Below are 922,746 nucleotides of genomic sequence, written 5' to 3'. Positions count from 1 at the left end.
TCGGGGGCACCAGAAAGAAACGACCGCGCAGGGCTAAGTCTCCTGAATCAAAGAAGAATTAATCCTCTGTATCCGATTGCGGGGCGTTGTGGGCTCTGCTATTGTGACCCCGGCTCTGAAGCCGCACCCCGTGACTGCGGGTTTCGTCAGCATCTAATGCATGTGCTGCCGGAATACAGTCTGGCCGGCCCCGTCCACACCTGAACGGGAGACGGTAAGGCACAAAAACTCCGTGAAACCTGTGCCGGGCCCTTTCAGCCAGCGGAGCCACTGCGATAAGCAGGTTTACCTCAGGTCGATGGTGCAGACCTCAGAAGGCGGTGTCGCACGGCACCGCTTTTTTTATTTTTGTGTGCTGATGATTTTTTGAACGCTGCGGCGTTGACATCCGTGGCGTCTGAATGAATGATAAAGAGGCTAATCGTTGTCGTTCCGACAACTGCCAATGTTCCGGTGATTTGAGAGGAACGCCTTCGGGTAATCACATGCCAATGCCACATTAACCTGAGAGTGGCGCCTTCGGGTGGTTCAAACCTGTTTAACCTTTGCAAACAGGGACCTGATAACCAGGTTAAGGTCCATTTCACCATTACAGCCAGTCGGCAAACCTTGCTGACCTCCCTGCGGGAAACACTTCCCGTACGGGACAGATGTTTCTCCGCAACCCGTTCAGTTTTACTCCGGAGAAACCATCATGACTGCAACTACTACTACCCCTGCTTCAACCGGCTCTGCTTCTGCCTCCCAGAAAAAAGAGTTTTTCAACCTCAACGTCAATGGTATCGGGTATCTCAGCTCGATACGCCGTGTACAGGGTGGTAATGGTGAATTCACCTGCGCCGTTATCAATGCCCTCACCGGTCCGACAGACAATGCGTCTTATACCCGTTTCGATGTCACCATCGCGGGTGCGGAGACCACCAAACTCATCAACCGCTGTCAGAAAGCCGTTGATGAAGAAGAAAAAGTGCTGATTGGCTTTGTGCTGAGCGGGCTGAAAGCCGATGTGTTTACCCTGCAGACGGGTGATCACGCCGGTGAAAGTCGCCCATCCCTGAAAGCCCGCCTGATTAAGGTGGAGTTTATCAAGAAAGGTCAGGACGTCGTTTATCAGGCACCCAATGCTTCCCAGACGCCGGAATCCGGTTCATCGGCTCAGAAAGAGTACGATCCGAATTCGTTCTAAGCGTCACGGACACACCACCGGAACACACCCCGGTGGGTGTGCTCCTCTCAACACCATTCTTAAGAGGAAATCATTATGTCCGCACGCGGCGTCAACAAAGTCATCCTGGTCGGTCATCTCGGTCAGGACCCTGAAGTTCGTTACATGCCTGACAGTACGGCCGTGACCACGCTTTCTGTGGCCACGTCGGAAACCTGGCGTGATAAACAGACCGGTGAAAACCGTGAAAATACCGAATGGCATCGTGTCGTGCTGTTTGGCAAGCTGGCCGAAGTGGCCGGTGAATACCTGAGAAAGGGTTCACAGGTGTATATCGAAGGTCAGTTGCGCACCCGCAAGTGGACCGATACCAATGGTATCGAACGCTGGACGACAGAAGTCCGTGTGGGCGTTAACGGAACGATGCAGATGCTGGGCGGTGGCCGTAATAACAGCACCAACACCAGTGGAAATAATGCGCAGTCAGGTCAGCAGGGCGGCTGGGGCCAGCCTCAGCAACCGCAGCAGACACCGTCAGCGCCACAAAATCCGCAAAATGAACCTCCGATGGATTTTGACGATGATATACCGTTCTGAAAATTTCATAACGGATTCATATAATTATATACCCTCATGCGCCAGTTCAGTCTGGCGCTTTCTTTTTCAGCTTCAGTTGAATAACTATGTATAGCAATTTGCTACCATTCAGACTATCCTGTGTGTATAGCAATTTGTTACCAAGAGGAAGAAATATGCAAACTCCAGTCCGTAAATCCGTCCGTGACAAGCAAATCAATATCCGCGCCACGGATGAAGAACGTGCGGTGATTGATTACGCTGCGAGTCTGGTTAATAAAAACCGTACTGATTTCATCATTGAAAGGGCTGTGCATGAGGCCCAGAACATCATTCTGGACCAGCGTGTGTTCGTTCTTGATGATGCCCGTTACCAGGCGTTCATCAGGCAGCTTGAAGCCCCTGTGCAGAATGTTGAAGGTCGTCAGCGTCTGATGGATGTAAAACCTGAATGGAAATAAATGTCACTGCGCCTGCTTTACTGACAGAGGAGCATGTTCTTCATCCGTTCGATTGCGGGAATGCGGTACTTGATGACTGGCTTCGCCGGCGTGCGTTGAAGAATCAGCATCTTAATGCTTCCCGTACATTCGTCATCTGTCCTGAAGGTACTGCGCGTGTAGTGGGTTATTATTCCCTCGCGACTGGCTCAGTAAGTCATGTCGACTTGAGTCGTAGTCTGCGACAGAATATGCCCGATCCCGTACCGGTTGTTTTGCTGGGCCGCCTTGCAGTCGATGTATCCACTCAGGGCAATAACTTCGGGAAATGGTTGCTGAATGATGCTGTGATGCGCGTATCGAATCTGGCGGATCAGGTCGGCATCAAGGCTATCATGGTGCATGCAATTGATGAGCGGGCTAAAGCGTTCTATGAATACTTTGGTTTTGTGCAGTCACCAGTTGCGGCTAACACGCTTTTCTACAAAATATGATGGTCTCATGCAGGTATTCATCTGTAGAACACATGGACCTGAAATCACATTCAACGCCGGTTCTCCGGCGTTTTTTCTTATCAGATTAAAGTGAAGGGCTTGGTCAGCTGATTAAGCCTGACCGGCTCTGCAATGTTTTTCTTCAGTTTCCGGAAAGAGTTTCGCATTGCCCGCTTTTTCATCCCCGCCAGAATAGCACTCCTGATTAAGACTAATCCTGGGGTGAATCCTGATGGCAGTACCTTCCAGACGTGTGGCAACGGGCGCTGCCCTCCTCGCCTGTTCAGTTATACAGGCGGGCTGCAGCAGCGCCGTTTCTGATCCCGCGCCCTTTGCAAACGGCCGCTATCAGCAGCCCACCCGCTTCGATGATATTTACCGCAACCGGGCCCCCGACGTGGTTCGCTATGACCGTTATACGCTGGTCAGCACGCGCCCGGACGATGCACAGCGCGATCCACTCAATCAGATTGTCGATATCACCATGCCGGCGCAACTGGTCAAAACGGTCGGTGAGGGCTTTCGCTATCTGCTGCTGGAGTCCGGATATTCACTGTGCTCAGCCACAACCTCCGCATTTTCAGAACTTCTTAGCCGTCCACTGCCGGCCGTTCAGCGTGATATCGGTCCGGTCCGGCTCAGTGAAGCCCTGCAGATTGTGGCCGGCCCGGCCTGGCGACTGAAGGTGGATGATGTTAACCGTGAAATTTGCTTTGAACTGCGGGACCAGTATCGCAGCTTCGCCGCACCGTTGCCGGCTCCGGTCTCACTGGTGTCACAGCATGCACCCGTCAGTCTCCCCCCGGTCATACAGCCAGCCCGGACTGGCGGGGCCGCCGGCACTGTCAATGCTGTGCCGCGTAATCCCTTTACCGGTGATACGAGTATCAACAGCACCCCGGGCACCGTGCAAAAACCGGTACTTACGGCGCAGAACCAGTCCGTCCCGTCACCGGTACTGACAGTGGCGAAGACACCTGCAGCACAGAAGTCTGCTGCGCTGTCGCCCGCCGGGCGCCCGCCGGTGCCACCACCTGCAGTTGCACCGAAAGCAGCCTCATCTCAGAAAACCCCTGTTACAGCCGTTCATCCGGTTACCGTACAGCCAGCTACAGTGAACGCTGCCCGGCAGACTGTGCCCGTCCGGCCCGTCACCTCACTGCCGCCGGCTCCCCCCGTCTCCGGTCAGACCGCTTCTTCATTTATACCGGGGGCGCCGGTCACTCCTCAGCCAGTTGGCCAGACGTGGCGCGCCGAACCGGGTTCCACACTGAAAGAGACCCTGACGGGCTGGGCATCAAAGGCGACGTGCAGCAATGGCGGAAACTGGGTGGTCATCTGGCCGGTATCACTGGATTACCGTATTGATGCGCCTCTGGTGTTTCACGGCAACTTCGAATCCGTCCTGGTACAGGTCTTTGACCTCTACCGCAAAGCGGAAAAACCGCTGTTTGCCGAGGCTAACCGCATTCAGTGCCTGATTTCGGTGAGCGATACCCCGACGGGCGGAGGGCACTGATATGGGCTATGCGCTGCCCGTCTTTGTTTTCTGTCTGGTCATTGCGCTGATGGCCGGCGATGCGCAGCGTCACTCCGCTGAACACGTCCGGCTGTCGCTGCAGCAGACCCTGCCTGACCAGCTTGCCACCGACATGCTGCGCACCGCGGATGCGGTGAACAACTGGCGCCACGGCCGGACGGTCGCTGACGGCACGGTGACACCTGCACAGGCCGGCATCGTCCCCGCGCCTGACAGCCGTATTCAGACCGTGATTCAGGGGGGACGCCTCTGGGTCTGGGTGCCCGCCACTGATGGCGTGTATGCGGCACTGCGTACGCAGTCCGTGACCTCGGCACTGGCGCTGACCGTCAGCGGCGGGCGGCTGCGGATGGCGGACGGCACCGATATGAACCTGTCCCTGCCGTCCGGCGTGACGGAGGGCAGCATTGTTTACCTCAACTAACCTCATCAGGGAGCTGCGGATGCCGCGTTTACCTTTCTGCCTGACAGCGCTGGTCGCCGCGCTGGCGCTGTCATCATGTTCGCTGAATGAAATCAGCAAAATGGACAAGGAGGCCTCGGGGCAGGCCGATACCGCTCAGCGCGTACTGCAGAGTCGCCAGACCCTGACTCAGCCCACCGTTGTCTGGTCCGATAAACCCTGGGTGAACCTGCAGCCGGTCACGCCGGTCATCTCCACGCCGGATGAGAAGAACCTGCCCGCCTGCCAGATTACGATTAACCGGCCGGAGGGGATTTCGCTGCCGGAGCTGGGGCAGCGTATCACCGCGCTCTGCGGCATCCGCGTTTCCATCACGCCGGATGCCTTTGCCGCACTGAGCAGCATTTCCACCGGCAGCGTGGTGACGTCGCAGATGAACGGTCAGTTGCCGGCACCGGATGATAATGGCCGCGTACCTTTGTCACAGATGGGCACCACGTCTGCGCAGCCCGTCTCCGTTCAGTCATCACCTTCGCTTATCCGGGGCCTGAAATATCAGGGCGATATCCGCGGGCTGCTGGATATGGCAGCGAGTGGTCTGGGACTGTCATGGCGCAGCGACAGCAGCGGCGTGTATTTCTACCAGCAGGATACGCGTACCTTTCAGCTCGTCATCCTCAACACGAAGGTGAACAGCAGTGCCTCCATCAACTCCGGCTCCGGTAATCAGCTCGGCAGCGGTGGCGGTACATCCGGGGGGACAACCGGCGACATCAGCTCGAACCAGAAGACCGACTATGGCATGAACAGCGACCTGTACGATGACATCAAAAAAACGGTTGAGCAGATGGTGACGCCAAAATCCGGCCGCTTCTGGTTGTCGTCTGCCACCGGTACGCTCAGCGTAACGGATACACCCGATGTTCTGAATCGTATCGGTCGCTATATCGAATACCAGAACAAGGTTCTGAGCCGTCAGGTCCAGCTTAATATCCAGATTGTCAGCGTCAACCAGACGCGTAACGAGCAGATGGGACTGGACTGGGGACTGGTCTATAAATCGCTGCAGAACGTGGGTGCCAGCCTGACCGGCTCAATGGCGAACGCCTCCTCATCCGCCGCCAGCGCCGGTATCTCCATTCTTGATACGGCCAGCGGCAATGCCGCTAAATTCTCCGGCTCCAGCCTGCTCATTCATGCCCTGTCTGAGCAGGGCAACGTCAGCATGGCGCTGAACCAGACCGACCCGACCGCCAACCTTACGCCGGTGGCCTATCAGCTCTCGAAATCCACCGGGATGCTGACCAGCTCCAGCTCGACGGCCACCGCCAACGTGGGGGTGACGTCAACGATGACCACGACCAACGTCACCACCGGTCTGTTCATGACCATGCTGCCCTTCATTCAGGAAAACGGTGATGTGCAGCTGCAGTTTGCCTTCAGTTATACCAGCCCGCCGGATATCAAAAGTTTTGTCAGCCGGGACGGTAATACCCGCAATGATACCGCAGACACCTCTACCGAAGGGCTCGCCCGTAAGGTCAACCTGCGCTCGGGCCAGACGCTGGTCCTGACCGGTTCTGAACAGCAGAACGTCTCGGCGGATAAGCAGGGCACCTTTACGCCGGGCAACTTTATCCTGGGCGGCGGTCAGACCGGCTCGCGGGGCCGTACCACGCTCGTCATCATGATCACCCCTGTTCTGCTGAGGTAACGATGTCATTACAGAAAAAAACAACACGCCGCACCGGTATTCGTCTCACGCACCACCGGCGCGACTGGATGGCCGGTCTTCACTGGGCGCCGCAGCACAGCGCACTCAGGGTTCGTCTGCGGGGCAGGGCCTCGCCGGACACCCACTGCGTGACGGCCGGCAGAGGCAGCGCTTCCATGGCGGGCGTTGTCTCCCCGGGACGCGTGCGTCACCGCCTTTATGCCCTTGCCGTGGCTTTTCAGCTGTCCGAAGGCGGTAATGCCTGGGGTATTTACCGTCTGAGCCGCGATGAAGACCTGTGGGTGTTCTTTGCAGCCAGTGGGGGGCAGCTTTCCGTGATGGGCGACGTGACCGGCACGCGGGCATTCATTGAGTCAGCCGCACAGAATTTTCTGCGCTTTAACGATGCCGATGCGCCGGGCCTGCGCTGTGCGGCCACGGCTGAGGATGGCCGCGATGCCACCACGCTCACGGACAGGCTGAGTGGTGCACAGCTCAGGCGCTGCCGCCTGCGAAAACGCCTGGCACCGATGTCGCTCATCCTGCCGGCTGTTGTGCTCACCCTGGCGACGGCTGCCGGCGTTTACTGGCACGACACCGTGCAGCAGCAGGCAGACCAGGATGCTGCGATGGAGGCGTTTCGCTCCCGTGTGGCGCCGAAACACGATAAACCAGCACTCCCGGCCCGTGCACCGCACCCGTGGGCCTCACAGCCTCCGGTGTCAGTGCTGCTCAGCAACTGCTGGCTGACGCGGGAGCCAGTTTTTGCCTCGGTGGCCGGCTGGCGTTTTACCGACGGTGAGTGTGTGCCGGAAGGACTGCGGCTGCGCTTTGTCGCCACCCCCGGCTCAACAGTGGAAGACTTCTCCCGCCGCGCCCGTGAACTGCTGGGGCATGCGGCCGTTTTTAACCTGCAGGAAGGCGGGAAAAATGGTGATGTTTTCATTCCCTTCCGTAAATACCTCGCAGGCGAGTACACCGATGAAGCGCTGCCGGGTGCCGATGCGCAACTGATGCGGTTTATCTCTCACCTGCAGCGCCGCAACCTGGACGTGAAATTCACGGAGGTGAAGCCGCCTGCCGTCGCGCCGGGTCAGGAAAAAAACACGCCCGTCCAGGACTGGCGGGAATTCACCTTCTCCGTCAGCTCGCGTCTGCAGCCTGAGCGCCTGCTGCAGGATTTTGATGCCGCCGGGCTTCGCCTGACCAGCGTGTCCATCACCATGAGCCCGCAGGGGCAGTTCGGATACACCATGAAGGGGAGCATTTATGCGCAGAATTAATCCCGCCCGGACGGGGCTGCTGCTGTCCGTTCTGCTCAGCGGGCCCGCGCTGTCAGCCACCACCGCCGATGCGCTGCCACCGAACGTCACCCTCGGGGAACTGGAAGCCGCACAGGCCAGAAACCTGATTCTGGAGCAGAAAGTCCAGACCGCCCGTCTGGAACAGCAGCTGCGCGAAAGCCAGTCCGGGCAGAGTACCGACCGTAATTATCTGGCGACATCCCTGCAACCGTCAGCCCCGCTCATGACGCAACCCGTCCCGTCACAAACGGCCGCGACGTCTGGCACGGAGAAGCGTGCCGGCAGTGTGCGCCTGCAGGAGATTTACGGTCGCGGCACACAGCTGCGCGCCCGCATTGTGCTGCCGGACGGGGGCGTCACCGAGGTGGCGAAAGGTGACCAGATCCCCGGCACTGCTAAACGGGTCACGGAGGTCACGTCCACGCTCGTGCGCCTCAGTGACAATTCTGAACTTTCCTTCTGAGGCAACGATGACGCCCGATAAAGACATTATGGATTTTGTGTTTGCCGAACAGCATCCGTCCGGCGGCGTGACGCTGCTTATCGACGGTAACCGGCGAAAAGAACCGGCCATACAGCGCTGGGTGATGGATGTCACCCGCGAGTATCCGACGGCAAAGACCGAGTTTGTGACGCTGAGCGAGCTGAACCGCCGGCGCGAAGTGGCAGAGCGTCAGGGGCTGGCCCTGTCCCGGAGCGTCAGTGAAAGTGATCTGAACAGTCGCGATATCAGCGTATCGCAGGATAAGGTCATCAGTTATATGAAACTGGGAAACGAGTTCAGTGCGTCTGATATCCATATTGAAATCAGCGCCGACCGTAAGCTCAGCATCGTCCAGTTGCGCATTCACGGCGAGCTGGAAGTGGTGGATGAAGTGAAAGATGTGGAGGGGATGACACTGGCCTCCACCTCCTATCTTTCCATGTGCGACGTGCGCGAGCAGTCATTTTTTGCCGGCCGCGAGCAGTCAGGGCGCATCGATGCGAAGTTTGCCCGCCGTGCCGGTCTGTATGGCGCCCGCTATGAACACCGCCCCACGCCCGACGGGCTTATTGTGGTCATGCGACTCATTCCTGATGACGGCGATAGCATTCCCGGGCTGCCGCAGCTGGGTTTTCTGCCGGAGCAGATAAAGCTTATTATGCAGATCCTTCGACTGCCGGAAGGCATGGTGCTGCTGACCGGGCCTACCGGTTCCGGCAAAAGCGCCACGCTGCGTGTGTTCAGCGATATATGGCTGAAACTGACCGGGGGGAAAAAGCGCCTGCTGACGCTGGAAAACCCGCCGGAGGGACGTATTCCCGGCGCCATCCAGACCCCCGTCATGCCGGCTGACAACTCGCCGGAAGCCATCAGCCGCGCCTGGAGTAACGCCAATGCCTCCGCGCTGCGTCTCGATCCGGATGCCATCCTGAACGGCGAAATGCGTGACCTGTATTCCCTCATCGCCGCCATTTACGCCAGTGAAACCGGCCACGCGCTGTTCTCCACCCTGCACACCCAGAGCGCCATCGGCGCCCTGCGCCGTATGGAGCACTTCGGCGTTGACCGCCACCTTCTGGCGGATGCGTCACTGGTCACCGGCCTGATAGGCCAGCGTCTGGTGCCGCTGTTGTGTGAAAAATGCCGGATTCCCTGGCAGGTGAAAGCGTCTGAACTCGACGGCGAAACCCGCGCGCGCCTGGAAAAATACTGCACCGTGGAGGGGGTGTGCGACACCGGCAAGCTCTTCTTCCGTAATCACGAGGGCTGTTCTCACTGCCAGAAAACGGTGCCGCTGACCGGTCGCATCGTCAGTCGCGGCGTAACCGGTCGCACGGCCATTGCCGAGGTGGTCCGCACAGATGCCCGACTGATGCAGATCTGGTTGTCTCACGGCCCGGCCGTTGCCCGTCAGTACTGGGTAAACCAGGGGGGCATCACCCGACGTATGCATCTGCTGCGTTATCTCGCGGAGGGGCGCGTTGACCCGCTGGAAGGCGATCTTATCTGTCCGCTGGACGAAGACGACATCATGCAGTGTGAGGTGCCATATGTCGGTTAAGACCCGTTTTTCGCCTGAGCGTGATTTGTCGCTGGCGGAAAAGCTTCGGTATCGCCTGGTCAGGGCAACGTTTACCGGACAGTATCGCCAGCCGTTTTACGAAACCCTGCGCTTTCTGCTGGAAAACCGCAAAGCACTGGAAGAGGCGCTGACCATGATTGGTGAGGTGCATACCGACTTTGGCCGGCGCTGGCACCCCTATTATGAACTGGTGCAGGACTGCCTTGAGGGTGTGAAAGACAACCGTGAGGGCCGCTCCCTGAAGGATGTGCTGGCTGCCTGGGCACCTTATGAAGAGGCGGCGCTTATCAGCGCCGGTATGGAAACAGGCAATATTCCCGGTGCGCTGATGCAGGCTGACAAGCTGATTGTCGCCCGCCGGCGCATCCTTGGTCAGGTGGTTTTTGCCTCGGTCTTTCCGTCAGCGCTGGCCCTGCTGAGCGCGGGGCTGCTGCTGGCCAACAACATGGCACTGGTGCCCACCCTGAGCAAAATGTCTGACCCTGCACGCTGGACCGGTGCACTCGGGCTGATGAACGGGGTGGCACAGTGGACCGACAGGTGGGGTGTGACCGCAGCAGGTGCCACAGTCGGGGGCGTCATTCTGGCGTTCTGGTCACTGCCGCGCTGGCGAGGCCGGCTGCGTCGTGTTGCCGATTTTCTGATGCCCTGGTCGGTTTACCAGGATCTACAGGGGGCGGTTTTCCTGATGAATATCGGGGCCCTGCTGGGGGCCGGCGTGCAGGAGCTTAAGGCGCTGCAGATCCTCAACGAGTTCGCTCCGCCCTGGCTGCAGGAGCGTATCGAAGCGGCAATGGAGTGTATGAGCGAGGGGGACTCGCTGGGCATGGCGCTGCGCCAGAGCGGTTACGACTTCCCCAGCCGCGAGGCGGTGAACTACCTCTCGCTGCTGGATAAGGGTAACAGCGCCGGGTCACTCATCACTAACTATGCCGACCGCTGGCTCGAACAGGCGCTGACACGCGTTGCCCGTAAAGCGAATGTCACCAAACTCTTTTCTCTCGTTCTGATTATGAGTTTCTTCTTACTCATCCTGCTGATGGTGATGCAGATTCAGGACATGAACACCTTCAACATACATTAAGGAACGACTATGTCATCTCAGACATCACATTATCACCAGCGCCAGCCAGACCGGGGCTGGGGTATCCTTGAGCACGGCAGCATTGCCCTGTTTACGGTTATCGTCATCTGCATTGTCGGGGCGCTTGTCTGGGGTCTCTCTGGCAAAAAGTCTGTTGCGGTGGAAACCTCAAATATCCAGACCGTTGTGACCAATGCCCAGCAGCTCAAGCAGACCCAGGGCGGGTATAACTTTACCAGCGGCACCACCATGACCGGCACGCTGATTCAGCAGGGAGGTGCGCCAAAAGCTGGCTGGACGATTCAGGGGACGGCCAGTTCCGGCACGGGGACGATGTGGAACAGCTACGGTGGACAGGTTGTCATGGCACCGGTGGCATCAAATGGATTCAATAATGGTTTCTCCGTCACCACGCAGAAAGTACCGCAGGCCGACTGTATCTCCATTGCCACCCAGCTCGGCTCCGGTGGCGCGTTCAGCGCCATCAGCATCAACAGCACCGATTACAGCGACGGTCTGGTCAGCGCCGAAGATGCCGGCAAAGCCTGTACCGCTGACACCGGTATGACGGGTAACAACACCCTGGTCTTCACGCACAACGGCTGATGACATGCTGCGCCTGACAGTCCTCCTGCTGTTTATCCTGCTCAGCCCCCGCGCGGGGGCATTCTGCTTTGACGCAGCCGGGGCAAAGTACCACATCGATCCGCTGCTGATTCAAGCCATTGCCACCGGCGAAAGCAGTATGCGCCCGGGGATTACGAATGTTAATCGCGATAAAAAGACCGGGCGTGCGCTCAGCACTGATTACGGGCTGATGCAGGTCAACTCCTCGCACATCCCGGCGCTGATGGCTCAGGGGGTTATCCGCAGCCCGCAGGATCTGCTGACCCGTCCCTGTCTCAATGTGCAGATTGGCACCTGGATTCTGGCGAAACATTTTCAGGTATGCGGTATCAGCTGGAACTGTCTGGGTTCTTACAACGCCGGGTTTCGTCAGGATCGCCATGAAACGCGCGAATCCTACGCCAACCGGATTTATGCCATTTACCGGCGCCTTTTACTGAAAGAGCGGGGGGTAAGACTGTGACGCTGCTGACGCTGAGTATGCCGTGGCCAACGCTTGGCATCCTTTTTCCCCTTAGTCTCGGTTTGTTTAATGTTATGGCAATCCTCGTCCGTATTAACCTGGTGATATCGGGGCACCGGAACGGGGGCAGTTCTCCTGTGCGTCCGGCGATAGTCTGGCTGTATGCCGCTGCTGTCAGTGTCATGCTGCTGGCGCCTGCACCGGCGATGCTCCGCCTTCTGTCCTTTTTCCTCAGCCTGTTTCTTTTCAGAATGACGCTGACCGATGCGCTGACGGGACTGCTCCCCCGCGAAATGACGGTGAGCTGCCTGACTGCGGGGCTTACTGCCGCACTTCTGCACCCGGGGTTTACGGAACATCTCCTTTCTGCGGTCATCGCGATGTTGATATTCGGCGGCTGGCGATATGGCTCAACGAAGATTCAGGGGCGCGAGTGTCTGGGGCTTGGCGATGTGTGGCTGGCCGGTGCCATTGCCGCATGGCTCGGTGGAGCCAGCGGGCTTTATGCCCTGCTGACCGGTGTGATGTTTTTTGTCCTGTGGCAGTTAACGGTGCGTCGCATCCGCGAGGGCGGGCCGATGGGCCCCTGGCTGTGTGCCGGTGCGATGTCAGTGACACTGCTTAAACTTTATCAGCCGCTTATTACATGGTGATACCAGTGAACGTAACAAAAACAACCGATCGTGGCTGGGCTATTCTCAGCACAGGTGCGGCTTTAGTGATCCTGCTGCTGGTCAGCGTATGGGGATATTCGCTTATCAGCGACTGGATGCAGAGACGGACCTGGATGAACACCTCCGCGCAGGTGTCCCGCTTCACGCAGGCCGTAAAGAGTTATACCGGGCGTTATTACGATACGCTGCTCGCCAGTGCCACCACCACCGCGCCGGTCATTGTGACCCCCGCCATGCTGAAAAATACCGGTTTTCTGGAGCAGGGCTTCAGTGAGACCACCATTGACGGTCAGGCTTATTCCGCTGCGGTGATACGCAATGCCACCAACACCGACCAGCTGCAGGCGATTGTCTACACGCAGAACGGCTCTGCGCTGCCGTTTCTCGCGCTGCGTCAGATATCAATGGATATCTCTGCCGGCATGGGGGGCTACATCTGGACGTCAGGTATAGCCACCGGCGCAATGGGGAGCTGGACTGTTCCTCTCGCACAGTTTGGTGTCAGCAGCACGCAGGGGCATATTGCCACACTGCTGACTACGGATGAGCTGGGGGTGGCTCGCGGTGAAAGTGACCGGCTTTACCGTTTTTCGGTCACCGGTAAGCCCGATCTCAACACTATGCATACCAGCATCGATATGGGCGGCAACGACCTCAACAATACCGGAACCGTCAATGCCGTAACGGGGACGTTCAGCGGCAACGTGACCGCCGGTGGCAATATGACGGCAAACGGCACGGTAACGGGACAGAACGTCGCAGCCGGGACAAATGTCACTGCCGGCAATACCATTACAGCCAATAACGATATCCGTTCGAATAATGGCTGGTTCATTACGCGGGACGGGAAAGGCTGGCTGGATGAAACACATGGCGGTGGTTTTTATATGTCCGATAATGACTGGGTTCGGGTTGTTAATAACAAGAATATTTACACCGCCGGTCAGGTTCGCGGTGGTAGCGTACGGGCAGATGGTCGCCTGTCCACCGGTGAGGTTCTGCAGCTCGATGGGGTGAACACAGCGGGCGCAACGTGTTCACCAAACGGGCTTGTAAGCCGTGATGCGTCTGGCGCAATACTTTCCTGTCAATCCGGTGTGTGGACCAAACAGTCAAATTCTATGTGTTTATCGAATACATTTCCGGGTGCTATAGGCATTACGCGCTGTACTGTCCTTTCGTATGTTGGGGGACTACTTACTGGAATTTGCGCGGACCAAAATCCTCAGCATGATCCATTTAAAACTGGCCGACCATATACCTGGATGGCCATAGATACACCTGTCCAGTCTAACTATGTAATTCCGTGCGATTAGGTTCATCTCCGGTTCAAGTGGTAGGAAAATATGGCCGGTGTAAGATTGACAGTCACTGCAAACGGACGGCGTAACAACGGACGTTATCGTAAGTGCAGTATTCACCATCCTCCGTACACGCATCAGAACCAGAAGCTACCCACCCATCATTAATCATTCCGGATGACTGAATATATGCCTGACACACATCGCCATAATTCTCACCCGTTCCTGATACTGTCCATGTGGTTCGCTGTAGTGCAACTGTGCTTTTTCGCCACACACCGGATTGACAGTCAGTTAATGCTGCAGAAAACAGGGGTTAACCAATTCATGGAATATCCACCGCCACACCCCTCTCCCAGGGTGTTCCAGGATGACCAGTCTCCATCATGGTTAACTTTTCCAACTTCCAGCGGCCATTTCCCTCCACAGTAGTTTGCACAGACCCTGAGGCCTGATCCTCCACTGGATTGCCACACACCGGATTGACAGGAAGATAATTTACCTTGAGCAATAAGCTACTGCTGCAAGACATTGACCATTATTATTCCCCCCTCCAGTGACTATCCGCCATGTATTGGCGCTACCAGGGATACTTTGGTCGGGAGAGTTATGACCGTCATTTCCAGACCATCCGGTTAAAGTCCAACCGCCAGAAATGACTCGCATCCCATTAGGGCAAACAGCAGTTGATAATGTATTTGCTCCGCATGCGCTATTCCCCTGTACCATTTGGAATCCCCCAAGACTGGTGCTTTGCCACACACCGGATTGACAGTGATGTCTGACAGCAGTGTGATATCTTTCCTGATTTTTCAGGGGAATACCATGGCGGTCAGGAATCGGATAAAAAAAATGCCACTGGCAAAAGCACTGGATAAATATTTCAGTGCGGTCTCTGTCCACAAACGTGGTCATCTTCAGGAGTTTTACCGCATCAACGTTATCAAACGTTCAGCGCTGTCACTGAAGTGCATGGATGAGATTACCTCCGTGGATATCGCTGATTACCGTGATATGAGGCTGAATACGGTGAGCGACCGTACAGGACGTACTGTGAGTCCCAATACGGTCAGGCTTGAACTGGCCTTACTTTCGGCGCTGTATAATCTTGCGCGTATCGAATGGGGAACCTGCTCACACAATCCCGTCGAACACGTTCGTAAACCTGCGGCGTCCCCCGGGCGTACGCGCCGGCTGACCTCCACCGAAGAGCGTCGGATTGCGCGCGCCCTCCGCCAGAAAAATCCGCAGCTTCTCGCCATTTTTCATCTGGCGCTGGAAACAGCCATGCGTCAGGGAGAAATTCTGTCCCTGCGCTGGGAATATGTGGATCTTCATCTGGGCATTGCTCACCTGCCGCTCACGAAAAATGGCACCGCCCGTGATGTGCCTTTGTCATGGAAAGCACGACAGGTCCTGAAAGAGTTTGCGGGGCCGGTGACGGGGCCGGTTTTTGATTACACCTCAAATGGTTTTAAAAGCGCATGGCGGGTTCTTCTGGCTGAACTGGAGATACATGATCTCCATTTTCACGATCTGCGTCATGAAGCGGTCAGCCGCTTGTTCGAGCTCGGGACGCTGAATGTCATGGAGGTGGCGGCGATCTCAGGCCATAAGAGTATGAATATGCTGAAACGGTATACACACCTTCGGGCCTCTCAGCTGGTCAGCAAACTGGATGCCCGACGCCGTCAGGCACAGAAGCTGGCAACGTTATTTGTTCCCTATCCGGCAGAGGTTTCAGAATCCGGCGGCCTGTTCCGGGTGCAGTTCAGTGACCTGGAGCACACGGCTATTACCGCAGTAAATCGTGATGAAGCCCTGGCAAATGCAGCTTCACATCTTCTGCGAATTCAGGCTCTGGCAGCGCGAGCCGGTAAAAGGCTTCCGCCACCAGGTGAAATTGGCGTCCGGGAAGCTCATCGCGTACTGATTAATCCCTTCCATAAAGGGGGAGAGGCAGCAGGCACTGATAACGGAACTTAATCGGTGATCCCCTCCCCGGAATAATTTTAAAAAATGGCTGATGAGTTAATCATCGCCATTCACGGCGTGTTTTAGCACCTTATGGCCGTTCTGCTGTGCAGCCATAAGGAATCCCTGTATGTCACTCAGTCATGCCTCGCCCGAGGAACTGCTCCCTGAAGCTCCTGAGCATCAGGTCAGTGCGCCGGAGGTGCAGTCCGCTGCTGCGGTTAAGCCACGTATCCGGCTTCCGTTCAGCCCCCGAAAAATTCTTCAGACTGGCAGCATCATTTTGCTGACTGTCAGTCTGACGGGTTCCCTGATCGCGCTGGTTGTCATGGGGCGTCAGGTTTCAGACCTGACCATACGTGTTAACACACTCGATGCGGCATTCCGCAGCGGCCAGATAGGCCAGCTCACCTCAAATATTTCAGCGATGGAAGCGCGCCTGAAGACGCTCGAACAGCAGGCGGCCACGCTTGCCTCACTTCCTGCTGCTGTGCAGTCGGCCGGTGAGCAGCAGAGCGCCCTGAGAACATCCGTCAGTCAGCTTCAGGAGGCCGGCAACGACAACACCCGGGCGGTGACTCAGCTGCAGTCACGCGTGGGCTCTCTTGAACACGATGTACAGCAGTCCCGGGCCGAGCTTGATGAGATTAACCGTAAGGCGGAACTCACGCAGAAAACGCCGGCGCCTGAAAAGCCCCGGACCAGCACTGGTGCAGTGCCCCCCCGGGTGGGCGCCGCTGTAAAAAAGACTGACCGGTCAGCCAGGCGTACGGTGACGCCGGCTGCACCGTTTGTGCTGACCGGCATTGAACGCCGTGGTGGTCAGACCTTCGCCGTCGTCATTCCCCGCGGTGTCTCGCAGATATCGGCCATGCGCCTGCTCTCACCGGGGGATGCCATGCTGGGCTGGACGCTGCGCTCAACGGAGGGCAGCGGTGCTGCTGTCTTTCTGGTAAACGGCCGCGAACACCGGATTCAGGTTGAATAAACGGAGATAACGCTTTGATGAAAAAAACACTGATGGCCTCACTGTTTCTGGTGCCGCTCATGACCTCCGCTGCCACGGTCAGGACTTCCTCCGCGCAGAGCAGCATATCCACATCGCAGGAGTCCTCCACCGGAGTGCTGAGTGCGCAGCAGCAGGCGCAGCAGTGGGGACTGTCTGACAGCGACTGGAGCCGTTATCAGACCCTGATGAAGGGGGATCGCGGCATTATGTCACCGGGCCTTGACCCGCTGACGGCGCTGGGTGTGGAAACCGATAACAGTGCTGAACGCCGTCGCCTGGCTGAACTCTGGGTGAGGCACGAATACCAGCGAAGCGAAAAGGAGCTGGCCTTTCAGCGCGAAATCAATGCTGCCTGGCTGCGACTGTATCCGGAGACGCTGGCCGTCAACATGGGCAGCAATGCGGCGGGTATCGCGCACGACACACAGGGGCGTCTCGCCCTGTTTGTGAAAGAGAACTGCTCGCGTTGCGATGCGCGTCTGGCGGCCGTGCTCGCCGACGACCGTCCCGTCGATATTTATCTGGTCGGCGGAAACAGCGATGAGGCCATCCGTACCTGGGCCATCCGTCACAACATCCCGGTGGAAAAAGTCCGCAGCCGCCAGATAACGCTCAACCACGACGGTGGCCTGTGGCTGCGCTACGGGCAGGGCCAGATGCCGGTGATTCTGCAGCAGGGGGAAAACGGATGGCAGCTCGCCGCATTCTGATGCTGGGTGCCGGGATTCTGTTTGCAACAGCGGCGTCCGGCGCCACAGACCTGCAGGTTATTCCTGATGCGTACCGGCAGATAGCCGCCGCTGAGCGGGTGCCGGCGGAGTCACTGTATTCGCTGGCAATGGCCGAAAGCACCCGCAAAACTGCCTGGGGTGCGAAGCCGTGGCCCTGGACCATTAACGTGGCAGGCAGGGGTTACCATTACAGCACGCGTGAAGAGGCCTTTACGGCGCTGCTCGGGTTTATGCAGCGCTGGCCGCTGAAAAATATTGATGTCGGTGTGGCCCAGGTGAACCTGGGCTGGAACGGGCATTTTTTCCCGACGTACCGTGATGCGTTTGATCCGTACACCAATCTTCGCGCAGCGGCCCGTATCCTGCGGGCCTGCTATGACGCCCGCCCCGGCAGCTGGCTTCGTGCGGCGGGCTGCTACCACCATCCGTCAGGCGGTGCACACGCGGCAACCTATATGGCCATTGTGCGACGCAAGCTCAGTCAGATAGCCATGACCGGTACACCGGCGGCCGTCGGTCAGCCCGGGTTACTGGCCCGAAATTCTCTTTCCTGGATTGAACCGCAATGAAAAATATGCTTCGTTATACCCTTGTTTTCACGCTTTTTTCAGGGCTGCTGACCAGTGCCTTTAGTGCCTCTGCCACGCTGACCGTGGTGGGCGACCTCGGCGGTGAATCCACAGGACCGCTGTTTGACGCCATCAATGCCGGTCCGGGTCAGTCTGCAACGGAGTCGCCCGTTCTCCCGCCACCGCCGGCATCGCTTTCCCTGTCCGACATGCTGCCGGTCAGCACGCCTGAAATGTCACCAGGCGCTGTCGCCGCCCGGCCGCTGAATCTTCCCGGCATGCCGCCGGTGTTTGTACTGGGTGACGATGCGTCTTCCCGTCAGTGGCTCACGCAGCACGCCACCACGCTCAGCCGCATGCAGGCAACCGGCATGGTTATCAGTGTCAGGGATGAGCAGGGATTAAACGCACTGCGTCAGCTGGCGCCGGGGGTGGCAATGGTGCCTGTCAGCGGCGGTGACCTGGCCCGTCGCCTGGCACTGACGCATTATCCTGCCCTCATCACCGCAACGGGGATATCACAGTGATGCCGGCCTCCCTTATCGCTGAGTTGCTGAACCCGCACAGGGGACTGTCTGTCCTGGCAATGACGGGGGCGGTAGTGCTGGCATTCCTGGTATTAAAACCGCGCACTGTCAGTCAGCGCCGCCATCGTCGCTATCAGAAACAGGCCGCACGGGCGCTGCTTCGCCTGCCACAGCTGCGCGACGAGGCGGCAAGGATGGCCTGGTTGCGTAAGATGAACCCGTATGTGTTCGAGGAAATGCTGCTGACGGCACTTTCCCGGCAGGGCCTGCGCATACAGCGTAACGCCCGTTACAGCGGTGATAACGGCGCAGACGGTCAGGTCTGGATCAACGGTCGTCGCTGGCTGATTCAGGCCAAACGTTACAGCGCCACCATCAGTGCCGCGCATGTTTCGGTATTCGGGTTACTGACAGAGCGCGAGGGGTGTCCGGGGCTGTTCGTTCACACCGGCCGGACCGGCGAGGTCAGCCGGGAAGCCTTTCGCCGCTATGACGGCATCATCCTTATCAGCGGGCAGCGCCTGCTCTGGCTGCTGTCCGGTGACCGGCGCTGGATGGACACACTGACCAGACCGCCACACCGCTCCCTCACCCCACAAAGTCAACGTAAAGAACCGGCACCATCCCCCGTCATCCGCGATTAAGAAGGAACATTGCTATGCCCAGAATGCTGTATTCCCTGACAGACCGCATCGTCGACCTGGTTACCTCTCAGGCGGCAAAAACGGCCTCGATGGTCATTTTCGTCCTCGTGCAGTGTGTGCTCAGAATATGTATTCTGCGTCCCCTCATTATCTTTTGCTGCATGGTACTCGCGGTACTGATCGCCGTGCCTGTTGCGGTTTTTATCAGTCCGTCGTTCACCCCGGATGTGCTGGCTCAGGGCCTCTTACGGGTGATTCACCTGCTCCCCGGGGCGTATACCCCGCTGTGCGTAGCCGGTGCACTGTCTGAACTGGTTTACCTGATTCGCCGTTTTACGGTTCTCCCTGATTTCTGGCCGGATAATGCGGCTCAGCGAAAAGGGAGATAAGCGATGAGTGATTTTCTGGCGAGAACGGATGCTAACCCGCCACACTGGGCGGGGGAGGTTATCGGCAAATGGGATGACCATAAGTTGCGCCTGTACGGTGGTTTTCTCCGCCGGCATTACTGGACCGATCAGGGCAGTATTAATGTGTTCTGCATAAAAGGCACCGACCATCCTGACTATCAGGGGCTGACCTGGCATGAGTTTCTGCACCGGGGTAAACGCATGGACCGGAACATACCGATGCTGGAGCGTAATCCGGGTTACTATCTGGAGACTGACCGTAAAAAACCTTCCATGTATTACAACAGCTATGACGGTATTGACTGGTATATCGGTGCTGACGGCAATCACCGCAGCGGTCTGGCACGGTTTCTGTTTCATGAGCGGGAAATGGCGTATCTGCATGGCGTGCATCTGAACCATTATGAGTTCGATGAACCCCTGCTGGCCGTGTATCTGGCCCTTCGTGAGGAACTGAGCCAGCATGCGGCACAGGGCTTTCACATGGACCTGAATGTCAACCGCGTTCATCGCGCCCGGGAGGATACCGCAGGCTGGAAAACCGATATCTATTCCACGTCGCTGTATTTCAGTGTGGGGTCATGGTGCAGGGAACACGCTGACAACCTGGACATCAGCGCACTGGCTGCACCGCGTGATTTTTCGTGTCCGGATGAGGGATGGCAATTGCTTGTGTCTCTGATGGCATGGCGGGATAAGCGTACTGCAACAAAACGTCCCGGATTTTTCAGCCGGCTGACCAGCAGGGGGCGTACATGAGCGATCGCTATGTGATGGAATCCCTGCTGCGCCCGGCTGTGGAACTGTATTCCGCAACGGTTGCGGCCAGTGCGACCTGTATCTGCCTGACCGCCCCGTGGGCGGTGGCACTCTCGCCTTCTGTCAGTTGGGTGACGGCCGCCGGTTTCGGCGTTCTGGCCCTGAAGCGCACCCGCGAGGGCATGAAAATTCTGCGCTACCGGCAGAATATCCGCCGTCTTCCCCGTTATGTACTGACCAGCGAACAGATACCGGTCAGCCGGCGCCATCTGTTTCTGGGGAAAGGTTTTCAGTGGTCTGTGCGTCATACCCAGCGGCTGATTGAGGCGCGTCGGCCGGAGTGCGAAATCTATGTGCAGCCCTCCGTGCTGTACCGCATGGCGCGTGAGATGGAAAAGAAGATGGAGTACAGCCTCCCCTGGCTGTGCCGGCTGACCCGCACGGATTCGGCGCTCAACCCTTTTCGCCCTTTACCCCCGGTCGGGGGCAGCCCGGTGTATCACGGTGTCGAGCCTGATGAGACTACGGTGACCTACGATCTCGGCGAACGCGTCGGGCATATGCTCGTTATCGGCACGACCCGCGTGGGCAAGACCCGACTGGCGGAGCTGCTTATCACCCAGGATATCCGCCGCACAAACGCCGCCGGTGAACACGAGGTGGTCATTGTGTTTGACCCCAAAGGGGACGCGGACCTGCTCCGGCGGATGTACGCAGAGTCGCACCGCGCGGGGCGTCAGGATAACTTCTGGGTGTTCCACCTCGGCTGGCCCGATATCAGCGCCCGGTATAACGCCGTCGGACGGTTCAGCCGTATCTCCGAGGTGGCCTCCCGCGTGGCCGGTCAGCTCTCGGGGGAAGGTAACTCCGCGGCATTCCGTGAATTTGCCTGGCGGTTCGTCAATATCATCACCCGCGCGCTGGTCGCCCTCGGACAACGCCCGGACTACGGCCTCATTCTGCGGTATGTCACCAATATCGGTGAGCTGTATGAGACTTACGTGGATAACCTGCTGAGCGAAAAGGCGCCGCAGCTGATGAATACAACGGAAGCCATGATGCAGAGCGGGATCAGCGATAAGGACCTGCCGCGTCATCTCCAGGGACGGCCTAACGGCGTGAAAATCTGGGTGTCAGAGCAGGTGCTCGGCAGCCCGGAGGGGAAAAAACTCTGGGACCCGGTGCTGGACGGCCTGCGCAGCGCGGTGCAGTACGATCGCACCTACTTCGATAAAATTGTGGCATCCCTGTTGCCACTACTGGAGAAACTCACTACCGGCAAAACGGCCGCGCTTCTCGCCCCCGACTACACCGACCTGGACGATCCGCGTCCAATTCTCGACTGGCACAATATCATCAAGTCCCGAGGCGTGGTGTACGTGGGCCTCGATGCACTCTCCGACCCGGTGGTGGCCGCCGCCGTTGGAAACAGCATGTTCGCAGACCTCGTGTCTGAGGGAGGCCACATCTATAAGTTCGGTCTCGGTGATGAGGAAGAGGGGAAATCCGCAAAGGTGGCCATCAACCTTCACTGCGATGAGTTTAACGAGCTGATGGGGGATGAATTTATCCCGCTTATTAACAAAGGCGGTGGTGCCGGTTTTCAGGTGACGGCTTACACCCAGACGCTTTCTGACATCGAGGCCCGCATCGGCAGTACGGCCAAAGCGAACCAGGTGGTGGGTAACTTCAACACTCTGGTGATGCTGCGCGTGCGCGAGAAAAACACCGCCATGCTGCTCACCGATCAGCTCCCGGAAGTGGATGTCTACCAGAAAACGCTGACATCGGGTGTCACTGACGTCTCACGTCCCGGGGAAGGCACGGACTTTAACAGCAACGTCAACGACCAGGTGAGTCTGGTAAAAGTACCGATGATCAGACCCGCAGACATCATCAATCTGCCGAAAGGCCAGGCCTTTGCGCTGCTGGAAGGGGGAAGACTGTGGAAAATCCGCATGCCGCTGCCGGCGGATAACAACGATCCACATATGCCAGCCAGCCTGAAACACCTGGCCGACAGTATGGAGAAAAACTACCACACCGGGGAAACCTGGTGGACCGGTGGTGACATAACGTATGCAGGAGGGCCGGATGCCACAGCAGGACAGTGAGAACGGGCAGCGCAGCGCGACGCCCCGACAGCGACAGTCCGGTCCGATTGGCCTGCTGCTCTGGGATTTCCCGATGGGCCTTATCGGTGTGTTGCTCGGTTCACTCCTGGTCAGCCTGCTTATCGAGTATGTCTGTATAGCGCTGTTGTGGCCGGAAGAAGGCGCGGCCCACAGCTATCAGGTGATGGTGGCAGAAAGCCACTGGCTCTCGGAAGGGTATACGCGCAGTCTGCTGATGGCCGCCCCGGTTGAGACAGTCAGCCGGTGGGTGCACGTTGCCTGGCAGTGGCTGTTTGTGGATAGCGGGTTCAGTGGCTGGCTGCAGTCATTTAAATCCCTGAGCGAAAAAGGTAGCGGGCTTATTCCGGCGCTGAACGGAATCGGAGCCACGCTTGTGAGCTGGCTGGGTGTTTACCTTCAGGCCACGGTCTGGGTCACGCTGATATTCTTCATCCGGGTAATGATCCTGTTCCTCAGCCTGCCGCTGTTCGCGCTGGTTGTCATCACGGGCGTGGTGGACGGGCTGGTCAGACGTGACCTGCGTCGCTACGGCGCGGGGTATGAATCGAGCTTTGTGTATCACCATGCCAAACGCTTTATCAAACCCGCCCTGTATGGCCCCTGCATGCTCTATCTGGCATGGCCAACTGCGGTGTGGCCGAATCTGCTGTTGCTGCCATCAGCCTTGCTGGTCGGTGGTGTGCTGGCCGTGGTGACCGGCTCGTTCAAAAAATACCTCTAGAAAGTCACCCGCAGTACAGTTTTCGGGAAGATGCCCGGAAGCCCGCAGTTGGTGCGGGCTTTTTTTGTTCAATGCGATCCCTTCCGAATCATGATCGCTACAGACATTCTCCCTGGCCGCTGCGGGCTGGTTACTGTCGTGTATCGGATGCTGCAGGAAATCAGTTAACTGTCTGGAACAGTGCAGTTAAAAAATCACTGAATTTTTCATGAGACTCAATCACATATTCTGTCGATGCTTTATCACGGATCTGAAAACAGTCTCCTTTGAGGCTGTAAACGAATATGGACATACCATCTTCACCAATCAGCACTTTATCTGTGAGATTCGGGTCAACATAAATTTCATTGTCTCTTGTCTCAAAGTTGCGGACGTAGATATTGGACCACAGAGGTTCGCCGTTTTCTGCCTGTACTAAGTTGTATAGCGTCAGGCCGTTGAACTCCAGTCCGTCCATGATTTTGAACATATCAGAGTAGTCTTTCCGGTTAATCAGGAGGCTCTGAATATCTTCGTAAACGGAAGTTTTCTGCGCATCCCATTCTTCAGGGGGCGCTTTACGCATCAGGTCGGACATTACGTTCTGTTCTACCGGGCTGACAACCGGATAGTTATTGGCAACCATCAGAGTATTGAAGTCACCGATCAGCTGTTTTGTATCTTTCATAGACATATTTTACTTCCTTACCGGGTAAATTACCCCATTCGGCGAAGGCCACAAAACCTCAGTGCTGGCATTGTAAGGGAGGTCTTTGGTTATGATCGCCTGTGTCTTTGATAGAGCGGAATGATAAGGCGAGTTCTGGATCAATATCAGGTTATCAAAATTATTAGTGCCACCGTCATCCAACGGGATTTTGTGGTGAACCTGCCATCCTGACGGTACATTCCCGTTGGCAAGGCGGAGGATATCGTTCGAATCAAACGTTGACAGTGCGTCAGGGTGATCGGAAAGGGACTTAAGGAAAGCGGGCCGTACAGTGTTGTTGAATTGCCCGCGTAGCGCATTGTACTCGGTGCGGTCACGGCGAAGGTAGTTAAGCTGGGTGACGTTCATGTCATCCAGCAATACATGGGCTTTCTTGTATTTTCCCAGATAACTGGTGAGTTCCTCAGCCGACATCGGGTTTCTGACTACCAGAAGTGATGCCGCAGCAACCATCATCCCTGAGGTTGTTTCGTTTAATACCTGGTCATATCCCTTTATGGCATCGCCACCGAGCTGTTCCGCCGTTTGTCGGAAACCCTCAACGTTTCCGTTATAGATACCCCCAGCGGCCAGAAGCCGACCGGCGGCTTTACTGTTGATAGTTTTTGCTGTCTGAGCATGCTGCGCTGGCGCTGACGGGCGAACGTACCAAACCGGTCGTTTCAGTTGATGTGAGATGAGGTAGCTGAGCCGCGAATTAAGGAACAGGGGCAGATCACTGCGGAGGTTCCCGGACGAAGTTAACACGCCAGTGATGGCATGGCCGGGCATATTTTTTCTCAGCAGAACGACCTTTCCGGACCTGATATCGTCCAGAGTGTCCCGATACGCCATCCAGGGGCGCTGCCAGTGGAACTGGTGATATCGGCTGACAAACCGGTTGTATCCCTGCGGCAAATTCCACTCCTGAAAGATTCGGTTTTCCCGGGCGGTATCACCGAGGTCTCGCACCGCCGTATCCGGATGGATAATGTAGGGAATATCCTCAAACCAGATGTCGTCCAGTGACTTTGCCACACAGTTATGAAGCATAAACATCCCTTTAGTTTGTTGTTACACGTCTGATTATTACGTATACGTGAAAAAAGGCAAAATCTGGGTAATGCCCCGTGGTTACACCGCAAAAAGGGAACGAAGCGACAAGCGTTGGGCCGTTCTGTTTTATTCTGATTGTATGCCAGAGGCTTCCGTTATTAATTTTCGCTGACACATAAAGAATTTCCTGCTGTAAGACACGCCGCTTTGCGTCACTCTGCCGACGACCCGTTAACCGGAGAGCCGCAGAATGCCTCATACCCGAATCCTCACAGCCCTGCTGATGGCCGTCCTGCCCGCGCTGCAGTGCCACGCTTCAGAGAAAGATGAACTCGCGCTGGTCATGCGCCAGCTCGACCAGGTGCAGGCCGGGCTGGACCGCGCCCGCGTGGTGGCGAACCAGACCCAGGATGCCCGCTTTTACTTCGATTACCAGCAGGCGACGCGCGATATCACCACCATGAAGCAGGGGATCTCAACCTATCTGGAACCCTCCCGCGCGCAGCCTGCGTCACCGTCGTCTTCTGTCACCGGACAGTACCGCGCACAGGCACCGGCATGGCGATGAACGGTGCACAGCTTAATGGCTGGAGCGCCGGCACCGGCAGCAGCCTCACGCCTTCGCAACTGAACACGCTCATCCTCGGTACGCTCGCGGTCGTCATCCTCCTGTTCAGCGCCTGGGCGCTGGTTCAGGCCTATCGCGGGGTTGCCTCGAAATCCGTGACATTTCGTCAGTTCAATGAGCTTGCCGTGCGACTGATCGTGCTTTACCTGGCAATGCTGTTTCTGTTTTTCCACTGAAAGGACCATATCAATGATATCCACATTACTCAGGCGTTACCGGGCTATCCGGGCCCGTGCAAAACACATATTGCTGACAGGGCTGTTCTTTACCGGTAATGCCCTGGCTGACCTTCCTCCCATTGAACAACCCACGACTGGCGGCGGTGGCGGGACGTACAACATCATGATGGGTTACGCAAAAATGGGCGGTCTCGCACTCGGACTGCTTGTCAGTGTGGGGGCATTTCTGGCCGTGGCGCATGCTGTCATCACGTCTTTCCATGATATCCGCAAGGGCAAAGGCTCCTGGACGGAATTTCTGCTTTACGGTGTGGTGGGCATCATTCTTATCCTTGTAGTTATTTTTCTGGCGACCAAAGCGTCAGACATTCTGTAAGGAGACTCTATGGCCGTCATCGATTTCCTTCCTGACCGTCTGAACAACCCGCCTGTGGTGTGGAAAGGTTTCACGTCCGGTGAATTTCTTCTGGCGGCCATCACCGGCGTCATTGCCGGTATTCCGCTGGCGGTGCCGCTGGCTCTGGTGCCTTTTATCGGCTGGCTGGCCTTTCCCACCTGTATGCTGCTGATGCCGATGTTCGTCATCTTCTTCGGCGGGGGCTGGATTGCGGGTTACAAGCGCGGTAAGCCGGAGAATTATATCTGGCAACGCCTGGAGGAAATCCGCTGTCGTACCGGTCTGTCCCGTGCCCTGATCCTCAACAGCCGGGCATGGGAGATGAAACGTACCACAGCGATAAAACGCGGAGGTCTGTCATGAGTCGTTTCCGCAATGGCATGACCGCGCGGGATAATCACATTTTCTCCCTGCGCATCGCCTGTGCGCTGCTGTTCGCCGGCATGCTGATGGCCGGTATCGGCTGGATGCGTGCACCGTCAGAACTTACCATCCACAATCCGCCGGATCTGCGTTCAGGGAGCACCCGTAAATGGTGGGAAGTGCCGCCTTCCACCGTGTACAGCTTTGCCTTCTATATCTTTCAGCAGCTCAATTCCTGGCCAAAGAACGGCGAGGTGGATTATCCGGCAAAAATTGCCCAGATGAGTCCTTACCTGACGCCGTCCTGCCAGGATTTTCTCAATAAAGACGCAGAGATGCGTAAAAACAGCGACGAGCTCCGGGACCGCGTGCGCGTGGTGTATGAGATCCCGCGCCGTGGCTACAGCAGCCGCAGCGTCACCATTCTCGATCAGGACCACTGGATAGCACAGATCGATCTGGTTGCGGATGAGTATTACCACACTGAGCCGGTAAAACGTGCGCTGGTCCGCTATCCGCTGAAAGTGGTGCGCTGGGAGGGTGATCCGGAACGCAATCCCTTCGGACTTGCTCTGGATTGTTATGCGGCCACCCCGCAGCGGCTGGAGGCCGTCACGCTGCCTGAGCCGGAGAAAAAGTGATGAAGAACCCGTTAAAAAAATGCCGTCTGCTCCTGCTCGCCGGACTGATCCTGTCGGGGGCGGCAGACGCTGTGGAGCTGATGAAGTGGGAACGTATCCCGCTGCAGGTTCCCCTGACGGTGGGTCAGGAGCGTATCGTTTTTGTGAATAAAAACGTGCGTGTCGGCTTTCCACCCGCGCTTAACAATAAGCTGCGTATTCAGAGCACCGGCGGCGTGGTGTATCTCGATGCGAGTGAGGCGTTTCCGGTGACGCGGCTTGAGCTGCAGAATAAGGAAAACGGGGAAATTATTCTGCTCGATGTATCAGCCGCACCGGGAAAAACCACGCGTGAACCCGTGAAAATTGTCTATGACGGCGAAGTGGCCACCGCAACCGCCAGTGACAGGCAGTCCGTCAGCAGCGAGGGTGACAGCACCGGCCGCAGTGCTCAACAGGCTGATACGGAAACCACAAAGCCGGACCGTAAGCCCGCGAAACTGAATGCACCGCTGCCGGTGGTCCTGACCCGCTATGCGGCCCAGAACATGTACGGCCCGCTGCGTACGGTTGAACCGGTGCCGGGTATCAGCCCGGTGTCACTGAAGCTGCCTTCCGTCATTACCACACTGATGCCTGCTGAACCGGTCACCGTCACGCCGATGGCCGCCTGGAGTCTGCAGGGCAGCAGCGTCGTCGCGCTGCAGGTCCGTAACCGTTCTGCCGGCAAGGTTATTCTTGATCCCCGCGCGCTGGAAGGTCAGTTTACCACGGCCACCTTCCAGCACCGCTGGCTGGGGCGCGCAGGCACACCGGAGGATACAACGGTCCTCTATCTGGTGACGGCCGGACGCCCGGAGGGTGCCTTCATTGCTGAGCCACCCTCGCTGCAGCCCGCTGACGGACATAAACGGAGAGCGAAAAAATGAAGGCACCCTCCTCAAATCTTCTCGTGAAAGTCGCCGTTCCGGTGGTACTGGCCAGCGCGGTGGTGGTGGGCGTGAAATCCTGCTCGGGGGGGGAACATCAGACGGCTGCGCCACATACCGCCAGCAATGTTGCGCTGAAGGACCTGTCGCCGGAAGACCTCAAGGCGCTGGGTATTGAAGGTGACACGCCGCAGGACACACTGCGCACGGTGGTGGGAAATTTCCGCAAAGTGCAGGACCGTCTCGATACGCTCGCGGACGATAACAAAAAGCTCAGCGACGAAAATAAAGCCCTGAAAACCACCAACAGCAATGTGGACACGCAGATTAATCAGGCAGTAAGCAATGCCCGTGCCGAGGAGGCGCAGAAACGCCAGCAGCTCAGTGCAGAGGTCACCGATCTCAGTACCCAGGTCAAACAGCTGATGGACCAGTTGCGGAATGGCGGTGCCGGCACGGAATCCGGAAAAAACAGCGGCTCCGGCAGTGATATTCCGATCGGGCTGGGCTATGACAGTGGGCTGAACAGCGGCGCTTCCGGTGTCTCATCTTCCTCCGATGGTCTGCAGTGGGTTGAACCCAGAGACGGTGTCTCCGTGGATGCCAGCGGTCGGCCGGTGACTGACAGCAACAGGAATAACGCTACCGGCTTCTCGTTTGCTGATGCCGCTGACGCCGGTAAACAGGCCGTCGGCAACACCGCAGCGGCGGTACAGACGCAGCTTACGGATGCACAGAAGGCCACCGACCCGGTGTACACGCTGCCGGAGAATTCCACCCTCGTTGGCAGTCGCGCGATGACCGCACTGCTGGGGCGTATCCCCGTGGATGGCAAAGTGACCGACCCCTATCCCTTCAAGGTGATGATTGGCAAAGACAACCTGACGGCAAACGGCATTGAGCTGCCCGACGTGCAGGGGGCCATTGTTTCCGGCACGGCGACGGGCGACTGGACGCTGTCATGCGTGCGGGGCTCCATTACCAGCATCACCTTTGTCTTCAGCGACGGCACGGTTAGGACGCTGCCTTCGCCTGACGGACAGGGGCAGAACGGAAACAGCAGTAATCAGAACAGTCAGGGCGGTAATAACAGCAGTATTGGCTGGTTGTCCGATGATAACGGTATTCCCTGCATCTCCGGGACGCGCAAGAGCAATGCTTCGACATACCTGCCGACCATCACCGCACTTGCGGCCGCCAGTGCGGCGGGGGATGCCGTGGCGGAAAACCAGAGTACCGGCCAGACCAACGCTTACGGTGGCGTGACCTCAACGCTCACCGGTAATGCCGGTCAGGCCGTGCTGGGTAAAGCGCTCTCCGGCGGCATGCGTGAGACCGTTGACTGGGTGAAGGCCCGCTATGGCCAGACGTTTGATGCCATCTACGTGCCGCCGGGTCAGACAGTGGCTTTGCATATCACGCGCCAGCTGGCCATCGATTACGAGGAAAAAGGCCGCAGGGTTAAATACGATTTCAGCCTGGCCGGCAGCGGCACGGGCATGGACTGACGGAGAGACTGATGCAAAACGATATCCCTGATACCGCTGTGATGAGGTGGCGCAGTTTGCGTCCCGTCACGCTTTTCCTGACCGGAGCCGTGGCACTGCTGCTTGCCGGCTGCAGCACATCAAAAGATGAGATGCTCCCGCCGGGTGACAGCACCATGCTGGAACTATGGAATGATGGTGCTTCAGCCACCCATGCAACCGGTGAGAGCCGGACCACCCTGCGCCGTCCGGTTACGGACAGTGAGCGGGTTATTTCGCGGCAGACCCGGGACAGCTACAGCCGCACCCAGGAGAATGAAATCCAGCAGACGTTTCCGCGCCTGCCCAACCCCGACCTGGTGATGTACGTCTTCCCGCATCTGGCCGACGGCAACACGCCGGTGCCCGGTTACAGCACCGTATTTCCCTTCTACAGCCAGGTACAGTACGCGCTGCCCGGCGAGCGCACGGAGGATTTGTAATGGCCTTTTCACTTTTCCGTCGCAGGGCTGAAGCGCAGGAAGCACACCAGTACGGTGACGGGCCGTTTTCTGTTAACGGCCATGAGCCCCTGACGCGCGAGGGACGTCTGACCCGCAGCGAGGAAGCGAAGTTGTATGAGACGGCTCCGTCCATCATCGATCACATTCCCTGGGGGGAATATCTCCCTGAACATCAGTGCATCCTGCTTGATGACGGCGTGTCGGTCGGGGCAGTTTACGAAATCATCCCGGTGGGCACCGAGGGGCGTCCGGATTCCCGCCTGGAGGAAATTCGCGACGTGGTCGAAAACGCCCTGCAGGACAGTCTGCCGGAGCTGGATACACATCAGTGGGTGGTGCAGTTCTACTGTCAGGACGAGTCTGACCTGATGGTGTATATGGATAAGATCCGGGGGTATGTTAAGCCCCGGGCGCAGGGCACTGACTTCACCGACGCCTGGCTGAGGGAACAGGCCCGTCACCTGCAGAATGTGGCCACTGAAAAAGGCCTGTTTGTCGATGAGGCCGTCACCGGTGCGCCGTGGCGCGGTCAGATACGTCGTACGCGTATGGTCATCTACCGCTGGGTGGAGTCACCGTATCGTGACCCGATGGCCCCCGAGGTGCTGCTGAAGCAGGTCTGCGATCGCCTGACGGCCGCCATGAGCGGTGCCGGTATTCAATGCCAGCGCCAGAACGGCGAGCAGATCCACAGCTGGCTGCTGCGCTGGTTCAACCCTGAACCAACGTGGGTGGATAAGGCCACGTTGTATCGCTGTGCCAGACATACTGACGACGCTCCTGGCGAACTGCCGTTGCTGAATGATTTCAGTGAAAGCCTGTGGTTCACCCGCCCCCGCAGTGATGCGGAGAAAGGCGTATGGTGGTTTGATGACGTGGCGCACAGGGCGGTGCCGGTGGCTCGTCTGCGCAGCGCACCCACCACGGGGCACCTGACCGGCGAGGTCCGCCGTGGCGATAATATCAACGCCATTATGGACCTGCTGCCGGAAGGTACGGTGCTCGTCATGACGCTGGTTATCCATCCGCAGGACAAGCTGGAGGAAAACTTTGCCCGGCTGAGTCGTGACTCGATGGGGGAGAACGTGGATTCGCTGCGTGCCCGGGAGGATGCGGCCACCGCCCGCACTTACCTGGGTAATAAGCATAAACTGTATCGCGCGGCAATTACCCTGCTGATTAAAGCCCGCGACCTGCCTTCACTGGACAGTCGCTATCTCGACCTCAGCAGTAAGCTACTGAACTGCGGGCTGGAGCCGGTAAACCCGGAGCATGATATCGGACCGCTCAGCACCTACATGCGTGCATTACCCATGTGCTTTAATCCGGAGCAGGACCGGCACAACTGGTATACCCGTCTGATGTTCGTGCAGCATTTTGCCTGCCTGGCGCCGGTGTACGGGCGTGATACCGGCACCGGCAACCCGGGCTTTACCTTTTTTAACCGGGGCGGTGGTCCGCTGTCCGTCGATCCCCTCAACAAAAATGACCGTACGCAGAACGCCCACCTCCTGCTGTTTGGGCCGACCGGTGCAGGTAAATCGGCTACCGCACTTGATAAGCTGGCACAAATGATAGCCATTTACCGTTCACGTATCTTTTTACTGGAAGCCGGTAACAGCTTCGGGCTGGCCGGAGATTACTTTGAGTCCCTGGGGCTCACCGTTCATCGTGTCAGCATCAAGCCCGGTAAGGCCATCTCGCTGGCGCCGTTCGGCGATTCGCATCTGCTGATGCAGGAAAAACCGGATGAACTCATTATCAGTGAAGACGCCCTGCCGGATATTGATGACGATGAGGACAAGGATGAAAAACGTGATGTGCTGGGTGAGATGGAGATTGCAGCACGTCTGATGATTACCGGCGGCGAGCCAGCGGAGGAGCAGAGAATGACGCGCGCCGATCGCGGGATGATCCGTGAGGCCATCATGATCGCCGCGCGGAGTACGTTTGAGGCCGGACGGCAGATGTTGCCTGAAGATCTGATGTTTGCGCTGCAGGGCATCGCCCGGGATGCCGGAATGGGTGAGGACGGGCGCGAAAAACGTACGGCCGCGCGCCGGGCCCGCGCTGAGGAAATGTCGGAAGCGTTACGGATGTTTACCGAAGGCTTTGAAGGTGAGCTGTTTAACCGTCCGGGTACGCCGTGGCCGGAGGCTGATGTGACCATCGTTGATCTCGGCACGCTGGCGCGCGAAGGCTATGAGGCGCAGATGGCCGTTGCGGTGATTTCCCTGCTCAACACCATCAACAACATTGCTGAGCGCGAGCAGTACAGTGACCGGGATATTATCGTGTCGATCGATGAGGCGCATATCGTGACCGCAAATCCCCTGATGGGGCCTTATGCCACCAAGATTGTGAAAATGTGGCGTAAGCTGGGTGCCTGGCTCTGGCTGTTCACGCAGAACCTGGCCGACTTTCCGGATACGGCCAAAAAGATGCTCAATATGGCGGAGTGGTGGATTTGTCTGGTGATGCCCCCTGATGAAGTGGAGCAGATAGCGCGTTTTAAAACGCTGAACAGTGAACAGAAGGCGATGCTGTTGTCTGCCACCAAACTTCCTAAAAAATATACGGAAGGCGTTATTTTGTCACGTAAGGTACAGGCCCTGTTCCGTGCCGTGCCCCCGAGCCTCTACCTTGCTCTGGGTATGACAGAAAAAGAAGAGAAAGCTGAAAGACGCCTCATTATGAATGAATTACAGTGCAGTGAACTTGAGGCTGCGTTTCATGTTGCGCGCCGGCTTGATGAAAATCGCGGACTGAGTATCTGACAGGGGAATTCATGAAGAAACTGACTATGGCACCGCCGATGGTCGTTGCGGACAAAGCGCTGATTGCGTCTGTCATTTTTACCGTACCGCCGCAGGGTATGGCCTCGATAGGGCAGTCTGACAGCGTGTCGCTTGATACGCTGCTGCGGGAAATACTGAAACGTCTGAAAACACCGTTTTTGCTGTCGGTTTACCCGCACCGTGTTGGCCGTCGCAGTTGCGTGGCGGTACACCTGACGGATGAGAATGAAAAAAAACTGGATATCCTGATCACTGTGACCGGTAATACGCTGTGGCCCGGTGAAGCGGAGTTCAGAAATGGCCTGCGTTGGAATGTCTGCGTACCCGACGCCACCGACCTGCTGTGGGTACTGAAGGAGATTGACAGAGTTACGGGCGGGGAAATCTGCAGTTAACAGGACCTGCGTGTTTGTCGGACAGCGCAGTCTGCTGTCTGACAAATACGCAGGCTGCGGGTGCGGGCGGCAAAGAGCCCGCGTTGATTTGCCTTTCAGTCCTTCGGGAATATCGTGTCTGAAACATTACAGTCTGCCTCTTCGATGCCAGTCCCGAGTTGTCAGTAGCCATTGTTGTAGCGACTCTGCATTTTATACAGGCGTCGTGTTTCATTTCGTCGTCCGTCCGGTGCTATGTTTGCGCCCATACTGATGCAGTGTTCCCTGCGACGGTCAATGGCTTCCCGTACGGCATCGTCGTCCGACAGGTCCATCACAGCCAGCCACCGGCGGGCGGCACGGCGCCACTGCCCCCGGTGTTCCAGACTTTCAGCAATACTGTCTTTCAGTTCCATATATCTCCATCGCCAGGCAGTCATGACATTGCCGGCTATTCTTCCACAGACGCAATCACAGTTCTTTATTTAACCCTCAGCGCGCTTCCGGAAAATGGCATCTGAACCCCCATATCGGAGACTTCTGATGCGCTATCCCTTTGAACTCGATCCACAGATTATCCATCACATTATTTACAGCCAGGCCGGTTCCATCGGCAAGGCCGTGATAGAACTCATCATGAACAGCGTCGATGCCGGCGCCGGCGCGGTGATTATCGATATTACCCCGGAAGGCTTCTCCTGCCGGGATGATGGCCGGGGTTTTGCGTCATACGATGATGTTAAGCGCTACTTTGGCCGGTTCGGCACCCCGCACCAGGAGGGCGATGCCACTTACGGCCGTTTCCGGCTCGGGCGGGGGCAGATTATGGCACATGCCCGGACGCTGTGGCGTTCACAGCGATGGCAGATGTCCGTTGATACGCGTGAAATGGGGTATCACTATGATCTGGAAGAACTGACTCAGCCGATTCAGGGATGCATCATCAGCGGTGAATGGTATGAGCCGCTCACCAGCCAGGAGCGTATGTCCTGCCTCCAGGAAATCCGCGACCTGGTACGCTATACGCCCGTCACGGTACATCTCAACGGCACCATCATTACCCGGAATCCGGCGCTGGAAAAGTGGGATATGGAGGACGATGAGGCCTGGTATCGCCTGCGCGAAGACGGTGCCGTATCCATTTACAATCAGGGCGTCCTGGTACGACATGACCCGGCTCATATCTGGGGCGTGGGTGGCCTTGTCGTCAGTAAAAAGCCGCTCGCGCTGAACGTCTCACGCACCGAAATCCTGCGCAAGACCTGCCCTGTGTGGGCATCGATTGCGGCCCGGTTTGGCCGGCTTGCTGCCACTTTTTCTGACAATCAGGGTAAGCACCGTAAAACGGAAGCCCGGCGGGAGAAAACGGCGCGATCGCTGCTGTCAGGCGAGGGAGACATGCAGAGTCTTTTCAATGGTGAGGAGGTCATCACCCTGCTGCCCGGAAAGCAGCATGTTACGCTGGAGCACTTCATCCGCAAATGCTGCCATTACCCCTCTGCGGTGGATAAAAACTGTTTCACTCTCATCCGTTATGCCGGTGATGTGCCCCGGGGAGAACTCATTGCCCGTGCGGGGATCGCACCCGTGGTGCATCCGGTCACGCTTTCCCGCTTTGGCTGTTATGAGCCGGAAGAGTTTATGGAGTGCCTGAGCCGTGTCCGGGAAAACCTCATGGCGTACAGGGAACCCCTGCCCCGGGAGCAGCGATGGGGTTCCGGCTGGCTGTCAGAACTGGCGCTCGTTGATTTTGAGACGCTCAGCACAAACTTTATCGACAGCACGCAGATGGTCAGTGAGAAACAACTGGATAAGGAGACACGGCGGGCGTGGACGGCGCTGCGATGGTGTCTGGCCCGGTATGCTGCCGTCTGTTCGGGGGGTGAGGCGGGTTATCAGTCACGTTCTTACGGCGGCAAATGCTTCCAGATCCTGCTGGGTGAGTCCACGTCGTCCGATGCCTGGACGGACGGTGAAACCTATATTGCCTACAACATTGATATCGTGCGCCGGCTGAAGCCTGATGCGCTGCGTACCGCCAGCCTGCTGTTCAGCCTGACGGAACATGAGGTGGCGCATGAGGGTGACAGTCTGGACTGTGGCCATGATGAGGCCTTTTACCAGCGGTTTCATGACATCAGTACCCTGTGCGCCCCCGACAGGCAGCGTTATATGCACGTCTGGCTGATGAAATACACCACCAGTCTGGAAGCGGAGAGCAAGCGTGCCAAAGGCACAGCATGGCGGGAACGTTACCTGACCGAGCGAGCCAGTACCGGCCGGGAGAAAAAGGGGCTTCCCGGTGTCATCAGCCATGAAGGCATTGAGGACGCTGTGAACGCACCGTCTGAGCCGGAAGATGTAGCCCGGCTCAGCTTTCTCAACCTGCAGTTGAACGGTGCGGGCACGGTAGCACCGGCGGAGACCGACTGGAATAGTGTGGTGGCCGCGGGTATTGAGCAGACCCGGGTAAATCAGGACATACGTGGCCAACAAAAGAAACTACTGGAGGAATGGTACGCTTCAGATAAAGATGAGACCGATATCCTGACGGATGAGCCACAGGCAGATGAAGCCGAAGAGCAGATGTGGCTGGAGTCCCGTAAATTGCATTACCTGTCCATTTTACCCGGGGCGACTGAGGAAAATCTGCATGACAGGGCTGTGGCATTTCTTGCTTATATGACCGATTCAGAAGAGGAGGAACTTGCCGCCTGGGCCATGCGGGCCTGGGAAAACAGTGACCAGTGGTATGCCAGAAATACCCTGTCGTGCAGTGAGGCTGATTTCCTGTATGAGCAGGATTTTGATCAGCCACTTGGGGAAAATGTCCCGGCAGACTGGCTTCCGTTTATGCAGGAGGGCGAAACCCGATGGAGCATTGAGCGTAACGCGGCAGCGGCCGGGTTTATCCGGGAAATGGATTATCTGGAGTGGCGTCGCGACAGCGCCATCGATGACATTCCCTGACTGTGCATAATACAGGGTTTGTCAGCCGACCGGGTGGTGTGGATTTTGCTTTCTGTCAACCAGTCATACGGATAATAAATTATCGGCACCGGGCTCAGAGTTAATTACTGACCAGCTGTATCATTGACCGCACCCTGAGCGGGTTACTCACTCAGGGAGTGTTCTCCATGAAATTACCTGTCTGCTGCCTCGCAGCACTTTTCCTTACCGCCGGCGTCCGTGCCGGCACCGTCATTTATACCGACAGTACCCACCCGGTCACGGGCAACCCCGGTCCTGAAGTGACCGTCGTTCTGCTCGATGCCCCTGACCGGCTGCAGGCGCAGCTGTTCGGGCCGCTGTCGGCAGACCCGGCGCAGGCTGAGCAGCAGGCGCGGACGGTTATCGGTTCACCGGATTTTCAGCGACGCCAGCAGGACCTTGCCGGGGCTTATGCCGGCCTCACGCGTGCCTGGTCGCTGGGTCTTGAGAAATACCCCGCGGTGGTGTTTGACGATAAGTGGGTGGTTTACGGCACCTCTGACGTCGGCGTTGCCACACAGAAGCTGAACGTATGGAAGGAGAAGGCACAGTGAAAATGTCTTTCTCCCGCCCGCGCCGGCTGGCGCTGGCTACGTTAATGGTCTGCACGGGCACGATGGCCAGCGTCAATACCGCCAGCCTGCTCTCCAGTGCCACCAGTCCGGACTGTATCAGCTGGCGCATCAGCGGCATCTGTTACTGGCTGTTCTGCACGCCGTTCGGCTGCTCGGTGAAAACCTCCGTGAAGGTCACGCATTTTATTCCTGAAGCCGTGGTTTCGGCCTACCTCAGCCCGGGTGCCAATCCGTGGACCGAAATATCGGCTGTCAGCAGCCTGGCCGACAGCACCGAAAGCACGCTGCTCGGTAGTGCTGCAGGTGTGGCCACCGGCGGTGGCCGTCAGGAGATGAAAGCCCCGGGTGAGCGCAAGCAGAACCTGCACTTTTACTATGGCGATGCGTATGGCCATCCGGCCACCAGGCTCATCGGCGGGATGGTCCCGGGTTATTCCTGTGACAGTGCCGCCACGCCGTTTATGCCGTACTTCACGAGCAGCCTCGATGCGCTGGCCTGGCGCACAGGCGTGCCGGAATCGCTCTACCCGGAGGCGTTAATCCCGGGGCAGCGTGAAATCGGCAGCACGACCAGCGGCAATATGTGGGGCAATGTCTACCCCCGCAGTGGCTTTGTCACCCAGACCGACAGCTACAAATCGGCGGCCGTTGTGGTGCAGCGCGTGGCCGATATCATCACCCGCCAGGGACAGCTGCATGTTTACAGCCCGCTTACCGGCCAGCGATCACCGGGGTACTGGCCACCTGAGCCGGTGCAGGAGAATACCGGCACGAAAAATCACAAGTGGCAGCGCCTCTCTCCGCAGTTGTCGCAGAGCTGCGCGGTGTTCCCCGACACCGGCGGACTGACGGCTGAAGACGGCAACTATGCCTGGGCACTGTGGCAGCCCTACAGTTGCTGCAAACGACGTGGCCAGACCTTCCTTTACAGCACCGATTTCTCATGAGGATTATGCAGATGAAACAGCAATATCCGCAGCGGCTGCGCCGCCCACTGGCGACACTGGCGCTTTTTGCCGCGCTTTCCCTGCCGGCACTGGCCGTGAATACCGCGCTTTCGTCCGACGGTGCCTCGGTCAGCGGTGCCATCAATGACGGCCTTTTTTATTCCATCGGTGGTGGCTCAGTGATTTCTCCGCCGCCGAGCCGCAGCAATATGTCGCGACTCGGGCTGAACGGCGGTTGGAGCAGCGATCTGATGTGCGGCAACTTCGACCTGAAAACGACCGTGGGAAATCAGCTTAATGGTATCACCAGTGGGTTTAAGGACCTGATGGGCAATGTGATTCAGGGGGCCACAGGTGCTGTCATGAGCATGCCGGCCATGGCTATCCAGCGTGCCAATCCGGGGCTGTATGAAATGCTGACCAACGGCGTGCTGCAGGCGGGGCTCAGTTACGATAAAGCCCTGCTGAACTGCCAGAATATGTCGAAAAAACTCGCCGATTACACGCTGGGCAGTAAGTGGCAGCAGGCTGCTGTAGCCGAAGAGTATAAAGATGTCGTGGCTTCGAGCGGCGGGGATGCCGTCTCCAGCGACCAGCAACTGCAGAAGGCCACCGGTGAAGAAGGTGTTACCTGGGTCGGCGGCCAGAAGCGCGGAGGCAAAGGCCAGCAGGCCATTCAGCCGACCCGTGACCTGGCGAAAGCCGGTTATAACATGATGAACAGCCTGCCGGTGACCAGCAACAGCAGCGTGGGTTCCGCCAGCTGCAACGGCACCGTCTGTCAGCGCTGGCTGTCGTCCGATGATGCGGCCGCTGCGGTGGTGAAAGTGCTGGGTGACCGCTCCATCCGCACCTGCCGTGAGACCAGTGAATGTACCAGTGGTGGTACGGACAATCAGCCCGGCAGCACCGTTGCCGGAACCGGTTTCTCGCCGGTGCTGGAAGATGCTACTAAAACCAACCTGGAACAACTTGATAAACTGGTCGGCGGTCAGATCCAGCCCACCGCGGATAATCTGGCGGCGCTCAAAACCGGCAGTCTGGTGGTGACACGCGGCGTCATTCAGTCGCTGCGCGATGACCCCGATAAAGCCGCTCTGGTACAGCGTCTGGCCGGTGAGTTGGCGATGTCCGACACCGTCGAGACCGCGCTCACCATGCGCCGCATGCTGACCACCGGTGAGTCTGAACCAAATGCCGCCGAGCAGCCTGAAGCGATTGCCGAGGGAGACCGCCGCATCGATGCCCTGGACCGTGAGATCAGCGCCCTGCGTAACGAGATGGAGCTGCGTAAGGCCATCAGTAACAACAGCCTGCTCACCACGCTGGAACGTCAGGGTGCCCGTAACCAGGATAACCAGCTGCAGCAGAAAGCCGGCAACCAGGACCAGGGCTTCAGCCAGATGAACCAGACGCAATCCTCAGGAGCAAAGTGATATGAAGCGCTCTTTTCTTCGCGGTCGTACGGGCCGCATTGTCCTGATGATTGCCGCCTTACTGCTTATAACCGTGGCCATGTTCGCACTGGCCTCTGTGTTTATGGCGTATGACCCGGATGGCCACCTGACCCGTCGCTGGCTGTATGACAGCCGCTGGGCACTGTTTACCTGGCGGCTGCTCATGTATGCCGGCATCGCGGTAGCCTGGCGGATGAAGGTCCGGCCGCAGATGCTGGCGCGCTGGCCGGAGGTCCGGGCTCGCCTGCCGCGCACGGAACTGCTCGGCGTACTGTTTATTGCGGCCACGGAGTGCGTGGCCTGGGCAGGTGTGGCGTGAGGAGGAGGGGACAATGACTGCGAACAGTTTTCTGGAGTATTTTCTCATCCTGTTCGGCTGGGTGATGAACAACGCCATGTGGACCATCCTCGGCAGCACGGGGCTGTTCGCCCTGCCGCTGGTCTTTAAGGTGATGGGTGTGTGGCTGAAGGTCCGGGAGGAAGGGGCGGACGAAGGCAACAAAGGGTTGCTGGCACTGCCCCGCATCGAGCATGCGCTTTACGTGTCGTTTGTGGTGATGTTGTTCTGCTGCATTCCGCTGCTGCCGGTGGATATCAGTACCATTAAATTCGACAGTTCCCGGGCAAAACAGTGTGGTGTCAGTGTACCCGCGCCACAGAACTCCGGTTACAGCGGACTGGTGAACGACTTTGACGGTCGCACGGCCGAGGTGCCCATCTGGTGGTATCTGCTGCATATGATGTCGAAAGGCACCACACAGGCGATGATTGCGTCCATCCCGTGCGGTACGGAGCTGCGCCAGATGCGGTTTGACGTGCAGAACACGAAGCTGCGTGACCCGGTACTGCTGCAGGAGGTGCAGGATTTTGCGAACCAGTGCTACTCCCGGGCGTACTTTCGTCTCAAGAACAGCAACAGCCAGCTCAGCGATGCCACCATTAACTCGGTGGGCTGGATTGGCAGCGACTATTTTCTGAATACGTCCGGCTATTACGATTATTACACCGCCTCCACACCGAGGAGTCAGTGGCCGTATGACAGCACGCGCGACAGTGGTTATCCGGATACCGGGCAGGGGGGCTATCCCACCTGTAAAACGTGGTGGTCAGATGGTTCATCCGGGCTGCGCAAACGGGTGCTGGCCAGCTTTGGTGACAACACCCGAAAGGAGATGCAACGATCCTTTCCGGGTGCTCAGTGGGAAGAGGTGGCCCTGCGATGGCTTGTCAGCCCGCGTAATACCGGCCTCTCCGGAGATGGAACGACGTATGCCGTGGGAAGTTCTGATAACGTGAGCGGCGTGGTCGGTAATGTGACCCGACTGACCTCCACCATCGGGCTTGGCCTCAAGCAGGCGGAAGCGCTGCCGGGCTTTGATGCGCTAAAACAGGCACTGCCGATGATTCAGGCATTACTGGAGATGATGATTATCACGGTGATCCCGGTGCTGATGATGTTCAGTGCCTATGAACCGAAAACGGTGGTGACGATATCATTTGCGCTATTTGCGTTGCAGTTCATCACCTTTTGGTGGGAACTGGCCGGGTGGCTCGATGACCGTCTGATCACCATCCTCTACGATAATATGGCCCAGCAGGGACTGGCCAGTTCTGTACCTTTTGCGAATTTTATCAGCTCAACCAACGACGGCTGGATCATGAATCTGGTGCTGGGAATGATGTATGTGGTTTTCCCTGCGTTCTGGATTGGCATGCTTAGTTGGATTGGCGTTAATTTGGGAACTGCAATATCGACAGGTTTGGAAAAAGGTGGTTCTTTGCCACAGAAGGCTGGTGCAGAGGCGGGTAGAGATGCCCAGAAGGTTGTTACAGATAAAGCCGGAGGTGCTTTAAAAGGGGGGCTTAAGCTTAAATAGAAGCATTTATAAGATGAACTGCATGTTGCTTAGAACGCGCAGTTCATCTGTTATCATTCCATTGCCTATCTTGATTTTCCCAATCTTCTCTTTCTGCATCCCAGCTTTCACTCCACTCTTCATTCTGTTTTTTACGTTCTGGAGTAGTAATCATAAGATCTGCTATACCAGCCAGCACAGCAGTACCACATGCATTGGTTGCACTGGAGAATTCAAGCGGTTCTGGTTTCTTCCTCTGCAACTTTGACTCATCACAAACAATATTAGGGCGTTTATTGGCGAACCGTGCAAATGTGCTGGCGATATCATCAGCACTGAATCCATCTTTGCTCATATTTACCTCCACCTATTTAGCCATTGGTTATCATTATTTAAACGAACCCTGATTGATTCTACACCAGGTAATTCATTAATAAAGCGGTAAGTGAGAATTTCAGCTAGCATGGGCGAAGCGGTGAGGGACGGCGATTTTTTCCGCCCTCACAACCGAGATTTCCAGCGCTGACCGATTAGCAGTGGGAAAAACTATCACAGCATTCCGTACTTCTGTTCGCGAGCTTCAAAGGCCTGACGTCCACCTTCTAATATGTCGCAGATGGCCTTACGCATGCTGTTTTTCTGCCCATGGTCGCCGTGCTCAAGTGCGCCGCTGCGGTAGCTGATAACTTCATCCTCATTGCTGGCCACAATTACCTGTTCGGCGTCACAGTTCACCACCAGATTGGCATTATGTGTCACGATGATGACTTGCCGGTAAAGTTTGATTTTGCGGAAAAGCGGAACAAGCTGGCGCATGATAAAGTCATTATCAAGGTCGTCCTCTGGCTGATCGAAAACAAAAGGAGAGCCAAACGCATCGGTCGCCAACTTCAGGCAAACGTAGAACGTTCCGCGCTGTCCAGCCGACAGCTTTTCAACCGTTTTTCCTTTGTATTCAAACTCGGCCCTAACCGTCAGATAGCTGCTGATGTGTTCGGGGCTGCAGAGGAAGCGCTGCAGGGCGTAGGGTCCCTGATTGTTGAAATACTCGGACCTCCAAAGAAAGGCCTCAAGCGTAATCTTTTTTCCGGGCTCCTCGGGAAGCTCGATGATGGCATCACCCCGGACAAGTGCCACAAAATCATCAATGCTCCTTACGCCGAGAACCTGAGTTAGCTTTTCTGTGCCAGACTGCTCGCCTGCAGTCCGGAACCGTCCGCGGTTAAGTCGCTCAAGTATTCCATTATAGAACCTAGTGGTGTCAAAGTGAGGCTGTCCGTAAATACGTATATCGGTCAGGATCTCTTTTATCAGTTCCTGCTGGTCAGGCTTAAGATGTGGTTTTTCCGCTAGTGCGGCAAAGCAGGAGTCGATAGTCGTTTTCTGCTCCAGAAGCTGACGGACATAAGCCTCCACCAAGTTTCCCCTCTGCCGGACGTCATTGTTGTACTGTGTAATACGCTGCTGAATTTCTCCCAGTCTGAGCTGCGCTTGCTGAATTTCCCGCTGATAGCCTTGAATTTTGTCGAGCACGCCAGCGATGTCCTGTTCAATACCCTGCTCCCGGAATTCAGCAATTATTCGCAGATTGTCCTCGCCGGTCTCCGTCAGTTGAGTCTGCAGCGCTTCCACATAGGTTTTGACTCTAGCCATCAGCTCTGACAGATCCAGCGGTGGCACGGGAACCACGCCGGCGGAAACTGTATTCATCTCGGTCAGGCGGCTATTCAGTGATGTTTCTGCGGCTGTAGCCTCCCGCAGAAAAGCATTTCCTGCATTGATGCCTCGCGTTAGTGCGGTGGCTCGTAGACTGTTTGCCCGAAATCGTTCAATCAGTGCTTTGTTCTTTTCACTGGTGAGTGTGTTTATCTTTTCCTGGGCGACCTTGATAACTTCGTCCTGATACCCGGGCGTATTGATATAGTGCTGGCGCTCATCCTGGGCCACATAGTATTCGCGGAAGGTTTGGAAGGCGTTCAGGTTTTCACCCAGCCCTCTACGCTGTTCGTCTGCAACCTCGCAGTCGGCCAGCCGAAGCATTTTTTTGATCTCATCGCTGATAAGGCCGGGTTGCTGGCATAGGGTTTTGATTTCCCCCTGCGAAACGTGCAGATAGTCATAGCTGTCAGTGCGAGTATCAAAAAGCGTCTTTTCACTGTTTGTCTTATCCAGCTCTATTGACAGATGTTCAACGTTGACCTCACGTTCTTCAATGCCGTACGCTGTGGCGCCGGCAAAGCGGGAGCGCAGCGCGTCAAGAAGAAGGCTCTTACCTGTACCCCTCCCGCCGATTATGGCCACCATGTCTTGATTCAGAGGAATACCCTGTTTTTTAAACCGGATTGCTTGCCCGTCGAAAATTGTGCCTTCAACAGCAATATGGCTGAAATGTACTTTTGGGGGCCTTTGCGCCAGCCAGTCCGCGCCCAACTGCAGGCGAGCTTCTGGTTCCAGCAATGCCTGACGGAGACCCTCAAATGTTGGCTTCGCCTTAACCCATGTGTAAGCGCGGCCAATGTGTTCTGCCCGATGAGCGTCCGAGCAGTGAAAAACTGGTTTAAGCGAGGCTCCCGGATAGCGCGTTGTCGTTAAGAAGTAATCTCTATCGTTGGGGGCCCCAAAAATAATATGTCCCTGACGATCAATTTCAGTAGCAATCGCTGCTGAACGCCCGGTTGCACCCGGACGGTAGCCGCCGTAACCATTCGGGCAGACGGCTACGATATAATCGATAAAAGGTCTCAGCACTGACGAAAGATGTTCGAGCAGATCACTGAGGTTAACCACGATGGTATCCACGTTATGCCCGCTATCACGTACGCTGCTTTCACAAGCGTATACTTTTTTCCCACTATCATCGGTCAGCTTCAGAGGAAGTCTGGAAAGTATCTCGTTTATTTTTGAGGTACTGAGCTTGTCGGAGAACAAAACGTGCACATTGATAAACGCTTCGTCTTTATTCTGTTGATCGAGACGAAACTCGACGTTGCCAAGCACTGTAATATTAAGACCCTGCCGGCCAATTTCACTCCGGATAATCTCCAGTTCATTTTCCTGGAAATAAAAATAGTTGGTCAGGCCTATCAGGGACAGTTGTTGCTCTCCCAGCTTTCTGACGTAGGTCTCTATATCACAGTTATCGGCGTATACATTAGCAAGCCAAGTCATCGGACTGTGAATGTGCAGGTCCCATTTATTCCATTCAGAGCCTTTCATTCGCTGCAGTTCCCCTCTATTCGGGATTAATCTCATTGAGATAATAATGAGAGCGTTTTGAGCTTGCCATGTTTTTGAGCAATTATTAGCATCAGGGTGTCGGAGAAGTCATACACACTTACAGAGACAGAGGAATAAATGGGATGAAATCGGCCAGAGAAACCGCTGTTGAACTGGCAGCGCTCCTGACTCTCTGTCAGACGCTTCAGTCTGAAAAAGACGGGGTGGGGTGCCACGCGCCGAGCGTGTTTGCCAGCGACCATGAAACGTTTTCGGAGCGAATTGTAGAGGCGTGTATGTATACGAAAATGCTCAATTATCTGCTCCCCATGCACAGCCAGTTGGTCGCGGTGGGAGATGAAATGGAACGACAGAGTAAAATCCGGGTAAACGCTAGTGAAAGTTATGCACGAGTCGCCTTGGATCATCTGCTGGCGCAGTATCTGCCCGGTCAGTCCCGGATAAATGACTGTGTGGCAGCTTTGCCGGCATTTTCTGTCCCACTGATGTAAAACTTCCTCATCCTGAGGTGACCATCGACTGGTCGGCCGTGCTGGCATTACGTCACACTGTTTAGCTAATAAAAGCGCGAGGAATATCTAGCCATTTCGTTGTCTAAGAAGGTGAGAGCATTTCACGTTTCATCTGCCGTTCAAGCGCTATTCACACTTCCCTAACCCGGAATGGTTGATCCCGTCCAGCACTTTCATCAGTTCATCGCTGTTCGCGCGTGGCTGTATCCGAATAAAATATTTACTTATAGGGGGTATAAGCATTTCGCTATGTCTGAGGTGTTTTCCATGAAGTACGCTTGTGCTCTTATTCAGCAGGGAGTTACACAGATGGAAATAACGGAAGCAGATGAAAGACATATCTCCGCGATTCAGCAGATATACGCCTGGCATGTATTGCATGGCACAGCCACTTTTGAAACAGAGCCACCCGATGTGGCAGAAATGACCGCCCGGCAAAAAAAGATACATGCTGCCGGACTCCCGTGGTTTGTCGCGACAGAGAATGGAGAGGTTCTGGGTTATTGTTACCTTTCACTTTACCGTGAAAGATGCGCATACCGGTTCACTCTGGAAGATTCCGTATACATAGCCCCTGCATTTCAGGGGCGAGGGATCGGAACGTTGTTATTGTCACGTGTAGTGGCATGGGCAGAGGAACATGGTTTTCGCCAGCTTATCGCCGTAGTGGGTAACAGTGAAAATATCGCCTCTCTTTCACTGCACCGTTCAGCAGGTTTCAGCCATACGGGGACACTAAAATCCGTTGGGTTTAAGCATGGTCGCTGGCTTGATACAGTAATACTGCAACGCACTCTTGGTGCCGGTGATGTTACACTTCCGGACATACCATCTGGCTGAGGCTCTTCTCTACATCCGGGAGGGCTATTACGGGGCGTGCCTTCCCCGAAAGAAATCAGATATCTCCCGTAAATCTTATGCACTATATGCTGCGCTGGTTTACCCTCCCGGAAAGTGCAGAGGCACTTTCCTTACGTTCACTGTAGCGGTCAACCAGGTAGGCAGCTCTCCCCCGGGTAAGCAACGTAAACTTCATCAGCTCTTCCATCACATCCACGATCCTGTCGTAATAGGCTGAGGGTTTCATCCTGCCTTCTTCATCAAATTCCTGCCAGGCTTTGGCGACTGACGACTGATTGGGAATGGTGATCATACGCATCCAGCGTCCTAAAATACGCATCTGGTTAACCGCGTTAAAGGACTGGGAGCCACCGCTGACCTGCATCACCGCCAGCGTTTTCCCCTGCGATGGGCGTATAGCCCCTTCGCTCAGTGGGATCCAGTCTATCTGTGCTTTCATAATCCCGGTCATCGCCCCATGACGTTCAGGGGAGCACCACACCATTCCTTCTGACCATCGCACCAGTTCACGTAGCTCGGCAACTTTTGGGTGGGTATCCGGAGCATCATCTGGCAGGGGAAGCCCGGAAGGATTAAAAATACGGACTTCAGCGCCCATGGCGGTGAGCAGGCGTGCTCCTTCCTCCGTAGCCAGGCGGCTGTATGAACGTTCACGTACAGACCCATAAAGCATCAAAATACGTGGTGCATGCCCGGGCGTTTCAGATAAAGGTTTGCCAGTGAAGTCCGGAGCATCGAAAATGTCAGGGATGATATTTGGCAGGCTGTCATTTAATTCGTTCATTGCAGGTTTTACTCACGGGTTGATGTATTGTTAAAACACTGGCTGCGCTGCCCATGCAACACTCATCCAGCAAAAATCCGACAATCTGGGTCAGTTGTTTATACTGCGGCTGGCAGTACAGGGGGACGGCCCTGCCTTTCCTGACGTATGAGCCTCACTGACTCCCTGAAAGTGCAGAGTGAAGAATCTGCTGTTGCCGGGCGTTTGAAAAATACAGTTCAGGGGCCATCAGGGGACAGGTTTGCCCCCTGATGGATAATTTTTCGACGGGCAGGTCTGCCAGCACATTACGGCGTTGTTACTGGTAGCCGTATCGCTTACCAAGATAATTGACCTGTACCGGCGAAGTCAGAGATTTTGGCCTGATTAGCTGGACCTGTTTTTTCACCTGAGCAGGCTGATAACCTGACTCGAGCATCAGAACAGCGGCCATCATGCCTGTCCGGCCAGAACCACCATGACAATGGATAACCAGCGTCCCGCCAGACCGGACTAAAGCCAGCAGGCTCTTTTTCTCTCGGGCAAATGCCTGTTCAAATGGTTCTTCAGGTGCACAGCTGTCTTGTACGGGGAGGTGAAACCAGTCCATATGAAGGTCAGCGCACAGTGACGGAAGTGCATCAGCCTGATTTTCACTGAGTTCAGCCAGCGTCATCATCGTGATAACAGCCTGCGCACCGGTTTCTTTTAAGGATTTTAATGAATCAGCAAGGGAGACCCCTCTGGTTCCCGGGCAGGGGGTAAATATCAGCCTGGCACCATTGTCCAGGGTGAGAATATCAAACGGATGAAACATCAATAAAGACTCCATACTTATTGTTATTAATCTGGTTAACGTTATGCCTTTACCTCATCCATGCTGGCTGTATCAACAGGGATAACGCCCTCAGGACATCGTCAGGGTTTGTAAGAAAGGGTGGCCGAGCGGTACCGGATTAATGTTCGTCAGATCCGGTATTACCCATTGCCTGCAGCTGCTTCTGTAATGAAAGCCGATCGATTTTATCCAGGGGAAGGCTCAGAAACAGCCGGATGCGCGTGGCAATCTGTTTTTCAACCTCCACAAAGGCATGGTATTTCTCCGTATCGGTTCCCGCTGCTAAAGCCGGATCCCGGAAACCCCAGTGGGCCGTTATGGGGCTGCCCGGGAACACCGGACATCCTTCTCCCGCCATCCGGTCACACAGCGTAAAAATGAAATCCATTTGCGGGGCATCAGGATGCCGAAAGTTTTGCAGGTGTTTGCTTTTCAGGGATTCAGTGCTGAATCCCTGATCGTTAAGTACCCTGAGCGTCAGCGGGTGAGGTGAACTGGCCGGTTGAGTGCCGGCGCTGAATGCCCGGAATTTTCCCCCGCCAAGCTGGTTCATCAGCACTTCCGCAAACAGGCTCCGTGCCGAATTCCCTGAACACAGGAACAGGACATTGTATGTTTTACTCATCATCGCGGCTTACCTTCTGTCAGGCCGGAAAGGTATGATCGGGCCGCTCAGGTGCTGACAGCCCGACCACTGGGATTACTTCACGACACGCTGCCCCTGGGCATCAATCACCTGTTCGCCGTCCTCTTTGCTGAACGCTCCCTTTTGTGCATCCGGCAGAATATCCAGCACCACCTCAGACGGACGGCACAGCCGGGTACCCAGAGGCGTAACCACAACAGGACGATTGATCAGGATGGGATGCTGCAGCATAAAATCAATCAGCTCATCGTCACTCCATTTGTCCTCTGCCAGGCCCAGTTGCTCATAAGGCTCCACATTTTTACGCAGCAGGTCACGCACGCAGATCCCCATATCAGCGATAAGTGTGACCAGCTCAGCGCGGGCCGGCGGCGTCTCAAGGTATAAAATGACCGTGGGTTCCACACCACTGTTGCGGATCAATTCGAGGGTATTGCGGGACGTCCCGCAGGCCGGGTTATGATAAATCGTAATTGCGCTCATAAATCACTCTCTTAGGGTTTGACGGGCGCAGGTCAGTGACGACCAGTGCCGGGTTAATCAGAACGAAACGGATAAACGTAATGCCAGAGCAACCAGCGTCACAAACAGCACGGGCAGGGTCATTACGATGCCGACCCGGAAGTAATATCCCCAGGTGATCCGGATATCTTTCTGCGCCAGCACATGTAACCACAGCAGGGTGGCCAGACTGCCGATAGGGGTGATTTTGGGCCCCAGGTCGCTGCCAATGACATTGGCGTAAATCATGGCCTCTTTAATCACTCCGGTCGCCGTACTGCCATCGATAGACAGTGCTCCTACCAGGACGGTTGGCATGTTATTCATGATCGAGGAGAGGAAGGCGGTCAGGAAGCCCGTGCCCAGCGTGGCCGCCCACAGGCCCTGGCTGGCGAACTGATTAAGCACAGCAGACAGGTAGTCAGTCAGTCCGGCATTACGCAGTCCGTAGACCACCAGATACATGCCCAGGGAGAAAATCACAATCTGCCAGGGGGCTCCGCGAAGCACCTTTCCGGTATTAATCGCATGTCCTTTTTTGGCGACCAGAAACAGGATGAATGCGCCGACGGCGGCAACTGCACTGACGGGGATCCCCAGGGGTTCAAGCCCAAAGAATCCGAGCAGTAAAAGAGCCAGAACTCCCCAGCCTGTCCGGAAGGTATTCCGATCGCGGATAACCTCTTCCGGCGCTTTAAGGCGCGAAATTTCATAGGTCGCGGGAATATCCTTCCGGAAATACAGATGCAGCATCACCAGTGTGGCAATAATGGCCGCGATATCAACCGGCACCATAACGGACGCATATTCATTGAACCCGAGCTTAAAGAAATCCGCCGAGACGATGTTCACCAGGTTCGAAACGATGAGTGGCAGGCTGGCGGAGTCTGCGATAAATCCTGCCGCCATGACGAACGCCAGCGTGGTGCCTTTACTGAATCCCAGTGCGAGCAACATGGCGATAACGATAGGTGTCAGGATGAGCGCCGCACCGTCGTTGGCAAACAGCGCCGCTACCGCAGCACCCAGTAAAACAATCCAGGAAAACAGCCATCGTCCGCGGCCGTTACCCCAGCGTGCGACGTGCAGAGCTGCCCATTCAAAGAAACCTGATTCGTCGAGTAACAGACTGATAATAATGACCGCAATGAACGCAGCCGTCGCATTCCAGACAATATGCCAGACGGCCGGAATATCACCGGGGTGAACCACACCAGTAATCAGTGCGAGTGAGGCCCCGAGCATCGCGCTCCAGCCTATTCCCAGCCCCCGGGGTTGCCAGATGACCAGTACAATGGTCAGAATAAAAATAGCTGCAGCCAGCCACATAAAGCCTCCTGTCGGGCAGGACTCTTCCTGCCCGTATTTATTATTTTCCTGCCTGACGGGTAAGACGTTTGAGTTGTTCAATACCTGTCGGCTCTTCCTGCTGCAGAGGGATCAGCGCCATGCGTGAGGCCAGCTCCGTCCTGACCTTATTGATCTGAGCAGCTTCGTGTGCAGCCCTTGTTAATAACAGCGGTGACGTTGTTTCTGTTGCGACCAGACTGTTATTGATGAGCCATGCCCAGGGTTCAATACCGGCCCGACGTAAATCCTCCTGTAAACCGGCAGCTTCGAGAACAGGAGTGGTTTCAGGCAGGGTTACGAGCATGATTTTGGTTCGCTCAGGATCCTGCAACTGCATCATTGGCGTCAGATAATGCCCTTTTTCGCCCATTCGTTTTACCACTTCACGATGGTAGGCTCCCGTGGCATCCAGCAGTAACAGGGTGTGGCCTGTCGGAGCGGTATCCATGACCACAAAACGTTTCCCGGCTTCCCTGATCACACGGGAAAATGCCTGGAATACGGCGATTTCCTCCGTGCAGGGGGAACGTAAATCTTCTTCCAGTAACGCCCGTCCCTGTGGGTCCAGCTCCTTTCCTTTGGTGGCAAGAACATGTTCCCGGTAGCGCGCAGTCTCGGCATGCGGATCGATACGACTGACCTGGAGATGAGGCAGTTGTCCGTTAAGCGTGCTTTCAAGGTGTGCTGCGGGATCCGATGTGGTGAGATGGACATCAAACCCTTTATCAGCGAGGGCCACGGCCACAGCGGCGGCAAGCGTTGTTTTTCCCACGCCGCCTTTGCCCATCAGCATCACCAGACCATGTCCGTCACGGGCAATATCATCAATCAGCATTTCCAGGGACGGTGCGGAGAGAGGCTCTGACACGGGTTTCGCTGCGGGCAGTGAGCATGGCTTATTTTCTCCCGTCAGCAAGCGGCGAAGCGCCGTCACGCCAACCAGGTTTTCCTGCTGAAGGCTTAACCTGTCCGTCGGAAGCGATGCAAGCACCTGCGGCATGTGAGAAAGAATACGTTGTTCACGCTGATACAGTGCGCTGGCAAGACTGTCCTCTGAGGCTTCTCCGGCAGGCATGATCCCGTTTATGACCAGGTACTGGTGCTTCAGACCGACATGCAACAGTTCATCATGCGTGCGGGCAACTTCAGCCAGCGTTGACTGCTGAGCGCGGGCGACCAGGATTAACCGTGTCTTTTCCCCGTCTGCCAGCACCGATAATGCATGCGAGTAACGTTCCCGCTGTTTTTCCAGTCCGGCCAGCGGCCCAAGGCAGGATGCACCGTCAGGATTCGTCTCGATAAAACTGCTCCAGGCACCTGGCAGTTGTAGCAGACGAATGGTATGCCCTGTAGGGGCGGTATCAAAAATCACATGGTCAAAATCATTCAGTAACGCGTCGTCGGTCAGCAGCCCGGTGAACTCATCAAAGGCGGCAATTTCTGTTGTGCAGGCACCGGACAACTGTTCTTCAATGCTGCGGACGACATCTTCGGGCAAAATCCCTTTAACCGGATCAACGATGCGGGCACGATACTGTTGCGCCGCCGCCTGCGGATCGATTTCCAGCGCAGTGAGTCCGGGTACGGCAGAGATGACCGTCAGGGTGTTACCAATCTGCTGCCCGAAGACCTGGCCCACATTTGATGCCGGGTCGGTACTGACCAGCAGGATACGTTTGCCATCATCAGCCAGACGAATAGCCGTTGCGCAGGAAAGCGAGGTTTTTCCGACTCCCCCTTTCCCCGTAAAAAAGAGAAACTTCGGGATACTGTTCAGATAGTTCATCATGGGCTCCTGTCCGGTTGGGTTCAGCAACATGACGTGTTGCCGCCACAGCAGTTTTTCCCCGGAGCCATACCAATTTTTTCCTGATTAAGCCCAAACCAGCGAGTCAGATCCTGCCGTGTCGGATAGCGACCGGACAGGGCGAACTCGCCATCCAGCAGAATTAATGGCAGGCTTTCAGCACCGGAGCGCTCAAGAAAGGCTTTAACTGACGGATTCTCAGCAAATGCCAGAGGTTGCTGGGACAGGTTAAAACGTTCCACCGACACACCCTGCTGTTTCAGCCACGTGATGTCTGCGGAAAATGACACCAGAGCCTGGTCCACTTCCGTCCCGCACACGCCCGAACTGCAGCAAAGTGCCGGGTCATACACTGACAGTGTTTTCATTCTCTATTCCTTCAGGTTTCAGTTAAAAAATGGTTTCACCGATCCGGTTCAGTTCAGCCTGAAGACGCTCCTCAGGGCCCGACAGGACTGATGGCGCAAGCAACAGAAAGGCTTCAATCCGGCGACGGAGAATATGCCAGGCCTGTTCGAAAGCGGCATCGATCTCCTCATCACTTCCGGTAGCCTTATCAGGATCCTCGACTCCCCAGTGTGCCCTCACCGCCGGAGCCAGATACGCAGGACAGGTTTCACCCGCCGCATTCCCGCACACCGTGATCACCACATCCGGGGTCACAGGGAGGTTGTCCCACGATTTGCTGTAATACCCATCCGTGGGTATCCCTTCTTTCCTGAGAAGAGCAAGAGCGCGGGGATGGACTTCACCTTTAGGCTGACTGCCTGCGCTGAAGGCGTGGTGCGCTTCCGGTGAAAGCGCATTAAACGTCGCTTCGGCCAGAATGGAACGACAGGAATTACCGGTACACAGAAAAAGAATATTCATAACATCACCATATAAATTCGTTAAAACATATATGTATGGATAAATTTTTTAATTTGTTAAAGACAAACCGCTCTGCCGCCGGTTGTGGCGCTGTTGCGGGCAATCCGCCCGGCCAGAAGCGAAATATCCTCTTTCTGACTGAGATAAGCCTGTTCAATGACAGCTGCCGCCCAGGCGGGCATATTCGCTGAAAGCCGGTAGTGGATCCATTTGCCTTCGCGGCGGTCAATAAGCAGTCCACTTTCCCGTAGCATGGAGAGATGGCGGGATATTTTGGGCTGAGATTCTTCAAGCGTTCCGCAAAGCTCACAAACACAGAGTTCTCCTGACGCCCTGAGTAACAGAACGATTTTCAGGCGAGTTTCATCCGAGAGATTCTTGAAAAGCTGAAGCGCAGTAATCGGGGCCATAAATACTCCGGGGTTTTGTTAAACTTCATCTTAGTCTTCGCTGTATTGATGTCAATAACATATTCGATTTAATGAATATGAATGACTATAATCAATAAGACTGAGCAAGGGAAGTCACAATGCGTATCGAAAAAGTCACTGGCTGGTTATTCAGGCTGATCCCGGAACGCGTTTTTGACGCGTTATCCGGGATCGTATGCGCGAAAATGGATGGTATTGCGCGTGACCGTCTGCCGGAACAGACTGAGCGGAAGGCCACACTCCCTGCAGCAGGGCAAGAGCGGCGAAAAAGAAATAACTGACCGGATGCTGTCAGCCCGTCACATCGTCGGGCCCCCTGAATTGACCTCAGTCTGCCGTGAGGCCCTCAGGTGAATCCGACAGCATCTCTCCGGCAATTACGGACATATCAAGAGAACGCTTTAATGGTGCAACCGACAGGCTCACTACCTTGCCTGATGAAGGCATGGAAGATGCATGAACACGAACTTTATTGCTGGTTACTCAGACAAACGGGTAATCAGGCTGATACTGATGATCTGATACAGGAAACCTTCCTCCGGGCAATACGTCAGCAGAGAAAATTCTGTTCCATTGTAAATACAAGAGCCTGGCTGTTTGAGGTTGCCCGGCATCTGGTTATTGATAAAAGCCGGCGACAGCGCCCATATCAGCCTCTCCGCGATGGTGTATGCATACAGGATAATGCCCCTGAAACTGTCGATTCACTCGCTGAATGTCTGTCCCGTATACTGGATGAAATGACAGAATCGGATCGGACTATCCTTACACTCTGCGATCTGGAAGGGATGAAACAGGCTGATTTTGCAGACCGAAACGGTCTAACGCTTGCTGCAACCAAATCTCGATTATTACGGGCGAGAGCGAGATTGCATCAGAAACTCTCCAGTGATTGCCAGGTCAGACTGGACGAGTCCGGTCGGGTATGTTGTTTCACTCCCCGCTGAAGGCCTCAGGACATACATAGAACCTGTTTCTGCTGCATTGCATCCCTGGATTGCGGAGGTTGTGATTACGTTATCAGAGCAGAGAATATGGCAAGCTTCTGCTCAGGTTAACCTTTTCCGGCAAAGAAATTAAAATCGCGAATACCAGCATCCTTTTCTGTCAAACAGCGTCTTCCGTGGAAACAATCATCGTGAGGCCTGTCCGTTATGTTCCAGATTTTCACTGATTTTGCCACCTGGCTGGTCTATGAAAGACTTAGTCTCAGTCCAGTAACCAAACTGGGGGATGCTCTCCATTTTTTTGTCGAAGACGTGAGCAAGATTTTCGTTCTGTTGCTGGTCTTGATCTACTTCGTGGCTATGTTACGGGCTTCGCTGGATGTCGGGCGGGTAAGGGATTATCTTGCCGGTAAGCACCGGGGGACGGGGTATTTACTGGGCTCCTGCTTTGGTGCCATTACCCCGTTCTGCTCCTGCTCAAGTATCCCGGTATTTCTGGGGTTTACTTCGGCTGGTATACCACTCGGTATTACCATGGCCTTTCTCATCACATCCCCGCTGATCAATGAAGTCGCCGTCCTGCTTCTGGTCAGTCTGCTCGGATGGAAGTTCACACTTGTTTATATTGTTGTCGGAATGGCTGTTGGTATAGCTGGCGGGGCTTTTCTTGATCGTATCAAAGGCGAACGATGGTTAGCCGACTTTGCTGCTGACGCCCTCAGGGACGGGCGGCAACATCGGACTGCTGTGACCCGACAATCCACCAGGACGCAGCACATGTCTCTCTCAAAGCGACATGCCTTTGCTAAAGGTGAAACGCTCACCATTTTTAAACGAGTCTGGTTCTGGGTCATTCTCGGTGTCGGGCTTGGCGCTGCACTGCATGGATTTGTGCCGGACGGATGGATCGCATCGCATCTCGGCACTGGTCAGTGGTGGACAGTTCCTGTCGCCGTTCTGGTTGGCATACCACTCTATTCCAATGCTACTGGTGTGATCCCCGTGATGGAAAGCCTGATTACTAACGGACTGCCAGTGGGTACAGCACTGGCTTTTTGCATGAGCACTGTGGCAGTCAGCTTTCCTGAGTTCGTTCTGCTCAAACAAGTGATGAAGTGGCAATTACTGTGCATCCTGCTGTTGCTGTTGTTGACCTCGTTCACACTGGTTGGCTGGGTTTTTAACGTTGTATTCCCGCTGGTTTCCTGAGGAGGATTATAAAATGAAGCATGTAAAAGTACTGGGTACAGGGTGTTCCAGTTGTAAAACAACCATCCGGCTTATCCAGCAAGTAGCTGATGAGCGAGGCGTCGCTATTCAGCTTGAAAAAGTGGAGTCACTACCTGAAATAATGAAATACAAAGTGATGTCGACACCGGCAGTCGTCATTGATGACATCGTTGTACACACCGGAGGAATACCGTCAAAAGACATGATCGAAAGCTGGCTCTGATCTGCAGACAGTGGGGTGATTCCTGCCTGTTCGTTACCTGAAATATCAGGCTGTGAACTTTGCAGAGGACATCAGAGAGTAATCGTTTTTAGGATGTAAAGATCAGGCCCGGAGATTATGTCTTCACCTCCGGGTCGCTCTAACGCAGCAGATAAAATTCAGACTCTGATGCTTCACTTATCAGGGGCAGTTAAAGTTAGCTTTTGTCTCTCTAAATGCGGATAGTCTTTCTGCCGCCTTTGTCCAGACTTTATTCAGAATATTTAAACACCTATTCGTTGAAACTCTGACGCTCCGCTTCAAGCTCAAGGATCCGGAGGCACATCTGCTCAATAAGCTCAGGAGTAAACGTTTTTTTAAAACGAGCGATGACTTCAGCGTCAGTGTCATCCATATATTTTAAGGGCTTCTTAAATGCCATGATGCTAAGCCGGGCAAGCGCCAGAAGTTCATCAGTCATAAGGGCTTTCTGCATATTGTCGCCTTTCCTTCCCGATTCAGGGTTCTAATAACCGTCTGGAATTAAGCGTTCCCGGAGTTTCCTCCGGGTGTCGGCTTATCTGAGCATTAACAGGGGGACACGGGTCTGTTCGATCATCGCAGTGGTGTTACTGCCGATGAAAAAACGTCGCAGGGAAGAGTGGCCATATGCACCCATGACAATCAGATCCACATTGTTGTCTGAGGCGTAACGGCAGAGCGCCTCCGGTACCGAACGCCCTTCAGCTAACCGGGATATCGCACTGATACCTGAGGTCTGCAGACTACGCCGCGCCTCTTCGAGAGTATGAGCATCTCCGTTAACCATAACGACATGGCACTCCATTCCTAACAGCAGGGGACTGAGCGTAAGACGACGCAGGTTTCTCCGGCTTTCCTCGCTGCCATCAAACGCAAACATGGCTTTTGAAGGGGGAGTAAAAGTTTCCGGTACAATCAATACCGGCTTTTTCTGCAGGCGGATAATACTCTCCAGATTACTGCCAACCGGGTTCTGTGTCCCCCGGCGCCCGAGTATCATCAGGCGAATATCCTTCAGATCAGCCAGGATGATATCCAGTGCTCCATGTTTCTGAAGTTGCTGAACATCCGGGATACCGATCTGGCTGAGCAGTTCCGCGCATCCGGCAAGAATGGCTCGTCCCTGAGTCATCAACAGGCGGTTGCGCTCCCCTTCTATCCGGACAAGCTCCTGCGTCAGTTGCTCCCGGCTGTCAATACCGATAGCCCCTGTCAGGTCCGAAACAGCCGGTTGTTCGTTTTTTTCCAGCACATGCAGCAGGGCAAGAGGAACGTCAAGCTTTCCTGCAACCCAGGCCGCATATTCACACACAGCGCGTGTAGATGACGATCCATCCACGCAGGCAATAATGGTGTTGTTCATATCATTAATTCCTGACATTAATGACCTCCCATCAGTTTTTCGACTTCTTCGGGTTTATCGTGAACACCAAAGCGATCAACGATAGTACGGGTTGCTTCGTTCATCCCGCGGATATCAACTTCAGTTCCTTCTCTGCGGAATTTAATCACCACCTTATCCAGTGCGCTGACAGACGTGATATCCCAGAAATGGGCTTGCGCAACATCAATGACAACTTTCTCTACCGCTTCGCGAAAATCAAAATACGCCATAAAGCGGTCGGCGGAGGCAAAAAACACCTGTCCGGTGACCTTATAGAACCGGGTATCCTTCTTCAGTTCTGAAGAGACAACCAGAAAACGCGCCACTTTAGTGGCAAAATTCAGGGAAGCGATCAGGACACCAGTCAGTACCCCGAATGCCAGATTATGAGTGGCCACCACCACCACGACCGTTGCCAGCATCACCACGCTGGTAGAAATTGGATGGCTTTTAAGATCGGCAACTGAACGCCATGAAAAGGTACCAATCGAAACCATGATCATCACGGCGACCAGTGCGGCCATAGGGATTTGTGAGACCAGGTCCCTGAGGAATACCACCATGCACAGCAGGACCACACCGGCAGTAAGGGTGGAAAGGCGGCCTCGCCCGCCAGATTTTACGTTAATAACGGATTGTCCAATCATTGCACAGCCCGCCATTCCCCCGATAAAGGGTGTGCAGATATTGGCGATGCCCTGTGCCTTGCATTCCCTGTTTTTGTCACTGGGTGTATCCGTCATATCGTCCACAATAGTGGCCGTCATCATTGATTCCAGTAACCCTACAACGGCGAGGCCTGCGGAGTACGGGAGAATAATCAGGAGGGTATCGAGATTCAGCGGGATATCTGGCAACAGGAAGACCGGCAGACTGTCAGGCAGTTTGCCCATATCCCCGACAGTACGAACGTCCAGATGTAACCACATGGCAATCGCCGTCAGCACCACGATACAGACAAGGGGTGAGGGGATTGTTTTATTCAGATACGGGAAAAGGTAGATGATGGCGAGACCACCTGCTGTCATGGCATAAACATGCCAGGTCACATTGGTGAGTTCAGGTAGCTGCGCCATGAAAATCAGGATCGCGAGTGCATTAACGAATCCGGTCACCACGGAGCGTGAGACGAAGCGCATAAGCCCGCCGAGCTTCAGATAGCCAGCTATCAGCTGGAATACGCCGGTCAGTATGGAAGCCGCCAGTAAGTACTGCAGACCATGATCTTTCACCAGGGTCACCATCAGGAGCGCCATTGCCCCCGTGGATGAAGATATCATCGCCGGGCGACCACCAAAGAAGGCCATAACCAGCGGGATACAGAAGGCGGAGTAAAGTCCCACCTGAGGATCAACACCGGCAATAATGGAAAAGGCGATCGCTTCAGGAATGAGTGCGAGCGCGACAACAATACCAGCCAGCACGTCACCACGGACGTTACCCAGCCAGTCCCTACGCGTCGAGGACAGCAACATAGTAATTTCTCAATTTTTAGATGGAGTTAGCCCCGGAGGACATAAGTTTCAAATACGATAAAACACATCCGCAGACGGGATGTTATTGCGTGCGTTCTGAGGCTTGCTCAGTACGGCGGAGGAAGGAAAAACTCAGGGTGGCGTAATGCGCATGATCAGCAGGTAAATCCTCGAAAACAGATATTTAGCTCTTAGTGAACAGAATAAGCCAGCGTAATGTACTTTACTGCTGGCCACATGCTCTGCAGGATGCAGTGTCTCTCTACTATAAACGAAAATACAACACGATCAATGCACAGGCACCGTATGGGCAGTTCAGGCACCAGAATATGACTGTCGGTGATCAAGGTAACCGCATGCATGTCTTGATATCAGAACGATTACGTTTCCAGAACATACCCTATGCTGATTAAAAAGCGGTCTTACCGTACAATAATTTTCTATATCTAAACTGCCCCCTGTAACATCGACCTTTTCCCGCAGGGTTGAAAAATCTCCCTCAGATGGCCAGTTACAGGGGATATCGCGGACTTTTGCTATTAATTAAACCTGTCGCGATGCTGTCAGAACTTACAATGTGACAGAGAGACACAGCGAGTGAAGAGGGAAATCATTTTGACGCTTTTCGAGCTACGAGTGGTGCTAACCTGAATATTACCCCCTGATTTTTCAGGAGGACGTTACTTTTCTGTGATGTGAATCTAATGTGTTTTTAACAGATATCCTTTCCGTGGTCTTCTCAGGATAATCGCATGAAAAATGTACTTGTTTTCTTTAACTCTCAACCCGCTGAATTAGTAAAAACCCTGAGGGAAGTCAATATCATCAGGCGCGTATACCCGAACGGGGAAGAAGCTCATCTCAAAATCATGCTTTCCGGCATGCACTCCGTTGGACGAAAGAAATGTGAGATTTTCATAGCATCAGACAGAGACCTGAAGCATGACGAAATTATAACTGCTGCGAATACTCTGCTGTGAACTGAACCTTTATCGTATCAGGGGATTTACAGCTACGGATACGATGAATTTTCGTTAAGATATCCGAAAACTCCGGATGTCTCAGACTGCAAGCGTTGAACTCTGATGGCAGTACTTTAAATTGAGTCACAGATAGTATCTGCGTTCCTACCCTTCATCTTCCCCTGATCTGCTACACACTTACAGATTCAAGGGCAAAGCAAAAAAATCCTCCGCCGGTGAGCAGAGTATATTGCATATGCTACTTTACGAGTGTATATATGGCATATGCCAATAAGGAGCCTCCATGCCAAGACCCAGAATTCCCCGTAACATCTGTGGCCGCCCTGCGGATACCTGTTTTAAGCCCAATGCGCGACCGATGAGCCAGCTTGAACATGTTCATTTAAAAGAAGATGAGTTTGAAGCGTTACGACTGGTCGATTTACTGGGTATGCAACAGCAGGAAGCGGCTGTTGCAATGGGGGTTTCTAGGCAGACACTGGCCAATGTCCTGAAAGCAGCCCGTTTTAAGGTTGTGGACTGTCTCACTCAGGGTAAGGCCTTAATAATGCACTCTGAAAGGGAAGGAGTTACACAAGATGATCACAGCCATTCCAGTGAATGACGACCGGGTAGCAAATCATTTTACCAAAGCGAGTCACCTTGTCCTGGTGGATGAGCGCGGTGTGGAGCTCAGCCGGACAGAAAATCCCGCGCTGGGCGCAGATTGTTCAGGTAAACGGAAGCTGGTTGACCTTCTGGTTCAACAACAGGTCAGCCGCGTTGTGGTCCGTAACATTGGGGAACGGATGCTGGGTAAATTGCTGGGGCATCAGATCGCGGTGTACCAGACTGACTGTGGCCGTCGTTTGTTCACTGAACTGTGTGATCCGGATACCCGTGTACTGACTGAACTGAACAAACCGGAGCAGGGACGCCAGTCCTTTAACCATGAGGCGAAGGGGAAAAAATGCTGTCACTCTGACGGGAACACAGCAGAAAATGCGTGCCTGCGGGGTCATCAGCATCATCACGGAAACGGGCGCTGTTGCCATTCCTGAGTTTATTTCATCACGGGTGGTGATTTTTATCCGACCCGTATTGTGTATAAACCAGGAGCCGGAATGTGTGGAGGAGGCAGTAATGACTGCCGGGTATGAGAACCCCATCTGACTGAATTCCGGATGCCTCCCGTCAGTACAACCGGACACTGAACAGAAACAGATGAATTGTTATCTTAATGCCAGAAAAACCCATACCTGTTGTATGGCCTGTGGTTCCCGCGACAACAACCCTGATTCGGTGAGCTTAATGTTTTCAGAACACCCGGATGGCTCTGTATGTGCGAACTACACGGCCGATCACAGGCATCAGGGCTATACGGGTCTTTTACATGGCGGAATGACGAGTACCCTGCTGGATGCAGCAATGACTCATTGTTTGTTCATGCAGGGTGTGCAGGCCCTGACGGCTGAACTGACGGTCAGATTCATTTCACCCGTTTGTACCGGGGAAAAACTGATGGTATGTGCCAGACTGCTTGGGCAACGCAGGGGGATTTACCAGCTCGAAGCATGGCTGACAAAGGGACAGCAGAAAGTGGCACGTGCCACGGCGAAATTCATTGTCCCGTCGCAGGATATTGCTCTGGCACATCGCTAGTGTGACAGACGACAGGTGTACCTGGTTATTATAAAAATTTGAGGCGTGTTTTGCCCAGACCGGAAAGAATAATGGCACATCATATATCCCACTGAAACAATGTAAGAGGTAGTTATGAGTAAACAAATCATTGATATTGGTATTGCTGAATCATCCCGTGTGGAAATTGCAGACGGCCTGGCACGGCTTCTTGCTGACACCTATACCCTGTATATAAAAACACATTACTATCACTGGAATGTAACTGGCCCCATGTTTAACAGCTTACATTTAATGTTTGAAGATCAATACAATGAGCTGGCCACTGCCGTTGATGATATCGCTGAACGTATACGCTCGCTCGGATGCTTTGCGCCCGGCACATATCATGAATTTTCACGTTTAACAGCGGTTAATGAAGACAAGGATATTCCGGCAGCAAAAAACATGATTGAGAATCTTGTCCAGGGCCAGGAGACCGTGGTTAAAACTGCACGTTCCCTTTTCCCGGTCGTTAATAATGCGAATGATGAAGCCACAGCAGATCTGCTTACGCAACGTATCCAGTTGCATGAGAAAACTGCCTGGATGTTGCGTAGCCTGCTTGAATAATGTCACCCGGTGGCAGCCGAAAAAAGGTTTGTCAGCCACTGGCCATTGCTGACAGTGCAGTACCATCCGTGCTCCTGTGGCTGTTTTTTCTGACCGTAACAGTATTAAACACCAATGAATCAGTGGGTTAATCAGTGAACGCGTGAGCGATAAATACAGTCCGGACAGGCATTACCGGCGGGTATATCCGGACCACTGTCGCTTTCCCGTTACAGTATTGCAGACTCCGGCCAGGCACTTCACAGCCTGAACAGGGTTAATGAACCACTGATAAAACGGTTTGCGGGGAAAGCAGAATCACATTATTCGTTGTTATGGCTTCCGTTACCGGTGTCTGCCTGCGGACAGTAGAGCTCATATAAGGTATTTAACAACGTCATGATACGTTTATCCTCAATACGGTAAAATACCATTTTCCCTGCCCGTCGGGTCTCTACCAGCTTTAAGCGACGCATGACACCAAGCTGCTGAGACAGGGTTGGCTGAGAAATACCGACCGCCGCTTCCAGCTCGGCTACGTTTGCTTCCCCCTGGCTTAACTGACACATCAACAATAGCCGGTCACTGTTGGCCAGTCCCCGTAAGACATCTGCTGCCCCCAGGGCTGCATTTTTCATATCGGTCTGACGTTTTGTGTCTTCATTCATGGGCATTGCTGATTTCTCACATTATGTATTTTTATATAATATAGTTTAGTATAATGATGGTAGCATAATTTTGCCACCGTGTTCTTCAGGTCTGCAGCGTCCAGCTGGACCGGGTAACTAATTATATCTGGCAGATATTTTGCCCCGAGTGAACAGAGAGGATGTAATGAAAATAGTGATTGTTGGTGGTGTTGCCGGGGGCGCATCCGCTGCAGCCAGGGCTCGTCGGTTATCAGAGGATGTCAGTATTGTTGTGTTTGAGCGGGGAAGCGATGTCTCTTTCGCCAACTGTGGATTGCCTTATCATATAGGCGGAAAAATTCCGTTAAGGCAGTCGCTGATTCTGAAAACTCCGGAGGATTTTAAATCCCGTTTTAACATAGACGTCCGTATCCGTCATGAAGTGACGTCAGTAGACCCGGTTAATAAGACAGTGACGGTTAAAAATCTGACCTCCGGGGAGGTCCATACCGAAGAATGGGATCGTCTGCTCCTCAGTACCGGTGCCGCTCCGGTTGTCCCCCCCTTGCCCGGACTACAGGAAGAGGGTGTCTTTACGCTTCGAAATCTTACTGACATGGATGCTATCCAGGCGTGGATTGAGCAACATAAAATCGCTCACACCACGCTTGTCGGGGGGGGATTTATCGGGCTCGAAGTGATGGAGGCACTGAGCGAAAGGGGGATCAGTGTGACCCTGCTGGAGATGGGGGAACAGGTTATGGCTCCGGTTGATCCTGAAATGGCATCGGCCCTGCATCAGGAAATCAGGAGTCATGGCGTTGATCTGCGTCTCAGAACGGCGCTCACCGAGGTACTGCGGACAGAGACGGGATTCCGCGTTGCACTGTCTGACGGTGGGTTTCTGCAGACCGACATGGTTATTCTCGCCATCGGGGTAAAACCTGAGAGCAGCCTTGCCACAGGAGCCGGGCTCGCCGTGGGTAAACGGGGAGGCATAAGTGTCAATGCCTGTATGCAGACAAGTATCCCTGACATCTACGCCGTGGGGGATGCAGTTGAAACACCTGACCTTGTCTTTCAGGAACCCGCTAATGTTCCTCTGGCAGGGCCAGCCAACCGCCAGGGACGCATTGCTGCTGACAATATGCTCGATCGTCACAGCTTTTACCATGGCAGTCAGGGGACATCCATTTGTAAGGTATTTTCGCTGAGTATTGGCAGTGTCGGGGCGAATGAAAAGCAGCTGAAAGCCCATGGTACCCGATACGAGAAGGTTTACGTCCATGCCGCTGATCATGCCAGTTACTACCCGGGGGCAACAATGATCAGTCTGAAACTGCTGTTCAGCCCCGATACCGGTAAAATTCTCGGGGCCCAGGCGTCAGGGAAAAAAGGGGTTGATAAACGCATCGATGTCCTGGCTGTCGCACAGCGCGCGGGGCTTACCGTCAACGATCTCGAGCATCTGGAGCTGACCTATGCTCCTCCTTTTAACAGTGCAAGGGACGTCGTTAACCAGGCTGGAATGGTGGCGGCAAATGTCATCAAGGGAGATACGGTCATCAGTCATGTCAGCGATGTGTTACAACGGGAACCGGGCAGTTATTGTTTAGTTGATATTCGGTCTCCTGCAGAACTGAAACAATTTGGTGAATATCCTGACGCGCTATCCATCCCTCTTGATTCCCTGCGGGAGAATCTTGAAAAATTACCTGAAGATAAAGATATTTTTATCGGTTGTCAGAGTGGCCTGCGCGGGCATGTGGCATACCGTATTCTGCAGGCTCACGGCTTCCGGACATATAATCTGAGCGGTGGATTTATAACCTGGCAGGCGGTTACGGAGTCAATGAGTCAATAAGAGATGACGTGCCATTTGCATGGCACGTCATCTCCCCGTATTCATTGAATATACATTATGTGGAATGGAAAATATTCAAGAAGAATGAAAGCTTTAATAACAGCTCGACACTCAGCATTTGTTACATCTCAACGCTGACGCGGGAGCAACATGATAAGCGCCCCAGTCAACGCAGACAGAACTGATCCCACCAGTACGCCGACTTTCACTTCATCTATGAGTAACTGGCTTTCCGCAAATGCAAGGTTGCCAATGAAAAGGCTCATGGTAAAACCAATTCCGCACAGAACAGAGACGCCGTATATCTGCAGCCACGAGCTGTTTTCCGGTTTTTTGGCCAGCCCCAGACCGACAGCGAGCAGCGAAAGGCCAAAAACGCCCACCTGCTTACCCAGGAAGAGTCCCGTGGCCACACCAACTGGCACGGGTGACAGAAGATCCTCTGCGGTCAGGCCTGTGAGCGATACGCCTGCATTCGCGAAACCAAACACCGGCAGAATAAGGAAAACCACCCACGGCTCAAGACCATGTTCAAGTCGCTCCAGCGGTGAACCGGAAGTGCTGTCTGTTTTCAGCGGGATGAAAAGGGCCACCAGAATACCAGCCACCGTAGCATGAACCCCCGACTGCAGCATAAAAAACCACATCAGGCAGCCTGCAACGAGGTAGGGAAACAATCGTTTAAGGCCGGCCCTGTTCATCATGAACATCATCAGTGCGGTTACCATAGCGCCGCCCAGCATCATGAGTGAAATATGACTGGTATAAAAAATCGCAATTATCGCTACGGCCCCCATGTCATCAAGGATGGCAAGGGCAGAGAGAAAAATCTTCAGTGATGCCGGAACCCGCTTTCCCAGCAAAGTCAGCACGCCGAGCGCGAACGCAATGTCCGTCGCGGCCGGGATAGCCCATCCGCGAAGCGTCTCTGCATTACCGGCATTAAACCAGGCATAAATCAGTGCCGGCACGACAACGCCCCCCAGCGCCGCAAAACCCGGCAGGGCACGCTGGCTCCATGTTGCCAGTTGCCCGGCAAGAAGCTCCCGCTTAATCTCAAGACCGACAAAGAGAAAAAAGATGGCCATCAGGCCGTCGTTGACCCAGTGCTCCGTGGAAAGCCCGGCAGTTTTGTATTTCAGCAGTAATTCATATCCCTCAAGCAGGGGAGAGTTAGCTATCACGATGGCTGCTACAGACGCGAGGATGAGTATAATACCGCCCGCAGCCGGGGAACTGATAAACCCGCTGATAACTCCGTTAAGTTTTTTTCTGTTTGCGCGCATGGGCTGTGGCATACAACCTCCTTTCAGAATGTTTAGACCAGGCTGTTTTCCTGCGGAAAACGTGGATCTGTCCGTGAAAACACCTGGTGGATGACATTATCAGGCTTGCCTGCATGACATCGCCCACCTGAAATGATTGATAAGCAAAAAATTTTATCACAAACGTTTATCTGCACCGTTGTAATGCGAGTAAATTCCGGTAAATGCTGTACACCTTACCTTTCTCAGCCATACACCTTCATGGGCACAGGAAAAAGCCTTTGTCTGCTGACTTTCCAGAGGCGTTGAGCTATGATGTCTCTAAAGGTGATGGCGTTCCACCTTTCCCAACCGCCCCGTCCGGGGCTGATGACGCCTGATATGACTCTTGATTTTCAGGAGGTATGTCAGGCCGTCGATAAATCCTTCCGGCCTGTGTACTTCCCTTAACGGGGATACATCTTTGATTAATGTTTTTGGTCATCTTAACCCTGACAGCGACGCTGTCTGCACCGCAGCCGTGACGGCGGGCTGGCTCAACCGGTGTAACCGTCCTGCCCGTGCCTGGCGGCCCGGTGAAGCGAATCCTGAGACACGCTATATTTTTGAAGCTGCCGGGCTCTCCCTGCCGCCCCTGCTGGATATTCCACTGAAAGGTGAACCGGTATGGCTGGTCGATTTTACCGAACCGGCACAGGGGCCTGCTGATCTCCTCCAGAGCAATATCATCGGGATTATCGACCATCACCGGCTTGGCGGTCTGGTCACGCAACTGCCGCCGGAGGTCTGGATAAAACCGGCAGGCAGCAGCGCAACAGTACTCTGGCTGCTGATGGATGCAGAAATGCGCCGCACAATGCCCCCGACTCACGCCATCCTGCTTCTTGGCGCGCTGCTCAGCGACACCGTTAATCTGCGCTCACCCACCACGACGGAAGACGATATCCGTACAGCCACTGAACTCTGCGTTCTGTCGGGAGTAAAACGTAAGGCGTTTGCCCGCGGGCTACTGGCAGCCAAAACCGATATCACCGGACAGTCCACAGAACAGCTTCTGCATAAAGACCTTAAGACCTTTTCGCTCGCCGGCACGGATGTGCGTATCGCACAACTGGAGGTGAGTTCACCAGGCCAGGTCACTCCCGTACTGGATGAACTGCAAAATGCGATGGCGCAGATGGCGGTGACAACCGGAGCCGGACTTATCGTGCTGATGGTGACTGATATCCGTGAATACTTTTCAACACTGTATTTCGCCGGGCCGGAGAGTGGCAACGCGGCGCCCTGCTCCGTGCCGGACATGGTCAGCCGGAAGAAACAGCTTCTGCCCTGGCTGGAACACTTCCTCAATCAAAGCCGGAGACAGCCATGAAAATCTACACACATGCACTTGTTCTTGTTCAGGGGAAAGAGGATGGCGTCCCCTTGCTCGCACTGGCGGCAACTCTGTCCCGCCTGCTGCAAATGTAAGCGTACACCGAGGGCCGTATTGACAGGGATGTGTTATTCAGTTGGCGGTGTGATGCGCCAGGGTAGCAGTTCGCTGACCCGGTTGACCGGCCAGTCGGCGATGACGTCAAGCACATAGCGGAGGTAGCCTTCTGGATCCACGCTGTTCAGTTTGCACGTTCCGATCAGGCTGTACAGCAGTGCTCCCCGCTCACCACCATGGTCAGAACCGAAGAACAGGAAGTTTTTACGACCCAGGCTGACCGTCCGCAGGGCATTTTCAGCGATGTTGTTGTCTGCTTCGGCCCAACCATCTTCCGCATAGTACGTCAGTGCCGGCCACTGGTTAAGTGCGTACGCGAACGCTTTTGTCAGCTCCGAGTGTCGCGACAGGATTTTCATCTTTTCACGCAGCCAGCTTTCCAGGGATTTCAACAGCGGTTTCGCTTTCTGCTGACGTTCAGCAAGCCGCTGCTCTGCCGGCATTCCCCTTATATTCGCCTCTATGGCGTACAACTGACCGATCTGCCTCAGGGCTTCTTCCGTCAGGGCTGACGGGGTGCGGACGTGCACATCGTGGATCTTCCGGCGGGCGTGAGCCCAGCAGGCGGCTTCCGTTATCCGGCCATTGCGGTACAGCTCGTTGAACCCGGCGTACGCATCCGCCTGCAGCACACCGCTGAAGCCGGCAAGATGGGTCTGCGGATGGATGCCTTTTCTGTCCGGGCTGTAAGCGAACCACACCGCCGGCGCCAGCTCTGACCCGGCGTTACGGTCGTCACGAACGTAGGTCCACAACCGCCCGGTCTTCGTTTTCTTATTACCTGGCAACAGCACCGGGACAGGCGTGTCATCAGCATGGAGCTTGCCGTCAGTCAGCACATAGTCCTGAAGCGCCTCTTCCAGCGGTGACAGTAACCGGCAGCACGCATCCACCCAGCCTGACAGGAGTGAGCGGCTCAGTTCCATGCCCTGGCGGCTATATATTTCAGACTGGCGATACAGCGGTGTGTGCTCTGCATACTTTGAGGTCAGCACGCGGGCCAGCAGTCCTGGCCCTGCGATGCCCCGTTCGATGGGCCGCGAAGGCGCAGGTGCCTGTACGATAGCATCGCATTTTGTGCAGGCATGCTTTTCCCGTACAGTCCTGATAACCTGGAAGGCGCTGCGCATCAGCTCCAGCTGTTCGGCTGCATCCTCACCCAGATAACTCAGCAAGCCACCACACTCCGGGCAGCAGGGTTCTGCGGGTAATAACCGTTTTTCATCACGGGGGAGTGATTCGGGGAACGGTCTGCGGGTGCGGGTCTGACGCAGCGGACGCTGCACTGCCGGATCATCTACCCGACCAGTCAGCGTATCGCTTTCTTTCTGAAGCCGGTTCAGGTCAGCTTCCATCTGTGCGATACGGCGGGAGACCTTTTCGGAACGACTGCCGAAGTTCATTCGGCGGAGCTTATCCAGCTGTGCCTGCAGATGGTCTATTTCACGCTCCCGGTTACTCAGCTTTTCCTGCAGGGCGTGGATCAACGCTTCCTGTTCGGCCAGGCGCTGTTTCAGCAGAAGGATGTCGTCAGAAGAGGTGTCATTCATAGGCCCATATTTTACCAGGCTTATTCTGCAACAACCAGGATAAAGAGGCCTACAACATGGTCAGGGATGTCAGCAACCGCTTTGGCTGTCTCCAGTCGATACCTTCCATCAGCATCGCCAGCTGCGCCGGCGTCAGGAACACTTTGCCATCGCGTGCTGACGGCCACGCGAAGCGGCCGCGCTCCAGCCGTTTTGTCAGCAAGCACAGCCCGTCACCGGTAGACCACAGCAGTTTGACCTGACTGCCGCTGCGGCCCCGGAAGATGAAGACATGGCCGGACATCGGATCGTCTTTCAGCATCGTCTGCACCTTTGTGGCGAGACCATTGAAGCCGTTGCGCATGTCGGTGATACCGGCAACCAGCCAGATTTTGGTGCCTGTTGGTAACGGGATCACCGTTTGAGCTCCTGTATCAGAAGAGTCAGGAGTTTTTCGCTGACAGTTCCGTTGAGGTGGAGCGTTCCGTGCCGGAATGCCACCTCACAGGTGATATTGAGGGTCTCCGGCTCTTCTGCTGGCAGTTCTGACTGCACCGCCAGTGGTCCAGCAGGGGCGTCGAGTGTTACAGGAAGTAGCTGGGGAAGGTCTGTCGAAGGCAGCAGGAGTTTACCTTCACGCCACTGCTGACGCCATTTGAACAACAGATTGGCGTTAATGCCATTCTCAAGCGCCAGTTTTGAGATGGATATCCCGGGTTCGCAGGAGGCGGCAACGAGCTGATGTTTAAACTCAGGAGAATAATTAGGGCAGCCCTTACGCCTGCCGGGAGTCACATTTTTCTGCATATCTGACACTTTGGTTCCCACTACTTATTTGGTGGACACCACTTTGTCGGATGCATCAGATTATGACCAGACGGTTCACGCTGTACGCTTACCTGCAAATGAACATCACACTTGCTCATATCTGTAATGACTATCGGGAGATGAACTACATATCGGACGGCCTGATGGACGATGCCGTATCAAAAGACGTTGTTCAGGCGAAGGCGTTGTTCAGTGAGCTGACGTCCTCTGTGGCGGAGCACGTTGACGCGCGTGAGCTGGTCACCATGCGGCGTTTTGAAGATGTACAGAAATGCATTACCGACACCGGTGTGGACCTGGTGATTGCAGGCCACCGGAACCGTTTTATGGGAGCACTGACGTCCCGTTCGGCTGAATACGTTAACCACCTGAACGTAGACGTTCTGATTAAACACATTCACGACTGAGCTACAGGAGAACTGTATGAATTTTCTACTTGAAAAAGTCACGGCCCGCGAAATTCTCGACTCTCGCGGTAATCCCACGGTTGAGGTGGACGCTTTTACTTCAGATGGTCAGATGGCACGTGCATCGGTACCGTCCGGGGCCAGTACCGGCTCAAGAGAGGCAACTGAACGCCGCGATGGTGATCCCGGGCGTTTCGGCGGGAAAGGAGTCCGTGATGCCGTTAAGGCCGTGGAGACAGAAATTTGCGACGCCGTCAGGGGAACCGATGTGCGGGAGCAGCGGCGACTGGATAATCTGATGCGGGAACTGGACGGTACGGAGAACAAAAGCCGACTTGGTGCCAATGCCATTCTGGGTGTTTCGCTGGCGGTGGCCAGACTGGCCGCTCAGGTCACCCGTCAGCCACTTTACCGCTATCTCGGCGGACTCAACGCCAGTCTTTTGCCGGTTCCGTGCATGAATATTATTAACGGTGGCGTTCATGCCCGTGGTCAGGGAGCCGATTTTCAGGAATTCATGATAGCACCGCACGGTGCGTCATCGCTGACAGAGGCCGTTCGTCAGGGCAGTGAAGTCTATCAGGCCCTGCGCCAGATCCTTCTGTCCCGGAACCTCTCCGCTGCGGTGGGTGATGAAGGGGGATTTGCCCCGGCCGTCTCCTCGAACCGTGAGCCTCTGGAATTCATTGTTCAGGCTATTGAGAAAGCCGGTTACCGACCGGGGGAAGATATCAGTATCTGTATGGACCCGGCATCCAGCGAATTTTACCGTGACGGGAAATATCACCTTCGCACCGAAAACAGTGCCCTGAGCGCTGAACAGATGACGGATTATTATGGTGAACTGATGAGCCAGTTCCCTATTGTCCTGCTTGAAGACGGGCTCGCTGAGGATGACTGGGCTGGCTGGAAACATCTGCATGAGAAACTTGGCGGACGCGCTGAACTGGTCGGTGACGACCTTTTCGTAACGAATGTGAAGTATATCCGCCGGGGTATTGAAGAAAACCTGGCCAGCGCGGCGCTCATCAAACTCAACCAGATTGGTACGTTGAGCGAGACGTTCGACGCGGTTTCACTGTGTCATGAACACGGATGGGGCGCTTTTATTTCGCACCGCAGCGGTGAAACCATGGACACGTTTATCGCCGACATGACGGTGGCATTGCGGGCGGGGCATCTGAAAACCGGCGCGCCATGCCGCGGCGAACGCATTGAAAAATACAATCAGCTTATGCGCATCGAGCAGGAACTGGGCAGTGAAGCCCGTTATGCGGGTATTAAGGCATTTGTTCGCCGTGGTTGACTGAAATCATAACGGTATTTGAAGGATGTATGTCGGCTGAATCCGGCATACATCCTGGTTCAGAATTTATATTCACCTTAGATGAGGAATGCGGCATTGGGTCAGTTGTCAGCAATTATGATTGGCGGGGCTGTGGGTTGTGTCATCCGCTGGTTTTTTGGAGTTAAGCTCAACAGTTTCTTTCCATCGCTTCCGCCCGGAACTCTGGTGGTTAACCTGCTGGGGGCTTTTATCATCGGTGCCGCAATGGCCTATTTTATGCGCCACCCTCAGTTGGATCCAGCCTGGAAACTGCTGATTGTTACCGGTCTGTGTGGCGGGCTGACAACCTTTTCTACATTCTCTGTAGAGGTCTTCACATTATTGCAGGTGGGGAATTACTTGTGGGCCTTCACTTCCGTACTGGTGCATGTGGTAGGGTCGCTGCTCATGACCGCGGCGGGTTTTTATCTGATAACATTACTTGCATAAAACTTACAATGCAGCTCTGGTCAAGTTACAGATCTGACCTGCTTGCTCTGCACTGAATACCAGGTCTGCCGGGCAGGGCTGAGGGAGAATAGCTTCCTGTCGGCTTTACCGATGATTACCCGTTCAGGCAGAACATAAAAATATGCCCCTTTAGAGCGAAAGGCAGACGCCAGTAACGCTGAAACAAGAAACGATAATGGGTTAAATGTTTAGCGCCTCGCAAAGGATTCAAATGTTTTCATGGCCTCCTTCAGCCTGTCGGGAAAGTTAGCTCTGTACCATGTCAGTTGGAAAAAATGATGAAGCCTAAGAAAGAAAAAGCTTTCCAGTAGGCGCCGTAAACAGAGATGAAACCGAAGAGGGTAATATCGTGATTACAAAAATTCTGATTGCCTATGATGGTTCGGAGTCTGCAAAAGAGGCCATGGATTTCGCCTTTGAACTTGCTCATCATTTTAACAGCGAATTGTATGTTATGGCTGTTTTTCACTTAACTGAGTTTGGCGGTGAGGTTGAGATGCAGGATTTTGTGAGTCGGACACAATCCTACTTCTATCAGAGGATGAGAAATCTGAGGAAACAGTATCCGGAAATGAAAAAAAAAACCAGATTACATATTGCCACAGGGCATCCGGCAGAACAGATTCTGCATTATGCCGATGGTCATGGTATCGATCATATTGTGGTCGGGCACAGAGGAAAAAAACAGTTTTCTCAGTGGTTGTTGGGTTCAGTTGCTCGACAGGTGGTGGACCATGCCCCTTGCCCGGTAACAGTTACCCATGAGAATATTCTCATTGGATGGTACGCAACAGATTTATTTCCTTGTGTTTTTTTTACGAGAAGTTCGGTTCAGTGACCATAGCGAGAAAGCAAAAACACAAATCAGGCCCAGTGAAAGGAGAATTAACGTCATTATTAAATAGTCCATGATAGCCTCCATTTTTATACTGTGACCATTTTAGCATGTCATGCAATTTAATATGTGAATGTAAATGATTTTTATATTCAATGGATAATATGGCAACAAAGTCAGTCTGGAGAAAAGATGGAATTTATAAGCATATTGTATGCCACACTCGACGGAAACCGTCAGCATACACTCAGAAAAAATGAACCTGCATGTTTTGCTGATTTGAACCTTGATAAAGTTATCACTTCGATAACTCATGATCGGGAAGTGTATAATATTAAACCATTTTTTTATTCACCATTAGAATATCTTGACGATATCTACTATCGGCAGGGCATAATTCAGGATGTTGGAAATGAAAATCTCTATAGTGCTATAAAGGAATTCTCATCTGACATGCAGAAAATTAGAGAGATTTCTGGGAAAAAGGAGTGCCGGTACTATCATTATCAGCAAAAACGTTGGGAACTTGAGTGTATACTACTTTATTGTCAGTCGGTTACAAAATTCCGGGAGCATTTAAGCTCGTTGTTACTTCGGTCGTCCGGTATGACAAATTTTAGAAATTATCTTTCCGGATACATTGATAGTGAGAATTTCAAAAGTTTATCCGCAATGGCAAGCCGGATAAAAGATAATCTTGAGGGAATTCGCTATAATCTCAGAATTAAAGGTGACACAATCAATGTGGAACACCATGCAGATGAAATAAACTATAGCGATAAGATTATTAGTGTTTTCTCAAAATTCAAACAACGTGATGTAACGGTTAAACTTGATTTTAAGAGTCATGACACTGTCATGACTAATGTTGAAGCCAGGATTCTGGAGTGCGTTGCCAGACTTTTTCCGTCTGTTTTTTCTGAACTCGATACGTTTATTGAAACCAGAAGCGATTATCAGAGTCATACACTGAACATTTTTGAACGTGAAATCCAGTTTTATCTTGCCAGCATCGAATATTTCCGCAACTTTCAGAACGCTGGATTATCATTTTGTATTCCTGAGATAAATGTTAATAATAAAAATATAACAGTCACCAACGGATTTGATCTGGCTCTTGCTTATTCACTTCTGAAGAAAAAAGAGAATGTAGTATGTAATGATTTTCAGTTGCGGGAACGTGAACGCATTTTAGTTGTTTCTGGCCCTAATCAGGGAGGGAAAACCACATTTGCCAGAATGATCGGACAGTTGCACTATCTGGCTTTGCTGGGGCTATACGTTCCCGCAGAGGATGCGAATTTGTTTCTGGTCGATAATATTTTTACTCATTTTGAAAAAAGCGAAAATATTCATGATTTTAGGGGTAAATTGTATGACGACCTTGTACGGATCAAATCTATACTTGATGTGGCTACATCAAAAAGCCTTATTATCATGAATGAGATTTTTACCTCAACAACTTCACACGACGCGTTATACCTTGGAACCCAAATTATTAAAAAAATAGTGATGCTGGATGCACTTTGTGTATGTGTGACTTTTATCGATGAACTCACCAGACTGGATCGGGCTATCGTCAGTATGATGAGTACGGTGGAAAATGATGAAAGGGCTTCACGAACCTACAGGATTGCCAGAAAACCTTCGGATGGCGTGGCGTGGTCAGCGACATTGGTTCAGAAGTATGGTCTGACATATGAAAAAATAAAAGGGGAGTTGAATGGATGAACGTATATCTGATGTATAAAGATGCTGATTTTGTTTTGGATGATATCTTCCCGGATAATTTCAATATCCAGGTGAGAGATCTGGGGTTGGATGTATTATTCCAGAGTCTTTCTGCTGGGGATGAGTTTTTATATTCAGTGGTCGAAAAAGCCTGTTCTCAGTCGCTTGCTGACGTTCCGTGTATTGAGTACAGACAGGCTATTTTGCGTGACTGTCTTTATAACTCAAATATTATCAGTGAATTTTATCAGGCGGTTGTTGAGTGCCTGGCGATGGAGAAAGAAAAACTTCACTACATTGTATTTGGTCATTCCCCCTCAGCAATGCTTCATCAGTCAATTTCCTTCACTCGTTTTTTTCTTGAAAATTTAAAGAAAGTCAGAGCTATTGCTGAAAAAAATATTTATTTTTTTGATTCATCCGGAATGACACGCCTCCTGAAGATGATTATCCAGGAACTGAATGAGGATTATCTGAGGGGTATAGAAGAACATCTTAAACAGATGGACTTCAAAAGAGGCGTATTAATGAGTGCCAAGCTTGGTCCGGGAAGTCGTGGAGACGAGTATATTCTCAGAGAACCCAACTCGCCGGATAAGTGCTGGTTCAGGCGCATTTTCTCAAGGAGACCTGAACATTACTCGGTTCAAATAGCCCCTCGTGATGAAAATGGCTTCAGAGCACTTAGCGATTTACGGGATGAGGGACTGGTACTGGTTGCTAGTGCAATGGCGCAGTCTACAGAGCATTTACGGAATTTTTTCAAATCACTGCGTGCAGAGCTAGGATTTTATGTGTGCTGCATTAACCTTGCTGAAGAATTAAATAAACGCAATTTACCCCAGTGTTTCCCTGTTCCTGTATATAAACGAGAGCGTCGTCTGGTTTTTGAATCGTTGTATGATGTTTGTCTGGGGCTTACATCAGACAAGAATATCGTCGGCAATACATTAAAGACTGATAATAAAAACACATTCATTATTACCGGTGCAAATCAGGGCGGGAAGTCTACCTTTTTACGTAGTATTGGACTGGCACAGATAATGATGCAAAGCGGAATGTTTGTCGTGGCTGAGTATTTCTGTACCAATATTTGCGGTCAAATCTTTACTCACTATAAGTGTGAAGAGGATAGCTCTATGGTTAGTGGAAAACTGGATGAAGAGCTCCTGCGTATGCGCGATATCGTTGATCTTCTGGAACAAGACGATCTTGTCCTGTTCAATGAGTCGTTTTCAGCGACCAACAGCCGGGAAGGGGCTGATATTATCAGGGGGATTGTGATGGCGCTTGCAGAGAGCAGGGTAAAAATTTTTTTTGTTACCCATTGTTCAGAGTTTGCCTGCGCGTTTTATCAGGAATTCCATCCAGATACCGAATATCTGTGTGCTGAAAGACGAGACGATGGTGAAAGGACGTTCAGGATCGAGGAGGGAGCACCGATGGATACTAGCTTTGGTGAAGACTTATATCAGGCGGTTTTTACATCTGATGAGCTTGCATGATCCTCTGTTCCTGATAAAAACAGAACAGGGATGTGTTTTTAAAGCATTGCCATCATTAAATGGCCAGCCGCTTTCATCAGTAGTGAATCGATAGAATGGTGTTATTAATAAAAGAATTGCTGTTCTGACTAAATGCCTCGTCTTCAGAAGGAAAAGTGGAGAGCATTGTCATACCACCATACAATCCAGTGGTAACATAAAAACTCCACGCTGGGGCACGGTGGAACGGTCCGGCAACATATGGACACATACTAGTGATACGCAGATAATCATTGCTAATAATGAATTATAAATAAAACACTTAAACCCACAGAATATCGTAACTTACTCCAGTATATAGCGACCACTGATGGTTTTGTCTTCGCTCATTTCATAAAGGACTGGGACACCCGTAGGGATATGCAGATCCATTACATTATTTTCGTCTGTCTGCTCAAGGTACATTGTCAGAGCCCGAAGCATATTGGCATGGCCGATCAGTAATAATGTTTCTCCGCTGACGACGCGGGGAGCGATGACATGCTGCCAGTAAGGTATAACTCTTCGTAGTGCCATCTCAAGACTTTCACCTTTTGGGAGATCTGACAGAGCAATATGGTGATAGCGGGCTTCGCGATGGAGAAGTTGTGGGGCTGCCGCAAGCAAAGGCGGAATACCTCGGTAACTTTTTCGCCAGTGATACACCAGTTCCTCGCCCATTTGTTGTGCCGCTTCATCTTTCCTCATCCCTTGCAGGGCGCCATAATGACGTTCATTCAACCGCCAGGTTTTACTCACTGGCAGCCATAACAGGTTCAGTGTCTCCATTATCAACCAAAGTGAATGTATTGCCCGGTTGAGAACAGATGTACAGGCTGAATCTATCTGTATACCAGCCTGTTTTATGAGCCTGGCTGCATGTCGGGCTTCTTCTTCTCCTCTCCTGGTCAGCGTAACGTCTGTCCATCCTGTAAAACGATTTTGCTGATTCCATTCACTTTCGCCATGTCGGAGCAAAATTATTTTTCCCATGACCCAGAACCCGTTGTTGTTAATAGTACGTATCAATAAATTGCCAGGGTTTTCCTGGCATTCACGTTTAATAACCTTTTTTTTTCGATGTTCTGCTGAGAAAATGGCGGACCAGCAAATGGCTGCTACTCCCGATGAAAAGGGCAATAGCGATTGCCACGTAATCATCAGGAAGTGCGGAAAAAAATACATCTGAGATTAGGAAAACCAGACAAGTTGTCAGTATTCCGATGACCGTTGATAGTAAGAGTATTTTAGGATTCACAGAGGACCTCCTTATAGCCCCCAGATCGAAGGTATGGGGTAGGTACAGGACTGGCTTTTTTAAAGGCTGGCTTACCGATAAAGACTGCCGCCTCACCCATAGCGTTTTCAATACGCTCAACTGATTGTATTTTTCAATGCGCTCTCTGCCGCAGGGGGCACCAGTTTTTAGACGACTGTAACGAAGTCCGCAAACGAATGCGTCATTATTCAGGTCCGAAATTTCACGTAATGTGGTGATGGTTTCTTGATTCTTCGTTGTCGAGCAGGTGAATTTTCCTGGACGATAATGGGGGGCTGGTCCGCCGATGTGGTTAAGCGGGTCGGCCGAAGCTGGAACACTACAGACAGTGTAGCGCAGCCCAATAACATGAATGAAAAGAGAACATTTTGACAAGGGCGTTTTGTGGAATGAGAAGAAATTGTCTGAATTTCGCATAGAAACACCTGACATACATGCTTAAAAGGAAACAGCGATATTGTATATCAGGCGTCATCATCCAGTTTGAAAGTACTGGCGGTTGGGAAAGGTGGAGCACCATCACCTTATGGATTGAGCTTAAATGAGACTTTCTCTGAAATCAATATTTATTACGGCATGCCATATCAGCGATGTGTTACAACGGGAAACAGGCAGGTATTGTTAACTTGATATTCGCTCTCCCGCAGAACGAAAAAAAATTGGTGAATATCCTGATGAGTTATCCATTCGCGGACGAAAATCATCATTCACCTTTCGCCCCTGTCGGAGGTGGTGCAGCAGTGTCTGTTCCCGGATGTGGTCTGGCGTAACCAGCCCCGTGTGGAAAAACGCGTGAATCTGCGCTGGCACAAGGTACAGCGGAAGGAAGATAAACGCTGGTGCCATGAGGCCATGCTGCATCAGAGCCTGGTCGCGCGGGCTGATCTGAGTGTTCAGTCGCCGGAAACGGTGGGAGCATAGTATTCGCGCTGGTCGGACGAACTGGCATCGATGTTCTGGCAGTGGCGCAGGCGCTTTCCCTCGCTGGCGGAACTCAGGTGGCACCAGGACGCGGTGATCCACTTTGGGTGTGTTCTCCGCCCCCGGGACACGGTGGAGGAGTAGCCTGACGGCCCGCGTGCGGCTGACCGCTGGCGCGTGCCCTCCAAGCTGAACCAGCTTGGAGGGCATATGATACATATGGAACTGGCAGACATTGCCCGTCGCTGGTCGCTGCGCACCGAAAGCAGGGGCGGTCAGTGGGCAATGTTGCCTTTATCGAAGTCGGCGCGTTAAGGGAAAACGAACAGGCAGACGCATGGGGCTGCCGGCGGGGATTCAAAGCGGCCAGCGTGGTGGTGTAGGTGAAAGTGTCACGGGCAGATTTTCTGCGTGACCGGCTGAAACCCCACAGGGCAGTGGGGGGATGGGCGATTTTTGTTATTTTCTGTGTCTGGAGGATGTCATTACCATTGATGAACTTCCCGACCGCTGGGGGCTACTCTGGGTGAATGAAAGGAGGCGCATCACAGGGCCAACTCTATGTCTCGACAACATCAGAGTAGCAGTTTACCCGCCGTAAGGCAGGAGAAGAGGCTTTGCGTTGACACGAACAACTGGGAACAGATCACTGATGTAAATATTATCAGCGAGTATACTATGAATGAAAATGATCTTCATGTGGCTGCGTAACGCTATGGTTTATCGACAAGGTTATAGACTGGAAAAAAGCCCATTAGTTGCTCTGTATTTTGCTACAGAAAAAATTCAGATGAGCTAACTGATGCTGCTGCTTTCATGACTTGGGATGTTCCAGATAGTAAATTAGATGTAATGCAAAGTTCGAAATTTCTTGGAGTAATTCAAGTAGAGCGAAATTTTTGCTAAGAAGTGTATTATAAAAGCTGTCATTTTTATGGGGTGAATTATGAAAATTATATCGCTGACCCTTTTGATGTGGTTCTTTTAAAAAGATTGATGACTATCTTGAAAATGTAAATTTCTCTTAATTTATTATAATTTAAGGTTGGGCTAAAAATAAAATAAAAACTTTAATTTTTTTATTTAAAGATATTGGGTCTCAGTGTGTCTGAAATAAATTTTTTTGAAGCCTTTTCTTTAATCTTTGAAATTGTTCTAGGGCGAAATGGACTCCAACTGCAGCGGAAATTAAGATAATGTCGACATGTTTAATGAACATCAAGCTATAATAAAACAACTACCTATAAATCAATGAGTGAAAAATCAGGGGTGTATCGCTATTTTCAAAAGGGATTAATGATGAGGCTTATCCTGCGAACCTTTTTGATACAATATCGCAAATCGATGGGGTAAGCCTTTCAGATTTAAAGGGGAAATTCATGGTTATTAAAAATAGTTATTCCTAAAGAAAAAATTGATGAAGTTCGGGAGGATTGAATTTATATAGTTTGACTAAAGAATTTATTTATCCTGAGATAATGTATTTCACCGAGTACATGCAAGACAAAATAGTCTCAAGATATCGAATCCGAACGTAAACTGCTCCTTCATGATTTAATTTCGGAACATACTAACTTTGCTTTTTGCTGTTGTAACCTTGATAAAGGATCGCACTCTGATCTAACATGGCTCCGTTATACCGTTGCGTAAAGCAACATGCCAATGTCCCTGCAATCTGAGAGGGACGCCTTCGGGTGATTGCTTGCCAAAACCGTCATGACCTGAGAGACGGAGCCTTCGGGCGGTAACTCCGTTTAACCTTTGAAAACGGAGGTCGTACAGCGACGAAGGTCCTTTTACTTACAATGCCTGTTTATGGCCTTTTCATCTCAATGGTGGTTCTCGCCAACGTTTCCTCTTTCGTTCAGACGCTGAATTCCGGTTGCAAACTTTGCGGCGTGGGTATGACCATTTGGAACATTTGGGCATCTTCCACGACTGCATTGAGAGCAGAGGAGCGCGGCGTCACTTGCGTTCGAGTGAAACGAGTACCAAGTGACGCGCGCAGCGCATAACTGGCAGAGCTGACGCACTGCCGTTTCAACAACCTTTTTACCAACTGACCAACACGTACTTAAAGGTTTAAGGGCCTTAAAAACGTACTTCATTCACTGTTTGTTCATTTATTAACCAAACGCCTTACCCGTAAAAACGGGTCAGGACTTCATTCAAAGAGGAGAAAAATCGACACGATATCGATGGCGACACCAGTCAACCAACTGGTGTGTGGAAGCAGACTGATTAACATCAGCCCGGTGAAAACCGCGAACAGGTCAGAGACCTGGGGAGCTTCGCAATAACTCAACATTTCGCCGCCCCGATGCACAGATATCTGTCGAGACGCAGGAAGCGCAACCATAAACCGTGCCGTCGGGGTGAAATTCATCGTCTGGAGCTGTGGCGCAGCCGGTGTAAGTGCTTTTCCGTTCACGCAGACGGAAAAGCACTTACACCTGTTTAAATGGAGAGTTGACTATGGCAAAACTGAATAAGAATCTTAAGACGCTCGCCAGACAGGCCGGGGGGAGTTTTAAAACTGTTTCTGACCGTATGAAAATTGCTGACAGATTTGCTGAACGTTTATTAAAGCTTAACGTTCAGATCAGGGATATTAAGAACATCAAGACAGGGCATATTGAGCTGTATATGAAGAGTCGTCTTTCCGAAGAGATTTCTAAGCGTACACTTCAGAATGAAATGTCGGCTATCCGGGCTTTACTGCGGGTTGCAGGAAAAACCTTCATGGCTAATCCGGCGCACGAGAAACTGAGTAATCAGGCTCTGGGTATTTCAGAAACCAGCAGGGATGGGACAAAAGTTGCGATTCCCGACAATTATTTCCGGCAAGTGTTGACGAGTGTGGAACAAAAGGATGAAGGCGTTGCGTATGCAATGAGGTTGTCGAGATTGCTCGGTTTAAGAACGGAAGAAACTATACAGTCCGCTAAATCATTACAAACCTGGCAAAAATCCTTAATCAATAATGAAGGAAAAGTACGGGTGGTATTCGGGACAAAGGGAGGGCGTCCGAGAGATACAACGGTAATAGATCGAGAGGCAACGCTGGCCGCAATCAAAGCTGCACTGAAACATCTGAAAGAAAATAACGGGAAGTTAATCGATAGGCCTTCATTACATACCGCAATCGAACGTTATCGAAATTTGGTTCGTGAAGCCGGCTTGACAGGGAAATACGCACCGCATAGTTTGCGTTATGCCTATTCTGTTGATGTTATGAATCTTCATATGAAAAATGGTTTCAGTAAACAGGAGGCACAGGCTCTTGCATCAATGGATTTGGGGCATGGTGATGGCAGGGGACATTATGTTGCTCGTGTTTATAATAAAGTTGAGTAACACCTTATTAAGGTGATTCTTATATGGGGCATAACATGAAAACGTTGAATTTAATTTTTTCCAGCTATAGCTCACTGGCTGTTGAGTTGAATGATATTTCCATTTTAAACATGATATCCTTTGTGTCCCGGGTTGAAGGGCATATACAGTCTGGACGCGCACATTCCAAACTGGATGGAGTGAGTTTTGATAAATTTAGCAATGAAGCACTCTTTAACTCTGCCAGCATGATGCTTGAACGTTTTGTTTACAATATGGTTCTGATGTTATCCGGTGTTGATGAACTGGGACTGATTCCGGCCGGGAGGAAAAAATATACTGATGAACTTTTCCAGTTAGGGAAATCCAGCATTGAGATCGAATTATTTAATCTTGCCTGCTCTCAGGTGATCTGTGAGGTCCGTAAGATATTGTCAGATTATGCATTCCACTGCCACGAGTACGGACATCATAGTTTCCTCCTGTGGCTTATGAGACAGGGCTATTGAAGAATGTGCAAACCTGAAGTAGGATTGGATCGTTAACCGTTGTCATCATGACAACTGCCAATGTTCGGGTGATTTGAGACGAACGCCTTCGGGTAATCACACGCCAATGCCACATTAACCTGAGAGTGGCGCCTTCGGGTGGTTCAAACCTGTTTAACCTTTGCAAACAGGGACCTGATAACTAGGTTAAGGTCCATTCAACTTATTCTTCCAGATTTTTCATCCCACGGGACAACGCTTCCCGTATCGGGTGGTCGTTTCCCTTTTTTATTCAGGAAATGCCGCCATGACCTTTCTTCATATTGTTTACTTTGTTGCTGTTTTTGCCGATCGCTTTGTGTGCTTGATTGCACCAAAAACGCTGATTGCTGAATGGTTTTTCTGGTTCACAGGTGATGCGAAGTCATTACTGCTTGTTGTTCGTGAGCTGGAGCTTGCCCGTTCATATCAGAAGGACGAAGCATCAGCGTTGCTGACGGAGTTCTCGGTCTACCATGCCGCCTTTTTCTTCGGAGAACGCGAGTATTACGGACTAAAGGTTCGCTGGCCACGCTGGTTCATCAACCGCCTTCATTTTACCGGAATGCAGCTCGACGCCACGCAGTGGCAGGAAGGCTGTCAGAATGGATTCAGCGACACAGCCGCACTGGAGTCCAGGGCGACTGCTCATTGCTGATAACGCTGTACATTTCACTCACTTCTCCCACGGGACTCCGCTCCCGATAGGGCAGGGTTCCACGTTTTATAAGGAACCTTTTATGACTGCTTTCGCTATTACTATTGATGTCCTTTCTGCCAGCATCCATTCAAAGACCGGGTTCATTTCGGTGATGTCGGAGATTGAAGGGCTGTTACAGAGCGCTACAGCGCTGAACATTTGCGGCATCCCGGACAGCATCGATCTGGATGGTTTTCCGGAACGCTGCAGCCAGACAATCCACCTTGCCAGTGTTGTTGGTGAGGCCCAGGAAATGAATCTGATCCCGGACTCTCTTCGTCAGTTTGTCGATGATGTTGTCCTGACGGGAAAACGCTTCGACGCTGAAGGCGACACTAACGCATGGAGCTACGGTTTTATGCTGGGAACTGAACGCGGACTGGATTACTGGCGCGAACTTCGCTGGGATTGCTAGTTCCGGTGTTTAACGACAATGTCTGATTTTTTACGACGGATATTCAATTACTGATAACTCACCCATGCGGGGATAACCTCCCGCATAGCGGTGAAGGTGTCTCCGCCTTAACCAACGGAGACATACCATGAGTATAATGCTCATCCTTGTAGCAAAAGCGGCTTCAGCTCTGGCGCACGTTTCTGAGTCACTTAATCAACGTAAGAAAGAATGGTTCACCAATCAGTCGGGGCACAGCAGCTTCCGGCCGGAAGTGATCCACGATGGTAATGGGTTCACCGCCGTTATCTCCCGACGAACCGGTTACAGTCCGAAAGACTGGACCTATCAACGTTGTGCAACCGCAGGACGGTTTGCCTCCTCGCGTCAGGCAATGAATGCTGGTCGCCGGATGGCGCAGCAGCTGGCTGATTTACGTTACCGTTTTGACTGATACAACACACTGACCTCCCCCAGGGATCTTCCCTGCGGGAGGTACTGGCGGGCATGGCTTCATTTTATTCTGAGGTATTCAACATGACCGTATTTAATGACATCGCTTTTGACAGATCTTACGCACCTCAGGGAATGCATGAACTGTGGCAGGGGCAACGCTCGCTTTCCCGTTTCATCGCTTATGTTGCGGAATTAGAGGGTGAACTCCTGGCAATACGTGCATTCCGGCGCTGCGCTATCCCTGACCTGACGGGCAGCTATGGCGTTCCGGTACGCACATTCCGGCTTGTTTCGATTGCACGGCTTCTTGGTTACGCCTGTATGACCGGGGCATTTACTGACGGTTTATTCGAAAAGTACATTGCCGGGCTGATCCTTCTCGGAGAACAGATTGCCCCCCGGGCCTGGGATTTTGGGTTTAGTGAGGGGCAGATGCACTTTGATGAGATGCGCTCAGACGATGAAGCCAGTGAGGAACAACGGGCTGTATTCTTTGCGAATGCGGAATATATAGCCTGATTTCCGAAGCGAAAGCGGCTCCCGAGAGAAGCTTTCTCAGTTAAACAAACACTTCCCGGAGGGACCTTCCCTCCAGGGGAGGTTTCCTCCTTCTTTTCCCCGGAGGAAATATGATCCGCTTTACTTCTGATGAACTACGTCCGCTGTTTACACAGAAACTGGGTATGCAGCGCCCGCTGATACTTGAAAAGAAACTGGGCATTTATATTCGTGTACCGGATGACAGACGTCCGGGGGAGTGGCTGAAAGCCTGGGCTGCAGGCTGCAATCCGTTAAAAGATGCAGACTGGTTCACACTGGTCGACACGCTCATACCCGAACATGAGTTTTCCTTTCAGACCTTTATGGCACAGAGCATGTTTGATGCCGTGCTGAACGACCATCACGACCTGCTCATTAAGCCTGTTATCAGTAAGCTGAATAACGCGCTGACGCTTCACAAGGAAACGAGACCACCCATGAAGGTATATGTGCCGGTGGGCGAATATCGCTACCGGATACAGTGGCTTTATGAGCAGTCCTTACGCCACTTCCATGCCTGTGTGGGTGATGCTGAACGTCTCAGCTGGCGTTCGCAGGCATTGCATGTGCTGGACCAGGCGATACGCCTGGACTCGAAACGGGCGAAACCCGCCGACCGGGAGAGGTTTGACCGGGCGGTCGAGAGCGTACGTGACCGTATCCGTTCGGTGATGTCCGACGGTTCCTTGCGTTATTACTGATTTTTCCACTCACCGGTGGCGCATCGTCCGCCACCGGGCAGGGATGCGCCCCGCACTCAGAGGCTGCATCACATGAAGACCACCACCGGCCGACGTAAACCGGCGGCAGTACAGACCCCCGACCTGTATCAGCAGGTCACTGACAAAATCATTCTGGCGCTCGAAAACGGCGTACCGCCCTGGCGGCGCCCGTGGCGTTCGGCTCAGAACGTGCACGGCGGCAGTCTGCCGGTCAATGCCGTCACCGGCCGCGCCTACAGTGGCATTAATGTACCGCTACTGTGGATGGCCGCTGAAGAACACGGGTACACGTCCGACCGCTGGCTGACTTTCCGGCAGGCGAAAGCCGCTGGCGGTTATGTCAGGAAGAATGAGACCAGCGCGCTGGCCATCATCTACAAACCATTTGAGAAACAGGCCCGCGACAGCAGCGATAACCTTTTGTATCGCGACGGTGAACCGGTCATGGAGCAACTGGCCATGCTGAAGCAGTTGCAGTTGTTCAACGTTGCCCAGTGCGACGGCCTCCCCGAATCCGTACAGGGTGAACTGTCCGACACGGTGGAGGCAGAACGGCCTTCTGAGCTCAGTGCAGCGCAGCAGCAGGTACAGCAGATACTCAACGCAACCGGCGTCGGCTGCGAGCATCGCCGGCAGGACCGCGCGTTTTACCGTCCGGGTGCCGATCGCATTGTGATGCCGACGGCATCGCAGTTCCGGACGGAGGCGGATTACTGGTCCACGCTGTTGCACGAACTGGTGCATGCCACCGGGCACGGCAGCCGCCTGAACCGGGAAGGTATTACCTCGTCATCGCGTAAGTTCGGTGATCCGGTTTACGCCTTCGAAGAGCTGATAGCGGAAACCGGAAGTGCCTTTCTCTGTGCGGAGCTCGGTATTACCGGCGACGTGCAGCACGAAAGCTATCTGGCCGGCTGGCTGAAAGCCCTTCGTGAAGACAAAAGAGCGATTTTCCGTGCCTGCCGGTTTGCCCGGGAAGCGTCGGAATATTTACTTGCCCCCCTGAACCGGAACACGGAACAGGCGGCATAAACTGACCCGGCGGCTGCGGCCGCCATCATCCCCCTGAGGGCATCTTCCTCAGGGAGATGCCCTCTTTTCGTTTTATCCGACAAGAGGAGTTTCACAATGTTCTCATGGTGCCAGAACCGCCTAGAAATTACCGGTAAATCAGTCTGTCTCGATGTGATGCAGCCCTGGATTGCCGGCACGGAAAAACCGCTTTACCGGCACGCCATCCGGCAGGCGATAAAGCTGTTCCTCGCCGGCTGTGCCGGCATACTGAAGCCCGTCAAAGCGGTGGATTACGCACCGTATCCGATGCTGACCGCATCCGGTACAGGCGCGCAGACCTCACCCAACCAGGCCTTCCAGCACTTTATCGAGTTGCTGGAGCAGGACGCGTGGCTTGACAGCAGGACGCTCTCCCGCATGGAGAAAATCTGGCTGCAGTCCGGCATCGATGCGCTGAAATGGGAAGCCATTCCCTTTGCAGCGCGGCAGATAATGGCGCAGCTGATGGCCGTGCACTATGCCGACTGGTTCGGCGTTGCCGGTGCCGGTGGTCAGTTTGATCCGCAGGAGCGCTGGGAATGGCTCAGCATCATGCCGGAGACAACCTGTCCCTGTGACATGCTGATGGTGATGCCGTCACGTCTGGCCACCGAACTCAACGGCGAAAGTGGTCTTTTCACCGGGCTCTGTACAACATCCGAACTCTGTATGCAGCTCTTTGGCATGGAGTTTCCGGCGGGCCATCAGGCCAGCTGGAGCCGGGATGACGTGGGGTCACTGACGCTGAGCTTTGCATCTCCCTGGTATCCGCCGTCAGGTGAGGTTATGGGGATAATGTCGCAGATGTTTGACTGTGAAATCCGGCACTACTGGATTTCACCGGATGCCGGCACGTCAGGGTTCAACTGCTTTGATCGGGGGGACCACGTTGACAGTGGTCCGTACCCGGCAGAAGCGCTGCAGCAGTCAGCATCCGGCGACGGCGCACGCATGTATCTGGTGACACCCGAAACGGCTGCGGTTCCTGCAACCACCGCAGCGCACTACGGCAGCATCCGCGCATAACATTCACTTAACGCCGGTTTATCCGGCTCCTCTGACCGGTCACAGCGAAAGCTGTGGCCGTTTTTTCACACTGAAGGGAACAGCGTTTCCCTCCGGGCGCGTGTTCTCTTTCCGGAAGGGAGCACATATGAAAAGCGTCATCAACCACGAAAAAGCCTTTCTCTCACTCTTCAGCCAGACTGCACGGTACCATCACCGGCATCAGGTATTTGAAGACTTTGTCAGCTGCAGTGTGATCGCACTGCAGAACAGCCTTCAGTTCTGTGACAAACGGGAAGAAAAGTACATGCGTATTGTCGGCCGTTACGAAAAAACGGACATCTCCCGTATGGCGCAGCTACTGGCCCATGTGACCAACGGGCTGGATGAGACGCCCGGCGATTTTCTTGGCCGCGTTTTTATGCAGCTTGAACTGGGTGATAAATACCGTGGTCAGTTTTTCACGCCGTGGGATATCGGTCTGATGATGGCCAGAATGCAGCTCGGTAACGTCGAAGATAATTTTAGGGACAAGCCGTTTATCACGCTTTCCGAACCTGCCTGCGGCGCCGGCTGTATGGCACTGGCATTTGCCTTTGTTCTGCGTGAGGCTGGCTATTCTCCTCACCGGTATCTGTGGGTCTCTGCTCAGGATATCGATCCGCTGGCGGCCGGTATGGCGTATATCCAGCTTTCGCTGTCTGGTGTGTCGGGGGAGGTGGTGATCGGCAACTCACTAAACGATGAGCGCCGGCGAATACTTCACACGCCCGCGCATTACATGGGGAACTGGAGTTTCCTGCTGCAGACGAGAATGAATGCAGCCGTTGCATGAAAGCTCATACTGAACAAAAGGCCACGAATCATTGTGGCCTTTTCTTTTCATTCATCAAAAAAGGTTCCGAGCAGACTGATAAAAACGATAATTAATGGGCTCATATAGCTGCCAAGAAAACCAAGACGAAAAAAGTCTACGTAATTGTCGGTGAAAGGTTTCGTATCCCACATCACGAATGCATCCAGAGTTGCTACACATGCCACTAAAATATAGCCAGCAACGGGACTGAATAGCTTCATAAGAAGTACAGGCCATTTTTCAGCATTCTCACACAAATAGAGCGCAAACCCAGATATCCATACAAATGTTAACAGGATAGTAACCCGCCAGCTTATGTATTCCGGCGGGAATATATTTCTTTTCATCATGACAAACCAAAATAGTAACTCCGTACCATAAATGGTTAATGGGATCGCAAGCAAAAATAATCTTGAAAACCTGATGTTAATTTTCATTCTGTAGCCTTTTAAACCTGATCATCGTAGAACGGGTCTACAATAAAAGAACCATGCTTACCGGCGACTGCTCCTGGTTTTGCCCGTAAAGCAAAAATAAATATTCGCAGCGGGATTTCTCTTTTCAGCAGAAGTCTGGTCAGCCTGAAGGTATAAATAAAGTAGTGATAATATTTCATACCGGTATTTTCTCTGGTAACTGCTGAATGGCTACGAAGTGGATTGTCGAACTCATAAATGTTGATCGTGCCTTTTTCCGGATATTCGGCTGATGATATGTTCAGTCCATACTTAATGCCGTTGCAGTCGTCCGTCAGCACCTCTCCAATCCACAGAATACCCGCCGTAAAATTGCCGTAGATTTTACCGCCATCACCGCATTGTGAGCAGATGCATTCGATAGCATCAGCGTTCAGGTACATTTGTTCCGGAACCAGTTTCCACCCCTCCGGTTTTGCAATTTCTTCCAGCTGCTTCCGGTTTAGTTTTGTGTTCATACGGCCTCCTGCTTGTTAACCAGGACACCGTCATATACTTCGTTCAGATACCCGCGAATCTGCATGCGGCGCAGCGCACTGTACATGTAGTCACATTCGGCCTGCTTGTTTGCCTGAAACGGCTTATTAGCTTTCGTGCACCACATCGCATTACCCGGCCAGCCATGCACCTTATACACGCGCCCATTTCTGAAATGCAGCAGCCCCCATCCCGGAGGTAAATCGGCAACGTCGATAATTCCAGGTTCAGCCATAAAAAATCGCCAGTCGCCCATGCCCATTTCAGGGTCGATGCGGAAACTTTTCTTGTGATCGGCAAGGAAATCAGCGCGGGAACACTTAACCTCAATCAGGCATGAAGCAAGGTTGCGAAATCCTATAGCGTCAGGCTGTTCACCTGATGCGACGGCGGCAACGAAGCGATCGTGAAACGCCACCCTGAATCCGTTGTTCTGAAGAAAGCGACAGGCAATCCGGCAAAGTTCGTCATGCGTCAAAGCCATATTTACTCCCTCCTTTCCAGAATGATGCCTGCGATTTGAGCATATTCAGCGCGACGTTGTTCGTTGTACCGTAAACGTGCATGCCACCCCATCAGGTAAAATGCATAGAAAGTCCCGTTCTCCCCGGCTTTCCAGTGTTTTGTAGGGAGGTCTTTCGTGATTTCACGCCATGCCCACTCCCGGCAGTAGTCTGCGTCAGTGGTCTCTTTGAAGTCGAAAGGCGCAACCGGGCGGGCTTCAAGATCGGCGATGCGTTGGCGCAGTTGCGCATTCTCCGCCTTGTCAGCTTCACGACCTTCCAGCAGGGTACAAAATTCGAACCATGTGATTACTGGTGCGAAAAAGCCGTTTTTTTCGTGCCTTAACTTTATTGCGGCTATAATTTCACCAACCATCTCGCTTTTGTAAGTCATGCCGCACCGCCTTTTGTCGTCGTGATTGTGATGGTGAAAGGGACCTCCGGAGTACCATGAGAAGCTGAGTTTTCAATCACAAAGCCTACTTCGTGGACCTTCTCACAATCGATGTATCCTTTTTCGTATTCCTCGTCCTCAGGCAATACGTCAAACACTGAGCGGGCCAGGGCTTCCTGTTCAGCATTCATCACTATGTAGCAATTGTTTTCATGCACAGTAAGGGAGCCATTTACGTGGCGCAGGAAAACCATGTCAGAACCAAACTGGCCAACGTGTTTACGCACCTGTACGCAGTAGCCAACGCGCGCAGAATCATCCTTAAAATTTGGGCCAGTCACTACAAATTGTCCCTTTGCCGGGTTGCCGGGATGGCGGATCATTCTCTGGTAGTCTGCCAGTTCAACAATGCTGGCCAGCGTTAATTCAATTTGCTCTTTCGTGTGATTAGCCATCGCATTACTCCTCACCGGATATTACTGGACCGGGGAGACTTTCCATTTCAGGGACGATATCGGTATCCGAAATGCTTTGCAGATAGCGCAACGCTTCTTCTGTTGTTGAATATTCAGTAATACTTCGACGACTCATATAGCTGTCAGTCGTAATTCCATATTTTCCCGTTTCAGTATTAAAAACGAAGTTGTGGCAACAATTGTCAGTCGGGACGTTATATACAATCATTACTTTTTCGTTATTGCGGTCAGCCCGCAGATGTTGCATAACGAATTCAACCATGCGGATATTTTGATGCAGTTCGTGCTCTGATGTTGTGGTAAAACCAACAGAGAAGGCGCCCTGATTAGTATGGCAATTATACATCCCGCCCGCGTGAAGGCCTTTTTCCCTGATCCATTTCTCTTTGTATTCATACATTGCCGGTGAGGGATTAACGAGGTCAAAAATAACCTGCCAGTTCGGTATATCTCCCCATGACGCAATCAGCAGTTCGTCACGTTCATTTTGCAACTGAGCAAGGTTATCCTCTGCAATTTCAAGATTGCGTTCCGCACGTTTAACGGAGCGCTCCCGGCGTGCCACAATATTCTGCGCGTCTGAAATTCGTTCGTGGATGGCATTGAGTTGTGTCTGTAACTGAACCATGATGTGACCTCTTATTTATTTGAGAGAGCCGCCAGCGACGTCCGGGATCTGCTTCCATAAACGTGATGTCCAGGTTTTCTTAAGATGCTCCGGATTGGAAGATATATAGGTTGCTGTAATAAAGCTCTCTTTACTGGTCCCCCGAACTTCGAGCGTCAGGCGGTCATTTCCGGCCCAGTTCCGGCTCATGCGATAGTAGCTGCCCGGCTGTGCCTCCCAACTGGTGCCTTCTGAGATTGCCGATGCTGACCAGCCTGCATTTCCCTGACCGCTGTTACGCGCAGCGGAAACGTCCTCATCAGAAACAAATTCGTAATGCTGCTTCAGACGCATGGCTACAGTTTCAGCTGGAATCGGTATTGGGCCATAAAACTGGCCGACGTAATTACGTTGAGTTGGTTCAGCACTGTTTTGTGTCTGCTGCTGACTCACAGGGTTGATAAGCGATGTTAGCCTGCTGAGGCTGAGGTCGTTTAAGGAGGAATTACCGCTACAGCCGGTCAGCATTAATAAAAGAGTCGTCAGGGAGACAACGGAGAGCATGTTTTTCATGGTATTACCCTTTTCAATGACGGGCTGCATTCAGCAGCCCGGAATTATCAGAATGTGAAGGTGAGCTGTGCTGCCGCGCCATACGTGCGATCGGTGCCGGCCATGCCGGTCAGATCGAGATGGACGACGTTAAAGGGTGAAATACCAATACCGGCGGTAAACACGTTGTTGTCACTGTTGCGCATGTCTGCCCGATAGCCCGCGCGCAGCTGTGCCCAGTCCCAGGCGTTGAGTTCGGCACCCACACCGGCATACTGCGCTTTTTCATCGGAGGCAAAACCACTGGCAGGTGTCAGATCAACATCAGTTGCAACCGTGATGAAGCCATTGCTCCAGGATGTCCCGGCAGTGGCCTGCGGGCGGATCTGAAACGTGTCTTTCAGGCCGTTGATCTCGCGGGTGTCCACATCCCGTGAGACCAGATTCTGCCCGGTCAGACCCAGCGTCCATTCCGGGGTCAGTTGTGCGGCGAAACCGATATCCACGTTGCCGCCACTTTCGGAGCGCTTCCACTCACCGCTGTGAAAGTCGGAGGTACTGTAGTTATTGATGGCCACGTTGTAGTTCCAGGTATCCACACGCTGGAATTTGGGGGTGATGCCCACCGAGACCGGCGTGCCGGCCAGCGTGAACGGGTAGGCCATGGCGAGTCCGTATTCACTCACCAGTGCTGCCACGCCTTCTGCACGGGAGGTCAGTTGGTTGAGGTCGTCACGGGAGGGCGAGAAAATGCCGGACTCTGCGGCATCGAGCCAGGCCAGATCGTGGTCAGTGACAACAGCACGAGCCTTTGCCTGTCCCCAGCCTTTGACCACCAGAGCAAAAGGCAGCGTGTCGTTCGGAATAGCGACAACTGCCGACACACCTGCGCTGGCCCGGCCGCTGTCGCCTGAGATATCCTGCAGGGATTTTTTCAGCGCGGCAGCCTGCCCGGAACTGTTTCCGCTGCCGGCAGCGTTACTCAGGTGGTTCCAGTTGTCTTTAACACGATCCAGACCGTCCTGCAGGTTATCCGGATCGCTGACCTGTGCCCCGACGCCCGGGAGGATAATGCCAACATTGTCGCTGGCATCATGACGCGTCATCAGGGCGGGGTTGGCCAGTGCGGCCGCCGCGTAGCCGGATGAGGCCACACCGGTGCCGCCCATTGCATCATTACGCGCCTCGGTCCAGGTCCCTGCTGCATGGGCAGCAGGCACAGCCGTCGCCAGCAGTGCCAGTGTGATTCCATGTGTAATCATTGATACTTTCATCATTAATTTCCTTTCATGTTTATGGTGTTTAAGGCAAAAAAATCCCCTGGCGCAGGCGCGCCAATAAAAAAATAAGTTCAGTCAGTTAATTCAGAGGTCAGGATTGTTGAGTATTCTGGATGTTATTTCTCTCCATTCATCAATAATAAATTCATCCGGAGCAAGAAACGGCATTCGTTCCTCTGTTTTCCATATGTTCTGGGCATATTTACCCTCTGCGTTACGACAGAGTTTCTGTATTTGCCACAGTGCTGATACTGGAAGAATATCTCCCGTTTTAAGCGCGTTCAGTAACTGACCTGATGCGAAAAAGGTATCAACCTTAGAAATAATTTCTGCCTGAAAAAGAATTCCGCACATACTCAGGAATGAGTTAAATTGATCCTGTAACCTTCCTGCTGTTGAACAGTACCCGGCGCATTCAACTATCCGCACCGTAGTATTATTGACGGTTCGGTAGCGACGGATAAAGATGAAAATATCTTCCTGATCTCCTCCGGGTATATTCATTTCCCGGACAAAATATATATCCGGACGCGTTAATATATTCTCAGGTTCGGCTTCCCTGATTCTTTTATCCAGCTTTCTGGCGGCATGAAACCAGTCATTAAATACTGTTATATGATGAACGGGGCGGGATGCCGTTCCTTCAAGCCATTCGACACTGACATAAAACCATTCAGACAATTTTTTCAGCAAGGGTGAGGTCAGGAAGTCCATGGTCCGTTCACGATTTTCCAGCACGCTCAGTCCAATATTCCAGTCTGAGAGGAGGCAGGCGACATCGGTTGCAGAAAGTTTGTGTTCGTCCATAAGCAGCCAGAACCGTTCCGGGATGCGGGTCACGGAAGCCTGCCGGGGGGTAAGTGTTTCCCGCATAATGCCTTCCACCAGAACATTTACCAGCTCTGCAGATGAGATACCCAGACGACCTGATACCAGTGTAATAAATTCCCGCACCGCAGGTTTAAATCGAATGGCCAGGGGACTACCTGCAGTCTTCTTTCTTTCGGATAGTTGAGTCAGGAGTTGCTCCATTTCTTCATCCCTTCCGGTTGCCATTCTGTGGAGAATGGAGGTGATATTCAGACGGTTCATAAAAGGCCCTGGTGTTGGCTAAGTCAGTAATTTGAATTAAGTATTTAATTTTTGTATCCACTGTGGATACGTTACGCCGCAGGTTCGCGGATGTATAACGGAGAAAATCGATCGTTCAGATCGAATACATCCATGTATCCAGTGTGAAACGACGCGCAAACCGTTGACAGGGGAAATTATTTTTCTGTGTTTAAAGATTTTCGCCGGAGGACCAGCACGGGCCAGTCCCTGCGGAAGTCCGTGCGCCAGCGCCACTGCCGGAAAAGGATTTCCAGTTGCATCAGTGCTCTCTTTGCCGGTGTGAAGGGGATGCGGTAAGTCCGTCTGTGGACGGTGAGTCCACTTTCCCCGATACAGGCCAGCACCCGGCGGGCACGGGAGCCGGTCAGAAGGTGCGAGGAGATGATAACGGTTCGATTTTTTTCCAGTGCCTGGCGGGTTGACGTGTTCACACTCTGCCAGAACAGACGGACACGCGCCGGCGTCAGGTCTGTGGTGGGCTGCCAGGGGGCAAGATGCACCCATGCCCGTCTGCGACGATGGCGGGTAATCGTCATCGCCGGCCTGAACTGCCGCTCTGCCCATGCGAAGGGGCGAAGCAGGAAGGGGAGGCCGGACAGCACCCCCCAGATCAGATAAAAACCGGTACTGGTGCCGTCGGGGATAAAACTCAGGCTCATCGTCCCGGACAGGGCTATCCAGAGCATAAAAAAGGAGAAAACGAGGGATTGCTGCATGCGAAAACTCACGAAACCGGTGTAAACAGAGGCATGCAGGAGAGCACCCCGGTGTCACCACGGCATCCTGAAAATCTGAAACCACTTCTGAATATTTTCACAAGCAGGATTTCTGTCAGGGGCGCTTAAGGGTTTCCGGTTGCAATTATCAGGGGGACTTTTAGCGTAGCGTCATTTTCAGCAGGCATATTCCGGCGGAGGTGACGGTGCGTGGACTTAACTGGTTAACAGGCAGGGACAGAGAGGAAAAACGGCCCGGAGAGAGGCCACCGGCGGGTGCCACGCCACCCCGGACTGTTGCTGATGATGGCTGGCGCCCTGCCCGGACGGGCAGGGTGCTGCTGCAGGCGGACGAATACCGTCGCCTTGTCCGGGTACTGGCAGAAAACAGCCCGCTGTCGCAGCAGGTCACGGAAGCCTGGTGGCTCAGGCCACTGGAGGAGATGGCGGGACGGGTGCAGGCCTGTCCGGGGGCCTGGTCCGGTCCGTTCTCCGGGCCGGGAGGGTTTAATGAACTCAGCCTGAACGTGGCCGCGCGGGCGGTGAGGCTGGTACGCGGCATGATGCTGCCACCGGGCGCCACGCCTGAAGAACAGGCAGAGCAGACGCCAGGCTGGGTCTGTGCAGCGTACTGGGCCGGGCTGTTCCATCACCTGCCCTGGCTGATGCAGGTGGAGGGGGCGCTGAAAAGCGGACGTGTCTGGTATCCGGGGCTGAGTGTGCCCGGAGAACCGTGGCGGGTCAGGCCGGCCAGCGAACCTTCGGGTGCGATGGGCAGTGTATATGTGGCGTTCAGGCTCCTGCCTGAGGCCGCTCTGCTGTGGCTTCAGCGCTGGCCTGTGCTGTCCGATACGCTGCTGCTGTTTCTTTCCGGACGTCGCGCGGAGGCCGGGATTCTGAACAGCATTGTGAACGATGCGCTGCGCAGCTGCGGTCTCTCTGATACGGCCGTTATGTCCGGGCAGCCACCAGACCCGGTCTCCCTTGTGACAGTTGTGCCTGTCACTGGTCATACCTTCCCTAAATTATATGAGACTGATTCTATCCCATTGTCCAGTAACGATAATTCTCCGGATGTTTCAGTGCCAATTAAAACCGGAGATATGACCTACAGTTTCAGTCAGGACGGAGAGAAAACGTCCGTTAATACTGTCCCTTCAGCACTGGTACTGGAATCAGCACTTTCAACAGATGAACCGCTGCTTTCAGCAGAAAATGATATCAGCAGGGATGAGGAAGGTGGGGCGCAGGTATCCACGGAGAACCTGCTGTCATTGCTGGATCTGATGGCAGAAGGGAGAAGCTCTGTGGTAACCGAAAATGTACCTGCGGGTAGTGCTGATAGCCCTCCGACCACGGTGCTTCCGCCCGGCACACTCACTTCGCATGAGGAGGGGATGGACAAGGAAGAGCAGGCCGGCGCGTTATTTCTGGAGTGGGTCAGGGACAGCGTTGAGGACGGCACGCTCAGCGTCAATGAAAAGGGCAGCATTCTGCACGTTCTGGCGCAGTTTGTATTCATGGTGTCACCGGCCTGTTTTTACCGTCACACCTCTACAGCGGAAGGGGGTGTTACCGACAAGGACAGGCTGCAGAAAAGTTTTGAGGCGCTGAACGTACACCATTCACGAAATGGTAAGGGGTTATTCCATTACCATCAATACGACACGCCGGATAAAAGCGGTCGTTTTACCAAAGTGTCAGGCTACATGATTAAAGCTGACATTATTTTTAAAAAAGGGAGCTGTCCCACGGACAGTATATGGCTTTCAGCGAAGAAATAATTTGCTGAGGTTAAGTTAATATTACGAGGTCATTATGGCAGACATTGTGACGTTTGAAAAAATTCTCGATGACTATTTTTTTAATAAAGTTCTTCGTCGTGCAACAGAATGGAGTTACCGAAAGGTGGTGAGAACTTTCCTTGAATTTAACGGAGAAGATATTCTTCCGGAAAATGTGACGCGAATGGATGTTCTGAAATGGAGACGGTATGTTCTGAATGAACAGATGTCCAGTAAGCGGACATGGAATAACAAGGTTGCCCACATGCGGGCAGTATTTAATCATGCCATCACGAATAAACTTATTTCAGCCAGAGAGAATCCTTTTAACCAGGTGATTGTTAAACCCGATATTAAACGAAAAAAAACACTATCCGGGGAGCAGATGAAGAAAATTGATTTAATCATGGAAAGGAAAATTGAGCTGGAGCAGATGGGCGTTCACGATCCGCGGCCAAATGCCCTTGAACCCGCCTGGTTCTGGATGACGGTCATTGAGACACTGAAGTTCACCGGTATGCGCCAGAATCAGCTGCTGCATATACGACTTTGTGATGTGGACCTGAAACTGGGCATCATTGAATTACAGGCTGAAGGTTCTAAAAACCACCGGGAGCATCGCGTGCCGATCACAGCGCGGCTGAGACCGCGTCTTGAGCAACTGTATCTTATGTCTGTACAGAAGGGAGCCAAAAAAGGGGAGCAGTTATTCAATATCAACCGGTTTACACCCAAAAAGAAAAGAATTATTCGGGCTAAAAACATGGATCACCTACCGATGAGGGCTTTCTTCAGAAGACTGTCCAGGGAGTGTCAGTGTGATATCAGCCCGCACCGGTTCAGGCATACGATAGCCACAGACCTGATGAAACGCCCGGAGAGAAGCCTGAATGATGTCCAGATGCTGCTCGGACATTCCAGCGTAGCGGTGACCCTGGAATATGTGGAAGCAAACATGGATAACCTGAGGCGAAATCTTGAAGCCGCATATGCAGCTTAGGAGTAATCCTAAGTCAAATTCATAAGGATTTGATATCTAAACGGGAAAAAATCGCGGGTTTTCCTTTACAGATCGTTGACAGAGCAGCGATGAGAAGGTAAATACCTGTAACTGAAATTGTTGGGATGTGAGAAATCCGGATGATGCGCCAAACATCATCCGGATTCTTAATCCCTAAACCCTCAGATGCAGAACGAACAGCCTCATCCTGCATGATGACGGTCAGGGACATTGTCTTGCCCGTTAAGCATCTCATCTCTTAACGAACAGGCTCTGAAGAAGTGGTGCCCGGACTCGGAATCGAACCAAGGACACGGGGATTTTCAATCCCCTGCTCTACCGACTGAGCTATCCGGGCAACGGGGCGCATTAAACCCTAATCGTCTTAAGGCGTCAACCTTATTTCTAAAAATGCTATCCAGTTGCTCAAGTTTGCGGCAATCAGCGCGATTGCGCAGCGAAATCAGGTTAACGCGCCGCCCTGGCGGCAGCAGGCGAAACGCAGAATATCTTCTGCCAGCCGTTGCGCCGTATCGACATCGGCCTGGCTGCGTTTAACCAGCATCCGGCTCAGACACCCTTCCAGCACCAGCTCCATCTGCTTCGCCACCATCGCCGGATCGTCAACTTCCAGCTGCGTCAGCACCTGGTGCGTAAAGTCGTAAGCATCGCGCTTTTGCTGATCCGCCAGTTGATGAATTGGGTGCCCGGGGTCGGGAAAGAAAGTACATGCGGCGATAAACAAACAGCCGGGATAGCGGTTGTTGCTGACGCATTCAGTCAACGCGCCGTAGCGCGCCAGCAGCTTCTGCTCATGAGTCAGCGTCTCATCCAGCAACAGCTGTCTGCGCCAGGCATCAATCTGCTGGCTCAGATAACGCAGCGCATCATAGAGCAGGGCTTCTTTATCCGGCCAGAAACGGCGCAGCTCATTGAGGGGATAGCCGATGCGATCGGCAACCATCTCAAGAGTGGTTTCGGCAATCCCTTTTAGCTCAAGTAATTGCAAAGTCTGGCTCAAAACGTCTTCGCGTTGCACGGTGTTCTCCTCCGTTATCTGAAGCGAGCTCCCCAAACAGTGTTGTTTATGGGGTGCGATTGCGCAAATGCGCGGCAAAGGTTGCCGCATCCATAAAACCGGTCACCCGGTCGGCGGGCTGCTCTGCGCCTTGCGCGTCGAAAAAGAGGATCGTCGGCAGACCAAGCACATTCAACTGGCGCAGCAGCGCGGCATCCTGCGCGTTGTTCGCCGTCACGTTGGCCTGCAATAACACGCTCTCTCTCAGCGCCGCCTGCACTTGCGGGTCACTGAAGGTGTACTTCTCGAACTCTTTACAGGCTACGCACCAATCCGCATAAAGATCCAGCATTACCGGCCGACCTTTTGCCTGCGCCAGCGCCTTGTTCAGATCATCAACGGTCTGGATCGGGGTAAACGCCAGCGGCGAGTGCGTCTGTACGGCGGGCGCGCCAAACGCCCAGTCCTGCAATGGACGAGCACACACCAGCGCAGCGCCGAGCAGGGCAATTTGCACGACACGTATTACCGGGCGCGTCACGTTGAGGCTGGAAATGAACGCCCAGGCAAAAAACGCCAGACCCAGCAGCGACCAGAGCCGCAATCCCCATGTATCGCCCAGCACGCGCTCCAGCAGGAAGACGGGCAGGGCGAGGATAACAAAACCAAAGGCGATTTTGACCTGCTCCATCCACGGCCCGCTTTTCGGCAGCAACCGGTTGCCGAACACCGTGACCAGGATCAGGGGTAAACCCATGCCCAGTGCATACAGATAAAGGGTGCCGCCACCGAGCCACAGATTACCGCTCTGGGCGATATAGAGCAGAATGGCGCTCAGTGGCGCGGTGGTGCAGGGCGAACAAATCAGCCCGGCGATTGCGCCCATGGCGAACACGCCGCCAGGTGAGCCGCCCTGCTGGCGGTTACTCCACAGCATTAAACGGGTTTGCAGTGCGGACGGCAGTTGCAGGGTAAACAGGCCGAACATCGACAGCGCCAACAGGCTAAAGAGCACGGAGAGCCCAATCAGCACGTAAGGATGTTGTAATGCCGCCTGAAACGATAACCCGGCAGCGGCGACAACCAGCCCCAGCGCGGTGTAGGTTAGCGCCATTCCCTGTACATAGATAAACGCCAGAAGCAACGCGCGTGTGGTAGACAGGCGCTGTTTGCCGCCCAAAACAATGCCGGAAATCAGCGGATACATTGGCAGTACACAAGGGGTAAACGCGATGCCAATACCGATAAGCAGCGCCCAGAGTGCGGAAAAAGGCAGTGAGGCTGCAGGCGTGTCGTTTGCGGTAACCGGCTTTTCGGCGGGCGCTGGCGCAGTGGATTGCGTGGCGGCAACCTCCATCAACGGCACGACTTTGGTTTCCGGCGGATAGCAGAACCCGGCGTCGGCGCAGCCCTGATAAGTTACCGTCAGCGTCGCGCCTTTTGTCGCCTGCGTCACTTCAAGCGGTAGCGTGAGTTGCTGGCGGTAGATCTCGGTTTTGCCGTAGAACTCATCTTCATGCATCTCCCCGTCAGGCAACGCCAGCGTGCCAATATGGGCCTGATTCGGGGTGACGCGAATTTGCTGGCGGTAAAGGTAGTAACCCTCTTTCACCTGCCAGTTGAGCGTAAGGTCGTGCTGATGTTGCTGAAAATCAAAAACAAACGCTTGATCGGCAGGGACAAAACTGGAGCGACCAGGCGCGTCGAATAATCCGGCAAAGGCGGATGTGCTGCACAGCAGCAGGATCAGCGTAAGGATGCGTTGAGCCATGAGAGGTAATCGTAATCTCCGTGGGTAACGGGCAAAGCCAGTAGTTCCGGGGTCTGGTACGGATGGTGCGATTTAATGCAGGCGAAAAGATCTTCCAGATGCGCGACGTCAGTTTTCAGCAGTAGCTGAACTTCGTACTCCTGCTCCAGTTTACCTTCCCAGTAATAGAGCGACGTTGCTCCCGGCAGAATAGTGACACAGGCGGCAAGCTTATCGGCCAACACTTTGGCGGCCAGATCCTGGGCAGTGGCTTCATCCGGGGCAGTGCAGAGTACAACAACGGCATCAGGCGTGTTCATCGTCAACCTCGTAGCAGCGAAAGTATCGACTATACCACGCGAAGGAAAAGGATCGGGCCGCCGCGCGGCCCGATTTTAAGGACTTTTACAACAGAATACCGCCAAAGATGAAGCCCAGAATGACGCACAGGGCAATGGCGATCACGCCCGGGATGAGGAACGGGTGGTTAAACACGAACCTGCCGATGCGCGTTGAACCGGTATCGTCCATCTCAACCGCCGCCAGCAGCGTGGGGTAAGTGGGCAGCACAAACAGCGCGGAAACCGCCGCAAACGATGCAACGGCGGTCAGCGGCGAAACGCCCAGCAGCAGCGCGGCAGGCATTAGCGCTTTGGTAGTTGCCGCCTGCGAGTAGAGCAGTGTCGCGGCGAAAAACAGTACCACGGCCAGCAGCCATGGATAGTTATGCAATAAGTCACCGGCCACTACCTGAATATCTTCAATATGGTGCTTCACAAATGTATCACCCAGCCAGGCGACGCCCAGTACGCAGATACAGGCGCTCATGCCCGATTTAAACGTACTGGCGTTCAGCACTTCGCCGGTGTCGATTTTGCAGGTCAGGCAAATCAGCGTGGCGATGGTCAGCATAAACACCACAATTGCTTCGTTACGCGGCAGTACCGGGTGGGCAATCAGCCCTACGGTTGGGCTGATTGCAGTGGCGTACAGCATCACCGCCACAATGCCAATCAGGAACAGCAGCACCGAGCGTTTAGCGTGGGGTTTCAGTTCAAATACCTGGCTGCCGCGCAGCTTCACTTCACCTTTCGCCAGACGCTCCTGGTACACCGGATCGTCTTTCAGCTCGCAGCCGAGGAAGTTACACACCACGGCGGTGATCATCACGGCAATCAGCGTGACAGGAATACAGATCGCCAGCAGCGTCAGGTAACTGACACCCAGCGGTTCAAGGATACCGGCAAAAAAGACCACGGCGGCAGAAATAGGCGAGGCAGTAATGGCGATTTGTGAGGCGACCACGGCAATCGACAGCGGACGCGACGGGCGAATACCTTGCTCTTTCGCCACTTCGGTAATCACCGGCAGCGTCGAGAATGCGGTGTGCCCGGTTCCGGCAAGGATCGTCATAAACCATGTGACCAGCGGCGCAAGAAAGGTGATGTATTTCGGGTGGCTACGCAGCATGCGTTCAGCCAGGCTCACCAGATAATCCATGCCGCCCGCCACCTGCATCGCGGCGATAGCGGCAATAACGGCCATGATGATTTCGATGACGTCAAAGGGAATGGCGCCAGGCGGGATTTGAAAGAACAAGGTCAGGACAAGAACGCCAAGGCCACCCGCAAACCCAATGCCGATACCGCCAAGCCGGGCGCCCAGGTAGATGGCTAATAAGACGAGGACAAGCTCTGCTGTAAACATAGTGGCTTCCTTGTTTAACTAAGTGATATTAAATCGTTATATTTTAGTTACTATCCATAAGAAAAAAGGCACGTCGCGAGTGACGTGCCTTTTATGTATTTACGTACTGAATTTATTGTTCACTTTCATCGGTATAACGCTTTGCTTTATAGGCCGGATGCATCAAGTTTTGCGCGGAAAAGATATCATCCAGTTCTGCCTCAGTCAGCAGACCGCGCTCCAAAACCACTTCCCGTACGCTTTTGCCCGTTTCGGCGCAAATCTTGCCAACGATATCGCCGTTGTGATGGCCGATAAACGGGTTGAGGTAGGTCACGATGCCGATGGAGTTATAGACATAACCTTCACACACTTCTTTGTTGGCCGTGATGCCGTTGACGCATTTTTCCAGCAGGTTGTAGCAGGCATTGGTGAGAATATGGATCGACTCAAACATGGCCTGGCCAATCACCGGCTCCATCACGTTCAACTGTAACTGGCCCGCTTCGGAAGCCATGGTGACAGTGGTATCGTTGCCGATCACTTTAAAGCACACCTGATTCACCACTTCCGGCACCACAGGGTTGACTTTGGCTGGCATGATCGATGAACCCGCCTGCAACTCCGGCAGGTTGATTTCATTCAGCCCGGCGCGCGGCCCGGAGGAGAGCAGACGCAGGTCATTACAAATTTTGGAGAGTTTCACCGCCAGACGCTTCAGCGAGCTGTGTACCATCACATACGCGCCGCAGTCGGAGGTGGCTTCAATCAGATCTTCCGCCGGCACGACCGGCAGGTTGCTCACTTCCGCCAGTTTCTGCACCGCCAGTTGCTGATAGCCGTCCGGCGTGTTGAGGCGAGTACCGATGGCGGTAGCGCCGAGGTTCACTTCCAGCAGCAGCTCAGCGGTGCGCAGCAGGTTTTTGGTCTCTTCATTCAGCAGCACATTGAAGGCGTGGAATTCCTGACCGAGGGTCATCGGCACCGCGTCCTGCAACTGGGTGCGGCCCATTTTCAGGATATCCTTGAACTCCACGGCTTTGTTTTCAAAACCTTCACCGAGTTGTTTGATGGCATCAATCAGCTTAACGATGGAGGCATACACCGCGATGCGGAACCCGGTAGGGTAGGCATCGTTCGTGGACTGGCATTTGTTGACATGATCGTTCGGGTTGAGGAACTGGTAGTCGCCTTTCTGGTGGCCCATCAGTTCAAGCCCAATGTTGGCCAGCACTTCGTTGGTGTTCATGTTGACGGAAGTACCCGCGCCGCCCTGATAAACGTCTACCGGGAATTGATCCATGCATTTGCCATTGTTCAGGACCTCATCACATGCGGCAACGATAGCGTTCGCGATATTTTTAGGAATGGTTTGCAGCTCTTTGTTCGCCAGGGCAGCCGCTTTTTTTACCATTACCATGCCACGGACAAATTCAGGGATGTCACTGATTTTGCTGTTGCTGATATAAAAGTTTTCAATCGCTCTCAGAGTATGCACGCCATAATAGGCATCCGCTGGCACTTCCCTGGTACCCAACAAATCTTCTTCGATACGAATGTTGTTTAACATGTGAACCTTCTTTTGCAAGCTACGAATGAATACACCAAACACACAGTATTTATGTGGATATGTGTCTTTTTCGACCGACGATTATGCCCTTAATCGGTCGGATACCCGAGATTATATGCTGGATATGATCAAATGCCGTAATCTCGATCACTTATTATCCTCGTGAATGCATCATTATTAATAATATGTGAAATGTGTCACCGCTTCGTAACAGACAAAACTTTACATCGCGGAGGAAATTGAATTTTTTCGATCTGCCGCCATCTCAGGACTATGCGATTCGCAAACCCTTACTGACAGGCGCCACAGGGCGTCTGTTTTTTTCACAGGAGAAGCCAGTGCGCTGGATACCGTTTATTGCTTTTTTCTTATACGTCTACATCGAGATATCGATCTTTATTCAGGTTGCCCATGTTTTTGGCGTCCTGATGACGCTCATTCTGGTGCTCTTTACCTCAGTGATTGGTATGTCGCTGGTGCGTAACCAGGGCTTTAAGAATTTCATGCTGATGCAGCAAAAAATGGCGGCGGGTGAAAGCCCGGCGGCGGAGATGATCAAAAGCGTATCGCTGATCATTTCTGGTCTGTTGCTGGTGCTGCCGGGGTTCTTTACCGACTTCCTCGGCCTGCTGCTGCTGTTGCCGCCGGTGCAAAAACACCTGACGCTGAAGCTGATGCCGCATCTGCGCTTTTCGCGGATGCCGGGCGGCGGTTTTTCGGCAGGAGGCGATGTGGGCCAGACATTTGAAGGCGAGTATCAGCGCAAAGACGAGCAGCGTAATCGGCTGGATAATAAAGACGACCGCTAATGTTGATGCCCGGCACCGCCGGGCTTTTTTTATGGCTGTACGGAATGGATCGTTGTGCTGCGGCGCTTCGGCAGCAGTAACCACAGCGCGGCCAGCATGATCACCGCGTACAAACTCTTCCAGCCAGGAATTACCAGCAGTAACAGGCACAGCGCGCTGCCGACAATCGCCAGCACTTTATAGCGCCCTTTCAGCAAGCGGCAACCTGCCAGCATGCACAGCAGGTAGATCATGATGAAAATGCCGTTGGCGTAGATAATCAGCGTATCCAGATTAATGCTGAAAGCGTAGATGACGAGGGTGCACACCATGCAGCAGAACAGCACAGCGTTGAGCGCATTCACCGGCAACTGGCGTTTAGAGAGCTTTGCCAGCGCGCTCTCGGGCTTATATGCCGCCTGCGACCACACCAGCCGGGCGAAGCTCTGGATATAAATGTTCAGGCTGGCGAAGCAGGCCAGATAGCCAATAATGCAGGCTATCCACAACGCCTGTTTACCAAACAGTTCAACGACGATTGCCGGAAGCGATGCCGCTGCGCCGAGCGTGCGCCAGACATCAAAATGCAGCACCACCACGGTACAGGCCCAGTAGACCGAACCCGCCAGCAGCAGGCCAATCATCAGCGCACGCGGGAAATCCCGCTCCGGGTTTTTGAATTCCGAAGCCAGATGAGCGAAAGCCTCCAGGCCGACAAAACACCAGAACATCACCGCCAGCGATGCCGACATCGCGGAAACCGACACCTGCGGCAGCGGAGGGAAAGGAATATCGCGGAAAGTGATGCCGCCACGCCACCAGATAGCGACGATTAACGCCACAATCAGCCCGGCGATAAGCGACTGTAAATTGGCGCTGGAACCTGCGCCGCGCGTACCGATAAACCAAATCAGCACCAGCGTGCCAAGCTCAGCCATGAGTAATAGCGGCCCTTGCCAGCCAAACATGCCTTGCCAGAAACCTGCGGCAATATGCAGGGCTGCCGGCAGACCGACCGGGATCACCGAGAGAAACAGCCAGCCGGTGACCCGCTCAAGCCGCGGGCCGAACGCCAGACCGACAAAATGGGCGACGCCGCCAGCGCTTGGGAAATGACGGCCAAGCACCGCAAACACAATCGCCACCGGGAACACCAGTAAAATAAGTACCGGCCATGCCCACAGGCTGCTGTCGCCTGCGGCCAGCGCCGCCAGCGCGGGTACGGCAAATACGCCAGTGCCGAGTAAAGACGTTGATAACAATCCAATGCCCTGCGCCAGCCCCAGCTCTTGTTTTAATCCACTCATTGTCTTTGTCTGTCGGTTGTCTGTTGCGCTGATGTTATCACAATCGGTTTTACTTATGGCTGCGCCAGCACCTGCCAGCAATAGTTGAGGCAGCCTGGTTTGGCGGGTGAGTCAGATTTCATAAATTTTTTTTGTTGTTCCCCCTTGAAGGGAGAAACAGCTAACCCCATCTCTCTGGTCACCAGCCGGAGAACCGTTTGCGGCCCGGCGCCATCCATAACTGATAAAGACTTTCTCAAAGGAGAGCTATCAATGAGTATTCGTCCGTTACATGATCGTGTGATCGTCAAACGTAAAGAAGTTGAATCCAAATCTGCTGGCGGCATCGTTCTGACCGGTTCTGCAGCAGGTAAATCAACTCGTGGCGAAATCATCGCTGTCGGTAAGGGCCGCATCCTGGAAAACGGTACCGTTCAACCACTGGATGTGAAAGTGGGCGATATCGTGATTTTCAACGATGGTTACGGTGTGAAAGCTGAAAAAATCGATAACGAAGAAGTGCTGATCATGTCCGAAAGTGACATCCTGGCAATTGTTGAAGCGTAACAACGCGCGCGAACCTGAACGAATTTAAGGAAAGAGAAAATGGCAGCTAAAGACGTAAAATTCGGTAACGACGCCCGTGTAAAAATGCTGCGCGGCGTAAACGTTCTGGCAGATGCAGTGAAAGTTACCCTCGGTCCAAAAGGCCGTAATGTGGTTCTGGATAAATCTTTCGGTGCACCGACCATCACCAAAGATGGTGTTTCCGTAGCACGTGAAATCGAACTGGAAGACAAGTTCGAAAACATGGGCGCGCAGATGGTGAAAGAAGTGGCCTCCAAAGCGAACGACGCTGCGGGTGACGGTACCACTACTGCAACCGTTCTGGCGCAGGCAATCATCACTGAAGGTCTGAAAGCCGTTGCTGCGGGCATGAACCCGATGGACCTGAAACGTGGTATCGACAAAGCTGTCGCTGCTGCGGTTGAAGAGTTGAAAGCACTGTCCGTACCGTGCTCTGACTCTAAAGCTATCGCTCAGGTAGGTACTATCTCCGCAAACTCCGACGAAACCGTGGGTAAACTGATTGCGGAAGCGATGGATAAAGTGGGTAAAGAAGGCGTGATCACCGTTGAAGACGGTACCGGCCTGCAGGACGAACTGGACGTGGTTGAAGGTATGCAGTTCGACCGTGGTTACCTGTCTCCTTACTTCATCAACAAGCCGGAAACTGGCGCAGTAGAACTGGAAAGCCCGTTCATCCTGCTGGCTGATAAAAAAGTCTCCAACATCCGCGAAATGCTGCCGGTTCTGGAAGCCGTTGCAAAAGCAGGCAAACCGCTGGTTATCATCGCTGAAGACGTTGAAGGCGAAGCGCTGGCAACGCTGGTGGTTAACACCATGCGCGGCATCGTGAAAGTCGCTGCTGTTAAAGCACCGGGCTTCGGCGATCGTCGTAAAGCTATGCTGCAGGACATTGCAACCCTGACCGGTGGTACCGTGATTTCTGAAGAAATCGGTATGGAACTGGAAAAAGCCACCCTGGAAGATCTGGGTCAGGCTAAACGCGTTGTGATCAACAAAGACACCACCACCATCATCGATGGCGTGGGTGAAGAAGCTGCAATCCAGGGTCGCGTAACCCAGATTCGTCAGCAGATCGAAGAAGCGACTTCCGATTACGACCGTGAAAAACTGCAGGAGCGCGTAGCGAAACTGGCTGGCGGCGTTGCCGTTATCAAAGTTGGCGCAGCAACTGAAGTTGAAATGAAAGAGAAAAAAGCACGCGTTGAAGATGCGCTGCACGCGACCCGTGCTGCCGTTGAAGAAGGCGTGGTTGCTGGCGGTGGCGTTGCGCTGATCCGTGTAGCAAGCAAAATTGCTGACCTGAAAGGCCAGAACGAAGACCAGAACGTCGGTATCAAAGTTGCGCTGCGCGCAATGGAAGCACCGCTGCGTCAGATCGTGCTGAACTGCGGTGAAGAGCCGTCTGTAGTAGCGAACACCGTTAAAGCTGGCGACGGCAACTACGGTTACAACGCTGCGACCGAAGAGTACGGCAACATGATCGACATGGGTATCCTGGATCCGACCAAAGTGACCCGTTCTGCTCTGCAGTATGCGGCGTCTGTTGCTGGCCTGATGATCACTACCGAGTGCATGGTAACCGACCTGCCGAAAAGCGATGCGCCTGATTTAGGTGCTGCTGGCGGTATGGGCGGCATGGGCGGTATGGGCGGCATGATGTAATCGCTGCCGGACGCGCGAACAGGGCGACCTGTCGCGGGTTCAACGAAAAAGAGCGGGCATTGCCCGCTCTTTTTTTGCTTTCTGCTTTGCCCATGAATATGCATGAAACTATACCGGCAACGCTAACTCTGAAGGCACCTGCACGTTCTGGTGCCAGCTTGCGCGAGGCTGAAGGCCTGGGGGAAAATTGCAGATGCCTGTGCGGCTCTGCCAGACGCCAGCCAATAGCATGAAAAGCACTACCAGTAGCAACAATAACCCTAACTTTTTACAGTTTCTGCATATTAGCGGTGCATCTGCCCTTACTCCACTATTGGCGAATTCTTTATTGGCAACAATATGTATATCTGTGCTCAGTAAAAATCCTGTCTTAGGAATGGTTTTAATAACTTGAACGCCTAATCCAAAATTAGATAACATTCTACGTAACAGCGAAATATATTGATTTAGTGTATTGTTTGACGAATGCTGACCATATTTACCCCAAACCGCTTTCAAAATATCATTGCGCGTTAAGATTTTTCCTTGATTCTCAATTAAGAAAGTCAACAATCTACTGCTGGCGCGAGTCAGCGTTAAATGGCTTTTTTCGCTTTCAACTTCGTTATTCCAGATGGTGCCATCGGCAGGCCTGAAATGGATTTTGTGATTAATGATAAATATCATAGTCGTACCTTGCATGGCGATGCTTATTATGGTTTTAGTTATCCTGCATTAATGAGTTAATTAAGAGTTGTTGTTACCACGAACTATTATAGTGGTTACGATCTGTTTTTTAATGAGTGTCCCATTGATGATCCCGTTCAATGAATTTTTGAGGTGTTACCATACTGTCTATCTAATATATGTTGTCAATGGTTTTGGTGATGGTTTTCACGCGCAGAGGGGTTAATCAGATTATTATGAACGCCAGGTTTTTAATATGTTACGGTTTGCAGATTCAGGCGATGTGCTTGATATTGTTTTTATCGTTACCCGGCATATTATTTCATTGCCAATTATCGGTTGATATATAATCGCTTAACACGCTGTATTTAGCACTGGGTACTGTTTGAGGTGATGAGCGTTGGCGGTGAAAAAACAGGCGGAACGCCCTGCGTGAAACGTAAACCTCAACCAGCATGGCTGCGTTGAAGCGCCGCTAGCCTTTCAGAGCGTTGTTCTCCCTCCAGCCTCATCGTTGCTATACGCTTTCCGGGCACTATTTTCCGCGATTTGTGCGGCTTATGCTGAGTATGTTTTTCTTTTAGTCATCTTTTTAGTATAAGGTTTACACACGGGCGGCATGCGTCCAGCTCATTGATTATGGGGAATAACATGTACGTAAAACGTTTGGCTGGGATTATGGGCGGCGTGCTGCTGTTAGCGGGTTGCAGCAGCAGCAGTAGTGAATTAAGCGCCGCAGGACAAGGCGTACGCTTTGTGGAAGATAAACCGGGCGCGCAGTGCCAGTATCTCGGCACCGCCACTGGCTCGCAGAGCAACTGGCTCTCTGGCCAGCATGGCGAAGAGGGCGGTTCAATGCGCGCTGCGGCGAATGCGCTGCGCAACCAGGCGGCTGCGATGGGCGGCAACGTTCTTTATAACGTTTCCAGCCCGACGCAGGGTTTCTTATCCAGTTTTGTCCCGACCGCCAGCGAAATGAACGCGCAGGTCTATAAATGCCCTAACTAAGCTGTTTCTGCGGACTCCCGCTCATGCTGACGGGAGTCCGTTAATCGCTTCATTCCATTATTTATTCCTCTTTTCCTGACTCTTTTTTCATAAATTTTGTCAGTTAATCCGTCCTGAATATTAAGTTTTCTTAAGGTTAAACACCATTTCCTGTTTCTTTGCTGAGACGATACTGCGATCACTAAAGTATGCGGTTTTATTGTCGATATTGTTGGCAGGATGCAAAAATAAAAGGACTTTAAAACAGGGTACCTTTGGTGGATGTGAAGAGGGTCGGAGAGTCGATGAATATTACAAAAAAGTTATTACTTGCATTTTCGTTATTAATCTTGAGCTTAATTGGAACAAACCTTATTGCTGTTTTTTCGCTATCAAAAATTAGTAACGCACAAGATTATTTTCAGGCCAATATCTTGCCGAGCCTCGACGCCATGAACAAAGAGATGCTGAAGGTCACCAGCATCCGTAGTCAGCTTTATCTACATGGCCTGACGCAGGACGCTGCTGGTATGGCTGAAGTACAACAAAAAGCGTTTAAAATGTATGACGAATTATATGCCATGCATCAACATTACCTGAAGGAACTTATTTCCGATCAACATGATCTTGATTTGTCGAATAAAACGTTAGGTGATTTAGACAAATTCCGCACGGTGATGGACCAATATTTTAAAATATCAAATGCTAACGATCGCGATGGCGTCGTTAAAGCGATGCATAGTGGCGGTTTAGTTGCGGAAAACATTACCCTGCTGGTCAAGGATTTTGACGATCAAATTGCCTATAACACCTCGTTAGTGACTGCGGCCAACAGTAATAATAGTTCGTTGATTTCTCGCTCAATAACGTTATCTCTGATTGCCACGCTGGCGGCGACTCTTATTCTGGGACTGTTTGGTTTATTCACTGTGTTGAATATCAAACGTCGTCTGAATGAGATGAAAGACGGGATGGTCAGCATCAGCGAAAAACTGGATCTCAGCCATACGTTACCAACGGGGCGCCTGGATGAAATTGGCCGTGCCGTTGGGGCATTCAACCTGTTGATTGAACGGGTCGCGGAATCGCTGAGCATGGTGCGCAGCGCCTCCGGCTCGGTGAATACTGCCGCCAATGAGATTGCGCTCGGCAACAATGAACTCTCTGCACGTACCGAGCAGCAATCGGCCGCCGTGGTGGAAACGGCGGCGAGCATGGAAGAGCTGAGTTCGACGGTGAAACAGAACGCGCAGAACGCGCATCAGGCCAGCCAGCTAGCCACGTCAGCGGCAGATACGGCGGTAAAAGGCGGCACCGTTGTTGGCGTGGCGGTGAATCGCATGAAGGATATTATCGAAAGCTCGAAGCGCATTTCTGAAATCACCTCTGTGATTAATGGCATTGCATTTCAAACCAACATTCTGGCGCTTAACGCAGCCGTTGAAGCAGCCAGAGCGGGCGAGCAGGGGCGCGGTTTTGCGGTGGTAGCAGGCGAAGTGCGAAACCTGGCGCAGCGTAGCGCCCAGGCAGCCAAAGAGATTGAAGCCCTGATTCATGAGTCGGTTAACTATGTCGAAGAAGGTTCCCGGCAGGTCGATCTGGCGGGGGAAACGATGAGCGGCATTGTGCATTCCGTACAGCAGGTTAAAGATTTAATGCAGGAGATCGCCGCCGCGTCCGATGAGCAAAACCGTGGCATCTCGCAGATTGCCCAGGCGATGTCGGAAATGGATACCACTACACAGCAGAACGCCGCGCTGGTTCAGGAGTCTTCTGCCGCTGCCGGTAGCCTTGAAGAGCAAGCAGGCAAACTGCAACAGCTGGTTGATGTGTTCCGCTTGCCGGGGCAGCAACTGGAGAAAGTGAAAAAGTCGATCGGTAAAATGCATCAGCCAAAACAGGCTGCGGCTACTACGGGACAGGACGGTTGGGAGACGTTTTAAACGGCGATGACGAGCCTGCAAAGGCTCGTCATTATTTACGGCTTAGCTCTGGCGCAATTGCAGATCCAGTGGCGTTTTACTGGGTTCGCCGCCAATCTCGCGGGCAAGTTTCGGCACCATATAACCAGAAACCAGCGTCAGAAGCTCGCGCATAATCAAGCGTGCTTCGTCATCGCTGACCATAAAGTGCGCAGCGCCCTGAACTTTATCCAGCACGTGCAGATAGTAGGGCATCACCCCCGCATCAAATAACGCATTACTCAACTCCGCCAGCGTTTGCGCATTATCATTCACGCCGCGTAGCAGCACGCTTTGGTTCAGTAAAGTGACGCCCGCTTGCCGCAGTGCGGTCATCGCCGCGCGGAAGTCATCGCCGATCTCCTGGGCATGGTTAATATGATTGACCAGCAAAATTTGCAGAGATGAACGGGCGAAACGTGCGACCAGCGTATCGGTGATGCGCGCCGGGATCACAATCGGCAGGCGGCTGTGAATACGCAGGCGTTTAATGTGTGGAGTGGCTTCCAGCTGTTCCAGCAGCCAGTCCAGCTCATGATCTTTCGCCATCAGTGGATCGCCGCCGGAAAAGATGATTTCATCCAGCTCCGGATGCGCTGCAATGTAGTCCAGCGCGCCTTGCCAGTTACGCTTGTTGCCCTGATTTTCCGCGTAGGGGAAGTGGCGACGGAAGCAGTAGCGGCAGTTTACGGCGCAGCCGCCTTTCACCAGCAGCAGGGCGCGATTTCGGTATTTGTGCAGTAATCCAGGCACCACGCTACTCTGCTCTTCCAGCGGATCGGTGGTGAAACCCGGCGCGGCGATAAATTCCTGCGGTGCGGTGATCACCTGGCGCAATAGCGGATCGTTGGGATTGCCAGGCTGCATGCGCGCGGCGAAGGAACGCGGTACGCGTAGCGGAAACAGGCGTTTTGCCTCACGGCCTGCGGTTAAATTTTCATCCGTGTCTATCTTTAAAAGACGTAACAGTTCATCTGGATCGGTTATTACATCGGCAAGTTGCATTAACCAATCTTCTCTGGACGGGGTATTTAGGGTTACAATATGCGCCATTTTGTGGCTAAGCTACCAGTTAACAATTTTCAGAGGGCCTTATGGCGACTTACTATAGCAACGATTTTCGTGCTGGTCTTAAAATCATGTTGGACGGCGAACCTTATGCGGTTGAAGCCAGCGAATTCGTTAAACCAGGTAAAGGCCAGGCATTTGCGCGCGTTAAGCTGCGTCGCCTGCTGACCGGTACTCGCGTAGAAAAAACCTTCAAATCTACTGACTCTGCCGAAGGCGCAGACGTTGTCGATATGAACCTGACTTACCTGTACAACGACGGTGAGTTCTGGCACTTCATGAACAACGAAACTTTCGAACAGCTTTCCGCTGACGCCAAAGCGATTGGCGACAACGCAAAATGGCTGCTGGACCAGGCTGAGTGCATCGTGACCCTGTGGAACGGCCAGCCGATCTCCGTCACTCCGCCGAACTTTGTTGAGCTGGAAATCGTTGAAACCGATCCAGGTCTGAAAGGCGACACCGCGGGTACCGGCGGCAAACCGGCTACCCTGAGCACTGGCGCAGTGGTTAAAGTTCCGCTGTTCGTGCAGATCGGTGAAGTTATCAAAGTCGATACCCGCTCCGGCGAATACGTATCTCGCGTGAAGTAATGTCCGCGGCTTCGGCGTAGCATCATGCTACGCCGTTGAACATAACAAGGCAGGAATGATGAAACGCCTTACCAAAATCCTTTCACTTATGCTTATCAGCAGCGCTTTGCTGTCGGGCTGTAATACGGCGCGCGGCGTCGGCGAAGATATTCAGAGCCTCGGCCACGCTATTTCTCACGCGGTGAGCTAAAAACTTCACATCTTCTTAAAAATCTTCCCGTTCCGGTCTCACTGCGGAATTTTGTCTATGCTTAAGTGGCTATACACAAATAATATTGGTCACAAAAGGAAGATATTATGGTTAAGAAGACAATTGTTGCGATCTTTTCTGTATTGGTCCTTTCATCCGTTCTGACGGCGTGTAACACCACGCGTGGCGTCGGTCAGGATATCTCTGAAGGCGGCAGCGCAATCTCTGGCGCAGCAAGCAAAGCGCAGCAGTAATCCTTGCCGGTACGGCATCCGCCGTACCGCTAATTTGAATTTTCCGGCAGTGAAAGGAACGGCGTAAACCGATTTCCCATCCCGAGTTTCATACGAATATTACGCTTGTAGGTATAAACGGTTTTGCCGTTAATACTTAGCCTGGCCGCGATGCTTTGGTTACTTTTCCCTTCCATCCATAGCGTGAGCACTTTCTCTTCCTGTTTGGTCAGTAGCGGTGTCGCCATTTGTGGAATTGAACGCATCGGGCGCGCCAGCACAATGTCATCAATGACCTGCGCCAGTTTCTCCAGCGGTTCTGTTTTTAGCAGCGTTGCGCGAATTTTAAATTGCGCATAGAACCCGGAAAGTTGCGCATCGATACCCGATTCCAGCAGCAGTACCTGGTTTGAGTCGCCGCAGACGGAAAATAGCGATGCAAGCTGTTGAATATGATGGATTTCATTTTTGAAGCCATGAAGATCGGCAATCACCATATCGGGTTGCCACTGCACAATATGTTCTTTCGCCAGCATTAAATTATGCAACCCGGTGACGAGGAACGAGGCGGGGAATAAATCGGGTTGATTGAGCCAGGACTCCACCCCAACGCGGGTGAAGTAACAACGGTCAATCACGAGAATCTTGAACATATTTTTCTTCGCAGTCAGAGGGTGGCGCACAGCTTCCTGTATTCAGGAAAGTGATTCATCATAGGGGGTACATAAGGTGGGTAAATGCTGGAATTCCGCAGCGAACAGTAGCTATTTCTTGCTTTAACTTGCGGAATATAAGCAAGCACATTCAAGTTGAAATTTTAAACTGTAGCGGGCAAAATTTGCCTCTCTTCACATCTCTGGCGGGACGACCTGTCAGTTTCATTTTTTCCGGGGACGGCCCCGCATCGGAGCCAATCATGTCCTGGTTAATTCTTCTTATCGCCGGTCTTCTTGAAGTGGTGTGGGCTGTCGGCCTGAAATACACCCACGGCTTTACGCGACTTGCCCCCAGTATCATCACCGTTACGGCAATGATCGCCAGTATTGTGCTGCTGTCATGGGCAATGAAAACCCTGCCGGTCGGTACCGCCTATGCTATCTGGACCGGGATCGGGGCGGTGGGCGCGGCGGTTGCAGGGATTGTGTTGCTTGGCGAATCTGCAAGCCTGGCGCGTATTCTCAGTCTGTGCCTGATTGTTGCCGGAATCGTTGGGTTAAAGCTCAGCACACATTAGTAAGACTGATTAATCCAGAGTAGTTTTTCCACAGCAAAACCTTGCCGGCTGGCGATATCCAGCATCTGCTGTTTGACCTCTGCTGGCAGGGTGGGCGTGCGCGACAGCAGCCACAAATAGTCGCGATCCGGCTCGCAAACCAGCGCGTAGCGATATTCATCGTCAAGGGCGATGATGTTGTAACCGCCATAGAAAGGACCGAAGAAAGAGACCTTCAGCGCGGCGGTATTCGGATTGCCGGTGAAATATGCCACGCCGGTGGACTGTTGCCACATGTCGCGCTGCGGATTATAGCCGCGGTTTATCACCGTCAGTCCGCCGTCGTTGCGCAAACTGTAGGTGGCGGTGACTTTCTCCAGACCGCTCTCGAAGCGGTGGTCCAGACGGGCGATTTCGTACCATCTTCCAAGATAACGCTGGGTATTGAAGTTTTGCACAACGGTGACGCCATCAGGCGGGGTAGGGGAACTACAGGAGGAGAGCAGTAACGCAGCGGTAACCATGGCGATCATCAGCAACATGCGCATGAGATTTTTCCTTCCAGATCTTTTCTTTAGGGTATAGACGCTGGCAGGAAATTTGCTCTCCCGCTTGCGCAGGAGAGCGACAGGTATCAAATAAAAATGACGCCGATCAGTGTGACCACAGTCAGAATTGCCGCGAGACCGTAGAACACCCATTTACCGTTCGGTACGTGAATTTTCAAATCATGCATCATATGGTGGATACGGTGCAGACCGCACCACACCGGCAGGACAATCATTAAAAAGAGGAACACGCGGCCAATGAAGCTTTGCGCAAATGTCAGTACGCGCTCATAGCCCAGCGCTTCACCTGGGTAGAAGCTCAGCGGCAGCAGAATACCGACCAGCAGCACGATAACCGGCGCGACAATGGCGCTCCACATACCGCCTGCGCCGAACAAGCCCCAGAATACGGGTTCGTCAGAACGTTTTGGATTCGGGTTAATCACGTTGGCCTCCTTACCAGAAAAGAGCCACAAACAGCACCACCACAGTGACTACCGCAGTCACCACCCAAAGCCCTTTCACTACCGGCTCTGGCCCCATTTTTTCGCCTTTGACGATGATAAGCTGCGCTTTCGGCGCCAGATCAAACCAGGTTTTGGTGTGCAGCAGCGCGGCGGCGAGCGTCACCAGATTGAGGATCACCACAATCGGGTTTTGCAGAAAGTGCACGAACCCTTCCCAGCTTTCCGGCCCATGTTTTAGCGCAAACAGACCAAAGATCAGTTCGATACTGAACCAGACCGCAGGTACCGCCGTTCCTTCACGCAGCATGTAGAAGCGATAAAACGGCAGAGTTTTCCACCAGCTTGACGGCATGGGACGAACCCAGGCTTTACGTTTAGTCGTCATAATGCACTCCTTAGCGTGGTTTCAGGGTGGCGATAAGAAAGTCTTTCGAGCTTTCCACCTTGCCCTGCTGAATGGCCGCAGCCGGATCGACATGTTTCGGACATACTTCCGAACAGTAGCCGACAAACGTACAGCTCCACACGCCGTTCTGGCTGTTGAGTTGCCCCATGCGCTCTTTTTTGCCGTGATCGCGGCTATCAAGGTTATAGCGATGCGCCAGCGTAATCGCCGCCGGGCCGATGAACTCAGGATTCAGACCAAACTGCGGGCAGGCGGCATAGCACAGGCCGCAGTTAATGCAGCCGGAGAACTGATGGTACTTCGCCATCTGCGCCGGGGTTTGCTTGCCGGGTCCCTGATCTGGCGTGCGCGTATTGCCGATGATGTAAGGCTTAATCGCTTCGAGACTTTCGATAAAGTGGGTCATATCGACCACCAGATCGCGCTCAACCGGGAAGTTCGCCAGCGCCTCGACTTTCAGGCCTTTCTCGTAATCGCGCAGAAAGGTTTTACACGCCAGTTTCGGGACTTTGTTGACCATCATGCCGCAGGAGCCGCAAATCGCCATACGGCACGACCAGCGGTAGCTCAGATCCGGCGCAAGGTTATCTTTGATATAGTTCAGCGCGTCGAGCAGAGAAGTGGCTTCATCGTAAGGCACGTCATAGAAGGCACTGTGAGGCGCATCGTCCACTTCCGGGTTGTAACGCACCACCTCCACTTTCAGATTCTTCATCTCAGACATTGTTCGTCTCCTTCTTCTCAGACGATTCAGCTTCTGCACCGTATACGCGTTTCGCCGGTGGCAGCGTAGTGATCTTCACATCGCTGTATTCCAGTCGGGTTGCGCCGTCGGCATCGCGGAAAGCCAGCGTGTGCTTGAGGAAGTTGACGTCATCGCGCTCAGTACATCCCTCATCCAGGCGCTGATGCGCCCCGCGGGATTCTTTACGCGCCAGCGCCGAGTGCGCCATACATTCGGCTACGTTCAGCCCATGTCCCAGCTCGATGGTATAGAGCAGATCGGTGTTGAAGACGCTGGAAGTATCGGTAATGCGCACGCGTTTGAAGCGCTCTTGCAACTCGGCCAGCTTATCCACGGTTTTCTGCATTAATTCCGGCGTGCGGTAGATCCCGCAGCCTTCTTCCATGGATTCGCCCATTTCGTCGCGGATTTTCGCCCAGCTTTCGTTGCCGTCCTGATTGACCAGCGTTTTCAGACGCTGCTCGACATCTGCTGCCTGTGCGTTTAACGCATCGTCATTGGCCTGGCTTGCGGAGGCCGAACGTGCAATGGCGCGTTCACCGGCAAGGCGGCCAAACACGACGAGTTCCGCCAGCGAGTTCGAGCCGAGACGGTTGGCACCGTGCAGGCCGACCGATGAGCATTCACCCACTGCAAACAGCCCGGTGATGCGCGATTCGCAGTTTTGGTCGGTTTCGATACCGCCCATGGTGTAGTGGGCCGTCGGGCGTACCGGAATCGGCTCTTTGATCGGATCGACGCCAACATAGGCTTTCGCCAGTTCGCAGATAAACGGCAGACGTTCGTTGATTTTTTTCGCGCCAAGATGACGCAGGTCGAGGTAGACCACATCACCGCGCGGCGTAGAGATAGTGTTGCCTTTACGCCACTCATGCCAGAATGCTTGCGATACTTTGTCGCGCGGGCCGAGTTCCATATATTTGTTCTTCGGCTCGCCCAGCGGCGTTTCCGGCCCCATGCCGTAATCCTGCAAATAGCGGTAGCCGTTTTTGTTCACCAGAATACCGCCTTCGCCGCGGCAACCTTCCGTCATCAGAATGCCGGAACCCGGCAGGCCGGTTGGATGGTACTGCACGAACTCCATGTCGCGCAGCGGAACGCCGTGCGCCAGCGCCATGCCCATGCCATCGCCGGTTACAATGCCGCCGTTAGTGTTGTAGCGGTAAACGCGGCCAGCGCCGCCCGTTGCCATCACCACGGCATTGGCGCGAATCTGCACCAGCGTACCTTCCATCATATTCATGGCGACCAGCCCGCGGGCATGGTTGTCATCCACAAGGATATCCAGCACGAAATGTTCGTCGAAGCGTTGGATTTGTGGGAACTGAAGGGAAGTTTGAAACAGGGTGTGCAGCATATGGAAGCCGGTTTTATCGGCGGCGAACCAGGTACGTTCGATTTTCATCCCACCGAAGCGCCGCACGTTGACCGAACCATCCGGGCGACGGCTCCACGGACAGCCCCACTGTTCAAGTTGGGTCATTTCTGTCGGGCAATGATGCACAAAATAGTCAACGACATCCTGTTCGCAAAGCCAGTCACCGCCAGCAACGGTATCGTGGAAATGGTATTCGAAGCTGTCATGATCCTGGGCGACGGCGGCAGAACCGCCTTCTGCGGCAACCGTGTGGCTGCGCATCGGATAAACTTTTGAAATCAATGCGATTTTGGCTTTCGGGTTGGCTTGCGCCGCCGCAATTGCGGTGCGTAATCCCGCTCCGCCTGCGCCTATCACAGCGATATCGGCTTGAAAGGTTTGCACGACATTCCTCCAGATTATTGTTGTTCCGCAACGATAAGCCAGACCGCTTAAGGCAGTTGCGAATATGTTCCACTGCTCCTTTTTGGGTAAGGAGCAGTATAACCGCAGAGATCCAAGGGAAATTTGATGCGTTCGATTTTTTTGCTGTTCTTTAAGGCAATGCATCATTCATATTGATAAATATCATCCTTGATTACTTCCTCTTTATTTATAGACGAGATAAATGAAATTTTTTTGCGCAAAATTTGTCTCTGTGGATCGATGCGGGTAGACTTCGTGCCCTTGTCTGAATTTGGAGAACGTACCATGAGCGAAACGGCCACCTGGCAGCCGAGCGCATCCATCCCCAATTTATTAAAACGCGCGGCAATCATGGCGGAAATTCGGCGCTTCTTCGCCGATCGCGGCGTACTTGAGGTGGAGACGCCCTGTATGAGCCAGGCAACGGTAACGGACGTTCATCTGTTCCCGTTTGAAACCCGTTTTGTTGGCCCCGGCCATTCTCAGGGGATCAATCTCTACCTGATGACCAGCCCGGAATATCATATGAAGCGTCTGCTGGCGGCGGGCTGCGGCCCGGTATTCCAGCTGTGCAGAAGCTTCCGTAATGAAGAGATGGGCCGTCATCACAATCCTGAATTCACCATGCTTGAGTGGTATCGCCCGCACTACGACATGTACCGTCTGATGAATGAGGTGGACGATTTACTGCAACAGGTACTGGAGTGCCCGGCAGCGGAATCGCTCTCTTACCAGCAGGCGTTCCAGCGTTATCTGGAAGTGGATCCGCTCTCTGCTGATAAAGCGCAGTTGCGCGAAGTGGCGGCAAAACTCGATCTGAGCAATATTGCCGAGACAGAAGAAGACCGCGATACGCTGCTACAACTGCTGTTTGCCATGGGCGTTGAGCCGCATATCGGCAAAGATCGTCCGACTTTCGTGTACCACTTTCCGGCAAGCCAGGCCGCGCTGGCGCAGATCAGCACCGAAGATCACCGCGTGGCGGAGCGTTTTGAGGTCTATTTCAAAGGGATTGAGCTGGCGAATGGTTTCCATGAGCTGACTGATGCCCGCGAGCAGCAGCAGCGTTTTGAGCAGGATAACCGCAAGCGTGCGGCGCGTGGTCTGCCGCAGCAGCCAATGGACAATAATTTGCTGGAAGCGTTGAAAGCCGGCCTGCCGGATTGTTCCGGCGTGGCGTTGGGCGTTGATCGTCTGGTGATGCTGGCATTGCAGGCGGAAAGCCTGGCTGAGGTTATTGCGTTTACCGTTGACCGGGCGTAATTGCTTTGCATAACAGGAGCGCACCTTTTGTTCGCTCCTGAAGTAATATTCATCTCTTTTTTAAGTACATTGAAAAATCTTATTTAATACATATTCTATTTTCCTTTTATTATCATTCCTCTGCCAATTTGTTTATTATTTATTTGCGTTGCCGTATATGCTTAAATTGTTTTAAAAACAAATAATGTGAATGGATGATTAATATTTATGGATGATTCATTGATTTTTTGCAAAGTAGATAAATATGGTTTTCCTCATTGGGATGGGTTCGATTTTTTTCGATGGTATGTGCTTCCCAGTAACTGGAATCATCGTACTGGGGCTGCATATCTTTGGCTTTATAAAACTGCCTGGTTGATTCACCACCGGGGGGTGATTAAAAAGTCTGCCAGGGAGGCTCAAATACCTGAATTATTGTTGGCTGGCATCGCTGTTTCCGAAGTTGGTGGTACGCCAGAAAGGTTTAAAAGTGTCGGTGTGCTACAGTTCAGGCAAGTTTTAGAAATAGTTATGGGGAAAAAAGATAATATATATTCCAACTCTACATCTGTTGGTTCGATCGCTATACAACTTCGGGCAGCAGCAGAGACCATAGGTATCAGACCTGATACATTAAGTTTCTTTCAGCAATATAAACTTTCTCAGTGTTTACTTAATAATGATTTTAATATTAGAGTCGTTGCATTTCATCTCCGGGATCTCATTCTTTATGACAATCCGGGCAGTGATACTTCCCATCTGAGCGATGAGCAGATAATATTGGCTGGATCAAGGTATAATCGTGGTATTAGTCGCGATAAAAAAGACTTTATCGATTCTATTCATGCTCCGACAGGTGCACGTGAACGGGCATATAGTGAATATGGTCGCAGGATAATTGAGAAGAAGGATAGTCTGATGAGGATTCTGCGGGGGAATTAAATGCGCTGGAAAGCATTTACACTTGGTTTCGTCTGGTTCGTGTTCTCTGTTCTCTTTATCATCCTTTTTTCAGCTCAGGATAAAGAGTGGCTCATTGATGGCAACAGTATTAAAAATATATGTGATCTTATGATATATATTGAGCATGACGATACCCGCGATGTTGGGGTCGTCATGACTATCCCATTGTTTTTTCCCTTTATTTATCTGCTTGTCTGGAAAAAACGGCGGCATTGGTTACTTTACCTGACACTATTCTCTATTTTTGCATTCTGGCTGTGGCGGTTTTTCCTGCGCTATCAGTGGTGCTTGTAGGCATGTACCATCGAGTGGCGGCTACGTCTAAGTTGCTCTGGAAGTCCCGTATATTCGCTGGTCGGTAGGCCTGATGCCATAGCGCCATCAGGCCATTAGTCGCGCGTCTTACAAACTTCCCGCCGGGCGGTTGCCTTTGCCTGCGGAAGTCAGCGTTCGCGCCGTGCGTCTCCCGTCGAGACTCTCCAGCCGCATCTGGAATGGCGGGAACGGCAAATCGATGCCGTGTTCGCGGAAGCCCGCCAGAATCAACTGGTGGATTTCGTGGCGCAGTGGCATACGATGCCCCATCTCAGCGGCATAGATACGCAGTTCAAACAGTTGAATACCCTGTTGCAGATCGACCAGGAACACTTCCGGTGCCGGATTATCAATCACAAAAGAGCAGCGCTCGGCTGCGGTATAGAGGATCTGCGTCACCTCTTCACTGTTGGCGTCTGCTGGCGCAGGCACGGTTAAAACCACGCGCGTGACGGAATCGGAGAGCGACCAGTTAATAAACTGCTCGGTAATAAACGCCTTGTTCGGCACGATGATCTCTTTACGATCCCAGTCGCTGATGGTGGTGGCGCGGGTGTTGATTTTCGTCACGCTGCCCGTCAGATCGCGGATCGTTACGGTATCGCCAATGCGGATCGGCTTCTCAAACAGAATGATCAGGCCAGAGATGAAGTTGGCGAAAATCTCCTGTAAGCCAAAGCCGAGACCGACACCTAATGCGGCGACCAGCCATTGCAGCTTGGCCCATTCGATGCCGATCATCGAGAAGCCGACCAGCCCACCGAACAGCATCAGCAAATATTTAGTGATAGTGGTAATGGCATAACCGGTGCCGGGCGACAGATCCAGATGTTGCAGCAGCGCCAGTTCCAGCAATGCCGGAAGGTTGCGCACCAGTTGCGTGGTGATGATAAACACGAGAATGGCGATCAGCACCGCGCCGAGCGTAATTGGCTCCAGGCTTTCCACTCCCTGCACCGTTGAAGTGACATCCCATAGCGGAATATTTTCCAGAAAACCAAAAGCGGAATGGATCTCCGACCACAGCACGATGACAGACAGCAGGGCAATCAACATCAGAATCGAGCGCACCAGCCGCAGCGACTGGACGCTGATTGCATCCAGATCGACTTCCGGTTCATCGATATCGGCAGCGCCTTCGGTGCTGGAGTGATGCGGCACATCCTCTTCGCCCCGCGCACGTTGCGCGAGAATTTCCGCGCGGCGGTGGCGTGCGCGTTCAAACGCCAGGCGACGGCGCTGAATTAGCATCCAGCGGCGGATAATGTGGTAGACCACCAGCAGGGCGAACCAGATGGCGACGGAGGTTTCCAGACGCGCGAGCAGCGCCTGCGCTGTGGCTAGATAGCCGACCGCTGCGGCGAGGATCGCCGTCAGCGGCGCGCACAGCAGCAAATTCCACAACAGATGATTCGGCAAATTATCGGCGCTGCCGCTTTTGTCCACATAGAGCGGGATCCCGGCGCGTTTCATACTCAGCGTAACCAGCGCCAGCGCTCCGCAGATCAGGATAAAGCACAGCCGCCCCAGCGAGCCGGAGAATTCTCGATCGTTGAGGTTATCGAACATAATCAGCGCCATGATCAACGGTACGATAAAGCCAATACTCATCAGGTAGTAACGCATGCCGCGTGCAACGCGGTTGCGCGGCCAGCCAAAGTGGGCGACAAACAAACCGGTTGGACGGGCGAAGGTGGCGCAAATCATCACCACCCACAGCAGCGGTACGGTAGCCGTAACGCCATCACCGATGGCGACCGCCAGCGGCCAGGGCCAGGCTTCCTGCAAACCATAACCGAGCGTGGCCCACAGCACTGGAAGCGGTGATGCGACGAGAATCGACCAGAAAACGGTGCGCATGGTCAGCCAGAAGTGATCCTGTGTGACCTTGCCGACGCGGGCGCTTGAACGCTCCAGAAAGCGGGTAAAATGCCGACGTGAATAGATGCTGAAACCCACCAGCGCTAACGCACCAAACAGCGGGAACAGCGTCTCTTTGCTGGTCAGCATCATAATACTGGCTTTGCCAAGCTGGCTGAGGGTATCCAGCGACAATAAACGGCGCAGATCCTGCACAATCTCGATTGGCCATGCAAAGGTCAGCGGGCTGACATCCGCCGTCCAGAACAGGTAGCGGTGCGTTGCTTCATTCACCTCTTTCAGCGCATCTTCGAGCTGGCTATTGGCCACTTTCAGCTTGGTGAGTTCGAGGATCAGCGTATCGCCGCCCTGAAGCAAAGAATTCAGCAGCTCGCGCTGCGTGCGCAACTGGGCTTCCAGAATGCGGTTCTGCTCGGCGGTAAGCGCTTTGCCGTCCGCCTGGCGGATTTGTCGCAGTTGCGGCTGCTTATTCAGCAAATCCTCATAGCGCATCCGATGGACGCGCAGTTGCGCCATCTCGGTATCCAGTTGCTGCGGTTTTGGCATTTCCGGCAGTCGGGCAACCTGCGCGCGCAGCGCTTCACCCAGCATATTCGAGGCACCGAGCCATTGAGACTGCTCACGCAGTGTATTCAGCGCCTGGCGAACCTGTAAAGTCTGCCCGGAGGCCTGCCGCTGCTGGGATGCGACCAGATCCATACGCTGCGCCTGTTGATTCAGCGCCTGCGACAGTTCACGGTTGATGCGGAACTGCTCGACAATACCGGCGGGCAGATTGGCACTGTTTTCTGCCAGTAGCTCAGTGCTCTCCAGCGCCTGTTCGGCTTCGCGCTGGCGCTGGCTGTTGAGCTGGTTACGCAAGGCCTGGAGATACGCATCCAACTGCTGGCTCTGTTTCTGCGCCAGTTCGGAGCGCATCCGCGCCAGTTCCTGGCGGTTATTGGCGGAGAGTTGCGCCAGATCCAGCTCATCAACCAGCGCTTTCAGCTTCGCGGATTCTGCCTGCGCGCCGAAGTTTTGCGCCTGCGCCAGCGGCGTGTTGGTGTTTTGCGCGCCAAGTCGGCGCTCCACTTCGGTAACCTGGCGGCGTGCGTCGGTCTGCTGTTGCGGGAGCTGGCTCAGGGAATCGCTGATCTCTCTGGCGCGTTCCTGCTCCTGTTGGGCGAGTCGGGTTTTTTCCAGCAACTGGCTGCTGACTTGCAGGATCTCCTGATTCAGCGCGTCGCTGCTCATCCCTTCGGGAACCGATTTGGGTTCATCGCGCAGGTTATCCAACTGTGCGCGCAGGGTGCGGGAAAGCTTGGGGAAATTATCAATAACTTGTTGATATTGCTGCGCGCGTTCGAGGGAACCTTTGCGTTCCTCAAGGGCGTTGAGCGCGGCCTGGAGCACCTCGATCGTTTCTGCCTGCTCCGGCGTGCTTTTCGCCGCCTTAACCTGCTCCAGTTCCTGGGTGATTTGTCGGGCATCGGGAGCCGTTGCTGCAACGGCTCCCTGGCTGAGGCACCAGGCCATCAGAAAAACGATAATCAGGCGCACATCAGTCTCCGTGGTGCGGGGGGTTAGCCCTGGTCTTTTTGGTCGTCAACCAGCGGGCTGGCGTCGTGTTCTGCCTGGATTTCCGCTTCCGGCAACGGTGACGGTTCGGTAACTACCGGCGCGAAGGGCTCGGTAGAAACGGCCAGCGGCTGGCCGATTTTTGTTACCGACAGGCTTTGCAGTTGCTCTGCCAGCGCCACTTTGCCCGGCGCAAAGAGGTTGATGACGGTCGAACCGAGTTTGAAGCGGCCCATCTCCTGGCCTTTCAGCAGTGCAACCGCGCCTTCGCTGTCGCCCGCAGGCCATGTCCAGCGTTTGATAATGCCTTCGCGCGGTGGCGTGATGGTGCCTGCCCACACGGTTTCGATACTGCCGACAATGGTCGCGCCGACAAGAATTTGCGCCATCGGGCCAAACTCGGTATCAAACAGGCAGATCACGCGTTCGTTACGGGCAAAGAGATTAGGGACATTTTGCGCCGTCAGATGGTTAACAGAGAAGAGATCGCCCGGCACGTAAATCATCTCGCGCAGGATGCCGTTACACGGCATATGAACACGGTGATAATCGCGCGGAGAGAGATAGGTGGTGACAAAGCTACCGTTACGGAACAGATCTGCCATCAGGTAGTTACCCGCCAGCAGTGCTTCCAGGCTGTAGTTGTGGCCTTTGGCCTGCAGGATTTTGTCATTCTCAATGGCACCAAGCTGGCTGATAACGCCGTCTGCGGGCATCACCAGCACGTTCGGATCGGTATTGAGCGGGCGCACGTCGTCGCGCAGCGGACGCACAAAGAAATCGTTAAAGGTGCGGTAGCTGGCGGTGTCCGGCTTCTGCGCCTCTTTCATATCGACCTTGTAGTATTTTACGAACAGATCGATAACCAGTTTGGTCAGCCAGCCTGCACGTTTGCTTGCGCCCCAGCCCGCTAGGCGAGTGAGCCACAGTTTAGGCAGAATGTATTGAAGCGAAAGTTTAAGTGAGTTTAACAAGGTAGCCTCCAGGCCATTGTTTTTGTCGTTCCTGACCCGGCGCCGGAGCGCCTGAGTCTTTGAAAAGGGGACGATTTTAGCGACGCATAGCTTAGTTGTCAGTCGTCCGATTCAGAAAAGCTTTTACGCGTTTTTACTTGCGCCATGCTTTCCAGAATACGGTGATAGTTGTCGAAACGGCTTTCTGCAATCTCGCCATTTTCTACCGCCTCGCGGATGGCGCAACCGGGATCGGTATCGTGTTTGCAGTCGCGATATTTACAGTGACCAATGTAGTCATGGAATTCGACAAACCCGTTGGTGATTTGTTCCGGTTCGAGATGCCAGAGGCCAAACTCACGAACACCCGGTGAATCAATCACATCGCCGCCGTGCGGGAAGTGGTAGAGGCGCGCTGCGGTCGTAGTGTGCTGCCCCAGGCCGGAAACATCAGAAACATCGTTAGTGAGTATTTGCTCTTCCTGGAAACCGAGCAGCGCATTGAGCAGGCTTGATTTCCCGACGCCGGACTGCCCGGCAAAGATGCTTACACGGTCGGTTAGCGCTTCAACGAGCGGCGCCAGGCCATCTTGCGTGTGGCTGGAGACCATCAGCACCTGGTAGCCAATGTTGCGGTAGATATCCATCTGCTCATTGACGAATGCCATTCCTTCGTCATCCAGCAGATCGATTTTGTTCAGGACGATCAGCGGAGCAACCTGCAATGTTTCGCAGGCAACCAGATAGCGATCGATAATATTGAGTGACAGTTCCGGCAGAATGGCGGAGACCACTACGATTTGATCGATGTTGGCGGCAATGGGTTTTACGCCATCATAAAAATCAGGGCGCGTCAGCACCGAGGTGCGTTCGTGCACAGCTTCAACAATGCCCTTGACGGTGACGCCTTCCGCTGCTTCTTTACCCGGACGCCAGACAACGCGGTCGCCGGTGACCAGCGAGCGAATCGTGCGGCGAATGTTACAGCGATGCACTTCGCCGTCGGCAGATTCCACATCGGCGTGCATGCCAAAGCGGCTGATCACCACCCCTTCGGACGCTTCGCCGAACAGGTTGTCATCGTAGTCAGCTTTCTCCGCAGACGTTTTCAGTCGGCGCTGGTGGTTCGCTTTTACGCGGCGCTGCTGTCCTTTGGAGAGTTTATTTTTACTCAATCGTGCTGGCTCCTGGTCGCCCTGGATGGGCAAAACCTCTATGATACACGCAATTTTAGATGAATATAGTTACGCGAGAAGGGTGGAAAATAGCATGAGCGCAAATGAAAACAACCTCATTTGGATCGATCTGGAGATGACGGGGTTAGATCCCGAGCGCGATCGCATTATTGAGATCGCCACGCTGGTAACCGATGCGAATCTGAACATTCTGGCGGAAGGGCCGGTGATTGCGGTACATCAATCCGACGCGCAGCTGGCGTTAATGGATGAGTGGAACGTGCGTACTCATACCGGCAGCGGTCTGGTTGATCGCGTTAAAGCCAGCCAGCTCGACGATCGTGCGGCGGAACTGGCGACGATCGAATTCCTTAAAGAGTGGGTGCCGGCGGGCAAATCCCCCATCTGTGGCAACAGCATTGGCCAGGATCGTCGTTTTCTGTTTAAGTACATGCCCGAGCTGGAGGCGTATTTCCACTACCGTTATCTGGATGTCAGCACGCTGAAAGAGCTGGCACGTCGCTGGAAGCCGGAAGTCCTGGAAGGCCTGAAAAAACAGAATACTCACCAGGCGCTGGATGATATTCGCGAGTCGGTAGCCGAACTGGCGTACTATCGCGAGCATTTTATTAAGCTTTAAGACAATGAAGGCGCGGGGCCGATTTTTTTTCAATTGCCCCGCAAGCCAGTGCTGGCGCGGGTTTGCTGGAAAAATGCGCATTTTGTTGATTAAAGCAGCACTTGAACAAAAAAAGCGAAAATTTGCTGTCGGGGGCTTGCAGCAGGAATGATTTCTCGTATAATGCGCCTCCCGTGAAGACACAGAAATGTGCAACACGGCATCACGAAATTTTAGCGGAAATTGTTCGTAATTAGCTGAAAAATCGATGATAAGCGGGAATAGCTCAGTTGGTAGAGCACGACCTTGCCAAGGTCGGGGTCGCGAGTTCGAGTCTCGTTTCCCGCTCCAAAATTTGAAATGCACCATCCAGATTTACTGGTTTCGGCATTGAAGCTGAATCCGGATAAATATGCGGGAATAGCTCAGTTGGTAGAGCACGACCTTGCCAAGGTCGGGGTCGCGAGTTCGAGTCTCGTTTCCCGCTCCAAATTTGAAATGCCGAAAGGCACGCACCATCCAGATTTACTGGTCACGGCAAGCAAGCCTGTCCAGATAAGTATGCGGGAATAGCTCAGTTGGTAGAGCACGACCTTGCCAAGGTCGGGGTCGCGAGTTCGAGTCTCGTTTCCCGCTCCAAATCTTCATCAATAAAAATTATCCACAGCGGGATTCCTCGTTGGGGGCGTTTTTTTATTGTCCTGTCAAACTATTGTGAACAGAGTTATCCACAGGCATGACTTTCATTCGCAACATTCCTATCGCTTCGTCAGGTGAATAATCTCTTTTCAACTGACTGAAAAATAAAAATAAAATAATATTTCAAACTGTTAATTCGATCGCTTGACGATTTTGTGAACGTTGAATCGTAATGTGTTTTTTATTTTATTCACAGGCTGTGGATGGTTCAGGCATCGCGCGGCAGCCCTTTTTCAACTACCCGTACCAGTCGCTGCTTTTTCGGGGGTTGTACTTCCACCACGCAGGCATTTCGTTTCTCAATTTGCTGCGCAATCGCCCATTCTATGTGTTCGTCGAGAAGTGGGTGCTCACCAAGCCGCTGTCGGAGCGCCTGGATAGTGGCCTCATCCCACGGCGCATTGCCCAGTGCAACGGCAATATTGCGTAGCCAGCGTAAATGACCAATACGGCGAATCGCCGAACCTTCCGTGACTTTCAAAAAGTGCGCTTCATTCCAGGAGAACAGCTCAATCAGTGCGGGCGCATGCAGCGCTTTGCGCGGGCTGAAATCCTCTTCGCTGGTAAGCTGTGAGTAGCGATTCCAGGGACAAATCAGCTGGCAGTCGTCACAACCGTAAATGCGGTTACCAATCAGCGGGCGAAACGCTTCCGGGATGGCGCCTTCCAGCTCAATCGTCAGATAAGAGATGCAGCGGCGGGCATCGACGGTATAAGGCTCGACAATGGCGCCGGTTGGGCAAATCGTCATACAGGCCACGCAGCGCCCACAACCTTCTTCGACTGGCGAATCCACGGGCAGCGGAAGATCAATCAGCAGTTCGCCAAGGAAAAAGAACGAGCCTGCATCGCGGCTGAGGATAAGTGAGTGCTTACCTGTCCAGCCCAGTCCGGCTTTTTCCGCCAGCGGACGCTCAAGAATGGGCGCAGAATCAACAAAAGGTCTAAAATTCAGCGAAGCACAATGCTGCTGGATAAGTTCTCCGAGCTTTTTGAGCCGGTTGCGCAGCAGCTTATGATAATCGCGACCCAGCGCATAACGGCTGACATAGCCCAGCGTTGGGTTTTTCAGCGTGCTGGCGAAAGCAGCCTGTGCAGGAAGGTAATTCATGCGCACGCTAATGACGCGCAGCGTGCCGGGGAGAAGCTCGTGGGGGCGGGCGCGCATCATGCCGTGGCGCGCCATCCACTCCATTTCGCCGTGATATTGTTTGTCCAGCCACGCTTGCAGCTTCGGCTCGCTGGCGCTGAGATCGGTATCCGTAATACCGACCTGCTGAAAACCCAGTTCAGAGCCCCACTGTTTGATTTGTTGCGCTAAGTCATTGAGATTGAGGGGCTGTGACATGACGGACCATAGAAATGAAGAAAAACGCAGCAAGTATACCACACTCTGTCTGGCCAACGGCTGAGATGAAACGCCTGGAACGTGAGGCGGCAGACAGCCTCGGCATCACGCTCTATGAACTTATGCAGCGCGCGGGCGAAGCCGCGTTTGCCGTCGCGCGGGAGCAATTTCCTGACACGCGTAGCTGGCTGTTGCTTTGCGGGCACGGTAATAACGGTGGCGATGGCTATATTGTTGCGCGGTTGGCAGCGGCGGCAGGCATTGCCGTAACGCTGCTGGCGCTGGAGAGCAGCAAACCGCTGCCGGAAGAGGCTGCAACCGCGCGTGAAGCCTGGCTTGATGCTGGAGGTGTCATTCATGCCGCGGATGTCGCCTGGCCGGACGACGTGGATTTAATTATCGATGCTTTGCTCGGTACGGGGCTTGACCGCGCGCCGCGCGACGATGTTTCCGCGCTGATTGAACAAGCCAACCTACATTCCGCGCCGGTGCTGGCGCTGGATATCCCCTCCGGCCTGAATGCGCAAACCGGCACGACACCGGGTGCAGTCATTGAGGCGCAGCACACCGTGACTTTTATCGCGCTTAAACCGGGCTTGCTGACCGGCAAAGCGCGTGACGTCGTCGGCCAGTTGCATCACCATGCGCTGGGGCTTGAACCGTGGCTTAACGGCCAGCAAGCGCCGCTTTCCCGTTTTGATGAGAGCCAGTTAGCGCAGTGGTTGCCACCGCGCCGCCCAACATCGCATAAAGGCGATCATGGACGGCTGGTGATCATTGGCGGCGATCACGGCATGGCGGGTGCCATCCGTATGGCCGGTGAAGCTGCGCTGCGCGCAGGTGCCGGTCTGGTTCGCGTGCTGACGCGTAGCGAGAATATCCCACCCATTATTACTGCCCGCCCGGAACTCATGGTCCATGAGCTGACGGCGGCATCGCTGGATGAAAGCCTGGAGTGGGCAGATGTGGTGGTGATAGGGCCTGGACTTGGGCAGCAAGAGTGGGGCAAAAAAGCGCTGCAAAAAGTGGAGAATTTTCGTAAGCCGATGCTGTGGGACGCCGATGCGTTGAACCTTCTGGCAATCAATCCCGATAAACGTCACAATCGCGTACTGACGCCGCATCCCGGCGAGGCAGCGCGTTTGCTCAACTGTAGCGTGGCGGAAATCGAAAGCGATCGCTTACTTTCTGCTCAACGTCTGGTAAAACGTTACGCTGGCGTGGTGGTGCTGAAAGGCGCTGGTACAGTGGTGGCGAGCGAGGCTGGTGAGGCAGGCATTATTGATGCCGGAAATGCCGGAATGGCGAGCGGTGGCATGGGCGACGTGCTGTCGGGCATTATTGGCGCGCTGCTCGGCCAGAAACTCAGTTTGTATGATGCGGCTTGCGCCGGATGCGTTGCGCATGGCGCAGCGGCCGACAGACAGGCGGCACAATATGGTCAGCGCGGTATGCTGGCCACCGAACTTTTTATGACGCTTTTGCGTGTTGTTAACCCGGATGTAGTTGATACAAAAGATGATTAATCGAGTTATTCCTTTACCTGACGAGCAATCGACACTGGATCTCGGCAATCGCGTGGCGCAGGCCTGCGACGGCGCGACGGTGATTTATCTGTATGGCGATCTCGGTGCGGGTAAAACCACCTTTAGCCGGGGCTTTTTGCAGGCTTTAGGCCATCATGGGAATGTCAAAAGCCCGACTTATACGCTGGTGGAGCCTTACACCCTCGATAAGCTGATGGTGTATCACTTCGATCTCTACCGCCTTGCGGACCCGGAGGAGCTGGAGTTTATGGGGATCCGCGATTATTTTGCCAACGACGCGATTTGCCTGGTCGAGTGGCCGCAACAAGGTGCGGGTGTACTGCCTGACCCGGATGTCGAAATCCATTTAGATTACCAGGCGCAGGGGCGTGAGGCGCGCATTCGTGCTGTTTCCTCATCTGGTGAGTCGTTGCTGGCGCGTATGGCCGGTTAACAGGAAGGGTGACGGGATGATCTCTCGCGTGAAAGGTTGGTTGGCGGCAGTTCTTTTGCTGGCGTGTGCTCACGCTGGCGCAGCAAGTTTAGCCGATATTCAGGTGTCTAATGGCGACAGACAGGCGCGTATCACCTTCAGTTTTATGGGCGATCCTGAGTATGCGTTTTCGCAACAGGATAAGCGCAGCGTGGCGCTGGATATCAAACAGACCGGCATTATTCAGGGATTGCCGTTGCAGTTCAGCGGCAACAATCTGGTGAAAAGTATTCGTGCAGGTACGGCAAAAGATAACCAGTCAATCCGCCTGGTAGTGGATCTGACGCAGAACGGCAAAACCCGTGCAGTGAAACAGCAAAACGGTGCAGGTTACAAGGTGGTATTTACCATCGATGCTGACGTCCCGCCGCCGCCAGTGGTGGCGAAGCGCGAGACGCCCGTTGTTACGCCGCGCCCGACGCAGCCTGGACGTAATCCGTTTAAATCAGACAATGACCGTATCACCAGCGTTACCAGCAGCAACACCGTGACGCGTCCGGCGGTACAATCGCGCACGGTATCCGGTGACAAAGTGGTGATTGCAATTGACGCCGGGCACGGGGGCCAGGATCCTGGGGCAATTGGTTCCGGCGGCACAGAGGAGAAAAACGTCACCATCTCCATCGCCCGTAAATTGCGTGCGCTATTGAATGACGATCCGATGTTCAAGCCGGTGATGACTCGCGACGGCGACTACTTTATTTCTGTCATGGGCCGTTCCGATGTGGCGCGTAAGCAGAACGCCAACTTTCTTGTCTCGATCCACGCCGATGCTGCGCCAAACCGTGACGCTACCGGTGCGTCTGTCTGGGTGCTGTCGAACCGTCGCGCCAACAGCGAGATGGCAGGCTGGCTGGAGCAGCACGAGAAACAATCCGAATTGCTGGGCGGCGCGGGCGATATGCTGGCGAACAGCCAGTCTGATCCCTATCTCAGCCAGGCGGTGCTCGATTTACAGTTCGGCCATTCTCAGCGCGTAGGTTATGATGTCGCCACGAACATACTGAGCCAGCTTCAGCGCGTGGGGGCATTACATAAACGCCGCCCGGAACATGCCAGCCTTGGCGTGTTGCGCTCGCCGGATATTCCGTCGGTACTGGTCGAAACCGGTTTTATCAGCAACAGCGGCGAAGAGCGTTTGCTGGCCAGCGATGCATACCAGCAGCAAATCGCCGAAGCGATTTACGGTGGTCTGCGTAACTACTTCCTCGCTCATCCGTTGCAATCCGCGCCGCAGGGCGGAGGCGGGCAAACGGCCAGCGCTGCAGCACCTGCAAGTGGTCTGCTTAACTAAGGATATTTTTCATGCCGATACAGGTTCTACCGCCGCAGCTTGCGAACCAGATCGCCGCTGGCGAAGTGGTTGAACGCCCTGCGTCGGTGGTGAAAGAGCTGGTGGAAAACAGTCTTGATGCCGGAGCAACGCGTATCGATATCGACATCGAACGCGGTGGTGCGAAGCTTATTCGCATCCGCGATAATGGCAGCGGTATCAAGAAAGACGAGCTGGCGCTTGCGCTGGCCCGCCATGCCACCAGTAAAATCGCCTCACTTGACGATCTGGAAGCGATTATCAGCCTCGGTTTTCGCGGCGAAGCGCTGGCCAGTATCAGTTCAGTCTCCCGTTTAACGCTCACCTCCCGTACTGCCGATCAGCAAGAAGCGTGGCAAGCCTACGCGGAAGGCCGCGATATGGACGTAACGGTAAAACCCGCTGCTCACCCTGTTGGCACCACGCTGGAAGTGCTGGATCTGTTCTACAACACGCCGGCGCGGCGTAAGTTTATGCGTACGGAAAAAACCGAGTTTGGTCATATCGATGAAGTGATCCGTCGCATTGCTCTTGCGCGTTTTGACGTCACTATCAATCTGAATCACAACGGGAAAATGGTACGCCAGTACCGCGCCGTTGCCGAAGGCGCACCAAAAGAGCGTCGGCTTGGCGCGATATGCGGCTCGGCGTTTCTGGAACAGGCGCTGGAGATTGCGTGGCAGCACGGCGATTTATCTCTGCATGGCTGGGTGGCCGATCCTAAAAGCACCAGCAACGCGTTTGCTGAAATTCAGTATTGCTACGTGAATGGTCGCATGATGCGTGACCGGTTAATTAACCACGCTATTCGGCAGGCATGTGAAGATAAGCTGGGTGCCGATCAGCAGCCCGCTTTTGTGCTTTATCTGAAAATTGACCCGCGTCAGGTGGATGTGAATGTGCATCCGGCAAAACATGAAGTACGCTTCCATCAATCGCGGCTGGTGCATGATTTTATCTATCAGGGCGTATTGAGCGTGCTGCAACAGCAACTCGAAACGCCACTTCAACTGGAAGAGGAGCCTGCGCCGCGCGCATTGCCGGAGAACCGTGTCGCGGCCGGTCGCAACCAGTTTGCTGCGCCGCCCATTGCCCGGGAACCCGAAGCGCCGCGTTATTCATCACCTGCTGCTGGCGCATCACGCGGGGGCAACAGTGCTACAGGTCAACCGTGGCCGAATGCGCAGCCGGGGTATCAGAAACAGCAGGGAGCGCTCTATCGCCAGTTGCTGGAAACGCCTGCGGCTGAACGTAAAACCGAAAGCGTCACTTCTGTTGCTCCTGCACTGGAAGGGCATTGCCAGAGTTTTGGCCGCGTGCTGACGCTGATCGCGCCGCATTTTGCCTTGCTTGAGCGTGATGGCAACCTTGCACTGTTGGCGTTGCCGGTGGCTGAACGTTGGTTGCGACTGGCGCAACTCTCCCCGGATAATGCGCCGGTATGCGGCCAGCCGCTGCTGATTCCGGTACGTTTAAAAATCTCCACTGAGGAGAGTGCGGCGCTGAAGCGTGCGCAGCCAGTGCTGGCAGGAATGGGTATTGAATTATTGCTGGATGGCCAGCATGTGACCATTCGTGCAGTGCCTTTACCCTTGCGCCAACAAAATTTACAAATCTTGATTTCTGCTCTGATAGGCTACCTGGCGCAGCAGACAAGCATTGATGCGGTGAATATAGCCCAGTGGCTGGCTCGTCATCTGGCGAGCGATCATCCGCAATGGAGTGTGGCGCAGGCGATTACCCTGCTGGCCGACGTCGAACGGCTTTGTCCGCATCTGGTGAAAACACCACCAGATGGTTTATTACAACCTGTAGAGCTACAAACGGCGATGAACGCCCTGAAACATGAGTGAAGTTAAGGCAAGCCTGCCGAAGGCAATTTTTTTGATGGGGCCGACGGCCTCCGGCAAGACTGCGTTAGCCATTGAGTTACGTAAAGTTTTGCCAGTAGAGTTGATAAGCGTTGATTCTGCCCTTATCTATCAGGGCATGGATATCGGCACCGCCAAGCCAAGCGCAGAAGAGTTACGTGCCGCACCGCACCGGTTGCTGGACATTCTCGATCCTGCGCAGGCTTATTCCGCTGCCGATTTTCGCCGCGATGCACTGGCGGCGATGCAGGAGATCACCGAAGCAGGGCGTATTCCTCTGCTGGTGGGCGGTACAATGCTCTACTTTAAAGCGCTGCTGGAAGGGTTATCGCCCCTGCCATCAGCAGATGCAAAAGTCAGAGCGGAAATAGAAAAACAGGCGGCAGAGCGTGGATGGGAAGCGTTGCATCAGCAGTTACGGGAGATTGACCCCGTTGCCGCAGCGCGGATTCATCCAAATGATCCGCAAAGGCTTTCCCGGGCACTGGAAGTTTTTTTCATTTCGGGTAAAACTTTAACGGATCTGACGCAAACGTCAGGAGACGCTCTGCCTTACCAGGTGCATCAGTTCGCCATCGCCCCGGCGAGCCGTGAACTGCTCCATCAACGGATCGAGCAGCGCTTTCATCAGATGTTAGCTTCAGGTTTTGAAGCAGAAGTGCGGGCGCTTTTTGCTCGCGGAGATTTGCATACGGATATGCCTTCCATTCGTTGTGTGGGATACCGCCAGATGTGGTCGTATCTTGAAGGTGAAATCACATACGATGAAATGGTTTATCGAGGTATTTGCGCCACGAGGCAGTTAGCCAAGCGGCAGATAACCTGGTTGCGGGGCTGGGATGGCGTTCACTGGTTAGAGAGTGAAAAGCCGGAAAAGTCTTACCGTGACGTGTTACAGGTTGTTAGTGCTATCGCAGGGTGAATGTGTACAATTAAGTCGTATCGTGCGCGAATTTTTACGCAGTTTTCAGAACCTTCGGGTTCTAAGTACAAAACAAGCATATAAGGAAAAGATAGAATGGCTAAGGGGCAATCTTTACAAGATCCGTTCCTGAACGCACTGCGTCGGGAACGTGTTCCAGTTTCAATTTATTTGGTGAATGGTATTAAGCTGCAAGGGCAAATTGAGTCTTTCGATCAGTTCGTGATTCTGTTGAAGAACACGGTCAGCCAGATGGTCTATAAGCACGCGATTTCTACTGTTGTTCCATCTCGTCCGGTTTCTCATCACAGCAACAATGCGGGCGGCGGTACCAGCAGTAACTACCATCACGGTAGCAACGCGCAGGGCTCTGCACAGCAAGACGGCGAAGAAACCGAATAAGGTTGACGGCTGATTTTCCAGATCGGGGAGCCAGTTAAGCTGTGTTCCCCGCTGGTATTTTATGAGGGTTTACGCTTGTTTGACCGTTATGACGCCGGTGAGCAGGCGGTACTGGTACACATCTATTTTTCGCAAGACAAAGATATGGAAGACCTCCAGGAGTTTGAATCTCTGGTCTCTTCCGCCGGTGTCGAAGCAATGCAGGTGATTACCGGTAGCCGTAAAGCACCGCACCCCAAGTACTTTGTTGGTGAAGGTAAAGCAGTAGAAATTGCGGATGCCGTAAAAGCAGCGGGTGCTTCCGTCGTGCTCTTTGATCATGCGCTAACCCCTGCCCAGGAACGAAACCTGGAGAGACTGTGCGAATGTCGGGTTATCGATCGCACCGGTCTGATTTTAGATATTTTTGCCCAGCGTGCACGCACGCACGAGGGGAAATTGCAGGTTGAGCTGGCGCAGTTGCGCCATCTGGCGACGCGCTTGGTGCGTGGCTGGACCCACCTTGAACGACAAAAAGGCGGGATTGGTTTGCGCGGTCCGGGTGAAACCCAGCTCGAAACCGACCGTCGTTTGCTGCGTAATCGAATTACTCAGATCCTCTCGCGTCTTGAAAAAGTTGAGAAGCAGCGTGAGCAGGGACGTCGCTCCCGCACGAAAGCCGATATTCCAACGGTTTCGCTGGTGGGCTATACCAACGCCGGTAAATCCACGTTGTTTAACCAGATTACCGAAGCGCAAGTCTACGCGGCGGATCAGCTGTTTGCGACGCTGGATCCCACGCTTCGTCGTATTGACGTAGTAGATGTCGGCGAAACCGTGCTGGCCGATACGGTCGGGTTTATTCGCCATTTGCCGCACGATCTGGTGGCGGCATTTAAAGCGACCTTGCAGGAGACGCGTCAGGCGACGCTACTGCTGCATGTTATTGACGCCGCCGATGTGCGCGTGCAAGAGAACATTGATGCAGTGAATACGGTGCTTGAAGAGATTGAAGCGCACGAGATCCCAACGCTGCTGGTGATGAACAAGATCGATATGCTGGAAGATTTTGAGCCGCGTATTGACCGGGATGAAGAGAATAAACCAATTCGCGTCTGGCTCTCTGCGCAGACGGGTATTGGCGTACCACTGTTATTCCAGGCTTTAACAGAGCGTCTTTCCGGTGAAGTCGCGCAGCACACGTTGCGTTTACCACCGCAGGCAGGACGTCTGAGAAGTCGGTTTTACCAGCTTCAGGCAATAGAAAAAGAGTGGATGGAAGACGATGGCAGCGTAGGTATGCAGGTGCGTATGCCGATTGTCGACTGGCGTCGACTCTGTAAACAAGAACCGGCACTCGAAGAATACGTCGTTTGACCGGCAGCCTGAAGATTTTTCCCCTTTGGGGGTGCCCGCGAGGCCGGGCATACACCGCACGATATATACATATGGAGCACATACATGGCGTGGAATCAGCCCGGTAACAACGGACAGGACCGCGACCCGTGGGGAAGCAGCAAACCAGGCGGCAACTCTGAGGGAAATGGAAACAAAGGCGGTCGCGATCAGGGGCCACCTGATCTGGATGATATTTTCCGCAAACTGAGTAAAAAGCTCGGTGGTCTGGGCGGTGGTAAAAGTACCGGCGGCGCGCCTGGTTCCTCTGGCCCTCGCGGTCAGGTGGGCGGACGCATTGTCGGCATCGTTGCCGCAGCAGCTGTGATTATCTGGGCTGCGACCGGGTTCTATACCATTAAAGAAGCAGAACGCGGTGTCGTTACGCGCTTCGGCAAGTTCAGCCATTTGGTTGAGCCGGGTCTGAACTGGAAGCCGACCTTTATCGATAGCGTAACGGCGGTAAACGTCGAGTCGGTTCGTGAACTGGCGGCTTCCGGCGTGATGCTCACTTCTGATGAAAACGTCGTGCGCGTTGAGATGAACGTGCAGTACCGCGTGACCGATCCTGAGCGTTACCTGTTTAGCGTTACCAGCGCCGACGACAGCCTGCGCCAGGCAACCGACAGCGCCCTGCGTGGTGTGATCGGTAAATATTCCATGGATCGTATTCTGACCGAAGGGCGTACCGTTATTCGTAGCGATACCCAGCGTGAGCTGGAAGAGACCATTCGTCCGTACAACATGGGGATTACCCTGCTCGACGTCAACTTCCAGGCTGCGCGTCCGCCGGAAGAGGTGAAGGCTGCGTTTGACGATGCGATTGCAGCACGTGAAAACGAGCAGCAGTACATCCGTGAAGCGGAAGCCTACAGCAACGAAGTACAGCCACGTGCAAACGGCCAGGCACAGCGTATTCTCGAAGAGGCGCGCGCTTATAAGACGCAGACCGTCCTGGAAGCGCAGGGTGAAGTGGCGCGTTTTGCGAAGATCCTGCCGGAATATAAAGCCGCGCCTGAAATTACCCGCGAGCGTCTGTATATCGAAACCATGGAAAAAGTGCTGAGCCATACGCGCAAAGTGTTGGTTAACGATAAAGGTGGCAACCTTATGGTGCTGCCGCTGGATCAGATGCTGAAAGGCGGCGCGAGCGCACCTGCGGCAAAGAGTGACAGCAGTGGCGCAAACAACCTGCTGCGCCTGCCGCCTGCGTCCAACTCTGGTAGCAGTGCGAATAGCGCCCCGGCACCATCTGCCGGAGACATCATGGACCAACGCCGCGTAAACGCGCAGCGTAACGACTACCAGCGTCAGGGGGAATAACGATGCGTAAGTCAGTTATCGCGATCATCATCATCGTGCTGGTAGTGCTCTACACCTCTATTTTTGTGGTGAAAGAAGGCGAGCGCGGAATTTCGCTGCGCTTTGGTAAAGTATTGCGCGACGACGAAAATAAACCGCTGGTTTATGAGCCGGGCTTGCACTTTAAGCTGCCGTTTATCGAATCCGTTAAACTGCTGGATGCGCGCATTCAGACCATGGATAACCAGGCCGATCGCTTTGTTACTAAAGAGAAGAAAGACCTGATTGTCGACTCTTATATCAAGTGGCGCATCAGCGATTTCAGCCGTTATTACCTGGCGACCGGCGGCGGTGACGTCTCCCAGGCCGAGGTACTGCTGAAACGTAAGTTCTCTGACCGTCTGCGTTCTGAAATTGGTCGTCTGGATGTGAAAGACATCGTTACCGATTCTCGTGGCCGTCTGACGCTGGAAGTGCGTGATGCGCTGAACTCCGGTTCTGCGGGGACGGAAGACGAAGTGGCGACGCCGGCAGCAGATGACGCCATTGCGAAAGCTGCAGAGCGTGTACAGGCTGAAACCAACGGTAAAGTACCGGTTATCAACCCGAACAGTATGGCGGCGTTGGGTATCGAAGTGATCGACGTGCGTATCAAGCAGATCAACCTGCCGGCAGAAGTGTCGGATGCGATCTACAACCGCATGCGCGCCGAGCGTGAAGCGGTAGCTCGTCGTCACCGTTCGCAGGGCCAGGAAGAAGCGGAAAAACTGCGTGCCGCCGCGGATTACGAAGTGACGAAAACACTGGCGGAATCTGAGCGTCAGGGGCGTATCCTTCGTGGTGAAGGCGATGCTGAAGCTGCAAAACTGTTTGCCGATGCCTTTAGTCAGGACCCGGATTTCTATGCCTTTATCCGCAGCCTGCGCGCATACGAAAATAGCTTTGATAGCAACCAGGACGTGATGGTGCTCAGCCCGGACAGCGATTTCTTCCGTTATATGAAAACGCCGACTTCCGCGACACGCTAAGTTTGCGCCAGCGGTTTTCATGATAAAAACCACCGCCAAAGTTCGGCGGTGGTTTTGTTTTTTAAGGATTAGACATGAATTCGACAATCTGGCTCGCCCTGGCGCTGGTTTTGGTCTTTGAAGGCATGGGCCCGATGCTTTATCCGCGTGCCTGGCGGCGTATGATTGCCTCGCTGAGCCTGCTTCCGGACCATCTTCTGCGTCGTTTTGGCGGTGGGCTTGTGGTTGCGGGTGTAGTGATCTACTACATGTTGAGGAAAACGATTGGCTGAGTGAAAAGTGGGCGTCTTTGGTCAATTTTGCGCGGAAAAAGTGCTGAATCTGAAAAAAAGCGGTGGTAGAATCCATTTTTAAGCAAACGGTGATTTTGAAAAATGGGTAACAACGTCGTCGTACTGGGCACCCAATGGGGTGACGAAGGTAAAGGGAAGATTGTTGATCTTCTGACTGAACGGGCTAAATATGTTGTGCGCTACCAGGGCGGTCACAACGCAGGCCATACTCTCGTAATCAACGGTGAAAAAACCGTCCTCCATCTTATTCCATCAGGCATTCTTCGCGAAAACGTCACCAGCATTATCGGTAACGGCGTTGTGCTGTCTCCGGCGGCGCTGATGAAAGAGATGAAAGAACTGGAAGACCGTGGTATCCCGGTTCGCGAACGTCTGCTGCTTTCCGAAGCATGCCCGTTAATCCTTGATTATCACGTTGCGCTCGACGTTGCGCGTGAAAAAGCGCGCGGCGCGAAAGCTATCGGCACCACCGGCCGTGGCATCGGCCCGGCTTACGAAGATAAAGTAGCTCGTCGCGGTCTGCGCGTGGGCGATCTGTTCGATAAAGCGACTTTCGCCGACAAACTGAAAGAAGTGATGGAATATCACAACTTCCAGCTGGTGAACTTCTACAAAGTGGAAGCCGTTGACTACCAGAAAGTGCTGGATGATGTGATGGCGATTGCCGACATCCTGACTGCGATGGTTGTGGACGTTTCCGACCTGCTGGATCAGGCGCGTCAACGTGGCGATTTCGTCATGTTCGAAGGCGCGCAGGGTACGTTGCTGGACATCGATCACGGCACCTACCCGTACGTAACCTCTTCCAATACCACGGCTGGCGGCGTCGCTACTGGTTCTGGTCTTGGCCCGCGTTACGTTGATTACGTGCTGGGTATTATCAAAGCATACTCCACGCGTGTGGGCGCCGGTCCGTTCCCGACCGAGCTGTTTGACGATATTGGCGAGTTTCTGTGCAAACAGGGTAACGAATACGGTGCTACTACCGGCCGTCGCCGCCGTACCGGCTGGCTGGACGCGGTTGCGGTGCGTCGCGCTGTGCAGATCAACTCCCTTTCTGGCTTCTGCCTGACCAAGCTGGACGTGCTGGATGGCCTGAAAGAGGTGAAAATCTGCGTTGCTTACCGTATGCCGGATGGCCGCGAAGTGACGACCACGCCGCTGGCTGCTGACAACTGGGAAGGTATCGAACCTATTTACGAAACCATGCCTGGCTGGTCTGAGTCTACTTTTGGTGTGAAAGATCGCAGCGGTCTGCCACAGGCGGCGCTGAATTACATCAAACGTATTGAAGAACTTACTGGTGTGCCGATTGATATTATCTCAACTGGCCCGGATCGTACTGAAACCATGATCCTGCGCGATCCGTTCGACGCGTAATGTTGTTCCGGGGCGCGTTGTGCGCGTCCCGTCTCCTCGCTTTTTTACCCTTCTGTTCAAATAAATTAGCGGCATGACTAGTGGCTGGTTTATCATCAATAGTGTCAATACCTGCGGGTATCTCATCTTTTCCCATTTACTGAGGTTGATGTGCAGTTAACGAGTTTTACCGATTACGGTTTACGCGCCCTGATCTATATGGCATCGCTGCCTGATGGAAAAATGACCAGTATTACTGAAGTCACAGAAACATATGGCGTATCCCGTAATCATATGGTCAAAATAATCAACCAGTTAAGTCGTGAAGGCTATGTCGCGGCCGTGAGAGGGAAAAACGGTGGGATTCGGCTGGGGAAACCCGCGCAGGATATCCGCATTGGTGATGTCGTCCGTTCGCTGGAGCCGCTTGCGCTGGTCAATTGCAGCAGCGAATTTTGCCATATCACCAGTGCCTGTCGCCTGAAAAAGGCGCTTGCCAAAGCCGTGCAAAGTTTTCTCAAGGAGCTGGATAACTACACGTTGGCCGATTTGGTTGAAGAGAATCAACCGCTTTACAAATTATTGCTGGTGGAATGACGCAAATTTCTGCCAGAGCTGACTACGGAGGACCCGCAATGTCACAAGATCCTTTCCTCGAACGAGAATCTGAAAAATATACCAACCCCATTCCCAGCCGCGAATTTATCCTCGATCACTTAGCCAAACGCGAAAAACCTGCCAGCCGTGATGAACTGGCGGTTGAACTGAAAATCGAAGGCGAAGAACAAAATGAAGCGCTGCGCCGTCGTTTGCGCGCCATGGAGCGTGACGGTCAACTGGTGTTCACCCGCCGTCAGTGCTACGCCTTACCGGAAAGGCTGGACCTGCTGAAAGGTGTGGTGATCGGCCACCGTGACGGCTATGGCTTCCTGCGCGTCGAAGGGCGTAAAGACGATCTTTACCTCTCCAGCGAGCAGATGAAAACCTGCATCCACGGCGACCAGGTGCTGGCGCAGCCGCTGGGTGCCGATCGCAAAGGCCGCCGCGAAGCGCGTATCGTACGTATTCTGGTGCCCAAAACCGGGCAAATTGTTGGCCGTTACTTCACCGATGCTGGCGTCGGTTTTGTTGTCCCGGACGACAGCCGTATGAGCTTTGACATCCTGATCCCACCGGAAGAAACCATGAGCGCGCGCATGGGCTTTGTGGTGGTGGTGGAGTTAACCCAGCGTCCGACACGCCGCACCAAAGCGCTCGGTAAGATTGTTGAAGTGCTCGGCGACAACATGGGTACCGGCATGGCCGTCGATATGGCGCTGCGCACCCATGAAATTCCCTACCAGTGGCCGCCTGAAGTTGAAAAACAGATTGCCGGGCTGAAAGAGCAAGTTCCGGAAGAGGCAAAAGCGGGCCGTGTGGATCTACGCGATCTGCCGCTGGTCACCATCGATGGCGAAGACGCTCGCGACTTCGACGACGCCGTCTATTGCGAGAAAAAACGCGGCGGCGGCTGGCGTTTGTGGGTGGCGATTGCCGATGTGAGCTATTACGTGCGCCACGGAACGCCGCTCGACAACGAAGCGCGCAACCGTGGCACTTCGGTGTATTTCCCGTCGCAGGTCGTGCCTATGCTGCCGGAAGTGCTCTCAAACGGTCTCTGTTCGCTCAACCCGCAGGTGGATCGCCTGTGTATGGTCTGCGAAATGACCGTCTCGACGAAAGGCCGTTTAACCGGCTTTAAATTCTACGAAGCGGTGATGAGCTCCCATGCGCGTCTGACCTACACCAAAGTGTGGCATATGTTGCAGGGCGATCAGGAGCTACGCGAGCAGTATGCGCCGCTGGTGAAGCATATCGAAGAGTTGCATAACCTCTACAAAGTGCTCGACCAGGCGCGTGCTGAACGCGGCGGCATCTCGTTTGAGAGCGAAGAGGCGAAGTTTATCTTCAACGCCGAGCGCCGCATTGAACGTATCGAACAGACTCAGCGTAACGATGCGCACAAACTGATTGAAGAGTGCATGATCCTCGCCAACATCTCGGCAGCGCGTTTCGTCGAGAAAGCCGGCGAACCGGCGCTGTTCCGTATTCACGATAAACCGACCACCGATGCGATCACTGCATTCCGTTCCGTGCTTGCCGAGCTGGGGCTGGAACTGCCGGGCGGCAACAAACCGGAACCACGCGATTATGCCGAGTTGCTGGAGTCGATTGCCGATCGTCCCGATCACGAGATGCTGCAAACTATGCTGCTGCGCTCGATGAAACAGGCGATTTACGATCCGGAAAACCGTGGTCACTTCGGGCTGGCGCTGCAATCCTATGCGCACTTTACGTCGCCGATCCGCCGTTATCCGGACTTGTCATTGCACCGCGCCATTAAGTACCTGCTGGCGAAAGAGCAGGGACTGAAGGGCAATAGCACCGAAACCGGCGGCTGGCACTACAGCATGGAAGAGGTGCTGCAACTGGGCCAGCACTGTTCGATGACCGAACGCCGCGCGGATGAAGCCACCCGTGAAGTGTCGGACTGGCTGAAGTGCGATTTCATGCAGGATCAGGTGGGCAACACCTTCCCGGGCGTTATCGCCAGCGTCACCGGCTTCGGTTTCTTTGTGCGCCTGAACGATCTGTTTATCGATGGACTGGTGCATGTCTCCTCGCTGGACAACGACTACTACCGTTTTGACCAGATTGGTCAGCGACTGATTGGCGAATCCGGCGGGCAAACCTATCGCCTCGGCGATCGGGTGGAAGTGAAGGTTGAAGCCGTCAATATGGATGAGCGTAAGATCGACTTCTCGCTGGTCTCCAGCGAACGCGCGCCGCGCAATGTCGGTAAAACCGAGCGTGAAAGAACGAAAAAAGGCGCTGCGGGTAAAAACGTTGGCGGTAAAAAGCCACCGCGTCGGCAGATGGGGAAAAAGGTGAATTTTGAGCCGGACAGTGCCTTCCGCGGTGATGCCGCAGGTAAAGGTAAAAGCAAAGCGAAAAAAGCCAAAAACCCCTCGGCAAAAACGCAAAAAATAGCCGCTGCTACCAAAGCTAAACGTGCGGCGAAAAAGAAAGTCGACCAGTAATATCCGCGAAGCCCTTCCACTGTGAAGGGCTTTTTTTATGGCTTAGTTATTTTCTGCACATTGATATTTATTATTTATCGTTAGCCTGCGAATACAGATCTATATAGTAAATATCCATCTCATATTTACCGAATTAAAACCGTGGCATTTCGCTTCGGTTGGTCTCTGTTTTCCAAGGAGCGATTATGCATCTGGCCCGTTTCCCCCGCCTGTCATTAGGTCATTTCCCGACGCCGTTAGAACCGCTGGAGAATTTAAGCGCGCTGCTGGGCGGTCCCAAAATATGGATCAAACGCGATGACGCTACCGGCCTGGCGACGGGCGGCAATAAAACCCGCAAGCTGGAATTTTTGCTGGCGGATGCGCTGGCGAAAAACGCCGACGTGATTATCACCCAGGGCGCAACGCAGTCGAACCACGTCCGGCAGACCATTGCCGGTGCAGCAAAACTCGGGCTGGCAAGCAAAGTGCTACTGGAAAAACGCGTCACCGATTTTGGTGAAGATTATCAGCGCTCTGGCAACATCCTGCTGGATGAGTTGCTGGGCGGTGAAATTGTCGCCCATCTGCCGGGCGGCACGGATATGCAAAAAGCCATGGAAGAGTATGCCGAACAGCTGCGCGAACAGGGGCATCGCCCGTATGTCATTCCCGGCGGCGGCTCCAACGCCATCGGCGCGCTGGGTTACGTTGCTTGCGCTGAAGAACTGTTATTCCAGTCCTCACAGTTACGGCTACGCATCGATCATGTCGTCCACGCTACCGGCAGCACCGGGACGCAAGCCGGGCTGGTGGCTGGTTTCACCGCCACTAACAGCCACGTGCCGGTGCTGGGCATCAGCGTCCGCGCACCGAAAGCGAAGCAGGAAGAGAATGTCTGGAATCTGGCGTTACGTACGCGCGAACTGCTGGGCGTGGCGGGCGATCTGCCGCGTGAAGCGGTGGCCGCTAATAGCGATTACGTCGGTGATGGTTACGGTTTGCCGACAGAAGGCATGCTGGAAGCGCTGACGCTGTTTGCCCGCCATGAAGGCATTTTGCTCGACCCGGTTTATTCCGGTAAAGGTGCCGCCGGGCTTATCGATCTGATTCGCAAAGGCTACTTCACGCATGACGAGAATGTCGTGTTTATTCACACCGGCGGCTCGGCCGGGTTATTCGGTTACCGCCAGGTGCTGGAGGCGAATGCCCGCCATGGCTAAACCCTTCTTACTGGGCGTGCTGGGCGGCATGGGGCCGCTCGCCACGCTCGATTTTCAGCACAAGCTGTTACAGGCGACGCCTGCCGATAGCGACCAGCAGCAACTGCCGTCGGTGGTGTGGAACGTGCCGCAAATCGCCGATCGGCAAAAAGCGCTGGCCGGGCTGGGGCCATCGCCGCTGCCGCAACTGCTTCAGGGAATTGAAAAGCTTAATCAGGCGGGCGCCAGCCATATCGCTATTCCCTGCAACACCGCGCATCACTGGTATGACGAACTCAGTCGCGCCAGCAACGCGCCGCTGTTGCACATTGTGGATGCCACAATGGCGTCGCTGGCGAATTTAGCGCACAAGCCTCAGCGGGTTGGGGTGATTGCCACGCAAGGAACGCTGGATGCGGGTTGGTATCAACAGCGCCTGACGCAGCAGGGAATTGAGGTACTGCTGCCGAATGACGATGAACTGCAACAGTGGTTTGTGCCGGGCTGTTATGCCGTGAAGCGCGGCGCACTGCACGAGGGCGGTGAATTGCTGGCAAAGCAGGCAAATGCATTACTGGAGCGCGGTGCGCAACAGCTGATTCTGGCTTGTACCGAAGTGCCGGTTGCGCTGGAAGCGATTGCCGTGCCGTTTCTCGCGCAGACCTGCGATCCGTCACAAGCGCTGGCGCAGCAGTGCGCGCAAATCTGGCTCGATTATCGCCATTCTTATTCCACGTATATCCAACGCAATAATTTGAATAAATAAAAGCGCCGCCTGTCGATATAGTGGTTCGGCGCTAATAACATCCAGGATTAAATAACATGAAAAAAAGTCTCTGCTTATTACTGGCAGCAGGTAGCTTATGGCTAAATACCAGCATTGCCGCTACACCAGCCGAAGTACGCGTCGCTTATAGCGGCGGTTCCCAGGTATTAATGTTGGCGAAAGCCGATGGTTCGCTGGATAAAGCCTTAAATACGAAAGTTCAGTGGGTGCAATTCGCCTCCGGCGCGGATGCGCTCAGTTATTTCGCCAGCAATGCTATCGATATTGCCAATTTCGGCTCCAGTCCGGCCACGGCCGGTATTGTGCGAAAATTACCCGTGGAAATTATTGGGGTTTCCGGCGTGATTGCCAGCTACGAACGTTTAATTGGCAAAGATGGCATTAAAACGCTGCGTGATATCGAAGGGAAACGCGTGGCCTATCCGCCAAATTCGACGGCGCAATATGCGCTGGAAGCAGCGATCAGCGTCAATAAACTCGACCGCAGCAAAATTACCTTGCTGCCGCTGCGTCCGGCGGAAATGGTGGCAGCCTGGAAACGCGGTGATATCGATGCCGGTTACGTGTGGGCGCCGTTTGCCCAGGAACTGGAATCCTCCGGCGGCCATCAGGTCTTTGCCACTAAAGATCTGCAAAAAGATGGCTACCTGATTTACAACAACTACGTGGTTCGCAAAGCCTTTGCTGAGCAGTATCCGCAAGCGGTGACGGCCTTCCTGCGCGTACACCAGCAGAAAGTCGATGAGTTCAAAAAGGATCCTGAACGCGCCGCCGCGATTGTGGCAAAAGAGGTCGGCGCACCGGTCACTACCGCTGCCAATACCCTCGGCGGGCTGGAGTATCCAACATTAAGCGAGCAGGGCACCGCTGAGTGGCTGGGTAACGGCACGCAAACCAGCGAGAGCGGCATCGGCAAAGCGCTGAGCAAAACCTCGAACTTCCTCGCCGGAATTGGCGAAATCCGCAAACGTGATATCCCGGCGAACTGGGATAGCGCCATCGACTCGCGCTACATCCGCGAGGCAGCCGCCGCAAAATGAAACTGCGTCAACATATCGCCATCAGCGTGCTGTCAGTGGCGATCTTTTTTGTGATTTGGCAAGTGGCGGCCACCCGGCAATGGGTGGACCCGCTGTTGTTACCTTCGCTAACCGACATTGGTCTGACCGCCGAAGAGCTGCTGGCGGACGGTTACCGCCAGGTGCCGCTGTGGCAGCACGTCGCCGTCAGCCTGGCGCGAGCGCTGAGCGCCTTTGCGGTGGCGATTGTCATCGGTATCCCGCTGGGTTTGTTGATGGGCTTATCCGACGGTCTTTCCGCGGTGCTCAACCCGTTTGTGCAGTTCCTGCGCCCGCTACCGAAGATTGCGCTGATCCCGCTGGCGGTGGTCTGGCTGGGGATTGGTGAAGCGTCGAAATTCTTTCTGATCTTTATCGCCACCTTTTTAAGCGTGGTCGTCGGTGCCAGCGCGGCGGTGGAACGCATTGGTCGCGCACGCATTCGCGTTGCGCAAACGCTGGGTGCATCGAAAGGACAGATCTTTTTGCGCGTGGTGCTACCGGATGCGCTGCCGGAGCTATTTACCACCGTGCGCCTTTCGATTGGCATTGGCTGGACATCGCTGATCGCCGCCGAAATGGTCGCCGCCAGTTCCGGCCTCGGCTGGATGGTGATCAACGCCAGCTCTTATTTACGTACGGACATTGTCATGCTTGGCATTCTGCTGCTGGGCGGCATTGGTTACTTACTGGATTTATTACTGTTAGGGCTGCAACGCGGTCTGGTGCCCTGGGCGGGGAAAGAGTGATGACGGCACAAATCGCGCTGGAAAATGTTTCGCTGACGTTTGCGGCAAAACCGCAACCGTTCACGGTGCTGGAGGATATCTCGCTGGCGCTGGCGCCGGGGGAATTTGTTGTGCTGCTTGGCCCCTCCGGCTGTGGTAAATCCACCATTCTCAACCTGGTTGCCGGGTTTACCCGGCCCGATAGCGGGCAGGTTCTGGCGGCCGGAAAAACGGTGAGCCAGCCTGGACCATCGCGCGGCATGATCTTCCAGCAGCCGAACCTGTTTCCGTGGTTATCGGTGCTGGATAACGTGACGTTTGGCCCGCGGCTTGGCAAATACCGTAAAGAAGAGATTAACGCCCAGGCGCTGGACTGGCTGGCGCGCGTGGGGCTGAAAGGTTTTGAACACCATGCGCCATGGCAGCTTTCCGGCGGCATGAAACAACGTGTCGCGCTGGCGCGCGCCTGGTTGCCCGGCCCGGATGTGCTGCTGCTTGATGAGCCGTTTGGCGCGCTGGACGCGCAAACCCGGCTGATGATGCAGGAACTGCTGCGCAGCGCCTGGCTGGAAACGCGCACCACGCTGCTGTTCGTGACGCACGACGTGGATGAAGCGCTGTTTCTCGCCGATCGCATTCTGATCATGTCAGCGCGCCCCGGCAAAATCGTCGAAGAGATTTCTCTGCCGTTTGGCCGCGATCGCGATATCGAAACCCTCGCTGGCGATCCGCACTACGGCGAGATCAAGCAGCACGTGCTGCATCGCGTACGGCTGGAGGCGAAACGGCACTTAAGTTAGCGAGGTACTTTCTGCGGCGCGTGTCGGTTATAATGAGCGCAGGTGATGAGAATCACAGCCCACATAACACGGCGAAACCGCCCCAAACGAGTACCATCAATGAGTGAAATGATTTACGGCATCCATGCGGTGCAGGCACTGCTGGAGCGCGCCCCGGAGCGTTTTCAGGAAGTCTTTATTCTGAAAGGCCGCGAAGACAAACGTCTGCTGCCGCTGATCCATGCTCTGGAAGCGCAGGGCGTGGTGATCCAGGTGGCGAATCGCCAGTATCTGGATGAGAAAAGCGAAGGGGCGGTGCATCAGGGGATCATTGCACGGGTGAAACCAGGGCGTCAGTATCAGGAGAACGATCTGCCGGATCTGATCGCCAGCTTCGATCAACCGTTCCTGCTGATCCTTGATGGCGTTACCGATCCGCACAACCTTGGCGCATGCTTGCGTAGTGCAGATGCAGCAGGCGTTCACGCGGTGATTGTGCCGAAAGACAAATCCGCCCAGTTGAATGCGACCGCGAAAAAAGTGGCGTGTGGCGCGGCGGAAAGCGTTCCACTGATCCGCGTCACCAACCTCGCGCGCACTATGCGCCAGTTGCAGGAAGAGAATATCTGGATCGTTGGCACCGCCGGTGAAGCGGACCACACTCTGTTCCAGAGCAAAATGACCGGGCCGATGGCGCTGGTAATGGGCGCGGAAGGTGAAGGTATGCGCCGCCTGACCCGCGAACACTGCGATGAGCTGATCAGCATTCCGATGGCGGGCAGCGTTTCATCGCTGAACGTCTCGGTGGCGACCGGCATCTGCCTGTTTGAAGCGGTGCGCCAGCGCACGCTTTAAATCTGCAATACCTCAAAAACCACCCTTATTTGGGTGGTTTTTTTTGCCCTGAATCCGGGTAAGATTTCACGGCAGGTTTTCTCTTAATTTTATTACGATAAAATAATCGGGATATACATCATGGCATGGACAGTAGAGTCGCTTAGCGCGGGATTATTACAATCCACGGCGCTGGATTTAAATATTCAACACGAAGCCGATGCGTTAATTATTAAGCTGGATGATTACGGTGATTTGCAATTAAACGTGCTGCTGACTTCCCGGCAAATCATTATCGAAACCTACATTTGTCCCTTAAGCGAAATTAAGCATCAGGATGCGTTTAATGCGTTTCTGCTGCGTAACCAAAAACTTTTACCGTTATCGTCTGTTGGCATCTCTGCGGTCAACGGCGAAGAGTATTATGTCGCGTTCGGCGCACTGTCACTCAACTCTTCGCTTGACGATATCCTGCTGGAAATCACCACGCTTGCGGAAAACGCGCTGGATCTTGCCGAATTAACCGATGATTTTACCCAATAACGTTGTCAGGGAGTGAGGATATGGGAATTTTAAAAAGCCTGTTTACGCTGGGTAAATCGTTTATTGCTCAGGCGGAAGAGTCGATCGAAGAAACGCAGGGCGTGCGCATGCTTGAACAGCATATCCGCGATGCCCGCGCAGAGCTGGATAAGGCGGGCAAATCCCGTGTTGATCTGCTGGCGCGCGTGAAGTTGAGCCATGACAAACTGGCCGATCTGCGTGACCGCAAAGCCAGCCTGGAAGCCCGTGCGCTGGAAGCGATGGCAAAAAATGTGGATGCCGCATTGCTCAATGAAGTGGCGACCGAGATTGCCCGTCTGGAGAACACCATTACCGCGGAAGAGCTGGTGCTGAGCAACCTTGAAACTTCGCGCGATGCTGTAGAAAAAGCGGTGACCGCCACGGCACAGCGTATCGAACAGTTTGAGCAACAGCTGGAAGTGATCAAAGCGACCGACGCGATGCAGCGCGCGCAGCAGGCCGTCACCACTTCCACCGTTGGCGCGTCAAACAATGTCGCTACGGCAGCAGAATCCCTGAAACGTCTGCAAGCGCGCCAGGCTGAGCGCCAGGCCCGACTGGATGCGGCAACACAGCTTGAGAAAGTAGCCGATGGGCGCGACCTCGACGAAAAACTGGCGCAGGCAGGGATCGGCGGCAGCGATAAAACCTCGGCGCAGGATGTGCTGGCGCGACTGCAACAGCAACAGAAAGCGTAATGTTCTCCTTGCTGAAAAACCTGTTGGGGCGGGCTGATGCGTCAGCCCCGGCGAAAGGTCCGCTTGGATTGCATCTGCATGCGGGTTTTACCATTGATACGCTGCTGTTTCGCCTGTGCGGAGAGGAACTGCTCATCACGCTGCCCGGCGAGGAGTACACCGTTGGCGCCTGCGGCAGCTTCGATCTTGGCGCAGGTTGCATGATCCATCGTTACTACACGACAGGCGATGAGTTTCTGCAAATCAGCACCTCGGGCGGTCTGGAAAGCCACAATATCGATGATATTAAGCTGTTTGTGTATGAAGAGAGCGTGGGCGTTTCCGGCGAACAGGCGTGGCGCGAAATGCTGAGTGCAAAGGCGATGGGCAAAACCACGCTCCGCTGGCGTGATTGCCAGTGGCAGCGCGTGTTTAACGCCGAAGAGCGCGGAGATATCGAGCCGATTTATACGCTGGAAACCGTATCCAATCAGGCTGGCGCACGCTGGGAAGTGCATAACTTTATGATGGCTTACCAGCGAGAAGTTACCACCGATATATTTGAATATCTGCTATTGAATGGCGAAGAGACATTCAATGCGCGCAACCAGCCGGAATGGATCTACTCGCGCGCGCTGGGAGTGGATATTCCTCTGACATCATTAAAGGTCATAGGTTAATTATGAATTTGGACTTGCATATTCTGGGTTCGCTGCTGGCGTTTTGCGCCTATTTTTTTATTGGCATGGCAATGGTGCTCTGCTTTCTTTTTATTTATACACGGATTACGCCACACGATGAGTGGCGATTAATTAAAGAGAATAATGTCGCGGCATCGTTAGCGTTCAGCGGTTCGCTGTTGGGCTATGTTATTCCGCTCTCCAGCGCAGCCATTAATTCAGTGAGTATCCCGGATTATTTAATCTGGGGCGTCATTGCGCTGGTGGTGCAATTACTTGTCTACGGCGGTGTACGTCTTTATATGCCAAAACTGAGCGACAAGATTATTCACGGCAATACAGCCGCCGGGTTATTTATGGGCGCGGCCGCGCTGGCAGGCGGAATTTTTAACGCCGCCTGCATGACATGGTAATGGAACATCATGGCCAGAAAGAGAAACTACCGGCAGAAGAATGACATCCTGTCGCCCGCGCAGAGCCGCATCCAGCGCCCGATTTTTAGCGCGCCAAAAGAGCGTAAAAGCGGGCAATACCTGACGCTGGCAATTATGGGCGGCGCCGCCTTTTTTGTTTTAAAAGGCTGCAATGACCACAAAGATGACAACGATGGCGATGGCGTGTATTACACCTCGCAGCAGGATTGCGTTGACGACGGCAACAGCGCGCAGGTATGCAGCGATGCGTGGAATAACGCGCGCGCGAGTTTCGAGCAAGAGATCCCGCGTAATATGTCGCAGCCCTGGTGCGTGCAGCAATACGACAACTGCTATTACGACAATATTGGCCAGCGCTGGATGCCGGTGCTTAGCGGTTTTCTGTTGAGCAAAGCCGTGCGTAAAGACCGCGATGAGCAATACAGCTACAGCAGCGGCGGTTCCACTTACTCTTCCCGCCCGGTCTGGCGTAATCATCAGGGCGACTATAGCTGGCGCTCCGGTAGCGATACCAGCCACAGCAGCGTAAGCGCCCATTATGGCTACACCACCAAAAAGGCGACCACCTTTTCCCGCGGCGGGTTTGGGCGCTCTTCCAGCGCGCGCGGAAGCTGGGGAGGATAAGCATGCTGCGTCATGATGTTGCCGTTCGTCCGGGGCTTGAGCGGATCGCCCGCGACCACGGCTTTGATTTCCATATTATTGATAACGAAGTTTACTGGGATGAGAGCCGGGCCTACCGTTTTACGCTGCGGCAAATTGAAGAGCAGATCGAAAAGCCGACCGCCGAACTGCATCAAATGTGCCTTGAGGTGGTGGATCGCGCCGTGGCGGACGAGGCAATTCTCCGCCAGTTGGCGATCCCGCCGCTCTACTGGGAGGCAATTGCCACGAGCTGGCGCAACCGCGATCCTTCGCTTTACGGGCGCATGGATTTTGTCTGGTGCGGTAAGGAACCGGTCAAGCTGCTGGAATATAACGCCGATACGCCAACCTCGCTGTATGAGTCTGCGTACTTCCAGTGGTTATGGATGGAGGATGCGCGGCGTAACGGTACTATTGCGCGCGATGCCGATCAGTACAATGCCATTCAGGATAAGTTGATTGCCCGCTTCGGTGAAATCCAGAGCCGTCATCCGCTCTACTTTTGTTGCTGTAAAGAGACGGAAGAGGATCGCGGCACCGTGCTTTATCTGGAGGATTGCGCCCGCCAGGCCGGTCTTGATACGCGCTTTATTTATATCGACGATATTGGCCTCGGCCTTGGCGGCGTGTTGACGGATCTGGACGATAACGTCATTCGCCAGGCGTTTAAGCTCTATCCGCTGGAATGGATGATGCGCGACGAGAATGGCCCGCTGCTGTGTAAACGCCGCGAGCAGTGGCTGGAACCTTTATGGAAAAGCATCCTCAGCAATAAAGGGCTGTTGCCGCTGCTGTGGCGTTATTTCCCTCATCATCCGAATCTCCTGCCCGCGTGGTTTGACGGTGAAAAACCACAAACTGCGGCGGGTGCCAGCTATGTGCGCAAACCGCTTTTTTCACGCGAAGGCGGCAATGTCACCATCTTCGACGGCGCACATAACGTTATTGACCATGAAGAGGGCGACTACGGCGAAGAGCCGATGATTTATCAGGCCTTTCAACCGCTGCCGCGCTTTGGCGACAGCTACACGCTGATTGGCAGCTGGCTGGTGGATGATGAAGCGGTCGGCATGGGTATCCGCGAAGACAGTACGCTGATCACCAAAGATACCTCGCGATTTGTGCCGCACTATATCGCCGGATAAACCAAAGCCCGGTAGCGCTACGCCACCGGGATGTTTCACTCTTCCAGCGAGCGCAAATGGTCGCTTTTGTTGAGCGTCATCAGCGCCACCATACTCACCACGGCGGTAGCCATCACGTAGTACGCCGGGATATCGACATTGCCAGTTTCTTTGATAAGGCCGGTGATAATTAACCCCGCGCAACCGGAAAAAAGCGCGTTCGATAGTGAATAGGCCAGACCCAGCCCCGTATAACGTACGCGCGTGGGGAACATCTCCGCCAGCATTGCCGGGCCTGGCCCGGCCAGCATGCCGACCAGACCTCCAGCAACCAGCACCACCAGCGCTTTTATCGCTAATGTGCTGGATTCCGCCTGCAAAATTTTTAGCAGCGGCAGCGCCAGAATTAACAACAACGCGGTGGCAAGCACCATCACGGCGCGTCGCCCGATGCGATCGCTCAGTATGCCGGACGGAATAATGGTTAACGCAAAGCCAATGTTGGAGATCACCGCAATCAGCAGCGCCTGGTTAAAACCGGTATGCAGCGCTGACTGTAAATACGCAGGCATGATCACCAGATAGGTGTAACCGGCGGCAGACCACACCATCACCCGGCCAATCCCCATGACAATGGCTTTCAGCGTATCGGTGAAGTGCGCCCGTTCGGCGACCGGTTGTTCTTGCTGTTGCACGAAGCTCGGCGTCTCTTCCATGCTGACCCGTAACCACAGCGCGACGACGCCCATTGGTAACGCGAGGAAAAAGGGGATGCGCCAGCCCCAGTCATGCAACGCGTCTGGCGTCAGCAGCGCGGAAAGCAGCGCTACAACGCCTGCGCCGGCCAGCAGACCTAATGCGACGGTAAAAGATTGCCATGCGCCATACAGCCCGCGTTTGCCGCGCGGCGCGAACTCTGTCATCAACGACACCGCGCCGCCGTACTCCCCACCGGCAAATAAACCCTGCAAAATTCGCAAACCGGTGATGATAAGCGGAGCGGCGAGGCCGATGCTGGCATACACCGGAACGAGACCGATCGCGGCAGTGGCGAGCGTCATCATCACCAGTACGATAATCAGCGTCGGTTTGCGACCGATACGATCGCCGATACGCCCGAACACCATGGCACCCAGCGGGCGGAAGAAAAAGGCGATGGCAAACGAGGCGTAGGTGAGGATTAAGCTGGTCAGCCCCGTTTCCCCCGAGAGCTGAAAGAAATTTTTGGCGATGACGGTAGCGAGAAAACCGTAAACCGCGAATTCATACCACTCGATAAAGTTGCCAATCGAGCCTGCAATTAAAGCGCGCTTATGCGCATTGGGTGCAACGTGAGGTGCCGGCATCATTATTCTCTTCTGCAAGGTGAGAATAAATTATTCACCACGAACATCGATGGCGAAATATATTATTCTTATATTATGTGAACCGTTTCACGAATGAGCGTTGCCAGATCGCGGCCTTGTGAGCCTGTTCCCGTGCAGCATTGAGGTGTGCTGTCCATACTTACCTTCAGTGCCCATGAAGGAGGGAGACACCATGCACTGGCAGACTCATACGGTTTTCAACCAACCTGTTCCCCTGAATAACAGCAACTTATTCCTTTCCGACCGCGCGCTGTATGACGCCGTCATGCGCGAGGGCGCGGCGTGGGACGCCGAGTTCCTTGCCAGCATTGGGCAGCAGCTGGGAACGGCGGAATCACTGGAACTGGGGCGGCTGGCGAATGTTAATCCGCCGGAATTGTTACGTTATGACCCCGCAGGCCAGCGGCTCGACGATGTGCGTTTTCACCCAGCCTGGCATTTATTGATGCAGGGATTGTGCGCCAACCGGGTTCACAATCTGGCGTGGGAAGAAGACGCGCGCGTTGGCGCGTTTGTCGCTCGCGCCGCGCGTTTTATCCTGCATGCGCAGGTCGAATCCGGCACGCTGTGCCCCATCACCATGACGTTTGCTGCCACGCCGCTGTTGCAACAGGCGTTGCCGAAGCCTTTTCACGACTGGTTTAAACCGTTACTCAGCGATCGTTATGATCCGCATATGGCGCCCGGCAACCAGAAACGCGGCCTGCTGATCGGCATGGGGATGACGGAAAAACAGGGTGGTTCCGATGTGCTGAGCAATACCACCCGCGCGGAAAAAAGCGGCGATGTGTACCGGCTGGTGGGACACAAATGGTTCTTCTCCGTACCGCAGAGCGATGCACATCTGGTGCTGGCGCAGGCGCGTGGCGGGCTGTCCTGCTTCTTTGTGCCGCGCTTTTTGCCCGACGGGCAGCGCAACGGCGTACGGCTGGAGCGGCTGAAAGACAAGCTTGGCAACCGCTCAAATGCCAGCAGCGAAGCGGAATTTTGCGATGCCAGCGGCTGGTTGCTGGGGGAAGAGGGCGATGGCGTACGGCAAATTCTGAAGATGGGCGGCCTGACGCGTTTTGATTGCGCACTGGGCAGCCACGGTTTGATGCGGCGCGCTTTTTCGGTGGCGCTATACCATGCGCACCACCGGCAGGCTTTTGGCAAAAATCTGGTCGATCAACCATTGATGCGCGACGTTCTCAGCCGTATGGCGCTGCAACTGGAAGGGCAAACCGCGTTTCTGTTTCGTCTGGCACGCGCCTGGGATCTCCGCGCTGACGCACAGGAGGCGTTATGGGCGCGGTTATTTACCCCGGCGGCGAAATTTGCCGTCTGCAAGGCGGGCATTCCTTTTGTCGCGGAAGCGATGGAGGTGCTCGGCGGGATTGGCTACTGCGAAGATAATGAGTTGCCGCGCCTGTATCGTGAAATGCCGGTGAACAGCATCTGGGAAGGCTCCGGCAATGTGATGTGCCTGGATGTGCTGCGCGTGTTGAGCAAGCAATCGGGCGTGATGGCGCTGTTGGCTGAAGAGTTTGGCGCGGTGAAAGGTCTGGATCGCCATTTCGATCGCGCCTGGCGGCAGTTGCAGCCGCAACTGCATAAATCGAATGAAACGCAGGGAAGAGCCATTACCCAACAACTCTTTCTGTTGGGATGCGGAGCGCAAATGTTGCGCCACGCGTCGCCGCCGATAGCGCAAGCCTGGTGCCAGGTGATGCTCGATACCCGTGGTTCGTCGCCGCTGGCCAGCCAGATTCAGGACGACCTGCTGCTCCGCGCCACGGGTGGGGCAAATTAATCCACTTTCAGGCGGAACTGGCTCACCAGACGGGTCAGATTAGCGCCTTTTTCCCGCAGCGCCTGGGCGGTTTCTTCGCTATGCGACACCCGCCCGGCGTTGATATTGGTGGCATCGCCGATGTGCGTCATCGCCAGGTTGACCTGATTGATCCCCGCCGACTGCTCGCGGGAAGCGTGGTTGATTTCACCGACCAACTGGTTGATATGGTTCATGTGGTGGATGATCGATTGCATTGCCACTTGCGTCGCTTCTGACTGAGCATGACCTTCGCCCACTTTCTTCTGCGTGTCGCCAACCAGCACTTCGATCTCCTTCACCGCGTTAGCGCAGCGTGACGCCAGCGCACGAACTTCCTGTGCGACCACTGCAAAACCTTTCCCGTTTTCGCCTGCGCGGGCGGCTTCCACCGCGGCGTTCAGCGCCAGAATATTGGTCTGGAAAGCAATGGATTCAATAACATGGGTGATATCGGCAATCCGCTGTGAAGCCGTGCGAATATCTTCCATCGTCGTGACAGAAAGGGCGACGGTCTCGCCGCCTTTTTGCACCACGTCGGTGGTGTCATTCACCAGGCTTTGCGTCTGTTCCATGTTGGCTGCGTTTTGCTGCACGGTGGCGGCCAGCTGCTCCATGCTGGCGGACGTCTCTTCCACGCTGCTGGCCTGCTTGTTGATCTGCTCGCTGATCTCACTGCTATCGGAAGCCAGCGCATTGGTGCCAAGGTTAATCTCCGCTGCGGATTCGCGCACCTGCAACACAATGGTGTGCAGGCCATCGCCAATGCCGTTAATGGCGGTGATCAACTGGCCGACTTCATCCTGGCGATCGACGGCGAGCGTGGCGCGCAGATCCCCGGCGGCATAACGCTGGGCCAGCTCAATGACGCTACGCAGCGGGCGGGTGAGCCAGCGGCGAATAATCACCACGAACATGGCGGCAAACAGCAGGGAGATTACAACGCCTGCCAGCAGGAACAGGTTGCGCATGAAGGTGACATCCTGCAACAGGAGGTCTTTGTCCACTTCACCGACCACGGCCCAGTTCCAGCCGGGGAGCGTGGTGTAAGACATCAGCAGCGTGCGACCATCTTCACTTTCGCGTTCCAGCGTGCCTTCGCTGTTTTTCAGCAGCGTTTGCAGATCGTTTTCATCCCACTGCGGGCGCTTGCCTTCCTCAGTGTCATGGAACAGATAGCTACCGTAATCATCACCCTCATTACGATCGAGTACGAAAATGTGGCCGTTATCGCCCAGCTTGTGATCGAGGATTTTGCTGCGCATTACGTCCCAGGAACGGGAGATATCGACGCCGACAAACAGGATGGCGATGACATTACCGCTGGCATCCTTCACCGGTTGATACTGAGTGATATAGCGTTTGCCGAACAGCAACGCCTGGCCGCGGTAAACCTCGCCTTTCATGATTGAGGTGAAAGCCGGGCTGGTTTTTTCCAGGCGGGTACCAATTGCGCGCTCGCCATCCTCTTTACGCAGCGAGGTGGCCACGCGGACGAAATCACTGTTGCTACGCACGAATATCGTGGCGATCGCGCCGGTACGCTGCAGAAAATCATCTGCGATAGCGTTGTTGTTGTGCAGCTCGATGTCGCCGCCTTTGAACAGTGGGACATCAATGCCGCTAATTTCGCGGCGCTGTTGCGGATCGACTGCCAGCGGCTGTGGCAGGAAGCTGCTGAACAAACGCGTGTAGCTTTCCACTTCTTCGCTAATACTGCTGTTGAACATTTCGACCATACTCACCACGCCGGTGGTCTGGTTACGCAGATCTTCCATGGCCAGCGTTTCCTGTAACTGGCTGGCTTTATTGCTCATCAAAAAAGTAAATAAAAGGAAAAGCGCAGCAACGCTTATGCCAGTCAGGAGCGACAATTTGGCACCGAGGCCAGTGCGAATAAAAAGGGGTCTCATAGGATGTCCATATATTTTGCGGGTATGCCATTACCGCCGAACAATAGGAGATGCAAATTTGATTGTCAAAATAGCGAAAATTCATTAATGGCTGTTCGCCATAAAATATAATTATTGTGTATGTATTCATGCCCAGAAAAGCGGGTTAGCATTCCGGAAAGAAATGTATGGCTCTGAAATGCGGTGATTTTAATAATATTTCATGAGAATGAGGTGAGTATTTTCTGCATGCTAAATATATTTATCTCTATCGGTTTTCTTCTTTCCTCATTTCACTGGTCATGATTATTTTAAGGCAATGACTTTTCTGGCTGTTTTTTAACTATAAATTCTCTGTGAAAATAACAGTGACTTTTTACCGACGGGCGCTAAAGAGAGTGGGATCCAGGTAAATCCTTATAAATTGATGGCCCGCAGCACAGAAAGAGCAGATAAACAGATGAAGTCTGACCTGTGACTCTCTGTGCCGCGGGCAGGGATGTTAATCCATTCTCAAGCGGAACAGGCTGACCAGTTCCGTCAGATGCGCCCCTTTTTCCCGCAATGTGCGGGCGGTTTCTTCGCTTTGCGATACGCGTCCGGCGTTGACATGCGTGGCATCGCCAATGTGCGTCATTGCCAGATTGACCTGGCTGATCCCTGCCGACTGCTCACGGGATGCATGGTTAATCTCATGAACTAAGTTATTGATATCGCTCATATGGCTGATGATCGATTGCATCGCCACTCGCGTCGCTTCCGACTGGGCGTGGCCTTCGCCTACTTTCTTCAGCGTGTCGCCAATCAACACCTCGATCTCCTTCACCGCGTTGGCGCTGCGTGCGGCCAGCGCGCGGACTTCCTGGGCTACCACCGCAAAACCTTTACCGTGTTCACCTGCGCGGGCAGCTTCCACTGCGGCGTTCAGCGCCAGAATGTTGGTCTGGAAGGCAATGGATTCAATAACATGGGTGATATCAGCGATACGCTGCGAGGCTTCACGAATATCTTCCATGGTTGCCACCGAGTGATCCACGGTTTCGCCGCCTTTTTGCACGGCATCGGTGGTGTCATTCACCAGGCTTTGCGTCTGTTCCATATTGGCGGCATTTTGCTGCACGGTGGCGGCCAGCTGCTCCATGCTGGCGGACGTCTCTTCCACGCTGCTGGCCTGCTTGTTGATCTGTTCGCTGATTTCGCTGCTGTCGGAAGCCAGCGCATTGGTGCCGAGGTTGATCTCTGCTGCGGATTCGCGCACCTGCAATACAATGGTGTGCAGGCCATCACCAATGCCGTTAATGGCGGCAATCAACTGTCCGACTTCATCCTGACGATCAACGGTAAGTGTGGCGCGCAGATCCCCGGCGGCATAGCGTTGAGCCAGATCGATCACCTGGCGCAGCGGGCGGGTGAGCCAGCGGCGAATAATCACCACGAACATGGCGGCAAACAGCAGGGAAACCACCACGCCAGCCAGCAGGAACAGGTTGCGCATGCGGTTGACGTCCTGCAACAGCACCTCTTTGTCCACTTCACCGACCACGCTCCAGTTCCAGCCGGGTAATGTGGTGTAAGACATCAACATTGTGCGGCCATCGGCATTGGTGCGGGCCAGCGTGCCGCTGCTGGTTTTGAGCAGCGTTTGCAGATCATTTTCATCCCACTGCGGGCGTTTGCCTTCCTCGGAATCATGGAACAGGTAGCTGCCGTAGTTCTTGCCTGCATTACGATCGATCACAAAGAAATGGCCGCTTTCCCCCAGCTTACGGCCGAGGATCTTGCTGCGCATGATCTGCCACGAGCGGGAGATATCGATGCCGACAAACAGGATGGCGATGGTATTGCCGCTGGCGTCTTTCACCGGTTGATACTGAGTGATGTAGCGTTTGCCAAACAGCAGCGCCAGGCCGCGATAAACCTCGCCTTTCATTACCGGGGCGAAAGCCGGGCTGGCATTGTCCAGCCGGGTGCCAATCGCGCGATCGCCATTTTCTTTGCGCAGCGAGGTGGCCACGCGGACGAAGTCATCGCCGCTGCGTACAAACAGCGTGGCGATCGCGCCGGTGCGGTTCAGAAAATCATCGGGAATGGTATTGTTGTTATGCAGCTCGGTGTCGCCGCCTTTGAATAGCGGAACATCAATGCCATTAATTTCGCGGCGCTGTTGCGGATCGACCGCCAGTGGTTGCGGCAGGAAACTGCTGAACAAGCGCGTGTAGCTTTCCACCTCTTCGCTGAGACTACTGTTGAACATTTCAACCATATCCACCACGCCGGTGGATTGATTGTGCAGGTCTTCCATGGCCAGCGTTTCCAGTTGTTGGCTGGCTTTATTGCTCATCAGAAAAGTAAACAGGAGGAATAGCGTTGCAACGCTTGCGCCAGTCATAAGTGACAATTTGGCACCGAGGCCAGTGCGGGATAAAAAGGCGCGCATAATTTGTCCGTTGTTCTGTGTATGAAGCACCTTCAACGGCACAAATCGAATAACATTTAGTGTGTCAGTGTAACAAAGTGTTACATCGAGATATCTTTACATTAACATAGTCTTAATGATTGCAGGGAAATAAAAAAGCCACCAAATCAGGTGGCTTTGTTTAGCGGCTCAGGCATACAAGATGGCCTGTACCCGCCAGTTATCAACTCGTTGATCTTCCTGCATTCGTACAATGCGATACCAGGAAGCTCCCTGTTCGTCTGCTTTTAACGCGATAACACGCTCCACATCCTGTAGGCTCCCTGAGACATTATTGACGGAAATCAGACCGATTTCGTTCAGTCCCGTCACGCAGTCAGCGCTGGCGAACTCTGCGGGCTGCGCTGTTGTATTAAGCATTCCTGTAGAAAGCAACAGTGAGTTTACGGCAAGAGATCGTTTCATTGTCAGCTCCATTTTACGTTACCCCGAAATAGTGCAGGGCTTCCTTTCGCGCAACGGATTCCATTAATCCAATTGTGCACAGGAGAACATCAATGGACGCAAAGCAGTGTAAATATCCTGAAAATCAATGCCTCGCTATCGCCGATATAACAACGCGCGTCCGACCCAACGGGCCGGAATAATGGAATCATCCATCATAATAATCACGTAATAATCGGCTTTTGCGGCGGCTGCTTTGGCCTTAATCGCGGCTTCCACGTCCATGGGAGAACCCAGTACCGTTACGCTTACCTCGCCTGTTTTTTGTAGACCGTGCGTTTGGTTGCGGCTGATCTCCTGCGGATGATCGCTCACCGGCGGGGCAGGCTGCGGTGTACCCTCTAACACAGAACAGCCGCTAAGCAAGGCGGCAAACAGAACCGATAGCAAGATGCGCATGGGTTTCTCATCTCTCCTGATAGCCATAGTGTAGTTCCTGACGTGATCCAATTTGGGGGAATGTTCCCAAATTGTTATCGTGAGCACTAATTTCGAATGAAAGTGGTTTGAAAGCGTAACCTATATCTCAACCTTGCCTGATGCTATTGCGAATTCTGACTTGCGTCGAGGGGTTGCCGATGGCATACCAGCACAAGAAATCAAGGAGCGTGTGATGATCGAACTGCAAACAGAACACTTTGCCGGAGTGGAAGCACTGCATGCTTTTCCGGCGGGAAAACGTGCCGAACCCCTGCCCAGCGTGGTGTTTTATCATGGTTTTACCTCGTCAAAACTGGTCTACAGCTATTTTGCCGTCGCGCTGGCACAAGCGGGTTTCCGCGTGGTCATGCCCGATGCGCCGGATCATGGCGCACGTTTTAGTGGTGATGTGCAGCGGCGCTTGCGCCTGTTCTGGCAAATTTTACAGGGCAATATTGAAGAGTTCTCCGCGTTACGTGACGCGCTGGAGAGCCAGTCGCTTATTGATAATCAGCGACTGGCGGTCGGTGGCGCGTCAATGGGCGGGATGACGGCACTGGGGATTATGACCGCGCATCCGGAAGTGCGCTGCGTGGCCAGCCTGATGGGTTCCGGCTATTTCTCTTCGCTGGCGCATACGCTTTTCCCGCCGCTGGAAGTGACCACCTCAGAGCAACAGCGCGAGTTTGAAACCATTCTGGCACCGTTGGCACAGTGGGAAGTCAGCCATCAACTGGCGCGTATTGCCGATCGTCCGCTGCTACTGTGGCACGGAGAGCAGGATGATGTGGTGCCCGCAGCAGAATCTTTCCGTTTACAGCAGGCGTTGCAGGATGCGGGGCTGGATGCACATCTTACTTATCAGTGGGAAACGGGCGTGACGCATCGCATCACGCCGCTGGCGCTGGAAGCCACAACGGATTTTTTCCGCAGTCATCTCTGAAGGCGCATACCGCACAGCGCCACCACGCAAACAATGGCGCCGGCCCAGAATGTGGAAGCCGCGCCGTGGGTTTGCCATAAGATCCCGGCGCCAGGGCTCGCCAGCAGCAGCGCGATCCAGAATACGGTCTGGAAATCATCGTTCCACAGCAGCATACTGACGCCGCCCAGAACCCAAACGCCTTTGGGTATACGGATAAGTAGTGTGAATATGGCTTCCCCGCGCCCTTTCCATAACGCTGGCAAACCCTGATTAAACCTGCCGGTGGGGTATTTGGTAAGATCCGAAAGAAAATTATTCTCACTTCTGAGCGCGGCCCCAATCCGGGGCCGCAGCGCAAGGGAAACTTAGCCTGATTCGGTTAGCGGTAGATATCCGCGCTGGCGTGCAGAGCGCCGTTGCTGCCTGGCTCGTGTGTCAGGATTGGGTGAAAGTACGTGGCGTTTTGTGCGTCGGTTGCGGCATTCAAAGCCTGGTCGGCTTCTTGTTCGCTGGCGAAGTTATGATTGATGTAGATAACGCCTAAGCTGTGCACATCATCCATGTTCCGGGCTTGCCGGTTATCGAGTTTTATTGCTGCCGTTGCATTGAGGCTGAGCAATAAGGTTGTTAGTAAAATTGCGATGTATTTCATGATGTTACTCTCCGATATAACGCCGAATATTATGTTTTGAACATCTCTCCTCCTTTGTTTTGAGGCCTGATTAAAGTTTACGCGTTTGTTATAAAACGTATCGCGACCATTTCTGATGCTGTCGTTCAAAAAATTGCCGGAATGCGTTTTGTTTAATTTTAATGCGTGCAGGGGAGTTCTCTTTGCGCTTAGTGCGAATTATTTGTGCAATTCACCTTGAGTTTGCCCGGTGGGATCAGTATTATGACGCGTCAATTTTTCAGCCGACCTTTAACACGTTCCTTGCCTCCCCGGGCCACGGCTGACCCAGACAGGAGGCTGAATAATCCGTAAGGAGCAATTCGATGCGTCATTACGAAATCGTTTTTATGGTCCATCCTGACCAGAGCGAACAGGTTCCGGGCATGATCGAGCGTTACACTGGTGCTATCACCGGTGCGCAAGGCACGATCCACCGTCTGGAAGACTGGGGCCGCCGTCAGCTGGCTTACCCGATCAACAAACTGCACAAAGCTCACTACGTTCTGCTGAACGTTGAAGCGCCGCAGGAAGTGATCGATGAGCTGGAAACAAGCTTCCGCTTCAACGACGCCGTTATCCGTAGCATGGTAATGCGTACTAAACACGCGGTTACCGAAGCATCTCCGATGGTTAAAGCGAAAGACGAGCGCCGTGAGCGTCGCGATGATTTCGCAAACGAAACCGCAGATGATGCAGATGCTGGGGATTCTGAAGAGTAATTTCTGATGGCCAATCGACTGGTGTTGTCCGGCACCGTGTGCAGGACCCCGCTTCGTAAGGTCAGCCCGTCAGGAATTCCTCACTGCCAGTTCGTGCTTGAGCACCGTTCTGTGCAGGAGGAAGCCGGTTTTCACCGGCAGGCGTGGTGCCAAATGCCTGTAATAATCAGCGGGCAGGAGAACCAGGCCATTACTCAAAGTATAACGGTCGGTAGCGCAGTAACTGTTCAGGGATTCATCAGTTGCCACAAGGCAAAGAATGGCCTGACAAAAATGGTTCTGCATGCCGAGCAGATTGAATTGATAGATTCTGGAGACTAGCCATATGGCACGTTATTTCCGTCGTCGCAAGTTCTGCCGTTTCACCGCGGAAGGCGTTCAAGAGATCGACTATAAAGACATCGCTACGCTGAAAAACTACATCACCGAAAGCGGTAAGATTGTCCCGAGCCGTATCACCGGTACCCGTGCAAAATATCAGCGTCAGCTGGCACGCGCTATCAAACGCGCTCGCTACCTGTCCCTGCTGCCGTACACTGATCGTCATCAGTAATCGGTCACGGTCCATTAATACGACTTTGAGAGGATAAGGTAATGCAAGTTATTCTGCTTGATAAAGTAGCAAACCTGGGTAGCCTGGGTGATCAGGTTAACGTTAAAGCGGGTTACGCTCGTAACTTCCTGGTACCGCAGGGCAAAGCTGTTCCGGCTACCAAGAAAAACGTTGAATATTTCGAAGCACGTCGCGCTGAACTGGAAGCCAAACTGGCTGACGTTCTGGCAGCTGCTAACGCTCGCGCTGAAGAAATCAACGCACTGGGCACCGTTACCATCGCGTCTAAAGCAGGCGACGAAGGTAAACTGTTCGGTTCCATCGGTACTCGCGATATCGCTGACGCAGTGACTGCGGCTGGCGTTAAAGTGGCTAAGAGCGAAGTTCGTCTGCCGAACGGCGTTCTGCGTACCACTGGTGAGCACGAAGTGGACTTCCAGGTTCACAGCGAAGTATTCGCTAAGCTGATTGTAAACGTTGTTGCTGAGTAATTTTTACTCATAACGATGCCCTTAAGTCGTTCGGGCTTGCAGAAAGGCGGCAAGTGAGTGAATCCCCTCGGGGGTAAGCGAATGTAGCCAACGCATCTGTAACGCGAAATACGACGGGGAATGAGACGCCGGCCTTGTGCCGGCGTTTTGCTTTTTAGCGCTACCAGAACGAAATATGCCGGATAAACGCTTATCCGGCTTTATCGGTTAACGTGCGCGAATAAAGCTGCCGTCCGGCTGTCGGGTAAACAGCACCTGCTGGCCGCTGGTCTCAATGGTTAATCCGGTTACTACGCCGTTAGCATTCTGGCGAATCTTCACCATCTGGCCGTTTTTCAGGCTGCTCAGCGGTTTCCCGTCACCTTCCACTTTCGCCATCGCGTAAACATCGGTGGGCGGCAGATTATGATCGCGGAACAGTTGCGCCAGCGTTTTCCCTTCTTCCACACGATAAGATCGCCACTGTTGTTCAATACCGCCGGAAGAGGGAACTGTCGGACGGCTTTGCGCCACCGGGGCCTCTTGCTGTTGCACCGGCTGTTGCTCTGGTTGCTGCTGTTCGAGCGACTCTTCAGCGCCTGGAGCGACCTGTTGCGTATCGTTCACCACCGCTGGCGGTGTTTGCGCAGGGGAGGCAGGCTGAGCGGCAGTGGAGGAAGGTAACTGAATTTGCGCTTCGCGTGAGGTGGGAACCGGCCTCGTATCGTCCGTTGACGGTAGCAGGAAGCCGATAACCACCAGCAACGCGGCCAGGATCAAACCGCGACGGTGAAACGGCGGGAGCGGGTCCATAAGGCGAAAATGGTCCGGGGCTTGCCAGATTTTCACCAGGGTAGGTTTCAGTTCAAATCGCCCGGGCATGGCTTTCCTCCTGCTCCGCGTCATTTAAAGTCCTGTCTCGTTGAGTATATACACTTTATCCTTCCGGGGCGGCGTCCAGCGGTTTTAACTCTCTGATCGTCAGCACAAAGTCGGATTTTGCTACAGCAATATTAGATTTATCTTACGGACTCTATTCTTTCCCTTTCCCTGCGATTTGTCATCTTTCCTGCGACAAAGTTGTACCCGGCGCAGCCCGGCTGTTATGCTGCGCGCTACCTTAAAAAGCGATGGAAGGAAAACCCATGACAACCCCAACTTTTGACACGATCGAAGCGCAAGCCAGCTATGGCATCGGTTTACAGGTCGGACAGCAGCTTAGCGAATCCGGGTTAGAGGGGCTGTTACCGGAAGCGCTGGTCGCGGGCATCGCGGACGCGCTGGCAGGCAAACAACCTGCTGTACCGGTTGACGTTGTACATCGCGCCCTGCGTGAAATCCACGAACGTGCCGACGCAGTGCGTCGCTCCCGTTTTGAAGAGATGGCGGCGGAAGGCGTGAAATATCTGGAAGAGAACCGCGAGCGTGAAGGCGTGAACAGCACCGAATCCGGTTTGCAGTTCCGCGTCATCACTCAGGGCGAAGGCGCAATCCCGGCGCGCACCGACCGTGTTCGCGTGCACTACACCGGTAAACTGATTGACGGTAGCGTATTCGATAGCTCTGTCGCGCGCGGCGAACCGGCTGAATTCCCGGTTAATGGCGTTATCGCTGGCTGGATCGAAGCCCTGACGCTGATGCCGGTCGGCTCCAAATGGGAACTGACTATCCCGCACAACCTCGCTTATGGCGAGCGTGGCGCTGGCGCATCTATCCCGCCATTCAGCACACTGGTATTTGAGGTGGAACTGCTGGAAATTCTGTAATTCCCCGCATAAATCCCTCTCTCTTTTTGGGGGGAGGGGTGAGAAGAGTGCGTCGATCGTTCGTTAATAAGATCAATGTCGATATATTATCTTGCAAACTATGCATTCAGGTGTATTTTTGTGAGGCGTTTCGCATTAACTAAGTGATATGACACTCACTTTCAACAAATATTTAACATTCGATTTAATTCAGAGTATCCATCCCGCCGATTCTTACCTAATATCGATGCGTCCATAAAGGACGGAACACGCAATAAAAGGCCAGAAGAGCCCAACAACACAGACAGGATTAAAACATGGTAGATCAGGTTAAAGTCGCAGCCGACGAACAGGCTCCGGCTGAACAGTCGCTACGGCGAAATCTCACAAACCGGCATATACAGCTTATTGCGATCGGCGGCGCTATCGGCACCGGGCTGTTTATGGGCTCCGGCAAAACCATCAGCCTCGCAGGTCCGTCGATCATTTTTGTTTATATGATCATCGGCTTTATGCTGTTTTTCGTGATGCGCGCAATGGGTGAGTTGCTGCTGTCGAACCTCGAATATAAATCATTTAGCGACTTCGCCGCCGATCTGCTGGGACCGTGGGCGGGGTACTTTACCGGCTGGACCTACTGGTTCTGCTGGGTGGTGACCGGGATGGCGGACGTAGTAGCGATCACTGCCTACGCGCAATTCTGGTTTCCGGGCATTGCCGACTGGGTCGCTGCGCTGGCGGTAGTATTGCTGCTGCTGAGCCTCAATCTCGCGACGGTAAAAATGTTCGGCGAGATGGAATTCTGGTTTGCGATGATCAAAATCGTTGCCATTGTTGCGCTGATTATTGTGGGCGTGGTGATGGTGCTGATGCACTTCAAATCGCCGACGGGCGTTGAAGCCTCGTTCGCGCACCTGTGGAATAACGGCGGCTGGTTCCCGAAAGGCATCAGCGGTTTCTTCGCCGGTTTCCAGATTGCAGTCTTCGCCTTTGTAGGGATCGAACTGGTTGGCACAACGGCGGCAGAAACAAAAGATCCGGAGAAATCCCTGCCGCGGGCGATTAACTCCATTCCGCTGCGCATTATCATGTTCTATGTCTTTGCGCTGATCGTCATTATGTCGGTAACGCCGTGGAGCTCGGTCGTCCCGGATAAAAGCCCGTTTGTGGAACTGTTTATGCTGGTCGGTATTCCGGCGGCTGCGAGCATCATCAACTTTGTAGTGCTGACTTCTGCCGCGTCGTCGGCGAACAGTGGTGTCTTCTCAACCAGCCGTATGCTGTTTGGTCTTGCGCAAGAGAAGATGGCGCCGAAGGCGTTCGCGACACTCTCTAAACGCGCGGTGCCGGCAAAAGGGTTGACCTTCTCCTGTATCTGCCTGCTGGGCGGCGTGGTGATGCTCTACGTGAACCCGAGCGCGATTGCCGCGTTCACCATGATCACTACCGTATCGGCCATTCTGTTTATGTTTGTCTGGACGATCATTCTCTGCTCGTACCTGGTTTACCGTAAACAGCGTCCGCATCTGCACGAAAAATCGAGCTACAAAATGCCGCTGGGCAAATTGATGTGCTGGGTGTGCATGGCCTTCTTTGCTTTCGTACTGGTGCTGCTGACGCTGGAAGCGGATACCCGTGAAGCGCTGATCGTCACGCCGCTGTGGTTTATTGTGCTGGGCGCGGGCTGGCTCTATGCCGGTAAAAAACGTCTGGCTGACCGTCAGCCATAAAAAAAGAGCCGCAAAGCGGCTCTAAACTTCCATGAATCAAGGGCGCTCTTTTGGGCGCCTTTTATTATTCGCCTGCGAGGGCACGCGGAAACAGGTTATTGTTTTCCAGACTGATGTGTTCCATCAGGTCGTCAATTAACAGATTGATGCCGTTATACATGGCTTTCCAGGTGGTACAGGCTTCCGGCGGCGGCGTGACGTTGTTGGTGATGTGCTTAATCACTTCCAGCAATTCACCGGCTTCATCGTGTTCACTCTCCATCACCGTGATCGGCCCCATGGCCTGCGAACCCATGCCCTGCTTGATCATCGGGAACAGGATCTGCTCCTCTTTCATCATATGGCTGGAAAGCTCCTGGTGCAGCATCGTCAAATATTTGGTTAACCCGCGCGGGACATTCGGTTTATCGGCATGCACGCGCTCTACTTTGGTGGCCTGCAAAATCAGCTCCGGCAGTTGTTCACGGTGGTGATTATGGTAACGCACGATAATGTGGTCGATGATTTCCGAAAGTGTGGCAACGCGCCAGTCTTTCTCGATGGGCTGTTCGGCCAGTTTTGCCAGTTCGGCTTCAATCACATCAATATCCAGCTCTTTGCGCGCCGCAGAGCGGCCGAGCGTCTGCTTACCGCCGCAGCAGTAGTCCATATCATATTGACGGAACAGTGCGGAGGCGCGGGGGATTGAGAGCGCCAGCTCACCCAGGGGTTGATCGCGGAAAGCCATAGCAGTTACCTCATCGTGAAATTATAAGATGTATTTTAAATGCATCTTTAAGCCGATGATATACCCCTTTCGGGGTGGGGACAAATCGGCTTATGCCTTTATTGCGCGAAAAACAGTGATATCCGTCACAAAAAATCTTTCGTGTTTAACATGTTGAATGCAGGTAATTTTATTGAAAAATTTTAGATAGAGTTTTGTACCGAGATTAAACAACTACGTAACGCTGCCGATACAGAGACTCAGACCATTCCCTGTATCAAATAAAGGCCTACGATGTTCAAGCGTATTAAAGTTATTACCTTATTAATTATGGTGTTGCTCGTACTGGGTGCGATGCAGATTATCTCTGCCGGCGTGTTTGTCAGCGCGCTGAATAATGACAAAAACAACTTTAACGTTTCTCAGGTTTCCAGCCAGAACGTTTCTGAATTCACTGATGCCTGGATCAGCCTCAACCAGGCGCGCGTCACGTTGAACCGCGGCATGCTGCGTTTACAGAGCAGTACCGCCAGCCAGATCAATGGCGGGCAACTGAGCGAGCTGGCCAACACCGCGACCGACTTGCTGAATCAGGCGCAAAAGCATTTTGAAAAATACAAAGCGATGCCGGACACGCCGGGGCTGGATGAAAATCTCTCCAGCGACCTGGAAAAACAGTACGGCATTTACCATGCGACGCTGACGGAAATGAATCGCCTTCTGTTGGCGGGTAAGCTGGAAGATATGTTCCGCCAGAACGCTGAAGCGAAACAGGTTGCTATGCAGAAAAGCTACCGCGCATGGCGTGATGCTCAGGCTGTACTGGCGAACCAGGGCGTGATCGAAAACGAGAGCGATTACCAGCGCATCCTGTGGATTCTGGGCGTCGTCATGGTCGTTGTTCTGGCGGTGATCATCATCAGCTGGATGGCGATGCAGCGTGTACTGCTGAAACCACTGCATGAAGTGATGGGACATATCCGCCACATTGCGGCAGGTGATTTGACGCACGCGATCGATGCCGAAGGCAAAAACGAGATGGCGTTGCTGGCGCAAAACGTGCACGAGATGCAGCAGTCGCTGGTGAAAACCGTCAGCGTGGTTCGCGATGGCGCCGATACCATTTATACCGGCGCGGGCGAAATCTCTGCCGGTAGCAACGATCTCTCTTCCCGTACCGAGCAGCAAGCCGCTTCGCTGGAAGAGACTGCGGCCAGTATGGAGCAACTGACGGCAACGGTGAAACAGAACGCCGACAACGCCCGTCAGGCGACACAACTGGCGTTGAACGCCTCAAGTACGGCGAAAAAAGGTGGCCAGGTTGTGGATGGTGTGGTGCGTACGATGGATGAAATTGCTACCAGCTCCAGCAAAATCGCGCAAATCACCAACGTGATCGACGGCATCGCCTTCCAGACCAATATCCTGGCGCTGAACGCGGCGGTTGAAGCCGCCCGTGCCGGTGAGCAAGGCCGCGGTTTCGCCGTCGTTGCTGGTGAAGTTCGTACGCTGGCACAGCGCAGCGCGCAGGCGGCAAAAGAGATCAAAGGGCTGATCGAAGATTCCGGCAGCCGCGTCGATGCAGGCGCTGCGCTGGTACATGAAGCCGGAGAAACGATGAAAGAGATCGTCAGCGCGGTTACCCGCGTGACGGATATCATGGGTGAAATCTCATCGGCTTCGGATGAGCAGAGCCGCGGTATTGACCAGGTGGGTCAGGCCGTTGCTGAGATGGATCGCGTTACTCAGCAGAACGCCTCGCTGGTGGAAGAGTCTGCCGCCGCTGCCGCCGCACTGGAAGAGCAGGCTGCACGCCTGACGGAAACAGTAGCGGTATTTAAAGTCAACCGCAGCCGCAGCGTACGCACGCCTGCGCTGGTAAAACCGGGCAGCAAATCGCAGGCGAAAGCCGCAGAGAGCTTTAGCGAAGCGAACTGGGAAACCTTCTAAATCCTCGCTTCAGACTGAGCAAACCCGGCGCATAATGCCGGGTTTTTTTATTCCTGTTGTACCGGAATGACGCTCGCTTTTTGCGGTTTTGACAGCACGGCCATCACCACGCCACACACCAGCAGCACAATGCCGCAAAAGGTGAGCAGCGGCGGGATGCTCTGGCGCAGCAGGAAGGTATACAGCAGCCCGGCCAGCGTTTCGAAAACAATCAGCGGGCCGACAATTACCGTTGGCAGACGCTGGCAGGCAATATTCCAGCATAGCGCGCCCACCCACGAGCAGAGCACGGCAATGGCAAACATCAGCACGATAAACACCAGTGGATGCGGGCCGAACGGCAGGGAAAAATCGGGCTGCTGCACGCCGAGCCACAGACAGGCGGCGAGATAACCGACCAGCGAGACGGGCAACGTGACCAGCGCCTGCGCCGTCGCCCACATCATCGGATTTTTATCCGGATTCTCCCGCAACCAGCGGGCGTTACGCAGGGCATACCACGCCCAGCAGCCTACCGAGGTAAATGCCAGCGCGATCCCCGTACCGTAACGACGCCAGGTGAAATCCGGCAGGCCATGGCGCAGCTCGGCGATATTGACGCACAACAGGCCGATCGCGATGCAGGCGAGCGCGGGTGCCAGCCGAAGCCAGGAGAGTTTGCCGTCCCGCTGGCTGTAAAGCAGGTTGGCGCACACCGGAATCACCACCGGCAGGGTGGCGATGATCATGGTCGATACCGGAGCACCAGTGCGCTGGATGGCGCTCGCCAGGCAGACGTAATAAATCAGGTTGCCCATCATCGTCAGCGCCAGCGCAGTCATCCAGTCGCTGCGCGTTAACTGGCGCAGACGTACGCGCCCAAGCCACGCCAGCGGCAGGGCGATCAGACCCAGTGCCAGATAACGGCCGGTGGATTGCAGTACCGCCGGATAATCCGGCACAATCAGCGGCCCAACGAAAATTAATCCCCACAGCAGCCCGGCAAGCAGGGCATACAACACACCACTAATCATCATTCCATCCACGTTTACATTGGCTGTCGCCAGTGTAGGGAAGCGAGGGTGCGGAATATTGTATGAGATTGCGCATTAACGGCGGGCGACTTGCTTCTGGTAGCGCACCGGAGTGATGCCGTAGCGGTGGGTAAAGGCGCGTGTCAGATGCGATTGATCCGTCAGCCCGGTCATGGCGGCGACATCCGCAGCGGGCATGCCCTGGGTGAGAAATGCTTTTGCCCGCCACAGGCGGATCGCCATCAGCATCTGATGCGGCGTAACGTGGAAGTGGGCCTTGAACTGGCGCTGAAAATGGTACGGGCTAAGCGCGGCAACGCTTGCCAGCTCGTCCAGCGTCAGGCTGTGCATATAGTTGTCGTGCAGATAGTCGCGCACGCGTTCAAAACGGTGTGCGCCTTCCGGGCGCTGCGGCGCGTGATGCGCCAGCGGGCGAAAAGTATCGATCAGATCCAGCAAAATGCTTTGCTGCGCCAGTGGATCGTCGGTGTGCCACAGGCCATGGATCTGTGTGCAGATCTGCCTGGTGCGCAGCGGATCGTGACGCATTACCTCGCTGAACCACCAGTGGCGGACGCCGGTCACCTCTTCGAGCAACTGCGGATCGAGATAGACCATGCGATAACGCCAGCCATCGTCGGCTGCGGCTTCGCCGGTGTGCAGCTCGTCGGGGTTCATGGTGACCACGGAATTGACCGGAGCGACATACTGCGTGCCGCGATAGCGGAAGCGTTCGGCACCGGCTTCAATGGCGCCAATACCAAACGCTTCATGGGTGTGGGGTTCGAATGCGTACCGGGAGATATGCGCGTGGTACAGCTCAACGCCCGGCACTTTCGCCAGGTGGCGAAAGCGGGCGCGATCTCGCTCATCGTTAAACTGCTCTGGTACGCCTTCCACAATGCATCTCCACGCGGGTCATTGCTGCATTATTCAGGATGACCCGGCGGCAAGCTACAAAAATTAACCAATATTTAACCGTTACGCCAGGGCGTTAACGCTGTCAGCGATCGGTGTGGTCGGGCGGCCAATCAGCTTGCTGAGCGTTTTGCTGTCGTCAAACAGACCGCCTTTTGCGGCTCCGGCATCGGAATCCGCCAGCAGATTAGCAAACACGTCCGGCAGGCCTGCACCTTTCAGCGCGGCGGCGAAATCTGCCTCGCTCAGATTCTGGTAGACGATGTTTTTGCCGCTGGCTTTGCTTAACAGGGCAGCCAGTTCACTCAGCGTCCAGCCATTGTCGCCCGCCAGTTCATAAACTTTCCCGGCATGACCCTCTTCGCTGATCACACGAGCCGCAGCGGCAGCATAATCCGCGCGGGTCGCCGAAGCGATTTTGCCGTCGCCTGCGGCACCGATAAAGACGCCGTGCGCCAGTGCAGCCGGTGCGCTGGCAAGGTAGTTTTCGCTGTACCAGCCGTTGCGCAGCAGTGCATACGGAATGCCTGATTCAGCGAGCATTTTCTCGGTTTCAACATGTTCGACGTGCAGGCCGAGCGGGGATTTATCCGCATGCAGCAGGCTGGTGTAGGCGATAAATTTCACCCCGGCGGCTTTAGCGGCGTTGATCACATTGCGGTGCTGCGCGGCACGCTGGCCCACTTCGCTACTGGAGATCAGCAGCAGTTTATCGACGCCTGCCAGCGCCTGCGTTAGCGCGGCCTGGTCGCCGTAGTCGGCCTGACGCACCAGTACACCCTGTTTGCTCAACGCTTCGGCTTTCGCCGGGTTACGGACAATGGCGACAATCTGTTTTGCCGCGACGGTTTTCAGCAGCTCTTCTACCACAAACTGGCCCAGTTGGCCGGTCGCGCCGGTAAGTGCGATCATGGTGTTCTCCTTACGTGTTTAGTGAGTGTTGTGGTAAGCTATCATCCACACTAACTTTTAGTAAGTACGTACAAAAAGGTAAGTATGAAAACAGCTTCTGCCCCCCGGACCCTGAGTGAACTGGTACGCGACGGCAATTTGTTCGCCGAGCAGTGTCCGTCGCGGGATGTCCTCAAACATGTAACCAGCCGCTGGGGCGTGTTGATCCTCGTGGCGCTGCGCGATGGCACGCACCGTTTTAGCGATCTGCGCCGCAAGATGGGCGGCGTCAGTGAAAAGATGCTGGCGCAAAGCCTGCAATGGCTGGAGCAGGATGGTTTTATTAACCGCGTCGCATACCCGGTTGTACCGCCGCATGTGGAGTATAGTCTGACCCCGCTTGGCGAGGAGGTCAGCGAGAAGGTTGCCGCGTTGGCGGACTGGATAGAACTGAATATTCCGCAGGTGCTGGCGCATCATGCGAAACAGGTGGCGTAAGTCCGGTAAGCGTTAGCGCCACCGGGAAGATGCCGATGGCGCTGTGCTTATCAGGCCGACAAAAGCCTGGTCTCCCGGATTGGGTTAATCACGACTTGTTTAAATCGATGCTATAAATCGCAAAGCCGATGTCGTCGTTCCCCACTTTTTGCATCGGATAACGCGCGTTCTGTTTAATAAACGCGGCGGCTTTCTCCGTTGGCGCGGTTTCAAAACGAATATCCAGCTTGTGGCTTGCGTGAACCGGTGCCAGTTGCCAGTTGTTATCGGCGGCGGGATGGATTTCCCCGACGCGCTTCGTTTCATCGCTGATCCACTTTGCCAGCACGGCGCGGTTTTCATCCGGCGAAGCAAACGCGATATGGCTGTCGCCCGTTCCGGCAAACTTACCGCCATAGGCGCGGTAATTATTGGTGGCGACGAGGAAAATCGCGTTCGGATCGATGGGTTTGCCGTTAAACGTCAGATCCTTAATGCGTTCCGCCTGCGGGTTTATGCTCTGGCATTCGCCGTCGTAACGCGCAGGCTGTGTCACATCGATCTGATAGTTCACGCCGTCGATAACATCGAAGTTATAGGTGCGGAAACCGTCCCAGTTAATCAGGCTTTGCGGCTTATCGCTGTTGGGATCGATTTGATTGAACTGCCCGGCAGAGCACTCCAGCCACTCTTTCACCTCTTTACCGGTCGCTTTTACCACCACCAGCGTGTTGGGGTAGAGGTAGAGATCGGCGGCGTTACGGAACGTGAGCTGACCTTTTTCCACCTCAACAAAACTGGCCGGATCGTTTTTACGCCCGCCTGCTTTAAACGGCGCGGCGGCAGAGAGCACCGGCAGTTTTGCCAGATCCGGATCGCCCTGAATAAAGTGCTCCACGTAGGCTTTTTGCGCGTTATTCACCACCTGTACGGTCGGATCGTCCTGCACCAGCGACAGGTAGCTGTACATGTTGTCGGCCGATTGACCAATTGCCTTCCCCACAAAATGACGCGTGGCATCGTGATCGTGTTTGAGGATCGCGACCAGCTTGCTGTCTTCACCGACGAGGGCTTTTTTCGCCGCAGCGTCGTAAATGGGGCGCGCTTCGGCTCTGGATTGCGTCACCTGCCATTTGCCGGAATCGTTGTTCAGCACCAGATCGACCACGCCGAGATGGTCGCCCCACATGCCTGGCATCACCGACGGAATACCGTTCAACGTGCCTTTGCTGATATCCGCGCCTTTGATGGCGGCAAAATCTTTACCCGGGAAGACGGCGTGAGCGTGACCAAACAAAATGGCATCGACGCCCGGCACTTCACTCAGGTAATAAACGGAGTTTTCCGCCATCGCCTGGTACGGCTCCGCCGACAGCCCGGAGTGCGCCACCACGACCACCAGATCGGCACCTTTGGCACGCATTTCCGGCACGTAGTGACGCGCGGTTTCGGTGATGTCATTGACCGTCACTTTGCCGTTAAGGTTGGCTTTATCCCACACCATGATTTGTGGTGGCACAAAGCCGATATAACCGATGCGCAACGTGTGGGTTTGGCCCTCTTTATCCTGCACGGCGGTCTCTTTAATCAGGTAAGGCGTGAACAGCGGTTTTTTGCTTTTTGCATCAATAATATTGGCATTCACATAAGGGAATTTCGCCCCCGCCAGCGCTTTGTGCAGGTAATCAAGGCCGTAGTTGAATTCATGGTTGCCGAGGTTACCCACGGCGTAATCAAGGGTATTCATCGCCTTATAGGCCGGATGAATTTCTCCCGCTTTAAGCCCCTTTGCCGCCATATAGTCGCCCAACGGGCTACCCTGGATTAAGTCGCCGTTATCCACCAGAACGCTGTTTTTGACTTCGCCCCGCGCGGCGTTGATCAGGCTGGCAGTGCGCACCAGTCCGAATTTTTCCGTCGCGGTATCTTTGTAGTAATCAAAATCCATCATGTTGCTATGCAAATCAGTGGTTTCCAGAATACGTAAATCCACCGTTGCTGCCTGCACGCTGGCCGCAATCAGCGTCGCCAGAAGCGTTGCACTAAACTTAATCATCAGAGGCATCCTTTTTCGATCTAAGCCACAAAAGAAATTGTTATGTACATTTTGTTGCTTACAGAACTGTGAATACTGCCATAAAAGTGAGCAAAGAAAACGCAATCGCTATCACAGATGGCGGATTCCGGTGCAATGCGATATAAGTAAAACAACGAGTTACAAACCACTGAACAGATAAGAGGTGGATATGTTAGATGCAATTTGCCAACTCGCGCGGGAAGCGGGTGACGCCATTATGCAGGTATATGATGGTCACAAACCGATGGAGGTCACCAGCAAGGTCGATGATTCCCCGGTAACCGCCGCAGATATTGCGGCCCATGGCGTGATTGTGCGCGGTTTGCAGGCGCTGACACCGGATATTCCGGTGCTCTCGGAAGAGGATCCACCCGCGTGGGAAATCCGCCAGACATGGGGACGCTACTGGCTGGTGGATCCGCTGGACGGCACCAAAGAGTTTATCAAACGTAACGGCGAGTTCACTGTCAATATCGCCTTGATTGAAAAGGGAAAACCGGTGCTGGGCGTGGTCTACGCGCCGGTACTGAAAGTGATGTACTCTGCCGCTGAAGGCAAAGCGTGGAAGGAAGAAGCGGGGCATCACCAGCAGATTCAGGTGCGCGATGCGCGTCCGCCGCTGGTCGTAGTGAGCCGCTCCCATGCCGACGATGAACTGAAAGAGTATTTGCAGCAGTTAGGCGAACATCAAACTACGGCGATTGGTTCATCGCTGAAGTTCTGCCTGGTTGCGGAGGGGAAAGCGCAGCTCTATCCGCGTTTCGGGCCAACCAGCGTCTGGGATACGGCGGCAGGGCATGCTGTTGCGGTAGCCGCCGGGGCGCATGTTCACGACTGGCAGGGGCGTGCACTGGATTACACCCCGCGTGAATCCTTCCTCAACCCCGGCTTTCGGGTCTCTATTTACTGAGTAACTTGTGCAGCAGGTCGATCACCTGCTGCACTTCTTGCTGGCTCAACCCACCGTCTTTAGCAAACTGCACGCGGCCTTCTTTATCCAGCACGATAATCGCAGAACTCTCTTCGTCCAGTTGCCACGCTTTGCGCGTCACGCCTTCGCTATCGACAATAAATTGCGACCAAGGATAGAGCTTCTTGTTGCTCTCAATGCTGCTGCGCACAAACATAGCGCTGCCCGGAATGGCATCATCGGTGTTGACGATGGTGGTGGTTTGATAGCGGTCATGGGGCAGATTTGCGGCTTTGATCGCTTCAATCAGCCCGGCATTCTTCTCTTTAGCGGAGGTGCGACCAGCAATATGCTGTACAACCCGCACTTTGCCTGGAAGCTGGGCGCTGTTCCAGTTTTTATAGCTAAACTTTTCATTATCAAGAATCAACTCCCCTCTGTCGGCAATGCCCACAGGCGGCACGCGCTGATTGGTTTCGAAGTTATGGGCTGAAGCCATCAGCGGCAGTAACAGGCATGTCGCTGCCAGGATAGAACGTAGGGTCATGGTGTTTCCTTATCGTTATGCAGGTGATCCGACCACTTGAATTACGGTTTTAATCATAAGTGCGATCGATATGTTTTTCCCGCAAGCAGGATGCCAGTTTGCGGGCGGACGCACATATCTGTGAAAAAAAGTGGCTTTATACTGCGCAGATTAAGGGACTGAAAAGAATATTCTGAATAATTGTCATCAAAAGGTAAATAAAGTTATTCACACTATGTATGAGTGAGGTTCTGAACTATAGTCATTGAGCATTAAAATTTGCGCTCATCAACGCTGGTCCGATTGTGGTACCGCAAGGGCGTAATGCTTTACAGGAGAAACAAGAATGAAAATTTTCCAGCGTTACAACCCACTTCAGGTGGCTAAGTACGTAAAAATCCTGTTCCGTGGACGGTTGTATATCAAGGACGTTGGCGCTTTCGAGTTCGATAAGGGTAAGATCCTTATCCCGAAAGTGAAGGACAAACAGCATCTGTCTGTGATGTCCGAAGTCAACCGTCAGGTTATGCGTCTGCAAACTGAGATGGCTTAACCAACCCGTTGTGCTATGCAGTAGTTTAAGTACTAAAAAAAACGGCCCCACAGGGGCCGTTGATATTTCTGCAGGCGATTATGCCGCGCCTTTATCTTCCGCGTCGGGTAGCTTCGGTGTCAGCACCGCCGCGCGAGTGTCGATACGGGTAACCAGCAGCTGATCGATGCGATAGTTATCGATATCCACCACCTCAAACTTGTAGCCGGAGAATTTCACCGCATCGGTGCGCTTCGGGATCTTACGCAGCATAAACATCATAAAACCGCCGATGGTTTCATAGTTGCCGGACTGCGGGAATTCATCGATATCCAGCACGCGCATCACGTCATCAATCGGCGTGCCGCCATCTATCAGCCATGAGTTTTCATCACGGGCGACAATCATCTCTTCCAGCCCCTGGCCGATCAGATCGCCCATCAGCGTGGTCATCACGTCATTAAGGGTGATAACCCCGACCACCAGCGCGTATTCGTTCATGATCACCGCGAAGTCCTCACCGGCGGTTTTGAAACTTTCCAGCGCTTCCGACAGGGTTAAGGTGTCCGGCACGATCAGCGTGTTGCGGATCTGCACGCCGCTGTTGAGCGCCATGCTTTGATTCGCCAGCACGCGGTTGAGCAAATCTTTGGAATCGACATAGCCGACAATATGGTCGATATCACCATTACAGACCAGAAATTTAGAATGCGGATGTTCGGAGACTTTGTTTTTCAGGCTCTGCTCATCTTCATGCAGATCGAACCAAATCACGTTTTCGCGTGAAGTCATTGACGACGGCACGGTGCGTGACTCCAGCTCAAACACGTTCTCAATCAGTTCATGTTCCTGTTTACGCAGCACCCCGGCTAAAGCACCGGCTTCCACAACGGCATAAATATCGTCGGAGGTGATGTCGTCTTTGCGCGCCATCGGCAGTTTGAAAATGCGGAAGATGACGTTGGCCAGGCCGTTGAAGAACCAGACCAGCGGGCGGAAAACGAACAAGCAGAAGCGCATCGGGTTGATGATACGCAAAGCCACGGCTTCGGGCGCAATCATACCGATGCGTTTCGGTGTCAGGTCGGCGAACAGGATAAACAGCCCGGTCACCAGCGAGAAGGAGATAATAAAGCTGAGCTGTTCGGCCAGCTCCGGGGAAACCACGTTGATCAACATGCTGTGAAAAACGGGCGAGAAGGCCGCATCGCCGACGATACCGCCAAGAATGGCGACGGCGTTAAGGCCAATTTGCACCACCGTAAAGAAGGTGCCGGGCGTTTCCTGCATTTTCAGAATGCGTTGCGCGTTGATGTTGCCTTCATCGGCAAGCAGTTTGAGCTTAATTTTTCGCGATGCGGCGAGTGAAATCTCTGACAACGAGAAAAACGCACTTACCGCGATCAGACAGAGTATGACTAAGATGCTGTTTAACATAATTTATCCAGCTGTTAACCGGATCCTCGGAAGGGGTTTTGAATATCCATGTGGTAAACACAATGAAAGCCGGCCCGAAGCGGTGAGCCGGCAATTTCGAGGGGTAGTATAGCGTAAGCCTGTCGCAAGCTGCCAGAGGCTTAATTTTCGCCGAATTGCCTGAGAATTTCCTTATGGTTTTACGGGTTAAGCTGCGGCGGTAAACAAACCCCAATCCCACCGATACCGCAGTATCCATGCGGGTTTTTATACAGATACTGTTGGTGCTCATCTTCCGCGTAGTAGAACGGCGTTGCGGATTTGATCTCCGTGGTGACGGTTCGCGCATCTCCGGCGCTGCGCATGGCCGCCTGGAAGCGTTCAAGGCTGGCGCGCGCTGCGGCGTTTTGCTCTGGCGTCAGCGGGTAGATCGCGGAGCGGTACTGGGTGCCAAGATCGTTACCCTGACGCATTCCCTGTGCCGGATCGTGGTTTTCCCAGAACATCTGCAACAGCTGCTCGTAGCTCACCACTTTCGGGTCGTATACCACGCGCACAGCTTCGGCATGGCCGGTCTGTCCGGTGCACACTTCACGGTAGGTCGGGTTTGGCGTATAGCCGCCGGTGTAACCCGCAGCGGTGCTGTAGACGCCCGGTAACTGCCAGAACAGGCGCTCTACGCCCCAGAAACAGCCCATAGCAAACAGCGCAATCTCCATACCTTCCGGAACATGGCTCATTGAATGCTCGTTAACAGCGTGTAAACTGGCGACTGGCATGGGTGTATTGCGTCCGGGCAATGCATCTGACTGAGAAACAAGGTCTTTTTTATTGAAAAAGCTCACGGTGATACCTCCCGGCGAGAGTAATTGCGGTTAGGGTTGTGTTGCGGCGTGTGTTTTAACACAATAAACATCACAAATCAGGCTAGATTTAAACATAAGAAATTTTGGGCTAGCCGTCCGTTTTTCAACCTGCATTAGCGGGTTTTTATCAGCCTGTGTTCTGCATAAAAGCCTACCAGGCTCAGCGCGGAGTTGCGCTTACGTTTCCTTCCAGAGGTGGGAACAAGGATATTCAGGAGAGAACGTGCCAAAGATCCGTCTTTTATGTTTTACCGGTTTGTTGCTGGCGAGTGAAACGGCTTTTGCCGCGAATGTACGATTACAACTGGAGGGATTAACGGGCGAACTGCAAAAAAACGTGCGCGCTCAGTTGTCCACTATCCAGAGTGATGAAGTGACGCCGGATCGGCGTTTTCAGGCACGTGTTGATGATGCTATCCGCGAAGGGTTGAAAGCCTTAGGCTACTACGAACCTACCATTGATTTCGAACTGCGGCCGCCGCCAGCAAAAGGGCGCCAGGTATTGATTGCCCGCGTCTCTGCGGGCGAACCGGTGTTGATTGGCGGCACCAATGTGATCCTGCGCGGCGGCGCACGTGACGACCGCGATTACCTGGCGCTGCTCAAAAAGCGTCCCGCTATTGGCACTGTGCTGCACCATAACGATTACGACAATTTCAAAAAATCCCTCACCAGTGTGGCGCTGCGCAAAGGCTACTTTGACAGCCAGTTCATTAAAAGCCAGCTTGGCGTCGCGCTCGATCGCCACCAGGCCTTCTGGGATATCGACTACGACAGCGGCCAGCGTTACCGCTTTGGCGCGGTGACCTTTGAAGGTTCGCAAATTCGCGATGAATATCTGCAAAACCTCGTCCCGTTTCATGAAGGGGATTACTACCAGACCCAGGATCTGGCGGAGCTGAACCGTCGTTTGTCCGCCACCGGCTGGTTTAACTCTGTTGTGGTTGCTCCGGAATTTGATAAAGCGCGTAAGACCAAAGTGCTGCCGCTGAAAGGCGTGGTGTCACCACGTACGGAAAACACCATCGAAACGGGGGTTGGTTACTCTACCGATGTAGGGCCGCGGGTTAAAGCGACGTGGAAAAAGCCGTGGATGAACTCTTACGGTCACAGCCTGACCACCAGCATGAGCGTCTCAGCGCCTGAACAGCAACTTGATTTCAGCTATAAAATGCCGCTGCTGAAAAACCCGCTGGAACAATATTATCTGGTGCAGGGCGGCTTTAAACGTACCGATCTGAATGATACTGAAGCGGATTCCACCACGCTTGCGCTGTCGCGCTATTGGGATCTCTCCAGCGGCTGGCAGCGGGCGATTAACCTGCGCTGGAGCCTCGACCACTTTACGCAGGCCAGCGTCACCAACACCACCATGCTGCTCTATCCCGGCGTGATGATCAGCCGGACCCGCTCGCGCGGCGGCCTGATGCCGACCTGGGGCGACTCGCAACGCTACTCGGTCGATTACTCCAACACCGCCTGGGGATCGGATGTCGATTTCCTCGTGTTGCAGGCGCAAAACGTCTGGATCCGCACGCTTTACGATCGCCACCGCTTTGTGGCGCGCGGCAATCTCGGCTGGATCGAAACCGGTGATTTCAACCGCGTACCGCCGGATCTGCGCTTCTTCGCCGGGGGCGATCGCAGTATTCGCGGTTACAAATACAAATCCATCGCGCCGAGAGATGATGACGGCAAGCTGATCGGGGCATCCAAGCTGGCGACCGGTTCGCTGGAGTACCAGTACAACGTGACCGGGAAATGGTGGGGCGCCGTATTCGTTGACAGCGGCGAAGCGGTCAGCGACATCCGGCGCAGCGATTTTAAAACCGGGACCGGCGTTGGTGTGCGCTGGGAGTCGCCGGTTGGGCCTATCAAGCTCGATTTCGCCGTGCCGGTCGGCGACAAAGATGAACACGGATTACAGTTTTACATCGGTCTGGGGCCAGAATTATGAGTTTATGGAAGAAAATCAGCCTCGGCGTACTGGTGTTTATCCTGCTGCTGCTGGCAACCGTAGCCTTTCTGGTGGGTACTACCAGCGGGCTGCATCTGCTGTTTAACGCAGCGAACCGCTGGGTGCCGGGGCTGGAAATCGGCCAGGTTACCGGCGGCTGGCGCGATCTGACGCTGAAAAACCTGCGCTACACGCAGCCTGGCGTGGCAGTTAAGGCCGGGGAGATCCACCTTGCGGTCAAACTGGGTTGCCTGCGTAACAGCAGCCTGTGCGTCAACGATCTGTCGCTGAAAGAGATTAACGTCGCCATCGACAGCAAACAGATGCCGCAGAGCGCGCCCGTAAAGGAAGAGGAGAGCGGGCCGCTGAATCTCTCCACGCCCTATCCGATTACCTTAAGCCGGGTGGCGCTGAACAATGTAAACATCAAAATCGATGACACCACGGTATCGGTGATGGATTTCAGCACCGGGCTGAACTGGCAAGAAAAGAACCTGACGCTAACGCCGACCTCGCTGAAAGGGTTGCTAATTGCGCTGCCGAAAGTGGCCGATGTCGCGCAAAAAGAGGTGGTGGAGCCGAAGATCCAGAACCCGCAGCCGCAGGAAAAACCGCTGGGCGAAACGCTGAAAGCGCTGTTTGACAAACCGCTGCTGCCGGAAATGACCGATGTGCACCTGCCGTTGAACCTCAATATTGAGGAGTTCCGCGGCGAACAGTTGCGTCTGACCGGCGACACCGATCTTCTGGTCAGTAGCCTGCTGTTGAAAGTCAGCAGCATCGACGGACAGATGAAGCTTGATGCGCTGGATATCGACTCCAGCCAGGGTACGGTCAACGCCACCGGCAGCGCGCAACTGCATGATAACTGGCCGGTGGATATCACCCTCAACAGCACGCTGAATATCGATCCGCTGAAGGGTGAGAAGGTGAAGCTGAAAGTCGGCGGCGAAATGCGTAAGCAGCTTGAGGTTGGCGTGAATCTCTCCGGCCCGGTTGATATGGTTTTACGGGCGCAAACGCAGCTTGCCGAAGCGGGATTGCCGCTCAACCTTGAGTTGACGAGCCAGCAACTTTACTGGCCGTTTACCGGGACAAAACAGTTCCAGGCGGACGATACCAGACTGACCTTTTCCGGCAAAATGACCGATTACGCACTGTCGTTCCGTACGGCGGTGAAAGGACAGGATATTCCCCCGGCAACCATCACGCTGGACGGTAAAGGTAACGCGCAGCAGATCAGCCTTGATAAGTTGACCGTCGCCGCGCTGGAGGGGAAAACCGAGCTGAAAGCGCTGCTCGACTGGCAGCAGGCGATCAGCTGGCGCGGCGAACTGACGCTTAACGGTATTGATACGGCAAAAGCCTTCCCCGAGTGGCCGTCAAAACTGAACGGCCTGATCAAAACCCGTGGCAGCCTGTACGGCGGGAGCTGGCAGATGGATGTGCCGGAGCTGAAGCTCAGCGGCAACGTGAAGCAAAACAAAGTGAGCGTTGACGGGCAACTGAAGGGCAACAGCTATTTGCAGTGGACGATCCCAGGCCTGCATCTGGCGCTGGGGAAAAACAGCGCCGATATCAAAGGCGAGCTGGGGGTTAAGGATTTGAACCTCGACGCTAACATTGATGCGCCGGGTCTGAATAATGCGTTGCCGGGCCTCGGTGGAACGGCGAAAGGCGTGGTGAAAGTGCGCGGTACGGTCGATGCGCCGCAAGCGCTGGTGGACATTACTGCCAATGCGCTGCGCTGGCAGGAGCTGTCTGTCGCCCGCGTTCGCGTTGAAGGAGATGTTACGTCCAGCGATCAGATCGCCGGGAAACTCAACGCGCGCATTGAGCGTATCGCCCAACCGGGCGTGAACCTCAGCCTGGTGACGCTGAATGCCGACGGCAACGAAAAGCAGCACAAGTTGCAGTTGCGCGTGCAGGGCGAGCCGGTCTCCGGGCAGTTGAATCTGGCCGGAAGCTTCGATCGCCAGCAGCAGCGCTGGAAAGGGACGCTGAGCGATACCCGCTTTACCACGCCAGTTGGTCCATGGTCGATCAACCGGCCAATCACCCTTGATTACCGTAATCTGGAACAGAAAATCGCTATCGGCCCGCACTGTTGGCTGAACCCCAACGCCGAACTGTGCGTGCCGCAGACCATTGATGCAGGTGCGGAAGGGCGGGCGGTAGTGAATCTGAACCGCTTCGATCTGGCGATGCTGAAACCGTTTATGCCGGATACCACACAAGCGAGCGGCGTATTCAGCGGTAAGGCGGATGTGAGTTGGGACACCACCAAAGCGGGCCTGCCGCAGGGCGAGGTGACGCTTTCCGGGCGCGGCGTGAAGGTCACCCAGGAGGTGAATGGCGCACCGCTGCCGGTGGCGTTCGATACCCTGAACCTGAATGCGCAGCTCCGTAACAATCGTGCCGATCTCGGCTGGTTGATTCGCCTGACGAACAACGGTCAGTTTGATGGTCAGCTACAGATTACCGATCCGCAGGGCCGACGTAATCTGGGCGGCAATGTGAATATCCGTAACTTCTCGCTGGCGATGGCCAACGCCATCTTTAGCCGCGGCGAGAAAGCGGCAGGGACGCTGAATGCCAACCTGCGGCTGGCGGGGAATGCACAAAGCCCGCAATTGTTCGGGCAACTGGGGCTGAATGGGCTGGATGTGGAGGGCAATTTTATGCCATTTGACATGCAGCCCAGCCAGTTGGCGATCAATTTCAACGGCATGAGTTCGACGTTGCAGGGCGTGGTGCGTACCGGGCAGGGGCAGATCAACCTCAGTGGGGATGCTGACTGGCGGCAACTGGATAACTGGCGCGCGCGCGTGGCGGCGAAAGGCAGTAAAGTACGCATTACTGTACCGCCGATGGTGCGGCTGGATGTCTCGCCGGATGTGGTATTTGAAGCTACGCCAAGCTTGTTTACGCTCGACGGAAATGTCGATGTGCCGTGGGCGCGCATTGTGGTGCACGATCTGCCGGAAAGCGCTGTGGGCGTCTCCAGCGATGAGGTGATGCTCAACAACGATCTGCAACCGGAGCAGCCAAAGAGCGCGTCGATTCCGATCAACAGCAATCTGACTGTCCACGTCGGCAATAACGTGCGGCTGGATGCTTTCGGTCTGAAAGCGCGGCTGACCGGCGACCTGAAAGTTGCGCAGGATAAGCAAGGTCTGGGGCTGAACGGGCAAATTAATATCCCGGAAGGGCGTTTCCATGCGTATGGCCAGGATCTGATTGTGCGCAAAGGCGAACTGCTGTTTTCCGGTCCGCCGGATCAACCGTTGCTGAACATTGAGGCGATCCGTAATCCGGACTCAACCGAAAACGATGTTATCGCCGGGGTTCGCGTCACCGGTACGGCCGATGAACCAAAAGCCGAGATCTTCTCCGATCCGGCGATGTCACAGCAGGAGGCGCTCTCTTATCTGCTGCGCGGGCAGGGTCTGGATAGCGAGCAGAGCGACAGCGCGGCAATGACTTCTATGCTGATTGGCTTAGGGGTTGCACAAAGTGGTCAGGTTGTGGGTAAAATCGGCGAGACATTTGGCGTCAGCAATCTGGCGCTGGATACTCAGGGGGTAGGCGACTCCTCCCAGGTGGTGGTCAGCGGCTATGTTCTGCCGGGTCTACAGGTCAAATATGGTGTAGGAATTTTTGACTCACTGGCGACTCTCACGTTACGTTATCGCCTGATGCCTAAGCTGTATCTTGAAGCGGTGTCTGGCGTAGATCAGGCACTAGATTTGCTCTATCAGTTTGAGTTTTAGCAATGCGAATATTTGTCTACGGCAGTTTACGACGCAAGCAGGGCAACAGCCACTGGATGACCAACGCTCAGTGGCTGGGGGACTTTTGCGTCGAAAATCATCAGCTGTATAGTCTGGGGCATTACCCGGGGGCTGTTCCGGGCGAAGGAAACGTGAAGGGCGAAGTTTATCGCATCGATGCGGCAACGCTCGGCGAGCTGGATGCTTTACGTACCGCAGGGGGCGAATACAAACGTCAACTGATCCAGACGCCTTATGGCAGCGCCTGGATGTATGTGTACCAGCGTTCGGTTGAGGGAAGAACCTTGATTGAAAGCGGTAACTGGCTTGACAGGGAACTGTACCAGAAGTAATCAGTCATAGAGAGCCGCGCCACAGGGCGCGGTTTTTCTTTTTGTGGGCCACAGGAATTTTTCGTCTGCTGGCACCCGACCAACGCTTAATACAGATCGTTGCACTGTGCAGGTCGGATAAGGCATTTCATCGATGCGCAGCCATAAAAAAAGCCCCGGGCGCATAATGCGTACCGGGGCTTTTTTTATTAAACCGTATTATTTTTTGGCAGCGCGTTCGAAGGAAGCAACGATTTCCGCTTTCGCGGCTTCAGCGTTGTCCCAGCCGTCCACTTTCACCCATTTGCCTTTTTCGAGATCTTTGTAGTGCTCGAAGAAGTGGGTGATCTGCGCTTTCAGCAGTTCCGGCAGGTCGTTCACATCTTTAATGTGATCGTACTCTTTGCTCAGTTTGGTGTGCGGAACAGCAACCAGTTTCGCATCTTCGCCGGATTCGTCGGTCATTTTCAGTACGCCAACCGGACGGCAGCGGATCACAGAGCCTGGCTCCAGCGGGTACGGCGTCGGCACCAGCACGTCAACCGGGTCACCATCCAGGGAGAGGGTGTGGTTGATGTAACCGTAGTTGCACGGATAGAACATCGCGGTGGACATGAAACGGTCAACGAACAGCGCGCCGCTTTCTTTGTCAACTTCGTATTTGATCGGGTCAGCGTTGGCCGGGATTTCGATAACCACGTAGATATCTTCTGGCAGATCTTTACCCGCCGGGACGTTCAATAAGCTCATGTTTGTTTCCTTTAAAATGTGTGGCAAACAAGTGCCGGGTATTATAGCCAACTGGCGGTGAATGTCTTGGCCTGTTTTAACTTACGCACACATTTTCAGAGCGTTTCGCATTCCCTTTTTATGACCGTTTTATCCATAACAATAGCAGCATACTGAATAATTTTGTGGAAGCGATTACAGCGTAATTTTTCACCTCATTGCAACAGTTAAATTTCCGTAAGATCAAGAGCGGATTTAGGGTACATAAGAGTGCGTCATTTCGCGCGCCAGATCTCAACTGGCAATCAACAATTCATTCACTTTTCCGATTTGTGATGTAACGCATTCTGTTACATCGCGGTTTGTCTATAGTTTTCCTCGCAGGTGAAGTTGTAGCCAACAATAACCCTACGAGGATGCTCTTATGTGGAAGCGCTTACTTCTTGTCACAGCAGTTTCGGCAGCCATGTCGTCTATGGCGATGGCCGCCCCTTTAACCGTAGGATTTTCGCAGGTCGGATCAGAATCCGGCTGGCGAGCCGCTGAAACCAACGTCGCGAAAAGCGAAGCCAGCAAACGCGGCATTACGTTGAAAATCGCCGACGGTCAGCAAAAACAGGAAAACCAGATCAAAGCCGTACGTTCGTTTATCGCTCAGGGCGTGGACGCGATCTTTATTGCACCAGTGGTGGCAACGGGCTGGGAGCCGGTACTGAAAGAAGCGAAAGACGCCAAAATTCCGGTGTTCCTGCTCGATCGCTCCATCGATGTTAAAGATAAATCGCTCTATATGACCACCGTCACCGCCAACAACATTCTTGAAGGCAAGCTGATTGGCGAATGGCTGGTGAAAACCGTGGCTGGCAAACCGTGTAACGTCGTCGAACTGCAAGGCACCGTCGGTGCCAGCGTGGCGATCGATCGTAAGAAAGGGTTTGCCGAAGCGATTTCTACAGCCCCCAACATTAAGATCATCCGTTCGCAATCCGGCGACTTTACTCGCAGTAAGGGTAAAGAGGTGATGGAGAGCTTCATCAAGGCGGAAAACAACGGCAAAAACATTTGCATGGTTTACGCCCATAACGATGACATGGTGATTGGTGCGATTCAGGCGATCAAAGAAGCGGGCCTGAAACCGGGCAAAGATATCCTGACCGGCTCCATCGACGGCGTGCCGGATATCTATAAAGCAATGATTGACGGCGAAGCCAACGCCAGCGTCGAACTGACGCCGAACATGGCTGGCCCGGCGTTCGACGCGTTAGAGAAATTCAAAAAAGACGGCACCCTGCCGCCGAAGCTGACCATCACCAAATCCACGCTCTATCTGCCGGATACGGCAAAAGAGGAGCTGGAGAAAAAGAAAAATATGGGTTACTGAGTCGCGAAAACCCTCTCCCCAGCGGGGAGAGGGTAACGGTTTAAGGGGTCGACAATGAACGCGGAAGCACACCAGGAAATCCTGCGTACCGAAGGCTTAAGTAAATTCTTTCCCGGCGTAAAAGCGCTCGATAACGTGGATTTCAGCCTGCGGCGTGGCGAGATCATGGCGCTGCTTGGGGAAAACGGTGCCGGGAAATCAACGCTGATTAAAGCGTTGACCGGCGTTTATCATGCGGATAAAGGGGCTATCTGGCTGGAAGGTCAGCAGATCAACCCCAAAAATACCGCCCATGCACAGCAGCTCGGCATCGGTACCGTGTACCAGGAAGTGAACCTGCTGCCGAATATGTCGGTGGCGGATAACTTATTTATTGGCCGCGAACCGCGGCGTTTTGGTTTGCTGCGGCGCAAAGAGATGGAAAAACGCGCGACCGAGCTGATGGCATCTTACGGTTTCTCGCTGGATGTGCGCGAGCCGCTCAACCGTTTCTCGGTGGCGATGCAACAGATCGTCGCGATCTGCCGCGCCATCGATCTGTCAGCCAAAGTGCTGATCCTCGATGAACCGACTGCCAGCCTGGATACCCAGGAAGTGGAGATGCTGTTTACGCTGATGCGTCAGCTTCGCGACCAGGGTGTCAGCCTGATTTTCGTCACTCACTTTCTCGATCAGGTTTATGAAGTTAGCGATCGTATTACCGTGCTGCGTAACGGCGGTTTTGTTGGCTGTCGCGAAACCCGTGAGCTGCCGCAAATCGAGCTGGTGAAAATGATGCTGGGCCGCGAACTGGACAGCAACGCGCTTCAGCGTGCCGGTCGTACGCTACTGAGCGATAAACCGGTTGCGGCGTTCAGCGGCTTTGGCAAAAAAGGCGTAATCGCGCCGTTTGATCTGGAAGTTCGCCCCGGCGAAATCGTCGGCCTGGCCGGGCTGCTGGGTTCCGGGCGCACTGAAACCGCCGAAGTGATTTTTGGCATCAAACCCGCCGACAGCGGTAGCGCGATCATCAAAGGTAAAAGCCAGACACTCCGTTCACCGCACCAGGCTTCGTGCCTGGGGATCGGTTTTTGCCCGGAAGATCGCAAAACCGACGGCATTATCGCGGCGGCCTCCGTCCGTGAAAACATTGTGCTGGCGTTGCAGGCGCAGCGCGGCTGGCTGCGGCCGATTCCGCGCAAAGAGCAAAACGCGATTGCCGAACGTTTCATCCGCCAGCTGGGGATCCGCACGCCGAGCGCTGAGCAGCCGATTGAGTTTCTCTCCGGCGGCAACCAGCAAAAAGTGTTGCTCTCGCGCTGGTTGCTGACCCGGCCTCAATTTCTGATCCTCGATGAACCGACGCGCGGTATCGACGTCGGCGCGCACGCTGAGATCATTCGTCTGATTGAAACCCTCTGCGCCGATGGTCTGGCGCTGCTGGTTATCTCCTCTGAACTGGAGGAGCTGGTGGGCTATGCGGATCGCGTGATTATCATGCGCGATCGCAAACAGGTGGCGGAGATCCCGCTCGCAGAGCTGTCGGTTCCGGCGATCATGAATGCCATTGCGGCGTAAGGAGTAGAGTGTGATGCCTCAAACTGTGGGTCAAACCGGGCAGCCGAAGCGCCGCTTTAACTGGCCCACCGGAACGCCCCAGCTTATCGCGCTGGTGCTGGTTCTGGTGGTGGACAGCCTGGTCGCGCCCCATTTTTATCAGGTGGTGCTGCAGGATGGTCGCCTGTTCGGCAGCCCGATCGACATTCTTAACCGCGCGGCGCCCGTCGCGTTGCTGGCGATTGGTATGACGCTGGTGATCGCTACCGGCGGCATCGATCTTTCTGTTGGCGCAGTAATGGCGATTGCGGGTGCAACGGCGGCATCGCTCACCGTCTCCGGGCACAGCCTGACGGTGGTGCTGCTGGCCGCGCTGGGCACCGGCGTGTTGGCCGGATTGTGGAACGGCATTCTGGTGGCGATCCTCAAGATCCAGCCTTTTGTTGCCACGCTGATCCTGATGGTGGCAGGGCGCGGCGTGGCGCAGCTAATCACCTCCGGGCAGATCGTCACTTTTAACGCGCCGTCACTGGCGTGGATCGGCAGTGGATCGCTGTTGCTGTTCCCGACGCCGGTGATTATCGCGCTGCTCACGCTGGTGCTGTTCTGGTTGTTTACCCGTAAAACGGCGCTCGGCATGTTTATTGAAGCGGCAGGGATTAATATTCGCGCGGCAAAAAACGCCGGGGTGAATACGCGCGTCGTGGTGATGCTGACCTACGTATTGAGTGGCGTGTGCGCAGCTATCGCCGGGGTGATCGTCGCGGCGGATATTCGCGGCGCAGATGCCAATAACGCCGGGCTGTGGCTGGAACTGGATGCCATTCTGGCGGTGGTCATTGGCGGTGGTTCGTTAATGGGCGGGCGCTTTAACCTTGTACTCTCGGTGATTGGCGCGCTGATTATTCAGGGTATGAATACCGGGATTTTGCTCTCCGGTTTCCAGCCGGAACTCAACCAGGTCGTAAAAGCGGTGGTGGTGATGTGCGTACTGATTGTCCAGTCGCCGCGCTTTATCGCGCTGATTAAAGGAGTACGCGGTCATGATAAAACGTAATTTGCCGCTGATGATAACGTTAGGCGTGTTTGTGCTCGGTTATCTCTACTGCCTGACGCAGTTTCCCGGTTTCGCCTCGACGCGTGTGATTTGCAATATCCTGACGGATAACGCTTTTCTGGGAATCATTGCCGTTGGTATGACCTTCGTGATCCTCTCCGGAGGTATCGATTTATCCGTCGGCTCGGTGATCGCCTTCAGCGGTGTCTTTCTGGCAAAAGCGATCGGTGACTGGGGAATTTCGCCGCTGCTCGCTTTCCCGATTATTTTACTGATGGGCTGCGCTTTCGGCGCGTTTATGGGGCTACTGATCGACGCGTTAAAAATCCCGGCATTTATCATTACTCTCGCGGGGATGTTCTTCCTGCGTGGCGTCAGCTACCTGCTTTCGGAAGAGTCGATTCCGATTAATCACCCGATCTATGATTCACTCTCCAGCCTTGCGTGGATGATCCCTGGCGGCGGGCGGTTGAGCGCTATGGGATTATTAATGTTGCTGGTGGTGGTCATGGGGATTTTCCTCGCTCACCGCACCCGTTTTGGCAATGAAGTGTATGCCGTTGGCGGCAATGCGACGTCGGCGAACCTGATGGGGATCTCCACCCGCGGCACCACCATTCGCATCTATATGCTTTCTACCGGCCTTGCGACGCTGGCGGGCATTGTCTTCTCGATTTATACCCAGGCTGGTTACGCGCTGGCGGGCGTAGGTGTGGAACTGGACGCCATTGCCTCGGTGGTCATCGGCGGGACACTGCTCAGCGGCGGCGTGGGTACGGTGCTGGGAACGCTGTTTGGCGTGGCGATTCAGGGGTTGATCCAGACCTATATTAACTTCGATGGGACGCTCAGCTCGTGGTGGACGAAAATCGCCATCGGCATCCTGTTGTTTATTTTTATCGCGTTGCAACGTGGCCTGACCGTGCTGTGGGAGAACCGTCAAAGCTCTCCTGTCACACGCGTTAACACAACGGCAATAAAGTAATAACATATTGAAATAATTACTTTCTCCTAAAGTAAATCCGGTAGCGGTCGATAACTGACGAAATGGGCTTAATTTACGCCAAAAAGTATCGCTGCTACCGGAATTCACATCATGCTTAAAACGCTTTCGATCCGTACTGGTTTACTTTCTTTGCTGGCTGTTATGACGCTTCTGCTGCTGCTGGTCAGCGGCATCGGGGTGTATGCACTCAATAAAAGCTCCTCGTCGCTGGAGCGAATTAATCAACTTCAGGGCCAAAAAATGGCGCGCCTGAGCGAGGGGTACACGCTGATTTTGCGGGCGCGTAACGAAGCTGGCCAGGCGGTGCGGATGATGGAAGTGGGGCTGCTGGATGACGCGGCGAAATCCGTGAAGCAGATCAACGGCGAAATCGCGCAGGGCGAACAGTCTCTCAGTGACGTGATCGCCTCCGGTGTGGATGATGAGCAGGGTTCCGCACTGCTTGCCCAGGTGGCGAAAAGCTACGGCGATTACGTGAACCAGGGCATTAAACCGATGCAGGATGCGCTGAATCAGCAAAGTGCGGATGCCTACTACGATTTACTGGAAAACAAACTGATCCCCATCTCCCGCCAGTTCGATAACGATATGCAAGCCTTCCAGAAGTGGGGCGAAGCTCGCGGCAGAGCGGAAGTGGACGCCGTACAGAGCAGCAAACGTGCTGTGATGTTGCTGATTCTGGTGGTGGCGCTGCTGGTGGCCGGGATTATCGTGCTGGCCTGGCTGGCGCTGCGCCATATGCTGCTGAAACCGCTGGATCGTTCGATCGAACAGCTTGAACAGGTTGCGGCTGGCGATTTGATCGCAGTTAAAGCCGAGGCGAGCAGTAAAGAGTTTAACCGTCTGAACGCGGCCATCGAAGAGATGCGTCACTCGCTGATAAGCTCCGTTACCCGCGTTCGCGATGCCAGCGCGCAAATCGATACCGGCAGCCGTGAACTGGCCGCTGGCAACGTCGATCTGTCGCAACGCACGGAATCAACGGCGACATCGCTTGAACAAACGGCTGCCAGCATGGAGCAGATCACCGCCACGGTGAAACTGAACGCCGACAACGCCGAACAGGCGCATAAACTGGCTAAAACCGTTTCCGATACCGCCGATCGCGGCAGCGAAATGGTGTGCTATGTGATTGAAAAAATGCGCGATATCTCCAGCAGTTCCGATCGCATCGCCGATATTCTCAGCGTGATTGACGCCATTGCCTTCCAGACCAATATCCTTGCGTTGAACGCCGCGGTCGAAGCGGCGCGTGCGGGAGAGCAGGGGCGTGGTTTCGCGGTGGTGGCCGGGGAGGTGCGTAATCTTGCCAGCCGCAGCGCCGAATCGGCGAAAGAGATCCGCCAGCTTATCAGCAGCTCGCAGGCGCAGGTCTCTGAAGGCAGCGATCTGGCGATGCAGGCGGGTGAAACGATGGATGAAATCGCCGAAGAAGTGCTGCGTATGACCAAACTGATGCGCGAAATCGCCAACGCATCGCAGGAGCAGAGCCGGGGCATTGAGCAGGTCAATATAGCGGTCAGTCAGATGGATGAAACCGCGCAGCAGAATGCGGCGCTGGTACAACAATCGTCTGCCGCGACCCGTTCGCTGGAAGAGCAGGCGCGCGAGCTGTTGCAAGCGATGGCATCATTCCGCCTGCAAACCCAGGGATAATCAAGGAAGGGAAATGGGTGTTTGTATTCAATGTGATAACGAAGCGCTGAAAGACAGCGATTACTGCGCGGTGTGCGAAGAGCGCGAGTTTAAAAAGATCCGCGGCTGGTTGTTTGTACCGGCGATTGGCCTGCTGGTGTCGCTGATTGCGATCATTGTCTCGATTAACACCACCACCAAAGTGTTGATGGAGCACTACAGTGTCATCGGCACAGGGCCGAAAGCGCTGCTGATTTACGAACTGGTTTTCTATATCGCCATGTTCGCTTATACGCTGTTTGTTTGCGGCCTGTTCTTTCGTAAAAAGCGTCAGCTTCCGCGCTTTTACATTGGTTTCCTGCTGATTTGGCTGGTTTTTTACGGTGTTGATTTATTGCTGGCGCACTACCTTATCGGGCTGCCGTTCGTCTTCGAAACGGTGAAAGCGTTGATTCGCAATGCGATAAGCGCAGCGATTTGGGTGCCGTATTTCCTCATCTCCGGGCGCGTTAAACGGACTTTCGTGCGCTAAAAAAAAGCGCCACAAATGTGGCGCTTTATTCCTCTTTCCCTGCGCTTACGCGTCCGGGAATTCACGCATAAAACGTTCTACATCATCAACCATGTGCTCATTGCCGACGAAGAACGGACGGCGCTGGTGCAGGCTTTCCGGTTGAATATCCAGAATGCGCTCTTTCCCGTCGCTCGCTTTGCCGCCCGCTTGTTCAGCGAGGAACGCCATCGGATTGCACTCATACAGCAGGCGAAGCTTCCCTTGCGGGTGGCTTGCGGTGCTTGGGTAGAGGTAGATGCCGCCTTTCAGCAGGTTGCGGTGGAAATCCGCGACCAGCGAGCCGATATAGCGCGTGGTATACGGACGGTTGGTCGCTTTATCCTCTTCCTGGCAGAACTTCAGGTACTTTTTCACGCCCTGCGGGAATTTGATGTAGTTACCTTCGTTGATGGAGTAGGTATTGCCACGCTCCGGGAACTTCATACGCTCCTGGCACAGGCAGAAAACGCCGAGTGATGGATCGTATGTAAAGGCGTGAACACCGCAGCCGGTGGTGTAAACCAGCATGGTGGACGAGCCGTAGACCACGTAGCCCGCAGCAACCTGTTTGTTGCCCGGTTGCAGGAAGTCTTCTTCCGTAACCGGCGTGCCGACAGGAGTAACGCGGCGGTAAATAGAGAAAATGGTCCCGACAGAGACGTTAACGTCGATGTTCGATGAGCCATCAAGAGGATCCATCAGCACCACGTATTTGGCGTGTTCACAACCTTCGAAAACGACAATTTCGTCCTCTTCTTCAGAAGCGATACCGGCCACGATATCGCGTGCGCGAAGTGCAGCTTTCAGTTTTTCGTTTGCGAACAGGTCGAGTTTTTGTTGCTCCTCGCCCTGGACGTTTTCAGCACCGCTTGCACCCAGGATATCGACCAGACCGGCCTTATTGATATCGCGATGAATGATCTTGGCGCCCAGTTTTATCGCCGACAGCAAAGCAGTTAATTCACCGGTGGCGTGTGAGAACTCGTGCTGCTTTTCGACAATAAATTCACCTAACGTTTTCATAACACTTTCCCTGCATGTATATGGAGTAAAGCGATCTTGTCCTGAAGGTTTCAGGTTGCTGGCGACAGCAAGTTCCGGATAGTAAACAGCCTGAACCTTAACAGCCAGCGCTTTCGAAGTCGAAAACGCGACGGACATACAACAATACTAACAAAGATTCAAAAGTCCGTGCTCAGGTGAATCGCGCCAGCAGTATGGGGATTATCCTGAAATGCATTTCTCAGACGTTAAACATATGCGTAAAATGTGCGCCAGTTTTGGAAAGGATAAAAACGTATGCGCATTCATATTTTGGGGATTTGTGGCACTTTCATGGGCGGCCTGGCCTTGCTGGCGCGTTCGCTGGGACATCAGGTGACGGGCTCCGACGCCAATATTTACCCGCCGATGAGCACGCTGCTTGAAAAGCAAGGTATTGAGCTAATTGAAGGTTATGACGCAAGCCAGCTCGATCCTGCACCGGATTTGGTGATTATCGGCAACGTCATGAAGCGCGGTAATCCATGCGTGGAAGCGGTGCTGGAGAAAAACATTCCGTTTATGTCCGGCCCGCAGTGGCTGCATGACTTTGTTCTGCGCGATCGCTGGGTCGTTGCCGTTGCCGGTACGCACGGCAAAACCACCACCGCCGGGATGGCAACCTGGATCCTCGAAGCCTGTGGCTACAAGCCGGGCTTTGTCATTGGTGGCGTTCCGGGGAACTTTGAGGTTTCTGCGCGTCTGGGCGACAGCCCTTTCTTCGTCATTGAAGCCGATGAGTATGACTGCGCGTTCTTCGACAAGCGTTCCAAATTCGTTCATTACTGCCCGCGCACGCTGATTCTGAATAACCTTGAATTCGATCATGCGGATATTTTTGATGACCTGAAGGCGATTCAGAAGCAGTTCCACCACCTGGTACGCATCGTGCCGGGGCAGGGGAAAATCATCTGGCCAGAAAACGACATCAACCTGAAGCAGACCATGGCGATGGGCTGCTGGAGCGAGCAGGAACTGGTGGGCGAACAGGGCCACTGGCAGGCGAAGAAACTGACCACCGATGCCTCAAGCTGGGAAGTATGGCTGGACGGCGCATGTGTCGGGCAGGTGAACTGGGGGCTGGTGGGCGAGCACAACATGCACAACGGTTTGATGGCCATTGCCGCTGCGCGCCATGTTGGCGTTGCACCGGCGGATGCCGCCAGTGCGCTGGGCTCGTTTATCAATGCCCGCCGTCGTCTGGAGCTGCGCGGGGAAGCGAACGGCGTAACGGTGTATGACGATTTCGCGCATCACCCGACGGCGATCCTCGCCACGCTGGCCGCGCTGCGCGGCAAAGTCGGCGGCACGGCGAAAATCATCGCCGTGCTGGAACCGCGCTCCAACACGATGAAAATGGGCATCTGCAAAGACGATCTGGCGCCATCGCTGGGACGCGCCGATGAAGTCTTTCTGCTGCAACCGCAGCATATTCCGTGGCAGGTTGCGGAAGTGGCGGATGCCTGCGTGCAGCCTGCTCACTGGAGCGCGGATGTCGATACGCTGGCGGAGATGATCATCAAAACCGCGCAGCCTGGCGATCATATCCTGGTGATGAGCAACGGCGGTTTCGGCGGCATTCACCAGAAGCTGCTTGATGGCTTAGCGAAAAAAGCTGAGGCCGAAGCGGAAAAGCTCTGACGGCTGGCTGAAATAAAAAAACCGCGCCGGGAAACCAGCGCGGTTTTTTTTATGGCTGTGGATTACTCTTTTGCCATCGGCGTGTCGATAGTTTGTGGCGTTTTGCTGCCCTGAATCTCTTTCACTCGTTTCTCTATGTCAGCCACCTGGCTGCTGCTATGCAGCAGGGTGTAAGTCAGATCGAAGCGTGTACTCTGGCCCGGTTGCAGCTGTTTTACGCGTTTTTGCGCGCGTTCAATGGTCACCGGATACGCATAGCTGGTGCCCGGCTCAATCCCGGTGACATAGCCCTGTTTTTCCGTATCGGTGTTTTTCCACATCGTCAGCACTGGCAGTTGTTCGGTGTTATAGCTAATTGCCACCCCTATATCGCCCGCTTTGTTCACCAGCGCAGCCACCGTCTGTTTGCTGGCATCGGCTAACGGTTTGATATTAAACACCATCTCATCGAAGCCTTTGGTCGGCCCGGCGTAGGTTTGCCACTCTTTCAGGCCGCCTTTGGCATAGTCATTGAAGGGGCTGACATTTTCATATGGCGTAATAAAACGCGCGCCCTGTTCGAGAATCGGTTTGCTGAAGTTGCTGTGATAGATAATTTGATAGTCGTGTGGGTAATCCGCATGGTTGGTCAGCACATCATGCAGGCTGAAACTGTTGCTGCCAGGAATATAGCGCAGTTCCGTCTGCGTTTGCAGATCCACTTTTTTAAATGCGCTCTCTTTTACCAGCCCGCGAATACGGATTTCATAAGGCGCTGTTTCGCTGACATCCACCGAAACCTGGGATGCCGGCGTGTTGCCCACTTTGCCGTGCAGGGTATAAATCTGCCCGTCAGCGGTGACCGGATGACCAGTCCATTCATAACCGCAGCGCACCACCATCTCGTTGAAACCTTCCAGCCAGCCCAGTCCGTTACGGCTTTCGAGGTTAATAAATGCCGGGTTGACTACCTCTTTAACCGGCGAATTCCAGCCCAGATGTACGCCAAAACCGTCGGCGTAAAGCAAATTCATGCCGCGCGTCGGGCTAAGGGCAATGGTGAGGCCGTTTTTGCTGCTCAGTTTAATGACTTTACTGCCTTCCTGCTTGCCACCGTGCAGTACCACCTGCTCAATGCTGAACTGCTGATCTTTGATGTTCAGCTGATCGCTGGTGATTCGCCAGTTTCCTTGTTCTGTTCCGCCTTCAGCACTTGTCAGCACCCAGGTTTTCGCCATCGCAGGGCCAGAGATAAGCAGTGCCAGAGCGGAAAGTATTACTCTCTTTTTCATCATTCCATCCTTTTTAGCTGAATCGATTATCGTCACCACAGCGAAAATCTACGTTTTGCGCAGTGGATAAAATGTGATCCGATTCATCTGGTGAAAAACAGCGCAGAATGATGTATGAAAAGCGAATATTGATCCCATTTATGAGAGCAATGAAACGTATAACGGTAGTAAATTTGTGACCGGTGATGATTTTAGCTTTAACGATTCAGCTAAACGGGCGTTATTTATAAAGGCGATAAAAAAGCGGGGAAAAATCCCTCTCCTGGCGGAGAGGGGGATTATCGGGCGATTACTGCTCGCTGGTTTCGGCCAGTTCGCGCAGATACTGGAAAATCAACCGCGCGGATTTTGGCGGTTTGTTGCCTTCTTTCTCTTTCTGCGCATTGCGGATAAGCGAACGCAGTTGCTGGCGATCGGCGTCCGGCCACAGGTTCAGCACATCCGGCACCGCATCGTCGCCCTCTTCGATCAGACGATCGCGAAGCTGCTCCAGCTTATGGAAAAACGCCACCTGCTGGTTGTGACGGTTTTTCAGCTTATCCAGCGCCTGGCGGATAGGTTCCACGTCGCGTTGACGCAGCAGTTTACCGATCAGCTGTAGCTGGCGGCGGCGGCCCTCTTTTTTGATGCGCTGCGCCAGTTCAATGGCGTCACGCAGATCCTGGTCGAGCGGGAGCTTATCCAGCGCGTTTTTCCCCAGATCTACCATTTCCGCGCCAAGCTGCTTTAACTCTTCAGCATCGCGCTTAATTTCACTTTTACTGACCCAGATGATCTCATCATCTTCGTCTTCAATATCATCACCGGGCACGTCGTCGAGCCAGTCGTCGGGCTGCTTTGTCATCTCAGGCTCCTTAAAAAAAGAGGCTAATGTTACCAGTTAAGGCGCGCACTGAAAAACGGTTCTCTGTTAGACTTCAAAGATTCTCTCCCTTAATTATGGCATTGGCGATGAAAGTAATCACACAAGTTGCACAACAACGCAAAACGCTGGAAGAAGCGGTTTCCACAGCACTGGAGCTGGCCTCCGGGAAAGCGGACGGTGCGGAAGTGGCGGTCAGCAAAACCACCGGGATCGGCGTCAGCACACGCTACGGTGAAGTGGAGAATGTAGAATTTAACAGCGACGGCGCGCTGGGGATCACCGTTTATCACCAGAACCGCAAAGGCAGCGCATCATCCACCGATCTCAGCCCGGATGCCATCGCCCGTACGGTGCAGGCCGCGCTGGATATTGCCCGCTACACCTCGCCGGATCCTTACGCGGGCGTGGCAGACAAAGAGCTGCTGGCCTTCGACGCGCCGGATCTCGATCTTTTCCACCCGGCGGAAGTGACGCCGGATGAGGCGATTGAATGGGCGGCTCGTGCTGAACAAACCGCGCTGAAAGCGGACAAACGCATCACCAATACCGAAGGCGGCAGCTTCAACAGCCACTACGGCATCAAAGTTTTCGGTAACAGTCACGGTATGCTGCAAAGCTACTGCTCCACCCGCCATTCGCTGTCGAGCTGCGTGATTGCCGAAGAGAACGGCGAAATGGAGCGCGATTACGCGTACACCATTGGTCGTGATATCAACGATCTGAAAACGCCGGAGTGGGTCGGCGATGAGTGCGCTAAGCGCACGCTGTCGCGCCTTTCGCCGCGTAAGCTGCCGACCATGAAAGCGCCGGTAATTTTCGGTCATGAAGTGGCAACCGGGCTGTTTGGTCATCTGGTCGGCGCGATCGCCGGCGGCGCGGTGTACCGTAAATCGACTTTCCTGCTCGACTATCTCGGCAAACAGATCCTGCCGGAATGGCTGACCATTGAAGAGCATCCGCACCTGCGTAAAGGGCTGGCTTCGACGCCGTTCGACAGTGAAGGCGTGCGTACCGAACGCCGCGATATCATCAAAGATGGCGTATTGATGCAGTGGCTGCTGACCAACTATTCCGCGCGTAAACTGGGGTTGAAAAGCACCGGCCACGCTGGTGGTATTCACAACTGGCGCATTGCCGGGCGGGGCCTGAGCTTTGAGCAGATGCTGAAAGAGATGGGCACCGGTCTGGTGGTGACCGAACTGATGGGCCAGGGCGTGAGCGGTATTACCGGCGATTATTCCCGTGGTGCTTCCGGTTTCTGGGTAGAAAATGGTGAAATTCAGTATCCGGTGAGCGAAATTACCATCGCTGGCAACTTAAAAGAGATGTGGCGCAATATTGTTACCATCGGTGACGATATTGAACAGCGCAGTAACATTCAGTGTGGTTCAGTGTTGTTACCGGAGATGAAAATCGCCGGACAATAACATTACTCCGTGGCGCAAAGCAGTGCGCCTTAAGCGTGAATAATAAAAAGGAAGTGAGCAATGCGTAAAAATCTGTTAGCGATCCTTGCTGTGTCGTCATTGTTTGTTGGTTCGACGGTGTTTGCCGCCGATCTCGGTGATGATATGGATACCCTCAACGAAAATCTCAAAGTGGTGCAGAAAACCAGTGACGCCACCGAAATGAAAGATGCGTTAACCAAAATGCGTACCGCTGCGCTGGATGCACAAAAAGCCACACCGCCGAAGCTGGAAGGCAAAGCGCCGGACAGCGCCGAGATGAAAGATTTCCGGCACGGTTTTGATATCCTGGTGGGTCAAATTGACGGTGCGCTGAAGCTGGCCAACGAAGGCAAAGTGAAAGAAGCGCAGGCGGCAGCGAAAGGGTTTGCTGACACGCGCAACACCTATCACAAGAAGTACCGTTAATCGGCTTTGAGCAATACGTATAAAGCATTACTCAGGGGGAGAGACAGCGGTTTTCCCCCTTATCCCCGTCACAGAGACACTTTTTTATCCCCCGTATGCCTTTCCGTATTTAGCCGATAATGACCACATTTGATGGCTCTATTTCTTGTCATATTAAATCGTTATCCGAAATATTCCAGAAAACACACCGGAATATTACTTATGCAGTATCATAGGTGAAGATTATTTGCCTTATTTTAACGCGATGAAATTATCACAAATGCCGAATACAAAGATTAGAATAATTCCATGAAGGGATCTCTGCGTTGCAAACAATATTTCGCTGTAATCGCAATATGAACAATAAAACTTATTCGCCAGACTCTGTCTGGTTGAATATCCTGTCTTTTTGCACGGTTATAAAAATACATTCTAATTTTTATCTGATTGTCACTGTTATCATTTGTTGTCTATAAGTGATTTTATTGTAACCACATGAAAAATATGTATAAAAACAATGAGGCGATTATTTGAGCAGTAGTGCCTGTTGATTGACTGTTATTAATTTGGGGCATAGCCTTATAAGGCTGGCTTATGGTGGCTGGCTTATGGTGGCTGGCTTATGGTGGCTGGCTGTATTATTTTTGTGACAATTTGATGGATTAAATACCTATGACAGGTGATATCACGGATTCAATTGGCAATACGCCATTGATGGAGATTCTTAAAGACCGGCAGTTCAATTCTCATCTTTATGTCAAGCTGGAATCATTCAACCCCGGAGGATCGATATTGAATTGATCCTGATGAAATCAGGACCGGTGCTTGTCGAAGTTAACCCGAGAATTATGGGTGGCTATATGCCTGTCCTTTATAACAATGTCTCTGGAAACAATATATTCCGCTGGCTTGCTGATATTCATTCCGGCGTGCCATTGAACGAACAGGTTATTTATCCGAACCATCAGATGCTGGAAAACGATCTGTGCGGTTTTTTTGCGCAGGTTCAACAGGAGATGGAACTGGAGTTACTCCATTGATTAACGAAAATGCCATAGATTATCCGCTCACCGGCAGACGTAATATTGCAATGCTGGTGACTGGGTCTTTTATTGCGACAGTCGGGAGAGGCGTGACTCTCCCGTTTTTGCCGCTGTTTTTACATAACCAGTTGGGAATGTCTATCCTTAATACCGGCAACATACTCACACTGGCCATTGTTGTCGGGATTTTATTGAGTATCGTCAGTGGAAAGTTGGCTAACCTTTTCAGCCATAAATTATTATTGACATTATCGCTGCTTATTTTTTCCTTCTCATTTTTAATTCTCGGGTATTTCTACTCTGCGGCTGTTTTTGTTATCTGCTTTACGTTGATAACCTGCTGCTACGCATTATATTCCACGATCATTAAGTGCTTTATTTCTGACCATTTCAGTGATGAGGAGAAAACCCGCGTTTTTTCCCTGAACTATACGTTTATCAACATCGGCTGGATGGTTGGGCCATTAATCGGCGCCTGGCTGGTGGGAAATCATGTCTATTTCCCTTTTCTTTTATCTGCCATCCTGGGCATGCTGGCCATTGTCGCGACGGCGGGTTTGACGATGAGAACACAGCCGTTAGCCGCGGCGTCTCCTTCATTGCATACATCCGCGCGTGATAAACAGCGGCTTATTATTCTTTTGGTTTTCACGCTGGCTATTTTCCTTGCCTCTTTCGTGTTTGAGCGGTTTGCCAGTTGTATTTCACAAATTCTGATGGTGAATCATGATGCGGTAACCGTGGGGAATATTGTCTCTGTTCTGATTACCACCAACGCGATTACGGTTGTGTTGTTCCAGTACATTACTGGCAATCTCATGAGTAAGTACTCATTCGCCATGGGATTCCTGGCAGGGACAATATGCCTGGTAGTGGGGTTATTTATCTTCAGCGTCGCCGGTGAAAGCCGGGTCGTCTGGATCGCGGGAATGTTTTTTTTCTCGTTCGGCGAGATTATTTTTGCCCCGTTGCAATATCGGGTCATTGACCAGATTGCGCCACCTGCAGAGAGAGCCTTTTATTTCTCATTTCAGAACATGGGCAGCCTTGGCGGAGCGGTAAATCCGGCAGTGACAGGCGTGCTGCTTGCGTTTATGCCTCCAACGGACGTACCCGTCGTGTTGATACTGGTGAGCGTATTCTGTTTTGCGCTGTTTTATGCCGGGATTGCGTTATCGCGCAGGCTGGCGCCTGCGACAGCATAATGTTTATCGCAGAGCGCCCATTCCCTGGAGCGAAGCCGCCATCCGGTATGTTGATCCCGCCGATTACGGAATCAACATTACCTTGCCGCTAAACAACCGGTTCTCCAGCAGGCTATGCGCCTCTTTACCGCGGGACAGCGGAAATGATGTCACCGTGGGTAACGTGATATCCCCGGCTTTCAATAGCGCAAACAGCCTATCTGCGCGGCGCTGTCTTTCTTGTTGCGAGGTAAGGTACGTCCAGAGATCGGCGCCGATAACGCCGGCGGATTTCAGTAGCAATCCGGTTGGATCAAAGGCCGGGATCTTGCCACCAGACATACCAAAGAGCACCACCCGGCCGCCATCTTTCAGGCTCTGCAGACTTTCCAGCAGCGTGCTGCCCACCGAATCAAAAACGATATCGCAGCCTGATGAATGCCAGGCGCGTACCTGTTCTGACCAGCCGTAATAATCGGTCGCGACCTCGGCACCATTGTTCAGGCAGGCGGCCTGTTTGCTTTTACTGGAGGCGACAGCGAAAACATGCACACCGCGCGCCACCAGCATTTGCGTCAGCAGATTGCCAACACCGCCCGCTGCCGCCAGCACCGCAACATGCATGCCCGGTTCAACAAGTAAGATGTCATGCAACAGATAATCCGCCGTTAAGCCCTGTAACAATATCGATGCGGCTTCCGCTTCCGAAATCCAGTCACTCAGGCGAATAGCATGATCCTGCGGCACCAGAATATGGCTGGCATGCGCCAGCGGAACATCGGCAAAGCCGACGCGATCGCCCACCTGCCAGCCTTCCACGCCGCCGCCGACATTGAGCACGCGCCCCGCGCCTTCGTAACCGGCAACCCACGGCGCCGTTCCCGCCAGCGGATAACGCCCCTGGCGACGATAGATATCGGCAAAGTTCAGCCCGGCGGCGGAAACCTCCACCAACAGTTCGCCTTCGCCCGGTTCCGGCGCAGGGCTGGTGCGCAACCACAGCACTTCGGGGGAACCAAATTGATCAAAAACCAGCGATTGCATCATGAAAAAATCCCGCAGATGATAACCACATTATTATTTCTCGCCGCTATACGAGGATAAATGCGGGTTTATTATCTTCATTTGATACTAAAAATTTGGAATGGCGAAAAATGGATTATTTGAAATGCGTTGAATCGTTTGTCACGACGGTGACCCGCGGCAGCTTTACGGCGGCGGCAGAAACGCTGGGGATCACGCCCGCGATGGTGGGCAAACACGTGCGCGAGCTGGAGCTACGAACGGGCTGTCAGTTGCTGCATCGCACCACGCGGCGCCAGGGGTTAACGGATGCGGGCCAGCGTTTCTACCAGTATGGGCTGCAAATTCTTGCCACGGTGCGTGACGCGGATGGGCTGGCAAGCGAGTTGTATGAAAATGTCTCCGGGTTGCTGCGCATCAGCGCGCCGGTTGCCTGGGGGAATCGGGTGCTGACGCCGATCCTGTCGCGTTTTTTGCAGCATTATCCGGGCGTGAATGCGGAGATGGTGCTCAGCGACCGTAAAGTCTCGCTAATTGAAGAGCGCTTTCAGTTGGCGATTCGGATCGGTGCCATTAACGATGACGGTAGCGTTGCCATTCCCCTTCCGCCGTATCGCATGTTACTTGCAGCCTCGCCGGACTATCTGGCTCGCCACGGTGTGCCCGGTTCGCCGGACGAGCTAAAGCACCATCACTGCGTCAGCTTCAGCCAGTGGCGCTCGGATCATCGCTGGCAACTGGAAGGGCCATCCGGCACGCAGGAGATTGCGATCGCGCCCCGGCTGATGGTCGACTCCGGTGAGGCGTTGCGCCAGGCGGCGCTCAGCGGGCTGGGGATTGTGCAGCATGCTTTTATCACGCTGCAACGGGACATTGACGCCGGTCGGCTGTGCAGAGTGCTGCCAGAGTGGCTGCCGCCGCCAAGACCGATGCATCTGCTGCGTTTGCCTGGCCGTCCGCTGCAACCACTGGTCGCCTCTTTCACCGATCATCTTCTGCGTGAACTGAAGGCGGATCAGCAATAAGAAAACCTTATTGTGCTCACGCTTTTCCCTTCGGCTTCCGCGTTTTTTTCTGCTCCATGAGGGACGTTTTTCCGCTTCTTTTGCGTCAATCTGTGATGCCTGCGCAGTGATATATCTCTTCCCTGACGATTTATGTGGCGCAGATCACTAACGCCTTTTCCCTTTCCACTTTGAAGTGGAAAACTCCTCGCTACAAACTCGTAACCCGCAACGTTAGTTTTATCTCAACGAGATGAATGGGGTACGACGAGTGAATAACGGAGCGGTAATGAACGATGCCCAAGATCGGGCGGAGCAAACAGCCTCCCTTGCCGGGCGCATGTTGACGCAGGTCTATGCGCTGCTGAGCAATCACGGCATTACGCCGAATGCGGTACAGCAGCAGATGCTGACCTCCCATGTTCGCGCGATGGCGCACCGGTCGGTGACCGGCGAACCGCTGCCGGAAGTGGATGCCAGCCTGTTTGATGAAATCTCGCCTGAATCAATGAACCTGGCCCGTGAAGTGGTGGCAGCGTTTGGCAATCTTCCGGAAGAAGAAGCCTGGCTGCTGTCGGTGCACTTCGAAGTGGCAAAAGAAAACCTCTGAGGAGCAAAAAATGGAACAAATTACCGTAGTGATTGGCGATCGTCTTGGCAAAGGCCAGAAAGTCGCAGCTGGCGTTGAAAAAGCGGGCGGCCGCGCCGTGGTGGTGCCGGGTGTCGCGGCGGATATGAAACTGGGTGACGTGATGAAATCAGAAAACGCCACCTTCGGTATTTCGTTTTGCGGCAGTGGCGGCGCGGGTGCCATCACCGCGCAGAACAAACACGGCTATAAAGCCAAATATGGTATGCGCTCCGTGGAAGAGGGCGTTACCGCCATTAATGAGGGCTGCAATGTTCTCGGCTTTGGTTTTATGGACAAAGAAGAATTAGGCGAGCGCCTGGTGCAGGCGTGGCAGAAAAAATACGGCGCATAACCATGAAAGAACAGTTCACCACCACGGTCAGGGTTAAGGGAAAAGGCGAGGCGAAAGCGCGCGCCTTCGCGGATGCGCTGAACCAGGTTCAGGCCGCGGTGATGAAAGCGTCGCCGCAGATTTTACTGCGTATCGAGCCACAGGATGTGCAGGTTGTTCATGCGCAGGAAACGATACGGAAAGAGGCGTTTTTATTTCTCTTTCTGCGTCGGGAAAGACGGACGTACAGCGTGGAGCTGGACGTCACCGTCAACGTGACCGCCATCAATCTCAATAAAGTGGATTTCGTCACGAAATAACTCAACGCATACCCGGTGAATCACCTCCGCTGGGTAGAAGAGGGCAGACTGATGTTCTTAATCATACTAATAAAATCGCTCATCATCGGCGGCCTGGTTGGCGTCGGTGTTGGCGCGGGGGCTGCACGCATGTTCCATGCGCCGACCACTCAAGGGATGGGCGCATTTCGTACACTGGGCGAACTGAACTCCTGCGAAGGCGATCCCGCATCGCATTTCTCATTCGGCTTAGGCTTCTTCTTTAACGCCTGGGCCTCGTCCGTTGCGGCGGGTTCTTTTACCCAGGACGTTGACCACCGCATCATTCCGAACTGGGGCGCGGCGGCGTTGATGGTGAAAAACCGTAACGTCGGCGAAACCCTGCACGATCCGAAAAAGATGGCGATTGCCTGCGGCCTGATTGGCATGGTGGTCGTCACCTTCCTTAACCTGACGGCGTCCTCCGTTCCGGCGGCCTTGCAGGTCACCGCCGTTAAAGTGCTGGTTCCGGCGGCCAACCTGCTGGTGAACACCGTCATGCCGGTGATCTTCTGGCTGGCAGCCATCGACGCAGGCAAAAAATCGGGTTTCTGGGCGACCGTCTTTGGCGGCGCGGCGCAGCTGATTATGGGCAACGCCGTACCGGGCCTGGTACTGGGCATTCTGATTGGTAAAGGTGTGGAAGAGAGCGGCTGGAATCGCGTCACCAAAGTGATGATGACGGCCATTGTCGCGCTGTTTGTGCTGAGCGCGTTCTTCCGCGGCTTCGATCTGAAAATGATCGAGTCTTTCCACCTGAGCGCGCCGAACTGGCTGGAGTTCATCCACAACTCGCTCAGCGGCAAATAAGGAAGCGAAATGGAACAGAATAAAGGGTTTTGGTACGCCGACTGGTCGTTCCCGATCTTTGTTGGCCTGCTCTCTTCCGGCGTATTCGCCGGGACACATATGTACTACCTGTACGGCATCGGCGCGTTTAACGAAGTGGCGTTTGTCTCGATGCTGCGTTCCGGCATGGACACCGGCGTATACGGCGCGGTCGCTGCGTTTGGCGCCAGCTTCCTGTTCGCCCGCATTATCGAAGGTTCGCTGGTCGGTATCCTTGATATCGGCGGCGCAATCCAGACCGGTGTCGGCCTCGGTGTTCCGGCGCTGTTACTGGGCGCGGGGATCCTCTTCCCGGTGGAAAACTTTGTCGCCTCGCTGGCAACCGGCCTGGTACTTGGCCTGGCCATTGGTTACCTGATCATCCTGGCGCGTAAGTTCACCATCAACCAGAGCGATTCCACCTACGGCGCAGATGTGATGATGGGCGCGGGTAACGCATCCGGCCGCTTCCTTGGGCCGCTGATTATCCTCAGCGCGATGACCGCTTCCATTCCTATTGGTATTGGTTCGCTGGTTGGTGCTTTGCTGTTCTACCTCTGGCAGAAACCGATTACGGGCGGCGCGATCCTCGGCGCTATGCTGCTGGGCTCCATCTTCCCGGTCGCCCTCTGAACCCTACGGGCGCTGCGGCGCCCGTTATTACTGGAGATTCGCATGTTTGATTTACTCCTGCGCCGGGCGCGTCTGGTTGACGATACGCTGACGGATATCGCCATCAAGGCAGGGAAAATCGCCGCGCTGGGCGAGATAAACGGCCCGGCGGTTAAAACGCTCGATCTGCACGGCGAACACTATGTCAGCGCCGGGTGGATTGATTCCCACGTGCACTGCTACCCGAATTCGCCGATTTACCATGATGAACCGGACAGCGTCGGCATCAACACCGGCGTGACGACGGTGATTGATGCAGGCAGTACCGGTGCTGATGATGTCGATGATTTTTATGCCATTACCCGCGAGGCGGCGACCGAAGTGTATGCGCTGCTGAATATCTCCCGCGTCGGGCTGATTGCCCAGAACGAGCTGGCTAACATGGCTAATATCGACGCGAACGCGGTACATGACGCGGTGAAACGCCACCCGGATTTTATCGTCGGCCTGAAAGCGCGCATGAGCAGCAGCGTGGTCGGCGAAAACGGCATCACGCCGCTGGAACGCGCGAAGGCGATCCAGAAAGCCAACGGCGATTTGCCGTTGATGGTACACATCGGCAACAACCCGCCGAACCTCGATGAAATCGCGGAGTTGCTGACCTCCGGCGACATCATTACCCACTGCTATAACGGCAAACCGAACCGCATTCTGGCACCGGGTGGCGAATTACGCGCTTCCGTGGCGCGCGCCATTGCGCGCGGCGTGCGTCTTGACGTCGGGCACGGCAGCGCCAGCTTCAGCTTTGCAGTGGCCAGACAGGCCATCAGCCTCGGCATTCTGCCGCAGACCATCAGCTCCGATATCTACTGCCGCAACCGGATCGACGGCCCGGTACGATCGCTGGCAAATGTGATGTCCAAATTCCTCGCCATTGGCCTGTCGCTGCCGCAGGTGATTGCCTGCGTGACTGACCACGCCGCCGCTGGCCTGCGTCTGAAGCATAAAGGGCGCCTTGCCGTCGGCTTCGACGCCGATCTGACTATTTTTGACCTGCGTCGCCAGTCGGTACTGTTCACCGATGCGGAAAACGACAGCCTGCAGGCCGAACAGTTACTCACGCCGCTGGCCGCCATTCGCGCGGGCAAAGGCTATCTGACCGAACAAGGGAGTGCAGAACATGCCTTCGATTTATGAAAAGTACAATTTAAAACAGGTGATTAACGCCTCCGGTCGGATGACTGCGCTGGGCGTTTCCACCCCGCGCCCGGAAGTCGTAGAAGCCGTGCTTGGCGGCATGAATCACTACTTCGAAATGAAAGATCTGGTGAACAAAACCGGCGAATACATTGCGAAGCTGCTGGACGTTGAAGCGGCGACCGTTGTCTCCTGCGCTTCAGCGGGGATTGCACAATCCGTTGCTGCGGTGCTGGTGCGCGACAACGACTGGCTGCTGGAGAATCTGCACAGCACGGTGATGGAGAACAACGAAATCGTGCTGCCGCGCGGTCACAACGTGAACTTCGGCGCACCGGTTGGCACGATGGTGGCGCTCGGCGGCGGGAAAGTGGTGGAAGCGGGTTATGCCAACGAATGCTCTGCCGATCAACTGGCGGCGGCAATCTCGCCGCGCACGGCCGCGATCCTCTACATCAAATCACACCACTGCGTACAAAAAAGTATGCTCAGCGTGGAGCAGGCGGTGGTGGTGGCGCGTAAGCATAACCTGCCGTTGATTGTCGATGCCGCAGCGGAAGAGGATCTGCAATGCTATTACCGCGCCGGGGCCGATTTGGTGATTTACAGCGGCGCGAAGGCCATCGAAGGGCCAACCAGCGGGCTGGTGATCGGCAAAACCCAGTACGTTGAGTGGGTGAAACGCCAGACGGCGGGCATTGGCCGCGCCATGAAAGTCGGCAAAGAGGGCATTCTTGGCCTGACTTGCGCCATCGAACACTATCTGAGCGCCCGCAAAGAGAGCGGGGCGGAGATGGTCGCCAAGATGACGCCGTTTATCGACCAGCTCAATACGCTGCAAGGCGTGAGCGCATGCGTGGTATGGGACAGCGCAGGGCGCGACATTGCCCGCAGCGAAATCAAGTTTGATGAGGCGGTAACCGGCATCGCCACCGGCGAACTGGTCAGCGCGCTGAAACAGGGTGAATACGCCATCTATTTCCGTGGCTACAAAGCCAATGAAGGCATTATCGAAGCCGATGTGCGCAGCGTGAGCGCTGAGCAACTGGCGATTGTTTATCGCCGCATCGCCGAAGAATTGAAGGAGCAACACGCATGAAACTGACCCCGAACTTTTACCGCGATCGCGTTTGCCTGAATGTGCTGGCGGGAAACAAAGAGAATGCCAGCGCCATCTATGAAGCGGCTGAAGGTCATGTGCTGGTCGGCGTGCTGTCCAAAAATTACCCGGACGTAGCGTCGGCAGTGGCGGATATGCGCGACTACGCAGCGCGTATCGATAATGCGCTCTCTGTCGGCCTTGGCGCGGGCGATCCGAACCAGTCGGCGATGGTCAGCGCCATCTCCCGCGACGTACAGCCGCAGCACGTCAACCAGGTGTTTACCGGCGTGGCAACCAGCCGCGCGCTGCTTGGGCAGAATGAAACAGTGGTTAACGGTCTGGTCTCGCCGACCGGCACGCCAGGATTGGTGAAAATCTCTACCGGGCCGCTCAGCAGCCAGACGGCCGACGGTATTGTGCCGGTGGAAACCGCCATTGCCCTGCTGAAGGATATGGGCGGTAGCTCGATTAAATATTTCCCGATGGGCGGGCTGAAGTGCCGTGATGAATTTCAGGCGGTTGCCGATGCCTGTGCGCGCCATGACTTCTGGCTGGAACCGACCGGCGGTATCGATCTGGAGAACTACAGCGAAATCCTGCACATCGCGCTGGAAGCGGGCGTCAGCAAAATTATCCCGCATATCTACAGCTCGATTATCGATAAAGCGAGCGGTGATACCCGTCCGGCTGATGTACGCCAGTTACTGGCAATGACCAAAGCGTTAGTGAAGTAAACATTTTGCCCTCCCGCAACCTGTGGGAGGGAAACGCACACCATAAAGGAGCCACCATGCACACTGCCCGTCATCTGCTTGCTGCTTCACTCTCCCTGCTGGCGACCAGCGCCATAGCCCAGACGCAGTACGCCTGGGTGGGAACCTACAACCCCAACGGCGAAGGCGTTTACCGCTTTACCGTTGACCCGCAATCCGGCGCGCTGGGAAACAAAACGCTGGTCAGCACGCTGCCGAATGCGGCGCAGCTTACCGTTTCGCAGGATGGCAAAACGTTGTATGTCGCCAGCGAAGTGGAAAAGGGCGTGGTGCAGGCGTTGCGTATTGACGATAACGGTGCATTGCAGGAACTGAACCAGGTGTCATCCGGCGGTGCCGGGCCGGTTTATCTGGCACTGACGCCGGATGGGCGCTATCTGCTGGTGGCGAATTATGTCAGTGGTTCGATTGCCGTATTGCCGGTAAAAGCTGACGGTAGCCTCGGCGAAGCGGTGGACAGCCACCAGGATCAGGGCGAACCGGGAGCCGCCAAACCCGCAGCAGCCGTGGGGGGCAGCTTTGCCATCAGCGATCATAACGGCCCGCATGCGCATATGATTGCCGCCGATCCGCAAGGGAAATTTGTCTTCTCAACCGATCTGGGCCTGGATCGCATTTATCAGTACCGCCTGGAGGCGCAGAGTGGCAAGTTAACGCCTAACGAACCACCTTTTATCAACGCGTCTTCAAAAGGCGCCGGGCCGCGTCACTTTGTCTTTACGCCAAAAGGCGATGGGCTGTGGTTGATCAATGAAGAGGCTTCAACGTTGACGTATTACACGCTGGACAGCGCAACCGGAACGCTGAAAGAGGGCAAAACTACCTCTGCACTGCCAGCAACGTACAAAGGCACCAGCTTTGCCGCTGGTCTGGTACTCAGCCGGGATGGAAAACAACTGTATGTGGCTAACCGTCTGCATAACAGCGTGGCGCACTTTAGCGTACAGCCGGATGGCACGCTGGCACATCAGGATGATATCTGGACGCGCGGCGACTATCCGCGCTCGCTGACGCTGGATAAACAGGGGCGCTGGCTGTACGTCATGAATCAACGCAGCGACAATATCACCCGTTTTCGCGTTGCGAAGGACGGTAAGCTCAGTTTTGTGCCGGATTACACACCGGTGGGCAGCCCATCTCAGATGGTCATTTCCTCTCACTAAGCCAGGAGACTGACGTGCGATTCCCGAACCAACGTTTAGCGCAGCTGTTTATGATGTTGCAAAACGAGACACTGCCGCAGGATGAACTGGCACAAAGGCTGTCGGTCTCCACGCGTACCGTTCGGGCCGATATCACCGCCTTAAATGCGCTGCTGGAGCACCACGGCGCACAGTTTATTTTGACGCGCGGCAGCGGTTATCAACTGAAGATCGATGACGCAACGCGTTATCAGACATTACAGGCCACCCGCCCGCGCGCGCTGCGCATTCCCCGCAGCGGGCCGGAACGCGTGCACTACCTGGTGGTGCGGTTTCTGACCTCGGCTTTTTCCCTGAAGCTGGAAGATCTGGCGGATGAGTGGTTTGTCAGCCGCGCCACGCTGCAAAATGACATGACCGAAGTGCGTGAGTGGTTTTCCCGTTATCGCCTGACGCTGGAAACCCGTCCGCGCCACGGCATGAAGCTGTTTGGCAGCGAGATGGCGCTGCGCGCCTGTCTGACGGATCTGCTGTTTGAACTGGCGCAGCAGAACGCCCACAACCCGCTGATTACCGAAGAGGCGCTCAATCCTGGCGTGCCGGAAGCACTGGCCGCCATTCTGCATGACTGCTTTAGCCGTTATCACATCCGCCTGACTGATGAGGGCGATTTGTTTATCCGCCTCTATTGTGCAGTGGCGGTGCGGCGTATCAGCGAAGGGTATCCGCTCTCGGAATTTACCGCCGAAGATGGTGATGAGAAGGTGCGCGATGCGGCGCGCGCCATTTCTGCCGCGCTACAGCAACTGGCGGGAAAACCGCTGGCAGCGTCGGAAGAGCACTGGCTGCGGGTGCATATTGCCGGGCGGCGCGTGCAGGAGATTGCGCCGAGCGCGATTAGCGCGGACGACGACGAAACGCTGGTGAACTACATTCTCGGCTATATCAACACGCACTATAACTACAACCTGCAAAACGACGATCAGTTGCACGCCGATTTACTGACGCACATTAAAACCATGATCACCCGCGTGCGCTACCAGATCATGATTCCTAACCCGTTGCTGGATAACATCAAACAGCATTATCCGATGGCCTGGGATATGACGCTGGCGGCGGTATCCAGTTGGGGCAAATATACGCCGTATGTCATCAGCGAAAACGAAATTGGCTTCCTGGTGCTGCATATTGGTGTAGGGCTTGAGCGCCACTACAACATTGGCTACCAGCGCCAGCCGCGCGTGCTGCTGGTGTGCGATGCCGGAAATGCGATGGTGCGGATGATTGAAGCGGTGCTGGCGCGCAAATATCCGCAAATTGTTGTCTCGCGCACCGTGACGCTGCGCGACTACGAGCAGTGCGATGGTATTGCGGAAGATTTTGTTATTTCCACCGCGCGGATCAGCGAGAAAGACAAACCGATCGTCACCATCGCGCCTTTCCCCACCGATTACCAACTGGAGCAGATTGGCAAACTGGTGCTGGTGGACAGAACGCGCCCGTGGATGCTGGAAAAGTATTTTGATGCCGCACATTTCCGCATTATCGACGGCGCGATGGATCAGCAGACGCTGTTTAAAACCCTTTGCGATCAGCTTCAGGATGAAGGTTTTGTCGGCGCAGAGTTTGTGGATTCTGTGGTGGAGCGTGAAGCGATTGTCAGCACCATGCTCGGCGAAGGCATCGCGTTGCCGCATGCGCTGGGGTTGCTGGCGAAAAAAACCGTTGTCTACACCGTGCTCGCACCAAAAGGCATTCAGTGGGGCGAGGAGATCGCGCATGTCATCTTCCTGCTGGCGATCAGTAAAAGCGAGTATGAAGAGGCGATGGCGATCTACGATATTTTTGTCACCTTCCTGCGCGAGCGCGCAGCTTCAAGGCTTTGTGATTGCGCCAATTTCGCCGCCTTCCGAAGCGTGGCGATGGAGTGCGTCAGCCGGTTTTGACACAACCGGGTAGTGGCTACCCGGTTGTTTAGGAGGTTACCCGTCGGTGGAACGTGTCACGCTCTCCCAGGCATTGATTTCTGTTGTCAGCGTCGCCAGTTTCTCCCGCACCAGCGTGAGCGCATCGCTACCTAACAGCAGGTGGGCAGGCGGCGTAGCGCTTTGCATAATGGCCAGCATCGCACGGGCGGCTTTTGCTGTATCGCCCAGTTGCTTGCCGCTTTTCTCCTCGCGCGCTTTGCGAATAGGATCGAAAATCGCATCGTAATCGGCAATCGAGCGGGGCGAACGGATCATCGAACGGCCCGCCCATTCAGTACGAAACGAACCGGGCGCGACGGCGGTAACGAAAATGCCAAACGGCTGCACCTCTTTGCCCAGCGCGTCGGAAATCCCCTCCAGCGCAAATTTGCTGCCGCAGTAGTAAGTAATGCCCGGCATAGTAATAAATCCCCCCATTGAGGTGATGTTGATGATGTGCCCGCGACGCCGTTGGCGCATGCCTGGAAGTACCGCTTTCATCATGGCGACGGCGCCGAACACGTTAACCTCAAACTGGTGGCGCAGGGCGTCCAGCGATGACTCCTCCATCACTCCTTCATGACCGTAACCCGCGTTATTCACCAGCACATCAATTGGCCCCACGCTGGTTTGCGCTTCGGCAATGACACTGTCGATCGCGGAGAAATCCGTGATATCCAGGATGCGCCCGTAAGCGCGGCCGGATGACAGCGCCTCAAACGCGTGTTTTGCCTCTGTATTGCGCACCGTACCGATCACGCGATAGCCTGCGGCCAGCGCTTCCTGCGCCAGCGCACGGCCAAAACCGCTGCTGACACCGGTAATAAAAACAATTTTTTCTGCGGACATTGTCGTACTCCCATGAAAAATGGAAGCTGCATAATATTGTCTGTACTGGATGTTTTTTAGGCCATATATTCTCTTTTTATTGCCTAAAATTCTGAGTAACTGTGTGACGATGTATTTCCCCGACCAGCCGCAAATGGTGGCGCTATTGAAAGAACTGGCTCCGCAGGAGGGCTACAATCTGACGGCGCTCGCGGATATCCGTATTCTGCGATCCGATCGCCCGCTTGCCAGAACGCCCGTCCTCTACGACCCCGGCATTGTCATTGTCTGCCAGGGCAGTAAACGCGGCTATTTCGGCGAGCAGCTCTACCTTTATGATGAACAGCATTATCTGGCCGTTTCGGTTCCGGTGCCTTTTGTGATGGAAACCGAGGCTTCTGCCGAACGCCCGTTGCTGGCTATCTATATGCATCTCGATTTTCAGGTCGCGGCAGAGTTGTTACTCCATATTGAGCAGCAGGGAGCCACGCATGCAGCGGCTGCGCCGCAAAGTATGATGTCCAGCCCGATGGACGGCGGGATGCGGAAATCGGTATTGCGGTTGCTGGAGGCGCTAAGCTCCCCGCTGGAGGCGTCGGTCCTTGGGCCAGCGCTGGTGCGCGAGCTCTATTTTCGCGTATTAACCGGGGCGCAGGGGCATGCCATGCGTTCCGCGCTGGCGCTGCAGGGGCAATTCGGCAGGATTTGTAAGGTGCTACGGCATATTCATGCTGCGTATCATCAACCGCTGAGCCTGAGACAACTGGCAGACGAGGCGGGGATGAGCGTGCCCACATTTCATAGCCATTTCAAAACGATGACGCACATGCCACCAATGCAGTATGTCAAATCAGTGCGGCTGCACCAGGCGCGAATGTTGATGGTTCGCCAGGAGATGACGGCTGCCGCAGCCAGCTATGCGGTGGGGTATGAAAGCCCGTCACAATTTAATCGCGAGTTCAAACGGTTGTTTGGTCTGCCGCCTGCGCAAGAAGTGCAGAGAATGCAGCAGAGTTTCGCCGTCCCGCCGCCGCATCCGGCTTCTGACTTTATCTCTTCGCACTGAGTTTTTGAGCCGCTTACCAGAACTGCATGTAATGCGAATGTAATGCTATATTGCATTACACATTCTCTTTTTACCGGAGGCATAATGGCCACGCTAAATGTACGACTGGATGACAATCTCAAGGAAGAGGCCTGGACCGTGCTGGAAAAACTCAATATCACGCCGACGGAAGCTGTTCGTATGCTGTTTCAGTATGTGGCGGAAAATGGACGTATGCCGATTAAGACCGTGACGGTGAGCGACGATGAAGAAGCGCTGTTGAAAATCGTCAGGGAGCGGCTGGCAAATCCGCAGAAAGGCATCAGGGTTAATCTGGATGACCTATGAACTGGTCTTTGATCCGCGGGCATACCGGGAGTGGGAAAAGCTGGGGGAGACAGTAAGAGCGCAATTCAAAAAGAAACTTGCGGACGTTCTGGTTCAACCACGGATTGAGGCTGCCGACTGCATGACTTTCCGGATTGCTATAAGATCAAACTCAGGTCGTCTGGCTACCGGCTGATTTATCAGGTTCGCGATAACGTTGTGACGGTGTTTGTTATCGCTGTGGGAAAGCGAGAAAAGGCGGCCGCTTACCGGCACGCCCGTAAGCGGTTGTAGCGGTATTCACCGCAAGTGATGCACAACCTGGTTGCTGCTGCCGCGCCAGATCAGCATCGGGTCTTTCAGATCCTGAACGAATTTGCCGTCAATCAGCACGTTGATCAGGGCCACCACCTCAAGCTGGGCGGTATTCAGTTCATCCATTTTGTAACCGGTCCACACCCAGATATCTTTGCCGGGGCATTCGGCGCGAATGCGGGTTACCAGCTTTAAAATGTCCGGCACGTTCTGCGGATGCAGCGGATCGCCGCCGGAGAGCGAAATGCCCTGGCGTTTAACGCGCGTATCGTTGAGATCGGCGATGATGCGATCTTCCATCTCCGGCGTAAATGGAACACCGGAATTGAGCCGCCACGTGCTTTTGTTGTAACAGCCGGGGCATTCGTGTACGCAGCCGGAGACGAACAGGGTGCAGCGGGTGCCGGGGCCATTAACAATATCTACAGGGTAGTATTGGTGGTAATTCATTTTTCCTCGTCGCATTTGGCGCTGTAGCTGCGTTGGCCGCTCGAGCGCACCCGGGTCACTTACTGGAGTAAGCTCCCCGGGATTTACTCGTTTGCCGCCTTGCTACAACGTCAACTGCTTAGAGGAAACGCATCAGACGGAAAATTGTAGCGGCAGAAAACGTAGGCCCGATAAGCGTAGCGCCATCGGGCAATCAGCTACGGTGGCCTCATTGACCGTGTGCCCGGCGCGGGTAAACGTCATTCACCGGGCAACGGAGGTGTTAACCGAGTTGCCCGTTACCGAGGTGTTTCACGCGGCGTTTAACTTCTTCCTGTTTACCGGCGTTAAACGGACGCGCATCCGGGCTGCCGAGATAACCGCAAACGCGGCGCGTGACCGAAACGCGCGCGGCGTCGTGGTTGCCGCATTTCGGGCAGGTGAAGCCTTTACTGGTGCACTCAAACTCGCCGGTAAAACCGCACTCGTAACACTCATCAATGGGCGTATTGGTGCCGTAATACGGTACGTGCTGATAGCTGTAATCCCAGACATCTTCCAGCGCCCGCAGGTTGTGCTGAATGTTCGGATACTCGCCGTAGCAGATAAAACCGCCACTGGCCAAAGGCGGATACGGCGCTTCGAAATCGATCTTGTCGTACGGGTTAACCTTTTTCTCGACGTCGAGGTGGAAGCTGTTGGTGTAGTAGCCTTTGTCGGTCACTCCATCCACGACACCAAACTCAGCGGTATCAAGGCGGCAGAAGCGGTCACACAGGTTCTCGCTCGGCGTGCTGTAGAGGCTGAAGCCGTAGCCGGTCTCTTCTTTCCACTGATCGACCGCCTGGCGCAGGCGTTCGACAATCGCCACGCCTTTAGCCCGCAGCGCTTCGCTGTCGTAAATATGCTTGTTGCCCGAGAGCGCATTGATGGTTTCGTGAATGCCGATGTAGCCCAGTGAAATCGACGCGCGACCATTTTTGAAAATAGAGGAAATATCGTCATCCGCTTTCAGACGTACGCCACACGCGCCTTCCATGTAAAGGATTGGCGCCACGCGCGCTTTCACACCTTCCAGACGGGCGATACGAGTCATCAGCGCTTTACGCGCCAGTTCCAGGCGGCTGTCGAGCAGTTTCCAGAACGCCGCTTCGTTGCCTTTCGCTTCCAGCGCAATGCGTGGCAGGTTCAGGCTGATAACGCCCAGGTTATTACGCCCGTCGTGGATCTGCTCGCCGTTCTCTTCATAGACGCCGAGGAAGCTGCGACAGCCCATTGGCGTTTTGAACGAACCGGTGACCTTAACCACTTGATCGTAGTTCAGAATATCCGGATACATACGCTTGCTTGCGCACTCAAGCGCCAGCTGCTTGATGTCATAATTCGGATCGTCAAACTTATGATTCAGACCGTCACGGATGGCGAACACCAGTTTCGGGAACACGGCGGTTTTGCGGTTTTTACCCAGACCTGCAATACGGTTACGCAGAATGGATTGCTGAATCAGACGGGATTCCCAACTGGTACCCAGGCCGAAACCAAAGGTGACGAACGGCGTCTGACCGTTAGCGGTGTGCAGCGTGTTGACTTCATATTCCAGCGACTGGAACGCGTCGTAACACTCTTTCTCGGTGCGGCTGTGGGCGTAGCCGTCAGCGTCCGGAATCTGCCACTCTTCCGCTACCTTGCGATGTTTTTTGAAGCTGGCGGTGACAAACGGCGCCAGCACTTCATCGATACGGTTAATGGTGGTACCGCCGTAAATATGGCTGGCGACCTGGGCGATGATCTGCGCGGTGACGGCGGTCGCGGTCGAGATCGATTTCGGTGGCTCGATCTCCGCGTTACCCATTTTAAAGCCGTGCGTCAGCATGCCTTTCAGATCGATCAGCATGCAGTTGAACATCGGGAAGAACGGCGAGTAATCCAGATCGTGATAGTGGATTTCACCGCGTTCGTGGGCCAGCACGACATCGCGCGGCAGCAAGTGCTGACGGGCATAGTGTTTGGCAACAATCCCCGCCAGCAAATCGCGCTGCGTCGGGATCACTTTACTGTCTTTGTTGGCGTTCTCGTTCAGCAGCGCCGAGTTGGTCTGCTCGACAAGCCCGCGAATATCCTGGTTCAGGCGGCCACGTTTTTCACGCGCGATATCGCGATCGTGGCGATATTCGATATAGGCGCGCGCCAGTTGTTTGTACGGCCCGGACATCAACTGGTTTTCAACGGCCGTCTGGATCTCGCTGATATCAACCTGCGACCGATCCTGCATTTGACGACTGATTACGTCTGCGACGGTGGCGCAATAATCTGCGTCATCGACTCCCGCTGCTTTAGCTGCACGCAAAATCGCTTCTTGAATGCGCTCTGATTTGAAAGGCACTTTACAGCCATCTCGTTTCATCACATGCGGTGTCATGATTACTCCATTTTAAAAAACAGGTTATCCACAATGGAAGACGCACTGATGGCTTAGCTATTCATTACTAAAACCAATGAGTTTGTCTCGTTTTGGCCCGCGTTATCCACAATGTGTATAGCTTCCCGTGGGGGCGGCTTGTTTGAATAGTAGACGGAAAATACAAGATGTTGGGCCGGAGAGCATTCTAATTTCTATATATAGTGATTTGCATCAAACATGTTTGCGTTTTTATTGACTCAGGACAAAGTAAAAATTGGATAGCACAGAGGACGGGCACCCTGGCGGAATGTAAATTTTAGCGTTCTCCTTTTGACTAAAAATGCAACAAAAACAGCAGGCTTATGCCTGCTGTTGTGTTTGCGTTTAGTAGAATAAGTCTAAGACTGTCGCCACCACACGGCCTCGAACGGCCGAAGTACCATGTCGCCAGGTTTTGCGGAGACTTCAGCATAGTTGCTGATCACAACCTGCCAGTCGCCGGGCATCTCTTCCGGATGCCACGGTTGAAATGTGTTGCTCAGATTAGCAATAACCAGCAGCGTTTCGCTCTGCCACTGGCGGCGGTAACACCACAGATACTGATGCGTGGGCAGCAGATCCTGATAATCGCCCCAGGTGAGCAGCGGCAGTGTTTTACGCAGACGGATGAGTTTCTGGTAGGTATAAAACACTGAGCCCGGATCGCTGATGGCCTTCTCAACGTTGATTTCACGGTAGTTGTCGCACAGGCCAATCCACGGGTCGCCAGTGGTGAAGCCGGCATTTTTGCGGGCGCTCCACTGCATCGGCGTACGGCTGTTGTCGCGGGATTTACTGGCCAGAATCGCCAGCAGTTCTTCCGCCTCACGTCCGGCGGCGCGCTGCTCAGCAAACATATTGTGGCTTTCGATGTCGCGGTAATCGGTAATGCGGGAAAAGTGCGGGTTGGTCATGCCAATCTCTTCGCCCTGATAGATATAGGGCGTGCCCTGCATGCCGTGCAAAATCATCGCCAGCATTTTGGCAGACGGAACGCGCAGCATGCCTTCATCGCCAAAGCGTGACGCAACGCGCGGCTGATCGTGGTTACACCAGAACAGCGCATTCCATGCGACGTTATGCATCCCCTGCTGCCAGTGGCGGAACAGCGCTTTCAGCGCTGCATAATCCGGCCGGGCAAGAACCCATTTTTCGCCGTTGGGGTAGTCCACCTTCAGGTGGTGAAAATTAAAGGTCATCGACAGTTCACTGCCGTCCAGCGCGCCATAGCGCTTACAGTTCGCCAGCGAGGTAGAGGACATTTCACCCACCGTCATCAGTTCGCGCGGCTGGAAAACCTCGCGGCTCATCTCCTGCAGAAATTCGTGCGCCCGCGGGCCATCAGTATAAAAGCGTCGCCCGTCCCCGTCGTGATCGTCCGGGAAATCCTGCTCTTTGGAGATTAAATTGATGACATCGAGACGTAAACCGTCAACGCCGCGATCCGCCCAGAAAGCGCAGACCTCTTTTAGCGCGTCGCGGACTGCCGGGTTTTCCCAGTTGAGATCGGCCTGCTCCGGCGCAAAAAGGTGCAAATAGTACTGGCCGCTCTGGCTGTGCCAGCGCCACGCGCTGCCGCCGAATTTGGAACGCCAGTTGTTTGGTGGTACGTCCGGTTCGCCGTCGCGCCAGATATAGAAATTGCGGTAAGGGCTGGTGGGATCCTGCGCCTCCTGAAACCAGGCGTGCTGCGTTGAGGTGTGATTGAACACCATATCCAGAATCAGGCGTATTCCGCGTTGGTGCGCCTGTGCTACCAGTTCGTCAAAGTCTTCCAGCGTACCGTAAGCGGGGTCAATCGCGGTGTAATTCGCTACGTCGTAACCATTGTCGATTTGTGGGGAAATGTAGAACGGTGTCAGCCAGATGGCATCCACACCCAGGGTTTGCAAATAGTCGAGGCGGGCGATAACGCCGCGTAAATCACCGGTACCGCTGCCGGTCGAGTCCTGAAAACTTTTTGGGTAAATCTGATAAATGACGCCGTTTTGCCACCAATGGGGAAGGGTATTCATAGCAATTCCTGCGAAAACAAAGGGGGCGCAAACGCGCCCCAAACATTACACAATCTGCAAAGTGCCTTGACGGAACTTGCGCTGATAAACAAAGGAAGTGAGGGCAATAGGGATCACCACGGCGATGGCCATCGCAAGCGTAAAGACCTGCCAGTAGGTGGGTTGAATGGAGAGAATGCCCGGCAAACCGCCGACGCCGATACCGTTCGCCATTACGCCGTTCAGACCGCACAGCAACCCGGCGAAGCCGGAGCCAACCATGGCGCACAGCATCGGGAAGCGGTATTTCAGGTTAATGCCGTACATCGCAGGTTCGGTGACGCCTAAAAAGGCGGAGATGGCGGCAGGCACGGAAACCTCGCGTTCATTTTGTTTACGGCTGGCGATGATGATACCGACCACTGCTGACCCCTGAGCGATATTGGAAAGCGCAATCAGCGGCCATACCGGCGTTCCGCCCATGCTCTGGATCATCTGCATATCGATCGCCAGCGTGGTTTGATGTACGCCAGTGATAACCAGCGGCGCATAGAGAAAACCAAACAGCGCGGCGCCAATCGGGGCAAAGCTTCCGGTCATCAGATGACGAACCGTATAAGCCACGCCATCGCCAATCATGCGGCCGAACGGGCCGATAAAGGCGTGGGCGAGGAACACCGCCAGGATTAACGAGCAGACCGGTACGACCACCAGATAGAGGTAATCCGGCACCAGGCGTTTTAAGCGCGTTTCAATCACGCCCAGCATCAGACCCGCCAGCAGCGCCGGGATAACCTGCGCCTGATAACCGACTTTGGCGATGGTAAACAGGCCGAAATTCCATGCTTCCGGCGTTTGCGAACCCAGCAGATAGGCATTCATCAGCTGCGGTGACACCAGCGTTATGCCCAGTACGATCCCGAGGATCGGCGTTCCGCCCATTTTGCGCACCGCTGACCAGCAGATGCCAACCGGCAAATAGAAGAAAATCGCTTCGCCAATCAGCCACAGGAAGTCGTAGACCGTTTTCAGCGACGGGAACATCTGCGCCAGCGTCTGGCCATTGCTCATCGGCACATCGCCGATCACATTACGAAAACCGAGAACCAGGCCTCCGCTGATCAGCGCCGGGAGAAGCGGGAAAAAGATCTCAGCAAAATGAGAGATCAGGCGCTCGTGCCATTTCATATTTTGCCGCGCCGCCAGCTTGGCCTGCTCTTTATCAGCATGCGCCAGGCCGGTGGCTTCGCGCAGCGCCTGATAGTAGTCGCCAACGTTGGTGCCGATCACCACCTGAAACTGTCCGGCATTGGTGAAACAGCCTTTAACCATCGGCAACTGCTCAATCTCTTGCGGGTTGGCCGCTGCCGGATTGTTCAACACGAAGCGTAACCGCGTAATACAGTGGCTGACAGTAGCGATGTTTTCGCGTCCGCCCACCAGTGCGATCAACTTCTCAATATCTGATTGATTTACTTTGCCCATCAAGGTGCCTCTCGAAGGAGAAATGATGCGTAATGACCGGAGCAAAGCGTAACCAGGAGCAAAAAAATAGAAAATGGGAACGTTCCCGAAACCGGGCGAGGATCACAATAAACCGTACGGCACAATCAGGCGAGTCTGGCGGGGATCACAATTTGCCGTAAATCAGCGCGACCATTAACTTGTTCTATTAACTGGGCAGCGGCCTGGCGGCCTGCCTGGGCATAGCCGGGATCGACGGTAACAATTTCCGGATGCAAAAACTTCATCAACGGCGTATTACCGACGCTGGCAAGTTGCAGGTTTTCGATGCGCTGTTGCTGCAAGTATTTGCTGGCACCAAGCGCCAGCGTATCGGTAGCGCACAGTAGCGCGGTGGTTTGCGGCGTCAGCACCTCAGCAACATGGTCGTAACCCTGCTTCATAGCAAGACCAGGCAGCACAGAGAGTGGTTCAAGCTGGTATTGCTGGCAGCATGCCAGATAAGCATCGTGGCGGCGTTTGCCGGTCGTGACATCGCTGTGCGGCACGCCGATAAAGCTGATATGGCGATGGCCCTGAGCGTAGAGTTTTTCCATTAATAGCTCAATGGCGCCTTCGTCGTCGTAACAAACCGAAGAAAAACCGTTCGCGTCGCGCGCCAGCAGTACCAACGATGACTGCCAGGAGGCCAGCAGCTCTTCGGTAATACCGGTAAAACCAAACAGCACGACGCCGTCAATATTGCGGTGGCTCAGCATCTGCAAATGCTCGCCGACCAGTTCCGGCGAAAACTGGCTCTCCATCATGATCGGGTCGTAACCCTGTTCGTAGAAGGCGGGGAGCATGGTCTGTACCGCAAGGTTTTCCGACAGGGAATCGAGACGCGAGACGATAATCGCCACTACTTTGTCGCTTTGCCCGCGCATGGCGCGTGCGGAACGGGAAGGGGAGAAACCGTGTTGATTGACGATGGCCTCCACTTTTTCGCGTGTCCGCTGGCTCACGCCGCTTTCATTATTCAGCACGCGGGAGACGGTGGATTTCCCCACCCCGCTTAAGCGCGCAATGTCTTTGATTGTCAGCCGGTTTTGCATGCGTCCTGTCCTGTTCCTTATTAAGGCGGATTGCAGAATAAAGGAGTTTCGTTCAGGTTCCAACCGCTCAGCAATGAGCAAAGTCTGGTTTATGCGCTTTGTGCGGCTAAATATCGTTGCGTATACGTTTGGTTTAATTCAGCGGGGCTATGATACCGCCACGTAATCATACGAATGCAATTCTTACCCTTACTTACCGGAGGCCAGATGGATCCCGATCCCACACCTCTCCCGCGATGGAGAACTGTTTCCCGGTAAGCCTGCTTTTGCTGCCTTACCGGATGCGTAAGGCAGCGACGTTATTGTCCCTGCCCAAACAGAAACGCCTGCTGGCGCGGCGTTGCCACGTCACTTGCGTAAAATTTACACCCATCATTCATGCTGCATCGAGGCGGCCAGGTATTGAATTCCTCGCTTAGCGCCTGGGTTCGCCGCCGCGATTGGGTCTGAAAGATGATGTGCAGAAGGCACCCGCGCGATGCGGGGGCAAGGATATGACTATGCTGAAAAACTTCACCCGGCAGCTCTTCGCTCGCCTGAACCGCCATTTACCGCGTCGCCTGGTACAGCGCGATCCGCTGCCCGGCGTACAGACCGTTAACCACGGCGATATTCCCGCGTCGATGGGCGAACGCTGCCTGTCGATTGCTGCAATGGAGCCGACACTGCTGTGGCAAACTTTTGCCAGCCACCCGGAAGGGCTCACTGAGCAGGAAGTGGCGCAGGCGCGTGAAACGCACGGTGAAAACCTGATCCCGGCGCAGAAACCGTCACCGTGGTGGGTTCATCTGTGGATCTGCTACCGCAACCCGTTCAACCTGCTGCTCACCTGCCTTGGGGTGATCTCCTATGCTTCGGAAGATCTGTTCGCCGCTGGTGTGATTGCGCTGATGGTGGCGATTTCCACTCTGCTCAACTTCCTGCAAGAAGCGCGTTCCACCAAAGCGGCAGATGCGCTGAAAGCGATGGTCAGCAACACCGCGACGGTGCTGCGGGTGGTGAATGAAAAGGGCGAGAATAGCTGGTGCGAGATCCCGATCGATCAACTGGTACCGGGCGATATCGTCAAGCTGGCGGCGGGCGACATGATCCCGGCGGATCTGCGCGTCTTGCAGGCGCGGGATCTGTTCGTTGCTCAGGCTTCGCTGACCGGTGAATCCCTGCCGGTAGAAAAAGTGGCGATCAGCCGCCAGACGGCGCAGAAAAACCCGCTTGAGTGCGACACGCTGTGCTTTATGGGCACCAATGTGGTGAGCGGAACCGCGCAGGCCATGGTGATTGGCACCGGCGGCAACACCTGGTTCGGGCAACTGGCCGGGCGCGTCAGCGAACAGGAAAGCGAACCGAACGCCTTTCAGAAAGGGATCAGCCGCGTCAGCATGCTGCTGATCCGCTTTATGCTGGTGATGACGCCGATCGTTTTGTTGATCAACGGCTTTACCAAAGGTGACTGGTGGGAAGCAGCGCTGTTTGCCCTCTCGGTTGCCGTTGGCCTGACGCCGGAAATGTTGCCGATGATTGTGACCTCGACGCTGGCGCGCGGGGCGGTGAAACTGTCAAAACAGAAAGTGATCGTTAAACATCTGGATGCGATCCAGAACTTTGGCGCGATGGATATTCTGTGTACCGACAAAACCGGCACTCTGACGCAGGATAAGATCGTGCTGGAAACGCACACCGACATCAGCGGCAAAGTCAGCGAATGGGTGCTGCACAGCGCATGGCTGAACAGCCACTACCAGACCGGGTTGAAAAACCTGCTGGATACCGCTGTGCTGGAAGGCGTCGATGCGGAAGCGGCGCAGACGCTCTCTTCGGACTGGCGCAAAGTGGATGAGATCCCGTTTGATTTTGAACGCCGCCGGATGTCGGTGGTGGTCGCCCAGCAGGCGGATGTACATCAACTGATCTGCAAAGGCGCGCTAACGGAAATTATCAGTGTGTGCTCGCAGGTCCGCTTTAATGGCGAGATTGTCCCGCTGGATGACACCATGCTGCGGCGCATTGAACGCGTCACCAGCACCCTGAACCGTCAGGGGCTGCGCGTGGTGGCGGTGGCGACCAAATACCTGCCCGCGCGCACGGGAGATTATCAGCGTGCGGATGAGTCGGATCTGATCCTCGAAGGCTACATTGCGTTCCTCGATCCGCCGAAAGAAACTACCGCTCCGGCGCTGAAAGCGCTGAAAGCCAGCGGCATCACCGTTAAGATCCTCACCGGCGACAGCGAACTGGTGGCGGCTAAAGTGTGTCATGAAGTCGGGCTGGAAGTGGGTGATGCGCTGACCGGCAGCGAAATCGAACATATGAGCGATGATGAACTGGCGCAGATGGCGAAACATATCACGCTGTTTGCCCGCCTGACGCCGCTGCACAAAGAGCGCATTGTTCGCTTGCTGAAACGCGAAGGACATGTGGTCGGTTTTATGGGCGACGGCATTAACGATGCCCCGGCGCTGCGTGCGGCAGATATCGGTATTTCCGTGGATAGCGCGGTCGATATTGCCCGCGAAGCCGCCGATATCATCCTGCTGGAAAAGAGCCTGATGGTGCTGGAAGAAGGCGTTATTGAAGGGCGGCGGACCTTCGCCAACATGCTGAAATACATCAAAATGACGGCAAGTTCTAACTTTGGTAACGTCTTCAGCGTGCTGGTGGCGAGCGCCTTCCTGCCGTTCCTGCCGATGCTGCCATTGCACTTACTGATTCAGAACCTGCTGTACGATGTGTCGCAGGTGGCGATCCCGTTTGATAACGTTGACGACGAACAAATTGCCAAACCGCAGCGCTGGAACCCGGCAGATCTCGGGCGTTTTATGATCTTCTTCGGGCCGATCAGTTCGATCTTCGACATCGTGACCTTCTGCGTGATGTGGTGGGTATTCAAAGCCAATGTGCCGGAAGCGCAAACCCTGTTCCAGTCTGGCTGGTTTGTGGTTGGTTTACTGTCGCAAACGCTGATTGTGCATATGATCCGTACCCGTCGCGTGCCGTTTATCCAGAGCCGCGCCGCATGGCCGCTGATTGCCATGACGCTGATGGTGATTTGCGTCGGCATTGCGCTGCCGTTCTCGCCGCTGGCGAGCTACCTGCAATTGCAGGCGCTGCCGCTGAGCTACTTCCCGTGGCTGGTAGCGATTCTGGCTGGTTACATGACGCTGACCCAGTGGGTGAAAGGTTTTTACAGCCGTCGCTATGGCTGGCAGTAACCCGTTAATTGCCCGGTGGCGCTTCGCTTATCGTGTTGCGTTCGGTGGGGAAAAAGTCGTTTTGCCGCGTTGCGTGCCGGATGACGGCGGGCTTAGCTGAGGTGCGGAGTGTTACAGGCCGGATGGCGACTCGCTTATCCGGCCTGCAAACTGGCGTGCCGGATACGTTTACGCAGCCACCCGGTATGCGGATTAGCGACGTACGGCGATCGCTTCAATCTCGATTTTCACATCTTTCGGCAGGCGTGCCACTTCCACGCAGGAACGCGCCGGGAAGGTAGCGTTATGCTCGGCGAAAAAGGCTTCGTAAGTGGCGTTAACGGTGGCGAAATCGTTCAGATCTTTCACAAACACGGTGGTTTTCACAATGTCGCCCACTTTCAGGCCGGCGGCCTCGACGATCGCTTTCACGTTGTCGAGAGACTGGCGCGCCTGCGCAGCGACATCTTCCGGCACGCTACCGGTTGTCGGATCGACCGGGATCTGGCCGGAGGTGAGGATCATATTGCCGAGATCAACAGCCTGCACATAAGGGCCGATGGCAGCTGGCGCATTTTCCGTCGCGATAACTTTAGTCATGATGTTTCCTGAATATCAGCGGTAATAAGGTGGCGGTCATTATACACGTTATCGCACAGACCGCCTCTTTACTGGCCGGGCGTTAATTGGCCAGCACGACGTGATGCGAGAACTCTTTCTCGCAGTATTTGCACTTCAGCGCGATATCCTGCTCGCGTTGTTTCACCGCAAAGCTGGAAGTGACCGGCTCGGCATGGCTGATGCAGTTGCTGTTCGGGCACACCAGTACGCCATTGATGCGTTCCGGCAGGCTCGGGCGCGATTTGCCCACCACTTCATACTCATCAATCCGGTTAACGGTGGCCTGCGGCGCATACAGCGCCAGCTGGTTGACCTGCTCATCGGTGAGAAACGTGTTCTCTATTTTGATCAAATCCTTGCGGCCCATTTCGCCGGACGGCAGGTTAAGGCCGATGGTAATGCGCTGGTCAGTTTCCGTCAGTTTGAACAGCGTCAGCAGCTTGAACCCGACGCGGGCAGGGATGTGGTCAATCACGGTGCCGCGTTTAATGGCTTCGACCTGAAGTTTATTATCGTGTGTCATTGTCGTTTCCCCCTTACAGAGCCAAATCGCGATTGAGAACCAGCGCCAGCAGAGCCTGGCGGGCGAAAATACCGTTGCCAGCCTGCTGGAAATACCAGGCGTGCGGCGTTTTATCAACGTCGGTGGTGATCTCGTCAACGCGCGGCAGCGGATGCAGCACCTTCATATTGCTGCGTGCGCCGGTCAGATCGCTGGCGCGCAAAACAAACTGCGCTTTGACGTTGGCGTATTCCGACGGGTCCAGACGCTCTTTCTGTACGCGGGTCATATAAAGAATATCCACTTCCGCCATCACCTCTTCGATGCTGGCATGCACGCTCCAGGCCATTCCTTTCTCGTCGAGCATATCCAGAATGTACTGCGGCATTGCCAGCGCATCCGGGGCGATAAAGTAGAAGCGGTTGCCGCTGAATTTTGCCAGCGCCTGCGCCAGTGAATGCACAGTGCGGCCATATTTCAGGTCACCGACCATGGCGATATGCAGGTTTTCAAGACGCCCTTGCGTCTCCTGGATGGTGAAGAGATCGAGCAGCGTTTGCGTCGGATGTTGGTTGGCGCCGTCGCCAGCGTTCAGCACCGGAATACCGCCGGAAAATTCGGTTGCCAGACGCGCAGCGCCCTCCTGCGGGTGGCGCATCACGATGGCATCCACATAGGTGCTGATAACCGAAATAGTGTCTGCCAGCGTTTCGCCCTTCTTACCCAGCGAGGTGTTGCTGCTGTCGGAAAAGCCGACCACGCTCGCGCCGAGACGGTGCATGGAGGTTTCAAATGACAGACGCGTACGGGTGGAGGCTTCAAAGAAGCAACTGGCGATCACTTTATGCTTGAGCAGCTCTGGCTGGGGGTTGGCCTTCAGTCGTGCGGCGGTGTTAAGCACCAGTTCCAGTTCTTCGCGGCTGAGATCGTTTATGGAAATGATATGTTTCTGATATAGCGGATTAGCCATGGTTATCTCCTGACGACTGCGCAAAAAAAAGCCCCTCAATAGAGGGGCTGTGGAATAGGGTTCGCAACGGGAAAGAAAAACGGCAGGCCAGCGCCCTTTTTCAGACGCGGTAAGACAGTTTGTCGTACACACTGGACCATGCTTCCTCCCGGCAAATTGTCCCGGATTATACGCAGCTGCTTTTTTGGATCAAGCGATTGATGCACATTTTACGCAGTGCAAACGGTTCTCTTTGAATATTAATGCGTTCTAAGTAGATAATTAATTTGTTTATGCACTAACGCCGTATGCTTTACCTCTCTGGGCGCAACCCAGACAATGCTGCTCCCCGCCACGACGCCGAGGATTTCCGGCAACTGGTGATAATCCAGAATGCGTGCCACGGCGCGGCCATATCCGGCCACGGTGTGAATAAGGATAAATTCGCTATTATGCTCGACGCTGACCACCATTTCGGAGACCGTGCGGGCGGCGTCCGGCACCGGGCGCAGCTGCGGATTCAGCGCATAAATTTTTTGTCCTTTGGCGTTGCGGATTTTTATCACGCCGAGCAGTTTCAACAGGCGGGACACGGTGGACTGGCTAATAGCGTCAAAACCGTGGTACTGCAAATCGCGACGGATCGCTTCCTGCGAAAGGTAGCTTTTTTCGCTAATCAGTCGCTGGCAAACGGCTAATTGAAGCTGCTCTTTCGGTGAATAATCTCCATATTCCATCATCTTTTTTCCCGTATCAGTTGCCGAAACAAAATGCCCGGCAGCTCAACGCCTGCCGGGCCTGGTTACTCTATGCACGGCCGGTTAGGCGTTGAGCCACCCGACGTGTTACAGCAGGGCCCCAAGGCTCAGCGCCGCCATGATCACCACGGTCAATATCGCCAACAGCGGAGCAACCCACTTCAGATAACGGACGTAAGGAACATGGGCGATAGCCAGCCCCCCCATTACCACAGCGGAAGTCGGGGTTACCAGGTTGACGATGCCGGACGCGGATTGATAAGCGGTGACGACCAGGTCACGGTTGACGTTAGCGAAATCGGCCAGAGGCGCCATTATCGGCATCGTCAGAACCGCAAGGCCGGAAGAAGAGGGCACGAGAAACGACAACACCACTTCCAGCCAGTACATAACGTTAATAAACGCGACGGTGGATAACCCGCTGACCATGTCTTCGGCACTGTGCAAAATAGTATGAGTAATCATACCCTTATCCATGATTACTACGATACCGCGGGCAATTCCAATAATCAGCGCTACGCCCAGCAGATCCCGTGCGCCGTTGATAAATGTCGACGTCAGCTCCTCTTCGCTCATACGGTCTATCAGACCAACGATAATTGCGCTCGCCAGGAACACCGCCGAGATCTGCGCCATCCACCAACCCAGCACAGCGACGCCATAAATCATCACCACAAAGGCCAGCGCGAAAATCACCAGGATCAGCTTCCGAAGCGGCGTAAATTCGAGCATCTCCGCGGATTTGTTCCCAAGGAAGAAGGCCCGATCCTCATCCTGCTTATCTGCGACGATCGACAGTGCCGGGTTCGCGCGGACTTTGCGGGCATAGCGCATTACCCAGCCGACGCAAATCACCCAACCGATGACCAGCAGCGCTAAACGCAGGACGATGCCGTGGGTGAACGGGATCCCGGCGGCGTTGGCGGCGATCACTGTGGCAAACGGGTTGATGGTTGATCCGAGCGTGCCGATCCCCGCGCCGAGCAGAACGGTGGATGCGGCGACGACCGGATCAAAACGGGCGGCAAGCATAACGGGAACCAACAGCGTATAAAACGGCAATGACTCTTCGGCCATGCCATAGATGGTGCCGCCAGCGGCAAACAGCGCCATCAGGATCGGGATCATCCACTCTTCGTGGCCGCGTAAGCGCGTGGTGACGCGCTCGATCCCGGCGTCGATGGCGCCTGTTTTGGTGACGATGCCCAGAAAGCCACCGATGATCAGAATAAACAACGCCACGTCGATAGCGCCCGCCTGTCCGGTATCCGGATCGTACAGACCGCTAATCGGTGCCATGATCACCGCGATAAGCCCCTGCGGTTGCGCGGTAACGTGCGCATAGGTTCCGGCAACGGGCACCTCTTTGCCGAGCGCGGGGTTCATCGCCATATGATACTGACCCGCAGGAATGATCCAACTGAGCGCGGCGACAATGGCAATCAACACAAAGAGAATGGTGTAAGCGGAAGGGAATTTGAACTTGCCCATGATGTGCTCCTTAACCCCGGCACACCCCGTGATGTGCCGGGGGAGTGGTTAGTCGCCGAGTGTCGCCACCATAACCGCTTTGATGGTATGCATCCGGTTTTCAGCTTCGTCAAAGACGATGGAGTTCGGCGATTCGAAAACCTCTTCCGTGACTTCCAGCCCTTTCAGGCCGTAGGCCATTTCGATCTCGCCGCCCACTTTGGTGTGCTCGTTATGGAATGCGGGCAGACAGTGCATAAATTTCACCTGCGGATTGCCGGTGGCTTTCACCACCGCGCTATTGACCTGATAGGGTTTCATCAGGCTGACGCGCTCGGACCAGGCCTCTTTCGGTTCGCCCATCGACACCCACACATCGGTATAGAGGAAATCCACGCCCTGCACGCCTTCTTCCACCTCTTCGGTGAGCATGATGCGCGCACCGGTTTCACGGGCGATGGACTGGCATTGCTCAACCAACGCGGCTTCCGGCCAGAACGACCTCGGCGCGACCAGCCGGATATCCATGCCCATCTTTGCCGCGCCGACCATCAGCGAGTTACCCATGTTGTTGCGCGCATCGCCGAGGTAGGCAAAACGCAGTTCCGACAGGCGTTTGCCCGGCGCGTGTTCGAGCATGGTCATCAGATCGGCAAGGATCTGCGTCGGGTGAAACTCGTTGGTCAGCCCGTTCCATACGGGAACACCGGCATACTGGCCCAGCTCTTCCACAATTTGCTGGCCATAACCGCGATATTCGATGCCGTCATACATGCGTCCCAGCACGCGTGCTGTGTCTTTCATTGACTCTTTATGACCGATCTGTGAACCGCTCGGCCCGAGATAGGTCACCTGCGCGCCCTGATCGAAAGCGCCCACTTCGAACGCGCAGCGGGTGCGGGTGGAGGTTTTTTCAAAAATCAGCGCGATGTTTTTGCCAACCAGCGTTTTTTTCTCACAGCCCGCTTTTTTGTCAGCTTTCAACCGGATAGCAAGATCGATCAGGTACTGGATTTCCGCCGGTGTGTAATCGAGCAGTTTGAGAAAGTTACGATTTTTCAAATTGATACTCATGAGATCTTCCTTTTTAAATCAGTGACGAATTAAGGTGCCTTTATCCCCGGCAAGAATGGCCGGGCCATCCACCAGTGCGCCAATGCCCGCGATGCCGTTGCAGGCCTCGACAAACTGGCGGCAGGCGGCGACTTTCGGCCCCATCGAGCCTGCGTCGAACTGCATCTCTTGCAACATTTCCGGGGTTACCTGCGCCAACGGACGCTGCGTGGGTTTGCCCCAGTCGAGATACACCGCGTCGGCATCGGTGAGGATCAGCAGAGCGTCCGCTTCGATTTGCCGTGCCAGCAGCGCCGCCGACAGGTCTTTGTCGATCACCGCTTCAATGCCGTGGTAGCCGTTGGCGTTTTCCACCACTGGTACGCCACCTCCGCCATTGCAAATGACCAGATGATCGCGGTTTATCAGCGCACTGATTGCGTCGCTCTCGACAATGCGTTTGGGCTGCGGGGAGGGAACCACGCGGCGGAAGTAGTGGCCATCTGCCTTAAAGACCCAGCCTTTTTCCTGCTGCAGCGCATGGGCTTGCGCTTCGCTGTAAACCGGGCCGATGTATTTGGTGGGGTTGGTGAATGCCGGGTCGGCCGGATCCACTTCCACTTGCGTGAGCAGTACGCTGACCTCTCGTTGCGGCAGGATGTTTTTCAGCGACTGTTGCAGCATGTAGCCGATCATCCCCTGGCTTTCGGCGCCAAGAATGTCGAGCGGGTAGGGCGTGACTTTGTCGTAAGCGCTGTTTTGCAGCGCCAGCAGACCAACCTGCGGCCCGTTGCCGTGTACCAGCACCACTCGCCACTGCTCGGTCAGCCCGGCGATGGTGCGCGCGGCAAGATCAATGTTCTGGCGCTGAATGTTCGCTTCCAGCGGTTCACCGCGTTTCAGCAGTGCGTTGCCGCCGAGTGCGACAACCAGCGTAGGTTTTCTTTCCATGATGGCTCCTTCAAATTCCGTCGCGTTCCAGTGGGCAGCTCATGCAGCGTGCACCGCCGCGCCCGCGTCCCAGCTCATCGCCAGGAATGGGCAGCACGGTGATCCCGGCTTTGTCATATTTTTCGTTAGTCCAGATATTGCGTTCGTAACCCACCACCACGCCGGGGCGCAGCGTGAGGACGTTGTTGGCGTCATTCCACTGTTCGCGTTCGGCTTCGAAGGCATCGCCGCCGGTGGTGATGAGCCGTATCTGGTCAATGCCGAGCGCTTTCTCAATGGCGTGCAGCAGATCGTTCTCCTGCGTGCGTTGCAGGCCGCCGCGTCCGTCCGGGGTGAGCGTCCAGCAATGTGCGTCTTTGCGCACCACTTCCGGGTAGACGGAGAAGGTGTCAATATCGATATGCGTCATCACGGTATCGAGATGCATACAGGAGCGGTGTTTGGGGAGTTCGACGACGATAACCCGTTCAGCCTGGCGATGTTTGAACAGGCTGTTGGCAAGAAACTCAACGCCCTGCGGCGTGGTACGTTCTGACAAGCCAATTAATACCGCGCCGCGACCGATCACTAATACGTCGCCGCCTTCTAAAGTGGCATGGTCATAATTAATATTCTCGTCGCCAAAGTATTTAATAAATTCACCGTCAGCGAAGGCCGGATGCCAGCGATAAATTGCGCGCAGATTATTTGTTTCGCGCTGACGAGCTGGTTTGGCCATTGGGTTAATCGATACGCCGTTATAAATCCAGCAGGATGTATCGCGGGTAAATAAATGGTTGGGCAACGGCTTCATAATAAAATCATTCGCCGTGTGGATATCCACCACCATATTTTTAATAAATGCCGGGATTTCTCCGTAGGTTAATCCGCCGCTGAGCCGCCGCGCCAGCTCGCGATGCGGCATATCTGCCAGCCAGCTGCGTACGTCTGCGGCGAAGGCGGGGCCAAGGCGATAGTCGGAGATCTGCATGTCCAGCAACCAGGCTTTCGCCTCAGCAATATCAAGCGTTTGTGTCAGAAGGTCGGTTAACAGCAGGACTTCCACACCCTGCTCGCGCAGCGTGTTTGCGAAGGCGTCGTGCTCTTCGCCGGCGCGCTCGACCGATAACACATCATCAAATAATAATTCCTGGCAATTCGATGGGGTTAAACGTTTCAGACTTAAATTGGGGCGATGCAGCATAACGCTTCGCAATTGACCTATTTCAGAACCGACGTAGTGCTTTTCCATAATTATTCCTTTAACTGTTTTTTAAGAATAAAAAGGGGGCGCGCGATGAAATCTTTTTAATTTCTTCGCGGGTTAATGGTTGTTAATTTCACGGCTCATAGTAGAAGTCGTATGAATTAATAATGTGATTGTGCTCACGTCGGATGGGATATTAAAGGGCTGTTGTTCGAATGCATGATTCGCGTCAGAGAATAGATAATTAGCCTTATTATAAAGATGAATGGCTACGCATTAATGGCTGATATTATTCACGGTTGTTATAATTTTGTAGACATGTATGGATTTCATTGATGTGTAACGCCTTGATTTTTATGCGCTAATAGTAATGATTAGAATAAATATGCAAAATAGTGAATAAACCAGTTTCACAAGCGGGTGAAAAGGGAAATAACCAGTGAATTAGCACGCAAATAAGCGAAGCGTCAAAGTGTGATTCAGGGAAGGTTTTTTAAATAATATATTAAATATCAGTAGTTAACAGATGGTTCGCTGTTCCCGCTGACCAGGTTTATGCATTATCACTGCATAAACTCCGCCTGAGGATTAACAGGCATATAACATATTTTCCGATAAACATGCGTTGTCACAAATCTCCCGTAAAAAGTGGTGGTATGGAAGTGTGAATTTTCGTATAAACATTTAAAAATGAAACGATGTTTTATATCGAGGGTTAAATCATGATCGTTGGTAATATTCACCATCTGCAATCCTGGCTGCCGCAGGAATTGCGCCAGGCTATTGAACACGTTAAACAGCATGTCACCGATGCGACGGCGATCGGCAAACACGACATCGACGGTAACCGCCTGTTTTATCTCATCTCTGAGGATTCGACTCAGCCATTCGCCGAGCGCCGCGCGGAGTATCACGCGCGCTATCTGGATATTCAGATCGTCCTGAAAGGCCAGGAAGGGATGACCTTCAGCACCTTGCCTGCGGGCGCACCGGATACTGACTGGCTGGCTGATAAAGACATTGCGTTTTTGCCGGAAGGCGGCGAGGAAAAAACCGTGGTGCTAAGCGAAGGGGATTTTGTCGTTTTCTGGCCAGGCGAAGTACATAAACCGCTGTGTGCGATCAATGCACCTGCGAAAGTGCGCAAAGCGGTGGTGAAGCTGCTGGTTGCCTGATAATGCTCCCTCACCCCTGCGGGTGAGGGGCAAAACTTACTGGCTGAGCGTTGCCACCATCACGGCTTTGATGGTGTGCATCCGGTTTTCCGCCTGGTCGAATACCACGCTTGCTGGTGATTCAAACACTTCATCGGTGACTTCCATACCGCCGTGCAGGCCAAATTCTTCCGCCATTTTCTTGCCGAGCGTGGTTTGATCGTCATGGAAGGCCGGCAGACAGTGCAGGAATTTCACCTGCGGGTTGCCGGTCAGCGACAGCATCATGCTGTTCACCTGGTAAGGACGCAGTAGCGCGATGCGTTCAGCCCATTTCTCTTTGGCTTCACCCATCGATACCCAGACATCGGTATAGATGAAATCTGCGCCCTTCACGCCAGCGGCGACATCTTCTGTCAGCAGAATATTGCCACCGTTTTTCACTGCCAGCGCGGTGCACTCCGCCACCAGGCTGGCATCCGGCCAGCAGGCCTTCGGCGCAACAAGACGCAGATCCAGGCCGACCAGCGCCGCCGCTTCCAGCATGGAGTTGCCCATATTGTTGCGCGCATCGCCGGCGTAGACCAGCGTCATCTGGTTGAACGGTTTGCCCGGCAGGTGCTCGCGCATGGTCAGCAGATCCGCCAGCAGTTGCGTCGGGTGGAACTCATTGGTTAAACCGTTCCACACCGGCACGCCTGCATATTGCGCCAGCGTTTCGACAATCTCCTGGCCGTAGCCGCGATATTGAATGCCGTCGTACATACGACCCAGTACGCGCGCGGTATCTTTAATCGATTCTTTATGGCCGATCTGGCTGCCGCTTGGCCCAAGATAAGTAACGCGGGCACCCTGATCGTATGCGGCAACTTCGAAAGAGCATCGGGTGCGGGTAGAGTCTTTTTCGAAGATGAGCGCGATGTTTTTGCCGGTAAGTTTCTGCACTTCCTGGCCTTTTTTCTTATCAGCTTTTAATTGCGAGGCGAGTTGCAGCAGGGCATTGATTTCCGCAGGTGTAAAATCGAGCAGTTTCAAAAAATGTTTCTGGTAAAACGCAGACATGTTTTCCTCACATGGCTAAGGCCACTTGTTGAATTAAAATTCAATTTATATGTATGAATATGCATTTGCAACCCCGGCGGATAAATCTTTTCGGCGAGGAGTGGAGGCAACGGCGGCGGTGTGTGACAATAAGTGTATCTGCCACATTATGAGGAACGAGCCATGGCGAACCCGGAACACCTGGAAGAGCAGCGCGAAGAGACGCGTTTGATTATTGAAGAATTGCTGGAAGACGGCAGCGATCCTGAAGCGCTGTACACCATTGAGCATCATCTGTCGGCAGATGATTTTGAGACGCTGGAAAAAGCTGCCGTTGAAGCGTTCAAGCTGGGTTATGAAGTGACTGAGCCGGAAGAGCTGGAGCTGGACGAAGGTGAAGTGGTGATTTGCTGCGACGTTCTGAGCGAATGCGCGCTGAACGCCGAGCTTATCGACACGCAAGTTGAACAGCTGATCAACCTCGCGGAGAAAATCGGCGTTGAGTACGACGGTTGGGGGACTTACTACGAAGATCCTGACGGTGAAGAAGGCGAAGACGGCGAAGAAGGTGACGACGACGATTACGTCGATGAAGAAGACAACGGCGTGCGCCACTGAGTGACCGTTGCGGCAGCGCCTGCTGCCGCAAAGCAAGGAACCGCCATGGATTACCCGCAAATACTCGCCCCGGTTTTAGATTTTCTCCACTGCCCGACACCCAACGCCTGGATAGAAAAAGCCCGCGACCCGGCCATGCTGCCGCTGCTGCTGACCGACCACATGATCTGCGAACTGAAAGCGGCGCAAACCGCCATGCTGCTGGTACGCAAATATGTGGCGGATAAAGCCGGTTCGGATGCGCTACTGGAGTGGCTGAAACCCTACGAAGCCTTCGCCTTCCGCGAAGGGCCGGAACCGGATTTTGTCGCCCTGCATAAACAGATCGGCAAAAGCGTCATGCCGCAGACCGACGATGCCTGGGGACGCCAGCTTATCGACAGCATGGTGCTGCTGATTAAAGAGGAGCTGCACCATTTCTGGCAGGTGCGGGAAGCGATGAACGCCCGTAATATTCCCTACGTCAAAATCACCGCCAGCCGTTATGCCAAAGGCATGCTGAAAGAGGTTCGCACTCATGAGCCGCTCACTTTGGTCGATAAGCTCATTTGCGGCGCTTACATTGAAGCCCGATCCTGCGAACGTTTTGCCGCGCTGGCGCCGTGGCTGGAGGCGGATTTGCAGAGCTTTTATCTGTCGCTGCTGCGTTCAGAGGCGCGTCACTATCAGGATTATCTGGCGCTGGCACAACAGATTTCTACTGTCGATATCAGCCCGCGCGTGCGCCATTTTGGCGAAGTGGAAGCGGCGCTGATCTCAACACCGGATACGGAGTTCCGTTTTCACAGCGGCGTGCCGGTGTAATCCAACGTTAAGGGAACAAAGGATGAACTGGACGCACGTATTGATGGCGGCGTATGCCGGTGCGGCGATAACCATTGTCACCGGGCTGATGCGAAAAAAAGGGTGGCTAAGTAAGGGCAGCGCGGCAGTACTGGTGGCGGTATTTATCGCCCTGTGGAATTTTATCGACATCCGCTATTTGCAGGCGCAAAAAAATGCGCAAACCGCCGAGGCGCGGTTTGATGCGATGGTGCAGCGAGTTCCCACCTGGCAATTAATGGCCGAACACGAACCGAAGCTGTTTAGCGAGCTGCGTAACCAGGTGGTGGTGCTGATGAAAGCCGGTGCCAATGAGCAAAAAATTATCGACACCATCCAGCCCCGGTTTAGCGCTTTGCAAATGCAGCGTATGCCGCTGGCGTCAGATCAACTGGTGGTCGCGGAAACGCGTGTGTTGATCGATCAAACGGTAGAAATGCAAAAAATCAGCGATGATGCCTGCTTTCGTTTCCATTATCCGGAGGTAAAAGGCGGCGTTAACCCGGTGGCGCTTAACTCGCGCGAGACGCTGAAACGCCGTCTGGACACCGATTACGCCATGCTACAGGCGACCTACGGGCCGGATAAGCACACCATTACGCCACAAGAAGAGAAGCAGGCGCAGGCGGATCTCGAACCGATTGTGCGTCAGCTCTACAGCAAATACGGGGAGGATGTGCAATTGCTCAACCATCCGGATAAGGCGTCTGGCAAGGAGAAAGTGGTTTGCGACATGATGCTGGAGATTTTGAACGGGGTGCAGGCGCTGCCGCAGGAGCGGGCAGCTGGTCTGTATCGTTCATTAATGCTTGAGGCGAGCCGCTCGTAATCAGCATTCGGAGCGGGTGCGCTACCCGCTCGTTTACCGTTACAGCGTTTTCAGCATGCGCACTTCGCAGTCAACATGACCGGTGCAGCCCAGCGGCCCGTCGATATGTTCGAACCCCAGATGTTCATACAGGCCTATGGCGTCGGTTAAAAACGCGGTCGTTTCCAGGTAACAGCGAGTAAAGCCCTGCGTACGGGCGTGATCCATCGCCATCAGCGCCAGCTTTTTCGCCAGCCCCTGACCACGTGCGGCGGGAAGGAAATACATCTTTTGCAGTTCGCAAATATCCGGCTCGCTACATTTTAGCGGCGCAACGCCGCCTCCGCCCACGACCTCGCCATTCAGTTCGACGACCCAATAGGCGTAACCCGGCTTGCTATAAAGCTGATAAAGCTCATCCAGTTCAGGGTCGGCAACGGTGTAGCCTTTATCGGCGGTGAGGCCATATTCCGCCGATACCTGGCGGATCACAGATGCGATTGCGGCATTGTCTGTTGCAGCAATTCGGCGCATTTTTACCTCTACCGGAGCGGTCACATTCATCTCTGCTCTCTGTTAGGTTACTTTTTCACGTGATCACGCTTAATACCACTCTCACAGCAATCTGGCAAGACCAGGAATATTGGTCGCTATTTTTTTATCCGTAAGCTATTTAAACTTGAGGCTGGAAATAACTATTCCGTAACATTTTTACGTCTTATTAGGCTGTGCTTTTCTTTTTTGCGATAAGGATTGTTATGACTTTCGATACTCAGGATTCCGCGACAACGCCGGTACGCCATTTCCTTTTTCAGGGAAGTGGTAGAGGCTATTTTCTGATCTGGCTGATTAATATTCTGCTAACCATGATAACGCTGGGGTTATATTTGCCATGGGCGTTAGTCCGCGCCCGCCGTTATTTCTACGCCAATACTGAACTGGCTGGTGCGCGTTTTTCTTACCACGCGACCGGGCGTTCGGTATTTGTTGGCTGGCTGTGCATGCTGGTGCTGTATGCGGTTTTCATCATTAACATGGTGCATGGCAATATTGTTCTGCAACTGTGCATGATGGCGTTATTCCTGATCTTTTTCCCGTGGTTGATTACTCAGGGCCTGCGTTATCAATTTCTGATGACGGAAATTAACGGCGTCCGCTTTAGTTTTTACGCCAGCCCGCTGCGTGCGTGGTGGGTGATGATGGGCTGCCCGCTGCTGATTGTGGCTGCTGCCATTATTGTGTTTTCATTCTTTACCACCTCGGCGCTGAGTAGCGGTTCGTATACCGCTATTTTCACCATGATTGGCGCTGGTACCCTGGTATTATTGCTGGGCGTGGCGATAATGCAGGGCGTATATACTGCCCAGTGGTTTGGTATGCTGGTGAATAATCTGCAATACGGTAAGCTGAAATTCTCCGGCGAATTCGCAGTGAAAAAGTGCATCACCATTATTGTGCTGTCGATGCTGCTGTTTGTACCGTTTATTGCCATCGCGCTTTATGTCACTATCCCGGCTTTCTTTATGCTTTCACAATATGCTTATGCGGTGGGCGACAATCCGGAGCAACTGGCGATGCTGATGGGGCCGTTTTATGGCAAATTGATCTTCAGCTACCTGGTTTATATCGTCGGCGCGATCATTTGTTATATTTTCGCCTTTGTGAAGCTGCGTAATTACCTTTATAGCCAGTTGGCGCTGGAAGGGAATATTCGTTTCTCTTCCACGGTTACGCTGGGGCGCGTGTTCTGGATCTCCGTTACTAATTTGCTGGTGTGCTCGGTAACGCTGTTCCTGGCGTGGCCATGGGCGAACGTGCGTTTTACCCGCTATCTGCTGGAAAACACGCATTTGCACGGCGATCTGTCGTCATTACCGCTGGAGAACCACGATCAACACCCGGCGAAGGATCCGGCCAGCCTGCTGGCGCGCGGTCTGTCGTTCTACCCGGCGCTGTTCTGAGTTTATTGTGCCGGATGGCGGCTACGCCTTATCCGGCCTACAGGCAGCGTTGTGTTGGCCGAAACGTCGATTATCGGGATAAAAAAAGCCGGGCATCGTAGCCCGGCTTTTTCATGCCTGAAGAGGATTACAGCGCAGCGATGACCGCCTGCTGTTCAATCAGCTTCGCTTTTGCCTGAGCGTAACCGTCCAGTTTTTCACGCTCTTTCGCAATTACCGCTTCCGGTGCGCGCGCGACAAAACCTTCGTTGCCCAGCTTGCTTTCGATACGGCCAATTTCCTGTTCGACCTTCGCCACTTCTTTTGCCAGACGCGCCAGCTCGGCTTCTTTGTCGATCAGACCCGCCATCGGGATCAGCAGCTCTGCGCCATCGATAATTTTAGTGACCGACACCGGCCCCTTATCATCGGCTGGCAGCACGGTGATGCTTTCCAGACGCGCCAGCGTTTGCAGGAAGTTGCGGTTATCGTTCACGCGACGCATCGCCTCTTCGCTGCAACCGCGCAGCAGCAGATCCAGCGGTTTGCCCGGCGCGATATTCATCTCAGCGCGGATATTACGTACCGCGATGATCGCCTGTTTCAGCCACTCGGTATCCGCCAGCGCTTTTTCGTCAACCTGCGACGCATCGTACTGCGGGAACGGCTGCAGCATGATGGTGTCAGCGGTAATGCCTTTCAGCACTTTCACGCGCTGCCAGATGGTTTCAGTGATAAACGGAATGATCGGATGCGCGAGGCGCAGCAAACCTTCCAGCACTGTTACCAGCGTATTGCGGGTGCCGCGCAGTTCAGTTTCTGACCCACCGTTCATGACCGGTTTGGCCAGCTCCAGATACCAGTCGCAGAACTGGTTCCAGGTGAATTCGTACAGAATCCCTGCGGCGATATCGAAGCGGAAGTTGTCCAGCGCTTCGCGGTACGCTTTGATGGTCTGGTTGAATTCAGCGAGGATCCAGCGATCGGCCAGCGACAGCACCATTTCACCGCCATTAAAGCCGCAATCCTGATCTTCGGTGTTCATCAGCACAAAGCGGCTGGCGTTCCACAGCTTGTTACAGAAGTTACGGTAACCTTCCAGACGCTTCATATCCCAGTTGATATCGCGACCGGTGGAAGCCAGCGCCGCCAGCGTGAAGCGCAGGGCGTCGGTGCCGTGCGGTTCAATACCATCCGGGAACTGTTTCTCGGTGCGCTTACGGATTTTCTCCGCCAGCTGCGGCTGCATCATGTTGCCGGTACGTTTCTCCAGCAGATCCGCCAGCGAAATACCGTCAACCATATCCAGCGGGTCAATCACGTTACCTTTCGATTTGGACATCTTCTGCCCTTCGTCATCGCGGATAAGACCGGTCATGTAGACGGTCTTGAACGGCACCTGAGGCTTGCCGTTTTCATCTTTGATGAAATGCATGGTCATCATGATCATGCGCGCGATCCAGAAGAAGATGATGTCGAAGCCGGAGACCATCACGCTGGTCGGATGGAACTGACGCAGCGCATCGGTGTTTTCCGGCCAGCCGAGCGTGGAGAAGGTCCACAGCGCGGAGGAGAACCAGGTATCCAGCACGTCTTCGTCCTGACGCAGCGCGATATCGGCGGCCAGGTTGTTTTCCTGACGCACTTCCTCTTCGCTGCGGCCAACGTAGACGTTGCCCTCGTTGTCATACCACGCCGGAATGCGGTGACCCCACCACAACTGGCGGGAGATACACCAGTCCTGAATATCGCGCATCCAGGAGAAGTACATGTTTTCGTACTGCTTCGGCACGAACTGGATGTCGCCGTTTTCCACCGCTTCAACCGCCGGTTTCGCCAGCACATCGGCACGCACGTACCACTGGTCGGTCAGCATCGGTTCGATAACCACGCCGCCACGATCGCCGTACGGAACGGTCAGGTCGTGCGGTTTAATCTCTTCCAGCAGGCCCAGCGCGTCCACGGCGGCAACCATTGCTTTACGCGCGGCAAAACGCTCCAGCTTCTGGAATTCTGCCGGGATATCCGCCGGGTAAACGTCGGATTCGTTGCCGTTAGTATCATAAACCTGCGCGCTTTCACGGATATCGCCGTCAAAGGTCAGGATGTTGATCATCGGCAGCTTGTGGCGACGGCCCACTTCGTAGTCGTTAAAGTCGTGCGCCGGGGTGATTTTCACGCAGCCGGTGCCTTTTTCCATATCGGCGTGTTCATCGCCAACAATCGGAATGCGACGGTTAACCAGCGGCAGCACTACGAACTTGCCAATCAGATCTTTGTAACGCGGATCTTCCGGGTTGACGGCCACGCCGGTATCGCCCAGCAGGGTTTCCGGACGAGTGGTGGCAACCACCAGATAATCTTTACCGTCAGCGGTTTTTGCGCCATCGGCCAGCGGATAGCGGATATGCCACATTGAGCCTTTCGACTCGCGGTTTTCCACTTCGAGGTCGGAAATCGCGGTGCGCAGTTTCGGATCCCAGTTCACCAGGCGTTTGCCACGGTAAATCAGATCTTCTTTATACAGGCGGACAAACACCTCTTTGACCGCGTTGGAGAGGCCTTCATCCATGGTGAAGCGCTCGCGCTCCCAGTCCACGGAGTTGCCAAGACGGCGCATCTGGTTGGTGATGGTGCCGCCGGATTCGGCTTTCCACTGCCAGATTTTGTCGATAAACGCGTCGCGACCGTAATCGTGGCGGGTTTTCCCTTCTTCTGCGGCAATTTTACGTTCAACCACCATCTGGGTTGCGATACCAGCATGGTCAGTACCCACCTGCCACAGGGTGTTTTTCCCCTGCATGCGCTGGTAGCGGATCATGGTGTCCATGATGGTCTGCTGGAAGGCGTGGCCCATATGCAAACTGCCGGTGACGTTCGGCGGCGGGATCATGATGCAGAAGCTTTCCTGGCTTTCATCACCGTTCGGTTTGAAATAGCCCTGCTTTTCCCACTGCTCGTACAGCGGCTGTTCGATATCTTTGGGGTTGTATGTCTTTTCCATTATTTCCAGGTTGCCGTGTTCAGGTTGAAACCGGCCACGCGGTAGGCTTTATAGCGTTCGCGCGCCAGTTGTTTCAGAGAGTCTTCGTAAGGGACGAAGTCTACCACTTCTGTGAAAGCGGTGGCAAAATCTGCAAATTCCGCGCTCAGGCTGATGAGAATATCGCGCGGGCTGCTGTTGCGCTTTTGCGGCCAGGCCAGTTCGACCGGCGCGCCGCCGCGCGGACCTTCGCCTGCCAGATTGTGCGGCACAAAACTCTCTGCCGGGCGCGCCCATAATGCTTCATCCAGCCGAATCGCCTGCTGCTCATCGGCACAGGCAATCAGCACGCGCTTGCCGTTACGCCAACGTTCTGCGGCAATTTCACACACCAGTTGCTCGACGGCGCTTAAGCCGTCAACGGCGTTATCGTTGTCCAGAAGGTAAAAGGTCGCATTTTTCATATCTATACCCGTCGTCTTTCACGCTGCCTCTTTGTTGGCTGCGAATACTCGGCCCATCCCTGGGCCTCGCCCTCAAGGGGCCGCTGCAGGCAGCGTTCAAATCTGCTCCCGGCAGATTTGTTGCGCACCCCAGTCACATAGTTTTCTATGCTCCTGGGGATTTGCTCAGTTGCCGCCGCGATGCAACGCGAAATCCATAGGGTATAGAGTTCACATTGCGCGAGGTTCCAGGCCGGACAGGGCATAGCCGCCATCCGGCAATCATAGCCATCCGGCATTGACGACTTACTCTTCGCCGTTAAACCCGGCGCGGTTCAGCAGGAACTGCGACAGCATCGCCACCGGACGACCGGTTGCGCCTTTGGCTTTGCCGGAGCGCCATGCGGTACCGGCGATATCCAGGTGGGCCCAGTTGTATTTACGGGCAAAGCGCGACAGGAAGCAACCCGCGGTGATAGCACCGCCAGGACGGCCGCCGATGTTCGCCATATCCGCAAAATTGGATTCCAGCTGATCCTGGTACTCATCGCCCAGCGGTAAACGCCATGCGCGGTCGCCAGCCTGCTCGGACGCGCCAATCAGTTCGTGCGCCAGCGGGTTGTGGTTCGACAGCAGACCGGTGATGTGATGGCCAAGGGCAATCACGCATGCGCCGGTCAGCGTCGCGACATCGATCACCGCTTCCGGCTCGAAGCGCTCAACGTAGGTCAGCACATCGCACAGCACCAGACGGCCTTCGGCGTCGGTATTCAGCACTTCGACCGTCTGGCCGGACATGGTGGTCAGCACGTCGCCCGGACGATACGCGCGCCCGCCTGGCATGTTTTCACAGCCTGCCAGCACGCCAATCACGTTCAGCGGCAGTTGCAGTTCGGCCACCATGCGCATCACGCCGTACACCGCCGCCGCGCCGCACATGTCGTACTTCATCTCGTCCATGCCTTCGGCAGGTTTGATGGAGATACCGCCGGAGTCGAAGGTCAGGCCTTTACCGACCAGCACAATCGGGCGAGCGTCTTCCGACGGGTTGCCTTTGTACTCAATCACCGACATCAGCGACTCGTTCTGCGAGCCCTGGCCGACAGCCAGGTACGAGTGCATGCCCAGTTCGCGCATCTGCTGTTCGCCAATCACGCGGGTCAGGACGTTTTTGCTGTAGGTGTCCGCCAACTGGCGCGCCTGCGAAGCGAGGTACGCGGCATTACAGATATTCGGCGGCATATTGCCGAGATCTTTGGCTGCTTTAATCCCCGCAGAGATAGCCAGACCGTGCTGGATAGCGCGTTCGCCGCTGGTTAACTCGCGACGAGTCGGCACGTTGAAGACCATTTTACGCAGCGGACGACGCGGTTCGATTTTGTTGGTTTTCAGTTGATCGAAGCTGTACAGGGTCTCTTTCGCTGTCTCAACGGCCTGGCGCACTTTCCAGTAGGTGTTGCGCCCTTTGACATGCAGTTCGGTCAGGAAGCAGACGGCTTCCATCGAGCCCGTATCATTCAGGGTGTTTATGGTTTTCTGAATGACCTGCTTGTACTGGCGCTCATCCAGTTCACGCTCTTTACCGCAGCCAATCAGCAAAATACGCTCGGAGAGGACATTCGGTACGTGGTGAAGCAGCAGGGTTTGTCCTGGCTTACCTTCCAGTTCTCCGCGACGGAGCAGCGCGCTGATGTAGCCATCGCTGATCTTATCGAGTTGCTCGGCGATCGGGGAGAGTCGGCGCGGTTCAAAGACACCCACAACGATGCAGGCACTACGCTGTTTCTCCGGGCTACCGCTTTTTACACTGAACTCCATGCACTACGCTCCTGAATCTTAAAGACAACGGCGGCGGCTACGGATAGAATTGCAAGCTTACGTAACGCATGTCCGCTGTTGCGATGACTTCGTGTTAATCTTAATGGTACTTCGGTTTCGGCACGTCAGAATTGGCTCTTACGCACCCATCCGCTGAGTATATTAATCTTAGCGATGATTTCGACGACTCAAGAGAATAAATGACGTTTAAGCCATGAAACAAGCGATTTTCCAGGAAAAAGACTGGTTTTTACGGGCGTATTTAAAGTGATAATCATAAGATATCTGGTGCGGGAGACGCTAAAAAGCCAGCTTGCGATCCTATTCATCCTGCTTCTGATTTTCTTTTGTCAGAAACTGGTGAGGATTTTAGGCGCAGCCGCTGATGGCGAAATCCCAACAAACCTCGTGCTCTCGCTGCTGGGGCTGGGCGTGCCGGAGATGGCGCAGCTTATCCTGCCGTTGAGTCTGTTCCTTGGCCTGCTAATGACGCTGGGCAAACTCTATACCGAAAGTGAAATCACGGTGATGCACGCCTGCGGTCTCAGCCGTGCGGTGCTGATCAAAGCCGCCATGGTGCTGGCGCTGTTTACCGGCATTATCGCTGCGGTTAACGTAATGTGGGCTGGTCCATGGTCATCCCGTCATCAGGATCAGGTACTGGCGGATGCCAAAGCGAACCCTGGTATGGCGGCGCTGGCGCAGGGGCAGTTCCAGCAGGCGACAGACGGCAACTCGGTGCTGTTTATTGAAGGTGTCGAAGGCAACCGCTTTCACAACGTATTTCTTGCGCAGATCCGCCCCAAAGGCAACGCACGCCCGTCAGTGGTGGTGGCGGATTCCGGCCAGCTTTCCCAGCATAAAGATGGTTCCCAGGTGGTGACGCTCAACACCGGCACACGCTTTGAGGGTACCGCCATGTTGCGCGACTTCCGCATCACTGATTTCCAGAACTACCAGGCAATTATTGGTCACCAGACCGTTGCGCTCGATCCAAGCGATACCGAACAGATGGACATGCGTACGTTGTTCAATACGGACAACCCGCGCGCCAGCGCGGAGCTGCACTGGCGCTTAACGCTGATCTTTACCGTGGTGATGATGGCGCTGATGGTCGTGCCGCTGAGCGTGGTTAACCCGCGTCAGGGACGCGTGTTATCGATGCTGCCCGCGATGCTGCTGTATCTCGTGTTCTTCCTGTTGCAGACCACGCTTCGCTCAAACGGCGCGAAGGGTAAGCTGGATCCGATGATCTGGATGTGGACGGTTAACCTGGTCTACCTGGCGCTGGCTGTGGTGCTGAACCTGTGGGATACGGTGCCGATGCGCCGGGTTCGCGCCCGTTTTACGCGTAGAGGAGCGGTATAATGCAGGCTTTTGGCGTACTTGACCGCTATATCGGGAAAACCATCTTTTCCACCATCATGATGACGCTGTTCATGCTGGTGTCGCTCTCCGGCATTATCAAATTTGTCGATCAGTTGAAAAAAGCCGGGCAGGGGAGTTACGACGCGCTGGGCGCCGGGATGTACACCATTCTCAGCGTGCCGAAAGATATCCAGATCTTCTTCCCGATGGCCGCGCTGCTTGGCGCGCTGCTCGGTCTGGGCATGCTGGCGCAGCGCAGCGAGCTGGTGGTAATGCAAGCTTCCGGCTACACCCGCATGCAGGTGGCGCTGTCGGTGATGAAAACCGCTATTCCGCTGGTCCTGCTGACCATGGCGATTGGCGAATGGGTTGCGCCGCAGGGCGAGCAGATGGCGCGTAACCAGCGTGCGCAGTCGATGTATGGCGGCTCGCTGCTCTCCACGCAGGCCGGGCTGTGGGCGAAAGACGGCAACAACTTTATCTACATCGAACGTGTGAAAGGTGATGATGAGCTTGGCGGCGTCAGTATTTATGCCTTCAACGATCAGCGTCGTTTGCAATCGGTGCGCTACGCCGCGTCAGCTAAATTCGATGCGGAGAACAAAATCTGGCGGCTGTCGCAGGTGGATGAATCAAACCTGACCGATCCGAAACAAGTGACCGGCTCGCAGACCGTCAGCGGGACCTGGAAAACCAACCTCACGCCGGACAAACTCGGCGTAGTGGCGCTGGATCCGGATGCGCTCTCCATCAGCGGTCTGCACAACTATGTGAAGTACCTGAAGTCGAGCGGCCAGGATTCCGGCCGTTATCAGCTCAATATGTGGAGCAAAATCTTCCAGCCGCTGTCGGTGGCGGTCATGATGCTGATGGCACTGTCGTTTATCTTTGGCCCGCTGCGTAGCGTGGCGATGGGTGTGCGCGTGGTGACCGGCATCAGCTTCGGCTTTGTTTTCTACGTGCTGGATCAGATTTTCGGCCCGCTGACGCTGGTGTATGGCATTCCACCAGTGGTCGGCGCGCTGCTGCCGAGCGGCTTGTTCTTCCTGATTAGCTTGTGGCTGATGATGCGCAAAAGCTAATACATCAATGATGTTCTGTATTACATAAGAGAGGCTGCGGCCTCTCTTTTTTTCGCCAAAGGAGCAGATATGTTGCAGTGGCTTACCCGCATCCGGGGCGTACCACGCCATAATGGCTTTCAGTAAATTCTGTTCTTTGCCACGTCCATTGTGCTTCGGGCTATGATTGAGTAACGATTCACAACATTTAGGGAAATTATGTCCAGGTTCTTTTTCAATGACCGCAAACAACTGGTCAATGACGCCATTGAAGGCTTAGTGATATCCGCCCCGCACGGCAACCTTGTCCGACTCGATATTGATCCCGCCATTCGCATTGTGGCCCGTGCTGACTGGGATAAAAGCCGCGTAGCGGTGATTTCCGGTGGGGGTTCCGGCCATGAACCGGCACATGCTGGCTTTGTCGGCAAAGGCATGCTGACCGCCGCCGTCTGCGGTGATGTGTTTGCTTCGCCCAGCGTCGATGCGGTGCTGAACGCCATCGTGGCGGTGACCGGCGATCGCGGTTGCCTGTTGATTGTTAAAAACTACACCGGCGACCGGCTTAACTTCGGCCTTGCGGCGGAAAAAGCCAAGCGCTACGGCCTGAAAGTCGAGATGGTGATCGTCGCCGACGACATCGCGCTGCCGGATAACAAACAGCCGCGCGGCATCGCCGGAACGGCGCTGGTGCATAAGATTGCCGGCCATGCCGCCGATCAGGGGAAATCGCTGAGTGAAGTGCGCGACATCGCGCAAAAGGCCTGCGATAACGTCTACAGCCTTGGGCTGGCGATGGAGACCTGCAACCTGCCGGGCAGCGAAGAGGAAGGGCGTATTCAGCGCGGCAAGGTCGAGCTGGGGCTGGGGATTCACGGCGAGCCGGGCGCTTCAATTGTCGACACACAGAACAGCAAGTCGCTTATCGACACGCTGGTGAAACCGCTGAAAGCAGCGGTGGGCGACGATCGTGTCGCCGTGCTGATCAACAACCTTGGCGGCGTGTCGGCGCTTGAAATGGCGCTGCTGACCAAAGAGCTGGCGCATTCGGCGTTGAAAGATCAAATTGCGTATTTGATTGGCCCTGCGCCGCTGGTCAGTTCGCTGGATATGAAAGGTTTTTCCCTGTCGTTGCTGCGCCTGAATGACGCGTTCGAGCAGGCGATTTGCGCGAATGTGCAAACCGTTGGCTGGCAAAAACCGGTGGCGTTCGCGCCGATGAAAACCCAGCAGCACAGTGCGGTGTATGACGGGCTGGAGATTGAACCTTCAGACAATCCACAGGTAAAAGCGCTGGTCGGTACGGCGGTGCAGACGTTGATTGGCCTGGAAAATCGCCTGAACGCGCTGGATGCGAAAGTGGGCGATGGCGATACCGGTTCGACCTTCGCCGAAGGCGCGCGTGAGATTGCCCGGCTGCTGGAAGAAGAGGCGCTGCCGCTGAATAACACCGCGCAGTTGCTGCAACTGATCGGCGAACGGCTGGCGACGGTAATGGGCGGCTCCAGCGGCGTGCTGATGTCGATCTTCTTCACTGCGGCAGGCCAGGCGATACATAACGGTACAGCGTTGCCAGAGGCGTTACTGCTGGGGCTAAAACAGATGAAGCACTACGGCGGGGCGGATCTGGGCGATCGTACGCTGATCGATGCGCTGCAACCGGCGCTGGAAGCGTTGCGCGATAACGGGCTAAATGCCGCAGTCTCTGCGGCGAAAAGCGGGGCAGCCAGTACGGCAACGATGCAAAAAGCAGGGGCCGGGCGCTCGTCGTACGTTAACCGTGAAAACCTTGATGGCGTGAGCGATCCCGGCGCGGTGGCGATTGCCGAAGTGTTTGCTGCTATCGCGAAATAAAGCACACTTGCCCGGTGGCTTACCGGGCTTACACACCACATGTCAGAGCGACCCGCCATCCGGCATTTATTTCACCGTTGTGGAGTGGTTTCGTTGATCGGCATTCTGTGGTTTCTGAAATCTCGCCAGCGTGAACGTAAAAAGGGGGACCACAGCGTCCCCCTTATCACTCCCCTGCGCGATCCCTTTGCGGATCGGGCAAAGCTACGCTTCCACTCCGTTCTGGAAATCTGCTTTCAACACCACGCGGTAGCGGGCTTTCCCGTCGCGCACGTGCTGCAAGGCTTCATTGATTCGCGACATCGGGAACATCTCGGTGGTTGGCGCGACTTTAGCGCGTCCGGCAAACTTCATCAGCTTGCGCAGCTCAAATGGCGTGCCGGTTGCCGAACCCGAAACGCTGCGGTCACCGGCGATCAGGGTAAATGCCGGGACTTCCAGCGGCTTCAGCACGGCACCCACCGTGTGGAAATGGCCGCCGTGGGTCAGCGCTTCAAAATAAGGCTGCCAGTTAAGATCGACGTTAACGGTGTTGATGATCAGATCGTACTGACCGGCCAGCGCTTTTAATGCTTCCGGATCGCGGCTGTTCACGACATAGTCGGCACCCATAATCCGCACTTCCGCTTCTTTCGCCGGATTTGAACTGAACGCCGTCACTTCACAACCCATTGCATGCAGCAGCTTGATGGCGATATGCCCGAGGCCGCCAATCCCAATCACGCCAACGCGGCTGGTGGCGGTGATGTTGTGCATCAGCAGCGGTTTAAACACGGTAATGCCCCCGCACAGCAGCGGCCCGGCGGTTTCGATATCGATGCTATCCGGCAGCGGGATCACCCACTGCCAGTCGGCGCGGAGCTTATCGGCAAAACCACCGCGATTCAGAATGGTCGGCACCGCGCCTTCCAGGCAGTTGATATGGTTGCCGTCGATACAGGCATCGCAGTGCCCGCAGCTGCGCGCCGTCCAGCCGATTCCCACTCGCTGGCCCACTTTTAACCCTTTGTTTTGTGCAGCGCTACCCAGTTCCACCACGCGGCCAATCACTTCATGCCCGGCAACCAGCGGGTACTGGGAGAAGCCCCATTCGTTGTCGATCATCGACAAGTCTGAATGGCAGATACCGCAATAATCCACCTGCACTTCCACATCTTCTGCCGCCAGCGGGCCGGCATCGTATTCCTGCAATTCAAGCGCGGCGCCGGCCTGCGGTGCAGCGTAACTTTTGATGATGCTCATTACGGATTCCTTAGGTTTTGAGGGGGACGCATGAAGTGTAGGGCATCTGGCGCTTCTCCGGCAGAATGTCGCGCGTCAGACCGCCCGTTTCGCCAAAGCCATGCCTTCTGCCCTGGGCCATTTCCCCTGTTTTAACCCGTCATCCAGCCAATATTTTCAGACTTTCCCGGCCTGTAGTGTGGGTCCTGCGAATTCGCAACACGATGTTTCTGTACAACTCACAGGAGTACGCATTATGGATTCACAATTCATTGGATCGGTCATTAATGCACTACCGCTGGAACATATGATCGGCGGCCCGTTGCAGGCAATGATCAAAGCACAGGTACAGGCGAGTAAGGCCTATGCCGACTTCCTGCTCTCTGTCTGTATTAAGGATGGTAAAGCGGAGTCGGTGCAGTTCGATTACGACGAAACCGTGGTTGACGACAAAGGCGTGATTCAGGGCGTGGTGAAAAAAACCATGCGCATCCCGCTGCTGGCGGCCATCTCTCACCCGAACATCAGCATCGAAGAAGGGACCATCGATTTCGAACTGGAAGTCTCGCAGAGCGAAGCCAGCAGCAGCCAGACAGAAGCGGAAGCCTCGCTGGAAGCGTCCGTCGGCTGGGGACCGTTCAGCGTCAAAATCAGCGGACGTGTTTCGCACAAAGATCAGCAAACCCGCTCCACCGATACCCGCGCGAAATACAGCATCCACACCCAGGTCAAACGTCAGCCGCCGCCGGAAGCGCTGATGCGCGTGATTGATTTCCTGACGGATGCCGCAACACGCCCGGCTGTTCTGCCGTCTGAGGCGCAAAAGCTGGAATCGAAACAGCTTGATGCCTACCCCGAAACGCCTGCTGGCGCTGAAAAAGCTCCGGCTGACGCAACGCGTTAATTCTGATGTTCACGCTGAGGCTGCGTTGCAGCCTCATTTTTCACGGAGCGCACTATGTCAATGAAAGACTGGCTTCGCGGCAACCGGAATACGCAAGAGAAGGCGAGCGAGCAGCCTACGGCTCCGCCGGACGAGCGCGCCGGAATGTCGCCCGACGATCCGCCGACAGAAGAGACCGGCGGGTTGCCGCCTGCGGATCCGCCCTCTTCGGATCTACCGCCCGATCCGCCGCCGCCGGAAAGCCCGCCACCCGGCGGTCCGGTTGGGGCATCTCTCTCGCTGGCGGATATCACGCGCGGGATGCAGCACGCCGCTTCGGCGGCAAACCAGCTTATCGCGCATCAATACATGCAGGCGCTGGACCCCTTTTTTGAGCACAGCGATGACGGCAGGCTGGTGCCAAAAGTCGTCGAAATGGCGCTGGATGATCAACATCACTTTGCCTTGCCGCTGGTGGCGCTCTCCACGCCGCGCGGGCTGATGCTGGAAAAAATGAAGGTCTTTTTGACAGTACGAACCGATGCCGTTGAGCAGCAGAGCGCGGTTTCCGGTACGCCCGATGACACGGTTGGCCGTTTCCTTGTCAGCATGTCGCCGCCGAGCCGCGAAGGCAGCGGTCGTGACAGCGGACATGTGGACATTGAGATGCAGTTCACCGTGCTGGAACCACCGGAAAGCGTGATGCGGCTGATTGAAGAGTACACCCGACAAGTTCTTCCCCAATCTAACGTGAGGAGTGATGACAATGGCTAATCAACCAGCAAACACCGGCGCGGCCGGGTTGACATTAATTAAGTCTTTTGAAGGGCTAAGCCTGGAGAAGTACCGCGATGCGGTCGGTAAATGGACCATCGGCTACGGCCATTTGATTCTGCCCCATGAGAATTTCCCGCAAGCGTTAAGCAAGGTGGAAGCGGAAGATTTGTTGCGGGCGGATCTGGGGATGACCGAGCGCGGGGTTCATCGCCTCGTGACGGTCGATCTCAACCAGAACCAGTTCGATGCGCTGGTGGCGTTCGCCTTTAACGTCGGGCTGGGCAATTTGCAGAACTCGACGCTGCTGCGCCTGCTCAACCAGGGGCAATACCAGGAGGCGGCGGATCAGCTTCCGCGCTGGAATAAAGCTGGCGGCAAAATTCTCGCTGGCTTGACCCGTCGCCGTGACGCGGAACGTGCGCTGTTTATGGCCCCCGTAAACTGAACTGACTGGAGGGATTCCCATGAAATACACACTGTCGATACTGTTTCTGGCTGTGTTAACCGCTGTACCGGCGTATGCCGACTTACCGCAATGCAGCGCGGTGGTACAGGCGGCCAACCAGCAACTGGCGAAACAGAACAACAAGACCGTGCAGGATGAGAAGAAACTGACGGCTCTGCTCAAAACGCTAAATCGTGATGATGTGCTGCCCGCTGAGTACGTGACCCGCGAACAGGCGCTCAAATTGGGCTGGAGTGGGAAGGCGGAAGATTCGCTGTGGAACATCTGGGCGCTGAACAAGAAAGTGTTGGGCGGCGATCCCTGGACCGGCAAGCCTGCGCCGGGGAAAGGAAAATGGTACAGCGCCGATGTCGATAGCGTACGCGGTCTGCGCAGTAACAAACATCTGATCTACAGCCCGGAAAGCGCGACGCGTTATCTCACTACAGATAATGACGCGACAACCGTCACGCTTCCTCCTTGCCAGTAGTCAGTATTGCGGCCTCATCCTATTCGTTGAGGCCGCCTGTTGAGGAGGAGATTGCCATGGTTGACGGCATTCAGATGTTAAGTCAGGGACTGGCCGCGCTCGCCGGGTTATTTGGCGGGCTGAGCGTCTCGTTTTTCTGGCAACCAAAAAAATTGCATCAGCACGGTCGGCTGGCGGCAGGGGTGATCATCGGGGCTATAAGCGTCAGCACGACCTTCACGCTGGGCGGCTTTATTGCGCGCTGGCTGGGGATGAACTTCAAAGATAGCGATATCGCGATGGGCATTGGCTATTTTGTCGGCGCGATCAGCGTCGGGATGATTGCCTGGCTGGCGAATTTTTTTAACCGTCGGGAAGGGCACGATATTTTACAGGTTGCCGGCGAGCTAAAACGCGTCGCCCGTGGCGTAAAAGCCACCCCATCGCGCCGCCGCGCGCCACGACGCCCTAAATCGGGAGATCCATCATGACGTTGAAACTCATTTTCTGGGCGGCCACGCTGGTGGATGGGGCGATTGCGGTGATTATTTTTGTCAGCGCCCTCAGCTCCCGTATGCCCAATATCCCTGTGTGGTATCGCATTGGATTATTAATTACTGCGTTAGGATTTACCGTTCAGGGGTTTCTCAATCTTCCCTATTTGCTGTTCAATGTCATGTTAATGGCGCAAGAACTGCCGTTCTGGATATTAAAAGATGTCGGTGTCGGCGTGATTGCTATTTATTATTTCTGCCACACGATGCGTAAAGATGAGAAGCCGAAAAAAACACCAGTACGTAAAAAAACGTCGGCGGTTAAAAAAGCGACATCTTCCAGAGCACCCCGCAAGACAACGTCCGCCAAATAAGAGTCACAGTGCATCTGCGCTGCTGTAAATGCTGATGTTAAATATCTCTGGCAGGAGCATTATGCACGGGCATAGTGCTCCTGTATTTGCTCACGGGAACATGTAGCAACAATTAACTGTTAATAAAAATTCAGGCTGGGCTATTCGTCCGAATACATCATCGCGGCTTGAGTGCGGTTATTCACATTCAGACGGCGGAAAATAGATTCCAGATGCGCTTTCACTGTACCGGCGCTGATATTTAACTGGCGGCTGATTTGCTTGTTGGATTCCCCGGCAGCCAGCAGCTTGAGGATTTCACGCTGACGCTCGCTGAGCCGCGCAATCGCGCCGTGTCCGCCATCCAGCAGCGTGATGCTTTCCTGCGGGAAGCAGAGCATTCCCAGCGACGCGGTACGCAGCGTCTGCGCGATGGTTTCCGGCGGAGAATCACGCCTGACAAACGCAATCGCATGGTGATGCAGAAACTGCCTGAGTAATGTCGGCTGGCATTTATTCATCAGCATCACCACCGGAATAGTGGGGTGGTGCAATGCCAGCGTATCGAGTAATTCAAGACTCTCTGTTTTATTTCCGTCACCATCCAGCAGAATTAACGATGCGGGAAATTCATTTAGTGTTTCATTAATTTCATTCTGATTATTCAGCCCTCGAATCTTCACATTTGGGATAAAGTGCGAAAGTACTGATGCCATTCCTTCAATAAATATCGACTGCTTGTCAATCATGAGTACATGCATGCGTCATCTCCACGTAATAGCGTTCGTCAATGAGCCTGGTAATCATCAGAGTATTAAATGAAATGAAAAAAATGAAACAGGCTAATTGTCATAGGTCTTTTAACCGATATGGCAAATTAGCGAAAATGAAATAGATAATCTGTTTATTAAAATATCATATATTAAAAATGACCGTTTCGCTATTTTATAAATAATTAGCAGGGTGAGGATGATAAATAACGTGGTAGAGGAGACAGGGAATTTCGAAAGACGGGTTAATGTAGCGGATAAAGCACTGCGACAGGAAAAGGGAGTACCAACAGCTTGACGCAACGCTGGTTTTTTCATCACTTAGCAACTGAACGCGATATCGTGGCTTGCATAGCCGCGAACGGCAGGTATAATCCCACACGTTTCCGCATCCCCTTCAGTGCCGAAGTGGCGAAATCGGTAGACGCAGTTGATTCAAAATCAACCGTAGAAATACGTGCCGGTTCGAGTCCGGCCTTCGGCACCAAGTCACTAAATTCCTTTAAAAACAATGAGCTAGTGTGAAAAACCTGTCTCATTTGCATATAAGAAATGTCAGTTCCCTATCAAGTACAAAAGCCACTGTGATTGTTAATGGCTTTTGGTACGTTAGCACGCAGTGGCAAGTAGTTACCAGGCTCAACCTTGTATCGCTTTTCCTTTGAAGCCGGAAGACGTGCCGCCGTCTCTAAACTCCATACCAAAACAGATTGATCACACGCATTTAAGCCCGATGTGCGGCCTTATGAGCCACGTAAACAGGTTTATGGTGGATAAACGTACCTACAAACGACATGTAGGCTCTATCAGCGTTTCGCTCACGCTCCTAACGGTACACGAGCACCCTGATAAGGTGTGAACCCTCTGACAGTCTGATGAAGTCGCTACGCTCCGCTTGTTGCTGTATCACCAACGGGGCTTTATGGCTTCTATTGTCCAAAATCTGTTAGTTGCGCGTTTTATGCTCCCTGGATACCCTGATATAAATCATACAAGGAGGACAGTTTATGAGCGCACAGGCAGAGGAAGGAACATTACGCCGGATGACGTTAGGCGAGATTGCAATGGCTCGTAGGGTGTTCGGTGATTCGATAGTTTATAGCCGTGTCTGGATTCATTGTGACAGCTATTTACCGTTCGGCCTACAGAAACAAAACTACGCGATGACTCCCAACGGGGAGTTGTGGTACAGAAAATCTATGTATAGGGAAGACTTTTCCGCAAACTCGGTTTTCGTTGAAGATAAATATGTTTTCATCCATGAGCTGGGGCATGCCTGGCAACACCAACACGGGCAATGGGTGAGAATGCGGGGTGCATTTAGCTGGGCTGCTGAATATACCTACAGGCTGGATAAAGAAAAGCTCACTGATTACTCTCTTGAACAGCAAGCCTCTATTTTAGCTGATTACTGGTTACTGCTGGTTTATGGGATCAGTAAGTGGTCTTATTATCAAAGGCCTGGGCGCATGGGGATGTACAGAGGCGTAGATATGTTGCAGGATGTCCCCTCGCTTTACCAGAAAATCGTAACAGGGAAGGGGCGTTAAACATGAAGAACAAAATGTTGCTGGGTGTTGTATTTCTCTTAATGGGATGCCCTGGGCCTGGTGATCGAATGGTAGGTCGTGAATCTACAACGGCATTTATCAAAAATAATCAAGTTTGTGTGGTGTCACCACTGGAGCCGCAGGAACGGATCACTGCTATTCAAATCAATAGTGATAATAGTGACTCTCTTCACAAGATTTTCGACGACAAGCCTGTTTATGTACCGAAGGGTGAGTGTCTTCCTGTATTCGGATTTAAGTTTACGTCTGGAGAGCGGTATAACTTCGCGTATGACGTCCAATCTGATAAATCAGGGTCACATTTAATCACTGCTGAACTTTCTTATCCCAAAGAATAAGGGGGTGTTGCGCCCCCTCGTCTCATCCTCTCAAAGCCTGTAGCCACATTATCAACCGATGTAGTAGGATGCACATAAATGAATGCTTAGGTAGACATTATGAACAGGCTCCAATCACTATGACCTGCCCCCAGTATTAAACACAATAATCAGTTAGTAATGTCGGTTGATTTACTCCCGTATTCTCCGTTTCGCCATCCCGCTGCAAACTCTGAAGGGGTCTGATAATTCAACGAAGAATGAGGCCGGCATTCGTTATAGTCCCGCCGCCATGCGCTTATAATTGCTTTTGCATGAACAATATCGTGGAACCAGTGCTCATTCAGGCATTCATCGCGAAAACGACCATTAAAACTCTCGATAAAGCCATTCTGTGTCGGCTTGCCCGGCTGAATAAGCCGCAGCTCAATACTATGTTCAAAGGCCCACTGATCCAGCGCACGGCAGGTAAAGTCAGGCCCCTGATCTGTTCTTATCGTCGCCGGATAGCCACGAAACAGCGCAACGCTGTCCAGAATGCGTGATACCTGAACGCCTGTAATCCCGAAAGCAACGCTGATCGTCAGACACTCCTTCGTGAAATCATCAACGCAGGTCAGGCATTTAATCCGGCGACCACTGGCCAGCGCATCCATGACAAAATCCATTGACCGCGTCAGGTTGGGCCCTGCCGGACGCAACAGCGGAAGCCGCTCAGTTGCCAGCCCCTTACGGCGCCGTCTGCGTTTTACGCCCAGACCCTTGAGATGATAAATGCGGTAGACCCGTTTGTGGTTAACGCAAAGGCCTTCACGACGCAGAAGCTGCCAGATACGCCGGTAACCGAAACGTCGGCGTTCCATTGCCAGTTCGGTGATACGTGCAGACAGATACGTATCAGTAGCCGGGCGGTGCGCATCATAACGGCAGGTCGACAGGGACAAACCTGTCAGCCTGCAGGCACGCCGTTGCGACAGATCTGTCGCTTTGCACATCACTGTCACGGCTTCCCGCTTCTGGTCTGTCGTCAGTACTTTCGGCCCAGAGCCACCTGTAGTGCCTCTTTATCCAGCATGGCTTCGGCGAGCAGTTTCCTGAGGCGGGCGTTCTCTTCTTCAGGTGACTTAAGCCTTTTTACTTCAGGTACTTCCATGCCACCAAACTTCTTACGCCACGTATAAAACGTGGCGTCGGAGATGGCGTACTTACGGCAGAGTTCGCGGGCAGAAACACCCGCCTCGGCTTCGCGAAGAATATTGATGATCTGTTCGTCGGAAAAACGCTTCTTCATGGGGTTGTCCTCATGTTGCTGATGAAGACATTACTAACATCGTTGTGTGTTAATCAATGGGGAGCAGGTCATCGGGTATAATTGCTGCATCATATCTGAGTTGGTTTATATACTTTGTTACTTGGTGATTTTGGAAAGAAAGCTGTTGAGTATATAACTGAGTATACACAACCAAAATATCAATAATTAATCACTTATAATTCAGTTTGTTAAGTTTGAAAGACGAGTCCGGCCTACCGCCCCTGATCCCGCGCAACGCAGCAATACAAACTGTCGTTGCGCGGTTCAAGGCAGATTTCTTGATCCCCTTTATCAAGCCGTAGTGAAGAAAGCCACGGTCTGCGTGAGCCGCCGGGTTTGTTTTTCCAGCGCATTCGCGGCAATGACCGCCTGCTGAACCAGCTGCGCATTCTGATGGGTGACAGAATCGATTTGTACGATGGCTTCGTTGACCTGGCTAATGCCGATGCTCTGTTCATCAGTCGCGACGGAGATTTCCGACATAATGTCCGAAACACGCTGCACGGCTTCAATCATCTCGTCGATATTATTTCCGGCGATTTTAATCTGCGACGAGCCACTGTTGACGCGGCTGACGGACTCCTCAATCAACTCTTTAATCTCCTGGGCTGCCTGAGAACTGCGTAAGGATAAGTTGCGTACCTCGCTGGCCACCACGGCAAAGCCTTTCCCCTGTTCTCCGGCCCTGGCCGCTTCAACTGCCGCATTCAGCGCGAGAATGTTGGTTTGAAAAGCAATGCTGTTTACCACATCGATGATACTGGCAATTTTACCTGCGCTTTCAGAAATACCGTTCATGGTGTCATTGACATTCTGCATCATCACACCCCCGCGTGAGGCAATATCCACCGCGCCACGCGCCAGTTCACGCGCCTGTCCTGCGTTTTCAGCATTTTGTTTTACGGCTGCGGTGATCTCTTCCATGCTGGAGGAGGTTTTTTCCAGAGATACCGCCTGCTGATCGGTGTGCCCGGCGATTTCCTGATTACCGGCAACGATATCCTGGGTATTGGTGTTGATCCTCTCAGCACCATCGCGGATCTCCGCAATAACGGAAGTCAGTTGCTCGCGCATCACCCCCATCTCATGTAACAGGCTGGCGTTATCACTGGCTTTTTTATTCACGCTCTGCGATAAATCCCCGGCGGCAATTCGCGACACGACCTCAGCCGCATAACGCGGTTCTCCGCCCAGTGTTTTCAGCGTGCTGCGGTTAATCAGATAAACCAGTATCGAGAGCAGAATGCTGATAGCGATAAATTGCGCGATATTCTGGTAAAGAGAACTGAGAAAGACGTCCTGAATATCATCAACATAAAGACCCGTCGTAATAATCCATCCCCAGGGAGACCATGGAATGTTATAGGCAATTTTGGGTTTTGGTACGGTGTCTCCCGGCCGCGGAAAATCATAGGCGGTAAAACCATCATGGCCATCCTCCGTCACCTTGACCATATCCCTGAAAATATAGACGCCATTTGCATCGGCAATATCCGGCCCTTTGCCAATTAACGCGGCATTAATGGGATGCATAATGACCTGCGCCTGGTTATTCAGAATAGTAAAATATCCTGTGTCGCCATAGCGTAAGTCTTTAATGATCTGGATTGAACGCTGTTGTGCTTCCTCTTTTGATATCAGCCCCTTATCAACAAGTGTAGCCTGCGTTTTCACCACGCTAAGGGCTAACTGGGAAACATACATTAATTCCTTTTTTCGTAGCGCCAGCTGGTCATCTTTAATTTTTACTGAGCCAAAGAATAATGACCCGGCAAGGCTTAGCAGTGCGACAGCAAGTGGAAGCCACAGTTTATGCGCAAAGGATAATTTCATAGCATGCTAACCTGTTGTTGTTGTATAGGGCAGGTATTGCGCAGGTCTGCGGGTATCAGACTGCGCTTAATTTCTTTATCGGGAGAGGTAAGAGAAATAATTAATCGATAATATTGATATATGTGAAATTATATATTTCATTTTTGTTGTTGAGAGGTTAACGCCATGATAGATATAAAGTTATTCTCCGGAAAAATCATTGGCATGTTAAACTTTAGCAAATAGATAAACGTATTCACGGTAATCATTTCGGCCATAAGAACGAAATACTTATAGCCGCTTAACATGAATTAGCGCTAAGCGGTGTGATGGTTTTCACATTATTTCAGGCTGGCGCGGTGGAATCGCTCTCACTTATCATCACGCCCGATATAATACCCGCATAAACTATGTCGGGAAATAAAGCGCGGTTTGGCTGAACGAAATATATCTCATGAAAGTGCGCTAATTATCGCGCCCGTACTGATGCAATAAGCATAATGATGTGAGGCCTTTATTTATTCTGTAAGCAGGCGAAGAAATCCCTCTCCTCAAGACCCGCCGTTAAATATTTTCTCCAGAAGCTTCAGCGCCTTTTTCTCATCCATTTTCAAGGCGTTATTCAGGGATGTTTTGCCCGTCGGGGTAACATACCGGTTGGCCTGGGGAGTGGGTCATTTTCATATGCGAACGCAGGGTTCCAAAACGATAAAAAGAGGCGGCTTTGTCCGTTATCACCAGGGCCAACTGTTGTTCTCGTAATCGAGGAAGAGATGGCTTCTGGCGTTCCGGTGTTGCTCAATCACACTGACCATGCCGTTGACGCTGGTGCTCACATCGATCTCGGCATCCACTGTACCGTCCAGCGTGCCCATCGCTGTCGTCACCCAGCCGGGATGAATGGACAGAACCGTCTGCGCTCCCTGGCTGATATCCATATAAATGCAGCGAGCGAGCATATTCAGCGCCGCTTTACTGGCCCGGTAAAGCTCAAGACCTATCCCCGGTTCGGTATTGCCGGCAATACTGCCCCGGTGCGACGACATAAAAACCAGGCTTCCATCCGGCTTAAGCATCGGCAGGAGGTGCCGGGCCAGGCGGGCAGGGCCAAAAGCATTGGTCATCATGATTTGCTGAAATTCAGCGTCAGAAGCCTGTAACACGGACTGATGCAAAGGGCCGTACATACCGGCAACCATAAAAATAATGTCAAACTGCCGTTCACGCATCTTGCCGATAAGCGGCCCGATATGGGACGTATCGGTGACATCAATCTCGCTGGTGGTGAGATGGCCTGGGTAAGTCTCTCCCAGGGCTAGCAGTGAAGAGGTGTCCGCCGCCGGTAAGTGGGTGGCAAAAACTTCCCAGCCGCGCTCCAGATAGGCTTCTGTCAGCCCCAGCCCCAGCCCTTTCTCAGACCCGACAATCAAAATGCTCTGCTTTTTCATCATTGTCTCCCGGTTATTGTGCGGTATAACCGCCGTCAGCCATTAATACTGTTCCCGTCACGAAGCTGGCTTTCGGCGATGCCAGCCAGATAATCGCTTCAGCAATCTCTTTCGGCTGAGCCACCCGCCCAAGTGGATGAACGTGGCCGTAGCTGGCCAGCGTGGCGCGGCTGTCTTCCACGATGCCGGAAAGAATATTCGTTTCGACGACGCCGGGAGCGACGGCATTAACCCGGATGCCATACTCAGCAGCCTCCAGCGCCAGCACTTTCGTCAGTTGGGCAATTGCGCCTTTAGAGGCCGAGTAAGCAGCCGTGGTTTTCATGCCCACCATGCTGACCACGGACGCCACATTGACAATCGCGCCTTGCCTGCGGGGCTGCATCACCTTCAGGCTTTCCCGGCTCAGGAGAAAATAGCCTCTGGCATTGATGGTCATAATGCTGTCCCATTCTTCAACGGAGGTTTCAGTCGCCAGTTTATTCAGGGTCTTGCCCGCATTGTTGATGAGAATATCCACGCCGCCGAATTCAGCCTGCGCGAGAGCGACCGCGCTGATGACTTCCGCTTCCTGGCTGACGTCGCAACGTTGTGTCGCCACCTGATTGCGCTGCGCCAGCGCATGAACCGCCGGGTCGATATCCAGCGCGATTACCTTCGCGCCATGGCTGACGAGAAGTTTTACAGTGGCTTTGCCAATATCCCCTGCGGCTCCTGTGACAATCGCCACTCGGTTCGCTAATCCCAAAAAATCTGCCATTTTTTGTTCCTCACATGCTGTGTCACGTTGTCCGCAAAAGGGTATGAGAAGCAGCGCAATGCAACAATGAAGGTTCCTGTACAAAGATTATCTATTTCTGTCAGAATTCGGTTTGGAAACCTGCTGATGGCGGTGAAATTTATCTTTTCATATACAGGAGGCGCAATGTCCGGCGTTACCTCAAGCCTTATGCGGAAAATGATCCCTGCTTTGCTGGCGCTGGCGCCTGATGAAGGCTACACGCGCACCGGGATGAAGGAGATAAAACTGTTGCGGGCCAATGAGTCGATGCCCCATACGCCTGTCCTTTATGAACCATGCATTGTTATTGTTCTGCAGGGAAAGAAAACCGGTTTGATGGGCGGGCAGGAATTTACCTACGATCCCGGGCACTATCTGGTTGTCTCGGCACCTCTGCCGTTCACCAGCCAGACGACGGCCAGCCAGCAAGAACCTCTGCTGGCGATGTCTGTATCGCTTGATGTCGCCACTATTGCCGAATTACTGATTGAAATGGGCGAAGGAAAAGGAGGTGAGAAGGCAGGGATCCTGTTTTCCACTCCGCTGGGAGAAGAGCTGGCCGATACGGTTTATCGCCTGCTGGTGGCACTTTCTGATGAAGAGCAAAGCAGAATTCTGGGGCCGGGTATTCTGAAGGAACTTTATTATCGTGTACTGATTGATACTCAGGGGGCGGCAATCAGAGCGGCGCTCTCCGGAAAGGGGCATTTCCGGCAAATTGCGGGTGCTATCCGCACGATGCATACCCGGTTTATGGATCCTATTGACGTTGACATGCTGGCGAAAGAGGCCGGAATGAGCGCCCCCTCTTTTCATCGTCATTTCCGGGCATTCACCGGTACGACGCCAAAACAGTATCTGATTTCCATCAGGCTGCATCAGGCGCGTTTTTTAATGGTAAAGCGTAATGTCACTGCCAGTGAAGCCTCTTTTCGGGTTGGCTACGTCAGCCCGACACAATTCAGCAGAGAATTTAGCCGGTTCTTTGGTTGTCCGCCGCAAAAGGAAGCTCACCGTTTACGCCATTTATTAAAAGTCAAAGCTGAATCGTACTGGCCGGAATAACCCCTTTTCGGCCTTGACGTTGCGGCATTTAAAGAACGGATGGGCGCAGTTCACTCCATCATTCATAGAGTATCCGTTCTAAAACAGCGCGATACATCGCGCTGTTACGAGCTCATATCTCACTCAGAATGCGGTTTCCAGTGAATCGGTGACGCAATAATCATCATCCACCAGGGGCAAATACCGCCATTTATCGAAGGCGGTACAGGGGTGTGAAATACCGCAGCCTACCCAGTCGCCGGGCTTTAACGCATCCTCTTCCGGCAGCAACAGATACGCATGCTGATCATTTACCTCGCTGATGCGCATGCCAGAAGCTGCACGCAGGGCGCTGCCATCGACATTCCGCACCCACAGTGGATTCGGCAGATCTTGATCGAACGGCACATCACGGCGGCCGAAATCAACAAACGCCAGGCCTGGTTCGGGGCGCGACAACACCCGTCCCCAGATCTCCAGCGCGGCGGTGAAATGATGCGTGGCACCGGGCTGCGCGAAAGGCGCGATACGCGCGTACAGCCCGCTGTCGTGCGCCATGTAGGCGCCTGATCGAATCAGCGGCGTCATCGGCAGCGGCAGGTTCGCGGCCGTAAAACAGGCCGAGACCACGTCAAACCACGCGCCGCCGCCAGCGCTGAGGATAATATGCTGGCTGGCAAACAGCTGATGTTCGGCCAGCAGCGCCGCCGTGGCGATCAGCATCTGGCAGTAATCTTTTACCCGCTGCACGCCTGCGGCATCGCGTCCGGCACCGAGCGCGCCTTCATACCCCGCAACGCCCACCAGTTGCAGGACAGGGCTGGCAGCAATCGCGGCGGCAATCTCCAGCGCTTCAGCGGATGAGCGGCAGCCGGTACGTCCGCCGCTGACCGACATCTCCAGCAGTACCGCAATGCGGCTGTCGCCGAGATGTTGCTCCAGCAAACGAACCCCCTGCAGCGAATCGACGTAGCACAGGAAGCCATGGTCGGGATGCTGTTTTTGCCATTCGCCGATCCAGCGAATGCCGCCGGGATCGACCAGTTCGTTGGCAAGGAAGACGTTACGAATGCCGAACTGGCGCAACGCTCGAACCTGCGCAGGTGTCGCGGCGCTCAATCCCCAGGCACCGCCTTCCGTTACAGCCCGGCGCAGGATCGCCGGAGACATTGATGTCTTGCCGTGTGCTGCCAGCATCACGCCTTGTTCACGGCAAAAATCCGCCAGTTGACGCAGATTATTCTCCAGTGCTGATTGCTTCATCAGCATCAGTGGGGAAAACACCTCGGGGCTGCTAAAGATCGGGGTGCCGTTAGCCAGCGGCTGATTGCCGGAACCGGCGACCGATTTAAAACGCGGTGCAGGCTGCTGCGCATCCAGCGCGCCGTCCGCCTGCAATGGAAAGTGAATCGACATCATGCCTCCTGTTAGTGCTCAAGCACGCGTGATAAGAACTGCTGGGTGCGCGGATTCTGCGGATTAACGAAAATCTGCTCCGGCGAACCCTGCTCGGCTATCACGCCCTGATCCATAAACACCACGCGGTCAGCGGTTTTACGCGCAAAACCCATCTCGTGAGTGACCACCACCATGGTCATCCCTTCACGCGCCAGGCTGCGCATTACTTCCATCACTTCGCCGACCAGTTCGGGATCGAGCGCTGACGTCGCTTCATCAAAAAACATAATTTTCGGCTCCACCGCCAGCGCGCGAGCAATCGCCACACGTTGCTGCTGACCGCCGGACAACTGAGCCGGGTAGTGATGCGCGCGCTCGGCCAGCCCGACACGCGCCAGGGCTGCGAGGCCGCGTTTATTGGCTTCGGCCTCGGACAGTTTCTGCGCTTTAATCAACGCCAGCGTCACGTTACCGAGCGCGGTTTTATGGGGAAACAGATTGAACTGCTGAAACACCATGCCGACGTGGCCGCAGATTTCGCTGCTACGTTTGCGGTCATGCAGTGGCACTTCATTAACCCAGATTTCCCCGCCATCGGCGGTTTCCAGCCCGCTCATGATGCGTAACACGGTACTTTTGCCGGAGCCGGATGCGCCAATCAGTACCAGCACTTCGCCGGGCGAAACATCAAGGCTTATCTCTTTCAGCACCAGGGTTGAGCCAAAGGATTTGGTAATCCGGCTCAGCGTAATGGCGGATTTGCTCATGATAACTGGCTCCTGGTTTGATGATGTTGAACCCAACGGGAAAGCGGAAAGCAGACTACGAAGTAGAGCAGGGCGACGAGGCCGTAGATCACCACTGGCTGGCCGATGCGATCGACAATCGCCTGGCCCTGGTGCATCAATTCCGACATACCGATCATGCTGACAATCGACGTATCTTTAATCAGAGAAAGGTACTGGCCTACCAGCGGCGGCAGCACAATGCCACGCGTTTGCGGCAGGATCACGCTAAGAAACGTCTGGCGCTTCGACAGGCCGAGGATCCACGATACTTCCCACTGGCCCTTAGGTACGGCTTCAATACCGGCGCGGAATACTTCGGCGATGTAAGCGCCCTGATAAATGCTCAGGCCGAGGATACCGGCAGCGAACAGATTGATTTCATAGCCGAAGTACGCCACACCAAAATAGATAAACATCAGTGTGATCAGGACCGGTGTGCCGCGAAACAGTTCGGTATAGAACACAGCGATCTGTCTGGCGACCGGCAAACGGCTGGTGCGTAACACTGCCGCCAGTAAACCGAGCAGCGTACTGCCGACGATAGCGGCGATGGAGAGCAGTAAAGTGACGACCAGGCCTTTCAGCAGGATTGGCAGCGAGCCGATGATAAGTTCGCTCATAGCGCATTCTCCCGTTTCACTGGGTTAATCCATTTTCTTGCCCACCACCAGCCGGGCTTTTTTACTGGCGTTACCAGCGGCGGATGGAACATCCGGCGTCCTGCCATGTTGCCAAGCCACGAGAACAAGTTGCTCAGCACCAGATAAACCAGCGCGACGACGCTGAAGGTCTGGATGTACAGCAGGGTGCGCGCATTGATCACCGTTGCGGTACCGGTCAGCTCCGGCAGCGCGATGGCTGAGAGCAGCGAAGTGCCGAGCAGTAGCTGAATCAGGTTGTTGATAATGGCTGGCCACACTGCGCGCGCGGCCTGCGGCAGCACCACGCTGAGGAAGATTTGTCGGCGCGGAATACCGAGGATATACGCCGCTTCCAGTTGACCCTTCGCTACCGACTGAATGCCCGCGCGGAAGGTTTCCGCCAGGTAAGCACCCACGTTAATCCCCAGCGCCAGTACGCCTGCGGTAAAGGCGCTCATGGTGATACCCAGCGACGGCAGGCCAAAAAAGATGATGAAGATTTGCAGCAGCACCGGCGTGTTGCGGAGGAACTCGACGTAGCAGTGGCTGAGCCAGCGTAGCGGCGCCAGCGGCGAGGATTTCGCCAGCGCGGCCAGCAGACCGAGCGCCACCGCCAGGGCAAACGCCAGCAGCGTGACCTGTAGTGTTAGCCACGCGGCTTCCAGAAAGGTGTCGGCGTAGCGCCACAGGGTTAGCCATTGATAACTCATGGTGTGACTCCTTCAGGCGGCGCAGCATCGGCGGCTGCGCCGTGGGCGAACAATCAGTATTGCGGATTCAGCGGGTAGCGCGGTTTACTGCCGAACCATTTCTCATACAACTGGGCGTTCTCGCCGGAAGCATTGATTTCAAAAAGGAATTCATTCAGATAGTTGGTCCATACCTGATCGCCCTGTTTCACACCGAAGGCGTTGTACTCCAGCGGCACCAGCGCTTCGTTGGTCACGGTCAGCGACGGATCGAGTTTCGCCTGATAGGCGAGGAAGTTGTTATCTTCGATCATGGCATCCGCCTGGCCCTGTTTCACCGCCAGAATTGCTGCCTGAGAGGAATCGTACTCCTGAATTTTCACGTCGATGCCGAGGTTGCGCACTTCATCGCCGTTAGTGGAACCTTTCACGGTGGCAATGGTTTTTCCGGCCATATCATGCGCGGACTGAATACCGCTGTTTTTGCGCACCAGCATCGCTTCGCTCGCCACGACATAGGGGTTGGTGAAACCGATCTCTTTGGCGCGTTCCAGATTGCGGGTGAAGTTACAGAACACCACGTCAACTTTATTGGTTTGCAGGTTAGGGATGCGGTTGGCGCTGGTGGTATTGACCATTTCCAGTTTGACGCCCATCTCTTTCGCCAGCGCTTTAGCCAGATCGACATCATAACCATCCGGATTGCCGTCTTTATCGTAAAAACCAAACGGGGCAAAGCTCAGGCAGTCACCCACGCGCAGCGTGCCGCGCTGCAGCACGGTTTGCAGCGCAGACTGTGGCGCAGCACCCGCCTCTTTTTTCTCTTCGGTCGGCGTACAGCCCGCAACAGCCAGCAATACCAGCGCGCCCGCCAGTGCCTTGGCACTTAATTTCAGCGATGTTGCATTCATTTTTATGCTCTCTTTTAATGTTTAACGAGACGGTGTAATACCGTGTCATCCGTTATAAGTCAGACGATCACCGGCGCAGCGGCAGCGCTGATTATTTCGGGATATTTTAATGAACAAGCAAAAGCATCAATTAATAACAGGCTGTCCTGGTGTTGGCGAAGAAGAAATAGAAACGCTCAGCCTGTTTTAACGGTTTTAATTATTTACGGTCGGCGCGGAAACATTTCATATCCACTTCCACTTTGCAGTCGACCACTAAATCCTGCACGCTACAAATACGCGCGGGCGGATTATCACTAAATATCTCTCTGAATACTTTATTAAATGAACTGAAATAGCGTGCGTCGGTTAATACCGCCGTCACGTGCACCACATCCTCCACGCGGTAACCTGCTTCCCGCATGATGGTCAGACAGTTGTCGAACGCCAGTTGCGTCTGTTCGATGATACCGCCTTCCACAACTTCGCCCTCACGCATCGGTGTCTGGCCCGAGATATAGAGCCAGCCATCGGCCTCAACGGCCCGCGCGAACGGCAGTTTCTGCCCACCTGTACCGGTGCCGCCTTCAATGCCATAACGCTTAATCGTCATGCAATGCTGCTCCTTTTTGTTCTGAGAATACCCGTTAGTACCGGGTGATAGTTGTCTGGTATATCAGACTGCTATCTGCAATACCGGATAGGGCAAGATTTGCACAGGTTTTTTATTTTTGCAATATATCGCGAGGAATTTAATTTCTCGTGATGTCGTTGCGATCGCAAAATAAAAAAGGAATGCCGAAATTTTCTGCCTGAAAATGTTATCGCTGTCGTGGTTTAAAAAAATAACCTGCATGCAATGCGCTAAAATGAGGCCCCAAAATAGAACAAAGAAATATAAACTCTGGCAATGAAATTTTAATTAACGGGGATGGGTTAACGGCGATGCTCGGTGTATGATGCTTTTCTTTTTTACTGTCTGGCGCGACCGCCCGACTGCATCAGGAGAATTTGCTTATGCCGGACGAGAAGCCATCGCGGGCGCGCGGTGTTGACCGTGTTATCGACATTTTTCGCCAGTTGCATATCGCTCGTCAGCCTATGGCGATGCGCGATTTGATCGACGCTACCGGTGCACCGCGTTCCAGCGTATATGAACTCGTTAACCTGCTGAGTGAGGCAGGGTTGCTTGAACTGGATGCCGACGGCGCGGTGTTTTTTGGCCGTGAAATGCACTATTACGGTGCGGACTACATGGCGCATAACGACCTTATCCGCCGCTCGCATCAGTTAATGGTTGAGATCGTGGCCCGTCATGGCGAGACGGTGCAGCTCTGTATGCTGGAAGGGAATAAGTACACCGTTGTGCTGTCGGAAAGTAATGCTCACCCGTTCAAAATCACTTCTGATATCGGGGTGCGGGTGCCGATTACCTGGACGGCCACTGGTCGTCTGCTGCTCAGTAATTGGTCGGACAGCGCCATTCTCGATCTTATCCCCGAAGAGGATTACCGACTGGCGAACGGGCAAGTCCTCGACAAGCAGGCATTCCTCGAAGATATTCATCGTGCCGGGCAGCAGGGATATTGCCTGACCGAAGGTTTGTCAGAGAGTTTTACCTGCTGTATGGCGGCGCCGATTCGTTCCCGTAGCGGGCAGGCAGTCGCCGCTATTTGCTTTATGGTAAGTCGCGATACGCCGGAGGAGCGCCGTCAGATGCTGCTGAAAGAGTTGATCGTTTCCGGGCAAAAATTATCTGACTTCACCTGAGCCTCTATTCCCTGTGATTGACAGGCATCTGAAATCTGGCTCACCGGGTTACACCAGCAGGTGAAAGGGCGTGTCGCTATCGCCGTTGAGCTGGAAAAGCCCGGTGAGGGACGCGAGCCAGAAGTCCCTATTTATCACCGTTTTTCCTGTGCATGCGTTGACTCGCTTTTTTGCCCGGTGGCGCAAAGGATGATCCGCAGAGAGTGAAGTCTTCAGGTGATTAATGATTATTCCACAATCTTAAATATAATAAGGTATATCCTATCTGACCAGAAAATATTCTGGCAGATTTGAATATCACCTGTGCATTATTCTGACATAAACTGTTTAATGGTTTTTTAATTCAGTGTGCTTACATACATTCGAATTTTTCTTTGTCATCAGAATAACAAGTCTTATATTTTTATTAAACGTTGCTTTTTCGAATTCTAAAATGCTTAGCGTTTTATTAATTAATTCAATGTATTTATAAAATAAAAATAAAATCATTGCTTCTTTTGTGACGGATGTCAAAAAAAAAGAATGAAAACTCAGTCCATTACCAGATCTTAATGGCGGTTGCCTGGGTGGAGTTCCTTATTCTTCGATGATAAAGTCTGATAAGGCAAAAGATGATGGTTATCATCAAGGGGATACGATGTATAGCAAATTATCAGTCCTTTTTAAGGAATTGATGGATGAAGAATATCATACCGCTCGCGAACTAGCCGCAAGGCTTAATGTTAGTGAAAAGACAGTTCGTGTCCGCTTGAAAGAACTGAATGATATCGTAATATCACATGGTGCCATGATCGCTTCGAAATCGAATATGGGGTATAGATTAACGGTTGACGATTATGATTGCTTTAACCAGTTTGCTCTTTCTGATAATAAAGAAAATAAGGTTTCCCGGCCAACGACATCGAATGAACGAATTACTTTTATTCTCGCTTTTTTATTAAATCGACACAGCTATATCAAACTAGATGATTTATGCGAGCAGTGTTATGTTTCCCGCAATACGATGACTGCAGATCTAAAAAAAGTTGAGTATATTCTGCACATACACAATCTGGTTTTAGAAAGACGGCCTAATTATGGTATTATTATCGACGGCAGCGAATTCAATAAAAGGGTATGCATAGCAAATAATCTCATCAAACGTGATGACTTTATGAATTCTGATGGAAAAAAAGAAGAAAAGCTAAAGGCGATTGGCAATATCGTTTTATCCGTTTTGCATAAAAATGAATATCGTATATCAGAGGTCTCACTGGAAAACCTTATTTCTCATATTTTCATCGCATCATATAGATCTAAACACGAACAATCCGTAGATATTGACGGTAACAGAATCGTGCAATTGGTGAAACCGGATGTTCTGGAGGCAACTAAAGAGATTGTGCTGCGTACCCAGAAAGAACTCCAGACCCTCATGCCAGAAAGCGAACAGTTCTATATAGCACTGCATATGGGAGCTAAATTATCGTCTGGCTCTTATAATCACCCCGGTGTAAATATTGTTATTTCCCGAAAAATTGATGAACTAACCTGGCGGATGCTGGAGATTGTACATAAAAGCTTTAACATCGATTTTATGGATAACCTGGAATTACGTATGTCATTAAATCAGCATATGGTTCCGCTGGATATACGGATGCAATACGGTATTCCACTCAGTAATCCATTACTGCATGAAATAAAGAAAGAATACGCTTTTGCCTATACAATGGCAGCAACGGCATGCATTGCTCTGTCAGAGCATTATGTTACCAATATTCCGGAAGATGAAATTGCTTATTTCGCTATTCTTTTTGAGCTTGCGCTGGAAAAAAAAGATAAGAAAATTGACAAAAAGAATATCATCGTTGTGTGTGTGTCAGGCAAAGGTACCACACAACTTTTTATGTACAAATATAAACAAGCATTTGGTAAATACATTGAAAATATTTATGAGTGCACTGCCTGGGAGCTGAATTCCTTTGATTTTGCTGGGCATAATATTGAATATATATTTACAACCATCCCGATCAATATTGACGTGCCGGTACCAGTGTTCGAAGTAAATTTATTCCTGGAAAATAAAGATATTATCACCTGCAGTGAAATCTTTGAAGCCAGCAGCAACGCTTTTTTGCATAGATATTATCTACCAGAGTTATTTCTAACAGATATTGTGGCAGAGAATAAAGAGGAAGCGCTCAGATTACTCTGCCAGCATACGGAAAAATACTTTCCATTGCCTGACGGTTTTTTAGATGCGGTAATGAAAAGAGAAGTGCTGGGGCAAACGGATTTTGGGAACCTGATCGCTATTCCTCATCCATTTCAGGTCATGACCAGAGAAAGTTTTGTCACGGTAGGCATATTACAGCAACCTATATGGTGGGGGCATAATGAGGTACAGGTTATTTTTCTCATTTCTATTTCTTCTGAAGAAGATACGGAGATCGGGCGCTTTTACCAGCTGACAACGAAATTGCTGTTTGATAGTGAGGCCTTACAGCAACTGCTTAAGGAACAACGATTTGAAGTGCTCATGACGTTACTGAAAGGGGGTGTCATATCGTGAGATATGGCAATTTTTACCAGATTAAAGATGGTAATTTTCCCGCTGGAGAACCTGAACACTGATGGTTAGTATCATCTGAAATAATCATAGTGAGGAGTGGTACAAGTGACGGAAATTAGCCTGGAAGATATTATCACCGAGTTGGTGGTGAATGGCGGAAGCGCAAAAAGTAAAGCAATGCAGGCAATGAAAGCCGCCAGGATGGGTGATTTCGCAACAGCAGAGGTGCGGATCTCGGAAGCAAATGCCTCTTTGCAGAAGGCACATTACTTTCAGACGGAATTGATTCAGGCAGAAGCGCGAGGAGAAAAAAAAGCCGCAGTATCACTTATTATGGTTCATGGGCAGGATCATCTAATGAATGCCATGACCACCAGAGATATTGCCCTGGAAATGATTGAAGTGTACAAACTTATTAAAAACAAATAATAATAAGGAATGCATATGATACATATTACTCTTGTTTGTGCTGCTGGTATGTCTACCTCTATGTTGATGGCTAAAATGCAGCAAAGTGCTAAAAGCAAAGGTATCGATGTCACTGTTATCGCAATGCCTGAAGAAAAATTCAAAACGTATAAAGGGCAAACAGAGGTTTTACTATTAGGTCCGCAAATTTCGTATCTTGAGGATGACCTAAAAGAAAAATATGAACCTCATGGAATAAAAGTTGCTGTCATCGACATGGTTGATTACGGCATGATGAACGGCGAAAAAGTGCTGGTTGATGCACTGGCCTTATTGAGCTAAAAATTCATAAGAAAAGCGTTGACTTGTATAGCCAATATACATTGGCAGGGGATCCCTATGTCCAAATTTGACAGAAAAACGATAGCCAATAAAATTCATCCTATAGTTAATAAAATTCAGACCAGCAAACTGGTGAATGGTATTACAGGTGGAATGATGGGGGCTATGCCTATTACTATCTTAGGAGCATTTGCTGCATTATTTCTGAACCTCCCGATTCCAGCATATAAAGAATTTATCGCCAGTGCAGGTATTGCTGCAGCGTTAAAAGTCATTATCATGTTTACTACTAATTTCCTGGCCGTTATATTCGGTGTCGCTATTGCTGGTAACTACGCAAAACAACATGATGAAGATGGCCTGTTCTGTGGGTTATTGGCATTGCTGAATTTCTTTATTGTTACGCCAGTGACGTTTTCGGAAAATGGCGCTCCGGTCATTCCCATGCAGTGGTTAGGCGGTACGGGTATTTTCACTGCAATTATTGTTAGTTTACTGTCTACATGGGTTTATATTTTTTTTAAACGGCAGGGCTTCACGATAAAAATGCCAGCAAGTGTGCCGCCTGTTGTTTCCAGTAGTTTCAGTAGTCTTATCCCTGGATTTGTCTCTATTCTGCTATTTTCTGCTATCTCTGTGCTTTTTGCGGTTACTCCGTTTAAAAGTATGCATCAATTTATCTATGCATTTTTACAATTACCTCTGCAGGGTGTCGGGGGCAACATTGCTTCCATCATAATACTTTGGACATTAGCTCAATTACTGTGGTTTATGGGCATCCATGGCACGATGGTTATTTACTCTGTTGTATTGCCGATTTTTACCGCAATGGATGCAGTGCAACTTGCGGCCTATTCTGCCGGTGAGGCACTGCCCAATATCACCGGACGCTCATTTGTCAGCACTTATACAATGTCTGCCAGCGCGATAGGTCTTACCTTACTGATGCTGTTTTTTGCAAAAAGTCAACAATATAAGACACTGGGGAAACTGACTACCATACCGGCGCTGTTTGGTATTAGTGAACCATTAGTTTTCGGTACGCCAATGGTTTTTAATTTCCGCTTTGCCATCCCTTTTATCTTTATGAATGCGATTAGCCTGAGCATCGCTTATCTCGCAACCTACATAGGACTTGTCCCCAGAGTTGCAGGGATTACACCGATAACCGGAATGCCGATTATTCTAAGCGGTATTATGGAGGGAAGTTGGAAAATCGCTGTGTTGCAGGTTTTCCTTGTGGGAATACAAATCATCGTCTGGTATCCATTCTTTAAAAAGGCAGATAAAGAATCCTATGCGCTGGAAATGAATGGCGAGGGGAATAATAAGTAAATATAAGGCGGCTTTCGATAATAAAAAGTTACTATCTGAATCAGATATCGCTAAAGTCGCCGCGCACTGAATTTTACCTATAAAAATTATAGCATCTATATATTTCTTTTTTTAAAGAACAACCTTCCCATGTACTATTATAGAGAATAACTATGATGGAAAATAAAAGAACAGTAGTTGCGCTTTTACTTCTGGCGTTTAGCGCATTAACAGCACAGGCCGCAGAAATTAACGATAATGAGGATGTATTAAGAGTTCGTCTTAAAAATGATTTTCGTCGTGCAGACAGACCCAGCGCGGGGGCATCGGCAAGAGATATTTATGGCTGGGTTCAGGGGGCCATGCTTGACGTAAATACACATTATTATTCCGATTTTATTGGCGCGGAAGCCGGGGCGTATTATGTTTATAAGCTAGGCGCAAAAGATCGCTGGAGTACGCGCGGTTATCTTGCCGATCACGATAGTTTTGGACTTGTTTCCGGCGCGGTTAAACTCAAACCCACTGATAACCTTCATTTTAAAATTGGCCGATTTGGGACAGATAATGGTTACGGTAGTCTGCCATACCGGGTCCCGCTTATTGCATCCGGCTCAACGCGAACGATGCCAACCCTTTCTGAGGGCGTGCTCAGCCGTTACGAGCCCAGCAATAATATCGATTTATGGGCTATGTACCGTACCCGCGTATTTCTTTGGCCGGATGCCGCCGTAGGCGTGCGTAATGAAGGGATCTATAACCCGACAACGGGTCATTATGATACGAAACGCGCACGTTCTTTTCTGGCTGGTAGCTGGCATGACAATAGCAGTCGCTATTCTCTGGGGGGCTCCTGGCAGGATGATGTCTCGTCTCAATATGAAGCTATTGTTGAGAAAAAAATCTTACTTGAGAATAAAGACACGATCAAAGTTGAGCTTCTGGCGTTTCACGCCCTGCTGGACGGCATTTCACGCTCCCGTAGTTTTCATAATAATACTCAGGTCTATTCAGGGCAGGTAACCTACAGTATGCCGAAAATAAGTTTTTTTGGCGCAGCCGGCATGGTGACGCATGCGATGAATAATATTGGATCGAACGTGGATACGGATATTGGCTACCCCAACTCTCTGAGTATTGATCGAAATAAAGAGGATATGTTTTCTTTGCAGGCGGGAGTGCAATATTTCTTCCAGCCAAATCTTAGCGTCATGGTCGCGCCACTAATTACCCACGGATATGAAGATCCCCAGAGAACGATTGAAATTAATGGTCAAGGTATCCTCACCGGTGTTTTCTACAACGTAACTGACGGGGCGCTTGCAGGAATGAAAATGTATGTAGCATCGGATATTGCAAAAGAAAAAAGAAATGGCAGCACGCTTGGTAATGAGTTGCACTACTGGGATGTTAAAGCGGGAATACAATATGACTTCATGTTGAAATAAATGTTGTTTTTTTTCCCATATATAGATGCAGATAGAAGGATTTTGTGATGTTAAAACCAATTGAAACCGAATCCCGGGAATGTAAATTACTTGATGGTCTGTGGGATTTTAAAATAGATACGGACCGCTGCGGATTTTCGCAAGCGTGGTGGAAAGACCGCCTTGATGGCGCGCGTAAAATAGCTGTCCCTGCCAGTTTTAATGATCAATTCGCCGATGAGACCGTACGTACACATGTTGGCGATGTATGGTATCAAACTGACGTTCGTATTCCCAAACGCTGGGATGGTCAGCGAATTGTGCTTCGTTTTGATGCCGTGACGCACCGCGGAACGGTATGGCTGGATGATGAACAAATCATGTTTCATCAGGGGGGATATACACCGTTTGAGGTAGATATCAGCGCGTTGGTCGGTGAGAAACGCGTGGTACGTGTCACAGTATGTGTTAATAACGAATTGTCCTGGCATACCATTCCGCCTGGCGTTATCGCGGAAGAGAATGGCGTACGCAAACAGCATTATTTTCATGATTTTTTTAATTATTCAGGCATTCATCGTCATGTGTGGCTTTATACGACCCCGCACCAATTTATTCGTGATATTGATATTGACACTCATTTTTTGGAGGATCTCAGTACAGGCTATGTGCAATATCGCATCAATGCTCCCGGTGAGGTGAAATGTCAGCTCATCGGGCGCGGAGGGAATATTGTTGCACAAAGTTCGGGCCGGGAAGGGGTACTTGAGGTCACGCAACCAACACTCTGGCAACCTGGTAACGCTTTCCTCTATCAATTGCTCATCACTGCTGGTACAGACTGTTATACGCTGCCTGTGGGTATTCGTACGGTCAAAGTCGACGGGGATTGCTTCCTGATAAACAACCAACCGTTTTATTTTAAAGGATTTGGCCGGCATGAGGATGCCGATTTACGGGGTAAAGGCTTTGATAATGTTCTGCTGGTGCACGATCATGCATTGATGTCCTGGATTGGAGCAAACTCCTATCGGACTGCTCATTATCCTTATGCCGAAGAGATGCTGGATTGGGCAGATGAGCACGGTATTGTCGTCATTAATGAAACTCCGGCTGTAGGGTTTAACGTTTCGTTGCCGATGATCCGCAATTTTACCCGACCAGAGAAACTTTTTTGCCCGGAAGCCATAAACGATGTGACTCAGCAGGCGCATCTTGATGCAATATGCGAATTGATTGCGCGGGATAAAAATCATCCCTCGGTGGTCATGTGGAGCATTGCCAACGAGCCGGACGCTCGTGAGCCAGCCAGCCGGGATTATTTCTTACCTCTCGTTAAGGCGACGAGGGAGCTGGATCCTCACCGTCCTGTTTGTTGTGTCAACATTACCAAGTCATCGCTGAATGAAGACAAGATAAGCGATCTTTTTGATGTCCTGTGCCTGAATCGCTATTACGGCTGGTATGAAAACCCTGCGGATCTGGTTGCTGCCGAGAAAACATTAGAAAATGAGCTGGTTGCCTGGCATGAGCGGCATCAAAAGCCCATCATTATTACGGAATACGGTACTGATACGTTGGCCGGACTGCATTCGGTTTATAACGAAATGTGGTCTGAAGAATACCAGTGCGCGTTTCTTGACATGTACCATAAAGTATTTGATCGGTTATCGTTTGTTGTGGGCGAGCATGTCTGGAACTTTGCCGATTTTGCGACCTCGCAGGGAATCATACGCGTTGGCGGGAATAAAAAAGGCGTTTTTACTCGGGACCGGAAACCAAAAGCCGCTGCCTTTCTGCTGAAGAAGCGATGGCTGGATAAACCATCACAAGCATAAAATTCTTTAATTGTTTATTGAGCAAGAAATTATACGTACCAGGCAGACGAGCTGAGTCCTGTATTAAACCGGACTCAGCTTTTTTATCGCCGCATGAAATGTTTGATATGTAATCATGGGTCTTGATTCGCCATTGACCGTAGCCACAGATATTGCCGGCTCTTTGCGTATTTCTTGCTCATTCCCAGCCCAACCCAGCCAGATGTCAGCCTAATGCTGGCCTTTTGTTAACAATAAAGATATAAATAACCCGGACATGGACATTTAGACATCTATACGTTTAGAAGGTGATATGCACGCACAACAAGAGAATGGAGAGCTTAAGCGCACCATGAAAACGCGCCATTTGATCATGCTTTCATTAGGCGGCGTCATTGGCACAGGGTTATTTTTTAATACCGGATACATCATCTCTACCACCGGCGCGGCAGGTACTCTGCTGGCATATTTGATTGGGGCGCTGGTCGTCTGGCTGGTTATGCAGTGTCTTGGTGAGCTTTCCGTGGCGATGCCGGTCACGGGCGCTTTTCATGTTTACGCGGCGCGCTATATTGGCCCGGCGACAGGGTATACCGTGGCATGGTTGTACTGGCTTACCTGGACAGTCGCTCTGGGGTCGAGCTTTACCGCCGCCGGGTTCTGTATGCAGTACTGGTTCCCACATGTTCCGGTCTGGATATGGAGCGCCCTGTTTTGTGTGGTGATTTTTTGTCTTAACGCGATTTCAACGCGCTTCTTTGCTGAAGGGGAGTTCTGGTTCTCGCTCGTTAAAGTCGCGACCATCGTCGTCTTTATCATTCTCGGCTGCGGGGTGATTTTCGGGTTTATCCCGATGAAGGATGGTTCACCGTCGCCGGGGCTTTCTAACCTCACCAGCGAAGGCTGGTTCCCGCACGGCGGTTTGCCGATTCTGATGACCATGGTGGCGGTCAATTTTGCTTTTTCCGGGACGGAGCTTATCGGTATTGCGGCGGGCGAAACGGAAAATCCGCACCACGCTATCCCGGTCGCGATCCGCGCCACTATTGCCCGGTTAATCCTGTTTTTTATCGGCACCGTTTTTGTCCTTGCCGCGCTGATTCCGGCAAATGTGGCGGGGGTTGAGAAGAGCCCGTTTGTACTGGTTTTTGAAAAAATAGGCATTCCGTATGCGGCGGATATTTTTAACTTCGTCATTCTGACCGCTATCCTTTCAGCGGCGAATTCCGGGCTTTATGCTTCGGGTCGCATGCTCTGGTCACTGGCAAACGAAAAAACGTTGCCGGGCTGTTTTGCCCGCGTCAATAAGCATGGCGTGCCGTTGATAGCCCTTTCTGTCTCGATGATCGGCGGCCTGCTGGCGCTGTTATCCAGCGTGATTGCCCCTGATACGGTGTTCGTTGCGCTTAGCGCCATTTCTGGTTTTGCCGTCGTGGCTGTCTGGCTCAGCATCTGTGCGGCCCACTTTGTCTTTCGCCGCCGCCACTTACAGTCGGGCAAGCCGTCTGCGGCGTTACAATACCGCGCACCCTGGTATCCGCTGGTTCCCGTACTTGGATTCGTGCTGTGTCTGATGGCCTGCATTGGGCTGGCGTTCGATCCGGAGCAGCGCATTGCGCTCTATTGCGGTCTGCCGTTTGTCGCCCTTTGCTACGGTGCCTATTTTCTTACCCACAAAACCAAATTGAAGGAGGCGGACTATGCCGCAGATTAACTCCCTTGCCGCGCTGCTTGAACGTCATCCCTTTGTCGTGCTTGATGGTGCACTGGCTACCGAGCTTGAAGCGCGCGGATGCAACCTTGCCGATAATCTCTGGTCCGCCAAAGTATTAATGGAAAATCCACAAATCATTCGGGATGTGCATCTGGATTACTTCCGCGCGGGCGCACAGATAGCCATTACCGCCAGTTACCAGGCCACGCCCGCAGGCTTTGCGGCACGCGGTCTGACGGAGGCGCAGTCGAAAGCGCTGATTGAACAGAGTGTGAAGCTGGCAAAAGAAGCGAGTGAAATTTATCGCGCAGAAAACCCCAACGCCGGTCCGCTGCTGGTGGCGGGTTCTGTTGGGCCATACGGCGCTTATCTGGCCGATGGCTCTGAGTATCGCGGCGACTATGTGCGTAGCCACGAGGCGTTTCAGGTATTTCATCGCCCGCGGATTGAAGCGTTGCTCAATGCCGGTGCCGATCTGCTGGCCTGCGAAACGTTACCTTCCTTCGCTGAAATAAAAGCACTGGCTGACCTGCTGTCTGAATATCCCGATGTGCAGGCGTGGTTCTCATTTACCTTACGTGACGACAAGCACTTAAGCGATGGTACGCCGCTGGCTGAAGTGGTGAACGCGCTGTCTGCTTATCCGCAAATCGTCGCGCTGGGGATTAATTGTATTGCGCTGAGCAAAACAACCGCCGCACTCAAACATCTGCAAAGCCTCAGTGCGCTGCCGCTGGTGGTCTACCCTAACTCCGGGGAAACTTACGACGCAGTCACCAAGGCGTGGCATGTGCACGGCGATACCTGCGGATCCTTAGCGGCACATTTGCCCCAGTGGTTAGAGGCTGGCGCAAGACTGATTGGCGGATGCTGCCGGACTACCCCACAGGATATTTCCGCCCTGAGTGAACACCGGTAACGGCGAAGAGGAATAAGCAGGGGCTGGAACTTATAGCCCCTGCGCCTTTTATCCTGCGCGGTATCGATAACATGATGAACCGTTTTCTGCGTTTTATCGCAACGCGATACGTTCCATTCATAAAAATGCAGTCCGTTAATACATACGGACTGCATTTTTCATTTTGACCATTCTCTTTAAGATAATTGTTGACCAGGGAGAACGATCGTTCTACCATCATCGCATGAACAAGAAAACGACCGAAACCCGAGAAAAAATCCTGACCACTGCTGAGCAATTGATCTATCGGAATGGAATTCATGCCACCGGCATGGACCTTCTGGTCAAAACCTCAGGCGTGGCAAGGAAAAGTATTTATCGCTATTTCGCGACCAAAGATGACGTGGCAGCCGCCGCGTTGAATGAACGTGATGAACGCTGGATGCAGTGGTTCAGAACGGAATCTGATAAAGGCGCAACTCCCCAGCAACGCATTTTGAATATGTTCACGGTGCTCAGGGGCTGGTTTGAGTCAGAAGGCTTTCGGGGCTGCGCATTTATCAACACCGCCGGAGAAGTGGGGGACCCGGCAGACCCCGTTCGCCAGATAGCAAAACTGCATAAACAAAAATTGCTCGATTACACGCTGGAACTCACTGAGCAATTAAACATTGAGCAACCGGCCGTTCTGGCCAGACAGCTGCTGATTCTGATCGAGGGCGCTATCACCATGTCCTATGTGATGGGCGATTGTAGCGCCGCCGACAGTGCAAGGGACGTTGCGAAACTATTGCTGGAACAGGCCTCTTCTTAAGGCCTGAGTATCAAAAACTGTTTCTACTGATATATCCATTTTTACAGGAGGCTTCACCATGCCCGCTACACAAACTCGCCCACCACTTCCGCCTTTCACTCGCGAGTCGGCGATTGAGAAAGTCCGGCTCGCCGAAGATGGCTGGAACAGCCGCGATGCCGAAAAAGTATCCCTGGCGTACTCACTGGATACCAAATGGCGTAACCGCGCCGAGTTCGCCAATAATCGTGAAGAAGCTAAAGCATTCCTTGAGCGTAAGTGGAAAAAAGAGCTGGAGTACCGTCTCATCAAGGAGTTGTGGGCGTTTGACGGTGACCGTATCGCTGTCCGGTACGCTTATGAGTGGCGCGATGACTCCGGTAACTGGTTCCGTTCTTACGGCAACGAAAACTGGGAATTTGGTGAAGATGGGCTGATGCATCACCGCTACGCGTGTGTCAATGATATGCCGATTAAAGAAAGTGAACGCAAATTCCACTGGCCGCTGGGGCGTCGTCCGGATGATCATCCGGGTCTGTCGGAGCTGGGTCTGTAAATTTGTCGGTTATCTCGCGAGAAGCCCCCGACTACTGTCCTGGCTTACGTGCGGCGCAGGCTTATGGAAAAGCCCGATCCTCATTCAACGCAGGCTCATGCGTTTGAGCGGCCCCATTCTGACGCCTGAATACGCCCGGCGGAACGCCCACATATTGCGTGAAGGCCACGTTAAAGGCGCTCGCTGACTGATAGCCGATGCGAAAGGCAATCTGTTCGATTTTCTCTTTGCTGCTCACCAGCGCTTTTTTCGCTAACGACATGCGCCAGAAGAGAAGATATTGCCCTGGCGGCATGCCGACAGTCTCATTGAAAGCGGCGAAAAAAGCGGAGCGGGACATTGCGGCGTGGCGGGCGAGTTGCGCGATTTGCCACTCATCCCCCGGTTTTTCATGCATGAGATGCAGCGCGACGGCGATCTTTTCATGTTGCAGCCCCTTCAGAATGCCCGCCGCTTTCGGCAGTTCAGGATTACTGCGTAACGATTCCACTAACAGCAGTTGTAAAAGATGCATTAATACCACGTCACGGCCGGGTCGCCTGGCCCGGCTTTCCTCACGGAGAAGTTCAAGCAAGGTGACGAAACGTCGCTGTCCTTTAATCAGGATCTCGTTTGGCAGTAAAGAGACGATGAGTTGTTTATCCGGGGTATCGAATTCACAATGGCCGACATGCATGACCAGATCGGCTGGCCCGCTTGCTGCGCCAATTCTCACGTGCCCTTCGCTGATTATTGTAGGCATCGTGATTTCCGTGGGGCTGCATCTGCCCGCATTGGTGTTCTCGAAAGAGTAAGCGGCGGGTATCAGAATAAAATCACCGGCAACAAGTAACTTTGGTCCTTGCCCGTTCACATTAATCAGGCATTCGCCTTCCAGCACGGCGCAGTAAAAAGCCTCTCCGCCAGACTCCCGAACAATACGCCACTCTCCGCGCCCCTCAACGAGTTTTGAATGCGAAGGTTTGGGATTGAGCAGGGCAACGATATCGGTCAACGGATCTGACATTGGACGATCTCTAAAGTTTGCGGGACTTTTGATTATATATTGTCCGGATAGCGGCGGCTATGATCACTGTTCTTGCCATGAAAGAGGATCAAATATGCCTACTGTACTGATTACCGGTTGTTCTTCAGGCTTTGGCCTTGCCGCCGCAAAACTTTTTTTACACCAGGGCTGGGAAGTGATTGCCACGATGAGAACGCCTGACCCGACCTGTTTGCCGGAAAGCGACAAACTGACGATTTTGCCGCTCGATATTACTTCCGCGCAGAGCATTAGCCATGTGGTGAAAGAAGCGGGCGCGATTGATGTACTGGTGAATAATGCAGGTTTTGGCGCGCCTGTACCGGTCGAACTCACCTCTTTTGCCACCGCGCAGCAATTAATGAACACCAATGTCCTGGGAACATTGTCATTAACGCAGGCGTTTCTGCCGCTGATGAGAGAGGCAAAATCAGGCGTCATCATCAATGTCTCTTCGTCCGTGACGACTAAAGCGATGCCGATGATTGGGCTTTATCGCGCCAGTAAAGCGGCGTTGAATGCATGGAGCGAGTCTTTGTCCATTGAGGTCAGGCCTTTTGGTATTCGTGTTCATGTCGTATTACCGGGGCGCTCTCCGGAAACGAAGTTTGGCGAGAATGCGCGCGCGCATTTTGCCGGGATGGACGATCCCGCCTACGGACAAATGGTGAAGGAATTTATCCAGATGGTGGGCGAGAGCAACTCACCCGTGACGCATGCTGATGATGTCGCGAAGGCCATTTTCGCCATTGCTCACGATGCAAATGCGCCGCTATACACCGCAGCGGGTGAAGATGCCGGGCTTTGGCTGAAAGAGGCACAGCAGCATTCCCCCTTCTCTTACTGATGACGCCTGGTGCAGGACATTGCGCCTGCGCCAGGCGATTAAAGAGCTGGGCGCTGAGGAGCGGAATCCTCATGAGCAGGAAAGGCGGTATCCCGTATCGGCCCTGGAAACGGTCGCAAACCCAGCCTGGCCCAGGTGCATGCCCGCAATAAGCAGTTTTTCCCGGACGGCTTGCGCCAGAACTTTTTTGCGGGTTGCTTCGGCCAACGCGGGATCGGCATCAAACAGAATGCTCACCGCCGGTTGTGCCGTCTGAATATGCGGGTAATGGACGATATCTCCCCAGATAAGTAAGCTTTTTTCCTCCGAGTCAATGCGAAACCCGGTATGCCCTGGCGTGTGGCCCGGTAGCCATACCGCAGAAATGCCCTCTGTTATGGTGCCCTCGCTAAAAAAGCGGACGTTCCGTGCATAAGCCTCTAACGTCTGGCGCGCCAGCATGAAATTACGTTGGCCGCGTTCGCTGGCTATTTTTCGTTTTTCATCATCCCGCCAGTAGTCCGCTTCGCGATGATGCAGCAGAAGTTCCGCATGTTGAAAGACCGGTTGTTTTTCCGCATCAAGCAGGCCGCCAATATGGTCAGGATGACAGTGCGTTAATAACACGGTGTCCACGTCGTTGTGGCTGATTCCGATGGCTACGAGGTTGGCTTTAAGCTGCCCGCCCGCGTTGTTCAGCCCTCCGGTACCGGCATCAACCAGGATGGTTCGCCCCCGCCCGCGAATGAGATAGCCGTTGATATGGATATTACCGGGTTCAGCAATTCCGGCGCGATGCTGAATGAATGCGGCATCCTCTGTGGCAATACCTGACAGTAACTCCAGGCTGGCGGACATATTGCCATCACTCACCGCCGTGACCTGAAAATCGCCAATCTGGCGTGATGGAAAGGTAAGTGGGTTCATACATACCTCAGGATTAGTTTTTGGCGTACGGGTACGGAGCAGGGGAGCCAAAGCAGCGAATACGCGCCATTAGCCCCCAGGCCTGCTGCGTGGCGAGATCCAGTTCACGCATAAAGTTTTCCATCACTTCCTGCGTGCGCCTGGGTGTCAGCCGATAAAAGAGCTCGGCATAGACCGGATGCCCGCATCCCGGCTTTACCGTGACAAATATGATATGCACGTTGTCCGGCTCTGCGGCGAGAATGTCAGTGCAGAGGGCGCTACAGGTGCGGGTAAAATCGGGAAGATCGGTATACCTGTCAGCGTGTTCTTCCGAAAGGTAAAACGTCAGATTAGGCATGATTTAATGGCTCCCCTGCTGGTGGCGCTCAACAGGACATTGCAGCTGCGATGTCAGCGGTTCGTAAAGATATACGCCGGGCACCTCCGCCAGCGGCAAGGCGTTTTCACGTGGCAGAACCCAGGCAACGCGATGTTCCGGGGATCGTTCCAGCCCTGCCGCGTGCATTTCCATCGCCGGGTTCCCCAGCGCTGTGGCTAAAGCGCTTATCGGCTGCGCGCTGAGAAGCAGAATTTCATCTGACGAGACGGCCGTAGCCGGTGCTGCGCATGCATACAGATTACGATGCCAGTCAGTGATATATGCCTGCCAACGGGAGAAATTACCGCCCCCTTTGCGCCGATAATCATCACTGCTGAGTACCTCTGCATCTTTTACGGTGTGAAGGGCGAGATAAGCCGGGCAGCCGGGGTTTACGGCGCGAAAGCGCTGAGAAGTACGGAACCCATTCACAGAGACCAGCGCTGGTAATTTTTCCAGGCTGTAAAATGCATTCCATTCTCCCTCGCTTTGGGGATCGGTATATGAGCATTCCACGATATACAACATTGTCCTGCCTCCGCATGATAAACAGCGGACAACGAATAATCCGCTTAATGACTTTTGATCATGCTATAAGGTGTATTCCGGCCTGAAAATCGACAATATTTCATTGTTCAGTGATATTAACTCACTGGATGGCGTTATCAGCACAGAGGAAAGGCTCTTTTATGCGCAGAAAAATACCCAGCAGCACTTCTCTGCAGGCTTTTGATGCCGCCGCAAGGCACGGCAGTTTTGCCCGCGCCGCAGAAGAACTCTCCCTGACGGAAGGGGCTATTAGCCGTCAGATTGCACGCCTTGAATCGTTGCTGAACTGCAGGCTGTTCGACCGTACGGGAAGCCGCGTAAAGCTTAATCCCGCAGGCGCACGCTATGCGCGTCATGTCCACGAAACGCTGGCGCGGCTCGAAAGGGATACCCAATACATCATGGGCTTGCCAGAGGGGAATAAGAGTCTGGATATTGCCGTCCTGCCGACCTTTACCAGCCGATGGCTGATCCCGCGCCTGGGCAGCTTCAGATCATTGCATCCGGACATAACGTTAAATATTGCGGCCAGTACCGACCCTTTTATTCTGAGCGGAAGTGGCTTTGACGCTGTGATCCATTTTGAACATCCCGCATGGACCGGCATGCGCATGCAGTTTCTGTTTCAGGAAAAGCTGGTTCCGGTGTGCCACCCCGCGCTGCTGGTGCAAGGTGACGTTGAGGAACAGTTAAACGCTCTGCCACGGATTCACCGACGGCAGAATCCGGACGCGTGGCATCTCTATGCCCGCGAAAGTCAGATAAACCTGGATAATCCAGGGCTGGGAGTGCGCTACGACCTGCATGAAATGGCCATCGCTGCCGTTATGGCGGGGCAAGGCGTGGCACTGGTGCCGCGTATGTATATCGAAAATGAATTGAGGCGCGGTCTGCTTGTTTCACCCTGGCCAGAATCCGCCAGCCTGAGCAAAACATTCTGTTTGATCAAGCCGACGGAAACCGGAATGAATGAAGCGGCATTAGCGGATTTTGAACGCTGGCTGCTTGCTGAAATCACTCCCGTCGCAGGAGCATTGCAGCAAGAGGCTTAACGTTCATCATCGCCCTCTCAACACTGCCATCGCTAAAATAAGGGCGGCCTGACTCTTTTTCAGCGGGCCGCCTGTCGTGTCAGAAGGTAAACCGTTTTCTTCAGTTTTCGAGCCAAATAAACTCAGGTGGGGAATGCATCAGGAAGTTCTGGTGCGATATGTTCCAGGCGTAAGCGCCCGCCAGGCTGAACACCAGCCAGTCACCCGGTGCCAGCGCGGCAACGGGCTGCTGGCGCGCCAGTACATCTTTTGGCGTACAGAGTTGCCCGACCAGCGTCACACGCTCATCTTTTATCCATTCAGCATTTTGTTCGCGTCGCAATATGCTGAACGGGTGGTTATGGCTTTGCGCCGCCGGGGTGCGAAAATGGTGCGTTCCCCCGTGACCAATCGCAAACCATTCGCCGAGATTCTTTTTGACGTCCAGCACTTCCATGACGTAATAACCGCAGGCAGCGGCAATGAAACGACCACACTCAAAGCGCAGCGTCCAGCCTTGCGCCTGGCTGAATTGCGTCACGTCTGGCAGGCGCTGGCAAAAAGATGTCCAGTCAAAGTGATGCTGCGGTTCAAGGTAGTTAATACCGATACCACCACCGACGTTAATCAAGTCAATGTTCAGCGACCAGCGATCGCACCAGCTGCGAACCTTGTCCAGATACAGACGGATCAACGCCAGATGGTTATCCACATCCAGTTGGTGAGACATCAGATGGAAGTGAAAACCGCGCAGATTGATTTGCGGAGAGCTGGCGATTTCGCGTAATGCCGCGGGCAGATCATGCTCATCGAGACCAAAAGGCGTCGGTTTGCCTCCCATCATCAGACGCGTACCGCCGATCCCCTCCAGCGCAATGTTCATCCGCAACAGTACGGAGACCGTTCGATTCTCATCAAGCGCGATAGCCTGTAAACGACGCAGCTCGGTTAAACTCTCCACGTGTAAAACGTCCACGCCGAGCTGCACCGCCTGGCGCAGTTCACTCTGCAGCTTGCCGGGGCCGCCGAAAATCAGCGGCTTGCCAGCCACCTGCTCACGTAACCAGTTGAGTTCGCCACCGGATGCCGCTTCAAAGCCATCAACGTATTCGCATAATGTACGAAGTATGGGGGCTTCAGGATTCGCCTTTGCGGCGTAAAACAGTTCACAACCTGCTGGCAATGCATGACACATGCTGCGGATATGCTGGCGTAGTGCAACGAGATCATACACATAAGCGCAAAACGGCTCTGAGCGCTGTTGCTGCAACTGTTGCAGCGCCTCTCTGACTTTCGGCGTCATTGCGCGCTCCTCATTGGGTGTTGCAGCAGGGTGTAATCCGCGTGTTTATCCGCTTTGCGCAGCAGGCGGGTTTTCAGATTGTTTTTTGACGGGATAGCGCCGCCTTCGAGGATCGCAGCGATTTCCGGCTGATGCCGCCAACGGCCAAGTTGCGCCGCCAGTAAATCCCACAATTGCTGTTCCATTACCTGATCGTCATCGGCGAGGCGGAACAGCACTTCCGACAGGTGATTGATCAGCAGGCAATAGGCGACGCGACGCCAGCCCTGTTCACGGCTGTACCAGACGGACTCTCTGGCACGTCCGGACATCATCGCCAAATCGGAGGCTGACCAGCGCTCGGTGGTGAGTTTTGTGCCTTCCAGATCGCGTACCCACAGTTGCGTCGGCAGATGATTTTCAATGGAAACCAGAACGTTTTGCAGGTGTGGCTCAAACACCATTCCTTCCGTGAAGAACGCCTCCAGCACACCAGGGAGTAGCACCGAAAGATACCTGTCGAGCCACAATAAATTCGCCTGCTGTAGAGAAAGCCCCTGCGCGGCGCTCAACTGCTGAATTTGCAGGTGAAGCGGGCTGTGGCCCTGGTGGTCGAGTGCAAACAGCGATGCCGCCAGCCAGGGCTGTTGATCGGTGAGATTCTCACGATAAAGAATGCCGAAACACTCTTGTAAATGGCGCACTTCTTCCGCTTCGTCTGCTTGCGCCAGCGCGGAGAAATCAAGGCTGCTGGCGGCTGGTTCGCGCATGATGTGAAAGCCAGGCACCGTGCTTTCCAGGCGCGCAAAACGTTCCTCAAGTAGCGTATTCAGCGCAACTGCGCTTTCCAGTTCATACCAGGCATTCTTGCGGACACAGTTGGTGAGCCGCACATGAATGGAGCATTTAAGGTAATAGGGCAGATCGGCGCGATACAACGTACGCACCGATGATGTCGCCGCGAATTCTGCACCCGTAAGCCCAAGCGGCGTGATGAGCCCACGGCTAACGGCACGCGCATAAAGCGGCGACTGCATGATGTGGCGAACCTCCCATGGATGGCAAGGATAGCAGTGCTCGCCATGGAGCTTATCCAGCATTGCCTTAACTGGCGCACTGCCCCGAACCTGTAACAGCGAGGGATGAATGCGGAACCAGAACAGCGGGAAGCGCGCTGCGACTTCGGGCGAGCAAGCCAGTAGCGCCTCTGGCGTCACACCCTGACGGCTTTTCGGGCTCGGATGCATCGGATGACCCCAAAGCAGACGCTCTTCGCTGTGGATGTAGCTATGCTCGCTGGCCTGCTTTGGCAGATGCTGCAGGAAAGAGGCAGTCACCTGGATGCTGTTTTCAATCTGATCCAGCAGTTCTACATCGGGTAATTGTCCGGTCTGCCGCACCATATCATTGACCAGCAGCGCCATTGCTTCACTACAACGGACGGCCCGCCACGGGCGACCAAACTCTTTCACAAACGGAGTACCGATAAAGTCGCCGCGATCCAATAAACTCCAGCGGGTAGCCCGGATGGCGAGTAACGTGCTGCCATCCTCTCCCATTTGCAGCAAAATCACTTTGCCCGAAACCATACGGCTGGCTAACGACAACGGAATATTGCCCTGGCGCACCTGTTTAACGCGTCCCGCCGGGCGGGCGAATTCGCGAATATAGCAGTTCAGCAGTGCTGTCAGCCCGGCAAATTCCGCCTGCTCCCTTTCCGGGGTGACTTTTACTGTCAGCAGTGGGTTTTCACGAACGGCGAGTGATACGGACATAACCTGATCCTCGTAAAGGGGAAATAACAAAGAGTAAGACGGCGCCAGAAGCCGCCGCCGCTGAAGCCAGGAAAGGCGCCTGTAATGACACATGCGAAACCAACCAGCCAGCACCAATACCGGCAGCCACGCCAGCCCACTTGCCAGCGGCATCGATCTGCCCGAACTGTTTTCCGGCGCTGTGTTGGCGAATGGTGTCGCTTAGCATCTGATTGGCGCCGCTGTAAGCCAGCAGCATGCCGCAACCAAACAGCGTGCGAGCCGCCAGCAGCGATGACGCTCCGGTTAATTGGCTGTGCCACCATGCCGCTATCGCAATCAGCGCCATGCCTGGCACAAAATAAAGGCTGCGTCCCGCCAGACGGTGCCAGAGTGGCAAAAGCAGCAGATAGATCAGATGCGGCCAGCTATAGAACGTACCGATCAGCACTTCCGTAGGTAGCCAGTGTGCGGCATAGGGCAGGAAGTAGGGGAACGTCACCACCATGGCGAAGTTGAACAGGAACTGCATCGCCCACAGATAATGAAACGTGGATTGCATGCCGTTGTTCTGCACTGCACGGTGTGTCGGCTCAATGGCCGGATCGGCGGGCAGCCGCAGGCTAAGCAGCAAGCCGCACAGCGATAACATTGCCAGCCCCAGCCACAGACGCTGCCCAATATCGGGTAGCCACATCAGGATCCCGCCTATTAGTGGCGGTGCGCTCAGCAGCGCCAACCGGGCGGATGATTGCGTCCAGTTAAGGGCTTTCGCCAGTTGTTCACCGCGCAGATGCGTGGAAAGATAGCCATTCGCCGCAGCCAGGGTTCCTCCCGCTATTCCCTGCAACGCGAGTGCGACGATCAACCAGGGTAACGAGGGCGATACGCCGGCCAGTAAAAATGCGCATGTCAGCCCGAACAAGGCCCGCTGCAGCGACAACCGCCGCCCGTAGCGATCGGCAAACCGTCCCCACCATGCGGCAGAAATTGCCGTCATCACTGAAGGCAGGCTGAACAGCACGCCTGCCCACAGGCTGCGTTCAGCGATGCCAAATGAAACCAGCAGCCGTGGCAGATAGAGCGGTACGCCAAGTACGGTAAACGCGGCCAGGAAGTGGCAGGCCAGAACCACCTGCAACGTACTGCGCATTAGCGTTTTTCCCGCAGCAGGAAATTCGGCCCACTCTGGCCGTAGAACTTGTTGATATCTGCAGCGCCGGACGCCTGTTTGCTTAACAGACTGCCGCTCAGCAACAGGTATTTCACTGGCTGCGTGGGGGAGACAAACAACTGCTGTCGTGCAAAGGCGGTGTCGACGCCTTCACTCTCCAGACGTGCCAGGCTCTGCTCAAGCGCATGTCGTAACGTTTGATAACCCGCTTCACGATCGAGCAGTGCGTCTGCGGTCAGACTTTCCAGCACCGCTGCCAGGCAGAGTTGCAGGGTTATGGTGATAAACATCTGTGCCAGCGCGGCTTCATCAGACACACAAATGCGCGGATCGCGCAGTGTGATGAGGCGCTCTGCCAGGTGCGGGCAGGCGGCTTTAAAACGCTCAGGCAGAATGCGCGCCGCATCGTTGTCTTTCATCACCAGTGTCAGGGCTTCATTTGGCGTAAGGCTCAGCACGGCATTCTGCTGATTGGATTCGAGGGCAATGCCGTAGCGTAACCACAGCGTCAGGTGAACATCCGCCATCAACTGGCAGTAATCACGCCACCACTCCGCGACGTCTGGCATACCGGGTTGTTCAAGCAGAGAAGAGAGATAATAACGACCGTCCGGCAGTTTGCTGCCAAGTGCCGCAACCGGTAACAGCGTTTCACCGGTGCGGGGCGCTGCGTAGCGCCGCAACAGAAAGGCTAACTGTTTATTCTCCGCAACATGGCCACAAAAACGCTCATCGACATGGCGATATTTGCCGCGCAGCAGGTTGTCCTGTTCACCCAGCATGGTCAGCACTTCAGCGAACCACTGGCCGTCATACAGTGTTGAGGGTTTGATCAGGCGGATATTTTTCTGCCCCAGTGTGCGCATGCTGAGCGGCACTTTGAGATGTTGATCCGGGTAGTCCGCTAACTGCACGGTACGTACTGATAAGGTGGGGTAGACATCGAGCCAGGCATCAGGCGCGATTACCGCACCTTCGGGAAGATCATGCAATTGGCTCAACGTAAGAGGATGCACAGGGATCAATGCATGCCGGGCGAAGTGCTGTGGATCCAGGCCTACCTGTGACGGCAATGGCCACCAGTCCGGTCTGGCTTCCGGTGCCGTAAGGGTTAATTGTTGGTGGGGTAAAGCCAGCCAGCGCAGACGAAACGGCTGGCAAAACTCTGGCGCGTACTGGCGCAGGTCGGCTTCGCTAAAACCAAATTTCGCGCGCGCAGTCGGGTAGTAAGGATGATCAAGGAAGCTTGCCAGTTGATCGGCATGACGCAGGCGCTCGCCCCAGTTCATTTCATGCGGTGAACGTAACAGTGATGCGCGCTGTTGTGTAAAAGCGAGGGCACAGAGTTCGCCTTGTGCCACGGCACTGTCGGCTTCCTCTTTATAGGTAGCAAAGAGCTCTCGCGTTTCCGGTTGCTGATCCGGCATTAACGCCGCCAGCCAGTTAGCATAGCCAGACTGCGAGTGCCATCCTTGCGCGGTTTTTATCTGCCATTCAGGGGATACCGCCCGCCATGGCTGCATGTAATCACAGGCATCCACCTGCAGGCGCAATGTCTGACTGGCCGACTGCCAGGTAAGCCACTGATGCTGAGAATTCTGTGTAATCTGCCCCTGGCTTATCAAACCACTGACGTTTTCGCGCAGGCAGGCGTTTATGATACGCAGCGTAATGTAGTCATGCTGATTCATCAGACAATCTCCCACTTTAGCGCGGCGAGAGTGCGGTTCGTGAGCTGTTTTAGCTGCGTGTCATCGCTGGCTTCAAGGTACAGCACGCCGAGGTAATCTTTATTCGAGTGGGTGAGTTCGATGCGATCGCCAGTGGATTTCAGTGGACGGTAGTGCAGACCCGGCGCGCTGAGCGGTTGAGGTGCGCTCTGCAAAGTGCCACTGCGATCGGCGACGAGATAGTGGATGAGTGCTTCACCCTGTTCCGTTTTTATCGGCGGCAGCGGTTCGCCAAGATGCAGGCGCAGGATCGGCGTGAACCACCCCTCCGGCAGCAGGCGGTCCAGCAGAAATTCGCGGCCATCGCCAATACTGCGGTAATTGATTTCAACTAAGACGGGGCCATTATCGGTAACGATAAATTCGCTGTGGCAAGCGCCAAACCCCACGCCAAACTCACGCAACTGCGCCAGCGCCTGCTGCTTCCAGCGTGTGCTATGTTCACCGGCCCAACGCGCACTCATCTCCACAAAGTGCGGCGGCGCGGAGAGTTCGACATCGAAACCGCCAATTGCCACCAGCTCATTGCCATCGCCGAGAGTTTCCAGCGTAAACAGCGGTCCTTGCATGAACGCTTCAACCAGCAATGTCTGGCGGACGGGCAGGGAGTTAAGGTAGTGCTGGCAACGCGTGAGATCCTCAATAAGCCGTACATCCATAGACGCCACGCCCTGGCCTGGCTTGATCACGACTGGCCACGGCCAGTCCGCGGCCGGTGATGCATCAGGAAGGAGTTGAGCAGACCAGACTGAAGGTTGCCCGAGTGCTTTCAGGCGCTGGCGCATGCGCCATTTCTCTTTCGCGGCGTAGCAAATTTGCCAGTTCTTGGCGGGCAGACCAAGTGCAGTGGCGGCAATAGCGGTAGCCGTTTGCAAGTGATCGCTATTGGAGAACAGCGCAGCAGGCGTGATCCCCCATTCGGTGAGCGTGTCGAGAATGGACAGTGGGTTAAACACTTCGCATTCGATAACCGTAACGCTGTCATCCACCTTGCTGTTATGCGCCATCGCGTGATCGGTAAGCAGGATCACCGAATAGCCCAGGCGTTGCGCTGCGGGAATAAAACCTTCTGTCACGGCCGCGTTAACAACGTGACTGATGATCACATAGGGCTTTTGGTTGAACATGTGTATACCTGTTTGGGTGTTGAGTAGGAAAGGTTAAAGAGACTGAACGTCAGTAAGCCGTTGCTTTAGCGCCCGAAACAAAAAACCGCGATCTTCGCCGCACAGCCAGCTGTCCACGCCCTGGCGTTGCCAGTATTGCTGCTGTTCTGCGGTGCGGGGGTTGGCGCAAAAAGATTTCCCTGCGGCTGCGCAACGTGTAGCCAGTTGGCGAATAAGCGCTTCAACCTCAGGATGCGTAGGCTGCGGGCCAAGTTGCATGCTCATTGCCAGGTCAAGCGCACCTTCCATAACCATTGTGACCTGAGGGATAAGCAATATGGCGTCAATAGCCTCAATGCCGGGCGGCGTTTCAATCATGGGTACCAGCCATAACTTCTCATTGACCTGGCGGATATAATCCTCAAGGGGCAAAGTACCAAAGCCGGTTACGCTGCCGCCGGTGATACCTCGTGTTCCAATGGGGGGAAAGAACATCGCATTTTTCAGGGCGTTAACCTGTTCCGCACTTTCCGCCCGTGATAGTACAATCCCGCCAGCTCCCATATCGAGCAGGCGTCCGGCACGCGGAATATCGTCACAGGTGAGGCGTATCAATGGGGTGCAGTGGTTGAGTTGTGCCAGTTGAATACAGTGGCTAAGAAGCGTTTCGTTATGGGGAAGATGTTCCAGATCGAGTATCACGAAGTCATACCCGGCAATGGCAATCATCTCAACAAGAGTTGGGTGGGGAACGGAGTTCAGAATGCCAAATAGCCCATTGCTGGACCTGCGGCGTTCCCCTGGTAGTGCAAGCGAGATCATATAACTAGTCCATGTTGGTAATGCTTATCATTTACATTATCATTACTAATGAACTAGCGCTTTTCAAAAGATTTAAACAAGATCATTAAATAAATTCACTAAGTGATAGTTGCTGAATCGAAGTAGTCTGATTGCGGTTTTATTGTAACTTTTTGATATATATCTAATATTTGATAAAAGGCTGTTTGGGGTTGCCATATTGATGGCAGCAAAAATTAAAAACACTTATGTGTGGTTTAGTCAGCGCAAGCTCAGTAAGGAAATCGCCAGAATGAAAGGCCAGTGGCTTATTATTATATTTACCGCTTTAGTGTGGCCGTGGGCGGCACAGGCTCAATCGGTTACGGTGACCGATCTTGCCGGTCGCCAGGTCACGCTTAACGCACCCGCAACGCGCATCATTCTCGCTGACAGCCGGATGTTGTTACCGATGAGCCTGCTGCATCCTGGCGATGCGCTTAAAGGGATTGTCGGATGGGATGATTCGCTGCAAACCCGGGCGCCGGATATGGGGCGTTTTTTTACCCGGCATTATCCAGCGCTGCCTTCCATACCGGTATTTATTAACCCTTACCGGAGCAGCTTTAACGTTGAGCAAGCCGCGATGCTAAAACCGGATCTGATTGTTTTCGATACGGGGATCCTGAAGAAGCTCGAAAGTGAAGGGACGCTGGCATTACTGGAGAAAAGCGGAATTCCGGTGGTGTTTATCGATTTTCGCCAGCAACCCTTAACCCATACACCGAAGAGTATGCGGTTATTGGGGGAGGTGACTGCCGAACAGCAGAATGCCGGGCGTTTCATTCAGCGTTGGAATCAATTGTTGGATCGTACCCGCCAGCGAGTGGCAACAATCCCCCGCGAAGCGTGGCCTGGCGTTGTGTTTGAAAACCATGCCGGTATGACGGGCATGAACTGTTGTACCGTATTTGGTCGCGACAGTTTTGGCCAGTTCATTCCTGAAGCCGGTGGCCGCAATCTGATGGCGGACAAAGTTCCCCCTCAGGGAGCCGATATTAGCGCCGAATTGCTGATTGCGGTGCGCCCCGACATTTATTTAATGAGTGGCGCCGACTGGAGCCAGCGCGGGAGTTCTTCGCTGGCAGTGCCGCTGGGATATGAAGCCAGCCGCGCCAGTACCTTACCGAAGCTGCAGAAATTGATGCAGCGAGAAGGGGTGAGTGTATTGCCCGTGGCGAAGGGCAAGCAGGTAATGGCCATCTATCACCAATTCTACGATAGCCCTTTCAACGTAGTAGCACTGGAAGCCATGGCTAAACTTTTCCATCCTCAGCAGTTTGACGATGTCGATCCGCAGGCCGATTTAGCATCGCTATACCGCGACTTTGTCGGCATTCCTTACAGCGGGTTGTTTTACGTCCAGCCTTAATGAAAGAAGCCCGTTCAACGTGACGGGCTTCTTTTGGCTATCAGAACTTCAGGCTAACGCCCGCAGTGACTGAACGTCCCGGCGCTGGCTGACGTCCCCACGGGCTGGTATCAATACCGCGGAACCAGTAGTCGCGATTAAAGATATTGTTAATTCCGACATAGCCGTTCAGCACGGTACTGCCTGACTTAAACAGATCGCGGCTCACTTGAGCATTCCATACCCAGTAAGACGGCATTTGACCAACGGAACCGGTGCTGTTCTCCGAAACGGTATTCGCTGCATCCGAATAGGATTTACTAAAGTAGTAGCCTGCCAGTGAGAAGGTGGTTTCACGCCAGTCATAGCTTCCATCCAACGTCAGCTGCGTGCGCGAGGCATACGGCACTTCCTTACCACGGTTCACGCCGTTACGCTGTTCAGCCTGCAGGTAAGCATATCCTGCATGCAATTTGAGGCCTTCAATGGCTTGCGGGCTCCAGAACCCTTCCAGCTCAACGCCCTGATGGCGGGTGCGTCCGATGTTGAGATAGCTATCGGATACGCTGTCGTAGGAGATCTGGTCTTTATAATCAATGCGATACAGACCGGCATGAAGACTGACATTCTCGGTTGGTTTGTAACGTACGCCACTCTCGTAGTTCCACGCCAGTTCAGAGTTGACGTCGCCGCCTTTGACGATTTGCGTAGCCTGTGCCGGACGCAGGCTTTTCTGCATGTCTGCATACAGGAACCACTGCGAGGTAAGCTGGTAACCTACCGTCAGGCCGGGTAGCCACTGCGTGTCCGGTGTGGAGGTTCGTTGGCCCGTTTTTTTATCGGTGTATTTTTCGCTGATGTTCTCATAGCGCATACCCGGCGTAATGGTCAGCGTGTCATTGAACAGTTTGACGGCATTGCTGATATAACCTGCCCAGGCATTATTATCAAAGTCCCAGTCACGCGTTACCGCTGTCACGCCTGTTGCCAGGGTGCGCTGACGTACCTGGTAATCGATTTTTTCACTGACAAAGCGCCCACCCACAATCCATTGCTGGTTCACATTATCGCCGTTGATATCCATGCTGATACGCGGTTCAGTCCCCCAGACCCTGAAACTGCGCGGCGAGTTTTGCACGATATCGGCAGGTAAGGCCGGGTTGAAGTTTTGACCGGCGACTTTACTCATGCCGACGTGGAAATCACGATCCGACTCATGACCAAAGAACATCCAGTTAAATTCTGCGTTATCAATAAAACCCAGTGAACCGAGTTGCTGGTTATAAACTGCGCTATAACGCTTGGTGTGACCGTCGTAATCATCCCATGGACGGGTGCTTTGACGGCGATCGCGATTATAGTCTGCGGTCGAAAGGGCACCCGCCAGATCGGCGTGTGCATCGTAGTATTGGTAGGAGAGATTTAAGGTTGTGTCTTCGTTGATATTCCACAGGCCGCGTACGCGGAAGTTCTGAACTTTGCTGTCGCTATGCTCGCGGAACGAGCTACCTTTTACCTGGTTAGCTTCGACCTGCAGCCCGAAGTCATCATTCAGCATGCCGCCAGTGCGAAGGTAGGTATCCCAAAGATTGTGTCCCTTACCGTAAAACGTGGCGCGCTCGGCAATCTCATTTTCCCATTTCAGCGGAATGGGTTTACTGATCAGATTGATGACGCCGCCAACGTTATTCGGGCCATATTGTACTGCCGCGCCACCGCGAACCACGTCAATGCGATCAATGGTCGAAAATGTTACAGGAAACAGCGACATACCTTCCTGGCCGTAAGGTGCCAGTACCAGTGGAATTCCGTCCTCAAGGATTTGTGCGCGGCCGCTGCGGCTGTCGTACAAGCCACGTACCGCAATTTGCGGAAGCACGCCTGTACCGGTTTCATCCTGAATCTTGACCCCGGGCACACGCTGTAACGCATCATCAAGAGTGCGATTGGCCCCTTTTTCCAATTGATCGTTGCTGATAACGGTGCGGCTACCGGCCCAGGTTTTCACTTCTTCTGCGCGTGAATCGCCAAGAATATTCCCTGACACCGTTATGGTTTGTTCTGCTGCATAACTGCATTTACCGGCCATGAGCATGGCCACTGCTGCGGCAATTTTTGTGCGTCTCATCGTCAACCCTGAATATTGGTAATTTATGGTAATGATTCTGATAAACATTATCATTATCAAACAAAACTTAATATTCCTGAATTGAACGTAAACCTATGTCAAGACAATAATATGGGTATTTTTCCGGGATAAAACATGAAAAAGCATGAGCAAAGGAATGCGGAAACCCAGAGAAGGCGCTGGCTGCAAGAGGGAAAAAGTAACCGGAATTGATGTCTGGCGTTAAAGTTCGAATTTTATGACGTTCATGTTTAATATTTTTGAATTAGTTACTGTGCCAACGTGACGTTTATTACCACTGCCACGATAAAAGAGGGGAGTTATCCTGTTGTCGGTAGGGTTTTGCCATTTCCAGAAGTACAGGGTGCCCGCAATAACGCGGTTATTTATGCTCCTCGCGCACAACCGCCGGTGAGCTCATTACTGCCGCTGTTTATTCCCGACTATTATTTCTTCCTCCAGCCAGGCAATAAAAAGAGCGACTTCCGGCTTTTTTTCTGCCAGTGGGGATGTCACAAGCCAGTAGTGCCAGGGATAAGGTGCGGTGACCGGAGTTATTTGTACCAGCTCTCCCCGTGAAATAGCGTCTTCAACCAGAGAGCGACGCTCCAGAGCAATGCCGGTTCCCCGTCGTACGGCTTCGATGACCAGGTTTGAATCATTAATGCGTAACCCGGCAGGCAGGATCTCTTTCTCCAGCCCTGCATTGAGGCACCAGCTTTTCCACGATTCCATCGAAAAAATAATGCTGCTCTTTGCCACCTCGTCTGGCGTACCAGGTAGCTTGCCATTGTTATAACCGGGTGCGGCGACGACAATAAGCTCATCAGAAAAAAGAAAGCGGCTTTCCATTCCTTCCCAGTCACCCTGACCCATACGAATCGCAATATCGATGCCTTCCTGTTGCAGGTTGGTCACCGTCAGACTGGCCTGCAGACGTAATGAGATATGGGGATATTTCTCGCGGAATCGCGAAAGGCGCGGCAATAACCAGTGACAGCCAAAAGAAGGCAATGTCGCCAGCGTCAGTTCTATTGCGCGCGGTTTCACCTGCACCAGCCTGGTGGCATCCGAGATACGGTTCAATGCTTCGCGTATTTGCAAAGCATAAAGCCTCCCTTCTTCATTAATCTGTACCCCGCGCCCGTGACGGATAAATAGCTTTATGCCTATTATGCCCTCCAGCGTTTTAATGTGTTGGCTAATAGCTGAATGCGTTATGTTCATCTCGTTCGCGGCCAACGTGACGCTGCCAAGGCGCGCAACCGCCTCGAAACTTCGCAGAGCGGAGATAGGTGGGTAATCCGACATAGGGCATTTTTCTTAACGTTGTTTAATACGTTAACGTTACTACCATATAAACCTTTTTTAAATCTGGATTTAATGGCGTGATAAATTAACTTAATGATTTTAAATGGATTAATTTCCATCGTTGCCTTTTCATCCTGCGAAAGTGGAATAACAGGTTAGAAATACTAACACCTGAGGTAAGGAATCCATGATATTCGCCCCTGCAGATTTACGATAATGTGTGCCTGCCTGCTTTGCCGAATCACCTGATGCTGACAGGTAATCGATTAACGACAGTTGTGTAGCACGAACAGGAATAACGATGAAACTCATTGGTATGATGGATTCGCCTTACGTAAGGCGTGTTGCGGTATCCCTGGAACTCTATGGCATCGAATTCAACAGTATGCCGCTCTCGGTATTTAGCACATTTGAAGAGTTTTCCCGCATTAACCCGGTAGTCAAAGCCCCGACGGTCATTCTGGATAGCGGTTTGCAGTTGATGGATTCAACGCTCATTCTTTATTATTTTGAAGCCCTGTCCGGAGCAAATCACAAACTTTTACCCGCCAATACCGACGCGCTGGCAAAAGATCTGCAGATTTTGGGCATTATTCTCGCAGCCTGCGAAAAAGCGGTGCAAAATATTTATGAGCACAAGCTCAGACCAGAAGAAAAACAACATCAGCCGTGGGTTGAGCGAATTACCCGGCAACTGCTCGCAGCATGCCGTGAATGGGATACTCTGCTTGAAGGTCGCGCTATAGCACCCCGCCCTGACCAGGTCGCGGTAACCAGTACGGTGGTGTGGTCGTTTATTCAGTTCATGATCCCAGGGGTGGTAGCGGCAGACAATTTTAAAAACATTCAGTCGCTTGCTGAAGCATGTGAAGCCCTGCCAGCGTTTAAAAAATATCCCCTGGGTTAAAAGCGATGCTAATGAGCGGAGATTACGGTTATCCGATTTCCACAAGCGATCGCAATCGGCGCAAATGATGCGCCGATTGTGATACAGCGTTACACCGTCGGGATGGTGCCGCCATCGATGACATATTCGGTACCGGTGATGGCGGCTGCATGAGATGAGGCGAGGAAGGCAATGAGATTCGCCACCTCAATCGGCTTTGACGGACGCCCCAGCGGAATACCACCGAGTGCATTCATGATGATCTGTTTACCGCCTTCATAATCCGTTCCCGCCTGCTGCGCCAGCCGCTCCGCCAGTGCCACCGCCGCTTCGGTTTCGATCCAGCCGGGCGCAACGCGCACAACCCGAATTCCCTTTGGCGAAACCTCTTTCGACAGGCTTTTGCTGTATGCCGAGAGCGCCGCTTTGGCCGCTGCATAGCCGGTGGTCGATTCCGGCAACGGCAATTCACGCTGGATAGAGGTGACGTGAATGATCACTCCGCTACCCTGTGCCAGCATTCCTGGCAACAGCGCACGATCTAAGCGTACCGCTGGCAACAGATTAAGGTTGAGTTCCTGCTGCCATTCCTCTTCGCCCAGCGCCGCAAAACCACCGGCGGGAGCGGTAGAACCGCCCACCACATGAATGATGGTATCGACACCGCCCAGGTGCGTCTGAACGGCTTGCGCTACTGAGGCGCACCCGTCGGCAGTGGTCAGGTCTGCCGCGACGAAGACATCGGCGAGACATTCCGCAGGAGCGTGGCGCGCCGTCGTTAACACCCTGGCGCCCAGCTGTTTTAATAACCCGACGACCGCTTTACCAACGCCTTTAGTGCCCGCCGTCACCACCACGCGCGTGCCCTGGAAATCAAGATCCCACGACATCAGACAATCTCCAGTGTGTTGATCTTGTCGCCGGCCAGGCCGAAAGTATGTTTCAGCACTACCGGGCTGCCGGGAAAATTACCGGCGACGTTCGACGTGACGGTCACCCGGTCGCCGTCGATGAGAATCTGAACCGGCTCAACGCTGTAGTCAAACGCGGCCTGCGCGGCACGTTGCCATGCCTCGATCGCCGCATGTCCCTGATGGGTTTTACCTTCATCTTTCACGACGGCATCTGCGGTAAAGCAGTGCTTAACGTTGGCGATATCGCCACCATTGCTGATCGCGAAATAGGTAGAAATAGCGTGCGGTAGTGATAATGACATGGCTTTATACTCCCGTAATTTACAGTACGGGAATTTTCAACATAGACTGTGAAATTGACAAGTACGCACGAAAAAGTGAGTGACTATATTATGAGTAAGTTATATAGCCCGGAATCTGCTGCAAGCGGCGTGGAGCAAGTCCTGCGACTGCTGGAAGGGCGCTGGAAATTAATTATTCTTTTTCATCTCTTCGACGGAAAGGTGCAGCGCTATTCCGATTTCGAAAAACTGATCCCCGGTATTTCGCAGAAGATGCTGGCGCAGCAATTGCGACAGCTTGAAGCCGACGGAATCGTGTCGCGGACGGTATATCCCCAGGTGCCGCCGAAAGTGGAATATCGGCTCACTGAGTGGGGACAGGCGCTGTGCCCTGCTCTCGATGCAATGCTGAAGTGGGCAGAAAAACGCGAGGCTTAAGTATTAGCAGAACTTTTTTGTTGCTGAGCGAAAATCACGGATGCCTGCTTTTCGCTCTTTGCTGGCACGATGAAGGTTGTCGATGGTGAGTGCTGAAAAACAAGCCTGGGGCATATCCCGGCAGGGTAAATAGTGAAGCAGCTCAGCATATTATCGTAAACAGGCTTCACGGACAGTGCGAAACGATAATTAATAACACGCTATCAGCCACTCCAAAATATCCTTCGGATAGTGAAAACTCATTAATAGGTTTACGCCAGGCTATGGCATCAGAGAATAAATAACTTTGCGGGATCATCATTACCACGATAACCGCATAGTAATATGTAGACTTGCCCACATTATTTTTTGCAACGTTATTCATTTGTCTGGGATATATTTTCAGTGGATCTCTTTTCCCATTATTTTATTAAAAGAAATTGCGTAATTGACGATAAGTAAGTAGATGGCCAACTTCTCCTGAGTCCTCAAAAACAAGTGAATAAACCTGTGATCAGATAAGAAGTAAAAATGAAACCATCTTTCGAAAATTAAGAAAGATTACTGAGGATACCTCTATGTCTAAGCTGTTACCGTCAATAAAAAATCTGCCTGTGGCTGCCAAGCTGTTTGGCGGGTTTGCAGTTTTAATCGTTATTATTGTGCTGTCTTCACTCATCAGCATACAACAGTCTGCCAATATCCGTGACCATGCCTTAAAGGGCAAATTAATCAATGAAATCAGCACGGAGCTTAATACTGCGCGACGTAGCCGCTTGAATTATCAATTAAACCATGATGAAACATCACTTCAGGCGAATAAAGTCGCCATTGAAAAGATGGATCAAAAAGCAATCACTGGTCTGGACTTTACCTGGGACAGCGATGCCCGCGTTTTGTTTGAAGAATTGCGCAGTACTATTCCTGACTATGCCAGCCACCGCGACACGTTCGTTAAACTGGAACAAGTGACTGTCGGGAAAGCGCAGGGGTTGACCTCTCCCGAGCTGAAAACCTTGCTGGATAAATTCAGTACCCGCATAGAGCAGCAAGAAAATACGTCTAAAGATGAAATAACGTTACTCAATCGCCTCAATAATATCTGGGGTGCCGCTTATGCAATCCAGTCATCGGCAGGTAAGCAGGGGGTAGATGTTTTCAAGGCACAATCCGATGCCGCGTCGAAGATCGTCCATTCAGAAAACCTGAGCCTCAATGCGGAAGACAAAGAACTGGCGCAGGCATTTCTTAACGGGATGCAGGATAACGTTGTCTCTTATATGAATGCTCTGCAGGAATCGCAGAAAGCTGCTACGGATCTCACCGGTATCGCAGAAAAAATTAACACCATTACTGCCGATTTGGTGACCGGCCAGACCCAGAAAAATATCGATATTATTCAGCGGGTAATGATAATTATGGGTATCGTTGCCATTTGCGCCGTGCTGACGGGGTTACTGGTCGCCTGGCTGCTTACCCGGCAGATGACACGCCAGATAAAACATAATTTGACGCTGGCTGAACGTATTGCCGGTGGTGACCTGACCGCCATCATTGAGCCGCAGTCAACCGATGAACTGGGCCGCCTGACGCAGGCAATGGGCATGATGAATGACAGACTTCGCGACATGATCACCCAAATTAAAGAGTCGGTAATTCATGTGGCTAATGCCTCGTCGGATATTTCGGCAGGCAATATTGACCTGGCTTCCCGCACGGAAGAGCAGTCTGCTGCGGTGGTTGAAACTGCGGCAAGTATGGAAGAGTTGACCTCAACGGTTAAGCGCAATGCAGACAATGCGCGTGAAGCCAGTCAGCTCGCAGGGGTGGCGGCAGAGCATGCGCGTTCCGGTGGGAAAATTGTCTGGGACGTCGTCAGCACGATGGAAACTATCACTGAAAGCTCAAACAAGATCACGGATATTATCAGCGTAATAAATGGCATTTCTTTCCAGACCAATATCCTTGCACTTAACGCTGCTGTAGAGGCGGCACGCGCAGGTGAACAAGGGCGCGGATTTGCGGTGGTGGCGGGCGAAGTAAGAAGCCTGGCCCAACGCAGCGCTAATGCCGCTAAGGAGATCGAAGGGCTGATAAAAGAGTCCGTGCAACGCGTGATGACCGGTTCAGAAATGGCGAATAAAGCCGGTTCGACCATGGAGCAGATTGTATCCTCAGTCACCAACGTGAGCGGGATTATGAATGAAATTTCAAGCGCCTCAGAAGAGCAGAGCAGAGGTATTGATCAGATTGGTAAAGCAGTGACGGAGCTGGATTCAACGACCCAGCAGAATGCTGCGCTGGTTCAGGAGTCGTCTGCGGCGTCATTATCACTGGAACAACAGGCTGAACAGCTCACTCAACTGGTTTCCGTGTTCAAGCTGAGCTCAGAGACCGCGAAGCCGAAACACGCACCCGCAGCGGCTCGCAGCAAGGTTAGCCTGAGGCCCGCAACGTCAACAAGCAATGGGGCTGACTGGGAGTCTTTCTGACACTCACCCAATCAAAAAAGTGCCCTCCTGATGAGTGAGGGCACTGCTATTACAATTTACGCCGCGCTAAATAACCCCGTGAATAACTTGAATTTATATTTTAAACAGTCAGGTGATTTCGCTGAATTTTAACCCTCCCATTGCAGTAAAATGCACATGGTTTATTTCATAAACCGATGTTTCAATATTTCCCCGCTATCGTTTATCCAGCCCGCTTCCACGTTTATTGCTTCGCTGCCGACATTGCGCTCCAGCAAGTAACGCCGCTGGCTGAAGGGTCTAATCATCATATCGTCCTGCTGGTGCGCTTTCGTCTGCCCGGTGTGGCCTGTCACGCTGATTGTGGTAAACGAAATGCCCAGCGGCGTTGGGTTGTTGAATTCGAGCCAGGACTTTTCACCCTCCGCATACAGGCGAAATGTCAGTTTGCCGATCGCTTCCTCGGGTGTCAGGGTGAGGGTTTGTGGGCGGTAAAAGATCTTTAGCTGGGTATTCATTGCCAGCTTCAGAAACGGCTTGTCCAGGCCTGCGTTGTCCGGCGGCACTTCATACAGATTGAGCCAGAAAACCGATTCCCGATCCGTCGGCAGCGGATCGCGGTTATAAATGATGCGCAACCCCTGCGTGCTTCCGGGGGCCAGGCGAAAGACCGGCGGCAGAATGACAAAGGGCGCAGCGCCGTTATCCGGCGAGCCTTCGCCGTTATCTGCCCAGGTTTGTACTATCACCGGCCAGGCATTGGTGTTCACCAGCATCAGCGTTTTTTCACGCGCATTCGGTGGATAAATCACCCGTGTCATGGCCGGCATTACGCCAGCCAATGTCGCCGGTACGAACAGGACAAACAGCAGCATGAAAAACCGGCTCATTGCATTTTCACAATCACGTACGCGGTGGCATGAACGCGGCCTGCGGTAACCGTCATTCCAGGCAGTTTTTGCAGGCTGGCGATAAAGGAGAGGCTGTAATTGCTGAAGCCGGGGTATGAACTGCCGTTCGGCGTTGCGCCAGTGAGCACCGGATACCAGCCTGCGTTATTGCCTGCGGGCGTGGGCGAAAGCGGCACATTCGTGGACTGGCCAAGAAACGTCATTGGCTGGCCCGGGTTGACGCTGTTGGCAATGGTTATGCCCACGCCTTTCGCCATCTCCGGCGCATTATAGTTATCAGAAACCAGCGCCCTGACGCCGCCGCTGGCGTTGACCAGATTCAGACTCTGCGCCGCGCGGTAAGCGCCTTCGGAAACCTGAAAACCCAGCGCAACCTGGGTATCGTTCAGGCCGGAAACGACCGTGTTGTTGCATTCCAGTTGCACGTTGAAATTCGCGCTGCTTGCCATGCCAGCGTCCAGATCTCTCACGCTGATGGTGGGTAACAGCACCAGCGGCGTGGCGTTGCGTACCGTGCAGGTGGGATTGTTATAAAGTTTGTTCGCCATGCGCATGCCGTAACCAAAACCATTGTCAGCAAGCCAAAAGTCTGAGTTTGTGGCGCTGTCCTCACCGGCTTCATCATGACCAAAAGGTACGATAGCGCCGGGGCCGGAAAGCTGGATATAGGCATTCGGTTGCGTGCAGGTATACAGCTCACCCGAGGGGGTGGCAAAGACAATGCCCGAACCGTTGTTATTGTTGTTGCCGCAATAGCTGGTTATTGCGCCCAAACCGGGTAACGTACTGACCCGGTAAAGCTCAGACTGCAACGGTGGAATATCCTGTAAGCGGATCTGAATTTTTGAGCCGACGGTGGCGTAAGTCGTCACGGGGATTTTTTGCCAGTTGCGCGTCAACGTTATGCCCGACATTGACTGCTTGATGCCAACATAGGCAAACCATGTGGCGTAGACATTCGTCAAATTGTCGTTTGCGCCGATGTTGTAATAGCCGCCCACTCGATCGTCACCATTGATCGCCACCAAAAAATGGATACTGGCCAGGTCGGCCTGATCGCACTCCCACAATACCGATGCGCCCGAAGCGCCGCCGGCAGTGTAGTTGGTTGGTGGCGTTACCGTGGTGGCAATTAATGTTCCGACGGGCGCGAAGTAGGTATCGATCAGGTTAATCTTGCCGAACTTGATCTGCGCGGAGTTGAAATCATCGGTCTGGCTAACATTGGTTTTGGTACATATGGCCCACGCCGACGCGTGCAGCAGTGCCAACAACGCGAGCAGGAGTTTCAGGAACAAAATAGCGTGCTTTGTCATGCCGGTTTCTCCCTTTACTGGCAGATTGCATTCAGGCGGATTAAAGGGCTCGCGGTATCTTTTCCGGAGAAGTCGTACGAGAGATAGCAACGATCCTGGGGGGCATCTCCCCAACGCAGCGTTAATCGCCCTTTGGGTCGATCGGTGCGCAAGTAAATTTGCCCGTTTTGCCCGGCGATGCCGATCAGGGTGTTGTTCTCATCAAGTACATCCGCGCCTGCTGGCGGCTCAGAGCCATCCGGCAGCGTCGATTTGATCAATAATGCTTTCCCGTTGCGGGTACGGAAGACGACTTTGGCCGACGCCCCGGCAATCGGCGCTATCTGTTTTTCGTTGTCGACCAGCTCGGCATCGCCCTCCATATCTTGCGGATCGAGGGTGATGCGATTGTAACGGTAGGGGGTAATGGCCGGGAGCAGCGCATAACCGCTGTCGTTGATCGCAAGATTTTCGGAATTGAACACTTTCGCCCCGGCAGCACCTTTGGCTTCGACCAGCGCAAAGGTATCGCCGAGATACGGGCCAAATGTGATGCCGCCGGAATGCGCCACCACCGCGCCCTGGACATTAGCGGAAGCCTGCCAGTAGTCATTCCCGCGCGAGGCGTTCACGCCGACGGTGGTTTGAGAGAACCGTTTTTGCACACCGCCACTGAGCGTCGTCTGGTGATATTGCTGGTCGCGCATGACATCCAGGTTGTAGCTTGCGGTCTGCCCGGTATCGAGCATGCCGGAAAGCGAGCTTTGATATTGATCGCTGCCGTCCGTTGAGTGCATCCATGAATTACTCAGGCTGGGTACGCGCGGGCTGCTCCCGCCGAGCGGGAAAGAGAGGGAAAACGCGGTGAACGTCTGCATATCCCCGGCATTCTGATAGCCGCCGGTGTGCTGTCGGCCAACGGAAAGATTTATTGAAATCCCGTAGCGGAAACTGTTGCTGTAACCAAGCTGAAGTTGCGTGTCGCGGCTTTTTCCGCCGCGATAATTCTGCATGGAGCCGGAGATAAAAACGTTGCCGAAATCTGCCAGGCTCTGGTTCATGGTCAGGTCAAAGCGCGATTGTTGGCGCCAGCTATCTGATTCCCACAACTGATTATTGCGCTGCGCTTCCCGCGCTCCCAGCACGTCCATCAGGTCGCGATAGCCGCGGGTGGAATAGCGATATCCCGCCATAGAAACCGTGGTGTTGGTCGGCTGGAAGGTTTTACTCCAGCGAAGCTGCGACATCCAGCCGTCGGTATAGCCGGTATCAGGTAGCCGTGCGTGTGACCAGGTTAGATCCGCGCCGATAGCGCCGAAAGCGCTGGCATAAACTCCGCCGAGCATCAGCGCCTGGTAACCGTCGGCAACGCGCGTCGCAGTGTTGAAGGTGACGGCATTGGTGAGGCCGTGCTGCCAGGTCATATCGCTGAAAAACGAATCATCGCCGTTGTCCTGGGTTTTGCCCATTTCGAGATTGAAGCGGGAAATGTCCGGCCGCATCGATTCCGGAACGGCGGAGAAGGGCACGCTGAAGCGGCTCACGGAGCCGTTGGCTTCAGTTACCGAGACATCAAGATCGCCACTAAAGCTGGTGGGATAGAGATCGGTTATTTCAAACGGCCCCGGCGCGACGGTAGTCTGATAAATTTCATTGCCATTCTGCATGACGGAGACGCGGGCATTGGTCGTCGCCACGCCGCGAATAACAGGCGCATAGCCGCGCATCGAATCCGGCAACATTCGTTCGTCGGTGGCGATGCTGGCGCCACGGTAGTTCAGTCCGGAGAAAAAACGCCCTTTGGTGATGAGCTGGCCGAACATCAGTTGGCTATTCAGGCCTGGGAGCGGGTGCTGGACGTAACTACGGATATTTTTCCAGCGGTTACCGTTTTGGTTATTCCATGTGAAATTAGATAATTGCCGGTATTGCCAGGAACCAAAATTCATACCGCCGCTTAACGACATCCACAACGAATGCTGATTCGGGGTAGTTGGCTCTGAATAGGAGACGTTGTAGTAATTCGCGAGGTAATTGATAAACGCCATCGATGCGCCATTATCGAGTTCATTCGGGTCAACGTATCCGCGCGGTTGAATGCGTATCTGGTTCTGCGGCACGGAAAGATCCAGACGCAGTTGCGGTAAATTTGTCCGGCTGGTGCCGCCCGGTGCGGCCTCCTGAATTAATACGCAATTATCTTCAGGCGAGGCGGAAGCGGGACTTTTGGCGTTTTTAATGTGCGTGGACTCAAGGATCTCCGGGCTCAGACAAGGCTGGCTTGTACCGTCGGCAAAGCCTTTAAAATAGACATCATAGGTACCCGTCAATTTATTATTGGTGTACACATCCATCTTGTAATTGCCCGGAACAATCGACTGCGGCGTGGCAAGCCGCGTTAATGAATCCTGACTGAAACGGCTGCCACGAAAGAGTTGTGGATCAAAGGTGTAACGGTCTTCGCTGGCAGCCAGAGTTGCGGCTATTTCTTTACCCCAGGCGGGCAATAAAATAAAAAAAAAGGCGGTAGCCGAAAGTAAAACAGCGAATTTATTCATCGAAGATTGCCCATACCGAAAAGAGTCCTGCCTTAGCACAAGCAAACGTTATAAGGGGTGTCTGGAATCCACATTTACGCCGTAATCATTCACCGTCACCAGCGCGATAGATGCGTTCTGGGTGCTTACCGTATTGGCGCGTAAAGGCCATTCGACTTTGCTTTTGGGGGGAACCATGACCGCATCGGCAAGTGGATATTTTGTGCCGTTAGCAATAAGCTCGGCGCGGCGAATAACGGAGTAATAACCGGTAGGATTTGTTACCTCAATGCCATGCGGCTTTAGCTGGAATGACAGCTTTTCTGCGGTTTCATACGAATTTCCGGGAATCGTATGCGGACGATAGAAAATTTTGAGGCGATTAGTTAGCGCCAGTACTAATTGATTGCGATCCTTATCTTTATTCTCCAGATAAGGTAATTGACTAAAACTGAAGTAAAAAATCGATTCACGATCCTGAGGCAAATTGTCCCCCGTGAAGATCAGTTTCACGGATTGCCCACTCTCTGGTTCCATTCTGAATATTTGCGGGGTGGTAATAAAAGGTGCTTCAGGATGTTTTGCTTTTTCAATACCGGAACCATCATCAACCTGAATACTGACGATAAAAGGCTGTGAACTGGTGTTTCTTAATTGAATTGTTTTTTCTTTGATATCATCGGGGTAGATGATTCGCGTCCCGGTCATGATCACGTTTGCGGCTGCGTTCACAGAAATGGTGATGGAAAATAAAAATACAGTAAAAGACATTAACCTATTCATTTTCACATTATCCCTGCGCTGGTTATTTATTGCGTAATATTGAATGGATTTCTGGCTGACGTCGTCACGCAGCCAGTTTTGATTTAGAGATAGCTCAGCGAATATTCAGCAATGGCGGTAATTTTACCGGCGGCGGCAGTGGTACTATTGAGGACATAATAGCGTGCGCCGTAATCATAACTGGCTTCTGTCTGGTTGGCCGGAAGGCTCAGCCCAGGCACGGAGGTGACACCGGAAAGCCGGATCTCGGTGCCCCCGGAACCTGCGTCCATCAACTGAATGCCGAAGCCTGTCGCCGCATCACCACCCGAATAGCTGTTGCCAAGTACACCCGTAGGATCAACGTTATAACCAAGGAAATTGGTGTTGATATTGGTCACGCTGGATGTTGACTGGCAGCCACTAATTGAAACAGTAAAAGGAGTCTGGCCGTAAAATTGGCCCTGGGTTAACGGCGTGCCAGGAGGGCTGAAGTCGGTCAGAGACACGGTAGGTAATAAGACGACGGAATCTGTGCGGCCATTGATGAGTACGTCGCAGGTCTGGCCTGAGATTTCGCCCTGAAAGGTCACTGTCGGCGCGGCAAAAAGTGGTAACGGTAATGTCATAACGCCCAGTAACGGTAACGTTTTTTTAATTCCGGTTCGCATATATATATCCTTATGTTTTAAAACCCATTTAGAAATAATGATATGGCAAATAATATTTGCCGATGGCAGCTTTTGTCATTCCATCATTAATATCACCGCCCAGGGATTTTATTACATATTATTTAAAGTAAAGACTATAGGCAATATGTTGACTTTAATTATGGGATTATTCAGAAATGGCAATTATATTATTTGTTTTATCTTATTTTTCTATTAATTAATACACGAAGCCAATAAAAAAGATGACCGCAGAGGGTAAGAAATGTGATCTGTTTATCAACGGTGTGCTTGTGAAATAAGTGATTCGGGAGCGACATATTGAAAAATCCTGGTTGGGGTGCGAAATGGAAGTGGCGAGGGTTATGAAATGTGATGATGAGGAGGCAGGCGGTAGTCTAAAGGCTGTATTGTGACAGACAGTGTTTTTTTCACTATTTTCTGTTTTAAATCCCGGGAATCATTTTTGAATTTTATTTCAAGTTATTTGGTGTCATCTTTATCAATATAACTTTGTCTTTTTATTTTTGCATTTTTAATTAATCTGAAAAATCCTATTTGGATTCTGATATATTGTTTTACCTTTCTTTTCCTGTTAGGTTTTCTCTGCCTTAAATAAGGTTTATTGCATCTGATTGTTACATCACTCAATAATATGAGACGCTTATTTTTAATAAGTCATGGTATTAATGTGGCTTACGATAAGCCGCTTTTCTATTCATTGAAACTTCTTCGATATAACTGAATTATCAAATTAAATGTTACTTCGGGAAGATGTATTGCGATATTCATTTAAAAGAATACAGCAAAAAAATATATATATTAAATTTTCAAACCAGGTAAAAGGAATTCAATAACATGAGTGCATTGGATAAAAAAGTTCAACGGTTTGTCAGGTCAAAACTCGGGCCGCTAACAGTTGCGATGATTTGCGCATTGCCGGCAGTGGCAAATTCAGCCGGATTAGTAATGAAAAATGGTACCGTTTATAACACCAATGGGGTGCCGGTCGTTGATATTAACACGCCAAATTCCAGTGGGTTGTCTCATAACTTCTGGGATGATTTGAACGTTGATAAAAACGGCCTCATTTTCAATAACGGTACTTCGGCCTCGGATACCGTGCTGGCTGGCCAGATTGCAGGGAACAGTAATCTGGTTGGCGGCCCGGCCAAAGTAATATTGAACGAAGTGGTTTCGAGAAATGCGTCCGTCATCAATGGCATGATGGAAGTCGCGGGCAATAAGGCAGATTTAATCGTCGCTAACCCGAATGGCATTACGGTGAATGGCGGTGGCTCCATCAATACCGGCAAATTAACGCTGACCACCGGGAAAGCGCAACTGACTGATGGCGAACTGGCGGGATACAACGTCAATGGCGGCACCATTACCGTCGGTAAACTGAGCAGTGCCAGCCCGACAGAGATCCTGTCACGCAATGTTGTCATCAATGGAAAAGTCACCGCTGATGAACTGAACATCGTAGCGGGAAATAACTATGTTAATGCGCGCGGTGAGGTTGCGGGTACAGTTGCGGCATCCGGGCTGCGCAACTATTACAGCGTTGACGTTTCTGCGCTTGGCGGGATGTATGCCAACAAGATTAACCTGGTAAGTACCGAAGCCGGTGTCGGCGTTCGCAACCAGGGCACAATTGCTGGCGGCGTAAATGGCATCAAAATTGATACCAAAGGCATCCTGCTAAACAGTAATGCGAAAATCCAGTCTGCCGGGCTTATTGATATCAAAACCAATGGCAGAATTGATAATACGACCGGCGAAATCTCTTCAATTGATACTATTTCCATCAATACTAACAAGGGCGAGATTGTAAACAGCCGCGCAGGTCGCATTGCCACTAACGGTAATATCAATATTAACAGCGGCGCGCTGACTAACAGTAATGGCAAAATCGCTGCCGCCGGTATGCTGGCTGTCGATACCAACAAAGCTACGCTGACCAACACGGGTAAAGGTAAAACCGTGGGTATTGAAGCGGGTATCGTGGCGTTAAAAACCGGCAATCTGAACAGCCGCAATGGGCAGATTAGCGGTGGTTATGTCGGTATTGAAGCGGCGTCAATCGATAACTCTGGCGGTAACTTGCAGTCCGCTGGTGATATCGACATCTTAAGCGCAGGCAATATCAATAATAACAAAGGGTTGATTCGCGCAGCTAACGGCCATCTCACACTCGGTTCTGGCGGTACGATCAGCAATGAAACGACCAAAACGGCAGATAACAACAGTTCTGACTCTCTGGGGATCATTTCGCAGAAAGAACTTTATATTGGAGCCAAAAGGATCGTTAATCGTGGCGGTCAGATCGCGTCGAACGACGTTGTCACTGTTAAGAGCACCGGTGATATCGATAACTACACCGGCAAGATCGTCTCCAGCGTTAAAGTATTGGCCCGTGGCACCTCTTTGAATAATGACCGGGGCGGCCTGAGCGCAGATCGTGGCGTAGATATTGCTGTTAGCGGTACGGTGAGCAACAACATCGGTGTTATCAGCTCGAACAAAAGTGATGTGGAGCTGAATGCTGGCGATATCGATAATGTTGGTGGTTTGATGCTGGGGGAAAATATCACCCTGAATGCTAAAAACAACGTCAACAATGATACTGCGCTGATTGTGGCCAGAAAATTACTGAACGTGAATGTATTAGGTACTATTTCTAATAACAACGGTAACGATTTTGGTACCCGATATGGTGAATATTTCGGTATTCCTCAGCAAATCGGCGGCATGATTGGTAAAGAAGGCGTCTCTTTTTCTGCCCGAAATATCAATAGCACCAATAGTCGTATTATTTCCGACTTCGGCAATATGAAACTTGAAGCTGCCAGCACGCTGAATAATACGCGTGGTTTGCTGTACAGTGCGGGTGATATGGCGATTGACGTTGGTTATATGTTCTACAATAACTATGCGACAACTGCCAGCGCTGGCAACATGAATATCAGCACCGTTTCTCTGCAAAACTACAGTAACGGTTCCATTATTGATAATAATGCGACCGGGATTATTTCTTCTGATAAGAATCTGAATCTGAACGTGAATAATAGTTTCACGAACTACGGTTTTATTAATGCAGAAGGCGATCTGAAATTCAACGTTAGTAAAGGTATTCTGTATAACTCGAATACCATTGCCGCGGGTAAAGACCTGGCTATTGATGCGCTGAATGGTATTGATAATAACGGTGATATTGCTGGCGGTGAAATTCTGACGCTGAAAACGAAAGGCAGTGTGACAAACCGTACCAATCGCAATATTGTTGGTAAGCAGGTTGTCATTTCTGCTGGTCAAAATATTACGAACCATGGCAATATCGTCAGTGATAATTATATGGATGTCACCGCTAACGGTACCGTCTACAACTATCTCAATATGCTGAGCTATGGTTCGGCAAAAATAACGGCCAATACTGTCACTAACAGCGGCAGAGATGCATTGTTAGGTGCGTATGAAGATTTCTCTCAGGATGTGAAGAAATTGAATAACACCGGCACTGTTCTTGGTATGTAAGGTGTAAAAAAAGGCAGTGGCAAACTGCTGCTGCCTTTACTTCTTTCAGAGTGAATTCATGGAATTGCGATTTATAGCTTTTTGTATGCTCATGATTGTGGGCACTCAGGTATCAGCAAAGGATAATGTTGATAACCTGATAAAACAGCAAAAGAATGCGGATGCCAGCGTGCTGCATGAACAACAGTTTGAGAAAAAAGATGTTTTCTCAAATACCGATCGGAAAGTATTTACTCTGCAAGATCTTCCCAGGGAAGAAAATTGTTTTACTGTCAAGAATGTTCTTCTTGAAAATGATTTTCTAAAAGCTAAAATTACGCAATCTATTAATGAGAACATTGCCGGGCGCTGTATCGGTGTTGCAGGTATTAATACAGTCGCATCAGCTTTGCAGGATTATTATATTGATGCGGGCTATGTAACTACGCGGGTTATCATTCCGACACAGAATATCTCTACCGGTGAACTCAAATTTACCGTCGAAGCAGGTAAGATTGAAAATGTCATTGTTGCTGGTGATGATATTCGCGCGTGGATGTTACCTTTTAAAAATGAAGATATTCTGAATATCCGTGATATTGAACAGGGGCTGGAAAACCTGCAATTTGTTCCCGGCGTGAATGTTAAAATTAATATAGAGCCGGGTAGCCAAAATGGTTACAGCAACGTCAGTATTAACACTAACCGTTTTAAAAAGTGGAGCGTCAGAGCAAGTTATAACAACTGGGGCGATGAAGCGACCGGTCAGTATTTAACCTCTGCGGTAGGCTATCTTTTTAATACGGCGAAATTAGGCGATCTCTTTTACCTGGCCGGCACCAGCAGCACCACCGGTAAGTATCAAAACATCAGTGGCTACTATTCATTCCCGGTCGGCTACTGGAATTACACATTTTTCTACAGTAAGAGTGATTCGCGACAAACGGTTCCGCTCTCTTACTTTTCGCTGGATTACGCCGGTAACAGCGAGTACCTGAGCGCGAAAGCAGCAAGGACGGTCTATCGTGATAAAAGCAGGAAGATCGCGGCAAGTGCCGAGCTTATCCGCAGAACCTCCGGATATACTCTCGACGGCGAAGAGCTGGTATTACAGAGCCGCGATATGGGGAACGTGAAGTTCGGGCTTAATTATAAGCAGCAGTTTGCCGATGCTTCTCTGGACGCCACCCTCTCGTGGCAGCGTTTCTTAACATGGTTTGGCGGCGAACAAACGCCGGATATGCAGTATGGTGAAGTCAGCCCAATAAGTCAGTTGTTTAACTTTCAGGGAAATTATACTCAGCTGTTTGCCAATGGTTACTACAACGGGAGCTTCTATGCGCAATATGCGCCGCGCCAGTTGACCTTGCAGGATCAGATGACCGCGGGCGATCGGTGGAGTGTGCGTGGATTTGAAAATAGCTATGGCCTGACAGGGAACAGTGGTTTTTATCTGCAAAATACATTCTATCGGCCCATAGGTACGGCTAATGCCAGACTCTATTTCGGTATGGATTTTGGGCAGGTGAAAGAAGATGGTTACTATGGCGATGAAACTATTGCTGGCGGCGCCATGGGTATCGAAGGGAATATAAAGAGCCTGGGATATGATTTCTCCATCACTACGCCGCTGAAATATCCTGGTGATTTGGTAGTGAACAAGGCTAACTTTAATTTCAACTTCTCGTATCAGCTATAATTTTGAGTGTGTAGTACGATGCGTATTGGTACGGATATTGTAGAAGTTGCGCGCATAAGTCGGGCGATTGCCAACGGGAAAATGGATTTTATTGAGCGCGTTTATACTGAAAAGGAAATCACAAAGATTAACCCTTCCGATATAAATTATGAATGCGCTTCCGGTTTCTGGGCGGCGAAAGAAGCGGTGGTAAAAGCGGTAGGCTGTGGTTTTCGCGATGGTATTCGCTTTCATGATATCGAAATTATTCATGACGAGTATGGTTGCCCGCAATTTGTTTTTACCGGAAGACTGAAAGAGATTCTTGCAGAGAAAGGGATGGAGAATGTATCCCTGAGTATTTCGCATTGCCGGACTCACGCCGTGGCGACAGTCATTATTTATTAACTTAAATTTTTATCATGAATATGTATAAATACAACGATCTTAATGAAAACACCGTGCTGGTGACGGGCGCGAGTGGCGATATTGGGCTGGGCATTTGCGCAAAGTATTTAGAGCAAAACTGTGTTGTTTATGCGCTTTATAAATCGAATGCCACACAACTCAACGCGCTGAAAGCGTCACATCCGGCGGGTGACAAACTGCACATTATGCAGTGCGATTTGGCCGATCCGCAGAGCGTAGCGGCGCTATGCTCCCATCTCTCTGAAGTGGCCGGAAAGATTGATGTTCTGGTCAATAACGCGGGTATTGTCAAAGACAGCCTGTTTGCCTCAATGAGTTTTGAGGATTTCAGCCAGGTGATGGACACCAATATGCTCAGCGTCTTCCGGTTAATCAAAGCCGTGTTGACGTTACTGCATTCAGCGCAGAGCCCGGCAATTATCAATGTCGCCTCCATTGCCGCCATTATCCCGAGTGTCGGACAGTCCAATTACAGCGCCTCCAAGGGGGCCATGCTGGGCTTTACCCGCACGCTGGCGGCCGAACTGGCTGCTTATGGCATCCGCGTTAACGCTGTCGCACCGGGTATGATTGAATCGCGTATGGTGAAAAAAGTCTCGCGCACCGTTGTGCGCAGCGTGGTTGGCTCCATTCCCTTAAAACGGCTCGGTACGTGCGAAGAAGTGGCAAACGCCATTGTTTTCTTAAGTTCCTCTGCCTCCAGTTATATCGTCGGCCAAACTATCGTTATCGATGGTGGTCTGGTAATGCGGTGATTTATGTCTAAATACACGATTCCCGCCAGGATCTTCCTTGAGATGGGCGGCTGGCGACAGCCCCTGATAATGGTCGACAAAATTGATGACTATAAATACGGTGAAAATGGCTACGTGAAAGTCGTCAAACATGTCACCTATAACGATCCGTGGTTGTCCGGACATTTCCCTGACGATCCGATTATGCCCGGCGTCATTATTTCAGAAATATTTGGTCAGGCCAGCGAGTATTTCTCCTTCCTGACGGATATTTGCGAAATTTATCGTGAGAAATATCATGTCGAACTCACTTCGTTACGTGATATCCATGCGCGGATAAATGAGCCTGAAATGTTGGAGATTATTCGTACGCGGCGTGCGCAGGTGCGTGGTGTGCTTGCTGCGCAAAACCTGAAATTTAAAGAAATAGCTTTTCCCGGTGATTCTATTGAGGTCGTAAGTAAATTATCATTTTCCGATGCCAATGGTTTTAAACACTATTCTGTTACGGCCCATGCAGGGAAACGACTGATAAGCCACGGTACGATTATTAATTTTCGTGAATCTAAGTAATTAACATGGAGAGTTAGTTATGCTTACAATTAAAGACGATATTGAAAAGCGCAAAGATGTATTGCTGACCATCAAAACTGAAATTATTCAGCGATTGAATATTCAAAGGGATGAATCTCAAATCGATGATGATACAGCACTATTTGGTAATGGTTTGAAGCTGGATTCTGTGGATGCCACCGAGATTGTTGTTCTGCTGGATAAAGTATTCGATATTAAAGTCACGGAAAGCGACGATCCTTCATATATGAGAAGTATCAATAGCCTGGCGACATTTATCATTCAGAAGAAAAATTCGTAATCTGCATTTAAAAGGGAATTTAACAGGATACTTATATGACATCTCTTAATGATATTCATTTGAAAAATAATGCCATGATGGGCATTTATAACGGTTATTCCATCCCCTTCGCCTATAACGAACCGATGGTCGAATATAAGGCGATGCGCGAAAATGCGCTGCTGGTCGATTACTCGCACGTAGCGATTGTCAGCGTGATGGGCGATGACGCATGGGCGCTGGTTAACCATCTGGTTTCCGCCGATGTTTCGATTATTCGTGATGAGCAGGGCATCTACTCTCTGGTGCTGAATGACGATGGCACGATCCGTGGTGATGTGTATGTTCTCTGCGCTGCTGACGGTTATTACCTGCTTTCAGAAGATATTCCTGCAGGCGAACTGATTGAGCGTCTGAATAAAAGTCTGCAAAAAGCGGATGAACTCGATATCCAGGAGATCCCGGAAATTCGCGCCATGCGTGAAGAGAACTGGGGCGCTATTCTGCTGGAAGGTCCATACGCCTGGGAAGTCATGGCTGAAATTCATGGCTTCGATATTATCGGTCTGCCGTATTATGAGTATATGAGTACCGATGATGAGCTGATGATTTTCCGCTGTGGTAAACACGGCGAATTTGCTTACATGGCGATCGGTCAACAGCCTGCGCTGGCGGAACAGTGGCAGAAACTTGTCGATATCGGCGACAAATATCGCTTGCAGACCGGCGGCCTTGATTACCAGATCATCGCGCGGGTAGAGAATCCTTGCTGGGATGGTCGCAGCCTGGCGCACAGCACGTTGAATCCCATTGAGTTGCAAATGCAATGGGCCGTGCAATACGACAAAGAAGATTTTGTCGGTAAAGCGGCTGTCGAAGCGCTGTCTCATGACACTCATCAATCGAAAATGATTGGTATGATCGCCGCAGAAGCGTGTGCGGGTATTTACGCTGGCGATCGCGTCATGGTGGATGGCAATGAGGTTGGTAAAGTTGTCAAAGCCCTCTTTTCACCCGCCTTACAACGATATATTGCTCTGGCGCTTATCGATAATGAATATGCATGGTCCGATATTAGCGGCTTCCATATTCAAACCGCGAATGAAAAGGTCGCTGCGCAAACGAAAGGTATGCCGTTTATTTATAATTTGAGCATGTTGGTTAGCCCAACTGAGCACAGTTATATCGATACCAGCAAAAGAAAAAGCGCAGTTTGATTATTGAAAATAACCAGCCGGGAAATAAAGAGCAGGTAGCGGATATTTCCCGTGCCTGGTTATTTCATGCCTATTCGTCGTTAACTCCAGGTAATATTTATGCAGACAAGCAGGAAAAGGGTTGTCATCACCGGCATCGGGATTTTGTCGTCGCTGGCAGAAAATGTCGCGGATTTCAGAGAAGCGTTGCTGAATAAGAAGTGCGGCGTTGCTGACAGTGAGCGTTTTTCAACATGGTTTGAAAACGCCAGAGCGGCGGAAGTGCTGCATGATATCGATTACTCCGGCCTGCCAGAAGGGCTCGCGGACTCACTCGATAACGCTGCGCTGTGGGCTTATAAAGTGGGAAAAGACGCGCTCAATCAGGCAGGGCTGGCGGATAACGCGGCAAGCCTGTGCGATACCGGCTTAATCGTGGGCGTCTCATCCGCAGGGACCGAAGCGTTTTTGCCGCTCTTTGAGCAACGCCTGCAAGACTTTTCCCTGCGCAAGGCGCTCTTCTCCGGCGGCTTCTCTTCCTGCTGCTCCAGCGTCTCCACGCTGCTCGGCCTGAAAGGAGGCGTTGAACTGGTCGCCACCGCCTGTACGGCCAGCCCCAACGCAGTGGGCATGGCATATGATTTTATTCAGAACGGCAAGAGCAAAACCATGCTGGCCGTGGGGACTGAGCCTATCTACCTGCCGACATTCGCCGGTTTTTATGCGCTGAACGTTATGCATCCGGACTCCTGTACCCCTTTCTCTGGGCAGTCGGGAATGTCGATTGGCGAAGGCGCTGGCGCCATCGTGCTTGAAGAGTATGAGCATGCGGTTGCGCGCGGGGCGACGATTTACGGCGAGATCCTCTCTTATGCCACCTCCTGCGATGCATTCCATGAAACCGGGCCGGATCCGCGCGCCAGCGGTGCCGTGCAGGTAATGCACAAGGCGCTGGAGAATGCCGGGCTGAAGCCTGAGCAGATCGATTACGTCAATGCGCATGGCACCGGCACCGAAGCCAACGACCGCATCGAAACGCTGGCGATGAAAAAGGTTTTTGCCAACCACGAAAACCTGCTGATCAGCTCAACCAAATCCTACTTCGGACACAACATCGGCGCGGCGGGCATCGTGGAATTAATCGCTTGCCTGGTGACGCTGCCTGGTCATCAGGTACTGCCGACGCTGAACTTCTCGAAAGCGCGCCCGGGGTGCGATTTGGACTATGTGCCGAATGATTTCCTTGACCGGAAAATCAATATCTTCATGAAGAATAACTATGCGTTCGGCGGCAACAACTGCTGCATGATCGTCAGCATGGAGCCGGCGTCCGTTCCTGTCAGCACCTACGACGCCAAACGCGTGGCGATTTCCGGCATTGGCGCGGTATCGGCTATCGGCCATACGCTCAATGAGATCCTCGAAAACGTCTGGCAAGGCAAGCAGAACGTTGAACTGGGCGGAGTGACTTTCCCGGACGATACGCTGGAAGAAGCGAAAGAACTGCTCAAAGTGCTGGATGAGACCGGGCAGTGCGCGGATCTGTTCGGTGACGCCTTCTCTTTCAGCAACGCCACGTTGCCAGAGAGCGAAAAGAATTTCAAAACTTTCCAGGTAAGGGGCCTGGAGCCACGCAAGCACTTACGTCGTTTTGATCCGCGTAAGGCAACGCGGGGCGGTACGTTTGCCCTTATCGCGCTCTGCGAAGCGCTGGAGCAGGGGAAACGTAAAATTAAACGCGATGGCGATGCGCTGGGCCTGATTATGGGAATGTCCCGTGGTCCGCAGGAAACAACTTATAAATATTTGCAGAGCCTGAAACCCGATCCGCGTAAGGTGAGAACTTCGGAATTTCCGGGTTCTCTGATGAACGCGATTCCCACCTTCTGCGGCATTTCAGAAGGGATCAAAGGCTATACCACGACGCTGGCAAGCGGTGAAAATGCTGCGCTCGGCGCCTTAACCTACGGCTATGAGATTGTGCGCCAGAACCTGCAACCGCAGGTGATCGTTGGCGGCGCGGATGAATATTTTCCCTCAATGTCGCTCTATATGGATGCTGTCACGCAGAAGATCCAGATGACCTCGGCGGCAAGCGATTATCAGGTCTACGGCAAAGACGCCAAAGGGTATGTGCCGGGTGAAGGCGCCTGTATGTTGCTGCTGGAAGATCCGCAGACAGCCGCAGCGCGCGGTGCGGAAGTGCTGGCGGAAGTCGTGGGTTACGGGAAGTCATGCAGCAACAGTTACTTCGATGTCGCCGAGCTGGCGGAAAAATCGTCCTCAATGGCGCTGGCGGTGACCCGTGCGCTTGCGGACGCTGGCATCAGCGCGCGCGAGATCGATCTGGTGTGCGGCACCAGCAATGGCAGCGACGAGCATTCGCGGATTGAAATTGACGCTATCCGCGAGGTGTTTGGCGAGAAACAGCCGAACGTCCCGGTCGTTAACTACAACGCCTGCTTTGGTTTTGTCGCCTCAGCGGCGGGTTTGCTCAACCTCGCAGTCATCATCGATTGCATTAAAAAACAGTCCGTTCCGGCGATTCCTAATACCGTGGCGTTCTTCGATGAACGCGTGAACTTTGTCCGTCAACCGATGAAACTGGCAATCAAGCATGTCTTGTTGGTAGGGGCAACGGAAGGTGGGAACTATTACGCACTGGTAATTAAGGAATAAGGCTGTGGAAAATGCCGCCATCATTTCAGGCTACAGTGCACATTTACCCTTTGCCGGAAATAGTGTTCAGCTTATCGAGTATCTTCGTCAGGGGAAGCGGGTGGAAAGGAAACCCTGGTTTCGTTCTGATGACGAGGCAATTACCTGCGGGTTTAATGGCAATAAATATGTCGCCAGGCTGGAGCACATTAATGATGGCGCATTAGAGATTGTGTATCAGTTGATCGAGGAGGCACTTGCGCAGGCCAAACTGGATACACACTCTCTCGCAGGCAATAACGTGCGGGTTTATTTAACCGGGCTGGGCAGGCGCGTCGATGGCATCGATTATCACGCTTTTTACGATCGCAATGACGTTGAAGATATTAAGCTCACCCGCTCATTAACCCGCCTGCACGTATCGAATATGTCGCAGGATACGATAGCGTGCAGACTTGCGCAGAAATACCAGTTGCAGTATTTGCCGCCAAATATGAACTGCACCAGTAATTCATCGTTGACGGCCGTTCATTTGGGTTGCCAGGCGATCGAGCAGGGCGGTATCGACCTGGTTGTGGTGATTAATTGTTCGAAAATTAAAACCCAGGATATCTGGTTCCTTGATTCTCAGTCGATGCTGGACAGTGAAGTAGTCCAGCCGTTTGGTGAAAACAGCAAAGGCGTATTGTTCTCCGAAGGGTTCAGCGTTGTTGTGCTGGAGAGCCTGCGCCACCGTCGCGACAGAGATGTCACGGGCGGCGTGCGCCTGCAATCCTCCTACGCGCAAATTAGCGCCGGCAGAAGTAATGATGCTTCCTGGCTGAGTCTGAATGTCCTGAAAATCATGCGTGCGGTGACCGATAAAGCGGGCGTTAATGTGCAGGATTTATGCGCCATTATTCCTCATGGCAATGGTTCTTCCGTCAGCGATAAAGCCGAAGCCAAAGCGATTGAAATATTTGCTGATTCGCACGCGATTCCTGTGCTGGCGTATAAGGGGCAGATTGGTTACTGCGCGACCGGCTCCGGCATTATCGATTTGATTATTGCCCATCACTCATTAACCCAGCGCGAATTAATTGCTCCGGTAAGTAATGACGCCATTTTGGATGTGATGGCACCGTTTATGCTGATTGATCGCGGCGTATGCGGGCATGAAAAAAATCATTTGCTGAAGGTTGGCGTCGGTGTGGATGGCTCGGTAATTGGGATTGTGCTGTCTGCAATTAATCCCGCGTGATGAATAACCATGGAAGGTTTGATGTACTTATCATCGTTTGCTCTTATTGAGCCGGAAGACAGGTTTTATTTCTATCAACCCAGTTGGCTGAATGCCTGGGAAGCGCATTTATATAATCTGGCGCTTAAGTCTACCCGGAAGAATGGGTGGGGACTTAAACGTTTTGGTACCGATGGCTCGCTCTATGCCGGTGAGATGATCCGTAACCCGCAGTATATAAAATACCTTGAGGCGATGGAGCAGGCCGCAGATGTTGCGCTACAGGCTTTATCCACGAAAGAACGGATGAAATTATTCAAATCGCGAACGGCATTTATCTATGCGGATTCGTGGGGAGAAACCGGGCTGCTGGAGAGTATTTCCAGCGCATTGCATATTTCGATGCTCGACACGTTACCGAAAAATCTGGTGAAGAAATTTTCTGTTAACGATCCGACCTGCAAAATGCGCGGTGAGAAATATGCATTCACTCAGGCAATGAGCATGGCGCAGGATTATCTGTGCTGGGATGTTTTCGATTATGTGGTGATTTGCTGTGCCTATCGCGCCATCCCGATCATGGTCTTTTCTGAGGAAGATATTGCCGTTGCGCGGTGGGCGAAAAGCGCTCAGCAAGCTGATGGGGTTAACCTGACGGTTGAACGCGTGGGATGTTTTATTTTCAGCCGTCACGAAAGTGCATTGAAAGTGAATAGTGGTCGCTATATGGCGGCCGGACGTGCCGATATTTCGCAGCTCAACGCTGAGGATGTCGAAATCATGGCATTTGCAGGCTTACGGGAAAAATCATTTCCGGCAGAGCTGCAGCAAAAGGTTATTCGCCTTGCCGATATTTATGGTTACAGCGGTTGTCTGACTCCTGCACTAAGCTTTGAATATTTGCGTCAACATCCTGTTGCTTCCGGAAAAATTCGCACTATCGTGCCGGATAATTTATCTGGTTATCACTATTTTGATATTGAATATTCTGTAGGGTAACGACATTGCGATGAGTGACATAATCAGAGAACTACCAGCAATATTACTTAGTCATATTTCGAAGAGCTATGGTTCCGGCGAGGGAAAAATCGACGCGCTGAGGGATATTAATCTGGAAATCGCGAAAGGTGAATTTCTGGCATTATGCGGCCCTTCGGGCAGCGGAAAAAGTACGTTGCTAAATATCATGTCTGGTATCGATCAGCCGACATCCGGAGCGGTGATGTTTTTGAATAAATTACTCAATGTATTACCGGAAGAAGAGTTATCAACGGTGCGCGGTAAGCATCTGGGATTTATTTTTCAATTTTTCAATCTCATTCCTGTTCTGAATGTTTTTGATAACGTTTTTTATCCCCTGATCCTGAATGGTCATTTCGGTAAAAAAGAGGCGCGTGAAAGAACGCGTGACTTACTGAATCGTGTTGGTCTGGAAGATTTTGCCAACCGTAAACCTGGCCAGCTCTCCGGCGGGCAGCAGCAGCGGGTGGCGATTGCCAGAGCCCTGGCGCATGACCCGGCGGTCGTTATCGCCGATGAACCGACCGGTAACCTGGATATGGCAACCGGCGAAGCCATTCTGGAACTTCTGCTGCATATCAATCAGCAGACGAAGACCACATTCATCATCTCCACGCATTCCGCGCAGTTAAAGGAGTGCGCGCGCCGGGTGGTAGAAATTAAGGATGGAGGATTGGTGTATGACTCAAGGGCGTAAATGGCGGGACGTTATCTGCGCAGGGCTGCTTAGCATTACCTGCGCGGGTGTGGCCAATGCTTCCAGCGTACCGGCGGTTGAAAGCGTTATGCGGAGCGGTTTCCCGGCACAGCCCGATCAACTGGCCATCGTAACCAGCGCACTGTTCAAAGAGTATGGCGAAACAAAAAATGTCGTCTCGTTAATCTTTTATGCCTGGGGCGTGCTGCGCCAGGCGGAAAACGCCTCAGCGGTGAACGACTTTATTAACGCGTCTGAATATGCCAAAACCGGTTTTTTCTACCTCGATGAAGCTATTGACAGCCATGAAGATAATTTACGGGTGCGCTATATGCGTGCACGCGTCGATGCCTGGCTGGCGCCGGAAATGGGACGCTGCGCGGTCACGATCAAGGATACCGAATGGATGCTGAAAGATAAGACGCTCTTTAACCCTGCACAAATTGCGCGGATCCAGCATATGCGTTATCTCGCGCTCTATAACTGCAAAAAATACCCGCAAGCCGCACAGCTTTTGGCACAAATAAAACTCCAGGACGCTGTCGCGGCAAAGGCACTGGAATTACATAACAACGTTGCGCCTGCGTGGGATGAGAATGAAGTGGCGCAGGTGCTGCTGCCGCTGGTGAAGGGTGAGTAAATGAGCATGATCTTTATTAACGCTATTGTGCTACTGATTCTGCTTTTTCTGTTGTGGTGTACCGTGATGCATGCGCGGGACGTGAAATTCGCATTTCTCAACCTCTTCCGACATAAGCGCCGCTCATTTTCGACCCTGTCGGCGATTATTTTGGGGGGCGTCGCCATTTTCCTGTATGGCGGATTTATCGATTACTCGTTCTGGATCTTAAAAGAGCAAACGGTCCGCACGAATAGTGGTCACGTGCAGATCTACCACCAGAATTATTTTGCCACGTCCAATAAAAATAAAAGCCTGATTGCGGATTACCCGTCTTTAAAACAGGCGATATTAAGCGAACCGGAACTGGCGGCAGATATTTCTACACTTGCCGGGCAACTGGAGTTTACCGGGGTTATTTCTCATTACGAAAATGAAACCTCCAGCTATTTTTCCGCGCTGGGTATCGAACCGCTACCGGCATTAAAACTGGGATCCTTTGATAAACTTATTTCTGGCAGTGACTTATCACGTATAAAAGCCGATCACATCACCTTAGGACGCGGACTGGCACAAACGCTCGGCGCTCATTACGATGACTGGCTGGATGCCATTACGGTTAATTCGCGAGGCGGACAGGGCGCATTGTCGCTGAAGATCCGTGGCATTTTTGCATCCGGCATCAAAGATTACGACGACACGGCGTTGAAAATGCCGCTTGAAACCGCGCAGCGCATGATGGAAACCGACGGCGTGAGTAAGGTGTTAATTTTACTGAAAGAGGATAATACAGCCGCATTCAGCGCCAGGCTGAGAAAATTTATCGAGAAAAACCATCTGCCGCTAATTGTGAAAGAGTGGAAGGATACCTCGCTATTTTATCAGCAGGTTGAGAGCTTATTATCCGGGATCTATTTCTTTATTAAACTGATTGTTGCATTGATCGTTATCTTTATGATCGGTAATTCAATGACCATGAATATCGTCGAGCGGACAAGGGAGATCACGACGCTGCGCGCCATTGGTTTAAAACCTCTCCACGTTACCCGATTGTTTTTACTGGAAGGGATTTTTGTCGGCATGATTGGCGCTGTTGGAAGCCTCGGCATTGGTTTTGCTATCGCTTCAGTGATTAATCTTTACGGCATCGCAATGCCGCCGTCGCCTGGGCAAACTTTAGGCTACACCGCTTTTATTAAAACCAGCAGTTATGATTTGTTATTTATTACGCTGATGCTGCCGCTATTAACCGCGACTGCAGCTTCTGTTTTACCGGCGTTGCGTGCCTCTCGTCTTAATATATCGGATGCTTTTAAATTTTCTTAGGGAAACTCGTAATATGAAAATTACGCTATTTGGCAAAGGAATTGCCTGCCTTGGGCTTCTTTCAGCCTGTGCCTTCGCCGCGCCTGGCGATAACGCTATCGATATTATTCGTCGTGCGGATGAGATCCGTTCTCCCAATAAACCTTTCCGCTATACGCTCGCGGTGAGCGAATATAAAAATGGCGAAGAGAAGCCAGAAAGCAGACAGGTGCTGGATATCTCAATGCGTTTTATGAAGTCTGAAGGGGAGATGAAAGCAGATGCCCGCTCTTTAGTTCGCTTTATTTATCCGCCGCGTGATAAAGGTAAAGTGATGCTTTCCGACTGGTATGACTTATGGTTTTATTCTCCAGGGCTACGGCGACCGGTACCAATTTCTCGCCAGCAAAGATTGATGGGGCAAATATCTAATAGTGACGTGATTGTGACTAACTTTGAATATGCCTATCAGGCGACTCTGCAGGGCATGGAAAATTGTGGCGATAATCAATGTTACAAACTGGAGCTGACGCGAACCTATGCCGAAGCAACCTGGCCAAAAATTATCTATTACGTTGAAGCTGGCGATGAAAATCGGCCTTATAAAGCTGATTATTACTCTCTTGATGACAAATTACTTAAAGAAGTTCGGTATCTGAATTATCAGCCGGTATTAGGGAAGATGAGGCCAATGCGGATTATTGTGCAGGACGTACGCCATGAGAAAAGTTTTTCCGCCATGGATTACAGTGATGTTCGTCTGGAGTCGTTACCTGAATCTCACTTTACACGTGAACATCTTCAGCGGGAGGCAAAATGAAATATTCACTCCCGTTGATTACGCTGGTTTTTTCTGCTTTGCCAACAACCCTGTGGGCTGATTGTTTATCCGGCGAAGAAGTTGCACAGAACACGGATGTTGTGCTCTATGCGCAGACATCGTATGTGAATAAACAACCGTCGATCTGGCAGGTCGGTGGCAATAATCCATTCAGCAAAAGCAATATTTATAATAATTTCGGCATCAACCTCAAAGGCGGTTGCGCAATCATCGACAATCAGCTGGATCTGAATTTCTCACTGTATGGGCTCACTTACCGTCCATTGCATGCCAACAGTGGCTTTGAAGAAGATCGAAGCCATTCACGCGCTTTGATCGACAGGCTCAGCGTTATTTATAACGTCTCGGACAGCGTTCAGCTTGAGGCGGGCAAGTTCAGTCAAAAAGCCGGGCTTTTTTTCCTGCGATCGCCTGCTGATTTACGCAATAGCTACTATGCCGGGTTCAAAAGCACGCGTCTTTACGATCCGCTGATGGAGCCAGTGTTCCAGGAATCCCCGTGGCAGGTGAAGCTATCTGAAGATACGCAGGATTATTCGCTCTCGTTCTCAGTCGTTCCGAAATTAGCGGATGCCGGTAAGCGCCATCTCGCTTCTGGCGACTGGTCTGCCAATGTGCGAAGCAATAGCCGTGAAGATTATTTGCTAAATTACACCGATCATCGCTTTGAAAAACACCTTCCTACGGCGAGCTTGCTGCTTGGGGAAACGCGCTCTGTGGCCTTGGCGGATAGCTATAACCTGACGCCGCAACTGATGATTAACGCGGAAGCGGCTTATCACACCGGGCAGCAGTGGCGTCATTTCTCCCCTGAAAATGCAGCAATGGTCGAAGAGTTCGAGTTCCCTTCTTCCCTTTATAGCACGCAGGAGAAAGAGGGGGTTGAAGTGGCCGTGGGTGGGCAATATGCGACGGATAACTTTAACCTGTTTGGCCTGGAATATTATTATCAGAGCGAAGGGTATTCCCGGGCGGAATGGCGTAAACAAACTGATTTTATTCAGTCATTAAATAGCCGCACCGGTTTTTTCTTCATTGATGATATTTTTGACTCTTATAAGTATTTGATGGCCTCAGAGATAAATAATACTGCAAATAAAAAGATGCTTCAGGGGAAACATTATCTTAATACCTGGTCAAGTATTAAGATGGATAACCAGTCAACGCTACAACCTTATGTGGTGTTTAACCTTGTCGATCACAGTTCAGTATTAGGTGTTAACTATAACACACCGCTAAATATTATTGATGATCGGCTTGAAGGCTATACCGGCGCATTTATGTCGACGGGAAGTTCTGACTCTGAATTCGCATTATATGGCGATATGTTCGGTGTCTATTTAGGCCTTAAATACTATATGTAAAGGTGGCAATATAATGACAAATACTCTATCACAACCGGTTGTATTGTTATTCTCTGGCCAGGGGAATCCCGTTATTGGTATGGGCAGCGATCTGTGGGATATCAATGAGACCACTAAGTCCATCTGGGATTGCGCCAGCGATATTGCTGGTGTGGATCTGCGTCGGCTCTGTCTGAAAGGGCCGATGAATCGGCTGATTCAGACTACCGTGCAACAAATTGCCGTGACGGCGATTAACGTCACGTTGTATAGCCTCTGGCGCGAACGTTTCGCCGATGCGCCGGTTGTCGGATCTTGCGGGCATAGCGTGGGGGAATACAGCGCGTTATATGCTTCAGGGGCGCTCACACTGGAAACCGTGTTCGAACTTATACGGTTCAGGGCCAACCTGATGCACCAGCAAAGCGAGAAAAATAAGGGAACAATGCTGGCGTTAAAAGGCGTGGATTACGACACGCTACGCAACATCATCAGCCGTTCAGGTATTGAGCTGGACATCAGTTGCGATAATACTCCTCGCCAGCAAGTCGTTGGCGGGCAGGTATCGGCGCTGAATGATTTCGCCAGAGTATTACTCGCTGAAGGCCACGAGGCGATTAAACTGGGTGTGAGCGGCGCATGGCACACGCGTTTAATGGCTGAAGGCGTTCAGCCAATGCGGGACTATCTGGCCGGGATCGCGATCCTCCCGCCACAGCATGATGTTCTGATGAATGTGACAGCAAAATCCGAAGCAGATCCCGCCATGATCAAAGAAAACTTATCCTTGCATCTGACCCATACGGTGAAATGGCGAGATTCTCTGTCGCACTTTTTACAGCGCGCACAGCCTGTCCGGTTTGTGGAAATAAGCAATAAACCTTATCTGGGGCAAATGTTGCAGGATTTCGCCGGGTTTGATGTCGGGCAGGTTATCCATTGCCGAAAAGCAATAGCAATGTAGCGGTGTAATGATGATTCCAGATTATTTAACCTTCATCCGCTTCCAGGATAAACGCAATATATTATTTTTCTATATTGTGACTCTGGTGCTGCTGGGTTTTTACTGGCGCAATGCGGATTTTACTCTTTCATTGCGCGATGCAGGTTTCATCGGCGGCATCTGCGCACTGGTGTTTTATAACGTTATCTCCGATCTGAAAGCATACTGGGCATACAAATGCGTAATTAAGAATATTGATTTTTCTTACTTCAAAGGTAAAGCGTGCGGCCCGAAAGAGAGGTTATTCACGCACCCGCTTATCGCCGCAGCGTTGTCTTCTTTTATTTTTGCGCTGTATTCTGCTGGGCTCATTATGTTGATTTATCCGGCCGGAGCAGCAATTTCTTTGGCCGTTAGCGTTCCGCCTGTCATTTACGCCCTGTTTTCTGTTGCGCGCCATAGTTATTTAAAGCAGATGCCGACATCCGTTGTTGAAAAGGGCCGTTACAAAAATCTGTCACAATATTTACTGCTTTCCGTAGTAGCCAGTACGGCGTTGAGTCTGTTGACCATCATTCCCTTGCGCGATAAGGCACAATTTGATTTATACGGTAATTATTTCACGCTGAAGTCAATTATTACCATGTGTATTCTTTGTGCTGTCGTTTTGGCGGTTAACCTGCTCTTTTTATGTTTTACAAAACGCTATGTTTTTCTTGGGCGCCTGTTTCTCAACGAGATTAATTTGTTTTTTTCTCCCGTTTTACCATTACGCGCTTTGTACGCAAAACCGCTCTGGCAAAGGTTGATATTATTATCGGTGGTGGAGTTTTCCTGGATCTCATTTTTGTGTCTGGTGATGATGCTTTCCGCAATAAAAATCTGGTTTGAGGTCTGGTTTTTATTGTGCTACACACCTTGCCTTATCTACTACTATTATCACGCATACTGGCGGTGGCATAACGACTTTATGATGTCATGCGATATGTACCTTCGCTGGGATGAGATTAAAAAGAAATCGGGGGTGTGGTAATTTGTCTTAGCTGTTAATTCCGTCTGTGCATCGCAATGCACAGACGGAATCATTAAGCGCATGAGGATATCTGATTCTATCTGCCTATCCACTTCAAAAAAGGCACGAGATTCTGGAAGCTTTTTAATCCGTATATCTCTTTTAATCTGTTTATATAGTAGTAGACTTGTTTTTCATTCAGGTTGTACATTTTTGCTACTCTATTAACATTGCCAATCTGCATATACTTTTTGAATATCATGAGATAGAGATGAATTTTTTTACGGGGTTTTAAAATGTCGTAATAGTAGAGATAGAGATTCGCCGTCGATTTTCTTTCATTAATTTTCTTCTTAACATCTTCGATGAACTCCGCAACTCCCAGACGTGCATTGGTCGTGTAGCTGTTATCTCGTTCCGAAAGGATGATAACCAGCGCGTCCGGGAATTTGATGATACAACTGAGGAGTTCATCGATGATGCCAAATATATCATCGAAGTAGATCTCTTCAATGAAGATGAGCGTCTGGTTGTCACCCTCAATATCCGTACCTGAAAAAAAAGATTCGATTGCTATTTTTTTGAAAGGGTCGAGGATCTTACATATCACGTTCATAACTGTCATCCATAGTCGAAATAATCTAATCCGTTAAAGTTTTTATAGGCTACAGGAGCTTTGAATAGTTCCCCCTGGAACAATGACACATTTTTATTTAAAAAGTACTGCAAATGGTAAACTGAGTCTATGCCGCTAACGATGATATCTGTGTTCTGTTTGCTTAAACCACTCATTAAATCATCGGCGAAACCATGCATGATGACTTTGTCCGTCAACGGGAAAAACATACTTTTGTCGATTTTTATATAATGAAAGTCGAAACCAAAAAGCATTTCAATATTGGAGTGTCCGGCACCAAAATCACCGAGGGCAAAGAAGGTATTTTTTTGTATAGTCAACAGTGCAGAGAGTAGTTTTAATTTATGAATTAAGTCGAACGGAATGCGGGAGTTGACTTCAATAACCAGTTTGGCGTTTAGTTTATCGAGCTTTTTGGCAGTTTGAATACAATCTTCTGCGAACTCCATAATATTTTCGCTGAATAAATGCAATGGGCTAATTTTTATAAAAAAACGCAACTCACGGCATTTATCAATATCACCATGGTTGGCCAGATAATCCTGGATTTGCAGCAATAGTTCTTTTGTAATACTGATGATTTCACCACTTTTCTCTGCTGCGGTCAGGAAGTCATGGGGTGAAATAAAATCCGTGCAATTGGAGCCTTTGCTTTGCAACCACGCCGTTGCATCAATGCCGTATACACGATTAGCTCGGGTATCAATGATTGGTTGAAAAAATGTCGTGACATTCCATTTCTCGAAAATGTCATCGAACATGTCATGGTAATCTCTTTCATCATTGAATTGTTTCATAGCTGGTCCATTACGCGCCAACAAACATCAAAAAGCAAATATCTAAAAGGAAACTTGTGTAACCGAATGAGTTTAAAATATTGCAATTTGTATTAGATGGGCATTTTTTGATTTACATCCATTTATTGTATTATGTTTGATTTTGCGAAGCATGCAATCTATGTATGTTATTATCAGATTTTTCAAAAAATGAAGTTAAAAAATATTAAGTGTCTGAATAAAGGTCCTTAATATATTTTAATTGTGAATTTAAAGTTAAATCATATGTGATTTAATTCCATGTGGCTATTAATTTATGTTTTAGATCATGTTCCGTCATCAGATATTAGGGTAAGGCGAATAAAAACCCGCAGTTTGTTTATTCTTAGTGCTTATATTCCGATGTGAGCGGGCCCTTTCGATAATTCTTATCAAGCGGGTAGAAGCTGCAGATGGTTGATAGTGGGTCACCGTCATTTACCCTACACAGAAGCGTTATACAGTAGCGCAACCTGAGAAGAGGGAATGACGATGAAATATGCCAAATTAGCGGAAACCTGGATCGATCCCGGCGTTCGTATGCGCGAATGCAAAATGGGTCAGCAATGTGAAGTGCTGGCTAATAGTCTGATGGAATACAGTACGTTAGGTGATTTTTCCTATATCGGTGAATATTGCACCATTGCCGATGCTGAGATAGGAAAGTTTGTCGCGATTGCCAATAATGTGCGTATTGGCGCGCCCAATCATCCGATGGGGCGGCCATCCCAGCACCGAATCACTTATTGCCCGGAGTACTATTCCGCCAGCGCGGTACGCGATCATGACTTTTTTACTCAGCGGCGAGGCGATCGCGTCGTCATCGGGAATGATGTCTGGATCGGGCATGCTGCTATTGTGCTGCCCGGCGTGACGGTAGGAGATGGCGCTGTCATTGCGGCTGGCGCCGTGGTCAGTAAGGATGTGGCACCTTACACGATTGTTGGCGGCGTTCCGGCAAAGGTTATTCGTTTGCGCTTCTCACCGCATATTGGCCAGCAGTTACAACAGATCGCCTGGTGGGAGTGGCCGCTGGAGACCATTATCGAACGGCTGGCCGATTTTCAGGATGAGGATATAGAAGCGTTTTGCGAAAAGTGGGGACGCCAGTAAGCCGCGCTCAGCGCTCCGGCGCACAGAGCGCTACCAGCATGCCCAGTAGCGCGGCAGCACCCAGCCCACGAAATACCGTAGACCAGCTTGCCAGATCCGGCTGCATCGCCAGTAAAACGGAGATCACTGCCAGCATCATCGCGCCGGCGATGTACTGGCTGGTGACCATCAACGCGCTGGCGCGTCCCTGTTGCTGCACTGGTACGGCGCTCAGCCCGACGGCGAACATTGCCGGATAGATCAATCCGTGGCCGATACCGCTGAGCACGAGTCCGGACATGAACCCGACGGAGAACGGGGCGCTAAGCGATATCGACAGCAGCCATAAGCCAACTGCCGCGCAGGCAAACCCCACCAGCAGCGCCTTTTGGCTACTAAAGCGTGCAGAGAGTCGGGTGTAAAGTGCATTTCCCGCCACAATCAGCACTGCCAGCGGGGTAAATAACCATCCGGTGGTGACGGCATCAAGCTGTAGCGTTTGCTGCCACAGCAATGTCATGGCGTAAAACTGGCTGCCGACGCTGGCCATATAGCAGGCGCTGCTGAGCCAGCCTGTCTGCAAACCCGGCATGTCACGCAGTGTGCGTGACAGCAGCGGCTGCGGAGCAAAACGTTCATGGAGAATCAACAGCAGTAGCATGGCTGCCGCCAGTCGATTCGCAAAGAAATCCGGCGCACCTTGTTCGGCATAACGCATCATCGCCCACACCAGCGTGCCGGCTGTCGCACAACCAAGCAGCGCGCCAAAACCCGTGCGTTGCACGCCACCTTGTGGTTGTGTTTTCGAAAAGTTGCGCTGCACCAGCCATAGCGCCAGCAAACCAGGCGGCAGGTTGATGAAGAAAATGGCGCGCCAGCTCAGGGCCGTCAGCATGCCGCCCAGCACCACACCCGCCACCAGGCCCAGCGCACCAATTGCGCTCCAGATCGCCAGCGCCCGGCGATGTGATTCTCCCTGAAAACGCTGCGCCATTAAGGCCAGCACTGCCGGTTGCAGCAGCGCGGCGGCGATCCCTTGTCCACAGCGGGCCATCAGTAACAATGTTCCGTTATCGGCCATTCCGCCCAGTATTGATGAAAAAAGAAACAGTATCATGCCGATGCTGAAGATTCGGCGCGCGCCGAAACGATCGCACAGGCTTCCACCAGGCAACAGTAGTGCGGCGAAGGTCAAACCGTAGATCGACACCACCCACTGCATTTCGCTCAGTGACAAGTGCAACGCCTGCGCCAGCGTGGGTAGCGCAACATAAATAATGGCGTAATCAAGCGCAATCAATGCCTGAGCGATGCCGGGAGCCAGCAGCGCCTGATAGTGTGGCGATGAGTGCGTAGCCAGCGTGTTAATTTGCGTCATGGGGTATTCCTGTTAATCTTCTAAGGTGAATAATCCTCATGGATCATTCCCGATGAGTAACAGGCTACCCCCTGTTTCATGACGTAAGCAAAGTCATAGTTTTCAGCTTAAGATGAGTTAAATTCAGCTATGCGAACACGCCGATTGCCACCACTTTCTGCCATCCGTGCTTTTGATGCTGTGGCCCGCCACACCAGTTTTAAAGCTGCCGCGGAGGAGATTGGCGTGACGCCGACCGCCATCAGCCACCAGATCCGCGTGCTGGAGACATCGCTCAACCAGCGTCTGTTTACCCGCTCGGCGCGTGCCGTGGTGCTCACTAATGCCGGAGAAATTCTGTTTCGCGCCTCGGGGAATATCTTTGCCACGCTGCGCGAAGCGGTGGAGGCCATCGACAGGGCCGGGCAACCGGGAGCGTTAACGCTGAGCACTACCTCCAACTTTCTGACTAACTGGCTGGTGCCGCGCCTGCCGTCGCTGCATCAACAGCACCCATCGCTGGAGCTGCGTCTGCACAGCAGTACCGACCTGGTGGATGTTCGTGGTGATATGGCGGATTGTGCGATCCGCTACAGCATGCAGGCTGATGAAGCACTGGAGAATACGCTGCTCTACCGCGATCGTTTTGTGCTGGTCGCCAGCCCGCAACTGGCGTTGCGGGTGACGGAAGATCTTTCCCGTTTTACGCTGTTTCATATTGAAAACCGCCATGTTCCGCAGCCGGAACCAGACTGGCCACACTGGAAAGCGGCCTTTGGCCCGGCCGATTTACCGGTACATACTGGTATTCATTTTGATGATGAGACGCACGCCATTCAGGCGGCGATTGCCGGGCAGGGTGTACTGCTCGCCAGCGAATTATTGATCCAGAATGCGCTGGAACAAGGATTGTTGCGCGTTGCCCTGCCGGGAACATTACCCGGCGGGAATTACTATTTCGTAACCAGCCAGCAAAAAGCGCAGCGTGAAGAGGTAAGAATAATAAAAGCGTGGTTGCAGCAGGCATTTGCTGAGGGTGAATAATCGCGGCGGAGTAAGTTTAATTATATATTGTGTATTCATTTATCTTTTATTTAGAAAATGTCGTTGATACTTCTTAAGTGAAATTTATTTTCTATCCTTTATAACCATTACTTAGATTAGGTGTGATAATCATAAGAGTTAACGGCATAAGAATTTTGTAAATCCTTCACGAATTTTAGAAATAGATCTTTTTGACTGTGGAAAATAAGGTAAAGTATTTTCCGTGTAACACTTCATGGTAAACGATGACATACAGCATCAATAAGGCCATGTTTGGAAAGGCGATTTCCTGCCCTGTGCATGACGAAGTAGCGGATTTATCACCTTGCCTGCCAACTTTGGTAGGTTGATTAAACTTTATTGGAGTATATTCTGTAACGTTTTTTATTGTTAAATGTACAGGCTGTCCACCTCGTAAATAATAACCCTGATTCTACTACTGCACTAATAGCAAGGAGTTTGCTTTGAGTCAGTCTGAACTCGTTTCAGTATTTAAATGCACCCCCTGGTTGACGAAGTTTCTTACTCGTCGTGGATTAAAAAAAGCTGATAGCAGGCCTCTTTATGAATATCATGCAACCAGCGATGAATATGCCGATCTGAAACGGCTTCTTCGGGAAATAGGGCAGCCAGAAAAACTAAAAAACGATAAAGGTTATGCAGCCTGTTTTACCCTTTTTTGCTCCGAATGGTATCGCCGGGACTACGGGCGCGACTGCAAATGGAGCTGGGATCCTATTCATGCAGCCCTGAATATTAGTCTGTCTCATTCGGAATTAGGTTTGGTCGTACCAAAAGGATTGGATGGTTTTTGGGAACGTCCAATTCGTTTTTATGAATCGGAACGTCGTAATTTTCTGGGGTCACTTTTCAGTGAAGGTGGTCTGCCTTTCAAGCTGCTGAAAGAAACGGATAGCCGCTTCCAGTCTGTTTTTTCCCGTATTCTTAATCAATACGAACAGGCCTCATCGCTGGGGTACTCAACGTCGATGTTGGTTCAAATGATGGTTGAAAAATCATCGCTTCCTCAAGGATTTCGGGAAGACACATCCATAGAATTCATCGCCCGGATGGCTGAACAACTCATTTCGTTGGTGCAACTCTATGAGCTCAGCACCCATGCTGAACCGGTTAAAGAGCTTGAGCGCGTACACCCTAAATGGCGCGACAGTTTTCCCATCCCCCTTGACGATGATACGGGAACCAGCTTTCTCAACGGCTTGCTTCGCACTGCATCGGTGGAAAATAAGCCCCGGCAGCGCAAAAGTAAGATTATTGAATGCTTTTTTTCCTGGTCAGAGCAAAAGCCCGATGCCTTACATACCTACATTTCACTGCCGGAAGAAATGGTTTTTCCATTATTGAGTGAACCTTCGACTACTCGCTTTGAACTGGCAGTGTGTGAAGACGGGGAAGACATGGTCAGCCTGGGAAGCGCTTACGCCACGCTTGAGCATATGCAAGCCAGATTACGGCTGCGCAAAAGTGATGTTCGTTTTCACCGGCGTCGTCCTGCCACCACATTGTCTCTGGTCGCCCGGGCTGGTGGGGTGATTATTGGCATTGTCAATATTGCTGAGAGTGAAATCCCGGTTGGCGATGTTCCTCTTGTCTTTGTGCGTCAGGGTGATGACTGGTCCTTGCAAGGGATTGCCTCATGCAGTGTCCGCAGTAGCGACATGCTAATCATTCTGCCGGAAGGTGGGACGCTGTCTGCTGAAAATACCCCCTCTGATTTTACCTGCCGGGCTTTCGGCTACCCTGCTTTAGTGGTGCAAGGAGGGCAGGATATCCTCATTGAGGGTGAGGAAACCTATCGCATACGTGCGGGGCTGGAGCAGGTGCGCCTGCCAGGTCTGGAGTTACAAGGTAAGCGTCTGAACTGGACGACCTTTCCTGAAGAGGTGTTTCTTGGCACTCCGCGAGTTATGCGAAAAATGGGGGTACCTGAAGTTCGCTACAGGCGTTTTTTGAGCGGTAAAGATATTGATGTGTGCGAGTTGCATGACACCATGGGGACGCATTTTTTGTCCATCCGCAATGAGAACAATGAAACGTTACTGCGTCGCAAAATTGGCATATTACCTGCGGATTTTCAGGTTGAAATTAAGAGCGGTGAGCGTGCAAACGAAGGAATCATTGCTATCTCGACGCAGCACAAATGTTGGTATGCGTTAAAGGACAAAACACTTGAAATAGGCCGTAAGCGTTCCGGGAACAGAACGGAAATTTTGATCAAAGCGGAAGGGGTACCGCCCTCATCAGTACAATTGCAGGTTACCCCAAGCTTGATGGAAGCGCCCGTTGGGATTGTTATGCCTTTTCCCTCAAGTGGCTGTCTTGCTTTTGATGCCGAAGGTCGGCCGCTGGCAAAAAATATCACCATTACCGATTTGCTGGGCTCTCGAGTGTTCCTGTTTGGCAAAAATGGAGAACCGACCCGCTTTACCCTGGAACTACGCTTGCGTTCCAACAGTGGGCAGCAGGCATGGCATGAATGGCGTTATAACGCCGGTGAACGCCCGCTTGAAATTAATCTTTACAGCCTGAAAGAGCATATTGAGAACTTACTTTCCCTCGGTTCAGGGATTGATCAGATTGTGGATATGCGGATTAGCGGCGTAGGCGGTACCGGCAACTGGCAAATCCGGCGCTACAAATACAGCCTGGAATATGATCCGGCCTCACAGATACTGCGTTCCAACTCGATTCACAATGCATCAGGGAAAGTGCCTTCGCCAGTTATCATGTTGCTGAGCGAACCAGAGCGAAAATCCATTCCTCTGACATCAAGAATGAGTGAAGGTGTCCCGGTCGGTGAATTTGAGCTGGGCTCAATTGTAAGTAAAAACGGCCCCTGGCTGGTTCTGCCGAAACCTGGCGAAGAAACTGCATTCCGTCCCTGTTTTATTCGTGGTGAACAGTTGCCAGAAGCGGAAGCCGGTACGATTCACTCCTTGCAAAAAGCCACTCAGCTTTTCAAACCTGGTGCTGAGGTTAATACCATTTCCTTGGTTCTGGATCAGATGGCGAACGATCCGGCGCATTCTGGCTGGCAATTCCTGCAAAATCTTTACAGCCAGTTCAGTTATTTACCTCTGGCCACCTTCGAGGTCTGGCGTGCGTTATTTCAGCATCCTCAGGCACTAACGCTCTCCTTGTTCAAATTTGAAATGTCGGCCGAATATCTTGGACGAATCGAATCTGAATTCCCCGTGTTTTGGGAGTTCTTACCGATACAGCAAATAAAAAATGCAGCAGCAAAAATGCAGGCCTTTATGGTGAGCAAAGGCGCATCTATAGAAATGCAGAGTAATTTCCTGAATAAAATGTATCAAAGGTTGGGAATGCTCTTTCCTACCTATGCCAGCGATGTGCATAGCTGGTTAAGCGAGGGAAAGGCCCCGAGGCTTTTCCCACAACCGGTCATGAAAGAGATTATTCAGGGCTGGTATCAGGAGTTACTTCGTGAACACGGGGAATCCCGCTGGCCGGAATATGGCGGCCCACGTCTCTCTCGCTGGATCCAGTCGCAAGCCGATCCCATTATTGAAATCTCTTCCGATACACATTTTCGCTATGCCGTTGCATGGCTGCCGGTGTTTGCCGCCGCAGTAGCCAGCGGCAAAACCACCTTTACCAGCGTTTTTGGCAATGAACCTGGCGCCGTATTTTTCTTACGGCAGGTGAGAGACTTTGACTCTCGCTGGTTTAACGCTTTGTTCCAGTACTGCTTGCTGCGTAACGTTACGGAAAAATAAAAATGACTACACGCTATTTTTCGACACTCATTGAACAATCACTCTCTCGCTCAACGGAAGCGACACTCAGTATATTGAGTATTACCAATCCCCAGTTGCGTGAGCATCTTGCACAGCAAATGGCAGCAGAATGCGGTGCGGAAGGTTCATTTCTCGCATCGCCGGTTTTCGAGCAAACCTTTGGTTGGGAAGAGTCCGCTTTCACGATGCGCCAGCTGGCAACGGAAAAAACGTTGCTGAGTAAAGAAGTCGTCGCTTCTCTGGATAGCGAGGAAAATGGCCGCTATCGTTTTGGCGCAAGCTGGAAGCCTTTTACACATCAGTTGGCCAGCTGGAAAGCGTTGCTTGAGCAGAAGCATTCTATTGTGGTGACCAGTGGTACAGGCTCCGGTAAGACCGAGTGTTTTATGGTGCCGGTTCTGGAAGATCTCTACCGGGAACTACGTGGGAACGGTAATAAGCCGCTGGTGGGCGTGCGGGCGCTGTTCCTCTATCCATTGAACGCGCTGATTAATTCCCAGCGCGAACGCCTTGATGCCTGGACGCGCAGCTTCGGGACGGGAATTCGCTATTGCCTGTATAACGGCAACACCAAAGAGAAACATGCGGCCGTCAAAAGCGAGCAAGAGAAAAAGCCAAATGAAGTGCTTTCGCGTGAGAAGATGCGCGAAGAACCTGCACCTATTCTGGTTACCAATGGCACCATGCTGGAATACATGATGGTTCGCCAGGTTGATGCGCCCATTATTCAGCAATCTAAAGCGCAAAAATCATTACGCTGGATCGTGCTGGACGAAGCACACACCTATGTTGGTTCACAGGCTGCCGAACTGGCGTTGCAGTTGCGTCGCGTAATGAATGCCTTTGGTGTTACGCCGAGGGACGTCCGGTTTGTTGCAACATCGGCAACCATTGCCGGTAGCGATGCAGAAAAGCAGCTGAAAAAATTCTTGTCTGAGCTTTCTGGCGTGCCACTGGAACAGATTGATGTGCTGGGAGGCAAACGCATTGTGCCTGAACTTGAGGCTAGCCTGAATCGCGCTGTTTCTCTGGATGTGCTCGAAGCTATTCCTGATGCTGGCGAAAAAGAGGTTAGCCCGGAGCGCTATAGCGCATTAACTCACTCACCGGAAGCGCGTCACTTACGTGAAATGCTGGTTAGCCAGCGGGCAATGAAACTGGATGCGTTGACCGCGCGCCTTAATGAACTGACTAAACAACGCTATAGCCAGCAGGACACTTTACGCTGGATTGATCTCTGTTCCGGTACGCGTCCCAATGAACAGGATCCCGCTTTTCTCAAGGTCAGGGCGCATATTTTCCAGCGCAATACACAGGGGCTCTGGGCCTGTGCTGACAAACACTGTGCAGCGAAGCACGGCACGGCCCTGGAGAAGAACTGGCCATTTGGCTATGTCTATGTAAACCAACGGCAGAATTGCGCATGTGGCAGCCCGGTATTTGAACTGGCATTTTGTAATGAGTGTAATGAACCCCATCTGCTGGCCCGAGAAAAAAGGGGCAGGCTTGTCCAATGGGAAAATAAAGGTGGTGACGAGTTCTCTCTGCAGGACGATATACCGGAGGAGATTGAGCCGGTTGCTGAAAAAGTCGAAAAAGAGATTGTCATCAAGACTCCGCACATTATCGCGGCGGAACATAATGAAGCCGCTGGCTACACGCTTCAACGTCTTGATCGTCAAACGCACAGTATCGGTGTCGTGCACGATAACAGCATTTCTCTTGCCATAAACGACATCGATCAGGTCTGTAGCGCCCAGGGTTGCGGCTACCGGGGCGTAAAAGGAATATCACCTTTCCGACGTGCTATCCTGGGGAGCCCGTTTTATGTCACGCATATTGTTCCTACGGTGCTTGAGTACTGTCCGGATTTTGCCGGGAAAAATGAAAAAGGTGATGGTCAACAAACTCTACCGGGGCGCGGTAGACGCTTAATTACCTTTACCGATAGTCGCCAGGGCACTGCGCGAATGGCAGTGCGCATGCAGCAAGAAGCCGAACGTAACCGGCTGCGCGGCAGTGTGGTTGAAATCCTGTCGTGGTATCAGAAACAACAGTCGACAGGCGATGTTGTTGCTGCCGATATTGATCCGCAGAAATTCCGTGAACTGGCCGATAAAGCCCGCAAAGAAGCAAAAGAGTACCGTGATATGGGCATGCCGGGTGAGGCGGCAGAAGCGGAGGAAAAAGCGCTGCGTTTTGAACAGCGTCTGAAACAGGCATTGGGCGAAAAAGTAAGTGCGCCGTTGGTGTCACTCAGCTGGCGAGAGATGGTTGGCGAGTTACAAAAAACCTTTGATATCAAAGGTCCGATCCTGCGTTACAACAAATACCACAAACCGGAAATTTTTCGCGAGCATGATGGCCCGGTGAAATTATCGGAAATGCTGTTATTTCGCGAGTTTATGCGCCGTCCTAAACGTTCCAACAGCCTTGAAACCCAGGGACTGGTGAAGATCGGTTATCAGGGGCTTGATAAGGCGCAGATTGTTCCTGACCACTGGCAGGAAAAGGGGTTGTCACTCCAGGATTGGCAGGATTTCCTCAAAATATCCCTCGATTTTTATGTTCGCGAAGGCAGCTATATTCAGCTGGAAGATGACTGGCGGCAGTGGATTGGTAGCCGTTTTGCGCCGCGTTCCTTGCGCAGCCCTGAATCAGATGAGCATGACGAATATCAGATCAAGCGCTGGCCGCAGATTCGCCATGGCAATGTGTCGCAGCGGCTGATCAAGCTTTTGCTGCTGGGCGCCGGGCTGAATGTGAAGAGAACGGCTGATATCGATTTGGTGAATGCCTGGTTGAAAGCGGCCTGGAAGGCGCTTTCCGGGAATCTTGCTGTGTTACGTTCGGATGGTAACCGCTTTTACTTGCCGCGCGAGCATATGACTTTCTCGTTGGTGACAAAAGCGTATATTTGCCCGGTAACTAATAAATTACTGGACACGGCTTTCAAAGGCTTAACGCCTTACCTGCCGACGCATATCGATTTTGACAACCTGAGCGATACACAACGGCTGTCGTATCACGCGGAGCCGGTAATGTTGCCGGAGGTCTGGCATTTTGACCGTTCGCAGGATGATTACGATAACGGCATTAGCAAAATCAGACAGCAAAGTGCGGCAGACGATCTGGTGCAAAAGCTGCGCTCACAGAACTTGTGGACCAATATTAACGACCGGGCTATTGAAGGCGGCTTCTACTACCGCACCGCAGAACACTCGGCGCAGCAGTCTGCTGAACGCCTGGAAGAGTACGAAACGATGTTTAAAGAGGGCGGCATTAACGTTCTCAACTGCTCAACCACCATGGAAATGGGCGTAGATATTGGTGGTATCTCTGCCGTGGTGATGAATAACGTGCCGCCGCACCCCGCCAACTACTTACAGCGTGCCGGTCGCGCGGGCCGTAGTAAGGAATCGCGCGCCATCTCTTATACCCTGTGTAAGGGTAACCCACACGATCAGCAGGTATTTGCTAATACGCTCTGGCCGTTTGAGACGACGATCCCGGCGCCGATGGTGGCTATGAATTCTGAACGTCTGGTGCAGCGGCATGTTAATTCGCTGCTGCTCTCAGAATTCCTGTGTCACGTGATCGGGGAAACGGAAAAAGAGCGCACCAATCTCAACAGCCAGTGGTTCTTTGGCGAAGAGCATGAACAATCCATCTGTAATCGCTTTAAAGTCTGGCTGGAGCGTACTACCTTACCGGTCGATGGCGCACTGGAACAGTTAGTAAAAGGCACTGCGCTACACGGTGTCAGCCCCGACAATCTGCGCCGAAATACGCTCGGGTCCATTTCTTCCCTACAGAAACGCTGGCTTGATATTTTCCAGGATCTTTCGCGGCAGGAACGCGAGTCGCAGCCCGATACACCGTATCGTAAGCGCCTGGAGATGGAGAAAAAACGACACTGCGGCGAGTATCTGTTGCGTGATCTGGCGGCGAGAACATTCCTGCCTGGCTATGGCTTCCCTACCGATGTTGTCACCTTTGATAACTTCAACATGGAAGATTACATCCGTGAGAAAACATTCAGAAGCCGTGATAAGAGCGATCGTGAAGACAACGTCTCGCGCTATAAAGGGCTGCCTTCACGCAACCTGGGCGTGGCGATCCGTGAGTACGCGCCGGGTGCGGAAATTATTCTCGATGGCCGCGTGTTTCGCTCCGCCGGTGTCTCTCTGCATTGGCATAACCTGAACGCAGATACCAATGAACCTCAGCGGCTGGATGTTGCCTGGCGTTGCCATAAATGCGGGACGCTGGGGTATGGAGAGGGAATCAGCGGGCAGGGCGAACTGTTTTGTACCAATGCTGCCTGCGGCGAGCGGATTATTTCTGCAAACAAACGCCAGGTATTGCAACCAGCGGGCTTTGTGACCGATGCCTACTATCCGGTAACCAACAACATCGAAACGATGAAGTTCATCCCCGTGGTACCCGCGTGGGTGTTTGTACAGGCAGAACGTGTACCATTGCCGAATCCGCTAACCGGGTTTATGGCGTCCGGGCCTGATGGTCGTGTATTCCAGCAAAGTATGGGTGAAGGTGGACATGGTTATGCGCTGTGCATGATTTGTGGTCGCGCGGAGTCGATGATTAACGAAACTGATGCGCCAAAATCGATGGAAGCCCATTATCCGCCACGCCCGGGTAAGGGAGATCGTGATAGCCAGAACCATCGGTTGATCTGCCCGGGTTCCACAGCATTGAGAACCAAAGTGACACTGGGTGCCGTAGCGCAGACGGATGTGTTTGAGCTTATTCTCAGGCGTCCGCAGAGCGGCGAGTATATTCAGGATGGTTCCGACGAAGGTCGCAGCGTTGCAATGACGCTGGCCGTCGCTTTGCGTCGCGCACTGGCCGGTGTGCTGGGGGTTTCCGCCGCGGAGCTGGGTTATTCCATTCGCCCGGTGAAACTGGATAACGAACAGTCTGTACTGGCCATCCAGTTGTATGACGTGATTAGTGGCGGGGCCGGTTTTGCCTCCAGCGCGCCATTACATATTGATGCTCTGCTGAGAGGCATGGTGAAACAGCTCGGCTGTAGCCATTGCGATACAGCCTGCAGTGAGTGCCTGCTCGATTCGCAAACCCGTCACGATCACGATGCGCTGGATCGTAAAGCGGCGCTGGCCTGGTTGGGTGAGGATTTCACACACTATATTGGTTTGCCGGAAGAGGAAAAACTGTCGTTGGTAGATGCGCAATATTGCCCCGGCAGCATAGAAGATGCCATTCGGCGCGTGATCAATGAAGGTGCCACATCATTGACGGTGTGGCTCAACGAGCCGCTCAGTGAGTGGGATCTGTATGCCAGCGAGTTCCGCAGGGCGATCCTGCGTTACCGGTTGACCGATAATCTGGGTGTGACGCTGGTGATCCCGGCCGGTATTACTGATGCCGACGTGTTGGGCGAGCTTGCTCAGTTTGCCGCTACGGGCATACGAATTTGCTGCAACAAGGTAGCGTTGACGGTGCCTGTTATCGCTCAGTTGCTGCGTGGCGAGAGCGTTATAACGCTGGCAACGCGTGACATGCAATCGGCCATTCCTGGTTCTGACTGGCACCAAACGCAGGCCCTGGTTGTGCGTTCGCAGACATTTGCGCCGGTCGAGCTGGACGCGGTGGATCTGGCACGCTGGAGCGAACCGGCAGGCGAGCGGGTAAAAGATCTTTCCCTCTCTACTGAACTGAATGGCCCGATTGCGCAGTTTGGTCGCCGCTTCTGGGCCGAGCTGGAAAAAGCCAATGAAGAGACTGCTGCGCTGCTGAAAAACAATCAGATAACGCGTGTCTACTACACCGACCGCTATATTCAGAACCCGGCGGCGCTGGTGTTGCTGGGTTCGATTATGAATCAGTTGAAACCGCGTCTGAGCGGCCATGCGCAGGTCGCCATCAATACGCTGTTCAAAGCGAAAGAGAAACCGGGCTTCAAGGCGGCACACGACTGGGCAAACGAAGATGATTTTCAGGGATTTGCTGAGCAGTGGTTTACCACGCTGATGGGCAAGCCGGTTGATGTCACGCTGAATTACTCCAACCGGGATATTCCTCATCATCGTAAACTGCTGGTGGAGTTTGATAACGGCAAAGCGCTGAAGATCCGTTTCGATCAGGGAATGGGGTACTGGTTCATTCAGTTCCGCCCTGACAGTTATAACTTTATGGCTGAAGTAGAGGATCAGATCTTCAATATGGCGCGTTCGCTGGAACAAGCCCGGGTCAGCAATAAAGAAGAGCGCTGGCCAACGGATGTGCTGGTGGAAATTCAGCAGCAGTAAAACAGAGATGCCCCGCCGTAAGGCGGGGTTGTCTTAACGGCAAAATACCGTGCCGGATTCAGACAGGCCAGCAGAGCTGGTCTAGAAACCGGCGCAATTCCTTATATTGATCAGGGGACAGTTATGGATAACAAAATGTGGATGATACGCGGGGATGCGGGAAAGCTCTATGATGACTTTCGCGATAAACAAATCGTTGGTATCGGCTGGTCTCAGCTTGCACCGTTAGTTAAACCGGGTCTGTCGCGGGCGCAATTGACGGCGCTATATCAGGAGGTCGATCCGTTAAGTAAACCGGGTACGGTGCGCTCCGGGGCTTCGCAGATCTGGCGCTTTGTGAACGAAATTAAGAAAGGCGATTGGGTGATTACTTATTCTCCCGCTAACCGTACTTATTTGCTGGGCAAAATTACTTCTGATTTCCAGTATCACCCGGAATGGCAGGAAGAGGGGATGGGCATTGCCCGCCAGGTGAAATGGAACGCGCAAGAAATCGAGCGCGACCGGTTATCCACCGCCACCAAAAATACGCTGGGCTCAACTTTAACGGTGTTTATGCTGCCGGATAGTGCCGCTAAGGAATTGCTCGAAGACAAAAAGCCTGCCGCTGAAGTGCTGGCGCAGCAACCGCTTCTGGCCGAAGACGAAGAGGTGTTATCCGATCCCTTACGGGATATGGAAAGCCTGGCTTTTGAAGCGATTAAAGACCGGATTAATTCTCTGGACTGGGATGACATGCAAAACCTGGTGGCGGGTGTTTTACGCGGCATGAAATATAAAACCCAGGTCTCTCCGGCCGGAGCCGATCGCGGGAAGGATATTATTGCGTCGCCCGATGGTTTTGGTTTTGAAAACCCACGCATTATCGTCGAAGTAAAACATCGTCGCGAGCAGATGGGTAGCCAGCAGATCCGCAGCTTTATTGGCGGGCGGCATAAAGAGGATCGCGGGCTATATGTCAGCACCGGCGGGTTTACCAAAGAGGCGCGCTATGAAGCGGACCGCTCAACGATACCGCTGATGCTCTGGACGCTGGACGATCTGGTACGTGCGCTAATTGAAAATTACGAGAAGGTAGATATCGACACGAAACTGCTGGTACCGTTGAAAAAAATCTTCCGACCGGTAAACTAATTTTGTTGTGCACCCCGAAATTAATTGCTCCCGGCCAGAACCGGGAGCGCTGTTTTCAGGCTGTGATCGATTTACCCGCCGCTAACAGGGCTGCCAGCTCTAATGATGTTTTTATTTCCGGCTCTTTCGGCGGTTGCCGGGTGGTCAGCAAAATACAGCCCCGCATCACCTGTACATCGACTTTCGTACCCATAGTAAAACCCGCCGCCTCCAGCCATAACCCCTTCATAATCACTGCCGGGGTATAAACATTATCCCTGTGACGACCCGCATAACTCACGGTTAAATGACGGTACGTTACCGAACGGGCTTTTTCATTCTCACAAACTGCAATACAATCCACGTCAGTCATAATTACTATTCCTCGTAAATAGTGATTGTGATCAGCGGTGCGGGTGTGTTGCCGCACATCCCCACCGCGCTAAAAACACTGAAAAAATAACCATGGCAAAAATAAAAGTCCAGAAAAAAACAGACAATAATCAGCACTATTCGGAATAACAAGAAAAACGCGCCTGAAATATTTAAAATGCGTTTAAAAATACCTAAAAATAAAAACGCACGGCATTAACCGTGCGCAAAATAATAAAGAGAGTTATGCTTTTTTACGCGACGCCTTTTTACCCGTGCTTGCGGCACGTTCGGCTTTAATTTTTTCCAGCAGTGCAGCAGCGCTATTTTCCCCGGAGATCAGAGCCGGGTTTTCGGCCCGCCAATGGGCGGTAAGTTCACCGCGAAACGCTTTCGCGAGAATCGACTGAGTGAGGTTATTCACCCGGGCAAGCGCAGCGTTGACCTGCTTTTCAATGGTATCGGCGTAGGCGAACAGCTGTTCCACACGGCGAACGATCTCGTGTTGTTCGGGGAGTGGGGGGAGACTTATTGGCATTTTTTTCATTGAACCAACATTAAAATGCTGTTGTGCTATCCCAACCTGATTATCTGATACATTTTTTTTTGCTATACCCGAGTTCATAAAAATACATCCGAACTCAGAACTTAATTTTTCTGAAGGCCGGGCAATAACTAAGTCGGAACAGTTTGCTACCGTTAAATAATCAGGTATAACACAAGTTGTTCCTGGCGCTCCAGATCTTACAATAGCTAAATCACCTGGATTTAGACGAGACTTGAAAATTTCCTGATGAAAACTATCAGATATATACAATAAATTTTTATCGGAAAATTTAAACTCACGTACGTTTTGCGAACGTAAGAACGGAATACCTTCATCTTTATATCGGTCAAGCATTTTGCCGACATAACCAACAGTAATCTCAGAACAAATTTTGTCGAATACCGTATGTTCCCATTGGGAGAATTGAACATCATTTTCGTTTCGCCATTCTTCGGTCAGTTTTCCACTAACTGCAACCGTTAACACCGCCTGACGAAAACGTTTCAGGATTTTCGGGATTTGCTCAAGACGTGCTTTGGTGCTGTCTACCTGCGCCAGCAACGTATCGAGTTTTTCAGCGATGATTTTTTGTTCGGCAAGAGATGGTAGCGGAACTCGAACATTTTCCAGTCCTTGCCTGGTGATTTGTGGTTGGGCTGAGCCGGAAATCGTATCGTTCAATCCCCTTGCAAGAAGTGCGTATTTTAAAAATTTCACGCCTAAAGATGCCGGTTGATTGTCCAGTGCCATTGCGTTTCCATTTATATATGAGAATGGTTCTGATATATGAAGGTTTCCGCAAGTGGCACCACGGCAGGTTATCATTAGAGTAGGATTTTTGTGTGTATATTCCGTGTAAAATCCTATTTTCCCATTCGCGCCATAAACGACGTAACCACTATCAACTAATTCTTTTGTTGAAATAGTTTTCCATTGTTTAGGTGAAACTAACTCAGTCAGGAAAGGCGACAACCATACCTCAGGTAAAGTACCGGTAATATTTCCTAAAGACATTCTTTCACCTCACCAAATGCTTCATTCAGCAACTGACGCTGTGCATCGGCTTCATCGCCTGCGTCCAGCTCGCGCATCAGGGCATCCAGCTCGCCCAGCGCCTGCACCAGTTCGGTCATCGCCTCTGCCGCTAATACATCCGGCTCCGGCAGGCTGTCGGCATCGATACTGTCTTTATCTTTCAGCCAGGAGATATCCAACGAGTCCGACTTGGCAGTGCGGATCCACTCGCGGCTGAACTTGCGCCAGCGGCTGGTGGCCAGATGCTGATCGGTATTTTTGTTCTCTTCGCTGTCAGCGATTTCGCTCTCTTCGGCATTAAAACTCCACTCACCTTCGGTGCGCGGGCTGAGGCCGTGCGGATCGTCCCCGAAAACCTGCTCAAACGGCTGCAGATGCTGATCGCCAAACGGTGTGCGCTTACCAAAGCCCGGCATATTGGTCCGCAAATCGTACACCCAGACGTCGTCGGTGCAGTTCTTGTCCTGGTTCGGATTTGCCTTCGTGCCTTTGGTAAAGAACAGCACGTTGGTTTTTACGCCCTGGGCATAAAAGATACCGGTCGGAAGACGCAGAATGGTGTGCAGACGGCACTTGTCCATCAGGTCACGGCGGATCTCGGTGCCTTTACCGCCTTCAAACAATACGTTATCCGGCACCACCACTGCTGCGCGGCCGCCCGGATGCAGGGTTTCAATAATGTGCTGCATAAAGCAGAGCTGTTTGTTGCTGGTCGGGTGAACAAAGGTACGGGTGATATTGGTGCCCGCCGCGCTGCCAAACGGCGGGTTGGTTGCCACGATATGCGCCGGCGGCAGGTTTTCCCCGTCACTGCCCAGCGTGTTACCGAGGCGAATTGCGCCGCCGTGATCGAGGTTGCCTTCAATGTCGTGCAGCAGGCAGTTCATCAGCGCCAGCCGACGGGTGCCGGGCACCAGTTCAAGGCCGACAAAGGCTTTGCGGATCTGAAAATCCTGGGTGTCGGTATCGAGATCTTCCAGATCGTTGGTCTGCGATTTAACGTAGCGATCCGCTTCGATTAAAAAACCTGCGGTACCGGCTGCCGGATCCTGCACCACTTCGCGCGGCTGCGGTTTTAACAGATGAATAATGGTCTTGATCAGCGGGCGCGGCGTGAAGTACTGGCCCGCGCCGGATTTGGTTTCGTTGGCGTTCTTTTGCAACAGCCCTTCGTACATATCGCCAAAGTCGTCGCGGGATTTGCCCTTGCTGCCGTTATACCAGTCCAGCGCATCCATATAGCTCACCAGTTCGGTCAGCTGCTTCGGTTGCTCAATGGTGGTACTGACGTTGTGGAAAATCGCCTGTACAAGGTTTTTCTCATCCTGGCCTAATTCCACCAGCAGTTTACGGTAGAACTGCAATTGCTCCTGGCCGATACGCGCTTTCAAATCGTCCCAGCGGTAGCCAGCAGGCAGATACTCGGCTTCCTGGCCGGTCTCTTTACACATTTTCAGAAACAGCAGTGAAGCCAGTTCGTTAACATAGTTCTGATAGGAAACGCCGCCGTCACGCAGGTTGTCACAGAGTTTCCAGAGTTTAGCGACCAGATCGTTATTGTTCATCACAGGTTCCGTGTAAAAGCAGCGGCCCTGAACGGGCCGCAGAAGAAGAAATTGCCGGGGATTCTAACGCGTCAGGCGGGTTCGTCCCAGATGTAATCACTGAATTTCGCCAGCACGCCGTCGAGGTCGTCCTCAAACACGCGCTGCGACACGGCTTTGCCGCCGAAGCGGTGGAGGTTGCCAGTTTTGAAGGAATCGTCGTCGAGCACCACTTTATCTTTCAGCGCGGTAGCTAAGCGATCCAGCCACTTCAGCTGTTCGCTGCTCCAGTCGTTTTCGCCTTTGATGCGCGCCAGGGCATGATCAACACGCAGATCAAACGGCTTCAGCGCATCGCCCACTGCGGCACGGCGAATATGGCCGATCAGCCGGGCGGCGATATCCTCGTTACGCGTCTCTTTCCACGCGCTGCGCAGGGAGGACTCTTCGAAATACTGGCTGTCAAACCACTCCTGCAACTCCACCAGCCCTTTGCGGGTGAGATCGCGCGGGCGGGCAATCACCGCCTGCAACGCGGGCTGCGCATTGGGAGAACGCTTAACCAGATCATCAAAGGCTTCGAGGAAATCTTCCGCATTATGGTAAGCGCCGTAAACCGGCTCGACGTTGATCACCTCATCCGGAATATCAAGGAAGATCGGGCGCTCGCGCAGTTCGTTGATGTCGAGTTTGAGTTTCTCCAGACGCGCAATCAGGGTGGGGAGTTTATTGAACACCTCGGCACTCCAGTGCGGGCCTTTTTCACGCAGATGCGAAGCCAGCTTGTTAAAGCTGACGCCTGCGGCATCCAGACATAATTCATCCAGACGACGTACCTGCTTATCGATGCCGGCGCTGCGGTCGCGGTTATAAGTTGCCAGGCCAATGATCCGTTGCAGCTTGGCGACGAGCTGTTCGTGGCTGTGCTCGGCAAAGCTGCGGCCATCGGCTTCGGTCACTTTATAGGTTTCCGAGTCGGTAATTTCGTTCACCAGCGTTTGCAATTCTACGCTTGGGCGCATCACCACCGGGCGCATGGTATCGACGCTTTCCAGCGTGCTGTAGATATCGACGCAGTCGAAAATTTTAAAGCGGATCTTATCTACTGCCGGGCATAAACGGGTGGCGCGGCCTTTCATCTGCTCGTAGAGAATGCGGCTTCTCACCTTGCGCAGAAAGACGATATTGCAGATTGACGGGATATCGACACCGGTAGTCAGCAAATCAACCGTCACCACAATGTTCGGTAGCCGCTCCTTATTAAAACGGGTGATCAGGGTCTGCACTTTCTTCGCATCTTTATCGGAGTCACCGGTGATCTTGATGATTGCGTCATGCTCCAGCTGCGGATATTTCTTTTTGAAGGCGGTGCGCAGCTCATTGACGACCATATCGGCATGCTCGTTGGTGACGCAGAATACCAGCGTTTTTTGCTTGCCGGTCGGATCGAGGTGTTTGGTTAACTCTTCGCAGACGGCGGTATTGAAACCGGGGATCAACAGCGTACGGTTGAAATCTGCGACTTCAAAATCCTGATCGTCAGCCAGCGTGTCGTTGATCATCTCACCCTGTGGCGTCACGCGAATGATCTCTTCACCCTTCGACAGATAAACACCGTCTTGCGCATTGCGGGTGGTGATCTTGATGGGTGGATCCTGGTCGATCAGATACCCGTCGATCACCGCCGTGCGGTAGGTGTAGCGGTAAACCGGCTCGCCGAAGATATCTACCGTATGGCGTGCTGGCGTGGCGGTCAGGGCGATTTTCACCGCGTCAAAATGATCGAGGATGCGGCGGTAAGCCGACACATACTCCAGCTGGCTGCGGAACTGTAGCTCGCCCTCGGTCTGCTCTTTATCGAGGATATAGCCACGGTGCGCTTCGTCGACCACAATGCAGTCGTAGCGTGCCACCGGCATTGCCTCATCGGATTGCAGCGTGCGTTTAACCAGCGACTGGACGGTCGCAACGTGAATTTTGGTGCTGTCTTCCGGGAATTTATCCGTCAGCCCTTTGATGTCGAAAATGCTGTTAAAAGTATCACCGTTGATGCGCGTGTCTTCAAAGGCGCCCAGCGCCTGTTCACCCAGCGAGCGGCGATCCACAAGGAACAGTACGCGCTTAAAGCGCTGGGACTGGATCAGGCGGAACATCATGGCAATGGCGGTACGCGTTTTCCCGGTGCCGGTGGCCATGGCCAGCAGGATCTCTTGCTGCCCATTGACTATGGTGTTTTCAACGGCGCGAACGGCATCTTCCTGGTAGTAGCGCAGCCCCAGCTCGCTCATATTTGGGTTATCTGCAAACCACTGGTTTTGCCTTTGCGGATCGCTGCCCAGCATGGCGATCAGTTCTTCCGGGCGATGCCACTCCGGTAGCGCTTTCGACATGTTGCTGGTATGGCGGACATCGCGATACCAGATGCCGCTGCGGGTTTTCAGCGTTGCGCGGTATTCGCGGCCATTGGTGGAGTAGCAAAAAGGAATTTTATAGCGTTGGCTGCCGCTGGTATCCGCCCAACTGACTTCATATTCCGGTACCGCTTCCCGCACTTCATCTGCAGGATACTGCTCCAGTAAAATGTTACGCAGCAGGGCATTATCGAAACGTTTGCTGTAGCGATACGCCTCATTCAGTTTACTGAAGACATCGGTGTTGATGCGCTTGGCTTCCACTACCGCGATGGGTTTCATGCCAACGAATAATACGTAGTCGGCAAAACCCTGTTTTCCCGTTTCATCGGTACCGGTGGGCCATTCGGCGATTGCTTTGTTGACACCCGGTTCCGGCCGCGCGCCTTTGGAAAAGCGCAGCATTTTGCTGTCTGCTTCCCAGCCCGCTTTACGCAACTGGGCATCGATCAAAAAGCGGCTCTCTTCTTCGCTCAAATCCAGCGTGCGTTTGATGGCCTGATCGGTGATCTCTTTGTGGTAGGCCTTGCGCTCTTGCTCGGTCTGTTTCGCCAGCTCGGCATTTTTTTCTGCCAGTTGTGCTTCGAGGGCTGCGACGCGAGCCTGAGATTGGGCTTCAGTTTCCTGCTGCTTACTTTCGAGGATGGCGATATAGCCGTTGAGTGCCACCAGCTTTTGCTGCTGGGCCTCTAATTCGGCCTGGTTGTGTGCTTTTTCTTGCGCCTGTTGTTCCAACTGCTGTTTTAACGTCAGCACTTCCTGATGATAGAGATCGCTACTCTGTTCCGGTAACACAAAAACCGGAACCGGGAAGTCATAATCTTTGGTGACCAGACGGTAATACCAGACTGCGAGACGAAAACCGAGGCGCAGACACATCTGCGCATCATCAAGATCGTTGTGATACTCGTGGACGGCCTGATTGCCAATGCGGCGCAATTTATGAAATACCGACAGGATGTTGTCATCAACAAAAGCTATTTTGCCTAATTCACGCAGCAGGTCATGCTGGTTTTCGCATTGGGAAATATCCAGTAGCAGCCCTAAATGCTTCGCCGTCGCTTCACCGAACATGCGCATTTTTACCAGCGTGGTGTTGGGATCGTTCGGATAATTGTTTTCCGCTGCACAGGCGATAGCGTAAATAAAGTCGTTAACGCCTTTCAGGAAATCAAAGTTAGATTTGTTCATGTGCCTTCCGCGTTAAGGCCAGCCCCTGGAGCTACTGACGTGTTACGTTAATCGGTAAGAAAAAGCGACCTAATCATGTTACCTCCCGCAGCCAATGCGATCAATCAACGGAAGATGCGATAACTTACTCTTTCATATGAATTAAATAGTAAGGAGCCGCGGTTATGAGTGTTCTGGTTTGTATTATCGGCAGCAGGAATGACAGGACGTGTCAGTTGCGTTGTGTTTGTTCAGACTTACCATAATTTTCAGAAGTAAGGCATTATTTATGGCGCGATAATTTCATTGGTTTACCATAAATAAACTAATTATTTATAAAGGTTACGTATTGCTATGCGACTATATACTATATATTTTTAAGGCCGAACCTGTATCCATTAGATTTTTTTAATTATTCATGAAAAAGATATTGGCTGGCCATTTGCTACTTGTTATCCCTGTGCAGCAGGTTATGATTTGTGAGAACAATCTGATTGCCTCAAGGATTAGGTGGTCTGGCGCTGTGGGGCACAGGATTATGGACGTTTACTCCTTTTGCTTGCGTCATCTCTCTTCAGAATTCGAATACTGCATATCAGTTTATTGTTGCGCTATAACCCCTTGTTATTAGCGCCTGTGGTAGCTATCAGAAAAAATAACTGTTGTTGACTCGGGATGAAAAATGGAATGGCTTAACTCGTTTTTAACTATATTGACTTCCGTGCAACCTGAAAAGGTTCCGCTGGTCGTTATTATTGTCGTTGCTATTGCGCTGGCATTTTTTGCTGCTTTGTATGTTTATCGGGCAATTAAAATTGTCAATAAACTGAAGAAGCAGTCAGGGATCATTTCAGACTGGAAGAATGAGACAACGGCAGTAAAACTACAGAAGCTGAGCGAGTTATTTACCGGGACGCCACTGGCCCACTCCTGGAGTGAGTTTGCAGAGTCACTCCATCAACAAAAAACGCTTGTCGATGGCGAACTGAAATTAAAAGATGTTCGGGCAACGGCTCCCGCAGCGGCATTTTTCACCGAGCAGCAATTAATCGATATTCCGCTTAACACTGAGTTTTTTAAACATCTTCCCGGGATTCTGACAGGGGTCGGCATTATCGGTACGTTTTATGGGCTGATGATTGGTTTAAATCATTTCGACCCCAGTACGCCCGAGCAAGTTACCAGCAGCGTGGCTTCTCTCCTGCGGGATGTGCTTTATGCTTTTTTAGGGTCGTTTACCGCCATCGCAGCGTCCATCTTCGTAACGTGGCTGGAAAAGCTGTCGATAGCGAAGTGTTATAAATATCTTGAACAGTTTACTGCCGCTGTTGATCAGCTATTTGAAACCGGTGTGGGTGAGGAATACCTTGCCGAACTGGTGAAATCGAGCAACGAAAGTGCTACCCAGGCTAAGCAGCTTAAAGACAGCCTGGTGACCGATCTCCGCGATATGCTACAGAATCTGGTGGCAAGCCAGGTCGCTGAAAATGAAAAGTTAGCGCACACCTTATCTTCCACTTATCGCGATACCGGCCAGCAGTTTGCCGAGCAGGTGAGTGGAGCCATCGAAAATAGCCTGAAATCCCCGTTAGATAAAATTGCTGGTGCGGTACAGACCGCCAGCGGCGATCAGTCGGGTCAGGTACAGAATATGTTGCAGGATGTCCTGACGGCATTTATGTCCAAACTCGACAATACCTTCGGCAAGCAGTTCGAAAATATGCACCAGATGATGGGGCAATCTGTGGGGGCCATTGAGGCAATGCAATCAGGTTTTGCCGGTTTGTTGCAGGATATGCGTAACGCCAGCGAGGATACTCGTCAGGGCAGTGCTGAGCTGATGTCACAGTTGCTCAGTGAGATGAAATCCGGACAGGTCGCGATGCAAGCCGGGATGAATGATATGCTGGCCAGCCTGCAATCGTCCGTCGCCAAAATTGGTGCCGAAGGTGAAGGCGCAGGTGAGCGGATGGCACAGCAGCTGGAAAAAATGTTTGCCGATAGCGAAGCGCGTGAAAAAGCGATGGCTGAACAGATGAAAGCGTTTATCGACTCTATCCAGCAAACGTCCCAGCAAGGCCAAAGTGAAACCATGAAGCAAATGGCGGCGTCCGTTGAGGCGCTGGGCGAGAAACTGGGGTCGCTGTTTACGCAACTTGAACAGGGACAACAGCAACTGGCCAGTCATCAACAGGATACTCAGACATCTCTCCATCAGGAAACGCAGCAGATCATTGCTGGTTTCGACGAGCAGGTCCGCTTGCTGCTGAATGCATTGAATGAACAGCAGGGGGCGACGGAAAGCACGCTACGCAGACTGGCAGAGCAGACTTCCGCCCATTTACAGGATATGCACACCGGTGCTGACAAAATGCGCCTGGCTGCCGAACGTTTTGAAACGGCAGGAGACAAAGTTAAAGAAGCAAATCTTCTTACCGCTGATGTACTTACTAAAGCGCAAGGTGCAGGCAATACGTTGAGCCAGGCCAGCCAGGAGCTGAGTTCCGTGGTGGCGGATTATCGTAATAACCGCGAAGCGGTGGCGAAATCCATTACGCTGCTGGAAGGTGTCATTGCCAATGCGCAATCTGAGCTGGAAGCGCGTAGCCAATTCCTCAAAGAGCTGAAACAGCACAATGAAGGATTGCATGACTATAATCGCGAAGCAAAAGAGTTCCTCGAAAACGCAGGACAAGTGCTGGCTAATGGGTTCAACCAATTCTCAGACAGCATGAAAACAAGCCTCGACGCCACGTTAGGGGCGCTGGACGCGAATTTAGACAGCGCGGTTAAACGTCTGGGAAGCGGTATTGACGAGCTTAGTGAAAGTATTGAAAACCTTGAAGAAGTGCTTTCTAAAGTGCCGGCGTAAAGGGGGCTGAATCATGTTCGGTCAAACATTTCGTATTAAGCCCCGGCGTTCGGATGAGGCAGAGAAACCCTTCTGGATTTCCTATGCGGACCTGATGACGGCCATGATGGTGCTGTTTCTGGTCGTTATGGTGGCTTCATTAAGCTCAGTAACACAACGGATCCAGCGGGTAGAACAAGGTGAGAAACTGCGTGGACAAGATATTACCCGTCTGTGTGAGCGTTTAGAGCTGCACGCCCGCAATCTCAATAAAACCATTGTCGTTGATTGCCGTGATAACCGCATCAGTTTTGGAGAAGCGGGCCGCTTCGACCACAATCGCTTTTTCCTGAATGCTGACGGACAGAAAGCGCTACAGGATGTTGTGCCGCTGGTGCTGGAAGCGGCAAACAGCGAGGAAGGGCAAAAATGGTTTAAACAGATTGTCATTGAAGGTTTTACCGATACCGACGGTTCCTATCTGTATAACCTGCATCTTTCGTTGCAGCGCTCAGAATGGGTAATGTGTAGCCTGCTCGACAGCCGTAGCCGCCTGCAACAGCAGATAACGCCCTTGCAGCAGGAGCAGATCCGTAAGCTCTTCCTTGCGGGCGGTGTTTCGTTTAACAACGCTAAAGAGAGTAAAGAGGCCAGCCGTCGCGTTGAATTGCGCATGCAGTTCTTTGGTCTGAAAGATGAACATGATAAGGCGGCAGTTGATGTGGGTAGCGTTACCGTACCTACAACCGAAAAATGTCAGTTGGAGATGCCGTTATGATCTCCGCGTTATCTCGCTTATCGTCAGATATTGCTGCCACCGTTAAACGGCATATTGACACGGAAGCGGCTGCTTTTGGCGATTTCCCTAAGCTCAGGGCTGCAGAGCAATATCTGTCCGTCAAAATGGAGAAAAGCGAGCGCACGACAGTCCCTCCGCTGACAAAACGACTTAAAGCGATCACTGCGCTTCGCCAGTTGAAAGTGCTAACGAGGTACGACTGGCAACTGATATTTGCGGGCCTGGCTGATAGCGATCCCGATGCGGCATTTCCGGTTCTGCTGGAGGATGATTCGCTTTATAACCGGGTTGAACAAGAGATTCAGCAGCGTATTGATAGCAAAAAACTCAAACGGCGCGAATGGAAGTTTTTATGTAGCAGTTATTTTGGCTATCACGCGAAAAAGCCCGACGAGAATAACAATTGGTGTTCGTTACGCGATCAACTTCGTATTGGTTATGGCGTGATTAAGGGTCAGGTGCGTCGAGAAAAACGCTGGATGGCGGTAATAGATGAATATCAGGATCTGTTCACGCCAGATGCCGGGAACTTATTGGCAAATAAAATGAGTGCTGGCGAGCTGGTCGATTTTTCAGCGCTGGAGACCGTGGCTCAGGTTCCCGATAATAGCTGGCTTTGGTACCGGGCCTTTGTTGTTCTGCTGGCAAAGATCTTAGAGCTGGATGATGACGCATTTAAAGAACATCTGCCCAACCTGCTGGAACTCGCTCGCCAGCGCGAAAGGTATAAAAATCTCATCTTACGTGCGTGTTTAATGCAGTATTACCGCTCTTCTTTCAGAAATACTCCGCATCCACAGCTTAAGCAAATGGCACTGGAAAACTGGGGAAGCCCGCAATTACACAGTAAACAAAACCTCTGGCTTACTCATTTGAAAGATCCTGATACCAGCGAGAAAATTTGCGGCATGGTACGCAGCTGGCTGGCGAAAGAGGATTTAACGCATTTCTTCCAGTTGCTGAAGGGGAAAGATGATGTGGATCAGGCCCGTTTGTTCTATTGGTTACGGTTTGCCAATCAGATGGGATTCACACGGATAGTAATAGGGCAGGATGCCCGTCAGAATATGCATTCCGATTTTGTTGCATTCAGGCAAAAAAATAAGGGACGGTTAAGCACTCTGTCTGGAGGAAATAGTGCAGATAATGCCGTAATTATGCAGATCGGTAATTATCTTTTTGTTGAGTTTTCTCGTACAGGCAATGCGTTATATGTTTATGAGTTGTCTTCTGCACCGTTTAACCCGGAAAAAAGCGACCTGCATTTAAATTATGAATTAAAAGCGGGAGCGATAAAGCATCGTCATGCACCAACAGCTTATGGCTATAGCGATAATCATCTCACCGGATGGATGGTTAACTATGAGGATGAGCTTCGCCGATTAGGTATCCGATACCAGCCTTCGGATATAGTTGTATCGCCATCGCCATCGCCATCGCCATCGCCAATATCGACAAACATGGTAAATCCGCCGCCCGCTGATGCAATGCAAGGCTCCCGTGAGCAAGCGATTCGCAGCTTGCTTAAACAGCTCGATGCCACTGTGAGTGACAAACGTAATATTGGCGGTGCCCTGCATGTTCGGCTTTCCTCACGTAATGCAGAAGTCGTTGAAAAGCTTGTCCGCTTAGGTTTTAAACAAAAAAATGGCGATCCACTGACCTTCTGGAGTAAATAATGCTCAACCGTCTGCTCAGCAAATTCAAAGGTAACAATATATCTTCAGAAAAACGGGTAAGTCATCGTTATCAGGTTGAAGAGTCAGGGCTATCGTTTTTGTTTAAGCTTGCTGATGAAGATGCATTGTGGCCTTTGGTCGCCTATATGGAGCAGCTTGCAGAAGAAGAATATGTTGTTGAGTTATCCGATCGCTGGTTGCTCACCTGGGATGAACTGTATCGTCTGGCAACAGATGAGGATCATCAAACCAGCCTGTCATTACTGGGGATCCCTGAGATTAAGCCGCTGAAGGTTTGTCTCGCAGGCAGCGGAAGCCTGAGCGATGCTGATTTTAACATTTATATCCGTGACTGGAAGGAAAGCGCGACTGGCCGATCTGTTCAGATCGAAAGAACAGGAGCGATATTTCGCAACTCTGAGGGGCAATTTTTACAGACCCACGAGAACTGGCTGCTCCTCTCTGCTTTGCAGCAATTTCGTGATGAGCAGCAGCACAGAGCGGGAGAAAATACCAATCAGCTTGGCTGGGCGAAAATACGGCGCTTAACAAAAAAGGCGCAGGCAGAATTAGATAACTATCTGGCGAAGACGATTGTGGTTAAGCCCGAATCGTTAAGACTCAAGCTACGCAAAGCAACCATTCACAACACACCGGTCATCGAAATTGAACCTTCTTTCGATGATCAACCAACGCAATGGCTCAATAGTTTCGATAACAGTAAGTTAGTTCAGGATCAATACCGTGTTCTGGGTGATGATGGATCCCTCAGCCATGTGATCATTTCCCCGGAAGTGAAAGAAGTCCTCTCTTCTGTGCATTCAATTACTGGCAGGCGTATAGCGGGTGATGATGCCGTCTCTTTTATTCGCAATCCCTACACCTTCATTGGTGAGGATGCAGCCAGTGTTATCCCGCCTGAACAACATGAAGAAGCGTTGCAGGATGCGCATATTTTTTTCCACCGTTTCTCTGTTACACCTGTGCTTGATGATGAAGCAAAAAGAATCTCATCCGTATCTCTTGTCTTAGAACCTATTGCCGCCAGGCCGCAACCCGCTATCACTTTTTCTCTGACCAAACCCTATGAGTTTGAAGAATTTATTCAGGAACTGGCAGTTAAACTGGCGTCGGGCCTGCCTGCGGGAATATGGCTGAATCGCCACGGATAATCTAGACACTTCCGAGCCGTTGATAATACTGGTTTTCATATTCTGTCGGTGACATCTGTTCGCTAGAACCATGCCGACGCTTACTGTTATAAAACATTTCGATGTAATCAAAAATATCACTGCGGGCTTCTTCCCGCGTTCCGTAGATCTTTTTCTTTATCCGTTCACGTTTCAACAACTGGAAAAAACTTTCTGCAACCGCATTATCATGGCAGTTACCGCGACGGCTCATGCTACCCTCCAGGCCGTGTGATTTCAGGAACGACTGCCACTCATGGCTTGTGTACTGACTGCCCTGATCCGAATGAACCAGCACCTGTTTTTCGGGATTACGCCGCCATACAGCCATCAGCAGTGCGTTCAGGACAATGTCCTTTGTCATCCGGGATTGCATGGACCAGCCGATAATTTTGCGTGAGAACAGATCAACAACAACGGCAAGATACAGCCAGCCTTCGTGGGTCCTGATGTAGGTTATGTCCGTTACCCAACGCTCATCAGGAGCATCCGGATTGAACTGTCGCTGGAGCCTGTTGGGTGACACGATACTGGCCTCGCCTTTACGTGCCCGCGGGCTTCGGTATCCGACCTGAGCCTTTATTCCGACACGTTTCATCAGTCTCCAGACTCTGTTTACTCCGCACTGTTGCCCGCTGTCACGCAGATCCAGATGGATTTTGCGATAACCATAGACGCATCCCGACTCCAGCCAGAACTGTTTAATCTGTCCTGTCAGTCTCAGGTCTGCCTGATGGCGTTGTGAATGCGGCTGCTGAAGCCAGGCGTAAAAACCACTGGGATGAACATCCAGCACCCGACAGAGCAGGCGAACAGGCCAGCAACAGGAGTTGTCACGGATAAAGGCGTACCTCAGTCGGACAGCTTTGCGAAGTACGCCGCGGCTTTTTTTAATATGTCCCGTTCGTCGGTAACCCGTTTCAGCTCTTTCTGGAGACGGCGGATCTCGGCCTGAGCATCTGACTGTTCTTTATTAGTGGAAGAATCCGGACCGTACTTCTTTATCCAGGCATAAAGGCTGTGGGTGGTGATATCGAGACGTGTTGCAACGCTGGCAACAGAATAACCGCGATCAACAACCTGTTTGACTGCTTCAGTTTTAAACTCTTCGGGATAACGCTTACCGCTCATGGGCACCTCTCTTTAAGCCATCTTAAATGACTCTGAGGTGTCTGTTAAACCCGTGGCGATTCAGTAATTGTAATTGTTCTATCACTTCAGCATTTAGTTCATCACTGACTAAGAGTCGCCCATTATCTTCAAACGACATCCAACCTTGATCGAAAAGTACATCAATATGCGCTGCCAGCATTATTCCGTTAAAGTGATCGAGACGTTCTGTTCCTGTGTTACATGCTGACCAGGGTTTTATGTGGCTGGCCCTTAACACCGGTTGAAAGGAGATTCCAGTAATGGGGCAGGCAGGGTAATGGGCTAAACAGCCCTTTCTGAAGTCTCCCTGACCCAGCCGAGCGGCAACCAATCTCTCTCTTGTCGTTTCGTCGAGACCTTTATCTTTACGGATAAGTTGCACATCTTGTTGTGTTTGTTCAAAGGAGTCTGCCATTATCCATGACAAAACACGTTGTTCCGCCATAGGTTCTGCAAGCGCATTCATTCTTTCCATAACACGTTGAGAAGCGACGGGCAGTTCCCTCGGAGTGCCATCAGGGTTACGCCAGCCTCTGCGAGGGTTTGTCATCCATGAGTCAAATCGATCACGACAGTTTTTAAGACTATTGTAAAATTCCTCTGATGATTTGCCCGCACCAAATCTCGGATAGAAGAGGGCGTAGGCTTCATTCCATTGCCCGACACCAAATATCGTCGGCGGATCTTCCAACCCATATTTCGACATATACCAGGCAACTTCCAGGAGCCCTTCTTCTGGCGTGCTCATGTTGTTCCTCACAATTCGGTGTCATCATGCAGTATCGTGGCATGAAAACATTTGCTGCGGGAATAACTTAAGTGTAAATGTCATTATAATTGATGTGACGACAATGTTTTCAGAAGGCTTACTCTATCAGCTCAGAGCCTGCCGGATAGCGGCAAGCTCTGTAACCATCGCTATTGATACGGTCTGACACCTTCATTACTCTGGAGCGGGAGATTACGTACGCCGGTTTTAGATACTTCAATCGCGGCTACGACACTTCTCAAAGGCATATTCTCCTGACCGGATTTCAGGACGTAGCGGATAACAAATTGGCCCTGCTCAGGAAAAGTATACAGCGCAGGGGGAATACACAATTGGCCATCCTCTACTTTCAAATCGGGATTACCGCCACGCCACATTTTTTCTGCTGGTTTATTGCGTTGACCAATTGTCAGTATGGTTGGCTGATATTCACCCGCGTCAGGCACCAGAAAACAGAGATTATTTCCTGATTTTTGTACTGTGGTTATTTCATCGGCTTGTAATCTGTCGCCCTGACCTGGGCATCCTGTCAATGTAAATAAACATGGAAGTAAGAATAAAAACAAGATTATGTTTTTCATTATCAGCACCATGGAAAATTTTGCAGTGTTTTTTGGTATTGGGCTCTTATGACACTTTCAGTAGTATCACCATCCAGGGTGATATCTCCTCGTTCTCTGAGTGTGCACCATGCTATATAATCGTAAGTATTTAGAATGTACCAATCGGTAATAATCTGTGCCTGCTGCTCCATTGGATATCGTCTTAAAGGACGGCCATTAAGCGCATAGCGATAGCTAACCAGGCTGCTTATCAGCCCATTCAGACGTACGTTCATTCCTCTGCCTCGCTGCCAGACATGGCACATCTCATGAATAAATATATGACGATGAGGGAGGTCTGACTGCGAAAAATCATGGGTATACCATGCCCGGAAATAGAGTTCTCCATTTGGAGCCATGCCCGCATTATCTGGCTGAAGTCCGAATGGAAAGTAACTGTCGTGGTGGACCCAAACTTTGTGATATTCAATTGCGTCGCCGAATACGGCTCGGGCCATTCGCACTTCGCCTGGTGTGAGTAAGCGTAGCGTCCCTTCCTTTTCCATGAAAAAAATGCTCCATTTTCTAAAAGACGAGCTATTAAAATAGAACGGCTTATCTTTAATTTCCATCTGTTTTGAATTTGGGGTGAATACTGTAACGAAAAATCAAATTTCATCGATGCTAAGCTGGATGTGTAATGCATATTCACGAAGAGGGAATGAGATTTTTCCGGAAGGTGTCGAGAGATTTGTCGCTCTGAAGTCCGAAATAAAAAGCCGGGTTTCCCCGGCCTTGATATACAAAATTAATTAAAACGGCTCGCTACATCGGCCACGCGCTGGCCGAATTTCACTGCGGTATCGAGGTCGCCGGAGGCGATTTTATCGGCGCCTGCATCAGACGGCGATTGCACCAGCAGGCCGACAGAACCGCCGAGGTTGTTGATGTCTTCGCGGGTTGCAGCAAGCGTGTTCGCTGGCAGCAGGCCCAGGCTCACCCAGATGCCGCCATGCTGTGATGCCAGCGTTTGCAGGTATTGCAGCGAAACCTGTTTGTCACCGTTCAGGCTGGCGCTGTTGCTGAAACCGGCAAATATTTTGTCCTGCCAGGCGCGGGTAAACCAGGCTTTAGAGCTGGCATCAGCGAATTTCTTAAACTGCCATGGCACGCCGCCCATATACGTTGGGGCACCAAAAATAATGGCTTTGGCGTCGTTCAGTAATTGCCAGTCGCTTTCCTGAATATCACCGTTATTATCCACAGCGATCAGCGTTGCATTTGCCCCTTCGGCGACTTTCTCGGCAACCGCTTTAGTGTGCCCGTAACCAGAATAATAGATCACAACAATAGACATATTTTTCCCCTATCTAAGAGAGATAACGTACAAATGAGTTTGCACGACCGTCATTATTTTTCTTTTCCGGCAAACAGGGTGTATTTCCCTGCACCCAGAAACATAATGCTTAATCCGCCGAGGAAATAGAGGGCTTCACTTTCCAGACCCCATGCGCCGACGTTGGTCAGGGTAAAGAATTTCCCCATGCCGACCAGTAAGGTGGCAACCAGAATATTAAATGCGTAAATAAATGCCGCCTGGCGCGTGAACAGGCCAATAATAATCAGTACCGGCGTAATAATTTCGCCAACAAATACACCGTAAGCGATAAAGCCCGGTAAACCCTGCGCGACCAGCATGTCGGAAATCCAGCCTACACCATGCTGCACTTTGGCTACGCCGTGAAACAGCATCAGCACGCCAAATGTCAGGCGCAGCAATAGCTTGCCAAACTCCGGGTGCGTGGTAAGACTGAGAAATGCGTTGTTCAGCCGACTAATCATCCTTTATTCCTTTCTATTCCGCAGGAGAACTTTTGCCATTTCTGGCACCTTAGTATCAAATAGAAACTTAGGCTTTGAGTTATACACATCCCGCTTCGGTTGCGGAAGAAGGCACCCAAAGGGCACTACGTTTCCTCAAGGAAACCTACTACGAGAATTTGTCGTTATGATTAAGCCGTCCATTCCTTACGATATTTATGATAACCGCTGCCCGACGCGCGATATGCTGGCAAGGCTGGCGGACAAATGGGCCTTGCTGGTGCTGGCGCGTCTGGAAAATGGGCCCATGCGTTTTAATGGCCTGAAACGGGATATCCGCCTGATCACGCAAAAGGTCTTAACCCAGACGCTGCGCAAGCTGGAGCGCGATGGCATCATCGCCCGTGAAGTGTTTTATACCGTGCCGGTGGCGGTGGAGTACAGCCTGACGCCGCTGGGGCGTACGCTGACGGAAACCGTCTCGGTGCTGGCGCACTGGGTGGAAAACAATATGGATGCAGTGCTTGCGGCGCAGGCTGCGTATGACGAGGCGAATTTGCTCAAAATGAAAGAACCCACCGCATAGGGTGGGTTCCGGGAAGTGCTTATTTCAGGTGGACACGCAGTTCATTGGCAGCCTGGGAAAGCGCGGTGCGAACGGTTGGCTCTTCGCTCAGGGCATTCAGCAGACCGTAGTCGTGGATCATGCCGTTATAGCGGGTAACGGTAACCGGCACGCCCGCGGCATCCAGTTTGCGGCCAAAGGCTTCACCTTCATCACGCAGCACGTCCAGCTCGGCGGTCTGGATAAGCGTAGGCGGCAAGCCTTTCAGTTGCTCGCTGCTTGCTTCCAGCGGTGAAGCCAGAATGTTGCGGCGATCGCTCTCTTTGGTGGTGTAGTTATCCCAGAACCATTTCATCATGTTTTTGCTCAGGAAATAACCATTCGAGAACTGGTTATAGGAACCGGTATCAAAGCGCGCATCGGTGACCGGCCAGAACATCACCTGGTAGCGAATCGCCGGTGCATGGTGCTCTTTGGCCTGAAGTGCCACAGCAGCCACCATATTACCGCCGACGCTGTTACCCGCCAGCGCCAGACGAGAACCATCCACGCCAATTTCTTTGCCATGTTCGGCGACCCAACGCGTGGCTTCATACGCCTGATTAATGGCGACCGGGAAGTGCGCTTCCGGTGACGGCGTGTAATTCACGAACACGGCGGCAGCGCCGGATTCGTTCACCAGATCGCGGACAAAACGTTCATGGGTTGGATAATCGCCCAGCACCCAACCGCCGCCGTGGAAGAACATAAACACCGGCAGCGTACCGGTTGCGCCCTGCGGTTTGACGATGGTCAGCGTCAACGGTTTACCGTTTACGGTGATGGTTTTTTCTGTCACATCCGCTGCGGGCAGTTTGGCGCCTTTCTGCGCGCCGATCAGCACCTGGCGAGCATCCGGTACAGAGAGTTGTTCGATAGGTTTGCCGCCGCTGCTGTTCAGTACAGAAAGGAATTTCGCTACACCGGCAGTCGGCGCGGGCGCATCGGCGGCCCAGGCAGTAGATACGCTGGCGGCGGTTAAACTCATGGCAATCAGTAATGAACGGGACATCTTTATCTCCTTTGCGATTGTATCGCGTGCTATTTAAATGGTTGTGAAAGTGGGTTGTGCTTGTGTCTGGAGAGGAATTTAAATAGCTCGCGATTTAATTGCAAGTTAATTTTTCGCGATAAAAATATATCATCTCCTTACTCATTGAATTTTAATGTGTTTTATTTTTACTTTTTTATGGTTGCTGGCGAAAGTAAAACGATCGGTTTACTTTTTAAGAATGAAAAAACGACAAGACATCATTCAGGCCGCCGAGCGGTTGTTTTATAACAATGGTTTTCACGCCACCAGCACCGATCGTATTTGCGAGGAAGCCGGTGTTTCAACGCGCACGCTGTATCGCCATTTCCCTTCGCGAGAGCGATTAACCGCAGCGGTCATGGAAGCCCGCCAGCAGCGTTTTTTCGCCGATCTCTACGCCCCAGAACACCCACAGGCGGTGGAAAAACTTTTTGCCGTGCTCGGGGAATGGATGGCGGGTTACGGCGCGGGCGGATGCTTTTTCCTGAAAGCCTGGGGCGAGTATGCGCAGGAAAACATACAGCTCTGCGCGCTGGCGCTGGATTTTCGCTATGCGCTACGGGATTACATCGCCACGAGCATGAAACATAGCGCGCTGGCTGATGCCGTCTGGATGCTGTTTGAAGGGGCGATTACCGCAGCGTTAATTCGCGGACCGCAGGCGGCTTATGATGCCGGAAAAGCAGCGGCGATCCTGATGGCTGGCGAGGAGGCGAAACGATGAAGCTCGGCATGACCGGTTTCGCGCTGATCGCCGTTTCTTATGGCCTCGCCCGTTTCTCATGGGGGCTGATGATGCCTGCCGTGGCGCAGGATATCCCTTTCAGCCCGCGCCTTGCAGGCATCCTTTCGGCCTGTAGTTTCGCGGCTTATTGTCTGTCGATAAGCGCTGCCGCCACCTTGAATAAGCGCTATGGACCACGATTTCCCTCGGCGGTTTCTGCGCTGAGTGCCGCGCTTGGCCTGCTGCTGCTCGCCGCAGCCGCTTCTCCCGTGATGCTGGGCGTCGGATTATTTATTGCCGGGATCAGCGCCGGGTTTTCGTCGCCTTCGCTGGCGGCTGCGGTCAGTCGTTGCGTGAGCGCATCACGGCAAACGCAGGTGAATACCCTGATTAACGCCGGAACCGGGGCAGGGATCATCCTTTCCGTGCCGCTCCTGTCGTTTCTGCCGTGGCGAACCGCGTGTCTCGTGTTCGCGGTGATTGCACTGCTGTGCCTGTGGCCGGTGCAGCGCTATTTACCGCGTGGCGCACAACTGCAGGCGGAGGCGCGCAAGGGAACGCTTTTCTCGCGCGGTGTTGTCCGTCTTGCGCTGATAGCGTTGCTGAGCGGGATGATGAGCGCCGCGTGGTGGAGTTTTGGCCCGCAAGTGTTGCGCCAGCAGATGGCGGTGGCGGATTCGCTCATCAGTATTCTGTGGTGTGTTTGCGGCGCGGCGGGCATTTTGGGGGCCTTCACCGGCCCGATTGCGCGTTATATCGGTATGCGCCAGGTCTACCGGCTGGCACTGTTGTTTATGACCGCACCGTTATTGTTGATGGCCTTCAGCCACGCATTTTCCTGGTGGTTAATCCCGGCGGTGGCGCTCTGTGGGGCTGGTTATATCACGCTTTCCGGTGTGCTGCTGGTGAGGGGCGCAGAAGCCACGCCAGCGACCCCGGCTTCCGGGGTCGGCATAGCGTTTTTTATGCTGGCCGCAGGCCAGGTGGCTGGCGCGGTGATATTGGGTTTGATCTACGCACAGGCTGGGGTTGCACTGGCATTTGGCCTGTTTGCGCTGCTGGGGTTGGTGCTGCTGTTTTTTACCCCGGATTGAAGCTGCCAGGTTAATAGCTTCAGGCTCTGTCTGCCCACGCAGGCATTGATGTCAGATAGCGGATGGCACGTTTACGCGCTTCTTCGTTGCCCACTTTCTGCCATGAATCAAGGTATTGCGCGAGGCCGGAAACGGCATCATCCCAGGATTTCAGATTGCCTTCGCTGTCGGTGCAGTACGCGCAATATTTATCGCTGGCACCACGGGCATCCGGCGCGGAGAGCGGCATTCCGCAGGAGTGGCAGTGCTGTTCGGTGTAAGACATGGTGTGCTCCTTGTCAGTTGGGTGAGTGAAAAATATACAGTCCCGGCAAGCAAGGAAATGTCTGGCTGATCAATAAACCCCGTATTCACAGTGGTTATTTTTTGAGGTGACACCGTATTTGTTGTTAAGTTAGTAAGCGCTTACAGCCGGGTGAGGGGACATCTCCCCGCATCCCTGCGGGGAACAACATCTTATTTCACCGCTTGCAGCGCGGTTTTTTCCACATAGGGTTTCATCAGCGTATCCGCTTCTTTCTGCGCCGCTTCTGCGGCCGCTTCCGGGGTGACTTTCTCATCGTTCACCACGGCCGCCAGCTGGTTTTCCATCGCTTTACGCACGGCAACCGTTTCGTAAGTGGAATACCACGGATGTGCGTACTGCAACTGTTCCAGCGCGATGGCGGCGCGCGGATCCTGCTTCAGGTACTCTTTCATTTCCGCCGTATCATAGGCCGCTTTACGCGGTGAGAAGTAACCGGTGAAGCGGCTCCATGCGCCATTCACTTCCGGGCTGACGAGATAAGTCAGGAACTCATACGCCGCTTTTTTCTGCGCATCGTTAATGCCTTTAAAACTCACCAGGCTGGCGCCGCCAATTGGCACGGCACGTTGTTCCTGAGCAGGCATCATTGCCACGCCCAGCTCGAAATCTTTCGTGTTTTCACGCATAAAGCCCAACGCGCCGGTACTCAGCATCGCCATTCCCAGTTTGCCGGAAAAGAACGCAGCGCTGATCTGCTTCGAGTTCAGCACGCCGGACGGCATCACTTTGTCTTTGTAGATCATATCCTGCCAGAAACGCAGTGCGCCGATGGTAGTGGGCGCGTTGTAATAGACTTCGCCAGGATAGTTTTCGTTGAAGTAGTTACCGCCGTTGGCGCGTACCAGCGAGGAGAAGATCCAGCCGCCGTAATCGTCGTTGGTAGAAGGCAGCATAATGCCCCACTGGCCTTTGCTCTGGTCGGTCAGCTTTTTCGCATCCTCCAGTAACTCTTTCCAGTTCTGCGGCGGCTGTTTAATGCCCGCTTGCTCGAACATCGTTTTGTTGTAATAGAGGATTGGCGTTGAGTTATGGAACGGAATGGCGTAGGTCACGCCCATCACCTGCGCGTTTTTACGCATCGCAGGCCAGAACTCGTTTTGCAGGAAATCGCCTGCTTTTTTGTCGCCGTACTGGAACAGTTCGTCCATCGGCAGAATTTCATCTTTCAGCGCCAGATCGGTAGTGAAGTTGGCGGACATGATCACCAGTGCAGGCGGCTGGCCTGCTTTCTGCGCCGATTCAGCTTTCATTTTCGTGGTGTCGTAGTTGCCGGTAAAAATCCCGCGCACTTCTACCTCTTTTTGCGAATCGTTAAAAGCTTTGATGACGCGCGTCATTTCCATGGTCAGTTTGCCGTCCACCGGGGCCGGAAACATGAAATCAATCTTCTCCTGCGCCAGTGCGGTGCCACTCATTGCGAGGGTTATACTGTAAGTAAGCGCTCGCAATGTTTTTGGCAGAGGCTTATGCATGGTCGTTCTCCTGGTGTAAGTTAAGCAAGGTTTGCGCATCAAAAAGATGACAATCAAGGGGTGAAAAACCGACGCTGAGTGTGTCCCCTTTGTTGGGCACATCACCCCGGTGTCGGCGGATGTAACGCAGGTTGCCGATGGGCGTGCTGACGTGAAGCTGATAATCCGCGCCCATCAGTTCCCGCTGCATGACGGTGGCCGGCAGCACCAACTGGCCCGCTTCCGGCGTGTCGGTCATGTGCTCCGGGCGAATGCCCAGCCACACTTGCGACGCGCTGCTAGCGTGCTCAGGCAGCGGCAGGCGTTGCTCACCCAATTGCACCTCGCCATTGGCGCAGGAGAGCGACAGCAGATTCATGGCCGGAGAGCCGATAAACCCGGCAACAAACAGATTTGCCGGATGCGCGTACAAATGTTCCGGGCGGCCAACTTGCTGCACGTGGCCGCCATTCATCACCACAATGCGGTCGGCCATCGACATCGCTTCGGTCTGGTCGTGCGTCACATAAATGGTGCTGGTCTTCAGTTGCTGGTGCATCTCCATAATGCTGTCGCGCACTTCAGTACGCAGGCGCGCATCAAGGTTAGAGAGCGGTTCATCCATTAAGAACAGTTTCGGGTTACGCACGATGGCGCGCGCCATCGCCACGCGCTGGCGCTGGCCGCCGGAGAGTTTGGCGGGCTTTCGCTCCAGTAATGCATCAAGCTGCAACATCTGCGCCACGCGATCGAGGCGCGGTTGCCAGCTGGCTTTCTCTTCGTTACGCACTTTCATGCCGAAGGTGATGTTGTCGCGCACGGACAGGTGCGGAAACAGCGCATAGTTCTGGAAGATCATCGCGAAGTTGCGCTCGCGCGGCGAGCGGGCGGTGATGTCATCATTATCGAGCCAGATGGCGCCATCGCTGACATTCTCCAGCCCGGCAATCAGCCGCAACAGTGTACTTTTGCCGCAGCCGGACGGGCCAACCAGCACCACAAATTCGCCATCGTGAATATCCAGCGACAGCGCGCTGAGCGCCGCTTTGCCATCAAACTGCTTGCTTACATTGTTCAGTCTTAACATGGGATTAGCGCTCGTCCACCGGGCAACTGATGTTTTCGTCATACAGCCACGGGCCCGCGTAATGCGACAGCGAGTGCAGGTAGCTCACCCACTGATCGCCAATCTGGCGGTGCATCAGGCACGACGGCGGAGACATGTCGTAGTACGGGCGGGTATCTTCGTGGCAATACGGTACCTGGTGTACGGTGGCCGGAATGGTGGCAATCGTTGCCTGGCGATATTGCGTCATGGTCAGGCTGTGGTTATGGCCGCAGAAAATGCGCGTCAGCGACGGGAAGCGCTCAACCAGTTTCAGCAGCAGGTGACCGTTTTCACAGGCGATGCGATCCATCTGCGCGTTGCCCAGCGGCAGCGGCGGATGATGCATAAATACCGCGGTCGGTTTGTCTTTGCTGGCGCTCAGTTGCGCTTCCAGCCATTGCAGGGTTTCATTCGTCAGCCAGCCTTTTGATTCCCCGGCAAGACTGGAATCGATAAACAGTAGACGCGTCGCGAAATCATCAATCGCATAACGAATGTTCTGCGGATCGCTGCCAAGATGCGGGCACAGCGGGTGCAGATATTCCAGAAAGTGCGCTTTATCGTCGTGGTTGCCCGGAATGACAAACAGCGGGTAATCCAGCCCGCCGAGGATCTGGCGCGCCACGCGGTACTCTTCCGGGCGGCCGCAGTTGACGATATCCCCGCTCACTACCACCGCATCCGGGCGTTCGCGCAGGGCGTTAAGCTGACACACGACGTCGGCATTCCCGGCGTTGATATCAATAAAACCGTACAGCTTCTCGTTCTGGCTGCGGAAATGGGTGTCGGAAATTTGCGCTAAAAACATAACTACACTCCTTATTTAATACCGGAGAAGCCAAAGCTCCGGAGAAACTGTTTCTGGAAAGCAATAAACGCGACCATCAGCGGCAGGCAAACCATCAGCGTCCCGGCGCTGATCATTCCCCACTGGCCGCCGGATTCTGCGCCCATGGCGAAGGAGACCAGGCCGACTGTCAGCACCTGTTTGTCCGGATCGTTGAGCATCATCAGCGGCCATAAATACTCGTTCCAGTGATAGGTAATGCTGACGGTGGCGAACGCCAGCACCGACGGCCACGACATCGGCAACATCACGCGGAACAGCACCTGCCACCAGCGACAGCCCTCCATCAGCGCCGCCTCTTCAATCTCTTTTGGGATGGCGAGAAACGCCTGGCGCATCAGAAAGACGCCAAACGCAGAAGTGAAGTAGGGCATCATCACGCCGGTCAGCGTGTTGAGCAGGCCGAAGGTTTTCAGCGTCAGCATGTTGGGGATCATCATCACCACCGGCATGATCATCAGTTGTACCAGGAACAGGATGAACAGCGTTTTCTTGCCGCGGAATTCGTGGCAGGCGAAGACGTAACCGGCAGTGGTAATGGTGAACAACTGCACAAAGAACGTGCCGAAGGCGAAGATCAGCGTGTTGGCGTACAGGCTGAGCCAGTTGGCGCTGTCCCACGCATCGCGAAAGTTATCCAGCGTCAGCGGGAAGCGCGGCAGAATTGATGCCATATCTTCGCCAAAGGTGGTGGCGCTAAACGCGGATGAAAGCATCCAGATAAACGGGCTTACCCACAGCAGCGCCAGGCAAACCATCAGCAGCGTAAGCGTGATCGGGCGCGAATGACGCAGACGCAGCCACAACGGGCGCGGCACGACAGCAGCCCGGTTGATAACAGGAGTAACCTCAACGCTCATAATGCGCTCCTCTCTCAAGCAGTTTCAGGTTGACCAGCGAGAAGACAAACAGCCCGACCAGCGTTAAAAACGTGGCGGCAGAGGCTTTACCGAGATCGTGAGTGTCCCAGGCGAGATTCTGGATGTAATAGAGCAGTACGGTAGTGGCATTGTCCGGGCCGCCGCGCGTCATCACGGCAACGTGGTCGATCTGGGTAATCGAGTAAATCAACGCGGTAGTGACCACAAAGCTGATGGTCGGGCGCAGTAACGGCAGGGTGACTTTAAAGAAAACCTGCGTGGAGGTTGCGCCTTCCATTACCGCCGCTTCACGCGTTGAGGCGGGAATGCCCTGCAAACCGGCGAGGAAGAACAGCATGTAATACCCGGCAAACTTCCACACGCCAATCAACGCCAGCGCCAACAACGCGCTATTGCTGCGCCCCAGCCAGTTGTTGTTCATCGGCCCGAAAAGCTGCGCGAGGTAGTGATCGAGCATCCCGAGGCCAGGCATAAAAATAAACAGCCATAGCGCGGCGGCGCTGACCATCGGGATAATCATCGGAAAGAAAAACGCCGTACGTAACCAGCGGTTGATGCGATGGTTTTCCCACAGCGCCACCGCCAGCAGTAGCGCCAGCGTTACCCCCGGAATGACAGTGAGCAGGATGTAGATAAGGTTATTGAACAGAGACTGCCAGAACACCGAATCATCCAGCAGGCGGACGAAATTTCCCAGCCCAACGAACGGCGCATCATTGCTGACGATGCGGGTATCGAACAGGCTGTCATACACCGAGCGCAACAGCGGAAAGTAAGTGAACAGCGCCAGGAACAGCAGAGACGGTGACAGGATCAGCCACGGAAGCCGGTATTTTCTCATAAGCCTTGAACCGCGAATTTACGGGTTTCGAAAGCCAGAGAGTCTGTGAAAAAAATGCTGCAAAAGGATTGCGTAAAGGTGACCGTTTAATGAACGGGTGTTCATTGGGGGCGTTTCATGGTGAAACCGGGATGTTACCAGCAGGATGGCGGCAAAATAGCATGTCAGAAAAAAGCCCCGCGTCGTGCGGGGCAACTTTCTCACTGCGTTACGTTGGGGACTCAGAACTCCATTTTGACGGTGAACTGCACTTCGCGCGGATCGCCAATCTGGTTGCCGAGGTTATTGGTGGTGATCGACGAGGTGTAATACGTCTTGTCGAAGATATTTTTCAGGTTTACCTGTAGCGTTACCGGGTATTGCAGCTTCATTTTGTAGGCGGCAAAGGCATCGGCAACAAAATAGCCGGGCAGGTAGTAATCCGCGCCGTTGGTGGCTGAACGGCGGCTCACGCCGTGACCGCCGCCGCCAAGGGTCAGCGTGTTACCGGCAAACACGTTATTGATGTCGTAAGTCAGGAACACGGAGCCGGTATGACGCGGCACGTTCGGCAACGGTTTACCGGCGTAATCCGGATCCTCCAGCACTTTCGCAGCGGTGTAGCTGTAGCTGGCGATGACATTCATGTTTGGCGTCAGTGAACCGGCAAGATCCATCTCTACACCCTGCGAACGGACACGCCCGGCGGTTTTGGCAACCGTTTCATCACCCACGATTTCGCTGTACAGCACGTTGCGTTTATGGATATCAAACATGGTGATATTCGCAGTAACACCGTCGAACAGGTCAAACTTGGCGCCCACTTCGTAAGATGTCGAGGTTTCCGGCGGCAGATCGCCAATATAGCTGGCGATGGAGGACTGCGGCATAAACGCTTTCGCCACGTTACCGAACAACGACACTGAAGGCGTCAGCTTATAGACCAGGCCGAATTTCGGCGTCCATTTCTCATCGCTGCTGTCGGTGTTGACGTTGAACGGACGGCCTTTACCGGCGTACTGGGTGTAGTACTGATAACGCATCCCGGCAACGGCGATCCATTTGTCGGTCAGATATAACGCGTCCTGAGCGTAAGCCGAGTAGCTCTCCTGCTTAATGGTCTGATCGCTGTCCGATGCGGAGACGGTCGTACATTTGCTGGCGCTGCCATAGCTTGGGTTGTAGATATTGAAGTCTTTCACGTTCTTACAGCGGATCATGTCGGTACGCAGCAGATCGTAATATTCGTACGAAATACCGGTGAGGATCTCGTTGTAGAAGCCGCCGATATCGACATTCCCCTGCAAATCGGCACGCGTCGTGTGCATCCGCTGAGTGGATCCCTGCGTGGCGTCCACGCGGCGCGTGAGATTACCGGTAGCGGCATCGTAGGCCATCACGCGTGACTGGTTATCGCTGTACTTGTCCTGGCTGTAGCCGTATTCCAGCTTGCCGGTCCAGGCGCTGTTAAAACGATATTCTGCATTCAACTGCGCAATATCGGATTCGCCATCGGTAATGTTAAACGGCTCATCGAAGCGGGTTTTACGATCGACATTCACCGCCTGTTTGGTGGTGAGATCGAAGATCGTGCCGCGGTCGAATGGCGTCTGATAATCACGATGTGAATAGAGCACGTTGACGGTGGCGTTATCACCGAACCATGTTAACGACGGAGCAATATAGGTGCTCTTATTTTTGCCAAAGTTGCGCCAGTAATCTTCGTTCTGATATTCGCCGATCAGACGATACGCCAGCCGCGTGCCTTCGATCGGGCCAGTGACATCAAACTGACCGGTGCCGCCGCCAAAGCTGGAAGAGGTGGCGGAAATGGAGCCGCCGAATTGGGTCTGTGGACGTTTAGTAACAACATTGATAAGCCCGCCAGGATCGAGAATGCCATACAGCGTTGAGGCCGGGCCTTTCAGCACTTCCACGCGCGAGGCGTCGGCATTAAAGCTGCGCGGCACCACGGTGCGCAGGCCGTTGGTCATGATCGAACCGTCGCGGTTGGTACCAAAACCACGACGCACAAACGAATCCTGCGTACCGCCCAGCGTGTTGGTTTGCACCACGTTACTGACGTTATACAGCGCTTCATCAAGGCTGGTAGCGTGCTGATCTTCCAACACTTTATCGCTAACGGTATTCACCACTTGCGGAATATCCAGCAGCGGCATTGAGGTCAGCGTTGCCGTAGAGGAGCTGATGGGTTGATAGCCGGACGTGGCGGGTTGATCGGCCGATGATGCATCCGCGTTGACGGTGATGGTGTCGTTATTGGTTTTATTTGTCGTTTCCGCCGCGAGCGTAACCGGCGTGAAGCATGATCCCAGAAAGAGCGCAGAGAACAAGGCGCGCCCTTTCAGCCCATAGATACCGTGAGTGAACTGAACCATTTAATCTGTTTTCCCAAAAAACTGTGCATAACACAGACGTGGACGTTTCTAATGTATTGCCCGATTGCGCAAAATCTATCCGTTAAGTCGCCGAATCCGGCGTCGGATATGTAATTGAGAATCATTCAAACACGAGCATTTGTAGTAGTAAATGCAAAATGAAAGAATTTTGCTACAACGGGAAAGGGTGAGGAAAGCGCAGCGGGATTACTCAGGTTTATCTTTTTAACCAAATGAAATAAATAAGATTAATTATTTTCACGATCGATGTAGTCGCCTGTAGTAACACTTGTTTTGTGGCTGCTGGATTGTGTCATCATGCTGCTTGACTACTACAGTGCCAGACGGCAAAATCGAAAAGAGAATGAGAGTTATTTTTATTTGAAAGATTAGCGCGCACGGGTTTTCCACGCGGTTGCGGCGCAGGAGTTAACATGCCACAGCGAGTGGAACAGCAAGCTCAGCAGGGGATTGTGCTCGACGGCCTGTCGGCGGGCTATCAAAAGCAGGTCATCGTTGATGACATCACACTCACTATCCCGCATGGAAAGATGACCGTGCTGGTCGGGGCCAACGGCTCCGGCAAATCTACCTTGCTCGGCACTATTGCCCGCATGCTCAAACCGCTTGGCGGCAGCGTGTTGCTTGATGGCAAAGCCATTCATCAACAGCCAACCAAAGCCGTCTCCCGCCAGTTAGGTATCCTTCCACAGTCGCCGCTGGTGCCGGAAGGCCTGACCGTTTTTGAACTGGTATCGCGCGGGCGTTTTCCGTGGCAAAGCTTTATGCGCCAGTGGTCGGAAGAGGACGAACTGGCGGTGCTGGAAGCGTTGCATCTGACCGGCACGGCGGAATTTGCCCACCAAACGGTTGATAGCCTCTCCGGCGGACAGCGCCAGCGCTGCTGGATCGCGATGGCTCTGGCACAACAAACGCCGGTGATCTTGCTGGATGAACCGACTACTTTTCTCGATCTACGCTATCAGGTCGAGATCCTCGAACTCTTGCAGACCTTAACCCGCGATCATGGCCGCACGGTGGTGGTGGTGTTGCACGACCTCAATTTCGCCGTGAATTATGGCGACACGCTGGTGTTCCTCAAGCAGGGCCGTTTGCAGGGCGTGATCCACGAAGGCGACAGTTGCACGCCTGCGCTGATCAAAAATGTGTTCGATGTGGATGTGCAAATGTCGGTTAACCCGTTGACCGGAAAGCCCTTCTTTATGCCTTTTCGTAAACCGGCAGGTTCCGGCGTATGAGTTCGCTTGCGCTTTCAACCCGACGCAGCGGGCGCATCAGCGCGACGGCCTTTGGCTTGCTGCTGCTGTTACTGACAGCGGCTGTGGCGCATCTCGGCCTTGGCGCGCGCTACATCGCGCCGCTCACGGTGTTACAGGCGCTGGTGGATTTTGAACCCAACAATTTCGATCATCGCGTCATTATCAGCCTGCGCTTACTGCGGCTGGTGGCTGCGCTATTTACCGGCGCGGCGTTAGGGGTTGCCGGATCGTTGTTGCAGTCGGTGATCCGCAATCCGCTCGGCGAGCCGCATATCCTCGGGCTGAACTCGGGGGCGGCGCTGGCGATGGTTGCCACAACGGCGCTGGGGGTAAGCGTTGGCGATGCCAGCTTCAGCCGCGCCTTTATCGCCGCAGGCGGCGCTGCGCTGCTTTTTTCACTGGTGATGGCGCTCTCTGCTGCCGGGCGCTCCGGCTTTACGCCATTAAAAGTAACGCTGTGCGGCGTGGCGATTTCCACTTTTGCTTCCTCCATCACCGCCGCCATCCTGATCCTTGATGAACAGACGCTGCTGAGCATCCGTAGCTGGCTGGCGGGCGATCTCGCCGGGCTGAGCTGGCCGGTGTTGCGGGCGGCATCACTGGTTGCTGGTGGTGGATTTGCCCTGGCGCTGTGGCTCGCGCCAGCGCTGAATATGCTGGCGCTTGGCGACAATATGGCGCGCGGCCTGGGCGTTTCTCTGCTGCGCACTCGCGTGTTGTCGTTGGCCGCTATTGCCTTGTTGTGCGGTGCGGCCGTTTCGGTCGCCGGGCCGATAGGGTTTATTGGCCTCGTCGTTCCGCATATGGTGCGACGCCTTGCCGGGGATGATTTGCGCGCGGTCGTCCCGCTGTCAGCGCTCGGTGGCGCATTATTGCTGCTGCTGGCGGATATCGCCGCCCGTACGTTGCTGTCGCCACAGGAACTCGCTACCGGCGTGATGACTGCGCTGGTGGGCGCGCCGCTCTTTATTCTGCTGGCGGCGAGGTTTTTCAAATGAGCCACCTGCCTGAACACGCCGGGCTGCGCGGCTTGCGGCTTGGCGGCTTCTCGCGCTTGCTGCGCCCGCACGCGCTGTGGTGGCTGGCTGGCCTGAGTTTTTTGTCGTTAATACTGCTGCTTTCCGGTGTGACGCAAGGTTCGTTACCGGTTCCCGCTTCTGCCATTGGCCGGGCGCTGTTGCTGCCTGATGCGCTGAGCGCTGAACAGCACTACGTAGTGTGGGATATTCGCCTGCCCCGGGTGCTGATGGCGCTGTTGTGCGGCGCGATGTTGGGTATGGCGGGCGCAGCGATGCAGTCCATCACCCGCAACGGGCTGGCGGATCCGGGGCTGATTGGCGTGAAAGAGGGTGCCTGCGTGGTGGTGCTGACGCTGGTGCTCTGCTTCCCGGCTGTCGGGCTGGTCTGGCGTCCGCTGGCAGGCATGGCGGGCGGTTTACTGGCCGCCGGGCTGGTGATGGGGCTGGCGCGTGATGTTTCTCGTCCGCGCTTTGTGCTGCTTGGCATTGGCGTCTCCTGGACCTTCGCCGCCGGTATCGGCGTATTTATGACCACGGCTGATGTGCGTGATGTGCAGACGGCAATGATGTGGCTGGCAGGTAGCCTGCACGCCGCCACCTGGCCACTGCTGATCGTTGCGCTGTGCTGGGCGCTGCCCGCGACGTTGATTTTGTTGTTAACAGCGCGCGCCGCCGATGTGGCACTACTGGGCAATCAGGCGGCAACCGGGCTCGGCGTTCGCCTGTCGCACCTTGCATGGCTGCGGGTGATCGCGCCGGTATTGCTGACGGCCGCCAGCGTTTCCTGCGTCGGCAGTATCGGTTTTGTCGGGCTTATCGCTCCGCATATGGCGCGTTTTCTGCTGCGCGGCGGCCAGCGGGCGCTGCTGTGGGGCAGTGCGCTGCTCGGTGGCCTGCTGGTGCTGGTGGCGGATTCGACAGGCCGTCTGGCGTTTGCGCCGCTGCAAATTCCCGCCGGGATCGTCATCTCACTGATTGGCGGGCCGTTTTTTCTGCTGCTGCTGTGGCGGCGACGCGATCGTTTATAAGCTTAAGGAGCCGTATGCGCCTGATTTTTTCACTGTTATTGCTGGTTGGTCTGAGCGCTGGCGCTGCGGAGCCGACACAAACCTTCACCGATGATTTGGGGCGCGTGGTCATGGTACCGCTGCATCCAAAGCGCATCGTGTCGCTGCACGATCTGGATATCACCATTCCTCTGATTGAGTTAGGTGTGCCACCGGTCGCCAGCCACGGGCGTACCCGCGCCGACGGCAGCCATACGCTGCGCTCCAGCGGCATGCTGACCGGCGTCGATTTTGATAACTCGGACATTGCGTTTATTGGTACGGCGGATATCGATATTGAAGCGATCGCCGCCGCGAAACCGGATCTGATCATCACCGAGCCGAGCCGCAACACGCCGGTGGAGCAGTTAGAGAAGATCGCGCCAACGGTAAGTATCGATCACTTACAAGGTGGTGCACCCGAGATCTACCGCAAGCTGGCACAACTTACCGGTACGCAGGCGCGCTTGCAGATCCTTGAGCGACGTTACCGTGAGCAGATTGCGGTGCTGAAAAGTACGATCGACACCAGCAAAATCACCGTGTCGGTGATCCAGGCGAACAACGGCAAAATCAACGTATTACACAGCTATCATTCGCTGGGGCGCGTGCTGCGCGATGCCGGCTTTCGTTTTCCTAAACTGATCGACAGCATTCCTGAAGGTGGGCGCATCGATGTCAGCGCCGAACGTTTGCCGGAGCTGGACGCTGATTTTGTCTTTGCCACCTGGCGCGGCGATACCGGCGGTAAACCGCAGGATGAGATAGCGGCGATGGATGCGGTGATGCCTGGCTGGTGCGATTTTCTCAATGCCTGCCGTACCGGGCATTACGTGCTGATCTCCCGTGAGGAAGCGATCTCCAACTCCTTTGCTTCCCTGAGCCTGATGGTGGCGCAGGTGCAATCACAAATCGCCGGGCGGCCGCTACCTGCCGCGAAGTAAGGAGCCGCAACGATGCTGAACACAAAAAAAGTGAAAAATCGCGTGGATGTGTACGGTGAACGCTTTCGCGCGCGGGCGCACACGTTGTCGCCGCGTTTGCAGGCCGTTGCCCGCTATATCAATGAAAATCGCGATGTGGTGCTGGAGCATACCGCGATTGAGATTGCGGCAGCGACGCAGACTTCAGATGCCACGGTGGTGCGCGCCATCCAGGCGCTGGGCTTTGCCGGTCTGCGGGATCTAAAACAGACGCTGGAGCACTGGTTTGGCCCGGCCATTTCATCGGCAGAGAAGATGAGCACCACGGTAAATGCGCTCGCCTGCGATGTGAATTCCGGGATCGATTTTGTGCTCGAAGGGCATCAGCACACCTGTGAAGTACTTTCCGCGCCGGACAACCGCTATGCGATTGCGCAGGCGGTGGCCCTGCTGGTGGGGGCACGGCAGGTGGCGATTTTCGGCATCGGCGCGTCGGGGATCCTGGCGGAGTATACCGCGCGGTTGTTCAGCCGCATTGGCCTGCCTGCGACACAGCTCAATCGCACCGGTATTGCCCTCTCCGAGCAACTGATCAATTTGCAGCGCGGCGATGTGCTGATCATGATGGCGCAAAAATCAGCGCACCGCGAAGGGCTGACCACGCTGAAAGAGGCGCGGCGCCTGGGGATCCCGGTGATCCTGCTGACCAATGCGACGGACTCGCGTTTTAGCCAGCAAGCGGATGTGATAATCCAGGTACCGCGCGGCGGCGAGAAGGGTAAGATCCCGCTGCACGGCACGGTACTGCTGTGTCTGGAGATGATTGTTTTGTCGGTCGCGTCCGCCACTTCGCAGCAGGCTATTAAAACGGTGAAACGCATTAATGAGTTTCACCGTGGGTTAAAGCCGGGCGGGAAGAAGGGTTAAGCTCTGTGCTGCGGCGTAATGGTCAGATCAATCTGTCGATTTAACTGATGTAGCGCCAGTTCAACCGTTTCCACCTTCGATGAGTGCTCCACATCGAGCAAGCGGTCAATTTGCGGCCCTTTCTGTCCCAGCTTTCTTGCCAGCTCAGCTTTTCGCGTCCCGGTTTCGATCATGGCGTTATGCAGTGCGGCTTTCATGGCTACGAGTACGGGCAGCGATACGATGTATTCGCCTTTTAGCGGCGCGCTTGCCGCCGGGATTGGACGCCGCTCGTCAATTTCGATAGCAATCGCAACAACAATCCCATCAATCGACTGCAGTAAAGCCTCATCAAGCGTATCGCCAACGGAGTTCATGAGCGGTAGATCGCGGCATGAGACCACGAACTGACCTGTAGCATCGTCTCGTTCAATGTGGACGGGATAATTAAACATTTAACACCTCTTTATCGCTAAGTTCTTACAGGCCTAAGTCCTTCATAATCTTTTTCCTCAACGGCTCAGGAATCTCTTTCGAACCATGAAAAGGGAAAACCGATGCCCTACCATTAAGCCTGACTTTAAAATGGCTTCCTCCACCTGGAGCTTTGGTTAGCTCCGCTCCCTGAGATAACAACCACTTTCTGAACTCGCTGTATTTCATTCGGCATCCTGCCTTATATTTTCCTTTTCAGAGTGCGAAAACTATAACTTAATTGTTTATTAATGCAACTTTAATGTTGTGTTTTTATACGCCCGCAAACATGAATCACCAGCGCAGCGCTATAAGCCAGCACAATGGCGAAACTCATCTTCCACATCGCTTCGCCGCCGATACCGGACAACGGCGTGGCGATGCCGCCAAAGACGAACATCAGCATGCCCAGTAACGCCGACGCGGTGCCGGAATGGCGGGCTTCGACGCTGTTCATCGCGGCTGAACCGGCAATGGTTGAAACCCCGCTGTTCAGCGCCACGGTGAAGAACAACCCCACCAGCGCCAGCACGGGCATGCCGAATCCGGCAAACAACGCAGTCAGTACGGCGCTGCAAACGGCCAGGAACAGACCGCGCGTTAATAGCTTTTGCCCATCGATAAACCGCGCCAGCCGGGCAAAGATCAGTGCCGAAATAATCAGCCCGCCGCCATTCACCGCGAACAGCAGGCTGAACTGCATCGCCGTCAGGCCATATTCGCTTTGCAGAACGAATGACGATGACCCTATATAGGAAAATAACCCGGCCAGCATAAAGGCCTGAATAAAGCAGAAGGTAGAAAACTGCTTATTTTTAAGCACTATAAGCGAGGTATTGAGCAGCCCGCCGCCGCTGCTTTTCTCCGACAATGTCTCTTTCAGTACCACCATGCTGGAGAGCAGTAATACCACGCCAACCGCCGCCATCGTCCAGAACAGCGCGCGCCAGTGCAGCGTAGAGGCGATATAGCCGCCGAGTACCGGCGAGACGATTGGCGCAATGCCGTTTACCGTCATCAGCAGAGCAAAAAATTGTGTCAGCAGCGTGCCGTGATACTTATCACGAGCAATCGCGCGGGAGAGCACTGAACCGCCTGCGCCCGCCAGACCCTGGATAAAACGCCAGAAGATCAGCCAGTGAATATCCTGCGTGGTCGCGCACAATACGGAAGAGAGGATAAACAGCAGCAGGGAAAGCATCAGCGGGCGTTTACGTCCCAGCCGATCGCTCAACGGGCCGAAAAAAAGCTGCCCCAGTCCCAACCCCAGCAGCGAGGCGGTCAGCGAGAGCTGCGTCAGCGTGGTAGTAGCGCTGAGTTGTCGGGTGATATCCGGCAGTGCGGGAAGATAAAGATCGGTGCAAATCGGCCCAATGGCCGTCAGCATGCCCAGCACGATTGCCCAGGCAAGAGAGATTCGTGGCATAACAACTCCGGTGAAAATACGGCGTCGGCTCCGGTGAAATCACATCAGAACCGAATATCCGGGGATTTAATTTTTAAACAGCATGGTGGTGATTTCCTGATATAGCCCCTGCATTTGCGCCGGGTCGCTTTTTTGCGGTGTCAGGCGACGAAAAGTGGTGCCTTCCATCAGCGTTGCCAGTAGCTCCACGCTACAGCGAATGCGTTCATCGCTTAATTGCGGATAGCGGCTCTGCATATGTGCACAGGCGTTTTCAAACATCCTGGCGTCGGCCTCGACCAGCATCTCCTGTACACGCGGATTGCGCGTTGCTTCGGCCGCCATTTCCAGCATCAGCGCATCATCGTCAGGGCTGAGTGTGTGCCGCCAGGCCAGTATTTCCGGCAGGTGTTCGGTTTCGGTCTTATCCTGCATTTCGGCGATGCGGTAGTCGATAATCCGGCGGATCATCTCTTCGATAATGGCGTCTTTATTGACGAAATAACGGTAAATCTGCCCAACGCTGAGCTGAGCTTCGAGGGCGATCTGCGACATGCTGGCCGCGTGGAATCCGCTAATGCGGAAGCGTCGGCGCGCGGCGGCAATAATCTCGTCCTGGCGTTGCTGGTGGCGCTGCTCCTGCGATAGTTTCGTCGGCATCTCTGTCCCTCGTGTCGTTTTGGTGAGAGTGATCGTTCTCATGAGTGATTAAAATAAACGAATCTGCGCGTTCGGGGTAACGTTTTTCCCCGGAACTTATAGAAAGTTACAAAAAAACAGATTGTGAAGAGAGGATGAGGAAAAGGTGAGATAACAATAACCGGCACGCATGACACGCACCGGTGAGCAGGTTATGGTTTACGTTGTTGATGGATCGACAGCCCGCTTTCGCCGGGGGCAATGTCCGGGTGCAGCGTCAGTTGTGGAATCAGGTAATCGCCGCCGTTTTGCCGACGAAAGGCCAGCGGTTCTGCTGACCAGAGCGTATCCAGCCGCTGTGCCAGCGCCGTACAACATTCGGTAAAACGCGTTTCGTCCATGCGATTGCTGCGATAAAACACCAGCGGCGGCAGTACTTCGAAGCCAGGATAAAACAGGATCCCATGCTGGATCGGAAACAGCAGATCGTTGATCGGGCCGTTAATACCGCGCGGAGCGTAATGCGATTCCCAGCCGCCGGTGGTCACCAGCAGCATCGCCCGTTTCCCCGCCAGGCTCCCTTCACCGTAACGATCGCCCCAGTGCGTATCGCTGTGTTCGCCCACGCCGTAAGCAAACCCGCAGGCATAAACGCGATCGACCCAGCCTTTCATGATCGCCGGCATGGAGAACCACCACAGCGGAAACTGGAAAATCACCGCATCGGCGCGTTGCAGTTTGGCCTGTTCCCGGGCGATGTCGTCCGCCTGTGTTCCCAGCTCAAATGCCTGTTTTGAATCAGACGAAGGATGATAAAAATCACCCACCGGCGGCGAGCGGCTGTCATCGGCATCAAGCTGCGATTTCCACTGCATGGCATAGAGATCGGAAACCTCGACCTGATGACCGGCATTTTCCAGATGCTGCACGGCAAAATCCTTTAGCGCGCCATTGAGCGAATGGGGCTGCGGGTGGGCATAAACAATCAGTACGTTCATAACAACTCCTGGCAACAAATTGAATATGCAGGGTAGGAGAGTGGCGGATATAGTAGAAATTAATTGCTTATATCACAGGTATAGCCATGGTTAATCTTCACCGGCTGGATCTCAATCTGCTGCGTACTTTGGATGTGCTGTTGAGCGAACACAATGTGACGCGCACGGCGCAGCGGCTGAATCTTTCTCAGCCTTCCGTCAGCGTGCAGTTGGCGCGATTGCGGGATATTTTTGCCGATCCGTTACTCCTGCCGGGGCCGCGCGGTATGCAGCCGACCGCCAGGGCCGACGAACTGCGCGAACCGCTGCGCCAGGCGCTGGAAGCGCTGGAACGTGCGGTGGCGCCAGCCAGCGCTTTCGATCCTGCCCGTGCCGCCGTCACCTGGCGCGTGGCGGCCACCGACTATACGGAATCGGCGATACTGCTCCCTTTACTGAGCCGTTTGCGCGTCGCCGCGCCGGGCAGCCGTCTGGCGATATTTGAACTCAGCCCGTTGCAGATCCAGCGCCAGGCCGGGCAGGGCGATATTGATCTCTTTTTCCATCTTCGCGAAGGCGCGCCGCCTGCTCTGCACCAGCGGTTATTGTTCACCGAGCGTTACGTGTTGGCCGGGCGTTTGCACCATCCGGCATTAACAAACGGCCGCCCGACGCTGGCGCAGTTTTGCCAACTGGAACATGTGGTTGTCTCGCCAGAAGGCGGTGGTTTTTATGCGGCAACGGATATCGCGCTGGCGGAGCGCGGTTTGCAGCGCAATGTGGTGCTCTCCGTCCCCCATTTCCTGTTTATGCTTGAGGCGCTGGCCCGTACCGATTTGGTGGCGGTACTGCCGGAACGGCTGGTCGCGAACAACCACACTCTGCAGGTGGTCGAGCCGCCGCTGGATCTTCCGGGCTTCGACATGCTGATGCTCTGGCATGAACGGTTACACCGCGATCCCGGTCATCAATGGCTGCGCCAGCAGATTATTGCCTCGTTGGGGACGCGCTAAAACGGGTAATATCTTGTCACACTTATGTGAGAATAATTCTCAATATTATTGAAGCACACCAGGTCGGATGATAAGGTGTAAGCCGTTTCGCCCGGCGTCGGGCACGGGTTCGCGGCGGCTGTTGGCTATGCAAAAAAGAGACTTTTCGATTGACGACTTTATCGGTTTTGGCGAGCGCTACGGGATTGATTACCGTTTCCCGGCGCTGGCGTCCGGCCGATCGTTTCACAAAGAGAAGCGCATGGTGATTCAGGGGGAAGTCGAAGAGATGACACTCTCCTCCGGCCTGAATCTTACCCGCTCGGATATTCGCGTCCTTCAACCCTATGAAACCACATCGCTGCATAGCTGCCCGCTCTATATGCTGGTGGTGCTGGAAGGTTGCGTGCAGTTGCGCCTGAACGGCAAAGCGTTTACCGTGCGCGCGGGCATGGCATTTACCTCGCGCCTGAGCGAACAACAGGTGATGAACGCCAGCCATCAGGCGGATAACCACTTGCGTACGCTGTCGATGGGCGTTGATCCGCTGCGCTGCCGGCAATCGCCGCTGCTGATGGCGCTCCTGCAGCAGTGGGAAGCGCACGGCGCGCCGACCTTTTTATGGTCCGTTCCGGCATTTTTGCTTTCCGGGCTGCAACACACGCAGCAGAACCAGCAACCGGGTTTATCGCGCCAGTTGATCCTTGAAGGCGTGATGTTGCAACTGCTCGGGCATGCGCTGTCGCAACCCTTGCCTGGCAGCGAAAAACGCAGTTCCGCGCCTGGCGGCGAGCAGCACCGGCTGGAAACCGTGCGCCGTTTGCTGGAACAGCAGCCGGAAAAAGAGTACACCCTCACCGCATTAGCCCAACTGGCGGCAATGAGTTCCAGCAGTTTGCGGGTGAAGTTCCGCCAGGCTTATGGCCTTTCCGTGTTTGATTACCTGCGCGATTGCCGCCTTGAACTGGCGCGGCGCTATCTGGCGCAGGGGTATAGCGTACAGCAGGCGGCCTGGATGTCGGGCTACCAGCATGCCACGAATTTCTCTACCGCATTTCGTCGCCGCTACGGCGTGGCGCCGAGCGAAATGCGTCTCGCCTGATTTCCTGCCATAGATCATGGCGACTTTTTTGCGTGCGTTTTGTCACTGCGCATAGGTGAATCGTCATTGCGCATAGCTATCGCGGAAGCCAAAAGGGTAATAATTCTTATTTACAATAATAACGGCTTCTGGAGATTTTCATGTTCGCAAAAACGCGACTGGCGCTAATGATTGGTATTACCGGCGGGATGAACGTATCGGTTCTGGCACAGGAAACCTCAACCACCCACGATATTGTGGTGGTCACCTCACAAATGCAAAGCGGCGCCACCAAGCTGGAGACGCCGGATATCGAAACGCCGCAGGCAGTATCGATTGTCACGCGCCAGCAGTATGAAGAGCAGGGCGCAACCAGCGTACGCCAGGCGGTGAGTTACACGCCGGGCGTGTACAGCAACCAGATCGGCGCATCGAACCGTTTTGATTACATCGTGCTGCGCGGTTTCTCCGACGGCAGCCTGGATAACGTCTACCTCGATGGCCTGAAACTGATGGGCGACACCAACTCGCACAGCTCGCTGGTTATCGATCCCTGGTTCCTCGACAGCGTGGAAGTGGTGCGCGGCCCGGCTTCGGTATTGTATGGCCGCTCCTCGCCGGGCGGGATTGTCGCGCTGAACTCGCGCAAACCGTCGTTTGACCCTGGCGGCGAAGTGAAACTGTTCGCGGGTAATAACAACCAGCGCGGCGCGGCATTTGATGTTACGGGGCCGGTAGACGATAACGACCGCGTAGCGGTACGTTTAACCGGCATGACCCGCTATGCGGATTCGCAATTCGACCATTTAAAAGAGCAGCGTTATGCCATTGCACCGAGCCTGACGTGGCGTATCACCGATCAAACCCGCCTTGAACTGATGGCCTATCTGCATCGCGATCCTGAAGGCGGTAGTCACTCCGGTTTGCCGTATGAAGGCACGGTAACCCCGCATGCAGGCAGAAAAATCTCCAATACCTTCTTTGAAGGGGAAGATAATTACGATAAGTATGACCGCCGGGAAAATATGGTCGGTTATAACATCGAGCACGCTTTTGACAGCGGCTGGTCGGTCCGCCAGAAGCTGCGCTACCTGCACACCAAAGTGAATCTCAACCAGGTGTATGCCGCAGGCTGGCTGAATGATACGGAACTGAACCGCGGTTATTCCGGTTCCGACGAATCGCTGTCGGCGATCACGCTGGATAACCAGATTGATGGCAGCGTTGATACCGGCATCATTAACCACCGTCTGCTGTTCGGCGTCGATTATCAGCGTCGCAGCAATAATGTCACCGCTTCGTATGGCAGCTTCCCGGCGATTGATGCATTTAACCCGATTTACGGCGCCGATCCGCTGTCAATTTCGGTCTACAGCCGGGAAAAACACAAACTGGAGCAGACCGGGATCTACTTGCAGGATCAGATGTCGCTCGATCGCTGGCGGCTGACGCTCGGCGGCCGCCACGATCAGGTGAAGATCACCAACGTCAACAAGATTAACGATACCCGCGATACGCTGGATCAGGATCACTTCAGCAGCCGCGCGGCGCTGATGTACCTGTTCGACAGCGGGTTTGCGCCGTACGTCAGTTACTCAACCGCCTTTACGCCGACCAGCTTTACCGATGAATACGGCAAAATTTTGCAGCCGATGAAAGGCAAGCAGTGGGAAGCGGGGTTGAAATTCCAGCCGGAAGGTTCACAGACGATGTACAGCGCCTCGGTCTATCGCATCAACCAGAAAAATATCGCCACCAAAGTGGAACCGACCGATCCGTACCGTTCAATTGGTGAAATCGAATCGGAAGGGGTGGAGCTGGAAGCGGTCGGTCAGTTGACGGACAACCTGCGTTTGCAGGCCGCCTACACCTACAACGATATTCGCTACAAGAAAAGCAGCGCGGAAGAGCAGGGAAAACGTGCGGTGTATGCGCCGCGCAATCAGGCCAGCGCCTGGCTCAGCTATGACGTGAAAACGGGGCTGTTCAACGGGCTGACGGTAGGTTCCGGCGTGCGTTATGTGAATGGCATTACCTCCGATCGCCAGAACACCCATACGCTGCCGTCCTATACGCTGGTGGATCTGGCCGTCGGCTACGATCTGGGAAATGTTGGCCTGAAGGGGATGAGCGCGCAGTTGAATGTCAATAACCTGACTGACAAACGCTACGTAGCCGCCTGTAACTCGCTCTCTTACTGCTATTTTGGTGCGGAGCGCAGCATTGTAGGCAGCGTTTCCTGGGCATTCTGATGCAATACGCCACCCGGCAGTGCGCCGGGTGGTTGCAGGTGATTAGCTGAGATCCACGTTTTTATGACCAAAGAGCCAGGTGGCAATAAAACCGCACAGATAAGCGATGACGACGCCTGCCGCGTAAACCGCCATCCCGGCGTAAATGCCCTGGCCGGAGGTCATCAACGGGAGCGCCACCAGCCCGGAAGGACCAAACACCGTATTCAGGCCGACCGGCAAACCCAGCCACGCGACGGTGCCAATAAAAAATCCCCCGCACGCGCCGCCGATACAGGCGGTGACGAAAGGCTTCACGCGCGGTAAGGTCACCGCGTAAATCAGCGGCTCGCCAACGCCCAGCAGACCGGGAATGATCGCCCCGCGCACCTGGTTACGCAGCACCGAATGCGGCGCCGAGCGGAAATAGAGCGCCAGCGCCGCGCCCACCTGACCGCCGCCTGCCATCGCCAGAATGGGGAATAGCGAGTTGAAACCCTGCGCATCCATCAGTGCGAAGTAAACCGGAATAAACCCCTGATGAACGCCAAACACCACGGCGATAAGGAACAGGCCCGCCAGCACCGCGCAGCCAAACGGGTTGCCGTTGAGGTGCAGGAACAGCCACGACATGCCTTTAAACAGCTCGCCGCCAATCGGCATAATCACCACAAACGCCAGTGCGCCGGTGATAAGCAGCGTCAGCAGCGAAGTGAGGATCATGTCGAGGTTATCCGGCACCACTTTGCGGATCTGGCGTTCGATCCACGCGCCAAGGATCGCGGCGATCAGTACGCCGATAATGTTGCCGCGCGGATCAATTCCCATGCCGAAGAAGTTATCGATACCGGAGAAATAACCGACCGTGGCTTTCGGGTCATAACCCAGCACGAACAGCGCGGCGATAATGGCGCCGTTAACGCCGCTGCCGCCAAAGGCTTTTTGCGCGTTGTAGCCAATCAGAATCGGCAGGAAGGTGAACAGGCCTTTACCAAAAACTTTCATATAGCCGACGAGGTGCGCCACTGCTGTGTTCTTTTCTGCCGCGTTGAGCAGCAGGCTTTGCTCAATTAAGGTGGCAAAGCCCAGCAGCATCCCGGCGGCGATAAAACCGGGAATCAGCGGCGTAAAGATGGTGGCGAACTTCGCCAGAAACTGATGCACGCCGCTGGTCTGCTTCGCTTTCATTTGCTGTTTGGTGTCGCTGGCAATGCTCTTCAGCGACGCGGCTTCTACGGGCGCGGCGTGGCCGCCGATCATTGCATTCAGCATTTCCGCTGCGGTTTGCGCTTTGCCAGGGCCAACGATGATCTGCAACTGATCGTCGCTGTTCACCACGCCCAGTACGCCGGGCAGGGCTTTCAGGCTCTCCGTCTCCACCCGTGAATCGTCGCGGAGCGTCAGGCGCAGGCGCGTCATACAGTTGCCGCAGGTATTGATATTCTCCTTACCACCGACCTTTTCGATAATTGTCGCGATCAGATGTTCACTGATTTTGGCCATTACTTGATCCCCGCATCAACCAGCGCCTGGCGAATAAAGCCGCCGTTATCGGCTAACAAATGCGTGGCCTGTTCAGCGCTGAGCTGGCCCAGCACCATCACAATGGCGGTTTTGCAGCGCCCGCCGCAGGCCTGCAGCGCCTGTTCGGCGATGTCGCGGGTGCAGCCGGTGGCTTCCATCACAATGTTTATCTGACGCTGCACCAGCTTCAGGTTGGTGGCTTCCACATCCACCATCAAATTGCCATAGACTTTGCCGCTGCGGATCATTGCGCCGGTGGTCAGCATATTGAGCACCAGTTTTTGCGCGGTGCCCGCTTTCATGCGCGAGGAGCCGGTCACCACTTCCGGGCCAACCACCGGCACAATCGCAATATCGGCGATGCGCGCCATTTCGCTGTTTTCGTTACAGGTGAGCGCCACGGTCGTCGCTTTCAGGCTTTGTGCGTATTTCATAGCGGCAATCACATACGGTGTGCGTCCGCTGGCGGCGATGCCGACCAGCACATCGCACGCGGTGAAATTGAGCGATTTCAGGTCGTCAACGCCCAGCGTCAGGCTGTCTTCGGCGTTTTCCACTGCCTGCAAAATGGCACGATGACCGCCAGCAATCAGGCCGACAACCTGCTCGCGCGGCGTTCCGTACGTCGGGGGACATTCGCTGGCATCGAGGATGCCAAGACGCCCGGAAGTGCCCGCGCCGCAATAGATTAAACGACCGCCCTGTTTAAACGCGGCGACAATCACATCCACCGCCTGCGCGATAGCCGGGATCACTTTTTCCACCGCCAGCGCCACTTTCTGGTCTTCGTTATTGATCACGCGCAGCATCGCTTCGGTATCGAGCATGTCGATGTTTTCACTGGCGGTATTGCGGCCTTCGGTGGTCAGTCTGGATAGATCAATGTTCATGTCTCGCTCCACGTTTACGGGAAGGGTTGGCCGTTACGCTGCGGTGACGGCGTGCTGTAAGGAATAATATATTATTCCTTATAGTAAAAATAAGAATAATTTATTCTTGTGCCGGATGAGTGGCAAGAGTGTGACGCTGCTCATTTTGTGCAAGTCGCACTGCTTAGCGGTTGGTTGTTATTTTTCATTCATATTGATGTTGAACAATTGTTATTAATTAACGCAGATAATCAACGCCGGAATATATTGAGTGTCTTTTACCATTCTGAAATATTCAAAATCAGAAATTGTCGTTTTTCGGGTAATTAAAAATAAAGATACTGGTGTATTGTTTTAATTACCAGTTCAGCAGGTGTCATTGGTAAGATGTATTTCATTACGCTGCTGGTTTATGCGATTTATTCTTATTTCACCGTATTTATTTTGCCATTTTATATTTTAGAAGACATGTTCAAATAAAGATTACATAACATTTTCTAGCATAAACAATGAGTTTGACAATTTCAGAAAACCTGACGCCGCGTGATGAAGCGCGCTATATCAGCACTTACTTACCGCTGGTGAATAAAGTGGTCAAACAGTTGGCCTGGCAGCGAAATAGCGTCATGGGCAAAGACGATATGCAGCAAGTTGCCCTGATGGGATTGCTTTCCTCTTTGCGCCGTTATGGGCATCCGGATACGCACTTTTCAGGTTATGCTGCGCAGCGTATTCGTGGCGCCGTACTGGATGAATTACGTCAACAGGACTGGCGTCCTCGTCGTCTGCGGCAAAAGACGCACAAACTCAACGATGCTATTCGTGAAATGGAGCGCGAGCTGGGCCATACACCAGGGTTTGGCGAACTGAATGCGCGCTTTGCCTTAAGTGCAGAAGAGTATCAACAGCATCGTCTGCTCGACACGGCCAGCGAAGTGGAGAGCCTTGATGCACTGCCTGCCAGTGAAGCGACTCCGGCCGCGCTGGATAGCCGCCAGCTGGAAGATGAAGAGGTGCTCAGCCGGACATTACGCGGCGCGATAGCAAGCCTCGACGGGCGCGAGCAGAAGATCTTTGCGCTCTACTACCAGCATGAAATGAGCCAGAAAGAGATAGCCCAGCTCCTTGGCCTGACGGAAGCGCGGGTTTGCCAGCTTAACAAGGCGATAAGCCAGAAGATTCAGCGCTTTTTAGCGCAGTAACATATTACTTTTTATCATCCACCTTTACGCCCCGGTCGGAGCTCGCTCCGTACGTTTTGGGGCATTTTTTTTGCCAAAATTCCTCACTCCTCCAGCGCGGTGTGAATCGCTTCTCCTAACTGTTTGATCACTTCACGGTTTGCATCGGTGAGCGGCAAGGCGCAGTTCAGCCGCAGGCAGTTTCGGTACTTGCCGGAAGCGGAGAACAGCGAACCGGGCGCAATCTGGATTTTCAGACGGCAAAGCATGCGGGAAACGCAAACCATATCCACAGTTTCCGGCAGTTCGATCCACAGCAGATAGCCGCCCTGCGGGCGCGTCACGCAGATCCCGCAGGGAAAATACTGGCGCACCCAGCAGGTGTACGTTTCCAGATGCTGCTGGTAAATCTGACGCATGCGGCGCACATGGCGGTGATAGTGACCATCGCGGATAAACGCCGCCATCGCCAGTTGTGGGCCGGGCGTGTTGGTGCCGATAGCAGCATATTTTTTGTGCAATACCCGGTCGAGATAACGTCCTGGCGCAATCCAGCCCACCCGCAAACCCGGCGCTACGGTTTTGGTGAAGGAGCTGCACAGCAGCACGCGGCCATCGATATCCAGCGATTTGATGGTGCAAGGGCGCGGGTAAACTGCCGCCAGCTCGCCATAAATATCATCTTCAAAAATCACAATGTCGTGACGTTGCGCCAGCGCCAGCACCGCCTTTTTGCGCGCTTCCGGCATGATAAAACCGAGCGGGTTATTACAGTTCGGTACCAGAATCACGCCTTTAATCGGCCACTGTTCCAGCGCTAATTCCAGCGCTTCGATGCTGATGCCGGTTTCCGGATCGGTCGGAATTTCAATGGCTTTAATATCCAGCCCGCGCAGCAATTGCATGGTGCCGTAATAGGAAGGCGATTCAACAGCGATAATATCGCCCGGCTGGCAGACGGCCAGCAGCGCTAGCGACAGCGCGGGGTGGCAACCGCTGGCGATCACGATTTCATCAGCGGTGATGGCCGCACCACCATCCAGCATCAGGCGGGCGATCTGCTCGCGTAATTCGCGGCGGCCAGGCAACGTATCGTAACGCAGCACGTCCTGGATTTGATGTTGCACCACGCGCTGCATTTCCCGCCACAGCGGTTTAAGTGTCGGTTGGGTGATATCCGGCGCGCCGCCGCCGAAGGTGGCGAGTGTTTTGTCTTCGCGGCCTTCCAGCAGAGTCAGCACTTCGTCCCACTGCGTAACATCCACCGGGCGCTGAACCGGGCGCGACATCGCCGGGACGGGTGGCTTCGCTTTGCTTGGCGCGACAAAATAGCCGGAACGCGGCTGCGGGGTAATTAGCTGCAGATTTTCCAGCACCTGATAAGCCTGCTGTACGGTACTGATACTGACGCCATGCTCCTGGCTGAGGCTGCGCACCGAGGGCAACTTCTCGCCATGGCGATATAAACCTTGTTCAATACGCCCGGCCAGCAGGGTAGCCAGATGTTGGTAGCGGGTCATGCTGTATTCCTTTTCTTTGCCACACAGATTTAAAAACCAGTACAGATTCGCGGAAATAATGCCGTTCAGATGCTGTTTTAAGCGATCTGTATGTTAAAGAAAAGTATTTTCTGAATCTGTATTGAAAGGCGGGATTACGGAGAAAATGGGGCTCTGTTCAGGCGAGGAGAGCACCGATGGAATTTTTTGAAAATCGACACAAAGGCCCTTTTACCGGGTTTATTTTTCTCTGGCGCAAGTTTCAGGCTCTGCGCTTACGCTGGCAAACGCGCAAGATTTTGCGCGCGTTAAGCGACGAACAGCTTAAAGACCTCGGGTTGCGTCGTGAAGAGCTGGGTTAATGATAGAAAATGCGGAGATAACATCTTGTTATTTCCGCCTCTTCAGCGTTGGGCTATGCTTAGCTCCATAACCTGAAGGGGAGAGAACAGATGCACTTTATTAACAGCAACGATGAAGACGATAAAAAAGAAGAGAAGGGCGGCAACGCTTCACAACTGATGCAGCAAAAGCTGCTGGATGCCCGCTCCATCATTATCTCTGGCGAGATCAACCAGGCGCTGACCGAGAAAGTGGTCACCCAGCTTCTGCTGTTGCAGGGCATCAGCGACGCGCCGATCAAGATCTATCTCAACAGCCAGGGCGGTCACGTTGAAGCGGCCGATACCATTCATGACATGATTAAGTTCATCACTCCGGAAGTGCACATTATCGGCACCGGCTGGGTGGCCAGCGCCGGGATCACCATCTTCCTTGCGGCGAAAAAAGAGCACCGCTACGCGCTGCCGAACACCCGTTTTATGATCCATCAGCCGCTGGGCGGCGTGCGTGGTCAGGCGAGCGATATTGAGATTGAAGCCAAAGAGATCATTCGCATGCTGGAACGCGTTAACCAGCTGATCGCCGATGCAACCGGTCAGCCGGTCGAAAAAGTGAAGCAGGATACCGATCGTAACTACTGGATGAACATCAAAGAGGCGATCGATTACGGCATCGTTTCCCGTGTGGTGAAATCCTACAGCGACCTTAACCTCGATTGATCTATTGGGGCGGGAAATGTTTCTCGCCTCATTTCGCTTTATCCCGCCAAAATAGACTTCTCCCCAATCGATAATTTCTGCACACTGTCGGCATTTCTCATTACGGAGTGATGGCATGAACAGTGGTATCAGGGCGGCGCTGGTGATGGCAGCGACGCTGAGTGCGCCCGCGCTGGCGGAGCAGTCGGGCATCTCGTTTGATCATAAAGACTGGGAAGTGGTGTGCGACAACACGCTTACCTGCCGCGCAGCGGGTTACAGCGCGGAAGAGGAAGCCAGCGGAGCGGTACTGATCACCCGTAAAGCCGGGCCGGACACGCCGGTTACCGTGGATGTGGTGCTGGCCGAGATGGACGCGGATGAAACCGCGCCGCAAGCGGCGCTCTCGCTGTGGATCGACGGTAAATCGCAGGGCGAAATCGCCACTGAAGATAATGACACCTGGCGCTTATCGGACGCGCAGGCGCACAGCCTGATTGACGCAGTGAAAGGCAGCGGCAAAGTGGAATTCAAAGGCGCAGCAAAACCCTTTGTGCTCTCCGGCGATGGCGCGTATGCCGTGCTGCTGAAATTTGATGATGTGCAGGGACGGGTCGGCACGCCGGGCGCGCTCAGTCAAAAAGGCGATAAAGCCGAAAGCACGGTGACGCCCGCGGTGGCTGCGCCGGTCATTCAGGCGGCAAAAGTAGAAAGCGGCGAAGACCGCGCGCTGACCGTGGCCGAAGTCAACACGCTGAAGCCGCGCCTGCTGGCGGCGCTCCCTAACAATAATGAGTGTGAAGGTCTTGCATCACCGCAAGAACCGGTCATTGATGGCGACAATGACGTTACGCTAACGCCGCTCGACCGTAAGCATGTCCTGATCTCCGCCCTTTGCTGGCGCGGCGCGTACAACGAAGGTTACGGCTACTGGGTGCTGGATAAGGCCTTGAAAGGCAACCCACAATTTATCACCAACTCGGCGTCCGATTATGCCGACGGCATCATCTCGCTGGGGCAGCGCGGTCGCGGTATCGGCGATTGCTGGGCTTCTGCGGAGTGGGTGTGGGACGGCGAAACCTTCCGTAAAAGCAGTGAATCCACCACCGGCATGTGCCGTTATATCCGCGCGGGCGGCACCTGGGATCTGCCGGAGTTCGTCACCGAGGTGAAAGAGGCGCAGTAAGTAGATATATGGACACTGCACTTATCAAAATCACGCTTTTTGGTAAGTGTAGTGTTCATTATTTATTCTCCCCTGATCATTTATTGGATACTATACTTACCAAAATTCATGATTACGGTAAGTATAGTTTCCATGCCATCAGCTGAAAAACGTAGTGCGGTTGTCTTTCCCCGTAACCAAAAGATTCTCCGGCAGTTAGGTGAAAACATCACGCTTGCCTGCAAGCGCAGAAAACTCACCCAAACCATGCTTTCTGAACGCACGGGGTTAAGCCGCATAACTATCCGCAAAATCCAACAGGGCGATCCTGGCGTGTCACTTGGGCACTATGTGGCCGTGCTTGCTGTTCTTGGACTGGTCGAAGATTTTCTTGATGTGGCAAAGGATGATGAGTTGGGGCGCAAGTTGCAGGATATTGAACTTTTAAGGAAGAAAGGAGAAGCATATTGATGGCGACAGACGTTTTTGTTTTTGCAGACTGGCAGGACTTTGCAGAGCCAGGGCTGGTTGGCACACTGCGTTCGGAAGTGGTACGTAATAGCGAGCATTTTAGTTTTCGCTATGATGATGCGTGGCTGCTTTCGCCCTTCGTGCAGAAAGTCGATCCCGATCTTGAGCTTTATTCCGGTGAACAACATAGCGCTGTATCGCGAAACTTTAGAGTGTTTCTTGATTCATGCCCGGATCGCTGGGGGCGGGTATTGATGAAAAGGCGGGAGGCGATTCTTGCCCGGCAGGAAGCGCGTCGTCCCAGGTTGCTGGGAGAAATTGATTTCTTATTGGGAGTGCATGATTTTCACCGTCAGGGGGCTCTACGTTTTAAACGTGCTCTTACGGGTCCCTTCCTCGATGATAACGACCGGCTCGCCGCACCGCCGATGGCCTCGCTGAGAGAGTTAGCGTGGGCAGCGAAGCAAATCGAAAGTAATGACGATCGTGACGATGCTGAATACCTGCAATGGCTCAATATGTTGATGTCGCCAGGTTCATCTTTAGGCGGCGCGCGGCCTAAAGCCAGCGTACGTGATGAGAAAAACCAACTGTGGATTGCAAAATTCCCCAGTCGTTATGATGACTATGATATTGCAGCGTGGGAGTTTTTAACTTCACAACTGGCACGGAATGCGGGAATCGAAATGGCGGAATGTCGCATCGAACGCTTTGAGCGTGAGCATCATACCTTTTTAACGAAACGCTTTGATCGCACGCCTGATACCCGGCTGCATTTTACATCCGCCATGACGCAACTCGGTTATTACGATGGCGATTACGAAGCTTCATACCTTGAACTGGCGCAGTTCCTGACTGAACGTGGCTCGCGCAGCCGCGAGGACTTGTCTCAACTGTGGCGACGAATCGTTTTTAATATTGCTGTGTCGAATAATGACGATCATCTACGAAATCATGGCTTTATTTTCCAGAATGGTGGCTGGATTCTTTCTCCCGCTTACGATATCAATCCTGTGCCGGATGCGCAGGGGTTACATCTGAATATCAGTGATGTCGATAATCAACTGGATTATGAACTGGCAATGTCGGTGATTGATTTTTTCCGGCTCACGTTCGCGCAAGCCAAAGAAGTGATGGAAGAGGTCACATCCAGCGTCCGCAAATGGCGTGAGATCGCTGAATCTATGAATATTTCACGTGCTGAGCAGGAAAGAATGGCTCCGGCATTTAATGTTTGAACGTTTTCGGGGGAAACAGACCATGTTGCAGGGTCCCAACCATTTAACACTCGCAGTCAGCGATCTTGCCCGCAGCGTCGATTTTTACCATCAACTGCTCGGGCTGAAACTGCATGCGCGCTGGGACAACGGCGCTTACCTTACCTGCGGCGAACTGTGGCTGTGTTTGTCGGTGGATGCGCAGCGTGAATATGTTCCGCCGCAGCGCAGCGATTACACCCATTATGCCTTTAGCATTAGCGAAAGCGATTTCACCGGTTTTGTTGCGCGCCTCGAACAGTCTGACGTTGTAAGCTGGAAAGCCAATAAAAGCGAAGGCGACTCCTGGTATTTCCTCGATCCGGACGGGCACAAACTCGAAGCGCACGTCGGTAACCTTGCCCAGCGGCTGGCGGCCTGCCGCGAGAAACCTTACAAGGGAATGGTATTTTTTGACTGAAGCCGTTCGGTGCCTGCTTTTCACAATCCATGCTGTTCGCTCTCCCGTTTCTTGATACTTACCTTGATAACCATTATCTTTCCCTGCCTGTGAATCAGGGGAACTCCTATGACCGAAGATGAGCTGTTTGCCCGCCGACCGCTGGGAATGCGTATGGCGATGGTGGTGCGTCAGTGGCGCGCGACCATCGATCACGCGCTGAGCGATACCGGTATCACCCAGGCGAGCTGGACGGTACTGATGCAGTTGCGCCAGTTGGGGGACAACGTTTCGGTCAGCGAACTGGCGGAAGTGCACGGCATTGAATTACCGCCGCTGATGCGCACCCTGACGCAACTGGAAAACCAGGGGCTGATTGTGCGTACGACATCGCCGTACGACAAACGCATTCGTCTGCTGACGCTCACCGCTGAGGGCCAACGCCTGCTGGAGAAGATCACGCGGGTGATTGAAGCGTGCCAGGAGCGGGCGGCGGAAAATATCCCGCCAGCGCAGATGCACGCTTTTAGCGACACCCTGAATCAAATCGCCTGTAACTTGCGCGTGATGCGCGAAGAAGACAATAAAACCGAATAAGAAAATGATGACGCCAGAACAAAAATTTGCCCGCTGGGTAAGGGTGAGTATTGCCTCTTTCCTGCTGATGTTTGTCTATTTTATCGTTGCCGATATCTGGATCCCGCTGACGCCGGACTCTACTGTCATGCGCGTAGTGACGCCGGTTTCCGCGCGCGTTTCCGGCTATGTCGCAAAGGTTCACGTGCAGAACAATAGCCAGGTAAAAAAAGGCGATCTGCTGTTTGAACTGGATCCGACGCCGTTTAAAAACCAGGTCGAAGCGGCGGAAATTGCGCTGGAACAGGCGCGCCTCAGCAACCAGCAACTGGATGCGCAAATCGTTGCTACGCAGGCCAGCCTGAAGACCGCGCAGATCACCGCGCAAAACGATCGCGTCACCTTTGAGCGCTACCAGAATCTCGGCGCGATGCACAATGTTTCGCAGTCCGATCTGGATAAAGCCCGCACCACCTGGCAGACCAGCGTGCAGTCGGTGAATAACATCAATGCCAGCATCAATGCGTTAACCATTGAGCGCGGCGACCGCGATGACGCGCGCAACGTGACGCTACAAAAATATCGCAACGCGCTACAGCAGGCGCAGCTGAACCTCGGCTGGACGCAGGTGCGCGCGGAAGTGGATGGTACTGTCAGTAACCTGCAATTAAGCCCCGGTTTTTACGCCGCTGCCGGGAGCGCTTCGCTGGCGCTGGTGCATGATAAAACCGATATCGTGGCGGATTTCCGCGAGAAGAGCCTGCGTCATACCCATACCGGAACCGATGCCGCAGTGGTTTTCGATGCTCTGCCGGGGCACGTGTTTAAAGCGCATGTGACCAGCAACGACGCGGGGATTCTGGCGGGTCAGGAAGCGGTAAATGGCGAGCTTTCCGCGCCGGAAACGTCGAACCGCTGGGTGCGTGATGCGCAGCGGATGCGGATCCACGTAGCGCTCGATGAGCCATTACCGAAGCCGTTGCCGACCGGCGCACGCGCAACGGTGCAGCTCTACAACAGTGAAGGGGTCTTTGCCCGCTTCTTCTCCGGCCTGCAAATCCGCCTGGTAAGTTTGCTGCACTATGTCTATTAACACGCTGGCGCGCGTATTTACGCCCCATGGCAATATCGTTTATACGCCGAATGATTTTCGCCAGACGCTGCGTATTGTCTTCGCCGGGATGATCGCCCTGAGCGTGTCGAGTTTTTACAACACGCAATATGGCGTGTTTTACGTGGTCTATCCGGTCATGTTGTTATCGCTGGTACCGGTGTTTAACCGCCACGTCGCAAAGCAATTTATCTTTAGCGCGGTGCTGAATTGCATCGAAATGGTGTTCATCATCGGCTATCTGTCGCGCTGGCCGGTGATTATGACGCTGGTGGTTTTCGGGCTGTACGTGATGCGTTTTCGCTTTATGAGCAAAGGCGCGCTGTTTCTGTTCGGTTCGGCGGGCGTGGTGTGCCAGAGCACGATGCTCAACTTTATGAGTTATCCCACCAGCGACTGGCACACGCTGCTGTTTTCCAATATTGAAGCCAGCGTGATGGCGGTGGCGCTGAGTGCGCTAATGAATTACCTGATCCCGGATGTGGAACCGCGCACGCGTCCGCCGTTGATTGAGAAAAACGCTGCCCGCGTGCGCCATGAATCGCTGCTTTCCGGCACCGTGGCGACAATCATTTTTGTTGTTTTTCAGATCAGCGACTTAAGCGATTCGCTGTCGGCGCTGATGGCGGGCATCTTGATCCTGTTCCCGATGCATTATCGCGGTTCGGTGCTCAGTTCGCTGTGGCGCGTGGTGGGCGTGGTGATCTCCTGCCTCTATATTCTGCTGGTCCAACTGATCCTTTATAACCACAGTAGCCATATGCTGCTGATGATGCCGCTGATTGGGCTGGGTCTGGCGTTCAGCGCCCGGTTGCATGTGATGGAAAAAGTCGGCGCAGGCGTGGGGTTCGCCAGCGTCACCACCATTGGCATTATGTTTGGTCAAAACCTCCATCCGGATACGGACCTGGTGTTCAGCGATCTCTACCGCATCGTGTCCGTCACCGTGTCGCTGGTGGCGACCTTAACCATGGTCTGGCTGGTGCACCTTATTTTGAACCGTTTCGAAGCAACACGGTTTGTGATTGAGGAGCAGTAAGGCCGGGATTTGCCGGATAAGGCAAAGCCGACACCCGGCGAATTACACCACCGGCGTGAAACTCTCGCCTTCGCAGCGATAAACCGCCTGCGTCACGCCGGGGATGATCCACTGATTTTCCTCGCCGGGCTGGCAGTGAAAACGGATGCACAACCCACATCCGCCGCGTAACTGGCGGGGAATATCCTGCACCCGAAATGTCATGCCTGCGGCCTGCATCGCTTTGCGGGTTTGCAGCACGCCGGGCGTATTGTGAAACAGCAGCAGATATTCGTTCATCACCGTTTTCCCTGCCGCTGACCTATCAGCGCGGCGCCGAGCGCGCCCGCATACTGCGCATCATCATGGGTAAACACCTCGCTGTTCAGGTGCCCGGCCAGCATGCGGCGGAAGCTGGCGCAGTGGCTGACGCCGCCGGTAAACAGCAGCGGGCCTTGCGTGGAGAGACGCGCGACAAAATGCGCGCTGCGCCGTGCCATGGCGTTGATTACCCCGGCGAGGATCGCTTCCGGCGCGATGCCCGCCGAGCGCAGGCTGATCACTTCCGATTCGGCAAACACCGTACACATGCTGGTGAGTGGATGCGGCTCCACGCCATCGGTAATGGCATCCAGTTGCTCCACCTGGGTGCCCAGCGTACGCGAGATAACGTCCAGAAAACGGCCAGTACCGGCGGCGCATTTATCATTCATCAGAAAATCGGTGAGATTTCCGTTCTCATCGAGGGCGATTACTTTGCTGTCCTGGCCGCCGATATCGATAACGGTGCGGGTATCCGATCGCAGCAGCCGCGCACCGAGGCCGTGACAGGAGATCTCGGTAACCTGCTTGTCGGCGAAATCCACCAGTTGCCGGCCGTAACCGGTCAGCGTCAAAAAAGGTTTTTCCGCCATACCGGCACGCAATGTTTCCCAGGCCTCGATAATCGAATCAGCAGGGCGAAACGAGGTCGGGCAGAGAAAGCGCCGCACAATGCTGTCGTCCTCCAGCAGAATGCCTTTCGTGGTGGTCGAACCGGAATCAATGCCTATGGTCAGTGCCACAACAGCTCCTTACAGCATCTCAATAAACGCGGCGACGCGGGTGCTGAGCTGCCCGATGTCGGATGTCGAGTAATCCGTCTCAATCGCCATATAAGGAATGTTGTGCTGCTGGCGTACGTGACGTTTGATCGCCAGCGATTCGACCGCATAAGTGTGGCAGGCCTGCAAAATCACATCGATCACGCCATCGGCCTGGTACTCGTCCACCATCTGGCTGAGTAGCTTCAGCCGTTCGTCGTTGGGGGAGATGCATGAGCAGCCAATCGCCAGGTATTTGTCGGTCAATGCATCATAGACATCGCCGCTCTCGTCAACGCAGCGTTCGGTCGCTTTCGCTCCGGTGCAGTTTTCGTAACCAACCACCCAGCCGCCGTTCTCTTCAATGGCGCGCACCACTTTTTCCGCCGCGCCGCCAATCGGGCAGCCGGTGATCAAAATGCGCGGGCGGGCATCGAGGCGTTTTCCGGCCAGCCAGTCCGCTCTGACCTGTTCAGCCATCGCGTTCAGTTCGCTAATCAGTGCCTCTTTATCGAAGCGGAAGGTCGCGCCGTAGACCACTTTCAAAATATCGACGCCGCTAAGCGCAGGAGGATTAAGCTGCCCGACGCGATAGAAGTTCGCCAGCGCCTGGCGTTCGCGGTTTTTCAGCGCGATGGCCTCGCGCAGCGCGGCCTCGCTAATTGGCTGACCAAAACGTTGTTCGATAACCTGCTGTAACCGCAAAATTTCCGCTTTCCATAGCGCGCGGGAGGCCGCATCCGCAGCGCTGTTCGGCAGCTGCATCACGTGTACGGCTTTAAATTCGGCCATGTACTCGTACATTTTTTTCTTGCCGTCGCAGGTGGTTTCGCCGACTACCAGATCGGAAAAGTAGAAGTAGGGACATTTGTCGGTTTTACCGAAGCCATAGCTGCTTTTGATTAACGGGCAGAGGTTGCGCGGCAGATCTTTTTCGGCTTCTTCGATGGTTTCATCGTTGGTGGAACAGAGCGAAACCACCACCGCTCCGGCTGCCATGGCGATCTCTTGCGGCATAAACGTGCAGTAGGTGCCGACCAGCGGAATGCCCTGTTCTTTCAGATCCATCACGGTGAGAAAGCCTTTCTGGCGGGCGGCGGAGAATTGCTCGAAAACATCCGGGAGTGCGGTGATAAGCGACATGATTTTCCTTCCCCGTGACACGGGAGATGATAAAAAGATGCCGCATTATAGCCGCGATAAATATGTGGTTTTGTTGATCGCGACGGCTCAAAAAGGAGAAAAGTGCAGCAGCGTGGGCAACTGTGACAGCAGATAAAGGATCAGGCCAATGCAGCCGCCGACCAGCGTGCCGTTGATGCGGATAAATTGCAGATCCTTGCCAATGTTCAGTTCCACCTGGCGCGACATGTCCCGCGCGTCCCAGCTTTTTACCGTGTCGCTGATATGGCGCGTTAAAAAAGCGGCAAAATCAGGCGCGACGCGATATGCCGCCTGCTCCAGATGCTCATTCAGCGAGGCGCGCAGCGCGCCGTCTGCCAGCAGTGTTTCGCCGAACCACAGCCCGGCATCGCTGATGCGCTTTTTCATGCGCGAATCAGTGGACTGCATATCCGCTTTCATCCAGCCGCGCAGATCCGCCCACATCTCGCCGACATAGCGATTAAAGGCTTCGTCATTCTTCAGATATTCTTTGATGTTGTCTGCGCGCTCGGCGATTTCCGGATCGGTTTTCAGATTGGCGATCAGCTTGATGGTTGCGCGATCAAAAGCCTGGCGGATCTGATGCGCGCGGTCTTCGTTAATATCATCCAGCAGAGAATTCACCGCCTCGGAGACCAGATCCGCGCTCTGCTCGCCGAGCCATTCCGTTGGCAGCAGCTTTGCTTTCATCGGGTGATCGGTCTCCAGCCAGTGCACAACCTGGCGGGCAATAAAGGTGCGGGTGCTCTGCCGCTGCAGGAGGGCGATAAGCTGGGCGATTAAGGTATCGAGCAGCTTCTGGTGGCGATTGTTGCGCGTCAGGCTCTCCAGCATGATGGCGCTGGTTTCGGTCAGATCGACTTTATCGATAGCTTTATGCACCGCGCGGCGCAGCAGGCGCTGAATGCGGGAGTCATCGGCCATTTCCAGAAAACCGCTCATGACCTGCAACAGATGCTGGCCGACGCGCTGCGCGTTTTCCGGCTGGCTAAACCAGACGCCGATCATCTGCGCTGGTTGGTGGCGCTGGATCAGTGCCACCAGCGACTGCGTATCGAGAAACTTCTCCTGCACGAACTGGCCAAGGTTGTCGCCGATTCGATCTTTATTGCGCGGGATGATCGCCGTATGGCGGGAAATGAACGGCAACGGTACGCGATGAAACAGCGCCACCACGGCAAACCAGTCCGCCAGCGCGCCTACCATTGCCGCTTCAGCAATGGCTTTGATCCCGCTCACCCAGAACCCTGGCGGCAGGAACAGCGTAGTGATAAACGTTGCGGCTGCAACCAGCAACAGCGAGAGCGCCAGACGCTTGGCGCGCTTAAGTTCGGCTAATTTTTCCATGACTTAAGCATATAACCCAACGACAGATTCATGCAAAAGGTTAAATCGCAAGCAGATCCCGCAGTAATCCAGCAAGGATCCACACCCCAAACACAATCAGTACTGCGCCAGCGCTGCGTTCTATCCAGCAGATGCTGCGGCTCAGGCGTTGTTGCACGGCGGGCAGGCCAATCAGCGTGACCAGCGCCAGATCCCACAACAGCACCACCAGCACCATCCAGATGCCGCTTGCCGATTGCTGAAGCAGCGTCACCTCCGGCCCCAGCAGTGCGGTCATCAGCGCAAGATAAAACAGCGCATTTTTCGGGTTCAGCAAAGCGGAACCGAGCCCGAGCAGGCACTGTTTTCGCAACGACGGGCGCTGCTGCTGCGTGTGTGTGATGGCCAGCGTTTGCGGGCGGCTACGCAGCAAATGGGTGCCAATCCACAGCAAATAGAGCGCACCGAGCAGTTCGATGGCGGTGAACAGCGGCGCGAATTGACGCAGGGCTCTGGCACCCATAATCACCAGCACAATATAGAGTGCATTGCCGGTGGCGATGCCGACGCATAACCCGGCGCTGCCGCGCAGGCGGTAACGAATGGCAAAGCCGATCAGCAGGAAGAAATCTGGACCTGGGCTAAGCAGCGCGACAAAATGCGCCAGCGCCAGTGCGGGAAAAGCAGAGGGAAACAGCGATTCCATAGTGACCTCAACAGGAAAAAACAGAGGCCACCGTAGCGCAGAGGGAGCGCTATTTATTGTCGGATATTGATCGGGCGTACTGGCGCGGCGTGGCGGCGGTGTAGTTCACAAAGGTGCGGTGAAAGTGGCTCTGATCGGCAAAACCGCTCTGGTAACTGACGTCGGCCAGCGTTTCCCCGGCGCGCAGGCGGCTTTTGGCAAACTCCACGCGGGCGATATTCAGAAAGCTGCCGGGCGTCAGGCCGGTGTCCTGCTTAAAAACGCGGATCAGCGTCTCTTTGCGCAGCGAAAAACCGTACGCCAGCGCATCCAGCGTCGGCGGCGATTGCAGGTTATCGGTTAACGCGGCCTGCAATTGCTGGCTCAGTGTACGCAGCGCGGAAGGATGATTGCTGTTGGCGGGCAGCGCATTCAGCAGATGAGCGATGGCCGCCGGTAACTCCCGCGCTTTCTCATGCTCAATAAGCGCCACAATTTGCAGATACTGGTGGAAAAGCCATGGGTTGCGGATCACCTGCAATGCGGGCTGAGGGCGAGCTTCCTGCGTCAGATACAGCATATGGTAGCTGCGTGGTTGCCCGGCAAGCGGATTACAGCTGTGCGGCGTTAAGGCCGGAATAACCATCAGATCGCCCGCCTGTAGCAGGTATTCTTGCTGATGGCAGACGCAGCGGGTTTGTCCATCGAGTATCGCGCCAATCGACAGTTGCGGATGGCTGTGGCGTTTATAAGCCTGCTGGCTGCGCCAGGTGCTGCGCAACTCGACGCCGGGCAGACGGCGGAACGTTTGTTGAATATCGCGGATGATCGACATAGCTGCCCTGGTGAGTGATGTGATTTCAGGTATATCACAGGTTGTTATTTGTCGCTAAACGCATTGCGCAGTAGCTGCCACATATGGTGGGCTGCCGGGGTAAAGCGGCGGTCGGAGCTACGCAGCAGATGGCACTGCGCGCTGCTGGCAATCGGATGATCGAGCGGCACGGCAACCAGCGAGCCCTGGCGAATAGGATCGGCGGCGGCATAAGCGGTCATAAACGAAATACCCAGCCCGGCCTGGCTCATGCCCATGGCGGTGGAAAACTGGTTGCAGCGGTACGCCGGGTGAAACTGCAACCCCTGGCTTTTAAACATCGCATTCATATGGCGTTGCAGGCCAAAGTTTTCCGTCAGCGCGATCAGCGGGTACTCCGCCAGCTCTTCAATGGTGATACTGCTGCGCCCGGCGATTGGATGCTGCGGCGACACGACCGCGCAAATCGGCCCCCACTGGAAGCTGTGGCGTTTGAGCTCTGGCGTACCGATCGGGCCGAATGCCAGCGCCATATCGGCTTCGCCGCTGACAATATCGTTGAGCATCTCCTGCATGCTGCCCACCACGATATCGACAAACACCTGCGGATAAGATTTGGCGAATTCACGCATCACGCCTTCGATAAAGGCGGTGATCAGCCCGCCGCCAATGCGGACCGAAATCGTGCCGCCGCGCATATGGCGCAGATCTTTTAGCTGGCTTTCCAGCTTCTCCCGCCGCTGGCGGCTGGCGAAATAGTCCTCGGCCAGCAGGCGACCGGCTTCCGTCAGCACCACGTTTCGTCCACGCCGCTCCAACAACGGTAGCTGGAGCGCGCGTTCCAGTTGGGCTATCTGACGGCTGATAACCGACGGGTTAACGCCGAGGATATCCGCCGCGCGGCGAATGCCACCCTGGATGCCCACTTCATACAGATAACCGACCGGTTTGTCCTGAAACATGCGCCGTTTCCTCGCTCGACTGTTGACCTGAAAGCAACAATAACATTCATTTGCAGGCATTTATCATGCCGGTTTAATAGAGATAATCAAATTAATGCTTAATTTATTCTGCCGGGAGGAAATGAAAAACAACGCCGATAGAATTGCACCAAAACGGTGCCCGAAAACGGTGAGAGGTTATTTTATTAGGGCAGTGTCAGGGCTTAATTAAATAAATTTTCGCTAACTTTGCTTTTTATTCCCGGTATTTTTTCGGGAAGGTTTTTTATTGCGTTAAAAAATGCAATGCCAGTTATTTATTTTAGCATTTTGTTATTCAGGCACGGATCCTGCTTATTCATACAACATGGTCATCTAATTTATATTTAAAGAGAGATGTTATGAGCGAATCTAAAACGCTGGAGCAACCGGCAAACGAAGAAGCAAACGAGTGGAAAGTGGGGCCGGGTGCCTGGATCTCCTTGATCATTGTGCTGCTGGTTTTTTCCGGTTTCTTTTTTAAAGTGGACGGTATGGCGTGGCTGGGCGCCTTCGACTTCACCACGCTGGGCGGTAGTTTTGGCACCATGAAGTCGCCGGAAACCAGCACCTTTATCGGCAGCGGCGGCATCAGCGCCAAAGCGGGTTTCTTGTTTGCGCTGTCGCTGGTGCCAACGGTTATGCTGGCGCTGGGGCTGCTGGAGATTTTTACCCACTATGGTGCTATTCGCGCGGCGCACAAGTTACTGACGCCGCTGCTGAAACCGCTGCTGGGTATTCCGGGCTACACCGGGTTGGCGTTGATCACTGACCTGCAAAGTACCGATGCCGGTGCGGCGCTCACCAAAGAGCTGTATGACAGCGGAAAAATTGCCCGTAAGGACGTGGTAATTATGGGCGCGTGGCAATATTCCGGTGCCGGATTAATTAATAATTACTTCTCGATTGGATCGGCGATGTTTGCCTCATTAACCATTCCGATCATTATTCCGCTGGTCTTAATGTTTGTCCTGAAATTCGTTGGCGCCGCCGTGGTTCGCCTGACATTAAATACTGTCTATAAGAGAGATTTCGACCATGAATAATACCGCCAAAGTCTCCGGCAACCCGTTTGATATTTTCGTTATCGGCGCACGTAAAGGTTTTAATATCGCCATTAATAACCTGATGCCGAATGTCGTAATGGCCTATGTGATTGCTGAAATGCTCAACTTACTGGGCGTGATGCAGATTATTGGTCATCTCTTCGCACCGCTGATGGGCGTGTTCGGCCTGCCGGGCGAAGCCGTGACCGTGCTGCTCACCGCCTGGCTCTCCTCTTCCGCTGGAACCGGCGTTGCTATCAGCCTGCTGAGTAAAGGTCAGCTTGATGTCGGGCAGATCACCATTCTCGCCCCGGCCATCTTTTTAATGGGTTCACAGCTACAGTATATGGGCCGCCTGCTGGGTGTGGCCGATGTCCCGAAGAAGTACTGGCCGTTACTGATGGCCGTCAGCATTCTTAACGCGATTATTTCTATGCTGATCATGCGCGCTATTGCCTGAGTAAAGAATACCAAGGAGTAAGACGTGTCACGCACATTAGAACACTTTAATTACCTGCATCAGATCCCGGAGCTGGGATTCGAAGAGTACAAAACCTCTGCCTACATCGCAGGCGTACTGGAGGCGGCGGGCTACCAGGTCACGCGCCAGGTGAATAACACCACCGGCATCGTGGCCGTGCTGGACAGCGGTAAACCTGGTCCGGTGCTGGCGTTGCGCGCCGATATGGATGCGCTGGGACATATCATCAATGGCGAGCATGTCGCGCGCCACACCTGCGGCCACGATGGTCACTCTTCCGTGGTACTGACCACCGCCCAGGAAGTGATGGCGGAAGGGGTGGTGAAAAAGGGCAAGCTGAAGTTTATCTTCCAGCCGGCCGAAGAACTGGGCACCGGAGCGATCGCCCTCACCGAGGCTGGCGTGCTGGAAGATGTCGATATGCTGCTCGGCTTCCACCTGCGCCCGCTGGAAGAGTGCCCGATGGGGCAGGCTGTTCCGGCGATGTACTACTCGGCATCTGCCACTGTTGAAGTGATGTTCCACGGTAAAGCGGCGCACGCCGCGCGCCCGCATTTAGGGGTGAACGCGCTGGATGCCGCGGCGCACGCGGTACAGGCTGTGAATGGCATTCACCTTGCGCCGTCGCTGACCTGGAGCGCGAAAGCCACGCGTTTTCTCTGCGATGCCGGAGTAACAAACTCGATTCCCGATAAAGCGCAGGTGTGCTGGGATTTGCGTGCGGCGCAGAACGAATCCATGGATACACTCAAGCAACAGGTGCTGCGCGCCATTGAGAGCAGCGCCGCGGCGTATGGCGCACGCGCGGAGATCCGCATCCTGAAAGAGATGCCTGCCGCCATTATTCATGATGAGGCAACGGAAGTGGTTTCCCGCGCAATTCGTAGCGTGTTTGGCGATGCCGGGTTGACCGAACCGAAATCAACGCCAGGCAGTGAAGACTTCTTCCACTACCTGCGTCTGCGCCCGCAGGTGAAAGGCGGTTTCTGGGGGCTGGGCGCCAACCTGACGCCGGGGCTGCATCACCCGGAAATGCACTTTGACCGCGAAGCATTAGCGCTCGGCGTGAAAGTGTTTAAAGCCTGTGTGCAGGATGTGCTGGGCTGAGTCAGGGCTTCCAGCGGCGCAGTGGCGTTTCGCGCTCATAGGGCATCGGCGAGGGCCGGGAGATAAACTCGACGATGCTGCCCCACGGCGTACGGCCGTAGCAAAACACATTACCCTCGCCTTTTTCGGTGGCAAAACTCAGCGGCTGCGGCGCGGTAAACACTTCGCCGCCCGCCGCGCGAAAACGCTGTAACGCGCGTTCAATATCGTCGCTGTAAACCGCAAAGTGCTGCAGGCCAAAATCATTTGCCCGCTGCGCTTCCCGCTGTGATGGTCCCTGCATTTCAAACAGCTCAATGCCGGGGCCATGCGCGAGTTTCAACATCCTCACCGCTTTCACCACCGTACCCGGCACCAGGCCTAACGTCTTCTGCTGCGCATCGTTATCAAGATCTTTATCTTCCGGCGAAACGGACTGATAAATCAGTTCGGCGCCCAGCGCCTGGGTGAGAAATTGCGTGGCCTCTTCGATATCCTGCACGGTAATACCAATATGATCGATCCCGCGAACGGTCTGCTGCATGCTGCCTCCTGTGATGTTCATCGCATAAGCATAGCGCAACGTACGTCTGCCAAAATCAACGCTATAACCTGCCGGTTAATCATTATCTTTACTTATCTTTATCCTGTTTATTCTTACAAGACATCATGTATCAACTAGTCTTAAGACTTGTGCCAGCGTTTAAAACTTAATGAATGACGATACCAGGAGACATGTAATATGGCTTATAAAACTGTGAATCCTTTTAACAATCAGCTCATTAAAGAGTACGCGAACCACAATGATGCCGAAATTGAAGTGGCACTGACAAAAGCGGATGCGCTGTATCACTCTTCGTGGTCGAAGGGGGATATTGATCAGCGGCTTACGGTGTTGCACAAACTGGCCGATCTGATTGATAACCAGCAGGAAGCGCTGGCAAAAATCGCCAGCCGTGAGATGGGGAAACTGATTGCGCAAAGCCGCAGCGAAGTACAGCTCTGTGCGCAGATCGCCCGCTACTATGCCGATAACGCGAAAACCTTCCTGGCACCGGTGAAATACCCGTCTGAACTCGGCGAAGCGTGGGTTGAGCACCATCCGATTGGCGTGATCATGGCCGTGGAGCCGTGGAACTTCCCCTATTACCAGTTGATGCGCGTACTGGCGCCAAACTTCGCCGCCGGTAACCCGGTTCTCTGTAAACATGCCAGCATCGTGCCGCAGTGCGCCGAAGCTTTTGCCCATCTGGTGCGGGAAGCGGGCGCACCGGAAGGGGCGTGGACCAATCTGTTTATCTCTTCCGATCAGGTATCGGCCATTATTGCCGATCCGCGCGTGCAGGGCGCGGCGCTGACTGGTTCGGAAAAAGCCGGTAGCGCGGTAGCGGCGCAGGCGGCGAAGCACATCAAAAAATCGACGCTGGAACTGGGCGGGAATGACGTGTTTATTGTGCTGGATGACGCCGATCTGGATAAGGCGGTGGAAACCGGCGTGCAGGCACGCCTGGCGAATGCGGGCCAGGTTTGTACGGCAGCCAAACGCTTTATTATTCATCAGGATATTGCCGATCAATTTCTGCGCAAATTCACGGACGCTTTCGGCCAGGTGAAGCTGGGCGATCCACTGGATGAAAGCACCACGCTTGGCCCGCTTTCGTCGAAAGAGGCGCTGGATACGCTAAGCCAGCAGGTGAGCGAGGCGGTACAAAAAGGGGCGAAACTGCATTTCGGTGGTAAACCTGCCAAAAGCGAAGGCAACTTCTTTGAACCAACCATTTTGACCCATATTACGCGCGATAACCCGGCTTACTTTGAAGAGTTCTTTGGCCCGGTGGCGCAAATTTATGTGGTGAATAACGATGATGAAGCTGTTCGACTGGCTAATGATTCGCACTATGGCCTCGGCGGGGCAATCTTCAGCCGCAATATCAAGCGCGCGAAACAGATGGCTTCGCGCATTGAAACCGGAATGGTGTGGATCAACTGGCTGACCGATACCGCCGCAGAATTGCCGTTCGGCGGCGTGAAGCGCTCTGGCTTTGGACGCGAACTCTCTGATTTAGGTATTAAAGAGTTTGTGAACCAGAAACTGGTGGTGGTGCGGCAGTAATTTTCCCTTTCCCCCTCCAGCGAGGAGGGGGAATCTTTACATTCCGTGATGAAAAAAACAGCAGATCAAAATACAAAAATGTATATACTTTTCTGTATATACGCTCAAGGATGAGAAAAGCATGTCATGGAGTTTGAATGGGACGTCACTAAAGCAAGAAGTAATCAACGCAAGCATGGCATTCGCTTTGAAGAAGCCGTATCGGTTTTCGAGGATCCTTACCATTTGTCCATCCAGGACCGGTTCGAGAATGGCGAATAAAGAAAGGGATCGTTATGAGCATGGTTAAACATAAATCGGGTGAGTTGCCAGCGCTCAACAAGCAGTGTGAAGCTGAATTAAAAGCGCTGGCAAATAAATCGGACGGAGAGATTGATTACAGCGATATTCCGTCCACAGATGACGTGTTATGGGCTGGCGCTGTGCGCGGTAAGTTTTTTCGTCCGTTAAAAACGCAGGCATCAGTGCGTATTGATGCTGATGTGATGGAGTGGTTAAAACGACCGGGGAAAGGGTATCAGACGCGGCTCAATGCCATTTTGCGTGAGGCAATGATGCGCGATTTGCAGAACAAGAAGTAACGGATAGTTGCCGGATGGCGCTGCGCTTATCCGGCCTGCGTTCTGCTCTGCAAACCCCTGGCCGGATAAGGCAGTGGCTATTTTTTTAACCCTGCAAAGGCTTCGCGGATTTCGTCTTCCGGCAGTTGCACACCAATAAACACCAGCGTGCTGTGCGGGGTTTCATCGCCCCACGGGCGATCCCAGTCGGCGCTGTAGAGGCGCTGCACGCCCTGGAAAAGCAGACGGTTTGGCTCGCCGTCTATCCACAGCATCCCTTTGTAACGCAATAACTTTTCGGCAAAACTCAGCAGCAGGCTCTCCATTACTCGCGACACCTCGCTGATGTCCACCGGGTAATCGAGTTCTACCACAATCGAGCTAATGTCGTTCTGCTTGTCGGCCATAAAGTGGAAGCGCGGCTTCGCGGCGACCACGTTCTCTTCCAGCATAAATCCGTTGGTATTAAACAGGTTCGCCAGCTCGATATCTCCGTGAGTAACGGTGTAAATCGGCGCGCGAGCGTTGATGCGGCGCAGGCGTTCGCGCAGTTTTTCGCTCTCGCCGGCAACATCGGTTTTGCTCAGCAGGATGCGGTCGGCATAGCCAATCTGCGATTGCGCCAGCGTAAACTGGTTCATTTGTTCATCGGCGTGGACAGCATCGACCAGCGCGATCACCCCGTCGAGCAGATAGCGCTGGCAGAGGGTTTCATGGGCGAAAAAAGTCTGAATGATTGGGCCAGGATCCGCCATGCCAGTGCACTCGATCACCAGACGGTCAAAGGCGATATCGCCGCGATCGAGGCTGTCGAGCAGATCCAACAGCGCATCTTCCAGCTCACTGGAGCGGCTACAGCAGATACAGCCGTTAGTCAGGGTTTTGATTTGCGTGGCGCGATCGCCAATTAATTGATCGTCAACGGAGACTTCACCGAATTCGTTTTCGATGACGGCGATTTTGTAGCCGTGCTGTTCATTGAGGATATGGCGTAAGAGGGTGGTTTTGCCTGCGCCGAGGAAACCGGTCAACAGTGTGACTGCAATTGGGGTCATAACATCTCCTTTAGCAACAGCGGACACCGCCCTTGCCGTCGCCGCCGTAACGCGCCTGCTGGCGTTCGCGGAAGAACTCTTCGTAAGTCATGTACGGTTTGTCGGGATGGTTGGTCTTCATATGGTCAACATAGTTGTCATAGTCCGGAATACCAATCAGCATCTTTGCCGCCTGACCGAGGTACTTTTTTGCTTCGCCTAAGTTACCAAACATTATTCTTCCCGGATATTGATTATGCTGGATGGCGGCGTTCGTCCTATCCGGCCTGCGATGACTGCTGAACTCATGTAGAACCCCGCTCTGCGGGGTTCTACATCATGAAGTTTTGTTAGGCCGGATAGGCGTAGCCATCCGGCATCAGGTTTAATGATGTGAAGAGGTTTTCACGCCGCCTTCCGGCACCGGAACATACGGTGTTTCTTTGTCGGTACGCACTTTATTGTTACGTACGTTCAGCCAGGTTTTGATGCCGTAGAAGATGATGCTGTAAACCACCACCAGGAACAGAATACTCAAACCGGCGTTGGTGTAGTTGTTCACCACGATATGGTTCATGTTGGCAATCTGTTGCGCAGTCAGGTCACTGCCGCCCGCGGCAATCTTCTCTTTGTACTGGTTAGCCATATACAGGAAGCCTTCCAGTTGCGGGTTGGTGCTGAACAGTTTCAGACCCAACGCCCAGGTGGTGCACAGCAGCAGCCACATGGCCGGAACCACGGTCACCCAGATGTATTTGGTGCGCTGCATTTTCACCAGCACCACCGTGCCCAGCATCAGCGCCACTGCGGCCAGCATCTGGTTAGAGATGCCGAACAGCGGCCACAGGCTCTTCACGCCGCCCAGCGGATCGACCACGCCCTGATACAGCAGGTAACCCCACAGACCCACGCAGCCCGCCGTACCGATAACGCCTGCTACCAGCGAATCGGTTTTCTTCAGGAACGGTACGAAGTTGCCCAGCAGATCCTGCAACATAAAGCGACCGGCACGTGTGCCCGCGTCCAGCGCGGTAAGGATAAACAGCGCTTCAAACAGAATACCGAAGTGGTACCAGAAGCCCATGTCTGCCATCGGGATGATTTTGTGGAACACGTGAGCGATACCGACCGCCAGCGTTGGCGCGCCACCTGCGCGGTTCAGTACCGACGGTTCGCCGATATCTTTTGCAGTTTGCAGGATCTGCTCAGGTGAAATTACAAAGCCCCAGGAGCTGACGGTCGCCGCCGCGTGCGCGGTTACATCTTTCAACTGCGCCAGAATCATCGGCGCGTTTTCACCGCCCAGCTCATGCAGGTTTGGCATGGTGATGCCCAGACCGGCTGGCGGGGTGTTCATCGCAAAGTAGAGGCCCGGTTCGATAATCGATGCTGCAACCAGCGCCATTACCGCAACGAAGGATTCCATCAGCATTGCGCCATAACCGATAAAGCGCGCGTCGGTTTCGTTGGCCAGCAGTTTCGGTGTCGTACCCGAAGCGATCAGCGCATGGAAGCCAGATACGGCGCCACAGGCGATAGTGATAAACAGGAACGGGAACAGTGCACCTTTCCACAGCGGGCCGGTGCCGTCAATGTACTGCGTCACCGCAGGCATTTTCAGTTCCGGGTTGAGGATCACGATGCCCAGCGCCAGACCGACGATCACGCCGATTTTCAGGAAGGTTGCCAGATAGTCACGCGGCGCGAGGATCAGCCAGACCGGCAGCAGCGCGGAAACAAAGGCATAACCAACCAGCGCGAAGGTGATGGTGGTGTCTTTGAAGGTCAGCGCCGGTCCCCAGTATGGGTCGTGGGCGATCACACCGCCAAACCAGATGGAAGCCACCAGCAGCACAATACCGATCACCGACACTTCACCCACGCGGCCAGGGCGCAGGAAGCGCATGTAGATCCCCATAAACAGGGCAATCGGTACGGTGGAGCAAACGGTGAACACGCCCCACGGGCTTTCCGCCAGTGCTTTCACCACGATCAGCGCCAGCACCGCGAGGATGATGATCATAATCAGGAAGCAACCGAACAGCGCGATGGTGCCGGGTACGCGGCCCATCTCCTCTTTCACCATCTCACCGAGAGAGGCGCCGTTACGACGGGAGGAGATAAACAGCACCATGAAATCCTGTACCGCACCGGCCAGCACTACGCCTGCCAGCAGCCATAATGTGCCGGGCAGGTAACCCATTTGCGCGGCCAGTACCGGGCCGACCAGCGGGCCTGCACCAGCGATGGCGGCAAAGTGGTGACCAAACAGCACGTAGCGGTTGGTTGGCACATAGTTAAGGCCGTCGTTATTGATCACCGCCGGTGTTGCGCGGGTCGGATCGAGTTTCATCACCTTTTGCGCGATGTAAAGGCTGTAGTAGCGGTAAGCCACCAGATAGACGGAGACGGATGCAACAACGATCCACAGAGCACTAACGTGCTCACCCCGGCGTAAGGCGACAACAGAGAGACAGAAAGCACCGATAATCCCGAGAATCACCCAGGGTATGTGCTTGAAGAGTTTTTTAGTATCCATATCAGACCTGGTTTTTTGCAGAATGAGTGAACTGGACTTGAAGTGTTGTTTTGACTGAATGCTGGCTGCGATCATGACAAATTACGCGCGTAAAGCGGCGATGATTTGACTCAGTGGTCAGAAACGGTTGCTGAGCGGTAAAGGGGTGGTGGTGAGCGGTTTCAGCGGCGCGTAAGTGCCGGAAAATATGTGATTTTGATCACGCAGAGAGAAAAGGCTGGTTGTCTTTTGTTCGGTGAAAAGCGAACAAAAATAGCACGATGCACCATAAAGTTTTTCTTATGCAGGCCGAAAACCTAACGTCTGTCTATAAGGAAAGAGAAAACATGTTAACTCGCATCAAACTTGTCACCAGTTTATTGCTGGTGCTGGGATTATTTGGCCTTTTACAACTCACTTCTGGCGGCTTGTTCTTTAACGCGCTGAAACACGACAAAGAAAACTTCACCGTTCTGCAAACCATTCGCCAGCAACAGTCCACGCTGAACGCCAGCTGGGTTGCGCTGCTGCAAACCCGTAATACCCTTAACCGCGCCGGGATCCGCTACATGATGGATCAGAACAATATTGGCAGCGGCGCGACGGTGTCCGATCTGATGCAGATTGCCAGCACCTCGCTGAAACAGGCAGAAGCAAACTGGAATGCTTACCAGGCGCTGCCGCGCGATCCGCGCCAGAGCGAGGAAGCTGCGGCAGAGATCAAGCGTAACTACGATATCTACCACAACGCGCTGGCGGAGCTGATCCAGTTGCTGGGCGCAGGCAAAATTAATGCCTTCTTCGATCAGCCGACCCAGAGCTATCAGGACGGTTTCGAGAAGCAGTACCTCAATTATTTGCAGCAGAACGATCATCTGTATGAAACGGCGGTCAGCGATAGCGAAAGCTCTTACGGCTCTGCCATTTGGATCATTATTACGGTGCTGATCGTTGTGCTGCTGGTGATCATCGGTGTCTGGGCTGGGATCAAGCGAGCGCTGATCGGGCCGTTGAACCACCTGATCGACAACATTCGTCATATTGCTGGCGGCGATCTGGTACAGCGCATTGATGTCCACGGTTCCAATGAGATGGGTGTGTTGGCTGACAGCCTGCGTCATATGCAGAGTGAGCTGGTGCGTACCGTCAGCGATGTGCGTAATGGCGCCAACGCGATTTATAGCGGGGCCAGTGAAATTTCGGTGGGGAATAACGACCTTTCCTCCCGTACCGAGCAGCAGGCCGCTTCGCTGGAAGAGACGGCAGCCAGCATGGAAGAACTGACGGCAACGGTGAAACAGAACGCCGATAACGCCCGTCAGGCGAGCCACCTGGCGCTGAGCGCCTCTGAAACCGCGCAGAAAGGCGGTAAAGTGGTGGATAATGTTGTGCAGACGATGCGTGATATTGCCGCCAGTTCGCAGAAGATCGCTGACATTATCAGCGTAATCGACGGTATTGCCTTCCAGACCAACATCCTGGCGCTGAACGCCGCTGTTGAAGCCGCGCGTGCGGGCGAGCAGGGGCGTGGCTTTGCGGTGGTGGCGGGCGAAGTTCGCAACCTGGCGCAGCGCAGCGCCCAGGCCGCTCGTGAAATCAAAAGCCTGATTGAAGACTCTGTCGGTCGCGTTGAACTGGGTTCTACGCTGGTGGAAAGCGCCGGGGAAACCATGGGTGAAATCGTGAATGCGGTGACCCGCGTGACCGACATTATGGGTGAAATCGCGTCTGCCTCCGATGAGCAGAGCCGTGGTATCGACCAGGTGGGTCTGGCGGTTTCCGAGATGGATCGGGTGACACAGCAGAACGCCTCGCTGGTGGAAGAGTCCGCTGCTGCGGCGGCGGCGCTTGAAGAGCAGGCCAGCCGTCTGACGCAGGCGGTTTCCGTATTTCGCATTAGCCAGCAGCAGAGCAAGCTGAACAGCGCGACGCCAGCCAGTTTCACCCGGGCCTCTCCGGCAAGCGCACTACCGCGTAAAGCGGCGGTGAGCGATGCCGGTGATAACTGGGAAACTTTCTGACGGTTATTTGCGCCCTGTCATGCAGGGCGCATTTCCCCTCCGCTTCCCCGTGCTATGCTCACTGCATCATTTCGTGGAGAAGCCTTATGAACTTCGTCGCTATCCCTGCCATTCACTACAGTTGTACGCAACTTGCCGCCCTGGTTGGGCAATGTTTTGAAGGTTACAGCATGCCGTTTTCGTTGCCGCCAGCGGTATTTGCCCAGCGTTTTATCGCCGAAGGGCTTAGCCTCGTGGACTCATGCGTCTGGCTGGATGACGAGGAGCCTGCGGCGGTGGCCCTGATCACCCGGCGCGGCGCATCGGCGAGGCTGGCAGCATTCGCCATTCGCCCGCAGTATCGTGCGCAGGGGTTGGGCAAACGTCTTCTTCCGCCCTTAATAACCGCGCTGCGCGATAAAGGCGTGCGGTTGCTGCGGCTGGAAGTCATTCAGGATAATCATCCGGCGGTTGCTCTGTATCACTCGCTGGGCTTTACCACAGTCCAGCCACTTTATGGCTTTCAGGGCGCGAAGGAGGTGGACGGTGAAGATAATGCGTTGCGGGAAATTGATCCGTTGATCGTGGTGCGCAAAGCGGTCTGCGAGAGTAATGCCACGCTCTCCTGGCTGACCGATCCGCTCTCCGCCGTATCATTACCGGCGCGGGCGTTTGAGTACCGTAATCATGCGCTGGCAGTGATTGCCACGCACATGGAGACGCCGCAACTACGGTTTATTTATGTGGAACCGGAGTACCGGCGCAGAGGATTTGCCAGTGAACTTCTGCGGACGTTGAATCAGCATTTTCCCGGTCTGAGCACCTCGGTGGTGGTGCCCGGCGCATTTGCGCCGCTGTTCGATCGTGCGGGTTACAGCAAGCTTGCGCTTAGCCAGTATGAGATGAAGGCTGACCTGTAACGGCCAGCCTTTGATTTTTAACCTTCGTCACTCAGCACTTTGATTTCCGCCAGCCCGATTCCAATCTGACGCGGCGAGTGACCGAGAATATTCCCTTCGTTGGTGGATTGCGGGTCCGGGGGGACAATCACCAGCGTGCTGCTGCGGGAAGGATTATTGAAGCGCAATGTCGTGGTGCTGAGCGTGTTATCCAGCATCAGAGTTTGCTCTTCATCGCCGACACGCACCGGAATCGGGCGGTTGGCGTTCGGGCCGTACGCTTTGGCGGTAATGACCAGTTCGAAATGCTCCGGCAGCGGCTGGTTATATTCAATCGACACTTCCTTGCCCAACTGCGCGTTGGACCAGCGCCCCCAGCTTTCCGGACGGGAAATGCCGTTGAATGATTTCACCTCTTCCGGCGCGCCAGGAACGTTAAAGACAAAACTGTCGGCTTTGTAGCGAATGTTGTTATCGAGGATCTTCAGCGTATCGACGTTATTCCGGTAGCGATCGGCGCTGATCACGCTCTCTTTAAACGCGGTTTTGCCTTTCCATAATGCCTTATCGATATGCTGAACCTGCTGTTCGCCGCCAAGTTGCCCCTGCGAGACGCACCAGTCGGTAGAGAGCGCCAGTTCTGGTGACCACAGGCGCGCCATTTTGTAGCACTGATCGATCCACACGAAGTTATCGCGCGGTGCAAAGTCGGCAAGCTGGAAGCGCAGCGGCGCGGAGTATTCGCTTTCGGGCAGCGGTTCAACGCGATGACTGGAAACGCGCACCAGCAGCGGTAAACGGAACTGGCTGCCGGAGAAGGCGACCATCTGTTTCTGGCTATCCACCGTGAACTCTTTCATCGTTTTCGGGAAGTTCCACAGGCGAATGACGTCCGGTTTCCATGCCAGCACTTTCTCTTTCATATTCAGGAATACCCCGGAGAGCGACTGGCCGGAAATACTGCTGCGCCCAAGGCCGAGGAAGTTGTCGCCGCCGAGGATATCGAGCACGGTTGCGCCGTTATCCAGCGTGCTGCGTTTGATCCCGGAAACATCCTCCTGGCGCTCATCGCCGCGCATCACAAAGAACAGATCGCTGCGATCTTGTTTGTTGAGGTATTTCCATGCCGTGTTGTTCATCGCCAGATGATCGGAAGAGACTACGATCACCGTGTCTTTAAACCACGGCGACGCTTTGATCTTATTGATCAACGCCGCGATATGCTGCTGGCTACAGGTGACGGCGCTGAATGACTGGTTCGGTTTGCCATCATAGCTGTAGCTTTTCCGCTCGCAGGTGCGCGAGATAAAACCATCCGGATGGTGCGTATCGACGGTCAGCGCAAACAGCGAGAAACGTTTGCCCGCACGCGACAGCTCTTCGTAGCGTTTCCAGACGGCATCCAGCACCGTATCGTCGTAGAAGCCCCAGTCATTACGGTAGTGGGGATCGGCGACCTGGCTTTTCAGCTCTTCCGCGCCAACGAGGTAATCAAAACCGTGTGATTTCAGGAACACATCTTTCCCGGCAAAGCGCAGATTCGCTCCCTGGATAAAATGGTTCTCGTAGCCGGAATTTTTCAGAATGTCGCCGAGGCAAAGATTCTGCGGGAAGAAACTGGACACCGAAGCGGAAGCGTTGCCTTCAAAAGGCGCGAACAGTGGAATACCGCACTGCGAGGCGACCATGCCAGCGATGGTGTAATCCGTACCGGGGAGTTGCTCCGTATGGCTAAAGTCGAGGCTTTGCGCCTTCAGCGCGCCCAGTTCCGGCGTCAGGCCAGGAAAGGCCTCTTCATTGAAGTAGGTACGCTCCAGGCTTTCGCCGTAGATGTAGACCAGGTTGAGTTTCGGTTCCGGGATCTTCTTCGCCGGGACTTTATAAAACGTGGCGAAGTCGGGATCGCCCTCGCGCGTCTGGGATTTCACCAGTTCGGTGATCTGGCGGAATGCCGGGCTGGCATCGACCGAACCCAGCGCCAGAACCAGTGCCAGCAGGCTGTAGCCAAAATGATGGGGCAGATGGCGACGGCGGCGCAGTACCCAACCCAGCGCGCAGAACAACGCCACCAGCGCGAGAACCAGCCCCACCCCGGGTAACAGGTATTTGCTGATGCCCGCACCGGTCAGGCTGTTGGTGAGGGTGTACAACACCGCATCGTTAATGCCATCGCCGGTAAAGTAATTACTGGCGTACAGCGTGATATTCAAAATAATAAACAGACCCAATACCAGCAGCGTTGCAGTAAACCACCAGCTATTTCGCCCCGCCTTACAGGCGTAAATCACGACCGAGGCGAGAAACAGAGCAATAGAGAGCAACTCGGACAACCGTCATTCCTCATCAAGACCAGACATATTGCTGGTTAATAATTTTTGTAACAGGAAAACTAATTTAATAGTGATGTCACACTGCTGCAATTGTAGTGTCACTTTATTCTGAGTTGATTAAGAAATGGTTTAGAAAGCGACAATGTTGCTGTACATCATGTCTGTGAACGGGCGGAACGACGGAAAAAGAGAGGGGAAAATGCCGCGTTCAGGCCGAAAAAGCGCTCAACGCGGCGGAAGATCAGGAGAGGAAGTTGACGCCCTGTTTCAGAACGATATCACAGGCTTTTGACTTCACTTTTTCGGCCAGCGGCGTGCTGCCGATGTTGCTCAGGTTTAACTGCTCGCCGTTTTTGGTATTCAGCATACCCTGAAGGCCATCCAGATAGTTGGTGTCCTGTTTCTGCTGGCTGGCGCCGAGCCCCAGTTTATCCAGCACCTGGTTTTTCACATTCTCGGTGTTGGTGAGCGAGGAGAGCTTGTTTTTGGCGCACCAGGTCATTACGCCTGCCGCATTGTTCATGGTATTGGAACTGAGCGCCTGATTACCGCCGTTAAGCAGGCCGGTCAGGGAGGAGAGCGACAACCCACCCTGCTGCGAGGCGGTGCTGCTCTGATTTTTCTGGCTGAGCTGGCTGGCGGCGCTGGAGAGCGTATCCTGCCAGGAAGCGGCGTTGGCAAAGCTGGTTAGCAGGGCGCTGCTGATGGCAGCAGCGCAGAGCAGGCGTTTGGCGAATTTCATATCGTGCAGATCCCGATGTTTCAGTAAAGCGCTGAGTATACACCTGCGCAGATCCGCCACAGAGGTGAAAACTCTCAATACTCTTTACCGGTGACGCGGCTACGGTAGCTCTCCCAGTTGAAGATCACCCACAGACTGTTGCCGAGACGCATCCTGTCCATTACGCGCTCGCCCAGCAGCTTATTCATCTCTTCCAGATTGCTGTTAGTGAGCATGCCGGTCGGGCGTTTGGACGAAGAACGCCTGTCGACTATCTGATTGATAATGACTTTTTCGTAGCGGGATTCTGTCTGCATGCCGATTTCGTCAATCACCAGCAGATCGACGCTGCTTAAATCGTTCAGCAACTGTTCTTCACTGCTTTCGCGATTGCCGAACGTCTCTTTCATCGCAGACATAATGTCGGCAACGGTAATGATCAGCACCGATTTACCGCGCAGCAACAGTTCATTGCAGATAGCGGCGGCGAGGTGATTCTTGCCGGTGCCTGGTTTGCCGGAAAAGATAAAACTGGCGATATTGCCTTCAAACTCTTCGACATATTGACGCGCCTGGCTGAGGGCACGCATCTGGCCCTCCGTTTCGACCCGGTAATTTTCAAAAGAGCAGTTCTGGTGCAGCGGACGAATGCCGGAGCGATTAAACGTGCGCTGCATTTTCATTGCGCGGTTTTCTCGCTCCAGCGCCGCCGAACGGATTGCGCCCTGTTCTTTCTGCCAGGCCATTAGCTCCTCGCCCGTTTTAAAGGCAGGCACGGTGTTGGCGGGCATCATCTTTTGCAGTCGCTTCATCAATTCGCCGACGTTTTTCATCGTTATCCTCTAAAGCCTGGTGGGATTTGATTGTCCGGTTCTGATAGTGCATTGATATCGCGTTTCGCCGCGCTATTCTGGCTGGTACGACCGATTTGTACGCTGCGCGCCAGCTTTTGCTGCCACTGCACATGGTGGAACACTTTGCCTTCGGCCTGCCAGTAGGCAACAAACGAGGCCAGCTCTTCTGGCGTAACGGGCTGCGTTAACGCAATGCCCCACAACGCAGCCAGACGCTGGAAATCTGCATCCGGCTGCCAGCCTGCATACATGGCGAATTTGCCCATTGGCACATTCACCGGCGCGGCGGTGGGTTCTTCATAAAATTGTGCATCAAGGGCAATGTCACTGGCTGGCCGCGCAAGGCGGGCTTCAAGCGCCAGTAATTGCTCAAGGCGTTGCGGCGTAACGGCATAAAACGCGGGGCTGTTATTAGCAAAAACAGCGACAGCGCCGCCTTCCGTACGGGCCAGAACACTGGCGTGATCGCGCACAAATTCATCAATGCCGATGACATTCGATGTCAGGATTCTGGAAGACATAACGCGTTCTCAAACAGGATTACTACGGATAAGGCGCTCTGTGTTTTTTTCACACAGGCATAATGACACATAGTAACACAGTGAACGGAAAGGGCAGTACAGCATGAAAAAAGCCGGGTTTCCCCGGCTGTTGATTTTCTCAACGTGTCGCTTGCGTGTTACGCAATAATGTTCAGCGTAACGTCGATGTTGCCACGGGTGGCGTTAGAATAAGGGCAAACGATATGCGCGGCATCGACCAGTTTTTTCGCTTCGGCTGCGTCCATACCTGGCAGATGGATATTCAGTTTCGCTTCGATACCGAAACCGGTAGGCAGCGGACCAATGCCGACTTCACCTTCGATAAATGCGTCTTTCGGAATGGCAATTTTGTCGCGGCCAGCGACGAACTTCATGGCGCCCAGGAAGCAGGCGGAGTAGCCCGCAGCGAACAGTTGTTCCGGGTTGGTCACTTCACCGCCCGCGCCGCCCATCTCTTTTGGTACGCCCAGTTTGACATCCAGGACGCCGTCAGAAGAGGTTGCGCGGCCGTCACGGCCTCCGGTGGCTTTAGCTTTAGCGGTGTAGACGACTTTTTCTAATGACATGGCAGGTTCCTTAATTATCTTGATTGGTTGCTATAAAATAGCGTGCTATTTAGTTGGTTGAGATAAACTCCCCACGAAAGGGAGTTTATGCCCGTTGAAAGTTCTGGCGAAGCTGTTCCAGTTGCTGCTTGATATCGTGCAGCGTCGCGCTATCGCAGGCCATGGCACAGCCTATCGCTTCCGGAATGGACGTCGCTTGCTGCTGCAATGCGCGCCCGCTTTCACTCAACGTAATCACCACTTGCCGCTCATCCTGGCGTGAACGCTGACGGCGGATCAGCCCTGCGCTTTCCAGCCGTTTAAGCAGCGGCGTCAGCGTTGCTGAATCCAGAAACAGGCGCTCACCAATCTCTGACACGGTGATATCGTCCTGCTCCCACAGTACCAGCATGACCAGATACTGTGGATAAGTAAGATTCAGCGGAGCCAGAAGCTGCCGGTAAAGCTTATGCAGCGCCAGGTTTGTTGAGTAGAGTGCAAAACAAAACTGGTTATCTAAGGCGAGCTGTGCGTTTTTGGTCGGTGTCGTTTTCATGTTTTTTAATATATGTAGTGTGCGATTTAATTGCAAGATATTTTTTTACGGGCAGGTATAACGTAGCACAACCTCGACTGCCATCTCCCGATAGTACTGGCGCTGCGCAGTCGCATCAGGGTTCTCTTCAAACAGCATGGAAAAAGAGTAGCTGTTGGCGACGTAGTGAAAGCTGAAACTGCTCATCAGACGGTGCACATCGCGGGCATTGACGTTTTTATTGAACAGCCTTTTTTGCTGGCCGCGGCGGAGAATATCTTCCAGTAAGGTCAGCGCGCTGCGGTTCACATCGCGCAGCAGGACCGATTGCTGAATAAAACGCCCGCGCTGCATGTTCTCCATACAGATAATACGAATGAAATCAGGGTGAGCGGCATGGTAATCGAAAGTGCTTTCGACCAGTTGCACCATCGCCTCTACGGGCGGCATATCCGCAAGATTCAGCTTTTTCTCGCTGCGGCGAATCATGGTGTAGACATATTCAAGTACCTGTAAATAGAGGTTTTCTTTGGTTTTGAAATGGTACACCACCATGCGTTTTGTGGTGGCGGAGCGCTCGGCGATTTGCTCCATGCGTGCGCCTGTCAGGCCGTATTCGGCAAACAGAGCGATGGCGCTGATGAAAATTTTGTCTTTCAGGTTGGATTCATCAAAATGTTCGGAAAGATCGCTGCCACGGTGTTCCACATCCACTCCTTACTGGCCGTCATTTGTCTGTGGATTATCACCATGGCCGCGACAGAAAACAAATCTCAAACGCGCGGGCGTTTGCGGTATATCCACAGACCGGGAATCGACAGGCCAATAGAAAGCGCGCCAACGATCGATGAGGCTTTCAGGAAATTCGTCAGTAACAGGATCATTAACTCTTCGCTGTAACCAAAGTGGCCGATTTTCACGGCCGAAACCATCGCTGTGTAGGCCGAGATGCCCGGAAACATGGGAATGACTGCCGCCACGGTAAACACTTTAGGATGCGCCAGATACCATCGCGACCAGCGAATGCCTATCGATCCCACCAGCATGGCGGCCACAAAGGTTGACCATTCGATATTGAAACCCCAGTACATCAGCGCAAAGCGGGAACCGTGGCCCAGTGCGCCAAGGAGCGCACACCAGGGCAGGGCACGATGGGGAACGTTGAAAACCATGGCAAACCCGACTGCGGGGATTGCGGCCAGCAACATATCTTGTATAAGAGCCAGAACAAAGGCGATCACATCCATCCGCGTAGCCCCCACAGTGTCATTGCCATTACCACACCGATACAGGTGGCGAGGGTTAATAAGCTGGCGATGGCCCAGCGCGCAAGACCGGTGTTGATATGGCCTTTGAACATATCAGCAACCGCGTTGATCAGCGGAAAGCCGGGGACCAGCAACAGCACGCTGGCGGCCATGGCGACGGTTGATGAATGAATAAAGGCAGGAAGAGTCAGCATCAAGCCGGAAACGGTCGTGGCCACAAAGGCGGTAATGCAGAAATTAATCTGTGGATGCATATGGCGATTCGCCAGTAGCAGCCGCACATACATCGCCACGCTGCTGGCGCAAAATGTAATAAATGCGCCGTCCCATCCGCCTTTATTGAGTTGGCAGAAACAGGCACAGGAAAGGCCAACCATAAGCGTGACCAGCCAGCGTGGGTAGCGCAGCGGTTTAACCTGGGCAAATCGCTTTTCAACGTCTCTGGCATCCAGCAACTTATGTTCGGTCATGATCACGATATGCTGTATTTCCGTTACTACGTGCATATTGATACCGCGATCGCTGTTTTTACGTGTTGAAGTCAGGCATTGCCCATCTTTGATGGTTGTCAGAACGATGGCGTTAGAGGAGATGAGACTTTCAACGCTGTCCATACCCAACGCGATGCCCAGACGCGTTGATAGCTCTTCCACTAATGCGCTCTCAGCGCCATGCTGCAACAAAAAAAGGCCACACTGAATACACAGCCGCGTAATAACACGCTGTGATGACTGGTCTGTTTGCATGATTACCCTGGTACCTGTTAACACAACGCTCACGAAGGATGGAGCGTAAAAGATAGTTTTAGCACAAGTGACAGGCAGAATGGCGCTCAGGTAGATCAAGATTTGTGCAGTAAGTCACGCTGAAGTTTGCTCTGAAGTCTTCTTAATTACCCGGTTAAGAATTCATTTAAGGTTTTTTTATAAAAAATCATATGAAAAGAAAAGAGGAGGTATTATTTGCGACTAACAGACTGGTTTTCGTAAAGTATTTCTTAAACATTTGTTAAGATTATTGTTTTTATCTTAATTATATTGTCTTTGATTATTTTAAATTTCCTTTTTATTTTTTAATAATACGCGAGATAATCTGGCGGGCTGTATGTTATATTGACATGTAAGTTGGTAATACTATAATTCCGGCTCTTTATGTTTGACCCCAACTCATAAATTTCGCCAATTCTTACGGCGACGCTTATCCAGATAATGTCATTATCTGTGGTTATTATTGGCTCCTATTGGAAAAAGTCATCGTGCGGATTGATAGAACTCGCAAATGGACGTGGAGATTTTATGTTATCAGCAGACAACACTCATGGGATTGTTATTAGCCAGACTCCGGTTCTCAGGGCCGGGATTGGCGGTATACTTGAACGTCATTTTCCTGAATACATCCTCAATTATTATTCCTGTGTAGAAGAGATAGATCTGCTGCAATTAAAGAGTGCTCGCCTGGTCATTGTTGACATCTCTGACGAGCTTTTCTATGCAAGAAGACGCTGTCAGAATTATTATTCTCTTTTTTCTCAAAGTGATAGCTCACACTGGATCTTTTTCACCCCACGTACGGTGCTGCCTGTGGCAATGGAGTTTTTGTTACGCCCGCGTATTACGTTGCTCTCCAGCCAGGAGCCCGTTGAAGGGGTGATTAATGCTATTCGCCACGGATATGGGAGCGAAGGAGAAATTAGCCAGGTGCTTATGCCAGAGGGAATGAGCAGGAGTGCGGCTAATGCTCCCCTAAGTAAAATACTTACCCTATCTGAACGTAACGTGTTACGTCTTCTTGGAAAAGGCTGGGGAATAAACCAAATTGCAATGCTGCTCAAAAAAAGTAATAAAACAGTGAGTGCGCAGAAAAATAGTGCAATGAGGCGGTTATCATTACGGAGTAATGCAGATTTATATATATGGATTAATAGCAGCCAGGGAATGGCTGAGTTGAATTCAGGCACGATGTATGGAGACCGAAATGAATGGAAAATAGCTACAAAAAGGGAAATGTCGCCATTATTGAAAAGTGCACAATGAGTCGGGAGGGATTACGACATTTATTTAGTGAATCGTCTATTAATCAGTATTCGTTTCATTTTTTTAAAGAGCATTCGGTGTTTCATCAGGTACTGAAGCACACGCCCTTTTTTTCCGTTATCTATTCACTTTTTGGGCACCGGAAAGAGCGGCGGGAGTGCCTGATGTGTTTGCACTGGCTTTCGCTTTCTCACCCGGGTGTTCAGCATATTGTTCTGGCGGGAGACGATCGGGAGGCCCAGTTGGTCGGGCATCTCTCTCCCTCGCGGCTGCATGGTATTTTGAGCAAATCGTCTCCGCTGCCTGTGTTACAGGAACAACTGGGGATGCTACTGGGTGAAACCCGGCGCATTAATGAGAACATGATTAATAATTGGTACGTGAGCCAGTGCCGTATGCTCAGCCCGACAGAGTGGGAGATCCTGAATTACCTGACGCGCGGTTTCTCGCTGGCCGAGATAGCCTCGCTGTTGGATCGGAATGTGAAAACCATCCGCGCGCATAAATTCAATGCGATGACGAAGCTGGGTGTTACGTCTGACGTCGGGTTATTGGATGCCGCAGATATTCTGACCTGGAGCCCACCAGCTCCTCGTTCAGCGTCGGAGTTGATGTAGTTCAGAGACGTCTCAGCGCCAGGCGTGCTGTACCTGGCGCTGAGACGTTACAGGCAAACGTCAATCCATTTTGCGCGTGTGAGTTCAGCCATTCGCTCAGGAGAAATGCGGACTGCGCTATGGGTAGCTCCCGCAGCGGGCAGGACTTCCGGATATTGTTTTAGTGAGATATCACAATAGATTGTCAGTGGGTTTTCTAACCCAAACGGACAGACGCCGCCCACCGGGTGCCCGGTAACCGTAACGACCTCATCGCTACTCAGCATGCGAGCTTTCGCACCAAAGGTGTTTTTCAGTTTTTTGTTATCCAGGCGCGCGTCGCCTTTAGCAACCACGAGAATGACTTCGTTTTTCACTTTTAATGACAGCGTCTTGGCGATTTGCCCTGGTTCAACATGGTGCGCGGCAGCGGCCAGTGCAACAGTCGCGGTACTTTGGTTCAGTTCAATAATATCGATATCGGGGGCGTTGTCGGCAAAGAATTGCCGCACGGACTGCAAACTCATGATGTTCTCCTGCCTGGGACCGCTATTAATCTGTCATAAGCCTGTTATCCATGTAAATATCCCGATGTAACAAACCACTCTACAAAGTTTCTCGATCGCCTTCACAATCGCGGAAACCGGTTACAGTAACCGGTTGCAGTGTCCACATTGCGGGTTAATACTGATTTTGTCCTTCCTTCTGTACATAAAATCAAATAAAGAGCCGTCTATGAAACCTACACTGCTTTGTCGTAATGCTGGTTTAAAAAACCGCATGGTTTCAAACCTAAAAATGGATCGCTGCACGGCAAAACATTCGCTGGTGCGCTTATTTTTTTAGCCTGACAGGAGAGCTGATATGTCTGCTAACCATGCTGCGTTTAACCTGATTTTCCGGTTTATAGAAAACTACGTCAGCCCGATCGCCGGGCGGATCTCTTCTCAACGTCATGTTATGGCCATCCGTGACGGCTTCATTTCTGCGATGCCGTTTATGATTGTTGGCTCATTCTTATTGGTCTTTGCCTATCCGCCCTTTTCACCGGATACCACCTGGGGCTTTGCGCGCGCCTGGCTGGATCTGGCGAAACAGTATGAAGGGCGGATCCTCACGCCTTTCGATATGACGATGGGCATTATGTCCATTTATATCTGTGCGGCGATTGCTTATAACCTCGGTAAGCATTACGTGAAATCGCACCAGCTCGACCCTTTCATGTGCGCAATGCTGTCGCTGATGGCGTTTTTACTGGTTGCGGCACCGAAAACCAACGGTACGCTTCCGGTGGACAGCCTGGGCGGAACCGGTATTTTCACCGCAATACTGGTGGCGATTTACTGTGTCGAAATGATGCGTTTCCTGAAGGCGCACAATATTGGCATTCGCCTGCCGGACCAGGTGCCGCCGATGATCAAAAACTCATTTGATCTGCTGATCCCGGTACTTGTCGTCGTGCTGACACTCTACCCGTTAAGCCTGCTGATCCAGTCGCAGTTCAATATGCTCATCCCACAGGCGATTATGGCGCTGTTCAAACCGCTGGTGGCGGCGGCGGATTCTCTTCCGGCGATCCTGCTGGCGGTGATTATTGCTCATCTGTTGTGGTTTGCCGGTATTCATGGCGCGGCCATTGTTTCGGGCATGCTGCAAATGTTCTGGTTAACCAATCTGGGGATCAACCAGAGCGCACTGGCACAGGGCGCGCCGTTGCCGCATATCTTTATGGAAGCGTTCTGGACTTTCTTTATCGTGATAGGTGGCTCCGGTGCAACAATGGGGCTGGTGTTCTGCTATTTACGCAGCCGCTCGGTTCACCTGCGTTCGATTGGCCGGTTGAGCGTCGTACCCAGCATCTTCAATATCAATGAGCCGGTGATTTTCGGCACCCCGATCGTCATGAATCCGGTGTTCTTTATTCCTTTCCTGCTGGCACCGACGGTCAATGCCATTATTGCGTGGGCAGCCATGAAGCTGGATCTGATCGGCAGAGTGATTTCTGTTGTGCCGTGGACGGCGCCTGCACCGATTGGCGGGGCGTGGGCGCTCGGCTGGGATTTCCGTGCCGCAATTCTTGTCGTACTGCTGGCCTGTATTTCAGCTGTCATCTATTTCCCTTTCTTTAAAGTGTATGAGAAACAGCTCCTGGAGCAGGAAGCGGAAGAGGCACAGCGTACAGAGGATGAAAAACAGGTCGCTTAAAACAGGATCAAGGAGAATCATAAGGGAGGCGTAACGCCTCCCTGATTATTTCAGCGTGCAGTCACCGCACTGTTGCACATCCGGCAACCGGTAACGCTGGCAACAGGTACGACGTACCAGCGCGCCATCGCGCAGCACAACAGTGCGCCACAGCGGATTATCGCTGCCATCGGAAAGCTGTTTTTCGAAGAAGCAGGTCTGGCGTAATGCCGCGACGCGAGCTTCACCCAGTTGCGGGATCATCTCACCCAGACACCAGTTGATCAGATAGCCGGTATTGCTCCAGATAAGTTTGCCGTTGATATCGCCCGTGGCTTCCAGTGCCTGAACTACCGGGAGCATCGCCTGCGAAGCCAGTGCAGTAATCCGCTGCGCATCATTTTGTAAGGTCAGTTGATGATCCTGCTGCACATCAATCCAGAAACAGGCCGCGCGACCCGTTTCATGAAATTCAACGTGAAAATGTTCAGGTGCGAGGCTAATGGCACTTTTCTGCGTTAACAACGCCAGTAGCAAGGGCGGTACCATTAATCCCAGATACCATTGTGCCCATAGTGACAGCAGCGGTTTGTTTTCGCGCGGCTGCGCCATTTGATGACGGTAAATATGATCGGAATAGGTCGCAATCAGCGATTGCAACGTGGTAGGCCGTGACCATTCCGCCAGTGTCTGTGCTTGCCAGGGCGCTGGTTCATTAAGGCGAATAAAATCGAGTAAGTGGGAGCGCGTGCTGGCGATGGCTTCCCGCATAGCATTAGCCAGCGAATCGCGTTCATCAACGAGACGGCTTCGCCAGATAGCATGTTCAGTGATCGATGCGGTGCGATAGGTCATGGCGCCAGCTGGATGCGGAATCTAAATGATAATGATTGCTAATCCTATCCAGAGGTAAAATCGATAGCAAGATTTTTATCGTAAAGTTGGTGCTGCTACGCCTCAGGCGAGGCGCAATTCCCCGCTCACCAGAATATTGTTGCGGCCCAAATGCTTGGCTTCATATAACGCTTTATCTGCCCGCTCAATAGCGGCGTCGATATTGTCATCCAGCAACGGTGCAATACCAATGCTGATGGTGACATTCGTGGCGACACTTTCATTAAACATATGCGGAATCTTCAGATCGTACACTTTCTGCCGAATACGCTCGGCAGCCAGGCGCGCATGTTCCAGATCGGTATTATTCAGCAGGATCATGAATTCTTCACCGCCAAAGCGCGCGACGATATCGCGGGAACGCACGGCATCGCGCAATGCGGCAGAGACGCGAATTAGCGCCTGATCGCCCATCATATGGCCGTAGTGGTCGTTATAAGCTTTGAAGTGGTCGATATCCAGCAGCAGTACAAACCGTGAACTATCATCCAGTGCCAGCAGGTTATCGATTTTGGATTGCAGGCCGCGACGGTTATACAACCCGGTAAGGGGATCCAGCATGCTCAAATCGTTCAGGGTTTTCCGTTCCTGCATTAAACGGTTCATTAATGCCTGGGCGAAATTATCATTACGCTTCTGAATTGCATGTTGTATGGAGATACCTAATACCGGCAAAGCAAAACTAAATATTAAACGGAGCTCGCTCTCCGATCCGGAGAAATAGAGACAAGCGGCGAATACCGGCAATGAATGCAGCAGGAACGCGGCAATGTTATTAGAAAAAGCAATCGAGCCAATAAAGAGAACATTCAGGAGGGCGATCAGCAAATACGATGAGGTGTTGTGCTGGAGTAAATCGATCCTCACGATTACATGCCATGCCCAAAGGCAGCCAAACATAAGAGAAATCAATGGGATACTGATTTTCTTTTTCGGATAGTATCTGTGCCATACGGGCAACAAAACGCTCACCGCAAAAATAATACACGCTGGTAGCGTGAAGGCGCGCAGGTTATAGAGCGGCAGAGCCATGGAGAACATTGCTGAGAGTGCATTGAGCAGCAAGAAGAGTCGCAGCGACAAACGATATCTCTTGTTACACAGAGATTGCCAGGTTTGTAATGTCATACCTAAAAATCGTTATTTATCCACAATGTAGTACTACGCAGTGAGTCGATAAGAAAAGAAATAACGCGAAGAAACAGTCATCGCGAAAAATTAGTGATTTGGATTTTTATTTAAGCAGCGCTTAATTTATCACCTTAAGGAATGTCTGTCATCAGAAGATGAGCGATCTTCATACTGTGGTATTGGCAGTATGCTGACAAATGAGAAATGATGTCATATGATATTGGTTATCATTATCGATATCAGAGATGGAAACATGTTGCAGCGAGCGCTGGGAAGTGGTTGGGGGATCGTCCTGCCGGGCATGATTGTTGCCGTTCTGGCACTGGCTGATCTTTCGATCGACGCATGGCGGATGGTGATTTTGCTGGGTTTATTGCTGACTCCGGCGATGCTTTACCATAAGCGGTTACGACATTTTGTTTTGTTGCCTTCGGGCGTTGCGCTTGTCGGGGGGATGATAATGATGCTGCTGAATTTGAAAATGATGGTGTAACGGGGGAGTCATACAGGGAGAGTATAAGATATCTGGTGCGAGGGGGGGGACTTGAACCCCCACGTCCGTAAGGACACTAACACCTGAAGCTAGCGCGTCTACCAATTCCGCCACCTTCGCACAGTCATCTTACTTTTTAGATATCGCCTCGTTGGTGCGAGGGGGGGGACTTGAACCCCCACGTCCGTAAGAACACTAACACCTGAAGCTAGCGCGTCTACCAATTCCGCCACCTTCGCACAGTGCGAGCGATATCTGCGTGGTTTATGGTGCGAGGGGGGGGACTTGAACCCCCACGTCCGTAAGGACACTAACACCTGAAGCTAGCGCGTCTACCAATTCCGCCACCTTCGCATACCATCGATACCTTTGAAGTATCGTTACCACGGAGGCGCATTCTAGATGTTTTCAACTTTTCGTCAATAGTTAATTGCTGAGAGCAACACTGATTGCTGCAAAAATGGGCGCTGTGAATGGGTAAATCGGGGAGACCCGGCGAACAGCGCTCGCCGGGAGAAGAGTGATTATTTCAGCGCCTGGCGCGTCATTACTGTGCGGTAAACCTTGAAACGTCCGGTCTGGGCGAGCACTTCATGGAAACCGAAGGTCTGATCTAATACGTCCGGGTACGGCAGGAAGGCGTTAGCGACGATGCGCAGCTCACCGCCGCTGTTCAGATGGCGCACCGCGCCGCGTATCAACGTCTGAGCGGCTTCCAGACTGGTTTGCAGGCCATCATGGAACGGCGGATTGGAGATAATCATATCAAAGCGACCAGTGACTTCAGAGAAGACATTGCTGGCAAAAACCTCACCTTCAAAGCCGTTGGCAGCAAGCGTCGCGCGGCTGGCTTCTACCGCCGGAGCGGAAACGTCGCACAGGGTTAAACGCACTTTCGGCGAATGGCTCGCCAGCACCGCTGCCAGCACACCGGCACCGCAGCCAACATCCAGTACTTTACCTTTCGTGTGCGGTGTCAGGGTTGAGAGCAACAATTGGCTGCCCACATCTAATCCGTCACGGCTAAAGACGCCCGGCAGGGTTTTGATCGTCAGATCGCCCAGCGCATACTCGCCCCAGAAACCATTCGCATCGAAGTCAGATTTCTTCTCCAGACGACCGTAATACAGTCCGCAGCGACGCGCACTGTCTATTTTGTTGAGCGGGCAATACGCAGCCAGCATCTGCTCGGCGCTTCGCACGCCGCTACGGTTTTCGCCGACGACGAAAATATCGCAGCCCATTGGCAGCAGCGACAGCAGGTTCATTAATTGGAACTGCGCTTCGGGTTTGTTTTTTGGCCAGTAATAGATCAGCGTATCGACATCGCCGATCGTCTCGCTGTCAGCGACCAGGCTATAACGGGCACGTTCGCCCATCTGCTGGCTTAAGGTTTGCCACTGGTGAAACTGTTGCGTCCAGGCACGGCTTTCAGCCGTCTCCAGACGAGCGGGCAGGTCATCCTGCAAATCACCGGCAAACAGAATGCGGTTGGTTTCGAAATCGTCACTGTGGCGCAGCAAGACTTCACTTGCCGGGGTAAAAGCAGACATGAATGGGGGTTCCTCGTTTAACTCAGGCGGCGATTATACACGTTATCCTTCAAACTGCCTCTTTGTTGGCTTCACCTTTGCACCCCAGTCACTTACTTATGTAAGCTCCTGGGGCTGCTCAGTCTTGCCGCCTCGACGCAGTGTGAATGATTTTGTGTATACACGTTATCCTGCAAACTGCCTCTTTGTTGACGAGCGTCGTTGATAGCGAATTTTCGCCGGGTTTGCTATATTTGCGCGCCTGACACACAGGAGTGTTTCGCTATGACTTCCCGACGCGACTGGCAATTACAGCAACTGGGCATTACTCAGTGGAGCTTGCGACGCCCGGCGGTGTTGCAGGGCGAAATCGCCATTTCGCTGCCTGCGCATATTCGTCTGGTGATGGTCGCTTCCGAACCGCCGATGCTTGCCGATCCACTGGTGAGCGACGTACTGCGCGCGCTTACCATTACGGCGGATCAGGTATTACAGTTGACGCCGGATCGCGTCGCGATGCTGCCGCCTGGCAGCCAGTGCAACAGTTGGTGGCTGGGTGTCGATGAACTGCAGTCGCTGGCGGGCGCACAGGTCGCAACGCCCGGCGTGGATGAATTACGCACTAACCCTGCGGCACGCGCCGCGTTATGGCAACAAATCTGCGAACATGAACACGATTTCTTCCCTCAGCACGGCTGATTTAGCCCGCGCATACCAGATTGAAACACGGGCGCACGCCTTCCCCTGGAGCGAAAAGACCTTCGCCAGCAATCAAGGGGATCGCTACCTCAACTACCGGCTGATGGTGGGCGATGAGATGGCGGCTTTCGCCATTACCCAGGTTGTGCTGGATGAAGCCACATTGTTCAACATCGCGGTTGATCCCGCCTGGCAACGGAAAGGGTTTGGCCGCCAGTTGCTGGAACATCTGATCCGCGAACTGGAAGCCCGCGAGGTATTAACCCTGTGGCTGGAAGTGCGCGCCTCCAATGTTGGCGCGATTGCACTGTATGAAAGTTTAGGTTTTAACGAGGCGACAATCCGCCGCAATTACTATCCCACCGCCAACGGGCGCGAAGACGCGATAGTGATGGCTCTGTCAATTTAAAAAGGTGATGTAATGAAATGGGACTGGATACTCTTTGATGCTGACGAAACGCTGTTTACCTTTGATGCGTTTGGCGGCTTACAACGGATGTTTCTTGACTATAGCGTGACATTCACCGACCAGGATTTTCTTGAATATCAGTCTGTTAATAAGCCTCTGTGGGTTGATTACCAGAATGGCGCCATCACTGCGCTGCAACTGCAACACCGCCGTTTTCAGGGTTGGTCTGAGCGCCTGAACGTTCCGGCGGGTTCGCTGAACGACGCATTTCTTAATGCGATGGCTGAGATTTGCGCGCCGCTGCCGGGCGCTGTTTCGCTGCTCGACAGCCTGAAAGGCAAGGTGAAGCTGGGTATCATTACCAACGGTTTTACCGCGTTGCAGCGAATTCGTCTGGAACGCACCGGCTTGCGTGACTATTTTGATTTATTGGTGATCTCCGAAGAAGTCGGTGTTGCCAAACCCGATCGCCGCATCTTCGATCACGCGCTACAACTGGCCGGCAACCCGGATCGCGATCGCGTCATGATGGTGGGCGATACGGCAGAATCTGACATTCTGGGCGGTATCAACGCCGGGCTGTCCACCTGCTGGCTAAACGCGCATAATCGCGCGCTGCCTGAAGGCATTAACCCGACCTGGACCGTAACGTCCCTGAACGAACTGGAGCAACGCCTGTGTAAACATTGATTGTCTGCACTTCGCTGTTGAGTACAATAGCCGCATTTTTCGTATTTCATCGCGTGGCCTGGGCCGCGCAATTACACAGAAGATTTTTATTATGACGTTGTCTCCTTATTTACAAGAGGTGGCGAAGCGCCGTACGTTCGCCATCATCTCGCACCCCGATGCGGGTAAAACCACCATCACCGAAAAGGTCTTGCTGTTTGGACAGGCAATTCAGACCGCTGGTACGGTAAAAGGTCGCGGCTCCAGCCAGCATGCGAAATCCGACTGGATGGAGATGGAAAAACAGCGTGGGATCTCCATCACCACTTCCGTGATGCAGTTCCCGTATCGCGAGTGTCTGGTGAATCTGCTGGATACCCCGGGGCACGAAGACTTCTCTGAAGATACCTACCGCACATTAACGGCGGTGGACTGCTGCCTGATGGTTATCGATGCGGCAAAAGGTGTTGAAGATCGCACCCGCAAACTGATGGAAGTTACCCGTCTGCGCGACACACCGATCCTGACCTTTATGAACAAACTCGACCGTGACATCCGCGATCCAATGGAATTGCTGGATGAAGTGGAAAACGAGCTGAAGATCGCCTGCGCGCCCATCACCTGGCCGATTGGCTGCGGTAAGTTATTTAAAGGTGTTTACCATCTTTATAAAGATGAAACCTATCTTTATCAGACCGGGCAGGGCCATACGATTCAGGAAGTGCGTATCGTTAAAGGGCTGAACAACCCGGATCTCGACAAAGCGGTGGGTGAAGATCTGGCGCAGCAACTGCGTGATGAGCTGGAACTGGTACAGGGCGCGTCCAACGAGTTCGATAAAGAGCTGTTCCTGAGCGGTGAAATCACCCCGGTCTTCTTCGGCACCGCGCTGGGTAACTTCGGCGTTGACCATATGCTGGACGGCCTGGTTGAGTGGGCGCCAGCGCCAATGCCGCGTCAAACGGATCTGCGCGAAGTGAAAGCAGACGACAGCAAATTTACCGGCTTCGTCTTTAAGATCCAGGCGAACATGGATCCGAAACACCGCGACCGCGTCGCATTTATGCGCGTGGTGTCAGGCAAATACGAAAAAGGGATGAAGCTGCGTCAGGTGCGCACCGGTAAAGATGTGGTTATCTCTGACGCGCTGACTTTTATGGCCGGCGACCGTTCTCACGTTGAAGAAGCTTATCCTGGCGACATTATCGGGCTGCACAACCACGGCACCATTCAGATTGGCGATACCTTTACTCAGGGCGAAATGATGAAGTTCACCGGTATTCCGAACTTCGCCCCGGAGCTGTTCCGCCGTATCCGTCTGCGCGATCCGCTGAAGCAGAAACAGTTGCTGAAAGGCCTGGTACAGCTTTCGGAAGAGGGCGCGGTGCAGGTATTCCGACCCATCGCCAACAACGATCTGATCGTGGGTGCAGTCGGTGTGTTGCAGTTTGACGTGGTCGTGTCGCGCCTGAAGAGCGAGTACAACGTAGAAGCGGTGTATGAATCCGTTAACGTGGCGACAGCGCGCTGGGTTGAAAGCAGCGACGTGAAGAAATTCGAAGAGTTTAAGCGTAAGAACGAGATCCAGCTGGCGCTGGATGGCGGCGATAACCTGACCTATATCGCGCCGACGATGGTGAACCTGAACCTGACGCAGGAACGCTATCCGGAAGTGACTTTCCATAAAACTCGCGAGCATTAATCCCCCACGGAGCACGGTATTTGCCGTGCTCCGGCACTTTTCCTGTCTTTTTAGCCCCTTGCGGAATGTTCTTAAAACCCACCCTTTTTCCCCTCTCTGCTCGTTTTTTAACCTGTGAGCCAGGATTTTTGTCGATAGTGTTCTATATTTAACAAAGTGATGACATTTCTGGTGGATAAAAGTCCTGTTAATTGCGTTTTTAATGGTCTTTTATCCACAAGAATCTCACTAAGGGAGATTAATAACTGCCTCAGCCAGATAAGTAGCGGCATTGTATCCGCGACTATCCGACGCTGGGTTGGGTGATTTTTCGCCACGGCAGTTAAGCAGCCTGAGTTGCTGCAAGCGGCCCAAATTGTGGGCAAACCAACAGGAACGACATCGATGACTATGACAAAACTGAAGATTTCTAAAACTCTGCTGGCCGTCGTGCTGGGCTCTGTAGTGGCAAGTGGCTCCGCTTTTGCGGCAAACACCACCACTGACAAAGCGCAAAACGCCGCATCCAGCGCGGGGGAAAAAATCGACAGCTCGATGACTAAAGTCGGTGGATTCATGGATGACAGCTCCATCACTGCAAAAGTGAAAGCGGCGCTGGTGGATCATGAAAGCATTAAAAGCACCGATATTTCCGTCAAAACGGACAACAAAGTAGTCACGCTGAGCGGCTTCGTTGAAAGCCAGGCGCAGGCCGAACAGGCTGTCTCTGTGGCCAAAGGTGTGGAAGGCGTGGCTTCGGTAAGCGACAAGCTGCATGTCCGTGACGGGAAAAACCAGTCAATGAAAGGTTATGCGGGCGACACCGCTACAACCAGTGAAATCAAAGCCAAATTGCTGGCCGATGACCTTGTACCGTCTCGTAAGGTGAAAGTTGAAACCACCGACGGCGTCGTGCAGTTGTCCGGTACGGTTGATTCTCAGGCCCAAAGTGAACGCGCCGAAAGTATCGCAAAAGCGATTGAAGGCGTTAAAAGCGTCAAAAACGATCTAAAAGTTAAGTAACCATTCCTGAAAACGTCAGCGCCCGCGTGGACGGGCGCGACGAATACGTGCCGGGAAAACATCGCAGATGAGCAACCTGAGCGCTCATCGCAAGCGGTCGACATTAACTATGGTAAAGGAGAGTCTTATGTTTCGTTGGGGCATTATATTTCTGGTTATCGCGTTAATTGCCGCCGCTCTGGGCTTTGGTGGTCTGGCGGGGACGGCAGCAGGCGCAGCGAAAATCGTCTTTATCGTCGGTATCATCCTGTTCCTGGTCAGCCTGTTTATGGGCCGTCGGCGTCCATAGCATAGTTAGCGCTTAAATTTCGCTTACATTAAAGCCAGTCCTCGTGACTGGCTTTACTATTTCGGCCCGGCAGAAATTGCGTTACTTTGACAGATACAACGCAGCCAAAAGGAAAGCAGGGTGGGGCAATATATTCCAATAACGCTGGGCAATATTGCGCCCCTGGCGTTAAAACCGTTTCGTCCGGGCCGTCTCGCACTGGTGTGTGAAGGCGGAGGTCAGCGTGGTATTTTCACCGCCGGGGTGCTTGACGAGTTTATGCAGGCAAACTTTAACCCCTTCGATCTCTACTTTGGTACCTCTGCGGGCGCGCAAAACCTTTCGGCTTATGTATGCAACCAGCCCGGCTACGCCCGCAAAGTGATCATGCGCTACACCACCACGCGTGACTTTTTTGATCCGGTGCGCTTTGTGCGCGGCGGTAACCTTATCGATCTTGACTGGTTGGTGGATTCGACATCCCGCCAGATGCCGCTGGCGATGGATTTTGCCGCGCGTTCTTTTGATGCCGGTAAGGCGTTCTATATGTGTGCCTGCCGCCAGGATGATTACACCGCGGAATATTTTGCGCCGACCCACCAGACATGGCTGGATCTGATCCGTGCCTCCAGCGCGATTCCGGGTTTTTACCGTTCTGGGGTGTCGCTCAATGGCGTGAACTATTTCGATGGCGGCGTCAGCGATGCGATCCCGGTTCAGGAAGCGGCTAAGCGCGGAGCAAAAACCATCGTGGTGATCCGCACCGTGCCTTCTCAGACGTACTACACGCCGCAGTGGTTTAAACGTATGGAACGCTGGCTGGGCGACAGCAGCTTGCAGCCGCTGGTTAATCTGGTACAGCACCACGAGAAAAGTTACTCGGCGATTCAGCGGTTTATCGAAACGCCGCCGGGAAAACTACGCATACTTGAAATCTATCCGCCGAAACTTTTGCATAGCATGGCGCTGGGCAGCCGGTTACCGGCGCTGCGTGATGATTATAAAATTGGTCGGCTGTGTGGACGTTATTTCCTGGCGACGGTAGGAAAACTGCTGGCGGAAACCCCGCCGCTGATTCGTCATACTGTGGTGCCAGCTCCCCTTATTGTGCCGCCCGAGGTCGTTGCCGCGCCCGTTCCTGCCACCCGCGTGGTTCCGCCTGCCGCCGTCGCCAATGATGTGCTGGATGCGCCGCTGGTTAACGCGGTACAAGCCAACGACTTACCCATTAATAAAGAGGATACGGCGTGAGTTTCCGCTTTATCGATACGCACTGTCATTTTGATTTTCCGCCCTTCACGGGCGATGAAGTCGCCAGTATTGCCCGCGCGGCAGACGCTGGCATCGGGCGCATTATCGTACCCGCCATCGCCGCGCGTTATTTTGATCGCGTTTGTTCTCTGGCGCGCGAGCATTCTGCGCTGTATGCCGCGCTGGGTCTGCATCCGATTGTGATTGAAGAACATACGGCACAAAGCCTTGAACGGCTTGAGCAGGCGCTGGCCACCAGGCCGGAAAAAGTGGTGGCAATTGGCGAGATTGGCCTTGATCTCTATCGCGATAATCCGCAGTTTGAGCGCCAGCAGCAGGTACTGGATGCGCAGCTAAAACTGGCGAAACGCTTTGATTTACCAGTGATCCTCCATTCGCGGCGCACGCATGACAAACTGGCGATGCACCTGAAAAAGCAGGCTTTGCCGCGCACCGGCGTGGTTCACGGCTTTTCCGGTAGCCTGCAACAGGCGCAGCGTTTTATCGAACTGGGGTATTACATTGGCGTCGGCGGAACGATCACTTATCCACGCGCCAGTAAAACCCGTGATGTAATGGCGCAGTTGCCGCTATCCGCATTGTTGCTGGAGACCGATGCGCCGGATATGCCGCTGAACGGCTTCCAGGGGCAGCCTAACCGGCCGGAACAGGCGGCGCGGGTTTTTGCCACGCTGTGTGAATTGCGCCCTGAAGCCCCGGATGTGATCGCCCAAACGTTGCTGGAGAATACGCAGCAGCTTTTCGCTTTACAGATATAGCGCCGGACGAAGCACAGTGGTGACGCCGCGTTGTTGCAGCGCTTCCGCCAGTGGTTCGATATCTTCCTCGGTTGCGCTGCGCCAGCTTTTTGCCTCGCCGTAAACGCCGTGCGCGTGAAATGCGTTGAGCCGCACCGGAATACGCCCCAGTTCACAGATAAACGCCGCCAGCGTGTCGATATGCAGCAAATAGTCGCTATGTTGCGGGATCACCAGCAAACGCAATTCGGCCAGCTTGTTCTGTGCCGCCAGCAGGCGCAGGCTATTTTTCACCGGTGTATTATCCCGCCCGGTGAGAAAACGGTGATGTTCGCTGTTCCAGGCTTTAAGATCGATCATTGCCCCGTCGCAAACCGGCAGCAACTTATGCCAGCCGGTTTCGCTCAGCATTCCATTACTGTCGACAAGGCAGGTCAGATGGCGTAGCTGCGGATCGGCACGCAGCGCAGAAAACAGCGCGAGCAGAAACGGCAGTTGTAACGTGGCCTCGCCGCCGCTGACTGTGATGCCTTCAATGAATAACGCGGCTTTGCGGATCTTCGCCACCACCTCTTCTACAGACATCATTTGTGCCATCGGCGTTGCCTGTTGCGGACACATTTGCAGGCAGGTATCGCACTGCTGGCAGGTTACGGCGTTCCACTGTACTTGCCCGCCGTCAAACGCCAGCGCCTGATGCGGACAACCTGGCACGCAGTCGCCGCAGTGGTTGCAGCGGCCGATCGTCCACGGATTGTGGCAGCTCTTACAGCGCAGATTACAGCCCTGTAAAAACAGCGCCAGTCGGCTGCCCGGCCCGTCGACGCAAGAGAAGGGGATCAGGTTACTGACGAAAGCGCATCTGCTGCTCATGGCTTACCACTCGGGGTTGTCGCTCAAGAATATGCGTATTGCGCGCGGCTTCTTCACCCAGCCAGGTGGTGCTGGTGCGCGAACCTTCGGCGCGGAATTTCTCCAGGTCCGACAGGCGCACCATATAACCGGTAACGCGCACCAAATCATTGCCCGCGACGTTGGCGGTAAACTCGCGCATTCCGGCGTTAAACGCGCCAAGGCAGAGTTGCACCACGGCCTGCGGGTTGCGTTTAACGGTTTCGTCGAGGGTTAAAATATCGCTGATCCCGGCTTTGTACCAGGCGTGGTGCGGCGCAACGGCCAGCAAATGGGTAATCGGATCGGGTTCATCGCCATAAGGCAGACGCGCGCCCGGTGTGGTACCGATATCGGAACTGATGCCGGACTGCGCATGCAGTAACGCGCGTTGTTTCCATCCATGTTTGACCGGTGTGTTTTCAACAAACGCCGCCAGTTGCTCGCTGATGCGGTAGCCGAGAGCATTCGCCTGCTCATCTTTACCGTAACGTCCTGCAATGTTCGCTTTCTCGCACAGAATATTGACCGCTTCAGCCAGCCCGTAGATGCCGAACATTGGCGCAAAACGATCGGCGGCAATCAGCCCCTCCTGCACAAGGAAGCTATGCTCAAAGAAACCGGATTGTTGATACAGGAAGTCGCAGCGCGCATCGATAATGGCCAATTGTTGCTGGCAATAATGGGGCAGCCGCCGGGTAAAGAATTCCTCCAGAGAACGGCTGCCTTCAGCGATGACTTTCAGGTTCAGCCGTACCAGCGTACTGCCGCCACCGCCCAGTGGCAGCGAGTTGTAACAACTGACAATGCCATAACCACCTTTTGTGAAAATATTATCATGCAAAGGTCCATTGGCGATATGCGGCTTGCTGCACGCGCAGATGTTACAAGCAACTTCCAGCAGCAGATCATCTGGCGTGATCTGCGGATCATAAATAAACGTCAGATTCGGCGCGACCTGCTTTAGCTCAGCATCGGCGCGTAAGATAGCCCGAGTGACTGGCGTGTCATAAGGGCCGATATTGGCGTGGACAAAGGCATCCGGTAAGGTTCTGTCGAGATAGCGCCAGAAGCGTTTTATTCGAATATCGATTTCTTCTTGTGTTAGAATTATAACATATGGTTGCAGTAACGCATCTAGTTGCCCGAGGTAAACCGGCAAGCCGGTAACAGAGGGAACATGGTGATAAAGAATGGTCAGCAAAGAGAGCGCATCATCGAGATCCTTTGCCCCTTCCAGCTCCAGCCATGCGGATCCGTTAGCCAGAAATTTGGCGTAATCCGGCAGGACATAGCGCGGTTTGTAGGGCGCGTGCCCTTCAAACATATCGCAAATTGCCCCTTCATCGAGCGCCTCCCGCGCGGCTTGCGGCAGCGCCGGATAGGGGAGGCTATTTTCCGCCTCCAGCGCGAGAAAATGGTGTTTCTGCTGCGGCGTGAGCGTTGGGCTGGTAACAATCTGCTGGCAGCGTGTCTGTAATCCTGGATTAACCGGTATCGACATGATCTTCCTCTTTATCCCGTGCATTCAGGACGAAGAGTGTAAGACACCGGCGGATAACCACTTTTGATCCATGCGCACCTTAGCGGTAATCACGACCGCTTTTGCGTTTTAAAGTTTGATGAATGTCTCATTATGGTTTTGCAAACGTGAATTAAGTTTTCATTAACTGTGATGAGTATCGAAGTGTAATCGTGGGTTGATGTTAGAATATTAACAAGCCCGAACAGAAAATCGGCATTACGCCGTCGGAGAGAATATGAGTGATTTAACGGCAAGCAGCCTGCGCGCGTTGCAATTAATGGATCTGACCACCCTGAACGACGATGACACCAACGAGAAAGTCATTGCGCTGTGTCATCAGGCCAAAACCCCGGTAGGGAATACCGCTGCCATTTGCATCTATCCGCGTTTCATCCCGATTGCGCGTAAGACGTTGAACGCACAGGGAACACCGGACGTACGTATTGCGACGGTAACCAACTTCCCGCACGGTAACGATGATATCGACATTGCGCTGGCAGAAACCCGCGCGGCGATTGCCTACGGTGCTGATGAAGTTGACGTAGTATTCCCGTACCGTGCGCTGATCGCCGGTAACGAGCAGGTCGGTTTTGATCTGGTCAAAGCCTGTAAAGAGGCGTGTGCCGCAGCCAACGTGCTGTTGAAAGTGATCATCGAAACCGGCGAATTGAAAGAAGAAGCGCTGATCCGTAAGGCGTCAGAAATCGCGATTAAAGCGGGCGCTGACTTTATCAAGACCTCAACCGGAAAAGTACCGGTTAATGCCACGCCGGAAAGCGCGCGCATCATGCTGGAAGTGATCCGCGATATGGGCGTTGAGAAAACCGTGGGCTTTAAACCGGCGGGTGGCGTGCGCAGCGCGGAAGACGCGCAGCACTATCTGGCGATTGCCGATGAACTGTTTGGCGCTGACTGGGCCGATGCCCGTCATTATCGCTTTGGCGCATCCAGCCTGCTGGCAAGCCTGCTGAAAGCGCTGGGACACGGCGACGGTAAGAGCGCAAGCAGCTACTGATGGCTTCATTTACCGGGCCTGCACCTCTACCTCGCAGGCCGGGTAAGATATTGCCGCCATTCGGCGGTATGGGCCGATAACACCATGTTTTGCCGGGTCGCTTTGGTTGCCCGGCCGTATCATTCTTCAGGGGGTTACCTTGTTTCTCGCTCAAGAAATTATTCGTAAAAAACGCGATGGTCTCGCGCTGAGTGATGAAGAGATCCGTTTCTTTATCAACGGAATTCGCGATAACACCGTTTCTGAAGGCCAGATCGCCGCGCTTGCCATGACCATCTTTTTCCATGACATGACCATGCCAGAACGCGTGTCGTTGACCATGGCAATGCGCGATTCCGGTTCGGTTCTGGACTGGAAACACCTTAATCTCAATGGCCCGATTGTTGATAAACACTCTACTGGCGGCGTCGGGGATGTGACCTCATTAATGCTTGGCCCGATGGTTGCCGCCTGTGGTGGTTATATTCCGATGATTTCCGGGCGCGGCCTGGGGCATACCGGCGGCACACTCGATAAACTGGAGGCCATTCCTGGCTTCGACATTTTCCCGGACGATAGCCGCTTCCGCGACATTATTAAGGATGTTGGCGTGGCGATTATCGGCCAGACCAACTCACTGGCCCCGGCCGATAAACGTTTTTATGCCACCCGCGATATCACCGCGACGGTAGACTCGATTCCGCTGATCACCGCTTCCATTCTGGCGAAAAAACTGGCTGAAGGCCTTGATGCGTTGGTGATGGATGTGAAAGTTGGCAGCGGCGCGTTTATGCCGACTTATGCGCTCTCCGAACAACTGGCGGAGGCAATTGTGGGCGTGGCGAATGGCGCAGGCGTACGCACGACCGCACTGCTGACCGATATGAATCAGGTGCTGGCTTCCAGCGCGGGCAATGCGGTGGAAGTGCGTGAAGCGGTGCAATTCCTCACCGGAGAATACCGTAACCCGCGCCTGTTTGATGTCACGATGGCGCTGTGCGTGGAGATGCTGATTTCCGGCAAACTGGCGAAAGATGACGCGGAAGCCCGGGCGAAACTGCAAGCGGTGCTGGATAACGGAAAAGCGGCAGAGATCTTTGGCCGCATGGTCGCGGCGCAGAAAGGGCCGACGGATTTCGTTGAGAACTACGCCAACTATCTGCCCTCCGCCACGTTGAGCAAAGCCGTTTACGCCGACGACGAAGGCTTTATTACCGCAATGGATACCCGTGCGCTGGGCATGGCGGTGGTGTCGATGGGCGGCGGCCGTCGCCAGGCGACGGACAGTATCGATTACAGCGTTGGTTTTACCGATATGGTGCGTCTGGGCGAGCGCGTGGATGGGCAGCGTCCGTTGGCCGTCATTCACGCGAAGGATGAAGCCAGCTGGCAGGACGCCGCGCAGGCGGTGAAGGCTGCCCTCGTTGTGGACGACATCGCAGCAAAAGAGACACCAACGGTCTATCGCCGTATTACTGAATAACGGTATACTGATCTGATCGCTTTTTTACAAAGCACAAGGTACGGAGAACATATGAAACGTGCATTTATTATGGTGCTGGACTCTTTCGGCATCGGCGCGACTGAAGACGCGGAGCGCTTCGGCGACGCGGGTTCTGACACACTTGGCCACATTGCTGAAGCCTGTGCGAAAGGTGAAGCCGATACCGGGCGTAAAGGGCCGTTGCATCTCCCTAATCTGACCCGTCTGGGGCTGGCGAAAGCCCATGAAGGCGCGACCGGTTTTATCCCGGCCGGGATGGACGGTAACGCAGAAATCACTGGTGCTTACGCGTGGGCGCATGAGCTCTCTTCCGGCAAAGATACGCCGTCAGGCCACTGGGAAATCGCCGGTGTGCCGGTGCTGTTCGATTGGGGCTATTTTAGCGATACCGAAAACAGCTTCCCGCAGGCGCTGCTGGATAAACTGGTAGAACGCGCAAATCTGCCGGGTTATCTCGGCAACTGCCACTCTTCCGGGACGGTGATCCTCGATCAACTGGGCGAAGAGCATATGAAAACCGGTAAGCCGATTTTCTATACCTCTGCGGACTCTGTCTTCCAGATCGCCTGTCATGAAGAGACGTTTGGTCTCGATAAGCTGTATGAACTGTGCGAAATCGCCCGCGAAGAGCTGACCGAAGGGGGTTACAACATTGGTCGCGTGATTGCGCGTCCGTTTGTCGGTGATAAGGCGGGTAATTTCCAGCGCACCGGTAACCGCCATGACCTGGCCGTTGAGCCGCCGTCAGCCACCGTGCTGCAAAAACTGGTGGAAGAGAAAGACGGCCAAGTGGTTTCCGTGGGCAAAATCGCCGATATCTATGCCAACTGCGGCATCACCAAAAAAGTGAAGGCTACCGGGCTGGATGCGCTGTTTGACGCCACCGTGAAAGAGATGAAAGAAGCGGGCGATAAGACAATTGTCTTTACCAACTTCGTTGATTTTGACTCATCATGGGGCCATCGCCGCGATGTCGCCGGTTATGCGGGCGGGCTGGAGCTGTTTGACCGCCGTCTACCGGAACTAATGGAACTGGTGGGCGAGGACGATATCCTGATCCTTACCGCCGATCATGGCTGCGATCCGACCTGGAAAGGCACTGATCATACCCGTGAGCACATTCCGGTGCTGGTTTACGGCCCGAAAGTAAAACCCGGTTCGCTTGGCCACCGTGAAACGTTCGCGGACATTGGCCAGACGCTGGCGAAATACTTTGGCGTTTCTGATATGGACTATGGCAAAGCCATGTTCTGATGATTTTGGGCGGGAGCTTCCCGCCCTTTCTGTTCTAACGACATAAAGGAATTAACGATGGCTACCCCACATATTAATGCAGAAATGGGTGATTTCGCGGATGTTGTGCTGATGCCGGGCGATCCGCTGCGTGCGAAGCACATTGCCGAAACATTCCTCGAAGATTACCGCGAAGTGAACAACGTGCGCGGCATGCTGGGTTACACCGGTACTTACAAAGGCCGCAAAATCTCGGTAATGGGCCACGGTATGGGCATTCCGTCCTGCTCCATCTATACCAAAGAGCTGATCACCGATTTCGGCGTGAAGAAAATCATTCGCGTCGGTTCCTGCGGTGCGGTGCGTATGGATGTGAAACTGCGTGATATCGTGATTGGTATGGGTGCCTGTACCGATTCCAAAGTAAACCGCATGCGCTTTAAAGATCACGACTTTGCGGCGATTGCTGATTTCGACATGGTGCGTAACGCGGTCGATGCGGCGAAAACGCTGGGCGTTGACGCGCGCGTGGGGAACCTGTTCTCTGCCGATCTGTTCTACTCTCCGGACGGCGAAATGTTCGATGTGATGGAGAAATACGGCATTCTCGGCGTGGAAATGGAAGCGGCGGGTATTTATGGCGTGGCGGCAGAATTCGGGGCGAAAGCGCTGACTATCTGCACCGTTTCCGACCATATCCGCACCCACGAGCAGACCACCTCTGCTGAGCGTCAGACGACGTTTAATGACATGATCAAAATTGCGCTGGAATCTGTCCTGCTGGGCGATAAAGCGTAACTCTTTGTTGTGCCGGGTGGAGGCGATGCCTTACCCGGCCTGCATTCCTCTGGCCTGATAAACGCAGCGCCATCAGGCATTTGAAGTTAACGCACCGCTTTGACAATCCACGCCGACAGCTCGCGCAGTTCCTGTTCCTGATCCGGAAAATCCACCAGTAACGCATCGCACTCCTGCGCCAGCATATCCGCCCGGTACAGACAGCCCTGCAGACGCGCTGCCAGCGCTTCGAGCGGCGCTGGGTTCAGGCTGTCGGTAAACACCTGCGTGCGGGTGATATGGCCTTTCTCAACGTCGAAGTGCAGCTCCACGCCGCCCCAGGTAAAACGCTCATCCAGTAAATGGCTGAAGGCTGGCGCCTGACCGAAGTTCCACTCCCAACTGCTCTGGCGGGCAAAGGTTTCGGCGAAATTGGGCAGATCCGGCGTTTTCTCCGGCGAGATAATTTCGGCTGTAACGCGTTCGCCATAGTGGCTGAAGAAGGCCTCCGTTACCGCCTGGCAAATCTGCTCGTGGGTGATGCCCGGTAGTAATTCCACCAGGTTGGCGACGCGTCCGCGTACGGAGGTAATGCCTTTTGCTTGCAGTTTTTTCTTGTCCGGATTGAGGTAGTTAGCCAGACGGCTGAGATCGGCATTTAACAGCAGCGTGCCGTGGTGGAAGCCACGATCGCGGGTTTCACGGTAGGCAGAGCCAGACACTTTGCGGTCGCCTTCTGCGGTCTTCACGACCAGGTCGTTACGCCCGGAGGCTTCCGCCGTTACGCCGAGTGCATTCAGCGCCGCGAGCACAATACCCGTAGAGATGGTTTTGTCGTATTCGGGTTTCCCGGCCATAAAGGTAAAGCAGGTGTTACCGAGATCGTGGAAAACCGCGCCGCCGCCGCTGCTACGGCGAGCCAACCGCACGTTGTCTTCTTCCATGCGCCGCGTATTGCACTCTTTCCATGGGTTCTGCGCCCGGCCGATAACCACCGTATCGGCGTTACGCCATAAAAACAGCACGCGCTGTGTTGCGGGCATCTGGCGGAAAATACACTCCTCCACAGCCAGGTTGAACCACGGATCGTAAGATTCAGAGATAAGCAGACGAAGCGTCGACATAGCCGATTTCCTTTCTTTGACTTTTCAACAGATTACCATTAGCGGTAACTGCTACTCTTTCTTTTCGTGCTCTTCTTCTTCCGGCACGGATTTGTTAGCCGTCAGCAGGAACGGCGATTGTTGCCAGCGAGTGCGTTTGCCCTGCAGAAGCGTACGTGTTAGCACAACGCCAATGGCCAGCGACAGTAGCAGCATCAGGCGCAGAATATTGGTGGTGTTATCCACCTGGCGGGCTTCCGTCGCCAGCGTGTGGGTATCCAGCGTCAGGCGCAGATAACCCAGCGGGCCGCTTTTCCCCTGAATGGGTTCGACAATTTGTTGATTGAAATAGCCGCCGGCTTTCTTGCCGTCGAGCGCCAGCCGGTCGCGAACGTCAATGCTTTCGCCCGAACGTGCGATGAGATCGCCCTGCGCGTCATACACGCCGGCATCGAGGATCCGGCTCCCTTCCGTAAGCTGGCGTAACACGACACCAATACGTTTTTCATCCGGCGTTTCGGTACGCAGCAGCGGCGTAAGGTTGAGCGTCACCTGACGCGCCAGGGTTCTGGCCAGCTCTTCAAACTGTGGATTGCGCTGGCGTTGATGGTTCTGGCTGAACCAGGATGCGCCCTGCATCAGCGCGACCAGCAATGCCAGACAGATGAGGACTGTTACGGCGCGGTGCAGCCGAAATTTAAGTTTTGCGCGAGCCATATTCCACCTGTTGAAAATTTGAGGCTTAATGTTGCCAGAAGCGCTGGTTACAAGGTAGCCTCATGCGTTATTTTCCCCTCCGATGCTTTCTGGCGCGAACGTTTTTACAGGAGCTTTAATGCTTAACAGTTTGACCTGGTGCGATCTGCCCGACGATGTTTCTCAGTGGCCAGGATTGCCGCTCTCTTTAAGTGGTGATGAGGTCATGCCTCTGGACTATCACGCCGGTCGAAGCGGCTGGCTCCTGTATGGGCGCAATCTTGATAAAACGCGTCTTACGACCTACCAGCGCAAACTGGGCGCGGCAATGGTGATTGTGGCGGCCTGGTGCGTCGATGATTATCAGGTGATCCGTCTGGCCGGTTCGTTAACGCCGCGCGCTTCGCGTCTGGCGCATGACGAAGGCATGGATGTTGCGCCGCTGGGTAAAATCCCGCATTTGCGCTCGCCAGGGCTGCTGGTGATGGATATGGATTCCACCGCGATTCAGATCGAGTGCATTGACGAGATTGCGAAGCTTGCCGGTACGGGCGAGATGGTGGCGGAAGTGACCGAACGTGCGATGCGCGGCGAGCTTGATTTCACCGCCAGCTTGCGCAGCCGCGTGGCAACGCTGAAAGGGGCGGATGCCAATATCCTGATGCAGGTGCGAGAATCGTTGCCGCTGATGCCGGGTCTGGTGCAACTGGTGTTGAAGCTGGAGACGCTGGGCTGGAAAGTGGCGATTGCCTCCGGCGGCTTTACCTTCTTTGCAGATTACCTGCGTGACAAGCTGCACCTCACCGCGGCAGTGGCGAATGAGCTGGAGATCATGGACGGCAAATTCACCGGCCAGGTGCTGGGCGATATCGTCGATGCCCAGTACAAAGCCAACACATTGAAAGCGCTGGCTGAGAAGTACGAGATTCCGGTCACGCAAACCGTCGCCATTGGCGATGGCGCGAATGACCTGCCAATGATCAAAGCCGCCGGGTTGGGGATCGCCTTCCACGCGAAACCCAAAGTGAATGAGAAAGCGGAAGTCTCCATCCGTCACGCCGATCTGATGGGCGTATTTTGTATTCTTTCCGGCAGTATCAATAAGAAGTAGAGGTGATTGTGGCGAAAGCTCCCAAACGTGCGTTTGTCTGTAATGAATGCGGCGCGGATTATCCGCGCTGGCAGGGGCAGTGCAGCGCCTGCCATGCATGGAATACCATTACTGAAATCCGTGTGGCCGCTTCGCCCACCGTGGCGCGTAATGAGCGCCTCTCTGGCTATGCCGGGAGCGCGGGCGTCTCGAAAGTGCAGAAACTTTCGGAAATCAGTCTGGAAGAGCTGCCGCGTTTTTCGACCGGTTTTAAAGAGTTTGACCGCGTGCTTGGCGGCGGTGTTGTGCCGGGGAGCGCCATTCTGATTGGCGGTAACCCGGGCGCAGGGAAGTCAACGTTGCTGTTGCAGACGCTGTGTAAGCTCGCCGAACAGATGAAAACCCTGTATGTCACCGGCGAAGAGTCGTTGCAACAGGTGGCGATGCGCGCCCACCGTCTGGGGCTGCCGACGGGCAATCTGAATATGCTTTCGGAAACCAGCATCGAGCAAATCTGCATGATTGCCGATGAAGAACAACCTAAATTGATGGTGATCGACTCGATTCAGGTGATGCATATGGCGGACATTCAGTCGTCGCCCGGTAGCGTTGCCCAGGTGCGTGAGACGGCAGCATATCTGACGCGGTTCGCCAAAACCCGCGGCGTGGCGATTGTTATGGTCGGCCATGTTACGAAAGATGGTTCGCTGGCGGGGCCAAAAGTGCTGGAGCACTGTATCGACTGCTCGGTGCTGCTTGACGGCGATGCCGACTCCCGTTTTCGCACCTTGCGTAGCCACAAAAACCGCTTTGGCGCAGTGAATGAGCTCGGCGTGTTTGCGATGACCGAACAGGGGCTGCGTGAAGTCAGCAACCCTTCGGCCATTTTTCTTAGCCGCGGGGATGAAGTGACCTCCGGTAGCTCGGTGATGGTGGTATGGGAAGGGACGCGCCCGCTACTGGTTGAGATCCAGGCGCTGGTGGATCACTCGATGATGTCGAACCCGCGCCGCGTGGCGGTTGGCCTGGAGCAGAACCGGCTGGCGATTCTGCTGGCGGTGTTGCATCGCCACGGCGGCTTGCAGATGGCGGATCAGGACGTATTCGTGAACGTTGTCGGCGGGGTGAAAGTAACCGAAACCAGTGCCGATCTGGCGCTGCTGCTGGCGATGGTTTCCAGCCTGCGCGACAGACCGCTGCCGCAGGACCTGGTAGTGTTTGGCGAAGTGGGGCTGGCCGGTGAGATCCGTCCGGTGCCGAGTGGCCAGGAGCGTATCTCCGAGGCGGCCAAACACGGTTTCCGCCGCGCGATTGTTCCGGCGGCAAACGTGCCGAAAAAAGTGCCGGAAGGAATGCAGATTTTCGGCGTGAAGAAGCTCTCGGATGCGCTAAACGTCTTTGACGACTTATAATTGGCTAAAGATTTTTGCAGGAGGCAACAATGTCGTCATTTGATTATTTAAAAACCGCGATTCGCCAGAAGGGCTGCACATTACAACAAGTGGCAGATGCCAGCGGTATGACCAAAGGCTATTTAAGCCAGCTGCTGAATGCCAAGATTAAAAGCCCCAGCGCGCAAAAGCTGGAAGCGTTGCACCGCTTCCTCGACCTTGAATTTCCCCGGCGGCAGAAAAATATTGGTGTGGTATTCGGTAAGTTTTATCCGCTGCATACCGGCCATATCTATTTGATCCAGCGCGCCTGTAGCCAGGTTGATGAATTGCACATTATCCTCGGTTACGACGAAACGCGCGATCGCAAGCTGTTTGAAGACAGCGCAATGTCGCAGCAGCCGACGGTCAGCGATCGGCTGCGCTGGCTGCTGCAAACCTTTAAGTATCAGAAAAATATTCGTATTCATGCTTTTAATGAAGAGGGCATGGAGCCGTATCCGCACGGCTGGGATGTCTGGAGTAAAGGCATCAAAGCGTTTATGACAGAGAAAGGCATCACGCCAAACTGGATCTACACCTCGGAAGAGGCTGATGCGTCGCAGTATCTGCAACATTTGGGCATTGAGGCCGTGCTGGTGGATCCGCAGCGTACGTTTATGAATATCAGCGGCTCGCAGATCCGCGAAAATCCATTCCGCTACTGGGATTATATTCCGACGGAAGTAAAACCTTTCTTTGTCCGCACTGTGGCTATTCTGGGCGGTGAATCCAGCGGTAAATCGACGCTGGTGAATAAACTCGCCAATATTTTTAATACGACCAGTGCGTGGGAATATGGCCGGGACTACGTATTTTCTCATCTCGGCGGCGATGAGATGGCGCTGCAATATTCTGATTACGATAAAATTGCCTTAGGCCATGCGCAATATATCGATTTCGCGGTGAAATATGCGAATAAAGTGGCTTTTATCGATACGGATTTTGTTACCACGCAGGCGTTTTGCAAAAAATATGAGGGGCGTGAACATCCCTTCGTACAGGCGTTAATTGATGAATATCGCTTCGATTTAGTGATCCTGCTGGAAAATAATACGCCGTGGGTGAATGATGGCTTAAGAAGTCTGGGCAGTTCGGTTGACCGGAAAGAGTTTCAGGATCTGTTGGTTTCTATGCTACGGGAGAACCATATTGATTTTGTTCGCGTTGAATCGGCCGACTATGATTCGCGGTTTCTGCAGTGTGTCGAATTGGTTAAGAAGCTGATGGGCGCATAAGCGCGGCTACTGGCCGGGTATTTCACTTTACCCGGCAAGCGGATAACTGGTCGGCTGGTTACACAAACTTTCCCAGTGATAGTAAACCTGATTCAGCGTCGCGACAGAAGGCTGGTTCACTTTCTTCAGCATATTGTATTTATGAGTGCTGAACGTTTTCACATCCATTTCGCCGTTGCTGAATATATCGGTCTGCGCTTCTCTGTTAATAATATGTTTGAGCAGCACCCTTTCTTTTCGGGTTAGTGCTAATTTCCCTTCGCGCCTCTTTTTATTTCTCCAGGACTTCTGTTGTAAGGTTCGCTGGAAGACGTCGATTGGCAGGCTTTTACTTATTTTGAAAAAGGGATACAGCAGAAATTTTTCAAAAGAATTATCGCCTTCCGTAATTTCATTCAGCGTTGTCAAGGTGGTAATAACAAGCAGGTGATTATCAAAATCTATAATCACATCATCCGCATTCAGTTTTATCGCATGCTGCTGAATAAGCGTGCGCAGACCGCATTTTAAATATGCATTTTCCGTAATGATCTGCATTGAATATAACCACGTATTGATTCGGCTTAAAGGGTAATCAATGTTATCCGGTGGTTTTTTCGTTAAGCAAGAGCGTGGTTTTTTCATTAATCATCAAAATATAAAACTATTTATTTATATTTTTTGTATTTTTTATTCTGTATCTATGGTTTTTGGTGTGCTTTTGCTTTGATTGGCCGTGAGCGGTGAATGCACAAATGCCTGGGTTTGATGCGAATATTATGCAAAAACGAAAACACTTTATTTGCTCAGCGTTGCAGATGAATTCTCTGCGCATTTCGGGGGGAACCGTGGTGGGGAAGGGGAAAAAGCGGATGGGAAATCCATCCGCTTTGACGGTGCCTATTTAGCGATACGTTTGTATTTAATACGTTTGGGCTCCAGCGCTTCAGCGCCAAGCGTACGTTTTTTATACTCTTCGTATTCGGTGAAGTTACCTTCGAAGAACTCGACTTTACCTTCATCCTGGTAATCCAGAATGTGGGTGGCGATACGGTCAAGGAACCAGCGGTCGTGCGAGATAACCATCGCGCAACCCGGGAATTCGAGCAGGGCGTTTTCCAGCGCGCGCAGCGTTTCGATATCCAGGTCGTTGGTTGGTTCATCGAGCAGCAATACGTTGCCGCCTACCTGCAGCAGCTTCGCCAGATGCAGACGGCCTCGCTCACCGCCAGAGAGTTCGCCAACGCGTTTACCCTGATCGGTGCCTTTAAAGTTAAAGCGACCCACATAAGCACGGCTCGGCATTTCGGTATTGCCGATGCGCATGATATCCAGCCCGCCGGAAACTTCTTCCCATACGGTTTTGCTGTTATCCATCGCGTCACGGAACTGGTCAACTGAGGCCAGTTTCACGGTATCACCCAGGGTGATGGAGCCGCTATCTGGCTGCTCCTGACCGGACATCATACGGAACAGCGTCGATTTACCCGCGCCGTTTGGACCGATGATGCCGACAATGGCGCCTTTCGGTACGGAGAAGGACAGATTATCAATCAACTGGCGATCGCCGTAGGATTTGCTGAGGTTGCTGACCTCAACCACTTTGTCACCCAGACGTGCTCCAGGCGGAATAAACAGTTCGTTGGTTTCGTTACGTTTCTGGTATTCCGTGTTGTTAAGTTCTTCAAAGCGCGCCAGACGGGCTTTGCCCTTCGACTGACGGCCTTTCGCACCCTGACGAACCCACTCCAGCTCTTTCTCAATGGATTTACGGCGAGCTGCTTCCTGAGAGGCTTCCTGCGCCAGACGCTGATCTTTTTGTTCCAGCCAGGAGGAGTAGTTGCCTTCCCACGGAATGCCTTCGCCACGGTCGAGCTCGAGGATCCAGCCTGCGACGTTATCAAGGAAGTAACGGTCGTGGGTGATTGCCACCACTGTGCCTTCGAAGTCGTGCAGGAAGCGTTCCAGCCACGCAACGGATTCAGCATCAAGGTGGTTAGTGGGTTCGTCGAGCAGCAGCATGTCCGGCTTTTCGAGCAGCAGACGGCACAGCGCGACGCGGCGGCGTTCACCACCGGAAAGATTCGCGACTTTGGCATCCCAGTCCGGCAGACGCAGGGCATCCGCCGCGCGCTCCAGCTGCACGTTCAGGTTGTGACCGTCGTGCGCCTGGATAATCTCTTCAAACTTACCTTGCTGCACGGCCAGCTTGTCGAAGTCCGCATCCGGTTCCGCGTACTTCGCGTACACTTCATCCAGACCTTTCAGCGCGTTAACCACTTCGGAAACGGCTTCTTCAACCGATTCACGGACGGTATGTTCCGGGTTCAGTTGTGGTTCCTGCGGCAGATAACCAATTTTGATGCCGGGCTGCGGGCGGGCTTCACCTTCGATGTCTGTATCGATGCCGGCCATGATGCGCAGCAGGGTAGACTTACCGGCACCGTTAAGACCCAGCACGCCGATTTTTGCGCCCGGGAAGAAGCTTAGCGAGATATTTTTCAGAATATGACGTTTCGGCGGGACAACTTTGCCGACACGATGCATGGTATATACGAATTGAGCCACGTTGGACTTCGCCTCTTTGTCATGAGAGTAGTATTCAACAGCGGAGTGTAGCGGTTTTCGACGCTTAATCCCAGCCAACAGCGCCCACACTGTTAAATCACCACAAAAAGGTAAAAAAGTGTGCAGAACATGGCGCGTAGCGGCATGCCCGGTTAGCATTAACTCATTACGCGGCATGATGCTGCCAATAACGTGACAGAAAGAGGAAAGAGCTGTGCAGAGAGCTAAACATGCCGCCTGGCGATTTGCGGCGGCCTGCGTTTGTTTGCTGTCCCTCAGCAATATGGCGCGCGCAGATTCACTGGATGAACAACGTAACCGTTATGCGCAGATCAAAAGCGCATGGGATAACAAGCAAATGGATGTTGTGCAGCAACTGCTGCCCACGCTGACTAATTATCCGCTGTATCCCTATTTACAATATCGCCAGATTACCGACGATTTGATGAATCAGCCGGCCATCACGGTGACCAACTTTGTGCAGCAGAACCCGACACTGCCGCCAGCACGCACTCTGAAATCCCGTTTTGTTAACGAACTGGCGCGGCGTGAAGACTGGCGCGGGCTGTTGGCTTTCAGCCCGGAGAAACCCGCCACTACCGAAGCGCAATGTAACTACTATTTCGCCAAGTGGAACACCGGGCAGGCAGATGAGGCGTGGGCGGGAGCAAAAGAGCTCTGGTTGAGCGGTAAAAGCCAACCGAATGCCTGTGACCGGTTGTTTGGCGCCTGGCGCGCTTCCGGAAAGCAGGATCCGCTGGCATTTCTTGAACGCATCCGGCTGGCCATGAAAGCCGGTAATACGCAACTGGTGACGCTGCTGGCCGGGCAGATGCCCGCTGATTATCAAACTATCTCACAGGCCATCATTAACCTTGCGAATAATCCCAACAGCGTCATGACGTTTGCCACCACCACCGGCGCGACCGACTTCACCCGGCAAATGGCGGCGGAAGCGTTTGAAAGTGTTGCCCGGCAGGATGTGGAAAATGCCCGTTTGCTGATCCCTTCGCTGGCGAAGGCGCAGCAATTGACGGAGGATCAAATCCAGACGCTGCGTGACATTGTCGCCTGGCGTTTGATGGGGAATGACGTGACCAGCGAACAGGCGCGCTGGCGCGATGATGCGGTGATGCGCTCGCAATCCACATCGCTTCTGGAGCGGCGGGTGCGGATGGCGATCGGCGCCGGCGATCGTCGCGGTCTGAATACCTGGCTTTCCCGTTTGCCGATGGAGGCGAAAGAGAAAGATGAGTGGCGTTACTGGCAGGCTGATTTGTTGCTGGAGCGTGGCCGCGATGAAGAGGCCAAATCGATCCTGCATGCGTTGATGCAGCAGCGCGGCTTTTATCCGATGGCGGCGGCGCAACGCTTAGGGGAAGATTATCAACTTCAGATCGATAAAGTGCCTGGTAACCCCGATCCGGCGTTGATTCAGGGCGCTGAAATGGCTCGCGTGCGCGAATTGATGTACTGGGGGCTGGATAATACCGCCCGCAGTGAATGGGCTAATCTGGTCACCAGCCGCTCGCAGCAAGAGCAGGCGCAACTGGCACGCTATGCATTCAACCAGCACTGGTGGGATCTCAGCGTGCAGGCCACCATTGCCGGTAAATTGTGGGATCATCTGGAAGAACGATTCCCGCTGGCCTACAGCGATTTGTATGCGCGTTACACCAACGGCAAAGACATTAGCCAGAGCTATGCGATGGCGATTTCCCGTCAGGAGAGCGCATGGAATCCAACGGCGCGTTCGCCGGTTGGCGCGAGCGGGTTAATGCAGATTATGCCCGGCACTGCCACCCATACAGTGAAGATGTTTAACATTGCCGGTTATCGCAATCCCAGCCAGCTTTTCGATCCGGAAACCAACATCAACATTGGCACCAGCTACCTGCAATATGTTTATCAGCAGTTCGGCAACAACCGGATTTTCTCCTCGGCGGCATATAACGCCGGGCCGGGCAGGGTACGTAGCTGGTTGAACAACAGCGCCGGAAAACTGGACGCCGTGGCGTTTGTAGAAAGTATCCCGTTCTCGGAAACCCGCAGCTACGTGAAAAACGTCCTCGCTTACGATGCCTACTACCGCTATTTCCTTAATGGTGGCAAACCTGTCATCTTTACTGACGCCGAGTTGCAGCGCCGTTACTGATTTCTAAGGTTTATGCTATGCTGTGTACTCTTTAACGAGTACACTCTTTTCGGAAGCCTGTCTAAAGGGCTTCCGAAACCAACGAATGGCGGAAAACTATGACTCAGCAATCTCCTTATTCAGCAGCAATGGCCGAACAGCGTGACCAGGAGTGGCGACGCTTTGTCGAGTTGGTCAGGCAGTCATATGAAAAGGATCTGCATCTTCCGTTGCTTAATTTGATGCTTACGCCGGATGAGCGCGAGTCGTTGGGGACGCGGGTGCGAATTATCGAAGAGTTGTTGCGCGGCGAGATGAGCCAGCGCGAACTGAAGAGCGAACTGGGCGCGGGCATTGCGACCATTACCCGCGGCTCAAATAGCCTGAAAGCAGCGCCTGCCGATTTGCGCCTGTGGCTGGAGCAGACGCTGCTGAACGATCAGCGGTAAACCGCGTTATGAAACGGGCTTAGCGCCAGAATTACCGCCTGATGGTAAACGCTCTCGCGGGTGAGTTTACCGGCAGTGAAAACACCAATCGCCCCCTCTTTCCGGCCAATCTCATCAATGCCGGTGTAGTTTGACATCACCGGTCCGAGCGCTTCACCGGCACGCACTCTCTGCAAAATGATCTCTGGCAGCGGCAGCGTGGCTGAACGCGCTTCGCCCTGCATTTGAGAGGTTTCGATGACTACCCAGCTAAACGTACTGCCTTCATCAATACCTGCTTCAATGGCAACCCAGAAATCGGCGTCAGGCCGTAGCTTGCGGGCATTGTTCACGCGATTACGTGCGCCAGCCCGCGTTTCCTGACTGCCAAACGGCTGTTCAGGCACGCCGCTATCGACGGAGACAGATTCTATATGGCAGGATCCTTCGCCGAAGATCTCGTTAAAAGCGTGCAGAATAGCCCGAATTTTCGCGGGATTTGTGGTAGCTGAGACAACATGGTGCATAATCTATAATTGGCTTGTCCGAAACGAGACGCGTTCTTTATCCCGGACAAAGACCTTCCTCAGATAATAAATTCATCGCAGTATAATGGATAAAAAAGCATGTTACAGGTATACCTTGTTCGCCACGGTGAAACGCAGTGGAACGCCGAGCGTCGTATTCAAGGCCAGTCAGACAGTCCGTTAACCGACAAAGGGGAAACGCAGGCGTGGCAGGTGGCTGAACGCGCGAAAGCGCTGGGCATCACCCATATTATTGCCAGCGATCTGGGGCGTACCCGTCGCACGGCGGAGATCATCGCTGATGCCTGCGGTTGCGAAATTACGCTTGAGCCACGCCTGCGCGAGCTGGACATGGGCGTGCTCGAACGCCGCCATATCGATTCCCTGACGGAAGAAGAAGAGAGCTGGCGTCGGCAGTTAGTGAATGGCACGGCAGATGGCCGTATTCCTGACGGTGAGTCGATGCAGGAGCTGAGCGATCGTATGCACGCCGCGCTGGCTACTTGTCTGGAGCTACCGGAAGGAAGCCGCCCGATGCTGGTCAGTCACGGTATGGCGCTGGGCTGCCTGGTGAGTACCATTCTCGGGCTTCCGGCTTATGCTGAACGCCGTCTGCGTCTGCGCAACTGCTCCATCTCCCGCATCGATTACCAGCACAGCCCGTGGCTGGCATCCGGCTGGGTGGTGGAAACTGCAGGCGATGTTTCGCATCTCGACGCCCCTGCGCTGGATGAATTACAGCGTTAACGGCGGATAGGCACCAGATATTCGCAGCGAATGTGTAACGGCGGCTCACGATCGCGTGAGTCGTCATGCTGCGGGTAGAAATGCTCAATATCCTGACCTTTGCGGCGCGTAAGGTTGAGCATGGGCATGCACGTGCCATAAACGGTCAGAATAAAGTCCTGTAGCCCGTCCGGAGAGCCTTCAAAAGAGAAAGCCACGTAATCGCCGCCTTCCAGTAATACCGGCTGCGCATTGCTCAAATAACCATTCGCCATTTCCGGCGTCAGCGCCGTGGTGTAAAACACCTCCTGCTCATCATCTTTCTCAAGGCTGGGGCGCGGTTCGTGCAGCCCGTACAACTCCTGAGGAAGCGTCGGCGCATTGCTTAAAAATTCACGCCAGAACTGGATGCGCATTTGGTTGCGGAAATCGGAGATCTCCTCCAGCGAGCAGGTATAGCTCTGCGTTGTGCCGATCAGGTGCATTTGCGGCAGCGTTACAAATTCATGTTTAGGCAAGGTAAACTCGCCAAGACGCAGCGGCGGGCGGATGCCAAAGGCGCTCCAGTCCGGCGAACGGCGATAGAGCGCTGGCGTGACGGTAAACTGTTTTTTGAAAGCACGGGTGAACGTTTGCTGTGAATCGAAACGATACTGTAGCGCAATATCAAGAATAGGACGGGCGGTAAGCCGTAATGCGACTGCGGATTTTGACAGGCGACGAGCGCGGATGTAAGCACCAATGGCGTGGCCGGTGACGTCTTTGAACATCCGTTGCAAATGCCACTTGGAATAGCCCGCTTTTGCCGCCACATTATCTAATGAGAGCGGCTGATCCAGATGGCCTTCCAGCCAGGCGAGTAGGTCGCGAATGATCCCAGCCTGATCCATACAATATCCTCTTCCTTAATACAGCGATGAACACCTGATACCAGGGGACGGATAATAGCGGGTTTTTAAGGCTTTAGCATTCGGTGTTTTTTTTGTGCACAAATCCGCATTGTGACTGATTTTCATCATAAATTTTGTAAATCGGTGATCTGCAAACAGTTTCTCATTTGAAAACTGAATAGTTGCTAAACGTAATATTCAAAAATGGTAACAATATGAAATACACGAAGTTATGCATTCCTGCGTTGATATTGATGGCGTGCAGTTCAGCCCAGGCGGAACAGATTGGTTCTGTGGATACGGTATTTAAAATGTTTGGCCCGGATCACAAAATTGTAGTTGAGGCGTTTGACGACCCGGACGTTAAAAACGTGACCTGTTATATCAGCCGGGCGAAAACCGGCGGTATCAAAGGCGGGCTGGGGCTGGCGGAGGACACTTCAGATGCTGCCATTTCTTGCCAGCAGGTTGGGCCGGTTGAACTGAGCGATAAAATTAAAAACGGCAAGGCACAGGGCGATGTGGTCTTCCAGAAACGGACTTCGCTGGTATTTAAAAAATTGCAGGTGGTGCGTTTCTATGACGCAAAACGTAACACTTTGGCATATTTAGCCTACTCCGACAAAGTCGTCGAAGGTTCGCCGAAGAATGCCTTAAGCGCAGTTCCTATCATTCCGTGGAGCAAATAGTGGAAGTAAAAGACCACCTTCTTAGAAGGTGGCTTTTGAGAATGCCCCCTGTAAGGGGGGCTATTGTCACTTCCCGCTTACTACTCTAGCAATTCCATTTGCTGTTCATGTATTTGTTCCGTTTTCTCCTGATGCCTCACATATCGTCTGATAATTTCCTCGTTCACACCGACAGTATCTACAAAGTAGCCACGTGACCAAAAGTGGTTGCCCCATAGCTTCTTTCTTATGTGTGGGAAACGATTGTAGAGTCTGATTGCGCTGCGACCTTTCAGATGCCCCATTAGAGTTGATATCGAGATTTTCGGCGGGACTATTACGACCAGATGTACATGATCTGGCTGAACATTTAGCTCCAGAACCTCACAATCCTTTATTCCGCAGAGAATGTAGATTGTCCTGTAAAGTTCCTTGCCCAACTTATCTTTCAGGATCCTGAAACGGTACTTAGGCGTCCAGACTATGTGATATTTACAACGCCAATATACATGTGATGAACTCCTGTAAAGCCCCATGTCGGTTTGTCTCCTTTTACTTGTGGTGAGTAAGCAGAGATATTCCGGCATGGGCATTCTTCAGGCTATAGCCTTACAGGATCAATCACCACCTCCCCAGGAGGTGGTTTAAGGGTGACAATAAAAAAGCGGCGCCTGAGCGCCGCTTTTTTTATCAATCTTCGCTTATTCCTGCAGGTCGCCGCAGAAACGGTAACCTTCACCGTGAATGGTGGCGATGATTTCCGGTGTGTCCGGCGTGGATTCAAAATGTTTGCGAATGCGGCGAATCGTCACGTCCACGGTACGGTCGTGTGGTTTCAGCTCGCGGCCGGTCATTTTTTTCAACAGTTCGGCACGGGACTGGATTTTCCCCGGATTTTCGCAGAAGTGCAGCATCGCGCGGAATTCACTGCGCGGCAGCTTATACTGTTCGCCGTTTGGGCTGATCAGTGAGCGGCTGTTGATATCCAACTCCCAACCGTTGAACTTGTAGCTGTCAACGCTGCGGCGTTCTTCGCTGACCGTGCCCAGATTCATGGTACGGGACAGCAGATTGCGTGCGCGGATAGTCAGTTCACGTGGGTTGAACGGCTTCGTGATGTAGTCGTCGGCACCAATTTCGAGTCCCAAAATCTTATCGACTTCGTTATCACGTCCGGTCAGGAACATCAGGGCGACGTTCGCCTGCTCACGCAGTTCGCGCGCCAGCAAAAGACCGTTTTTACCTGGCAGATTAATATCCATAATCACCAGGTTGATATCATTTTCAGAAAGAATCTGATGCATTTCAGCGCCATCAGTCGCTTCAAAGACATCGTAGCCTTCTGCTTCGAAAATGCTTTTTAACGTGTTGCGTGTTACCAACTCGTCTTCAACAATAAGAATGTGCGGGGTCTGCATGTTTGCTACCTAAATTGCCAACTAAATCGAAACAGGAAGTACAAAAGTCCCTGACCAGCCTGGTGCATGTCGAAAATTAACATGACGGCATAACATGACTAAAGTACGTAATTGCGTTCTTGATGCACTTTCCATCAACGTCAACAACATCATTAGCTTGGTCGTGGGCACTTTCCCTCTGAACCCGACAGTGTCAAAAACGGCTGTCATCCTAACCATTTTAACAGCAACATAACAGGCTAAGACGTAAATGACACCCAATAAAACTACGCTTCGTTGACATATATCAAGTTCAATTGTAGCACGTTAACAGTCTGGCGAAATCCTCACAGCCAAATGCCAGCGCTTGCGACTATTTATCAATAAACCAACTAGTTGCGCATATTAATTGATAAATATGATGAATCCAATACAAGAACGAAATACTGTAATAAAATACTATGTATAAACATAGGGATAAGCCCCTTCTGTTAACATCTTAGCAGGTACGATTGCTGATAAACAGTTTAGCTTTTTTTAATTGTGCGTAATCTGAAAATCAGTGATTCGTGTTAGAAAATTGTAAATTCGCTCTGCGTAGTATGTTGATGTCTGTCACATTCTCCTGCGGAATCAGTAAGAAGAGAAAGTAAGATGCAATTGGCTGTTGTACTCGTTTGCCCCGCAAGGCCCGAAAATGTCGGCGCCGCTGCCCGGGCGATGAAAACCATGGGGTTTCATGACTTGCGCATTGTCGATAGCGATGCGCATTTACAGGAAGGTGCGCGCCGTGTTGCCCACGGTTCCGGCGATATCCTTGATAATGTTAAACGTTATGCGACGCTTGCCGACGCGCTGGCGGATGTTCAGTTCACCATTGCGACCACGGCGCGTAGCCGGGCGAAGTTCCATTATTACGCGACGCCAGCAGAACTGGTGCCGCTATTGCAAGAGAAACGCACGTGGCTTGGCAGTGCTGCGCTGGTTTTTGGTCGCGAAGATTCCGGTTTAACCAATGAAGAGCTGGCGCTGGCGGACATCTTAACCGGCGTGCCGATGGCTGCGGATTATCCATCGCTGAATCTGGGGCAGGCAGTAATGGTTTTTTGCTATCAATTAGCGTCATTAATGCAACAAGCACCTCAGCAAGCGGCTCCGGTTGATGATAATCAGTTGCGCGCATTGCGTTTGCGGGCTCGTGAATTATTGGAGAAACTTGGCGTTGCGGACGATATAAAAATGGCGGACTGGTTGGATCAGCGTCTTGGTCTGCTTGAACAGCGCGACACGGCAATGTTGCACCGATTGCTGCATGATATTGAAAAAAAACTCTCCGAGTAAGTCACTGCGATAAGTTTGTTTTATAGTTAAAGCCGCTGAAATCTATTGTTGTAATGACCCTGTCGCGCTGAAATTAACTGTCGTTTCAGCGCAGCCGGGAAGGCGAATAAAAATGTAAAAAATAAAAATAAATTGACTTAAGCGGGCAGATACTTTAACCAATATAGGCATACAGCACAGACAGATAATATTACAGAGCACACAACATCTATGACACGCATCAGCACCATTACCATTATTACAACCATCACCATTACCACAGGTAACGGTGCGGGCTGACGCGTACAGGAAACACAGAAAAAAGCCCGCACCTGAACAGTGCGGGCTTTTTTTTCGACCAAAGATCAAGGGGTAAAACCATGCGAGTGTTGAAGTTCGGCGGTACATCAGTGGCAAATGCAGAACGTTTTCTGCGTGTTGCCGACATTCTGGAAAGCAATGCCAGGCAGGGGCAGGTAGCGACCGTACTTTCTGCCCCGGCGAAAATTACCAACCATCTGGTGGCGATGATCGAAAAGACCATCAGTGGCCAGGATGCAGTACCGAATATTAGCGATGCAGAACGTATTTTCGCTGACCTGCTGCAAGGGCTGGCCGATGCGCAACCTGGATTTCCCCTCACACAGTTAAAAAACTTCGTCGAACAAGAGTTCGCGCAGATCAAGCATGTCCTGCATGGTATCAGCCTGCTGGGCCAGTGCCCGGACAGTATCAATGCGGCGCTGATCTGTCGTGGTGAAAAACTCTCTATCGCCATCATGGCCGGTCTGCTGGAAGCGCGTGGTCATAAAGTCAGCGTTATCGATCCGGTGGAAAAATTACTCGCCGTTGGTCACTATCTGGAATCGACTGTTGATATTGCAGAATCAACTCGCCGCATCGCTGCCAGCCGCATTCCGCAAGATCATATGGTGCTGATGGCTGGTTTCACTGCCGGTAACGAAAAAGGTGAGCTGGTGGTGCTGGGGCGCAACGGTTCGGATTACTCTGCCGCTGTGCTGGCCGCCTGTTTACGCGCCGATTGTTGTGAGATCTGGACGGATGTTGATGGCGTTTATACTTGCGACCCGAGGCAGGTGCCGGACGCCAGGCTGCTGAAGTCCATGTCGTATCAGGAAGCCATGGAGCTTTCCTACTTCGGCGCCAAAGTTCTTCACCCCCGCACAATTACCCCGATTGCCCAGTTCCAGATCCCTTGCCTGATTAAAAATACCGGTAACCCGCAAGCTCCCGGCACACTCATTGGTGCAACGTCGGACGAAGATGGTCTGCCGGTGAAAGGGATCTCCAACCTGAACAACATGGCGATGTTTAGCGTTTCAGGCCCGGGCATGAAAGGCATGGTCGGCATGGCTGCCCGCGTGTTTGCGGCGATGTCACGCTCAGGGATTTCCGTCGTCTTGATCACCCAATCCTCCTCGGAATACAGCATCAGCTTCTGTGTGCCGCAGTCCGATTGTGTTCGCGCTCAGAAAGCGATGAATGAAGAGTTCTATCTGGAACTCAAAGAGGGGCTGCTGGAACCGCTGGCAGTGATGGAGCGTCTGGCGATCATCTCCGTGGTCGGCGATGGCATGCGTACCTTGCGTGGTATCTCGGCGAAATTCTTTGCCGCTCTGGCACGCGCCAATATCAACATTGTGGCGATTGCTCAGGGCTCCTCTGAACGCTCTATCTCGGTTGTGGTGAGCAATGATGATGCGACGACTGGGGTGCGCGTTACTCACCAGATGCTGTTTAACACCGACCAGGTGATTGAAGTTTTTGTCATTGGCGTTGGCGGTGTCGGCGGCGCGCTGCTGGAGCAGTTGAAGCGTCAGCAAGGCTGGTTGAAAAACAAGCATATCGATCTGCGCGTCTGCGGCGTGGCGAATTCAAAAGCGTTGATGACCAATGTGCATGGCCTGAATCTGGAAAACTGGCAGGCCGAACTGGCGGAGGCGAAAGAACCTTTCAATCTGGGGCGCTTGATCCGTCTGGTGAAAGAGTATCATCTGCTTAACCCGGTGATTGTTGACTGTACCTCCAGCCAGGCGATGGCCGATCAATACGCGGATTTCCTGCGGGAAGGTTTCCACGTTGTCACGCCGAATAAGAAAGCCAACACCTCGTCGCTGGATTACTATCACCAGTTGCGTCGCGCAGCGGAGAAATCTCGCCGTAAGTTCCTGTATGACACCAACGTTGGTGCCGGCCTGCCGGTGATTGAAAACCTGCAAAACCTGCTCAATGCCGGTGATGAGTTACAGCACTTCTCCGGGATCCTTTCTGGCTCACTGTCGTTTATTTTCGGCAAACTGGATGAGGGAATGAACCTCTCGGAAGCCACGGCACTGGCGCGCGAGTTGGGTTACACCGAACCGGACCCGCGAGACGATCTCTCCGGGATGGATGTCGCGCGTAAACTGTTGATTCTGGCTCGTGAAACCGGACGAGAACTGGAGCTTTCTGATATTGTCATTGAGCCCGTCTTACCCGCAACGTTTGATGCGTCCGGCGATGTTGAGAGCTTGATGGCGCGCCTGCCGCAACTGGATGACGAGTTCGCCTCTCGCGTGGCGCAAGCCCGTGATGAAGGAAAAGTGCTGCGTTATGTCGGTAATATTGAGGAAGATGGCACCTGTCGGGTGAAGATCGCCGCTGTTGACGGTAATGATCCGCTCTACAAAGTGAAAAATGGTGAGAATGCGCTGGCGTTCTACAGCCACTATTATCAGCCGTTGCCGTTGGTATTACGCGGTTACGGCGCGGGTAACGATGTAACAGCAGCTGGCGTATTCGCAGACCTGCTGCGTACCCTGTCCTGGAAGTTAGGAGTCTGACATGGTGAAGGTGTATGCTCCGGCTTCAAGCGCCAATATGAGTGTTGGCTTTGATGTGCTGGGCGCGGCGGTGACGCCGGTAGATGGAACTTTGCTGGGCGATAATGTTTCGGTGGAAGCCGCTGAACATTTCAGCCTGAAGAATATTGGCCGTTTTGCCAGTAAATTACCGACTGAACCGCAGGAAAATATCGTTTATCAGTGCTGGGAACTGTTCTGCCAGACGATTGGCAAGCAGGTTCCGGTGGCAATGACGCTGGAAAAAAACATGCCGATTGGCTCGGGGCTCGGCTCCAGCGCGTGTTCCGTTGTTGCCGCGCTGGTGGCGATGAACGAGTATTGCGGTAAACCGCTGGATGATACGCGCATGCTGGCGCTGATGGGCGAGCTGGAAGGGCGTATTTCAGGCAGCGTGCATTACGATAACGTCGCGCCTTGTTTCCTCGGCGGTATGCAGTTGATGATCGAGGAAAGCGGCATTATCAGCCAGCAGGTGCCAGGCTTTGATGAATGGTTGTGGGTGCTGGCCTATCCGGGCATTAAAGTCTCAACGGCGGAAGCGCGCGCTATTTTGCCCGCGCAATATCGCCGTCAGGATTGCATCGCTCACGGGCGGCATCTGGCGGGCTTTATTCACGCCTGCTACACCCGCCAGCCCGCGCTGGCGGCAAAATTGATGAAAGACGTGATTGCCGAGCCGTACCGCATGAAATTGCTGCCGGGCTTTGGCGAAGCGCGTCAGGCAGTGGCCGATATTGGCGCGCTGGCCTGTGGGATCTCCGGTTCCGGGCCAACGCTGTTTGCTTTATGCGATAAGCCGGATACCGCTCAGCGCGTAGCCGACTGGCTTGGCAAACACTATCTGCAGAATCAGGAAGGCTTTGTTCATATTTGCCGGCTGGATACGGCGGGCGCACGAGTAGTGGGATAACCAATGAAACTCTACAACTTAAAAGATCACAACGAGCAGGTCAGCTTTGCGCAGGCCGTAACGCAGGGGCTTGGCAAAAATCAGGGCCTGTTTTTCCCGCACGAGCTGCCGGAATTTAACCTGACGGAAATCGACGCGATGCTGGAGCAGGATTTCGTCAGCCGCAGCGCGAAGATCCTAGCCGCTTTTATTGGCGACGAAATTCCGCAGGACGAACTGGAAGCGCGGGTACGCGCCGCGTTTGCTTTCCCGGCACCGGTTAAACCGGTAGAGAGCGATATCGGCTGTCTGGAGCTGTTCCATGGGCCAACGCTGGCATTTAAAGATTTCGGCGGACGTTTTATGGCGCAGATGCTGAGCGCCATCAGCGGCGATAAACCGGTGACCATCCTGACTGCTACCTCGGGCGATACCGGCGCTGCGGTTGCTCATGCCTTCTACGGCATGAAAAATGTGCGCGTGGTGATCCTCTATCCGCAAGGCAAAATCAGCCCGTTGCAGGAAAAACTGTTCTGTACGCTGGGCGGTAATATCGAAACTGTGGCGATTGATGCCGACTTCGATGCCTGCCAGGCGCTGGTGAAACAGGCCTTCGACGATGAAGAACTGAAGACCGCGCTGGGGTTGAACTCGGCGAACTCGATCAATATCAGCCGCTTGCTGGCGCAGATTTGTTACTACTTCGAAGCGGTTGCGCAGTTGCCACAGGAAGCGCGCAACCAGCTGGTGGTTTCCGTACCGAGCGGTAACTTCGGCGATCTGACCGCTGGTTTGCTGGCGAAATCGCTGGGGCTGCCGATCAAACGCTTTATCGCAGCGACCAATGCCAACGATACCGTGCCGCGTTTCCTCAAAGAGGGGCAATGGCAGCCAAAAGCAACGCAAGCGACGCTCTCAAACGCCATGGATGTTAGCCAGCCAAATAACTGGCCGCGCGTTGAAGAGCTGTTCCGCCGTAAAATCTGGCGTCTGAATGAGCTGGGTTACGCTGCTGTGGACGATGAAACGACGAAAGCGGCCATGCGCGAGCTGAAGGATAAAGGTTACGTTTCTGAACCGCATGCCGCGATTGCATATCGCGCCCTGCGCGATCAGCTTAATCCGGGCGAGTACGGTCTGTTCCTCGGTACGGCTCATCCTGCGAAATTCAAAGAGAGCGTAGAAGAGATTTTGGGCGAACCGTTACCGTTGCCGAAGGAACTGGCGGATCGCGCGGATCTGCCGCTGCTTTCCCATCAGTTACCTGCGGATTTCGCGGCATTACGCCAGTTGATGATGCGTAACGCGTAATTTCTCTGCTTCCCCTGCCTGCAAGCGGGGGAATCAGGGAGAAATTATGTAGAAAAATGGCAGGGAAAACGGATGAATTCCCATTAAATGCGGGGGTTCAGAGATTAGGATTGCGGACAATAACAACATCATCTGGCGTTGCGTAATCTCCTGACATCGGCCCATAACGGGCAAGATGATGCGAAGGAGTAACCTATGTTGAAACCTGTGATGTTAGCGCTTTCCATGATGTTGGTGGCTCCTCTGGCTGTTCAGGCCGCAGAAATCACCCTTGTGCCGGCAGTGAAACTGCAAATCGGCGATCGCGACCGCGGTGGAAACTACTGGGATGGCGGGCACTGGCGCGATCATGGCTGGTGGCAGAGACACTACGAATGGCGTGAGAACCGCTGGCAGCCGCACGGCCACTTTGACGACCGGCATGATGATCGCCATGACGATCACCGTGGCGGGCCGGATGATGACTGGCATCGCCATCCATAGCCTTTCTGACCCTCTCCCGAGCAGGAGAGGGTTTTTCTTACTGTTCGTGCCGCTTAAACACCAACTCTTCCTGCGATGAAACTTCCCGATCAAAGAAATAGCCTTCGCTGTTAAACCCGGTTAATTGCTCCGGTTTCGTCAGGCGATTCTCAATAATAAAACGACTCATCAGGCCACGTGCTTTTTTGGCGTAGAAGCTAATGACTTTGAACTTGCCGTTTTTCTCGTCAAGAAACACCGGCTTAATGATCCGGGCGTTCAGCTTTTGCGTTTTGACCGATTTGAAATACTCATCAGAGGCCAGGTTGATAACGATCTCATCGCCTTGCGCCGCAATGGCTTCGTTGAGTTTGTGGGTGATCACATCGCCCCAGAATTGGTAGAGATCTTTCCCTTTAGCATTTTCCAGGCGAATGCCCATCTCCAGCCGGTACGGCTGCATCAGATCCAGCGGACGCAGCACGCCGTATAAACCGGAAAGCATACGCAGATGTTGCTGCGCGAAATCGAAATCCGCATCGCTAAAGGTTTCTGCCTGCAAGCCGGTATAGACATCTCCTTTAAATGCCAGGATAGCCTGGCGCGCATTTTCCGGAGTGAAATCAGGCTGCCAGTCGTGAAAACGCGTAGCGTTCAGATCGGCCAGCTTGTCGCTGATCCCCATCAGCGCTTTGATTTGCGGCGCGGAGAGCTTACGTGCGCTGTTAATCAGTTGCTGCGAGTGATCCAGCAGTTCCGGCTGGGTAAAACGCGTTGTCGCCAGCGGGCTTTGGTAATCGAGTGTTTTGGCAGGTGAAATCAGAATCAGCATACTCAGTCCTTGCTGTGCGAGAAATTTCCGCTGACTTTAGCAAAAAAACCGACAGACTTGATCGATAGTTGCGATTAGCGCTACGAGCGGGGAATGTCATCCCAACTGCCTGGCGCCAGTTGACGCTCTATTTCCGGATAACGCTGCGGGTTGAAGACCGGCATGACTCCCAGTTTGCGCTGGCGCAGATAGTCGCGGGCCAGCACTCTGACAACCGGTGAAAGCAGCAAAATGGCGGTCAGGTTAATCATCGCCATTAGCGCCATCACGACATCGGCAATGTGCCAGATAAGCGGTACGCTGAGTATGGGACCTGCCACTACCATCAATAAAATACCGATGCGCAGCAGCCAGAGATTTCGATTACTGTTGCAGCGTAAAAAGATCAGATTATTTTCCGCATAAATATAATTCGCGACGATCGAAGTAAATGCGAAGAGCACGACGATACAGGCGACAAAGCCCGCACCCCAGCCCCCGGTCAATGAAGCCATGGCTTGCTGAAGCTGTTGGATGCCACCAAATGCGTCGCTTAGCGGAACCGTACCCGCCAGCAACAATACCAGTGCGCTGGCGGTGCAGACCAGGAAGGTATCCGTCAGCACGCCGATCATTTGCACAATTCCCTGTGCTACCGGGTGCGGCGGCCATGAAGCGGCCATAGCGGCGGCGTTAGGCGACGATCCCAGCCCGGCCTCGTTGGCAAACATACTGCGCTGAAAACCGCTGGTCATCGCCTGACTCAGGGTATAAGCCATCGTGCCTGTCGCTGCTTCCTGCCAGCCGAAAGCGCTTTTGATGATGGTGGTAAAAATCCCTGGCAGTAAGTTGGCATGCCAAAGACTGAGGCACAGACTGACCAGGATCCAGACAAGCCCTATTACTGGCACCAACCACTGCATCAGCCGGGCGGCAGGTTTTAATCCCCGAACGATGAAAAAGAGTACGCAGAGCGCCAGTGCCATGGCGCTGGCGATTCCCGGAACGCCCCAGGCAAAGTGCATGGCCCGTGCGACGGCGCTGGACTGAATGGTATTAAACACCAGGCCATACGTAAGCAGCAGGAACACTGAGAAAAGTACGCCCATCCAGCGCATACCTAAACCGCGGGCCATATACCATGCCGGGCCGCCACGAAATTGATTTTCCGTATCACGCTCTTTATACAGCTGCGCCAGAGAGCATTCGGCAAAGCTGATCACCATGCCGATAAGCGCAGAGATCCACATCCAGAAAACGGCACCAGGCCCGCCGGAGGTTAATGCAAAGGCCACGCCCGCCAGGTTGCCGCTGCCCAGCCTTGTTGCCAGGCTCAGACAGAGTGCCTGGTAAGCGGTGAGCGCGTTGGGTTGCGGGGTGCGGCTGCTTTTAAGGCTTTTCCCAAAGTCGCGCAGAAAACGAAAGGGGACAAACTGGCTGCGGACAGCAAACCAGATACCCGCCGCCGCCAGCAGGTACACCATGAATGAGCCCCAGAGTATTTCACTGATAAACGAGAAAAATTCAGGCATTAACATTCCTCTTGTTGATGCCGGGTTTGTAACCTGGGGCGAGGCTGTCATTGGAAGCACATCACTTCGCAGGCAATTAATTAGGAGAGTTTACCATACTATTTACACAGCATTGTCTGCGGTTGCGCTGGCAGGTCGTCGTGTTATCATCAGGGCAGACCGGTTACATCCCCCTAACAAGTATACTCGTCATACTTCACGTTCAGGTGCGCTGGCTGCGGTTGTGCTTCAGGGGCGCAAACGTGTCGTGAGCCTGACATGGATTATTCAGGGTATCTTTAAAGAGAAATACTATCATGACGGATAAATTGACCTCCCTGCGTCAGTACACAACAGTCGTGGCTGATACCGGAGATATTGCGGCAATGAAACTGTACCAGCCGCAGGATGCAACAACGAACCCTTCTCTGATCCTTGGCGCTGCGCAAATCCCGGAATACCGTAAGCTGATCGATGATGCCGTAACATGGGCTCGCGCTCAGAGCAGCGATCGCGCGCAGCAGATTGTTGACGCGACAGATCGCCTGGCGGTGAACATTGGTCTGGAAATCCTCAAACTGATCCCGGGCCGTATCTCTACCGAAGTTGATGCTCGTCTCTCTTACGACACCGAAGCCTCTATCGCCAAAGCGAAACGTCTGATCAAGATGTATAACGATGCCGGTATCAGCAACGATCGCATCCTGATCAAACTGGCCTCTACCTGGCAGGGTATTCGCGCTGCGGAACAGCTGGAAAAAGAGGGCATTAACTGTAACCTGACGCTGCTGTTCTCCTTCGCGCAGGCGCGCGCATGTGCCGAAGCGGGCGTATTCCTGATCTCCCCGTTTGTAGGCCGTATTCTCGACTGGTACAAAGCCAACACCGACAAGAAAGAGTACGCGCCGGCAGAAGATCCGGGCGTGGTTTCCGTAACCGAAATTTACCAGTACTACAAACAGCATGGTTATGAAACCGTGGTGATGGGCGCCAGCTTCCGTAATACCGGTGAAATCATCGAACTGGCAGGCTGCGACCGTCTGACCATCGCTCCGGCGCTGCTGAAAGAACTGTCTGAAAGTGCTGGTACCATTGAGCGCAAACTGGCGTATACCGGCGAAGTGAAAGCGCGTCCGGAACGCATCACCGAAGCGGAATTCCTGTGGCAGCATAACCAGGATCCGATGGCGGTGGATAAACTGGCGGATGGTATCCGTAAGTTTGCCGTTGACCAGGAAAAACTGGAAAAAATGATCGGCGATCTGCTGTAATCTTCAGGCGTGGCCGGTTTGCCGGGCACGCTTCTTCTTTCCCTACTGTCTGCCTTTCCCCTCAGCGTGTATCATTTCGTTAAATAGTTTTTTTGAACGGAATGAATATGGACACACTACGCATTGGTTTAGTTTCGGTTTCCGATCGTGCATCCAGCGGTATTTACCAGGATAAGGGCATTCCTGCGCTTGAAGAGTGGCTGGCGAGCGCGCTGACCACCCCGTTTCAGATTGAGACCCGGTTGATCCCGGACGAGCAAAGCATCATCGAACAAACGCTGTGCGAGCTGGTGGACGAAATGAGCTGCCATCTGGTGCTGACAACCGGCGGCACGGGGCCTGCGCGACGCGACGTAACGCCGGACGCGACGCTGGCGGTTGCCGATCGCGAAATGCCGGGATTTGGTGAGCAGATGCGCCAAATCAGCCTCAATTTTGTACCGACGGCTATCCTCTCCCGCCAGGTCGGCGTGATCCGCAAACAGGCATTGATCCTGAATTTACCCGGCCAGCCCAAATCGATCAAAGAGACGCTGGAAGGATTAAAAAGCGCGGACGGCGAAGTGAAAGTGCCCGGTATTTTTGCCAGCGTACCGTATTGTGTACAGCTGCTTGACGGTCCTTACGTTGAAACCAATCCGCAAGTCGTAGCATCTTTCCGGCCTAAAAATGCAAGGCGCGAAACATTATCCTAAAAGTTAATCTTTTCTGAAATAAAGACGGCGAACCATGGCGTGTTGATTCATTTACGGTATAGTAAGTTTTAATTTACACAATTCGTAATAATTAAATCAGCACTCCCTATTTACAAATGGTTCGCTATGTCAAATCCCACTCGTCCTCTGAACAAACAGGATTATAAAACGCTGACGCTTGCTGCCCTCGGCGGTGCGCTGGAGTTTTACGATTTCATCATTTTCGTCTTCTTCGCCGCTGTCGTCGGCGAGCTTTTCTTCCCGGCGGATATTCCGGAATGGCTGCGCCAGGTGCAAACCTTTGGCATTTTTGCCGCCGGTTATCTGGCGCGTCCGCTCGGCGGTATTGTCATGGCGCACTTCGGCGATCTGGTCGGGCGCAAGAAAATGTTCACCCTGAGTATTCTGCTGATGGCGTTGCCGACGCTGGCGATTGGCTTGCTGCCAACGTACGCCTCAGCAGGCATTGTGGCACCGCTGTTGCTGCTATCAATGCGTGTTTTACAGGGCGCGGCCATCGGTGGCGAAGTGCCTGGCGCGTGGGTGTTTGTGGCGGAACATGTTCCGGCGCGTCGCATCGGTATTGCTTGCGGTACGTTGACTGCGGGCCTGACCGTAGGGATTTTGCTCGGTTCGGTGGTGGCGACGCTGGTTAATACCAGCATGACCCAGCAAGCTATTCATGATGGTGGCTGGCGTATTCCGTTCCTGCTGGGCGGCGCATTTGGCCTGGTGGCGATGTATCTGCGCCGCTGGTTGCAAGAAACACCGATCTTTCTTGAGATGCAGCAACGTAAAGCGCTGGCGCAGGAATTACCTGTTAAATCGGTCGTGCTGAAACATAAAAAAGCAGTGGTGATTTCCATGCTGCTGACCTGGCTGCTTTCCGCCGGGATTGTTGTGGTCATTTTGATGTCGCCGGTCTGGCTGCAAAAACAGTATGGCTTTGCTCCGGCCCTGACGTTGCAGGCCAACAGCATTGCGACCATTATGCTGTGCTTCGGTTGTCTGGCCGCCGGGCTGCTGGTCGATAAATTTGGTGCCAGTCGCACTTTTATCATTGGCAGCGTGCTGCTTGCCTGTACCAGTTGGTTCTTCTATCACCTGGTGGGCGCACACCCTGAGCAGCTTTTTGTCCTGTATGGCCTGGTGGGGTTGTGCGTTGGCGTGGTCGGCGCGGTTCCTTACGTGATGGTGCGGGCGTTTCCGGCGGAGGTTCGCTTCACGGGAATCTCATTCTCGTATAACGTTTCATACGCTATTTTCGGTGGCCTGACGCCGATTGCGGTGACCATGCTAATGGGCGTTTCGCCGATGGCGCCGGCCTGGTATGTACTGGCGTTGTCGCTGATTGGTCTGGCGCTGGGGATCTGGCTGCGCCAGGATCTCCATCATCAGGATAGCGTAGCGGAGCGACCGGTAGAGCAAGCATAAACAAACGGAGCCGCAGGCTCCGTTTTCAGTTTGAACGGCCGGGAATAATTAATAGCGAAATATCCTGTTCTTATGCGCCAATTTAATTAAGGACTGTAACGGCTGAGGGCGGGAAAATATCAGGAATAGTGGTATAGCAGAAATGCGAAGCCAGGCTTCGCATTTTAGAATTCAGCGCAGGAATTAATGCTTTTCACCAATTGGCAGAACTGTGCGTTCGAACTGTTCGTTCAGCACTTCGCCCATCGCCAGGTAGATGGCGCTCGCGCCGCAAACCAGACCGATCCAGCCCGCGACATGTACGATGCTTTCGTTATCAGCCAGATGACCTACCGCCAGCAGGGCGAACAGTATGGTCAGGCTCAGGAAAACGAACTGCAGCGCACGAGCGCCTTTCAGCGTGCCGAAGAACATAAACAGGGTGAAGACGCCCCAAATCCCCAGATAAACGCCAAGGAAGTGGCCGTTTGTCGCATCCGCAAGGCCCATTTTCGGAAACAGCAGAATAGCGACCAGCGTCAACCAGAAAGAACCGTAAGAGGTGAATGCAGTTAAACCAAAGGTGTTGCCTTTTTTATATTCAAGCAGGCCCGCGAGAATTTGTGCGATACCGCCATAGAAAATGCCCATCGCCAGAATAATGCCGTCCATTGGGAATAAACCAATATTGTGCAGGTTAAGCAGAATAGTGGTCATGCCGAAACCCATTAAGCCCAGCGGAGCCGGATTAGCCAACTTAGTGTTGCCCAAGTTCGAAAAGGTGATAATCTCAGAATCTTTATTATTTTCTGTGTGAGCCATGAAAAAACTCTATTCCTATGTACGTTGGTCCACTGACAAACAGACAGGAAATACTTCCCTGGAGCGTCAGACTGAAAAGGCGAAACAGTACGCTGCTATTCATGGTTTGGAGTATGTCCAGCTCCTTGATGCGGGCGTCTCAGCGTTTCGCGCGAAGAATAGCACAAGCGGGAAATTAGCAGGATTTATTTCTGCTGTAGAAAGTGGGGTTATTCCCTCTGATTCGTGGCTGTACGTTGAAAATCTTGATCGTCTGAGTCGTGCAGATGCCACCACCGCCAACGAACTCTTTCTCCGTCTCCTGCGATTGGGACTGACTTTGGTCACCGGTATGGATGGGAAGATTTTTACCCGCGATAGTGTGAACCAAAATCCCACGGATTTGATGCTGTCCATTCTGCTGTTTATGAGAGCCAACGAGGAATCTCTCACCAAACAAAAGCGTGCCTTTGAAACCACGCTTAAACTGATTGAACGATATCGATCCGGGCTTCCTGTAAATATAAAAAGTGCAGGTTCTTCTCCTTGGTGGATCGACGCTTCCGGGCCGAATAACGAAGCCGTGAAGCCTCACCCAACACACTTCAAGGCTGCTAAAGAGGCCGTTAGACTTTTACTGTCCGGCTGGGGTAACTATCGGGTGACCAACTACCTGAACGATAACAGTGAGATTTATCCGCCACCGGCAGGGAAGAAGAGTAAGAACGAAAGAAAAGAAGTGCGCTGGACGGTGCCGAATATTAAGAAAATGCGGTTGAATCGCGCGTTGATGGGGGAGAAGGTTTTAACCCTGAACAACGTTACTCATCATCTGGAAAGCTATTTTCCGCCCGTCTGTACAGCTGCTGAGTTTGCAAGACTTCAAGATGTAGCCAGTAACAACAAGATGCCACAGGGGGAGCAAAAACAGGTGATCACGCTACTTTCTGGTATGGGGATTTTGCGCTGTAGTCACTGCGGTGGTGCCATGACATCATCCAGTAAGCAGGGCAAAATCCGCTATATGTGCGAATCGGGGAAAAAACGAATGTCGTCCTGCAAAGCCTGGAGTGTTTCGGGCGCGTTGGTTGAACGGTGTTTGTTACAGCCGCTCATAACCGGTTATATCTCGCTGGTGATGGATAAGCAGGATTCAGAGCAATCAATTTCCGGGCTGATAGATTCTAAGCGGAGTGAATTGGAGGCTATACAGTTGCAGATCGATAACACCACAACTGCGATCTCAATGGGCGGAAATCTTGGCTCCCTGGTGGCGATGCTTCAAGGATTTGAGTCCAGAAAGTCCGCCATTTTGGTTGATCTGGACAAGTTAACTCAGCGCGAATTGTTGCAAGGTTCCCGTGACCAGCAGATTGAAAAAATCGTTGATACGATGGAGTTGATAACCCCCGAGTTGCTTGAGGACACAACAGATCCAGACCGGTTGAATATCCGGGAGGTTGTCCGGGCGGTTATAGCTTGCGTCACGATCGGTAAGGGCGAAGATAAGGCCTTAAAGCTGATTTTTGATGTTTATGATCGTCAACAGTTTATTTACCAAGGCGAGATTCAGACCGATAATAGAGGCTGGATTCGCCGAGGGTACTCCATACATATCGAAGATCAGAGTGTTGAGATGCATGATGGCATTGAGCCTGCTCTGTCTTCCAAGCTCGGCGAGTTGATAAAGGCGCAGCATGACAAAGTGGATGAGATATTATCTGCTTTTCCTCCACTGAAAGCGTCATGGTTTGTTAGCAAGTAGTTGAAAATTATTCTGGTGCTGCGGGTGATGTAGAGTTACCTGCCTATTTCGCATCGTCTGTGGTCAACGTCTTACTGTATGAGCAATGCTTTGACTTGGTGATGTAAGTCAACGTACCTGAGGCACTACTGGTGTAAATGAACAGGCTCCACAGGAGCTTTCCTCTGGGTAGTTCTTGCTTGTCTGGATTGTTCAGCGTGATGCGCCTGGCGTTGGACGCAGAAAGCCATCAACAACCCACTGATAATCAGTGCATATCGTTTTATCTCGATTTCTCTCTGTGGATGGCCATCTCTGCTTTTCCCTTCTACTGTCAGGTAAACCAAGTTGGACCCTGACAATTGATCTATAAAATTGATCAATGATACGATATCGATAAGGCTATCCTGAACTCAATCTCCTCGCTGCAATTAATCCACCAGGAATATCAATATGCATAACTGTGCCCGCTGCGGGAAAAAGCGAAACATCCTGGAGCGTTTATTTGCTCTTGACGATAAATATTGTGATTCCTGCCTTTTAGATACCAACCAGGAGATTCGGGAGAAGTGTGCCCTGCCGATCCGTCAACCAGAACAGCGCAAGAAGGGGCACAATTAGTGCGGTCTCTTACACCAGATGTCAGTATCATTATCCCAGCCTATAACGCTGAAACCACAATTGGTGGGCTAATCGATAGCCTTCTAAAGGAAAACCGTGTAGAGATGGAGTTGATCGTCGTTAACGATGGTTCGACTGATGCTACCAGCAATATAGTCCAAAGATACAATGACCCTCGCATTATCCTTTTGGAGCAGGAAAACCAAGGCGTCTACGCCGCCAGGAATGCGGCGTTAGCCGTTCATTGTGGCGAATGGGTGATATTTCTTGACGCTGACGACTGTGTTGCTGACGAGTTTATCTACAAACGCTGGTGCACTGCTATTGAAACTCAGGCTGACGTAGTGCTCTTTAATGCTTGGTGTGGAGCTGATGGTGAACCAGCCAGACCTGTACACAGTAAGCAACTTTACAGGCAACAGCTAACTGGACACAAATGGATTCGTCATTGTGTCAGTCAACGAGAGTGGCCACATTATCTCTGGTTACAGATAACGCGTTCAGCCTACCTGCATAAGCATGGAATAGTGTTCCATGCGGGGAAAAGCCACAAAGATATCCTCTGGTCCGTGCAACTGGCAGTAAGTAATGGGGTGTTCTACATCTCGGATCACAAGGATTATACTTGGCGAACCAATGTTGCATCCATTACCCATCGGGCTGATTATTTTGATTATCGTGCATTGGATTATATTGATGTCATAGATGAATTACACCAACAGGCGCATCTGCCGGAAAATCGCCTGATACGTAGTTATCTTCTGCGCCATGCTCTGGTTGAAGCACGGCATTTTCTCGGGCTATATCGACGTCGCGTACAAAAGCGTACTGATATAAAGAAGGCATTTCGGAATCGTGTTTCTCTACGACTTCTTTGGCAAGGGATACGCAGTTTCAGTGATGTCTGTTTTTTCATCAAACTTGTAACCAAGATGAAATAATCTCCATCGAAACAAGGCGGATTATTTAAAAAGAATAAGTATAGCCAATTGCACTTTAGGAGTGCGGAAATAGCTGTTTATACGCAACGTGAGCACCGTTGAATGGCTTGCTTGAGTAACTGATTGACGCAGGGGGGGAGCAATATCCCCGAGCCCTCTCACCTCCCCCGCCGAGAAGGTTTCAGAAGTACCACTACCTTATACATAGCCAGCGGCGCAAATATCATGTAGCTCGAGCAGTACGGCCTAACCGATTTGCACCGTTCGTAATAGTTGCTCTGAATCTTTGGAAAATATCAGACCAGGCTGGCGATGGTTGTGATTGTGATTTGTCAGGGAGTTTCGAAAATCTTCTTCACCTTGGCGACCATGCCAATGGAGCAATCACATAACTTCGCGATCTCAGCATAGGTATTCCCGCCTTTGTTGAGGTACGACTCAATCTTACTTCGCAGATTGATATCTGCCGGTCTGCCTTTGTACTTGTTTTCAGCCTTAGCCTTGGCGATGCCTTGCGCCTGACGCTGGCGGCGTTTGGTGTAGTCCTCGTGTGCATAATGGGCTGCAATGTCCATCATCAGACCATTGACAAGTTCTATTATACGATCACCAGGTTTGGATTTTAACGCATCGTGGGAGGTCGGCAGATCCACAACAATGACACGTAAGCCGCGCTCTTCAATACGAGCCTTTAAGGCTTCATATTGTGTAGCGGGGAGCCGGGTCAAGCGGTCGATAGATTCCACCAGCAAATAATCACCATCCTCGGCAGCGGCAAGTAACCGGGTAAGTTCCGGGCGTTCCAGCTTGGCACCAGAGAAGTTTTCAACGTAGTGAACAACATTTGTTAGCTGGTGTTTTTCCACAAAGTAATTAAGTGTATCAAGAGCGCGTGTCGCGTCCTGGTCGTCGGTGGATGCCCTGAGGTATGCGTGTGTCATTGTCATTATTTTTTGTTCACATTAAGTTATCATATCATTATTTTACGTGAACTATCTACATAGAGTCAATTTTTACTACTCATTGTGAATGACTTTGTTCACGATTGCGCTCTTCATTTCAGGTATACCCTTTGTGAAAACTTGACCGTGCTTTTCTCTTTCACTAATGCAACGCTTTATTTTTGTTAAATAACAAATATTTAAATATATTTAATGTGGGAAAACCGGCGTCGTGTAGATCGCTGTGGGCGTTGCTGTGCCTGCTGGCGACAAATTTGTCATGGGAAATGATCCCAGATATTTTTCGTGTGCATAAGGCTGGCCCGGTGGAGTCGAATCTTGTTTAGCGCTACGGCGTTGTCCCTTAGCCAGGAACAGTGCCGCCACTTTAGATTTGCACACGGCGCTTCGCTTTGCCTACGGCTGCCCCTGTTGCTTACTGGCGTGCGCCACAGTAACTAACGTTGTATATAAATAAGGATGCGGGATTGCTGGGCTTATCGGGATTATTTATATTAATTGTTGATTTGTAATGATTTTATTGGTTTTCATTCTGGGATTGTCGTGGGATTATTTTCTGTATGGGTGGGATTATTTGGGTTTTTTCGACTGATGGACGCAAAAAAGGGAGCGTGTAGCTCCCTGTCAGAATTGCTCTGTCGTACCGTCTGCTGCATCCTCCAGCCACTGCGCCGCCTTTTTGGGTTTCCAGTCTGCCGGGAACCAGTAGCGAGAGCGATCTACCCCCTGCCCATTGGTATTGATTGGCGCTTGTCGATATCCAAGTTCCTCCAGCCTGTGCTTAATCAGGTCTGCCGGTGCATCAAACAGCAGGCGTACCGTTTCCATTTTGAAGACCCGGTTTGACTCCAGCCAGTCGGATAACCCGATATCCAGCATGGATCGCGATTGTTCCTGCATCTCCGCCAGTGTCTCCGTCACGTGGCAATGATGCGGGTTGAACCCGGTCAGGTCACAGGCCATCAACCACCAGTAAATGGCATCGAGGCTGCCATCCTGCGTTAGCCATTGCGCTAATCGACCAATAAATTCGCCGGTCTCTTCTGGGTTATGGCGATGCTCCATGAACCGGACGACGAACCAACGGCGCTCACGCTCGTTCGGGGAAAAGCGGATCGGGCGTCGCTCGTTGCTGGCGAGGATAAACCGCGTATAAGTTGAGACCATCCGGGCCTGCTCCTGCTTCTCCTCGATCTGCTGGTGGCGCTCTGTCAGCAGGGATTTCAAACGGGTATGTAGTGATTTTGAGCTACTGCGGCAATCGTCCAAGAACACCAGCAAATTGTCAGCGATTACTGTGCTGAACTGGCCGGTTAGTCGGTCATACGAACTGAGTAACGATGCCTGCCCGCATAGCAGGGATGAGAGAACCTGATCGAACAGGAATCCTTTCCCTGTGCCGGTCGCACTCGTCAGCATGAGGTGCCATGAGGGTTTAACCTCCGGGTGCTGGAACATATGCGCCAGCCATTGTACAACGGTGTGCCGCTCGCCAGCGTCCGGGAACAGGCGTTCCAGATATTCAACCCAGAGTGACAAATCAATACCGGCTGTGTCGGTTGTCTGTGGTTCGTATGGCTTCCACGTATTCAGTACGGGTACACCGTCCGCTTCGTATACCAGAGGGCGAGCGCCTCCGGGGATAAACTCACGCGCCGATGCGTATTTAATCCGCTGGCGGAGAATATCGTGTAACAGGGGATTGTGACCGCTGTGCTCTGGCTGTTTTCGCAGCCACTGCTGATAGAGGTTAGTCTCCGCGTGGAACGGATGGAATTTACCTGTCAACGTGCTATACAGGTCTGCACCGTTTTTGCGAGCCAGATAGATGAAGCCCTGGTTAATCAGGTATTCCGCAAACTGGTGTGCCAGTCGCTCATGTTCGTTTTTTTCGTCGATGTAGATCCCATCGGAATCATTGGCGGCGTTAACAATTATTTTTTCGTTGTTCGGGTTTGGCATTTGCACTCCACTGAGTCGTTAAGGGTTTGGGTCAGGTCGTTATATTTTTCCGGATTGCTGGCGATCTCCGTTAGCAGCTTACGAACGAACACCGGCAGAGGTATATTCCCGCGCGTGGCGGCCAGCCAGTCGGCGGTTGTTCCCGTCACGGTGATATCGTAAATTTTCATCGTTTAACCTCCGGCTGGACGGGCAGCGATTTGTACCTGTCCGGGTTGGCAGCTTTGATTGTGCGAGCGGCGGCAATAGCTCGCTCCAGTGCATCCGGGTCGATATGTGCGGGCGCTGGTGGCCCGCTTTTGGTTTTGGTAGCTGTCATGCTGTCGCCCCGGTCAGCAGCATATCGCGGAGACGCTGGCGCATAGCGTCCCGTTCTGCGGCTGCGGCTTCCTCTGCACGGCGCTGTGCCTCGTTGGCGGCGTCCTGCACCAGTTTATCAACCTCACGTTCCATCGCGGCGGCGAGTTCGTTGTGGTATGAATCCTCAACCTGCCGTTTCAGGTCAGCTATCTCCTGCTCCACCAGCTCCGCCGGTTTGCGGAGCGTGATACTCATATTCCCCGTACCGGCAACGTAAACGGACTGCGGGATGCCGATATCGTATCGCCACCCCTCCAATATCTTCTCCTGGAGTTGCTGGATTGCCAGCGGCGCGGCGGCGTGGAAACGTTGTGTGGTGCTGCTGGCGGTGTAACGTTGGACGGCGGTTTCGATCCGCGCGGCTAATACGGTTGCGTCGGGTTTGAACCGGGCGGCGGCCTCAGTTATAAATGCCTGTAAATCGCTCTCTGCGGCTCTCTGAGCCTGTCTTTTTGTAATCATAGTTGTTCTCCGTAATCAGTGAGTAAAGGGTGTAGCGGGTCTATGGCGCTCTCTGGTGAGCGTCATTTGGCGTGACCGTAATATGCGGTCATCTCGTCAGTACTTGTGTCTCAGGTGGTCAGGCGTATTCGCCGTAAAAGCTCTGCCCACATGCAGGACAGTGCTGCGGTGTATCCGGGAGGAAACGGAACCAGCGTGTGACATCACCACGCGCGAAGGTCACTCCGGCGAGGTGATTAATTTCGAGTGCGGTGAGCGTTCTGTACGCAGTCGATAGTGGCACGTCAACGCACCGGCTGGTCATCTCAGCGGTTACGGGAATATCGGTTGTGTTCAGGTAATGCAAGACATTAATCCGGGGGACTGTGGCACGGAGGCCGGTGTCATTCAGGATCGCGGCGAGGGTAGCGCGTTCCTCATCTGTAGGCGCTGCAAACGCTGGCAGCATGGGCGTTGGGGTCAATATGTCTCCTGTTTTGTGTGTTTTCCTGGTGTTCGGTTATTTTATCACGAAATTCTGTGTTTGGGAATGATTATCATTAACGCTAATGTGATTTTTTCTTTTCCTAAATGAATTTTGGCTTGCCCATAATTCCTCAAAATAAATCAATATGAAAAGGGAGAAATGAAAGTCCCCGCACCCTGTTGAACTGGCGGGGCGCGGCATCATAAATAGCGGTAATGGGCCTGTCTATGATCTGAACAGGTGTAAATTAAAAAATTTTTTATCGTTTGCCCCTTGATGAGCCGCTTAGCGACCCCATCTTGTAGTCAACCGCAGTGTGTGGGCCTGAAAAAAAAACGATACAGGGTGGTTGAAACAGCACGTTTCGCCCTTATTACAGGTTCACAACCACATGATGACGAATTTTTAGTGGAGACGTTTAGATGGGTAAAATTATTGGTATCGACCTTGGGACAACCAACTCTTGTGTAGCCATTATGGATGGCACTCAGGCTCGTGTGCTGGAGAATGCTGAAGGCGATCGCACCACTCCTTCTATCATTGCTTACACACAGGATGGTGAAACTCTGGTAGGTCAGCCGGCTAAACGTCAGGCCGTGACGAACCCGCAAAACACCCTGTTTGCGATCAAACGCCTGATCGGCCGTCGCTTCCAGGACGAAGAAGTCCAGCGTGACGAAGCCATCATGCCGTACAAAATCATTGCTGCTGATAACGGCGATGCATGGCTTGATGTAAAAGGCACCAAAATGGCACCGCCGCAGATCTCTGCCGAAGTGCTGAAAAAAATGAAGAAAACTGCCGAAGATTACCTGGGCGAGCCGGTAACTGAAGCGGTTATCACCGTACCTGCTTACTTTAACGATGCTCAGCGCCAGGCAACCAAAGACGCTGGCCGTATCGCAGGTCTGGAAGTGAAACGTATCATTAACGAACCGACAGCGGCAGCGCTGGCCTACGGTCTGGATAAAGAAACCGGTAACCGCACCATCGCGGTTTACGACCTGGGCGGTGGTACGTTCGATATCTCTATCATCGAAATCGATGAAGTTGACGGCGAAAAAACCTTCGAAGTACTGGCTACTAACGGTGATACCCACCTGGGTGGTGAAGACTTCGATAGCCGCCTGATCAACTACCTGGTGGAAGAGTTCAAGAAAGATCAGGGTATCGATCTGCGCAACGATCCGCTGGCGATGCAGCGTCTGAAAGAAGCGGCAGAAAAAGCGAAAATCGAGCTTTCTTCCGCACAGCAGACCGACGTGAACCTGCCGTACATCACCGCAGACGCGACCGGTCCGAAACACATGAACATTAAAGTGACTCGCGCGAAACTGGAAAGCCTGGTGGAAGATCTGGTTAACCGTTCAATCGAGCCGCTGAAAGTTGCACTGCAGGATGCTGGCCTGTCCGTATCCGACATCAACGACGTGATCCTGGTCGGTGGCCAGACTCGTATGCCGATGGTGCAGAAAAAAGTGGCTGAGTTCTTCGGTAAAGAGCCGCGTAAAGACGTTAACCCGGATGAAGCCGTTGCTATCGGTGCTGCGGTTCAGGGCGGTGTTCTGACTGGTGAAGTTAAAGACGTTCTGTTGCTGGACGTTACCCCACTGTCGCTGGGTATCGAAACCATGGGCGGCGTGATGACTGCGCTGATCAACAAAAACACCACCATCCCGACCAAGCACAGCCAGGTGTTCTCTACTGCGGAAGATAACCAGTCCGCTGTAACCATCCATGTGCTGCAGGGTGAACGTAAACGTGCGTCCGATAACAAATCTCTGGGTCAGTTCAACCTGGATGGTATCAACCCGGCGCCGCGCGGTATGCCGCAGATTGAAGTCACCTTCGATATCGATGCTGACGGTATCCTGCACGTTTCCGCGAAAGACAAAAACAGCGGTAAAGAGCAGAAGATCACCATCAAGGCTTCTTCGGGTCTGAACGAAGAAGAAATCGCGAAAATGGTTCGTGAAGCAGAAGCGAATGCGGAATCTGACCGTAAATTCGAAGAGCTGGTGCAAACCCGTAACCAGGGCGATCATCTGCTGCATAGCACGCGTAAGCAGGTTGAAGAAGCAGGCGATAAACTGCCGGCAGAAGACAAAACGGCTATCGAGTCTGCACTGAGCGAGCTGGAAGTTGCGCTGAAAGGCGAAGACAAAGCTGAAATCGAAGCGAAAATGCAGGCGCTGGCGCAGGCTTCTCAGAAACTGCTGGAAATCGCGCAACAGCAGCACGCACAGCAGCAAGCGGGCGCTGATGCTTCCGCGAACAACGCGAAAGATGACGATGTTGTCGACGCCGAGTTCGAAGAAGTCAAAGACAAAAAATAATCGCCCTGATGCAGGGTAGATAACCAGCACGGGCGTCGGAGTTTTCTCCACGCCCGTGCTCGTATGTTAAGGGGCAGATAAACCGATGGCGAAGCAAGATTATTACGAGATTTTAGGCGTTCCGAAAACAGCGGAAGAGCGTGAAATCAAAAAGGCGTATAAACGCCTGGCCATGAAATATCACCCGGACCGCAACCAGGGCGATAAAGAGGCTGAAGCCAAATTTAAAGAAATAAAAGAAGCCTACGAAGTCCTGACCGATGCCCAAAAACGTGCGGCTTACGATCAGTACGGCCATGCTGCATTTGAGCAGGGCGGAATGGGTGGCGGTGGATTCGGCGGCGGCGGTTTTGGCGGCGGCGCTGACTTCAGTGATATTTTCGGCGATGTGTTCGGCGATATCTTCGGCGGGGGGCGTGGCCGTCAGCGTGCAGCCCGTGGCGCAGACCTGCGCTACAACATGGATCTGACGCTGGAAGAAGCGGTTCGCGGCGTCACCAAAGAGATTCGCATTCCGACGCTGGAAGAGTGTGACGTTTGCCACGGCAGCGGCGCTAAACCCGGCACTCAGCCGCAAACCTGTCCGACCTGTCATGGTTCCGGCCAGGTACAGATGCGCCAGGGGTTCTTTGCCGTACAGCAGACATGTCCGCACTGTCAGGGGCGCGGTACGCTAATTAAAGATCCGTGCAACAAATGTCACGGTCATGGCCGCGTGGAGAAATCCAAAACCCTGTCCGTCAAAATCCCGGCAGGTGTGGACACCGGCGATCGCATCCGCCTGAGCGGCGAAGGCGAAGCGGGTGAGCATGGCGCACCGGCAGGCGATCTGTACGTTCAGGTGCAGGTGAAACAGCACCCTATCTTCGAGCGTGAAGGCAATAACCTGTACTGCGAAGTGCCGATCAACTTTGCTATGGCGGCGCTGGGCGGTGAAATCGAAGTGCCGACGCTGGATGGTCGCGTGAAGCTGAAAGTACCCAGCGAAACCCAGACCGGTAAACTGTTCCGCATGCGCGGTAAGGGCGTGAAGTCCGTCCGTGGTGGCGCGCAGGGCGATCTGTTGTGCCGCGTCGTTGTTGAGACGCCGGTTGGCCTGAACGAAAAGCAGAAGCAACTGCTGAAAGATCTGCAGGACAGCTTTGGTGGCCCGACGGGCGAGAACAACAGCCCGCGCTCCAAGAGCTTCTTCGACGGTGTGAAAAAATTCTTCGATGATTTGACGCGCTAAGCCTTCCGCACCGCGTACATCAGGCCCGGCTTTATGCCGGGCTTTTTTTATCGTTTTTGCCACTACTCGGAAAAAGAGAATCTATACCCAATTATAATCTGATTTTATCGAGGATTCGCGAGGGGTAAGATAGTCCGCACAACGGAATAGTGAACGAGAGAATAACATGAAGCTTTTACAGCGTTTCTTTAGCAGCGATGCCGCTGGGGGCATCGTACTTATCATTGCGGCAGTGCTCGCAATGCTGTGTGCCAACCTCGGAGTAACACAGGATCTTTACCACAACTTCCTGTCGACGCCCGTCGAATTCAAATTTGGTTCGCTGGAAATCAATAAAAATATGCTGCTATGGATCAACGATGCGTTGATGGCCGTATTTTTCCTGATGATTGGCCTGGAAGTGAAATATGAACTGGTCCAGGGCGCACTTGCCAGCCGTCAACAGGCCGTATTTCCGGTGATTGCTGCCCTTGGCGGTATGGTTGCGCCCGCGTTGATCTTCCTGCTGTTCAATTTCCACGATCCACTGGCACGACACGGTTGGGCTATTCCAACCGCGACGGATATTGCCTTTGCTCTCGGTGTCCTTGCTTTGCTGGGTAATCGCGTGCCTGTGGTGCTGAAAGTGTTTCTGATGGCGCTGGCGATCATTGACGATCTGGGGGCGATTATCATTATTGCCTTGTTCTACACCAGCGATCTCTCAACCACAGCGCTGGGTGTGGCGGCGGCATCCATTGCCGTGCTGGCGATACTGAATGCCTGTAATGTGCGGCGCGTCGGCATCTATATGCTGGTTGGGATAGTGTTGTGGACGGCGGTGCTAAAATCTGGTGTCCACGCGACGCTCGCCGGGGTGGTTGTTGGTTTCTTTGTTCCGCTGCGCGAGCAGAACGGTGTTTCTCCGGCCCGCCAACTGGTCGATGCGATTCATCCGTGGGTTGGATGGCTGATCCTTCCATTATTTGCTTTTGCGAATGCAGGCGTATCGCTAAGCGGCATGTCTGTATCCGGGCTGGGAGATGTGCTGCCGTTAGGCATTATTGCCGGGCTGGTTCTTGGTAAGCCGCTGGGTATCACAATATTCTGCTGGCTGGCGTTACGTTTTAAGCTGGCGAAGTTACCGCAGGGCGCTGCATTTAAGCAGATTATGTCGGTAGGCGTGCTGTGCGGCATTGGCTTTACCATGTCGATTTTCATCGCTTCGCTGGCCTTTGGCGATGCCCATGAGGAGATGATTGCGTGGAGTAAATTGGGGATCCTCACCGGCTCGATTATCTCAGCAGTGGCGGGTTATTGCCTGCTGCGTACGCGGATCGTTCGCGCTTAGCGACGGGAGTGAGTAGAGGGCTATGTCGTATATCAATTACAACCATTTGTATTACTTCTGGCACGTCTACCGTGAAGGCTCCGTCGTTGGTGCGGCGGAGTCGCTCTTTCTGACGCCGCAGACTATTACCGGGCAAATTAAATCCCTCGAGGAGCGGCTACAAGGCAAGCTCTTCAAACGTAAGGGCAGGGGACTGGAACCGACAGAGTTGGGCGAACTGGTGTTCCGCTACGCGGATAAGATGTTCACGCTCAGTCAGGAGATGCTCGACATCATTAACTACCGCAAAGAGTCCAGCCTGTTATTTGATGTCGGCGTGGCAGACGCGCTCTCCAAGCGGCTGGTCAGCAATATCCTCAGTGCGGCGGTAAGCGAGGGCGAGCCGATCCATTTGCGCTGTTTTGAATCGACGCATGAACTTCTGCTGGAGCAGCTAAGCCAGCATAAACTCGACATGATTATCTCTGACTGCCCGATCGATTCCACTCAGCAAGAGGGGCTTTTTTCGGTGAAAATTGGCGAATGCAGCGTCAGTTTTTGGGGCAGTAATCCGCGGTCTCAAACGCCTTTTCCGTTTTGTTTGCAGGAACGGCGCTTATTGATCCCAGGGCGACGTTCAATGCTGGGGCGCAGGCTGCTGAACTGGTTCAATGCGCAAGGTTTGCAGGTGGAGATTCTGGGGGAGTTTGATGATGCCGCGCTGATGAAGGCGTTTGGCACCGCGCACAATGCTATTTTTGTTGCCCCGACACGTTACGCTCACGATCTTTTTGCCGATGAAAGCATGGTTGAAATTGGTCGGGTGGATAATGTAATGGAGGAGTATCACGCGATTTTTGCCGAGCGGATGATTCAGCATCCTGCAGTGCAGCGTATCTGCAATCAGGATTACTCGACACTTTTCGACCTGCCGCAGAAATAAAAAAACCCGCCGAAGCGGGTTTCTTCACAAAGCCAACAAACGTAGCGATTAAGCCAGTTTGTTGATCTGCGCGGTCAGGTTAGCCTTATGGCGCGCTGCTTTGTTTTTGTGAATCAGGCCTTTAGCGGCCTGACGATCCACGATCGGTTGCATGTCGTTAAATGCTTTCTGCGCAGCCGCTTTGTCGCCTGATTCAATTGCTGCGTATACTTTCTTGATGAAAGTACGCATCATTGAGCGACGGCTTGCGTTGTGCTTGCGGGCCTTTTCAGACTGAACGGCACGCTTCTTAGCTGATTTGATATTAGCCAAGGTCCAACTCCCAAATATGATCTTTATGGACAATTCAAAGGCCGGGGAATATGCCCTTTTAGCCTTCTTTTGTCAATGGATTTGTGCAAATAAGCGCCGTTAAGATACAACGCTCGTTACGTAGTGATGGCGCAAGATTCTAACAGCTTGCTTGTCGCGAATACAGCTTTTCCACCAGAAAAATCGCTCACGGTGCCAGATTTTCATGCCAGCAGCGGGCAGCCTGATGAAATCCTTCTCCTTTCTGCTTTGTGAAGGCAATCGTCGGTTAACGTTGCCCGTTGTACAAGGTATAATCCGACGATTTTCACTGTTTTGAGCCAGACATGAAGCTGATACGCGGCATACATAACCTCAGCCAGGCCCCCCACGGGTGTGTGCTGACGATTGGTAATTTCGATGGCGTGCATCGTGGCCATCAGGCGCTTTTACAAGGGCTTGGCGCAGAAGGCCGGGCGCGTGGTTTGCCGGTGGTGGTGGTGATCTTTGAACCGCAACCGCTGGAACTGTTCGCCGGGCAGAAAGCCCCTGCGCGTCTTACCCGGCTGCGTGAAAAGCTGCGCTGGCTGGCGGGTTGCGGCGTGGATTACGTGCTGTGCGTCCGTTTTGACCGCCGTTTTGCGGCGTTCACCGCACAAACCTTTGTCAGCGAACTGCTGGTTGACCGCCTTGGTGTGAAATTTCTCGCAGTGGGTGACGATTTCCGTTTTGGCGCTGGTCGCCAGGGGGATTTCTTGTTATTACAGAAGGCCGGTCAGAAATATGGCTTTGACGTCACCAGTACGCAAACTTTCTTTGATGGCGGCGTTCGTGTGAGCAGCACGGCGGTGCGTCAGGCGTTGGCTGACGACAATCTTGAGCTGGCTGAACAATTGCTCGGCCACCCATTCAGTATCTCCGGGCGCGTGGTGCACGGCGATGAACTGGGGCGCACCATTGGTTTCCCGACGGCGAATTTACCGCTGCGCCGTCAGGTCTCCCCGGTAAAAGGGGTATATGCGGTGGAAGTGGCTGGATTGGGCGATACGCTTTACCCGGGCGTTGCCAATATCGGCACGCGCCCGACGGTTGCAGGCGTGCGCCAGCAGCTGGAAGTGCATCTGTTGGATGTTGTAATAGACCTCTACGGGCGCCATATAGATGTCGTGTTGCGTAAAAAATTACGCAATGAACAGCGATTTGCCTCGCTCGATGAGCTGAAAGCGCAAATCGCCCGCGATGAGGTAGCGGCCCGCGAGTTTTTTGGGCTATCTAAACCGGCTTCTTAAGGCCTGGTGGTATTAATCAAACCGAAATACGGAACCGAGAATCTGATGAGTGACTATAAATCTACCCTGAATTTGCCGGAAACAGGGTTCCCGATGCGCGGCGATCTCGCCAAGCGTGAGCCGGGAATGCTGGCGCGTTGGACTGATGATGACCTGTACGGCATCATCCGTGCAGCGAAAAAAGGCAAAAAAACCTTCATTCTGCATGATGGCCCTCCATATGCGAATGGCAGCATTCATATTGGTCACTCGGTTAACAAGATTCTGAAAGACATTATTGTGAAGTCCAAAGGACTCGCAGGTTATGACTCTCCCTATGTTCCGGGTTGGGACTGCCACGGTCTGCCTATCGAGCTGAAAGTGGAGCAGGAGTTCGGCAAGCCGGGTGAGAAATTCACCGCTGCTGAGTTCCGCGCCAAATGCCGTGAATATGCCGCAACTCAGGTTGATGGTCAGCGCAAAGACTTTATCCGTCTCGGTGTGCTGGGCGACTGGTCGCACCCGTACCTGACCATGGATTTCAAAACCGAAGCCAATATTATCCGCGCGCTGGGCAAAATCATCGGCAATGGCCACCTGCTTAAAGGTGCCAAGCCGGTGCACTGGTGTGTTGACTGCCGTTCCGCGTTGGCGGAAGCAGAAGTGGAGTATTACGACAAAACGTCGCCGTCCATCGACGTGGCGTTCCACGCTGTTGACCAGGAGGCAGTAAAAGCCAAATTTGGCGTTGCATCAGTTAACGGCCCGGTTTCACTGGTTATCTGGACCACTACGCCGTGGACACTGCCGGCTAACCGCGCAATTTCTCTCGCGCCGGAATTTGAGTATGCGCTGGTGCAGATTGATGGTCAGGCGCTGATCCTGGCGAAAGATCTGGTCGAGAGTGTGATGAAACGCATCGGCACCGCAGAATACAACGTGCTGGGTACGGTGAAAGGCGCAGAGCTGGAGCTGATGCGCTTTAAACATCCGTTCCTGGATTTTGATGTTCCTGCGATCCTCGGTGATCACGTTACGCTGGAAGCCGGTACCGGTGCGGTTCATACCGCTGGCGGTCACGGCCCGGACGACTACACCATCAGCCTGAAATACGGTCTGGAAATCGCCAACCCGGTTGGACCGGACGGTGCCTATCTGCCAGGTACTTACCCGACGCTGGATGGCGTAAATGTGTTCAAAGCAAACGACATCATCGTGGCGCTGCTGACGGAAAAAGGCGCGCTGCTGCACGTTGAAAAGATGCAGCACAGCTATCCGTGTTGCTGGCGTCATAAATCGCCGATTATCTTCCGTGCGACGCCGCAGTGGTTTGTCAGCATGGACCAGAAAGGTCTGCGTGCACAGTCGCTGAGCGAAATCAAAGGGGTGCAGTGGATCCCGGACTGGGGCCAGGCGCGCATCGAATCGATGGTCGCCAACCGTCCTGACTGGTGTATCTCCCGCCAGCGTACCTGGGGTGTTCCGATGTCGCTGTTCGTGCACAAAGACACCGAAGAGCTGCATCCGCGCACGCTGGAGCTGATCGAAGCCGTTGCCAAACGCGTTGAAGCCGACGGTATTCAGGCATGGTGGGATCTCGACCCGCGCGACATCATGGGCGATGACGCTGACAACTATGTCAAAGTGCCGGATACGCTGGACGTCTGGTTCGATTCTGGTTCAACTCATGCTTCCGTGGTTGATGTGCGTCCGGAGTTTGCTGGTCACGCAGCGGATATGTATCTGGAAGGTTCGGATCAGCATCGCGGCTGGTTTATGTCCTCGCTGATGATTTCCACGGCGATGAAGGGCAAAGCGCCGTATCGTCAGGTGCTGACTCACGGTTTCACCGTGGATGGTCAGGGCCGTAAGATGTCCAAATCCATCGGCAACACCGTTTCCCCGCAGGATGTGATGAACAAACTGGGCGCGGATATCCTGCGCCTGTGGGTCGCTTCCACTGATTACACCGGCGAAATGGCGGTTTCTGACGAGATCCTGAAACGCGCAGCGGACAGCTATCGTCGTATCCGTAACACAGCGCGCTTCTTGCTGGCGAACCTCAACGGCTTCGATCCGGTGAAAGACATGGTGAAACCGGAAGAGATGGTCGTGCTGGATCGCTGGGCGGTCGGCTGTGCGAAAGCGGCTCAGGAAGACATTGTTCAGGCCTATGATTCCTATGATTTCCACGAAGTGGTACAACGCCTGATGCGTTTCTGCTCCATCGAAATGGGGTCGTTCTACCTCGACATCATCAAAGACCGCCAGTACACCGCGAAAGCGGACAGCGTGGCGCGTCGCAGCTGCCAGACCGCCCTGTACCACATTGCGGAAGCGCTGGTGCGCTGGATGGCGCCAATCATGTCCTTTACCGCCGATGAAATCTGGGGCTACCTGCCGGGCGATCGCGAGAAGTATGTCTTTACCGGCGAGTGGTACGAAGGCCTGTTCGGCCTGGCGGAAAGCGAAGCGATGAACGACGTCTTCTGGGACGAGCTGTTGAAGGTGCGCGGTGAAGTGAACAAGGTGATTGAACAGGCGCGCGCTGACAAGAAAGTCGGTGGCTCTCTGGAAGCGGCAGTTACGCTGTTCGCCGAGCCGGAACTGGCGGCGAAGCTGACTGCGCTGGGCGACGAATTGCGATTTGTCCTGTTGACCTCCGGGGCGAAAGTTGCGGATTATGCCAGCGCTTCAGCGGACGCTCAGCAGAGCGAACTGCTCAAAGGGCTGAAAGTCGCGCTGAGCAAAGCCGAAGGTGATAAGTGCCCGCGCTGCTGGCATTACACCAATGATGTCGGCCAGGTGGCGGAACACGCAGATATCTGCGGACGCTGTGTGAGCAACGTCGCCGGTGACGGCGAAAAACGTAAGTTTGCCTGATGAGTAAGCCTCTCTGTTCTACAGGACTGCGCTGGCTGTGGCTGGTTGTGGTTGTGCTGATTATCGATCTGGGCAGTAAATACCTGATCCTCCAGAACTTTGCTCTGGGGGATACGGTGTCGCTGTTCCCATCGCTCAATCTGCACTATGCGCGTAACTATGGCGCGGCATTCAGTTTTATGGCGGACAGCGGCGGCTGGCAGCGATGGTTCTTTGCCGGTATCGCTATCGGTATCTGCGTGGTGCTGACGGTGCTGATGTATCGTGGGAAAGCCGCGCAAAAGCTGAATAACATCGCTTATGCGCTGATTATCGGCGGTGCGCTCGGTAATCTCTTCGACCGCTTATGGCATGGCTTCGTCGTCGATATGATCGATTTCTACGTCGGCGACTGGCATTTTGCTACCTTTAACCTTGCCGATAGCGCAATTTGTATCGGCGCGGCGCTGATTGTGTTGGAAGGCTTTTTGCCTAAACCTGCAGCGAAAGAGCAGGTTTAAATGTAAATACCGGGCGGCGCTTTGCTTGCCCGGCCTACAGAATTTGTGGCCGCTTGTTTGCCCGGTAAGCAAAGCGCTACCGGGCAAACGGGTGAGTCAAAACAAGCGAGCAACCTGCATGTCTAAATCCGTACAGAGCGATAGCGCAGTGCTGGTGCACTTCACGCTCAAGCTCGAAGATGGCTCTCTTGCCGAGTCAACCCGCAACAACGGCAAACCGGCGCTGTTTCGTCTGGGCGACGGTTCGCTCTCCGAGGGGCTGGAGCAACATCTGCTGGGTCTGAAAGCCGGGGAGAAAAAGGTTTTCTCTCTCGAACCGGATGCCGCTTTCGGTACGCCGAGCCCGGATCTGATTCAGTACTTCTCCCGCCGTGAGTTTATGGATGCCGGGGAGCCTGAAATCGGGGCGATTATGCTCTTTACCGCAATGGATGGCAGCGAAATGCCGGGCGTGATCCGTGAAATTAACGGCGACTCTATCACCGTCGATTTCAACCATCCGCTGGCGGGCAGAACCGTCCACTTTGATGTCGATGTACTGGAAGTTGATCCGGTACTGGAGGAAACAAATGCAGATCCTGTTGGCTAACCCGCGCGGTTTTTGCGCCGGCGTTGACCGCGCTATCAGCATTGTTGAAAACGCGCTGGCTCTGTACGGCGCGCCAATTTATGTGCGTCACGAAGTGGTGCACAACCGTTATGTTGTTGATAGCCTGCGCGAGCGCGGGGCTATTTTCATTGAGCAGTTAAGTGAAGTACCGGATGGCGCAATCCTGATTTTTTCTGCCCATGGTGTTTCCCAGGCGGTACGTAACGAAGCGAAAAGCCGCGATCTGACGGTTTTCGACGCCACCTGTCCGTTGGTGACAAAAGTGCATATGGAAGTGGCTCGCGCCAGCCGACGCGGTGAGGAAGCGATCCTGATCGGTCACGCAGGGCATCCTGAAGTAGAAGGTACAATGGGGCAGTACAGCAACCCGAAAGGGGGTATGTACCTGGTTGAATCGCCTGCCGATGTTGCTACGCTCAACATCAAAGATGCGGGTAAACTGTCATTTATGACGCAGACCACGCTCTCAGTGGACGATACTTCTGATGTTATTGACGCACTGCGCGCCCGCTTCCCGCAGATTGTTGGCCCGCGTAAAGATGACATCTGTTACGCCACGACTAACCGCCAGGAAGCGGTGCGGGCGCTGGCTGAACAGGCGGAAGTGGTGCTGGTAGTCGGCTCGAAAAACTCTTCCAACTCCAACCGTCTGGCCGAGCTGGCGCAGCGGATGGGGAAAAGCGCTTATTTGATTGATGACGCTTCTGATATCCAGGAAGCCTGGGTTAAAGACATCAAATGTGTAGGCGTAACCGCCGGTGCCTCCGCGCCGGACATTCTTGTGCAGAACGTGATTGCCCGCCTGCAGGAGCTGGGCGGCGGTGAAGCCATCCCGCTGGAAGGTCGTGAAGAAAACATTGTCTTTGAAGTGCCAAAAGAGCTAAGGGTTGATGTTCGCGAGGTCGAATAACATTTTGCCCTAAACTTTATGCGAAGATGCCAGACTGAGTCTGGCATTTTTTATGGATTTCACTTCAGGAGGCACTATGCGTTTGCCAATGATTCTTGACACCGATCCGGGCATTGACGATGCCGTTGCCATTGCTGCCGCGCTGTATGCACCGCAGTGCGAACTTAAACTGATTACCACCGTCGCCGGTAATGTCTCGCTGGAAAAAACTACCCGCAACGCCCTGCAACTGCTCAACTTCTGGCAGGCCGATATCCCGCTGGCGCAAGGGGCGTCGACGCCCCTATTGCGCCCGCTGCACAGCGCCGCCGAAGTGCACGGGGAGTCCGGCATGGATGGCTACGACTTTGTCGAGCATCAGCGCCAGCCTCTGGCTAAACCGGCATTTCAGGCAATACGCGATACGCTGATGGCGTCTGCTGAACCCGTTACGCTGGTGACCATCGGCCCGTTAACCAATATCGCGCTGCTGCTGTCACACTACCCGGAGTGCCAGTTCAATATCCGTCGTCTGGTGATGATGGGGGGCTCCGCCGGGCGGGGTAACTTCACACCAAACGCTGAATTCAATATTGCTATCGATCCCGAAGCTGCTGCCCGTGTTTTTCAGAGCGGCCTTGAGATCGTGATGTGCGGGCTGGATGTCACGAATCGGGCGACGTTGACGCCTGAGTTCCTCGCGACGATGCCCGCGCTCAACAAAACCGGGCATATGCTGCATGCGCTGTTTAGTCACTATCGTAGCGGTAGCATGACCAGCGGGCTGCGTATGCACGATCTCTGCACGATTGCCTGGCTGGCCCGTCCGGAACTGTTTACGCTGAAATCCTGTTTTGTGGCGGTGGAGACGCAGGGGCAATACACCTCCGGCACAACGGTGGTGGATATCGACGGCAAGCTGAAGCAGAAGCCGAATGCGCAGGTTGCGCTGGATATTGATGTTGAGGGTTTTCGTCACTGGGTGGCAGAAGTGCTGGCACTCGCGCCCTGATGAATCATGCCTTTTACTGATATTTCCGGCTGTATATCATTAATTTCTAATTATCGGTGTTTTCGGCTGGTGGCCCCGGCGTGGGCTGGTTAATCTGGAAACGATTCTTACGCATTTTTTTAACAAAAGAGTACAACTATGCATGATGCACCAATCCGCGTAGCCATCGCGGGTGCTGGCGGGCGTATGGGCCGCCAATTGATTCAGGCCACACTGGCTATGGACGGCGTGGCGCTTGGCGCGGTTCTGGAACGTGAAGGGTCCTCTCTGGCAGGTGTCGACGCGGGTGAACTGGCCGGTATGGCGAAAACCGGTGTGACGGTACAGAGCAGCCTTGATGCAGTGAAAGACGATTTCGACGTATTTATCGACTTTACTCGCCCGGAAGGGACGCTGGCGCATCTGGCCTTTTGCCGCCAGCAGCGCAAAAGCATGGTCATTGGCACGACCGGGTTTGACGACGCGGGCAAACAGGCAATTAGCGATGCCTCTCAAGACATCGCGATTGTCTTCGCGGCGAACTTTAGCGTTGGCGTAAACGTGATGCTGAAGCTGCTGGAGAAAGCGGCGAAAGTGATGGGTGATTACACCGATATCGAAATCGTTGAAGCGCATCACCGCTATAAAGTTGATGCGCCGTCGGGCACGGCGCTGGCGATGGGAGAAGCCATCGCGAAGTCTCTGAATAAAGATTTAAAAGAGTGTGCGGTTTATTCACGTGAAGGGCATACCGGTGAGCGTGTCCCTGGCACGATTGGCTTTGCCACGGTGCGTGCAGGTGACATCGTCGGCGAACATACGGCGATGTTCGCCGATATTGGCGAACGTGTAGAAATTACGCATAAAGCCTCCAGCCGCATGACTTTTGCCAATGGTGCCGTGCGTTCTGCTTTGTGGCTGAAAGGAAAGCATAATGGACTTTTTGATATGCGAGATGTGCTTGATCTCAACAATTTGTAAGAGTTATTACCCATCGTGATGTGGTTGTTGCAGTCGTAATTACTTGATTGCAAAGGGCAGTATTTTATTGCCCTTTTATTTTCTCTTTTTTCCTCTATTTTTCATGCCTGAGTGGTCTAATCTTTACTTATCTTCTGTTTTTTTCGCGCTGAAATGTAAATTTTGACCGTTTGGTCCACTTTCTTGTGCCAGGATCGCCTATCCTGAAGTTTTCTTGCTACGAAAGCGTTTTCGTGGCTGGTTTTTTTGATCTTTTTGTCTGTTAAATCCAGTAATGAAGGGCAGTGGCGTAAAAGACTAAGAAAAATATGTGAGAAAAGTTGACTTTTAACCTACATCTCTCCAGAATGCCGCCGTTTGCCAAAAATCCACGGCCAGCAAATTTGCATTGATTCATCATCTCGATATGAATTAATATGCAAATAAAGTGAGTGAATATTCTCTGGAGGACGTTTTGATTAAGTCAGCGCTATTGGTTCTGGAAGACGGAACCCAGTTTCACGGTCGGGCCATTGGGGCAACGGGCACGGCAGTTGGGGAAGTCGTTTTCAATACTTCAATGACCGGTTATCAAGAAATCCTCACTGATCCTTCCTATTCCCGCCAAATCGTCACTCTTACTTATCCTCATATCGGCAATGTCGGCACCAACTCCGCTGACGAAGAATCCTCTCAGGTACATGCGCAAGGCCTGGTCATTCGCGACCTGCCGCTGATTGCCAGCAACTATCGCAATACTGAAGATCTCTCTTCTTACCTGAAGCGCCATAACATTGTGGCGATTGCCGATATCGATACCCGTAAGCTGACGCGTTTGCTGCGCGAAAAAGGCGCGCAAAACGGCTGCATTATCGCTGGCGATAATGTCGATGCCGCAGTGGCGCTGGAGAAAGCGAAAGCATTCCCGGGCCTGAACGGAATGGATCTGGCAAAAGAAGTGACGACAGCGGAAACCTACAGCTGGACGCAAGGCAGCTGGACGCTGGCAGGCGAACTGCCACAGGCGAAAGCGGCGAGCGAATTACCGTTCCACGTTGTCGCTTACGACTACGGCGCGAAACGTAATATTCTGCGTATGCTGGTCGATCGCGGTTGCCGTTTAACGGTCGTACCGGCGAAAACCCCGGCGGCAGACGTACTGAAACTCAATCCGGACGGTATCTTCCTTTCCAACGGTCCTGGCGACCCGGCGCCGTGTGATTACGCGATTGAGGCGATTAAAACCTTCCTCGAAACGGATATTCCGGTGTTCGGCATCTGTCTTGGCCATCAACTGCTGGCACTGGCGAGCGGCGCGAAAACCATGAAGATGAAATTCGGCCACCACGGCGGCAACCATCCGGTAAAAGATATTGATAACAATACTGTGATGATCACTGCGCAGAACCACGGTTTTGCCGTAGATGAAGCCTCAATGCCTGCCAATTTGCGGGTGACGCACAAATCGCTGTTCGACGGCACGCTGCAAGGCATCCATCGCACCGACAAACCGGCGTTCAGTTTCCAGGGGCACCCGGAAGCCAGCCCGGGGCCGCACGATGCCGCACCGCTGTTTGACCACTTTATTGAGCTCATTGAGCAGTATCGCAACACCGCCAAATAATCAGGAGAAGAAGAGCCATGCCAAAACGTACAGACATAAAAAGTATCCTGATCCTTGGCGCTGGTCCGATTGTTATCGGCCAGGCGTGTGAGTTCGACTACTCCGGCGCGCAGGCGTGTAAAGCGCTGCGTGAAGAGGGTTACCGCGTTATCCTGGTGAACTCCAACCCGGCGACGATCATGACCGACCCGGAGATGGCGGACGCCACTTATATCGAGCCTATCCACTGGGAAGTGGTACGCAAAATCATCGAAAAAGAGCGCCCGGATGCCGTGCTGCCAACCATGGGCGGTCAAACCGCGCTGAACTGTGCGCTGGAACTGGAACGTCAGGGCGTGCTGGAAGAGTTCGGCGTCACCATGATTGGCGCGACCGCTGATGCGATTGATAAAGCCGAAGATCGCCGTCGTTTCGACATCGCGATGAAGAAAATCGGTCTCGACACCGCGCGTTCCGGTATCGCACATACCATGGACGAAGCGCTGGCCGTCGCGGCTGACGTGGGTTTCCCGTGCATCATCCGTCCTTCCTTTACCATGGGGGGCACCGGTGGCGGCATCGCCTATAACCGTGAAGAGTTTGAAGAGATTTGCGCCCGCGGGCTGGATCTCTCGCCAACCAATGAGCTGCTGATTGATGAATCGCTGATTGGCTGGAAAGAGTACGAGATGGAAGTGGTGCGTGATAAAAACGATAACTGCATCATTGTCTGCTCCATTGAAAACTTCGACGCCATGGGGATCCACACCGGTGACTCCATCACCGTGGCGCCAGCACAGACCCTGACCGATAAAGAGTACCAGATCATGCGTAACGCCTCGATGGCGGTACTGCGTGAAATCGGGGTGGAAACCGGCGGCTCCAACGTACAGTTCGCGGTGAACCCGAAAAACGGTCGTCTGATTGTGATTGAAATGAACCCGCGCGTATCCCGCTCTTCTGCGCTGGCCTCGAAAGCGACCGGCTTCCCGATTGCGAAAGTGGCGGCCAAGCTGGCGGTAGGTTATACGCTGGATGAATTGATGAACGACATCACTGGCGGCCGTACTCCAGCGTCGTTCGAACCGTCCATCGACTACGTTGTGACCAAGATTCCGCGCTTCAACTTCGAGAAATTTGTCGGTGCCAATGACCGTCTGACCACGCAGATGAAATCTGTCGGTGAAGTGATGGCCATTGGCCGCACGCAGCAGGAATCGATGCAGAAAGCGCTGCGCGGTCTGGAAGTGGGCGCAACCGGTTTTGACCCGAAAGTGAGCCTTGACGATCCGGAAGCGCTGACCAAAATCCGCCGCGAACTGAAAGATGCAGGCGCAGAGCGTATCTGGTACATCGCTGATGCATTCCGTGCTGGTCTCTCCATCGACGGTGTGTTCAACCTGACCAATATTGACCGCTGGTTCCTGGTGCAGATTGAAGAGCTGGTGCGTCTGGAAGAGCAGGTTGCTTCGGTGGGCATTAACGGTCTGGACGCTGACTTCCTGCGCACCCTGAAACGTAAAGGCTTTGCCGATGCGCGTCTGGCGAAACTGGTTGGCGTGCGCGAAGCGGAAATCCGCAAACTGCGCGATCAGTACGATCTGCACCCGGTCTACAAACGTGTGGATACCTGTGCGGCAGAGTTCGCCACGGATACGGCCTATATGTACTCCACTTATGAAGATGAGTGCGAAGCTAACCCGAGCCAGGATCGCGAAAAAATCATGGTGCTGGGCGGCGGTCCAAACCGTATCGGCCAGGGCATTGAATTCGACTACTGCTGCGTACATGCATCGCTGGCGCTGCGTGAAGACGGTTACGAAACCATCATGGTTAACTGTAACCCGGAAACCGTTTCGACCGATTACGACACCTCTGATCGCCTCTACTTTGAGCCGGTGACCTTCGAAGACGTGCTGGAAATCGTTCGCGTTGAGAAGCCGAAAGGCGTCATCGTGCAGTATGGCGGACAGACACCGCTGAAACTGGCGCGTGCGCTGGAAGCTGCAGGCGTGCCGGTTATCGGTACCAGCCCGGATGCGATTGACCGTGCGGAAGACCGTGAGCGCTTCCAGCAGGCGGTTGACCGCCTGAAGCTGAAACAGCCAGCGAACGCCACCGTCACGGCGATTGAGCAGGCTATAGAAAAGGCGAAAGAGATTGGTTACCCGCTGGTGGTGCGCCCATCCTACGTGCTGGGCGGCCGCGCGATGGAAATCGTCTATGACGAAGTCGACCTGCGTCGCTACTTTATGACGGCAGTCAGTGTTTCCAACGATGCGCCGGTTCTGCTTGACCGTTTCCTCGATGATGCGGTGGAAGTGGATGTCGATGCCATCTGCGATGGTGAAATGGTGCTGATTGGCGGCATCATGGAGCACATCGAACAAGCGGGCGTTCACTCCGGCGACTCCGCCTGCTCTCTGCCGGCTTACACACTGAGCCAGGAAATTCAGGACGTCATGCGCCAGCAGGTGCAGAAACTGGCGTTCGAGTTGCAGGTGCGCGGTCTGATGAACGTGCAGTTCGCGGTGAAAGACAACGAAGTTTACCTGATTGAGGTGAACCCGCGTGCGGCGCGTACCGTACCGTTCGTCTCCAAAGCGACCGGCGTGCAGTTAGCGAAAGTGGCGGCGCGCGTGATGACCGGCAAAACGCTGGCGCAGCAGGGTCACACCAAAGAGATCATCCCGCCGTACTACTCAGTGAAAGAAGTGGTGCTGCCGTTTAACAAGTTCCCTGGCGTTGACCCGCTGTTAGGGCCAGAAATGCGCTCTACCGGTGAAGTGATGGGCGTCGGGCGCACCTTCGCTGAAGCCTTTGCCAAAGCGCAGCTCGGCAGCAACTCGACGATGAAGAAATACGGCCGCGCACTGCTCTCTGTTCGCGAAGGCGATAAAGAGCGCGTGGTGGATCTGGCGGCTAAGCTGCTGAAACAAGGCTTCGAGCTGGATGCAACCCACGGCACAGCGATTGTGCTGGGCGAAGCCGGTATCAACCCGCGCCTGGTGAACAAAGTGCATGAAGGCCGTCCGCACATTCAGGATCGTATCAAGAATGGCGAGTACACCTACATCATCAACACCACGGCAGGCCGTCAGGCGATTGAGGATTCCAAACTGATTCGCCGCAGCGCGCTGCAATACAAAGTGCATTACGACACCACGCTGAACGGCGGCTTCGCCACCGCGATGGCGCTGAATGCGGATGCCACCGAGAAAGTGATTTCCGTGCAGGAAATGCACGCGCAAATCCGCAAGTAAGCCTGACACCGGCCCGTTTCGCGGGCCGGTTTCCTTTCCTGACTTCTAAGTTCTGTAGGCCTGATAAGCGAAGCACCATCAGACCTGCAATCTTCAGAGTGTTCTGCATTTTCCCACGCTTACAGAGCGTTAACCTAAAATGGGTTAACAGACGAATGAAATTCACTGAAAAGCAGGGAGATAACCATGCAAATGAACAAACTTCTGATGACGTCGATTTTTACTGCCGCAACGCTGTTTACCGTGGCTGGTTGTTCTTCAAATCAGGCTGTTCGCACCACGGATGGCCGCACCATTGTGACCGATGGTAAACCGAAGGTGGATGATGACACCGGGATGGTTTCCTATAAAAATGCCGAAACCGGTAAAACCGAGCAGATTAACCGCGACCAGGTGAAAAACATGAGTGAGCTGGATAACTGATCCGGCTTGCTGTGAGAAAGAGTCCCGCTACGGCGGGACTTTTTTTATGCGTTTATTTTCAGCAGCGCCGCGTCGATTTTCACCACGATTTTACGTAGCGGGGCGGGCGACGTCAGGCTGCACATCGGGCGGTGCAGCTCCAGCGGGAAGATAATTGCCAGTTCTTCAGGCTGTAAATGGATCAGTGTCTCGCTGGCAATGTGCTGACAAAAACCGAGATCGTAGGCGTCATTAAACGGCTCGCTAAGTTCAAGCGGCAAGCCGTCCACACCCGCGCCAACCACCTCTTCACCGTCTAATACAATATGGATATCAATATATTGGCGATGAAATTCCGGGCGCTGCTCAGCCAGCGGCTTGGTATGTCCTTCAACCACTGAGAAGAAAACGCTGTCGCCCTGCAACGGATATTTTCCCGCCGCCAGCGAGTGCGGTTTCTTATCGAGAATGGCCTGGAGCGTCTGGCGAATAATCGCCGGATAGAGTGGATTCACCGCGCCAGCGGATAAGGTATCAATGATCATGCGGGAACATCCTGGTTAACGTAGTTTTGTAACAGGGAAAGGCTTTGCGAAACGATCGTAGCTACCGGCGGTGCGATATCCACCGCCAGAATGTCGGGTTCGTCATCAGCGGGAACTTCCAGCGCGGCGAACTGACTTTGCAGCAGCGCTTCGGGCATAAAATGCCCCTGACGCTGGCGCATTCTCTCCAGCACGCAGGTGTAATCGCCCCTGAGCCAGAGAAAACAGAGATTGTTGTTCCCCTGGCGAAGCTGGTCGCGATAGCGTTTTTTCAGCGCAGAGCAGACCAGCACACCAGATTCATTTTTCTGTTCCAGACTAAAAATAACGTCGGAAACGCGTTCCAGCCACGGCAGGCGATCGTCATCATCCAATGCCTGGCCCGAGGCCATTTTACGAATGTTCTGTCGGGGATGCAGATCGTCACCATCGATAAACTTCGCCTGCATTGCCTGCGCAAGCGCCAGACCTACCGTGCTTTTCCCGGTACCGGAGACGCCCATTAAAATCACGCACTGACCAGCCATCATGCGCTCCTTATACCGCGACCAGCATACCGCCATCGACGAACAGTAAATGCCCGTTAACGAAGTCGGAGGCTTTAGAGGAGAGAAACACCGCAGCGCCAACCAGCTCCTGCGGATCGCCCCAGCGTGCGGCAGGGGTGCGTTTGCATAACCAGTCGGTGAACGCTTTGTCATCCACTAACGCCTGCGTCATGGCAGTTTTGAAATAGCCTGGCGCGATACCGTTAACCTGAATATTGTGGCGCGCCAGTTCAACGCACATGCCGCGCGTCAGCATTTTCACTGCGCCTTTCGCGGCGGCATATGGCGTAATGGTGTCGCGGCCCAGTTCACTTTGCATTGAGCAGATATTGACGATTTTGCCCTGCTGGCGCGCCATCATGCGTTTAGCGACGGCCTGCGAAACCAGGAAAACAGCAGTCTGGTTGACGGCGATAACCGCGTTCCACTCATCCACCGGAAACTCGGTAAAAGGATGACGGCGCTGGATGCCCGCGTTATTGAACAGCACGTCGATGGCGCCGATATGGCGTTCAATATTGTCAATCGCCTGCTCGACGGATTCGGCATCGGTCACGTTGAATACCGCGACATGCGCGGTTGCGCCTTCATCGCGCAGTTTCATCGCGGCCTGTTCGGCGCGTTCCGCCGAGATATCGTTAATAATGATTTCCGCGCCGTACTGCGCCAGCCCCTGCGCCATAACAAAACCGATCCCCTGACCTGAGCCGGTAATTAAAACGCGTTTGCCGTTTAAACTGAAAAGATCGTTCATTGGTATTTCCTGAGCGAATGATGTGGCCTCTATCTCACGGTTTTTACCCTGGCTGAACTGTGACGCAGATCACTCAAATCCATGTTACGAAAAGGGGTTACTTTTAGTGTGAAGCCAGGCGGAAAACTGAGGGCAATCCGGTGGTTAACCGCGCGTTGCAGCGCGGTTGGGCAATTCTCTTTTCCGGCGACAAGGGGCATAATAACGGGCTCGGGCTGGCGTCAGGACAGGTAGCAACCATGAAGGCACAACGTATTACTTTGCATGATATCGCTGCGCTGGCGGGCGTAACTAAAATGACGGTCAGCCGCTATCTGCGCACGCCGGAGAAGGTGAAGCCCGACACGGCCGAGCGTATCGCCAGTGTCATTGCTGAAGTGGGGTACCAACCCGACCCGGATAATCCGGCGATGTCTGCCAACGTGCTGCCGCGCATCGGCGTGCTGATCCCCTCTTTTAATAATCAAATCTTTGCCGACTTGCTCGCCGGGATTGAATCGGTCACTTCTGCGCAGGGCTACCAGACGCTGGTGGTCAATTATGACTACGACAGTCAGCGCGAGGAGGAGCAAATTGCTACGGTTTTAGCCTTTAATGTCAAAGGGTTGCTGCTTACTGAGTCGGTTCATAGTCTGCGGGCGGAAAAGTATCTGAAAGCGGCCAAAATTCCGATTGCCGAAGTGATGGGGTTGTCGTCGAATGCCGATCGGATCAATGTCGGTTTCGACAATATGAAGGCCGGTTTTGATATGACCACGATGCTGCTGGCCAGCGGCAAGCGGCGCATTATCTACTTCGGCTCGATGTCTGATGTGCGCGACGAGCAGCGTTATACCGGTTACTGCCAGGCGATGGAAGCGCAGGGTTTACCGGTCGGACGCATTGCGCCAAATAAGGTGTCCTCGATTTCTATCGGCACCGGCATGATGACACTGGCGCGGCAAATGTACCCGGATATGGACGGTATTTTATGTACTAACGACGACCTTGCCGTTGGGGTGTTACAGGAGTGCCTTACTTCCGGGATAAAAGTGCCTGCTGAGATCGCGATTGCCGGGTTCCACGGCCTGGAGATTGGGCAGGTTATCAGCCCGCGTCTGGCCAGCGTTTTGACCCCGCGATTCGAGATGGGAAAGGTCGCGACCGAAATCCTGCTCAAGAAAATCAAAGGCTTGCCAACCATTGAACACGTCGATTTGCACTATCGCCTGTCGATGGGCGAAACCATCTGAACCTTTCAGTCGCGCAGGCTGTTGTTAGTATTTTGTTGTGCTTATGTCGCCCCTTTTCAGGGGGAATGCGGCATTTTACCCGCGCCGATCACGAAGAAAGTAACACGCTTTTTTAACACCATTCAGCGTGATGAAGATCGCAAAAATACCCGCCGAAAACCCGTTTGATAAGACCCAGGACGTACTGAAACTTTCAAACAGGTATCACGATGAATACAAAAACTAACCAGACCGTACTGCTGATCGTTCCTGTTGTAGACAGCCTGCTCGATCGCCTTTCCACTGCTTTCACTGTGCATCGCCTTTATGAACAAGCTGACGCAGAGGCTTTTCTGCAACGTGTTGGCGCCGACATTCAGGTCGTCGTGACGCGGGGCGATATCGGCGTTACTCATCAGGTGCTGGAAGCCTTGCCGCAGGTGGGGCTGGTGGCGCTGTTCGGGGTAGGCACCGATGCAGTTGATCTGAACTACACCCGCAAACGCAATATTGCTGTCACCATCACTTCTGGCGTGTTAACGCAAGGAGTAGCCGATCTGGCGATGGGGCTGCTGCTGGCGGGGGCGCGTCAGCTCTGTCAGGGCGATCGCTTTGTCCGTGAGGGACACTGGTTAACCTCCGCGCCAGCGCTGGCAACGCAGGTCAGCGGCAAACGCATTGGCATCTTCGGTATGGGCAATATCGGCCAGGCCATCGCCCGTCGGGCCAGCGGTTTCGATATGGAGATCCTCTACAACGACCGGCAGCCGATTGCCGGGCTGGATTACCACTGGTGCGCAGATCTGCATACTCTCGCTCATGAGAGCGATTTTCTGGTGATTGCGGCTTCTGCCGGAGCAGCAAACCACAAACTGATCGACGCCTCGGTATTTAATGTGATGCCGAAACATGCCTGGTTAATTAACATCGCGCGCGGTTCACTGGTCGATGAAACGGCATTGATCCACGCGTTACAAAACGGTGTTATCGCCGGTGCTGGCCTGGACGTTTATGAAGATGAACCGAATGTCCCGGCAGCGCTGATCGCGCTCGACAACGTTGTACTGCAACCGCACGTTGCCAGCGCAACGCATGAAACCCGACAAAAAATGAGCGATGTGGTGTACGCCAACGTTGCTGCTTATTTTGCTCAGGCGCCGCTGCCCAATGTGATTGCCTGATCTTCACCTCTGCCTCAGAGAGAAAACATATGAACACTAAAATACCCGGCACGCGCTGGTGGCGGATCATTGCGCCTGTGCTTATTGCCTGCATTATTTCGTTTATGGACAGGGTTAATATCAGCTTCGCGCTGCCAGGCGGTATGGAAGCGGATTTAGGCATCACCAGCCAGATGGCTGGCGTCGCCAGCGGGATCTTTTTTATCGGTTATCTGTTCTTGCAAATTCCCGGCGGGCGTAGCGCGGTAAACGGCAGCGGCAAGCGTTTTATCGCCTGGTCGCTGCTGGCGTGGGCGGTGGTTTCTGTCGCCACTGGATTCGTAACGCATGAGTATCAACTGCTGGTACTGCGCTTTATCCTCGGCGTTTCCGAAGGGGGAATGTTGCCGGTGGTGCTGACGATGGTCAGCAACTGGTTCCCGGAAAAAGAGGTGGGCCGGGCGAATGCGTTTGTCATGATGTTTGCCCCGCTTGGCGGCATGCTGACTGCGCCGGTTTCCGGGGCGATCATCGCGGCGCTCGACTGGCGCTGGCTGTTTATCATCGAAGGGCTGCTTTCACTGGTGGTGCTGCTGGTGTGGTGGCGGCTGATCAGCGATCGGCCGGAAGAGGCGCACTGGCTGCCAGCCAGCGAACGCGAATATCTGGTCACCACGCTGGCGCGCGAGCGTGAAGCGCGGCTGGCGGAAGAGGCGGTCAGCAATGCGCCGGTAAAAGATGTGTTCCGCAATGCCGGCCTGATGAAGCTGGTGGTGCTCAACTTCTTCTACCAGACCGGGGATTATGGCTACACACTGTGGTTGCCGACGATCCTGAAAAATCTGACTGGCGCCAATATGGCCGGGGTCGGAGTTCTGGCGATCTTACCTTTTGTTGCCACGCTTGCCGGGATCTATACCATCTCGCTATTCAGCGATCGCAGCGGTAAACGTCGCGCCTGGGTGCGTCTCTCCCTGTACTGTTTCGCTGCCTCACTGCTAGCTTCGGTATTGTTACGCGAACATGTGGTGGCGGCTTATATTGCGCTGGTGATGTGCGGTTTCTTCCTCAAGGCGGCGACCAGCCCGTTCTGGTCTATTCCCGGAAGGATTGCCTCGCCGGAAGTGGCCGGTAGCGCGCGTGGCGTGATCAACGGTCTGGGCAATCTGGGTGGTTTCTGCGGCCCGTATCTGGTCGGCGTGATGATCTACTTTTACGGGCAGAATGTGGCCGTCTGCGCCCTGGCGGGTTCACTGATTATCGCCGGGACGATCACCTTCCTGTTGCCGAAGAAATGCGATCTGCAAGCCGATGATCGGGTTCTGGCCAGCACCGACGATCAGCCGCATCGCGCATAGCGGAGGGCACTATGACACTGGAACAACAGATCGCATTATGCGAAAGCCACCACGCCACGTTGCGCTTTGCGGCCTTCGATTATGCGGATGCCTGGACGCTGGGGAATGCGTTATACCAGGAGGCACTGCGCAACGATTATGCGCTGGCGATTGAGGTTCGTGTCAATCAACTGTGCCTGTTCAGCGCGCTAATGCCCGGCGCGACGGCAGAAAATGTGGATTGGGTGCGGCGTAAGCGTAATCTGGTGGATTTTCTCGGTATCAGCTCCTGGGCTGCAGGGTTGATGCTGCAATCCCGTGGTACGACGCTGAGTGAACGTTATGGCGTAGGTGCGCGAGACTATGCAGCATTTGGCGGCAGTTATCCGCTTTATCTGACCAGCGGTTGCCTGATTGGTACGGTGACGGTCTCCGGCGCGCCGCAGCGTGATGATCATAACCTTGTGCTGAGTACGCTGGCACAGACGCTGAATGTCGCGCCACTGACGCTCGTCCCTCCGATGTAACTCCCTTCACTGGCAGGCGCGCGGGTTGCGTCTGCCATTCCCGCACAGATTGTCGCTTTAAGCCTGATGATTAACTGTCTACACTCTCAAGCAAAAGAACGCAGTGAAAAACAGGTTGATCGATGATCCTTATAATTTATGCCCATCCTTATCCGCAGCATTCGCATGCGAATAAGCGAATGATTGAGCAGGCAAGGACGCTGGAAGGCGTCGAAATCCGTTCTCTCTATGAGCTATACCCTGACTTTAATATTGATGTGGCCGCCGAGCAGGAGGCGCTTTCCCGCGCTTCGCTGGTTATCTGGCAGCATCCGATGCAGTGGTACAGCGTTCCGCCGTTGCTGAAACTCTGGCTGGATAAAGTGTTGTCGCATGGCTGGGCCTATGGTCATGAGGGCACCGCGCTTAAAGGCAAAAACGTGATGTGGGCTGTGACCACTGGCGGCGGCGACCACCATTTTGATATCGGATCGCACCCCGGCTTTGATGTGCTTTCGCAGCCATTGCAGGCAACAGCGATTTACTGCGGGATGAACTGGTTACCGCCTTTTGCCGTGCACTGTACCTTTATTTGCGACGATGAAACCCTGCAGGCGCAGGCGCGTCATTACAAACAACGTTTGCTGGAGTGGCAGGAGGCGGCACATGGATAGCCATTCATTAATACAGGCGCTGATCTACCTGGGGTCGGCCGCGCTGGTTGTTCCCATCGCTGTACGATTGGGGCTGGGGTCGGTGCTTGGCTACCTGATTGCCGGTGGCATTATTGGGCCGTGGGGATTGCGCCTGGTCACCGATGCCGAATCCATTCTCCATTTCGCCGAAATTGGCGTGGTGCTGATGCTTTTCGTGATTGGTCTTGAGCTGGATCCGCAACGATTGTGGAAGTTGCGCGCCTCGGTGTTTGGCGGCGGCGCGCTGCAAATGGTGAGTTGTGGCCTGCTGCTTGGCGTGTTTTGCGCCCTGCTGGGGCTGGCGTGGCCGGTGGCGCTGCTGATTGGTCTGACGCTGGCGCTCTCTTCCACCGCGATTGCCATGCAGGCGATGAATGAACGCAACCTGACAGTTTCGCAGATGGGGCGCAGCGCCTTCTCGGTGCTGCTGTTCCAGGATATCGCGGCAATCCCGCTGGTGGCGATGATTCCGCTGCTGGCGGCCAGCGGCGGTGCGATGACGTTGAGCGCGTTTACCCTTTCGGCGCTGAAAGTGGTGGGCGCACTGGCGCTGGTGGTGTTGATTGGGCGTTATGTCGCGCGTCCGGCGCTACGCTTTGTCGCTCGCTCCGGGCTGCGGGAAGTGTTCTGCGCCGTGGCGCTGTTTCTGGTGTTCGGCTTTGGGTTATTGCTGGAAGAGGCGGGATTGTCGATGGCGATGGGCGCCTTCCTTGCCGGGGTGTTACTGGCCAGCTCTGAATACCGTCACGCGCTGGAAAGCGACATCGAACCGTTTAAAGGCCTGCTGCTTGGATTGTTCTTTATTGGCGTCGGCATGTCCATCGACTTCGGTACGCTGGTGACGCACCCGCTGCGTATCCTGCTGTTGCTGGTGGGTTTCCTGGTGATTAAAAGCGTGGTGCTGTGGCTGATCGCCCGTCCGTTACGTGTGCCGGGTAAACAGCGGATGTGGTTTGCCGCGCTGCTGGGGCAGGGGAGTGAATTCGCCTTTGTGGTGTTTGGCGCCGCGCAAACTGCACAGGTGCTCGATCCAGAATGGGCGAAAGCGCTAACGCTGACGGTTGCGTTATCAATGGCGGCGACGCCAGTCCTGCTGGTACTGCTGGCGCGGCTGGAAACTGCCGGTTCACAGCAGGAGCGCGAAGCCGATGAGATCGATGAAGAAGAGGCGCGGGTGATCATCGCCGGATTTGGTCGTTTTGGTCAGATCGCCGGGCGTCTGTTACTTTCCAGCGGCGTGAAAATGGTGGTGCTTGACCACGATCCCGATCATATCGAAACGCTGCGTAAATTCGGCATGAAAGTTTTCTACGGTGATGCCACGCGCGTCGATCTGCTGGAGTCCGCCGGTGCCGGGCGTGCTGAGGTGTTGATTAATGCGATTGACGATCCACAGGCCAGCCTGCAATTGACTGAGCTGGCAAAAGAGCACTTCCCGGATCTGCGCATTATTGCCCGCGCTCGCGATGTCGATCACTATATTCGCCTGCGACAGGCTGGCGTCGACAGACCGGAACGTGAAACCTTCGAAGCGGCGCTGAAAACCGGGCGTCTGGCGCTGGAAGGGTTAGGATTAGGCCCCTATGAAGCCCGCGAGCGCGCCGACCATTTCCGCCGTTTCAATACGTCGATGGTGGAAGAGATGGCGCAGGTCGAGAATGATGCGCAGGCGCGCGCTGCCGTGTTTAAGCGCACCAGCGCCATGTTGACGGAAATCATCTCAGAGGATCGCGCACATCTTTCGTTAACGCAGCGTCATGGCTGGCAGGGAACGGAAGAGGGGCGGCATACGGACGATCCGGCAGACGAACCGGCGGTGAAACCGCAGGCGTGAACCTGTTCAGAGTGGTTTACGGGTAACGTTTTGAATTAAAGCGAGTGGAAAGCTGGCGGTGCAGCAACAGGTTGCGGTATCGCCAGCAGAATGAAAAATTTTCTTATCCTTTGCCTTGCCCCCCATCGACGAAAGATTGTGCTTTCCGTATAGTGGCGACAATTTTTTTGCATCCAGGAATGAATGAATGATCAGTCTGATTGCCGCGCTAGCCGTGGATCGCGTGATTGGTATGGAGAACGCCATGCCGTGGAATTTACCGGCCGATCTCGCCTGGTTTAAGCGCAATACCTTAAACAAACCGGTGGTGATGGGGCGTCTGACGTGGGAATCCATCGGCCGTCCGTTACCGGGGCGCAAGAACATTGTGATCAGTAGCCAGCCGGGTACTGACGATCGTGTCGAATGGGTGAAATCCGTGGATGAAGCTATTGCTGCCTGCGGTGATGTGGAAGAGATCATGGTGATCGGCGGCGGGCGTGTTTACGAACAGTGTCTGCCGAAGGCGCAGCGCCTCTACCTGACGCACATTGATGCTGAAGTGGAAGGCGATACCCACTTCCCGGATTACGACCCGGACGACTGGGAATCGGTATTTAGCGAATTCCATGATGCTGATGCGCAGAACTCGCATAGCTACTGCTTTGAGATCCTCGAGCGCCGCTAAGATGTCCCCCGGCGGGTCGCCGCCGGGGAGTCCTTTAAGAGGCTATCGCCTCGCCATCCCCTAAATCCATCTGGCGATTTGACGGTTGCGTGAAGTACATTTTGTCTTCCCAGCGCAGGCAGGTCAGTACGCCGCCCCAGCAGCAGCCAGTATCCAGCGCGTAAATCCCTTCCGGTGTGCCAGCGCCTTCCAGCGATGCCCAGTGGCCAAAGACGATGCTGTACTCCTGAGAAACCGGTCCCGGAATCGAGAACCACGGTTTAAGCGGTGCAGGAGCACGTTCGGGAATATCCTTGCAGTACATATCCAGCTGCCCGTTCGGGAAGCAATAACGCATACGTGTGAAGGCATTAGTGATAAAGCGCAGGCGGGCAAGCCCACTGAGTTCCGGCGTCCAGTGGTTTGGCAGATCGCCATACATTGCATCCAGGAATAGCGGATAGGAATCGCTGGAGAGCACCGCTTCGATATCGCGCGCGCAGTGTATCGCCGTCGGCAAATCCCACTGCGGGGTGATCCCGGCGTGCGCCATCACCAGCTTTTTCTCTTCGTCGATTTGCAGCAGCGGCTGACGACGCAGCCAGTTGATCAGTTCGTCGGCGTCGGGCGCTTCCAGCAATAAATTGAGCCGGTCTTTGGGCTTATTGCGGCTGATACCGGCAAAGACGGCCAGCAGATGCAGATCGTGATTGCCCAGTACGATACGTACGCTGTCGCCCAATGATTTTACGTAACGCAGTACATCCAGCGACCCCGGCCCACGGGCAACTAAATCGCCGGTAAGCCATAGGGTGTCTTGCTCTGGTGAAAATTCAACCTGTTTTAACAGCGCGATCAGTTCATCATAGCAACCATGAACGTCACCAATCAGATATGTAGCCATTGGATTAATGAATCAGTATTGGAACAGCGAGTCGGAAGACAGGGACGGCGATGCGAAACGCAGTGCCCTGCGCGTCGATCATTTCGTAGTGGCCCTGCATGGTGCCCATCGGCGTCTCAATAACCGCGCCGCTGGTGTATTGATATTCGCCGCCCGGCTCAATGTGCGGCTGTTCACCGACGACACCTTCGCCCTGTACTTCCGTTTCGCGGCCATTTCCATTGGTGATCAGCCAGTAGCGTTTCAACAACTGGACAGGGGTTCGCCCCAGGTTCCGGATGGTGATGGTGTAAGCAAACACATAACGTTCATCGTCGGGGGTTGACTGAGACTCAATGTAGACGCTTTGTACCTGAACACAAACTCGGGGCGAATTGATCATGAGTTAACTCTCCTTCGGCGGCGCATTTTCCGTCAGGTAGTTGGCTAACTGACAGTACTGCGCAACAGAGATATTTTCCGCGCGCATCGTCGGGTCGATCCCCAGCGATGCCAGCACCTCAACCGTAAACACATTGCCGAGGCTATTGCGGATGGTTTTACGACGCTGGTTAAAGGCTTCGGTGGTAATGCGGCTCAGCGTGCGAATCTCTTTGACCGGATGCGGCAACGTAGTATGCGGCACCAGACGAACCACGGCAGAATCCACCTTCGGCGGCGGCGCGAACGCTGTCGGCGGCACTTCCAGCACCGGAATAACCTGACAGTAGTACTGCGCCATCACGCTTAACCGACCATACGCCTTACTGTTTGGTCCTGCAACCAGACGATTTACCACCTCTTTCTGCAACATAAAGTGCATATCGGCAATGGCATCAGTATAGCTAAACAGATGGAACATCAATGGTGTGGAGATGTTATACGGCAGGTTGCCGAAAACACGCAGCGGCTGGCCGAGCGTCTGTGAAAGCTCGCCAAAATTCATGGTCATCGCATCTTGCTGATAAATTGTCAGTTTTGGCGCGAGGAACGGATGTGTTTGCAGGCGTGCAGCCAGATCGCGGTCAAGTTCGATAACTGTCAGCTTATCCAGACGTTCGCCAACCGGTTCGGTCAGTGCGCCAAGGCCTGGGCCGATTTCAACCATCGCCTGACCCTTTTGCGGGTTGATGGCCGATACGATGCTGTCGATCACGAACTGGTCGTGGAGAAAGTTTTGCCCGAAGCGTTTACGGGCTAAGTGGCCCTGATGGACTCGATTAGTCATTGAGTATTAACAATCATTTTGATGGCGAGGTTAAGCGCCGTAATAAAACTGCCGACATCTGCTGTTCCATGGCCCGCCAGTTCCAGCGCGGTGCCGTGGTCAACGGATGTGCGAATAAAAGGTAAACCGAGAGTGATATTCACGCCGCGGCCAAATCCCTGGTATTTTAGCACGGGCAGGCCCTGATCGTGGTACATCGCCAGTACGGCGTCGGCATTATCAAGGTATTTGGGCTGAAACAGCGTATCGGCAGGCAATGGACCGCTCAAATTCATACCGCTGGCCCGCATTTCTTCCAGCACAGGAATGATCGTCTCGATCTCTTCCGTCCCCATGTGCCCGCCTTCACCTGCGTGTGGATTCAGCCCGCAGACCAGAATGTGCGGATGGCGGATACCAAATTTCTGCTGTAAATCCCCGTGCAGAATGTGAATAACCTCGCGTAACAGTGCTGGCGTAATGGCCTGTGCTACGTCTTTGAGCGGCAAATGGGTGGTTGCCAGCGCAACGCGTAACTCTTCGGTGGCCAGCATCATCACCACTTTGGCGGCGTGCGAGCGCTCCTCGAAAAACTCTGTGTGCCCGGTAAACGGCGTACCCGCGTCGTTGATCACCCCTTTATGTACCGGGCCGGTTACCAGCGCAGCAAATTCACCGTTCAGGCAGCCGTCGCAGGCGCGGGCAAGGGTTTCCACAACATAAGGGCCATTAAGAGGGTTGAGTACGCCCGGCGTTACCGGCGCATGCAGAGCGAGGGGCAGCACGGTTAACGTACCGGCTTGCTGCGCAACCGCAGCAGCTGCGGGATCGTAATCCCGAAACTGCAACGGCAGACCGAGCAGGGCTGCCCGGTCGGCTAACAGCGTCGCGTCTGCACAGATAACCAGTTCAACCGGCCAGTCACGCTGGGCGAGCTGAACCACCAGATCCGGACCAATCCCGGCGGGCTCGCCGGGAGTGATAACGACACGCTGTGTTTTCATTTAGTTGCTCAGGATTTTCACGTAGGCGCTGGCGCGTTGTTCCTGCATCCAGGTCGCTGCTTCTTCAGAGAATTTGCGGTTCATCAGCATGCGATACGCTCTGTCTTTCTGCGCGGCGTCTGTTTTATCAACGTTACGCGAATCAAGCATTTCGATCAGGTGCCAGCCGAAGGAGGAGTGCACCGGGCCGCTCATCTGGCCGCGTTTCAGCTTCATCAGCGCATCGCGGAATGCCGGATCATAAATATCCGCTGCCGCCCAGCCCAGATCGCCGCCCTGGTTTGCAGAACCTGGATCCTGTGAGAACTCTTTCGCTGCATTAGCAAACGTGGTTTTACCGCTCTTAATATCCGCTGCGATCTCTTCCAGTTTCACGCGAGCCTGATCGTCGCTCATGATGGGTGACGGTTTCAGCAGGATGTGACGAGCGTGAACTTCCGTCACGGAGATGTTCTGAGACTGGCCGCGCAAATCGTTAACTTTCAGGATATGGAAACCGACACCGGAACGAATCGGCCCGATAATGTCGCCTTTTTTCGCCGTGCTCAGCGCCTGAGCGAAGATGCTTGGCAGCTCCTGGATGCGTCCCCAACCCATCTGTCCGCCTTTCAGCGCTTGCTGATCGGCAGAGTAGGTGATCGCCAGCTTGCCGAAATCACTACCTTTACGCGCCTGATCGACAATGGAACGTGCCTGGTTTTCAGCTTCGTTAACCTGATCCGATGTCGGGTTTTCCGGCAGCGGGATCAGAATGTGGCTCAGGTTCAGTTCGGTGCTGGCATCGTTCTGGTTTCCCATCTGCTGTGCCAGGGCATCCACTTCCTGCGGCAGGACAGTCACACGACGGCGCACTTCACCGTTGCGCACTTCAGAGATGATCATCTCTTTGCGGATCTGGTTGCGATAGGTGTTGTAATTCACCCCATCGTAAGCCAGACGGCTGCGCAATTGATCCATAGACATATTGTTCTGTTTGGCAATGTCGGCGATGGCGGCATCAAGCTGCTCGTCCGTCACTTTGACACCCATTTTGGTGCCCATCTGCAGAATGATTTGATCCATGATCAGACGTTCAAGGATCTGATGGCGCAGCGTGGCGTCGTCCGGCAGTTGCTGACCCGCCTGGCCTGCATTGGCCTTTACGGACTGCATCATGCTATCAACGTCACTTTCAAGCACTACGCCGTTATTGACGACAGCAGCGACTTTATCAACAACCTGAGGCGCAGCAAAACTGGTATTCGCAACCATAGCGATACCGAGAAGCAGCGTTTTCCAGTTCTTCATACCTTTTCCATTTCAATTAACCGCAATGCGGATTACGTTGCAAATCAAACAGATCACATTGAACTACGGTACGGCAGAATGTTTGAACGCAGCATTTGTTGCGTACCCAAACCGTAGTTAGAACTCAGACCGCGCAGCTCAATGTTGAAACCGATGACGTTGTCATACTTGCTTTGGTCATTTTGCCAGCCGTTAATTTTCCGCTCATAGCCGACGCGGAGAGCATAACAGCAGGAGTTGTACTGCAAGCCAACCATCTGGTCAGCGGATTTGTGTGTATTCGTGTCGAAATAGTAAGCCCCGACGATCGACCAGCGGTCGGCAATCGGCCAGCTTCCGGCAGCGCCCACCTGCGAAATACCATCTTTATACTGCGCGGAAGTCGCGTAGCTTGGCAGCGTTGCTTGAATGTATTCCGGGCTGGCGTAACGGTAGCTCAGTTGCAGCATACGGTCTTCATCACGACGGTATTCCAGTGACGAGCTGCTGTTGGCGATGGCATTCAGACGCGTGTCGTACTGCACGCCACCGCGCAGACCCCAGCGATCTGAGATACGCCAGTAGGTATCACCCGCCCAAACCAACGACCCCGTTTTGTTGTCTTTCTCCCAGTTAATGTTGTCATCACCGGTGCGAGACTCGGTGAAATAGTAGATTTGACCAACAGAAACGTTAAAACGTTCAACTGCCGCATCATCATAAATGCGCGTTGTGACGCCGGTGGTAACCTGGTTTGCAGAGGCGATACGGTCAAGCCCGCCGTAGGTGCGATCGCGGAACAGCCCACTGTAGTCGGATTGTAAGAGCGTTGAGTCGTAGTTGTTGATATGGCTCTGATCGCGATACGGCACATACAGGTATTGCGCGCGTGGCTCCAGCGTTTGGGTATAACCTTCCGCCCAGTTCATATCACGTTCAAACACCATCTTGCCGTCCATCTTAAATTGCGGCATGACGCGGTTGACTGTCTCTTTGTAATCCGTGTTGTTACTTGCGTTGTAATCATCCAGATTGCTCTGCTGGTAGTGGGTCGCCAGCATTTTCACTTCAGTATCCAGGCTGCTCCAGTCGTTGGCGACGGGCAGACTTAACGTCGGCTCCAGATGAACACGCGTCGCTTCCGGATAGTTAGCGTTAGTATTGGTGAAATGAACCGCCTGGCCATACACACTCAAGTCAAACGGCCCAAGGTCATTGTGATACCAGTTCACATCCAACTGGGGTTCAGCGGCATAGGAGTTACTGTTTTCGCTGTCAAATACCTGGAACTGTTTTGTCGATACCGTGGCGTTAAAGTTTTCCACCGCGTAACCCACGCTGAAGATCTGGGTCGCGTAGCCATCGGTACTGGATCCGTATTTCGATGAGAAGTCATTGAAGTAGTGAGAGTCACTGACCTTGGTATAGTTGGCATTAAAACGCCACACCTGATCCATTACGCCAGAGTGCTGCCAGTAGAATAACCAGCGGTGGCGGTTGCTCTCCGTCGGATACTCATCTTCGTAGACTTTGTCGGACGGCAGATAGTCAAATTCAACCAGGCCAGCCCCGGCCTGTGTCAGATAGCGGAATTCGTTTTGCCACTGAATATTGCCACGTTTATGGATGTAATGCGGCGTGATGGTCGCATCCATATTTGGCGCAATGTTCCAGTAGTACGGCAGGTAAAACTCGAAGTAGTTACTGGTGCTGTACTTGGCATTCGGGATCAAGAAACCGGAACGGCGTTTGTCACCGATCGGCAACTGTAAGTACGGGCTATAGAACACCGGTACGGGGCCGAGTTTAAAGCGCGCGTTCCAGATCTCCGCGACCTGCTCCTGGCGATCCTGAATCACTTCGCTACCCACGACGCTCCAGGTATCAGAACCCGGCAAGCAGGAGGTAAAGGAGCCGTTATCCAGAATCGTATAGCGGTTTTGCCCGCGCTGTTTCATCAGGTCGGCGGTGCCACGCCCCTGGCGACCCACCATCTGGTAATCACCCTGCCAGACGTTGGTATCTTTGGTGTTCAGGTTTGACCAGGCTTTAGGACCTTTCAGGATGACCTGGTTATCGTCATAGTGCACATTACCCAGTGCATCCACTGTGCGTACCGGGTCTGTCTGACCTTCCGGCTGCTGCTGATGAAGCTGCACCTCATCGGCCTGTAAACGGCTATTCCCTTGATTAATATCGACATTGCCGGTAAAAACGGCATCGTCAGGGTAGTTGCCTTTTGCGTGATCGGCATTGATCGTCACCGGCAGGTTATTGGTATCACCCTGTACCAGCGGGCGATTGTAGCTGGGGACGCCAAGCATACACTGCGAGGCAAGATCGGCTGCCATTCCCTGCTGACTATAAAGGGCGGAGCCAATCATGGTGGCCAGGAGGGTGGGGATACGTTTTTTCATACGTTGTATTTGTTGTTCCGTCATCTGTGGCTTTACGCTGGCAAACGGTCTGAGACTAACTTACTCGCCTTTGCAACGCTAGTTTTAATCCTGCCCGCGTTCGAGCCAGGGAGAGAAGACTGCGCCTGTGCATGGCATAGAATGACGGGTATGATAAAGCAAATTTTAGCCGACGGCATGACGATTTGGGGAGTATATGCAGTATTGGGGAAAAGTGGTTGGTGTGGTCATCGCTCTTTTCATGGGCGGCGGCTTTTGGGGCGCGGTTCTGGGGCTGATTATCGGCCATATGTTTGATAAGGCGCGCAGCCGTAAAATGGCCTGGTTTGCTAACCAGCGTGAACGTCAGTCGCTCTTCTTCGCCACCACCTTTGAGGTGATGGGGCATCTGACCAAATCGAAAGGCCGTGTCACCGAAGCTGACATCCAGGTCGCCAGCCTTTTTATGGATCGCATGAATCTGCATGGCGAGTCGCGTATGGCGGCACAACGCGCGTTTCGCGACGGTAAAGCGGATAATTACCCGCTTCGCGACAAGATGCGGCAGTTCCGCAGCGTCTGTTTTGGCCGCTTCGATTTGATTCGGATGTTTCTGGAAATTCAAATCCAGGCTGCTTTTGCCGATGGCTCCCTGCACCCCAGTGAACGCGAAGTGTTGTATGTGATTGCTGAGGAGTTGGGCATCTCGCGCCTGCAATTCGATCAGTTCCTGCGCATGATGCAGGGCGGCGCGCAGTTTGGCGGCGGTTACCATTATCAGCAGCAGGCAGGTGGTAACGGCGGCGGCTGGCAGCAGGCGCAGCGTGGTCCGACGCTGGAAGATGCCTGTAATGTGCTGGGCGTGAAACCGACAGACGATGCGACAACCATCAAGCGCGCTTACCGTAAATTGATGGGCGAACACCATCCGGACAAACTGGTGGCAAAAGGTTTGCCGCCAGAGATGATGGAAATGGCAAAACAAAAAGCGCAGGAAATTCAGAAAGCTTACGAACTGATTCGCGAGCAGAAGGGTTTTCGCTAAGCGTAATACTCCCCCGGCGCGCGGTCGGGGGAGAGTATTAAAAATCTACCGGTGCTTTGAACGTCATGCTATTGCCGAATTCCGGATGAGTAATCGTCAGTGTTTCGGCATGCAACTGTAAACGCGGCGCCAGCGCCAGCGCTTGCGGCGGTGCATAAAAGCGATCGCCGAGAATCGGATGACCAATAGCCAGCATATGCACGCGCAGTTGATGCGAGCGACCCGTAATCGGCTTCAGCCGTACGCGGGAGTTGCCATCATCATCCAGCGACAACACTTCATACTCGGTCTGCGCCGCTTTGCCGGTTTCGTAACACACTTTCTGCTTCGGGCGATTCGGCCAGTCGCAAATCAGCGGTAAATTCACCAGCCCTTCCGCTTTCTCCGGGTGACCCCAGATGCGCGCCAGATACTGCTTTTTCGGTTCGCGCTCGCGGAACTGGCGCTTTAGTTCACGTTCGGCATTTTTGGTAAGAGCCACCACAATCACACCGCTGGTGGCCATATCCAGGCGATGCACGGATTCAGCCTGCGGAAAGTCGCGCTGAATACGTGTCATCACACTGTCTTTATGCTCATCAAGACGACCCGGAACCGACAACAAGCCGCTGGGCTTGTTGACGACCATAATGTGCTCATCCTGATAGAGAATAACCAGCCAGGGATCCTGCGGCGGATTGTAAGGCTCCATCACCATAAACAGCTCCGTTATTGATGCGTCACAACGATCAGACGCAGCGCGTCCAGTCGCCAGCTCGCCTGATCCAGGCTTTCCAGCACGTGCTGGCGATTACTTTCAATAGCGGCCAGTTCATCGTCACGAATGTTAGGGTTAACCGCACGCAGCGCTTCCAGACGCGACAGTTCAGCAGAGAGTTTCTCGTCTGCTTCGCTGCGGGCGGCATCAATCAGCGCGCGCGCTGCGCTCTCAACCTGCATTTCTCCTTTTTGCAGAATGTTGTGTACATCCTGATGCACCGCATTCACCAGCTTACTGCCGGTATGGCGGTTCACGGCGCTGAGCTGACGGTTGAAACTTTCAAACTCAACCTGTCCGGCCAGGTTAGTGCCGTTTTTATCCACCAGCAGGCGGATTGGCGTCGGCGGCAGGAAGCGGTTAAGCTGCAGATGTTTCGGTGCCTGCGCTTCGACGACATAGATCAGCTCCAGCAACAGCGTACCGACCGGCAGCGCTTTGTTTTTCAGTAGCGAAATGGTACTGCTGCCGGTATCGCCGGAGAGGATCAGATCCAGACCGTTGCGGATCAGCGGATGTTCCCAGGTGATGAACTGCGCATCCTCGCGGGAGAGCGCGACATCGCGATCGAAAGTGATGGTACAGCCATCTTCCGGCAGGCCCGGGAAATCCGGCACCAGCATATGATCGGACGGCGTCAGAACGATCATGTTTTCGCCGCGATCGTCCTGGTTAATCCCCACGATATCAAACAGGTTCATGGCGAAGGTGATAAGCGCGGTGTCATCATCCTGCTCTGCAATGCTTTCTGCCAGGGCTTGCGCTTTTTCGCCGCCATTAGAGTGGATCTCCAGCAGACGGTCACGCCCTTGTTCCAGTTGCGTTTTCAGCGCGTCATGCTGCTCGCGGCAGGATTTGATCAGCTCTTCAAACCCGTCGGTGTTTTCCGGTGCGGCCAGATAGTTAATCAGCTCGCCGTGGACGCTGTCGTAAATCGTGCGACCGGTCGGGCAGGTATGTTCAAAGGCATCCAGCCCTTCGTGATACCAGCGAACCAGTACGGACTGCGCGGTTTTCTCCAGATACGGCACATGGATCTGAATATCATGCGCCTGACCGATACGATCCAGACGACCGATACGCTGCTCCAGCAGATCCGGGTTAAATGGCAGATCGAACATCACCAGATGGCTGGCGAACTGGAAGTTACGGCCTTCAGAGCCGATCTCCGAGCACAGCAGTACCTGCGCGCCGCTGTCTTCTTCGCCAAACCACGCGGCTGCACGGTCGCGTTCGATAATCGACATGCCTTCATGGAACACGGCCGCGCGAATGCCTTCGCGTTCACGCAGAACCTGTTCCAGCTGCAGCGCGGTCGCCGCTTTGGCGCAGATCACCAGGATTTTCCGGGAACGGTGGCTGGTCAGGTAGCCCATTAACCACTCTACGCGAGGGTCGAAGTTCCACCAGGTACCGCTATCGCCTTCGAATTCCTGATAAATCTGTTCCGGATAGAGCATGTCGCGGGCGCGTTCTTCCAGACTCTTACGCGCGCCCATAATGCCGGAAACTTTGATGGCGGTTTGATACTGTGTCGGCAGCGGCAATTTAACCGTGTGCAGTTCGCGTTTCGGAAAGCCTTTCACGCCGTTGCGGGTGTTACGGAACAACACGCGGCTGGTGCCGTGTCTGTCCATCAGCATGGTGATCAGCTCCTGGCGCGCATCGGCTGCACCGTCGCGGTCGCTGTTGGCGGTTTGCAGCAGCGGTTCGATATCCTGCTCACCCACCAGATCGCTCAGCGTATTCAGATCGTCATTGCTAAGCCGTTCACCTGCCAGCAGTAGCGCCACTGCATCAGCGACCGGACGATAGTTTTTCTGCTCTTCGACAAACTGGGCGAAGTCATGGAAACGGTTTGGATCAAGCAGGCGCAGACGGGCAAAGTGGCTCTCCATGCCCAGCTGTTCCGGCGTGGCGGTCAGCAGCAAAATGCCGGGTACGCGCTCGGCCAGCTGCTCAATGGCGAGATATTCACGGCTGGCTTCGTTTTCGCTCCACACCAGGTGATGCGCTTCGTCCACCACCAGCAGATCCCACTCCGCATCGCAAAGATGCTCAAGGCGCTGCTTGTTGCGGCGTACAAAATCGAGGGAGCAGATCACCAGTTGTTCGGTCTCAAACGGGTTATCTGCGTCGTGTTGCGCTTCGGCATAGCGTTCATCGTCGAACAGGGCGAAACGCAGGTTGAAGCGCCGCAGCATCTCCACCAGCCACTGGTGTTGCAGGGTTTCCGGCACCACAATCAGCACGCGTTCCGCTGCGCCAGAGAGCAGTTGTTGATGCAGGATCATCCCGGCTTCAATAGTTTTCCCGAGACCGACTTCATCCGCCAGCAGCACGCGCGGCGCATAGCGGCGACCCACATCGTGAGCGATGTGCAACTGATGCGGGATCAGATTCGTGCGCTGGCCACGCAGGCCGCTCCACGGCATACGGTATTGCGCGCTTTGATAATTGCGGGCACGAAAACGCAGCGCAAAACGGTCCATACGGTCGATCTGCCCGGCAAACAGGCGATCCTGTGGTTTGCTGAATACCAGTTTGCTGTCGAGCAGCACTTCGCGCAGGATGACGTCGTTTTCCTGGGTATCCAGACGCGTTCCGGTGTAGGCAAGCAGTCCGTTTTCTTCTTTTACGTCTTCAATCGTTAACTGCCAGCCTTCATGGCTGGTAACCGTATCACCGGGGTTGAACATGACGCGGGTAACCGGGGAATCGCTACGGGCATACAGGCGATTTTCTCCAGTGGCAGGGAAAAGGAGCGTAACCGTGCGTGCATCGATGGCAACGACTGTACCAAGTCCGAGTTCGCTTTCCGTGTCGCTAATCCAGCGTTGACCAAGTGTAAAGGGCATAAATGAACTCTATATCTCAAATTGCAGGCAATAGCTCGTCGCCGCCTGAAGGGAGGCGGGCGCGAACAAAATTGGGACCAGAAAAAGGAAGGGCGCTATGGTACTGGATGACGTCACATTCGTATAGCCTGAAAAGTGCAGCTTTAATGCAAATGCGCCATTAAAACAGCCCCAGTTGCCCCGTAAGAAGTGTAGCAAAATCGTCGTCAATGAAAGGGAGAATTCCGTCGGCGACCGGCTGTAGCTGTTTACTGAGATAGTGATCGTAATCGAGCGGCGAGCGCTGATAATCCACCGGTTCAGGGCCGCTGGTGGTCCAGACGTATTTAATGGTGCCGCGATTCTGATATTGCACCGGGCGGCCGCGTTTTACGTTCTCTTCATCGGCCAGGCGGGCAGCGCGCACATGCGGCGGCACATTACGCTCATACTCGCCCAGCGCGCGGCGCAGACGCTTACGGTAGACCAGTTGCTCATCCAGTTCGCCCGCCATCAGGCTGGCGATCGTCTCCCGTACGTAATCCTGATACGGTTCATTACGAAATACGCGCAGATAGAGCGTTTGCTGAAACTGCTGCGCCAGCGGCGTCCAGTCGGTACGCACCGTTTCCAGCCCCTTAAACACCATGCGCTGGTTGTCGCCTTCCTGAATCAGCCCGGCGTAGCGTTTTTTACTGCCCTGCTCAGTACCGCGAATGGTCGGCATCAGAAAACGGCAGAAATGGGTTTCAAACTCCAGCTCCAGCGCGCTCTCCAGCCCCTCATTTTGCAAATACGCGGCCCACCAGGCGTTGACGTGTTCCACCAGGGATTGACCGATGCGCGCTGCCGCTTCTTCGCTGTGCGCCTTCTTCAGCCAGACGAAGGTTGAATCGGTATCGCCGTAAATGACATCAAAACCCTGTTCTTCAATCAGCGCTTTGGTCTGGCGCATGATCTGATGGCCGCGCATGGTGATCGATGACGCCAGACGGGGATCGAAAAAGCGGCACGCGCTGGTGCCGAGCACGCCGTAAAAGGCGTTCATGATGATCTTTAATGCCTGCGACAGCGGTTTATTTCCCTGTCGTTTAGCATCATCGCGCCCGTGCCAGATTTGGCCGACAATCTCCGGCAGGCAGTGTTTCTCGCGGGAAAACCACGCGCCAAGAAAGCCTTCGGTGCTGTGTGCGGGCTCCGGTCGTGCCATACCTTCCACCAGACCGACCGGATCGATAAGAAAGGTACGGATAATCGAGGGATAAAGACTTTTGTAATCCAGCACCAGCACCGAATCGTAAAGCCCTGGACGGGAATCCATCACATAGCCGCCAGGGCTTGCCTGCGGTGGCACCTCGCCGAGATTCGGCGCCACGAAACCTGCGCGGTGCATGCGCGGAAAATAGAGATGGCTGAATGCGGCGACCGACCCGCCGTGCCGGTCTACCGGCAAGCCGTTGACCGTGGCGCGCTCCAGCAGAAACGGCATGATCTCCGTTTTATGGAAGATGCGCGTCACCAGCTCGCAATCCTTCAGGTTATAGGTGGCGAGCGCCGGTTTATTTTCGGCGAACCGGCGGTCGATTTCGTCCATTCGATCCCACGGGTTGTCGATGGCTTTACCTTCGCCGAGTAGCTCCTGTGATACTGCTTCCAGCGAGAAAGAGGAGAAATTCCAGAAAGCGGACTTCAGCGCTTCGATGCCGTCGATAATCAGCCGACCAGTGGCCTGTGCGAAGAAGACGCCATTTTTAAAACCGTGCTCGCGCCACTCCAGCTCGCTGCCGTGCCGTCCAAGGGTGAGCGGCACGCGGTAACGCTCGGCGCTTTTTTGCAGTACGCGCAGATCGAACTGCACCACGTTCCAGCCGATGATGACATCCGGATCGTGCGTGGCGAACCAGGCGTTGAGTTTTTCCAGCAGTTGCGGGCGGCTGGCAACATATTCCAGATCGAAATCCAGCCCCTGCGCGCTGCCGTTTTCCGGCCCCAGCATATAGACCGTACGCTGTCCGCAGCCTTCCAGACCGATGCAGTAAAGCTCGCCGTGGCGGCTGGTTTCGATATCCAGCGACACCCATTTCAGCGGCGGGCGATAGTGGGGATTAGGTTTGAGACGCGCATTGATCAGCGCGTCGCCCTGCGGTTCGCCATCTACCCATACCGGCGCGGTGATAAAGCGCTCCATCAGAAAGCGCTCCGGCGGGCGAACATCGGCTTCGTAGAGCGTTACGCCGCCTTCGCGCAGCAGCTTTTCCAGGCGCATCAGCTGGCGATGAGCGCGGCAATAGAGACCGAATACAGGCTGGCGGTGGAAATCGCACAGTTCGAGCGGCGTGAGCCGCCACTGTTTTTCATTGCTTAACAGGCGACGGGCCATTTCTGCCTGCGCAGCGGGGATAAAGGCCACCGACTCCTGCGGCGGTAGCACAACGCGCAAGGGGCCGTTATCCGTCGCCAGCCAGAATTCCACCTCGGTGCCGCCAGGAGTATCCCGCCAGTGACGGGTTAATAAAAAGCCTTCTTGCGCCTGCGCCACAGCGTTCTCTCATAAAATAAAACCAGGCGATATTATAGCCTGGTTTATACAGTTATGCTGTGGTTTTATACAGTTATTGGCCGTAGTAAGCTTTGGCACCGTGTTTGCGCAGGTAGTGTTTATCCAGCAGCGTTTGCTGCATGGCGGGCAGACGCGGGTCGAGCTGGCGACAGAAGATGCCCATATAAGCCACTTCTTCCAGCACAATCGCGTTATGCACTGCGTCATCGGCGGTTTTCCCCCAGGCGAAAGGCCCGTGAGAATGCACCAGCACGCCGGGCATTTGGGCGGGATCAATACCCTGTTTTTCAAAGGTTTCGACAATCACATTACCGGTTTCCCACTCGTATTCTCCGTTGATTTCCTCATCGGTCATCTTACGTGTGCAGGGGATCTCGCCGTAAAAATAGTCCGCATGCGTGGTACCGGTTGCCGGGATTGGCTGACCAGCCTGTGCCCAGATGGTGGCATGGCGGGAATGGGTATGCACGATGCCGCCAATGCCAGGAAAAGCCTGGTACAACAAGCGGTGCGTTGGAGTGTCCGAGGAGGGTTTTTTGTTGCCTTCCACCACTTCACCGGTCGTGATATTGACGACCACCATATCGTCGGCGGTCATCACACTGTAATCGACGCCAGAAGGTTTGATCACCAGCACGCCGCGCGCGCGATCAACTGCGCTGACATTACCCCAGGTCAGCGTCACCAGATTGTGTTTCGGCAGCGCGAGGTTAGCTTCCAGCACCTGACGTTTAAGATCTTCGAGCATTTCTTTCTCCTGCTATTGCCGGATGGCACTAGCGTTTACCCGACCAGGGATACCCGCAGGCCCGGTAAACGAAGTGCCACCGGGCGCGGGCATCTGGCGTTAGCGTTTTGAACCGTAATAGACTTCGTTCCAGCGCAGCGCATCTTTAAACGCCGGCAGGCGGGTATCGTTGTCGATAACCGTCAGCTCGATGTCATGCAGCTCGCTGAACTGGCGCATATCGTCCAGCGTCAGGGCGTGGCTAAAGACGGTGTGGTGCGCGCCGCCCGCCAGGATCCAGGCTTCGGAAGCGGTTGGCAGATCCGGCTGCGCTTTCCACAGCGCGTTCGCCACCGGCAGTTTTGGCAGATCGTGCGGGGTTTTGACCGCATCGACGCAGTTCACCAGCAGGCGGAAGCGATCGCCCAGATCGATCAGGCTGGCATTGATCGCCGGTCCTGTTTTGGTCGAGAAGATCAGACGTGCCGGATCGGCTTTACCGCCGATACCCAGGTACTGCACATCCAGCGTCGGTTTCTCATCAAGGGCGATAGACGGGCACACTTCCAGCATATGAGAACCCAGCACCAGGTCGTTGCCTTTCTCAAAGTGGTAGGTGTAATCCTCCATAAAGGAGGTGCCGCCGCTTAAACCGCCGGACATCACTTTCATGATGCGCAGCAGCGCGGCGGTCTTCCAGTCGCCTTCACCGGCAAAGCCGTAGCCCTGCTGCATCAGACGCTGCACCGCCAGACCCGGCAGTTGTTTCAGACCGTGAAGATCTTCGAAGGTGGTGGTAAAAGCATGGAAACCACCCTCTTCAAGGAAGCGTTTCATCCCCAGTTCGATGCGCGCGGCATCCAGCACGTTCTGGCGTTTGTCGCCGTGAACCTGCGCCGCAGGTGTCAGGCGGTAGCTGCTTTCATACTCATCCACCAGCGCATTGACATCACCATCGCTAACCGCGTTCACCACCTGCACCAGATCGCCGACGCCCCAGGTATTCACCGAGAAGCCAAATTTGATCTGTGCAGCGACTTTATCGCCGTCCGTCACCGCCACTTCGCGCATGTTGTCGCCAAAGCGCACCACTTTCAGATGGCGGGTATCCTGTTTGGAAACCGCCTGACGCATCCACGCGCCAATGCGCGCATGGGCATGGCGATCCTGCCAGTGGCCGGTGACCACGCTGTGCTGCAGGCGCATGCGCGCGCCGATAAAACCGAACTCGCGGCCGCCGTGCGCGGTCTGGTTCAGGTTCATAAAGTCCATATCGATGCTGTCCCACGGCAGGGACGCGTTGAATTGAGTGTGGAATTGCAGCAGCGGTTTATTGAGGATGGTCAGGCCGTTAATCCACATTTTGGCTGGAGAGAAGGTGTGCAGCCACACCACCATCCCGGCGCACTTGTCATCGTAGTTGGCGTCGCGGCAGATTGCGGTGATCTCATCTGGCGAGGTTCCCAGCGGCTTCAGCACCAGCTTACAGGGCAGTTTCGCTTCTGCATTAAGGGCGTTGACCACCTGATCGGCATGCTTTGTCACCTGCTTCAGGGCTTCCGGGCCGTACAGGTGCTGGCTGCCAATAACGAACCATACTTCATAATTGTCGAAAATAGTCATGATCTTGTCCTTAATGAGTTAACGCGGCCTGCGAGGTTGTCGCGGCGGAAGGGAGATAGTGCTGTTCGGCGCTTTTTGCCCACTGTTGGTAGCGGCGGTAGAGCCGTTCAAACTGTGGTGCCTGCGCCGAAGGCTGTAGGGTTTTCTCGATGGCGCTGGCCATCGAGCGCTGTGCTGCCGGGATATCCGCATGAACCTCTGCCGCTACGGCGGCGAAAATCGCGGCACCCAGCGCGCAGCACTGTTCAGAGGCCACGACCTGTAATGGGCGGTTAAGTACGTCGCAGCAGGCCTGCATCACGCCGAGGTTTTTACGGGCAATACCGCCGAGCGCCATCACGTTATCCACGGCGATACCTTGTTCGGTGAAGCACTCCATAATGGCGCGCGCGCCAAAGGCGGTGGCGGCGATCAGGCCGCCGAACAGCGCGGGCGCATCGGTCGCCAGATTGAGATCGGTGATCACCCCTTTCAGACGCTGGTTGGCGTTGGGTGTGCGACGGCCGTTAAACCAGTCGAGCACGACCGGCAGATGTTCGAGTGACGGGTTTTTAACCCAGGCATCAGTCAGGGCTGGCAGCAACTGTTTCTGCTGCGCTTTGATTTGTGCTTTCAGTTCCGGATGCTGCTGCGCCAGTTGTTCCAGCGGCCAGCCGAGGACGCGACCAAACCAGGCATAGATATCGCCAAAGGCGGATTGCCCGGCTTCAAGGCCGATAAAATCGGGCACGACGCTGCCATCCACCTGACCGCAAATCCCTTTCACCGCGCGAGTGCCAACGCTCTGCTTATCGGCAATCAGGATGTCGCAGGTCGAGGTGCCAATCACTTTCACCAGCGTGTTGGGCTGTGCGCCCGCGCCGACGGCACCCATATGGCAGTCGAATGCGCCGCCGGAAATTACCACCGATTCGGAAAGCCCCAGACGCTGAGCCCATTCCGCGGTTAGCGTGCCAACCGGCAGGTCTGCGGTGTACGTGTCGGTAAACAGTGGCCAACGCAGGTGTTTATTGATAATCGGATCCAGCTCGTCAAAGAACGCCGCCGGAGGCAGGCCGCCCCAGCTTTCATGCCACAACGATTTGTGCCCGGCGCTGCAACGTCCGCGACGAATCGCTTCCGGACGCGTCGTGCCGGAGAGCAGGGCTGGCACCCAGTCGCACAGCTCAATCCAGGAAACGGCCGCCTGAGCAACGGCGCTGTCGGCGCGGGTGACATGCAGGATTTTGGCCCAGAACCATTCGCTGGAATAAATGCCGCCAATGTAGCGCGAGTAGTCAGTTTTACCGGCGCTATGGCACAACAGGGTGATGGCTTCTGCCTCTTCGACGGCGGTGTGATCTTTCCACAACACAAACATGGCGTTCGGGTTGTCGGCGAACTCCGGGCGTAACGCCAGCACGCGTCCTTCCGCGTCTATCGGCGCTGGCGTCGAGCCGGTACTGTCCACACCGATGCCTTTAATCGATGCGCGCTGTTCGACGCTGAGTTCAGCCAGCACGCTTTTTAGTGCGGCTTCCATCGACTCGATGTAGTCGCGCGGGTGGTGGCGAAACTGATTGTTTGGCGCATCGCAATAACGCCCCTCCTGCCAGCGCGGATACCACTCAACGCTGGTGGCGATCTCCGCCCCGGATGTGCAGTCTACCGCCAGCGCACGTACTGAATCGCTGCCGAAATCGAGGCCAATTGTGATTGCCATGTATGTTGCTCCATGAAAAATAACCGTTAGGAAAACCATAGTGAGCGGCGCTTAAAACCGTCAGGCAGGATTCGCTAATCTTATGGATAAAAATGCTATGGCAATGCAAAGTGTGACGCCGTGCAAAAATTCGATGTGGACATTTCTGCCACCTTTATAGACACTTTCGTTATCCCTTTTCAGCCCATTTCAGGGCGAAAAAAAGGCGTAATTGCTTTCGTCTGGCGGGATTAATCCGTAACAGTGTGCTGTGCCTCAGGGCGGCGGGCTGCCGCAGGATGAGGGTTTTATCAATATGGACAATTGGTTTCCTTACCGGGTATGGGAGTATTGCGTTTATGGCTGAATCACAAAACGATCCACTGCTGCCTGGGTACTCGTTTAACGCGCATCTGGTTGCGGGTTTAACGCCGATTGATTCGGAAGGCTATCTCGACTTTTTCATCGATCGTCCGCTGGGGATGAAGGGCTATATCCTCAACCTGACGGTGAAGGGAGAAGGGGTGGTCAAAAACGGCGGTAAGCAGTTTATCTGCCGTCCTGGCGATATTTTGCTGTTTCCACCGGGGGAAATTCACCACTACGGTCGTCATCCCGATGCGTCGGAGTGGTATCACCAGTGGGTTTACTTCCGACCGCGCGCCTACTGGCACGAGTGGCTTAACTGGCCGACGTTGTTTTCCCAGACAGGATTTTACCGTCCTGATGACGGCAATATGCAATGTTTTCGCGATCTTTTCGCGCAAATTATCGATGCCGGGCAAAGTGGCGGGCGTTACGCTGAACTGCTGGCAATCAACCTGCTGGAGCAGCTATTGCTGCGGCGCATGGAGGCGATCAACGAATCGTTGCATCCACCGCTGGATAACCGCGTGCGCGACGCTTGCCAGTACATCAGCGATCACCTGGCAGACAACCATTTTGATATCGCCAGCGTAGCGCAACATGTCTGTCTTTCACCGTCGCGGCTGTCGCACCTTTTTCGTCAGCAACTGGGCGTGAGTGTCCTGAGCTGGCGCGAGGATCAGCGCATCAGCCAGGCAAAATTGCTGCTTAGCACCACGCGAATGCCGATAGCCAGCGTTGGGCGCAATGTTGGCTTTGACGATCAGCTTTATTTTTCCCGGGTATTTAAGAAATGCACTGGCGCCAGCCCCAGCGAATTCCGCGCGGGGTGCGAATAAAACGTAAAGTTTGGCAATAAAGGGTTCGGCAATACGACATAACCTGTAAAACTTTCAGATAATTGAAAGGTTGACGTTCACGGAGTCGCTCCGGAGAATCCAGCCTTCATGCTGAACAGGACGGGTTATGGAAGCACTGCTGGATCATTTTATTACGCAATCGGCAATATACTCGCTGACGGCCATTGCGCTGGTGGCATTTTTTGAGTCGCTGGCGCTGGTCGGGTTGATTCTGCCCGGTACGGTGATGATGGCCGGACTGGGCGCGCTGATTGGCAGCGGCGAAGTTAATTTCTGGCAGGCGTGGCTGGCGGGTATTATTGGCTGCCTGCTGGGCGACTGGATCTCGTTCTGGTTGGGCTGGCGCTTCAAAGCGCCGCTGCACCGCTGGTCCTTTATGAGAAAGAACAAAGCGCTGCTGGATAAGACCGAGCACGCGCTGCATCAACACAGCATGTTTACCATTCTGGTTGGGCGTTTTGTCGGGCCAACCCGTCCGCTGGTGCCGATGGTCGCAGGTATGCTCGATCTGCCGGTACGTAAATTCCTGCCGCCGAATATTATTGGCTGCCTGTTCTGGCCGCCGTTCTATTTCCTGCCTGGTATTCTGGCTGGTGCGGCGATTGATATTCCTGCCGATATGCAAAGCGGCAACTTCAAATGGTTGCTGCTGCTGACCGCCGTGCTGTTGTGGCTGGCGTGCTGGCTGTGCTGGCGTCTGTGGCGTTCCGGCAAGGCGGGCGTGGATAAGTTAACCCGTTACCTGCCGCGGCAGCGTTTGCTGTTGCTGGCACCGGGAATGCTGGTGGCGGGCGTCGCGGCTGCGGTGACGTTGATTAATCACCCGTTGATGCCAGTGTATCTCTCGATTCTGGGGAAAGTGATCCGCGGTCACTGACCGCGAATACCCAGTAGCCCAGAGGCCGATGATTTGCCGCTCAGCAGGTCATCCGTTTTCCCGTCCCAGGCAATGCGCCCATCGGCAACCACCAGCGAGCGTTCAGCGATGCGAGCTGCATCTTCAACGCTGTGCGAAACCATCAACAATGTCAGTTGCTGGCGGCGGCACACCTCCTGCACCAGCAATAACATCTCCTGGCGCAGCGCCGGATCGAGCGCGGAGAATGGCTCATCCAGCAGTAGCACCGGCTGCTCACGCACCAGGCAGCGGGCGAGGGCGACACGCTGGCGCTGGCCGCCGGACAACTGTTCCGGCAGGCGATCCAGTAATTCTTCCAGCCCCATGGTTTCGGCGATCTGGCGCAGCGTTTGCTGCTGTTCGCTGTTTAACTTCAGTCCCGGATTAAGCCCCAGCCCAATGTTCTGCCGCACCGTGAGATGCGTGAACAGATTGTTCTCCTGAAACAACATGGATACCGGGCGCTGCGACGGCGGCGTATGGGTATGATCGTTGCCTGCAATGGTTATTGTGCCGCTCGCCGGGGTAAGAAAACCGGCAATCAGATTCAGCAAGGTGCTTTTCCCCGCGCCGCTCGGCCCGAGAATGGCTATCTGCTCGCCCGCTTTCACCGTCAGGGTGAAACGCATCGGCAGATGCTGATAAAGCCAGGTGACATCAATCAGTCTTAGCATGGCGGCCCGGAAGTTTTTCAATCACAGTGAATAAGATAAAGCAGAGCAGCAGCAGGATCAGTGCCGTTACCGCACCGTCCTGGCTGCGATAGGAACCAATTTGCTGATAAAGATAAAACGGTAGCGTGCGGAAGTCGTCATTACCAAACAGCGCCACCACACCGAAATCGCCAATCGACAATACGCAGGCGAATGCCAGCGCCTGCGCCAGCGGGCGTTGCAGCGCGCGCAGCTCCACCACCCGAAGACGGCGGAAACCCTGCATTCCGAGCGACTGGCACAGCATACTGTAGCGGGCGGTAATGTCGCGCATCGGGTTTTCCAGCACTTTTAATGCGTAAGGGATGGCCATCAGCGCATTGGTGAAAATCACGATGCCGTCGGCGGAAGCGGGCAACCCGATACTGTTATTGAGCAGCAGGAAGAAGCCGGTTGCCAGCACAATCCCCGGCATCGCAAGGATCAACATACCGCTCAACTCCAGCGCCTGGCCAGCCATTGTCTGCTGGCGGGCGCGCAGCTCGCGGCTGCTCCACAGCATCATCATCGTCAACACGACACACAGCAACCCGGCGGCCAGCGCGATGCGCAGCGATGTGGCTGTTGCCTGCCAGAGAACCGGTTCGCCCAGCACTTTCAGCAGACTCATATTGAGACCATCAACAATCACCGCCAGCAACGGCGGCAGCAGTAACAGCAGCGCCAGTACAATCAGGGCGATATCTGTTATTCGGCTGAATAAGCGATCTTCCGGATTGCGCCAGCCCTGGATCTGGTGGTTGCCGACAGCAATGGCTTTACTCATGCGCTGGCTTAACAGCACCAGGCCAAGGCAGCAAATCATCTGCATCAGCGCCAGCAGTGCGGCGCGGGCCGGATCAAAATCAAAACTCAGCGCCTGATAGATCGCCAGCTCAATGGTGGTGGCCTGCGGTCCGCCGCCCAGCGACAGCACCGTGGCGAAGCTGGCGAAACAGAGCATAAAGATCAGCGCTGCGGTTGGTGGAATCTGGCGGCGCAGCCACGGCCATTCAACAAAGCGGAAAAACGCCCAGCCGCGCATGCCTAATTGCGCGGCAAGCTGGCGCTGCTCGCCGGGGATCTGCTCCAGTGCTTGTAGCAGCAAACGCGCTGCCATCGGCAGGTTGAAGAACACATGCGCCAGCAAGATGCCTTGCAGGCCATAGGGCGAGAAATGCCACTCCAGCCCGAAAATATGCCACAGCGAGGCCAGCCAGCCCTGGCGGCCATACACGCTGAGAATGCCGAATACTGCCACCAGCACTGGCAGAATCAGCGTCATGGCGCACAGACGCAGCAGCGCAAGGCGGCCTGGGAAACGCCGTCGGTACAGGGCGCGAGCGAGGAAAATCGCCGGAAAAACGGAGAGCAGGGCAGAGAGAAAGGCCTGCCAGAAGGAGAAACGCACCACATGCCACAGATAGCTGTCGTGCCAGAAGGCCGACAGATCGGTCAGCGGTGCGTTTTGCCACAGCGCCAGAAAAGCGGCCAGCGCCACCGCCACCATCAGCGTGGCGGCGGTGAGGCCAGGGAGCAGCCAGCCGGCAATCAGCGGCTGACGGCGCGTTGCCATGCATTAATCCATGATGCGCGTTGAGTCGCGACTTCTTGCGGCGTGAATTCAAGCGAGGTTTGCGGTTTTTGCAGCATATCAAACCCTGCCGGTAGCGGTACGTTGCTGACCGGGTACATCCAGTTGCCGGTGGCGATGGTGTTCTGGAAGGCCGGAGACACCATAAATTTCAAAAATTTTTCCGCCAGCTCCGGCTGCTTGCTGGCGGCAGTGCGGGCGGCAACTTCGACCTGCAAGTAGTGCCCTTCGCTGAAATTCGCCGCTGCGTAGTTGTCTTTTTTCTCTTCAATCAGATGGTAGGCGGGCGAGGTGGTGTAACTCAGCACCAGATCGCTTTCCCCTTTCAGGAACAAGCCGTAGGCTTCGCTCCAGCCTTTGGTGACAGTCACCGTTTTGGCTGCCAGCTTCTGCCAGGCGTCCGGGGCTTTGTCGCCGTACACTTTTTGCATCCACAGCAGCAGACCAAGGCCCGGCGTACTGGTACGGGGATCTTCGTAGATCACGCGCCATTTCTGATCGCTTTCCACCAGTTCTTTCAGGCTTTTCGGCGGATTTTTCAGTTTGTTTTTATCGTAAACGAAGGCGAACCAGCCGTAGTCGAACGGCACAAAGGTGTCGTTTTTCCAGCCGCCAGGCACGTTGACGGCATCCGTCACCACGCCGCTTTTGGCGAACAGTTTGGTTTGCGTTGCCGCTTCCAGCAGATTGTTATCCAGCCCAAGCACCACATCCGCTTTGCTGTTTTTGCCTTCCATACGCAGACGATTGAGCAGCGAGACGCCATCTTCCAGCGCCACAAATTTCAGTTCGCAGTTGCAGTCGCTTTCAAAGGCTTTCTTCACTGCCGGGCCGGGGCCCCAGTCTGCGGAGAAGGAGTCATAGGTGTAGACGGTGAGTACGGGTTTGGCAAAAACGGGAGCGGCAATCAACAGCAGTAATGGCAATGATTTTTTTAACACTTTGCACCTCAAAAAATGGGTGGCAAAGGATTTTGAGAGGCAGCCTCAAATCCCTTCGCCGGCGTTATCCGGATCAGGTTCGACGGGTATTTTCTCAGCACACGCCATTGGCGCAGCACCCCGTTGAGAACGCCGCTATTGTAATGATTTGGTAAAAAATGCGAAAGCGTTATGGATCGGGCGGCGCATACCAGGCCGATTTAAAGTCAAACCAGCCCAGCGTGTTCATGCGCAGCCCGCGCATACTGCGTTGCCCCTGGATCCTTAGCCAGTGGTGGATTAACGGCACCATTGCTTTACTGGCCAATAACTGCTGAGACCAGGCGGCGAGGTTCATCTTTCCGGCGCGCCACTCGGTAGCCGCGGCCTGCCAGTCGATCGGAATACAGTGCTGCAACAACGGCACTTCATACAGGTTGGCAAAGACCGAGAAGTTGAGCGGCAGGGTAAAGTTGGCGCTGTTAAGCCACAGATCGCTGGTTGCTTCACCCCGATGCCACTCGGCGTACTCCACCCTTTGTACGTGAAGTTTTACCCCCTGTTCTGCCAGTAAGTCGCTCATGATACGGGAGAGCGCCTCGTGCTCGTTGTGTTCACGGTAAAAGGTGAGCGTCAGGGATTCCAGCCCGGCAGGCTTCTCGCCGACGCCTGTACGGGCATGATGCCAGCGCGGCAACAGGCCGTAGGCCGGGAACCAGTAACGTTGATAGCGCTCGTCGGCATGCCATAACAGGCTGGCGGGGGAGAGGATCTGGCTTACCCACTCTCTGACCGCCGGGCTGGCGCCGCGGCTGGAACGCGCGTCAAACAGCAGATAGTAGCAGCCCTCTTCCAGTCGGCTTTCGACCGCTTTTTCATCGCCGGTTGGCCCTTCCAGCGTCAGCCCGCAGGTCGGGTCGTCGCTGAGATCCGGCAGCACCCAGACATTCACTTCATCAATCAGGGCGCGGAAGCCGAAATAGTCATCAAAAGCGTGAATCTTCAATTGGTTATTGGTATTGCGCACCACGGCATACGGGCCGGTGCCAACCGGCTGGCTGGCGAAATGGTGCTGGGTGTTCCACTCCTGCGGCAAGATCATGGAGGGCACATGCCCCATCAGCCAGGGGAGCCAGTTATCCGGCTGCCAGAGATGAATATCCAGCGTCCAGGGGGTTGGAGAGACAACCTCGCGGATATGCGAATAGAGCGGCAGGGCGGTCGCCCGTTGCAGGGAAGCAATCACATCGCTCATTTCCAGCTCGCGGCCATTATGAAAGTGGATGCCGGGGCGTAAATAAAAGCGCCAGTGTAAAGGGGAAATCGCTTTCCAGTGATGAGCGATATCCGCTTCCAGTTCCCCATTTTCCTCATTTATGCGCGTCAACGCGCTAAAGATTTGCCGCGCCATATGGGTTTCAGAGCGTCGTAATGGCGTGCCCGGCAGCAGGTTGCGCAGCGGGCGATAATAGAGCACGCGCAGGATATGTCGCCCCTGGCGAAAGGTACGTCCAAGATGGGAGACCAGCATCTGGCGGACGGCTTCTTTATCGCCCACCAGTTGAACCAACTGATCGATACGATCCTGCTCCAGCAGATCCTCCGCCCGCTGCTGCTGGAGCGCCAGCCCGGTATAGAGGAACGTCAGACGCGAACGCTTGCCGCGCCCCGCTTCTGCGTCCCATGTCAGCCAGCCGCGCTCCTGCATGGTATTTAGCAGCGTGCGCATATGACGGCGCGAGCAACTGAGCAGCTCGGCCAGCTCATTGAGCGTGGTTTCTTGAGATTTTCCGTCGCAGCATTGCCACAAACGGATGAACTGCTGTTGCAGGCGGCCAGAAGACATAAAAGGGGAACTCCTGATAAAAACTCAGCAATTTATTTCTCCCTATATTAAGCCAATACTTCTCTTCGATGAAAGCGAGGAGGTGGTATGCAGAGATCATCCATACGACGGTTTTATCTGGCTTATTTTCGCGCCACGCAGGATGTGTGCTGGCTCGCCCGTCAGAGTGCAGGGCAGCGCCTGAAAATGCTGGAAGAACTGATGCAGTGGGAAGTGACAACGCCGATCTCGAAGGACTGAATCGCGGCCATCATGTGTGACTGAGTATTAAGTGCGAATGCACCCGCCAGCAAAATATTTTTTGCTGGCTTTTTTCGTTTATGATTTCAGCGGCTTTTGCCGCTTTTGAAAAGGAAACGTTCATGCTCTGGTTAATGACGATGGGACGCCGTCTCAACGGTGTTTACATCGCTTTTATGATCGTTGCGTTTATGATGGGGGTTGCCGGCGCGGTGCAGGCACCGACGCTAAGCCTGTTTCTCAGCCGCGAAGTGGGGGCGCAGCCTTTCTGGATCGGGCTGTTTTATACCGTCAACGCGGTAGCCGGGATCCTGGTCAGCCTGTGGCTGGCAAAACGTTCCGATAACCAGGGCGATCGCCGCAAGCTGATCCTCTTTTGTTGCCTGATGGCAGTGGGTAACGCGCTGCTGTTTGCCTTCAACCGTCACTATCTGACGCTTATCACCTGCGGCGTGCTGCTGGCCTCGCTCGCCAATACCGCGATGCCGCAACTCTTTGCGCTGGCGCGCGAATATGCCGACAGTTCTGCGCGGGAAGTGGTGATGTTTAGTTCGGTGATGCGTGCGCAGCTCTCGCTGGCGTGGGTGATTGGCCCGCCGCTGGCGTTTATGCTGGCGCTCAATTACGGCTTTACCGCTATGTTCACCATTGCAGCCGGGCTTTTTGTGATAAGCCTGGTGATGATTGCCTTCTGGCTGCCCTCGGTGCCGCGCGTGGCGCAGCCCGCCGTCGCAGTCACGGAAGTGAGCGGCTGGGGCGATAAGAACGTGCGTATGTTGTTTATCGCCTCAACGCTGATGTGGACCTGCAACACCATGTACATCATCGACATGCCACTGTGGATTAGCCAGGAGCTGGGGCTGCCGGATAAACTCGCCGGGATCCTGATGGGCACCGCTGCTGGTCTGGAGATCCCGGCGATGATCCTGGCCGGATATTTTGTCAAACATCTGGGCAAGAGGAGGATGATGGTGACAGCCGTCGCCGCGGGCGTGGTGTTCTATCTGGGGTTGATCTTCTTCCACAGCCAGACGGCGCTGCTGGTGCTGCAACTGTTCAATGCGATCTTTATCGGCATCGTCGCCGGTATCGGTATGCTGTGGTTTCAGGATTTAATGCCAGGGCGTGCCGGTTCGGCGACAACGTTGTTTACCAACAGTATTTCAACCGGGGTGATTCTTGCCGGGGTGATTCAGGGCGCGCTGGCGCAAAGTTTTAGTCACGGGGCGGTGTACGTAGGGATTGCGGTGATTTCCGTGGCGGCGCTGCTGCTGACCAGCCGCGTGAAGGATGTGTGAGTTTTTATTTGCCTGCCGGATAAGCGTTAGCGCCATCCGGCAAGCAGTCTGCTTCTGTTAGCTCATAAACGCCGGTTGCTTGCTTTCGTAAGCGGCAATCGCGTCTTCATGCTGAAGCGTCAGGCCAATGCTGTCCAGACCGTTCAGCATGCAGTGACGGCGGAAGGCGTCAATGTTAAAGCTGTAGGATTTCCCGCCCGCTTTTACCACCTGCGCTTCCAGATCCACCTCAAAGGTCGTGCCCGGGTTGTTCTGTACCAGCGTGAACAGCGCATCAACATCCTCTTCGCTCAGCGTCACCGGCAGCAACTGGTTGTTAAAGCTGTTGCCATAGAAGATATCGGCGAAGCTCGGCGCAATCACCACTTTGAAGCCGTAATCGGTCAGCGCCCACGGCGCATGCTCGCGTGAGGAGCCGCAGCCAAAGTTTTCGCGCGCCAGCAAAATCGATGCGCCTTTGTATTGCGGAAAGTTCAGCACGAACTCCGGGTTCGGCTGCTCGCCTTTATCATCAAGGAAGCGCCAGTCATTAAACAGATGGGCGCCAAAACCGGTACGCGTAACCTTTTGCAGGAACTGTTTCGGGATAATCGCGTCCGTATCGACGTTGGCGGCATCCAGCGGAACAACCAGGCCGGTGTGTTGGGTAAATTTCTCTGCCATGGTGATCTCCTTACAGGCTACGAATATCGGCGAAATGACCGGTTACCGCCGCAGCGGCAGCCATTGCCGGGCTGACCAGATGCGTGCGTCCGCCGCGGCCCTGACGGCCTTCAAAGTTACGGTTACTGGTGGATGCACAACGTTCGCCGGGGTTCAGGCGGTCGTTGTTCATTGCCAGGCACATAGAGCAGCCAGGCAAACGCCATTCGAAACCGGCTTCGATAAAGATCTTATCCAGACCTTCCGCTTCCGCCTGCGCTTTCACCGGACCAGAGCCAGGTACTACCAGCGCCTGTACGCCCGGCGCAACTTTGCGGCCTTTAGCGATCTCCGCTGCGGCGCGTAAATCTTCGATACGCGAGTTTGTGCAGGAACCGATAAACACTTTATCAATCGCCACTTCAGTCAGTGGAATTCCCGGTTTCAGGCCCATATAAGCCAGCGCTTTTTCTGCTGAGGCGCGCTCAACCGGATCGGCGAACGATGCCGGATCGGGGATGATATCCGTCACCGAAATCACCTGGCCCGGGTTGGTGCCCCAGGTTACTTGCGGCGCGATATCTTCTGCCTGCAAGGTTACAACGGTGTCGAAAGTTGCCCCTTCGTCGGTGTGCAGGGTTTTCCAGTAAGCAACAGCCTCATCAAAATCTTTGCCTTTCGGCGCATGCAGACGGCCTTTCACGTAGTTAAAGGTGGTCTCGTCCGGTGCGACAAGACCGGCTTTCGCGCCCATCTCAATGGCCATGTTGCACAGCGTCATGCGGCCTTCCATGCTCAGCGCACGAATTGCATCACCGCAGAATTCCACCACATGACCAGTACCGCCTGCGCTACCGGTTTTGCCAATGATCGCTAACACGATATCTTTGGCGGTGATCCCCGGAGCCGCAGTGCCTTTCACCTCGATCTTCATGGTTTTGGCGCGGCCCTGTTTCAGGGTCTGCGTTGCCAGCACATGCTCAACTTCCGACGTGCCGATACCGAAGGCCAGCGCGCCAAACGCGCCGTGGGTTGCGGTGTGCGAGTCGCCACAAACAATGGTCATACCCGGCAGGGTGATGCCCTGTTCTGGCCCCATCACGTGGACAATCCCCTGGTACGGGTGATTCAGGTCATACAGCTCAACGCCGAATTCGTTGCAGTTTTTGATCAATTCCTGCATCTGGATACGCGCCATTTCGCCGGAAGCGTTAATGTCTTTGGTCTGCGTGGAGACGTTATGATCCATGGTGGCGAAGGTTTTACCCGGTTGGCGCACCGGGCGTTTGTGTGCGCGCAGGCCGTCAAACGCCTGCGGCGAGGTCACTTCGTGCACCAGATGGCGATCGATATACAGCAATGGGGTTTCGTTTGGCGCTTCATACACAACGTGCGCATCAAACAATTTTTCGTACAAACTCTTAGCCATGATTACACCCCTTCGGCGACATAACGGGCAATGATGTCGCCCATTTCATCGGTACTGACAGCCGCAGCGCCACGGGCTAAATCACCGGTACGCACGCCTTCTTCTAATGCACGGTTGATTGCGCTTTCGATCGCGGAAGCCGCTTCACCCGCGTCCAGGCTGTAGCGCAGCAGCAGCGCCAGCGACAGGATCTGCGCAATCGGGTTCGCAATATTTTTACCGGCGATATCCGGCGCGGAGCCACCCGCCGGTTCGTACAGACCAAAACCTTGTTCGTTCAGGCTTGCTGAAGGCAGCATACCCATCGAGCCGGTGATCATCGCACACTCATCGGAGAGGATGTCGCCGAACAGGTTAGAGCACAGCAGCACGTCAAACTGGGACGGATCTTTAATCAGCTGCATGGTGGCGTTGTCGATATACATATGCGCCAGTTCAACATCCTGATATTCGCTGGCGATTTCGTTGACGATTTCGCGCCACAGCAGAGAAGTTTGCAGAACGTTGGCTTTATCAATCGAGTGCACTTTTTTACGGCGTTTACGCGCCGATTCAAACGCAATACGCGCGATACGCTCGATTTCAAAACGGTGATAGACCTCGGTATCGAAGGCCTTCTCGTGCTGGCCGCTGCCTTCACGGCCCTTCGGCTGGCCGAAGTAGATGCCGCCAGTCAGTTCACGTACGCACAGAATATCGAAGCCGTTAGCGGCGATATCTTCACGCAGCGGGCAGAAAGCTTCCAGCCCCTGGTACAGTTTGGCCGGGCGCAGGTTGCTGAATAATTTGAAGTGCTTACGCAGCGGCAGCAGCGCACCGCGCTCCGGTTGCTGTGCCGGCGGCAGATTTTCCCATTTCGGGCCGCCAACGGAGCCAAACAGAATGGCATCGGCCTGCTCGCAGCCTTCAACGGTTGCCTGTGGCAGCGGGTTGCCATGGCGGTCGATGGCGATACCGCCCACGTCATAATGGCTGGTGGTAATGTGCATGCCAAAACGGCTACGCACGGCTTCCAGTACTTTCAGGGCTTGCGCCATGACTTCCGGACCAATACCGTCACCCGGTAACACAGCAATATGATAATTCTTCGACATCACACGGTTTCCTTGTTGTTCTCTTTGTTCTGCGCTTTGCGTTGCAACTCTTTTTCGACTTCGGCTGCGCGCCAGATATTGTTCAGCACGTGCACCATGGCTTTGGCTGAGGACTCAACGATATCGGTCGCCAGACCTACACCGTGGAAGCGGCGGCCATTGTAATTGGCAACGATATCAACCTGCCCCAGCGCATCTTTGCCGTGGCCTTTGGCGCTGAGACCATATTTCACCAGCTCGATGTCGTACTCGGTGACGCGGTTAATGGCCTGGTAGATGGCATCAACCGGGCCGTTACCATTGGCGGCTTCGGTTTTAATTTCATCGCCACAGGCCAGCTTAATAGAGGCGGTTGCGATGTCGTTGGAGCCGGACTGCACGCTGAAGTAGTCCAGACGGAAATGTTCTGGCTCTTCCTGCTGTTTGTTAATGAATGCCAGCGCTTCCAGGTCGTAATCGAAGACCTGGCCTTTTTTATCCGCCAGTTTCAGGAACGCTTCGTACAGGTTATCCAGGTTGTAATCGGCTTCCTGGTAACCCATCTCTTCCATCCGATGTTTCACCGCCGCACGGCCGGAACGGGAAGTCAGGTTTAACTGCACCTGATTCAGGCCAATGGATTCCGGAGTCATGATTTCGTAGTTTTCGCGGTTTTTCAGCACGCCATCCTGGTGAATACCGGAGGAGTGGGCGAAAGCGCCGGTGCCGACAATCGCTTTGTTCGCCGGAATCGGCATATTGCAGATCTGGCTGACGGTCTGGCTTGTACGCCAGATTTCATTGTGATTGATGCGGGTGTGCACGTTCATAATGTCTTTGCGCACCTTAATCGCCATGATCACCTCTTCCAGCGAACAGTTACCGGCACGTTCGCCGATACCGTTCATCGCACCTTCAACCTGGCGCGCACCGGCGTGTACCGCTGCGATGGCGTTGCCAACGGCCAGACCTAAATCATCATGGGTATGTACGGAGATAATGGCTTTATCGATGTTCGGTACGCGGTCATACAAACCGGTGATGATATTGGCGAATTCAAACGGCATGGTGTAGCCGACGGTATCCGGGATGTTGATGGTTTTTGCCCCGGCGTTGATCGCGGCTTCGACCACTCGCGCCAGATCGTCGATTGGCGTGCGGCCTGCATCTTCGCAAGAGAACTCTACGTCATCGGTATAGTTACGTGCGCGTTTGACCATGTAAACTGCGCGTTCAATCACTTCATCCAGCGTACTGCGCAGCTTGGTGGCGATGTGCATCGGCGAGGTGGCGATAAACGTATGGATGCGGAACGCTTCAGCGACTTTCAGGGATTCTGCGGCGACATCAATATCTTTTTCAACACAGCGGGCGAGGGCGCAAACGCGGCTGTTTTTCACCTGGCGCGCGATGGTTTGTACGGATTCAAAGTCACCCGGGGACGAAACCGGAAAGCCGACTTCCATCACATCGACGCCCATACGTTCCAGCGCCAGGGCGATTTGCAGCTTCTCTTTCACGCTCAGGCTTGCCTGTAACGCCTGTTCACCATCACGTAATGTGGTATCGAAAATAACGACTTGCTGGCTCATGGTTTAGGTCCTTGTTATCTGAGGTCGCCTCGCTACGAGCATAAAAAAACCCGCGCCAAGGCGCGGGTTTTCTGTCTTAACTGGCAGACAATTCAGCTCTGAATGTCGTCCACCGGTCTACCGCGCACAAGAGATGCGTTTAGTAGTAGTAGACCAGCGAAACCGACGTTGCGAATCATGAATCAAGCTCCAGGAAAAACGATATGCTTTTAGTGGTACTGGATACGCTTGTTAAAGTCAACCCCTGCTCCTGAAAACCATCCTCAGAACAGGTGGGTTGTATGGCTGCTTTTCAGTTAATTATTCTGTACCGTAGAATGAAATGCGTATTTCGTGCGAATTACTATTGAAGTATTTTTTAGTGGACAATCACTAATTTAAAGATAAATTTACAGAACAACCCTTTTACGCTTTGCGTTATGGAATGGATGGCTGTTATCTTTATCATCAGATGAGTTGCGGAATGTTTGATAAAGTAAAAATATATTAATCCGTCACTGGTTATCGCATTATTTATCGGCGCAATTATCCTTGAAAAAAATATAAAAAGGGAGCTTTAAATATTCCTAATTTTTCACGCCATGCTTCTAATAATGCTATATGCATGATAAATCATCTTCCTGAATATTATTATTACACAGTTAAGGGAGTTTTATCATGACGACGGATTGCAATGTTCCAGGGGAAACTATTGATAATCATCAGATTGTCGATGTGGACAAACCACAGTTGCGTTCAGTAGATCTTAATTTGCTTACCGTTTTTGATGCGGTGATGCAGGAACAAAACATTACCCGTGCGGCGCACGCGCTGGGAATGTCTCAGCCCGCAGTGAGTAATGCCGTTGCGCGGCTTAAAGTCATGTTTAATGACGAGCTCTTTGTCCGCTACGGCCGTGGGATTCAACCCACTGCGCGTTCATATCAGCTGTTTGGCTCAATCCGTCAGGCATTGCAGTTGGTACAAAATGAGTTGCCCGGCTCGGGATTTGATCCACTGAGCAGTGAGCGTGTATTTAATCTTTGTGTATGCAGTCCGCTGGATAATCTCTTAACGTCAATTATTTACAATAGCGTTGAAAAGGCTGCGCCTAATATTAATCTGGTGTTTAAAGCCGATCTTAATCACAGTACTGAGCATCAATTGCGTTACCAGGAAATTGAATTTGTGATCGGCTACGAAGAGTTTCGTCGTCCGGAATTCTCTTGCGTTCCATTATTTAAAGACGAAATGGTACTGGTGACCAGTAAAGAACATCCGCGCATGGCGAATCTTGTTACGGAAGCTGATGTATTCAATGAACAACATGCAGTGGTCTCGCTGGACCGTTATGCTTCCTTTAGTCAGCCCTGGTATGATACGGCGGAAAAGAAGAGCCGTATTGCCTATCAGGGAATGGCAGTCACCAGCGTATTAAACATTGTCGCGCAAACGCATTTGGTGACGATTGCGCCGCGTTGGTTGGTTGAACGATTTACTCATGGCTTGCCATTGCAGGTATTACCTTTGCCGCTGGCGCTTAATACTCGTACCTGCTATCTCTCGTGGCATGAAGCGGCAGGCCGCGATAAAGGCCACCAGTGGATGGAAGAGTTACTGACTTCGGTTTGTACGCTGTAATCCGCTCGCAGAATAGATCGGGCTTGTTTAGTCGGTTTATTCTGCTTAATCCTGAATGGGGAGTATTTTATTTCAATTTCGGTCGTCAGCGACTTCCCGTGTCGTGCGAAAAATGCATGATTTTCTGTACAACATGCCATTTGGATGATGAATGGTCATCGTCTTTCCTTATCACAGATGTTTTCACCAAATCTGCAGCTCTCGCATTGTTTTTCCTCTTTTGTACGCCGTTGACGTCTGCGGTTTGCTAATTGCCTGCCAGATTTTGAGCGGTTATGGTAACTGCCATTCATAATCAGAATGCAGGGTTTCCTGCTCTGAACAGAGCGACAGCGTGGAAATGAATTCCGCCCAGTCGACAAATATAAGCCTGGAGGCAAAGCATGGAGATGTTGTCTGGAGCCGAGATGGTCGTCCGATCGCTTATCGATCAAGGCGTAAAGAAAGTATTCGGCTACCCCGGAGGCGCAGTCCTGGATATCTACGATGCCCTGCATACTGTTGGCGGTATTGAACATGTGTTGGTACGTCATGAGCAGGCTGCAGTGCATATGGCCGATGGGCTGGCGCGGGCAACGGGTGAGGTTGGGGTGGTACTGGTCACGTCTGGCCCTGGTGCGACGAATGCAATCACGGGTATCGCCACCGCTTATATGGATTCTATCCCGCTGGTGGTGCTTTCCGGGCAGGTTGCAACGTCGCTGATTGGCTATGACGCGTTTCAGGAGTGCGACATGGTGGGGATTTCCCGCCCGGTGGTGAAGCACAGCTTCCTGGTCAAACAAACCGAAGATATTCCCGGCGTATTAAAGAAAGCGTTCTGGCTGGCTGCCAGTGGGCGTCCGGGGCCGGTGGTGGTGGATCTGCCGAAAGATATTATGAACCCGGCCAACAAGCTGCCCTATTTCTGGCCGGAATCGGTCAGCATGCGATCTTATAACCCGACGACACAGGGCCACAAAGGGCAAATCAAGCGCGCTTTGCAAACGCTGGTGGCGGCGAAGAGGCCGGTAGTCTATGTGGGCGGCGGTGCGATTAACTCCGCGTGCGAAACTCAGTTGCGTCAGTTGGCTGAAAAACTGAATTTGCCAGTGGTCTCCTCCTTAATGGGGCTGGGCGCGTTTCCGGCGTCGCATCGTCAGGCGCTGGGCATGCTGGGCATGCACGGGACTTACGAAGCCAATATGACGATGCACCACTCCGATGTCATTTTCGCGGTTGGCGTGCGTTTTGACGATCGCACTACCAATAATCTGGCGAAGTACTGTCCGGATGCGACGGTTCTGCATATCGATATCGACCCCACTTCCATTTCCAAGACCGTACAGGCGGATGTGCCTATTGTCGGCGATGCGCGGCTGGTTCTGGAACAAATGCTCGAACTGCTGGAGCAGGAAGAGCAGCCGCAGCCACTGGATGAGATCCGTGACTGGTGGTTGCGCATTGAACAGTGGCGCGCGCGTCAGTGCCTGAAATATGACACCCAGAGTGAAAAGATCAAACCGCAGGCAGTGATTGAAGCTATCTGGCGTTTGACGAATGGCGACGCTTACGTTACTTCCGATGTTGGCCAGCATCAGATGTTTGCCGCGCTCTACTACCGTTTTGATAAACCGCGCCGCTGGATCAACTCCGGTGGGCTGGGCACTATGGGTTTTGGTTTACCTGCTGCGCTCGGTGTGAAGATGGCACTGCCCGAGGAGACGGTTATCTGCGTGACCGGCGATGGCAGTATCCAGATGAACATTCAGGAACTCTCTACGGCCTTGCAGTATGAACTACCGGTGCTGGTATTGAACCTCAATAACCGCTATCTGGGGATGGTGAAGCAGTGGCAGGACATGATCTATTCCGGCCGCCATTCACAATCTTATATGGAGTCGTTGCCTGATTTTGCGCGCCTGGCAGAAGCTTATGGCCATGTGGGAATTCGTATTACGCGTCCGGATGAGCTGGAGGCGAAGCTGGCGGAAGCGCTGGAGCAGGTGAAAAACAATCGCCTGGTGTTTGTTGACGTTACCGTTGACGGTAGTGAACACGTTTATCCGATGCAGATCCGCGGCGGCGGCATGGATGAGATGTGGTTAAGCAAAACGGAGAGAACCTGATTATGCGCCGGATACTGTCTGTATTACTGGAAAATGAATCGGGCGCGTTATCGCGCGTGATTGGCCTGTTCTCTCAGCGCGGTTACAACATAGAAAGCCTGACCGTTGCGCCGACTGACGATCCTACCTTATCGCGGATGACGATCCAGACTGTCGGCGATCAAAAAGTGCTGGAGCAGATCGAAAAGCAACTGCACAAGCTGGTCGATGTGTTACGCGTAAACGAGCTGGGGCAGGGGGCATATGTTGAGCGTGAAATCATGCTGGTGAAGATTCAGGCCAGCGGTTACGGTCGCGAAGAGGTGAAACGCAACGCTGAGATCTTCCGCGGACAGATCATTGACGTTACGCCATCGATTTACACGGTTCAGCTCGCAGGCACCAGTGACAAGCTGGATGCGTTTTTAGCCACCATTCGTGATGTGGCGAAAATTGTTGAAGTTGCGCGCTCCGGTGTGGTGGGGTTGTCGCGCGGCGATAAAATCATGCGCTGAATAGAATAACCTTCCATATTTACAGGCCCGGTGTTCTACGCCGGGCTTTTTTTTGCGAAATCCGCCGGAACCAGACACGAAAGCGGTTGCCGGAGTGAGTATTCTGCGCTTAGATGTTAAGGATTTTAACCTATATCCCTAAAAAGGTTATGGAGTACATTAATTTAAGGGGCAATTGTGAAACTGGATGAAATCGCCCGGCTAGCCGGCGTCTCACGAACCACGGCAAGCTACGTCATCAATGGTAAGGCGAAGCAGTATCGTGTCAGCGACAAAACCGTTGAGAAAGTGATGGCGGTTGTTCGTGAGCATAACTACCACCCAAATGCGGTGGCAGCTGGCCTGCGCGCAGGACGCACTCGTTCGATTGGGCTGGTGATCCCCGATCTTGAAAACACAAGCTACACCCGCATTGCCAACTATCTGGAGCGTCAGGCGCGTCAGCGCGGTTACCAGTTACTGATCGCCTGCTCGGAAGATCAACCCGATAATGAAATGCGCTGTATCGAGCACCTGTTGCAGCGGCAGGTGGACGCTATTATTGTCTCCACCTCATTGCCGCCAGAGCATCCGTTCTATCAGCGCTGGGCTAATGATTCGTTCCCGATTGTCGCGTTGGATCGCGCGCTGGATCGTGAACACTTCACCAGCGTTGTTGGTGCCGATCAGGATGATTCGGAGATGCTGGCCGCAGAGCTGCGTAAGTTTCCGGCGGAGCGCGTGCTTTACCTTGGGGCGTTACCAGAACTCTCTGTTAGTTTCCTGCGTGAGCAAGGTTTCCGCACGGCGTGGAAAGACGATCCGCGTGACGTGCAGTATCTCTATGCCAATAGCTACGAGCGTGAAGCAGCCGCCCAGCTATTTGATAAATGGCTGGAAACTAACCCAATGCCGCAGGCGATGTTTATAACCTCGTTTGCATTATTGCAGGGCGTGCTTGACGTTACGTTACGTCGCGACGGTAAATTGCCGTCGGATCTGGCGATCGCGACTTTTGGCGATCACGAACTGCTCGATTTCCTGCAATGTCCGGTACTGGCGGTGGCCCAGCGCCATCGCGATGTTGCGGAGCGGGTTCTGGAAATTGTGCTGGCAAGCCTCGACGAACCGCGTAAACCGAAAGCGGGTCTTAGCCGTATCCGGCGTAATCTCTATCGTCGCGGGATATTAAGTCGCGTATAAGTTCAGATCAAAGGCAGCGTAAGCTGCCTTTTTTGTTTTGTCTTACCTTGAATCAAATTATTCCCTGTTGGCTCCTAAGATAAATCCTTAATTTTTAAACGGGACGTGATAAGTTAATTCTAATTGCTTCTTTAAATCGGGTTTTAAAAGGATATTTTTAAAGCAGTAATTATGATTTCTGTCTTAAATTGTTACATCTCAGAAAAGTGTTACCTTTCTTCTATAGCATCCATTATCGGCGTAGGGCTATTTCCTTAGTGGCTCTGCCGTCGCGCTGAGTGTGAACGGATGCAACTGGTGCTGTTCAGTTGGGTTGATATGTCTTAAAATGCCGCCCGCGTCGCAAACTGACACTTTATATTTCGCGCGCAGAAATCAAATGGTTTTAAACGCGGATACGCATATTCTGTTTTTTTCTTGCAAATATTCATGACGTTAATTTGCCTCGTAAGTTGAGCACTATTTCACCTTTGCAGATATTCGCTGCAAATAAGAGATCTTTTGTTCTGGTTAGCCTTTGTGCTGGCTTGACAAGCTTTTCCTCCGCTCCGTAAACTCCCTTGGTGGGGATTTGTGGGATAAAGTGGTGAAAATGGTCACTTGGGGGTGAATCGGACATGTTCCGTGGCGCGACGTTAGTCAATCTCGACAGCAAAGGGCGGTTAGCCGTTCCGACCCGTTATCGGGATTTGCTGCTGGAGAATGCCTCCGGTCAGATGGTGTGTACCATCGACATTCGCCATTCATGTCTGCTGCTTTATCCCCTTCCTGAATGGGAAATTATTGAGCAAAAACTGGCGCGCCTGTCGAGCATGAATCCGCTTGAACGACGCGTACAACGTTTATTGCTGGGGCATGCCAGCGAGTGCCAGATGGATAGCGCCGGGCGTTTATTGATTGCGCCTGTTTTACGGCAGCATGCCGGGCTAACCAAAGAAGTGATGCTGGTCGGGCAGTTCAATAAATTTGAGCTGTGGGACGAAACGACCTGGTATCAACAGGTCAGGGAAGATATCGACGCTGAGCAATCGGGTTCTGAAGCACTTTCAGATCGGTTGCAGGATTTGTCTCTGTAATGATGATGGAAAATTTTAAACATACGACGGTGCTGCTGGATGAGGCCGTTAATGGCCTGAATATTCGTCCGGATGGCATCTACATCGATGGCACTTTTGGTCGCGGTGGTCACTCGCGCCTGATCCTCTCCCGTTTGGGTGCGGAAGGACGCTTGCTGGCGATCGATCGCGATCCACAGGCAATTGCTGTAGCCCAAACCATTGATGATCCCCGCTTCTCCATCATTCATGGTCCTTTCTCTGCGCTTGCTGATTATGTCAGCGAGCGCGAACTTGTTGGCAAGATCGACGGTATTCTTCTCGATCTTGGTGTCTCTTCACCGCAGCTTGACGATCCTGAGCGCGGCTTCTCCTTTATGCGCGATGGTCCGCTTGATATGCGGATGGATCCCACTCGCGGCCAGTCTGCTGCCGAATGGCTGCAAACAGCTGAAGAAGCAGACATTGCCTGGGTGCTGAAAACCTTTGGCGAGGAGCGTTTTGCTAAACGTATCGCGCGCGCAATTGTAGAGCGTAACCGCCTCGATCCGATGACCCGCACTAAAGAGCTGGCGGAAGTCGTTGCGGCGGCAACACCGGTGAAAGACAAGTTCAAACATCCCGCGACCCGTACCTTCCAGGCGGTGCGCATTTGGGTAAACAGTGAACTGGAGGAAATAGAGCTGGCGCTAAAAAACTCGCTCGGCGTGCTTGCCCCGGGAGGGCGGCTTTCGGTAATCAGCTTCCATTCTCTGGAAGATCGCATTGTGAAACGCTTCATGCGTGAGCAAAGCCGCGGCCCGCAGGTTCCTGCCGGGCTGCCGATGACCGAAGAGCAACTCAGGAAACTGGGTGGCCGTCAGTTGCGAGCCTTAGGAAAGTTGATGCCGGGCGAAGAAGAAGTGGCTGAAAACCCACGTGCCCGTAGTTCAGTTCTGCGCATTGCAGAGAGGACGAACGCATGATCGGCAGAGTGACAGAAACCCTAAGCAAAGTGAAAGGATCGTTAGGAAGCAACGAGCGCCATGCCTTGCCTGGCGTGATCGGTGACGATCTTTTGCGATTTGGGAAACTGCCACTCTGTCTGTTCATTTGCATCATCATGACGGCAGTGACGGTTGTCACTACCTCTCACCACACACGTTTATTAACCGCGCAGCGTGAACAACTTGTTCTCGAGCGCGACGCGCTGGATATCGAATGGCGCAACCTGATTCTTGAAGAGAATGCGCTCGGCGATCACAGCCGGGTTGAACGGATTGCGACGGAAAAGCTGCAAATGCAGCACGTGGATCCCTCTCAGGAAAATATCGTAGTGCAGAAATAGAAATGAATAAGGAATTACGCGACGCATGAAAGCAGCGGCGAAAACGCTTAAACCGAAACGCCAGGAAGAACAGGCCAACTTTGTGAGTTGGCGTTTTGCGTTGCTTTGCGGTTGCATTCTGCTGGCGATGGCGTTTCTGCTTGGGCGTGTCGCCTGGCTGCAGGTTATCAATCCGGAAATGCTGGTGCGCGAAGGGGATATGCGTTCCTTGCGCGTGCAGGAAGTCGCAACGTCGCGTGGAATGATTACCGACCGCTCCGGGCGTCCGCTGGCTGTTAGTGTGCCGGTGAAAGCGATTTGGGCCGATCCAAAAGAGTTACATGATGCTGGCGGCGTTACGCTGGATAACCGCTGGAAAGCGCTCTCTGACGCCCTGAACATGCCATTGGATCAGCTGGCTTCCCGCATTAATGCCAACCCGAAGATGCGTTTTATCTATCTGGCGCGTCAGGTGAACCCCGATCTCGGGGAGTATATTAAAAAGCTCAAGTTGCCGGGGATTCATCTGCGTGAGGAATCCCGCCGTTACTATCCTTCCGGGGAAGTGACCGCTCACCTTATCGGTTTTACTAACGTAGATAGTCAGGGGATCGAAGGCGTTGAGAAGAGCTTTGACAAATGGCTTACCGGCCAACCTGGCGAACGTATTGTGCGTAAAGATCGCTACGGGCGCGTTATTGAAGATATCTCTTCCACCGACAGCCAGGCTGCGCATAACCTGGCGCTGAGCATTGATGAACGTTTGCAGGCGCTGGTTTATCGCGAGCTGAATAACGCGGTGGCGTTTAATAAGGCTGAATCCGGAAGCGCAGTGCTGGTTGATGTGAACACCGGCGAAGTGTTGGCAATGGCCAATAGCCCTTCCTACAACCCGAACAACTTCACCGGCACGTCGAAGGATGCAATGCGTAACCGCGCGATCACCGACGTTTTTGAACCGGGTTCGACGGTGAAACCCATGGTGGTAATGACGGCGCTGCAGCGCGGCGTCGTCACACCAAATACGGTGCTGAACACCGTGCCTTACCGAATTAACGGCCACGAAATCAAAGACGTGGCGCGCTACAGCGAATTGACCCTTACTGGGGTGCTACAAAAGTCGAGTAACGTCGGTGTTTCGAAGTTGGCGTTAGCGATGCCCTCCTCAGCGTTAGTAGATACTTACTCACGTTTTGGACTGGGAAAAACGACCAATTTGGGGATGGTCGGGGAACGCAGTGGCTTATTTCCTCAAAAACAACGGTGGTCTGACATAGAGAGGGCCACCTTCTCTTTCGGCTATGGGCTAATGGTAACGCCGTTACAGTTAGCGCGAGTCTACGCAACGATTGGCAGTTACGGTATCTACCGTCCTCTGTCGATTACCAAAGTTGACCCGCCCGTGCCGGGCGAACGCATTTTCAATGAGTCTATCGTGCGCACCGTGGTGCATATGATGGAGAGCGTTGCGCTGCCGGGCGGCGGCGGGGTGAAAGCAGCCATCAAAGGCTATCGCATTGCTATCAAAACCGGGACGGCGAAAAAAGTCGGCCCGGATGGCCGTTATATCAACAAATATATTGCTTACACCGCTGGCGTCGCGCCTGCCAGCCGCCCGCGCTTTGCGCTGGTGGTGGTGATTAACGATCCGCAAGCGGGTAAATACTACGGTGGTGCCGTGTCCGCACCGGTCTTCGGTGCCATCATGGGCGGCGTTCTGCGCACCATGAACATTGAGCCGGACGCGCTGACCACGGGCGAAAAAAGTGAGTTTGTAATTAATCAAGGCGAGGGTACAGGTGGCAGATCGTAATTTGCGCGACCTTCTCGCTCCGTGGGTGCCAGGCGCACCGGAGCGAGCACTGCGGGAGATGACACTCGACAGCCGTGCGGCTGCATCGGGCGATCTCTTTGTGGCGGTGGTCGGTCATCAGGCGGACGGGCGTCGATATATCCCGCAGGCGATTGCGCAAGGTGTTGCTGCCATTATTGCTGAAGCGAAAGACGAAGCAAATGACGGTGAAATTCGTGAAATGCACGGCGTTCCGGTCATTTACCTCAGCCAGTTGAATGAGCGCCTTTCCGCGCTGGCGGGCCGTTTTTACGGTGAACCCTCTGAACAATTGCGCCTGATTGGCGTAACCGGCACCAACGGCAAAACAACGACCACGCAACTGCTGGCGCAGTGGAGCCAATTGGTGGGCGAAACCAGCGCAGTGATGGGGACGGTCGGAAATGGTCTGCTGGGTAAAGTCATCCCGACTGAAAATACCACCGGCTCTGCGGTGGATGTTCAGCATGTGATTGCCGGGCTGGTTGCGCAGAAAGCGACGTTTGCCGCGATGGAAGTCTCTTCCCACGGTCTGGTACAGCATCGCGTGGCGGCGCTGAAGTTTGCCGCTGGCGTATTTACCAATTTAAGCCGCGATCACCTCGATTATCACGGCGATATGGCGCATTACGAAGCGGCGAAATGGCTGCTGTTCTCCTCTCACCACTACGGACAGGCGATTATCAATGCCGATGACGAAGTGGGCCGCCGCTGGTTAGCGAATCTGCCGGATGCGGTTGCGGTATCGATGGAAGACCATATCAACCCGGATTGTCACGGCCGCTGGCTCAAGGCTACCGGCGTGGAGTACCACGATAGCGGGGCGACTATTCGTTTTGACTCTTCATGGGGTCAAGGCGAAATCGAAAGCCGTCTGATGGGCGCGTTTAACGTCAGTAACCTGCTGCTGGCGCTGGCAACGCTGCTGGCGCTGGGTTATCCGTTAAGCGATTTGCTGAAAACCGCTTCACAGTTGCAGCCGGTTTGCGGACGCATGGAAGTATTTAGTGCGCCGGGTAAACCGACGGTGGTGGTGGATTATGCCCATACGCCGGATGCGCTGGAAAAGGCCTTACAGGCTGCACGCCTGCACTGCACCGGTCAACTGTGGTGCGTGTTTGGTTGCGGTGGCGATCGCGATAAAGGTAAACGTCCGCTCATGGGCGCAATTGCTGAGCAGTTCGCCGATGTGCCGGTGGTTACGGACGATAACCCGCGCACCGAAGAGCCGCGTGCCATTATCAACGATATTCTCGCCGGTATGCTGGATGCCGGGCGTGCGCATGTGGTGGAAGGGCGTGCCGAAGCCGTAACCAACACCATTATGCAGGCGAAAGAGAATGATGTGGTTCTGCTGGCTGGCAAAGGCCATGAAGATTATCAGATTGTCGGGACGCACCGACTGGATTACTCCGATCGCGTCACCGCGGCACGTTTGCTGGGGGTAGTGGCATGATTAGCGTAACTCTAAGCCAGCTTGCCGACATTCTGCAGGGTGAATTACATGGTCAGGATGCGACGATTGATGCGGTAACCAGCGATACCCGCAAACTAACGCCGGGCTGCCTGTTTGTGGCGCTGAAAGGCGAGCGTTTCGATGCCCATGATTTTGCCGAACAGGCTAAAGCGGGCGGCGCGGGCGCGCTACTGGTTAGCCGTAAGCTGGACTGCGATCTGCCGCAACTGCTGGTCAAAGACACTCGCCAGGCGTTCGGCGAGCTGGGCGCCTGGGTACGTCAGCAGGTGCCGACGCGTGTGGTTGCGTTAACCGGTTCTTCCGGCAAAACCTCGGTGAAAGAGATGACGGCCGCCATTCTGAGTGAATGTGGCAACACGCTTTATACCGCAGGAAACCTGAACAACGACATCGGCGTGCCGATGACGCTCCTGCGTTTAACCAAAGAACATCAATACGCGGTGATTGAACTGGGCGCGAACCACCAGGGGGAAATCGCCTGGACCGTCGGGCTTACCCGCCCGGAAGCGGCTCTGGTCAATAACCTGGCGGCGGCGCACCTGGAAGGCTTCGGATCGCTTGCGGGCGTGGCGAAAGCCAAAGGAGAAATCTATACCGGGTTGCCTGCCAACGGTGTGGCAATCATGAATGCTGACAATAATGACTGGCTGAACTGGCAGAGCATTATTGGCGCTCGCAAAGTGTGGCGCTTCTCGCCAAATGCGGCGAACAGTGATTTTACGGCCACCAACATTCATGTGACCTCGCACGGAACTGAGTTCACGCTGCAAACCCCGATGGGCAATGTGGATGTGACACTGCCGCTGCCGGGACGACACAATATTGCCAATGCGCTGGCAGCGACCTCGCTGGCGATGGCGGTGGGCGCTAGCCTGGCGGCAGTGAAAAAAGGGTTGGCAAACCTGAAAGCGGTGCCGGGGCGTCTGTTCCCGGTGCAACTGGGCGAAAATAAATTGCTGCTCGATGACACGTACAACGCTAACGTCGGTTCAATGACCGCCGCCGCACATGTGCTGGCGGAAATGCCGGGTTACCGGGTGATGGTGGTGGGCGATATGGCAGAGCTAGGCGATGAGAGCGAAGCCTGCCACATTCAGGTGGGTGAAGCGGCTAAAGGCGTTGGCATCGATAAAGTGCTGAGCGTCGGTAAGCTGAGCAAGGCTCTGAGCGCTGCCAGCGGTGTTGGCGAACATTTTAACGATAAAGCGGCAGTAGTGGCGCGGTTGAAGGCGCTGATCGCTGAACAGCAGATTATTACCATTTTGGTGAAAGGTTCACGTAGTTCCGCCATGGAAGAGGTGGTACGCGAATTACAGGAGAATGGAACATGTTAGTGTGGCTGGCCGAACATTTGGTCAAATATTATTCCGGCTTTAACGTCTTTTCCTACCTGACGTTTCGCGCCATTGTCAGCCTGCTGACCGCGCTCTTCATCTCTCTGTGGATGGGGCCGCGCATGATTGCCCGTCTGCAAAAACTCTCTTTCGGCCAGGTTGTGCGTAACGACGGTCCGGAGTCGCATTTCAGTAAACGCGGTACGCCAACGATGGGGGGGATTATGATCCTCACGGCAATCGTTGTTTCCGTACTGCTGTGGGCTTATCCCTCTAACCCGTATGTCTGGTGCGTGCTGGTTGTACTGGTAGGTTACGGTGCGATTGGTTTCGTTGACGATTACCGCAAAGTGGTGCGTAAAGATACCAAGGGCCTGATTGCTCGCTGGAAATATTTCTGGATGTCACTGATTGCGTTGGGCGTGGCGTTTGCGCTTTACCTGGCGGGGAAAGATACGCCAGCGACAGAACTGGTGGTGCCTTTCTTTAAAGATGTGATGCCGCAACTGGGCCTTTTCTACATTCTGCTGGCTTACTTTGTGATTGTCGGCACCGGCAACGCCGTTAACCTGACGGACGGTCTTGACGGTCTGGCGATTATGCCGACGGTGTTTGTCGCCGCGGGCTTTGCGTTGGTGGCCTGGGCTACCGGTAACATGAATTTTGCTAACTACCTGCATATCCCTTATCTGCGTCACGCGGGAGAGCTAGTGATCGTCTGCACGGCGATTGTCGGCGCAGGGTTGGGCTTTTTGTGGTTCAACACCTATCCGGCGCAGGTTTTCATGGGGGATGTGGGTTCACTGGCTCTCGGCGGCGCGTTGGGGATCATTGCCGTGTTGCTGCGTCAGGAGTTCTTGCTGGTGATTATGGGCGGGGTGTTTGTGGTGGAAACCCTGTCGGTGATTTTGCAGGTGGGGTCGTTTAAATTGCGCGGCCAGCGTATTTTCCGCATGGCGCCGATTCACCATCACTATGAACTGAAAGGCTGGCCGGAACCGCGCGTGATCGTGCGCTTCTGGATTATTTCGCTGATGCTGGTGCTGATTGGCCTGGCAACGCTGAAGGTACGTTAATTATGGCAGATTACCAGGGTAAAAAAGTCGTCATTATCGGTCTGGGTCTGACAGGTCTTTCCTGCGTTGACTTTTTCCTCGCGCGCGGCGTTACGCCACGCGTTATGGACACGCGCGTTTCGCCACCGGGGCTGGATAAGCTGCCGGAAGCGGTAGAGCGCCATCTTGGTAGTCTCAATGATGACTGGTTGCTGGCGGCTGACCTGATTGTCGCAAGCCCTGGCATCGCACTGGCGCATCCTTCTCTGAGCGCGGCAGCCGATGCTGGCGTTGAGATCGTCGGCGATATCGAACTCTTCTGTCGCGAAGCACAAGCGCCCGTCATTGCGATTACCGGTTCAAACGGTAAAAGCACCGTCACCAAACTGGTGGGTGAAATGGCTGAGGCGGCAGGCGTTAATGTAGGCGTTGGCGGCAATATTGGCCTGCCTGCGTTGATGCTGCTTGATGAAGCCCGCGAGCTCTATGTGCTGGAGCTTTCCAGCTTCCAACTGGAAACTACTTTCAGCCTGCACGCGGCGGCGGCAACCATCCTGAACGTGACGGAAGATCATATGGATCGTTATCCGTTCGGGCTGCAACAGTATCGCGCCGCAAAACTGCGCGTTTACGAAAACGCGAAAGTATGTGTGGTCAACGCGGATGATGCGCTGACCATGCCGGTGCGGGGTGCTGATGAGCGCTGCGTGAGTTTCGGCGTTGACGTCGGCGACTATCACCTGAACCGCCAGCAGGGCGAAACCTGGCTGCGTGTAAAAGGTGAAAAGGTTCTGAACGTTAAAGAGATGAAGCTGAGTGGCCAGCACAACTATACCAACGCGCTGGCGGCGTTGGCGCTGGCAGATGCCGCTGGTTTACCGCGGGCCAGCAGCCTGAAGGCGCTGACCACCTTCACCGGGCTGGCGCACCGCTTCCAGTTGGCGCTGGATCATAACGGGGTGCGCTGGATCAACGACTCGAAAGCGACCAACGTCGGCAGCACTGAGGCGGCGCTGAACGGCTTGCAGGTTGACGGTACGCTGCATCTTTTGTTGGGCGGGCACGGTAAATCTGCCGATTTCTCACCGCTGAAGCGCTATCTCGGCGGCGATCGTATTCGTCTTTATTGCTTTGGTCGCGATGGTGGGGAGCTGGCGGATTTACGTCCGGAAATTGCCGATCAGGTTGAAACGATGGAAGAGGCAATGCGTCTGATCGCCACGCGCGTGCAGCCGGGCGATATGGTGCTGCTGTCGCCAGCCTGCGCCAGCCTCGATCAGTTCAAGAATTTCGAGCAACGGGGTGATGTCTTTACCCGTCTGGCGCAGGAGTTAGGCTGATGCGTTTAACGCTCCCACGCCCGAGAATGCCGCGCCTGCCAGGATTTAGCCTCCTGGCATGGCTGTTTACGGCATTGAAAGGCTGGGTTATGGGATCACGGCAAAAAGATTCCGACAGTCTGGTGATGTACGACCGCACGTTGTTGTGGTTGACGCTGGGCCTGGCGGCGATCGGTTTCATTATGGTGACCTCGGCTTCGATGCCGGTAGGGCAACGCCTGACGGACGATCCTTTCTTCTTTGCCAAGCGTCATGCGCTGTATCTATTCCTGGCGTTTTGTATGTCGATGATCACGCTGCGTTTGCCGATGGATTTCTGGCAGAAATACAGCTCGGCGATGTTGATCGCCGCGATCATTATGCTGCTGGTGGTACTGGTGGTTGGTAGCTCGATCAACGGGGCCTCTCGTTGGATCGACCTCGGAGTCATGCGCTTTCAGCCAGCGGAGTTCACCAAGTTGTCGCTGTTCTGTTACCTGGCTAACTACCTGGTACGTAAGGTGGACGAAGTGCGTAATAACCTGCGCGGCTTCCTCAAACCGATGGGCGTGATCCTGGTGCTGGCGGTTCTGCTGTTGGCGCAGCCGGACCTCGGTACGGTGGTGGTGCTGTTTATCACCACGCTGGCGATGTTGTTCCTTGCCGGGGCGAAACTGTGGCAGTTCATCGCCATCATCGGTATGGGGATTTCAGCGGTTGTGCTGCTGATCCTCGCCGAACCGTATCGTATTCGCCGCGTAACCTCTTTCTGGAACCCGTGGGAAGATCCCTTCGGTAGCGGTTATCAGTTAACACAGTCGCTGATGGCATTTGGTCGCGGTGAGCTGTGGGGGCAGGGGCTTGGAAATTCGATACAGAAGCTGGAGTATCTGCCTGAAGCACATACGGACTTTATCTTCTCCATTATCGGGGAGGAACTCGGTTATATCGGTGTGGTAGTGGCACTTTTAATGGTATTCTTCGTCGCTTTCCGCGCCATGTCCATTGGGCGAAAAGCGCTGGAAATCGATCATCGTTTCTCTGGTTTCCTGGCCTGCTCGATTGGTATCTGGTTTAGCTTCCAGGCTCTGGTTAATGTCGGTGCGGCGGCAGGTATGCTGCCGACCAAAGGGCTGACTCTGCCGCTTATCAGTTACGGTGGTTCCAGCTTACTGATTATGTCAGTGGCGATTACGCTGCTGCTACGCATAGATTATGAAACGCGTCTGGAAAAAGCCCAGGCGTTTACACGAGGTTTGTGATGAGTGGTCAACCAAAGCGGTTAATGGTGATGGCGGGCGGTACCGGCGGGCATGTCTTCCCCGGGCTTGCAGTTGCGCACCATTTGATGGATCAGGGCTGGCAAGTGCGCTGGCTCGGAACCGCCGATCGCATGGAAGCCGATCTGGTGCCCAAACACGGTATCGAGATCGATTTTATCCGTATCTCCGGCCTGCGTGGCAAAGGGATCAAAGCGCAGTTGTTGGCTCCGGTACGTATTTTTAACGCCTGGCGACAGGCTCGCGCCATCATGCAGCGCTTTAAGCCGGATGTGGTGCTGGGGATGGGCGGTTATGTCTCTGGTCCTGGCGGGCTGGCTGCCTGGTCGCTCGGTATTCCGGTAGTGCTCCATGAGCAGAACGGGATTGCCGGGTTGACAAATAAATGGCTGGCGAAAATCGCCACCAAAGTGATGCAGGCGTTTCCCGGTGCGTTTCCAAAAGCGGAAGTCGTTGGAAACCCGGTGCGCATCGATGTGCTGGCACTGCCGCTACCGCAGGAGCGTTTACCTGGCCGTGAAGGGCCGGTTCGCGTGCTGGTCGTTGGCGGCTCGCAGGGTGCGCGCGTGCTGAACCAGACGATGCCGCAGGTCGCGGCGAAGCTGGGCAATGCTGTGACCATCTGGCATCAGAGCGGTAAAGGCGTGCAACAGGATGTTGAGCAAGCATATGCCGCCGCGGGCGAACCGCAGCATAAAGTGACGGAATTTATTGACGATATGGCGCAAGCCTACGCGTGGGCGGATGTGGTGGTGTGCCGTTCAGGCGCGCTGACGGTCAGCGAAATCGCAGCCGCAGGTTTACCGGCGCTGTTTGTGCCTTTCCAGCACAAAGATCGTCAGCAGTACTGGAATGCATTACCGCTGGAAAAAGCGGGTGCTGCGAAGATCCTCGAACAGCCGCAGTTCACCGTTGATGCGGTAGCAGCGACGTTGGCGGGGTGGGATCGCGAAGCATTACTGGCGATGGCGGAACGCGCACGCGCGGCGGCCATCCCGGATGCCACCGAGCGCGTGGCGAATGAAGTCAGCCTGGCAGCTCAGGCGTAAATACTGGCGGCGCGTTAGCGTCGCGCAAATTTAAGTAGTCGATGGCGTTTAGAGAATGAATACACAAGAACTGGCAAAACTGCGTTCAATTGTGCCCGAGATGCGACGTGTCCGGCACATTCACTTTGTCGGCATTGGCGGTGCTGGCATGGGCGGTATTGCCGAAGTGCTGGCCAATGAAGGCTACCAGATTAGCGGTTCCGACCTGGCGCCAAACCCAGTGACGCAGCAGTTGGCGTCGCTCGGCGCCACTATTTATTTCCATCATCGCCCGGAAAATGTGAGCGATGCCAGTGTTGTTGTGGTCTCCAGCGCCATATCTGCCGATAACCCTGAAATTGTTGCGGCGCATGAAGCGCGTATTCCAGTTATCCGCCGTGCGGAGATGCTGGCTGAACTGATGCGTTTCCGTCATGGCATCGCGATTGCCGGTACGCATGGCAAAACTACCACGACTGCGATGGTGGCCAGTATTTACGCAGAAGCCGGGCTGGACCCGACTTTTGTTAACGGTGGGCTGGTGAAAGCCGCCGGGGTGCATGCGCGCCTGGGGCACAGCCGTTACCTGATTGCAGAAGCTGATGAGAGCGACGCCTCATTCCTGCATCTGCAACCGATGGTGGCCATTGTCACCAATATCGAAGCCGATCACATGGATACCTACCATGGCGACTTCGAGAATTTAAAAACGACGTTTATCAACTTCCTGCACAACCTGCCGTTCTACGGCCGTGCGGTAATGTGTGTGGACGATCCGGTTATCCGAGAATTGCTGCCGCGCGTGGGGCGTCAGACGACGACGTACGGATTTAGCGATGATGCTGATGTTCGTGTAGAAAATTATCGCCAGGTCGGGCCGCAGGGGCACTTCACTTTGGTGCGCCAGGATAAACCGGAACTGCGTGTCACGCTGAATGCGCCAGGCCGCCACAATGCGTTGAACGCGGCGGCGGCGGTAGCAGTAGCGACAGAAGAGGGGATCGAAGATGAAGCGATCCTTCGCGCGCTGGAAAGTTTCCAGGGCACCGGGCGCCGTTTTGATTTCCTTGGTGAATTCCCGCTGGAAGCGGTGAATGGCAAAAGCGGTACCGCCATGCTGGTGGATGACTATGGTCATCACCCGACAGAAGTGGATGCCACGATTAAAGCAGCGCGTGCGGGCTGGCCGGATAAAAACCTGGTCATGCTGTTTCAGCCGCACCGTTTTACCCGTACTCGCGACTTGTACGACGATTTCGCCAATGTACTGACGCAGGTCGATTCTCTGCTGATGCTGGAGGTTTATCCGGCTGGCGAAGCAGCTATCCCGGGCGCTGACAGCCGTTCGCTGTGCCGTACTATTCGCGGACGCGGCAAAATTGATCCGATCCTCGTGTCCGATCCGGCACAGGTTGCGGCGATGCTGGCGCCGGTACTGACCGGTAATGACCTGATCCTGATTCAGGGAGCTGGGAATATCGGCAAGATTGCCCGCAGCCTGGCTGAGAGCAAACTGAAATCGCAGAGCACAGAGGAGGAGCGCCGTGGCTGAGAAAGTAGCGGTTCTGCTGGGCGGAACCTCCGCCGAGCGTGAAGTTTCGCTTAATTCCGGTGCAGCGGTGCTGGTGGGTTTGCGGGAAGGCGGAGTGGATGCGCACGGCGTGGATCCGCGTGATGTGGATGTCACCCGCCTGAAAGAGATGGGTTTTAGCAAAGCATTTATTGCTTTGCATGGTCGCGGCGGCGAAGACGGCACCTTGCAGGGGCTGCTTGAACTGATCGATATGCCTTATACCGGCAGCGGCGTTATGGCATCCGCGATCTCCATGGATAAACTGCGCAGCAAATTGTTGTGGCAGGGCGCCGGATTACCGGTTGCACCATGGGTCGCGCTCGAACGCAGTGAGTTTGAATCAGGCCTAAGTTTTGACGATATTCAACGCATTGATGAACTGGGGTTACCTGTTATTGTCAAGCCCAGTCGTGAAGGCTCCAGCGTTGGGATGTCGAAGGTAGAGAAAAGTGACGATCTGCATGCGGCGTTAGCGCTTGCGTTTCAACATGATGATGAAGTTCTGATCGAAAAATGGCTAAGTGGCCCGGAATTTACCGTGGCGCTGCTTGGGAACGAAATTTTACCGTCTATTCGTATCCAGCCAGCGGGAATCTTCTATGATTATGAGGCGAAGTATCTCTCTGATGAGACAAAATATTTCTGCCCTTCAGGTCTGGAAGTGGAGCGAGAGGCGGCATTACAGTCCCTGGTATTGAAAGCATGGCGTCTTTTAGGTTGCCGTGGCTGGGGACGAATTGATGCCATGCTGGATAGCGACGGTCAGTTTTATTTGTTGGAAGCGAATACATCGCCAGGGATGACGAGCCACAGCCTGGTGCCGATGGCTGCGCGCCAGGCGGGTTTGAGCTTCTCACAACTTGTTGTTCGCATTCTGGATCTGGCGGAGTGATATGTCACAGGCTGCGCTGAACACGCGAAACCGCGAAGCGGAGGCCGTAACTGCCTCCCGCCGCAACAATGGAACGCGTCTTGCAGGGATTTTGTTCCTGCTGGCGGTGCTGTGCACCGTGTTTGCTAGCGGCTGGGTGGTTTTGGGTTGGATGGATGATGCACAACGCTTGCCGTTGTCGAAGCTGGTGGTGACGGGCGATCGTCATTACACCCGTAATGATGATATTCGTCAGTCTATTTTGGCGCTGGGGGCACCCGGCACCTTTATGACCCAGGACGTCAATATTATTCAGAGTCAGATAGAGCGTCTGCCCTGGATAAAACAGGCAAGCGTCAGAAAGCAGTGGCCAGACGAATTGAAGATTCATCTGGTTGAATACGTGCCGATTGCGCGGTGGAATGATCAGCATATGGTCGATGCCGACGGTAATGCGTTCAGCGTGCCGTCCGAACGAACCAGTAAGCAGGTTTTGCCCATGTTGTATGGCCCTGAAGGCAGTGAAAGCGAAGTCTTGCAAGGCTACCGCGATATGGGGCAATTGTTGGCGAAGGATAAATTCACGTTAAAAGAAGCGGCGATGACGGCGCGACGTTCATGGCAGGTCACGCTGACTAACGACATCAGGCTCAACCTGGGTCGTGGCGATACAATGAAACGCCTGGCGCGCTTCGTGGAACTCTACCCGGTTCTGCTGCAACAGGCGCAAACGGACGGTAAAACGATCAGTTACGTGGATTTACGCTATGACTCAGGCGCGGCTGTAGGCTGGAAAGCAGCCCCTGTTCAGGAACCGAATCAGCAGCAAAATCAGGCACAACAGAATCAGGCACAGGCAGAGCAACAATGATCAAGGCGACGGACAGAAAACTGGTGGTTGGACTGGAGATTGGCACCGCGAAGGTAGCCGCTTTAGTAGGGGAAGTTCTGCCCGACGGTATTGTGAATATCATTGGCGTGGGCAGTTGCCCGTCTCGTGGTATGGATAAAGGCGGAGTGAACGATCTGGAATCGGTAGTGAAATGCGTACAGCGCGCTATCGATCAGGCTGAATTGATGGCGGATTGCCAGATCTCTTCTGTCTACCTGGCGCTTTCGGGGAAGCACATTAGCTGCCAGAACGAAATTGGGATGGTGCCGATTTCGGAAGAGGAAGTGACGCAGGAGGATGTGGAGAACGTTGTGCATACCGCCAAATCGGTGCGTGTACGCGATGAACACCGTGTTCTGCATGTGATTCCGCAGGAGTACGCCATTGACTACCAGGAAGGGATTAAAAACCCGGTTGGGTTGTCTGGTGTGCGTATGCAGGCAAAAGTACATTTGATTACTTGCCATAACGATATGGCAAAAAACATCGTTAAAGCCGTTGAACGATGTGGGTTAAAAGTTGACCAACTTATTTTCGCCGGACTGGCTTCCAGCTATTCGGTGTTGACGGAAGACGAACGAGAACTGGGCGTCTGCGTTGTTGACATCGGTGGTGGTACAATGGACATGGCGGTCTACACTGGCGGCGCGCTGCGCCACACCAAAGTGATCCCTTATGCAGGGAATGTGGTCACCAGCGATATTGCTTACGCTTTCGGTACGCCGCCCAGTGATGCAGAGGCGATCAAAGTTCGCCACGGTTGCGCGTTGGGATCGTTAGTCGGCAAAGATGAGAGCGTTGAAGTGCCCAGCGTGGGCGGTCGTCCGCCGCGCAGCCTGCAGCGTCAGACGCTGGCAGACGTGATTGAGCCTCGCTATACCGAGTTGCTCAATCTGGTTAACGATGAGATTTTGCAGTTGCAGGAACAGCTTCGCCAGCAGGGTGTAAAGCATCACCTGGCGGCGGGGATTGTGTTGACCGGCGGTGCTGCGCAGATGGAAGGCCTGGCGGCCTGCGCGCAGCGCGTTTTCCATACGCAAGTGCGTATTGGTGCGCCGCTCAACATTACTGGCTTGACCGATTATGCCCAGGAGCCGTATTACTCAACGGCTGTAGGGTTGCTGCACTACGGAAAAGAGACGCATCTCAGTGGTGAAGCAGAAGTGGAAAAACGCGCGTCAGTAGGGTCATGGTTCAAACGAATCAACAGCTGGCTGCGAAAAGAGTTTTAATTTTTTTCAGAGAGCGCAGAAAATTAGCGGTCTCAGGCGACAGGCACAAAACGGAGAGAAATTATGTTTGAACCGATGGAATTAACCAACGACGCGGTGATTAAAGTCATCGGCGTCGGTGGCGGCGGTGGCAACGCCGTAGAGCATATGGTGCGCGAGCGCATTGAGGGTGTTGAATTCTTCGCCGTAAATACCGACGCGCAAGCGTTGCGTAAAACGGCGGTGGGGCAAACCATTCAGATTGGCGGTGGCATCACCAAAGGTCTGGGCGCTGGAGCAAACCCTGAAGTTGGTCGCAATGCGGCTGAAGAAGATCGTGAAGCCCTGCGCGCTGCGCTCGAAGGCGCTGACATGGTCTTTATCGCGGCAGGCATGGGTGGCGGTACCGGTACGGGTGCAGCTCCTGTCGTGGCCGAAGTCGCTAAAGATTTAGGTATCCTGACGGTTGCTGTGGTGACCAAGCCTTTCAATTTCGAAGGCAAGAAGCGCATGGCGTTTGCTGAGCAGGGTATCACTGAGCTGTCCAAACATGTGGACTCGCTGATTACTATCCCGAACGACAAGTTACTGAAAGTGCTTGGGCGTGGTATTTCTCTGCTCGATGCATTCGGTGCAGCGAACGATGTACTGAAAGGCGCTGTGCAGGGTATTGCTGAGCTGATTACTCGTCCGGGTCTGATGAACGTTGACTTCGCTGACGTGCGCACTGTAATGTCCGAAATGGGCTACGCGATGATGGGCTCCGGTGTGGCCAGCGGTGAAGATCGTGCGGAAGAAGCGGCAGAAATGGCGATTTCCAGCCCGCTGCTGGAAGATATTGATCTCTCTGGCGCTCGCGGTGTGCTGGTTAACATTACTGCTGGCTTCGACCTGCGTCTGGATGAGTTCGAAACGGTGGGTAACACTATCCGAGCTTTCGCATCTGATAACGCGACTGTGGTTATCGGTACGTCCCTTGATCCGGATATGAACGATGAGCTGCGTGTGACCGTCGTTGCGACAGGTATCGGCATGGACAAACGTCCGGAAATTACGCTGGTGACCAACAAGCAGGCACAGCAGCCAGTGATGGATCGCTATCAGCAGCACGGCATGCAACCGATGCAACAGGAGCAGAAACCGGCGAAAGTGGTTAACGACAATACGCCGCAAACCACTAAAGAACCTGATTATCTGGATATTCCGGCGTTCCTGCGTAAGCAAGCGGACTAAGAATTTACTGGAAGTTGGGCTTCTTCGCTCTTTGTGCTAAACTGCCCCACCGATTGTGTTATACACTTCGGATGGATTGGTAATAAGGCGAGATTATACGATGATCAAACAAAGGACTCTTAAACGTATCGTTCAGGCGACTGGCGTCGGTTTACATACCGGCAAGAAAGTCACACTGACGTTGCGCCCTGCGCCGGCAAATACCGGGGTCATCTATCGTCGCACTGACTTGAATCCACCGGTAGATTTTCCGGCTGATGCTAAATCTGTGCGTGATACTATGCTCTGTACTTGTCTGGTCAACGAGCATGACGTGCGGATTTCCACCGTTGAGCACTTAAATGCTGCTCTGGCGGGGCTGGGTATCGACAACATTATTGTTGAAGTCGATGCGCCGGAAATTCCCATTATGGATGGCAGTGCTGCACCTTTCGTTTATCTGCTGCTGGATGCAGGGATCGAAGAGCTTAACAGCGCCAAAAAATTCGTTCGTATCAAAGATACGGTGCGCGTTGAAGACGGTGATAAATGGGCTGAGTTCAAACCACACAACGGTTTCACGCTCGACTTTACCATCGATTTTAACCACCCGGCGATTGATGCAAGCACTCAACGCTATGCGATGAACTTCTCTGCCGACGCATTTATGCGCCAGATTAGTCGTGCGCGTACCTTCGGTTTTATGCGTGATATCGAATACCTCCAGTCTCGCGGACTCTGCCTGGGCGGTAGCTTCGATTGTGCCATCGTAGTTGACGATTATCGCGTACTGAACGAAGACGGACTGCGTTTCGAAGATGAATTTGTTCGCCATAAAATGCTGGATGCAATCGGCGACTTGTTCATGTGTGGTCACAATATCATTGGTGCGTTTACCGCATATAAATCCGGTCACGCATTAAATAACAAACTGTTGCAGGCTGTTCTGGCAAAACAGGAAGCCTGGGAATATGTGACCTTCGAAGACGACGCCGAATTGCCGCTGGCATTTAAAGCACCGTCAACGGTTCTGGCATAACGCCATAACCACAAAATCGACTGGTTAACCTGGCACTCTCTCCGGTCAGGGAAACCAGTCGTTTTTTATTGCTTTTTTCCCACCAGGCCTTTCTCCTGCTTTGATGTAGAACTTTCTCTTTTTTCGCTTTGAGCGGTGTGTTTGCTGCTTTCCTGGTCAATTTCGCCCTTCTGAAGCCTGAATACTACTGCGGTGCTGGCGGCTTTAGTGGTAAGATTTGGGCGCAAAATGGCACCGACAGAAGCAAAATCGGACAAGCGTGATTTTTGGGTGGAGCAGGTGAACGGAATACTGACGTGCTGGCGACAATTTGGTAGACGCTACTTCTGGCCGCATCTCTTATTAGGGATGGTTGCGGCGAGTTTTGGCTTGCCTGCATTTGCCAGTAGCGCTGATTCACATCAGCCTGCGCGTGAAACGACTCGCAATCACGATGGCGTCAATAACGGCAATTTCACCAGTTTCTCCTTGCTGGAAGCGAAACGACGCCCGAACTTCACTGTCGATTACTGGCATCAACACGCCATTCGTACCGTGATTCGTCATCTTTCGTTCGCTATGGCGCCTCAGGCGCTACCTGTAGCAACGGAAGAGCCATCGCCCATTCAGGCGCATCATCTGGCATTGTTGGATTCGCTCAGCGCACTGCTGATGCTGGAAAGCAAGCCGCCGACGATTGTCCGCCTGGCTGTTTATATCCCTTCTACGCCGCAAGCCGCGTTTAGCGTGCCCACCTGGGTGAGCCAGGTGCAGGGTATTCGCGCAGGCCCTCAACGCTTCAGCTAAAAAAAGAGCCTTTTATCCATTTTTTAGTTCCGCTGAGCGGAGCGTTTGAGATTTTTATTATGCTAATCAAATTATTAACGAAAGTATTCGGTAGCCGCAACGATCGTACATTGCGTCGCATGCGTAAAGTTGTCGCCCAGATCAATGCCATGGAACCGGCCATGGAGCAGCTCAGTGATGAAGAGCTGAAAGGTAAAACCGCGGAGTTTCGCGCCCGTCTGGAAAAAGGTGAGGCGGTAGATAATCTGTTGCCTGAAGCTTTTGCAGTGGTTCGCGAAGCGAGCAAACGCGTGTTTGGCATGCGCCACTTTGACGTACAGTTATTGGGCGGTATGGTACTGAACGATCGCTGCATCGCGGAGATGCGTACTGGTGAAGGTAAAACCCTGACTGCGACGCTGCCGGCTTACCTGAATGCCCTGAGCGGTAAAGGTGTTCACGTTGTGACGGTGAACGACTATCTGGCGCAGCGCGATGCCGAAAACAACCGTCCATTGTTTGAGTTCCTCGGCCTGACAGTCGGTATTAACCTGCCAGGTATGCCTGCTGTTGCCAAGCGTGAAGCTTACGCTGCCGATATTACCTACGGCACCAACAACGAATACGGCTTTGACTACCTGCGCGATAACATGGCGTTCAGCCCTGAAGAGCGCGTACAGCGTAAACTGCACTATGCGCTGGTGGATGAGGTTGACTCCATCCTCATCGATGAAGCGCGTACCCCGCTGATCATCTCTGGGCCTGCGGAAGACAGTTCTGAGCTCTACAAAAAAGTGAACAAAATCATTCCTTACCTGGTTCGCCAGGAGAAAGAGGATTCTGACACTTTCCAGGGCGAAGGCCACTTCTCGGTGGATGAGAAAGCGCGTCAGGTAACGTTGACCGAACGCGGCCTGGTGCTGATTGAAGAGCTGCTGGTAAAAGAAGGCATCATGGATGAGGGCGAGTCACTCTACTCCCCGGCCAATATTATGCTGATGCACCACGTCACCGCAGCGTTGCGTGCTCATGCACTGTTCACCCGCGATGTGGATTACATTGTTAAAGATGGCGAAGTGATCATCGTTGATGAACACACCGGTCGTACCATGCAGGGGCGTCGCTGGTCTGACGGTCTGCATCAGGCTGTTGAAGCCAAAGAAGGCGTGGAAATCCAGAATGAAAACCAGACGCTGGCTTCCATTACCTTCCAGAACTATTTCCGTTTGTATGAAAAACTGGCCGGTATGACCGGTACGGCAGATACCGAAGCATTTGAATTCAGCTCCATTTACAAACTGGATACGGTTGTTGTGCCGACAAACCGCCCAATGATCCGTAAAGATATGGCGGATCTGGTCTACATGACCGAAGCGGAAAAAATCCAGGCCATTATCGAAGATATTAAAGAGCGTACTGCCAAGGGGCAGCCGGTACTGGTGGGGACTATCTCCATTGAAAAATCAGAAGTTGTCTCTCAGGAACTGACCAAAGCAGGTATCAAGCACAACGTGCTGAACGCCAAATTCCACGCCAAAGAGGCGGATATCGTTGCTCAGGCGGGTTATCCTGGCACGGTAACCATTGCCACCAACATGGCGGGCCGTGGTACGGATATCATGCTGGGCGGTAGCTGGCAGGCAGAACTGGCTGAGATTGAAAATCCGACCGAAGAGCAAATCGCAAAAGTGAAAGCGGACTGGCAGGTACGCCATGATGCCGTACTGGCCTCAGGCGGCCTGCACATTATCGGTACTGAGCGTCACGAATCTCGTCGTATTGATAACCAGTTGCGTGGTCGTTCCGGTCGTCAGGGCGATGCCGGTTCTTCCCGTTTCTACCTCTCCATGGAAGATGCGCTGATGCGTATTTTCGCCTCCGATCGCGTTTCCGGCATGATGCGTAAGCTGGGAATGAAACCGGGCGAAGCGATTGAGCACCCGTGGGTTACGAAGGCGATTGCCAACGCGCAGCGCAAAGTGGAAAGCCGCAACTTCGATATTCGTAAGCAACTGCTGGAATATGATGATGTTGCCAACGATCAGCGCCGTGCTATTTATACCCAGCGTAACGAACTGCTGGATGTGTCTGATGTGAGCGAAACCATCAACAGCATTCGCGAGGACGTTTTCAAGGCTACTATCGACGCGCATATTCCGCCGCAGTCTCTGGAAGAGATGTGGGACATCCCGGGTCTGCAGGAACGCCTGAAAAACGATTTCGATCTCGATCTGCCGATTGCGGAATGGCTGGATAAAGAGCCGGATCTGCATGAAGAGACGCTGCGCGAGCGCATCCTGCAGAACGCCATTGAAACTTACCAGCGCAAAGAAGACGTGGTAGGGGCGGAAATGATGCGTCACTTTGAAAAAGGCGTGATGTTGCAGACGCTGGATTCCCTGTGGAAAGAGCATCTGGCGGCCATGGATTACCTGCGTCAGGGTATCCATCTGCGTGGCTACGCGCAAAAAGATCCGAAGCAGGAGTACAAACGCGAATCCTTCGCCATGTTTGCAGCGATGCTGGAGTCGCTGAAATATGAAGTGATCAGCACGCTGAGCAAGGTGCAGGTACGTATGCCGGAAGAGGTAGAAGCGATGGAGCAGCAGCGTCGCCAGGAGGCTGAGCGTCTGGCGCAAATGCAACAGCTGAGCCATCAGGATGATGAATCCGCAGCGGCCGCAGAACTTGCTGCGCAGACGGGCGAGCGTAAAGTGGGTCGTAACGATCCATGCCCTTGCGGTTCGGGTAAAAAATACAAACAGTGCCACGGCCGTTTAGCATAACCTTTTGATAAAAATGTAAAAGGCGCAGATATCTGCGCCTTTTTTATGGAGCCTGCCTAATGAAAATACTCAACATCGCAGTTGGGATCATTCGCAACCCGCAAGGAGAAATCTTTATTACGCGCCGTGCTGCGGATGCACACATGGCGAATAAACTGGAGTTTCCGGGCGGTAAAATAGAAGAGGGCGAAACGCCGGAACAGGCGATGAGCCGTGAATTACAGGAAGAAGTCGGTATTACACCGCTGAGTGCAACACTCTTTGACAAGCTGGAGTATCAGTTTCCCGATCGCCATATCACGCTGTGGTTCTGGCTGGTTGAGAGCTGGGAAGGGGAGCCATGGGGGAAAGAGGGGCAGCCGGGAGAATGGATAGCACAACAGATGCTGAAAGCGGAAGATTTCCCGCCGGCCAATGAACCCATTATTACCCGGCTGGCGCAGCGTTAAGCGGTGCGCCAGCGGCAAAAACATTACTATTGCTCTTCGCTCCATTCATCGCTGTCTGACAGGTCGCCAGCGCTGGGAATGCGTTTTTCTTCCGCTGCCCATTCTCCCAGATCGATGAGCTGGCAGCGTTTGCAACAGAAGGGGCGAAACGGGCTGATTTCGCCCCAGACAACAGATTTCCCGCAGGTGGGGCAGTTAACAATGGTTGTTTCAGTCATATTGGTTCCTTAACAACAGGCCAGTTCAAAATCCAGCCGTTCCGGCACGATACCGTTTTCGCTGTCGAGGGGTAAAAAGCGGATAGCAAAACGGCTCTTATGCCCGGAAATTTGTGGGTACAGCCGGTCTCGCAGCGTCAGTTTCAGACGCAGTAAATCGGCATCCTCGGCATTATCCTGGTAGAAACCATTCAGGCTGGTCTGATGGCGGAACGGCGCGGCATTGCGGATCAGATCGAGGATCAATTTAAGCGTTGCTTTGAGCGGATCGAGGCTTTCCAGCCAGACCGCGACCTGCGCATCACGTTGCTCCTGCGGCAAATGCAGCCACATGTGCAGCGTGGGCAGATCAAAGCTGCAACACCCACCGGGGATACTCAGACGCTGGCGCACCAGCGCAATTAATCGGTCTTCACGTAAAAGCTGGCCAATGCGTGGCGCAGCCATCAGGATATTGCCGCTCTCTTTCAGTTGCTGGCGCAGGGATTCGATACGGTTGAGATCCACTCCCTCCACTTCGCTCCAGGCACGCAATTTTCGCTGCTGACGTTCCAGCTCTTTCAGTAATTCCGTACGCGTATCGCCGCGTTCGAACACATCCAGTAAATCACCAACGTTACGGAAAAAATGCAGCGCATCAGCATGGTCGCTCAGCGGTAAACGGACGATGAGTTGCTGAAGCAGAAATTCGACACGCAGCCAGGTGCGCATCTTCTCGTTAAGCGGGTGTTCAAAAAGGATGTGGGTGTGCATTACGGTTTTTCCTGTGATACGGCCTGCGAAGCATATTCCAGATACGCTGAGTGCAGGCGGGCAACATCCGATGCTATCGCACCTGGTGCGCCATTATTGTCAATAACATCATCAGCGACGGCAAGTCGCGCTTCGCGTGTGGCCTGAGCAGCAAGAATATGTTCTGCATGTTCGCGGCTAACACCATCACGCTGCGTGGTGCGTGCAATTTGAGTCTCAACCGGGACATCCACCACCAAAACCCGATCGGCTTTATGATATAGCTGGTTTTCCACCAGCAGGGGAACAACCCACAGTACATAAGGCGACGTTGCCTGCGCAATCTCACGCTGGGTCTGCTGATGAATTAACGGATGGAGCAGCCTATTGAGCCACTCTTTATCAGCCGGAGAAGCAAAAATACGTTCACGTAATGCCCGACGGTTTAGCGAGCCGTCGGAGAGGAGCATTTCTGCCCCAAAACGTGCTGTAATAGCGCTTAATGCTTGCGAACCCGGTTCCACGACCTGACGCGCAATAATATCCGCATCGACAACGTTAACCCCAAGCTGTGCGAAAGCATCCGCTACAGTGCTTTTCCCACTGCCGATGCCGCCGGTTAACGCGACCGTATACCCCATAATACCTCATCCCAAAATGGGTCTGCCTGAAATCACAATCCACGTTCTCTTTCGCTCTATTCATGGCGCTTTTTTATCACATGCAAAAGGGAAGAAAAACGTAAAAGATTGAATATATTTCATAATATAATCAACGTGTTGTGAGTTAATCAAGCGACAATAAAATCGATTAACCTAAACTTGCCGATTCACCAGGTAAATTTATAGGATTGTAGCGTAAAAAAAGAGAAATTCGCAGTCTTGCACTGCCCTTATTAGCGCGTATGATAGCGTCACTGGAGTTGTGAGTTTGTATTTTCGCCATTAACCCCAGGAATCCGCACATGCGTATCGAAGAAGATCTGAAGTTAGGTTTCAAAGACGTTCTTATCCGCCCTAAACGTTCTACCCTTAAAAGCCGTTCCGATGTTGAGCTGGAGCGCGAGTTTACCTTCAAGCATTCAGGAATTAACTGGTCCGGCGTACCCATTATTGCCGCGAATATGGACACGGTTGGCACTTTTATGATGGCAAAAGCGCTGGCCTCATTCGACATTCTCACTGCCGTGCATAAACACTATTCCGTTGAAGACTGGAAAGGTTTCATTGAGCGCGAATCTGCGGATGTGTTGCGCCATGTAATGGTTTCTACTGGAACATCTGACGCCGATTTTGATAAAACAAAACAGATCCTTGCGCTGCATCCCGCGCTGAATTTTGTCTGCATTGATGTGGCGAATGGCTATTCCGAGCATTTTGTACAGTTTGTTGCGAAAGCGCGTGAAGCCTGGCCGAATAAAACCATCTGTGCCGGTAACGTTGTGACGGGTGAAATGTGTGAAGAGCTGATCCTCTCCGGCGCCGATATCGTTAAAGTGGGTATTGGACCGGGTTCTGTCTGTACCACGCGCGTGAAAACCGGCGTTGGCTATCCGCAGCTTTCTGCGGTTATCGAATGTGCTGATGCTGCGCATGGTCTGGGTGGCCAGATTGTCAGCGATGGCGGTTGCACCGTTCCGGGCGACGTAGCGAAAGCATTTGGCGGCGGCGCAGATTTCGTGATGCTGGGCGGTATGCTGGCAGGCCATGAAGAGAGCGGCGGCACCGTGGTTGAAGAGAACGGTGAAAAATTCATGCTGTTCTATGGTATGAGCTCTGAATCTGCAATGAATCGCCACGTTGGCGGCGTTGCCGGTTACCGTGCTGCAGAAGGTAAAACCGTCAAGCTGACTCTGCGTGGCCCGGTAGAAAATACTGCGCGCGACATTTTGGGCGGTCTGCGCTCAGCCTGCACCTACGTTGGCGCATCTCGTCTGAAAGAGCTGACCAAACGCACGACCTTCATTCGCGTTCAGGAACAGGAAAACCGCGTTTTTAACAGCTTGTGATCGCTAAACAGGCGCAGCGTTATGCCGCGCCTGTGCTCACCCTGCGCCGCTCATCGCATCCCCCAGATGGAAGATGGGCAGGTACATAGCCACAACCAGCACCCCGATAATCAATCCTGTTGCCACCAGCAACAACGGCTCAAGCACGGCTGCCAGACCATCCGCCTGACGCTGAGTTTGTTCGCTGTGATGCTGCGCCAGGTTGTACAGCATCGTATCCAGCGCGCCCGAAACCTCGCCCGTGCGAATCAACTGAATACAAAGTGTCGGGAATTCACCGCTTTCTTTCAGGGCGGCGGATATCGACATACCCTGAGTTATCTCCTGATGCGCACGTTGCAGGATATCGCGCCAGTAAGGGCAGGTAAGCGTCTCTTTGACACTTTCGAGGCCCTGCAAGAAGGCGATACCCGCACGCTGCGTCAGTGACAGGACGGTAAATATCTGGCTGAGCCGCTGCCCGCGTATCAATTGGCCCATCACCGGAGTGGCCAGCAGCAGCCGCTGTCGGTAACGAAGCCAACCGGGGTGATGACGTAGCGATCTCATGACGCCCAGTATCAACGCTATAAATACTATCAACGGCAGGGCGCAGCGTTGCATAACGTCAGCGGTGGCAATGACCCCCCGCGTGAGCACCGGAAGCGGTGTGTTAAATGTCTGGTAGATGGCAGAGAACTCGGGTAATACCAGATATATCATTGCCAGCACCACTGCTGCCGTCAGGGAGAGGATGATCAGCGGATAGCGAAGCGCTTTTTTCACTTTCAACGCCAGCTCCCTTTGCGCTTGCTGCTGGCTGACGAGCTTGAAGCAGCACTCATCCAGTTTGCCGGTTAACTCGCCGGTGCGAATCATCGCCAGCCAGAGCGGAGGAAACACATCAGGCCACTGGCGTAGCGCAGCCGAAAATGTTTCTCCCTGCTCCAGCGTTTGGGCAAGCTGGCGCAACAGCGCCTGCCACTGTCTGGCGGGGTGTTGCTCCGCCAGCAGTTGTAACCCTTCCGGCAATGTCAGCCCGGCCTGCAGAAGAGTAGCAAGTTGCTGCAAAACAGAGCATCCATGCTCCGCTTGCCAGAGCGCGCGACGTACCGGACAGCGCTTCAACGTCAGCAGATGTATTTGCCGCTGATGTAACAGTAACACCACGCCGTCGCGATTTTCGTTCCAGTGCGTACCGCTTTGCAGGGCACCGCTGTCATCAAGACCGGACCACAGCCAAAGATGTTTACTCGCCATCTGGAAAACCCAGAATGCGTACCAGTTCGTCAAAGGTGGTCAACCCTTGTTCCACGGCCTGGCAGCCATGCTCAAATAGCGTGGTCATGCCACTCTGCCGCGCCAGTAGCCCAATCTCTTCCGCGCCCATATTGCCAGCGATGGCCTGACGTATTTCCGGTGTGATGGCGAGGACTTCAAACAGTGCCAGTCGTCCGTAAAAACCGTGATAGCACTGTTCACAGCCTTCGGCCCGCCAGCGCGGTAACGGACGTGGCCACAACGTACCGGGAAGATGGATATTCTCCACGGCAAGTTTTCGACAGTGCGGGCAGAGTTTACGCACCAGGCGTTGCGCTACCACCAGCGACAGTGCTGAGGAGATCATCCAGCGGGCAACGCCCATTTGTTGAATGCGTACCAGCGTTTCGCTGGTGGAGTTGGTGTGCAGCGTCGACAGTACCAGATGCCCGGTCTGGGAGGCTTTTATCGCGATTTCGGCGGTTTCGCCATCGCGAATTTCGCCAATCATGATGATGTCCGGATCCTGGCGTAACAGGGCGCGCAATACGCTTTGAAAAGTCAGCCCGCTGCGCGGATTGATTTGTGTCTGCGTTAGCCCGGCGAGTGGGATCTCGACAGGATCTTCCACACTGGCAATGTTAACTTCCGGTTTATTTCGCGCCTGCAATGCGCTGTAAAGCGTGACGGTTTTACCGCTGCCTGTTGGGCCGGTAACCAGCAGCAACCCTTGCGGCTGCGCAAGGGCGGCGGCAAACAGCTCCCGTTGTTGAGAGGTCATTCCCAGCGCTTCCAGTTCCAGCGGTTGGTTGACCTGATGCAGCAGGCGCAGGACCACTTTCTCTCCGTGACGACAGGGCAGAGTGGCGATGCGAAATGAGATCGATTGACCGCAAAGTTCCTGATTGAACTGACCATCTTGTGGTAAACGGTGCTCGGCGATGTCGAGATTACCGAGTACTTTTAGCCTTGCGGTCAATGTGCTGGCGAGCGTGCCAGGCAGAGGTGAAAGCGGATGCAATACGCCATCGACGCGCAGGCGAATGGCATAGTGCGTTTCACCAGGCTCAAAATGGATATCTGAAGCGCGTAGCATCAGCGCTTGTTGAAGCGTATGTTCCACGATCTCCATCGCGGCGGTACTGCTCTCTTCCTGTACCACCGGCACCACGGTTTGCGCTGTCATCTGTAAATGTTTATCCATTTGCTCTGGTGTCCAGCAGCGAATATCGACCCGCTTCTGGGCGGCAAAAGTGAGTGATTCCATTAATTCGGTACTGGGTGTTTCAACCACCGCAATCGTTAAGAGATCGTTTTCGCTTTTGAGCACCACCGCATTATGGCGCTGGCATAGCGCAATGAGTTTATCGGGTTGCATTGCCGCTCCTTACTTGCCGGTCCGGAAAACATCTTCACAAGCCTGCTGGAGCGAGCTGTCTGCCTGAATGTTGCAACTGCGCGCCCAACCCTGCATTCCTTCAGCGTTGCTCCATTGCGGCGTCATCACCACGCTCAGCCCATTCAGGCTCTCTTGCCCGGTTAGCGAGACCACGCCTTTTGTTACGCTCATCGCCGAAACATAGCGGGTAGTGGTGGGGGCGGGTATGCCGTTGCTGCTGGCATCGCAGTTATCCACGCCGCCACGATCCAGCGCGCAAAGTTCAACGGCCGTACGGTACGGAATAAACGTTTGCAGCATGTCGGTGAGGGCAGCTTTGCGCAGGTAGTTTTGGTAGGCGGGAATGCCGATGGCGCTCAGGATCGCAATGATGCCAATCACCACCATCAGTTCGATTAAAGTAAATCCTTGTTGTCGTTTCATTAAACAGCTCCTTATGCAGAGCCGTTACTGTGTCAGCGGATGAATCGGTGGACGAGGGGTAAAAATGATTTTGTGATAATGGCTTCCGGCACTTTTATCGCTTTTGCAAAGTGTCGCATTTTTCGTGGAAGGGAGTTCGCAAAAACGGGCCACTGGCCCGTTTCTTTGAAGCGTCGATTCAGCGAAAACGCATCGACAAATCGAGGGCGCGCACATGCTTGGTCAGTGCGCCAACGGAGATATAATCGACGCCGGTTTCGGCGAATTCACGCAGCGTTTCGTTCGTCACATTGCCGGAAACTTCCAGCCGCGCCTGGCCATTTGTGCGTTTAACCGCTTCGCGCATCTGGTCGGTTTCGAAGTTATCCAGCATGATGATGTCAGCGCCTGCTTTCAGCGCGTCGTCCAGTTCTTCCAGCGTTTCAACTTCCACTTCCACCGGAACATCCCGGTGCAGCCAGAACGCTTTTTCTACTGCCTGGCGAACGGAGCCAGCAGCGATGATATGGTTCTCTTTGATCAGAAAAGCATCAGAAAGGCCCAGGCGATGGTTGGCGCCGCCGCCGCACAGCACCGCATATTTCAGTGCGGTGCGCAGGCCCGGCAGCGTTTTACGCGTATCAAGAAGCTGGGTTTTGGTGCCGCTGAGCAAATCCACATAGCGCCGTACTTCGCTGGCTACGCCGGACAACGTTTGCACAAAGTTCAACGCCGTGCGCTCGCCGGTCAGCAGTACGCGGGAAGGGCCTTCCAGTTCAAACAGAGGTTGATTGGCGCGGATCGTGTCGCCATCTGCAACGTGCCAGGTCAGCGTCACGTCGTCGCCAGCCAACTGGATAAAAACCTCTTCAACCCAGCGTTTACCGCAAAATACGCCGTCTTCGCGGGTAATAACCACCGCATGAGAGCGGTTCTCTGGCGGTAATAATTGCGCGGTAATGTCGTTGTTAGCGTCAACTTCTCCGCCCAAATCTTCACGCAGCGCCTGGGCGACTGCGGCGGGGATATCCAGTTCGATGCGTTTTTGCAGCGCGTCACGTCGAAGATCGGGGTTATAGCGGCGAGGCGGCATGATAAACTCCAAAAAGGGTAACGAATCACAAAGTTAGGCGATGTCCTGTCCGGGAGACCATTACAGGGCACCGCCCGGACATGCTACTCTGAAGCGTGTTTTAGCACCATCCTCTTAAAGGAGTTCCTTATGCCGTTACGCAAGGGCTGGCTGGTAGAAGCGCGGCACGTGCCGTCTCCCCATTTTGATTGCCGCCCGGACGATGAGCAGCCTTCACTGCTGGTGGTACATAATATTAGCCTGCCGCCCGGCAAATTTGGCGGCCCGTGGATAGATGCGTTGTTCACCGGTACGCTCGATCCCGATGCCGATCCCTTTTTCGCCGAAATTGTTCATCTGCGTGTTTCCGCGCACTGCCTGATCCGCCGTGATGGCGAGGTTGTGCAATATGTGCCTTTCGATAAACGCGCCTGGCATGCAGGCGTATCCTCTTATCACGGCCGGGAACGCTGCAATGATTTCTCGATTGGGATTGAGCTTGAAGGCACCGATAATCTGCCGTATACCGACGCGCAGTATCAGCAACTGGCGGCGGTGACGCGAACGCTCATTGAGCTTTATCCGTCGATTGCCAACAATATGACCGGCCACAGCGATATTGCGCCGCAACGGAAGACCGATCCCGGGCCGGCTTTCGACTGGGCCAGATTCCGTGCGCTGGTCGCCGGCTCGTCAGAAAAGGAGATGCCATGACGTTATTCACCATGCTGCTGGTGCTGGCAGCAGAACGGCTGTTTAAACTGGGAGAGCACTGGCAACTGGATCACCGGCTGGAAGTGCTGTTCCGGCGGGTTAAGCGTTACTCCATGTTCCGTACGCTGTTGATGACAGTGCTGGCGATGCTGGTGACTTTTCTGATCCTGCGCGCGTTGCAGGGGCTGTTTTTCAACGTACCGTTGCTGGTGGTCTGGATCCTGATTGGTGTGTTATGCATTGGTGCGGGTAAGGTGCGTCTGCATTACCACGCTTACCTGAAGGCGGCGGCACGTAATGACAGTCATGCCCATAACGCGATGGCGAATGAGTTAACGCTGATACACGGTGTACCGCCGGGATGCAGTGAGCGTGAGTTTTTACGCGAACTGCAAAACGCGCTGGTCTGGATCAACTTCCGCTTTTATCTGGCGCCGCTGTTCTGGTTTATTGTCGGCGCATACTGGGGGCCGGTGCTGCTGGCAGGTTATGCGTTCTTGCGTGCCTGGCAGTCGTGGCTGGCGCGTTACCAGACGCCTAACGAACGTCAGCAGTCAGGCATCGATGCCATTTTACATGTGCTGGACTGGGTGCCCGTCAGGCTGGCTGGCGTGGTGTACGCACTGGTTGGGCACGGCGAAAAGGCGCTGCCCGCCTGGTTTGCTTCTCTTGGCGACGGCCATACATCGCAATACCAGGTGCTGACGCGCCTCGCGCAGTTCTCACTGGCGCGCGAGCCGCATCTGGACAAAGTCGAAACGCCGAAAGCCGCGGTGTCGATGGCGAAGAAAACCTCGCTGGTGCTGGTCGTTGTGGTCGCATTGTTGACGATTTACGGCACGCTGATCTGATTGCGTGCCGCAGTTTACTGATTATCCGCAGCCGGGATGCCGAAATCAGGCATCCCGTTTTCTTGCCAGCGAATCTTTTTCAGACGGGTATGGCGATTGGGATCGTAGAGCGGGTCGCCCTCAATTTCGGTGTAGTTCCGTGCGTGATACACCAGCACATCTTCCCCTTCCGGCGTTTGCGTAAAGCTGTTGTGACCAGGGCCATACTGACGGTTTTCGTGCCTGGTTTTGAACACCGGCTGCGGTGATTTGTGCCAGTTCTCCGCGAGCTGCGGGTTAGCGGTAATATCAATCCACAGCAGCCCCATACAGTAGTTCTCATCGGTGGCGCTGGCCGAGTAACTGATAAATAGCTTGTCGTCGTGAAACAGGACGGCCGGGCCTTCATTCACCAGAAAACCCCGGCACTCCCAGTCGAATTCCGGCTTACTCAACATCACCGGTTCGCCTTTGAGCGTCCATGGATTTTCCATTTCCGCCAGATAGAGGTTGGAGTTTCCCGCGATGTGCGGCGCTTTTTGCGCCCACAGATACCAGCGTTTGCCCTGGTGGACAAAGGTTGTGGCGTCGAGGGCGAAAGTATCAAACGGGGTTTTCACCTGGCCTTTCTCCAGCCATTTTCCGCTGAGCGGATCGGCATCTGCGCACTCCAGCACAAACATGCGATGCTGGAACATATTCAACTCATCCAGCGCTTTCGTCCAGGTTGCGGCAAAATAGAGATACCATTTACCGTCAATATGATGCAGTTCCGGCGCCCAGATTAGCTCGCTCATCGGTCCGCTTTGCGGCTTGCGCCACACGACCACGCCTTCGGCATGACGCAACCCCTCCAGCGTGGCAGCGCGCCGGATCTCCAGCCGGTCATACTCCGGCACGGAGGCGACAAAATAGTAGACATTCTCATGGTGCAGAATAAAGGGATCCGCGCGTTGTTCGATAAACGGATTCGGCCACTCTTTCATTATGCGTTCCTTACGTTGTCGCCTGCCGGTACGTGCTGACGATCGGTCAGCGCATGGTAGTTGATGCGACGTTTTTCCAGATCCGCCTGGATCTGTTTCATCAATTCGCGGTCGACTTTCAGCAAGCGAACCACGCCGGCGGTAATCAGGTAACCGACGCCCGGGATCACGGTAAACAACAGCATGATGCCGTTGATGGCGCTGGCGCTCTGCTGTTTGGCTCCGGCGTCGTAACCGTACCAGGAGAGCAGAAAACCGACCATCGCCCCGGCGATCGCCAGCCCTACTTTCAGGAAAAACAGGTTGCCGGAAAAGCTGATGCCAGTAATGCGTTTACCGGTTTTCCACTCGCCATAATCGTCGACATCCGCCATCAGCGACCAGTGCAGCGGGGAAGGGATCTGATGCAGGATATTGAGCAGGAAGTAGAGCACCACGATCAGCGTAGTGGCATGGGGATCAAAGAAGTAGAAGGCGCAGGAGAAGAACGCCAGCACGATATTGGTCCAGAAGAAGACTTTCAGCTTGCACCAGCGATCGGTGAGCACCTTCGCCATCATGCTGCCGAGCATCATACCCACGACACCGAGACTAATAAACAGCGTGGCGAAGTGGGTACTTTCCCCCATAACCCAGGTCACGTAATACATGGTAGCCGCCATGCGGATAAAGCCAGGGCAGACGTTACACAGCGTCAGCAGCAGAATGCGCACCCACTGGTCGTTTTTCCACACATCTTTTAAATCATTTTTCAGATCGTCATTGGTCGGTATCGCCGGGCGAATACGTTCGCGCACGGTAGCGAAGCAGAACAAAAACATGCACATACCGATAAATGCCAGCACTGCCATCGCCATCTGGTAGCCTTTAGCTTTATCCGCGCCGCCAAACCATTCCGCCATCGGCAGCAGCGTTAACGACAGAAGCAGCGTGGCAATGCCGACCATCACAAAGCGGTACGACTGGCAGGCAACGCGCTCTTTCGGATCATTGGTAATAACGCCGCCCAGCGAGCAGTAGGGGATATTAATGGCAGTATAGGTGAGCGACAGCAGGAAGTAGGTGACGAAGGCATAAATAACTTTGCTGCTGTAGGCCCAGTCCGGCGTGGTAAACATCAATACGCTGAATACAGCATAGGGAACCGCAATCCACAGTAACCACGGGCGGAAGCGTCCGTATTTACTTTGCGTACGGTCAGCGATTGCGCCCATCAGCGGGTCGGTAACCGCATCAATCACACGAATCGACAGCAGCAATACGCCGACCAGCGCCGGAGCGAGGCCGAAGATATCCGTATAGAAATAGTTAACAAACAGCATGATTGCGCCAAAGATGATGTTACATCCGGCGTCTCCCATGCCATAGCCGATCTTTTCTTTAACAGACAGCCTGTTGTTGTCCATTGCCGCTTCTCCCATTGATATATGGTATGAATTATTTGCCTGCAAATTTTCGTTTGCGTAGCAGAATCAGCGCGGGGAGATGGACAAAATAGCTATGTAAAAGAAAGTGTGAGGGAGGTAACGTTGCGGTAACCCCCTCTCCCGCGTGGGGAAAGGGGGCAAGACAGGAATTAACTGACTTTTACGGTTTTTGCACTTTTCTGTTTGAACAGATAGCCGACACCCAGCACGGCAATCCATACCGGGATCAGATAGACCGAAATCCCCATGCCTGGCGTCATCAGCATGATCACCAGCACAGCGGCCATAAACAGCAGGCAGATCCAGTTGCCCAGCGGGTAGAACAGCGCAGGGAAGCGTGGTGTTACGCCCTGCAACTGTTTCGCGCGACGGAAACGCATATGCGCGAGGCTGATCATCGCCCAGTTGATCACCAGCGCGGAAACCACCAGCGCCATCAGCAGACCGAACGCTGATTCCGGTGCGAAGTAGTTGATCAGCACGCACAGCGCGGTGAAGAGCGCGGAAGTCAGGATGGTGTTCACCGGTACGCCGCGTTTATCCACTTTTTGCAGCATTTTCGGCGCGTTACCCTGCTTCGCCAGGCCAAACAGCATACGGCTGTTGCAGTAGACGCAGCTGTTATAAACAGAGAGGGCAGCCGTCAGTACCACAATGTTCAGCGCGTTGGCGACGAAAGTGTCACCGAGTTCGTGGAAAATCAGCACAAACGGGCTGGTATCTGCCGTTACGCGGGTCCACGGCATCAGCGAGAGCAGCACCGCCAGTGAGCCAACATAGAAAATCAGGATACGGTAGATAACCTGGTTGGTCGCTTTTGGAATGCTCTGTTCCGGGTTATCGGCTTCTGCGGCGGTGATCCCCACCAGCTCAAGACCGCCAAACGAGAACATAATGATCGCCATCATCATCACCAGCCCACCGATACCGTGCGGCAGGAAGCCACCCTGTTCCCACAGGTTACGTACGGTCGCCTGCGGGCCAGCGCTACCGCTGAACAGCAACCAGCCGCCGAAGATGATCATGGCGACAACCGCGAACACCTTAATAATGGCAAACCAGAACTCCATCTCACCAAACACTTTCACGTTGGTCAGGTTGATGGCGTTAATGATGACAAAGAAGGCTGCAGCAGAGACCCAGGTCGGGATTTCTGGCCACCAGAACTGAATATACTTCCCGACCGCAGTCAGTTCCGCCATCGCCACCAGCACATACAGTACCCAGTAGTTCCAGCCAGACGCAAAACCGGCAAAGCCACCCCAATATTTGTAAGCAAAGTGGCTAAATGAACCGGCTACCGGCTCTTCCACGACCATTTCGCCTAACTGACGCATGATCAGAAAGGCGATAAAACCTGCAATGGCGTAGCCCAGAATAATACCGGGGCCGGCGGATTGAATGACTGATGCGCTGCCCAGAAAAAGGCCAGTCCCAATAGCGCCACCCAGCGCAATAAGCTGAATATGGCGGTTCTTAAGGCCGCGCTTTAGCTGATCGCCGTGCTGTTGACCTTCCATCATGAAACCTCGTGTGTGGTTATTATGTTTACGCTGTCGTTTGCGTGTAAGAAATAAATTCCATTTTTTGTATTTTATTATTTACGAATTGCTGGCGTGATTTTTCGCCTGTCTCTTTCGTAGTGCCAAGAATAGTGGTAAGTGCGCGTGAATGCATCTGCTTTATGAAGCCGCTATGACGACTGATGAAAAAGAAACCGTTTGTCAGTACTCCAACGACTCCCTTCTCGAGCATCTATTTTGGTTTTATGCAAATTAATCGCATAAAAAATCAAAAATAAATCAACTGAATCGGTTCATATGCCTTAACTGTCGTTTCAGGAAAGTTAAAACTGCCTCTTTCGTGGTAAATGGGACATTTGTGCAAGGTTACATCTTTGAAACGTCATTTCTGTATGATTGTTAAAATGTGCGTGGTTTCCTGATTTCAATCAAAACCTGTATGGACAGAAGGTGAATACTTTGTTACTTTAGCGTCAAGAACGTGAAATTGGTAAGACCAATTTACTCCGGCGAATGGCAGAGACAGGGAACCATGGCCTACAGCAAAATCCGCCAACCAAAACTCTCCGATGTGATTGAGCAGCAACTGGAGTTTTTGATTCTCGAAGGGACCTTACGTCCCGGTGAAAAACTTCCTCCAGAACGCGAACTGGCGAAACAGTTCGATGTTTCTCGTCCTTCACTGCGCGAGGCCATTCAGCGCCTCGAAGCGAAAGGTCTGCTCCTTCGTCGCCAGGGTGGCGGGACTTTTGTCCAGAGCAGTCTGTGGCAGAGCTTCAGCGATCCGCTGGTAGAGCTGCTCAACGATCATCCCGAATCCCAGTTTGACCTGCTTGAAACCCGCCATGCATTAGAAGGCATCGCGGCTTATTACGCAGCGCTGCGCAGCACAGATGAAGATAAAGCGCGTATCAGCGAGCTGCACCAGGCGATTGAACTGGCGCAGCAGTCCGGGGATTTGGACGCGGAGTCCAGTGCTGTCGTGCAGTATCAAATTGCCGTAACCGAAGCGGCACACAATGTCGTGCTGCTTCATTTGCTACGCTGCATGGAGCCCATGTTGGCGCAAAACGTCCGACAGAACTTCGAATTGCTGTACGCCCGCCGGGAGATGCTCCCGCTGGTCAGCAACCATCGCTCAAGTATTTTCGCGGCGATCATGGCCGGAAAGCCGGAAGAGGCGCGTGAAGCGTCACACCGTCACCTGGCGTTTATCGAAGAGATTTTGCTGGACAGAAGCCGTGAGCAGAGCCGTCGTGAACGCTCGCTGCGTCGGCTAGAGCAGAGAAAGAATTAAGATTTTCTGGCGCAATTTGTGCCGGAAGAGTTGTAACACCAGCGCCAAACTTTAGAGCGCGGCAACTAAACGCAGAACCTGTCTTATTGCGTCTTTCCCGAAGGGTGCAATGGGACAGGTTCCAGACAATCAACGTATTAGATAGATAAGGAATACCCCCCATGTCAGAACGTTTCCAAAATGACGTGGATCCGATCGAAACTCGCGACTGGCAACAGGCGATCGAATCGGTCATCCGTGAAGAAGGTGTTGAGCGTGCTCAGTATCTGATTGACCAGCTCCTTTCTGAAGCCCGCAAAGGCGGTGTGAAAGTGGCAGCTGGCACAGGGGCGAGCAACTATGTAAACACTATTGCCGTTGAAGATGAGCCGGAATATCCTGGCAATCTGGAACTGGAACGCCGTATTCGTTCAGCTATCCGCTGGAACGCAATCATGACGGTTCTGCGCGCCTCTAAAAAAGACCTTGAGCTGGGCGGCCACATGGCTTCCTTCCAGTCTTCTGCGACCGTATATGAAGTTTGCTTCAACCACTTCTTCCGCGCCCGTAACGAGAAAGATGGCGGCGATCTGGTTTACTTCCAGGGTCATATTTCTCCGGGTATCTACGCGCGTGCGTTCGTCGAAGGTCGTCTGACTGAAGAGCAGATGAACAACTTCCGTCAGGAAGTTCACGGCAAAGGCCTGTCATCTTATCCGCACCCGAAACTGATGCCGGAATTCTGGCAGTTCCCGACCGTATCCATGGGTCTGGGCCCGATTGGTGCGATCTACCAGGCGAAGTTCCTGAAATATCTGGAACACCGCGGCCTGAAAGATACCTCTGAACAAACCGTTTACGCTTTCCTCGGCGATGGCGAGATGGATGAGCCGGAATCCAAAGGTGCGATCACTATCGCTACCCGTGAAAAACTGGACAACCTGTGCTTCATCATCAACTGTAACCTGCAACGTCTGGATGGCCCGGTAACCGGTAACGGTAAAATCATCAACGAACTGGAAGGCATCTTCGCAGGCGCTGGCTGGAACGTGATCAAGGTGATGTGGGGTTCCCGTTGGGACGAGCTGCTGCGTAAAGATACCAGCGGTAAACTGATCCAACTGATGAACGAAACCGTTGACGGTGACTATCAAACCTTCAAATCCAAAGACGGCGCCTACGTTCGTGAGCACTTCTTCGGTAAATACCCGGAAACCGCAGCGCTGGTTGCAGACTGGACTGATGAGCAGATCTGGGCGCTGAACCGTGGCGGTCACGATCCGAAGAAAATCTACGCTGCACTGAAAAAAGCGCAGGAAACCAAAGGCAAAGCGACTGTTATCCTGGCCCATACCATTAAAGGTTACGGCATGGGTGATACCGCTGAAGGCAAAAACATTGCCCACCAGGTTAAGAAAATGAACATGGATGGCGTGCGTTATATCCGCGACCGTTTCAATGTTCCGGTAACCGATGAGCAGGTTGAAAACCTCTCTTACCTGACCTTCCCGGAAGGCTCTGAAGAGTACAAGTACCTGCACGAACGTCGCCAGGCGCTGAAAGGCTACCTGCCGTCTCGTCAGCCGAACTTCACCGAGAAGCTGGAACTGCCTGCGCTGTCTGATTTCTCCCAGCTGCTGGAAGAGCAGAACAAAGAGATCTCCACCACTATCGCTTTCGTTCGTGCCCTGAACGTGATGCTGAAGAACAAATCGATCAAAGATCGCCTGGTTCCGATCATCGCCGACGAAGCGCGTACTTTCGGTATGGAAGGTCTGTTCCGTCAGATTGGTATTTACAGCCCGAACGGCCAGCAGTACACCCCGCAGGACCGTGAGCAGGTTGCTTACTACAAAGAAGACGAAAAAGGTCAGATCCTGCAGGAAGGTATCAACGAACTGGGTGCCGGTGCATCCTGGCTGGCGGCTGCGACCTCTTACAGCACCAACAACCTGCCGATGATCCCGTTCTACATCTACTATTCCATGTTTGGGTTCCAGCGTATCGGTGACCTGTGCTGGCAGGCTGGCGACCAGCAGGCTCGCGGCTTCCTGGTAGGGGGGACTTCCGGTCGTACCACGCTGAACGGCGAAGGTCTGCAACACGAAGATGGCCACAGCCACATTCAGTCGCTGACTATCCCGAACTGTATCTCTTACGATCCGGCTTACGCGTACGAAGTTGCTGTCATCATGCATGACGGTCTGGAGCGTATGTACGGTGAGAAACAAGAAAACGTTTACTACTACATCACCACGCTGAACGAAAACTACCACATGCCGGCCATGCCGGAAGGTGCCGAGGAAGGTATCCGTAAAGGTATCTACAAACTCGAAACCGTTGCAGGTAGCAAAGGTAAAGTTCAGCTGCTGGGCTCCGGTTCTATCCTGCGTCACGTGCGTGAAGCAGCGCAGATCCTGGCGAACGATTACGGCGTGGGCTCTGACGTGTACAGCGTCACCTCCTTCACTGAACTGGCGCGTGATGGCCAGGATTGTGAGCGCTGGAACATGCTGCACCCGCTGGAAACTCCGCGCGTTCCGTACATCGCTCAGGTGATGAACGACGCTCCGGCAGTGGCATCTACTGACTATATGAAACTGTTCGCTGAGCAGGTTCGTACTTACGTACCGGCGGATGATTACCGTGTACTGGGTACTGATGGCTTCGGTCGTTCCGACAGCCGTGAAAACCTGCGTCACCACTTCGAAGTTGATGCTTCTTACGTGGTGGTTGCTGCACTGGGCGAACTGGCTAAACGTGGCGAAATCGACAAGAAAGTGGTGGCGGAAGCAATCACCAAATTCAACATCGATGCAGAAAAAGTTAACCCGCGTCTGGCGTAAGAGGTAAAGAGATAATGGCTATCGAAATCAATGTACCGGACATCGGGGCTGATGAAGTTGAAATCACCGAGATCCTGGTCAAAGTGGGCGACAAAGTTGAAGCTGAACAGTCGCTGATCACCGTAGAAGGCGATAAAGCCTCTATGGAAGTCCCGTCTCCGCAGGCTGGCATCGTTAAAGAGATCAAAGTCTCTGTCGGCGATAAAACCGAGACCGGCAAACTGATCATGATTTTCGATTCCGCCGATGGTGCAGCAGCCGCTGCACCTGCTAAGGCAGAAGAGAAGAAAGAAGCAGCGCCAGCTGCGGCACCGGCCGCTGCGGCTGCCAAAGAAGTTAACGTACCGGATATCGGCGGCGACGAAGTTGAAGTCACCGAGATCCTGGTCAAAGTGGGCGACACCGTTGCGGCTGAACAGTCGCTGATCACCGTAGAAGGCGACAAAGCCTCTATGGAAGTTCCGGCGCCGTTCGCGGGTACGGTTAAAGAGATCAAAATCAACACCGGCGACAAAGTCTCCACCGGTTCCTTGATCATGATCTTCGAAGTTGCAGGCGCTGCACCAGCAGCGGCTCCGGCACAGGCGGCAGCTCCGGCTGCGGCAAGCGCGCCGGCAGCAGCGGCTTCTGGCCCGAAAGAAGTTAACGTACCGGATATCGGCGGTGACGAAGTTGAAGTGACCGAAGTGCTGGTAAAAGTGGGCGATAAAGTCTCCGCTGAACAGTCACTGATCACCGTTGAAGGCGACAAAGCCTCTATGGAAGTTCCGGCACCGTTTGCCGGTACCGTGAAAGAGCTGAAAGTGAACGTGGGCGATAAAGTCTCCACCGGCTCTCTGATCATGGTGTTTGAAGTGGAAGGCGCGGCGCCTGCCGCCGCTCCGGCTGCTGCATCGGCCGCTCCGGCTCCTGCTGCTCAGACGGCAAAACCGGCTGCTGCACCGGCTCCGGCGAAAGCTGAAGGTAAATCCGACTTTGCTGAAAACGACGCTTACGTCCATGCGACGCCGCTGATCCGCCGCCTGGCGCGCGAATTTGGCGTTAACCTGGCGAAAGTGAAAGGCACCGGTCGTAAAGGTCGTATCCTGCGCGAAGACGTTCAGGCTTACGTGAAAGATGCGATCAAACGCGCTGAATCCGCGCCTGCCGCTGGCGCAACCGGTGGTTCTCTGCCGGGTCTGCTGCCGTGGCCGAAAGTGGACTTCAGCAAGTTTGGTGAAATCGAAGAAGTGGAACTGGGCCGTATCCAGAAAATCTCTGGTGCTAACCTGAGCCGTAACTGGGTAATGATCCCGCACGTTACGCACTTCGATAAAACCGATATCACCGATCTGGAAGCGTTCCGTAAACAGCAAAACGCCGAAGCTGAGAAGCGCAAACTGGACGTGAAATTCACCCCGGTTGTCTTCATTATGAAAGCCGTTGCTGCGGCGCTTGAGCAAATGCCGCGCTTCAACAGCTCTCTGTCTGAAGATGGTCAGAAGCTGACGCTGAAAAAATACATCAACATCGGTGTTGCGGTGGATACGCCGAATGGTCTGGTTGTTCCGGTCTTCAAAGACGTGAACAAGAAGAGCATTACTGAGCTGTCTCGCGAACTGACTGTCATCTCCAAAAAAGCGCGTGATGGCAAGCTGACCGCTGGCGAAATGCAGGGCGGTTGCTTCACTATCTCCAGCATCGGCGGCCTGGGCACCACCCACTTCGCACCGATTGTGAACGCGCCGGAAGTGGCTATCCTGGGCGTCTCCAAATCTGCAATGGAGCCGGTCTGGAACGGTAAAGAGTTCGTGCCGCGCCTGATGATGCCGATTTCGCTCTCCTTCGACCACCGTGTGATTGACGGTGCTGATGGTGCGCGCTTTATCACCATCATCAACAATATGCTGTCGGACATTCGCCGTCTGGTGATGTAATCGAGAAAGCCGGCCTGACGGCCGGCTTTTTTCTGATAATCTCATTGGGCTTTTGGGGTTATCAGGGGCAAAGGACAAATCGTTTGCCGTTTGTTGTTTCAAAATTGTTAACATTTTTGTAAACTGCGGGCGGATAGAACGTCCCGGTGGATGAAGGGCGACACGAAGTACCCCTGACCGCCGGAAATCAATAAGAGGTCATGATGAGTACTGAAATCAAAACTCAGGTCGTGGTACTTGGGGCAGGCCCGGCAGGTTACTCTGCTGCCTTCCGTTGCGCTGATTTAGGTCTGGAAACCGTCATCGTTGAACGTTACAGCACCCTCGGCGGTGTTTGTCTGAACGTAGGTTGTATCCCTTCTAAGGCGCTGCTGCACGTAGCAAAAGTTATCGAAGAAGCCAAAGCGCTGGCTGAACACGGTATCGTCTTCGGCGAGCCGAAAACCGATATCGACAAAATCCGTACCTGGAAAGAGAAAGTGATCACCCAACTGACCGGTGGTCTGTCGGGTATGGCGAAAGGCCGTAAAGTGAAAGTGGTCACCGGTCTGGGTAAATTCACTGGGGCGAACACCCTGGAAGTTGAAGGCGAAAACGGCAAAACCGTGATCAACTTCGACAACGCTATCATCGCGGCGGGTTCCCGTCCGATTCAGTTGCCGTTCATTCCGCACGAAGATCCGCGCGTATGGGATTCCACCGATGCGCTGGAGCTGAAATCCGTACCGAAACGTATGCTGGTTATGGGCGGCGGTATTATCGGTCTGGAAATGGGTACCGTGTACCATGCGCTGGGTTCAGAGATCGACGTGGTTGAAATGTTCGACCAGGTTATCCCGGCGGCAGACAAAGATATCGTTAAAGTCTTCACCAAACGCGTCAGCAAGAAATTCAACCTGATGCTGGAAACCAAAGTAACTGCCGTTGAAGCGAAAGAAGACGGCATCTACGTTTCCATGGAAGGCAAAAAAGCCCCTGCTGAAGCACAGCGTTATGACGCCGTGCTGGTGGCGATCGGTCGTGTACCGAACGGTAAAAACCTCGATGCCGGCAAAGCAGGCGTTGAAGTGGACGAACGTGGCTTCATCCGCGTTGACAAACAGCTGCGCACCAACGTGCCGCACATCTTTGCTATCGGCGATATCGTCGGTCAGCCGATGCTGGCGCACAAAGGCGTACATGAAGGTCACGTGGCCGCTGAAGTTATCGCCGGTAAGAAACACTACTTCGATCCGAAAGTTATCCCGTCTATCGCTTACACCGAGCCAGAAGTTGCATGGGTTGGTCTGACTGAGAAAGAAGCGAAAGAGAAAGGCATCAGCTACGAAACCGCCACCTTCCCGTGGGCTGCTTCTGGCCGTGCTATCGCTTCCGACTGCGCTGACGGTATGACCAAACTGATTTTCGACAAAGAGACTCACCGCGTTATCGGCGGCGCGATTGTCGGCACTAACGGCGGCGAGCTGCTGGGTGAAATCGGTCTGGCGATCGAAATGGGTTGCGACGCGGAAGATATCGCGCTGACCATTCACGCGCACCCGACGCTGCATGAATCTGTTGGCCTGGCCGCAGAAGTGTTCGAAGGTAGCATCACCGACCTGCCGAACCCGAAAGCGAAAAAGAAATAAGTTTTCGCTGACAATAAACGCCTCTTCGGAGGCGTTTTTTTTGCGCCAATTTTACCAGGTAACAGCGTTTTTCTCTGCCAGAGGTATAAATATTACGCAGATTTTGCCGATAGTAACGCTAACGGCCATTCCCGGCGAGATAAGGAGCTTCATCGTCATGATCACCGGACTTAATCTGTCATCGCTCTCATCAGCAATGAGAGTGGCGTCAACTTCCCTGGCGAGCACCACGGTTCGCACAACTACGCGCGCTGCCACGCCTGTCGAAGCACCCTCGTCGACAAAAGTAATGTTTGGCAGCCAGACGTCTGATATTGCAGCGGTTTACAGCCTGTCGCCGAAAAAACTCAGCGCGACTTCACCACAAGATTCCATGATGAAGGGGTTATTGCAGGCCGCCGTTGGCAGTAACTCGCTATCCCCTTTAGGCAGCATTGGCAGCACATTGCTGAGCAATCTGAAAGAGAGTCGTACCGACGTCACCCACGCCGTTACCAGCGCTACGGCGGGAGCGGCGGGCCAGCAATCTGCGGTTTCGCTGGATATTGTGACGCAATCGGGCTCCACCTTGCACCTCAACATGACGCAGAAAGAGGATGGCGTGGTGGTGGAGTTAAAAACCGATGGCGAAGCGCTGAATGATGATGAAGCTGCGGCCGTTGCGAACCTGGGCGCATCGCTTGAGAAAGCGTTAAGCGGACTGGGGCAAAATCCGCCGAAAATCGATATTTCCGGGCTAACTAATTTTGACAGCAGCGTGCTGAAATCCGTGGATTTAAAAACGGATATTCGCGCTGATGATGCTTCGGTACAGTCGCTGAATTTCCATGCCAGCACCACCGAACGCTATGTTGCTTATCAGGACAAGGATTTCTCGCTGAAAGTGAGCAGCGACTTGTCGAATCCAGCGTTGGCTGGCGACTACGCTCAGCAGCAGGCTACGTTAAGCGCCTACGATACTAAGTTTGACAAGGCTCGCTCGACCGGGCACGGCGATCGCGATCAGATGGAGGCGTTGAAGTCGGTATTCCGCGCGTTAAATACCACCGCCAGCGCACAGCGTACTGCGATTACGGTTGGTGCGGATATTCGTGTTGATAACAGTGGCCGGTCGCAACTGAGCGGGCTGAACGATTTCTCGCTGTCGCTGACGCAGACTGAGAAATCGATCAACCCGGCACGCGATGATGAGAAAGATCGTTTCTCTTATCAGGCCTCCCAGTCGACGACAGAAAACGTGCTCAGTGACGGTTCAAAAAGCGTCAAACAGACCTCGCGCAGCCACATTAGTGCGGCCTGGCATGAAGCGCTCGATCCCTCGATTCCGCTGGCGCTGAATAAGATGAAGTCGTCGCAGAACTACACCTACCATCTGCTGGAAAATGATGAAGAGAGTACAACCACGCTGAATTACAACAGCCGTGGGATGCTGGCGTCTGTCGGTCACAACGAACAAGTGAACAACCGTGAAACGGTGAAAAAATATGTACGCGGCGAGCTGGTGGATCAAACGGTCACGCCGGTGCAGTACGCGCGCAGTAACGTGCTTTCGCTGCTGAAGTCTGCGTAACCCCGTCATCACAAAACGGCTCTGCGGAGCCGTTTTTTATGGTTTTTAGCGTCGATTCTGTTTCGTTAAAACCGTCTGTAGCCTGCATTATTCCGCCCTTAACGATTCAGCAAGTATTTAATGTTGCTTTTTTGTAAACAGATTAACACCCCCTGAAAATCCTGCTATGCTGCCCGACGCGGTTCGCGGATTTACCCTACAAACTGCTGTCTCACAGGAGCGTGAAGAGAAACGCCTGCCGCATTATGACAATGAGAGCGAGGAGAACCGTCGTGCTAGAAGAATACCGTAAGCACGTAGCTGAACGTGCCGCTGAGGGGATTGCGCCAAAACCATTAGATGCAACCCAGATGGCAGGCCTTGTCGAGCTGCTGAAAAGCCCGCCTGCTGGCGAAGAAGAATTCCTGATTGATCTGCTGACCAACCGTGTCCCTCCGGGCGTTGATGAAGCCGCCTATGTCAAAGCGGGTTTCCTTGCCGCTGTCGCCAAAGGCGAAGCCACCTCTCCGCTGGTTACCCCTGAAAAAGCCATCGAACTGCTGGGTACCATGCAGGGCGGTTACAACATCCATCCACTGATTGATGCGCTGGATAACGACAAACTGGCGCCGATTGCTGCCAAAGCGCTGTCCCATACGCTGCTGATGTTCGATAACTTCTACGATGTGGAAGAGAAAGCCAAAGCGGGCAACGCCTGGGCGAAGCAGGTGATGCAATCCTGGGCCGATGCCGAGTGGTTCCTGAGCCGTCCGGCGCTGGCGGAAAAAATTACCGTTACCGTCTTCAAAGTGACGGGCGAAACCAACACCGACGATCTCTCTCCGGCACCGGATGCCTGGTCGCGTCCGGATATCCCGCTGCACGCGCTGGCGATGCTGAAAAACGCCCGCGAAGGCATTGAACCGGATCAACCGGGTGCCGTTGGCCCGATCAAACAGATCGAAGCCCTGCAACAGAAAGGTTTCCCGCTGGCGTACGTTGGCGACGTTGTGGGTACCGGTTCTTCACGTAAATCCGCCACCAACTCCGTGCTGTGGTTTATGGGCGACGACATTCCTCATGTGCCGAACAAACGCGGCGGTGGCCTGGTGCTGGGCGGCAAAATCGCGCCCATCTTCTTTAACACCATGGAAGATGCCGGTGCGCTGCCGATCGAAGTGGATGTCAGCAACCTGAACATGGGCGACGTGATTGACGTTTACCCGTTCAAAGGCGAAGTGCGCAACCACGAAACCGGCGAGCTGCTGGCCAGCTTTGAACTGAAAACCGATGTGCTGATCGACGAAGTGCGCGCCGGTGGCCGTATTCCGCTGATTATCGGCCGCGGCCTGACCACCAAAGCGCGTGAAGCGCTGGGTCTGCCGCACAGCGATGTATTCCGTCAGGCAAAAGATGTGGCAGAAAGTAACCGTGGTTACTCGCTGGCGCAGAAAATGGTGGGTCGCGCATGCGGCGTTGCGGGTGTCCGTCCGGGGGCCTATTGCGAACCGAAAATGACCTCTGTCGGCTCTCAGGACACCACCGGTCCGATGACCCGTGACGAACTGAAAGACCTGGCGTGCCTGGGCTTCTCTTCCGATCTGGTGATGCAGTCCTTCTGCCATACTGCTGCTTATCCGAAGCCGGTTGACGTCACCACGCACCATACGCTGCCGGACTTCATTATGAACCGTGGCGGTGTTTCCCTGCGTCCTGGCGATGGCGTCATCCACTCCTGGCTGAACCGCATGCTGCTGCCGGATACGGTCGGTACCGGCGGTGACTCCCACACCCGTTTCCCGATCGGCATCTCTTTCCCGGCAGGTTCCGGCCTGGTGGCGTTTGCCGCCGCGACCGGCGTCATGCCGCTGGATATGCCGGAATCAGTGCTGGTGCGCTTTAAAGGCAAAATGCAGCCGGGCATCACGCTGCGTGACCTCGTGCATGCTATCCCACTGTATGCCATCAAACAGGGTCTGCTGACCGTTGAGAAGAAAGGCAAGAAAAACATCTTCTCCGGCCGCATTCTGGAAATCGAAGGTCTGCCGGATCTGAAAGTTGAGCAGGCGTTTGAGCTTACTGATGCTTCCGCTGAACGTTCTGCTGCAGGTTGTACCATCAAGCTGAACAAAGAGCCGATCATCGAGTACCTGAACTCCAACATCGTGCTGCTGAAATGGATGATTGCAGAAGGCTACGGCGACCGTCGTACGCTGGAGCGTCGTGTCCAGGGCATGGAAAAATGGCTGGCGGAACCTGAGCTGCTGGAAGCCGATGCTGACGCAGAATATGCGGCGGTGATCGACATCGATCTGGCAGAAATCAAAGAGCCGATCCTTTGTGCGCCGAACGATCCGGATGATGCGCGTCTGCTGTCTGATGTTCAGGGGGCGCAGATCGATGAAGTGTTCATCGGTTCGTGCATGACCAACATCGGTCACTTCCGCGCTGCCGGTAAGCTGCTGGATGCGCACAAAGGCCAGCTGCCGACCCGCCTGTGGGTGGCGCCGCCAACCCGTATGGACGCTGCGCAACTGACGGAAGAGGGCTACTACAGCGTGTTTGGTAAGAGCGGCGCGCGTATCGAGATCCCGGGCTGTTCCCTGTGCATGGGTAACCAGGCGCGTGTGGCCGATGGCGCAACGGTGGTTTCGACCTCGACGCGTAACTTCCCGAACCGTTTAGGTACTGGTGCAAACGTCTACCTGGCCTCTGCAGAACTGGCAGCGGTTGCAGCGCTGATCGGTAAACTGCCGACGCCGGAAGAGTACCAGACCTATATTGCCCAGGTTGATAAGACGGCGGTGGATACCTACCGTTATCTGAACTTCGACCAGCTTAATCAGTACACCGAAAAAGCTGACGGCGTGATTTTCCAGACCGCCGTCTGACTGACAAGCCACCCTTCGGGGTGGCTTTTTTTCCTGCCTCACTGCGCAAATAAGTTTTGTTTAAGCGCAGCAAATGCTTCTCAAACCCTGCTACTTCCATAAAAAACAGGCTGCTTACGTGCCGCATTTAGCGGGCGCGGTAGGCGATGTTTGCCCGGCTCAAACCGCTTGATCATCGGGTGTAGATAGCCGGCGGGTGATTTCTGCGCAGGCAGAAGGATATTTTGCAACGCTTCCGGTCGCTGCGCTGTTTTTCTTGTATTGTGCTGTGATAATTACTGCATAGGCGGTTATCAGGCCTGCAAGAGGAAGCAACTATGGATTATGAATTTCTGCGCGATGTCACCGGAACCGTTAAGGTGCGCATGTCGATGGGGCATGAAGCAGTCGGGCACTGGTTCAATGAAGAAGTGAAAGAGAACCTGACCCTGCTGGACGAAGTTGAGCAGGCGGCAAAAACGGTGAAAGGCAGCGAGCGATCCTGGCAGCGCGCCGGGCATGAATATACGCTGTGGCTGGATGGCGAGGAAGTGATGGTTCGTGCCAATCAACTGGAGTTTTCCGGCGATGAGATAGAAGAGGGAATGAGCTACTACGATGAAGAGAGCCTCTCGCTGTGCGGCGTGGAAGACTTTTTGCAGGTGGTAGCTGCCTACCGTCAGTTTCTGAAACAACGCTAACCGGGAGCCTCCTTGCTCCCCTGGCGCGTTACACGGCCGGGATATTTCGGCCGTAGTAGATCTCGCGCATCTCTTTCCACAGCGCTTCGGTGATCTCTTTGCGCTCTTCGGGCGTCAGATCTTCCGGCCTGGTATGGAACATGTAGTGCTTCAGGTCGAACTCCTTCAGCAACATTTTGGTATGGAAGATGTTTTCCTGATAAACGTTAACGTCCACCATGTCATACAGCGATTTCATGTCGTCAGACATAAAGTTCTGAATCGAATTAATCTCGTGATCGATAAAGTGCTTCATGCCGTTTACGTCACGCGTGAAGCCGCGAACGCGATAATCGACGGTGACAATATCGGACTCAAGCTGGTGGATCAGGTAATTCAGCGCTTTCAGCGGTGAAATCACGCCGCAGGTGGACACTTCGATGTCGGCGCGGAACGTACACAAACCGCCTTCCGGGTGGCTTTCCGGGTAGGTATGCACGCAGATGTGGCTCTTATCCAGATGCGCCACCACCGCTTCCGGCAGCGGACCGGGGTGCTCTGTTTTGTCGATCAAGTGAGGATCGACCGGTTCTTCGCTCACCAGAATGGTGACGCTTGCGCCCTGCGGTTCGTAATCCTGACGCGCAATATTCAGGATATTGGCACCGATGATGTTACAGGTTTCCGTCAGGATCTCGGTCAAACGGTTGGCGTTATAGAGTTCATCAATGTAGGCAATATAGCCGTCACGCTCTTCTGCGGTTTTGGCATAGCAGATGTCGTAGATACAAAAACTCAGGCTTTTGGTCAGGTTGTTAAAGCCATGTAGTTTAAGCTTTTTCAATTTTTATCACCCCCTTAGAGTCACTGTGCAGACAACGCGTCTTGCAGATATTGTGGCAGAGCGAATGCTGCGGTATGAATCGCCGGATTGTAGTAACGGCAGGTGAGTGCGGCATTGTGGAAACGGGCAGCGATGATCTCGGTCGAAAGATGGCGCAACACCTCGTTATCCGTGGCCCAGGCGAAGGTCATAATACCGCCGTAATAGGTCGGTACTGCGGCCTGGTAGAAGCTGACGTCGCTAAAATAGTGGCTCAGTTTACGATGACTGCCGACGGCTTCATCCTGTTGCAGGAAGCTGACGCCGTTTTGCGCGACAAAGATCCCGCCAGCATTCAGGCAGCGTTTGCAGCCTTCGTAGAACGCTGAAGTGAACAGGCTCTCGCCGGGACCAATAGGATCGGTACAGTCGGAAATGATCACGTCGAACGTCTTGTCGGTCTGATTAACAAAGTTAACGCCGTCATCGATCACCAGATGGAACCGCGGATCGTCGTACGCGCCTGCGTTGTGCTTCGGCAGGTACTGGCGACAGAAAGAGACGACGCCCGCGTCGATTTCTACCATGGTAATGGTTTCGATGTTTTTGTGGCGGGTTACTTCACGCAGCATTGCGCCGTCGCCGCCGCCGATGATCAGCACATGTTTCGCGTGGCCGTGCGCCAGCAGCGGAACATGGGTCATCATTTCGTGGTAGATAAATTCGTCGCGTTCGGTGGTTTGTACCACGCCATCCAGCGCCATTACGCGGCCAAAGGCGGCGTTCTCAAAAATGATCAGATCCTGGTGATCGGTCTTTTCGTGATAAAGCACCTTATCCACGGCAAAGTACTGACCAAAATGGTCATGCAGCGTCTCTTGCCACATCGTGTTGTCGGCCATTGGTTGCTCCTTTGTTAACGCCCGCGAAACGGGCGCAACATAATAGCTAACTCTGCCCGTGGTTGCACGGTCAGAGTTTAACCATGGCGACAGCTTACTTCACGTAGGCGAGCAGGCTTAAGGAGTCGCGGGCCAGCGCTTTGCATTTTTTGGCGGTGGGAATGCCAATGCCACTCAAATCGCGGTAGCTATCTTCGCCAAGCGACTTCATGTCCCATGCATCATAGTTGCTGAGATCCCACTGGTTTTGCTGGGCGAAAAATACCAGCGCACGGCGGATCTGCCCGTTGGGTAAATTGTTATAACCGCAGTCATTTTTCAGAAAGACAAATACCGCCGTGAGATCGGCCATATCTTCGGCTTCGGATTCGCTTAGCGCATAACTGTTCACGGAGACAGCCAGCAGGCTGCCAAGGAGTACTGTTCTGAAAAACGTCTTCATTATTTCTACCACGGCGTAACGGAATTTAAACGTTAGCACAGTCCGCATAAGGCGACGATATTTATTATTTACCTCTTTTCTTGACCTTCCGGCAGGGGAAAGGTTTAAGCTCAAAATATCGTCTGCAACAGATAAGGAAATGCCATGCAACGTCGAGATTTTTTGAAATATTCCGCCACGCTGGGCGTGCTAAGCGCGCTCCCGCTGTGGAGCCGCTCGCTGTTTGCCGCCGAACGCCCGGCGCTGCCCATTCCCCCGCTGCTCAGTGCCGATGCGCAAGGCCGTATCGCGCTGACGGTGCAATCAGGAGAAACGCTGTTTGGCGCGAACAAAGCCACCACCTGGGGGTATAACGGCGCACTGTTAGGACCCGCGTTGCAACTGCGTCAGGGAAAGCAGGTGACGATTGATATTCGTAACACTCTGGCGGAAGAGACGACCGTCCACTGGCACGGGGTGGAAGTGTCTGGCGACGTTGACGGCGGGCCGCAGGGTGTCATCAAAGCTGGCGGTCGCCGTTCTGTTACCTTTACACCCACGCAGCAGGCCGCGACCTGCTGGTTCCATCCGCATCAGCATGGCAAAACCGGCCGTCAGGTTGCGATGGGACTGGCGGGGTTGGTGCTGATAGAAGATGACGCTATTCGCCAGTTGCGGCTGCCGACACAGTGGGGCATTGATGATGTGCCGGTCATCGTGCAGGACAAAAGGTTTACCGCGCAGGGGCAGATCGATTATCAGCTGGATGTGATGAGCGCTGCGGTCGGTTGGTTCGGCGATACGCTGCTGACCAATGGCGCTATCAACCCGCAACATGCCGCTCCGCGCGGCTGGCTGCGTCTGCGCTTGCTGAATGGGTGTAATGCACGCTCGCTGAACTTCTCAACCAGCGATAAGCGCCCGTTGTATGTGGTGGCGAGCGATGGCGGTTTATTAAGTGAACCGGTGAAAGTGAGCGAACTGCCGATGTTGATGGGCGAGCGTTTTGAAGTGCTGGTGGATACGCGCGATGGTAAACCCTTTGATATCGTGACGCTGCCTGTGCAACAGATAGGGATGACGGTCGCACCTTTCGATAAACCGCAGCCGGTATTACATATTCAACCGCTACAGATCGCCGCTTCTGGTACGTTGCCGGATTCGCTGGCCTCAGTGCCGGGTTTACCAGTGCTGACAGGCTTAACGCAGCGGACGTTGCAGTTATCGATGGATCCGATGCTCGACATGATGGGCATGCAGGCGTTGCAGAAGAAGTATGGCGATGGCGCGATGGCCGGGATGATGATGGGGAACGGGCAGATGGGACATGGTCAGATGATGAATATGGATCACGGCAAGATGATGAATATGGACCATGGGCAGATGAATCATGGCGCGCAGGGGGTTGATTTCCACAATGGCAACCGCATCAACGGTAAAGCTTTCGATATGAACACGCCCGCTTTCGCGGCAAAAAAAGGGGAGTATGAGCGCTGGGTGATTTCCGGCGAGGGCGACATGATGTTGCATCCTTTTCATATTCACGGCACTCAGTTCCGTATTTTATCGGAGAACGGCAAGCCACCGGCCGCACATCGTGCAGGCTGGAAAGACACGGTTAATGTCTATGGCGCGCGCAGTGAAGTGTTAGTCCGTTTTCAGCATGATGCGCCGAAAGAGCACGCTTATATGGCGCACTGCCATCTGCTGGAGCATGAAGATACCGGCATGATGTTAGGGTTTACGGTGTAAAAAACGCATAACGTTAAAAGCCCGGAAGCGTGAGGCTTACCGGGCTTTTATTATCAGCATGCCGGATGCGTAATCTCATCCGGCATTTTTATTTACTTTGCGTCATCCGGCAGCGCATAGGCCACGATATAGTCGCCCATCTTCGTGCCGAACGAGCCATGACCGCCTGCGGAAATGACAACATACTGTTTGCCATTCACTTCATAGGTCATCGGTGTTGCCTGGCCACCTGCCGGTAACCGACCTTGCCACAGTTTCTCACCGTTGCTCATATTGTATGCGCGCAGGTAGTTATCTGCAGTTGCGGCGATAAACAGCACGTTACCGGCAGTGGAGATCGGGCCGCCCAGCATCGGCATACCCATATTGAACGGTACAGGAACCGGCATCGGGAACGGCATGCTGTCCTGCGGCGTACCAATACGTTTTTTCCATACCACCTGGTTGGTTTTCAGATCCAGTGCGGAAATGTAGCCCCACGCCGGTTGTTTACACGGCAGGCCAAACGGTGACAGGAACGGGTTCAGCGTCACGCCAAACGGCACACCATACTGCGGCTGAATACCTGATTCTGTACCGGTACCTTTTGCATCTTTCGGCGGTTCCATCGGGTTACCAGGACCGCGCGGGATCAGCTTCGACACAAACGGCAGCGCCATCGGGTTAGCAATGGCTACCTGACGATCGGGATCGACAGAGATGCCGCCCCATTCGAACATACCCAGGTTACCCGGGAAGACCAGCGTGCCCTGCTCAGACGGCGGAGTGAAGATGCCTTCATAGCGTAGTTTCTGGAACATCACGCGGCACACCAGTTGGTCGAACATGGTGGCGCCCCACATGTCCGCGCCGCTCAGGTTTTGCTTCGGACGGAAACTCAGGTCAGAGAAAGGCTGGGTTTTGCTGACGTAATCACCTTTCGCTGCGCCTTGCGGTACCGGTTTTTCCGGCGCCGGAACAACCAACTTGCCGTTGGTACGATCCAGCACGAAGATGTTACCGGTTTTCGCCGGCGCGTAGATGACCGGAACGTTTTTGCCGTTAACGGTAATATCTGCCAGCGTTGGCTGCGACGGCATATCCATATCCCACAGATCGTGGTGAACCGTCTGGTAGCTCCACACCAGTTTCCCGGTGGTGGCATTCAGTGCCACGATTGAACTGGCATAGCGTTCCTGCTCCGGCGTGCGATTACCGCCCCAGATATCCGGCGTGGTAACGCCCATTGGCAGATAGACTAAATCCAGTTTCGCGTCATAGGCCGCAGGTGCCCAGGAGTTCGGCGAGTTAAAGGTGAAGGTATGTTCGTCCGACGGAATCGCGTTCGGATCTTTCGCACCCGGATCGAAGGCCCACAGCAGTTTGCCGGTGTTGACATCGAAACCACGGATAACGCCGGAGGTTTCACGGGTAGAGAAGTTATCAGTCACCGAACCGGCAATCACGATGGTTTTATCCGTGATGATCGGCGGCGAGGTTGGCTCATACAGGCCAGGCGTGGTGTCCGGCATGTTGGTTTGCAGATTCAGGATACCTTTGTTGGCAAAGGTTTCACACGGCTTACCGTTGTCAGCGTTGATGGCAAACAGACGGCCATCGTTCACCGGCAGGATAATACGGCGTGGACAATCGGCAACCACGTCCGGGCTGGCATTGTCGGCGCGCGCTTCATGGTAAGAAACGCCGCGGCATGTGACATGCTGGAATGATTGATTGGCATTCAGTTGCGGATCGAAATGCCACTTCTCTTTACCGGTTGCGGCATCAACGGCAAACAGACGCTGGTGTGCAGTACACAGATACAGCGTGTCGCCGACTTTAATTGGCGTCACTTCATTGGTCAGTTCGCCCGGATCGGTCGGCAGCTTCAGATCGCCAGTGCGGAACACCCAGGCTTCCTTCAGGTTCTTCACGTTGTCGGCGTTGATCTGCTTCAGCGGCGAGTAACGTTGGCCTTCCTGGTTGCGGCCATAGGCCGGCCAGTCGCCATCCGCTACCTGCGAAATAGGCGCGGCCGGCGTTGAATCAGCACTCAGGCTGCCATTTACTTCTTGCGGATCGTTAAAGCCCGCCCAGGTGAGGATCCCGCCGCTAATCAGCAGGGCAACCACCAGCGCTGCGACGGCCCCGCCGGATGGTATAACCAGTCGCCGCCAGACGAAGGGGAGAATCAGCCAGATGCCAAAGAAGACGAGGATATCGCTTCGCGGCGTCAGCGCCCAGAAATCGAAACCGACTTCCCACACGCCCCAGATCATGGTAGCAAGCAGCAGTGCGGCATACAGCCACAGCGCAGCGCGCTTCCCTTTCCACAATAGCCAGGTGACACCCAGCATCACCAGACCGGCGATCGGGTAGTACCAGGAGCCACCAATGGCGACAAGCCAGGCTCCACCGATTAACAGATACAGCCCGCAAAGCGCTGCAAACAGCGTTGTCAGCGTAATCAGGAGCCGTGGCTGTTGAGTTTTTGTTTCCGCCATAAAAGACACTCATCTAAGTTGTTAATTTTTTGATAGCAATTAATTATAGTCATTAACAAATGTGACCGTCATCACAAAATGAGCTTTCTTGTTCGATAGCCAATGGAAATCAATTTGCTGGTATACTTTGCGTCTTAATTCTCAATTCTTCGGGAAATCTCCTGAACTTGAGTAATTTACTCTTTAAATCAAATGGTTAGTAAAATGAAACACACTGTGGAAGTGATGATCCCGGAAGCGGAGATCAAAGCGCGTATCGCTGAACTGGGCCGTCAAATCACTGAGCGTTACAAAGACAGCGGCAGCGAAATGGTGCTGGTGGGCCTGCTGCGCGGATCATTTATGTTCATGGCGGATTTATGCCGTGAAGTGCAGGTTTCTCACGAAGTCGATTTTATGACCGCCTCCAGCTATGGCAGCGGTATGTCCACCACGCGTGACGTGAAAATCCTGAAAGATCTTGATGAAGATATTCGCGGCAAAGATGTGTTGATCGTCGAAGATATTATTGATTCCGGCAACACACTGTCGAAAGTGCGTGAAATTCTTAGCCTGCGCGAACCGAAATCGCTGGCGATCTGTACGCTGCTGGATAAACCTTCCCGCCGCGAAGTGGATGTGCCGGTGGAGTTTGTCGGCTTTGCTATTCCTGACGAGTTTGTGGTGGGCTACGGGATTGACTACGCTCAGCGCTACCGTCATCTGCCGTATGTCGGCAAAGTGGTTCTGCTGGACGAATAAAAAAATCGGGGCCGCTGGCCCCGAGTGATTATTTGTGGTTGTTGTGCTTCTTACTGAGGTTGGAGACACCCTGGCGATAACGCTGCTCCAGCGATTCGCGGTTGGTAGCGCTCACTTCCAGATTGCGCAGCAGACCGTCGTGAATGCCGTAGGCCCAGCCGTGAATCGTCACTTTTTGGCCGCGTTTCCAGGCGGATCGCATGATTGTTGAATGGCCCAGGTTGTAAACCTGTTCCATGACGTTCAACTCGCACAGGGTATCGAAGCGGCGCTCTGCCGGTATCTCGCCGAGCAGCGAGCTATGTTTAAACCAGATATCGCGGATGTGCAGCAGCCAGTTGTCGATAAGCCCAAGTTCAGGATTTTCAACCGCCGCCTGCACGCCGCCGCAGCCGTAGTGACCGCAGATGATGATGTGTTCGACTTCCAGCACATCCACCGCGTACTGCACAACGGAGAGGCAGTTCAGATCGGTATGAATCACCAGGTTGGCGACATTACGGTGAACAAACAGCTCGCCGGGTTCGAGGCCGGTAAGGCGCTCGGCCGGTACGCGGGAATCGGAGCATCCAATCCAGAGGAAACGCGGTTTTTGTGCTTGTGCCAGCGTGGCAAAAAAACCGGGATCTTCTTCCACCAGCATTTTTGACCATAGTGCGTTATTGCTGATGAGTGTATCTATGTCCTTCATGGAAGTGGATGACCTGTAACGGTAAGTGCGTTGCGCTAATATAGGTGAACTCTTCCTCTTTTAAAACTACACATCGAGTGTAAAAAAGGTAAGCGATATTTCATGACCATTGCACTGGAGCTTGAGCAGCTTAAAAAAACCTATCCGGGCGGCGTCCAGGCGCTGCGCGGTATTGACCTGAAAGTAGAAGCCGGTGATTTCTACGCGCTCCTTGGACCGAATGGCGCAGGGAAATCCACCACTATCGGCATCATCAGTTCGCTGGTCAATAAAACGTCCGGGCGCGTCAGCGTCTTTGGCTATGACCTGGAAAAAGATGTGGTCAACGCCAAACGCCAGCTGGGGCTGGTCCCGCAGGAGTTTAACTTTAACCCGTTTGAAACCGTCCAGCAGATCGTGGTGAACCAGGCGGGCTACTACGGTGTGGATCGCAAAGAAGCGCTGGTGCGCAGCGAAAAATACCTGAACCAGCTCGATCTGTGGGAAAAACGCAACGAACGCGCGCGGATGCTCTCCGGCGGTATGAAGCGTCGCCTGATGATCGCCCGTGCGCTGATGCATGAACCGAAACTGCTGATCCTCGATGAACCGACCGCAGGCGTGGATATTGAACTGCGTCGTTCCATGTGGGGCTTCCTGAAAGATCTGAACGATAAAGGCACCACCATTATCCTCACCACTCACTATCTGGAAGAGGCGGAGATGCTGTGCCGTAATATCGGCATCATTCAGCGCGGCGATTTGATCGAAAACACCTCGATGAAAGCGCTGCTTTCCAAACTGAAATCGGAAACTTTTATTCTCGATTTGGCGCCAAAATGCCCGCTGCCGAAGCTGGAGGGGTATCAGTACCGGCTGGTAGACACCTCCACGCTGGAAGTTGAAGTCCTGCGCGAGCAGGGGGTGAACAGCGTCTTCAGCCAGCTCAGCGCGCAGGGTGTACAGGTGTTGAGTATGCGTAACAAAGCCAACCGTCTCGAAGAGCTGTTTGTCACGCTGGTTCATGACAGAAAAGGAGAAAGCGCATGATGCAGCTCTATTGGGTGGCGCTGAAGAGTATCTGGTACAAAGAGATCCAGCGTTTCATGCGGATTTGGGTGCAAACGCTGGTGCCGCCAGTGATCACCATGACGCTCTACTTTATTATTTTCGGTAATTTGATCGGTTCGCGGATTGGTGAAATGCACGGTTTCACCTACATGCAGTTTATCGTGCCGGGGCTGATCATGATGGCAGTGATCACCAACGCTTACGCCAACGTCGCATCGTCATTCTTCAGCGCTAAGTTTCAGCGCAATATTGAAGAGCTGCTGGTCGCGCCGGTTCCGACGCATGTGATTATTGCTGGCTATGTTGGCGGCGGCGTGGCGCGCGGGCTGTGCGTCGGTATTCTGGTTACTGCCGTTTCGCTGTTTTTCGTGCCGTTTCAGGTGCATTCATGGTTGTTTGTCGGTTTAACGCTGCTGCTGACCGCCGTGCTGTTTTCGCTGGCTGGTTTGCTGAATGCGGTGTTTGCCAAAACCTTTGACGATATCAGCCTGATCCCGACCTTTGTGCTGACGCCGTTGACCTATCTGGGCGGGGTATTTTACTCCCTGACGCTGCTGCCGCCGTTCTGGCAGGCGCTGTCGCACCTGAACCCGATAGTCTATATGATCAGCGGCTTCCGTTTTGGTTTCCTCGGCATCACCGACGTTCCGCTGTTCACCACTGTTGCCGTGCTGGTGGTGTTTATCATCGCTTTCTATTTGGTTTGCTGGTACTTGATCAATCGCGGCCGCGGGCTGCGTAGTTAATCTCTTCGGGCTGGCTCTCCCGCACATGAGAGCCAGCTTATCTGAACGGGCTATTTTTTGTACTTACTCCGGCCTTTGAATATGTGCAGTTTTGTTACACTAATGACAGTCTCTCAACCCGGTTCGTCTCATGTCGCGTTTGATTACCCTTCTGCTGCTACTGGTTACCTGTAGCGCTTCTGCCAGCATTGTCAGTGAACAGCGCATTCCTGCGCGCTATATGCAAACTACCGAAGATGCCGATATCTGGGCGCAGGTCGGCGACAGAGTGGTGACGGTCGGCAATATTCGCGCCGGGCAAATTCTGGCGGTGGTACCGGGCGCAGAGGATTATTATGCGTTTCGCTTCGGCTTTGGCAGCGGTTTTATCGATAAAGGCCACCTGAGTGCGGTGGAAGGCAAGCAGCGGGTTGAGGACAGCCTTGGCGATCTGAATAAGCCGCTGAGTAACCAGAATCTGGTGACGTGGCAGGATACGCCGCTGTATACGGCGCCGGATAACCGCAGCGAACAGTTTGGTACGCTGGCGGAGAACCTGCGTTATCCCATTATCGATAAGCTGAAAGACCGCCTGAACCAGACCTGGTTCCAGATCCGCATCGGCAACCGGCTGGCCTGGGTAAGCAGCCTGGATGCGCAGGAAGACAGCGGTATTCCGGTGCTGACTTACCACCATATTCTGCGCGACGAGGAAAATACCCGTTTCCGTCATACCTCCACCACCACGTCGGTGCGCGCTTTTACTAACCAGATGACCTGGCTGCGCGATCAGGGATATACCACGCTGTCGATGTATCAACTGGAAGGCTATGTGCGTAACCGCATGAATCTGCCCGCACGTTCGGTGGTGATCACCTTTGATGATGGCTTGAAATCGGTCAACCGTTACGCGTACCCGATCCTGCGCGAATACGGTTTTAAAGCGACGGCGTTTATTATCTCCTCGCGCATTAAATTGAAGCCGCAGAAATGGGATCCGAAGTCGTTACAGTTTATGAGCGTGTCGGAACTGAACAGCATGCGCGACGTGTTTGACGTGCAGTCGCATACGCACTTCCTGCACCGTGTCGATGACGCCATGCACCCGATATTGCTCAGCCGCAGCTACCACAACATCCTGTTTGATTTTAAACGCTCCCGCCGGGCGCTGGCACAGTTCAACCCGCACGTGCTCTATCTTTCATACCCGTTTGGCGGTTATAACGACACGGCGATAAAAGCGGCCAATGACGCCGGTTTTCATATGGCGGTCACGACAGTACGCGGGAAAGTGAAGCCGGGTGATAATCCGTTCTTGCTGAAGCGTTTGTACGTGCTAAGAACGGATTCGCTGGAAACGATGGCGCGGCTGATCAGTAACCAGCCGCAGGGGTAGGGGAATCAGGCAACCTGAACCGGCACGGCTTTCGCGGTGCGTTTCATTTCGTTGTCGCCGTCAAAATAGGCCATTTTCGGCTGCCAGCTACGGGCAACCTCATCCGGTACGGTAACGTAGCTGGCGATAATCAGGATATCGCCCACGTCTGCGCAGTGCGCCGCTGCGCCGTTAACCGAAATAATTCTGGAACCGCGTTCCCCGGCAATCGCGTAGGTTGAGAAGCGTTTGCCGTTGGTCACGTTATAGATATCGATGGCTTCATATTCGAGAATACCAGCCGCCTCAAGGAAATCCTGGTCAATTGCGCAGGAACCTTCATAGTGCAGGTCGGCCTGTGTCACTTTGACGCGGTGGAGCTTGCCTTGCAGCATTGTGCGAATCATGAGTTAAACCTTCATTACGGATAAGTCAGCTAAAAATGAGGGGCGGCATCCTGCATTTCCCCGCATGCTCATTTCACTCCCGCAGACCGTGAAAAGTCTTAGCGGGAGCGGAGTCCTGGCGAAATTTTTACCCTGCCTGACGGGCAAGTTCAACCACTTTATTGTCGATAAGGCGCGCCTGTCCGAGCCAGGCCGCCATTAAAATCACCGCGCGCTGGCTTTTGCTCGAGAGCGCCTCCAGCGTGTCGGCATCGCGGATCTGAATATCGTCAGCGCGCAGACCAGCATCGTTGATTTCCTGGGCTGCAATGGCGATCAGCTCTTCTTCGTCGCTCGCGCCTGCCTGCAATTTTTCTGCAGTGGCATTCATCACTTTGCTCAACGCCGGGGCGATTTTACGCTCGTCAGCGGTGAGGTAACCGTTGCGTGAACTCAGTGCCAGACCATCTTTCGCGCGTACCGTCGGCACGCCGACGATCTCGATGTCATAGCCCATATCAGCAACCATTTTGCGGATCAGCTGCAACTGCTGATAATCCTTCTCGCCGAAGCAGGCGATATCCGGCTGTACCAGATTAAACAACTTGCTGACGATGGTGGAAACGCCGCGGAAATGCCCCGGACGGCTGGCGCCCTCCAGCATGGTGGAGAGGCCCGGAACGTCAACATAGGTTTGACCTTCGGTGCCCTGCGGATAGATATCGGCAGGCGCAGGCGCGAAAACAAAATCCACCTTGCGCTTGTTCAGCTTCTCGCAATCATCCTGCAAAGTACGCGGGTAGCGCGCCAGGTCGTCCGGACGGTCGAATTGCATCGGGTTAACAAAAATGCTCACCACTACCGCGTCGGCGCGGGCTTTCGCTTCATCGACCAGCTTCATATGGCCATCGTGCAGGTTACCCATGGTCGGGACCAGCGCAATGCGTTTCCCTTCCTGATGCAGTCGGCGAATATGCTGACGCAGCAGCGGGAGGGTTTCAATAATCAACACAACAGGACTCCTTAATGGAAACTGTGTTCTTCGCCCGGATAGACGCCGGACTCGACTTCGGCAACATACTGCCTGACCGCTGCGCGCATGTCGCCTGCATCATTGAGGAAATTTTTAGCAAATTTAGGAATATGGCCGCCAGTGATGCCAAACGCGTCATGCATAACCAGAATCTGGCCGTCGGTAACATTGCCTGCGCCAATTCCGATCACCGGGATGGTTAATGCGGCGGTAATACGCTGCGCCAGTTCCAACGGCACGCACTCCAGCACCAGCAGTTGCGCTCCGGCGGCTTCCAGTGCCAGCGCATCGTCAAGCAGCCCCTGAGCCGCGTCGCCGCGCCCCTGAACTTTGTAACCGCCGAAAATATTGACTGATTGCGGTGTCAGGCCGAGATGACCGCACACTGGCACCGCGCGTTCGGTGAGCATTTTTACCGTCGGCGCCAGCCAGCGGCCACCTTCGATTTTCACCATATTGGCGCCCGCGCGCATCACGATGGCGGAATTCTCAAAGGCCTGTTCCGGTGTGGCATACGCCATAAACGGCAGATCGGCGAGCAGCAGGCATGATGGAGCACCGCGGCGCACCGCTTGTGTGTGATAAGCGATATCTGCCACGGTGACGGGCAGGGTGGAATCATGACCTTGTACCGTCATCCCTAACGAGTCGCCAACCAGCATCACGTTAATCCCTTCTTCGGCAAACAGTTTGGCGAAGCTGTAGTCGTAAGCGGTGATTGTCGCGAAGCGTTTCTTATCCTGTTTACACTTATGCAGCCAGGAGATGGTGGTAGGTTTCATAGTGTTTCCTGATAGTTCAAAGCGTGTTCTGGCGCATTCTATCAGTAACATTCAGGCGGGCAATGATTTTAGGCCGTCGCAAAGAGGCGGCAGAGGGAATTACCAGGCGTCGGGTTTTGGCGCGTTGAGCTGTTCCAGCGTGGCGCGCAGCGAAGCGCCATCCGGGAAGTGCAGATCGGGGGCGATTTCAAACAGCGGCCACAGCATAAAACCACGGTTTTTCATATCGTAATGCGGAACCGTCAGGCGTTGCGTATTCAGCGTTAAGGAACCGAACAGCATGATATCGAGATCGAGTGTGCGTGGCCCCCAGCGCTCCGCTTTACGTACGCGGCCCTGCTGTAACTCAATCCGTTGGGTGTGATCGAGCAGCGCTTCAGGCGCAAGCGTTGTTTCCAGCGCCACGGCAGCGTTGAGATAATCCGGCTGATCCGGCGGCCCGAGCGGGGGAGTGCGATAGAGCGAAGAGACCGCCACAATGCGGCTTTGTGGGATTTCGCCGAGGGCGGCGATCGCCGCGTTGACCTGATCAAGCGGCGATGCGAGATTGCTGCCCAGCGCGATGTAAGCGAGAGTCACGCACTGCCCTCACGGCGCGGCGTACGTTTGCGCGGGCGGCGATGACGGCGGCGTTCGGCTGGCTCTTCGCCTAAATCATCCAGCATATCTTTTTGTGTGGGCGGCGCAGAAACCTGGAATTCCCCCCACCATTTCGCCAGACGTTGCAGCTCGCCGTTGTTTTCCGCTTCGGCGCGCAGCACCAGCAGATCGTAAGCGGCGCGGAATTTCGGATGCTCCATCAGCTTCCAGGCGCGTTTACCCTGGCGGCGGGACATCCGCAGCTGTAGCTGCCAGATATCACGGATAAGCGTCGTAATGCGTTTTGGAATGGCCAGCGAACGACAGGCTTCATCCAGCACGTCATTCATCGCCAGCGCGAACGCATCGTAATAGGCAAGACCGCCTTCCTGCGCAATGCGCTGGGCATCCTCCAGCAGTGGATACCAGAACATAGCGGCAAACAGGAACGCCGGGTTGACGCGCATATCATTGTGGATACGGTTGTCGGTATTCTTCAGCACCTGCTCAATAATGCGCTCCATCGGGCTGTCACCTTTTTCGGTGAAGTAGCGGGTGATGGTCGGGAACAGGGGCTGGAACAGGCCATATTCGCGCAGCAAGCGGCAGGTGTCGTAACCATAGCCAGCCTGCAGCAGCTTGAGGGATTCCTCAAACAGACGCGCGGGCGGAACGTCGTTAATTAATGTGGCCAGACGCGGGATAGGCTCGGCTGTCTCTTCACTGATGCGCATCCCCAGCTTGGCGGCGAAGCGCACCGCGCGCAGCATGCGCACCGGATCTTCACGGTAGCGGGTTTCCGGGTTGCCAATCAGGCGAATCACGCCCTCTTCCAGATCGCGCATGCCCCCGACGTAATCACGCACGGTAAAATCGGCAACGCTGTAATAAAGGCTATTGATGGTGAAGTCGCGACGCTGGGCATCTTCTTCGATAGAACCGAAGATATTGTCACGCAGCAGCATGCCGTTCTGGCCGCGCTGGGAAATAGAACGATCGGTTTGCTGTTCGTCGTGGTGGCCGCGGAAGGTGGCAACTTCAATAATTTCCGGGCCGAACATGACATGTGCGAGGCGGAAACGGCGGCCGACCAGCCGGCAGTTGCGGAACAGTTTGCGTACCTGATCCGGCGTGGCGCTGGTGGTGACGTCAAAATCTTTTGGTTTTTTGCCCAGCAATAAGTCGCGCACGCCGCCGCCTACCAGGTAAGCGTCGTAGCCCGCTTTATTCAGACGATAGAGCACCTTGAGCGCATTTTCACTGATATCTTTGCGGGAAATAGCGTGCTGCTCACGCGGAATAACCGTCATCTGCGGTTGAGCCAACGCCTCGACGGCGATGCTCTCTTCGCGGCTTAGCACCTTGCGGCAAAAATTAGCGACTCGGGTAAAAATAGTACACCTCGGTAGTGTCAAACGTCAGGACAAAAAAATAGCGGCTAATCATAGCTCAGCGCGACGCATTTGAGAATGATGTATTCACATCTGCCCCTCAGACACGCGGGAAAGTGACCAATTTTCGACCGCCTGGTTCAGCAACACTTCGATGCTGAGATCCTGCCACTCATTTGTTACATCCTGGTTCAGAAATTGTAAAGCCCTGATTATTATGGGGCGGGGATCGCCGCCAGGCAAGGCAGGAGCATGGTTTTGCTTGGAGAGCTTATTCCCTTGCTCGTTAAGTGCCAGAGGTAGATGAATATACCCAGGCACAGGCCAGCCAAGCTGCTGATAGAGCGAGATTTGCCGCACTGTCGGTTCAATCAGATCCGCGCCGCGAACGATCTCCGTCACGCCCTGAAAATGATCGTCGACCACGACGGCCAGGTTATAAGCGAACAACCCATCACGACGATGAATAATAAAATCTTCCCGCGCCAGTTTTTCATCGGTCACAATGCGACCGCGTAGCCGATCGTCAAAATGCAGTACCGGATGATGTTGCAACAGACGTAGCGCGGCATTTTCCGGGCCGTTGTGTCGGGTGCGGCAGTAGCCGTCGTAGATGCCGCCGATACTCTGGATACGCGCGCGGGTGCAGGTACAGAAGTAACTTAAACCGTCACGTTGCAAAGTAGCGAGTACTTCACGGTAGGCATCATGTCGTTGCGATTGCCACAGCACTTCACCGTCCCAGTGCAGACCATAGTGTTCCAGCTGACGCAAAATCGTCGCTGCTGCACCGGGAACCTCACGAGGGGGATCAATATCTTCGATACGGACGAGCCAGGCGCCCTGATTGGCGCGGGCCTGCAGGTAGCTGCCAAGCGCAGCAATCAATGAGCCAAAGTGCAGTTCACCGGAAGGAGATGGCGCAAAGCGCCCAATATAGTGAGATTCAGGCATATCGACAGGCAAAGAAATATAGGGCGGGAATCACTCCCGCCGTATAAGGCGCACCACGCCTAAGTGATGCGTCATCAGTGATAACGGGGGATTAACCCGCCATCTGTTTTTCGCGGATTTCCGCCAGCGTTTTACAGTCGATGCACAGATCGGCGGTTGGACGCGCTTCCAGACGACGGATACCAATTTCCACGCCGCAGGATTCACAGAAGCCGAAATCTTCGTCTTCTACTTTTTTCAACGTCTTCTCGATCTTTTTAATCAGCTTGCGCTCGCGATCGCGGTTACGCAGTTCGAGGCTGAACTCTTCTTCCTGGGCGGCACGGTCAACCGGATCCGGGAAGTTAGCAGCTTCGTCCTGCATATGCGTAACGGTGCGATCGACTTCATCCCTGAGTTGATTACGCCATGCTTCAAGAATTCGCTTGAAGTGCGCCAGCTGGGCTTCGTTCATATACTCTTCGCCCGGTTTCTCTTGATACGGCTCCACCCCAGCGATGGCGAGAATACTCAGGGACGATGTTTTACGGTTTTGCCCTTCTTGCATGTTGCTTCTCCTTAACACGCACTATCGATCCCCGTGTGGGGGAAAAATCAGGCCGCTATAAATAACAGATGCTTTTACAGATGGCAAATATCTAAACGTAACACTTGACAACGCTGTGAGGAAAAGCGTATTTGCGCACGCGAACAAATCACTGACCTGTCAACTGCTTGCCCTTTATACCGTAAAAGGTAGCGGCAACCTAAGAGTGATATTATCGGCAGAAAGTTCCGCTTTATAAGCGATTACTTCTACCCCCTGACGTTGTGCGTCACTCAATAATCGTGCGTATTCCTCGTCAATATGGCGTGCAGGAGAAAAATGTTCAACGGCAGAGTGCAGGACGGCAAACAGAATTACCGCGCGATCGCCGCTGGCCGCGACGCTCATTAACTCCCGCAGATGCTTTTGTCCTCGCAGGGTGACGGCATCCGGAAAGTAGCCTGACTGCTGCTCGGCGAGCGTGACCGATTTTACTTCAATATAGCAGTTGCGACGATCCTCTGCCTGTAACAGAAAGTCAATTCTGCTACGCTCCGCACCATATTTTACTTCGCTTTTCAGCGAGCTATATCCCGTCAGTTCCGGCAGGCGATCGGCGAGAATGGCTTCTTTTGTTAATGCATTGGCCTGTTGAGTGTTGACGCAAATAAATGCGCCCTGCTGGGTTTGAGTTAATTCCCAGGTGTGTGCATATTTGCGCTTCAGATTTGTCGAAGTGGAATACCACACCGTATCGCCTGGCGTCGCGCAACCTGTCATCGCTCCGGTATTAGGACAGTGCAATGTCAGGGTTTCTCCTTCCGGGGTAATCACATCCGCCAGGAAACGTTTATAGCGCTGGATCAGCGTGGCGGATTTAAGCGGCGGAATAAATTCCATAGGAAATCCTTATTATTCTGTTTTAAGCGTCCAGCGGTTCAGCGGCGTGTAACGCGTGCGTCCCTGGATAAACTGCGATTCATACAGGGCAAATTCGTTGACCGGGAAAGACCAGCGAAACCCCGGCGGCGGGAGCGTCACTGCGCGGTTGGCGTCACGCAGCAGCGTAATATGCGGATGAAACGGTTGGGGGCTTTGATAACACCCGCTGCGCGAAGCCTGCGCTCGCAGCATATCGGCCAGTTGCAGCAACCCGCGCGGCGGCTGGCGCGAGCCGAGCCATATCACTCTGGAGCGCAGCCACTGGCCAGCGTCATCCAGATGAAGTGTAAAACCCGGCTGGCGAATGCGCCCGGCCAGCCCTTCCAGTGCACGCTGCTTTTCCGCGCTGATCTCGCCGAGGAATGCCAGCGTCAGATGCAGGTTTGCTGCTGCCACCGGGCGTCCGGCTTCGGGAGGAAAGTGCTGCGCGCGCCAGTGAATGACCTGCGTCTGGATGTCGGCAGGCAATTCGAGGGCGAAAAACAGCCTTTTTGATTCGGGCATGGCGTGTTCTCGGTAATGAATTATGGCGATGGTATACTAGCTGGCCTTCTTATGTGAATCCTCTGGAGCTTTTGTGTCCTCACTGCCGGTTGCTGCTGTTCTGCCCGATATCCTTGCTGCGTTACGTTCCTCTTCTCAGGTGTTGTTGAGCGCGCCGACCGGTGCCGGCAAATCCACCTGGCTACCGTTACAACTGCTGCAACAGGGTGAGATCAACGGGCGGATTTTGCTGCTGGAGCCGCGTCGCCTGGCGGCGCGCAATGTGGCGCAGCGTCTGGCGGAACTGCTGAATGAGAAACCTGGCGAGACCGTGGGTTACCGCATGCGTGCAGAGACCTGCGTAGGGCCGAACACGCGCCTCGAAGTGGTCACTGAAGGAATTTTAACGCGCCTCATCCAGCAGGATCCGGAGCTGAACGGCATTGGGCTGGTGATCCTCGATGAATTCCATGAACGTAGCTTGCAGGCGGATCTGGCGCTGGCGCTGCTGCTGGATCTCCAGCAGGGGCTGCGCGACGATCTTAAATTGTTGGTGATGTCCGCTACGCTGGATAACGAACGTCTGCAAACCCTTTTGCCGCAGGCTCCTGCCATTGTTTCTGCCGGGCGGGCATACCCGGTCGAGCAACGTTATCAGGCGCTGGCAGCGCATCAGCGCTTTGATGAAGCCGTGGCGCAGGTCGTTAGCGGATTACTGCGCGAGGAACGTGGTTCCTTATTACTGTTTTTACCAGGCGTGGGTGAGATCCAGCGCGTGCAGGAGCAACTGGCCGCCCGCGTCGGCAGCGATGTGCTGCTTTGCCCTCTCTATGGCGCATTGCCGCTCAGCGAGCAACGCAAGGCGATTTTGCCTACGCCCGCCGGGCAGCGCAAAGTGGTGCTCGCCACCAATATTGCCGAAACCAGTCTGACCATCGAAGGTATTCGCCTGGTGGTGGATAGCGCGCAGGAGCGCGTGGCGCGTTTTGATCCCCGCAGCGGTTTAACCCGGCTGATGACACAGCGCATCAGCGTGGCGTCGATGACGCAGCGTGCCGGTCGCGCCGGGCGTCTGGAAGCGGGGATTTGCGTACATTTATTAAGTAAAGAGCAGGCTGAACGTGCAGCGGCGCAAAGTAGCCCGGAAATTCTGCACAGCGATTTATCCGGTCTGTTGATGGAATTATTACTCTGGGGATGCCAGGATTCTGCGCAACTTTGCTGGCTGGATCTGCCTCCGGCGACTAATCTGGCGGCGGCGCGCACGCTGCTTACGCAACTGCGGGCGCTGGAAGAGGGTCGTTTAACAGCGTTTGGTCAGCGGATGGCCGCGCTGGGTAATGATCCGCGTCTGGCCGCAATGCTGGCGGCGGCTGAAGGGGATGACGAGATCGCGACGGCGGCGACGCTGGCCGCCATCCTTGAAGAACCACCTCGTGGTGGAAACAGTGATTTAAACGCGGCCTTTTCACGCACGCAGCCAAACTGGCAGCAGCGTGCGCGCCAGCTTGCTCGTAGGCTAAAAAGCAGCGGGGGAGAAGTGGATATCAGCGCGGTGGCGCCGTTGCTTGCCGGTGCGTTTGCCGATCGTATTGCGCGCAGGCGCGGGCAGGAAGGGCGTTATCAACTGGCGAACGGTATGGGGGCGACGCTGGATGCCGACGATGCGCTAAATCGCCATGAGTGGCTGCTTGCGCCGTTGTTATTGCAGGGAAGCCAGTCACCGGATGCGCGCATTTTACTGGCCTTGCCGCTCGATATTGAGGCGCTGATCGCTCGCTGCCCACAACTGTTGCAGCAATCGGATACCGTCGAATGGGACGAGGCGCAAGGCACATTAAAAGCCTTTCGCCGTAGCCGGATCGGCCAGTTAACGGTGAAAGTGCAGCCGCTGGCTAAACCCTCAGAAGAGGAGCTGCATCAGGCGATGCTTAACGGCATCCGCGATAAAGGCTTGCAAGTTTTGAACTGGACACCGGAGGCTGTGCAGTACCGTTTACGTTTACACTGCGCGGCGAAATGGCTGCCGGAAGAGGGCTGGCCCGCCGTGGATGAGGCCTCTTTACTGGAGAATCTGGAGCAATGGTTACTGCCACAAATGGGCGGTATCCGATCGCTGCGCGATTTAAAAGCGCTGGATGTTACGCAGGCATTACAAAACACCCTGCCGTGGTCATTACGTCAACGGCTGGATAGTGAACTGCCGGGGCATTACACTGTGCCGACGGGAAGCCGGATTGCCATCCGTTATCATGAAGATAACCCACCGGCGCTGGCGGTTCGCATGCAGGAGATGTTTGGTGAAGCGGCCACGCCGAGGATTGCTCAAGGGCGCGTCGCGCTGGTGCTGGAGCTGCTTTCCCCGGCGCAGCGGCCGCTGCAAATTACGCGGGATTTAAGCGCATTCTGGAACGGCGCTTATCGTGAAGTGCAAAAAGAGATGAAAGGGCGCTATCCGAAACATGTCTGGCCGGACGATCCGGCGAATACCGCGCCGACCCGGCGTACGAAGAAGTATTCGTAAACCCGGCTGAGCAGCGCGGTGCGCTAAAAATTGAGAGATTTCTTCTTCTGCCCGTTGGCAAAAGAACTGAGAATCAGGCCCTTGCGCCTGAATGTTGCGGAGAGTAAAGCATGGCGGGGAATGACCGCGAGCCAATTGGACGTAAGGGGAAACCTGTGCGTCCGGTGAAAGAAAAAATCAGTCGTCGCCGACTCCGGGAAGAGGAGTACGACGATTACGACGATGATGATGAGGATGAAGAACCGATGCCGAAAAAAGGTAAAGGCAAAGGCGGGAAGCCACGCGGCAAACGCGGTTGGTTCTGGCTGCTATTGAAAATTTTCATCGTTTTAGCCGTGCTGTGCGCCATTTATGGCGTTTATCTGGATCAAAAAATCCGCGCCCGTATCGATGGCAAAGTCTGGCAGTTGCCGGCTGCGGTTTATGGCCGCATGGTCAACCTTGAGCCGGATATGGCGATCAGCAAAAACGAAATGGTAAAACTGCTGGAAGCCACGCAGTACCGCCAGGTGACGAAGATGACGCGTCCCGGCGAGTTTACCGTGCAGGCGAAAAGCATTGAGATGATCCGCCGTCCATTTGATTTCCCGGACAGCAAAGAGGGGCAGGTGCGCGCGCGTCTAACCTTTGATGGCGATCGTCTGGAAACCATTGAGAACATGGACAGCAATCGCCAGTTCGGTTTCTTCCGTCTCGATCCGCGTCTCATCACTATGCTCTCTTCGCCGAACGGCGAGCAGCGTCTGTTCGTGCCGCGTAACGGTTTCCCGGATCTGCTGGTTGATACGCTGCTGGCAACCGAAGACCGTCATTTCTATGAACATGACGGTATCAGCTTCTACTCCATTGGCCGTGCGGTGCTGGCAAACCTGACCGCCGGACGCACGGTGCAGGGGGCAAGTACGCTGACGCAGCAGTTGGTGAAGAACCTGTTCCTGAGCAGCGAACGGTCGTACTGGCGTAAAGCCAACGAAGCCTATATGGCGCTGATTATGGATGCCCGTTACAGCAAGGATCGTATTCTTGAACTGTATATGAACGAGGTTTACCTCGGTCAGAGCGGCGACAACGAGATCCGCGGTTTCCCGCTGGCGAGCCTCTACTATTTTGGCCGTCCGGTGGAGGAGCTGAGCCTCGATCAGCAGGCGTTGCTGGTGGGAATGGTGAAAGGGGCGTCGGTTTATAACCCGTGGCGCAACCCGAAACTGGCACTGGAGCGCCGTAACCTGGTGTTACGTCTGTTGCAACAGCAAAACGTCATCGATCAGGAACTGTATGACATGCTGAGTGCCCGTCCGCTGGGCGTACAGCCGCGCGGTGGGGTGATTTCACCGCAGCCGGCGTTTATGCAGATGGTGCGTCAGGAGTTGCAGGCGAAACTCGGCGATAAAGTGAAAGATCTCTCCGGCGTGAAGATTTTCACGACCTTTGATTCTGTCGCGCAGGACGCGGCAGAAAAAGCTGCCGTGGAAGGTATTCCGGCGCTGATCAAGCAGCGCAAACTGAGCGATCTTGAAACGGCGATGGTGGTAGTAGACCGCTATACCGGCGAGGTTCGGGCCATGGTTGGCGGCGCGACGCCGCAGTTCGCGGGCTATAACCGCGCCATGCAGGCGCGCCGTTCCATTGGTTCGCTGGCGAAACCGGCGACCTATCTGACGGCGCTGAGCCAGCCAAATGTGTATCGTCTCAATACCTGGATTGCCGATGCGCCGATCTCTTTGCGGTTGTCGAACGGCCAGGTCTGGGCGCCACAGAACGATGATCGCCGTTTCAGCGGTCAGGTTATGCTGGTGGATGCGCTGACACGTTCGATGAACGTGCCGACGGTTAATCTCGGGATGGCGGTTGGTCTGCCTGCGGTAACGGATACCTGGCTGAAACTGGGCGCGCCAAAAGATCAGCTCACCGGCATGCCGTCAATGCTGCTCGGTGCGCTGAACCTGACGCCGATTGAAGTGGCGCAGGCGTTCCAGACTATCGCCAGCGGCGGTAACCGCGCGCAGCTTTCCGCACTGCGTTCAGTGATTGCTGAAGACGGTACGGTGCTGTATCAGAGCTTCCCGCAGGCCGAACGTGCGGTGCCGGCGCAGGCGGCGTACATGACGCTGTGGACCATGCAACAGGTGGTTCAGCGCGGTACGGGCCGTCAGTTGGGCGCGAAATATCCGGGTCTGCATCTGGCCGGGAAAACCGGTACTACTAATAATAACGTCGATACCTGGTTTGCCGGTATCGACGGGCGTGAAGTGACCATCACCTGGGTGGGGCGCGATAATAACCAGCCGACGAAGCTGTATGGTGCAAGCGGCGCGATGGCGATTTATCAGCGTTATCTGGAAAACCAGTCGCCGATCCCGCTGGATCTGACGCCGCCGGAAGACATCACCACAATGGGCGTCGACGACATGGGCAACTTTGTCTGCGGCGGTGGCGGTTCGCGTTCACTGCCGGTCTGGACAACCAGCCCGGAAACGCTGTGCCAGCAGAATCAGGTGCAGCCGCAAACCGGCAACCCGTTTGATCAGTCAACGCAGCCGCAGCAGCAGCCGCAACAACAGCAACCTCAGCAACAGCCACAGCAAGAGCAGAAAAGCGATGGCGTCGCAGGTTGGATCAAAGAGATGTTTGGCAGTAATTAACCCTGAAAACCCCGGTCGCAAAGCCGGGGTTTTTTCTTTTTTTCGCTATCGCAAACATTCAGATAACGACCTCTTAAACACCTTTTAACCCCACGTTTTTTATCTGGTTATTTCTTAATCCCTCAGGCGCTCTCGCGCGGCTTACTGCTTGCTATGCGTACAACGCTTCGCATATTATGCTGCGGTCATAATAATAATTATCGTTTACGTTATCGTTCACTCATTGATTCAGAGATAAACCAATGGCGCGTCCAAAAACTGCTCAGCCAGTCAACACTACGCTGCGTAAAATCGCAGTTGTAGTAGCCACAGCGGTTAGCGGCATGTCTGTTTATGCACAGGCTGCAACAACCCAGAATGAAGAAACCATCACCGTAACCACAGCGCCAGCTGCGCAAGAAAACGCGTGGGGTCCGGCGGCTACCATCGCGGCGAAACATACCGCCACAGCAACCAAAACGGATATGCCGCTGGAGAAAACCCCCCAGTCTATTTCCGTGGTGACCAGCGAAGAGATCGCGCTGCATCAGCCGAAATCCGTAAAAGAAGCCCTCAGCTATACACCGGGCGTTGCGGTGGGGACGCGTGGTGCATCCAACACCTACGACTACCTGATTATTCGTGGTTTCGCCGCGGATGGTCAGAGCCAGAACAACTACCTCGACGGTCTGAAGATGCAGGGCAACTTCTACAATGACGCGGTAATTGATCCTTACATGATTGAGCGCGCCGAAATCCTGCGCGGCCCAACCTCGGTGCTCTACGGAAAAAGCAGCCCCGGCGGCCTGTTGAATATGGTCAGCAAGCGCCCAACCACCACGCCACTGTATGAAATACAGTTCAAGGCAGGCACAGACAACCTGTTCCAGACCGGGTTTGATTTCAGCGATGCGCTGGATGATGACGGCGTATTCTCTTATCGCTTAACCGGTCTTGCGCGTTCGGCGAATGCACAGCAGGAAGACAAAAAAGAGCAGCGCTACACCGTTGCGCCATCCTTTACCTGGCGCCCGGATGACAAAACGAATTTCACGTTCCTCTCTTACTTCCAGAACGAGCCGGAAACCGGCTATTACGGCTGGTTGCCGAAAGAGGGAACGGTTCAACCGCTGCCGAATGGTTCGCGTCTGCCGACTGACTTCAACGAAGGCGCGAAGAACAACACCTATTCCCGTAACCAGAAAATGGTGGGTTATAGCTTCGAACATGCATTCGATGACACCTTCACCGTGCGCCAGAACATGCGTTACGCCGAGAACAAAACGTCGCAAAACAGCGTTTACGGTTATGGAATGTGTTCTGATCCGCTCTATTCAAGCGCTCCGGCGAGCAGCCCATGTGCAGGCATTGCGCAATCTGAGTGGGGCCATTACCTGACGCGTCAGTATGTGATCGATCACGAGAAGTTGCAGAACTTCTCCGTCGATACGCAACTGCAAAGCAAATTTACTACCGGTTCAGTGGATCACATTCTGCTGACCGGCGTCGATTACATGCGTATGCGTAACGACATTAATTCATGGTTTGGCTATGCAGGCTCTGTCGCTCCGTCTGATATCTACGATCTTGATCGCGGTGATTTCGATTTCGGTGCTCGCCCGACGCCTTCTGGCGCTTACCAGATCCTGAACCGCCAGCAACAAACGGGCCTTTACGCACAGGATCAGGCGCAGTGGGATAAGGTGCTGGTTACGCTGGGCGGCCGTTATGACTGGGCTAAACAGAGCGCATTCAACCGCACCACCAATATCACTGCGGAACGTGACGACAAGCAGTTTACCTGGCGTGGCGGTGTTAACTACCTGTTCGACAATGGCGTAACGCCGTACTTTAGCTATAGCGAGTCGTTTGAACCGGCATCGACCACCGGGGCGAGCGGCGCTATTTTCGCACCGTCCAAAGGCAAGCAGTACGAAGCAGGCGTGAAATACAGCCCGAAAGATCGTCCGATTGTCATGACCGGTGCCGTCTATCAGCTCACCAAGAGCAACAACCTGATGGCCGATCCAAACGGTTCTTTCTGGTCTGTTGAAGGCGGTGAAATTCGCGCGCGCGGCGTGGAAATCGAAGCCAAAGCGGCGCTGTCAGCGAATATCAACGTGGTGAGTTCGTATACCTATACCCAGGCTGAATACACCACTGATACCAACTACAAAGGCAACACTCCGGCGCAAGTGCCTAAACATATGGCGTCACTGTGGGGCGACTACACCTTCTACGACGGAGCTTTGTCTGGTCTGACATTAGGCACCGGCGCACGTCTCACCGGTTCAAGCTATGGCGATCCGGCGAACTCCTTTAAGGTGGGCAGCTACACGGTTGTCGATGCGCTGGTGCGTTACGATCTGGCGCGTGTTGGCCTGGCGGGTTCCAACGTCGCGCTTCACGTGAATAACTTGCTCGATCGTGAATACGTTGCCAGTTGCTTCAACACGTACGGCTGCTTCTGGGGCGCAGAACGTCAGGTGGTGGCGACCGCAACCTTCCGCTTCTAATCTCTCTTCGGGCACGGTTCGCCGCGCCCTTTTATAAGATGGCAATCATGCAGGAAAACAGAGCGCTTCCCGATACAACCTTTCAACTGACCGATGTTACTTTTAGCGTGCCGGGACGTACGCTGCTGCAGCCTCTCTCCCTGACATTCCCGGTGGGGAAAGTCACTGGCCTGATTGGCCATAATGGCTCGGGCAAATCCACATTGCTGAAAATGCTCGGCCGTCATCAGCCGCCTTCTGCGGGCGATATTCTGCTCGACGGGCAGCCGCTGGAGAGCTGGAACAGCAAGGCGTTTGCCCGCAAAGTGGCTTATCTGCCGCAGCAGTTGCCGCAGGCGGAAGGGATGACGGTGCGTGAGCTGGTGGCGATTGGCCGCTACCCGTGGCACGGTGCGCTGGGGCGTTTTGGCGTGGCCGACAGAGAAAAAGTGGAAGAAGCGATAGCGCTGGTCGGGCTAAAGCCGCTGGCGCACCGGCTGGTGGATAGTCTCTCCGGCGGCGAGCGTCAGCGGGCGTGGATTGCGATGCTTGTGGCGCAGGACAGCCGCTGCCTGTTGCTGGATGAACCGACCTCGGCGCTGGATATCGCGCATCAGGTTGATGTGCTGGCGCTGGTGCATCGCTTAAGCCAGCAACGCGGGCTGACGGTGATTGCCGTGCTGCACGATATCAATATGGCGGCGCGTTATTGCGACTATCTGGTGGCGCTGCGCGGCGGTGAAATGATCGCCGAAGGCACACCGGACGCGCTGATGCGTGCTGATACGCTTGAACATATTTACGGTATCCCGATGGGGATCCTGCCGCATCCGGCGGGTGCGGCGCCGGTGAGTTTTGTCTACTGATGGCCGATCTACACTCGATTAGCCGTCGTCGCTTACTGACGGCGATGGCGCTTTCTCCGCTGCTGTGGCATCTACGCAGCGCTCGCGCGGCAACCGTTGATCCGTACCGTATTGTGGCGCTGGAATGGCTGCCTGTGGAACTGCTGTTGGCGCTGGGCATTACGCCGTATGGCGTTGCCGATGTACATAATTACAACATCTGGGTTAACGAACCGTCGCTGCCCGCTTCGGTAATTGACGTTGGTTTGCGTACCGAACCGAACCTCGAATTACTCACGCAGATGAAACCCTCGCTGCTGGTCTGGTCGGCGGGTTACGGCCCGGATGAGGCCAAACTGGCGAAGATCGCACCGGGGCGCGGTTTTACTTTCAGCGACGGTAAACAACCGCTGGCGCTGGCCCGACGTTCGCTGAACGAAATGGCGCAAATGCTGAATCGGGAAGCCGCAGCCAAAAAACATCTCGATCAGTTTGATGCGTTAATTGATGGGACAAAACCGCATTTCGCCCGGCGCGGCGATCGTCCGTTATTGATGATTACCCTGCTCGATCCGCGCCATGTGCTGGTGTTTGCCGAGAACTGCCTGTTCCAGGCGGTGCTCGATCAACTGGGTGTGCGCAATGCCTGGCAGGGGGAAACCACCTTCTGGGGCAGCGTGACGGTCGGTATCGACAGGCTGGCAGCGTACAAAGATGTGGATGTGCTCTGTTTCGATCACGGTAATGAGCAGGATATGCGCAAGCTGATGGCGACGCCGCTGTGGCAGGCGATGCCGTTTGTCCGGTCTGGCCGATTCCAGCGCGTTCCGGCAGTCTGGTTCTATGGCGCGACACTGTCGGCGATGCACTTCACCCGCGTGCTGGATAACGCGCTGGGAGGCCGGACATGAGTCAGAGTATTGCACGTTTCCCTGCCTTCTTGCTGGCGTTGCTGTTTGTCGCCGCCGCCTGGCTGACCTGGAGCAACTTAAACGTTGCACTGCCGTGCGTGCAGTGGGGGCAGGCGTTTCGTGCGCCGGATATGAATCTGATCGATCAGATGCTGTTCCATTACAGCCTGTTGCCGCGTCTGGCCGTCTCGCTGCTGGTAGGCGCGGGGCTTGGGCTGGTTGGCGTGTTGTTCCAGCAGGTATTGCGTAACCCGCTGGCCGAACCGACCACGCTGGGCGTGGCGACCGGCGCGCAGTTGGGCATCACGATTACCACGCTGTGGACAATTCCAGGCGTGCTGGCCTCGCAGTTTGCGGCGTTGATCGGCGCAGGCGCCGTTGGCGCGCTGGTATTTGGTGTGGCGTGGGGAAAACGGTTGTCGCCGGTGACGCTGATCCTCGCCGGTCTGGTGGTCAGCCTCTATTGCGGCGCGATCAACCAGTTGCTGGTGCTGTTTCACCACGATCAATTGCAAAGCATGTTTTTGTGGAGCACCGGAACGCTGACGCAAACCGACTGGAGCGTGGTGCAACGTTTGTGGCCGCAGCTAGCTGGCTGCGCCGTGCTGACGTTGCTGTTGCTGCGCCCGCTCACGCTGATGGGGCTGGATGATGGCGTTGCGCGCAATCTGGGGCTTGCACTGTCGATGGCGCGCCTGGCCGCGCTGACGCTGGCGGTTGTCCTGAGTGCGTTGCTGGTGAATGCGGTGGGGATCATCGGATTTATCGGCCTGTTCGCGCCGCTACTGGCAAAAATGCTTGGCGCACGTCGTCTGCTGGCGCGTCTGCTGTTAGCGCCGCTGATTGGCGCGCTGATCCTCTGGCTCTCCGACCAGATCATCTGGTGGTTGACGCGGGTGTGGATGGAAGTCTCCACCGGTTCGATCACCGCGCTGATTGGCGCTCCGTTGCTGCTGTGGCTGTTGCCGCGTCTGCGGAGTATGAATACCCCCGCCATGGATGCCGGGGACAATGTCGCGGCTGAACGTCAGCAGGTGCCGTGGTTTGTGCTGGGCGGGCTGGTAGTGCTGTTGCTGGCGATGTGGGCCGCGCTGGCTTTTGGCCGCGATGCGCAGGGCTGGCACTGGGCCAGCGGCACGCTGTTGCAGGAGTTGCTGCCGTGGCGCTGGCCGCGCATTGTTGCCGCGCTGACCGCCGGGGTGATGCTGGCTGTCGCGGGTTGCATCATTCAACGTCTGACCGGTAACCCGATGGCCAGCCCGGAAGTGCTGGGGATCAGCTCTGGCGCCGCCTTTGGCGTGGTACTGATGTTGTTCTTCGTGCCCGGCAACGCGTTTGGCTGGCTGATGCCCGCCGGGAGCCTTGGCGCGGCGCTGACGCTGCTGATCATTATGATCGCTGCCGGGCGCGGCGGATTCTCGCCGCACCGCATGCTGCTGGCGGGGATGGCGCTCAGTACCGCCTTCACTATGTTGCTGATGATGCTGCAGGCCAGCGGGGATCCGCGTATGGCGGCGATCCTGACGTGGATTTCCGGCAGTACGTATAACGCCTCGGGCGAGCTGGTGCTGCGTAGTGGCGTGATGATGGTGATCCTGCTGGCATTGACACCGTTTTGCCGTCGCTGGCTGATGATTTTACCGCTCGGCGGCGATACGGCGCGTGCGGTTGGCCTGGCGCTGACATCTTCACGCATCGCGCTGTTGTTGCTGGCTGCGGCATTGACAGCTACCGCGACCATGACCATCGGTCCGTTGAGCTTTGTGGGGCTGATGGCGCCGCATATTGCGCGGATGATGGGGTTCCGTCGTACGATGCCGCATATTGTTATTTCGGCGCTGGTCGGGGGAATATTGCTGGTGTTTGCTGACTGGTGCGGGCGGATGCTGATGTTTCCGTTCCAGATCCCGGCGGGATTGCTGTCGACGTTTATCGGCGCGCCGTACTTTATCTATTTGCTGAGAAAGCAGAGCCGCTAATTTTTTCCCTCTCCCCACCGGGGAGAGGGCTGTGCCTTATCCGGCAAAAAACATTACAGCTTCGCGAAAACGCGACGTGCGGCATCGATAGTGTTATCGATATCCTCTTCACTATGTGCCACGGACATAAAGCCCGCCTCAAACGCTGACGGCGCAAGATAAACGCCTTCTTCCAGCATCAGATGGAAGAAACGCTTAAAGCGTTCAACGTCGCACTTCACCACATCCTGATAGCAGGTCACGGCTGGCGCATCGGTAAAGAACAGGCCGAACATACCACCTACGTGGTTGACGACCAGCGGAATGCCTGCCTGCTGCGCTGCTTCCAGCAGACCGTCGGCCAGCTGCGTGGTCAGCTCGGTTAGCGTGGAGTGAACGCCCGGCTGCGCCACTTCAGTCAGGCAGGCATAGCCCGCAGCCATCGCAATCGGGTTGCCAGAGAGTGTGCCAGCCTGATAGACCGGGCCGGTCGGCGCCAGTACGTCCATCACCTCACGGCGCCCGCCAAACGCGCCTACCGGCATGCCGCCGCCGATAATTTTGCCCAGACAGGTCAGATCCGGCTCGACGCCGTAATAAGCCTGCGCGCCTGCCAGCGCAACGCGGAAGCCGGTCATCACTTCGTCAATGATCAACAGCGCGCCGAATTCGTCACACAGCGCGCGCAGGCCCGGCAGGAATTCCGGCTGCGGCGGTACGCAGTTCATGTTGCCGGCAACCGGTTCAACGATGATACAGGCGATATCCTGCGGATACTGTTCGAAGGCCGCGCGAACGGAATCGAGATCGTTATAGGTGCAGGTCAGCGTGTGTTTGGCGAAATCAGCCGGAACGCCCGGTGAGTTCGGTTGGCCTAAGGTCAACGCGCCGGAACCAGCTTTCACCAGCAGGCAGTCGGCGTGGCCGTGGTAGCAACCTTCGAATTTGATGATTTTGTCGCGGCCGGTAAAGCCGCGCGCCAGGCGGATGGCGCTCATGGTGGCTTCCGTACCGGAGTTCACCATGCGTACCATATCCATGGTGGGTACCAGTTCGGTCACCAGCGCGGCCATTTTGACTTCCATCTCCGTTGGTGCACCAAAGCTCAGCCCGCGGCTGGCCGCCTCAATAACGGCGTTGCGAATGGCCGGGTGGTTGTGCCCCAGCACCATAGGCCCCCAGGAACCGACGTAATCGATATAGGCTTTACCATCGGCGTCATACAAATAAGCACCGTCAGCACGCTCGATAAACAGCGGCGTACCACCGACGCCGGTAAAGGCGCGTACCGGTGAATTGACACCGCCGGGGATCAGTTCGCGCGCTGCGTTATAGAGTTCTTCAGACTTACTCATCTTTCATTACCTGGTTCGTGGAAAATTCAATGCCGGTCATTCTATGTGATTACACGAATGTTATGAAAGTTTTGCCCTGGTGAAACGACATATTTTGCAGGACATTCCCCCGCGACGCGGCGGCAGTCGCTGGTTACAATACCTCTTTTGTATGACCTATAGAAAATCAGATGCAAGCAGAGACTCCCTCATTCGAACAACAACAGGTTGAGCAACGCCGCCGACGGAATATCGTGCGTCAGATGCTGCAACGCGATAAAACGCCGCTGGCAATTTTAGTGGTGGCTGCAATAGCCGGTGCGCTGACGGGTTTGGTTGGCGTGGCGTTTGAGAAAGCGGTCAACGCGGTGTTGAACGCGCGTATCGGCGCACTGGGACAGGTGGCGAACAGCGCGCTGGTCTGGCCGCTGGCGTTTATCGGTTCGGCGTGTCTGGCGATGATTGGCTACTGGCTGGTGCGGCGCTTTGCGCCAGAGGCGGGCGGTTCCGGTATCCCTGAAATTGAAGGCGCACTGGAAGAACTCCGCCCGGTGCGCTGGTGGCGCGTACTGCCGGTGAAATTCATCGGCGGCATGGGAACGCTGGGGGCGGGTATGGTGCTGGGGCGTGAAGGGCCGACGGTGCAGATCGGCGGCAATATCGGGCGAATGGTGGGCGATCTGTTTCGCCTGCGCAGCAGTGAAGCCCGCCATACGCTGCTGGCGACCGGTGCAGCGGCCGGGCTTTCAGCGGCATTTAACGCGCCGCTGGCGGGGATCCTGTTCATCATTGAAGAGATGCGCTCACAGTTTCACTACAACCTGATCTCAATTAAAGCGGTGTTTACCGGCGTGATTATGTCGAGCATTGTGTTCCGGTTGTTTAACGGCGAGGCGGCGGTGATCGATGTCGGCAAACTCAGCAATGCGCCAGTGAACACGCTGTGGCTCTATCTGCTGCTGGGAATGGTGTTTGGTTGTGTCGGCCCACTGTTTAATGCGTTAGTGCTGCGTACCCAGGATCTGTTTCAGCGACTTCACGGCGGGCACACCGGGAAGTGGGTGCTGATTGGCGGCATCGTTGGCGGCGCATGCGGCGTTTTAGGACTGGTTGCGCCAGCGCTCTCCGGCGGCGGTTTTGCTCTCATCCCGATAGCGACGGCGGGCAATTATACCGTGGGCATGCTGTTGTTCATTTTCCTTGCCCGCGTTGTTACCACCTTGCTCTGTTTTAGTTCCGGTGCGCCGGGCGGAATTTTTGCGCCGATGCTGGCGCTGGGTACAGTCCTGGGGATGGCGTTCGGCAGTGCGAGCGCTATTCTCTTCCCGCATTATCAGTTAGATGCCGGGACGTTTGCCATTGCCGGAATGGGGGCGTTGCTGGCGGCGTCGTTACGCGCGCCGCTGACCGGGATCGTGCTGGTTCTGGAAATGACAGACAATTATCAGCTTATATTGCCAATGATCATTACCTGCCTTGGTGCGACACTGTTAGCGCAGTTTCTTGGAGGTAAACCGCTCTATTCCGCTATTCTGGCACGTACGCTTGCCAGGCAATCTGCCAGCGAGGATCGTCATATGGAGCGGGAGAATACTTGAACGATTTAGTTGCATACTGGATAATAGCCGAAAAGATCGGGTTAATATTTGCCCAGATCGCAGTATCAATTGGGAGCAAGACATGAGTGATGACGTAGCGCTGCCGCTGGAGTTTACCGACGCAGCAGCCAACAAAGTAAAGAACCTGATTGCGGACGAAGATAACCCGAATCTGAAGCTGCGTGTCTACATCACCGGTGGTGGTTGCAGCGGCTTCCAGTACGGTTTTACCTTTGACGATCAAATCAACGATGGTGATATGACCATTGAGAAACAGGGCGTTGGCCTGGTGGTTGATCCGATGAGCCTGCAATATCTGGTAGGCGGCTCGGTAGATTATACCGAAGGCCTGGAAGGTTCCCGCTTCGTGGTAACTAACCCGAATGCGACCAGCACCTGCGGTTGTGGTTCCTCTTTCAGCATCTGAGAACCGTTTGCTGCCTGTAAAAAAGCCGCGTTTATCGACGCGGCTTTTTTGTTTTCACCGATTCTGATGTGCTTATCGTTGGCTATGAGCATTAGTATAATGTCGCATCATGCTAATTAATGTCATGGATATAAACTGTTTTTATTTTTGCTATAGAAATATAAAAATTAATTTTAACGATATAATTTTCTTAATTTCAAAGTGGCAGTGATTATTTCAGCGACAACTTTTTGGGAAGTGTTAGTATCTGCTTTTGTTATCCGCAGGCAAATCCGCGATAGTAACATTTAACCAGGAAGGAACTTTAGTGAGGCATGGATGCATAATTGTCTTCAAAATATTAATATAGCGCTGCTAAATAAATTCAACATACTAAACAAACTGCTGATAGAATGCGTGCCTGACAATAAGAATATTGACATTACGTTTAGCGTATTTAAGCATTACGATGCGCTTTTGCAAATCACCAGCGCGCAGCCTGTTGATCTCATTATTCTCGACCTCAGTACATGGTTTACAATCATCAGCAATACAAGTCAGAGTTTACGGCAAACAACAGACGATGCGCTTGCCTCTGGCTGCAAGGTCCTGTTGATTCTGCTGGAAGCCGATGCGCATATCATTGACCAACTGGTAAAGATGAATGTTGATGCAATTATTAGCATGAGCGATAGTTCGGCTGAACTAAAACGGGTAATTGAGCACGTATTAAATCCGGAAATACAGCAGAAATATATTTCAGCGTATATTACGCAGCAATTGTATAGCGGTAAATATGAGAGGTTGTCAAAGAAAGAGTGGGAAGTGATAAAAATGTTCTCTGAGGGATACAGCCTACTTGAGATTGCCGAAAAGCGTTGTCGGGCGATAAGTACCGTAGCTACCCAAAAAATGAATGCAATGAAAAAACTGAATTTGCGTAATAATGGCGAACTAATTAAATATTTTTATATTCACAGCCTGCTTTGAAATACAGGCCGATCATCAACAGCAGAACAATCTGCACCTGAGGCGCTAATCCGGGTTGCCGATTAGCGCCCGGAATCATCCAGTGCAAAGGTCGGTAACTTCAGATGCCAGCGAATTGCGGCCAGGCGAATAACCAGCGTCACCACCATGCCCAGCATACTGGCGGTTTCCAGCGGCACAGCAAAGAAGTAAAACGCCGTGGCGTGAACAATCCCCCCGGCGATACAGGCCGTCGCGTAAATTTCGGTGCGCAGGATCATCGGCACTTCGCGCGCCAGTACATCGCGAATGATCCCGCCGCCGACGCCGGTCAATACGCCCATACAGATAGCGATAAGCGGCCCGGTTTCGGCGATAAACGCTTTGTTGACGCCGATACCGACAAAAACTGCTAATCCCACCGCATCCAGTACCGGCAGGATCCATTTGGGCAAACGCCGGGGCTGACGAACCAGCACAATCGTCAGCATGCAGGTCACCATGGCGACGACGAGATCGGTTGGATCTTTCACCCAGAATACTGGCCCGTGCGCCAATGCCATATCACGGATGGTCCCGCCGCCAACGGCTGTCACGACGCCAAGTACCAGCACGCCGAAGGGGTCCATACGTAATTTCCCGGCCAGCAAAACGCCCGAGATCGCAAATACGGCGGTGCCAATAATATCCAGCCAGTAAACCAGCATGGTTGATTCCCCAGTTATTTCACCTGCGCAAGGGCAGTACAGAGTTGTTGAGCGGCGAGGATAATACGCGGGCTTGCCCGTTCAAACCAGTCACCGTGCAGAGAAATAATCGGTACATTCAGCTGTTTTTGCCAGAACTGTTCAATTTTGGGGATTTCGTCCGCTTCTCCTGCCACAACAATCGCCTGCGGCTGCCGCGCAAGCACCTGTTCACGGCTTACCTGCGGCCACGGCACGCGGCTGGCGGCGAAAATATTTTCCCCGCCGCAAAGCTCCAGAACCTCGTTCTGAATTGACCCTTTTCCACTGGTAAACAGCGGTTGCGCGCCAAATTGCAGAAAGACCCGTTTTTTGGGCTGGCTGGCATAGCGGGATTTTAGCGTCTGGTATTCGGCAAGCAGATGTTGAGCCGCTTGTTCTGCCTGTTGCGGTCTTGGGCTGTAGGGAGCCAGTTTAAACAGCGTATCCGCCACCTGCTCAATGGTAATGCTATCCACCCACATTACGGTGATACCGAACTGTTTTAGCTGGTTGACCTGACGCTCCGTATTGCCGCCGCGCCATGCCAGTACCAAATCGGGCTTTAGTGCGACAATGCGTTCGAGGTTGATGCCTTGCCAACTGGCAACCTGCTCAATTTTTGCCGCTGCGGGCGGGTAATCAGAATAGCTGCTGACGGCAACGGGAGTGATGCCTGCGGCAAATGCCAGTTCTGTATTGGCCGGGGAGAGGGAGATGACGCGCGGCGCGGCGAACAACCACGCCGGCATCAGAACAAGCAGGGTGGCAAGCACCCTGAAAAAATGATTAACCACGAGCCAGTTTCTGCACCAGAGTTTCAACCATCAGGCTGGACTGCTTCGCCGCCACGGCCAGGAACTCATCAAAGCTGAGGTGGGACTGCTGATCGGCAACGTCTGAGATGGCGCGAACAACAACAAACGGAATGCCATAGTTGTGGCAAACGTGAGCAATGGCGGTGGCTTCCATTTCTACGGCAATCGCCTGCGGGAAGTTGTGACGGATTTTCGCCAGGCCAACAGAGCCATTAATAAAGGCATCGCCGCTGACAATCAGCCCGCGCACAGCATGCAGATCCAGTTCATTAATGCAGACTTCTGCCGCCGCAATCAGTTTGCCATCGGCTTTAAACCCGGCCGGGCAGCCAGGAAGCTGGCCATACTCATAACCGAATGCGGTGACATCGGCATCGTGATAACGCGCTTCGTCAGACACCACGATATCGCCCACTTTCAGCGTCGGTGCAAGGCCACCAGCGGAACCGGTATTGATAATCACGTCCGGCTGGCAACGCTCCAGCAGCAGGGTCGCGCCCATCGCCGCGGCAACTTTACCAATGCCTGATTTCAGCAGCGCGACGTCTGTACCATTCAGCGTACCGGTGTAGATTTCGCTGCCGCCAACGTTGAGCGTTTGACGGTTTTCGATTTTGTCACGCAGCAGCGTAACTTCTTCTTCCATTGCACCAATAATGCCAATTTTCATGGAGATACTCGCTAATGTGATAGGACAGAATTACGTTTCCAGGGCATAGTCTATCATGGCATACAGGATTGTAATGATATCCCGTGACGCTTCGCACAGGAGAGGAAATGGCAGAGATCGATTTTCGCAACAAGATAAACTGGCGCCGCCGCTATCGTTCGCCGCAGGGCGTGAAAACCGAACGTGAAATTCTGCGTATTTTTGAAAGCGATCGCGGGCGGATCATCAACTCTCCCGCTATCCGGCGTTTGCAGCAAAAAACTCAGGTTTTCCCGCTGGAGCGAAATGCGGCGGTTCGTACGCGGTTGACGCACTCGCTGGAAGTACAGCAAGTGGGGCGCTATATCGCCAAAGAGATCCTCAGCCGTTTGAAAGAGCAGCGCCTGCTGGAAACTTATGGCCTGGATGAACTGACCGGGCCCTTCGAGAGCATCGTCGAAATGGCCTGTCTGATGCACGATATCGGCAACCCGCCATTCGGTCATTTTGGCGAAGCGGCCATTAATGACTGGTTCCGCCAGCGTTTATCACCGGATGACGCTGTCGGACAGCCATCATCTGACGATCGCTGCGAAGTGGTGGTATTGCGTCTGCGCGAAGGGGAGGATGAACTTAACGCGCTGCGCTGCAAGGTTCGTCACGATTTAAGCCATTTTGAAGGTAATGCGCAGGGTATTCGTCTGGTGCATACATTAATGCGCATGAATCTGACCTGGGCACAGGTTGGCTGTATTTTAAAATATACCCGTCCGGCGTGGTGGGTTGGAGAACCGCCAGCTTCGCACAGCTATTTAATGAAAAAACCGGGTTATTATTTTTCCGAGGAAGCGTATGTTGCGCGCTTACGTAAAGAATTAGATCTCGATATTTACAGCCGCTTCCCTTTGACGTGGATAATGGAGGCTGCCGACGATATCTCTTATTGTGTCGCCGATCTGGAAGATGCCGTTGAGAAACGTATTTTCACTGCCGAGCAACTTTATCAGCATCTTTATGATGCCTGGGGCGAGCATGAAAAAGGATCGCTGTTTGCTCAGGTTGTCGAAAATGCGTGGGACAAATCCCGTGTTAATTCTATGAGCCGCAGCGCAGAAGATCAGTTCTTCATGTATTTGCGTGTGAACACGCTGAATAAACTGGTGCCCTACGCCGCACAACGATTTATTGATAATCTGCCGCAGATTTTCAGCGGAGAATTCAACCATGCTTTGCTGGAAGATGATAGCGACTTCAGCCAGCTACTTGAATTATATAAAAATGTCGCCATTAAACAGGTGTTCAGCCACCCGGACGTCGAGCAACTGGAATTACAGGGTTATCGCGTGATTAGCGGGCTGCTGGAAATTTACCGCCCGTTGTTGCAATTATCACTGGCGGATTTTACCGAGCTGGTGGAAAAAGAACGTTTGCGTCGTTTCCCGATTGAATCGCGCCTGTTTCATAAACTTTCGACGCGCCACCGGCTCGCGTATGTCGAGGCGGTCAGCAAATTATCGCCCGATGCTTTGGCGTATCCGGTGCTGGAGTATTATCACCGTTGTCGATTAATCCAGGACTATATTAGCGGTATGACAGATCTATATTCATGGGATGAATATAGACGGATGATGGCCGTGGAATAACGTGTTTGAATTGTAAAGACAGCCAATAAATTTTTACTTTTTCCAGACACTTGATTCCTGAACTTCAGGCTATAAATCGACTCTGAGTGACACATACACAGCAGTTTGCGTTAATCGGTAATGAGATTGAGAGACATGAAAAAAACCACGTTAGCAATGAGTGCATTGGCTCTGAGTTTAAGTTTAGCGCTGTCCCCTCTGTCGGCTATGGCAGCGGAAACAGCATCTTCAGCGACCACATCGCAGCAAATGCCAAGCCTCGCGCCGATGCTGGAAAAAGTTATGCCATCGGTCGTGAGTATCAATGTTGAAGGCAGCACCACGGTAAACACACCGCGTATGCCGCGCAACTTCCAGCAGTTCTTCGGTGATAATTCACCGTTCTGCCAGGATGGATCACCGTTCCAGGGCTCGCCGTTCTGCCAGGGCGGCGGCCAGGATGGTCAGGGCGGCGCCGACAGCCAGCAGCAGAAATTTATGGCGTTGGGTTCCGGAGTGATTATTGACGCAGCGAAAGGCTATGTCGTTACTAACAACCACGTCGTGGATAACGCGAATACTATCAAGGTACAACTGAGCGATGGGCGCAAATTTGACGCCAAAGTCGTGGGTAAAGATCCGCGTTCTGATATCGCGCTGATTCAAATCCAGGATCCGAAAAACCTGACGGCGATTAAGATTGCCGACTCTGATGCGTTGCGCGTGGGCGATTACACCGTGGCGATTGGTAACCCGTTCGGTCTGGGCGAAACCGTGACCTCCGGGATTGTTTCCGCGCTGGGCCGTAGCGGTCTGAATGCGGAGAACTATGAAAACTTTATCCAGACCGATGCGGCGATCAACCGCGGGAACTCCGGCGGCGCGCTGGTGAACCTGAACGGTGAGCTGATTGGTATCAACACCGCGATCCTTGCGCCGGACGGCGGCAACATCGGTATCGGCTTCGCCATCCCAAGTAATATGGTGAAAAACCTTACCGGGCAGATGGTTCAGTACGGTCAGGTTCGCCGTGGAGAACTGGGTATTATGGGCACCGAGCTGAACTCTGAGCTGGCAAAAGCGATGAAAGTCGATGCGCAGCGCGGGGCGTTTGTTAGCCAGGTGATGCCGAATTCTGCCGCCGCGAAAGCGGGTGTGAAAGCGGGCGACGTGATTACTTCGCTTAATGGCAAGCCTATCAGCAGCTTTGCCGCACTGCGTGCTGAAGTGGGTTCAATGCCGATTGGCAGCAAAGTTGAACTGGGCATGTTGCGTGACGGCAAACCGGTGAACATTACGCTGGAACTGCAGCAGAGCAGCCAGAACCAGGTTGATTCCAGCACTATTTTCAGCGGAATTGATGGCGCGGAAATGAGCAATAAAGGCAAAGATGGCGGCGTGGTGGTGAATTCGGTGAAAGCCAACTCCCAGGCGGCGCAGATTGGCCTGAAAAAAGGTGATGTCATTGTTGGCGCGAACCAACAGCCGGTGAAAAATATCGCCGAGTTGCGCAAAATTCTCGACAGCAAACCTTCCGTACTGGCGTTGAACATTCAGCGTGGTGATACTTCCATCTACCTGTTGATGCAGTAATCTGCCAGACCCTCTTCCTCCATGTCGGGGAAGAGGGCTCTCCTCCCGTTTTGTGAAGCCTTCCACAACTCCATACTTCCGAATGTTGCTTTGTGCATTTGCACAGTGATTGCCAGGACTTTCTCCCATATGCTTGGGCTCTGCACAGGGGAGGGTTACATGGCTGGCTGGCATCTTGATACTAAAATGGCACAGGATATCGTGGCGCGGACGATGCGCATCATCGATACGAACATTAACGTCATGGATGCACGCGGTCGCATCATCGGTAGTGGCGATCGTGAACGAATTGGTGAATTGCACGAAGGCGCGCTATTGGTTCTCTCCCAGGGGCGTGTTGTCGATATTGATGACGCGGTTGCCCGCCATCTGCATGGCGTACGCCAGGGCATCAACTTGCCGCTGCGCCTTGAAGGGGAAATTGTTGGCGTTATCGGTCTGACCGGCGAACCGGAAACGTTACGTAAATATGGCGAACTGGTCTGTATGACTGCCGAAATGATGCTGGAACAGTCTCGTCTGATGCATCTGCTGGCGCAGGATAGCCGCCTGCGTGAAGAATTGGTGATGAATCTGATCCAGGCTGAAGAGCACACTCCGGCGTTAACTGAGTGGGCGCAGCGCCTCGGCATAGATTTAAATCAGCCGCGTGTCGTTGCGGTGGTGGAAGTGGACAGCGGCCAGTTGGGTGTGGATAGCGCAATGGCTGAGCTACAACAGCTACAAAATGCGCTGACGACACCGGAACGCAACAACCTGATTGCGATTGTCTCACTGACTGAAATGGTGGTGCTGAAACCGGCGCTCAATCAGTTTGGTCGCTGGGATGCGGAAGATCACCGCAAACGTGTAGAACAATTGATTACCCGTATGAAAGAGAATGGCCAGCTGCGCTTTCGTGTCGCGCTGGGCAACTATTTTACCGGGCCGGGCAGCATTGCCCGATCGTATCGTACGGCGCGTACCACCATGATGGTGGGTAAACAGCGTATGCCGGAAAACCGCAGTTACTTTTACCAGGATTTAATGCTGCCGGTGCTGCTCGACAGTTTGCGTGGCGGCTGGCAGGCCAATGAACTGGCGCGTCCATTGTCTCGTTTAAAAGCGATGGACAACAATGGGCTACTGCGCCGTACGCTGGCGGCCTGGTTTCGTCATAACGTGCAACCGCTGGCAACATCGAAGGCGCTTTTTATTCACCGAAACACGCTGGAATATCGTCTGAATCGTATCTCTGAACTGACGGGGCTGGATTTAGGCAATTTCGATGACAGGTTGCTGCTGTACGTGGCGCTGCAACTGGATGAACAACACTGATATTTTGCCGGGAGAGGGAAGACCCCACCCGGCAAAATGGACTTATTTGTTGCGGGTCAGCTTCTCAAGATCGGATTCGATTTCATTAATCTTATTGGTCACTACGCTTTCAAGATGGCGTAGATCGTCAAGGATCTTACGTTTCAGATCGACTTCAGTGCGATCGCGCTGGCAGATTTGATCCAGCTCATCAATCACATAGCGCAGGTTAGGACTGATCTCCTGCACCTCTTTATAGCCTTGCCCTACACCGTCGGCGACGACTGTTTTACGCTGGCGGGGGTATTTGAATTTAACGCTCTTGGCAAAAAACTCGCCTTTGTCCTTATGAAAATAGATTTTCAGAATATCGTTGTTCGCTTCCTGGCGGAGGCTATAGCGATCGATTTCATCAGGATTGGTGATGCCTAAACTTTTCAGATTATCGTACATAGCGGTACCCTTAAGCTCAACATAACCTATGAATAATTAACGAAAAAATCTATTTTTGCCACATGAAAATGCAAAAAAGGCGGGATATATCACCCTCTCCCAAACAGGGAGAGGGAAAGACTTAGTCGATGGTGCGCAGCAGTTCGTTAATACCTACTTTGCCACGGGTTTTGGCATCAACTTTCTTCACGATTACAGCGCAGTACAGGCTGTATTTGCCATCTTTAGATGGCAGGTTGCCGGAAACAACCACGGAGCCAGCCGGCACACGGCCGTAGTGCACTTCGCCAGTTTCACGATCGTAAATTCGCGTGCTCTGGCCGATATAAACGCCCATCGAGATAACCGAACCTTCTTCAACAATAACGCCTTCCACTACTTCTGAACGCGCACCGATAAAGCAGTTATCTTCAATGATAGTCGGGTTTGCCTGTAATGGCTCCAGAACACCGCCAATACCGACGCCGCCGGAGAGGTGAACATTCTTACCAATCTGCGCGCAGGAACCTACGGTCGCCCAGGTATCCACCATCGTACCTTCATCAACATATGCGCCAATGTTCACATAAGACGGCATCAGCACAGTATTGCGGGCAATAAATGCGCCCTGACGAACCGCTGCTGGCGGAACCACGCGGAAACCTTCTTTCTGAAAGCGCGCCTGGTCATAGTCGGCAAATTTCATCGGTACTTTATCGAAGTAGCGGCTTTCCGCACCGTCGATAACCTGGTTATCGTTAATGCGGAAAGAAAGCAGAACGGCCTTTTTCAGCCATTGATGAGTGACCCACTGGCCTTCGATTTTTTCTGCGACACGCAGTGCGCCGGAATCGAGCAGGGCAATAACCTGATTTACCGCTTCGCGAGTTACGGTATCCACATTTGCCGGGGTGATCTCTGCGCGACGCTCGAAAGCCGCTTCAATAACGTTCTGTAACTGCTGCATTGTTTACTCTTTCCATCAGTGTAAAAAATCAATCACCCTTTATCGTTTGGATTGAGGGCCTCTGTCAACCGTTGTTGTACCTCCTTTTGCAGCGCATTATTAAGGCCACGCCGGTCGGCAGTTGCGATTATGAATAAATCTTCTACTCGCTCACCAATGGTTGTAATTCGGGCGCCATGCAGCGAAATTCCCAGATCCGCGAACACCTGACCGACCCGCGCCAGCAGGCCTGGCTGATCAAGAGCAATCAATTCCAGGAATGATTTTCTGTCGGTGTGTGTCGGCAGGAAATTCACCTCAGTATCCACCGTAAAGTGGCGTAATTTAGCCGGCTGGCGACGCGGTTGCGGCGGCTGCCAGCTGTGCTGGGTAATCGCCTGTTCCAGCCCAAAGCAGATAGCATCGTGACGATCGGCGGAGAGCGGGCTGCCGTCCGGTTCCAGCACGATGAAGGTATCCATCGCCATGCCGTCGCGCGTGGTAAAGATTTGCGCGTCATGGACGCTGAGGTTGCGTCTGTCGAGTTCGGCGCAGACGGCGGCAAACAGGTACGGTCGATCCGGGCTCCAGATAAAGATCTCGGTACCGCCGCGCGTTGCCTGCGGGCTCAGTAGGATCATCGGTTTGCTCAGATCGTGCTGCAATAAGTGTCGCGCATGCCAGGCAAGCTGATTTGGGCTGTGGCGAACAAAATAGTTGGCGCGGCAGCGCGCCCAGATCTGATGCAGTTGCTCTTCATCAATATTGTCCATCCGCAGTAGCGCCAGCGCTTGCAACTGATGGTGGCGCACACGTTCGCGCATATCTGGTGTGTTTTGCATGCCGCGGCGCAGCTGTTTTTCGGTGGCGAAATAGAGTTCGCGCAACAGGCTCTGTTTCCAGCTATTCCACAGGGTTTCATTGGTGGCGCAAATGTCCGCGACGGTCAGGCAGACGAGGAAGCGCAGACGGTTCTCCGTTTGTACCTCTTCGGCGAACTGTTTGATCACTTCCGGATCCTGAATATCGCGGCGCTGGGCGGTGACCGACATCAGCAAGTGATGACGTACCAGCCAGGCAACGAGCTGGGTTTCCCGCGAGTTCAGCCCATGTAATTCCGCAAATTTCAATACATCCTGCGCGCCGAGCACCGAGTGATCGCCGCCGCGACCTTTGGCGATATCATGGAACAATGCTGCAATCAGTATCAACTCCGGGTGCGTCAGGCGCGGCCACAGCTCCACGCACAATGGGTGCTTATTGCGCGTCTCTTCTTTGCCGAAGCTCTCCAGCTTCAGCAGCACGCGGATGGTGTGTTCGTCCACGGTATAGGCGTGGAACAGGTCAAACTGCATCTGACCAACAATGTGCGACCACTGCGGCATATAAGCCCACAGTACGCTGTGGCGATGCATCGGCAGTAGCCCGCGGCTGACCGCGCCGGGGTGGCGAAGCATGCTGAGGAAAATTGAGCGCGCTTCCGGGATATAGCACAGCGGCTGCGTCAGATGGCGACGCGCGTGACGCAGATGGCGCAGGGTGGTGGAGTAAATCCCGGTGATCGTGCTGTTACGCACCATGATATAAAACATGCGCAAAATCGCCTGCGGCTCGCGAATGAAGAGCGTCTCATCGCGCAGGTCGATCAGCGTACCGCGTAACTGGAACTCATCATCAATCGCGCGCGGCCTTTCATCGTCAGTCAGCGCCAGAATAGCTTCGTCAAAGAGTTGCAGCAGCATCTGATTCAGTTCGCTGACGCGCCGCGTGACGCGGAAGAAATCTTTCATCATATGTTCAACCGGCTGATTGCCTTCGCCTACATAATTCAGACGTTGGGCAACGCTGAGCTGCCGATCAAAAAGCAGGCGGTTGTCGTAGCGATTTAGCTCCAGATGCAGCGCAAAGCGGATCCGCCACAGCAGGTGCAAACACTCATTCAGCTCATTGCGTTCGGCTTCGGTCAAAAAGCCGAAACCGACCATTTCGTCCAGCGATGTTGCGCCAAAATGACGGCGAGCGACCCACTGCAATGTATGGATGTCGCGCAGCCCTCCGGGGCTACTTTTTATATCCGGTTCAAGATTATAGCTGGTGCCATGATAGCGCTGGTGGCGTTCATTTTGCTCCACCACTTTGGCCGGGAAGAAGGTTTCGGAAGGCCAGAAGTCATCGCTAAAGATGTGTTTTTGCAATTCCAGAAACAGCGCGACATCGCCAATCAATAGCCGCGATTCAATCAGGTTCGTGGCGACCGTGAGATCCGATAGCCCCTCCTGCAAACACTCATTCAGAGTGCGTACGCTGTGGCCGACTTCCAGTTTCACATCCCACAGCAGCGTCAGTAGCTCGCCGATTTTCTGGGCCTGCTCATCGGGAAGTTTGTTACGGCTGAGAATCAACAGATCGATATCCGATAAGGGGTGCAGTTCACCCCGACCGTAACCGCCTACCGCAACCAGCGCGATATCGCCGACTTCACCGAAACCGTACCCCAGCCATAAGCGCTGCAAAAGCTGATCGATAAATTCGGTGCGGGCTTCAATCAGTTGTTCCGCGGAAATGCCTGCGTCGAAAACGTGCCCCAACCACTGATGAAAGGCGTCAATGTGCGCTTTAATGTTGGCGCACTGCAATTCGTCCTGAGACCAGGCACCAGGATACGCCGGCTGGCCGGGAAGGGTGGGTTGTACTGTACTGACAAACTGTTCGGAAGAGAGATTACTCATTATCGCCACCCATTCGGCATGCGGGGTTATGTAGAGACAAATTAAAAGAGATGGTAAGAAATGAAAAGTCGTTTATATCTATGACGCTGGCGCAAAAAGGGCAAAAAAAACGGCCCGCAGAGCGGACCGTTGAGGTAGCTGAAGCGCACCGACTCAGGCGGCGGTCAGCACCGCGTCGATGGTGTCATCTTTACGCAGTGTCAGGATCTCGCAGCCGGTTTCGGTCACCACAATGGTATGTTCATATTGCGCCGACAGGCTGCGGTCTTTGGTTTTTACCGTCCAGCCATCTTTCATGGTGCGAATACGATAATCACCAGCGTTGACCATCGGTTCGATCGTGAAAGTCATACCGGCCTGCAACACAACGCCGCCGTCGTCTGCATCATAGTGCAGAACCTGCGGCTCTTCGTGGAAGCCACGGCCAATACCGTGACCACAATATTCACGCACCACGGAAAAGCCCTGCGCTTCAACGTATTTTTGGATCGCAGCGCCCAGCGTGCGCAGGCGGATACCCGGTTTCACCATGCGCAGCGCCAGGTAAAGGCTCTCTTGAGTGACGTGGCACAGGCGCTCGCCCAGGATGGTCGGTTTGCCGACAATAAACATTTTGGACGTATCGCCGTGGTATTCGTCTTTGATGACGGTCACGTCGATATTGACGATATCGCCATCTTTCAGGTGTTTTTCGTCATCCGGAATGCCGTGGCAAACCACTTCATTAATAGAAATGCACACGGATTTCGGGAAGCCGTGATAACCGAGGCAGGCAGAGATTGCATGCTGCTCGTTAACGATGTAGTCGTTGCAGATGCGATCCAGTTCGCCGGTGGTGACGCCCGGTTTGATGTGCGGTGCGATCATTTCGAGCACTTCGGCGGCGAGACGGCCGGCGACGCGCATTTTTTCGATTTCTTCAGGAGTTTTAATAGAGATAGCCATGGAATGGGTCCGTCAGCGTCGAATTTTTCGACTATACCAGGTTAGTGCTGTCAATGGTAACAGTCAGGCGAGGCTTGTGCCAAATTGAGAATCAGTAACCGCACTCTGCGTCAACAACTATTGGTTTCCTGCGGCATTTTGTGGTATAAAGCGCGCCGGACTCCGTTCCTGTTTTGGGACGTGAGCCACAAATCTCACTTTGTGTAATAACACACACGTATCGGCACATATTCCGGGGTGCCCTTCGGGGTCGGTAATATGGGATACGTGGAGGCATAACCCCAACTTTTATATAGAGGTTTTAATCATGGCAACTGTTTCCATGCGCGACATGCTCAAGGCTGGTGTTCACTTTGGTCACCAGACCCGTTACTGGAACCCGAAAATGAAGCCGTTCATCTTCGGTGCTCGTAACAAAGTTCACATCATCAACCTTGAGAAAACTGTACCGATGTTCAACGAAGCTCTGGATGAGCTGAAAAAAATTGCTGCCCGTAAAGGCAAAATTTTGTTCGTTGGTACTAAACGCGCTGCAAGCGAAGCGGTGAAAGAATCTGCTCTGAACTGCGACCAGTTCTTCGTGAACCATCGCTGGCTGGGCGGTATGCTGACTAACTGGAAAACCGTTCGTCAGTCCATCAAACGTCTGAAAGACCTGGAAACTCAGTCTCAGGACGGTACCTTCGACAAGCTGACCAAGAAAGAAGCGCTGATGCGCACTCGTGAGCTGGACAAGCTGGAAAACAGCCTGGGCGGTATCAAAGACATGGGCGGTCTGCCGGACGCTCTGTTCGTTATCGACGCCGACCACGAGCACATCGCAATCAAAGAAGCAAACAACCTGGGTATTCCGGTATTTGCTATCGTTGATACCAACTCCGATCCGGACGGCGTTGACTTCGTTATCCCGGGTAACGACGACGCAATCCGTGCTGTTAGCCTGTACCTGAATGCCGTTGCTGCTACCGTTCGTGAAGGCCGTTCTTCGGATCTGGCTACTCAGGCGGAAGAAAGCTTCGTAGAAGCTGAATAATAAGGCACGCTCTCTGAGCCCCTTATTGAGCAGGTAGTACCGAGTTTGGTTAGGGGGCCTGTTTATGGCCCCCTTTTTCACTTTTAAGCCTGTTTGGTTCCTGTAACCGTGCAGGTCATATCTCTCCCGAGGATTAAAGAATGGCTGAAATTACCGCATCCCTGGTAAAAGAGCTGCGTGAACGTACTGGCGCAGGCATGATGGATTGCAAAAAAGCGCTGACTGAAGCGAACGGCGACATCGAGCTGGCGATCGAGAACATGCGTAAATCTGGTGCGATCAAAGCTGCCAAAAAAGCAGGCAACGTTGCTGCTGACGGCGTGATCATCACTAAAATCGATGGCACCTACGGCATCATTCTGGAAGTTAACTGCCAGACTGACTTCGTTGCTAAAGATGGCGGTTTCCAGGCATTTGCGAACAAAGTTCTGGACGCAGCTGTTGCTGGCAAAATCACTGACGTTGAAGTTCTGAAAGCACAGTTCGAAGAAGAGCGTGTAGCGCTGGTTGCTAAAATCGGTGAGAACATCAACATCCGTCGCGTATCTTCTCTGGAAGGTGATGTTCTGGGCTCTTACCAGCACGGCGCACGTATCGGTGTTCTGGTTGCGGCTAAAAATGCTGACGAAGAGCTGGTTAAACAGCTGGCTATGCACATCGCTGCAAGCAAGCCGGAATTCGTTAAGCCGGAAGACGTGTCCGCTGAAGTGGTAGAAAAAGAGTACCAGGTTCAGCTGGATATCGCCATGCAGTCTGGCAAGCCGAAAGAAATCGCAGAGAAAATGGTTGAAGGCCGCATGAAGAAATTCACCGGCGAAGTTTCTCTGACCGGCCAGCCTTTCGTTATGGAACCGAGCAAAACCGTTGGTCAGCTGCTGAAAGAGCACAACGCTGACGTGACTGGCTTCATTCGCTTCGAAGTGGGTGAAGGCATCGAGAAAGTTGAGACTGACTTCGCAGCAGAAGTTGCTGCCATGTCCAAGCAGTCTTAATCATTAAAAGGAGCCGCCTGAGGGCGGCTTCTTTTTATGCCCTTCATCTGAAAATCAGCCAGCACACTAGTGTTTGCGCTGGCAGGCGACGTATCATACGCCAGTATTAAACCCGTCCAATTGTTGACAGTCTCAGGAAAGAAACATGGCTACCAATGCAAAACCCGTCTACAAACGCATTCTGCTTAAGCTTAGCGGCGAAGCGCTCCAGGGATCAGAAGGCTTCGGTATCGACGCAAGTATTCTCGACCGTATGGCGCAGGAAATTAAAGAGCTGGTTGAACTGGGTGTTCAGGTTGGCGTAGTGATTGGCGGTGGTAACCTGTTCCGTGGGGCAGGTCTGGCGAAAGCGGGGATGAACCGTGTTGTGGGCGACCACATGGGTATGCTGGCGACGGTTATGAACGGCCTGGCAATGCGTGATGCGTTGCATCGTGCCTATGTGAACGCGCGTTTGATGTCTGCTTTTCCGCTGAATGGCGTCTGTGATAATTACAGTTGGGCAGAAGCGATCAGCCTGCTGCGTAATAATCGCGTTGTGATTTTTAGTGCAGGTACGGGTAACCCGTTCTTTACCACCGATTCTGCTGCGTGCCTGCGCGGCATCGAAATCGAAGCTGATGTGGTATTGAAAGCGACGAAAGTTGACGGTGTATTCACTGCCGATCCGGTACAGGATCCGACCGCCACCCTGTGTGAGCAACTGACCTATACCGAAGTGCTGGACAAAGAACTGAAAGTGATGGATCTGGCAGCCTTTACGCTGGCTCGCGACCACAAATTGCCGATTCGCGTATTTAACATGAACAAACCTGGCGCGCTGCGTCGCGTTGTCATGGGCGAAAAAGAAGGCACATTGATTACGGAATAATTCCCGTAAGCAATAAATAAAGGTAAGATTCCGCTTTAATTTATTAAGCAGTCCTTTCTGGCATCTTCGCGGTGCCATTAATTGAACAGGCTATACTTAGCACACCCGCCGTATGGCCTGTCTGCGACAAGATTTCAAGGATCCGTAACGTGATTAGTGATATCAGAAAAGATGCTGAAGTACGCATGGAAAAATGCGTTGAAGCGTTCAAAACCCAAATCAGCAAAGTGCGTACTGGCCGCGCTTCCCCGAGCCTGCTGGATGGCATCGTTGTGGAATATTACGGTACGCCGACTCCGCTGCGTCAGCTGGCCAGCGTGACGGTAGAAGACTCCCGTACTCTGAAAATCAACGTGTTCGATCGTTCTATGAGCCCTGCTGTTGAGAAAGCGATTCTGACCTCTGACCTGGGCCTGAATCCAAGCTCTGCGGGTAGCGATATCCGCGTTCCGCTGCCGGCGCTGACGGAAGAACGTCGTAAAGATCTGATTAAAGTCGTGCGCGGCGAAGCTGAACAGGCGCGTGTTGCGGTACGTAACGTCCGCCGTGACGCGAACGATAAAGTAAAAGCGCTGCTGAAAGATAAAGAAATCAGTGAAGATGACGATCGTCGTTCACAAGAAGACGTGCAGAAGCTGACCGACGCCGCGATTAAAAAAGTGGAAGCGGCGCTGGCGGACAAAGAAGCAGAACTGATGCAGTTCTGATTCGAAAAAACCGACTAAAACGCCGTACAGAGAGCCATTCCGGTGGCTTTGCTGGCGGCGTTTTGCTTTTTATCCTCGCAACATTGTGAGCGTTTAATGAAGCATTTAACCCTTCTGGGCTCAACGGGTTCTATTGGTTGCAGCACGCTTGATGTGGTTCGCCATAACCCTGAACGCTTTTCCGTTACTGCGCTTGTCGCGGGTAAGAACGTTGCCCGTATGATTGAGCAGTGTCTCGAATTCTCTCCTCGTTTCGCCGTAATGGATGACGCGCACAGCGCACAGCAAGTGAAACTGGCGCTGCGTGAGCATGGCTGCCGTACGGAAGTCCTCAGTGGCCAACAAGCCGCTTGCGAAATGGCCGCGCTAAATGGCGTCGATCAGGTGATGGCAGCGATTGTCGGTGCCGCCGGACTGGTGCCTACACTGGCTGCCATTCGCGCCGGTAAAACCGTTTTGCTTGCTAATAAAGAGGCGCTGGTAACCTGCGGGCGTCTGTTTATGGAGGCGGTGAAAGAGAGCGGCGCGCGGCTTTTGCCGGTTGATAGCGAGCATAACGCGATTTTTCAGAGTTTACCGGAAACAATTCAGCAGAACCTGGGGTACGCTGATCTTGAGCTGAATGGGGTTTCCTCTATTCTGCTTACCGGGTCTGGTGGCCCGTTCCGGGAGACGCCGCTGTCTGATTTGGCAGCAATGACGCCGGATCAGGCATGTCGTCATCCGAACTGGTCAATGGGACGTAAAATCTCCGTTGATTCCGCCACCATGATGAATAAAGGTCTGGAATACATTGAAGCACGCTGGTTGTTTAATGCCTCTGCCCGCCAGATGGAAGTGCTGATTCACCCGCAATCGGTGATCCACTCTATGGTTCGCTATCAGGATGGCAGTGTTTTGGCGCAGTTGGGTGAGCCGGATATGCGTACACCCATTGCACATACGATGGCGTGGCCTGAGCGTGTGCCGTCTGGCGTCAATGCCCTCGATTTTTGCAAACTGAGTTCATTAAGTTTCGCAGAGCCTGATTTCGCTCGCTATCCTTGTCTGAAGCTGGCTATTGATGCCTCCGATGAAGGGCAGGCGGCGACAACGGCGCTGAACGCAGCAAACGAGGTGACTGTCTCGGCATTCCTGGCATCTGCAATCCGTTTCACAGATATCGCAGCCCTTAATCTGTCTGTGCTTGAGCAGATGGATTTGCGAGAGCCGCAGAGTATTGATGATGTACTTGCTGTCGATGCGCAAGCTCGTGAGGCTGCGCAAAAACAAGTGATGCGTCTCGCAAGCTAGTGATATTACAGTCATGAGCAACGGTGCTATTTGTTAGCGTTAGGCTTCGGTGATATAGTCTGCGCCACAAAATTGCCAGTTTGTGATATGGCGGATTGTGTAAGCCGTGGTTTACGCGGCTTTTTTGCGTAAGGGCTTTGTATTCCTGAGTACCGCTAAATCCTTTTCAGGGACTAAAACGCGTTATGTTGTCAGTTAACCAACCGATAAGCGAAAATTTGCCAACACATGGCTGCCGCCATGTTGCGATAATCATGGATGGCAATGGTCGCTGGGCAAAAAGACAGGGGAAACTCCGCGCCTTTGGTCACAGAGCTGGAGCAAAGTCTGTTCGCCGCGCGGTCTCATTTGCCGCCAACAATGGTATCGATGCACTGACGCTTTATGCTTTTAGTAGTGAAAACTGGAATCGCCCGGCGCAGGAAGTTAGCGCGCTGATGGAGCTGTTTGTGTGGGCGCTGGATAGCGAAGTAAAAAGCCTGCACCGCCACAATGTGCGCTTGCGCATCATTGGTGATACCAGTCGTTTTAATATGCGTTTGCAGGAGCGTATCCGCAAAGCAGAAGCGTTGACCGCCCAGAATACCGGGCTGACGCTGAATATCGCAGCGAACTATGGTGGTCGCTGGGATATCGTTCAGGGAGTCCGGCAATTAGCCGTGCAAGTGCAGGAAGGGCTGTTACGCCCGGATCAAATTGATGAAGGAACGCTTAATAAGCAAGTCTGCATGCATGAGCTGGCTCCCGTTGATTTAGTGATTAGGACTGGTGGAGAACATCGCATAAGTAACTTTTTACTTTGGCAAATTGCCTATGCCGAACTTTACTTTACTGATGTTCTTTGGCCCGATTTTGATGAACAAGACTTTGAAGGTGCGCTGCATGCCTTTGCCAATCGAGAGCGTCGTTTCGGCGGCACCGAGCCTGGTGGCGAAAACGCCTGATGGGGGTAGCTTTTGCTGAAGTATCGCCTGATTTCTGCTTTTGTATTAATTCCCATAGTTATCGCAGCCCTTTTTTGGTTGCCGCTGGTGGGTTTTGCGATCGTTACGCTCGCTGTTTGTATGCTTGCTGCGTGGGAGTGGGGGCAACTAAGCGGTTTTTCGTCCCGTTCTCAGCGGGTTTGGCTGGCGGTATTGTGCGGGCTGCTGTTGGCGCTCATGTTGCTGCTGTTGCCGCAATATCACAATAATATCCATCAACCGCTGGTGGAACTCTCGCTTTGGGCCTCGCTGGCCTGGTGGGTGGGCGCGCTGTTGTTGGTATTGAGTTACCCGGCGTCTGCCGCGTTGTGGCGCAACTCCAGAGTTTTGCGTCTTGTGTTTGGCATATTAACGATTGTGCCTTTTTTTTGGGGCATGCTGGCACTGCGCGCCTGGCACTACAACGATAACCACTATGATGGCGCGCTGTGGTTACTGTATGTCATGATCCTCGTCTGGGGAGCTGATTCCGGCGCATACATGTTTGGTAAATTATTCGGCAAACATAAGCTGGCACCAAAAGTCTCTCCGGGAAAAACCTGGCAAGGTTTTCTCGGCGGCCTGCTGACTGCCGGGGTGATCTCCTGGGGTTACGGCGCTTGGGCGAATCTCGAGATAACACCATCTACTTTGCTGATTTGCTCTGTGGTGGCTGCACTGGCCTCCGTGCTGGGCGATTTAACCGAAAGTATGTTCAAGCGTGAAGCCGGTATTAAAGATAGTGGTCATCTTATTCCGGGTCATGGCGGTATACTGGATCGCATTGACAGCCTGACAGCGGCAGTACCCGTATTTGCCTGCCTGTTATTGCTGGTTTTCAGGACGATTTGACGGAAGGTTTTATGCTGAGCATTCTCTGGAATCTGGCGGCGTTCATAGTTGCGCTGGGTGTGTTGATCACCGTGCATGAATTTGGCCATTTCTGGGTTGCTCGTCGCTGTGGCGTACGGGTAGAGCGGTTTTCCATCGGCTTTGGCAAAGCGCTCTGTCGTCGTACAGACAAGCACGGGACCGAATTTGTGATTGCCCTGATTCCACTGGGTGGTTACGTCAAAATGCTGGATGAGCGCGTTGAACCGGTTGCTCCGGAAATGCGCCATTACGCCTTCAACAATAAAACGGTTGGCCAGCGCGCTGCCGTTATTGCCGCAGGTCCAATCGCTAATTTTATCTTTGCCATCTTCGCCTACTGGCTGGTGTTTATCATCGGTGTCCCCGGTGTTCGCCCGGTTGTTGGTGAAATAACACCCAACTCCATTGCCGCAAACGCGCAAATTGCACCCGGAATGGAACTTAAATCGATTGATGGCATCGAAACGCCTGATTGGGATGCTGTGCGCTTACAGTTGGTGTCAAAAATCGGCGATAGCCAGATGACGGTCAGCGTAGCGCCGTTCGGTAGCAACAATCGTCAGGAAAAGGTCGTGGATTTACGTCACTGGGCTTTTCAACCTGATAAAGACGATCCGGTAGCAGCGCTGGGTATTCGACCACGTGCTGCGCAGCTTGAGCCTATCCTCGCGGAGGTGCAGGTGGGGTCAGCGGCCAGTAAAGCAGGTTTGCAAGCTGGCGACAGGATCGTTAAAGTCGATGGTCAGCAGTTAACTCAGTGGATGACGTTCGTTACTCTGGTGCGGGATAATCCGGGAACGCCGTTAGCGTTGGAAGTAGAAAGACAGGGGGCTCCCTTGTCTTTAACACTGATACCGGATACAAAACCCGGTAGCAAAGCAGAGGGTTTCGCGGGCGTTGTGCCTAAAGTTATTCCGCTGCCAGATGAATATAAGACAGTACGCCAGTACGGGCCATTTAGCGCTATTGTTGAAGCCACAGATAAAACGTGGCAATTGATGAAGCTGACGGTCAGTATGTTGGGGAAATTGATCACCGGTGATGTAAAACTGAACAACCTCAGTGGGCCAATCTCAATTGCTCAGGGGGCTGGGATGTCAGCGGAGTTCGGGTTGATTTACTACCTGATGTTCCTCGCATTGATAAGCGTGAACTTAGGCATTATTAACCTGTTCCCATTACCCGTCCTTGATGGTGGGCATCTGCTGTTTTTGGCGATTGAGAAGCTGAAGGGCGGACCGGTATCCGAGCGAGTTCAAGACTTTAGTTATCGCATTGGCTCTATTTTGCTGGTGCTGTTAATGGGGCTTGCACTTTTCAATGATTTCTCTCGGTTGTAAGAGAGTTTGTTAGGAAGAACGCATAATAACGATGGCGATGAAAAAGTTGCTCATAGCGTCGCTGCTGTTTAGCAGCGCCACCGTATACGGTGCTGAAGGGTTCGTAGTGAAAGACATTCATTTCGAAGGCCTACAGCGTGTCGCCGTTGGTGCGGCCCTCCTCAGTATGCCAGTACGCCCTGGCGATACGGTGAATGATGAAGATATCAGTAACACCATTCGCGCGTTGTTTGCCACCGGCAACTTCGAGGATGTTCGCGTCCTGCGTGATGGTGATACCTTACTTGTCCAGGTGAAAGAACGCCCGACAATCGCCAGCATTACTTTCTCCGGTAACAAGTCGGTGAAAGATGACATGCTGAAACAGAACCTCGAAGCTTCTGGCGTGCGTGTGGGTGAATCACTGGACCGCACAACTCTGTCCGATATCGAAAAGGGGCTGGAAGATTTCTACTACAGCGTAGGTAAATACAGCGCCAGCGTTAAAGCTGTCGTGACCCCGCTGCCGCGCAACCGCGTTGACCTGAAACTGGTATTCCAGGAAGGCGTTTCCGCGCAAATCCAACAGATTAATATCGTCGGTAACCACGCATTTACCACCGAACAACTCATCTCCAGCTTCCAGCTGCGCGATGAAGTGCCATGGTGGAACGTGATTGGCGATCGCAAATACCAGAAACAGAAACTGGCTGGCGATCTGGAAAGTTTGCGCAGCTACTATTTGGATCGTGGTTATGCCCGCTTTAACATTGATTCGACTCAGGTTAGCCTGACGCCGGATAAAAAAGGCATCTACATTACCATCAACGTGACCGAGGGCGAGCAGTACAAGCTCTCCAGCGTGCAGGTGAGCGGTAACCTTGCTGGTCACTCCGCAGAGATAGAAAGCCTGACGAAGATCGAGCCGGGCGAGCTGTATAACGGCACCAAAGTAACCAAAATGGAAGATGATATTAAAAAGCTTCTTGGTCGCTATGGTTACGCTTATCCGCGCGTTCAGTCTCAACCTGAAATCAACGATACAGACAAAACCGTTAAGCTGCATATCAATGTGGATGCTGGCAACCGTTTTTATGTTCGCAAGATCCGCTTTGAAGGCAATGACACCTCAAAAGATGCCGTTCTGCGTCGCGAAATGCGCCAGATGGAAGGGGCGTGGTTGGGCAGCGATTTGGTCGATCAGGGTAAAGAGCGTCTGAACCGTCTGGGCTATTTCGAGACGGTAGATACCGAAACGCAGCGTGTTCCGGGCAGCCCGGATCAAGTTGATGTCGTCTATAAAGTGAAAGAGCGTAATACCGGTAGCTTCAACTTCGGTGTTGGCTATGGTACTGAGAGCGGCGTCAGCTTCCAGGTCGGCGTACAGCAGGATAACTGGTTAGGCACCGGCTACTCTGTGGGTATCAGTGGGACCAAAAACGACTACCAGACCTACTCTGAATTCTCCGTTACCAACCCGTACTTCACGGTTGACGGCGTTAGCCTCGGTGGTCGTATCTTCTATAACGACTTTAAAGCTGACGATGCAGACCTTTCTTCTTATACCAACAAGAGCTACGGTCTGGATGGTACCCTCGGGTTCCCGATCAACGAGTACAACACCTTGCGTGCAGGCTTAGGTTACGTTCATAACAGCCTGTCGAAAATGGAACCTCAGGTGGCGATGTGGCGTTATCTGGATTCCGTAGGTCAGAATGCCAGCACCACGAGTGATAACAACGGTTACTCGGCGGACGATTTCACCTTCAACTATGGTTGGACGTATAACAACCTCGACCGTGGGTACTTCCCGACGAAGGGCTCGCGCGTAAACCTGAACGGTAAAGTTACGGTTCCTGGCTCTGATAACGAGTTCTACAAAGTGACGGTGGATACCGCCTCCTATTTCCCGATTGACGCCGATCACAAATGGGTGATTCTGGGTCGTACTCGTTGGGGCTATGGTGACGGTTTAGGTGGCAAAGAGATGCCATTCTATGAGAACTTCTACGCCGGTGGTTCCAGCACTGTTCGTGGCTTCCAGTCCAACAACATCGGTCCGAAAGCCGTTTATTACGGTGGCAGTGGGTTGGATAACTGTAATACAACGACTTCGAAATACTGTAAGTCTGATGATGCAGTAGGTGGTAATGCCATGGGCGTGGCCAGCGTTGAGTTCATCACGCCGACGCCGTTTATCAGCGACAAATATGCTAACTCTGTACGTACCTCATTCTTCTGGGATGCTGGTAGCGTATGGGATACAAATTGGCAAAATACAGCAGAAATGAAGGCGCTGGGTATTCCGGATTATAGCGATCCGAGTAATATCCGCATGTCTGCTGGTATCGCATTACAATGGATGTCCCCATTGGGGCCGTTGGTATTCTCCTACGCCCAGCCGTTTAAAAAGTACGATGGAGACAAAGCGGAACAGTTCCAGTTTAACATTGGTAAAACCTGGTAATTCCGCACAGCAACGGAATGCATTCGCAGTGTAGTGATGGCTGAGGCTTTCAACCGGAAGCCCGGCCACGCAAAGAGCTGTACCTCCGGGTACAAACGGGATGGTAAGGAGTAAATTGTGAAAAAGTTGTTATTAGCGGCAGGTTTCGGTTTAGCAATGGCAGCGTCAGCGCAAGCCGCTGACAAGATTGCAATTGTTGATATGGGTAGCCTGTTGCAACAGGTTGCGCAGAGTTCCGGCGTTTCTCAGACGATGAAAAACGAATTCGGCGGTCGCGCAAGCGAACTGCAGAGCATGGAATCCGACCTGCAAGCCAAAGCTCAGCGTCTGCAACGTGATGGCTCTACCATGAAGGCGAGCGATCGCAGCAAGCTGGAAAAAGACATCGCGTCAGGTCGTCAGGCATTTGCTCAGAAAGCACAGGCTTTCGAGCAGGATCAAGCTCGTCGTTCTAACGAAGAACGTGGCAAGCTGGTGACTCGCATTCAGACTGCAGTGAAAAAAGTCGCTGCCGATCAGGGTGTTGATCTGGTTATTCCTTCCAACGCCGTTATTTACAACAGCAACGATGTAAAAGACATCACTGCTGATGTACTGAAACAGGTTAAATAAGTAATGCCTTCAATTCGACTGGCTGATTTAGCTCAGCAGTTGGATGCAGAATTACACGGTGATGGCGATATCGTCATCACCGGCGTTGCGTCCATGCAATCTGCCGAAGCAGGTCATATCACTTTCATGGTCAACCCCAAGTACCGTGAACACCTGACCGGATGTCAGGCGTCTGCTGTCGTTATGACGCAAGACGATCTTCCTTTTGCCAAAAGCGCAGCGCTGGTCGTAAAAAATCCGTACCTGACCTACGCGCGTATGGCCCAAATTCTTGATACCACGCCGCAGCCGGCGACCAGCATCGCGCCTGGCGCGGTGATTGACGCAACGGCCACTCTGGGTAGCAATGTAGCAATCGGCGCAAATGCGGTGATCGAATCCGGCGTTGTCCTGGGCGATAACGTTATTATCGGCGCGGGTTGCTTTGTTGGGAAAAAGACGAAAATTGGTGCGGGTTCGCGTTTGTGGGCAAATGTGACCGTTTACCACGAGATTGAGATCGGTGAAAATTGCCTGGTGCAATCAGGAACGGTGATCGGTTCTGATGGTTTCGGTTACGCCAACGATCGTGGAAATTGGGTTAAAATCCCGCAGCTTGGCCGCGTTATCATTGGCAACAATGTTGAGATTGGCGCCTGTACTACAATCGATCGCGGCGCGCTTGACGATACCCGCATTGGCAACGGCGTAATCATTGATAACCAGTGCCAGATTGCACATAACGTTGTGATTGGCGACAATACGGCGGTTGCCGGTGGCGTAATCATGGCGGGCAGCCTGAAAATTGGCCGCTATTGCATGATCGGCGGCGCCAGCGTAATCAATGGGCATATGGAAATTTGCGACAAGGTTACCGTAACGGGGATGGGGATGGTCATGCGTCCTATCACTGAGCCAGGAGTCTACTCCTCAGGTATCCCACTACAGCCAAATAAAGTGTGGCGAAAAACCGCAGCCCTGGTGATGAATATTGATGATATGAGCAAGCGCCTGAAAGCCGTCGAGCGCAAGGTTAATCAACAAGACGAATAATTCACCTGCATAACGCTTGTACACAGAAGCCTCCCGGCATCAGAGAAGCGACAAAACGCTTCTGCGACGAGAAGCCTAAAGTGTGTATACTTCCCGGCCTGTTGGCTTTCTGATGATTGCCGCGGGCCGTGTTATTATTGCCTTTTAGTATATTTAGACAGGAAGAGTATTTTGACTACTGACACTCATACTCTGCACATTGAAGAGATTCTGGAACTTCTGCCGCACCGTTACCCGTTCTTACTGGTAGACCGTGTGCTGGATTTTGAAGAAGGTCGTTTTCTGCGCGCAGTAAAAAATGTTTCGGTAAACGAGCCGTTTTTCCAGGGGCATTTCCCTGGCAAACCGATTTTCCCGGGCGTGCTGATTCTGGAAGCAATGGCGCAGGCTACCGGTATTCTGGCGTTTAAAAGCGTTGGTAAACTGGAACCGGGTGAGCTGTACTACTTCGCCGGTATCGACGAAGCGCGCTTTAAGCGTCCCGTTGTGCCTGGCGATCAGATGATCATGGAAGTCACTTTCGAGAAAACCCGTCGCGGCCTGACCCGCTTTAAAGGTGTTGCGCTGGTAGACGGTAAAGTTGTTTGTGAAGCTACTATGATGTGTGCACGTAGCCGGGAGGCCTGATACGTGATTGATAAAACCGCCTTTATTCATCCAACTGCTATTGTTGAAGACGGTGCCGTTATTGGTGCTAACGCTCACATTGGCCCGTTTTGTATTGTTGGCCCTCACGTTGAAATTGGTGAGGGTACGGTTCTGAAATCTCACGTTGTGGTTAATGGTCATACGACGATTGGCCGCGACAATGAGATCTATCAGTTCGCATCCATCGGCGAGGTTAACCAGGATCTGAAATATGCTGGCGAGCCGACTCGCGTGGAAATTGGCGATCGCAACCGCATCCGCGAAAGCGTCACCATCCACCGTGGCACAGTACAGGGCGGAGGGTTGACGAAGGTGGGCAGCGATAACCTGCTGATGATCAATGCGCATATTGCGCATGACTGTACCGTTGGCGATCGCTGCATTCTCGCAAATAACGCAACGTTGGCGGGGCACGTCTCCGTCGACGACTTTGCTATCATCGGCGGCATGACCGCAGTGCATCAGTTCTGCATTATCGGCGCGCACGTGATGGTTGGCGGCTGCTCCGGCGTGGCGCAGGATGTCCCGCCTTACGTGATTGCTCAGGGCAACCATGCCACACCGTTTGGTGTGAACATTGAAGGCCTGAAACGTCGCGGTTTCAGCAGAGAAGCGTTAGTGGCTATCCGCAATGCGTACAAACTGCTGTACCGCAGCGGTAAAACGCTGGAAGAGGCGAAACCGGAGATTGCCGAGCTTGCGGCGAAGCATCCGGAAGTTGATGCGTTTATGCAGTTCTTCGAACGCTCAACGCGCGGCCTGATTCGGTAATGATCGACAATCGTCCTCTTACGATAGCCCTCGTCGCCGGAGAAACCTCCGGCGATATTCTTGGTGCCGGTCTTATCCGCGCGCTGAGATCGCGTGTCCCCAATGCCCGCTTTGTCGGTGTTGCGGGGCCGCGTATGCAGGCTGAAGGGTGTGAAGCCTGGTATGAGATGGAAGAGCTTGCGGTGATGGGTATCGTTGAGGTACTTGGCCGTCTGCGCCGCCTGTTGCAGATCCGCGCTGATTTGACCCGTCGCTTTAGCGAGCTGCAACCGGATGTCTTTGTCGGTATCGATGCGCCGGATTTCAACATTACCCTCGAAGGCAATCTGAAAAAGCAGGGTATCAAAACCATCCATTATGTCAGTCCGTCCGTCTGGGCGTGGCGACAAAAACGCGTTTTCAAAATTGGCAGAGCCACCGACCTGGTGCTCGCATTTCTGCCTTTCGAAAAAGTGTTTTATGACAAATTTAACGTGCCGTGCCGTTTTATTGGCCATACCATGGCCGATGCGATGCCGCTGGATCCGGATAAAAGCGCAGCGCGCGATCATCTGGGGATTGCCCATGATGTGCACTGTCTGGTGTTACTGCCTGGCAGTCGTGGCGCTGAGGTGGAAATGCTGAGCGCCGATTTCCTGCGTACCGCGCAGTTGCTGCGTGAACGCTACCCCGATCTTGAAGTGGTGGTACCGCTGGTCAACGCCAAACGGCGCGAACAGTTTGAGCGGATTAAGACGGAAGTCGCTCCCGATCTGCCAGTGCATATGCTGGATGGTATGGCGCGCGAGGCAATGATCGCCGCCGATGCGGCCTTGCTGGCTTCCGGCACCGCCGCGCTGGAGTGCATGCTGGCGAAATGCCCGATGGTCGTGGGCTATCGCATGAAGCCATTCACATTCTGGCTGGCCAGGCGGCTGGTGAAAACGCCTTATGTTTCGCTGCCAAACCTGCTGGCCGGACGTGAACTGGTGAAAGAGTTGCTACAGAATGAGTGCCAGCCGCAGGCGCTGGCCGAAGCACTGGCGCCGCTGCTGGCTAATGGTAAAACCAGCCACGAAATGCATGACATTTTCCGCGAACTGCACCAGCAGATTCGCTGTAATGCCGATGAGCAGGCGGCTGACGCAGTACTGGAGTTAGCACAATGATGGAGTTTATTTATCCGCACGCGCATTTGGTTGCCGGTGTGGATGAGGTTGGGCGCGGGCCTTTAGTGGGTGCGGTCGTGACGGCGGCGGTGATCCTCGATCCGAAGCGTCCAATCATTGGCCTGAATGATTCGAAAAAACTCTCTGAAAAACGCCGTCTGGCGTTGAGTGAAGAGATCAAAGAGAAAGCGCTGTCCTGGAGTCTGGGGCGCGCCGAACCGCACGAAATTGACGAACTGAATATTCTGCATGCCACTATGCTGGCGATGCAGCGCGCAATTGCCGGGCTCTCTATCGTCCCGGAATTTGTACTGATTGATGGCAACCGTTGCCCAACTTTACCAATGCCTTCGCTGGCAGTCGTGAAAGGCGATAGCCGGGTGGCGGAAATCAGTGCGGCATCGATTATCGCAAAAGTCACGCGAGATGCCGAAATGGCTGAGCTTGATCTTCTTTTTCCGCAATATGGTTTTGCGCAACATAAAGGCTACCCAACGGCTTTCCATCTGGCGAAGCTGGCGGAACATGGCGCAACTGCGCATCACCGGCGCAGCTTTGCGCCGGTTAAACGCGCGCTGGACCTTGTGTCCTGACTCCTGACTCTTGTGAACGTGAAATAACCAGGCTGGGATCTGAAAATGGCTGAACCACGTTTCGTACACCTGCGGGTGCATAGCGACTACTCCATGATTGACGGGCTGGCGAAAACCGGGCCGCTGGTGAAAAAGGCGGCCGCGCTCGGCATGCCCGCGCTGGCGATCACCGATTTTACGAACCTCTGTGGTCTGGTGAAGTTCTACGGAACGGCGCACGGAGCCGGGATGAAACCGATCGTCGGCGCCGATCTGCACGTACAGAGCGATCTGTTAGGCGATGAACTGACACAGCTCACCGTCCTGGCGGCCAACAATACCGGTTACCAGAATCTGACATTGCTGATTTCGCGAGCCTACCAGCGTGGCTATGGCGCACTGGGGCCGTGGATCGATCGCGACTGGTTGCAGGAGCTCGGCGAAGGGTTGATCCTGCTCTCCGGCGGGCGCATGGGCGACGTGGGGAAAAGCCTGTTGCGTGGCAACAGTGTGCTGGTTGAACAGTGTCTCGATTTCTACAAAGAGCATTTTCCCGATCGCTACTACCTTGAGTTGATCCGCACGGGGCGTGCTGATGAAGAGCCCTACCTGCACGCAGCCGTACAACTGGCGGAAGAGCACGGTTTGCCGGTCGTGGCGACCAACGATGTGCGCTTTATTGATGCAGGCGACTTCGACGCGCATGAGATCCGTGTCGCCATCCACGACGGTTTCACTCTGGACGATCCCAAACGTCCGCGCAACTACTCCGCGCAGCAATATATGCGCAGCGAAGAGGAGATGTGCGAACTCTTCTCCGATATCCCGGAAGCGCTGGAAAACACCGTCGAAATCGCCAAACGCTGTAATGTGACCGTACGGCTTGGTGAATACTTCCTGCCGCAGTTCCCGACCGGTGATATGACCACTGAAGACTTCCTCGTGGAGAAATCGAAAGTGGGTCTCGAAGAACGCCTTGCGTTCCTCTTCCCGGATGAGCAAGTGCGTGCAGAGAAACGTCCGCCGTACGACGAGCGTCTTGATATCGAATTGCAAGTTATCAACCAGATGGGTTTCCCCGGTTACTTTCTGATCGTGATGGAATTTATCCAGTGGTCAAAAGATAATGGCGTGCCGGTAGGGCCGGGGCGTGGCTCGGGCGCTGGATCGCTGGTGGCTTATGCGCTGAAAATTACGGACCTTGATCCGCTGGAATTTGACCTGCTGTTCGAACGTTTCCTTAACCCGGAACGTGTATCGATGCCCGACTTCGACGTTGACTTCTGTATGGAGAAGCGCGACCAGGTGATCGAGCACGTGGCGGACATGTACGGGCGCGATGCGGTATCGCAGATCATCACCTTCGGAACCATGGCGGCGAAAGCGGTTATCCGCGATGTGGGTCGCGTACTGGGTCACCCGTACGGCTTTGTGGACCGCATCTCTAAACTGGTGCCGCCGGATCCGGGCATGACGCTGGCGAAAGCGTTCGAAGCCGAGCCGCAACTACCGGAAATCTACGAAGCAGACGAAGAAGTTAAAGCGCTAATCGACATGGCGCGCAAGCTGGAAGGTGTGACGCGAAACGCGGGTAAACACGCTGGTGGCGTGGTCATCGCACCCACCAAAATAACCGACTTTGCCCCGCTGTACTGTGATGAAGCCGGTCAGCACCCGGTCACTCAGTTTGATAAAAACGATGTTGAATATGCCGGGCTGGTGAAGTTTGACTTCCTGGGTTTGCGCACGCTGACTATCATCAACTGGGCGCTGGAGATGATCAACGCCCGGCGCGAGAAGAACGGCGAGCCGCCGCTCGATATCGCCGCTATTCCGCTGGATGACAAGAAAAGTTTCGACATGCTGCAACGCTCGGAGACCACTGCGGTGTTCCAGCTTGAATCCCGCGGCATGAAAGATTTAATTAAGCGCCTGCAACCCGACTGCTTCGAAGATATGATCGCGCTGGTGGCCCTGTTCCGTCCGGGGCCGTTGCAGTCAGGCATGGTAGATAACTTCATCGACCGTAAACACGGGCGCGAAGAGATCTCCTATCCCGATGTGCAGTGGCAGCATGAAAGCCTGAAACCGGTACTGGAGCCGACTTACGGCATTATCCTCTACCAGGAACAGGTGATGCAGATTGCCCAGGTGCTTTCGGGTTATACCCTTGGCGGCGCGGACATGCTGCGCCGTGCGATGGGTAAGAAAAAGCCGGAAGAGATGGCCAAGCAGCGCGGCACCTTCGAAGAGGGCGCGAAGAAAAATGGCATCGACGGCGAACTGGCGATGAAAATCTTTGACCTGGTAGAAAAATTCGCCGGGTACGGATTTAACAAATCGCACTCTGCCGCCTATGCTTTGGTCTCATACCAGACGCTGTGGTTGAAAGCGCACTATCCGGCCGAGTTTATGGCGGCGGTGATGACTGCCGATATGGACAACACCGAAAAAGTCGTTGGTCTGGTGGATGAGTGCTGGCGCATGGGGCTGAAAATCCTGCCGCCGGATATTAACTCCGGGTTGTACCATTTCCACGTCAACGATGACGGTGAAATTGTTTACGGTATCGGGGCGATTAAAGGCGTCGGTGAAGGTCCGATTGAGGCGATCATCGAAGCGCGTAATAACGGCGGTTACTTCCGCGAACTGTTTGATCTGTGCGCGCGCACCGACATTAAAAAGCTTAATCGCCGGGTGCTGGAAAAACTGATTATGTCCGGGGCGTTTGACCGCCTTGGGCCGCATCGAGCAGCGCTGATGAACTCGCTGGGCGATGCGCTTAAAGCCGCCGATCAGCATTCGAAAGCCGAGGCGATTGGCCAGGCCGATATGTTTGGCGTGCTGGCCGAAGAGCCAGAGCAGATAGAACAATCTTACGCCAGTTGCCAGCCGTGGCCGGAACAGGTGGTGCTGGAAGGTGAGCGTGAAACGTTAGGTCTCTACCTTACGGGTCACCCGATTAACCAATATTTGAAAGAAATTGAGCGCTATGTCGGAGGCTATCGGCTGAAAGACATGCATCCGACCGAACGTGGGAAGGTCACCACGGCGGCGGGGCTCGTCATTGCTGCGCGGGTTATGGTCACCAAGCGCGGCAATCGTATCGGCATCTGTACGTTAGATGACCGTTCCGGGCGTCTGGAAGTTATGTTATTCACTGATGCCCTGGATAAATACCAGCAACTGCTGGAAAAAGACCGCATACTTATTGTCAGCGGACAGGTCAGCTTTGATGACTTTAGCGGGGGACTTAAAATGACCGCCCGTGAAGTTATGGACATTGACGAAGCCCGGGAAAAATACGCCCGTGGGCTTGCTATCTCGCTGACGGACAGGCAAATTGATGACCAGCTTTTAAACCGACTCCGTCAGTCTCTGGAACCCCACCGTTCGGGAACCATTCCAGTACATCTCTACTATCAGAGGGCGGATGCGCGTGCGCGGTTACGTTTCGGCGCAACGTGGCGCGTCTCTCCGAGCGATCGTTTACTCAACGATCTGCGTGGCCTCATAGGTTCGGAGCAGGTGGAACTGGAGTTTGACTAATACAGGAATACTATGAGTCTGAATTTCCTTGATTTCGAACAGCCGATTGCTGAGCTGGAAGCGAAAATCGATTCTCTGACTGCCGTTGGCCGTCAGGATGAAAAACTGGATATAAATATCGACGAAGAAGTGCATCGTCTGCGCGAAAAAAGCGTAGAGTTGACGCGCAAAATTTTCGCCGATCTTGGTGCATGGCAGGTTGCCCAACTGGCGCGCCATCCACTGCGTCCTTACACCCTGGATTATGTCCGCCTGGCGTTTGATGAATTCGACGAACTGGCTGGCGATCGCGCTTATGCCGACGATAAAGCCATTGTTGGCGGTATCGCGCGTCTCGACGGTCGCCCGGTAATGATCATCGGCCACCAGAAAGGCCGCGAAACCAAAGAGAAAATCCGCCGTAACTTTGGTATGCCGGCACCGGAAGGTTATCGCAAAGCACTGCGCCTGATGGAAATGGCAGAACGTTTTAACATGCCGATTATCACCTTTATCGACACCCCTGGCGCTTACCCTGGCGTGGGTGCCGAAGAGCGTGGTCAGTCGGAAGCGATCGCCCGCAACCTGCGTGAAATGTCCCGCCTGAGCGTACCGGTGATCTGCACCGTGATCGGCGAAGGTGGCTCCGGCGGTGCGCTGGCGATTGGCGTGGGCGATAAAGTGAATATGCTGCAATACAGCACCTATTCTGTTATCTCGCCGGAAGGTTGTGCTTCTATTCTGTGGAAAAGCGCCGACAAAGCGCCGCTGGCCGCAGAAGCGATGGGCATCATCGCGCCGCGTCTGAAAGAACTGAAACTGATCGACTCGATCGTTCCGGAACCGCTGGGCGGCGCGCATCGCAACCCGGAAGCGATGGCCGCTTCGCTGAAAGCGCAACTGCTGGCCGATCTCGCCGATCTGGATGTGCTGAGCAAAGACGATCTGCGTAACCGCCGTTACCAGCGTCTGATGAGCTACGGCTACGCCTGAGTTTCATTGCATTGATGAAAAGCCGCACCTCTGTGCGGCTTTTTTTATACCTGCGGTTTACCTCAACTATGCTTAGCTAAGGTTTTTAACGGAGGTAGCTGTGAATATTATTGCCATCATGGGACCCCATGGCGTTTTCTACAAAGATGAGCCAATCAAGGAGCTGGAACAGGCGCTACAGGCGCAAGGGTTTCATATTATCTGGCCCAGAAACAGCACCGACTTACTGAAGTTTATCGAGCATAACCCGCGTATTTGCGGCGTGATCTTTGACTGGGATGAGTACTCCCTCGATCTGTGCAGCGAGATTAATCAGCTAAATGAATACCTTCCGCTGTATGCGTTTATTAATACCCACTCCACCATGGATGTCAGCGCGCAGGATATGCGTATGGCGCTGTGGTTTTTCGAATACGCCCTGAGCGTGGCGGACGAGATTGCCTCGCGGATTGTCCAGTACACCAAAGAGTATCTGGAAAACATCACGCCCCCGTTTACCCGGGCGCTGTTCACCTATGTAAAAGAGGGAAAATATACCTTCTGCACGCCCGGGCATATGGCAGGGACGGCGTACCAGAAAAGCCCGGTAGGCTGCTTGTTTTATGATTTCTTCGGCGGCAATACGCTCAAAGCGGATGTTTCGATCTCTGTGACTGAGCTGGGATCGCTGCTGGATCATACCGGTCCGCATCTGGAGGCTGAAGAGTATATCGCCCGTACGTTTGGTGCCGAGCAGAGCTATATGGTGACCAACGGCACATCGACCTCCAACAAAATTGTCGGTATGTATGCCGCGCCAGCGGGCAGTACCCTGTTGATTGACCGTAACTGTCATAAATCGCTGGCGCATCTGTTGATGATGAGCGATGTCACGCCGCTGTGGCTGAAGCCGGGACGCAACGCACTGGGTATCCTGGGTGGCATACCGCGCCGCGAGTTTACCCATGCCAGCATCGAACAAAAAGTTGCAACCACGGCGGGGGCGCACTGGCCGGTACACGCGGTGATTACTAACTCCACGTATGATGGCCTGCTGTACAACACCGACTGGATTAAAAAAACGCTGGATGTACCCTCGATCCATTTCGATTCCGCCTGGGTGCCGTACACCAATTTTCACCCTATTTATGCCGGAAAAAGCGGCATGAGCGGCGAGCGGGTGCCGGGAAAAGTCTTCTTTGAAACGCAGTCGACGCACAAAATGTTGGCGGCATTCTCGCAGGCATCGTTGATTCATATTAAAGGTGAATATGATGAGGACACGTTTAACGAAGCCTTTATGATGCACACCACCACATCGCCGAGCTATCCGCTGGTGGCATCGATCGAAACGGCCGCAGCGATGCTGCGCGGAAACCCTGGTAAGCGCTTAATTAACCGCTCGGTTGAACGGGCGCTGCATTTTCGCAAAGAGGTGCAACGGCTGAAGGATGAAGCCGACGGCTGGTTCTTTGATATCTGGCAACCGGAAGAGATTGATGAAGCTGACTGCTGGCCGGTCGCACCGGGTGAAGCATGGCATGGTTTTCGCGATGCGGATGCCGACCATATGTTTCTCGACCCGGTCAAAGTGACCATCCTGACGCCCGGTATGGACGAGCAAGGGAACATGAGCGAGGAAGGGATCCCGGCGGCGCTTGTAGCGAAGTTCCTCGATGAACGTGGCGTGGTGGTGGAAAAAACCGGGCCGTATAACCTGCTGTTTCTGTTCAGTATCGGCATCGATAAAACCCGGGCAATGGGGTTGTTGCGTGGGCTGATGGAGTTCAAGCGTGCCTACGATCTTAATCTGCGGGTGAAGAACATGTTGCCGGATCTCTATGCTGAAGATCCTGATTTCTATCGCAATATGCGGATTCAGGATCTGGCGCAGGGGATCCATAAGCTTATTCGCCAGCATGATCTACCGCGTTTGATGTTGCAGGCTTTCGATGTGCTGCCGGATATGAAGTTGACGCCGCATCAGGCATGGCAGCGGCAGATCCAGGGCGAGGTGGAAACGGTAGAACTGGAAAAACTGATCGGACGGATCTCGGCCAATATGATCCTGCCTTATCCGCCTGGCGTACCGCTGGTGATGCCGGGTGAAATGATCACTGACGCCAGCCGCCCGGTGCTGGATTTCCTGCTGATGCTATGCGCGATTGGTCGCCACTATCCGGGCTTTGAAACCGATATTCACGGCGCAAAACGGGATGAAGAGGGCACTTACCGGGTACGAGTCCTAAAAGCCCGCTAATCTATTGCGGGCTGAAGTGGGCGGGGGTAACGTTCAGGCATTGAGAAAAGGAGAAACTATGCTGGGTTTAAAACAGGTACATCACATTGCGATCATCGCCACGGATTATGCTGCAAGCAAAGCGTTCTACTGCGATATCCTTGGTTTTACGCTACAAAGTGAAGTTTATCGCGAGGCGCGCGATTCGTGGAAAGGCGATCTGGCGCTGAACGGGCAGTATGTGATTGAGCTGTTCTCCTTTCCGTTTCCGCCTGCGCGTCCCAGCCGCCCGGAAGCGTGCGGCCTGCGCCATCTGGCGTTCAGCGTTGATGATATCGACCAGGCGGTGGCGCATCTGGAATCGCACGGCGTGAAGTGTGAAGCGATACGTGTTGATCCCTGCACCGATAAACGTTTCACCTTCTTTAACGATCCCGATGGCCTGCCGCTGGAGCTTTACCAGCAGTAATACTTGCCACACAACGCGATGCCCGGTAACGTGCCGGGCATCGCTTCCGTTTTGAAAACCACTATGACCACGCCACTTTTCGCGCCATTACCCACTGCATCACGCCAGTTTCTGGTAGCCTTCAGCGGCGGGCTGGATTCAACTGTGCTATTGCACCAAATGATGCTCTGGCGCGAGCAACAGCCCGATATCCGGTTACGGGCAATTCATATCCATCATGGGCTTAGTCCGTATGCGAATGCGTGGGTTGAGCATTGCCAGTCGCTTTGCGAACTCTGGCAGATCCCGCTAACGGTGCAATACGTGACGCTGGTCGATAATGGCGAGGGCATTGAAGCGCAGGCGCGGAAAGCGCGCTATCGGGCATTTCGTCAGGCGTTGAAGCCAGGCGAAGTGCTGCTTACCGCGCAGCATCTGGATGATCAGTGCGAAACCGTACTGCTGGCGCTTAAGCGCGGCAGTGGGCCAGCGGGGCTTGCCGCGATGCCGCAAAGTTTGCCCTTTGCCGGAACGCAGCTTATTCGTCCGCTGCTCAACTTTTCACGTGACACCCTGCATCAATGGGCGCAACTGCATGATTTGCGCTGGATTGAGGATGAAAGTAACGCTGATGTCCGTTTTGACCGCAACTTTTTGCGCCAGCAGGTGCTGCCGCTACTGACGGCGCGCTGGCCGCATTTCGCCGATGCCGTTGCGCGTAGCGCTGAGCTTTGTGGAGAGCAAGAGCAACTGCTGGATGAGCTACTGGCTGACGAACTGGCGGCGGCGACCACGGAGGAAGGGGCCCTGAACATTGCGGCTTTGCAGGTGCTGAGCGAAGTTCGCCGCAACGCCCTGTTACGCCGCTGGCTGGCGCAGCAGGGGGCGGCGATGCCGTCCCGCGCAATGCTTAACCGCTTGTGGTTTGAAGTGGCGCAGGCGCGTGACGATGCGGAGCCTTGCCTGCGGCTGGGTGAGTATGAAGTGCGTCGTTTTCAGGGCAATCTCTACTGGATTAAAACGCAGCCCAGCCAGCGTAATACGCAACTGAACTGGGCAATGCCTTTTGCGCCGCTGTTATTACCGGCCGGGATGGGGGAACTGTCGCTGATCGCTGGAGGGGAATTGCGGGCGCCAACTGCGGAAGAGAGGGTTTCTGTGCGTTTCCATGCATCCGGTTTGTTACATATCGCCGGCCGTCATGGCGGGCGTAAACTGAAAAAAATCTGGCAGGAGTTCGGCGTGGCTCCCTGGCGGCGCGACACCACGCCGCTGCTGTTTTATGGCGAAACGTTAATCGCAGCGGCGGGCGTGTTTGCTACGCAACAAGGGCTTAAAACGGCCGGACAGGAAGGCGTGAAGTTAGTGTGGAAAAAGTAGAGGGCAGCCTGCGCTGCCCGTTGAATGTCAGGACTCGCTCACCACAACGGTGCCGATTTCAGGATGGCTGAAGCTGGCAATTTTATCGAGACGCACTTCGCGTGAGACGCCTGCGACATCCACTACCAGATACTCCACATTTTTACGTGAGACTAAATCGTTGGCTTTGGCGCTGAGCACCTCGCCGTCTTTCAATTCCAGCGCCAATAAAAGATGATGCTGGCAGGCGAGTTCAAGATTGTCATAGTCATCACAGTTGATGGGTTGATAGGCATCATTCATTGACATAATCGCTCACCAGTAAGTTCGCGGCCGCATATGCCGCCTTTTCCCTGACCGACTCTGAAAGGGTGTCATCCGACGCCATTTCATTCAGCACTTTCAACACGCACCCCAGCGCATCCGGGATATACCCCAAATCTCCGCTGGCGATTTCCGCATACCGTTTGCGTACTAACTCACAATAATTGTTCACATCTCCTCCTGTCAGCTACCTGACTTTACTGTGAGATAACACTAAGCCTACGAAGATTAATACTGTTTAGCAAGGCGACTATAACATAGCTTATCCGCCATTATCAGCGTGATGGCGAATGATGCGCATAAGAGATAACAGCGCTTTGCCCCTGAATTAGCTACAATAGCGGCCATTTTATGCAGGAGTGGTGTTATGGCCTTAAAAGCGACTATTTATAAAGCGACGGTGAATGTTGCCGATCTGGATCGTAATCAGTTTTTAGATGCGACGCTGACGCTGGCCCGCCATCCTTCCGAAACCCAGGAGCGCATGATGTTGCGCCTGCTGGCGTGGATAAAATATGCCGATGAGCGGCTGCAATTCACCCGCGGCCTGAGCGCTGAAGATGAGCCGGAAGCCTGGCTGCGTAATGATTATCTGGGAATTGATTTGTGGATCGAGCTGGGGCTGCCGGACGAAAAACGGTTGAAGAAAGCCTGCACACAGGCGAAAGACGTGGCGTTATTTGCCTATAATTCCCGGGCGGCGCAGATCTGGTGGCAGCAAAATCAAAGCCGTTGCGCGAGCTTCGGCAACTTAAGCATCTGGTACCTGGATGATGAGCAACTGGCGGCGCTCAGCGCGTTTGCCAACGATCGCACCATGACGCTACAGGCTACCTTGCAGGATGGCGCCATCTGGCTTTCTGATGATACGCAGAATCGGGAAATCCACCTTGAAGCCTGGCAGCAGCCATGATTACGATCTCCCGCACTGTCTCCATTGCTGAGGATGAGCTGGAGATCACCGCTGTGCGGGCGCAGGGAGCGGGCGGCCAAAATGTGAATAAAAGTTCGACCGCTATCCACCTGCGTTTTGATATTCGGGCGTCAAGCCTGCCTGAGTATTATAAGGCGCGTTTACTGGAGGCTTCGCACCATCTGATTAGTAGCGATGGCTGGGTTGTGATAAAAGCGCAGGAATATCGCAGCCAGGAGATGAACCGCGAAGCGGCGATCGCGCGCCTGGTGGAATTGATCAAAGAATTGACCGCAGTGCAAAAGAGCCGTCGGGCAACGCGCCCGACCCGCGCATCGAAAGAGCGCCGGTTAACGGGCAAGGCGCAAAAGTCGTCGGTAAAAGCGCTGCGTGGGAAAGTCCGTCGACATGATGGCTGACGGGCAACAACAGACTTGTGCATAAGGAATCGAGTGTGAAAAAAGCGATTTTATCTCTGCTGGCCGGGGGGGCGCTGTTTGCCCTTTTCGGCTGTAACAATCGGGGTGACACCGAAATGGTGCAGCCGACGCAAGTTGAAGAGCTGAAACCGATGCAGCAGAGCTGGCGCGGCGTTTTACCCTGTGCCGATTGCGAAGGTATCGAAACGTCGCTGTTTCTGGAAAAGGATGGCAGTTGGGTGATGAACCAGCGCTACCAGGGCGGAAAAGGCCCGTCGGTATTTGCCTCTTATGGTAACTGGGCGCGCACGGCCGATAAACTGATCCTTACCGATACTCAGGGTGAAAAAACCTGGTTCCGTGCGAAAGGCGATGCGCTGGAGATGATGGATCGGGAAGGCAATCCGATTCATTCGCAACTGAACTACACGCTGCAACCGGTGAAAGCGTCGCTTCCGGCAACGCCGATGGCGATGCGCGGTATGTACCGATATATGGCTGATGCGGCAGTATTTACGGACTGTGCAACCGGGAAACAGGTCGCAGTGGCAAGTAATGCTCAGCTTGAGCGCGATTATGCAGCTGCGCGCGGTACTGAAAGCAAACCGATTCTGCTGGTGGTGGAAGGGCATTTTGCCTTTGAACCGAACCCGGATACCGGCGCGCCACAGAAAGTGCTGGTCATTAATAAGAAAGGGCAGTTTAGCGCCAATAAAGACTGTGATGATTAAGCCTCTGACACCATAAAAAAAGCCCCGCGAGCGGGGCTTTTTGTCGGCTTAGCCTTTAATAGCTTTCACCAGATAATCAAGGAGGTCGCCGGTTTTGATGAGCTGCTTCTCGCCGTTGCGACGATATTTGTATTCAATATCGTCGTTGTCGAGGTTGCGATCGCCGATCACCACCGTGTGCGGGATACCGATCAGTTCCATATCAGCAAACATCACGCCCGGACGCTCTTTACGGTCATCCATCAGCACTTCAATGCCCTGCGCGCGCAGTTCGGCGTAGAGTTTTTCCGCCAGTTCCTGCACACGGTAGGATTTGTGCATGTTCATCGGCAGCAGCGCAACCTGGAACGGTGCGATAGCGTCCGGCCAGATGATCCCGCGCTCGTCGTTGTTCTGCTCGATCGCCGCAGCCACCACGCGCGTTACACCGATACCGTAGCAGCCCATGGTCAGAATCTGGTTGCGGCCATCTTCACCCTGTACCGCCGCGTTCAGCGCCTGGGAGTACTTGGTGCCGAGCTGGAAAATATGACCCACTTCGATACCGCGTTTAATCAGCAGCGTACCTTTACCGTCCGGGCTTGGATCGCCAGCGACAACGTTACGGATATCCGCCACTTCCGGCGTCACGACATCGCGATCCCAGTTGATGCCGAAGTAGTGTTTACCGTCGATGTTCGCGCCCGCAGAGAAGTCGCTCATCGCGGCAACGGTACGGTCGATCACCACAGGAACTGGCATATTAACCGGGCCAAGGGAGCCAGGACCGGCATTGACCACGGCGCGAATTTCCGCTTCGGTGGCGAAAGTTAACGGTGTAGCAACCTGCGGCAGTTTTTCCGCTTTCACTTCGTTCAGCTCGTGATCGCCGCGAACCAGCAGCGCGACCAGCGGGTAGCTGCTGCCTTCAACGGCTTTCACCAGCAGCGTTTTTACCGTTTTCTCAATCGGCAGGTTGAACTGTTCAACCAGCTCGGCGATGGTTTTCGCGTTTGGCGTATCAACCAGCGTCATTTCCTGCGTGGCGGCGGCGCGCGGTTCTTTTGGTGCCAGCGCTTCAGCAAACTCGATGTTGGCGGCGAAATCGGAGGAGTCAGAGAAGATCACATCATCTTCACCGCTCTGCGCCAGCACCTGGAATTCATGGGATGCGCTACCGCCGATCGAGCCGGTATCGGCCTGTACAGCACGGAAATCCAGCCCCATACGGCTGAAGATTTTGCTGTAGGCGGCATACATTGCGTCATAGGTTTCCTGCAAGGATTCCTGAGAGGTATGGAAAGAGTAGGCATCTTTCATCAGGAATTCGCGGGAACGCATAACGCCAAAGCGTGGGCGCACTTCATCGCGGAACTTGGTCTGGATCTGGAAGAAGTTCAGCGGCAGCTGTTTGTAGGAGTTCAGCTCGTTACGGATCAGATCGGTAATGACTTCTTCGTGAGTCGGGCCGAGGACGAACGGGCGATCGCCGCGATCAACAAAACGCAGCAGTTCCGGGCCATACTGCTCCCAGCGGCCGCTTTCCTGCCACAGATCGGCTGGCTGCACCACTGGCATGGACACCTCAATCGCACCGGCGTTATTCATCTCTTCACGCACGATGTTTTCGACTTTTTTCAGGACGCGCAGACCGGTCGGCAGCCAGGTGTATAACCCGGAGGCCAGTTTGCGGATCATCCCGGCGCGCAGCATCAGCTGGTGGCTGATGACTTCGGCGTCGGCAGGCGTCTCCTTAAGAGTGGAGAGCAAGTATTGGCTAGTACGCATGTTGTTACGGTTCCATTTGGACAATCGGAACAGGCCCGAAATCAGGCCTGACACAAAAAAAGTGGTTTAGTTTATCAGCCTGGCAGAGATGCCAAAAGAGAGGGGAATAAAATTAGCGTGCTTCCAGCGCAAAGACTTCGAATCCTGTCGCCGTTACGCGCCAGCGCACATTAAAATCCAGCAGCCAGACGGCGTAAGTCTTCCCTTGTTCTTCCTCTTTTCGGTAGGCCGGACGCGGATCCTGCGCCAGCACTTCCAGCAAAAAGGCTTTGAAGTGGGGATAACGCTTTTCCAGCCCGCTAAGCTGCAACTCCACGTCGGATGTGAAGCTCACCGGGATATCGCCAACCGGCGCCTGCTGCGCGTAGCTGGCCTGCGCATCGGGTACGGCTTCGGCAAAAGGCAGATAAGGTTTGATATCCACAACCGGCGTGCCATCGACCAGATCCAGGCTACCGAGCTGTAAAATCACCTGATCTTTATGGCAGCGGATCCCTTTTAATTCGACCAGTGACATACCGATCGGATTGGGGCGAAACGTTGATCGTGTGGCGAACACGCCCATTCTTGCATTGCCCCCGAGCCGCGGCGGGCGCACGGTAGGACGCCATCCGCCTTCCATCGTTTGATGAAAAACGAAAAGCACCCACAAATGGCTGAACCCTTCGAGGCCGCGCACTGCATCGGGTTGATTATACGGAGGAAGCAAGTGAAGTTCGCCGCCGCCATGCTTCACCAGACCCGGCTGGCGCGGTACGGCAAACTTCTCTTTATACGGTGAACGGATAACACCTATTTGCCCGAAAGCAAAGGTACTCATTTTGCCGAAACGTCGAGTGCGGAACCCACACAGATGGCCTGGCGATAGCAGCCAGGAGTACCGCTGGTTACTTCGCAGCTATGCAACAGAACGGCATTGGCCCTGGCTTTTTTCGAGGCATTAATCTGCATGCGTTTGCGTGCGGTCGGGATGTTCGGCGGGGAGTCCTGGTTGCTTGCCTGACAGGATTCGCCGGTGACTTCACCCAGATCGCGGAACGGTTTACCCACTAAATCTTGTGCATCAGTGATGATGCGCACCGGGGCAGGGCGTGTCACTTTCGGTTTTACCGGCTCTGATTTTGGCGTCACTGCGCTACTTTGTACCGGTTCGACAGGGGATCTGCTTAGCAAGGAGCAGCCGCTCAACATGAGTGCTAATAAACAGATCGGTAAAGCACGCATAATCTTTCCTCAAAGTGATTTTCTTAACGCCGCTTATTGAATCAGGGACGTGTACAAATGACAAGGCGGGCTTTCGCCCGCCTTGAATGATATTACAGACAGAGGAGATTACCAGCCTTTCACCGCGCCGCCATTGAAGACTTTGTTCGCCGCTTCGTTCACTTCATCTGACTGGTAAGCCTGAACGAATTTTTTCACGTTTTCCGCGTCTTTGTTATCTTCACGGGCAACGATCAGGTTCACGTACGGAGAGTCTTTATCTTCAACGAAGATGCCGTCTTTTGCCGGAGTCAGGCCGATCTGGCTGGCATAAGTGGTGTTGATCACCGCCAGTGCAATCTGCGCGTCATCCAGAGAGCGCGGCAGTTGCGGTGCTTCCAGCTCAACAATCTTCAGGTTTTTCGGGTTTTCGGTGATATCCAGTACGGTCGGCATCAAGCCCACACCATCTTTCAGTTTGATCAAACCCTGTTTCTGCAACAGCAGCAGGGAACGACCGAGGTTAGTCGGATCGTTTGGTACGGCGACCTGAGAACCATCCTGCAATTCAGACAGTGATTTGATTTTTTTGGAGTAGCCTGCAATTGGATAAACAAAAGTGTTGCCGACCGGAACCAGTTTGAAACCGCGATCTTTAATCTGCTGATCGAGGTACGGTTTGTGCTGGAAGGCGTTAGCATCGATATCGCCTTTGCTCAGCGCTTCGTTTGGCAGCACGTAGTCGTTAAAAGTCACCAGCTCAACGTCGAGGCCATATTTCTCTTTCGCAACTTTCTGTGCGACTTCGGCAACCTGCTGTTCAGCACCAACAATCACACCGACTTTAATGTGATTCGGATCCTTTTCATCCTGGCCGCATCCGACCAGCGCCAGAGAACCAAGCAGAGCACCTACGGCTGCAAAGGTCTTGAATTTAAAAGCCATGTTATTTCCCTTCTCTCAGAGTCGTTATGTTGTGTAACGTTATTTGTGCGTCACAGCCCGGACGATACGATCGCCCGCGAACTGAATTAAGTAAACCAGAACCACCAGTAATATCAGTACGGTATTCATCACTAATGGGTTATAGGTCACATAGCCGTACTGGATCCCCAGTTGTCCCAGACCACCGGCACCGACGGCACCGCCCATTGCGGAATAACCCACGAGGGTAATCAGCGTAATGGTCGCAGCATTAATGAGGCCCGGCAGCGCTTCCGGCAACAGCACTTTGCGGATGATCTGCATTGGCGTTGCACCCATCGCACGGGAAGCTTCAATCAAACCTGCCGGCAGCTCCAACAGGGTGTTTTCCACCATACGGGCGATAAACGGCGCGGCGCCAACCGTCAGCGGTACAATGACGGCGTACAGACCAATTGAGGTGCCGACAATCACGCGCGTAAAAGGAATCATCCAGACCAGCAAAATAATGAACGGAATGGAACGGAAAATGTTTACCAGCGCAGAGATCACCCGATACAGACCCGGATTCTGCATGATCTGACCCGGACGCGTGACATACAACAGCACGCCAAACGGCAGACCCACGACAAACCCCAGCAGACCGGAGGCAAAGGTCATAAACAGTGTTTCCCAGATGCTGCGGGCAAAGAGCCACATCATTGCCTCAGACATAACCGAGTACCTCTATTTTTACATGGTGTTCCTGCAACCAGGCGATGGCTGCCTGGGTATCTTGCTGAGTGCCGTGCATTTCCGTCAGCATAATGCCGAACTTCACGCCGCCCGCGTAATCCATCTGCGCGCTAATAATGTTGTTGTTCACGTTGAAACGACGCGCGGTTTCAGACAACAGCGGCGCATCCACCGACTGACCAGTAAACTCCATACGCAGCATCGGTACGCTGTCAGCCTGCGGTTCCGGCTGCAAGCGTTGTGCATAATCTTCCGGAATATCGAGATGCAGCGTGGACTGAATAAACTGCTGTGCCAGCGGCGTTTTCGGATGGGAGAAGACTTCACTCACCGTATCTTGCTCAATCAGTTCACCGTTGCTGATAACGGCCACGCAGTCGCAAATGCGCTTAACCACATCCATTTCGTGGGTGATCAGCAGAATGGTCAGACCGAGGCGACGGTTGATGTCTTTCAGCAATTCAAGAATGGAACGTGTTGTTGCCGGATCGAGCGCGCTGGTGGCTTCGTCACACAGCAGCACTTTCGGATTGCTGGCCAACGCACGGGCGATTGCCACGCGCTGTTTTTGCCCCCCGGAGAGGTTGGCCGGATAACTGTCATGTTTATCGCCAAGACCGACCAGATCAAGCAGCTCTTTTACCCGGCGATTGATCTCGTCACGCGGGGTATTATCCAGCTCCAGCGGTAATGCGACATTACCGAAAACGGTACGCGATGCCAGCAGATTAAAGTGCTGGAAGATCATGCCAATTTGGCGGCGAGCTTTAGTTAATTCCACTTCAGAGAGTTTAGTCAGTTCCTGGCCATCGACCAGCACACTGCCTTGCGTCGGACGCTCAAGCAGGTTAACGCAGCGGATAAGCGTACTTTTCCCCGCACCTGATGCGCCAATAACGCCATAAATTTGACCAGCGGGAACATGCAGGCTGACGTTGTTCAGCGCCTGTATATTACGGTTCCCCTGCTGGAACACTTTGGTGATATTCGAAAGTTTAATCATTAGATTATTTTTATCGTATAAGAGTTAGCCGTGGCATTTTGTTCTGCCGGTTACGGGCGTACCCGTAAACAGAGCGGATGGTAAGGCATCCAGACGTCTAAATCAATGTCGCTTGCAATGATGAGCACTTTCCTGCGTTGCGAAACATGAGATACTAAGCTTCTATGCCTTTTTCAGGAGTAAACCCGTGGCAAAGTCAGTACCCGCTATTTTCCTCGATCGTGATGGCACGATTAATGTTGATCATGGCTACGTGCATGAGATCGATAACTTCGAATTTATTGATGGCGTTATTGACGCCATGCGCGAACTTAAAGAGATGGGCTACGCGCTGGTTCTGGTAACGAACCAGTCTGGTATTGCTCGCGGTAAATTTACCGAAGCGCAGTTTGAAACGCTGACCGAGTGGATGGACTGGTCGCTGGCCGATCGCGGTGTGGATCTGGACGGTATCTATTATTGTCCACATCACCCGCAGGGAACCGTTGAAGAGTTTCGTCAGGTGTGCGATTGCCGTAAGCCGCATCCGGGGATGTTGATCTCTGCCCGCGATTTCCTGCACATCGATATGGCTGCTTCTTATATGGTAGGCGATAAAATAGAAGATATGCAGGCGGCGGATGCTGCACAAGTGGGTACGAAAGTCTTAGTGCGCACGGGCAAACCGGTCACCCCGGAAGCGGAAAAAAGCGCTGATTGGGTGATTAATAGCCTTGCGGAGCTGCCATTAGCTATCAAAAAGCACCAAAAATAACCGTTGTGACGAAAAGATGAGCGGTTGAGATAAAAATGCATTTTTCCGCTTGTCATTCCTCTCCGGCTCCCTATAATGCGCCTCCATCGACACGGCGCCAGCGAAGAACATCCCGCAGCGACGTTAAGTCGGAAGAGAAAAAATCCTGAAAATCGGGGTTGACTCTGAAAGAGGAAAGCGTAATATACGCCACCTCGCGACAGTGAGCTGAAAGCCGCGTCGCAACTGCTCTTTAACAATTTATCAGACAATCTGTGTGGGCACTCAGGTGACTGGATTCTTGATGTCTTCGGACAAAAAATGAATACCAAGTCTCACGGGTGAACACGTAATTCATTACGAAGTTTAATTCGATGAGCATCAAACTTTAAATTGAAGAGTTTGATCATGGCTCAGATTGAACGCTGGCGGCAGGCCTAACACATGCAAGTCGAACGGTAGCACAGAGAGCTTGCTCTCGGGTGACGAGTGGCGGACGGGTGAGTAATGTCTGGGAAACTGCCTGATGGAGGGGGATAACTACTGGAAACGGTAGCTAATACCGCATAACGTCGCAAGACCAAAGAGGGGGACCTTCGGGCCTCTTGCCATCAGATGTGCCCAGATGGGATTAGCTAGTAGGCGGGGTAATGGCCCACCTAGGCGACGATCCCTAGCTGGTCTGAGAGGATGACCAGCCACACTGGAACTGAGACACGGTCCAGACTCCTACGGGAGGCAGCAGTGGGGAATATTGCACAATGGGCGCAAGCCTGATGCAGCCATGCCGCGTGTGTGAAGAAGGCCTTCGGGTTGTAAAGCACTTTCAGCGGGGAGGAAGGCGGTACGGTTAATAACCGTGCCGATTGACGTTACCCGCAGAAGAAGCACCGGCTAACTCCGTGCCAGCAGCCGCGGTAATACGGAGGGTGCAAGCGTTAATCGGAATTACTGGGCGTAAAGCGCACGCAGGCGGTCTGTCAAGTCGGATGTGAAATCCCCGGGCTCAACCTGGGAACTGCATTCGAAACTGGCAGGCTGGAGTCTCGTAGAGGGAGGTAGAATTCCAGGTGTAGCGGTGAAATGCGTAGAGATCTGGAGGAATACCGGTGGCGAAGGCGGCCTCCTGGACGAAGACTGACGCTCAGGTGCGAAAGCGTGGGGAGCAAACAGGATTAGATACCCTGGTAGTCCACGCCGTAAACGATGTCGATTTGGAGGTTGTGCCCTTGAGGCGTGGCTTCCGGAGCTAACGCGTTAAATCGACCGCCTGGGGAGTACGGCCGCAAGGTTAAAACTCAAATGAATTGACGGGGGCCCGCACAAGCGGTGGAGCATGTGGTTTAATTCGATGCAACGCGAAGAACCTTACCTGGTCTTGACATCCACAGAACCTGGCAGAGATGCCGGGGTGCCTTCGGGAACTGTGAGACAGGTGCTGCATGGCTGTCGTCAGCTCGTGTTGTGAAATGTTGGGTTAAGTCCCGCAACGAGCGCAACCCTTATCCTTTGTTGCCAGCGGTTAGGCCGGGAACTCAAAGGAGACTGCCAGTGATAAACTGGAGGAAGGTGGGGATGACGTCAAGTCATCATGGCCCTTACGACCAGGGCTACACACGTGCTACAATGGCGCATACAAAGAGAAGCGACCTCGCGAGAGCAAGCGGACCTCATAAAGTGCGTCGTAGTCCGGATTGGAGTCTGCAACTCGACTCCATGAAGTCGGAATCGCTAGTAATCGTGAATCAGAATGTCACGGTGAATACGTTCCCGGGCCTTGTACACACCGCCCGTCACACCATGGGAGTGGGTTGCAAAAGAAGTAGGTAGCTTAACCTTCGGGAGGGCGCTTACCACTTTGTGATTCATGACTGGGGTGAAGTCGTAACAAGGTAACCGTAGGGGAACCTGCGGTTGGATCACCTCCTTACCTTAAAGAACCATCTCCTGAAGTGCTCACACAGATTGTCTGATGAAAAAACAGCAGTAAGAAAATCTCTGCAGGCTTGTAGCTCAGGTGGTTAGAGCGCACCCCTGATAAGGGTGAGGTCGGTGGTTCAAGTCCACTCAGGCCTACCAAATTTGCGAAAGCAAATTTGATGAGGTTTTAACTACGATGGGGCTATAGCTCAGCTGGGAGAGCGCCTGCTTTGCACGCAGGAGGTCTGCGGTTCGATCCCGCATAGCTCCACCATCATTACTGCACAAACAAAAAAACTTCAGAGTACACATTCTGTGTGTGCTGCGAAGTTTTGCTCTTTAAAAATCTGGATCAAGCTGAAAATTGAAACACTGAACAACGCAAGTTGTTCGTGAGTCTCTCAAATTTTTGCAATGCGATGATGAATCGGAAGAAACATCTTCGGGTTGTGAGGTTAAGCGACTAAGCGTACACGGTGGATGCCCTGGCAGTCAGAGGCGATGAAGGACGTGCTAATCTGCGAAAAGCGCCGGCGAGGTGATATGAACCCTTGACCCGGCGATGTCCGAATGGGGAAACCCGGTGCACTACGGTGCATCATCACAGCATGAATCCATAGTGCTGTGAAGCGAACCGGGGGAACTGAAACATCTAAGTACCCCGAGGAAAAGAAATCAACCGAGATTCCCCCAGTAGCGGCGAGCGAACGGGGAGGAGCCCAGAGCCTGAATCAGCTTGTGTGTTAGTGGAAGCGTCTGGAAAGTCGCGCGATACAGGGTGACAGCCCCGTACACGAAAACGCACAGGCTGTGAGCTCGATGAGTAGGGCGGGACACGTGGTATCCTGTCTGAATATGGGGGGACCATCCTCCAAGGCTAAATACTCCTGACTGACCGATAGTGAACCAGTACCGTGAGGGAAAGGCGAAAAGAACCCCGGCGAGGGGAGTGAAAAAGAACCTGAAACCGTGTACGTACAAGCAGTGGGAGCATCCTTCGGGGTGTGACTGCGTACCTTTTGTATAATGGGTCAGCGACTTATATTCTGTAGCAAGGTTAACCGTATAGGGGAGCCGAAGGGAAACCGAGTCTTAACTGGGCGTTAAGTTGCAGGGTATAGACCCGAAACCCGGTGATCTAGCCATGGGCAGGTTGAAGGTTGGGTAACACTAACTGGAGGACCGAACCGACTAATGTTGAAAAATTAGCGGATGACCTGTGGCTGGGGGTGAAAGGCCAATCAAACCGGGAGATAGCTGGTTCTCCCCGAAAGCTATTTAGGTAGCGCCTCGTGAATTCATCTCCGGGGGTAGAGCACTGTTTCGGCTAGGGGGCCATCCCGGCTTACCAACCCGATGCAAACTACGAATACCGGAGAATGTTATCACGGGAGACACACGGCGGGTGCTAACGTCCGTCGTGAAGAGGGAAACAACCCAGACCGCCAGCTAAGGTCCCAAAGTCATGGTTAAGTGGGAAACGATGTGGGAAGGCCCAGACAGCCAGGATGTTGGCTTAGAAGCAGCCATCATTTAAAGAAAGCGTAATAGCTCACTGGTCGAGTCGGCCTGCGCGGAAGATGTAACGGGGCTAAACCATGCACCGAAGCTGCGGCAGCGACGCTTATGCGTTGTTGGGTAGGGGAGCGTTCTGTAAGCCGTTGAAGGTGGCCTGTGAGGGCTGCTGGAGGTATCAGAAGTGCGAATGCTGACATAAGTAACGATAAAGCGGGTGAAAAGCCCGCTCGCCGGAAGACCAAGGGTTCCTGTCCAACGTTAATCGGGGCAGGGTGAGTCGACCCCTAAGGCGAGGCCGAAAGGCGTAGTCGATGGGAAACAGGTTAATATTCCTGTACTTGGTGTTACTGCGAAGGGGGGACGGAGAAGGCTATGTTGGCCGGGCGACGGTTGTCCCGGTTTAAGCGTGAAGGTGTGTGCTCCAGGCAAATCCGGAGTGCTTTAACACTGAGGCGTGATGACGAGGCACCACGGTGCTGAAGCAACAAATGCCCTGCTTCCAGGAAAAGCCTCTAAGCTCCAGGTAACACGAAATCGTACCCCAAACCGACACAGGTGGTCAGGTAGAGAATACCAAGGCGCTTGAGAGAACTCGGGTGAAGGAACTAGGCAAAATGGTGCCGTAACTTCGGGAGAAGGCACGCTGATGCGTAGGTGAAGCGACCTGCTCGTGGAGCTGAAATCAGTCGAAGATACCAGCTGGCTGCAACTGTTTATTAAAAACACAGCACTGTGCAAACACGAAAGTGGACGTATACGGTGTGACGCCTGCCCGGTGCCGGAAGGTTAATTGATGGGGTTATCCGTAAGGAGAAGCTCTTGATCGAAGCCCCGGTAAACGGCGGCCGTAACTATAACGGTCCTAAGGTAGCGAAATTCCTTGTCGGGTAAGTTCCGACCTGCACGAATGGCGTAATGATGGCCAGGCTGTCTCCACCCGAGACTCAGTGAAATTGAACTCGCTGTGAAGATGCAGTGTACCCGCGGCAAGACGGAAAGACCCCGTGAACCTTTACTATAGCTTGACACTGAACATTGAGCCTTGATGTGTAGGATAGGTGGGAGGCTTTGAAGCGTGGACGCCAGTCTGCGTGGAGCCAACCTTGAAATACCACCCTTTAATGTTTGATGTTCTAACGTGGACCCGTAAACCGGGTTGCGGACAGTGTCTGGTGGGTAGTTTGACTGGGGCGGTCTCCTCCTAAAGCGTAACGGAGGAGCACGAAGGTCAGCTAATCCTGGTCGGACATCAGGAGGTTAGTGCAATGGCATAAGCTGGCTTGACTGCGAGCGTGACGGCGCGAGCAGGTGCGAAAGCAGGTCATAGTGATCCGGTGGTTCTGAATGGAAGGGCCATCGCTCAACGGATAAAAGGTACTCCGGGGATAACAGGCTGATACCGCCCAAGAGTTCATATCGACGGCGGTGTTTGGCACCTCGATGTCGGCTCATCACATCCTGGGGCTGAAGTAGGTCCCAAGGGTATGGCTGTTCGCCATTTAAAGTGGTACGCGAGCTGGGTTTAGAACGTCGTGAGACAGTTCGGTCCCTATCTGCCGTGGGCGCTGGAGAACTGAGGGGGGCTGCTCCTAGTACGAGAGGACCGGAGTGGACGCATCACTGGTGTTCGGGTTGTCATGCCAATGGCACTGCCCGGTAGCTAAATGCGGAAGAGATAAGTGCTGAAAGCATCTAAGCACGAAACTTGCCCCGAGATGAGTTCTCCCTGACCCTTAAAGGGTCCTGAAGGAACGTTGAAGACGACGACGTTGATAGGCCGGGTGTGTAAGCGCAGCGATGCGTTGAGCTAACCGGTACTAATGAACCGTGAGGCTTAACCTTACAACGCCGAAGATGTTTTGGCGTGAGAGAGAATTTTTTCAGCGTGATACAGATTAAACCGGTGTGCCGCTGAGGCATGGCGGTGAACAGAATTTGCCTGGCGGCACTAGCGCGGTGGTCCCACCTGACCCCATGCCGAACTCAGAAGTGAAACGCCGTAGCGCCGATGGTAGTGTGGGGTCTCCCCATGCGAGAGTAGGGAACTGCCAGGCATCAAATTAAGCAGGTCAGACCGGGGCAACAAACCGGTGGTTGTAAAGAAATTCGGTGGAGCGGTAGTTCAGTCGGTTAGAATACCTGCCTGTCACGCAGGGGGTCGCGGGTTCGAGTCCCGTCCGTTCCGCCACTTATTTAGAACCGTATCTCATAAGAGATACGGTTTTTTTTCGTCTGTTGATCGCGTAAAAAGGGCAATCACGCCCTTTATGTTATTCCCAGCGTTTCAGCAGTAAGCTGGCATTTACGCCACCAAAACCAAACCCATTCGATAACGCATAGTGCATGCGCTGAGGCTGCGTGGTAAGCGCAACCAGATGGAGCCCCTCGGCATCAGCATCCGGGTGATGCAGATTCAACGTTGGTGGAACAACCTGCTCACGCAATGCCTGAATGGTGAAGATGGCTTCAATTCCTCCCGCCGCTCCGAGCAAGTGGCCGGTCGCTGATTTCGTTGAAGTAACGGCTACCCGATGTGTTCCAAACACGCTCTTAATCGCGGCCAGTTCTCCTTTATCTCCAACCTGTGTTGATGTGGCATGAGCATTAATATGCTGAATATCTGCTGAGCTAATACCTGCCTGCTTAATCGCCGCCTCCATCGCCCGACGCGCGCCGTTACCATCTTCTGGCCCCGCAGTAAGATGATGCGCATCGGCACTGGTACCATATCCGACCAATTCCGCCAGCGGCGTAGCGCCCCGCGCCAGAGCGTGCTCCAGCGATTCAATAACGATGAGACCTGCACCTTCTCCCATCACAAAACCGTCACGATCGCGGTCAAAAGGCCGTGATGCCGCCTCGGGATGATCATTAAAATTGCTGGATAATGCTTTTGCTGCAGCAAAACCGCCAAGACTGACCCGATGGATCGCGGCCTCGCTTCCACCGCACAGTGCAATATCCGCTTCACCGGCGCGAATCATTCGTGCTGCATCGCCAATTGCCTGAGCTCCTGCTGCGCAGGCAGTAACAGGCGCGCCAATCGGACCTCGAAAACCGTGGGCAATAGAAACGTGACCAGCAGCCAGGTTGGCGAGAAAGGAAGGGATGGTAAAGGGGGAAAGACGGCGCGGCCCGCGAGTATCAGTAGTGCGTACGGCATTAGCTATCTCATTGAAACCGCCAATACCGGTAGCGATCACTGTTGCGGTGCGCTCTCTTTCAGCTGGATCTTCTGGAAACCAACCTGCCTGAGAGAGCGCTTCCTGCGCAGCCACCATCGCAAATTCGATAAAACGATCCATTTTTTTCCGTTCCTTCGATGGGATCGCTACTGAGGGATCGAATCCATGTAACGGATCGTCTTCAATGGAAGGAACCTGTCCCGCAACTTTACAGGCAATATCTTCAACGATCTCCTCATCAAGACGGGAGATCCCGGATTTTCCCTGCAATAATGCTTGCCAGACATGTGACACTCCGCAGCCGAGCGGGCTGACGATCCCCATTCCTGTCACGACGACGCGTTTTGTTGGAACGCTCATAACTCTTTCTCCTGAACTATCATGGTGTCTGCGGCTTTTTCATAAATGGAACAAGCAACGCAGCAATCAAAAAACCCAGCATAATTAACCAGAATGCATCCGAGAAAGCCTGTGTCCGCGCCTCCCTCATCGCTAATGCCGAAAGGTTTTTCAGGGCGGCACTGTTGGCTATTTCCGGCGAAACTCCCTGGCTCATCAACTGGTTGGTACTGTTTTGAATGAAATCCGTCACTGGAAGGCTGGCGTTATTGAGATGATCGGCAAGGCGGCTATAGTGAAAATTGGTTCGGTCATTGATCACTGTACCGCACAGGGCGATACCAATGGCGCCACCGAGGTTGCGCATCAAATTAAACAGCCCGGATGCCAGTTTCAGGCGTGTGGGCGGCAGACTACCCAACGTAAGTGTGACCGTTGGTGCGACGGCAAACTGCTGCGCCAGCCCGCGAAATGCCTGCGGCAACAGCAGTTCCTGCGCTCCCCATTCATGGGTGAGAGGAATAAAGCTGTACATCGAAACCGCAAAACCCAGCAACCCCACCATTAACAGCCAGCGTAAATCGACACGGTTGGCCAGCCAGGCATAAAACGGTATCGAGAGCACCTGGAACAGACCAGTAGAAAAAACCGCCAGACCGATTTCCAGCGCGCTGTAACCGCGAACCGTCCCAAGAAACAGCGGAGTCAGGTAGATCGTAGCAAAGATGCCGACTCCTGCCATAAACGAGAAATAGCAGCCCAGCGTAAAGGTTCTGTCCTGCAAAGCCCGAAGATCCATCACCGGTTGCGCATGACGGAGGGTACGCACAATAAAAGCAATACCGCACAGCAACGCTATCCAGCCGGTAGTCGCCAGCGTTGTATCATCAAACCAACCCCAGCGTGGCCCTTCCTCGAGTGTGTACTCCAGGCAACCCAGTGAAACGGCGAGTAGAATAATGCTCAGGTAATCAGCTCCGCGCAGAAGCGAAGGGTCAGGCGTATCGATTTTTACTAACAGCGGAACCGCAATGGTGATGTAAATTCCGGGCAGAATGTTGATAAAAAAAAGCCAGTGCCAGTTAAAATTTTCGGTTATCCACCCACCGACCGTTGGGCCAAGAGTCGGTGCCAGCGATGCCAGGCCGCCGATCGTTGCCGCTGCGATGACACGTTGTTTTCCCTGGAAAAAAGCAAACGCTGTCGTGAAAACCAGTGGGATCATTGAACCACCCGCCAGGCCTTGCAAGGCGCGGAAAGCGATCATGCTTTGAATATTCCATGCCCAGCCGCACAGCAGGCTCATCACGGTGAAACCGGCCGCAGAAGCGGCAAACAGCCAGCGTGTTGACATAACCCGCGCCAGCCAGCCGGAGAGAGGAATAATGATGATTTCTGCGATTAGGTAACTGGTCTGCACCCACACCGTTTCATCGTCACCAGCAGAAAGCCCGCCGCCAATGTCCCGCAATGAAGCTGAAACAATCTGAATATCAATAAGCGCAATGAACATGCCCACGCACATGGTGGCGAAGGCAAACACTTTCTGACTGACCGGCACTGAAACGCCTTGTGGCAGCGGTACTGCGCCAGTGCTGCTCATCGCGAGCTCTTTTCATCAACAGTGACGACGACAGAAAGCCCCGGACGCAATACATCAAGTTTTGCCGCATCACCTTCCAGCGCGATACGTACGGGGACGCGCTGAACGATTTTGGTGAAATTTCCGGTAGCATTTTCTGCCGGGAGAATGCTAAACCGCGAGCCGGTTGCCGGTGAAACGCTGGCAACATGGCCATGGAAAGTATGACCCGGCAAAACATCGGCTACGATCGTGGCGCTTTGCCCTGGACGCATATGCGCTAACTGGCTCTCTTTAAAATTTGCATCAATCCATAAACCGTCAGCGGGAACCAGCGAAAGCAATTGCGTTCCGCTGTTGACGAAGGAGCCGGACCACGCACGACGGTTACCGATCACGCCATCAAACGGTGCCCGAATTTCGGTATAACTGAGATTTAATCGCGCCATTGCAAGGCTGGCTTGTGCTTGTACCAGCGCGGCTTGCGTCTGTTTTTCTTTGGCATTCAGCACTAATAACTGGCGTTCGGCGACCGTCGTATCCGCCTGCGCTTTGCTCTCTTCTGCACGGGCGCGACGATAATCCGCAGAGGCATTTTCCCTCACCTGGGCGGAAACGGCACTGGACATCACCAGCGCGTTATAGCGGCGATTGTCGTTTGCGGACTTTTCCGTAACGGCTCTGGCTGCCGTCAGAGAAGCTGCCGAACCTTCAATGGTAGCCAGTTGCAATTGTCGGGTGGCGTCAATGTCGGCAAGAGCGGCCTGCTGGGCGGCAACCTCACCGATGGCTTGTTCAACGGCGGCCTGGTAGTCGCGATCATCAAGACGGATTAACAGATCGCCTCGCTTCACTGACATATTGTCCTGTACCGCGATCTGCTGGATATAGCCGGAAACTTTACTGGAAATGGCGCTGATATCGCCGCCGACATAAGCATCATCAGTCGACTGAATAAAACGCCCGCTTTGCCACCAGTAAACGCCGTAACTTGCACCCGCCAACAATCCAGCCATCAGCGCTATCAGCACCAGCGTTTTTTTCTTTTTATTCAGCGTCATGATCGCGGCTCGCATAGTGTTGCGGTACGAATTTCTGCGTGTTATCGCCTGCCCGTTTTCGTTGCAGATAGTCATGGCGGTAGTGGATCATCGGCGATGCCGCAGGGCCTGGAACCAGGGTGTATTTCTCCGGTGTGATTGGCTCACCGGTCTCTTTATCTACCAGGATTGCCTGGACCGGGCGCTGTGTTTCTCGTTCAACCAACTGAATTTGTGCGCCTTCCGGGGAGAAGTGGCGATTTCCCCATTCAGCCAGCGCAAGGATCACCGGGCGGAAGTCGCGCCCGAGCTGCGTCAAATGGTATTCGTAACGAGGTGGCGTGCTGCTATAGCTCACCTTTTCCAGTAATCCGTCATCCACCAGTTCTTTCAGACGGCGAGAGAGAATATTCGGAGCAATGTTGGTGCTTTTCTGGAACTCATCAAAGCGCGTGAAACCGGCAAACGCGTCGCGCAGGATTATCATGCTCCAGCTATCACCAATACGTCCCAGGCTGCGGGCGATGGGGCAGGGAGCAGTGCAAAGCGGTTCATTTTTCATTATCTGGCCTGGAAATTTGCTGTGTCATTGTGCTCACGGTGACATAGTGACTATCAAAATGCAAGTCACTCGGTGCGCATGTTCCCGCTGAACTATTGCTTCTCAGGCAAAAATCCTCTGCTTTTTATGCTCTTTTTCCTTATCCGGCGCCTGGTAATAATCTGCGCACTGACTTAGTAAGCGACGAAAGAGGAATTTTTATGTCTATCCCTGCATTTGGTCTGGGTACCTTCCGTTTAACGGATGAAGCGGTGATCGCTTCGGTAAAAAATGCCCTTGAACTGGGTTATCGCGTGATTGATACCGCACAGATTTACGGTAATGAGGAAGCGATTGGTAAAGCACTTGCTGAAAGCGGTGTGGCACGTGAAGAACTGTTTATCACCACCAAGATCTGGACGGAAAATCTGGGTGAGGCAAAGCTGATCCCAAGCCTGAAAGAGAGCCTGAAGAAACTGGGCACCGATTATGTTGATCTGACGCTGATCCACTGGCCATCTCCTGGGGCAGAAGTACCGGTTGCAGTCTCTATGCAGGAGTTGATGAAGGCAAAAGCGCAGGGCCTGACTCGTCAGATTGGCGTATCTAACTTCACCATCCCATTGATGGAAGAAGCGATTGCGGCGGTGGGAGCAGAGAATATCGCGACCAACCAGATTGAACTCTCGCCGTATCTGCAAAACCGCAAAGTGGTCGACTGGGCGAAACAGCACGGTATTCACATCACCTCTTACATGACACTGGCTTATGGTAAGGCGCTGAAAGATGAAGTGATTGGCCGCATCGCGCAGAAACATAACGCTACGCCGGCACAGGTTATCCTGGCCTGGGCGATGGGTGAAGGTTATGCGGTGATCCCGTCTTCCACTAAGCGTGAAAACCTTGCCAGCAACCTACAGTCGCAGACACTTAAACTGGATGCAGCAGATAAAGCGGCAATTGCCGGGTTGGATTGCAATGACCGCCTGGTCAGCCCGGAAGGGCTTGCGCCAAACTGGGATTAAGCGATGGAATAACGGGAGCCTGCGCTCCCGTTGTTATTTCTCTACTGTCGGCGGTAAATGCTCGCTGACAAAATCAATAAAAGCGCGGATGCGGGTGCTCACTGCCCGGTCGCTGTAGTAAACGGCGCTGAAAGGCATTTCCACCGGCAGACGCTTATCCGCCAGCAAATCAACCAGTTCCCCACTCGCCAGTTCTTTGTCGATCATATAGTCCGACAGGCTGGCAATGCCATTTCCGCTCAGGCACAGATGTTTCAGCGTTTCACCGCTGTTCGACGCAATATCTGGTGTCACTTCATACAGTTGTCCATCGGCAGCAGCAATGGGCCAGACGTTAAGCGAAACCGGTTCGGTAAAACCAAGGCAGACGTGGTTGCTTAACTCTTCCACTGTTTCCGGTTTTCCGTAGCGAGCAATATATTCCGGCGAAGCGATAATTTTGCGATAGCTTTTAAACAGCGGACGGGCGCGCAGGCTGGAATCGGTCAGTTTACCTACGCGGATCGCAACATCCACTTTACGTTCGATCAGGTTGATAAAGGTTTCACTGGAGACCAGTGACAGTTTAATTTCCGGATAGCGCTCGCGAAACGGTTTTATCAACGGCATCAAAAAATGCAGCACCACAGGGGTTGCGGCGTCGATGCGTAACGTACCGCTGGGCGTGGAGTTGGTCTCCATGATCTCGGTTTCTGCTGCCGCCATCTCCTGCAAGACGCTTTGTACGCGCCGAAAGTAGCGCTCGCCTTCTTCGGTCAGGCTGAGCTGGCGCGTGGTGCGATTAAGCAAATTAACCCCAAGCTTATTTTCCAGCTTCTTCACAGCGCGGCTGATGGCCGAATTGGCTTGTCCCAGGCGTTCCGCTGCCCGGCTGAAGCTGCCGCTTTCAACAACGGCAACAAAAATCGCGAGTTCTTCTGAAGTGGTTTTCATTATTGCCTCTGTAGCAACATTTCAACGATATTTTTCATCCATAAGTTATTTAACCATGTTGTCAGAGAGGGTGCCACGACGGCTATTCATTAGTGACGTCACTAAGTACTTACTCACCAGCACAGGGTGTTTTTCTGGTGATTGAACGTTGAAACTCGGTGTTAAAATCCCTATAACTGAATGACCACCCGATGTTGGGGCGGACATCAAAGAGGTTTGAAGCCGAAAGTGCCAAAAAATACCTATGCCATGCGATATGTTGCCGGACAACCCGCGGAGCGAATCTTACCGCCGGGGTCTTTCGCGAGTATTGGCAAGGCGCTGCCCGCAGGCGTTCCGCTAAGCAGCGACGAAAAAATTCGCGTTCTGGTGTGGAATATTTTCAAGCAGCAGCGCGCGGAGTGGCTGTCGGTACTGCAAAATTTTGGTAAAGATGCGCATCTGGTTTTACTGCAGGAAGCGCAAACCACGCCGGAACTGGTCCGGTTTGCGACCACTAACTATCTTGCTGCTGACCAGGTTCCCGCCTTTGTTTTACCGCAGCACCCCTCGGGAGTAATGACACTTTCCTCGGCGCATCCGGTTTATTGCTGTCCGTTACGTGAACGTGAGCCGATCTTGCGGCTGGCAAAATCGGCATTAGTAACGGTTTATCCGTTGCCTGATTTACGCAATCTGATGGTCGTGAATGTGCATGCAGTGAATTTCAGTCTTGGCGTGGACGTTTACAGCAAGCAATTACTGCCGATTGGCGATCAGATATTGCGCCATAACGGGCCGGTGATCATGGCTGGCGATTTTAATGCCTGGAGCCGTCCACGCATGAATGCTCTGTACCGCTTCACCCGGGATATGTCTCTGCGGCAGGTGCGCTTTACCGACGACAATCGCCGGCGTGCCTTTGGTCGACCGCTCGATTTTATCTTTTATCGCGGGTTAAACGTGGAGGAAGCTTCAGTCCTGGTGACCCGCGCGTCGGATCATAACCCACTGCTGGTGGAGTTTAGTCCTGGCAAAGCCGGGAAGTGACACCGCGAAAAAGGCAAAAAAAAGCACCGCGGGGAACGGTGCTTTTTTAATGGGCTTAAATCAGGAATCCGGCGTGGCGCTGTTTTTCACAAAGAGCGTCAATTGATCGCCTGGCTGCAAATTATCCGTATCGTTGTTCCAGCGCATCACATCCTGGATGTTAACGCCGTGACGTTTTGCGATACTCGATAGCGAATCACCTTTGCGCACGCGATACGTAATGCTGTCGCTATTGCGGGCAAGACGCTGCGCACTGCTGCCTGCGCCAACCGTCAGGTTCTGACCGATTTTCAGGTTTGCGCCGCGAAGATTATTCCACTGCTGGAGATCCTTCGTGGTCACGCCGAGGCGTGAGGCAATCGCTGAAAGCGTGTCGCCTGAACGAACTTTGTAGCTACGACTGGTCAGCGGGGTGTTATCCGCCACCAGGGTTGGCTGTACAGCGGCGATTTCGCCGGAGGCCAGAGATTCACGCAGTTGATCGGCGTGTTTCTTCGGTACCATCACGTACTGCGGCCCAACGGAACCGAGCGTTGAACCTTTAACGCCTGCGTTAAACGTTTTCAGCTTGTTTACCGAGATGCCAGCCATTTCCGCCAACTGAGCAACTTCAACCGGGCTGCTCAATCTGACTCGCGCCAGGGCGCGACTTTCGTCCGGCGTTGGCAAATTAACGCCATAACGCTTGCTGTTCTTGAGAATATCGCTCAATGCCAGCATTTTCGGCACGTAAATTTTGGTTTCCTGCGGCAGTGAGAGCGACCAAAAATCAGTGGATTTACCACGCGCTTTGTTCGCTTTTATCGCCTTCAGTACACGCCCTTCACCGCTGTTGTAGGCGGCTACGGTCAGTAACCAGTCGCCGTCGAACATACGATTCAGACGCTGCATCATGTCGAGTGCGGCTGTTGTAGACGCCACAATGTCACGACGCGCATCGTAATTGCGTGTCTGTTTTAAACCATAATTTCGCCCAGTGCTCGGAATGATCTGCCAAATGCCTGCGGCATTGGCGCCAGACGTCGCGTGTGGGTTAAAAGCGCTCTCCACTATGGGTAGTAGTACCAGTTCCATGGGCATGTTACGTTTTTTAACTTGCCCTGCTATCCAGTACATATACGGCTCTGCCCGTAAAGTTACATCGTGGAGATAGCTCTTATTGCTTAAATACTTCAGTTTCTGTTCGCGAATCCGGGCATTTTCCGGAATTCCCATCTTTAGCTCGTCGCTAATGGAGGTCCACAAGTCACTGTTATCCTGGGCGGCGAATGTTCCATCGTCCATCCACCGCGCCTGACTAGTAAACTTCCCTGCTTCCCCTTGACCAGCTGCAGAAAGGCTCTGTGCGTGCTGTTGGACCGTGCCGTCGTGCTTAGACGCCTGGCACCCCACGAGCAGGACAGAGGCGAATAATATCGCTTTTGCCTTCATGTGTGTGTCAATAGTAGTTGCTTAAAAGACGAGCGATAATAACGGCGCAGCTCAGAAAAGGCAACCAGGAAATATCAGAAGTTATCTTTCTTTGCCCGTAACCATGCGAAACGCTCTTCAGGGTGTTGCAAATTTGTTTCTTTGCTGATTACATCAATTAAATCAATATCTTTGGTTCGTAAAAATAAATTAATTCGACGCTCGTTTTTCAGAATTACGGGTAGTGTTTTTTGATTTTTTGCACGTAACTCCTTCACTTCTCGATAGTATTCGTTAAGTGCAGGATCCTCTGGCAGGATACTGATTGCAAACTTCATATTCCCTAAAGTGTATTCGTGTGCGCAACAAATGACCGTCTCATCAGGAAGGTCGTTTATCTTACAAAACGATTGATACATCTGGGTTGCCGTACCTTCAAAAAGTCTGCCGCATCCGCCGGAAAAGAGCGTGTCACCGCAAAATAGATAAGGAAAGCTGAAGAAACAGATATGTCCTAAAGTGTGACCGGGCGTGGCGAGTACAGAAAATTCATGCCCCAAAACAGAGATGACCTGGCCATCAGCGACGATGTGCGTAGCACCTTTATCTTGCGTCTCTGCGGGCCCATACACCACGACGTCGGGATACCGCTGGCGCAGTTCTTTCACGCCGCCAACGTGGTCATTATGATGATGTGTTAAGAAGATGGCTTCCGGCTGCCATTGTTTCTCTTCAAGAGTTTGCAGCACCGGCGCGGCTTCGCCTGGATCGACAATCAGGCAGCGGCCGTTATCATTGCTCAGTACCCAGATGTAGTTATCCTGGAAGGCGGGAATACTGTTAAGATTCATAAAATACCTCTTAAAGCGTAGCGGAAGGTGGTGATGAAACCGGCAAGGACTCCTCAGACATTCGTAGCACCAGTAAGCTGGAATGATTTACCCAAAGGCGCATATTACCGTGAGGCGCTGGAAGGAGAACTCAAGCCGTGGTTTGCAAAAATGTATGGTTTTCATTTGCTTAAAATCGGCAATCTCAGCGCAGAAATCAATGCCGAAAGTTGCGCTGTTTCCCATCAGGTGAATGTTTCCCTGGCTGGCGAGCCCATGCAGGTTCGTGCCGATCCGCTGCATCTGCCCTTTGCGGATAAATCCGTTGATGCCTGCCTGCTGGCGCACACGCTTTCCTGGTGTACCGATCCGCATCGTTTATTGCAGGAAGTTGATCGTGTACTGATTGACGACGGCTGGCTGGTGATGAGCGGTTTTAATCCGATTAGCCTGCTCGGGCTGGCGAAGGCCGTACCGTTTGTCCGCCGCTCGCCAGCCGTCAAAAGCCGCATGTTTACGCTGATGCGCCAGTTCGACTGGTTATCACTGCTCAATTTCGAAGTGTTACATTATAGCCGTTTTCGCGTGCTGCCATGGACGAAGCAGGGCGGTAAACTGCTTAGTTCGCATTTACCTGCGCTGGGGTGCATGCAGTTGATCGTCGCCCGCAAACGCACCATTCCATTGACGCTCAATCCGATGAAGCAGAGCCGTAACAAAACCCCAGTGCGTCAGGCCGTTGGCGCAACGCGCCAGTCTTAACCTTCTGGCTGATAACCAATATCTTCCTGTGTCGGGTTCATCGCTGCCGCTCGCGCCAGCTCATCGCAGCGTTCGTTTTCCGGGTGCCCGGCATGGCCCTTGACCCATTCCCATTTGATTTGATGCTGGCTGAGCGCTGCATCCAGCCGCTGCCAGAGATCAACATTCTTCACCGGTTTTTTCTCTGCGGTTTTCCAGCCGCGCTTTTTCCAGTTATGGATCCACTGGGTGATCCCCTGGCGGACATACTGGCTGTCAGTGCTGAGCACAATTTCGCAATGCTCTTTTAATGCCTCCAGCGCCACGATAGCGGCCATCAATTCCATGCGGTTGTTAGTCGTCAGACGGTAACCTGCGCTAAAGGTTCTTTCATGCTGGCGATAGCGTAAGATGGCGCCGTAACCGCCAGGACCTGGGTTACCGAGACAAGATCCGTCGGTGAAAATTTCTACCTGTTTAAGCATCTCTGGTAGACTTCCTGAGTTGAAAACGACAAGTCTGACATAAATGGCCGCTATGAGCACTGCAATTACACGACAGATCGTCCTCGATACCGAAACCACCGGTATGAACCAGATCGGCGCCCACTATGAAGGGCACAAAATTATTGAAATCGGCGCGGTAGAAGTCGTCAACCGGCGACTCACCGGCAATAACTATCATATCTACCTGAAGCCCGATCGGCTGGTCGATCCCGAAGCGTTTGGCGTTCACGGTATTGCCGATGAATTCCTGCTGGATAAACCCACATTCGCCGATATCGCCGATGAGTTTATCGATTATATTCGCGGCGCAGAGTTGGTGATCCATAACGCATCGTTTGATATCGGCTTTATGGACTATGAGTTCGGCAAGCTGAATCGCGGGATCCCAAAGACCGATACGTTCTGTAAGGTCACCGATAGCCTGGCGCTGGCGCGTAAAATGTTTCCGGGCAAGCGCAACAGCCTCGATGCGCTCTGTTCCCGTTACGAAATCGACAACAGCAAACGTACGCTGCACGGGGCGTTACTCGATGCCCAGATCCTCGCTGATGTGTATCTGATGATGACCGGCGGCCAGACATCGATGAAATTTTCGATGGAAGGCGAAGGGCAGTCTCAGACGGGAGAAGTGGGGATCCAACGCGTTGTCCGCGCTGCCAGTAAGCTGCGCGTTGTTTTAGCCAGTGATGATGAGCTGGCAGCCCATGAATCGCGCCTGGATTTGGTGCAGAAAAAGGGCGGAAGCTGCCTGTGGCGCGGCTAAATCAGGCACTTATGCGTGAATATTTGCTGCATGGGTGATTTTTGCAGCAAATGATTAGAAACAGAAGAAAAAGCGTTGACGGCACCAGGCGCAATACGTAATATGCGCCTCGTTCCCCTGACGGGAACACTGTGGAGCGGTAGTTCAGTCGGTTAGAATACCTGCCTGTCACGCAGGGGGTCGCGGGTTCGAGTCCCGTCCGTTCCGCCACTATTCAGAAGGCCTGAATCAGCAATGATTCAGGCCTTTGTCGTTTCTGCATTTCTCACTATCACTCTTAATCTCTGGCTGGTGGTCCCGTTCTTATACAACCGTTAACGTTGATAGTTTTGATGGAATAACTCTCTGAACTCATGCCTTATCCAGTGGATAAGGATTCTTATGAATGTGGTTGTAGTTCAGGACATAGAAAGCGGTGCTGATCATCAGCGTGCCGAACGACCACATCACCTCTTTCGCGCTGGAGCCGATAACGGCCCGGATGCAGTAGACAGGTGGGATGCGATATTAAATACGCGGTACGTGAAGGAGAGTAAATGGCCGCCGCGGGGTAATCGCCAGGGGGATTATTTTATGGCTGATTCTGATATTTGGCGTTCAAAAGGCCTGAGCATCATGGTTCAGAAGATTGTTGTTTCTGCCAGCACTTCACCGGCTAAGCGACCAATACCGCTGGCGTTCAGCGCGTCAGGCGAAGCTGTTGTAAATTGCCATCAAGTTGCAAATCGGTTTGCAGCCGCGCCACATCCCGGCAGGTAAATGCCATCGCCCGGTGTGTTTCCAGTTTCTGCCGCCACTTCTCCGGTACCGCTTCGAGGTTTTCGTATAGTGCTTCCAGCGTTGGAAATTCGCTCAGCAACTGCGTTGCGCTTTTCGGACCAATACCCGCCACACCCGGCACTTTCGAACTGCTGATCCCCGCCAGCCCCCAGTAATCCGGTAATTGCTCTGGCGTAACCCCATACTCCTGAGCAATAAAGGGCGCATCCAGCCAGCGTTTCTGAAAGTAGTCGCGAATGCGGATCGTCGGGGAGAGTAACTGACAGTAGCCTTTGTCGGTTGAGACAATCGTCGCCTGTTGTCCGGCCTGCGCCATTTTCACTGCCAGCGTCGCAGCAAGATCGTCGGCTTCGTTGCCAGGCGTTGCCCAACAGCGGATCCCGCGTTGTTCGAAAGCCGCGCGCAGTAATGGCATTTCCGTCTGTAGGGTATCCGGCATGGGAGGGCGGCCCGCTTTGTAATCCGGCAGCAACCGATGGCGCCAGCCCTGGTTACGGGCCTCATCATCAAAAACCGCGACGGCATGGGTTGGCTGACTATGGATAATCAACTGCTCCAGCGCATGCAGGCAGGTATCCACGCAGGGTGAACCTTGCACCGCATGGATACGGCGAATCAGATTGAGTGCGTCAACAATGAGCAGATGAGCCACAGATACCCTCCTTGAAATCATCCGCTAAGGGTATCATCGCAGGCCTGGCGAGGCTATAAAGCAGGGAATAATCAGGAAGATGCCTCGCAAAATGAGGCATCTGATGCGGGATTAGTCGCAGGAAACGATCTTCATCGCCAGCCCGCCGCGAGAGGTTTCACGGTATTTGGCGTTCATATCTTTCCCGGTTTCATACATTGTCTCGATAACTTTATCGAGGCAGACGCGCGGTTCACTGGTGCGACGCAGCGCCATTCGCGCCGCATTGACTGCTTTCACCGAAGCGATTGCGTTACGCTCGATACAGGGCACCTGTACCTGTCCGGCCACCGGGTCGCAGGTCAGACCGAGGTTGTGCTCCATACCGATTTCCGCCGCGATACAGACTTGCGCCGGGCTGCCGCCCAACAATTCTGCCAGCCCGGCCGCCGCCATGGAGCAGGCGACGCCGACTTCCCCCTGGCAGCCCACTTCCGCGCCGGAAATGGAGGCATTCATCTTATACAGCGAGCCGATGGCGCTGGCGACCAACAGATAGCGCGCCAGTGAATTGGCGTTAACCTGGCGGATAAAGCGATCGTAATACGCCAGTACCGCCGGCACGATCCCGCACGCGCCGTTTGTCGGTGCCGTCACTACGCGCCCACCGGCGGCGTTCTCTTCATTCACCGCCAGTGCGAACATATTGATCCAGTCAACCACGGCCATCGGGTCGGTGCTGGTTTTATCGCTGCTGACCAGCATACGGCGCAGCGCAGCGGCACGGCGGGGAACGCGTAGTTTGCCAGGTAATACCCCTTCCGTTGCGATGCCGCGCTCTATGCCGCTCTGCATTACTTCCCACACGCGCGCGAGATGCTGCTCCAGCTCGGTTTTGCTGTGCAGCGCCAGCTCGTTTTTCATCATCAATCCGGAGAGCGATAAACCGGTCTCCTGGCAATGACGCTGCAAATCGGCGGCGGTTTGGTAAGGGTAGGGCACTTCTACCGGCGCGCTGGTGGGCTGGCCAAAGTGTTCTTCATCGACGATAAACCCGCCGCCGATGGAGTAATAGGTCTGGCTGTAGAGCACCTGTTCGCCTGCCAGCGCGGTAATACGCATGCCGTTTTCATGTAGCGAGAGGTTATCCGCATGGAAATTCATGCATTGATCGACCGGAAACTCCACTTCATGCGCTTCGTTGGCCAGTTGCAGGCGGCCATGAGTATTAACATCCTGAATAAAGCCCGGAATGGCATCAATATCGACGCTATCCGGCAGATTCCCCGCCAGGCCCATAATAATCGCGATGTCAGTATGGTGCCCTTTACCGGTCAGGGAGAGAGAGCCGTAAACATCCACCACAACGCGGGTTACGTCGCGCAAAATGCCACGAGCAATCAGATCGTCTGTGAACTGTTTACCGGCTTTCATTGGACCCACGGTGTGCGAGCTGGACGGCCCGATACCGATTTTAAAAATATCGAATACGCTGATCATGACGCATTATCCATTGCTATAGGGGATGCGCCGCCCGGCAGGACGGCGCGAAAAGATTAACTGAACAGGGAGAAGAAGATCGCGGAGATGGCGATGAGACCCATAATCACGACGAAGATGTTGCTGATAGCGCCGCTGTATTTGCGCATTGCCGGTACTTTCGCGATGGCGTACATCGGCATCAGGAACAGAATCATCGCAATGATTGGCCCGCCCAGGGTTTCGATCATCCCCAGAATGCTTGGGTTCCAGGTGGCAACGGCCCAGGTGGTCAACAGCATAAACAGCGCGGTAATTTTATTCAGTTTGTTGATTTCGATGGATTTGCCTTTGCTGCGCAGAGACTTAATCACCATACCGTTAAAGCCTTCACGCGCGCCCAGGTAGTGGCCGAGGAACGATTTGGTGATGGCGATCATCGCAATGATCGGCGCCATCCAGGCGATAACCGGCGCATTAAAGTGGTTCGCCAGATAAGAGAGAATGGAGATGTTCTGCTGTTTTGCCGAAGCCAGATCGGCGGGTGCCAGGCTCAGCACACAGCTAAACACAAAGAACATAACGGTCATCACCATCATGATATGCGCGAAGGCGAGGATGCGGGAGCATTTACGCTCGGCTTCTGCGCCGTACTCTTCACGCTTGGCAACGGCAAAAGAGGAGATGATCGGCGAGTGGTTAAACGAGAACACCATCACCGGGATGGCCAGCCACAGCGTCATCCACAGACCATTGCCGGTGGCGGAAGCACTGCTCAGCGACAGGGTTTCCAGCACGGCGCCGTTCCACTGCGGAATCAGGTACACCGCCAGCACCATCAGAGCGATAACGAACGGAAATACCAGGATGCTCATCGCTTTCACAATCATCTGCTCGCCGAAGCGCACGATGGTCATCATACCTACGATAAGGATCAGCGACAGGATCGCGCGCGGCGGTGGGGTCATGCCCAACTGGTGGGTCATAAAGCTGTCCACGGTGTTGGTGATCGCCACGCTATAAACAAGCAGGATCGGATAAATCGCGAAGAAATAAAGCAGGGTAATCAACTTACCCGCGCCGATACCGAAGTGCTCTTCGACCACTTCAGTAATGTCTTCTCCCGGGTTTTTACCGGACAACACAAAGCGGGTCAGGCCACGGTGGGCGAAGTAGGTCATCGGGAAAGCAAGAATTGCCATGATGATGAGCGGGATCAGGCCGCCGACACCGGCGTTAATCGGCAGAAACAGAACGCCTGCGCCGATGGCTGTGCCGTAAAGGCCCAACATCCACATGGTGTCGGTTTTGCGCCATGAACTGCGTGTTTCTACGGAGGTTCCTACGCCAGTCTGAATGGTTTCCATTTATACATCTCCTGGGGAAGCAAAATACTGCCGTTGCAGACAAATCAAATGTCGGAAACGTCAGTGTCAATATTTAAGTCGGCCAATTACAGTTTTTTTATAATTTCTCCCTGTAACTATTTGCGGCGGAAAGATACAGATAAGTTATGACAACATCAGTGATGCGGATCTCAAATGCAATAATCTACTTTTTATGTGTGTATATTTAGACCATTTATCTGGCTAATTATTAACATATGAAATTTATGGGCGAAAAGGCTAACACCCGCAAGATATGCGATCAAATCCAGGGTGATGGAAGATGATAAAAGCACTGCAAAACAACGTTTTTGCAGTTATTTATCGATATTAAAAGCGGTTGTAATGTATGAATTGCTGATCAGCAAATGGTTGGTTAAATGCAATGTATAAGGGCGGATTATGACTCCGCCCTGGAAAGGTTAATCAGGCACAAATTTCGTAGCACGGAATGTAAGCGGAACCGGGGAGTTTCATACGGTGCTGGGCAACAAAACCCTGCAACAGATCGTCCATCCGGCGCATCATGTCGCTATCGCCGTGAATTTTATAGGGACCAAACGCTTCAATCGCGCGGATACCTGGCTCTTTCACGTTACCTGCCACAATACCCGAGAAGGCCCGGCGCAGATCCGCCGCCAGCACTTCTACCGGTTGGTCTGGGTAGAGTTTCAGGTTTGCCATATTTTCATGGGTCGGCTCGAACGGCACTTGCAGATCCGGCGCAATGCGAATTGACCAGTTGAAACTGTAGGCATCCCCGGTATCGCGACGGTTCTCTTTCACCAGCGGCATGGCTTTTTTCATCTGACGCGCCACTTCAGCCGCATCATTAATGATGATGGTGTAGTGGCGACGCGCGGCTTCGCCCAGCGTATTGACAATAAATTCGTCCAGCACGCGGAAGTAGTCCGCACTCTCTTTCGGCCCGGTCAGGATCAGCGGCAGAACCTGATTTTTGTTCGCTGGATTCATCAGGATCCCCAGCAGATAGAGCAGCTCTTCCGCCGTGCCCACGCCGCCAGGAAAGATAATGATCCCGTGCGCGATGCGGACAAAAGCTTCCAGCCGTTTTTCAATATCCGGCATGATGATCAACTCATTGACCAGCGGATTCGGCGGCTCAGCGGCGATAATGGATGGCTCGGTCATACCGATAAAACGGCCATCCTTATAGCGTTGCTGCGCATGACCAACAGCGGCGCCTTTCATCGGCGCTTCCATTGCGCCCGGCCCGCAGCCGGTGCAGATATTCAGCTCGCGCAGGCCTAACTGCGTACCCACACGTCGGGCGTAAAGGTATTCGGTTTCGTTGATCGAGTGGCCGCCCCAGCAAACCACCATATTTGGCGCTTCGCCGACGTGCAGGGCGCGCGCGTTACGCAAAATGGAGAAGACCAGGTTAGTAATATGGATAGAGCTTTCCAGATTTAAATGCTGGAAACGCCCGGCATTATGAATTTGCCCACTGACGAAGAGGATATCGCGCAGGACCGCGAATAAGTTGGCCTGCAACGAGCGGATGATCCGCCCGTCGACAAAGGCCTCTTCCGGCGGGTTGATCAGTTCCAGCTTTACGCCGCGTTCACGGCGCAACACATTGATATCAAAACCGACATTGCGGGAAAGCAGCTCTTTGCTGCTGTCCGTCTGGCTCCCTGAGTTCAGTACAGCGAGCGAGCAGTTGCGAAACAGTTGATAAAGGTCGCTGCTGGCCGTGCGTTTAAGCATATCGACTTCCAGCTGCGACAGCATATCCATTGAGCCAAGCGGGCTAATATGTGTAATCAAGTGAACTCCTTAACGGGACGGAATTTATCTTCCCACTGATTACAATAGCCCTGGCTTATGACGTTTAACAACCCGGCTGGAAATGTTTTACTGACGTACCAGACGCCCGGTGGCGGGGATGAAATCGGTATTGGTACGCCACGGATTGATATCCAGCCCGCCACGGCGCGTATAGCGTGCGTAAACGCTCAGTTTTTCCGGCTGGCAGAAGCGCTGAATGTCGGTAAAAATGCGCTCAACGCACTGTTCGTGAAACTCGTTGTGATGGCGGAAAGAGACCAGATAACGCAGCAGTTTCTCGCGATCGATCTTTGGTCCCCGGTACTGGATCTGCACTGAGCCCCAGTCCGGCTGGTGGGTAATCAGACAGTTTGATTTCAGCAGATGGCTGACCAACGTCTCGTCAACCACTTTGCCGCTGGCGGCATCCGTCAGCCACGCAGCGTCAAAAGCGTAGCTCTCGATTTCAATATCCTGTTCGTCAATGCAAGTGCCATGGAAATGGGCGATCGGCTGACCTTCCAGTTCATCAATGCGGTACAGCGCCACGCTGACGCTGCCTTGCGCGCAGGCGCTTAAATCGCGTTGCAGGGTATCGCGTACCTCATCCCAACTGGCGAAGCGCGTCTGGTTAAAACTGTTGAGATAGAGTTTAAAGCTTTTCGATTCCACCAGATTCACGCTGGCGTAGTCCAGTTCGACATGGCCTACCGCAACCTGCGGCAAACCTTTGGCATTCAGCCAGGAGAGTTCATAAAGCGTCCAGATATCCGTCCCGTGAAAAGGAAGATTCCCGGCCGTCAGGCCCAGCGGATCGCGATTTAATGAACGGGGAACGCCCTGCAACAGGCTGGCGTCATAGGTATCGCGGTAATCAGTGGTTTTGCCAAGCGTCAGGCCAGCCAGAGCCTGGTGGTTATCGTAAGAAGACATGTTTCATCGCCATTTTGCAGGTAAACTATTACGCAGAGTTTATCCTGGCTTATGTGAAGAGAGAAATCGGTGGAAAACGAGACGGCCATTGCGCTGAAAGCTTTTACTGAACGTTATTGCGACGCGTGGCACGCAGCGCGCGGCACCTGGCCACAAAGCGAGGAGCTGCACGGCATTCCATCGCCCTGCATTATCTCTTCAACCGCTGAGTATGTGATCTGGCAACCTCAGCCATTTTCTGCGCAGCCGAACGTAAACCCGATTGAGCAGGCAATGGAGATTGTGGTACAAACGCCAGTTCATACGTTTTATACCACGCAATTCGCTGGCGATATGCACGCGCGCCTTGGCGCACTGCCGCTGACGCTGCTGCAAACCTGGAGCGAAGAAGATTTTCTGCGCGTACAGGAAAACCTGATTGGTCACCTTGTCACGCAGAAACGGTTAAAGCTTTCGCCGACGTTGTTTATCGCCACGCTTGATAGTGAGCTGGATGTCATTTCGCTGTGTAATCTGAGCGGTGAAGTGGTGCAAGAGACGCTGGGTACCCGTCAGCGTACCGTTCTGGCCCCCAGCCTTGCGGATTTTCTCAACCGCCTCGAACCTGTCGTGTAGTCCTCAATGCTACTCTGCGTGTGCGAGATCTCTCACACGACCTGTGAGAGATCGCCAGGACATTTGCCCTACCGTTATTGTGCTATTCCCCCTATAATTATTTAATTTCATAACGTTACGCTTTAACCCTTGTACCTAAAGGGTTTCATTCAAAAGAAAATTTGCGTTAGGCGTTCTTGTAAGGGGCCGCGGAATGGGTAATTCTGTTTCTGTCGACAGGGAGTCTGACAACGAAGCGTACATCAGGATGATGTTGCTTCAGGGACACACCGGGAAGGTGCTACAGGGAAAGGCTTCAGGATGAAGCAGCAGGACAACGCAGGATTGCGCTAAGGGACACCTCCAGGAAGGAGAATGAGAGTCGGTCAGGATGCCCGACAGATCAGGATGATCAGGGACACGCATTAAGGATGAGGCTAAGTCACATCGGGGTGGTGTGAGCATGATGCACAGTTCACGGATGAACCGGTCAGGAGACCACAGGAAAAGTTTTCAAGGATGAGCAGGGAGCACAACGAGTAGCCGGATTGCTACGAAACGAACCGGGAGCACTGTTTTTACAGTGCTCCCTTTTTTTATTTGCTCTGGTCTTTGCTATGCTGCGCGCCAGTCTGTTTTCTACTGGGGGTTTTATGACTCTGCATCAACAAGTGCGCGAGCAACTTCATCAACTCGAAGCGCAACTGCGCGAGCAAAATCTGTGGCAAAGCGCGGCGCCAGCGCCGGATGCCCTTGAAAGCACGCAACCCTTCTGTATGGATACCCTTGAGCCGTTCGAGTGGCTGCAATGGGTATTAATTCCGCGTATGCACGCGCTGCTGGACAGCCAGCAGCCGCTGCCGCAGGCGTTTGCCATCGCGCCATATTATGAAATCGCTGTTGACGCCACGCACCCCTCCCGTGAGGTGATGCTGGTTCATCTTCAGCAGCTTGACGCGCTGTTCGCCAGCGAAGCTGACTAATGCTGGAGATTATTTACCAGGACGAATGGCTGGTGGCGGTGAACAAACCCTCCGGCTGGCTGGTACACCGTAGCTGGCTGGATCGCGATGAAAAAGTGGTCGTAATGCAAACTGTGCGCGACCAAATCGGCCAGCACGTTTTTACCGCGCATCGTCTCGACAGGCCAACGTCCGGCGTTTTATTGATGGGGCTTTCCAGCGAAGCGGGCCGCCGCCTGGCGCAGCAGTTTGAGCAGCATCAAATCCAGAAACGCTATCACGCGATTGTGCGCGGTTGGTTGATGGAAGAGGCGCTGCTTGATTACCCGCTGGTGGAGGAACTGGACAAAGTCGCCGACAAATTCGCCCGCGCGAATAAAGAGCCGCAGCCAGCGGTAACCCATTATCGCGGGCTGGCGACCACCGAAATGCCCGTAGCGACCAGTAAATTCCCGACCACCCGTTATGGGCTGGTTGAACTGGAACCGAAAACCGGCCGCAAACATCAGTTACGTCGCCATCTGGCGCACTTACGTCATCCGATCATTGGCGACAGCAAGCATGGCGATTTGCGGCAAAACCGCAGCGCCGCAGAGCATTTTGGTTGTCAGCGGTTGATGCTGCATGCCAGCCAGTTAACGCTCACGCACCCGTTTACCGGCGAAGCTTTAACGCTGCGCGCCGGGCTGGATGAAGTGTGGATGCAGGCGCTGTCGCGCTTCGGCTGGCGCGGGCTTCTCCCTGAGAATGAAAGGGTTGAGTTTGCGCCGCTGAACGGTCAGGATGAGGGCCATCTCGAATCACACAAGGAGTGATGAGCATGGCGAAGGTCGGAATTTTTGTTGGCACCATCTACGGTAATTCGCTGCTGGTGGCGGAAGAAGCGCAGGAAATTTTAAACGCACACGGCCATAGCGCAGTGGTGTTTGAAGATCCTACAGCGGCGGACTGGGATAACAACAAAGGCCATTACGCGCTGGTGGTAACGTCTACGACCGGGCAGGGCGATTTGCCGGACAGCATTGCGCCGTTGTTCCATTACCTGCGCGATACTGTGGGTTACCAGCCGGATTTACATTATGGTGTGATTGCCCTGGGCGATAGCACATACGACAATTTCTGCGGCGGCGGCAAACAATTTGATGCGTTGTTGCAGGAGCAGGGCGCACAGCGCATCGGTGATATGCTGCTGATTGACGCGAATGAAGACCCGGAGCCGGAAAGTGTGTCAAATCCGTGGGTTGAACGCTGGGCAACGCTGCTGAAATAATGTTTTCCCTCCTCGTCCGGGGAGGGAAAATTCCCTCTTTTTACGGCGTCAAGCGACGCATTTCACATTCTTCGATCCTTTCCCTCGTCAGGCCCTCTTTGCCGATCCCCGGTTTCTATTTCCGTGAAGTACTCCCCATCACCCTGGGCTAATGCAATAAAGCAACTTGCCGGGTCTGATGAATGTTGTGTTGTTGCACGGTGAGACTTGAAAGGCCGCTTCTTATACTTTTCCTGCCAGTAAAAAAATGCGCTCCGCTAAGGGGAAAACCCCGGCAGGAACAGCAAAAAACACAACTACATCATCCTGTCTTCCCCTACCGGTTGTGCCGTACAGGATGAATGTACAAAAGAACATTGATGCTTCGGGAGTACAACCATGAGTACATTCAGCCAGGCGGCGAGCGGCGCTGAAAAGCGCACTAACGCCCGCTACTGGATAGTGGTGATGCTGTTTATCGTCACATCCTTCAACTACGGCGATCGCGCAACTTTGTCGATTGCCGGTTCGGAGATGTCCAAAGCCATCGGCCTTGATTCGGTCGCCATGGGCTATGTTTTTTCTGCATTTTCCTGGGCCTATGTGATTGGCCAGATACCGGGCGGCTGGTTGCTTGACCGCTTCGGCTCCAAACGGGTCTATTTCTGGTCCATCTTTACCTGGTCACTGTTTACCTTATTGCAGGGCTTTGTCGATATCTTCAGTGGCTTCGGCATCATCGTGGCTCTCTTTACTCTGCGTTTTATGGTCGGTCTGGCCGAATCACCCTCCTTCCCCGGTAACAGTCGTATCGTTGCGGCCTGGTTCCCGGCGCAAGAGAGGGGCACGGCGGTGGCGATTTTTAACTCCGCACAATATTTCGCGACCGTTATCTTTGCGCCGATCATGGGCTGGCTGACGCACGAAGTGGGCTGGTCGCACGTCTTCTTCTTCATGGGCGGTTTAGGGATCTTCATCAGTCTGCTGTGGCAGAAAATGATCCACGAGCCGAATCAGCACCCTGGCGTCAACAAGAAGGAGCTGGAGTACATTGCCGAAGGCGGCGCGCTGATCAACATGGATCAGAAGAACAATACTCACAGTGTCCCGTTCTCGGAAAAATGGGGGCAGATTAAGCAGCTGCTGGGTTCGCGCATGATGATCGGTGTTTACCTGGGGCAGTACTGCATTAACGCCCTGACTTACTTCTTCATCACCTGGTTCCCGGTGTATCTGGTACAGGCGCGCGGCATGTCGATTCTGAAGGCCGGTTTTATGGCGTCGATTCCGGCTATTTGCGGGTTTGTCGGCGGTGTACTTGGCGGCATCATTTCAGACTGGTTAATGCGTCGCTACGGCTCACTGAATATGGCCCGCAAAACACCGATCGTACTGGGTATGCTGCTGTCGATGAGCATGGTGTTCTGTAACTATACCAACTCGGAAATGATGATCATCGGCTTTATGTCGCTGGCCTTCTTCGGTAAAGGGATTGGCGCGCTGGGCTGGGCGGTGATGGCAGATACCGCGCCGAAAGAGATCAGCGGTCTGAGCGGCGGCCTGTTCAATATGTTCGGTAACATCTCCGGTATCGTGACGCCCATTGCTATCGGCTACATCGTTGGCTCTACCGGTTCGTTTAATGGCGCGCTGATTTATGTCGGTATCCATGCGCTGGTGGCGGTACTGAGCTATCTGGTACTGGTCGGCGATATCAAACGTATCGTACTGAAACCTACAGGACGCGAGTAATGAATACACAAGCCAGCCCGATTATCACCGGGATGAAAGTCATTCCCGTAGCCGGGCATGACAGTATGCTGATGAACATTGGCGGCGCGCATAACGCCTACTTCACGCGCAACATTGTCGTGCTGACGGATAACGCCGGGAATACTGGCGTCGGTGAAGCGCCCGGCGGCGAAGTGATCTACAAAACGCTGGTCGATGCCACTCCGATGGTGGTCGGGCAGGAAGTTGCCCGGCTGAACAAAGTGGTGCAGCGCGTGCATAAAGGCAACCAGGCGGCGGATTTCGACACCTTCGGCAAAGGCGCATGGACCTTTGAACTGCGCGTCAATGCGGTTGCAGCACTGGAAGCCGCGCTGCTCGATCTGCTCGGTAAAGCTTTGAACGTACCGGTGTGCGAACTGCTTGGCCCCGGCAAACAGCGCGATGCCGTAACGGTACTGGGTTATCTGTTCTATGTCGGCGATCGCACGAAAACCGATCTTCCCTATCTGGATGCCACGCCCGGCAGCCACGAATGGTATCGTCTGCGTCATCAGGAAGCGATGACCAGCGATGCCGTGGTACGTCTGGCTGAGGCCTCGCAGGATCGCTACGGCTTCAAAGATTTCAAACTGAAAGGCGGTGTCCTGCCCGGCGAGCAAGAGATTGAAACCGTGAAGGCGCTGAAAAAACGCTTCCCGGATGCGCGCATTACGGTGGACCCGAACGGCGCCTGGCTGCTGGACGAAGCCATTAGCCTGTGTAAGGGGCTGAATGATGTGCTGACCTACGCCGAAGATCCGTGCGGTGCCGAGCAGGGCTTCTCCGGCCGCGAAGTGATGGCGGAGTTCCGCCGCGCCACCGGCCTGCCGGTCGCCACTAATATGATCGCCACCAACTGGCGAGAAATGGGCCATGCGGTGATGCTGAATGCCGTCGATATTCCGCTGGCGGATCCGCACTTCTGGACGCTCTCAGGCGCCGTGCGGGTTGCGCAGTTGTGTGACGACTGGGGGCTGACCTGGGGCTGTCACTCCAACAATCATTTCGATATTTCACTGGCGATGTTTACCCATGTCGGCGCCGCTGCGCCGGGAACGCCAACCGCTATCGACACCCACTGGATCTGGCAGGAGGGCGATGCCCGCCTGACCCAACAGCCGCTGGAAATCAGGCAGGGCAAAATTGCCGTGCCGGATGCACCTGGCCTCGGCGTGGAGATCGACTGGCATCAAATCGAGAAAGCGCATGCCGCCTATAAAAAACTGCCTGGCGGCGCGCGCAATGACGCAGGCCCGATGCAGTACCTCATCCCGGGCTGGACGTTTGACAAAAAACGCCCGGTCTTTGGACGTCATTGAGAGAGAAAAGGATAAAAAATGAGCACATATACGTCTACCCCCGTTGTCGCATCCATGCAGGTGATCCCGGTTGCCGGGCACGACAGCATGCTGATGAATCTGAGCGGCGCGCATGCCCCTTTCTTCACCCGTAATATCGTGGTGATCAAAGACAACGCCGGGCACACCGGCGTAGGGGAAATTCCGGGCGGTGAGAAAATCCGTAAAACGCTGGAAGATGCGATTCCGCTGGTGGTTGGTAAAACGCTGGGTGAATACAAAAACGTGCTGAACAGCGTGCGCCAGACTTTCGCCGATCGCGATGCAGGCGGCCGCGGCCTGCAAACCTTCGATCTGCGTACCACGATCCATGTGGTGACGGGCATCGAAGCGGCGATGCTGGATCTGTTAGGCCAGCACCTTGGCGTCAACGTCGCCTCCCTGCTGGGCGAAGGCCAGCAGCGTAATGAAGTGGAGATGCTGGGCTACCTGTTCTTCGTCGGCGACAGCAAAAAAACGCCGCTGCCGTACCAGAGTCAGCCGGATGACAAATGCGACTGGTATCGCGTGCGCCATGAAGAGGCAATGACGCCGGATCGCGTAGTGCGTCTGGCGGAAGCCGCTTATGAAAAATATGGCTTTAACGATTTCAAACTGAAAGGCGGCGTTCTGGCGGGCATGGAAGAGGCGGAAGCCATTTCCGCGCTGGCAAAACGCTTCCCGCAGGCGCGTGTCACGCTGGATCCCAATGGCGCATGGTCGCTGGATGAAGCCATCAAAATCGGTAAGCATCTGAAAGGTGTGCTGGCTTACGCGGAAGATCCCTGCGGTGCTGAACAGGGTTTCTCCGGTCGTGAAGTGATGGCGGAATTCCGCCGGGCGACCGGTCTGCCGACGGCGACCAACATGATCGCCACCGACTGGCGTCAGATGGGGCATACGCTGTCACTGCAATCGGTGGATATTCCGCTGGCGGATCCGCATTTCTGGACGATGCAGGGCTCGGTACGTGTGGCGCAAATGTGCCACGAATTTGGCCTGACCTGGGGTTCGCACTCCAACAACCACTTTGATATTTCGCTGGCGATGTTCACTCACGTCGCTGCCGCTGCGCCTGGCAACATTACCGCTATCGACACACACTGGATCTGGCAGGAGGGCAATCAGCGCCTGACCAAACAGCCGTTCGAAATCAAAGGCGGGATGGTACAGGTTCCGACCACGCCGGGTCTGGGCGTTGAACTGGATATGGATCAGGTGATGAAAGCCAACGAGCTATATCAGAAACATGGCCTTGGCGCGCGTGATGATGCTATGGGGATGCAGTATCTGATCCCTGACTGGAAGTTTGATAACAAACGGCCCTGCATGGTGCGTTAATGAAATTGCCAGTCCTTGCGGGGGCTGGCATTTCAGTACCTTTCCTGGGTGTATGCTTATTGTTGTGAATATGCATAAGGATGGCTTATGAAGATTGTTATCGCTCCTGACTCTTACAAAGAAAGCTTAAGCGCCCTGGAAGTTGCGACGGCCATTGAGCGTGGTTTTCGCGAGATATTTCCCTCGGCGGAGTATATAAAAATTCCGGTTGCAGACGGTGGCGAAGGGACGGTAGAAGCCATGGTTGCAGCGACCAACGGTCGTATTGTTAAGGTAGCGGTGAAAGGCCCGCTGGGCGAACAGGCGGAAGGATTTTATGGCATTTCCGGCGATGAGCAGTCGGCGTTCATTGAAATGGCGGCGGCCAGCGGGCTGGAAATGGTGCCACCGGCGAAGCGCGATCCGCTGATTACCACTTCGTGGGGAACCGGCGAACTGATCCGCCATGCGCTGGATGCAGGCGTTAAACATATCATTATTGGTATCGGCGGCAGCGCCACCAATGACGGTGGCGCTGGCATGGTGCAGGCGCTGGGCGCAAAGCTGCTCGACGAGCAGGATCGACAGATTGCGCCAGGCGGTGCGGCGCTGGAATCGCTGGCGCGCATTGATCTCCGCGAGCTGGATAAACGCCTTGCCGGTTGTCGCATTGAGGTCGCCTGCGACGTGACCAATCCATTAACCGGTGAAGCGGGGGCATCGGCAGTTTTTGGCCCGCAGAAAGGCGCGACGCCAGAGATGATTGCCCGGCTCGATAAGGCGCTTGAGCACTATGCAGAGATCATTGCCCGCGATCTGGATATCGACGTACTGAACCTGGCGGGCGGCGGCGCAGCGGGCGGCATGGGCGCGGCGTTATATGCCTTTTGCGGCGCGGAATTGCGCCAGGGGATCGAGATTGTCACCGACGCGCTGGCGCTGGATAAACACGTCAGGGGCGCGGATCTGGTGATCACCGGCGAAGGGCGCATCGACAGCCAGACGGTGCATGGCAAGGTGCCGGTCGGCGTAGCGAAAGTGGCCAAACGCTATAATATTCCGGTGATCGGCATTGCCGGGAGCCTCACCGCCGATGTTGGTGTGGTACACGATCACGGCATTGATGCTGTTTTCAGCGTGCTCTATACGATCTGTACGCTGGAAAAAGCGCTGGAAAATGCAGGCGAAAACGTCCGCATGACGGCGCGCAATGTGGCGGCGGTGCTAAAAGCGGGGCAGCAACTGTAGTTATTTTTGCCGGATAGCGCTGCCGCTTATCCGGCTTACAAAGCGACAAAATTTCGCGCTATCCCAGGCCGGAAGGGCATTGCTGCCATCCGGCATGCAAGTCATCCGGCGTTCAGCCCATTCATTACTCTCAACATCGCTACCCAATCAAGCGGTGCGCTTCACGCGTAACGTTATCCATTTCATCAAGCAACTCCAGAAACTCCGGTTCCAGCTCGTCGGCACTGACGCCGCTACGCAGTTGATGCTCAATGAGCTGGCAAAGGTTTTTCAGCCGAGGAACGCCGCTGTAACCGCAACTGCCGTGCAGTTTGTGGATCGCTTCCGGCAGCCCCTGCGGCGCTTCGCCAACCAGTTGTTCTTCCACCATATTGCGGATCTCCGGCAGAAACTCGACCAGCATATGCAGCATCTCGCGCGCAAGGTCGGTTTTTCCCGCCGCCTGGCGCAATGCCAGTTGCCAGTCGAGTGTGGCATCGTGATTGATCGGCAGTTCCACCGGGATCTCTTCGGTTTCCGGCGTATGCCAGATACTGGTTTCCGGGCCGGGCTTGTAGCGCAACAGCAGGTTATGCAACTTATCTTCTTCGATTGGTTTGGCCAGATAATCGTTCATCCCGGCGCTGAGTAGCTTCTCTTTTTGCCCGGCCATCGCATGGGCGGTCACGGCGACCACTGGCGTTTGCTGTTGATGCGGTAGTTGGCGGATCAACTCGCAGGCGCGAATACCGTCCATATCCGGCATCTGGATATCCATCAGAATCAGATCGAACTGCATCTGTTTGGCCCGCTCGATGGCCTGCAAACCATTCTCGCACAGCTCAACGTGCTGCACCTGATCCTCAAGCAGAACGCCAATCAGCTTCAGATTCGCCGGGTTATCATCTACCGCCATAACGCTCATTGGCAGTTTGCTTTCATCCGCATGTGAGGCCAGAACCAGTTGCGTCGTGCGGCAGTATTCGGTCAACGCGGGCAGCAGGCGGGTGGTCGTCAGCGGTTTAAGCAGACAAGCCGCTGCGCCATCCTGTTTCAGCTCTTCGGCATTCACCTGCGCGTGGCACGGCAGCGCCAGCAGCAAGTAGTCGGTCATGGCTGCCGCACGCGCCAGGCGATCGTGCTGCATACTGAGCGGCTCGCGCACGGTTACCGGCACCGCCAACAGCAAAATATCGTAGTGCCCTTGCGGGAGCGCCGAGAATGACGGGCTGTAAATTATCTCCAGCGGCGTGTTGTTCAGCACTTCCAGCGTGCTTTGCGCCGCCGCAGCATTCGGTTCGACATATGCCAGACGTTTACCGGCCAGTCTTTCCGTGGTCGGCGCTTCGGTGATGGCGTTTGGATTGAGGTCGAGATCAATATGGAACCAGAAGGTCGAACCCCGGTTTGGCTGGCTATGGAAAGAGATATCGCCGCCCATCTCATTCACCAGCCGTTGCGTGATCACCAACCCCAGGCCAGTACCGCCGTGACGGCGAGAGATGCTGGCATCCGCCTGGCGAAATGCCTGGAACAGGCGCGACTGATCGCGTTCCGGGATGCCGATGCCGGTATCACGGATCTGCACCTCAATTTGCACTTTGTTATTACTGATGGCGCGTTTCTCAACCACCACATCAATATTGCCGTGTTCAGTAAACTTGATGGCGTTGCCGATCAGATTGGTGATCACCTGCTGCAGACGCAGCGGGTCGCCAATCACATTATCCGGGACATCATTTTTGATGTTCAGCGTCAGCTCAAGCCCCTTATCGTGCGCTGAGTGCGCCAGCAAGATCACCACCTCATCCAGCGTGTTGCGTAAAGGGAATGGAATGCTTTCGAGGATCAGTTTGCCCGCTTCCAGCTTGGAGAAGTCCAGCACATCGTTAATGATCGCCAGCAGGTTATTTGCCGAGCGCTCAATGGTCAGCAGGTGATCGCGCTGCGTCGGATTCAGCTCAGATTTCAATGTCAAACGGGTAAAGCCAATCACGCCATTCAGCGGTGTGCGCAGCTCATGAGACATATTGGCGAGGAACTCAGATTTAATACGCGCAGCTTCCTGCGCACGCTTTTTCGCCAGGTCCAGCTCAACGTTCTGGATCTCCATCTGCTCCAGCGTTTCACGCAAATCCGAGGTGGATTGATCGATATTATGCTGCATCTCTTCGTGGTAGGCCGCCAGCGACATGGCCATCGAATTGATGCCGTTTTTCAGCATATCCAGCTCGCCGAGCATAAAACCTTCAACACGGCTGTCGAGCTGCCCGCGACGGATACGGTCGACGGTATTCACCATATTACGAATGGGGCCGGTCACGTCGCGCATCAGACGCCAGCCAAAAATCAGCGCAATACCAATACAGAAAAAAATCATCAGGCTGGAGATAAAAATCTCCTTGTACTGCTGCAAGCGTACCGATTTCAGATCCAACTGTAGCGCCACATAGCCGAGCATATTGCCGGTGATTTTATCCGCAGGCAGAGCGGTGTTTGCCGGTTCAAGTCCCTCGGACAGGATCGGCGTGCGCAGCACCATCGTATCGCCACGGCGGGTAACGCTCAGCTTGCGCGGGAAAGGCTGTCCTTCTGGCACCCTGAGATCGTCGCCATCAAGCTGGAAATTGGACGAAACGAACACGTCGTTGCGCCCGTCGTAAATGGTGATAGCGCGGACGATGTCAGAATGTCGGCGGTGAAGCACACTAATCAACTGGCCAATGGCTTCGCGATCCTGTAGCGCCATACTGTATTCGCTGGAAACCGCCAGCGGTTCAATAATACTGGCGCCTGCGTCTTCCAGTTGACGCTGTAAATCGTTATAGCGGTGAACGACGAAAAAGATACTGAGCAGCACACCGATAAGCACAGTGGGGGCCAGGATCAGAATCATCATGCGTGCGCGCAAGCTGTAGTTGGTCATGGAGTTCCGTTATGGGAGAATTAGGCCATTACACAGTTATTGAGAATATTCACTGCAATGGCGCAATTCTACTCTGCAAAACGACGCGTGACGACTCGTGAGCGCATTACCGTCACGGTAACTGACCTCGATCCCTTTGGTCAGGGTGTTGCTCGCCATAATGGTAAAGCGTTGTTTATCCCCGGACTATTACCGGCGGAAACGGCGGAAATTACCCTCAAAGAGGAAAAACGTCAGTTTGCCCGTGGGGAAGTAAAACGTCGCCTGAATGACAGCCCGGAGCGCGTGAAACCGGAATGTCCGCATTTTGGCGTTTGTGGCGGGTGCCAGCAGCAACATGCCAGTGTTGCCCTGCAACAGCGCAGTAAAAGCGCGGCGCTGGCGCGATTGATGAAACAGGATGTTGACGAGGTGATCGCCGCACAGCCCTGGGGATATCGCCGTCGGGCGCGTTTGAGCCTCAGTTGGCAACCGAAAACGCAGCGTCTGGATATGGGGTTTCGCAAAGCGGGTGACAGCGACATTATCAATGTGACACGTTGCCCGGTACTGGTGCCCCGTCTTGAGGCAATGCTGGCGCCGCTGCGTGAATGTCTGGCGGGGCTTGGAGCCGTGCGCCATCTGGGGCACGTCGAACTGGTGGAGGCCGACAATGGCCCGCTGATGGTTTTGCGGCACACGGCGCCATTAAGTCACACGGATAAAGAAAAACTGGAACGTTTTTCGCATTCTCAGGGGATTGCGCTGTACCTCGCGCCACAAAGCGAGATACTTGAACACGTTAGCGGAGAATCCCCCTGGTACAGCTCCGACGGGCTACGCTTAATGTTCAGCCCGCGGGACTTTATTCAGGTCAACGATGGCGTCAATCAGCAGATGGTGGCCCATGCGCTGGCGTGGCTTGATATCCAGCCCGGCGACCGCGTACTGGATCTGTTCTGCGGTATGGGAAATTTCACTCTGCCGCTGGCGCAGCGCGCGTTAAGTGTCGTTGGGGTGGAAGGCGTCGCCGATCTGGTGGCGAAAGCGCAGGAGAATGCGCAACAGAATGGCTTGCAGAATGTGACATTCTTTCATGAAAATCTGGAGGATGATGTCACTCAGCAACCCTGGGCGAGCCAGGGATTTGATAAGGTGTTGCTCGATCCCGCGCGTGCAGGTGCTGCCGGGGTGATGCGACATATTATAAAATTGTCTCCCGGCAGAGTGGTGTACGTTTCCTGTAACCCCGCCACGCTTGCCCGTGACAGTGAAGCGCTATTAAATGCAGGTTACCAGATTCAGCGGCTGGCGATGCTGGACATGTTTCCACACACTGGCCATCTGGAATCGATGGTGTTGTTTGTGAAAAACAAATGATTAATTTCGGCTTGTCGAATTCGGCAGGCCCGGTCCCTGAAAGGAGAGGACAATGGTTGCGGTACGCAGTGCTCATTTGAACAAAGCGGGTGAATTCGATCCAGCCAAATGGATTGCCAGTCTGGGGATCACCAGTCAACCGTCGTGTGAACGCTTAACCGAAACCTGGGAATATTGTCTGCGACAAACGCAGGGGCATCCGGATGCTGGCGTAGTGTTGTGGCGCGGCATTGAGATGGTAGAAATTCTCTCCATGCTGAGTATGGATATCGACACGCTGCGCGCGGCGCTGCTGTTCCCGCTGGCCGATGCCGAAGTGGTGAGCGAAGAGGTGCTGAGTGAAAGCGTCGGCACCTCGGTGGTCAACCTGATCCACGGCGTGCGTGATATGGCCGCCATCCGCCAGTTGAAAGCCACGCATACGGATTCCGTCTCTTCTGAACAGGTCGATAACGTTCGCCGCATGCTGCTGGCGATGGTTGATGATTTCCGCTGCGTGGTTATTAAGCTGGCCGAACGTATCGCGCATCTGCGTGAAGTAAAAGATGCGCCAGAAGATGAACGCGTACTGGCGGCGAAAGAGTGTACCAACATCTATGCGCCGCTGGCGAACCGGCTGGGCATCGGGCAACTGAAATGGGAGTTGGAGGATTACTGCTTCCGCTACCTGCATCCGGCTGAATACAAGCGCATTGCCAAGCTGCTGCATGAACGCCGTATCGATCGCGAACACTATATTGACGAGTTTGTCGGCCATCTGCGCGCCGAAATGAAAACCGAAGGCGTCAAAGCTGAGGTCTACGGCCGGCCAAAGCACATCTACAGCATCTGGCGGAAGATGCAGAAAAAACATCTCGCTTTTGACGAACTGTTTGATGTGCGCGCTGTGCGTATTGTTGCTGAACGCTTGCAGGACTGTTATGCCGCGCTGGGGATTGTGCATACCCATTACCGTCACCTGCCGGATGAGTTTGACGATTACGTCGCCAACCCGAAGCCAAACGGTTATCAGTCTATTCATACGGTAGTACTGGGGCCGGGCGGGAAAACCGTTGAAATCCAGATTCGTACGCGCCAGATGCATGAAGATGCCGAACTGGGCGTCGCCGCGCACTGGAAGTACAAAGAGGGGACGGCAGTTGCTGGCAGCCCGCGTTCAGCGCATGAAGACAGGATCGCATGGCTGCGTAAACTGATCGCCTGGCAGGAAGAGATGGCCGATTCCGGCGAAATGCTGGATGAAGTTCGCAGCCAGGTCTTTGACGATCGGGTGTATGTGTTTACGCCGAAGGGCGATGTGGTCGATCTGCCTGCGGGCTCCACGCCGCTGGACTTTGCCTATCACATTCATAGCGACGTAGGGCATCGTTGCATTGGCGCGAAGATCGGCGGGCGTATCGTTCCTTTTACCTATCAGTTGCAGATGGGCGACCAGGTCGAAATTATCACCCAGAAGCAGCCGAATCCAAGCCGCGACTGGCTGAATCCAAACCTCGGATATGTGACGACCAGCCGTGGGCGTTCGAAGATCCACGCCTGGTTCCGCAAGCAGGATCGTGACAAAAACATTCTTGCCGGACGGCAGATCCTCGACGATGAGCTGGCGCATCTGGGGATCAGCCTGAAAGAGGCGGAAAAACATCTGCTGCCGCGTTACAACTTTAACGAACTGGAAGAGTTGCTGGCGGCGATTGGCGGTGGCGATATCCGTCTTAATCAGATGGTGAACTTCCTGCAATCGCAGTTCAATAAACCGAGCGCCGAAGAGCAGGACGCCGCCGCGCTGAAACAGTTGCAGCAGAAAACGTATGCGCCGCAAAGCCGCAGCAAAGACAATGGTCGTGTGGTGGTGGAAGGCGTTGGTAATCTGATGCATCACATTGCGCGCTGCTGCCAGCCGATTCCGGGCGATGAAATCGTCGGCTTTATCACTCAGGGACGCGGGATCTCGATCCATCGCGCCGACTGCGATCAACTGGAAGAGCTGCGCACCGTTGCGCCGGAGCGCATCGTGGATGCCGTCTGGGGCGAGAGCTACTCGGCGGGTTACTCGCTGGTAGTGCGCGTGACGGCAAACGACCGTAGCGGCCTGCTGCGCGATATCACCACCATTCTCGCCAATGAGAAGGTGAACGTGCTGGGCGTTGCCAGCCGCAGCGACACCAAAGAACAGCTTGCCACCATCGATATGAATATCGAAATCTACAACCTGCAGGTGCTGGGCCGCGTGCTTGGCAAACTCAACCAGGTGCCGGACGTTATCGACGCCCGTCGTCTGCACGGTGGCTGATTTTCACTTCATCCGATCCTCTCCCGTCAGCGGAGAGGATCCCATTTTTTACCAGGAAGACTCATGACTCAAATCGATCGTCTGCTCGGGATTATGCAACGCCTGCGCGACCCGGAAACCGGCTGCCCGTGGGACAAAGAACAAACCTACACCACCATTGCACCCTATACGCTGGAAGAGACGTACGAAGTGCTGGACGCTATCAACCGGGAAGATTTTGACGATCTGCGCGGTGAACTGGGCGATTTGCTGTTCCAGGTGGTGTTTTACGCCCGGATGGCGCAGGAAGAGGGGCGCTTTGATTTTAACGATGTCTGCGCGGCGATTAGCGACAAACTGGAACGCCGTCACCCGCATATTTTTGGCGACGCCATTGCCGGAAACAGCACGGAAGTGCTGGCGCGCTGGGAGCAAATCAAAACCGAGGAACGTGCTGAGAAAGCGCAGCTCTCGGCGCTGGACGACATTCCCCACAGCCTGCCTGCGCTGATGCGCGCGCATAAAATCCAGAAACGCTGCTCCGGCGTTGGCTTTGACTGGACGTCGCTGGGCCCGGTGCTCGATAAGGTGTATGAAGAGATCGATGAAGTGATGGACGAAGCGAAACAGGCCGTTGTGGATGAGGCAAGACTGGAAGAAGAGGTCGGCGATTTACTGTTTGCTACGGTAAATCTGTCGCGCCATCTGGGGGTAAAAGCGGAAGTCGCGCTGCAAAAAGCGAACCTGAAATTTGAGCGTCGTTTCCGCGAGGTGGAGCGAATTGTCCGCGAGCGCGGACTGGAAATGACCGGTGTGGATCTGGAAACAATGGAAAATGTCTGGCAACAGGTAAAACGCCAGGAACATGATCTTTAACGGAATTGTTCCAGTAAGCGCCATTTGTGTGATTTTTTAAATAACAAGCGCTTGATTTACGTCAAAAACATTTACCTGAAAGCGGCTATTTTCACACTCCTTATATCTGCCAGAACGCTTTGAGAAGCGCCTCTTCGACTTACTCGGGGCGCGTCAAGGCGGCAACTGAGAAAATCCCTAGGCGCATCGCCATGCCGTGCGTCCGGGATGGGCGAATGAAGCCAGGGCAGATGCGGCCTGAAGAACGAAGGAGAGGGAGAATGAAAGTTTGTGGCCTCAGCCATGATCGGGTATACTGCTTTCCCGTCCTGGTTATTCCATCGTCTTTTAAACCTAACTTCTCAGGTTCAGCATGACAACGAACTATATTTTTGTGACCGGCGGGGTCGTATCCTCTCTGGGTAAAGGCATTGCCGCAGCCTCCCTGGCAGCCATTCTCGAAGCTCGTGGCCTTAACGTCACTATGATGAAACTGGATCCGTATATTAACGTCGATCCGGGGACTATGAGCCCAATCCAGCATGGCGAAGTGTTCGTTACCGAAGATGGCGCTGAAACCGATCTTGATTTGGGTCACTACGAGCGCTTCATTCGCACCAAAATGACGCGTCGCAACAACTTCACCACCGGTCGCATTTACTCCGAGGTTCTGCGTAAAGAGCGTCGTGGCGACTATCTGGGCGCGACCGTACAGGTTATTCCGCACATCACTAACGCTATCAAAGAGCGCATCATTGAAGGTGGCGAAGGCCACGATGTCGCGCTGGTTGAAATCGGCGGTACTGTGGGTGATATCGAATCCCTGCCGTTCCTTGAAGCTATTCGTCAGATGGCTGTAGAAGTGGGCCGTGAGCGCACACTCTACATGCACCTGACGCTGGTGCCGTACATGGCCGCTTCGGGTGAAGTGAAAACCAAGCCGACACAGCACTCTGTGAAAGAGCTGCTTTCCATCGGTATTCAGCCGGATATCCTGATTTGTCGTTCCGATCGTGCCGTTCCTGCTAACGAACGTGCGAAAATTGCTTTGTTCTGTAACGTTCCAGAAAAAGCAGTGATTTCTCTGAAAGACGTCGATTCTATTTATAAAATCCCGGGCCTGTTGAAATCCCAGGGGCTGGACGATTATATTTGTAAACGATTCAGCTTGAACTGTCCGGAAGCAAACCTGGCCGAATGGGAACAGGTTATCTATGAAGAAGCGAATCCGTCAGGTGAAGTCACCATCGGTATGGTCGGTAAGTACATTGAACTGCCGGATGCCTACAAATCGGTGATCGAAGCGCTGAAGCATGGTGGTCTGAAAAACCGTGTCACCGTCAACATCAAGCTGATTGATTCGCAGGATGTTGAAACGCGCGGTGTGGAAATTCTGAAAGATCTGGATGCAATCCTCATCCCGGGCGGTTTCGGTTACCGCGGTGTGGAAGGCAAGATCGCCACCGCACGCTATGCGCGTGAAAACAATATTCCTTACCTGGGAATTTGCCTGGGTATGCAGGTTGCGTTGATTGAATTTGCACGTAACGTGGTCGGGATGGAGAACGCCAACTCCACGGAATTTGTGCCAGACTGTAAATACCCGGTTGTGGCGTTGATTACCGAGTGGCGTGATGAAGATGGCAACGTTGAGCAGCGTTCTGAGAAGAGCGATCTCGGCGGTACGATGCGCCTTGGCGCACAGCAGTGCCAGCTTGGCGATGACAGCCTGGTTCGCCAGCTTTACGGCGCACCGACTATCGTTGAACGCCATCGCCACCGTTACGAAGTCAACAATATGCTGTTGAAACAAATTGAAGCTGCGGGTCTGCGTGTTGCGGGCCGTTCCGGGGATGATCAGTTGGTCGAGATCATCGAGGTGCCGAATCATCCATGGTTCGTCGCCTGTCAGTTCCATCCGGAGTTTACTTCTACGCCGCGTGATGGACATCCGCTGTTTGCAGGCTTTGTGAAAGCCGCCAGCGAGCATCAAAAGCGTCAGGCGAAGTAAAAAAAGTTACAACGACAACGCGTACCTTTGGTACGCGTTGTTTGTCTGGAGTTTTAGTTTAACTTGTACTGAGGAAAACCTAATGTCCAAAATCGTTAAAGTCATCGGTCGTGAAATCATCGACTCCCGTGGTAACCCGACTGTTGAAGCCGAAGTACACCTGGAAGGTGGTTTCGTAGGTCTGGCGGCTGCGCCGTCAGGTGCTTCTACTGGTTCCCGCGAAGCGCTGGAACTGCGCGATGGCGACAAATCCCGTTTCATGGGTAAAGGCGTACTGAAAGCGGTTGGCGCGGTAAACGGCCCGATCGCTCAGGCAATCCTGGGTAAAGATGCAAAAGACCAGGCTGGCATCGATAAGATCATGATCGATCTGGACGGTACCGAAAACAAATCTAACTTCGGTGCAAACGCAATCCTGGCCGTGTCTCTGGCTGTTGCTAAAGCTGCTGCTGCTTCTAAAGGCCTGCCGCTGTACGCTCACATTGCTGAACTGAACGGCACCCCGGGCAAATACTCCATGCCGGTTCCGATGATGAACATCATCAACGGTGGTGAGCACGCTGATAACAACGTCGACATTCAGGAATTCATGATTCAGCCGGTTGGCGCGAAAAGCCTGAAAGAAGCTGTACGTATGGGTTCAGAAGTGTTCCATAACCTGGCAAAAGTTCTGAAATCCAAAGGCATGAACACTGCTGTTGGTGACGAAGGCGGCTACGCGCCGAACCTGGGTTCTAACGCCGAAGCACTGGCTGTTATCGCTGAAGCGGTAAAAGCTGCGGGCTACGAACTGGGCAAAGACATCACTCTGGCGATGGACTGCGCAGCGTCTGAATTCTACAAAGACGGTAAATACGTTCTGGCTGGCGAAGGCAACAAAGCGTTCACCTCCGAAGAGTTCACTCACTTCCTGGAAGATCTGACCAAACAGTATCCGATCGTTTCTATCGAAGATGGTCTGGACGAATCTGACTGGGCTGGCTTCGCATACCAGACCAAAGTACTGGGCGACAAAATCCAGCTGGTTGGTGACGATCTGTTCGTAACCAACACCAAGATCCTGAAAGAAGGCATCGAAAAAGGCATCGTTAACTCCATCCTGATCAAATTCAACCAGATCGGTTCTCTGACCGAAACTCTGGCTGCGATCAAAATGGCGAAAGACGCTGGCTACACCGCTGTCATCTCTCACCGTTCTGGCGAAACTGAAGACGCTACCATCGCTGACCTGGCTGTTGGTACCGCTGCTGGCCAGATCAAAACTGGTTCTATGAGCCGTTCTGACCGCGTTGCTAAATACAACCAGCTGATTCGTATCGAAGAAGCGCTGGGTGAACAAGCTCCGTTCAACGGTCGTAAAGAGATCAAAGGTCAGGCGTAATCGCTAAGCCTTGATGAAAAGAAAAATGCCAGTCATCTGACTGGCATTTTTTTTGGCTATTTGAAATCTACTTCCATCTGCTGCGGGATTGTCAGCCCGCGCGTCGTTTGTACGCAACGGGCAATATAGTCCGTAAAGCGAGGCGGCTTCGGCATGCCCATACTCAGCAGCTTATCGTTGCTGAAACGCACGTTGAGCATGGCGAACGCACCGTACAAACGCATCGCTTTCAGCATCAACCGCTCATTACAGGGGCCGAAAATACCCTTCAGCTCGCGGCGCATCTTCACCAGCGTCTCGTAACTGACCTGCGCGTATTTATCGCCCACCGGTGCTTTTTCCAGCGCTTGCGCCATGGCTTTATCGATATCAGCAAAACGCACGCTGTTCTCTTCACCGGCTGAAATATGCACCACTTCGCCCTGAGCGACCGGACCTTTAAGCAGCATCAGCAATGCATCGGCACAGTAATCGACCGGGATCACATCGACGCGATCTTCCAGCGAGCACATAAATTTCTGCAACATCAGCCCCATACTGAAGACCCAGAAAATACTGGTTGATGGCAGACATCCGTGATGCGTGTGCCCGACGACGATAGAAGGGCGGGCAATCACCAGCGGCATCTGCGGGCACTCCAGGCGCATCAGTTGCTCAATGGTCGATTTGGAGCGCGTATAGGCCACCAGATGCTCAGCATTCTCGTGAAACTCTGCGCTTTCCGGCACCAGTGAATCTGGTTCCGGCGTGCAGGACATCGCTGTGCCGACGTGAAGAAAGCGCTGCAAGCCCGCCACCTGCGACATTCTGCGGGCAAAGGCCAGCGTCCCTTCGACATTCACTTTCCAGACCAGCGGGTTATTGCCAAAAGAGGCAACAGCCGCGCAGTTCAGCACGTGAGTGACGCTTTCCAGTGCCGGATCGTTAATGAAGCCTTCCGGTTCGCCCAAATCCCCTGGCAGGATTTGCGAAGTATCAAGTGTGTTAAGTTCTGCATCCGTCAGACCAAACTTGCGCATGTTGCTTTTAACGCGCTCAAGTCCGGCCTCTTTGTCTTCTGCCCTTACCAACAGCAGTAAATTTATGGCTTCACTGCCGTGGAGGATTTTTTCCAATACCGCTCCACCCAGAAATCCCGTCACGCCCGTTATTAATAATGTATTCATGAGTGCTATTTCTCCAGCGTTGCTCGGGCGGATTGTAGGCACGGAAAGCTAAACGCCATATCAATAAAGCTGAGTGGGAAATGGGGGATTCTTAAGCTTGTTTTAAGGAAAGTACGAAAGGGGATTGGTGTTCGACAACGGCAGTGAACAATTAATTCCAGCACGAAACGTTAAAAAAATAACTAATTGATTTTAAATGCTTTATATTTTTATTGACAGCGTGAAATAGCGACGACAATTTGCGTCGAAGTGTAAGAAAAAACATAGATAGTTACATCATTTTTAGCGGTCACCGGTGGAGAAAAAGCGCAATACCGCGAAAGGCTATGAAGGTTAAGCCAGGATCTGCAATAATTAGCGTTTATTTCTGATCAGAGTTGACTATGCAGTACCCGATTAACGAGATGTTCCAGACCCTGCAAGGCGAGGGCTATTTTACCGGCGTTCCTGCCATTTTTATTCGTTTACAGGGATGCCCGGTTGGTTGCGCCTGGTGCGACACCAAACACACCTGGGATAAGCTTGCAGATCGGGAAGTGTCGCTGTTCAGCATCCTTGCGAAAACCAAAGAGAGTGATAAATGGGGCGCGGCCAGTAGTGAAGATCTGCTGGCGATTATTGCGCGCCAGGGCTGGACGGCGCGCCATGTGGTGATCACTGGCGGCGAACCCTGCATCCATGATTTGACGCCGCTCACCAGCCTGCTTGAGCTGAACGGTTTTAGCTGCCAGATCGAAACCAGCGGCACGCATGAAGTGCGCGCTTCCCATTCCACCTGGGTAACGGTATCGCCGAAGGTGAATATGCGCGGCGGCTACGATGTGCTGTTGTCGGCGCTGGAGCGTGCGGATGAAATTAAGCATCCGGTCGGGCGTATGCGTGATATCGAAGCGCTGGACGAGCTGCTGGCGCAGTTAACCGATGACAAGCCGCGGGTGATTGCCTTGCAGCCTATCAGCCAGAAAGAGGATGCAACCCGTCTGTGTATTGAAACCTGTATCGCCCGCAACTGGCGGCTCTCGATGCAGACACATAAATACCTGAACATTGCCTGATAAATCAGCCCGCCCTGGCGGGTTGTTTTTTCCGCGCAATATCTGATGAAGTTTTCACTGCGCTGCATATCACGTTTCAAAGCCCGTTCCGTCATTAATCATTCTCTGCGTTTATTAACAAGAAATAATTCAGGTTGATGGTGTCGGGCTATTATTCAGCAAATATGACGCGAATCGCCCGCAGTAAAGCCAAAACGTCCGGCGAACCGCTGGGGAGATTAAGCAGGATTTGATGGGATTTCTTGCAAGCCGCGCAGCGGGTTCTGCCAACGGCCATATGCTGGCCGTGGATGGCGGCTTCCTGACTCACTAACGGCTATCGGTCAGTCATCTCCGGGAAGAAATGACCGACTCGCTTATTCGCCGCGATAGACGCAACCTGCGGTACAGGTTTCTTTCACCATGACTGCGCTCAGCAGCGGCACAACCGGCTTCATCTGATCCCAGATCCACTTCGCCAGCACTTCGCTGGTCGGGTTTTCCAGGCCCGGGATCTCATTCAGATAGTAGTGATCCAGCCTGTCATACAACGGCTTAAACGCCGCTTTCAGTTCGGCGAAGTCCATGATCCAGCCGGTATAAGGATCCACCTCGCCGGTGATCTCCAGGCGCACCATAAAGGAGTGGCCATGCAGACGACCGCACTTATGCCCTTGCGGGACATGCGGTAAATGGTGAGCGGCTTCAAAGGTGAAATCTTTAAACAACGTGGTCGACATAATGCACTCTCAGACTGACAAAAAACCGCCGCATAGTAGCGGAAATGACCTTTTTTAGCATTAACTAAAATCGCTAAAAGTGTTTACGCGCTGAATACTACTAACCTGCATTTATTTTATTATTACAATTCAATAAGTTAATTAACCAGTTTTAGTGTTATTAACTATAGCTAAAACAGGTTAGTTCTTTTGGTTATTTATTATTTCCAACCTTTCTTTAATTGTTATTATCCCGCCGTTAACCTTAGTTTCACTTCGTTTTTTAAAATTATATCCCCTTATCGTTTTTGCGTTGTTGACCGCGAAAAAGTCTGTCTGCAAAACGAAGGGGAATTTTCGCTACTGGAACATGACAACGCATGACAACTCAGGCTCCACCTTCCGCGTTGCTGCCGCTAAACCCGGAGCAACTGGCGCGCCTTCAGGCCGCAACCACTGATTTGACGCCCACCCAGTTAGCCTGGGTTTCTGGTTATTTCTGGGGCGTACTGAACCAACAGCCCGCGACAGCAGTTACCGTACCGACATCTGCCGCAGAGATCCCGGCAATTACGCTAATTTCCGCGTCGCAAACCGGCAACGCTCGCCGCGTGGCGGAAGCGCTGCGCGACGATCTACTGGCAGCGAAACTTAACGTCAACCTGGTTAACGCCGGAGACTATAAGTTCAAACAGATCGCTAACGAAAAATTACTGGTGGTGGTGGCCTCCACTCAGGGCGAGGGCGAAGCGCCGGAAGAAGCTGTTGCGCTGCATAAGTTCCTGTTCTCGAAAAAAGCGCCAAAACTGGATGGCACTGCCTTTGCGGTGTTCGGCCTTGGCGATACGTCGTATGAATTCTTCTGCCAGGCGGGGAAAGACTTCGACAGCAAACTTGCTGAGCTGGGCGCGGAGCGCTTGCTGGATCGCGTTGACGCTGATGTCGAGTATCAGGCTGCGGCTGCCGAATGGCGTGCGCGCATTGTCGAAGTGTTGAAAGCCCGCGTACCGAAAGACTCTCCGGCGCAGGCGGTGGCGAGCGCGACGGGCGCGGTGAACGAGGTTTTCTCCAGCCCCTATACTAAAGAAGCGCCGTTGACGGCGAGTTTGTCCGTGAACCAAAAAATCACCGGTCGTCATTCCGAAAAAGATGTTCGCCATATCGAAATCGATCTCGGGGATTCAGGGCTGCGCTACCAGCCGGGTGACGCGCTGGGCGTCTGGTATCAGAACGATCCGGCCCTGGTGAAAGAACTGGTGGAACTGCTGTGGTTGAAAGGCGATGAGCCGGTTACGGTTGACGGTAAAACACAGCCGCTCGCTGAAGCGTTGCAGTGGCATTTCGAGCTGACGGTCAACACCGCCAACATCGTGGAAAATTACGCCACGCTGACGCGCAGCGAAACGTTGTTGCCGCTGGTGGGTGATAAAGCCCGGTTGCAGCACTATGCCGCGACAACGCCAATTGTTGATATGGTGCGTTTCTCCCCGGCACAGCTTGATGCGCAAGCGCTGATTGGTCTGCTGCGTCCGCTGACGCCGCGGCTCTATTCCATTGCCTCTTCGCAGGCGGAAGTGGAAAACGAAGTGCATATCACCGTCGGCGTGGTGCGCTACGAAGTGGAAGGGCGTGCGCGTGCGGGTGGTGCTTCCAGTTTCCTTGCGGATCGCGTGGAAGAAGAGGGCGAAGTGCGGGTGTTCATTGAGCACAACGATAACTTCCGCCTGCCAGCCAACCCGGAAACGCCGGTGATTATGATTGGCCCGGGCACGGGCATTGCGCCGTTCCGCGCCTTTATTCAACAACGCGCGGCCGATGAAGCGCCGGGTAAAAACTGGCTGTTCTTTGGCAACCCACACTTCACCGAAGATTTCCTCTATCAGGTGGAGTGGCAGCGTTACGTTAAAGAGGGCGTGCTGAATCGCATTGATTTGGCCTGGTCCCGCGATCAAAAAGAAAAAGTCTACGTACAAGACAAACTGCGCGAACAGGGCGCAGAACTGTGGCGCTGGATCAATGACGGTGCGCACATTTATGTCTGCGGCGACGCCAATCGCATGGCGAAAGATGTCGAGCAGGCTTTACTGGACGTGATTGCCGAATTCGGTGGCATGGATACCGAAGCGGCGGATGAATTTTTAAGTGAGCTGCGCGTTGAGCGCCGTTATCAGCGAGATGTCTACTAATGAGTGAAAAACATCCCGGCCCACTGGTGGTCGAAGGTAAACTGGCCGACGCCGAGCGTCTGAAGCTCGAAAGCAACTATCTGCGTGGCACGATTGCAGAAGATCTGCACGACGGCCTGACCGGCGGTTTCAACGGCGATAACTTCCTGCTGATCCGTTTTCACGGCATGTATCAGCAGGACGACCGCGATATTCGCGCCGAACGCGCCGAGCAGAAGCTGGAGCCGCGCCACGCGATGATGCTGCGCTGCCGTCTGCCGGGCGGCATCATTACACCGAAGCAGTGGCTGTCGATCGATAAATTTGCCGACGATAAGACGATCTACGGCAGCATTCGCCTGACCAACCGCCAGACGTTCCAGTTCCACGGCATTCTGAAAAAGAACGTCAAACCGGCACACCAGATGCTGCACGAAGTTGGTCTGGACGCGCTGGCGACCGCCAACGACGTTAACCGTAATGTGCTGTGTACGTCGAACCCGGTTGAGTCGGAACTGCATGCAGAAGCCTACGAGTGGGCGAAAAAGCTCTCCGAACATCTGTTGCCGCGCACTCGCGCTTATGCGGAGATCTGGCACGACGCCGAGAAAGTGGCGACTACGGACGAAGAGCCTATCTTGGGGAAAACTTACCTGCCGCGTAAGTTCAAAACCACGGTGGTCATTCCGCCGCAGAACGACGTGGATCTGCATGCCAACGACATGAACTTTGTGGCGGTCGCGGAAAACGGCAAGCTGGTCGGTTTTAACCTGCTGGTGGGCGGTGGGCTTTCCATTGAACATGGCAATAAGAAAACCTACGCCCGCACCGCGAGCGAGTTTGGTTATCTGCCGCTGGAACATACGCTGGCGGTGGCGGAAGCAGTGGTGACGACCCAGCGCGACTGGGGTAACCGTACTGACCGTAAAAACGCCAAAACCAAATACACGCTGGAACGCGTTGGCGTCGACACCTTCAAAGCAGAAGTGGAACGCCGCGCGGGGATCAAATTCGAACCGATTCGCCCGTACGAATTCACCGGTCGCGGCGATCGCATTGGCTGGGTGAAAGGTATCGATAATAAATGGCACCTGACGCTGTTTATTGAAAATGGCCGTATTCTGGATTATCCGGGCCGTCCGCTGAAAACCGGCCTACTGGAAATTGCTAAGATCCATAAAGGCGACTTCCGTTTAACGGCGAACCAGAATCTGATTGTGGCCGGCGTGCCGGAAAGCCAGAAAGCGAAAATCGAAAAACTGGCGCGCAGTCACGGCTTAATGGATGCGGTGAAACCGCAGCGTGAAAACTCCATGGCCTGCGTGTCGTTCCCGACCTGCCCGCTGGCCATGGCCGAAGCCGAACGTTTCCTGCCTTCATTTGTGGATAAAGTGGAAGCGGTGATGGAGAAACATGGCGTTGGCGACGATCATATCGTGCTGCGCGTCACGGGTTGCCCGAACGGCTGCGGCCGCGCGATGCTGGCGGAAGTGGGTCTGGTCGGTAAAGCGCCGGGCCGCTACAACCTGCATCTTGGCGGTAACCGCATCGGGACGCGTATTCCGCGTATGTTCCGGGAAAATATCACCGAAACGGAAATTCTGGCGACGCTCGATGAACTGGTCGCACGCTGGGCAAGCGAGCGCGAAGAGGGTGAAGGCTTTGGCGATTTCACCATTCGTGCCGGGATCGTCCGTCCGGTACTCGATCCGGCGCGCGATTTCTGGGAATAATGCATAATACCGGATGGCGGCGTAAACGCGTTATCCGGCCTGGGGTTGGCGTAATTTGTAGGCCTGATAAGTGAAGTGCCATCAGGCAATAAACACGGTGAGGAACTTATGTCCAGACTCGATCTGAATGCGCTGAATGAACTGCCGAAAGTTGAACGTGTGCTTCAGCTTGCTGAAACCAATGCGCAACTCGAAAAGCTGAACGCCGAAGAGCGCGTCGGCTGGGCGCTGGAAAACCTGCCGGGCGAGTATGTGCTCTCCTCCAGCTTCGGTATCCAGGCGGCAGTAAGCCTGCATCTGGTCAACCAGGTTCAGCCGAACATTCCGGTGATCCTGACTGACACCGGCTACCTGTTTCCGGAAACCTACCAGTTTATTGACGAGCTGACGGACAAGCTCAAGCTGAACCTGAAAGTATTCCGAGCAGAGCAAAGCCCGGCGTGGCAGGAAGCGCGTTACGGTAAGTTGTGGGAACAGGGCGTTGAAGGCATTGAAAAATACAATGAAATCAACAAAGTTGAACCTATGAATCGCGCTCTTGCCGAGCTGAACGCGCAAACCTGGTTTGCCGGTCTGCGCCGTGAACAATCCGGCAGCCGCGCCAATCTGCCGGTGCTGGCTATCCAGCGCGGCGTATTTAAAGTGCTGCCGATTATCGACTGGGACAACCGCACGGTATATCAGTACCTGCAAAAGCACGGCCTGAATTATCACCCGCTGTGGGATCAGGGTTATCTGTCCGTAGGCGACACGCACACCACCCGCAAATGGGAGCCGGGCATGGCGGAAGAAGAGACGCGCTTCTTCGGGTTGAAACGCGAATGCGGGCTGCACGAAGGCTGACAGAGCAGCATCAAACTTTGAAACACAATGAGGCAGGGAGGAATCCCTGCCTTTTTTATAGTTAAACACAGTCACCTAACAACAGGAGCATTGTGATGAAGATTGCGTTTCTGGGGCTTGGCACCATGGGGTTGCCAATGGCCGCGAATCTAATCAAAGCCGGTTATCAGGTTCAGGGCTGGAACCGCTCTGCCGGGCCGCGCGAGAAACTGGCATCGCTGGGCGCCACCGCAGCGGAAACGGCCGCAGAAGCGGTGAGGGATGCTGATGTGGTTATTTCCATTCTGGCGGACGACAACGCCACGCGCAGCGTCGTACTGGAGGGCAATGTGCTGGCAACGCTGAAACCCGGGGCTATCCACCTGAATATGGCGACTATCTCTGTCGATCTGGCGGTAGAACTGGCGCAACTGCACCAGGCGCGTAATATCGGTTATCTTGCCGCGCCGGTACTGGGGCGGGTAAATGTTGCCGAAGCGGGGCAGTTAAATATTCTGGCGGCTGGCGACAGCGCGCTGCTGGCAAAGGTGCAGCCGCTGCTGGATGTGCTCGGTCAGAAGACCTGGTATCTTGGTGAGCGGCCGGAGCAGGCGAATGCCGCGAAGCTGGCGGTCAACTTTATGATCGCCAGCGCCATTGGCACGATGGGGGAGGCGGTTGCGCTGGTGCAGGGGCATGAGGTCAGTAAAACCGATTTCATTGATTTAATCACCTCCACGCTGTTTGCCGCGCCGGTCTATAAAGGTTACGGCCAGGCGATTGCCAGCGATACCTTCGAGCCAGCCGGGTTTAAGCTGGCACTGGGGTTGAAAGATGTGCGTCTGGCGCAGGATGCCGCCGAGCGAGTGAATGTGCCAATGGCGATTGCCGGTACGCTGCGCGCAGCGCATGTGGAAAGCCTGGCCCATGATGAAGGGCATCTCGACTGGGCCGCGCTGGCGCGTACCGCCGCCCGCCGCGCCGGACAACTTTAGCAAACCTGCCGGATGGCAGCTCCGCCTTATCCGGCTTACACCACAGCCAACAATGTAAACCCGGTAAGCGCCATAGCCTCCGGGTATTTCCCTGTAGCGACACCTTTCTTACGATGAATAAAAAAGCTGAAGCGATGGGGTTGAGTCCCCGCCGAAATCGGCGAGCCGGAGGGCAGATGACAAGGTCTGGACGCCCTGGATGGCGTCCAGAGGCGAACCGAGCCATGGAGGGCGAGTTGAGCCGACCGCAGGCAGATGACCGGGAGGTGAGCGTAGTGCGTAGCACCGATTTCCTGCGGGGCCGCGGGGATTGATAAGGGGAGCGCGGTAAGCGCCCCTTATCCCGTTCACCGCATAAAGGTTTACAGAAACTCCCGCACGCATGGTGAACGGAATAATTCCACAATAATCTCAAAACGCCCGGAGGCACGATTGCCGGATGGCGGCTCCGCCTTATCTGGCCAGCGCCACAGCCAACAATGTAAGCCGGTAAGCGCCAACGCCACCGGGCAATTCCTCCCGTTTTAGTGCATTCCTTGCACTAAAATTGTGCATTATCTGCTCAGTGAACCACAGCCCTTCCAGACCTCCGTTTCGCCCGTAAAAAATAAACATTAATAAATCAAAGTATTAACAAAAATTTCAAAAATATGACCGAACCAATACCTAATTGGTTCGGTAATTGCTTAGTTATAAGGGCGACACATCGCGGATTAAATAATTAACTTCATGTAATTAAAGAAAAAGATAACGCGAAATACGGATGAACCAATATGGAAAAACCGTCACGCTATCTGGCAAATTCCAGTACGGCGCTTGAACAACTTCGTGGGCTTATTCACCAACATGAGTCAACACCAGGGACTCCACTGCCCACGGAACGTGAACTGGCGGAACGCTTAGGCGTTGGGCGGCGAGAAGTACGCCGCGCGCTGGACGTACTGGAGGAAGAGGGGCGGATCTGGCGTAAGCAGGGTAAAGGCACGTTTATTGGCCCCGCTGCGCCGGTCGCGCCGCTGGCACTCCAGGGACTGGTGCAACAAACCAATATGCTGGAAGTGATGGAAGCGCGCTTGCAGGTTGAGCCGGGACTTGCGCGGCTGGCGGCACTTCGCGCCAACCCGGAAAACCTGGCGCTGATGCAGCGCATGCTGGAACGCATCGATAACGTCAATCCGGACGATCCGGATCTTAATGAGCTATGGGACAGCGCTTTTCACCGGGCCATCGCTGAAGCGGCGGGAAACCGTTTGATGCTCGGTCTTTTTGATGCCATTGACGCCGTGCGTCGCGAACCCGCCTGGCATCATCTGCGGGAGCTGGCGCGTACTCCGGCGAAGGTCGATCGCTATAACGATCACCACCACCGCATTATGCACGCCATCCGGCAGCGTCAGCCGCAGGAGGCCTTCCTGGCGATGCGTGAACATCTGCTCGACCTGCAACATGCCCTGATCCAGGCCATTCATCTCGAGGACGATACGCCATGACCACCATTCCTTTTCACGATCCCGCGCCCGTCCTGCGTCTGCACAACCTGAAGGTCCAGTTCGCCGGTAGCCCGGTTAGCGTACTGGACGGTATTTCGCTGACCATAAAAAGCGGGGAAACACTGGCGCTGGTGGGGGAATCTGGCTGCGGTAAAAGCATTACCTCGCTGGCGTTGATGGGGCTGTTGCCCAACAGCGCGCAGATCCTCAGCGGCGAAATGCAGTTTCGCAGCCACAATCTGCGCCTGCTTTCGCCGAGGGAATATGCGGATCTGCGCGGTAATGAACTGGCAATGATTTTTCAGGAGCCGATGACCTCGCTGAACCCCTCGTTCACCCTTGGCGATCAACTGAGTGAAACGGTGATGCGCCACCAGCATGTCTCCCGCCAGGCCGCGCGGGATATCGCGCTGCAGATCCTCGAAAAGGTACAAATCCCGGCGGCGGAGATGCGCCTGAAAGCGTACCCGCACCAGCTTTCCGGCGGTATGCGCCAGCGCGTGATGATTGCCATGGCGCTGATTAACAACCCGCGTCTGCTGATTGCCGACGAACCGACAACCGCGCTGGATGTCACTATTCAGGCGCAGATCCTGGCTCTGCTCAACACTCTGAAAGCCGACACCGGCACGGCAGTATTGATGATCACCCACGATCTTGGCGTGGTGGCGGAAGTCGCCCAGCAAGTCGCCGTAATGTACGCCGGGCAAGTGGTCGAGCAGGGCAGCGTGGAGGCGATTTTTGCCGATCCGCAGCATCCGTACACCATCGGCCTGATGGGCTCGATTCCCTCGCTGGGCGCACGCAAAGGCCAGCTTTCCACCATTCCCGGCGCCGTACCGTTACCGGAAGCGATGCCAAAAGGTTGCCGTTTCGCCACGCGCTGCCCGTTTGCGCAGAGCCGCTGCCACGCGGAAAAACCGCCGCTACAGCCGCTGGGCCGCGGTCATCAGGCGGCCTGTTTCCGCGTGCCCCTTGAACAACATATTGCGCTGGGAGAAACCGCATGAGCACACCGATCCTTGAGGCCCACGATCTCAGCAAACGCTTTGTCGGCGCGACGCGCCTGTTCGCGCCAAAACGCTTTGTCACGGCAGTCGATCGCATTTCGCTCGCCGTTTACCCCGGTGAAACGCTGGCGATTGTGGGCGAGTCCGGTTCCGGTAAATCGACGCTGGGCCGCCTGCTGTTACGTCTGTTGACGGCGTCCGAAGGGCGCGTTTACTACCAGGGCGAAGAGATCACTCACGCCAGCGGTGCGCGGTTAAACCAGTTGCGCCGCGAACTGCAAATTATCTTTCAGGATCCCTTCGCCTCGCTGAACCCGCGCATGACCGTGGAGCAGATCGTCGGTGAACCGCTGTGGCTGCATCTGAAAATGGGCAAAGCGGATCGCCAGGCGCGCGTCGCCGAACTGCTCGCGACCGTTGGTTTGCCTGCGGCCTGGGCGCGGCGTTTCCCGCATGAATTCTCCGGTGGCCAGCGCCAGCGTATTGGCATTGCCCGCTCGCTGGCTTCCGGGCCGAAGCTGTTGCTGGGCGATGAACCGGTGTCCGCGCTGGATGTCTCGGTGCAGGCGCAGGTGGTGAACCTGCTGGAAAACCTGAAGCAGCAACTTGGGCTGACGATGATCATCGTCGCACACGGGCTGGCGGTGATCCGCCATATGAGCGATCGCGTGGCGGTGATGTACCTCGGGCAGATCGTCGAAATGGCGACCGTCGATGAGATCTTCGATGCGCCGCTGCACCCGTACACGCAGGCGCTGATCGCCTCTGCGCCGCAAACCCAGCCCGGCCTCAAGCGTGAAATGCCGCTGTTGCAGGGGGATTTACCCAATCCGGCCAGCCCGCCGCAGGGCTGTCGTTTTCACACCCGTTGCCCGCACGTCACCGATGAGTGTCGGCAACGCGAACCGATCGCTCAGGTACTTGAAGGCGGCCGCCAGGTCTCCTGCCATCGCTGGCAGGAGCTCAACCGTGACCGCACGATCATCCAGATTGCTCCACCCTCCGCCGCGTTCCTGCGACGCCGTGCTCTGTTCGAACACGCGGCCTCTCACTCATCCCTTTAAAGGAAAAAAATAATGATTGTGCGTAATTCTCTTTTGACCGTTCTGGGAAGTGTTATGTTGCTGGGCGCGGCGCTGCCGGCCCAGGCTGAAAGTGTGCTGCGTATTGGTTTAGGCGCGGATCCGGACATGCTCGATCCGCACCTGGCGCGCACCTACTATGGCCGCTTTGTCTTCGCCTCACTGTGCGATCGGCTGGTGGACGTCGATGAAAACCTGAAAGTGGTGCCGGGTCTGGCGAAAGAGTGGTCGTGGAGCGAAGATGGCAAAACTCTGACCATGAACCTGCGTGAGGGTGTGACGTTCCACGATGGCGAGAAATTTGATGCTGCCGCCGCGAAATTCAGCCTCGATCGCGCCCTGACACTGCCTGGCTCGCTGCGCAAAAGCGAGATCTCCTCGGTAGAATCCGTGGAAGTGACCGGGCCGATGCAAATCACCCTGCATCTGAAAACGCCGGATTCGGCGCTGCTGATGCAGCTTACCGATCGCGCAGGCGCGATGCTGGCGCCAGAAGCAGCGAAAAAACCTGACTTCGCCGCGCATCCGGTCTGCTCCGGACCATACAAGTTTGACAGCCGCGTCTCGCAGGATCGCATTGTACTTTCGCGCTTTGACAACTACTGGAACAAAGGCGCTTACCACTTCGACAAAGTGATTTATCTGCCGATCCCGGATGCCTCGGTGCGTCTGGCGAACCTGCGCGCGGGCGATCTGGATCTGAGCGAAGGCATTGTGCCAAGCGATGTGAAAACGGTGGAGAACGACGGCAAATTAAAACTGGCGAAGGTAACCGGGCTGGGGTATCAGGGCATCACCTTTAACATCAACAACGGCAAAGTCCCGGCTAACGATCCGTTTAAAGATGCGCGCGTGCGCGAAGCATTCTCGCAGGCAATTGACCGCGAGGCGTTAAACCAGGTGGTATTCGAAGGCCTCTTCACACCGGCGAACCAGGCGTTCTCACCGGTCAGCCCGTATCACATTAACCTACCGGTGCCGCCGCGCGATGTCGAAAAAGCCAAAGCGCTGCTGAAAGCGGCAGGCGTGCAGACACCGATCACCGTTTCGTTGCTGGTGCCGAATAACCCGACTTCGCAGCAGGTGGCGCAGGTATTACAGGCGATGACCGCCGAAGCCGGTTTTAACGTCAATCTGCAAATGACCGAATTCGCCACGCTGCTGGATCGCCAGCAAAACGGCGACTTCCAGCTCAGCTACTCCGGCTGGTCTGGCCGCCCGGATCCAGACGGCAGCATCTTCGGCTTTATTCACAGCAAAGGCACCCTCAACGATGGCCGCTACAGCAATGCGCAGGTCGATGACTGGCTGACCCAGGCGCGTCTGCATAACGATCCGGCTACCCGTAAAGGGCTGTATGAGAACGTTGTTAAACAATTGCAAACGGATATGCCGATTGCGTATCTCTACTTCGAGCCGCGCATTTTTGGGCTGAATAAAAAAGTAGAGGGCTTTAAACCTTACCCGGATGGCATTGTGCGCTTGGCAGGTATGACGTTCGCGAAGTAACGGAGTTGTAAGGAGATACCATGCTGGAATTGATATGCAAACGCCTGCTGCTCGCCATCCCGACGTTGCTGATGGTCAGTATGATGGTCTTCGGGTTGCAAAAGCTGCTGCCCGGCGATCCGCTGACGGCCATGCTCGGGGAAGAGCGCGATCCGGCAGTGATCGCCCAGCTACGCGCGGAGCTGAATCTGGATGCGCCGATCCCGGTGCAATATTTCCACTGGCTTACCCGCGCCTTGCAGGGGGATCTTGGCGTCTCCTTACGCACTCAGGAGACGGTGACGCATCTGATCGCCACCAAACTGCCCGTTACGCTGGAGATGTCTTTGCTGGCGATGATCTTCGCGCTGCTGTTCGGCATCAGCATGGGGATTATGGCGGCAGTGAACCGGAATAGCTGGATCGATCACGGCACTAACTTTGTCGCCATCTCCGGCATCTCGGTGCCGCACTTCTGGCTGGGGATTTTGTTGATCCTGATTTTCTCCGTCAATCTGCAATGGCTGCCCGCGTCGGGCTTTGTCCCCTTCAGCGAAGATCCGCTGCAGAACCTGCGCACCTTGCTGTTGCCTTCTCTGGTGCTTGGCACCGGGCTGGCGGCCACCTTAATGCGCCACACCCGCGCATCCATGATTGCTGTTCTGAAAGCAGATTACATCCGTACCGCCAGGGCAAAGGGTTTGCTGCCGAAAACGGTGATCATGAAGCACGCATTTCGTAATGCGCTGGTGCCGGTGATCACCCTGACCACGTTGCTGTTTGGTGAACTGCTGGGCGGCGCGGTGCTGACCGAGCAGGTATTTACCATTCCCGGCTTTGGCAAAATGATTGTCGATTCCGTGTTTAACCGTGATTACGCGGTGGTGCAGGGCGTGGTGCTGGTGGTGGCGATTGGCTTCCTGTTGCTCAACCTGTTGGCCGATGTGCTGTACGTGCTGATTAACCCGAAAATGCGGAGCGAATAATGGCAGAACTGACCACTACGGGCGTGGCGGCGTCGCTGCCACGTACGGAAAACCGGGTACTGAAGAAATTCCTCGCCAACAAAAGTGCGGTGATTGGCGCGGTGATTGTCGGCATCTTTGTGCTGATCGCTTTGCTGGCGCCGTGGATCGCACCGTTCGATCCGGTAAAAGCGAACTTTCTGGCGGTACGTAAACCCCCCTCTGAACTGTACTGGTTCGGCACCGACGAACTGGGGCGCGATATTCTGTCGCGTATGGTCTGGGGAGCGCGCACCTCGTTGCTGGCCGGTTGTATCTCAGTGCTGATTGCGGTGGTGATTGGCGTGCCGCTTGGCCTGCTGGCCGGTTATTTCCAGGGGATCTGGGATGGGGTGATTTCACGCTTTATCGAAGCGCTGCTGGCCTGTCCGTTTTTGATCATGGCGATCGCCCTCGGCGCGTTTCTTGGCCCAAGCCTGAGTAATGCAATGATCGCCATTGGCCTGTCGGCGATGCCGATCTTCGCCCGTCTGACGCGCGGCCAGGTGATCGCCATTCGCAACGAAGAGTATATCGACGGGGCGCGGGCGATTGGCCTGCCGGATCGCTGGATAATCCTGCGCTATGTGCTGCCCAATGTGATGTCGCCGATCCTCGTTCAGGCGACGCTGGCGATTGCCTCGGCGATCATCACCGAAGCCAGCCTCTCTTTTCTCGGCCTCGGCCAGCAGCCGCCGTATCCCTCCTGGGGCGCGATGCTGAATACCGCCAAAGGTTTTCTGGAGCAGGCGCCCTGGATGTCTGTTTTCCCCGGTGTGGCGATTTTTCTCACCGTACAGGGATTTAATTTACTCGGCGACGGGCTGCGCGATGCGCTCGATCCACGCCACGACTAAGGAGTCTCGATGACGAAAGCGATTGATTTTAAAGTAGGTTATGCCTCATACCGCGCACCGATGATGGGACACAACGCAGTAGCCACCTCCCAGCCGCTGGCGGCGCAGGCCGGAATGCGCATGCTGGCGCTCGGGGGTAACGCGGTGGATGCGGCGATTGCCACGGCGATGGCGTTGACGGTAGTGGAGCCAACCGGCTGCGGCATTGGTAGCGATGCGTTTGCCATTGTCTGGGATGGCAAAGAACTGCACGGTTTGAATGCGTCTGGTCGCTCACCGGCAAGCTGGAATGCGGATATGTTTGCCGGTCTTGATGCGGTGCCGGAGCTCGGCTGGAATGCCGTTACCGTACCGGGCGCGGTTTCCGGCTGGGTGGCGCTGGCCGAACGTTTCGGTTCGCTGCCGCTGACCACGCTGGCGCAGCCGGCGATCGAGTATGCCCGTAACGGTTTTCCTGTTTCGCCGCTGATTGGTGAGCTCTGGCAGCGCGGCTATAACAGGTTAAAAGATCAACCGGGCTTTAGCGCCTGTTTTGCGCCGGAAGGGCGCGCGCCGAAGATCGGCGAAATCTTCCGTAACCCGGCGCAGGCGAAAACGCTGGAGTTGATTGCGCAGACCAATGGCGAAGCGTTTTATCGCGGTGAACTGGCGCAGAAAATCGCCGCTTTCGCGAAAGAGCATGGGGCGCACCTGAGCGAAGCGGATCTGGCAAACCATAAAGCCGACTGGGTTACGCTGCTCTCCAGGGAATTTGCCGGTGGTTCAGTACAGGAGCTGCCACCGAACGGGCAGGGGATTGCGACGCTGATTGCGCTTGGCATTCTTGAGCACTGCGATATTGGCCGCTATGACCCGGATTCGGTGCAGTCACTGCATCTGTCGATTGAAGCGATGAAGCTGGCGCTGGCCGATCTCGATCGTTACGTCGCGGATACCGATCATCTGGAATTCGCCGCCGACTTGCTGCTCAGCGACGACTATTTAAAAGCCCGCGCGGCGTTGATCGACCCGGATAAGGCCTCCGATTTTGTTTACGGTTCGCCGACGCAAAGCGGCACGGTGTACCTCTCCACGGCGGATGCCAGCGGTATGATGGTGTCGTTTATTCAGTCCAACTATATGGGCTTTGGTTCCGGCGTCGTGGTGCCCGAAACGGGTATCAGCCTGCAAAACCGCGGCTGTGGTTTTGTGCTCGATCCGCAACACCCGAATGCGCTGGCGGGCGGCAAGCGTCCGTTGCATACCATTATCCCTGGCTTTGCGATGGGAGCAGACGGCAAACCGCTGATGTCTTTCGGCGTAATGGGCGGGCCGATGCAGGCGCAAGGCCATATGCAGATGGCGCTGCGTATTATGCTGCACGGGCAGAACCCACAGGCGGCGATCGATGCGCCGCGCTGGCGCGTGGTGAAGGGCAGGGACGTGGTGGTGGAAGCTACGTTTGAACGCAATCTGATTGCCGGGCTGCGCGCGCGGGGACACCGGATTACGGTGGAAGATCCGCTGGAAGGCTATCATTTCGGTGGCGCGCAGGTGATCTATCGCCTGCCGGAAGGGCACTACGTTGCGGCGACTGAAAGCCGCAAAGATGGACAAGCGTTAGTCAGTTAAAGGGCATCATGCCGGATGGTGCCTGGCTTATCCGGCCTGTGATTCTCTTCGATCTTCAGACCGTAGGCCCGGTAAGCATCGCGCCACCGGGCAGAACCTCGCGGTAAATAAAAAGGCCGGATAGCGCTTCGCTTACCCGGCCTGCAAAACTACAACCCTTGCGTTAATCGAGCGTAAACGGATCGGCATCCTGCCAGGCCGGGAACTGCGCACGATACTCCTGCAATGCGCTGAGCGACATTTCGGCGTCGATGCGGGTTGCCAGGTGCGGCTCGGCGGTGGCGATAATCTCGCCCTGCGGGCTGATCACCCGGCTGTCGCCACGGTAGTGATGACCATTGCCGTCAGTGCCGACGCGGTTGCAGCCCGCCACCCACGCCTGGTTTTCAATGGCGCGCGCCACCAGCAGCGACTGCCAGTGCAGCGAGCGCGGCGCAGGCCAGTTAGCAACATAGAGCAGCAGATCGTAATCGTTGCGGTTGCGCGACCACACCGGGAAACGCAGGTCGTAGCAAACCAGCGGCAGGATGCGCCAGCCGCGCCACTCAAATACCACGCGCTCATTCCCTGCTTCGTAGTGATGGTGCTCTTCGGCCATACGGAACAGATGGCGCTTATCGTAAAAATGCACTTTGCCTTCTGGCTCAATCAGCAGAAAACGGTTTACCGGCCCGCGGTCGGTTTGCAGCGCGGCGCTGCCCGCAATCAGCGCATTGGTCTGGCGGGCTTTACTTTGCATCCATGCCACTACCTCGTCCTGCGACATGGACTGTTTTGCCGCTTCCATCGCAAAGCCGGTAGTGAACATTTCGGGCAGGACGATGACATCCCGGCCGGTAACGCCCTCCAGCTGGATGTCGAAATGGCGCAGATTCGCGGGCCCATCCATCCAGACTAACGGTTGTTGTAACAGTGTAATTTTCAAACCAGGCACAGTGTTGACTCCCCGTAAGACAGCATTTGCACACTGTAGCATGCAAAGACAGAAAAAAACCCGCAGTTGCGGGTTTTGGTAAGGGAAGAATGCTTTCAGGCGATTACCGCATCAGGCCGCTTCCGGTTTACGCAGCTTTTCCGGCGCCTTGACCACCGGCTGAGTTGCCAGTGCCTCTGGCGCAAAGTCATCAACGTTGATGCTGCGCAGGCGGCTGACTTCCGCTTTGCTCAGCAGCGCCGCTTCTTCCGCAGTAATCAACCCGCTTGCCAGCGCCTGCTGGGCGAGATCGTTGAGGCGGGTAAACGGCAGGTTTTTGCCCAGCGCTTTGCAGATGCGTTGGTGAACCGGATCGGCCGCCATCACATCGACCAGCGCCTCTTCCAGCAGGCCCACCGGGTTGTGCTCGCTCGGCGTCAGATACTGACCGCGCCCGATGCGGGAGCGGGTGGCGCTCGGCGTTTGCAGAATCTTCGCCACTTTGTGGTCCAGCTTATCCGACGGCGCGCGGTAATGGCGACCGGTCGGGAAAATCACCAGGCTTAATGCGCCCGCGACGAAGCGGTTCGGGAAGTTCTCCAGCAGATCGCTCATCGCCTGTTCCGCCTGATACAGCGCGTCCTGAACGCCCCAGTGGACCAGCGGCAGATCCGCTTCCTGACGGCCTTCATCGTCATAACGTTTCAGCGCTGCAGAGGCGAGGAACAGCTGGCTGAGAATATCCCCCAGACGGGCGGAGATACGCTCGCGGCGTTTCAGGCTGCCGCCCAGCACTGCCATTGAGACATCAGACAGCAGCGCAAGGTTGGCACTCAGGCGGTTCAGATGCTGGTAGTAACGCTTGGTGGCGTCGCGGGTCGGCGTGGCGCTGGTTAAACCGCGCGTCAGGCCAAGCCACAGGCTGCGCATTTTATTACTGCCGACATGGCCGATGTGTTTAAACAGCAGTTTATCGAAAGCGTCCACATCATTATTCTGCGCGGCGGCCATCTCTTCCAGCACATACGGATGGCAGCGGATCGCGCCCTGGCCGAAGATCATCATGCTGCGGGTCAGGATGTTCGCGCCTTCGACGGTAATGGCAATCGGCGCGCCCTGGTAGGCACGAGCCAGGAAGTTGCCTTCGCCGAGCATAATGCCTTTACCGCCGGCAATATCCATCGCATCAATAATGGATTGCTGGCCGCGATGGGTGCAGTGATATTTCACGATAGCGGAAAGCACCGCTGGTTTTTCGCCGAGCATAATGCCGTAGGTGATGAGCGAGGCGGCTGCATCCATCACATAAGCGTTACCGCCGATGCGCGCCAGCGGCTCTTCGATACCTTCCATTTTGCCGATTGGCACTTTGAACTGGCGGCGAATATGGGCGTAAGCGCCAATCCCCATCGCGATAGATTTCAGGCCGCCGGTAGAGTTAGACGGCAGGGTAATACCGCGACCAACCGACAGACATTCCACCAGCATACGCCAGCCCTGACCGGCCATTTTTGGCCCGCCAATAATGTAATCAATTGGCACAAAGATATCGTCGCCGCGGGTTGGCCCGTTCTGGAACGGAACGTTCAGCGGGAAGTGACGACGGCCAATTTCCACGCCAGGCGTTGATGTTGGGATCAGTGCACAGGTGATACCCAGCTCTTCTTCGCCGCCCAGCAGTTTTTCCGGATCCGAAAGTTTAAAAGCCAGGCCGAGTACGGTGGCAATCGGCGCCAGCGTGATATAGCGTTTGTTCCAGCTCAGACGCATGCCGAGTACCTGCTCGCCCTGCCATTCGCCCATGCAGACTACGCCGGTATCGGGGATTGCGCCCGCATCGGAACCCGCTTCCGGGCTGGTCAGCGCAAAGCAGGGGATCTCCAGGCCACGCGCCAGGCGCGGCAGATAATGATTTTTTTGCTCTTCCGTGCCGTAGTGTTGCAGCAGTTCGCCAGGGCCTAAAGAGTTCGGCACGCCGACGGTGATGGCAAGAATACCTGAGACGCCGGAGAGTTTTTGCAACACGCGGGACTGCGCATAAGCAGAGAATTCCAGCCCGCCGTACTCTTTCTTGATGATCATCGCGAAGAAGCGGTGTTCTTTTAAGAACGCCCACAGCTCCGGCGGCAGATCGGCCATTTCATGGGTGATCTGGAAATCGTTCGCCATGCGGCAGGCTTCTTCCACCGGGCCGTCGATAAAGGCTTGTTCTTCCGCGGTCAGGCGCGGCTGCGGATAGTTGTGCAGCTTTTTCCAGTCCGGGTTACCGCGGAACAGATCGCCTTCCCACCAGGTCGTGCCCGCGTCGATCGCTTCTTTCTCGGTACGCGACATCGGCGGCATCACTTTGCGGAAACCGCGAAATACCGGCGCGGAAATCAGTGCCTTGCGCATCGGCGGCAGGTTGAACGGCACCAGAATGATCGCCAGCGGCAGCAGCACCCAGATGGACCACAGCCCCATAACGCCCAGCGCGGCAGTCCACGCCAGTAAAATCACGCTGCTCAGAAGCAGATTGACCCGGTGATAAAACAGCACACCGAGGAGAACGATTGTTGCGATAAGGCTCAAAATCATCATAGAAAAAAGCTCCCTGTCTTGTAGGAGGTCTGACCACTTGTGATGTTATGGTTGTAGTGGATGAGATTTCTTTTAGCAATGTGTTTACAAAATAATTACAACCTGGTTCACATTGTTGGGGGATTTTGCGCACGGAAAACGAAAACGCGCAGGTGCTGTGGCTTTAGCTTCTCGCTCCGGATCCTATCCGGTACACTGCGCAGTGTTATTTACATCTATGCTGAAGGATATCCTCATGTACCAGGATCTGATTCGTAACGAACTGAATGAAGCGGCGGAAACGCTGGCGAATTTCTTGAAAGATGAAGCCAATATTCACGCGATTCAGCGCGCGGCGGTGCTGTTGGCGGACAGTTTCAAAGCGGGTGGTAAAGTGTTGTCCTGCGGTAACGGCGGCTCTCACTGCGATGCCATGCATTTTGCGGAAGAGTTAACCGGTCGCTACCGTGAAAACCGTCCTGGCTATCCGGCGATTGCTATCTCCGACGTCAGCCATCTCTCCTGCGTAAGCAACGACTTCGGTTATGACTACGTCTTCTCCCGCTATGTGGAAGCCGTGGGCCGTGAAGGCGACGTACTGCTGGGTATTTCCACTTCTGGCAACTCCGGCAACGTGATCAAAGCGGTAGCGGCAGCGCGTGAGAAGGGGATGAAAGTCATCACCCTGACCGGTAAAGATGGTGGCAAGATGGCGGGTACAGCGGATGTTGAAATTCGTGTACCGCATTTCGGTTATGCTGATCGTATTCAGGAGATCCATATCAAAGTGATTCATATCCTGATTCAGCTGATTGAAAAAGAGATGGTTAAGGCTTAAGGACGGCTATTTTATTTGCCATTTTGAACCTGGGCAGTGCTCAAAATCCTCCCGTACTTCGTGTACGCTCCGGTTTTTCCGCGCTGTCCGTGTTCAAACTGGCTGCAACAATTACGCCTTCCCAGAATTAAGGCGTTTTTGGGGGTGAGTATGTGCGAACTGCTCGGTATGAGCGCCAATGTGCCGACCGATATCTGTTTTAGTTTTACCGGGCTTGTCCAGCGCGGTGGTGGAACCGGGCCGCATAAAGACGGCTGGGGCATCACTTTTTATGAGGGCAAGGGCTGTCGCACGTTCAAGGATCCGCAACCGAGTTTTAACTCCCCGATCGCGAAGCTGGTGCAGGACTATCCGATCAAGTCCCGCTCGGTAGTGGCGCATATTCGCCAGGCTAACCGTGGCGAAGTGGCGCTGGAAAATACCCATCCGTTCACTCGTGAGCTGTGGGGCCGCAACTGGACTTACGCACACAACGGTCAACTGAGCGGCTATAAATCGCTGGAGACTGGCAATTTTCGTCCGATTGGCGAAACCGACAGCGAAAAAGCGTTCTGCTGGTTGCTGCATAAGCTTACGGAACGCTATCCGCGTACGCCGGGCAATATGACGGCGGTGTTTAAGTACATTGCCTCGCTGGCAACGCAACTGCGCGAGAAGGGCGTTTTCAACATGCTGTTATCGGACGGGCGCTACGTGATGGCGTTCTGCTCGACGAATCTGTTCTGGATCACCCGGCGTGCGCCGTTTGGTGTGGCGAAGCTGCTGGATCAGGATGTTGAAATTGATTTTCAGCGGGAAACCACACCGAACGATGTGGTTACCGTGATTGCCACCCAGCCGTTAACCGGCAACGAAACCTGGCAAAAGATTATGCCAGGCGAGTGGGCATTATTTTGCCTGGGGGAGCGCGTAGTTTGACGCCAGCTGTGGCTGAACTGCGGTGTTCAGCGGCTTGCTGACGACATAGCGACCATCCACAACCGAGACAACCGGCGGCTGGTGGGTGGTGGCAAAATAGTCGTAACCCGGCTTCAGCTGTTTCCAGAAATCCGCATAGGTCGAATATTTGTGACGCTGCATATTGGCGTCGGTCATGCGGAACGGATAGATGCTCAGTTGCACGTTCGGCTGCCCAAAGACCAGCGCGGCGGTCACAAACTGGAAGATCTCATCAATGTTCGAATCCGTCATGGCGTAGCAGCCAATCGAGACGCAGGCGCCGTGGATCATCAGGTACTTGCCTTCATAGCCGTGGGCGCGGTCATAGGTATTCGGAAAACCAATGTTGATCGCTTTGTAGAAGCGGCTGTCCGGCTTCAACTGATTACGCTGAATGGAGTAAAACCCTTCCGGGCTTTTAAAATCACCCTGGCGCTGTTTCGGGCCGAGACCGCCGGAGTAATTGCAGATTTTATAGCTGTCGAGCAGTTGGTATTGCTCGCCCATTTTGACGTAGAGATCAAGGGTGCGTTCTTCTTTGAAGATTTGGATATAAACCGGCGACCCCATTAACTGCTGCTTATATTCTTTGCTTACCGGCGTAATTGAACTGTTGCTGCCCATTAAGCCAGCGAACGAGACGCACGGGATCAGAAGCATCGCAATAAACAATGCGATTTTGCGCATACAACTTGTTTCCTTGATAAAGCGAGTACCACATTGCCAGGACGGCAAAAGATGCCCAAAATTCAGACTAATCTGTTTCGGTGCGCCCACATTAGCATTACGGCATTTTTTCGCAAGCCAGAATAGAGTTCATCTTTCACGCTTCATCTTTTTTTGGCGATATTTTCGCCATCGCGCAAATTGTGTTCTGTTTTGCGTTTCAAATACCTGGCCGTTTAGCTGGTGGTTATTATGAAACTAAAACGGCAGAAGTAACCATCAAATTACCCTCTTTTCGGCGGTTTTACGCACTGGCTTCTCATTTCAATGGCATATGCTGTATACTTATCCAGTGTTCTGTGAGGGCGTACGCATGCGCAAAATCATACATGTCGATATGGATTGCTTTTTCGCGGCGGTCGAGATGCGCGATAACCCCGTCCTGCACGACATCCCCATCGCCATTGGCGGCAGCCGCGTTAAGCGTGGCGTTATCAGCACCGCCAATTATCCGGCGCGTAAATTTGGCGTGCGCAGCGCAATGCCCACGGCGATGGCGCTGAAACTTTGTCCTCACCTTACTCTTCTGCCCGGCCGTTTTGATGCTTATAAAGAAGCGTCAAATCAGATCCGCGAGATCTTTTCCCGCTACACGACGTTGATTGAACCGCTTTCGCTGGATGAAGCCTATCTGGATGTTACCGACAGCCCGCACTGCCACGGTTCGGCAACTCTGATGGCGCAGGAGATCCGTCAGACTATTTTTAATGAAACACAACTGACGGCTTCGGCGGGCGTGGCGCCGGTGAAGTTTCTCGCCAAAATTGCCTCCGATCTCAATAAACCCAACGGCCAGTACGTGATTACGCCAGCGGACGTTCCGCAATTTCTCCGCACGCTGCCGCTAAGCAAGATCCCGGGCGTCGGCAAAGTGTCGGCGGCAAAACTGGAGACGCTGGGGCTGCGCACCTGTGAAGATGTTCAGCGCAGCGATCTGGCGATGTTGCTTAAACGCTTTGGTAAATTTGGCCGTATTTTGTGGGAGCGCAGCCAGGGGATTGATGAGCGGGAAATCAGTAGTGAGCGGTTACGTAAATCGGTCGGCGTGGAGCGCACGCTGGCAGACGATATTCACCACTGGGAAGAGTGCGAAGCGATTATTGAGCATTTATACCCGGAGCTGGAGCGACGGCTGGCAAAAGTGAAGCCGGATTTGCTGATTGCCCGCCAGGGCGTAAAGCTGAAGTTTAATGATTTTCAGCTCACCACCCAGGAACATGTCTGGCCACGCTTAAATAAAGAGGATCTACTGATAACGGCGCGGAAAACGTGGGATGAGCGTCGCGGCGGGCGCGGTGTGCGGCTGGTAGGGCTGCATGTGACGTTACTGGATCCGCAACTGGAGCGGCAACTGGTGCTGGGGTTATAAATGAATGTCCGCGCCGGGTGGCGCGGACAGCGGGCTTATTTTGCCGGAATCGCTTTCAGCAGCTCGGTCAGCAGCGTCCAGTAGTGGCCCACGCTTTCGATATGCACTTGCTCATCCGGAGAGTGCGGGCCAGTGATGGTTGGCCCAATGGAGACCATGTCCATGTTCGGGTACGGTTTTTTGAACAGACCGCACTCCAGACCTGCGTGGATCACCTGAATGTTCGGCGTTTTGTTGAACAAACGCTGATAAGTCTCACGCACCAGCGCCATTACCGGCGAATGCGCGTCTGGCTGCCAGCCTGGGTAGCCGCCTTTCGGCGCCGTTTTCGCGCCAGCCAGCGCGCCCAGCGATTCCAGCATGCTCACCACGTAATCTTTACCGCTATCGACCAGCGAACGGATCAGGCAGATGATTTCCGCGCTGTCGTCCTGCAGGGTAACCACGCCGACGTTCAGCGAGGTTTCAACCACGCCTTTTGCCACGTCGGAGTTACGAATGACGCCGTTTGGCGTGGCGTTCAGCAGGCGAACAAACGTGTTGCGGGAAGCGGTGGTCAGTGCGGCTTTATCGCTGCTTGCGCTTTCCAGCAGCACCACCAGGTTCTTCTCTTTCATCTCCAGCTCGTTTTTCAGGATTGCCTGGTACGTGCTGGCCAGCGTTTTGAGCTGCGCGGCGTTAGCGGCCGGAACAGCAACTACGGCAATTGCTTCGCGCGGGATCGCATTGCGCAGGGTGCCGCCGGTAAAATCAAGCAGACGCAGATCCAGTTCCGCTGCGTGTCCGGCCAGGAAGCGCGCCAGCAGTTTGTTGGCGTTGCCCAGACCGACATGAATTTCTGCGCCGGAGTGGCCGCCTTTCAGGCCTTTCAGCGTCAGTTTGAAGGTTTCATAACCGGCCGGTACGGCTTCGCGGGTCAGCGGCAGGGTGGTGATAAAATCGATCCCGCCCGCGCAGCCCATGTAGATTTCACCCTCTTCTTCAGAGTCGGTGTTAATCAGAATGTCTGCCTGCAGCCAGTTGGCCTGCAAACCAAACGCGCCGTCCATACCCGCTTCTTCGGTCATGGTCAGCAGCACTTCCAGCGGGCCGTGTTGCACGGTGGAATCGGCCAGCACGGCCAGCGCAGAGGCCATACCGATGCCGTTATCCGCGCCGAGCGTGGTGCCGCGCGCTTTAACCCATTCACCATCGATATAAGGGCGAATCGGATCGGTGGTGAAGTCGTGAACGGTGTCGTTATTTTTCTGCGGCACCATGTCCAGGTGCGCCTGCAATACGACCGGTTTGCGATTTTCCATGCCGGTGGTGGCCGGCTTGCGGATCAGGATGTTGCCCACCTGGTCGCGCTCTGCGTGGAGACCTTTTTCCTTCGCCCAGCCCATAATATGTTCGGCGAGTTGTTCTTCATGGTAGGACGGGTGCGGAATAGAACAGATTTTGGCAAAAATATCCCACAGCGGCTGTGGCGATAGTTGAGACAGTTCAGACACGATGAGTCTCCTTACAAAGAGCCTGCGAAACTTACCTTGCAGGTCACTGGGTTAAATAAACAGGCATCGCAAGAGCGCCTTGCGAGATGGCGTTGAGAATAACACTTTCTTGCCAGACTGCGAGCCTGTAAACGTGGAAAAAGCGCCGCTAATGCCGGGTAATACTGGTTTTTAGTGCCGCAGATCTCTATAATCTCGCGCAACCTATTTTCCCCTGGAATACTTTTTAAGCCGTAAAACACGGGCTGGGACACTTCACATGAGCGAAAAATACGTCGTCACCTGGGACATGTTGCAGATTCACGCACGCAAACTGGCCGCCCGACTGATGCCTTCAGAACAATGGAAAGGCATTATCGCCGTAAGCCGCGGCGGTCTGGTACCGGGCGCATTACTGGCGCGTGAGTTGGGCATTCGTCATGTTGATACCGTTTGCATTTCCAGCTACGACCACGATAACCAGCGCGAATTGAAAGTGCTGAAACGTGCGGAAGGCGATGGTGAAGGCTTTATCGTGATTGACGATCTGGTCGATACCGGCGGTACAGCGGTGGCGATTCGTGAAATGTATCCGAAAGCGCACTTCGTCACCATCTTCGCCAAACCGGCAGGTCGTCCGCTGGTTGACGATTATGTTATTGATATCCCGCAGGATACCTGGATTGAACAGCCGTGGGATATGGGCGTGGTTTTTGTTCCGCCTATCAGCGGCCGCTAATCCCCCCGCACGTTCTGCTAACGCCCGGTTCTACCGGGCGTTGTTCATTTTGTAGCACCTCAGGTTACAATAACCTCCAGTGATAGATACATGGAGGCTGCGCGATGTCACAAGCCAATCTTAGCGAAACCCTGTTCAAACCCCGTTTCAAGCATCCGGAAACATCAACACTGGTACGTCGGTTCAACGCTGGCACGCAGCCGCAGGTCCTATCAACGCTGGATGGTAAAAACGTCCCGCACTGGTATCGCATGCTCAACCGCTTAATGTGGATTTGGCGCGGTATTGATGCTCGCGAGATCCTCGAAGTGCAGTCGCGCATTGTGATAAGCCAGGCCGAGCACACCGATCCGGAACTGTACGATACGGTGGTGGGTTACCGCAGCGGTAACTGGATCTACGAATGGTCCACACAGGCGATGCTCTGGCAGCAAAAGGCGATGCAGGAGCAGGACGCGACGCAGAGCGGTCGCCACTGGCTGCATGCCTCCAGCCTGTACAGCCTGGCGGCTTATCCGCACATCAAAGGCGATGTTCTGGCCGAGCAGGCGCAGGCGCTGGCGAATCGCGCCTATGAAGAGGCGGCGCAGCGTCTGCCTGGGGCGCTCAAAGAGATGCAGTTCAGCATTCCGGGCGGTTCGCCGGTGACCGGCTTTTTGCATATGCCGCCAGGCGACGGCCCTTTCCCGACGGTATTAATGTGTGGTGGGCTGGATGGCCTGCAAATCGATTACTACACCCTCTATGAGCGTTACTTCGCTCCGCAGGGGATGGCGATGTTGACGCTGGATATGCCTTCTGTCGGCTTTTCGTCGAAATGGAAATTAACCCAGGATTCGAGCCTGCTGCATCAGCATGTTTTGAAAGCGCTGCCGAATATTCCGTGGGTCGATCATACGCGAGTAGCGGCGTTTGGCTTCCGTTTTGGCGCAAACGTGGCGGTACGCCTGGCTTATCTGGAAGCGCCGCGCCTGAAAGCGGTGGCGTGTCTGGGGCCGGTGGTGCATTCGCTGCTTAACGAGCCGTTACGCCAGGGGCGGGTGCCGGAAATGTATCTTGATGTGCTGGCCAGCCGTCTGGGGATGCATGATGCTTCCGATGAGGCGCTGCGCGTTGAGTTGAACCGCTACTCCCTGAAAACTCAGGGTCTGCTCGGACGGCGTTGTCCAACGCCGATGCTTTCCGGCTTCTGGCAAAACGATCCGTTCAGCCCGGAAGAGGAGTCGCGTTTAATCAGTACGTCATCGAGTGAGGGCAAACTGTTGGAGATCCCCTTCAATCCGGTCTATCGCAATTTTGATAAGGCGTTGGAGCAAATAACTGGTTGGATCAACCATCATTTCCGTTAATAGATTGATAAATTCTATTGATTTGGTAAAACAGTTGCTTCACAAAAGGAGATCGCAATGACGTTACCGAGTGGACATCCGAAAAGCAGACTGGTTAAAAAATTTACTGCGCTTGGGCCTTATATCCGCGAAGAGCAGTGCGAAGATAACCGCTTTTTCTTTGATTGCCTGGCTGTTTGCGTCAACGTAAAACCAGCGCCGGAGAAACGCGAGTTTTGGGGATGGTGGATGGAAATGGAAGCGCAGGAAACACGTTTTACCTATCGTTATCAGTTTGGTCTGTTTGATAAAGAAGGGCACTGGAAGCCGACGGCAATTAAAGACCAGGAAGTGGTCGATCGCCTCGAACAGACGCTACGTGATTTCCACGAACGGGCGCGTACGATGCTGGCGTCCTTAGAGCTGAAGCTGGAACCTGCCGATAATTTCAAAGAGTCGTTGAAACTCACCGCGTAAATTCCCCCCTGAATAAAAAAAGCCCGATCGCCTTTCACGTATCGGGTTTCTGGCACTGGCCAGCTTGTAACCTGAATCAGGTTAAAGAAATGCCCTCAGCCGAGGGCATTAATATAACGAGGGTGTTGCGGGTTCAAAAACTTAGAACTGGTAGGTTACGGCAACGGCTACGATATCGTCGCTGCTGATGCCCAGTTTGTTGTCATCTTTGATCTGGTTGATTTTGTAATCCACCATCGCAGAGATGTTTTTGTTGAAGTAGTAAGTTGCGCCAACGTCGATGTAGTTAACCAGATCTTCGTCGCCGATACCGTTTTCGATGTCTTTCCCTTTGGTCAGCACATAGCCCAGGGACGGACGCAGACCGAAGTCGAACTGGTACTGGATCACCGCTTCAAAGTCCTGCGCTTTATTCGCAAAACCGGTGCTGGAAGAGATCGGCGTCATGTTGTAAGACACGCCGTACATGGTGGCGATGTACAGGTTGTTCGCGTCATATTTCACGCCAGTTGCCCAGGCTTCTGCTTTCTCGCCGCGGCCCAGCGCCAGAGAAGTATTCTGTGCGTTAGTACGGTCAGAGTTGGCATAAGCGCCGATCAGCGTAACCGGGCTGCCGCCGAAATCGTACGCCAGAGAAGTACCCCAGCCGTCACCGTTCTGTTTGATGACGCTGCTGCGGCCGTTTTCGTTTTTACCCTGGTATTGCAGGGACATATCCAGACCGTCAACCAGACCGAAGAAGTCGGTGTTGCGGTAAGTTGCAACGCCCGTGGTGCGTTTGGTCATGAAGTTATCGGTACGGGCCAGACCGTCGCCACCGAATTCCGGGAACATATCGGTTACGGCAGCCACGTCGTACAGCACGCCCAGGTTACGACCGTAGTCGACAGAACCAAAGTCTTTCATTTTCAGGCCAGCAAACGCCAGACGGGTTTTCTGACCAGAGGTGGCTTCGTCGTTGTTACCGGCAAATTCGGCTTCCCAACGACCATAACCGGTCAGTTGATCGTTAATCTGCGTTTCGCCTTTGAAACCGAAACGAACATAAGTTTTATCACCGTCGTTGCTGGTATCGTCGCTGAAGTAGTGCATGGCTTTCACTTTGCCGTACACATCCAGCTTGTTGCCGTTCTTGTTATAAACTTCCGCTGCGTGAACGGATGCAGAAGCAACAACGCTCATTACCATTAATGCCAGAGTGCTCTTTTTCATTTTGATTCCTGATTTAACTAACGCGCTAATATTCGCTGGGCATATGCCCCGTGAAAAACAGGAAGGGTTTTATCGCTCTGAAATTAAATATTTATGACAAATTGAGAATAATTTTAAAAAGTTGTGTTTTAGTGTGTTTGCAATAAAAACGTCAAAATTTACCGTTACGCTTGCTGATCCCGCGCAACAAAAAAGTGGCCTGATTGCACTGACGGTTGGCAATCGCCGCGACTCCTGTTACAACGTCTGACGACTATCGATATTTCTTATTTTTTCTTAAAAACGGCAGAGAATCATGAGTGACAGCCAGACGCTGGTGGTAAAACTCGGCACCAGTGTTTTAACGGGCGGTTCCCGCCGCCTGAACCGCGCCCATATTGTGGAACTGGTGCGCCAGTGCGCGCAGCAGCACGCCGCCGGGCATCGTATTGTAATTGTGACTTCCGGGGCGATTGCCGCCGGGCGCGAACACCTGGGCTACCCGGAATTACCCGCCACCATCGCTTCGAAACAGTTGCTGGCGGCGGTCGGGCAGAGCCGTTTGATTCAGTTATGGGAACAACTGTTTTCTATTTACGGTATTCACGTCGGGCAGATGTTGCTGACCCGCGCGGATATGGAAGACAGAGAGCGCTTCCTTAACGCTCGCGACACGCTGCGTGCGCTGCTTGATAACAATATCGTGCCGGTGATTAACGAGAATGACGCGGTCGCGACGGCGGAAATCAAAGTCGGCGACAACGATAACCTTTCTGCGCTGGCAGCGATTCTGGCCGGTGCGGATAAACTGCTGCTGCTGACCGATCAGCAGGGGCTGTTCACTGCGGATCCGCGTAACAACCCGGATGCGGAACTGATTACAGATGTTTACGGTATCGATGATGCCCTGCGCGCGATTGCGGGCGACAGCGTTTCTGGCCTTGGTACTGGCGGAATGGGCACCAAATTGCAGGCTGCCGATGTCGCCTGCCGCGCCGGGATCGACACTATTATCGCCGCAGGCAGCAAACCGGGCGTGATTGGCGATGTGATGGAGGGGATCTCCGTGGGAACGCGTTTCCACGCGCAAGCTTCGCCGCTGGAAAACCGCAAACGCTGGATCTTCGGTGCACCGCCAGCGGGTGAGATCGCCGTTGATGAAGGCGCTACCGCCGCGATCCTTGAACGTGGCAGTTCACTATTGCCGAAAGGCATTAAAAGCGTGACAGGCAACTTCTCCCGTGGTGAAGTGATCCGCATCTGTAATTTGCAGGGGCGCGATATTGCCCATGGCGTTACCCGCTATAACAGCGATGCGCTGCGCCGTATTGCCGGGCATCATTCGCAGCAAATCGATGCCATTCTGGGCTATGAATATGGCCCTGTCGCCGTTCACCGCGACGACATGATTACCCGTTAAGGAGCAGAAGTATGCTGGAACAAATGGGCATTGCTGCGAAAGCAGCATCATACAAACTGGCATTGCTCTCCAGCCGCGAGAAAAATCGCGTGCTGGAAAAAATCGCCGATTATCTGGAAGCGCAGTCGCAAGAGATCCTGCTGGCGAATGAACAGGATCTGCTGGAAGCCCGCCGTAACGGCCTGAGCGAAGCGATGCTCGACCGTCTGGCGCTGAACCCGGCGCGCTTAAAAGGGATCGCCGACGATGTTCGTCAGGTTTGCAAACTGGCCGATCCGGTCGGCCAGGTGATCGACGGCGGTTTGCTGGACAGCGGCCTGCGCATTGAGCGCCGTCGCGTCCCGCTGGGCGTTATCGGCGTGATTTATGAAGCGCGCCCGAACGTGACCGTTGATGTGGCTTCGCTGTGCCTGAAAACCGGTAATGCGGCAATCCTGCGCGGTGGCAAAGAAACCTGGCGCACCAATGCGGCCACGGTAAAAGTGATTCAACAGGCGCTGGAAGAGTGCGGCCTGCCTGCCGGTGCGGTACAGGCGATTGAAAGCCCGGAGCGCGAACTGGTCAATCAAATGCTGCGCATGGATAAATACATCGACATGCTGATTCCGCGCGGCGGCGCTGGCCTGCACAAGCTGTGCCGCGAGCAGTCAACGATCCCGGTCATCACCGGTGGTATTGGCGTCTGTCATATCGTGGTGGATGAGTCTGCCGAGATCGAACCGGCGCTGAAGGTGATCGTCAATGCCAAAACGCAGCGCCCAAGCACCTGCAACACCGTCGAAACCCTGCTGGTGCATCAGGGGATTGCCGCGACTTTCCTGCCTGCGCTGAGCAAACAGATGGCGGAAAGCGGCGTGACGCTCCACGCCGATGAACAGGCGCTGGTGCTGCTGAAAAACGGCCCGGCAAAAGTGGAAGCAGTGAAAGCGGAGCAGTACGACGACGAGTTTCTGTCGCTGGATCTGAATGTGAAAATCGTGGCCGATCTCGATGCGGCTATCGATCATATTCGCCAGCACGGCACACAGCACTCCGACGCGATCCTGACCCGTTCGCTGCGCAATGCGGATCGCTTTATCAATGAAGTGGATTCTTCGGCGGTGTATGTGAACGCCTCCACGCGCTTTACCGATGGTGGTCAGTTTGGCCTTGGCGCGGAAGTGGCTGTCAGCACGCAGAAACTGCACGCGCGCGGCCCGATGGGCTTAGAAGCGCTGACCACTTATAAGTGGATTGGTTTTGGCGACAATACCGTTCGCGCATAAATAAAACGGGCGGTACATCAGAATGGGATGTACCGCCCGTTGGTTATTTCCGGTTCTGACTCTTTCTGCGCGCCTGCAAATTCCTCTCGCGAATAACTTCAACGATCGGCCTGTTTACAGGCGCGAAGCCTTACATTTTATAGCGCCGGATGGCATCCATAAGCTCGTTTGCCTGCTGCAACAGCCCTGAAGCGGTGCTTTTGGACTCTTCCGTCAATTGCACGTTACGCTGCACGGTGGTTTCGAGTTGCGTCACTGCTTTGCTGATTTCATTGATGCCTTTGGTTTGTTCCTCTGTCGCCAGGCTGATTTCAGCAATCATGGTGGTTACTGAGGAGACGCTACCGACGATTTTTTGCATCGTCGTACTGGTATTATCTACTTGCTGTACGCCAGAGGCGACGCTGCTTACCGTGGTATCGATGAGATTGCTGATCTCTTTCGCCGCCTCTGCGCTACGGCTGGCCAACTGCCGCACTTCATTGGCGACAACGGCAAATCCACGCCCCTGTTCGCCAGCGCGCGCCGCTTCTACCGAGGCGTTGAGCGCCAGGATGTTCGTCTGGAAAGCGATACCGTTGATAACGCTGGTAATCACGCTAATTTGCGACGATGCGGCTTCAATCTCTTTCATTGTCTTAATGAGATAATGAACAGAATCAATGCCTTGCTGTGCGTCACTTGCCGCGTCAACGGCGGCCGTATTCGCCTCGCGAGAGGTGGCCGACGAGTGGGCTACGTTGGCAGAGATCTCCTCAAGCGATACTGACGTCTGTTGCAGGCTGGCAGCAGACTCTTCCGTGCGCAGAGCCAGGTCATCGTTTCGTGATGACATTTCTATCGCCGCAGCGCGTACCTGCCCGCTATTGTTGCGGATGCTGGTCATCGCTTCGACCAGTTTGTCGGTGAAGCCGTTGAAGGCTATGGCGATTTGTGCGATTTCATCTTTGCCGTGTACCGGTAAACGTTGCGTCAGATCGCCTTTATCGGAAGAGAAGAACTCGTCCATCGCTTCACGGATCTTAATCAGGGGCGCAACGCTCTTCTGCGTAATGTAGCCGACGGTCAGCACAGATAAACAGATCAGGACAAGCAGCGAAATGGCTGATGTTTGCAGTAAGGTATTCATCCCGCTTCTGACTTCGTTTTTATCAATCGCTACAACGATATACCACGCCGTACCTTTAATCGGGCGAGCCAGCAGATAGGCATCTGCCCCGGAAATGCTTGCTTCAACTGGAGTAGCGGAAGCGAGTAGTTTGGATAAATTAAGATTCGGGCTGACAGAACTTAGCTGCTTCATGGTGAGATCATCATTGGGATGCGCAATGATTTGCCCTTGCGCATCGATAAGCATGCCAAAACTGCGTGGCGTTGGATGTATCGCCCGGACATTTTTAATAATTTCATCCATCGCAATATCGCCTTCGATTACCGCTTGCAATGCATTATTGTTGAAAGCAGGCGTGGCGATAGTCATCGTCAAACGTCGGGAAGAAATATCCTGATAAGGCTCAGTAATGATGGTTGTTCTGGCATTGTTAGCCTCGATATACCATGGCCGGCTGGTAGGATCATATCCTTCAGGAATACCTGAAGGGTCGGAAGATAAAACATGCTTGTCAGTAAATGCAATGTCGACATTTAAGAAGTTTCCGGCTGCGGCAACTTGCTTAAGCAGTGCTACCGGGTCCGGGTGATTAACGTAAGGTGTAAGATTTGATATTTGCGCAATTCGCGTGGTAACCCACTGTTCTATTGTTGTAGTGTTACTTTCCGCTAAGGAAGTCAGGGTTGAGTTGATCGACTTTGTCGTCGCATTATTACTGATAAAATAGTTAATTGCGGTGTTCAAAGAAAGTGATAGCACCAGAATTGCGACCACGATAAATAATATTCGATTCCGAAAAGATGAGAGCATAAAGCGTCCTTGTGTCTCGAGGAATACAACTAAGCGTAATGGTGTAATAACCCATATATAATACTTTACTCAATCAGCAAAGGAAGACTTCATATAGGTTGAATACAGCGCTTTTATGTGGCTAATCATGCTGATGAATAAAAAGAAATGTAGAAATAAGGGGATACCGTCTTAACCTATTTAAATGTTTTATGGGATTCTACTTAATATATAAGAATGTAGTGAATTAAGAGAATTATCTTTACTTAAACAACGGCTTTAAATGAAATGATACATATAATAGATGAGCAATATTTATAATAAACTCACGAATAATTTGCGTAAATTATATAAATATATCTGTTCATACTTTTAGTTCATTTAACCTGGCTAAGACAGGGTCGCGATGACGGTACACAGAAACGGTGCGAGTGCTGGAAATGCCAGCAATCTACCTGCGACAGCACGCTCCACCGCGCACAAATGAAGCAGGGTGGTGCAAAAGTAGCCGTTTGATTCCCAAGGGCATTGACGCATCACTCGCTTAGTTTTAACCTTCTACTCCGTGATTCACATTCGTGAACGCATCGCAGGGCCGATATAGCTCAGTTGGTAGAGCAGCGCATTCGTAATGCGAAGGTCGTAGGTTCGACTCCTATTATCGGCACCATTTCAAACTCTTCTCAGATCTACCTGTAAGCATCCCTGCAAACCGGCCCATTCACTTTTAGCGATCTTCCGGCATACAGATTATCTCCTCCTGAGGAGATCACCATGCGTAAAGCCCGATTCACCAGACATCAGTTCATTGCCGTTCTGAAGTCTGTTGAAGCCGAACGTACCGTTAAGGATGTCTGCCGTGAAACCGGGAAAGCTAACGCAGAATGGTTTTATCGAACGGTTTAACCGGACGTACCGGACAGAAATTCTGAATTTTTATCTGTTCAGAACCCTGAATGAAGCGCGGGAAATCACGGAAAGCTGGCTGGCGGAACGATAACAGCGAACGGCTTATGAACCCCTGAATAACCTGACGCCGGAAGAGTACCGGCTGATGGCTGAACCCCTGGAAACCTCAAAAAGTGCGTGGAACTAAAACGGGTGTGCTTACAGGGAATGAACGAAAAGGAATTAATTTTGAAAGCAATGGCAGTGAGATAGAAAAAAAAGAAATTGAAGGTGCAGAAGCCGCTGTTGGAATGATGAATGAGATCATAGATTCTGGTTGTTTTCTGTTCTCACGACCGGGCGGGGTCAGTCCAGTATAAAAAACTGACGTTGTTGTTTCATGACCGAGCTCGGTGTGACGCCAAATGCTTTACGGAATGCATGGCTGAAATGAGTAAAATCAGAGAATCCGTACTCAAGCGCCGCCTCAGATACGCTGCGCACTCGCCCCTGTTCAAGTGCATCACGGCTGGCCTGAAGTCGCTCTTGCCAGATAACGGCTGCTGGCGTTTTCTGATGGCGGGCAAAGGTCCGGGTAACGGTACGCACGGATACGTGATGAGCGACAGCAATATTCTCTACGCTAAGCTCAGGGTTAGTCAGATTTCTGCTGATATAGCTTCTCATTTTTGCATATAAATCGCGTTCTGAAGCCGCTGTATTATGATCCTGCAACTCCAGGCTCAGAATCAGTAGATCCAGCATCGTTTGTGAAAAGCGACTGGCCACAGCCGGATTACTCATCAGCACAGGCGTTTGAGCTGCCTGGCTAATCATCTCACGCAGCGGAATAATACCCGGACGGGTATCATCAAGAATAGTGGCGGTCAGGGTCTCGCTGGCGGGGACTTTTCCTGCGAGCAGATGCCGGGGTATTCGTATGAGATGGTTATTTTCGCCCCCCAGACTGAAGCGAAACGTTTGTGCCGCATCATAAAGAACTAAATCATTGGACGATAGACATGCTTTTCGTCCTCCCTGTTCCAGTTGTCCATATCCTCCCCGAAAATAACCGAGCCATAAATCGTCGTCCGGTCCTGTTCTCAGATGGCGTGGTTTTCTCTCCCAGTGGTGAAGCGTTGAAGTGAGAGTGCATACATCCACCAGCCCCACTTCTCTTACGGCAAGTTCTCCGTCAAACCTGCCATCAGCGAGCGGTTTACCATCCGAAGGAATGCAGTGACGAAGAATAACATCATTCCAGTATTCGAAACGGTGATGCGCTGAAACATGCTCGGTGGAATAGCGTATATCCCGGGAAGTGGAATGACTGTTCACGGCGACACCTCATAGCAGAATGAATTATTTCAAACTGAAAGCAATATTTGCGCCATGACAATTTTGAGAGATATTTCATGGGTAATGGATATATTCAGATGTGTTAAACGTGAGGCGGTGCACTATTAACGGGCAAAGCTGCACTGTTTTATTTCATCACGACTCCCCCGCAATGATAAATATCGATGTGTCCTTCCTGACCATGCGAATGTCCGGTTGAGCCAGGTATCCCGTAGTTTTCTCCCTGAGTATCAGTAGGGAATTTACCCATCGCTGAAACTCTATATCCGGGAGACTTTATGGAATCTGCCATTGATAAACACCTGCAATGCCCCCGCACACTTTCACGCCGGGTTCACGACGGCTATCAGCCACCTTTCCCTATGTTTGTCGGACGGGCCAGCGATGATCTGACACAGGTCGTTATGGCTTATCTGGGGGTGCAATTTCGTGAAGAGGATCGTGAGAACGCGGTCCGGGCAATGCAGCACATAGTATCGACCTTTAGCCTGAGTAACGGGCCCGGCAATCATGACATCTCTTTTCATACCGACAACCAGGGCTACGGTAATTTCATCGTGGTGGGGTACTGGCGGGTTCCGGCTGCGTACTGTCGCTGGGTCCGTCAGCCGGAGATCGAAAACTGGTGGTCTTCAGATGAGCGTCTGCAGGATGGCGTCGGTTATTTCCGCGAAATTATCGCCCCGCGGGCAGAACAGTTTGAGACTCTGTATGCCTTTAAGGATGATCTGCCGGGCGTCGGCGCGGTGATGGATAATATCAGTGGTGAGATCCAGGAACATGGTTACTGGGGGTCTGTGCGTGACCGCATCCCTGCATCCCAGAATGACTGGATGCAGCCTGACAATGAACTGCGCATTATTTCTGGCGATCCTGATGCTGGCGGCAGGGTTGTAGTGCAAGGACATGACAACATTACGCTCATTCGTTCAGGGCAGGACTGGATGGAAGCGGAAGAGCCAGAACGTCAGCTTTACTTCACAGAAATGCTCCCTCCTTTGCAGGCGGGTATGGATTTTCTTCGGGATGAAGGTCAGTCGCTGGGTTGTTACAGCAACCGCTTTGTTCGTAACGTGGATATCAACGGAAATCTGCTGGATATTGCCTACGATATCGGCTTCTGGCGTTCACTTGACCGGCTCGAGCGCTGGGCGGAATCACATCCCACACATCTTCGCATCTTCACCACCTTTTTCCGGGTGGTAACCGGATTGCAGAAACTGCGGCTTTACCACGAGGTTTCTGTTTCAGATGCCCGGTTTCAGACCTTCGAATATATCAACTGCCATCCGATGACCGGGATGCTGCGTGATGCTCAACGCTGAACAACACGACTATCACTTAATTCTCCGGGGATAAATTATGCACGCACTACGCTTTTTCCTGCCCGCCATACTGCTTGGTTCTGCGCCTGCACTCGCCGTTGAGGTAGCTCCCGGCGACTATAGTCAATTTCCCGACGGCACCACCGTGGGGCTACTTTATTATCAGCATGCTTCAACCGGTTCTGCGCACTCCCGCGGTGACAAAATCAGCTCTGACTACAACCTGACCTCTGATATTGGCATGCTGCGCCTGCTACACACGTTGCAGATCAGTGAGTCAGCTACGCTCGACCCGCAATTCCTGCTGCCTTTTGGCCGGATATCAGGCGGTGGCGACGCGTCTTCTCTCGGCTCAGCGAGCGGTACCGGTGACCTGATCCTTACCGTGCCTTTGAAGGTAAAACTTAACAGTGGGGGCGATATTTTCGGCTTTGCTCCCTATCTCTATGTGCCGAGCGGCAATTATGACCACAACGATGCGCTAAATCTGGGGGAGAACCGCTGGAAAGTCGACCTGCAGGCGGCCTGGGTGAAATATTTCACTGATAAATGGGCGCTGGACGTGGTCGGCGACGCCATCTGGTACGGTGACAATAACTATTACGGGCCCACCTCATCCCGCCTTCAGCAGGACAATGCATGGGCAGCCCAGATTATGGGACGTTACATGCCCGATCCTACCCTGGCGTTCGGCCTGGGTTTTGGTCAGACCTGGGGCGGTGAAACCACTATTGACGGTGACAAGCAAGATAACCCGGCACAGACCACTAACGTCCGTATCACAGCCACGAAATTTGTTACCCCCCGCGATCAGTTCCAGATACAGCTGGGCAGGGACCTGCGCGTAGAAAACGGCGCAGAAGAGAATTTCAGGCTAAATCTCCGCTATGCACGCGTTTTCTGACGCTGTCCTTCCTGACCATGTCACTGTCCGTCTCAGCCAGGTCGAGGCAGTGCCAGTGCGATATGTTCAGATCAGGATCCAGTCAGTCATTCTTGATAGAAGGAATAAATATGTCCATTGAACGTCCCGACGCCAGCCAGTTGCAGCAGATTGCAAGAGAGCTTCATATGCAGATTTCTGAGAGTGAGGCGGCAGAATATCTTGCCCTTATGCAGCCCAATCTCGACGCCTACGACCTGATTGACGGGCTAAGGGATGAGATCCCCTCAGTTGAATATCCGCGTAAAAAAGGATACCGCCCTGAGGGCGAAGAAAATCCGCTGAATGCCTGGTATTACAAAAGCGAGGTGCAGGGGACACCGGAAGGCAGGCTTGCAGGGAAAACCGTGGTGCTTAAGGACAATATTTCCCTGGCCGGCGTCCCGATGATGAACGGCGCAACATCGCTTGAGGGCCATGTACCCGCTTTTGATGCCACCGTGGTAACGCGTCTCCTTGATGCCGGTGCCACCATTCTTGGTAAAGCCACCTGTGAACATTTCTGCCTCTCAGGCGGCAGCCATACGTCAGATCCCGCTCCGGTACATAATCCCTGGCGCAGAGGGTACAGCGCGGGAGGCTCTTCATCGGGTAGTGCGGCGCTGGTTGCCGCCGGGGAAGTGGATATGGCGATAGGCTGCGACCAGGGAGGCTCCATCCGTATTCCGGCCGCTTTTTGTGGCGCTTACGGCATGAAGCCGACCCATGGGTTGGTTCCCTATACCGGAATTATGCCAATTGAAGCCACCCTCGATCATGCCGGGCCGATTACCGCAACTGTGAAGGACAATGCTCTGATGCTGGAGGTAATGGCTGGACCGGACGGGCTTGATCCGCGGCAGTACACCTCGCGGGGGGGCAACTATACCGCGGCACTTGATAAAGGGGTCAGGGGGCTGAAAATCGGGGTGGTAACGGAAGGATTCCAGTTGCCCAATCTCCAGCCCCTGCTTGCTGAAAAGGTCCGTAGCGCGGTGGCGCGGCTGGAAAGTCTTGGCGCAGTCGTTGGGGAAGTCTCTGTGCCCGGTCATCAGCTTGCCGCCGCGCTGTGGTCACCTATTGGTTGTGAAGGACTCACCATGCAGATGATGCATGGCAATGGGATGGGTTTTAACTGGGAAGGACTCTACGACATATCCCTGCTGGACAAACATGCGGCCTGGCGTGACAGCGCGGACACACTTTCTCCCTCTCTCAAGATCTGCATGCTCATCGGCCAGTATGGACTGACGCGCTATAAGGGACGTTATTACGCGAAGGCACAGAACCTGGCCCGTCTGGCCCGGGCGGACTATGACCGCGCGTTCGGTGATTTCGATCTTTTGGTCATGCCGACAGTTCCGGTGACGGCCCAGCCGCTGCCAGAAGCGGGTTGTTCAATTACCGAGTATATCTCCAGAGCATTCGAGATGATTGGCAACACGTCAGCACAGGACGTGACAGGCCATCCGGCCATGTCTGTACCTTGCGGGCTGGTTGACGGGCTACCGGTGGGCATGATGCTGATTGGGCGGCACTACGCTGAAAGCACTATCTATCAGGCCGCCGCCGCGCTGGAAGCGAGTGGTAACTGGCAGGAGATGTAAACGTTTGTAGCCCGTCTGTTCAGGGCGATACCGCCGGACCAGGAGCCCGGCAATGACATTAAACTTTCCGGAGACTTAACATGGCACACGACCACGAACACCCTCATGACCATACTGAACCACCTGAGGAAATTGCGCTTCGCGTGAAGGCGCTGGAGTCCCTGCTGACAGAAAAAGGCCTCGTAGATCCCGCTGCGCTGGATGAGCTTATCGACACGTATGAACACCGAATTGGTCCGAGGAACGGCGCGCTTGTCGTGGCAAAAGCCTGGACCGACCCTGATTATAAGGCTCGTCTTCTTGCCGATGGTACCGGGGCCATTGCGGAACTGGGTTTTTCAGGTGTGCAGGGGGAAGACATGATGGTGGTTGAAAATACTCCCGAGGTTCATAACGTAACGGTCTGTACGCTTTGCTCATGTTATCCCTGGCCAACGCTTGGCCTTCCTCCTGCCTGGTACAAATCAGCTCCCTACCGATCGCGTATTGTCATTGAGCCCCGCAGTGTTCTGGCCGAGTTTGGTCTCAACATCAGCGAGGACAGGGAAATTCGGGTGTGGGACAGCAGCGCTGAGTTGCGCTATCTGGTTCTGCCGGAAAGACCTGCCGGGACTGAGGGCTGGAGTGAAGAGCAACTGGTCGAACTGGTAACCCGTGATTCCATGATTGGTACGGGTGTGGCACTCCAGCCGGGTGATAAGTAACACACGGTATTTCTTTCAACTTTTTTGGAGAATCAGATGAACGGGATACACGATCTGGGCGGCATGCATGGTATGGGCGCCGTCATCACTGAAGAAAACGAGCCTCCTTTCCATCATGAATGGGAGAGGCGTACCTTTTCGCTTTTTGCCTCTCTGTTCGTTGGAGGTCACTTCAACGTTGATATGTTCCGGCATGCCATTGAGCGCATGAAACCGGCGCATTATCTCGAAGAGAGCTACTACGAACACTGGATGCATGCTTTCGAAACACTTCTGCTTGAGAGAGGTGTTATTACTGCGGATGAGCTTTCCGGTGCGGTTAAGCCGCTGGCAGCCTCGCCGGAAACACCGGTGCTGCGTCTGGATATGGTGCAGGCGGTTGTCAGTACCGGGGGATCTGCACGGGTAGCGATGGATGTGCCGGCCAGCTTTAAGCCTGGCGACCTGGTCAGAACCAAAAATATCAATCCTGCCGGGCATACCCGCCTGCCGCGCTATGCCCGTGGCAAAATCGGTACGATTGTGATTGACCATGGCGTATTTATCACCCCGGATACGGCGGCCCATGACCAGGGCGAACATCCTCAGCATGTTTACAGCGTGAGCTTTGCCGCAACTGAGCTATGGGGCGAGAAAGCACCGCCTAAAGACACCGTGCGAATTGATCTGTGGGACGACTATCTGGAGGCGCTATGAGTTCAGAAATCCGGACAAACTCTGCTCCCTCTGTCGAGGAGAGCGCCCCATTTGAACATCCGTGGCAGGCGCAGGTTTTTTCGCTGATCGTTTATCTTCATCAGGCCGGGCAGTTCAGCTGGAAGGCGTGGGTGGATGTTTTCAGCAAGGAAATAAAAGCCAGCCCGCTTCAGAAAGGCGAAAGCATCAACGACGCCTATTACCGGCAGTGGGTCTCAGCCGCAGAAAAAATGCTCCTGTCGCTGGAACTGACAGGAAAGGAAGATATTACCCGGCGAACCAATGAATGGCGTCAGGCTTATCTGAATACTCCGCACGGGATGCCGGTTGTACTGACCAGCGCGACCTGCGCGCCAGCCCATAATCATCACCATCCGGCTCTTCGTGTTCCCGTGGCGGTCAGCCCGGCCTCCGCCAGAATGAAACCATGAATATTATCCACAGCCCGTTATGAGGAAGAAAAATGGAACATACCGTTAATAAAATTGAAGTCGTACAGGCGCCTATTCCGTTTAATGCCATATTGCCGTGGATTGCATTTATCACGCTGATGGTGATGCTGTCTGTCTATTTTATCGGGGCAGAGCAGGGGGCCACTGCCGTTTTTTCCGGCAATCAGGTACACGAATACTTCCATGATGCCCGGCATCTGCTGGGATTCCCCTGCCACTGAGGATAAAACCATGACGGGAAAACTGCTGTTACAGGGGATGATGGCCGGGCTCCTCGCCGGCATTATCGCCTTTAGCTTCGCCCGTTTCTTCGGGGAGCCGCAGGTCGATAGTGCGATTTCATTTGAAGAAGCCCTTTCCCACAAGCAGTTAAGTGGGGAAGGTGGGCATCACCACGAGGGTGACGCTGGCGGCGAAGTTTTTAGCCGGAAAACACAGTCTGGTGCGGGTCTGCTGAGCGGAATGATCCTGTTCAGTGCGGCGATGGGTGGTGCTCTGGCCCTTTTCTGGTCGCTGTGCTGGCAACGCACAGGACCGCGAGGAGCAAGAGCGCTGGCGCTGTCATTGTCGCTGGGCGGGTTCCTGATAATGAGCATGATTCCGGGGCTGAAATATCCTCCTAACCCTCCTGCGGTGGGAGATCCTTCAACAATTGGCTATCGGACTGCGCTCTACTTCAGCATGTTGCTGGTTTCCGTGGTGATTGTCGTGACCGCAGCCTGGAGCGCCCATCAACTGAGACAGAGGCTGGGCGGGTGGAATGCCGCGCTGTGGGGAGGGCTGGTGGGGCTGGCGATGCTGATTGCCATCTGCATGCTGATGCCCGCAGTGAATGAGGTTCCGGAGGGTTTCTCCGCCGATCTCCTGTGGCGTTTTCGCCTGAGTGCTTTCGGCACTCAGTTAACGATGTGGTGCGCAACGGGGCTATTGTTTGGCACATTTGCCGAAAGGACGCTGCGCAAGCCCGGGCATCGTTATCTGGCCGAAGGATGCTGACGGCATGGCCTTCGTGATGCAACTGATTTGCCAGGGGGAAACCCTGGCAAACAGGAACTCGCGGTTCCCGTTTGACGATCCTCTTACCGAAACTTCCGTGAACCAACTGCGTCAGCTAAAGGAGTGCGTCGGGCCATTCAGTAAAGTCTGGACCGCTCCGGATCTACCTGCACGGCAGACAACATCTGCGCTAGGGCTGTGTGGTGAGTCCGTTGCGGAACTCGCTGAACCCGGATATGGCCGTTGGGCGGGCATCCCGATTAAAAAGGTTATTGAGCAGGAGCATGGCGCATTTCAGTGCTGGCTTTCCGGGGACGCGCCACCGGGAGGAGAAAATATTGTGCAAGTAATGGCGCGCACAGGAAGGTGGCTCTCGCTGAGAGTTGCAGAGCGAGGGTGTCAGTGTGCGATTGTTTCCTCTACGGTTATCAGGGCGATAGTGATTCAATTGCTCGATGCGCCTGCCAGTTCTTTTCAACTGCTTGATATTCAACCGCTAAGCATGACGCAACTGAGTAGTAATGGAAAACGCTGGCATCTTAGCTGTCTGGGAAGAAGGATGGCTGTGTGAATCCTGAATATCTCAGTGCTCAGGCATTATCCGGCAACGTGAGGCCACAACTCATCAAACAGCCATCTATGGAAAAGCTGCAATAAGCGGCTCAAACGCGCTCTGGCACGTTTTTATTCGTCAATGTTTCTGCGGACGTTCTTTGGGCAAGATCGGTCAGGCAAACTGAATCGCCTTCGAGCATATTAAGCAGCACGGAGGAAGCCATGTGTGATAACAAAACCGATAGTTACGCCAGACGTTTTAAACAGGTCTTTGATTATATTGACTGTCATCTCGATGACACATTATTACTGGAGAAACTCAGTGAAGTGGCTCACTTCTCGCCATTTCACTTCCATCGTCAGTTTTGTAGTTATTGTGGGATGCCACCTGGTCGTTACATCCAGATGATGCGTTTAAAACGCGCATCTTATCGGCTGGCTTTTAATCCGTTAGAGAAAATCACTGATATCGCGTTCGACGCCGGTTTCCAGCATTCTGAATCATTTAGCCGTGCTTTCAGACAAATGTTTGGTCTCTCACCGACGCAATTTCGCCAGCAGCCCCCTTGGGTCGATTGGCATAAGCGCATATCCGAACCTTATAAAGCCAGGAGACAAACGATGCAAGGCCAGATCAAGATCATCCATTTTCCCGCGACATCAGTCGCAATGCTGACTCATTATGGACAACCGGAGCTAATAAACGAAACTGCGGCCCGCTTTATTGAATGGCGAAAAACCACGGGTTATTCGCCTGTTGCCAGCAGCCAGACATACGGTATTGCACCACACGATCCGGACTTAACACCGCCCGATGAATTTGAGTTCCATATTTGCGGGACAGTAACGTCACCCATTGCGGAGGACAATCGCTTTGGGGTGATAAATAGTGACATCCCTGCTGGTCGATGTGCGGTGTTGCGCCATCAGGGATCGCATGATGCATTAACCGGGTTGGCTAAAACTCTGTATCGTGACTGGTTGCCTGAGAGTGGCGAGGAACTTCGCGACTTCCCGCTTTTCTTTCATTACCACAACTTTGTGCATGAGGTAGCGGAACATGAATTACTCACGGATATCTATTTGCCGTTGAAATAAACTGATTCAGCGTCATGTTTACAGTCGCCTCAGGTGTGAGACGCGCCGGGAAGCGTCCTGGCGCGTTTTTTCTCAGGGGGAGATCTGTGCAGAATTCGCAGCGCACGCTCTGCGGGATTGGTGCAGTATTGCTCTTTTCCCTGTCAGCTACATACGTAAGCACAGCGACAACAACGGCTATGGCTTCATGATACCTGGTTCACCATTTTTGCTCATAACATAGCGGAGTGTAGAACGGTGTCACTCCTTTAAGGAACCCGGCGCTAAGGTTGTCCAAAGACTCTTTGCCAGTTTTCTCATCAAAGGCCCGCAGGTCATCATCCGCAGTTGCCCCCATAAAAATCAGACCGCTGCGGATAATAATGTTACCGCCTATCATGAAACCGCCACTGAATCTGGCGGCGGAAAGAAGATTTACTCTTCGTTGACCCAGATCCTCATCTCTCCTTCTCCTCTGTTGGCCCAGCAAAACCACGGAATAAAGGTTAATGTCTGCGGCTGCCTGGTTGATGGAGAATGGTCATAGTGCCAGAGCAACGCTTGTTCGGGATTCGCTGACGTGCGTTTAATGCCCTCGGCCTGAATTAAAACTTTGTGCGAGAACAGGCCTTTGCCTTCAGTCGTTTTGAAGGTTGCGGTTTGCGGTAACCACAGGTTGTGCAGTTCCTCACCGTTATCGGCCTGTTCAAGGCAATACACCAGTGGCCCCCGCTGAATCGCCACTTTTCCGGCAACGTGCCGCACCAGCGGATTACCGTATATTCGACGTACCGGCATCGGCAAGGTCAGGGTTAACGTATCGCCTTCCTGCCAGAGTCGGTGAATATGCAGGTAACCTTTGTGAACCGCTTTTTCCACCGCAACGCCGTTGAGCGTGACCTGTGGCGCATCGCACCAGTCAGGCATGCGTAAAGCAAGGGTATGCTGCACCGGCAACGGCGACTCAACCGCAATCATCACCTTTTCCTGCCACGGGAAATTACCGCTGACACGCAGCCGCAGAACCTTATCCCCGACGGGCACTTCAATGCTGTTGCCGACATAAAGGTTGATATAGAGCGCATCCTGGTGTGGGGTATAAATGTAATGACCGAGCGAGGTCAGCAAACGCGCGATATTAGGGGGGCAGCAGGCGCAACCGAACCAGCGCTGGCGAACCGGTTTAACGTGATCATAGATATGATTAAAGCGGAGCGTTTTCGGGTGAACCTCCAGCGGGTTAACGTAAAAGAAGTGTTTACCATCCAGCGCCATGCCGCCCAGCACGGTGTTGTACAGCGCTCGTTCCATCACATCGGCATACTGGCTGTCCGCTTCCATCTCCAGCATACGGCGGGCGAACATCATCAGGCCAATGGACGCGCAGCTTTCGGCATACACGCTGTCGTTCGGCAAATCGTAATCGCTGCTGAACGCTTCACCGCTGCTTTGCGAACCGATACCGCCCGTAATATAGAGCTGGCGCTGGGCCATGTTATGCCATAAACGCAGGCAGTCTTGCCGTTTCGCCTCATCATTGCTGAGCCGGGCCAGGTGCGCCACGCCGGTCATCAAATAAACAAAACGTACCGCGTGACCGATAGCGGTTTGCTGCCCGGCAATGGGTTGATGCGCCTGGCTGTAGGCTTTGTCCTTTACCATCCACGCCGGGCCATAGGTGTTCCAGTAAGATGTTTTGCCACGCTTTTCATATTCGATATCGTAAAAATGCGGCTGCGTTCCGCGCTGCTCGACGAAGTAATTCACCAGCGCCAGATAACGCGGCTCCTGCGTTACGTCATGCAGGCGCATCAGCGCCAGCTCGATTTCGGGATGCCCGGGATAACCGTGCAACTGTGTCTCACCAGGTCCGAACACGCTGTCGATATGGTCGGCAAGTTTACACACCACCTCTAACAGACGGCGCTTACCAGTGGCCTGAAAGAAGGCCACTCCGGCCTCGATCATATGCCCGGCGCAATACAGCTCATGACATTCCGCAAGGTTAGTCCAGCGCTCGTTGGGGGCTTTGACGGTGAAATAGGTGTTGAGATAGCCGTCTTCACACTGGGCGGCAGCCACCAGTTCAATCACCTCATCGGCGGTTTTTTCCAGTTCCGCATCCGGTTGTTGGCACAGCGACCAGGCGACGGCTTCCAGCCACTTCGCCACGTCACTGTCCTGAAACACCATGCCGTAAAATTCTCCCTGCTGTAGCCCGGCGGCGATACGGAAATTTTCAATTGCATGGCTGGGATCCGCCTCGGCGATCCGATCGTTCAGCGCATCCCATTGATAAGGAATGACGACATCCCTTACCAGTTGCTGATACTGACCCAGAAAGGGATCGTTAATTTTCAGCTTATGCAGATCGACTTCCATCACAGACATAATGTTCTCCTCAGACCGGAGCATGGCGAACACGCAACTCGCTGGCTATGCGCGCCATGAGTGGATTGTTGAGTTTGCAGGCGAGAATAGTGAACGCCAGCAGCAAGTGGAATAAAGCAGGCAGCAGGGTTTCCATGCTGGTAATGCCATGCAGCGATGCCGTCGTCTGGTGCCCTGCGCCTGGGTGATAAGCGACAAAGATAAACACCAGGCTGATGATCCCGGCGCTTGAGGCCCAGGCCAGTTTGATGCAGAAGAGATTAAAGGCGAAGTTCATCCCCGAGGAGCGCACGCGGGTTTTCCACTCACCGTAGTCATCGGCGAAAGCCATCAATGCAAAATGCAGCGGCAGGGTGAAGCCGAGAATAATACCGTTGCCAAAAATCACCACCAGCCAGAAGGTCTGCCACGCCGGGCTTGTAGGCAAGAACCACATCACGATTGCCAGCGCAGCCAGGACGATGTTGGTCCAGTAATACAATCTGACGGTATCCACGCGTTTGGAAAGCGGGCTGACCAGCACCGAGCCAAGAATCGAGGCAAACGTCACCATGGTAAAAAACAGCGAGGTGTAAGCAGTACTGCCCTGCAAGACATAGGTGATGAAGTACATATAGCCTCCACCCCGAATGTTGAACACATTGATCAGCAGGAACGACATCAGCAGCATCAGCAGTAGCTGGTCATTTCGGCGCAACCCAGCCAGATGCTCACGCAGGGTAAATTTCCCCAGGCTGTCCAGTGAGACGCGCTCGCGTACCCAGAAAAAACAGCACAGAAACATCACCACCGCCACGCTACACAGAAGCCCGACGCCCAGTTGATAACCCTGCGCGGTGTTGCCTTTGCCCAGTACAGATACCAGCCAGGGCAGGCCCACAGAGACCAAAAAACCCGCCACGCCGCACAGCACAAAGCGCCAGGACTGGCAGGCAATCACTTCGCTGTGGCGGCTGGTCATGGTGTTGATCAGTGCGCAATAGGGCACGTTGATCGCGGTATAGCTGACGGAAAGCAACAGATAGGTACCGAACGCCCAGACGATCTTCATGTTCATGCTGACGTCAGGTGTGGTAAAGGTCAGAACGCCGATCACGCCAATCGGCACCGCAATCCACAGTTGCCATGGACGGAAACGTCCCCAGCGGCTCTGAGTACGGTCAGCCATAATGCCCATAATCGGATCGGACACCGCATCAAACACACGCAACGCCATAAACAGCGTCCCGACCAGCGCCGGGGTAAGACCAAATACATCGGTGTAGAAAAATGTCAGGAAATTCATGATCAGGCAGGTGATTACCGTGCCACCGGCGTCACCCAGCCCGTAACCGATTTTCTCGCGCAGGGAAAGGGCATCGCTCGCGTCCTGCTGCGTCAGTTCGGTTTGCGTAATCGGGCTAGCAGTCATAATAAACTCCTCATCAGGGTCAGAGTCCATTGCCCGCATCAGGACGGGCTTATTTTCAGGTACGGATTTATTTTGCCCGGAATACGGCGTTCAACAAGAGAAGGGAAAAGTATAAAAAGAGAGCGATTCCGACCTGTTTAATAAAGTGTGAGCTGGATCGGGCAGTAAACTATTTTTTGATTAATAATCAAATAGAAAGGCCTATTGATATGACTTAAAAAGCGGAAAATTGATTATCGATGCTTGAATTATCCATAGCGTTTCCGGTTCGTGTGCAAAATGGCGGATTGTTCATTTCTCGCGGGATAGGGAGCCATCCCGCGCGCACGCTGACCTCATGGGAAGTCATCTTTGTGGAGCGCGGAGAGCTGCAAATCCGTGAAGACGATCACCTGTTTATTGTACAGGCGGGCGAGAGTTTGCTGCTGCGCCCGGGGCATCGCCATGTGGGCGAGGGCGCTTTTCCAGCCGATCTCAAATTCTACTGGCTGCATTTTGACTGGCTGCAAGGCGTGGCCGAAGAAAGGGGGTATGCTGCGCTGCTGAGCGTCCCCCAATATACACGGGTGAGCGATCCGCAGTATGTCATTTCCCTGTTTCGCCAGTTTCTCAGCGAGCAGGAAAATATTCGCCGCAACGTGGCGATGGAGTGTATTTTGCTGCTGATCTTGCAACAAATTGCCGCCCCCGGCCCGCAGGAAAGCGCCAATGACAGCCCTGGAATGGCGTTGGCGTGGAAGGCCCATCAGCTCATTCGCACCCAATTCCATTTGCCGATCACCACGTCTTCGCTGGCAAAGGAGTTGCACTGCAACGCAGATTATCTGGGACGCGTCTACCGCCGTGTTTTTCGTCTGACGCTGACGGAAGCTATTCATCGCCAGCGCGTACTGATGGCGGAGAAGTTGCTGATCAATAATTCGCTGTCGCTAACCGAAGTCGCTAGCCAGTGCGGATTCAATGACACCAGTTACTTTCGGCAGATCTTCCGTAAACTGACCGGGCTGACGCCCACAGGCTGGAAACGTCTTTACTGTCGCGAGCACGTCAATTCGTAGTCCTGGGCAGAAATAAATGACGTCTTGACCTGCTCCTCCAGAATTCATTCCCAGGCGTAAGAAGGCTTCACTTATGGTATGGAGATGGTGAAATTTGGGGATGTGAGGTCTGCAATGAGCGCAGGCTGTGTGAAAACTCATAGCTTCAATTAGCCAAACAATATTTCTCATCTGTGTTTTAAGAATGTCGTTTAAGTTGACGAGGTAATCTGTGATTTTATTCGGATGACTCAGAAGTTTTTATTGCGGGGAAGAACCTGATATCTGTTGTTACTGGAGGATAAAACGGCTGGAACCGTTAGCCGTATTGTTCCTGCAGCTGAATTATCAATCCTGCAGTACCCCATATCGATAGCATCCTTTTCAGGTTATAAGCCAATATATGTAGACTGATTTCCGTACTGACGTTTTTAAATTTCCGCATCAGGAAGTGCGTTGCACCCATCCACATTTTAATTGTCCCAAACGGATGTTCTACCGTTTGCTTTCGCATGACCACCGCCTGAGGAAATGACTCAAGCCTCGCATGCATTTCTTCCATTTCAGCTTCATGAACCCAACGCCGTATACGCCTTGGATCGCGTTTTGATGTAGTGCATCTGGAGCGCTGGCTGCAATCGCGACAGGCAATATTGTTAAAGTACAACTGTTGCTCCAGTCCGTCCTCTGTTGAGGTAAATCGATTCTGAAGCTCATTGCCCATTGGGCATACATAAACATCTTTTTCCCTGTTATATCTGAACATTGAGCGGTTATAGAGCCCCTTACGTTCAGCACCAGAGGTATCTCCCTTTGGCACCAAAGCCACTGCTCCGCTATCCAGAACTGTTTTAATATCGCTGCGACTGTAATACCCTTTGTCGGCCAGTACTGTTATGTCTTTCCGGCCAACAGCTTTCTGAGCCAGTGTTGCCATTGAACCAAGTTGTCCATTATCTGTTGTGTTGGTGACTTCATGCGCAACAATCAAATGGTTTTTCGTATCCACAGCTGTCTGAACGTTGTAGCAAACTTGCCGGTTCATATTATTTGTTTTCATCAACCGGGAGTCAGGGTCGGTTAAAGAGAGTTGTTTATCTGGCTGTTGTGCGACTGCTTGTTGAATTTCCTGAAGCTCACGTAAGCGCTTTTTTAGCCAAGCCAGTTTAGTGGCTGTTAACTTTGTGTTTGCATCGGGCTCAGTATACTTGTCGGCTTCATCCAGCTTGTTTAAATAATAAGTAATACTTTGCTCAACGCGCTCAATATGGTCATTGGCTTTCTGGGATGTGAAGTTGTTGGGTTTGCTGTTTACTGCTTTGAATTTGCTGCCGTCAATGGCAACAACGACATCAGTGAACATTTGCATTTGCCGGCACAGGCCAATAAAGGCCCGACAGGCATTCCTGATACCTTCACCGTTATCTTTTCTGAAGTCTGCAATGGTTTTAAAGTCAGGCGTTAATCGTTCAAGTAACCACATCAGTTCAACGTTCCGATGGGCCTCTTTTTCCAGTCTACGGGAGGACTGAATTCGGTTGAGATATCCGTAAATGTACAACTTCAGTAGGGTGGCAGGGTGATATCCGGGCCGTCCAGTTCGCTTTGCATCAACTCTGCTGAAACCAAGAGAATCAAGCTTTAATCCATCTACAAATATATCAACCACTCTGACGGGGTTATCTTCAGTGACAAAATCATCCAGTGTATCAGGGAGCAATGTCACCTGATGCCTGTCTTGTCCTTGAATGTGATGGACCATGTCGGTATCCGCAGTATTCATTTGTATGCTTATAATTTTAATGAAAAAGTCATTCCGTCGCATGGGTTTATCAAGAATGGTTGATCATATGAAACCATCGCTTAGACCAAAAAGTGATCAGGAGTTTTCACACAGCCTGAGCGAGGAGCGGAAGTACACAACTGTCATCGCCATTGATGATGCTCTAATCACCTTCCCGTGTGTTAATCGATAGGGAGCAGGTCAATGAACATGACGACATGAATCGCCACGGGTTTAACAGACACCTCAGAGTCATTTAAGATGGCTTAAAGAGAGGTGCCCATGAGCGGTAAGCGTTATCCCGAAGAGTTTAAAACTGAAGCAGTCAAACAGGTTGTTGATCGCGGTTATTCTGTTGCCAGCGTTGCAACACGTCTCGATATCACCACCCACAGCCTTTATGCCTGGATAAAGAAGTACGGTCCGGATTCTTCCACTAATAAAGAACAGTCAGATGCTCAGGCCGAGATCCGCCGTCTCCAGAAAGAGCTGAAACGGGTTACCGACGAACGGGACATATTAAAAAAAGCCGCGGCGTACTTCGCAAAGCTGTCCGACTGAGGTACGCCTTTATCCGTGACAACTCCTGTTGCTGGCCTGTTCGCCTGCTCTGTCGGGTGCTGGATGTTCATCCCAGTGGTTTTTACGCCTGGCTTCAGCAGCCGCATTCACAACGCCATCAGGCAGACCTGAGACTGACAGGACAGATTAAACAGTTCTGGCTGGAGTCGGGATGCGTCTATGGTTATCGCAAAATCCATCTGGATCTGCGTGACAGCGGGCAACAGTGCGGAGTAAACAGAGTCTGGAGACTGATGAAACGTGTCGGAATAAAGGCTCAGGTCGGATACCGAAGCCCGCGGGCACGTAAAGGCGAGGCCAGTATCGTGTCACCCAACAGGCTCCAGCGACAGTTCAATCCGGATGCTCCTGATGAGCGTTGGGTAACGGACATAACCTACATCAGGACCCACGAAGGCTGGCTGTATCTTGCCGTTGTTGTTGATCTGTTCTCACGCAAAATTATCGGCTGGTCCATGCAATCCCGGATGACAAAGGACATTGTCCTGAACGCACTGCTGATGGCTGTATGGCGGCGTAATCCCGAAAAACAGGTGCTGGTTCATTCGGATCAGGGCAGTCAGTACACAAGCCATGAGTGGCAGTCGTTCCTGAAATCACACGGCCTGGAGGGTAGCATGAGCCGTCGCGGTAACTGCCATGATAATGCGGTTGCAGAAAGTTTTTTCCAGTTGTTGAAACGTGAACGGATAAAGAAAAAGATCTACGGAACGCGGGAAGAAGCCCGCAGTGATATTTTTGATTACATCGAAATGTTTTATAACAGTAAGCGTCGGCATGGTTCTAGCGAACAGATGTCACCGACAGAATATGAAAACCAGTATTATCAACGGCTCGGAAGTGTCTAGATTATCCGTGGCGATTCACACTACAAAAGGATTACAGAATTCTTTTTTTTACCATACTCTCAAAAAATAATGTTGCCTCCACATTTTTTATTAGATTATTAAACCCTTTTTTAGTAAAAGGGTTTAATCATCCTTGATGGTAATAGAATAAAATAAAATTGTCGTTATATTTACATAATCCAACCTCACTTTAATATATTGACTTCTGAACCTGGCAGAGGCAGGTCATCAATTTTTATATTCAAATAAGAGTTTTGACGCCAATTTTAATATGCATGCTTATTAGTTTATAGCTAATTAGCAACACAGATATACTTAACTGAATTGTGAGAATTCTTATGAAGAAAAAACAGCTGATTACTATATTTAGCCTGCCTCTTATTCTTACCGCCTGTAGTTCAGGCAAACTGGCCATGAACCATGCTGAAGAGGTTGCTAAATCAGGCCGTGAAATCATCAAAGTTACTAAAGAATATAATGAAAATTTAATAACCCTAAATAATGACTGGGTAGCGGTACTCCTTGGTTCCGATCCTAATTGCAGACTTACATCTGATATGACCATCCCCATTAGAGAGGAACAAAGTTCTAACCCTGGCATTGGGATGTGCGTGACACCACGTGAAGAAAAGAGAATTAAGACCATCTATCTAAATGCAAAATCTATCGACAGAAAAATATTTAAAGAAAATGAACAAATCCTGTCTGCATTCTCAGATTATCTGACAGCATTGACAGCTTATACGTCGGATGAACCTTCATATTCTGTAAGCGAACTCGTTGATAAAGCGCTTGAAAATGCCGATAGCATTAATAAAAACATCAACCTTAATGATAAACAGAAAAAATCCATCAGTGGACTTGTCTCATTTTTACAACGGCTAGCGACAGAGGAAAAAAACAAGGGAGACATAGCTTCCGTTTTAAAGGAAATGGGCCCAAAGCAATCTGAAAACCTAGATTTACTAAGAAAAGATATAGAGGAGAAAAAAGATAGGTATTTCAATACAATGAGTGGAGACATATTACACATAGCTTTACTAAATTTCAACAAACGAGCCAAACTTCCACCACAGCAGTCTGTTTCACCTAAAGAAATAGTACAACTTAATTATACAACACAAAATTACATCAAGAACATAACGGCTGCTGAAGTAGCCATTAATAAATACAAAGAATATAATAAAGGGCTTCTTTCAATAATTGAGGATGACGTTACAGATAAAAAAATAAAAGAGGAGATGCTGGATATTCAAAATAAAAATATTAAAGAAGGACTCGGATATGTTAAAGACTTCATTCAAGAACTTGGTCCAGTTATTATAGCTGCAATGTAATAGGAGAAAATTCATGGCTACACAACAGCAGAAAGATGATCTCATTAATATAATTTTAGAATTAAAAAAATTATGCGATTCAAAAATTGATAGTGAGAAAGGTAGTATATACACATATATCAGCATTAAACTAACATCCTTTATCAAAACTATAGATAGTTATGATTGCTCTATATTCAGCAACCAAGTTATCATTGACTTAATGTTCTGGGCAAACCAGGCTGTGAATGCATTGAAAACACCTACTGAAGAAGATGATTTAGCTGCGTTAAATATTATTGTTGGAAAACTCGCATACCAATTCCCTGTAATTAAATAGCATCCCTAGATAAAAATGCACATCCATACTATAAATGATGGCCAGAATTACTCTGGCTGTCTTTATATCTTATATCAAAATAGCGCATAATAACTATGCCACTCAGCTGCAGTATCCTCATCATTCAACAGACTCGATGAGCTCCGCCCACTGATTCTTCACATTCCTGACCGCGCGCATTACTGGATACCCGTTGAAACCGCCGTCAGAGGATATCTTTTCTACCTTTTTACCGTATACATCCTGTCTCATCTATTCCCGGGCAACTTCGGGCACTAGGCTAAGTGGGCTATGGTCGTGTATATCGACAAGACCTTTATCAGCAGCAGTGACAATCAAAAATCCTTCCGCCTCATCGCCAGGCTCAAACGATGTGCTTTCGATCGAAGCCATGAATATCGGCTAGCCATCTTTGTGGTGAATGAAGTAGGGTTGCTTTATATCGCCTTCCTTCTTCCACACGATTTGATTATTGACATACTTGCTGACCAGTTAGTCAACACCACAACATATCCCCCTAACGTAACGAACAGCCGCTCCTGGCACGATGCGGTCGTCTATATCTATGACATGGTGACCAAACCGAGACCCAAACCCGCCCCGAGGCATCCGGGCGTGTTCTTACCGAACGTCTGCAGTAACAAACACACAGGAAATAATGCCTGATGACTGTCACAAACTGGCACCCGGCGAAGGTGAGGGGGTATCCCCCCTTTGCCGGGTTGGACAAGCCCGGACGGATCGGGCGCGTACAGTTCTGTGCTTTTTGTATCGCGGAAAGGATCTGCTGTGGTGAGGCCAGCCCGGCGAATATCGTGATGTTTTTCGGTGTTGCGTTCTGTGCCTGCATCACAATCAGACCGGGTGTCCCGGTCAGCCCCGGTGCCTGTACCAGCGCATTCATTTTTTTCCAGTACTGCCGTGTAATCGACAGGTTTCAACTCCGTCAACCCGGCTGCACTGGCCGCCGAATCAATATTCGCCGTGGTCAATTCCCCTGCGGGGTTTTTCACGCGAGTAAGCGCCTCCTGCAACACATCCTCATGGCAATTTAACTGCACGGCTAGTTGTTACCGAGATTTTAGCAATGGCTTTCAGCGATATAAGGATCCTTTCCTTCCCGAAAGATTGTGGTTACTGTCCCGCGATACGGCCATGGCACACCGCAAGACAGACAAAGCACCAGCCGGCGCTTTGTCTGAGGAGAGAACTACTGTGCCAACGGTTTACGTACAAAGAAACCATAGAGACAGGCGCCAAGGAACAGCAGGCAGCCACCGAGAATAAAGACGTTGGTGAACTGACCGGTAGTGTCAAGGATAATCCCGGTGATCACTGGCGCCAGCGCTGCACCGAGGAAACCGCCAAAGTTCTGGATCGCACCGAGGGAAGCAACCTGCTCTTTTGGTGCCATATCTGCTGCCAGCGCCCAGATAACTCCGGATGGCATTTGCGAGCAGAAATAGCCCAGCGTCAGTAGCGTAATCGCAGTACCGCTGTTGCTGACGAACGGAATTGGCATCACAAAACAGGCCGCCATCGTCGCACCCAGCACAATAGGCACCTTACGCGCCGTTACCGCATTAACCCCTTTGCGCACCAGACGGTCAGAGATCATCCCGCCGCACAGCACGCCAAGAATACCGGCGAAGAACGGAATCGACGCAATCAGGCCCGTCTGCTTCAGGCTAAAGCCCAGCGACGTTTCCAGATAACCCGGCAGCCAGGTCAGATAAACCCAGATAGTAAACATGATGCAGAAGTTGCCGGAAATCATCAGCCAGGTCGTTTTGTTGCGGAACAGGTCGCTCCAGTTTACCTGCGGTTTATCCGCTGTGGTAACGGCGACTTTACCGGTATGAATCAGCATCGCTTCCCGCGCATCCGGATCGCGATAAAACCTCAACCACGCCAGCACTAACGGAATCCCCAACAGACCGACGGCGATAAACATCCCGCGCCAGCCTACCCACAGCAGCAGAACGGTCAGCAGCGGCGGAGCAATGGCATTAGCAATTTGCGAACCGGTATTGATGATCGATGTCGGCAGGCCGCGCTCTTTATCTGAAAACCAGCTTTGGGTGATCTTGATACCCGAGGTAAAGAACGGGGACTCAGCAACCCCTAACAGCACCCGCAGACCGTAGAAAAAACTGTAGGTGTTCACAAACCCCATCAGGAAGGTCACGGCGGACCACAGAGTCAGCGCACCGGTGAACATCTTCTTCGGACCAAAGCGGTCTACCAGCCATCCGGCGGGCAGGTTAGCCAACGCATAAGGCCAGAGGAACGCCGACAGCAGCAAGCCCATTTCAGTGCCGGAGAAACCAAACTCCTTCGAAATAGTGGTATTGGCGATACTCAGGTTGGCGCGGTCAAGGTAGTTCACTACCGCAGCCAGGAGCAGAATTAAAATGATCCCCCAGCGACGGCGGGAGAGCTTCGGCGGCGCAATTGCCGTGGCGGAAGCCGGATTCACTGTGCTCATACCGTCTCCTCCAGTAACGCACGATCGATTTTGACAACCGCCTTGCGCAGATGATTAACCCCACCACTCTGCGGATGGCAGCACGGACGATGAATATCTTGTGGAAAGAAAATTGCGAACATACCGGGCGTTAACGTCACCTGTATCTCTTCTTTTTCAACCTGCCAGAACATGATGTCCTGCTGCGGTGTACGGTCATCAACAACGGTATGCAGACCGCTTTCTACACGGCTGACACCCATACGCTCATGACCCGAGATCAAATACTGAATATCGATAAACTGGCGATGTGACTCCGGCCGCGCCTCTTCAAAAGGTACGCTGTCCATCTCCTGTAACAGGCAGAACAGCCTGCCAGGGATCAAGTCGATTTTGCCCGGCACGAAATCTTGAAAATCATTCTGCGCAAGAAAAGCCAGCGCCTGACGAATCACCGGATGGAAAGCGGATTCCTGGGCAGGCCATGCCTTCATACTGGTTACGATCATAATGGCATCCTCTGCTTAGCCAGCGATACGCTGACGCCATTGTTCGGTTCCGGCACGAATCTGGTCGAGGATCACCGTCAGCCCCCAGAACTTATTCAGCACATCATCCTTGTTAACCCGGCAGGTGATACCGTCAAAGGTCCCGAGGCGCTGATGATAAATTTTGGCGTTTTTCGGATAGCCTAGCGTTTCGGTCACGGCCCCCAGCGAGAGGAAAATCGCCAGTTCATCGGCCAGCGCGCGCTGGTTTTTCCCTTCCCGCCATAACCAGCTGTACAGTTCAGGATGGAAGTTGGTAAACACGCCGCTAAAGCCCTGCGAACCCGCCAGAATCGCTGGCCAGGCAATCGCCGCGTTGGCGTTAATGACGTTGAGCGGCGTCCCCTGAGCCAGACGTACGCGACGTTCAACGGTCGGCAGATCGCAGCTCACATCCTTCAGCACAATGAAACGGCCGCTGTTGGCGCACCAGGTAAATTCATCATCGCTTAGCAGGCGGCGATATGGCGCCGGACACTCGTAAAGGCCGAGCGGCAGAGAGGCCGGCAGCGTATCCAGCAGCGTATTGAGCGTAGCGTAGAAGACTTCGCTGCCCTCGTTACGCGGATCGAGATGGTTGGTCACCAGCACCAGAGCATCAATGCCGGTCTGCGCCATCGCCAGCAGCTCGGCTTTTTGTGCTTCAATATCGTCGCTGATATGACCAGAGGCGATAACCGGAATGCGGCCGTTAACGTGCTGTACCACAAAGCGCGCCAGCTCAACACGTTCCTCTAAAGAAAGGAACTGCATTTCGCTTGACTGGCAGACGGCAAACAGCGCATCAACCCCCTTCTCCAGATACCAGTCGATTAATTTCGCCAGCGCCGGATAGTCAATCCGATCGTCAGCTGTGAATGGCGTCAGCATTACCGGAACAATACCGTTGATCGTTTTCATATTATTTTTCCTGAGTTCTGAGGGTACGGAGTCGTGCGTTTGCCTGTTCGAAATCAGGCATGTTGGATGCCCCTTCCAGCTCAACGGCCAGAGAGGCAAAGGCGGAAGCCCAGGTTGTGGCCTGCACCAGACTGTTTCCGGCGGCCAGCGAGGCGGCTAGCGCACCGTTAAAAGCATCGCCAGCACCGGTGGTATCCACGGTGACGGCAGGGAAGGCGCGGATATGGCTAAACTGGCGGTTGTCCAGCAGCAGTGCACCACGCGACCCCATTGTAATCAGCACTTTCCTGGCACCCAGTTCGGCAATGCGCAGGGCCGCTTCTTTTGCGGTATCAAGATCGTTAATGTCGATACCCGACAATAAAGACGCCTCCGTTTCGTTCGGCGTAATGACATCCACAAAGGGAATGCTGGGTATAATTTCAGCAGAATAAGGGGCCGGGTTCAGAATCACTCGCTTACCCAGTTCGTGAGCGATCTTAATTATCGAGTGAGTGGCATCGAAATTATTCTCCAGTTGAACCAATAAAACGTCAGATGAAGATAATTCCGGAATAATTGCCTGAATTTCATTGTGGGTAATAGTCTTATTTGCCCCAGAATAAATAGCAATCATGTTTTCGCCATTTTCCTGAGAAACATAAATAATCGCATTACCGGTTGGTTCACTCTCAGATTGATAAAGCGTGTAAGAGTGAATTGCAGAGCGAGTTAGGTGATCCGCAGCTAAATTACTGAACTGATCTTTACCCACCTTTGCGACAAAATGCACCTGAGCACCGGCTTTACTGGCGGCCGTTGCCTGGTTAGCCCCTTTCCCGCCCGGCCCCAGACTGCTGCCCAGCGCCATTAGCGACTCTCCTCCCCGTGGGAAACGTTCAACCTTAGCCACAATGTCAACATTGAACGAGCCAAATACACATACCTTGCCCTGCATAAATTTTCCTTTCTGTCGCTCATCACTGGGTGATTTACGGTGATAAATAGGTTGCAGTAGCACCTCAAAACTATCACCGGTTTCAGAAATAAGTTCGGCCAGCAAACTACGGCGTGAAATAATTGCTCCGCCGTAACAGCGCTGCACCAGCCCCATCTCTGCAAGAGTATTTAAATCACTGCGTATCGTTTCTTTCGTGACATTAAAATGCGCCGCAAAATAATTCACATAGCCACGCTCATGCTCATCTAAATATTGCAAAATAGACTTTCTACGTTCTTCAAGAAACATAATGGACCCCGATAGCACTCTTGCAGTATACGAACTGACCAAAACCGGAAGAGTGACATTAATCCCATGTTTTCAGGCAGAACGGAAGCAAACAAAAATGATGAAAATGGGTTATCAGATACATGACCCTGACCCAAAATCCTGCTCCATTCAGAAACAGAAATTCCGGCATGATCCATACTCCCCTGAACGGAGGTGGTGACGATGAAAAAATCACGATTCACTGAAGAGCAGATTGTCTTTGCCCTGAAGCTGGCTGAGCCGGGCATACCGGTTCTGCCGCAAGACGGGCATTTCCGATGCCACGTTCTGTACGTAGCGCAAGAAATACGGCGGCGTTCCCACTCTGCGCCGGGATGATTGACTCCATCAGAATTTGCTGTGAAACCTTCCGGTTACCAGGATAAACAACCAACATTAAGCCGGTTATTCCTGATTATTCGGGGTCAGTCTCATGCAACAGCAGGTGGGCTTTCGCTGATGGGGATCGCACAGGGAATGGGGCCTACTCTTTTCCCTTTACGTAATCACGTACTACCCTTCCGTTTCTAACTCTTATCGACCCGTTGAACTCACAGCCAGAAGCAGACTTTCTGCTTCTGGTCGAAGGTATATTCAACTTTCTGAAGTCGCGAATATCTTTCAAATGAATTATTGCTGGAAAAATATTGTCTCGTTGGGTTGTGCCGGTCAGCTATTGCAATAAAAGCTGTTAAAAAAGCGTTTCGCTAATTGCAATTTCATCAACATGAATTATATCTGTCATATTGAATCCACGCATGTCTTCGCTAAAATCCGGGCTTTGCATATATTGGCGATTTAAAAGGTTAACATCACACTCTTCAGGGAACGTGACCACAGCTATAACCTGATTATCTTGCTCATTGCCGCCCAGATATACGCTGTTAATGAAGATCCCAAACTTTGGTAAGCTCACCATGTGCTTTGGCCAACAAGTACGGAAATATTTTTCCGCACTTTCTTTATCTTTTAATGTATAAATTCTTAATTGTTTCATTGCGCGTCGCCTTCTAATTCGGAGTAGTTAAACAAGCATAACTAACTTACAAAAAACGATAAGAGCATTTTATACAAAAAAACACATGTTACGCTTTTTCTGGTAACTATTGATGAATGATTTAATTTCTCTTATGCCCTCTTTTCACGATGAATCGACATGAAAGTCGTGCGCGCTATTTCACTCCCATCATCAACATCGGGTTTAAGTGTGATACGCGCTGCTGCAGGCCAGAAAAAGATCTCAATACTATCAGGCAAAGCGAAAATCTATTGATGGCCCGGTCCACAGGACGTGGTTTTGAGTGAGAAATAAAAACCGGCCAGGAGGCCGGTAAAGGAGATATCCAGTCTGTATCGCCATGACAAAACTCGCGATTAGGGGGACCGCGAGTCTGTAGCCGTTATATGGCTACTTTTTCCCCAGGCTGGCGTCAAATTGTTTCCAGCTTTCTGTCATATCCACCACGGTTTTCGATTTTCGCGCTTCGTCGATTTTAATTGCGGTGAGCCCGGCTTCCAGTGCGTCCACCACCGTTACTTTCAGCGGCGTTCCCTGTTTAATGTGTTTCACAATCTCTTCAGCCATCAGTGCGTCAGCGCCATAGTGACCATCGTAAGCGTTGCCGCTGTAGGTGGTATCTACTTCGCGCTCACCGGTACGGGCGTTATGCACGCGGAAATAGTTACGCACAAAGTCACCTTCCGCCATGCCGTCGGTGCCCATTACGCAAAAACGACGGAACTCATCCGGCACGTTGAGGTTGGCGTGAAAGGCCAGGGTGGCGCCACCGGCGTATTCAATGATGGCCGTCTGGTAATCGACGATATCGGCGTCGCTATCAAACACCGCGTCGGTACTGGACCAGCCGCTCGGCTTGATATGATACACCTCGGAATCAGGGGTGACGGCACCCTGCGGCGCGTGTTGCGGGGTAAAGGATTTACGGCCACCAAAGCTGGCGACACGCACCGGGCGCTCACCCATCAGGCCCTGATAAAGATCGATATCGTGACAGCATTTTTCCAGAATGTACGGACCGGCGTATTTCTCCAGCCGACGCCAGTCGCGCTGGAAGAAGGCGCCATGGTATGGCTTGATATGTTCGGTGGCTTCGATGGAGGTGATCTCTCCGAGGCGTTTATCATCACGCGCCATCAACAGGTCGTGATACAGCGGCGAGTAGCGCAGCACCAGACCGACCAGAATACGCTCGTGACCATACTGTTGCACCAGCCGCGCCATCGACATCGTCTGTTCTTCATTGATGACCACCGGCTTCTCGGTGAAGACGGTATAATCCGCGGCCAGTCCCTGACGAATATGCTCAAGATGCATAAAGTTCGGTGAGCCGATCAGCAACAGATCAAAACCGCCATGGCTCAGCAGGGCGTCAATGCTGTCGAATGCCTTGCCGGGATCGATACCGAAGGTGTGAAGATTGGGTAAACCCGCCGGAGCCGGATCGACATAACCCACTACTGAGAACTCTGTATCGGCTTTGCTGAACTCTTTCACCACATGGGAAAGACGAAAGCCAAGACCAATAATGCCCACTTTCATGTTATACCCCTGAAGCCCGTTGCCTGTTAGCTGCCCGACCCATCAGGCTGCTGATAATCTGACCGCTAACTTATTACGGCAGAAAAACTAAAGTCAATTAATATCCTGCGTGTAAAAATCAATGTTTTTATTATTTATATGATTTTAATCATTTTTATTTTGTGTTGTGTCTTCCATATTTATTTGTTATTGCGATTTAAGTTTTTTTACCCTATCTTTCGCACATCTATAAAGGGTCATCCCGGGCGGTGCAGGGCAGGAGGAAGCGCGTGCAGTCATTGATGCTGGGTATTGATGGTGGTGGTACGCGCTGTCGTGGACGTCTCACCGACGATCGGGGGCAGTTGCTGGCGGAAGCGCGCGGTGGGCCAGCCAATGTCTGGTCGCACTTTGAAGCGGCGATTGACGCTATTGACCGGGTGATTGACGATCTTTTCACTCAGGCGGCATTACCGGCAGCGGCACGGGCACAAACCGTGCTGGTGGCAGGCCTCGCGGGGGCAAATGTGTCCTCGGTCAAAGCACGTCTGGATAGCTGGCTGCCGGTTTGTCAGTCGCGCTATGTTTTTACCGATGTCGAAACGGCCTGCGCCGGGGCGCATAATGGCGCGCCAGGGGCGGTATTTATCACCGGCACCGGCAGCCAGGGCGCGGCATGGGATGGCACGCAGTTTACACTGCTCGGCGGCTGGGGATTTGCCCTCTCCGATGCCGGCTCAGGCGCGGTGCTGGGGCAGCGTGCGCTCCGGCTGGCGCTGCTGGCCCATGAAGGCATCGTGCCGTCTTCGGCGCTGACGCAACGCATCATGGCGCATTACCACGACAGCCCGGAACAGATGCTAATCTGGTCACGTCAGGCGACGCCAGCCGACTGGGGGCGGATAGTGCCGGACGTTTTCGCCGCCGCGCAGGCGGGTGATGTGCATGGCGCTGCGCTGGTTCAGCAAACCGCTGCGGATATCGCACTGATGATACAGCCGCTACTGGCGCGCAGCCACGGTAAGCTAGCGTTGATGGGAGGCCTGGCCGCGCCGATTCAGCCCTGGCTTCCGGCGGATATCGCCGCACTACTGGTGCCACCGCAGGGCGATGCGCTGAGCGGTGCGCTACGGCTTGCCAGCCAGTTCAGTATGAACCAACCCGCGTAACCTTTTCATTCTGCTGATAAAGAGAACCATGATTGCTCCGAACGTAACTGCCCGTATTCTGCGGCTGATTGTCGAAAATGCGCCGATCAGCCAGTCCGATCTCAAAGTGCGTAGCGGCCTGAGTATGTCAACGGTCTCGCAGGCTACTAATCGCCTGCTGACCGGGGGCATCGTACAGGAGCTGGGGCTGCGACGTGTCTCGATGGGGCGTCCCAAAACCCTGCTTGGTCTTAATCCCGACCACGCCAGCGTGATCGGCATCCAGCTCAATGCAGAACGTAATCTGATTGTGCTGACCGACCTGGGCGGCAATATCATCGGCGAGCAGCAAATGCCTTCCGGAGCCATGACACCGAAACAACTGGGCGATGCGCTGGCAAAGTTTCTGCGCGGCGTAGAGAACAGAAAGGTGGGCGCCATTGGCCTGGCGCTGTCTGGTCTGGTGGATGCCAGCAATGGCTATTGCGTGCGTTCACGCGTGCTGGATTGGGATAACGTTCCGATTGCCCGGCTACTGGAGGAACGCTTTTCGCTGCCGGTATTTATCGAAAATGACGCCAACGCTTTAGCGATGGCGGCGCTGGTATTTGGTCAGCTCGGTCATGCGCAATCGGCGATTATCGCCACCTTTGGTAAAGGGATTGGCGCAGGTATTCTGCTCGATCGTCAGCTCTATCGCGGGCGTCATGGTAAAGCGGGTGAGATTGGTAATGCCCTGCTGGGGGATGGTTCCGAGCGCCTGCTGGAAGATGTCGCCTCATCACAGGCGATTTTGCGACGGGTGGCCGCCACGCTGAAAGATGAGGTGCCGCAGGCGCTGCGCGACCTGGATATGCGCCCGACGCAGGAAGTGCTGAGCGCGCTGGCGGAAGCCGGCCATCAGTTGGGCATATCGCTGGCAAATCTGTCGGTTGCCTATGATCCCGATGTGGTCTATCTGGCGATGGAACCACAGATGGCGTCGCGCATTTTGCTGGATAATATCACCCAGAGTTTCCAGACCTATCGCCTGAAACTGACGCCGCACATGACGCCGTTGCAGTTTATTACCGAGTCAAATCGGATGTGGGCACAGGGCGCGGCGGGTTTTGCGGTGAATAAATTGCTGGATTTGCTGGCCGCACAGGCGGATGAAGAGATCGCGTCGTAAAAATTTGCGCTTCATCGCGTTTTTTTGGCATTGCGCGGGTTTCGTTCACCTCAGGCTAAGTCCTGCGCCTGAACTGCGCCCAAAAGTGGGATACCCAACGACAGGTGAGCTGAAACACGCCATATGCGAATACATCCACGATTACAACCATAAACGTATCAATCTGAAACCAACCTGAGTTCGGTTGAATATCGAACTCAGGCTGGTCTGCGCGACGGTCGGTGGAAGCTCTATGGCGCTAACCGCGGCTATTCCGCGCAGCGCCTTTCACCGTAACCGCATTCCCCCTTCATCAAACAACAAACAACTCCCCGCATCCAGCTGATAATGTACCGGCTCACCCATCTCATGGCTTGCCACGTTACGCTCCTCAATCACCAGCAGCCGCTCCTGGCCTACATCCAGATAAAGGTAATTGGTATGTCCCAGCATCTCACTGAACGACAGCGGTGCGCTAAAGCTCAACGGCGCGCTGGCTGAGCTGGCAGGCTGAAAATGTTCAGGGCGTACGCCAAGCGTCACTTTCTGCCCTTCCTGGCAGGCGGCGTCAATCTTCATGGTTAATGCGTGAAGGCCGAGAGAAGGCACGCGCAGCTGCACTTCGCCGGGCGCGATGGCGGCCACTTCTGCGGGTAAGAAATTCATCTTTGGCGAACCAATAAACCCGGCGACAAACAGATTGTCCGGATCGTGATACAGCTCCAGTGGCGCACCGACCTGTTCAATACGGCCCTGACGCAGCACCACAATACGATCGGCCAGCGTCATTGCTTCCAGCTGGTCATGGGTGACGTAAATCATGGTATTACCCAATGAGGCGTGCAGCCGCGCGATTTCGATACGCATCTGCAAACGTAACTCGGCATCCAGATTCGACAGGGGTTCATCAAACAAGAAAATGCGCGGATGGCGAATAATGGCGCGCCCAATCGCCACGCGCTGACGTTGCCCGCCTGACAAAGCACGCGGCAGACGATCGAGCAGCTCGGTCAGATGCAGGCGCTCCGCAGTCTGCGCAATTGCCTGTGCGATCTCGGTTTTCGGACGCTTCATCACTTCCAGCGGATAAGCGAGGTTGCCGCGCACCGTCATATTCGGATAAAGCGCGTAGGACTGAAACACCATGGCGATACCGCGCTCGGTTGCTGGCTGGTGGGTCATATCCGCGCCCTCAATCAGCAGCTTGCCGTCGCTAATCTCCTCCAGCCCGGCAATCATGCGTAGCAGCGTCGATTTTCCGCAGCCCGAAGGGCCAACAAACACCACAAATTCACCGCTGTTGATAGTGAGATCGATCCCGTGAATCACGTTCACTTGCTCGTAAGACTTCTTAACGCTTTGCAGATGCAGGCTGGTCATACTGTGTCTCGCTTAAAGTAACTGGCCCATATAAATGGCGTTGCTACGCACGATGGGCGTGAAGCCAAGGCGCTGATAAAAACCGCAAACCTGCTCGTTTTGCAGGCTGACGCCAAGGTGCACGCCAGGCACACCCGCCTCGCGCAGCAGCGCCAGCAGTTGCTCAATCAGTTTGCGCCCCCAGCCACCCTGCTGAGCCGGTGGCAACAGATTGATATGCAGGTGCGCTGGCCACTGGCTTACCAGCTGATCGGCGGCGGCATCCGGCTGGAAGATGGCTTCCAGAACTTTGCTGTCGAGCGGGGCGCTGGCCGGGTAGTCACGATATTGCGCCTGCAACATCGGCCACCACTGCTGGTTCAGCACCGCCTCAAAGGCACGGGTATCCGGTACGGCAACCGCATAGCCGACGACCTCGCCCTGCTGTTCCAGCGCCAGCGCGAAATCCGGCGCAAAACGTGCGTAGGGAATCACAAAGCGCAGGCCGGGCAGGGCAGGATCAGAATAGAGCGCTGTCGCATCTTTGCCAGCATTGGCGGTTTCTAAACAAATACGCGAGAGCGCGGGAAAATCCGCCTCGGTAGCGTGACGAATAACTGCTTCAGCCGTCATGGTGGAGCCTCTGTGGTCAGGAGATAGACAGTTTTTACGGTAATGAAAGCGTACTTAGTTTTCAAGGTGTAATAATTGCGTAGTCCCACAAAGAAAACGCTACACATAACCACAGCGCATGACCATCAACGCGACAACGCAGCAATGATGCAGCGGCAAGCCCTTAATCCGCGAGCTTTTTAACATTTACTCGTGAGCGTTATTCATAACTATACGATTTTCATATGCTCTATCAGTGAGTTAATGCAGTTTAAAAGCACGAGTGAATTATGCTGAGCTTCAGTAAAGCGTGACCGGTTGCATCGGCATTCTGGCTAATTAAGCAGCATTCCCTGCTGATTACTCCACTTTTCTTCTCACTTTTCGCACTGCATCACAGAGCAAAAATTACTCGCCTCACAGGTTTGACTTTATTTTGTTCATAAAGTAAGTATGGGTATGAGCGTTATTTCTGCTGAATCAGCCTGCGGGAACTGCGGGTGCCGAGATGAAGGGATGCCAGTCATCTGTTGGAGAAACCGAGCATTATGTGTGATTCAACCGTACGTTCGCAGTACTTCTGTAGCTCTCTTCGCACCCTGTCTCGTCTGGTTTCCGCGGGGGTGCTGCTCGGCGCAGCGATGACCTCGGCCCAGGCGGTGACCCTGAATGAGTGGGACATTTATAACTATCCGCAGCAGACAGAAGCGGTGGATGAAGCGATCAAAGTGTTTCAGCAACAGAATCCCGGCATTGTTATCCAGCGTTCTGTGCACTCCTTCGAAGATACCCGTATCCCGCTCAAACTGGCGCTGACAGCGGGTGATGGCCCGCAGATCGCCCAGGTTAACCAGGGCGGTGGCGACATGGGGTCTCTGGTGAAAGACAAGCTGCTTTGGCCGCTGGATGATTACGCCAAAACCTACGGCTGGACAACGCGTTTCCCGGATTCAATCCTGAAACGTAACCGCTGGTCCGATAATCAGGACTTCGGCAGCGGCAAACTGTATGGCGTCGCCAGCCTCGGTGAAATGGTTGGCCTGTATTACAACAAAGCGTTGCTGGATAAAGCCGGTGTAGCCGTGCCAAAAACCCTCGCTGAGCTGGAACAGGCGATGGAAAAACTGAAAGCGCAGGGCACTCCGCCAATGATGCTGGGTTTGCTGGATGGCAACATGGGCCAGCAACTGCTCAGTACTCTCTGGGAAGCGCAGATCGAAAGCAGCGACCGTAAAAAACTCGATGATCTGATTTATGACGTGGGCGGTACCTTTAAAGATGACAAGCTGGTGAAGGCCGCCAACATGATGAAAAGCTGGAACGACAAAGGCTATTTCTTCACCGGCTACCAGGGGATTGGCCATGACGATGCCGCCACCCTGTTCCAGAACGGGCAGGCCGCTTTCCTGGTGAGCGGCACCTGGTATCTGGGGCAGTTCAAAGATAACAAAGATATTCATTTTGCCGCGATGCCGATGGGCGCTGGCGTGCAGCACGCGCTGATGGTGGGGGGGACTGACCTGGCGTACTCCATCACCAGTACGGCGAAAACCAAAGAGCAGCGGGATGCCGCCGCGAAGTTCATCGACTATATCGTGTCGGATGAGATGGCGAACCGCTGGCTGAAAGTGGGCTTCCTGCCCGCCAGCGCCAGCAAAAATGCGCAGATCCCGGCTGATAACCCGTTACTGGCCGAGACCTACCAGGTGTGGGTAACGCTGAACGAGCATGATGGCCTCGGTCATTACGTGGACTGGGCGACCCCGACCATGAACGCCGAACTGAATCAGAACGTGCAGCAACTGCTGGCCGGACGGCAAACCGCCGACCAGATGGTCACTAATTTCGATGACAACTATCAACGTTACCTGAAAACCCTGAAGCACTGATAATTCCGGCCCGGCAGTGATGCCGGGCCGCTGACAGGCCCGCAAGCGAGTACGGTTATGCTGAATAAATCTGCCTGGCGCAATGCGCTCTACCTTCTACCCGCAGTGCTGGTGTATGCGGTTTTTCTGCTGGTGCCGTTGCTGGCGTCGCTGGGTATCAGTTTTACCGACTGGGACGGCACCTCCATGCCGATCTTCAGCGGCATCAGCAACTACCTGCGTATGTTCAGCGATCCGGTGTTCTGGGTAGCGCTGGGCAACAACGCATTGCTGATGTTGTTCTATACGCTATTGCCGATTAGTGTCGGCTTGCTGCTGTGCAGCTTCCTGTATGAAACGCGCAATAATAACGAGCGTAGCCTGTTGCGCATCTTCTTTTTCCTGCCGTATATCATGCCGATGGCGGTTCTTGGCGTGGTGTGGCGCTGGTTGTACAACCCGGCATTTGGCCCGATCGATCAGTTCCTGCGTGCAGTTGGCCTGCCGCAGTTGGCGCTGTCATGGTTGGGGGATTTCAACTGGGCATTGCCTGCTGTCGGCCTGGTGGCAACCTGGTACTTCTTTGGTTTTTGTCTGGTGTTGTTTATGTCGGGATTGCAGCGCATGGATCCCTCGTTGCTGGAGGCGGCCGATCTGGATGGCTCCTCGCGGCGGCAGAAATTTATGCGTATCACACTGCCGTCACTGCGCCCCGAGGTACGTATCGCGCTGTTGCTGACGGTGATCGCCAGCCTGAAAGCCTTCGATCTGGTCTACGTGATGACGCAGGGCGGGCCGGGCACCTCAACCATGGTCACCAATCTCTTTATGTATAAGCAGGGCTTTGACCTGCACTACTTCGGCTATGCTTCGGCAGTTGCGGTGTTCAGTATGATGATTGTGTTGTTGATCAATGCGTTAATTCACTTTGCTATTCGGGAGCGTCACTGATGCGTGGCACGCCAGTCGTTTTTCGCGCGCTTATCTGGATCGTGGCGCTGATGACCATCATGCCGTTCCTGATGGCACTGATGACCTCATTCAAAACCCAGATGGAGCTGTTCCAGGGCGTCTTTACTTTGCCCGCGTCGCTCAACTTTAAAAACTATGTCACAGCCTGGCAGCAGGGGCATTTCAACGTTTACTTTATGAACTCGGTGCTGGTGGTGATCCCGGTGGTGATTTGCAGCATTCTGCTCGGTATTCTGGCCGGTTTTGGCTTTGCCTGGCTGAAGATCCCCGGCAAAAAAGTGGTGGCGGCGTTGCTTGGCCTTGGCATGGTGCTGCCGAGCGAAGCTTTTATTATCCCGCTGTATCACGAGCTACGCTGGATGGGGCTGACCAACACTTACCTGGCATTGATCCTGCCGCAGATTGCCCTGTCACTGCCGTTTACCACGCTGATGATCGCTACCGCACTGCAACAGGTGCCGCGCGAGTTGGTGGAAGCTTCAGTGATGGACGGCGCATCACGGCGCAAAATTCTGTGGGGCCTTCTGGTGCCTGCCATCTGGCCAACGCTATCGACGCTGGCGCTGCTGCTGTTTATCTGGACCTGGAACGAGTTTCTGATCCCCCTGATTCTGGTGAACAAAGACGAGTTGCGTACCTTGCCGATCGGCATGATGTTTTTCCAGAATAAAAACACCATTGATATCCCGGTGCTGATGGCGGGGGCGATGATCGTCATACTGCCTCTGGTGGCTGTGTTCCTGGTATTCCAGCGTAAATTTATCAGCGGCGTGACCGAAGGCGCGGTGAAATAAGCACCTGCGGTATTATGGAACTGTCTGATCTTAAATCTCAGAACGGGAACCAACGTCTCAAATAAATATTTGCTGATCTCAGTCTTGAGAACCGGACACTGAGACGCTATCGAAAGAAGCGCTAAAGCCAGGCGGGCAATGCATCCGGTATCGACCTTCTAAAACAGATCTATTTACCCGTAGTGCGCTTAAGAAACATCGCTGGTCGATGAGGTCTTCCGGCGCACACCATTTCAGTTCATCCCGCTATATTACCTTTCATCCCCGCTTATTGCCGTTCGTCACATGCTGTAGTTTTTGCTGGCGACACTCCTTAGATTGAATGCCATTAATTCATGCATCCACAAGGGGAATGGCTATGTTGTCATTTTCTAACATTAAAAAAGACTACAAGCTGGGGTCGCAAACGGTACAGGCATTAGGTGGCGTGAATGGCGAAATCCACCCGGGAGAGATGGTGGCGCTGTGCGGTCCATCGGGTTCCGGGAAAAGTACTCTGCTGAATATCCTGGGCATGCTTGATATGAACTATCAGGGAAGTGCATTTATCGATGGCACACCTTTTCCCCGCAAAGTTAAAGAAGCTACCGCATTACGCCGAAGCAGTCTGGGTTTTGTTTTTCAGCGTTTCAATTTAATCCCGGTAATGACCGCTTTCGAAAATGTCGCTTATCCCTTAACGCTGAATAAATTCAGTACGAAAGTAAAAAAAGAAAAAGCGGAACAAATGCTGGCGAAAGTCGGGCTGGAAGATTTTCTGCAATATCGTCCGGAGCGTTTGTCCGGCGGTCAGCAACAGCGTGTAGCGATTGCAAGAGCATTAGTACATCAACCCCGGTTAGTGATTGCCGATGAGCCGACCGCCAGTCTGGACAGCCATTCCGCCAACACAATTATTCAGATCATGAAAACGCTCGGTCACGAAATGGGCACCACGTTCGTCATAGCAACGCATGACCCACGGATGGCAAGCCAATGCGACAGGCATATTAATCTGGTTGATGGGCTTATCTCCTCTGAGGAGATTCAATGGAACGCCTGATGCCAATAAGTATTAAAAGCGCATGGCTCAACCTGCAACGTAATAGCCGGCGATCGACGCTATCAATTCTGATTATCGCCGTGGTGGTCTTTGCATTATGTTGTATTGGTGGCTTTGGCCTGTATACCTATCAATCGCTGATGAAGGAAACGGCGATGAGCATAGGTCATATCACCCTGAGTCAGCCGAACTATTTTGAGCAGGAAGAAGAGATACCGCTGGATAATGGCTTATCCGATTATTCCATAATCGGTAAAACGCTGGTTTCAATTCCGGGAATTCATGCCATTCTGCCGCGAATTGAATTTAATGGTTTAATCAGTAACGGACGAAAATCGACAATTTATATGGGAACCGGAATTGATCCTCAGGAATTTGCCATTAAAGGTGAATTTCTGGCAGTGAAATCCGGGAAGCCGTTATCTCCCCAGCGTGAAGATTCGGCTGCTAAAGAAGATCCTGAGGTGATGCTGGGTGCGAACCTCGCACAAAACCTGAAAGTGACCGTTGGCGACGTTGTGACACTGCTATCAACCACCACGGATGGTGTGCTTAATGCCATGGATTTTAAAGTGCAGAGCATTTTTTCTACCGGCGTTCCGGATCTTGATAAACGGCAGCTTTATATCAATATTGCCGCCGCGCAGGCGCTGCTTGCCACGCATAAAGTCAGTACGCTGTCGGTCTATTTATTTGAAACACCGCAAACCCCGGTGCTACAAAAACAGATCGAAGCAAAACTTCATACCCTAAAACTGGCAGAACCGGTGATCGCGACACCGTGGCAGAAATTAGCTGTCTTTTATGATGGCGTTAAAAATTTATACAACCGCATTTTCGCCATTATGGGTGGCGTAATGGCACTGGTTGTCTTTGCCGCTTTATTTAACTCTATGACCATGTCGGTAACGGAAAGAACCCGCGAAATAGGCACACTGGCTGCTCTTGGTACGTATCCACAGGAAATTATTCGCGGTTTTTTGCTGGAAGCGGGGTTAATGGCAATGTGCGGAGCAATGGTGGGCGGCGGATTATCTGCGGCGCTGGCGCTGTTATTAACGGTCGTTGATATCAGAATGCCGCCTGCGCCAGGCAGAACAGAAAGTTACCCGCTGCATATTTATTTCTCTGCCGAACTGTTTATCAGCGTGGCGCTTGCCGTCGCCATTATTTGTTTTGTCGTTGCGTGGTTCGCCGCCCGAAAAGGTGTGAAGAAACCGATCATTGAGGCACTGATTTATGCGTAAAATATTGGCATTGTTATTAGCCGGAGGAATTGCTTTTTCCGCTCAGGCAGAAACTGTGGAACAGATGCTAACAAAAGCAGATCAATATCGCTCCAGAGAGCCTTATGCAAAAGTTACCACCGTGGTTAAGCTCTATCAAAATAATGAACTCGACACTACCAGATTGTACGATGTTTATATCCGGCCAATGCGCGAGTCACTGGTGTTATTTAAATCGAAAGCCGAGGAGGGTCAGAAATTACTGATGCTCGGTGATAATTATTGGCTGTTGATGCCGCAAAGTCATCGGCCAATCAGAATCACGCCCATACAAAAACTCCTTGGCAATGCTTCCGTCGGTGATATTTCTACCCTCAACTGGAGCGAACATTATCAGGGAACGCTGCAAGGGACGCAGGATATCGTGATACAAAATAAACACGTCATGGCGAATCACCTTGAGTTGACGGCAAAAACGGCAGGTGAAACCTACGCTAAAATTCAGTTATGGCTGGATGCAACGAATGATTTCCCGCTAAAAGCAGACCTCTATTTGCTGTCACAAAAGATGGCGAAGCAGGCAATTTTTACCGCGGATAACCCGCTTCACCCGCAAAAAATAGTTTCAATGACATTACTGGATGGCATACAGCCGGAGAAACAAACGGTCATTGATTACCAGAATGTCGTGCCGTATCAACTGGATGAAAAATATTACAACCCGGCCTATTTAATTCAACAGCCAAGGGTAGATCTGTGACCGCTTCGGGTCGTCTGTGTCTCTTATCCATGCTGATTGTTGCCGCGCGGGCTGAAGCTAAATTTGATGTTAACTGGATATGGCAAAGCAGTTTTGAAAGTGAACAATATCGCCACACGAAGTTAAACGATACTGCTGGCGGGTCGATACAGTCTCTGGATTCGCTGCTCACGGCAACGGCCGAGTGGAACAGCGTAACCGGGACATTTGCCCTGCAAGGCAATAATCTTTTAACAACCGACAGCCAGGACTCTGCTACTAAGAAATTGATTGTTCAGGAGTTATTTTGGCAGCCAGAAGCCGAACTGGCAGGTGTGCCGCTTGATTTAAGCATCGGGAAACAACGGCTGGACTGGGATGTCGGGTACGGATTTCGTCCCCTGGATATTTTTAAGTCGTATGAGCGCAACCCGGTGGGGATACAGGTTGACGAAGGTGTCGGCGCGGCCACGGCGTCCTGGTTTGATGGTGTTGGTCAATGGGAACTGGTGGCAACCGATGAGTCCTGGGCCTCAACCAATACGGATCAGGCCCGGCTGGCGGAAAAACAGCACGGTATCGGTCTTCGGCGCTATGCCCTGGTGGGGAATACAGAACTCCAGGGGGTGATGTACTTTGATCAGGTTCATCGCGGTACGGTTGGGGGTTCGGTCGTTGCTGTAGTGACGCCGGCACTGGAGCTACACAGTTCGTTTGCCTATGCACAGCGTTATCAGTCTTATAAGCAAGGCGATATGTATGAGCCGGTCAGGTGGGGAACAAGTAATGATTCGTATCAATTTTTGCTGGGTTTCAATTGGGCCAATACTACAGGTTTGAATATTATCGGTGAATATTGGTACGACGGGCGTAGTTGGGATAAGAGTATGTGGAAGAAGGCATTTCAGCGCGCAGACGAACTCTCGCAGCATCCGGCAACAACAGGTTTGGCCAGCAGTTATTCCTGGGGGCTGGACAATACCAGTTTAGTTGCACAGAACGTCATGCTGCACTTTAAGATGAATATGGCTGCTTTACATCCCAAATATTTGTGGCTTGAAAAATTAGAACCCAGTCTGGATTTACTGGTTTCACCAACCGATGGCGGCCTGGTTGCAACTCCAAGGCTCTCATACCCGGTGTATGAGTCAGGAGAATCTGATATGAAGATTGAGCTGGCAAGCCGATTTTATACCGGAGCGGGAAATTCCGTGTATGCCAACATGCCGGATCGGGATTTGATTTTTATAAATCTTAAAGGAAATTTCTAATCAATATGATATAATTTCAGGAATAAATCAGGGAAACAGGTTAATGCAGAGAAATATGAGTGGAAACTTCCACCATAATATAAAGCTAAAAGGACATTCGGGATGCGCAGGCTATTACCAGTAAGCCAAAAGTTTCGCACTCAGCTAATACAAACAAGTTTGTATTGTATGGGCGTTGCCGGAATGCTTATCTTGTTTGAGTCGCCAGCAGATTTATCTCACAACTGGGCGTCCTTATTATTCAGAAAAATGATTATTAGCTTTGGCTATGGTTACAGCGCCTTGTTCAGTGCATTGCTGCTGAGATGGATGAAACCATCATTGTCTGAAGCAAAAATTAACGGTATCTCTTTAATCTGTTGCATCTTGTTTGGCAGCCTTAATGCGTTTTTTTGGTTTAGCCCATTTTCTTATAACGAATTCTTTCTGAATCAACGTTCGACGCTGGCGCCAGGTTTCATTCTGGCTATCGTCAGTTTCACTTTCTTTTATATCCACGAACAGAAATTAAAAGCGCAGAACGCGCTCGAAGTTGCAAAGCGCCAACAATCTGAGCAAAAGAAAGCGCTGGCACTAAGTCAACTCAAACAGCTTCAGAGCCAAATAGAGCCGCATTTTCTTTTCAATACCATGGCGAATCTGGATGTCTTAATTGATAAAGATCCTGCACTGGCAAAACTTCTACTGGTTAATTTGACGAACTTGTTACGCGGGACCCTGAAAAAAAACCGCAGCGATTTTGTTAATATTGATGAGGAACTGGCGCTAATCGATGCCTATTTATCTATCCAGCAAATAAGGCTTGGTGCGCGTTTGGTCTACAAGATAAGGAATGAGTTCAGCGCCGGTGCTTTTTTTATACCGCCCATGTTAATTCAGCCATTGGTTGAAAACGCCATTCGCCATGGTATCGAACCGCAACACCGAAGCGGATCTATTGAAGTGACGGTGAGAAAAGAGGCGGAAGGCGCATGTATCCAGGTCATTGACAATGGCTGCGGGCTTTCTATGGCACCATCATCCTGCGGGCATGGTCTGGCTCTGGAGAATATCCGGCAAAGGCTGGATGCTATCTATATGGGGAAGGCCCGGTTACGCATCAAAGAAAATCCGACCCAGGGGGTTACTGCTGAAATTTTCATCCCGCTAATAGTCACCAATTCAACGCCGGAAATGCGCAATGACTAAAAACATAACCGCAATTATTGCTGATGATGAGCCTTTACTGAGATATCAGCTCAATAAAATGCTGGCAGATGTTTGGCCTGAACTGGACATACTGGCCAGCTGTGAAAATGGGAAAGAAGCGTTTGATGCCATCGCGGAAGAGCAGCCTGATATTGCCTTTCTGGATATCCGTATGCCGGAAATGGATGGTATGACGTTAATACGCAGGATCAGCCAGCTGGATAAATTTCCGTTAGTCGTATTTGTGACGGCCTATGATGAGTACGCCGTACAGGCATTTGAAACCAATGCCATCGACTATTTGTTAAAGCCGCTGAATGAAAAACGGCTGGAGCAATGTGTGTTGAAAATGAAGCAGCGGCTGAATGAGAATACGGCAGACAAAGCCACACCCGATCTGAATGCACTGTTCGAAAAGTTTCAGTCTTTCCTGCACGTTGAACATAAAAATTATTTGAAATGGGTTCGTGTGCAAAAAGGCGAGGATATTGAATTAATTCATTGTTCGGATATCCAGTTTTTTAAGGCGGAAGATAAGTACATATCGCTGTATAAGAAAAGTAAAACGCAGTCAGACATTTTCTTGTTGCGCGGTTCGCTGCGGGAACTGTTACTGCAACTTGATCCGGAAGAATTCTGGCAGGTCCATCGCTCTGTTGTCGTCAACGTTAACGCCATTGAAAAAATAAAAAGAGACTGTACCGGTAAGATTCAATTAATCATTGGTGGGCATGTGTTACAAGTCAGTCGGGCAATGCAGAACAAATTTCTCTATAACATCTAAATAATAAAAGACCAGAGATCGCGTTTACTGCTAACTGCACATTATCAATGCTGGTTATTAATCAGGAAAATACTGTATGGCATAAAAATATCCATTGCAGCAATAACCATATTTAATAATAACTTACGACAGGTATTAGCAAATTTGTTTGCGAAGAATACCTGCGGATGATTATTGCCTGAATTACAGGTTATTTAATATCTGACTGTCAGTGGATATTAAATGCTTGTGATTGGATTCCTTTTGCCTTTTATTTGTCTGTAAATATTTTAAAGTAAAAGTAATTGATTTTGTAAAATTAGATGATATTTTAAAACGTAATCAGACATTGCTTATTTATATAGCCTTCTCAGGGCTTGTGTTTGTATTGAGAATGGATGATTCAATTTTTGAGCTGCAATAGAAGATTCATGGTTACGCTTAAATATAAGCAAGGAGAAGTGTCATGAGCCATATCTTTACCGATGTTATAAATCATCCTGCATATAATGAAAAACCTTTGGCGCTGGTAGTGGCAGGTACTGCTGAGATAGGACGGAATGTCATTAATTCATTAATTAATGATGGTTATCTCGTTGTTTTTACGTGGTTCAGTAATGAAGCTGTAGTCAGCGATATGAAGGCGCGATATCAAAGCGCTGTTATGCCGGTTCAGCTGGATTTGACCTCTGAGCATGACGTCGTGCAATTCTGTACTGCCTTAGAAAATATCAAAGTAGATGTAGCCATCTACTGTGCTGGTAATAACCCGGCGTGTCTTTGCGATGAGCTGAAACCCGAAAATATTCGCACCACAACGCGTCTTAACTATCTGTCGGCAGTATTAATTTTTAATACTATCGTCAAAACGATGAAGCAGTATAAAGAAAATGAGACCAAGCTAGTGTTTATCAGCTCGGTGGCGGCCAAAAAAATCAGCGTGGGCAACTCGCTGTATGGTTCGACAAAAGCAGCAATGGAAAGATATCTCTCCAGCGTCGCTCTGGAAATGGCCAGATTCAATATCAGGACGCTATGCCTGAGCCCTGGTTATATCAAAACAAAAATGCTCCAGGACTATTGTGCGAAAGAAGGGAGAAGTATCGCCAGTATAGAAAAAACGATCCCAATGAGAAAAATGCTGGCTACTGAAGATGTTGCAAATGCCGTCAGCTCATTTATTAACGGCACAATTATTACTACAGGCGTTTCATTAACGATCGGAAATGGTGAGGGGATAATCTAATGTATATTTCAACAATTAATCAGATTTTTAAAGATATCATGTACCTGGATGAAGCAGAAGAGCTTGATCCGAACAAGTCATTGTTCTCTGATTACGGGATGACCTCGATTGATTATATTGATTTTGCCTTCGAGTTAAAAAAACACTTCAAAGTTGACGTTAGCCCTGAAAGCCTTTGGCCGGTAAATAAATGGGCGACTACAGAAGATTACTACTCATTTGATACCAAAGAGTGGACCAGCAAAGGCCTTACTGAAATCAACAATCTGCTGGGCTTAAAAGGAGCAGACGCGGTTGATAAAAAAATTCAGTTCAAGGAGCTCTACTCCTATTTCACGCTGAACTATATCAACCAACAAATATCAGCCGTTAAGACGCAGGTCGCGTGATGGAAAAGGTCTATATAAAAAACTATGGTGTGCATCAGCAATTTGCCACCAATAGTGCGGCGCTGAGCCAGTTACTGGCCACCGCGGGGGAAATTAACCCCCATGATCTGGACTACTACAGTTTTTCGACACCATCGGTGGTGGAAAAAAAGTGGGTCAGCAGAGAGGACTGCTCAGTACTGAACTCAATGTCAAAAATGGCGATCAATGCGCTGATCGATTTTAAAAGCAAAGCGTGCCTCGACGAGCATGCAAAAGCCTTTCTTTATACGGCATGTGACAGTGAGGAGCACAGTTTTACTACGCTTTTTGAAATTTGCCGTAAATACAACGATGATGGTTCAGTCTGGAAACATATCCAGCAATATAAAGAGATGAATAATCCTCTTGATATGCTGAGATTACTGCCAACTAATGTGCTGTATCACACCTCAAAATTATTACGTGACCATGAGGAAGGTACACCGTTACGCGCCGCATCGTTAAGTGGCCTGGTGGCATTAAAACTGGCCTGGGCTGACATCGTTAATTCAACGGCAAAAGAAGGGGCAATGGTGGTGAGCGCGGCAAATATGCTGACCTTCGATAGCCTGGCCGTTTTTAAAAAGTTTGGTGAAATCCGGCAAAATGCTACGGATGCGTCCGGTATTATCCCCAGTTGGGGGGCGGCGGTGATGTCTTTAGACAATGACAGCCGCAATGCGCTGGCTGAATTAACCTCTGTCACTGTTCACTACTGCCCCAAAGTCAGGTTTGAACAAGAGGACTGGGAACGTTTGTTGGGCAAACAGCGGATACAACAGGGAGAACCCGATGTTATTATCAGTTATAACAACGGTATTCGCGCACAAAAAATAGCTGAGTATTCTGCGCTAGAGAAATTTTTCCCCCGGGCAAGGGTTATCAATTATAAAGCGAAAACCGGTTACACCGGGAAACTCAATAATATCCTGGATATTTTATGCTGCCTTAATGATCCCGCTATTCCTTCAGGAGCCAGGGTCATGCTGAATGGCGCTGGTATCAATTATGGTATCGGGAACATTTGGTTAATTAAAAGCTGAGGAAAGGATCATAATGAATACCCATTTCGATGCAGATACTTTATGTATCAGTGCATATGGCGCGGTCACGCCATTAGGCAGCAATCTGGATGAAATTCACGCCAGCTTTATGAATGAGAAAAGCGGTATACGGGAGATAAAGAAGTTTGATCACCGCTATTTTCAGACGCATGAAGCCGGTATCCCTGTTGAAGGTAATGCCTCAATTAGCTGGCCTAAAAAAAGCCCCTTCAGAAACGGCGAGCTTTTTTACGCCGGATTAGCAGCAAAGCGCCTGCACGATCGGCTGCGGCTACAGACATATTATTCTGCGGAAGAAATTGGCTGCATCGTGGGAATCGACGAGCCGGCGATCGATATTGAACAGTGCATCGGTTTTTCGGAAAAAGTTCCTGCTGATGCGGATAAGCAATGCCTGGTCGATGCTGCGCTGGAGCATTTTAAAATTGGTGATTTTCTCGATCTTGATACCACCGCTGTTCTGAAAGCGATACATGAAATCATCCCCTTTGCGGGTCTCAGCTTCGCGCATTTAGGCCTCTGCTCGGCTTCAACGCAAAGTATCGGCCTGGCTATGCGAGCTATCCGCAGCGGCGAAATTAAAGCGGCAATTTGCGGCGGTGTTTCAGCCAAAGTCACGCCGTTGAACCTTGCGCGATTAGAAGGAATGGGGGTGATCTCGACCGATGAACACTATTGTGGCACCGCGCGTTCGCGGCCTTTCGATCGGCACCGCAGCGGATTTGTCTTAGCAGAAGGCGCGGGGCTGTTCGTCATTGAAAAGCTATCCAGCGTATTGGCGCGGCAGGACAAGCCTCTGGCCTATTTATTGGGTTATGGCGGCGCACTCTGCGCGCAGCATATTGTGATGCCGCATCAAGACGATCTGGAAATGCAATTGTCGATGGAACGGGCCATCGAACATGCAGGGGTTGACCGTAATACGATTGACTTTGTGAATACGCATGGAACATCAACATTACAAAATGACCAGCACGAAGCCAGCGCAATCAGAAAAGTATTTGGTGAGCACAATCCGGCGATTGTGGCGACGAAATCGTATCACGGGCACCTGATTGCGGCTGCCGGGGCGATGGAAATTCTGGGCGTGCTGGTTTCATTTCAGCATGATCTCTTACCCAAAATTTTGAATTGCGATGAACCCGATCCGCAATTACCCGATGGCATTGAACTTGTGAATGAGCATCAGCACCGGCCGCTTAAATACGCATTGAAAAACTCATTTGGTATGGGCGGTGGCGCAGGCAGTCTGGTTTTAGGAAATCCAAAATATCTGTAAGGCAGACATCATGCTAACAATGCATTCCTTATTAGAAAGAAACTGGCAAGTAATTTGTCATGACAGTCAATATTCGTCAGATGATGTCACCATGCTGACAAAGGGTTGTGCCAGTAGCGTGGTCAGATATTTTCGTCATCGCCCGCAGGCGGAACAAAATAAGCTTTTTGTTTTTGTGATTAGAAATAATTTCGAAGGCATGATCAGCTATTTTGTTGCTTCTGCGCTCAGGTTGAAAGCCTGGATAGTCAATATTCATGACCTTGACATTGTTGATATGCTGGTTGATACAGATTGTATTGCGGCTTTGGTTATGAGCAATGAAGTCAGGGATATTAATACGATAAACCAGCGGATTAATATCTCATTTGACCGCTGTTCGACGCTTGCGAGCGAGAAGCTTGATGGTTTTACTGAGTATACGTGTGCGCGTTTTTATTTTTGCACCTCCGGAACAACCAGTACGCCTAAGCTGATCCAGTATCATGAAAATACACTGATTGAAAACGCATGTGCGGTGAGCCAGTATCTCAAGCTCGGCAATGAAGATCGCTCATTGTGTTATTTTCCGGTGCAGTATATGTATGGTCTCTCAACCATGCTGTGTGCATTTTTATCGGAAAGTAGACTGGTATTTGAAAAATTCCACATCAGCAATATTGGTGAACTTGTTTCACACTACAGCATTACCAATTTGCCTTTAATCGGTGACTGGATGCTGCCAGTCAGCGAAATTTTTACCAAAAGCCGAATTCATGTAAAAAATATCCTGAATGCATCCGATCGTCTGCTTACCGTGCAGGCAGCGAGCATCCTTTCATCTTGCAATACATTGTGGAATAACTTCGGCCAGACCGAATCCGGGCCGCGCTTGTTTCATAATGGGATTCGGTCGCCAGGTGATATTGAAAAAACCAGCAAATATGGCGTTGTAGCGCCCGGTAAGGTCATGACGGATAGCATCAAAATTGATTTGCGTCCCGTCGATGTGGAGGCGTCTGATTCAGTGTGCCGGATGTTTTATAAAACGCCTTTCGCTTGTGATGGCTATGTCGATAGCTACCTGCAATTAAAGCCGCGAGCGGAATGGTTTGATTCCGGCGATCTGTTTGTGAAAGATGAAGCCGAATGCTATTACTGGATTGCCAGAGCGGTGAATGAATTCAAACACAACGGCAAGTTTATTCCGGTTCAGCTTATTTCAAATGATATTGTGAAGAATGCCGGATGCCTGCGACACTATTTTTCAAAAGCGCAGAACGGCGATCTTTATCTCAATCTTGATATGTCCGCGAGCAGTGCGCAGATAAAGACAATCACCAAGCTATTGTCAGATAAATGGTATCAGTATGCATTCAGAATAAATGTCAGAGAAATCGCTACGACAAAAACAGGGAAGATAAAATGTGCAGTATAGGGTAAGAGTCGTGGCATGAATAAAGTGTATGTTAATCGTCATGCAAACAACTATCTGTGCATTGTGAGTCACTCTTTTTATGCCGCTTATTTAAATGTCGACAGGCTTCATCGCTATTTGCCGGTCTCAACAACGCGTACAGCGGAAAAGATATTGTGCCGTGAAATGGCCAGAGTGATTTTTGTCGATATATTTAACAGGATTTTGTCTGGCGTCGATATGGCCCACAGTTCCGTAAGCCATGGACGGAATGAAAGCGTTATGTTGGTGAATAATGATCCGCGGATTCATTCTGTCGGGATTGATATCGAGTTTATCGAAAAGGCGAAAGCACCAAGGCCATTTATGCTGAATTATTGTGAAAAATATGCCCGTTTCTCGCTGGAGCAGGCGCCGGACAACCGTTTATGCACCACGATATTCAGCTGTATGGAGAGTCTGTATAAGGCATTGTGCGCCATTTCGGCATGTACTTTTGATATCAATGATTATTTATTAGTTGCACATAATCGGGTGAGATGCGTTTTCCGCTATGTTGGCAAAGTACCTGAATTTAAGGGAAGGACGTTTATTTGTAACTGCTATTACCTTGAACAATCCGTAATAACCGTCGTTTTGCTGGATGCATCTTTAATATCAATCATTTTAGATGATCTGTTACATGAAGAGATGAGCGTCGCAATACCCGGTTAACTTTTTAACAATCCTGTGGCATAGCCATCAATATATTTAAGGAATATTGGTATGAACGATTTGCTGGTAGATATCACACCTGAACACTATGAAACTTACGCGACAGAAGGTACATCACCGTGGAACGAGTATTTAAAGGAAAGGATTCTGGAAGAAGCATCCAGTATTACTTCGCCGAGGAAAAAAATTCTGGACATTGGTATGGGAACCGGCCACATGCTTTTCGACCTGTTCCAGTCGCAAAAACTCACTGATTACTCCTTTTATGGGGTTGATATTGATCCGCGCATGGTGCGTTTTTGCGTTAAAAAATGTACAGAGTTGAAATGCCAGCATGTATTCAACATTGTTGAAGCCAGCGTCAGTAATTTACCGTTTCCCGATAATTCATTTTCAATGATCTATGCCCGCTCCGTCATTCATCACTGGGCTGAACCTGCAAAAGGGTTGCAGGAGCTGTGCCGTGTTCTGGATCGCGGCGGGCGCATTATTATCCATGAGCCGCTGGCCGATGCAGAAGAAACCGCACTGGGTGTTTTTAATCAATCACGTAGTGAGTGTGGCGTGACGGATATGTCCACCGAAGAAAAATTCACGCTGGCGAGTCTTACCGCGCTTATGCACTGCTGCGATCTTGACGGGATAAGCTGGACAGTGACGCGCGGAGAAGGTCTTGCTGCCCTGGGCTGTGAAATTTTTATTAAAAAGGCCTGAGCCATCATGGATTATTGCTGCGCTGAGATGTATGCAAAAATGCAACCGCGGATTACGGCAATCACCGGATGCCAGGCATTCGATTATACGGCCTTCCGTGATTCAGTCAGGATGAGTTCCCACGTTTATTCAACCACTGGCGACAGTGGTTCTTTGACGCAGCGGGACCCTGCGGCTGAACAAATACCGATGCTGCTTGGCGCCACAAGCGGCACCACCGGGGCGATGAAAATGATCAGCGTCCGTTTAAAATCCAGCAAGGACGCGGTCAGCGCATCGGAGCACAATTTAATTCATAACCTGCGGTCACGGCAGGTTTTTTCCGCCGGAGACGTCGTTGGTAACCTCTTTACGATTAACCTGTTTTCATCCTTACACTATTCGGCGTGTGAAATTTTAAAACATTGTCGCGCGCATGTGGTTCCGGTCGGCGATATTGCATTGCTGCAGAAGAATCATTTCGATTTTCTGGCCGAAATTCAGCTCTCGACGCTGTTTGGTGTGCCGGCCACTCTCGTTCAGTTTGTGGAAACCATGTTCCGGCTTGGGGTTCCGCTGGCCATTAAAAAAGTGGTCTTTACCGGTGAACCGATGTTGGCCGCGCATGAAAAGTATCTGCGCGAGGTACTGGGCGATGACCTGCGGATAATCGGTTTGTACGGCCTGTCGGAGTGCGGTTTCATTGGGATGTCTGTCGAGGGGCATCATAATAAATATCTGCTGTTCAGCGATGACTTCTTCTTTGAATATGACGATAAAAAAGGGCTATTGGTCACGTCGCTGGACCCGGATGCCTCACGTAAACTTGTCAGATATCCGGTAGGGGATATGGGCAAATTATCCGTTGAAAATAATCAACTCTATTTTCAGGGTATTAAACGCAACGCGATAGATTTTAATTTCATGGGCAATCTGATTAGCCATGAAAAAATAGCCAGAATGATTAATCAACGATTGCCTGAGGCGATTGTTCAAATCGTCTTGTCGTTATCCGCTGAGAGACAAGAAATCATGGATATTAAAATCTGCTGCGGATTATCTCATGCCTCTGATTTGTCCGGGCTGGAGAACGAAATCTGTCATTTGCCGGATATTTATGAAGCCTATATGAAAAACCGGGGACATATCAATCTCACCGTTGTTGAGTATAACGCTCTGCTTTTTTCACCCAGAGGGAAATGTCTGCTGGTTTGCGACACAAGGGAGTCATGCTAATGCAACTTGATCACTTGCTTCATGAAATTGTGTTAGTGAATTCGCATCCGATTGATGAGCATTCACTCTTTTCTATGGATTTTTACGACAGGCTCCAGCATATCAGTATGCAATTTTCTGCTGCACGCAGAGAGGATGCCGCCGTTTTTAATACCTTTATTGATACCCACAAGGATCTTCTTGCGGAACTGGATCGTAAAGCGCTCGACTATGAAATGAAATATGAAGAGCAAATGTCAGGAATGATGTCCAGGCGCCTGGCGATCCCGCAATCTGAGCTTGAGAGTATCAGCAATAACAGAAATAAGTTTATCGATTTTTATCGCCAACTCTACAATGCAGAAAGGGCGCTTATCCGCAGTGATGCGGAAAATATTTGTCATGTGGGTTGCGGGCCGATGCCAACCAGCGTGCTGATGTGGGCAAAATATTCAGCATGTCAAATAACCGCGCTGGATATTATTCAGGATGCGGTAGCGCAGGCGCAAAATGTTTTCGATTGCTGGCGTATACCTAAAGACGTGGAGGCGCATCGCGTTCGTTTTTTATGCCAGCCAGGAGAAGCGTTTGATTATAAGGATATGGATGTGATCATTTTGTCCTCTTCCATTATGAATAAGAAAAACCTCTACGCTGCCATTAAAAAAACGATCACCAAAACGGTCGATGTGATCGAGCGGGAACCTAACTTTCTTTATGAGTCAGGATATCTGAATGCTGATGAAATGGCTGAGCAGTTTATCGCCAAAACCACGCTCAATAATGTCAACATCAGGCTCTACCGCCTGTCGCCGGAGCAACAGGAGTAAATCATGTCAGATGATGTTATTGATAATTATGATTTAGATAATAACGTGTTGTTTATTCGTGGATGCAATTTGATCGACATTGCCGATGCAAACCGTTATTTGCAGAATGCCTGGTTTGCACTGACCGGCAGCCTCGTTAATGAAGAACAGATGGATCGGCTTATTCAGAGCGCCAGCACCGAACTGAAACAAACGGACCCTGTAACGAAAATTAAAGCGATGCATCAACTGATCAACGCATTGCCATCACTGACCTTAATGCAGCGATTTATGATGTTATTGTCGCAAGTTGAAGTGTCGGCGGCACAGTGTAAGGTTATGGCACCGGTAAACGCTGACGACTGTCTGAAAATTATCTTGCTTATGCCGTGGATTATTTCGCTGACGCGTTCCTCGGAGTCATTTATTGATTTACCGGCGATCGAAAATTGCAAAAGTTTTGAACACTATTTTTGGTTAGCGTTAACCGGTAAGGCGGCCTCTTCCGGCCTGGATGATGAGGCGCGTTGCCGGTTTATGTCTCTGCTGTTGGGCGGGTTTGGTATTGTGACGCCTACTACCACCACGGTAAGGTTTATTGCCAGTACCAAGAGCGATGTTATTTCTGCATTAATCGGTGGGTTTTGTGCCACCGGGCCTGCGCATATGGGCGCCTGTAAATATGCGATCATGAGGCTGTCCAGCGTCATTGATGATGTTGAAAAAGGGAATATTGATGCCGCGGCAAACCATTACTGCAAGGACAAGCCCTGGCCGGGGTTTGGTCATCCAATCATGCGCAATGATGTCCGGGTCGATTTCTTCTTTTCACGCTTTCACATGTTGATGCGGCCCTTCAGTGCACTTGCCCGTGCCATTTCGGACAACAGCGGGCTGCAACCCAATGTCGATTTTTTAATTGCCAGCGTCATGAGCGCGCACCGGGTTATGCCTGAACTGGGGCTGCTGGCCTTTTTTGTCTGTCGGGTGCCGATACTTCTCGCGCACTATCAAGCGCGGTTTAGCGCCCACTCCTTTGGTTTGTCATCAGAGGATTTAAGAGAAAAATATAAAAAGGTTCCCCAATCATGGCTATAAGTCATCGCATCGGAGCAAATTTCCTCGGGATATGTCAGGGCATAGCCTTAACGGGATCGGCGGCGGCTTGCGGACAAATTAATATTTCCCACTGGGATTTAGCGCATAACTACCTGAAACCGGGTTTGTTACTCGAAGCCTTGCATCAATTTGCCGTTCGCTTCGCCACTGCGGTTTCGAAAAATACCGATCCAACCTGGCGCTATCTGCCGGTGATGGTGGAACAGTTTGACTCTGCCGCCAATTTTGATAGCGAACTGTTACGCGTTGAAGGGCATATTGAACTTATTAATGATGCTTACCGTATTCACTGTAAGGCCACTCCACGCGATAATCACCGCGCTGTTATTGCGCAGGCTATTATCATGGTCAGCAAGGTCTACTTACCTGAATCGGCTTCCGACAACGCCTCGCCATCATTCCTCGTTGATTTATATAATGTTTCTCCGTTAACCGGGGATACTTATTCTTTTTCCTTTAACGCGCATCATCCGCTTTTTCAGGGGCACTTTCCCTCCCGGGCCGTATGTCCCGGTTCATTGTTGATTGACATGGTTCTCTCGTTAGCGTCGTGCGAGACGGCGGAGAATATCGCTTCTGTTGCGCTGGAAAAAGTCAAATTTATTGAAGCGGTTTATCCGGGGAATGCCTATCTGCTGTCCATTAAACGAGATGCCGGGTGTGATTCGGGCGGTGTTTTTTATATTCATTCGGAAACTAAAAAACGATGCACGTGCGGCAAGTTTTCTATTAAATATAGAAAGGATGATGCGATATGTTCAATATTATAATTTCCTTTATTCCGTGGAGTATCTACTCATGGGTGGTCAATGAAAACGTGTTAACCATCGTTGAAAGGTCACTGATCTTAAGTGTGATCTTACTATTTATTATTGTGGTGAACATTAAAATTGTCCGACAGGGAGAGCCAGTGATGATTACCAATATTCTGACGGTAATTATCCTGTTTATTAATTACTTTGCCGGATGGTCTACGTTGTTACTGAATTACCCAACAAGTTTTTGTTATCTGTCACTCGCGTTCGTCTCGTTTATGAGTCTGTTGGTCAAGAAACCCTTTACCATTTTTTATGCCAGTGCCGGTGTTTCTGAGGAGAAACGCAGGCATATCATGTTCTACCTTATCAACAAATATATTACATGGATTTGGACAATCATCTTTCTTGCCAATGGCCTGCTCAATGCATTTTTTGCATGGACTCCCCAGCTTCGCCTGGCCACTATTGGCCTGGTCTGTGTTGGTATTCTTTTTTCTAAATATCTTCCTAACATCATGCGATACTTTTATCGCGTCAAACACCATGGTGCATAATATGTCATTATTAACGATTTTGACCGGAACTCCTGTATGGGTCTGGATTTTGCTTGTTTTTCTCATTGCGAGAGGAATAAATGCATTGAATGACCGGGAAATGGAAGTTAAACGGCTTTTTCTGTTGCCGTTAATCTTCCTTTTTTGGGGGGGAAGCGGCGTGATTAATGAACTGGCATTCCCGCACTGGGGAATGGTATCCATGCTGGCGGGGCTACTCATTGGCGGCAGCGTTGGCTGGTTGCTCTGGCGCTCTGGCCCGCGTTTAAAAATCAAAGAGGGAACGGATTTAATTATTCGTCCGGGTACGCCATTGACCCTGATATTTATCATTGTTGCTTTTGCTACCAAATTCGCGTTGATTTTTTTTCTCAATGTCGAACCGGATTTGAAATACGCGTTTAATTTTAATCTTATGTTTGGTCTGTTGAGTGGAATTATCGACGGTGTGTTTTGGGGCGGAACGCTAAATTTATATTTTACGCCCCGACAGGCCGAGAAAGGCATCTGAATACATTGGCGCCTGCGTATCACTGCCTGGCCTTCGGGCCACCGATAAGCACATGCGCGGGAGAATATGCAGAACGCTCCCGGACTGAGGAGCGTTTCTGAGCGTGTCTTCTATTATTTTAAGCACACGATAGCGTGTTTTCTCTGCGGCACCGTTTCCCTGACAATCAATCGAGCCTATTGTGTTATGAGTATTAGCTCATTACAGGGAACAGAAAGATGCGTGATCTTCCTCCTATTGCCACGCTGCGTGCATTCGAGGTGGCAACCCGCCACACGACGTTTACTTCCGCCGCAGAAGAGCTGTGTATTACACAAAGCGCCGTCAGCCATCAGTTAAAAAACCTTGAAGAACTCTGGGGTCTGCAACTTTTTCAGCGCGGTAAGCCCCTCAGCCTGACCCCCGCTGGTGCCGCGCTCGCTCCTCTGGTGCGTGAATTTTTTAGCAAGCTGGAAACCACCCTTAGCGATCTGCGTGAGCAAAAAGGTCGGGTGCGATTGCGCGTCAATACCACTTACTCCTTTGCGCTGAAGTGGCTGCTTCCGCGGTTACCGGGGTTAGCGCGATTGCACCCGGAGATCCTGGTCAGCCTGGAAAGTACGGATAAAGCCATTCACTTCGCCAGCACCGATGCGGATGTGGCGATCCGTTTCGGCCACGGTAATTATCCGGCACTGCACACGGAATTTATGTTCCGCGAGCAGCTCTTTCCAGTAGCCAGCCCGGCGCTTTTACAGCGGTTTGGTACGCCGGATAAACCTGCCGAACTGCTGCGCTACCCGCTCCTGACGCGTGACGGCGCCGATCTGGTCCCGAAATGGGGCGCCTGGTTTAAGCGGGTCGGCGTCAACACCGATGTGCTGCATGAGAGTGTCCGCTTTGCCGATACCAATATGACGATTGAAGCTGCGCTACTTGGGCAGGGGATTGCCCTGGCGCGCAGCGGGCACGTTGAAAAAGAGATTGGCGATGGCTCTCTGATCCGGCTCTTTGATATCCCTTTTCCTTCTCCGGCCGCCTATTACTTCGTCTGCCCTCTGGGAACGGAAACCCAGCCTCATATTGTGAAATTCCGCAGTTGGTTGCTGGCCGAATCACAGCAGGCGCAGCGTAGTTATCGTTAAAGCATGAGTATTTGCTCATGGCGCGATGATGACACTTCACTTTTCATCCGTGGGGGCGCTGTTTAGCATCACTCTATGCTGACCGCGAGAACGCAATCGGCACGCTGATGATTCAATCAACCAGGAGGGCTCAAGATGTCTGACTATCCTTCCATCGCGCTTATCGGTCCCGGCGCGATCGGTACGACTATCGCTGCGGTATTGCATGAAGTTGGCCGCACGCCGCTACTGTGCGGGCGCACTGCCCATTCACAGTTAGTTCTGCGCCACGATGAAGGAGAAATTGTTGTGCCGGGGCCGGTGCTGAACAATCCGGCTGCGATCGCCAATCCTTTCGATGTGGTGTTTGTGGCGGTGAAAACGACCCAGGTCGCTGACTGTGCCGACTGGCTGGCCGCCCTGTGCGATGAAAACACCGTGGTGTGCGCGCTGCAAAACGGCGTTGAGCAGAAAAATCAGCTGGAAAGCCGTGTTAATGGTGCCAGCATACTGCCTTCTGTCGTCTGGTTTCCGGCGCAGCGTGAGCCAGACGCCTCAGTGTGGCTGCGCGTCAAACCGCGTCTTACGCTGCCGGATGTGCCGCAGGCAAAGCGGGTGGCAAAGGCGCTCAGCGGCACTCGCTGTGCGGTTGAGCTGTCGTCCGATTTTACGTCGATCGCCTGGCGCAAGCTGCTGCAAAATGCCGTTGCAGGTCTGATGGTGCTGGCTAATCGCCGCGCCGGAATGTTTTCTCGCGGCGATGTAACGGAACTGGCGCTGGCTTACCTGCGCGAATGCCTGACGGTTGCACGTGCGCAAGGCGCGCTACTGCACGATAACGTTCCGCAGGAAATTATTGAGGGTTTTCAACGCGCACCAGCGGATTTAGGCACCTCGATCCTGGCCGATCGGCAGGCTAACCGCCCCATGGAGTGGGATATTCGCAACGGCGTAATACAGCGTTATGGTCATGCGCAGGGCATTCCCGTCCCCATCAGCGATGTGCTGGTTCCGCTGCTGGCGGCCGGGAGCGAGGGGCCGGGTTAACGCGTTTTCGGCCGCCACGTTTTTAAGCGCAGAGAGAGCAGGGCAAGCGATTTTTGCCTGGCTCTCTGGGTGCTGATTCCACTGCAACCGGTAATAACAAACTTTCAGTCCTTTTCGGTAAGACGTTTATTTCTCGACATGACCCATGTGATAAAAGTGCGTAATGGCGCAGGAATATGTTTACGCCCCGGATAATAAAGCGAGAAATTTTCAGCGGGATAAGGAAAACCAGGTAATAAACGAATCAGCGTGCCGTCATTAATTTTCTGGCGCACCAGCGGTTCATAAACAAAAGCGATGCCCAGTGCCGATTCCGCCGCCTGGATCATCGCTGCATCCGAATCAATAATCAGATCGCCATTCACCGCTATTTCTTTAATGTTATGTTGCTCATCGATAAATTCCCAGCGGTAAATCTCCCCGCTGGGAAAACAGCGGTTAATACATTTAAAGTTAACAAGTTCCTGTGGCGAATCCGGTTCGCCATATTTGTTAATAAATTCAGGGCTGGCAACAGGAATAAGGGAAAGCCTGGGGCCTAACGCAATGGCAATCATATCTTTAGGGACATCCTGAATATAGCGAATTCCCGCATCGAAACCGGATTCGATGATGTTCACTTTTTTGTCGGTGGTGAACAATTCCAGAGTGATATCAGGGTATTCTGTTTTGAATTCAATAAAATACTCCTGAAAGAAAAGATCAAGCACGATACGCGGCAGGTTTACTTTTATTTTGCCTTCTGGCTTCGCCCGGTGTGAATTGAGGCTGTCGATGGCGCGGATATAGTCATTAAAAACAGGCGTAATATTGTTTACGAATTCTTCGCCGATAGCTGTCAATGAAAGACTACGGGTTGACCGGTTTAAAAGCCTTACACCTAATCTCTCTTCCAGATTATTTATGGCGCTGGTCAGGGACGGTGGTGAAAGATTTAATTCTTTGGCCGCTTTGCGAAAACTCCCATGCTTTACAATAAGAAAAAGCATTTCGATATGCTGAAAGTCGGGAAGTTTTTTCATTGTTAATTTCCATTGAATACTGCATTAGGGACATATTAATTGTTACGGATATTAAAGGGAAGTATATCTGTAATCACTTTCTACATATGAGGAAAATAAGGTGAAGAAACGTTTTCTTGGCAAAGATAAATTCCAGGTTTCAGCAGTAGGCCTCGGTTGCATGGGGATGAGTTTTGCTTACGGCGGAGTCGAAGAATCGCAGGCCATTAAAACCCTGCACGCAGCGGTGGATATGGGTGTTACGTTCCTGGATACCGCCGAAGTTTACGGCCCTTATGATAATGAGTTGCTGATCGGTAAGGCCATCAAAGGAATACGCGATAAAGTTCAGATCGCGACAAAATTCGGTTTCCGTATTCTGCCGAATGGCCACGGGATCGAGCGAATGGCGGGCGTGGACAGCCGTCCTCACCATATCCGCGAAGCGGTCGAAGGATCGCTTCAACGGCTTCATATCGACACCATCGATTTACTTTATCAACACCGGATTGATCCCGATGTTCCTGTGGAAGAGGTTGTGGGAACGATGGCGGAGCTGATCAAGGAGGGAAAAGTTCGCCATATCGGGCTTTCCGAAGTGTCGCCGCAGACCCTGCGTCGCGCCTGTAAAGTCCATCCTGTCACTGCGGTCCAGAGCGAATATTCTCTCTGGTCGCGTGAGCCGGAAGCGGGCATTCTCAGCGCTTGCCGTGAATTAGGCGTCGGGTTTGTGCCGTACAGCCCGCTCGGTCGCGGCTTTTTAACCGGCAAGATTACCGACTGCTCCGGCTTCGCCAGCGATGATTTCCGTCGGCAGCTTCCTCGTTTTCAACGCGAGGCGATGGCGAAAAATCATCAACTTCTCAGCCAGTTGCAGAGTGTAGCCGCTCGATACGAATGTAGCCTGGCGCAGCTTGCGCTCGCCTGGGTGATGAGCAAAGGCGAGGATATTGTGCCGATTCCCGGCGCCAGAAATAGTGCGCATTTACAGGACAATACTGGCGCGGTCAGTTTGCAGTTATCGGGTGCAGATATCAGCATAATGGATAATATCTTTACCCCGGAGAGCGTTTGCGGCCTGAGATATAACGAAGGTGACTTTAATTTAATCGACCAATAATAGCCGACGATCCATAAGATCAGCCGCAGGCGGAGGGAGCGGTAAGATGCAAGATTGACATAATGCGCTCTATTTTATCCGGGTAAAAATTGGCGGGATTTTGCCCGGGCGTAGGGGTTACTTCACGGGCCTGGCTGGCGCAATGTAGCAGAAGGCAACATGCGATAACTAAGCTCGATGGAATTTGCTGTTTTGATTGCAGGTAAGAATGCGTGAAGAAGAAAAAGGAGATCATCGATTTGCGCAGCGGAAAAGACCATAGACGGCGTGGCGGTCAGTAAAGAGAGGGTAGCCAGGTTCGCTTCACTCTCTGTCTGTACATAAACTACGGTTTGCGAAGGCCGATATGTCGTGCTCTGCTGGCTGTGCTCTGCGGTGCTGGTTGTTGTACTGACAAGAATCATATCGGCTTCGTCGATGACCGCCCGATCGTTATCGAGGATCCAACAGGGAAATTGTCTTGCCAGATCCTCGGCGCGATGAAAGCTATCGGCTAAGAGAAAAACATGGGCGTCAGGCGCAAGCCGGAATAACCCGGCTAATAAGGTTTCGGTCAGATCAGTGATACCCAGAATACCGATTCGTTTCACCATTTCCCCCCCCTTTACTCAGCGCACAGAGTTTTTTACGACCCCAGAACCGCCGCGCTTTAACCGGATTGCCGGGCCGTTCCGCCGTCGGAAGGGGGTTGCCAGCCGCCACCCAGCGCCCTGAAAGCAGCCACGGCTGCGCGTGCAGAGGCGGTCTGCGCCTGCGCCCTTGCATCGGACGCCTGAAGAAGATTTTCATCGTTATGCAGTACATCAATCAGGCTGGCGGCCCCTTGCTGAAAAGCGACAAAGGAAGCCTGACGCGCGCTGGCCAGCGCGGTTTCGCCCGTCGTCAGCGTCGCTGCCTGCGTTTCCCGGTTGATCAGCGCGGAGAACGCATTTTCAACATCTTCGGTTGCGCGTAATACCGACAACCGGTAAGCGGCAAGCGCTTCCGCCTGCTGGCCTTTCGCCTGTTCTATTTGTGCGTTGATCCGGCCAAAATCAAAAAGCCGCCAGCGTAAACCCAGCACGCCAGCCGACTGGCTGGCTCCCGCAGTGAACAGATTCCCGCTGGAGACTGCCGTTGCGCTGCCGAGCAGAGTGTTGAGTGAAAACGTCGGGTAATACTCGCTGACCGCCACGCCGATGCGGGCGCTTGATGCGGCCAGGTGGCGCTCCGCCACGATGATATCGGGCCTGCGGCGCAGCAACTCTGCTGGAGTCCCCATCGCGGCGATCTGCGGCGTCTGTGGGATTGCAGCGGGCGAAGAGAGCTGCGCCCGGTGCGTGCCTGGTGGAGTACCGAGCATCACGTCCAGCGCATTCATTGCGGCATCAATTCCGTTCTGCAGAACCGGAACGGTAGCCTGAACCTGCGCCAGCGCGCCTTCGGTCTGGTGTACCTGATATTCAGGCGCTAACCCTTTGCTGTGGAGCAGTTGTACCTTTTCCAGCAGTTGTTGCTGCGTATTGACCTGATTATTTGCAATGGCCAGCCGGGTCTGTAATCCGCGCAACGTAATATAGATATCGGCCGTTTGCGCCGCCACGGCAAGGCGCGTCGCGGCGACGCCCGCCTCAGAGGCCTGATAATCTGCCAGCGCAGCCTGACGAGCGCGGCGCAGCCCGCCGAACAGATCAATCTCCCAGCTTGCGTTGAGATCGGTTTCATAGGAATTACCGTAGCGATTATAATCCGGCGTCGAGTTGAGAACCTGTCCCAGAGGGGTTTCGACCGACTGATACGCGCGAGCGGCTTGCCCGCTGATATTTCCCGAGGGGAGTAGCGCCGCTGTTGCTGTTCCGAGCCCGGCACGGGCCTGTGTCATTCTGGCGGATGCCTGGGCAAGATCGAGATTTTGTGCGAGCGCGTCTGAAACCAACTGACTCAAGAGAGGATCCCCGAAACCTTTCCACCAGGTTGTGAAACTGACGGGGCCGGATGCGTTTCGCTGCGGTTGCGCCTGGTAGTGCTCCGCCAGCGGGGCATCAGGACGACGATAATCCGGTCCAACGGCGCAGCCCGTCAGAATGCAGGTACTCACAACCAGAGCAAGAGTACGTTGGGGAAACATGGTGAATCCTTGAGGCGAAATAAAGTTGTGACTACATTACCAAATGGTCACTCGTTGTCAATCCGGGCGCATTGAGCTAAGCTGAAAAAATGACTAAAGATATGAACACCACCCCTTCACGAGGCCCGACGGATCACAATGTCCGCGATCAGGTCGTTGAAGCGGCCACTGAGCACTTCAGCCATTTTGGCTATGAGAAAACCACGGTGTCCGATCTGGCGAAAGCGATCGGTTTCTCCAAGGCATACATCTATAAATTTTTCGACTCCAAGCAGGCTATTGGCGAAGTTATCTGTGCTAACCGGCTGGCGATGATCATGGACATTGTCAATACCGCCATCGCGGATGCGCCGACCGCTTCTGAAAAAATACGGCGTTTACTCAAAACGTTAACGGAAGCTGGCAGCGATCTATTTTTTTGCGATCGCAAGCTATACGACATTGCCGCTGTGGCCGCGCGGGATAACTGGCCGTCAGTGGTGGCCTATAAGCAGCATCTGCGAGAACTGATTGAAACAATCCTTGTTGAAGGGCGTCAGGCGGGGGAATTTGAAAGAAAAACGCCGCTGGACGAGGCCGCGCATGCGATTTATCTGGTCATGCTCCCGTATATCAGCCCGGTTGAGCTGCAATATAATCTGGAAACAGCCCCGACGGCCGCTGTATTGCTGGCATCACTGATATTGCGCAGCCTGTCGCCATAATTTGTGACTATTGACAATATTGGTCACTAGTTTGAGAATGCGGTTCCTGTCCTGTTAAATAAATAAGGGAACCCATGCTCAGGCCCACACTTGCCACCTTTGTTTTTTGCCTGTTGCCGTTTGCGCTTGTCGCCTGCGGCGACGCTTCCAGCGTCGACGATCCCCGTAGCCAGCCACCTTTGGTGAGGTCGGTGACGGTGGTGGGCGCAGCCGATTCCTCGCGTGCCTTTACGGGTACTGTTGTGGCACGCATTCAAAGCGCTATAGGCTTCCGGGTGTCGGGTAAGATCCTTGAACGTCTCGTTGATACCGGCCAGACCGTCAAAAAAGGGCAGCCGTTAATGCGTCTGGACCCCGTCGATCTGCATCTGCAGGCGCAGGCCCAGCAGCAAGCCGTTGCGGCTGCACAGGCGCGCGCCAGGCAGACGGCCGATGATGAGGCGCGTTATCGGGGGCTGGTTGCGGCAGGCGCGGTCTCTGCTTCGGCTTACGATCAGATAAAAGCGGCTGCGGCGACGGCGAAGGCGGAATTGAGCGCCGCTCAGGCGCAGGCCAGCGTGGCGCAAAATGCGATGAGCTACGCGTTACTGGTGGCTGACGCCGATGGCGTGGTTATGGAAACGCTGGCTGAACCTGGTCAGGTGGTCAGTGCCGGAGAGCCGGTGGTCAGGCTGGCCAGAGCCGGGCTGCGCGAGGCGATTGTCCAGTTGCCGGAAACGTTGCGCCCGGCACCTGGAAGCGAGGCGAGGGCGACGCTGTACGGTAACGAAAGCGAAGCGGTGACGGCAAAACTACGCTTGCTGTCAGATGCCGCCGATCCGCTGACGCGTACATTTGAGGCGCGATACATCCTTGAGGGCGCTCTGGCGAACGCTCCTCTCGGCGCCACCGTTACGCTCCATATTGGCGAAGAGAATGTGTCTCATCAGTTACTCCAGGTGCCACTGGCGGCGATTTATGATGCCGGTAAAGGGCCGGGCGTCTGGCGAATTTCCGGCAAGCCCGCCAAAGTGACATGGCAACCCGTGCAGGTGGTAAGCCTGGGGGATGATGCGGCAAGCGTGACCGGTAGCCTTAAGCCCGGCGAGCAGGTCGTGGCGCTGGGGGCGCATCTGCTGCATGACGGTGAGGCAATCCGGCTGGCTAAGCAGAACGATGCCAGTGTCGCCGGGAGCCAGCCATGAGTACGTCGCGGTTTAACCTTTCGGCGCTCGCTGTGCGCGAGCGTTCCATCACTCTGTTTCTCATTTTGCTGATTACGGTTGCCGGGATTCTCGCGTTCTTTGGACTGGGACGTGCAGAAGATCCGCCGTTTACCGTCAAACAGATGACCATCATTTCAGCCTGGCCTGGCGCCACGGCGCAGGAGATGCAGGACCAGGTAGCCGAACCGCTGGAAAAGCGTTTGCAGGAGCTTAAGTGGTATGACCGTAGCGAGACCTACACGCGGCCGGGGCTGGCTTTTACCACGCTCTCATTACAGGATGGAACACCGCCTTCCCAGGTTCAGGAGGAGTTTTACCAGGCGCGTAAAAAGCTGGGTGATGAGGCAAAAAGCCTGCCCACAGGCGTAATCGGCCCGATGATCAACGATGAGTTCTCCGATGTCACTTTTGCACTCTTTGCCCTGAAAGCAAAGGGCGAGCCGCAGCGCCTGCTGGTGCGTGATGCCGAGTCATTACGTCAGCGTTTATTGCATGTTCCCGGCGTTAAAAAGGTCAATATTATCGGCGAACAGGCGGAGCGGATATTTGTCTCGTTCTCCCACGATCGGCTGGCAACGCTGGGTATTTCTCCACAGGATATTTTTTCTGCCCTGAACAGCCAGAACGTGTTGACGCCTGCCGGTTCGATAGACGCCAGGGGGCCGCAGGTTTTTATCCGTCTTGATGGCGCTTTCGACGATCTGGAGAAAATTCGTAACACGCCCGTTGTCGCTCAGGGCAGAACATTGCAACTCTCCGATGTGGCGACGGTGGAGCGCGGTTACGAAGATCCGGCAACGTTCTTGGTGCGCAATCAGGGGGAACCTGCACTGCTGCTGGGGATCGTGATGCGTGAGGGCTGGAACGGTCTGGAACTGGGTAAAGCGCTGGATGCGGAGGCGAGCAATATTAATGCGCAGATGCCGCTCGGTATGACTTTTAGCAAAGTGACCGATCAGTCCGTCAATATCAGCTCGGCAGTCGACGAATTCATGATCAAATTTTTCGTCGCGTTGCTGGTGGTGATGCTGGTCTGCTTTCTCAGTATGGGCTGGCGCGTCGGTGTCGTGGTTGCCGCTGCGGTACCTTTAACATTGGCTGCCGTTTTTGTGGTGATGGAAGCCACGGGCAAGAATTTTGACCGTATAACCCTGGGATCGCTCATCCTCGCTCTGGGGCTGCTGGTGGATGACGCCATCATTGCCATCGAAATGATGGTGGTAAAAATGGAGGAGGGATACGACCGGATCAAAGCCTCAGCCTACGCCTGGAGCCACACCGCTGCGCCAATGCTGGCTGGCACACTGGTAACAGCCGTTGGCTTTATGCCCAACGGGTTTGCGCAATCCACGGCGGGCGAATATACCAGCAATATGTTCTGGATTGTGGGAATTGCATTGATTGCTTCCTGGGTGGTGGCGGTGGTGTTTACGCCTTACCTGGGGGTGAAAATGCTGCCCAACATCAAAACGGTTGAAGGGGGGCACACGGCTATCTACAACACCCGCCGCTACAACCGTTTTCGTGCATTTCTGACCCGCGTTATTGCGCGGAAATGGCTCGCCGCTGGCTCGGTTATTGCGCTTTTTATCATCGCCATTCTGGGGATGGGGCTGGTTAAAAAACAATTTTTCCCTACCTCCGATCGCCCGGAAGTGCTGGTGGAAATACAACTGCCTTACGGTAGCGCCATTGAGCAGACCAGCGCCTCGGCGGCAAAAATCGAAAACTGGCTCAAGGAACAACAAGAAGCCAAAATCGTCACCGCGTATGTAGGGCAGGGATCGCCACGCTTTTATCTGGCGATGGCGCCGGAACTGCCCGATCCTTCATTTGCGAAAATTGTTGTGCTCACCGACAGCGAGGAAGCGCGCGATGCACTCAAGCACCGGCTTCGCGAAGCGGTGGCTGATGGGCTTGCGCCCGAAGCGCGCGTTCGCGTTACGCAACTGGTGTTTGGCCCCTATTCGCCGTATCCGGTGGCATTCCGTGTGATGGGGCCGGATCCGGCCAGACTGCGTGACATCGCCGACAAAGTGAAAACGGTGATGCAGGCCAGCCCGTTGATGAGAACCGTCAATACAGACTGGGGAACGCGTGTGCCTGCGCTGCATTTCACGCTCGATCAAAACCGCCTGCAAGCGGTGGGATTGACATCGGGCAGCGTGGCTCAGCAGCTTCAGTTCCTGCTTTCGGGCGTGCCAGTCACCCAGGTGCGTGAAGATATTCGTTCGGTACAGGTGATGGCGCGCGCTGCGGGGAATATTCGTCTTGATCCGGCAAGAATCGGCGACTTTACCTTAGTCGGATCGGCCGGGCAGCGCGTTCCGCTGTCGCAAATAGGGACGTTTGAGGTACGTATGGAAGATCCTGTCCTGCGCCGTCGCGATCGTACGCCAACCATTACCGTACGGGGCGATATCGCCGACTCTCTTCAGCCGCCAGATGTATCGGTGGCGATAATGAAGCAACTTCAGCCGATCATCACGTCGCTACCGGATGGATATCGTATTGAGCTGGCGGGTTCCATTGAGGAGTCAGGAAAAGCCACCAAAGCGATGGCACCTTTATTCCCTATCATGATAGCCATGACGCTACTGATCATTATCCTGCAGGTGCGTTCGATGTCGGCAATGGTGATGGTCTTTATGACCGCGCCTCTGGGATTGATTGGGGTCGTGCCAACGCTGCTGCTCTTTGACAAACCTTTTGGTATCAATGCGCTGGTGGGGTTGGTCGCGCTTTCGGGCATTCTCATGCGCAACACATTAATCCTTATCGGTCAGATCCATCACAACCAACAGGAAGGACTTGCGCCGTTCCCTGCGGTTGTTGAGGCAACCGTACAGCGCGCCCGGCCGGTACTGCTCACGGCGCTGGCAGCCATTCTGGCGTTTATTCCACTGACGCACTCCATATTTTGGGGCACACTGGCTTATACGCTTATCGGCGGGACATTCGGTGGAACTATTATCACATTGGTATTTTTGCCAGCGATGTACGCTATCTGGTACCGGATAAAAGTTCCTGCTTCAGCAACCTCACCGGTGGAACGCGCAGTAAAACAACCTGAATAATCTTGTGCTGTCCGGGCATGCGTTGCGATACTAGCCACGCATGCCTGTGTACTAGCATTATTTTTTATGCTGACGGGATGCCAGATGATGAACCGCGAACTGGATGCTCTCTACTCTTCGACAAACCAACAAACACTCGCGCAGTGGCAAGTAACTCAGGGTATCGGCGAGCCACGCGGCGCGTATTACGACCCGCGCAGGCTTGCGCTGGCCGCCGGGATCCAACCAGAGATGCCTGCGCAGATCCGTGCGCTGCTTGATGATTTACAGCAGCTTGCCGGGCGCGATCCGTTAGCGGATATCCTGCCCGCAGAAGGATTCCATTTCACCTTTTTACCCCTGACATTACCGCTCTACGAACCGGGGGAACCCTTACCGGAAAAGATCCAGCACTTAACAACGTGTTGGAAGCGCTATCACGCTCAGACAATTAAGATAAGTGCATTACGCCTGGTGGCGTTACCCGGTCAGCTATTACTTGCGGGGATCGCTGATGAACAGGCGATGGCGATGCGCCACGCTTTTTGCCAGCAGGTTTTGCATTCAGCGTGGCGGGACGAATTGCTTGCCAGGCACCCGGCGTTACCTTTGCCGCCGTTATTTTGGCACAGCACACTGTTACGTTACGGCGCAACATACTTACCGCAGACGCTGCGGGAATTCTTCCTCGCCCGGCAGGGGCGTGATTATGGTGACGTCGCTGGCAGTCTGAAACTGGCCCGCATCAATTACAACTGGACGCAGTGCTATCCTTTGGATTAGCCCGATAGCAACGGGAACGGGTTACGGCACTCCGGCTGACGGGCAGGTGCCTCATTCAACAGGGAAATATCCGTGATATATTGAACGTTATCCTCTTTCATCAGGCGCAACCCATGTCCTACTCGATCGGCGAATTTGCCAGGCTTTGCGGGATCCCCGCCACGACGCTGCGTGCATGGCAGCGTCGTTATGGTCTGCTCAAGCCGATGCGTACGGAAGGCGGGCACAGGTTGTACAATGATGACGATGTGCAGCAGGCGCTTAAAATACTCGACTGGGTGAAAAAAGGTGTGCCTGTCAGCCAGGTGAAGCCACTGCTGGCGCGCCCGGGTAGCCGTCACGCGAACAACTGGCTGACGCTTCAGCAGACGATGCTTCAGCATCTGAAAGAGGGCAAAATCGAATCCCTGCGTCAGCTCATTTATAATTCAGGCCGCGAATATCCAAGGGGTGAGCTGGTACGCGAAGTGCTGCGCCCACTGCGCGGTCAGGTGTCGGCCAATGTTGCCGCGATGATGACCCTGCGGGAAATTCTCGATGGCATCATTATTTCCTATACGGCGTTTTGTCTGGAAAGGGATAAAAAAGCGCCCGGCGAAAACTATCTGCTCACCGGCTGGCACCTTAACGATCCCTGTGAAATCTGGCTTGAAGCGTTACTGCGCACCGGGCAGGGGCAACGTATTGATATTCTTCCGTCTCCTCCGGCAATGCTGGCGCCAGAGATCTTCCCGCAGCGCAAATGGTTGCTGGTGACCAGCGGAAAGCTGAGCGCCGCGCGTAAAAAACAGATTATGCAGTGGCAGCAGGTTGTCTCCCTTGACGTTATTACCCTTTAAAAACGTTCCCGGTAGCTTGATGTTTGCTGACTAATAACTCTTTGTAATATTTATTCATTAACAAATTTTATCTTTTAAAACTTAGACAAATATACTCTGTTGTGTAACTTTTAAGGTAGGTCTTTTTATACCCGTTAAGCGCAGGGGGCATTTATGAACCATCAACCCACGATTGGGATTAGCGGATGTCTGACGGGCTCCGCAGTGCGCTTCGACGGGGGACATAAACGCATGGGGTTTGTCATGGATGAACTGGCGCAGTGGGTCACGTTTAAGCCTGTCTGCCCGGAGATGGCCATCGGTCTGCCGGTTCCTCGCCCGGCGTTGCGCCTGATCCAGACGACCGATGGCGACACCCGCATGCGTTTTAGCCACGATCCGCAGGAAGATGTGACGGACAAAATGGCTGCTTTCGCCGAACGTTTTCTGCCTTCCGTCAGTAACTTATCCGGCTTTATTGTCTGCGCTAAATCGCCCAGTTGCGGGATGGAACGCGTACGGCTGTATGATGAGCAGGGCCATCGCGGACGTAAAGCGGGCATCGGGCTGTTTACCGCTGCGCTGCTGAAAAAATACCCGTGGCTGCCGGTAGAAGAGGATGGGCGCTTGCACGATCCGCAGCTGTGCGAAAACTTTGTCGCGCGGATCTTCGCGTTGCATGAGCTGAATGCGCTACGTGAAGAGGGGTTAACCCGCAGCAATCTGCTGGCGTTTCACAGCCGCTACAAACTTCAGTTGCTGGCTCATCACCAGGCGGGGTACCGCAAAATCGGTCCCTTTGTTGCCCGGCTCGGCGAGTGGAAGGATCTGGATGCTTTCTTTGTCGCTTATCGCGAGCAGTTTATGGCGCTCCTTAAACATGTCGCTTCGCGCAAGAATCACACCAACGTGCTGATGCATATTCAGGGCTATTTTACCCGGCACCTCACCAGTCGGCAGCGTGCTGAACTGCTGTCGGTGATCACCAACTACCGGCTTGGGTTATTGCCGCTGCTTGCGCCATTAACATTGCTGCAACACTATCTGGCGGAATATCCAGACAGTTACCTGCAAACACAGAGCTATTTCGCGCCTTATCCCGCCAATCTTGGCCTGCGGCTCGCCGTGAACTGACGGGACGCAAAAAGAGATGCAGACAGAGAACTATTGCAATTTACGTCAAGATGCGGGACTTTTGGCGTGAGGTTTTTCTCAAACCGAAATGAATACCGAAAAAAAGAGAACGTGCTATGCAACATATCATTGAAGGCTTCCTCAGCTTCCAGAAAGAAATTTTCCCGCAACGTAAAGAGCTTTTCCGTAGCCTGGCCTCCAGTCAGAACCCGAAAGCCTTGTTTATTTCCTGCTCAGACAGCCGTCTGGTGCCGGAACTGGTGACGCAACAGGAGCCGGGCCAGCTTTTCGTTATCCGCAATGCCGGTAATATCGTGCCGTCGTTCGGGCCGGAGCCGGGCGGTGTATCAGCGACAATCGAATATGCGGTTGTGGCGCTGGGCGTGACGGATATCGTGATTTGTGGTCACTCCAACTGCGGCGCGATGAAAGCGATCGCTACCGCTCAGAGCCTGGAGCCAATGCCTGCGGTGGCCCACTGGCTGCACTATTCAGATGCAGCAAGAGCCGTTGTTGAGAAGAGAACTTTTGAAAACGAGACCGACAAAGTCAATGCGATGGTCGAAGAGAACGTGATTGCGCAACTGAACAATATCAAAACGCATCCTTCTGTGGCCGTCGGGCTTCGTGACAACGCGCTGCGTCTGCACGGGTGGGTTTACGATATTGAAAGCGGCGAAATCCGTACGCTGGATAAAAACAGCAAAAAATACGTTTCGCTGGCCGAAAATCCGACGGTGTATTTTGAATAAAACTTTATTGCGTGGCTGAAGCGTCAGCCCCGATAAATACGTAAAGGCTGCCTGGCAGCCTTTTTTATGCGCGGCGTCAGTGCTTTCCCGTGAGCGTCAGTCTGTTGCATTGACAGGATGTACTGCAGGTGGTTGTATAGTACAACTAACTATCCTGTAGCGGAAACATGATGACAGCGCCCAACCTGATTAATGACATTCGTGTCGCCTCCCGGCTGATGGTTCGTGAACTTGGCTTTATGAATTCGACGCTTGCCGCCACGGATTACTCGCCCTCCGCTGTGCATACCTTGCTGGAAGTTGAACATCACGGCGCCATCACCGCTGCGCAACTGGTCAATATTCTGGGGCTGGAAAAATCCAGCGTCAGCCGCATGCTGGCCAGGCTGATTAAAGCGGGGGAGTTACAGGAAGTTCAGGCCACTGACGATGCGCGCTTTAAGACACTGCAATTGACTGCAAAAGGGAAAGAGAGCGTTGCCCGCATTAACCGCTATGGCGCGATGCGCGTGCGTGAGGCGATGGAGCATCTGAGCGATGCGCAGCGTGAAGTGGTCGCCCGTGGATTATCCGCTTACGCCTTTGCGCTGGAAAGTTGCCGCAACGGGGTGGCGCAACTGGGCGGTGCAAAACCGGAAATTGTCAGCGGTTATCTGCCGGGGATGATTGGCCGGATCAGCGAAATGCATGCCAGCTATTATTCGCAGCACTATGATTTTGGCTATTTTTTTGAAGCAAAAGTCGCTGCCGGGCTGGCGGAGTTTGCCGGGCGGCTGGACAATCCGCGTAACGGCATCTGGCTTGCCGTTCGTCACGGGCGCATTGTAGGTTCGGTGGCTATTGACGGGGAAGATCTGGGAAATAACGAGGCGCATCTGCGCTGGTTTATTCTTGACGAAGAGTGCAGAGGCAGCGGCATCGGGCGAGAACTGCTGGCCCGTGCGATGGCATTTTGCGACGAGCAACAGTTCGACGCGGTACAGCTCTGGACCTTCAGCGGATTGCATGCGGCCCGCAGCCTGTATGAATCCTGTGGCTTTACACTCAGCAAAGAGTGGCAGGGCGATCAGTGGGGACGCCCGATGCTGGAACAGCAATTCACCCGTTACAACCATGCGGGTTCGCCTTCGCGGGCATAAAAAAAGCGCCCGAAGGCGCCTCTCACACAGAACATCGCAACAAACTTATTTGGTCAGTTCGGCTGTCATGTGTACGTTGTTATTGGTATTGGCTTCAATAATTTTGTAAGACGCACCTTCTTTCTGCGCCTGGGCGGCAATCACGGATTCTGCATCATCCAGTGTGCGGCCGGTAGCCGTAACGGTCTGTGCGAAAGCGCCAAAAGAGAGAGCAGAAAGAGCAGCAGCGATAGCGATAGTATTGAAAGTTTTCATGGTGTTATTCCTTAAATTTCTCATTCGTGTTGGGCGTTATTGCCCGAATCTAAAAATCTTCTGTTGTGGCTGGTGACCAGCCAACGTCTTATTTGTAGATAACCGCGGTGCCGTGCAGGGTGTTCGGGCCGGTCACTGAGGTGATACGGAACGATTTCGCACCCATTTCATCGGCTTTCTGCGCCAGTTCACTTTCCAGCGAAGAGAGGTTGGTACCGGCATTGGCGGAAATCACGCCCACTTTCTGCTGGTCGGCCGGAGAAGACTGAACTTCTACCGCAGCCATGCTGGCGAAAGAGAGGGAGCTAAGAACTGCAACGGCGATCAGGGACTGAATGCTTTTCATGTGATTTACCTTTCTAAAATGGTTTGTTTGGGCGTCGTAAGTATTAACTTAACGATCGATAGGTAAATCATAAGTGTGATCTGCATCACTCGTCAATATTATTTTTATAGTGATCATTAAAATAAATATAAATGTTTTGTTATTCAATGCATTGAGTGGTGAAATTTTTTTAAAAATCTTCGCTGGTCATCGCCCTTGCAATGTTTTTATAATGATTAGTAATTAAATCCATGTGGACAAGGGAGGAACCATGACAACCGATGTCACATGCTGTACGAAAAAAAGTCGTGGACGACCAAAAGTCTTCGACAGAGCGGAGATGATGGACAAAGCGATGATGCTGTTCTGGCAGCATGGCTATGAAGCCACATCGCTGGCCGAGCTGGCGGAAGCCACCGGCGCGAAAGCGCCAACGCTGTATGCGGAGTTCACCAATAAAGAAGGGTTATTCATGGCGGTTCTCGACCGCTACATGGCGCGCTTTATTGCGAAACACCAGGCGACGCTGTTTTGTGATGAGAAGAGCGTAACCCAGGCGTTGCGGGATTATTTCACCGCAGTAGTCGGCTGTTTTACCCAAAGCGACACGCCAGCGGGCTGCTTTTTGATCAACACCTCTGCCACGGTGTCATCGTCGGCTGCGCCTATCGTCGAGACGATCCGGGAAAAGCATGCTTCGCAGGAACAGACCCTGCTGACATTTTTGCAGCAGCGCCAGTTGCGCGGTGAGATCCCGCCACACAGCGATCTGCCGGTGATTGCGCATTTTTTAATGTGCATTGTGCAGGGGATGGCGGTCAGCGCGCGGGAAGGCGCGACGCGGGAAAAGCTGATGGAGATTATCGACACCACACTGCGCTTATGGCCGGAGCTGGTGAAAGCGTGAAGACAAGAAACCCAGGCCAGAATGCCTGGGTTTGGTCGTCAGGCGACGGCGGTCAGCGTCGTGACCTGTAAATCGGCTAAGCCGTCAATGGCGCTGACCAGCGCTTTGAACGGCGCGGCCTGTTCATGCTGCGCCAGCATTTGCGCCGATTGCCAGCGCTCAATCATCACGAACTGATGATCGTTTTTGCTGTTGACATGCAACTGGTACTGCTCACATCCCGGCTCGCCCTGAACGTCCCGTTCCACGGTTTTCAGCGCCTGAGCTACTTTGTCGCGGGCGCCTGCATGGGCGGTAATGGTGGCGACAATAGTGATTTTTTCCTGCATTTTTCTGCTCCTTTAAGCGTATAAAACTGTGCTCAGTCTACGCCGCCTGTGCGAACAAATAATCCCCTTTCGGGCGACAGCACTTTCATGCGCAAAGAGAAAATAGGGCTCAGCGCCCGGTACGCAACGACTGCGGCGGAATGCCATAGCCGCGAATAAAGACTTCCCGCATATGGCGGCGATCGCGAAAACCGGATTCGCGGGCGATGGCATCCAGCGACAAACGGCTTTGCTCAATCATCAGCCGCGCAGCTTCCAGACGTAATCCCTCAATCGCCTTGGCCGGCGATTTCCCCGTCTCCTGGCGAAACAGGCGACTAAGCTGGCGGGCGCTCAGATGGACGGCATCGGCCAGCAGTTCCACCGTCAGCGCTTTACTCAGATTACTGCGGGCATATTCGAGCGCGCTTTGCAGACGATCGGAGCGCGGTGCCAGCGCCAGCATCTCCGAATGCTGCGTTTGCCCGCCGGAGCGCCGCTGGTTCATCACCAGATTGTGCGCCACTGCGCGGGCGATCTCCGCACCCAGATCTTTTTCCACCATGCCGAGCGCCATATCCAGCCCGGCGGTCATGCCTGCGGAGGTCCAGACCCGATCATCAATGATAAAAATGCGATCATCTTCAAGTTGAATGTCGGGATGCAACTGCAACAAACTGCGGGCGTGCGCCCAGTGCGTGGTCGCGCGTTTTTTATCCAGTAATCCGGCCTGCGCCAGCACAAAGGCGCCGGTGCAGACCCCCGCAATGCGGCGTGCCTGGAGCGCCGTGGTTTGCAGAAAATGGACGATGCCAGCTGATGCCGGTTCTTCAACCGGTGTCAGTACGCCCGCTACCAGCCAGCTATCCACCTGCGTATCATCCGAAAGCGGCAGCGAATCCACGCCAATACCTGATGATGAGCGTACCGTGCCGCCAAATTCGGAGTAGACCACCGGCTGGTAAAAGGCTTTGCCGGTGGCCATGTTGGCAAACTCAAACACGGTCAGCGTGGAGATCGCCAGCATCTGGAAATGGTCGGCAATGATTAAGCCAATTTTATGCATCGCGACTCCCTAAGATCGCAGGCTGGCGGGCTGGAGCGTCGGGCAGCGAACGCGTAATCGCTCCGAAATCAGCAGGCTGATTAACGCCAGTAATAAGAACAGAACAGCGCTGAGCATCACACCATAAAAACCCCACAGCGGATAGATCCACGATGCGACGGCCGAGCCAAAACCAATCCCACAGAACATAAAGGCGCTGGTTAACGCCAGCGAAATCCCGCGCGTTTCGGCCGTGGCGATTTCCACCACTCGCCGCTGCTGGGACGGCCATAGCAGATCCGTAGAGAAAGCCCACAGTACCAGCAGCAGATAAAGCAGCATCAGTTTTGCGGGCAGGATCATCATCGCCAGCATATCCACAATCAGCAGCGTGATGCCCACCACCAGTAAACGCTCGGCGCTGTAGCGACGCGCTGCGCGACCAACAAACAGGTTGCCAAAAATCCCGGCGACGCCAATCACCGCTAAGGCAACAGAAACGCTGGTGGCTGTGCCGTGCCAGTTATCGCGGATCAGCGGAGAGATAAACGCGTACATGTCGTAGACGCCGGAGGTGATAAAAAATACCACCAGGAACGCCGCCAACGATTTACCCTCCGCCAGCACAGCGACCAACTGGCGAAAGTGGATATCCGCGCCTTTAACGATGTTTGGCACGCTTAACCACACCGCCAGCGCCGTAAACAGGCTGAACAAGGCGACCAGCGCAAACAGTTCACGCGCCCCCCATGTCGTAGCAATCCAGGCGGCCAGCGGGATCCCCACCATGCTCGCCATCGAGACACCAAGCAATATCATGGCGATAGCACTGCCGCGATCGTGCTGCGCCACTAACTCCGCGCCGAGCGCCACCAGTACCGGGCCAATCAGCGAAGCGCCAAGCCCCATCACAATGCGAGAAGCGATCAGCATCGGGTAATCTGCTGCCATCGCAAAGAGAAGTGCGCCGAGGCCAAATACCAGCATCCCGGCCAGTACCTGATATTTACGCATCAGGTGACCGAAAAAGATCTGCGCCAGCGGAGCGGCCAACGCGAAGGTTAAACCAAAAATGGAGAGCAGACGGGCGCTTTGCCCGTCACTTAATCCCCATTCATGGGAGACTGCGGCCAGGCTGCCCGCAACCGACAGTGCGCCCGTCGCCTGAACAAAATAGGCCAGGCTCAGCGCCCACAGGGCGCGTCTTTGCGAAGGGGGGATTGGGTTCTGCATTATCAACTCCAGCAAAGGGGCAGCGGGCTGCCCCGTCATCGTTTATGCAACAGGAATGGGGTTATCGACGAGGGACTGGTTGAACGCGTTAACCATCACATGCTCATTCGCTCCGGGGTTGTCACGCGCGGGCAGTACGCTGTCCACAATCGCTTCAAGGGTATCGGTGCCCAGTTTGTCGAAGGTCTGCTGAATAAAGTCCTGCAACGGCATCGCGCGCGGATCGCCGCTTTTATAAATCAGATCGGTATCTACCCACGGCGGCGAAATTTCAATCACTTTGACGCTACTGTCGCGCAACAGGAAACGCTGCGACAGGGTGTAGGAGTGAATGGCCGCCTTCGTTGCGGAGTAAAGCGCATTCGCCGCGAGCGGCAGGAACGCCAGAATCGAACTGTTATTGATCAGCACCGCATCCGGCTGCTTTTTCAGATGTTCGATAAACGCGGCGCTGACGCGCACTGGCCCCAGCAGATTCGTGTTAAGCAGCGTGACTGCCATTTCGTCATCCAGCTCACCGGCGGCGTTATCAAACGGCATAATACCTGCGTTGTTGATCACCACGTTCAGCGCCGGATAGCGTAATAACACCTCTTTGGCTGCGGCGTTGATACTGTCCGCGCGGGTTACATCCAGCACGACTGCGCCCATGCCGGGATTAGCGGCGGTGACGCTATCCAGTAGCGCCTGGCGCCGTCCGGAAATGATTACCTGATTGCCAAGCTGGTGGAATTTTTCAGCCATCGCACGGCCAATACCAGAGGTGCCGCCGGTAATAAAAATCGTATTGCCTGTCAGTTTCATGATCTCATCCTTTGTTCTGTTAACGGTTAGTGGGTGACGGTTGCGCGATAGCGCTCTGCCGGTACGTTTGTGGAGAGTTGCGGTATCAGCGCCCGGCGATGCTGTTCCAGTGCCTGCCAGTCGGCGTCGTTATGCAGGGAAGGAATGGTCACCAGCTCGCCCTGCAGAAAGCCCACCAGCGCCGCATCCACCATGTCCGTAGCGCTCATGACAATGGCTTTGTCGAGCTGTTCCAGCGGCAGGCCGCCGTTGTCCCAGAATGGTGTTGCCGTTGCGCCAGGCAGTACGGCCTGCACCTGAATGCCTTTATCGGCCAGTTCGTGATGCAGTGACTGACTAAACGCCAGCACAAAGGCTTTTGTCCCGCCGTATACGCCGTTCAGCACTTCGGGGGCGATGGCGACGATGGACGAAATGTTGATAACTGCGCCTGTACCACGGGCAACGAAGCCGGGCACTACCGCGTAAGTGAGGCGGGTGAGGGCGGTGACATTCAGGTTAATCATCGCTTCCATGCGATCGATTTCGCTTCCCAGCAGCGGCGTATGCGTGCCGACGCCCGCGTTGTTGACCAGCAGTGTGATGCTGGCGTCTTCGCGCAGTCTGGCTTCCAGCGCACGGAGCTGTTGCGGATCGTTAAGGTCGGCGGCGATCGCTTCCACGTTACGCGACGTATCTGCGGTAATGTGGCTGGCCATCTGGTTCAGGCGGTTATGATTGCGGGCAACGATAATCAGGTCGTAGCCCATACGGGCCAGGCGGTTGGCGTAAATCGCGCCGATACCGGTCGATGCGCCGGTAATAACGGCAGTGCCTTTGTGATGTTGTGTAGCGATGTTCATAGCAGACTCCCTGGTTCAACAATGGATGCGATGGAAGCATCATAAGTGAGTCAGGGATGTCTTAAATGACGTTGATGGTGCTAATTCAGGACATTTGCAATCTGGCCTGCAAACGCGTTTCGCTACAGGCGGCTGCCATAGATTTTGCGGTACACCGTGGGAGTTAAACCGGTGACTTTAATAAATGCCCGGCGCAGGACATCACCGCTGCTGTAGCCGCAGCGTGCGGCAACCGTTTTAATCGCCAGGCCGCTGGCCAGCAGTTCCCGTGCTTGCGCAATCCGCGCTTCTTCCAGCCACTCGCCGGTGCTCTTTGCCATCTCCTGCTGAAACAGGCGATTGAGGTGGCGCTCGCTGAGATGAATATGCTCCGCCATCTGCGTGACATTTTTTACCTGCGCCAGGTGCTGCAATGCCCAGCGCTGTAAGTCCTGCAACGCCGAACGCCCGCCAACGGAGATCTGCTGCTTACGCACAAAATGCCCCTGCCCGGCGGGACGACGAAAAAACATCACCAGATTGGCCGCAACGTCCTGGGCGACGTCGCGACCGAGATCTTCTTCGATAAAACGCAGCGCCAGATCCATGCCGGAGGTGACGCCCGCCGCCGTTCTGACCGGCCCGTCCGCGACGTACAACGCATCCGCATCAACCGCGATATCCGGATAGCGCCTGGCGAGTTGCTCCGCGACCGACCAGTGCGTCGCCACCTGGCGCTGATGCAGCAGCCCGGTTTGCGCCAGCAGCAGCGCGCCGGTACAGACCGAGCCATAGCGCACGCTCTGGCGGCAAAGGGCAGTAACGGCGGCGATTTGCCGTTCCGTCAGCGCACGCGCGTCGATGTCCGGCGCACCAGCAATCAGGAAGGAAACATTCTCTGGCGGTGAAAAATCAGTAAGCCTGGCATTTGCATTAAGCGCCACGCCGGAAGAGGAGTGAAGGTGCTTTCCTTCCAGCGACATCAATACCGGCTGGTAAACCTGGCGATGCAGCAGGCGGTTGGCTTCGGCAAACGCATCAAAAGGCCCGGCAACATCCAGCAATTGCACGCCAGGAACAGCCAGTATGACGATGGTATGCAGCATCTTTCACCTCTGGAGTCTGCGGATAACGTTATGTCCGATATTGCCTGTTTTGAGCTGTTATAGACACAACTTTTCTCTTCTAGAATGACCCACACACATTCCAGCCGGAGAGAAAACATGAGCTTCAACGTACAAGGTATTCGCATCCCTGATAGCCAGATGGCGCGCGACGCCACCGCCCTGGTTCGCGATACTGAATCAGACCTGCTGTTTAACCACTCCAGCCGCGTTTACTACTGGGCGGCATTAGCGGGCAGGCAGCGCGATATCAAGGTTGACCACGAATTACTCTATGTCGGTTGTATGTTTCACGACATGGGGTTAACCCACGAACATTGCAGTTGTGATAAGCGTTTCGAAGTGGATGGAGCCAATGCGGCGCGCGAATTTATGCAGCACTATGGCGTGACGCAACAGGATATGGACAAGGTGTGGACGGCCATTGCACTGCACACCACGCCGGGTATTCCGGAATTTATGGCGCCGGAAATTGCGCTGGTCACCGCAGGTGTGGAAATGGATGTGCTGGGCATTGGCTATAACGGTTTTGACGAGGCGGAACGTGAAGCCGTGGTTGGTCAATATCCACGCCCGGCCCGTTTTAAAGAGGAGATCATCCAGGCCTTTTATGACGGCATTAAACACCGGCCTGCGACCACGTTTGGCAACGTTAAAGCCGATGTGTTAGCCGATAAAGATCCGCACTTTGCGCCGCTGAACTTCTGTCGCATCATCCGCCAGTCGCCGTGGAAAGGCTGAGTGAACCGCCGGGCGATTGCCCGGTTTATTGCTGATTGAGCACCGCTTTGCTCCAGTCATAAAATGCCCGCACTGAGGGGGGTAAATAGCGGCTTTGCGGGTAAACCAGTGACAGGGGCAAGTCAAAGGTGTAGTTCTCCATACAGCGCACCAGCGCTCCGCTTGCCAGCCAGGGTTGCGCCAGATAACTGGCGACGCGAATCAGCCCCAACCCTTGTATCCCGGCCTGAATATAGGCATCCGTATCGTCAACGATCAGCGTCTCGCTGAGGCGAATTTCATGATCGTCGCCTGCGTGGCTCAGCAGCCAGTCGGTGGTGCGCCCGGTACGGTGATTCAGATAACCCACGGCTTTATGCTGGCGTAACGCCTGTAAATCAGCGGGATTGCCATACTGCGCGATGTACTGCGGGGAAGCCAGCACCACCCAGCTAAACTTCGCCAGTGAGCGTGCCACCAGCGTGGTGGAATCCTCCACTCTGCCGGTACGAATCACGCAGTCGTACCCTTCCTGGATCACATCCTCCACGTTATCGCTGGAGCACAGCGTCACCGCCAGTTGCGGGTAGCGGTGCAAAAATTCACCCAGCCGGGGCAGGATGCAGTGTCGCGCCAGCGATTGCGGCATGCCGATTTTCAGGCGACCTGCGGGCTGGCCGTGAGTGCCGGGGAAAGAGGACTCCAGCGCAGTGATATCATCCAGTATCCTTTTGCTCGCCTCGTAGTAGCGGCTTCCTTCCGCCGTCACGCTGAGTTTGCGTGTGGTGCGCTGTAAAAGCTGCAAGCCCAGCCCGTTTTCCAGCTCTTTAATTACCCGTGAGACGGTGGAGCGCGGCAGGCCGAGTGCTTCTGCAGTGCGGGCAAAACTGCGCGTTTCCACCACCTGCACATAGACGCGCATCGATTCCAGTTTATCCACTTTTCCCCCTCCGCTTTTTTTCGATTATCCCATTTTAACGAACAGTCTAACCTGAATTTTGTACCTTATCGAAATCACGCCTTCGCCGTAATCTTTTCGCAGTGCAGTAAAACTGCCATCTGATTGAATGAGGACGTGAAATGGCTATACAGAACGAAAACGTATTGGTGCTTGGGGCGGGACAACTCGGCGCGGCGGTGCTGAACATGCTGGTACCTGCCGTGACGCAGGCGCAGGGCACAGTTACGGTTGTGGTTTCGCCAGGCGCGTGGGATGAATGTGGCTATTTGCGATCGGCGGCACACCAAAAATGGGTGGATCGCGGTGCGAGATTTATCGCTGTCGATATTGCGACCAGCACGGTTGACTCGCTCATCCCGCTGCTGGCGCAGTTTGATACGGTGATCAATTGCATGGGCTTTGTCGCCGGAACGGGTACGCAGCTTAAAATCACCCGTGCAGTGCTGGCTGCAGGTATACGCCGCTATTTTCCATGGCAGTTTGGTGTGGATTACGACGTGGTGGGAAAAGGCAGCGGCCAGCCGGTGTGGGACGAGCAGTATGATGTCCGGGAACTGTTGCGGGCGCAAACCGGCACCGAATGGGTGATCGTGTCGACCGGTATGTTTACCAGTTTCCTGTTTGAACCAGCATTCGATGTGGTGAATCTGGAGCAAAAAACGATAAATGCGCTGGGCGGATGGGAGACGCGGGTGACGGTGACTTCGCCTGCCGATATTGGTCGGCTGACTACCACTATCTATCTGCATCAACCACGCATTATGAATGAGGTGGTACTGATTGCCGGGGAAACGCTCTCGTATGCCACGCTTGCGGATACCGTTGAAGCCGTAACAGGGCAGGCATTTAAAAGAGGCGTTTATACGCTGCCCGCGTTAACGGATGCATTGCGCCTGCAACCGGAGGATCAAATGTGCCGCTATCGCACCGCTTTCGCCCGCGGCGAAGGGGTCTGGTGGCCGATGGAGCAGACCTGGAACGCCCGGCATCAGATAGCGACGCAGGACGTTAAAGGCTGGTTGCAGGCACATCTGGCGTAAACAGGCTGAATCACCCGCAGGCATCAATGGTGCAGCATTTCGTCTACGATCTGCGCTTTGTTCAAATTGTACGGATAGAAGGTCGGCCAGTTATCCATCTCTTTCAGCAGCACTTGCTGGGATTCGTTGCCCATAAAAATATGGAAATGCAGCGACTGGCGCGGCGCAATAATGTGGTCGCTGAACTGCACAAATTTCGGTGCTTTTGACTGCGCGTCATTGCATTCAAACAGATAGCGCACGCCTTTCTTGCCGGAGGTGTAGGTCAGAATTTTATAACCGGCGTAGTCATAGCGGCAGCGGGTGACCGTTTTGCCGGTGTGAAACTCAATCACATTATTTTCAATGCCGATGGTATCGATGTTGGTCGCATAGCCTTTTTTGTAGTAAGTGCGGTACTCCTCCACCGTTTTGTCGCCGTGCTGCGCTTTTTTCTCCAGCACCGGATCGAGATCGCCATTCAGCAGATATGGGTTCAGCGATTGCCAGATCCCGTCCCAGTCGGACAGTGACCGATCCTTGACATCTTTATCGTCGATAATGCCTTCGCTGGCTTTGCGTTCCACCTCTGTCAGCGGCTTTCCGTGGTGATGATCGTGAGCCATGCTCTGTGTACTACCCAGTAATACGCCCATACCCAGAACAAAGGCGGATTTCTTCATGATCATACTGCGCTCCCTGATGATTTGTTATGTGATGAAATGTTATAATATAACAATATTAGAAATCATCAATGTGTGCAACATAGCTTCGGTTATAAAACATAGCATCATCTATATGTTGATGATAAATAAGTAATTTTTGCCTTTTTGTCGTTGCTGTGGCACCATTGCCGCTCTTTTCGCAGCGCAGTGTTTTTCCCCTCTGTTGAGGCGGTTTTAAAGGGTGAGCAATGAGTTTCTATGCAATGATTATTCTGGCCTTTGGGATGTCGATGGATTCCTTCGCTGCTGCCATTGGCAAGGGCGCGGTGTTACAACGTCCGCCCGTTCGCGAAGCGCTGAGAACAGGGTTGATCTTCGGCGTCATTGAGGCTATCACGCCGGTAATTGGCTGGGCTGCGGGGCTGGCCGCCAGCCAGTACATCATGCACTGGGATCACTGGATCGCCTTTGTGCTGCTGCTGGCGCTTGGCGCGCGGATGGTGAAAGAGGGGGTGAGCAAATCGCCTGACGAAAACGTTGAAGCCCCGCGCCGTCACGGTTTTTGGCTGCTGGTGACCACCGCCATTGCCACCAGTCTGGATGCGATGGCCGTGGGTGTCGGGTTGGCGTTTCTCAACGTGAATATCGTGGTGACTGCGCTGATGATTGGCCTTGCGACAACGATTATGGCGACTACGGGTATGCTGCTGGGGCGTTTTCTTGGCGCGGCGATCGGCAAATGGGCGGAAGTGCTCGGCGGCGTGGTGCTGATGGGTATCGGCAGTTTAATTCTGGTTGAGCACTTAGGCTTACTGTAACTTGCCTGCAGGGGCAAAATCATTAACAATGCGCCAGAAGGTGATGGCGTTCCACCTTACCCAACCGCTTCCTGGAGAAGCTGATGACGCCTGATATGACTCTTAAATGGAGGCATGTCGGGCGTTTTTCTTTTGTCCCTCCCGCATGCCTCAACGTGATGTATTGATGAGGAAAAACATGCTGAAGTCTTTATTTGCCGTCATTGTGGGTGGTTCCGCAGGCTGCGTTATCCGCTGGCTGCTCTCTCTACGTTTAAATGCGCTTTTTCCCAATCTGCCGCCGGGTACGCTGCTGGTTAACCTGCTGGGTGGCATGATCATTGGTGGCGCGCTGGCGTTCTTTACGCGCCAGCCGCATCTCGATCCCACCTGGCGATTGCTGATCACCACGGGCCTGTGCGGCGGCATGACAACTTTTTCAACCTTCTCGCTGGAGATTTTCGCGCAGTTGCAAACGGGAAATTATCTGTGGGCAATGACCTCCGTGCTGGTGCACGTACTGGGCTCGTTGCTGATGACGGCGCTGGGTTTTACGCTGATTAACGCACTGTATTGAGACTGTATGCAGGGGAAGGTAAATATCTTCCCCTCTCTTTAACCGTAAAAATACCAGGACTATTGGCAACATTTTTATTTTAATCTTGCGAAGATGTTTTTTCCTATTTTTTTAATGGCGCTATGAGTGAGTATTGACTAATGCCACTAAATAAGCAGAATTAGGAACATTGACGCAACGGACATGCACGATATAGCCCGTAATAATTATTAAGAATAAGCGCTTTAGCAATATCAGTTGGTGGAAAAATCTGATAGCAGAAAATATTATATTTTTGATTTTTTTGTTTTATTTGGCTTGCCGGGAAACGGTAAGCCAGAACGGTTCGCAGGCCAGGTTTTTCGCCATTTACATGTGAGTCTGGAGTGGTTGATGGGCAAAGAGCAAGAGAGTTACGGAATGCACGATTTTTTCAGAGGTGACACTTCTGGCCATGAAATGATTGAGCGCTATACGTATGTGAAAATTATTAATTTTGATGCGACTGACACGATTAATTTTGAGTTTTCGCCGTATCAAAAATATTTTATTTCAATTATGGCGAATCGCAAACCACCTGCCGAAAATAGCACTCAATAACTTCCATTACTGAATGTAAAAATAAATTTACTGGCAGTGCAGCGAACGCTCAATGTACTGCCCGTAATTGAATGAAAAACCCGAAAAAAGAACCCTCAGACACAGGAAATCCGCTCTGTGTCTGAAGGCATGCAAGTGCATCTTCGTTACTAACAATGAGCGTGCTAACAAATTGTAAAACGATGATCAGAATATCCCTGTAAAACAGGGATTTGTAATGAAAATAAAAGATCTTTGTGAATGAATATTTTCATCGTTAACACATTGAAATTATTGATAATCTGAACATATTTCATCCATTCTGACGTTTGAAACCCTGGTGTCGCATTTGCAGCCGCCCCTTGCGGGCGGCTTTTTTTTACCTGCTAAAACTTTTTATTGGTCGCAATGCGCATCATCAATGACTGCCTGCGCAGCTTGACGCTTAATCGCTTTTTTTCTCTACGTGCCCGAGCGGTTTTTCCGGGAAGCAGTAGTCGCGCACGCGGCGTTTTAACTCTGCAGCATCGGGAAAACCGCCTTCCTGCTTACGATCCCAGATGACTGTGCCATCGATATCAATCACAAAAATTCCGCCTGTGCCGGGGATCAGACGCACCGATCCGAGATCGGTACTGAACGTATGTAGCAGTTCTTGCGCCATCCAGCTGGCGCGCAGCATCCAGTTACACTGCGAGCAATAATGTAAAGTAATCGCCGGTTTGTTCATTTTCTCGTCCCTCCAAAAGGCGAATCAGACAGCAAAGTGTATGCAAAGTGCGGACACAAAGGTGAGAAATTTATGAATTCATTGCAAGTGATAATCATTATCATTACTATCTGAGCTCATAACATAACGATAACCTGCATTTTTGTCCTGACGTATTCTCGTTTCGTGGAACGACTGGAAGTAAGACGTGAGCCTGATACTAATAAATTCTAAGGCTTACAAAATATTATGTGTAAATCGCAACTTTCTCCGCGTCGCTTCAGGAAGCGCGTGGTGGTGACTTCATTACTCGCAGCCCTGTATCAGAACACCGCGCTGGCAGCGGATACCGATACCTCGACGACTACCGCAACGAATGCGAAACAGGATACGGCCGAACAGATGGTCGTTACGGCGCCTGCACCGGTGCTGAAAGCAGGAAGTAGCCATTCCGTTAGCGCACAGGATTTACAAAACAAAGGCGCGAAAGATTTCGGCTCTATCATGCGTTACGAGCCGCTGATTAGCGCGACCGGCGCAAGCGGCGGTTCTGGTAACGGCAAAAGTGGTTTTGACCGTGGTGGTTACACCGGTTACAACATTCGCGGCCTGGAAAGTAACCGCGTGGGAATTGATGTTGATGGCATTCCGCAGCCGGATGCAACCGGCCGTAGCTACGTCAGCCGCGCGGGCCTGAACACCTTCGGCATTGGCCGTGACTATATCGATCCGTACATGTACGGCAATGTGGATATTCAGTCCGGCGCGACGCCCACCGATCAAGCAAACACCTCGATTGGCGGCAACGTCTCCTTCCGCCCGAAATCACCGGACGATTATCTGCACCCGGGTAAAAACAGCTACTTTGGTTACCAGAGCGATTATGACTCCGCCGATCGTAGCTGGCACAACGGCGTGACCGGCGCGGCAGGGGATGAAACCCTGCGCGGTATCTTTGTTTATAGCCGCCGCGATGGTCAGCAAACCCGCAACAACAGCGGCTCCATTGATGCGTACCCGGCGAACTGGCACTCCGATGCGATGATGGCCTCCGGTATCTGGCAGCCAAACGATGAGCATAAACTGACCGGTACGCTGGATTACTACCACAAAACCAATCACACCCATTACGACTCATGGAACAGCAGCGGCAGCACCATCCTCGGCGACGCACAGCAAACCAGCCAGACCCGCCGCTGGGGCGTCAGCCTGAAAGATGACTGGACGCCAATGAACGACTGGCTGGACAGCATGTCCAGCAAAGTTTATTACCAGCACACCGAAGCGCATGACCGCACTTACATGCCGGACAGCACCACCGCCACCATGGAAACGGTGTACTCCAATTACGATACCGATACCTGGGGCATACAGAATGCGCTGGCGAAAACCCTTGGCCGCCACGATCTGAGCGCCGGTTTCAACGCCAGCACCACCAAAACCAAACGTCCGTTTAACCAGTCGCCGGTGCCGAGTATCTACAGCGAAATCATGCAGCCGGAAGCGGACAGCAAAAGTTACACGCTGGGCGCATTCGTGCAGGATCAGATTAACTTCGATGCAGATGGCCACCATTTTGCCATCATTCCTGGCGCGCGCGTTGTTCATCAATCAATGAAACCGGATAACCTCTCCAGTCTGACGACCAACAGTACCGCGCTGGATGAGTCCGAAGTCTCCACTCTGTACGGAAAAAATTCCGACACCCAACTGTTGCCGTCGTTAACCTTCCAGTACGACATCACGCCGCGCCTGATGACCTACCTGCAATACAAACGCGGTGCCGAGTTCCCGAATGCCAGCCAGCTTTACGGCTCCTGGAACCTGGGTTCCAGCTATGCGGGTCGCCAGCAGTATGCGCTGATCGGCAACACCGATCTGAAAACCGAAACCAGCAATAACGTTGAATGGGGCATGAAAGGGGAGGTCACCGAAGGCGTTACGCTGCATACCGCGCTGTTCTACAACAGCTACAAAAACTTTATCGCATATACCCGTTATACGCGTGCCAATAACCCGGATAAATTCACCAACGTTCCGTCGAACATCTACACCACTTATCAGGCGGAAAACCGTGATAAAGCCTTTATCTACGGCGGCGAAATCAGCGCGAAATTTAACTTTGGCACCTGGTTTGAGCAGGTCGATGGTCTGAGCGCCACGCTGGCTTACGGCTACACCGAAGGGAAATCGAAATCCAGCTATATGGGCGACAAATACATCGATCTCGACAGCGTCGCGCCGATGAAAGCGATCGTGGGCGTCGCCTGGGACGATCCGGCGAAACGCTACGGTACTGCGCTGACAGCCACCTTTGTGAAAGGTAAACGCGCCACCGCCACCAGCCGCGAGTCTTACACCAATACCGGCTCCGCGATTAATGACTCCAGCACCGAGTATATGCGCGTGCCGGGTTACGGACTGCTGGACTGGACGGCCTACTGGCGAGTGGCGAAACACGTGAAGATCAACGGCGGCGTTTACAACATTACCGACCGCAAATACTGGGACTACCTGAGCAGCCGCACCATTGAGGAGTCCACCAATCAGGATGTCTACGACAAAGCGCTGGCCGTCATGCCGGGCCGTACCTGGCAACTGGGCGTCAACGTCGATTTCTGATCGCGCATGCGGTCCAGGTCTTCATCCCCCGGTATCGCTGCCGGGGTTTTTAACATGATAAAGGAAGCGAATGCTATGCCTGTTTCGTCAAACGATTTTCTCGCAATTTGGCAGCAATATCAGACAATTAAATCGCAGGAGCCTGCTAAGTATGCCCGCGATATTGCCACCGGGATGGCGATCAGCGAAGCCGAATTAACCCAATCACGCGTCGGGCATGATGCCGTGCGCCTGAACGACGATATGCGCGGGCTTCTCGCCGCGCTGGAACTCGTCGGTGACACCAAATGCATCTGCCGCAACGAGTATGCGGTGCATGAACAGATGGGCCGTTTCACCAACCTGCATATCGGCGAACATGCCGGGCTGGTGCTCAACCCGCGCGCGCTCGATCTGCGCCTGTTTATTAATCAGTGGGCCAGCGCCTTTAGCCTGCGTGAGCAAAGCCCGCGCGGCGAACATCAAAGCATTCAGTTCTTCGACCAGCAGGGCGATGCGGTGCTGAAAGTCTACGCCAGCGAACAGACCGATATGGCGGCGTGGAACGAGGTGGTGACCCGTTTCACGGCGCAGGCCGATCTGCCGTTAGCAATTAGCAAAGCGGTTGCCGAACCGCACGCTGAAAGCGCCGATGGCGTCGCGCTGGATCAGGCATGGCGGGCGATGACCGATGTCCATCAGTTCTTCGGCCTGCTGAAAAAACATAACCTCTCGCGCCAGCAGGCGTTTCGCCTGGTGGGCGACGATCTGGCCTGCCAGGTCAGCAACGACGCACTGCCGCGCCTGCTGGAGACGGTGTTACAGCAAGGCAATGAAATCATGATCTTCGTCGGCAACCGCGGCTGTGTGCAGATCTTCACCGGCGCGCTGGAGAAGCTGACGCCGATGAAAGGCTGGATCAACATCTTCAACGAACACTTCACGCTGCACCTGCTTGAGAGAGGGATCGCCGAAAGCTGGGTCACCCGTAAACCAACTGCCGATGGTCATGTCACCAGCCTTGAACTGTTCGCTGCCGATGGTACGCAAATCGCGCAGCTTTACGGCCAGCGTAGCGAAGGGCAGCCGGAACAGAGCCAGTGGCGCAGGCAAATTGATGCGCTGTGCAACGAAGGACAAACCGCATGAAAAAATTACTGATGCTGCTGGCGGCGCTGCCGCTGATGGCGAGTGCCGCTGCGGAAAGAGTGGTGACGCTCGGCGGTGATGTCACCGAAATCGTCTACGGGCTGGGCGCACAGTCGCAACTGGTGGGGCGCGACACCACCAGCACTTGGCCACCGGAGGCGAGCAAACTGCCGGATGTTGGTTATGTCCGCCAGCTCAACGCCGAAGGCATCCTGTCGCTGCGCCCGACCATCGTGCTGGCCAGCGAACAGGCGCAGCCGTCAACGGTGTTGCAAAACGTCGCCGGGAACAACGTCAAAGTGATCCCGGTTCCGGGCGGATATACACCTGCAGCCATTGATAACAAAGTGGCGGTGATTGCCGCCGCGCTCGGTAAAACTGCCGAAGGCGAACAGTTGCGGCAAAAAGTGGCGGCGCAAATCGCCGCGCTACCGAAAACGGCGCTCAATAAGCGGGTGCTGTTTCTGTTAAGCCACGGCGGGATGGGCACGATGGTTGCCGGGCAGGAGACGGCGGCAGACGGCGCGATCCGCGCGGCGGGTTTACAGAATGCGATGCAAGGCTTTGCCCACTATCGCGCTCTTTCGCAGGAAGGGGTGATAGCGAGTCAGCCGGATCTGATTGTCATCTCCGCCGATGGCGTGAAAAGCATGGGCGGCGAAGCGAACCTGTGGAAACTGCCAGGCCTGGTGCAGACGCCCGCCGGACGGCATAAACAGTTGCTGATTGTCGATGATATGGCGCTGCTTGGCTTTGGTCTGCGCACGCCGCAGGCGCTGCGGGATCTGCGTAAAAAAGCGGAGCAATTACCCTGATGAGCCGCGCTGTTATTCGCGCGCTGTGGGGAATGCTGTTGCTGCTGCTTGGATTGACGTTTCTGGCGAGCACGCAGGGTGCCATGCATCTGCCGCTCACCAGTTTGTGGCAGGCGGGCGACGAAGGTCTGCGCCAAATCTGGCTGACCATTCGCCTGCCGCGCGTGCTGTTGGCGCTGGTGGTCGGCGCGGCGCTGGCGCTCTCCGGCTGCGTGATGCAGGGATTGTTTCGCAACCCGCTCGCCGACCCTGGTTTGCTGGGGATCAGCAGCGGCAGCGCGCTGGCGGTGGCCTGCTGGCTGGTATTGCCGCTGCCGGTGCCTGCGCTGGTGGCGCTCTACGCACCGATGGTGGCGGCCTTTATCGGTAGCCTGGCGGTGATGGTGGTGATCTTCCTGCTCAGCAAAGCTCGCGACAACACGCTGTCGCGCTTGCTGCTGGTCGGCATCGCCATTAACGCCCTGTGCGGCGCGGCTGTCGGGGTGCTCTCCTGGCTGAGTAATGACGCCCAGCTTCGCCAGCTTTCACAGTGGGGAATGGGCAGCCTCGGCCAGGCGCAGTGGTCTACGTTTACCATCGCCGCCACGCTGATTGTGCCGTCATCGCTGGTGGTGTGGCGCGTTGCCCGTCAGCTCAATCTGCTGCAACTGGGCGATGAAGAGGCGCACTATCTCGGCGTCAACGTTCCGGCGCTGCAACGGGTGATGCTGCTGTGCAGCGCGCTGCTGGTGGCAGCATCGGTCGCCATCAGCGGGATCATCGGTTTTCTCGGCCTGGTGGTGCCGCACCTGATGCGCATGTGGCTGGGGCCGGATCATCGCGCGCTGGTGCCCGGTTCTCTGCTAGCCGGGGCGATACTGCTGCTGATTGCCGATACCGCCGCCCGTACGCTGGTGGCACCGGCGGAGATGCCGGTAGGGCTGATTACCAGCCTGCTCGGCGCACCGTGGTTTTTATGGCTGATTTTTCGACAACGAGGAGCCGCGCATGGATAACACCTTAACCGCCGCGCATTTACGCCTGCAACGCGGGCAGCGCTGGGTGATTGATGATGTGTCGTTAACGCTGAACGGTGGTGAACTGGTGGCGCTGATTGGCCCGAATGGCGCGGGAAAATCAACGCTGCTGCGGTTGCTGACCGGTTATCTGCCCGCCGATGCGGGTACGTGTCAACTGGCCGGGCGCGCACTGGCTCAGTGGCCAGCAGAGACGCTCTCCCGCCGTCGGGCGGTGATGCTGCAACAAACGCAGTTGCGGTTTGACTGGCCAGTGGCGGCGATTGTTGCGATGGGGCGCGCGCCGTGGGGATCGCAGCGCGAAGCCGACGTTGTGCGTGAAGTGTTGACGCTGACTGGCTGCGATGAGCTTGCGCATCGGCGCTATGCCACGCTCTCCGGCGGCGAGCAACAGCGCGTGCAACTGGCGCGCTGCCTGGCGCAACTGTGGCGCGACAGCGCGCCGGAAGGCTGGCTGTTTCTCGACGAACCCACATCGGCGCTGGATCTTTACCACCAGCAACAGTTGCTGCGGCTGCTGAAAAAGCTCATCGCCAGCGGCAAATTACATGTCTGCGTGGTGCTGCACGATCTGAATCTGGCGGCACTGTGGGCCGATCGTATTCTGCTGTTGCATAAGGGAAGGCTGGTGGCGCAGGGTTCGCCGCAGCAGGTGATCCAGACGCCGGTGATTGCGCAGTGGTACGGTGCCGATGTGCAGGTGAGTGCGCATCCAGGCGGCGATGCGCCGCACGTTTTCCTCTGCGCATAAACCGCCCGGCGGCGTACCGGGATCAGGGTTGAGTGGGGAAGGGCGTTAACTGGCGGAAGGTGTTGAGCAGCCCTTCGGACCAGGCTTTGCGGATGGCAATAAAATAGGGATCGCTTTCAATAATCCGTTGCTGTTCGCGGGCGTGAAAACTTTCGCGGCGGTAGATCATCACATCCAGCGGCATGCCGACGGAGAGATTGCTGCGCAGCGTGGAGTCGATCGAGATCAGCGCGCAGCACATCGCCTGCTCCAGCGGCGTATCTGGCGTTAACACCCGATCGATAATCGGTTTTCCGTACTTGCTTTCGCCAATCTGGAAGTAGGGCGTGTCGTTGGTCGACTCGATAAAATTCCCTTCCTGATAGATATGAAACAGCCGGTGCTCTTCGTTGCCAATCTGTCCGCCCAGCAGCATATTGCAGCCAAAGTTGGTGTTGCTGCCGTTTTGCTGCGCCTTGCTGTCGCGGTGGATAACTTCCCGCACCGTTTCGCCGATCAGCGTTGCGGCATCGTACATGGTTTCGGCCTGCATCAGGTTGGGCGTCTGCTGGCTCTCGATACGCGAGGTCAGCAGACTGATAATGCTCTGCGTGGTTGCCAGATTACCGGCGGACTGGATCACCAGCACCCGTTCGCCTTCACGCTGAAAAACGTGAAGTTTTTTGAACGTCGCAATGTGATCGACGCCCGCATTGGTCCGGGAGTCAGAAGCGAAGACCAGCCCGTCGCACAAACGCATGGCCACACAGTAGGTCATTACCTCACCTTTCTACATAACAGTTAACGCTATTGCTGCTGAACCTGTTGCTGCTGTTGCGTAAACAGATTCACTTCAGCGGTGGAAAACAGCTCTTCGCAGCCGCCGCCCAAACGGCTGCCGCGCACCGGGCAGGCATCCAGATAATCCATCCCCACCGCCAGCCGCAGATGCTGGTTGAGCAGGCGGGTATTGTTGGTGATATCAAAACTGTGCCAGCGGTCGTTGATCCAGGCTTCCGCCCAGGCATGCATCGCCACGTGCTCGGTATCCCGGCTATAGACATAACCGCTGACATAGCGCGCCGGGATCTTCAGGCTACGGCAGCAGGCCAGAAACACATGGGTATGATCCTGGCAGACGCCTTTCCCTTTGGCGAATGCGTCCGCTGCGCTGTCCTGCACATGCGTCGCGCCGGGAGTATACGGCATTTTTAGCTGTAATTCCGCCATCAGCGATGTGAGGCTCTCTTCGGGCGCTGCTTCCCGGTAATAGCGGCTGGCAAAACCGCGGATCAGATCGTCCGGTTCCGTCAGCGGCGTGACGCGTAAAAAGACCAGCGGCGACAACGTTTCATCGCTGTTATCCTGGCTCTCTTCCACATTATCGGCGATTTCCACCACCCCTTGAGCGTGGATAAAAATCTCCTGGTGCGGGCTGTCCAGCGTCAGCACATGCATCAGGTTGCCATAAGCATCATGGGTGGCGACGGCCGAGGCGGGCAGCGTCAGTTTCCACTCGCTAACCTGCTGGCGCGCGGAGTTTTGCGGCGTTAGCCGCAGATACTGGGTGCTGAATTTCACCTCTTCATCGTACTGGTAATGCGTTAAATGGTTGATGGTGAGTTTCATATCGCCTCCAGATAAGTCTGGCGAATGCTGTCGGCCAGTTCGTTAATTTGAGTGAGGAAGTGGTTCAGCCAGTTTTGCAGCCCCTGCTCCATCACCTCGTCGAGGGAACCAAAGCGCAGCTCCACATGCAGCAGGTGCGCCCGTCGCAGCGGAACATGCGCCCGCGTATTACCGATCATCTCCAGTTGCTGTACCAGATCCGCCACGCAGGCATGCAGCGAACGGGGCACATCATTACGGAACACCAGCAGTTCGCTGACGGTTTCCCGGCTGATCGGCTGGCGGTAAATACTGTGATAGGCCTCGCGGGCGCTCACCGCGCGCAGCAGGGTGTCGAGGCGATAATATTCACGCACTGGATCCGGATCGTTGTTCAGTTGCTGATCTTTAAGCGCCAGCAGTTGGGCGGTGGCGTAGGCGCGCTCAATCAGCGTACCGACACGAATAAAACACTGCGCATCGTTGCGCAACAACGTGCCGAACATCGCGCCTCGAAACAGATGCGAGCGCTCTTTTACCCAGTCAAAAAAGGTATCAATACCGATTTTATCCACCCCGGACTGACGCAGATTGCGGATGTCGATACGCGTGGTGTTGATGCACTCCCACACTTCTGACGACAGGCTGCCGCGTACCGCGTGGGCATTATTCCACGCCATTTCAATACAGCTATAAATGCTGCTCGGGTTGTGGCTATCAAGGGCGAAGAAGTTCAGCAGGTTGTTCATGGAAAAGCGGGCGTAACGCTGCTGAAACAGCTCATGGGAAAAGGTGAGATTGAGCGGCAGCGCCAAATCGTGTTGCTGCTGGCGGTGGCGCGGCATCATTGACAGCTTCCAGGTAACATCCAGCACCCGGGCAAAGCTCTCTGCCCGCTCCAGGTAGCGGGCCATCCAGTACAGTTCGCTGGCTGTGCGGCTTAGCATCATTCATCCTCCTCCATCACCCAGGTATCTTTGGTGCCGCCGCCCTGCGACGAGTTCACCACCAGCGAACCTTCGTTCAGCGCCACGCGCGTCAGGCCGCCCGGCACCAGGCGAACCTCTTCGCCAGAGAGCACAAACGGGCGCAGATCGATATGGCGCGGCGCCAGCCCCTCTTCGACAAAGGTCGGGCAGGTGGAGAGCGCCAGCGTCTCCTGGCCAATATAGTTGCCGGGGTTCGCCAGCAGCCGCTTGCGGAAATCCTCAATCTGCTGGCGGGTCGATTTCGGGCCGACCAGCATGCCGTACCCGCCCGCACCGTGAACCTCTTTCACTACCATGCTGTCGAGATGGGCGAGCACATAGTTAAGATCGTCGGGCTTGCGGCACTGCCAGGTGGCGATATTGCCGAGAATCGGCTCCTCGCTGAGGTAGAAGCGGATCATGTCCGGCACATAGGGGTAAATGGATTTATCATCGGCCACGCCGGTGCCAATCGCGTTCGCCAGCACCACGCCGCCCGACCGGTAGACCGACAGCAGGCCCGGAACACCGAGCATCGAATCGGCGCGAAACGCCAGCGGATCGAGAAACGCATCGTCAATGCGGCGGTAGATGACATCCACCCGGCACGGGCCTTCAGTGGTGCGCATATAGACCGCGCCGCCTTTGACGAACAAGTCGGCGCTTTCTACCAGCTCAACACCCATCTGCTGTGCCAGAAAACTGTGCTCAAAATAGGCGCTGTTAAAACGCCCTGGCGTCATCACCACCACCGTGGGATCGTCCACCGGGGTACTTTCACGCAGGGTTTGCAGCAGGTAACCGGGGTAGCGCTCCACCGGCGCAATATGCTGGCTGGCGAAGAGATCCGGGTAGAGGCGCATCATCATCTTGCGGTTCTCCAGCATATAGGAGACGCCGGACGGAGTGCGCAGGTTATCTTCCAGCACGTAATAGCGGCCATCGCTGTTACGTACCATGTCGATACCGGTGATGTGAGCGTAAATATTGTTATGCAGATCCACGCCCTGCATGCAGGGCTGGTACTGCTCGTTCGCCAGAACCTGCTCGCGCGGAACAATACCGGCGTTAAGGATATTTTGCTGATGGTAGATATCGTACAGGAAAGCGTTCAGCGCTTTGACGCGCTGGCGGATGCCTTGATCGAGAGTGCGCCACTCATGGGCCGGGATAATTCTCGGTACGCTGTCAAAGGGGATCAGGCGTTCGGTGCCTCCCTCTTCACCATAAACGTTGAAGGTAATGCCCACCCGGTGAAATAACAGTTCTGCCTGTTCTTTCTTTTGATGGATGGCGTGCTGGTCGGTCTGTTGAAGCCACTGCCACCAGGCATCGTAATGCTGGCGTTGACTGCCCTCTGCGCTGAGCATCTCATCGTAGTAAGGTGCTGTCGGAAGCGTTATTTTTATCATTGTCATCCCCTGCATTGCGCGTGTGAAGATTCTGTAAAAATGCAGAAAGCATGCCAGCATGGCTGGCAATGCGTTTTCGTGGTGAGTACAGGCGCAAATGCACCATTTTGAGGCGAAGCGCAGCGGCAGCGCGCTAAAGTGGTGTGAAGATAAGCGTAGCAGAACCTGTGCTAACGGCGTTTCGCGGCCGTCGGGCTGACCACCAGCCATACTGCCAGGCAGACAATCAGCGCGCCGATAAGAAACCCACCGTTCAGCGTTTCGCCCAGCACGAGGTAGCCCCACAGCACGGCAAACGGCGGGATAAGAAAGGTAACAGTCAGGCTGCGCAGCGGCCCGATATCGGCAATCAGGCGAAAATAGAGAATATACGCCACGGCGGTGCAGAGCAGGCCGACTGCCAGCACGCAGGCCCACACTGACGGCTGCGCCCAGTTGATGGTTGCGCCGCTGCTAATCGACCAAGCGCAGAACGGCAGCAAAAATAGCGTGGCGCCCGCCTGGCTGCCGAAGGCGACCAGCGTCGGATCCAGCCCGCCGCGCGCCGTTATCCAGTTGCGGGTGAGAAAACCGGCAACGCCATAACAGCCGGTCGCCACCAGGCACGCCGCCACGCCAGCGGCGACCTCCTGCACGTTGCGCATTTCACCGAGCGTGGTAATCGTCAAAATCCCCACCAGCCCGAGTACCACGCCCGCCCACTTTTTCCCGCTCAGGTGTTCGCCAAAAAACGCCACGCCCGCCAGCGCGCCCATCAACGGCGTGGTGGCATTGAGAACAGCGGAATACCCGGCAGGCAGCCAACGCGCGGCCAGGCAGTACATCAAAAACGGCAGCCCGGAGTTAATCACTCCAAGCAGCAGGGCCGCGCGCAGCTTACCGGAAAACTGAAACGTATGGCGAAATAGCGCCAGCAGTGCCGCCAGGCCAAGAAAGCCAAACAGCACGCGGAGAAAAGCGGTGTTAATGGCACCGAATTCCGGTGCGGCAATCCGCATAAACAGAAAGCTCGCGCCCCAGATGGCCGCCAGCATCATTAATCTCAGGTAATCAATGGCCCGCATTGTGCAACTCCTTGTGTTGCGTTTTTAACTAAAAATGTTTTACCCCGGTGGCATCAGGCTGACAAACCAGCATTTTTGCTACAGTTTAGTTGCACTTAATTATGCGGAGAGCCGCGATGACCCTACCGCCCCTGCAGGCGTTAATCTGTTTTGCTACCGTCGCCCGACATATGAGTATGAAAGCGGCGGCCGAGGAGTTATGCATTACCGCCAGTGCCGTGAGCCAGCAAATCGCCAGGCTTGAGGCGTGGCTGAATGTCCGGTTGTTTATGCGCGGGCCGCGCTTTCTGGCGCTGACGGCGGAAGGGCACATTTACCTGCGCGCTATTCAGCCTGCGTTTAACCAGATATCACAGGCCACGCAGCGGCTAATGGATAACGCCAGCCAGAGCAAAGTCACCGTCAGTTGCACGCCCGGCTTCGCCATTCAGTGGTTGTTGCCGCGATTGGGCGCTTTCGAAAAACTGCATCCCGGCGTGGAGGTGCAGATTAATACCACTAACCGGGTGGTCAATCTGAGCAATGAAGGGATCGATTTTGCCGTACGTCACGGCGCGGGTGTGTATCCGGGGCTTCAGTCGCACTGTCTGGTGAACGACCATCTGTTGCCGGTGTGCAGCCCGGCGCTGCTGGCGGAAAACCGTCCCGCTTCGCCGCGCGAATTACTGAATTACCCGCTGCTGCATGATGAACACCGGCTGGACTGGCGTTTGTGGTTCGACACGCAGGGCATACATGATGTGGATATCGATAAAGGCCCGGTATTTATCGATTCAAACGGTGTGATTGAAGCCGCACTGGCGGGCAGGGGCGTTGCGCTGGTGCGCCGGGTACTGGTGGCGGAGGCATTAAGCCGTGGGCGTTTGATCTGCCCGCTGGCCATTACCGTCGCTTCACCGATTGCCTATTACCTGGTGTACGACGAATCCGCCGTATTACAGCGGATGAGCCGGGATTTTCGCGACTGGCTGCTGGCAACGGCGGCCTCCGAGGAGCATCGCTGGCCGCAACCGTGATCGCACCGCCATGCCCGACAGCGCGAAGGCTTATCGGGCATGGCATTTATCGCGCCGGGTAAGGCGAAGCCGCTACCCGGCATCAAGCCACGAATAGAGTTTACCCGCCGAGATACATCTTTTTCACTTCCGGGTTGGCGAGCACCTCCTGCGCCGCGCCGGAAAGTACAATCTTGCCATTCTCCAGCACATAAGCGCGATCGGCGATGGTCAGCGCCGCGGTGGCGTTTTGCTCTACCAGCAGAATGGTGATGTTCTCTTCGCGCAACTGACGGATGGTGGTAAACAGCTCACCCACCACTTTCGGAGCCAGACCGAGGCTTGGCTCATCCAGCATCAACAACACCGGCTCACTCATCAATGCGCGGGCGATCGCCAGCATCTGCTGCTCACCGCCGCTCATGGTGCCCGCCATCTGTTTACGCCGCTCCTTCAGGCGCGGGAACAGGGTAAACATGCGGTCCCGCAGGCGGGTGAAGTTTGCGAGGTTGTTATACGCCCCCATGCGCAGGTTTTCTTCGATGGTCAGGTTAGTGAAGATTTTGCGGCCTTCCGGCACCAGCGCCAGCCCTTTACGCACGATATGGTGCGTCTGGCTGCGCGAGATATCCTCATTGAGGAAATTTACCGTCCCGGTTGAGCGCACCAGGTTGATGATGCCGTTCAGCGTCGAGGTTTTTCCCGCGCCGTTGCTGCCAATCAGCGTCACAATTTCGCGGTCGTTGATCTCAATATCGATGCCTTTCAGCCCCTGAATGACGCCATAAAATACCTTTAACTCGCGGGCGCTAAGCATAACGTACCTCCCCCAGGTAGGCGGAGATCACCTCCGGATGTTGGATCGCCTCAGACATCAGCCCGCTAAACAGCGGTTTGCCATACTCCAGCACCATTACCCGTTCGCACAATGCGTTGACGAAAGGCATGTCATGTTCAATGAGCAGCACGCTCAGTTGATAATCCTTGCGCATGCGGAAAATCAGCCCGGCCAGATCTTCCGTCTCTTTCGGGTTCATCCCGGCGGCGGGCTCATCCAGCAACAGCAGTTGCGGCGCCGTTGCCAGCGCGCGGGCAATCTCCACTTTACGCTGGTTGCCGTAACTCAAATTGGTGGCCTGCAAATCGGCGTACTCGGCAATGCCGATATACTCCAGCAGTTCCATCGCTTTTGCCCGCGCGGCGCGTTCAGCCGGGAAGTAGCGGCCAATATGCAACGCCGCTTCCAGCAGCGAATAGCGGCTGGCGTGATCCAGCCCGACCATCACGTTTTCCAGCACCGTCATGGAGTTAAACAGGCGGATATTCTGGAAGGTTCGCGCAATACCGGCATTCACTACCTGGTTGGGCTTCAGCCCTTTGATCGATTTCCCCGCCAGCGTCACGCTGCCGCTGGTTGGTTTGTAGTTCGCAGTGATGACGTTAAACAGCGTGGTTTTCCCTGCGCCATTGGGGCCGATAAGGCCGAAAATCTCCGCTTCATCGACATGAAAACTGACGTTATCGATGGCCCGCAACCCGCCGAACTGCATCACAATATCCTCGACTTGCAGGATGACGTTATTTGCTGTCATGACGGCTCCTTCTGCGCAACTGCCACAGCTCTTTTTTCCCCAGCAACCCTTCACGGGCGAACAACATAATCAGCAACAGCAGCAGTGAGAAGACCACCATCCGCAGCCCCGGATAAGAGCCAAGATCGTGACCGAACAGCGACAGCGGCTGGTCAAGGAAACGCAGCCATTCGCCGCTACCGACCACCACAATGGTGCCCAGTAGCGCGCCAGTGGTGCTGCCCAGACCGCCAAGCACAATAATGATCAGCAACTGGAAGGTGAGCATAAAATCGAACAACCCCGGCGAGATCGTCGTCAGCAGCGAGGCCAGCAGGCCGCCGCCAATCCCTTCAAAAAAAGCGCTGGTGGCGAACGCGCAGGTTTTAATGCGGAAGGTATTGATGCCCATCGCAATCGCCGCATCTTCATCGTCGCGAATCGCCTTCATCATGCGACCGTACTTCGACCACACCAGTTGCAGGATCATCCCGGTTGCCGCCAGCGCGAACAGGCCGCACCAGAACAGCAGATGCGGCTGCTGGGGAATATCGTTCAGCCCAATCGCGCCGTTGGTGATTTGCGGGTTGTTAATGGCGAGGATCTTGATAATAAAACCGAAGCCAAGCGTGACAATCGCCAGATAGTCGCCGCGCACGCGGAAGACCGGAAACGCCAGACACACCGCCAGCACGGCCGCGCACACGCCGCTGATTAACAGCGCGGGCAGGAAGCTGGCGTGCAGCACCATAATAAACGGGCTGGGCGCCGCCATTTCGAACATATCCATTTTGCTGTCGCTGGAGAGAATAAACAGCGCGGTGACATATGCGCCAACGGCGACAAATCCGTTAGGCTCCAGCGAAAGCTGGCCGGTGACGCCGTTAATCAGGTTGTAGCTGACAGCGAGGATCATAAAGACAAAAACGGTGCTGATTACCCGCACAATGTAGTCGTTAAACAGCAGGTTAATCCCTGCCAGTAGCGCAATGGTGATAAGAATAATCAGCAGGTTACGCCCCTGCGCGGCAAGCGTCGTGGTCGGGTTCAACATCAGAAACGGCTCCTTTCCAGGCGTTCGTCACCCATGATGCCTACCGGGCGGAACAGCAAGACCAGAATCAAAAACATGAAAGCGAACGCGTCCTTATAGCCGCCAAGCTCGGGGAAAATGGCGACCGCGACCACTTCGGTAAAGCCGAGAATAAAGCCGCCGAGCACCGCGCCAGTGACGCTGCCAATACCGCCAAGCACCGCTGCCGCAAAGGCTTTCAGGCCAATTAGCACGCCCATTAACGGGTCAATGGTTGGGTAGCTGATGGAGTAAAACACGCCACCCAGCGCTGCGAGGCTGCTGCCGAGGGCAAACACCAGCGAGATAATGCGGTTCGCGTCGATGCCCATCAGCCGCACGGTATTAACGTCAAACGCCACTGCGCGGATCGCCATACCATAACGGGTGCGATAGAGCAGCCAGAGGATCGCCAGCAACAGCAGCACGGTGATCACCGGCACGATCCACGCCACGTTGGTAATGATGATGTGGCCGAAGGTCAGCGTTTTGTTGAAGTAGTCCGGCGCGGAGAAGAAGCGCGAACTGCCGCCAAACAGCACGTTGAACAGGTTTTCGAGAAAAAAACTGACGCCGATGGCGGTGATCAGCATCGAAATTTTCGATGCCTGACGCAGCGGGCGATAGGCGACCCGGTCAATGAACATGCCCAGCAGGCCGCACAAACCGAGGGTCAGAAAAATGGCTACCCCAAAGGGTAGCCCAATCGAGGAAAACAGAAACAGGGTGGCAAATGCGCCGACCATCATCACATCCGCGTGCGCGAAGTTGATCAGGCGCAGAACCCCGTAAACCATGGTGTAGCCGATAGCGATCAGGGCGTACATGCCGCCCAGACTCATGCCGTTGACTACCTGCTGGAGAAAAATGGCGCCATCCATTAAAAAACCTCTTATTAACAGCCGGTTACTGCTTACGGATTAACTACGGTTTTAAAGGCGAGCTGGCCATCTTTCACTTCGTTGATCACCGCACTGCGTACCGCATCGCCATCTTTCAGCGTCAGCGTACCGGTCACACCCTGGAAGTCTTTGGTGGCGCGGATTTTCTCGTTAACACAGACGCGATCGCGCGGGTTATTACACTGGTTCATGGCGTTGACGATCACGTTGTACGCATCGGCCGCCATCGCACCCCAGGTGTGGGTCGGGGTTTTGAACTTCTCTTCCCAGGCTTTGATAAAGGCTTCGCCAGCGGGCGTCTGCTCTTTGGCGTTCGGTGAGTAGTAATCGGTGGTCATATAGCCGTTGACCGCATCTTTACCCACTTCGAAAAATACCGGGTCCGCCGCCAGGCCATCGCCGCCCACGACCGGTTTGTTGAGACCGAGCTGTTTCGCCTGCACGGCAATCAGCGCGCCTTCGGTGTAGTAAATCGGCATGTAGATCATGTCGACGTTTTTCGCTTTCACGCTGGAGAGTTGCGCTTTGAAATCTTTGCTGCCCGATGGCGCCTGCACTTCGATAGGAATGGTGCCGCCGTTTTTCAGGAACTGGGTACGGAAGGCTTTCGCCAGGCCAACCGAGTAGTCGTTGCTGCTGTCAAACACGATGGCGGCGGTTTTGGCTTTCAGATCGCGGGATGCCAGGTTCGCGCCGACCACGCCCTGGAAGCTGTCCGAGAAGCAGACGCGGCTGACATACGGATGGTTGCGGGTAACACGATCGTTCGTTGCCGTCGAAGAGACCAGCGGCGTTTTAGTGTCGTCGGCGATTTTCACCATCGCCAGCGTATTCGAAGAGGTCACTTCACCGATCACGGCATCCACTTTATCGCTGGACACCAGGCGCTGCATGGCGTTCGCCGCTTCGACTTTGTCACTCTTATCGTCGATGACGATAAGTTTAATGGTATCGCCGTTTTTCAGCGTCGGGGTGATGCTCTGAATCAGATCCAGACCTTTTTGTGAAGGCTGACCATAGCCGCTCAGCGCGCCGCTCAGCGGCAACACCACACCGATTTTAATTTCTTCTGCCAGTGCACTGTGTGCGCCCGCCAGGCCGGAAATCAGTACGGCCATTAAAGAGACTTTCCCACCAAAACTCTTCATTGTTACCTCACGTCCGTCAGTTGATTGTTTATGTTTAACCATCAATTAATGCGCAACACTGGAATAACGAAGCGGCCGGAATACAGGAATTAACGGCCTGATGCTTTTGATTTATCGCATTTATTTAATAAAGGATTTGCCTGTTAATAACGATTTCACCATACATCCATTAATTAGATTTTTCTCATCCATTCTTCTTATAGATTTACCCGCCGTGATAGCACTGTTTTGGTTGCCTAAAATAGTGCAGGTGCGCCGTTGTGGTGCATGAATAAATAAGTGAGGTAGCGCGCAAAATATTTTCATGCCTGCGCTGTCTGCAATCGCCTTGTTTAAAGATAAAAATATTTTCAGTTGTTTTTTACAAACTCTTTGGCAGCATAAAAAACTGGATAATTGTAATAAATATGGTAATTAAGGCCTGCATTGGCGGTGGTTGACAATAATAAAACCCTTGTTATTCTGCATTGGCAGTCAGTTTATTATTCCATTTTTCAGAAATGTTATTTCTGCGTTAATTATTTTATTCAGTCTTATCCTGAGGGGGATAAATAATGAATATTCAAAAACCCTATCTGCTTTTTTTAGGTGATGCGCACGATCAACTGGCGGCGAAAGTCGCGGAAGGAATTAAACAATGGCACCCGGAATATTGTGTCGGGCAATACCGTATGGCGAACTGTCATGCCAATTGTCAGTTGCCGGATATGGATATTGACGCAGCGGTAAAAGCGGGAGCAAAAACGCTGGTAGTCGGCGTCGCTAACCGCGGTGGTATTATTTCAAAAGAGTGGATTTCCATCCTCAGCCATGCGTTGGAAAGTGGGTTGGATCTGGCGGCGGGCCTGCATAATAAACTGGCTGATGTCCCGGAATTGAAGGCGCTGGCCGACCGTCTTGGCCGCTCGCTGTTTGATGTTCGCCACCCGACTCAGCAATATCCTGTCGCCAGCGGGCGTAAACGCAGCGGCAAACGTCTGCTGCCGGTTGGTACGGACTGCTCCTGCGGCAAGATGTACACGGCGCTGGCGATTGAAAAAGAGATCCTCGCCCGTGGCGGCAAAGCCACCTTCCGCGCAACCGGGCAGACCGGCATTCTGATTAGCGGCAGCGGCATCAGCGTAGATGCGGTTGTCTCGGACTTCGTCTCCGGCGCGGTGGAAACCCTCGCCCCGGATAACGACGCCGATCACTGGGATATCATCGAAGGGCAGGGCTCGCTGTTTCACCCTTCCTTTGCCGGAGTGACCACCGGGCTTATCCACGGCGCGCAGCCGGATGCGCTGGTGCTGTGCCACGAACCGACCCGCACACATATGCGCGGCGTTGACTATCCTGTACCGGATATTCTCGATTGCATGGCACTGAACCTGAAAATGGCACAACTGACGAACCCGAAAGCGAAATTTATCGGCATTTCCGTCAATACCTCGGCGCTGGATAAGGCAGAGGCGATTGCGCTGATGTCCTCCCTGCAGCAGCGCACCGGGCTGCCGGTGGTTGATCCGTTCCGTCAGGGCGTTGGCGCGCTGGTAGACGCGTTGGCGACGCTGTAATGGAACTCTCGGTAGCGCATGAGCGCTGGCCGCTGCGCCAGGCATTTACGATCTCGCGCGGCAGCCGTACGGCGGCCGATGTGGTGTCGGTAACATTGCAGGCGCAGGGCATTACCGGGCGCGGCGAATGCCTGCCTTACGCCCGCTACGGCGAAACTGTTGAGAGCGTGATGGCGCAGATTGAGGCGCTGCGCGGCGAGCTCGCTGCCGGAATGAGCCGCGAGCAGTTGCAGCAGCGGCTACCGGCTGGCGCGGCGCGCAATGCGCTGGACTGCGCCTTCTGGGACTGGCAGTGCAAACGCAGCGGGCAGAGCATCTGGCAACTGACCGGCAGCGGAACGCCGCACCATCTGCAAACGGCCTATACGCTGTCGCTGGATACGCCAGCGAAGATGCAGCAGGCGGCGCGGGAAAACGCCTGGCGTCCCTTGCTGAAACTGAAGCTGGCCGATGAGCAGGATATCGCCCGTGTGACGGCGGTGCGTGAAGGCGCACCGCAGGCGCGGTTGATCGTCGATGCCAACGAAGGCTGGAACGAGAGTATCTATTTACAGCAGGCGACGGCGCTGGCGGCGCTTGGCGTCTCGCTAATCGAGCAGCCGCTTGCGGCGGGGCATGACGCCGTACTGGCGCAGTTGCCGCATCCGGTGCCGCTGTGCGCCGATGAATCCTGCCATGATTCCGCCACGCTGGCGCAACTGGTGGGGCGTTATGAGTTTATCAATATCAAGCTCGACAAGACCGGCGGCCTGACCGAAGCGTTGCGCGTGCGGGCACAGGCACAGCAGCTTGGGCTGCAAATCATGGTGGGTTGCATGGTGGCGACGTCGTTGTCGATGGCGCCCGCCGTGGTTGTCGCGCAGCAGGCCAGCGTTGTTGATCTCGACGGGCCGCTGCTGCTGGCGGACGATCGCCCGCACGGGCTGCATTATGATGGCAGCGAACTTTTTCCACCGACAGCGGCTCTGTGGGGCTGATGGCGAAGCGTAAGGAGAGAATAATGTCACGCACAGTGTATGTGAATGGCGAATACCTGCCGGAAGCGGCGGCGAAAGTATCGATCTTTGATCGCGGTTTTTTGTTTGCCGATGCCGTGTATGAAGTGACCGCCGTGGTGAATGGCAAGCTGGTGGATTTTGCCGGGCATTATGCGCGGCTGGTGCGCTCCTGCGGCGAGCTGGGGTTAACGCTGGCAGTGGATGAAAACGGCCTGCGCGAGATCCACCAGCGGCTGATTGTCGAAAATGCGTTGCAGGAAGGGGGCATTTACCTGCAACTGACGCGCGGTAACGCAGGCGATCGGGATTTCCATTTTCCGCCTGCCAGTACACCGCCGACGCTGGTGTTATTCACCCAGGCGCGCGCGGTGGTGGATCATCCGGCGGCCAGCAAAGGCATCCGTGTGGTGACCTGCCCGGATATTCGCTGGCAGCGCCGGGATATCAAAACCGTGCAGTTGCTGGCACCCTGTCTGGCAAAAGCCTTTGCCGAAGCGCAGGGCGCCGACGACGCTTTTCTGGTGGAAAACGGCTATATCACCGAGGGAAGTTCCTGTAACTGCTATATCGTGCAGGACGATAACACCGTGGTGACCCGCCCGCTGAGCAACAGCATTCTGCACGGCATCACCCGCAAAGCGCTGGTGAAGCTGGCCGAGGAGCACGGCGTGACGATCGAGGAACGGCTGTTCACTCCGGAAGAGGCGCGTAACGCCCGTGAAGTGTTTATCAGCTCGGCCACCACGTTTGTCTGGCCGGTGATTGCCGTTGACGGGCAGACCATCGGCGACGGTAAACCGGGGCCGATCACCCAGCTTTTGCGGCGGATCTATTTGCAAATGCTGTGAGGTTTTAGCGCCATCCACCGGATGGCGCTGCGCTTATCCGGCCTGGGAAAGAGTGCTGATTTTGCCTCTGCGTAGGCGGTAAGGCGCAGCCGCCACCGGGCACAACAACCCACCCCAGGTCGGTGATTTACGCGTATTCCCACCACAACTTATGTAATTCGTACCACTTATCTCCCGGCTGTGGCGTCTTCTCCCACGGTTTATCAATGATGTAATGAATATTCTTCACCCGTGCGAGATCCCACATTTGCGGATGCTGGAGCGCCAGAGTTTTTAACGCGTTATAGCCGTAATGCAACGGCTGCCAGCGATCGCGGAACACCTCGTTGAGGAAATCCTGCTCGGCAAAAACGTACGCTGAGATATCGGCTTTCTCCGCCAGCCGCTGCATCATCTGCTGATACATCGCCTCGTCCGGCGTCAGCACCAGAAAACCGCCGTTGAGGTAGTTATCCAGCGACGCGGGCGGATGGCCGTGCATCCCGGGATCATCACACCAGCTGTAATAGCAGTTTTCCGGCCGCCAGCTTTCCGGATAACTGGCAATGCGCTGGGGATTACAGCGACAGGCATGACAGGCAGCAATGGTGCCTGCGGCGAGTGGCAGCGAAAACACCTCATCCATGTTGTTAATCACCAGCATATCGGCATCAAGAAAGGCCACCCGCTGATATTCCGTCAACCGCCACACCGCCAGCTTGCTCCACACCTCGGCAAAACGTTCATTGGCATAGCGGTGCGCCAGCGCCGGGTCCGGGCCTGTGACCGGGACTTCCTGCACCCGGCAGCCCCGCGTTTGCAGATGCTGGCGCATTTTGTCATCAATCGCAGGCGTCACCATGACCACCAGCGGCCACGGCGAGCCGCTGGCGCGCAGCGAGCGCTGCAACGTCTCCACGCCGCGCAGATAATCAGGCTGCGTCAGCAGCGTCACCCAGGCAAATGCGCCGCTCATGCCAGTAGCTCCGTCATAAAGGCGTTGAGAAATTTCCCCTGCGGATCGAGCTGCTGGCGAACTGCCTGAAACGCCGACCACTGCGGATACAGCGTGGGCCAGTCGTACAGTGTTGGGTCGTAATATTTTCCCCAGTGCGGCTTACTGCCTTCTTCCGCCAGCATCCGTTCGGCGGCACGCAGAAATTCCAGCCCCTCTTCAGAGAGTGAGCCGTCGGCGGCGTAATAGACTACAAAACCGAAAAAACAGGTCGGTTCCTGCCACGCCGGGCTGAGCCAGGCCTGTGAAGGTCCGGTGCAGCGCAAAATAATCGGGTAGTGCATATGCGGGTGCGAGCGTTCATGCCACGCCTTAATCCGCGCTATTACCGCCGGAGCGCGCGCCATGGGAATGCTGATTTCAATATTGATTTGCGGCGTGGCAATCCCCCGGCAAAAAACCTGGTAAATGTCGCCAATCACATCGGTGAAATCTTTAAAGCGCGTGACGGTGCGAAACGGTTTGCCGTTGTCATCGACAATCTGTGTGTCGTCGCGCATCTGTTCCAGCGTTTTATCGACGGTCGCGTTCATCTTTGTGTCCGTCCTTTCCATCTCGACCAGATCGCCGTGATTGTCGTGCCAGCGCGCCTGCTCTTCGGCGGTGGCTTCGCGGGACTTCCACGCATGAACTTTATTTTCATCCGGGAACCACCATGCTTTGCTGAACGCCCATTCTGCGTTCCAGTCGTTCAGATCTTGCGCCAGCGTATCGGCAGGGCTGGCGCTTTTGAAACAGGTAAAAAGGGTGAAAGGGCGGGTACGCAGTGTGACGGCGCTGATGGCGCCGAGCGTGCCCAGACCAAGCTGTGCTGCGCCAAACCAGCGATGCTGGCGATCGATCTCATGCACGTTGCCTGTGGCATCAACCAGCCGGATACGTAGCGCTTCATCCGCCAGCGAGCTTTGCTGCATTCCCTGGCCGTGCGTGCCAGTGGAGATCGCGCCCGCCAGCGTCTGCGCATCAATCACGCCCGGCGAGGCGGCCAGCATGCGGTTCATCGAGGTCAGTGTTTCAAACATCTCATGCAACGGCGTTCCCGCGCCAAAGGTCACACTGTCGTTGTCCACTTCCAGCACGCCCCGCAGGCGAGAAAGATCGATAAGCCGATCTTCCGGGCCGCTAAGCGCCAGCATTCTGCCCGGCGACATCCGGTTGCCGATAAAGCGAATTTTGCCCGCAGCGGTGGCGATCATCTCCTGCAATTGCGCTTCGTTCTCCGGCGTTTGCAGGGCATTTTCTGCCGCCAGCGTGGCGTTTTTCGCCCAGTTGAGAATCGCCGGATCGCTTGGGTCCGGGTGAGGCAGTCGGCGCGGAAACAGGGTCTGCGTGGCAATCATTGGCGGCTCCTTGCTGAATCAGGGGGATTAACCAAGCGTAGCCCATCAGACAATAGTGTGAAGCAGATCGCGCCTGGTTGTTCGCTCAAGCGATCAAACGGGCGCCGATCGCTTAATCCACCCGGTTTTGCGGTTGTCCGGTAATAAACGCAGCGACGTTTTCCACGGTTGTCGCAAGAATGCGCCCGCGCGCTTCCACCGATGCCCAGGCAATATGCGGGGTGATCAGGCAGTTTTTGGCGGACAGCAACGGGTTATCGGCAGCAGGCGGTTCGCTGGAGAGTACATCCACCGCCGCGCCGGCGACATGGCCTTCATTCAGCGCGGCAGCCAGATCCGCTTCATTCACCAGATCGCCGCGCGAGGCGTTCAGCAGCAGTACGCCGGGTTTCATTTTTTGCAGCGTGCTGTGGTTGATCATCCCTTTGGTGGCAGGCGTCAGCGGGCAATGCAGGCTGATGACATCAGCTTCAGCGTACAGTGTGTCGGGATCAACATACCGCACGTTACTGTTTTCCACCTTTTTCGCTGAACCCGTCGCGCAGGCCAGCACCGTCATCCCCATCGCCTGGGCGATAGCGCCCACCGCCTGGCCGATGCGGCCATAACCGATAATGCCGATCTTTTTGCCCGCCAGTTCAACCATCGGATTCAGCCAGTAACACCAGCTGTTACGCTGCTGCCAGCCACCGGCGCGAACATCCATACTGTGTTCGCTGACGCGGTTACACAGCGCCAGTAGCAGTGCGGTGGTGAATTGCGCCACTGTAGCGGTGCCGTAGGAGGGCACATTGGAGACGGCAATACCACGTAAACGCGCGGCACTCAGATCGATAATGTTATAGCCGGTGGCGGTGACGGCGATAAATTTCAGTGCCGGACACTGGCTGAACACCGTTTCGCCCAGCGCAACTTTGTTGGTGATGGCGACATCGGCGTTCGCCAGCCTTTCTGCCACTTGCTCCGGCGTGGAGTTGTCATATACCGCCACTTCGCCCAGTTGCTCCAGCCCCTGCCAGCTAAGATCGCCCGGATTAAGAATACCGCCATCTAACACGACAATTTTCATAGGTTACCCGTTTGGTTTTTTCATCACGCCATCAACTTAGACGATGTGCTGCCGGGGGGTAAGCACTTTTTTATGCCTGACAGGGACGAATGACGAAGGGGAAGGGCAGTGAGCGGTGGGAGAAAAGTGGCAACGCGGAACCGCATTGCCAACGGGTTAATTTGTTGCGCTAATCCGTGGCGTAACACGGCCATGCAGCGCCGGGTTATCACTCTCATCTTTCAGGTGCACGCCGGTCAGACGGCGCAAAAACGCCTGTTCCAGCAGCCACGCCAGTTTGAAGGCCGCCGCTTCGTAATTCAGCCCTTCCGGGCGAATGTTGGAGATGCAGTTGCGTTCCGACTCAATGCGCACGCGCTGCGGTTTCCAGGTGAGGTAGACGCCCAGGCTGTCCGGCGAGGACAAACCGGGCCGCTCGCCAATCAGAATGGCCACCGCTTTGCTGCCCAGCGTTTCGCCGATATCGTCGCCCAGCGCCACGCGTGACTGGTGCGCCAGCACAATCGGCCCAAGCGAAATCCCCAGCGTTTCAAGGTAGGGCAGCAGGGCGCGGATTAAGCCCACGGACTGGCGGTGTACCGCGTGCGATGACAAGCCATCGCCAATTACCAGCAGCAGATCGTGCGCGGGCGTACGGCTGGCGGCGAGATCGGCACGGCTCTCTTCGCTCAGCATGCGCCCCAGATCCGGGCGGTTGAGATAGATATGTCGGTCCGACGCTGCACTGTGCGCTTCCAGCGTGCTCAGCCCCAGTTCGTGGAGCTGGCTTGCCAGGCTGTCGCTATCGAAGGGTTGATGGATGGCGTCACGCGCCTGGGCGTGGGCAAGACCAAATTTCAGCACTTCGTTGGTTGGCAGGCTGGCGCCGCTGCGCCCCAGCGCAATGCGGGCGTCGGTGAATTCGCGCAGCAGGGACCAGGCATCAGGCGAGTTCATGCAGGCGCTCCTTGTGGTATCACGGTCAGTAACGGATGGTTTGCGCCGGTGAGGCGTAACTGGCCGTGGGTGTCGATAATCTGCATCCGCGTCAGCCAGTCGGCGAACTCCGGCGCGTGCTTCAGCCCCAGCAGGCGACGCGCGTAGAGCGCATCATGAAATGAGGTGCTCTGATAGTTGAGCATGATGTCATCTGCGCCCGGAACGCCAATCAGGAAGGTCAGGCCGGCGGTGCACAGCAGCGTCAGCAGCGTATCCATATCGTCCTGATCCGCTTCAGCATGATTGGTGTAACAGACGTCGCAGCCAATCGGCAGCCCCATCAGTTTGCCGCAGAAGTGATCCTCCAGCCCGGCGCGGATAATCTGTTTGCCGTCATACAGGTATTCCGGGCCGATAAACCCAACTACCGTGTTGACGAGCAGCGGTTTAAAGTGCCGCGCTACCGCATAGGCGCGCGCTTCACAGGTTTGCTGATCGACGCCATGATGGGCGTTCGCCGACAGGCAACTGCCCTGGCCGGTTTCGAAATACATCACGTTATCGCCCAGCGTGCCGCGTTTCAGCGAAAGCGCGGCCTCGTGCGCCTCCTGCAACAGCGCGAGGTTAATTCCAAAGCCGCTGTTTGCCGCTTCCGTACCGGCGACCGACTGAAATACCAGATCCACCGGCGCGCCGCGCTCAATCAGCTGTAACGTGTTGGTGACGTGCGTCAGCACGCAGGACTGTGTGGGAATGGCAAAACGGTCGATGATGTCCGCCATCATATGGTTCAGCTTTTGCAGCACCGGCAGGCTGTCGCTGGCCGGGTTGATTCCGACCACCGCATCGCCCGCGCCGTAAAGCAGGCCATCGAGCATGCTGGCGGCAATGCCTTTCAGATCGTCAGTCGGGTGGTTGGGTTGCAGGCGCACGCTGAGGTGGCCTGGCAAACCGATGGTGTTGCGAAAGCGGGTGATGACGCTGCATTTACTGGCGGCAAGGATCAAATCCTGGTTGCGCATCAGTTTGCTGACGGCGGCGGCCATTTCCGGGGTGATCGCCGGAGCAACCTGGCTCAGCAGCGCAGTGTCGGTGGTATCGGCCAGCAGCCAGTCACGAAATTCGCCCACCGTCAGATGGGCGATTAACGTAAAAGCGGCGCTGTCGTGCGTGTCGATGATGAGGCGCGTCACCTCATCTTTTTCATAGGGAACCAGCGGGTTGTCGAGGATCTCGCGCAGCGGTATATCGGCAAGGGCGATTTTTGCCGCCATGCGCTCTTCGGCTGATTGTGCCGCAACCCCGGCCAGTACATCCCCGGAACGTGCCGGGGAAGCTTTGGCCATGACCTCTTTCAGGCTGGCGAACTGCCATGTGCGGTGCGCCAGAGTGGTTTTATACATTGCGTCTCCTCAGGAGATAGCGCGCAGTTGCGGGTCCAGCGCGGCACGTTCACGCGCCGATGCGGTTTTACGAAACCACATATAACCGCCCAGCATCATCACGGCGAAAATCAGCGCCAGCAGGGTGTTGTACCAGACCATCGCCACCAGGCAGAGAACCGCCATGCCGAGCGCAAAAGCCGGCGCGTACGGGAACAACGGCGCTTTAAACGGACGCTCAAGTTCCGGCTCGCTACGGCGCAGCTTGAACAGCGCGGCCATGGAGATGATATACATAACAATAGCGCCAAAGACCGACATCGTCACAATGCAGGCGGTGAGCGGCATGCCGCTGATGGTGATCAGCGAATCGGAGAAGATCGCCGCAATCCCCACCACGCCACCGGCGAGGATCGCCAGAATCGGTGTACGGGTTTTACGGTTCAGGTTAGCCAGGCTGGCAGGCAGATAACCCGCGCGCGCCAGCGAGTAGATCTGGCGGGAGTAGCCCATAATAATGCCGTGGAACGAGGCGACCAGGCCAAACAGGCCGAGCCAGACCAGCATATGCAGCCAGCCGCTGCTGCTGCCGACCACCACTTTCATCGCCTGCGGCAGCGGATCGTTGATGTTCGACAGCGTGCGCCAGTCGCCAACACCGCCCGCAAGAACCATCACGCCAACCGCCAGCACCGTCAGCGTCAGAATGCCGCCGCCGAGCGCACGCGGAATGGTGCGTTTCGGATCTTTGGCTTCTTCTGCCGCCATTGATGCGCCTTCAATTGCCAGGAAGAACCAGATAGCAAACGGGATAGCCGCAAACATGCCCGGCAGCGCGAGGCCGCTGAAGCTTTCCGCGCCTGCCCAGCCGTTGGCGGTGAAGTTGCTCCACGAGAAACCCGGTGCAACCACGCCCATAAACACCAGCAGTTCGAAAATCGCCAGCAGGGTGACAATCAGCTCAAAGGTGGCGGCAATACCGACGCCCAGAATGTTAAGCACCATAAAGATGACGTACGCGCCGCAGGCCACCCATTTCGGATCGAGTGACGGGAACTGCACATTAAGGTAGGCGCCAATCGCCATGGCGATCGCCGGTGGTGCAAAGACGAACTCAATGAGCGTGGCAAACCCGGCGATAAACCCGCCGGTAGGCCCAAAGGCGCGGTAGGCGTAAGCGAAAGGCCCACCGGCATGCGGGATCGCGGTGGTCAGCTCGGTAAAGCTAAAAATAAAGGCGCAGTACATGGCGGCAATCGCCAGCGCGACAATCAGAAAGCCGAGCGTTCCGGCCTGCGACCAGCCGTAACTCCAGCCGAAGTATTCCCCTGAAATAACCAGTCCGACGGCAATGCCCCACAGGCGGAAGCTGCCGAGTGTTCTTTTTAGTGTTGTTTGTGTGTTCATTCTTTTTACTGCCTCGCCATTAATACAGTTGCAGGCAGAGTTGCAAAGTCAGTGCCAGAAAAAAGAAACCTTCTGGCTCATGGGGTTACAGGCAACACAGCGCTAAATGCACAATAAAAGTGCACCGCCGACGACCGAAAACGGGTGCAGATTGCCCTGCAATGGTGAAAGCGGAGGAAGAAACTTTCTAAGGTGAAATTGAGTGTCTCAGTGCGGACAGAAACAGCTGCTAACGCGGTTTTTGGAAATATAATAGGGAATAACTGGAAATTTAAATCCGATAATTCTTACGTCGCTTTGCGCGTTCGATGCTTTAATTAATACAAGGGCGCTACGTTTATTTGTTTATTTTCAAAATAAGTTAACACATTGATTTTATGGCGTTATTTGGCTCTTTTTTGTGAGCGGTTACACATATTAATCAGGTGAATGTCTGATGTTAAATATTCTTCTGGATAATAGATTGACCTGATTTTTTGCAGCCATTAATTTGGAAAAAAAAACAGTTTCAGGCAAATCCAGGAATATTTAACAAAGGAGGATATATATGGCCTGGCGACCGATTTTATATGTCATCCTGACGCATAATCCTCGTCTGAACAGCAGGCGGGCGCAGCTGCGGCTGGTGCAGGGTTGAATGTATGCGTGCCGGAAAAGGATTTCGCCTTCTCCGGCACGAAAGCCAGCGCTCAGGCCTGCGGCGCGTTACGCTTTTTAGTCACATTTAGCCCGCTTTTTGCTCCGGCAGATGCGCGGCGATATAACGCTCGTAGCGGTTTGCTTTCAGCCGCGTTAAATCCACCAGCACCAGACCATCGACACAGTTATTGAAGTCGGGATCGCAACCGAAGTCGATAAACTGCACGCCGCCCGGTTCACACAGTTCTGAGTACTGCTTGTAGAGCGGTGGAATGCCGCAACCAAGGTTGCCGAGCAGCGATTTCAGCCGGGTCAAATCTTCGGTGTAATCTTCACCGCTAAACTGGGCGAGCACGTCCGGCATCGTGGCGGGCCACGGCCGACGCGATGAGGCCAGAGGCCAGGTCGCCGGGAACCACAGGCGGTAGAACGCTACCAGCAGATCCCGCGCCGCTGGCGGCAGGCCGCCGGAGATAGAGACCGGGCCAAACAGATAACGGTATTGCGGGTAACGCGCCAGGTAAGCGCCAATGCCCGACCACAGATAATCCAGGCCGCGGCGTCCCCAGTAGCGCGGCTGAATAAAGCTGCGCCCCAGTTCGATGCCGTGACGCAGCACATCGGACATTCGATCGTCGTAATGGAACAGGCTGTAACTGTATAAGCCTTCCACCCCGCGCGCTTCAACCTGCAGTGACGTCGGCATAAAGCGGTATGCACCGACAATTTCCAGATCGGCCTCGTCCCACAGGATCAGGTGCAGGTAATCGTCGTCATATTTATCCGTATCACGACGTTTACCGCTGCCTTCACCCACCGCACGGAAGGCGACTTCGCGCAGCCGTCCCAGTTCGCGCAGTAGCGGCGCGTCTTCCTGCCCGTTGCGCTGCCAGAGATAAATGATTTTTCCGTCCGCGGTGCGGCCGAGGCACTCGGCATTATTAAGTTCGCGGCGCAGCGTGACGCGCTCTTCCGGGCGCGCAATGGCGCACTCGGTTTTAAAGGGGCCGGGGAGTCCTTTACCCAGACGCAACACATGCTGGCGACACTTATTGGCCAGTTCGCGCGGGGCGAGTTGCGGCGTATGCCAGCTATCCCAGGGAATGCGCTGGCCGATTTTGATCGGCAGGTTGCTGTCCCGGCGGCGAAACATCTGCTGCATAAGCAGCAGGAAGGGCAGCGTATCCGACACCATCGCGCTGGCATAGAACAGCGCGCTGTTACGCGCGTCGATCCAGGCGGGCAGCAGCGGTGCGCGAAACTTGCCCGCCAGTTTGATAAACCCGGCATGCCAGCTTTTATCGCGGATGCCTTTACGCGTCATGCGTGAGACTTCTCCCGCCGGGAAGAAGATCAGTACGCCGCCGCCCTGCAAATGGTTTTCCATCTGTTGCAGCGAGGATTTCCGCGTACGGCCGCCCATGTTATCCACCGGGATAAACAGCGAGCTGAGCGGTTCAAGGTGGGTCAACATGCGGTTAGTGACCACCTTTACATCGCGGCGTACGCGCGAAACGGCGTACATCAGCGCCATCCCGTCAAGCGTACCTGTCGGATGGTTAGCGATAATGACCAGTGGGCCTTGTTCGGGAATTTGTTCGAGGTCGTGAGCGGGAACGGTGCAGCGGATTTGTAGATGTTCAAACACTTGCTCCACCATATCCAGCCCTTTCAGGTGGGGATGGCTTGCGGCAAACTGCTGGAACTCCTGTTCGTAAAGCAGGCGCCGCAGCAGGTTTTTTTGCCAGGGCGCAGGTCTGGCCTGCGGCCAGAGATCCTCAAGTACGTTGTCGAGACTAAACATGGTGTTTTCTCCTCCCGTCTTGCCGATGACAGTAACGGGAGAAGATGACGTTTACATTTCATTACAATGAAGATATGACAACGGCAAGACGGCTGGATGACAGCAAAAGCGGTGCGGAAGGGATGTTTCTCTCCCCCGCAGGGGAGAGAAAGGCGGCTCAGAGAATGCCGCGTTCGGCGAGGTCGAGGGCGAAGTAGCTGAAGATCAGGTCTGCGCCCGCGCGTTTGATCGCGCCCAGGCTTTCCAGCACCACTTTGTCTTCATCAATTGCGCCCGCCAGTGCGGCGAATTTGATCATCGCGTATTCACCGCTTACCTGATAGGCGCCCAGCGGTAACTCGGTGCGTTCACGGATATCGCGCAGGATATCGAGGTACGCGCCAGCCGGTTTCACCATCAGGCAGTCTGCGCCTTCGGCCTGGTCGATCAGCGATTCACGGATTGCTTCGCGGCGGTTCATCGGGTTCATCTGGTAGGTTTTGCGATCGCCTTTCAGCGCCGTTCCTGCCGCTTCACGGAACGGGCCGTAGAACGAAGAGGCGAACTTGGTCGAATAGGACATGATGGCGGTATCGGTAAAGCCTGCTGCATCCAGCGCATGGCGAATCGCCTGCACCTGGCCGTCCATTGCTGCGGAAGGGGCGATAAAATCCGCGCCTGCGGCAGCGGCGGCGACGGCTTGTTTGCCGAGGTTAATCAGGGTCGCATCGTTATCGACACCGTGATCGCACAGCACGCCGCAATGGCCGTGGGAGGTGTATTCGCAGAAACAGGTATCGGACATCACGATCATCTCCGGCACCGTTTCTTTGCAGATGCGCGACATGCGCGCCACCAGGCCATCTTCGCGCCAGGTGTCGCTGCCGGTCTCATCAGTGTGGTGAGAGATGCCGAAGGTCATCACCGAGCGAATACCGGCTTTGGCGATACGCTCAATTTCGCGGGCGAGATACTTTTCCGGAATGCGCATCACGCCGGGCATCGCCTCAATGGCTTTGTAATCGTTTAACTCTTCTTCAACAAAGATCGGCAACACCAGGTCGTTTTTGCTCAGTGTTGTCTCTTCAAACATGGCGCGCAGGGCAGGTGATTTGCGCAGGCGGCGCGGGCGAGTAATTAAATCGGTCATGGTATGCCTGATGTTTGTGGAACAGATGGCGGCATTGTAGCCGAAAAGTAGAGGTTCTGTTTTACCAAAATCGCCGTTAAGGGCAGAGGCAAACGGCGAAACCGCCTGCCTCTGGCGTTATCAGGAGGCGGGGATCACCTGCGGCACGTTGCTGCTTAACGCACTGACCAGATCGTTAACGCCGTCGCTCATATTGACAAAGCGCGTCAGCGGTGAACGGGTGATGACAACAAAAACGCCGACATTATGCTGCGGCACCATCGCAATGTAGGTGATAAAGCCGCCGCCGCCGCCGGTTTTCTGAATGATCCCAGGGTGCCCCTCTTTTGGCGCCATATAGACCCAGCCGAGGCCGAGCGCATCGGCTTTGCCGGGCACATCCATACCGATCACCCGCGTTAACTGGTTGCGTGGGTAGATCAACGTTTGCATGCGATCCGCCTGGCTGTTGCGGGTGTAGAAATCCGATGACAGGAACTGCTGCATCCAGCGCATCATGTCTCCCGGCGTGGAGTAGACGCCGCCGCTGCCGATGGCGGCCAGCGTGTTATTGCACGGGCTGGCGCCTTTCTCGGCGATCATCAGGCGCTTGCACTGATCCGGCGATGGGGTAAAGGTGGTGTCTTTCATCCCCAGTGGGCGGGTGATCTGCTCTTCGAAAAGCTGCGGGTAAGGCTTGCCTGCCGCCTTCGACAATGCATCCGCCAGCAGATCAAAGGCCAGGTTTGAGTAAGCCGCCTGCGTACCCGGTGCGGCTTTCAGCGTGGCGGTTGAGAGCCAGCTCCAGCGCTGTTCGTACGTTGGCCAGACGAAAACGGGACGTCGCGCTGCGCCGCCGGGCTGTTCGCGCGGCAGGGCGCTGGTATGGGTCGCCAGGTTCACCAGCGTAATTGGCGTGCCCTGGTAGGTCGGTACGCGCGTGCCGGGAGGTGCATATTTACTTAACGGATCGTCGAGACGGACTTTGCCCTGATCGAGCATTTTCACCAGCATTTCACTGGTCATCAGCTTGGAGAGGGAAGCAATACGAATCACCGAATCGAGCTGCGGGCGAACGTTGCTGCCGGGGCGGGTTTCGCCGTAGCTTTTGAACACGCGCTGGTTGCCGTCAATCACCACCATCGCCATGCCGGTTGCGCCGCTACCGTAGTAAATATGGTTGGCGTAACGATCAACAATATCAGATGCAAATACCGGGTCAGGAGACTGAACAGCCGCCTGAGCGGAAGTCAGGCCCAGCGCGCAGAGCAGCGCAGAGAAAAGCAGACAACGTTTCAACGCAGGGATCCATAAATAAATGGGATAGATAGAGCGTATTTATACTACCTGGTGCGGTGTTGCAAAGACCCAAATAGCGGATTCTTTCCCCCTAATACGTAACGATGGGTAAAAATGGTTATTTTGCCGCCAGACCACGGCGTTCACCGGATGTGGTAATCTCCTTCTTTCCCACTGACAGGAGAGAGCAGATGGCAGGTAAACGGGTCGTGATGGTGGTGGATATGCAAAATGGCGTGTTCGCCACCGAACGTATTCAGCGTGCGCAGTGTGTCGCCCGCATTAACCAGTTAACGCAGGCCGCCGATACGGTGATTTTTATTCAGCATGCTGAAGCGGGCGGGCTGGAAGAGGGGAGCGAAGGTTTTGCGCTACTGCCGGAACTGCATCAACCTGCGAACGCTCTGTACGTCACCAAAACCGCCTGCGACGCGTTCTATAAAACGCAGCTTGAAGCGGTGCTGCGCGAGCACGATATCAACGCCTGGGTGATGTGTGGTTGTGCCACTGATTACTGCGTGGATACCACGCTGAAAAACGGTGCCAGCCGGGGCTATTCCATCACCATGGCGCAGGACGCCCATACCACCGCTAATCGCCCGGCTGCGCAGGCCACAACCCTGATCGATCACTACAACGAAGTGTGGCGCACGTTAACCGTTCCCGGCAACCCGGTGTATGTGAAACCGGTCGAAACAATTCTTCACGAATGGCAAGCGAACTAAGGGGTTACCCTCAGGTCTGATACAACGACACGGCGTCGCACTGCGCGGCGCTTTTTTATCACTGCGCTATACCCAGGGCAGAAATCCGCTACACAGCATCTTTGTAAATAATAAGAAGTAAGCAGGAGTACCAATGTTTAAATCTTTCTTTCCTAAGCCGACGCTGTTCTTTTTGTCGGCCTTTATTTGGGCGCTGATCGCTGTCGTATTCTGGCAGGCTGGCGGTGAGGGCTGGTTAATGCGCTTAACCGGCGCTTCGGCGGAAGTCCCGATCAGCGCAACGCGTTTCTGGTGCCCCAGCTTTTTACTTTTTTATGCTTATTATGCCGTTTGCGTCGGTCTGTTTGCGCTGTGCTGGTTTGTCGCCTCGCCGCACCGCTGGCAGTACTGGTCGGTACTTGGTACGGCATTGATCGTCTTTGTGACCTGGTTTTTGGTGGAGGTGAACGTTGCCATCAATGCCTGGTATCAGCCGTTTTTCGATTTGGTGCAAACCGCGCTCAGTGCGCCGAACAAGGTCAGTTTGAGCCAGCTTTATAGTGAGATTGGCGTCTTCTTGTGGATCGCGCTGATTGCCGTGACGGTGGCGGTGCTGAATAACTTTTTCGTTAGCCACTATGTGTTCCGCTGGCGTACGGCGATGAACGAATACTATATGGCGCACTGGGCGCATCTGCGCCATATCGAAGGGGCTGCGCAGCGTGTGCAGGAAGACACCATGCGTTTTGCCCAGACGCTGGAAGATATGGGCGTCAGCTTTATCAATGCGATTATGACGCTGATTGCGTTTTTGCCGGTGCTGGTGGCGCTGTCGCCACATGTGCAGGAGCTGCCGCTGGTGGGACATGTTCCTTACGGCCTGGTGATTGCGGGCGTGGGCTGGGCATTGTTCGGCACCCTGTTGCTGGCCTTAATCGGTATCAACCTGCCTGGATTACAATTTAAGAATCAGCGCGTTGAAGCTGCCTACCGTAAAGAGTTGGTCTACGGCGAAGATGATGCCTCGCGCGCACAACCGCCGACCGTTGCCGAACTGTTCAGCGCCGTGCGCCGCAACTATTTCCGCCTCTATTTTCACTACACCTATTTCAACATCGCCCGTATTCTCTATATGCAAGTGGATGTGGTTTTTGGTCTGATTATGCTGTTTCCGACTATTGCCGCGGGTGCGATTACGCTGGGTCTGATGCATCAGATTACCAACGTTTTCGATCAGGTCCGCAGCTCGTTCCAGTACTTGATCACCTCCTGGACGACGCTGGTGGAGCTGATGTCCATCTACAAACGTTTGCGCAGTTTTGAGTATGAACTGAACGGCCAGGAAATTGTGCCTGTGCCTCACCGTTTTGGTTAACACAAGGAACGTTATGGTTTTCGTCCCCCGTTTTGGCTGGCTGCTGGCGGCCTTGATCCTCGCCGGCTGTAGCACGCAAGGCCCGGTTTCCCAGCGGGAAGCGGAGAAAGAAAAAGAGAGCAAGAAACCGTTGGATGTGGCAAGCGTGGTGCGGCAGAAAATGCCCGCCAGCGTGAAAGATCGCAATGCCTGGGCGCAGGATATCGCCACCACATTTAGCAGCCAGAAGCTGGCGCCGACGCTGGAGAATATCTGCTCGGTGCTGGCGGTGGCGCAGCAGGAATCAAACTATCAGGCCGATCCGGTCGTGCCGGGGCTGAACAAAATCGCCTGGAAAGAGATCGATAAGCGCGCGCAGCGGATGCACATTCCGCCATTGCTGGTGCATACCGCCCTGAAAATCCCTTCGCCAAACGGCAAAAGCTACAGCGAGCGGCTGGATAACGTCAGAACGGAAAAAGAGCTGAGCGCCATTTTTGACGACTTTATCAATATGGTGCCGATGGGGCAGAAGCTGTTTGGTTCCTTCAATCCGGTGCGTACCGGCGGGCCGATGCAAATCAGCGTGGCGTTTGCCGAGCAGCACACCGAGGGTTATCCGTGGAAGATGGACGGCACGGTACGCCAGGAAGTTTTCAGCCGTCGCGGCGGTTTGTGGTTCGGCACTTACCATCTCCTGAATTATCCCGCCAGTTACAGCGCGCCGATTTACCGTTTCGCCGACTTTAACGCCGGGCTGTACGCCAGCCGCAATGCGGCGTTCCAGAATGCAGTCAGCAAAGCGACCGGCGTGAAACTGGCGCTGGATGGCGATGTGATCCTTTACGGCAGCAGCGATACGGGCGCGACGGAACAGGCGGTAAGAAAGCTCGGGCCGAAACTGGGGATGAGCGATCGCGATATTCGCCGTCAACTGGAGCGCGGCGACAGCCAGAAGTTTGAAGAGACGAAGCTGTACCGTGAAGTTTATCGTCTGGCGGAACAGAAAAGCGGGAAAACGCTGCCGAGAGAGATTTTGCCGGGGATCCAGTTAGAAAGCCCGAAGATCACGCGCAACCTGACAACAGCATGGTTTGCGAAGCGCGTCGACGATCGTCGGGCTGCCTGTATGGCGCAGAATTAACGTGAGTGGTGTCGCCGCCAGCGCAGGAAAAGGCCGATGACACCCAACAATGCGCTTCCCACAAGGAACGGCACGAGGCCAAACAGCGTGCCGACGCCAAACCCCAGTTCAACGTGGGGGCGGGAGGCATCCTGAACCTGCATCAATCTTTCGAACACACCCGGCGCGTGTACCAGCAGGTTCAACAACTGCGCGCCAGCCCAGAAGCAGAGCAGGACAAACACGGCATAAGCCATATTGCCTGGCCTTGAGGCATCACGTTTTTTCACGCCCGTGAAGGGTTTTGACAGGGAAAAATCAGCCATAAGACCTCCGGTACTCTTTACTCAATTTGTTGCTTACCTTTCAGTGATGCAGCAGCGGACGCTGGTCAGAATTCAGGCTAAGTGTGACAGTTGCGCCCTGTTGTCAACATCAGAATGGTGATAATTTCCCTCCGGGAAGGATTCCGGTTGAGTGATTTTTGTTGGTGCTCACATTTTTGTAACGTTTTCATTACTCAAGTAACATTTCAGATTTTCCATACATCACACAGACCTGAAAGACAGGCTATGCGATGATGCCTTTTTGACTGCCGGAGTTGTCATGAAGCTGCCTGCGAAAATACGCCGTGACTGGCACTATTACGCGTTTGCGATTGGGTTGATTTTTATTCTGAATGGGGTCGTGGGCCTGCTGGGGTTTGAGGCCAAAGGCTGGCAAACCTATGCCGTCGGGCTGGTGACCTGGGTGATTGGCTTTTGGCTGGCCGGGTTAATTATCCGCCGCCGCCCGGAAGAGGAGGAGGCGGCGGATAAGCCAAAGTGATGCTTAACCGTTGACGGAAATTTTCAGCGTGCTGTTTACCTGATGGCGCGCAATAGCCAGCTCAATCAGGCGGGTGATCAGATCAGGATAGCTGATGCCGCTCGCCTGCCACAGTTTTGGATACATGCTGATGTTGGTAAATCCCGGCAGCGTGTTGATCTCATTGATAACGACTTCGTTGTCCGGCGTCAGGAACACATCGACGCGCGCCATCCCTTCACAGCCAAGCGTCTGGTACGCCTGTACCGCAATCTGACGGATCTTGTCGTTGATCTCCGGCGCAATATCCGCAGGCACTACCACCTGCGCGCCGTTTTCATCAATGTATTTGGTGTCGTAAGCGTAGAACTCGCTGTGCAGCACGATTTCGCCGCAGGTGCTGGCTTGCGGATCGTCATTGCCGAGCACCGCGCATTCGATCTCGCGGCCTTTGATGCCTTTCTCAACGATCACTTTTTTGTCGAACTCAAACGCCAGGCGCACCGCTTCATGATATTGCGCTTCGCTGGTCACTTTGCTGACGCCAACGGACGAGCCCTGGTTAGCCGGTTTGACAAACAGCGGCAGGCCGAGCTGCGCTTCGACGTCGCTAAAGGCGATCTGCTGACGATTGGCTCGCGTCAGGGTGATAAATGGTGCGACAGCTAATCCGGCATCGCGCAGCAAACGCTTGGTGACATCTTTATCCATGCAGGCCGCCGAAGCGAGCACGTCGGAGCCGACAAACGGCAGGTTTGCCAGGCGCAGCATGCCCTGCAAAGTGCCATCTTCGCCCAACGTACCGTGGACGATAGGGAAAATCACATCAACATCCGGTAGCGGCGCGCTGTTTTGCGCCTGAATAAGCTGCTGCGCGGTGTTGCCCGGCACCAGCGCCACGCTGTTTTGCGACGGATTCAGCGCAATACGCGCCGGATCGCTGGCGTTAAGCAGGTAATTATTCGCATCGCTGATATGCCATTGACCCTGTTTATCAATCCCCAGCAGCACAACCTCAAAGCGCGACTTATCCATGGCATCGACAATATTTTTTGCTGACTGTAACGACACCTCGTGTTCCGCTGATTTGCCGCCGAAGACGACCCCTACCCGCAGTTTTGCCATTTCTACGTTCACCCACACTTATTCACAAAACACATACCATAGCACGACGAAACGCACGATTCGCGGCCTTCTGCCATAATGTTTTGAGGAAAACTGAGGGGGAGACGTGCGCGTAAAGAGCCTGATCGTTGTATGTACTCTGCTGGCGCTGATGCTGGTGGGTTATCGCTATTTACCGTCTTATTACAATCCCTTCGCACCGCTACAGTTGAGCGATCCGCCGGGACGCATCACTCAGTTTAAGTTACGCCGCCTGTCGCCGTCTGCCTGTGCCGCGCTGCTGGCGCAGGCCAATCAGCAGCGGCTTGTGACCTCTGTTGCGGTAGCGAACAGCGGCGGCGACTGCCCGTTAACCGATGTGGTACGGGTGCGTGATTTCGGCGTGGTGAAACTGAGCAGCAGTTTTCTGGCTAGCTGCCCGCTGGCACTCAGTTCCGCGTTGTTTATCGAACAGCAGGCGCGGCCACTGACTGAACATTTTACCGGCCAGCCGCTGCGCCAGATCGACCATCTGGGCAGCTACGCGTGCCGCAACATCTATAATCGTGCTGATGCGCGGCGTAGCGAGCATGCCAGCGCTGAAGCGCTGGATCTGAGTGCCTTTCGCCTGGCGGATGGCCAGCGGGTGACGGTGCTCAATGGCTGGCGGCAGCCTGAAACAGCGCCGTGGTTACGGGCGGTGCTGAGCGCCAGTTGCGGCTATTATGGCAATAGTCTGGGACCCGAATACAATGCCGCTCATGCCAACCATTTTCATCTTGGGATGCGCGGTTTCGGGCTCTGTCGCTAAGCATAATCCACTGTAAGAGCAGGGTTTTTATGCGCACGCTGTGGCGGTGAGCGATGAGGGACAGATAAAACACCGAATTCGCCGTAACCGCATCTCTGGTGACTCATCCGTGGCGCATTCTTGTTAACCTGTGCGCTGTTTGTCAAAACTTCAACAAATACCCGTACTTATGGAATCCTGGAAGGTCAATCTTATCTCGGTGTGGTTCGGCTGTTTTTTCACCGGCCTCGCCATCAGTCAAATTTTGCCATTTTTGCCGTTATACGTTGCGCAGTTGGGCGTGACCTCGCACGAAGCGCTGTCGATGTGGTCGGGGCTGACGTTCAGCGTGACCTTTCTCGTCTCTGCTATTGTGTCGCCGATGTGGGGGAGCCTTGCGGATCGCAAAGGGCGCAAGCTGATGTTGTTGCGCGCCTCATTGGGCATGGCGATCGCCATTCTGTTGCAGGCATTTGCTACTAACGTCTGGCAGTTGCTGATCCTGCGCGGCATCATGGGGCTGACTTCCGGTTATATTCCGAATGCGATGGCGCTGGTGGCATCGCAAGTCCCGCGCGAGCGCAGCGGCTGGGCGTTGAGTACGCTCTCAACCGCACAGATCAGCGGCGTGATTGGCGGGCCGCTGATGGGCGGTTTTCTGGCTGACCATTTAGGGTTGCGCATCGTGTTTATCATCACCGCGCTGTTGTTAATTGTGAGCTTTCTGGTCACGCTGTTTCTGATTAAAGAGGGTGTGCGCCCGACGGTGAAAAAGGGTGAGCGGCTGAGCGGTAAAGCGGTGTTCTCCACCTTGCCTTATCCGGCGCTGGTTATCAGTCTGTTTATCACCACTATGGTGATTCAGTTGTGTAACGGTTCTATCGGCCCGATCCTCGCCCTGTTTATTCAGTCGCTGTCGCCGCATACCACCAATATTGCTTTTCTCAGCGGATTGATCGCTGCTGTACCCGGTGTTTCAGCGCTGCTTTCTGCACCGCGCCTTGGCAAACTGGGCGACCGGATAGGCACTTCACGTATTTTGATGGGCACGCTGGCTTGCGCGGTGGTGCTGTTCTTCGCTATGTCGTTTGTCACCTCGCCGCTACAGCTTGGTATTCTGCGCTTTATGCTCGGCTTTGCCGATGGCGCCATGCTGCCGGCGGTGCAGACGCTGTTGCTAAAATACTCCAGCGATCAGGTGACCGGACGTATCTTTGGTTATAACCAGTCGTTTATGTATCTGGGAAATGTCGCCGGGCCGTTAATGGGCGCATCGGTATCGGCAATGGCGGGTTTCCGTTGGGTATTTATCGCTACCGCCGTGGTGGTACTGATTAATTTCTGGCAACTGGCGCTGGCATTTCGCCGGGTGAAACGCTAATTCTGCAAACGGGCCGAAAATTGTTTTTCGGCCTTACTATAATTATTACTTATATAAAATAACGCTTCAGCCGTTTCGTTTTCTTTTTTAGCTCCACTAACAAATTAATTGGTTTGGCTTAAATATCCAGAGAAACGTTTCGTTATCCCTTTTATTTTTGTGTGTTTAAGGAGTGTGAAAAAATGCACAAAAATAAGAGATGTATTTTCTTTGCAACATCAGAATGGAGTGCTAACGTCTTTCCACCTCACATAAGGAAATCGCGCTATGAAAAATCTCATTGCTGAGTTGTTGGTTAAGCTTGCAGAAAAAGAAGAGGAGTCGAAAGAGCTGGTCGCCCAGGTAGAAGCACTGGAGATTGTGGTGACTGCGCTGCTGCGTCAAATGGCCGCCTCTGAGCAACAGGCGCTGATTCAAAGTATTGAAGGCGCGCTGGACGAAGTCAGACCGGGAACGCACGTTACCGATCAGGACACGGAGTTGCTGCAACAGTACCTAAAGAAGCTTTTAAGGCATCCGCGTAGCTAAATTTCTGGCCCTCCGCCGCTGTCATCTGGCTGTCATACGCGCTGCCTATAGTCGCTCTGTTTTATTTTCTTTAAGTATTTGTACATGGAGAATATTAAAGTGAAACAGAGCGCATTATACCTCGCATTATTACCCGTGTTTTTTACCTCTGTTATTTATGCAGAAACAACGGATACCTCCGTTCTCGAACATCGTGCTGCTCAGGGCGATATTTCCACGCCTGGCGGCGCGCGTCGTCTGACTGCCGATCAAACCGCTGCACTACTTGATTCGCTCATCGATAAGCCCGCCAAAAATATTATTTTGTTAATTGGTGATGGCATGGGCGATTCAGAAATAACCGCCGCACGAAATTATGCCGAAGGCGCTGGTGGGTATTTCAAAGGGATCGACGCATTACCGTTAACCGGCCAGTACACGCACTACGCGCTGGACAAAAAAACCGGTAAACCGGACTACGTGACGGATTCAGCCGCCTCGGCCACTGCCTGGAGCACCGGCGTCAAAACCTACAACGGCGCGCTCGGCGTCGATATTCATGAAAAAGATCATATGACCATCCTCGAGATGGCGAAAGCGGCGGGGCTGGCGACCGGCAACGTCTCTACCGCTGAATTGCAGGATGCCACCCCGGCGGCGCTGGTTTCGCATGTGATCTCCCGTCGCTGCTACGGCCCGACGGTGACCAGCGAAAAATGCGCCCTCAACGCGCTGGAAAAGGGCGGTAAAGGCTCGATCACCGAGCAATTTCTGAATACCCGCGCGGATGTGACGCTGGGCGGCGGCGCGAAAACCTTCAGCGAAACCGCGACGGCGGGCAAATGGCAAGGGAAAACGCTGCGCGAGCAGGCTCAGGCCCGTGGTTACCAGATGGTGAGCGATGCCTCTGCGCTGGCGGCCATTAGCGAAGCGAACCAGGATAAACCGCTGCTCGGCCTCTTCGCCGATGGCAATATGCCGGTTCGCTGGGAAGGGCCGAAAGCGTCGCTGCACGGCAATCTCGACAAACCCGCCGTGACCTGTACGCCGAATGCCAAACGTACCGACAGCGTACCGACGCTGGCGGCAATGACCGAAAAGGCCATTGATCTGCTGAGCAAAAACGAGAAGGGCTTCTTCCTGCAGGTGGAAGGCGCGTCTATCGATAAACAGGATCACGCGGCGAATCCGTGCGGTCAGATTGGTGAAACTGTCGATCTGGATGAAGCGGTACAGAAGGCGCTGGAATTTGCGAAAAAAGACGGCAATACGCTGGTGATTGTGACTGCCGATCATGCGCACGCCAGCCAGATTATTCCGGCGGATACCAAAGCGCCGGGGCTGAGCCAGGCGCTGAATACCAAAGATGGCGCAGTGATGGCGATAACCTACGGCAACTCGGAAGAGGAGTCGATGGAGCACACCGGTACGCAAGTCCGCATTGCGGCTTATGGCCCGCATGCTGGTAATGTCGTGGGGTTAACCGATCAGACCGATCTGTTCTACACCATGAAATCGGCACTGAACCTGAAGTAACGGCTGCCCGGCGGTAAATCTTTGCTGCCGGGTGGTTTTTTCAGTAATTAAGACCATCCTTAAAGGGTCACTTTGACAGAAGGATGGAGCGATGAAAATAACAGTTCTGGTTACCCTCATCTTTGGTCTGTTGTTTGTCGGCGCGCTCAGCGCGGCGGAAAAAACACTGACCCCGCAACAACAACGTATGACGCTTTGTAATCAACAAGCCAAGACCCAAACCCTGACAGGTGATGCCCGTAAGACGTTTATGAGCAACTGCCTGAAAAACACCAAAACGGAGCCGGGGCAAAAAAGCCTGACGCCGCAACAGCAGCGGATGCGCGAATGTAATGCGCAGGCGACGCAGCAATCGCTGAAAGGCGAAGATCGCAGCAAATTCATGAGCGGCTGCCTGAAAAAAACGCAGTAATTTAGCCGGGTGGGCGTTCCACTTCGCTCACCCTTTTACCCTTCCTCCCGCGTTCTTATTGCCCGTTCCTCAATCTCTGCCAGGCTTAAACAGTGAGCAATGTTTCGCTTTGGTCTCTCTTGGTGGTTGTGCGCTGTCCGGCGTTACGCCCGTTTTTGCAACACTGATCCGGGAGAAAAAATATGAATTATCAATACGTTACTGATTTGAATTCCCTGCCGGAAAACCAGCCGGTGAAAGTTGATGTCGCCGGGACGTCAATGATCCTTATCCGTACACTTGCACAGGTACGCGCCTTTCAAAGTAAATGTCCGCATGCTGGCGCGCCGCTGGAGCAGGGCGCGGTGTGCGATGGCAAACTGGTTTGCCCCTGGCATAAAGCCAATTTTGATATCACCAATGGCGAGTGGCGCGAGCCGCTGGCGCTGAAAAGCCTCAAACAATATCCGGTCACCCTTGAAGGGAACCGCGTACTGGTCAGCCCGCGCGCGCTCTCGCCTGCCAGCCATACGCTGATCCGTGGTGATCGTCCGCAAACGGCGGTGATCCTTGGTACCGGCGCGGCAGGCAGCGCGGCGGCAATCACCCTGCGTGATGCCGGCTTTAATGGTCATCTGATCCTGATTGATAAAGAGGACAGCGCGCCTTATGACCGCACGGCGCTCAGTAAATTTGTCCCCGCCGGGAAGATGAAGATCAGCGAAGTCCCGCATATTCTCGACGATGCCTTTTACAACCAGCCCGGCGTGGAAAGCCTGCGCGAAGAGGTGACCGACCTTGATTGCGAAGGGCATCAACTGACGCTGGCGAATGGCCGTCACGTTGCTTTCGACAAATTGCTGCTGGCCACCGGCGGGCAGCCAGTATGGCCGGAGATCCCTGGCAACCATCTGGCGGGCGTTCATGTGCTGCGCGATATCCACCAGGCGCAGATACTGCTCAATGAAGTCGAACAGGAGCAGCAACTGGTGGTGATCGGCAACAGCTTTATTGCGATGGAGCTGGCAGCCGCGCTGCGCAATCAGGATATCGATGTCACGGTAGTGTCGCGTCATGCTCTGCCGTTTGTGCCGCAATTTGGCGAAGAGATCGGCCAGCGCTTTTTAAATCTGCATCAACAAAACGGCGTGAAATTTGTCACCGGCGAGCCGGTGGCGCTGGAAGGCAACGGCCACGTACAAGGCGTGACGCTGAAAAATGGCCGCACGTTGCCCGCGCATGTGGTGGTTTTCGCCACGGGCGTACAGCCTGCTACCGGGCTGGCGCACGATCTGCATCATGAACAGGACGGCAGCCTGACCGTGGATGAAACCCTCAGCGCAGCGCCGGATGTCTGGGCCGTCGGCGATATTGCCAGCTACCCGGCGCCGGAAGGGCGTCGACGTATTGAGCACTGGCGCGTGGCGCAACAGCAGGGAAGGGTGGCCGCCCTCAATATGCTTGGTGAACACCGTCCGTTTGATCGGGTACCGTTTTTCTGGACCATGCAATACGGTAACCGCTTCGAATACCTGGGTTACACCCGCGAGTGGGATAGCATGAAAATGCTCGGCTCGTTTGACGACAAACGTTTTGCCGTGTTGTACGGCGAAGAGGGCATGCTGAAAGCGGTGCTGAGCTGCGGTGAGAACAGCGCCACTGCGGGATTGCTGTTGAAGATGCAAAAGCCCCTCAGCATGAAAACGGCCAGCGAACTGCTGGCCTGACAAGACTGCGCCCTCTCCTGCCAGGGAGAGGGCAGCGGTTATTTGCTCAGTTTTTCTGACTTGTTCATGCAGGCTTCCATCGCCTCAATCACCGCAGCGCGGAAACCGCGCTCTTCCAGCACTTTGACCGCTTCAATGGTGGTACCGCCAGGCGAGCAGACCATATCTTTTAACTCGCCGGGGTGCTTTCCGGTTTCCAGCACCATCTTCGCGGAACCCATCACCGCCTGCGCGGCAAATTTATAGGCCTGCGCACGCGGCATACCGCCCAGCACGGCGGCATCGGCCATTGCTTCGATAAACATAAAGACATAGGCGGGCGCAGAACCGCTCACGCCGACAACCGGATGGATCATCGCTTCGGCAATCACTTCCGCTTCGCCAAAGCAGCGGAAAATATTCAGCACGTCTGCCGTATCTTCCGGCGTGACCAGCGCGTTAGGGGTAATAGAGGTCATGCCCGCATTAACCAGCGACGGGGTATTGGGCATCGCACGTACAATTTTGCGATCGTGACCAAGCGCGCGCGCCAGCTGATCGAGCGTCACGCCTGCGGCAATCGACACCACCAGCGTCTCTTTATTCAGGCTGGAGGCGATTTCGCCCAACACTTTCACCATGATGTTCGGTTTCACCGCGCCGAAGACGATATCGGCAATCTGCGCCACTTCCTGTGCACTTTGCGCGGCGTTAATACCAAACTGATCGTGCAGAGCGGCCACTTTATCTGGCGACGGGGTATAGACCCAAATCTGTCCTGGCAGCACCTGCCCACTGGCAATCAGCCCGCCGAGAATCGCCTTGCCCATATTGCCGCAGCCGATAAAACCGATTTTCTTCTCCATCACGTTTGTCTCTTTTGCTTGTCATTGTGTGTGGCGTATAGCTTAACGTGGAATGGCAATCAGGGCTAAAGCTAAAAGATCTCTGCTTTCCCCTGGGGAAAATTAAAGCGACAATGCGCCACCAACTGAGGAGCGAGAATGGCGATTTGGGTTGATGCGGACGCTTGTCCGAATGTGATTAAAGAAATTTTATTCCGCGCCGCCGAGCGCACGCAGACGCCGCTGACGCTGGTGGCGAACCAGAATATCCGCGTGCCGCCGTCGCGTATCATCCGCTCGCTGCGCGTTCCGGCGGGGTTTGACGTGGCCGATAACGAAATTGTGCGGCTGTGCGAGGCTGGTGATCTGGTGATTACCGCTGATATTCCGCTGGCGGCGGAAGTGCTGGCCAAAGGTGCGGCAGCGTTGAACCCGCGTGGCGAACGCTATACTGAAGCGACAATCCGCGAAAAACTGACGATGCGCGACTTTATGGATACGCTGCGCGCCAGCGGGATTCAGACCGGTGGCCCGGATAGCCTGTCGCAGCGGGATCGGCAGCAGTTTGCCGCCCAGCTTGATAAATGGCTGCTGGAGGTTAAACGCCGTCAGCCGGAGTAAATTCGGCACCGGCAGGCAGGATATGCTACTGTTTGCCGTTTCGCGGGCTTGCCAGGCTTAAGTAGATTCAGTAAGGTTGCCGCTACACTGTCGCCACGGAATCTTTACAGGTCGAACCTGGGTCAAATCAGGTTTTATTTGTAGTCCGCGCCCTGAGTGACCTTAATGTGTAACGTTATTTTTACGATTAGTATTGTACTAGCTTGATGATATCATCGCTGTCTTATTTTCCGTCCCTCCTCGCGTGGGACCTGGAGGGAACACCTGCTCATGACGCTACCCATTTTTTTAGTCGGCGCACGCGGTTGCGGTAAAACCACTGTGGGCCAGGCGCTGGCGCTGGCGCAGGGATGTCAATTTATCGATACCGATTTCTGGTTACAGGAAACGTCTCAACAGACCATCGCGGATATTGTTGCCCGTGACGGGTGGGAGGCGTTCCGCGCCCGGGAAACCGACGCGCTGAAAGCCGTCACCGCGCCCGCGCGGGTGATTGCCACTGGCGGCGGTATTATTTTAAGTGAATATAATCGGCACTTTATGCGCGAAAAAGGCATCGTCGTTTACCTTTGCGCGCCTGTCGCGGTGCTGGCGGACAGGCTGGAAGCCTTTCCGGAAGAGGGACAGCGACCGACGCTGACCGGCAAGCCGATTAGCGAAGAGGTTAGCGAAGTGCTGGCGCTGCGCGATGCACTCTATCGCGAAGCGGCGCACCACATGGTGAATGCGGCGCAGTCGCCCGACCAGGTGGTGTCTGATATTGAGGCGGCATTACAGCTGGCGCGCGCCAGTTAGCGAAACGTTTGTCTATACTTATAGCTCGACCGGAAAATGAGGAAGAGCTATGCCGACAAAACCGCCTTATCCGCGTGAAGCCCGCATTGTTGCGATTGAAAAAGGCACGGGAAACCAGACCGTTACCTGGTATCAACTACGCGCCGATCATCCGAAACCGGATTCCTTGATCAGCGAACATCCCACCGAGCAGGAAGCGCTCGACGCCAAAAGGCGTTATGAAGATCCTGACAAAAGCTAAGTCGGGCGACGATTATTCTGACTGAACGCCTGAACATTACAGAAACGGACTTACATCACATTTTTTGACTGGCTTAACCTCGCTCAACGGTTACTATTGCATGGTTGCTGGAATTTATTTGAACGCGGGAGTGTGATGTTCTCTTTACACGGCATAAGCTGTACTGCCGTGTAAAGAGAGCAAATAAGAACGAGTAGTATTGAAAGGCGGGAAGTAGAAATGAGTGCAACTTTGGCGATCCTGACCATTGGTGTAGTGCCGGTGCAAGCAATTTTACCGCTCCTGACGGAGCATATTTCAGAGCAGCAGATCACGCATATCAGCCTGCTGGGGAAGATGGACCCACAAGAGGTGCGTGAGGAGTACGGCGCAGAAGCTGGCGAGTTCGCGATTCCGACGCAGTTGCGCGATGACAGCCTCGGCATGGTCTCCCGTGCCAGGGTGGAGCGTGATTTGCAGAGCGTTATCGAAGTGCTGGATAACCAGGGCTACGATGTCATTCTGCTAATGAGCACCGCCGATATCCGGGGATTTGTAACGCGCAATGCGATTTTAGTCGAACCGCAGCGCATTATTCCGCCGCTGGTGGCGTCAATTGTCGACGGGCATCAGGTGGGGGTAATTGTTCCGGTACCGGAACTGATGGCGCAGCAGAAGAAAAAGTGGACGGTTCTGGAAAAAGAGCCTTATTACGAACTGGCGCATCCTTTCCTCGCGACAGAAAGAGAATTTATTGATGCCGGGCGAGCGTTGCTGGAGCGCGGTGCGGATGTGTTGATGCTGGATTGTCTTGGCTTCCATCAGCAGCACCGTGATTTGCTCCAGAAGGCGCTGGATGTCCCGGTATTATTGTCTAACGTACTGGTGGCGCGCCTCGCATCTGAACTGCTTGTCTAGTCGCAGCGCTGTGCAATTTTGCGTGACAGAAGTGAATCCCGGCCCCTATAGTGGCTTTTCATACATTTTCTTTATAAGGGCCAGTCATGCTTCAAAGTAACGAATACTTTTCCGGTAAAGTGAAATCCATTGGTTTTACCAGCAGCAGCACTGGCCGTGCCAGCGTGGGTGTAATGGCGGAAGGGGAATACACATTTGGTACCGCGCAGCCGGAAGAGATGACGGTGGTCAGCGGGGCGCTGAATGTTTTGCTGCCAGGGGAAACCGAGTGGAAAACTTACACGGCGGGTGAAGTATTCAATGTGCCTGGCCAGAGTGAATTCCATTTGCAGGTCGCTGAGCCGAGCTCCTATCTCTGCCGCTACCTGTAATGCAAAACGCCCGGAAAACCCGGGCGTTTCTCTTTTGCTGAACACTCAGCGCTGAGCTTCGCCGCCCAAACCTTCCACCAGATTTTGAATCAATGCCGCCAGCTCGCCGGTCATCAGAATAAAATCGGCATCAAAGCGCTGGGCGTAATCTTCACGGTCGATATCTTCGTTCTGATCGCGGATCTCGTCGCAAAACTTCAGGCGTTTTACTGAACCGTCGTCGCAAATCATAAACTGGATGCGCTGCTGCCAGTCGAGCGCCAGCTTGGTCACCACTTTCCCGGCTTCAATATGTACCGCGATTTCGTCGCTCACCAGATCCTGCTTTTTCGCGCGGATCACGCCGCCATCTTCCAGCATCGCTTTCAGTTCTGCTTCATCCAGCAGCTGGAAGCCCTGCGCCACGTTGCCGGAACGTACCCACTCGGTCAGCGTCAGTTCAATCGGGTTTTCCAGCGCCAGTGGCACAACCGGCAGCGAACCGAGGCTTTTACGCAGCAGCGCCAGCGTATCTTCCGCTTTTTTGGCGCTGGCGCAGTCAACCATAATTAAACCGTTAACGGTGTCGATCCACATCATGGTCTGGCTGAAACGACTAAACGCGCGCGGCAGCAGCGAATGCAGTACTTCATCCTTCAGCGAATCTTTTTCCGTTTTCTTCAGCTTGCGGCCCTGTTCGGCTTCAAGGCGGGAGATTTTCGCTTCCAGCGCCTGTTTAACCACCGGCGTCGGCAGAATTTTTTCTTCTTTACGGGCGCAGATAATAATCTGACCATTGGCGGTATGGGTCAGCGCGTCGCTGTGTGAACCCATCGGTGGAACCCATCCGGTTTTCGCCATATCCTGACTACCGCATGGAGTAAACGATAGTGGGGCAAGCTGTTTTTCCATCTCTTCCGCTCGCAGCGCCACATCGCGGCTGAGACGGTATACCATTAAATTTTTGAACCACAGCATGATTTTTTTCCACGGCCTTGTCGTTAAATGCAGCGGGCATGATAGCGAATTGTTGTCCGCCTTGCATTGCTAATGCGTGGTCCACCATGAGGAGTTTGATGTGCGTATCGGTATCGATTTAGGTGGTACAAAAACAGAGATTATTGCGCTGGGCGATGGCGGCGAAGAGCTTTTCCGCCATCGGCAGGCCACGCCGCGCGACTATCTGCAAACCATAGAGTTGATTGCGACGCTGGTGGATCTGGCGGAAAAAGAGACCGGCCAGCGGGGAACCGTCGGCATGGGGATCCCCGGTTCCATTTCGCCCTATACCGGGGTGGTGAAAAACGCCAACTCCACCTGGCTGAACGGTAAACCGTTCGACAAAGATTTAAGCCAGCGGCTGCAGCGGGAAGTGCGGCTGGCGAACGATGCCAACTGCCTGGCGGTGTCCGAAGCGGTGGATGGCGCAGCGGCCGGGGCGCAAACGGTGTTCGCGGTGATCATTGGCACCGGTTGCGGTTCCGGCGTGGCGATCAACGGGCATGTGCACACCGGTGGCAACGGCACGGCGGGCGAGTGGGGGCATAATCCGCTGCCGTGGATGGATGATGATGAGTTGCGATATCGCGCCGAAGTGCCCTGTTACTGCGGCAAGCAAGGCTGTATCGAAACCTTTATCTCCGGCACCGGCTTTGCCACGGATTACCAGCGCTTAAGCGGTAATGCGCTAAAAGGTAATGAGATTATGCGTCTGGTCGGCGAGCAGGATGCGGTGGCTGAACTGGCGCTCAGCCGCTACGAGTTGCGGCTGGCGAAGTCGCTGGCGCACGTAGTCAATATTCTCGATCCGGATGTGATTGTCCTCGGCGGCGGCATGAGCAATGTCGACAGGCTGTACCAGACCGTTCCTGTACTGGTGCGCAACTGGGTGTTTGGCGGCGAATGCGAAACGCCGATCCGTAAAGCGCTGCACGGCGATTCCAGCGGCGTGCGCGGCGCGGCCTGGCTGTGGCCGCAGGGCGAGTAAAACCGCAGATGGAATAGTGGCTTCGCAGGCCGGATAAGCGTCAGCACTATCCGGCCTGCGCAACGGCGTAATATCTACGAAACCGCATATTTTCTGTCGAGCTTGCTGTAACCCAGCCCGTTGATTTTCTTCACCTTGATCTGCACCGGGATCCGCTCTTTCATCGCTTCTACGTGGCTGATCACGCCGATGGTTTTGCCACTGGCATTCAGCGCATCGAGGGCGTCGAGCGCGGTATCCAGCGTTTCGCTATCCAGTGTGCCAAAGCCTTCATCAAGGAATAGCGAATCGATGCGCGTTTTATGGCTGACCAAATCCGACAGCGCCAGCGCCAGCGCAAGGCTGACAAGGAAGCTTTCACCGCCGGAGAGCGTACGCGTATCGCGCACCGCATCCGCCTGCCAGGTATCCACCACTTCCAGTTCCAGTGCTTCGCTGGCTTTGCGTTTCAGCAGGTAACGACCATGCAGACGCGCGAGCTGGTTGTTCGCCAGCCAGACAAGATTATCCAGCGTCAGACCCTGCGCGAATTTGCGGAATTTATCTCCCTCTTTCGAGCCGATAAGCGCATTGAGATGACCCCAGTCGTCATACAGCACGCTGGCCCGCCCGATCTCCTGCAACACTGCCTGCTGGCGCGTACGGTTATCGGCATCCTGTTTTAACTGCTGGCGAAGTTCCCCCTGACGGGTGGTGTTTTCACGCAGTTGACGCGAAACCTGTTCCAGCGCCTGCGCGATGCTGTCGGCTGTGGCATTTTCCTCCAGCCCGGCAGGCGGCTGCGCCCGATGGGCGGCAACGGCTTGTTCGGCGCTGGCGGCCAGCGCCTGTTTCTGCTGGCAATCGGCGTCGAGCTTCTGACGCAACTGCTCCAGCCGCTGGTGTTCGTCATCGGAAAGCAGTGCGCTGAGAAACGCGTGTTTATCGGCAAAGACGCTGTTTTCCAGCGCCGCAAGGAACTGTTTCTCCAGCGCTTCAGCCGTTTCGCTCTCCTGCGCCAGTTGCTGATGCAGGGTTTGCCATTGGCTTCGCAGCGACACGCAGTCGTCATGCACCTGGCGCCAGCCTTCCAGCGCCACGTTTTGCGCTTCGGCGGGCGTTTCGTCGGTGGGCAGCGTATCGAGAATGGGCGTAAGTTGGGTGATTTGCTCTTGCAGCGCGATCTGCTGTTGCTGCTGCTGTTGCCATTGCTCCGCTTCCTGCGCGCGCGCCGCCAGCCATGCGGCTTCTTCGCCTTCCGGTGGCAGAGTCAGATCCAGTTGTTGCAGCGCCGCAGCCAGCGTGTCGCGACGGGTGGTGACTGCCTGCTGGTATTGTTCGCTCTGCTGTTGCAGTTCGTTGATTTGAAAAAGTAATGTCTGGCGCTGGTTGTGCAGATAGAGCTGGTGTTCATACGCATCCTGCGCGCTTTGCCAACTGGTCAATTCACGGTGCGGATCCAGCGAGACATTCAACTGCTCGCACAGCGTAACCCACTCCTGCAATCCCGTTTGTTCATCCTGTTGAAGCGAGCGGACTTCGCGCTCGTCTTTTTCATAACGTTCAGCTATGCCTTTCAGCCGCTCGCCCAGCGCCACGCCTTCTTCTTTTACCTTCTGCACTTCGTCAAACAGCAACTGACGGCGAGACTGGTTCACGCCTGGCTCGATCGTCTGGTAGTGCGCAACCGCCGGATGTTCCGTGGCGCCACACAGCGGACAGGGCTGACCCGCCTGCAGGCGCGCGCGCTCGCTCTCCAGACTTTTGATGGTGTTTTCCAGCTCGCAGATGGTGGTGACTTCTGTCAGCAACTGGTTTTTTTCTTTATACAACGCGCGTTTTTGTTCCCGCTCGGCGTTGAGCTTTTCCTGCTCGGCTTGCAGATCCCGCAGGCTTTGCTGACGCAGGCTCAGTTGCTTGCGCAGCGGAGCGAAGCGGGCGTGCAGGGCGGCAAGCTGTTGGCGTAGCGGGCGATGCTGTGCGCACTGCGCCATCGCCGCAGCCGTCTCTTCCGCCGTCAGTTCCAGCGTGGCTTCCGGCAGCGTTTGCAGTTTCTGCTGATGGGTCAGCACGCGCTGTTGCAGGCTTTGCCACTGCTTTTTCTCCTCTTCCAACTGGTTAAACAGCACGCGCCAGCCGGTCAGTTCGCTGTGCCAGCGCTGGAAGCGGGCATGTTCGGCCAGCCAGCCGGCAACCGTTTTTTGACTGCCCAGCAGAACGGCATGCTTCTCGACGGCGGTTGCGCGGATACGCGCGCGCTGCAACAGGCTGGCATGTAAGCGAGTATTTACTTCTTCACTTTGGCTGCGGGTACGGGCCAGCGCTTTATGTTGCTCTTCAAGACGTTCCCACAGCGGACGTAACTGCAAAGCCGGTTGCGCCAGGGCAAGCCGCGCCAGTTGCGGCTGCGCGGCAGCCAGCGCCTGCTGCGCCTGCACCTGCGCGGCTTGCGCCCGTCCGAGCGCGGCACGAAGTTCGGCTTCTCGGTTTAGCCATTGCGCCTGTGCCTGCGTGGTTTGTTGCCCGGCCAGCAGCGTTTTTTCTTCGTCAGTAAGCGCCTGCAAACCTGTACTCAGTTGCTGGCGCTGTTCATCGTTGAGCAGCACCACGCCTTCCGCCTGCGCCTGTAGCTGTTCCAGCCGGGTTTTGGCCGCTTTATGTTTCTCAAACACCATGGCCGAAATCTGGCCATAGATTTCCGTGCCCGTCAGCTCTTCCAGCAGCTCGGCGCGCTCGCGCGGTTTGGCATTGAGAAACGCGGCAAATTGCCCCTGCGACAGCAGCATTGAGCGGGTAAAGCGGCCGTAGTCCAGCCCGGTTAATGAGGCGGTGAGATCGAGTTTATCTTTGACTTTATCGGCGAGGATTTTGCCGTCGGCGCAGGTCGCGAGCTCGACGCGCGGTGCTTGCAGATTGCCATCTGCCTGACCGCGCGCGCGGCTCTGGCTCCAGAAAGCGCGGTAAGCAATGCCTTTTACTTCAAATTCCACTTCCGCCAGGCACTCGGCAGTATCGCGGGTCATCAGATCGTTTTGCGATTGTGACAGGGTGCTAAGGCGCGGTGTTTCGTGGTACAGCGCCAGACAAATAGCATCGAGCAGGGTGGTTTTCCCTGCGCCCGTCGCGCCGGTAATGGCGAACAAACCGTTGCTGGCGAACGGCTCTTCGGTAAAGTCGATTTTCCATTCGCCTTTCAGCGAGTTGAGGTTTTTTAACCGCAAACTGAGGATCTTCATGCCTCTTTCTCCGCATCCAGCGCCTGGCGCGCTTCACTGAACAAGGCTTGCAGGCGCGCCGTTTGCATCTCGTCGATCTCTTCCTGCGCCAGGCGGCGGGCGAAGACCTCTTCAACTTTCAATTCACTGAGCGTTTCCCGCAGCTCTCCGGCGAGGATCCGCTCCCGCTGTTCGCGGCTGCGGCGCACCAGCAACACTTCGACGGGCAAATCTTCGGTAACTTGCTGGATTTTACGTTGCATATCAGCCAGATATTCGCGGCTTTCAATTTCAATATCCAGCCAGACTGGCGTGTCGGTGGACGCATCGCGCCACTGCTCAAGCTGGCGGCAAATCTCGGCGAAATCACCCTTGATTACGGCCAGCGGCTGCGTGGCCGGAATGTCGAGCGCGGTAACTTCCGCCAGCTTGCCATCGCTGAACGTGACCAGATTGACGCTTTTACGCTTTCCGGTTTCATCAAAACTCAGTGGGATCGGTGAACCGCAGTAGCGAATATGCTGCAGGCCGCCAATTTTCTGCGCGCGGTGAATATGTCCAAGCGCAATATAGTCGGCTGGCGGGAAATTCTCCGCCGGGAAGGCATCCAGGGTGCCGATATAGATGTCACGTACGGCGTCACTTTTGCTGGCACCGACGGTGGTCAAATGGCCGCTGGCGATAATCGGCAGCGCCTGCTCGCCGCGCAGAATGCAGGCGGCGTCATACTGCTTCTGGTAGTAATCGGTAATAGCCGCCAGCAGATGTTGCTGTTTTTCCTGCCCTGATAATCCGGCCTGGCTGATGACCATGTCACGCGGGCGTAAAAACGGTACCGGACAGAAAACGGCGCCGGGCGTGCCATCACGGCGATTGAGCCAGAATGGTGCGGCGCCGGCACTGGCGACCACGGTGGTTTTCAGGTAAGCGAGGATCTCTTTTGATTCGTTCAGCGTTGCCACGGAATCATGGTTGCCCGCCAGCACCACTAACTGGCAGCCGGTTTGCTGGAGTTTCACCACAAAGCGGTTATATAACTCGCGGGCATAACTGGGCGGAGAACCGGTATCAAAGATATCACCTGCAACAATAATGGCGTCCACCTGGTGCTGCTCTGCGGCATTCAGCAGCCAGTCGAGAAAGGCGTCATGTTCTGCAGCGCGGCTTTTGCTGTAAAAGTTCTGACCCAAATGCCAGTCTGAAGTGTGAATAATGCGCATAGCGATTCCGTGGCGAAAATGGATAAACGCGATTATAACATTCAGGGTGTTAGAGACATTAACTGCGTGAATATTCGCGCTGTCATAATGCTGCGGGCAGGGTCATCTGGTGGTCATGTTATTCATAAATCTGTCATAAAACTGACGCATAATGGCGCCGCTATACAAACTGACGACTTATACGAGAAAACAGGGCGAATTATGGCGAGACGAATTCTGGTCGTTGAAGATGAAGCACCGATCCGTGAAATGGTGTGCTTTGTGCTCGAGCAAAATGGTTTTCAACCGGTAGAAGCTGAAGATTATGACAGTGCGGTGAACCAACTTAACGAACCCTGGCCAGACTTGGTTTTACTGGACTGGATGTTGCCTGGCGGTTCCGGTATTCAGTTTATTAAGCACCTGAAACGCGAGGCCATGACCCGCGATATTCCGGTGATGATGCTGACGGCGCGTGGCGAAGAGGAAGATCGTGTACGCGGTCTGGAAACCGGTGCGGACGATTACATTACCAAGCCCTTCTCACCGAAAGAGCTGGTTGCCCGTATTAAAGCGGTTATGCGCCGTATTTCGCCGATGGCGGTGGAAGAAGTGATTGAAATGCAGGGACTTAGCCTCGATCCCTCTTCGCATCGCGTGATGACCGGCGAAAATCCGCTGGATATGGGGCCGACGGAGTTTAAACTCTTACACTTCTTTATGACCCACCCGGAACGCGTGTACAGTCGTGAACAACTGCTGAACCATGTCTGGGGAACCAATGTTTACGTCGAAGACAGAACGGTTGATGTCCATATTCGTCGCCTGCGCAAAGCGCTGGAACACAGCGGTCACGATCGTATGGTGCAAACAGTGCGCGGCACGGGATATCGTTTTTCGACCCGTTTCTGAAATTTGACAGGAGTGTGACGCGTGCTGGAACGGCTGTCATGGAAAAGGCTGGTGCTGGAGCTCCTCCTTTGTTGTCTACCTGCTTTTATACTCGGCGCGATTTTCGGTTACCTGCCCTGGTTTTTATTTGCCGCGGTAACCGGGCTGCTGATCTGGCATTTCTGGAATTTACTGCGCCTCTCCTGGTGGTTGTGGGTCGATAAAAGTATGACTCCACCGCCCGGCACGGGAAGCTGGGAGCCGCTGTTATACGGGCTGCACCAGATGCAGATGCGTAATAAAAAGCGGCGGCGCGAGCTGGGTAATCTCATCAAACGCTTTCGCAGCGGTGCGGAATCTCTGCCGGATGCGGTGATCCTCACCACCGAAGAAGGGTCTATTTTCTGGTGTAACGGCCTGGCACAACAGCTGCTGGGGCTGCGCTGGCCGGATGATAACGGGCAGAACATCCTGAACCTGCTGCGCTACCCTGAATTCACGCAGTATCTTAAAAAACAAGAATTTACCCGGCCACTGAATCTGGTGCTGAACAGCGGGCGCCATCTGGAGATCCGCGTGATGCCTTACAGCGAGCAGCAACTGCTGCTGGTGGCGCGCGATGTTACGCAGATGCACCAACTGGAAGGCGCGCGGCGTAACTTTTTCGCTAACGTCAGCCATGAATTGCGCACGCCGTTGACGGTGCTGCAAGGTTACCTGGAGATGATGCAGGAGCAGGCGCTGGAAGGCGCGCCGCGCGAAAAAGCGCTGCATACCATGCGTGAGCAAACATCGCGGATGGAAGGGCTGGTGCGCCAGCTGCTGACGCTGTCGAAGATTGAAGCGGCGCCGACGCTGCCGCCAAATGAAACCATCGATGTGCCGATGATGCTGCGCCTGGTTGAACGGGAAGCGCAGACGCTCAGCCAAAAAAAGCACAACCTGGAGTTTGAGGTCGATAACGCCTTAAAAGTGCTCGGTAATGAGGAGCAATTGCGCAGCGCCATCTCCAACCTGGTGTATAACGCGGTGAATCATACGCCCGCCGGAACGCACATTATTGTGCGCTGGCAGCATGTGCCGCAAGGGGCGGAATTCAGCGTTGAGGATAATGGTCCGGGCATTGCCGCCGAACATATTCCGCGTCTGACCGAGCGTTTTTACCGCGTCGATAAGGCCCGTTCCCGGCAAACCGGCGGGAGCGGGCTTGGGCTGGCGATTGTTAAACATGCTCTCAACCATCACGAAAGCCGCCTTGATATTGCGAGTACGCCCGGCAAAGGGACGAGTTTTAGCTTTATTCTGCCGGAACGTCTGGTTGCCAAAACTCCTGCTGCCTGACGCTCCTGTCAGCTTATCTTTCCAGCGGCCTGTAAAAACAGGCCGCATTTCCTGCTGATTCCCCGCGATAAAACCTATTTTGTACGCATGATGCTTTTTTGTTCGCATGATCAGCCATGTGTTTTTCTTATAAATAGAGTATTGGACTGGATGTTTATCTTGATCCAGCATATCCATCTGGTTTTGCGATCCCATCTTGCCTTTAAACGTTATAAGCGTTTAAATTGCGCCCCTGACATTGTCAGACCGACTATGTTTACGTGGTAAATCGAAAAACTATACTCCGCCACGTTACGTATTAAGCATTTCCAGCTGATTTTTCACGGTTTATACGCGTTATTGTTCGGCAGGGAAGGCGAAAAATTCACCATTATTTACGACACCACATCCACAGGCAGTAAACTTATGACCTATCACTTAAAACCACGAGACATTGTTGCTCTGGGCTTTATGACCTTCGCCTTGTTCGTTGGCGCAGGGAACATCATTTTCCCGCCAATGGTCGGCTTGCAGGCGGGTGAACACGTCTGGATGGCGGCGTTTGGTTTTCTGATTACCGCCGTAGGCCTGCCGGTGCTGACAGTTGTTGCGCTGGCCAAAGTGGGTGGCGGTGTGGATAGCCTGAGCACGCCGATCGGTAAAGTCGCTGGCGTGCTGCTGGCAACCGTTTGTTATCTGGCGGTAGGGCCGTTGTTCGCCACGCCGCGTACGGCGACCGTCTCGTTTGAGGTGGGGATTGCGCCGCTGACTGGCGATGGCGCAATGCCGCTGCTGGTCTACAGCATCGTTTATTTTGCGCTGGTGATCCTGGTGTCGCTCTATCCGGGCAAGCTGCTGGATACTGTGGGCAACTTCCTTGCTCCGCTGAAAATTATCGCGCTGACCATTCTTTCGATTGCCGCGATCGTCTGGCCGGCTGGTCCTATCAGCCATGCGCTGGAAGCTTATCAGACTGCACCGTTCTCTAACGGTTTTGTTAATGGCTATCTGACGATGGATACGCTGGGTGCAATGGTGTTCGGTATCGTGATCGTGAATGCCGCCCGTTCGCGCGGTGTGACCGAAGCGCGTCTGCTGACCCGCTACACCGTCTGGGCCGGGCTGATGGCGGGCGTGGGGCTAACGCTGCTCTATCTGGCGCTGTTCCGCCTGGGTTCAGACAGCGCGACGCTGGTGGATCAATCCGCTAACGGCGCAGCGATTCTGCATGCTTATGTTCAGCACACCTTTGGTGGCGCGGGCAGCTTCCTGCTGGCGGCGTTGATCTTCATCGCTTGCCTGGTGACGGCGGTTGGCCTGACCTGCGCCTGCGCCGAGTTTTTCGCGCAATATCTGCCGCTCTCTTACCGTTCGCTGGTGTTTATTCTTGGCATCTTCTCAATGGCGGTTTCCAACCTGGGGCTGAGTCATCTGATTCAGATCTCCATCCCCGTGCTGACGATGATCTACCCGCCGTGCATCGTGCTGGTGGTGCTGAGCTTCAGCCGTTCGTGGTGGAACAACTCCACCCGCGTAATTGCGCCAGCCATGTTTATCAGCCTGCTTTTTGGTATCCTTGACGGCGTGAAAGCATCCGCCTTTGCTGAGTATTTACCGGCCTGGACGCAGCGTTTGCCGCTGGCGGAACAGGGGCTGGCCTGGCTGATGCCGAGCCTGGTGATGGTGGTTCTGGCGGCAGTCTGGGATCGCACCGCCGGGCGTCAGGTGACTTCCAGCGCGCATTAACAGTTGCGGATACGGTTTGTTTAACCACGGGGTTTGGCGCCCCGTGGTTTTTTATTTTTGTGTTGAATAATGGCAGTGGAAACGATGGAAAGTACGAATAAGCTGAAGCGTGGGTTAAGCACCCGCCACATCCGCTTTATGGCGCTGGGATCGGCAATCGGCACCGGGCTGTTTTACGGCTCTGCCGATGCCATCAAAATGGCCGGGCCGAGCGTGTTGCTGGCCTACATTATTGGTGGCGTCGCCGCGTATATCATTATGCGTGCGCTGGGTGAAATGTCGGTACATAACCCTTCCGCCAGCTCGTTCTCTCGTTACGCACAGGAAAACCTCGGCCCGCTTGCGGGCTATATCACTGGCTGGACCTACTGTTTTGAAATCCTGATCGTGGCGATTGCCGATGTGACGGCTTTCGGCATCTATATGGGCGTCTGGTTCCCGACGGTGCCGCACTGGATCTGGGTGCTGAGCGTGGTGATGATCATCTGCGCCATTAACCTGATGAGCGTAAAAGTCTTCGGCGAACTGGAGTTCTGGTTCTCGTTCTTTAAAGTCGCCACCATTATCATCATGATTCTCGCCGGTTTTGGCATCATCATCTGGGGCATCGGTAACGGCGGGCAGCCGACCGGGATCAGCAATTTGTGGAGCCACGGCGGTTTCTTCAGTAATGGCTGGCTGGGCACGGTGATGGCGCTGCAAATGGTGATGTTCGCCTACGGCGGTATCGAAATCATCGGCATCACCGCCGGTGAAGCGAAAGATCCGGAAAAATCGATCCCGCGCGCCATTAACTCCGTACCGATGCGCATTCTGGTGTTTTATGTCGGGACGCTGTTCGTCATCATGTCCATCTACCCGTGGAACCAGGTCGGTACTGACGGCAGCCCGTTTGTCCTGACCTTCCAGCATATGGGCATTACCTTTGCCGCCAGCATTCTTAACTTTGTGGTACTGACCGCTTCGCTTTCGGCGATCAATAGCGATGTTTTTGGCGTGGGGCGCATGCTGCACGGCATGGCGGAGCAGGGCAGTGCACCGAAGATGTTTGCCAAAACCTCTCGTCGCGGCATCCCGTGGGTGACGGTCATGGTGATGACCGTTGCGCTGCTGCTGGCGGTCTGGTTGAACTACATCATGCCGGAGAATGTTTTCCTGGTGATTGCGTCGCTGGCGACCTTTGCCACGGTATGGGTGTGGATCATGATTTTGCTGTCGCAAATCGGTTTCCGCCGCCGCCTTTCTGCCGATGAAGTGAAGGCGCTGAAATTCAAAGTGCCTGGCGGTGTGACAACTACCGTCGTGGGACTGCTGTTCCTTGTGTTTATCATCGCGCTGATTGGCTGGCACCCGGAAACCCGCATTTCGCTGTACGTGGGTCTGGCGTGGATTGTGCTGTTGCTGATTGGCTGGATGTTTAAAAAATCCGCCTGATGGCGGCGACGCCTTATCAGGCCTGCAGGGCCTGATAAGTGCAGTAACCCGGCAAAAAATCACACCACCGGGGTCAGCATTTTCCCGTCATTGAAATAACTCACCAGGTTATTGATGGTCAGATCCGCCATCGCCTGGCGGGTTTCCGCCGTATTGCTGGCAATATGCGGTAGCAGCACGACATTTGGCAGCTCGCGCAGCGGCAGGGGAATATGGGGTTCGTTCTCAAACACATCCAGTCCTGCGCCGCGTAACTTTCCTTCCTGCAGCACCGCGATCAGCGCGTCGGTATCCACCACGCTGCCACGCGCAATATTCACCAGAATCCCTTCAGGCCCCAGCGCTTCCAGCACTTCACGATTAATGACATGATGCGTTTTCGCCCCTCCGGGTAACGTCAGTACCAGAAAATCCACCGCCCGCGCCAGGTCAACGATGCTCTGATGGCGTTGCCAGCGGCTGTTACGGGCTTCCCGGGGGCTGAAATAGTGGATCGGCATATTGAACGCCGCCGCACGCCGGGCAACATCGTGGCCGATATTGCCCATGCCGACAATCCCGCAGCGTTTCCCGCTCATTTTCCAGGCACCAGGAAATGCGGCATGCTCCCATTGCCCCGCGCGGGCGAAGCGGTCGGCTTCGCAAATTTTGCGCGTCACCGCCAGCATCAGCGCCAGCCCGGTGTCGGCGACGCACTCATTGAGCACGTTTGGCGTGTTGCTGACGGTGATCCCCCGGCGACGGCAGGTTTCGAGATCGGTCGCATCAACACCCACGCCAAAACCGCTGATCGCCTCCAGCGCCGGAAGCTGCTCAATCAGCGAGGTACTGATCCCCCTGGCTGCACGGGTTAACGCACCGCGAATGGCATGCGCATGGTCGCGCAGCAGGGTTTGCTCATCCTGCTGCCAGTATTTATGCACCACAAAATGCTGTTCGAGGGTGGTTATCATCGGTTGGGGAATTTCAGTAATGACAAGGATTTCGGGTTTATTTTTCATACTTATTCCTGGCGGTTATCATTTTTAACAGTATAAAAAGCAGCCTGTCCGGAGACTTCGGGCATCGGCACGAAGCAGGCCTGCAAAAACTCACGCATTTGCCCGGCGGTAGCTCTGCCGGATCACATCTGCGCCCCGTCTCTCAGCCCTGTAAAAAAAGCGAAAGAAGGAGGCGGCAGACGTGCGGGTGTGGAAGAGTGGCGTCATTTTGAGCACAGGGGATTTTTGATGTTAAATGCATGGCACCTGCCCGTCGCGCCGTTTGTGAAACAAAATAAAGATCAGTTAATTATCACGCTCTGGCTGAGTGGGATCGGTTTGCCGGAGCGGGTGATGCTGCGCACCGAAATCGACAATGAAGAGACGCCGCTGGCTATGCACCGACGGCGGAAAACCGCGGCGAACGGCGTCAGTGCCTGGCAAGTTGCGCTGGACATCAGCAGTGGGCAACCGCGCCGCCGCTACAGCTTTAAGCTCCTGTGGGAGAACCGGCAACTGTGGTTTACGCCGCAGGGGTTTAGCCGTTTTCCACCCGCCCGTCTCGAACAGTTCGCGGTTGATGCGCCGGATGATGGGCCGCAGTGGGTGGCCGATCAGGTGTTTTACCAGATTTTCCCGGACCGTTTTGCGCGCAGCCAGCCGCGCGGTGAGCAGCAGGATAAGGTTTACCATCATCATGCCGCTGGTCACCCCATTGTGCTGCGCGACTGGGACGATCCGTTAACGGCACAAGCCGGGGGATCAACCTTTTATGGTGGCGATCTCGACGGGATCAGCGAAAAGTTGCCCTACCTGAAAAAGCTGGGCGTTACCGCGCTCTATCTCAACCCGGTTTTTGTCGCTCCCAGCGTACATAAATATGACACTGAAGATTACCGCCATGTCGATCCGCAGTTTGGCGGTGACGAAGCCCTGTTACGCCTGCGGCGCAATACGCAGCAACTGAATATGCGTTTGATCCTTGATGGTGTTTTTAACCATAGCGGTGATTCCCACGCGTGGTTCGATCGCCACAACCGTGGCACCGGTGGAGCCTGTCATAACCCCGATTCCCGCTGGCGTAGCTGGTACAGTTTTGACGAGCAGGGCCGCGCCCGCGACTGGCTGGGGTATGCCAGCCTGCCGAAACTCGATTATCAGTCACCGACGCTGGTTGAAGAGATTTATCAGGGGGAGGAGAGCATTGTGCGCCACTGGCTGAAAGCGCCGTGGAACATGGACGGCTGGCGGCTGGACGTGGTGCATATGCTGGGCGAAGACGGCGGGGCGCGTAACAATCTGCACCATATTTCGGGGATCACCCGCGCGGCGAAAGAGACGCTGCCGCAGGCCTATGTTTTCGGCGAACATTTTGGCGATGCGCGCCAGTGGCTACAGGCGGATGCTGAAGACGCGGCCATGAATTATCGCGGTTTTACGCTGCCGGTGTGGGCCTTTCTGGCGAATACAGATATTGCCTACGATCCCCAGCAGATCGATGCGCAAACTTGCGCAGCATGGATGGATAACTACCGGGCCGGACTGTCGCACCAGCAGCAGTTGCGTATGTTTAACCAGCTCAACAGCCACGATACGCCGCGCTTTAAAACCGTGCTCGGCAAAGATTTTGCCCGGCTGCCGCTGGCGGTGGTCTGGCTGTTTAGCTGGCCGGGAACGCCTTGCATCTATTATGGCGATGAAGTGGGACTCGACGGGGCGAACGATCCCTTTTGTCGTAAGACCTTCCCGTGGGATAAAAAGCGCCAGGATACGCAACTGCTGGCGCTCTACCAGCGTATGGCGAAACTGCGCGCGCGTAGCCAGGCTTTGCGGCGCGGCGGCTGCCAGGTGATATACGCCCAGGATAACGTGCTGGTTTTTGTTCGTGTCTGGCAGCAACAGCGCGTACTGGTGGCGATCAACCGCGGCGAAGCCTGCGAGGTGGTGCTGGAGGGCTCGCCGCTGTTAGAGGCGAAAAACTGGCGGCTTCAGGAAGGTACAGGTACGCTACTGGATGATGTGCTGACGCTTTCAGCTACCAGCGCATCTGTCTGGTCTGCCGCCTGAATCGCCACGCGACGAGGGGCGGTCGTTACGTCTCCCCTTTAGCGAAGGCGATAGTACATGGATGGTCTTTTAGTATTCGGCGTGGTAGTGCTGTTTCTGGCGCTGGTAGTGGTGCCCATTGTGGCGATAACCGCCTGGCGGCGCAGCGTCGCCACGCAGAGTGAACTTCTGCAATTGCAGCAGCGGCTGAGCGTACTTGAACAGCGCCTGATGGAAATGCCGGAAAGCCGTGAAGCGACGTCGGCCGGGGCTGTCCCGGCACCTGCTCGCGAAGTAATTGAAATTCCTCAAACGCCTGTATCAGCGGTTAATCCGTGGGAACGTAAGGCCGAATCGCCAGCGGCCGCTGTTGACGCGCCTGCTATAAAAACAACGAAGCCGGAAACCGCCTCCTGGGGCATGGTCACTTCGCTGGCGCGCTGGTTTATGCAGGGCAATCCGCTGGCGAAACTGGGCATTGTGCTGCTATTTATCGGACTCTCCTTCTTACTACGTTACACCGTGGAATACGCCTTGTTCCCGCTGGAATTACGGCTGGCTGCCGTGGCGTTGGTCGCCCTGGTTCTGCTGGGGCTGGGGTGGCGATTGCGGCATAAGCAAACCGTTTTTGCTTTGATACTGCAAGGCGGCGCGGTTGGCGCGCTCTACTTAACCGTGTTCGGCGCATTTCGCTTGTGGCAGATGTTGCCGATGACGCTGGCCTTTGGGCTGCTCATTGTTATTTGCGCGGCAAGCGTCGGGCTGGCGGTGCTGCAACAGGCGCTGAGCCTGGCACTGCTGGCCAGCCTTGGCGGCTATCTGGCACCGATACTGCTCTCCACCGGTGGCGGCAGCCATATCGCACTGTTCTCGTTTTACTTACTGCTCTCGGCAGGCATTCTCGCCATCAGCCTCTGGCAGCACTGGCGCGAACTGAATCTTCTGGGGATGTTCTTCACTTTCGGCGTTGCCGGGCTGTGGGGCATGGAGAGCTACCGTCCGGAATTTTATCTGAGCTGCCAGCTCTTCCTGATTGTCAACATCCTGATCTTCGGCGTATTGAGCGTAGCGTTGTCACTGCGCGCGCAGCGTCGGGGAGAGCGCATTATTGATGGCGTGCTGCTGTTCGCGCCGCCGCTGGTGGGATTTGGTATGCAGTACGCTATTACCTGGCACTGGCACTACGGACCGGCGTTTAGCGCTCTGGGTTTTGGTCTTTTCTATCTGGCATTAGCGACCCTGGCGCTGAAGCGCTACCCGACGGCGGCAAAACCGCTGGTACTGGCAGCGCTGGCGCTGGGCGGCGCGTTTGCCACACTGGCAATCCCACTGGCGCTTTCAGCGCGCTGGACGGCAATGGCCTGGGCGCTGGAAGGGCTGGGAATCTTGTGGCTCGGCGTGCAGCAAAACCTGCGGCGTATGAGCTACAGCGGCAGCGCCTTGTTGTTGCTGGCGCTGTGTAGCGCGCTCTGGGCGTCAGCCGATGGGCTTAATGCCTTGTCGACCTTGTTGATCTTTGCCGTGCTGAGCGGTTGTTGGCTGGCGGGCGCATGGCTGTGGCGTGGGATCCGGCGTGAAGGCAGCGGGTTGCTGCTGGCGGGCGCGGTAGCGTTCTGGGTGGTTGCGCTGGGCGGCGCGACACAGCTGGTTTTACCGGTTGCGGTGCATGCCGGGTTTGGCGTACTGGCGCTGTTGGCGCTTTCGGTGTGGCTGTGGCGTGCGGGCAGCCTGCGCGCATCATGGCCGGAGCTGGGCTACGCCCGGTGGTTGTTGTGGCTGGGTATGGCGCTGATGCTGGGCTGGCAGATAACATCGCAAGGGCATGCTCTGGCGGCGGGATGGTCGAATCTCGCCTGGTGTATTGCTCTGCCTTCCGCTTTGCTGCTGCTCTACAAGGATAATGGCACTGTGCCTGCGCGCGTGTCGCAAGGGTTACATATCTCCCTGTTCTGGATGCTGTTGCTGGCGGCTGGTAGTGAAGTGTGGTGGTTTGTTGAGGGACTGCCGTGGGGATCGGAGCCCTGGCAGAGCGGGTTGCCGATGGCGGCGGGTGGCCTTGCGATCGCGCTGGTGCTGGCGGCAATCCGCCATGCGTTCTGGCCGTTTCGCATCTGGCCTGCGCTATATGGCGCGCTGGCGCTGTTGCCGGTAGTACCTGTGCTGTTGGGCTGGCTGGTATTCGCTAACCTCGGCGACGGAGTGGTGACGGAGATGCGTTATCTCCCGCTGGTTAACCCGCTGGAAGAGGGGGCGGCTTTCGCACTGGCTGGCGTCTGGTTGTATAGCCGTTTTGCTGAAACCCACTACCCGACGATAGCGCCACAAATGTGGCGTGTACGGCCATGGGTCCTGGCGGCGCTTGGTTTCTGGTGGCTTAACGGTGCGTTGCTGCGGTTGCTGGCGTATTACGGCGAAGTGGAGTGGGATGTGGGCAGTTTGTGGCAATCGCGGTTGATCCAGACCAGCCTGGCGCTGTTCTGGATGTTGATTGCGCTGGTGGTGATGATTCGCGCGACGCGTCAGCATGCTCGCCATCAGTGGCTGTGCGGCGGTGTGCTGCTGGGCGTTGTATTGCTTAAGTTGATGCTGGTAGACAGCGCCGGAGGCGGTGGCTTATCGCGGGCGATCGCCTTTATTGGCGTGGCCGTACTGGTGCTGATTGTGGGCTATTTTTCACCCCTGCCACCAAAGGCTGTGCGGGAACAAAATAAGGGAGAAGAACAATGACAACATGGCATGGAGTAGTGTTGGCTGCGCTGATAATGGCAACGGGCGCGGCGATAAGCAGTGAACCGCTCCCGGATTCGCCGCAGGATTATGCGTTTGGCGCCTCGCTTGATTTGCCGCAAGCGGCTTCCTGGTATCGCGTGGATCTGCCGCTGGATGTTTACACGCAAAGTACATGGCCAGATTTGCGTGACGTACGGGTGTTTAATCGCGACGGAGAGCGAGTGCCGTTCACGCTGGAAACACAAAGTGCGGCAACCCACGCGCCTGCCGCCATTCCGCTGCGCGTCTTCCCGCTCGACTCCTCACCGGTTGAAACCAGCGCGCAAGGGCAAAATGTGGTGCGTTTGCACTCCTCATCCGGCGTCGATATTCGTATTGAAGGCGAGCCAGCAGAGGTGGTTGGACAGAGTTATTTGCTGGCGCTGCCGGAAAATATGCCGGAGACCTTTACGCTGGCGCAGTTGAAGCTGACATGGCCGGAAGCAGTAGCGAAATGGCGTAGCAAAGTAACGCTCTTTTTCAGTGATGATATGCGTAGCTGGGCAACATTGCAGGAAAATGCGCCGGTGATGGAGCTGGCGAGCGGTAACGACCGGTTGAAACTCGATCAGATAAATGTCAATCAAACCATGTCCGCGGATGGCGTGCGTTATTTGCTGATGGTGTTTGATACGCCAAATCTGCCGGTGACGATTACGCAGGTCACGGCGACGCTGGGCAGCGAGCCAACGCCGCTGGAGCAGGTACAGATAGCGAGCCACGGACAGCGGGTTTCTTCCACCGAGGCGCAATACCTGTGGGCGCAACCGCAGCCGTTAAGTTCATTGTCGGTAAAACTGGCGGAAGGGAGCGTTCTGCCGGTGGAGATCGCGTTCCGCAGTAGCGCCAGCGCCGAGTGGCAACCGCTCAGTAAAACTGTGTTGTGGCAGCGTAATGAACAGGCTTCTGCGCCGATCGCGTTACCGGAAGGAGTCGTGCAGGCGGTGCGCATTACCACGCTGGATGCGCGTTTACCGGGTGAATTACCGCAGATGAGCGGCAGTCGCTCGCGGCAATCGCTGCTGTTTAACGCCCAGGGCAAAGGGCCATTTATGCTGGCCTGGGGTAACCGGGCGGCGCAGCCTGCCGCCGTGGCCCTGGATGCGCTAATCCCGGAGGCCTTACGTAAACAGCTCGATCTTGACGCGATCCCGGAAGTACAAGTGGCAGAGCGAGTGACACCTGGCGGGCAGGAACGGCTGACGGCGACGTCGCCTGCTGAACGGCAGGGAATGTGGAAAACGTGGCTGGTGTGGGGCGTGCTGCTGCTGGGGGTTGTGGTGCTGGTTTGGATGGCGCTGCGTATCTGGCGTGAAGTGAAAACACGCTAACAAAAAGGCCCGCAGTGCGGGCCTTTTGTCAAACGCTGCCGATTACAGGCTGGAGACGTTTTCGCTCAGGTATTTCGCAACGCCGTCCGGAGAAGCGCTCATCCCTTCTTTACCTTTTTCCCACTGCGCCGGGCAAACTTCGCCGTGCTCTTCGTGGAATTGCAGCGCATCAACCATACGCAGCATTTCGTCGATGTTACGCCCCAGCGGCAGGTCGTTAACTACCTGATGACGCACGATACCGTCTTTGTCGATCAGGAAAGAACCGCGCAGCGCAACGCCTGCGTCCGGGTGTTCGATACCGTAAGCCTGCTGGATTTCACGTTTGATATCCGCAACCATTGCGTATTTCACCGCACCGATACCGCCTTTCTCAACCGGCGTGTTACGCCATGCGTTGTGAACAAACTCGGAGTCGAAGGAGACGCCAACCACTTCAACGCCGCGCTTCTGGAACTCTTCGTAGCGTTTGTCGAAAGCGATCAGTTCAGACGGGCAAACGAAGGTGAAATCCATCGGCCAGAAAAACAGCACGGTGGCTTTGCCGTTGGTGTGCTGTTTGAAATTAAAGTTTTCAACGATTTCACCGCTGCCCAGTACGGCTGCTGCTGTAAAATCCGGTGCCTGACGAGTGACCAGTACCATGTGTACTCCTGTGATTTACAAGGTTAATTAGAACGCAACGCGGGCCAGTATAGGGAGAGGGCGGAAGTGGCTCAAAGCGCCATTGACAATCGTTGAGACAGGTTTTGCCTATCAATTAAAGCGTGCGAGAAATTGCCTGCTCCATCATGCGCGGGTAGAACTGCCAGAACAGGCTTTCCAGTTCGGCGTAGTTAGCGTCGAGATCCTGCCAGGAGTCGCGCAGCGCATCAAGCCGCGGGCGGCGGTTCGCCATGCCGTTGAGTACATTCTGAATAAAGGACATCTCCCGGTAGCGCTCCAGCCAGCGTTCCGACCACAGGTAGTTATTCAAATTCACAAAACGCGGCGGGGACTCCGGCAAAATGGTGGCCACCTGCGAATGGGCATAACGCACGAAATCCTCCAGCGAAAAATCGGGGGAGAGCTGCGCCCAGTGGCGGGAGAGAAAGTGATCCCACATCACGTCCAGCGTGATGGGCGCGACCCGGCGCGTTTGCGCGCGGAATCCTTCACGGGCGATTTTGACTTCTGGCAGGTTGTCGGTCATCACGTCGATACGGCGGTGCATATAAATGCCATCCACCACTGCTGGCGCGTAGAGATTTTCCGGGTTGCCGCGAACGAAGTCCGCCAGCAGGTTGCCGGGCAGCGAGCTGTCCGCCAGGTGTGCAAGATGCAGGTGTGCTAAAAAATTCATTCTATGTCCATCATTGTCGATTGCAGGTGTTTCGCCAGCGCCCGGTGGCGCCAGCACTGGCGCTGTTATGCCGCTTTGTCTTTTAGGTTATTTTTTGAACCAAAAGCGGCTAACGGTTGCAGCGAAAGGGCGCGGGCACTAGACTACCCGCCTCTTATTTTGTCTTGAGTTAGTGTCATGCGCGTTGCCGATTTTTCCTTTGAATTACCCGAATCCCTGATTGCCCACTACCCACAGCCCGAGCGCAGCAGTTGCCGCTTACTTTCGCTGGATGGCCCAACAGGCGCGCTGACGCACGGTACTTTCACCGATTTACTGGATAAGCTCAACCCTGGCGATCTGCTGGTGTTCAATAATACCCGCGTGATCCCTGCACGCTTGTTCGGCCGTAAAGCGAGCGGCGGTAAGATTGAAGTGCTGGTTGAGCGCATGCTCGATGATAAACGTATTCTGGCACATATTCGCGCGTCTAAAGCGCCAAAACCCGGCGCTGAGCTGCTGCTGGGCGATGCCGAAGATGTTCGGGCAACTATGGTTGCGCGCCACGATGCGCTGTTTGAAGTTGAGTTCCATGATGAGCGCCCGGTGCTGGATATTCTTAACGCCATTGGCCATATGCCGCTGCCGCCGTATATCGATCGTCCGGATGAAGATGCCGATCGCGAGCTCTATCAGACGGTCTACAGCCAGAAGCCGGGCGCGGTTGCTGCACCGACGGCGGGCCTGCATTTTGATGAGCCGCTGCTGGAACGTCTGCGTAATAAAGGCATTGAAATGGCTTTCGTTACCCTGCATGTCGGTGCCGGGACTTTCCAGCCGGTACGCGTCGACAGCATTGAAGATCACATCATGCACTCCGAATATGCCGAAGTGCCGCAGGAGGTTGTGGACGCGGTGCTGGCGGCGAAAGCGCGCGGCAACCGTGTTGTCGCTGTGGGAACCACGTCCGTACGCTCGCTGGAGAGCGCCGCGCAGGCCGCCAACGATGCGCTGATTGCGCCGTTCTTTGGCGATACGCAGATCTTCATTTATCCGGGTTATCAATATCAGGTGATCGATGCGCTGGTGACCAACTTCCATCTGCCGGAATCGACGCTGATCATGCTGGTTTCCGCGTTTGCCGGATATCAGCACACCATGAACGCGTACCGCGCCGCCGTTGCGCAGGAATATCGCTTCTTTAGTTATGGCGATGCGATGTTTATCACGTACAATCCGCAGGCCATTACTGAACGCCCATAAAAAGGCTATTTTACTTGCCATTTTGCACTTGGGCAGTGCTCGCAATCCTCACGTACTATGTGTACGCTCCGGTTGCTGTGCGCTGTCCGCGTCCAAACTGGCGGCGTCAATTACGCCTTTTTTGCTTGTTGATGAATTCGATGTTGTGGAGTGATTTCACAGCAGATAGTTACCATCAGACTGTCTCTCTGATGCTGGAGAAAAAATGAAATTTGAACTGGATACCACCGACGGACGCGCCCGCCGCGGTCGTCTGGTGTTTGAACGCGGCGTGGTTGAAACGCCGGCGTTTATGCCTGTGGGCACTTACGGCACCGTAAAAGGGATGACGCCGGAAGAAGTGGAAGCCACTGGCGCACAAATTATTCTGGGCAACACCTTCCACCTGTGGCTGCGCCCGGGCCAGGAAATCATGAAGCTGCATGGCGATCTGCACGATTTTATGCAGTGGAAAGGCCCGATTCTGACCGATTCCGGCGGCTTCCAGGTCTTCAGTCTTGGCGACATTCGCAAGATCACCGAATCGGGCGTGCACTTCCGCAACCCGATCAATGGCGATCCGATTTTCCTCGACCCGGAAAAGTCGATGGAGATCCAATACGACCTCGGTTCCGACATCGTGATGATCTTCGATGAATGTACCCCATACCCGGCCGACTGGGATTATGCGAAACGCTCTATGGAAATGTCTCTACGCTGGGCGAAGCGCAGTCGCGACCGATTCGACGGATTAGGCAACAAAAATGCGCTCTTTGGCATCATTCAGGGCAGCGTTTACGAAGATTTACGAGATATATCGGTCAAAGGTCTGGTAGAGATTGGCTTTGATGGCTACGCTGTCGGCGGTCTTGCTGTAGGGGAGCCAAAAGAAGATATGCACCGCATCCTGGAGCATGTCTGCCCGCAAATCCCTGCAGACAAACCACGATACCTGATGGGTGTGGGTAAACCGGAAGATTTAGTTGAAGGTGTGCGTCGCGGCATTGATATGTTCGACTGTGTTATGCCGACGCGTAATGCCCGCAACGGTCATCTGTTTGTGACCAACGGCGTGGTGAAAATCCGTAACGCGAAATATAAAAGCGATACCAGCCCGCTCGATGCTGAGTGTGATTGCTACACCTGTCGCAATTATTCACTTGCGTATTTGCATCATCTCGATCGTTGCAACGAAATCTTGGGCGCGCGTCTCAATACGATTCATAACCTGCGGTATTATCAGCGTTTAATGGCTGGTTTACGCAAGGCTATCGAAGAGGGTAAATTAGAGCGCTTCGTAGCGGATTTTTACCAACGTCAGGGTCGACCGGTTCCACCTTTGAACGTTGATTAATTAAATAAATGAGGGAATTTGAATGAGCTTTTTTATTTCTGATGCGGTAGCGGCAGCTGGCGCGCCGGCACAGGGTAGCCCGATATCTCTGATCCTGATGCTGGTGGTGTTTGGTCTGATTTTCTACTTCATGATCCTGCGTCCGTAGCAAAAACGCACGAAAGAGCATAAAAAGCTGATGGACTCCATCGCCAAAGGTGATGAAGTGCTGACTAACGGTGGTCTGGTTGGTCGCGTAACCAAAGTAGCTGAAACCGGCTACATTGCGATTGCGCTGAACGACACCACTGAAGTAGTAATCAAACGTGACTTCGTAGCTGCCGTTCTGCCGAAAGGCACTATGAAGGCGCTGTAATCATTTCGTTTTCCCAAAGGGAACTGCCGTGTTAAACCGTTATCCTTTGTGGAAGTACATCATGCTGGTCGTCGTGATTATCGTCGGCCTGCTTTACGCACTTCCCAACCTGTATGGTGAGGATCCGGCTGTTCAGATCACTGGCGCGCGCGGCGTCGCCGCCAGTGAGCAAACGCTGATCCAGGTCCAGAAAAATTTACAAGAAGAAAAAATCAACGCGAAGTCCGTGGCACTGGAAGATGGCGCTATTCTCGCTCGCTTTGATTCGACTGACACACAGCTGCGCGCCCGCGAGGTGCTGGTCAGCGCGTTAGGCGATCAATACGTCGTAGCTCTTAACCTTGCTCCTGCAACGCCTCGCTGGCTGACCGCCATCAAAGCCGAACCGATGAAACTCGGTCTCGATTTACGCGGCGGCGTGCACTTCCTGATGGAAGTGGACATGCAAACAGCGCTGACCAAGCTGCAGGAACAGAATATGGACAGCCTGCGCAGCGATCTGCGCGATAAAGGGATTCCTTACACCACCGTGCGTAAGGAAGATAATTATGGCCTGAGCATCCAGTTCCGCGACAGCGCGGCGCGCGATCAGGCGAATACTTACCTGACCAGCCGCCACCGCGATCTGGTGATCACCAACCAGGGCGACAACGTTCTGCGTGCGGTGATGAGCGATGCGCGTCTGAGTGAAGCGCGTGAATATGCTGTTCAGCAGAACATCAATATTCTGCGTAACCGTGTGAACCAGCTCGGCGTTGCCGAACCGCTGGTGCAGCGCCAGGGCGCTGATCGCATCGTGGTTGAACTGCCGGGGATTCAGGATACTGCGCGTGCTAAAGAGATCCTGGGTGCGACTGCAACGCTGGAATTCCGTCTGGTAAACAGCAGCGTGGACGCTTCTGCCGCAGCTGCCGGTCGTGTACCGGGTGATTCTGAGGTGAAACTGACGCGTGAAGGTCAGCCGGTTGTGCTGTACAAACGCGTGATTCTGACCGGTGACCACATTACCGATTCCACATCCAGCCAGGATGAGTACAACCAGCCGCAGGTGAACATTTCACTGGACAGCGCGGGTGGCAACATTATGTCGAACTTCACCAAGGACAATATCGGTAAGCCGATGGCGACCCTGTTTGTGGAGTACAAAGACAGCGGTAAGAAAGATGCCAATGGCCGTGCGGTGCTGGTGAAACAGGAAGAGGTGATTAACATCGCCAACATCCAGTCTCGCCTCGGTAACAGCTTCCGCATTACCGGCATCAGCAACCCGACCGAAGCGCGTCAGCTCTCGCTGCTGCTGCGTGCCGGTGCGCTGATTGCGCCGATTCAGATTGTTGAAGAACGTACTATTGGTCCAACGCTGGGTGCGCAGAACATCACTCAGGGTCTGGAAGCCTGTCTGGCGGGTCTGGTGGTGTCGATCATCTTCATGATCTTCTTCTATAAGAAGTTTGGTCTGATCGCAACGTCTGCGCTGGTGGCGAACCTGGTGCTTATCGTCGGTATCATGTCGCTGTTGCCTGGCGCAACGCTGACCATGCCGGGGATTGCGGGTATCGTGTTAACCCTTGCGGTTGCGGTGGATGCGAACGTACTGATAAACGAACGTATTAAGGAAGAGCTGAGCAACGGACGTTCCGTCCAGCAGGCGATTCACGAAGGTTATCAGGGCGCATTTTCATCGATTTTCGATGCGAACGTCACCACGTTGATTAAAGTGCTTATTCTGTACGCAGTAGGCACTGGCTCGATTAAAGGGTTCGCAATTACCACCGGTATCGGTGTGGCGACCTCCATGTTTACCGCTATCGTCGGTACCCGTGCCATCGTCAACCTGTTGTACGGCGGCAAACGCATTAACAAGCTGTCTATCTGAGGAGTGCGTTGTGGCACAGGATTATACTGTTGAACAATTGAACCACGGCCGTAAAGTCTGGGACTTTATGCGCTGGGACAACTGGGCTTTCATCATTTCCGGCGGGCTGCTGATCCTCTCCATCGTTGTGATGGGTGTTCGCGGCTTTAACTGGGGCCTGGACTTTACTGGCGGTACGGTTATTGAAATTTCGCTGGAAAAACCAGCGGACATGGATTTAATGCGTGACGCGCTGGAGAAAGCGGGCTTTGCGGAACCGCTGTTGCAGAACTTCGGCAGCAGCCGTGACATCATGGTGCGTATGCCGCCTGCGCAGGGTGAAACCGGCGGGCAGGTACTGGGCAGCAAAGTTGTCAGCGTGATTAACGAAGCGACCAGTCAGAACGCTGCGGTGAAACGCATCGAGTTCGTCGGCCCGAGCGTCGGGGCGGATTTGGCGCAAACCGGCGGTATGGCGCTGCTGGTTGCGCTGATCTGTATCCTGATTTACGTTGGGTTCCGCTTCGAATGGCGTCTGGCGGCGGGTGTGGTTATCGCTCTGGCGCACGACGTGATCATTACCATGGGCGTGCTGTCGCTGTTCCATATCGAGATTGACCTGACTATCGTGGCATCGTTGATGTCGGTGATCGGCTACTCGCTCAACGACAGTATCGTGGTATCGGACCGTATTCGTGAGAACTTCCGCAAGATCCGTCGCGGTACGCCGTATGAGATCTTCAATATCTCGCTGACGCAGACCCTGCATCGTACCTTGATCACCTCCGGCACCACGCTGGTTGTGATCCTGATGCTGTATCTCTTTGGCGGAGCGATGCTGAAAGGCTTCTCGCTGACCATGCTGATCGGGGTTTCCATCGGTACGGCGTCTTCCATCTACGTTGCATCGGCGCTGGCGCTGAAGCTGGGGATGAAGCGCGAACATCTGTTGCAGCAGAAAGTAGAGAAAGAAGGGGCGGATCAGCCGTCAATTCTGCCGTAAGCTTGCTCTCAACGCTAAAAAACCGCAGCCGGTGCTGCGGTTTTTTTATATCTGCTGATTATAAAAACTCCATTTTTATCCCTGGTTTAAATTAGCCCTGCAATTAACAAAGCTATAAGCGCGCATTTCTGTTTTATCCGCAATATTCATTCTGCCTGTTTTTATTTTTTTGCTAGAGTCTGCGGCACTTTCATTTTGCCCGCGAGAATCCAGATGTGCTGAAGCCAAAAAAGGTGCTGATTGCTGACGATCATCCTATTTATCTGATGGGATTACGGGCACTGCTTAACCCACTTTCCCGTCAGTACCACATTGTTGATGAAGCCATGACTACCGACGAGCTAGTGGTGAAGCTTGAGCAGCAACCTGCGGATATTTTAATCACCGACTTCAGCATGCCGGGTACCCGGTACAATGACGGACTGGCGTTGATACAACTGCTGAAAAGACGCTGGCCTGAGCTATTAATTATCGTCGTTACCATGGTGAGCAATCCTGGTCTCCAGCGTTCGCTAATGCGTCTTGGCGTACACCGCGTGCTGAATAAAGCCAGCCTCTCTACCGAATTGTTGCATACGATGAAAAGTCTGACGTCCACCATGGCGGCAGGCCGGATCGGTAGCATCAAAGAGCGAACAACGACGAAAACAGCGGTTCACCTAACACCAAAAGAGAATGAAGTTCTGCGTCTGTTGCTGCGCGGAATGACGGTGAATGAAATCAGCGTCAGGCTGAGCCGTACCAAGCAGACCGTTAGCGCACAAAAGAAGAGCGCGATGCGTAAATTAGGCGCCACGTCGGAGTATGAGCTTTATCAGTCCGTACAGCAGCTCGGATTAATCAGTTAAGTCAGGTCGTTATGCAGGGATTGCCACTTCTTGTTATTACTCACCGTTGCGAGCAACAGTACAGATTACAGCATGCGCACCCGCAAAAGCGTATTGCTGGCTTCAACGACGCGCCCGGCCTGCTTAAGCAACACCGGTACCACGCCATAGTTTTCGAGCTCGACGAGCAGGAAAAGGCGGGTTGTGACGCCCTGGAAAACATTCTTGCCGCAGAACTGGCGGGCGATGTGGCGACAACGCCGCTGCTGCTGGGCTGTGGTGATTGGTCGCGGGAGCAGCAGGAGAATCGGCTGCGGCTCAAAGGTTTTGATCGACTGCTGCCGCTGATGTTTTCTGATGAGCAGGTCAGGGCTATTCCACTCAGGCCAGAGCCGGATCTGCACGAACTTTGTGCGCTGGCCGGCCACCAACAGCCAGTTATAGAGGCGATGATCCCGACGCTGCTGCGAACGTTAAGCAGCGATCTCCGCCAACTGGAAAACCTGCAACATGATGGATCGCTGATACAGATAGCTGATTTGGCACACCGCATGAAATCCTCTTTTCACCTGTTGGGCATGCGCTATGCCCGGCGCCGTTGCATCACCATGGAAAGATTGCCTGCACTGCTCCACGAACAGCGGGTAAATGAAGCGCAAGCCACGAAGATGCGCCATCGCTTTGGTATCGCGGTGCATGAAAGTTATCAATTTTTGCAGAGAGCGTTGGGCGTTACCGCGAATGAATAGATCAGGCAGGATAGCAAAATACCCGATTTTTCCTTTCCTCAGGCGCACAGGGGCTGTGCTGTGTCTTCTCTGTACGTTTGTTATGGCGGCACAGGGTGCCGATGAGGTGAAGGACGCCGGGAGCCCTTTTTTCTCGCCCAGCGAAAAACAGTGGATTCGCGAGCATCCGGTCATCCGCGTACTGGCTTTTGATGCCAGCGCGCCGATGAGTTTTATCGATAAGAAACTGAATTTCAGTGGTATCAGCGCCGATCTGCTGACCATGGTGCGTATCCGTACCGGCCTCAATTTTGTGGTCTCCGATGTCAGCAGTTTCGAGGCGCTGAGCGAAAAGATCGCCGCCGGAGAGGCCGACATGGTGGCCGGTATCCCCACCGGTCACCTGCCGGAATTACGCTATTCGCGCGTCTGGTTGACCAGTAAATATGTTCTGTTGACGCGAAGCAAAACGCCAGCGGTAAGGACGCTTGATGGGCTTTCTGATCGTTTCGTTGCCGTGCGTGAAGACTCGTTGATCGCACGCTATCTCGCTGCGCAATATCCGCAGATCAAGATGATCGGCACCCGCAGTCTGACAGAGGCTGTGGATATGCTCTCCGCAGGCCAGGTGGATGCGGCGATCGGCATTGAGGCGAATACGGATTATCAAATCAGACGGATTGGCCGCGATAAAATTGACATTTCCAGCCTGCAAGGGGTTAATCCCCTGCATGTTGCTTTCGGTGTTTCAGCGGCCGCGCCGGAACTGCTCTCGATCCTCGATAAAGTGCTGGATACCATTCCGGATAATGATTATCAGCGGCTTGGTAGCGGCTGGCGCTACGAAGGCGGCGCATTCTGGCAGCGCTGGCGGCAACATCTTTGGCAAATCGGCGTTCCCACAACGATGGTGTTGATTCTCTCGCTGCTGTGGGGCCTTTCATTGCGACGCCAGGTTAAACAGCGCACGCGCATGCAGTTGCGGCTCAAAGAGCAGCTTACGTATATGTATAACATCATGCATGCCGTTCCCTGGCCGATGGTGGTGCGTAACCTTGAAGGCAAGATGATTGATTGCAATGCCCGCTTCCTGGCTGAAATGAAGGTTGCGCGCGGCGATGTGCTTGGTGAAACCATCGACGTTCTGCCGTTGCCTGAATACCTGAAACGCGGATTCCGGCACGACTATGTGGATGTTATCGAGACGGGGCGACCGCAGATGGGCGATCGGGTGCTGGCGCTGGATCACAGCACCAAACCGCGCACCGTTTTCCACTGGATCATTCCTTTCCATGATAGCGACGGGGCGATCGGCGGGGTCTGCAGCGGCTGGATGGATGTCACGGAACGCGAAGAGCTGGTGCAACAGCTTAATGATGCCCGGGATGAAGCGCTGGCATCGAGCCGGGCAAAGAGCAATTTCCTTTCGGTGATGAGCCATGAAATCCGCACGCCGCTGAATGCGATTCTCGGCATCCTCGAACTGCAAATTAAGCAGAACGTGAAAGAGCACCACTCTCAGCCGATGCTTGAAGTCGCGCATGATGCGGCAAAAAATTTGCTGACGGTCGTGGGCGATATTCTCGATATTGCGCGCATCGAATCGGGTCGCATGGCCATTGAGCCACAAAAAGAAGATCTGATCGCCTTAACCCGTTCGGTGGTGTTGCTCTTTCAGGAAGCGACCGATCAGAAGCAAATCAGCATTGATTTGCGGATAATTGGCGGCAATACCTGTCTGTTGAAGATCGATCCCTGCCGCTATAAACAGATCCTCTCTAATCTGCTGAGTAATGCGATTAAATTTACTCACGAAGGGGGAATTGAGGTCATTTTGCAGCATCAGCCCACTTCTGATGGCAGGGTTGAGGTTGCGCTCACTGTGAAAGACACCGGCATTGGCATCACTCCGGAAGATCAACAGCGCCTTTTCAAACCGTTTACGCAGTTAGGCATGGAAGGAGAAAACTCCCGGCTGGGAACCGGGCTGGGGTTGTTTATTTGCCGTACACTCTGTGACTTGATGAAAGGCACGCTCTCGTTAACCAGCGCGCCAGGTGAAGGGACAACGGTCGCGCTACAGCTTTGTTTGCCCGCGGCTATTGCCAGCGTGGCGAAGCCGCTGGATAAAACACCCAGGAGCAAATCGCTGACCACCGTTAAGCGGGTATTAATTGTGGATGATTACCCCCCCAATCTCATGTTGTTACGACATCAGCTTGAATTTTTGGGCCACCGGGTGAGCGAAGCGCAGAATGGTGAGGAGGCGCTGACACTGTGGCGGATGTATGACAATTTCGATTACGCCTTAATTGATTGCAATATGCCGGTGATGGATGGCTTCACGCTGGCGCAGCGGTTACGCGCAGAGGAGCGGGAAAATGACCGCGAGCGGGCAACCTTGCTTGGCTTTACGGCGATTGCGCAGGAAGAGGTTATTGAGCAATGTCTGGCCGCGGGAATGGATGGTTGTTTATTTAAACCTTGTTCTCAGGAAGAAATAGCGAAATGGATTAAATAATATCGAGAATATTCAAAACGGACCTCGGTTATTCTCAACCATTACGAGATGTAACGCATTGGAATAAAATTCGCAGCCCCTATTATTGATGACGCATTTTTAATTAACTCTTGTAACAGGAGGTTACTTTTGAAAAAGTTATCATTGGCTGCATTAATTACTACGGCGTTACTCTCTCAGTCTGCACTGGCTGAATCAAATAACCATATGATGAGTTATCTGACTTCCTGGGGTTTACCTCAGGATGCAGCTACTCAAATGATGAATGCAGAAGTTGATACTTATTTGCTTTCGTTCGGTGGCTGGGATCAGGACGGTGCAATTTATACTTCTGATAATATCGTTGGTGATGTTGCTTATAACGATTACTGGTTACCGCCAGCTTATACTTCCTGGACTCAAGTTAAACTGGCTGCACCCTACAAAAAAATGATGGTGGCATTCGGTGGCGCAACATACGAAAGTATTTGGGCGCATCTGGCGAATGAAACCAGCCGTGAAAATATTGCTCAGGGTCTGGTAAAACTGCTGCGTAAGGATTTCCCGGTTTATCAAAAAGGCCTGCAGGCGGATCAGGTTCAGGGTCCATGCTCCAGCGCTAACTGGGATGGTTCCTGTAACCTGGCGAACTACCAGAAGGCGGGCACCGTGCAGATCGACGGTATCGACTTTGACTTCGAGAAAACCGCTCGTCTGAGTCCGGAAGAGAACAACAACCTGATCAAACTGGTTAAACGCGTACGTGAACTACTGGGCCCGAACAGCGGCAAGCTGATCAGCCTGACGACTTACCACGTGGGTGCTGACCCGCTTGAGTGCTCTGATTCTTCTGTGACCGACGGTTGCTCCTTTGTTGAAAACGATCGTTCCACTCACCATGGTGAAGTACTGGATCTGCTGCAAAACAGTCGCGATCTGTTTGATTTCTACAATGTAATGGCATACGATGCGGGTCCGCGCTTCAAGTATGACGTTGCAATGGCTAACTACGCGAAAGCGGTTGGCGATGCGAAGAAAATCATCCTCGGTAACACCCTGACCACCCAGTGGGGCCCGGAAGGTCGCTATGCTGAAACCCGCGAAAACAACATCGCGCGTGCCGCATGGCAGGCTGCAAATGGTTACGGCGGTGTATTCGTCTGGGCGATGGGCTCTAACGATACCGGCCTGAGCTTTGCTGACCAGATCGATTACATCAACGATATGAAGAATGCCGCCAGCGGCGGCGTGCCGGAAACCGGCAACACCGTTCCGGTTGCTCGTGCGACTTATCAGAAAGAAGTGCAGGGTGCAGCGACGGTAACGCTGGATGCTTCCAGCTCTTATGATGCGGATGGCGACACACTGACTTACACCTGGACCCAGGTTTCCGGGCCGCAGGTTACGCTGAACAATGCGAGTCAGCAGAAAGCGACTTTCACGCTGAACAGCACCGATGTGGATGCCACTCTGGGCTTTAAACTGACGGTTAATGATGGCAAAGATGATTCTCTGCCGCTGGCGTTCTCCATCAAGCACCTGGCTGACGATGTTGCAGAAGAGCCTGAAGAACCAGGTGAAGAACCAGGCGAAGAGCCGGGTGAAGAACCGGGCGAAAACCCAGGCGATAACCCGGGTGAAGAGCCTGGCGATAACCCAGGCAACGGTGCCGTCACAGCATGGAACGCTTCTACCATCTATGCTCAGCCTTGCCAGAAAGTAACTTATCAGGGCAAAGTCTGGATGAACGGCTGGTATGTTCAGGGCGAAGCGCCGTCCGACGCTAACCCGTGGGGCGCATGGCGTCCAGAGGGTTCTGCAACCATGCACACCCAGTGTAAATAATATTTTCGCCCTTCGGCGCCCGTTGTGACGCCGAAAAAGATCAGATATTAATAAAATATTTGTCTGTTCGGGAAAAAATATATCCAGGCCATATCCTTCGGGGTATGGCTTTTTTATTTTGTTATTACATATTCATGGCAGAATATTCCCGTGGCAGCGGAGGGGATCTTATAAATTAATGGAATGTTGATATTATTATTACAACGATAATTCATTACTTTAACCGGGCAGTAAATACTACACATGGATGGAGTTATTAATGAAATTATCAAAAGTTTTTCTCGCAGTCACAACCCTTTGCATGGCCGGTGGCGCTTTAGCACATGGTTATGTTACCGAACCCGCTTCCCGCGCAGCGTTATGTACTGCTGCTCAGGGAAACCAGAACAAAGATTGTGGCGCAGGCCCGCAGTATGAACCGCAGAGCGTTGAAGGGCCGGATGGCTTCCCTGCTTTAAACGCGGGTCCGGCTGATGGACGCCTGGCGAGTGCTGGCGTGGCATCAATGGTTAATCTGGATCAGCAGAGCGCTTCTCGCTGGACTAAGCATCCAATGAAAGCGGGCAAGAACTCCTTTACCTGGAAATTTACCGCTGCGCATAAAACTGGCTCCTGGAAATACTACATCACTAAAGCAAACTGGAACCCGAATCAGCCGCTGACTCGCAACTCTTTTGAAGCCCAGCCTTTCTGCGAGGTTACAGGTAACGGCGCGATTGCGAATACCAATCCGAAGCACGAATGTGACGTACCGGAACGTGACGGTTATCAGGTAATTATGGCTGCCTGGGACGTCTCTGATACCGGCGCTACTTTCTACAACGTGATTGACGTTGATTTCGGCGGCAACAACCCGGCCCCGGCACCGGGCGATGAAGAAGAAAACCCGGCACCGGGCGATGAGGGTGATACTCCGGCACCGGGCGATGAAGGTGATACTCCGGCACCGGGCGACGAGGGCGATACTCCGGCACCGGGCGATGAAGGTGATACTCCGGCTCCGGGCGACGAGGGCGATACTCCGGCTCCGGGCGATGATACTGTTGCAGCATGGAACGCTACCACGGTTTACTCTGCACCTTGCCAGAAAGTTTCTTATCAGGGCAAAGTCTGGGTCAACGGCTGGTGGACTCGCGGTGAAGCGCCGTCCAGCGCTAACCAGTGGGGCGTATGGCGTGAGCCTGGCTCTGCTTCTGCGCACACTGCCTGTAAATAAGCCTGCTTTTCTCCGGCGCCCTTTGTGGCGCCGGCATTCTGAGGGGCGCTCGCTCCTCAGAACCCCGTTATCATCCTGTCCGCTGCTTCCTCTCTTGCTAAGACACTTGTGCCCCGACATTACCCCTGACCTGCTGATTTTGAGCGCGATTGCGTATGCAAAAGAAGGCGCGGTGGAGGTGATTCAGGTGCGGTTTTGCAGGTGTATGCTGCAGAAACGCGGATAGGGAAGGCAATAAAAAACCGCTTTGTGAAATAAAGCGGCGTTTTATCGACGAAAAAGAGTGTACAGCGAGTGGGTTTCAAAACGAGGGAGAGCAACAGAACCAGCGAAATTCTCCGCTGGCTGTCATGATCCTGCGTTCGGACTTACATCGCAATATCGAACATCCGGGTCTGGAATAAAAGACAATAAAGCTGGCAGTCTGTTCTTACATTCAGTTTTCCCATCGCGCGTAGCTTATGTGCGCTCACCGTTTTGATACTGATGTTCATACGTGTCGATATCGTAGTCAGAGAGAGCCCCCGGCATAATAAGCGTAAGACTTCACTTTCGCGCGTTGACAGCTCCTGCGGGGTAATGGCTTCGCGGCGGAACAGCGAATCCATTAAACCGCGTTCAATATAAACTTCATCCATCATTACGTTAGTGATTGCGCGCCACAACGTGCGTTCGCTGGTATTTCTGCTGATATAGCCTTTTGCGCCCGCTTCAAGAACGATGCGTACAAGATTGGTATTGTTATAGGGTGATAAGACAATAATTTTCGTCTTGAGATAACGGCTGGAGATCCACTTAACTAACGCAATACCATCTAATTCCGATACCGGGTTACCGGTTTTAACCGTGGTAAGTCCATAGCCAAGGAAAAGAAGATCGACTTTTTGTGTGGCGAGAATGTTAAGTAATTCTGCTTGCTCACTGGTATCGCCAACGACATCGATGTCTAGTTTGTCAGTATTTATATTGCTGGTTTTTAATGAATTTATCATCGAGGTCATCCCCCGACGAATAATAGTGTGTTCATCTGCAATTAATATATTAATTGACATCCTTAAACCTCATTGCTATCTCCATGAATGTTTACCAGAAAAGATACGGAGATTATCGGGTTTTTTCTATCTGACCAGTAAGAAAAATCGACATGACCTCTAAGCGGTTTGATTTAGCATTGCAGGCAATAAATCGAGTTCTTACTGTATATATAGCGACGTTTCTGGCGGCTTAAAGAATATTCGTTGTACGCGCGGGAGCAATCATCTTTCCTTAAATTGAAAGTCCGGGACAATAACAGAGGTGAACAGCAAATTAGAGTGTGCAGGCTATTATGAAAAAAATAGATGTTAAGTTTAAAGCTCAGCAGGGATTTACGCTCCTTGAACTGCTGGTGGTATTAATGATTATTGCGTTGCTGGCCGGGTTTGTTGGGCCAAAACTTTTTTCGAATGTCGATCAGGCAAAAGAGAAAACCGCAATGCGTCAGATGCATTCCTTTGCAGATGCATTAATCCAGTACCGACTGGATACCGGAAGCTATCCGACAGAGCAGCAAGGGTTAAGTGTTCTGGTTGAAAAACCGTCGGATGCCACCAACTGGAATGGCCCTTATCTGGCGCAGCAAATTCCGCAAGATCCGTGGGGCCACGAATACCAATGGCATAACCCTGCGCGAGCAGAACAAAAAGTCTATGAAGTTGAAATTTCCACCGCAGATAAAAACGGGAAGGATATCACTTACGGATTTTAATTATGATCAGGCTGCTCATCGTGTTAGTTCTGCTCTCCGTGCAGCCAGCGATGGCAAATTGCTGGCGTAGCGCTGGCGAACGTTATGGTATCGAACCTGAATTGTTGCAAGCGATTGGTATCGTGGAGTCAGGATTATTGCCATCGGCAATCAATGGAAATAAAAATGGCTCCACGGATATTGGTCTTATGCAGATTAATAGTCAGCATTTCAGCCAATTAAAAAAATATAACATTACACAACACGCATTAATGAATGATCCTTGCCAGAACGTTATGGTGGGAGCCTGGATTTTAGCAGGACAGATGCGTTTATTTGGCTATAGCTGGGAAGCGGTCGGCGCATATAACGCCGGCAATGGCCGTGACAGTAAAACTAAAATGTGGCGCAAGCGCTACATAAAGAAAGTTGCTCCCGTTTATCTGCGGTTGAAAAATAAGCATAAGGATTGAGCTTTATGAGCAAAACGCATAGCTGGGAAGTCACTTATTTAGATAATGGCAAGCGTAAAAAAATGCGTACTCAGGCAGAAAGCGCGATTGCTGCCCGTCATCAATTACAGCAAGCGGGTCATGCCGTTGTGCGGGTTATTCCGCAAAAACAACAGCAGATTAAACGCTTCGCCCTTGGTTTATTTCTTCAGGAACTGGTGGCGCTGCTTGAAGCGGGCCTGGTGGTCACTGAAGCCATCGAAACGCTGCGCGCCTGCTCTACCGATGAGCAGGTTCTTGAAATGCTCGAAAGGTTGCTGGAAAAACTCTATGCCGGTTGCCAACTTTCGCAGGCGATGAGCGCACAACCGGAAATCTTCCCGCCTTTACTGGTGAATACGGTGGCTTCATCGGAGCAAACCGGGCATCTGGCCAACGCGCTGAAGCGTTATCACTATTACGAACAACGGATTGAGCAACTGCGTAAACGCATTCGCGGAACGCTTACCTACCCGGTGATTGTGCTGTCGGTAGGCGGATTAATTATCTGTTTTCTTTTGGGGTTTATCGTCCCCAGCTTTTCACAAGTATTTGAAGGGATGAACACGCTGACTGACAGCGCCCGGCTTATTTTGTGGTGGGGAAATCTGGTCAAGCACTCGGGGCAGGAACTGTTGCTGGCGCTTGCCGCCTGTCTGGCGTTTTTCTTTTTGCTTTTCCGACAGCCAGTGGTGAAACAAACCTTGTTCAGCCTGGTGCTGAAAATTCCTCAGCTCCGGCAGCAACAATTTCTGGGCATTCTGGTGCGTTTTTACCGCACGTTAGGTCTGTTGATTGAGGGCGGTGTCCCCGTGCCGCATGCGCTGCGCCTGGCAAAAGCCGTTCTGCCAGCCAGCCACCATCAGCGCCTCAACAGAGTGCTGGAACACGTGCTGGCGGGCAATACGTTATCGGAATCTCTTGAAAGCCAGCAACTGACAACGCCGGTTGCCATGCGCCTGATCCAGGTGGGCGAGCGCAGCGGCGAGCTGGCGGGAATGTGCGAGCGTATTGCGGCTTTTTATGATGAGGCGCTGGAACGTGCCATTGATTCATTTACCCGCATCTTTGAACCCGTATTGATGATGATTGTCGGCGGGATTGTCGGGTTAGTGGTGTTTTTACTCTATATGCCGATTTTCGAAATGGCAGGGAGCATGTCCTGATGAATGTAATGCCGAATGAGATTTCTACCGTAATCGATCGTCTGCTGGCGCTCAGCGAACCCCAGCGCGGAGAGACGTTGCAGCAGGTTCTGCTGGAACAGCCGGATGCTTTAACATGGATGGCGGCGGAACTGGGGCTGAAAGCGCTGACAGCAGAAGAGCTGCATGCGGCAGAGATCCATTTTGAACATGTCTCGCTCAACGACGTAGTGGGATGGAAGGTGCTACCGGTGCGCTGGCAGCAGCAGGAGTGGCTGTTGCTGAGCGATCCCTTTTCACTGGATCTTCGCCAGTGGGCGCAGCGTTTGCCGGTCACGCTGGCTATTGCGCCTCCGCTCTGGCTTCAGGAGCAGTTGCAGGCGCTGGCCGGTCAGCAGCGCACCATGGATCAGCTTGAACAGCAGGTCAATGAAGGTGCGGAAGATGAGATGATCCTTGAGATCACGCCCGCCATTATCGCCAACGAAGCGAATCCTATTATCAAGCTACTCAACGCCACGTTGTACGATGCGATGCAGAGCCGCGCCAGCGATATTCACCTTTCGGCCGTTCCCGATGGCCTTGCGGTGAAATACCGCGTCGATGGGGTGATTCACGCTATCCGCCATTGCCAGGGAATTCACTATTCCGAACAGGTGATTTCACGTCTGAAAGTGCTCAGTAATATGGATATCTCTGAACGGCGGGTTCCGCAGGATGGGCGTTTTAAAGCGATTATTCACCAGCGCCCCGTTGATTTTCGCGTGTCTATTGTGCCCGGCATTCATGGTGAAGATGCGGTTCTGCGTGTACTGGATAAGTCGCACAGCAGTACGCTTAGCCTGGAAATTCTCGGCTTTGACGATCATACCCTGCGGGAAATCCGCCAATTGACCAACCGGCCGCATGGCATGGTGCTGGTGACAGGCCCGACGGGAAGCGGCAAATCCACCACGCTGTATGCGGCGCTGAGCGAACTGAATAACGGTGAGAGCAAAATCATCACCATTGAGGATCCGGTTGAGTACCAGCTCAATGACGTTCTGCAGATCCCGGTGAATGACAAAAAAGGGCTGACTTTTGCCCGTGGCCTGCGCGCCATTCTGCGTCACGATCCGGACACCATTCTGGTCGGGGAAATTCGTGACAGCGAAACCGCAGGTATTGCCGTACAGGCGGCGTTGACCGGGCATCTGGTGTTATCCACGGTGCATGCCAACGATGTGTTTAGTGTGCTTGAACGTTTTCTCTATATGAATGTGGAAACAGAAAGCTTACTGACCGCCTTGCAGGGTGTACTTGCCCAGCGGCTGGTGCGTAGCGTGTGCCCGGATTGTCAGGAGGAGGTTGCGCCGACTGAACAGGATCTGGCGCAGTGGCAGCAGAGCGATCTCAACCATCTGCAACCGTTGTGGCGCAAGGGGCGCGGCTGTTCGTCCTGTCGGCAGAGCGGTTATCGCGGACGGCTGGCGCTGGCGGAGATACTGCCTTTTAACGATGTGATGAAAGAAGCATTGCAGTCGCGGATGCCGGTACGGCAACTGCGAGAAATTGCATTAGCGCAAGGGTTCGTCCCTCTGCATAACGTAGCCATTCGCGCCGTTCTTGAAGGGAAAACCACATTTCAGGAGATTAACCGTGTTATCACTGCGCCCGCGTAAATTTTTGTGCGAAATCTATGAACATCATCTGGTGCTACGCTGCGCGAGCAACCGCATCGGCGAGTGCGAAATCACCGATGATGCCACGCTGGAAGAGGCTGTGGATGGCCTGATTGCGCCACATATTGGTCGTGTGCCGTGGCGCGACACGCTGGGATTCTGGCTGGAAAGTAGCCGGGTTCACCACTTTACGGTGCCGTGGCAGGAGGGGATCACCAACCCGGAAGATTTTCGCGGTTACGCGGCGTCCCAGGCGATAAAGCAGTGGCCTGGCGGGCAAGAGCAGTCGCTAAAGACCGATTTTATCTCGGTCAACTACGCATCAACGGCACTCGCCGCCACCATTGACGATCGCCTGTGGCAAATATTGCTGCGCATCGGCAAACAGCGAAAACTACGCGTGGAGGGCATTGCGATTGAATTTCAGGTGCAACTGCATCCCTGGTTGCGGCAGCTGCCCCAGGAGGCGCTGTTTTGTCTGCGCGGCGCGCATTCCAGCATTTACGCAGCGCGCCAGCAGGGCGAGTGGCATCAGGTCTGGCGGCTGAATAATGACAGTGATGGAGATGCACAGCGGCAACTGGCGCTGGTGGCGCGATTAATGGGGCTTGATAATAATGCGCCGCGTCATTTCCTTAATGCCTGTTAGTACGCTGATAATAAAGTGAACT

Annotated in this window: 857 protein-coding genes, 13 tRNA genes, 3 rRNA genes, 13 pseudogenes, 4 riboswitches and 1 other annotated feature (1 of these 891 running past the window's edge); of the genes and pseudogenes, 538 read left to right on the top strand and 348 right to left on the bottom strand. The window is 53.7% G+C overall.

Annotated elements, in window-relative coordinates; all coding sequences use genetic code 11:
- From Y71_RS25455 to Y71_RS25325, 26 genes are all read left to right on the top strand, one after another.
- Window positions 1-62, top strand: the final stretch of a protein-coding gene (locus Y71_RS25455; protein ID WP_007372580.1) for a DNA topoisomerase III. 1,951 nt of this gene lie to the left of the window's left edge; 62 of the gene's 2,013 nt are visible here — the last part of the coding sequence; its start codon lies off the left edge, out of view; it ends in the stop codon at window positions 60-62.
- A gap of 632 nt (window positions 63-694) precedes the next feature.
- The gene (locus tag Y71_RS25450; protein ID WP_007372582.1) at window positions 695-1,186 is read left to right on the top strand and encodes an STY4534 family ICE replication protein; all 492 of its coding nucleotides are present in this window, start codon (window positions 695-697) and stop codon (window positions 1,184-1,186) included.
- Window positions 1,187-1,261: 75 nt separating this feature from the next.
- The gene (locus Y71_RS25445) at window positions 1,262-1,762 is read left to right on the top strand and encodes a single-stranded DNA-binding protein (RefSeq protein WP_007372583.1); all 501 of its coding nucleotides are present in this window, start codon (window positions 1,262-1,264) and stop codon (window positions 1,760-1,762) included.
- A 155-nt stretch (window positions 1,763-1,917) separates the two neighbouring features.
- Window positions 1,918-2,202, top strand: a complete 285-nt coding sequence (locus Y71_RS25440; protein ID WP_007372584.1) for a type II toxin-antitoxin system TacA family antitoxin — start codon at window positions 1,918-1,920, stop codon at window positions 2,200-2,202.
- Window positions 2,193-2,675, top strand: a complete 483-nt coding sequence (locus tag Y71_RS25435) for a GNAT family N-acetyltransferase (protein WP_007372585.1) — start codon at window positions 2,193-2,195, stop codon at window positions 2,673-2,675. Before Y71_RS25440 ends, Y71_RS25435 begins: the two co-directional genes overlap by 10 nt.
- Before the next feature lie 232 nt (window positions 2,676-2,907).
- A complete protein-coding gene (gene pilL2, locus Y71_RS25430; RefSeq protein ID WP_007372586.1) occupies window positions 2,908-4,194 on the top strand; it encodes a PFGI-1 class ICE element type IV pilus protein PilL2 in 1,287 nt (428 codons plus the stop codon).
- 1 nt (window position 4,195) lies between these two features.
- Entirely contained in the window at window positions 4,196-4,639 is a 444-nt protein-coding gene (gene pilM / locus Y71_RS25425; RefSeq protein WP_007372587.1) for a type IV pilus biogenesis protein PilM, read from the top strand.
- Between the two features lie 19 nt (window positions 4,640-4,658).
- The gene (gene pilN, locus Y71_RS25420) at window positions 4,659-6,332 is read left to right on the top strand and encodes a PilN family type IVB pilus formation outer membrane protein (RefSeq protein WP_007372588.1); all 1,674 of its coding nucleotides are present in this window, start codon (window positions 4,659-4,661) and stop codon (window positions 6,330-6,332) included.
- A gap of 2 nt (window positions 6,333-6,334) precedes the next feature.
- The gene (gene pilO2 / locus Y71_RS25415) at window positions 6,335-7,615 is read left to right on the top strand and encodes a type 4b pilus protein PilO2 (RefSeq protein ID WP_071532028.1); all 1,281 of its coding nucleotides are present in this window, start codon (window positions 6,335-6,337) and stop codon (window positions 7,613-7,615) included.
- Complete coding sequence (gene pilP, locus Y71_RS25410) at window positions 7,602-8,099, top strand: type IV pilus biogenesis protein PilP (protein ID WP_007372590.1); 498 nt, start codon at window positions 7,602-7,604, stop codon at window positions 8,097-8,099. Before pilO2 ends, pilP begins: the two co-directional genes overlap by 14 nt.
- Window positions 8,100-8,106: 7 nt before the next feature.
- Window positions 8,107-9,681: a GspE/PulE family protein gene (locus Y71_RS25405; RefSeq protein ID WP_007372591.1), complete on the top strand. Its 1,575-nt coding sequence runs from the start codon at window positions 8,107-8,109 to the stop codon at window positions 9,679-9,681.
- Window positions 9,671-10,786, top strand: a complete 1,116-nt coding sequence (locus tag Y71_RS25400; protein WP_007372592.1) for a type II secretion system F family protein — start codon at window positions 9,671-9,673, stop codon at window positions 10,784-10,786. Before Y71_RS25405 ends, Y71_RS25400 begins: the two co-directional genes overlap by 11 nt.
- A gap of 9 nt (window positions 10,787-10,795) precedes the next feature.
- Window positions 10,796-11,392, top strand: a complete 597-nt coding sequence (locus Y71_RS25395; RefSeq protein ID WP_007372593.1) for a type 4 pilus major pilin — start codon at window positions 10,796-10,798, stop codon at window positions 11,390-11,392.
- 4 nt (window positions 11,393-11,396) lie between these two features.
- On the top strand, window positions 11,397-11,876 hold the full coding sequence (locus tag Y71_RS25390) for a lytic transglycosylase domain-containing protein (RefSeq protein ID WP_007372594.1): 480 nt from the start codon (window positions 11,397-11,399) through the stop codon (window positions 11,874-11,876).
- Window positions 11,873-12,529, top strand: coding sequence for a prepilin peptidase (locus Y71_RS25385; RefSeq protein WP_007372595.1), 657 nt, complete (start codon window positions 11,873-11,875; stop codon window positions 12,527-12,529). The genes Y71_RS25390 and Y71_RS25385 overlap by 4 nt, the downstream gene beginning before the upstream one ends.
- Before the next feature lie 5 nt (window positions 12,530-12,534).
- Complete coding sequence (gene pilV / locus Y71_RS25380) at window positions 12,535-13,866, top strand: shufflon system plasmid conjugative transfer pilus tip adhesin PilV (protein WP_230159793.1); 1,332 nt, start codon at window positions 12,535-12,537, stop codon at window positions 13,864-13,866.
- Between the two features lie 810 nt (window positions 13,867-14,676).
- Window positions 14,677-15,837, top strand: coding sequence for a site-specific integrase (locus Y71_RS25370; protein ID WP_007372600.1), 1,161 nt, complete (start codon window positions 14,677-14,679; stop codon window positions 15,835-15,837).
- A gap of 118 nt (window positions 15,838-15,955) precedes the next feature.
- Window positions 15,956-16,813, top strand: a complete 858-nt coding sequence (locus Y71_RS25365; protein WP_007372601.1) for a hypothetical protein — start codon at window positions 15,956-15,958, stop codon at window positions 16,811-16,813.
- Between the two features lie 17 nt (window positions 16,814-16,830).
- Window positions 16,831-17,544, top strand: a complete 714-nt coding sequence (locus tag Y71_RS25360; protein WP_007372602.1) for a TIGR03759 family integrating conjugative element protein — start codon at window positions 16,831-16,833, stop codon at window positions 17,542-17,544.
- Window positions 17,523-18,134, top strand: a complete 612-nt coding sequence (locus tag Y71_RS25355; RefSeq protein ID WP_007372603.1) for a transglycosylase SLT domain-containing protein — start codon at window positions 17,523-17,525, stop codon at window positions 18,132-18,134. The genes Y71_RS25360 and Y71_RS25355 overlap by 22 nt, the downstream gene beginning before the upstream one ends.
- Entirely contained in the window at window positions 18,131-18,661 is a 531-nt protein-coding gene (locus Y71_RS25350) for an integrating conjugative element protein (protein ID WP_007372604.1), read from the top strand. Before Y71_RS25355 ends, Y71_RS25350 begins: the two co-directional genes overlap by 4 nt.
- The gene (locus Y71_RS25345) at window positions 18,661-19,305 is read left to right on the top strand and encodes a restriction endonuclease (RefSeq protein WP_007372605.1); all 645 of its coding nucleotides are present in this window, start codon (window positions 18,661-18,663) and stop codon (window positions 19,303-19,305) included. The genes Y71_RS25350 and Y71_RS25345 overlap by 1 nt, the downstream gene beginning before the upstream one ends.
- 14 nt (window positions 19,306-19,319) lie before the next feature.
- The gene (locus tag Y71_RS25340; protein WP_007372606.1) at window positions 19,320-19,694 is read left to right on the top strand and encodes a hypothetical protein; all 375 of its coding nucleotides are present in this window, start codon (window positions 19,320-19,322) and stop codon (window positions 19,692-19,694) included.
- Window positions 19,695-19,697: 3 nt separating this feature from the next.
- Window positions 19,698-20,474: a hypothetical protein gene (locus Y71_RS25335; RefSeq protein ID WP_007372607.1), complete on the top strand. Its 777-nt coding sequence runs from the start codon at window positions 19,698-19,700 to the stop codon at window positions 20,472-20,474.
- A complete protein-coding gene (traD, locus tag Y71_RS25330; RefSeq protein ID WP_007372608.1) occupies window positions 20,471-22,588 on the top strand; it encodes a type IV conjugative transfer system coupling protein TraD in 2,118 nt (705 codons plus the stop codon). The genes Y71_RS25335 and traD overlap by 4 nt, the downstream gene beginning before the upstream one ends.
- Window positions 22,569-23,330 (top strand): TIGR03747 family integrating conjugative element membrane protein, encoded by a 762-nt coding sequence (locus Y71_RS25325; RefSeq protein ID WP_007372609.1) that lies wholly within the window; start codon window positions 22,569-22,571, stop codon window positions 23,328-23,330. Before traD ends, Y71_RS25325 begins: the two co-directional genes overlap by 20 nt.
- Window positions 23,331-23,490: 160 nt before the next feature.
- Here the strand turns inward: Y71_RS25325 and Y71_RS25320 are convergent, their stop codons facing one another.
- A complete protein-coding gene (locus tag Y71_RS25320) occupies window positions 23,491-23,997 on the bottom strand; it encodes a YrhA family protein (RefSeq protein ID WP_035943488.1) in 507 nt (168 codons plus the stop codon).
- 9 nt (window positions 23,998-24,006) lie between these two features.
- Window positions 24,007-25,071 (bottom strand): HNH endonuclease signature motif containing protein, encoded by a 1,065-nt coding sequence (locus tag Y71_RS25315; RefSeq protein WP_007372611.1) that lies wholly within the window; start codon window positions 25,069-25,071, stop codon window positions 24,007-24,009.
- A gap of 253 nt (window positions 25,072-25,324) precedes the next feature.
- Between Y71_RS25315 and Y71_RS25310 the strand changes: the two genes are divergently transcribed.
- From Y71_RS25310 to Y71_RS25265, 10 genes are read left to right on the top strand one after another with little or no spacing between them, the layout of a single operon-like run.
- Window positions 25,325-25,642 (top strand): integrative conjugative element protein, RAQPRD family, encoded by a 318-nt coding sequence (locus tag Y71_RS25310; protein WP_007372612.1) that lies wholly within the window; start codon window positions 25,325-25,327, stop codon window positions 25,640-25,642.
- Window positions 25,633-25,878, top strand: a complete 246-nt coding sequence (locus Y71_RS25305) for a TIGR03758 family integrating conjugative element protein (protein WP_007372613.1) — start codon at window positions 25,633-25,635, stop codon at window positions 25,876-25,878. Before Y71_RS25310 ends, Y71_RS25305 begins: the two co-directional genes overlap by 10 nt.
- A gap of 13 nt (window positions 25,879-25,891) precedes the next feature.
- On the top strand, window positions 25,892-26,257 hold the full coding sequence (locus Y71_RS25300; protein WP_007372614.1) for a TIGR03745 family integrating conjugative element membrane protein: 366 nt from the start codon (window positions 25,892-25,894) through the stop codon (window positions 26,255-26,257).
- A 9-nt stretch (window positions 26,258-26,266) separates the two neighbouring features.
- Window positions 26,267-26,641, top strand: a complete 375-nt coding sequence (locus tag Y71_RS25295) for a TIGR03750 family conjugal transfer protein (RefSeq protein WP_007372615.1) — start codon at window positions 26,267-26,269, stop codon at window positions 26,639-26,641.
- A complete protein-coding gene (locus Y71_RS25290) occupies window positions 26,638-27,282 on the top strand; it encodes a PFL_4703 family integrating conjugative element protein (RefSeq protein ID WP_007372616.1) in 645 nt (214 codons plus the stop codon). Before Y71_RS25295 ends, Y71_RS25290 begins: the two co-directional genes overlap by 4 nt.
- Window positions 27,282-28,190, top strand: coding sequence for a TIGR03749 family integrating conjugative element protein (locus Y71_RS25285; protein WP_007372617.1), 909 nt, complete (start codon window positions 27,282-27,284; stop codon window positions 28,188-28,190). Before Y71_RS25290 ends, Y71_RS25285 begins: the two co-directional genes overlap by 1 nt.
- Complete coding sequence (locus Y71_RS25280) at window positions 28,187-29,698, top strand: TIGR03752 family integrating conjugative element protein (protein ID WP_007372618.1); 1,512 nt, start codon at window positions 28,187-28,189, stop codon at window positions 29,696-29,698. Before Y71_RS25285 ends, Y71_RS25280 begins: the two co-directional genes overlap by 4 nt.
- 41 nt (window positions 29,699-29,739) lie before the next feature.
- Window positions 29,740-30,159 carry a TIGR03751 family conjugal transfer lipoprotein gene (locus tag Y71_RS25275; RefSeq protein WP_035943490.1) on the top strand — a complete coding sequence of 140 codons (420 nt, stop codon included), beginning with the start codon at window positions 29,740-29,742 and terminating at the stop codon, window positions 30,157-30,159.
- Entirely contained in the window at window positions 30,159-32,957 is a 2,799-nt protein-coding gene (locus Y71_RS25270) for a conjugative transfer ATPase (RefSeq protein ID WP_007372620.1), read from the top strand. Before Y71_RS25275 ends, Y71_RS25270 begins: the two co-directional genes overlap by 1 nt.
- A gap of 11 nt (window positions 32,958-32,968) precedes the next feature.
- The gene (locus tag Y71_RS25265; RefSeq protein ID WP_007372621.1) at window positions 32,969-33,373 is read left to right on the top strand and encodes a hypothetical protein; all 405 of its coding nucleotides are present in this window, start codon (window positions 32,969-32,971) and stop codon (window positions 33,371-33,373) included.
- A 161-nt stretch (window positions 33,374-33,534) separates the two neighbouring features.
- On the opposite strand, the gene Y71_RS25260 is transcribed toward Y71_RS25265, so the two are convergent.
- Window positions 33,535-33,792, bottom strand: coding sequence for a PerC family transcriptional regulator (locus tag Y71_RS25260; RefSeq protein ID WP_230154172.1), 258 nt, complete (start codon window positions 33,790-33,792; stop codon window positions 33,535-33,537).
- A 103-nt stretch (window positions 33,793-33,895) separates the two neighbouring features.
- Between Y71_RS25260 and Y71_RS25255 the strand changes: the two genes are divergently transcribed.
- The 6 genes from Y71_RS25255 to Y71_RS25230 all read left to right on the top strand — a co-directional run bounded on the left by Y71_RS25255 (window position 33,896) and on the right by Y71_RS25230 (window position 41,199).
- Window positions 33,896-36,322, top strand: coding sequence for an ATP-binding protein (locus Y71_RS25255; RefSeq protein ID WP_007372623.1), 2,427 nt, complete (start codon window positions 33,896-33,898; stop codon window positions 36,320-36,322).
- Between the two features lie 167 nt (window positions 36,323-36,489).
- Window positions 36,490-36,897: a TIGR03757 family integrating conjugative element protein gene (locus Y71_RS25250; RefSeq protein ID WP_007372624.1), complete on the top strand. Its 408-nt coding sequence runs from the start codon at window positions 36,490-36,492 to the stop codon at window positions 36,895-36,897.
- Window positions 36,898-36,899: 2 nt separating this feature from the next.
- On the top strand, window positions 36,900-37,865 hold the full coding sequence (locus tag Y71_RS25245; RefSeq protein ID WP_370517755.1) for a TIGR03756 family integrating conjugative element protein: 966 nt from the start codon (window positions 36,900-36,902) through the stop codon (window positions 37,863-37,865).
- Window positions 37,866-37,876: 11 nt separating this feature from the next.
- Entirely contained in the window at window positions 37,877-39,301 is a 1,425-nt protein-coding gene (locus Y71_RS25240) for an integrating conjugative element protein (RefSeq protein ID WP_007372626.1), read from the top strand.
- A gap of 1 nt (window position 39,302) precedes the next feature.
- Window positions 39,303-39,641 (top strand): hypothetical protein, encoded by a 339-nt coding sequence (locus Y71_RS25235; protein ID WP_007372627.1) that lies wholly within the window; start codon window positions 39,303-39,305, stop codon window positions 39,639-39,641.
- Window positions 39,642-39,654: 13 nt separating this feature from the next.
- On the top strand, window positions 39,655-41,199 hold the full coding sequence (locus Y71_RS25230) for a conjugal transfer protein TraG N-terminal domain-containing protein (protein ID WP_007372628.1): 1,545 nt from the start codon (window positions 39,655-39,657) through the stop codon (window positions 41,197-41,199).
- A gap of 43 nt (window positions 41,200-41,242) precedes the next feature.
- On the opposite strand, the gene Y71_RS25225 is transcribed toward Y71_RS25230, so the two are convergent.
- Together Y71_RS25225 and Y71_RS25220 are read right to left on the bottom strand one after the other, a co-directional pair.
- The gene (locus Y71_RS25225; RefSeq protein WP_035942963.1) at window positions 41,243-41,533 is read right to left on the bottom strand and encodes a hypothetical protein; all 291 of its coding nucleotides are present in this window, start codon (window positions 41,531-41,533) and stop codon (window positions 41,243-41,245) included.
- Between the two features lie 194 nt (window positions 41,534-41,727).
- On the bottom strand, window positions 41,728-44,394 hold the full coding sequence (locus tag Y71_RS25220; RefSeq protein ID WP_007372630.1) for a TrlF family AAA-like ATPase: 2,667 nt from the start codon (window positions 44,392-44,394) through the stop codon (window positions 41,728-41,730).
- 143 nt (window positions 44,395-44,537) lie between these two features.
- Between Y71_RS25220 and Y71_RS30840 the strand changes: the two genes are divergently transcribed.
- Complete coding sequence (locus Y71_RS30840) at window positions 44,538-44,906, top strand: hypothetical protein (protein WP_230154176.1); 369 nt, start codon at window positions 44,538-44,540, stop codon at window positions 44,904-44,906.
- Window positions 44,907-45,009: 103 nt separating this feature from the next.
- On the opposite strand, the pseudogene Y71_RS30835 reads toward Y71_RS30840, so the two are convergent.
- Window positions 45,010-45,143 (bottom strand): annotated as a pseudogene (locus Y71_RS30835) (DNA polymerase V subunit UmuC); the annotation flags it as partial.
- Window positions 45,144-45,236: 93 nt separating this feature from the next.
- Here Y71_RS30835 and Y71_RS25210 point away from each other — a divergent pair.
- The gene (locus Y71_RS25210) at window positions 45,237-45,767 is read left to right on the top strand and encodes a GNAT family N-acetyltransferase (protein ID WP_007372632.1); all 531 of its coding nucleotides are present in this window, start codon (window positions 45,237-45,239) and stop codon (window positions 45,765-45,767) included.
- A gap of 82 nt (window positions 45,768-45,849) precedes the next feature.
- On the opposite strand, the gene arsH is transcribed toward Y71_RS25210, so the two are convergent.
- The 9 genes from arsH to Y71_RS25165 form a co-directional block, all read right to left on the bottom strand.
- The gene (gene arsH, locus Y71_RS25205) at window positions 45,850-46,572 is read right to left on the bottom strand and encodes an arsenical resistance protein ArsH (RefSeq protein ID WP_007372633.1); all 723 of its coding nucleotides are present in this window, start codon (window positions 46,570-46,572) and stop codon (window positions 45,850-45,852) included.
- A gap of 298 nt (window positions 46,573-46,870) precedes the next feature.
- The gene (locus Y71_RS25200) at window positions 46,871-47,368 is read right to left on the bottom strand and encodes a phosphatase domain-containing protein (RefSeq protein ID WP_007372634.1); all 498 of its coding nucleotides are present in this window, start codon (window positions 47,366-47,368) and stop codon (window positions 46,871-46,873) included.
- A gap of 139 nt (window positions 47,369-47,507) precedes the next feature.
- Window positions 47,508-48,017, bottom strand: coding sequence for an arsenate reductase ArsC (locus Y71_RS25195; RefSeq protein WP_007372635.1), 510 nt, complete (start codon window positions 48,015-48,017; stop codon window positions 47,508-47,510).
- A 72-nt stretch (window positions 48,018-48,089) separates the two neighbouring features.
- Entirely contained in the window at window positions 48,090-48,518 is a 429-nt protein-coding gene (gene arsC, locus Y71_RS25190) for a glutaredoxin-dependent arsenate reductase (RefSeq protein ID WP_007372636.1), read from the bottom strand.
- A gap of 57 nt (window positions 48,519-48,575) precedes the next feature.
- Window positions 48,576-49,865 carry an arsenic transporter gene (locus tag Y71_RS25185; RefSeq protein ID WP_007372637.1) on the bottom strand — a complete coding sequence of 430 codons (1,290 nt, stop codon included), beginning with the start codon at window positions 49,863-49,865 and terminating at the stop codon, window positions 48,576-48,578.
- A 40-nt stretch (window positions 49,866-49,905) separates the two neighbouring features.
- The gene (gene arsA, locus Y71_RS25180; protein ID WP_007372638.1) at window positions 49,906-51,672 is read right to left on the bottom strand and encodes an arsenical pump-driving ATPase; all 1,767 of its coding nucleotides are present in this window, start codon (window positions 51,670-51,672) and stop codon (window positions 49,906-49,908) included.
- Window positions 51,673-51,695: 23 nt separating this feature from the next.
- Window positions 51,696-52,061, bottom strand: a complete 366-nt coding sequence (arsD, locus tag Y71_RS25175; RefSeq protein WP_007372639.1) for an arsenite efflux transporter metallochaperone ArsD — start codon at window positions 52,059-52,061, stop codon at window positions 51,696-51,698.
- Window positions 52,062-52,083: 22 nt separating this feature from the next.
- On the bottom strand, window positions 52,084-52,563 hold the full coding sequence (locus Y71_RS25170) for an arsenate reductase ArsC (RefSeq protein WP_007372640.1): 480 nt from the start codon (window positions 52,561-52,563) through the stop codon (window positions 52,084-52,086).
- 56 nt (window positions 52,564-52,619) lie between these two features.
- A complete protein-coding gene (locus Y71_RS25165) occupies window positions 52,620-52,973 on the bottom strand; it encodes a metalloregulator ArsR/SmtB family transcription factor (protein WP_007372641.1) in 354 nt (117 codons plus the stop codon).
- 119 nt (window positions 52,974-53,092) lie between these two features.
- Between Y71_RS25165 and Y71_RS25160 the strand changes: the two genes are divergently transcribed.
- The 4 genes from Y71_RS25160 (at window position 53,093) to Y71_RS25145 (ending at window position 55,394) form a co-directional block, all read left to right on the top strand.
- Entirely contained in the window at window positions 53,093-53,275 is a 183-nt protein-coding gene (locus tag Y71_RS25160) for a hypothetical protein (protein ID WP_007372642.1), read from the top strand.
- 123 nt (window positions 53,276-53,398) lie between these two features.
- On the top strand, window positions 53,399-53,941 hold the full coding sequence (locus tag Y71_RS31050) for a sigma-70 family RNA polymerase sigma factor (RefSeq protein ID WP_035942970.1): 543 nt from the start codon (window positions 53,399-53,401) through the stop codon (window positions 53,939-53,941).
- Between the two features lie 207 nt (window positions 53,942-54,148).
- A complete protein-coding gene (locus Y71_RS25150; protein WP_007372645.1) occupies window positions 54,149-55,150 on the top strand; it encodes a permease in 1,002 nt (333 codons plus the stop codon).
- Window positions 55,151-55,163: 13 nt separating this feature from the next.
- The gene (locus Y71_RS25145; RefSeq protein WP_007372646.1) at window positions 55,164-55,394 is read left to right on the top strand and encodes a thioredoxin family protein; all 231 of its coding nucleotides are present in this window, start codon (window positions 55,164-55,166) and stop codon (window positions 55,392-55,394) included.
- Window positions 55,395-55,665: 271 nt separating this feature from the next.
- On the opposite strand, the gene Y71_RS25140 is transcribed toward Y71_RS25145, so the two are convergent.
- The 3 genes from Y71_RS25140 to Y71_RS25130 form a co-directional block, all read right to left on the bottom strand.
- Window positions 55,666-55,854 (bottom strand): hypothetical protein, encoded by a 189-nt coding sequence (locus tag Y71_RS25140; protein WP_230154178.1) that lies wholly within the window; start codon window positions 55,852-55,854, stop codon window positions 55,666-55,668.
- A 96-nt stretch (window positions 55,855-55,950) separates the two neighbouring features.
- A complete protein-coding gene (locus Y71_RS25135) occupies window positions 55,951-56,778 on the bottom strand; it encodes a universal stress protein (protein ID WP_007372648.1) in 828 nt (275 codons plus the stop codon).
- 17 nt (window positions 56,779-56,795) lie between these two features.
- Entirely contained in the window at window positions 56,796-58,274 is a 1,479-nt protein-coding gene (locus Y71_RS25130) for a SulP family inorganic anion transporter (protein WP_074167168.1), read from the bottom strand.
- A 752-nt stretch (window positions 58,275-59,026) separates the two neighbouring features.
- Here Y71_RS25130 and Y71_RS25125 point away from each other — a divergent pair.
- The 5 genes from Y71_RS25125 to Y71_RS25105 all read left to right on the top strand — a co-directional run bounded on the left by Y71_RS25125 (window position 59,027) and on the right by Y71_RS25105 (window position 61,489).
- The gene (locus Y71_RS25125; protein WP_007372650.1) at window positions 59,027-59,254 is read left to right on the top strand and encodes a hypothetical protein; all 228 of its coding nucleotides are present in this window, start codon (window positions 59,027-59,029) and stop codon (window positions 59,252-59,254) included.
- A gap of 286 nt (window positions 59,255-59,540) precedes the next feature.
- Entirely contained in the window at window positions 59,541-59,861 is a 321-nt protein-coding gene (locus tag Y71_RS25120; protein ID WP_001137910.1) for a DUF134 domain-containing protein, read from the top strand.
- Window positions 59,836-60,297, top strand: coding sequence for a NifB/NifX family molybdenum-iron cluster-binding protein (locus Y71_RS25115; protein WP_007372652.1), 462 nt, complete (start codon window positions 59,836-59,838; stop codon window positions 60,295-60,297). Before Y71_RS25120 ends, Y71_RS25115 begins: the two co-directional genes overlap by 26 nt.
- A 367-nt stretch (window positions 60,298-60,664) precedes the next feature.
- A complete protein-coding gene (locus tag Y71_RS30830; protein ID WP_230373271.1) occupies window positions 60,665-60,898 on the top strand; it encodes a PaaI family thioesterase in 234 nt (77 codons plus the stop codon).
- Window positions 60,899-61,012: 114 nt separating this feature from the next.
- The gene (locus Y71_RS25105; protein WP_007372654.1) at window positions 61,013-61,489 is read left to right on the top strand and encodes a Dps family protein; all 477 of its coding nucleotides are present in this window, start codon (window positions 61,013-61,015) and stop codon (window positions 61,487-61,489) included.
- Window positions 61,490-61,791: 302 nt separating this feature from the next.
- On the opposite strand, the gene Y71_RS25100 is transcribed toward Y71_RS25105, so the two are convergent.
- Window positions 61,792-62,142, bottom strand: coding sequence for an ArsR/SmtB family transcription factor (locus Y71_RS25100; protein WP_035942979.1), 351 nt, complete (start codon window positions 62,140-62,142; stop codon window positions 61,792-61,794).
- Between the two features lie 160 nt (window positions 62,143-62,302).
- On the opposite strand from Y71_RS25100, the gene Y71_RS25095 reads away from it, so the two are divergent.
- Window positions 62,303-63,961, top strand: coding sequence for an FAD-dependent oxidoreductase (locus Y71_RS25095; protein WP_007372656.1), 1,659 nt, complete (start codon window positions 62,303-62,305; stop codon window positions 63,959-63,961).
- A gap of 128 nt (window positions 63,962-64,089) precedes the next feature.
- Here the strand turns inward: Y71_RS25095 and nhaA (Y71_RS25090) are convergent, their stop codons facing one another.
- Window positions 64,090-65,259, bottom strand: a complete 1,170-nt coding sequence (gene nhaA, locus Y71_RS25090) for a Na+/H+ antiporter NhaA (RefSeq protein WP_007372657.1) — start codon at window positions 65,257-65,259, stop codon at window positions 64,090-64,092.
- A 284-nt stretch (window positions 65,260-65,543) separates the two neighbouring features.
- Window positions 65,544-65,612: riboswitch (Fluoride riboswitch) on the top strand.
- Window positions 65,613-65,689: 77 nt separating this feature from the next.
- On the opposite strand from nhaA (Y71_RS25090), the gene Y71_RS25085 reads away from it, so the two are divergent.
- Window positions 65,690-66,598, top strand: a complete 909-nt coding sequence (locus Y71_RS25085) for a DHHA2 domain-containing protein (RefSeq protein ID WP_007372658.1) — start codon at window positions 65,690-65,692, stop codon at window positions 66,596-66,598.
- 131 nt (window positions 66,599-66,729) lie between these two features.
- Here Y71_RS25085 and tnpC read toward each other — a convergent pair whose 3' ends face one another.
- From tnpC to tnpA (Y71_RS25070), 3 genes are read right to left on the bottom strand one after another with little or no spacing between them, the layout of a single operon-like run.
- Entirely contained in the window at window positions 66,730-68,268 is a 1,539-nt protein-coding gene (gene tnpC / locus Y71_RS25080) for an IS66 family transposase (protein WP_081120870.1), read from the bottom strand.
- A gap of 49 nt (window positions 68,269-68,317) precedes the next feature.
- Complete coding sequence (gene tnpB, locus Y71_RS25075) at window positions 68,318-68,665, bottom strand: IS66 family insertion sequence element accessory protein TnpB (protein WP_031594183.1); 348 nt, start codon at window positions 68,663-68,665, stop codon at window positions 68,318-68,320.
- Window positions 68,662-69,054 carry an IS66-like element accessory protein TnpA gene (gene tnpA / locus Y71_RS25070; protein ID WP_007372662.1) on the bottom strand — a complete coding sequence of 131 codons (393 nt, stop codon included), beginning with the start codon at window positions 69,052-69,054 and terminating at the stop codon, window positions 68,662-68,664. The genes tnpB and tnpA (Y71_RS25070) overlap by 4 nt, the downstream gene beginning before the upstream one ends.
- Before the next feature lie 62 nt (window positions 69,055-69,116).
- Between tnpA (Y71_RS25070) and Y71_RS25065 the strand changes: the two genes are divergently transcribed.
- The 6 genes from Y71_RS25065 (at window position 69,117) to Y71_RS25040 (ending at window position 75,351) form a co-directional block, all read left to right on the top strand.
- Entirely contained in the window at window positions 69,117-69,482 is a 366-nt protein-coding gene (locus tag Y71_RS25065; protein ID WP_236946447.1) for a universal stress protein, read from the top strand.
- A gap of 16 nt (window positions 69,483-69,498) precedes the next feature.
- Window positions 69,499-70,788, top strand: a complete 1,290-nt coding sequence (gene eno / locus Y71_RS25060) for a phosphopyruvate hydratase (protein WP_007372664.1) — start codon at window positions 69,499-69,501, stop codon at window positions 70,786-70,788.
- Window positions 70,789-70,905: 117 nt separating this feature from the next.
- Window positions 70,906-71,259 (top strand): fluoride efflux transporter CrcB, encoded by a 354-nt coding sequence (gene crcB, locus Y71_RS25055; protein ID WP_161519119.1) that lies wholly within the window; start codon window positions 70,906-70,908, stop codon window positions 71,257-71,259.
- Between the two features lie 370 nt (window positions 71,260-71,629).
- On the top strand, window positions 71,630-72,118 hold the full coding sequence (locus Y71_RS25050; RefSeq protein ID WP_230154183.1) for a universal stress protein: 489 nt from the start codon (window positions 71,630-71,632) through the stop codon (window positions 72,116-72,118).
- 189 nt (window positions 72,119-72,307) lie between these two features.
- Window positions 72,308-73,846, top strand: coding sequence for a MutS-related protein (locus Y71_RS25045; RefSeq protein WP_007372667.1), 1,539 nt, complete (start codon window positions 72,308-72,310; stop codon window positions 73,844-73,846).
- Complete coding sequence (locus tag Y71_RS25040; RefSeq protein WP_007372668.1) at window positions 73,843-75,351, top strand: MutS-related protein; 1,509 nt, start codon at window positions 73,843-73,845, stop codon at window positions 75,349-75,351. Before Y71_RS25045 ends, Y71_RS25040 begins: the two co-directional genes overlap by 4 nt.
- Before the next feature lie 324 nt (window positions 75,352-75,675).
- Here Y71_RS25040 and Y71_RS25035 read toward each other — a convergent pair whose 3' ends face one another.
- Window positions 75,676-76,362 (bottom strand): 2,3-bisphosphoglycerate-dependent phosphoglycerate mutase, encoded by a 687-nt coding sequence (locus Y71_RS25035; protein ID WP_035943492.1) that lies wholly within the window; start codon window positions 76,360-76,362, stop codon window positions 75,676-75,678.
- Between the two features lie 67 nt (window positions 76,363-76,429).
- Complete coding sequence (locus Y71_RS30540; protein WP_175393100.1) at window positions 76,430-77,065, bottom strand: hypothetical protein; 636 nt, start codon at window positions 77,063-77,065, stop codon at window positions 76,430-76,432.
- Window positions 77,066-77,106: 41 nt separating this feature from the next.
- A riboswitch (Fluoride riboswitch) is annotated at window positions 77,107-77,181 on the bottom strand.
- 196 nt (window positions 77,182-77,377) lie between these two features.
- Between Y71_RS30540 and Y71_RS31195 the strand changes: the two are divergent.
- The 11 genes and pseudogenes from Y71_RS31195 to Y71_RS24970 all read left to right on the top strand — a co-directional run bounded on the left by Y71_RS31195 (window position 77,378) and on the right by Y71_RS24970 (window position 87,137).
- Window positions 77,378-77,713: pseudogene (locus Y71_RS31195) on the top strand (plasmid SOS inhibition protein A).
- A 2,331-nt stretch (window positions 77,714-80,044) separates the two neighbouring features.
- A complete protein-coding gene (locus tag Y71_RS25015; RefSeq protein ID WP_007372676.1) occupies window positions 80,045-80,926 on the top strand; it encodes an integrase domain-containing protein in 882 nt (293 codons plus the stop codon).
- 35 nt (window positions 80,927-80,961) lie between these two features.
- Window positions 80,962-81,414, top strand: a complete 453-nt coding sequence (locus tag Y71_RS25010; RefSeq protein ID WP_139114316.1) for a hypothetical protein — start codon at window positions 80,962-80,964, stop codon at window positions 81,412-81,414.
- Between the two features lie 286 nt (window positions 81,415-81,700).
- Window positions 81,701-82,090 carry a hypothetical protein gene (locus Y71_RS25005; RefSeq protein ID WP_063436922.1) on the top strand — a complete coding sequence of 130 codons (390 nt, stop codon included), beginning with the start codon at window positions 81,701-81,703 and terminating at the stop codon, window positions 82,088-82,090.
- A gap of 82 nt (window positions 82,091-82,172) precedes the next feature.
- Window positions 82,173-82,547: a hypothetical protein gene (locus Y71_RS25000; protein ID WP_007372679.1), complete on the top strand. Its 375-nt coding sequence runs from the start codon at window positions 82,173-82,175 to the stop codon at window positions 82,545-82,547.
- Between the two features lie 136 nt (window positions 82,548-82,683).
- Window positions 82,684-82,980 carry a hypothetical protein gene (locus Y71_RS24995; RefSeq protein ID WP_007372680.1) on the top strand — a complete coding sequence of 99 codons (297 nt, stop codon included), beginning with the start codon at window positions 82,684-82,686 and terminating at the stop codon, window positions 82,978-82,980.
- 83 nt (window positions 82,981-83,063) lie between these two features.
- Entirely contained in the window at window positions 83,064-83,501 is a 438-nt protein-coding gene (locus tag Y71_RS24990; protein WP_007372681.1) for a hypothetical protein, read from the top strand.
- 110 nt (window positions 83,502-83,611) lie between these two features.
- The gene (locus tag Y71_RS24985) at window positions 83,612-84,223 is read left to right on the top strand and encodes a hypothetical protein (RefSeq protein ID WP_007372682.1); all 612 of its coding nucleotides are present in this window, start codon (window positions 83,612-83,614) and stop codon (window positions 84,221-84,223) included.
- 72 nt (window positions 84,224-84,295) lie between these two features.
- Complete coding sequence (locus Y71_RS24980) at window positions 84,296-85,276, top strand: ArdC family protein (RefSeq protein ID WP_007372683.1); 981 nt, start codon at window positions 84,296-84,298, stop codon at window positions 85,274-85,276.
- Between the two features lie 96 nt (window positions 85,277-85,372).
- Window positions 85,373-86,323 (top strand): DUF1281 domain-containing protein, encoded by a 951-nt coding sequence (locus tag Y71_RS24975; RefSeq protein WP_007372684.1) that lies wholly within the window; start codon window positions 85,373-85,375, stop codon window positions 86,321-86,323.
- Between the two features lie 127 nt (window positions 86,324-86,450).
- Entirely contained in the window at window positions 86,451-87,137 is a 687-nt protein-coding gene (locus Y71_RS24970; RefSeq protein WP_007372685.1) for an N-6 DNA methylase, read from the top strand.
- Between the two features lie 47 nt (window positions 87,138-87,184).
- Here the strand turns inward: Y71_RS24970 and Y71_RS24965 are convergent, their stop codons facing one another.
- From Y71_RS24965 to Y71_RS24920, 10 genes are all read right to left on the bottom strand, one after another.
- Window positions 87,185-87,595, bottom strand: a complete 411-nt coding sequence (locus Y71_RS24965) for a hypothetical protein (protein ID WP_050998931.1) — start codon at window positions 87,593-87,595, stop codon at window positions 87,185-87,187.
- Window positions 87,596-87,606: 11 nt separating this feature from the next.
- Window positions 87,607-88,092 carry a hypothetical protein gene (locus Y71_RS24960; protein WP_007372687.1) on the bottom strand — a complete coding sequence of 162 codons (486 nt, stop codon included), beginning with the start codon at window positions 88,090-88,092 and terminating at the stop codon, window positions 87,607-87,609.
- Window positions 88,089-88,595: a hypothetical protein gene (locus Y71_RS24955; protein ID WP_007372688.1), complete on the bottom strand. Its 507-nt coding sequence runs from the start codon at window positions 88,593-88,595 to the stop codon at window positions 88,089-88,091. The genes Y71_RS24960 and Y71_RS24955 overlap by 4 nt, the downstream gene beginning before the upstream one ends.
- A gap of 2 nt (window positions 88,596-88,597) precedes the next feature.
- Window positions 88,598-89,008 (bottom strand): hypothetical protein, encoded by a 411-nt coding sequence (locus tag Y71_RS24950; RefSeq protein ID WP_007372689.1) that lies wholly within the window; start codon window positions 89,006-89,008, stop codon window positions 88,598-88,600.
- Window positions 89,005-89,463, bottom strand: a complete 459-nt coding sequence (locus tag Y71_RS24945) for a hypothetical protein (protein WP_007372690.1) — start codon at window positions 89,461-89,463, stop codon at window positions 89,005-89,007. Before Y71_RS24945 ends, Y71_RS24950 begins: the two co-directional genes overlap by 4 nt.
- A 4-nt stretch (window positions 89,464-89,467) precedes the next feature.
- Window positions 89,468-90,112 (bottom strand): hypothetical protein, encoded by a 645-nt coding sequence (locus tag Y71_RS24940; protein ID WP_007372691.1) that lies wholly within the window; start codon window positions 90,110-90,112, stop codon window positions 89,468-89,470.
- A 15-nt stretch (window positions 90,113-90,127) separates the two neighbouring features.
- Complete coding sequence (locus tag Y71_RS24935; RefSeq protein WP_050998956.1) at window positions 90,128-90,664, bottom strand: hypothetical protein; 537 nt, start codon at window positions 90,662-90,664, stop codon at window positions 90,128-90,130.
- Window positions 90,665-90,711: 47 nt separating this feature from the next.
- Window positions 90,712-91,920, bottom strand: coding sequence for a conjugal transfer protein TraF (locus tag Y71_RS24930; RefSeq protein ID WP_007372693.1), 1,209 nt, complete (start codon window positions 91,918-91,920; stop codon window positions 90,712-90,714).
- Between the two features lie 87 nt (window positions 91,921-92,007).
- On the bottom strand, window positions 92,008-93,015 hold the full coding sequence (locus Y71_RS24925; protein WP_035943016.1) for a hypothetical protein: 1,008 nt from the start codon (window positions 93,013-93,015) through the stop codon (window positions 92,008-92,010).
- 176 nt (window positions 93,016-93,191) lie between these two features.
- Window positions 93,192-93,752, bottom strand: a complete 561-nt coding sequence (locus tag Y71_RS24920; RefSeq protein ID WP_035943019.1) for a hypothetical protein — start codon at window positions 93,750-93,752, stop codon at window positions 93,192-93,194.
- Window positions 93,753-93,958: 206 nt separating this feature from the next.
- On the opposite strand from Y71_RS24920, the gene Y71_RS24915 reads away from it, so the two are divergent.
- Window positions 93,959-95,536, top strand: a complete 1,578-nt coding sequence (locus Y71_RS24915) for a TraI domain-containing protein (protein WP_035943022.1) — start codon at window positions 93,959-93,961, stop codon at window positions 95,534-95,536.
- Window positions 95,537-95,570: 34 nt separating this feature from the next.
- Complete coding sequence (locus Y71_RS24910; RefSeq protein WP_063436918.1) at window positions 95,571-96,536, top strand: tyrosine-type recombinase/integrase; 966 nt, start codon at window positions 95,571-95,573, stop codon at window positions 96,534-96,536.
- Window positions 96,537-96,555: 19 nt separating this feature from the next.
- Here Y71_RS24910 and Y71_RS30210 read toward each other — a convergent pair whose 3' ends face one another.
- The 7 genes from Y71_RS30210 to aspA form a co-directional block, all read right to left on the bottom strand.
- The gene (locus Y71_RS30210) at window positions 96,556-96,768 is read right to left on the bottom strand and encodes a hypothetical protein (protein WP_139114315.1); all 213 of its coding nucleotides are present in this window, start codon (window positions 96,766-96,768) and stop codon (window positions 96,556-96,558) included.
- 50 nt (window positions 96,769-96,818) lie between these two features.
- A tRNA-Phe gene (locus Y71_RS24905) sits at window positions 96,819-96,894 on the bottom strand.
- Between the two features lie 105 nt (window positions 96,895-96,999).
- Window positions 97,000-97,575 (bottom strand): transcriptional regulator, encoded by a 576-nt coding sequence (locus tag Y71_RS24900; RefSeq protein ID WP_007372700.1) that lies wholly within the window; start codon window positions 97,573-97,575, stop codon window positions 97,000-97,002.
- Window positions 97,576-97,621: 46 nt separating this feature from the next.
- Window positions 97,622-99,325 carry a protein-disulfide reductase DsbD gene (locus Y71_RS24895; RefSeq protein WP_007372701.1) on the bottom strand — a complete coding sequence of 568 codons (1,704 nt, stop codon included), beginning with the start codon at window positions 99,323-99,325 and terminating at the stop codon, window positions 97,622-97,624.
- On the bottom strand, window positions 99,301-99,624 hold the full coding sequence (gene cutA / locus Y71_RS24890) for a divalent cation tolerance protein CutA (RefSeq protein ID WP_007372702.1): 324 nt from the start codon (window positions 99,622-99,624) through the stop codon (window positions 99,301-99,303). The genes Y71_RS24895 and cutA overlap by 25 nt, the downstream gene beginning before the upstream one ends.
- 85 nt (window positions 99,625-99,709) lie before the next feature.
- On the bottom strand, window positions 99,710-101,011 hold the full coding sequence (locus tag Y71_RS24885) for an anaerobic C4-dicarboxylate transporter (RefSeq protein ID WP_007372703.1): 1,302 nt from the start codon (window positions 101,009-101,011) through the stop codon (window positions 99,710-99,712).
- Between the two features lie 112 nt (window positions 101,012-101,123).
- Window positions 101,124-102,560, bottom strand: a complete 1,437-nt coding sequence (gene aspA, locus Y71_RS24880; RefSeq protein WP_007372704.1) for an aspartate ammonia-lyase — start codon at window positions 102,558-102,560, stop codon at window positions 101,124-101,126.
- Between the two features lie 338 nt (window positions 102,561-102,898).
- On the opposite strand from aspA, the gene Y71_RS24875 reads away from it, so the two are divergent.
- Entirely contained in the window at window positions 102,899-103,369 is a 471-nt protein-coding gene (locus Y71_RS24875) for an FxsA family protein (RefSeq protein WP_007372705.1), read from the top strand.
- A gap of 29 nt (window positions 103,370-103,398) precedes the next feature.
- Here the strand turns inward: Y71_RS24875 and yjeH are convergent, their stop codons facing one another.
- Window positions 103,399-104,655, bottom strand: a complete 1,257-nt coding sequence (gene yjeH / locus Y71_RS24870; protein WP_007372706.1) for an L-methionine/branched-chain amino acid transporter — start codon at window positions 104,653-104,655, stop codon at window positions 103,399-103,401.
- Between the two features lie 252 nt (window positions 104,656-104,907).
- Here yjeH and Y71_RS24860 point away from each other — a divergent pair, with 252 nt between their 5' ends.
- Both Y71_RS24860 and groL read left to right on the top strand, forming a co-directional pair.
- Complete coding sequence (locus Y71_RS24860; protein WP_007372708.1) at window positions 104,908-105,201, top strand: co-chaperone GroES; 294 nt, start codon at window positions 104,908-104,910, stop codon at window positions 105,199-105,201.
- A 39-nt stretch (window positions 105,202-105,240) separates the two neighbouring features.
- Entirely contained in the window at window positions 105,241-106,887 is a 1,647-nt protein-coding gene (gene groL, locus Y71_RS24855; RefSeq protein ID WP_007372709.1) for a chaperonin GroEL, read from the top strand.
- Between the two features lie 108 nt (window positions 106,888-106,995).
- Here the strand turns inward: groL and Y71_RS24850 are convergent, their stop codons facing one another.
- Window positions 106,996-107,553 (bottom strand): winged helix-turn-helix domain-containing protein, encoded by a 558-nt coding sequence (locus Y71_RS24850; RefSeq protein ID WP_007372710.1) that lies wholly within the window; start codon window positions 107,551-107,553, stop codon window positions 106,996-106,998.
- A 651-nt stretch (window positions 107,554-108,204) separates the two neighbouring features.
- On the opposite strand from Y71_RS24850, the gene Y71_RS24845 reads away from it, so the two are divergent.
- Together Y71_RS24845 and Y71_RS24840 are read left to right on the top strand one after the other, a co-directional pair.
- The gene (locus tag Y71_RS24845; RefSeq protein ID WP_007372711.1) at window positions 108,205-108,561 is read left to right on the top strand and encodes a DUF4156 domain-containing protein; all 357 of its coding nucleotides are present in this window, start codon (window positions 108,205-108,207) and stop codon (window positions 108,559-108,561) included.
- A 413-nt stretch (window positions 108,562-108,974) separates the two neighbouring features.
- Window positions 108,975-110,483, top strand: a complete 1,509-nt coding sequence (locus Y71_RS24840; protein WP_390884136.1) for a methyl-accepting chemotaxis protein — start codon at window positions 108,975-108,977, stop codon at window positions 110,481-110,483.
- Between the two features lie 42 nt (window positions 110,484-110,525).
- On the opposite strand, the gene epmB is transcribed toward Y71_RS24840, so the two are convergent.
- The gene (epmB, locus tag Y71_RS24835; RefSeq protein WP_035943029.1) at window positions 110,526-111,554 is read right to left on the bottom strand and encodes an EF-P beta-lysylation protein EpmB; all 1,029 of its coding nucleotides are present in this window, start codon (window positions 111,552-111,554) and stop codon (window positions 110,526-110,528) included.
- 41 nt (window positions 111,555-111,595) lie between these two features.
- On the opposite strand from epmB, the gene efp reads away from it, so the two are divergent.
- The 3 genes from efp to ecnB all read left to right on the top strand — a co-directional run bounded on the left by efp (window position 111,596) and on the right by ecnB (window position 112,606).
- Window positions 111,596-112,162 carry an elongation factor P gene (gene efp, locus Y71_RS24830; RefSeq protein ID WP_007372714.1) on the top strand — a complete coding sequence of 189 codons (567 nt, stop codon included), beginning with the start codon at window positions 111,596-111,598 and terminating at the stop codon, window positions 112,160-112,162.
- A 58-nt stretch (window positions 112,163-112,220) separates the two neighbouring features.
- Complete coding sequence (locus tag Y71_RS24825; RefSeq protein WP_035886951.1) at window positions 112,221-112,352, top strand: entericidin A/B family lipoprotein; 132 nt, start codon at window positions 112,221-112,223, stop codon at window positions 112,350-112,352.
- A gap of 107 nt (window positions 112,353-112,459) precedes the next feature.
- A complete protein-coding gene (gene ecnB / locus Y71_RS24820) occupies window positions 112,460-112,606 on the top strand; it encodes a lipoprotein toxin entericidin B (RefSeq protein WP_007372716.1) in 147 nt (48 codons plus the stop codon).
- Between the two features lie 29 nt (window positions 112,607-112,635).
- Here the strand turns inward: ecnB and Y71_RS24815 are convergent, their stop codons facing one another.
- Complete coding sequence (locus tag Y71_RS24815) at window positions 112,636-113,238, bottom strand: LuxR C-terminal-related transcriptional regulator (RefSeq protein ID WP_007372717.1); 603 nt, start codon at window positions 113,236-113,238, stop codon at window positions 112,636-112,638.
- A 263-nt stretch (window positions 113,239-113,501) separates the two neighbouring features.
- Here Y71_RS24815 and sugE point away from each other — a divergent pair, with 263 nt between their 5' ends.
- Complete coding sequence (gene sugE, locus Y71_RS24810; protein WP_007372719.1) at window positions 113,502-113,819, top strand: quaternary ammonium compound efflux SMR transporter SugE; 318 nt, start codon at window positions 113,502-113,504, stop codon at window positions 113,817-113,819.
- Here sugE and Y71_RS24805 read toward each other — a convergent pair.
- From Y71_RS24805 to frdA, 5 genes are all read right to left on the bottom strand, one after another.
- Window positions 113,816-114,346, bottom strand: coding sequence for a lipocalin family protein (locus tag Y71_RS24805; protein WP_007372720.1), 531 nt, complete (start codon window positions 114,344-114,346; stop codon window positions 113,816-113,818). The genes sugE and Y71_RS24805 overlap by 4 nt on opposite strands.
- A gap of 86 nt (window positions 114,347-114,432) precedes the next feature.
- Window positions 114,433-114,792 carry a fumarate reductase subunit FrdD gene (gene frdD, locus Y71_RS24800; protein WP_007372721.1) on the bottom strand — a complete coding sequence of 120 codons (360 nt, stop codon included), beginning with the start codon at window positions 114,790-114,792 and terminating at the stop codon, window positions 114,433-114,435.
- Window positions 114,793-114,802: 10 nt separating this feature from the next.
- Window positions 114,803-115,198: a fumarate reductase subunit FrdC gene (frdC, locus tag Y71_RS24795; protein WP_007372722.1), complete on the bottom strand. Its 396-nt coding sequence runs from the start codon at window positions 115,196-115,198 to the stop codon at window positions 114,803-114,805.
- Window positions 115,199-115,208: 10 nt separating this feature from the next.
- Entirely contained in the window at window positions 115,209-115,943 is a 735-nt protein-coding gene (locus Y71_RS24790) for a succinate dehydrogenase/fumarate reductase iron-sulfur subunit (RefSeq protein WP_007372723.1), read from the bottom strand.
- Window positions 115,936-117,726, bottom strand: a complete 1,791-nt coding sequence (gene frdA, locus Y71_RS24785) for a fumarate reductase (quinol) flavoprotein subunit (RefSeq protein WP_007372724.1) — start codon at window positions 117,724-117,726, stop codon at window positions 115,936-115,938. The genes Y71_RS24790 and frdA overlap by 8 nt, the downstream gene beginning before the upstream one ends.
- Window positions 117,727-118,032: 306 nt before the next feature.
- Between frdA and epmA the strand changes: the two genes are divergently transcribed.
- The 3 genes from epmA (at window position 118,033) to Y71_RS24770 (ending at window position 120,246) form a co-directional block, all read left to right on the top strand.
- Window positions 118,033-119,010, top strand: a complete 978-nt coding sequence (gene epmA, locus Y71_RS24780) for an elongation factor P--(R)-beta-lysine ligase (protein WP_007372726.1) — start codon at window positions 118,033-118,035, stop codon at window positions 119,008-119,010.
- A 207-nt stretch (window positions 119,011-119,217) separates the two neighbouring features.
- Window positions 119,218-119,931 (top strand): hypothetical protein, encoded by a 714-nt coding sequence (locus Y71_RS24775; RefSeq protein WP_035886952.1) that lies wholly within the window; start codon window positions 119,218-119,220, stop codon window positions 119,929-119,931.
- A complete protein-coding gene (locus Y71_RS24770; protein WP_007372727.1) occupies window positions 119,932-120,246 on the top strand; it encodes a YjeO family protein in 315 nt (104 codons plus the stop codon).
- A 108-nt stretch (window positions 120,247-120,354) separates the two neighbouring features.
- On the opposite strand, the gene mscM is transcribed toward Y71_RS24770, so the two are convergent.
- The 3 genes from mscM to rsgA form a co-directional block, all read right to left on the bottom strand.
- Window positions 120,355-123,687, bottom strand: coding sequence for a miniconductance mechanosensitive channel MscM (mscM, locus tag Y71_RS24765; RefSeq protein ID WP_007372728.1), 3,333 nt, complete (start codon window positions 123,685-123,687; stop codon window positions 120,355-120,357).
- 23 nt (window positions 123,688-123,710) lie between these two features.
- A complete protein-coding gene (gene asd, locus Y71_RS24760) occupies window positions 123,711-124,679 on the bottom strand; it encodes an archaetidylserine decarboxylase (RefSeq protein ID WP_007372729.1) in 969 nt (322 codons plus the stop codon).
- A gap of 98 nt (window positions 124,680-124,777) precedes the next feature.
- Window positions 124,778-125,833: a small ribosomal subunit biogenesis GTPase RsgA gene (gene rsgA, locus Y71_RS24755; protein WP_007372730.1), complete on the bottom strand. Its 1,056-nt coding sequence runs from the start codon at window positions 125,831-125,833 to the stop codon at window positions 124,778-124,780.
- Window positions 125,834-125,927: 94 nt separating this feature from the next.
- Between rsgA and orn the strand changes: the two genes are divergently transcribed.
- From orn to Y71_RS24735, 4 genes are all read left to right on the top strand, one after another.
- Entirely contained in the window at window positions 125,928-126,473 is a 546-nt protein-coding gene (orn, locus tag Y71_RS24750; RefSeq protein ID WP_007372731.1) for an oligoribonuclease, read from the top strand.
- 254 nt (window positions 126,474-126,727) lie between these two features.
- Window positions 126,728-126,803, top strand: a tRNA-Gly gene (locus tag Y71_RS24745).
- A 63-nt stretch (window positions 126,804-126,866) separates the two neighbouring features.
- Window positions 126,867-126,942 (top strand) — tRNA-Gly (locus Y71_RS24740).
- A gap of 73 nt (window positions 126,943-127,015) precedes the next feature.
- Window positions 127,016-127,091: transfer RNA gene (locus Y71_RS24735), tRNA-Gly, on the top strand.
- Window positions 127,092-127,359: 268 nt separating this feature from the next.
- Here the strand turns inward: Y71_RS24735 and queG are convergent.
- Entirely contained in the window at window positions 127,360-128,499 is a 1,140-nt protein-coding gene (gene queG, locus Y71_RS24730; RefSeq protein WP_007372733.1) for a tRNA epoxyqueuosine(34) reductase QueG, read from the bottom strand.
- A gap of 14 nt (window positions 128,500-128,513) precedes the next feature.
- Here queG and nnr point away from each other — a divergent pair, with 14 nt between their 5' ends.
- From nnr to Y71_RS24605, 25 genes are all read left to right on the top strand, one after another.
- The gene (gene nnr, locus Y71_RS24725) at window positions 128,514-130,025 is read left to right on the top strand and encodes a bifunctional ADP-dependent NAD(P)H-hydrate dehydratase/NAD(P)H-hydrate epimerase (protein ID WP_035943034.1); all 1,512 of its coding nucleotides are present in this window, start codon (window positions 128,514-128,516) and stop codon (window positions 130,023-130,025) included.
- Window positions 130,018-130,479: a tRNA (adenosine(37)-N6)-threonylcarbamoyltransferase complex ATPase subunit type 1 TsaE gene (tsaE, locus tag Y71_RS24720; RefSeq protein ID WP_007372735.1), complete on the top strand. Its 462-nt coding sequence runs from the start codon at window positions 130,018-130,020 to the stop codon at window positions 130,477-130,479. Before nnr ends, tsaE begins: the two co-directional genes overlap by 8 nt.
- Before the next feature lie 16 nt (window positions 130,480-130,495).
- Complete coding sequence (amiB, locus tag Y71_RS24715; protein ID WP_007372736.1) at window positions 130,496-131,812, top strand: N-acetylmuramoyl-L-alanine amidase AmiB; 1,317 nt, start codon at window positions 130,496-130,498, stop codon at window positions 131,810-131,812.
- An 11-nt stretch (window positions 131,813-131,823) separates the two neighbouring features.
- Window positions 131,824-133,683: a DNA mismatch repair endonuclease MutL gene (mutL, locus tag Y71_RS24710; RefSeq protein ID WP_007372737.1), complete on the top strand. Its 1,860-nt coding sequence runs from the start codon at window positions 131,824-131,826 to the stop codon at window positions 133,681-133,683.
- Window positions 133,676-134,623: a tRNA (adenosine(37)-N6)-dimethylallyltransferase MiaA gene (gene miaA / locus Y71_RS24705; protein WP_007372738.1), complete on the top strand. Its 948-nt coding sequence runs from the start codon at window positions 133,676-133,678 to the stop codon at window positions 134,621-134,623. The genes mutL and miaA overlap by 8 nt, the downstream gene beginning before the upstream one ends.
- A 96-nt stretch (window positions 134,624-134,719) precedes the next feature.
- Window positions 134,720-135,025, top strand: a complete 306-nt coding sequence (gene hfq / locus Y71_RS24700; protein ID WP_007372739.1) for an RNA chaperone Hfq — start codon at window positions 134,720-134,722, stop codon at window positions 135,023-135,025.
- A 75-nt stretch (window positions 135,026-135,100) separates the two neighbouring features.
- The gene (gene hflX / locus Y71_RS24695) at window positions 135,101-136,381 is read left to right on the top strand and encodes a ribosome rescue GTPase HflX (RefSeq protein ID WP_007372740.1); all 1,281 of its coding nucleotides are present in this window, start codon (window positions 135,101-135,103) and stop codon (window positions 136,379-136,381) included.
- 84 nt (window positions 136,382-136,465) lie between these two features.
- A complete protein-coding gene (gene hflK / locus Y71_RS24690; protein ID WP_007372741.1) occupies window positions 136,466-137,722 on the top strand; it encodes an FtsH protease activity modulator HflK in 1,257 nt (418 codons plus the stop codon).
- A 2-nt stretch (window positions 137,723-137,724) separates the two neighbouring features.
- Window positions 137,725-138,729, top strand: a complete 1,005-nt coding sequence (gene hflC, locus Y71_RS24685) for a protease modulator HflC (RefSeq protein ID WP_007372742.1) — start codon at window positions 137,725-137,727, stop codon at window positions 138,727-138,729.
- A gap of 74 nt (window positions 138,730-138,803) precedes the next feature.
- Entirely contained in the window at window positions 138,804-139,001 is a 198-nt protein-coding gene (locus Y71_RS24680) for a DUF2065 domain-containing protein (protein WP_081120868.1), read from the top strand.
- Between the two features lie 102 nt (window positions 139,002-139,103).
- Window positions 139,104-140,402 (top strand): adenylosuccinate synthase, encoded by a 1,299-nt coding sequence (gene purA / locus Y71_RS24675; RefSeq protein ID WP_007372744.1) that lies wholly within the window; start codon window positions 139,104-139,106, stop codon window positions 140,400-140,402.
- A 150-nt stretch (window positions 140,403-140,552) separates the two neighbouring features.
- Window positions 140,553-140,978, top strand: a complete 426-nt coding sequence (nsrR, locus tag Y71_RS24670) for a nitric oxide-sensing transcriptional repressor NsrR (protein ID WP_007372745.1) — start codon at window positions 140,553-140,555, stop codon at window positions 140,976-140,978.
- A 38-nt stretch (window positions 140,979-141,016) separates the two neighbouring features.
- Complete coding sequence (gene rnr, locus Y71_RS24665) at window positions 141,017-143,461, top strand: ribonuclease R (RefSeq protein ID WP_007372746.1); 2,445 nt, start codon at window positions 141,017-141,019, stop codon at window positions 143,459-143,461.
- A 185-nt stretch (window positions 143,462-143,646) separates the two neighbouring features.
- The gene (cuyA, locus tag Y71_RS24660) at window positions 143,647-144,663 is read left to right on the top strand and encodes a D-cysteate sulfo-lyase (protein WP_007372747.1); all 1,017 of its coding nucleotides are present in this window, start codon (window positions 143,647-143,649) and stop codon (window positions 144,661-144,663) included.
- Entirely contained in the window at window positions 144,656-145,408 is a 753-nt protein-coding gene (gene cuyB / locus Y71_RS24655) for a cysteate racemase (protein WP_050998957.1), read from the top strand. Before cuyA ends, cuyB begins: the two co-directional genes overlap by 8 nt.
- A 56-nt stretch (window positions 145,409-145,464) precedes the next feature.
- A complete protein-coding gene (locus tag Y71_RS24650; protein WP_007372749.1) occupies window positions 145,465-146,469 on the top strand; it encodes a taurine ABC transporter substrate-binding protein in 1,005 nt (334 codons plus the stop codon).
- Window positions 146,466-147,236 carry an ABC transporter permease gene (locus Y71_RS24645; RefSeq protein WP_007372750.1) on the top strand — a complete coding sequence of 257 codons (771 nt, stop codon included), beginning with the start codon at window positions 146,466-146,468 and terminating at the stop codon, window positions 147,234-147,236. The genes Y71_RS24650 and Y71_RS24645 overlap by 4 nt, the downstream gene beginning before the upstream one ends.
- Complete coding sequence (locus Y71_RS24640; RefSeq protein WP_007372751.1) at window positions 147,236-148,015, top strand: ABC transporter ATP-binding protein; 780 nt, start codon at window positions 147,236-147,238, stop codon at window positions 148,013-148,015. The genes Y71_RS24645 and Y71_RS24640 overlap by 1 nt, the downstream gene beginning before the upstream one ends.
- 99 nt (window positions 148,016-148,114) lie before the next feature.
- Window positions 148,115-148,849, top strand: a complete 735-nt coding sequence (gene rlmB, locus Y71_RS24635) for a 23S rRNA (guanosine(2251)-2'-O)-methyltransferase RlmB (RefSeq protein WP_007372752.1) — start codon at window positions 148,115-148,117, stop codon at window positions 148,847-148,849.
- Between the two features lie 120 nt (window positions 148,850-148,969).
- A complete protein-coding gene (locus Y71_RS24630) occupies window positions 148,970-149,371 on the top strand; it encodes a YjfI family protein (protein WP_007372753.1) in 402 nt (133 codons plus the stop codon).
- Between the two features lie 20 nt (window positions 149,372-149,391).
- The gene (locus Y71_RS24625; protein ID WP_007372754.1) at window positions 149,392-150,090 is read left to right on the top strand and encodes a PspA/IM30 family protein; all 699 of its coding nucleotides are present in this window, start codon (window positions 149,392-149,394) and stop codon (window positions 150,088-150,090) included.
- Window positions 150,090-150,749: a DUF2491 family protein gene (locus Y71_RS24620; protein ID WP_007372755.1), complete on the top strand. Its 660-nt coding sequence runs from the start codon at window positions 150,090-150,092 to the stop codon at window positions 150,747-150,749. The genes Y71_RS24625 and Y71_RS24620 overlap by 1 nt, the downstream gene beginning before the upstream one ends.
- Before the next feature lie 14 nt (window positions 150,750-150,763).
- Entirely contained in the window at window positions 150,764-151,162 is a 399-nt protein-coding gene (locus Y71_RS24615; RefSeq protein WP_007372756.1) for a DUF350 domain-containing protein, read from the top strand.
- Between the two features lie 9 nt (window positions 151,163-151,171).
- Entirely contained in the window at window positions 151,172-151,807 is a 636-nt protein-coding gene (locus Y71_RS24610) for a DUF1190 domain-containing protein (RefSeq protein WP_007372757.1), read from the top strand.
- 2 nt (window positions 151,808-151,809) lie between these two features.
- On the top strand, window positions 151,810-152,973 hold the full coding sequence (locus Y71_RS24605) for a glutathionylspermidine synthase family protein (RefSeq protein ID WP_007372758.1): 1,164 nt from the start codon (window positions 151,810-151,812) through the stop codon (window positions 152,971-152,973).
- A gap of 35 nt (window positions 152,974-153,008) precedes the next feature.
- On the opposite strand, the gene Y71_RS24600 is transcribed toward Y71_RS24605, so the two are convergent.
- A complete protein-coding gene (locus tag Y71_RS24600; protein ID WP_007372759.1) occupies window positions 153,009-154,298 on the bottom strand; it encodes an MFS transporter in 1,290 nt (429 codons plus the stop codon).
- 193 nt (window positions 154,299-154,491) lie between these two features.
- On the opposite strand from Y71_RS24600, the gene Y71_RS24595 reads away from it, so the two are divergent.
- Entirely contained in the window at window positions 154,492-156,111 is a 1,620-nt protein-coding gene (locus Y71_RS24595; RefSeq protein WP_007372760.1) for an isovaleryl-CoA dehydrogenase, read from the top strand.
- Here the strand turns inward: Y71_RS24595 and Y71_RS24590 are convergent.
- The 4 genes from Y71_RS24590 to bsmA form a co-directional block, all read right to left on the bottom strand.
- Window positions 156,108-158,042, bottom strand: a complete 1,935-nt coding sequence (locus Y71_RS24590; RefSeq protein ID WP_035943040.1) for a methyl-accepting chemotaxis protein — start codon at window positions 158,040-158,042, stop codon at window positions 156,108-156,110. The two genes, Y71_RS24595 and Y71_RS24590, sit on opposite strands and share 4 nt — an antisense overlap.
- A gap of 481 nt (window positions 158,043-158,523) precedes the next feature.
- Window positions 158,524-160,458 (bottom strand): methyl-accepting chemotaxis protein, encoded by a 1,935-nt coding sequence (locus Y71_RS24585; RefSeq protein ID WP_007372762.1) that lies wholly within the window; start codon window positions 160,456-160,458, stop codon window positions 158,524-158,526.
- 168 nt (window positions 160,459-160,626) lie between these two features.
- Window positions 160,627-160,914 (bottom strand): DUF1471 family protease activator YjfN, encoded by a 288-nt coding sequence (yjfN, locus tag Y71_RS24580; RefSeq protein WP_007372763.1) that lies wholly within the window; start codon window positions 160,912-160,914, stop codon window positions 160,627-160,629.
- Window positions 160,915-161,037: 123 nt separating this feature from the next.
- Window positions 161,038-161,367: a biofilm peroxide resistance protein BsmA gene (bsmA, locus tag Y71_RS24575; protein WP_007372764.1), complete on the bottom strand. Its 330-nt coding sequence runs from the start codon at window positions 161,365-161,367 to the stop codon at window positions 161,038-161,040.
- 187 nt (window positions 161,368-161,554) lie between these two features.
- Between bsmA and yjfP the strand changes: the two genes are divergently transcribed.
- Window positions 161,555-162,304 carry an esterase gene (gene yjfP / locus Y71_RS24570; protein WP_007372765.1) on the top strand — a complete coding sequence of 250 codons (750 nt, stop codon included), beginning with the start codon at window positions 161,555-161,557 and terminating at the stop codon, window positions 162,302-162,304.
- Here yjfP and Y71_RS30205 read toward each other — a convergent pair.
- Both Y71_RS30205 and yjfY read right to left on the bottom strand, forming a co-directional pair.
- A pseudogene (locus Y71_RS30205) lies at window positions 162,295-162,420 on the bottom strand (MFS transporter); the annotation flags it as partial. The gene yjfP and the pseudogene Y71_RS30205 overlap by 10 nt on opposite strands.
- Window positions 162,421-162,665: 245 nt before the next feature.
- Window positions 162,666-162,938 carry a DUF1471 family protein YjfY gene (gene yjfY / locus Y71_RS24565; RefSeq protein ID WP_007372767.1) on the bottom strand — a complete coding sequence of 91 codons (273 nt, stop codon included), beginning with the start codon at window positions 162,936-162,938 and terminating at the stop codon, window positions 162,666-162,668.
- Window positions 162,939-163,282: 344 nt separating this feature from the next.
- Between yjfY and rpsF the strand changes: the two genes are divergently transcribed.
- From rpsF to rplI, 4 genes are read left to right on the top strand one after another with little or no spacing between them, the layout of a single operon-like run.
- Entirely contained in the window at window positions 163,283-163,678 is a 396-nt protein-coding gene (rpsF, locus tag Y71_RS24560) for a 30S ribosomal protein S6 (RefSeq protein WP_007372769.1), read from the top strand.
- Between the two features lie 6 nt (window positions 163,679-163,684).
- Window positions 163,685-163,999: a primosomal replication protein N gene (gene priB / locus Y71_RS24555; protein ID WP_035886983.1), complete on the top strand. Its 315-nt coding sequence runs from the start codon at window positions 163,685-163,687 to the stop codon at window positions 163,997-163,999.
- 4 nt (window positions 164,000-164,003) lie between these two features.
- Window positions 164,004-164,231, top strand: a complete 228-nt coding sequence (gene rpsR / locus Y71_RS24550; RefSeq protein WP_000135199.1) for a 30S ribosomal protein S18 — start codon at window positions 164,004-164,006, stop codon at window positions 164,229-164,231.
- Between the two features lie 41 nt (window positions 164,232-164,272).
- Window positions 164,273-164,722 carry a 50S ribosomal protein L9 gene (rplI, locus tag Y71_RS24545; RefSeq protein ID WP_007372771.1) on the top strand — a complete coding sequence of 150 codons (450 nt, stop codon included), beginning with the start codon at window positions 164,273-164,275 and terminating at the stop codon, window positions 164,720-164,722.
- Between the two features lie 207 nt (window positions 164,723-164,929).
- Here the strand turns inward: rplI and Y71_RS24540 are convergent, their stop codons facing one another.
- The gene (locus Y71_RS24540; RefSeq protein WP_007372772.1) at window positions 164,930-165,583 is read right to left on the bottom strand and encodes a LysM-like peptidoglycan-binding domain-containing protein; all 654 of its coding nucleotides are present in this window, start codon (window positions 165,581-165,583) and stop codon (window positions 164,930-164,932) included.
- 263 nt (window positions 165,584-165,846) lie between these two features.
- On the opposite strand from Y71_RS24540, the gene bamJ reads away from it, so the two are divergent.
- Both bamJ and cycA read left to right on the top strand, forming a co-directional pair.
- Window positions 165,847-166,467, top strand: a complete 621-nt coding sequence (bamJ, locus tag Y71_RS24535) for a BamJ family beta-barrel-assembly machinery protein (RefSeq protein ID WP_007372773.1) — start codon at window positions 165,847-165,849, stop codon at window positions 166,465-166,467.
- Between the two features lie 296 nt (window positions 166,468-166,763).
- Window positions 166,764-168,176, top strand: coding sequence for a D-serine/D-alanine/glycine transporter (cycA, locus tag Y71_RS24530; protein WP_007372774.1), 1,413 nt, complete (start codon window positions 166,764-166,766; stop codon window positions 168,174-168,176).
- 64 nt (window positions 168,177-168,240) lie between these two features.
- Here cycA and ytfE read toward each other — a convergent pair whose 3' ends face one another.
- Window positions 168,241-168,903 (bottom strand): iron-sulfur cluster repair protein YtfE, encoded by a 663-nt coding sequence (ytfE, locus tag Y71_RS24525; protein ID WP_007372775.1) that lies wholly within the window; start codon window positions 168,901-168,903, stop codon window positions 168,241-168,243.
- A 273-nt stretch (window positions 168,904-169,176) separates the two neighbouring features.
- On the opposite strand from ytfE, the gene Y71_RS24520 reads away from it, so the two are divergent.
- Window positions 169,177-170,832 (top strand): methyl-accepting chemotaxis protein, encoded by a 1,656-nt coding sequence (locus Y71_RS24520; RefSeq protein WP_007372777.1) that lies wholly within the window; start codon window positions 169,177-169,179, stop codon window positions 170,830-170,832.
- 47 nt (window positions 170,833-170,879) lie between these two features.
- Here Y71_RS24520 and Y71_RS24515 read toward each other — a convergent pair whose 3' ends face one another.
- The 3 genes from Y71_RS24515 to Y71_RS24505 all read right to left on the bottom strand — a co-directional run bounded on the left by Y71_RS24515 (window position 170,880) and on the right by Y71_RS24505 (window position 173,675).
- Entirely contained in the window at window positions 170,880-171,845 is a 966-nt protein-coding gene (locus Y71_RS24515) for a DMT family transporter (protein WP_007372778.1), read from the bottom strand.
- Window positions 171,846-171,920: 75 nt separating this feature from the next.
- Window positions 171,921-172,745, bottom strand: a complete 825-nt coding sequence (locus Y71_RS24510; RefSeq protein ID WP_007372779.1) for an AraC family transcriptional regulator — start codon at window positions 172,743-172,745, stop codon at window positions 171,921-171,923.
- An 81-nt stretch (window positions 172,746-172,826) separates the two neighbouring features.
- Window positions 172,827-173,675 (bottom strand): SDR family oxidoreductase, encoded by an 849-nt coding sequence (locus Y71_RS24505; protein ID WP_007372780.1) that lies wholly within the window; start codon window positions 173,673-173,675, stop codon window positions 172,827-172,829.
- A gap of 84 nt (window positions 173,676-173,759) precedes the next feature.
- On the opposite strand from Y71_RS24505, the gene Y71_RS24500 reads away from it, so the two are divergent.
- Window positions 173,760-174,152: a winged helix-turn-helix transcriptional regulator gene (locus Y71_RS24500; RefSeq protein ID WP_007372781.1), complete on the top strand. Its 393-nt coding sequence runs from the start codon at window positions 173,760-173,762 to the stop codon at window positions 174,150-174,152.
- A gap of 88 nt (window positions 174,153-174,240) precedes the next feature.
- On the opposite strand, the gene Y71_RS24495 is transcribed toward Y71_RS24500, so the two are convergent.
- Window positions 174,241-176,187, bottom strand: coding sequence for a bifunctional 2',3'-cyclic-nucleotide 2'-phosphodiesterase/3'-nucleotidase (locus tag Y71_RS24495; protein ID WP_007372782.1), 1,947 nt, complete (start codon window positions 176,185-176,187; stop codon window positions 174,241-174,243).
- A 190-nt stretch (window positions 176,188-176,377) separates the two neighbouring features.
- Between Y71_RS24495 and cysQ the strand changes: the two genes are divergently transcribed.
- Window positions 176,378-177,118, top strand: coding sequence for a 3'(2'),5'-bisphosphate nucleotidase CysQ (cysQ, locus tag Y71_RS24490; protein WP_007372783.1), 741 nt, complete (start codon window positions 176,378-176,380; stop codon window positions 177,116-177,118).
- Here cysQ and Y71_RS24485 read toward each other — a convergent pair.
- Window positions 177,108-177,665, bottom strand: coding sequence for a YtfJ family protein (locus Y71_RS24485; protein ID WP_007372784.1), 558 nt, complete (start codon window positions 177,663-177,665; stop codon window positions 177,108-177,110). The genes cysQ and Y71_RS24485 overlap by 11 nt on opposite strands.
- Before the next feature lie 325 nt (window positions 177,666-177,990).
- Here Y71_RS24485 and Y71_RS24480 point away from each other — a divergent pair, with 325 nt between their 5' ends.
- The gene (locus Y71_RS24480; protein WP_003856054.1) at window positions 177,991-178,197 is read left to right on the top strand and encodes a DUF1107 domain-containing protein; all 207 of its coding nucleotides are present in this window, start codon (window positions 177,991-177,993) and stop codon (window positions 178,195-178,197) included.
- Between the two features lie 78 nt (window positions 178,198-178,275).
- On the opposite strand, the gene paeA is transcribed toward Y71_RS24480, so the two are convergent.
- The gene (gene paeA / locus Y71_RS24475; protein WP_007372785.1) at window positions 178,276-179,613 is read right to left on the bottom strand and encodes a polyamine export protein PaeA; all 1,338 of its coding nucleotides are present in this window, start codon (window positions 179,611-179,613) and stop codon (window positions 178,276-178,278) included.
- Window positions 179,614-179,792: 179 nt separating this feature from the next.
- Window positions 179,793-180,437, bottom strand: coding sequence for a peptide-methionine (S)-S-oxide reductase MsrA (msrA, locus tag Y71_RS24470; protein ID WP_007372786.1), 645 nt, complete (start codon window positions 180,435-180,437; stop codon window positions 179,793-179,795).
- A 244-nt stretch (window positions 180,438-180,681) separates the two neighbouring features.
- Between msrA and tamA the strand changes: the two genes are divergently transcribed.
- The 3 genes from tamA to Y71_RS24455 are packed head-to-tail and all read left to right on the top strand — an operon-like array spanning window position 180,682 to window position 186,541.
- Entirely contained in the window at window positions 180,682-182,415 is a 1,734-nt protein-coding gene (tamA, locus tag Y71_RS24465; protein ID WP_007372787.1) for an autotransporter assembly complex protein TamA, read from the top strand.
- Window positions 182,412-186,188: an autotransporter assembly complex protein TamB gene (gene tamB, locus Y71_RS24460; protein WP_007372788.1), complete on the top strand. Its 3,777-nt coding sequence runs from the start codon at window positions 182,412-182,414 to the stop codon at window positions 186,186-186,188. The genes tamA and tamB overlap by 4 nt, the downstream gene beginning before the upstream one ends.
- Before the next feature lie 2 nt (window positions 186,189-186,190).
- Entirely contained in the window at window positions 186,191-186,541 is a 351-nt protein-coding gene (locus Y71_RS24455) for a gamma-glutamylcyclotransferase family protein (RefSeq protein ID WP_035943051.1), read from the top strand.
- 198 nt (window positions 186,542-186,739) lie between these two features.
- Here the strand turns inward: Y71_RS24455 and ppa are convergent, their stop codons facing one another.
- Window positions 186,740-187,270 (bottom strand): inorganic diphosphatase, encoded by a 531-nt coding sequence (gene ppa, locus Y71_RS24450; RefSeq protein WP_023478348.1) that lies wholly within the window; start codon window positions 187,268-187,270, stop codon window positions 186,740-186,742.
- A 403-nt stretch (window positions 187,271-187,673) separates the two neighbouring features.
- Between ppa and ytfQ the strand changes: the two genes are divergently transcribed.
- From ytfQ to Y71_RS24420, 6 genes are all read left to right on the top strand, one after another.
- A complete protein-coding gene (gene ytfQ / locus Y71_RS24445; protein WP_035887016.1) occupies window positions 187,674-188,630 on the top strand; it encodes a galactofuranose ABC transporter substrate-binding protein YtfQ in 957 nt (318 codons plus the stop codon).
- 54 nt (window positions 188,631-188,684) lie between these two features.
- Window positions 188,685-190,187 (top strand): galactofuranose ABC transporter, ATP-binding protein YtfR, encoded by a 1,503-nt coding sequence (gene ytfR, locus Y71_RS24440; RefSeq protein ID WP_007372792.1) that lies wholly within the window; start codon window positions 188,685-188,687, stop codon window positions 190,185-190,187.
- Between the two features lie 13 nt (window positions 190,188-190,200).
- A complete protein-coding gene (gene ytfT, locus Y71_RS24435) occupies window positions 190,201-191,223 on the top strand; it encodes a galactofuranose ABC transporter, ATP-binding protein YtfT (protein WP_007372793.1) in 1,023 nt (340 codons plus the stop codon).
- On the top strand, window positions 191,210-192,208 hold the full coding sequence (gene yjfF / locus Y71_RS24430; RefSeq protein ID WP_007372794.1) for a galactofuranose ABC transporter, permease protein YjfF: 999 nt from the start codon (window positions 191,210-191,212) through the stop codon (window positions 192,206-192,208). The genes ytfT and yjfF overlap by 14 nt, the downstream gene beginning before the upstream one ends.
- 111 nt (window positions 192,209-192,319) lie before the next feature.
- Window positions 192,320-193,885: a methyl-accepting chemotaxis protein gene (locus Y71_RS24425; protein ID WP_007372795.1), complete on the top strand. Its 1,566-nt coding sequence runs from the start codon at window positions 192,320-192,322 to the stop codon at window positions 193,883-193,885.
- Window positions 193,886-193,898: 13 nt separating this feature from the next.
- The gene (locus tag Y71_RS24420; RefSeq protein WP_007372796.1) at window positions 193,899-194,396 is read left to right on the top strand and encodes a DUF2569 domain-containing protein; all 498 of its coding nucleotides are present in this window, start codon (window positions 193,899-193,901) and stop codon (window positions 194,394-194,396) included.
- Window positions 194,397-194,441: 45 nt separating this feature from the next.
- On the opposite strand, the gene fbp is transcribed toward Y71_RS24420, so the two are convergent.
- Window positions 194,442-195,440 carry a class 1 fructose-bisphosphatase gene (gene fbp / locus Y71_RS24415; protein ID WP_007372797.1) on the bottom strand — a complete coding sequence of 333 codons (999 nt, stop codon included), beginning with the start codon at window positions 195,438-195,440 and terminating at the stop codon, window positions 194,442-194,444.
- Between the two features lie 276 nt (window positions 195,441-195,716).
- On the opposite strand from fbp, the gene mpl reads away from it, so the two are divergent.
- Complete coding sequence (gene mpl / locus Y71_RS24410; protein WP_007372798.1) at window positions 195,717-197,099, top strand: UDP-N-acetylmuramate:L-alanyl-gamma-D-glutamyl-meso-diaminopimelate ligase; 1,383 nt, start codon at window positions 195,717-195,719, stop codon at window positions 197,097-197,099.
- A gap of 62 nt (window positions 197,100-197,161) precedes the next feature.
- On the opposite strand, the gene Y71_RS24405 is transcribed toward mpl, so the two are convergent.
- Both Y71_RS24405 and yjgA read right to left on the bottom strand, forming a co-directional pair.
- Window positions 197,162-198,370: an aldose 1-epimerase family protein gene (locus Y71_RS24405; RefSeq protein WP_007372799.1), complete on the bottom strand. Its 1,209-nt coding sequence runs from the start codon at window positions 198,368-198,370 to the stop codon at window positions 197,162-197,164.
- Window positions 198,371-198,659: 289 nt separating this feature from the next.
- Window positions 198,660-199,214, bottom strand: a complete 555-nt coding sequence (gene yjgA, locus Y71_RS24400; protein WP_007372800.1) for a ribosome biogenesis factor YjgA — start codon at window positions 199,212-199,214, stop codon at window positions 198,660-198,662.
- Window positions 199,215-199,309: 95 nt separating this feature from the next.
- Between yjgA and pmbA the strand changes: the two genes are divergently transcribed.
- The 4 genes from pmbA (at window position 199,310) to Y71_RS24380 (ending at window position 203,336) form a co-directional block, all read left to right on the top strand.
- Window positions 199,310-200,662, top strand: coding sequence for a metalloprotease PmbA (gene pmbA / locus Y71_RS24395; protein ID WP_035887018.1), 1,353 nt, complete (start codon window positions 199,310-199,312; stop codon window positions 200,660-200,662).
- Window positions 200,663-200,722: 60 nt separating this feature from the next.
- Window positions 200,723-201,109 (top strand): cytochrome b562, encoded by a 387-nt coding sequence (gene cybC / locus Y71_RS24390; RefSeq protein WP_007372802.1) that lies wholly within the window; start codon window positions 200,723-200,725, stop codon window positions 201,107-201,109.
- A gap of 776 nt (window positions 201,110-201,885) precedes the next feature.
- Window positions 201,886-202,128: a hypothetical protein gene (locus Y71_RS24385; RefSeq protein ID WP_007372804.1), complete on the top strand. Its 243-nt coding sequence runs from the start codon at window positions 201,886-201,888 to the stop codon at window positions 202,126-202,128.
- Window positions 202,125-203,336: an MFS transporter gene (locus tag Y71_RS24380; RefSeq protein ID WP_035887022.1), complete on the top strand. Its 1,212-nt coding sequence runs from the start codon at window positions 202,125-202,127 to the stop codon at window positions 203,334-203,336. The genes Y71_RS24385 and Y71_RS24380 overlap by 4 nt, the downstream gene beginning before the upstream one ends.
- A gap of 63 nt (window positions 203,337-203,399) precedes the next feature.
- Here the strand turns inward: Y71_RS24380 and Y71_RS24375 are convergent, their stop codons facing one another.
- The gene (locus Y71_RS24375) at window positions 203,400-204,362 is read right to left on the bottom strand and encodes a quinone oxidoreductase family protein (protein WP_007372806.1); all 963 of its coding nucleotides are present in this window, start codon (window positions 204,360-204,362) and stop codon (window positions 203,400-203,402) included.
- 107 nt (window positions 204,363-204,469) lie between these two features.
- On the opposite strand from Y71_RS24375, the gene Y71_RS24370 reads away from it, so the two are divergent.
- From Y71_RS24370 to Y71_RS24320, 11 genes are all read left to right on the top strand, one after another.
- A complete protein-coding gene (locus tag Y71_RS24370; protein WP_007372807.1) occupies window positions 204,470-205,363 on the top strand; it encodes a LysR family transcriptional regulator in 894 nt (297 codons plus the stop codon).
- A 250-nt stretch (window positions 205,364-205,613) separates the two neighbouring features.
- Entirely contained in the window at window positions 205,614-205,952 is a 339-nt protein-coding gene (locus tag Y71_RS24365) for a glycine dehydrogenase (protein ID WP_071532030.1), read from the top strand.
- Window positions 205,953-205,962: 10 nt separating this feature from the next.
- On the top strand, window positions 205,963-206,325 hold the full coding sequence (locus Y71_RS24360; protein ID WP_007372809.1) for an SFCGS family glycine-rich protein: 363 nt from the start codon (window positions 205,963-205,965) through the stop codon (window positions 206,323-206,325).
- A 2-nt stretch (window positions 206,326-206,327) separates the two neighbouring features.
- Entirely contained in the window at window positions 206,328-206,624 is a 297-nt protein-coding gene (locus Y71_RS24355) for a DUF4312 family protein (protein WP_007372810.1), read from the top strand.
- A 51-nt stretch (window positions 206,625-206,675) separates the two neighbouring features.
- Window positions 206,676-207,452 (top strand): DUF4311 domain-containing protein, encoded by a 777-nt coding sequence (locus Y71_RS24350; RefSeq protein WP_007372811.1) that lies wholly within the window; start codon window positions 206,676-206,678, stop codon window positions 207,450-207,452.
- Between the two features lie 9 nt (window positions 207,453-207,461).
- Window positions 207,462-208,103, top strand: coding sequence for a DUF4310 family protein (locus tag Y71_RS24345; protein ID WP_007372812.1), 642 nt, complete (start codon window positions 207,462-207,464; stop codon window positions 208,101-208,103).
- 42 nt (window positions 208,104-208,145) lie between these two features.
- Window positions 208,146-209,279 carry an amidohydrolase/deacetylase family metallohydrolase gene (locus tag Y71_RS24340; protein ID WP_007372813.1) on the top strand — a complete coding sequence of 378 codons (1,134 nt, stop codon included), beginning with the start codon at window positions 208,146-208,148 and terminating at the stop codon, window positions 209,277-209,279.
- Window positions 209,263-210,378 (top strand): DgaE family pyridoxal phosphate-dependent ammonia lyase, encoded by a 1,116-nt coding sequence (locus Y71_RS24335; RefSeq protein WP_007372814.1) that lies wholly within the window; start codon window positions 209,263-209,265, stop codon window positions 210,376-210,378. The genes Y71_RS24340 and Y71_RS24335 overlap by 17 nt, the downstream gene beginning before the upstream one ends.
- A complete protein-coding gene (dagF, locus tag Y71_RS24330; protein ID WP_007372815.1) occupies window positions 210,375-211,115 on the top strand; it encodes a 2-dehydro-3-deoxy-phosphogluconate aldolase in 741 nt (246 codons plus the stop codon). Before Y71_RS24335 ends, dagF begins: the two co-directional genes overlap by 4 nt.
- A gap of 56 nt (window positions 211,116-211,171) precedes the next feature.
- Window positions 211,172-212,317: a lactonase family protein gene (locus Y71_RS24325; RefSeq protein WP_007372816.1), complete on the top strand. Its 1,146-nt coding sequence runs from the start codon at window positions 211,172-211,174 to the stop codon at window positions 212,315-212,317.
- 14 nt (window positions 212,318-212,331) lie between these two features.
- On the top strand, window positions 212,332-214,242 hold the full coding sequence (locus tag Y71_RS24320) for a BglG family transcription antiterminator (protein ID WP_007372817.1): 1,911 nt from the start codon (window positions 212,332-212,334) through the stop codon (window positions 214,240-214,242).
- Between the two features lie 36 nt (window positions 214,243-214,278).
- On the opposite strand, the gene Y71_RS24315 is transcribed toward Y71_RS24320, so the two are convergent.
- Window positions 214,279-215,112: an oxidoreductase gene (locus tag Y71_RS24315; protein WP_007372818.1), complete on the bottom strand. Its 834-nt coding sequence runs from the start codon at window positions 215,110-215,112 to the stop codon at window positions 214,279-214,281.
- Window positions 215,113-215,221: 109 nt separating this feature from the next.
- Between Y71_RS24315 and Y71_RS24310 the strand changes: the two genes are divergently transcribed.
- The 3 genes and pseudogenes from Y71_RS24310 to Y71_RS24300 all read left to right on the top strand — a co-directional run bounded on the left by Y71_RS24310 (window position 215,222) and on the right by Y71_RS24300 (window position 216,757).
- Window positions 215,222-216,157, top strand: a complete 936-nt coding sequence (locus Y71_RS24310; protein ID WP_050998933.1) for an AraC family transcriptional regulator — start codon at window positions 215,222-215,224, stop codon at window positions 216,155-216,157.
- Between the two features lie 84 nt (window positions 216,158-216,241).
- Window positions 216,242-216,484 (top strand): type II toxin-antitoxin system RelB/DinJ family antitoxin, encoded by a 243-nt coding sequence (locus tag Y71_RS24305; RefSeq protein WP_007372820.1) that lies wholly within the window; start codon window positions 216,242-216,244, stop codon window positions 216,482-216,484.
- Window positions 216,474-216,757: pseudogene (locus Y71_RS24300) on the top strand (type II toxin-antitoxin system RelE family toxin). Before Y71_RS24305 ends, Y71_RS24300 begins: the two are co-directional and overlap by 11 nt.
- Before the next feature lie 6 nt (window positions 216,758-216,763).
- Here the strand turns inward: Y71_RS24300 and nrdG are convergent.
- The 5 genes from nrdG to treR form a co-directional block, all read right to left on the bottom strand.
- Window positions 216,764-217,228: an anaerobic ribonucleoside-triphosphate reductase-activating protein gene (gene nrdG, locus Y71_RS24295; RefSeq protein WP_007372821.1), complete on the bottom strand. Its 465-nt coding sequence runs from the start codon at window positions 217,226-217,228 to the stop codon at window positions 216,764-216,766.
- A 262-nt stretch (window positions 217,229-217,490) separates the two neighbouring features.
- Window positions 217,491-219,626: an anaerobic ribonucleoside-triphosphate reductase gene (gene nrdD / locus Y71_RS24290; RefSeq protein ID WP_007372822.1), complete on the bottom strand. Its 2,136-nt coding sequence runs from the start codon at window positions 219,624-219,626 to the stop codon at window positions 217,491-217,493.
- 380 nt (window positions 219,627-220,006) lie between these two features.
- Window positions 220,007-221,662: an alpha,alpha-phosphotrehalase gene (treC, locus tag Y71_RS24285; protein WP_007372823.1), complete on the bottom strand. Its 1,656-nt coding sequence runs from the start codon at window positions 221,660-221,662 to the stop codon at window positions 220,007-220,009.
- Window positions 221,663-221,707: 45 nt separating this feature from the next.
- Entirely contained in the window at window positions 221,708-223,126 is a 1,419-nt protein-coding gene (gene treB / locus Y71_RS24280; protein ID WP_007372824.1) for a PTS trehalose transporter subunit IIBC, read from the bottom strand.
- Window positions 223,127-223,251: 125 nt separating this feature from the next.
- Window positions 223,252-224,199 (bottom strand): trehalose operon repressor TreR, encoded by a 948-nt coding sequence (treR, locus tag Y71_RS24275; protein ID WP_007372825.1) that lies wholly within the window; start codon window positions 224,197-224,199, stop codon window positions 223,252-223,254.
- Between the two features lie 174 nt (window positions 224,200-224,373).
- Between treR and mgtL the strand changes: the two genes are divergently transcribed.
- On the top strand, window positions 224,374-224,457 hold the full coding sequence (mgtL, locus tag Y71_RS31045) for a mgtA regulatory leader peptide MgtL (RefSeq protein ID WP_107147173.1): 84 nt from the start codon (window positions 224,374-224,376) through the stop codon (window positions 224,455-224,457).
- A 242-nt stretch (window positions 224,458-224,699) separates the two neighbouring features.
- On the top strand, window positions 224,700-227,408 hold the full coding sequence (gene mgtA / locus Y71_RS24270) for a magnesium-translocating P-type ATPase (RefSeq protein WP_007372828.1): 2,709 nt from the start codon (window positions 224,700-224,702) through the stop codon (window positions 227,406-227,408).
- 192 nt (window positions 227,409-227,600) lie between these two features.
- Here mgtA and ridA read toward each other — a convergent pair whose 3' ends face one another.
- From ridA to Y71_RS24250, 4 genes are all read right to left on the bottom strand, one after another.
- Complete coding sequence (gene ridA, locus Y71_RS24265) at window positions 227,601-227,987, bottom strand: 2-iminobutanoate/2-iminopropanoate deaminase (RefSeq protein ID WP_007372830.1); 387 nt, start codon at window positions 227,985-227,987, stop codon at window positions 227,601-227,603.
- Between the two features lie 82 nt (window positions 227,988-228,069).
- Window positions 228,070-228,531 carry an aspartate carbamoyltransferase regulatory subunit gene (gene pyrI / locus Y71_RS24260; RefSeq protein WP_007372831.1) on the bottom strand — a complete coding sequence of 154 codons (462 nt, stop codon included), beginning with the start codon at window positions 228,529-228,531 and terminating at the stop codon, window positions 228,070-228,072.
- A 13-nt stretch (window positions 228,532-228,544) separates the two neighbouring features.
- The gene (gene pyrB, locus Y71_RS24255; protein WP_007372832.1) at window positions 228,545-229,480 is read right to left on the bottom strand and encodes an aspartate carbamoyltransferase; all 936 of its coding nucleotides are present in this window, start codon (window positions 229,478-229,480) and stop codon (window positions 228,545-228,547) included.
- A 35-nt stretch (window positions 229,481-229,515) separates the two neighbouring features.
- On the bottom strand, window positions 229,516-229,620 hold the full coding sequence (locus Y71_RS24250; protein ID WP_071532031.1) for a pyrBI operon leader peptide: 105 nt from the start codon (window positions 229,618-229,620) through the stop codon (window positions 229,516-229,518).
- Here Y71_RS24250 and Y71_RS30195 point away from each other — a divergent pair.
- Window positions 229,600-229,716, top strand: coding sequence for a hypothetical protein (locus Y71_RS30195; RefSeq protein WP_090135648.1), 117 nt, complete (start codon window positions 229,600-229,602; stop codon window positions 229,714-229,716). The two genes, Y71_RS24250 and Y71_RS30195, sit on opposite strands and share 21 nt — an antisense overlap.
- A gap of 3 nt (window positions 229,717-229,719) precedes the next feature.
- On the opposite strand, the gene Y71_RS24245 is transcribed toward Y71_RS30195, so the two are convergent.
- From Y71_RS24245 to arcA (Y71_RS24225), 5 genes are all read right to left on the bottom strand, one after another.
- Window positions 229,720-230,199: an arginine repressor gene (locus Y71_RS24245; protein ID WP_007372833.1), complete on the bottom strand. Its 480-nt coding sequence runs from the start codon at window positions 230,197-230,199 to the stop codon at window positions 229,720-229,722.
- A 105-nt stretch (window positions 230,200-230,304) separates the two neighbouring features.
- Window positions 230,305-231,708, bottom strand: a complete 1,404-nt coding sequence (locus Y71_RS24240) for a YfcC family protein (RefSeq protein WP_007372834.1) — start codon at window positions 231,706-231,708, stop codon at window positions 230,305-230,307.
- A gap of 48 nt (window positions 231,709-231,756) precedes the next feature.
- Entirely contained in the window at window positions 231,757-232,761 is a 1,005-nt protein-coding gene (gene argF / locus Y71_RS24235; protein ID WP_007372835.1) for an ornithine carbamoyltransferase, read from the bottom strand.
- Window positions 232,762-232,779: 18 nt separating this feature from the next.
- Window positions 232,780-233,691, bottom strand: a complete 912-nt coding sequence (gene arcC / locus Y71_RS24230) for a carbamate kinase (RefSeq protein ID WP_007372836.1) — start codon at window positions 233,689-233,691, stop codon at window positions 232,780-232,782.
- Window positions 233,692-233,701: 10 nt separating this feature from the next.
- Complete coding sequence (gene arcA, locus Y71_RS24225; RefSeq protein ID WP_007372837.1) at window positions 233,702-234,922, bottom strand: arginine deiminase; 1,221 nt, start codon at window positions 234,920-234,922, stop codon at window positions 233,702-233,704.
- 677 nt (window positions 234,923-235,599) lie between these two features.
- Here arcA (Y71_RS24225) and Y71_RS24220 point away from each other — a divergent pair.
- Window positions 235,600-236,052 carry a YhcH/YjgK/YiaL family protein gene (locus Y71_RS24220; protein ID WP_007372839.1) on the top strand — a complete coding sequence of 151 codons (453 nt, stop codon included), beginning with the start codon at window positions 235,600-235,602 and terminating at the stop codon, window positions 236,050-236,052.
- 36 nt (window positions 236,053-236,088) lie between these two features.
- Here the strand turns inward: Y71_RS24220 and argF (Y71_RS24215) are convergent, their stop codons facing one another.
- Entirely contained in the window at window positions 236,089-237,093 is a 1,005-nt protein-coding gene (gene argF, locus Y71_RS24215; protein WP_007372840.1) for an ornithine carbamoyltransferase, read from the bottom strand.
- Entirely contained in the window at window positions 237,063-237,158 is a 96-nt protein-coding gene (gene argL, locus Y71_RS31145; RefSeq protein ID WP_371813225.1) for a putative translational regulatory protein ArgL, read from the bottom strand. Before argL ends, argF (Y71_RS24215) begins: the two co-directional genes overlap by 31 nt.
- Before the next feature lie 97 nt (window positions 237,159-237,255).
- On the opposite strand from argL, the gene rraB reads away from it, so the two are divergent.
- The 3 genes from rraB to Y71_RS24200 are packed head-to-tail and all read left to right on the top strand — an operon-like array spanning window position 237,256 to window position 239,341.
- Window positions 237,256-237,690 (top strand): ribonuclease E inhibitor RraB, encoded by a 435-nt coding sequence (gene rraB / locus Y71_RS24210; RefSeq protein WP_007372841.1) that lies wholly within the window; start codon window positions 237,256-237,258, stop codon window positions 237,688-237,690.
- Window positions 237,691-237,735: 45 nt separating this feature from the next.
- Window positions 237,736-238,494 (top strand): tRNA isopentenyl-2-thiomethyl-A-37 hydroxylase MiaE, encoded by a 759-nt coding sequence (gene miaE, locus Y71_RS24205; RefSeq protein WP_007372842.1) that lies wholly within the window; start codon window positions 237,736-237,738, stop codon window positions 238,492-238,494.
- Between the two features lie 22 nt (window positions 238,495-238,516).
- Window positions 238,517-239,341: a hypothetical protein gene (locus Y71_RS24200; RefSeq protein ID WP_007372843.1), complete on the top strand. Its 825-nt coding sequence runs from the start codon at window positions 238,517-238,519 to the stop codon at window positions 239,339-239,341.
- A gap of 39 nt (window positions 239,342-239,380) precedes the next feature.
- Here Y71_RS24200 and Y71_RS24195 read toward each other — a convergent pair whose 3' ends face one another.
- On the bottom strand, window positions 239,381-239,884 hold the full coding sequence (locus tag Y71_RS24195; protein ID WP_007372844.1) for a GNAT family N-acetyltransferase: 504 nt from the start codon (window positions 239,882-239,884) through the stop codon (window positions 239,381-239,383).
- Window positions 239,885-240,078: 194 nt separating this feature from the next.
- On the opposite strand from Y71_RS24195, the gene Y71_RS24190 reads away from it, so the two are divergent.
- Complete coding sequence (locus Y71_RS24190; RefSeq protein ID WP_007372845.1) at window positions 240,079-241,281, top strand: YjgN family protein; 1,203 nt, start codon at window positions 240,079-240,081, stop codon at window positions 241,279-241,281.
- A 127-nt stretch (window positions 241,282-241,408) separates the two neighbouring features.
- Here Y71_RS24190 and Y71_RS24185 read toward each other — a convergent pair whose 3' ends face one another.
- The 3 genes from Y71_RS24185 to pepA all read right to left on the bottom strand — a co-directional run bounded on the left by Y71_RS24185 (window position 241,409) and on the right by pepA (window position 246,504).
- Window positions 241,409-244,264 (bottom strand): valine--tRNA ligase, encoded by a 2,856-nt coding sequence (locus tag Y71_RS24185; protein WP_007372846.1) that lies wholly within the window; start codon window positions 244,262-244,264, stop codon window positions 241,409-241,411.
- Window positions 244,264-244,707: a DNA polymerase III subunit chi gene (holC, locus tag Y71_RS24180; protein WP_007372847.1), complete on the bottom strand. Its 444-nt coding sequence runs from the start codon at window positions 244,705-244,707 to the stop codon at window positions 244,264-244,266. Before holC ends, Y71_RS24185 begins: the two co-directional genes overlap by 1 nt.
- A gap of 285 nt (window positions 244,708-244,992) precedes the next feature.
- Window positions 244,993-246,504 (bottom strand): leucyl aminopeptidase, encoded by a 1,512-nt coding sequence (pepA, locus tag Y71_RS24170; RefSeq protein ID WP_007372848.1) that lies wholly within the window; start codon window positions 246,502-246,504, stop codon window positions 244,993-244,995.
- Window positions 246,505-246,657: 153 nt separating this feature from the next.
- Between pepA and Y71_RS30825 the strand changes: the two genes are divergently transcribed.
- The 4 genes from Y71_RS30825 (at window position 246,658) to Y71_RS24150 (ending at window position 250,787) form a co-directional block, all read left to right on the top strand.
- Window positions 246,658-246,708 (top strand): hypothetical protein, encoded by a 51-nt coding sequence (locus Y71_RS30825; RefSeq protein WP_216637209.1) that lies wholly within the window; start codon window positions 246,658-246,660, stop codon window positions 246,706-246,708.
- 63 nt (window positions 246,709-246,771) lie between these two features.
- Entirely contained in the window at window positions 246,772-247,872 is a 1,101-nt protein-coding gene (gene lptF, locus Y71_RS24160) for an LPS export ABC transporter permease LptF (protein WP_035887062.1), read from the top strand.
- Window positions 247,872-248,954, top strand: a complete 1,083-nt coding sequence (gene lptG / locus Y71_RS24155; protein ID WP_007372850.1) for an LPS export ABC transporter permease LptG — start codon at window positions 247,872-247,874, stop codon at window positions 248,952-248,954. Before lptF ends, lptG begins: the two co-directional genes overlap by 1 nt.
- Before the next feature lie 198 nt (window positions 248,955-249,152).
- Complete coding sequence (locus Y71_RS24150) at window positions 249,153-250,787, top strand: dihydroxyacetone kinase subunit DhaK (protein ID WP_007372851.1); 1,635 nt, start codon at window positions 249,153-249,155, stop codon at window positions 250,785-250,787.
- 204 nt (window positions 250,788-250,991) lie between these two features.
- Here the strand turns inward: Y71_RS24150 and ahr are convergent, their stop codons facing one another.
- Window positions 250,992-252,029, bottom strand: coding sequence for an NADPH-dependent aldehyde reductase Ahr (ahr, locus tag Y71_RS24145; protein ID WP_007372852.1), 1,038 nt, complete (start codon window positions 252,027-252,029; stop codon window positions 250,992-250,994).
- Between the two features lie 235 nt (window positions 252,030-252,264).
- Here ahr and Y71_RS24140 point away from each other — a divergent pair, with 235 nt between their 5' ends.
- The 6 genes from Y71_RS24140 to Y71_RS24115 are packed head-to-tail and all read left to right on the top strand — an operon-like array spanning window position 252,265 to window position 255,450.
- Window positions 252,265-252,912, top strand: coding sequence for a DUF2589 domain-containing protein (locus Y71_RS24140; RefSeq protein ID WP_007372853.1), 648 nt, complete (start codon window positions 252,265-252,267; stop codon window positions 252,910-252,912).
- Window positions 252,913-252,966: 54 nt separating this feature from the next.
- Window positions 252,967-253,665, top strand: coding sequence for a DUF2589 domain-containing protein (locus Y71_RS24135; protein ID WP_007372854.1), 699 nt, complete (start codon window positions 252,967-252,969; stop codon window positions 253,663-253,665).
- A complete protein-coding gene (locus tag Y71_RS24130) occupies window positions 253,658-254,113 on the top strand; it encodes a lysozyme (protein ID WP_007372855.1) in 456 nt (151 codons plus the stop codon). Before Y71_RS24135 ends, Y71_RS24130 begins: the two co-directional genes overlap by 8 nt.
- Window positions 254,114-254,132: 19 nt before the next feature.
- On the top strand, window positions 254,133-254,603 hold the full coding sequence (locus Y71_RS24125; RefSeq protein WP_007372856.1) for a hypothetical protein: 471 nt from the start codon (window positions 254,133-254,135) through the stop codon (window positions 254,601-254,603).
- 56 nt (window positions 254,604-254,659) lie between these two features.
- Complete coding sequence (locus Y71_RS24120) at window positions 254,660-255,073, top strand: hypothetical protein (protein ID WP_007372857.1); 414 nt, start codon at window positions 254,660-254,662, stop codon at window positions 255,071-255,073.
- Window positions 255,070-255,450 (top strand): hypothetical protein, encoded by a 381-nt coding sequence (locus Y71_RS24115; protein ID WP_007372858.1) that lies wholly within the window; start codon window positions 255,070-255,072, stop codon window positions 255,448-255,450. Before Y71_RS24120 ends, Y71_RS24115 begins: the two co-directional genes overlap by 4 nt.
- 140 nt (window positions 255,451-255,590) lie before the next feature.
- Here Y71_RS24115 and Y71_RS24110 read toward each other — a convergent pair whose 3' ends face one another.
- A complete protein-coding gene (locus tag Y71_RS24110; protein WP_007372859.1) occupies window positions 255,591-256,190 on the bottom strand; it encodes a response regulator transcription factor in 600 nt (199 codons plus the stop codon).
- A 411-nt stretch (window positions 256,191-256,601) separates the two neighbouring features.
- On the opposite strand from Y71_RS24110, the gene Y71_RS24105 reads away from it, so the two are divergent.
- The 3 genes from Y71_RS24105 to Y71_RS24095 all read left to right on the top strand — a co-directional run bounded on the left by Y71_RS24105 (window position 256,602) and on the right by Y71_RS24095 (window position 258,108).
- Window positions 256,602-256,686 (top strand) — tRNA-Leu (locus Y71_RS24105).
- Window positions 256,687-257,206: 520 nt separating this feature from the next.
- Window positions 257,207-257,749, top strand: a complete 543-nt coding sequence (locus tag Y71_RS24100; RefSeq protein WP_007372860.1) for a hypothetical protein — start codon at window positions 257,207-257,209, stop codon at window positions 257,747-257,749.
- A 2-nt stretch (window positions 257,750-257,751) separates the two neighbouring features.
- A complete protein-coding gene (locus Y71_RS24095) occupies window positions 257,752-258,108 on the top strand; it encodes a putative T6SS immunity periplasmic lipoprotein (RefSeq protein WP_035943061.1) in 357 nt (118 codons plus the stop codon).
- A 149-nt stretch (window positions 258,109-258,257) separates the two neighbouring features.
- Here the strand turns inward: Y71_RS24095 and Y71_RS24090 are convergent.
- From Y71_RS24090 to Y71_RS24070, 4 genes are all read right to left on the bottom strand, one after another.
- A protein-coding gene (locus Y71_RS24090) for an IS3 family transposase (protein ID WP_145954157.1) occupies window positions 258,258-259,378 on the bottom strand; the annotation gives its coding sequence in 2 pieces (ribosomal slippage) (window positions 258,258-259,120 and window positions 259,120-259,378; 1,122 coding nt in all).
- A gap of 312 nt (window positions 259,379-259,690) precedes the next feature.
- Window positions 259,691-261,232, bottom strand: coding sequence for a methyl-accepting chemotaxis protein (locus Y71_RS24080; protein ID WP_081120866.1), 1,542 nt, complete (start codon window positions 261,230-261,232; stop codon window positions 259,691-259,693).
- Between the two features lie 713 nt (window positions 261,233-261,945).
- Window positions 261,946-262,662 (bottom strand): SDR family oxidoreductase, encoded by a 717-nt coding sequence (locus tag Y71_RS24075; RefSeq protein ID WP_007372865.1) that lies wholly within the window; start codon window positions 262,660-262,662, stop codon window positions 261,946-261,948.
- 10 nt (window positions 262,663-262,672) lie between these two features.
- Complete coding sequence (locus Y71_RS24070; RefSeq protein WP_007372866.1) at window positions 262,673-263,419, bottom strand: SDR family NAD(P)-dependent oxidoreductase; 747 nt, start codon at window positions 263,417-263,419, stop codon at window positions 262,673-262,675.
- Window positions 263,420-263,617: 198 nt separating this feature from the next.
- Between Y71_RS24070 and Y71_RS24065 the strand changes: the two genes are divergently transcribed.
- Window positions 263,618-264,505, top strand: coding sequence for an AraC family transcriptional regulator (locus Y71_RS24065; protein ID WP_035943496.1), 888 nt, complete (start codon window positions 263,618-263,620; stop codon window positions 264,503-264,505).
- A 123-nt stretch (window positions 264,506-264,628) separates the two neighbouring features.
- Here the strand turns inward: Y71_RS24065 and Y71_RS24060 are convergent, their stop codons facing one another.
- The 6 genes from Y71_RS24060 to Y71_RS24035 form a co-directional block, all read right to left on the bottom strand.
- Window positions 264,629-265,900, bottom strand: coding sequence for an alanine racemase (locus Y71_RS24060; protein ID WP_007372868.1), 1,272 nt, complete (start codon window positions 265,898-265,900; stop codon window positions 264,629-264,631).
- Window positions 265,901-265,911: 11 nt separating this feature from the next.
- On the bottom strand, window positions 265,912-266,649 hold the full coding sequence (locus Y71_RS24055) for an amino acid ABC transporter ATP-binding protein (RefSeq protein WP_007372869.1): 738 nt from the start codon (window positions 266,647-266,649) through the stop codon (window positions 265,912-265,914).
- Window positions 266,646-267,290: an amino acid ABC transporter permease gene (locus tag Y71_RS24050; protein WP_007372870.1), complete on the bottom strand. Its 645-nt coding sequence runs from the start codon at window positions 267,288-267,290 to the stop codon at window positions 266,646-266,648. Before Y71_RS24050 ends, Y71_RS24055 begins: the two co-directional genes overlap by 4 nt.
- Window positions 267,287-268,021, bottom strand: coding sequence for an amino acid ABC transporter permease (locus Y71_RS24045; RefSeq protein WP_007372871.1), 735 nt, complete (start codon window positions 268,019-268,021; stop codon window positions 267,287-267,289). Before Y71_RS24045 ends, Y71_RS24050 begins: the two co-directional genes overlap by 4 nt.
- 53 nt (window positions 268,022-268,074) lie before the next feature.
- Window positions 268,075-268,911: an ABC transporter substrate-binding protein gene (locus Y71_RS24040; RefSeq protein WP_007372872.1), complete on the bottom strand. Its 837-nt coding sequence runs from the start codon at window positions 268,909-268,911 to the stop codon at window positions 268,075-268,077.
- A 199-nt stretch (window positions 268,912-269,110) separates the two neighbouring features.
- Window positions 269,111-269,503: a RidA family protein gene (locus Y71_RS24035; protein WP_007372873.1), complete on the bottom strand. Its 393-nt coding sequence runs from the start codon at window positions 269,501-269,503 to the stop codon at window positions 269,111-269,113.
- Between the two features lie 404 nt (window positions 269,504-269,907).
- Here Y71_RS24035 and Y71_RS24030 point away from each other — a divergent pair, with 404 nt between their 5' ends.
- From Y71_RS24030 to Y71_RS23980, 12 genes and pseudogenes are all read left to right on the top strand, one after another.
- Entirely contained in the window at window positions 269,908-270,660 is a 753-nt protein-coding gene (locus tag Y71_RS24030; RefSeq protein WP_007372875.1) for an IclR family transcriptional regulator, read from the top strand.
- Between the two features lie 21 nt (window positions 270,661-270,681).
- A pseudogene (locus tag Y71_RS31140) lies at window positions 270,682-270,860 on the top strand (IS110 family transposase); the annotation flags it as partial.
- A 437-nt stretch (window positions 270,861-271,297) separates the two neighbouring features.
- Window positions 271,298-273,211, top strand: coding sequence for a BglG family transcription antiterminator (locus tag Y71_RS24025; RefSeq protein WP_035943066.1), 1,914 nt, complete (start codon window positions 271,298-271,300; stop codon window positions 273,209-273,211).
- A gap of 105 nt (window positions 273,212-273,316) precedes the next feature.
- Entirely contained in the window at window positions 273,317-273,640 is a 324-nt protein-coding gene (locus Y71_RS24020) for a PTS lactose/cellobiose transporter subunit IIA (RefSeq protein WP_090398103.1), read from the top strand.
- 15 nt (window positions 273,641-273,655) lie between these two features.
- Entirely contained in the window at window positions 273,656-273,961 is a 306-nt protein-coding gene (locus Y71_RS24015) for a PTS sugar transporter subunit IIB (RefSeq protein WP_035889908.1), read from the top strand.
- Window positions 273,962-274,018: 57 nt separating this feature from the next.
- Window positions 274,019-275,296 (top strand): PTS sugar transporter subunit IIC, encoded by a 1,278-nt coding sequence (locus tag Y71_RS24010; protein ID WP_007372881.1) that lies wholly within the window; start codon window positions 274,019-274,021, stop codon window positions 275,294-275,296.
- A gap of 152 nt (window positions 275,297-275,448) precedes the next feature.
- Window positions 275,449-276,723 (top strand): glucuronide uptake porin UidC, encoded by a 1,275-nt coding sequence (gene uidC / locus Y71_RS24005; RefSeq protein ID WP_007372882.1) that lies wholly within the window; start codon window positions 275,449-275,451, stop codon window positions 276,721-276,723.
- A gap of 47 nt (window positions 276,724-276,770) precedes the next feature.
- On the top strand, window positions 276,771-278,540 hold the full coding sequence (uidA, locus tag Y71_RS24000) for a beta-glucuronidase (protein WP_007372883.1): 1,770 nt from the start codon (window positions 276,771-276,773) through the stop codon (window positions 278,538-278,540).
- 292 nt (window positions 278,541-278,832) lie between these two features.
- On the top strand, window positions 278,833-280,233 hold the full coding sequence (gene mmuP, locus Y71_RS23995; protein ID WP_007372884.1) for an S-methylmethionine permease: 1,401 nt from the start codon (window positions 278,833-278,835) through the stop codon (window positions 280,231-280,233).
- Entirely contained in the window at window positions 280,220-281,152 is a 933-nt protein-coding gene (gene mmuM / locus Y71_RS23990; protein WP_007372885.1) for a homocysteine S-methyltransferase, read from the top strand. Before mmuP ends, mmuM begins: the two co-directional genes overlap by 14 nt.
- Window positions 281,153-281,375: 223 nt before the next feature.
- Window positions 281,376-281,945: a TetR/AcrR family transcriptional regulator gene (locus tag Y71_RS23985; protein WP_007372886.1), complete on the top strand. Its 570-nt coding sequence runs from the start codon at window positions 281,376-281,378 to the stop codon at window positions 281,943-281,945.
- 58 nt (window positions 281,946-282,003) lie between these two features.
- A complete protein-coding gene (locus tag Y71_RS23980) occupies window positions 282,004-282,480 on the top strand; it encodes a nuclear transport factor 2 family protein (RefSeq protein WP_007372887.1) in 477 nt (158 codons plus the stop codon).
- A gap of 61 nt (window positions 282,481-282,541) precedes the next feature.
- Here Y71_RS23980 and Y71_RS23975 read toward each other — a convergent pair whose 3' ends face one another.
- Window positions 282,542-283,486 carry an AraC family transcriptional regulator gene (locus Y71_RS23975; RefSeq protein ID WP_035943069.1) on the bottom strand — a complete coding sequence of 315 codons (945 nt, stop codon included), beginning with the start codon at window positions 283,484-283,486 and terminating at the stop codon, window positions 282,542-282,544.
- 94 nt (window positions 283,487-283,580) lie between these two features.
- Here Y71_RS23975 and Y71_RS23970 point away from each other — a divergent pair, with 94 nt between their 5' ends.
- Window positions 283,581-284,351 (top strand): SDR family oxidoreductase, encoded by a 771-nt coding sequence (locus Y71_RS23970; RefSeq protein ID WP_007372889.1) that lies wholly within the window; start codon window positions 283,581-283,583, stop codon window positions 284,349-284,351.
- Window positions 284,352-284,420: 69 nt separating this feature from the next.
- Here the strand turns inward: Y71_RS23970 and Y71_RS23965 are convergent, their stop codons facing one another.
- From Y71_RS23965 to Y71_RS23955, 3 genes are read right to left on the bottom strand one after another with little or no spacing between them, the layout of a single operon-like run.
- Window positions 284,421-285,257 (bottom strand): MBL fold metallo-hydrolase, encoded by an 837-nt coding sequence (locus Y71_RS23965; RefSeq protein WP_007372890.1) that lies wholly within the window; start codon window positions 285,255-285,257, stop codon window positions 284,421-284,423.
- A 13-nt stretch (window positions 285,258-285,270) separates the two neighbouring features.
- A complete protein-coding gene (locus Y71_RS23960; RefSeq protein WP_007372891.1) occupies window positions 285,271-285,597 on the bottom strand; it encodes a hypothetical protein in 327 nt (108 codons plus the stop codon).
- A gap of 3 nt (window positions 285,598-285,600) precedes the next feature.
- A complete protein-coding gene (locus tag Y71_RS23955) occupies window positions 285,601-286,146 on the bottom strand; it encodes a hypothetical protein (RefSeq protein WP_007372892.1) in 546 nt (181 codons plus the stop codon).
- Between the two features lie 161 nt (window positions 286,147-286,307).
- On the opposite strand from Y71_RS23955, the gene Y71_RS23950 reads away from it, so the two are divergent.
- A complete protein-coding gene (locus Y71_RS23950; protein WP_007372894.1) occupies window positions 286,308-287,219 on the top strand; it encodes a LysR substrate-binding domain-containing protein in 912 nt (303 codons plus the stop codon).
- A gap of 100 nt (window positions 287,220-287,319) precedes the next feature.
- Here Y71_RS23950 and Y71_RS23945 read toward each other — a convergent pair whose 3' ends face one another.
- The 6 genes from Y71_RS23945 to Y71_RS23920 are packed head-to-tail and all read right to left on the bottom strand — an operon-like array spanning window position 287,320 to window position 295,066.
- The gene (locus Y71_RS23945) at window positions 287,320-288,501 is read right to left on the bottom strand and encodes a type III PLP-dependent enzyme (RefSeq protein ID WP_007372895.1); all 1,182 of its coding nucleotides are present in this window, start codon (window positions 288,499-288,501) and stop codon (window positions 287,320-287,322) included.
- On the bottom strand, window positions 288,498-290,255 hold the full coding sequence (locus tag Y71_RS23940) for an IucA/IucC family protein (protein ID WP_007372896.1): 1,758 nt from the start codon (window positions 290,253-290,255) through the stop codon (window positions 288,498-288,500). Before Y71_RS23940 ends, Y71_RS23945 begins: the two co-directional genes overlap by 4 nt.
- On the bottom strand, window positions 290,230-291,387 hold the full coding sequence (locus Y71_RS23935) for an MFS transporter (protein ID WP_007372897.1): 1,158 nt from the start codon (window positions 291,385-291,387) through the stop codon (window positions 290,230-290,232). The genes Y71_RS23940 and Y71_RS23935 overlap by 26 nt, the downstream gene beginning before the upstream one ends.
- Window positions 291,387-293,099, bottom strand: coding sequence for an IucA/IucC family protein (locus Y71_RS23930; RefSeq protein WP_007372898.1), 1,713 nt, complete (start codon window positions 293,097-293,099; stop codon window positions 291,387-291,389). The genes Y71_RS23935 and Y71_RS23930 overlap by 1 nt, the downstream gene beginning before the upstream one ends.
- On the bottom strand, window positions 293,099-294,265 hold the full coding sequence (locus Y71_RS23925; protein WP_007372899.1) for a siderophore biosynthesis protein PvsA: 1,167 nt from the start codon (window positions 294,263-294,265) through the stop codon (window positions 293,099-293,101). The genes Y71_RS23930 and Y71_RS23925 overlap by 1 nt, the downstream gene beginning before the upstream one ends.
- A 33-nt stretch (window positions 294,266-294,298) precedes the next feature.
- The gene (locus tag Y71_RS23920; protein WP_035889929.1) at window positions 294,299-295,066 is read right to left on the bottom strand and encodes an HpcH/HpaI aldolase family protein; all 768 of its coding nucleotides are present in this window, start codon (window positions 295,064-295,066) and stop codon (window positions 294,299-294,301) included.
- Window positions 295,067-295,337: 271 nt separating this feature from the next.
- Here Y71_RS23920 and Y71_RS23915 point away from each other — a divergent pair, with 271 nt between their 5' ends.
- Window positions 295,338-296,456 carry an ABC transporter substrate-binding protein gene (locus Y71_RS23915; RefSeq protein ID WP_035943073.1) on the top strand — a complete coding sequence of 373 codons (1,119 nt, stop codon included), beginning with the start codon at window positions 295,338-295,340 and terminating at the stop codon, window positions 296,454-296,456.
- A gap of 40 nt (window positions 296,457-296,496) precedes the next feature.
- Here Y71_RS23915 and Y71_RS23910 read toward each other — a convergent pair whose 3' ends face one another.
- Entirely contained in the window at window positions 296,497-298,563 is a 2,067-nt protein-coding gene (locus Y71_RS23910; protein WP_035943075.1) for a TonB-dependent receptor family protein, read from the bottom strand.
- A 420-nt stretch (window positions 298,564-298,983) separates the two neighbouring features.
- Window positions 298,984-299,874 (bottom strand): LysR substrate-binding domain-containing protein, encoded by an 891-nt coding sequence (locus Y71_RS23905; RefSeq protein WP_007372904.1) that lies wholly within the window; start codon window positions 299,872-299,874, stop codon window positions 298,984-298,986.
- Between the two features lie 301 nt (window positions 299,875-300,175).
- Here Y71_RS23905 and Y71_RS23900 point away from each other — a divergent pair, with 301 nt between their 5' ends.
- Window positions 300,176-300,781 carry a glutathione S-transferase family protein gene (locus tag Y71_RS23900; protein ID WP_007372905.1) on the top strand — a complete coding sequence of 202 codons (606 nt, stop codon included), beginning with the start codon at window positions 300,176-300,178 and terminating at the stop codon, window positions 300,779-300,781.
- A gap of 89 nt (window positions 300,782-300,870) precedes the next feature.
- On the opposite strand, the gene Y71_RS23895 is transcribed toward Y71_RS23900, so the two are convergent.
- Entirely contained in the window at window positions 300,871-301,650 is a 780-nt protein-coding gene (locus Y71_RS23895; protein ID WP_007372906.1) for an SDR family oxidoreductase, read from the bottom strand.
- Complete coding sequence (locus Y71_RS23890; RefSeq protein WP_007372907.1) at window positions 301,650-301,976, bottom strand: nuclear transport factor 2 family protein; 327 nt, start codon at window positions 301,974-301,976, stop codon at window positions 301,650-301,652. Before Y71_RS23890 ends, Y71_RS23895 begins: the two co-directional genes overlap by 1 nt.
- Window positions 301,977-302,066: 90 nt before the next feature.
- On the opposite strand from Y71_RS23890, the gene Y71_RS23885 reads away from it, so the two are divergent.
- The gene (locus Y71_RS23885; RefSeq protein WP_007372908.1) at window positions 302,067-302,393 is read left to right on the top strand and encodes a winged helix-turn-helix transcriptional regulator; all 327 of its coding nucleotides are present in this window, start codon (window positions 302,067-302,069) and stop codon (window positions 302,391-302,393) included.
- A gap of 557 nt (window positions 302,394-302,950) precedes the next feature.
- On the top strand, window positions 302,951-304,864 hold the full coding sequence (locus Y71_RS23875) for a methyl-accepting chemotaxis protein (RefSeq protein ID WP_007372910.1): 1,914 nt from the start codon (window positions 302,951-302,953) through the stop codon (window positions 304,862-304,864).
- 161 nt (window positions 304,865-305,025) lie between these two features.
- On the opposite strand, the gene Y71_RS23870 is transcribed toward Y71_RS23875, so the two are convergent.
- From Y71_RS23870 to Y71_RS23850, 5 genes are all read right to left on the bottom strand, one after another.
- Window positions 305,026-305,733, bottom strand: coding sequence for a fimbrial biogenesis chaperone (locus tag Y71_RS23870; protein WP_035943082.1), 708 nt, complete (start codon window positions 305,731-305,733; stop codon window positions 305,026-305,028).
- Window positions 305,730-307,070, bottom strand: a complete 1,341-nt coding sequence (locus Y71_RS23865) for a fimbrial protein (protein ID WP_007372912.1) — start codon at window positions 307,068-307,070, stop codon at window positions 305,730-305,732. Before Y71_RS23865 ends, Y71_RS23870 begins: the two co-directional genes overlap by 4 nt.
- Window positions 307,071-307,084: 14 nt before the next feature.
- Entirely contained in the window at window positions 307,085-309,607 is a 2,523-nt protein-coding gene (locus Y71_RS23860) for a fimbria/pilus outer membrane usher protein (protein ID WP_035889945.1), read from the bottom strand.
- A gap of 48 nt (window positions 309,608-309,655) precedes the next feature.
- Window positions 309,656-310,357, bottom strand: a complete 702-nt coding sequence (locus Y71_RS23855; RefSeq protein WP_236946446.1) for a fimbrial biogenesis chaperone — start codon at window positions 310,355-310,357, stop codon at window positions 309,656-309,658.
- A gap of 95 nt (window positions 310,358-310,452) precedes the next feature.
- Window positions 310,453-311,019 (bottom strand): fimbrial protein, encoded by a 567-nt coding sequence (locus Y71_RS23850; protein ID WP_007372916.1) that lies wholly within the window; start codon window positions 311,017-311,019, stop codon window positions 310,453-310,455.
- Between the two features lie 966 nt (window positions 311,020-311,985).
- Here Y71_RS23850 and Y71_RS23845 point away from each other — a divergent pair.
- The 17 genes from Y71_RS23845 to Y71_RS23765 all read left to right on the top strand — a co-directional run bounded on the left by Y71_RS23845 (window position 311,986) and on the right by Y71_RS23765 (window position 331,100).
- Window positions 311,986-314,553, top strand: coding sequence for a filamentous hemagglutinin N-terminal domain-containing protein (locus Y71_RS23845; protein ID WP_081120864.1), 2,568 nt, complete (start codon window positions 311,986-311,988; stop codon window positions 314,551-314,553).
- A gap of 58 nt (window positions 314,554-314,611) precedes the next feature.
- Window positions 314,612-316,231 carry a ShlB/FhaC/HecB family hemolysin secretion/activation protein gene (locus tag Y71_RS23840; protein WP_035943089.1) on the top strand — a complete coding sequence of 540 codons (1,620 nt, stop codon included), beginning with the start codon at window positions 314,612-314,614 and terminating at the stop codon, window positions 316,229-316,231.
- Between the two features lie 18 nt (window positions 316,232-316,249).
- Window positions 316,250-316,618 carry a holo-ACP synthase gene (acpS, locus tag Y71_RS23835; protein ID WP_007372922.1) on the top strand — a complete coding sequence of 123 codons (369 nt, stop codon included), beginning with the start codon at window positions 316,250-316,252 and terminating at the stop codon, window positions 316,616-316,618.
- A gap of 14 nt (window positions 316,619-316,632) precedes the next feature.
- Window positions 316,633-317,394 (top strand): SDR family NAD(P)-dependent oxidoreductase, encoded by a 762-nt coding sequence (locus Y71_RS23830; RefSeq protein WP_145954155.1) that lies wholly within the window; start codon window positions 316,633-316,635, stop codon window positions 317,392-317,394.
- Window positions 317,395-317,397: 3 nt separating this feature from the next.
- Complete coding sequence (locus Y71_RS23825; RefSeq protein ID WP_035943092.1) at window positions 317,398-317,946, top strand: ApeI family dehydratase; 549 nt, start codon at window positions 317,398-317,400, stop codon at window positions 317,944-317,946.
- Window positions 317,947-317,965: 19 nt separating this feature from the next.
- Window positions 317,966-318,247: an acyl carrier protein gene (locus Y71_RS23820; RefSeq protein ID WP_007372925.1), complete on the top strand. Its 282-nt coding sequence runs from the start codon at window positions 317,966-317,968 to the stop codon at window positions 318,245-318,247.
- A 35-nt stretch (window positions 318,248-318,282) separates the two neighbouring features.
- Complete coding sequence (locus Y71_RS23815) at window positions 318,283-319,443, top strand: aminomethyl transferase family protein (RefSeq protein WP_007372926.1); 1,161 nt, start codon at window positions 318,283-318,285, stop codon at window positions 319,441-319,443.
- Between the two features lie 99 nt (window positions 319,444-319,542).
- Window positions 319,543-322,101: a beta-ketoacyl-[acyl-carrier-protein] synthase family protein gene (locus Y71_RS23810; RefSeq protein WP_007372927.1), complete on the top strand. Its 2,559-nt coding sequence runs from the start codon at window positions 319,543-319,545 to the stop codon at window positions 322,099-322,101.
- A gap of 4 nt (window positions 322,102-322,105) precedes the next feature.
- Complete coding sequence (locus Y71_RS23805; protein ID WP_007372928.1) at window positions 322,106-323,320, top strand: beta-ketoacyl synthase; 1,215 nt, start codon at window positions 322,106-322,108, stop codon at window positions 323,318-323,320.
- 21 nt (window positions 323,321-323,341) lie between these two features.
- Window positions 323,342-324,298: a hypothetical protein gene (locus Y71_RS23800; protein ID WP_035943096.1), complete on the top strand. Its 957-nt coding sequence runs from the start codon at window positions 323,342-323,344 to the stop codon at window positions 324,296-324,298.
- A 10-nt stretch (window positions 324,299-324,308) separates the two neighbouring features.
- Entirely contained in the window at window positions 324,309-325,016 is a 708-nt protein-coding gene (locus tag Y71_RS23795) for an ABC transporter ATP-binding protein (RefSeq protein ID WP_007372930.1), read from the top strand.
- Window positions 325,000-325,656, top strand: coding sequence for a hypothetical protein (locus Y71_RS23790; protein ID WP_007372931.1), 657 nt, complete (start codon window positions 325,000-325,002; stop codon window positions 325,654-325,656). Before Y71_RS23795 ends, Y71_RS23790 begins: the two co-directional genes overlap by 17 nt.
- Window positions 325,657-326,961 carry an ABC transporter permease gene (locus Y71_RS23785; RefSeq protein WP_081120862.1) on the top strand — a complete coding sequence of 435 codons (1,305 nt, stop codon included), beginning with the start codon at window positions 325,657-325,659 and terminating at the stop codon, window positions 326,959-326,961.
- A gap of 13 nt (window positions 326,962-326,974) precedes the next feature.
- On the top strand, window positions 326,975-327,760 hold the full coding sequence (locus Y71_RS23780; protein ID WP_007372934.1) for an outer membrane lipoprotein-sorting protein: 786 nt from the start codon (window positions 326,975-326,977) through the stop codon (window positions 327,758-327,760).
- Window positions 327,757-329,145, top strand: coding sequence for a hypothetical protein (locus Y71_RS23775; RefSeq protein ID WP_007372935.1), 1,389 nt, complete (start codon window positions 327,757-327,759; stop codon window positions 329,143-329,145). The genes Y71_RS23780 and Y71_RS23775 overlap by 4 nt, the downstream gene beginning before the upstream one ends.
- Before the next feature lie 13 nt (window positions 329,146-329,158).
- Window positions 329,159-330,088 (top strand): ACP S-malonyltransferase, encoded by a 930-nt coding sequence (locus Y71_RS23770; RefSeq protein WP_007372936.1) that lies wholly within the window; start codon window positions 329,159-329,161, stop codon window positions 330,086-330,088.
- Window positions 330,089-330,098: 10 nt separating this feature from the next.
- The gene (locus tag Y71_RS23765) at window positions 330,099-331,100 is read left to right on the top strand and encodes a YcdU family protein (protein ID WP_081120861.1); all 1,002 of its coding nucleotides are present in this window, start codon (window positions 330,099-330,101) and stop codon (window positions 331,098-331,100) included.
- A gap of 76 nt (window positions 331,101-331,176) precedes the next feature.
- Here Y71_RS23765 and Y71_RS23760 read toward each other — a convergent pair whose 3' ends face one another.
- Together Y71_RS23760 and Y71_RS23755 are read right to left on the bottom strand one after the other, a co-directional pair.
- Window positions 331,177-331,695 carry a hypothetical protein gene (locus tag Y71_RS23760; RefSeq protein WP_007372938.1) on the bottom strand — a complete coding sequence of 173 codons (519 nt, stop codon included), beginning with the start codon at window positions 331,693-331,695 and terminating at the stop codon, window positions 331,177-331,179.
- A gap of 5 nt (window positions 331,696-331,700) precedes the next feature.
- A complete protein-coding gene (locus Y71_RS23755; protein WP_007372939.1) occupies window positions 331,701-332,513 on the bottom strand; it encodes an EAL domain-containing protein in 813 nt (270 codons plus the stop codon).
- A gap of 510 nt (window positions 332,514-333,023) precedes the next feature.
- Here Y71_RS23755 and Y71_RS23750 point away from each other — a divergent pair.
- The gene (locus Y71_RS23750) at window positions 333,024-333,644 is read left to right on the top strand and encodes a DapH/DapD/GlmU-related protein (protein ID WP_007372940.1); all 621 of its coding nucleotides are present in this window, start codon (window positions 333,024-333,026) and stop codon (window positions 333,642-333,644) included.
- 7 nt (window positions 333,645-333,651) lie between these two features.
- Here Y71_RS23750 and Y71_RS23745 read toward each other — a convergent pair whose 3' ends face one another.
- Window positions 333,652-335,001: an MFS transporter gene (locus Y71_RS23745; protein WP_007372941.1), complete on the bottom strand. Its 1,350-nt coding sequence runs from the start codon at window positions 334,999-335,001 to the stop codon at window positions 333,652-333,654.
- A gap of 129 nt (window positions 335,002-335,130) precedes the next feature.
- On the opposite strand from Y71_RS23745, the gene Y71_RS23740 reads away from it, so the two are divergent.
- The 4 genes from Y71_RS23740 (at window position 335,131) to Y71_RS23725 (ending at window position 347,233) form a co-directional block, all read left to right on the top strand.
- Complete coding sequence (locus Y71_RS23740; protein ID WP_007372942.1) at window positions 335,131-336,024, top strand: LysR substrate-binding domain-containing protein; 894 nt, start codon at window positions 335,131-335,133, stop codon at window positions 336,022-336,024.
- 464 nt (window positions 336,025-336,488) lie between these two features.
- Complete coding sequence (locus Y71_RS23735; RefSeq protein WP_081120859.1) at window positions 336,489-339,785, top strand: STY4851/ECs_5259 family protein; 3,297 nt, start codon at window positions 336,489-336,491, stop codon at window positions 339,783-339,785.
- A 2-nt stretch (window positions 339,786-339,787) separates the two neighbouring features.
- Complete coding sequence (locus Y71_RS23730; RefSeq protein ID WP_007372944.1) at window positions 339,788-346,099, top strand: DEAD/DEAH box helicase; 6,312 nt, start codon at window positions 339,788-339,790, stop codon at window positions 346,097-346,099.
- Window positions 346,100-346,240: 141 nt separating this feature from the next.
- Complete coding sequence (locus Y71_RS23725) at window positions 346,241-347,233, top strand: restriction endonuclease (RefSeq protein ID WP_494337778.1); 993 nt, start codon at window positions 346,241-346,243, stop codon at window positions 347,231-347,233.
- Window positions 347,234-347,288: 55 nt separating this feature from the next.
- Here Y71_RS23725 and Y71_RS23720 read toward each other — a convergent pair whose 3' ends face one another.
- From Y71_RS23720 to hsdR, 4 genes are all read right to left on the bottom strand, one after another.
- Window positions 347,289-347,585 (bottom strand): SymE family type I addiction module toxin, encoded by a 297-nt coding sequence (locus Y71_RS23720; protein WP_007372946.1) that lies wholly within the window; start codon window positions 347,583-347,585, stop codon window positions 347,289-347,291.
- Window positions 347,586-347,828: 243 nt separating this feature from the next.
- Window positions 347,829-349,145, bottom strand: coding sequence for a restriction endonuclease subunit S (locus Y71_RS23715; protein ID WP_035943110.1), 1,317 nt, complete (start codon window positions 349,143-349,145; stop codon window positions 347,829-347,831).
- A complete protein-coding gene (locus tag Y71_RS23710; protein ID WP_007372949.1) occupies window positions 349,136-350,731 on the bottom strand; it encodes an N-6 DNA methylase in 1,596 nt (531 codons plus the stop codon). The genes Y71_RS23715 and Y71_RS23710 overlap by 10 nt, the downstream gene beginning before the upstream one ends.
- Window positions 350,732-350,802: 71 nt before the next feature.
- Entirely contained in the window at window positions 350,803-354,312 is a 3,510-nt protein-coding gene (gene hsdR, locus Y71_RS23705; protein WP_007372950.1) for a type I restriction-modification system endonuclease, read from the bottom strand.
- A 661-nt stretch (window positions 354,313-354,973) separates the two neighbouring features.
- On the opposite strand from hsdR, the gene zorA1 reads away from it, so the two are divergent.
- Genes zorA1 through Y71_RS23685 form a run of 4 tightly spaced genes read left to right on the top strand, consistent with a single transcriptional unit; the run spans window position 354,974 to window position 360,792 of the window.
- Window positions 354,974-357,163: a type I Zorya anti-phage system protein ZorA1 gene (zorA1, locus tag Y71_RS23700; protein WP_007372951.1), complete on the top strand. Its 2,190-nt coding sequence runs from the start codon at window positions 354,974-354,976 to the stop codon at window positions 357,161-357,163.
- 13 nt (window positions 357,164-357,176) lie between these two features.
- Complete coding sequence (gene zorB1, locus Y71_RS23695; RefSeq protein WP_007372952.1) at window positions 357,177-357,920, top strand: type I Zorya anti-phage system protein ZorB1; 744 nt, start codon at window positions 357,177-357,179, stop codon at window positions 357,918-357,920.
- Window positions 357,917-359,620, top strand: coding sequence for a type I Zorya anti-phage system protein ZorC (gene zorC, locus Y71_RS23690; protein ID WP_007372953.1), 1,704 nt, complete (start codon window positions 357,917-357,919; stop codon window positions 359,618-359,620). The genes zorB1 and zorC overlap by 4 nt, the downstream gene beginning before the upstream one ends.
- A complete protein-coding gene (locus Y71_RS23685; protein WP_007372954.1) occupies window positions 359,620-360,792 on the top strand; it encodes a hypothetical protein in 1,173 nt (390 codons plus the stop codon). The genes zorC and Y71_RS23685 overlap by 1 nt, the downstream gene beginning before the upstream one ends.
- A gap of 1 nt (window position 360,793) precedes the next feature.
- Here the strand turns inward: Y71_RS23685 and Y71_RS23680 are convergent.
- From Y71_RS23680 to Y71_RS23655, 6 genes are all read right to left on the bottom strand, one after another.
- Window positions 360,794-361,941 (bottom strand): IS3 family transposase gene (locus tag Y71_RS23680; RefSeq protein ID WP_085949497.1). Its coding sequence is split into 2 segments (ribosomal slippage): window positions 360,794-361,704 and window positions 361,704-361,941, totalling 1,149 coding nucleotides; the frame shifts between segments, so codons are not numbered across the junction.
- 22 nt (window positions 361,942-361,963) lie between these two features.
- On the bottom strand, window positions 361,964-362,710 hold the full coding sequence (locus tag Y71_RS23675) for an HNH endonuclease (protein ID WP_050998936.1): 747 nt from the start codon (window positions 362,708-362,710) through the stop codon (window positions 361,964-361,966).
- A gap of 170 nt (window positions 362,711-362,880) precedes the next feature.
- Entirely contained in the window at window positions 362,881-363,312 is a 432-nt protein-coding gene (locus tag Y71_RS23670) for a putative T6SS immunity periplasmic lipoprotein (RefSeq protein WP_035886674.1), read from the bottom strand.
- A 2-nt stretch (window positions 363,313-363,314) separates the two neighbouring features.
- A complete protein-coding gene (locus Y71_RS23665) occupies window positions 363,315-363,839 on the bottom strand; it encodes a hypothetical protein (protein WP_035943116.1) in 525 nt (174 codons plus the stop codon).
- A gap of 242 nt (window positions 363,840-364,081) precedes the next feature.
- On the bottom strand, window positions 364,082-364,630 hold the full coding sequence (locus Y71_RS23660) for a flavodoxin family protein (protein WP_007372957.1): 549 nt from the start codon (window positions 364,628-364,630) through the stop codon (window positions 364,082-364,084).
- 53 nt (window positions 364,631-364,683) lie between these two features.
- Window positions 364,684-365,115 (bottom strand): DoxX family protein, encoded by a 432-nt coding sequence (locus tag Y71_RS23655; RefSeq protein WP_007372958.1) that lies wholly within the window; start codon window positions 365,113-365,115, stop codon window positions 364,684-364,686.
- A 166-nt stretch (window positions 365,116-365,281) separates the two neighbouring features.
- Between Y71_RS23655 and Y71_RS23650 the strand changes: the two genes are divergently transcribed.
- A complete protein-coding gene (locus tag Y71_RS23650; RefSeq protein WP_007372959.1) occupies window positions 365,282-365,680 on the top strand; it encodes a winged helix-turn-helix transcriptional regulator in 399 nt (132 codons plus the stop codon).
- A gap of 19 nt (window positions 365,681-365,699) precedes the next feature.
- On the opposite strand, the gene Y71_RS23645 is transcribed toward Y71_RS23650, so the two are convergent.
- Window positions 365,700-366,710, bottom strand: a complete 1,011-nt coding sequence (locus tag Y71_RS23645; protein WP_007372960.1) for an alpha/beta hydrolase — start codon at window positions 366,708-366,710, stop codon at window positions 365,700-365,702.
- 220 nt (window positions 366,711-366,930) lie between these two features.
- Here Y71_RS23645 and Y71_RS23640 point away from each other — a divergent pair, with 220 nt between their 5' ends.
- Complete coding sequence (locus Y71_RS23640) at window positions 366,931-367,455, top strand: TetR/AcrR family transcriptional regulator (RefSeq protein WP_007372961.1); 525 nt, start codon at window positions 366,931-366,933, stop codon at window positions 367,453-367,455.
- Window positions 367,452-368,549, top strand: coding sequence for an MFS transporter (locus Y71_RS23635; RefSeq protein WP_007372962.1), 1,098 nt, complete (start codon window positions 367,452-367,454; stop codon window positions 368,547-368,549). Before Y71_RS23640 ends, Y71_RS23635 begins: the two co-directional genes overlap by 4 nt.
- A 19-nt stretch (window positions 368,550-368,568) precedes the next feature.
- Here the strand turns inward: Y71_RS23635 and Y71_RS23630 are convergent, their stop codons facing one another.
- The 7 genes from Y71_RS23630 to Y71_RS23600 all read right to left on the bottom strand — a co-directional run bounded on the left by Y71_RS23630 (window position 368,569) and on the right by Y71_RS23600 (window position 376,362).
- Window positions 368,569-368,778: a zinc ribbon domain-containing protein gene (locus tag Y71_RS23630; RefSeq protein ID WP_435526113.1), complete on the bottom strand. Its 210-nt coding sequence runs from the start codon at window positions 368,776-368,778 to the stop codon at window positions 368,569-368,571.
- 227 nt (window positions 368,779-369,005) lie between these two features.
- On the bottom strand, window positions 369,006-370,328 hold the full coding sequence (locus Y71_RS23625; protein WP_035943119.1) for an ABC transporter substrate-binding protein: 1,323 nt from the start codon (window positions 370,326-370,328) through the stop codon (window positions 369,006-369,008).
- Window positions 370,321-371,394, bottom strand: a complete 1,074-nt coding sequence (locus Y71_RS23620; protein ID WP_007372965.1) for an ABC transporter ATP-binding protein — start codon at window positions 371,392-371,394, stop codon at window positions 370,321-370,323. The genes Y71_RS23625 and Y71_RS23620 overlap by 8 nt, the downstream gene beginning before the upstream one ends.
- Before the next feature lie 4 nt (window positions 371,395-371,398).
- Window positions 371,399-372,223 carry a phosphodiesterase gene (locus Y71_RS23615; RefSeq protein WP_007372966.1) on the bottom strand — a complete coding sequence of 275 codons (825 nt, stop codon included), beginning with the start codon at window positions 372,221-372,223 and terminating at the stop codon, window positions 371,399-371,401.
- Window positions 372,224-372,234: 11 nt separating this feature from the next.
- Window positions 372,235-373,122 carry a carbohydrate ABC transporter permease gene (locus Y71_RS23610; protein ID WP_007372967.1) on the bottom strand — a complete coding sequence of 296 codons (888 nt, stop codon included), beginning with the start codon at window positions 373,120-373,122 and terminating at the stop codon, window positions 372,235-372,237.
- Window positions 373,112-373,984, bottom strand: a complete 873-nt coding sequence (locus Y71_RS23605; RefSeq protein ID WP_007372968.1) for a carbohydrate ABC transporter permease — start codon at window positions 373,982-373,984, stop codon at window positions 373,112-373,114. Before Y71_RS23605 ends, Y71_RS23610 begins: the two co-directional genes overlap by 11 nt.
- Window positions 373,985-374,205: 221 nt before the next feature.
- Window positions 374,206-376,362, bottom strand: coding sequence for a TonB-dependent siderophore receptor (locus Y71_RS23600; protein ID WP_007372969.1), 2,157 nt, complete (start codon window positions 376,360-376,362; stop codon window positions 374,206-374,208).
- Window positions 376,363-376,796: 434 nt separating this feature from the next.
- Here Y71_RS23600 and Y71_RS23595 point away from each other — a divergent pair, with 434 nt between their 5' ends.
- From Y71_RS23595 to Y71_RS23575, 5 genes are read left to right on the top strand one after another with little or no spacing between them, the layout of a single operon-like run.
- Entirely contained in the window at window positions 376,797-377,621 is an 825-nt protein-coding gene (locus Y71_RS23595) for an ABC transporter ATP-binding protein (protein WP_007372970.1), read from the top strand.
- Window positions 377,618-378,640, top strand: a complete 1,023-nt coding sequence (locus Y71_RS23590) for a FecCD family ABC transporter permease (RefSeq protein WP_035943121.1) — start codon at window positions 377,618-377,620, stop codon at window positions 378,638-378,640. The genes Y71_RS23595 and Y71_RS23590 overlap by 4 nt, the downstream gene beginning before the upstream one ends.
- Window positions 378,637-379,689: a FecCD family ABC transporter permease gene (locus tag Y71_RS23585; RefSeq protein ID WP_007372972.1), complete on the top strand. Its 1,053-nt coding sequence runs from the start codon at window positions 378,637-378,639 to the stop codon at window positions 379,687-379,689. Before Y71_RS23590 ends, Y71_RS23585 begins: the two co-directional genes overlap by 4 nt.
- Before the next feature lie 14 nt (window positions 379,690-379,703).
- On the top strand, window positions 379,704-380,651 hold the full coding sequence (locus Y71_RS23580; RefSeq protein WP_007372973.1) for an ABC transporter substrate-binding protein: 948 nt from the start codon (window positions 379,704-379,706) through the stop codon (window positions 380,649-380,651).
- Window positions 380,652-380,663: 12 nt separating this feature from the next.
- Window positions 380,664-381,557: a MurR/RpiR family transcriptional regulator gene (locus Y71_RS23575; RefSeq protein WP_007372974.1), complete on the top strand. Its 894-nt coding sequence runs from the start codon at window positions 380,664-380,666 to the stop codon at window positions 381,555-381,557.
- Here the strand turns inward: Y71_RS23575 and Y71_RS23570 are convergent.
- The 5 genes from Y71_RS23570 to Y71_RS23550 form a co-directional block, all read right to left on the bottom strand.
- On the bottom strand, window positions 381,554-381,991 hold the full coding sequence (locus tag Y71_RS23570) for a type II toxin-antitoxin system HicB family antitoxin (RefSeq protein ID WP_035943124.1): 438 nt from the start codon (window positions 381,989-381,991) through the stop codon (window positions 381,554-381,556). The genes Y71_RS23575 and Y71_RS23570 overlap by 4 nt on opposite strands.
- 25 nt (window positions 381,992-382,016) lie before the next feature.
- Window positions 382,017-382,199, bottom strand: coding sequence for a type II toxin-antitoxin system HicA family toxin (locus Y71_RS23565; RefSeq protein WP_035886605.1), 183 nt, complete (start codon window positions 382,197-382,199; stop codon window positions 382,017-382,019).
- A gap of 70 nt (window positions 382,200-382,269) precedes the next feature.
- Window positions 382,270-383,436, bottom strand: coding sequence for a multidrug effflux MFS transporter (locus Y71_RS23560; RefSeq protein ID WP_007372976.1), 1,167 nt, complete (start codon window positions 383,434-383,436; stop codon window positions 382,270-382,272).
- A gap of 66 nt (window positions 383,437-383,502) precedes the next feature.
- The gene (locus tag Y71_RS23555; protein ID WP_007372977.1) at window positions 383,503-384,075 is read right to left on the bottom strand and encodes a TetR/AcrR family transcriptional regulator; all 573 of its coding nucleotides are present in this window, start codon (window positions 384,073-384,075) and stop codon (window positions 383,503-383,505) included.
- Between the two features lie 191 nt (window positions 384,076-384,266).
- Window positions 384,267-385,052, bottom strand: a complete 786-nt coding sequence (locus Y71_RS23550; protein ID WP_007372978.1) for an NAD(P)H-dependent oxidoreductase — start codon at window positions 385,050-385,052, stop codon at window positions 384,267-384,269.
- Window positions 385,053-385,138: 86 nt separating this feature from the next.
- On the opposite strand from Y71_RS23550, the gene Y71_RS23545 reads away from it, so the two are divergent.
- From Y71_RS23545 to foxA, 3 genes are all read left to right on the top strand, one after another.
- Complete coding sequence (locus Y71_RS23545; RefSeq protein ID WP_007372979.1) at window positions 385,139-386,044, top strand: LysR family transcriptional regulator; 906 nt, start codon at window positions 385,139-385,141, stop codon at window positions 386,042-386,044.
- A 127-nt stretch (window positions 386,045-386,171) separates the two neighbouring features.
- Window positions 386,172-387,125, top strand: a complete 954-nt coding sequence (locus tag Y71_RS23540; protein WP_007372980.1) for a helix-turn-helix transcriptional regulator — start codon at window positions 386,172-386,174, stop codon at window positions 387,123-387,125.
- Window positions 387,126-387,265: 140 nt separating this feature from the next.
- On the top strand, window positions 387,266-389,356 hold the full coding sequence (gene foxA, locus Y71_RS23535; RefSeq protein ID WP_007372981.1) for a ferrioxamine B receptor FoxA: 2,091 nt from the start codon (window positions 387,266-387,268) through the stop codon (window positions 389,354-389,356).
- 42 nt (window positions 389,357-389,398) lie between these two features.
- Here the strand turns inward: foxA and murP are convergent, their stop codons facing one another.
- Both murP and murQ read right to left on the bottom strand, forming a co-directional pair.
- On the bottom strand, window positions 389,399-390,838 hold the full coding sequence (murP, locus tag Y71_RS23530) for a PTS N-acetylmuramic acid transporter subunit IIBC (protein WP_007372982.1): 1,440 nt from the start codon (window positions 390,836-390,838) through the stop codon (window positions 389,399-389,401).
- On the bottom strand, window positions 390,838-391,749 hold the full coding sequence (gene murQ / locus Y71_RS23525) for an N-acetylmuramic acid 6-phosphate etherase (protein WP_007372983.1): 912 nt from the start codon (window positions 391,747-391,749) through the stop codon (window positions 390,838-390,840). Before murQ ends, murP begins: the two co-directional genes overlap by 1 nt.
- Before the next feature lie 488 nt (window positions 391,750-392,237).
- Between murQ and Y71_RS23520 the strand changes: the two genes are divergently transcribed.
- Entirely contained in the window at window positions 392,238-392,930 is a 693-nt protein-coding gene (locus tag Y71_RS23520) for a FliA/WhiG family RNA polymerase sigma factor (RefSeq protein ID WP_007372985.1), read from the top strand.
- A gap of 83 nt (window positions 392,931-393,013) precedes the next feature.
- On the opposite strand, the gene Y71_RS23515 is transcribed toward Y71_RS23520, so the two are convergent.
- Window positions 393,014-394,429 (bottom strand): aminotransferase-like domain-containing protein, encoded by a 1,416-nt coding sequence (locus Y71_RS23515; protein ID WP_007372986.1) that lies wholly within the window; start codon window positions 394,427-394,429, stop codon window positions 393,014-393,016.
- 176 nt (window positions 394,430-394,605) lie between these two features.
- Between Y71_RS23515 and Y71_RS23510 the strand changes: the two genes are divergently transcribed.
- The 9 genes from Y71_RS23510 to Y71_RS23470 all read left to right on the top strand — a co-directional run bounded on the left by Y71_RS23510 (window position 394,606) and on the right by Y71_RS23470 (window position 401,466).
- Window positions 394,606-394,770 carry a DUF1127 domain-containing protein gene (locus Y71_RS23510; RefSeq protein WP_007372987.1) on the top strand — a complete coding sequence of 55 codons (165 nt, stop codon included), beginning with the start codon at window positions 394,606-394,608 and terminating at the stop codon, window positions 394,768-394,770.
- 90 nt (window positions 394,771-394,860) lie between these two features.
- Window positions 394,861-395,469 (top strand): ATP-dependent Clp protease proteolytic subunit, encoded by a 609-nt coding sequence (locus Y71_RS23505; RefSeq protein WP_007372988.1) that lies wholly within the window; start codon window positions 394,861-394,863, stop codon window positions 395,467-395,469.
- 115 nt (window positions 395,470-395,584) lie between these two features.
- The gene (locus Y71_RS23500) at window positions 395,585-396,634 is read left to right on the top strand and encodes a DUF1176 domain-containing protein (protein ID WP_007372989.1); all 1,050 of its coding nucleotides are present in this window, start codon (window positions 395,585-395,587) and stop codon (window positions 396,632-396,634) included.
- 132 nt (window positions 396,635-396,766) lie between these two features.
- Window positions 396,767-397,084, top strand: a complete 318-nt coding sequence (locus Y71_RS23495) for a helix-turn-helix domain-containing protein (RefSeq protein ID WP_172825163.1) — start codon at window positions 396,767-396,769, stop codon at window positions 397,082-397,084.
- Complete coding sequence (locus Y71_RS23490) at window positions 397,081-398,322, top strand: type II toxin-antitoxin system HipA family toxin (RefSeq protein WP_369878902.1); 1,242 nt, start codon at window positions 397,081-397,083, stop codon at window positions 398,320-398,322. The genes Y71_RS23495 and Y71_RS23490 overlap by 4 nt, the downstream gene beginning before the upstream one ends.
- Before the next feature lie 22 nt (window positions 398,323-398,344).
- Complete coding sequence (locus Y71_RS23485; protein ID WP_007372992.1) at window positions 398,345-398,761, top strand: FosA family fosfomycin resistance glutathione transferase; 417 nt, start codon at window positions 398,345-398,347, stop codon at window positions 398,759-398,761.
- A 108-nt stretch (window positions 398,762-398,869) separates the two neighbouring features.
- A complete protein-coding gene (locus tag Y71_RS23480) occupies window positions 398,870-399,337 on the top strand; it encodes a MarR family winged helix-turn-helix transcriptional regulator (RefSeq protein ID WP_007372993.1) in 468 nt (155 codons plus the stop codon).
- A 4-nt stretch (window positions 399,338-399,341) separates the two neighbouring features.
- Window positions 399,342-400,409, top strand: a complete 1,068-nt coding sequence (locus Y71_RS23475) for an HlyD family secretion protein (protein WP_035943128.1) — start codon at window positions 399,342-399,344, stop codon at window positions 400,407-400,409.
- On the top strand, window positions 400,399-401,466 hold the full coding sequence (locus tag Y71_RS23470; protein WP_007372995.1) for a DUF2955 domain-containing protein: 1,068 nt from the start codon (window positions 400,399-400,401) through the stop codon (window positions 401,464-401,466). The genes Y71_RS23475 and Y71_RS23470 overlap by 11 nt, the downstream gene beginning before the upstream one ends.
- 42 nt (window positions 401,467-401,508) lie before the next feature.
- On the opposite strand, the gene Y71_RS23465 is transcribed toward Y71_RS23470, so the two are convergent.
- The 7 genes from Y71_RS23465 to Y71_RS23435 form a co-directional block, all read right to left on the bottom strand.
- On the bottom strand, window positions 401,509-401,745 hold the full coding sequence (locus Y71_RS23465; RefSeq protein ID WP_007372996.1) for a putative Se/S carrier protein: 237 nt from the start codon (window positions 401,743-401,745) through the stop codon (window positions 401,509-401,511).
- Window positions 401,745-402,509 carry a putative 2-hydroxyacyl-CoA dehydratase activator YjiL gene (yjiL, locus tag Y71_RS23460; RefSeq protein ID WP_007372997.1) on the bottom strand — a complete coding sequence of 255 codons (765 nt, stop codon included), beginning with the start codon at window positions 402,507-402,509 and terminating at the stop codon, window positions 401,745-401,747. The genes Y71_RS23465 and yjiL overlap by 1 nt, the downstream gene beginning before the upstream one ends.
- 9 nt (window positions 402,510-402,518) lie before the next feature.
- Window positions 402,519-403,670, bottom strand: coding sequence for a double-cubane-cluster-containing anaerobic reductase (locus tag Y71_RS23455; protein ID WP_007372998.1), 1,152 nt, complete (start codon window positions 403,668-403,670; stop codon window positions 402,519-402,521).
- 87 nt (window positions 403,671-403,757) lie between these two features.
- Entirely contained in the window at window positions 403,758-405,038 is a 1,281-nt protein-coding gene (locus Y71_RS23450; RefSeq protein ID WP_007372999.1) for a DUF445 domain-containing protein, read from the bottom strand.
- 40 nt (window positions 405,039-405,078) lie between these two features.
- Entirely contained in the window at window positions 405,079-405,723 is a 645-nt protein-coding gene (locus tag Y71_RS23445; protein WP_007373000.1) for a LysE family translocator, read from the bottom strand.
- Between the two features lie 49 nt (window positions 405,724-405,772).
- Entirely contained in the window at window positions 405,773-406,537 is a 765-nt protein-coding gene (locus tag Y71_RS23440; RefSeq protein ID WP_007373001.1) for an AraC family transcriptional regulator, read from the bottom strand.
- A 44-nt stretch (window positions 406,538-406,581) separates the two neighbouring features.
- Window positions 406,582-407,478 (bottom strand): LysR family transcriptional regulator, encoded by an 897-nt coding sequence (locus Y71_RS23435; protein WP_007373002.1) that lies wholly within the window; start codon window positions 407,476-407,478, stop codon window positions 406,582-406,584.
- A gap of 380 nt (window positions 407,479-407,858) precedes the next feature.
- On the opposite strand from Y71_RS23435, the gene Y71_RS23430 reads away from it, so the two are divergent.
- Genes Y71_RS23430 through Y71_RS23420 form a run of 3 tightly spaced genes read left to right on the top strand, consistent with a single transcriptional unit; the run spans window position 407,859 to window position 410,130 of the window.
- Window positions 407,859-408,542 (top strand): nucleoside recognition domain-containing protein, encoded by a 684-nt coding sequence (locus tag Y71_RS23430; RefSeq protein WP_007373003.1) that lies wholly within the window; start codon window positions 407,859-407,861, stop codon window positions 408,540-408,542.
- On the top strand, window positions 408,535-409,002 hold the full coding sequence (locus Y71_RS23425) for a YjiG family protein (RefSeq protein WP_007373004.1): 468 nt from the start codon (window positions 408,535-408,537) through the stop codon (window positions 409,000-409,002). Before Y71_RS23430 ends, Y71_RS23425 begins: the two co-directional genes overlap by 8 nt.
- Before the next feature lie 24 nt (window positions 409,003-409,026).
- Window positions 409,027-410,130 (top strand): M20 peptidase aminoacylase family protein, encoded by a 1,104-nt coding sequence (locus tag Y71_RS23420; protein WP_007373005.1) that lies wholly within the window; start codon window positions 409,027-409,029, stop codon window positions 410,128-410,130.
- A 1-nt stretch (window position 410,131) separates the two neighbouring features.
- Here the strand turns inward: Y71_RS23420 and Y71_RS23415 are convergent, their stop codons facing one another.
- Complete coding sequence (locus tag Y71_RS23415) at window positions 410,132-410,653, bottom strand: VOC family protein (protein WP_007373006.1); 522 nt, start codon at window positions 410,651-410,653, stop codon at window positions 410,132-410,134.
- A 198-nt stretch (window positions 410,654-410,851) separates the two neighbouring features.
- Here Y71_RS23415 and Y71_RS23410 point away from each other — a divergent pair, with 198 nt between their 5' ends.
- From Y71_RS23410 to Y71_RS23400, 3 genes and pseudogenes are all read left to right on the top strand, one after another.
- Entirely contained in the window at window positions 410,852-412,222 is a 1,371-nt protein-coding gene (locus Y71_RS23410) for an NAD-dependent succinate-semialdehyde dehydrogenase (protein WP_007373007.1), read from the top strand.
- Window positions 412,223-412,348: 126 nt separating this feature from the next.
- Window positions 412,349-412,480 (top strand): annotated as a pseudogene (locus Y71_RS23405) (BrnT family toxin); the annotation flags it as partial.
- Window positions 412,481-412,497: 17 nt separating this feature from the next.
- Window positions 412,498-412,803: a BrnA antitoxin family protein gene (locus Y71_RS23400; protein WP_007373009.1), complete on the top strand. Its 306-nt coding sequence runs from the start codon at window positions 412,498-412,500 to the stop codon at window positions 412,801-412,803.
- Window positions 412,804-412,880: 77 nt separating this feature from the next.
- On the opposite strand, the gene yjiA is transcribed toward Y71_RS23400, so the two are convergent.
- The 3 genes from yjiA to btsT form a co-directional block, all read right to left on the bottom strand.
- A complete protein-coding gene (gene yjiA / locus Y71_RS23395; protein ID WP_007373010.1) occupies window positions 412,881-413,837 on the bottom strand; it encodes a GTPase in 957 nt (318 codons plus the stop codon).
- A 10-nt stretch (window positions 413,838-413,847) separates the two neighbouring features.
- Window positions 413,848-414,051: a YbdD/YjiX family protein gene (locus tag Y71_RS23390; RefSeq protein WP_007373011.1), complete on the bottom strand. Its 204-nt coding sequence runs from the start codon at window positions 414,049-414,051 to the stop codon at window positions 413,848-413,850.
- Between the two features lie 150 nt (window positions 414,052-414,201).
- Complete coding sequence (gene btsT / locus Y71_RS23385) at window positions 414,202-416,355, bottom strand: pyruvate/proton symporter BtsT (protein WP_007373012.1); 2,154 nt, start codon at window positions 416,353-416,355, stop codon at window positions 414,202-414,204.
- A gap of 326 nt (window positions 416,356-416,681) precedes the next feature.
- Here btsT and tsr point away from each other — a divergent pair, with 326 nt between their 5' ends.
- Entirely contained in the window at window positions 416,682-418,355 is a 1,674-nt protein-coding gene (gene tsr / locus Y71_RS23380) for a methyl-accepting chemotaxis protein (protein ID WP_007373013.1), read from the top strand.
- A gap of 86 nt (window positions 418,356-418,441) precedes the next feature.
- On the top strand, window positions 418,442-419,254 hold the full coding sequence (locus Y71_RS23375; RefSeq protein WP_007373014.1) for a GNAT family N-acetyltransferase: 813 nt from the start codon (window positions 418,442-418,444) through the stop codon (window positions 419,252-419,254).
- A 17-nt stretch (window positions 419,255-419,271) separates the two neighbouring features.
- Here the strand turns inward: Y71_RS23375 and opgB are convergent, their stop codons facing one another.
- The 9 genes from opgB to Y71_RS23330 form a co-directional block, all read right to left on the bottom strand.
- Entirely contained in the window at window positions 419,272-421,563 is a 2,292-nt protein-coding gene (gene opgB, locus Y71_RS23370; RefSeq protein WP_007373015.1) for a phosphatidylglycerol--membrane-oligosaccharide glycerophosphotransferase, read from the bottom strand.
- A gap of 241 nt (window positions 421,564-421,804) precedes the next feature.
- Window positions 421,805-422,305 carry a YjjA family protein gene (locus Y71_RS23365; protein WP_007373016.1) on the bottom strand — a complete coding sequence of 167 codons (501 nt, stop codon included), beginning with the start codon at window positions 422,303-422,305 and terminating at the stop codon, window positions 421,805-421,807.
- A 74-nt stretch (window positions 422,306-422,379) separates the two neighbouring features.
- Entirely contained in the window at window positions 422,380-423,117 is a 738-nt protein-coding gene (gene dnaC, locus Y71_RS23360; RefSeq protein WP_007373017.1) for a replicative helicase loader DnaC, read from the bottom strand.
- Between the two features lie 2 nt (window positions 423,118-423,119).
- Window positions 423,120-423,659: a primosomal protein DnaT gene (gene dnaT, locus Y71_RS23355; protein WP_007373018.1), complete on the bottom strand. Its 540-nt coding sequence runs from the start codon at window positions 423,657-423,659 to the stop codon at window positions 423,120-423,122.
- Window positions 423,660-423,817: 158 nt separating this feature from the next.
- Complete coding sequence (locus tag Y71_RS23350) at window positions 423,818-424,246, bottom strand: organic hydroperoxide resistance protein (RefSeq protein ID WP_007373019.1); 429 nt, start codon at window positions 424,244-424,246, stop codon at window positions 423,818-423,820.
- A gap of 85 nt (window positions 424,247-424,331) precedes the next feature.
- Window positions 424,332-424,781: a MarR family winged helix-turn-helix transcriptional regulator gene (locus tag Y71_RS23345; RefSeq protein WP_007373020.1), complete on the bottom strand. Its 450-nt coding sequence runs from the start codon at window positions 424,779-424,781 to the stop codon at window positions 424,332-424,334.
- Between the two features lie 45 nt (window positions 424,782-424,826).
- Window positions 424,827-425,468 carry a TetR/AcrR family transcriptional regulator gene (locus Y71_RS23340; protein WP_007373021.1) on the bottom strand — a complete coding sequence of 214 codons (642 nt, stop codon included), beginning with the start codon at window positions 425,466-425,468 and terminating at the stop codon, window positions 424,827-424,829.
- A 65-nt stretch (window positions 425,469-425,533) separates the two neighbouring features.
- Window positions 425,534-426,007, bottom strand: a complete 474-nt coding sequence (locus Y71_RS23335; RefSeq protein WP_007373022.1) for a threonine/serine exporter — start codon at window positions 426,005-426,007, stop codon at window positions 425,534-425,536.
- Window positions 425,998-426,774, bottom strand: coding sequence for a threonine/serine exporter family protein (locus tag Y71_RS23330; protein WP_007373023.1), 777 nt, complete (start codon window positions 426,772-426,774; stop codon window positions 425,998-426,000). The genes Y71_RS23335 and Y71_RS23330 overlap by 10 nt, the downstream gene beginning before the upstream one ends.
- Before the next feature lie 549 nt (window positions 426,775-427,323).
- On the opposite strand from Y71_RS23330, the gene Y71_RS23325 reads away from it, so the two are divergent.
- Together Y71_RS23325 and bglJ are read left to right on the top strand one after the other, a co-directional pair.
- Window positions 427,324-428,061, top strand: a complete 738-nt coding sequence (locus tag Y71_RS23325) for a helix-turn-helix domain-containing protein (protein ID WP_007373024.1) — start codon at window positions 427,324-427,326, stop codon at window positions 428,059-428,061.
- Entirely contained in the window at window positions 428,058-428,678 is a 621-nt protein-coding gene (bglJ, locus tag Y71_RS23320; RefSeq protein ID WP_071532035.1) for a DNA-binding transcriptional activator BglJ, read from the top strand. Before Y71_RS23325 ends, bglJ begins: the two co-directional genes overlap by 4 nt.
- A 47-nt stretch (window positions 428,679-428,725) precedes the next feature.
- On the opposite strand, the gene Y71_RS23315 is transcribed toward bglJ, so the two are convergent.
- Window positions 428,726-429,184, bottom strand: coding sequence for a YbaK/EbsC family protein (locus tag Y71_RS23315; RefSeq protein WP_007373026.1), 459 nt, complete (start codon window positions 429,182-429,184; stop codon window positions 428,726-428,728).
- A 337-nt stretch (window positions 429,185-429,521) separates the two neighbouring features.
- Between Y71_RS23315 and Y71_RS23310 the strand changes: the two genes are divergently transcribed.
- Entirely contained in the window at window positions 429,522-430,862 is a 1,341-nt protein-coding gene (locus Y71_RS23310) for a PTS cellobiose transporter subunit IIC (RefSeq protein WP_007373027.1), read from the top strand.
- A gap of 45 nt (window positions 430,863-430,907) precedes the next feature.
- Here the strand turns inward: Y71_RS23310 and fhuF are convergent, their stop codons facing one another.
- Complete coding sequence (fhuF, locus tag Y71_RS23305) at window positions 430,908-431,696, bottom strand: siderophore-iron reductase FhuF (protein ID WP_007373028.1); 789 nt, start codon at window positions 431,694-431,696, stop codon at window positions 430,908-430,910.
- Window positions 431,697-431,798: 102 nt separating this feature from the next.
- The gene (locus Y71_RS23300; RefSeq protein ID WP_035943134.1) at window positions 431,799-432,863 is read right to left on the bottom strand and encodes a GGDEF domain-containing protein; all 1,065 of its coding nucleotides are present in this window, start codon (window positions 432,861-432,863) and stop codon (window positions 431,799-431,801) included.
- Between the two features lie 217 nt (window positions 432,864-433,080).
- Here Y71_RS23300 and Y71_RS23295 point away from each other — a divergent pair, with 217 nt between their 5' ends.
- Complete coding sequence (locus Y71_RS23295) at window positions 433,081-433,359, top strand: DUF1435 domain-containing protein (protein ID WP_007373030.1); 279 nt, start codon at window positions 433,081-433,083, stop codon at window positions 433,357-433,359.
- A 33-nt stretch (window positions 433,360-433,392) separates the two neighbouring features.
- Here the strand turns inward: Y71_RS23295 and Y71_RS23290 are convergent.
- From Y71_RS23290 to rsmC, 4 genes are all read right to left on the bottom strand, one after another.
- Window positions 433,393-433,479: transfer RNA gene (locus Y71_RS23290), tRNA-Leu, on the bottom strand.
- Between the two features lie 32 nt (window positions 433,480-433,511).
- Window positions 433,512-433,598, bottom strand: a tRNA-Leu gene (locus Y71_RS23285).
- 28 nt (window positions 433,599-433,626) lie between these two features.
- Window positions 433,627-433,713: transfer RNA gene (locus Y71_RS23280), tRNA-Leu, on the bottom strand.
- A gap of 170 nt (window positions 433,714-433,883) precedes the next feature.
- Window positions 433,884-434,912 carry a 16S rRNA (guanine(1207)-N(2))-methyltransferase RsmC gene (rsmC, locus tag Y71_RS23275; RefSeq protein WP_007373031.1) on the bottom strand — a complete coding sequence of 343 codons (1,029 nt, stop codon included), beginning with the start codon at window positions 434,910-434,912 and terminating at the stop codon, window positions 433,884-433,886.
- 264 nt (window positions 434,913-435,176) lie between these two features.
- Here rsmC and Y71_RS23270 point away from each other — a divergent pair, with 264 nt between their 5' ends.
- The 8 genes from Y71_RS23270 to Y71_RS23235 all read left to right on the top strand — a co-directional run bounded on the left by Y71_RS23270 (window position 435,177) and on the right by Y71_RS23235 (window position 441,670).
- Window positions 435,177-435,590, top strand: coding sequence for a DNA polymerase III subunit psi (locus Y71_RS23270; RefSeq protein WP_007373032.1), 414 nt, complete (start codon window positions 435,177-435,179; stop codon window positions 435,588-435,590).
- Complete coding sequence (gene rimI / locus Y71_RS23265) at window positions 435,559-435,999, top strand: ribosomal protein S18-alanine N-acetyltransferase (RefSeq protein ID WP_007373033.1); 441 nt, start codon at window positions 435,559-435,561, stop codon at window positions 435,997-435,999. The genes Y71_RS23270 and rimI overlap by 32 nt, the downstream gene beginning before the upstream one ends.
- Before the next feature lie 12 nt (window positions 436,000-436,011).
- Window positions 436,012-436,689: a pyrimidine 5'-nucleotidase gene (yjjG, locus tag Y71_RS23260; protein ID WP_007373034.1), complete on the top strand. Its 678-nt coding sequence runs from the start codon at window positions 436,012-436,014 to the stop codon at window positions 436,687-436,689.
- A 91-nt stretch (window positions 436,690-436,780) separates the two neighbouring features.
- A complete protein-coding gene (gene prfC / locus Y71_RS23255; protein WP_007373035.1) occupies window positions 436,781-438,370 on the top strand; it encodes a peptide chain release factor 3 in 1,590 nt (529 codons plus the stop codon).
- Window positions 438,371-438,754: 384 nt separating this feature from the next.
- Window positions 438,755-439,372 carry a molecular chaperone OsmY gene (osmY, locus tag Y71_RS23250; RefSeq protein WP_007373036.1) on the top strand — a complete coding sequence of 206 codons (618 nt, stop codon included), beginning with the start codon at window positions 438,755-438,757 and terminating at the stop codon, window positions 439,370-439,372.
- A 127-nt stretch (window positions 439,373-439,499) separates the two neighbouring features.
- Window positions 439,500-439,661, top strand: coding sequence for a DUF1328 domain-containing protein (locus Y71_RS23245; RefSeq protein ID WP_007373037.1), 162 nt, complete (start codon window positions 439,500-439,502; stop codon window positions 439,659-439,661).
- A 120-nt stretch (window positions 439,662-439,781) separates the two neighbouring features.
- Window positions 439,782-440,891: a patatin-like phospholipase family protein gene (locus Y71_RS23240; RefSeq protein ID WP_007373038.1), complete on the top strand. Its 1,110-nt coding sequence runs from the start codon at window positions 439,782-439,784 to the stop codon at window positions 440,889-440,891.
- Window positions 440,888-441,670 carry a metal-dependent hydrolase gene (locus Y71_RS23235; RefSeq protein WP_007373039.1) on the top strand — a complete coding sequence of 261 codons (783 nt, stop codon included), beginning with the start codon at window positions 440,888-440,890 and terminating at the stop codon, window positions 441,668-441,670. Before Y71_RS23240 ends, Y71_RS23235 begins: the two co-directional genes overlap by 4 nt.
- Here the strand turns inward: Y71_RS23235 and Y71_RS23230 are convergent.
- Both Y71_RS23230 and Y71_RS23225 read right to left on the bottom strand, forming a co-directional pair.
- Window positions 441,659-442,522 carry a YjjW family glycine radical enzyme activase gene (locus Y71_RS23230; protein WP_007373040.1) on the bottom strand — a complete coding sequence of 288 codons (864 nt, stop codon included), beginning with the start codon at window positions 442,520-442,522 and terminating at the stop codon, window positions 441,659-441,661. The genes Y71_RS23235 and Y71_RS23230 overlap by 12 nt on opposite strands.
- Window positions 442,494-444,044 (bottom strand): YjjI family glycine radical enzyme, encoded by a 1,551-nt coding sequence (locus Y71_RS23225; RefSeq protein ID WP_007373041.1) that lies wholly within the window; start codon window positions 444,042-444,044, stop codon window positions 442,494-442,496. Before Y71_RS23225 ends, Y71_RS23230 begins: the two co-directional genes overlap by 29 nt.
- Before the next feature lie 256 nt (window positions 444,045-444,300).
- On the opposite strand from Y71_RS23225, the gene deoC reads away from it, so the two are divergent.
- The 4 genes from deoC (at window position 444,301) to deoD (ending at window position 448,594) form a co-directional block, all read left to right on the top strand.
- A complete protein-coding gene (gene deoC / locus Y71_RS23220) occupies window positions 444,301-445,080 on the top strand; it encodes a deoxyribose-phosphate aldolase (RefSeq protein ID WP_007373042.1) in 780 nt (259 codons plus the stop codon).
- A 139-nt stretch (window positions 445,081-445,219) separates the two neighbouring features.
- A complete protein-coding gene (gene deoA, locus Y71_RS23215; protein WP_007373043.1) occupies window positions 445,220-446,542 on the top strand; it encodes a thymidine phosphorylase in 1,323 nt (440 codons plus the stop codon).
- A 51-nt stretch (window positions 446,543-446,593) separates the two neighbouring features.
- On the top strand, window positions 446,594-447,817 hold the full coding sequence (gene deoB / locus Y71_RS23210; RefSeq protein ID WP_007373044.1) for a phosphopentomutase: 1,224 nt from the start codon (window positions 446,594-446,596) through the stop codon (window positions 447,815-447,817).
- A 57-nt stretch (window positions 447,818-447,874) separates the two neighbouring features.
- On the top strand, window positions 447,875-448,594 hold the full coding sequence (deoD, locus tag Y71_RS23205; RefSeq protein WP_007373045.1) for a purine-nucleoside phosphorylase: 720 nt from the start codon (window positions 447,875-447,877) through the stop codon (window positions 448,592-448,594).
- Window positions 448,595-448,680: 86 nt separating this feature from the next.
- Here the strand turns inward: deoD and lplA are convergent, their stop codons facing one another.
- A complete protein-coding gene (gene lplA / locus Y71_RS23200) occupies window positions 448,681-449,697 on the bottom strand; it encodes a lipoate--protein ligase (RefSeq protein ID WP_007373046.1) in 1,017 nt (338 codons plus the stop codon).
- Between the two features lie 51 nt (window positions 449,698-449,748).
- Window positions 449,749-450,393: a YtjB family periplasmic protein gene (locus Y71_RS23195; protein ID WP_007373047.1), complete on the bottom strand. Its 645-nt coding sequence runs from the start codon at window positions 450,391-450,393 to the stop codon at window positions 449,749-449,751.
- Between the two features lie 118 nt (window positions 450,394-450,511).
- Between Y71_RS23195 and serB the strand changes: the two genes are divergently transcribed.
- The 3 genes from serB to nadR are packed head-to-tail and all read left to right on the top strand — an operon-like array spanning window position 450,512 to window position 454,130.
- On the top strand, window positions 450,512-451,483 hold the full coding sequence (gene serB / locus Y71_RS23190; RefSeq protein WP_007373048.1) for a phosphoserine phosphatase: 972 nt from the start codon (window positions 450,512-450,514) through the stop codon (window positions 451,481-451,483).
- Window positions 451,484-451,491: 8 nt separating this feature from the next.
- Window positions 451,492-452,874 (top strand): DNA repair protein RadA, encoded by a 1,383-nt coding sequence (gene radA / locus Y71_RS23185; protein ID WP_007373049.1) that lies wholly within the window; start codon window positions 451,492-451,494, stop codon window positions 452,872-452,874.
- A gap of 29 nt (window positions 452,875-452,903) precedes the next feature.
- The gene (nadR, locus tag Y71_RS23180) at window positions 452,904-454,130 is read left to right on the top strand and encodes a multifunctional transcriptional regulator/nicotinamide-nucleotide adenylyltransferase/ribosylnicotinamide kinase NadR (RefSeq protein ID WP_007373050.1); all 1,227 of its coding nucleotides are present in this window, start codon (window positions 452,904-452,906) and stop codon (window positions 454,128-454,130) included.
- 27 nt (window positions 454,131-454,157) lie between these two features.
- On the opposite strand, the gene Y71_RS23175 is transcribed toward nadR, so the two are convergent.
- Window positions 454,158-454,667 (bottom strand): response regulator transcription factor, encoded by a 510-nt coding sequence (locus Y71_RS23175; RefSeq protein WP_007373051.1) that lies wholly within the window; start codon window positions 454,665-454,667, stop codon window positions 454,158-454,160.
- 342 nt (window positions 454,668-455,009) lie between these two features.
- Window positions 455,010-456,677: an energy-dependent translational throttle protein EttA gene (ettA, locus tag Y71_RS23170; RefSeq protein ID WP_035943508.1), complete on the bottom strand. Its 1,668-nt coding sequence runs from the start codon at window positions 456,675-456,677 to the stop codon at window positions 455,010-455,012.
- A gap of 214 nt (window positions 456,678-456,891) precedes the next feature.
- Here ettA and sltY point away from each other — a divergent pair, with 214 nt between their 5' ends.
- Window positions 456,892-458,832, top strand: a complete 1,941-nt coding sequence (gene sltY / locus Y71_RS23160) for a murein transglycosylase (protein ID WP_007373055.1) — start codon at window positions 456,892-456,894, stop codon at window positions 458,830-458,832.
- A 98-nt stretch (window positions 458,833-458,930) separates the two neighbouring features.
- On the top strand, window positions 458,931-459,260 hold the full coding sequence (trpR, locus tag Y71_RS23155) for a trp operon repressor (RefSeq protein WP_007373056.1): 330 nt from the start codon (window positions 458,931-458,933) through the stop codon (window positions 459,258-459,260).
- Here the strand turns inward: trpR and yjjX are convergent.
- Complete coding sequence (yjjX, locus tag Y71_RS23150; protein WP_007373057.1) at window positions 459,251-459,766, bottom strand: inosine/xanthosine triphosphatase; 516 nt, start codon at window positions 459,764-459,766, stop codon at window positions 459,251-459,253. The genes trpR and yjjX overlap by 10 nt on opposite strands.
- 99 nt (window positions 459,767-459,865) lie before the next feature.
- Here yjjX and gpmB point away from each other — a divergent pair, with 99 nt between their 5' ends.
- Entirely contained in the window at window positions 459,866-460,513 is a 648-nt protein-coding gene (gene gpmB / locus Y71_RS23145; protein ID WP_007373058.1) for a 2,3-diphosphoglycerate-dependent phosphoglycerate mutase GpmB, read from the top strand.
- Here the strand turns inward: gpmB and robA are convergent.
- Window positions 460,510-461,382 carry an MDR efflux pump AcrAB transcriptional activator RobA gene (robA, locus tag Y71_RS23140; protein ID WP_007373059.1) on the bottom strand — a complete coding sequence of 291 codons (873 nt, stop codon included), beginning with the start codon at window positions 461,380-461,382 and terminating at the stop codon, window positions 460,510-460,512. The two genes, gpmB and robA, sit on opposite strands and share 4 nt — an antisense overlap.
- A 215-nt stretch (window positions 461,383-461,597) precedes the next feature.
- On the opposite strand from robA, the gene creA reads away from it, so the two are divergent.
- Window positions 461,598-462,071, top strand: a complete 474-nt coding sequence (gene creA / locus Y71_RS23135) for a protein CreA (RefSeq protein ID WP_007373060.1) — start codon at window positions 461,598-461,600, stop codon at window positions 462,069-462,071.
- An 80-nt stretch (window positions 462,072-462,151) separates the two neighbouring features.
- Here creA and tnpA (Y71_RS23130) read toward each other — a convergent pair whose 3' ends face one another.
- Window positions 462,152-462,586, bottom strand: coding sequence for an IS200/IS605 family transposase (gene tnpA / locus Y71_RS23130; protein WP_007369221.1), 435 nt, complete (start codon window positions 462,584-462,586; stop codon window positions 462,152-462,154).
- Window positions 462,587-462,751: 165 nt separating this feature from the next.
- Entirely contained in the window at window positions 462,752-463,468 is a 717-nt protein-coding gene (gene arcA / locus Y71_RS23125; protein WP_003856501.1) for a two-component system response regulator ArcA, read from the bottom strand.
- Between the two features lie 94 nt (window positions 463,469-463,562).
- On the opposite strand from arcA (Y71_RS23125), the gene yjjY reads away from it, so the two are divergent.
- From yjjY to Y71_RS23095, 7 genes are all read left to right on the top strand, one after another.
- A complete protein-coding gene (gene yjjY / locus Y71_RS30185) occupies window positions 463,563-463,703 on the top strand; it encodes a YjjY family protein (protein ID WP_086870418.1) in 141 nt (46 codons plus the stop codon).
- A 398-nt stretch (window positions 463,704-464,101) separates the two neighbouring features.
- Entirely contained in the window at window positions 464,102-464,788 is a 687-nt protein-coding gene (locus Y71_RS23120; protein ID WP_035943139.1) for a tRNA/rRNA methyltransferase, read from the top strand.
- Between the two features lie 210 nt (window positions 464,789-464,998).
- Entirely contained in the window at window positions 464,999-465,067 is a 69-nt protein-coding gene (gene thrL / locus Y71_RS30180) for a thr operon leader peptide (protein WP_071532065.1), read from the top strand.
- Window positions 465,006-465,123, top strand: a sequence feature (Thr leader region). Its footprint overlaps the gene before it by 62 nt.
- 24 nt (window positions 465,124-465,147) lie before the next feature.
- The gene (thrA, locus tag Y71_RS23110) at window positions 465,148-467,610 is read left to right on the top strand and encodes a bifunctional aspartate kinase/homoserine dehydrogenase I (protein ID WP_035886558.1); all 2,463 of its coding nucleotides are present in this window, start codon (window positions 465,148-465,150) and stop codon (window positions 467,608-467,610) included.
- 1 nt (window position 467,611) lies between these two features.
- A complete protein-coding gene (gene thrB / locus Y71_RS23105) occupies window positions 467,612-468,541 on the top strand; it encodes a homoserine kinase (RefSeq protein WP_007373064.1) in 930 nt (309 codons plus the stop codon).
- A gap of 3 nt (window positions 468,542-468,544) precedes the next feature.
- Window positions 468,545-469,831 carry a threonine synthase gene (thrC, locus tag Y71_RS23100; protein ID WP_007373065.1) on the top strand — a complete coding sequence of 429 codons (1,287 nt, stop codon included), beginning with the start codon at window positions 468,545-468,547 and terminating at the stop codon, window positions 469,829-469,831.
- Window positions 469,832-470,026: 195 nt separating this feature from the next.
- Complete coding sequence (locus Y71_RS23095; protein WP_007373066.1) at window positions 470,027-470,314, top strand: DUF2502 domain-containing protein; 288 nt, start codon at window positions 470,027-470,029, stop codon at window positions 470,312-470,314.
- Window positions 470,315-470,351: 37 nt separating this feature from the next.
- On the opposite strand, the gene yaaA is transcribed toward Y71_RS23095, so the two are convergent.
- Window positions 470,352-471,125, bottom strand: coding sequence for a peroxide stress protein YaaA (gene yaaA, locus Y71_RS23090; RefSeq protein ID WP_007373067.1), 774 nt, complete (start codon window positions 471,123-471,125; stop codon window positions 470,352-470,354).
- A gap of 80 nt (window positions 471,126-471,205) precedes the next feature.
- Entirely contained in the window at window positions 471,206-472,636 is a 1,431-nt protein-coding gene (locus Y71_RS23085; protein ID WP_007373068.1) for an alanine/glycine:cation symporter family protein, read from the bottom strand.
- A 296-nt stretch (window positions 472,637-472,932) separates the two neighbouring features.
- Between Y71_RS23085 and tal the strand changes: the two genes are divergently transcribed.
- The 3 genes from tal (at window position 472,933) to Y71_RS23070 (ending at window position 476,015) form a co-directional block, all read left to right on the top strand.
- Window positions 472,933-473,886 carry a transaldolase gene (gene tal, locus Y71_RS23080; protein ID WP_007373069.1) on the top strand — a complete coding sequence of 318 codons (954 nt, stop codon included), beginning with the start codon at window positions 472,933-472,935 and terminating at the stop codon, window positions 473,884-473,886.
- 107 nt (window positions 473,887-473,993) lie between these two features.
- The gene (gene mog, locus Y71_RS23075; RefSeq protein WP_007373070.1) at window positions 473,994-474,581 is read left to right on the top strand and encodes a molybdopterin adenylyltransferase; all 588 of its coding nucleotides are present in this window, start codon (window positions 473,994-473,996) and stop codon (window positions 474,579-474,581) included.
- 126 nt (window positions 474,582-474,707) lie between these two features.
- The gene (locus Y71_RS23070) at window positions 474,708-476,015 is read left to right on the top strand and encodes an MFS transporter (RefSeq protein ID WP_007373071.1); all 1,308 of its coding nucleotides are present in this window, start codon (window positions 474,708-474,710) and stop codon (window positions 476,013-476,015) included.
- Between the two features lie 183 nt (window positions 476,016-476,198).
- On the opposite strand, the gene satP is transcribed toward Y71_RS23070, so the two are convergent.
- Window positions 476,199-476,765: an acetate uptake transporter gene (gene satP / locus Y71_RS23065; protein WP_007373072.1), complete on the bottom strand. Its 567-nt coding sequence runs from the start codon at window positions 476,763-476,765 to the stop codon at window positions 476,199-476,201.
- 49 nt (window positions 476,766-476,814) lie between these two features.
- Between satP and Y71_RS23060 the strand changes: the two genes are divergently transcribed.
- Both Y71_RS23060 and Y71_RS23050 read left to right on the top strand, forming a co-directional pair.
- Window positions 476,815-478,560, top strand: a complete 1,746-nt coding sequence (locus Y71_RS23060) for a recombinase family protein (RefSeq protein ID WP_007373073.1) — start codon at window positions 476,815-476,817, stop codon at window positions 478,558-478,560.
- Between the two features lie 548 nt (window positions 478,561-479,108).
- Window positions 479,109-480,101 carry a glycosyltransferase gene (locus Y71_RS23050; RefSeq protein WP_007373074.1) on the top strand — a complete coding sequence of 331 codons (993 nt, stop codon included), beginning with the start codon at window positions 479,109-479,111 and terminating at the stop codon, window positions 480,099-480,101.
- A gap of 332 nt (window positions 480,102-480,433) precedes the next feature.
- Here Y71_RS23050 and Y71_RS23045 read toward each other — a convergent pair whose 3' ends face one another.
- From Y71_RS23045 to Y71_RS23030, 5 genes are all read right to left on the bottom strand, one after another.
- A complete protein-coding gene (locus Y71_RS23045; RefSeq protein WP_035943144.1) occupies window positions 480,434-481,048 on the bottom strand; it encodes a recombinase family protein in 615 nt (204 codons plus the stop codon).
- 639 nt (window positions 481,049-481,687) lie between these two features.
- A complete protein-coding gene (locus Y71_RS23040; protein ID WP_007373076.1) occupies window positions 481,688-483,025 on the bottom strand; it encodes a primase-helicase family protein in 1,338 nt (445 codons plus the stop codon).
- Window positions 482,998-483,195 (bottom strand): hypothetical protein, encoded by a 198-nt coding sequence (locus tag Y71_RS23035; protein WP_007373077.1) that lies wholly within the window; start codon window positions 483,193-483,195, stop codon window positions 482,998-483,000. The genes Y71_RS23040 and Y71_RS23035 overlap by 28 nt, the downstream gene beginning before the upstream one ends.
- Window positions 483,192-483,344 (bottom strand): hypothetical protein, encoded by a 153-nt coding sequence (locus Y71_RS30450; protein ID WP_007373078.1) that lies wholly within the window; start codon window positions 483,342-483,344, stop codon window positions 483,192-483,194. Before Y71_RS30450 ends, Y71_RS23035 begins: the two co-directional genes overlap by 4 nt.
- On the bottom strand, window positions 483,341-483,847 hold the full coding sequence (locus Y71_RS23030) for a hypothetical protein (protein WP_007373079.1): 507 nt from the start codon (window positions 483,845-483,847) through the stop codon (window positions 483,341-483,343). Before Y71_RS23030 ends, Y71_RS30450 begins: the two co-directional genes overlap by 4 nt.
- A gap of 888 nt (window positions 483,848-484,735) precedes the next feature.
- Between Y71_RS23030 and dnaK the strand changes: the two genes are divergently transcribed.
- From dnaK to nhaR, 4 genes are all read left to right on the top strand, one after another.
- The gene (gene dnaK / locus Y71_RS23020) at window positions 484,736-486,649 is read left to right on the top strand and encodes a molecular chaperone DnaK (protein WP_007373080.1); all 1,914 of its coding nucleotides are present in this window, start codon (window positions 484,736-484,738) and stop codon (window positions 486,647-486,649) included.
- An 85-nt stretch (window positions 486,650-486,734) separates the two neighbouring features.
- Window positions 486,735-487,880 (top strand): molecular chaperone DnaJ, encoded by a 1,146-nt coding sequence (gene dnaJ, locus Y71_RS23015; RefSeq protein ID WP_007373081.1) that lies wholly within the window; start codon window positions 486,735-486,737, stop codon window positions 487,878-487,880.
- Window positions 487,881-488,046: 166 nt separating this feature from the next.
- Window positions 488,047-489,210: a Na+/H+ antiporter NhaA gene (nhaA, locus tag Y71_RS23010; RefSeq protein WP_007373082.1), complete on the top strand. Its 1,164-nt coding sequence runs from the start codon at window positions 488,047-488,049 to the stop codon at window positions 489,208-489,210.
- 22 nt (window positions 489,211-489,232) lie between these two features.
- Entirely contained in the window at window positions 489,233-490,132 is a 900-nt protein-coding gene (gene nhaR / locus Y71_RS23005; protein WP_007373083.1) for a transcriptional activator NhaR, read from the top strand.
- A 48-nt stretch (window positions 490,133-490,180) separates the two neighbouring features.
- Here the strand turns inward: nhaR and rpsT are convergent, their stop codons facing one another.
- Window positions 490,181-490,444: a 30S ribosomal protein S20 gene (gene rpsT, locus Y71_RS23000; protein WP_035886553.1), complete on the bottom strand. Its 264-nt coding sequence runs from the start codon at window positions 490,442-490,444 to the stop codon at window positions 490,181-490,183.
- Between the two features lie 104 nt (window positions 490,445-490,548).
- On the opposite strand from rpsT, the pseudogene Y71_RS31135 reads away from it, so the two are divergent.
- From Y71_RS31135 to Y71_RS22940, 11 genes and pseudogenes are all read left to right on the top strand, one after another.
- Window positions 490,549-490,763 (top strand): annotated as a pseudogene (locus Y71_RS31135) (DUF2575 domain-containing protein).
- A 7-nt stretch (window positions 490,764-490,770) separates the two neighbouring features.
- Window positions 490,771-491,712 (top strand): bifunctional riboflavin kinase/FAD synthetase, encoded by a 942-nt coding sequence (gene ribF, locus Y71_RS22990; protein WP_081120856.1) that lies wholly within the window; start codon window positions 490,771-490,773, stop codon window positions 491,710-491,712.
- Window positions 491,713-491,757: 45 nt separating this feature from the next.
- Complete coding sequence (gene ileS / locus Y71_RS22985) at window positions 491,758-494,574, top strand: isoleucine--tRNA ligase (RefSeq protein WP_007373087.1); 2,817 nt, start codon at window positions 491,758-491,760, stop codon at window positions 494,572-494,574.
- Window positions 494,574-495,074, top strand: coding sequence for a signal peptidase II (gene lspA, locus Y71_RS22980; RefSeq protein WP_007373088.1), 501 nt, complete (start codon window positions 494,574-494,576; stop codon window positions 495,072-495,074). The genes ileS and lspA overlap by 1 nt, the downstream gene beginning before the upstream one ends.
- 118 nt (window positions 495,075-495,192) lie before the next feature.
- Window positions 495,193-495,663 (top strand): FKBP-type peptidyl-prolyl cis-trans isomerase, encoded by a 471-nt coding sequence (gene fkpB / locus Y71_RS22975; RefSeq protein WP_007373089.1) that lies wholly within the window; start codon window positions 495,193-495,195, stop codon window positions 495,661-495,663.
- On the top strand, window positions 495,644-496,594 hold the full coding sequence (ispH, locus tag Y71_RS22970) for a 4-hydroxy-3-methylbut-2-enyl diphosphate reductase (RefSeq protein WP_007373090.1): 951 nt from the start codon (window positions 495,644-495,646) through the stop codon (window positions 496,592-496,594). The genes fkpB and ispH overlap by 20 nt, the downstream gene beginning before the upstream one ends.
- Before the next feature lie 76 nt (window positions 496,595-496,670).
- Window positions 496,671-497,585, top strand: a complete 915-nt coding sequence (gene rihC, locus Y71_RS22965; RefSeq protein ID WP_007373091.1) for a ribonucleoside hydrolase RihC — start codon at window positions 496,671-496,673, stop codon at window positions 497,583-497,585.
- A gap of 138 nt (window positions 497,586-497,723) precedes the next feature.
- Window positions 497,724-498,545: a 4-hydroxy-tetrahydrodipicolinate reductase gene (gene dapB / locus Y71_RS22960; protein WP_007373092.1), complete on the top strand. Its 822-nt coding sequence runs from the start codon at window positions 497,724-497,726 to the stop codon at window positions 498,543-498,545.
- Window positions 498,546-498,999: 454 nt separating this feature from the next.
- Entirely contained in the window at window positions 499,000-500,148 is a 1,149-nt protein-coding gene (gene carA, locus Y71_RS22950) for a glutamine-hydrolyzing carbamoyl-phosphate synthase small subunit (RefSeq protein WP_035886544.1), read from the top strand.
- 17 nt (window positions 500,149-500,165) lie between these two features.
- The gene (gene carB / locus Y71_RS22945; RefSeq protein ID WP_007373094.1) at window positions 500,166-503,390 is read left to right on the top strand and encodes a carbamoyl-phosphate synthase large subunit; all 3,225 of its coding nucleotides are present in this window, start codon (window positions 500,166-500,168) and stop codon (window positions 503,388-503,390) included.
- A gap of 192 nt (window positions 503,391-503,582) precedes the next feature.
- Window positions 503,583-503,813: a YgdI/YgdR family lipoprotein gene (locus tag Y71_RS22940; protein ID WP_035886663.1), complete on the top strand. Its 231-nt coding sequence runs from the start codon at window positions 503,583-503,585 to the stop codon at window positions 503,811-503,813.
- Between the two features lie 44 nt (window positions 503,814-503,857).
- Here Y71_RS22940 and Y71_RS22935 read toward each other — a convergent pair whose 3' ends face one another.
- Genes Y71_RS22935 through idnO form a run of 3 tightly spaced genes read right to left on the bottom strand, consistent with a single transcriptional unit; the run spans window position 503,858 to window position 505,639 of the window.
- Window positions 503,858-504,337 (bottom strand): NanQ anomerase/TabA/YiaL family protein, encoded by a 480-nt coding sequence (locus tag Y71_RS22935; RefSeq protein WP_007373096.1) that lies wholly within the window; start codon window positions 504,335-504,337, stop codon window positions 503,858-503,860.
- Window positions 504,334-504,864: a gluconokinase gene (locus Y71_RS22930; protein ID WP_007373097.1), complete on the bottom strand. Its 531-nt coding sequence runs from the start codon at window positions 504,862-504,864 to the stop codon at window positions 504,334-504,336. Before Y71_RS22930 ends, Y71_RS22935 begins: the two co-directional genes overlap by 4 nt.
- A gap of 10 nt (window positions 504,865-504,874) precedes the next feature.
- On the bottom strand, window positions 504,875-505,639 hold the full coding sequence (idnO, locus tag Y71_RS22925; RefSeq protein WP_007373098.1) for a gluconate 5-dehydrogenase: 765 nt from the start codon (window positions 505,637-505,639) through the stop codon (window positions 504,875-504,877).
- A gap of 239 nt (window positions 505,640-505,878) precedes the next feature.
- Here idnO and Y71_RS22920 point away from each other — a divergent pair, with 239 nt between their 5' ends.
- The 7 genes from Y71_RS22920 to folA all read left to right on the top strand — a co-directional run bounded on the left by Y71_RS22920 (window position 505,879) and on the right by folA (window position 513,049).
- On the top strand, window positions 505,879-506,871 hold the full coding sequence (locus Y71_RS22920) for a LacI family DNA-binding transcriptional regulator (RefSeq protein WP_007373099.1): 993 nt from the start codon (window positions 505,879-505,881) through the stop codon (window positions 506,869-506,871).
- Window positions 506,872-507,080: 209 nt separating this feature from the next.
- Window positions 507,081-508,031 (top strand): 2-hydroxyacid dehydrogenase, encoded by a 951-nt coding sequence (locus Y71_RS22915; RefSeq protein ID WP_007373101.1) that lies wholly within the window; start codon window positions 507,081-507,083, stop codon window positions 508,029-508,031.
- 29 nt (window positions 508,032-508,060) lie between these two features.
- Window positions 508,061-509,368: an MFS transporter gene (locus tag Y71_RS22910; protein ID WP_007373102.1), complete on the top strand. Its 1,308-nt coding sequence runs from the start codon at window positions 508,061-508,063 to the stop codon at window positions 509,366-509,368.
- Window positions 509,369-509,379: 11 nt separating this feature from the next.
- On the top strand, window positions 509,380-509,874 hold the full coding sequence (locus tag Y71_RS22905; RefSeq protein WP_007373103.1) for a heme-degrading domain-containing protein: 495 nt from the start codon (window positions 509,380-509,382) through the stop codon (window positions 509,872-509,874).
- A 122-nt stretch (window positions 509,875-509,996) separates the two neighbouring features.
- Complete coding sequence (gene kefF, locus Y71_RS22900) at window positions 509,997-510,527, top strand: glutathione-regulated potassium-efflux system oxidoreductase KefF (RefSeq protein ID WP_007373104.1); 531 nt, start codon at window positions 509,997-509,999, stop codon at window positions 510,525-510,527.
- Window positions 510,520-512,382: a glutathione-regulated potassium-efflux system protein KefC gene (gene kefC / locus Y71_RS22895; RefSeq protein WP_007373105.1), complete on the top strand. Its 1,863-nt coding sequence runs from the start codon at window positions 510,520-510,522 to the stop codon at window positions 512,380-512,382. Before kefF ends, kefC begins: the two co-directional genes overlap by 8 nt.
- A 187-nt stretch (window positions 512,383-512,569) precedes the next feature.
- Entirely contained in the window at window positions 512,570-513,049 is a 480-nt protein-coding gene (gene folA, locus Y71_RS22890; RefSeq protein WP_007373107.1) for a type 3 dihydrofolate reductase, read from the top strand.
- Window positions 513,050-513,083: 34 nt separating this feature from the next.
- On the opposite strand, the gene apaH is transcribed toward folA, so the two are convergent.
- Genes apaH through lptD form a run of 6 tightly spaced genes read right to left on the bottom strand, consistent with a single transcriptional unit; the run spans window position 513,084 to window position 519,805 of the window.
- Window positions 513,084-513,932 (bottom strand): bis(5'-nucleosyl)-tetraphosphatase (symmetrical) ApaH, encoded by an 849-nt coding sequence (gene apaH / locus Y71_RS22885; RefSeq protein WP_007373108.1) that lies wholly within the window; start codon window positions 513,930-513,932, stop codon window positions 513,084-513,086.
- Between the two features lie 4 nt (window positions 513,933-513,936).
- Window positions 513,937-514,314 (bottom strand): Co2+/Mg2+ efflux facilitator ApaG/CorD, encoded by a 378-nt coding sequence (gene apaG, locus Y71_RS22880; protein WP_035886540.1) that lies wholly within the window; start codon window positions 514,312-514,314, stop codon window positions 513,937-513,939.
- 3 nt (window positions 514,315-514,317) lie between these two features.
- A complete protein-coding gene (gene rsmA, locus Y71_RS22875; RefSeq protein ID WP_035886538.1) occupies window positions 514,318-515,139 on the bottom strand; it encodes a 16S rRNA (adenine(1518)-N(6)/adenine(1519)-N(6))-dimethyltransferase RsmA in 822 nt (273 codons plus the stop codon).
- Window positions 515,136-516,122 carry a 4-hydroxythreonine-4-phosphate dehydrogenase PdxA gene (pdxA, locus tag Y71_RS22870; protein ID WP_007373111.1) on the bottom strand — a complete coding sequence of 329 codons (987 nt, stop codon included), beginning with the start codon at window positions 516,120-516,122 and terminating at the stop codon, window positions 515,136-515,138. The genes rsmA and pdxA overlap by 4 nt, the downstream gene beginning before the upstream one ends.
- The gene (surA, locus tag Y71_RS22865; protein ID WP_007373112.1) at window positions 516,123-517,409 is read right to left on the bottom strand and encodes a peptidylprolyl isomerase SurA; all 1,287 of its coding nucleotides are present in this window, start codon (window positions 517,407-517,409) and stop codon (window positions 516,123-516,125) included. It lies immediately after the preceding gene.
- A gap of 53 nt (window positions 517,410-517,462) precedes the next feature.
- Complete coding sequence (gene lptD / locus Y71_RS22860; protein ID WP_007373113.1) at window positions 517,463-519,805, bottom strand: LPS assembly protein LptD; 2,343 nt, start codon at window positions 519,803-519,805, stop codon at window positions 517,463-517,465.
- Window positions 519,806-520,001: 196 nt separating this feature from the next.
- On the opposite strand from lptD, the gene djlA reads away from it, so the two are divergent.
- Entirely contained in the window at window positions 520,002-520,829 is an 828-nt protein-coding gene (djlA, locus tag Y71_RS22855; RefSeq protein ID WP_007373114.1) for a co-chaperone DjlA, read from the top strand.
- Window positions 520,830-520,866: 37 nt separating this feature from the next.
- On the opposite strand, the gene rluA is transcribed toward djlA, so the two are convergent.
- From rluA to araB, 6 genes are all read right to left on the bottom strand, one after another.
- The gene (gene rluA / locus Y71_RS22850) at window positions 520,867-521,526 is read right to left on the bottom strand and encodes a bifunctional tRNA pseudouridine(32) synthase/23S rRNA pseudouridine(746) synthase RluA (RefSeq protein WP_007373115.1); all 660 of its coding nucleotides are present in this window, start codon (window positions 521,524-521,526) and stop codon (window positions 520,867-520,869) included.
- Between the two features lie 11 nt (window positions 521,527-521,537).
- Window positions 521,538-524,444, bottom strand: coding sequence for an RNA polymerase-associated protein RapA (gene rapA / locus Y71_RS22845; RefSeq protein WP_007373116.1), 2,907 nt, complete (start codon window positions 524,442-524,444; stop codon window positions 521,538-521,540).
- Window positions 524,445-524,604: 160 nt separating this feature from the next.
- Window positions 524,605-526,962 carry a DNA polymerase II gene (polB, locus tag Y71_RS22840; RefSeq protein WP_007373117.1) on the bottom strand — a complete coding sequence of 786 codons (2,358 nt, stop codon included), beginning with the start codon at window positions 526,960-526,962 and terminating at the stop codon, window positions 524,605-524,607.
- A gap of 73 nt (window positions 526,963-527,035) precedes the next feature.
- On the bottom strand, window positions 527,036-527,731 hold the full coding sequence (araD, locus tag Y71_RS22835) for an L-ribulose-5-phosphate 4-epimerase (protein ID WP_007373118.1): 696 nt from the start codon (window positions 527,729-527,731) through the stop codon (window positions 527,036-527,038).
- Window positions 527,732-527,830: 99 nt separating this feature from the next.
- The gene (gene araA, locus Y71_RS22830; protein ID WP_007373119.1) at window positions 527,831-529,333 is read right to left on the bottom strand and encodes an L-arabinose isomerase; all 1,503 of its coding nucleotides are present in this window, start codon (window positions 529,331-529,333) and stop codon (window positions 527,831-527,833) included.
- Window positions 529,334-529,343: 10 nt separating this feature from the next.
- On the bottom strand, window positions 529,344-531,035 hold the full coding sequence (gene araB, locus Y71_RS22825) for a ribulokinase (RefSeq protein ID WP_007373120.1): 1,692 nt from the start codon (window positions 531,033-531,035) through the stop codon (window positions 529,344-529,346).
- A gap of 338 nt (window positions 531,036-531,373) precedes the next feature.
- Between araB and araC the strand changes: the two genes are divergently transcribed.
- A complete protein-coding gene (araC, locus tag Y71_RS22820) occupies window positions 531,374-532,219 on the top strand; it encodes an arabinose operon transcriptional regulator AraC (protein WP_007373122.1) in 846 nt (281 codons plus the stop codon).
- A 127-nt stretch (window positions 532,220-532,346) separates the two neighbouring features.
- Window positions 532,347-533,117 carry a DedA family protein gene (locus tag Y71_RS22815; RefSeq protein ID WP_007373123.1) on the top strand — a complete coding sequence of 257 codons (771 nt, stop codon included), beginning with the start codon at window positions 532,347-532,349 and terminating at the stop codon, window positions 533,115-533,117.
- Here Y71_RS22815 and thiQ read toward each other — a convergent pair.
- The 4 genes from thiQ to sgrR form a co-directional block, all read right to left on the bottom strand.
- Window positions 533,111-533,812 (bottom strand): thiamine ABC transporter ATP-binding protein ThiQ, encoded by a 702-nt coding sequence (thiQ, locus tag Y71_RS22810; protein WP_007373124.1) that lies wholly within the window; start codon window positions 533,810-533,812, stop codon window positions 533,111-533,113. The genes Y71_RS22815 and thiQ overlap by 7 nt on opposite strands.
- Window positions 533,796-535,406: a thiamine/thiamine pyrophosphate ABC transporter permease ThiP gene (thiP, locus tag Y71_RS22805; RefSeq protein ID WP_007373125.1), complete on the bottom strand. Its 1,611-nt coding sequence runs from the start codon at window positions 535,404-535,406 to the stop codon at window positions 533,796-533,798. Before thiP ends, thiQ begins: the two co-directional genes overlap by 17 nt.
- Window positions 535,382-536,365, bottom strand: a complete 984-nt coding sequence (thiB, locus tag Y71_RS22800) for a thiamine ABC transporter substrate binding subunit (protein ID WP_035886531.1) — start codon at window positions 536,363-536,365, stop codon at window positions 535,382-535,384. Before thiB ends, thiP begins: the two co-directional genes overlap by 25 nt.
- A gap of 32 nt (window positions 536,366-536,397) precedes the next feature.
- Window positions 536,398-536,498: riboswitch (TPP riboswitch) on the bottom strand.
- A gap of 36 nt (window positions 536,499-536,534) precedes the next feature.
- Window positions 536,535-538,190, bottom strand: a complete 1,656-nt coding sequence (sgrR, locus tag Y71_RS22795) for an HTH-type transcriptional regulator SgrR (protein WP_007373127.1) — start codon at window positions 538,188-538,190, stop codon at window positions 536,535-536,537.
- Between the two features lie 87 nt (window positions 538,191-538,277).
- On the opposite strand from sgrR, the gene sgrT reads away from it, so the two are divergent.
- Window positions 538,278-538,430, top strand: coding sequence for a glucose uptake inhibitor SgrT (sgrT, locus tag Y71_RS22790; protein WP_007373128.1), 153 nt, complete (start codon window positions 538,278-538,280; stop codon window positions 538,428-538,430).
- A 122-nt stretch (window positions 538,431-538,552) separates the two neighbouring features.
- Window positions 538,553-539,728 (top strand): sugar efflux transporter, encoded by a 1,176-nt coding sequence (locus Y71_RS22785; protein ID WP_007373130.1) that lies wholly within the window; start codon window positions 538,553-538,555, stop codon window positions 539,726-539,728.
- 57 nt (window positions 539,729-539,785) lie between these two features.
- Here Y71_RS22785 and leuD read toward each other — a convergent pair whose 3' ends face one another.
- From leuD to leuL, 5 genes are all read right to left on the bottom strand, one after another.
- Window positions 539,786-540,391 carry a 3-isopropylmalate dehydratase small subunit gene (gene leuD / locus Y71_RS22780; RefSeq protein WP_007373131.1) on the bottom strand — a complete coding sequence of 202 codons (606 nt, stop codon included), beginning with the start codon at window positions 540,389-540,391 and terminating at the stop codon, window positions 539,786-539,788.
- Window positions 540,392-540,401: 10 nt separating this feature from the next.
- Window positions 540,402-541,799 carry a 3-isopropylmalate dehydratase large subunit gene (gene leuC, locus Y71_RS22775; RefSeq protein WP_007373132.1) on the bottom strand — a complete coding sequence of 466 codons (1,398 nt, stop codon included), beginning with the start codon at window positions 541,797-541,799 and terminating at the stop codon, window positions 540,402-540,404.
- Window positions 541,800-541,801: 2 nt separating this feature from the next.
- On the bottom strand, window positions 541,802-542,893 hold the full coding sequence (gene leuB / locus Y71_RS22770; protein ID WP_007373133.1) for a 3-isopropylmalate dehydrogenase: 1,092 nt from the start codon (window positions 542,891-542,893) through the stop codon (window positions 541,802-541,804).
- Entirely contained in the window at window positions 542,893-544,464 is a 1,572-nt protein-coding gene (gene leuA, locus Y71_RS22765) for a 2-isopropylmalate synthase (protein ID WP_007373134.1), read from the bottom strand. Before leuA ends, leuB begins: the two co-directional genes overlap by 1 nt.
- Window positions 544,465-544,556: 92 nt before the next feature.
- Window positions 544,557-544,643 carry a leu operon leader peptide gene (gene leuL, locus Y71_RS31040; protein ID WP_107146878.1) on the bottom strand — a complete coding sequence of 29 codons (87 nt, stop codon included), beginning with the start codon at window positions 544,641-544,643 and terminating at the stop codon, window positions 544,557-544,559.
- 478 nt (window positions 544,644-545,121) lie between these two features.
- On the opposite strand from leuL, the gene leuO reads away from it, so the two are divergent.
- The 23 genes from leuO to mutT all read left to right on the top strand — a co-directional run bounded on the left by leuO (window position 545,122) and on the right by mutT (window position 572,351).
- Window positions 545,122-546,084, top strand: coding sequence for a transcriptional regulator LeuO (gene leuO / locus Y71_RS22760; protein WP_007373135.1), 963 nt, complete (start codon window positions 545,122-545,124; stop codon window positions 546,082-546,084).
- Between the two features lie 383 nt (window positions 546,085-546,467).
- Window positions 546,468-548,192 (top strand): acetolactate synthase 3 large subunit, encoded by a 1,725-nt coding sequence (gene ilvI, locus Y71_RS22755; protein ID WP_007373136.1) that lies wholly within the window; start codon window positions 546,468-546,470, stop codon window positions 548,190-548,192.
- Window positions 548,193-548,194: 2 nt separating this feature from the next.
- Entirely contained in the window at window positions 548,195-548,686 is a 492-nt protein-coding gene (gene ilvN / locus Y71_RS22750) for an acetolactate synthase small subunit (protein ID WP_007373137.1), read from the top strand.
- 177 nt (window positions 548,687-548,863) lie between these two features.
- A complete protein-coding gene (gene cra, locus Y71_RS22745; RefSeq protein WP_007373138.1) occupies window positions 548,864-549,868 on the top strand; it encodes a catabolite repressor/activator in 1,005 nt (334 codons plus the stop codon).
- A 617-nt stretch (window positions 549,869-550,485) separates the two neighbouring features.
- The gene (gene mraZ / locus Y71_RS22740) at window positions 550,486-550,944 is read left to right on the top strand and encodes a division/cell wall cluster transcriptional repressor MraZ (protein ID WP_007373139.1); all 459 of its coding nucleotides are present in this window, start codon (window positions 550,486-550,488) and stop codon (window positions 550,942-550,944) included.
- A 2-nt stretch (window positions 550,945-550,946) separates the two neighbouring features.
- Window positions 550,947-551,888: a 16S rRNA (cytosine(1402)-N(4))-methyltransferase RsmH gene (rsmH, locus tag Y71_RS22735; protein WP_007373140.1), complete on the top strand. Its 942-nt coding sequence runs from the start codon at window positions 550,947-550,949 to the stop codon at window positions 551,886-551,888.
- Window positions 551,885-552,250 (top strand): cell division protein FtsL, encoded by a 366-nt coding sequence (ftsL, locus tag Y71_RS22730; protein WP_007373141.1) that lies wholly within the window; start codon window positions 551,885-551,887, stop codon window positions 552,248-552,250. The genes rsmH and ftsL overlap by 4 nt, the downstream gene beginning before the upstream one ends.
- A 25-nt stretch (window positions 552,251-552,275) precedes the next feature.
- Window positions 552,276-554,042, top strand: coding sequence for a peptidoglycan glycosyltransferase FtsI (locus Y71_RS22725; RefSeq protein ID WP_007373142.1), 1,767 nt, complete (start codon window positions 552,276-552,278; stop codon window positions 554,040-554,042).
- Window positions 554,029-555,516, top strand: coding sequence for a UDP-N-acetylmuramoyl-L-alanyl-D-glutamate--2,6-diaminopimelate ligase (murE, locus tag Y71_RS22720; protein ID WP_007373143.1), 1,488 nt, complete (start codon window positions 554,029-554,031; stop codon window positions 555,514-555,516). Before Y71_RS22725 ends, murE begins: the two co-directional genes overlap by 14 nt.
- Window positions 555,513-556,871: a UDP-N-acetylmuramoyl-tripeptide--D-alanyl-D-alanine ligase gene (murF, locus tag Y71_RS22715; RefSeq protein ID WP_007373144.1), complete on the top strand. Its 1,359-nt coding sequence runs from the start codon at window positions 555,513-555,515 to the stop codon at window positions 556,869-556,871. Before murE ends, murF begins: the two co-directional genes overlap by 4 nt.
- A complete protein-coding gene (mraY, locus tag Y71_RS22710) occupies window positions 556,865-557,947 on the top strand; it encodes a phospho-N-acetylmuramoyl-pentapeptide-transferase (protein ID WP_007373145.1) in 1,083 nt (360 codons plus the stop codon). Before murF ends, mraY begins: the two co-directional genes overlap by 7 nt.
- 2 nt (window positions 557,948-557,949) lie before the next feature.
- Window positions 557,950-559,266 (top strand): UDP-N-acetylmuramoyl-L-alanine--D-glutamate ligase, encoded by a 1,317-nt coding sequence (gene murD, locus Y71_RS22705; protein WP_007373146.1) that lies wholly within the window; start codon window positions 557,950-557,952, stop codon window positions 559,264-559,266.
- Window positions 559,266-560,507, top strand: a complete 1,242-nt coding sequence (ftsW, locus tag Y71_RS22700) for a cell division protein FtsW (RefSeq protein ID WP_007373147.1) — start codon at window positions 559,266-559,268, stop codon at window positions 560,505-560,507. The genes murD and ftsW overlap by 1 nt, the downstream gene beginning before the upstream one ends.
- Entirely contained in the window at window positions 560,507-561,574 is a 1,068-nt protein-coding gene (gene murG, locus Y71_RS22695) for an undecaprenyldiphospho-muramoylpentapeptide beta-N-acetylglucosaminyltransferase (protein WP_007373148.1), read from the top strand. Before ftsW ends, murG begins: the two co-directional genes overlap by 1 nt.
- 55 nt (window positions 561,575-561,629) lie before the next feature.
- Complete coding sequence (gene murC, locus Y71_RS22690; RefSeq protein WP_007373149.1) at window positions 561,630-563,105, top strand: UDP-N-acetylmuramate--L-alanine ligase; 1,476 nt, start codon at window positions 561,630-561,632, stop codon at window positions 563,103-563,105.
- Window positions 563,098-564,018, top strand: a complete 921-nt coding sequence (locus tag Y71_RS22685; RefSeq protein WP_007373150.1) for a D-alanine--D-alanine ligase — start codon at window positions 563,098-563,100, stop codon at window positions 564,016-564,018. The genes murC and Y71_RS22685 overlap by 8 nt, the downstream gene beginning before the upstream one ends.
- A gap of 1 nt (window position 564,019) precedes the next feature.
- Window positions 564,020-564,868, top strand: coding sequence for a cell division protein FtsQ (ftsQ, locus tag Y71_RS22680; RefSeq protein ID WP_007373151.1), 849 nt, complete (start codon window positions 564,020-564,022; stop codon window positions 564,866-564,868).
- Window positions 564,865-566,121 (top strand): cell division protein FtsA, encoded by a 1,257-nt coding sequence (gene ftsA / locus Y71_RS22675; protein WP_007373152.1) that lies wholly within the window; start codon window positions 564,865-564,867, stop codon window positions 566,119-566,121. Before ftsQ ends, ftsA begins: the two co-directional genes overlap by 4 nt.
- Window positions 566,122-566,184: 63 nt before the next feature.
- Window positions 566,185-567,333, top strand: coding sequence for a cell division protein FtsZ (gene ftsZ / locus Y71_RS22670; RefSeq protein WP_007373153.1), 1,149 nt, complete (start codon window positions 566,185-566,187; stop codon window positions 567,331-567,333).
- Window positions 567,334-567,433: 100 nt separating this feature from the next.
- Complete coding sequence (lpxC, locus tag Y71_RS22665) at window positions 567,434-568,351, top strand: UDP-3-O-acyl-N-acetylglucosamine deacetylase (RefSeq protein WP_007373154.1); 918 nt, start codon at window positions 567,434-567,436, stop codon at window positions 568,349-568,351.
- Between the two features lie 279 nt (window positions 568,352-568,630).
- Window positions 568,631-569,137 carry a secA translation cis-regulator SecM gene (gene secM, locus Y71_RS22660; RefSeq protein ID WP_007373156.1) on the top strand — a complete coding sequence of 169 codons (507 nt, stop codon included), beginning with the start codon at window positions 568,631-568,633 and terminating at the stop codon, window positions 569,135-569,137.
- 59 nt (window positions 569,138-569,196) lie between these two features.
- Entirely contained in the window at window positions 569,197-571,902 is a 2,706-nt protein-coding gene (gene secA, locus Y71_RS22655; protein WP_007373157.1) for a preprotein translocase subunit SecA, read from the top strand.
- Window positions 571,903-571,961: 59 nt separating this feature from the next.
- Complete coding sequence (gene mutT / locus Y71_RS22650) at window positions 571,962-572,351, top strand: 8-oxo-dGTP diphosphatase MutT (RefSeq protein WP_007373158.1); 390 nt, start codon at window positions 571,962-571,964, stop codon at window positions 572,349-572,351.
- 26 nt (window positions 572,352-572,377) lie between these two features.
- Here mutT and yacG read toward each other — a convergent pair whose 3' ends face one another.
- From yacG to coaE, 3 genes are read right to left on the bottom strand one after another with little or no spacing between them, the layout of a single operon-like run.
- Window positions 572,378-572,569 (bottom strand): DNA gyrase inhibitor YacG, encoded by a 192-nt coding sequence (yacG, locus tag Y71_RS22645; RefSeq protein WP_007373159.1) that lies wholly within the window; start codon window positions 572,567-572,569, stop codon window positions 572,378-572,380.
- A gap of 9 nt (window positions 572,570-572,578) precedes the next feature.
- A complete protein-coding gene (zapD, locus tag Y71_RS22640; protein WP_007373160.1) occupies window positions 572,579-573,322 on the bottom strand; it encodes a cell division protein ZapD in 744 nt (247 codons plus the stop codon).
- Entirely contained in the window at window positions 573,322-573,942 is a 621-nt protein-coding gene (coaE, locus tag Y71_RS22635) for a dephospho-CoA kinase (RefSeq protein WP_007373161.1), read from the bottom strand. Before coaE ends, zapD begins: the two co-directional genes overlap by 1 nt.
- A 323-nt stretch (window positions 573,943-574,265) precedes the next feature.
- On the opposite strand from coaE, the gene Y71_RS22630 reads away from it, so the two are divergent.
- Window positions 574,266-575,309, top strand: a complete 1,044-nt coding sequence (locus tag Y71_RS22630) for a GMP reductase (protein ID WP_007373162.1) — start codon at window positions 574,266-574,268, stop codon at window positions 575,307-575,309.
- Between the two features lie 36 nt (window positions 575,310-575,345).
- On the opposite strand, the gene hofC is transcribed toward Y71_RS22630, so the two are convergent.
- From hofC to nadC, 4 genes are all read right to left on the bottom strand, one after another.
- Window positions 575,346-576,548, bottom strand: coding sequence for a protein transport protein HofC (hofC, locus tag Y71_RS22625; RefSeq protein WP_007373163.1), 1,203 nt, complete (start codon window positions 576,546-576,548; stop codon window positions 575,346-575,348).
- On the bottom strand, window positions 576,538-577,926 hold the full coding sequence (gene gspE, locus Y71_RS22620) for a type II secretion system protein GspE (protein WP_007373164.1): 1,389 nt from the start codon (window positions 577,924-577,926) through the stop codon (window positions 576,538-576,540). Before gspE ends, hofC begins: the two co-directional genes overlap by 11 nt.
- A 9-nt stretch (window positions 577,927-577,935) precedes the next feature.
- Entirely contained in the window at window positions 577,936-578,370 is a 435-nt protein-coding gene (gene ppdD, locus Y71_RS22615; protein ID WP_007373165.1) for a prepilin peptidase-dependent pilin, read from the bottom strand.
- Window positions 578,371-578,548: 178 nt separating this feature from the next.
- The gene (gene nadC, locus Y71_RS22610) at window positions 578,549-579,442 is read right to left on the bottom strand and encodes a carboxylating nicotinate-nucleotide diphosphorylase (protein WP_007373167.1); all 894 of its coding nucleotides are present in this window, start codon (window positions 579,440-579,442) and stop codon (window positions 578,549-578,551) included.
- Between the two features lie 129 nt (window positions 579,443-579,571).
- Between nadC and ampD the strand changes: the two genes are divergently transcribed.
- Complete coding sequence (gene ampD, locus Y71_RS22605; protein WP_007373168.1) at window positions 579,572-580,135, top strand: 1,6-anhydro-N-acetylmuramyl-L-alanine amidase AmpD; 564 nt, start codon at window positions 579,572-579,574, stop codon at window positions 580,133-580,135.
- A complete protein-coding gene (gene ampE / locus Y71_RS22600) occupies window positions 580,132-580,986 on the top strand; it encodes a beta-lactamase regulator AmpE (RefSeq protein WP_007373169.1) in 855 nt (284 codons plus the stop codon). Before ampD ends, ampE begins: the two co-directional genes overlap by 4 nt.
- A gap of 14 nt (window positions 580,987-581,000) precedes the next feature.
- Here the strand turns inward: ampE and Y71_RS22595 are convergent, their stop codons facing one another.
- The 3 genes from Y71_RS22595 to aroP form a co-directional block, all read right to left on the bottom strand.
- Entirely contained in the window at window positions 581,001-581,951 is a 951-nt protein-coding gene (locus tag Y71_RS22595; protein WP_007373170.1) for a glycoside hydrolase family 43 protein, read from the bottom strand.
- On the bottom strand, window positions 581,951-583,357 hold the full coding sequence (locus tag Y71_RS22590; protein WP_007373171.1) for a glycoside-pentoside-hexuronide (GPH):cation symporter: 1,407 nt from the start codon (window positions 583,355-583,357) through the stop codon (window positions 581,951-581,953). Before Y71_RS22590 ends, Y71_RS22595 begins: the two co-directional genes overlap by 1 nt.
- Window positions 583,358-583,527: 170 nt before the next feature.
- The gene (gene aroP / locus Y71_RS22585) at window positions 583,528-584,901 is read right to left on the bottom strand and encodes an aromatic amino acid transporter AroP (protein WP_090398224.1); all 1,374 of its coding nucleotides are present in this window, start codon (window positions 584,899-584,901) and stop codon (window positions 583,528-583,530) included.
- A gap of 532 nt (window positions 584,902-585,433) precedes the next feature.
- Here aroP and pdhR point away from each other — a divergent pair.
- The 7 genes from pdhR (at window position 585,434) to yacL (ending at window position 597,687) form a co-directional block, all read left to right on the top strand.
- Window positions 585,434-586,198: a pyruvate dehydrogenase complex transcriptional repressor PdhR gene (gene pdhR, locus Y71_RS22575; RefSeq protein ID WP_007373174.1), complete on the top strand. Its 765-nt coding sequence runs from the start codon at window positions 585,434-585,436 to the stop codon at window positions 586,196-586,198.
- Between the two features lie 161 nt (window positions 586,199-586,359).
- The gene (gene aceE / locus Y71_RS22570; RefSeq protein ID WP_007373175.1) at window positions 586,360-589,023 is read left to right on the top strand and encodes a pyruvate dehydrogenase (acetyl-transferring), homodimeric type; all 2,664 of its coding nucleotides are present in this window, start codon (window positions 586,360-586,362) and stop codon (window positions 589,021-589,023) included.
- A gap of 14 nt (window positions 589,024-589,037) precedes the next feature.
- The gene (aceF, locus tag Y71_RS22565; protein WP_007373176.1) at window positions 589,038-590,939 is read left to right on the top strand and encodes a pyruvate dehydrogenase complex dihydrolipoyllysine-residue acetyltransferase; all 1,902 of its coding nucleotides are present in this window, start codon (window positions 589,038-589,040) and stop codon (window positions 590,937-590,939) included.
- A gap of 203 nt (window positions 590,940-591,142) precedes the next feature.
- Complete coding sequence (gene lpdA / locus Y71_RS22560; protein WP_007373177.1) at window positions 591,143-592,567, top strand: dihydrolipoyl dehydrogenase; 1,425 nt, start codon at window positions 591,143-591,145, stop codon at window positions 592,565-592,567.
- A 157-nt stretch (window positions 592,568-592,724) separates the two neighbouring features.
- On the top strand, window positions 592,725-594,137 hold the full coding sequence (locus Y71_RS22555) for a hypothetical protein (protein WP_035943158.1): 1,413 nt from the start codon (window positions 592,725-592,727) through the stop codon (window positions 594,135-594,137).
- A 272-nt stretch (window positions 594,138-594,409) separates the two neighbouring features.
- The gene (gene acnB, locus Y71_RS22545; RefSeq protein ID WP_007373181.1) at window positions 594,410-597,007 is read left to right on the top strand and encodes a bifunctional aconitate hydratase 2/2-methylisocitrate dehydratase; all 2,598 of its coding nucleotides are present in this window, start codon (window positions 594,410-594,412) and stop codon (window positions 597,005-597,007) included.
- A 317-nt stretch (window positions 597,008-597,324) separates the two neighbouring features.
- Complete coding sequence (yacL, locus tag Y71_RS22540) at window positions 597,325-597,687, top strand: protein YacL (RefSeq protein ID WP_007373182.1); 363 nt, start codon at window positions 597,325-597,327, stop codon at window positions 597,685-597,687.
- A 28-nt stretch (window positions 597,688-597,715) separates the two neighbouring features.
- On the opposite strand, the gene speD is transcribed toward yacL, so the two are convergent.
- The 3 genes from speD to Y71_RS22525 all read right to left on the bottom strand — a co-directional run bounded on the left by speD (window position 597,716) and on the right by Y71_RS22525 (window position 599,833).
- Window positions 597,716-598,510: an adenosylmethionine decarboxylase gene (gene speD, locus Y71_RS22535; protein WP_007373183.1), complete on the bottom strand. Its 795-nt coding sequence runs from the start codon at window positions 598,508-598,510 to the stop codon at window positions 597,716-597,718.
- A 20-nt stretch (window positions 598,511-598,530) separates the two neighbouring features.
- The gene (gene speE / locus Y71_RS22530) at window positions 598,531-599,391 is read right to left on the bottom strand and encodes a polyamine aminopropyltransferase (RefSeq protein WP_007373184.1); all 861 of its coding nucleotides are present in this window, start codon (window positions 599,389-599,391) and stop codon (window positions 598,531-598,533) included.
- 94 nt (window positions 599,392-599,485) lie between these two features.
- Window positions 599,486-599,833 carry a YacC family pilotin-like protein gene (locus Y71_RS22525; protein WP_007373185.1) on the bottom strand — a complete coding sequence of 116 codons (348 nt, stop codon included), beginning with the start codon at window positions 599,831-599,833 and terminating at the stop codon, window positions 599,486-599,488.
- A 144-nt stretch (window positions 599,834-599,977) separates the two neighbouring features.
- Between Y71_RS22525 and cueO the strand changes: the two genes are divergently transcribed.
- Window positions 599,978-601,564 carry a multicopper oxidase CueO gene (cueO, locus tag Y71_RS22520; RefSeq protein WP_007373186.1) on the top strand — a complete coding sequence of 529 codons (1,587 nt, stop codon included), beginning with the start codon at window positions 599,978-599,980 and terminating at the stop codon, window positions 601,562-601,564.
- Between the two features lie 92 nt (window positions 601,565-601,656).
- Here cueO and Y71_RS22515 read toward each other — a convergent pair whose 3' ends face one another.
- Complete coding sequence (locus Y71_RS22515) at window positions 601,657-604,047, bottom strand: glucose/quinate/shikimate family membrane-bound PQQ-dependent dehydrogenase (RefSeq protein ID WP_007373187.1); 2,391 nt, start codon at window positions 604,045-604,047, stop codon at window positions 601,657-601,659.
- Window positions 604,048-604,251: 204 nt separating this feature from the next.
- Between Y71_RS22515 and hpt the strand changes: the two genes are divergently transcribed.
- Window positions 604,252-604,788 (top strand): hypoxanthine phosphoribosyltransferase, encoded by a 537-nt coding sequence (gene hpt, locus Y71_RS22510; RefSeq protein WP_051643997.1) that lies wholly within the window; start codon window positions 604,252-604,254, stop codon window positions 604,786-604,788.
- Between the two features lie 28 nt (window positions 604,789-604,816).
- Here the strand turns inward: hpt and can are convergent, their stop codons facing one another.
- Window positions 604,817-605,479, bottom strand: coding sequence for a carbonate dehydratase (can, locus tag Y71_RS22505; protein WP_007373189.1), 663 nt, complete (start codon window positions 605,477-605,479; stop codon window positions 604,817-604,819).
- 102 nt (window positions 605,480-605,581) lie between these two features.
- Here can and Y71_RS22500 point away from each other — a divergent pair, with 102 nt between their 5' ends.
- From Y71_RS22500 to Y71_RS22490, 3 genes are all read left to right on the top strand, one after another.
- Window positions 605,582-606,508 (top strand): ABC transporter ATP-binding protein, encoded by a 927-nt coding sequence (locus tag Y71_RS22500; RefSeq protein WP_007373190.1) that lies wholly within the window; start codon window positions 605,582-605,584, stop codon window positions 606,506-606,508.
- Entirely contained in the window at window positions 606,505-607,275 is a 771-nt protein-coding gene (locus Y71_RS22495) for an ABC transporter permease (protein WP_007373191.1), read from the top strand. Before Y71_RS22500 ends, Y71_RS22495 begins: the two co-directional genes overlap by 4 nt.
- Before the next feature lie 130 nt (window positions 607,276-607,405).
- The gene (locus tag Y71_RS22490) at window positions 607,406-608,650 is read left to right on the top strand and encodes a polysaccharide deacetylase family protein (RefSeq protein ID WP_007373192.1); all 1,245 of its coding nucleotides are present in this window, start codon (window positions 607,406-607,408) and stop codon (window positions 608,648-608,650) included.
- 5 nt (window positions 608,651-608,655) lie between these two features.
- Here the strand turns inward: Y71_RS22490 and panD are convergent, their stop codons facing one another.
- From panD to thpR, 9 genes are all read right to left on the bottom strand, one after another.
- Entirely contained in the window at window positions 608,656-609,036 is a 381-nt protein-coding gene (gene panD / locus Y71_RS22485) for an aspartate 1-decarboxylase (RefSeq protein WP_007373193.1), read from the bottom strand.
- A 127-nt stretch (window positions 609,037-609,163) separates the two neighbouring features.
- Window positions 609,164-610,027: a pantoate--beta-alanine ligase gene (gene panC, locus Y71_RS22480; RefSeq protein ID WP_007373194.1), complete on the bottom strand. Its 864-nt coding sequence runs from the start codon at window positions 610,025-610,027 to the stop codon at window positions 609,164-609,166.
- Between the two features lie 11 nt (window positions 610,028-610,038).
- The gene (gene panB, locus Y71_RS22475) at window positions 610,039-610,830 is read right to left on the bottom strand and encodes a 3-methyl-2-oxobutanoate hydroxymethyltransferase (protein WP_007373195.1); all 792 of its coding nucleotides are present in this window, start codon (window positions 610,828-610,830) and stop codon (window positions 610,039-610,041) included.
- 99 nt (window positions 610,831-610,929) lie between these two features.
- Complete coding sequence (gene folK / locus Y71_RS22470) at window positions 610,930-611,409, bottom strand: 2-amino-4-hydroxy-6-hydroxymethyldihydropteridine diphosphokinase (RefSeq protein WP_007373196.1); 480 nt, start codon at window positions 611,407-611,409, stop codon at window positions 610,930-610,932.
- Window positions 611,406-612,803, bottom strand: coding sequence for a polynucleotide adenylyltransferase PcnB (gene pcnB, locus Y71_RS22465; protein WP_204368018.1), 1,398 nt, complete (start codon window positions 612,801-612,803; stop codon window positions 611,406-611,408). The genes folK and pcnB overlap by 4 nt, the downstream gene beginning before the upstream one ends.
- An 84-nt stretch (window positions 612,804-612,887) precedes the next feature.
- Window positions 612,888-613,754, bottom strand: coding sequence for a tRNA glutamyl-Q(34) synthetase GluQRS (gluQRS, locus tag Y71_RS22460; RefSeq protein WP_007373198.1), 867 nt, complete (start codon window positions 613,752-613,754; stop codon window positions 612,888-612,890).
- 91 nt (window positions 613,755-613,845) lie between these two features.
- A complete protein-coding gene (gene dksA / locus Y71_RS22455) occupies window positions 613,846-614,301 on the bottom strand; it encodes an RNA polymerase-binding protein DksA (RefSeq protein ID WP_007373199.1) in 456 nt (151 codons plus the stop codon).
- 174 nt (window positions 614,302-614,475) lie between these two features.
- Window positions 614,476-615,180, bottom strand: a complete 705-nt coding sequence (gene sfsA, locus Y71_RS22445; protein WP_007373200.1) for a DNA/RNA nuclease SfsA — start codon at window positions 615,178-615,180, stop codon at window positions 614,476-614,478.
- Window positions 615,181-615,192: 12 nt separating this feature from the next.
- Window positions 615,193-615,726, bottom strand: a complete 534-nt coding sequence (gene thpR / locus Y71_RS22440; protein ID WP_007373201.1) for an RNA 2',3'-cyclic phosphodiesterase — start codon at window positions 615,724-615,726, stop codon at window positions 615,193-615,195.
- A gap of 73 nt (window positions 615,727-615,799) precedes the next feature.
- Here thpR and hrpB point away from each other — a divergent pair, with 73 nt between their 5' ends.
- From hrpB to fhuB, 6 genes are all read left to right on the top strand, one after another.
- Window positions 615,800-618,229 carry an ATP-dependent helicase HrpB gene (hrpB, locus tag Y71_RS22435; RefSeq protein WP_007373202.1) on the top strand — a complete coding sequence of 810 codons (2,430 nt, stop codon included), beginning with the start codon at window positions 615,800-615,802 and terminating at the stop codon, window positions 618,227-618,229.
- A 110-nt stretch (window positions 618,230-618,339) separates the two neighbouring features.
- Window positions 618,340-620,871 carry a bifunctional glycosyl transferase/transpeptidase gene (gene mrcB, locus Y71_RS22425; protein ID WP_007373203.1) on the top strand — a complete coding sequence of 844 codons (2,532 nt, stop codon included), beginning with the start codon at window positions 618,340-618,342 and terminating at the stop codon, window positions 620,869-620,871.
- A 242-nt stretch (window positions 620,872-621,113) separates the two neighbouring features.
- The gene (fhuA, locus tag Y71_RS22420; protein ID WP_035943163.1) at window positions 621,114-623,366 is read left to right on the top strand and encodes a ferrichrome porin FhuA; all 2,253 of its coding nucleotides are present in this window, start codon (window positions 621,114-621,116) and stop codon (window positions 623,364-623,366) included.
- Window positions 623,367-623,413: 47 nt separating this feature from the next.
- Window positions 623,414-624,211 (top strand): Fe3+-hydroxamate ABC transporter ATP-binding protein FhuC, encoded by a 798-nt coding sequence (fhuC, locus tag Y71_RS22415; RefSeq protein ID WP_007373205.1) that lies wholly within the window; start codon window positions 623,414-623,416, stop codon window positions 624,209-624,211.
- Window positions 624,211-625,101: a Fe(3+)-hydroxamate ABC transporter substrate-binding protein FhuD gene (gene fhuD / locus Y71_RS22410; protein ID WP_007373206.1), complete on the top strand. Its 891-nt coding sequence runs from the start codon at window positions 624,211-624,213 to the stop codon at window positions 625,099-625,101. Before fhuC ends, fhuD begins: the two co-directional genes overlap by 1 nt.
- Window positions 625,098-627,080 (top strand): Fe(3+)-hydroxamate ABC transporter permease FhuB, encoded by a 1,983-nt coding sequence (gene fhuB / locus Y71_RS22405; protein ID WP_007373207.1) that lies wholly within the window; start codon window positions 625,098-625,100, stop codon window positions 627,078-627,080. The genes fhuD and fhuB overlap by 4 nt, the downstream gene beginning before the upstream one ends.
- 53 nt (window positions 627,081-627,133) lie before the next feature.
- Here fhuB and hemL read toward each other — a convergent pair whose 3' ends face one another.
- On the bottom strand, window positions 627,134-628,414 hold the full coding sequence (hemL, locus tag Y71_RS22400) for a glutamate-1-semialdehyde 2,1-aminomutase (RefSeq protein ID WP_007373208.1): 1,281 nt from the start codon (window positions 628,412-628,414) through the stop codon (window positions 627,134-627,136).
- A 170-nt stretch (window positions 628,415-628,584) separates the two neighbouring features.
- Here hemL and clcA point away from each other — a divergent pair, with 170 nt between their 5' ends.
- The 3 genes from clcA (at window position 628,585) to Y71_RS22385 (ending at window position 631,387) form a co-directional block, all read left to right on the top strand.
- Window positions 628,585-629,991 carry a H(+)/Cl(-) exchange transporter ClcA gene (clcA, locus tag Y71_RS22395; protein ID WP_035886492.1) on the top strand — a complete coding sequence of 469 codons (1,407 nt, stop codon included), beginning with the start codon at window positions 628,585-628,587 and terminating at the stop codon, window positions 629,989-629,991.
- Between the two features lie 82 nt (window positions 629,992-630,073).
- On the top strand, window positions 630,074-630,418 hold the full coding sequence (erpA, locus tag Y71_RS22390) for an iron-sulfur cluster insertion protein ErpA (protein ID WP_007373210.1): 345 nt from the start codon (window positions 630,074-630,076) through the stop codon (window positions 630,416-630,418).
- A 396-nt stretch (window positions 630,419-630,814) separates the two neighbouring features.
- Window positions 630,815-631,387 carry a helix-turn-helix transcriptional regulator gene (locus Y71_RS22385; RefSeq protein WP_161518614.1) on the top strand — a complete coding sequence of 191 codons (573 nt, stop codon included), beginning with the start codon at window positions 630,815-630,817 and terminating at the stop codon, window positions 631,385-631,387.
- A 62-nt stretch (window positions 631,388-631,449) separates the two neighbouring features.
- Here Y71_RS22385 and Y71_RS22380 read toward each other — a convergent pair whose 3' ends face one another.
- From Y71_RS22380 to mtnN, 3 genes are read right to left on the bottom strand one after another with little or no spacing between them, the layout of a single operon-like run.
- The gene (locus Y71_RS22380; RefSeq protein WP_007373212.1) at window positions 631,450-632,073 is read right to left on the bottom strand and encodes a TRIC cation channel family protein; all 624 of its coding nucleotides are present in this window, start codon (window positions 632,071-632,073) and stop codon (window positions 631,450-631,452) included.
- A gap of 14 nt (window positions 632,074-632,087) precedes the next feature.
- Window positions 632,088-632,843 carry a vitamin B12 ABC transporter substrate-binding protein BtuF gene (btuF, locus tag Y71_RS22375; RefSeq protein WP_007373213.1) on the bottom strand — a complete coding sequence of 252 codons (756 nt, stop codon included), beginning with the start codon at window positions 632,841-632,843 and terminating at the stop codon, window positions 632,088-632,090.
- A gap of 37 nt (window positions 632,844-632,880) precedes the next feature.
- Window positions 632,881-633,579, bottom strand: a complete 699-nt coding sequence (gene mtnN, locus Y71_RS22370) for a 5'-methylthioadenosine/S-adenosylhomocysteine nucleosidase (protein ID WP_081120854.1) — start codon at window positions 633,577-633,579, stop codon at window positions 632,881-632,883.
- Between the two features lie 107 nt (window positions 633,580-633,686).
- Here mtnN and dgt point away from each other — a divergent pair, with 107 nt between their 5' ends.
- From dgt to cdaR, 3 genes are all read left to right on the top strand, one after another.
- Window positions 633,687-635,201: a dGTPase gene (gene dgt, locus Y71_RS22365; protein WP_007373216.1), complete on the top strand. Its 1,515-nt coding sequence runs from the start codon at window positions 633,687-633,689 to the stop codon at window positions 635,199-635,201.
- A 135-nt stretch (window positions 635,202-635,336) separates the two neighbouring features.
- Window positions 635,337-636,773, top strand: coding sequence for a serine endoprotease DegP (gene degP / locus Y71_RS22355; RefSeq protein WP_035886488.1), 1,437 nt, complete (start codon window positions 635,337-635,339; stop codon window positions 636,771-636,773).
- Between the two features lie 159 nt (window positions 636,774-636,932).
- Window positions 636,933-638,090: a DNA-binding transcriptional regulator CdaR gene (gene cdaR / locus Y71_RS22350; protein ID WP_007373218.1), complete on the top strand. Its 1,158-nt coding sequence runs from the start codon at window positions 636,933-636,935 to the stop codon at window positions 638,088-638,090.
- Between the two features lie 42 nt (window positions 638,091-638,132).
- Here cdaR and Y71_RS22345 read toward each other — a convergent pair whose 3' ends face one another.
- From Y71_RS22345 to map, 4 genes are all read right to left on the bottom strand, one after another.
- On the bottom strand, window positions 638,133-638,522 hold the full coding sequence (locus tag Y71_RS22345) for a DUF3461 family protein (protein ID WP_007373219.1): 390 nt from the start codon (window positions 638,520-638,522) through the stop codon (window positions 638,133-638,135).
- A gap of 121 nt (window positions 638,523-638,643) precedes the next feature.
- Window positions 638,644-639,468 (bottom strand): 2,3,4,5-tetrahydropyridine-2,6-dicarboxylate N-succinyltransferase, encoded by an 825-nt coding sequence (dapD, locus tag Y71_RS22340; RefSeq protein ID WP_007373220.1) that lies wholly within the window; start codon window positions 639,466-639,468, stop codon window positions 638,644-638,646.
- A gap of 32 nt (window positions 639,469-639,500) precedes the next feature.
- Window positions 639,501-642,176, bottom strand: a complete 2,676-nt coding sequence (glnD, locus tag Y71_RS22335; RefSeq protein WP_007373221.1) for a bifunctional uridylyltransferase/uridylyl-removing protein GlnD — start codon at window positions 642,174-642,176, stop codon at window positions 639,501-639,503.
- Between the two features lie 153 nt (window positions 642,177-642,329).
- Entirely contained in the window at window positions 642,330-643,121 is a 792-nt protein-coding gene (map, locus tag Y71_RS22330) for a type I methionyl aminopeptidase (RefSeq protein ID WP_007373222.1), read from the bottom strand.
- 307 nt (window positions 643,122-643,428) lie between these two features.
- On the opposite strand from map, the gene rpsB reads away from it, so the two are divergent.
- The 20 genes from rpsB (at window position 643,429) to tilS (ending at window position 666,988) form a co-directional block, all read left to right on the top strand.
- Window positions 643,429-644,154 (top strand): 30S ribosomal protein S2, encoded by a 726-nt coding sequence (gene rpsB / locus Y71_RS22325; protein WP_007373223.1) that lies wholly within the window; start codon window positions 643,429-643,431, stop codon window positions 644,152-644,154.
- 140 nt (window positions 644,155-644,294) lie between these two features.
- The gene (gene tsf / locus Y71_RS22320) at window positions 644,295-645,146 is read left to right on the top strand and encodes a translation elongation factor Ts (RefSeq protein ID WP_007373224.1); all 852 of its coding nucleotides are present in this window, start codon (window positions 644,295-644,297) and stop codon (window positions 645,144-645,146) included.
- Between the two features lie 145 nt (window positions 645,147-645,291).
- Entirely contained in the window at window positions 645,292-646,017 is a 726-nt protein-coding gene (pyrH, locus tag Y71_RS22315; RefSeq protein WP_007373225.1) for a UMP kinase, read from the top strand.
- A 149-nt stretch (window positions 646,018-646,166) separates the two neighbouring features.
- On the top strand, window positions 646,167-646,724 hold the full coding sequence (frr, locus tag Y71_RS22310; RefSeq protein WP_007373226.1) for a ribosome recycling factor: 558 nt from the start codon (window positions 646,167-646,169) through the stop codon (window positions 646,722-646,724).
- Window positions 646,725-646,820: 96 nt separating this feature from the next.
- Window positions 646,821-648,017 carry a 1-deoxy-D-xylulose-5-phosphate reductoisomerase gene (ispC, locus tag Y71_RS22305; protein WP_007373227.1) on the top strand — a complete coding sequence of 399 codons (1,197 nt, stop codon included), beginning with the start codon at window positions 646,821-646,823 and terminating at the stop codon, window positions 648,015-648,017.
- A gap of 185 nt (window positions 648,018-648,202) precedes the next feature.
- Window positions 648,203-648,961: a (2E,6E)-farnesyl-diphosphate-specific ditrans,polycis-undecaprenyl-diphosphate synthase gene (ispU, locus tag Y71_RS22300; RefSeq protein ID WP_035886484.1), complete on the top strand. Its 759-nt coding sequence runs from the start codon at window positions 648,203-648,205 to the stop codon at window positions 648,959-648,961.
- 12 nt (window positions 648,962-648,973) lie between these two features.
- On the top strand, window positions 648,974-649,831 hold the full coding sequence (gene cdsA / locus Y71_RS22295; RefSeq protein WP_007373229.1) for a phosphatidate cytidylyltransferase: 858 nt from the start codon (window positions 648,974-648,976) through the stop codon (window positions 649,829-649,831).
- An 11-nt stretch (window positions 649,832-649,842) separates the two neighbouring features.
- On the top strand, window positions 649,843-651,192 hold the full coding sequence (rseP, locus tag Y71_RS22290) for a sigma E protease regulator RseP (protein ID WP_007373230.1): 1,350 nt from the start codon (window positions 649,843-649,845) through the stop codon (window positions 651,190-651,192).
- Window positions 651,193-651,223: 31 nt separating this feature from the next.
- Window positions 651,224-653,638 (top strand): outer membrane protein assembly factor BamA, encoded by a 2,415-nt coding sequence (bamA, locus tag Y71_RS22285; RefSeq protein WP_007373231.1) that lies wholly within the window; start codon window positions 651,224-651,226, stop codon window positions 653,636-653,638.
- A 117-nt stretch (window positions 653,639-653,755) separates the two neighbouring features.
- Window positions 653,756-654,250 carry a molecular chaperone Skp gene (skp, locus tag Y71_RS22280; protein ID WP_007373232.1) on the top strand — a complete coding sequence of 165 codons (495 nt, stop codon included), beginning with the start codon at window positions 653,756-653,758 and terminating at the stop codon, window positions 654,248-654,250.
- Window positions 654,251-654,253: 3 nt separating this feature from the next.
- Entirely contained in the window at window positions 654,254-655,282 is a 1,029-nt protein-coding gene (lpxD, locus tag Y71_RS22275) for a UDP-3-O-(3-hydroxymyristoyl)glucosamine N-acyltransferase (protein WP_007373233.1), read from the top strand.
- Between the two features lie 171 nt (window positions 655,283-655,453).
- A complete protein-coding gene (fabZ, locus tag Y71_RS22270) occupies window positions 655,454-655,909 on the top strand; it encodes a 3-hydroxyacyl-ACP dehydratase FabZ (RefSeq protein WP_007373234.1) in 456 nt (151 codons plus the stop codon).
- A 3-nt stretch (window positions 655,910-655,912) separates the two neighbouring features.
- Window positions 655,913-656,701, top strand: a complete 789-nt coding sequence (gene lpxA / locus Y71_RS22265) for an acyl-ACP--UDP-N-acetylglucosamine O-acyltransferase (RefSeq protein WP_007373235.1) — start codon at window positions 655,913-655,915, stop codon at window positions 656,699-656,701.
- Window positions 656,701-657,849, top strand: coding sequence for a lipid-A-disaccharide synthase (lpxB, locus tag Y71_RS22260; protein ID WP_007373236.1), 1,149 nt, complete (start codon window positions 656,701-656,703; stop codon window positions 657,847-657,849). Before lpxA ends, lpxB begins: the two co-directional genes overlap by 1 nt.
- On the top strand, window positions 657,846-658,442 hold the full coding sequence (rnhB, locus tag Y71_RS22255; protein WP_007373237.1) for a ribonuclease HII: 597 nt from the start codon (window positions 657,846-657,848) through the stop codon (window positions 658,440-658,442). The genes lpxB and rnhB overlap by 4 nt, the downstream gene beginning before the upstream one ends.
- A gap of 45 nt (window positions 658,443-658,487) precedes the next feature.
- The gene (dnaE, locus tag Y71_RS22250; RefSeq protein WP_035943167.1) at window positions 658,488-661,970 is read left to right on the top strand and encodes a DNA polymerase III subunit alpha; all 3,483 of its coding nucleotides are present in this window, start codon (window positions 658,488-658,490) and stop codon (window positions 661,968-661,970) included.
- Window positions 661,971-661,982: 12 nt separating this feature from the next.
- Window positions 661,983-662,942, top strand: coding sequence for an acetyl-CoA carboxylase carboxyl transferase subunit alpha (gene accA / locus Y71_RS22245; protein ID WP_007373239.1), 960 nt, complete (start codon window positions 661,983-661,985; stop codon window positions 662,940-662,942).
- A gap of 100 nt (window positions 662,943-663,042) precedes the next feature.
- Window positions 663,043-665,181, top strand: a complete 2,139-nt coding sequence (locus Y71_RS22240) for a lysine decarboxylase LdcC (RefSeq protein ID WP_007373240.1) — start codon at window positions 663,043-663,045, stop codon at window positions 665,179-665,181.
- A 58-nt stretch (window positions 665,182-665,239) separates the two neighbouring features.
- Complete coding sequence (locus Y71_RS22235) at window positions 665,240-665,629, top strand: VOC family protein (RefSeq protein ID WP_007373241.1); 390 nt, start codon at window positions 665,240-665,242, stop codon at window positions 665,627-665,629.
- Window positions 665,630-665,692: 63 nt separating this feature from the next.
- On the top strand, window positions 665,693-666,988 hold the full coding sequence (gene tilS, locus Y71_RS22230; RefSeq protein WP_007373242.1) for a tRNA lysidine(34) synthetase TilS: 1,296 nt from the start codon (window positions 665,693-665,695) through the stop codon (window positions 666,986-666,988).
- A 27-nt stretch (window positions 666,989-667,015) separates the two neighbouring features.
- Here the strand turns inward: tilS and rof are convergent, their stop codons facing one another.
- Window positions 667,016-667,276, bottom strand: coding sequence for a Rho-binding antiterminator (gene rof / locus Y71_RS22225; protein ID WP_007373243.1), 261 nt, complete (start codon window positions 667,274-667,276; stop codon window positions 667,016-667,018).
- Window positions 667,263-667,463, bottom strand: coding sequence for a YaeP family protein (locus Y71_RS22220; RefSeq protein WP_007373244.1), 201 nt, complete (start codon window positions 667,461-667,463; stop codon window positions 667,263-667,265). Before Y71_RS22220 ends, rof begins: the two co-directional genes overlap by 14 nt.
- A 195-nt stretch (window positions 667,464-667,658) precedes the next feature.
- Here Y71_RS22220 and Y71_RS22215 point away from each other — a divergent pair, with 195 nt between their 5' ends.
- Genes Y71_RS22215 through nlpE form a run of 3 tightly spaced genes read left to right on the top strand, consistent with a single transcriptional unit; the run spans window position 667,659 to window position 669,354 of the window.
- Entirely contained in the window at window positions 667,659-668,204 is a 546-nt protein-coding gene (locus tag Y71_RS22215; RefSeq protein ID WP_007373245.1) for a YaeQ family protein, read from the top strand.
- Window positions 668,201-668,623 carry an alternative ribosome rescue aminoacyl-tRNA hydrolase ArfB gene (gene arfB / locus Y71_RS22210; protein ID WP_007373246.1) on the top strand — a complete coding sequence of 141 codons (423 nt, stop codon included), beginning with the start codon at window positions 668,201-668,203 and terminating at the stop codon, window positions 668,621-668,623. The genes Y71_RS22215 and arfB overlap by 4 nt, the downstream gene beginning before the upstream one ends.
- Window positions 668,624-668,658: 35 nt before the next feature.
- A complete protein-coding gene (nlpE, locus tag Y71_RS22205; RefSeq protein WP_007373247.1) occupies window positions 668,659-669,354 on the top strand; it encodes an envelope stress response activation lipoprotein NlpE in 696 nt (231 codons plus the stop codon).
- Window positions 669,355-669,402: 48 nt separating this feature from the next.
- On the opposite strand, the gene proS is transcribed toward nlpE, so the two are convergent.
- The 6 genes from proS to metN all read right to left on the bottom strand — a co-directional run bounded on the left by proS (window position 669,403) and on the right by metN (window position 674,986).
- A complete protein-coding gene (gene proS / locus Y71_RS22200; RefSeq protein WP_007373248.1) occupies window positions 669,403-671,121 on the bottom strand; it encodes a proline--tRNA ligase in 1,719 nt (572 codons plus the stop codon).
- A gap of 112 nt (window positions 671,122-671,233) precedes the next feature.
- Window positions 671,234-671,941, bottom strand: a complete 708-nt coding sequence (gene tsaA, locus Y71_RS22195) for a tRNA (N6-threonylcarbamoyladenosine(37)-N6)-methyltransferase TrmO (protein WP_007373249.1) — start codon at window positions 671,939-671,941, stop codon at window positions 671,234-671,236.
- Window positions 671,938-672,345 (bottom strand): Rcs stress response system protein RcsF, encoded by a 408-nt coding sequence (gene rcsF, locus Y71_RS22190; RefSeq protein ID WP_035886474.1) that lies wholly within the window; start codon window positions 672,343-672,345, stop codon window positions 671,938-671,940. The genes tsaA and rcsF overlap by 4 nt, the downstream gene beginning before the upstream one ends.
- A gap of 108 nt (window positions 672,346-672,453) precedes the next feature.
- Window positions 672,454-673,269, bottom strand: coding sequence for a methionine ABC transporter substrate-binding lipoprotein MetQ (gene metQ / locus Y71_RS22185; RefSeq protein ID WP_007373252.1), 816 nt, complete (start codon window positions 673,267-673,269; stop codon window positions 672,454-672,456).
- A gap of 39 nt (window positions 673,270-673,308) precedes the next feature.
- Complete coding sequence (locus tag Y71_RS22180) at window positions 673,309-673,962, bottom strand: methionine ABC transporter permease MetI (RefSeq protein ID WP_007373253.1); 654 nt, start codon at window positions 673,960-673,962, stop codon at window positions 673,309-673,311.
- Window positions 673,955-674,986: a methionine ABC transporter ATP-binding protein MetN gene (gene metN, locus Y71_RS22175; RefSeq protein ID WP_007373254.1), complete on the bottom strand. Its 1,032-nt coding sequence runs from the start codon at window positions 674,984-674,986 to the stop codon at window positions 673,955-673,957. Before metN ends, Y71_RS22180 begins: the two co-directional genes overlap by 8 nt.
- A 187-nt stretch (window positions 674,987-675,173) precedes the next feature.
- On the opposite strand from metN, the gene gmhB reads away from it, so the two are divergent.
- The 7 genes from gmhB (at window position 675,174) to Y71_RS22140 (ending at window position 681,345) form a co-directional block, all read left to right on the top strand.
- Window positions 675,174-675,740, top strand: coding sequence for a D-glycero-beta-D-manno-heptose 1,7-bisphosphate 7-phosphatase (gene gmhB, locus Y71_RS22170; RefSeq protein ID WP_007373255.1), 567 nt, complete (start codon window positions 675,174-675,176; stop codon window positions 675,738-675,740).
- Between the two features lie 369 nt (window positions 675,741-676,109).
- Window positions 676,110-677,649, top strand: a 16S ribosomal RNA gene (locus Y71_RS22165).
- A gap of 72 nt (window positions 677,650-677,721) precedes the next feature.
- A tRNA-Ile gene (locus Y71_RS22160) sits at window positions 677,722-677,798 on the top strand.
- A 39-nt stretch (window positions 677,799-677,837) separates the two neighbouring features.
- Window positions 677,838-677,913 (top strand) — tRNA-Ala (locus Y71_RS22155).
- A 179-nt stretch (window positions 677,914-678,092) separates the two neighbouring features.
- Window positions 678,093-680,999 (top strand): 23S ribosomal RNA (locus Y71_RS22150).
- Window positions 681,000-681,095: 96 nt separating this feature from the next.
- Window positions 681,096-681,211, top strand: a 5S ribosomal RNA gene (gene rrf / locus Y71_RS22145).
- Together the 16S, 23S and 5S rRNA genes with 3 tRNA genes alongside form the textbook arrangement of a ribosomal RNA operon.
- Before the next feature lie 57 nt (window positions 681,212-681,268).
- Window positions 681,269-681,345 (top strand) — tRNA-Asp (locus Y71_RS22140).
- Between the two features lie 82 nt (window positions 681,346-681,427).
- On the opposite strand, the gene fabF is transcribed toward Y71_RS22140, so the two are convergent.
- Genes fabF through Y71_RS22120 form a run of 4 tightly spaced genes read right to left on the bottom strand, consistent with a single transcriptional unit; the run spans window position 681,428 to window position 685,865 of the window.
- A complete protein-coding gene (gene fabF / locus Y71_RS22135; protein WP_007373259.1) occupies window positions 681,428-682,702 on the bottom strand; it encodes a beta-ketoacyl-ACP synthase II in 1,275 nt (424 codons plus the stop codon).
- A gap of 19 nt (window positions 682,703-682,721) precedes the next feature.
- Window positions 682,722-684,284 (bottom strand): DHA2 family efflux MFS transporter permease subunit, encoded by a 1,563-nt coding sequence (locus tag Y71_RS22130; protein WP_007373260.1) that lies wholly within the window; start codon window positions 684,282-684,284, stop codon window positions 682,722-682,724.
- Window positions 684,281-685,324, bottom strand: a complete 1,044-nt coding sequence (locus Y71_RS22125; protein ID WP_007373261.1) for an HlyD family secretion protein — start codon at window positions 685,322-685,324, stop codon at window positions 684,281-684,283. The genes Y71_RS22130 and Y71_RS22125 overlap by 4 nt, the downstream gene beginning before the upstream one ends.
- Entirely contained in the window at window positions 685,311-685,865 is a 555-nt protein-coding gene (locus tag Y71_RS22120; protein WP_007373262.1) for a winged helix-turn-helix transcriptional regulator, read from the bottom strand. Before Y71_RS22120 ends, Y71_RS22125 begins: the two co-directional genes overlap by 14 nt.
- A 200-nt stretch (window positions 685,866-686,065) precedes the next feature.
- On the opposite strand from Y71_RS22120, the gene dkgB reads away from it, so the two are divergent.
- Window positions 686,066-686,869 (top strand): 2,5-didehydrogluconate reductase DkgB, encoded by an 804-nt coding sequence (gene dkgB / locus Y71_RS22115; protein ID WP_007373263.1) that lies wholly within the window; start codon window positions 686,066-686,068, stop codon window positions 686,867-686,869.
- 33 nt (window positions 686,870-686,902) lie between these two features.
- Here the strand turns inward: dkgB and yafC are convergent, their stop codons facing one another.
- Window positions 686,903-687,802 carry a DNA-binding transcriptional regulator YafC gene (gene yafC / locus Y71_RS22110; protein WP_007373264.1) on the bottom strand — a complete coding sequence of 300 codons (900 nt, stop codon included), beginning with the start codon at window positions 687,800-687,802 and terminating at the stop codon, window positions 686,903-686,905.
- 228 nt (window positions 687,803-688,030) lie between these two features.
- On the opposite strand from yafC, the gene Y71_RS22105 reads away from it, so the two are divergent.
- On the top strand, window positions 688,031-688,831 hold the full coding sequence (locus Y71_RS22105) for an endonuclease/exonuclease/phosphatase family protein (protein ID WP_035889512.1): 801 nt from the start codon (window positions 688,031-688,033) through the stop codon (window positions 688,829-688,831).
- Window positions 688,832-688,891: 60 nt separating this feature from the next.
- Here Y71_RS22105 and mltD read toward each other — a convergent pair whose 3' ends face one another.
- Both mltD and gloB read right to left on the bottom strand, forming a co-directional pair.
- Window positions 688,892-690,262 carry a murein transglycosylase D gene (gene mltD / locus Y71_RS22100; protein WP_035889501.1) on the bottom strand — a complete coding sequence of 457 codons (1,371 nt, stop codon included), beginning with the start codon at window positions 690,260-690,262 and terminating at the stop codon, window positions 688,892-688,894.
- 74 nt (window positions 690,263-690,336) lie between these two features.
- Window positions 690,337-691,092 (bottom strand): hydroxyacylglutathione hydrolase, encoded by a 756-nt coding sequence (gene gloB / locus Y71_RS22095; protein WP_007373267.1) that lies wholly within the window; start codon window positions 691,090-691,092, stop codon window positions 690,337-690,339.
- A gap of 33 nt (window positions 691,093-691,125) precedes the next feature.
- On the opposite strand from gloB, the gene Y71_RS22090 reads away from it, so the two are divergent.
- A complete protein-coding gene (locus Y71_RS22090) occupies window positions 691,126-691,833 on the top strand; it encodes a class I SAM-dependent methyltransferase (RefSeq protein WP_007373268.1) in 708 nt (235 codons plus the stop codon).
- On the opposite strand, the gene rnhA is transcribed toward Y71_RS22090, so the two are convergent.
- Window positions 691,830-692,297, bottom strand: coding sequence for a ribonuclease HI (rnhA, locus tag Y71_RS22085; protein WP_007373269.1), 468 nt, complete (start codon window positions 692,295-692,297; stop codon window positions 691,830-691,832). The two genes, Y71_RS22090 and rnhA, sit on opposite strands and share 4 nt — an antisense overlap.
- Window positions 692,298-692,349: 52 nt before the next feature.
- Between rnhA and dnaQ the strand changes: the two genes are divergently transcribed.
- Together dnaQ and Y71_RS22075 are read left to right on the top strand one after the other, a co-directional pair.
- Entirely contained in the window at window positions 692,350-693,081 is a 732-nt protein-coding gene (dnaQ, locus tag Y71_RS22080; RefSeq protein WP_090397556.1) for a DNA polymerase III subunit epsilon, read from the top strand.
- A gap of 133 nt (window positions 693,082-693,214) precedes the next feature.
- A tRNA-Asp gene (locus Y71_RS22075) sits at window positions 693,215-693,291 on the top strand.
- A 141-nt stretch (window positions 693,292-693,432) separates the two neighbouring features.
- Here the strand turns inward: Y71_RS22075 and Y71_RS22070 are convergent.
- The 6 genes and pseudogenes from Y71_RS22070 to queF all read right to left on the bottom strand — a co-directional run.
- Window positions 693,433-693,573 (bottom strand): annotated as a pseudogene (locus Y71_RS22070) (arginine/agmatine antiporter); the annotation flags it as partial.
- Between the two features lie 187 nt (window positions 693,574-693,760).
- Entirely contained in the window at window positions 693,761-694,534 is a 774-nt protein-coding gene (xni, locus tag Y71_RS22065) for a flap endonuclease Xni (protein WP_035889496.1), read from the bottom strand.
- Window positions 694,535-694,624: 90 nt separating this feature from the next.
- Window positions 694,625-695,992 carry an L-serine ammonia-lyase gene (locus tag Y71_RS22060; protein WP_007373272.1) on the bottom strand — a complete coding sequence of 456 codons (1,368 nt, stop codon included), beginning with the start codon at window positions 695,990-695,992 and terminating at the stop codon, window positions 694,625-694,627.
- Window positions 695,993-696,048: 56 nt separating this feature from the next.
- A complete protein-coding gene (locus Y71_RS22055; protein WP_007373273.1) occupies window positions 696,049-697,338 on the bottom strand; it encodes an HAAAP family serine/threonine permease in 1,290 nt (429 codons plus the stop codon).
- Between the two features lie 444 nt (window positions 697,339-697,782).
- A complete protein-coding gene (gene ppnN / locus Y71_RS22050) occupies window positions 697,783-699,147 on the bottom strand; it encodes a nucleotide 5'-monophosphate nucleosidase PpnN (RefSeq protein WP_007373275.1) in 1,365 nt (454 codons plus the stop codon).
- An 87-nt stretch (window positions 699,148-699,234) separates the two neighbouring features.
- A complete protein-coding gene (gene queF, locus Y71_RS22045; RefSeq protein WP_007373276.1) occupies window positions 699,235-700,080 on the bottom strand; it encodes an NADPH-dependent 7-cyano-7-deazaguanine reductase QueF in 846 nt (281 codons plus the stop codon).
- A gap of 69 nt (window positions 700,081-700,149) precedes the next feature.
- Between queF and syd the strand changes: the two genes are divergently transcribed.
- The 8 genes from syd to Y71_RS22000 all read left to right on the top strand — a co-directional run bounded on the left by syd (window position 700,150) and on the right by Y71_RS22000 (window position 708,563).
- Window positions 700,150-700,695 carry a SecY-interacting protein gene (gene syd / locus Y71_RS22040; protein ID WP_007373277.1) on the top strand — a complete coding sequence of 182 codons (546 nt, stop codon included), beginning with the start codon at window positions 700,150-700,152 and terminating at the stop codon, window positions 700,693-700,695.
- A gap of 632 nt (window positions 700,696-701,327) precedes the next feature.
- Window positions 701,328-701,657: a YqcC family protein gene (locus Y71_RS22035; RefSeq protein WP_007373278.1), complete on the top strand. Its 330-nt coding sequence runs from the start codon at window positions 701,328-701,330 to the stop codon at window positions 701,655-701,657.
- Window positions 701,657-702,451 (top strand): tRNA pseudouridine(65) synthase TruC, encoded by a 795-nt coding sequence (gene truC / locus Y71_RS22030; protein ID WP_007373279.1) that lies wholly within the window; start codon window positions 701,657-701,659, stop codon window positions 702,449-702,451. The genes Y71_RS22035 and truC overlap by 1 nt, the downstream gene beginning before the upstream one ends.
- Window positions 702,452-702,456: 5 nt before the next feature.
- Entirely contained in the window at window positions 702,457-702,906 is a 450-nt protein-coding gene (locus Y71_RS22025) for a flavodoxin (RefSeq protein WP_007373280.1), read from the top strand.
- A 378-nt stretch (window positions 702,907-703,284) separates the two neighbouring features.
- Window positions 703,285-704,637, top strand: coding sequence for an MFS transporter (locus Y71_RS22015; RefSeq protein ID WP_007373281.1), 1,353 nt, complete (start codon window positions 703,285-703,287; stop codon window positions 704,635-704,637).
- Window positions 704,637-705,977, top strand: a complete 1,341-nt coding sequence (locus Y71_RS22010) for an enolase C-terminal domain-like protein (protein ID WP_007373282.1) — start codon at window positions 704,637-704,639, stop codon at window positions 705,975-705,977. The genes Y71_RS22015 and Y71_RS22010 overlap by 1 nt, the downstream gene beginning before the upstream one ends.
- 18 nt (window positions 705,978-705,995) lie before the next feature.
- A complete protein-coding gene (gudD, locus tag Y71_RS22005) occupies window positions 705,996-707,336 on the top strand; it encodes a glucarate dehydratase (protein ID WP_035889489.1) in 1,341 nt (446 codons plus the stop codon).
- Between the two features lie 87 nt (window positions 707,337-707,423).
- On the top strand, window positions 707,424-708,563 hold the full coding sequence (locus tag Y71_RS22000) for a glycerate kinase (protein ID WP_007373284.1): 1,140 nt from the start codon (window positions 707,424-707,426) through the stop codon (window positions 708,561-708,563).
- Between the two features lie 139 nt (window positions 708,564-708,702).
- Here the strand turns inward: Y71_RS22000 and barA are convergent, their stop codons facing one another.
- Window positions 708,703-711,468, bottom strand: coding sequence for a two-component sensor histidine kinase BarA (barA, locus tag Y71_RS21995; protein ID WP_007373286.1), 2,766 nt, complete (start codon window positions 711,466-711,468; stop codon window positions 708,703-708,705).
- A 57-nt stretch (window positions 711,469-711,525) separates the two neighbouring features.
- Between barA and rlmD the strand changes: the two genes are divergently transcribed.
- The 5 genes from rlmD (at window position 711,526) to eno (Y71_RS21970) (ending at window position 719,343) form a co-directional block, all read left to right on the top strand.
- Complete coding sequence (gene rlmD / locus Y71_RS21990; RefSeq protein ID WP_007373287.1) at window positions 711,526-712,827, top strand: 23S rRNA (uracil(1939)-C(5))-methyltransferase RlmD; 1,302 nt, start codon at window positions 711,526-711,528, stop codon at window positions 712,825-712,827.
- A gap of 52 nt (window positions 712,828-712,879) precedes the next feature.
- Complete coding sequence (relA, locus tag Y71_RS21985) at window positions 712,880-715,117, top strand: GTP diphosphokinase (RefSeq protein WP_007373288.1); 2,238 nt, start codon at window positions 712,880-712,882, stop codon at window positions 715,115-715,117.
- A gap of 63 nt (window positions 715,118-715,180) precedes the next feature.
- Entirely contained in the window at window positions 715,181-715,972 is a 792-nt protein-coding gene (mazG, locus tag Y71_RS21980) for a nucleoside triphosphate pyrophosphohydrolase (protein ID WP_007373289.1), read from the top strand.
- 352 nt (window positions 715,973-716,324) lie between these two features.
- Entirely contained in the window at window positions 716,325-717,962 is a 1,638-nt protein-coding gene (gene pyrG / locus Y71_RS21975; protein WP_035889482.1) for a glutamine hydrolyzing CTP synthase, read from the top strand.
- A gap of 82 nt (window positions 717,963-718,044) precedes the next feature.
- Entirely contained in the window at window positions 718,045-719,343 is a 1,299-nt protein-coding gene (eno, locus tag Y71_RS21970) for a phosphopyruvate hydratase (protein ID WP_007373292.1), read from the top strand.
- Between the two features lie 56 nt (window positions 719,344-719,399).
- Here the strand turns inward: eno (Y71_RS21970) and Y71_RS21965 are convergent, their stop codons facing one another.
- The gene (locus Y71_RS21965) at window positions 719,400-720,509 is read right to left on the bottom strand and encodes an SDR family oxidoreductase (RefSeq protein ID WP_007373293.1); all 1,110 of its coding nucleotides are present in this window, start codon (window positions 720,507-720,509) and stop codon (window positions 719,400-719,402) included.
- Window positions 720,510-720,892: 383 nt separating this feature from the next.
- Here Y71_RS21965 and queE point away from each other — a divergent pair, with 383 nt between their 5' ends.
- Together queE and Y71_RS30820 are read left to right on the top strand one after the other, a co-directional pair.
- The gene (gene queE / locus Y71_RS21960; protein WP_007373294.1) at window positions 720,893-721,564 is read left to right on the top strand and encodes a 7-carboxy-7-deazaguanine synthase QueE; all 672 of its coding nucleotides are present in this window, start codon (window positions 720,893-720,895) and stop codon (window positions 721,562-721,564) included.
- 198 nt (window positions 721,565-721,762) lie between these two features.
- Window positions 721,763-721,877 (top strand): annotated as a pseudogene (locus tag Y71_RS30820) (oxidoreductase); the annotation flags it as partial.
- A 43-nt stretch (window positions 721,878-721,920) separates the two neighbouring features.
- Here the strand turns inward: Y71_RS30820 and queD are convergent.
- Entirely contained in the window at window positions 721,921-722,283 is a 363-nt protein-coding gene (gene queD / locus Y71_RS21955) for a 6-carboxytetrahydropterin synthase QueD (RefSeq protein ID WP_007373296.1), read from the bottom strand.
- A gap of 359 nt (window positions 722,284-722,642) precedes the next feature.
- Between queD and cysJ the strand changes: the two genes are divergently transcribed.
- The 11 genes from cysJ to Y71_RS21900 all read left to right on the top strand — a co-directional run bounded on the left by cysJ (window position 722,643) and on the right by Y71_RS21900 (window position 736,519).
- The gene (cysJ, locus tag Y71_RS21950; protein WP_007373298.1) at window positions 722,643-724,448 is read left to right on the top strand and encodes an NADPH-dependent assimilatory sulfite reductase flavoprotein subunit; all 1,806 of its coding nucleotides are present in this window, start codon (window positions 722,643-722,645) and stop codon (window positions 724,446-724,448) included.
- The gene (gene cysI, locus Y71_RS21945; protein WP_007373299.1) at window positions 724,448-726,160 is read left to right on the top strand and encodes an assimilatory sulfite reductase (NADPH) hemoprotein subunit; all 1,713 of its coding nucleotides are present in this window, start codon (window positions 724,448-724,450) and stop codon (window positions 726,158-726,160) included. The genes cysJ and cysI overlap by 1 nt, the downstream gene beginning before the upstream one ends.
- A gap of 108 nt (window positions 726,161-726,268) precedes the next feature.
- Window positions 726,269-727,003, top strand: coding sequence for a phosphoadenosine phosphosulfate reductase (cysH, locus tag Y71_RS21940; RefSeq protein ID WP_007373300.1), 735 nt, complete (start codon window positions 726,269-726,271; stop codon window positions 727,001-727,003).
- A 95-nt stretch (window positions 727,004-727,098) separates the two neighbouring features.
- Window positions 727,099-727,977 carry an NAD(P)-dependent oxidoreductase gene (locus Y71_RS21935; RefSeq protein WP_007373301.1) on the top strand — a complete coding sequence of 293 codons (879 nt, stop codon included), beginning with the start codon at window positions 727,099-727,101 and terminating at the stop codon, window positions 727,975-727,977.
- 773 nt (window positions 727,978-728,750) lie between these two features.
- Complete coding sequence (locus Y71_RS21930; protein ID WP_007373303.1) at window positions 728,751-729,467, top strand: FadR/GntR family transcriptional regulator; 717 nt, start codon at window positions 728,751-728,753, stop codon at window positions 729,465-729,467.
- On the top strand, window positions 729,464-730,477 hold the full coding sequence (locus tag Y71_RS21925) for an ABC transporter ATP-binding protein (protein WP_007373304.1): 1,014 nt from the start codon (window positions 729,464-729,466) through the stop codon (window positions 730,475-730,477). Before Y71_RS21930 ends, Y71_RS21925 begins: the two co-directional genes overlap by 4 nt.
- Entirely contained in the window at window positions 730,474-731,541 is a 1,068-nt protein-coding gene (locus Y71_RS21920; protein WP_007373305.1) for an ABC transporter ATP-binding protein, read from the top strand. The genes Y71_RS21925 and Y71_RS21920 overlap by 4 nt, the downstream gene beginning before the upstream one ends.
- A 12-nt stretch (window positions 731,542-731,553) precedes the next feature.
- Complete coding sequence (locus Y71_RS21915) at window positions 731,554-733,068, top strand: ABC transporter substrate-binding protein (RefSeq protein ID WP_007373306.1); 1,515 nt, start codon at window positions 731,554-731,556, stop codon at window positions 733,066-733,068.
- Window positions 733,069-733,088: 20 nt separating this feature from the next.
- Window positions 733,089-734,033 carry an ABC transporter permease gene (locus Y71_RS21910; RefSeq protein ID WP_007373307.1) on the top strand — a complete coding sequence of 315 codons (945 nt, stop codon included), beginning with the start codon at window positions 733,089-733,091 and terminating at the stop codon, window positions 734,031-734,033.
- Complete coding sequence (locus tag Y71_RS21905; RefSeq protein ID WP_007373308.1) at window positions 734,033-734,908, top strand: ABC transporter permease; 876 nt, start codon at window positions 734,033-734,035, stop codon at window positions 734,906-734,908. Before Y71_RS21910 ends, Y71_RS21905 begins: the two co-directional genes overlap by 1 nt.
- A gap of 9 nt (window positions 734,909-734,917) precedes the next feature.
- A complete protein-coding gene (locus Y71_RS21900) occupies window positions 734,918-736,519 on the top strand; it encodes a gamma-glutamyltransferase family protein (RefSeq protein WP_007373309.1) in 1,602 nt (533 codons plus the stop codon).
- Between the two features lie 163 nt (window positions 736,520-736,682).
- Here Y71_RS21900 and Y71_RS21895 read toward each other — a convergent pair whose 3' ends face one another.
- Both Y71_RS21895 and fadE read right to left on the bottom strand, forming a co-directional pair.
- Window positions 736,683-737,453, bottom strand: coding sequence for an amidohydrolase (locus tag Y71_RS21895; protein ID WP_007373310.1), 771 nt, complete (start codon window positions 737,451-737,453; stop codon window positions 736,683-736,685).
- A 111-nt stretch (window positions 737,454-737,564) separates the two neighbouring features.
- Window positions 737,565-740,012, bottom strand: coding sequence for an acyl-CoA dehydrogenase FadE (fadE, locus tag Y71_RS21890; RefSeq protein ID WP_081120852.1), 2,448 nt, complete (start codon window positions 740,010-740,012; stop codon window positions 737,565-737,567).
- 235 nt (window positions 740,013-740,247) lie between these two features.
- Between fadE and lpcA the strand changes: the two genes are divergently transcribed.
- A complete protein-coding gene (gene lpcA / locus Y71_RS21885) occupies window positions 740,248-740,829 on the top strand; it encodes a D-sedoheptulose 7-phosphate isomerase (RefSeq protein WP_007373312.1) in 582 nt (193 codons plus the stop codon).
- Between the two features lie 150 nt (window positions 740,830-740,979).
- Window positions 740,980-741,747 carry a class II glutamine amidotransferase gene (locus Y71_RS21880; protein ID WP_007373313.1) on the top strand — a complete coding sequence of 256 codons (768 nt, stop codon included), beginning with the start codon at window positions 740,980-740,982 and terminating at the stop codon, window positions 741,745-741,747.
- On the opposite strand, the gene dpaA is transcribed toward Y71_RS21880, so the two are convergent.
- Window positions 741,718-742,455 carry a peptidoglycan meso-diaminopimelic acid protein amidase gene (gene dpaA / locus Y71_RS21875; protein WP_007373314.1) on the bottom strand — a complete coding sequence of 246 codons (738 nt, stop codon included), beginning with the start codon at window positions 742,453-742,455 and terminating at the stop codon, window positions 741,718-741,720. The two genes, Y71_RS21880 and dpaA, sit on opposite strands and share 30 nt — an antisense overlap.
- Before the next feature lie 352 nt (window positions 742,456-742,807).
- Here dpaA and dinB point away from each other — a divergent pair, with 352 nt between their 5' ends.
- Window positions 742,808-743,863 carry a DNA polymerase IV gene (gene dinB, locus Y71_RS21870; RefSeq protein WP_007373315.1) on the top strand — a complete coding sequence of 352 codons (1,056 nt, stop codon included), beginning with the start codon at window positions 742,808-742,810 and terminating at the stop codon, window positions 743,861-743,863.
- 35 nt (window positions 743,864-743,898) lie between these two features.
- Here dinB and pepD read toward each other — a convergent pair whose 3' ends face one another.
- Window positions 743,899-745,356: a cytosol nonspecific dipeptidase gene (gene pepD / locus Y71_RS21865; RefSeq protein WP_007373316.1), complete on the bottom strand. Its 1,458-nt coding sequence runs from the start codon at window positions 745,354-745,356 to the stop codon at window positions 743,899-743,901.
- A gap of 259 nt (window positions 745,357-745,615) precedes the next feature.
- Here pepD and gpt point away from each other — a divergent pair, with 259 nt between their 5' ends.
- The 3 genes from gpt to crl all read left to right on the top strand — a co-directional run bounded on the left by gpt (window position 745,616) and on the right by crl (window position 747,879).
- The gene (gpt, locus tag Y71_RS21860; protein WP_003863205.1) at window positions 745,616-746,074 is read left to right on the top strand and encodes a xanthine phosphoribosyltransferase; all 459 of its coding nucleotides are present in this window, start codon (window positions 745,616-745,618) and stop codon (window positions 746,072-746,074) included.
- Window positions 746,075-746,178: 104 nt separating this feature from the next.
- Window positions 746,179-747,423 carry an esterase FrsA gene (gene frsA / locus Y71_RS21855; RefSeq protein WP_035889463.1) on the top strand — a complete coding sequence of 415 codons (1,245 nt, stop codon included), beginning with the start codon at window positions 746,179-746,181 and terminating at the stop codon, window positions 747,421-747,423.
- Window positions 747,424-747,480: 57 nt separating this feature from the next.
- Complete coding sequence (crl, locus tag Y71_RS21850; protein ID WP_007373318.1) at window positions 747,481-747,879, top strand: sigma factor-binding protein Crl; 399 nt, start codon at window positions 747,481-747,483, stop codon at window positions 747,877-747,879.
- A 141-nt stretch (window positions 747,880-748,020) separates the two neighbouring features.
- Here crl and phoE read toward each other — a convergent pair whose 3' ends face one another.
- Window positions 748,021-749,091 carry a phosphoporin PhoE gene (gene phoE / locus Y71_RS21845; RefSeq protein WP_007373319.1) on the bottom strand — a complete coding sequence of 357 codons (1,071 nt, stop codon included), beginning with the start codon at window positions 749,089-749,091 and terminating at the stop codon, window positions 748,021-748,023.
- 295 nt (window positions 749,092-749,386) lie between these two features.
- Here phoE and proB point away from each other — a divergent pair, with 295 nt between their 5' ends.
- Both proB and proA read left to right on the top strand, forming a co-directional pair.
- On the top strand, window positions 749,387-750,490 hold the full coding sequence (gene proB / locus Y71_RS21840) for a glutamate 5-kinase (protein ID WP_007373321.1): 1,104 nt from the start codon (window positions 749,387-749,389) through the stop codon (window positions 750,488-750,490).
- A gap of 11 nt (window positions 750,491-750,501) precedes the next feature.
- Window positions 750,502-751,755 (top strand): glutamate-5-semialdehyde dehydrogenase, encoded by a 1,254-nt coding sequence (gene proA / locus Y71_RS21835; RefSeq protein WP_007373322.1) that lies wholly within the window; start codon window positions 750,502-750,504, stop codon window positions 751,753-751,755.
- Window positions 751,756-751,885: 130 nt separating this feature from the next.
- Here the strand turns inward: proA and Y71_RS21830 are convergent, their stop codons facing one another.
- The gene (locus Y71_RS21830) at window positions 751,886-753,676 is read right to left on the bottom strand and encodes a methyl-accepting chemotaxis protein (RefSeq protein ID WP_035943173.1); all 1,791 of its coding nucleotides are present in this window, start codon (window positions 753,674-753,676) and stop codon (window positions 751,886-751,888) included.
- Window positions 753,677-754,249: 573 nt separating this feature from the next.
- On the opposite strand from Y71_RS21830, the gene Y71_RS21825 reads away from it, so the two are divergent.
- From Y71_RS21825 to Y71_RS30155, 4 genes and pseudogenes are all read left to right on the top strand, one after another.
- A tRNA-Thr gene (locus Y71_RS21825) sits at window positions 754,250-754,325 on the top strand.
- 104 nt (window positions 754,326-754,429) lie between these two features.
- Complete coding sequence (locus Y71_RS30160; protein ID WP_007373324.1) at window positions 754,430-754,561, top strand: IS3 family transposase; 132 nt, start codon at window positions 754,430-754,432, stop codon at window positions 754,559-754,561.
- A pseudogene (locus Y71_RS21820) lies at window positions 754,515-754,751 on the top strand (integrase core domain-containing protein); the annotation flags it as partial. The gene Y71_RS30160 and the pseudogene Y71_RS21820, both read left to right, overlap by 47 nt.
- Window positions 754,738-754,923 (top strand): hypothetical protein, encoded by a 186-nt coding sequence (locus Y71_RS30155; protein WP_139201273.1) that lies wholly within the window; start codon window positions 754,738-754,740, stop codon window positions 754,921-754,923. The pseudogene Y71_RS21820 and the gene Y71_RS30155, both read left to right, overlap by 14 nt.
- Here the strand turns inward: Y71_RS30155 and Y71_RS21815 are convergent.
- Window positions 754,910-755,881, bottom strand: coding sequence for a helix-turn-helix domain-containing protein (locus Y71_RS21815; RefSeq protein ID WP_007373326.1), 972 nt, complete (start codon window positions 755,879-755,881; stop codon window positions 754,910-754,912). The two genes, Y71_RS30155 and Y71_RS21815, sit on opposite strands and share 14 nt — an antisense overlap.
- Window positions 755,882-756,180: 299 nt before the next feature.
- On the opposite strand from Y71_RS21815, the gene oxdA reads away from it, so the two are divergent.
- From oxdA to Y71_RS21765, 10 genes are all read left to right on the top strand, one after another.
- Window positions 756,181-757,227: an aliphatic aldoxime dehydratase gene (oxdA, locus tag Y71_RS21810; protein WP_007373327.1), complete on the top strand. Its 1,047-nt coding sequence runs from the start codon at window positions 756,181-756,183 to the stop codon at window positions 757,225-757,227.
- A gap of 37 nt (window positions 757,228-757,264) precedes the next feature.
- Window positions 757,265-758,131 (top strand): transporter, encoded by an 867-nt coding sequence (locus Y71_RS21805; RefSeq protein ID WP_007373328.1) that lies wholly within the window; start codon window positions 757,265-757,267, stop codon window positions 758,129-758,131.
- A 110-nt stretch (window positions 758,132-758,241) separates the two neighbouring features.
- On the top strand, window positions 758,242-759,756 hold the full coding sequence (locus tag Y71_RS21800) for an amidase (protein WP_007373329.1): 1,515 nt from the start codon (window positions 758,242-758,244) through the stop codon (window positions 759,754-759,756).
- 80 nt (window positions 759,757-759,836) lie between these two features.
- Complete coding sequence (nthA, locus tag Y71_RS21795; protein ID WP_035943177.1) at window positions 759,837-760,460, top strand: nitrile hydratase subunit alpha; 624 nt, start codon at window positions 759,837-759,839, stop codon at window positions 760,458-760,460.
- 36 nt (window positions 760,461-760,496) lie between these two features.
- Window positions 760,497-761,156 carry a nitrile hydratase subunit beta gene (gene nthB, locus Y71_RS21790; RefSeq protein WP_007373331.1) on the top strand — a complete coding sequence of 220 codons (660 nt, stop codon included), beginning with the start codon at window positions 760,497-760,499 and terminating at the stop codon, window positions 761,154-761,156.
- Window positions 761,153-761,587, top strand: a complete 435-nt coding sequence (locus Y71_RS21785) for a nitrile hydratase accessory protein (protein ID WP_007373332.1) — start codon at window positions 761,153-761,155, stop codon at window positions 761,585-761,587. The genes nthB and Y71_RS21785 overlap by 4 nt, the downstream gene beginning before the upstream one ends.
- Window positions 761,588-761,619: 32 nt before the next feature.
- On the top strand, window positions 761,620-761,829 hold the full coding sequence (locus tag Y71_RS21780; RefSeq protein WP_007373333.1) for a CbtB domain-containing protein: 210 nt from the start codon (window positions 761,620-761,622) through the stop codon (window positions 761,827-761,829).
- 10 nt (window positions 761,830-761,839) lie between these two features.
- Entirely contained in the window at window positions 761,840-762,604 is a 765-nt protein-coding gene (locus tag Y71_RS21775) for a CbtA family protein (RefSeq protein ID WP_007373334.1), read from the top strand.
- Window positions 762,540-763,175 (top strand): histidine phosphatase family protein, encoded by a 636-nt coding sequence (locus tag Y71_RS21770; RefSeq protein WP_236946445.1) that lies wholly within the window; start codon window positions 762,540-762,542, stop codon window positions 763,173-763,175. The genes Y71_RS21775 and Y71_RS21770 overlap by 65 nt, the downstream gene beginning before the upstream one ends.
- Before the next feature lie 206 nt (window positions 763,176-763,381).
- Window positions 763,382-764,257, top strand: a complete 876-nt coding sequence (locus Y71_RS21765; RefSeq protein ID WP_007373337.1) for an AraC family transcriptional regulator — start codon at window positions 763,382-763,384, stop codon at window positions 764,255-764,257.
- Window positions 764,258-764,456: 199 nt separating this feature from the next.
- Here the strand turns inward: Y71_RS21765 and Y71_RS31190 are convergent, their stop codons facing one another.
- The 3 genes from Y71_RS31190 to Y71_RS21750 form a co-directional block, all read right to left on the bottom strand.
- Window positions 764,457-764,594 (bottom strand): hypothetical protein, encoded by a 138-nt coding sequence (locus tag Y71_RS31190; RefSeq protein ID WP_494337777.1) that lies wholly within the window; start codon window positions 764,592-764,594, stop codon window positions 764,457-764,459.
- Between the two features lie 77 nt (window positions 764,595-764,671).
- Entirely contained in the window at window positions 764,672-766,627 is a 1,956-nt protein-coding gene (locus Y71_RS21755; RefSeq protein WP_007373339.1) for a glycoside hydrolase family 127 protein, read from the bottom strand.
- A gap of 10 nt (window positions 766,628-766,637) precedes the next feature.
- A complete protein-coding gene (locus tag Y71_RS21750; RefSeq protein WP_007373340.1) occupies window positions 766,638-768,038 on the bottom strand; it encodes an MFS transporter in 1,401 nt (466 codons plus the stop codon).
- Window positions 768,039-768,277: 239 nt separating this feature from the next.
- Here Y71_RS21750 and Y71_RS21745 point away from each other — a divergent pair, with 239 nt between their 5' ends.
- Window positions 768,278-769,096, top strand: coding sequence for a helix-turn-helix transcriptional regulator (locus Y71_RS21745; RefSeq protein WP_007373341.1), 819 nt, complete (start codon window positions 768,278-768,280; stop codon window positions 769,094-769,096).
- Window positions 769,097-769,394: 298 nt separating this feature from the next.
- On the opposite strand, the gene Y71_RS21740 is transcribed toward Y71_RS21745, so the two are convergent.
- Window positions 769,395-770,837: an IS1182 family transposase gene (locus tag Y71_RS21740; protein WP_072439066.1), complete on the bottom strand. Its 1,443-nt coding sequence runs from the start codon at window positions 770,835-770,837 to the stop codon at window positions 769,395-769,397.
- Between the two features lie 303 nt (window positions 770,838-771,140).
- Here Y71_RS21740 and Y71_RS21730 point away from each other — a divergent pair.
- The 3 genes from Y71_RS21730 (at window position 771,141) to Y71_RS21720 (ending at window position 773,944) form a co-directional block, all read left to right on the top strand.
- A protein-coding gene (locus tag Y71_RS21730) for an IS3 family transposase (protein WP_085949497.1) occupies window positions 771,141-772,288 on the top strand; the annotation gives its coding sequence in 2 pieces (ribosomal slippage) (window positions 771,141-771,378 and window positions 771,378-772,288; 1,149 coding nt in all).
- Between the two features lie 338 nt (window positions 772,289-772,626).
- Window positions 772,627-773,625, top strand: a complete 999-nt coding sequence (locus Y71_RS21725) for a hypothetical protein (protein WP_071920264.1) — start codon at window positions 772,627-772,629, stop codon at window positions 773,623-773,625.
- A 13-nt stretch (window positions 773,626-773,638) separates the two neighbouring features.
- The gene (locus Y71_RS21720) at window positions 773,639-773,944 is read left to right on the top strand and encodes a hypothetical protein (RefSeq protein ID WP_035943179.1); all 306 of its coding nucleotides are present in this window, start codon (window positions 773,639-773,641) and stop codon (window positions 773,942-773,944) included.
- A gap of 120 nt (window positions 773,945-774,064) precedes the next feature.
- On the opposite strand, the pseudogene Y71_RS31035 reads toward Y71_RS21720, so the two are convergent.
- The 6 genes and pseudogenes from Y71_RS31035 to Y71_RS21690 all read right to left on the bottom strand — a co-directional run.
- Window positions 774,065-774,403: pseudogene (locus Y71_RS31035) on the bottom strand (SOS response-associated peptidase family protein); the annotation flags it as partial.
- Between the two features lie 104 nt (window positions 774,404-774,507).
- Window positions 774,508-774,957: a hypothetical protein gene (locus Y71_RS30145; RefSeq protein ID WP_145954153.1), complete on the bottom strand. Its 450-nt coding sequence runs from the start codon at window positions 774,955-774,957 to the stop codon at window positions 774,508-774,510.
- 197 nt (window positions 774,958-775,154) lie between these two features.
- The gene (locus Y71_RS21705; protein ID WP_007373347.1) at window positions 775,155-776,432 is read right to left on the bottom strand and encodes an MFS transporter; all 1,278 of its coding nucleotides are present in this window, start codon (window positions 776,430-776,432) and stop codon (window positions 775,155-775,157) included.
- A complete protein-coding gene (locus Y71_RS21700) occupies window positions 776,429-776,920 on the bottom strand; it encodes a NanQ anomerase/TabA/YiaL family protein (RefSeq protein ID WP_007373348.1) in 492 nt (163 codons plus the stop codon). Before Y71_RS21700 ends, Y71_RS21705 begins: the two co-directional genes overlap by 4 nt.
- A gap of 15 nt (window positions 776,921-776,935) precedes the next feature.
- Entirely contained in the window at window positions 776,936-777,859 is a 924-nt protein-coding gene (locus Y71_RS21695; RefSeq protein ID WP_007373349.1) for a dihydrodipicolinate synthase family protein, read from the bottom strand.
- Between the two features lies 1 nt (window position 777,860).
- The gene (locus tag Y71_RS21690) at window positions 777,861-779,087 is read right to left on the bottom strand and encodes a PfkB family carbohydrate kinase (protein WP_007373350.1); all 1,227 of its coding nucleotides are present in this window, start codon (window positions 779,085-779,087) and stop codon (window positions 777,861-777,863) included.
- Between the two features lie 204 nt (window positions 779,088-779,291).
- Here Y71_RS21690 and Y71_RS30445 point away from each other — a divergent pair.
- A pseudogene (locus tag Y71_RS30445) lies at window positions 779,292-779,403 on the top strand (transposase); the annotation flags it as partial.
- 396 nt (window positions 779,404-779,799) lie between these two features.
- On the opposite strand, the gene Y71_RS21685 reads toward Y71_RS30445, so the two are convergent.
- Window positions 779,800-780,105 carry a hypothetical protein gene (locus Y71_RS21685; protein ID WP_007373354.1) on the bottom strand — a complete coding sequence of 102 codons (306 nt, stop codon included), beginning with the start codon at window positions 780,103-780,105 and terminating at the stop codon, window positions 779,800-779,802.
- Between the two features lie 411 nt (window positions 780,106-780,516).
- The gene (locus Y71_RS21680) at window positions 780,517-781,668 is read right to left on the bottom strand and encodes a Gfo/Idh/MocA family protein (RefSeq protein ID WP_007373355.1); all 1,152 of its coding nucleotides are present in this window, start codon (window positions 781,666-781,668) and stop codon (window positions 780,517-780,519) included.
- 281 nt (window positions 781,669-781,949) lie between these two features.
- Here Y71_RS21680 and Y71_RS21675 point away from each other — a divergent pair, with 281 nt between their 5' ends.
- Window positions 781,950-782,816, top strand: coding sequence for a glucosamine kinase nucleotide-binding domain-containing protein (locus Y71_RS21675; RefSeq protein ID WP_071921825.1), 867 nt, complete (start codon window positions 781,950-781,952; stop codon window positions 782,814-782,816).
- A gap of 28 nt (window positions 782,817-782,844) precedes the next feature.
- The gene (locus Y71_RS21670) at window positions 782,845-783,966 is read left to right on the top strand and encodes an ROK family transcriptional regulator (protein ID WP_007373357.1); all 1,122 of its coding nucleotides are present in this window, start codon (window positions 782,845-782,847) and stop codon (window positions 783,964-783,966) included.
- A gap of 267 nt (window positions 783,967-784,233) precedes the next feature.
- Here the strand turns inward: Y71_RS21670 and Y71_RS21665 are convergent, their stop codons facing one another.
- Together Y71_RS21665 and Y71_RS21660 are read right to left on the bottom strand one after the other, a co-directional pair.
- Window positions 784,234-785,325, bottom strand: a complete 1,092-nt coding sequence (locus tag Y71_RS21665) for an ABC transporter ATP-binding protein (protein ID WP_007373358.1) — start codon at window positions 785,323-785,325, stop codon at window positions 784,234-784,236.
- A 12-nt stretch (window positions 785,326-785,337) separates the two neighbouring features.
- Window positions 785,338-785,937, bottom strand: a complete 600-nt coding sequence (locus Y71_RS21660; RefSeq protein ID WP_007373359.1) for a GNAT family N-acetyltransferase — start codon at window positions 785,935-785,937, stop codon at window positions 785,338-785,340.
- A gap of 527 nt (window positions 785,938-786,464) precedes the next feature.
- Here Y71_RS21660 and Y71_RS21655 point away from each other — a divergent pair.
- The 24 genes from Y71_RS21655 (at window position 786,465) to Y71_RS21540 (ending at window position 809,697) form a co-directional block, all read left to right on the top strand.
- Window positions 786,465-787,805 carry an ABC transporter substrate-binding protein gene (locus tag Y71_RS21655; RefSeq protein ID WP_035943183.1) on the top strand — a complete coding sequence of 447 codons (1,341 nt, stop codon included), beginning with the start codon at window positions 786,465-786,467 and terminating at the stop codon, window positions 787,803-787,805.
- A 57-nt stretch (window positions 787,806-787,862) separates the two neighbouring features.
- The gene (locus Y71_RS21650; RefSeq protein ID WP_007373361.1) at window positions 787,863-788,735 is read left to right on the top strand and encodes a carbohydrate ABC transporter permease; all 873 of its coding nucleotides are present in this window, start codon (window positions 787,863-787,865) and stop codon (window positions 788,733-788,735) included.
- Complete coding sequence (locus Y71_RS21645; RefSeq protein WP_007373362.1) at window positions 788,735-789,550, top strand: carbohydrate ABC transporter permease; 816 nt, start codon at window positions 788,735-788,737, stop codon at window positions 789,548-789,550. Before Y71_RS21650 ends, Y71_RS21645 begins: the two co-directional genes overlap by 1 nt.
- A 358-nt stretch (window positions 789,551-789,908) precedes the next feature.
- Entirely contained in the window at window positions 789,909-790,592 is a 684-nt protein-coding gene (locus Y71_RS21640; protein ID WP_007373363.1) for an ABC transporter ATP-binding protein, read from the top strand.
- Window positions 790,592-791,839: an ABC transporter permease gene (locus tag Y71_RS21635; protein WP_202819265.1), complete on the top strand. Its 1,248-nt coding sequence runs from the start codon at window positions 790,592-790,594 to the stop codon at window positions 791,837-791,839. The genes Y71_RS21640 and Y71_RS21635 overlap by 1 nt, the downstream gene beginning before the upstream one ends.
- Entirely contained in the window at window positions 791,832-792,578 is a 747-nt protein-coding gene (locus Y71_RS21630; RefSeq protein ID WP_007373365.1) for an outer membrane lipoprotein-sorting protein, read from the top strand. The genes Y71_RS21635 and Y71_RS21630 overlap by 8 nt, the downstream gene beginning before the upstream one ends.
- The gene (locus Y71_RS21625; RefSeq protein ID WP_050998938.1) at window positions 792,575-793,828 is read left to right on the top strand and encodes a hypothetical protein; all 1,254 of its coding nucleotides are present in this window, start codon (window positions 792,575-792,577) and stop codon (window positions 793,826-793,828) included. The genes Y71_RS21630 and Y71_RS21625 overlap by 4 nt, the downstream gene beginning before the upstream one ends.
- A 102-nt stretch (window positions 793,829-793,930) precedes the next feature.
- Window positions 793,931-795,016: a sensor histidine kinase gene (locus Y71_RS21620; protein WP_035887158.1), complete on the top strand. Its 1,086-nt coding sequence runs from the start codon at window positions 793,931-793,933 to the stop codon at window positions 795,014-795,016.
- On the top strand, window positions 795,009-795,800 hold the full coding sequence (locus Y71_RS21615; protein ID WP_007373369.1) for a LytR/AlgR family response regulator transcription factor: 792 nt from the start codon (window positions 795,009-795,011) through the stop codon (window positions 795,798-795,800). Before Y71_RS21620 ends, Y71_RS21615 begins: the two co-directional genes overlap by 8 nt.
- A gap of 445 nt (window positions 795,801-796,245) precedes the next feature.
- On the top strand, window positions 796,246-797,025 hold the full coding sequence (locus Y71_RS21610; RefSeq protein WP_007373371.1) for an SDR family oxidoreductase: 780 nt from the start codon (window positions 796,246-796,248) through the stop codon (window positions 797,023-797,025).
- Window positions 797,025-797,414 carry an acyl carrier protein gene (locus Y71_RS21605; protein ID WP_007373372.1) on the top strand — a complete coding sequence of 130 codons (390 nt, stop codon included), beginning with the start codon at window positions 797,025-797,027 and terminating at the stop codon, window positions 797,412-797,414. The genes Y71_RS21610 and Y71_RS21605 overlap by 1 nt, the downstream gene beginning before the upstream one ends.
- On the top strand, window positions 797,414-798,478 hold the full coding sequence (locus Y71_RS21600) for a hypothetical protein (RefSeq protein WP_007373373.1): 1,065 nt from the start codon (window positions 797,414-797,416) through the stop codon (window positions 798,476-798,478). Before Y71_RS21605 ends, Y71_RS21600 begins: the two co-directional genes overlap by 1 nt.
- 13 nt (window positions 798,479-798,491) lie before the next feature.
- The gene (locus Y71_RS21595) at window positions 798,492-799,778 is read left to right on the top strand and encodes a beta-ketoacyl-[acyl-carrier-protein] synthase family protein (protein ID WP_007373374.1); all 1,287 of its coding nucleotides are present in this window, start codon (window positions 798,492-798,494) and stop codon (window positions 799,776-799,778) included.
- Between the two features lie 10 nt (window positions 799,779-799,788).
- On the top strand, window positions 799,789-801,195 hold the full coding sequence (locus Y71_RS21590) for an AMP-binding protein (RefSeq protein ID WP_081120850.1): 1,407 nt from the start codon (window positions 799,789-799,791) through the stop codon (window positions 801,193-801,195).
- A 15-nt stretch (window positions 801,196-801,210) separates the two neighbouring features.
- Window positions 801,211-801,888, top strand: a complete 678-nt coding sequence (locus tag Y71_RS21585; protein WP_007373376.1) for a holo-ACP synthase — start codon at window positions 801,211-801,213, stop codon at window positions 801,886-801,888.
- 51 nt (window positions 801,889-801,939) lie between these two features.
- Window positions 801,940-802,602: a class I SAM-dependent methyltransferase gene (locus tag Y71_RS21580; RefSeq protein WP_007373377.1), complete on the top strand. Its 663-nt coding sequence runs from the start codon at window positions 801,940-801,942 to the stop codon at window positions 802,600-802,602.
- 6 nt (window positions 802,603-802,608) lie between these two features.
- Complete coding sequence (locus Y71_RS21575) at window positions 802,609-803,817, top strand: AMP-binding protein (protein ID WP_035887160.1); 1,209 nt, start codon at window positions 802,609-802,611, stop codon at window positions 803,815-803,817.
- Window positions 803,781-804,626: a class I SAM-dependent methyltransferase gene (locus Y71_RS21570; RefSeq protein WP_145954152.1), complete on the top strand. Its 846-nt coding sequence runs from the start codon at window positions 803,781-803,783 to the stop codon at window positions 804,624-804,626. Before Y71_RS21575 ends, Y71_RS21570 begins: the two co-directional genes overlap by 37 nt.
- A 3-nt stretch (window positions 804,627-804,629) precedes the next feature.
- Entirely contained in the window at window positions 804,630-805,703 is a 1,074-nt protein-coding gene (locus Y71_RS21565; protein ID WP_007373380.1) for a citrate/2-methylcitrate synthase, read from the top strand.
- Window positions 805,694-806,494: an ApeI family dehydratase gene (locus Y71_RS30585; protein ID WP_007373381.1), complete on the top strand. Its 801-nt coding sequence runs from the start codon at window positions 805,694-805,696 to the stop codon at window positions 806,492-806,494. Before Y71_RS21565 ends, Y71_RS30585 begins: the two co-directional genes overlap by 10 nt.
- Entirely contained in the window at window positions 806,479-807,036 is a 558-nt protein-coding gene (locus tag Y71_RS21555; RefSeq protein ID WP_007373382.1) for a hypothetical protein, read from the top strand. Before Y71_RS30585 ends, Y71_RS21555 begins: the two co-directional genes overlap by 16 nt.
- A 1-nt stretch (window position 807,037) precedes the next feature.
- Window positions 807,038-807,547: a DUF6622 family protein gene (locus Y71_RS21550; RefSeq protein ID WP_035887163.1), complete on the top strand. Its 510-nt coding sequence runs from the start codon at window positions 807,038-807,040 to the stop codon at window positions 807,545-807,547.
- Between the two features lie 218 nt (window positions 807,548-807,765).
- Window positions 807,766-808,671: a transcriptional regulator GcvA gene (gene gcvA, locus Y71_RS21545; RefSeq protein ID WP_007373384.1), complete on the top strand. Its 906-nt coding sequence runs from the start codon at window positions 807,766-807,768 to the stop codon at window positions 808,669-808,671.
- Between the two features lie 135 nt (window positions 808,672-808,806).
- Complete coding sequence (locus Y71_RS21540) at window positions 808,807-809,697, top strand: oxidoreductase (RefSeq protein ID WP_007373385.1); 891 nt, start codon at window positions 808,807-808,809, stop codon at window positions 809,695-809,697.
- A gap of 104 nt (window positions 809,698-809,801) precedes the next feature.
- Here Y71_RS21540 and Y71_RS21535 read toward each other — a convergent pair whose 3' ends face one another.
- A complete protein-coding gene (locus Y71_RS21535) occupies window positions 809,802-810,719 on the bottom strand; it encodes a LysR family transcriptional regulator (RefSeq protein WP_007373386.1) in 918 nt (305 codons plus the stop codon).
- A gap of 100 nt (window positions 810,720-810,819) precedes the next feature.
- Between Y71_RS21535 and Y71_RS21530 the strand changes: the two genes are divergently transcribed.
- Window positions 810,820-811,818 (top strand): aldo/keto reductase, encoded by a 999-nt coding sequence (locus Y71_RS21530; protein ID WP_007373387.1) that lies wholly within the window; start codon window positions 810,820-810,822, stop codon window positions 811,816-811,818.
- Between the two features lie 122 nt (window positions 811,819-811,940).
- Here Y71_RS21530 and Y71_RS21525 read toward each other — a convergent pair whose 3' ends face one another.
- Together Y71_RS21525 and Y71_RS21520 are read right to left on the bottom strand one after the other, a co-directional pair.
- Window positions 811,941-812,411 carry a hypothetical protein gene (locus Y71_RS21525; protein WP_035887184.1) on the bottom strand — a complete coding sequence of 157 codons (471 nt, stop codon included), beginning with the start codon at window positions 812,409-812,411 and terminating at the stop codon, window positions 811,941-811,943.
- Between the two features lie 56 nt (window positions 812,412-812,467).
- Complete coding sequence (locus Y71_RS21520) at window positions 812,468-813,925, bottom strand: efflux transporter outer membrane subunit (protein WP_007373389.1); 1,458 nt, start codon at window positions 813,923-813,925, stop codon at window positions 812,468-812,470.
- Window positions 813,926-814,014: 89 nt separating this feature from the next.
- On the opposite strand from Y71_RS21520, the gene Y71_RS21515 reads away from it, so the two are divergent.
- The 8 genes from Y71_RS21515 (at window position 814,015) to Y71_RS21480 (ending at window position 823,516) form a co-directional block, all read left to right on the top strand.
- Window positions 814,015-814,629 (top strand): TetR/AcrR family transcriptional regulator, encoded by a 615-nt coding sequence (locus Y71_RS21515; protein ID WP_007373390.1) that lies wholly within the window; start codon window positions 814,015-814,017, stop codon window positions 814,627-814,629.
- Window positions 814,630-814,703: 74 nt separating this feature from the next.
- Window positions 814,704-815,813, top strand: a complete 1,110-nt coding sequence (locus Y71_RS21510) for an efflux RND transporter periplasmic adaptor subunit (RefSeq protein WP_007373391.1) — start codon at window positions 814,704-814,706, stop codon at window positions 815,811-815,813.
- Window positions 815,810-818,911 (top strand): efflux RND transporter permease subunit, encoded by a 3,102-nt coding sequence (locus Y71_RS21505; protein WP_007373392.1) that lies wholly within the window; start codon window positions 815,810-815,812, stop codon window positions 818,909-818,911. The genes Y71_RS21510 and Y71_RS21505 overlap by 4 nt, the downstream gene beginning before the upstream one ends.
- A gap of 84 nt (window positions 818,912-818,995) precedes the next feature.
- Window positions 818,996-819,673, top strand: coding sequence for a hypothetical protein (locus Y71_RS21500; protein WP_007373393.1), 678 nt, complete (start codon window positions 818,996-818,998; stop codon window positions 819,671-819,673).
- A gap of 113 nt (window positions 819,674-819,786) precedes the next feature.
- A complete protein-coding gene (locus tag Y71_RS21495) occupies window positions 819,787-820,512 on the top strand; it encodes a MerR family transcriptional regulator (protein ID WP_007373395.1) in 726 nt (241 codons plus the stop codon).
- Between the two features lie 153 nt (window positions 820,513-820,665).
- Window positions 820,666-821,625: a YbgA family protein gene (locus tag Y71_RS21490; protein ID WP_035887191.1), complete on the top strand. Its 960-nt coding sequence runs from the start codon at window positions 820,666-820,668 to the stop codon at window positions 821,623-821,625.
- Window positions 821,626-821,741: 116 nt separating this feature from the next.
- A complete protein-coding gene (locus tag Y71_RS21485) occupies window positions 821,742-822,377 on the top strand; it encodes a carbonic anhydrase (protein WP_007373397.1) in 636 nt (211 codons plus the stop codon).
- A gap of 170 nt (window positions 822,378-822,547) precedes the next feature.
- On the top strand, window positions 822,548-823,516 hold the full coding sequence (locus Y71_RS21480; RefSeq protein ID WP_007373398.1) for a bifunctional helix-turn-helix transcriptional regulator/GNAT family N-acetyltransferase: 969 nt from the start codon (window positions 822,548-822,550) through the stop codon (window positions 823,514-823,516).
- Between the two features lie 45 nt (window positions 823,517-823,561).
- Here Y71_RS21480 and Y71_RS21475 read toward each other — a convergent pair whose 3' ends face one another.
- On the bottom strand, window positions 823,562-823,771 hold the full coding sequence (locus tag Y71_RS21475) for a YdgH/BhsA/McbA family protein (protein WP_007373399.1): 210 nt from the start codon (window positions 823,769-823,771) through the stop codon (window positions 823,562-823,564).
- Window positions 823,772-823,859: 88 nt separating this feature from the next.
- Window positions 823,860-824,117: a multiple stress resistance protein BhsA gene (gene bhsA / locus Y71_RS21470; protein ID WP_007373400.1), complete on the bottom strand. Its 258-nt coding sequence runs from the start codon at window positions 824,115-824,117 to the stop codon at window positions 823,860-823,862.
- 250 nt (window positions 824,118-824,367) lie between these two features.
- On the opposite strand from bhsA, the gene Y71_RS21465 reads away from it, so the two are divergent.
- A complete protein-coding gene (locus Y71_RS21465) occupies window positions 824,368-825,003 on the top strand; it encodes a TetR/AcrR family transcriptional regulator (protein WP_035887192.1) in 636 nt (211 codons plus the stop codon).
- Window positions 825,004-825,041: 38 nt separating this feature from the next.
- Here the strand turns inward: Y71_RS21465 and Y71_RS21460 are convergent, their stop codons facing one another.
- The 6 genes from Y71_RS21460 to Y71_RS21435 form a co-directional block, all read right to left on the bottom strand.
- The gene (locus Y71_RS21460) at window positions 825,042-825,332 is read right to left on the bottom strand and encodes a putative quinol monooxygenase (protein WP_007373402.1); all 291 of its coding nucleotides are present in this window, start codon (window positions 825,330-825,332) and stop codon (window positions 825,042-825,044) included.
- Between the two features lie 109 nt (window positions 825,333-825,441).
- Complete coding sequence (locus tag Y71_RS21455; protein WP_007373403.1) at window positions 825,442-826,377, bottom strand: GlxA family transcriptional regulator; 936 nt, start codon at window positions 826,375-826,377, stop codon at window positions 825,442-825,444.
- Window positions 826,378-826,386: 9 nt separating this feature from the next.
- Window positions 826,387-827,589: an MFS transporter gene (locus Y71_RS21450; RefSeq protein ID WP_007373404.1), complete on the bottom strand. Its 1,203-nt coding sequence runs from the start codon at window positions 827,587-827,589 to the stop codon at window positions 826,387-826,389.
- Between the two features lie 42 nt (window positions 827,590-827,631).
- The gene (locus Y71_RS21445; RefSeq protein ID WP_007373405.1) at window positions 827,632-828,393 is read right to left on the bottom strand and encodes an SDR family oxidoreductase; all 762 of its coding nucleotides are present in this window, start codon (window positions 828,391-828,393) and stop codon (window positions 827,632-827,634) included.
- A 26-nt stretch (window positions 828,394-828,419) separates the two neighbouring features.
- Entirely contained in the window at window positions 828,420-829,235 is an 816-nt protein-coding gene (locus Y71_RS21440; protein ID WP_007373406.1) for an SDR family NAD(P)-dependent oxidoreductase, read from the bottom strand.
- 122 nt (window positions 829,236-829,357) lie between these two features.
- Entirely contained in the window at window positions 829,358-830,320 is a 963-nt protein-coding gene (locus Y71_RS21435) for a GlxA family transcriptional regulator (protein WP_007373407.1), read from the bottom strand.
- Between the two features lie 117 nt (window positions 830,321-830,437).
- On the opposite strand from Y71_RS21435, the gene Y71_RS21430 reads away from it, so the two are divergent.
- Window positions 830,438-831,079 (top strand): HD domain-containing protein, encoded by a 642-nt coding sequence (locus tag Y71_RS21430; RefSeq protein WP_007373408.1) that lies wholly within the window; start codon window positions 830,438-830,440, stop codon window positions 831,077-831,079.
- A 25-nt stretch (window positions 831,080-831,104) separates the two neighbouring features.
- Here the strand turns inward: Y71_RS21430 and Y71_RS21425 are convergent, their stop codons facing one another.
- Window positions 831,105-831,998 (bottom strand): LysR family transcriptional regulator, encoded by an 894-nt coding sequence (locus Y71_RS21425; protein ID WP_007373409.1) that lies wholly within the window; start codon window positions 831,996-831,998, stop codon window positions 831,105-831,107.
- Between the two features lie 140 nt (window positions 831,999-832,138).
- Between Y71_RS21425 and Y71_RS21420 the strand changes: the two genes are divergently transcribed.
- Window positions 832,139-833,059, top strand: a complete 921-nt coding sequence (locus Y71_RS21420) for an aromatic alcohol reductase (RefSeq protein ID WP_007373410.1) — start codon at window positions 832,139-832,141, stop codon at window positions 833,057-833,059.
- A gap of 23 nt (window positions 833,060-833,082) precedes the next feature.
- On the opposite strand, the gene zinT is transcribed toward Y71_RS21420, so the two are convergent.
- Window positions 833,083-833,727 carry a metal-binding protein ZinT gene (zinT, locus tag Y71_RS21415; protein ID WP_007373411.1) on the bottom strand — a complete coding sequence of 215 codons (645 nt, stop codon included), beginning with the start codon at window positions 833,725-833,727 and terminating at the stop codon, window positions 833,083-833,085.
- Between the two features lie 224 nt (window positions 833,728-833,951).
- On the opposite strand from zinT, the gene mntP reads away from it, so the two are divergent.
- The 3 genes from mntP to Y71_RS21400 all read left to right on the top strand — a co-directional run bounded on the left by mntP (window position 833,952) and on the right by Y71_RS21400 (window position 835,656).
- Window positions 833,952-834,521 (top strand): manganese efflux pump MntP, encoded by a 570-nt coding sequence (gene mntP, locus Y71_RS21410; RefSeq protein WP_007373412.1) that lies wholly within the window; start codon window positions 833,952-833,954, stop codon window positions 834,519-834,521.
- Window positions 834,522-834,551: 30 nt separating this feature from the next.
- Window positions 834,552-834,621, top strand: a riboswitch (Fluoride riboswitch).
- Window positions 834,622-834,699: 78 nt separating this feature from the next.
- The gene (gene crcB / locus Y71_RS21405) at window positions 834,700-835,077 is read left to right on the top strand and encodes a fluoride efflux transporter CrcB (protein ID WP_007373413.1); all 378 of its coding nucleotides are present in this window, start codon (window positions 834,700-834,702) and stop codon (window positions 835,075-835,077) included.
- Window positions 835,078-835,317: 240 nt separating this feature from the next.
- The gene (locus Y71_RS21400; RefSeq protein ID WP_007373414.1) at window positions 835,318-835,656 is read left to right on the top strand and encodes a hypothetical protein; all 339 of its coding nucleotides are present in this window, start codon (window positions 835,318-835,320) and stop codon (window positions 835,654-835,656) included.
- A gap of 424 nt (window positions 835,657-836,080) precedes the next feature.
- On the opposite strand, the gene Y71_RS21395 is transcribed toward Y71_RS21400, so the two are convergent.
- A complete protein-coding gene (locus Y71_RS21395) occupies window positions 836,081-836,365 on the bottom strand; it encodes an Rdx family protein (protein ID WP_007373416.1) in 285 nt (94 codons plus the stop codon).
- A gap of 228 nt (window positions 836,366-836,593) precedes the next feature.
- Between Y71_RS21395 and Y71_RS21390 the strand changes: the two genes are divergently transcribed.
- The 5 genes from Y71_RS21390 to Y71_RS21370 all read left to right on the top strand — a co-directional run bounded on the left by Y71_RS21390 (window position 836,594) and on the right by Y71_RS21370 (window position 842,676).
- A complete protein-coding gene (locus Y71_RS21390) occupies window positions 836,594-838,966 on the top strand; it encodes a TonB-dependent receptor domain-containing protein (protein WP_007373417.1) in 2,373 nt (790 codons plus the stop codon).
- Window positions 838,967-839,041: 75 nt separating this feature from the next.
- On the top strand, window positions 839,042-840,094 hold the full coding sequence (locus Y71_RS21385; protein ID WP_007373418.1) for a hemin-degrading factor: 1,053 nt from the start codon (window positions 839,042-839,044) through the stop codon (window positions 840,092-840,094).
- Window positions 840,091-840,909 carry a heme/hemin ABC transporter substrate-binding protein gene (locus Y71_RS21380; protein WP_007373419.1) on the top strand — a complete coding sequence of 273 codons (819 nt, stop codon included), beginning with the start codon at window positions 840,091-840,093 and terminating at the stop codon, window positions 840,907-840,909. The genes Y71_RS21385 and Y71_RS21380 overlap by 4 nt, the downstream gene beginning before the upstream one ends.
- Window positions 840,909-841,904, top strand: a complete 996-nt coding sequence (locus Y71_RS21375) for a FecCD family ABC transporter permease (RefSeq protein WP_007373420.1) — start codon at window positions 840,909-840,911, stop codon at window positions 841,902-841,904. The genes Y71_RS21380 and Y71_RS21375 overlap by 1 nt, the downstream gene beginning before the upstream one ends.
- Window positions 841,897-842,676, top strand: a complete 780-nt coding sequence (locus tag Y71_RS21370) for a heme ABC transporter ATP-binding protein (RefSeq protein WP_007373421.1) — start codon at window positions 841,897-841,899, stop codon at window positions 842,674-842,676. Before Y71_RS21375 ends, Y71_RS21370 begins: the two co-directional genes overlap by 8 nt.
- A gap of 22 nt (window positions 842,677-842,698) precedes the next feature.
- On the opposite strand, the gene Y71_RS21365 is transcribed toward Y71_RS21370, so the two are convergent.
- The 5 genes from Y71_RS21365 to Y71_RS21345 all read right to left on the bottom strand — a co-directional run bounded on the left by Y71_RS21365 (window position 842,699) and on the right by Y71_RS21345 (window position 847,707).
- Window positions 842,699-843,433 carry a proteasome-type protease gene (locus Y71_RS21365; protein WP_007373422.1) on the bottom strand — a complete coding sequence of 245 codons (735 nt, stop codon included), beginning with the start codon at window positions 843,431-843,433 and terminating at the stop codon, window positions 842,699-842,701.
- A 29-nt stretch (window positions 843,434-843,462) separates the two neighbouring features.
- Window positions 843,463-844,284, bottom strand: a complete 822-nt coding sequence (locus Y71_RS21360; protein WP_007373423.1) for a transglutaminase family protein — start codon at window positions 844,282-844,284, stop codon at window positions 843,463-843,465.
- Window positions 844,281-845,210, bottom strand: coding sequence for an alpha-E domain-containing protein (locus tag Y71_RS21355; RefSeq protein WP_007373424.1), 930 nt, complete (start codon window positions 845,208-845,210; stop codon window positions 844,281-844,283). The genes Y71_RS21360 and Y71_RS21355 overlap by 4 nt, the downstream gene beginning before the upstream one ends.
- Window positions 845,210-846,643, bottom strand: coding sequence for a circularly permuted type 2 ATP-grasp protein (locus Y71_RS21350; protein ID WP_007373425.1), 1,434 nt, complete (start codon window positions 846,641-846,643; stop codon window positions 845,210-845,212). Before Y71_RS21350 ends, Y71_RS21355 begins: the two co-directional genes overlap by 1 nt.
- A 170-nt stretch (window positions 846,644-846,813) precedes the next feature.
- Window positions 846,814-847,707: a DMT family transporter gene (locus Y71_RS21345; protein WP_007373427.1), complete on the bottom strand. Its 894-nt coding sequence runs from the start codon at window positions 847,705-847,707 to the stop codon at window positions 846,814-846,816.
- 116 nt (window positions 847,708-847,823) lie between these two features.
- On the opposite strand from Y71_RS21345, the gene gcvA (Y71_RS21340) reads away from it, so the two are divergent.
- Entirely contained in the window at window positions 847,824-848,723 is a 900-nt protein-coding gene (gene gcvA, locus Y71_RS21340; RefSeq protein WP_007373428.1) for a transcriptional regulator GcvA, read from the top strand.
- A gap of 100 nt (window positions 848,724-848,823) precedes the next feature.
- On the opposite strand, the gene Y71_RS21335 is transcribed toward gcvA (Y71_RS21340), so the two are convergent.
- Genes Y71_RS21335 through Y71_RS21315 form a run of 5 tightly spaced genes read right to left on the bottom strand, consistent with a single transcriptional unit; the run spans window position 848,824 to window position 853,395 of the window.
- Window positions 848,824-849,519, bottom strand: a complete 696-nt coding sequence (locus Y71_RS21335; RefSeq protein WP_007373429.1) for an ABC transporter ATP-binding protein — start codon at window positions 849,517-849,519, stop codon at window positions 848,824-848,826.
- Complete coding sequence (locus Y71_RS21330) at window positions 849,512-850,294, bottom strand: ABC transporter ATP-binding protein (protein ID WP_007373430.1); 783 nt, start codon at window positions 850,292-850,294, stop codon at window positions 849,512-849,514. Before Y71_RS21330 ends, Y71_RS21335 begins: the two co-directional genes overlap by 8 nt.
- Complete coding sequence (locus Y71_RS21325) at window positions 850,281-851,327, bottom strand: branched-chain amino acid ABC transporter permease (protein ID WP_007373431.1); 1,047 nt, start codon at window positions 851,325-851,327, stop codon at window positions 850,281-850,283. Before Y71_RS21325 ends, Y71_RS21330 begins: the two co-directional genes overlap by 14 nt.
- The gene (locus Y71_RS21320) at window positions 851,327-852,226 is read right to left on the bottom strand and encodes a branched-chain amino acid ABC transporter permease (protein WP_007373432.1); all 900 of its coding nucleotides are present in this window, start codon (window positions 852,224-852,226) and stop codon (window positions 851,327-851,329) included. Before Y71_RS21320 ends, Y71_RS21325 begins: the two co-directional genes overlap by 1 nt.
- A gap of 32 nt (window positions 852,227-852,258) precedes the next feature.
- On the bottom strand, window positions 852,259-853,395 hold the full coding sequence (locus Y71_RS21315) for an ABC transporter substrate-binding protein (RefSeq protein WP_007373433.1): 1,137 nt from the start codon (window positions 853,393-853,395) through the stop codon (window positions 852,259-852,261).
- Between the two features lie 554 nt (window positions 853,396-853,949).
- Between Y71_RS21315 and dgcN the strand changes: the two genes are divergently transcribed.
- The 3 genes from dgcN to Y71_RS21300 are packed head-to-tail and all read left to right on the top strand — an operon-like array spanning window position 853,950 to window position 856,797.
- The gene (dgcN, locus tag Y71_RS21310) at window positions 853,950-854,951 is read left to right on the top strand and encodes an N-acetyltransferase DgcN (RefSeq protein WP_007373437.1); all 1,002 of its coding nucleotides are present in this window, start codon (window positions 853,950-853,952) and stop codon (window positions 854,949-854,951) included.
- Window positions 854,951-855,928 (top strand): N-acetyl-D-Glu racemase DgcA, encoded by a 978-nt coding sequence (gene dgcA, locus Y71_RS21305; RefSeq protein ID WP_007373438.1) that lies wholly within the window; start codon window positions 854,951-854,953, stop codon window positions 855,926-855,928. The genes dgcN and dgcA overlap by 1 nt, the downstream gene beginning before the upstream one ends.
- A 23-nt stretch (window positions 855,929-855,951) precedes the next feature.
- On the top strand, window positions 855,952-856,797 hold the full coding sequence (locus tag Y71_RS21300) for a D-amino-acid transaminase (RefSeq protein WP_007373439.1): 846 nt from the start codon (window positions 855,952-855,954) through the stop codon (window positions 856,795-856,797).
- Between the two features lie 127 nt (window positions 856,798-856,924).
- On the opposite strand, the gene Y71_RS21295 is transcribed toward Y71_RS21300, so the two are convergent.
- The 9 genes from Y71_RS21295 to ampH form a co-directional block, all read right to left on the bottom strand.
- Window positions 856,925-857,752: a glycosyltransferase family 8 protein gene (locus Y71_RS21295; RefSeq protein WP_007373440.1), complete on the bottom strand. Its 828-nt coding sequence runs from the start codon at window positions 857,750-857,752 to the stop codon at window positions 856,925-856,927.
- On the bottom strand, window positions 857,749-859,131 hold the full coding sequence (locus Y71_RS21290; protein ID WP_007373441.1) for a D-arabinono-1,4-lactone oxidase: 1,383 nt from the start codon (window positions 859,129-859,131) through the stop codon (window positions 857,749-857,751). The genes Y71_RS21295 and Y71_RS21290 overlap by 4 nt, the downstream gene beginning before the upstream one ends.
- A gap of 112 nt (window positions 859,132-859,243) precedes the next feature.
- A complete protein-coding gene (locus Y71_RS21285) occupies window positions 859,244-860,200 on the bottom strand; it encodes a D-2-hydroxyacid dehydrogenase (protein WP_007373442.1) in 957 nt (318 codons plus the stop codon).
- Between the two features lie 156 nt (window positions 860,201-860,356).
- Window positions 860,357-861,136 (bottom strand): ethanolamine ammonia-lyase subunit EutC, encoded by a 780-nt coding sequence (gene eutC / locus Y71_RS21280; RefSeq protein WP_007373443.1) that lies wholly within the window; start codon window positions 861,134-861,136, stop codon window positions 860,357-860,359.
- Entirely contained in the window at window positions 861,133-862,521 is a 1,389-nt protein-coding gene (locus tag Y71_RS21275) for an ethanolamine ammonia-lyase subunit EutB (RefSeq protein ID WP_007373444.1), read from the bottom strand. The genes eutC and Y71_RS21275 overlap by 4 nt, the downstream gene beginning before the upstream one ends.
- Window positions 862,522-862,530: 9 nt before the next feature.
- Window positions 862,531-863,907, bottom strand: a complete 1,377-nt coding sequence (gene eat, locus Y71_RS21270) for an ethanolamine permease (protein WP_007373445.1) — start codon at window positions 863,905-863,907, stop codon at window positions 862,531-862,533.
- 724 nt (window positions 863,908-864,631) lie between these two features.
- Window positions 864,632-866,350, bottom strand: coding sequence for a bifunctional ornithine lipid synthase OlsF (gene olsF / locus Y71_RS21265; protein ID WP_007373447.1), 1,719 nt, complete (start codon window positions 866,348-866,350; stop codon window positions 864,632-864,634).
- A 157-nt stretch (window positions 866,351-866,507) separates the two neighbouring features.
- The gene (hemB, locus tag Y71_RS21260; protein ID WP_007373448.1) at window positions 866,508-867,479 is read right to left on the bottom strand and encodes a porphobilinogen synthase; all 972 of its coding nucleotides are present in this window, start codon (window positions 867,477-867,479) and stop codon (window positions 866,508-866,510) included.
- Between the two features lie 120 nt (window positions 867,480-867,599).
- Window positions 867,600-868,757, bottom strand: coding sequence for a D-alanyl-D-alanine-carboxypeptidase/endopeptidase AmpH (gene ampH, locus Y71_RS21255; protein ID WP_007373449.1), 1,158 nt, complete (start codon window positions 868,755-868,757; stop codon window positions 867,600-867,602).
- 191 nt (window positions 868,758-868,948) lie between these two features.
- Here ampH and Y71_RS21250 point away from each other — a divergent pair, with 191 nt between their 5' ends.
- From Y71_RS21250 to Y71_RS21240, 3 genes are all read left to right on the top strand, one after another.
- On the top strand, window positions 868,949-869,482 hold the full coding sequence (locus tag Y71_RS21250) for an isochorismatase family protein (RefSeq protein ID WP_007373450.1): 534 nt from the start codon (window positions 868,949-868,951) through the stop codon (window positions 869,480-869,482).
- A 133-nt stretch (window positions 869,483-869,615) separates the two neighbouring features.
- Window positions 869,616-870,836, top strand: a complete 1,221-nt coding sequence (gene sbmA / locus Y71_RS21245) for a peptide antibiotic transporter SbmA (protein ID WP_007373451.1) — start codon at window positions 869,616-869,618, stop codon at window positions 870,834-870,836.
- A 13-nt stretch (window positions 870,837-870,849) separates the two neighbouring features.
- Entirely contained in the window at window positions 870,850-871,959 is a 1,110-nt protein-coding gene (locus Y71_RS21240; RefSeq protein WP_035887226.1) for a DUF1615 domain-containing protein, read from the top strand.
- Here Y71_RS21240 and Y71_RS21235 read toward each other — a convergent pair.
- A complete protein-coding gene (locus Y71_RS21235) occupies window positions 871,956-872,264 on the bottom strand; it encodes a DUF2755 family protein (protein WP_007373453.1) in 309 nt (102 codons plus the stop codon). The two genes, Y71_RS21240 and Y71_RS21235, sit on opposite strands and share 4 nt — an antisense overlap.
- A gap of 280 nt (window positions 872,265-872,544) precedes the next feature.
- Here Y71_RS21235 and Y71_RS21230 point away from each other — a divergent pair, with 280 nt between their 5' ends.
- Window positions 872,545-872,766 carry a DUF2754 domain-containing protein gene (locus Y71_RS21230; protein ID WP_007373454.1) on the top strand — a complete coding sequence of 74 codons (222 nt, stop codon included), beginning with the start codon at window positions 872,545-872,547 and terminating at the stop codon, window positions 872,764-872,766.
- 3 nt (window positions 872,767-872,769) lie between these two features.
- Here Y71_RS21230 and ddlA read toward each other — a convergent pair whose 3' ends face one another.
- Window positions 872,770-873,870, bottom strand: a complete 1,101-nt coding sequence (ddlA, locus tag Y71_RS21225; RefSeq protein WP_007373455.1) for a D-alanine--D-alanine ligase — start codon at window positions 873,868-873,870, stop codon at window positions 872,770-872,772.
- 151 nt (window positions 873,871-874,021) lie between these two features.
- Between ddlA and Y71_RS21220 the strand changes: the two genes are divergently transcribed.
- The 6 genes from Y71_RS21220 (at window position 874,022) to Y71_RS21195 (ending at window position 880,181) form a co-directional block, all read left to right on the top strand.
- Complete coding sequence (locus Y71_RS21220; RefSeq protein WP_050998963.1) at window positions 874,022-874,660, top strand: extensin-like domain-containing protein; 639 nt, start codon at window positions 874,022-874,024, stop codon at window positions 874,658-874,660.
- Between the two features lie 169 nt (window positions 874,661-874,829).
- Window positions 874,830-876,020, top strand: coding sequence for a multidrug efflux MFS transporter (locus Y71_RS21215; RefSeq protein WP_007373457.1), 1,191 nt, complete (start codon window positions 874,830-874,832; stop codon window positions 876,018-876,020).
- Window positions 876,021-876,287: 267 nt separating this feature from the next.
- The gene (iraP, locus tag Y71_RS21210) at window positions 876,288-876,548 is read left to right on the top strand and encodes an anti-adapter protein IraP (protein WP_007373458.1); all 261 of its coding nucleotides are present in this window, start codon (window positions 876,288-876,290) and stop codon (window positions 876,546-876,548) included.
- Between the two features lie 99 nt (window positions 876,549-876,647).
- A complete protein-coding gene (phoA, locus tag Y71_RS21205) occupies window positions 876,648-878,063 on the top strand; it encodes an alkaline phosphatase (RefSeq protein WP_007373459.1) in 1,416 nt (471 codons plus the stop codon).
- 91 nt (window positions 878,064-878,154) lie between these two features.
- Window positions 878,155-878,475, top strand: coding sequence for a phosphate starvation-inducible protein PsiF (gene psiF / locus Y71_RS21200; protein WP_007373460.1), 321 nt, complete (start codon window positions 878,155-878,157; stop codon window positions 878,473-878,475).
- Window positions 878,476-878,657: 182 nt separating this feature from the next.
- Complete coding sequence (locus tag Y71_RS21195) at window positions 878,658-880,181, top strand: FAD-dependent oxidoreductase (RefSeq protein ID WP_007373461.1); 1,524 nt, start codon at window positions 878,658-878,660, stop codon at window positions 880,179-880,181.
- A gap of 38 nt (window positions 880,182-880,219) precedes the next feature.
- Here Y71_RS21195 and proC read toward each other — a convergent pair whose 3' ends face one another.
- Window positions 880,220-881,026 (bottom strand): pyrroline-5-carboxylate reductase, encoded by an 807-nt coding sequence (proC, locus tag Y71_RS21190; protein ID WP_007373462.1) that lies wholly within the window; start codon window positions 881,024-881,026, stop codon window positions 880,220-880,222.
- 138 nt (window positions 881,027-881,164) lie between these two features.
- Here proC and Y71_RS21185 point away from each other — a divergent pair, with 138 nt between their 5' ends.
- The 5 genes from Y71_RS21185 to ppnP all read left to right on the top strand — a co-directional run bounded on the left by Y71_RS21185 (window position 881,165) and on the right by ppnP (window position 883,930).
- Window positions 881,165-881,626, top strand: a complete 462-nt coding sequence (locus tag Y71_RS21185; RefSeq protein WP_007373463.1) for a YaiI/YqxD family protein — start codon at window positions 881,165-881,167, stop codon at window positions 881,624-881,626.
- 270 nt (window positions 881,627-881,896) lie between these two features.
- Window positions 881,897-882,421 carry a shikimate kinase AroL gene (aroL, locus tag Y71_RS21180; RefSeq protein ID WP_007373464.1) on the top strand — a complete coding sequence of 175 codons (525 nt, stop codon included), beginning with the start codon at window positions 881,897-881,899 and terminating at the stop codon, window positions 882,419-882,421.
- 49 nt (window positions 882,422-882,470) lie between these two features.
- Window positions 882,471-882,662 (top strand): protein YaiA, encoded by a 192-nt coding sequence (gene yaiA, locus Y71_RS21175; protein ID WP_007373465.1) that lies wholly within the window; start codon window positions 882,471-882,473, stop codon window positions 882,660-882,662.
- Window positions 882,663-882,881: 219 nt separating this feature from the next.
- Window positions 882,882-883,559 carry an AroM family protein gene (locus Y71_RS21170; protein WP_007373466.1) on the top strand — a complete coding sequence of 226 codons (678 nt, stop codon included), beginning with the start codon at window positions 882,882-882,884 and terminating at the stop codon, window positions 883,557-883,559.
- Between the two features lie 86 nt (window positions 883,560-883,645).
- A complete protein-coding gene (gene ppnP, locus Y71_RS21165; RefSeq protein ID WP_007373467.1) occupies window positions 883,646-883,930 on the top strand; it encodes a pyrimidine/purine nucleoside phosphorylase in 285 nt (94 codons plus the stop codon).
- Window positions 883,931-883,975: 45 nt separating this feature from the next.
- Here ppnP and rdgC read toward each other — a convergent pair whose 3' ends face one another.
- On the bottom strand, window positions 883,976-884,887 hold the full coding sequence (gene rdgC / locus Y71_RS21160; RefSeq protein ID WP_007373468.1) for a recombination-associated protein RdgC: 912 nt from the start codon (window positions 884,885-884,887) through the stop codon (window positions 883,976-883,978).
- Window positions 884,888-884,987: 100 nt separating this feature from the next.
- Between rdgC and mak the strand changes: the two genes are divergently transcribed.
- Complete coding sequence (mak, locus tag Y71_RS21155; protein ID WP_007373469.1) at window positions 884,988-885,896, top strand: fructokinase; 909 nt, start codon at window positions 884,988-884,990, stop codon at window positions 885,894-885,896.
- A 74-nt stretch (window positions 885,897-885,970) separates the two neighbouring features.
- On the opposite strand, the gene sbcC is transcribed toward mak, so the two are convergent.
- Entirely contained in the window at window positions 885,971-889,111 is a 3,141-nt protein-coding gene (gene sbcC / locus Y71_RS21150) for an exonuclease subunit SbcC (RefSeq protein ID WP_007373470.1), read from the bottom strand.
- Window positions 889,108-890,310, bottom strand: coding sequence for an exonuclease subunit SbcD (gene sbcD, locus Y71_RS21145; RefSeq protein ID WP_007373471.1), 1,203 nt, complete (start codon window positions 890,308-890,310; stop codon window positions 889,108-889,110). The genes sbcC and sbcD overlap by 4 nt, the downstream gene beginning before the upstream one ends.
- Before the next feature lie 201 nt (window positions 890,311-890,511).
- Between sbcD and phoB the strand changes: the two genes are divergently transcribed.
- The 4 genes from phoB to proY all read left to right on the top strand — a co-directional run bounded on the left by phoB (window position 890,512) and on the right by proY (window position 895,680).
- On the top strand, window positions 890,512-891,201 hold the full coding sequence (phoB, locus tag Y71_RS21140) for a phosphate response regulator transcription factor PhoB (RefSeq protein WP_007373472.1): 690 nt from the start codon (window positions 890,512-890,514) through the stop codon (window positions 891,199-891,201).
- A gap of 21 nt (window positions 891,202-891,222) precedes the next feature.
- Entirely contained in the window at window positions 891,223-892,521 is a 1,299-nt protein-coding gene (gene phoR / locus Y71_RS21135; RefSeq protein WP_007373473.1) for a phosphate regulon sensor histidine kinase PhoR, read from the top strand.
- Between the two features lie 405 nt (window positions 892,522-892,926).
- Window positions 892,927-894,246, top strand: coding sequence for a branched-chain amino acid transporter carrier protein BrnQ (gene brnQ, locus Y71_RS21130; RefSeq protein ID WP_007373474.1), 1,320 nt, complete (start codon window positions 892,927-892,929; stop codon window positions 894,244-894,246).
- An 84-nt stretch (window positions 894,247-894,330) separates the two neighbouring features.
- Window positions 894,331-895,680 carry a proline-specific permease ProY gene (gene proY / locus Y71_RS21125; protein WP_007373475.1) on the top strand — a complete coding sequence of 450 codons (1,350 nt, stop codon included), beginning with the start codon at window positions 894,331-894,333 and terminating at the stop codon, window positions 895,678-895,680.
- Window positions 895,681-895,739: 59 nt separating this feature from the next.
- Here the strand turns inward: proY and Y71_RS21120 are convergent, their stop codons facing one another.
- Complete coding sequence (locus Y71_RS21120; RefSeq protein ID WP_007373476.1) at window positions 895,740-896,681, bottom strand: 2-hydroxyacid dehydrogenase; 942 nt, start codon at window positions 896,679-896,681, stop codon at window positions 895,740-895,742.
- A 228-nt stretch (window positions 896,682-896,909) separates the two neighbouring features.
- Between Y71_RS21120 and malZ the strand changes: the two genes are divergently transcribed.
- Genes malZ through Y71_RS21105 form a run of 3 tightly spaced genes read left to right on the top strand, consistent with a single transcriptional unit; the run spans window position 896,910 to window position 902,806 of the window.
- Window positions 896,910-898,727 (top strand): maltodextrin glucosidase, encoded by a 1,818-nt coding sequence (malZ, locus tag Y71_RS21115; protein WP_007373477.1) that lies wholly within the window; start codon window positions 896,910-896,912, stop codon window positions 898,725-898,727.
- 57 nt (window positions 898,728-898,784) lie between these two features.
- A complete protein-coding gene (locus Y71_RS21110) occupies window positions 898,785-901,433 on the top strand; it encodes a DUF2339 domain-containing protein (RefSeq protein WP_007373478.1) in 2,649 nt (882 codons plus the stop codon).
- Entirely contained in the window at window positions 901,430-902,806 is a 1,377-nt protein-coding gene (locus Y71_RS21105) for a DUF3999 family protein (protein ID WP_007373479.1), read from the top strand. The genes Y71_RS21110 and Y71_RS21105 overlap by 4 nt, the downstream gene beginning before the upstream one ends.
- Before the next feature lie 42 nt (window positions 902,807-902,848).
- Here the strand turns inward: Y71_RS21105 and Y71_RS21100 are convergent, their stop codons facing one another.
- Together Y71_RS21100 and acpH are read right to left on the bottom strand one after the other, a co-directional pair.
- Window positions 902,849-903,451 (bottom strand): peroxiredoxin C, encoded by a 603-nt coding sequence (locus tag Y71_RS21100; RefSeq protein WP_007373480.1) that lies wholly within the window; start codon window positions 903,449-903,451, stop codon window positions 902,849-902,851.
- Window positions 903,452-903,566: 115 nt separating this feature from the next.
- Window positions 903,567-904,148, bottom strand: a complete 582-nt coding sequence (acpH, locus tag Y71_RS21095) for an ACP phosphodiesterase (RefSeq protein WP_007373481.1) — start codon at window positions 904,146-904,148, stop codon at window positions 903,567-903,569.
- Between the two features lie 177 nt (window positions 904,149-904,325).
- Here acpH and queA point away from each other — a divergent pair, with 177 nt between their 5' ends.
- The 10 genes and pseudogenes from queA to Y71_RS21040 all read left to right on the top strand — a co-directional run bounded on the left by queA (window position 904,326) and on the right by Y71_RS21040 (window position 917,052).
- Window positions 904,326-905,390 (top strand): tRNA preQ1(34) S-adenosylmethionine ribosyltransferase-isomerase QueA, encoded by a 1,065-nt coding sequence (gene queA / locus Y71_RS21090; protein WP_007373483.1) that lies wholly within the window; start codon window positions 904,326-904,328, stop codon window positions 905,388-905,390.
- A 205-nt stretch (window positions 905,391-905,595) separates the two neighbouring features.
- The gene (gene tgt / locus Y71_RS21080; RefSeq protein WP_007373485.1) at window positions 905,596-906,723 is read left to right on the top strand and encodes a tRNA guanosine(34) transglycosylase Tgt; all 1,128 of its coding nucleotides are present in this window, start codon (window positions 905,596-905,598) and stop codon (window positions 906,721-906,723) included.
- Between the two features lie 22 nt (window positions 906,724-906,745).
- Window positions 906,746-907,078, top strand: a pseudogene (gene yajC, locus Y71_RS21075) (preprotein translocase subunit YajC).
- Window positions 907,079-907,106: 28 nt separating this feature from the next.
- Window positions 907,107-908,954, top strand: a complete 1,848-nt coding sequence (gene secD, locus Y71_RS21070; RefSeq protein WP_007373487.1) for a protein translocase subunit SecD — start codon at window positions 907,107-907,109, stop codon at window positions 908,952-908,954.
- 10 nt (window positions 908,955-908,964) lie between these two features.
- Complete coding sequence (gene secF / locus Y71_RS21065; protein ID WP_007373488.1) at window positions 908,965-909,936, top strand: protein translocase subunit SecF; 972 nt, start codon at window positions 908,965-908,967, stop codon at window positions 909,934-909,936.
- Between the two features lie 215 nt (window positions 909,937-910,151).
- The gene (locus Y71_RS21060; protein WP_007373489.1) at window positions 910,152-910,784 is read left to right on the top strand and encodes a response regulator; all 633 of its coding nucleotides are present in this window, start codon (window positions 910,152-910,154) and stop codon (window positions 910,782-910,784) included.
- Window positions 910,785-910,804: 20 nt separating this feature from the next.
- Window positions 910,805-911,512, top strand: coding sequence for an Hpt domain-containing protein (locus Y71_RS21055; protein ID WP_158262936.1), 708 nt, complete (start codon window positions 910,805-910,807; stop codon window positions 911,510-911,512).
- A gap of 55 nt (window positions 911,513-911,567) precedes the next feature.
- A complete protein-coding gene (locus Y71_RS21050) occupies window positions 911,568-914,012 on the top strand; it encodes an ATP-binding protein (RefSeq protein WP_007373491.1) in 2,445 nt (814 codons plus the stop codon).
- 129 nt (window positions 914,013-914,141) lie between these two features.
- A complete protein-coding gene (locus tag Y71_RS21045) occupies window positions 914,142-915,836 on the top strand; it encodes a glycosyl hydrolase family 18 protein (protein ID WP_007373492.1) in 1,695 nt (564 codons plus the stop codon).
- Window positions 915,837-916,095: 259 nt separating this feature from the next.
- Entirely contained in the window at window positions 916,096-917,052 is a 957-nt protein-coding gene (locus Y71_RS21040; protein ID WP_007373493.1) for a lytic polysaccharide monooxygenase, read from the top strand.
- A gap of 368 nt (window positions 917,053-917,420) precedes the next feature.
- Here Y71_RS21040 and Y71_RS21035 read toward each other — a convergent pair whose 3' ends face one another.
- Window positions 917,421-918,104: a LuxR C-terminal-related transcriptional regulator gene (locus tag Y71_RS21035; protein WP_007373494.1), complete on the bottom strand. Its 684-nt coding sequence runs from the start codon at window positions 918,102-918,104 to the stop codon at window positions 917,421-917,423.
- 275 nt (window positions 918,105-918,379) lie between these two features.
- On the opposite strand from Y71_RS21035, the gene gspG reads away from it, so the two are divergent.
- The 5 genes from gspG to Y71_RS21010 are packed head-to-tail and all read left to right on the top strand — an operon-like array spanning window position 918,380 to window position 922,724.
- Complete coding sequence (gspG, locus tag Y71_RS21030) at window positions 918,380-918,799, top strand: type II secretion system major pseudopilin GspG (RefSeq protein WP_035887343.1); 420 nt, start codon at window positions 918,380-918,382, stop codon at window positions 918,797-918,799.
- A 2-nt stretch (window positions 918,800-918,801) separates the two neighbouring features.
- Window positions 918,802-919,251 (top strand): lytic transglycosylase domain-containing protein, encoded by a 450-nt coding sequence (locus Y71_RS21025; RefSeq protein WP_007373496.1) that lies wholly within the window; start codon window positions 918,802-918,804, stop codon window positions 919,249-919,251.
- Window positions 919,252-919,256: 5 nt separating this feature from the next.
- A complete protein-coding gene (locus Y71_RS21020; protein WP_007373497.1) occupies window positions 919,257-920,435 on the top strand; it encodes a type II secretion system F family protein in 1,179 nt (392 codons plus the stop codon).
- Window positions 920,435-922,075, top strand: a complete 1,641-nt coding sequence (locus Y71_RS21015) for a GspE/PulE family protein (protein WP_007373498.1) — start codon at window positions 920,435-920,437, stop codon at window positions 922,073-922,075. The genes Y71_RS21020 and Y71_RS21015 overlap by 1 nt, the downstream gene beginning before the upstream one ends.
- Window positions 922,053-922,724, top strand: a complete 672-nt coding sequence (locus Y71_RS21010; protein ID WP_007373499.1) for a hypothetical protein — start codon at window positions 922,053-922,055, stop codon at window positions 922,722-922,724. The genes Y71_RS21015 and Y71_RS21010 overlap by 23 nt, the downstream gene beginning before the upstream one ends.
- The last annotated feature ends 22 nt before the right edge of the window (window positions 922,725-922,746 follow it).

This window comes from Kosakonia radicincitans DSM 16656 (genome assembly GCF_000280495.2).
Taxonomy (GTDB): domain Bacteria; phylum Pseudomonadota; class Gammaproteobacteria; order Enterobacterales; family Enterobacteriaceae; genus Kosakonia; species Kosakonia radicincitans.
The sequence above is the reverse complement of the archived record's forward strand: the minus strand, read 5'-3'. Positions and strand labels throughout refer to the sequence as shown.

Coding starts and splice junctions, on each gene's coding strand:
- Y71_RS25450 (WP_007372582.1), top strand. CDS start 695: ATGACTGCAACTACTACTACCCCTGCTTCAACCGGCTCTGCTTCTGCC.
- Y71_RS25445 (WP_007372583.1), top strand. CDS start 1,262: ATGTCCGCACGCGGCGTCAACAAAGTCATCCTGGTCGGTCATCTCGGT.
- Y71_RS25440 (WP_007372584.1), top strand. CDS start 1,918: ATGCAAACTCCAGTCCGTAAATCCGTCCGTGACAAGCAAATCAATATC.
- Y71_RS25435 (WP_007372585.1), top strand. CDS start 2,193: ATGGAAATAAATGTCACTGCGCCTGCTTTACTGACAGAGGAGCATGTT.
- pilL2 (WP_007372586.1), top strand. CDS start 2,908: ATGGCAGTACCTTCCAGACGTGTGGCAACGGGCGCTGCCCTCCTCGCC.
- pilM (WP_007372587.1), top strand. CDS start 4,196: ATGGGCTATGCGCTGCCCGTCTTTGTTTTCTGTCTGGTCATTGCGCTG.
- pilN (WP_007372588.1), top strand. CDS start 4,659: ATGCCGCGTTTACCTTTCTGCCTGACAGCGCTGGTCGCCGCGCTGGCG.
- pilO2 (WP_071532028.1), top strand. CDS start 6,335: ATGTCATTACAGAAAAAAACAACACGCCGCACCGGTATTCGTCTCACG.
- pilP (WP_007372590.1), top strand. CDS start 7,602: ATGCGCAGAATTAATCCCGCCCGGACGGGGCTGCTGCTGTCCGTTCTG.
- Y71_RS25405 (WP_007372591.1), top strand. CDS start 8,107: ATGACGCCCGATAAAGACATTATGGATTTTGTGTTTGCCGAACAGCAT.
- Y71_RS25400 (WP_007372592.1), top strand. CDS start 9,671: ATGTCGGTTAAGACCCGTTTTTCGCCTGAGCGTGATTTGTCGCTGGCG.
- Y71_RS25395 (WP_007372593.1), top strand. CDS start 10,796: ATGTCATCTCAGACATCACATTATCACCAGCGCCAGCCAGACCGGGGC.
- Y71_RS25390 (WP_007372594.1), top strand. CDS start 11,397: ATGCTGCGCCTGACAGTCCTCCTGCTGTTTATCCTGCTCAGCCCCCGC.
- Y71_RS25370 (WP_007372600.1), top strand. CDS start 14,677: ATGGCGGTCAGGAATCGGATAAAAAAAATGCCACTGGCAAAAGCACTG.
- Y71_RS25365 (WP_007372601.1), top strand. CDS start 15,956: ATGTCACTCAGTCATGCCTCGCCCGAGGAACTGCTCCCTGAAGCTCCT.
- Y71_RS25360 (WP_007372602.1), top strand. CDS start 16,831: ATGAAAAAAACACTGATGGCCTCACTGTTTCTGGTGCCGCTCATGACC.
- Y71_RS25355 (WP_007372603.1), top strand. CDS start 17,523: ATGGCAGCTCGCCGCATTCTGATGCTGGGTGCCGGGATTCTGTTTGCA.
- Y71_RS25350 (WP_007372604.1), top strand. CDS start 18,131: ATGAAAAATATGCTTCGTTATACCCTTGTTTTCACGCTTTTTTCAGGG.
- Y71_RS25345 (WP_007372605.1), top strand. CDS start 18,661: ATGCCGGCCTCCCTTATCGCTGAGTTGCTGAACCCGCACAGGGGACTG.
- Y71_RS25340 (WP_007372606.1), top strand. CDS start 19,320: ATGCCCAGAATGCTGTATTCCCTGACAGACCGCATCGTCGACCTGGTT.
- Y71_RS25335 (WP_007372607.1), top strand. CDS start 19,698: ATGAGTGATTTTCTGGCGAGAACGGATGCTAACCCGCCACACTGGGCG.
- traD (WP_007372608.1), top strand. CDS start 20,471: ATGAGCGATCGCTATGTGATGGAATCCCTGCTGCGCCCGGCTGTGGAA.
- Y71_RS25325 (WP_007372609.1), top strand. CDS start 22,569: ATGCCACAGCAGGACAGTGAGAACGGGCAGCGCAGCGCGACGCCCCGA.
- Y71_RS25320 (WP_035943488.1), bottom strand. CDS start 23,997: ATGAAAGATACAAAACAGCTGATCGGTGACTTCAATACTCTGATGGTT.
- Y71_RS25315 (WP_007372611.1), bottom strand. CDS start 25,071: ATGCTTCATAACTGTGTGGCAAAGTCACTGGACGACATCTGGTTTGAG.
- Y71_RS25310 (WP_007372612.1), top strand. CDS start 25,325: ATGCCTCATACCCGAATCCTCACAGCCCTGCTGATGGCCGTCCTGCCC.
- Y71_RS25305 (WP_007372613.1), top strand. CDS start 25,633: ATGGCGATGAACGGTGCACAGCTTAATGGCTGGAGCGCCGGCACCGGC.
- Y71_RS25300 (WP_007372614.1), top strand. CDS start 25,892: ATGATATCCACATTACTCAGGCGTTACCGGGCTATCCGGGCCCGTGCA.
- Y71_RS25295 (WP_007372615.1), top strand. CDS start 26,267: ATGGCCGTCATCGATTTCCTTCCTGACCGTCTGAACAACCCGCCTGTG.
- Y71_RS25290 (WP_007372616.1), top strand. CDS start 26,638: ATGAGTCGTTTCCGCAATGGCATGACCGCGCGGGATAATCACATTTTC.
- Y71_RS25285 (WP_007372617.1), top strand. CDS start 27,282: ATGAAGAACCCGTTAAAAAAATGCCGTCTGCTCCTGCTCGCCGGACTG.
- Y71_RS25280 (WP_007372618.1), top strand. CDS start 28,187: ATGAAGGCACCCTCCTCAAATCTTCTCGTGAAAGTCGCCGTTCCGGTG.
- Y71_RS25275 (WP_035943490.1), top strand. CDS start 29,740: ATGAGGTGGCGCAGTTTGCGTCCCGTCACGCTTTTCCTGACCGGAGCC.
- Y71_RS25270 (WP_007372620.1), top strand. CDS start 30,159: ATGGCCTTTTCACTTTTCCGTCGCAGGGCTGAAGCGCAGGAAGCACAC.
- Y71_RS25265 (WP_007372621.1), top strand. CDS start 32,969: ATGAAGAAACTGACTATGGCACCGCCGATGGTCGTTGCGGACAAAGCG.
- Y71_RS25260 (WP_230154172.1), bottom strand. CDS start 33,792: ATGACTGCCTGGCGATGGAGATATATGGAACTGAAAGACAGTATTGCT.
- Y71_RS25255 (WP_007372623.1), top strand. CDS start 33,896: ATGCGCTATCCCTTTGAACTCGATCCACAGATTATCCATCACATTATT.
- Y71_RS25250 (WP_007372624.1), top strand. CDS start 36,490: ATGAAATTACCTGTCTGCTGCCTCGCAGCACTTTTCCTTACCGCCGGC.
- Y71_RS25245 (WP_370517755.1), top strand. CDS start 36,900: ATGTCTTTCTCCCGCCCGCGCCGGCTGGCGCTGGCTACGTTAATGGTC.
- Y71_RS25240 (WP_007372626.1), top strand. CDS start 37,877: ATGAAACAGCAATATCCGCAGCGGCTGCGCCGCCCACTGGCGACACTG.
- Y71_RS25235 (WP_007372627.1), top strand. CDS start 39,303: ATGAAGCGCTCTTTTCTTCGCGGTCGTACGGGCCGCATTGTCCTGATG.
- Y71_RS25230 (WP_007372628.1), top strand. CDS start 39,655: ATGACTGCGAACAGTTTTCTGGAGTATTTTCTCATCCTGTTCGGCTGG.
- Y71_RS25225 (WP_035942963.1), bottom strand. CDS start 41,533: ATGAGCAAAGATGGATTCAGTGCTGATGATATCGCCAGCACATTTGCA.
- Y71_RS25220 (WP_007372630.1), bottom strand. CDS start 44,394: ATGAAAGGCTCTGAATGGAATAAATGGGACCTGCACATTCACAGTCCG.
- Y71_RS30840 (WP_230154176.1), top strand. CDS start 44,538: ATGAAATCGGCCAGAGAAACCGCTGTTGAACTGGCAGCGCTCCTGACT.
- Y71_RS25210 (WP_007372632.1), top strand. CDS start 45,237: ATGGAAATAACGGAAGCAGATGAAAGACATATCTCCGCGATTCAGCAG.
- arsH (WP_007372633.1), bottom strand. CDS start 46,572: ATGAACGAATTAAATGACAGCCTGCCAAATATCATCCCTGACATTTTC.
- Y71_RS25200 (WP_007372634.1), bottom strand. CDS start 47,368: ATGTTTCATCCGTTTGATATTCTCACCCTGGACAATGGTGCCAGGCTG.
- Y71_RS25195 (WP_007372635.1), bottom strand. CDS start 48,017: ATGATGAGTAAAACATACAATGTCCTGTTCCTGTGTTCAGGGAATTCG.
- arsC (WP_007372636.1), bottom strand. CDS start 48,518: ATGAGCGCAATTACGATTTATCATAACCCGGCCTGCGGGACGTCCCGC.
- Y71_RS25185 (WP_007372637.1), bottom strand. CDS start 49,865: ATGTGGCTGGCTGCAGCTATTTTTATTCTGACCATTGTACTGGTCATC.
- arsA (WP_007372638.1), bottom strand. CDS start 51,672: ATGAACTATCTGAACAGTATCCCGAAGTTTCTCTTTTTTACGGGGAAA.
- arsD (WP_007372639.1), bottom strand. CDS start 52,061: ATGAAAACACTGTCAGTGTATGACCCGGCACTTTGCTGCAGTTCGGGC.
- Y71_RS25170 (WP_007372640.1), bottom strand. CDS start 52,563: ATGAATATTCTTTTTCTGTGTACCGGTAATTCCTGTCGTTCCATTCTG.
- Y71_RS25165 (WP_007372641.1), bottom strand. CDS start 52,973: ATGGCCCCGATTACTGCGCTTCAGCTTTTCAAGAATCTCTCGGATGAA.
- Y71_RS25160 (WP_007372642.1), top strand. CDS start 53,093: ATGCGTATCGAAAAAGTCACTGGCTGGTTATTCAGGCTGATCCCGGAA.
- Y71_RS31050 (WP_035942970.1), top strand. CDS start 53,399: ATGGTGCAACCGACAGGCTCACTACCTTGCCTGATGAAGGCATGGAAG.
- Y71_RS25150 (WP_007372645.1), top strand. CDS start 54,149: ATGTTCCAGATTTTCACTGATTTTGCCACCTGGCTGGTCTATGAAAGA.
- Y71_RS25145 (WP_007372646.1), top strand. CDS start 55,164: ATGAAGCATGTAAAAGTACTGGGTACAGGGTGTTCCAGTTGTAAAACA.
- Y71_RS25140 (WP_230154178.1), bottom strand. CDS start 55,854: ATGACTGATGAACTTCTGGCGCTTGCCCGGCTTAGCATCATGGCATTT.
- Y71_RS25135 (WP_007372648.1), bottom strand. CDS start 56,778: ATGAACAACACCATTATTGCCTGCGTGGATGGATCGTCATCTACACGC.
- Y71_RS25130 (WP_074167168.1), bottom strand. CDS start 58,274: ATGTTGCTGTCCTCGACGCGTAGGGACTGGCTGGGTAACGTCCGTGGT.
- Y71_RS25125 (WP_007372650.1), top strand. CDS start 59,027: ATGAAAAATGTACTTGTTTTCTTTAACTCTCAACCCGCTGAATTAGTA.
- Y71_RS25120 (WP_001137910.1), top strand. CDS start 59,541: ATGCCAAGACCCAGAATTCCCCGTAACATCTGTGGCCGCCCTGCGGAT.
- Y71_RS25115 (WP_007372652.1), top strand. CDS start 59,836: ATGATCACAGCCATTCCAGTGAATGACGACCGGGTAGCAAATCATTTT.
- Y71_RS30830 (WP_230373271.1), top strand. CDS start 60,665: ATGACTCATTGTTTGTTCATGCAGGGTGTGCAGGCCCTGACGGCTGAA.
- Y71_RS25105 (WP_007372654.1), top strand. CDS start 61,013: ATGAGTAAACAAATCATTGATATTGGTATTGCTGAATCATCCCGTGTG.
- Y71_RS25100 (WP_035942979.1), bottom strand. CDS start 62,142: ATGCCCATGAATGAAGACACAAAACGTCAGACCGATATGAAAAATGCA.
- Y71_RS25095 (WP_007372656.1), top strand. CDS start 62,303: ATGAAAATAGTGATTGTTGGTGGTGTTGCCGGGGGCGCATCCGCTGCA.
- nhaA (WP_007372657.1), bottom strand. CDS start 65,259: ATGCCACAGCCCATGCGCGCAAACAGAAAAAAACTTAACGGAGTTATC.
- tnpC (WP_081120870.1), bottom strand. CDS start 68,268: ATGAATGACACCTCTTCTGACGACATCCTTCTGCTGAAACAGCGCCTG.
- tnpA (WP_007372662.1), bottom strand. CDS start 69,054: ATGCAGAAAAATGTGACTCCCGGCAGGCGTAAGGGCTGCCCTAATTAT.
- Y71_RS25065 (WP_236946447.1), top strand. CDS start 69,117: ATGACCAGACGGTTCACGCTGTACGCTTACCTGCAAATGAACATCACA.
- eno (WP_007372664.1), top strand. CDS start 69,499: ATGAATTTTCTACTTGAAAAAGTCACGGCCCGCGAAATTCTCGACTCT.
- crcB (WP_161519119.1), top strand. CDS start 70,906: ATGATTGGCGGGGCTGTGGGTTGTGTCATCCGCTGGTTTTTTGGAGTT.
- Y71_RS25045 (WP_007372667.1), top strand. CDS start 72,308: ATGGAATTTATAAGCATATTGTATGCCACACTCGACGGAAACCGTCAG.
- Y71_RS25040 (WP_007372668.1), top strand. CDS start 73,843: ATGAACGTATATCTGATGTATAAAGATGCTGATTTTGTTTTGGATGAT.
- Y71_RS25035 (WP_035943492.1), bottom strand. CDS start 76,362: ATGGGAAAAATAATTTTGCTCCGACATGGCGAAAGTGAATGGAATCAG.
- Y71_RS30540 (WP_175393100.1), bottom strand. CDS start 77,065: ATGCGAAATTCAGACAATTTCTTCTCATTCCACAAAACGCCCTTGTCA.
- Y71_RS25015 (WP_007372676.1), top strand. CDS start 80,045: ATGGCAAAACTGAATAAGAATCTTAAGACGCTCGCCAGACAGGCCGGG.
- Y71_RS25010 (WP_139114316.1), top strand. CDS start 80,962: ATGAAAACGTTGAATTTAATTTTTTCCAGCTATAGCTCACTGGCTGTT.
- Y71_RS25005 (WP_063436922.1), top strand. CDS start 81,701: ATGACCTTTCTTCATATTGTTTACTTTGTTGCTGTTTTTGCCGATCGC.
- Y71_RS25000 (WP_007372679.1), top strand. CDS start 82,173: ATGACTGCTTTCGCTATTACTATTGATGTCCTTTCTGCCAGCATCCAT.
- Y71_RS24995 (WP_007372680.1), top strand. CDS start 82,684: ATGCTCATCCTTGTAGCAAAAGCGGCTTCAGCTCTGGCGCACGTTTCT.
- Y71_RS24990 (WP_007372681.1), top strand. CDS start 83,064: ATGACCGTATTTAATGACATCGCTTTTGACAGATCTTACGCACCTCAG.
- Y71_RS24985 (WP_007372682.1), top strand. CDS start 83,612: ATGATCCGCTTTACTTCTGATGAACTACGTCCGCTGTTTACACAGAAA.
- Y71_RS24980 (WP_007372683.1), top strand. CDS start 84,296: ATGAAGACCACCACCGGCCGACGTAAACCGGCGGCAGTACAGACCCCC.
- Y71_RS24975 (WP_007372684.1), top strand. CDS start 85,373: ATGTTCTCATGGTGCCAGAACCGCCTAGAAATTACCGGTAAATCAGTC.
- Y71_RS24970 (WP_007372685.1), top strand. CDS start 86,451: ATGAAAAGCGTCATCAACCACGAAAAAGCCTTTCTCTCACTCTTCAGC.
- Y71_RS24965 (WP_050998931.1), bottom strand. CDS start 87,595: ATGAAAATTAACATCAGGTTTTCAAGATTATTTTTGCTTGCGATCCCA.
- Y71_RS24960 (WP_007372687.1), bottom strand. CDS start 88,092: ATGAACACAAAACTAAACCGGAAGCAGCTGGAAGAAATTGCAAAACCG.
- Y71_RS24955 (WP_007372688.1), bottom strand. CDS start 88,595: ATGGCTTTGACGCATGACGAACTTTGCCGGATTGCCTGTCGCTTTCTT.
- Y71_RS24950 (WP_007372689.1), bottom strand. CDS start 89,008: ATGACTTACAAAAGCGAGATGGTTGGTGAAATTATAGCCGCAATAAAG.
- Y71_RS24945 (WP_007372690.1), bottom strand. CDS start 89,463: ATGGCTAATCACACGAAAGAGCAAATTGAATTAACGCTGGCCAGCATT.
- Y71_RS24940 (WP_007372691.1), bottom strand. CDS start 90,112: ATGGTTCAGTTACAGACACAACTCAATGCCATCCACGAACGAATTTCA.
- Y71_RS24935 (WP_050998956.1), bottom strand. CDS start 90,664: ATGAAAAACATGCTCTCCGTTGTCTCCCTGACGACTCTTTTATTAATG.
- Y71_RS24930 (WP_007372693.1), bottom strand. CDS start 91,920: ATGATGAAAGTATCAATGATTACACATGGAATCACACTGGCACTGCTG.
- Y71_RS24925 (WP_035943016.1), bottom strand. CDS start 93,015: ATGAACCGTCTGAATATCACCTCCATTCTCCACAGAATGGCAACCGGA.
- Y71_RS24920 (WP_035943019.1), bottom strand. CDS start 93,752: ATGCAGCAATCCCTCGTTTTCTCCTTTTTTATGCTCTGGATAGCCCTG.
- Y71_RS24910 (WP_063436918.1), top strand. CDS start 95,571: ATGGCAGACATTGTGACGTTTGAAAAAATTCTCGATGACTATTTTTTT.
- Y71_RS30210 (WP_139114315.1), bottom strand. CDS start 96,768: ATGTCCCTGACCGTCATCATGCAGGATGAGGCTGTTCGTTCTGCATCT.
- Y71_RS24895 (WP_007372701.1), bottom strand. CDS start 99,325: ATGGCTCAACGCATCCTTACGCTGATCCTGCTGCTGTGCAGCACATCC.
- cutA (WP_007372702.1), bottom strand. CDS start 99,624: ATGAACACGCCTGATGCCGTTGTTGTACTCTGCACTGCCCCGGATGAA.
- Y71_RS24885 (WP_007372703.1), bottom strand. CDS start 101,011: ATGTTTACAGCAGAGCTTGTCCTCGTCTTATTAGCCATCTACCTGGGC.
- aspA (WP_007372704.1), bottom strand. CDS start 102,560: ATGTTAAACAACATTCGTATCGAAGAAGATTTGTTGGGTACCAGGGAA.
- yjeH (WP_007372706.1), bottom strand. CDS start 104,655: ATGAGTGGATTAAAACAAGAGCTGGGGCTGGCGCAGGGCATTGGATTG.
- Y71_RS24860 (WP_007372708.1), top strand. CDS start 104,908: ATGAGTATTCGTCCGTTACATGATCGTGTGATCGTCAAACGTAAAGAA.
- groL (WP_007372709.1), top strand. CDS start 105,241: ATGGCAGCTAAAGACGTAAAATTCGGTAACGACGCCCGTGTAAAAATG.
- Y71_RS24850 (WP_007372710.1), bottom strand. CDS start 107,553: ATGATATTTATCATTAATCACAAAATCCATTTCAGGCCTGCCGATGGC.
- Y71_RS24845 (WP_007372711.1), top strand. CDS start 108,205: ATGTACGTAAAACGTTTGGCTGGGATTATGGGCGGCGTGCTGCTGTTA.
- epmB (WP_035943029.1), bottom strand. CDS start 111,554: ATGGCGCATATTGTAACCCTAAATACCCCGTCCAGAGAAGATTGGTTA.
- efp (WP_007372714.1), top strand. CDS start 111,596: ATGGCGACTTACTATAGCAACGATTTTCGTGCTGGTCTTAAAATCATG.
- Y71_RS24825 (WP_035886951.1), top strand. CDS start 112,221: ATGAAACGCCTTACCAAAATCCTTTCACTTATGCTTATCAGCAGCGCT.
- ecnB (WP_007372716.1), top strand. CDS start 112,460: ATGGTTAAGAAGACAATTGTTGCGATCTTTTCTGTATTGGTCCTTTCA.
- Y71_RS24815 (WP_007372717.1), bottom strand. CDS start 113,238: ATGTTCAAGATTCTCGTGATTGACCGTTGTTACTTCACCCGCGTTGGG.
- sugE (WP_007372719.1), top strand. CDS start 113,502: ATGTCCTGGTTAATTCTTCTTATCGCCGGTCTTCTTGAAGTGGTGTGG.
- Y71_RS24805 (WP_007372720.1), bottom strand. CDS start 114,346: ATGCGCATGTTGCTGATGATCGCCATGGTTACCGCTGCGTTACTGCTC.
- frdC (WP_007372722.1), bottom strand. CDS start 115,198: ATGACGACTAAACGTAAAGCCTGGGTTCGTCCCATGCCGTCAAGCTGG.
- Y71_RS24790 (WP_007372723.1), bottom strand. CDS start 115,943: ATGTCTGAGATGAAGAATCTGAAAGTGGAGGTGGTGCGTTACAACCCG.
- epmA (WP_007372726.1), top strand. CDS start 118,033: ATGAGCGAAACGGCCACCTGGCAGCCGAGCGCATCCATCCCCAATTTA.
- Y71_RS24775 (WP_035886952.1), top strand. CDS start 119,218: ATGGATGATTCATTGATTTTTTGCAAAGTAGATAAATATGGTTTTCCT.
- Y71_RS24770 (WP_007372727.1), top strand. CDS start 119,932: ATGCGCTGGAAAGCATTTACACTTGGTTTCGTCTGGTTCGTGTTCTCT.
- orn (WP_007372731.1), top strand. CDS start 125,928: ATGAGCGCAAATGAAAACAACCTCATTTGGATCGATCTGGAGATGACG.
- queG (WP_007372733.1), bottom strand. CDS start 128,499: ATGTCACAGCCCCTCAATCTCAATGACTTAGCGCAACAAATCAAACAG.
- nnr (WP_035943034.1), top strand. CDS start 128,514: ATGAAGAAAAACGCAGCAAGTATACCACACTCTGTCTGGCCAACGGCT.
- tsaE (WP_007372735.1), top strand. CDS start 130,018: ATGATTAATCGAGTTATTCCTTTACCTGACGAGCAATCGACACTGGAT.
- amiB (WP_007372736.1), top strand. CDS start 130,496: ATGATCTCTCGCGTGAAAGGTTGGTTGGCGGCAGTTCTTTTGCTGGCG.
- mutL (WP_007372737.1), top strand. CDS start 131,824: ATGCCGATACAGGTTCTACCGCCGCAGCTTGCGAACCAGATCGCCGCT.
- miaA (WP_007372738.1), top strand. CDS start 133,676: ATGAGTGAAGTTAAGGCAAGCCTGCCGAAGGCAATTTTTTTGATGGGG.
- hfq (WP_007372739.1), top strand. CDS start 134,720: ATGGCTAAGGGGCAATCTTTACAAGATCCGTTCCTGAACGCACTGCGT.
- hflK (WP_007372741.1), top strand. CDS start 136,466: ATGGCGTGGAATCAGCCCGGTAACAACGGACAGGACCGCGACCCGTGG.
- hflC (WP_007372742.1), top strand. CDS start 137,725: ATGCGTAAGTCAGTTATCGCGATCATCATCATCGTGCTGGTAGTGCTC.
- Y71_RS24680 (WP_081120868.1), top strand. CDS start 138,804: ATGAATTCGACAATCTGGCTCGCCCTGGCGCTGGTTTTGGTCTTTGAA.
- purA (WP_007372744.1), top strand. CDS start 139,104: ATGGGTAACAACGTCGTCGTACTGGGCACCCAATGGGGTGACGAAGGT.
- rnr (WP_007372746.1), top strand. CDS start 141,017: ATGTCACAAGATCCTTTCCTCGAACGAGAATCTGAAAAATATACCAAC.
- cuyA (WP_007372747.1), top strand. CDS start 143,647: ATGCATCTGGCCCGTTTCCCCCGCCTGTCATTAGGTCATTTCCCGACG.
- cuyB (WP_050998957.1), top strand. CDS start 144,656: ATGGCTAAACCCTTCTTACTGGGCGTGCTGGGCGGCATGGGGCCGCTC.
- Y71_RS24650 (WP_007372749.1), top strand. CDS start 145,465: ATGAAAAAAAGTCTCTGCTTATTACTGGCAGCAGGTAGCTTATGGCTA.
- Y71_RS24645 (WP_007372750.1), top strand. CDS start 146,466: ATGAAACTGCGTCAACATATCGCCATCAGCGTGCTGTCAGTGGCGATC.
- Y71_RS24640 (WP_007372751.1), top strand. CDS start 147,236: ATGACGGCACAAATCGCGCTGGAAAATGTTTCGCTGACGTTTGCGGCA.
- rlmB (WP_007372752.1), top strand. CDS start 148,115: ATGAGTGAAATGATTTACGGCATCCATGCGGTGCAGGCACTGCTGGAG.
- Y71_RS24630 (WP_007372753.1), top strand. CDS start 148,970: ATGGCATGGACAGTAGAGTCGCTTAGCGCGGGATTATTACAATCCACG.
- Y71_RS24625 (WP_007372754.1), top strand. CDS start 149,392: ATGGGAATTTTAAAAAGCCTGTTTACGCTGGGTAAATCGTTTATTGCT.
- Y71_RS24620 (WP_007372755.1), top strand. CDS start 150,090: ATGTTCTCCTTGCTGAAAAACCTGTTGGGGCGGGCTGATGCGTCAGCC.
- Y71_RS24610 (WP_007372757.1), top strand. CDS start 151,172: ATGGCCAGAAAGAGAAACTACCGGCAGAAGAATGACATCCTGTCGCCC.
- Y71_RS24605 (WP_007372758.1), top strand. CDS start 151,810: ATGCTGCGTCATGATGTTGCCGTTCGTCCGGGGCTTGAGCGGATCGCC.
- Y71_RS24600 (WP_007372759.1), bottom strand. CDS start 154,298: ATGCCGGCACCTCACGTTGCACCCAATGCGCATAAGCGCGCTTTAATT.
- Y71_RS24595 (WP_007372760.1), top strand. CDS start 154,492: ATGCACTGGCAGACTCATACGGTTTTCAACCAACCTGTTCCCCTGAAT.
- Y71_RS24590 (WP_035943040.1), bottom strand. CDS start 158,042: ATGAGACCCCTTTTTATTCGCACTGGCCTCGGTGCCAAATTGTCGCTC.
- Y71_RS24585 (WP_007372762.1), bottom strand. CDS start 160,458: ATGCGCGCCTTTTTATCCCGCACTGGCCTCGGTGCCAAATTGTCACTT.
- yjfN (WP_007372763.1), bottom strand. CDS start 160,914: ATGGAGCTGACAATGAAACGATCTCTTGCCGTAAACTCACTGTTGCTT.
- bsmA (WP_007372764.1), bottom strand. CDS start 161,367: ATGGCTATCAGGAGAGATGAGAAACCCATGCGCATCTTGCTATCGGTT.
- yjfP (WP_007372765.1), top strand. CDS start 161,555: ATGATCGAACTGCAAACAGAACACTTTGCCGGAGTGGAAGCACTGCAT.
- yjfY (WP_007372767.1), bottom strand. CDS start 162,938: ATGAAATACATCGCAATTTTACTAACAACCTTATTGCTCAGCCTCAAT.
- rpsF (WP_007372769.1), top strand. CDS start 163,283: ATGCGTCATTACGAAATCGTTTTTATGGTCCATCCTGACCAGAGCGAA.
- priB (WP_035886983.1), top strand. CDS start 163,685: ATGGCCAATCGACTGGTGTTGTCCGGCACCGTGTGCAGGACCCCGCTT.
- rpsR (WP_000135199.1), top strand. CDS start 164,004: ATGGCACGTTATTTCCGTCGTCGCAAGTTCTGCCGTTTCACCGCGGAA.
- rplI (WP_007372771.1), top strand. CDS start 164,273: ATGCAAGTTATTCTGCTTGATAAAGTAGCAAACCTGGGTAGCCTGGGT.
- Y71_RS24540 (WP_007372772.1), bottom strand. CDS start 165,583: ATGCCCGGGCGATTTGAACTGAAACCTACCCTGGTGAAAATCTGGCAA.
- bamJ (WP_007372773.1), top strand. CDS start 165,847: ATGACAACCCCAACTTTTGACACGATCGAAGCGCAAGCCAGCTATGGC.
- cycA (WP_007372774.1), top strand. CDS start 166,764: ATGGTAGATCAGGTTAAAGTCGCAGCCGACGAACAGGCTCCGGCTGAA.
- ytfE (WP_007372775.1), bottom strand. CDS start 168,903: ATGGCTTTCCGCGATCAACCCCTGGGTGAGCTGGCGCTCTCAATCCCC.
- Y71_RS24520 (WP_007372777.1), top strand. CDS start 169,177: ATGTTCAAGCGTATTAAAGTTATTACCTTATTAATTATGGTGTTGCTC.
- Y71_RS24515 (WP_007372778.1), bottom strand. CDS start 171,845: ATGATTAGTGGTGTGTTGTATGCCCTGCTTGCCGGGCTGCTGTGGGGA.
- Y71_RS24505 (WP_007372780.1), bottom strand. CDS start 173,675: ATGATCGCACTTACCGGCGCGACCGGCCAACTGGGCCAGTTTGTGGTA.
- Y71_RS24500 (WP_007372781.1), top strand. CDS start 173,760: ATGAAAACAGCTTCTGCCCCCCGGACCCTGAGTGAACTGGTACGCGAC.
- Y71_RS24495 (WP_007372782.1), bottom strand. CDS start 176,187: ATGATTAAGTTTAGTGCAACGCTTCTGGCGACGCTGATTGCGGCCAGC.
- cysQ (WP_007372783.1), top strand. CDS start 176,378: ATGTTAGATGCAATTTGCCAACTCGCGCGGGAAGCGGGTGACGCCATT.
- Y71_RS24485 (WP_007372784.1), bottom strand. CDS start 177,665: ATGACCCTACGTTCTATCCTGGCAGCGACATGCCTGTTACTGCCGCTG.
- Y71_RS24480 (WP_003856054.1), top strand. CDS start 177,991: ATGAAAATTTTCCAGCGTTACAACCCACTTCAGGTGGCTAAGTACGTA.
- paeA (WP_007372785.1), bottom strand. CDS start 179,613: ATGTTAAACAGCATCTTAGTCATACTCTGTCTGATCGCGGTAAGTGCG.
- tamB (WP_007372788.1), top strand. CDS start 182,412: ATGAGTTTATGGAAGAAAATCAGCCTCGGCGTACTGGTGTTTATCCTG.
- Y71_RS24455 (WP_035943051.1), top strand. CDS start 186,191: ATGCGAATATTTGTCTACGGCAGTTTACGACGCAAGCAGGGCAACAGC.
- ppa (WP_023478348.1), bottom strand. CDS start 187,270: ATGAGCTTATTGAACGTCCCGGCGGGTAAAGATCTGCCAGAAGATATC.
- ytfQ (WP_035887016.1), top strand. CDS start 187,674: ATGTGGAAGCGCTTACTTCTTGTCACAGCAGTTTCGGCAGCCATGTCG.
- ytfR (WP_007372792.1), top strand. CDS start 188,685: ATGAACGCGGAAGCACACCAGGAAATCCTGCGTACCGAAGGCTTAAGT.
- ytfT (WP_007372793.1), top strand. CDS start 190,201: ATGCCTCAAACTGTGGGTCAAACCGGGCAGCCGAAGCGCCGCTTTAAC.
- yjfF (WP_007372794.1), top strand. CDS start 191,210: ATGATAAAACGTAATTTGCCGCTGATGATAACGTTAGGCGTGTTTGTG.
- Y71_RS24425 (WP_007372795.1), top strand. CDS start 192,320: ATGCTTAAAACGCTTTCGATCCGTACTGGTTTACTTTCTTTGCTGGCT.
- Y71_RS24420 (WP_007372796.1), top strand. CDS start 193,899: ATGGGTGTTTGTATTCAATGTGATAACGAAGCGCTGAAAGACAGCGAT.
- fbp (WP_007372797.1), bottom strand. CDS start 195,440: ATGAAAACGTTAGGTGAATTTATTGTCGAAAAGCAGCACGAGTTCTCA.
- mpl (WP_007372798.1), top strand. CDS start 195,717: ATGCGCATTCATATTTTGGGGATTTGTGGCACTTTCATGGGCGGCCTG.
- Y71_RS24405 (WP_007372799.1), bottom strand. CDS start 198,370: ATGAAAAAGAGAGTAATACTTTCCGCTCTGGCACTGCTTATCTCTGGC.
- yjgA (WP_007372800.1), bottom strand. CDS start 199,214: ATGACAAAGCAGCCCGACGACTGGCTCGACGACGTGCCCGGTGATGAT.
- pmbA (WP_035887018.1), top strand. CDS start 199,310: ATGGCATTGGCGATGAAAGTAATCACACAAGTTGCACAACAACGCAAA.
- cybC (WP_007372802.1), top strand. CDS start 200,723: ATGCGTAAAAATCTGTTAGCGATCCTTGCTGTGTCGTCATTGTTTGTT.
- Y71_RS24375 (WP_007372806.1), bottom strand. CDS start 204,362: ATGATGCAATCGCTGGTTTTTGATCAATTTGGTTCCCCCGAAGTGCTG.
- Y71_RS24370 (WP_007372807.1), top strand. CDS start 204,470: ATGGATTATTTGAAATGCGTTGAATCGTTTGTCACGACGGTGACCCGC.
- Y71_RS24360 (WP_007372809.1), top strand. CDS start 205,963: ATGGAACAAATTACCGTAGTGATTGGCGATCGTCTTGGCAAAGGCCAG.
- Y71_RS24355 (WP_007372810.1), top strand. CDS start 206,328: ATGAAAGAACAGTTCACCACCACGGTCAGGGTTAAGGGAAAAGGCGAG.
- Y71_RS24350 (WP_007372811.1), top strand. CDS start 206,676: ATGTTCTTAATCATACTAATAAAATCGCTCATCATCGGCGGCCTGGTT.
- Y71_RS24345 (WP_007372812.1), top strand. CDS start 207,462: ATGGAACAGAATAAAGGGTTTTGGTACGCCGACTGGTCGTTCCCGATC.
- Y71_RS24340 (WP_007372813.1), top strand. CDS start 208,146: ATGTTTGATTTACTCCTGCGCCGGGCGCGTCTGGTTGACGATACGCTG.
- Y71_RS24335 (WP_007372814.1), top strand. CDS start 209,263: ATGCCTTCGATTTATGAAAAGTACAATTTAAAACAGGTGATTAACGCC.
- dagF (WP_007372815.1), top strand. CDS start 210,375: ATGAAACTGACCCCGAACTTTTACCGCGATCGCGTTTGCCTGAATGTG.
- Y71_RS24325 (WP_007372816.1), top strand. CDS start 211,172: ATGCACACTGCCCGTCATCTGCTTGCTGCTTCACTCTCCCTGCTGGCG.
- Y71_RS24315 (WP_007372818.1), bottom strand. CDS start 215,112: ATGTCCGCAGAAAAAATTGTTTTTATTACCGGTGTCAGCAGCGGTTTT.
- Y71_RS24310 (WP_050998933.1), top strand. CDS start 215,222: ATGTATTTCCCCGACCAGCCGCAAATGGTGGCGCTATTGAAAGAACTG.
- Y71_RS24305 (WP_007372820.1), top strand. CDS start 216,242: ATGGCCACGCTAAATGTACGACTGGATGACAATCTCAAGGAAGAGGCC.
- nrdG (WP_007372821.1), bottom strand. CDS start 217,228: ATGAATTACCACCAATACTACCCTGTAGATATTGTTAATGGCCCCGGC.
- nrdD (WP_007372822.1), bottom strand. CDS start 219,626: ATGACACCGCATGTGATGAAACGAGATGGCTGTAAAGTGCCTTTCAAA.
- treC (WP_007372823.1), bottom strand. CDS start 221,662: ATGAATACCCTTCCCCATTGGTGGCAAAACGGCGTCATTTATCAGATT.
- treB (WP_007372824.1), bottom strand. CDS start 223,126: ATGGGCAAAGTAAATCAATCAGATATTGAGAAGTTGATCGCACTGGTG.
- treR (WP_007372825.1), bottom strand. CDS start 224,199: ATGCAAAACCGGCTGACAATCAAAGACATTGCGCGCTTAAGCGGGGTG.
- mgtL (WP_107147173.1), top strand. CDS start 224,374: ATGCAATTCTTACCCTTACTTACCGGAGGCCAGATGGATCCCGATCCC.
- mgtA (WP_007372828.1), top strand. CDS start 224,700: ATGCTGAAAAACTTCACCCGGCAGCTCTTCGCTCGCCTGAACCGCCAT.
- ridA (WP_007372830.1), bottom strand. CDS start 227,987: ATGACTAAAGTTATCGCGACGGAAAATGCGCCAGCTGCCATCGGCCCT.
- pyrI (WP_007372831.1), bottom strand. CDS start 228,531: ATGACACACGATAATAAACTTCAGGTCGAAGCCATTAAACGCGGCACC.
- pyrB (WP_007372832.1), bottom strand. CDS start 229,480: ATGGCTAATCCGCTATATCAGAAACATATCATTTCCATAAACGATCTC.
- Y71_RS24250 (WP_071532031.1), bottom strand. CDS start 229,620: ATGGTCCAGTGTGTACGACAAACTGTCTTACCGCGTCTGAAAAAGGGC.
- Y71_RS24245 (WP_007372833.1), bottom strand. CDS start 230,199: ATGATGGAATATGGAGATTATTCACCGAAAGAGCAGCTTCAATTAGCC.
- Y71_RS24240 (WP_007372834.1), bottom strand. CDS start 231,708: ATGGGCAAGTTCAAATTCCCTTCCGCTTACACCATTCTCTTTGTGTTG.
- argF (WP_007372835.1), bottom strand. CDS start 232,761: ATGAGTATCAATTTGAAAAATCGTAACTTTCTCAAACTGCTCGATTAC.
- arcC (WP_007372836.1), bottom strand. CDS start 233,691: ATGGAAAGAAAACCTACGCTGGTTGTCGCACTCGGCGGCAACGCACTG.
- arcA (WP_007372837.1), bottom strand. CDS start 234,922: ATGGAAAAGCACTACGTCGGTTCTGAAATAGGTCAATTGCGAAGCGTT.
- Y71_RS24220 (WP_007372839.1), top strand. CDS start 235,600: ATGATCGTTGGTAATATTCACCATCTGCAATCCTGGCTGCCGCAGGAA.
- argF (WP_007372840.1), bottom strand. CDS start 237,093: ATGTCTGCGTTTTACCAGAAACATTTTTTGAAACTGCTCGATTTTACA.
- argL (WP_371813225.1), bottom strand. CDS start 237,158: ATGCATATTCATACATATAAATTGAATTTTAATTCAACAAGTGGCCTT.
- rraB (WP_007372841.1), top strand. CDS start 237,256: ATGGCGAACCCGGAACACCTGGAAGAGCAGCGCGAAGAGACGCGTTTG.
- miaE (WP_007372842.1), top strand. CDS start 237,736: ATGGATTACCCGCAAATACTCGCCCCGGTTTTAGATTTTCTCCACTGC.
- Y71_RS24200 (WP_007372843.1), top strand. CDS start 238,517: ATGAACTGGACGCACGTATTGATGGCGGCGTATGCCGGTGCGGCGATA.
- Y71_RS24195 (WP_007372844.1), bottom strand. CDS start 239,884: ATGAATGTGACCGCTCCGGTAGAGGTAAAAATGCGCCGAATTGCTGCA.
- Y71_RS24190 (WP_007372845.1), top strand. CDS start 240,079: ATGACTTTCGATACTCAGGATTCCGCGACAACGCCGGTACGCCATTTC.
- Y71_RS24185 (WP_007372846.1), bottom strand. CDS start 244,264: ATGGAAAAGACATACAACCCCAAAGATATCGAACAGCCGCTGTACGAG.
- holC (WP_007372847.1), bottom strand. CDS start 244,707: ATGAAAAATGCGACCTTTTACCTTCTGGACAACGATAACGCCGTTGAC.
- pepA (WP_007372848.1), bottom strand. CDS start 246,504: ATGGAGTTCAGTGTAAAAAGCGGTAGCCCGGAGAAACAGCGTAGTGCC.
- lptG (WP_007372850.1), top strand. CDS start 247,872: ATGCAGGCTTTTGGCGTACTTGACCGCTATATCGGGAAAACCATCTTT.
- Y71_RS24150 (WP_007372851.1), top strand. CDS start 249,153: ATGTCCAGGTTCTTTTTCAATGACCGCAAACAACTGGTCAATGACGCC.
- ahr (WP_007372852.1), bottom strand. CDS start 252,029: ATGAGCATCATCAAAAGTTACGCTGCACCGCAGGCCGGCGCCGCGCTT.
- Y71_RS24140 (WP_007372853.1), top strand. CDS start 252,265: ATGGATTCACAATTCATTGGATCGGTCATTAATGCACTACCGCTGGAA.
- Y71_RS24135 (WP_007372854.1), top strand. CDS start 252,967: ATGTCAATGAAAGACTGGCTTCGCGGCAACCGGAATACGCAAGAGAAG.
- Y71_RS24130 (WP_007372855.1), top strand. CDS start 253,658: ATGGCTAATCAACCAGCAAACACCGGCGCGGCCGGGTTGACATTAATT.
- Y71_RS24125 (WP_007372856.1), top strand. CDS start 254,133: ATGAAATACACACTGTCGATACTGTTTCTGGCTGTGTTAACCGCTGTA.
- Y71_RS24120 (WP_007372857.1), top strand. CDS start 254,660: ATGGTTGACGGCATTCAGATGTTAAGTCAGGGACTGGCCGCGCTCGCC.
- Y71_RS24115 (WP_007372858.1), top strand. CDS start 255,070: ATGACGTTGAAACTCATTTTCTGGGCGGCCACGCTGGTGGATGGGGCG.
- Y71_RS24110 (WP_007372859.1), bottom strand. CDS start 256,190: ATGCATGTACTCATGATTGACAAGCAGTCGATATTTATTGAAGGAATG.
- Y71_RS24100 (WP_007372860.1), top strand. CDS start 257,207: ATGAGCGCACAGGCAGAGGAAGGAACATTACGCCGGATGACGTTAGGC.
- Y71_RS24095 (WP_035943061.1), top strand. CDS start 257,752: ATGAAGAACAAAATGTTGCTGGGTGTTGTATTTCTCTTAATGGGATGC.
- Y71_RS24080 (WP_081120866.1), bottom strand. CDS start 261,232: ATGAAATTATCCTTTGCGCATAAACTGTGGCTTCCACTTGCTGTCGCA.
- Y71_RS24075 (WP_007372865.1), bottom strand. CDS start 262,662: ATGATGAAAAAGCAGAGCATTTTGATTGTCGGGTCTGAGAAAGGGCTG.
- Y71_RS24070 (WP_007372866.1), bottom strand. CDS start 263,419: ATGGCAGATTTTTTGGGATTAGCGAACCGAGTGGCGATTGTCACAGGA.
- Y71_RS24065 (WP_035943496.1), top strand. CDS start 263,618: ATGATCCCTGCTTTGCTGGCGCTGGCGCCTGATGAAGGCTACACGCGC.
- Y71_RS24060 (WP_007372868.1), bottom strand. CDS start 265,900: ATGTCGATTCACTTTCCATTGCAGGCGGACGGCGCGCTGGATGCGCAG.
- Y71_RS24055 (WP_007372869.1), bottom strand. CDS start 266,649: ATGAGCAAATCCGCCATTACGCTGAGCCGGATTACCAAATCCTTTGGC.
- Y71_RS24050 (WP_007372870.1), bottom strand. CDS start 267,290: ATGAGCGAACTTATCATCGGCTCGCTGCCAATCCTGCTGAAAGGCCTG.
- Y71_RS24045 (WP_007372871.1), bottom strand. CDS start 268,021: ATGAGTTATCAATGGCTAACCCTGTGGCGCTACGCCGACACCTTTCTG.
- Y71_RS24040 (WP_007372872.1), bottom strand. CDS start 268,911: ATGAATGCAACATCGCTGAAATTAAGTGCCAAGGCACTGGCGGGCGCG.
- Y71_RS24035 (WP_007372873.1), bottom strand. CDS start 269,503: ATGACGATTAAGCGTTATGGCATTGAAGGCGGCACCGGTACAGGTGGG.
- Y71_RS24030 (WP_007372875.1), top strand. CDS start 269,908: ATGCCGGACGAGAAGCCATCGCGGGCGCGCGGTGTTGACCGTGTTATC.
- Y71_RS24025 (WP_035943066.1), top strand. CDS start 271,298: ATGTATAGCAAATTATCAGTCCTTTTTAAGGAATTGATGGATGAAGAA.
- Y71_RS24015 (WP_035889908.1), top strand. CDS start 273,656: ATGATACATATTACTCTTGTTTGTGCTGCTGGTATGTCTACCTCTATG.
- Y71_RS24010 (WP_007372881.1), top strand. CDS start 274,019: ATGTCCAAATTTGACAGAAAAACGATAGCCAATAAAATTCATCCTATA.
- uidC (WP_007372882.1), top strand. CDS start 275,449: ATGATGGAAAATAAAAGAACAGTAGTTGCGCTTTTACTTCTGGCGTTT.
- uidA (WP_007372883.1), top strand. CDS start 276,771: ATGTTAAAACCAATTGAAACCGAATCCCGGGAATGTAAATTACTTGAT.
- mmuP (WP_007372884.1), top strand. CDS start 278,833: ATGCACGCACAACAAGAGAATGGAGAGCTTAAGCGCACCATGAAAACG.
- mmuM (WP_007372885.1), top strand. CDS start 280,220: ATGCCGCAGATTAACTCCCTTGCCGCGCTGCTTGAACGTCATCCCTTT.
- Y71_RS23985 (WP_007372886.1), top strand. CDS start 281,376: ATGAACAAGAAAACGACCGAAACCCGAGAAAAAATCCTGACCACTGCT.
- Y71_RS23980 (WP_007372887.1), top strand. CDS start 282,004: ATGCCCGCTACACAAACTCGCCCACCACTTCCGCCTTTCACTCGCGAG.
- Y71_RS23975 (WP_035943069.1), bottom strand. CDS start 283,486: ATGTCAGATCCGTTGACCGATATCGTTGCCCTGCTCAATCCCAAACCT.
- Y71_RS23970 (WP_007372889.1), top strand. CDS start 283,581: ATGCCTACTGTACTGATTACCGGTTGTTCTTCAGGCTTTGGCCTTGCC.
- Y71_RS23965 (WP_007372890.1), bottom strand. CDS start 285,257: ATGAACCCACTTACCTTTCCATCACGCCAGATTGGCGATTTTCAGGTC.
- Y71_RS23960 (WP_007372891.1), bottom strand. CDS start 285,597: ATGCCTAATCTGACGTTTTACCTTTCGGAAGAACACGCTGACAGGTAT.
- Y71_RS23955 (WP_007372892.1), bottom strand. CDS start 286,146: ATGTTGTATATCGTGGAATGCTCATATACCGATCCCCAAAGCGAGGGA.
- Y71_RS23950 (WP_007372894.1), top strand. CDS start 286,308: ATGCGCAGAAAAATACCCAGCAGCACTTCTCTGCAGGCTTTTGATGCC.
- Y71_RS23945 (WP_007372895.1), bottom strand. CDS start 288,501: ATGACGCCGAAAGTCAGAGAGGCGCTGCAACAGTTGCAGCAACAGCGC.
- Y71_RS23940 (WP_007372896.1), bottom strand. CDS start 290,255: ATGTCCGTATCACTCGCCGTTCGTGAAAACCCACTGCTGACAGTAAAA.
- Y71_RS23935 (WP_007372897.1), bottom strand. CDS start 291,387: ATGCGCAGTACGTTGCAGGTGGTTCTGGCCTGCCACTTCCTGGCCGCG.
- Y71_RS23930 (WP_007372898.1), bottom strand. CDS start 293,099: ATGAATCAGCATGACTACATTACGCTGCGTATCATAAACGCCTGCCTG.
- Y71_RS23925 (WP_007372899.1), bottom strand. CDS start 294,265: ATGTTCAACCAAAAGCCCTATGTGATCATCAGTCACGTTGTTAACGCG.
- Y71_RS23920 (WP_035889929.1), bottom strand. CDS start 295,066: ATGATCTCGCTTGCACTACCAGGGGAACGCCGCAGGTCCAGCAATGGG.
- Y71_RS23915 (WP_035943073.1), top strand. CDS start 295,338: ATGAAAGGCCAGTGGCTTATTATTATATTTACCGCTTTAGTGTGGCCG.
- Y71_RS23910 (WP_035943075.1), bottom strand. CDS start 298,563: ATGAGACGCACAAAAATTGCCGCAGCAGTGGCCATGCTCATGGCCGGT.
- Y71_RS23905 (WP_007372904.1), bottom strand. CDS start 299,874: ATGTCGGATTACCCACCTATCTCCGCTCTGCGAAGTTTCGAGGCGGTT.
- Y71_RS23900 (WP_007372905.1), top strand. CDS start 300,176: ATGAAACTCATTGGTATGATGGATTCGCCTTACGTAAGGCGTGTTGCG.
- Y71_RS23895 (WP_007372906.1), bottom strand. CDS start 301,650: ATGTCGTGGGATCTTGATTTCCAGGGCACGCGCGTGGTGGTGACGGCG.
- Y71_RS23890 (WP_007372907.1), bottom strand. CDS start 301,976: ATGTCATTATCACTACCGCACGCTATTTCTACCTATTTCGCGATCAGC.
- Y71_RS23885 (WP_007372908.1), top strand. CDS start 302,067: ATGAGTAAGTTATATAGCCCGGAATCTGCTGCAAGCGGCGTGGAGCAA.
- Y71_RS23875 (WP_007372910.1), top strand. CDS start 302,951: ATGTCTAAGCTGTTACCGTCAATAAAAAATCTGCCTGTGGCTGCCAAG.
- Y71_RS23870 (WP_035943082.1), bottom strand. CDS start 305,733: ATGAGCCGGTTTTTCATGCTGCTGTTTGTCCTGTTCGTACCGGCGACA.
- Y71_RS23865 (WP_007372912.1), bottom strand. CDS start 307,070: ATGACAAAGCACGCTATTTTGTTCCTGAAACTCCTGCTCGCGTTGTTG.
- Y71_RS23860 (WP_035889945.1), bottom strand. CDS start 309,607: ATGAATAAATTCGCTGTTTTACTTTCGGCTACCGCCTTTTTTTTTATT.
- Y71_RS23855 (WP_236946446.1), bottom strand. CDS start 310,357: ATGTCTTTTACTGTATTTTTATTTTCCATCACCATTTCTGTGAACGCA.
- Y71_RS23850 (WP_007372916.1), bottom strand. CDS start 311,019: ATGCGAACCGGAATTAAAAAAACGTTACCGTTACTGGGCGTTATGACA.
- Y71_RS23845 (WP_081120864.1), top strand. CDS start 311,986: ATGAAAAATGGTACCGTTTATAACACCAATGGGGTGCCGGTCGTTGAT.
- Y71_RS23840 (WP_035943089.1), top strand. CDS start 314,612: ATGGAATTGCGATTTATAGCTTTTTGTATGCTCATGATTGTGGGCACT.
- acpS (WP_007372922.1), top strand. CDS start 316,250: ATGCGTATTGGTACGGATATTGTAGAAGTTGCGCGCATAAGTCGGGCG.
- Y71_RS23830 (WP_145954155.1), top strand. CDS start 316,633: ATGAATATGTATAAATACAACGATCTTAATGAAAACACCGTGCTGGTG.
- Y71_RS23825 (WP_035943092.1), top strand. CDS start 317,398: ATGTCTAAATACACGATTCCCGCCAGGATCTTCCTTGAGATGGGCGGC.
- Y71_RS23820 (WP_007372925.1), top strand. CDS start 317,966: ATGCTTACAATTAAAGACGATATTGAAAAGCGCAAAGATGTATTGCTG.
- Y71_RS23815 (WP_007372926.1), top strand. CDS start 318,283: ATGACATCTCTTAATGATATTCATTTGAAAAATAATGCCATGATGGGC.
- Y71_RS23810 (WP_007372927.1), top strand. CDS start 319,543: ATGCAGACAAGCAGGAAAAGGGTTGTCATCACCGGCATCGGGATTTTG.
- Y71_RS23800 (WP_035943096.1), top strand. CDS start 323,342: ATGTACTTATCATCGTTTGCTCTTATTGAGCCGGAAGACAGGTTTTAT.
- Y71_RS23795 (WP_007372930.1), top strand. CDS start 324,309: ATGAGTGACATAATCAGAGAACTACCAGCAATATTACTTAGTCATATT.
- Y71_RS23790 (WP_007372931.1), top strand. CDS start 325,000: ATGACTCAAGGGCGTAAATGGCGGGACGTTATCTGCGCAGGGCTGCTT.
- Y71_RS23785 (WP_081120862.1), top strand. CDS start 325,657: ATGAGCATGATCTTTATTAACGCTATTGTGCTACTGATTCTGCTTTTT.
- Y71_RS23780 (WP_007372934.1), top strand. CDS start 326,975: ATGAAAATTACGCTATTTGGCAAAGGAATTGCCTGCCTTGGGCTTCTT.
- Y71_RS23775 (WP_007372935.1), top strand. CDS start 327,757: ATGAAATATTCACTCCCGTTGATTACGCTGGTTTTTTCTGCTTTGCCA.
- Y71_RS23770 (WP_007372936.1), top strand. CDS start 329,159: ATGACAAATACTCTATCACAACCGGTTGTATTGTTATTCTCTGGCCAG.
- Y71_RS23765 (WP_081120861.1), top strand. CDS start 330,099: ATGATTCCAGATTATTTAACCTTCATCCGCTTCCAGGATAAACGCAAT.
- Y71_RS23760 (WP_007372938.1), bottom strand. CDS start 331,695: ATGAACGTGATATGTAAGATCCTCGACCCTTTCAAAAAAATAGCAATC.
- Y71_RS23755 (WP_007372939.1), bottom strand. CDS start 332,513: ATGAAACAATTCAATGATGAAAGAGATTACCATGACATGTTCGATGAC.
- Y71_RS23750 (WP_007372940.1), top strand. CDS start 333,024: ATGAAATATGCCAAATTAGCGGAAACCTGGATCGATCCCGGCGTTCGT.
- Y71_RS23745 (WP_007372941.1), bottom strand. CDS start 335,001: ATGACGCAAATTAACACGCTGGCTACGCACTCATCGCCACACTATCAG.
- Y71_RS23740 (WP_007372942.1), top strand. CDS start 335,131: ATGCGAACACGCCGATTGCCACCACTTTCTGCCATCCGTGCTTTTGAT.
- Y71_RS23730 (WP_007372944.1), top strand. CDS start 339,788: ATGACTACACGCTATTTTTCGACACTCATTGAACAATCACTCTCTCGC.
- Y71_RS23725 (WP_494337778.1), top strand. CDS start 346,241: ATGATACGCGGGGATGCGGGAAAGCTCTATGATGACTTTCGCGATAAA.
- Y71_RS23720 (WP_007372946.1), bottom strand. CDS start 347,585: ATGACTGACGTGGATTGTATTGCAGTTTGTGAGAATGAAAAAGCCCGT.
- Y71_RS23715 (WP_035943110.1), bottom strand. CDS start 349,145: ATGTCTTTAGGAAATATTACCGGTACTTTACCTGAGGTATGGTTGTCG.
- Y71_RS23710 (WP_007372949.1), bottom strand. CDS start 350,731: ATGAACAATAACGATCTGGTCGCTAAACTCTGGAAACTCTGTGACAAC.
- hsdR (WP_007372950.1), bottom strand. CDS start 354,312: ATGAACAAATCTAACTTTGATTTCCTGAAAGGCGTTAACGACTTTATT.
- zorA1 (WP_007372951.1), top strand. CDS start 354,974: ATGGAATGGCTTAACTCGTTTTTAACTATATTGACTTCCGTGCAACCT.
- zorB1 (WP_007372952.1), top strand. CDS start 357,177: ATGTTCGGTCAAACATTTCGTATTAAGCCCCGGCGTTCGGATGAGGCA.
- zorC (WP_007372953.1), top strand. CDS start 357,917: ATGATCTCCGCGTTATCTCGCTTATCGTCAGATATTGCTGCCACCGTT.
- Y71_RS23685 (WP_007372954.1), top strand. CDS start 359,620: ATGCTCAACCGTCTGCTCAGCAAATTCAAAGGTAACAATATATCTTCA.
- Y71_RS23675 (WP_050998936.1), bottom strand. CDS start 362,710: ATGAGCACGCCAGAAGAAGGGCTCCTGGAAGTTGCCTGGTATATGTCG.
- Y71_RS23670 (WP_035886674.1), bottom strand. CDS start 363,312: ATGAAAAACATAATCTTGTTTTTATTCTTACTTCCATGTTTATTTACA.
- Y71_RS23665 (WP_035943116.1), bottom strand. CDS start 363,839: ATGGAAAAGGAAGGGACGCTACGCTTACTCACACCAGGCGAAGTGCGA.
- Y71_RS23660 (WP_007372957.1), bottom strand. CDS start 364,630: ATGTCTATTGTTGTGATCTATTATTCTGGTTACGGGCACACTAAAGCG.
- Y71_RS23655 (WP_007372958.1), bottom strand. CDS start 365,115: ATGATTAGTCGGCTGAACAACGCATTTCTCAGTCTTACCACGCACCCG.
- Y71_RS23650 (WP_007372959.1), top strand. CDS start 365,282: ATGATTAAGCCGTCCATTCCTTACGATATTTATGATAACCGCTGCCCG.
- Y71_RS23645 (WP_007372960.1), bottom strand. CDS start 366,710: ATGTCCCGTTCATTACTGATTGCCATGAGTTTAACCGCCGCCAGCGTA.
- Y71_RS23640 (WP_007372961.1), top strand. CDS start 366,931: ATGAAAAAACGACAAGACATCATTCAGGCCGCCGAGCGGTTGTTTTAT.
- Y71_RS23635 (WP_007372962.1), top strand. CDS start 367,452: ATGAAGCTCGGCATGACCGGTTTCGCGCTGATCGCCGTTTCTTATGGC.
- Y71_RS23630 (WP_435526113.1), bottom strand. CDS start 368,778: ATGCCGCTCTCCGCGCCGGATGCCCGTGGTGCCAGCGATAAATATTGC.
- Y71_RS23625 (WP_035943119.1), bottom strand. CDS start 370,328: ATGCATAAGCCTCTGCCAAAAACATTGCGAGCGCTTACTTACAGTATA.
- Y71_RS23620 (WP_007372965.1), bottom strand. CDS start 371,394: ATGTTAAGACTGAACAATGTAAGCAAGCAGTTTGATGGCAAAGCGGCG.
- Y71_RS23615 (WP_007372966.1), bottom strand. CDS start 372,223: ATGTTTTTAGCGCAAATTTCCGACACCCATTTCCGCAGCCAGAACGAG.
- Y71_RS23610 (WP_007372967.1), bottom strand. CDS start 373,122: ATGAGCGTTGAGGTTACTCCTGTTATCAACCGGGCTGCTGTCGTGCCG.
- Y71_RS23605 (WP_007372968.1), bottom strand. CDS start 373,984: ATGAGAAAATACCGGCTTCCGTGGCTGATCCTGTCACCGTCTCTGCTG.
- Y71_RS23600 (WP_007372969.1), bottom strand. CDS start 376,362: ATGGTTCAGTTCACTCACGGTATCTATGGGCTGAAAGGGCGCGCCTTG.
- Y71_RS23595 (WP_007372970.1), top strand. CDS start 376,797: ATGCCACAGCGAGTGGAACAGCAAGCTCAGCAGGGGATTGTGCTCGAC.
- Y71_RS23590 (WP_035943121.1), top strand. CDS start 377,618: ATGAGTTCGCTTGCGCTTTCAACCCGACGCAGCGGGCGCATCAGCGCG.
- Y71_RS23585 (WP_007372972.1), top strand. CDS start 378,637: ATGAGCCACCTGCCTGAACACGCCGGGCTGCGCGGCTTGCGGCTTGGC.
- Y71_RS23580 (WP_007372973.1), top strand. CDS start 379,704: ATGCGCCTGATTTTTTCACTGTTATTGCTGGTTGGTCTGAGCGCTGGC.
- Y71_RS23575 (WP_007372974.1), top strand. CDS start 380,664: ATGCTGAACACAAAAAAAGTGAAAAATCGCGTGGATGTGTACGGTGAA.
- Y71_RS23570 (WP_035943124.1), bottom strand. CDS start 381,991: ATGTTTAATTATCCCGTCCACATTGAACGAGACGATGCTACAGGTCAG.
- Y71_RS23565 (WP_035886605.1), bottom strand. CDS start 382,199: ATGAAATACAGCGAGTTCAGAAAGTGGTTGTTATCTCAGGGAGCGGAG.
- Y71_RS23560 (WP_007372976.1), bottom strand. CDS start 383,436: ATGCCACGAATCTCTCTTGCCTGGGCAATCGTGCTGGGCATGCTGACG.
- Y71_RS23555 (WP_007372977.1), bottom strand. CDS start 384,075: ATGCCGACGAAACTATCGCAGGAGCAGCGCCACCAGCAACGCCAGGAC.
- Y71_RS23550 (WP_007372978.1), bottom strand. CDS start 385,052: ATGAACGTACTGATTGTTTATGCCCACCCGCAGCCCCATTCGCTCAAT.
- Y71_RS23545 (WP_007372979.1), top strand. CDS start 385,139: ATGGTTAATCTTCACCGGCTGGATCTCAATCTGCTGCGTACTTTGGAT.
- Y71_RS23540 (WP_007372980.1), top strand. CDS start 386,172: ATGCAAAAAAGAGACTTTTCGATTGACGACTTTATCGGTTTTGGCGAG.
- foxA (WP_007372981.1), top strand. CDS start 387,266: ATGTTCGCAAAAACGCGACTGGCGCTAATGATTGGTATTACCGGCGGG.
- murP (WP_007372982.1), bottom strand. CDS start 390,838: ATGGCCAAAATCAGTGAACATCTGATCGCGACAATTATCGAAAAGGTC.
- murQ (WP_007372983.1), bottom strand. CDS start 391,749: ATGAACATTGATCTATCCAGACTGACCACCGAAGGCCGCAATACCGCC.
- Y71_RS23520 (WP_007372985.1), top strand. CDS start 392,238: ATGAGTTTGACAATTTCAGAAAACCTGACGCCGCGTGATGAAGCGCGC.
- Y71_RS23515 (WP_007372986.1), bottom strand. CDS start 394,429: ATGACCCGCTACCAACATCTGGCTACCCTGCTGGCCGGGCGTATTGAA.
- Y71_RS23510 (WP_007372987.1), top strand. CDS start 394,606: ATGGAATTTTTTGAAAATCGACACAAAGGCCCTTTTACCGGGTTTATT.
- Y71_RS23505 (WP_007372988.1), top strand. CDS start 394,861: ATGCACTTTATTAACAGCAACGATGAAGACGATAAAAAAGAAGAGAAG.
- Y71_RS23500 (WP_007372989.1), top strand. CDS start 395,585: ATGAACAGTGGTATCAGGGCGGCGCTGGTGATGGCAGCGACGCTGAGT.
- Y71_RS23495 (WP_172825163.1), top strand. CDS start 396,767: ATGCCATCAGCTGAAAAACGTAGTGCGGTTGTCTTTCCCCGTAACCAA.
- Y71_RS23485 (WP_007372992.1), top strand. CDS start 398,345: ATGTTGCAGGGTCCCAACCATTTAACACTCGCAGTCAGCGATCTTGCC.
- Y71_RS23480 (WP_007372993.1), top strand. CDS start 398,870: ATGACCGAAGATGAGCTGTTTGCCCGCCGACCGCTGGGAATGCGTATG.
- Y71_RS23475 (WP_035943128.1), top strand. CDS start 399,342: ATGATGACGCCAGAACAAAAATTTGCCCGCTGGGTAAGGGTGAGTATT.
- Y71_RS23470 (WP_007372995.1), top strand. CDS start 400,399: ATGTCTATTAACACGCTGGCGCGCGTATTTACGCCCCATGGCAATATC.
- Y71_RS23465 (WP_007372996.1), bottom strand. CDS start 401,745: ATGAACGAATATCTGCTGCTGTTTCACAATACGCCCGGCGTGCTGCAA.
- Y71_RS23455 (WP_007372998.1), bottom strand. CDS start 403,670: ATGTCGCTTATCACCGCACTCCCGGATGTTTTCGAGCAATTCTCCGCC.
- Y71_RS23450 (WP_007372999.1), bottom strand. CDS start 405,038: ATGGAAAAATTAGCCGAACTTAAGCGCGCCAAGCGTCTGGCGCTCTCG.
- Y71_RS23445 (WP_007373000.1), bottom strand. CDS start 405,723: ATGGAATCGCTGTTTCCCTCTGCTTTTCCCGCACTGGCGCTGGCGCAT.
- Y71_RS23440 (WP_007373001.1), bottom strand. CDS start 406,537: ATGTCGATCATCCGCGATATTCAACAAACGTTCCGCCGTCTGCCCGGC.
- Y71_RS23435 (WP_007373002.1), bottom strand. CDS start 407,478: ATGTTTCAGGACAAACCGGTCGGTTATCTGTATGAAGTGGGCATCCAG.
- Y71_RS23430 (WP_007373003.1), top strand. CDS start 407,859: ATGAGCGAATCTAAAACGCTGGAGCAACCGGCAAACGAAGAAGCAAAC.
- Y71_RS23425 (WP_007373004.1), top strand. CDS start 408,535: ATGAATAATACCGCCAAAGTCTCCGGCAACCCGTTTGATATTTTCGTT.
- Y71_RS23415 (WP_007373006.1), bottom strand. CDS start 410,653: ATGCAGCAGACCGTTCGCGGGATCGATCATATTGGTATTACCGTGCAG.
- Y71_RS23410 (WP_007373007.1), top strand. CDS start 410,852: ATGGCTTATAAAACTGTGAATCCTTTTAACAATCAGCTCATTAAAGAG.
- Y71_RS23400 (WP_007373009.1), top strand. CDS start 412,498: ATGAGCATGGTTAAACATAAATCGGGTGAGTTGCCAGCGCTCAACAAG.
- yjiA (WP_007373010.1), bottom strand. CDS start 413,837: ATGACCCCAATTGCAGTCACACTGTTGACCGGTTTCCTCGGCGCAGGC.
- Y71_RS23390 (WP_007373011.1), bottom strand. CDS start 414,051: ATGTTTGGTAACTTAGGCGAAGCAAAAAAGTACCTCGGTCAGGCGGCA.
- btsT (WP_007373012.1), bottom strand. CDS start 416,355: ATGGATACTAAAAAACTCTTCAAGCACATACCCTGGGTGATTCTCGGG.
- tsr (WP_007373013.1), top strand. CDS start 416,682: ATGTTAACTCGCATCAAACTTGTCACCAGTTTATTGCTGGTGCTGGGA.
- Y71_RS23375 (WP_007373014.1), top strand. CDS start 418,442: ATGAACTTCGTCGCTATCCCTGCCATTCACTACAGTTGTACGCAACTT.
- Y71_RS23365 (WP_007373016.1), bottom strand. CDS start 422,305: ATGAAATTCGCCAAACGCCTGCTCTGCGCTGCTGCCATCAGCAGCGCC.
- dnaC (WP_007373017.1), bottom strand. CDS start 423,117: ATGAAAAACGTCGGCGAATTGATGAAGCGACTGCAAAAGATGATGCCC.
- dnaT (WP_007373018.1), bottom strand. CDS start 423,659: ATGTCTTCCAGAATCCTGACATCGAATGTCATCGGCATTGATGAATTT.
- Y71_RS23350 (WP_007373019.1), bottom strand. CDS start 424,246: ATGTCATTAGAAAAAGTCGTCTACACCGCTAAAGCTAAAGCCACCGGA.
- Y71_RS23345 (WP_007373020.1), bottom strand. CDS start 424,781: ATGAAAACGACACCGACCAAAAACGCACAGCTCGCCTTAGATAACCAG.
- Y71_RS23335 (WP_007373022.1), bottom strand. CDS start 426,007: ATGGATGTGATCGCCTTTGTTCTGGCTCTTATACAAGATATGTTGCTG.
- Y71_RS23330 (WP_007373023.1), bottom strand. CDS start 426,774: ATGCAAACAGACCAGTCATCACAGCGTGTTATTACGCGGCTGTGTATT.
- Y71_RS23325 (WP_007373024.1), top strand. CDS start 427,324: ATGTTATCAGCAGACAACACTCATGGGATTGTTATTAGCCAGACTCCG.
- bglJ (WP_071532035.1), top strand. CDS start 428,058: ATGAGTCGGGAGGGATTACGACATTTATTTAGTGAATCGTCTATTAAT.
- Y71_RS23315 (WP_007373026.1), bottom strand. CDS start 429,184: ATGAGTTTGCAGTCCGTGCGGCAATTCTTTGCCGACAACGCCCCCGAT.
- Y71_RS23310 (WP_007373027.1), top strand. CDS start 429,522: ATGTCTGCTAACCATGCTGCGTTTAACCTGATTTTCCGGTTTATAGAA.
- fhuF (WP_007373028.1), bottom strand. CDS start 431,696: ATGACCTATCGCACCGCATCGATCACTGAACATGCTATCTGGCGAAGC.
- Y71_RS23300 (WP_035943134.1), bottom strand. CDS start 432,863: ATGACATTACAAACCTGGCAATCTCTGTGTAACAAGAGATATCGTTTG.
- Y71_RS23295 (WP_007373030.1), top strand. CDS start 433,081: ATGATATTGGTTATCATTATCGATATCAGAGATGGAAACATGTTGCAG.
- rsmC (WP_007373031.1), bottom strand. CDS start 434,912: ATGTCTGCTTTTACCCCGGCAAGTGAAGTCTTGCTGCGCCACAGTGAC.
- Y71_RS23270 (WP_007373032.1), top strand. CDS start 435,177: ATGACTTCCCGACGCGACTGGCAATTACAGCAACTGGGCATTACTCAG.
- rimI (WP_007373033.1), top strand. CDS start 435,559: ATGAACACGATTTCTTCCCTCAGCACGGCTGATTTAGCCCGCGCATAC.
- yjjG (WP_007373034.1), top strand. CDS start 436,012: ATGAAATGGGACTGGATACTCTTTGATGCTGACGAAACGCTGTTTACC.
- prfC (WP_007373035.1), top strand. CDS start 436,781: ATGACGTTGTCTCCTTATTTACAAGAGGTGGCGAAGCGCCGTACGTTC.
- osmY (WP_007373036.1), top strand. CDS start 438,755: ATGACTATGACAAAACTGAAGATTTCTAAAACTCTGCTGGCCGTCGTG.
- Y71_RS23245 (WP_007373037.1), top strand. CDS start 439,500: ATGTTTCGTTGGGGCATTATATTTCTGGTTATCGCGTTAATTGCCGCC.
- Y71_RS23230 (WP_007373040.1), bottom strand. CDS start 442,522: ATGAGCAGCAGATGCGCTTTCGTCAGTAACCTGATCCCCTTCTCTTGC.
- Y71_RS23225 (WP_007373041.1), bottom strand. CDS start 444,044: ATGTCGATACCGGTTAATCCAGGATTACAGACACGCTGCCAGCAGATT.
- deoC (WP_007373042.1), top strand. CDS start 444,301: ATGAGTGATTTAACGGCAAGCAGCCTGCGCGCGTTGCAATTAATGGAT.
- deoB (WP_007373044.1), top strand. CDS start 446,594: ATGAAACGTGCATTTATTATGGTGCTGGACTCTTTCGGCATCGGCGCG.
- deoD (WP_007373045.1), top strand. CDS start 447,875: ATGGCTACCCCACATATTAATGCAGAAATGGGTGATTTCGCGGATGTT.
- lplA (WP_007373046.1), bottom strand. CDS start 449,697: ATGTCGACGCTTCGTCTGCTTATCTCTGAATCTTACGATCCGTGGTTC.
- Y71_RS23195 (WP_007373047.1), bottom strand. CDS start 450,393: ATGGCTCGCGCAAAACTTAAATTTCGGCTGCACCGCGCCGTAACAGTC.
- serB (WP_007373048.1), top strand. CDS start 450,512: ATGCTTAACAGTTTGACCTGGTGCGATCTGCCCGACGATGTTTCTCAG.
- nadR (WP_007373050.1), top strand. CDS start 452,904: ATGTCGTCATTTGATTATTTAAAAACCGCGATTCGCCAGAAGGGCTGC.
- Y71_RS23175 (WP_007373051.1), bottom strand. CDS start 454,667: ATGCAGATCATTACGGAAAATGCATATTTAAAATGCGGTCTGCGCACG.
- trpR (WP_007373056.1), top strand. CDS start 458,931: ATGACTCAGCAATCTCCTTATTCAGCAGCAATGGCCGAACAGCGTGAC.
- yjjX (WP_007373057.1), bottom strand. CDS start 459,766: ATGCACCATGTTGTCTCAGCTACCACAAATCCCGCGAAAATTCGGGCT.
- gpmB (WP_007373058.1), top strand. CDS start 459,866: ATGTTACAGGTATACCTTGTTCGCCACGGTGAAACGCAGTGGAACGCC.
- robA (WP_007373059.1), bottom strand. CDS start 461,382: ATGGATCAGGCTGGGATCATTCGCGACCTACTCGCCTGGCTGGAAGGC.
- creA (WP_007373060.1), top strand. CDS start 461,598: ATGAAATACACGAAGTTATGCATTCCTGCGTTGATATTGATGGCGTGC.
- tnpA (WP_007369221.1), bottom strand. CDS start 462,586: ATGGGGCTTTACAGGAGTTCATCACATGTATATTGGCGTTGTAAATAT.
- arcA (WP_003856501.1), bottom strand. CDS start 463,468: ATGCAGACCCCGCACATTCTTATTGTTGAAGACGAGTTGGTAACACGC.
- yjjY (WP_086870418.1), top strand. CDS start 463,563: ATGACTAAAGTACGTAATTGCGTTCTTGATGCACTTTCCATCAACGTC.
- Y71_RS23120 (WP_035943139.1), top strand. CDS start 464,102: ATGCAATTGGCTGTTGTACTCGTTTGCCCCGCAAGGCCCGAAAATGTC.
- thrA (WP_035886558.1), top strand. CDS start 465,148: ATGCGAGTGTTGAAGTTCGGCGGTACATCAGTGGCAAATGCAGAACGT.
- thrB (WP_007373064.1), top strand. CDS start 467,612: ATGGTGAAGGTGTATGCTCCGGCTTCAAGCGCCAATATGAGTGTTGGC.
- thrC (WP_007373065.1), top strand. CDS start 468,545: ATGAAACTCTACAACTTAAAAGATCACAACGAGCAGGTCAGCTTTGCG.
- Y71_RS23095 (WP_007373066.1), top strand. CDS start 470,027: ATGTTGAAACCTGTGATGTTAGCGCTTTCCATGATGTTGGTGGCTCCT.
- yaaA (WP_007373067.1), bottom strand. CDS start 471,125: ATGCTGATTCTGATTTCACCTGCCAAAACACTCGATTACCAAAGCCCG.
- Y71_RS23085 (WP_007373068.1), bottom strand. CDS start 472,636: ATGCCTGAATTTTTCTCGTTTATCAGTGAAATACTCTGGGGCTCATTC.
- tal (WP_007373069.1), top strand. CDS start 472,933: ATGACGGATAAATTGACCTCCCTGCGTCAGTACACAACAGTCGTGGCT.
- mog (WP_007373070.1), top strand. CDS start 473,994: ATGGACACACTACGCATTGGTTTAGTTTCGGTTTCCGATCGTGCATCC.
- Y71_RS23070 (WP_007373071.1), top strand. CDS start 474,708: ATGTCAAATCCCACTCGTCCTCTGAACAAACAGGATTATAAAACGCTG.
- Y71_RS23060 (WP_007373073.1), top strand. CDS start 476,815: ATGAAAAAACTCTATTCCTATGTACGTTGGTCCACTGACAAACAGACA.
- Y71_RS23045 (WP_035943144.1), bottom strand. CDS start 481,048: ATGACAATGACACACGCATACCTCAGGGCATCCACCGACGACCAGGAC.
- Y71_RS23040 (WP_007373076.1), bottom strand. CDS start 483,025: ATGCCAAACCCGAACAACGAAAAAATAATTGTTAACGCCGCCAATGAT.
- Y71_RS23035 (WP_007373077.1), bottom strand. CDS start 483,195: ATGAAAATTTACGATATCACCGTGACGGGAACAACCGCCGACTGGCTG.
- Y71_RS30450 (WP_007373078.1), bottom strand. CDS start 483,344: ATGACAGCTACCAAAACCAAAAGCGGGCCACCAGCGCCCGCACATATC.
- Y71_RS23030 (WP_007373079.1), bottom strand. CDS start 483,847: ATGATTACAAAAAGACAGGCTCAGAGAGCCGCAGAGAGCGATTTACAG.
- dnaK (WP_007373080.1), top strand. CDS start 484,736: ATGGGTAAAATTATTGGTATCGACCTTGGGACAACCAACTCTTGTGTA.
- dnaJ (WP_007373081.1), top strand. CDS start 486,735: ATGGCGAAGCAAGATTATTACGAGATTTTAGGCGTTCCGAAAACAGCG.
- nhaA (WP_007373082.1), top strand. CDS start 488,047: ATGAAGCTTTTACAGCGTTTCTTTAGCAGCGATGCCGCTGGGGGCATC.
- nhaR (WP_007373083.1), top strand. CDS start 489,233: ATGTCGTATATCAATTACAACCATTTGTATTACTTCTGGCACGTCTAC.
- ribF (WP_081120856.1), top strand. CDS start 490,771: ATGAAGCTGATACGCGGCATACATAACCTCAGCCAGGCCCCCCACGGG.
- ileS (WP_007373087.1), top strand. CDS start 491,758: ATGAGTGACTATAAATCTACCCTGAATTTGCCGGAAACAGGGTTCCCG.
- lspA (WP_007373088.1), top strand. CDS start 494,574: ATGAGTAAGCCTCTCTGTTCTACAGGACTGCGCTGGCTGTGGCTGGTT.
- fkpB (WP_007373089.1), top strand. CDS start 495,193: ATGTCTAAATCCGTACAGAGCGATAGCGCAGTGCTGGTGCACTTCACG.
- ispH (WP_007373090.1), top strand. CDS start 495,644: ATGCAGATCCTGTTGGCTAACCCGCGCGGTTTTTGCGCCGGCGTTGAC.
- rihC (WP_007373091.1), top strand. CDS start 496,671: ATGCGTTTGCCAATGATTCTTGACACCGATCCGGGCATTGACGATGCC.
- dapB (WP_007373092.1), top strand. CDS start 497,724: ATGCATGATGCACCAATCCGCGTAGCCATCGCGGGTGCTGGCGGGCGT.
- carB (WP_007373094.1), top strand. CDS start 500,166: ATGCCAAAACGTACAGACATAAAAAGTATCCTGATCCTTGGCGCTGGT.
- Y71_RS22940 (WP_035886663.1), top strand. CDS start 503,583: ATGAACAAACTTCTGATGACGTCGATTTTTACTGCCGCAACGCTGTTT.
- Y71_RS22935 (WP_007373096.1), bottom strand. CDS start 504,337: ATGATCATTGATACCTTATCCGCTGGCGCGGTGAATCCACTCTATCCG.
- Y71_RS22930 (WP_007373097.1), bottom strand. CDS start 504,864: ATGGCTGGTCAGTGCGTGATTTTAATGGGCGTCTCCGGTACCGGGAAA.
- idnO (WP_007373098.1), bottom strand. CDS start 505,639: ATGAACGATCTTTTCAGTTTAAACGGCAAACGCGTTTTAATTACCGGC.
- Y71_RS22920 (WP_007373099.1), top strand. CDS start 505,879: ATGAAGGCACAACGTATTACTTTGCATGATATCGCTGCGCTGGCGGGC.
- Y71_RS22915 (WP_007373101.1), top strand. CDS start 507,081: ATGAATACAAAAACTAACCAGACCGTACTGCTGATCGTTCCTGTTGTA.
- Y71_RS22910 (WP_007373102.1), top strand. CDS start 508,061: ATGAACACTAAAATACCCGGCACGCGCTGGTGGCGGATCATTGCGCCT.
- Y71_RS22905 (WP_007373103.1), top strand. CDS start 509,380: ATGACACTGGAACAACAGATCGCATTATGCGAAAGCCACCACGCCACG.
- kefF (WP_007373104.1), top strand. CDS start 509,997: ATGATCCTTATAATTTATGCCCATCCTTATCCGCAGCATTCGCATGCG.
- kefC (WP_007373105.1), top strand. CDS start 510,520: ATGGATAGCCATTCATTAATACAGGCGCTGATCTACCTGGGGTCGGCC.
- folA (WP_007373107.1), top strand. CDS start 512,570: ATGATCAGTCTGATTGCCGCGCTAGCCGTGGATCGCGTGATTGGTATG.
- apaH (WP_007373108.1), bottom strand. CDS start 513,932: ATGGCTACATATCTGATTGGTGACGTTCATGGTTGCTATGATGAACTG.
- apaG (WP_035886540.1), bottom strand. CDS start 514,314: ATGATCAATTCGCCCCGAGTTTGTGTTCAGGTACAAAGCGTCTACATT.
- rsmA (WP_035886538.1), bottom strand. CDS start 515,139: ATGACTAATCGAGTCCATCAGGGCCACTTAGCCCGTAAACGCTTCGGG.
- pdxA (WP_007373111.1), bottom strand. CDS start 516,122: ATGAAAACACAGCGTGTCGTTATCACTCCCGGCGAGCCCGCCGGGATT.
- surA (WP_007373112.1), bottom strand. CDS start 517,409: ATGAAGAACTGGAAAACGCTGCTTCTCGGTATCGCTATGGTTGCGAAT.
- lptD (WP_007373113.1), bottom strand. CDS start 519,805: ATGAAAAAACGTATCCCCACCCTCCTGGCCACCATGATTGGCTCCGCC.
- djlA (WP_007373114.1), top strand. CDS start 520,002: ATGCAGTATTGGGGAAAAGTGGTTGGTGTGGTCATCGCTCTTTTCATG.
- rluA (WP_007373115.1), bottom strand. CDS start 521,526: ATGGTGATGGAGCCTTACAATCCGCCGCAGGATCCCTGGCTGGTTATT.
- rapA (WP_007373116.1), bottom strand. CDS start 524,444: ATGCCCTTTACACTTGGTCAACGCTGGATTAGCGACACGGAAAGCGAA.
- araD (WP_007373118.1), bottom strand. CDS start 527,731: ATGCTCGAAGATCTTAAACGTCAGGTGCTGGAAGCTAACCTCGCGCTG.
- araA (WP_007373119.1), bottom strand. CDS start 529,333: ATGACTATTTTCGACAATTATGAAGTATGGTTCGTTATTGGCAGCCAG.
- araB (WP_007373120.1), bottom strand. CDS start 531,035: ATGGCAATCACAATTGGCCTCGATTTCGGCAGCGATTCAGTACGTGCG.
- araC (WP_007373122.1), top strand. CDS start 531,374: ATGGCTGAATCACAAAACGATCCACTGCTGCCTGGGTACTCGTTTAAC.
- Y71_RS22815 (WP_007373123.1), top strand. CDS start 532,347: ATGGAAGCACTGCTGGATCATTTTATTACGCAATCGGCAATATACTCG.
- thiQ (WP_007373124.1), bottom strand. CDS start 533,812: ATGCTAAGACTGATTGATGTCACCTGGCTTTATCAGCATCTGCCGATG.
- thiP (WP_007373125.1), bottom strand. CDS start 535,406: ATGGCAACGCGCCGTCAGCCGCTGATTGCCGGCTGGCTGCTCCCTGGC.
- sgrR (WP_007373127.1), bottom strand. CDS start 538,190: ATGTCTTCTGGCCGCCTGCAACAGCAGTTCATCCGTTTGTGGCAATGC.
- sgrT (WP_007373128.1), top strand. CDS start 538,278: ATGCAGAGATCATCCATACGACGGTTTTATCTGGCTTATTTTCGCGCC.
- Y71_RS22785 (WP_007373130.1), top strand. CDS start 538,553: ATGCTCTGGTTAATGACGATGGGACGCCGTCTCAACGGTGTTTACATC.
- leuD (WP_007373131.1), bottom strand. CDS start 540,391: ATGGCAGAGAAATTTACCCAACACACCGGCCTGGTTGTTCCGCTGGAT.
- leuC (WP_007373132.1), bottom strand. CDS start 541,799: ATGGCTAAGAGTTTGTACGAAAAATTGTTTGATGCGCACGTTGTGTAT.
- leuB (WP_007373133.1), bottom strand. CDS start 542,893: ATGTCGAAGAATTATCATATTGCTGTGTTACCGGGTGACGGTATTGGT.
- leuA (WP_007373134.1), bottom strand. CDS start 544,464: ATGAGCCAGCAAGTCGTTATTTTCGATACCACATTACGTGATGGTGAA.
- leuL (WP_107146878.1), bottom strand. CDS start 544,643: ATGATTCGCAACGTCGGTTTCGCTGGTCTACTACTACTAAACGCATCT.
- leuO (WP_007373135.1), top strand. CDS start 545,122: ATGACGACGGATTGCAATGTTCCAGGGGAAACTATTGATAATCATCAG.
- ilvI (WP_007373136.1), top strand. CDS start 546,468: ATGGAGATGTTGTCTGGAGCCGAGATGGTCGTCCGATCGCTTATCGAT.
- ilvN (WP_007373137.1), top strand. CDS start 548,195: ATGCGCCGGATACTGTCTGTATTACTGGAAAATGAATCGGGCGCGTTA.
- mraZ (WP_007373139.1), top strand. CDS start 550,486: ATGTTCCGTGGCGCGACGTTAGTCAATCTCGACAGCAAAGGGCGGTTA.
- rsmH (WP_007373140.1), top strand. CDS start 550,947: ATGATGGAAAATTTTAAACATACGACGGTGCTGCTGGATGAGGCCGTT.
- ftsL (WP_007373141.1), top strand. CDS start 551,885: ATGATCGGCAGAGTGACAGAAACCCTAAGCAAAGTGAAAGGATCGTTA.
- Y71_RS22725 (WP_007373142.1), top strand. CDS start 552,276: ATGAAAGCAGCGGCGAAAACGCTTAAACCGAAACGCCAGGAAGAACAG.
- murF (WP_007373144.1), top strand. CDS start 555,513: ATGATTAGCGTAACTCTAAGCCAGCTTGCCGACATTCTGCAGGGTGAA.
- mraY (WP_007373145.1), top strand. CDS start 556,865: ATGTTAGTGTGGCTGGCCGAACATTTGGTCAAATATTATTCCGGCTTT.
- murD (WP_007373146.1), top strand. CDS start 557,950: ATGGCAGATTACCAGGGTAAAAAAGTCGTCATTATCGGTCTGGGTCTG.
- ftsW (WP_007373147.1), top strand. CDS start 559,266: ATGCGTTTAACGCTCCCACGCCCGAGAATGCCGCGCCTGCCAGGATTT.
- murG (WP_007373148.1), top strand. CDS start 560,507: ATGAGTGGTCAACCAAAGCGGTTAATGGTGATGGCGGGCGGTACCGGC.
- murC (WP_007373149.1), top strand. CDS start 561,630: ATGAATACACAAGAACTGGCAAAACTGCGTTCAATTGTGCCCGAGATG.
- ftsQ (WP_007373151.1), top strand. CDS start 564,020: ATGTCACAGGCTGCGCTGAACACGCGAAACCGCGAAGCGGAGGCCGTA.
- ftsA (WP_007373152.1), top strand. CDS start 564,865: ATGATCAAGGCGACGGACAGAAAACTGGTGGTTGGACTGGAGATTGGC.
- ftsZ (WP_007373153.1), top strand. CDS start 566,185: ATGTTTGAACCGATGGAATTAACCAACGACGCGGTGATTAAAGTCATC.
- lpxC (WP_007373154.1), top strand. CDS start 567,434: ATGATCAAACAAAGGACTCTTAAACGTATCGTTCAGGCGACTGGCGTC.
- secA (WP_007373157.1), top strand. CDS start 569,197: ATGCTAATCAAATTATTAACGAAAGTATTCGGTAGCCGCAACGATCGT.
- mutT (WP_007373158.1), top strand. CDS start 571,962: ATGAAAATACTCAACATCGCAGTTGGGATCATTCGCAACCCGCAAGGA.
- yacG (WP_007373159.1), bottom strand. CDS start 572,569: ATGACTGAAACAACCATTGTTAACTGCCCCACCTGCGGGAAATCTGTT.
- zapD (WP_007373160.1), bottom strand. CDS start 573,322: ATGCACACCCACATCCTTTTTGAACACCCGCTTAACGAGAAGATGCGC.
- coaE (WP_007373161.1), bottom strand. CDS start 573,942: ATGGGGTATACGGTCGCGTTAACCGGCGGCATCGGCAGTGGGAAAAGC.
- Y71_RS22630 (WP_007373162.1), top strand. CDS start 574,266: ATGCGTATCGAAGAAGATCTGAAGTTAGGTTTCAAAGACGTTCTTATC.
- hofC (WP_007373163.1), bottom strand. CDS start 576,548: ATGGCGAGTAAACATCTTTGGCTGTGGTCCGGTCTTGATGACAGCGGT.
- gspE (WP_007373164.1), bottom strand. CDS start 577,926: ATGCAACCCGATAAACTCATTGCGCTATGCCAGCGCCATAATGCGGTG.
- ppdD (WP_007373165.1), bottom strand. CDS start 578,370: ATGAAACGACAACAAGGATTTACTTTAATCGAACTGATGGTGGTGATT.
- nadC (WP_007373167.1), bottom strand. CDS start 579,442: ATGCCGCCTCGCCGCTATAACCCCGATCTTCGACGTGACGCGCTGCAA.
- ampD (WP_007373168.1), top strand. CDS start 579,572: ATGCCGTTACGCAAGGGCTGGCTGGTAGAAGCGCGGCACGTGCCGTCT.
- ampE (WP_007373169.1), top strand. CDS start 580,132: ATGACGTTATTCACCATGCTGCTGGTGCTGGCAGCAGAACGGCTGTTT.
- Y71_RS22595 (WP_007373170.1), bottom strand. CDS start 581,951: ATGAAAGAGTGGCCGAATCCGTTTATCGAACAACGCGCGGATCCCTTT.
- Y71_RS22590 (WP_007373171.1), bottom strand. CDS start 583,357: ATGGACAACAACAGGCTGTCTGTTAAAGAAAAGATCGGCTATGGCATG.
- aroP (WP_090398224.1), bottom strand. CDS start 584,901: ATGATGGAAGGTCAACAGCACGGCGATCAGCTAAAGCGCGGCCTTAAG.
- pdhR (WP_007373174.1), top strand. CDS start 585,434: ATGGCCTACAGCAAAATCCGCCAACCAAAACTCTCCGATGTGATTGAG.
- aceE (WP_007373175.1), top strand. CDS start 586,360: ATGTCAGAACGTTTCCAAAATGACGTGGATCCGATCGAAACTCGCGAC.
- aceF (WP_007373176.1), top strand. CDS start 589,038: ATGGCTATCGAAATCAATGTACCGGACATCGGGGCTGATGAAGTTGAA.
- lpdA (WP_007373177.1), top strand. CDS start 591,143: ATGAGTACTGAAATCAAAACTCAGGTCGTGGTACTTGGGGCAGGCCCG.
- Y71_RS22555 (WP_035943158.1), top strand. CDS start 592,725: ATGATCACCGGACTTAATCTGTCATCGCTCTCATCAGCAATGAGAGTG.
- yacL (WP_007373182.1), top strand. CDS start 597,325: ATGGATTATGAATTTCTGCGCGATGTCACCGGAACCGTTAAGGTGCGC.
- speE (WP_007373184.1), bottom strand. CDS start 599,391: ATGGCCGACAACACGATGTGGCAAGAGACGCTGCATGACCATTTTGGT.
- Y71_RS22525 (WP_007373185.1), bottom strand. CDS start 599,833: ATGAAGACGTTTTTCAGAACAGTACTCCTTGGCAGCCTGCTGGCTGTC.
- cueO (WP_007373186.1), top strand. CDS start 599,978: ATGCAACGTCGAGATTTTTTGAAATATTCCGCCACGCTGGGCGTGCTA.
- Y71_RS22515 (WP_007373187.1), bottom strand. CDS start 604,047: ATGGCGGAAACAAAAACTCAACAGCCACGGCTCCTGATTACGCTGACA.
- hpt (WP_051643997.1), top strand. CDS start 604,252: ATGAAACACACTGTGGAAGTGATGATCCCGGAAGCGGAGATCAAAGCG.
- can (WP_007373189.1), bottom strand. CDS start 605,479: ATGAAGGACATAGATACACTCATCAGCAATAACGCACTATGGTCAAAA.
- Y71_RS22500 (WP_007373190.1), top strand. CDS start 605,582: ATGACCATTGCACTGGAGCTTGAGCAGCTTAAAAAAACCTATCCGGGC.
- Y71_RS22495 (WP_007373191.1), top strand. CDS start 606,505: ATGATGCAGCTCTATTGGGTGGCGCTGAAGAGTATCTGGTACAAAGAG.
- Y71_RS22490 (WP_007373192.1), top strand. CDS start 607,406: ATGTCGCGTTTGATTACCCTTCTGCTGCTACTGGTTACCTGTAGCGCT.
- panD (WP_007373193.1), bottom strand. CDS start 609,036: ATGATTCGCACAATGCTGCAAGGCAAGCTCCACCGCGTCAAAGTGACA.
- panB (WP_007373195.1), bottom strand. CDS start 610,830: ATGAAACCTACCACCATCTCCTGGCTGCATAAGTGTAAACAGGATAAG.
- gluQRS (WP_007373198.1), bottom strand. CDS start 613,754: ATGCCTGAATCTCACTATATTGGGCGCTTTGCGCCATCTCCTTCCGGT.
- dksA (WP_007373199.1), bottom strand. CDS start 614,301: ATGCAAGAAGGGCAAAACCGTAAAACATCGTCCCTGAGTATTCTCGCC.
- sfsA (WP_007373200.1), bottom strand. CDS start 615,180: ATGGAATTTATTCCGCCGCTTAAATCCGCCACGCTGATCCAGCGCTAT.
- thpR (WP_007373201.1), bottom strand. CDS start 615,726: ATGCCCGAATCAAAAAGGCTGTTTTTCGCCCTCGAATTGCCTGCCGAC.
- mrcB (WP_007373203.1), top strand. CDS start 618,340: ATGGCGGGGAATGACCGCGAGCCAATTGGACGTAAGGGGAAACCTGTG.
- fhuA (WP_035943163.1), top strand. CDS start 621,114: ATGGCGCGTCCAAAAACTGCTCAGCCAGTCAACACTACGCTGCGTAAA.
- fhuC (WP_007373205.1), top strand. CDS start 623,414: ATGCAGGAAAACAGAGCGCTTCCCGATACAACCTTTCAACTGACCGAT.
- fhuD (WP_007373206.1), top strand. CDS start 624,211: ATGGCCGATCTACACTCGATTAGCCGTCGTCGCTTACTGACGGCGATG.
- fhuB (WP_007373207.1), top strand. CDS start 625,098: ATGAGTCAGAGTATTGCACGTTTCCCTGCCTTCTTGCTGGCGTTGCTG.
- hemL (WP_007373208.1), bottom strand. CDS start 628,414: ATGAGTAAGTCTGAAGAACTCTATAACGCAGCGCGCGAACTGATCCCC.
- clcA (WP_035886492.1), top strand. CDS start 628,585: ATGCAAGCAGAGACTCCCTCATTCGAACAACAACAGGTTGAGCAACGC.
- erpA (WP_007373210.1), top strand. CDS start 630,074: ATGAGTGATGACGTAGCGCTGCCGCTGGAGTTTACCGACGCAGCAGCC.
- Y71_RS22380 (WP_007373212.1), bottom strand. CDS start 632,073: ATGCTGGTTTACTGGCTGGATATTATTGGCACCGCCGTATTTGCGATC.
- btuF (WP_007373213.1), bottom strand. CDS start 632,843: ATGCCGGCGTGGTTGTTCGCCGCGCCGCGCGTCATCTCCCTCTCCCCG.
- mtnN (WP_081120854.1), bottom strand. CDS start 633,579: ATGAAAATTGGCATTATTGGTGCAATGGAAGAAGAAGTTACGCTGCTG.
- dgt (WP_007373216.1), top strand. CDS start 633,687: ATGGCAGAGATCGATTTTCGCAACAAGATAAACTGGCGCCGCCGCTAT.
- degP (WP_035886488.1), top strand. CDS start 635,337: ATGAAAAAAACCACGTTAGCAATGAGTGCATTGGCTCTGAGTTTAAGT.
- cdaR (WP_007373218.1), top strand. CDS start 636,933: ATGGCTGGCTGGCATCTTGATACTAAAATGGCACAGGATATCGTGGCG.
- Y71_RS22345 (WP_007373219.1), bottom strand. CDS start 638,522: ATGTACGATAATCTGAAAAGTTTAGGCATCACCAATCCTGATGAAATC.
- dapD (WP_007373220.1), bottom strand. CDS start 639,468: ATGCAGCAGTTACAGAACGTTATTGAAGCGGCTTTCGAGCGTCGCGCA.
- glnD (WP_007373221.1), bottom strand. CDS start 642,176: ATGAGTAATCTCTCTTCCGAACAGTTTGTCAGTACAGTACAACCCACC.
- map (WP_007373222.1), bottom strand. CDS start 643,121: ATGGCTATCTCTATTAAAACTCCTGAAGAAATCGAAAAAATGCGCGTC.
- rpsB (WP_007373223.1), top strand. CDS start 643,429: ATGGCAACTGTTTCCATGCGCGACATGCTCAAGGCTGGTGTTCACTTT.
- tsf (WP_007373224.1), top strand. CDS start 644,295: ATGGCTGAAATTACCGCATCCCTGGTAAAAGAGCTGCGTGAACGTACT.
- pyrH (WP_007373225.1), top strand. CDS start 645,292: ATGGCTACCAATGCAAAACCCGTCTACAAACGCATTCTGCTTAAGCTT.
- ispC (WP_007373227.1), top strand. CDS start 646,821: ATGAAGCATTTAACCCTTCTGGGCTCAACGGGTTCTATTGGTTGCAGC.
- ispU (WP_035886484.1), top strand. CDS start 648,203: ATGTTGTCAGTTAACCAACCGATAAGCGAAAATTTGCCAACACATGGC.
- rseP (WP_007373230.1), top strand. CDS start 649,843: ATGCTGAGCATTCTCTGGAATCTGGCGGCGTTCATAGTTGCGCTGGGT.
- bamA (WP_007373231.1), top strand. CDS start 651,224: ATGGCGATGAAAAAGTTGCTCATAGCGTCGCTGCTGTTTAGCAGCGCC.
- lpxD (WP_007373233.1), top strand. CDS start 654,254: ATGCCTTCAATTCGACTGGCTGATTTAGCTCAGCAGTTGGATGCAGAA.
- lpxB (WP_007373236.1), top strand. CDS start 656,701: ATGATCGACAATCGTCCTCTTACGATAGCCCTCGTCGCCGGAGAAACC.
- rnhB (WP_007373237.1), top strand. CDS start 657,846: ATGATGGAGTTTATTTATCCGCACGCGCATTTGGTTGCCGGTGTGGAT.
- dnaE (WP_035943167.1), top strand. CDS start 658,488: ATGGCTGAACCACGTTTCGTACACCTGCGGGTGCATAGCGACTACTCC.
- accA (WP_007373239.1), top strand. CDS start 661,983: ATGAGTCTGAATTTCCTTGATTTCGAACAGCCGATTGCTGAGCTGGAA.
- Y71_RS22235 (WP_007373241.1), top strand. CDS start 665,240: ATGCTGGGTTTAAAACAGGTACATCACATTGCGATCATCGCCACGGAT.
- tilS (WP_007373242.1), top strand. CDS start 665,693: ATGACCACGCCACTTTTCGCGCCATTACCCACTGCATCACGCCAGTTT.
- rof (WP_007373243.1), bottom strand. CDS start 667,276: ATGTCAATGAATGATGCCTATCAACCCATCAACTGTGATGACTATGAC.
- Y71_RS22215 (WP_007373245.1), top strand. CDS start 667,659: ATGGCCTTAAAAGCGACTATTTATAAAGCGACGGTGAATGTTGCCGAT.
- arfB (WP_007373246.1), top strand. CDS start 668,201: ATGATTACGATCTCCCGCACTGTCTCCATTGCTGAGGATGAGCTGGAG.
- proS (WP_007373248.1), bottom strand. CDS start 671,121: ATGCGTACTAGCCAATACTTGCTCTCCACTCTTAAGGAGACGCCTGCC.
- tsaA (WP_007373249.1), bottom strand. CDS start 671,941: ATGAGTACCTTTGCTTTCGGGCAAATAGGTGTTATCCGTTCACCGTAT.
- rcsF (WP_035886474.1), bottom strand. CDS start 672,345: ATGCGTGCTTTACCGATCTGTTTATTAGCACTCATGTTGAGCGGCTGC.
- metQ (WP_007373252.1), bottom strand. CDS start 673,269: ATGGCTTTTAAATTCAAGACCTTTGCAGCCGTAGGTGCTCTGCTTGGT.
- Y71_RS22180 (WP_007373253.1), bottom strand. CDS start 673,962: ATGTCTGAGGCAATGATGTGGCTCTTTGCCCGCAGCATCTGGGAAACA.
- metN (WP_007373254.1), bottom strand. CDS start 674,986: ATGATTAAACTTTCGAATATCACCAAAGTGTTCCAGCAGGGGAACCGT.
- fabF (WP_007373259.1), bottom strand. CDS start 682,702: ATGAGCGTTCCAACAAAACGCGTCGTCGTGACAGGAATGGGGATCGTC.
- Y71_RS22130 (WP_007373260.1), bottom strand. CDS start 684,284: ATGAGCAGCACTGGCGCAGTACCGCTGCCACAAGGCGTTTCAGTGCCG.
- Y71_RS22125 (WP_007373261.1), bottom strand. CDS start 685,324: ATGACGCTGAATAAAAAGAAAAAAACGCTGGTGCTGATAGCGCTGATG.
- Y71_RS22120 (WP_007373262.1), bottom strand. CDS start 685,865: ATGAAAAATGAACCGCTTTGCACTGCTCCCTGCCCCATCGCCCGCAGC.
- dkgB (WP_007373263.1), top strand. CDS start 686,066: ATGTCTATCCCTGCATTTGGTCTGGGTACCTTCCGTTTAACGGATGAA.
- yafC (WP_007373264.1), bottom strand. CDS start 687,802: ATGAAAACCACTTCAGAAGAACTCGCGATTTTTGTTGCCGTTGTTGAA.
- mltD (WP_035889501.1), bottom strand. CDS start 690,262: ATGAAGGCAAAAGCGATATTATTCGCCTCTGTCCTGCTCGTGGGGTGC.
- gloB (WP_007373267.1), bottom strand. CDS start 691,092: ATGAATCTTAACAGTATTCCCGCCTTCCAGGATAACTACATCTGGGTA.
- Y71_RS22090 (WP_007373268.1), top strand. CDS start 691,126: ATGAAACCGGCAAGGACTCCTCAGACATTCGTAGCACCAGTAAGCTGG.
- rnhA (WP_007373269.1), bottom strand. CDS start 692,297: ATGCTTAAACAGGTAGAAATTTTCACCGACGGATCTTGTCTCGGTAAC.
- dnaQ (WP_090397556.1), top strand. CDS start 692,350: ATGAGCACTGCAATTACACGACAGATCGTCCTCGATACCGAAACCACC.
- xni (WP_035889496.1), bottom strand. CDS start 694,534: ATGATTTCAAGGAGGGTATCTGTGGCTCATCTGCTCATTGTTGACGCA.
- Y71_RS22060 (WP_007373272.1), bottom strand. CDS start 695,992: ATGATCAGCGTATTCGATATTTTTAAAATCGGTATCGGGCCGTCCAGC.
- Y71_RS22055 (WP_007373273.1), bottom strand. CDS start 697,338: ATGGAAACCATTCAGACTGGCGTAGGAACCTCCGTAGAAACACGCAGT.
- queF (WP_007373276.1), bottom strand. CDS start 700,080: ATGTCTTCTTACGATAACCACCAGGCTCTGGCTGGCCTGACGCTTGGC.
- Y71_RS22035 (WP_007373278.1), top strand. CDS start 701,328: ATGACTCTGCATCAACAAGTGCGCGAGCAACTTCATCAACTCGAAGCG.
- truC (WP_007373279.1), top strand. CDS start 701,657: ATGCTGGAGATTATTTACCAGGACGAATGGCTGGTGGCGGTGAACAAA.
- Y71_RS22025 (WP_007373280.1), top strand. CDS start 702,457: ATGGCGAAGGTCGGAATTTTTGTTGGCACCATCTACGGTAATTCGCTG.
- Y71_RS22015 (WP_007373281.1), top strand. CDS start 703,285: ATGAGTACATTCAGCCAGGCGGCGAGCGGCGCTGAAAAGCGCACTAAC.
- Y71_RS22010 (WP_007373282.1), top strand. CDS start 704,637: ATGAATACACAAGCCAGCCCGATTATCACCGGGATGAAAGTCATTCCC.
- gudD (WP_035889489.1), top strand. CDS start 705,996: ATGAGCACATATACGTCTACCCCCGTTGTCGCATCCATGCAGGTGATC.
- Y71_RS22000 (WP_007373284.1), top strand. CDS start 707,424: ATGAAGATTGTTATCGCTCCTGACTCTTACAAAGAAAGCTTAAGCGCC.
- barA (WP_007373286.1), bottom strand. CDS start 711,468: ATGACCAACTACAGCTTGCGCGCACGCATGATGATTCTGATCCTGGCC.
- rlmD (WP_007373287.1), top strand. CDS start 711,526: ATGGCGCAATTCTACTCTGCAAAACGACGCGTGACGACTCGTGAGCGC.
- relA (WP_007373288.1), top strand. CDS start 712,880: ATGGTTGCGGTACGCAGTGCTCATTTGAACAAAGCGGGTGAATTCGAT.
- mazG (WP_007373289.1), top strand. CDS start 715,181: ATGACTCAAATCGATCGTCTGCTCGGGATTATGCAACGCCTGCGCGAC.
- pyrG (WP_035889482.1), top strand. CDS start 716,325: ATGACAACGAACTATATTTTTGTGACCGGCGGGGTCGTATCCTCTCTG.
- eno (WP_007373292.1), top strand. CDS start 718,045: ATGTCCAAAATCGTTAAAGTCATCGGTCGTGAAATCATCGACTCCCGT.
- Y71_RS21965 (WP_007373293.1), bottom strand. CDS start 720,509: ATGAATACATTATTAATAACGGGCGTGACGGGATTTCTGGGTGGAGCG.
- queE (WP_007373294.1), top strand. CDS start 720,893: ATGCAGTACCCGATTAACGAGATGTTCCAGACCCTGCAAGGCGAGGGC.
- queD (WP_007373296.1), bottom strand. CDS start 722,283: ATGTCGACCACGTTGTTTAAAGATTTCACCTTTGAAGCCGCTCACCAT.
- cysJ (WP_007373298.1), top strand. CDS start 722,643: ATGACAACTCAGGCTCCACCTTCCGCGTTGCTGCCGCTAAACCCGGAG.
- cysI (WP_007373299.1), top strand. CDS start 724,448: ATGAGTGAAAAACATCCCGGCCCACTGGTGGTCGAAGGTAAACTGGCC.
- cysH (WP_007373300.1), top strand. CDS start 726,269: ATGTCCAGACTCGATCTGAATGCGCTGAATGAACTGCCGAAAGTTGAA.
- Y71_RS21935 (WP_007373301.1), top strand. CDS start 727,099: ATGAAGATTGCGTTTCTGGGGCTTGGCACCATGGGGTTGCCAATGGCC.
- Y71_RS21930 (WP_007373303.1), top strand. CDS start 728,751: ATGGAAAAACCGTCACGCTATCTGGCAAATTCCAGTACGGCGCTTGAA.
- Y71_RS21925 (WP_007373304.1), top strand. CDS start 729,464: ATGACCACCATTCCTTTTCACGATCCCGCGCCCGTCCTGCGTCTGCAC.
- Y71_RS21920 (WP_007373305.1), top strand. CDS start 730,474: ATGAGCACACCGATCCTTGAGGCCCACGATCTCAGCAAACGCTTTGTC.
- Y71_RS21915 (WP_007373306.1), top strand. CDS start 731,554: ATGATTGTGCGTAATTCTCTTTTGACCGTTCTGGGAAGTGTTATGTTG.
- Y71_RS21910 (WP_007373307.1), top strand. CDS start 733,089: ATGCTGGAATTGATATGCAAACGCCTGCTGCTCGCCATCCCGACGTTG.
- Y71_RS21905 (WP_007373308.1), top strand. CDS start 734,033: ATGGCAGAACTGACCACTACGGGCGTGGCGGCGTCGCTGCCACGTACG.
- Y71_RS21900 (WP_007373309.1), top strand. CDS start 734,918: ATGACGAAAGCGATTGATTTTAAAGTAGGTTATGCCTCATACCGCGCA.
- fadE (WP_081120852.1), bottom strand. CDS start 740,012: ATGATGATTTTGAGCCTTATCGCAACAATCGTTCTCCTCGGTGTGCTG.
- lpcA (WP_007373312.1), top strand. CDS start 740,248: ATGTACCAGGATCTGATTCGTAACGAACTGAATGAAGCGGCGGAAACG.
- Y71_RS21880 (WP_007373313.1), top strand. CDS start 740,980: ATGTGCGAACTGCTCGGTATGAGCGCCAATGTGCCGACCGATATCTGT.
- dpaA (WP_007373314.1), bottom strand. CDS start 742,455: ATGCGCAAAATCGCATTGTTTATTGCGATGCTTCTGATCCCGTGCGTC.
- dinB (WP_007373315.1), top strand. CDS start 742,808: ATGCGCAAAATCATACATGTCGATATGGATTGCTTTTTCGCGGCGGTC.
- gpt (WP_003863205.1), top strand. CDS start 745,616: ATGAGCGAAAAATACGTCGTCACCTGGGACATGTTGCAGATTCACGCA.
- frsA (WP_035889463.1), top strand. CDS start 746,179: ATGTCACAAGCCAATCTTAGCGAAACCCTGTTCAAACCCCGTTTCAAG.
- crl (WP_007373318.1), top strand. CDS start 747,481: ATGACGTTACCGAGTGGACATCCGAAAAGCAGACTGGTTAAAAAATTT.
- phoE (WP_007373319.1), bottom strand. CDS start 749,091: ATGAAAAAGAGCACTCTGGCATTAATGGTAATGAGCGTTGTTGCTTCT.
- proB (WP_007373321.1), top strand. CDS start 749,387: ATGAGTGACAGCCAGACGCTGGTGGTAAAACTCGGCACCAGTGTTTTA.
- proA (WP_007373322.1), top strand. CDS start 750,502: ATGCTGGAACAAATGGGCATTGCTGCGAAAGCAGCATCATACAAACTG.
- Y71_RS21830 (WP_035943173.1), bottom strand. CDS start 753,676: ATGCTCTCATCTTTTCGGAATCGAATATTATTTATCGTGGTCGCAATT.
- Y71_RS30160 (WP_007373324.1), top strand. CDS start 754,430: ATGCGTAAAGCCCGATTCACCAGACATCAGTTCATTGCCGTTCTGAAG.
- oxdA (WP_007373327.1), top strand. CDS start 756,181: ATGGAATCTGCCATTGATAAACACCTGCAATGCCCCCGCACACTTTCA.
- Y71_RS21805 (WP_007373328.1), top strand. CDS start 757,265: ATGCACGCACTACGCTTTTTCCTGCCCGCCATACTGCTTGGTTCTGCG.
- Y71_RS21800 (WP_007373329.1), top strand. CDS start 758,242: ATGTCCATTGAACGTCCCGACGCCAGCCAGTTGCAGCAGATTGCAAGA.
- nthA (WP_035943177.1), top strand. CDS start 759,837: ATGGCACACGACCACGAACACCCTCATGACCATACTGAACCACCTGAG.
- nthB (WP_007373331.1), top strand. CDS start 760,497: ATGAACGGGATACACGATCTGGGCGGCATGCATGGTATGGGCGCCGTC.
- Y71_RS21785 (WP_007373332.1), top strand. CDS start 761,153: ATGAGTTCAGAAATCCGGACAAACTCTGCTCCCTCTGTCGAGGAGAGC.
- Y71_RS21780 (WP_007373333.1), top strand. CDS start 761,620: ATGGAACATACCGTTAATAAAATTGAAGTCGTACAGGCGCCTATTCCG.
- Y71_RS21775 (WP_007373334.1), top strand. CDS start 761,840: ATGACGGGAAAACTGCTGTTACAGGGGATGATGGCCGGGCTCCTCGCC.
- Y71_RS21765 (WP_007373337.1), top strand. CDS start 763,382: ATGTGTGATAACAAAACCGATAGTTACGCCAGACGTTTTAAACAGGTC.
- Y71_RS31190 (WP_494337777.1), bottom strand. CDS start 764,594: ATGGGGGCAACTGCGGATGATGACCTGCGGGCCTTTGATGAGAAAACT.
- Y71_RS21755 (WP_007373339.1), bottom strand. CDS start 766,627: ATGTCTGTGATGGAAGTCGATCTGCATAAGCTGAAAATTAACGATCCC.
- Y71_RS21750 (WP_007373340.1), bottom strand. CDS start 768,038: ATGACTGCTAGCCCGATTACGCAAACCGAACTGACGCAGCAGGACGCG.
- Y71_RS21745 (WP_007373341.1), top strand. CDS start 768,278: ATGCTTGAATTATCCATAGCGTTTCCGGTTCGTGTGCAAAATGGCGGA.
- Y71_RS21740 (WP_072439066.1), bottom strand. CDS start 770,837: ATGGTCCATCACATTCAAGGACAAGACAGGCATCAGGTGACATTGCTC.
- Y71_RS21725 (WP_071920264.1), top strand. CDS start 772,627: ATGAAGAAAAAACAGCTGATTACTATATTTAGCCTGCCTCTTATTCTT.
- Y71_RS21720 (WP_035943179.1), top strand. CDS start 773,639: ATGGCTACACAACAGCAGAAAGATGATCTCATTAATATAATTTTAGAA.
- Y71_RS21705 (WP_007373347.1), bottom strand. CDS start 776,432: ATGAGCACAGTGAATCCGGCTTCCGCCACGGCAATTGCGCCGCCGAAG.
- Y71_RS21700 (WP_007373348.1), bottom strand. CDS start 776,920: ATGATCGTAACCAGTATGAAGGCATGGCCTGCCCAGGAATCCGCTTTC.
- Y71_RS21695 (WP_007373349.1), bottom strand. CDS start 777,859: ATGAAAACGATCAACGGTATTGTTCCGGTAATGCTGACGCCATTCACA.
- Y71_RS21690 (WP_007373350.1), bottom strand. CDS start 779,087: ATGTTTCTTGAAGAACGTAGAAAGTCTATTTTGCAATATTTAGATGAG.
- Y71_RS21685 (WP_007373354.1), bottom strand. CDS start 780,105: ATGAAACAATTAAGAATTTATACATTAAAAGATAAAGAAAGTGCGGAA.
- Y71_RS21680 (WP_007373355.1), bottom strand. CDS start 781,668: ATGAAAGTGGGCATTATTGGTCTTGGCTTTCGTCTTTCCCATGTGGTG.
- Y71_RS21675 (WP_071921825.1), top strand. CDS start 781,950: ATGCTGGGTATTGATGGTGGTGGTACGCGCTGTCGTGGACGTCTCACC.
- Y71_RS21670 (WP_007373357.1), top strand. CDS start 782,845: ATGATTGCTCCGAACGTAACTGCCCGTATTCTGCGGCTGATTGTCGAA.
- Y71_RS21665 (WP_007373358.1), bottom strand. CDS start 785,325: ATGACCAGCCTGCATCTGCAAAGCGTTAAGAAGTCTTACGAGCAAGTG.
- Y71_RS21660 (WP_007373359.1), bottom strand. CDS start 785,937: ATGACGGCTGAAGCAGTTATTCGTCACGCTACCGAGGCGGATTTTCCC.
- Y71_RS21655 (WP_035943183.1), top strand. CDS start 786,465: ATGTGTGATTCAACCGTACGTTCGCAGTACTTCTGTAGCTCTCTTCGC.
- Y71_RS21650 (WP_007373361.1), top strand. CDS start 787,863: ATGCTGAATAAATCTGCCTGGCGCAATGCGCTCTACCTTCTACCCGCA.
- Y71_RS21645 (WP_007373362.1), top strand. CDS start 788,735: ATGCGTGGCACGCCAGTCGTTTTTCGCGCGCTTATCTGGATCGTGGCG.
- Y71_RS21640 (WP_007373363.1), top strand. CDS start 789,909: ATGTTGTCATTTTCTAACATTAAAAAAGACTACAAGCTGGGGTCGCAA.
- Y71_RS21635 (WP_202819265.1), top strand. CDS start 790,592: ATGCCAATAAGTATTAAAAGCGCATGGCTCAACCTGCAACGTAATAGC.
- Y71_RS21630 (WP_007373365.1), top strand. CDS start 791,832: ATGCGTAAAATATTGGCATTGTTATTAGCCGGAGGAATTGCTTTTTCC.
- Y71_RS21620 (WP_035887158.1), top strand. CDS start 793,931: ATGCGCAGGCTATTACCAGTAAGCCAAAAGTTTCGCACTCAGCTAATA.
- Y71_RS21615 (WP_007373369.1), top strand. CDS start 795,009: ATGACTAAAAACATAACCGCAATTATTGCTGATGATGAGCCTTTACTG.
- Y71_RS21610 (WP_007373371.1), top strand. CDS start 796,246: ATGAGCCATATCTTTACCGATGTTATAAATCATCCTGCATATAATGAA.
- Y71_RS21605 (WP_007373372.1), top strand. CDS start 797,025: ATGTATATTTCAACAATTAATCAGATTTTTAAAGATATCATGTACCTG.
- Y71_RS21600 (WP_007373373.1), top strand. CDS start 797,414: ATGGAAAAGGTCTATATAAAAAACTATGGTGTGCATCAGCAATTTGCC.
- Y71_RS21595 (WP_007373374.1), top strand. CDS start 798,492: ATGAATACCCATTTCGATGCAGATACTTTATGTATCAGTGCATATGGC.
- Y71_RS21590 (WP_081120850.1), top strand. CDS start 799,789: ATGCTAACAATGCATTCCTTATTAGAAAGAAACTGGCAAGTAATTTGT.
- Y71_RS21585 (WP_007373376.1), top strand. CDS start 801,211: ATGAATAAAGTGTATGTTAATCGTCATGCAAACAACTATCTGTGCATT.
- Y71_RS21580 (WP_007373377.1), top strand. CDS start 801,940: ATGAACGATTTGCTGGTAGATATCACACCTGAACACTATGAAACTTAC.
- Y71_RS21575 (WP_035887160.1), top strand. CDS start 802,609: ATGGATTATTGCTGCGCTGAGATGTATGCAAAAATGCAACCGCGGATT.
- Y71_RS21570 (WP_145954152.1), top strand. CDS start 803,781: ATGTCTGCTGGTTTGCGACACAAGGGAGTCATGCTAATGCAACTTGAT.
- Y71_RS21565 (WP_007373380.1), top strand. CDS start 804,630: ATGTCAGATGATGTTATTGATAATTATGATTTAGATAATAACGTGTTG.
- Y71_RS30585 (WP_007373381.1), top strand. CDS start 805,694: ATGGCTATAAGTCATCGCATCGGAGCAAATTTCCTCGGGATATGTCAG.
- Y71_RS21555 (WP_007373382.1), top strand. CDS start 806,479: ATGTTCAATATTATAATTTCCTTTATTCCGTGGAGTATCTACTCATGG.
- Y71_RS21550 (WP_035887163.1), top strand. CDS start 807,038: ATGTCATTATTAACGATTTTGACCGGAACTCCTGTATGGGTCTGGATT.
- gcvA (WP_007373384.1), top strand. CDS start 807,766: ATGCGTGATCTTCCTCCTATTGCCACGCTGCGTGCATTCGAGGTGGCA.
- Y71_RS21540 (WP_007373385.1), top strand. CDS start 808,807: ATGTCTGACTATCCTTCCATCGCGCTTATCGGTCCCGGCGCGATCGGT.
- Y71_RS21535 (WP_007373386.1), bottom strand. CDS start 810,719: ATGAAAAAACTTCCCGACTTTCAGCATATCGAAATGCTTTTTCTTATT.
- Y71_RS21525 (WP_035887184.1), bottom strand. CDS start 812,411: ATGGTGAAACGAATCGGTATTCTGGGTATCACTGATCTGACCGAAACC.
- Y71_RS21520 (WP_007373389.1), bottom strand. CDS start 813,925: ATGTTTCCCCAACGTACTCTTGCTCTGGTTGTGAGTACCTGCATTCTG.
- Y71_RS21515 (WP_007373390.1), top strand. CDS start 814,015: ATGACTAAAGATATGAACACCACCCCTTCACGAGGCCCGACGGATCAC.
- Y71_RS21510 (WP_007373391.1), top strand. CDS start 814,704: ATGCTCAGGCCCACACTTGCCACCTTTGTTTTTTGCCTGTTGCCGTTT.
- Y71_RS21505 (WP_007373392.1), top strand. CDS start 815,810: ATGAGTACGTCGCGGTTTAACCTTTCGGCGCTCGCTGTGCGCGAGCGT.
- Y71_RS21500 (WP_007373393.1), top strand. CDS start 818,996: ATGATGAACCGCGAACTGGATGCTCTCTACTCTTCGACAAACCAACAA.
- Y71_RS21495 (WP_007373395.1), top strand. CDS start 819,787: ATGTCCTACTCGATCGGCGAATTTGCCAGGCTTTGCGGGATCCCCGCC.
- Y71_RS21490 (WP_035887191.1), top strand. CDS start 820,666: ATGAACCATCAACCCACGATTGGGATTAGCGGATGTCTGACGGGCTCC.
- Y71_RS21485 (WP_007373397.1), top strand. CDS start 821,742: ATGCAACATATCATTGAAGGCTTCCTCAGCTTCCAGAAAGAAATTTTC.
- Y71_RS21480 (WP_007373398.1), top strand. CDS start 822,548: ATGACAGCGCCCAACCTGATTAATGACATTCGTGTCGCCTCCCGGCTG.
- Y71_RS21475 (WP_007373399.1), bottom strand. CDS start 823,771: ATGAAAACTTTCAATACTATCGCTATCGCTGCTGCTCTTTCTGCTCTC.
- bhsA (WP_007373400.1), bottom strand. CDS start 824,117: ATGAAAAGCATTCAGTCCCTGATCGCCGTTGCAGTTCTTAGCTCCCTC.
- Y71_RS21465 (WP_035887192.1), top strand. CDS start 824,368: ATGACAACCGATGTCACATGCTGTACGAAAAAAAGTCGTGGACGACCA.
- Y71_RS21460 (WP_007373402.1), bottom strand. CDS start 825,332: ATGCAGGAAAAAATCACTATTGTCGCCACCATTACCGCCCATGCAGGC.
- Y71_RS21455 (WP_007373403.1), bottom strand. CDS start 826,377: ATGCATAAAATTGGCTTAATCATTGCCGACCATTTCCAGATGCTGGCG.
- Y71_RS21450 (WP_007373404.1), bottom strand. CDS start 827,589: ATGCAGAACCCAATCCCCCCTTCGCAAAGACGCGCCCTGTGGGCGCTG.
- Y71_RS21445 (WP_007373405.1), bottom strand. CDS start 828,393: ATGAAACTGACAGGCAATACGATTTTTATTACCGGCGGCACCTCTGGT.
- Y71_RS21440 (WP_007373406.1), bottom strand. CDS start 829,235: ATGAACATCGCTACACAACATCACAAAGGCACTGCCGTTATTACCGGC.
- Y71_RS21435 (WP_007373407.1), bottom strand. CDS start 830,320: ATGCTGCATACCATCGTCATACTGGCTGTTCCTGGCGTGCAATTGCTG.
- Y71_RS21430 (WP_007373408.1), top strand. CDS start 830,438: ATGAGCTTCAACGTACAAGGTATTCGCATCCCTGATAGCCAGATGGCG.
- Y71_RS21420 (WP_007373410.1), top strand. CDS start 832,139: ATGGCTATACAGAACGAAAACGTATTGGTGCTTGGGGCGGGACAACTC.
- zinT (WP_007373411.1), bottom strand. CDS start 833,727: ATGATCATGAAGAAATCCGCCTTTGTTCTGGGTATGGGCGTATTACTG.
- mntP (WP_007373412.1), top strand. CDS start 833,952: ATGAGTTTCTATGCAATGATTATTCTGGCCTTTGGGATGTCGATGGAT.
- crcB (WP_007373413.1), top strand. CDS start 834,700: ATGCTGAAGTCTTTATTTGCCGTCATTGTGGGTGGTTCCGCAGGCTGC.
- Y71_RS21395 (WP_007373416.1), bottom strand. CDS start 836,365: ATGAACAAACCGGCGATTACTTTACATTATTGCTCGCAGTGTAACTGG.
- Y71_RS21390 (WP_007373417.1), top strand. CDS start 836,594: ATGTGTAAATCGCAACTTTCTCCGCGTCGCTTCAGGAAGCGCGTGGTG.
- Y71_RS21385 (WP_007373418.1), top strand. CDS start 839,042: ATGCCTGTTTCGTCAAACGATTTTCTCGCAATTTGGCAGCAATATCAG.
- Y71_RS21380 (WP_007373419.1), top strand. CDS start 840,091: ATGAAAAAATTACTGATGCTGCTGGCGGCGCTGCCGCTGATGGCGAGT.
- Y71_RS21375 (WP_007373420.1), top strand. CDS start 840,909: ATGAGCCGCGCTGTTATTCGCGCGCTGTGGGGAATGCTGTTGCTGCTG.
- Y71_RS21370 (WP_007373421.1), top strand. CDS start 841,897: ATGGATAACACCTTAACCGCCGCGCATTTACGCCTGCAACGCGGGCAG.
- Y71_RS21365 (WP_007373422.1), bottom strand. CDS start 843,433: ATGACCTACTGTGTGGCCATGCGTTTGTGCGACGGGCTGGTCTTCGCT.
- Y71_RS21360 (WP_007373423.1), bottom strand. CDS start 844,284: ATGAAACTCACCATCAACCATTTAACGCATTACCAGTACGATGAAGAG.
- Y71_RS21355 (WP_007373424.1), bottom strand. CDS start 845,210: ATGCTAAGCCGCACAGCCAGCGAACTGTACTGGATGGCCCGCTACCTG.
- Y71_RS21350 (WP_007373425.1), bottom strand. CDS start 846,643: ATGATAAAAATAACGCTTCCGACAGCACCTTACTACGATGAGATGCTC.
- Y71_RS21345 (WP_007373427.1), bottom strand. CDS start 847,707: ATGCGGGCCATTGATTACCTGAGATTAATGATGCTGGCGGCCATCTGG.
- gcvA (WP_007373428.1), top strand. CDS start 847,824: ATGACCCTACCGCCCCTGCAGGCGTTAATCTGTTTTGCTACCGTCGCC.
- Y71_RS21335 (WP_007373429.1), bottom strand. CDS start 849,519: ATGCTTAGCGCCCGCGAGTTAAAGGTATTTTATGGCGTCATTCAGGGG.
- Y71_RS21330 (WP_007373430.1), bottom strand. CDS start 850,294: ATGACAGCAAATAACGTCATCCTGCAAGTCGAGGATATTGTGATGCAG.
- Y71_RS21325 (WP_007373431.1), bottom strand. CDS start 851,327: ATGTTGAACCCGACCACGACGCTTGCCGCGCAGGGGCGTAACCTGCTG.
- Y71_RS21320 (WP_007373432.1), bottom strand. CDS start 852,226: ATGGATGGCGCCATTTTTCTCCAGCAGGTAGTCAACGGCATGAGTCTG.
- Y71_RS21315 (WP_007373433.1), bottom strand. CDS start 853,395: ATGAAGAGTTTTGGTGGGAAAGTCTCTTTAATGGCCGTACTGATTTCC.
- dgcN (WP_007373437.1), top strand. CDS start 853,950: ATGAATATTCAAAAACCCTATCTGCTTTTTTTAGGTGATGCGCACGAT.
- dgcA (WP_007373438.1), top strand. CDS start 854,951: ATGGAACTCTCGGTAGCGCATGAGCGCTGGCCGCTGCGCCAGGCATTT.
- Y71_RS21300 (WP_007373439.1), top strand. CDS start 855,952: ATGTCACGCACAGTGTATGTGAATGGCGAATACCTGCCGGAAGCGGCG.
- Y71_RS21295 (WP_007373440.1), bottom strand. CDS start 857,752: ATGAGCGGCGCATTTGCCTGGGTGACGCTGCTGACGCAGCCTGATTAT.
- Y71_RS21290 (WP_007373441.1), bottom strand. CDS start 859,131: ATGATTGCCACGCAGACCCTGTTTCCGCGCCGACTGCCTCACCCGGAC.
- Y71_RS21285 (WP_007373442.1), bottom strand. CDS start 860,200: ATGAAAATTGTCGTGTTAGATGGCGGTATTCTTAATCCGGGCGATCTT.
- eutC (WP_007373443.1), bottom strand. CDS start 861,136: ATGAACTCGCCTGATGCCTGGTCCCTGCTGCGCGAATTCACCGACGCC.
- Y71_RS21275 (WP_007373444.1), bottom strand. CDS start 862,521: ATGTATAAAACCACTCTGGCGCACCGCACATGGCAGTTCGCCAGCCTG.
- eat (WP_007373445.1), bottom strand. CDS start 863,907: ATGAACACACAAACAACACTAAAAAGAACACTCGGCAGCTTCCGCCTG.
- olsF (WP_007373447.1), bottom strand. CDS start 866,350: ATGTTTAGTCTCGACAACGTACTTGAGGATCTCTGGCCGCAGGCCAGA.
- hemB (WP_007373448.1), bottom strand. CDS start 867,479: ATGACCGATTTAATTACTCGCCCGCGCCGCCTGCGCAAATCACCTGCC.
- Y71_RS21250 (WP_007373450.1), top strand. CDS start 868,949: ATGGCAGGTAAACGGGTCGTGATGGTGGTGGATATGCAAAATGGCGTG.
- sbmA (WP_007373451.1), top strand. CDS start 869,616: ATGTTTAAATCTTTCTTTCCTAAGCCGACGCTGTTCTTTTTGTCGGCC.
- Y71_RS21240 (WP_035887226.1), top strand. CDS start 870,850: ATGGTTTTCGTCCCCCGTTTTGGCTGGCTGCTGGCGGCCTTGATCCTC.
- Y71_RS21235 (WP_007373453.1), bottom strand. CDS start 872,264: ATGGCTGATTTTTCCCTGTCAAAACCCTTCACGGGCGTGAAAAAACGT.
- Y71_RS21230 (WP_007373454.1), top strand. CDS start 872,545: ATGAAGCTGCCTGCGAAAATACGCCGTGACTGGCACTATTACGCGTTT.
- ddlA (WP_007373455.1), bottom strand. CDS start 873,870: ATGGCAAAACTGCGGGTAGGGGTCGTCTTCGGCGGCAAATCAGCGGAA.
- Y71_RS21220 (WP_050998963.1), top strand. CDS start 874,022: ATGCTGGTGGGTTATCGCTATTTACCGTCTTATTACAATCCCTTCGCA.
- Y71_RS21215 (WP_007373457.1), top strand. CDS start 874,830: ATGGAATCCTGGAAGGTCAATCTTATCTCGGTGTGGTTCGGCTGTTTT.
- iraP (WP_007373458.1), top strand. CDS start 876,288: ATGAAAAATCTCATTGCTGAGTTGTTGGTTAAGCTTGCAGAAAAAGAA.
- psiF (WP_007373460.1), top strand. CDS start 878,155: ATGAAAATAACAGTTCTGGTTACCCTCATCTTTGGTCTGTTGTTTGTC.
- Y71_RS21195 (WP_007373461.1), top strand. CDS start 878,658: ATGAATTATCAATACGTTACTGATTTGAATTCCCTGCCGGAAAACCAG.
- proC (WP_007373462.1), bottom strand. CDS start 881,026: ATGGAGAAGAAAATCGGTTTTATCGGCTGCGGCAATATGGGCAAGGCG.
- Y71_RS21185 (WP_007373463.1), top strand. CDS start 881,165: ATGGCGATTTGGGTTGATGCGGACGCTTGTCCGAATGTGATTAAAGAA.
- aroL (WP_007373464.1), top strand. CDS start 881,897: ATGACGCTACCCATTTTTTTAGTCGGCGCACGCGGTTGCGGTAAAACC.
- yaiA (WP_007373465.1), top strand. CDS start 882,471: ATGCCGACAAAACCGCCTTATCCGCGTGAAGCCCGCATTGTTGCGATT.
- Y71_RS21170 (WP_007373466.1), top strand. CDS start 882,882: ATGAGTGCAACTTTGGCGATCCTGACCATTGGTGTAGTGCCGGTGCAA.
- ppnP (WP_007373467.1), top strand. CDS start 883,646: ATGCTTCAAAGTAACGAATACTTTTCCGGTAAAGTGAAATCCATTGGT.
- rdgC (WP_007373468.1), bottom strand. CDS start 884,887: ATGCTGTGGTTCAAAAATTTAATGGTATACCGTCTCAGCCGCGATGTG.
- sbcC (WP_007373470.1), bottom strand. CDS start 889,111: ATGAAGATCCTCAGTTTGCGGTTAAAAAACCTCAACTCGCTGAAAGGC.
- sbcD (WP_007373471.1), bottom strand. CDS start 890,310: ATGCGCATTATTCACACTTCAGACTGGCATTTGGGTCAGAACTTTTAC.
- phoB (WP_007373472.1), top strand. CDS start 890,512: ATGGCGAGACGAATTCTGGTCGTTGAAGATGAAGCACCGATCCGTGAA.
- brnQ (WP_007373474.1), top strand. CDS start 892,927: ATGACCTATCACTTAAAACCACGAGACATTGTTGCTCTGGGCTTTATG.
- proY (WP_007373475.1), top strand. CDS start 894,331: ATGGAAAGTACGAATAAGCTGAAGCGTGGGTTAAGCACCCGCCACATC.
- Y71_RS21120 (WP_007373476.1), bottom strand. CDS start 896,681: ATGAAAAATAAACCCGAAATCCTTGTCATTACTGAAATTCCCCAACCG.
- malZ (WP_007373477.1), top strand. CDS start 896,910: ATGTTAAATGCATGGCACCTGCCCGTCGCGCCGTTTGTGAAACAAAAT.
- Y71_RS21110 (WP_007373478.1), top strand. CDS start 898,785: ATGGATGGTCTTTTAGTATTCGGCGTGGTAGTGCTGTTTCTGGCGCTG.
- Y71_RS21105 (WP_007373479.1), top strand. CDS start 901,430: ATGACAACATGGCATGGAGTAGTGTTGGCTGCGCTGATAATGGCAACG.
- Y71_RS21100 (WP_007373480.1), bottom strand. CDS start 903,451: ATGGTACTGGTCACTCGTCAGGCACCGGATTTTACAGCAGCAGCCGTA.
- acpH (WP_007373481.1), bottom strand. CDS start 904,148: ATGAATTTTTTAGCACACCTGCATCTTGCACACCTGGCGGACAGCTCG.
- queA (WP_007373483.1), top strand. CDS start 904,326: ATGCGCGTTGCCGATTTTTCCTTTGAATTACCCGAATCCCTGATTGCC.
- tgt (WP_007373485.1), top strand. CDS start 905,596: ATGAAATTTGAACTGGATACCACCGACGGACGCGCCCGCCGCGGTCGT.
- Y71_RS21040 (WP_007373493.1), top strand. CDS start 916,096: ATGAAATTATCAAAAGTTTTTCTCGCAGTCACAACCCTTTGCATGGCC.
- Y71_RS21035 (WP_007373494.1), bottom strand. CDS start 918,104: ATGTCAATTAATATATTAATTGCAGATGAACACACTATTATTCGTCGG.
- gspG (WP_035887343.1), top strand. CDS start 918,380: ATGAAAAAAATAGATGTTAAGTTTAAAGCTCAGCAGGGATTTACGCTC.
- Y71_RS21025 (WP_007373496.1), top strand. CDS start 918,802: ATGATCAGGCTGCTCATCGTGTTAGTTCTGCTCTCCGTGCAGCCAGCG.
- Y71_RS21020 (WP_007373497.1), top strand. CDS start 919,257: ATGAGCAAAACGCATAGCTGGGAAGTCACTTATTTAGATAATGGCAAG.
- Y71_RS21015 (WP_007373498.1), top strand. CDS start 920,435: ATGAATGTAATGCCGAATGAGATTTCTACCGTAATCGATCGTCTGCTG.